General features: G+C 52.2%; 827 protein-coding genes, 37 tRNA genes, 9 rRNA genes, 1 other RNA gene, 19 pseudogenes, 6 riboswitches and 2 other annotated features (2 of these 901 cut by a window edge). Of the genes and pseudogenes, 636 read left to right on the forward strand and 257 right to left on the reverse strand.

Going from position 1 to position 922,746, the window contains the following annotated elements:
* The 3 genes from ACZ439_RS13025 to ACZ439_RS13035 form a co-directional block, all read right to left on the reverse strand.
* Window positions 1-264, reverse strand: partial view of a YceI family protein gene (locus ACZ439_RS13025; RefSeq protein ID WP_054797227.1) — the 5' portion only. Its footprint begins 270 nt before the window's first position; only the first 264 of its 534 coding nucleotides appear in the window; it begins with the start codon at window positions 262-264; its stop codon lies off the left edge, out of view.
* Window positions 265-461: 197 nt separating this feature from the next.
* Complete coding sequence (locus tag ACZ439_RS13030) at window positions 462-1,235, reverse strand: DODA-type extradiol aromatic ring-opening family dioxygenase (protein WP_054797228.1); 774 nt, start codon at window positions 1,233-1,235, stop codon at window positions 462-464.
* An 11-nt stretch (window positions 1,236-1,246) separates the two neighbouring features.
* Window positions 1,247-1,897 (reverse strand): alpha/beta hydrolase, encoded by a 651-nt coding sequence (locus tag ACZ439_RS13035; RefSeq protein ID WP_464621075.1) that lies wholly within the window; start codon window positions 1,895-1,897, stop codon window positions 1,247-1,249.
* Between the two features lie 148 nt (window positions 1,898-2,045).
* On the opposite strand from ACZ439_RS13035, the gene ACZ439_RS13040 reads away from it, so the two are divergent.
* From ACZ439_RS13040 to ACZ439_RS13055, 4 genes are all read left to right on the forward strand, one after another.
* The gene (locus ACZ439_RS13040; RefSeq protein ID WP_464621130.1) at window positions 2,046-2,588 is read left to right on the forward strand and encodes a helix-turn-helix domain-containing protein; all 543 of its coding nucleotides are present in this window, start codon (window positions 2,046-2,048) and stop codon (window positions 2,586-2,588) included.
* Window positions 2,589-2,660: 72 nt separating this feature from the next.
* Window positions 2,661-2,963, forward strand: a complete 303-nt coding sequence (locus ACZ439_RS13045; RefSeq protein ID WP_054797234.1) for an ArsR/SmtB family transcription factor — start codon at window positions 2,661-2,663, stop codon at window positions 2,961-2,963.
* Between the two features lie 139 nt (window positions 2,964-3,102).
* Window positions 3,103-4,080, forward strand: coding sequence for an LLM class oxidoreductase (locus ACZ439_RS13050; protein WP_054799746.1), 978 nt, complete (start codon window positions 3,103-3,105; stop codon window positions 4,078-4,080).
* A 13-nt stretch (window positions 4,081-4,093) separates the two neighbouring features.
* Window positions 4,094-5,083 carry an LLM class flavin-dependent oxidoreductase gene (locus ACZ439_RS13055; RefSeq protein ID WP_054797229.1) on the forward strand — a complete coding sequence of 330 codons (990 nt, stop codon included), beginning with the start codon at window positions 4,094-4,096 and terminating at the stop codon, window positions 5,081-5,083.
* 108 nt (window positions 5,084-5,191) lie between these two features.
* Here ACZ439_RS13055 and ACZ439_RS13060 read toward each other — a convergent pair whose 3' ends face one another.
* The gene (locus ACZ439_RS13060) at window positions 5,192-6,523 is read right to left on the reverse strand and encodes a purine/pyrimidine permease (RefSeq protein ID WP_464621076.1); all 1,332 of its coding nucleotides are present in this window, start codon (window positions 6,521-6,523) and stop codon (window positions 5,192-5,194) included.
* 242 nt (window positions 6,524-6,765) lie between these two features.
* On the opposite strand from ACZ439_RS13060, the gene ACZ439_RS13065 reads away from it, so the two are divergent.
* Window positions 6,766-7,092, forward strand: coding sequence for a hypothetical protein (locus tag ACZ439_RS13065; RefSeq protein WP_464621077.1), 327 nt, complete (start codon window positions 6,766-6,768; stop codon window positions 7,090-7,092).
* Between the two features lie 73 nt (window positions 7,093-7,165).
* Here the strand turns inward: ACZ439_RS13065 and ACZ439_RS13070 are convergent, their stop codons facing one another.
* From ACZ439_RS13070 to ACZ439_RS13100, 7 genes are all read right to left on the reverse strand, one after another.
* Window positions 7,166-8,749 carry a SagB family peptide dehydrogenase gene (locus ACZ439_RS13070; protein WP_464621078.1) on the reverse strand — a complete coding sequence of 528 codons (1,584 nt, stop codon included), beginning with the start codon at window positions 8,747-8,749 and terminating at the stop codon, window positions 7,166-7,168.
* Window positions 8,750-8,768: 19 nt separating this feature from the next.
* A complete protein-coding gene (locus ACZ439_RS13075; protein ID WP_464621079.1) occupies window positions 8,769-10,712 on the reverse strand; it encodes a TOMM precursor leader peptide-binding protein in 1,944 nt (647 codons plus the stop codon).
* A complete protein-coding gene (locus ACZ439_RS13080) occupies window positions 10,709-12,631 on the reverse strand; it encodes a putative thiazole-containing bacteriocin maturation protein (protein ID WP_464621080.1) in 1,923 nt (640 codons plus the stop codon). Before ACZ439_RS13080 ends, ACZ439_RS13075 begins: the two co-directional genes overlap by 4 nt.
* Before the next feature lie 54 nt (window positions 12,632-12,685).
* Window positions 12,686-13,069 carry a hypothetical protein gene (locus ACZ439_RS13085; RefSeq protein WP_464621081.1) on the reverse strand — a complete coding sequence of 128 codons (384 nt, stop codon included), beginning with the start codon at window positions 13,067-13,069 and terminating at the stop codon, window positions 12,686-12,688.
* A 420-nt stretch (window positions 13,070-13,489) separates the two neighbouring features.
* Window positions 13,490-14,086 (reverse strand): MSMEG_1061 family FMN-dependent PPOX-type flavoprotein, encoded by a 597-nt coding sequence (locus tag ACZ439_RS13090; RefSeq protein WP_127605228.1) that lies wholly within the window; start codon window positions 14,084-14,086, stop codon window positions 13,490-13,492.
* Between the two features lie 48 nt (window positions 14,087-14,134).
* A complete protein-coding gene (locus ACZ439_RS13095) occupies window positions 14,135-15,145 on the reverse strand; it encodes a FecCD family ABC transporter permease (RefSeq protein WP_464621082.1) in 1,011 nt (336 codons plus the stop codon).
* A complete protein-coding gene (locus ACZ439_RS13100) occupies window positions 15,142-16,179 on the reverse strand; it encodes a FecCD family ABC transporter permease (protein WP_464621083.1) in 1,038 nt (345 codons plus the stop codon). Before ACZ439_RS13100 ends, ACZ439_RS13095 begins: the two co-directional genes overlap by 4 nt.
* 184 nt (window positions 16,180-16,363) lie before the next feature.
* Here ACZ439_RS13100 and ACZ439_RS13105 point away from each other — a divergent pair, with 184 nt between their 5' ends.
* Window positions 16,364-17,323, forward strand: a complete 960-nt coding sequence (locus ACZ439_RS13105; protein WP_464621084.1) for an ABC transporter substrate-binding protein — start codon at window positions 16,364-16,366, stop codon at window positions 17,321-17,323.
* Window positions 17,324-17,427: 104 nt separating this feature from the next.
* Here ACZ439_RS13105 and ACZ439_RS13110 read toward each other — a convergent pair whose 3' ends face one another.
* Window positions 17,428-18,213 carry a formate/nitrite transporter family protein gene (locus tag ACZ439_RS13110; RefSeq protein WP_127605234.1) on the reverse strand — a complete coding sequence of 262 codons (786 nt, stop codon included), beginning with the start codon at window positions 18,211-18,213 and terminating at the stop codon, window positions 17,428-17,430.
* Between the two features lie 247 nt (window positions 18,214-18,460).
* Between ACZ439_RS13110 and gdhA the strand changes: the two genes are divergently transcribed.
* Complete coding sequence (gene gdhA, locus ACZ439_RS13115; RefSeq protein WP_054799229.1) at window positions 18,461-19,822, forward strand: NADP-specific glutamate dehydrogenase; 1,362 nt, start codon at window positions 18,461-18,463, stop codon at window positions 19,820-19,822.
* Window positions 19,823-19,971: 149 nt separating this feature from the next.
* Entirely contained in the window at window positions 19,972-20,760 is a 789-nt protein-coding gene (locus ACZ439_RS13120) for an MBL fold metallo-hydrolase (protein WP_141334904.1), read from the forward strand.
* A 5-nt stretch (window positions 20,761-20,765) separates the two neighbouring features.
* Here ACZ439_RS13120 and ACZ439_RS13125 read toward each other — a convergent pair whose 3' ends face one another.
* Complete coding sequence (locus tag ACZ439_RS13125) at window positions 20,766-22,055, reverse strand: nucleobase:cation symporter-2 family protein (RefSeq protein ID WP_054799227.1); 1,290 nt, start codon at window positions 22,053-22,055, stop codon at window positions 20,766-20,768.
* The gene (locus tag ACZ439_RS13130; RefSeq protein ID WP_054796137.1) at window positions 22,049-22,669 is read right to left on the reverse strand and encodes a xanthine phosphoribosyltransferase; all 621 of its coding nucleotides are present in this window, start codon (window positions 22,667-22,669) and stop codon (window positions 22,049-22,051) included. The genes ACZ439_RS13125 and ACZ439_RS13130 overlap by 7 nt, the downstream gene beginning before the upstream one ends.
* A gap of 167 nt (window positions 22,670-22,836) precedes the next feature.
* Window positions 22,837-22,940: riboswitch (purine riboswitch) on the reverse strand.
* Between the two features lie 182 nt (window positions 22,941-23,122).
* Between ACZ439_RS13130 and ACZ439_RS13135 the strand changes: the two genes are divergently transcribed.
* Window positions 23,123-23,881: a DeoR/GlpR family DNA-binding transcription regulator gene (locus ACZ439_RS13135; RefSeq protein ID WP_054796143.1), complete on the forward strand. Its 759-nt coding sequence runs from the start codon at window positions 23,123-23,125 to the stop codon at window positions 23,879-23,881.
* A 39-nt stretch (window positions 23,882-23,920) separates the two neighbouring features.
* On the opposite strand, the gene ACZ439_RS13140 is transcribed toward ACZ439_RS13135, so the two are convergent.
* From ACZ439_RS13140 to ACZ439_RS13170, 7 genes are all read right to left on the reverse strand, one after another.
* Complete coding sequence (locus ACZ439_RS13140) at window positions 23,921-25,210, reverse strand: MFS transporter (RefSeq protein WP_127605238.1); 1,290 nt, start codon at window positions 25,208-25,210, stop codon at window positions 23,921-23,923.
* Window positions 25,211-25,256: 46 nt separating this feature from the next.
* Window positions 25,257-26,096, reverse strand: coding sequence for a carbohydrate ABC transporter permease (locus tag ACZ439_RS13145; protein WP_141334906.1), 840 nt, complete (start codon window positions 26,094-26,096; stop codon window positions 25,257-25,259).
* 14 nt (window positions 26,097-26,110) lie between these two features.
* The gene (locus ACZ439_RS13150; protein WP_127605242.1) at window positions 26,111-27,007 is read right to left on the reverse strand and encodes a carbohydrate ABC transporter permease; all 897 of its coding nucleotides are present in this window, start codon (window positions 27,005-27,007) and stop codon (window positions 26,111-26,113) included.
* A gap of 84 nt (window positions 27,008-27,091) precedes the next feature.
* Window positions 27,092-28,411: an ABC transporter substrate-binding protein gene (locus ACZ439_RS13155; RefSeq protein WP_164751726.1), complete on the reverse strand. Its 1,320-nt coding sequence runs from the start codon at window positions 28,409-28,411 to the stop codon at window positions 27,092-27,094.
* Window positions 28,412-28,542: 131 nt separating this feature from the next.
* On the reverse strand, window positions 28,543-29,001 hold the full coding sequence (gene rpiB / locus ACZ439_RS13160; protein ID WP_054796132.1) for a ribose 5-phosphate isomerase B: 459 nt from the start codon (window positions 28,999-29,001) through the stop codon (window positions 28,543-28,545).
* Between the two features lie 163 nt (window positions 29,002-29,164).
* A complete protein-coding gene (locus ACZ439_RS13165; protein ID WP_054796131.1) occupies window positions 29,165-30,226 on the reverse strand; it encodes a LacI family DNA-binding transcriptional regulator in 1,062 nt (353 codons plus the stop codon).
* 141 nt (window positions 30,227-30,367) lie between these two features.
* Complete coding sequence (locus tag ACZ439_RS13170) at window positions 30,368-31,411, reverse strand: oxidoreductase (protein ID WP_464621085.1); 1,044 nt, start codon at window positions 31,409-31,411, stop codon at window positions 30,368-30,370.
* 159 nt (window positions 31,412-31,570) lie between these two features.
* Between ACZ439_RS13170 and ACZ439_RS13175 the strand changes: the two genes are divergently transcribed.
* Complete coding sequence (locus tag ACZ439_RS13175) at window positions 31,571-32,335, forward strand: DeoR/GlpR family DNA-binding transcription regulator (RefSeq protein WP_464621086.1); 765 nt, start codon at window positions 31,571-31,573, stop codon at window positions 32,333-32,335.
* A gap of 84 nt (window positions 32,336-32,419) precedes the next feature.
* Here ACZ439_RS13175 and ACZ439_RS13180 read toward each other — a convergent pair whose 3' ends face one another.
* The gene (locus tag ACZ439_RS13180; protein WP_201317805.1) at window positions 32,420-32,833 is read right to left on the reverse strand and encodes a winged helix-turn-helix transcriptional regulator; all 414 of its coding nucleotides are present in this window, start codon (window positions 32,831-32,833) and stop codon (window positions 32,420-32,422) included.
* A 157-nt stretch (window positions 32,834-32,990) separates the two neighbouring features.
* Between ACZ439_RS13180 and ACZ439_RS13185 the strand changes: the two genes are divergently transcribed.
* Window positions 32,991-34,196: an MFS transporter gene (locus tag ACZ439_RS13185; protein WP_127605254.1), complete on the forward strand. Its 1,206-nt coding sequence runs from the start codon at window positions 32,991-32,993 to the stop codon at window positions 34,194-34,196.
* A 112-nt stretch (window positions 34,197-34,308) separates the two neighbouring features.
* Entirely contained in the window at window positions 34,309-35,148 is an 840-nt protein-coding gene (locus tag ACZ439_RS13190) for an aldo/keto reductase (protein WP_054796129.1), read from the forward strand.
* A 96-nt stretch (window positions 35,149-35,244) separates the two neighbouring features.
* On the opposite strand, the gene ACZ439_RS13195 is transcribed toward ACZ439_RS13190, so the two are convergent.
* From ACZ439_RS13195 to ACZ439_RS13220, 6 genes and pseudogenes are all read right to left on the reverse strand, one after another.
* On the reverse strand, window positions 35,245-36,513 hold the full coding sequence (locus ACZ439_RS13195; RefSeq protein ID WP_054796142.1) for a nickel pincer cofactor-dependent isomerase, group 22: 1,269 nt from the start codon (window positions 36,511-36,513) through the stop codon (window positions 35,245-35,247).
* Between the two features lie 17 nt (window positions 36,514-36,530).
* Window positions 36,531-37,526, reverse strand: coding sequence for a 4-hydroxythreonine-4-phosphate dehydrogenase PdxA (gene pdxA, locus ACZ439_RS13200; protein WP_464621087.1), 996 nt, complete (start codon window positions 37,524-37,526; stop codon window positions 36,531-36,533).
* Entirely contained in the window at window positions 37,516-38,952 is a 1,437-nt protein-coding gene (locus tag ACZ439_RS13205) for a four-carbon acid sugar kinase family protein (protein WP_464621088.1), read from the reverse strand. The genes pdxA and ACZ439_RS13205 overlap by 11 nt, the downstream gene beginning before the upstream one ends.
* Before the next feature lie 188 nt (window positions 38,953-39,140).
* The gene (locus tag ACZ439_RS13210) at window positions 39,141-41,003 is read right to left on the reverse strand and encodes a PrpR N-terminal domain-containing protein (RefSeq protein ID WP_054796126.1); all 1,863 of its coding nucleotides are present in this window, start codon (window positions 41,001-41,003) and stop codon (window positions 39,141-39,143) included.
* Window positions 41,004-41,218: 215 nt separating this feature from the next.
* Complete coding sequence (locus ACZ439_RS13215) at window positions 41,219-42,118, reverse strand: SDR family oxidoreductase (protein ID WP_155614889.1); 900 nt, start codon at window positions 42,116-42,118, stop codon at window positions 41,219-41,221.
* Between the two features lie 183 nt (window positions 42,119-42,301).
* Window positions 42,302-42,418 (reverse strand): annotated as a pseudogene (locus ACZ439_RS13220) (amino acid ABC transporter ATP-binding protein); the annotation flags it as partial.
* Window position 42,419: 1 nt separating this feature from the next.
* Here ACZ439_RS13220 and ACZ439_RS13225 point away from each other — a divergent pair.
* The 4 genes and pseudogenes from ACZ439_RS13225 to ACZ439_RS13240 all read left to right on the forward strand — a co-directional run.
* Window positions 42,420-42,824 (forward strand): annotated as a pseudogene (locus ACZ439_RS13225) (acyl-CoA dehydrogenase family protein); the annotation flags it as partial.
* Between the two features lie 221 nt (window positions 42,825-43,045).
* Window positions 43,046-44,125, forward strand: coding sequence for an acyltransferase family protein (locus tag ACZ439_RS13230; RefSeq protein WP_464621089.1), 1,080 nt, complete (start codon window positions 43,046-43,048; stop codon window positions 44,123-44,125).
* 689 nt (window positions 44,126-44,814) lie between these two features.
* Complete coding sequence (locus tag ACZ439_RS13235; protein ID WP_127605396.1) at window positions 44,815-45,939, forward strand: L-dopachrome tautomerase-related protein; 1,125 nt, start codon at window positions 44,815-44,817, stop codon at window positions 45,937-45,939.
* 1,206 nt (window positions 45,940-47,145) lie between these two features.
* Complete coding sequence (locus ACZ439_RS13240; RefSeq protein WP_174817555.1) at window positions 47,146-48,219, forward strand: LLM class flavin-dependent oxidoreductase; 1,074 nt, start codon at window positions 47,146-47,148, stop codon at window positions 48,217-48,219.
* Window positions 48,220-48,390: 171 nt separating this feature from the next.
* Here the strand turns inward: ACZ439_RS13240 and ACZ439_RS13245 are convergent, their stop codons facing one another.
* The 6 genes from ACZ439_RS13245 to ACZ439_RS13270 form a co-directional block, all read right to left on the reverse strand.
* On the reverse strand, window positions 48,391-49,686 hold the full coding sequence (locus ACZ439_RS13245) for a polysaccharide deacetylase family protein (RefSeq protein WP_464621090.1): 1,296 nt from the start codon (window positions 49,684-49,686) through the stop codon (window positions 48,391-48,393).
* 33 nt (window positions 49,687-49,719) lie between these two features.
* Window positions 49,720-50,367, reverse strand: a complete 648-nt coding sequence (locus ACZ439_RS13250) for a hypothetical protein (protein WP_464621091.1) — start codon at window positions 50,365-50,367, stop codon at window positions 49,720-49,722.
* 564 nt (window positions 50,368-50,931) lie between these two features.
* Window positions 50,932-51,705: a TerC family protein gene (locus ACZ439_RS13255; protein WP_430103331.1), complete on the reverse strand. Its 774-nt coding sequence runs from the start codon at window positions 51,703-51,705 to the stop codon at window positions 50,932-50,934.
* Window positions 51,706-52,027: 322 nt separating this feature from the next.
* The gene (gene rlmH / locus ACZ439_RS13260) at window positions 52,028-52,507 is read right to left on the reverse strand and encodes a 23S rRNA (pseudouridine(1915)-N(3))-methyltransferase RlmH (RefSeq protein ID WP_054796120.1); all 480 of its coding nucleotides are present in this window, start codon (window positions 52,505-52,507) and stop codon (window positions 52,028-52,030) included.
* Window positions 52,508-52,971: 464 nt separating this feature from the next.
* Window positions 52,972-53,139, reverse strand: coding sequence for a CxxH/CxxC protein (locus tag ACZ439_RS13265; protein ID WP_127605308.1), 168 nt, complete (start codon window positions 53,137-53,139; stop codon window positions 52,972-52,974).
* Window positions 53,140-53,376: 237 nt separating this feature from the next.
* Window positions 53,377-54,609 (reverse strand): S1C family serine protease, encoded by a 1,233-nt coding sequence (locus tag ACZ439_RS13270; RefSeq protein ID WP_464621092.1) that lies wholly within the window; start codon window positions 54,607-54,609, stop codon window positions 53,377-53,379.
* A 173-nt stretch (window positions 54,610-54,782) separates the two neighbouring features.
* Here ACZ439_RS13270 and ACZ439_RS13275 point away from each other — a divergent pair, with 173 nt between their 5' ends.
* A complete protein-coding gene (locus ACZ439_RS13275) occupies window positions 54,783-54,995 on the forward strand; it encodes a hypothetical protein (protein ID WP_054796118.1) in 213 nt (70 codons plus the stop codon).
* A gap of 60 nt (window positions 54,996-55,055) precedes the next feature.
* Here the strand turns inward: ACZ439_RS13275 and ACZ439_RS13280 are convergent, their stop codons facing one another.
* The 6 genes from ACZ439_RS13280 to ACZ439_RS13305 all read right to left on the reverse strand — a co-directional run bounded on the left by ACZ439_RS13280 (window position 55,056) and on the right by ACZ439_RS13305 (window position 62,171).
* Window positions 55,056-55,859 (reverse strand): MBL fold metallo-hydrolase, encoded by an 804-nt coding sequence (locus ACZ439_RS13280; protein ID WP_054796140.1) that lies wholly within the window; start codon window positions 55,857-55,859, stop codon window positions 55,056-55,058.
* A 38-nt stretch (window positions 55,860-55,897) separates the two neighbouring features.
* Window positions 55,898-56,641: a two-component system regulatory protein YycI gene (gene yycI / locus ACZ439_RS13285; RefSeq protein ID WP_127605314.1), complete on the reverse strand. Its 744-nt coding sequence runs from the start codon at window positions 56,639-56,641 to the stop codon at window positions 55,898-55,900.
* Window positions 56,642-56,675: 34 nt separating this feature from the next.
* Complete coding sequence (locus tag ACZ439_RS13290) at window positions 56,676-57,965, reverse strand: YycH family regulatory protein (protein WP_054799221.1); 1,290 nt, start codon at window positions 57,963-57,965, stop codon at window positions 56,676-56,678.
* Window positions 57,962-59,809 carry a cell wall metabolism sensor histidine kinase WalK gene (gene walK / locus ACZ439_RS13295; protein WP_464621093.1) on the reverse strand — a complete coding sequence of 616 codons (1,848 nt, stop codon included), beginning with the start codon at window positions 59,807-59,809 and terminating at the stop codon, window positions 57,962-57,964. The genes ACZ439_RS13290 and walK overlap by 4 nt, the downstream gene beginning before the upstream one ends.
* A 25-nt stretch (window positions 59,810-59,834) precedes the next feature.
* Window positions 59,835-60,563 (reverse strand): response regulator YycF, encoded by a 729-nt coding sequence (yycF, locus tag ACZ439_RS13300; RefSeq protein WP_054796117.1) that lies wholly within the window; start codon window positions 60,561-60,563, stop codon window positions 59,835-59,837.
* 153 nt (window positions 60,564-60,716) lie between these two features.
* Window positions 60,717-62,171 (reverse strand): peptidoglycan DD-metalloendopeptidase family protein, encoded by a 1,455-nt coding sequence (locus ACZ439_RS13305; protein ID WP_230876273.1) that lies wholly within the window; start codon window positions 62,169-62,171, stop codon window positions 60,717-60,719.
* 465 nt (window positions 62,172-62,636) lie between these two features.
* On the opposite strand from ACZ439_RS13305, the gene ACZ439_RS13310 reads away from it, so the two are divergent.
* Window positions 62,637-62,897 (forward strand): hypothetical protein, encoded by a 261-nt coding sequence (locus tag ACZ439_RS13310; protein WP_054796116.1) that lies wholly within the window; start codon window positions 62,637-62,639, stop codon window positions 62,895-62,897.
* 46 nt (window positions 62,898-62,943) lie between these two features.
* Here ACZ439_RS13310 and ACZ439_RS13315 read toward each other — a convergent pair whose 3' ends face one another.
* The 8 genes from ACZ439_RS13315 to ACZ439_RS13350 all read right to left on the reverse strand — a co-directional run bounded on the left by ACZ439_RS13315 (window position 62,944) and on the right by ACZ439_RS13350 (window position 71,276).
* Window positions 62,944-63,627: a hypothetical protein gene (locus tag ACZ439_RS13315; protein ID WP_054796115.1), complete on the reverse strand. Its 684-nt coding sequence runs from the start codon at window positions 63,625-63,627 to the stop codon at window positions 62,944-62,946.
* A gap of 226 nt (window positions 63,628-63,853) precedes the next feature.
* Window positions 63,854-65,137, reverse strand: a complete 1,284-nt coding sequence (locus tag ACZ439_RS13320) for an adenylosuccinate synthase (RefSeq protein WP_127605324.1) — start codon at window positions 65,135-65,137, stop codon at window positions 63,854-63,856.
* Between the two features lie 340 nt (window positions 65,138-65,477).
* Window positions 65,478-66,836, reverse strand: coding sequence for a replicative DNA helicase (gene dnaB, locus ACZ439_RS13325; RefSeq protein WP_054796114.1), 1,359 nt, complete (start codon window positions 66,834-66,836; stop codon window positions 65,478-65,480).
* A 228-nt stretch (window positions 66,837-67,064) separates the two neighbouring features.
* Window positions 67,065-67,508 (reverse strand): 50S ribosomal protein L9, encoded by a 444-nt coding sequence (rplI, locus tag ACZ439_RS13330; RefSeq protein ID WP_127605326.1) that lies wholly within the window; start codon window positions 67,506-67,508, stop codon window positions 67,065-67,067.
* Window positions 67,505-69,466, reverse strand: coding sequence for a DHH family phosphoesterase (locus ACZ439_RS13335; protein ID WP_155615367.1), 1,962 nt, complete (start codon window positions 69,464-69,466; stop codon window positions 67,505-67,507). The genes rplI and ACZ439_RS13335 overlap by 4 nt, the downstream gene beginning before the upstream one ends.
* Window positions 69,467-69,560: 94 nt before the next feature.
* Complete coding sequence (locus tag ACZ439_RS13340; protein WP_155615368.1) at window positions 69,561-70,493, reverse strand: DUF2232 domain-containing protein; 933 nt, start codon at window positions 70,491-70,493, stop codon at window positions 69,561-69,563.
* Window positions 70,494-70,498: 5 nt separating this feature from the next.
* Window positions 70,499-70,801, reverse strand: a complete 303-nt coding sequence (locus ACZ439_RS13345; RefSeq protein ID WP_127605404.1) for a MazG-like family protein — start codon at window positions 70,799-70,801, stop codon at window positions 70,499-70,501.
* Window positions 70,802-70,859: 58 nt separating this feature from the next.
* A complete protein-coding gene (locus ACZ439_RS13350) occupies window positions 70,860-71,276 on the reverse strand; it encodes a CBS domain-containing protein (RefSeq protein ID WP_127605406.1) in 417 nt (138 codons plus the stop codon).
* Window positions 71,277-71,498: 222 nt separating this feature from the next.
* On the opposite strand from ACZ439_RS13350, the gene ACZ439_RS13355 reads away from it, so the two are divergent.
* On the forward strand, window positions 71,499-72,104 hold the full coding sequence (locus tag ACZ439_RS13355; RefSeq protein WP_054799219.1) for a pentapeptide repeat-containing protein: 606 nt from the start codon (window positions 71,499-71,501) through the stop codon (window positions 72,102-72,104).
* Window positions 72,105-72,161: 57 nt separating this feature from the next.
* On the opposite strand, the gene rpsR is transcribed toward ACZ439_RS13355, so the two are convergent.
* The 3 genes from rpsR to rpsF are packed head-to-tail and all read right to left on the reverse strand — an operon-like array spanning window position 72,162 to window position 73,318.
* Window positions 72,162-72,452 (reverse strand): 30S ribosomal protein S18, encoded by a 291-nt coding sequence (rpsR, locus tag ACZ439_RS13360; protein WP_127605332.1) that lies wholly within the window; start codon window positions 72,450-72,452, stop codon window positions 72,162-72,164.
* 48 nt (window positions 72,453-72,500) lie between these two features.
* Window positions 72,501-72,995 (reverse strand): single-stranded DNA-binding protein, encoded by a 495-nt coding sequence (ssb, locus tag ACZ439_RS13365; RefSeq protein WP_054796111.1) that lies wholly within the window; start codon window positions 72,993-72,995, stop codon window positions 72,501-72,503.
* Window positions 72,996-73,033: 38 nt separating this feature from the next.
* The gene (rpsF, locus tag ACZ439_RS13370; protein WP_054796110.1) at window positions 73,034-73,318 is read right to left on the reverse strand and encodes a 30S ribosomal protein S6; all 285 of its coding nucleotides are present in this window, start codon (window positions 73,316-73,318) and stop codon (window positions 73,034-73,036) included.
* A 250-nt stretch (window positions 73,319-73,568) separates the two neighbouring features.
* Between rpsF and ACZ439_RS13375 the strand changes: the two genes are divergently transcribed.
* The 3 genes from ACZ439_RS13375 to ACZ439_RS13385 all read left to right on the forward strand — a co-directional run bounded on the left by ACZ439_RS13375 (window position 73,569) and on the right by ACZ439_RS13385 (window position 75,861).
* Window positions 73,569-73,754, forward strand: a complete 186-nt coding sequence (locus ACZ439_RS13375) for a YjzC family protein (RefSeq protein ID WP_127605334.1) — start codon at window positions 73,569-73,571, stop codon at window positions 73,752-73,754.
* Between the two features lie 73 nt (window positions 73,755-73,827).
* Window positions 73,828-74,079 carry a hypothetical protein gene (locus tag ACZ439_RS13380; protein ID WP_054796138.1) on the forward strand — a complete coding sequence of 84 codons (252 nt, stop codon included), beginning with the start codon at window positions 73,828-73,830 and terminating at the stop codon, window positions 74,077-74,079.
* Window positions 74,080-74,406: 327 nt separating this feature from the next.
* Complete coding sequence (locus ACZ439_RS13385) at window positions 74,407-75,861, forward strand: SulP family inorganic anion transporter (RefSeq protein WP_054796109.1); 1,455 nt, start codon at window positions 74,407-74,409, stop codon at window positions 75,859-75,861.
* A 642-nt stretch (window positions 75,862-76,503) separates the two neighbouring features.
* Here ACZ439_RS13385 and ACZ439_RS13390 read toward each other — a convergent pair.
* From ACZ439_RS13390 to ACZ439_RS13405, 4 genes are all read right to left on the reverse strand, one after another.
* Window positions 76,504-76,594 (reverse strand) — tRNA-Ser (locus ACZ439_RS13390).
* Window positions 76,595-76,667: 73 nt separating this feature from the next.
* Complete coding sequence (locus ACZ439_RS13395; RefSeq protein ID WP_054796107.1) at window positions 76,668-76,901, reverse strand: DUF951 domain-containing protein; 234 nt, start codon at window positions 76,899-76,901, stop codon at window positions 76,668-76,670.
* Complete coding sequence (locus ACZ439_RS13400) at window positions 76,902-77,828, reverse strand: mechanosensitive ion channel family protein (protein WP_127605338.1); 927 nt, start codon at window positions 77,826-77,828, stop codon at window positions 76,902-76,904.
* 18 nt (window positions 77,829-77,846) lie between these two features.
* Window positions 77,847-78,086, reverse strand: coding sequence for a putative Se/S carrier protein (locus ACZ439_RS13405; protein WP_054796106.1), 240 nt, complete (start codon window positions 78,084-78,086; stop codon window positions 77,847-77,849).
* Window positions 78,087-78,265: 179 nt separating this feature from the next.
* On the opposite strand from ACZ439_RS13405, the gene yyaC (ACZ439_RS13410) reads away from it, so the two are divergent.
* A complete protein-coding gene (gene yyaC, locus ACZ439_RS13410; protein ID WP_464621094.1) occupies window positions 78,266-78,895 on the forward strand; it encodes a spore protease YyaC in 630 nt (209 codons plus the stop codon).
* On the opposite strand, the gene ACZ439_RS13415 is transcribed toward yyaC (ACZ439_RS13410), so the two are convergent.
* The 12 genes from ACZ439_RS13415 to rpmH all read right to left on the reverse strand — a co-directional run bounded on the left by ACZ439_RS13415 (window position 78,870) and on the right by rpmH (window position 89,618).
* Window positions 78,870-79,349 carry a DUF4446 family protein gene (locus ACZ439_RS13415; protein ID WP_054796105.1) on the reverse strand — a complete coding sequence of 160 codons (480 nt, stop codon included), beginning with the start codon at window positions 79,347-79,349 and terminating at the stop codon, window positions 78,870-78,872. The two genes, yyaC (ACZ439_RS13410) and ACZ439_RS13415, sit on opposite strands and share 26 nt — an antisense overlap.
* A 22-nt stretch (window positions 79,350-79,371) precedes the next feature.
* Window positions 79,372-80,529 (reverse strand): aminotransferase class V-fold PLP-dependent enzyme, encoded by a 1,158-nt coding sequence (locus tag ACZ439_RS13420; RefSeq protein WP_054799217.1) that lies wholly within the window; start codon window positions 80,527-80,529, stop codon window positions 79,372-79,374.
* A 107-nt stretch (window positions 80,530-80,636) separates the two neighbouring features.
* A complete protein-coding gene (locus ACZ439_RS13425) occupies window positions 80,637-81,497 on the reverse strand; it encodes a ParB/RepB/Spo0J family partition protein (RefSeq protein WP_141336315.1) in 861 nt (286 codons plus the stop codon).
* Window positions 81,494-82,252, reverse strand: coding sequence for a ParA family protein (locus ACZ439_RS13430; RefSeq protein ID WP_127605348.1), 759 nt, complete (start codon window positions 82,250-82,252; stop codon window positions 81,494-81,496). Before ACZ439_RS13430 ends, ACZ439_RS13425 begins: the two co-directional genes overlap by 4 nt.
* A gap of 122 nt (window positions 82,253-82,374) precedes the next feature.
* The gene (gene noc / locus ACZ439_RS13435; protein WP_054799228.1) at window positions 82,375-83,193 is read right to left on the reverse strand and encodes a nucleoid occlusion protein; all 819 of its coding nucleotides are present in this window, start codon (window positions 83,191-83,193) and stop codon (window positions 82,375-82,377) included.
* Window positions 83,194-83,388: 195 nt separating this feature from the next.
* On the reverse strand, window positions 83,389-84,120 hold the full coding sequence (rsmG, locus tag ACZ439_RS13440) for a 16S rRNA (guanine(527)-N(7))-methyltransferase RsmG (RefSeq protein WP_054796104.1): 732 nt from the start codon (window positions 84,118-84,120) through the stop codon (window positions 83,389-83,391).
* Window positions 84,121-84,122: 2 nt separating this feature from the next.
* Window positions 84,123-86,012, reverse strand: coding sequence for a tRNA uridine-5-carboxymethylaminomethyl(34) synthesis enzyme MnmG (gene mnmG, locus ACZ439_RS13445; protein WP_054796103.1), 1,890 nt, complete (start codon window positions 86,010-86,012; stop codon window positions 84,123-84,125).
* A 27-nt stretch (window positions 86,013-86,039) separates the two neighbouring features.
* Entirely contained in the window at window positions 86,040-87,416 is a 1,377-nt protein-coding gene (mnmE, locus tag ACZ439_RS13450; RefSeq protein ID WP_127605355.1) for a tRNA uridine-5-carboxymethylaminomethyl(34) synthesis GTPase MnmE, read from the reverse strand.
* 129 nt (window positions 87,417-87,545) lie between these two features.
* Entirely contained in the window at window positions 87,546-88,163 is a 618-nt protein-coding gene (gene jag, locus ACZ439_RS13455) for an RNA-binding cell elongation regulator Jag/EloR (RefSeq protein ID WP_127605357.1), read from the reverse strand.
* Window positions 88,164-88,178: 15 nt separating this feature from the next.
* Window positions 88,179-88,937 carry a membrane protein insertase YidC gene (gene yidC / locus ACZ439_RS13460; protein ID WP_127605359.1) on the reverse strand — a complete coding sequence of 253 codons (759 nt, stop codon included), beginning with the start codon at window positions 88,935-88,937 and terminating at the stop codon, window positions 88,179-88,181.
* A gap of 66 nt (window positions 88,938-89,003) precedes the next feature.
* Window positions 89,004-89,369 (reverse strand): ribonuclease P protein component, encoded by a 366-nt coding sequence (gene rnpA / locus ACZ439_RS13465; RefSeq protein WP_054799215.1) that lies wholly within the window; start codon window positions 89,367-89,369, stop codon window positions 89,004-89,006.
* 114 nt (window positions 89,370-89,483) lie between these two features.
* Window positions 89,484-89,618 (reverse strand): 50S ribosomal protein L34, encoded by a 135-nt coding sequence (gene rpmH, locus ACZ439_RS13470; protein ID WP_054975180.1) that lies wholly within the window; start codon window positions 89,616-89,618, stop codon window positions 89,484-89,486.
* A 507-nt stretch (window positions 89,619-90,125) separates the two neighbouring features.
* On the opposite strand from rpmH, the gene dnaA reads away from it, so the two are divergent.
* The 25 genes from dnaA to ACZ439_RS13595 all read left to right on the forward strand — a co-directional run bounded on the left by dnaA (window position 90,126) and on the right by ACZ439_RS13595 (window position 115,499).
* Window positions 90,126-91,490 (forward strand): chromosomal replication initiator protein DnaA, encoded by a 1,365-nt coding sequence (gene dnaA, locus ACZ439_RS13475; RefSeq protein WP_127605361.1) that lies wholly within the window; start codon window positions 90,126-90,128, stop codon window positions 91,488-91,490.
* A 212-nt stretch (window positions 91,491-91,702) separates the two neighbouring features.
* Window positions 91,703-92,845, forward strand: coding sequence for a DNA polymerase III subunit beta (gene dnaN, locus ACZ439_RS13480; RefSeq protein WP_127605363.1), 1,143 nt, complete (start codon window positions 91,703-91,705; stop codon window positions 92,843-92,845).
* Window positions 92,846-92,865: 20 nt separating this feature from the next.
* The gene (gene yaaA, locus ACZ439_RS13485) at window positions 92,866-93,084 is read left to right on the forward strand and encodes a S4 domain-containing protein YaaA (protein ID WP_054796099.1); all 219 of its coding nucleotides are present in this window, start codon (window positions 92,866-92,868) and stop codon (window positions 93,082-93,084) included.
* Between the two features lie 12 nt (window positions 93,085-93,096).
* Window positions 93,097-94,203 (forward strand): DNA replication/repair protein RecF, encoded by a 1,107-nt coding sequence (recF, locus tag ACZ439_RS13490; protein ID WP_464621095.1) that lies wholly within the window; start codon window positions 93,097-93,099, stop codon window positions 94,201-94,203.
* A 30-nt stretch (window positions 94,204-94,233) separates the two neighbouring features.
* The gene (gene remB, locus ACZ439_RS13495; protein WP_054796098.1) at window positions 94,234-94,482 is read left to right on the forward strand and encodes an extracellular matrix regulator RemB; all 249 of its coding nucleotides are present in this window, start codon (window positions 94,234-94,236) and stop codon (window positions 94,480-94,482) included.
* Between the two features lie 61 nt (window positions 94,483-94,543).
* Window positions 94,544-96,457, forward strand: coding sequence for a DNA topoisomerase (ATP-hydrolyzing) subunit B (gene gyrB / locus ACZ439_RS13500; RefSeq protein WP_054796097.1), 1,914 nt, complete (start codon window positions 94,544-94,546; stop codon window positions 96,455-96,457).
* An 18-nt stretch (window positions 96,458-96,475) separates the two neighbouring features.
* Window positions 96,476-97,336 (forward strand): polysaccharide deacetylase family protein, encoded by an 861-nt coding sequence (locus ACZ439_RS13505; RefSeq protein WP_464621096.1) that lies wholly within the window; start codon window positions 96,476-96,478, stop codon window positions 97,334-97,336.
* 53 nt (window positions 97,337-97,389) lie between these two features.
* On the forward strand, window positions 97,390-99,906 hold the full coding sequence (gyrA, locus tag ACZ439_RS13510; protein WP_464621097.1) for a DNA gyrase subunit A: 2,517 nt from the start codon (window positions 97,390-97,392) through the stop codon (window positions 99,904-99,906).
* 154 nt (window positions 99,907-100,060) lie between these two features.
* The gene (locus tag ACZ439_RS13515; RefSeq protein WP_464621098.1) at window positions 100,061-101,128 is read left to right on the forward strand and encodes an HD-GYP domain-containing protein; all 1,068 of its coding nucleotides are present in this window, start codon (window positions 100,061-100,063) and stop codon (window positions 101,126-101,128) included.
* Between the two features lie 311 nt (window positions 101,129-101,439).
* Window positions 101,440-102,990: ribosomal RNA gene (locus ACZ439_RS13520) — 16S ribosomal RNA — on the forward strand.
* A 134-nt stretch (window positions 102,991-103,124) separates the two neighbouring features.
* A 5S ribosomal RNA gene (gene rrf / locus ACZ439_RS13525) occupies window positions 103,125-103,241 on the forward strand.
* A 61-nt stretch (window positions 103,242-103,302) separates the two neighbouring features.
* Window positions 103,303-103,379 (forward strand) — tRNA-Ile (locus tag ACZ439_RS13530).
* Window positions 103,380-103,395: 16 nt separating this feature from the next.
* Window positions 103,396-103,471, forward strand: a tRNA-Ala gene (locus ACZ439_RS13535).
* Window positions 103,472-103,639: 168 nt separating this feature from the next.
* A 23S ribosomal RNA gene (locus ACZ439_RS13540) occupies window positions 103,640-106,560 on the forward strand.
* Window positions 106,561-106,682: 122 nt separating this feature from the next.
* Window positions 106,683-106,799: ribosomal RNA gene (gene rrf / locus ACZ439_RS13545) — 5S ribosomal RNA — on the forward strand.
* The 16S, 23S and 5S rRNA genes sit together here with 2 tRNA genes alongside, the layout of an rRNA operon.
* 171 nt (window positions 106,800-106,970) lie before the next feature.
* A complete protein-coding gene (gene guaB / locus ACZ439_RS13550) occupies window positions 106,971-108,428 on the forward strand; it encodes an IMP dehydrogenase (RefSeq protein ID WP_054800301.1) in 1,458 nt (485 codons plus the stop codon).
* 147 nt (window positions 108,429-108,575) lie between these two features.
* Window positions 108,576-109,871: a D-alanyl-D-alanine carboxypeptidase family protein gene (locus ACZ439_RS13555; protein ID WP_127609139.1), complete on the forward strand. Its 1,296-nt coding sequence runs from the start codon at window positions 108,576-108,578 to the stop codon at window positions 109,869-109,871.
* 117 nt (window positions 109,872-109,988) lie between these two features.
* The gene (gene pdxS, locus ACZ439_RS13560) at window positions 109,989-110,870 is read left to right on the forward strand and encodes a pyridoxal 5'-phosphate synthase lyase subunit PdxS (protein WP_141336655.1); all 882 of its coding nucleotides are present in this window, start codon (window positions 109,989-109,991) and stop codon (window positions 110,868-110,870) included.
* 39 nt (window positions 110,871-110,909) lie between these two features.
* Entirely contained in the window at window positions 110,910-111,482 is a 573-nt protein-coding gene (pdxT, locus tag ACZ439_RS13565; RefSeq protein WP_054798164.1) for a pyridoxal 5'-phosphate synthase glutaminase subunit PdxT, read from the forward strand.
* 11 nt (window positions 111,483-111,493) lie between these two features.
* Complete coding sequence (serS, locus tag ACZ439_RS13570; RefSeq protein ID WP_127609133.1) at window positions 111,494-112,774, forward strand: serine--tRNA ligase; 1,281 nt, start codon at window positions 111,494-111,496, stop codon at window positions 112,772-112,774.
* A 46-nt stretch (window positions 112,775-112,820) separates the two neighbouring features.
* A tRNA-Ser gene (locus ACZ439_RS13575) sits at window positions 112,821-112,910 on the forward strand.
* A 152-nt stretch (window positions 112,911-113,062) separates the two neighbouring features.
* The gene (locus ACZ439_RS13580) at window positions 113,063-114,325 is read left to right on the forward strand and encodes an IS91 family transposase (protein WP_464621099.1); all 1,263 of its coding nucleotides are present in this window, start codon (window positions 113,063-113,065) and stop codon (window positions 114,323-114,325) included.
* Window positions 114,326-114,782: 457 nt separating this feature from the next.
* Window positions 114,783-115,130, forward strand: coding sequence for a hypothetical protein (locus ACZ439_RS13585; protein WP_054798165.1), 348 nt, complete (start codon window positions 114,783-114,785; stop codon window positions 115,128-115,130).
* Window positions 115,131-115,147: 17 nt separating this feature from the next.
* Entirely contained in the window at window positions 115,148-115,333 is a 186-nt protein-coding gene (locus ACZ439_RS13590) for a hypothetical protein (RefSeq protein WP_127609126.1), read from the forward strand.
* 22 nt (window positions 115,334-115,355) lie between these two features.
* Window positions 115,356-115,499: a hypothetical protein gene (locus tag ACZ439_RS13595; RefSeq protein ID WP_054798173.1), complete on the forward strand. Its 144-nt coding sequence runs from the start codon at window positions 115,356-115,358 to the stop codon at window positions 115,497-115,499.
* 120 nt (window positions 115,500-115,619) lie between these two features.
* On the opposite strand, the gene ACZ439_RS13600 is transcribed toward ACZ439_RS13595, so the two are convergent.
* On the reverse strand, window positions 115,620-115,799 hold the full coding sequence (locus ACZ439_RS13600; protein WP_127609125.1) for a hypothetical protein: 180 nt from the start codon (window positions 115,797-115,799) through the stop codon (window positions 115,620-115,622).
* 198 nt (window positions 115,800-115,997) lie between these two features.
* Here ACZ439_RS13600 and map point away from each other — a divergent pair, with 198 nt between their 5' ends.
* On the forward strand, window positions 115,998-116,741 hold the full coding sequence (gene map / locus ACZ439_RS13605) for a type I methionyl aminopeptidase (protein ID WP_054798166.1): 744 nt from the start codon (window positions 115,998-116,000) through the stop codon (window positions 116,739-116,741).
* A 76-nt stretch (window positions 116,742-116,817) separates the two neighbouring features.
* On the opposite strand, the gene ACZ439_RS13610 is transcribed toward map, so the two are convergent.
* A complete protein-coding gene (locus tag ACZ439_RS13610; RefSeq protein WP_164751917.1) occupies window positions 116,818-116,988 on the reverse strand; it encodes a hypothetical protein in 171 nt (56 codons plus the stop codon).
* 67 nt (window positions 116,989-117,055) lie between these two features.
* A tRNA-Arg gene (locus ACZ439_RS13615) sits at window positions 117,056-117,128 on the reverse strand.
* Between the two features lie 174 nt (window positions 117,129-117,302).
* On the opposite strand from ACZ439_RS13615, the gene ACZ439_RS13620 reads away from it, so the two are divergent.
* The 4 genes from ACZ439_RS13620 to ACZ439_RS13635 are packed head-to-tail and all read left to right on the forward strand — an operon-like array spanning window position 117,303 to window position 120,207.
* Window positions 117,303-117,827, forward strand: a complete 525-nt coding sequence (locus tag ACZ439_RS13620; RefSeq protein WP_054798167.1) for an RNA polymerase sigma factor — start codon at window positions 117,303-117,305, stop codon at window positions 117,825-117,827.
* The gene (locus ACZ439_RS13625) at window positions 117,824-118,336 is read left to right on the forward strand and encodes an anti-sigma factor (protein ID WP_054798168.1); all 513 of its coding nucleotides are present in this window, start codon (window positions 117,824-117,826) and stop codon (window positions 118,334-118,336) included. Before ACZ439_RS13620 ends, ACZ439_RS13625 begins: the two co-directional genes overlap by 4 nt.
* On the forward strand, window positions 118,329-119,543 hold the full coding sequence (locus ACZ439_RS13630; RefSeq protein WP_464621100.1) for a hypothetical protein: 1,215 nt from the start codon (window positions 118,329-118,331) through the stop codon (window positions 119,541-119,543). The genes ACZ439_RS13625 and ACZ439_RS13630 overlap by 8 nt, the downstream gene beginning before the upstream one ends.
* A 1-nt stretch (window position 119,544) precedes the next feature.
* The gene (locus ACZ439_RS13635; RefSeq protein ID WP_054800303.1) at window positions 119,545-120,207 is read left to right on the forward strand and encodes a LiaI-LiaF-like domain-containing protein; all 663 of its coding nucleotides are present in this window, start codon (window positions 119,545-119,547) and stop codon (window positions 120,205-120,207) included.
* An 85-nt stretch (window positions 120,208-120,292) separates the two neighbouring features.
* Here the strand turns inward: ACZ439_RS13635 and ACZ439_RS13640 are convergent.
* From ACZ439_RS13640 to tadA, 3 genes and pseudogenes are all read right to left on the reverse strand, one after another.
* Window positions 120,293-120,466 (reverse strand): annotated as a pseudogene (locus ACZ439_RS13640) (amidase family protein); the annotation flags it as partial.
* Between the two features lie 110 nt (window positions 120,467-120,576).
* Window positions 120,577-120,653, reverse strand: a tRNA-Pro gene (locus ACZ439_RS13645).
* A gap of 58 nt (window positions 120,654-120,711) precedes the next feature.
* Window positions 120,712-121,149 carry a tRNA adenosine(34) deaminase TadA gene (gene tadA, locus ACZ439_RS13650; protein ID WP_054798169.1) on the reverse strand — a complete coding sequence of 146 codons (438 nt, stop codon included), beginning with the start codon at window positions 121,147-121,149 and terminating at the stop codon, window positions 120,712-120,714.
* A 376-nt stretch (window positions 121,150-121,525) separates the two neighbouring features.
* Window positions 121,526-121,618: riboswitch (cyclic di-GMP riboswitch) on the forward strand.
* A 92-nt stretch (window positions 121,619-121,710) separates the two neighbouring features.
* On the opposite strand from tadA, the gene ACZ439_RS13655 reads away from it, so the two are divergent.
* The 12 genes from ACZ439_RS13655 to glyA all read left to right on the forward strand — a co-directional run bounded on the left by ACZ439_RS13655 (window position 121,711) and on the right by glyA (window position 132,728).
* The gene (locus ACZ439_RS13655) at window positions 121,711-122,418 is read left to right on the forward strand and encodes a PilZ domain-containing protein (RefSeq protein WP_127609143.1); all 708 of its coding nucleotides are present in this window, start codon (window positions 121,711-121,713) and stop codon (window positions 122,416-122,418) included.
* A gap of 142 nt (window positions 122,419-122,560) precedes the next feature.
* A complete protein-coding gene (locus ACZ439_RS13660; protein WP_230876230.1) occupies window positions 122,561-123,277 on the forward strand; it encodes a peptidoglycan recognition protein family protein in 717 nt (238 codons plus the stop codon).
* A 136-nt stretch (window positions 123,278-123,413) separates the two neighbouring features.
* A complete protein-coding gene (ychF, locus tag ACZ439_RS13665) occupies window positions 123,414-124,514 on the forward strand; it encodes a redox-regulated ATPase YchF (protein ID WP_127609120.1) in 1,101 nt (366 codons plus the stop codon).
* Between the two features lie 166 nt (window positions 124,515-124,680).
* Window positions 124,681-125,760: a peptide chain release factor 1 gene (gene prfA, locus ACZ439_RS13670; RefSeq protein WP_054798171.1), complete on the forward strand. Its 1,080-nt coding sequence runs from the start codon at window positions 124,681-124,683 to the stop codon at window positions 125,758-125,760.
* Window positions 125,753-126,715 (forward strand): peptide chain release factor N(5)-glutamine methyltransferase, encoded by a 963-nt coding sequence (gene prmC, locus ACZ439_RS13675; protein ID WP_464621101.1) that lies wholly within the window; start codon window positions 125,753-125,755, stop codon window positions 126,713-126,715. Before prfA ends, prmC begins: the two co-directional genes overlap by 8 nt.
* 111 nt (window positions 126,716-126,826) lie before the next feature.
* The gene (spoIIR, locus tag ACZ439_RS13680; RefSeq protein WP_054798176.1) at window positions 126,827-127,633 is read left to right on the forward strand and encodes a stage II sporulation protein R; all 807 of its coding nucleotides are present in this window, start codon (window positions 126,827-126,829) and stop codon (window positions 127,631-127,633) included.
* A 39-nt stretch (window positions 127,634-127,672) separates the two neighbouring features.
* Complete coding sequence (locus tag ACZ439_RS13685; protein ID WP_464621131.1) at window positions 127,673-128,731, forward strand: L-threonylcarbamoyladenylate synthase; 1,059 nt, start codon at window positions 127,673-127,675, stop codon at window positions 128,729-128,731.
* Window positions 128,732-128,815: 84 nt separating this feature from the next.
* Entirely contained in the window at window positions 128,816-129,379 is a 564-nt protein-coding gene (locus ACZ439_RS13690; protein WP_127609117.1) for a manganese efflux pump MntP, read from the forward strand.
* A 93-nt stretch (window positions 129,380-129,472) separates the two neighbouring features.
* Window positions 129,473-130,057: a low molecular weight protein arginine phosphatase gene (locus tag ACZ439_RS13695; RefSeq protein WP_054796267.1), complete on the forward strand. Its 585-nt coding sequence runs from the start codon at window positions 129,473-129,475 to the stop codon at window positions 130,055-130,057.
* A gap of 85 nt (window positions 130,058-130,142) precedes the next feature.
* Window positions 130,143-130,223, forward strand: a riboswitch (ZMP/ZTP riboswitch).
* Window positions 130,224-130,328: 105 nt separating this feature from the next.
* On the forward strand, window positions 130,329-130,787 hold the full coding sequence (gene rpiB, locus ACZ439_RS13700; RefSeq protein WP_054796268.1) for a ribose 5-phosphate isomerase B: 459 nt from the start codon (window positions 130,329-130,331) through the stop codon (window positions 130,785-130,787).
* A gap of 19 nt (window positions 130,788-130,806) precedes the next feature.
* Window positions 130,807-131,427 carry a TIGR01440 family protein gene (locus tag ACZ439_RS13705; RefSeq protein WP_054796269.1) on the forward strand — a complete coding sequence of 207 codons (621 nt, stop codon included), beginning with the start codon at window positions 130,807-130,809 and terminating at the stop codon, window positions 131,425-131,427.
* A 53-nt stretch (window positions 131,428-131,480) separates the two neighbouring features.
* Window positions 131,481-132,728, forward strand: coding sequence for a serine hydroxymethyltransferase (glyA, locus tag ACZ439_RS13710; protein WP_054796270.1), 1,248 nt, complete (start codon window positions 131,481-131,483; stop codon window positions 132,726-132,728).
* 182 nt (window positions 132,729-132,910) lie between these two features.
* Here the strand turns inward: glyA and ACZ439_RS13715 are convergent, their stop codons facing one another.
* Entirely contained in the window at window positions 132,911-133,675 is a 765-nt protein-coding gene (locus ACZ439_RS13715; RefSeq protein ID WP_054796271.1) for a TrmB family transcriptional regulator, read from the reverse strand.
* Window positions 133,676-133,921: 246 nt separating this feature from the next.
* Here ACZ439_RS13715 and upp point away from each other — a divergent pair, with 246 nt between their 5' ends.
* The 23 genes from upp to ACZ439_RS13830 all read left to right on the forward strand — a co-directional run bounded on the left by upp (window position 133,922) and on the right by ACZ439_RS13830 (window position 154,089).
* Window positions 133,922-134,551: a uracil phosphoribosyltransferase gene (upp, locus tag ACZ439_RS13720; protein WP_054796272.1), complete on the forward strand. Its 630-nt coding sequence runs from the start codon at window positions 133,922-133,924 to the stop codon at window positions 134,549-134,551.
* A 30-nt stretch (window positions 134,552-134,581) separates the two neighbouring features.
* Window positions 134,582-135,724: a non-hydrolyzing UDP-N-acetylglucosamine 2-epimerase gene (gene wecB / locus ACZ439_RS13725; protein ID WP_054799355.1), complete on the forward strand. Its 1,143-nt coding sequence runs from the start codon at window positions 134,582-134,584 to the stop codon at window positions 135,722-135,724.
* A gap of 280 nt (window positions 135,725-136,004) precedes the next feature.
* Window positions 136,005-136,235, forward strand: a complete 231-nt coding sequence (locus ACZ439_RS13730; RefSeq protein WP_127609115.1) for an AtpZ/AtpI family protein — start codon at window positions 136,005-136,007, stop codon at window positions 136,233-136,235.
* Between the two features lie 4 nt (window positions 136,236-136,239).
* On the forward strand, window positions 136,240-136,599 hold the full coding sequence (locus ACZ439_RS13735) for an ATP synthase subunit I (protein ID WP_141335934.1): 360 nt from the start codon (window positions 136,240-136,242) through the stop codon (window positions 136,597-136,599).
* Window positions 136,600-136,632: 33 nt separating this feature from the next.
* A complete protein-coding gene (gene atpB / locus ACZ439_RS13740) occupies window positions 136,633-137,415 on the forward strand; it encodes a F0F1 ATP synthase subunit A (protein ID WP_054796274.1) in 783 nt (260 codons plus the stop codon).
* Between the two features lie 41 nt (window positions 137,416-137,456).
* Complete coding sequence (atpE, locus tag ACZ439_RS13745) at window positions 137,457-137,672, forward strand: F0F1 ATP synthase subunit C (RefSeq protein WP_054796275.1); 216 nt, start codon at window positions 137,457-137,459, stop codon at window positions 137,670-137,672.
* A gap of 84 nt (window positions 137,673-137,756) precedes the next feature.
* On the forward strand, window positions 137,757-138,242 hold the full coding sequence (gene atpF, locus ACZ439_RS13750) for a F0F1 ATP synthase subunit B (protein WP_127609113.1): 486 nt from the start codon (window positions 137,757-137,759) through the stop codon (window positions 138,240-138,242).
* Window positions 138,239-138,790 carry a F0F1 ATP synthase subunit delta gene (locus ACZ439_RS13755; protein ID WP_054796276.1) on the forward strand — a complete coding sequence of 184 codons (552 nt, stop codon included), beginning with the start codon at window positions 138,239-138,241 and terminating at the stop codon, window positions 138,788-138,790. The genes atpF and ACZ439_RS13755 overlap by 4 nt, the downstream gene beginning before the upstream one ends.
* Window positions 138,791-138,806: 16 nt before the next feature.
* Complete coding sequence (atpA, locus tag ACZ439_RS13760) at window positions 138,807-140,321, forward strand: F0F1 ATP synthase subunit alpha (protein ID WP_127609112.1); 1,515 nt, start codon at window positions 138,807-138,809, stop codon at window positions 140,319-140,321.
* A 132-nt stretch (window positions 140,322-140,453) separates the two neighbouring features.
* Window positions 140,454-141,311, forward strand: coding sequence for an ATP synthase F1 subunit gamma (gene atpG / locus ACZ439_RS13765; RefSeq protein ID WP_127609111.1), 858 nt, complete (start codon window positions 140,454-140,456; stop codon window positions 141,309-141,311).
* A 145-nt stretch (window positions 141,312-141,456) separates the two neighbouring features.
* Window positions 141,457-142,863, forward strand: coding sequence for a F0F1 ATP synthase subunit beta (gene atpD / locus ACZ439_RS13770; RefSeq protein ID WP_127609110.1), 1,407 nt, complete (start codon window positions 141,457-141,459; stop codon window positions 142,861-142,863).
* A 143-nt stretch (window positions 142,864-143,006) separates the two neighbouring features.
* Window positions 143,007-143,414, forward strand: coding sequence for a F0F1 ATP synthase subunit epsilon (locus ACZ439_RS13775; RefSeq protein WP_127609109.1), 408 nt, complete (start codon window positions 143,007-143,009; stop codon window positions 143,412-143,414).
* 390 nt (window positions 143,415-143,804) lie between these two features.
* The gene (locus ACZ439_RS13780; protein ID WP_127609108.1) at window positions 143,805-144,170 is read left to right on the forward strand and encodes an NADH-quinone oxidoreductase subunit A; all 366 of its coding nucleotides are present in this window, start codon (window positions 143,805-143,807) and stop codon (window positions 144,168-144,170) included.
* The gene (locus ACZ439_RS13785; RefSeq protein WP_464619783.1) at window positions 144,155-144,673 is read left to right on the forward strand and encodes a NuoB/complex I 20 kDa subunit family protein; all 519 of its coding nucleotides are present in this window, start codon (window positions 144,155-144,157) and stop codon (window positions 144,671-144,673) included. Before ACZ439_RS13780 ends, ACZ439_RS13785 begins: the two co-directional genes overlap by 16 nt.
* The gene (locus tag ACZ439_RS13790; protein WP_464619784.1) at window positions 144,670-145,563 is read left to right on the forward strand and encodes an NADH-quinone oxidoreductase subunit C; all 894 of its coding nucleotides are present in this window, start codon (window positions 144,670-144,672) and stop codon (window positions 145,561-145,563) included. The genes ACZ439_RS13785 and ACZ439_RS13790 overlap by 4 nt, the downstream gene beginning before the upstream one ends.
* A gap of 6 nt (window positions 145,564-145,569) precedes the next feature.
* Window positions 145,570-146,673, forward strand: a complete 1,104-nt coding sequence (locus tag ACZ439_RS13795) for an NADH-quinone oxidoreductase subunit D (RefSeq protein ID WP_054799359.1) — start codon at window positions 145,570-145,572, stop codon at window positions 146,671-146,673.
* Window positions 146,673-147,680, forward strand: coding sequence for an NADH-quinone oxidoreductase subunit NuoH (gene nuoH, locus ACZ439_RS13800; RefSeq protein ID WP_054799360.1), 1,008 nt, complete (start codon window positions 146,673-146,675; stop codon window positions 147,678-147,680). The genes ACZ439_RS13795 and nuoH overlap by 1 nt, the downstream gene beginning before the upstream one ends.
* 43 nt (window positions 147,681-147,723) lie before the next feature.
* Window positions 147,724-148,167 carry an NADH-quinone oxidoreductase subunit NuoI gene (nuoI, locus tag ACZ439_RS13805; protein ID WP_127609104.1) on the forward strand — a complete coding sequence of 148 codons (444 nt, stop codon included), beginning with the start codon at window positions 147,724-147,726 and terminating at the stop codon, window positions 148,165-148,167.
* Complete coding sequence (locus ACZ439_RS13810; RefSeq protein WP_127609103.1) at window positions 148,168-148,692, forward strand: NADH-quinone oxidoreductase subunit J; 525 nt, start codon at window positions 148,168-148,170, stop codon at window positions 148,690-148,692.
* Between the two features lie 2 nt (window positions 148,693-148,694).
* A complete protein-coding gene (gene nuoK, locus ACZ439_RS13815) occupies window positions 148,695-149,012 on the forward strand; it encodes an NADH-quinone oxidoreductase subunit NuoK (RefSeq protein ID WP_054796279.1) in 318 nt (105 codons plus the stop codon).
* 44 nt (window positions 149,013-149,056) lie between these two features.
* A complete protein-coding gene (gene nuoL, locus ACZ439_RS13820) occupies window positions 149,057-150,949 on the forward strand; it encodes an NADH-quinone oxidoreductase subunit L (RefSeq protein WP_054796280.1) in 1,893 nt (630 codons plus the stop codon).
* Window positions 150,942-152,567 (forward strand): complex I subunit 4 family protein, encoded by a 1,626-nt coding sequence (locus ACZ439_RS13825; RefSeq protein ID WP_464619785.1) that lies wholly within the window; start codon window positions 150,942-150,944, stop codon window positions 152,565-152,567. The genes nuoL and ACZ439_RS13825 overlap by 8 nt, the downstream gene beginning before the upstream one ends.
* A gap of 4 nt (window positions 152,568-152,571) precedes the next feature.
* Window positions 152,572-154,089 carry an NADH-quinone oxidoreductase subunit N gene (locus ACZ439_RS13830; RefSeq protein WP_464619786.1) on the forward strand — a complete coding sequence of 506 codons (1,518 nt, stop codon included), beginning with the start codon at window positions 152,572-152,574 and terminating at the stop codon, window positions 154,087-154,089.
* Between the two features lie 126 nt (window positions 154,090-154,215).
* Here the strand turns inward: ACZ439_RS13830 and ACZ439_RS13835 are convergent, their stop codons facing one another.
* Window positions 154,216-154,437, reverse strand: coding sequence for a zinc-ribbon domain-containing protein (locus ACZ439_RS13835; protein ID WP_372813644.1), 222 nt, complete (start codon window positions 154,435-154,437; stop codon window positions 154,216-154,218).
* A 199-nt stretch (window positions 154,438-154,636) separates the two neighbouring features.
* Between ACZ439_RS13835 and ACZ439_RS13840 the strand changes: the two genes are divergently transcribed.
* From ACZ439_RS13840 to argH, 80 genes are all read left to right on the forward strand, one after another.
* Window positions 154,637-157,153 (forward strand): S8 family peptidase, encoded by a 2,517-nt coding sequence (locus ACZ439_RS13840; protein ID WP_464619787.1) that lies wholly within the window; start codon window positions 154,637-154,639, stop codon window positions 157,151-157,153.
* A gap of 146 nt (window positions 157,154-157,299) precedes the next feature.
* On the forward strand, window positions 157,300-157,551 hold the full coding sequence (locus tag ACZ439_RS13845; protein WP_054796281.1) for a DUF1146 family protein: 252 nt from the start codon (window positions 157,300-157,302) through the stop codon (window positions 157,549-157,551).
* Window positions 157,552-157,687: 136 nt separating this feature from the next.
* Complete coding sequence (gene murA, locus ACZ439_RS13850) at window positions 157,688-159,022, forward strand: UDP-N-acetylglucosamine 1-carboxyvinyltransferase (protein WP_464619788.1); 1,335 nt, start codon at window positions 157,688-157,690, stop codon at window positions 159,020-159,022.
* Between the two features lie 222 nt (window positions 159,023-159,244).
* Window positions 159,245-160,306 carry a stage II sporulation protein D gene (gene spoIID / locus ACZ439_RS13855; RefSeq protein ID WP_464619789.1) on the forward strand — a complete coding sequence of 354 codons (1,062 nt, stop codon included), beginning with the start codon at window positions 159,245-159,247 and terminating at the stop codon, window positions 160,304-160,306.
* 66 nt (window positions 160,307-160,372) lie between these two features.
* The gene (locus tag ACZ439_RS13860; protein WP_127609031.1) at window positions 160,373-161,104 is read left to right on the forward strand and encodes a M23 family metallopeptidase; all 732 of its coding nucleotides are present in this window, start codon (window positions 160,373-160,375) and stop codon (window positions 161,102-161,104) included.
* Between the two features lie 181 nt (window positions 161,105-161,285).
* Window positions 161,286-161,573: a sporulation transcriptional regulator SpoIIID gene (gene spoIIID, locus ACZ439_RS13865; RefSeq protein ID WP_054796282.1), complete on the forward strand. Its 288-nt coding sequence runs from the start codon at window positions 161,286-161,288 to the stop codon at window positions 161,571-161,573.
* A gap of 228 nt (window positions 161,574-161,801) precedes the next feature.
* The gene (gene mreB / locus ACZ439_RS13870; protein ID WP_127609032.1) at window positions 161,802-162,800 is read left to right on the forward strand and encodes a rod shape-determining protein; all 999 of its coding nucleotides are present in this window, start codon (window positions 161,802-161,804) and stop codon (window positions 162,798-162,800) included.
* 16 nt (window positions 162,801-162,816) lie between these two features.
* Window positions 162,817-163,716, forward strand: coding sequence for a flagellar hook-basal body protein (locus tag ACZ439_RS13875; RefSeq protein WP_464619790.1), 900 nt, complete (start codon window positions 162,817-162,819; stop codon window positions 163,714-163,716).
* A 68-nt stretch (window positions 163,717-163,784) separates the two neighbouring features.
* Window positions 163,785-164,657 (forward strand): flagellar hook-basal body protein, encoded by an 873-nt coding sequence (locus ACZ439_RS13880; RefSeq protein WP_054796283.1) that lies wholly within the window; start codon window positions 163,785-163,787, stop codon window positions 164,655-164,657.
* A 160-nt stretch (window positions 164,658-164,817) separates the two neighbouring features.
* A complete protein-coding gene (locus ACZ439_RS13885; RefSeq protein ID WP_236595742.1) occupies window positions 164,818-164,904 on the forward strand; it encodes a DNA-directed RNA polymerase subunit beta in 87 nt (28 codons plus the stop codon).
* Between the two features lie 117 nt (window positions 164,905-165,021).
* The gene (locus ACZ439_RS13890) at window positions 165,022-165,543 is read left to right on the forward strand and encodes a CDP-alcohol phosphatidyltransferase family protein (protein ID WP_141335939.1); all 522 of its coding nucleotides are present in this window, start codon (window positions 165,022-165,024) and stop codon (window positions 165,541-165,543) included.
* A 184-nt stretch (window positions 165,544-165,727) separates the two neighbouring features.
* Window positions 165,728-166,159, forward strand: coding sequence for a 3-hydroxyacyl-ACP dehydratase FabZ (gene fabZ / locus ACZ439_RS13895; RefSeq protein ID WP_054796284.1), 432 nt, complete (start codon window positions 165,728-165,730; stop codon window positions 166,157-166,159).
* Between the two features lie 54 nt (window positions 166,160-166,213).
* Complete coding sequence (locus ACZ439_RS13900) at window positions 166,214-167,923, forward strand: phospho-sugar mutase (protein ID WP_141335940.1); 1,710 nt, start codon at window positions 166,214-166,216, stop codon at window positions 167,921-167,923.
* Between the two features lie 21 nt (window positions 167,924-167,944).
* Window positions 167,945-170,005, forward strand: coding sequence for a DUF5693 family protein (locus ACZ439_RS13905; RefSeq protein WP_054796285.1), 2,061 nt, complete (start codon window positions 167,945-167,947; stop codon window positions 170,003-170,005).
* On the forward strand, window positions 169,978-171,108 hold the full coding sequence (gene csaB / locus ACZ439_RS13910) for a polysaccharide pyruvyl transferase CsaB (RefSeq protein WP_127609038.1): 1,131 nt from the start codon (window positions 169,978-169,980) through the stop codon (window positions 171,106-171,108). The genes ACZ439_RS13905 and csaB overlap by 28 nt, the downstream gene beginning before the upstream one ends.
* Window positions 171,105-171,848: a WecB/TagA/CpsF family glycosyltransferase gene (locus ACZ439_RS13915; protein WP_141335943.1), complete on the forward strand. Its 744-nt coding sequence runs from the start codon at window positions 171,105-171,107 to the stop codon at window positions 171,846-171,848. Before csaB ends, ACZ439_RS13915 begins: the two co-directional genes overlap by 4 nt.
* 126 nt (window positions 171,849-171,974) lie before the next feature.
* Entirely contained in the window at window positions 171,975-173,087 is a 1,113-nt protein-coding gene (locus tag ACZ439_RS13920) for an MraY family glycosyltransferase (protein WP_054796286.1), read from the forward strand.
* Window positions 173,088-173,342: 255 nt separating this feature from the next.
* Entirely contained in the window at window positions 173,343-177,263 is a 3,921-nt protein-coding gene (locus tag ACZ439_RS13925; protein WP_464619791.1) for an S-layer homology domain-containing protein, read from the forward strand.
* Between the two features lie 497 nt (window positions 177,264-177,760).
* A complete protein-coding gene (locus tag ACZ439_RS13930) occupies window positions 177,761-180,862 on the forward strand; it encodes an S-layer homology domain-containing protein (protein ID WP_464619792.1) in 3,102 nt (1,033 codons plus the stop codon).
* A gap of 81 nt (window positions 180,863-180,943) precedes the next feature.
* The gene (locus ACZ439_RS13935) at window positions 180,944-181,486 is read left to right on the forward strand and encodes a hypothetical protein (RefSeq protein ID WP_464619793.1); all 543 of its coding nucleotides are present in this window, start codon (window positions 180,944-180,946) and stop codon (window positions 181,484-181,486) included.
* A gap of 89 nt (window positions 181,487-181,575) precedes the next feature.
* The gene (locus ACZ439_RS13940; protein ID WP_054799369.1) at window positions 181,576-181,845 is read left to right on the forward strand and encodes an alpha/beta-type small acid-soluble spore protein; all 270 of its coding nucleotides are present in this window, start codon (window positions 181,576-181,578) and stop codon (window positions 181,843-181,845) included.
* Between the two features lie 190 nt (window positions 181,846-182,035).
* Window positions 182,036-183,238 (forward strand): methionine adenosyltransferase, encoded by a 1,203-nt coding sequence (gene metK / locus ACZ439_RS13945; RefSeq protein WP_054796299.1) that lies wholly within the window; start codon window positions 182,036-182,038, stop codon window positions 183,236-183,238.
* Window positions 183,239-183,398: 160 nt separating this feature from the next.
* Window positions 183,399-186,017 (forward strand): stalk domain-containing protein, encoded by a 2,619-nt coding sequence (locus ACZ439_RS13950; protein ID WP_330164559.1) that lies wholly within the window; start codon window positions 183,399-183,401, stop codon window positions 186,015-186,017.
* Window positions 186,018-186,105: 88 nt separating this feature from the next.
* Window positions 186,106-187,260, forward strand: coding sequence for a sensor histidine kinase (locus ACZ439_RS13955; RefSeq protein ID WP_054796300.1), 1,155 nt, complete (start codon window positions 186,106-186,108; stop codon window positions 187,258-187,260).
* Between the two features lie 5 nt (window positions 187,261-187,265).
* The gene (locus tag ACZ439_RS13960; RefSeq protein ID WP_464619794.1) at window positions 187,266-187,991 is read left to right on the forward strand and encodes a response regulator; all 726 of its coding nucleotides are present in this window, start codon (window positions 187,266-187,268) and stop codon (window positions 187,989-187,991) included.
* An 89-nt stretch (window positions 187,992-188,080) separates the two neighbouring features.
* On the forward strand, window positions 188,081-188,479 hold the full coding sequence (locus ACZ439_RS13965) for a glycosyltransferase family A protein (protein ID WP_054796301.1): 399 nt from the start codon (window positions 188,081-188,083) through the stop codon (window positions 188,477-188,479).
* Window positions 188,480-188,499: 20 nt separating this feature from the next.
* On the forward strand, window positions 188,500-190,362 hold the full coding sequence (locus tag ACZ439_RS13970; RefSeq protein ID WP_464619795.1) for an ATP-dependent helicase ComFA: 1,863 nt from the start codon (window positions 188,500-188,502) through the stop codon (window positions 190,360-190,362).
* Between the two features lie 80 nt (window positions 190,363-190,442).
* Complete coding sequence (locus ACZ439_RS13975; protein WP_054796304.1) at window positions 190,443-191,174, forward strand: hypothetical protein; 732 nt, start codon at window positions 190,443-190,445, stop codon at window positions 191,172-191,174.
* Between the two features lie 106 nt (window positions 191,175-191,280).
* Complete coding sequence (locus tag ACZ439_RS13980) at window positions 191,281-191,700, forward strand: hypothetical protein (RefSeq protein ID WP_054796305.1); 420 nt, start codon at window positions 191,281-191,283, stop codon at window positions 191,698-191,700.
* Between the two features lie 109 nt (window positions 191,701-191,809).
* The gene (flgM, locus tag ACZ439_RS13985; protein ID WP_054796328.1) at window positions 191,810-192,076 is read left to right on the forward strand and encodes a flagellar biosynthesis anti-sigma factor FlgM; all 267 of its coding nucleotides are present in this window, start codon (window positions 191,810-191,812) and stop codon (window positions 192,074-192,076) included.
* A gap of 21 nt (window positions 192,077-192,097) precedes the next feature.
* Window positions 192,098-192,598 (forward strand): flagellar protein FlgN, encoded by a 501-nt coding sequence (locus ACZ439_RS13990; protein ID WP_054796306.1) that lies wholly within the window; start codon window positions 192,098-192,100, stop codon window positions 192,596-192,598.
* 28 nt (window positions 192,599-192,626) lie between these two features.
* Window positions 192,627-194,231 (forward strand): flagellar hook-associated protein FlgK, encoded by a 1,605-nt coding sequence (flgK, locus tag ACZ439_RS13995; RefSeq protein WP_155615205.1) that lies wholly within the window; start codon window positions 192,627-192,629, stop codon window positions 194,229-194,231.
* 25 nt (window positions 194,232-194,256) lie between these two features.
* The gene (gene flgL, locus ACZ439_RS14000; RefSeq protein ID WP_054799370.1) at window positions 194,257-195,177 is read left to right on the forward strand and encodes a flagellar hook-associated protein FlgL; all 921 of its coding nucleotides are present in this window, start codon (window positions 194,257-194,259) and stop codon (window positions 195,175-195,177) included.
* 11 nt (window positions 195,178-195,188) lie between these two features.
* Window positions 195,189-195,755, forward strand: a complete 567-nt coding sequence (locus ACZ439_RS14005; RefSeq protein WP_236595739.1) for a DUF6470 family protein — start codon at window positions 195,189-195,191, stop codon at window positions 195,753-195,755.
* A gap of 110 nt (window positions 195,756-195,865) precedes the next feature.
* A complete protein-coding gene (gene fliW / locus ACZ439_RS14010) occupies window positions 195,866-196,297 on the forward strand; it encodes a flagellar assembly protein FliW (RefSeq protein ID WP_236595743.1) in 432 nt (143 codons plus the stop codon).
* Window positions 196,298-196,355: 58 nt separating this feature from the next.
* Window positions 196,356-196,553, forward strand: a complete 198-nt coding sequence (locus ACZ439_RS14015) for a carbon storage regulator (protein ID WP_155615206.1) — start codon at window positions 196,356-196,358, stop codon at window positions 196,551-196,553.
* A gap of 171 nt (window positions 196,554-196,724) precedes the next feature.
* Entirely contained in the window at window positions 196,725-197,957 is a 1,233-nt protein-coding gene (locus tag ACZ439_RS14020) for a flagellin N-terminal helical domain-containing protein (protein WP_054796312.1), read from the forward strand.
* Window positions 197,958-198,115: 158 nt separating this feature from the next.
* The gene (locus tag ACZ439_RS14025) at window positions 198,116-198,727 is read left to right on the forward strand and encodes a DUF8042 domain-containing protein (RefSeq protein WP_155615208.1); all 612 of its coding nucleotides are present in this window, start codon (window positions 198,116-198,118) and stop codon (window positions 198,725-198,727) included.
* The gene (locus tag ACZ439_RS14030; RefSeq protein ID WP_127609056.1) at window positions 198,714-200,585 is read left to right on the forward strand and encodes a motility associated factor glycosyltransferase family protein; all 1,872 of its coding nucleotides are present in this window, start codon (window positions 198,714-198,716) and stop codon (window positions 200,583-200,585) included. The genes ACZ439_RS14025 and ACZ439_RS14030 overlap by 14 nt, the downstream gene beginning before the upstream one ends.
* A complete protein-coding gene (locus ACZ439_RS14035) occupies window positions 200,582-201,580 on the forward strand; it encodes a UDP-N-acetylglucosamine 4,6-dehydratase family protein (RefSeq protein ID WP_464619796.1) in 999 nt (332 codons plus the stop codon). Before ACZ439_RS14030 ends, ACZ439_RS14035 begins: the two co-directional genes overlap by 4 nt.
* Window positions 201,581-201,603: 23 nt before the next feature.
* Complete coding sequence (gene rfbF / locus ACZ439_RS14040) at window positions 201,604-202,371, forward strand: glucose-1-phosphate cytidylyltransferase (RefSeq protein ID WP_127609058.1); 768 nt, start codon at window positions 201,604-201,606, stop codon at window positions 202,369-202,371.
* An 18-nt stretch (window positions 202,372-202,389) separates the two neighbouring features.
* Window positions 202,390-203,457 (forward strand): CDP-glucose 4,6-dehydratase, encoded by a 1,068-nt coding sequence (gene rfbG / locus ACZ439_RS14045; protein ID WP_054799372.1) that lies wholly within the window; start codon window positions 202,390-202,392, stop codon window positions 203,455-203,457.
* Window positions 203,458-203,476: 19 nt separating this feature from the next.
* Entirely contained in the window at window positions 203,477-204,694 is a 1,218-nt protein-coding gene (locus tag ACZ439_RS14050; protein ID WP_464619797.1) for a class I SAM-dependent methyltransferase, read from the forward strand.
* On the forward strand, window positions 204,691-205,632 hold the full coding sequence (locus ACZ439_RS14055; protein WP_464619798.1) for an NAD-dependent epimerase/dehydratase family protein: 942 nt from the start codon (window positions 204,691-204,693) through the stop codon (window positions 205,630-205,632). The genes ACZ439_RS14050 and ACZ439_RS14055 overlap by 4 nt, the downstream gene beginning before the upstream one ends.
* 41 nt (window positions 205,633-205,673) lie before the next feature.
* A complete protein-coding gene (locus ACZ439_RS14060; protein WP_201317849.1) occupies window positions 205,674-206,750 on the forward strand; it encodes a class I SAM-dependent methyltransferase in 1,077 nt (358 codons plus the stop codon).
* On the forward strand, window positions 206,711-207,502 hold the full coding sequence (locus ACZ439_RS14065) for a transketolase (RefSeq protein ID WP_464619799.1): 792 nt from the start codon (window positions 206,711-206,713) through the stop codon (window positions 207,500-207,502). The genes ACZ439_RS14060 and ACZ439_RS14065 overlap by 40 nt, the downstream gene beginning before the upstream one ends.
* The gene (locus tag ACZ439_RS14070; protein WP_155615211.1) at window positions 207,499-208,389 is read left to right on the forward strand and encodes a transketolase family protein; all 891 of its coding nucleotides are present in this window, start codon (window positions 207,499-207,501) and stop codon (window positions 208,387-208,389) included. Before ACZ439_RS14065 ends, ACZ439_RS14070 begins: the two co-directional genes overlap by 4 nt.
* 15 nt (window positions 208,390-208,404) lie before the next feature.
* On the forward strand, window positions 208,405-209,760 hold the full coding sequence (locus ACZ439_RS14075; protein WP_464619800.1) for a glycosyltransferase: 1,356 nt from the start codon (window positions 208,405-208,407) through the stop codon (window positions 209,758-209,760).
* A 78-nt stretch (window positions 209,761-209,838) separates the two neighbouring features.
* Entirely contained in the window at window positions 209,839-211,485 is a 1,647-nt protein-coding gene (locus tag ACZ439_RS14080; protein ID WP_464619801.1) for a glycosyltransferase, read from the forward strand.
* The gene (locus ACZ439_RS14085; protein ID WP_464619802.1) at window positions 211,482-213,110 is read left to right on the forward strand and encodes a glycosyltransferase; all 1,629 of its coding nucleotides are present in this window, start codon (window positions 211,482-211,484) and stop codon (window positions 213,108-213,110) included. Before ACZ439_RS14080 ends, ACZ439_RS14085 begins: the two co-directional genes overlap by 4 nt.
* A 172-nt stretch (window positions 213,111-213,282) precedes the next feature.
* Window positions 213,283-214,647 (forward strand): ISNCY family transposase, encoded by a 1,365-nt coding sequence (locus ACZ439_RS14090; protein WP_074730150.1) that lies wholly within the window; start codon window positions 213,283-213,285, stop codon window positions 214,645-214,647.
* 114 nt (window positions 214,648-214,761) lie between these two features.
* Entirely contained in the window at window positions 214,762-217,194 is a 2,433-nt protein-coding gene (locus ACZ439_RS14095) for an HAD family hydrolase (RefSeq protein ID WP_464619803.1), read from the forward strand.
* Entirely contained in the window at window positions 217,191-218,090 is a 900-nt protein-coding gene (locus ACZ439_RS14100; protein WP_464619804.1) for a glycosyltransferase family 2 protein, read from the forward strand. Before ACZ439_RS14095 ends, ACZ439_RS14100 begins: the two co-directional genes overlap by 4 nt.
* Window positions 218,091-218,101: 11 nt before the next feature.
* Window positions 218,102-218,596, forward strand: a complete 495-nt coding sequence (locus ACZ439_RS14105; protein WP_236595740.1) for a hypothetical protein — start codon at window positions 218,102-218,104, stop codon at window positions 218,594-218,596.
* Window positions 218,597-218,616: 20 nt separating this feature from the next.
* Complete coding sequence (glf, locus tag ACZ439_RS14110) at window positions 218,617-219,789, forward strand: UDP-galactopyranose mutase (protein ID WP_127610370.1); 1,173 nt, start codon at window positions 218,617-218,619, stop codon at window positions 219,787-219,789.
* Window positions 219,786-220,508: a cytidylyltransferase domain-containing protein gene (locus ACZ439_RS14115; RefSeq protein WP_054800139.1), complete on the forward strand. Its 723-nt coding sequence runs from the start codon at window positions 219,786-219,788 to the stop codon at window positions 220,506-220,508. The genes glf and ACZ439_RS14115 overlap by 4 nt, the downstream gene beginning before the upstream one ends.
* A 21-nt stretch (window positions 220,509-220,529) precedes the next feature.
* On the forward strand, window positions 220,530-221,105 hold the full coding sequence (locus ACZ439_RS14120) for a GNAT family N-acetyltransferase (RefSeq protein WP_054797834.1): 576 nt from the start codon (window positions 220,530-220,532) through the stop codon (window positions 221,103-221,105).
* Complete coding sequence (locus tag ACZ439_RS14125) at window positions 221,092-222,990, forward strand: NAD-dependent epimerase/dehydratase family protein (RefSeq protein WP_464619805.1); 1,899 nt, start codon at window positions 221,092-221,094, stop codon at window positions 222,988-222,990. Before ACZ439_RS14120 ends, ACZ439_RS14125 begins: the two co-directional genes overlap by 14 nt.
* Window positions 222,987-223,682: an HAD family hydrolase gene (locus tag ACZ439_RS14130; RefSeq protein ID WP_054797835.1), complete on the forward strand. Its 696-nt coding sequence runs from the start codon at window positions 222,987-222,989 to the stop codon at window positions 223,680-223,682. The genes ACZ439_RS14125 and ACZ439_RS14130 overlap by 4 nt, the downstream gene beginning before the upstream one ends.
* A 19-nt stretch (window positions 223,683-223,701) precedes the next feature.
* Window positions 223,702-224,754 (forward strand): pseudaminic acid synthase, encoded by a 1,053-nt coding sequence (gene pseI / locus ACZ439_RS14135; RefSeq protein WP_127610374.1) that lies wholly within the window; start codon window positions 223,702-223,704, stop codon window positions 224,752-224,754.
* A gap of 19 nt (window positions 224,755-224,773) precedes the next feature.
* On the forward strand, window positions 224,774-226,129 hold the full coding sequence (locus ACZ439_RS14140) for a DUF4910 domain-containing protein (RefSeq protein WP_464619806.1): 1,356 nt from the start codon (window positions 224,774-224,776) through the stop codon (window positions 226,127-226,129).
* Window positions 226,130-226,197: 68 nt separating this feature from the next.
* Entirely contained in the window at window positions 226,198-226,926 is a 729-nt protein-coding gene (locus ACZ439_RS14145; RefSeq protein ID WP_464619807.1) for a formyltransferase family protein, read from the forward strand.
* 38 nt (window positions 226,927-226,964) lie between these two features.
* A complete protein-coding gene (locus ACZ439_RS14150; RefSeq protein WP_054797836.1) occupies window positions 226,965-227,912 on the forward strand; it encodes a dTDP-glucose 4,6-dehydratase in 948 nt (315 codons plus the stop codon).
* 35 nt (window positions 227,913-227,947) lie between these two features.
* Window positions 227,948-229,141 (forward strand): UDP-4-amino-4,6-dideoxy-N-acetyl-beta-L-altrosamine transaminase, encoded by a 1,194-nt coding sequence (gene pseC / locus ACZ439_RS14155; RefSeq protein WP_464619808.1) that lies wholly within the window; start codon window positions 227,948-227,950, stop codon window positions 229,139-229,141.
* A gap of 86 nt (window positions 229,142-229,227) precedes the next feature.
* Window positions 229,228-229,638, forward strand: a complete 411-nt coding sequence (locus ACZ439_RS14160) for a flagellar protein FlaG (RefSeq protein WP_127610380.1) — start codon at window positions 229,228-229,230, stop codon at window positions 229,636-229,638.
* An 85-nt stretch (window positions 229,639-229,723) separates the two neighbouring features.
* A complete protein-coding gene (gene fliD / locus ACZ439_RS14165) occupies window positions 229,724-231,217 on the forward strand; it encodes a flagellar filament capping protein FliD (protein ID WP_464621132.1) in 1,494 nt (497 codons plus the stop codon).
* 42 nt (window positions 231,218-231,259) lie between these two features.
* The gene (gene fliS / locus ACZ439_RS14170) at window positions 231,260-231,652 is read left to right on the forward strand and encodes a flagellar export chaperone FliS (protein ID WP_464619809.1); all 393 of its coding nucleotides are present in this window, start codon (window positions 231,260-231,262) and stop codon (window positions 231,650-231,652) included.
* A complete protein-coding gene (locus ACZ439_RS14175; protein WP_054797840.1) occupies window positions 231,645-231,980 on the forward strand; it encodes a hypothetical protein in 336 nt (111 codons plus the stop codon). The genes fliS and ACZ439_RS14175 overlap by 8 nt, the downstream gene beginning before the upstream one ends.
* A gap of 383 nt (window positions 231,981-232,363) precedes the next feature.
* Window positions 232,364-232,561, forward strand: coding sequence for a cold shock domain-containing protein (locus ACZ439_RS14180; protein WP_010496818.1), 198 nt, complete (start codon window positions 232,364-232,366; stop codon window positions 232,559-232,561).
* A 255-nt stretch (window positions 232,562-232,816) separates the two neighbouring features.
* Window positions 232,817-233,371, forward strand: a complete 555-nt coding sequence (gene hpf / locus ACZ439_RS14185) for a ribosome hibernation-promoting factor, HPF/YfiA family (RefSeq protein WP_054800137.1) — start codon at window positions 232,817-232,819, stop codon at window positions 233,369-233,371.
* A 352-nt stretch (window positions 233,372-233,723) separates the two neighbouring features.
* Window positions 233,724-236,228 (forward strand): preprotein translocase subunit SecA, encoded by a 2,505-nt coding sequence (secA, locus tag ACZ439_RS14190; protein WP_127608674.1) that lies wholly within the window; start codon window positions 233,724-233,726, stop codon window positions 236,226-236,228.
* A 103-nt stretch (window positions 236,229-236,331) separates the two neighbouring features.
* Window positions 236,332-237,451, forward strand: a protein-coding gene (prfB, locus tag ACZ439_RS14195; RefSeq protein WP_141336200.1) for a peptide chain release factor 2 whose coding sequence is annotated in 2 segments (ribosomal slippage) — window positions 236,332-236,403 and window positions 236,405-237,451 — 1,119 coding nt in all. Because the reading frame shifts where the segments join, the coding sequence is not laid out codon by codon here.
* Between the two features lie 297 nt (window positions 237,452-237,748).
* Window positions 237,749-238,630: a YitT family protein gene (locus tag ACZ439_RS14200; RefSeq protein WP_230876240.1), complete on the forward strand. Its 882-nt coding sequence runs from the start codon at window positions 237,749-237,751 to the stop codon at window positions 238,628-238,630.
* Between the two features lie 145 nt (window positions 238,631-238,775).
* Window positions 238,776-239,825: an N-acetyl-gamma-glutamyl-phosphate reductase gene (argC, locus tag ACZ439_RS14205; RefSeq protein ID WP_054797842.1), complete on the forward strand. Its 1,050-nt coding sequence runs from the start codon at window positions 238,776-238,778 to the stop codon at window positions 239,823-239,825.
* 22 nt (window positions 239,826-239,847) lie between these two features.
* Window positions 239,848-241,077 carry a bifunctional glutamate N-acetyltransferase/amino-acid acetyltransferase ArgJ gene (gene argJ, locus ACZ439_RS14210; protein ID WP_054797843.1) on the forward strand — a complete coding sequence of 410 codons (1,230 nt, stop codon included), beginning with the start codon at window positions 239,848-239,850 and terminating at the stop codon, window positions 241,075-241,077.
* A gap of 378 nt (window positions 241,078-241,455) precedes the next feature.
* Entirely contained in the window at window positions 241,456-242,238 is a 783-nt protein-coding gene (gene argB / locus ACZ439_RS14215; protein WP_464619810.1) for an acetylglutamate kinase, read from the forward strand.
* A gap of 34 nt (window positions 242,239-242,272) precedes the next feature.
* Window positions 242,273-243,463, forward strand: coding sequence for an acetylornithine transaminase (locus tag ACZ439_RS14220; RefSeq protein ID WP_054797844.1), 1,191 nt, complete (start codon window positions 242,273-242,275; stop codon window positions 243,461-243,463).
* A 68-nt stretch (window positions 243,464-243,531) separates the two neighbouring features.
* Window positions 243,532-244,491 (forward strand): ornithine carbamoyltransferase, encoded by a 960-nt coding sequence (argF, locus tag ACZ439_RS14225; RefSeq protein ID WP_127608680.1) that lies wholly within the window; start codon window positions 243,532-243,534, stop codon window positions 244,489-244,491.
* A gap of 73 nt (window positions 244,492-244,564) precedes the next feature.
* Window positions 244,565-245,803, forward strand: a complete 1,239-nt coding sequence (locus ACZ439_RS14230) for an argininosuccinate synthase (RefSeq protein WP_127608681.1) — start codon at window positions 244,565-244,567, stop codon at window positions 245,801-245,803.
* Window positions 245,804-245,816: 13 nt separating this feature from the next.
* Window positions 245,817-247,232 carry an argininosuccinate lyase gene (gene argH / locus ACZ439_RS14235; protein ID WP_127608682.1) on the forward strand — a complete coding sequence of 472 codons (1,416 nt, stop codon included), beginning with the start codon at window positions 245,817-245,819 and terminating at the stop codon, window positions 247,230-247,232.
* A 125-nt stretch (window positions 247,233-247,357) separates the two neighbouring features.
* On the opposite strand, the gene ACZ439_RS14240 is transcribed toward argH, so the two are convergent.
* Window positions 247,358-248,851 carry a VanW family protein gene (locus tag ACZ439_RS14240; RefSeq protein ID WP_464619811.1) on the reverse strand — a complete coding sequence of 498 codons (1,494 nt, stop codon included), beginning with the start codon at window positions 248,849-248,851 and terminating at the stop codon, window positions 247,358-247,360.
* Window positions 248,852-249,231: 380 nt separating this feature from the next.
* Here ACZ439_RS14240 and ftsE point away from each other — a divergent pair, with 380 nt between their 5' ends.
* The 5 genes from ftsE (at window position 249,232) to ACZ439_RS14265 (ending at window position 255,117) form a co-directional block, all read left to right on the forward strand.
* On the forward strand, window positions 249,232-249,918 hold the full coding sequence (gene ftsE, locus ACZ439_RS14245; protein WP_054798385.1) for a cell division ATP-binding protein FtsE: 687 nt from the start codon (window positions 249,232-249,234) through the stop codon (window positions 249,916-249,918).
* On the forward strand, window positions 249,908-250,825 hold the full coding sequence (ftsX, locus tag ACZ439_RS14250; protein ID WP_127608684.1) for a permease-like cell division protein FtsX: 918 nt from the start codon (window positions 249,908-249,910) through the stop codon (window positions 250,823-250,825). The genes ftsE and ftsX overlap by 11 nt, the downstream gene beginning before the upstream one ends.
* Window positions 250,826-250,856: 31 nt before the next feature.
* Window positions 250,857-252,083, forward strand: a complete 1,227-nt coding sequence (locus ACZ439_RS14255) for a murein hydrolase activator EnvC family protein (RefSeq protein ID WP_464619812.1) — start codon at window positions 250,857-250,859, stop codon at window positions 252,081-252,083.
* A 138-nt stretch (window positions 252,084-252,221) separates the two neighbouring features.
* Window positions 252,222-253,676, forward strand: a complete 1,455-nt coding sequence (locus ACZ439_RS14260) for a S41 family peptidase (RefSeq protein WP_141336211.1) — start codon at window positions 252,222-252,224, stop codon at window positions 253,674-253,676.
* 148 nt (window positions 253,677-253,824) lie between these two features.
* Window positions 253,825-255,117 (forward strand): PDZ domain-containing protein, encoded by a 1,293-nt coding sequence (locus tag ACZ439_RS14265; RefSeq protein WP_464619813.1) that lies wholly within the window; start codon window positions 253,825-253,827, stop codon window positions 255,115-255,117.
* A gap of 144 nt (window positions 255,118-255,261) precedes the next feature.
* On the opposite strand, the gene ACZ439_RS14270 is transcribed toward ACZ439_RS14265, so the two are convergent.
* Both ACZ439_RS14270 and ACZ439_RS14275 read right to left on the reverse strand, forming a co-directional pair.
* Window positions 255,262-256,026, reverse strand: a complete 765-nt coding sequence (locus ACZ439_RS14270) for a flagellar motor protein MotB (protein ID WP_054798387.1) — start codon at window positions 256,024-256,026, stop codon at window positions 255,262-255,264.
* Window positions 256,013-256,801 (reverse strand): flagellar motor protein, encoded by a 789-nt coding sequence (locus tag ACZ439_RS14275; protein ID WP_201317867.1) that lies wholly within the window; start codon window positions 256,799-256,801, stop codon window positions 256,013-256,015. Before ACZ439_RS14275 ends, ACZ439_RS14270 begins: the two co-directional genes overlap by 14 nt.
* A 269-nt stretch (window positions 256,802-257,070) precedes the next feature.
* On the opposite strand from ACZ439_RS14275, the gene uvrB reads away from it, so the two are divergent.
* The gene (uvrB, locus tag ACZ439_RS14280) at window positions 257,071-259,068 is read left to right on the forward strand and encodes an excinuclease ABC subunit UvrB (protein ID WP_054800367.1); all 1,998 of its coding nucleotides are present in this window, start codon (window positions 257,071-257,073) and stop codon (window positions 259,066-259,068) included.
* Window positions 259,069-259,091: 23 nt separating this feature from the next.
* Window positions 259,092-261,974, forward strand: coding sequence for an excinuclease ABC subunit UvrA (uvrA, locus tag ACZ439_RS14285; RefSeq protein ID WP_141336210.1), 2,883 nt, complete (start codon window positions 259,092-259,094; stop codon window positions 261,972-261,974).
* Window positions 261,975-262,168: 194 nt separating this feature from the next.
* Here uvrA and ACZ439_RS14290 read toward each other — a convergent pair whose 3' ends face one another.
* A complete protein-coding gene (locus ACZ439_RS14290) occupies window positions 262,169-263,791 on the reverse strand; it encodes a nitrite/sulfite reductase (protein ID WP_127608690.1) in 1,623 nt (540 codons plus the stop codon).
* A 319-nt stretch (window positions 263,792-264,110) separates the two neighbouring features.
* Between ACZ439_RS14290 and ACZ439_RS14295 the strand changes: the two genes are divergently transcribed.
* Complete coding sequence (locus ACZ439_RS14295; protein WP_127608691.1) at window positions 264,111-264,323, forward strand: DUF2759 family protein; 213 nt, start codon at window positions 264,111-264,113, stop codon at window positions 264,321-264,323.
* Window positions 264,324-264,588: 265 nt separating this feature from the next.
* A protein-coding gene (locus ACZ439_RS14300) for an IS3 family transposase (RefSeq protein ID WP_464619814.1) occupies window positions 264,589-266,138 on the forward strand; the annotation gives its coding sequence in 2 pieces (ribosomal slippage) (window positions 264,589-265,234 and window positions 265,234-266,138; 1,551 coding nt in all).
* A gap of 75 nt (window positions 266,139-266,213) precedes the next feature.
* Here ACZ439_RS14300 and ACZ439_RS14305 read toward each other — a convergent pair.
* Window positions 266,214-267,182, reverse strand: coding sequence for a sugar phosphate isomerase/epimerase family protein (locus ACZ439_RS14305; protein WP_127608692.1), 969 nt, complete (start codon window positions 267,180-267,182; stop codon window positions 266,214-266,216).
* 610 nt (window positions 267,183-267,792) lie between these two features.
* Here ACZ439_RS14305 and ACZ439_RS14310 point away from each other — a divergent pair.
* Entirely contained in the window at window positions 267,793-268,101 is a 309-nt protein-coding gene (locus tag ACZ439_RS14310; RefSeq protein WP_054798619.1) for a hypothetical protein, read from the forward strand.
* A 109-nt stretch (window positions 268,102-268,210) separates the two neighbouring features.
* On the opposite strand, the gene ACZ439_RS14315 is transcribed toward ACZ439_RS14310, so the two are convergent.
* The 6 genes from ACZ439_RS14315 to ACZ439_RS14340 form a co-directional block, all read right to left on the reverse strand.
* The gene (locus ACZ439_RS14315; protein WP_141336193.1) at window positions 268,211-269,362 is read right to left on the reverse strand and encodes an MBOAT family O-acyltransferase; all 1,152 of its coding nucleotides are present in this window, start codon (window positions 269,360-269,362) and stop codon (window positions 268,211-268,213) included.
* Window positions 269,363-269,529: 167 nt separating this feature from the next.
* Window positions 269,530-270,459, reverse strand: coding sequence for a hypothetical protein (locus ACZ439_RS14320; RefSeq protein WP_464619815.1), 930 nt, complete (start codon window positions 270,457-270,459; stop codon window positions 269,530-269,532).
* A gap of 6 nt (window positions 270,460-270,465) precedes the next feature.
* Window positions 270,466-271,662, reverse strand: a complete 1,197-nt coding sequence (locus tag ACZ439_RS14325; protein ID WP_127608694.1) for a class-II aminoacyl-tRNA synthetase family protein — start codon at window positions 271,660-271,662, stop codon at window positions 270,466-270,468.
* A gap of 6 nt (window positions 271,663-271,668) precedes the next feature.
* Window positions 271,669-271,920, reverse strand: a complete 252-nt coding sequence (locus tag ACZ439_RS14330) for an acyl carrier protein (protein WP_054798620.1) — start codon at window positions 271,918-271,920, stop codon at window positions 271,669-271,671.
* Between the two features lie 151 nt (window positions 271,921-272,071).
* On the reverse strand, window positions 272,072-275,323 hold the full coding sequence (locus ACZ439_RS14335) for an FG-GAP repeat domain-containing protein (protein ID WP_464619816.1): 3,252 nt from the start codon (window positions 275,321-275,323) through the stop codon (window positions 272,072-272,074).
* Window positions 275,324-275,433: 110 nt separating this feature from the next.
* Window positions 275,434-276,948, reverse strand: a complete 1,515-nt coding sequence (locus ACZ439_RS14340) for a diguanylate cyclase domain-containing protein (protein WP_464619817.1) — start codon at window positions 276,946-276,948, stop codon at window positions 275,434-275,436.
* A 351-nt stretch (window positions 276,949-277,299) separates the two neighbouring features.
* Between ACZ439_RS14340 and ACZ439_RS14345 the strand changes: the two genes are divergently transcribed.
* Window positions 277,300-279,819: a U32 family peptidase gene (locus ACZ439_RS14345; protein WP_464619818.1), complete on the forward strand. Its 2,520-nt coding sequence runs from the start codon at window positions 277,300-277,302 to the stop codon at window positions 279,817-279,819.
* Window positions 279,820-280,009: 190 nt separating this feature from the next.
* Here ACZ439_RS14345 and ACZ439_RS14350 read toward each other — a convergent pair whose 3' ends face one another.
* The gene (locus ACZ439_RS14350; RefSeq protein WP_054798282.1) at window positions 280,010-281,071 is read right to left on the reverse strand and encodes a hypothetical protein; all 1,062 of its coding nucleotides are present in this window, start codon (window positions 281,069-281,071) and stop codon (window positions 280,010-280,012) included.
* A 243-nt stretch (window positions 281,072-281,314) separates the two neighbouring features.
* Here ACZ439_RS14350 and ACZ439_RS14355 point away from each other — a divergent pair, with 243 nt between their 5' ends.
* Genes ACZ439_RS14355 through ACZ439_RS14370 form a run of 4 tightly spaced genes read left to right on the forward strand, consistent with a single transcriptional unit; the run spans window position 281,315 to window position 285,501 of the window.
* Entirely contained in the window at window positions 281,315-282,454 is a 1,140-nt protein-coding gene (locus ACZ439_RS14355; RefSeq protein WP_201317871.1) for an ABC transporter ATP-binding protein, read from the forward strand.
* A complete protein-coding gene (locus ACZ439_RS14360; protein WP_174817596.1) occupies window positions 282,447-283,160 on the forward strand; it encodes an ABC transporter permease subunit in 714 nt (237 codons plus the stop codon). The genes ACZ439_RS14355 and ACZ439_RS14360 overlap by 8 nt, the downstream gene beginning before the upstream one ends.
* Before the next feature lie 23 nt (window positions 283,161-283,183).
* Window positions 283,184-284,578: a GldG family protein gene (locus ACZ439_RS14365; RefSeq protein ID WP_054800331.1), complete on the forward strand. Its 1,395-nt coding sequence runs from the start codon at window positions 283,184-283,186 to the stop codon at window positions 284,576-284,578.
* On the forward strand, window positions 284,575-285,501 hold the full coding sequence (locus ACZ439_RS14370) for a DUF4340 domain-containing protein (protein WP_464619819.1): 927 nt from the start codon (window positions 284,575-284,577) through the stop codon (window positions 285,499-285,501). Before ACZ439_RS14365 ends, ACZ439_RS14370 begins: the two co-directional genes overlap by 4 nt.
* Before the next feature lie 395 nt (window positions 285,502-285,896).
* On the opposite strand, the gene ACZ439_RS14375 is transcribed toward ACZ439_RS14370, so the two are convergent.
* The 5 genes from ACZ439_RS14375 to ACZ439_RS14395 all read right to left on the reverse strand — a co-directional run bounded on the left by ACZ439_RS14375 (window position 285,897) and on the right by ACZ439_RS14395 (window position 290,665).
* Window positions 285,897-286,703 carry an ABC transporter ATP-binding protein gene (locus tag ACZ439_RS14375; RefSeq protein WP_464619820.1) on the reverse strand — a complete coding sequence of 269 codons (807 nt, stop codon included), beginning with the start codon at window positions 286,701-286,703 and terminating at the stop codon, window positions 285,897-285,899.
* A gap of 56 nt (window positions 286,704-286,759) precedes the next feature.
* On the reverse strand, window positions 286,760-287,530 hold the full coding sequence (locus ACZ439_RS14380) for an ABC transporter permease (RefSeq protein ID WP_127608702.1): 771 nt from the start codon (window positions 287,528-287,530) through the stop codon (window positions 286,760-286,762).
* Between the two features lies 1 nt (window position 287,531).
* Entirely contained in the window at window positions 287,532-288,662 is a 1,131-nt protein-coding gene (locus ACZ439_RS14385) for an ABC transporter substrate-binding protein (protein WP_464619821.1), read from the reverse strand.
* A 64-nt stretch (window positions 288,663-288,726) separates the two neighbouring features.
* A complete protein-coding gene (locus ACZ439_RS14390) occupies window positions 288,727-288,963 on the reverse strand; it encodes a 4Fe-4S dicluster domain-containing protein (protein ID WP_054798284.1) in 237 nt (78 codons plus the stop codon).
* A complete protein-coding gene (locus tag ACZ439_RS14395; protein ID WP_464619822.1) occupies window positions 288,944-290,665 on the reverse strand; it encodes a fumarate reductase/succinate dehydrogenase flavoprotein subunit in 1,722 nt (573 codons plus the stop codon). Before ACZ439_RS14395 ends, ACZ439_RS14390 begins: the two co-directional genes overlap by 20 nt.
* Window positions 290,666-290,974: 309 nt before the next feature.
* Here ACZ439_RS14395 and ACZ439_RS14400 point away from each other — a divergent pair, with 309 nt between their 5' ends.
* From ACZ439_RS14400 to ACZ439_RS14485, 18 genes are all read left to right on the forward strand, one after another.
* Window positions 290,975-292,180 carry a helix-turn-helix domain-containing protein gene (locus ACZ439_RS14400; protein ID WP_244932986.1) on the forward strand — a complete coding sequence of 402 codons (1,206 nt, stop codon included), beginning with the start codon at window positions 290,975-290,977 and terminating at the stop codon, window positions 292,178-292,180.
* Between the two features lie 300 nt (window positions 292,181-292,480).
* Entirely contained in the window at window positions 292,481-292,708 is a 228-nt protein-coding gene (locus ACZ439_RS14405; protein ID WP_054800330.1) for a hypothetical protein, read from the forward strand.
* 26 nt (window positions 292,709-292,734) lie between these two features.
* Window positions 292,735-293,682 (forward strand): spore coat protein, encoded by a 948-nt coding sequence (locus tag ACZ439_RS14410; protein ID WP_054798285.1) that lies wholly within the window; start codon window positions 292,735-292,737, stop codon window positions 293,680-293,682.
* A 351-nt stretch (window positions 293,683-294,033) separates the two neighbouring features.
* Window positions 294,034-294,621, forward strand: a complete 588-nt coding sequence (locus tag ACZ439_RS14415) for a hypothetical protein (RefSeq protein WP_054798286.1) — start codon at window positions 294,034-294,036, stop codon at window positions 294,619-294,621.
* Between the two features lie 170 nt (window positions 294,622-294,791).
* Window positions 294,792-295,487, forward strand: coding sequence for a heptaprenylglyceryl phosphate synthase (gene pcrB, locus ACZ439_RS14420; protein WP_464619823.1), 696 nt, complete (start codon window positions 294,792-294,794; stop codon window positions 295,485-295,487).
* A 16-nt stretch (window positions 295,488-295,503) separates the two neighbouring features.
* Window positions 295,504-297,819 carry a DNA helicase PcrA gene (gene pcrA, locus ACZ439_RS14425; RefSeq protein WP_155615768.1) on the forward strand — a complete coding sequence of 772 codons (2,316 nt, stop codon included), beginning with the start codon at window positions 295,504-295,506 and terminating at the stop codon, window positions 297,817-297,819.
* A gap of 39 nt (window positions 297,820-297,858) precedes the next feature.
* Complete coding sequence (gene ligA / locus ACZ439_RS14430) at window positions 297,859-299,874, forward strand: NAD-dependent DNA ligase LigA (protein ID WP_141336807.1); 2,016 nt, start codon at window positions 297,859-297,861, stop codon at window positions 299,872-299,874.
* A 473-nt stretch (window positions 299,875-300,347) separates the two neighbouring features.
* A 16S ribosomal RNA gene (locus tag ACZ439_RS14435) occupies window positions 300,348-301,899 on the forward strand.
* 89 nt (window positions 301,900-301,988) lie between these two features.
* A tRNA-Ala gene (locus tag ACZ439_RS14440) sits at window positions 301,989-302,064 on the forward strand.
* Window positions 302,065-302,166: 102 nt separating this feature from the next.
* Window positions 302,167-305,087, forward strand: a 23S ribosomal RNA gene (locus ACZ439_RS14445).
* A gap of 115 nt (window positions 305,088-305,202) precedes the next feature.
* Window positions 305,203-305,290, forward strand: a tRNA-Ser gene (locus tag ACZ439_RS14450).
* A gap of 93 nt (window positions 305,291-305,383) precedes the next feature.
* Window positions 305,384-305,460 (forward strand) — tRNA-Met (locus ACZ439_RS14455).
* A gap of 65 nt (window positions 305,461-305,525) precedes the next feature.
* Window positions 305,526-305,601 (forward strand) — tRNA-Val (locus ACZ439_RS14460).
* A 7-nt stretch (window positions 305,602-305,608) separates the two neighbouring features.
* Window positions 305,609-305,684 (forward strand) — tRNA-Thr (locus ACZ439_RS14465).
* Window positions 305,685-305,699: 15 nt separating this feature from the next.
* A tRNA-Asp gene (locus ACZ439_RS14470) sits at window positions 305,700-305,776 on the forward strand.
* A 25-nt stretch (window positions 305,777-305,801) separates the two neighbouring features.
* Window positions 305,802-305,877: transfer RNA gene (locus ACZ439_RS14475), tRNA-Phe, on the forward strand.
* A gap of 21 nt (window positions 305,878-305,898) precedes the next feature.
* Window positions 305,899-305,984 (forward strand) — tRNA-Tyr (locus ACZ439_RS14480).
* Between the two features lie 9 nt (window positions 305,985-305,993).
* Window positions 305,994-306,066 (forward strand) — tRNA-Lys (locus tag ACZ439_RS14485).
* 114 nt (window positions 306,067-306,180) lie between these two features.
* Here ACZ439_RS14485 and ACZ439_RS14490 read toward each other — a convergent pair.
* From ACZ439_RS14490 to ACZ439_RS14505, 4 genes are read right to left on the reverse strand one after another with little or no spacing between them, the layout of a single operon-like run.
* Window positions 306,181-307,761: a GMC family oxidoreductase gene (locus ACZ439_RS14490; protein ID WP_127609205.1), complete on the reverse strand. Its 1,581-nt coding sequence runs from the start codon at window positions 307,759-307,761 to the stop codon at window positions 306,181-306,183.
* Window positions 307,758-308,366, reverse strand: a complete 609-nt coding sequence (locus ACZ439_RS14495; RefSeq protein ID WP_244933003.1) for a gluconate 2-dehydrogenase subunit 3 family protein — start codon at window positions 308,364-308,366, stop codon at window positions 307,758-307,760. Before ACZ439_RS14495 ends, ACZ439_RS14490 begins: the two co-directional genes overlap by 4 nt.
* Before the next feature lie 7 nt (window positions 308,367-308,373).
* On the reverse strand, window positions 308,374-308,766 hold the full coding sequence (locus ACZ439_RS14500; protein ID WP_054800216.1) for a hypothetical protein: 393 nt from the start codon (window positions 308,764-308,766) through the stop codon (window positions 308,374-308,376).
* 24 nt (window positions 308,767-308,790) lie between these two features.
* A complete protein-coding gene (locus ACZ439_RS14505; protein WP_054797493.1) occupies window positions 308,791-310,056 on the reverse strand; it encodes a nickel-dependent lactate racemase family protein in 1,266 nt (421 codons plus the stop codon).
* A gap of 278 nt (window positions 310,057-310,334) precedes the next feature.
* On the opposite strand from ACZ439_RS14505, the gene ACZ439_RS14510 reads away from it, so the two are divergent.
* The 25 genes from ACZ439_RS14510 (at window position 310,335) to ACZ439_RS14630 (ending at window position 335,770) form a co-directional block, all read left to right on the forward strand.
* Window positions 310,335-311,438: a PucR family transcriptional regulator gene (locus ACZ439_RS14510; RefSeq protein WP_127609199.1), complete on the forward strand. Its 1,104-nt coding sequence runs from the start codon at window positions 310,335-310,337 to the stop codon at window positions 311,436-311,438.
* Window positions 311,439-311,531: 93 nt separating this feature from the next.
* Window positions 311,532-312,656, forward strand: coding sequence for an ABC transporter ATP-binding protein (locus ACZ439_RS14515; RefSeq protein WP_127609197.1), 1,125 nt, complete (start codon window positions 311,532-311,534; stop codon window positions 312,654-312,656).
* A gap of 143 nt (window positions 312,657-312,799) precedes the next feature.
* Window positions 312,800-313,741 (forward strand): HPr(Ser) kinase/phosphatase, encoded by a 942-nt coding sequence (hprK, locus tag ACZ439_RS14520; protein ID WP_464619824.1) that lies wholly within the window; start codon window positions 312,800-312,802, stop codon window positions 313,739-313,741.
* Between the two features lie 60 nt (window positions 313,742-313,801).
* On the forward strand, window positions 313,802-314,800 hold the full coding sequence (lgt, locus tag ACZ439_RS14525) for a prolipoprotein diacylglyceryl transferase (RefSeq protein WP_464619825.1): 999 nt from the start codon (window positions 313,802-313,804) through the stop codon (window positions 314,798-314,800).
* Window positions 314,801-314,831: 31 nt separating this feature from the next.
* Complete coding sequence (ppaX, locus tag ACZ439_RS14530) at window positions 314,832-315,488, forward strand: pyrophosphatase PpaX (protein ID WP_464619826.1); 657 nt, start codon at window positions 314,832-314,834, stop codon at window positions 315,486-315,488.
* The gene (locus ACZ439_RS14535) at window positions 315,485-315,985 is read left to right on the forward strand and encodes an acyltransferase (protein WP_054797494.1); all 501 of its coding nucleotides are present in this window, start codon (window positions 315,485-315,487) and stop codon (window positions 315,983-315,985) included. The genes ppaX and ACZ439_RS14535 overlap by 4 nt, the downstream gene beginning before the upstream one ends.
* 286 nt (window positions 315,986-316,271) lie before the next feature.
* Window positions 316,272-317,471, forward strand: a complete 1,200-nt coding sequence (locus ACZ439_RS14540; protein WP_464619827.1) for an ATP phosphoribosyltransferase regulatory subunit — start codon at window positions 316,272-316,274, stop codon at window positions 317,469-317,471.
* Window positions 317,472-317,486: 15 nt separating this feature from the next.
* Complete coding sequence (gene hisG / locus ACZ439_RS14545; RefSeq protein ID WP_054797495.1) at window positions 317,487-318,131, forward strand: ATP phosphoribosyltransferase; 645 nt, start codon at window positions 317,487-317,489, stop codon at window positions 318,129-318,131.
* Window positions 318,132-318,148: 17 nt separating this feature from the next.
* Entirely contained in the window at window positions 318,149-319,438 is a 1,290-nt protein-coding gene (hisD, locus tag ACZ439_RS14550) for a histidinol dehydrogenase (protein WP_054800217.1), read from the forward strand.
* The gene (hisB, locus tag ACZ439_RS14555; protein ID WP_054797496.1) at window positions 319,431-320,048 is read left to right on the forward strand and encodes an imidazoleglycerol-phosphate dehydratase HisB; all 618 of its coding nucleotides are present in this window, start codon (window positions 319,431-319,433) and stop codon (window positions 320,046-320,048) included. The genes hisD and hisB overlap by 8 nt, the downstream gene beginning before the upstream one ends.
* Before the next feature lie 3 nt (window positions 320,049-320,051).
* Window positions 320,052-320,672 carry an imidazole glycerol phosphate synthase subunit HisH gene (gene hisH / locus ACZ439_RS14560; protein WP_127609183.1) on the forward strand — a complete coding sequence of 207 codons (621 nt, stop codon included), beginning with the start codon at window positions 320,052-320,054 and terminating at the stop codon, window positions 320,670-320,672.
* Window positions 320,673-320,712: 40 nt separating this feature from the next.
* Entirely contained in the window at window positions 320,713-321,441 is a 729-nt protein-coding gene (gene hisA, locus ACZ439_RS14565) for a 1-(5-phosphoribosyl)-5-[(5-phosphoribosylamino)methylideneamino]imidazole-4-carboxamide isomerase (RefSeq protein ID WP_054800219.1), read from the forward strand.
* 45 nt (window positions 321,442-321,486) lie between these two features.
* The gene (hisF, locus tag ACZ439_RS14570) at window positions 321,487-322,245 is read left to right on the forward strand and encodes an imidazole glycerol phosphate synthase subunit HisF (RefSeq protein ID WP_127609179.1); all 759 of its coding nucleotides are present in this window, start codon (window positions 321,487-321,489) and stop codon (window positions 322,243-322,245) included.
* On the forward strand, window positions 322,242-322,934 hold the full coding sequence (hisIE, locus tag ACZ439_RS14575; RefSeq protein WP_464619828.1) for a bifunctional phosphoribosyl-AMP cyclohydrolase/phosphoribosyl-ATP diphosphatase HisIE: 693 nt from the start codon (window positions 322,242-322,244) through the stop codon (window positions 322,932-322,934). The genes hisF and hisIE overlap by 4 nt, the downstream gene beginning before the upstream one ends.
* Before the next feature lie 31 nt (window positions 322,935-322,965).
* Window positions 322,966-323,793: a histidinol-phosphatase HisJ gene (hisJ, locus tag ACZ439_RS14580; protein WP_054797497.1), complete on the forward strand. Its 828-nt coding sequence runs from the start codon at window positions 322,966-322,968 to the stop codon at window positions 323,791-323,793.
* A 100-nt stretch (window positions 323,794-323,893) separates the two neighbouring features.
* Window positions 323,894-324,844 (forward strand): ribose-phosphate diphosphokinase, encoded by a 951-nt coding sequence (locus ACZ439_RS14585; protein WP_054797498.1) that lies wholly within the window; start codon window positions 323,894-323,896, stop codon window positions 324,842-324,844.
* A gap of 180 nt (window positions 324,845-325,024) precedes the next feature.
* Complete coding sequence (locus ACZ439_RS14590; RefSeq protein WP_464619829.1) at window positions 325,025-326,773, forward strand: tetratricopeptide repeat protein; 1,749 nt, start codon at window positions 325,025-325,027, stop codon at window positions 326,771-326,773.
* Between the two features lie 34 nt (window positions 326,774-326,807).
* Window positions 326,808-327,755 (forward strand): thioredoxin-disulfide reductase, encoded by a 948-nt coding sequence (trxB, locus tag ACZ439_RS14595; protein ID WP_054797499.1) that lies wholly within the window; start codon window positions 326,808-326,810, stop codon window positions 327,753-327,755.
* A gap of 190 nt (window positions 327,756-327,945) precedes the next feature.
* Window positions 327,946-328,896, forward strand: a complete 951-nt coding sequence (locus ACZ439_RS14600) for an ROK family glucokinase (RefSeq protein WP_127609173.1) — start codon at window positions 327,946-327,948, stop codon at window positions 328,894-328,896.
* A 295-nt stretch (window positions 328,897-329,191) separates the two neighbouring features.
* Window positions 329,192-330,091, forward strand: a complete 900-nt coding sequence (gene rapZ, locus ACZ439_RS14605; protein ID WP_127609171.1) for an RNase adapter RapZ — start codon at window positions 329,192-329,194, stop codon at window positions 330,089-330,091.
* Window positions 330,088-331,077, forward strand: a complete 990-nt coding sequence (locus ACZ439_RS14610) for a gluconeogenesis factor YvcK family protein (protein WP_054797500.1) — start codon at window positions 330,088-330,090, stop codon at window positions 331,075-331,077. The genes rapZ and ACZ439_RS14610 overlap by 4 nt, the downstream gene beginning before the upstream one ends.
* A 5-nt stretch (window positions 331,078-331,082) precedes the next feature.
* Window positions 331,083-332,009, forward strand: coding sequence for a DNA-binding protein WhiA (gene whiA / locus ACZ439_RS14615; protein WP_127609167.1), 927 nt, complete (start codon window positions 331,083-331,085; stop codon window positions 332,007-332,009).
* A 225-nt stretch (window positions 332,010-332,234) separates the two neighbouring features.
* Window positions 332,235-332,504: an HPr family phosphocarrier protein gene (locus ACZ439_RS14620; protein WP_010500412.1), complete on the forward strand. Its 270-nt coding sequence runs from the start codon at window positions 332,235-332,237 to the stop codon at window positions 332,502-332,504.
* Between the two features lie 451 nt (window positions 332,505-332,955).
* Entirely contained in the window at window positions 332,956-334,734 is a 1,779-nt protein-coding gene (locus tag ACZ439_RS14625; RefSeq protein WP_127609165.1) for a copper amine oxidase N-terminal domain-containing protein, read from the forward strand.
* Between the two features lie 223 nt (window positions 334,735-334,957).
* The gene (locus ACZ439_RS14630; protein WP_464619830.1) at window positions 334,958-335,770 is read left to right on the forward strand and encodes a hypothetical protein; all 813 of its coding nucleotides are present in this window, start codon (window positions 334,958-334,960) and stop codon (window positions 335,768-335,770) included.
* Window positions 335,771-335,849: 79 nt separating this feature from the next.
* Here ACZ439_RS14630 and clpP read toward each other — a convergent pair whose 3' ends face one another.
* The gene (gene clpP / locus ACZ439_RS14635; RefSeq protein WP_127609161.1) at window positions 335,850-336,431 is read right to left on the reverse strand and encodes an ATP-dependent Clp endopeptidase proteolytic subunit ClpP; all 582 of its coding nucleotides are present in this window, start codon (window positions 336,429-336,431) and stop codon (window positions 335,850-335,852) included.
* A 133-nt stretch (window positions 336,432-336,564) separates the two neighbouring features.
* Window positions 336,565-336,639 (reverse strand) — tRNA-Arg (locus ACZ439_RS14640).
* 244 nt (window positions 336,640-336,883) lie between these two features.
* Between ACZ439_RS14640 and ACZ439_RS14645 the strand changes: the two genes are divergently transcribed.
* The 11 genes from ACZ439_RS14645 to ssrA all read left to right on the forward strand — a co-directional run bounded on the left by ACZ439_RS14645 (window position 336,884) and on the right by ssrA (window position 349,494).
* Window positions 336,884-337,912 (forward strand): sugar-binding transcriptional regulator, encoded by a 1,029-nt coding sequence (locus tag ACZ439_RS14645; RefSeq protein ID WP_127609159.1) that lies wholly within the window; start codon window positions 336,884-336,886, stop codon window positions 337,910-337,912.
* Between the two features lie 60 nt (window positions 337,913-337,972).
* Entirely contained in the window at window positions 337,973-338,980 is a 1,008-nt protein-coding gene (gene gap / locus ACZ439_RS14650) for a type I glyceraldehyde-3-phosphate dehydrogenase (protein WP_127609157.1), read from the forward strand.
* 288 nt (window positions 338,981-339,268) lie between these two features.
* Entirely contained in the window at window positions 339,269-340,453 is a 1,185-nt protein-coding gene (locus ACZ439_RS14655; protein ID WP_155614711.1) for a phosphoglycerate kinase, read from the forward strand.
* A 57-nt stretch (window positions 340,454-340,510) separates the two neighbouring features.
* Window positions 340,511-341,263 carry a triose-phosphate isomerase gene (tpiA, locus tag ACZ439_RS14660; protein ID WP_127609153.1) on the forward strand — a complete coding sequence of 251 codons (753 nt, stop codon included), beginning with the start codon at window positions 340,511-340,513 and terminating at the stop codon, window positions 341,261-341,263.
* A gap of 1 nt (window position 341,264) precedes the next feature.
* Entirely contained in the window at window positions 341,265-342,809 is a 1,545-nt protein-coding gene (gene gpmI / locus ACZ439_RS14665) for a 2,3-bisphosphoglycerate-independent phosphoglycerate mutase (RefSeq protein WP_127609151.1), read from the forward strand.
* A gap of 44 nt (window positions 342,810-342,853) precedes the next feature.
* Complete coding sequence (eno, locus tag ACZ439_RS14670) at window positions 342,854-344,146, forward strand: phosphopyruvate hydratase (RefSeq protein ID WP_054797503.1); 1,293 nt, start codon at window positions 342,854-342,856, stop codon at window positions 344,144-344,146.
* 245 nt (window positions 344,147-344,391) lie between these two features.
* Window positions 344,392-345,102, forward strand: coding sequence for a M50 family metallopeptidase (locus ACZ439_RS14675; protein WP_155614709.1), 711 nt, complete (start codon window positions 344,392-344,394; stop codon window positions 345,100-345,102).
* Between the two features lie 130 nt (window positions 345,103-345,232).
* Window positions 345,233-345,472: a preprotein translocase subunit SecG gene (gene secG, locus ACZ439_RS14680; RefSeq protein ID WP_054797504.1), complete on the forward strand. Its 240-nt coding sequence runs from the start codon at window positions 345,233-345,235 to the stop codon at window positions 345,470-345,472.
* A gap of 320 nt (window positions 345,473-345,792) precedes the next feature.
* Window positions 345,793-348,324, forward strand: a complete 2,532-nt coding sequence (gene rnr, locus ACZ439_RS14685) for a ribonuclease R (protein WP_464619831.1) — start codon at window positions 345,793-345,795, stop codon at window positions 348,322-348,324.
* A gap of 94 nt (window positions 348,325-348,418) precedes the next feature.
* Entirely contained in the window at window positions 348,419-348,898 is a 480-nt protein-coding gene (gene smpB, locus ACZ439_RS14690) for an SsrA-binding protein SmpB (protein ID WP_127610814.1), read from the forward strand.
* A 232-nt stretch (window positions 348,899-349,130) separates the two neighbouring features.
* Window positions 349,131-349,494, forward strand: a transfer-messenger RNA (tmRNA) gene (ssrA, locus tag ACZ439_RS14695).
* A 163-nt stretch (window positions 349,495-349,657) separates the two neighbouring features.
* Here the strand turns inward: ssrA and ACZ439_RS14700 are convergent.
* Window positions 349,658-350,269, reverse strand: a complete 612-nt coding sequence (locus tag ACZ439_RS14700; RefSeq protein ID WP_464619832.1) for a DUF1796 family putative cysteine peptidase — start codon at window positions 350,267-350,269, stop codon at window positions 349,658-349,660.
* A gap of 200 nt (window positions 350,270-350,469) precedes the next feature.
* Window positions 350,470-350,766 carry a hypothetical protein gene (locus tag ACZ439_RS14705; RefSeq protein ID WP_054798594.1) on the reverse strand — a complete coding sequence of 99 codons (297 nt, stop codon included), beginning with the start codon at window positions 350,764-350,766 and terminating at the stop codon, window positions 350,470-350,472.
* Between the two features lie 585 nt (window positions 350,767-351,351).
* Here ACZ439_RS14705 and ACZ439_RS14710 point away from each other — a divergent pair.
* The 4 genes and pseudogenes from ACZ439_RS14710 to tnpC (ACZ439_RS14725) form a co-directional block, all read left to right on the forward strand.
* Entirely contained in the window at window positions 351,352-352,326 is a 975-nt protein-coding gene (locus ACZ439_RS14710; protein WP_464619833.1) for a hypothetical protein, read from the forward strand.
* A 356-nt stretch (window positions 352,327-352,682) separates the two neighbouring features.
* Window positions 352,683-353,063 carry an IS66 family insertion sequence element accessory protein TnpA gene (gene tnpA, locus ACZ439_RS14715; RefSeq protein WP_464619834.1) on the forward strand — a complete coding sequence of 127 codons (381 nt, stop codon included), beginning with the start codon at window positions 352,683-352,685 and terminating at the stop codon, window positions 353,061-353,063.
* Window positions 353,053-353,409, forward strand: coding sequence for an IS66 family insertion sequence element accessory protein TnpB (gene tnpB, locus ACZ439_RS14720; protein WP_464619835.1), 357 nt, complete (start codon window positions 353,053-353,055; stop codon window positions 353,407-353,409). Before tnpA (ACZ439_RS14715) ends, tnpB (ACZ439_RS14720) begins: the two co-directional genes overlap by 11 nt.
* Before the next feature lie 96 nt (window positions 353,410-353,505).
* Window positions 353,506-354,874, forward strand: a pseudogene (gene tnpC, locus ACZ439_RS14725) (IS66 family transposase); the annotation flags it as partial.
* A gap of 69 nt (window positions 354,875-354,943) precedes the next feature.
* Here tnpC (ACZ439_RS14725) and istB read toward each other — a convergent pair.
* Together istB and istA are read right to left on the reverse strand one after the other, a co-directional pair.
* Window positions 354,944-355,723, reverse strand: a complete 780-nt coding sequence (gene istB, locus ACZ439_RS14730) for an IS21-like element helper ATPase IstB (RefSeq protein WP_137671315.1) — start codon at window positions 355,721-355,723, stop codon at window positions 354,944-354,946.
* A complete protein-coding gene (istA, locus tag ACZ439_RS14735; protein ID WP_464619836.1) occupies window positions 355,720-357,312 on the reverse strand; it encodes an IS21 family transposase in 1,593 nt (530 codons plus the stop codon). The genes istB and istA overlap by 4 nt, the downstream gene beginning before the upstream one ends.
* Before the next feature lie 102 nt (window positions 357,313-357,414).
* On the opposite strand from istA, the pseudogene ACZ439_RS14740 reads away from it, so the two are divergent.
* The 5 genes and pseudogenes from ACZ439_RS14740 to ACZ439_RS14760 form a co-directional block, all read left to right on the forward strand.
* A pseudogene (locus ACZ439_RS14740) lies at window positions 357,415-357,600 on the forward strand (transposase domain-containing protein); the annotation flags it as partial.
* A gap of 102 nt (window positions 357,601-357,702) precedes the next feature.
* Window positions 357,703-359,050, forward strand: a pseudogene (locus ACZ439_RS14745) (IS3 family transposase).
* A 526-nt stretch (window positions 359,051-359,576) separates the two neighbouring features.
* Window positions 359,577-360,863 carry a TIR domain-containing protein gene (locus ACZ439_RS14750; RefSeq protein WP_464619837.1) on the forward strand — a complete coding sequence of 429 codons (1,287 nt, stop codon included), beginning with the start codon at window positions 359,577-359,579 and terminating at the stop codon, window positions 360,861-360,863.
* A gap of 247 nt (window positions 360,864-361,110) precedes the next feature.
* Window positions 361,111-361,368 carry a hypothetical protein gene (locus tag ACZ439_RS14755; protein ID WP_464619838.1) on the forward strand — a complete coding sequence of 86 codons (258 nt, stop codon included), beginning with the start codon at window positions 361,111-361,113 and terminating at the stop codon, window positions 361,366-361,368.
* On the forward strand, window positions 361,365-361,748 hold the full coding sequence (locus tag ACZ439_RS14760) for a retropepsin-like aspartic protease (RefSeq protein WP_464619839.1): 384 nt from the start codon (window positions 361,365-361,367) through the stop codon (window positions 361,746-361,748). Before ACZ439_RS14755 ends, ACZ439_RS14760 begins: the two co-directional genes overlap by 4 nt.
* Before the next feature lie 230 nt (window positions 361,749-361,978).
* Here ACZ439_RS14760 and ACZ439_RS14765 read toward each other — a convergent pair whose 3' ends face one another.
* Window positions 361,979-363,286 (reverse strand): MFS transporter, encoded by a 1,308-nt coding sequence (locus tag ACZ439_RS14765; protein ID WP_054800252.1) that lies wholly within the window; start codon window positions 363,284-363,286, stop codon window positions 361,979-361,981.
* A 266-nt stretch (window positions 363,287-363,552) separates the two neighbouring features.
* Here ACZ439_RS14765 and ACZ439_RS14770 point away from each other — a divergent pair, with 266 nt between their 5' ends.
* The 4 genes from ACZ439_RS14770 to ACZ439_RS14785 all read left to right on the forward strand — a co-directional run bounded on the left by ACZ439_RS14770 (window position 363,553) and on the right by ACZ439_RS14785 (window position 368,245).
* Window positions 363,553-365,244 (forward strand): LytS/YhcK type 5TM receptor domain-containing protein, encoded by a 1,692-nt coding sequence (locus ACZ439_RS14770; RefSeq protein ID WP_464619840.1) that lies wholly within the window; start codon window positions 363,553-363,555, stop codon window positions 365,242-365,244.
* A gap of 1 nt (window position 365,245) precedes the next feature.
* On the forward strand, window positions 365,246-365,986 hold the full coding sequence (locus tag ACZ439_RS14775; RefSeq protein WP_464619841.1) for a LytR/AlgR family response regulator transcription factor: 741 nt from the start codon (window positions 365,246-365,248) through the stop codon (window positions 365,984-365,986).
* A 393-nt stretch (window positions 365,987-366,379) separates the two neighbouring features.
* Window positions 366,380-367,609 (forward strand): sensor histidine kinase, encoded by a 1,230-nt coding sequence (locus tag ACZ439_RS14780; protein WP_164751899.1) that lies wholly within the window; start codon window positions 366,380-366,382, stop codon window positions 367,607-367,609.
* Between the two features lie 3 nt (window positions 367,610-367,612).
* Complete coding sequence (locus ACZ439_RS14785) at window positions 367,613-368,245, forward strand: response regulator (protein ID WP_464619842.1); 633 nt, start codon at window positions 367,613-367,615, stop codon at window positions 368,243-368,245.
* A gap of 139 nt (window positions 368,246-368,384) precedes the next feature.
* Here the strand turns inward: ACZ439_RS14785 and ACZ439_RS14790 are convergent, their stop codons facing one another.
* Entirely contained in the window at window positions 368,385-369,896 is a 1,512-nt protein-coding gene (locus tag ACZ439_RS14790) for a response regulator transcription factor (protein ID WP_464619843.1), read from the reverse strand.
* Entirely contained in the window at window positions 369,893-371,560 is a 1,668-nt protein-coding gene (locus tag ACZ439_RS14795) for a sensor histidine kinase (protein ID WP_464619844.1), read from the reverse strand. The genes ACZ439_RS14790 and ACZ439_RS14795 overlap by 4 nt, the downstream gene beginning before the upstream one ends.
* 258 nt (window positions 371,561-371,818) lie before the next feature.
* Here ACZ439_RS14795 and ACZ439_RS14800 point away from each other — a divergent pair, with 258 nt between their 5' ends.
* The 5 genes from ACZ439_RS14800 (at window position 371,819) to melA (ending at window position 377,317) form a co-directional block, all read left to right on the forward strand.
* Window positions 371,819-373,126, forward strand: coding sequence for an ABC transporter substrate-binding protein (locus ACZ439_RS14800; protein WP_464619845.1), 1,308 nt, complete (start codon window positions 371,819-371,821; stop codon window positions 373,124-373,126).
* A gap of 158 nt (window positions 373,127-373,284) precedes the next feature.
* Window positions 373,285-374,133, forward strand: coding sequence for a carbohydrate ABC transporter permease (locus ACZ439_RS14805; protein WP_230876118.1), 849 nt, complete (start codon window positions 373,285-373,287; stop codon window positions 374,131-374,133).
* Entirely contained in the window at window positions 374,130-374,945 is an 816-nt protein-coding gene (locus tag ACZ439_RS14810) for a carbohydrate ABC transporter permease (protein ID WP_127608909.1), read from the forward strand. Before ACZ439_RS14805 ends, ACZ439_RS14810 begins: the two co-directional genes overlap by 4 nt.
* Window positions 374,946-374,994: 49 nt before the next feature.
* A complete protein-coding gene (locus tag ACZ439_RS14815; protein ID WP_464619846.1) occupies window positions 374,995-375,987 on the forward strand; it encodes a 4-hydroxythreonine-4-phosphate dehydrogenase PdxA in 993 nt (330 codons plus the stop codon).
* Between the two features lie 31 nt (window positions 375,988-376,018).
* On the forward strand, window positions 376,019-377,317 hold the full coding sequence (gene melA / locus ACZ439_RS14820) for an alpha-galactosidase (protein ID WP_464619847.1): 1,299 nt from the start codon (window positions 376,019-376,021) through the stop codon (window positions 377,315-377,317).
* 344 nt (window positions 377,318-377,661) lie between these two features.
* Here the strand turns inward: melA and ACZ439_RS14825 are convergent, their stop codons facing one another.
* Window positions 377,662-378,333 carry a transposase gene (locus tag ACZ439_RS14825; protein ID WP_464619848.1) on the reverse strand — a complete coding sequence of 224 codons (672 nt, stop codon included), beginning with the start codon at window positions 378,331-378,333 and terminating at the stop codon, window positions 377,662-377,664.
* A gap of 121 nt (window positions 378,334-378,454) precedes the next feature.
* Between ACZ439_RS14825 and ACZ439_RS14830 the strand changes: the two genes are divergently transcribed.
* Window positions 378,455-379,327 (forward strand): IS110 family RNA-guided transposase, encoded by an 873-nt coding sequence (locus ACZ439_RS14830; protein WP_464619849.1) that lies wholly within the window; start codon window positions 378,455-378,457, stop codon window positions 379,325-379,327.
* A gap of 572 nt (window positions 379,328-379,899) precedes the next feature.
* Here the strand turns inward: ACZ439_RS14830 and ACZ439_RS14835 are convergent.
* The gene (locus ACZ439_RS14835) at window positions 379,900-380,994 is read right to left on the reverse strand and encodes a Fic family protein (RefSeq protein WP_464619850.1); all 1,095 of its coding nucleotides are present in this window, start codon (window positions 380,992-380,994) and stop codon (window positions 379,900-379,902) included.
* A gap of 345 nt (window positions 380,995-381,339) precedes the next feature.
* Between ACZ439_RS14835 and ACZ439_RS14840 the strand changes: the two genes are divergently transcribed.
* Entirely contained in the window at window positions 381,340-381,978 is a 639-nt protein-coding gene (locus tag ACZ439_RS14840) for a helix-turn-helix domain-containing protein (RefSeq protein ID WP_464619851.1), read from the forward strand.
* A 193-nt stretch (window positions 381,979-382,171) separates the two neighbouring features.
* On the opposite strand, the gene ACZ439_RS14845 is transcribed toward ACZ439_RS14840, so the two are convergent.
* Window positions 382,172-383,053, reverse strand: coding sequence for an IS3 family transposase (locus tag ACZ439_RS14845; protein WP_464619852.1), 882 nt, complete (start codon window positions 383,051-383,053; stop codon window positions 382,172-382,174).
* Between the two features lie 41 nt (window positions 383,054-383,094).
* On the reverse strand, window positions 383,095-383,421 hold the full coding sequence (locus ACZ439_RS14850) for a transposase (RefSeq protein WP_141334052.1): 327 nt from the start codon (window positions 383,419-383,421) through the stop codon (window positions 383,095-383,097).
* Window positions 383,422-383,590: 169 nt separating this feature from the next.
* On the opposite strand from ACZ439_RS14850, the gene ACZ439_RS14855 reads away from it, so the two are divergent.
* On the forward strand, window positions 383,591-384,427 hold the full coding sequence (locus ACZ439_RS14855; RefSeq protein WP_464621133.1) for an IS3 family transposase: 837 nt from the start codon (window positions 383,591-383,593) through the stop codon (window positions 384,425-384,427).
* A 244-nt stretch (window positions 384,428-384,671) separates the two neighbouring features.
* Here the strand turns inward: ACZ439_RS14855 and ACZ439_RS14860 are convergent, their stop codons facing one another.
* Window positions 384,672-385,913, reverse strand: a complete 1,242-nt coding sequence (locus tag ACZ439_RS14860) for an ISL3 family transposase (protein WP_201317670.1) — start codon at window positions 385,911-385,913, stop codon at window positions 384,672-384,674.
* A 259-nt stretch (window positions 385,914-386,172) separates the two neighbouring features.
* On the opposite strand from ACZ439_RS14860, the gene ACZ439_RS14865 reads away from it, so the two are divergent.
* Together ACZ439_RS14865 and ACZ439_RS14870 are read left to right on the forward strand one after the other, a co-directional pair.
* Entirely contained in the window at window positions 386,173-386,850 is a 678-nt protein-coding gene (locus ACZ439_RS14865) for a hypothetical protein (protein ID WP_464619853.1), read from the forward strand.
* Between the two features lie 53 nt (window positions 386,851-386,903).
* On the forward strand, window positions 386,904-388,193 hold the full coding sequence (locus ACZ439_RS14870; protein ID WP_464619854.1) for a hypothetical protein: 1,290 nt from the start codon (window positions 386,904-386,906) through the stop codon (window positions 388,191-388,193).
* A 208-nt stretch (window positions 388,194-388,401) separates the two neighbouring features.
* Here ACZ439_RS14870 and ACZ439_RS14875 read toward each other — a convergent pair whose 3' ends face one another.
* Complete coding sequence (locus ACZ439_RS14875; protein ID WP_464619855.1) at window positions 388,402-388,974, reverse strand: P-loop nucleotide/nucleoside kinase family protein; 573 nt, start codon at window positions 388,972-388,974, stop codon at window positions 388,402-388,404.
* Between the two features lie 324 nt (window positions 388,975-389,298).
* Between ACZ439_RS14875 and ACZ439_RS14880 the strand changes: the two genes are divergently transcribed.
* Genes ACZ439_RS14880 through ACZ439_RS14900 form a run of 5 tightly spaced genes read left to right on the forward strand, consistent with a single transcriptional unit; the run spans window position 389,299 to window position 393,868 of the window.
* A complete protein-coding gene (locus tag ACZ439_RS14880) occupies window positions 389,299-390,093 on the forward strand; it encodes an IclR family transcriptional regulator (RefSeq protein ID WP_054796479.1) in 795 nt (264 codons plus the stop codon).
* A 60-nt stretch (window positions 390,094-390,153) separates the two neighbouring features.
* Window positions 390,154-390,792 (forward strand): bifunctional 2-keto-4-hydroxyglutarate aldolase/2-keto-3-deoxy-6-phosphogluconate aldolase, encoded by a 639-nt coding sequence (locus ACZ439_RS14885; protein WP_054796480.1) that lies wholly within the window; start codon window positions 390,154-390,156, stop codon window positions 390,790-390,792.
* Window positions 390,793-390,838: 46 nt separating this feature from the next.
* Entirely contained in the window at window positions 390,839-391,315 is a 477-nt protein-coding gene (locus ACZ439_RS14890) for a tripartite tricarboxylate transporter TctB family protein (protein WP_164751896.1), read from the forward strand.
* A 13-nt stretch (window positions 391,316-391,328) separates the two neighbouring features.
* Window positions 391,329-392,834, forward strand: coding sequence for a tripartite tricarboxylate transporter permease (locus tag ACZ439_RS14895; RefSeq protein WP_127608904.1), 1,506 nt, complete (start codon window positions 391,329-391,331; stop codon window positions 392,832-392,834).
* A 41-nt stretch (window positions 392,835-392,875) separates the two neighbouring features.
* Window positions 392,876-393,868, forward strand: a complete 993-nt coding sequence (locus ACZ439_RS14900; RefSeq protein WP_127608903.1) for a tripartite tricarboxylate transporter substrate binding protein — start codon at window positions 392,876-392,878, stop codon at window positions 393,866-393,868.
* Between the two features lie 106 nt (window positions 393,869-393,974).
* Here the strand turns inward: ACZ439_RS14900 and ACZ439_RS14905 are convergent, their stop codons facing one another.
* Complete coding sequence (locus tag ACZ439_RS14905) at window positions 393,975-394,910, reverse strand: aldo/keto reductase (protein WP_054796483.1); 936 nt, start codon at window positions 394,908-394,910, stop codon at window positions 393,975-393,977.
* Window positions 394,911-395,128: 218 nt separating this feature from the next.
* Between ACZ439_RS14905 and rpoN the strand changes: the two genes are divergently transcribed.
* Window positions 395,129-396,436, forward strand: coding sequence for an RNA polymerase factor sigma-54 (gene rpoN, locus ACZ439_RS14910; RefSeq protein ID WP_464619856.1), 1,308 nt, complete (start codon window positions 395,129-395,131; stop codon window positions 396,434-396,436).
* A 34-nt stretch (window positions 396,437-396,470) separates the two neighbouring features.
* Here the strand turns inward: rpoN and ACZ439_RS14915 are convergent, their stop codons facing one another.
* Window positions 396,471-399,368 (reverse strand): transporter substrate-binding protein, encoded by a 2,898-nt coding sequence (locus tag ACZ439_RS14915; RefSeq protein ID WP_464619857.1) that lies wholly within the window; start codon window positions 399,366-399,368, stop codon window positions 396,471-396,473.
* 451 nt (window positions 399,369-399,819) lie between these two features.
* On the opposite strand from ACZ439_RS14915, the gene ACZ439_RS14920 reads away from it, so the two are divergent.
* The 14 genes from ACZ439_RS14920 (at window position 399,820) to ureG (ending at window position 412,328) form a co-directional block, all read left to right on the forward strand.
* Window positions 399,820-401,061: a transporter substrate-binding domain-containing protein gene (locus tag ACZ439_RS14920; protein WP_230876116.1), complete on the forward strand. Its 1,242-nt coding sequence runs from the start codon at window positions 399,820-399,822 to the stop codon at window positions 401,059-401,061.
* Window positions 401,062-401,133: 72 nt separating this feature from the next.
* On the forward strand, window positions 401,134-401,991 hold the full coding sequence (urtB, locus tag ACZ439_RS14925; RefSeq protein ID WP_054799448.1) for an urea ABC transporter permease subunit UrtB: 858 nt from the start codon (window positions 401,134-401,136) through the stop codon (window positions 401,989-401,991).
* A 6-nt stretch (window positions 401,992-401,997) separates the two neighbouring features.
* On the forward strand, window positions 401,998-403,071 hold the full coding sequence (urtC, locus tag ACZ439_RS14930; protein WP_464619858.1) for an urea ABC transporter permease subunit UrtC: 1,074 nt from the start codon (window positions 401,998-402,000) through the stop codon (window positions 403,069-403,071).
* A gap of 19 nt (window positions 403,072-403,090) precedes the next feature.
* Window positions 403,091-403,840 (forward strand): urea ABC transporter ATP-binding protein UrtD, encoded by a 750-nt coding sequence (gene urtD / locus ACZ439_RS14935; protein ID WP_054796496.1) that lies wholly within the window; start codon window positions 403,091-403,093, stop codon window positions 403,838-403,840.
* A complete protein-coding gene (gene urtE / locus ACZ439_RS14940; protein ID WP_464619859.1) occupies window positions 403,833-404,531 on the forward strand; it encodes an urea ABC transporter ATP-binding subunit UrtE in 699 nt (232 codons plus the stop codon). Before urtD ends, urtE begins: the two co-directional genes overlap by 8 nt.
* A 48-nt stretch (window positions 404,532-404,579) precedes the next feature.
* Window positions 404,580-405,626, forward strand: coding sequence for an aliphatic amidase (locus ACZ439_RS14945; RefSeq protein ID WP_464619860.1), 1,047 nt, complete (start codon window positions 404,580-404,582; stop codon window positions 405,624-405,626).
* A 133-nt stretch (window positions 405,627-405,759) separates the two neighbouring features.
* Window positions 405,760-406,854, forward strand: coding sequence for an AAA family ATPase (locus ACZ439_RS14950; RefSeq protein WP_054796497.1), 1,095 nt, complete (start codon window positions 405,760-405,762; stop codon window positions 406,852-406,854).
* 18 nt (window positions 406,855-406,872) lie between these two features.
* Entirely contained in the window at window positions 406,873-407,691 is an 819-nt protein-coding gene (locus tag ACZ439_RS14955; protein ID WP_127608895.1) for an urease accessory protein UreD, read from the forward strand.
* Window positions 407,692-407,704: 13 nt separating this feature from the next.
* Window positions 407,705-408,373, forward strand: coding sequence for an urease accessory protein UreF (locus ACZ439_RS14960; RefSeq protein ID WP_141334378.1), 669 nt, complete (start codon window positions 407,705-407,707; stop codon window positions 408,371-408,373).
* A 30-nt stretch (window positions 408,374-408,403) separates the two neighbouring features.
* Entirely contained in the window at window positions 408,404-408,754 is a 351-nt protein-coding gene (locus tag ACZ439_RS14965; protein WP_054796501.1) for an urease subunit gamma, read from the forward strand.
* Window positions 408,755-408,769: 15 nt separating this feature from the next.
* Window positions 408,770-409,189: an urease subunit beta gene (locus tag ACZ439_RS14970; RefSeq protein ID WP_412760911.1), complete on the forward strand. Its 420-nt coding sequence runs from the start codon at window positions 408,770-408,772 to the stop codon at window positions 409,187-409,189.
* Complete coding sequence (gene ureC / locus ACZ439_RS14975) at window positions 409,179-410,891, forward strand: urease subunit alpha (protein ID WP_372814464.1); 1,713 nt, start codon at window positions 409,179-409,181, stop codon at window positions 410,889-410,891. Before ACZ439_RS14970 ends, ureC begins: the two co-directional genes overlap by 11 nt.
* A gap of 36 nt (window positions 410,892-410,927) precedes the next feature.
* On the forward strand, window positions 410,928-411,548 hold the full coding sequence (locus ACZ439_RS14980; protein WP_054799451.1) for an urease accessory protein UreE: 621 nt from the start codon (window positions 410,928-410,930) through the stop codon (window positions 411,546-411,548).
* Between the two features lie 165 nt (window positions 411,549-411,713).
* Window positions 411,714-412,328, forward strand: a complete 615-nt coding sequence (gene ureG, locus ACZ439_RS14985) for an urease accessory protein UreG (protein WP_464619861.1) — start codon at window positions 411,714-411,716, stop codon at window positions 412,326-412,328.
* Between the two features lie 42 nt (window positions 412,329-412,370).
* On the opposite strand, the gene ACZ439_RS14990 is transcribed toward ureG, so the two are convergent.
* A complete protein-coding gene (locus tag ACZ439_RS14990; RefSeq protein WP_464619862.1) occupies window positions 412,371-413,315 on the reverse strand; it encodes a DNA-3-methyladenine glycosylase family protein in 945 nt (314 codons plus the stop codon).
* 149 nt (window positions 413,316-413,464) lie between these two features.
* Between ACZ439_RS14990 and ACZ439_RS14995 the strand changes: the two genes are divergently transcribed.
* From ACZ439_RS14995 to ACZ439_RS15010, 4 genes and pseudogenes are all read left to right on the forward strand, one after another.
* Entirely contained in the window at window positions 413,465-414,061 is a 597-nt protein-coding gene (locus tag ACZ439_RS14995; protein WP_372814869.1) for a bifunctional transcriptional activator/DNA repair enzyme AdaA, read from the forward strand.
* Window positions 414,045-414,596 carry a methylated-DNA--[protein]-cysteine S-methyltransferase gene (locus ACZ439_RS15000; protein ID WP_054796503.1) on the forward strand — a complete coding sequence of 184 codons (552 nt, stop codon included), beginning with the start codon at window positions 414,045-414,047 and terminating at the stop codon, window positions 414,594-414,596. Before ACZ439_RS14995 ends, ACZ439_RS15000 begins: the two co-directional genes overlap by 17 nt.
* A 93-nt stretch (window positions 414,597-414,689) precedes the next feature.
* On the forward strand, window positions 414,690-414,944 hold the full coding sequence (locus ACZ439_RS15005) for a hypothetical protein (RefSeq protein WP_141334386.1): 255 nt from the start codon (window positions 414,690-414,692) through the stop codon (window positions 414,942-414,944).
* A 293-nt stretch (window positions 414,945-415,237) separates the two neighbouring features.
* Window positions 415,238-415,612: pseudogene (locus tag ACZ439_RS15010) on the forward strand (ABC transporter substrate-binding protein); the annotation flags it as partial.
* Window positions 415,613-415,671: 59 nt separating this feature from the next.
* Here ACZ439_RS15010 and ACZ439_RS15015 read toward each other — a convergent pair.
* Complete coding sequence (locus ACZ439_RS15015) at window positions 415,672-416,484, reverse strand: AraC family transcriptional regulator (RefSeq protein WP_141334387.1); 813 nt, start codon at window positions 416,482-416,484, stop codon at window positions 415,672-415,674.
* Window positions 416,485-416,701: 217 nt separating this feature from the next.
* On the opposite strand from ACZ439_RS15015, the gene ACZ439_RS15020 reads away from it, so the two are divergent.
* From ACZ439_RS15020 to hmpA, 8 genes are all read left to right on the forward strand, one after another.
* On the forward strand, window positions 416,702-417,151 hold the full coding sequence (locus ACZ439_RS15020; protein WP_127608889.1) for an SRPBCC family protein: 450 nt from the start codon (window positions 416,702-416,704) through the stop codon (window positions 417,149-417,151).
* A 313-nt stretch (window positions 417,152-417,464) separates the two neighbouring features.
* Window positions 417,465-418,688: an ROK family transcriptional regulator gene (locus tag ACZ439_RS15025; RefSeq protein WP_464619863.1), complete on the forward strand. Its 1,224-nt coding sequence runs from the start codon at window positions 417,465-417,467 to the stop codon at window positions 418,686-418,688.
* A 274-nt stretch (window positions 418,689-418,962) separates the two neighbouring features.
* Window positions 418,963-420,585 (forward strand): AraC family transcriptional regulator, encoded by a 1,623-nt coding sequence (locus ACZ439_RS15030; RefSeq protein ID WP_464619864.1) that lies wholly within the window; start codon window positions 418,963-418,965, stop codon window positions 420,583-420,585.
* 111 nt (window positions 420,586-420,696) lie between these two features.
* Window positions 420,697-421,692 (forward strand): ABC transporter substrate-binding protein, encoded by a 996-nt coding sequence (locus ACZ439_RS15035; protein ID WP_464619865.1) that lies wholly within the window; start codon window positions 420,697-420,699, stop codon window positions 421,690-421,692.
* An 85-nt stretch (window positions 421,693-421,777) separates the two neighbouring features.
* Complete coding sequence (locus ACZ439_RS15040; protein WP_464621134.1) at window positions 421,778-422,791, forward strand: FecCD family ABC transporter permease; 1,014 nt, start codon at window positions 421,778-421,780, stop codon at window positions 422,789-422,791.
* On the forward strand, window positions 422,788-423,831 hold the full coding sequence (locus ACZ439_RS15045; protein WP_464619866.1) for a FecCD family ABC transporter permease: 1,044 nt from the start codon (window positions 422,788-422,790) through the stop codon (window positions 423,829-423,831). The genes ACZ439_RS15040 and ACZ439_RS15045 overlap by 4 nt, the downstream gene beginning before the upstream one ends.
* A 78-nt stretch (window positions 423,832-423,909) precedes the next feature.
* Window positions 423,910-424,683, forward strand: a complete 774-nt coding sequence (locus ACZ439_RS15050; protein ID WP_430103646.1) for an IucA/IucC family C-terminal-domain containing protein — start codon at window positions 423,910-423,912, stop codon at window positions 424,681-424,683.
* Window positions 424,684-424,823: 140 nt separating this feature from the next.
* The gene (gene hmpA, locus ACZ439_RS15055) at window positions 424,824-426,083 is read left to right on the forward strand and encodes an NO-inducible flavohemoprotein (RefSeq protein ID WP_054796507.1); all 1,260 of its coding nucleotides are present in this window, start codon (window positions 424,824-424,826) and stop codon (window positions 426,081-426,083) included.
* Between the two features lie 7 nt (window positions 426,084-426,090).
* Here hmpA and ACZ439_RS15060 read toward each other — a convergent pair whose 3' ends face one another.
* Window positions 426,091-426,600, reverse strand: coding sequence for a Crp/Fnr family transcriptional regulator (locus tag ACZ439_RS15060; RefSeq protein ID WP_054796544.1), 510 nt, complete (start codon window positions 426,598-426,600; stop codon window positions 426,091-426,093).
* Window positions 426,601-426,950: 350 nt separating this feature from the next.
* Here ACZ439_RS15060 and ACZ439_RS15065 point away from each other — a divergent pair, with 350 nt between their 5' ends.
* The 6 genes from ACZ439_RS15065 (at window position 426,951) to ACZ439_RS15090 (ending at window position 431,142) form a co-directional block, all read left to right on the forward strand.
* Window positions 426,951-427,229, forward strand: a complete 279-nt coding sequence (locus tag ACZ439_RS15065) for a hypothetical protein (RefSeq protein ID WP_054796508.1) — start codon at window positions 426,951-426,953, stop codon at window positions 427,227-427,229.
* A 23-nt stretch (window positions 427,230-427,252) separates the two neighbouring features.
* Entirely contained in the window at window positions 427,253-428,089 is an 837-nt protein-coding gene (locus ACZ439_RS15070) for an electron transfer flavoprotein subunit beta/FixA family protein (RefSeq protein WP_430103649.1), read from the forward strand.
* Window positions 428,090-428,106: 17 nt separating this feature from the next.
* A complete protein-coding gene (locus ACZ439_RS15075; protein WP_127608882.1) occupies window positions 428,107-429,228 on the forward strand; it encodes an electron transfer flavoprotein subunit alpha/FixB family protein in 1,122 nt (373 codons plus the stop codon).
* On the forward strand, window positions 429,225-430,535 hold the full coding sequence (locus ACZ439_RS15080) for an FAD-dependent oxidoreductase (protein WP_127608881.1): 1,311 nt from the start codon (window positions 429,225-429,227) through the stop codon (window positions 430,533-430,535). Before ACZ439_RS15075 ends, ACZ439_RS15080 begins: the two co-directional genes overlap by 4 nt.
* Window positions 430,532-430,816, forward strand: coding sequence for a ferredoxin family protein (locus ACZ439_RS15085; protein WP_054796509.1), 285 nt, complete (start codon window positions 430,532-430,534; stop codon window positions 430,814-430,816). Before ACZ439_RS15080 ends, ACZ439_RS15085 begins: the two co-directional genes overlap by 4 nt.
* A gap of 122 nt (window positions 430,817-430,938) precedes the next feature.
* Window positions 430,939-431,142: a hypothetical protein gene (locus ACZ439_RS15090; RefSeq protein ID WP_464619867.1), complete on the forward strand. Its 204-nt coding sequence runs from the start codon at window positions 430,939-430,941 to the stop codon at window positions 431,140-431,142.
* On the opposite strand, the gene ACZ439_RS15095 is transcribed toward ACZ439_RS15090, so the two are convergent.
* The 5 genes from ACZ439_RS15095 to ACZ439_RS15115 form a co-directional block, all read right to left on the reverse strand.
* Window positions 431,143-431,868 carry an ABC transporter permease gene (locus tag ACZ439_RS15095; RefSeq protein WP_464619868.1) on the reverse strand — a complete coding sequence of 242 codons (726 nt, stop codon included), beginning with the start codon at window positions 431,866-431,868 and terminating at the stop codon, window positions 431,143-431,145.
* A 28-nt stretch (window positions 431,869-431,896) separates the two neighbouring features.
* Window positions 431,897-432,625 carry an ABC transporter permease gene (locus ACZ439_RS15100; protein ID WP_155614680.1) on the reverse strand — a complete coding sequence of 243 codons (729 nt, stop codon included), beginning with the start codon at window positions 432,623-432,625 and terminating at the stop codon, window positions 431,897-431,899.
* Complete coding sequence (locus ACZ439_RS15105) at window positions 432,622-433,530, reverse strand: ABC transporter ATP-binding protein (protein ID WP_054796515.1); 909 nt, start codon at window positions 433,528-433,530, stop codon at window positions 432,622-432,624. Before ACZ439_RS15105 ends, ACZ439_RS15100 begins: the two co-directional genes overlap by 4 nt.
* Before the next feature lie 75 nt (window positions 433,531-433,605).
* On the reverse strand, window positions 433,606-435,015 hold the full coding sequence (locus ACZ439_RS15110) for a HAMP domain-containing sensor histidine kinase (RefSeq protein WP_464619869.1): 1,410 nt from the start codon (window positions 435,013-435,015) through the stop codon (window positions 433,606-433,608).
* Window positions 435,015-435,731, reverse strand: coding sequence for a response regulator (locus tag ACZ439_RS15115; RefSeq protein ID WP_054796545.1), 717 nt, complete (start codon window positions 435,729-435,731; stop codon window positions 435,015-435,017). The genes ACZ439_RS15110 and ACZ439_RS15115 overlap by 1 nt, the downstream gene beginning before the upstream one ends.
* Before the next feature lie 438 nt (window positions 435,732-436,169).
* Here ACZ439_RS15115 and ACZ439_RS15120 point away from each other — a divergent pair, with 438 nt between their 5' ends.
* The 17 genes from ACZ439_RS15120 to ACZ439_RS15200 all read left to right on the forward strand — a co-directional run bounded on the left by ACZ439_RS15120 (window position 436,170) and on the right by ACZ439_RS15200 (window position 456,017).
* A complete protein-coding gene (locus tag ACZ439_RS15120; protein WP_372814881.1) occupies window positions 436,170-436,883 on the forward strand; it encodes a FadR/GntR family transcriptional regulator in 714 nt (237 codons plus the stop codon).
* Window positions 436,884-437,358: 475 nt separating this feature from the next.
* Window positions 437,359-438,060: a cyclase family protein gene (locus ACZ439_RS15125; protein ID WP_127608637.1), complete on the forward strand. Its 702-nt coding sequence runs from the start codon at window positions 437,359-437,361 to the stop codon at window positions 438,058-438,060.
* Between the two features lie 52 nt (window positions 438,061-438,112).
* Entirely contained in the window at window positions 438,113-439,525 is a 1,413-nt protein-coding gene (locus ACZ439_RS15130) for an amidase (RefSeq protein ID WP_155614677.1), read from the forward strand.
* A 23-nt stretch (window positions 439,526-439,548) separates the two neighbouring features.
* Window positions 439,549-440,778 (forward strand): ABC transporter substrate-binding protein, encoded by a 1,230-nt coding sequence (locus ACZ439_RS15135; protein WP_164751873.1) that lies wholly within the window; start codon window positions 439,549-439,551, stop codon window positions 440,776-440,778.
* An 83-nt stretch (window positions 440,779-440,861) separates the two neighbouring features.
* On the forward strand, window positions 440,862-441,755 hold the full coding sequence (locus ACZ439_RS15140; protein ID WP_127608634.1) for a branched-chain amino acid ABC transporter permease: 894 nt from the start codon (window positions 440,862-440,864) through the stop codon (window positions 441,753-441,755).
* Window positions 441,756-441,772: 17 nt separating this feature from the next.
* Entirely contained in the window at window positions 441,773-443,596 is a 1,824-nt protein-coding gene (locus tag ACZ439_RS15145) for a branched-chain amino acid ABC transporter ATP-binding protein/permease (protein WP_464619870.1), read from the forward strand.
* A complete protein-coding gene (locus ACZ439_RS15150; protein WP_464619871.1) occupies window positions 443,580-444,296 on the forward strand; it encodes an ABC transporter ATP-binding protein in 717 nt (238 codons plus the stop codon). The genes ACZ439_RS15145 and ACZ439_RS15150 overlap by 17 nt, the downstream gene beginning before the upstream one ends.
* A gap of 146 nt (window positions 444,297-444,442) precedes the next feature.
* A complete protein-coding gene (locus ACZ439_RS15155; protein ID WP_141334394.1) occupies window positions 444,443-445,468 on the forward strand; it encodes an AI-2E family transporter in 1,026 nt (341 codons plus the stop codon).
* Window positions 445,469-445,651: 183 nt separating this feature from the next.
* Complete coding sequence (locus ACZ439_RS15160; RefSeq protein WP_054799475.1) at window positions 445,652-446,296, forward strand: LytTR family DNA-binding domain-containing protein; 645 nt, start codon at window positions 445,652-445,654, stop codon at window positions 446,294-446,296.
* 133 nt (window positions 446,297-446,429) lie between these two features.
* Entirely contained in the window at window positions 446,430-447,941 is a 1,512-nt protein-coding gene (locus tag ACZ439_RS15165; RefSeq protein ID WP_054796527.1) for an acetyl-CoA hydrolase/transferase family protein, read from the forward strand.
* 159 nt (window positions 447,942-448,100) lie between these two features.
* Window positions 448,101-449,111: a LacI family DNA-binding transcriptional regulator gene (locus ACZ439_RS15170; protein ID WP_430103659.1), complete on the forward strand. Its 1,011-nt coding sequence runs from the start codon at window positions 448,101-448,103 to the stop codon at window positions 449,109-449,111.
* Between the two features lie 5 nt (window positions 449,112-449,116).
* Window positions 449,117-449,911: an HAD family hydrolase gene (locus ACZ439_RS15175; RefSeq protein ID WP_244932981.1), complete on the forward strand. Its 795-nt coding sequence runs from the start codon at window positions 449,117-449,119 to the stop codon at window positions 449,909-449,911.
* Window positions 449,912-449,951: 40 nt separating this feature from the next.
* Complete coding sequence (locus tag ACZ439_RS15180; RefSeq protein ID WP_464619872.1) at window positions 449,952-451,055, forward strand: ABC transporter substrate-binding protein; 1,104 nt, start codon at window positions 449,952-449,954, stop codon at window positions 451,053-451,055.
* Window positions 451,056-451,100: 45 nt separating this feature from the next.
* Window positions 451,101-452,810, forward strand: coding sequence for an ABC transporter permease (locus ACZ439_RS15185; RefSeq protein ID WP_218029643.1), 1,710 nt, complete (start codon window positions 451,101-451,103; stop codon window positions 452,808-452,810).
* A gap of 1 nt (window position 452,811) precedes the next feature.
* A complete protein-coding gene (locus ACZ439_RS15190; protein WP_054796533.1) occupies window positions 452,812-453,924 on the forward strand; it encodes an ABC transporter ATP-binding protein in 1,113 nt (370 codons plus the stop codon).
* Between the two features lie 40 nt (window positions 453,925-453,964).
* On the forward strand, window positions 453,965-454,777 hold the full coding sequence (locus ACZ439_RS15195; RefSeq protein WP_054796534.1) for an inositol monophosphatase family protein: 813 nt from the start codon (window positions 453,965-453,967) through the stop codon (window positions 454,775-454,777).
* Window positions 454,778-455,117: 340 nt separating this feature from the next.
* Window positions 455,118-456,017 (forward strand): aldo/keto reductase, encoded by a 900-nt coding sequence (locus tag ACZ439_RS15200; RefSeq protein ID WP_054796535.1) that lies wholly within the window; start codon window positions 455,118-455,120, stop codon window positions 456,015-456,017.
* A gap of 100 nt (window positions 456,018-456,117) precedes the next feature.
* Here the strand turns inward: ACZ439_RS15200 and ACZ439_RS15205 are convergent, their stop codons facing one another.
* On the reverse strand, window positions 456,118-456,828 hold the full coding sequence (locus ACZ439_RS15205) for a DUF2306 domain-containing protein (protein ID WP_464619873.1): 711 nt from the start codon (window positions 456,826-456,828) through the stop codon (window positions 456,118-456,120).
* Window positions 456,829-456,971: 143 nt separating this feature from the next.
* Here ACZ439_RS15205 and ACZ439_RS15210 point away from each other — a divergent pair.
* The 3 genes and pseudogenes from ACZ439_RS15210 to ACZ439_RS15220 all read left to right on the forward strand — a co-directional run bounded on the left by ACZ439_RS15210 (window position 456,972) and on the right by ACZ439_RS15220 (window position 459,616).
* Window positions 456,972-457,234 (forward strand): annotated as a pseudogene (locus tag ACZ439_RS15210) (aldehyde dehydrogenase family protein).
* Between the two features lie 384 nt (window positions 457,235-457,618).
* A complete protein-coding gene (locus ACZ439_RS15215) occupies window positions 457,619-458,236 on the forward strand; it encodes a TVP38/TMEM64 family protein (protein WP_054796536.1) in 618 nt (205 codons plus the stop codon).
* Between the two features lie 72 nt (window positions 458,237-458,308).
* Complete coding sequence (locus tag ACZ439_RS15220; RefSeq protein WP_155614671.1) at window positions 458,309-459,616, forward strand: MEDS domain-containing protein; 1,308 nt, start codon at window positions 458,309-458,311, stop codon at window positions 459,614-459,616.
* Window positions 459,617-459,866: 250 nt separating this feature from the next.
* On the opposite strand, the gene ACZ439_RS15225 is transcribed toward ACZ439_RS15220, so the two are convergent.
* The gene (locus ACZ439_RS15225) at window positions 459,867-462,011 is read right to left on the reverse strand and encodes a methyl-accepting chemotaxis protein (RefSeq protein ID WP_196426902.1); all 2,145 of its coding nucleotides are present in this window, start codon (window positions 462,009-462,011) and stop codon (window positions 459,867-459,869) included.
* Between the two features lie 353 nt (window positions 462,012-462,364).
* Here ACZ439_RS15225 and hprK (ACZ439_RS15230) point away from each other — a divergent pair, with 353 nt between their 5' ends.
* Both hprK (ACZ439_RS15230) and ltrA (ACZ439_RS15235) read left to right on the forward strand, forming a co-directional pair.
* Window positions 462,365-463,276 (forward strand): HPr(Ser) kinase/phosphatase, encoded by a 912-nt coding sequence (gene hprK / locus ACZ439_RS15230; protein WP_054796542.1) that lies wholly within the window; start codon window positions 462,365-462,367, stop codon window positions 463,274-463,276.
* 434 nt (window positions 463,277-463,710) lie between these two features.
* Complete coding sequence (ltrA, locus tag ACZ439_RS15235; RefSeq protein WP_054798695.1) at window positions 463,711-465,123, forward strand: group II intron reverse transcriptase/maturase; 1,413 nt, start codon at window positions 463,711-463,713, stop codon at window positions 465,121-465,123.
* 194 nt (window positions 465,124-465,317) lie between these two features.
* Here ltrA (ACZ439_RS15235) and ACZ439_RS15240 read toward each other — a convergent pair whose 3' ends face one another.
* A complete protein-coding gene (locus tag ACZ439_RS15240; protein WP_141334402.1) occupies window positions 465,318-466,616 on the reverse strand; it encodes a glycoside hydrolase family 18 protein in 1,299 nt (432 codons plus the stop codon).
* A gap of 243 nt (window positions 466,617-466,859) precedes the next feature.
* Here ACZ439_RS15240 and ACZ439_RS15245 point away from each other — a divergent pair, with 243 nt between their 5' ends.
* A complete protein-coding gene (locus ACZ439_RS15245) occupies window positions 466,860-469,460 on the forward strand; it encodes an Ig-like domain-containing protein (RefSeq protein WP_054797653.1) in 2,601 nt (866 codons plus the stop codon).
* 22 nt (window positions 469,461-469,482) lie between these two features.
* Here the strand turns inward: ACZ439_RS15245 and ACZ439_RS15250 are convergent, their stop codons facing one another.
* Window positions 469,483-469,953, reverse strand: coding sequence for a hypothetical protein (locus ACZ439_RS15250; RefSeq protein ID WP_054797654.1), 471 nt, complete (start codon window positions 469,951-469,953; stop codon window positions 469,483-469,485).
* A gap of 17 nt (window positions 469,954-469,970) precedes the next feature.
* Window positions 469,971-470,147: a DUF3231 family protein gene (locus tag ACZ439_RS15255; protein WP_181410072.1), complete on the reverse strand. Its 177-nt coding sequence runs from the start codon at window positions 470,145-470,147 to the stop codon at window positions 469,971-469,973.
* A gap of 302 nt (window positions 470,148-470,449) precedes the next feature.
* Here ACZ439_RS15255 and ACZ439_RS15260 point away from each other — a divergent pair, with 302 nt between their 5' ends.
* The 4 genes from ACZ439_RS15260 (at window position 470,450) to ACZ439_RS15275 (ending at window position 475,530) form a co-directional block, all read left to right on the forward strand.
* Window positions 470,450-470,965, forward strand: coding sequence for a ferritin (locus ACZ439_RS15260; protein WP_127608616.1), 516 nt, complete (start codon window positions 470,450-470,452; stop codon window positions 470,963-470,965).
* Window positions 470,966-471,173: 208 nt separating this feature from the next.
* The gene (locus ACZ439_RS15265) at window positions 471,174-473,654 is read left to right on the forward strand and encodes a S1C family serine protease (RefSeq protein WP_141334403.1); all 2,481 of its coding nucleotides are present in this window, start codon (window positions 471,174-471,176) and stop codon (window positions 473,652-473,654) included.
* A 339-nt stretch (window positions 473,655-473,993) separates the two neighbouring features.
* Window positions 473,994-474,878 (forward strand): CPBP family intramembrane glutamic endopeptidase, encoded by an 885-nt coding sequence (locus tag ACZ439_RS15270; RefSeq protein ID WP_054800042.1) that lies wholly within the window; start codon window positions 473,994-473,996, stop codon window positions 474,876-474,878.
* 61 nt (window positions 474,879-474,939) lie between these two features.
* On the forward strand, window positions 474,940-475,530 hold the full coding sequence (locus tag ACZ439_RS15275) for a TetR/AcrR family transcriptional regulator (protein ID WP_054797656.1): 591 nt from the start codon (window positions 474,940-474,942) through the stop codon (window positions 475,528-475,530).
* A 73-nt stretch (window positions 475,531-475,603) separates the two neighbouring features.
* Here the strand turns inward: ACZ439_RS15275 and ACZ439_RS15280 are convergent, their stop codons facing one another.
* Window positions 475,604-476,155 (reverse strand): ATP-binding protein, encoded by a 552-nt coding sequence (locus ACZ439_RS15280; protein ID WP_464621135.1) that lies wholly within the window; start codon window positions 476,153-476,155, stop codon window positions 475,604-475,606.
* Window positions 476,156-476,564: 409 nt separating this feature from the next.
* Between ACZ439_RS15280 and ACZ439_RS15285 the strand changes: the two genes are divergently transcribed.
* Entirely contained in the window at window positions 476,565-477,875 is a 1,311-nt protein-coding gene (locus tag ACZ439_RS15285) for an MEDS domain-containing protein (protein ID WP_054797658.1), read from the forward strand.
* A 105-nt stretch (window positions 477,876-477,980) separates the two neighbouring features.
* On the opposite strand, the gene ACZ439_RS15290 is transcribed toward ACZ439_RS15285, so the two are convergent.
* Entirely contained in the window at window positions 477,981-478,868 is an 888-nt protein-coding gene (locus ACZ439_RS15290; protein ID WP_054797659.1) for a phosphatase PAP2 family protein, read from the reverse strand.
* 180 nt (window positions 478,869-479,048) lie between these two features.
* Between ACZ439_RS15290 and ACZ439_RS15295 the strand changes: the two genes are divergently transcribed.
* The 12 genes from ACZ439_RS15295 (at window position 479,049) to ACZ439_RS15350 (ending at window position 492,257) form a co-directional block, all read left to right on the forward strand.
* The gene (locus tag ACZ439_RS15295) at window positions 479,049-479,222 is read left to right on the forward strand and encodes a hypothetical protein (protein WP_164751869.1); all 174 of its coding nucleotides are present in this window, start codon (window positions 479,049-479,051) and stop codon (window positions 479,220-479,222) included.
* Window positions 479,223-479,317: 95 nt separating this feature from the next.
* Window positions 479,318-480,298 (forward strand): TRM11 family SAM-dependent methyltransferase, encoded by a 981-nt coding sequence (locus ACZ439_RS15300; protein WP_464619874.1) that lies wholly within the window; start codon window positions 479,318-479,320, stop codon window positions 480,296-480,298.
* Between the two features lie 114 nt (window positions 480,299-480,412).
* Entirely contained in the window at window positions 480,413-480,598 is a 186-nt protein-coding gene (locus tag ACZ439_RS15305; RefSeq protein ID WP_054797660.1) for a hypothetical protein, read from the forward strand.
* A 449-nt stretch (window positions 480,599-481,047) separates the two neighbouring features.
* Window positions 481,048-482,376 (forward strand): ABC transporter substrate-binding protein, encoded by a 1,329-nt coding sequence (locus ACZ439_RS15310; protein ID WP_127608608.1) that lies wholly within the window; start codon window positions 481,048-481,050, stop codon window positions 482,374-482,376.
* 94 nt (window positions 482,377-482,470) lie between these two features.
* Complete coding sequence (locus ACZ439_RS15315) at window positions 482,471-483,352, forward strand: carbohydrate ABC transporter permease (protein ID WP_054797680.1); 882 nt, start codon at window positions 482,471-482,473, stop codon at window positions 483,350-483,352.
* On the forward strand, window positions 483,349-484,170 hold the full coding sequence (locus ACZ439_RS15320) for a carbohydrate ABC transporter permease (protein ID WP_127608607.1): 822 nt from the start codon (window positions 483,349-483,351) through the stop codon (window positions 484,168-484,170). Before ACZ439_RS15315 ends, ACZ439_RS15320 begins: the two co-directional genes overlap by 4 nt.
* Before the next feature lie 31 nt (window positions 484,171-484,201).
* The gene (locus tag ACZ439_RS15325) at window positions 484,202-485,731 is read left to right on the forward strand and encodes a gluconokinase (protein WP_054800040.1); all 1,530 of its coding nucleotides are present in this window, start codon (window positions 484,202-484,204) and stop codon (window positions 485,729-485,731) included.
* A gap of 17 nt (window positions 485,732-485,748) precedes the next feature.
* Window positions 485,749-486,645 carry a phosphogluconate dehydrogenase (NAD(+)-dependent, decarboxylating) gene (gnd, locus tag ACZ439_RS15330; RefSeq protein WP_127608605.1) on the forward strand — a complete coding sequence of 299 codons (897 nt, stop codon included), beginning with the start codon at window positions 485,749-485,751 and terminating at the stop codon, window positions 486,643-486,645.
* Between the two features lie 39 nt (window positions 486,646-486,684).
* Window positions 486,685-488,442 carry a sensor histidine kinase gene (locus ACZ439_RS15335; protein ID WP_054800039.1) on the forward strand — a complete coding sequence of 586 codons (1,758 nt, stop codon included), beginning with the start codon at window positions 486,685-486,687 and terminating at the stop codon, window positions 488,440-488,442.
* Between the two features lie 3 nt (window positions 488,443-488,445).
* Window positions 488,446-490,062 carry a response regulator gene (locus ACZ439_RS15340; RefSeq protein WP_054800038.1) on the forward strand — a complete coding sequence of 539 codons (1,617 nt, stop codon included), beginning with the start codon at window positions 488,446-488,448 and terminating at the stop codon, window positions 490,060-490,062.
* 57 nt (window positions 490,063-490,119) lie between these two features.
* Complete coding sequence (dgoD, locus tag ACZ439_RS15345) at window positions 490,120-491,268, forward strand: galactonate dehydratase (protein WP_054797663.1); 1,149 nt, start codon at window positions 490,120-490,122, stop codon at window positions 491,266-491,268.
* A gap of 185 nt (window positions 491,269-491,453) precedes the next feature.
* Window positions 491,454-492,257, forward strand: a complete 804-nt coding sequence (locus ACZ439_RS15350) for a serine/threonine protein kinase (RefSeq protein WP_201317920.1) — start codon at window positions 491,454-491,456, stop codon at window positions 492,255-492,257.
* Between the two features lie 11 nt (window positions 492,258-492,268).
* On the opposite strand, the gene ACZ439_RS15355 is transcribed toward ACZ439_RS15350, so the two are convergent.
* Both ACZ439_RS15355 and ACZ439_RS15360 read right to left on the reverse strand, forming a co-directional pair.
* A complete protein-coding gene (locus tag ACZ439_RS15355) occupies window positions 492,269-492,457 on the reverse strand; it encodes a hypothetical protein (protein ID WP_054797665.1) in 189 nt (62 codons plus the stop codon).
* A gap of 82 nt (window positions 492,458-492,539) precedes the next feature.
* The gene (locus ACZ439_RS15360) at window positions 492,540-492,758 is read right to left on the reverse strand and encodes a hypothetical protein (protein ID WP_127608600.1); all 219 of its coding nucleotides are present in this window, start codon (window positions 492,756-492,758) and stop codon (window positions 492,540-492,542) included.
* A gap of 253 nt (window positions 492,759-493,011) precedes the next feature.
* On the opposite strand from ACZ439_RS15360, the gene ACZ439_RS15365 reads away from it, so the two are divergent.
* From ACZ439_RS15365 to ACZ439_RS15375, 3 genes are all read left to right on the forward strand, one after another.
* Window positions 493,012-494,928, forward strand: coding sequence for an LTA synthase family protein (locus tag ACZ439_RS15365; RefSeq protein ID WP_236595755.1), 1,917 nt, complete (start codon window positions 493,012-493,014; stop codon window positions 494,926-494,928).
* A gap of 156 nt (window positions 494,929-495,084) precedes the next feature.
* A complete protein-coding gene (locus ACZ439_RS15370) occupies window positions 495,085-496,404 on the forward strand; it encodes a deoxyguanosinetriphosphate triphosphohydrolase family protein (RefSeq protein WP_054797669.1) in 1,320 nt (439 codons plus the stop codon).
* An 85-nt stretch (window positions 496,405-496,489) separates the two neighbouring features.
* Complete coding sequence (locus tag ACZ439_RS15375) at window positions 496,490-497,461, forward strand: protein-glutamine gamma-glutamyltransferase (RefSeq protein WP_181410074.1); 972 nt, start codon at window positions 496,490-496,492, stop codon at window positions 497,459-497,461.
* Between the two features lie 89 nt (window positions 497,462-497,550).
* Here ACZ439_RS15375 and ACZ439_RS15380 read toward each other — a convergent pair whose 3' ends face one another.
* Window positions 497,551-498,252 (reverse strand): DUF1361 domain-containing protein, encoded by a 702-nt coding sequence (locus tag ACZ439_RS15380; protein ID WP_464619875.1) that lies wholly within the window; start codon window positions 498,250-498,252, stop codon window positions 497,551-497,553.
* 179 nt (window positions 498,253-498,431) lie between these two features.
* Between ACZ439_RS15380 and ACZ439_RS15385 the strand changes: the two genes are divergently transcribed.
* The 3 genes from ACZ439_RS15385 to ACZ439_RS15395 all read left to right on the forward strand — a co-directional run bounded on the left by ACZ439_RS15385 (window position 498,432) and on the right by ACZ439_RS15395 (window position 501,174).
* Window positions 498,432-499,649 (forward strand): MGDG synthase family glycosyltransferase, encoded by a 1,218-nt coding sequence (locus ACZ439_RS15385; RefSeq protein ID WP_054800032.1) that lies wholly within the window; start codon window positions 498,432-498,434, stop codon window positions 499,647-499,649.
* Window positions 499,650-500,125: 476 nt separating this feature from the next.
* On the forward strand, window positions 500,126-500,380 hold the full coding sequence (locus tag ACZ439_RS15390) for an ATP-binding protein (RefSeq protein ID WP_054797675.1): 255 nt from the start codon (window positions 500,126-500,128) through the stop codon (window positions 500,378-500,380).
* Window positions 500,381-500,559: 179 nt separating this feature from the next.
* The gene (locus tag ACZ439_RS15395; RefSeq protein WP_054797681.1) at window positions 500,560-501,174 is read left to right on the forward strand and encodes a nitroreductase family protein; all 615 of its coding nucleotides are present in this window, start codon (window positions 500,560-500,562) and stop codon (window positions 501,172-501,174) included.
* Window positions 501,175-501,253: 79 nt separating this feature from the next.
* Here the strand turns inward: ACZ439_RS15395 and ACZ439_RS15400 are convergent, their stop codons facing one another.
* A complete protein-coding gene (locus tag ACZ439_RS15400) occupies window positions 501,254-501,703 on the reverse strand; it encodes a DnaJ family domain-containing protein (RefSeq protein WP_054800031.1) in 450 nt (149 codons plus the stop codon).
* A 218-nt stretch (window positions 501,704-501,921) separates the two neighbouring features.
* Between ACZ439_RS15400 and ACZ439_RS15405 the strand changes: the two genes are divergently transcribed.
* The 4 genes from ACZ439_RS15405 to ACZ439_RS15420 all read left to right on the forward strand — a co-directional run bounded on the left by ACZ439_RS15405 (window position 501,922) and on the right by ACZ439_RS15420 (window position 504,395).
* A complete protein-coding gene (locus ACZ439_RS15405; RefSeq protein WP_127608594.1) occupies window positions 501,922-502,392 on the forward strand; it encodes a cytochrome c biogenesis protein CcdC in 471 nt (156 codons plus the stop codon).
* 99 nt (window positions 502,393-502,491) lie between these two features.
* Window positions 502,492-502,749, forward strand: a complete 258-nt coding sequence (locus ACZ439_RS15410; RefSeq protein WP_054797677.1) for a hypothetical protein — start codon at window positions 502,492-502,494, stop codon at window positions 502,747-502,749.
* An 86-nt stretch (window positions 502,750-502,835) separates the two neighbouring features.
* Window positions 502,836-503,522 (forward strand): YidC/Oxa1 family membrane protein insertase, encoded by a 687-nt coding sequence (locus ACZ439_RS15415; RefSeq protein ID WP_054797678.1) that lies wholly within the window; start codon window positions 502,836-502,838, stop codon window positions 503,520-503,522.
* A gap of 198 nt (window positions 503,523-503,720) precedes the next feature.
* Window positions 503,721-504,395 (forward strand): hypothetical protein, encoded by a 675-nt coding sequence (locus ACZ439_RS15420; RefSeq protein ID WP_054797679.1) that lies wholly within the window; start codon window positions 503,721-503,723, stop codon window positions 504,393-504,395.
* A gap of 172 nt (window positions 504,396-504,567) precedes the next feature.
* On the opposite strand, the gene ACZ439_RS15425 is transcribed toward ACZ439_RS15420, so the two are convergent.
* The 3 genes from ACZ439_RS15425 to ACZ439_RS15435 form a co-directional block, all read right to left on the reverse strand.
* Entirely contained in the window at window positions 504,568-504,945 is a 378-nt protein-coding gene (locus ACZ439_RS15425; protein ID WP_464619876.1) for a hypothetical protein, read from the reverse strand.
* A gap of 531 nt (window positions 504,946-505,476) precedes the next feature.
* Window positions 505,477-505,680, reverse strand: a complete 204-nt coding sequence (locus tag ACZ439_RS15430; RefSeq protein ID WP_054798370.1) for a hypothetical protein — start codon at window positions 505,678-505,680, stop codon at window positions 505,477-505,479.
* Between the two features lie 83 nt (window positions 505,681-505,763).
* Window positions 505,764-506,318 (reverse strand): small multi-drug export protein, encoded by a 555-nt coding sequence (locus tag ACZ439_RS15435; RefSeq protein ID WP_054798371.1) that lies wholly within the window; start codon window positions 506,316-506,318, stop codon window positions 505,764-505,766.
* Between the two features lie 215 nt (window positions 506,319-506,533).
* Between ACZ439_RS15435 and ACZ439_RS15440 the strand changes: the two genes are divergently transcribed.
* From ACZ439_RS15440 to rnhA, 3 genes are all read left to right on the forward strand, one after another.
* The gene (locus ACZ439_RS15440; protein WP_054798372.1) at window positions 506,534-507,385 is read left to right on the forward strand and encodes a glycosyltransferase family 2 protein; all 852 of its coding nucleotides are present in this window, start codon (window positions 506,534-506,536) and stop codon (window positions 507,383-507,385) included.
* Window positions 507,386-507,450: 65 nt separating this feature from the next.
* A complete protein-coding gene (gene recQ / locus ACZ439_RS15445; RefSeq protein WP_127610436.1) occupies window positions 507,451-509,229 on the forward strand; it encodes a DNA helicase RecQ in 1,779 nt (592 codons plus the stop codon).
* Between the two features lie 43 nt (window positions 509,230-509,272).
* Window positions 509,273-509,938: a ribonuclease H gene (rnhA, locus tag ACZ439_RS15450; RefSeq protein ID WP_054798373.1), complete on the forward strand. Its 666-nt coding sequence runs from the start codon at window positions 509,273-509,275 to the stop codon at window positions 509,936-509,938.
* Window positions 509,939-510,266: 328 nt separating this feature from the next.
* Here rnhA and ACZ439_RS15455 read toward each other — a convergent pair whose 3' ends face one another.
* Window positions 510,267-511,058 (reverse strand): AraC family transcriptional regulator, encoded by a 792-nt coding sequence (locus ACZ439_RS15455; RefSeq protein ID WP_054798374.1) that lies wholly within the window; start codon window positions 511,056-511,058, stop codon window positions 510,267-510,269.
* Between the two features lie 181 nt (window positions 511,059-511,239).
* Here ACZ439_RS15455 and pyk point away from each other — a divergent pair, with 181 nt between their 5' ends.
* Complete coding sequence (gene pyk / locus ACZ439_RS15460) at window positions 511,240-512,658, forward strand: pyruvate kinase (RefSeq protein ID WP_054800360.1); 1,419 nt, start codon at window positions 511,240-511,242, stop codon at window positions 512,656-512,658.
* Between the two features lie 179 nt (window positions 512,659-512,837).
* On the opposite strand, the gene ACZ439_RS15465 is transcribed toward pyk, so the two are convergent.
* On the reverse strand, window positions 512,838-513,110 hold the full coding sequence (locus ACZ439_RS15465; protein ID WP_054798376.1) for a hypothetical protein: 273 nt from the start codon (window positions 513,108-513,110) through the stop codon (window positions 512,838-512,840).
* A gap of 165 nt (window positions 513,111-513,275) precedes the next feature.
* Between ACZ439_RS15465 and ACZ439_RS15470 the strand changes: the two genes are divergently transcribed.
* Together ACZ439_RS15470 and ACZ439_RS15475 are read left to right on the forward strand one after the other, a co-directional pair.
* The gene (locus ACZ439_RS15470) at window positions 513,276-514,019 is read left to right on the forward strand and encodes a DUF554 domain-containing protein (RefSeq protein ID WP_054798377.1); all 744 of its coding nucleotides are present in this window, start codon (window positions 513,276-513,278) and stop codon (window positions 514,017-514,019) included.
* 257 nt (window positions 514,020-514,276) lie between these two features.
* Window positions 514,277-514,558 (forward strand): ATP-binding cassette domain-containing protein, encoded by a 282-nt coding sequence (locus ACZ439_RS15475; protein ID WP_054800361.1) that lies wholly within the window; start codon window positions 514,277-514,279, stop codon window positions 514,556-514,558.
* Window positions 514,559-514,629: 71 nt separating this feature from the next.
* On the opposite strand, the gene ACZ439_RS15480 is transcribed toward ACZ439_RS15475, so the two are convergent.
* From ACZ439_RS15480 to ACZ439_RS15510, 7 genes are all read right to left on the reverse strand, one after another.
* Window positions 514,630-515,277 (reverse strand): thiamine diphosphokinase, encoded by a 648-nt coding sequence (locus tag ACZ439_RS15480; RefSeq protein WP_127610426.1) that lies wholly within the window; start codon window positions 515,275-515,277, stop codon window positions 514,630-514,632.
* 216 nt (window positions 515,278-515,493) lie between these two features.
* Window positions 515,494-517,452, reverse strand: a complete 1,959-nt coding sequence (locus ACZ439_RS15485) for an S-layer homology domain-containing protein (protein ID WP_464619877.1) — start codon at window positions 517,450-517,452, stop codon at window positions 515,494-515,496.
* A gap of 15 nt (window positions 517,453-517,467) precedes the next feature.
* On the reverse strand, window positions 517,468-519,621 hold the full coding sequence (locus tag ACZ439_RS15490; protein ID WP_464619878.1) for a stalk domain-containing protein: 2,154 nt from the start codon (window positions 519,619-519,621) through the stop codon (window positions 517,468-517,470).
* A 211-nt stretch (window positions 519,622-519,832) separates the two neighbouring features.
* Window positions 519,833-520,996, reverse strand: a complete 1,164-nt coding sequence (locus ACZ439_RS15495) for a conserved virulence factor C family protein (RefSeq protein ID WP_141336686.1) — start codon at window positions 520,994-520,996, stop codon at window positions 519,833-519,835.
* A 151-nt stretch (window positions 520,997-521,147) separates the two neighbouring features.
* Complete coding sequence (locus ACZ439_RS15500) at window positions 521,148-521,738, reverse strand: guanylate kinase (protein WP_054800366.1); 591 nt, start codon at window positions 521,736-521,738, stop codon at window positions 521,148-521,150.
* A gap of 106 nt (window positions 521,739-521,844) precedes the next feature.
* Complete coding sequence (locus tag ACZ439_RS15505) at window positions 521,845-523,644, reverse strand: DEAD/DEAH box helicase (RefSeq protein ID WP_464619879.1); 1,800 nt, start codon at window positions 523,642-523,644, stop codon at window positions 521,845-521,847.
* 175 nt (window positions 523,645-523,819) lie between these two features.
* Window positions 523,820-524,527, reverse strand: a complete 708-nt coding sequence (locus tag ACZ439_RS15510; RefSeq protein WP_230876097.1) for a YhcN/YlaJ family sporulation lipoprotein — start codon at window positions 524,525-524,527, stop codon at window positions 523,820-523,822.
* 417 nt (window positions 524,528-524,944) lie between these two features.
* On the opposite strand from ACZ439_RS15510, the gene coxB reads away from it, so the two are divergent.
* The 6 genes from coxB to ACZ439_RS15540 all read left to right on the forward strand — a co-directional run bounded on the left by coxB (window position 524,945) and on the right by ACZ439_RS15540 (window position 530,312).
* On the forward strand, window positions 524,945-525,982 hold the full coding sequence (gene coxB, locus ACZ439_RS15515) for a cytochrome c oxidase subunit II (protein ID WP_127608985.1): 1,038 nt from the start codon (window positions 524,945-524,947) through the stop codon (window positions 525,980-525,982).
* 70 nt (window positions 525,983-526,052) lie between these two features.
* Entirely contained in the window at window positions 526,053-527,864 is a 1,812-nt protein-coding gene (gene ctaD, locus ACZ439_RS15520) for a cytochrome c oxidase subunit I (RefSeq protein WP_155614721.1), read from the forward strand.
* Window positions 527,861-528,484: a cytochrome (ubi)quinol oxidase subunit III gene (locus ACZ439_RS15525; RefSeq protein WP_127608987.1), complete on the forward strand. Its 624-nt coding sequence runs from the start codon at window positions 527,861-527,863 to the stop codon at window positions 528,482-528,484. The genes ctaD and ACZ439_RS15525 overlap by 4 nt, the downstream gene beginning before the upstream one ends.
* A gap of 1 nt (window position 528,485) precedes the next feature.
* A complete protein-coding gene (locus ACZ439_RS15530) occupies window positions 528,486-528,803 on the forward strand; it encodes a cytochrome C oxidase subunit IV family protein (protein ID WP_127608988.1) in 318 nt (105 codons plus the stop codon).
* Window positions 528,804-528,924: 121 nt separating this feature from the next.
* Entirely contained in the window at window positions 528,925-529,803 is an 879-nt protein-coding gene (locus ACZ439_RS15535) for a cytochrome c oxidase assembly protein (protein ID WP_127608989.1), read from the forward strand.
* A 44-nt stretch (window positions 529,804-529,847) separates the two neighbouring features.
* Complete coding sequence (locus ACZ439_RS15540; protein WP_127608990.1) at window positions 529,848-530,312, forward strand: DUF420 domain-containing protein; 465 nt, start codon at window positions 529,848-529,850, stop codon at window positions 530,310-530,312.
* Between the two features lie 67 nt (window positions 530,313-530,379).
* Here ACZ439_RS15540 and ACZ439_RS15545 read toward each other — a convergent pair whose 3' ends face one another.
* Complete coding sequence (locus ACZ439_RS15545; RefSeq protein ID WP_054798486.1) at window positions 530,380-531,168, reverse strand: C40 family peptidase; 789 nt, start codon at window positions 531,166-531,168, stop codon at window positions 530,380-530,382.
* 174 nt (window positions 531,169-531,342) lie between these two features.
* Here ACZ439_RS15545 and ACZ439_RS15550 point away from each other — a divergent pair, with 174 nt between their 5' ends.
* The gene (locus ACZ439_RS15550; RefSeq protein WP_464619880.1) at window positions 531,343-532,401 is read left to right on the forward strand and encodes a redoxin domain-containing protein; all 1,059 of its coding nucleotides are present in this window, start codon (window positions 531,343-531,345) and stop codon (window positions 532,399-532,401) included.
* A gap of 126 nt (window positions 532,402-532,527) precedes the next feature.
* Entirely contained in the window at window positions 532,528-533,931 is a 1,404-nt protein-coding gene (locus ACZ439_RS15555; RefSeq protein WP_054798489.1) for an NAD-dependent malic enzyme, read from the forward strand.
* A gap of 218 nt (window positions 533,932-534,149) precedes the next feature.
* Here the strand turns inward: ACZ439_RS15555 and ACZ439_RS15560 are convergent, their stop codons facing one another.
* Together ACZ439_RS15560 and ACZ439_RS15565 are read right to left on the reverse strand one after the other, a co-directional pair.
* Window positions 534,150-534,986 (reverse strand): SPL family radical SAM protein, encoded by an 837-nt coding sequence (locus tag ACZ439_RS15560; protein ID WP_201317946.1) that lies wholly within the window; start codon window positions 534,984-534,986, stop codon window positions 534,150-534,152.
* 128 nt (window positions 534,987-535,114) lie between these two features.
* Window positions 535,115-536,080 (reverse strand): aldolase catalytic domain-containing protein, encoded by a 966-nt coding sequence (locus tag ACZ439_RS15565; protein WP_127608995.1) that lies wholly within the window; start codon window positions 536,078-536,080, stop codon window positions 535,115-535,117.
* 396 nt (window positions 536,081-536,476) lie between these two features.
* On the opposite strand from ACZ439_RS15565, the gene ACZ439_RS15570 reads away from it, so the two are divergent.
* Entirely contained in the window at window positions 536,477-536,641 is a 165-nt protein-coding gene (locus ACZ439_RS15570; RefSeq protein ID WP_164751911.1) for a hypothetical protein, read from the forward strand.
* A 153-nt stretch (window positions 536,642-536,794) separates the two neighbouring features.
* On the opposite strand, the gene ACZ439_RS15575 is transcribed toward ACZ439_RS15570, so the two are convergent.
* Window positions 536,795-537,148, reverse strand: a complete 354-nt coding sequence (locus tag ACZ439_RS15575; protein ID WP_127608996.1) for a magnetosome magnetite crystal formation protein family — start codon at window positions 537,146-537,148, stop codon at window positions 536,795-536,797.
* Window positions 537,149-537,315: 167 nt separating this feature from the next.
* Between ACZ439_RS15575 and ACZ439_RS15580 the strand changes: the two genes are divergently transcribed.
* Together ACZ439_RS15580 and ACZ439_RS15585 are read left to right on the forward strand one after the other, a co-directional pair.
* A complete protein-coding gene (locus ACZ439_RS15580) occupies window positions 537,316-537,744 on the forward strand; it encodes a hypothetical protein (RefSeq protein ID WP_127608997.1) in 429 nt (142 codons plus the stop codon).
* Window positions 537,745-537,929: 185 nt separating this feature from the next.
* Window positions 537,930-538,829 carry a cation diffusion facilitator family transporter gene (locus ACZ439_RS15585; RefSeq protein ID WP_127608998.1) on the forward strand — a complete coding sequence of 300 codons (900 nt, stop codon included), beginning with the start codon at window positions 537,930-537,932 and terminating at the stop codon, window positions 538,827-538,829.
* Window positions 538,830-538,997: 168 nt separating this feature from the next.
* Here ACZ439_RS15585 and ACZ439_RS15590 read toward each other — a convergent pair whose 3' ends face one another.
* Window positions 538,998-540,263: a BaiN/RdsA family NAD(P)/FAD-dependent oxidoreductase gene (locus tag ACZ439_RS15590; protein ID WP_464619881.1), complete on the reverse strand. Its 1,266-nt coding sequence runs from the start codon at window positions 540,261-540,263 to the stop codon at window positions 538,998-539,000.
* Between the two features lie 158 nt (window positions 540,264-540,421).
* Between ACZ439_RS15590 and ACZ439_RS15595 the strand changes: the two genes are divergently transcribed.
* Window positions 540,422-540,676, forward strand: coding sequence for a hypothetical protein (locus ACZ439_RS15595; protein WP_236595758.1), 255 nt, complete (start codon window positions 540,422-540,424; stop codon window positions 540,674-540,676).
* Between the two features lie 67 nt (window positions 540,677-540,743).
* Here the strand turns inward: ACZ439_RS15595 and ACZ439_RS15600 are convergent, their stop codons facing one another.
* Window positions 540,744-542,069 (reverse strand): hemolysin family protein, encoded by a 1,326-nt coding sequence (locus ACZ439_RS15600; protein ID WP_054800187.1) that lies wholly within the window; start codon window positions 542,067-542,069, stop codon window positions 540,744-540,746.
* 885 nt (window positions 542,070-542,954) lie between these two features.
* Here ACZ439_RS15600 and ACZ439_RS15605 point away from each other — a divergent pair.
* The 4 genes from ACZ439_RS15605 (at window position 542,955) to nadE (ending at window position 545,063) form a co-directional block, all read left to right on the forward strand.
* A complete protein-coding gene (locus ACZ439_RS15605; protein WP_258313516.1) occupies window positions 542,955-543,086 on the forward strand; it encodes a hypothetical protein in 132 nt (43 codons plus the stop codon).
* Between the two features lie 27 nt (window positions 543,087-543,113).
* Window positions 543,114-543,542: a DUF3905 domain-containing protein gene (locus ACZ439_RS15610; protein ID WP_054798502.1), complete on the forward strand. Its 429-nt coding sequence runs from the start codon at window positions 543,114-543,116 to the stop codon at window positions 543,540-543,542.
* A 145-nt stretch (window positions 543,543-543,687) separates the two neighbouring features.
* Entirely contained in the window at window positions 543,688-544,122 is a 435-nt protein-coding gene (locus ACZ439_RS15615; protein ID WP_054798501.1) for a BrxA/BrxB family bacilliredoxin, read from the forward strand.
* A gap of 131 nt (window positions 544,123-544,253) precedes the next feature.
* Window positions 544,254-545,063 (forward strand): ammonia-dependent NAD(+) synthetase, encoded by an 810-nt coding sequence (gene nadE / locus ACZ439_RS15620; RefSeq protein WP_054798500.1) that lies wholly within the window; start codon window positions 544,254-544,256, stop codon window positions 545,061-545,063.
* Between the two features lie 78 nt (window positions 545,064-545,141).
* Here the strand turns inward: nadE and bioA are convergent, their stop codons facing one another.
* Entirely contained in the window at window positions 545,142-546,506 is a 1,365-nt protein-coding gene (gene bioA / locus ACZ439_RS15625) for an adenosylmethionine--8-amino-7-oxononanoate transaminase (protein WP_054800188.1), read from the reverse strand.
* Between the two features lie 102 nt (window positions 546,507-546,608).
* Between bioA and acpS the strand changes: the two genes are divergently transcribed.
* Complete coding sequence (gene acpS / locus ACZ439_RS15630; RefSeq protein ID WP_054798680.1) at window positions 546,609-547,016, forward strand: holo-ACP synthase; 408 nt, start codon at window positions 546,609-546,611, stop codon at window positions 547,014-547,016.
* A gap of 67 nt (window positions 547,017-547,083) precedes the next feature.
* Here acpS and ACZ439_RS15635 read toward each other — a convergent pair whose 3' ends face one another.
* A complete protein-coding gene (locus ACZ439_RS15635) occupies window positions 547,084-547,470 on the reverse strand; it encodes a c-type cytochrome (protein WP_054798681.1) in 387 nt (128 codons plus the stop codon).
* Window positions 547,467-548,066 (reverse strand): hypothetical protein, encoded by a 600-nt coding sequence (locus ACZ439_RS15640; RefSeq protein ID WP_054798682.1) that lies wholly within the window; start codon window positions 548,064-548,066, stop codon window positions 547,467-547,469. The genes ACZ439_RS15635 and ACZ439_RS15640 overlap by 4 nt, the downstream gene beginning before the upstream one ends.
* A 187-nt stretch (window positions 548,067-548,253) precedes the next feature.
* On the opposite strand from ACZ439_RS15640, the gene mutY reads away from it, so the two are divergent.
* A complete protein-coding gene (gene mutY / locus ACZ439_RS15645; protein ID WP_464619882.1) occupies window positions 548,254-549,390 on the forward strand; it encodes an A/G-specific adenine glycosylase in 1,137 nt (378 codons plus the stop codon).
* Between the two features lie 39 nt (window positions 549,391-549,429).
* Here mutY and ACZ439_RS15650 read toward each other — a convergent pair whose 3' ends face one another.
* The 4 genes from ACZ439_RS15650 to ACZ439_RS15665 all read right to left on the reverse strand — a co-directional run bounded on the left by ACZ439_RS15650 (window position 549,430) and on the right by ACZ439_RS15665 (window position 552,035).
* Window positions 549,430-550,113 (reverse strand): Crp/Fnr family transcriptional regulator, encoded by a 684-nt coding sequence (locus ACZ439_RS15650; RefSeq protein ID WP_155615718.1) that lies wholly within the window; start codon window positions 550,111-550,113, stop codon window positions 549,430-549,432.
* 190 nt (window positions 550,114-550,303) lie between these two features.
* A complete protein-coding gene (locus ACZ439_RS15655; RefSeq protein ID WP_054800190.1) occupies window positions 550,304-550,918 on the reverse strand; it encodes a superoxide dismutase in 615 nt (204 codons plus the stop codon).
* A gap of 101 nt (window positions 550,919-551,019) precedes the next feature.
* Entirely contained in the window at window positions 551,020-551,235 is a 216-nt protein-coding gene (locus ACZ439_RS15660; RefSeq protein WP_054798411.1) for a hypothetical protein, read from the reverse strand.
* A gap of 119 nt (window positions 551,236-551,354) precedes the next feature.
* Entirely contained in the window at window positions 551,355-552,035 is a 681-nt protein-coding gene (locus ACZ439_RS15665) for a hypothetical protein (protein ID WP_464619883.1), read from the reverse strand.
* A 259-nt stretch (window positions 552,036-552,294) separates the two neighbouring features.
* On the opposite strand from ACZ439_RS15665, the gene ACZ439_RS15670 reads away from it, so the two are divergent.
* From ACZ439_RS15670 to ltrA (ACZ439_RS15725), 12 genes are all read left to right on the forward strand, one after another.
* Window positions 552,295-555,492, forward strand: a complete 3,198-nt coding sequence (locus tag ACZ439_RS15670; protein WP_464619884.1) for a S8 family serine peptidase — start codon at window positions 552,295-552,297, stop codon at window positions 555,490-555,492.
* A gap of 139 nt (window positions 555,493-555,631) precedes the next feature.
* Window positions 555,632-557,770 (forward strand): sensor histidine kinase, encoded by a 2,139-nt coding sequence (locus ACZ439_RS15675; protein WP_464619885.1) that lies wholly within the window; start codon window positions 555,632-555,634, stop codon window positions 557,768-557,770.
* A 1-nt stretch (window position 557,771) separates the two neighbouring features.
* Complete coding sequence (locus ACZ439_RS15680) at window positions 557,772-558,500, forward strand: response regulator transcription factor (protein WP_372814443.1); 729 nt, start codon at window positions 557,772-557,774, stop codon at window positions 558,498-558,500.
* 286 nt (window positions 558,501-558,786) lie between these two features.
* Window positions 558,787-559,224, forward strand: coding sequence for a GNAT family N-acetyltransferase (locus ACZ439_RS15685; protein WP_054798404.1), 438 nt, complete (start codon window positions 558,787-558,789; stop codon window positions 559,222-559,224).
* 201 nt (window positions 559,225-559,425) lie between these two features.
* Window positions 559,426-559,977, forward strand: coding sequence for a DUF402 domain-containing protein (locus ACZ439_RS15690; protein ID WP_127609012.1), 552 nt, complete (start codon window positions 559,426-559,428; stop codon window positions 559,975-559,977).
* A gap of 1 nt (window position 559,978) precedes the next feature.
* A complete protein-coding gene (gene lepB / locus ACZ439_RS15695; RefSeq protein WP_054798403.1) occupies window positions 559,979-560,575 on the forward strand; it encodes a signal peptidase I in 597 nt (198 codons plus the stop codon).
* A complete protein-coding gene (queG, locus tag ACZ439_RS15700; protein WP_464619886.1) occupies window positions 560,575-561,783 on the forward strand; it encodes a tRNA epoxyqueuosine(34) reductase QueG in 1,209 nt (402 codons plus the stop codon). Before lepB ends, queG begins: the two co-directional genes overlap by 1 nt.
* Window positions 561,761-562,288 (forward strand): methylated-DNA--[protein]-cysteine S-methyltransferase, encoded by a 528-nt coding sequence (locus tag ACZ439_RS15705; protein ID WP_464619887.1) that lies wholly within the window; start codon window positions 561,761-561,763, stop codon window positions 562,286-562,288. Before queG ends, ACZ439_RS15705 begins: the two co-directional genes overlap by 23 nt.
* On the forward strand, window positions 562,285-563,313 hold the full coding sequence (locus ACZ439_RS15710; RefSeq protein ID WP_054798402.1) for an HD-GYP domain-containing protein: 1,029 nt from the start codon (window positions 562,285-562,287) through the stop codon (window positions 563,311-563,313). Before ACZ439_RS15705 ends, ACZ439_RS15710 begins: the two co-directional genes overlap by 4 nt.
* An 84-nt stretch (window positions 563,314-563,397) precedes the next feature.
* Window positions 563,398-563,610, forward strand: coding sequence for a YneF family protein (locus ACZ439_RS15715; RefSeq protein ID WP_464619888.1), 213 nt, complete (start codon window positions 563,398-563,400; stop codon window positions 563,608-563,610).
* A 77-nt stretch (window positions 563,611-563,687) separates the two neighbouring features.
* A complete protein-coding gene (folE, locus tag ACZ439_RS15720) occupies window positions 563,688-564,278 on the forward strand; it encodes a GTP cyclohydrolase I FolE (RefSeq protein WP_464619889.1) in 591 nt (196 codons plus the stop codon).
* A 479-nt stretch (window positions 564,279-564,757) separates the two neighbouring features.
* Window positions 564,758-566,158, forward strand: coding sequence for a group II intron reverse transcriptase/maturase (gene ltrA / locus ACZ439_RS15725; protein WP_054798696.1), 1,401 nt, complete (start codon window positions 564,758-564,760; stop codon window positions 566,156-566,158).
* Window positions 566,159-566,240: 82 nt separating this feature from the next.
* Here ltrA (ACZ439_RS15725) and ACZ439_RS15730 read toward each other — a convergent pair whose 3' ends face one another.
* Both ACZ439_RS15730 and ACZ439_RS15735 read right to left on the reverse strand, forming a co-directional pair.
* On the reverse strand, window positions 566,241-567,494 hold the full coding sequence (locus tag ACZ439_RS15730; RefSeq protein ID WP_054798463.1) for a Fe-Mn family superoxide dismutase: 1,254 nt from the start codon (window positions 567,492-567,494) through the stop codon (window positions 566,241-566,243).
* Window positions 567,495-567,602: 108 nt separating this feature from the next.
* On the reverse strand, window positions 567,603-568,634 hold the full coding sequence (locus ACZ439_RS15735) for an alpha/beta hydrolase (RefSeq protein ID WP_230876357.1): 1,032 nt from the start codon (window positions 568,632-568,634) through the stop codon (window positions 567,603-567,605).
* A 243-nt stretch (window positions 568,635-568,877) separates the two neighbouring features.
* On the opposite strand from ACZ439_RS15735, the gene ACZ439_RS15740 reads away from it, so the two are divergent.
* Complete coding sequence (locus ACZ439_RS15740; RefSeq protein WP_054798460.1) at window positions 568,878-569,621, forward strand: IclR family transcriptional regulator; 744 nt, start codon at window positions 568,878-568,880, stop codon at window positions 569,619-569,621.
* A 101-nt stretch (window positions 569,622-569,722) separates the two neighbouring features.
* Here the strand turns inward: ACZ439_RS15740 and acnA are convergent, their stop codons facing one another.
* Window positions 569,723-572,428 (reverse strand): aconitate hydratase AcnA, encoded by a 2,706-nt coding sequence (gene acnA, locus ACZ439_RS15745; protein ID WP_127609017.1) that lies wholly within the window; start codon window positions 572,426-572,428, stop codon window positions 569,723-569,725.
* Between the two features lie 246 nt (window positions 572,429-572,674).
* Between acnA and ACZ439_RS15750 the strand changes: the two genes are divergently transcribed.
* The 33 genes from ACZ439_RS15750 (at window position 572,675) to ACZ439_RS15910 (ending at window position 592,932) form a co-directional block, all read left to right on the forward strand.
* The gene (locus ACZ439_RS15750) at window positions 572,675-573,697 is read left to right on the forward strand and encodes an amidase domain-containing protein (protein ID WP_201317953.1); all 1,023 of its coding nucleotides are present in this window, start codon (window positions 572,675-572,677) and stop codon (window positions 573,695-573,697) included.
* 128 nt (window positions 573,698-573,825) lie between these two features.
* The gene (locus ACZ439_RS15755) at window positions 573,826-574,962 is read left to right on the forward strand and encodes a D-alanine--D-alanine ligase (protein ID WP_054800436.1); all 1,137 of its coding nucleotides are present in this window, start codon (window positions 573,826-573,828) and stop codon (window positions 574,960-574,962) included.
* Between the two features lie 80 nt (window positions 574,963-575,042).
* On the forward strand, window positions 575,043-575,366 hold the full coding sequence (locus tag ACZ439_RS15760) for a hypothetical protein (RefSeq protein ID WP_054798461.1): 324 nt from the start codon (window positions 575,043-575,045) through the stop codon (window positions 575,364-575,366).
* 102 nt (window positions 575,367-575,468) lie between these two features.
* Window positions 575,469-576,467 (forward strand): UV DNA damage repair endonuclease UvsE, encoded by a 999-nt coding sequence (uvsE, locus tag ACZ439_RS15765; protein ID WP_127609020.1) that lies wholly within the window; start codon window positions 575,469-575,471, stop codon window positions 576,465-576,467.
* Window positions 576,468-576,580: 113 nt separating this feature from the next.
* On the forward strand, window positions 576,581-577,348 hold the full coding sequence (gene fabI, locus ACZ439_RS15770; RefSeq protein WP_054798462.1) for an enoyl-ACP reductase FabI: 768 nt from the start codon (window positions 576,581-576,583) through the stop codon (window positions 577,346-577,348).
* Between the two features lie 174 nt (window positions 577,349-577,522).
* Window positions 577,523-578,380 (forward strand): inositol monophosphatase family protein, encoded by an 858-nt coding sequence (locus tag ACZ439_RS15775; RefSeq protein WP_054800437.1) that lies wholly within the window; start codon window positions 577,523-577,525, stop codon window positions 578,378-578,380.
* Window positions 578,381-578,810: 430 nt separating this feature from the next.
* A 16S ribosomal RNA gene (locus ACZ439_RS15780) occupies window positions 578,811-580,352 on the forward strand.
* 203 nt (window positions 580,353-580,555) lie between these two features.
* Window positions 580,556-583,476: ribosomal RNA gene (locus ACZ439_RS15785) — 23S ribosomal RNA — on the forward strand.
* Between the two features lie 122 nt (window positions 583,477-583,598).
* Window positions 583,599-583,715 (forward strand): 5S ribosomal RNA (gene rrf / locus ACZ439_RS15790).
* A gap of 34 nt (window positions 583,716-583,749) precedes the next feature.
* Window positions 583,750-583,825, forward strand: a tRNA-Asn gene (locus tag ACZ439_RS15795).
* A 10-nt stretch (window positions 583,826-583,835) separates the two neighbouring features.
* Window positions 583,836-583,924, forward strand: a tRNA-Ser gene (locus tag ACZ439_RS15800).
* 26 nt (window positions 583,925-583,950) lie between these two features.
* A tRNA-Glu gene (locus ACZ439_RS15805) sits at window positions 583,951-584,025 on the forward strand.
* A gap of 4 nt (window positions 584,026-584,029) precedes the next feature.
* Window positions 584,030-584,105: transfer RNA gene (locus tag ACZ439_RS15810), tRNA-Val, on the forward strand.
* Between the two features lie 21 nt (window positions 584,106-584,126).
* Window positions 584,127-584,203 (forward strand) — tRNA-Met (locus tag ACZ439_RS15815).
* 44 nt (window positions 584,204-584,247) lie between these two features.
* A tRNA-Asp gene (locus ACZ439_RS15820) sits at window positions 584,248-584,324 on the forward strand.
* 78 nt (window positions 584,325-584,402) lie between these two features.
* A tRNA-Thr gene (locus ACZ439_RS15825) sits at window positions 584,403-584,477 on the forward strand.
* A gap of 17 nt (window positions 584,478-584,494) precedes the next feature.
* Window positions 584,495-584,570: transfer RNA gene (locus ACZ439_RS15830), tRNA-His, on the forward strand.
* A gap of 8 nt (window positions 584,571-584,578) precedes the next feature.
* A tRNA-Gln gene (locus tag ACZ439_RS15835) sits at window positions 584,579-584,650 on the forward strand.
* A gap of 27 nt (window positions 584,651-584,677) precedes the next feature.
* Window positions 584,678-584,753 (forward strand) — tRNA-Lys (locus ACZ439_RS15840).
* Window positions 584,754-584,775: 22 nt separating this feature from the next.
* A tRNA-Gly gene (locus ACZ439_RS15845) sits at window positions 584,776-584,850 on the forward strand.
* Between the two features lie 77 nt (window positions 584,851-584,927).
* Window positions 584,928-585,002: transfer RNA gene (locus tag ACZ439_RS15850), tRNA-Gly, on the forward strand.
* A 9-nt stretch (window positions 585,003-585,011) separates the two neighbouring features.
* A tRNA-Leu gene (locus ACZ439_RS15855) sits at window positions 585,012-585,091 on the forward strand.
* 10 nt (window positions 585,092-585,101) lie between these two features.
* Window positions 585,102-585,178, forward strand: a tRNA-Pro gene (locus ACZ439_RS15860).
* A gap of 9 nt (window positions 585,179-585,187) precedes the next feature.
* Window positions 585,188-585,261: transfer RNA gene (locus tag ACZ439_RS15865), tRNA-Gly, on the forward strand.
* Window positions 585,262-585,265: 4 nt separating this feature from the next.
* A tRNA-Arg gene (locus ACZ439_RS15870) sits at window positions 585,266-585,342 on the forward strand.
* A 311-nt stretch (window positions 585,343-585,653) separates the two neighbouring features.
* Window positions 585,654-586,409, forward strand: coding sequence for a dethiobiotin synthase (gene bioD / locus ACZ439_RS15875; RefSeq protein WP_127610036.1), 756 nt, complete (start codon window positions 585,654-585,656; stop codon window positions 586,407-586,409).
* A 36-nt stretch (window positions 586,410-586,445) separates the two neighbouring features.
* A complete protein-coding gene (gene bioB, locus ACZ439_RS15880) occupies window positions 586,446-587,438 on the forward strand; it encodes a biotin synthase BioB (protein ID WP_430103750.1) in 993 nt (330 codons plus the stop codon).
* Window positions 587,439-587,449: 11 nt separating this feature from the next.
* The gene (gene bioF / locus ACZ439_RS15885; RefSeq protein ID WP_054798020.1) at window positions 587,450-588,658 is read left to right on the forward strand and encodes an 8-amino-7-oxononanoate synthase; all 1,209 of its coding nucleotides are present in this window, start codon (window positions 587,450-587,452) and stop codon (window positions 588,656-588,658) included.
* Window positions 588,659-588,660: 2 nt separating this feature from the next.
* On the forward strand, window positions 588,661-589,464 hold the full coding sequence (locus ACZ439_RS15890) for an alpha/beta fold hydrolase (protein WP_054798021.1): 804 nt from the start codon (window positions 588,661-588,663) through the stop codon (window positions 589,462-589,464).
* Entirely contained in the window at window positions 589,442-590,308 is an 867-nt protein-coding gene (gene bioC / locus ACZ439_RS15895) for a malonyl-ACP O-methyltransferase BioC (RefSeq protein ID WP_464619890.1), read from the forward strand. Before ACZ439_RS15890 ends, bioC begins: the two co-directional genes overlap by 23 nt.
* Before the next feature lie 121 nt (window positions 590,309-590,429).
* Window positions 590,430-591,188 (forward strand): 2-dehydro-3-deoxy-D-gluconate 5-dehydrogenase KduD, encoded by a 759-nt coding sequence (gene kduD, locus ACZ439_RS15900; RefSeq protein ID WP_054798023.1) that lies wholly within the window; start codon window positions 590,430-590,432, stop codon window positions 591,186-591,188.
* Between the two features lie 5 nt (window positions 591,189-591,193).
* Window positions 591,194-592,171: a sugar kinase gene (locus ACZ439_RS15905; RefSeq protein ID WP_127610040.1), complete on the forward strand. Its 978-nt coding sequence runs from the start codon at window positions 591,194-591,196 to the stop codon at window positions 592,169-592,171.
* A gap of 98 nt (window positions 592,172-592,269) precedes the next feature.
* Window positions 592,270-592,932, forward strand: a complete 663-nt coding sequence (locus tag ACZ439_RS15910; RefSeq protein ID WP_127610024.1) for a bifunctional 2-keto-4-hydroxyglutarate aldolase/2-keto-3-deoxy-6-phosphogluconate aldolase — start codon at window positions 592,270-592,272, stop codon at window positions 592,930-592,932.
* A gap of 167 nt (window positions 592,933-593,099) precedes the next feature.
* Here ACZ439_RS15910 and ACZ439_RS15915 read toward each other — a convergent pair whose 3' ends face one another.
* The 4 genes from ACZ439_RS15915 to ACZ439_RS15930 all read right to left on the reverse strand — a co-directional run bounded on the left by ACZ439_RS15915 (window position 593,100) and on the right by ACZ439_RS15930 (window position 600,992).
* Entirely contained in the window at window positions 593,100-597,650 is a 4,551-nt protein-coding gene (locus ACZ439_RS15915) for a glutamate synthase-related protein (protein ID WP_464619891.1), read from the reverse strand.
* A gap of 506 nt (window positions 597,651-598,156) precedes the next feature.
* A complete protein-coding gene (locus ACZ439_RS15920) occupies window positions 598,157-599,539 on the reverse strand; it encodes a glutamate-1-semialdehyde 2,1-aminomutase (protein WP_141336592.1) in 1,383 nt (460 codons plus the stop codon).
* 66 nt (window positions 599,540-599,605) lie between these two features.
* Window positions 599,606-599,743, reverse strand: coding sequence for a hypothetical protein (locus ACZ439_RS15925; RefSeq protein WP_464619892.1), 138 nt, complete (start codon window positions 599,741-599,743; stop codon window positions 599,606-599,608).
* A gap of 214 nt (window positions 599,744-599,957) precedes the next feature.
* The gene (locus ACZ439_RS15930; protein ID WP_464619893.1) at window positions 599,958-600,992 is read right to left on the reverse strand and encodes an LCP family protein; all 1,035 of its coding nucleotides are present in this window, start codon (window positions 600,990-600,992) and stop codon (window positions 599,958-599,960) included.
* A gap of 159 nt (window positions 600,993-601,151) precedes the next feature.
* On the opposite strand from ACZ439_RS15930, the gene ACZ439_RS15935 reads away from it, so the two are divergent.
* The 12 genes from ACZ439_RS15935 (at window position 601,152) to ACZ439_RS15990 (ending at window position 615,759) form a co-directional block, all read left to right on the forward strand.
* On the forward strand, window positions 601,152-602,204 hold the full coding sequence (locus ACZ439_RS15935) for an ABC transporter ATP-binding protein (protein WP_127610016.1): 1,053 nt from the start codon (window positions 601,152-601,154) through the stop codon (window positions 602,202-602,204).
* On the forward strand, window positions 602,197-602,991 hold the full coding sequence (locus tag ACZ439_RS15940) for an ABC transporter permease (RefSeq protein ID WP_127610014.1): 795 nt from the start codon (window positions 602,197-602,199) through the stop codon (window positions 602,989-602,991). Before ACZ439_RS15935 ends, ACZ439_RS15940 begins: the two co-directional genes overlap by 8 nt.
* A gap of 7 nt (window positions 602,992-602,998) precedes the next feature.
* Window positions 602,999-603,784 carry an ABC transporter permease gene (locus ACZ439_RS15945; RefSeq protein WP_127610012.1) on the forward strand — a complete coding sequence of 262 codons (786 nt, stop codon included), beginning with the start codon at window positions 602,999-603,001 and terminating at the stop codon, window positions 603,782-603,784.
* A gap of 175 nt (window positions 603,785-603,959) precedes the next feature.
* Window positions 603,960-604,430: a thioredoxin-dependent thiol peroxidase gene (bcp, locus tag ACZ439_RS15950; protein ID WP_054798026.1), complete on the forward strand. Its 471-nt coding sequence runs from the start codon at window positions 603,960-603,962 to the stop codon at window positions 604,428-604,430.
* Between the two features lie 171 nt (window positions 604,431-604,601).
* Complete coding sequence (locus ACZ439_RS15955; RefSeq protein WP_155615695.1) at window positions 604,602-604,766, forward strand: hypothetical protein; 165 nt, start codon at window positions 604,602-604,604, stop codon at window positions 604,764-604,766.
* A gap of 334 nt (window positions 604,767-605,100) precedes the next feature.
* On the forward strand, window positions 605,101-605,388 hold the full coding sequence (locus ACZ439_RS15960; protein ID WP_127610010.1) for a DUF7667 family protein: 288 nt from the start codon (window positions 605,101-605,103) through the stop codon (window positions 605,386-605,388).
* Window positions 605,389-605,884: 496 nt separating this feature from the next.
* Entirely contained in the window at window positions 605,885-607,354 is a 1,470-nt protein-coding gene (locus ACZ439_RS15965) for a polysaccharide deacetylase (RefSeq protein ID WP_127610008.1), read from the forward strand.
* 82 nt (window positions 607,355-607,436) lie between these two features.
* Window positions 607,437-608,411 (forward strand): AAA family ATPase, encoded by a 975-nt coding sequence (locus ACZ439_RS15970; protein WP_127610006.1) that lies wholly within the window; start codon window positions 607,437-607,439, stop codon window positions 608,409-608,411.
* A 115-nt stretch (window positions 608,412-608,526) separates the two neighbouring features.
* Window positions 608,527-609,714, forward strand: a complete 1,188-nt coding sequence (locus ACZ439_RS15975) for a DUF58 domain-containing protein (RefSeq protein ID WP_464619894.1) — start codon at window positions 608,527-608,529, stop codon at window positions 609,712-609,714.
* Window positions 609,695-612,301, forward strand: coding sequence for a DUF4129 domain-containing transglutaminase family protein (locus ACZ439_RS15980; RefSeq protein ID WP_464619895.1), 2,607 nt, complete (start codon window positions 609,695-609,697; stop codon window positions 612,299-612,301). The genes ACZ439_RS15975 and ACZ439_RS15980 overlap by 20 nt, the downstream gene beginning before the upstream one ends.
* A gap of 159 nt (window positions 612,302-612,460) precedes the next feature.
* The gene (guaA, locus tag ACZ439_RS15985; RefSeq protein ID WP_141336787.1) at window positions 612,461-613,999 is read left to right on the forward strand and encodes a glutamine-hydrolyzing GMP synthase; all 1,539 of its coding nucleotides are present in this window, start codon (window positions 612,461-612,463) and stop codon (window positions 613,997-613,999) included.
* A 141-nt stretch (window positions 614,000-614,140) separates the two neighbouring features.
* Window positions 614,141-614,241, forward strand: a riboswitch (purine riboswitch).
* Window positions 614,242-614,349: 108 nt separating this feature from the next.
* A complete protein-coding gene (locus tag ACZ439_RS15990; protein ID WP_054800505.1) occupies window positions 614,350-615,759 on the forward strand; it encodes an NCS2 family permease in 1,410 nt (469 codons plus the stop codon).
* Window positions 615,760-615,900: 141 nt separating this feature from the next.
* On the opposite strand, the gene ACZ439_RS15995 is transcribed toward ACZ439_RS15990, so the two are convergent.
* Window positions 615,901-616,320 carry an HXXEE domain-containing protein gene (locus ACZ439_RS15995; protein ID WP_054798635.1) on the reverse strand — a complete coding sequence of 140 codons (420 nt, stop codon included), beginning with the start codon at window positions 616,318-616,320 and terminating at the stop codon, window positions 615,901-615,903.
* 146 nt (window positions 616,321-616,466) lie between these two features.
* Between ACZ439_RS15995 and ACZ439_RS16000 the strand changes: the two genes are divergently transcribed.
* The 3 genes from ACZ439_RS16000 (at window position 616,467) to ACZ439_RS16010 (ending at window position 621,408) form a co-directional block, all read left to right on the forward strand.
* On the forward strand, window positions 616,467-617,150 hold the full coding sequence (locus ACZ439_RS16000) for a YHYH domain-containing protein (RefSeq protein ID WP_464619896.1): 684 nt from the start codon (window positions 616,467-616,469) through the stop codon (window positions 617,148-617,150).
* Between the two features lie 69 nt (window positions 617,151-617,219).
* Window positions 617,220-617,478 (forward strand) — a binding site (T-box leader).
* Between the two features lie 56 nt (window positions 617,479-617,534).
* Window positions 617,535-617,817, forward strand: a binding site (T-box leader).
* A 446-nt stretch (window positions 617,818-618,263) separates the two neighbouring features.
* On the forward strand, window positions 618,264-619,664 hold the full coding sequence (gene ltrA, locus ACZ439_RS16005; protein WP_054798696.1) for a group II intron reverse transcriptase/maturase: 1,401 nt from the start codon (window positions 618,264-618,266) through the stop codon (window positions 619,662-619,664).
* Window positions 619,665-619,776: 112 nt separating this feature from the next.
* Complete coding sequence (locus ACZ439_RS16010) at window positions 619,777-621,408, forward strand: 2-isopropylmalate synthase (RefSeq protein WP_201317962.1); 1,632 nt, start codon at window positions 619,777-619,779, stop codon at window positions 621,406-621,408.
* Window positions 621,409-622,052: 644 nt separating this feature from the next.
* Here ACZ439_RS16010 and ACZ439_RS16015 read toward each other — a convergent pair.
* Both ACZ439_RS16015 and ACZ439_RS16020 read right to left on the reverse strand, forming a co-directional pair.
* Window positions 622,053-623,423, reverse strand: a complete 1,371-nt coding sequence (locus ACZ439_RS16015; RefSeq protein ID WP_464619897.1) for an FAD-dependent monooxygenase — start codon at window positions 623,421-623,423, stop codon at window positions 622,053-622,055.
* On the reverse strand, window positions 623,399-625,369 hold the full coding sequence (locus ACZ439_RS16020; RefSeq protein WP_141336536.1) for an ABC-F family ATP-binding cassette domain-containing protein: 1,971 nt from the start codon (window positions 625,367-625,369) through the stop codon (window positions 623,399-623,401). The genes ACZ439_RS16015 and ACZ439_RS16020 overlap by 25 nt, the downstream gene beginning before the upstream one ends.
* 291 nt (window positions 625,370-625,660) lie before the next feature.
* Here ACZ439_RS16020 and ACZ439_RS16025 point away from each other — a divergent pair, with 291 nt between their 5' ends.
* The 10 genes from ACZ439_RS16025 (at window position 625,661) to ACZ439_RS16070 (ending at window position 636,655) form a co-directional block, all read left to right on the forward strand.
* A complete protein-coding gene (locus ACZ439_RS16025) occupies window positions 625,661-626,296 on the forward strand; it encodes a 5-formyltetrahydrofolate cyclo-ligase (RefSeq protein ID WP_054798369.1) in 636 nt (211 codons plus the stop codon).
* A gap of 79 nt (window positions 626,297-626,375) precedes the next feature.
* Window positions 626,376-626,813: a cyclic pyranopterin monophosphate synthase MoaC gene (gene moaC / locus ACZ439_RS16030; RefSeq protein ID WP_230876354.1), complete on the forward strand. Its 438-nt coding sequence runs from the start codon at window positions 626,376-626,378 to the stop codon at window positions 626,811-626,813.
* Window positions 626,814-626,858: 45 nt separating this feature from the next.
* Entirely contained in the window at window positions 626,859-627,359 is a 501-nt protein-coding gene (locus ACZ439_RS16035) for a MogA/MoaB family molybdenum cofactor biosynthesis protein (protein ID WP_054800357.1), read from the forward strand.
* Window positions 627,349-628,353, forward strand: a complete 1,005-nt coding sequence (locus tag ACZ439_RS16040; RefSeq protein WP_054800358.1) for a molybdopterin-binding protein — start codon at window positions 627,349-627,351, stop codon at window positions 628,351-628,353. Before ACZ439_RS16035 ends, ACZ439_RS16040 begins: the two co-directional genes overlap by 11 nt.
* Before the next feature lie 56 nt (window positions 628,354-628,409).
* The gene (locus tag ACZ439_RS16045; RefSeq protein WP_054798368.1) at window positions 628,410-628,739 is read left to right on the forward strand and encodes a twin-arginine translocase TatA/TatE family subunit; all 330 of its coding nucleotides are present in this window, start codon (window positions 628,410-628,412) and stop codon (window positions 628,737-628,739) included.
* 32 nt (window positions 628,740-628,771) lie between these two features.
* Window positions 628,772-629,539, forward strand: coding sequence for a twin-arginine translocase subunit TatC (tatC, locus tag ACZ439_RS16050; RefSeq protein WP_127610446.1), 768 nt, complete (start codon window positions 628,772-628,774; stop codon window positions 629,537-629,539).
* Window positions 629,540-629,731: 192 nt separating this feature from the next.
* Complete coding sequence (groES, locus tag ACZ439_RS16055; RefSeq protein ID WP_127610444.1) at window positions 629,732-630,010, forward strand: co-chaperone GroES; 279 nt, start codon at window positions 629,732-629,734, stop codon at window positions 630,008-630,010.
* A 105-nt stretch (window positions 630,011-630,115) separates the two neighbouring features.
* Entirely contained in the window at window positions 630,116-631,750 is a 1,635-nt protein-coding gene (gene groL, locus ACZ439_RS16060) for a chaperonin GroEL (RefSeq protein WP_127610442.1), read from the forward strand.
* A 169-nt stretch (window positions 631,751-631,919) separates the two neighbouring features.
* On the forward strand, window positions 631,920-633,581 hold the full coding sequence (locus ACZ439_RS16065; RefSeq protein WP_054798367.1) for a hypothetical protein: 1,662 nt from the start codon (window positions 631,920-631,922) through the stop codon (window positions 633,579-633,581).
* Window positions 633,581-636,655, forward strand: a complete 3,075-nt coding sequence (locus ACZ439_RS16070; RefSeq protein ID WP_464619898.1) for a DEAD/DEAH box helicase — start codon at window positions 633,581-633,583, stop codon at window positions 636,653-636,655. The genes ACZ439_RS16065 and ACZ439_RS16070 overlap by 1 nt, the downstream gene beginning before the upstream one ends.
* A gap of 669 nt (window positions 636,656-637,324) precedes the next feature.
* On the opposite strand, the gene ACZ439_RS16075 is transcribed toward ACZ439_RS16070, so the two are convergent.
* Window positions 637,325-639,805: an O-antigen ligase family protein gene (locus tag ACZ439_RS16075; RefSeq protein ID WP_464619899.1), complete on the reverse strand. Its 2,481-nt coding sequence runs from the start codon at window positions 639,803-639,805 to the stop codon at window positions 637,325-637,327.
* A gap of 200 nt (window positions 639,806-640,005) precedes the next feature.
* Here ACZ439_RS16075 and galU point away from each other — a divergent pair, with 200 nt between their 5' ends.
* From galU to ACZ439_RS16110, 7 genes are read left to right on the forward strand one after another with little or no spacing between them, the layout of a single operon-like run.
* Window positions 640,006-640,887, forward strand: a complete 882-nt coding sequence (galU, locus tag ACZ439_RS16080) for a UTP--glucose-1-phosphate uridylyltransferase GalU (protein WP_464619900.1) — start codon at window positions 640,006-640,008, stop codon at window positions 640,885-640,887.
* Window positions 640,888-640,911: 24 nt separating this feature from the next.
* A complete protein-coding gene (locus ACZ439_RS16085) occupies window positions 640,912-642,231 on the forward strand; it encodes a class I SAM-dependent methyltransferase (protein WP_464621136.1) in 1,320 nt (439 codons plus the stop codon).
* Between the two features lie 3 nt (window positions 642,232-642,234).
* A complete protein-coding gene (locus ACZ439_RS16090) occupies window positions 642,235-644,442 on the forward strand; it encodes a glycosyltransferase (RefSeq protein ID WP_464619901.1) in 2,208 nt (735 codons plus the stop codon).
* A gap of 42 nt (window positions 644,443-644,484) precedes the next feature.
* Complete coding sequence (locus tag ACZ439_RS16095; RefSeq protein ID WP_464619902.1) at window positions 644,485-645,261, forward strand: ABC transporter permease; 777 nt, start codon at window positions 644,485-644,487, stop codon at window positions 645,259-645,261.
* 1 nt (window position 645,262) lies between these two features.
* Entirely contained in the window at window positions 645,263-646,000 is a 738-nt protein-coding gene (locus ACZ439_RS16100) for an ABC transporter ATP-binding protein (protein ID WP_464619903.1), read from the forward strand.
* 10 nt (window positions 646,001-646,010) lie between these two features.
* A complete protein-coding gene (locus ACZ439_RS16105; RefSeq protein ID WP_464619904.1) occupies window positions 646,011-647,138 on the forward strand; it encodes a glycosyltransferase family protein in 1,128 nt (375 codons plus the stop codon).
* The gene (locus ACZ439_RS16110; RefSeq protein WP_464619905.1) at window positions 647,125-648,246 is read left to right on the forward strand and encodes a glycosyltransferase; all 1,122 of its coding nucleotides are present in this window, start codon (window positions 647,125-647,127) and stop codon (window positions 648,244-648,246) included. Before ACZ439_RS16105 ends, ACZ439_RS16110 begins: the two co-directional genes overlap by 14 nt.
* Before the next feature lie 292 nt (window positions 648,247-648,538).
* On the opposite strand, the gene tnpC (ACZ439_RS16115) is transcribed toward ACZ439_RS16110, so the two are convergent.
* From tnpC (ACZ439_RS16115) to ACZ439_RS16130, 4 genes are all read right to left on the reverse strand, one after another.
* The gene (gene tnpC, locus ACZ439_RS16115) at window positions 648,539-650,107 is read right to left on the reverse strand and encodes an IS66 family transposase (RefSeq protein WP_054796895.1); all 1,569 of its coding nucleotides are present in this window, start codon (window positions 650,105-650,107) and stop codon (window positions 648,539-648,541) included.
* A gap of 37 nt (window positions 650,108-650,144) precedes the next feature.
* Window positions 650,145-650,498, reverse strand: coding sequence for an IS66 family insertion sequence element accessory protein TnpB (gene tnpB / locus ACZ439_RS16120; protein ID WP_464619906.1), 354 nt, complete (start codon window positions 650,496-650,498; stop codon window positions 650,145-650,147).
* Window positions 650,492-650,797: an IS66 family insertion sequence element accessory protein TnpA gene (gene tnpA / locus ACZ439_RS16125; protein ID WP_054796855.1), complete on the reverse strand. Its 306-nt coding sequence runs from the start codon at window positions 650,795-650,797 to the stop codon at window positions 650,492-650,494. The genes tnpB (ACZ439_RS16120) and tnpA (ACZ439_RS16125) overlap by 7 nt, the downstream gene beginning before the upstream one ends.
* A 242-nt stretch (window positions 650,798-651,039) precedes the next feature.
* Window positions 651,040-653,169 (reverse strand): hypothetical protein, encoded by a 2,130-nt coding sequence (locus tag ACZ439_RS16130; protein ID WP_464619907.1) that lies wholly within the window; start codon window positions 653,167-653,169, stop codon window positions 651,040-651,042.
* A gap of 295 nt (window positions 653,170-653,464) precedes the next feature.
* On the opposite strand from ACZ439_RS16130, the gene ACZ439_RS16135 reads away from it, so the two are divergent.
* From ACZ439_RS16135 to ACZ439_RS16145, 3 genes and pseudogenes are all read left to right on the forward strand, one after another.
* A complete protein-coding gene (locus tag ACZ439_RS16135; RefSeq protein WP_464619908.1) occupies window positions 653,465-654,871 on the forward strand; it encodes an undecaprenyl-phosphate glucose phosphotransferase in 1,407 nt (468 codons plus the stop codon).
* A 272-nt stretch (window positions 654,872-655,143) separates the two neighbouring features.
* Window positions 655,144-655,516 (forward strand): annotated as a pseudogene (locus ACZ439_RS16140) (group II intron maturase-specific domain-containing protein); the annotation flags it as partial.
* A 128-nt stretch (window positions 655,517-655,644) separates the two neighbouring features.
* Window positions 655,645-656,847 (forward strand): outer membrane lipoprotein-sorting protein, encoded by a 1,203-nt coding sequence (locus ACZ439_RS16145; protein WP_464619909.1) that lies wholly within the window; start codon window positions 655,645-655,647, stop codon window positions 656,845-656,847.
* A gap of 58 nt (window positions 656,848-656,905) precedes the next feature.
* On the opposite strand, the pseudogene ACZ439_RS16150 reads toward ACZ439_RS16145, so the two are convergent.
* Together ACZ439_RS16150 and ACZ439_RS16155 are read right to left on the reverse strand one after the other, a co-directional pair.
* A pseudogene (locus tag ACZ439_RS16150) lies at window positions 656,906-657,766 on the reverse strand (IS3 family transposase); the annotation flags it as partial.
* A 17-nt stretch (window positions 657,767-657,783) separates the two neighbouring features.
* On the reverse strand, window positions 657,784-658,401 hold the full coding sequence (locus ACZ439_RS16155; RefSeq protein WP_464619910.1) for a transposase: 618 nt from the start codon (window positions 658,399-658,401) through the stop codon (window positions 657,784-657,786).
* A gap of 629 nt (window positions 658,402-659,030) precedes the next feature.
* On the opposite strand from ACZ439_RS16155, the gene ACZ439_RS16160 reads away from it, so the two are divergent.
* Genes ACZ439_RS16160 through ACZ439_RS16180 form a run of 5 tightly spaced genes read left to right on the forward strand, consistent with a single transcriptional unit; the run spans window position 659,031 to window position 663,584 of the window.
* On the forward strand, window positions 659,031-660,152 hold the full coding sequence (locus ACZ439_RS16160; RefSeq protein ID WP_464619911.1) for an FAD-dependent oxidoreductase: 1,122 nt from the start codon (window positions 659,031-659,033) through the stop codon (window positions 660,150-660,152).
* The gene (locus ACZ439_RS16165; RefSeq protein WP_464619912.1) at window positions 660,149-661,123 is read left to right on the forward strand and encodes a glycosyltransferase; all 975 of its coding nucleotides are present in this window, start codon (window positions 660,149-660,151) and stop codon (window positions 661,121-661,123) included. The genes ACZ439_RS16160 and ACZ439_RS16165 overlap by 4 nt, the downstream gene beginning before the upstream one ends.
* Window positions 661,124-661,137: 14 nt before the next feature.
* Window positions 661,138-661,929 (forward strand): NAD-dependent epimerase/dehydratase family protein, encoded by a 792-nt coding sequence (locus ACZ439_RS16170; protein WP_464619913.1) that lies wholly within the window; start codon window positions 661,138-661,140, stop codon window positions 661,927-661,929.
* Entirely contained in the window at window positions 661,926-662,741 is an 816-nt protein-coding gene (locus ACZ439_RS16175; protein WP_464619914.1) for a sugar phosphate isomerase/epimerase family protein, read from the forward strand. Before ACZ439_RS16170 ends, ACZ439_RS16175 begins: the two co-directional genes overlap by 4 nt.
* Before the next feature lie 12 nt (window positions 662,742-662,753).
* On the forward strand, window positions 662,754-663,584 hold the full coding sequence (locus tag ACZ439_RS16180; RefSeq protein WP_464619915.1) for a glycosyltransferase family 2 protein: 831 nt from the start codon (window positions 662,754-662,756) through the stop codon (window positions 663,582-663,584).
* A 94-nt stretch (window positions 663,585-663,678) separates the two neighbouring features.
* Here the strand turns inward: ACZ439_RS16180 and ACZ439_RS16185 are convergent, their stop codons facing one another.
* Window positions 663,679-663,957, reverse strand: a complete 279-nt coding sequence (locus tag ACZ439_RS16185; protein WP_464619916.1) for a hypothetical protein — start codon at window positions 663,955-663,957, stop codon at window positions 663,679-663,681.
* A 192-nt stretch (window positions 663,958-664,149) separates the two neighbouring features.
* On the opposite strand from ACZ439_RS16185, the gene alr reads away from it, so the two are divergent.
* From alr to ACZ439_RS16205, 4 genes are all read left to right on the forward strand, one after another.
* Complete coding sequence (alr, locus tag ACZ439_RS16190; RefSeq protein WP_054799557.1) at window positions 664,150-665,346, forward strand: alanine racemase; 1,197 nt, start codon at window positions 664,150-664,152, stop codon at window positions 665,344-665,346.
* A gap of 320 nt (window positions 665,347-665,666) precedes the next feature.
* On the forward strand, window positions 665,667-665,948 hold the full coding sequence (locus ACZ439_RS16195) for a CopG family ribbon-helix-helix protein (protein WP_054796896.1): 282 nt from the start codon (window positions 665,667-665,669) through the stop codon (window positions 665,946-665,948).
* A gap of 3 nt (window positions 665,949-665,951) precedes the next feature.
* A complete protein-coding gene (locus ACZ439_RS16200; RefSeq protein ID WP_010494553.1) occupies window positions 665,952-666,302 on the forward strand; it encodes a type II toxin-antitoxin system PemK/MazF family toxin in 351 nt (116 codons plus the stop codon).
* 66 nt (window positions 666,303-666,368) lie between these two features.
* The gene (locus ACZ439_RS16205) at window positions 666,369-668,597 is read left to right on the forward strand and encodes a Tex family protein (RefSeq protein ID WP_127609705.1); all 2,229 of its coding nucleotides are present in this window, start codon (window positions 666,369-666,371) and stop codon (window positions 668,595-668,597) included.
* A 100-nt stretch (window positions 668,598-668,697) separates the two neighbouring features.
* On the opposite strand, the gene cmpA is transcribed toward ACZ439_RS16205, so the two are convergent.
* Together cmpA and ACZ439_RS16215 are read right to left on the reverse strand one after the other, a co-directional pair.
* Window positions 668,698-668,841, reverse strand: a complete 144-nt coding sequence (gene cmpA / locus ACZ439_RS16210) for a cortex morphogenetic protein CmpA (protein WP_127609707.1) — start codon at window positions 668,839-668,841, stop codon at window positions 668,698-668,700.
* Window positions 668,842-668,918: 77 nt separating this feature from the next.
* Window positions 668,919-669,281: a hypothetical protein gene (locus ACZ439_RS16215; RefSeq protein ID WP_054799558.1), complete on the reverse strand. Its 363-nt coding sequence runs from the start codon at window positions 669,279-669,281 to the stop codon at window positions 668,919-668,921.
* 145 nt (window positions 669,282-669,426) lie between these two features.
* Between ACZ439_RS16215 and ACZ439_RS16220 the strand changes: the two genes are divergently transcribed.
* The 11 genes from ACZ439_RS16220 (at window position 669,427) to ACZ439_RS16270 (ending at window position 675,452) form a co-directional block, all read left to right on the forward strand.
* Window positions 669,427-669,903 (forward strand): SprT family protein, encoded by a 477-nt coding sequence (locus ACZ439_RS16220; RefSeq protein WP_054796867.1) that lies wholly within the window; start codon window positions 669,427-669,429, stop codon window positions 669,901-669,903.
* Window positions 669,904-669,921: 18 nt separating this feature from the next.
* Window positions 669,922-669,997: transfer RNA gene (locus tag ACZ439_RS16225), tRNA-Asn, on the forward strand.
* A gap of 8 nt (window positions 669,998-670,005) precedes the next feature.
* Window positions 670,006-670,093, forward strand: a tRNA-Ser gene (locus ACZ439_RS16230).
* A gap of 266 nt (window positions 670,094-670,359) precedes the next feature.
* Window positions 670,360-671,373 carry a UDP-glucose 4-epimerase GalE gene (gene galE, locus ACZ439_RS16235; protein WP_464619917.1) on the forward strand — a complete coding sequence of 338 codons (1,014 nt, stop codon included), beginning with the start codon at window positions 670,360-670,362 and terminating at the stop codon, window positions 671,371-671,373.
* 156 nt (window positions 671,374-671,529) lie between these two features.
* A tRNA-Glu gene (locus tag ACZ439_RS16240) sits at window positions 671,530-671,601 on the forward strand.
* An 8-nt stretch (window positions 671,602-671,609) separates the two neighbouring features.
* Window positions 671,610-671,692, forward strand: a tRNA-Leu gene (locus ACZ439_RS16245).
* A gap of 135 nt (window positions 671,693-671,827) precedes the next feature.
* Complete coding sequence (locus ACZ439_RS16250) at window positions 671,828-672,247, forward strand: pyridoxamine 5'-phosphate oxidase family protein (protein ID WP_054796868.1); 420 nt, start codon at window positions 671,828-671,830, stop codon at window positions 672,245-672,247.
* A gap of 112 nt (window positions 672,248-672,359) precedes the next feature.
* Window positions 672,360-672,441: transfer RNA gene (locus ACZ439_RS16255), tRNA-Leu, on the forward strand.
* 384 nt (window positions 672,442-672,825) lie between these two features.
* A complete protein-coding gene (locus ACZ439_RS16260) occupies window positions 672,826-673,005 on the forward strand; it encodes a putative motility protein (protein WP_054799559.1) in 180 nt (59 codons plus the stop codon).
* Window positions 673,006-673,217: 212 nt separating this feature from the next.
* A complete protein-coding gene (locus ACZ439_RS16265) occupies window positions 673,218-673,964 on the forward strand; it encodes a glycerophosphodiester phosphodiesterase (RefSeq protein ID WP_054796870.1) in 747 nt (248 codons plus the stop codon).
* Between the two features lie 99 nt (window positions 673,965-674,063).
* Window positions 674,064-675,452 carry an S-layer homology domain-containing protein gene (locus tag ACZ439_RS16270; RefSeq protein ID WP_464619918.1) on the forward strand — a complete coding sequence of 463 codons (1,389 nt, stop codon included), beginning with the start codon at window positions 674,064-674,066 and terminating at the stop codon, window positions 675,450-675,452.
* 60 nt (window positions 675,453-675,512) lie between these two features.
* On the opposite strand, the gene ACZ439_RS16275 is transcribed toward ACZ439_RS16270, so the two are convergent.
* Entirely contained in the window at window positions 675,513-675,962 is a 450-nt protein-coding gene (locus tag ACZ439_RS16275) for a DUF2621 domain-containing protein (RefSeq protein WP_127610122.1), read from the reverse strand.
* A gap of 143 nt (window positions 675,963-676,105) precedes the next feature.
* Between ACZ439_RS16275 and ACZ439_RS16280 the strand changes: the two genes are divergently transcribed.
* Window positions 676,106-677,233 (forward strand): deoxyribonuclease IV, encoded by a 1,128-nt coding sequence (locus ACZ439_RS16280; protein ID WP_054796874.1) that lies wholly within the window; start codon window positions 676,106-676,108, stop codon window positions 677,231-677,233.
* A 60-nt stretch (window positions 677,234-677,293) separates the two neighbouring features.
* Entirely contained in the window at window positions 677,294-678,187 is an 894-nt protein-coding gene (purU, locus tag ACZ439_RS16285; protein ID WP_054796875.1) for a formyltetrahydrofolate deformylase, read from the forward strand.
* A gap of 206 nt (window positions 678,188-678,393) precedes the next feature.
* On the opposite strand, the gene ACZ439_RS16290 is transcribed toward purU, so the two are convergent.
* The gene (locus ACZ439_RS16290) at window positions 678,394-679,539 is read right to left on the reverse strand and encodes a GGDEF domain-containing protein (RefSeq protein WP_054799562.1); all 1,146 of its coding nucleotides are present in this window, start codon (window positions 679,537-679,539) and stop codon (window positions 678,394-678,396) included.
* Between the two features lie 330 nt (window positions 679,540-679,869).
* On the opposite strand from ACZ439_RS16290, the gene tkt reads away from it, so the two are divergent.
* Window positions 679,870-681,873, forward strand: a complete 2,004-nt coding sequence (tkt, locus tag ACZ439_RS16295) for a transketolase (protein WP_054799563.1) — start codon at window positions 679,870-679,872, stop codon at window positions 681,871-681,873.
* 16 nt (window positions 681,874-681,889) lie between these two features.
* Window positions 681,890-682,207: a pyrimidine/purine nucleoside phosphorylase gene (ppnP, locus tag ACZ439_RS16300; RefSeq protein ID WP_054796878.1), complete on the forward strand. Its 318-nt coding sequence runs from the start codon at window positions 681,890-681,892 to the stop codon at window positions 682,205-682,207.
* Between the two features lie 103 nt (window positions 682,208-682,310).
* Here ppnP and ACZ439_RS16305 read toward each other — a convergent pair whose 3' ends face one another.
* Window positions 682,311-683,564 carry an NAD(P)-binding domain-containing protein gene (locus tag ACZ439_RS16305; RefSeq protein WP_464619919.1) on the reverse strand — a complete coding sequence of 418 codons (1,254 nt, stop codon included), beginning with the start codon at window positions 683,562-683,564 and terminating at the stop codon, window positions 682,311-682,313.
* A gap of 153 nt (window positions 683,565-683,717) precedes the next feature.
* On the opposite strand from ACZ439_RS16305, the gene ACZ439_RS16310 reads away from it, so the two are divergent.
* From ACZ439_RS16310 to ACZ439_RS16320, 3 genes are all read left to right on the forward strand, one after another.
* Complete coding sequence (locus ACZ439_RS16310) at window positions 683,718-685,073, forward strand: glucose-6-phosphate isomerase (RefSeq protein WP_127610110.1); 1,356 nt, start codon at window positions 683,718-683,720, stop codon at window positions 685,071-685,073.
* Between the two features lie 118 nt (window positions 685,074-685,191).
* Entirely contained in the window at window positions 685,192-685,833 is a 642-nt protein-coding gene (locus tag ACZ439_RS16315) for a YigZ family protein (RefSeq protein ID WP_054796880.1), read from the forward strand.
* A gap of 69 nt (window positions 685,834-685,902) precedes the next feature.
* On the forward strand, window positions 685,903-686,487 hold the full coding sequence (locus ACZ439_RS16320; RefSeq protein WP_054799564.1) for a TetR/AcrR family transcriptional regulator: 585 nt from the start codon (window positions 685,903-685,905) through the stop codon (window positions 686,485-686,487).
* Window positions 686,488-686,590: 103 nt separating this feature from the next.
* On the opposite strand, the gene ACZ439_RS16325 is transcribed toward ACZ439_RS16320, so the two are convergent.
* A complete protein-coding gene (locus tag ACZ439_RS16325) occupies window positions 686,591-686,992 on the reverse strand; it encodes a secondary thiamine-phosphate synthase enzyme YjbQ (RefSeq protein WP_054796881.1) in 402 nt (133 codons plus the stop codon).
* A gap of 119 nt (window positions 686,993-687,111) precedes the next feature.
* On the opposite strand from ACZ439_RS16325, the gene ACZ439_RS16330 reads away from it, so the two are divergent.
* Both ACZ439_RS16330 and ACZ439_RS16335 read left to right on the forward strand, forming a co-directional pair.
* The gene (locus ACZ439_RS16330) at window positions 687,112-687,333 is read left to right on the forward strand and encodes a DUF1128 domain-containing protein (protein ID WP_127610106.1); all 222 of its coding nucleotides are present in this window, start codon (window positions 687,112-687,114) and stop codon (window positions 687,331-687,333) included.
* A 175-nt stretch (window positions 687,334-687,508) separates the two neighbouring features.
* The gene (locus ACZ439_RS16335; protein ID WP_054796882.1) at window positions 687,509-687,832 is read left to right on the forward strand and encodes a hypothetical protein; all 324 of its coding nucleotides are present in this window, start codon (window positions 687,509-687,511) and stop codon (window positions 687,830-687,832) included.
* A gap of 75 nt (window positions 687,833-687,907) precedes the next feature.
* Here the strand turns inward: ACZ439_RS16335 and ACZ439_RS16340 are convergent, their stop codons facing one another.
* The 5 genes from ACZ439_RS16340 to cls all read right to left on the reverse strand — a co-directional run bounded on the left by ACZ439_RS16340 (window position 687,908) and on the right by cls (window position 692,319).
* Window positions 687,908-688,855, reverse strand: a complete 948-nt coding sequence (locus ACZ439_RS16340) for an alpha/beta hydrolase (protein ID WP_464619920.1) — start codon at window positions 688,853-688,855, stop codon at window positions 687,908-687,910.
* 21 nt (window positions 688,856-688,876) lie between these two features.
* Window positions 688,877-689,839, reverse strand: coding sequence for a peptide-methionine (S)-S-oxide reductase MsrA (msrA, locus tag ACZ439_RS16345; protein ID WP_464619921.1), 963 nt, complete (start codon window positions 689,837-689,839; stop codon window positions 688,877-688,879).
* A gap of 93 nt (window positions 689,840-689,932) precedes the next feature.
* Window positions 689,933-690,262, reverse strand: coding sequence for a DUF1904 family protein (locus tag ACZ439_RS16350; RefSeq protein WP_054796883.1), 330 nt, complete (start codon window positions 690,260-690,262; stop codon window positions 689,933-689,935).
* Between the two features lie 160 nt (window positions 690,263-690,422).
* On the reverse strand, window positions 690,423-690,689 hold the full coding sequence (locus ACZ439_RS16355) for a metal-sensitive transcriptional regulator (protein ID WP_127610124.1): 267 nt from the start codon (window positions 690,687-690,689) through the stop codon (window positions 690,423-690,425).
* A 184-nt stretch (window positions 690,690-690,873) separates the two neighbouring features.
* Window positions 690,874-692,319 carry a cardiolipin synthase gene (gene cls / locus ACZ439_RS16360; RefSeq protein ID WP_054796885.1) on the reverse strand — a complete coding sequence of 482 codons (1,446 nt, stop codon included), beginning with the start codon at window positions 692,317-692,319 and terminating at the stop codon, window positions 690,874-690,876.
* A 354-nt stretch (window positions 692,320-692,673) separates the two neighbouring features.
* Between cls and ACZ439_RS16365 the strand changes: the two genes are divergently transcribed.
* Window positions 692,674-693,036 carry a VOC family protein gene (locus ACZ439_RS16365; protein WP_054796886.1) on the forward strand — a complete coding sequence of 121 codons (363 nt, stop codon included), beginning with the start codon at window positions 692,674-692,676 and terminating at the stop codon, window positions 693,034-693,036.
* Window positions 693,037-693,093: 57 nt separating this feature from the next.
* Here the strand turns inward: ACZ439_RS16365 and ACZ439_RS16370 are convergent, their stop codons facing one another.
* The 5 genes from ACZ439_RS16370 to ACZ439_RS16390 all read right to left on the reverse strand — a co-directional run bounded on the left by ACZ439_RS16370 (window position 693,094) and on the right by ACZ439_RS16390 (window position 697,314).
* Window positions 693,094-693,489 carry a hypothetical protein gene (locus tag ACZ439_RS16370; protein WP_141336323.1) on the reverse strand — a complete coding sequence of 132 codons (396 nt, stop codon included), beginning with the start codon at window positions 693,487-693,489 and terminating at the stop codon, window positions 693,094-693,096.
* A gap of 37 nt (window positions 693,490-693,526) precedes the next feature.
* A complete protein-coding gene (locus tag ACZ439_RS16375) occupies window positions 693,527-694,513 on the reverse strand; it encodes a Gfo/Idh/MocA family protein (RefSeq protein ID WP_054799565.1) in 987 nt (328 codons plus the stop codon).
* A gap of 301 nt (window positions 694,514-694,814) precedes the next feature.
* Window positions 694,815-694,991 carry a helix-turn-helix transcriptional regulator gene (locus ACZ439_RS16380; RefSeq protein ID WP_127610508.1) on the reverse strand — a complete coding sequence of 59 codons (177 nt, stop codon included), beginning with the start codon at window positions 694,989-694,991 and terminating at the stop codon, window positions 694,815-694,817.
* Between the two features lie 635 nt (window positions 694,992-695,626).
* Window positions 695,627-696,544 carry an RluA family pseudouridine synthase gene (locus ACZ439_RS16385; RefSeq protein ID WP_464619922.1) on the reverse strand — a complete coding sequence of 306 codons (918 nt, stop codon included), beginning with the start codon at window positions 696,542-696,544 and terminating at the stop codon, window positions 695,627-695,629.
* A gap of 194 nt (window positions 696,545-696,738) precedes the next feature.
* Window positions 696,739-697,314 carry a YitT family protein gene (locus ACZ439_RS16390; protein ID WP_464619923.1) on the reverse strand — a complete coding sequence of 192 codons (576 nt, stop codon included), beginning with the start codon at window positions 697,312-697,314 and terminating at the stop codon, window positions 696,739-696,741.
* A gap of 128 nt (window positions 697,315-697,442) precedes the next feature.
* Here ACZ439_RS16390 and ACZ439_RS16395 point away from each other — a divergent pair, with 128 nt between their 5' ends.
* Complete coding sequence (locus ACZ439_RS16395) at window positions 697,443-697,793, forward strand: YuzC family spore coat inner layer protein (RefSeq protein WP_054796890.1); 351 nt, start codon at window positions 697,443-697,445, stop codon at window positions 697,791-697,793.
* A 65-nt stretch (window positions 697,794-697,858) separates the two neighbouring features.
* Here ACZ439_RS16395 and ACZ439_RS16400 read toward each other — a convergent pair whose 3' ends face one another.
* The gene (locus ACZ439_RS16400; RefSeq protein ID WP_236595766.1) at window positions 697,859-698,434 is read right to left on the reverse strand and encodes a GbsR/MarR family transcriptional regulator; all 576 of its coding nucleotides are present in this window, start codon (window positions 698,432-698,434) and stop codon (window positions 697,859-697,861) included.
* Between the two features lie 259 nt (window positions 698,435-698,693).
* On the opposite strand from ACZ439_RS16400, the gene ACZ439_RS16405 reads away from it, so the two are divergent.
* From ACZ439_RS16405 to ACZ439_RS16425, 5 genes are all read left to right on the forward strand, one after another.
* The gene (locus ACZ439_RS16405; protein WP_127610531.1) at window positions 698,694-699,902 is read left to right on the forward strand and encodes a quaternary amine ABC transporter ATP-binding protein; all 1,209 of its coding nucleotides are present in this window, start codon (window positions 698,694-698,696) and stop codon (window positions 699,900-699,902) included.
* A complete protein-coding gene (locus ACZ439_RS16410; protein ID WP_054796891.1) occupies window positions 699,889-700,731 on the forward strand; it encodes an ABC transporter permease in 843 nt (280 codons plus the stop codon). Before ACZ439_RS16405 ends, ACZ439_RS16410 begins: the two co-directional genes overlap by 14 nt.
* Window position 700,732: 1 nt before the next feature.
* Window positions 700,733-701,635 (forward strand): glycine betaine ABC transporter substrate-binding protein, encoded by a 903-nt coding sequence (locus tag ACZ439_RS16415; RefSeq protein WP_155615855.1) that lies wholly within the window; start codon window positions 700,733-700,735, stop codon window positions 701,633-701,635.
* A gap of 286 nt (window positions 701,636-701,921) precedes the next feature.
* Entirely contained in the window at window positions 701,922-702,152 is a 231-nt protein-coding gene (locus ACZ439_RS16420; protein ID WP_054796892.1) for a DUF2789 family protein, read from the forward strand.
* A 114-nt stretch (window positions 702,153-702,266) separates the two neighbouring features.
* Entirely contained in the window at window positions 702,267-704,033 is a 1,767-nt protein-coding gene (locus tag ACZ439_RS16425; protein ID WP_464619924.1) for a B12-binding domain-containing radical SAM protein, read from the forward strand.
* 148 nt (window positions 704,034-704,181) lie between these two features.
* Here ACZ439_RS16425 and ACZ439_RS16430 read toward each other — a convergent pair whose 3' ends face one another.
* The 4 genes from ACZ439_RS16430 to mnmL form a co-directional block, all read right to left on the reverse strand.
* The gene (locus ACZ439_RS16430) at window positions 704,182-705,147 is read right to left on the reverse strand and encodes a type I phosphomannose isomerase catalytic subunit (RefSeq protein WP_464619925.1); all 966 of its coding nucleotides are present in this window, start codon (window positions 705,145-705,147) and stop codon (window positions 704,182-704,184) included.
* 156 nt (window positions 705,148-705,303) lie between these two features.
* Entirely contained in the window at window positions 705,304-705,876 is a 573-nt protein-coding gene (mnmM, locus tag ACZ439_RS16435) for a tRNA 5-(aminomethyl)-2-thiouridylate-methyltransferase MnmM (protein WP_464619926.1), read from the reverse strand.
* A 73-nt stretch (window positions 705,877-705,949) separates the two neighbouring features.
* The gene (locus tag ACZ439_RS16440) at window positions 705,950-706,387 is read right to left on the reverse strand and encodes a c-type cytochrome (RefSeq protein ID WP_464619927.1); all 438 of its coding nucleotides are present in this window, start codon (window positions 706,385-706,387) and stop codon (window positions 705,950-705,952) included.
* A gap of 335 nt (window positions 706,388-706,722) precedes the next feature.
* Window positions 706,723-707,676 (reverse strand): tRNA modification radical SAM protein MnmL/YtqA, encoded by a 954-nt coding sequence (gene mnmL / locus ACZ439_RS16445; protein WP_054797926.1) that lies wholly within the window; start codon window positions 707,674-707,676, stop codon window positions 706,723-706,725.
* Between the two features lie 201 nt (window positions 707,677-707,877).
* On the opposite strand from mnmL, the gene ACZ439_RS16450 reads away from it, so the two are divergent.
* Together ACZ439_RS16450 and trmB are read left to right on the forward strand one after the other, a co-directional pair.
* A complete protein-coding gene (locus tag ACZ439_RS16450; RefSeq protein ID WP_054797927.1) occupies window positions 707,878-708,378 on the forward strand; it encodes a WGxxGxxG-CTERM domain-containing protein in 501 nt (166 codons plus the stop codon).
* A gap of 181 nt (window positions 708,379-708,559) precedes the next feature.
* The gene (trmB, locus tag ACZ439_RS16455) at window positions 708,560-709,297 is read left to right on the forward strand and encodes a tRNA (guanosine(46)-N7)-methyltransferase TrmB (RefSeq protein WP_054800200.1); all 738 of its coding nucleotides are present in this window, start codon (window positions 708,560-708,562) and stop codon (window positions 709,295-709,297) included.
* 200 nt (window positions 709,298-709,497) lie between these two features.
* On the opposite strand, the gene ACZ439_RS16460 is transcribed toward trmB, so the two are convergent.
* Complete coding sequence (locus tag ACZ439_RS16460; protein WP_464619928.1) at window positions 709,498-710,640, reverse strand: MGDG synthase family glycosyltransferase; 1,143 nt, start codon at window positions 710,638-710,640, stop codon at window positions 709,498-709,500.
* A gap of 61 nt (window positions 710,641-710,701) precedes the next feature.
* The gene (locus ACZ439_RS16465; RefSeq protein WP_054797928.1) at window positions 710,702-711,226 is read right to left on the reverse strand and encodes a phosphatase PAP2 family protein; all 525 of its coding nucleotides are present in this window, start codon (window positions 711,224-711,226) and stop codon (window positions 710,702-710,704) included.
* Between the two features lie 499 nt (window positions 711,227-711,725).
* Here ACZ439_RS16465 and ACZ439_RS16470 point away from each other — a divergent pair.
* The 5 genes and pseudogenes from ACZ439_RS16470 to rplT all read left to right on the forward strand — a co-directional run bounded on the left by ACZ439_RS16470 (window position 711,726) and on the right by rplT (window position 715,840).
* A pseudogene (locus tag ACZ439_RS16470) lies at window positions 711,726-712,898 on the forward strand (glycosyltransferase family 4 protein).
* A 313-nt stretch (window positions 712,899-713,211) separates the two neighbouring features.
* Window positions 713,212-714,447: a glycosyltransferase family 2 protein gene (locus ACZ439_RS16475; protein ID WP_054800199.1), complete on the forward strand. Its 1,236-nt coding sequence runs from the start codon at window positions 713,212-713,214 to the stop codon at window positions 714,445-714,447.
* Window positions 714,448-714,690: 243 nt separating this feature from the next.
* Window positions 714,691-715,191, forward strand: coding sequence for a translation initiation factor IF-3 (gene infC, locus ACZ439_RS16480; protein WP_127610462.1), 501 nt, complete (start codon window positions 714,691-714,693; stop codon window positions 715,189-715,191).
* Between the two features lie 27 nt (window positions 715,192-715,218).
* On the forward strand, window positions 715,219-715,422 hold the full coding sequence (rpmI, locus tag ACZ439_RS16485; protein ID WP_054797929.1) for a 50S ribosomal protein L35: 204 nt from the start codon (window positions 715,219-715,221) through the stop codon (window positions 715,420-715,422).
* Between the two features lie 58 nt (window positions 715,423-715,480).
* Window positions 715,481-715,840, forward strand: coding sequence for a 50S ribosomal protein L20 (rplT, locus tag ACZ439_RS16490; protein WP_127610464.1), 360 nt, complete (start codon window positions 715,481-715,483; stop codon window positions 715,838-715,840).
* A 180-nt stretch (window positions 715,841-716,020) separates the two neighbouring features.
* Here rplT and ACZ439_RS16495 read toward each other — a convergent pair whose 3' ends face one another.
* On the reverse strand, window positions 716,021-717,106 hold the full coding sequence (locus tag ACZ439_RS16495) for a metallophosphoesterase family protein (RefSeq protein WP_054797930.1): 1,086 nt from the start codon (window positions 717,104-717,106) through the stop codon (window positions 716,021-716,023).
* 588 nt (window positions 717,107-717,694) lie between these two features.
* On the opposite strand from ACZ439_RS16495, the gene ilvB reads away from it, so the two are divergent.
* The 4 genes from ilvB (at window position 717,695) to ACZ439_RS16515 (ending at window position 722,764) form a co-directional block, all read left to right on the forward strand.
* The gene (gene ilvB, locus ACZ439_RS16500; protein WP_054800197.1) at window positions 717,695-719,437 is read left to right on the forward strand and encodes a biosynthetic-type acetolactate synthase large subunit; all 1,743 of its coding nucleotides are present in this window, start codon (window positions 717,695-717,697) and stop codon (window positions 719,435-719,437) included.
* Window positions 719,434-719,922 (forward strand): acetolactate synthase small subunit, encoded by a 489-nt coding sequence (ilvN, locus tag ACZ439_RS16505; protein WP_127610470.1) that lies wholly within the window; start codon window positions 719,434-719,436, stop codon window positions 719,920-719,922. Before ilvB ends, ilvN begins: the two co-directional genes overlap by 4 nt.
* 136 nt (window positions 719,923-720,058) lie before the next feature.
* The gene (ilvC, locus tag ACZ439_RS16510; RefSeq protein ID WP_054797931.1) at window positions 720,059-721,051 is read left to right on the forward strand and encodes a ketol-acid reductoisomerase; all 993 of its coding nucleotides are present in this window, start codon (window positions 720,059-720,061) and stop codon (window positions 721,049-721,051) included.
* A gap of 165 nt (window positions 721,052-721,216) precedes the next feature.
* Window positions 721,217-722,764 carry a 2-isopropylmalate synthase gene (locus ACZ439_RS16515; RefSeq protein ID WP_127610472.1) on the forward strand — a complete coding sequence of 516 codons (1,548 nt, stop codon included), beginning with the start codon at window positions 721,217-721,219 and terminating at the stop codon, window positions 722,762-722,764.
* A 72-nt stretch (window positions 722,765-722,836) separates the two neighbouring features.
* Here the strand turns inward: ACZ439_RS16515 and ACZ439_RS16520 are convergent, their stop codons facing one another.
* Entirely contained in the window at window positions 722,837-724,042 is a 1,206-nt protein-coding gene (locus ACZ439_RS16520; RefSeq protein ID WP_430103810.1) for an aminotransferase-like domain-containing protein, read from the reverse strand.
* A gap of 237 nt (window positions 724,043-724,279) precedes the next feature.
* Here ACZ439_RS16520 and leuB point away from each other — a divergent pair, with 237 nt between their 5' ends.
* The 3 genes from leuB (at window position 724,280) to gcvH (ending at window position 726,644) form a co-directional block, all read left to right on the forward strand.
* Window positions 724,280-725,359, forward strand: coding sequence for a 3-isopropylmalate dehydrogenase (gene leuB, locus ACZ439_RS16525; protein WP_127610486.1), 1,080 nt, complete (start codon window positions 724,280-724,282; stop codon window positions 725,357-725,359).
* Window positions 725,360-725,607: 248 nt separating this feature from the next.
* Complete coding sequence (locus tag ACZ439_RS16530) at window positions 725,608-726,156, forward strand: peroxiredoxin (RefSeq protein WP_054800195.1); 549 nt, start codon at window positions 725,608-725,610, stop codon at window positions 726,154-726,156.
* A 104-nt stretch (window positions 726,157-726,260) separates the two neighbouring features.
* On the forward strand, window positions 726,261-726,644 hold the full coding sequence (gene gcvH / locus ACZ439_RS16535; RefSeq protein WP_464619929.1) for a glycine cleavage system protein GcvH: 384 nt from the start codon (window positions 726,261-726,263) through the stop codon (window positions 726,642-726,644).
* A gap of 193 nt (window positions 726,645-726,837) precedes the next feature.
* Here the strand turns inward: gcvH and ACZ439_RS16540 are convergent, their stop codons facing one another.
* From ACZ439_RS16540 to ACZ439_RS16550, 3 genes are all read right to left on the reverse strand, one after another.
* A complete protein-coding gene (locus ACZ439_RS16540) occupies window positions 726,838-728,175 on the reverse strand; it encodes a 5'-deoxyadenosine deaminase (protein WP_127610482.1) in 1,338 nt (445 codons plus the stop codon).
* A gap of 508 nt (window positions 728,176-728,683) precedes the next feature.
* Window positions 728,684-730,654 (reverse strand): glycoside hydrolase family 15 protein, encoded by a 1,971-nt coding sequence (locus ACZ439_RS16545; protein WP_464619930.1) that lies wholly within the window; start codon window positions 730,652-730,654, stop codon window positions 728,684-728,686.
* A 235-nt stretch (window positions 730,655-730,889) separates the two neighbouring features.
* A complete protein-coding gene (locus ACZ439_RS16550) occupies window positions 730,890-731,102 on the reverse strand; it encodes a KTSC domain-containing protein (protein ID WP_054797932.1) in 213 nt (70 codons plus the stop codon).
* Window positions 731,103-731,661: 559 nt separating this feature from the next.
* Here ACZ439_RS16550 and ACZ439_RS16555 point away from each other — a divergent pair.
* From ACZ439_RS16555 to ACZ439_RS16575, 5 genes are all read left to right on the forward strand, one after another.
* Window positions 731,662-732,090: a hypothetical protein gene (locus ACZ439_RS16555; RefSeq protein ID WP_127610478.1), complete on the forward strand. Its 429-nt coding sequence runs from the start codon at window positions 731,662-731,664 to the stop codon at window positions 732,088-732,090.
* 251 nt (window positions 732,091-732,341) lie between these two features.
* Window positions 732,342-733,127: an RNA polymerase sigma factor SigI gene (gene sigI / locus ACZ439_RS16560; RefSeq protein WP_054800201.1), complete on the forward strand. Its 786-nt coding sequence runs from the start codon at window positions 732,342-732,344 to the stop codon at window positions 733,125-733,127.
* Window positions 733,128-733,145: 18 nt separating this feature from the next.
* Window positions 733,146-734,675, forward strand: a complete 1,530-nt coding sequence (locus ACZ439_RS16565; protein ID WP_464619931.1) for an anti-sigma-I factor RsgI family protein — start codon at window positions 733,146-733,148, stop codon at window positions 734,673-734,675.
* Between the two features lie 89 nt (window positions 734,676-734,764).
* Window positions 734,765-735,991 carry an aldo/keto reductase gene (locus tag ACZ439_RS16570; protein ID WP_464619932.1) on the forward strand — a complete coding sequence of 409 codons (1,227 nt, stop codon included), beginning with the start codon at window positions 734,765-734,767 and terminating at the stop codon, window positions 735,989-735,991.
* Between the two features lie 105 nt (window positions 735,992-736,096).
* Entirely contained in the window at window positions 736,097-737,740 is a 1,644-nt protein-coding gene (locus ACZ439_RS16575) for a leucyl aminopeptidase (protein ID WP_464619933.1), read from the forward strand.
* Between the two features lie 85 nt (window positions 737,741-737,825).
* Here the strand turns inward: ACZ439_RS16575 and ACZ439_RS16580 are convergent, their stop codons facing one another.
* The gene (locus tag ACZ439_RS16580; protein ID WP_054796942.1) at window positions 737,826-738,401 is read right to left on the reverse strand and encodes a hypothetical protein; all 576 of its coding nucleotides are present in this window, start codon (window positions 738,399-738,401) and stop codon (window positions 737,826-737,828) included.
* A 139-nt stretch (window positions 738,402-738,540) separates the two neighbouring features.
* Here ACZ439_RS16580 and ACZ439_RS16585 point away from each other — a divergent pair, with 139 nt between their 5' ends.
* The 10 genes and pseudogenes from ACZ439_RS16585 to ACZ439_RS16630 all read left to right on the forward strand — a co-directional run bounded on the left by ACZ439_RS16585 (window position 738,541) and on the right by ACZ439_RS16630 (window position 746,945).
* On the forward strand, window positions 738,541-739,503 hold the full coding sequence (locus ACZ439_RS16585) for a Gfo/Idh/MocA family protein (RefSeq protein WP_054796943.1): 963 nt from the start codon (window positions 738,541-738,543) through the stop codon (window positions 739,501-739,503).
* 86 nt (window positions 739,504-739,589) lie between these two features.
* Window positions 739,590-740,189 (forward strand): sulfite oxidase-like oxidoreductase, encoded by a 600-nt coding sequence (locus tag ACZ439_RS16590; protein ID WP_054796944.1) that lies wholly within the window; start codon window positions 739,590-739,592, stop codon window positions 740,187-740,189.
* 373 nt (window positions 740,190-740,562) lie between these two features.
* The gene (locus tag ACZ439_RS16595; RefSeq protein WP_054796945.1) at window positions 740,563-740,943 is read left to right on the forward strand and encodes a hypothetical protein; all 381 of its coding nucleotides are present in this window, start codon (window positions 740,563-740,565) and stop codon (window positions 740,941-740,943) included.
* 744 nt (window positions 740,944-741,687) lie between these two features.
* A pseudogene (locus ACZ439_RS16600) lies at window positions 741,688-742,200 on the forward strand (IS3 family transposase); the annotation flags it as partial.
* Window positions 742,201-742,559: 359 nt separating this feature from the next.
* Window positions 742,560-743,645 (forward strand): flavin-containing monooxygenase, encoded by a 1,086-nt coding sequence (locus ACZ439_RS16605; RefSeq protein ID WP_141336740.1) that lies wholly within the window; start codon window positions 742,560-742,562, stop codon window positions 743,643-743,645.
* A gap of 45 nt (window positions 743,646-743,690) precedes the next feature.
* Window positions 743,691-744,476: an alpha/beta hydrolase gene (locus ACZ439_RS16610; RefSeq protein ID WP_464619934.1), complete on the forward strand. Its 786-nt coding sequence runs from the start codon at window positions 743,691-743,693 to the stop codon at window positions 744,474-744,476.
* The gene (locus tag ACZ439_RS16615; protein ID WP_464619935.1) at window positions 744,452-744,934 is read left to right on the forward strand and encodes a rhodanese-like domain-containing protein; all 483 of its coding nucleotides are present in this window, start codon (window positions 744,452-744,454) and stop codon (window positions 744,932-744,934) included. The genes ACZ439_RS16610 and ACZ439_RS16615 overlap by 25 nt, the downstream gene beginning before the upstream one ends.
* 492 nt (window positions 744,935-745,426) lie before the next feature.
* Window positions 745,427-745,663 (forward strand): glutaredoxin family protein, encoded by a 237-nt coding sequence (locus ACZ439_RS16620; RefSeq protein WP_127608133.1) that lies wholly within the window; start codon window positions 745,427-745,429, stop codon window positions 745,661-745,663.
* On the forward strand, window positions 745,653-746,357 hold the full coding sequence (locus tag ACZ439_RS16625; RefSeq protein ID WP_141336738.1) for a Crp/Fnr family transcriptional regulator: 705 nt from the start codon (window positions 745,653-745,655) through the stop codon (window positions 746,355-746,357). The genes ACZ439_RS16620 and ACZ439_RS16625 overlap by 11 nt, the downstream gene beginning before the upstream one ends.
* A gap of 234 nt (window positions 746,358-746,591) precedes the next feature.
* Window positions 746,592-746,945 (forward strand): DsrE family protein, encoded by a 354-nt coding sequence (locus ACZ439_RS16630; RefSeq protein WP_372814012.1) that lies wholly within the window; start codon window positions 746,592-746,594, stop codon window positions 746,943-746,945.
* A gap of 227 nt (window positions 746,946-747,172) precedes the next feature.
* On the opposite strand, the gene ACZ439_RS16635 is transcribed toward ACZ439_RS16630, so the two are convergent.
* From ACZ439_RS16635 to ACZ439_RS16665, 7 genes are all read right to left on the reverse strand, one after another.
* Window positions 747,173-747,376 carry a hypothetical protein gene (locus tag ACZ439_RS16635; RefSeq protein ID WP_464619936.1) on the reverse strand — a complete coding sequence of 68 codons (204 nt, stop codon included), beginning with the start codon at window positions 747,374-747,376 and terminating at the stop codon, window positions 747,173-747,175.
* 28 nt (window positions 747,377-747,404) lie between these two features.
* Window positions 747,405-748,751 carry a class-II fumarase/aspartase family protein gene (locus ACZ439_RS16640; RefSeq protein ID WP_464619937.1) on the reverse strand — a complete coding sequence of 449 codons (1,347 nt, stop codon included), beginning with the start codon at window positions 748,749-748,751 and terminating at the stop codon, window positions 747,405-747,407.
* 91 nt (window positions 748,752-748,842) lie between these two features.
* Window positions 748,843-750,390, reverse strand: coding sequence for an extracellular solute-binding protein (locus ACZ439_RS16645; RefSeq protein ID WP_464619938.1), 1,548 nt, complete (start codon window positions 750,388-750,390; stop codon window positions 748,843-748,845).
* A gap of 37 nt (window positions 750,391-750,427) precedes the next feature.
* Window positions 750,428-751,285: a carbohydrate ABC transporter permease gene (locus ACZ439_RS16650; RefSeq protein WP_054796953.1), complete on the reverse strand. Its 858-nt coding sequence runs from the start codon at window positions 751,283-751,285 to the stop codon at window positions 750,428-750,430.
* 14 nt (window positions 751,286-751,299) lie between these two features.
* Window positions 751,300-752,205 (reverse strand): ABC transporter permease, encoded by a 906-nt coding sequence (locus ACZ439_RS16655; protein WP_464619939.1) that lies wholly within the window; start codon window positions 752,203-752,205, stop codon window positions 751,300-751,302.
* A 98-nt stretch (window positions 752,206-752,303) separates the two neighbouring features.
* Entirely contained in the window at window positions 752,304-753,371 is a 1,068-nt protein-coding gene (locus ACZ439_RS16660) for a response regulator (protein ID WP_464619940.1), read from the reverse strand.
* Window positions 753,364-755,196, reverse strand: a complete 1,833-nt coding sequence (locus ACZ439_RS16665) for a cache domain-containing sensor histidine kinase (RefSeq protein ID WP_464619941.1) — start codon at window positions 755,194-755,196, stop codon at window positions 753,364-753,366. The genes ACZ439_RS16660 and ACZ439_RS16665 overlap by 8 nt, the downstream gene beginning before the upstream one ends.
* Window positions 755,197-755,768: 572 nt before the next feature.
* Here ACZ439_RS16665 and ACZ439_RS16670 point away from each other — a divergent pair.
* The 3 genes from ACZ439_RS16670 to ACZ439_RS16680 are packed head-to-tail and all read left to right on the forward strand — an operon-like array spanning window position 755,769 to window position 757,645.
* Window positions 755,769-755,963: a hypothetical protein gene (locus ACZ439_RS16670; RefSeq protein WP_464619942.1), complete on the forward strand. Its 195-nt coding sequence runs from the start codon at window positions 755,769-755,771 to the stop codon at window positions 755,961-755,963.
* 1 nt (window position 755,964) lies between these two features.
* Complete coding sequence (locus tag ACZ439_RS16675) at window positions 755,965-756,381, forward strand: DsrE family protein (RefSeq protein ID WP_464619943.1); 417 nt, start codon at window positions 755,965-755,967, stop codon at window positions 756,379-756,381.
* Between the two features lie 52 nt (window positions 756,382-756,433).
* The gene (locus ACZ439_RS16680) at window positions 756,434-757,645 is read left to right on the forward strand and encodes an MFS transporter (protein WP_464619944.1); all 1,212 of its coding nucleotides are present in this window, start codon (window positions 756,434-756,436) and stop codon (window positions 757,643-757,645) included.
* Window positions 757,646-757,748: 103 nt separating this feature from the next.
* On the opposite strand, the gene ACZ439_RS16685 is transcribed toward ACZ439_RS16680, so the two are convergent.
* Together ACZ439_RS16685 and ACZ439_RS16690 are read right to left on the reverse strand one after the other, a co-directional pair.
* Complete coding sequence (locus ACZ439_RS16685) at window positions 757,749-759,044, reverse strand: dicarboxylate/amino acid:cation symporter (protein WP_054796961.1); 1,296 nt, start codon at window positions 759,042-759,044, stop codon at window positions 757,749-757,751.
* A gap of 114 nt (window positions 759,045-759,158) precedes the next feature.
* Window positions 759,159-760,187, reverse strand: coding sequence for a DctP family TRAP transporter solute-binding subunit (locus ACZ439_RS16690; protein WP_464621137.1), 1,029 nt, complete (start codon window positions 760,185-760,187; stop codon window positions 759,159-759,161).
* 85 nt (window positions 760,188-760,272) lie between these two features.
* Between ACZ439_RS16690 and ACZ439_RS16695 the strand changes: the two genes are divergently transcribed.
* Together ACZ439_RS16695 and ACZ439_RS16700 are read left to right on the forward strand one after the other, a co-directional pair.
* Window positions 760,273-761,874: an ATP-binding protein gene (locus tag ACZ439_RS16695; RefSeq protein ID WP_464619945.1), complete on the forward strand. Its 1,602-nt coding sequence runs from the start codon at window positions 760,273-760,275 to the stop codon at window positions 761,872-761,874.
* A complete protein-coding gene (locus ACZ439_RS16700; protein ID WP_464621138.1) occupies window positions 761,867-762,622 on the forward strand; it encodes a response regulator in 756 nt (251 codons plus the stop codon). The genes ACZ439_RS16695 and ACZ439_RS16700 overlap by 8 nt, the downstream gene beginning before the upstream one ends.
* Window positions 762,623-762,834: 212 nt before the next feature.
* Here the strand turns inward: ACZ439_RS16700 and ACZ439_RS16705 are convergent, their stop codons facing one another.
* Window positions 762,835-763,149 (reverse strand): LytS/YhcK type 5TM receptor domain-containing protein, encoded by a 315-nt coding sequence (locus tag ACZ439_RS16705; RefSeq protein WP_464619946.1) that lies wholly within the window; start codon window positions 763,147-763,149, stop codon window positions 762,835-762,837.
* A gap of 174 nt (window positions 763,150-763,323) precedes the next feature.
* Here ACZ439_RS16705 and ACZ439_RS16710 point away from each other — a divergent pair, with 174 nt between their 5' ends.
* From ACZ439_RS16710 to ACZ439_RS16775, 14 genes are all read left to right on the forward strand, one after another.
* A complete protein-coding gene (locus ACZ439_RS16710) occupies window positions 763,324-763,494 on the forward strand; it encodes a cytochrome c oxidase subunit 2A (protein WP_464619947.1) in 171 nt (56 codons plus the stop codon).
* 25 nt (window positions 763,495-763,519) lie between these two features.
* Entirely contained in the window at window positions 763,520-763,990 is a 471-nt protein-coding gene (locus ACZ439_RS16715; protein ID WP_054796962.1) for a cytochrome c oxidase subunit II, read from the forward strand.
* A gap of 26 nt (window positions 763,991-764,016) precedes the next feature.
* Window positions 764,017-765,669, forward strand: a complete 1,653-nt coding sequence (locus tag ACZ439_RS16720) for a b(o/a)3-type cytochrome-c oxidase subunit 1 (protein WP_155615646.1) — start codon at window positions 764,017-764,019, stop codon at window positions 765,667-765,669.
* A gap of 154 nt (window positions 765,670-765,823) precedes the next feature.
* A complete protein-coding gene (locus tag ACZ439_RS16725; protein ID WP_464619948.1) occupies window positions 765,824-766,825 on the forward strand; it encodes a protoglobin domain-containing protein in 1,002 nt (333 codons plus the stop codon).
* Window positions 766,826-766,936: 111 nt separating this feature from the next.
* Window positions 766,937-767,449 (forward strand): acyl-CoA thioesterase, encoded by a 513-nt coding sequence (locus ACZ439_RS16730; protein ID WP_054799966.1) that lies wholly within the window; start codon window positions 766,937-766,939, stop codon window positions 767,447-767,449.
* A 171-nt stretch (window positions 767,450-767,620) separates the two neighbouring features.
* Window positions 767,621-767,827 carry a spore coat protein gene (locus ACZ439_RS16735; protein ID WP_127608121.1) on the forward strand — a complete coding sequence of 69 codons (207 nt, stop codon included), beginning with the start codon at window positions 767,621-767,623 and terminating at the stop codon, window positions 767,825-767,827.
* A gap of 17 nt (window positions 767,828-767,844) precedes the next feature.
* Complete coding sequence (locus tag ACZ439_RS16740; protein WP_054796963.1) at window positions 767,845-768,204, forward strand: spore coat protein; 360 nt, start codon at window positions 767,845-767,847, stop codon at window positions 768,202-768,204.
* A 20-nt stretch (window positions 768,205-768,224) separates the two neighbouring features.
* On the forward strand, window positions 768,225-769,361 hold the full coding sequence (locus ACZ439_RS16745; protein WP_127608120.1) for a zinc-dependent alcohol dehydrogenase: 1,137 nt from the start codon (window positions 768,225-768,227) through the stop codon (window positions 769,359-769,361).
* Window positions 769,362-769,418: 57 nt separating this feature from the next.
* Window positions 769,419-769,619: a hypothetical protein gene (locus ACZ439_RS16750; protein WP_054796964.1), complete on the forward strand. Its 201-nt coding sequence runs from the start codon at window positions 769,419-769,421 to the stop codon at window positions 769,617-769,619.
* Window positions 769,620-769,630: 11 nt separating this feature from the next.
* Window positions 769,631-769,930, forward strand: a complete 300-nt coding sequence (locus ACZ439_RS16755; protein ID WP_054796965.1) for a spore coat protein — start codon at window positions 769,631-769,633, stop codon at window positions 769,928-769,930.
* Window positions 769,931-770,137: 207 nt separating this feature from the next.
* Window positions 770,138-770,914, forward strand: coding sequence for an IclR family transcriptional regulator (locus tag ACZ439_RS16760; protein ID WP_054799954.1), 777 nt, complete (start codon window positions 770,138-770,140; stop codon window positions 770,912-770,914).
* Window positions 770,915-771,226: 312 nt separating this feature from the next.
* Window positions 771,227-772,579: an aromatic ring-hydroxylating oxygenase subunit alpha gene (locus tag ACZ439_RS16765; RefSeq protein ID WP_372814020.1), complete on the forward strand. Its 1,353-nt coding sequence runs from the start codon at window positions 771,227-771,229 to the stop codon at window positions 772,577-772,579.
* A complete protein-coding gene (locus ACZ439_RS16770) occupies window positions 772,579-773,079 on the forward strand; it encodes a 3-phenylpropionate/cinnamic acid dioxygenase subunit beta (RefSeq protein ID WP_054799956.1) in 501 nt (166 codons plus the stop codon). Before ACZ439_RS16765 ends, ACZ439_RS16770 begins: the two co-directional genes overlap by 1 nt.
* Window positions 773,080-773,141: 62 nt before the next feature.
* Window positions 773,142-774,602, forward strand: a complete 1,461-nt coding sequence (locus ACZ439_RS16775) for an aldehyde dehydrogenase family protein (protein ID WP_127608118.1) — start codon at window positions 773,142-773,144, stop codon at window positions 774,600-774,602.
* Window positions 774,603-774,818: 216 nt separating this feature from the next.
* Here the strand turns inward: ACZ439_RS16775 and ACZ439_RS16780 are convergent, their stop codons facing one another.
* Window positions 774,819-775,445, reverse strand: a complete 627-nt coding sequence (locus ACZ439_RS16780; protein ID WP_054796967.1) for a CAP domain-containing protein — start codon at window positions 775,443-775,445, stop codon at window positions 774,819-774,821.
* 4 nt (window positions 775,446-775,449) lie between these two features.
* Window positions 775,450-775,587, reverse strand: a riboswitch (cyclic di-AMP (ydaO/yuaA leader).
* A gap of 419 nt (window positions 775,588-776,006) precedes the next feature.
* Here ACZ439_RS16780 and ACZ439_RS16785 point away from each other — a divergent pair.
* On the forward strand, window positions 776,007-777,302 hold the full coding sequence (locus ACZ439_RS16785) for an ammonium transporter (protein ID WP_464619949.1): 1,296 nt from the start codon (window positions 776,007-776,009) through the stop codon (window positions 777,300-777,302).
* 73 nt (window positions 777,303-777,375) lie between these two features.
* Here ACZ439_RS16785 and ACZ439_RS16790 read toward each other — a convergent pair whose 3' ends face one another.
* Together ACZ439_RS16790 and ACZ439_RS16795 are read right to left on the reverse strand one after the other, a co-directional pair.
* Complete coding sequence (locus ACZ439_RS16790) at window positions 777,376-778,275, reverse strand: IS3 family transposase (RefSeq protein WP_464621139.1); 900 nt, start codon at window positions 778,273-778,275, stop codon at window positions 777,376-777,378.
* Complete coding sequence (locus tag ACZ439_RS16795; protein ID WP_155615870.1) at window positions 778,254-778,931, reverse strand: helix-turn-helix domain-containing protein; 678 nt, start codon at window positions 778,929-778,931, stop codon at window positions 778,254-778,256. Before ACZ439_RS16795 ends, ACZ439_RS16790 begins: the two co-directional genes overlap by 22 nt.
* A 211-nt stretch (window positions 778,932-779,142) precedes the next feature.
* Between ACZ439_RS16795 and fdhF the strand changes: the two genes are divergently transcribed.
* The 3 genes from fdhF to ACZ439_RS16810 are packed head-to-tail and all read left to right on the forward strand — an operon-like array spanning window position 779,143 to window position 782,776.
* Window positions 779,143-782,121, forward strand: coding sequence for a formate dehydrogenase subunit alpha (gene fdhF / locus ACZ439_RS16800; protein ID WP_127608116.1), 2,979 nt, complete (start codon window positions 779,143-779,145; stop codon window positions 782,119-782,121).
* Complete coding sequence (locus ACZ439_RS16805; RefSeq protein WP_464619950.1) at window positions 782,096-782,581, forward strand: helical membrane plugin domain-containing protein; 486 nt, start codon at window positions 782,096-782,098, stop codon at window positions 782,579-782,581. The genes fdhF and ACZ439_RS16805 overlap by 26 nt, the downstream gene beginning before the upstream one ends.
* A 54-nt stretch (window positions 782,582-782,635) precedes the next feature.
* On the forward strand, window positions 782,636-782,776 hold the full coding sequence (locus ACZ439_RS16810; protein ID WP_155615095.1) for a hypothetical protein: 141 nt from the start codon (window positions 782,636-782,638) through the stop codon (window positions 782,774-782,776).
* Between the two features lie 125 nt (window positions 782,777-782,901).
* On the opposite strand, the gene ACZ439_RS16815 is transcribed toward ACZ439_RS16810, so the two are convergent.
* Both ACZ439_RS16815 and ACZ439_RS16820 read right to left on the reverse strand, forming a co-directional pair.
* The gene (locus ACZ439_RS16815) at window positions 782,902-784,647 is read right to left on the reverse strand and encodes a methyl-accepting chemotaxis protein (RefSeq protein WP_464619951.1); all 1,746 of its coding nucleotides are present in this window, start codon (window positions 784,645-784,647) and stop codon (window positions 782,902-782,904) included.
* 318 nt (window positions 784,648-784,965) lie between these two features.
* Window positions 784,966-785,724 carry an IclR family transcriptional regulator gene (locus tag ACZ439_RS16820; RefSeq protein WP_127608113.1) on the reverse strand — a complete coding sequence of 253 codons (759 nt, stop codon included), beginning with the start codon at window positions 785,722-785,724 and terminating at the stop codon, window positions 784,966-784,968.
* A 239-nt stretch (window positions 785,725-785,963) separates the two neighbouring features.
* On the opposite strand from ACZ439_RS16820, the gene ACZ439_RS16825 reads away from it, so the two are divergent.
* Genes ACZ439_RS16825 through ACZ439_RS16845 form a run of 5 tightly spaced genes read left to right on the forward strand, consistent with a single transcriptional unit; the run spans window position 785,964 to window position 791,001 of the window.
* Complete coding sequence (locus ACZ439_RS16825; RefSeq protein ID WP_464619952.1) at window positions 785,964-787,073, forward strand: ABC transporter substrate-binding protein; 1,110 nt, start codon at window positions 785,964-785,966, stop codon at window positions 787,071-787,073.
* Window positions 787,074-787,082: 9 nt separating this feature from the next.
* Window positions 787,083-788,186 carry an ABC transporter ATP-binding protein gene (locus ACZ439_RS16830; protein ID WP_464619953.1) on the forward strand — a complete coding sequence of 368 codons (1,104 nt, stop codon included), beginning with the start codon at window positions 787,083-787,085 and terminating at the stop codon, window positions 788,184-788,186.
* On the forward strand, window positions 788,183-789,040 hold the full coding sequence (locus ACZ439_RS16835) for an ABC transporter permease (protein ID WP_127608110.1): 858 nt from the start codon (window positions 788,183-788,185) through the stop codon (window positions 789,038-789,040). The genes ACZ439_RS16830 and ACZ439_RS16835 overlap by 4 nt, the downstream gene beginning before the upstream one ends.
* On the forward strand, window positions 789,037-789,840 hold the full coding sequence (locus tag ACZ439_RS16840; protein ID WP_464619954.1) for an ABC transporter permease: 804 nt from the start codon (window positions 789,037-789,039) through the stop codon (window positions 789,838-789,840). Before ACZ439_RS16835 ends, ACZ439_RS16840 begins: the two co-directional genes overlap by 4 nt.
* Before the next feature lie 18 nt (window positions 789,841-789,858).
* The gene (locus tag ACZ439_RS16845) at window positions 789,859-791,001 is read left to right on the forward strand and encodes a M20 family metallopeptidase (protein WP_054796973.1); all 1,143 of its coding nucleotides are present in this window, start codon (window positions 789,859-789,861) and stop codon (window positions 790,999-791,001) included.
* A gap of 76 nt (window positions 791,002-791,077) precedes the next feature.
* Here ACZ439_RS16845 and lhgO read toward each other — a convergent pair whose 3' ends face one another.
* On the reverse strand, window positions 791,078-792,271 hold the full coding sequence (gene lhgO, locus ACZ439_RS16850) for an L-2-hydroxyglutarate oxidase (RefSeq protein ID WP_127608108.1): 1,194 nt from the start codon (window positions 792,269-792,271) through the stop codon (window positions 791,078-791,080).
* 345 nt (window positions 792,272-792,616) lie between these two features.
* Between lhgO and ACZ439_RS16855 the strand changes: the two genes are divergently transcribed.
* The 6 genes from ACZ439_RS16855 (at window position 792,617) to ACZ439_RS16880 (ending at window position 799,227) form a co-directional block, all read left to right on the forward strand.
* Complete coding sequence (locus ACZ439_RS16855; protein ID WP_164751833.1) at window positions 792,617-793,264, forward strand: MBL fold metallo-hydrolase; 648 nt, start codon at window positions 792,617-792,619, stop codon at window positions 793,262-793,264.
* A gap of 20 nt (window positions 793,265-793,284) precedes the next feature.
* Window positions 793,285-794,154, forward strand: a complete 870-nt coding sequence (locus ACZ439_RS16860; RefSeq protein WP_054796976.1) for a DUF6282 family protein — start codon at window positions 793,285-793,287, stop codon at window positions 794,152-794,154.
* 26 nt (window positions 794,155-794,180) lie between these two features.
* Entirely contained in the window at window positions 794,181-795,437 is a 1,257-nt protein-coding gene (locus ACZ439_RS16865; protein ID WP_464619955.1) for an MFS transporter, read from the forward strand.
* 360 nt (window positions 795,438-795,797) lie between these two features.
* Window positions 795,798-796,487, forward strand: a complete 690-nt coding sequence (locus ACZ439_RS16870; protein ID WP_127608104.1) for a FadR/GntR family transcriptional regulator — start codon at window positions 795,798-795,800, stop codon at window positions 796,485-796,487.
* A gap of 32 nt (window positions 796,488-796,519) precedes the next feature.
* Window positions 796,520-797,923, forward strand: a complete 1,404-nt coding sequence (locus tag ACZ439_RS16875; RefSeq protein WP_127608144.1) for an FAD-binding oxidoreductase — start codon at window positions 796,520-796,522, stop codon at window positions 797,921-797,923.
* Window positions 797,920-799,227, forward strand: a complete 1,308-nt coding sequence (locus ACZ439_RS16880; RefSeq protein ID WP_127608103.1) for a (Fe-S)-binding protein — start codon at window positions 797,920-797,922, stop codon at window positions 799,225-799,227. The genes ACZ439_RS16875 and ACZ439_RS16880 overlap by 4 nt, the downstream gene beginning before the upstream one ends.
* Window positions 799,228-799,358: 131 nt before the next feature.
* Here ACZ439_RS16880 and ACZ439_RS16885 read toward each other — a convergent pair.
* Window positions 799,359-799,466, reverse strand: a pseudogene (locus ACZ439_RS16885) (LysR family transcriptional regulator); the annotation flags it as partial.
* A gap of 256 nt (window positions 799,467-799,722) precedes the next feature.
* Between ACZ439_RS16885 and ACZ439_RS16890 the strand changes: the two are divergent.
* From ACZ439_RS16890 to ACZ439_RS16920, 7 genes and pseudogenes are all read left to right on the forward strand, one after another.
* Window positions 799,723-799,791 (forward strand): annotated as a pseudogene (locus tag ACZ439_RS16890) (hypothetical protein); the annotation flags it as partial.
* Between the two features lie 331 nt (window positions 799,792-800,122).
* Window positions 800,123-800,440, forward strand: coding sequence for an ABC transporter permease (locus ACZ439_RS16895; protein WP_464619956.1), 318 nt, complete (start codon window positions 800,123-800,125; stop codon window positions 800,438-800,440).
* Between the two features lie 92 nt (window positions 800,441-800,532).
* Window positions 800,533-801,477, forward strand: a complete 945-nt coding sequence (locus tag ACZ439_RS16900) for a DMT family transporter (RefSeq protein ID WP_464619957.1) — start codon at window positions 800,533-800,535, stop codon at window positions 801,475-801,477.
* A 663-nt stretch (window positions 801,478-802,140) separates the two neighbouring features.
* A complete protein-coding gene (gene ltrA / locus ACZ439_RS16905) occupies window positions 802,141-803,577 on the forward strand; it encodes a group II intron reverse transcriptase/maturase (protein ID WP_464619958.1) in 1,437 nt (478 codons plus the stop codon).
* Window positions 803,578-803,850: 273 nt separating this feature from the next.
* The gene (locus tag ACZ439_RS16910) at window positions 803,851-804,342 is read left to right on the forward strand and encodes a hypothetical protein (protein WP_328133388.1); all 492 of its coding nucleotides are present in this window, start codon (window positions 803,851-803,853) and stop codon (window positions 804,340-804,342) included.
* Between the two features lie 310 nt (window positions 804,343-804,652).
* Window positions 804,653-806,185: an FAD-dependent oxidoreductase gene (locus ACZ439_RS16915; protein WP_054800122.1), complete on the forward strand. Its 1,533-nt coding sequence runs from the start codon at window positions 804,653-804,655 to the stop codon at window positions 806,183-806,185.
* 17 nt (window positions 806,186-806,202) lie between these two features.
* Window positions 806,203-806,775 (forward strand): TetR/AcrR family transcriptional regulator, encoded by a 573-nt coding sequence (locus tag ACZ439_RS16920; protein WP_201318018.1) that lies wholly within the window; start codon window positions 806,203-806,205, stop codon window positions 806,773-806,775.
* Window positions 806,776-806,925: 150 nt separating this feature from the next.
* On the opposite strand, the gene ACZ439_RS16925 is transcribed toward ACZ439_RS16920, so the two are convergent.
* The 4 genes from ACZ439_RS16925 to ACZ439_RS16940 all read right to left on the reverse strand — a co-directional run bounded on the left by ACZ439_RS16925 (window position 806,926) and on the right by ACZ439_RS16940 (window position 812,348).
* Entirely contained in the window at window positions 806,926-808,326 is a 1,401-nt protein-coding gene (locus ACZ439_RS16925; protein ID WP_464619959.1) for a sugar porter family MFS transporter, read from the reverse strand.
* Window positions 808,327-808,586: 260 nt separating this feature from the next.
* Window positions 808,587-809,930, reverse strand: a complete 1,344-nt coding sequence (locus ACZ439_RS16930) for an AraC family transcriptional regulator (RefSeq protein WP_155615088.1) — start codon at window positions 809,928-809,930, stop codon at window positions 808,587-808,589.
* On the reverse strand, window positions 809,905-811,362 hold the full coding sequence (locus ACZ439_RS16935) for a sensor histidine kinase (protein WP_054797468.1): 1,458 nt from the start codon (window positions 811,360-811,362) through the stop codon (window positions 809,905-809,907). Before ACZ439_RS16935 ends, ACZ439_RS16930 begins: the two co-directional genes overlap by 26 nt.
* The gene (locus ACZ439_RS16940; RefSeq protein ID WP_127608097.1) at window positions 811,359-812,348 is read right to left on the reverse strand and encodes a sugar-binding protein; all 990 of its coding nucleotides are present in this window, start codon (window positions 812,346-812,348) and stop codon (window positions 811,359-811,361) included. Before ACZ439_RS16940 ends, ACZ439_RS16935 begins: the two co-directional genes overlap by 4 nt.
* Before the next feature lie 184 nt (window positions 812,349-812,532).
* On the opposite strand from ACZ439_RS16940, the gene ACZ439_RS16945 reads away from it, so the two are divergent.
* The 10 genes from ACZ439_RS16945 (at window position 812,533) to ACZ439_RS16990 (ending at window position 823,206) form a co-directional block, all read left to right on the forward strand.
* Window positions 812,533-814,305, forward strand: a complete 1,773-nt coding sequence (locus tag ACZ439_RS16945) for a LytS/YhcK type 5TM receptor domain-containing protein (RefSeq protein WP_201318021.1) — start codon at window positions 812,533-812,535, stop codon at window positions 814,303-814,305.
* A complete protein-coding gene (locus ACZ439_RS16950) occupies window positions 814,286-815,068 on the forward strand; it encodes a LytR/AlgR family response regulator transcription factor (protein WP_127608143.1) in 783 nt (260 codons plus the stop codon). Before ACZ439_RS16945 ends, ACZ439_RS16950 begins: the two co-directional genes overlap by 20 nt.
* Before the next feature lie 160 nt (window positions 815,069-815,228).
* The gene (gene acsA / locus ACZ439_RS16955; protein ID WP_244932957.1) at window positions 815,229-816,956 is read left to right on the forward strand and encodes an acetate--CoA ligase; all 1,728 of its coding nucleotides are present in this window, start codon (window positions 815,229-815,231) and stop codon (window positions 816,954-816,956) included.
* A 22-nt stretch (window positions 816,957-816,978) separates the two neighbouring features.
* The gene (locus tag ACZ439_RS16960; protein WP_127608096.1) at window positions 816,979-817,305 is read left to right on the forward strand and encodes a DUF485 domain-containing protein; all 327 of its coding nucleotides are present in this window, start codon (window positions 816,979-816,981) and stop codon (window positions 817,303-817,305) included.
* A 3-nt stretch (window positions 817,306-817,308) separates the two neighbouring features.
* A complete protein-coding gene (locus ACZ439_RS16965) occupies window positions 817,309-818,841 on the forward strand; it encodes a solute symporter family protein (protein ID WP_127608095.1) in 1,533 nt (510 codons plus the stop codon).
* Between the two features lie 158 nt (window positions 818,842-818,999).
* Window positions 819,000-819,986: an ABC transporter ATP-binding protein gene (locus tag ACZ439_RS16970; protein ID WP_464619960.1), complete on the forward strand. Its 987-nt coding sequence runs from the start codon at window positions 819,000-819,002 to the stop codon at window positions 819,984-819,986.
* Entirely contained in the window at window positions 819,961-820,893 is a 933-nt protein-coding gene (locus ACZ439_RS16975; RefSeq protein ID WP_230876215.1) for an ABC transporter permease, read from the forward strand. Before ACZ439_RS16970 ends, ACZ439_RS16975 begins: the two co-directional genes overlap by 26 nt.
* 78 nt (window positions 820,894-820,971) lie before the next feature.
* On the forward strand, window positions 820,972-821,649 hold the full coding sequence (locus ACZ439_RS16980; protein ID WP_054800126.1) for a response regulator transcription factor: 678 nt from the start codon (window positions 820,972-820,974) through the stop codon (window positions 821,647-821,649).
* Complete coding sequence (locus tag ACZ439_RS16985; RefSeq protein ID WP_155615084.1) at window positions 821,642-823,018, forward strand: sensor histidine kinase; 1,377 nt, start codon at window positions 821,642-821,644, stop codon at window positions 823,016-823,018. The genes ACZ439_RS16980 and ACZ439_RS16985 overlap by 8 nt, the downstream gene beginning before the upstream one ends.
* A gap of 17 nt (window positions 823,019-823,035) precedes the next feature.
* Window positions 823,036-823,206 carry a hypothetical protein gene (locus tag ACZ439_RS16990; protein WP_372814032.1) on the forward strand — a complete coding sequence of 57 codons (171 nt, stop codon included), beginning with the start codon at window positions 823,036-823,038 and terminating at the stop codon, window positions 823,204-823,206.
* A gap of 70 nt (window positions 823,207-823,276) precedes the next feature.
* On the opposite strand, the gene ACZ439_RS16995 is transcribed toward ACZ439_RS16990, so the two are convergent.
* On the reverse strand, window positions 823,277-824,713 hold the full coding sequence (locus ACZ439_RS16995; RefSeq protein ID WP_464619961.1) for an ABC transporter substrate-binding protein: 1,437 nt from the start codon (window positions 824,711-824,713) through the stop codon (window positions 823,277-823,279).
* A gap of 213 nt (window positions 824,714-824,926) precedes the next feature.
* Between ACZ439_RS16995 and ACZ439_RS17000 the strand changes: the two genes are divergently transcribed.
* From ACZ439_RS17000 to ACZ439_RS17030, 7 genes are all read left to right on the forward strand, one after another.
* Window positions 824,927-825,568, forward strand: a complete 642-nt coding sequence (locus tag ACZ439_RS17000) for a TetR/AcrR family transcriptional regulator (protein WP_054797477.1) — start codon at window positions 824,927-824,929, stop codon at window positions 825,566-825,568.
* Window positions 825,569-826,678, forward strand: a complete 1,110-nt coding sequence (locus tag ACZ439_RS17005; RefSeq protein ID WP_054800133.1) for an alpha/beta fold hydrolase — start codon at window positions 825,569-825,571, stop codon at window positions 826,676-826,678.
* A gap of 41 nt (window positions 826,679-826,719) precedes the next feature.
* Window positions 826,720-828,768 (forward strand): molybdopterin oxidoreductase family protein, encoded by a 2,049-nt coding sequence (locus ACZ439_RS17010; protein WP_054800134.1) that lies wholly within the window; start codon window positions 826,720-826,722, stop codon window positions 828,766-828,768.
* A 338-nt stretch (window positions 828,769-829,106) separates the two neighbouring features.
* Window positions 829,107-830,282, forward strand: coding sequence for a nitric oxide synthase oxygenase (locus ACZ439_RS17015; RefSeq protein WP_155615081.1), 1,176 nt, complete (start codon window positions 829,107-829,109; stop codon window positions 830,280-830,282).
* Window positions 830,215-830,886: a sulfite oxidase-like oxidoreductase gene (locus ACZ439_RS17020; protein ID WP_054797492.1), complete on the forward strand. Its 672-nt coding sequence runs from the start codon at window positions 830,215-830,217 to the stop codon at window positions 830,884-830,886. Before ACZ439_RS17015 ends, ACZ439_RS17020 begins: the two co-directional genes overlap by 68 nt.
* A gap of 202 nt (window positions 830,887-831,088) precedes the next feature.
* Complete coding sequence (locus ACZ439_RS17025) at window positions 831,089-831,625, forward strand: hypothetical protein (protein WP_464619962.1); 537 nt, start codon at window positions 831,089-831,091, stop codon at window positions 831,623-831,625.
* Between the two features lie 35 nt (window positions 831,626-831,660).
* Window positions 831,661-831,903 carry a hypothetical protein gene (locus ACZ439_RS17030; RefSeq protein ID WP_054797481.1) on the forward strand — a complete coding sequence of 81 codons (243 nt, stop codon included), beginning with the start codon at window positions 831,661-831,663 and terminating at the stop codon, window positions 831,901-831,903.
* Window positions 831,904-832,033: 130 nt separating this feature from the next.
* Here ACZ439_RS17030 and ACZ439_RS17035 read toward each other — a convergent pair whose 3' ends face one another.
* The 3 genes from ACZ439_RS17035 to ACZ439_RS17045 form a co-directional block, all read right to left on the reverse strand.
* Window positions 832,034-832,189, reverse strand: a complete 156-nt coding sequence (locus ACZ439_RS17035) for a DUF1540 domain-containing protein (protein ID WP_127608086.1) — start codon at window positions 832,187-832,189, stop codon at window positions 832,034-832,036.
* 155 nt (window positions 832,190-832,344) lie between these two features.
* Window positions 832,345-832,992 carry a hypothetical protein gene (locus ACZ439_RS17040; RefSeq protein ID WP_464619963.1) on the reverse strand — a complete coding sequence of 216 codons (648 nt, stop codon included), beginning with the start codon at window positions 832,990-832,992 and terminating at the stop codon, window positions 832,345-832,347.
* 255 nt (window positions 832,993-833,247) lie between these two features.
* Entirely contained in the window at window positions 833,248-833,997 is a 750-nt protein-coding gene (locus ACZ439_RS17045) for an alpha/beta fold hydrolase (protein WP_464619964.1), read from the reverse strand.
* Window positions 833,998-834,259: 262 nt separating this feature from the next.
* On the opposite strand from ACZ439_RS17045, the gene ACZ439_RS17050 reads away from it, so the two are divergent.
* From ACZ439_RS17050 to ACZ439_RS17060, 3 genes are all read left to right on the forward strand, one after another.
* A complete protein-coding gene (locus ACZ439_RS17050) occupies window positions 834,260-834,811 on the forward strand; it encodes a hypothetical protein (protein WP_054797485.1) in 552 nt (183 codons plus the stop codon).
* Window positions 834,812-835,054: 243 nt separating this feature from the next.
* Complete coding sequence (locus ACZ439_RS17055) at window positions 835,055-836,203, forward strand: metallophosphoesterase (protein ID WP_054797486.1); 1,149 nt, start codon at window positions 835,055-835,057, stop codon at window positions 836,201-836,203.
* A 247-nt stretch (window positions 836,204-836,450) separates the two neighbouring features.
* A riboswitch (cyclic di-GMP riboswitch) is annotated at window positions 836,451-836,537 on the forward strand.
* A 79-nt stretch (window positions 836,538-836,616) separates the two neighbouring features.
* The gene (locus ACZ439_RS17060) at window positions 836,617-839,022 is read left to right on the forward strand and encodes an EAL domain-containing protein (protein ID WP_464619965.1); all 2,406 of its coding nucleotides are present in this window, start codon (window positions 836,617-836,619) and stop codon (window positions 839,020-839,022) included.
* A 93-nt stretch (window positions 839,023-839,115) separates the two neighbouring features.
* Here ACZ439_RS17060 and ACZ439_RS17065 read toward each other — a convergent pair whose 3' ends face one another.
* Both ACZ439_RS17065 and ACZ439_RS17070 read right to left on the reverse strand, forming a co-directional pair.
* The gene (locus ACZ439_RS17065; protein WP_230876205.1) at window positions 839,116-840,384 is read right to left on the reverse strand and encodes an MFS transporter; all 1,269 of its coding nucleotides are present in this window, start codon (window positions 840,382-840,384) and stop codon (window positions 839,116-839,118) included.
* Complete coding sequence (locus tag ACZ439_RS17070; protein WP_127608080.1) at window positions 840,381-840,872, reverse strand: MarR family winged helix-turn-helix transcriptional regulator; 492 nt, start codon at window positions 840,870-840,872, stop codon at window positions 840,381-840,383. Before ACZ439_RS17070 ends, ACZ439_RS17065 begins: the two co-directional genes overlap by 4 nt.
* Window positions 840,873-841,276: 404 nt before the next feature.
* Here ACZ439_RS17070 and ACZ439_RS17075 point away from each other — a divergent pair, with 404 nt between their 5' ends.
* Window positions 841,277-841,504, forward strand: a complete 228-nt coding sequence (locus ACZ439_RS17075) for a 3-dehydroquinate dehydratase (RefSeq protein ID WP_127608079.1) — start codon at window positions 841,277-841,279, stop codon at window positions 841,502-841,504.
* A gap of 97 nt (window positions 841,505-841,601) precedes the next feature.
* Window positions 841,602-842,366 carry a sugar phosphate isomerase/epimerase family protein gene (locus ACZ439_RS17080; protein WP_054797489.1) on the forward strand — a complete coding sequence of 255 codons (765 nt, stop codon included), beginning with the start codon at window positions 841,602-841,604 and terminating at the stop codon, window positions 842,364-842,366.
* Window positions 842,367-842,538: 172 nt separating this feature from the next.
* Here the strand turns inward: ACZ439_RS17080 and ACZ439_RS17085 are convergent, their stop codons facing one another.
* The 3 genes from ACZ439_RS17085 to ACZ439_RS17095 all read right to left on the reverse strand — a co-directional run bounded on the left by ACZ439_RS17085 (window position 842,539) and on the right by ACZ439_RS17095 (window position 844,574).
* Window positions 842,539-843,042, reverse strand: a complete 504-nt coding sequence (locus ACZ439_RS17085; RefSeq protein ID WP_054800467.1) for a CcdC family protein — start codon at window positions 843,040-843,042, stop codon at window positions 842,539-842,541.
* Window positions 843,043-843,121: 79 nt separating this feature from the next.
* Complete coding sequence (locus ACZ439_RS17090) at window positions 843,122-843,838, reverse strand: nucleotidyltransferase domain-containing protein (protein WP_236595778.1); 717 nt, start codon at window positions 843,836-843,838, stop codon at window positions 843,122-843,124.
* Window positions 843,839-843,851: 13 nt separating this feature from the next.
* The gene (locus ACZ439_RS17095) at window positions 843,852-844,574 is read right to left on the reverse strand and encodes a class I SAM-dependent methyltransferase (RefSeq protein ID WP_054797491.1); all 723 of its coding nucleotides are present in this window, start codon (window positions 844,572-844,574) and stop codon (window positions 843,852-843,854) included.
* Window positions 844,575-844,817: 243 nt separating this feature from the next.
* Here ACZ439_RS17095 and ACZ439_RS17100 point away from each other — a divergent pair, with 243 nt between their 5' ends.
* A complete protein-coding gene (locus ACZ439_RS17100; protein WP_127608078.1) occupies window positions 844,818-846,218 on the forward strand; it encodes an MFS transporter in 1,401 nt (466 codons plus the stop codon).
* A 97-nt stretch (window positions 846,219-846,315) separates the two neighbouring features.
* Here ACZ439_RS17100 and ACZ439_RS17105 read toward each other — a convergent pair whose 3' ends face one another.
* Together ACZ439_RS17105 and ACZ439_RS17110 are read right to left on the reverse strand one after the other, a co-directional pair.
* Window positions 846,316-846,945 carry a hypothetical protein gene (locus tag ACZ439_RS17105; RefSeq protein WP_464619966.1) on the reverse strand — a complete coding sequence of 210 codons (630 nt, stop codon included), beginning with the start codon at window positions 846,943-846,945 and terminating at the stop codon, window positions 846,316-846,318.
* Between the two features lie 160 nt (window positions 846,946-847,105).
* On the reverse strand, window positions 847,106-847,909 hold the full coding sequence (locus tag ACZ439_RS17110; protein WP_054799926.1) for a Cof-type HAD-IIB family hydrolase: 804 nt from the start codon (window positions 847,907-847,909) through the stop codon (window positions 847,106-847,108).
* Window positions 847,910-848,200: 291 nt separating this feature from the next.
* On the opposite strand from ACZ439_RS17110, the gene ACZ439_RS17115 reads away from it, so the two are divergent.
* The 17 genes and pseudogenes from ACZ439_RS17115 to ACZ439_RS17195 all read left to right on the forward strand — a co-directional run bounded on the left by ACZ439_RS17115 (window position 848,201) and on the right by ACZ439_RS17195 (window position 867,093).
* Window positions 848,201-849,748 carry an extracellular solute-binding protein gene (locus ACZ439_RS17115; RefSeq protein ID WP_141336530.1) on the forward strand — a complete coding sequence of 516 codons (1,548 nt, stop codon included), beginning with the start codon at window positions 848,201-848,203 and terminating at the stop codon, window positions 849,746-849,748.
* A 41-nt stretch (window positions 849,749-849,789) separates the two neighbouring features.
* Window positions 849,790-851,097 (forward strand): FAD-dependent oxidoreductase, encoded by a 1,308-nt coding sequence (locus ACZ439_RS17120; protein WP_372814040.1) that lies wholly within the window; start codon window positions 849,790-849,792, stop codon window positions 851,095-851,097.
* Between the two features lie 32 nt (window positions 851,098-851,129).
* Entirely contained in the window at window positions 851,130-852,167 is a 1,038-nt protein-coding gene (locus ACZ439_RS17125; RefSeq protein WP_127608790.1) for a Bug family tripartite tricarboxylate transporter substrate binding protein, read from the forward strand.
* A gap of 121 nt (window positions 852,168-852,288) precedes the next feature.
* Window positions 852,289-852,732: a tripartite tricarboxylate transporter TctB family protein gene (locus tag ACZ439_RS17130; protein ID WP_054798185.1), complete on the forward strand. Its 444-nt coding sequence runs from the start codon at window positions 852,289-852,291 to the stop codon at window positions 852,730-852,732.
* Between the two features lie 21 nt (window positions 852,733-852,753).
* A complete protein-coding gene (locus tag ACZ439_RS17135) occupies window positions 852,754-854,274 on the forward strand; it encodes a tripartite tricarboxylate transporter permease (protein ID WP_155615071.1) in 1,521 nt (506 codons plus the stop codon).
* A 187-nt stretch (window positions 854,275-854,461) separates the two neighbouring features.
* The gene (locus ACZ439_RS17140) at window positions 854,462-856,741 is read left to right on the forward strand and encodes a helix-turn-helix domain-containing protein (protein WP_464619967.1); all 2,280 of its coding nucleotides are present in this window, start codon (window positions 854,462-854,464) and stop codon (window positions 856,739-856,741) included.
* 19 nt (window positions 856,742-856,760) lie between these two features.
* Window positions 856,761-857,624, forward strand: a complete 864-nt coding sequence (locus ACZ439_RS17145; RefSeq protein WP_127608786.1) for a shikimate dehydrogenase — start codon at window positions 856,761-856,763, stop codon at window positions 857,622-857,624.
* Between the two features lie 50 nt (window positions 857,625-857,674).
* Entirely contained in the window at window positions 857,675-858,493 is an 819-nt protein-coding gene (locus tag ACZ439_RS17150; RefSeq protein ID WP_127608785.1) for a sugar phosphate isomerase/epimerase family protein, read from the forward strand.
* A gap of 255 nt (window positions 858,494-858,748) precedes the next feature.
* Entirely contained in the window at window positions 858,749-860,356 is a 1,608-nt protein-coding gene (gene nikA / locus ACZ439_RS17155; RefSeq protein WP_464619968.1) for a nickel ABC transporter substrate-binding protein, read from the forward strand.
* Window position 860,357: 1 nt separating this feature from the next.
* Window positions 860,358-861,302 carry a nickel ABC transporter permease gene (nikB, locus tag ACZ439_RS17160; RefSeq protein ID WP_054799916.1) on the forward strand — a complete coding sequence of 315 codons (945 nt, stop codon included), beginning with the start codon at window positions 860,358-860,360 and terminating at the stop codon, window positions 861,300-861,302.
* Window positions 861,299-862,171: a nickel transporter permease gene (gene nikC / locus ACZ439_RS17165; RefSeq protein WP_464619969.1), complete on the forward strand. Its 873-nt coding sequence runs from the start codon at window positions 861,299-861,301 to the stop codon at window positions 862,169-862,171. Before nikB ends, nikC begins: the two co-directional genes overlap by 4 nt.
* 33 nt (window positions 862,172-862,204) lie before the next feature.
* A complete protein-coding gene (locus ACZ439_RS17170) occupies window positions 862,205-863,149 on the forward strand; it encodes an ATP-binding cassette domain-containing protein (RefSeq protein ID WP_054799915.1) in 945 nt (314 codons plus the stop codon).
* Window positions 863,146-863,925 (forward strand): ABC transporter ATP-binding protein, encoded by a 780-nt coding sequence (locus tag ACZ439_RS17175; protein WP_054798178.1) that lies wholly within the window; start codon window positions 863,146-863,148, stop codon window positions 863,923-863,925. Before ACZ439_RS17170 ends, ACZ439_RS17175 begins: the two co-directional genes overlap by 4 nt.
* A 30-nt stretch (window positions 863,926-863,955) precedes the next feature.
* Window positions 863,956-864,453, forward strand: a complete 498-nt coding sequence (locus tag ACZ439_RS17180; RefSeq protein WP_054798177.1) for a DMT family transporter — start codon at window positions 863,956-863,958, stop codon at window positions 864,451-864,453.
* 13 nt (window positions 864,454-864,466) lie between these two features.
* A complete protein-coding gene (locus tag ACZ439_RS17185; RefSeq protein WP_280531822.1) occupies window positions 864,467-864,613 on the forward strand; it encodes a hypothetical protein in 147 nt (48 codons plus the stop codon).
* A 321-nt stretch (window positions 864,614-864,934) separates the two neighbouring features.
* Window positions 864,935-865,447, forward strand: a pseudogene (gene thyA / locus ACZ439_RS17190) (thymidylate synthase); the annotation flags it as partial.
* 461 nt (window positions 865,448-865,908) lie between these two features.
* A complete protein-coding gene (locus tag ACZ439_RS17195; protein ID WP_464619970.1) occupies window positions 865,909-867,093 on the forward strand; it encodes a ComEA family DNA-binding protein in 1,185 nt (394 codons plus the stop codon).
* A 109-nt stretch (window positions 867,094-867,202) separates the two neighbouring features.
* Here the strand turns inward: ACZ439_RS17195 and ACZ439_RS17200 are convergent, their stop codons facing one another.
* Together ACZ439_RS17200 and ACZ439_RS17205 are read right to left on the reverse strand one after the other, a co-directional pair.
* Complete coding sequence (locus tag ACZ439_RS17200; RefSeq protein ID WP_464621111.1) at window positions 867,203-868,066, reverse strand: IS3 family transposase; 864 nt, start codon at window positions 868,064-868,066, stop codon at window positions 867,203-867,205.
* A 23-nt stretch (window positions 868,067-868,089) separates the two neighbouring features.
* A complete protein-coding gene (locus tag ACZ439_RS17205) occupies window positions 868,090-868,380 on the reverse strand; it encodes a transposase (protein WP_464619971.1) in 291 nt (96 codons plus the stop codon).
* A gap of 232 nt (window positions 868,381-868,612) precedes the next feature.
* Between ACZ439_RS17205 and ACZ439_RS17210 the strand changes: the two are divergent.
* Window positions 868,613-869,439, forward strand: a pseudogene (locus ACZ439_RS17210) (SEFIR domain-containing protein).
* On the opposite strand, the pseudogene ACZ439_RS17215 reads toward ACZ439_RS17210, so the two are convergent.
* Window positions 869,368-869,853, reverse strand: a pseudogene (locus tag ACZ439_RS17215) (alcohol dehydrogenase catalytic domain-containing protein); the annotation flags it as partial. The pseudogenes ACZ439_RS17210 and ACZ439_RS17215 overlap by 72 nt on opposite strands.
* Before the next feature lie 549 nt (window positions 869,854-870,402).
* Window positions 870,403-870,649, reverse strand: a pseudogene (locus tag ACZ439_RS17220) (IS110 family RNA-guided transposase); the annotation flags it as partial.
* Window positions 870,650-871,056: 407 nt separating this feature from the next.
* Here ACZ439_RS17220 and thyA (ACZ439_RS17225) point away from each other — a divergent pair.
* On the forward strand, window positions 871,057-871,851 hold the full coding sequence (thyA, locus tag ACZ439_RS17225) for a thymidylate synthase (RefSeq protein WP_464619972.1): 795 nt from the start codon (window positions 871,057-871,059) through the stop codon (window positions 871,849-871,851).
* A 196-nt stretch (window positions 871,852-872,047) separates the two neighbouring features.
* Here the strand turns inward: thyA (ACZ439_RS17225) and ACZ439_RS17230 are convergent, their stop codons facing one another.
* Complete coding sequence (locus ACZ439_RS17230) at window positions 872,048-872,821, reverse strand: IclR family transcriptional regulator (RefSeq protein WP_464619973.1); 774 nt, start codon at window positions 872,819-872,821, stop codon at window positions 872,048-872,050.
* A gap of 195 nt (window positions 872,822-873,016) precedes the next feature.
* On the opposite strand from ACZ439_RS17230, the gene ACZ439_RS17235 reads away from it, so the two are divergent.
* From ACZ439_RS17235 to ACZ439_RS17260, 6 genes are read left to right on the forward strand one after another with little or no spacing between them, the layout of a single operon-like run.
* A complete protein-coding gene (locus ACZ439_RS17235) occupies window positions 873,017-874,831 on the forward strand; it encodes a thiamine pyrophosphate-requiring protein (RefSeq protein ID WP_127608778.1) in 1,815 nt (604 codons plus the stop codon).
* 41 nt (window positions 874,832-874,872) lie between these two features.
* Window positions 874,873-875,436 (forward strand): TRAP transporter small permease, encoded by a 564-nt coding sequence (locus ACZ439_RS17240; RefSeq protein ID WP_127608777.1) that lies wholly within the window; start codon window positions 874,873-874,875, stop codon window positions 875,434-875,436.
* On the forward strand, window positions 875,433-876,713 hold the full coding sequence (locus ACZ439_RS17245) for a TRAP transporter large permease (RefSeq protein ID WP_155615056.1): 1,281 nt from the start codon (window positions 875,433-875,435) through the stop codon (window positions 876,711-876,713). Before ACZ439_RS17240 ends, ACZ439_RS17245 begins: the two co-directional genes overlap by 4 nt.
* Window positions 876,714-876,739: 26 nt before the next feature.
* Window positions 876,740-877,813, forward strand: coding sequence for a TRAP transporter substrate-binding protein (locus ACZ439_RS17250; RefSeq protein WP_464619974.1), 1,074 nt, complete (start codon window positions 876,740-876,742; stop codon window positions 877,811-877,813).
* Between the two features lie 57 nt (window positions 877,814-877,870).
* Window positions 877,871-878,815, forward strand: coding sequence for a ketopantoate reductase family protein (locus ACZ439_RS17255; RefSeq protein ID WP_464619975.1), 945 nt, complete (start codon window positions 877,871-877,873; stop codon window positions 878,813-878,815).
* 15 nt (window positions 878,816-878,830) lie between these two features.
* Window positions 878,831-880,291 (forward strand): aldehyde dehydrogenase family protein, encoded by a 1,461-nt coding sequence (locus ACZ439_RS17260; protein WP_054797994.1) that lies wholly within the window; start codon window positions 878,831-878,833, stop codon window positions 880,289-880,291.
* An 82-nt stretch (window positions 880,292-880,373) separates the two neighbouring features.
* Here ACZ439_RS17260 and ACZ439_RS17265 read toward each other — a convergent pair whose 3' ends face one another.
* The gene (locus ACZ439_RS17265; protein ID WP_127608773.1) at window positions 880,374-881,144 is read right to left on the reverse strand and encodes an IclR family transcriptional regulator; all 771 of its coding nucleotides are present in this window, start codon (window positions 881,142-881,144) and stop codon (window positions 880,374-880,376) included.
* A 200-nt stretch (window positions 881,145-881,344) separates the two neighbouring features.
* Here ACZ439_RS17265 and ACZ439_RS17270 point away from each other — a divergent pair, with 200 nt between their 5' ends.
* Together ACZ439_RS17270 and ACZ439_RS17275 are read left to right on the forward strand one after the other, a co-directional pair.
* Window positions 881,345-881,854: a dihydrofolate reductase gene (locus ACZ439_RS17270; RefSeq protein ID WP_054799908.1), complete on the forward strand. Its 510-nt coding sequence runs from the start codon at window positions 881,345-881,347 to the stop codon at window positions 881,852-881,854.
* Between the two features lie 99 nt (window positions 881,855-881,953).
* Window positions 881,954-882,271 carry a hypothetical protein gene (locus ACZ439_RS17275; protein ID WP_054797996.1) on the forward strand — a complete coding sequence of 106 codons (318 nt, stop codon included), beginning with the start codon at window positions 881,954-881,956 and terminating at the stop codon, window positions 882,269-882,271.
* Window positions 882,272-882,351: 80 nt separating this feature from the next.
* On the opposite strand, the gene ACZ439_RS17280 is transcribed toward ACZ439_RS17275, so the two are convergent.
* On the reverse strand, window positions 882,352-882,651 hold the full coding sequence (locus tag ACZ439_RS17280) for a hypothetical protein (RefSeq protein WP_155615054.1): 300 nt from the start codon (window positions 882,649-882,651) through the stop codon (window positions 882,352-882,354).
* A 176-nt stretch (window positions 882,652-882,827) separates the two neighbouring features.
* Window positions 882,828-884,057: a glycosyltransferase family 2 protein gene (locus ACZ439_RS17285; protein WP_054797997.1), complete on the reverse strand. Its 1,230-nt coding sequence runs from the start codon at window positions 884,055-884,057 to the stop codon at window positions 882,828-882,830.
* 154 nt (window positions 884,058-884,211) lie between these two features.
* Here ACZ439_RS17285 and yyaC (ACZ439_RS17290) point away from each other — a divergent pair, with 154 nt between their 5' ends.
* Window positions 884,212-884,775, forward strand: coding sequence for a spore protease YyaC (gene yyaC / locus ACZ439_RS17290; protein ID WP_054797998.1), 564 nt, complete (start codon window positions 884,212-884,214; stop codon window positions 884,773-884,775).
* Entirely contained in the window at window positions 884,772-886,616 is a 1,845-nt protein-coding gene (locus ACZ439_RS17295; RefSeq protein ID WP_054797999.1) for an ABC transporter ATP-binding protein, read from the forward strand. The genes yyaC (ACZ439_RS17290) and ACZ439_RS17295 overlap by 4 nt, the downstream gene beginning before the upstream one ends.
* Window positions 886,617-886,697: 81 nt before the next feature.
* Here the strand turns inward: ACZ439_RS17295 and sugE are convergent, their stop codons facing one another.
* Window positions 886,698-887,012 carry a quaternary ammonium compound efflux SMR transporter SugE gene (gene sugE / locus ACZ439_RS17300; RefSeq protein WP_127608771.1) on the reverse strand — a complete coding sequence of 105 codons (315 nt, stop codon included), beginning with the start codon at window positions 887,010-887,012 and terminating at the stop codon, window positions 886,698-886,700.
* A gap of 16 nt (window positions 887,013-887,028) precedes the next feature.
* A complete protein-coding gene (locus ACZ439_RS17305) occupies window positions 887,029-887,619 on the reverse strand; it encodes a TetR/AcrR family transcriptional regulator (protein WP_054798001.1) in 591 nt (196 codons plus the stop codon).
* Window positions 887,620-887,799: 180 nt separating this feature from the next.
* On the opposite strand from ACZ439_RS17305, the gene ACZ439_RS17310 reads away from it, so the two are divergent.
* Window positions 887,800-888,090, forward strand: coding sequence for a hypothetical protein (locus tag ACZ439_RS17310; RefSeq protein WP_054798002.1), 291 nt, complete (start codon window positions 887,800-887,802; stop codon window positions 888,088-888,090).
* Between the two features lie 97 nt (window positions 888,091-888,187).
* On the opposite strand, the gene ACZ439_RS17315 is transcribed toward ACZ439_RS17310, so the two are convergent.
* Complete coding sequence (locus ACZ439_RS17315) at window positions 888,188-888,952, reverse strand: sulfite exporter TauE/SafE family protein (RefSeq protein ID WP_155615052.1); 765 nt, start codon at window positions 888,950-888,952, stop codon at window positions 888,188-888,190.
* A gap of 102 nt (window positions 888,953-889,054) precedes the next feature.
* Between ACZ439_RS17315 and ACZ439_RS17320 the strand changes: the two genes are divergently transcribed.
* On the forward strand, window positions 889,055-890,662 hold the full coding sequence (locus tag ACZ439_RS17320) for a sensor domain-containing diguanylate cyclase (protein WP_054798003.1): 1,608 nt from the start codon (window positions 889,055-889,057) through the stop codon (window positions 890,660-890,662).
* 287 nt (window positions 890,663-890,949) lie between these two features.
* Window positions 890,950-891,618, forward strand: coding sequence for an NAD(P)H-binding protein (locus ACZ439_RS17325; RefSeq protein ID WP_054798004.1), 669 nt, complete (start codon window positions 890,950-890,952; stop codon window positions 891,616-891,618).
* A gap of 74 nt (window positions 891,619-891,692) precedes the next feature.
* Here the strand turns inward: ACZ439_RS17325 and ACZ439_RS17330 are convergent, their stop codons facing one another.
* The 5 genes from ACZ439_RS17330 to ACZ439_RS17350 all read right to left on the reverse strand — a co-directional run bounded on the left by ACZ439_RS17330 (window position 891,693) and on the right by ACZ439_RS17350 (window position 894,986).
* Window positions 891,693-892,007 carry a dehydrogenase gene (locus tag ACZ439_RS17330; protein WP_127608767.1) on the reverse strand — a complete coding sequence of 105 codons (315 nt, stop codon included), beginning with the start codon at window positions 892,005-892,007 and terminating at the stop codon, window positions 891,693-891,695.
* Between the two features lie 109 nt (window positions 892,008-892,116).
* Window positions 892,117-892,581, reverse strand: coding sequence for a cupredoxin domain-containing protein (locus tag ACZ439_RS17335; protein WP_464619976.1), 465 nt, complete (start codon window positions 892,579-892,581; stop codon window positions 892,117-892,119).
* Window positions 892,582-892,672: 91 nt separating this feature from the next.
* A complete protein-coding gene (locus ACZ439_RS17340; protein WP_141336411.1) occupies window positions 892,673-893,908 on the reverse strand; it encodes an MFS transporter in 1,236 nt (411 codons plus the stop codon).
* 5 nt (window positions 893,909-893,913) lie between these two features.
* Window positions 893,914-894,366 (reverse strand): MarR family winged helix-turn-helix transcriptional regulator, encoded by a 453-nt coding sequence (locus ACZ439_RS17345; protein WP_464619977.1) that lies wholly within the window; start codon window positions 894,364-894,366, stop codon window positions 893,914-893,916.
* 116 nt (window positions 894,367-894,482) lie between these two features.
* Window positions 894,483-894,986, reverse strand: a complete 504-nt coding sequence (locus tag ACZ439_RS17350; protein ID WP_127608764.1) for an HPP family protein — start codon at window positions 894,984-894,986, stop codon at window positions 894,483-894,485.
* A gap of 140 nt (window positions 894,987-895,126) precedes the next feature.
* On the opposite strand from ACZ439_RS17350, the gene ACZ439_RS17355 reads away from it, so the two are divergent.
* The 10 genes and pseudogenes from ACZ439_RS17355 (at window position 895,127) to ACZ439_RS17400 (ending at window position 908,287) form a co-directional block, all read left to right on the forward strand.
* Entirely contained in the window at window positions 895,127-896,041 is a 915-nt protein-coding gene (locus ACZ439_RS17355; RefSeq protein ID WP_464619978.1) for a LysR family transcriptional regulator, read from the forward strand.
* A 79-nt stretch (window positions 896,042-896,120) separates the two neighbouring features.
* Window positions 896,121-896,741, forward strand: a pseudogene (uptA, locus tag ACZ439_RS17360) (undecaprenyl phosphate transporter UptA); the annotation flags it as partial.
* A gap of 63 nt (window positions 896,742-896,804) precedes the next feature.
* Window positions 896,805-897,275: a nuclease-related domain-containing protein gene (locus ACZ439_RS17365; RefSeq protein WP_230876211.1), complete on the forward strand. Its 471-nt coding sequence runs from the start codon at window positions 896,805-896,807 to the stop codon at window positions 897,273-897,275.
* A 117-nt stretch (window positions 897,276-897,392) separates the two neighbouring features.
* Window positions 897,393-897,959 (forward strand): thioredoxin family protein, encoded by a 567-nt coding sequence (locus tag ACZ439_RS17370; RefSeq protein WP_054800338.1) that lies wholly within the window; start codon window positions 897,393-897,395, stop codon window positions 897,957-897,959.
* 10 nt (window positions 897,960-897,969) lie between these two features.
* Window positions 897,970-898,611 (forward strand): MBL fold metallo-hydrolase, encoded by a 642-nt coding sequence (locus tag ACZ439_RS17375; RefSeq protein WP_054798301.1) that lies wholly within the window; start codon window positions 897,970-897,972, stop codon window positions 898,609-898,611.
* Window positions 898,612-899,046: 435 nt separating this feature from the next.
* A complete protein-coding gene (locus ACZ439_RS17380; protein ID WP_054798302.1) occupies window positions 899,047-899,310 on the forward strand; it encodes a hypothetical protein in 264 nt (87 codons plus the stop codon).
* A 293-nt stretch (window positions 899,311-899,603) separates the two neighbouring features.
* Entirely contained in the window at window positions 899,604-900,776 is a 1,173-nt protein-coding gene (locus tag ACZ439_RS17385) for a YhgE/Pip domain-containing protein (RefSeq protein WP_464619979.1), read from the forward strand.
* Between the two features lie 82 nt (window positions 900,777-900,858).
* Window positions 900,859-901,458, forward strand: a complete 600-nt coding sequence (locus tag ACZ439_RS17390) for a TetR family transcriptional regulator (RefSeq protein WP_127608760.1) — start codon at window positions 900,859-900,861, stop codon at window positions 901,456-901,458.
* 67 nt (window positions 901,459-901,525) lie between these two features.
* Entirely contained in the window at window positions 901,526-901,774 is a 249-nt protein-coding gene (locus ACZ439_RS17395) for a hypothetical protein (RefSeq protein ID WP_054798303.1), read from the forward strand.
* Between the two features lie 471 nt (window positions 901,775-902,245).
* The gene (locus tag ACZ439_RS17400) at window positions 902,246-908,287 is read left to right on the forward strand and encodes an alpha-amylase family glycosyl hydrolase (RefSeq protein WP_464619980.1); all 6,042 of its coding nucleotides are present in this window, start codon (window positions 902,246-902,248) and stop codon (window positions 908,285-908,287) included.
* Between the two features lie 131 nt (window positions 908,288-908,418).
* Here ACZ439_RS17400 and ACZ439_RS17405 read toward each other — a convergent pair whose 3' ends face one another.
* From ACZ439_RS17405 to ACZ439_RS17415, 3 genes are all read right to left on the reverse strand, one after another.
* Entirely contained in the window at window positions 908,419-909,816 is a 1,398-nt protein-coding gene (locus tag ACZ439_RS17405; RefSeq protein WP_464619981.1) for an ABC transporter substrate-binding protein, read from the reverse strand.
* A gap of 93 nt (window positions 909,817-909,909) precedes the next feature.
* Window positions 909,910-910,734: a carbohydrate ABC transporter permease gene (locus ACZ439_RS17410; protein WP_054798304.1), complete on the reverse strand. Its 825-nt coding sequence runs from the start codon at window positions 910,732-910,734 to the stop codon at window positions 909,910-909,912.
* A complete protein-coding gene (locus tag ACZ439_RS17415) occupies window positions 910,731-911,693 on the reverse strand; it encodes a carbohydrate ABC transporter permease (protein WP_464619982.1) in 963 nt (320 codons plus the stop codon). Before ACZ439_RS17415 ends, ACZ439_RS17410 begins: the two co-directional genes overlap by 4 nt.
* Before the next feature lie 272 nt (window positions 911,694-911,965).
* Between ACZ439_RS17415 and ACZ439_RS17420 the strand changes: the two genes are divergently transcribed.
* The 12 genes from ACZ439_RS17420 to ACZ439_RS17475 all read left to right on the forward strand — a co-directional run bounded on the left by ACZ439_RS17420 (window position 911,966) and on the right by ACZ439_RS17475 (window position 922,387).
* Window positions 911,966-913,651 (forward strand): serine/threonine-protein kinase, encoded by a 1,686-nt coding sequence (locus tag ACZ439_RS17420; protein ID WP_464619983.1) that lies wholly within the window; start codon window positions 911,966-911,968, stop codon window positions 913,649-913,651.
* Window positions 913,652-913,817: 166 nt separating this feature from the next.
* Complete coding sequence (locus ACZ439_RS17425) at window positions 913,818-914,720, forward strand: SAF domain-containing protein (protein WP_054798206.1); 903 nt, start codon at window positions 913,818-913,820, stop codon at window positions 914,718-914,720.
* Window positions 914,721-914,722: 2 nt separating this feature from the next.
* Window positions 914,723-915,970: an AAA family ATPase gene (locus ACZ439_RS17430; protein WP_054798207.1), complete on the forward strand. Its 1,248-nt coding sequence runs from the start codon at window positions 914,723-914,725 to the stop codon at window positions 915,968-915,970.
* 25 nt (window positions 915,971-915,995) lie between these two features.
* Complete coding sequence (locus tag ACZ439_RS17435; protein WP_230876199.1) at window positions 915,996-917,498, forward strand: ATPase, T2SS/T4P/T4SS family; 1,503 nt, start codon at window positions 915,996-915,998, stop codon at window positions 917,496-917,498.
* Window positions 917,495-918,478, forward strand: coding sequence for a type II secretion system F family protein (locus tag ACZ439_RS17440; RefSeq protein ID WP_201318061.1), 984 nt, complete (start codon window positions 917,495-917,497; stop codon window positions 918,476-918,478). The genes ACZ439_RS17435 and ACZ439_RS17440 overlap by 4 nt, the downstream gene beginning before the upstream one ends.
* A gap of 27 nt (window positions 918,479-918,505) precedes the next feature.
* Complete coding sequence (locus ACZ439_RS17445) at window positions 918,506-919,408, forward strand: hypothetical protein (RefSeq protein WP_054800235.1); 903 nt, start codon at window positions 918,506-918,508, stop codon at window positions 919,406-919,408.
* A gap of 5 nt (window positions 919,409-919,413) precedes the next feature.
* Entirely contained in the window at window positions 919,414-919,581 is a 168-nt protein-coding gene (locus tag ACZ439_RS17450; protein ID WP_155615044.1) for a hypothetical protein, read from the forward strand.
* Between the two features lie 28 nt (window positions 919,582-919,609).
* Complete coding sequence (locus ACZ439_RS17455) at window positions 919,610-919,786, forward strand: hypothetical protein (protein WP_164751947.1); 177 nt, start codon at window positions 919,610-919,612, stop codon at window positions 919,784-919,786.
* A 1-nt stretch (window position 919,787) separates the two neighbouring features.
* A complete protein-coding gene (locus ACZ439_RS17460; protein ID WP_164751948.1) occupies window positions 919,788-919,946 on the forward strand; it encodes a hypothetical protein in 159 nt (52 codons plus the stop codon).
* Between the two features lie 84 nt (window positions 919,947-920,030).
* Window positions 920,031-920,534 (forward strand): hypothetical protein, encoded by a 504-nt coding sequence (locus tag ACZ439_RS17465; RefSeq protein ID WP_230876198.1) that lies wholly within the window; start codon window positions 920,031-920,033, stop codon window positions 920,532-920,534.
* Entirely contained in the window at window positions 920,482-921,111 is a 630-nt protein-coding gene (locus ACZ439_RS17470; RefSeq protein ID WP_230876197.1) for a hypothetical protein, read from the forward strand. Before ACZ439_RS17465 ends, ACZ439_RS17470 begins: the two co-directional genes overlap by 53 nt.
* 85 nt (window positions 921,112-921,196) lie before the next feature.
* Window positions 921,197-922,387 carry a M24 family metallopeptidase gene (locus tag ACZ439_RS17475; protein ID WP_054800236.1) on the forward strand — a complete coding sequence of 397 codons (1,191 nt, stop codon included), beginning with the start codon at window positions 921,197-921,199 and terminating at the stop codon, window positions 922,385-922,387.
* A 71-nt stretch (window positions 922,388-922,458) separates the two neighbouring features.
* Here the strand turns inward: ACZ439_RS17475 and ACZ439_RS17480 are convergent, their stop codons facing one another.
* Both ACZ439_RS17480 and ACZ439_RS17485 read right to left on the reverse strand, forming a co-directional pair.
* Window positions 922,459-922,677, reverse strand: a complete 219-nt coding sequence (locus tag ACZ439_RS17480; protein ID WP_054800237.1) for a hypothetical protein — start codon at window positions 922,675-922,677, stop codon at window positions 922,459-922,461.
* 3 nt (window positions 922,678-922,680) lie between these two features.
* Window positions 922,681-922,746 carry the 3' end of a HupE/UreJ family protein gene (locus ACZ439_RS17485; RefSeq protein WP_464619984.1) on the reverse strand. It continues 1,023 nt past the right edge of the window, so the window shows 66 of its 1,089 coding nt (coding positions 1,024-1,089); its start codon lies beyond the right edge, outside the window; its stop codon occupies window positions 922,681-922,683.

Genomic DNA, 922,746 nt, shown 5'->3' on the forward strand with positions numbered 1-922,746 from the left:
AGATTGGAACGTCAATTTCGGGTGTTGCTCAATATCGAAGAAATCGGCCGAGCGCAAATGATTATCGCGGTCGTTATTGCGTGTATCAATGCTGCTTAAGTCGACCTGCAATTGAATATCGGCCGATGTGAGGTCTTCCGGATCGGCTTCAATCTGGGCCTCGAAGGAATGAAAGGCTCCTTTAACTTTAGCAATCATCATGTGTTTAATCGTGAAATCGATACTGCTGTGCGTGGGATCGACGTTCCATTTCGATTTAGCCATAGATATGATGCCTCCTAATGAAATTTACTTACTTTTAATTATCGGCTTATAATTTATTATCTTATAATCATTCTATTTGTTTATCCTGATTTTGTCAATCCTGTCTTGGAAAATTTTGTTTTGATCTCCTTCGGTTTCCTGACACTTGGCTTCTTGGCCGTGATCAGCGTCGCTTACAGCTCCATGCTGCGCTCGCCTTACTCGAACTTCCAGCAGCTTAAACTCAAGCTGCCGTATTGATAGCTTCGGTGCGATAAGCTCGCCCTTCGGTTCGGGTCGCCGGTTCCCATAGCCAGCAGTAAGGGGATAAAATGCTCCGGGGTCGGCACGGCTTCCCGGGCAAACGGCGCCAAGCGATCGTATTGAAATAGCGCCTCCAGATCCCATGCTTTCAGCTTGTCCTCCAGCCAGCCATCAAATTGCAAGGCCCAATCGTTGACACGGGACGATCCTCCCCACTCCAAGCGCCGCAAATTATGCACCGTTCCCCCGCTTCCGATCATCAATATATGTTTCTCCCGAAGGGAGGATAACGCTTTGCCGATCCGGTATTGCTCGGCATTCGACAAATGACGGTTGACGGAGAGCGCGATGACCGGGATATCGGCCGCCGGATAGAGCAGACGCAGGACGACCCAAGCGCCGTGATCCAATCCCCGGACGGTATCGATTCCGGCGGCAATGTTCTCTTGCCGGAGTAAATCTTGAATCTCGCTTGCAATCGCCGAATCGCCGGAAGCAGGATATTGAACTTCGTACAGCTCCTTTTGAAACCCGGAAAAGTCATAGATCGTATCATACGATTCGGCGCCGGAGATTTGTTGTTCTCTGCTCTCCCAGTGGGCGGAAAACAGGACGATGGCTCTTGGCTTCGGCAGCTCTGAAGCCAATTGCTTCAGAAAGGCCGTGTATTCATTCTGTTCCAACGCCAGCGACGGGGCGCCATGCGCAATAAAATAGGAAGGGATCACAGGTAAGCTCCTTATCGGTTATTGTTGGCATCTTGCAGCAGCCATAGCGTGAAATCTCTTCGATTATCGGAGGTCACCTCATGGGCGGCCGCATACGTTTTGTACGTGACATGGTTGGACAATCCGCGGAAATAGGCATGGTTCGCGTCGCCCAGCTGCTGCGGAAATACGGGATCATACTCGCCGTGGGAGATGAAGACGGACATATTCTTCACCGATTGATGCGGGTATTCGTGCTGCACGAAAGCCGGAATATATCCGTTTAAGGCAACGATCCCTTTCAACTGCTCTCCCATGACCAGCGCCAGCGACATGGAAAGAATCGCACCCTGGCTGAAACCGAGAAGGTAGCGGCGGCCAGGGTCAATGGCGTATTTATCGGTAGCGCAGCGGATAAAACGTTCCAGCTCCCGGATCGATCGATCAAAGTGTTCGCGAATCGGATTGCCGATGCTTTTAATATGGAAATAAGCATACCCGCTCCCTTGGGACAGATTTCCGCGGACGCCGATCACAATAAAATCATCCTTCAACCCGTCCAATAACCCCATCATGTTCTTCTCGTTAGAACCAAGTCCATGCAGGGCGAAAATGGCCGGATACTTCTTCTCGGGGTCATAGGAAGAAGGCAGCTGCACGTCATACCTATAGTCGATAGTCACGGAATCAATCTCCCTTCATTTGTATTCTTATAGAATACTTAGGTTCATATTTGTTAACTTTAAACTATCATGCGACGCTTGGAGTGTCAACCGTTTGTTTGATAATATGAATATTATATATTTACGACTAAACCAAGGGGCATTCATGATGAATATCGGAGCTACCATTCGCGCTATACGCAAACGTAAAAAACTAACCATTCCCCAGCTGTGCGCGGGAACCGGTCTATCCAAAGGGTTTATCAGCAATGTCGAAAATAATAAAACCTCTCCTTCCATCGCTACATTAGAGAGCATAGCCGCCTTTCTCAAAGTGCCTCTCCCTTATTTGCTGCTGCACGAAGAACAACGGATGCAGGTGACTCGAAAGGAAGAAAGGAAGCTTACCACAACCGGCAAACAAAAATTGAAGGTCGAGCATCTCTCGGCACAGGGAGGACTGCGCATGATGATCGTCGAATTCCCCCCGGGGGCAACGACCGGCGATAACATCCATGAGGGAGAAGAATGCCATTTCGTCTTGAAAGGAACCCTGCTGGCAGAGCAGGGCGAAGATTCAGCCGTACTGGAAGAAGGGGATTCGTTCAGCTGGAACGCCAGTGTCCCCCATAAAGTAACGAACACCGGCGAGGGTCCTGCGCTGGTGCTTATCTCCGTTTACAAGGAAGTGCATTCATATGAGGAGATGTAGCAGGTCGAATCGACAAAATTTACACTTTTCTGGAATATTGACATATCGGTATTCGACGATATAATGAAGCACATGGATCCTATTTTAATTTTTAAAGCTCTATCGAACGAAACGCGCCTGCAAATTCTTCATTGGTTGAAAGAACCGGAGAAATACTTTCCCTCCCAAGAAGGCGGTGACAGTAAGAAAATCGGGGTTTGTGTCAGCCACATTCAAGAGAAAGCGGGCTTATCCCAATCGACCGTTTCTCAGTATCTGTTAATGCTGCAGAGGGCCGGTTTGTTAGAAGTGAATCGCTACGGCCAGTGGACCTACTACAAGAGAAACGAAGCCGCCCTGCAACAGTTGTCTGCTTATATCCGGAATCAACTTTAATAAAGCATACCCAAGATACATGGCTGAATTTCTTCCGACTGGAAATTCAGCCATGTATATATTGCGTTTAATATATCTAAAAATTTAGATATGTAGATATGTGAGTTTGTAAATTCGTGGATGGGAGCGGGCGAATACAATGAATTCAATTGAACAAAATAGAGCTTATAAGCAAATGTATGCCAAAGATAAGCTCACCCTCGGTTTCTTTATCCCGATTGAAGCTCATAAAGGCCGTGACATTCCGACCATGGAAAACCAGGCTCAACTGGCTCGCCGCGCAGACGAGTTAGGCTTCTCCGCGCTCTGGTTTCGCGATGTTCTTCTGCATGATCCCTCTTTCGGCGATGCGGGCCATCTGTATGATATGTGGATTTATTTGACCTATATCGCTGCGGGCACCAACCAGATAGCGCTTGCCACCGGCAGCGTTGTATTGCCGCTTCATCCTCCGGCACGGGTTGCAAAAATGGCGGCTTCTTTAGATCAATTGTTTCAGCAGCGTTTGATCCTTGGCGTTTCGTCCGGAGACCGCATGTACGATTTTCCGGCTCTAGGCGTTTCTCATGCCGATCGATCCGAGCTCTTCCGGGAATCCTTTGCTTATTTGCAAAGGGTTATTTCGGAATCGTTCCCGATCATTTCCTCACCTCTCGGCGTCATGCAAGGAAATGTAAACCTGATTCCCAAACCGTCCGGAAGGGTGCCTACCTTCATTACGGGCTACAGCCAACAAACCATAGAATGGATTGCCGAGCATGGAGACGGATGGGTGTACTATCCCCGGAACGTGGCCAATCAGGCCCGGTCCATTGCGGAATGGCGCAGATGCATCGAAGAGAAAACACCCGGCGTGTTTAAACCGTTCTCCCAGTCGTTATTCATCGATCTGAGCGAGGATCCGGACGAAATGCCTACCCCGATTCATCTGGGGTACCGGCTAGGCAGGAACTTGCTGATTGAACTCTTGGAAAGCTTCCGGGAAATCGGGGTCAATCACGTCGCGCTCATTCTTTCCCTGGGGATCCGGCCGGCTGACGATGTGCTTGAAGAGCTTGGACAATTCGTCCTTCCCCACTTTCCCACCCATACGCATGAACACATGCATAGACCTTAGGAGGTAACGAAAGATGCTTATATCCATTTTGGATCTTGCCCCCATCGTTGTGAACGGTACAGCGGCAGATTCGTTCCGCAATACGCTTGATCTCGCGCAGCATGCCGAAAAGTGGGGCTATAACCGTTACTGGCTTGCCGAGCATCACAATATGCCGGGGATTGCCAGCTCGGCCACATCGCTGGTTATCGGCCATGTCGCAGCGGGCACCAAGAAGATCCGCGTAGGCTCCGGCGGCATCATGCTGCCCAATCATGCTCCTCTGGTCATTGCCGAGCAGTTCGGGACGCTGGAATCGCTCTACCCGGGCCGCATTGACCTGGGGCTCGGAAGAGCCCCGGGGTCCGATCAGCTTACAGCCCGGGCTCTGCGGCGCGGTCTGGGAAGCGACGGTCATGATTTCCCCGAGCTGCTAAGCGAGCTCCGGGCCTACTTGAACCCGGCAGCCGCCGACGCCCGTCCGATGGGCGTGCGCGCCATTCCCGGCGAAGGTCTGAATATCCCGATCTGGCTGCTCGGCTCCAGCGGCTTCAGCGCCCAGCTGGCCGGCCAGCTGGGCCTTCCCTTCGCCTTCGCCAGCCACTTCGCTCCGGATTATATCAAGCAGGCTTTAGAGCTGTACCGCAGCAATTTCCGTCCATCGGAAGCGCTGGATAAGCCTTACGTCATGATTGGCATTAACATCATTGCCGCGGACACGGACGAAGAGGCCCGTAAGCTGGCTACGTCACAGGAGCAGCAATTCCTGAACCTCATCCGCGGCGGCACCGGCCCCTTGAAGCCTCCGGTAGAAAGCATGGATGCTCTGTGGTCTGTCCATGAAGAAGCTATGGTTCGCAGACAATTGAGTTATACCATTGCCGGGAATAAAGAGACGATTCGGAAGGAATTGCCTGCTTACCTTCAAGCAACGCAGGCCGACGAATTGATCGTCGCCGGGCAAATTTATGATCATCAAGCCCGTTTGCGATCCTATGAAATTTTAGCCGAGGTCGTGCAATAACATAAACGTGACCTATATGAAGGACCTGGCCGAGTGGCCAGGTCCTTTGTTGTGCACATCCATGAATCAGACTTTCCCCGTGCCGGTTCTGCTCTCCGGAAGCGCCCGTTAAGGACGAATGCCCTCGCTGACCGGCGCCTGCTTGGGAAGCCACGTCTGCTCGAGCAGCAAGGCGGTCAAAATCCCCACCAGCACGCCGTTACTCATGATATACTGCAAGACCGTCGGCAATCCGGAGAAAACGGCTTGCGGCAAAAACATAACTCCTGTTCCAAGCGTAAGCGAAAGGCCAAGGATGGTCAGACGCCGTTGATCCAACGTTTCTTTCAGGACCGAGCTGATCCCAATCCCGACCATCTGTGAAAACAACGCCAGCATGGCTGCATTCGCAACGGGCTCGGGCAGCGTGGAGAGGAACGCGTATACGAACGGAAAAAAAGAAGCCGCGGCAAACGCCAGACAGGCGATAAAGAACGGAAGCATCCGGGTCTGACCGGTCGTGCGCACAAAGCCTGAAGAGACGGAAAAGGGAACGGTTGCTATCGTTGAAAATACGGACGCCAGGATTGTCGATACACCGCTGATCAATCCGCCCTTCTCTAAACGACCTTCACGGCCGACAGGTTGGCCTGTCATCTGCTCTCTTTCACTAAGAACCTGCCGCATAGAGGATACCGAAACGATGACACTGGAAACGAGTACAAGCGAGACCATGACCGAGGAAATGAACGTGCCTGCGTCCAGCCGCGGCAATCCCCATGCGAATAGATCCGGTAAGGATACAAGTGCCGTCGCCCGGGGCATACTTTCTCCCCCGTTCACCAGCACAAAGACCACCCACCCGGCAATCATCCCTGTGAGGACCGCATAGCTTTTCATCCAGCTTTTCCCCCAGATGGAGAGAGCCAGCACCAGGAGGAAGACGGAGAATGAAACGGCGACATCGCCCGGTTCAATCGGGGTCGACGTCCCGCTGAACCCTATCATTCCCTTTAACATGGCGCCGCTTAATTGAAAAGTGAGGATGATCAAGTAAACCCCGTTGACCAGAGGTGTAAATAACTTGAGCATCTTTTCCATCCAGCCCGCCGCCCCAAGGACCGCCAAAATCGTGCCCGCCAGCAGCATGGAGCCTTCCAGCAGCCGCAAGTTCTCCATGGGATCCTGTTGATTTAAGAAAGCCATCTGCCCCATTAAAACAAAAACCCCAACCCAGATGCCGGCCGGACCGTCAACGATAGGCAAGCGGTGACCTAACCATCCCCCCAATAAAGTCGATACCCCCACGACAAGGAACGTGCGCTGCATGAACCCGGAAATTTCATCGGCGGGCAGTTGATAGGCATGGCCGATGATGATCGGAAACGCTATAGATCCGGCAAGCAAAAACATAAACCATTGAATGGAGGCCATAGCCGTTCCCCATGATCCGTTTTTCATTCTTGATCTCCTCTTCTTCCTCTTCGTAATGGTAACCGAATCTTGACATTTATTCTCTAAGATTACTCTTACTCCCCCTGCAGCTCAAGATTTTTTTGGCATCCGCGTATAGGGATAAGTGCCCTTTTCCCGCATGCCGGCATATGATGCAGTATGTTAAGCGAAGGATCCATGGCTGTACGAAGCAGGGAGAGGCATAGATCCGGCGCGACAAAGCTCAACTTCACCGCGGGAGGAAAAACATGAATCAACAACAACTATCCGGACAGACCCCCCTGGCAGTACCCCCGTCTTACCAGCCGATGCAGCCGGGTCCGGCTCAACCGTCAATTTATCCTTGGCCTCGTCAAGACTACATCCTGTACGAGGACTACTTTCAAGACGTACGCGATCATGACTACTACTTTCATGATGATTATGTTCATGACTATTGGGATCAGCCGGAGCCTGCCTGGCACCATCCGTGGGATCATCACGAACACCGCTACTCTTGGTGGCATGACGGGCTGTGGCACGACAACCCCTACCCTCCATCCCTCTTGCCGGCTTATCCTGACTTTATCGATTAAAGAAAGCCGACACCCCTACTACGGGTGTCGGCTTGAGTCCTATCCAATATAGCGGCTAGTTTCCCTTGGATAACTAGCCGTGCAAACCTCCTTGCAGCCTTGGGCGATGCCGATACGGGCCGACTGCGATTTGGATCAGACTCGTTTTGCCTTGCGGCGTTAACCGGTAGATCTCATCGCACACAGCCGCATCAAAGGCGAGCAGCGGATGTCCTCCCATCCCGAGAGCGGATGCCGCAAGCAGTAACCGCTGCACGAGCATTCCCGCTTCCATCTGTTGGATGCGGTATCCTCTGTAGCCCAGTTCAGACTTGTAGTGCTCCTTGTCCCCCGATACGTGCAGGCAGAGCGGCACCTGGAACAGATTGACAATGTCTGGAGGCGTCCCCTGCAGCAGCCGGAACCGGTGGTCACCGGGACGTATGGGCCGCAGCGCATGAGCTGAGCGGTCATAGCGGTAAGCGCCATCCGGGACGCCTTCTACATGATGTAAACAGCCATGCAGCGATACCCGGGACTCCGGCGGCCGTCCATGCGCTCCATCCAAGTCGTTCCAATACGGGAAGGATGCCGTCGCCTCGTGAAGCAGCGCGGCTACTTGCAGCCGGCTTACCTTGGCCAACGCGAAATCCATCGCCGGCGAATACCGCTTTCGGCAAGCCGAAGCCAGATCATAGGACAATCGCTTCACAAGAGGCAAGGCCACCGCCCGATCCCCGCCCTCAGCGGTTCGTCCTTCCCCGACCTGCCGGAACGATTCCCTCGAATCCAGCCGGGACGCTTCATTCATGCGGATCAGCATCGGGTACTCCACCATTCTCCGCGACCGCACATAGTGGTCGTGCCGAACCGCAGGCAGCTCCTGGCCTAGTTGTGCGGCCGACCCCATCGTGCCTCCGTCGCTCCCGACCCCGAACCATGTGACCGCAGGCTCCACGGACAAAGGAATGACGGCGTACACGCTCTCCTCATTCTCGTTGAGCCCTATAAGATGGTTGACAGCCCGGTCGAGAAACTGGAAGTAAACCCCCGAAGCAAACTTGTAGCGTTTGGCCACCTCCAGCAGCTGCCCGATCAGCACGCCGGCATCCAGCCCTTGAAGGCGGTATGAGAAATTGTGGTATTTAAAAAAGTTTTTCCAATACATCGCCGACACAAAAACGGCGGCGAAACAAGCCGACACCTCGCAGCGGCCGCCAAGAGCCCGGGCCAGATACGAATCGAAATGTCCTTCGCGCAGCAAGACCAGGCGATGGTGCGCGGCATCGTAGTGGTATACCCCGGCAGGCAAATCGTCCAGTTTCAGATACACGTACAATTCATTGGCATACAGCCCCCCGCCGGACGGGGCAAACCGCCGGCAGGTTGAGCTCAGATCCGCGGATTGTTCCGCAGGATCCGACCAAAAGACGGATTGACTGAACTGCGTGAGTCCATAGGTGTACCAGAGGAAATGACCGATTTCGCGAAGAGCGGGCATCGAGGGCGATACCCGTCCCTCAAGCGTCAGCGGGATTTCAGCAGACAACGGGACCGTAGGCAGCCCCCGGTAGAGCTTATAGGCAAGCGGTGCGTCTTCCCAATCCACCTCCCAGTCCGCGGGTTTGTTCTGGTCGATGTCAACATGCAGATGGCGCAGAAAGGCATCCAGACTCATCTTTCCCTCCTACTCGCGTTTATGGAAACGGATGCGGATGCGGATTAAGCTGTTCAGGTGTGAGCGGCTGCTTCACATAGCCGAGTTCGGCCGGAACCCGCAGCACCCTTTCCAATCCTGTCAAGCGCGTCAAGTGATGTCCGAATGTCATCGGCAGCATGCCCGGTATCAGTACTTTCACACAGTGCAGTCCGTTTCGCCTCATCTCCGCCGTCGTCTGATTCACGACGATGACTTCGAGGTTCAAGCGGTTGAACACTTGAATCAAACTCATCAGATCATCAGTCAGATCGGCCCGTCTCTCCCTTGGCTTGAATTCCTCGTTAAAGGTTCGCAGCGGGCGCTTCTCATCGAGCAAAAAGTGCAGGCGTTCTTCCGCCTGCGGCAAACCGTACAGCATGGAGTGGTGTTCCATCTGCTGCACCAGGGACGAATCATGGAGCATTCGCGCATATTCCTCCCGGTTTGCCTCAAATTTCTCGTCCATCGTCCGCATCATACCGGCCAACTCGTAAATCGCGCCCTTCACCGCCCGGATCGGGTCCAGATGGGAGCCTGCTGCACAGATGAGGTTCAGCCCGGTTGGCTTCCTGTTTTTCGCCACGGCCCAGACGCTGGGGATCCCGTTCTCCATCGTCGCGTTAAATACATGCAGATCGAATCCCGCCACGGCCTGCACACGCTCGACCATCAACTGCAGCTCCTCGTCGTCCGCTGAACGAAGCTCGAGGCGCGGGAGCGGCAATTGCGCGTACCAGGTCAGCAAGAAGGAATCGCGCTCCACGATCTCCAAAATACCGTAAAATATAGCTTCCTCCAGGCTTCCGCCCAAGGCGCAGCCGTTGGAGGTTTCATAAACGAAGCCGTGTCCGCAGCCCAAGCTGTAATAGGAGAGCAGCTCCGGAACGAGAATCGGCCGTTCCTGCAGGAACGAATAGCCCCATACCCAGTCGATTTTACGATCGGGATGAAACGGCTTGAACGGAAACCTGGGACGCTCATACTGCGCCTTGTCGTGCACGCCAACCTGGAAAGGGTTGAGCGCTTGGTCCCGCAGACGGCTGAAGCTGTCGCGGATGACGGTCCGCTTGCCCCGGGGAGTAACGCCGCCGTAGCGCTCCAAAGCCTCCAGAACGGCGGTCAGCTCGCTTTCCGCATAGGAGTGCGTCCGGCCCGCCGAAACTTCATCGCCCGTGAACAGCGGCTGGTTCACCGTTACATCGGCAAACGGCGACACGAGATCTACCATTTTTCCGTTCAACAGGCCGGTCCGGTAATCCAAGTAGTCTTTGAGCAAAACTTGCTTCATTTCGTCCAGCGGACGGCAGCGGAAGCTGTCCGGGCTGCTCTTCGGATTAGGCTGCAGCGAAATGTGTGCAGCTTCCGGCGAATCGTCGGGCACTTGCCCGCAAACGGAACAAAGCGGGTTGGGCAGGAAGAAGTGAAGCGAGCTGCGCAGCGTTTTCAGGTTGATGGCATATACCTTGTCTCCCAGTAAGGCCGGTTCTCCCTGAAGCGCTCGCCGGGCTTCCGCCGCGAGCAGGTGAGCCGCCTGCAGCAGTCCTGTGCGAGACGCCCACGCATCGCGGCGGAAGCCCTCGTGCGCAGCCAAGCTTTGCCGCAGCTCCCACATTTCCTTGCGGTCGCGCCCCGCCATCAGATGCCGCATGTCGGCGCACTGCGAGCACCCGGGGATACCCGGGCGAACCAGCGGTCCGATGAGGCCCTCGCCGAAGTGGACGAAGCCCCGTAACCAGGCAATGCCGGCCGACCGGAACACCTCTTCGGCCTCATGATGCGCGGAGGGATGCCACGCATCATGCAGCAGCAACGCCAACTCGGCTGCTAGCGGGATGCCATCTCTCAAGCCTGTTTGACGAACGACCTGATATTGGGCGGACAACTCGCTGCATACATAGTCGGCCAACAGTCCATCTCCGACAACCGCGACGACAGCGCTCATTGATGCTCCTCCTCTCGCCATACCACGCCGAACGCACCCGCCAGCTCCTCTTCCCATAACGGTTCCGCCGTCAGCTCGAAGACTTCGAGCCGCTTCTGATTCCGCTTCAAGACCTGCAGGGCCGATTGCAATACCTTCGACTGCTCCCCGTCTTCACACGGGGAAATCACGAGGCTTTGCCGTGCGTTTCTTTCAGGCTGCAGGGATAACACCTCGACGGCTTGCGTCAGACGCGCCGCCGGATGTTGTACCTTCAGCAGCGCCTGCTGCAAGGCTTGCCGCAAGGCCAGCGTCGCATTCAACCCTGTACTGCCGTACCAGCGACCGCCCGTTCCGATCCACGCCACGGGGAATCCGCACAGTTCCTCCCCCAGCCCGATCATCGGTTCTCCTTGCAAGGTAGTCAACGCCTGTAAATAATACCGGCAGCGGTCATCCTCTACAGCACGAAGCCGCAGCGGAATGACCGTTGTCTGCCGCTCCTCTTGCCGCTTGCGCAGTTCCTCGTCCAAACGATGACGCAGCCCGCGGCTAACGCCTTCCGCGACAGTTGCCCCTGCTCCCACACCGACGAATTCATGCGGTTGCACAAGCTTACCCTCTGCCAGCGGCCGGACCATACGCGACAGATACGCTTCGATCCCGGCCAGCCCCGCTTCCCTTCGCGCTTCCTCATGCGTCAGTCCCGCAGCAATGATGTCCGGCAGCGGCATAACCGGCCCCTCCGAGAGCGGATCGGCCGGCCGGACGCGGCATAGCGCCAACGGCAGCTGCTTCAAGTCGCCCTCCTCCCAACTGTGGAAAATGCCCGATTGCGGCGATGTCAGCTGGTTAAAGAAAGGAAGCAAACCCCCGGATTCATCCCCGTCCTTGCTGTGTTCGAGCCGCACATCGAGATCTTGAACCCATTGGACGGCGGCACGTCCGGTCACCAGCGGATGGGGGACGAACGTATGCCAGCCGCCTTCCAGCGTCTCCAGATCAAGGAGGAAGAATTGATTGTACAATTCCGCTTCGGTCATGCCCGTAACCGTTTTAAACAGCTCAAACACAATGACATTCGCGAGCATCGCTCCCGCTACGGAAGAAAACGGGTGCAGCTGCGGGTCTTTGTCGATGGCGGACCGGTGTATCCGGCGCCAAGCCGACTCCCAGCACCCCTCGGAGTCCGGGTGCACCACAGGGCCGGCGAAACCGACCTGCTGCATACACATGGCGGGGAGAAACACCTTCTTCTCAGCTCGGCAAACCGCATGAAGAGCCCTCAGTTCCTCGGTATTGCCCTCCTCCGACACATACAGAATCGAATGAAACGGCTGCACGGCTTCGCGCCAGCCCTCTTGCAGGCCAACCTCTACAAGCGCCGCCTCGGGATCGGCTCTGCGGGCATGCGCCTCCAGTTCCGCCAACCGCCACCGGTGGGCCGGCTCCGACTTCGTGATCAGCACGTGGACCTTAGGCATGCCGGATTCGAACAACGCCGCAACGAGCGAGGCCAGGAAGGAACCTGAGCCGACCGCCAATACCGGGGCTTCCCGATAGGATTGGAAACGGTACGCGCCCGAATCGCCGAAATTGTCCAATAATTCAATTTGCGGGGCAAAGTTTTGGAGAACTTCGTCCGGCAATTGATGCGGGCGGTCTTGACTCACATCCCGGACAAAACCGTTTTCGTACATTTTTCCTGCGATTTCATACACCCGATCCCGATACGGTTCCGGTAATCCGTTCGTCAAATCGTCCAACGTGTACTTGCCGTTGAACACCGGGATCAGCTTCTCGATCCATTGATCGATCGTACTGCCTTCCAACTTGAACGAGCCTGAGTTATTTCGAAAATAGACATGGCCATCTGGATCAGGAAGAAAAAACGTATCCCCTTTCACTTTCAGACGCATAGAAGGATTCAAACCCGTCATTCCGCTCCTCCTTACCGCGAGCAGCTTTATAAGCTGTGCCCTCACGTTTTATCTTTATCTTATGTACGGCTTGTTGTCCCACTTGCCTAATCTTTTTCTTGTTGAGAAAAAACCCCTGCGAAACAAATGCATGGTCTGCGCAGGGGTTACCTTTTCTTCAATACCAGCCGCGGTTTCCTTCAGAAAACTAGCCTGCGAAACAACGGTGGGCACAACCGCCGCAGCCGCCGCAGCCGCCGCAGCCACCGCAGCCGCATCGGAAGCCGCCGCAGCCGCACCGGAAGCCGCCGCAGCCGCACCGGAAGCCGCCACAGCCACAACGGAAACCGCCGCAGCCGCATCGGAAGCCGCCTCCGCCGCACTGGAAGCCGCATAGTCGAGCCGGATCGTACTGGCCTTGGTACTCCATAGGTACCATCTCGCCTGCTTGGAATTCACTAATTTTCAATTGTTGAAGCTCTTTTTTGAAATCATCCATGATTTAACCTCCGAAAATTTAGTTTAGTTGGAGTTTTCCGCGTAACAGGAATGTGCAGGAAGCACGAGCTTTAGGCAAACGCACCATCCAACATATACTGCAACTTATGAACGAGGCTCCGCTCTTGTTACTGATTTTCTCCTTTTTCTTTGCAGCCCTTGGCCACATGCAGGCCCCATCCCGCTTCCATCGGCGAAGATTCCAAAGCTGCCTATACCTTCTTGCCCCGGAAGCTTCCCCGCATCATGGAAAAAACAAATAAGGCACCCTCAACAGGTGCCCCTACCGCTTACCGCACAATGAGAAATATATTTCCGCAGATTGCGCATCGGACCTGATATCCGAACGCCTTCATCCTTGTTCCCTTTCAAGGACGAAGGCTATTCCTTCAGTGTGTAGCCATTGATCTTCAAGTGAGCTTGAAACATCTCCGCTGCTGAAGGCAAGTTCTCTTTCGAAGGCCACGTGTCAACATCCCAAATTTGAGATTTGTTTAAAGCTCTGGAGCAATGGATAAAACATTCCTCCACCTCAACCACAACGCTAAGTAAAGGAGGCTCTTGGTTCGCGGGCCACTTTGGCATAACGTCAGCGGTTTTGACTACACAGGCACGTCCATTAATCCGCAGCACTTCATGGAGTCCGGGGATGAGAAAGAGAAGTCCGGCATGAGGGTTGGATAAAATGTTAAACATTGAATCCCCCCGTCTGTTGCCCGGTTTTTCGGGGATCATCAATCGACGCTCATCCAGAATGTGCACAAATCCCGGCTGATCCCCCCGGGGGGAAACGTCGCATTTCCCTTCTGCGCTGCTGGTCGAAATGAATACAAGTGGCGACATGGAGATGAAATCCTGGGTACGTTCATCTAACTGAGCAACACTTTTCTTTACAACCGCTTGGTGAGGCGTCCCTACCAGCTCTCTTAACTCGTTCTGCGAACGAATGGAAAGTTCAAAAATATCGCTACCGTCCATGGTTGAATTCCTCCGTCTTCTGGTCAAAAATGGTCATCGTCATCCGCCTTACTTCACTCTCATCAGCAAATACACAAAATACGGTGCGCTAACCATGGAAATGACCAGTCCGGCGGGAATCTCGGTGGGCGGCAAGGCGTTTTTTCCAATCGTATCCGCCAGCAGCAGGATGAGCGAGCCCAACAGCGCCGCTGTCGGCAGCAGCATCTGATGTCTGGGCCCGACAAGGCGGCGGGCGATATGGGGAGCGACGAGGCCCAGGAAGGAGATTCCTCCCCCGGCAGCCACACCGAGACCCGCCAGCGCCACCGCCAGCACGAGAAGGATGAGGCGCTCCCGGTCTGCACGAACACCGAGTCCCATCGCCACCGGACTGCCCAAATTTAATACATTAAGCGTATGAGCTTTATACAGCGTGTACGGAAGCAGCACCGTATACCAAGGCAGCAGCGCCCATACAAACGACCACTGCGTCGTCCACAAATCTCCCGACAGCCAGACCGCCGCTTTCATGAAGTCAAGCGGATTCAGCCTCAGCTGCAGGGCAATCAGGATAGCGCTCAGACCGGCGTTGATGCCTATCCCGACCAGAATGAGACGAGTGGCTTGAAGTCCGCGCTTCCAGGCAAATACGAAAATGAAAACTGCGGTCAATAAGGCCCCGGCAAAAGCAAAGAGCGGCAGCATGAACGTGCTTAGCGTGCTCAGCCCTCCGGTTGCAGTTTGAAACAAGGTGATATAAACGACGACCGCTAACCCCGCTCCCGCATTAATCCCCAGGATGCCGGGATCCGCCAGTTCGTTGCGCGCCGCGCTTTGCAAAATAGCCCCGGAAACCGCCATGCCGGCGCCAACGAGGAGCGCCAGCACGATGGAAGGCAGCCGAATGTGCAGCAGGATCAGCTGCTGTTTCTCGCTTCCGCTGCCGATGAGCGTCCGGAATACTTCGCCGGGTGACAGCGAAACGGCGCCGAGGTTCAGGCTGACTAAAGCGACAAGAAAGAGGAGCACCGCCAGCGCCAGCATCGTCCAACCAAATTTACCCGGCATGCTGTTCATGAGAACCGTCCCCCTTCTCTTCGGACTAAATACAGGAAGAACGGCACGCCCATGGCGGCTGTCACTACGCCAACCGGCGTTTCGTACGGCGGACTGATCATCCTTGCCCCTACATCGGCCAGCACCAGCAGAAAGCTGCCCAGCACGGCGGAAACCGGAAGCAGGAAGCGGTAGTCCGGCCCGACCAGCATTCGGCTGATATGAGGGACAACCAGTCCTACAAAGCCGACCGCCCCCGCTACGGCAACCGAGCTGCCCGTTAACAGCAGCACCGCGAAGACCCCGAGTATTTTAACCAGCATCACATGGATGCCCAGTCCCTTCGTCACTTCCACTCCCAGATTGAACAGCGTTAACGAGCGGGCGAGCAGGAGGGCCAGCGGAATGCCGATCGCACCGGCTGCCGCAAGCATCCGAACCGCCTTCCAATCGGTATTGGCCAATCCGCCGGCATACCAGAAGCTCATCTCTTTCGACACGTCAAAATGCAGCGCCATCACGGAAGTGAGCGAGCTCAGAAACATGCCGATCGCCACACCGGCAAGAGCCAGCTTGACCGGCGTAATCCCCCCTTTGGAGACGGAGGTAATCGTAAAAACAAAGAAGGCCGCGAGCCCCGCGCCGATCATCGAAGCGGCTGTCGCCCCAAGCGCCGAAACGCTCGGAAACAGCGTCATCGTGATCACGAGAGCGAACGCCGCCCCGTAAGAAACCCCTAGGAGCGAGGGCTCCGCGAGCGGGTTTCTTGTCATCGCCTGCATAATAGCGCCCGATATCGCGAAATAAGCGCCAATCAATATGGCCGTCAGGGCCCGCGGCAAACGGATTTCCCCGACGATTTGGTGAGTCGTATTACCGGCTTCATAATGAAACAAAGCCTCCCATACGGTTGCCAGCGTCAAGTTTTTCGTCCCGTAAACAAGAGAAAGGGCCAGCGCCAACAAGACACAAATGATGCCGACGGAAAACATCAAGCCGGTTCGCGCCCCCCGTCCCGCAGGTGCCTTGATTTGTCCGAACTGGTTCGTTGCCAATTACATTCAACCTTCCTAAACCGTTAATAGGGTACTGATGAGAATTATTATCATTATAAAAGTATGTAACGCTTGTTTCAATCACTTTCGCATAAAAGAGCCCGATTATGAAATTAATGGATGTTGACGATTATTTTGAGAATGGTTATCATTATCGTCGGAAACACATTCGAAGGAGGCCACTATGCTATTTCGCAAACAAACGATAGGATCGACCATTCTTATGATCTGCGCTTTATTCCTGCTGGCCGCATGCGGCAGCAATGACGGCAAGAGTACAAGCGTAAACGAGAGTAATAAACAGGCTGGAGCGGAATTGAAAGTAACGGACGCGATGGGCGAGGTGACCGTTCCCGCAGACGCCAAACGCATCCTCGCGCCGCACCTGGAAGATTCGCTGATAGCACTGGGGGTAAAGCCTGCGGCCCAATGGGCGATCGGCGCTACGGTGCTCGATTACCTGCAGACCGATTTGAAAGGCGTGCCTACAATCGGTTGGGATTTGCCGATCGAACAAACGATCGGAGCTGACCCGGACCTGATTATTTTCAGCTCGGCATCGGCTGTCCAAAACGGGCAGTACGAAAGCTATAAAAAAATTGCCCCGACTTATATTTATAAAGATGCGGATAGCGCTGACTGGCGGAAGCAGCTGCAGATCATGGGCCAGCTGCTCGGCAAAGATAAGGAAGCCGCCGATAAGTTGGCCAGTTACGATGCGAAAGCCAAGCAGGCCAAGGAGAAGATCAAGGCGGCAATCGGCGACCAGACAGCCGCGATTCTTTGGGTGATCGGCGACCAGTACTATCTGTTTGAGAATAACCGGTTTGCGGCGAACGTCCTGTTCGGTGACCTCGCGGTCGCTCAGCCGAAAATGATCCAACAACTGCCTGCGGCGGAGAACACCTGGAAACCGATTGCTCTTGAAGCATTGGCCGATCTCGATGCCGACCATCTGTTCCTTGCCAGCAAGCCGGAAGAAGCCGGTCTGGACAAACTGAAGCAGAGCGCGATTTACAAAGGACTCAAGGCGGTCAAAGGCGGTCACGTGTATGAGATGGCCGATCCGAGTCCCTGGACGATCAGCGGCCTCATAGCTAACGAAATCACGATGGATCATATCGTTAAAGCCTTAGTGAAATAACGAGGATCGTTACAAAGAAACTCCCGGCTGAGCATACCGTCGCTTGGCCGGGAGTTTTTCGATTATTTTTTGCAAAACCTCCCGCACGTTCTACCGGCAGGCTGCTACCTGCTTCTCTCCTGCGTACCTCTGATATAAGAGATCCAATACACGAGCGCAACGAATAGCGAACCTCCAACCGCATTGCCCAGAAAGACAGGAATGAAATTACTGCCCCAATCGGCCCAGCTGGCATGACCTGCAAAAATTGCAGCCGGAATGATAAACATATTCGCGACCACATGCTGAAAGCCTATAGCTACAAAACCCATGATTGGAAACCATATGGCCACAATCTTCCCTGTGACATCGTCGGCCGAATAGGAAAGCCAGACGGCCAGTCCGACCAGCCAATTGCACCCGATGCCGGATACAAACGCCTGAAGAAAAGTTTCACCCAGCTTCGCATCGACAATCGACAGCGTTTTCGCCAAGAATGGACCTTCGGCCGTTAACCCGACCACATGACCGAAAAGGAACGCTACACAAACAGCGCCCAGAAAGTTACTCACGGTGATCCAAAACCAATTCCGCAGAAGTTGACGAAATGAAGCTTGCCCGGCAAGCATCGCCATCGTTACCAGCATCATATTCCCGGTCAGGAGCTCCCCGCCGCCGACGATGGTAAGAACGAGACCTAACGGGAACACAGCCGCCCCTAGAAACCCGGACAAGCTCCCCCACTCCTTGGGCATGCTCCCGCTGACACGAATATCCAATAAAAAGCCTAAAGCGATAAATGCGCCGGCCAAAAAACCGAGGGACAACAGCGTTGGAAGGGGCAAACTTATTTTGCGCTTGCCTGCCTCGATGCTTAATTCCGCGACCCGTTGAGGAGTATTGTAAGCCATTGATTACCTCCGACCCTTATTCCCTGTTAGGTTTTCCCTATTTGGACTTGTTATTCCTGATTTTTTTTCACAAATTTGGAGTTGTTTTTTTGTAACAAAACTGTATACTTAACAAGCGGTGTAAATAATTGTTGCCGCATTCTTCATCCTGTGTAAAAATAATAAATAGTAGTTTCTTACTTGCCATAGGCTTGATATGAATTAATTTTATGAAGGTGGTTGAACAACAGTGAGTATTCTTCAAACGATGAGTCAAGAAGAAGTGAACGCAAGAGATTACGTTCAGGACGTATACGAAACCGTCGTCAAACGCAATCCTCATGAAAGCGAGTTTCATCAGGCAATCAAAGAAATCCTCGAATCCCTAATCCCCGTTATCGCCAAGCATCCGAAGTATAAGGAACATGGCATTCTGGAGAGAATCGTTGAACCGGAGCGATTGATCAGCTTCCGGGTACCTTGGGTAGACGACCAAGGGATTGTAAGAGTGAACCGCGGATTCCGCGTACAATTTAATAGCGCGATCGGGCCTTTCAAAGGCGGATTGAGATTCCACCCTTCCGTCAACGCCAGCATTATTAAATTCCTCGGATTCGAACAAATCTTTAAAAATTCCCTTACCGGCCAACCGATCGGCGGGGGCAAAGGCGGATCGGATTTCGATCCGAAGGGGAAATCCGATGGAGAAATTATGCGGTTTACCCAAAGCTTCATGACCGAATTGTTTAAATATATCGGCCCCGATACGGACGTGCCTGCCGGCGACATCGGCGTAGGCGCCAGAGAAATCGGGTACATGTTCGGCCAGTATAAACGAATCCGCGGTGGCAATGAAGCGGGCGTGCTGACAGGTAAAGGCATTGTATACGGCGGCAGCTTGGCACGTACGGAAGCTACCGGATACGGTACCGTTTATTTTGTTAATGAGATGTTGAAATCGAAGGGATTAAGCTTTGAGGGAAGCACGGTTGTCGTTTCCGGATCAGGCAACGTAGCGATTTACGCGATCCAAAAGGCCACCCAGTTAGGCGCAAAAGTCGTTGCATGCAGCGATTCTAACGGGTACGTCTATGACAAAAACGGAATCAATCTCGAGACGGTACAGAGATTGAAGGAAGTCGAAAGAAAACGCCTCAGCGAGTATGTGAAGGAGCATCCGGACGCGATCTACTCGGAAGGCTGCCAAAACATCTGGACGATTCCATGCGATATCGCGCTGCCTTGCGCTACGCAAAACGAAATCGATGAGACCTCCGCCAAAATATTGGTCTCGAACGGTGTTCAAGCCATCGGCGAAGGCGCCAACATGCCTTCCACGCTCGATGCCATCGACGTATTCTTAAAAGCCGGTGTGTTATTCGGACCCGCCAAAGCCGCCAATGCGGGTGGCGTAGCGGTTTCTGCGCTCGAAATGTCGCAAAACAGCATGAGATATTCGTGGTCCTTCCATGAAGTCGATGACAAGCTCCATCAAATTATGAAAAATATTTATAGAAACTCCGTCAACGCCGCTGAGGAATACGGTCATCCCGGTAATCTCGTGGTAGGCGCCAACATTGCCGGATTCCTTAAAGTCGCGGACTCTATGATCGCGCAAGGTGTCATCTAATCATGAACCAAGCACCTCTTCTGACGAAACGTTGGAAGAGGTGCTTTTTTTTTCCTATCCATGGGCAGTCGGGGCTTCCTGAACGAAAGAGGGGAATAATTCGGATGAAGCCGCGCATCCTAACCACATGAATGGAGGGAATGTAAAAAATGGATGCAGGGCCTGAAGATATGCTGTACATGAGAACATTAATAGCGAATGTCGTTTTTGTCGGAGAACCGGGGAGCGATGACTGGGTGTTGGTGGATGCGGGTGTCTATACGTTTGCCGATAATATTGCAGATACCGCGAAAAAACGGTTTCGTTCCGTTCAGCCGCGAGCCATTGTACTGACCCACGGACACTTTGATCATGTCGGGTCACTTGCAGATTTATTGGAGCTCTGGGACGTTCCGGTATATGCTCACGAAAAAGAACTCCCCTATCTTACGGGGAAGGCGGATTACCCCGAGCCTGATCCAACCGTCGGAGGCGGCTTGATGTCGCAAATATCGCCTCTTTATCCTCGTAAAGGCATCGATATCGGTCAGCGGGCTCAAGCGCTGCCGGATGATGGCAGCATCCCCGTGATGCCCGGCTGGCGATGGATTCACACGCCCGGACATACGGAGGGGCATGTTTCCTTATTCCGCGAATCGGACCGGACGCTCATAGCCGGGGATGCTTTTATTACAGTCAAGCAAGAATCAGCGCTCGCCGTCATCACGCAACGTGCAGAAATTCATGGACCTCCCGCTTATTTTACCGCGGAGTGGGACAAGGCCTGGGCATCCGTCAAACGCTTGGAAGCTCTCAAACCGCTCTTCGCCGTTACAGGACACGGCATCCCTATGTTCGGGGAAGAGCTTGAGCAGGGACTGGCCAGGCTGGCCCGCGATTTCGATAAGCTGGCGATTCCGGAGCATGGCCGATACGTCCATCATCCTGCTGAAGTATAACCTGGTTAGGCGTCCTTCAGAACAGCAGACGAGGCGTCCTTCTGCTTGGATAAGAACAGATTCAACAAAATAGCGGTCAAGGAACCGGATACGATGCCGTTTTGCATGAGCATTTTCGCAAAAGCCGGCAGTTGGTCGAACATTTGCGGCAGCGTCGCCGAGCCTAGGCCGACAGCGATGCTGCATGCGGCAATCAGCAGGTTGCCATCCTTGCGCAGATCAACTTCTGACAAAATCGAGATGCCCGAGGCCGCAACCGATCCGAACATGACGATCATCGCGCCGCCAAGCACGGCGCTGGGGATGACTGTCGTTAAAGCCGCCAGCTTAGGCAGCAGGCCCAAAATAACCATGATGCCTCCCGCAGCAAAAATAACATCCCGGGATTTAACGCGGGTCAGCGAGATCAGCCCGACATTTTGGGAGAAAGCCGTGTATGGAAATGCATTGAAAATTCCGCCGAGCATAATAGCAAGACCTTCGGAACGCAGGCCGTTCACAATCTGCTTCTTCTCGACCTTCTGTTCAGTCGCTTTCCCTACTGCAAAATAAACGCCGGTGGACTCCACCATACTGACAATATTGACGATAATCATCGTGAAAATAGCCGTGATGCTGATTTGGGGAACGCCGAAGTAGAACGGCTGCGCAATGCTAACCCACGACGCTTCCGCAACGGATGAGAAGTGAACGATACCCATGGCATACCCGGCAGCCGTTCCGGCCACCAAGCCTACGAGCACGGAAATGGAACGCAAAAATCCGGTAGCCAGACGGTTAACGATTAAAATAACGAGAAGCGTGCCTAGCGCAAGCAGCAAATGATGCAGCTGGCCGAAATCGGCGCTTCCCTGGCCGCCTGCCGCATTGTTCATCGCCACCGGAATTAAGGAAAGCCCGATAATCGTTACCACGGAGCCGGTCACAATCGTAGGGAAAAACCTTAGCATTTTGCCATATAGCGGTGCGGCCAAAACAACGAACAAGCCGGACAAAATAATGGCTCCGTACGCGGTAGCCAGATTCGAAGCGGAGGCAATCGCAATGATCGGGCCAACCGCAGTGAAGGTGCATCCCAAAATAACAGGCAGTCTGCTGCCAAAATACTTCGTTCCCATGACTTGTAATATCGTCGCGATCCCGCATGTAAATAAATCGGCTGCGATCAGATAAGCCATCTGGGTGCCGTTCAGCTTAAGCGCTCCACCCACAATCAGCGGCACGATGACAGCGCCCGCATACATCGCCAGCACGTGCTGAAAGCCCAGGGTAACCACTTTCTGTTTGCTTAACATCCTGCATTCTCCTTCATCTGATGGATTGACGTATCGTCTTCGTCTTCTACAAAGCGAACCTCACCTGGCGACATCGAGGCGATCCGGGCCAGGGCGTGAACGCGCACACCCTTTTGCTCCAGCAGGGCGCGACCTTCTTGAAAGCTTTTCTCAATCACACAGCCGACACCCAGCAGCTCCGCTCCCGCTTCTCTCACGATATCGACGAGCCCCACAAGAGCTGCGCCCGTAGCGAGAAAATCGTCCACAATCAGCACTTTATCGTTCGGGCCCAAGTATTTCTGAGAGACGCTGACCTGGTACGTCTCCTGCCGGGTGAATGAATGCACGGATGCCGCATACACATTCTCGGAGAGCGTGACGGCTTTCTTTTTCTTGGCATAAATAAAAGGAACGCCAAGCGCGATCCCCGCCGCCATCGCAAATTGAATACCGCTGGCTTCAATGGTCAGCACTTTGGTAATCGGCTCATTGGCAAATATCCGCCCGAATTCCCGCCCGATCTCCAGCGCCAGCTGCGTATCGACCTGATGATTCAAAAATGAATCGACTTTCAGCACCGTATCGGACAATATGAGTCCCTCTTGACGTATGCGCTCTTCAAGTAATTTCATGCTACATGTCCCGCTCCTTCTCCAAAATAACAAAAAGGACAGACTCCCTGAGCTATTTCTCTCAAGTGAAGCCTATCCTTCCGGGCTTTTATCCCTTATGGTGTAACACGTAAAGTGTCTGCATCACTCGGACCAGTCCTTCTTCCGCAAAGCAAAAGAAACGGAACCCTAGATGCGCTCTCACTCATAGTCGGACGATTACAATGGTCATCCGGTAGAAACTTATGGGCCATATCCCCAAAATTATACGAGTCGTTTGAAGTTATACCATGTTATAGTACACACTCTTCCCTGCGTTTTCAAGAGGGAATTTGACACAACACGACAATTTTCGCAATTCTCCTGGCTCAGCTAGCTCGCTTCTACAAAGAACTGTGCTTTATGCTGAGATTGAAGAAACAAGCAGCTGATTATACAATGAAGGGAGACATTCGGTTAAAGGGTGGGCCGCGCATGAATCAAGAGGAACGAATAAAAGCGATCGTGGATTATTTGAAACTGAATGCGAAGATCAGCATGGAAAAGCTTTGCTCCATGTATGGGGTTTCTTACGATACGGCTAGACGCGATTTGGTGAAAATGGAGCAGGATGGCTTAATCGTTCGTATCCGCGGAGGAGCTATGCTGCCTTCTCTAACTAAACATATTAGCAGCTACAAGGAGCGGTTGGGCGACACGGAAAACAAACGCTCCATCGCTTTTGCGGCAGCTTCGCTTATCCAGGACGGCGATTATCTGCTTATGGATACAGGCACCACAACGCAATATACGGCTGAATTTTTGACGACCCAAAATAACGTAATTGTGACCAATTCCATCGATATCGCAGCCATCCTGTGTGAGAAGCCTCAAACCACCACCCATCTGTTGGGCGGGCAATTGAATACTTGGCACCGCTACGCTTTCGGCCCTCGCGCCATCGAAATGCTAGCCGACATCAGAGTGGATAAACTTTTCCTCGGCACGTGCGGCATTTCGACCGAAGGCTTGTTCGCCCCTACGGTGGAGGAAGCCTACATGAAAAGAGAGATGATCAAAAGAGCAAACCAAATCATTGTGCTGGCCGATTCAGCCAAATTTGATAAGCATCTTTTCCACCGCGTATGCTCGTTCGACCCTATCGATATCCTGATCACGGACGCCGAACCGAAGCCGCCTTTCGATAAAATATTAACCGATTTCAACATTAAGCTTATGATCTCGCCGAGTTAGATCGGCAATGCGGCCTCACGCTCACAAACTGTGCGCGGTCTACGGAATTCTTGCAGGCGGCGGAGCTGAGAAAGCAAGCAGCGCCCCGATGGCCCAGAAGATGACCATCATCCATAGAATGGGGTTGTAATTCCCGATATGGTCGTAGGCCCACCCCAGCTGAATGGGGCCTAGTGCAGAACCGAAAACCATTGCGGTCGTTGTCACGCTGTTAATCTTCGCCAAATGCTTGCGGCCAAAGTAATTCGGCCATATGACGCTAAGAGGCGCATTCACCAACCCTTGACCGGCTCCCCATATCATGGCAAAGAGGTATATCATCGTTTCCGACTGCGCGGTAATCAGCAGAGCCGGGGTCAGCATGTTTAATCCAAAGGTTAAGCCGAGCATCGTGTGAACCCGGACGCGTTCCACAATAAAGCCCGCAAACAACGAGCATATGAAGCTGATCAAAGGAACGAAGCTTAAGATAAAGGCGGTTGTCATCCGATCGATCTGGTGTTCGTTCAAGATCGAGAAAATTTGGATGGTAATTCCGCCGTAGACCATAGCCGGTATCGCGGTGCAAACCAGTATAAACCAGAAGGCTCTTGTTCTCATGGCCTCCGATAACGTCCAAGAATCTTCGCCGGCAGAGCTGTGCGAAGATTCTTGATCCGAATCCGACGATGCATGATCCGGCAGCAACCCGACATCCTCCGGTTTATTTCGCACCCAATAAAAGGCTGCAGGAGCGAAACAGCATAATATGGCGGCTCCCAGCACCCTCCATGCCGTCTGCCAGCTATAGGCTTCAATCAACCAGTTATTCACTGGCGGAAAGACAGCCGCGCCCAGCAATCCTCCCAGACCGGCAAAACTTAAAGCCCGGCCTCTGCGCTTTACAAACCATTGGGAAACCAACGTATTTGGAATTAAAAACATCGATCCCTGTCCAAATAATCGTATCATCAAAAATCCGATAAAGAGAGTAACCGTACCTGCCGCAAAGCTGTTCCACAAACAAGCCAGTCCCAGCAAAACAGCAGTCCATGTCATCATCACTCTATGGCCGTAGCGATCGGTCAATTTGCCCACACCAAACAAAAGAATCCCGGCGATCATCGTTGCTAGCGAGTAAATGCTCGAAACCGTTGTTCGGTCCATATGGAATTGTGCCATATAAGACTCGATAAAGACAGCATTGGAATAGGCTTGGCCTGGTCCGGAGAAGAAGATGGCCCACCCGCTGATCAGCACGATGTACCACCCATAATAAATCGTTGTTTGTATAGGAACCAAGGGCATGCAGGTTCGTTTCGATACCATGTCATCGTTAGTAAGCGGCACAAAACTCCTCCTGCCTGTGACAAGCGTCAAACCGGATATACCGGATTTATTTAATACCGGACGTTGCAATTCCCTCGACGATATATCGCTGGAAAAATAAGAAGATGAAGAATACCGGTATAATGGACAGCACCGACATGGCAAACAACGAACCGAGCGCAGCCTCTCCGCCCGCATCAGTGAACATCCGAAGCGCAAGCGTCACCGTATATTTCTTCACGCTGCTAAGATAAAGAAGCTGGCTGAAAAAGTCGTTCCAAGTCCAAATAAATGTAAAAATCGTCGTGGTCACGATGGCCGGAGTGGTTAACGGCAAAATAATCCGCGTATAAATACTAATCGGTCCGCATCCGTCTACGGTTGCCGCTTTATCCAGCTCTCGCGGCAGGGAGCGAATAAATTGCACGGTAAGATACACGAAAAATCCTTCAACGGCAAAAAATTTCGGTACGACGATAGGAAGTATCGTATTGACCCATTCCAATTTATTGAAAATAATATATTGCGGAACAACCAGCACATGCATGGGAATCATCATCGTCATCAACATCAGGGCAAACATCGCTTTCTTCCCTTTGAACTCCAGCCGTGCAAAGGCATACGCCGCAAGCGAGCAGGATATGATATTGCCAACGACGGCCAGCCCGACCATAAGCAGAGAATTCATATAAAAGGTCGTGAACGTAGTGCCCGATGTACCTTTCCACCCTTTGATATAATTCGAAAGTGTCAGGTTTCTCGGCCAAAGGCTGTTATCTGTCAGAATGGTTTCCGTCGGTTTAAATGAACTGATGATCATCCATAGGATCGGGTACAGCATGATGATGAACCCTGCGATGATGAGTGCGTGAAGCAGCAGCTTTTGAACCTGAACCCTCATTGCCATTATATCTGTCACTCCTAATCGCCGTAATGAACCCATTTTTTCGAGGTAATAAAGATCAACCCTGTAAAGAAAGCAATGATGACGAGAAGCGCCCAGGCCATCGCGGAGGCGTAGCCCATCTGAAAGTTACCGAAGCCGTTCTGGTATAAATACAGCGTATAGAACAGTGTCGAATTCACAGGCCCACCCGTACCGTTACTGATAATATACGCCGGCGTGAAGGCTTGAAACGAACTGATGATCTGCATGATGGCATTAAACAATACGATAGGGGACAAGATCGGCAGTGTGACATGATAGAATTGACTCCACTTGCCTGCACCATCCAGGGAAGAAGCTTCATAATAGTCTGGCGGAATTTGCTTGAGCCCAGCCAGAAAGATAACCATCGGGGAACCAAACTGCCACACCTTGAGAAAAATAATCGACCAGATGGCATAATCGGGCGTGCCTACCCAGCTTGGCATATCGATTCCGATCAAACTCAACACTTGGTTGACGATACCGCGCTCCCCGAACACCTGCTGCCACAGAATGGCAATCGCTACACTTCCCCCGATCAACGAAGGCACATAATAAACCGCCCGGTAAAAACCGAGTGCCCGTATTCCCTTATTCAGCACCAGCGCCAAGAAAAGGGCGAAGGCCAGCTCTAGCGGCACGGCAACGAGCACATAAGTTACCGTAACCTTCAATGCTTGCAAATACTGCGGATCCTTGCCAAACATGGTCACATAGTTTTTCAATCCGATCCAATTCGGCGAGGACACGAAATTGTAGTTCGTAAATGAGAGATATAAGGAACTGAGAATCGGGATGGCGTTGAACACCAGCAGTCCGATCAACCAAGGTGCAAGAAAGAGGTATGGTAGGATCCATAACCATCGTTTGCTTTTCGAAATTATCGGCATGGCATGAAATCTCCTCTGTATGCGGCTGGAGCTCAGGGCGTTAGCTCCCCGAGCTCCAGCCCTATTAATGACTTATCAATGGACTTATCGGCCCAGAACCTGATTCGCCTGTGCGAAGAATTCGTCAACCGCTTGCGGAATGGTCTTCTTGCCGAACGCTATCGCTTCATTGTTAGATAGCAGCAGCTTCTGAACCGATGTGCTTCCGCCCGGCATGGTTGGATATGGCTTCGTGGTCGGCATCATTTCATTAACGAACGCGTATTCCTTCTCCTCCGGCTTGCCAAGCAGCGGCTTGATCACTTCCTGCATTTTCTTGGAGGCCTGCGGACCATGCTCTCCCTTAAAGATATTAGCCGCATCCGGATCGTTAACGACAAAGTTGATCAGTTTAGCCGCTTCCTTCGGATGCTTCGTTTTTGCGGAAATGCCCAGCGAAGCCACGATCAGTGGAATTTTCTTTTGCCCGTTCGGATCCATCGGATAACTGACGATGCCGAGCTCGTCTTTGGCGCTGCCTTGATAAATTTTCAGCTGATTGGAGCTTTTGGTGATCATCGCTACTTTGCCGCGCGCAAGCATCGACTGTTCCTGCGTTTTATCCCCTTGTTCCGATTGAATCGCCGGAGGCGGGGTTAAGCCGTCTTTTCGCATTTGATCCCAGAACGTAAACCAGTCCGTCAAATCCTGTTTATCTATACCAAGCCCGTTCTCGGTAAACACTGACTTGCCTCTTTGCTGAACGAAGAGCTCCAGAACCCTGTACACGCCGCCCTCATCCTCACTCGCCCAAGCATCCTTGCCCAGCGATTTTTGAAGCGCTTTCGCCGTAGCGACATAATCATCCCAGGTCCAGTTGTTTTTAGGCATGTCCAGACCGGCTTTTTTGAACATCTCCGTGTTATAGATGATCCCATTAATATTGTGCCCGAGGCTGATCGCATACAGCTTGCCATTTACTTTACCGCCGTCTACATCGACAGGGTCAAAATCGGAAACGTTGATATCCCCGGATGCGACTAGCGGATCCAATTCGAGCATCATATTGCGCTTTACAAAGTCGAATTGGAAGAAGCTGCTTGTCTGCAGCACATCCGGCGCATTACCTCCGGCCGCCTGTGTCGTGAATTTCTCCGCGTATTGGTTCTCCGTCGTGAATTCACGGGAAACTTTGATATTTGGATTTTTTTGTTCAAACAAGTCGAAAAGTTTATTCATTTTATCATGGCGCGCTTGACCTCCCCACCAGGCTACGCGCAGCTCCACTTTCTCGCCGCTATCGGATTTGTCCGTGCTCTTGTTGCTCGCTGCAGGATCGTCCTTCGCGTCTTGCGCTCCGCAGGCGGTTAACCCCAAAACCAACATAGCAGAAATGATGGGCATTACGACTTTTTTAGACTTCATTGACTTCCCCTCCATTTATATAATTGATGAGATGCCAGCCCCGCATTCAAACAATCGCCGGACCCTATCGGATTCACAAGCTTAGCTGTATGCGCTTTCAACATCTGGATAACGCCGCGTCACGATGCCTTCTACTTTGGCGCTGTAAACTGCCGCTCCATTTCATGCAGCTTTTCAACTCTCCGCCGGAACTCCTCTGCGGTGCTGAATTCAGCCTTCAAGAAACTTTCGAGCAGTTCCACGACGATGACAGGACCGATAATTTGTGCGCCTACGCACATCACATTGACATCATCGTGTTCCACACACTGATGCGCAGAATAAATATCGTGGCATACGGAAGCACGGATGCCCGGGATTTTGTTAGCCGCGATGCATGCCCCTACACCTGTACCGCATACCATAATGGCCCGTTCCGCCTCTCCCGAGAGGACTGCTGCACATACGGTGCGGGTAATATCCGGGAAATCGACGGGATTGCTGTCATACGATCCGAAATCCGTAACCTCATGACCCATTCTTTTTAAAGCTGTTACAACCGTTTCCTTTAATGGGAAACCAGCATGATCTCCTCCAACTGCAATTCTCATGTTCTCTTCCTCCAGTTATCTGCATCTGTCTTCATTCTCTAGTAAATTTTTTTACTGAACCAACGGTTTTATGTACAAAATGTGGTTAATCGTTTAAATGTGAGTGTGCAGAAAACCAACGAGAGTCCTTCGCGCCCGGCTTGCTTTGTGCCAGTCTTCAATATCATAAGCTCGATAGGACGTCTCTCAATTGGTCCGATGCATCGGGGAATTGTTGATCGACCTTGCATCCGCAGGAACGCCGGATGATCAACGTCGTATCCATATACATGATTTCCCGCTTCACTTGCCTGTCTTTAATTCTTGCCAGCATCAAGCTTGCCGCCTGTACGCCAAGCTGATAAGCGGGCTGCCTTACCGTTGTAATCGGCGGGTCTACGATATCCGCCCAGTCGGGATCGTCATATCCGAGAACCGCGATTTGATCGGGAATGCTGATACCGGATTCCTTCAAATATTTGTATGCCCCGAGTGTCATGGAGTTGTTGCATATAAATACGGCATCCGGCTTCGTTTCCTGTTCCATCAGTTCTTTCATCTTGTCGTAGCCGCTCTGGATGGTGAACATTCCTTCCTTCACCAGCTCATCGGATAGTGTGACGCTGTAATCCTCAAGCGCTCTCTTATAGCCAATTAAGCGATCTTTGCCCGTGCTAATGGAAGAAGGGCCTGTAATAACGGCGATTCTACCGTAACCATGCCGAATCAGATGCTCCGTGGCGGAATAAGCTCCCTGTATATTGTTCGTCATGATAACATCGGAATTCATAAATTCCGGACATCGGTTCAGAAATACAATCGGCACGCCCGACTTGTCCAGCGAACGGAAGTAATCGCCTGTGTTCCCGGCGGATGAAACGATCAGACCGTCCACCCTTTTGCCAATCAGCACTTCAAGATACTTACGCTCCTTCTCAACGGAAGAATCCGAGTTGCACAGCAGGATGTTATAGTTGCTCTTGGCAAGCTCTTCTTCGATCCCCCGCACGACAAGAGTCAGGAACGGGTTGGCGATATCTGAGATCAACAGCCCGATGATTCGGGATTCCTGCACGCGCAGACTCTTGGCTACAATGTTAGGCTGATAATTCAGTTCCTGTATCGCCGCCTGAATTTTGTCCATGACTTCTTCGCTTACATATTTTGTTCCGTTCAGCGCATTGGATACAGTAGCCGTGGAAACTCCAGCTAACTTTGCTACCTCTTTGAGCGTCGCCCTCTTCAATTCAGAGGTTTCACCTCCTTTTTAATCGTTTAACCGGATTATAAACCCGACTGGTTACATATGTCAATAGTGTTGTCCCAGCTAAGCACCATTCATTCACTTTTTATTTTTTTGTCGGCCGTGTTTTAACGGGCGCCTCGGTTATTGAAAGAAAACTACTCGTTTTTCCTGACTGCTTTTTTTAACCAGCTCAATCACCTTGATGGTATGCATGGCGTCGGTTGCGCTTACGGGCACCGGTTTGTTATCAACAATCGCGTCAACGATCCCTTCATAATAGGCTTCGTAGGCACCTGTCGCTGTTTCCACCTTTCCTTTCAACACTAGATCGCCTACGCCTACCGTTAATTCACCGTAGTATTCGGCTTGATCCTTGCCCCAGAGAGCATCTCCCGGCGCTTTTCCTTGCCTTAATAAACCTTCTTGCGAATCCAGACCATATTTAATAAAGCTGCCCTTACTGCCATGGATTTGAAATTTGGGGCCGCCGTTCTTCACGATCGAACTGGAATGCAGGATCACTCTCAATCTTTCATACCCTAGAACAATGTGAAAATAGTCGTCTACGACCGAATTTTCCCTTTGCGCGAATACATCCCCATAAATGGTTTCAGGCAGCCCAAAGAGGTGGAGCGCTTGATCGATCAAGTGCGAACCGAGATCATAGAGCATACCCGAGCCTTCGATATTTTGCTCTCTCCATCGATGGGTGACTTCAGGACGAAACCGGTCGTAATGTGCTTCGTAGGAATAAATTTCGCCTATAACCCCCGACTCCACACATTCCTTGATGGTAAGGAAATCATTGTCCCATCTTCTGTTTTGGAATACGCTTACTATTTTATTTTGCTCGGCCGCAATGCGAATTAGATCCTCTGCTTCCTGCGAATGGTTCACAAATGGTTTTTCTAACACTACATGTTTGCCCGATAATAAGGCTTGTTTGGCATAGGGATAATGCGTTGTGTTGGGCGTTGTGATGACAACAAGGTCAATGTCGGGGTCTGAAAATAGTTGTTCCACTTCTGCGACAACCTCAACATGAGGACAAATTTCATGTACCTTCTGGGCATTCGACGAAACAATTTTGGAAATTTCCAAACCTTTAATCGTTTTTATAATAGGCGCATGAAACGTGTGTCCGGATAGCCCGAACCCAATAATACCCACTTTTATTTTTTTCACGAAGCCCACCCTCTCCTCATAATTAAAATATGCAATAATCATACGTTAAATACTTAAATATCGCAAGATAATTTCAAGTTTTTGAATTAAAAATTTGAATCATTTAAGTATTAAACTTATAATCAAACTACATCATTATTTTTTGGAAGAGGTCTCAGCATGAATCAGGATGAAAGAACCCGCTCCATTCTTCAATATCTACAGGAACATCATAAAATTCAACTTGAAGATATTTGCGGGCTGTATGGGGTTTCGCGCGATACGGCAAGACGTGACTTGGTAAAATTGGAAGAAGAAGGCGAGGTCATTCGTATTCGGGGCGGAGCTATGCTGCCCACCCTTACGAAAAATATAAAGAGTTACCGGGAACGGTTACATGATGCCGACAACAAACGCGCGATTGGCCGCGTTGCGGCTACCCTTATTCAAGATGGGGACTATGTCCTCATGGATACGGCTACAACCATACAATATACCGCCGAATACATGTCTACGAAAAACAACGTGGTGGTAACCAACTCCATAGATATTGCCGGAATTTTATGCGACAAGCCTGACATAACCACGCATTTGCTAGGCGGCGAATTAAATGCCTGGCATCGGAATGTCTTCGGACCCCGCACGTTAGACATGTTATCTGATATTAAAGTAAATAAACTGATTGTCGGTGCGTGCGGCATTTCTTCCGACGGATTATCGGCGCCTTCTGTTGACGAGGCCTATGTAAAATTGGAAATGATAAAAAGAGCTGATCAAGTTATCGTATTAGCGGATGCATCCAAATTCGGTAAAAGCCTTTTTCATCGAATTTGCGACCTTGGGCAAATTCATGTTCTGATCACGGATCAGGAACCTGATCGTAAGATGAAAGATATTTTAATAACCCATCAAGTTGAAATTATGGTTATCCCTCCGGGAAGCTGACCGCACAAAGGGTCGGGGATTCCTGGTCCCCGACCCTTATCCAGTCCTTTGCTCCCGGTATGGCCACCTTGTCATGCTTGAACCTTAAAGCACATCTTGATCGCGTTGATCGCGGTTATCTGTCCCTTCTTTTACATGGTTATTTAATATGTTATCTTCCAGTACAGCAAATTTATCACCGTATTCTTTAATAATATGGTTTTCTCCCCAAGCGCATAGAGAGTCCAATATCGTTTTCAAACTCCAGCCGTACTCACTAAGCTCGTACTCCACTTTGGGCGGAATCTGATTGTAGATAATCCGATTTACAATCCCGTCCTGTTCCAACTCTCTCAATTGTTGAGTCAGCATTTTTTGCGTGATGCCCGGCATCAAACGCTTGAGATCGCTTGTTCGTTTTTTGCCGCGTGTTAAATGACAAAGGATTACACACTTCCATTTTCCCCCGATGACCTCCAGGGTCGCTTCCACTGATATGTTATATTTCTTCTTGACCACAAGGTATCCCCCCGGACCTATTTATAGGAACTTTTTAGTACCTATAGTACTGTTGAGTACCTATAATACTAAAAAGTACGTACTATTCATTTATGTGTACTTAACTCATAATAGCATTTACCGGCCGGTCGTTACCATACTATTAGGAGTGGAACAAATGACATTAGATAAAAAACGGAGTATATTGGCGCTCCTTGCGTTAGCGGCGAGTGCCTTTGCGATTGGAACAACCGAGTTTATCAGTGTGGGACTGCTCCCTCTCATCGCTGAAGACTTTCAAATATCCGCCTCGACTTCGGGATTAACCGTTACCTTATATGCTTTAGGGGTAACTTTGGGAGCCCCCATTCTAACGTCTCTGACGTCTAGTGTCTCGCGGAAATCATTACTGCTATGGATCATGATTGTATTTATTGCAGGCAACAGCCTGGCGGCCGCTGCGGATGGCATCGTCGTGCTGCTGATCGCGCGCGTGATCTCCGCGTTATCCCATGGTATATTTATGTCGATTGGTTCCACGATCGCAGCCGATCTCGTCCCTGAGAACCGCCGGGCCAGCGCAATATCGATCATGTTCTCCGGTCTTACCGTAGCCACTGTTACAGGGGTGCCCCTGGGAACCTTCATCGGACAACAATTCGGTTGGCGAGCTGCCTTTATCGCCATCGTTGCCGTCGGCATCCTGGCTCTCATCGCCAATCTGTTGTTGATTCCTTCCGATTTGCGCGCAGGAACCAAAGCGCTGCTTCGCGATCAGCTTAAACTGGTTACGAACGGACGATTGCTGCTCGCATTTGCCATTACTGCCTTGGGGTACGGCGGCACGTTTGTCGTCTTTACTTATTTATCCCCGCTGCTTCACGATATAACCGGATTCAAGGAAAAGACGGTAGTCGCCATTCTTCTCGGATACGGAATCGCCATCGCCATCGGCAACATGATCGGCGGGAAAGCCGCTAACCGCAAACCTGTCGCTGCCTTGTTCTATATGTTTGCTTTTCAATCCCTGGTGCTCTTCCTGTTAACGTTCACCGCTCCCTTTAAAACCGCCGGTCTGGTCACGATTTTCTTCATGGGGCTGTTAGCTTTTATGAACGTTCCCGGCTTGCAGGTGTATGTGGTTATGTTAGCTGAACGTTTTGCACCGAATGCGAAAGATGTAGCTTCTGCTGTCAATATTGCCGCGTTTAACGCAGGCATTGCGATCGGGGCGTATTTGGGCGGTATAGTTACGGATACGATCGGCCTTATTCATACAGCGTGGGTGGGAGCCGTGATGGTTCTGGGCGCTGTTATTTTGACGGGCTGGAGTCGTGCCTTGGAGAAAAAGGATGAAGCCGCAACCGGGCACAGCCCCGCTTAGGCGCTGCACTCGTGTTCACCGAAGCATGAGGTTCCCTGCGCTTGCTCAGGAGCTGCTGGAACCTTGAATCGCGAATATAACTGTAATCTAAAATTTAGGAGGCTATTTGGTTATGAAAAACCTGCAAGATACAACAACTCTGCACAACGGTATCCGCATGCCTTGGCTCGGGATCGGGGTATTTAAAGTCGAAGAGGGGGCTGAACTGGTACATGCTGTGAAATCAGCCATTCAACATGGTTATCGCAGCATCGATACAGCGGCTATTTATGAGAATGAACGAAGTGTCGGACAGGGAATTCATGAAGGCTTTCAGGAAGCTCATTTGTCCAGAGAAGACCTCTTCGTGACTTCTAAAGTTTGGAATGCCGATCTTGGATACGAATCAACACTTGCCGCCTACGAAGCAAGTCTAAATAAACTTGGATTGGCGTACCTCGATTTATACCTCATCCATTGGCCGGTGCAAGGTAAATATAAAGAGGCATGGAGAGCTTTGGAGACCCTATATAAAGAAGGGCGAGTCAAGGCAATCGGGGTAAGTAATTTCCAAATCCATCATCTTGAAGACTTAATGAAGGAAGCTGAAATTAAACCCATGGTGAACCAGGTGGAATTCCATCCGCTGTTAACTCAAAAGGAACTGCTGGAATTCTGCAAGAAGCAGAACATTCAGTTGGAAGCGTGGTCTCCGTTAAGGCAAGGTCAACTGTTAGATCATCCTGTGTTAAAAGAAATTGCGGAAAAACACGGCAAATCGGTTGCCCAAGTCATTCTGCGCTGGGATTTACAGCATGGCGTTGTCACGATTCCAAAGTCAACGAAAGAACATCGGATTATCGAGAACGCGGCCGTATTTGATTTTGAGCTAACCCTTGAAGATATAGCCCGGATTGATGGATTGAACCAGGACGATCGAGTGGGTCCGGATCCGGACAACTTTGATTTCTAAGTGAACAGGGTCCCACATGAAGAAGCCAACTCCCTTAACAGGAATTGGCTTCTTTAACGTGGCATGGTTCTATCATACAGTGGCGATACCCCGCATTTAGTGGTCAAAATCGCTCTTGGCAAAATAACCTGCCGCGTCAAACGCCATCTCTTCAGGCTCGCCAACAATTTCGATATGCGGAAGCTTGGCGACCTCCGGCAGCAGCACTTCCGATACGTAGGCATATTTCAAGTGGAGCGTATTAGGAATTCGGACAATGCGGGCCTGCTTTGGTTCAACGCCCCAAGTTGAGCGTAGAGCTACACGCAATGCCTCCCTGTCATTGTCCATGACGATGGGAATCATGGCACGATGCAGGAACGAGCTTGTTATCACATTTTCATTCATAGCCTGTAAATCGATTTTATGGAACAGCCGCCGTGTGGTCAGATCGGCAAGTCCGATGCCAAGCGCATTTCCGTGCGATGCCTCGCCGAGGTCGCTGGCGATAATATACTTGATCCGCGGACTGCTCGGTTCCTGCTCGCCCAATATCCGTATGCGGCCAATAATGTTCGTGTCCATACCCGTCCCGCTGTAACTTTTGCCTATCTCGTCAACTACCAATACGTCAATATCCTCAACCGGCAGACTGGGCATGAAACTCTTGGATATTCGCAACAGTTCCCTCTCACGAGCCGGAATGTTCTCCTTAGGAACCGCTTCGATGATCGCCGTTTGATCGAATGCATTCTCGACAATACCAACCCCGAACAGAACATTCAGCTGATCCAGCACGACCTGACCAACCTCAGGCATAATGTCCCGAATACCGTGAATCCCGTAGCTGTGCAGCAGCAGTGCCTGCTTGTGCTTACCGACGCCTATAGCGGCCATCTTGAGCAAACCGCTCTCGATCCATTGCGCCGATTTGAAATCGGTATGCATTTTGATCCTTCCGAGCAAAATAAGTCCGTCGCTTGCCAAAATATGATTATCGGCATGTACCGGCATCCCGCTTGGCGTCGTCCCAATTTGGGTCACATCCATGCAGGATAAAATAGGAGCCTCGCAGAACTCCTCCGTCACGCCGAGACTATGAAGAATTTCAATCTGGCCCTCGGCCGTAGCCCCGCCGTGGCTCCCCATGGTGGGAATAATGCGCGGTTCTGCACCCAAATCCCGCAGCGCTCTCGCAATGGAGCGGATCATCAAGGCAATATTGGCAATCCCGCGGCTGCCTGCGGTAATCGCGATTTTCATACCAGGCTTGACTTTATCGGCCAATCCTATCCGTTCCATCTGACGAAATACTTCTGCTTCAATGTCTTCTATTACCGGACCGGTAAAGGTTTGTTTAATCTTCACGAGCTTCGGCAATTCCATAGCGTATTCCTCCAAACCTATCTTTTTGGCGCCAGCTCCACAGCTTGTCGGACCGCTTCCTTTAAGCTTAATTCGTCAGCTATGCCTTTGCCTGCAATATCAAAGGCCGTACCATGGTCTACGCTGGTGCGGATAATCGGCAGACCGACCGTAATATTCACGCCGGCTTCAAGCCCGAGCACCTTAATCGGCCCATGTCCTTGATCGTGATACATCGCCACGACGATATCGAAATCCCCGCGCACGGCCCGGAAAAATAACGTATCCGCGGGCAGCGGTCCCTGCACGTTGATGTTCTCCGCTTTGGCCCGTTCCACCGCAGGCACAATCTTCTCTTCCTCTTCTCCATATCCGAACAAACCGTTCTCTCCGGCATGCGGATTAATTCCGCAAACGCAAATCCGGGGATCGGAATAGCCCGCTTTTCTCAGCGTGTCAGCAGCCATTCGAATAACCGAATATACCCGCTCCGGTGTAATCGATTTAACCGCGTCAATGATCCCGATGTGCGTCGTAACGTGAATGACCTTGAGCTTTGGGGAGCTCAGCATCATCGCATAGTCTTGGGTTCCGGTCAAATCGGCCAATATTTCCGTATGTCCGGGATACCGATGCCCGCCTTTATGTAAAGCCTCTTTGTTTAAAGGAGCCGTGCAAATCGCATCGATTAGCCCAAGACGCGCCAGTTCGATCGACTTCTCCAGAAAGCGGAACGCCGCATCCCCCGCTAACGGAGAAACTTGTCCATAAGGCAAATCGCCGGGAAGCAAGTCCATGTCCAGGCAGTAGACGACACCGGCTTCTCCGCTCGCTTCCTCTACCGAGGAGATCGAACGGACGCGAAGGCCGGTCTGCAAAAAACGTTCCGCCCGGGTTAAAAATTTAGCGTCCCCAATCACGATGGGGCGGCACTGTTCATGGATGTGCGGATCCTGCAGCGCCTTCATAATAATTTCGGGGCCTGCGCCTGCCGCATCCCCCATCGTAATCCCAATCGTCGGTCTATCCATCATATATTCCTCCCGCTGCTAAGTCCTTGTGCGCCGGTCTGACGGCAACCCCGCCGCCGCTCATCGGAGAATGCCCCAGGCTCCTGATGGCACGGGCCGCAATAAGCATCGAATGACGATGGCCAAAGGCGCCGGCTTTCGTCACTATAGGCATCGTCCATGCGCCCTCTGTCAAACAGAGCGGAAGCCCCTCTTCCACTTCATCGATGATCCGTAAGCTGCGGACACCCAGGTGCTTGCATGTGCGATAGGCGATGTCTCCACCGGTTAATACAGCTCCCGCTAGCGATCCTTGCGACATAATGGCCGCTGCCAGCTTGCCCATGCCGTCGGCAATCCGATCTCCCCCATCCATGCCGCCGATGCCAGACTCCTGCAAGAACGCTTGAACCTGATTGCGCTTGGCGGCGGATACATCCGTGGAGATCACTACGCTTTTACCGGAAGCGATGCACTGCTTCGCCTTGCTGCTTATCGTTTCGATTTCCAGCAGTCTGTCATTTCCTTTATCCCCGTTCGCTTCGTCCAGAAATATCAGGGGGTCGATCAACAATGACTCAAATCCATCCTGCTTCAGAGATTCAACCTGCCCGAGCGTCACGGCGCTGACGCTGCCGGCCATCACTAACACAGGAGGCCCCCCGCTGCCCTCCGTCGGCTGTACCGTCTGCAGCATCTGCCGAGGGTATTGCCCGGCCAGCGCCTCGGCAAGCCCTGCCGCTCCAACCCAGAGCACCCGCTGACCGGACAGTTCGGCGACAATCTGCTTGATATCGTCTTCCGTTGCGCTGTCAAAGACAAAAACGTTTTCTCCCGCACGCTGCAGCGCCTCGAGCTGGGACAACCACGCCCCGCTGCGAATCGTACTGATTCCGATCTCGCCGATCGAACAGTTCCACTGGCGTCTGATGATTTCGGAGACCTTCGAATGCGTAACCGGGAATTTGGGATCACGCGAGATCTCGCTATCTTCCAGCAGCTGCTGATGCACCAGTTGATAGCCGCCGACGGTTTTTCTTCCCTTCTGCGGATAAGCGGGAACCACGATCGCCGCCTTGAACAAGCCCGTTTCCATACATGCTTGAATTTCTTTACCGACATTGCCGCGCAAAGTGGAATCGATTTTTTTAAATACAATCTGATAGCTGCTCAAATCGATCGATTCGAGCAGCCGTCCCCATTTCCGGTAAGCCTCCTCCGGCGATAATGAGCGACTTTCCACATTAATTACACATGCCGTGCCTTCTGATGCAGGATCAGGTAGCTGGCAATCATCGATGCATACCACCGTAGGGATTCCGTGTTTAGCAAACTGAACGCCGGAATCGTTCGCCCCGGTCAGGTCGTCTGAAACAATTATGATGTTGTCCACTAGCCTCACCTCTGATTTTATTTCGATTGTATCAGCCGTAGTTACAATTATCAACATATATTTTCCTGTTTATTGTTTTATTTTTAAACAATTTCGCTATGCGAAAAGGCCAGCCGAATGCCGGCTGGCCTGATCCCGCGAAAATCCCCTCCAACTACACTGGATTCGTCTCCACCAGCGCTGTTTTCTTAAAGGGGATGCTCTCCTGCTTATGAACTGTTGTTTTTTGCAGCGGTAACCTTCCGCTACTCCTGGTTCAGTTTCCTCCATAGCGTTGTCCGGTTTATGCCTAACCGTTTGGCCGTCGTCGACTGATTGAAACCTTCCTGCTCCAGAACGATCCGAATAATATCCCGTTCGATCTCCTCCAGCGTCCGGTCTTTGCCGACCAACTGCCGCAATGCCCCCTCCGGAGCCGGGCGTTCGAAGATCGAGGCAAGAATCGGCTCGGCTTGCTGCATGGTCACAAACGAGCCGTCGCTGGATTCGATCAATACCTTAAGCACACGCTTTAATTCCAGCATATTTCCCGGCCAATGATAAGACTTCAGCAGCTTCATCACATCCGGCTTAATGCCCAAAACCTGCTTGCCCAACGATCGGTTCATTTCGGCCAAGTACCAGAACACCAGGTGATCCAGATCTTCGATGAAAGAACGAAGCGGAGGCATATGAATCATGTGCGGCTGCAGCAGAGTGAACAGCTGCCGGTCAAATTCATTCGCCCTGACCTTCTCCTCCAGATCGTCCGATGTGGAAACGATCAATCGGAACGGGGGAGTGAAACTATAAGCCCCCTCTCCCCGTCGGTTTGAAGCTTGCAGCATGGCAGCCAGCCTGCGCTGCGAAGGCAGCGGAACATACTCGATATTATGAATATACAGTGTCCCCGCTTCCGCTCTGAGTACAAGCGCATTCTCGTCGCTCTCGCCGCTATCCGAACCAAAGAGCAAGCGGCCTAGCTGATCGGAAGGAGTTAGATCGGCATACAGGACGACAAAGGGCCCTTTATGATAACCGCTGCGATTGTGCATCGCTTCGGCCAGCGACCGTTTCCCTGTGCCCGACTCTCCCACGATGACAATCGGATCGGCAAGCTCGCTCCACTGCTCCGCCCTATCCATGTAGGAAGCTTTAATAAAGTCCGTTTTCACAAAATGCTGGAATTGGCTCGCGGGCGGGGAGAAGAGGTCCTCCTCGGCACGCCGGAATTGCTGCTGCAGCAGCCGAATGTCTTCCTTCCGGTAAATGGTGTAGTTCATCCCCCCGTCCGCCATGGGCTTGCCGTAAATTAACAAGCCCTTATTGTAATGGGCCTTGCCGACAACCACTTGAACAAATTCTTCCCCCCTGTCAGCCTCCAGCGAGATTTGGGCCTGCGTTAGGAAGTCCCCCCATTTCATTCGCACAGCTTGCTCGGCGCTCACCCCGAAGATTTCGGCGGCCGTTTGGTTGTAAAACTGGATAGACCCATCCGCATGCACCCCGATCACGCCTTGTCCCATCGTATTTAGCAGTTGTTTGATAAAGGCCATTTCCTGATGTTTTTCAAGACGCGATAACACCGTTTCCTTGGCCCGTTCAAGTACTTCGAGGATAGCCTCACGGCCAGATGTGATCAGAATCGCCTTCAGTCCGTAGTTCTCCGAGGTAGCCACCGTAATCACGTCGCCAATCACAAGACTCACACCCTGCTCCTTGGCCTGCTGAACGGCACTGGCCGCCTGATCCTCGTGATGAATCACGAATTTCATCACCTGCATGTCCAACAGCTCCGCAATCGTGTCAACGCCATTCACAATGTTCGGAAAGCCGATAATGCCGACCTTACCGGGATATTCCTTAAGAAAAGTCAACGAGCGCAAAATATCATAACCGTTGACGGCAATTTCAATGACAGGGATGCGTACATGCTGACGAATCAGCTTAGCCGTTCCCCCGCGGCTTATAATAACGTCATATTTTTGCTGCTCCGCCGCCTTGGCGATCGTTAACCCCTGCTGCAGGTCGCCAACCTCGGCATGTATTTCATACGGAAGCTCTTCCGCCATATCTTCCAATAAATCCTTCAACCCTCTATAAGGTGCGATAATCAAAAATTTAAACATCAACGGCCCCCCATGCTCTCAAAAAGCAATGCCGCTTCGCCTATAACGAAGCAATTTTACACTCAATATGATGCAATATTCATCAGTTACATTATACACAAATCTTTATTTCTTGTCTTTCGTTAATTTAATGTATCATTTCGAAACACAATTTATGGCATACAATTATATAAGGCTTTCGTAACGGAAAGCCTTTCAAACTTGCCTTTATCAGCTCAAGTTTCCGTCATCACGCCGCCGTTCACGTGAAGCACCTGTCCCGTTACATAGGAGGAATCGTCCGATGCCAAATAAATGTAGGTCGGCGCAAGCTCGAACGGCTGTCCGGCGCGCTTCATGGGCGTTTCCAAACCGAACGTTTTTACATATTCGGCCGAATAGCTGGATACGATGAGCGGGGTCCAAATCGGGCCGGGTGCCACGGCATTGACCCGGATGCCCTTGCTGACCAATTGAAGCGACAGCGAACGGGTGAACGATACGACCGCGCCTTTGGTTGAAGAATAATCGATAAGTAAAGGGGCGCCTGCATAAGCGGTAACGGATGCCGTCGATATAATGGTGCTTCCAGGCTTCAAATAAGGAAGCGCGGCCTTCGTTAAGTAGAAATGGGGAAAAATGTTGGTACGGTACGTATCCTCAAGCTGCTCGTCGGAAATATCCAATATGCTTTCCTGGGGGAACTGGACCGCTTGGTTCAAAATAAGCACATCCAGCTTCCCGAAGCATTCCAATGTTCTTCCTACCGCTTCCGCGGAAAAAGCGGGCCGGCGCAAATCGCCTTCGATCAGCAGGCAGCGGCGCCCGTAACTCTCCACCATGCGCTTGGTCGCTTCGGCGTCTACGCGTTCATACAAGTAAACGATCGCCATATCCGCCCCTTCTTTGGCGAAGCCGATCGCGACGGCGCGGCCGATACCGCTGTCGCCTCCGGTAATCATGGCGATTTTCCCAGCCAACTTGCCGCTTCCCTTGTATTCGGGATTGTCGGATATGGGTGCCGGGTTCATCAAGTACTCCAAGCCTGGCTGTACGTCCTGATGCTGCGGCGGAAAAGTGATCGGCACCTGGCGGCAGCGTGATTCATAGCCGTAATAGGGATACATCGGAATCATGGCGAATCCTCCATTGCTTTTATAGTCAAAAGCAGAATATTCGCCCAGTCTCCGGTTGGTGCCCATCATGGTGTATTTTATTTTTGTGCCAATGAAGAACGCTTTTATGCCGATTCTATTCTGATGCGTTAATGATGATCGGCACGAAGCAATCGGCTAAGCGAGACGGGGAACACGCAAACTTTAAATATAATAAGTAAAATCGCCCGGCAGCACCCTTTTTAAGAACTGTTGTGTTCTTTCTTCTTTCGGATTTGTGAAAATTTCCTTAGGGGTCCCTTCTTCTACTATGACTCCGCCAGCCTTACAATTTGCCAATCAATATTCACCTAATAGTATAAGTGGACCGATTAGTCAACTATCTAATGTCCAACATTTAATAGGTGAAATGGATCTTGAATTAATGAAAGCAAGACATTTTTTATATAGCGTTGCAGAGGCCTACGATGATGTAACACAGAGGGATTATCTTTCAACCGAGCTTGGCGCCGCAAAACATGCCGTTACAAACTCCGCTTTCACTATTGTCGATAAAGCAATGAGACTCGTTGGAATCAAAAGTCTTCACCGTAATAATCCTCTGCAAAGATACTATCGAGATGTAAGAGCTGGTTTACATAATCCACCCATGGATAATGTAACTCTACAAAAAATAGCTTTAGCCGCAATCGAACAAGAGAAAGCAAAAGTTGCAGCCAAAGGCTGACCCGCTCGATCGAAGATTCTGCCCCACATTATTAATGCTTGCTTGCTTCCTTCCTGCATATATCACAGATCAGGTGTTAACGAACTTGCGGCTATCTCCGATAATACAAATTAGAGTTGCGTAATTCTCCTTTATCTCTGTACAATTGAAAAAACAGGTTTTTACGGTATCATTCAGCAAGCCCTAACATTCGTTTTCATTACATCTAGGAGGAAAAAGGGATGCGGCATACAAATGAGACTTTGGTGGGATTAAGGGGATTTCTTGCCCTTTCTGTAGTTATATACCACATTTATGTTTCTGCTGTTTTAGAAAAGTATATAATTGAAATTCCAAAGGAACATTTACTTTACTTAATAAATTATGCAGGTCCGATATCAGTAAATTTATTTTTTGTAATTAGCGGTTATTTGATTACAAAAAGTTTAATAAATAAAAGAACGATAGGAGAGTTTTTTCTTGATAGAATACTACGAATCTATCCCGTTTTTTTAACTATACATCTCATTATTTTTGCCGCAGGACCGATTATTGAATATAAATGGATGAGTGGCATTACTTTATCACAGTATATTCTCCACTTTTTTTCAAATTTATTTTTATTACCGGGTATGTTTCCTCTTCCTATTGCACAAATTGTGGCATGGTCACTGAGTTATGAATTTGTTTTTTATTTAATATCGGGGATTATTTTTTATGTCTACAGTAAATCGTTTATAAACAATTATTTGAAGTACACTTTCTATTTTTTTATGACACTTGTTTGCACAGCGATAATATATATGCATCCCAATACATTATTTTTTATTGTTGGTGTAGTGGCATTTTTTTGCGAAACAACAATCAGGAACTTGTATAAACCCGGAACAATATTTTATTTTAACGGCGCTATTTTTCTTGCTTTAATCTATTTATCATATACTTGGGAAAATATTAATATTTTCGTTCCCCTATCGTTAAGTTTTCTTTTTTTCCCATCCATAATAACGGAACATGGCTTCATGTCCAAACTTCTACGTAGCAGCTCATTTCTCTACTTAGGGAAAATTAGTTACAGTCTGTATATGTGGCACACTATGATTATGTTTCCGCTAAAAAAAATCATCCCGAAAATCGGCTTATATTTACAAAATTCTTCATCTGCATTTATTATTTATTTTGTTTTATGCATTGTGTTATCTATCATTGTTTCTCATTTATCCTATCAATACATAGAAATCAAACTGGCAAACTATTGTAAAGAGTTATGGAACAGGCAAAAGGAACGTACAAAAGATATTCTGATATCCCAGCAAAGATAGTGTACCTTGGCCCTTGCATCCGACTCCGGCTTCCTTCAAATTGCATCGATGGCATCCTTAGCCTTGGTTCGGTAGACTCTCGCGTCCCCCGTACAGGACTTCCATCCTAAAGATGACAAAAGCCGTGCTTTCGCTCTTTTTATGATCTCCCCGTTGGGGCTGTTTATCTGAGGAAAAGCCCTCGAACACAGCGAAATCATTCGGGACTGAGCCAGCTTCGAGCAAGAGCCTTTTAATAATCGGCGGTTATTCAAAGGCTTGCAAATTCCCTTTCAGGTAAACGTTGATCTATCGTCCGCAAAAGCAGTGTTCATTTGCATAGCGAGCAATGCGGTTGCCGCGAGGGGAGCCAAAATGCACTTTTGAGTTTCAAGGTTGGATTCCTCCGATTCATGATGAAAAGTCATGGGACTTGGGTACTGCAAGTTGATTATATGAATTCATACGTATTTATTCACCCTTTTCTGGTTTTGCAAGGGACCCGTTCACACGGCAACCCGCACCATCTTCCGCTATAGGCATATATCTATAAGATCAGGTGATGATCATGATTAACCAACAGTGGGAGGCTATATATGATGCAGTACCCTAATGGGCAGAATCCCCGTCAGCAGTCCCCTTATCGACAAGCGTTTTACCAGCTGCAAAATCCCGTTTCAAAAGAAATCCAGCCAATAGGCCAATATCAAATGATCTTCCATTGGAATCGATTGGATTGGAACTTTCCTGACTTAAAGATGAAACAGGATTTTGAAACCAATCAATATTGGAAAAAGGCGATGCCTGCCGGAGTAAAGGTCGACCAGCAAGGCCATTATTACGTTTCGGTGCCCCGCTGGGCTGATGGCATTCCTTCCACCATGAATCGAATCATAATCAAAGACGGGAAACCACTCTTGGAGGCTTTCCCGAGTTGGGAATGGAATCAAGCGGGCAATGTCCATGTTCTCCAATCCGTTCTAGGTTATGAAATTGATGAATATAACCGGATGTGGCTGCTGGATCAAGGAAAGATTGCCTACGCCCCTTCTCCGGAAGGGTCGCAGAAGCTGATCGTCTGGGATTTGAATACCAACCGGATGATCGACTCCATTATCATCCCGAATGAGATTGCGCCGTACCGGACTTCTTTTTTAAATGATGTGATCGTGGACAATAAGAATGGTTTTGTCTATATAACCGATTCTGGTTGCGGTTGGCCGGATCACCCGCTTGACGGCGGAATTATTGTGTATAACATGAGAACGAGAACGCTCAGACGGGTGCTCGATCGGCATTACAGTACACAGGATTTTCCCGATTTTCATTTTCAAATTGACTATAAGCCGGTATTCAAGGATAAACCTCTTCGAATCGGAGCTGACGGCATCGCCTTATCCGCGGATCGTTCCACGTTGTATTACTGCCAGGTCACAGGGCGCAATCTATATGCACTTGATACTTCGCTGTTAAGAAACTTTACTACGCCGTTAGAAGAAATCCGCAAGGCCGTGCGGGCCATTGGCAGCAAGCGCACGACCACCGATGGGATGCACGCGGATAATAAGGGAAATGTGTTCTACACCATGCTGGAAGGAAAGGGAGTAGGCATCTATACACCTTCCAGCCATACATTCCATGATTTTGTGTCTGACGACCGAATGCTATGGGTGGACGGGGTCGCTTTTGATCAAAAGGGCTCCATTATCTTCAACAGCAACCGCCTGCACGAGATGTTTGGGGGCTATGAGATGGATTGGACCTATCCCTATAACCTTATCATTTGGAAAGCATTTGTCGGCCATGGCGTCAAGTCGTACTTGTATGCCGATTGATAACCGATGAGCCTGGCTTCTACCGTGCAATGACATCCGTGCGAGGAACACGATAGACCGCGGCATTGCGGATACTATAGAGTTCCGTGGGATTCGCTATTCCTGTTTATGAGGAAAGGCTAACGCATAAAACATAAAAATCGCCCTCCACCTTGGTCGAGAAGCCAAGTTAGAGGGCGATTATCTGTTTGAAACCCGTTTTTGAAGGTGTAGTCTGTTCTACACCTCAGCTTTCAGAGCTGAAAATAATGGGTTTCTCCACAGTCCGACCATTACCATTCCACGGAGAATGGCTTCGATTTTTATATATTATTTGATTTTAAATTTCGAAGCAATTGTCATTACGATAAAAGATACTTGTCATCGATTTAAACCGTTAATCGGGGTCATTCCAGTAAAATCTATTCTTTTAAATCCATTATTACTCAGAAATTCAAATCCTTCGTTAATTGAGGTCTTCCATTATAGAAGAATATTCTATATAGTGCTTATTCCTTTCGAATCCCATCATGTCTAATTGATGAGAAATTTCATCTACATAAGAACTCGATATTATGATCAAGATTTCGTTTTTATCTTCATAGAGTAACTTTTCTGGAGGATAAATAGATGATTGTAAAAATGTTTGGTATTGTTTTAATTGATCATTATCGATATAGAACGCAACACTACCAACAGAGTTAATATATTTTGTAATTTCAACTCCGGCACTACCAGTCCAAATAATATTATTTTTTTATTAGTAATAATTGATAAGGGCTTCTTTAAGTCTAGCACTCTATCACTCCTTCATTATCTATAAGGCACTATTTCTATTGAAAAATATCCAATTCTACACCAAATGTTATCACATAATCGGCAAACATAAAATGAGTTAAATCTTGCGGTTACTAATTGGTGCGGTTCCCCCTTTGACCTTAAACATCTGAAACACCCAGTTCCACCAACAATATTTTTTACCAATACGGAAGCGGATCCCGTTATCTAAAATGACGACGATTGGAAGTTGATCTACGTCCACATGAGGATTAAATGGAATAGACGTGATATCTTGCTGCTGTACACCTTGCTTCCTCCTACTTCATTTTATGGACAAGAATACTATTATAGCCGTAAGTCGGAACAACAATCCCGATAGCAACTTATTAAATTTGAGAAGCCATAAATAAATGAGTAAACTATAGGTAATAAAGGAGGCGAATCAACATGGCCGATTCGGCGATCAACATGGAAATAGGAATAAGTACATTTTTGGAGACTACACCTGACCCGGTGACAGGAGAGGTCATCAGCCATGCCGAGCGGCTACGCAATGCGGTTGAGGAGATCGTACTGGCCGATCAGGTCGGACTGGATGTCTATGGAATTGGGGAGCATCATCGACCCGATTACGCAGGCGCCGCGCCCGCTGTTGTATTGGCGGCAGCGGCTGCCATGACCAAGCGGATAAAGCTTACGAGCGCTGTTACCGTGCTGTCCTCGGACGACCCGGTACGCGTGTATCAAGCTTTCTCCACCCTTGACGGCATTTCCAACGGCCGGGCCGAAATTATGGCGGGCCGGGGTTCGTTCATTGAATCCTTTCCGCTGTTCGGATACAGCCTAGATGATTATGACGAATTGTTCGAAGAAAAGCTGGAGCTGCTGCTAGCGATCCGCTCCTCGGAGAAGGTGTCTTGGCGCGGCGGTCATCGTCCCGCTATCCATAACCTTGGTGTCTATCCCCGGTCCGTGCAGAACCCGCTGCCCGTTTGGATCGCAAGCGGCGGGAATCCACAGTCTGCTGTTCGGGCAGGAATGCTGGGTCTTCCGATCGCATTCGCCATCATCGGGGGAATGCCCGAGAGTTTCGCGCCGTTAGTCGACCTCTATAAGAAGGCTGCCGCGAAGTCCGGGCACGATCCTGCCAAACTGCCGATTGCGACTCATTCCCACGGATTTGTCGGGGAAACAACCGAGCAGGCTGCCGATTTATTCTTCCCTCCCACACAAGCCCAAATGAACGTTATCGGGCGTGAGCGGGGTTGGGGCCAGCATTACAGCCGGGCAACTTATGATGCCGCACGCAGCCTTCGGGGCGCCCTCTACGTGGGTGATCCCGAATATGTGGCGGAAAAGATTATTCTACTGCGCAAAAACCTGGGGGTTACCCGTTTCTTTCTACATGTGAATGTCGGTACGATGCCGCACCGTGAAGTCCTGCGTGCCATCGAACTGCTCGGCACCAGGGTCGCACCAATCGTACGTAAGGAGCTTGCCCGAAGCGAGGCAAAGGAATAAGCAAATGGCGGGAATCCCCTCGCCTCCTAAACGAAAGGACGCTGACCGCGTGAGGTCAGCGTCTTTTTGCGTTTGCAGGCGGTATCAGGAGCATATGCAAATGGGGAGCTACCCCTTCTAGAGAACACACCTACTGCTGAGAATCTGTACTATCTATCACTTTGGTATATTTTATTTGAAGGCGACGAACGTTAAGTTTTTTCCTTTTAAGTATTTTATAATATCTGGAAGCGCCTCCACCGTGTTCTTGTCTTCATGCAGCACGTATACGCCCCCAGCAGCTTCGACCTGATGGAAGTATCGAATGATGTCCTCTGGCTTCTTCGCATTCCAGTCCTCCGGATCTCGATTCCACAGGAGGATCTTCATATTCTGCTTCCTGGCCGCGGAGACAAGTTCATCGTTAACCGCACCGTATGGGGGGCGGAACAAAGTAACGGCAGTATGCGTTAGGGATTCGACAACGCTGCTTGTCTTCGACAAATTTTCACTCTGATCCTGAGGGGCGGCTTTCGTCAGTACACTGTGATCCCAGGAATGATTCCCGATCGACATTCCATGCTCGCTCGTATAGGTAACGGCATCCGGATTGCGTTCCGCATTCTTCCCTACGAATAGAAATGTCGCCGCCACCTTGTGCTCCGTCAGAATGTCCACGATATTCTTCGTGAACGGGGAGGGCCCATCATCGAAGGTTAAGGCGACATATTTCTCCGGCAACCCGAAGAACTTCTTCTCTTCATCGATGTCGATGACTTCAAAGTCTATCTGCGCCTGATTGACGTTGGGCTGAATCGAGGCTTGTGTTAGGGCTGTTTGGTCTGCCACGACAGCCGCATGTGAGATATCGCCCTTGTGCATATCACTAATGGATGCGGGAACAATCGGTTCATTCGAATCATCCGTTGTTACCACTGCCTTCGCTACGCCGATTTGCTCGCTAAGTATACGTACGGAATCGTCCTTGCCCCCGGAAGCGATAGATAGAAAAGCCAGCAAGCCGACCATAACCGGGAGTAGATTCGCTATCCTCGGCACGCGTGCAGAGAATCGGCGTAGGAATTGGGATCGGCGCTGAGCGAATTTCTCTACCCCGCCATCCTGCCCTCCCTCGTCCATCGGAACGGGCGGAAGGTCTGTTTGCCTGATCCGCTTTATCTGACTTATGTATTCTTCGCTGCATGGAAAATACAGCGTATCCCGGGAGACGCCTGTGGTTCTGATTATGGCACTATAAAAGGTATTTCGGTAAGGATCCCACTTGGAGTAGGGAGAGAGTCGAATCCTGTTTCCATTCAATGGCCTCAACGCTTCAAGCCCAAGAAACGTAAACTCGTCTATATCGATCACATATGTAGCTTGCCTGTCCTCTTGGGTAACGACGACCTTGATTTGGTTTACACCATCGGAGGTCTTCCCAAGCGACAGCAGCTCCATCACCTGTGTACTGTATGTCTCCATACCCATCTTCGTCCTTCTCTTCTCAATCCCGACATGACCTTAATCGGTTGAAGCTCCATCAATCGGGCCTGCATTCGGTGCAAATGGAGACGTTAGCCGGTTAGTAAAATCATTTACAATATTAAGGAGATGCGTCTTCTCCTGACGAAGGGCATCGAATTTCTGTTTCATTTGGGAGAGCTCGGCTTCAAGCCTCCCGTTCTTCTCTTCAAGCTCGCTGATTCTCTTGTTCTTATCGGCAGTCGTCTCGTTGTGCTTCTGAAGCAAGCCCGCATAGTTCTGGCGTTCGAGCTCAATCACGCTTTTAAGCTCCTCGATCTCACCAGACAAGGTGGAATGGAGCTCTCGGTAGTCTTCCATCATCTGGTCGACCTTCAGATTCTTATCGGCCAGTCTCTGCTCCAGCTCCTGGATGCTCTTCTCGCGCTCCTCGATGACCTTGCCCAGGTTCTTCAAGTCCCTGTTCAATCGATCAATTTGTCCGTTCGAATGGCTTAGCCGATCCTGCAAATCGTTGTGGCTCATTTCGACATGCTGCTTGGCCTTAATCATCTGCTCTACGGCGAATACCAGATCGAGCGACCTTTTGTCCATATGGGCCTTATTTATCATAATAGAGCCTGAAGGCTCTTCACTCGCCTCGGATTTAGCTGAATTTACCGACACTTCCTCCTGTGGTTCTTCCAAGTCCCTCCTTATGCCGCGATCCCCTCGCGATTGTTGCTCCTCAAGGCCATTCTTCTTCTTTTGGAAAGGAGAAAACATAGACAACTCACCTTTTCTGAGAAAATATCGATTAATATCGAAAAAAGTTTCCTTAATTATAGATGAGTTTTCCAAATTTATATGCGGGTCTAAAGTACCGATTTATGCCTATTTCTAGGCTAAAAGGAGCGGTAGTATAGGAGGATATCAACGCTATCTCGCTAGATCCATAAAAATTAGGGAGTTGGAAATAAGAATGGAGACGGAAGGCTTACTCCGCCCGGTCTCCATTTTGCTTTAGAGTATCTAAAGTGGGCTAATCGCACTAGCCAAAGAAATCCAAAGTTTCGCCTCATTTATGGTACGGTTCTCCGCACTGTCTTTAACGGCAAGTTTTAGGGCCATCCTACAATGGATGGTTCACCTGAACGCCTTAAACGTCGTTAATTACTCCTTAGTAGCAGCAGCTAAAATCAAAATGCAAAATGGGGCTGTCCTTAGGGGATGGCCACTTGTCAGCTATGAAGGACTGTCTGGATGTTGAACCTAGAGCTGATCAGCCTGTGAATGTTTTTTCGCAGGCGCAAACCAACCGAGAAGGGCGATCGCAACCAACACACCATAGAAGATAAGGGTCCAGCCTGTGCTATGCGGGAAATGATGACCTAACACACCAATATCTTCATGGGCCAGGGTAATCACAGCGAGCTTCACACCGACCCATGCCACGATCGCGTAAGCCGTGGTCTCCAGTGCTGGACGCTGAGCAAGCAGCTTTACAAACCAAGTAGCCGCGTATTTGATTAGGACGAGCCCAGCGATTCCACCAAGCACAACAACGATGAATTGTCCTCCGTCCATACCGCCGAAGTCACGAAGCGGTGAGTCCGGGAGACCAAGTGCTAGAGCTACTGCAGCAAGAATGGAATCAATCGCAAAGGCGAGATCCGCAAGAGCAATTTTTCCTACGGTTGGCCAGAAGCCTTTTCCTGTAGCATCTTTTTTTATGTCCTCACGGATGTTCTCGTTTTCCTTGCCGAAACGCGCTTTGATTATGTGCTTTAACCCAAGGTATAGAAGATAAGCTGCTCCGATCGCCTGTATTTGCCAGACGTTCGCAATAAACGATATCGCAAACAGAGCGGCGAAGCGAAAAACAAAAGCCATAATGATCCCATAATTGATGGCTTTCTTCTTCTGGTCCTCCGGTAAATGCTTCGCGATAACCGCCAGAACAAGGGCATTATCCGCCGATAGCAAACCTTCCAATCCAATAAGAATCAGTAATGCCCATGCATACTCCAACCAAAGTGAATCCAACAGCACTTCTCCTCTCTATGTAAGAATGGTGATGACAAAGTTGTCGCTTACAACCTAAGTTCAATAGAGCCTAGGATTTCCCCGTGTTCACGGCTTTGATTGTACCGTTACTCCTTTTCACTCTCCTCAAGACCTTGAAGTAAATGCCTTTTCTTATTAGCTTGTCCGACTATAATATACCACTTTGAAGCTGTCAAGTAATGTCTCATTTCATTTTATTAATCGTATAAAGAACATTCTAATCAGATCGATGATTCCTACCGTCACTCAATTGAGAGATATCCTGACCTGAAGCTAAAGAAAAGCAGGAAAAAACTTGCCGTTACTTATGATACGGTTCACCGCGCGCGATCTTAAACGCGCGATACACTTGCTCCACCAGCACGAGCCGCATCAGCTGGTGGGGCAAGGTCATGCGCCCGAACGACAGCTTCAGGTCGGCGCGCGCCAACACCTCGGGGGCTAAGCCCAGCGAGCCCCCGATCACGAACGCCACGTGGCTGCGCCCGTACGTGGCCAGATCCTGCAGCTGCCGCGAGAGCTCCTCGCTCGACAGCGCACGTCCGTCGATGGCTAGCGCCACGACGAACGCATCGCTGCGCAATTGCGCGAGCAATCGCTCGCCTTCGCGATGCTTGACCTGCGCCTCTTCGGCGGCGCTCATCGATTCCGGTGCCTTCTCGTCGGGCACCTCCACCAGGTGCATCTTCGCGTAAGGCCCGAGCCGCTTCACATATTCCGCAATGCCCTGCACCAAGTACGCTTCCTTTAACTTGCCTACGGCCACAATCTGGATGTTCATCCGCCTAATCCACCGCTTTCACGTTTACTATACTTCTAGCTTCCTCGGGTTTTCTAATCTTGTTATCACTGATTTCCTAGGTTGCCCAGTTTACCTGGTATACCTGGTTAGCCTGGTTTTTCCTGGCCCCCTAGTCTCCTGGTGTCCTAGTCTCCTGGTCCCCTGGTCCCCCGGTCTCCTACTTTCCCTCGTTTTCCCGCTTTTTTCCCTTTCCCGCTCCCACCTCACCAACTGCTCCAGTTCCCTCACTATAACTGCTGCCCCAGCTTCCCTACTCATCCTAATCTCCTCTGCTCTTCCCGGACCCTCCTGCTCTTCCCACGCTCTTCTTCCTACCCATCACCGCATGCACCTTCATTCCCGCTTCCCGTCTTCCCATGCACCCTGCATCCCGACAGCCCCCAAAAAGTTCCACGTGCAACAAAAAAGAAGGTCGACCTTCCGACCCTCTCCCCGTAACTTCCCTATACGACTAAGAACCGCCCCGGACCGGAGCATCGTTCGCAGTGCTCCGGCGCCTGCCATTCGCTGAACTTCACTTGTTCCAAGTCCACGATATCCGGCGCATCCTCATACTCATCCACGAACATATCGATCGCAAGCTCTAAGTGTTCCTTACAAACCACATGCATCCACGAAACCCCTTTTTCTCTTCCCTAATCATACGAGCGCCGCCACAATCATCCCCGCACCCGTATTGAAACTGTATTACTAGTTTACCCCAATCGGGCCCAACTCACAACAGACGAACGCCGGACTCCGGCGAAAATGTCACCCGGCTCCGCACGCTTCCGCTCCCTGCTTCCCTCTACGTCCCGCACGAAGGAGGAACCCTCCCAAGGCAGAGGGTCCAGCTGCCCAAGTCGTCCTTAGCGCTCCTTCAGCTCCTCCAACGTCACCGATACCGTGTGCTTCTTGCCGCTGCGGTAATACGTGATCGACAGCTTCTCGCCGACCTTCTTCGCGCTATACATGTATTTGCGCAGCGACAGCGTGCTGTCAACCGGCTTGCCGTCGAGCTCGACGATAACATCGCTGCTCTTCAGCCCCGCACTCTTCGCCGGTCCGGTCACATCGATGACGAGTACGCCCTGTTTCACGTCCTTGGGCAGCTTCAGCTCTTCCGTCCCCTTGAATGCCTGCAAATCCTGCGTCACGACGCCAATATATGGCCGCTTGATCCGATGCTCCTTAATGAGCGTTTCGATAATCGACTTGGCTTCATTAATCGGGATGGCGAAGCCGAGCCCTTCCACGCCCATGTCCGCTACCTTCAACGTGTTGATGCCGACCACCTTGCCGTCGAGATTGACGAGCGCGCCCCCGCTGTTTCCGTGGTTAATGGCCGCATCCGTTTGAATCACGTCCATCTCCCAGTCGAACTCGCCTTCCCGTCCTAGCGAAACCGGGATCGTACGCTTCGGCCAGCTGATAATGCCCTTTGTCACGGTCGGCGCGTAGCCAAGCCCAAGCGGGTTACCGACGGCAATCGCCGTCTCCCCCGGCTGCAGGGCGTCCGAATCGCCGAACTCCGCGATTTCCTTAATCCCGTTGCCTTCCATTTCGAGCACAGCGAGATCGGTAATTTGATCGCGGCCGACCAAGGTCGCCTTGCGCTTCTCACCCGTCAACGTAATGACATCGAGCTGCGTAAACCCATCGACAACGTGATTGTTCGTAACAACCCGCACCTTATCGCCCGCCCGAGCGAAAATGACGCCCGAACCGAGCCCCATCGGCCCCCGGCCCGGAACCGCAGCGTCCGCTCCCTGCTCGCCTTCCGCAGTGGAGCCCAGAATGCTTACGACGGCCGGCCACACTTTCGCCGCAGCGCCGACCACCATATCGCTCGCCTGACGCTCGCCGGCCATATCCGGCCTCACCGCCCCGCCGGGTGGCGTCACGGCCATAGCGGCGACTGCTTCAGCCTGCGGCTGCGCTTCTCCGGCGTAGAACGCCAGGACGATAGCCAGCGTCACAAAGGCGCCGCCGGCAGCCGGGAGCATCCACACCGGAAGTCCGAACGGACCGCTTTTTGGCAAACGCCACGCTTCCCTGCGGGACATTTTCGTGGAATAAAAATCGTCATCAAATAAACTCACCGTCGCTGCCCCCTTGGTCCGCCAGTGACCTGCTGTGCGGCCCTTCCTGATGGTTACTTCTAAAGTGTACCCGATAATCTAGCACTCTGAAAAATGGAAATACTAGGAATAGTTTCGCCCGAACGAGACTAGAATAGAATCATAACCATTCCTGCTCAGGAAGGATGATTCCAATGACAACGAACCGTATTCATTCCCATCTCGACGAAATCGCGTGGATCGGCAAGCTGGCCGACCTTCAAGACCATCAATACCGCAGCACACTGCTGCTAAGCGCCCTAATGGAGCTGCTTCAAGAGAAGGGACTCTTAACCTTGCAGGAACTGACCGACAAGGCCCATGCCCTCGAGAAGCAGGATGCGGCCGGCCTTCCCGGCTCCGAATAGCTAATAGCTCCCCCTCACCTGACCGCAAGGTCCGCCATAACCGCTGGCGTCCAGAAGCATCTACTCCTCGCGCAGCCGATCCCACGCCGTCGCACGGTCGTGGTACGTATCCATCAGCTTGGGACGGTGGTCATCCGGCGCCAGTCGGTCCTCTACTATGTTATTCACGGTCAGCCTGGCCAAATCCATCAGATTGTGATCACGGCTTAAATGGGCCAAGTAGACCCGTTTCGTCCGCTCTGTCATCACATCCAGCAGCGCATGGCCAGCCGCTTCGTTCGACAAGTGCCCGACGTCGCTGAGGATGCGCCGCTTAATATTCCACGGATATCGGCCCATCCGCAGCATCTCGATGTCGTGATTCGATTCCAGCACGAGCACGTCGCTGTCTTGAATTTTCTCCTTCACCTTCGAGCTCATGTAGCCAAGGTCGGTGGCCACGCTCAATTTCTCTTCCTCGTGATAAAAGCAATACCCGACCGGCTCGGCCGCATCATGCGAGATGCCGTACGATTCCACCTGCAGCGAGCCGAATTCGCGCACCTCGCCGGTTTGCATCACGCACCGGTTCGCCTCCGCGATTTCGCCGATATGGCGGTCAAGCTCAGACCACGTCTTCTCATTTGCATATACAGGCAAATTATATTTCCGCGCCACAGCGCCCAAACCCTTAATATGATCCGCATGCTCATGCGTGACCAGAATAGCGTCGATCTCCGACAGCGACATGTCCCGCTCCTTCATGAGCTGATCGATCTTCTTGGCGCTCAAGCCGGCATCGATCAGCACCTTGCCTTCTTCCGTCGCGACAACCGTCGCATTGCCCGTCGAACCGCTCCCCAGAACCGTAAACCGTATTCCCATTTCCCTGCTCCTAACCCATGTTTGCCAACGTTTCAAGCTTATGATTTTTTATTCTGCGGCGGCTCCACCGCACCGTTAATCGCATGAATGAAATACAAATCGCCATTGCTCAGCGACACCCGCCACGTCGGCACCATATACAAGGTCTGCGAGTTATACACTTGGCCGTGGTACCCGAGCCGTACGCCCGTAATGACCGCCCCCGGCTGCAGATGATTCTCAATGAGGCTCCGCAGCGCAATATACGGCGAGATGACATTCTGCTCCTTCTGACTTCCCTCCGCCTGCACTTCCACGAACCCTTGGCGGTACGCGTTGACAATGCCGTTCTTCTCATACAGCTCGAGCTGCACCTCGAACATCGGCAGCGTACCGTACAGCTGATGGAAGACGTATGTACCGCCTCGGCTCATAGCCGGGTCGAACTGGTACGACTCCGTGTACGCGATGCCGGTTTTGGCCAGCATATCCTTGAACGTGCCCTTGTTGATCAGCGGGTCGAACTTGAACGGCGACGCCAGCGGAATCGGCTGATCCGGCGTATAATGCTCGTCGAACCGCGCCACAATCTCCCGCAGCTTCGGCACTTCCTTCGGAATGTCTGCGGGCACTTGAATATTGTTCAGCTTCAACAGCCGCTGCAGCTCCTCTGCCGCCTGCGCTTCCGGATTTCCCCCAAGTTCCAGCAGATCGGATCGGCTCGTGCCAAGCTGAACCGCCAGAATCACATTCAGCAGCAAAAAGGATAAAATCAGTATCGTCTTGGCCCGGCCCCAATCCATCCGCCTTCCCTCCTCTCCTTAGCGTCATCGTCCGCTACTCCAGAAACTCATACGTGCCGTCGTACAGCTCCATCGCCCACACCGGCATCAATTCGAGCGACTTGTCCGTAATTACAGGCCGATAAGCCGGGAACAAGGCGACGATCTGCGACTTCTTCGTATATTGCTCCAGCTTGGCATCGAGCGCCTCGCCGCCAACCAGCTCCAGCTCCCGCCGGGTCACGCTGCGCGTCTCCGGCGTAAGGGTCGAACGCTCGTAGCCGGAGACAATATCCTTTTGCAGCGTAATCTTGATAAACCCGAAATTCTCGTTCCGCGGATTAATCAACGGGTACGCCCCGTAATATTGACGGAACAGGTACGATTGACTGCCCGGCAGCAAACGCTCCGGCACCTTCTGTACGCCATACGTACCATTCCATCCGCCGTGCTGGTTAATGAACTGGACGGCGGCCAGCAGGTTGCCGAGGAAGTCGATTTTGTTGTCCGTAGACGGCGCCACCGGGTCGGAGTAGGTCATCCAGTGCTGCTCGCTCTTTAACTGCAGCCCCCGCTTGGAATCGGTATAAATTTCCGAGCCGTCCCGCTCCATCAAGTTTCGCGTTACCGCCGGGTCGACGAAGAACGTCCGTTTTAACTGATCGACCGTAAGCTGCGTGTAGGGCATCGTATAAGCCGTCATCGGGATCGGCTTTTGCGGCAAATAAAGGCTGCCGTTGAACGGCTTGTACGGAATGGCGGTACCGACCGCACCCAGGAAACGCTCCTCAATATCTTTCGTCGTAAAATCGGCCTTGGTCGCCTCGTATATCAAATTCGTCGTATCCGTAAACAGTATCGTACGTACTTCGTTCTCATTCTGGGCGAAAATCCAAATCCGCGTGATCACATCGTTATCCGGCGGCAAATCGCCCTTGATTTGCATGATGCGCTGCAGCACATTCAGCGGCAGTCCGTCGCGAAACCGGATCTCCACACCGGGCCGCTTGGCCGCAACATCGTCCCAATTCATGCCGAGCGCGCTGAGGTTGTTTTTGCGGAAGCCCTCTAAATTGCGCTGCTTGACCGTATCGAAAATTTCGGTATACGGCTCGGTTTGCGGATAAAATACCGTATGCTGCTGGTTGCCGAGATGAACGACGATATGATCGGGGAACAGCATCTCATCGAGCGACACCTGCGTGCCAAGCATCTCTGTCTTCACATATTCTTCCTGAATGACCGGCTGTTCCGGCTGCGGGTAACTGTAGGCGAGCAGATAGCTTTGCAGCAAGCTTAGCATGACGAGCAGCGTCAGAGCCGCTGTCTTCAATTTCTCCATCATCCGGCTGCCTCCTCTTGCAGGTAAGGGAGTGTGAAGGTCACTTTGGTCCCTTGACCGAGCTCAGAATCAAGCTGAATCGCGCCGCCGTGCGCTTTTACTATTTCCCGGGCAATCGATAGACCGAGTCCCGTCCCGCCCATCGCACGCGAACGGGCTTTGTCCACCCGATAAAACCGTTCGAAAATCCGGTTCAAATCCTTACGCGGAATGCCGATGCCGTCGTCCGACACCGACACCTCGAGACGCTCCCGCTCCGGACAGCCGGCATGAATATGAATGTGTCCGCCCTCCGGGGTATACTTGATCGAATTGGAGATGAGATTGTCGAGCACTTGTTCGATTCTGTCCCGATCGAGCATAATGCTGCGAACGTCCGGCTCCACCTGAATCGTAATCGCAATATTGCGCTGCTCCAGCTGAAACGAGAAGCGATCGGCCACTTCTTCCAGCATGTCCGTCACGTCGGTCAGCTCCTTCGTAATCATGACCTGCCTGGAATCAAGTCTGGACAGCTGCAGCAGATCGTTAACAAGCCGGATCATGCGCTCGGTCTCGTTGTGCGCCACATTGACGAACTTGCCCGCCAGCTGCGGCTCATCAAGCGCCCCGTCCTCGAGCGCTTCCAGGTAGCTTTTAATCGTCGTCAGCGGCGTCCGCAGCTCATGCGAGACGTTGGCTACGAATTCGCGGCGGATTTGCTCCAGCTTCTCCTGCCCCGTCACGTCCTGCAGCACGGCGATCGTACCGGCTGCACCGCGTCCCTTGCTGTGGAGCGTTGTGTAGGTCACGCGTACGAAGAGCGGATCCTCCTCCTCGTGAACGAACTGCAGCGTCGTTGAATGATCCTCGCTCGCCTCCAACTGGCGCACGATGTCCGGCGTAATGCCGAGCAGCTCGGCCAGGGGCATCCCTAGCGTCGTGTCTTCATTGACCTTCAAGATCTGCTTCGCGCGCCGATTAATGACGATCACACGGCCTTGGTCGTCGGAAGCGACCAAACCGTCGTTCATGTTGGATAAGATCGACGCTAGCTTCTCCTTCTCTTCCTCGTTCATCGTAAGAGCTTCCTGCAGCCGCTCCATCATGAAGTTAAACGTCTGTCCGAGCTGTCCGAGCTCGTCCTGCCCCATAATGCGCACCTTCTCGTCGAATCGCCCGTCCGCCACCGCGGTTGCTTGCTTCGTCAGCGCCTTGATCGGATTCGTGATCGTGGCCGACAGGATGACGCCGAGCACCGCCGTCAACCCGAGCGCGATTAACGTCCCGGAGATGAAAAACCGGGTAATCCGGTTCATCGTGTTATAAACCTCTTCCATCGAGGCGATAATGTAAACCGCGCCATAGATTTTGGCGCCCGAACCGATCGGCTTTGCAATGACCAGCTTACGCGCGCCGTCAAGATCCGTAAACATGCGCTGGTTGTCCTTAATGCCCTGCAGCGCCCGCGTCACTTCCGTTTGCGTGTTTTTACTCCCCACGACGGATTGGTTGTCTTCGTGCGACGTCGTCAGCACCACGCCATTCGCATCGATCACTTGAATCTCCGCTTGTCCGCTCGCGAACAAGCTGTTCACCACCTGATTCAAGTCCGTATACGTTCGCTTCGGTTCCCTGTCGCTTGCCTTGCCGGCCTCCTGATTCTGACTCTCCAACAAATACCCTTCGGCATATTGAGCCAGCAGCAGCGCCTGCGCGTTACGGTTATCGATAAAATCCTTCTTCAGCGACCCTTCCAGCGTCTGGATAAAATAAACCCCGATCAGCTGCATCGCAATCAGGATCAACAGCACGTAGATAATAATCAGCTTCGCCTGAATGGATTGAAAAAAACGGATGCTCTTCATCGGCCGCAGCACCGTCCGTCCACGTTTAATACCCGCCTGCGCCGGACTTCGAGTTCCGCATCATATAACCGAGCCCCCGGCGGGTGATGATATATTCCGGCCGGCTCGGGTCATCCTCCAGCTTCTCCCGCAGCCGACGAATCGTAACATCGACCGTTCGTACGTCGCCGAAGTATTCGAACCCCCAGACCGCTTGCAGCAAATGCTCGCGCGTCATCACTTTGCCGCTGTTGCGGGCCAAGTACTGCACGAGCTCGAATTCCCGGTGGGTCAGGTCGAGCGGCACTTCATCTTTATAAACGACATACATGTCGGTATCGATAAACAAGCTTTGGATACGCAGCCCTTGACGGACCGCCTCCTCAGGCGCATTGGCGCTAACCATCGCCGCCTTCTGCTGTCTACGTAGATGCGCCTTCACCCGGGCCAACAGCTCGCGCGTGCCGAACGGCTTCGTCACATAGTCGTCGGCTCCGAGCTCCAGACCGAGCACTTTATCGATTTCGTTGTCTTTGGCTGTCAGCATAATGATCGGCGTGTTCAGCTTCGCCCGCACATCGCGGCACACGTCCATGCCATCCTTCACCGGCAGCATCAAGTCAAGCAAAATCAAGTCCGGTTCCTCCGAATAGGCCAATTCCACCGCGGTGCCTCCGTCATAAGCGAGAATTACCTCATGACCTTCCTTTTCCAGGTTAAACTTCAAAATATCAGCAATCGGCTGCTCGTCGTCAACCACCAGTATTTTCGCCATCGAATCCTTCACCGCCTGTCTCATGCGATCTTGTTGAGCTAGGTATCTATTCTACCTATTTTAGCATAACTCTAAGCAAAAAGAGACATGGAGGCGCAGTATTTCCTGCACCTTCCATGCCCCCGATTTCTGTCTGGTCGCAACTTTCCCCCACTAACGGTTCAAAAACTTCAGCGGATTTTGCGGCGATTCATTCTTCTGAATTTCAAAATGCAAATGGACCCCGGTCGAATCTCCCGTACTGCCCATAATGCCGATTTTTTCGCCCTTCTCGACAATCGCGCCCTTGGTGACTAACAATTTGCTCATATGGCCATACAAGGTACGGTATCCGTTCAAATGATCGATAATAATATAATTGCCGTAATCGCTCTTCGTGCCGGCCGCCACGACTTTGCCGTTATCCGCCGCCAGAATGTTCTTATTTCCCGTAATATCGATTCCTTTGTGGAAAGCGCCCCACCGGGTACCGAACGTGCTCGTGATTGAAGCGGAAACGACCGGCCAGGCAAACTTGCCCGTACCCTCGCCTTTAATGACTTTCGTTCCCCGTTTAACGACCGCTTTGACCGGATTTTGTACAATATCCTCGCTAAGAACCTCTTCCTCTTCCAGCATGCCGTTCACCTTGGTGAGCTGCACGGTTACTTTCTTCATCCCGTTCCTGCCGGCAGCTATCGTCTCGGTTATACCGAGCTTCATACTATCGTCCTGCACATATTCCGTTTCGTACTGAATCTCTTGATTTTCAACGACTTTCTCCACCGTACGCACGGCCAGCGTCGGCTGCAGCACCGTCAGGTCGAGCTGCTGGCCTACCTTGATCATATCGTTCGAAATCGTAGGGTTATTCTGATAAATAACCTGCTTCGGAATATTCAGCTTCTTCGCAATGCAGGAGACGCAGTCGCCTTCCTCCACCGTATATTTCGTCGGCTGCACGTCGCCGGTTTCCAGCTTCTTCCGAAGCTCGTCGGGAGGGGTTAGCTCATCCGGATCGATCTTGATCTCCTTCAGGTCCACCTGCTGCACGAAATCGGCCTTCAGCAGCTCCGTTTGCACCGGAGCCTGTTTCGCATCAGCCGATAGTATGCCGACTTTGCCGGACTCTTTCTTCTGGCTAAGCGCGCTGACGGCGTTCGCTTTCAACTGTTCCAGCAGCTGCTTGGCCGCCGCTTCGTCCTTCAACACCCCCATCGGCTTGCCGTCCACCAACAGCTGTACGCCGACTGGATACGCCGTGAAATAGGGATTCAATCGATCCAGCGCCGCCTGATCGTCGGGCTGTTTGTTGAAAGCCTTTTCACGCTTTAATTCAATCCTAGGCTCGTTGACGACAACTCTGACATCCGATGTCATCTTCGTCAACTGATCTCGCTTCGCTTGCTTGAATTGTTCGACCTTGGCCGGATCGGAGACAGCCCCGACCGAATCCCCGTTCGCATATACTTCATAGTAATCAACCACACTGGCTTGTACGTACTGATGTCCGCTCCAGACCACCGCGATCATGAATCCGAAAGCAGCGGCCGACTTGACGACCAACCATTTATGTAGACGGATGCGTTCTTTTATCGTAACGTGCGTTTGCTTGGCGTCGTGATCCATTGGTTTCGTCCTAGAGTCCTCAGTCAAGCTGCTTGACCGACTCCCGGAGCCCTTTGTCCGAAGCTTGTCCAAAAGGTTCTTGAACCGATCCTTTCCCTTGAAAACTGTCATCTTTTTCTCCTTTTAAGCCGTTTTTTGCCGCATTCGAACCATCGTCGCTTTCTTTGCCCTGAAGAGCCGGAAAGCGCCGTACTCCCTTTAAGAGAACCTATACCCATGGTATCTCTGAACAAATACTGTTCTCGGGACTCTCTAGTTGACAATCGGCGCGTGAACTTCAAACCGCACCGCTTCAACTTAGGTTTGCTTACGACCTGCACATAAAAACACCTAAAATTGGAACAATAACCATATCCATATTAACAACACTAATAAATTTACCACAAGGACTCTACCTTTTTCAACAAAACTGCATACTATGTCAATTTTCAAGAGGGAATCATGGCAGGAGTGTGAAGGTAAGCGATGGAAACTTTAACAGCGGCGTTCCGCAGCCGGAGCGAGATGGAGCAAGCGGCGGACGCGCTTCGCAAGCAAGGCGTCATCCATCTTATGATGTGCCCGAACGGTGCCGGGAGCGATCATGCGTACCCGGAATGGGCCGGAGACTCCTTTCAATCCGGCCTCTCCGGCGGGCAAGACGAGGGGCTCTTGCAGCTCCTTGTCGAATCGTCACGACGAAGACAGGCCGAAGATACCATCAGCCGCTTCGGTGGAATCCTGTAAGAACGGCATAACGAAGAAAAACGCCCTGACGCTTTTCAAGAAGCGGTCAGGGCGTCTGTATGAGGGCCAGCAAATCGCGGTATTCCTCGGGTTTCAAATGCTTTTGCAGCAGCTGTTCCAGCTCCTTGATTTCGGCTGCGGTCAAGCCGTCCTCCATGAGCTGCGAAATCGTCTGCATGTCCTGCTGAGGAATGCGCGAAACAAGCAGCGAGAATACTTTGGCCTTATCCGCCTCCGACAGCTGCTCCTTCTTCTTCGTGAACTCCTCGCTCGACACGACGACTTTCCGGTCTTCCGCAGCGCCCGATTCGTCTCCGGACACGCCCTCCAGCTCCTTGACCGATTGCTGTCCCCAAACCGCAACCGCATCCTCCGGTACCCGGTACGGATCGGTCCGTTCCGCTTTGCCGGCGCTAGGTAAACCGGATTGGTTCTCCTTCGAGCCCGTTTCCGTCGAATCCGGGTTCACGTTCGCCGATACGGCCGCATCCTTTGGCTCATCCACAGCCATCACGTTCGTTCCGCCGCCCGCGCCGAACCCCACGGTTGTCGCGAACCGGTTGAAGAACGACCCCCACCCTATCTTCGCCGTCGCCGGACGCTGGATGTGCAGCTGCTCCAGCACCAGATCGACATACGTGTTTACGGCCATAAACGTTAATGCCACACAGCATATGGAGGTCACCGCAGCCGTAACCGCCAATTTCATCAACCACTTTAACCCTTTCAATTCAGCTCACTCCCATTCGCGCCCATAGCAGGTCTCTAAGCTCTAGTATTGACCTTTTTCTGGGAAACCAACCGGATTGCGTACAGAAACTGAGCTGTTGAACCTCTCCTGTTTTTCTAAGAAAGATAACATCCTCTGGTCGTGGGGCGGAAATCGAGGCGACAACCGAATAGATCGAGATAAAAAACAAAGGAACGGGCCGCTATTCGCCCGTTCCTTCTTCGACTTAATAAATCGGGGTAACCAGGTTCGTTTGCTCCCGGTTGCGGCCTACAGAGAAGATCGCGATCGGGATGCCGGTCAGCTCGGAAACACGCTCGATGTAACGGCGCGCATTCGTCGGCAGTTCATCCAAGCTGCGTACGGCGGACAAGTCTTCGTTCCAGCCCGGCAGCTCTTCGTATACCGCTTCGCATTCCGCCAGCATCTTCAGACTGGCCGGGTAATGCTCGATCACCTCGCCGCGGTATTTGTACGCCGTACAAATTTTCACCGTTTCAAGTCCAGCCAGCACATCCAGCGAGTTCAAGGACAAGCCGGTGATGCCGCTCACCCGGCGCGCATGACGCACGACGACGCTGTCGAACCAGCCGACGCGACGCGGACGGCCGGTTACCGTGCCGTATTCATGGCCCTTCTCGCGAATCCAGTCGCCGATCTCGTTGTTCAGCTCTGTCGGGAAAGGACCGTCGCCGACGCGAGTCGTGTACGATTTCGCCACGCCGATAACTTGATGAATCTTGGTCGGACCGACACCGGAACCGATACATACGCCGCCTGCCGACGGATTGGACGAAGTCACGAACGGATATGTGCCTTGGTCGATGTCGAGCATAACGCCTTGGGCGCCCTCGAACAGCACCTTCTTGTCGGCGTCGATCAAATCGTTCAGCACGACGGAGGTGTCCGTGACGTACGGACGCAGCTTCTCGGCGTAGCCGAGATACTCCTGGACGATCGAATCGGCATCGAGGCCTTTGGAGCCGTAAACTTGTTCGATCAATACATTTTTCTCCGCAACGAGAAGGCGAACCTTGCGTTCGAATTCCTCCGCATCGAGCAGATCCGCGATCCGGATGCCGTTCCGCGCTGCTTTATCCATATAACATGGGCCGATCCCTTTACGGGTCGTTCCAATTTTATTATCGCCCTTGCGCTCTTCTTCCAGACCGTCAAGCAGCAGGTGGTAGGGCATAATCACATGCGCACGATCGCTGAGGCGCAAGTTTTTCGTTGAGAACCCATTATCATGAATATATTGAATTTCCTCGAGCAGCGCGCCCGGGTTAATCACCATGCCATTGCCGATTACGCAAACTTTATCTTGATAAAAAATACCCGACGGAATCATCGTCAACTTATATTTCTTATCGTTAATAATAATCGTATGCCCCGCGTTGTTACCGCCTTGGTAACGAGCTACGACCTCTGCAGATTCTGCCAGAAAATCGGTAATTTTTCCTTTTCCTTCGTCTCCCCATTGGGTTCCGACAACCACTACCGTTGACATTCGCACTACCCCCGTGAGGTGGAAACCACCTATGATTTGCCCTGAAGGCGCATGACACCATGACTAGTTTAGCAGTACACTAAACCAAAGTCAATAAAAACGAACGATTTCGTATACTCAGAATACAACGTTCGGAAAATGTTCACCAAGCAGCCAACAGTTCATACTCCTGCCTGCTCCTATTCGGCTTCAGACCGCATCATGCCGGTTTACGGCCTGGGCCTTTGAACCCCAGTGGACGCCGAATAGCGCCGCGGACGGCAAAAAAGCCCCGGCTGTCGCCGAGGCCAATACGCATCGTTCGCCTTTACTCCCGCAAGCATACGACGAAAGGCGCGCATTAATACGCCACCGCCGGTTCTTGATGCGAACGGTCCAGGTTGACGAACTTGTTGAAGTTTTTCAGGAACGCCAGCTCGACCGTCCCGACCGGGCCGTTCCGCTGCTTGGCGATAATGATCTCGATGATGTTCTTCTTCTCCGACTCTTTGTCGTAGTAATCGTCCCGGTACAAGAACGCGACGATATCGGCATCCTGCTCGATCGAACCGGATTCCCGCAAGTCCGACATCATCGGACGCTTGTCCTGCCGCTGTTCCACGCCCCGGCTAAGCTGCGAGAGCGCGATAACCGGCACGTTCAGCTCACGCGCAATTTGCTTCAGCGTACGCGAAATTTCCGAAACTTCCTGCTGCCGGTTGTCGCCCTTGCCTCGGCCATGGATCAGCTGCAAGTAGTCGATCAGGATCATGCCGAGCCCTTTCTCCTTCTTGAGCCGTCTGCATTTGGCCCGAATGTCGGCCACCGTCACCGACGGCGAATCGTCGATGTAGATATTCGCCTCGGATAGTGAGCCGATCGCCATCGTCAGCTTCTCCCAATCTTCCGGCTCCAGGAAGCCTGTCCGCAGCCGCCCGGCGTCCACGTTCGCCTCGGCGCAAATCATCCGCTGTACGAGCTGGGCCGCCCCCATCTCGAGACTGAAGATGGCGACGGTCTCTTTCTCGCGGACGCCGATATTTTGCGCAATATTGAGCGCGAACGCCGTCTTACCTACAGAAGGACGGGCCGCTACGATAATCAAGTCGGAGCGTTGGAAGCCGGACGTCATCTTATCCAGGTCGACGAACCCCGATTTGACCCCGGTCGTACTGCCCTTCTGATTGAACAACGTTTCAACCTTATCGAACACTTCCATCAGCACGTCTTTGATAGCAATGAAACCCGAACCCGAACGGGCCTGGGAAATTTCCATGATACGCGCTTCGGCGTCGCTGAGCAGCATGCCGACTTCATCTTGTCCCGCGTAACCGTTCGAGACAATCTGCGTCGCAGCGCGAATCAAACGGCGAAGCATCGACTTCTCTTCGACGATCTGCGCGTAATAATCTACGTTAGCCGCCGTCGGCACCGCATTGGCGAGCTCCGACAAATAAGTGATTCCGCCCACTTCTTCCAGCTGCTGCTTATCCTGCAGCCGGGCCGTCAGCGTGACCAGGTCAACCGGCTCGTTCGCCTCGGCAATCTCGATCATCGCTTCATAGATGAGCTGGTGCGCGCCGCGATAGAAGTCTTCGTCCCTCACCCGCTCCATGGCCGTTACAAGCGCGTCCCCGTCAAGCAAAATCGCGCCGAGCACCGCCTGCTCGGCTTCCAGATTTTGCGGAGGTATGCGATCCATAAACAGATTCTCGTTCATCCGATGGTGTCCTCCCGTTTCCCATGCTTACCCAGGGGCAAGGAGCGGTGCCCTAGCCAGAGCCAGGGCTGGCGTTCCTCTCCCCTTAACGACAAAGAGCCGGCCCTATTGCACCGGCTCGCATTACGCGCAAATGCCGCCGGGGGCGGCCGTCCGTCGCTTCTCTAACGATCGACCACACTCCCGAACCAGCTAACACCCCATACCGTTTCCCCTACGATACGACGCTTACTCTTCGGTCACGTGCACCTTCAGCTTCCCGGTTACTTCCGGGTGCAGCTTCACGACTACTTCCGTGACGCCGAGCGTACGGATGGGGTCGTCCATCACGATCTTGCGCTTGTCTACTTTGATGCCGAGCTTCTCAAGACCTTCCGCCACCTGCTTGTTGGACACGGCGCCGAACAAGCGGCCGTCCGTGCCCGATTTCGCTTTCAATTGCACGGTAAGCTCGCCGAGTTTCCGGCCGAGCTCTTGAGCGTCGGCCTTCTCCTGCGCCTTTTTACGTTCTTCCGCTTTCTTCTGCTGATCCAGCACCTTCACAGCTGAATCGCTGGCCGGCGCCGCCAAATTTTGTTTAAATAAAAAATTAGTCGCATAGCCCTCGGAAACTTCTTTGATATCGCCTTTTTTGCCTTGGCCCTTAACATCTTTCAGTAAAATGACCTTCATTCGAAAAGCCCCTCCTCCGCGTGCATCTGATTTAAAATTTGCTTCAACCGCTGTGTGGCTTCCGCCACCGTGCCTTCCAATTGCGTGGCCGCGTTGGTCAAATGACCGCCGCCGCCCATCCGTTCCATCACGAGCTGTACATTCATCTGTCCGAGCGAACGGGCGCTGATGCCGATCAAGCCGTCCGGACGCTCGCTGATAACAAATGAAGCCATAATTCCCGTCATAGTTAACAATGTATCAGCAACTTGGGCAATGATCAACTGAGAATATTTACGTCCGGGCTCCGTGACGGCAAGCGCAACATGGTCGAAGATGACCACCGCATTCTTAATAATTTCGGACTTCTTAATATAGTGATCCAAATCTTCCTTCAACAGCCGTTGGATCAACGAGGAATCGGCCCCGTTCCGCCGCAAGTAAGAAGCCGCCTCGAACGTACGTGCGCCCGTCCGCAAGCTGAAGCTCTTCGTATCCACCACGATACCGGCGAGCAGCGCCGTCGCCTCCAACACGCCCATCGTAAGACGCTCATCAAAATAAGGCAGCAGCTCGGTCACAAGCTCGCACGTTGAGGATGCGTAAGGCTCCATATAGACGAGCGTCGCATCCTGAATGAACTCCTCGCTCCGGCGATGGTGATCGATGACCACTTTGCGCTGCGTCAACTGCAGCACCCTCGGCTCCGACGTCATCGTCGCCCGATGCGTATCGACGATAACCGCGAGCGACCGCGAAGTCGTGATCTGAATCGCCTGCTCCGGCGTAATAAACCAGCGGTTCAGCTTCTCGTCCTCATAGATCGCCTCCATCAGCTTCAGGATAGATGGATTGACGCCCTCAATCACGATATACCCTTCCTTATTGCTGACGTGCGCCATCTTCAGCACCCCGATCGCCGCCCCGATCGAGTCCATATCGGGCATCTTATGGCCCATGATGATCACGTTGTCGCTTTCCTTGATCAGATCGCGAAGCGCATGGGAGATCACCCTTGCCCGTACCCGCGTCCGCTTCTCGATCGCATTCGTACGTCCGCCGTAGAACGACAGCCGTTCCCCGACCTTCACCGCCGCCTGATCGCCGCCGCGGCCAAGCGCCATGTCAAGGCTCGTTTGCGTCCATAAACCGAGCTCGATGAGCGACCCCGCTCCCGACGCGATGCCGATGCTAAGCGTCATCGGCAGCTTGTTCTCGATGGTGATGTCCCGTACCTCGTCCAATATTTCAAATCGCGACTGTTCGAGCTTTTTTAACCCTTTATGATCCGCCACCAGGAAGTATCGATCGGAAGCCGTACGGCGGATGTAGATCTGATGCTTTTGCGCCCATTCGGTAATTTCCCCCGTCACTTTGGCCATCATAATGCTGCGCGTCTGGTCGTCCAGGCCCTGTGTCGCTTCGTCGAGATTATCCATCATGACGATGCCCATGGCGATCTGATCCTCTTCGTTGCGCAGCTGAAGCGTACGAAGAATCGTGATGTCCGTGAAATAAAGCAACCGCTCCTCCGGCTTGATCTGAACCTCATAAATATGCTTGTCGAGAGTCAGCTCCAGCTTCAGTTCCTTTTCCTTGCGGTTCTTCAGCCCGGGAAATTGCTCCAGCAGCGGCTCCCCGATCAGTGTATCCTTGCCGAGCATTCTGGCAACGAACGGATTATGCCATTCGATCGTCTTCTCTTCGTTGTACAGCAAGATGCCGACCGGCAGCTCGTGAATGACGTCGCTCCCCGCCTTCTTCACCCGATGGGACAGCGTGCTCACGTAATGCGTTAAATCCTGGCGAAACGCTCGTTCCGCCCGAAACGTGTAGTAGGCCAGAACGCCGCATACAACCAGGGCAACCACCCCAAGCTGCCAAACAAAGCAAGATATAGTGAGAATCAGAACAAGCAGCAGGGCAAATAGCCAATATACATGCATACCGTGCCATCGTTTCAACAGGAACTTCGGCATTTCATTCGCTCCAATCATGAATAATCGCACACGGCTGAGTTCTCCGCAGCCGAAGGCGACGCCGATGCACGCATATCGCGGCTCATAGGCGTTTCTACTCTTTGCGGGTTATACGATCACGGATAGGAAACGCTACATCGAACACGCCAATTAGGCTGAACAAAAAGAACAACGGAGGAAACAACAGCAACAGCGCGATTCCGACAATCGGCAGCGTCTTGTTCCAACGATTCATATGCGCAACGAAAAACAGAAAAGAAATCGCTTGAATCGCGAATGCCGTGCTAAGCAAGGGCAGCAAATTCAAGACTACCGTAAACAGCGTCGATTCCATATCTTTCGTGAACAGTTCAAGCACAAGGGCCACGACGTAGATCCAGATGAATGATTTAGGCAGCTTCCAGTCTTTGATCGGACGGAACGCCGGAACCGACTCTCCTAACCGCACCAGGACGCGCCGCGTCACCGCATGCGAGATAACGGCATACAAGAGAGAGAACGTGATCATATACATCGGCAGCATTTGCACCGATAAATGAACGATGGTATCGATATCGACCCCCATAAGGCTTTTCATCTGCGGGGAGTACAGGTTGAATGAATCGATCATGAACCGTTTCATCGCGCCTACCGGATTCAAACCGAACAGGTGCGCGACGACCAAGCTGATCAACAGTTCGATCAGCAGCGTTACGGCTCCTGCGTTCAATACGGAACGAGCGGGAGCACGCTTTTTATACAAATTGCCCATCTGAATAACCGGAGGCAGCAAGAAGAGAGAAACCGATACGAGCATCGCTCCGATCCATCCGATTAGCAGAAATGAGACCAAGACGTAAACGATCGCCAAACTGGCCAAATAGTGAATCAAGAACGACTTCGTCCCTAATCGCACATACAGCACGAGGACCGGCACCAGCAGGAAAAAGAACGTCACCAAGTTGAGCAACGGCGCCATAAGCGATAAAAGCAATACGATATAAACGATGCTCCAACCGAGCATTCGCGGCTTTTGTGTTTCTTCCAACCCTTTCACCTCTTACGCAAATGATCTTCCAAAGCGGAGATATCGCCATACCATTCTTCCAACTGATGTCCTTCCTCACGGTGCTTCTTCATCTTATCGGTCACCGCTTCGTCGAGACTGCGCATCGAGATGCCGAGCCGGCGCCCCAAAATGTAACTACAGGCCACGAGGCTGGCCAATCCGTCGATAATTTTATGATGGCTGCCTTCCCAAATCCCCTTTAACAAATGAGCCATTTGATCGACCAATTCGGTCTTTAGCCATTCGATAATTTTGGCCCGCTTGGCCAAATCGACATCCTTATCCATAAACGACATGCCGCTTCTCCCCTTACACCGGGCGCTTTTGTTAATTATACCACATATTCTATGCCTTTTGTTCCGACTGCCACAGCTTGAAACAATAATCAATGATTTCCCTGCGTCGGATAATTCCGATGAACACCTCATTATCGTCGATGACCGGCACATAGTTCTGATTGGTCGCCAGCGTAATCAAATCCTGCATCTGCTGGTCGATGCGTACCGGTTTGATCGCCATATGCTGCGGCACCTCGGTGAGCTGAACTTTATGCGCGTTGTCAAATCCGATTTCAGGTGAGCGCTTTAGCTTCCAGAGCAGATCGCCTTCCGTGATCGTCCCGGCGTATTTGCCATGCTCATCGACTAGCGGAACGGCCGAGTAGCGATGGTATTCCATCCGTTCCAACGCTTGCCGCATCGTAGAATGAGGGGATAAATAAATGACCTGATCCTTGGGTACTAAGAAAAAAGCGATATTCAATCGATCTCCCCAGCCTTTCTCTATCAATCGCGGACGCCGAAACCTCCGCCTGTTCATCATATCACGTTAGGCCCCTCGTTGAAAAATAACGGGAGCCATTCCGGCCCTTCATTTATGCCAATAATTTTCGCTCCCAGAAGCTGCCCGCTCCCTTTCTCTTGCCCTTCTGAAATTGCTTTCTGTGCGCTTCGCTTTGTACAATAAGGATCAGGAGATGATGTCATGTATCTATACACGGATCAAACGTACAGCGAGGTGGACTTTAGCCATAAAGATTTGCGGGAAGGCGAACTGCGCGGCTGTACGTTTACGAAGTGCCGGTTTCGCGGAACGCGGATGGAGGAGGTGCTCACGAGCGGCAGCCAATTTATCGATTGCGATTTTTCCGGCGCGGCCTTGAACGCCTCGACGCATGAACGGAGCGCATTTACCAACTGCCGGTTTCAAAGCGCCAACCTGTTCGTCGCCAAATTTCAGGAATGCAAAATGGTCGGCTCCGACTTTACCGAAGCGAATTTGGACGGCATTACCATCCTGCGGGGGGACTGGTCTTATACGAGCTTACGACTCGTTCAATTATCCAAACAGCAGCTTCGCGGCGTTCGATTCGTCGAAGCCGATCTGTACGACGCCAAGCTTGATAAAGCGGACCTGCGTGACGCGGACCTCACCCGGGCCCACTTGGCGAAAGCAAGGCTGCAGGGCGCCGACCTGCGGGGGGCCGTGCTCGACGGCGTTGATTTCAAGAGCTTCGATATCAAGGGCGCTCGGCTGGATACGGCGCAAGCCATTGCTTTCGCCCGCTCCTATGGGGCGAAAGTCGACTAATATGCAGCGACGACAAAAAGACAGTCGGTTTTCCGACTGTCTTTCGTTATACCAACGTTATTCCGTTGTGTATGGAAGCAAAGCCACTTGACGGGAGCGTTTGATCGCGATCGTCAAAGCGCGTTGATATTTCGCGGAAGTACCCGTTACACGACGAGGCAAAATTTTGCCGCGCTCGCTAATGAATTTCTTCAGCGTTTCGATATCTTTATAATCAATGTGCTTGATTTTGTTTACGGTGAAGTAACAAACTTTACGGCGCTTGCCGCCTTTTTTGCCACGACCGCTGAACTTTCTTTCGCCGCGCTCGCCGCGATCTTCAGAGCGTTCTCTTTTTTCGAATGCCATGTTGTTATCCTTCCTTTCTACGTTAGATTCATTCCAATCCGTTCCGTATTAGAACGGCAAATCATCATCGGAGATGTCAATCGGTCGACCGTCATCCTGGAACGGATCTTGGTTGTCGCGTGCTCCGCCGAAATTGCCACGGTTCCCGCCGTTGCCACTACCGCCGCCGCCATAATTTCCTCCGCCGCCCGTTGCCGGTCCGCCTTCTTCACGGTTAGCGCTGTTCGCCGATTCCAGGAAACGCACATTGTCAGCAATGATTTCCGTCACGTATACGCGCCGTCCTTCATTGTTGTCGTAGTTGCGCACTTGAATGCGGCCTTCCACAGCGGCCAAACGACCTTTGCGAAGATAATTCGCGCAAGTCTCCGCCAGTTGACGCCAAGTGACGACCGGGATAAAATCAGCTTCCCGCTGGCCCCCTTGGTTAGAGAAAGGTCGATCTACCGCAAGCGTAAACTGGGTTACAGCCACACCTGCCGGGGTATAGCGCAGTTCAGGGTCACGTGTCAGTCTTCCGATCAGAATTACACGATTCAACATCCGCATTCCCTCCCGGATTAGCCGTTACACGGCATAAATTAAGCTACGTCTTTAACGATCATGTAACGAATGATTTCGTCGGAAATCTTCATTACGCGGTCAAGCTCGCTCACAACGTCATTGTTTGCGTTGAAATGCACCAACACATAATGACCGTCACGGAACTTGTTGATCTCATACGCAAGACGGCGCTTACCCATCAGGTCATGCTTCGTAATTTCGCCACCGTTGTTGATGATGTTTTGGAACTTCTCCACCGTAGCCTGAACAGCTTCCTGCTCAAGATCAGGACGGATGATGTACATTACTTCATATTTGCGCATGTTGTCACCTCCTTTTGGACTATGGCCCCTGAATCGGCTTGTACCGTCAGAAGCAAGGAGCGAGGAATGAGAAAAGCTTAAGTCAAAACTCGCACCTAAATACTATAGCAAAAATGGTTCGGCAAAGCAAGCGGCATTCTTCGCCTAGAACCGACGTCTCTCTCCGACTTGGCAATAATTAAGCCTCATGGTTAGGGATTCGAACGGAAATTCTAATCTTACATCAACCAACAGGAGGTGACCACCTGTCATGGGTGAATGGAGTCAATTCCGTCCCGGCGATAAAGCCCCGAATGACGGCGAATATATGGAAGTCGGAGAAGATGCTTTCCACATGGGCATCAACGATCCGAAAATCATCAAGCTCAAGAAAGGCGAATCCTTTCCCGACACCAAAAATCATAACCGGAAATGGAAAAAAGTGTTCCGTGGTTAATTGCCAGGCCTCACCCCCGTTTGCGCTGCAGGCGGGGTTACCTTCAAGCTATTTCGGCAAAGGAGTTTTTCCTATGAAATATAAAATCACGGCGATCTGTACAATCATCGGGGCCGCCTTATGTTTAGTTCATTACATCGGTCATGAATACGACCCGGTTTACCTGCTGTTCTATGCCCTAAGCGTTCCGGCATGGTTCTATCCGATTTTTACATATACGGATGTGAATCCGCTGCTGCTCTACGTCTTAACTACCCTTTCCTGGGCCGCTATCGGGTATGTCATTGATCGTTTTTCCATCTACCGCCAAGTTCGGCACCGTTAATGAGCCATTGCGCTGCGTTGCCGTTTCTCTGTCTAAAGCAAAAAAGGCTGTGCGTCGACGCCAGTCTTTTTCTTGCTGTTTGCTGTTTTCTCCGGCAGCATCCTTTTTGCTTGCGAGCATGTTCCCCACAAGTGATTAGAAATGGATCGAATTTTGCTCAATTTCAAAGAAATCGGGAGCATGATGATACTTTTTCCGCTTACATAGAGATTGGCTAAATCGAGAACTTCTTCTTCTTTATGTATAATTTCATCTTATACACATCGGCCCCGACTTTTCTGAGAGTGGAAAGTCATTATTCTACATGTATAAGGAGGAGTACTAATTTTGAAAGGACAACTGAATACTACCTGGTTTTCCAACACGCGGAGCGACATTTTATCCGGTATCACGGTCGCGTTGGCTTTAATTCCGGAGGCGATTGCGTTCTCCATTATCGCAGGTGTGGACCCGATGGTTGGACTCTACGCTTCGTTCTGTATCGCGGTCATTATTGCTTTCGTTGGCGGAAGACCCGGGATGATATCCGCGGCTACAGGCGCTATGGCCTTGCTGATGGTGAATCTCGTCAAGGATCATGGGATCGAATACTTGTTTGCGGCTACCGTGCTCGCCGGCATCTTGCAAATCCTTATGGGATTGTTTCGGTTAGGGCAGCTCGTCACGTTCGTTCCCCATTCGGTTATGACCGGATTCGTCAATGCGCTCGCCATCCTGATCTTTATGGCACAGCTGACCCATTTCGTCGGACAAAGCTGGATCATGTATGCCTTGGTGGCGCTTACGCTCGTCATCATTTACGTGCTGCCGCGATTCACCAAAGCAGTTCCGTCCGCCTTGGCAGCCATTATTGTCGTATCAGTCCTTACAATCGGACTCGGCCTGGATGTGAATACGGTTGGCGACATGGGGCGCATTTCAAGCTCTTTGCCGGTCTTCCACATTCCGCAAGTTATGTTTTCATTGGATACGCTCCGGATTATTTTACCCTACTCCTTTTCGTTAGCTATCGTCGGTATTTTGGAATCGCTGCTTACCGCAACGATCATTGATGAGATGACCGATACAACCAGCGACAAGAATAGAGAAGTGAAAGGACAAGGCATCGCGAATATCGCCACCGGCTTTTTCGGCGGGATGGCCGGCTGTGCCATGATCGGGCAATCTGTAATAAACGTTAAATCCGGGGGCCGCACGAGATTGTCCACGTTAGTGGCCGGACTGTTTCTGCTCTTCCTCATTATCGTGCTGGGTGACGTCGTCAAGCAAATTCCGATGGCCGCGCTTGTCGGCGTTATGTTTATGGTATCGATCGGGACTTTTGACTGGGGCTACTTGCGCGAGATGAAGAAAATCCCGCGCACCGACACGTTCGTCATGATCGTCACGGTGGCGATTGTTGTTGCAACCCACGACTTATCCAAAGGCGTGTTTGCCGGCGTCGTGCTCAGTGCAGTCATATTTGCCTGGAAAATGGCCAAAATTCGCTCCGCCACTACTCTGCTGCCGGATGGCAGCATACTTTACAAGTTATCCGGCCAATTGTTCTTCGGGACGATGAATTCCTTCGTCGGTTTATTTCAATACCAGCAGGACCCGCATACGGTCCGGATCGATTTCTCCCAATCGCATGTATGGGATCACTCCGCCGTCACCGCCATCGGCAAAGTCGTTGCTAAATATGAACAACTGGATAAGAAAGTCGTCATTGTCGGATTAAATGAAGAAAGCCAGCGGCTCATTGACAAAGTCGGTCTAACCGCTTCATCCGGCGGACATTAAATCGAATAGGCGGAGTGTCAACCACCACCCCGCCCTCTCGCCTCATACTGGTCATACACGAAACCCGCACGCTCTGCCAACAAGAGTGTGCGGGTTTATGTTTGTGCTCGAGTTCATCCACAGTATCGCCTTAATGGAATATCTCTGTTGTATATCCACATGTGAATAACTTAACTTCCTAGACGAGCCCCTTTCCTATTCGATATTTATCCACATGTGGATATCTTTTTGATTTGGTTACAGCACAGCCCCCTTCCCCTCGGACGACACAGCTTATATTCCGCTTCCATGAAGTTTGACTCTTCCTTATTCCTCATTGGCTGCAGCATGATCTGTCTGCTCTTAGCTGCCATCACCTTTGTGCTTCTCGGGGTATTGTACCGCTTTATTTCGTCATCTTTCAACCTGGAGTTTCCCTATCCACCTTCAGACGCATCAGAGACGCGTTAGCGGCCCGCTTACGGGTTTATTCGCCCTTCTCAAGCAAATTATCAAACCGTACAAATATATTCCTTAGAACGCGCTTTATAGGCGTTTACAACCGTCCTCGATTGCCCCGCTCATGTCGTAAAAGGCCATCATCAACATACGAAAAAGCCCTTCTACGTTAATCCGTAGAAGGGCCGTAATTGTTAATGTAAGTGGCGGAAAGAGTGGGATTCGAACCCACGCACGGCGCGAGCCGCCTAGCTGATTTCGAGTCAGCCCCCTTGGGCCTCTTGGGTACCTTTCCGCATTTCCAAAAGGGACAAGTAATATAATAGCACAGCACTTAAGAAAAATGCAAGCCATTTTAATAACTTTTTTTAATCCAATGTTTCTTTAGCTGCATCCCCGTGATCTTCAACGGCCGTTGAACGAAGCACCTTCTTCAGCTTGCTTTCAAATTTCGCGCGAGGTACAAGCACGCTATGTTTGCAGCCCACGCATTTGATTCGAATATCCATCCCCATCCGGATAATCTCCATCTCGTTGGTGCCGCACGGATGCGGCTTCTTCATTTGTACGACATCGCCCAGCTGATATTGTTTTCTCTCCATTTAGGTTCCGGCCGCCTCCTTTCGTTGATACGTTACGACCTTGGGATATGGGATCTCAATTCCAGCGGCTTGAAATGCTTTCCTGATCGCCGCATTCAGCTCGCGGGATACGGCCACCTGCATGTTGGGCTTACATTCCCCCGTTACCCGCAAGGTCACCTCGGAAGCACCGAGCATATGTACCCCTAGTACCTCCGGCTCTTTCACCATATTTACGTTTGTTTCGTATACTTTATTTACCACTTCTTCCAATATACGCATCGCTTGATCGATGTCGGCTTCATAAGCGACAGATACATCAACAACGGCCAATGAGTTATACAGAGAGAAGTTCGTTACTTGATTGATCGTTCCGTTCGGTATAATATGTACCTCGCCTGTCCAACTCTTAAGACGCGTTACACGCAGTCCGATTTCCTCGACCGTACCTTTAAAAGCCCCGACTTGGATTACGTCCCCTACTGCAAACTGATCCTCGAAAATAATGAAAAAACCGGTAATCACATCTTTCACTAAACTCTGCGCACCGAATCCGATTGCAAGCCCGACAACGCCGGCGCCTGCCAGGACCGGGCCAAGATTGACGTTAAATTGGCTTAATATCATCAAGATCATGATGAAATTGACGACATACGTAACAATATTGCCGACCAGCTTGCCGATCGTCTTCGTACGCCGCGAGTCGAATTTCAACGGACTTTTTTCCCTGGCTGTCAATAAATGCTGAAGTCCTGAATTAGCCAATTTCACAACTAAACGTGCACCTATATAAATAAGAATGATTTTGAGAATGACCATGAATAAACCGATCCAAACTTCGGGATTGGATACATACTCCAGCAATTGGGTTTGCATGTGCATCCAGGTCTGCTTCCAATCCTTCAGAGCAGCTGCATCTGCTTGCAGCGATTGATGGATTTGAAACATAAGTAGCTCCCTCCTTGCTTAACTTATCGTAACATACATTCCATTCTTTTTGAAATAAATGCCTCGGATCTCAACCGACTCCGTTCGGATAATCTCCTGCACTTCGGCCAGCGCTTCAGCGGGAAATTCTAATGATAGCGCGCAGCCCGCCGTGATTTCTTTGGGAGTCGGACACATATCGTTCTCGATATTTGCGTATTCGAGCAGCATCTCCGCTCGCAATGCTTGCTGAGTCGAATCGAACGCCATCAGCATCATAGCAGCCGGCCTCCTTCTTGTTTAACCTTTTACTAGACTCGGTTGCTTCCCCCGTTACGGTCGATTCTTTTCCCAATACTACGTATAAAACGTTCCTACGATCCGTATACTAGTAACACTCTACTTATTCCAGATGTTGCTAGCCTTTCCAATCTTACTCCCCTAAGGAGGAACCTGTGATGAAACTGCCTTTTTCCAAAGAGCCATCCCCAGACAAATCGAAAGAGCAAGTCCCAGCTGCTGCCATAAAAGTCATGCATTCCGAATCCAACTGCATAGAGCTCTTATCTGAAGCCTTATTTAAATTCATACAATCGGTTCCCGCCCACCAACCGATCGTCATTGTTTGTGTGGGTACCGATCGTTCGACTGGAGATTCACTGGGCCCTCTCGTCGGCACTCATTTAAAGAAGCTTCAATCGGAAGGTATTCATCTTTACGGTACCCTGGATCATCCCGTACATGCCATGAATCTCAGCGAAACATTAACGACGATCTACCAGCATTTTAATAATCCGTTTATTATTGCAATCGATGCTTGTCTGGGACAATTGACAAGTGTCGGCTGTATTCAGCTCGGCGATGGTCCTGTCAAACCGGGCGCGGGCGTTAATAAAGAGCTGCCTCCGGTAGGCAATATGCATGTAACAGGCATCGTGAACGTAGGCGGCTTCATGGAATACTTCGTCTTGCAGAACACGCGCTTGAGCCTCGTCATGGCGATGTCAGAAACGATTTCCAAAGCGATACACGCGGCACTTCTTATGAGACAGCGCTGGGCCCCTATTCCTTTAGTAAAGATCGATTGATCGCTTCTTTTTCTTCGGGTGATAGCGTATATTTCGATTGTCCTTGCTCAATCGGTTTCGCATAAACATACGTTTGCTCCCGGTTATGTATTCCGCTTAATACGACTCCGTTCTTTTGTTCATCAACAAATGCAACTGAGAAGCTAAGATCGCTGCCGTTCTCTGCAAAAGCATTGTATCGATAAATACCGACATGCGATTTCATACGGTTAAGATGCTCGCGAATTCGCTGAACCGTTTGATCGGCAGCCTCACTGCTTCGTTTCAAATCATTGTATTTCTGCTGCAGATCAATAATAATCTCTTCCATGTTCATACTGCCGGTACCATTAAGCATGGCCGTATATTTTGTTCTCAGTTTATTCAGTTTGACCCATAGCGTGATGACGATGATCATAAATACAACCATGATTGCTGCAGCTGCTACGAATACAACCTCTACCGGAATAATCATCTTCGCTCCCCCATGTGTATGTTTACGACTGCATATGTGCAGCTATTTCTTTCACGGCATCGATCAATTGGTCGATCTCACCCTCTGTCGTAAAACAACCGACGCTTGCTCTCACAGCCCCTCGCTCCAATGTACCGGCTATTTGATGAGCCAGCGGAGTGCAGTGATAACCGGATCGAACCGCGATTCCGAAGGATTGATCGAGTATGAAAGCAATTTCCGATGAATCGGATTGCGCGACGGTGAACGATACAATTCCTGTCTTATTTTGTCCCAGTTCCGGACCTAAAATTTGAACCCCATCAATTCCCATGAGCCCACTCATTAAACGCTGTGTCAATTGCCACTCGTGCTGATGAATCTTCTCCACCGTTTCCTTCTGAATCCACTTGATACCTTCGACCAATCCGGCGATTCCCACTGTATTCTGCGTGCCAGCTTCATAACGATCGGGCCGGACGGTAGGCTGCTCGATTGCTTCTGACTGACTCCCTGTACCCCCATGAAGGAGCGGATCCAAATTAATGTCCGGATGAATATATAAGCCGCCAGTTCCTTGTGGTCCCAGCAGTCCCTTATGGCCGGGAAATGCCAGCATATCAATTCCCATCCGATTTACGTCAATATCGATAGTACCCGCGGTTTGTGCGGCATCTACCAGCAATTTCACTTGATGCTTACGGCAAATTTCAGCCATATCGGCAATTGGCAGGATGCTGCCAAGCAAATTCGAACTATGACTGCATACTACGAGCTTCGTTCTCGACGTTATTAGCGATACAAGATCGTCCGGGTTTAAGTTTCCTTGAGCATCCGTTTTCACATAGCTAACTTGTACACCTTTAGCTGCTTTCAAATATTCCAACGGACGACGAACAGAATTATGCTCGACCGCCGTGCAGATCACATGATCGCCCTCACGAACAAACCCTTTTATCGCCAGATTTAAAGCCATTGTCGTGTTCAATGCATAAGCGATATCGTTGGGATTTTTAATGTGGAACAGACGGGCCAACTGTTTTCTTCCTTCAAACAAAGTACGACTCGCCTTAACCGCTTTCTCGTGACTTCCTCTTCCCGGATTGGCCCCATACTCTTCCATGCACTCGACCATTGCCCGTACTACTTCCGGCGGTTTCGGCCATGACGATGCTGCATGATCCAAATAAATCGTCGACAAGTCCTCTCCTCCTCGATCTCCTGGTTTACCCTAATAACACAAATATAGCATACCTAGATGACCCTGACTTTATCAGGTTTGACCTGGTATGCTATATCATCGATTTGCTAAGACGTTTTCCCTTGTAACAGTTCGAGCAAACGATTCAGATCATCATTCGAGTAATATAACAATTCAATTTTACCTTTGTTATTGCTATGCCTGATTTTAACAGTGGTTCGATACATTTCTCTCAAATTTTCTTCAACTTGATCGATATAAGGATCTTTGCGTTTCGGTTTTTGTTTAGCCTTTTTCGTATCCGCTTTTTCTTCCAGTTTCTTCACTTCTTCTTCAAGCTCCCGAACGCTCCACTGTTCCTTGATCGCCGTATCGGCAAGCGCCTTAATTAGTTTCTTATCCTTTAAGGCCACAATAGCTTTCGCATGTCCCATGGATAATGTTCCACGTGAAACATATTGTTTAACCTCTTCGGGTAGCTGCAGCAAACGCAAAAAATTCGCAATATGAGACCGGCTCTTACCGACTTTTACTGAAAGCAGTTCTTGTGTTAAAGAAAATTGATCAATAAGAGCTTGATAAGCAATTGCAATTTCCATTGCGTTTAAATCTTCTCGCTGAACGTTCTCAATTAACGCAATTTCCATAACCTGCTGATCCGTGAATTTTTTAATTACAGCAGGAATCGTAGGCAAGCCTGAAACCTGAGAAGCACGATAACGCCGCTCCCCTGCTATAATCTCATAACCTTTCAAGACGCTTCGAACAATGATAGGTTGAATAACACCATGCTCTTTGATCGATGAAGCTAATTCCTGTATCGTTTCATCGTTAAAATTCCGTCTTGGCTGATATGGATTCGGTCTCAGCTGTGAAAGTGGAATTTCTACTACTTTATCGTCATCATTGATGCTTAGTGCCGGCAAAAGCGCATCCAGCCCTTTCCCTAATCCAGCTTTCTTATTCAAATTGCAATCACTTCCTTCGCCAGCTCCATGTACACTTCGGCGCCCTTCGATCGCGGATCGTAAGTAATGATCGACTGCCCGTGGCTCGGAGCTTCGCTTAATCTTACATTTCTAGGAATGATCGTTTGATAAACTTTTTGTTGGAAATATTTTTTCACTTCTTCAATCACTTGCATACCTAAATTAGTTCGGGCATCAAACATCGTCAGCAATACGCCTTCAATTTGCAAGGTCGTGTTCAAATGTTTCTGCACCAACCGTACCGTATTCAACAACTGGCTTAAACCTTCTAGCGCATAGTATTCACATTGAATAGGAATGATGACCGAATCGGCAGCCGTAAGGGAGTTCACCGTTAATATTCCGAGGGATGGAGGACAATCAATAAGAATATAATCGAATTGCTGTTTAACCAATTGCAACGATCTCTTCAAACGTACTTCCCTGGAAATGGTAGGTACCAGTTCGATTTCTGCTCCCGCTAATTGAATCGTCGCGGGAATGATCTTCAAATTTTCTATCGCCGTGTCAACCATTGCATCTTTCGGATGTACATCATTAATAAGCACATCGTAGATGCAATATTGAACATCCGCTTTGTTGACACCGATCCCACTAGTCGTGTTGCCTTGCGGATCAATATCCACAAGTAATACTTTTTTACCGAGAGACGCAAGTGATGCACCCAAATTAACGGACGTCGTCGTTTTGCCAACCCCACCCTTTTGGTTCGTGATGGCGATAATTTTAGACAAACCAATTCACCTCAAATAAATACTAGGATAGCCAAACATGTCACAACCGATTACGGTGAAAAAAAGATCATTGAAGAGTTGTGGGTACACTCCCCAATGATTCTACTTCGAACTATTCTATTTTATCGTTTCGGTATACGAATTACAATCTCATAGTGATCGTCGCGGTCATTCTCTTCCGTATTAATCGGCAATCCCGAAGACGTGACCATTTCGACCGATTGTCGGATTGTATTAAGCGCCAGACGAACGTCCTTCGAATACGAAATGCGTTTCGCTTTATTTTTGATTTTGTCCGCCTCTTTTAAGAAGGCAATTCTTGTTTCCGTTTGCTTAACATTCAATTCCTTGGCGATTATTTCTTCTAACACTTTGACTTGAAGCTCATCGCTATCGAGAGACAATAAAGCTCTTGCATGACGCTCCGTAATTTTACGCTCCATTAGCGCGACTTTCACTGATTCGCATAAATGCAGCAGCCTGATTTTGTTCGCAATCGTCGACTGACTTTTGCCAAGCCGCTGCGCTAAGCTCTCTTGTGTCAAGCTATGTAAGTCAATCAATTGTTGATAAGCGATAGCTTCCTCGATAGCGGTTAAGCCTTCCCGCTGCAGATTCTCGATCAAGGCGATAGATGCTGCTTGCGAATCGTTGAATTCGCGAATAATCGCCGGTATCGTTTCTAGACCGAGTTTCTTTACCGCACGCCAACGACGTTCCCCCGCGATCAATTCATACCGGTTGTTGCGGATCCTTAACACAATCGGCTGAATGACGCCATGAGTTCTGATCGTTTGACATAGCTCTTCTATACGCTCATCGTCAAAAACAGTCCGAGGTTGATATGGACTAGGATCGATGTCTTGGACAGGAACATTTTTCACTTCATCTGACGAAGCTTTTTCGCTAAAACCAAACAATTTCGAGATATGTTCCTTCATACCGATAACCACCCGATCTTTTTAACAAAAAATGAAAGGTCTCTGTCTAATAAATATTCTCCAGCCACTAGTCAAATTCCTGCTAATAAAAGAAAGAACTTTCTTGTATGATTCTACAAAAAAAATGAGAAGGCAATGGGTCGAAGCCATCCCTTATCATTGTTTCATCGTACAAAATGTTCCACGTGGAACACCTCATATAAGAGGAGACTTCAATGGCATTCCTGCTTTTCTCGGATAATTGCGTGGAGTAGGTCCCGTTTTCTCGATTAGTACCATGTGTCGGGACGACTCTTCCACCGGAAGCTCGAAATGATGCGTCTGAACCACCTGTCCGTGGAGTTCCCGAAGACTGCGTTTGGCTTCCTGCAATTCAGCCTGCACATCCTGCCCTTTCATAGCCGCGAACATACCGTTGGTCCGGGCAAAGGGCAAACAAAACTCATTTAATACAGCCAATTTGGCAACCGCTCTTGCTGTGACCAAATCGTAACGATCTCGATGCTCGGGAAGTCTGGAAATATCCTCGGCACGCCCATGAACGCAATGAACATCGGTCAATCCTAGTGAACCTGTAAGATGCTTCAGAAACTGAATGCGTTTATTCAATGAATCGACAATCGTCACCTTCAAATGAGGGAAAGCAATTTTTAAAGGAACGCTGGGGAAACCGGCCCCTGAGCCGATATCCGCCAGCGTAGCAATGTCGTTCATCGAAACAAAAAATGATAAAGAGAGAGAATCATAAAAATGTTTGATATAAACTTGTTCTCTCTCCGTAATGCCGGTCAAATTCATTCGCTCGTTCCAATCGATCAATTCCCGATAATACACCTCAAATTGATGCAGTTGATCATCGGACAGCGTAATGCCTTTAGCCATTAACAAATCAACAAAATGCAATTGAACTTGATCTTGTACGGTCATCGTTACCCTCTAGATGCAATGACTTTATTATAATGTTCCAAATGCACCAGCAAAATGGAAATATCGGCCGGTGTCACCCCGGATATACGGGATGCTTGACCGATTGATATCGGACGGATTTTAGCAAGCTTTTGCTTCGCTTCCGTTGCAATTCCATGAATATCTTCGTAGATGATATCGTCAGGAATACGCTTCTTCTCCATTTTACGAAGCCGTTCGACTTGTGCAAGCTGCTTCTCAATATAGCCGCTGTATTTGACCTGAATCTCTACCTGCTCCTTCATATCTTCCGTGAGCTCGACCGGAGACGGTGAAATCGAATGAATATGATCGTAAGTAATCTCAGGACGGCGAAGCAACGACAGCAAGTCGACCGAATTGTTTAATTCCGCGCTTCCCAGAGATTGCAACAATTGTTGAACCTCAGGGGTCGGCTTCGTTTTCGTCATTTTCAAACGTTCGATTTCTTCATTGACCCGCGCTACTTTGTCCAAATAACGTTGGTAGCGACCTTCCGGAATCAGCCCGATATCGTAACCGATTTGGGTTAACCGCAGGTCCGCATTATCATGGCGAAGCAGCAAGCGGTACTCCGCACGCGACGTTAAAAGCCGATACGGCTCGCTCGTCCCCTTCGTCACGAGATCATCGATCAGAACGCCAATATAAGCTTCCGAGCGGTCCAAGATGACGGGTTCTTTGCCAAGCACCTTGCGCGCAGCATTAATTCCCGCCATAATCCCTTGTCCAGCCGCTTCTTCATAACCCGATGTTCCGTTAATTTGACCCGCTGTAAAGAGGTTTTCCACCACCTTGGTTTCCAAGGAAGGCATCAACTGCGTCGGTATTACGGCGTCATACTCTATCGCATAGCCGGTACGCATCATCTCCACCTTCTCAAGTCCCGGAATCGAGCGCAAAATGCTGAGCTGCACGTCCTCCGGCATACTTGTGGAGAGGCCTTGCACATAATATTCCTTCGTATTGCGCCCTTCCGGCTCCAAGAAAATCTGATGCTTCGGCTTATCGCTGAACCGAACGATTTTATCTTCGATCGACGGGCAATAACGCGGGCCCGTTCCCTCGATTGCCCCCGAGAACATAGGAGCCCGGTGCAAATTATCATTTATAATTTGATGCGTTTGTTCCGACGTGTAAGTAAGCCAGCATGGCAGCTGGTTCGGAACTTCCTCCGTCGTATCGTAGGAGAAAAACTTCGGTTTCTCATCCCCGGGTTGAATCGTCGTCTTCGAGAAGTCGATCGTATCTTCATGCACCCGCGGCGGTGTTCCGGTTTTGAAACGAACAAGCTCCAGGCCGTGCTTTCGCAAATCCTCCGACAGCTTCACAGCCGGCTGCTGATTGTTCGGACCGGATTCGTACATCAGTTCGCCCATAATGATCTTGCCGCGCAAATAAGTACCGGTCGTCAGCACAACCGCTTTGCCGTAATACGCCGCTCCCGTTTTCGTAACAACGCCTTTACATACGCCATCCTCAACAATCAGTGTTTCGACCATGCCTTGACGAAGCGTCAAATGATCGGTTTTCTCGATCGTTTCCTTCATCGTATGCTGGTACAGAAACTTATCGGCCTGTGCGCGCAGCGCATGAACCGCAGGTCCCTTGCCTGTATTCAACATCCGCAGTTGAATATACGTCTTGTCGATGTTGCGCCCCATCTCTCCGCCCAGCGCATCGATTTCACGTACGACATGTCCTTTCGCCGGTCCTCCGATCGACGGATTGCACGGCATAAACGCAACCATATCCAAATTAATCGTCAAAAGCAAAGTTTCGCAGCCCATTCGTGCGGCGGCTAGCGCCGCTTCGCATCCGGCATGACCGGCACCGATAACAATAACATCATACTGACCTGCTGTGTAACTCATGCTGACTACCCCCTAACATTACTTATATTATTTCCCTAAGCAGAACTGTGAAAAAATTTGGTCGATCAGTGATTCGCTAACCGAATCCCCGATAATTTCACCGAGATGTTCCCATGCATTGCGGATGTCGATTTGGATCATATCGATCGGCACGAACGACTCGGCCGCTCCATAGGCTTCGGTTAAAGCCGCCTTGGCCAGCTTTAATAAATGAATATGCCGTGCGTTGCTGACGTACGTCAAATCGCTCGATTCGATCTGCCCGCTGAAAAACAAACCTCCGATCGCCTTCTCCAAATCGCTCACACCCTGATGCTCTAGCAGCGACATCCTGACTACACGCTCTTCCCCGAAAGCGTCGATGAGCACCTGCTCATCCAGACGCTGATCCAGGTCCAATTTATTAATAATGGCGATCACCTGCCGACCGGACAATTCCTCGATCATCGCCCGCTCTTCCGGCACCAGCTCTTCCGCACCGTTAAACACCAACAGGATCAAATCTGCATCGCCCAGCGCCTGGCGTGATTTCTCTACCCCAATCTTCTCGACAATATCGCTTGTCTCCCGGATGCCTGCGGTGTCAAGCAGCTTCAACGGAATGCCGTTCACGTGCACATATTCTTCCACCACATCGCGCGTCGTACCGGCGATATCGGTTACGATGGCGCGTTCTTCTTGTGCCAGCGTATTTAAAAGCGATGACTTCCCGACATTAGGACGCCCAATAATGGCGGTCGTCAGCCCTTCGCGCAATATTTTTCCCTGCTGCGCCGAAGCGAGAAGCCGCTCAATATCGTCTAACGCTTCCGTACATTTCGTTTTGATGAAGGCGTTGGTCAGCTCTTCCACATCGTGTTCAGGGTAATCGATATTCACTTCGATATGCGCCATCAACTCGACGAGACGGTGGCGGAGCTCCTTGATCCGTTTGGACAAGCTCCCCTCCGACTGCTTCAATGCGATCTTGAACGCCCGATCCGACTTCGCTCGAATGAGATCGATAACCGCTTCCGCCTGAGACAAGTCGATGCGCCCGTTCAGGAACGCCCGTTTCGTAAACTCGCCCGGCTCGGCCAATCTAGCGCCGTTCTCCAGCAGCAAATCGAGCACCTTGCGCACCGAGACGAAGCCGCCGTGGCAGCTGATCTCCACAACATCTTCCTTGGTAAAGGAACGCGGTGCCCGCATCACGGTAACGAGCACTTCTTCTATACGGGCCCCGCTCTCCGGTTCCCGAATGTGCCCGTAATGCACCGTATGCGTCGCAACGTCCGCCAGCTTTGACTTTCCGCTATAAACACGGTCGCTGATAGCAACGGCTTCGTCTCCGCTCACCCGGATAACCGCAATGCCTCCCTCACCCGAGGGCGTAGCGATCGCCGCTATGGTGTCCTGCATCATGTAAACCACACCTCATTCTCCAAACTTGCATATAACCTGATGCCAAGTATAAGTATGAACATTCATACTTCTTATCAGCTAAAGAAAAAGCAATGAGGTCATTCGAACATGACGTCATTGCAGCATAATTCAACGTAATACGATAACGACGCGACGATTCGGTTCGTCGCCGCGGCTAAATGTCCGCACTTTCGGATGTTGTTGCAGTTGGGCGTGGATGACCTTGCGCTCCTGAGGAGGCATCGGCTCCAACACCACTTCCTTCTTCGTTCGAATGACCCGTTCGGCCAAACGATTAGCCAGCTCCCGCAGCGTCTTCTTCCTGCGTTCGCGGAACTGTTCGGCGTCCAGAACGACGCGCAGATGATGATCGGAATAGCGATTGGCGACGATATTTACCAAATACTGAAGCGCATCCAGCGTCTGTCCCCGTCGACCGATCAGCATGCCAAGCTCTGCGCCGTGCATATGCAGCTCGAACCCATCCTTATCCTCTTTTTGCTCGATGCGTACATCAAGCTGCATCGTGCGAAGCACATCCTGCAAGAACAAGACAGCCTCTTCCATGGCATCGGGCAGCAGCTCCAGCTCTACCTTGGCATCACGCGCGCCAATCAGTCCGAACAACCCTTTGGCGGGCTGCTCCAGAACGTGAACCTTAACCCGATTTTCGGTTGTGCGGAGCTGCTCCAATCCGCTTGTAACAGCGATATCGATCGTTTTACCCGTTACCACGATTTTTTTCATCTCATCCGGCCACCCTTATTTTTTAGATCCGCCTGAACTCGGTTTCAACTCTGCAGAGTTTGCGCCTTTGCTGGGTTTTCCATAAATAAAATAAGTTTGTACAACGGTGAACAGGTTGCTGTATACCCAATACAGCGGAAGCGCCGATGCGAAATTCATCGCCATGACGAAGATCAACACCGGGAAGATAAACATCAAGCTCTGCATCTGCGGAGTCATTTGGGAGGACATCATCTTTTGCTGCAGGTAAGTCGTCAACGCAGCAAGAATCGGCAAAATGTAATATGGGTCCTTCTGTCCAAGCTGCATCCACAGGAACGAATGCGAGCCGATTTCAGGATTCCGCATAATCGCGTTGTACAGAGCGATCAGAATCGGCATTTGCACCAGAATCGGGAAGCAGCCCGCAAGCGGGTTGACGCCTTCCTTCTGGAACAGCTTCATCGTCTCTTCCTGAACTTTCTTCGGGTCGTCCTTATATTTAGCCTGAAGCTTCTTCAGCTCCGGTTGAACTTCCTGCATCCGTTTGGAGCTCTTATACTGCTTGAGCGTCAACGGCAATATGATCAATCGAATAATGATCGTCACGACGAGAATCGATAGACCGTATGATCCTCCCATCAGATCAGCGAACCAATCGAGCGTATCCGACAGCGGACCTACGAAATACTTGTCCCAAAATTTAGTGCGATCGAGCTGTGCATTCGCCGGGCTACACCCCGCCAGCAGCAGCAATGCCGTTAGAGGCATATATTTCAAAAGTCGACGCGTCAAAAGAACATCCTCCCAGCTTCATCTTTTCCAATAATAAACTATATCATATCTTCGGACACAAAGAAACTAATCCGCTTGTTTCGGTTCCCCATTGCGGCGAAGCAGAGAGGCTCTCTTCAGCACGTGAAATACGCTCTTTTCGATCTCGCGATACGACATCTCCACAACCGGCTTGCGCGCGATCAGGATCAGATCGTACCCTCCGGGAATTTTGGGCGCGTTCAGGCGGATAATTTCCTTCAATACGCGCCGGATCCGATTCCGGACGACCGCATTGCCCAGCTTCTTGCTCACGGATACGCCGAGACGGAACGACGCTTGCTGAGGCTGCGCTTTATAATATAGAACGAATTGATGATTCGCCGACGATTTCCCGTGTTTGTACACTTTATCGAAATATTCTCTTTTGGTCAGACGATTTTTCTTTTCCATCGAACATCTCTCCATTTAACGGTTACGGCCGCCTAAGCTTGTCATCATCGTTCCCTAGCCGGGTCTTCTCCATCATAAACAACAAAAAAGACCACCGGACAGTGGTCTTTCGTCTTATGCGCTTAACACTTTTCTTCCTTTTTGGCGGCGAGCTGCGAGAACTTTGCGTCCATTCTTCGTGCTCATTCTTTTACGGAAGCCATGAACTTTCTTGCGCTTTCTGACGTTCGGCTTAAATGTCGGTCTCATTCGGTCGTGCACCTCCTCAGACAAGGATTATTACCAATCCTCGAAAAATACCTTTCAACATTAAACCACTTTACGCTTCAAAAGTCAACTTAGGGTCGGAAAAAAAGTTATACACAGCTTCAGTAAAAAATTGCCGCGCCCCCCCTGTGAATAAAAAAAATCGGATTTTCTCCGAATTTGTCGAATTGCAAACAGGTTATAAACAATATCTTGTGCTGTTGATAACTTTTGTACACAAGGTATAGGGTATGTGGATAAATCGCAACATTCCATTGCGGAGCAGGGTCTTTTTTGTTATCATGAATATGTTTTCTCTTGTGGATACTCTTTATCGACAATAAAGTTATTAACAGCCTGTGGATATCTTTGTGAACAATTTACACGGATTATGTATAATTATAATGTCATAAATCTGTATATTGTGGACAATTCCGACAGCTTTCAATTTTTTTCTACAGCTTCGCCTGTTTCGCAGCAACGGTATTATTCTGAAGGAGTGAATAATTTGTGGAAAGCCATCCTAACGAACAATGGCAGCAAGTCCTTTCCATTTTGCAAAAAAGGGTGAGCAAACCCAGCTACGAAACGTGGCTGATCTCCACAAGGGCCGTCGTCTTTACCGATTCGACCGTCGTCATCTGTACCCCCAACAATTTTGCGCGTGACTGGTTGGAAAACCGGTACACGAAACATATTAAAGAAGCGGTTTACGATTACTCCGGCAAACAAATCGAGCTAAAATTCATTATTGAATCCGATGACGAGCCTGAAGAGTCAGGCGCCCCTTCCACACCTGTCACTCCCGCAGCGAAAGCCAAACCCATCGCCGAAGAGCCGTTTGCTCATATGATGAACCCGAAATATACGTTTGATACGTTCGTCATCGGCGCCGGCAACCGGTTCGCACATGCCGCTTCCCTCGCAGTGGCCGAAGCGCCGGCAAAAGCTTACAATCCGTTGTTCTTGTATGGCGGCGTGGGACTAGGAAAAACGCACTTGATGCACGCCATCGGCCATTACGTACTGGAGCATAATCCGAGCGCACGCGTCATGTACATCTCGTCCGAGAAGTTTACCAACGAGTTCATTAACGCGATCCGCGATAACCGCGGCGAGAGCTTCCGCAACAAGTACCGGAGCATTGACGTGCTCCTTATCGATGATATTCAGTTCCTGGCGGGAAAAGAACAGACGCAGGAAGAATTTTTCCACACGTTTAACGCGCTGCACGAGGAGCGGAAGCAGATCATCATCTCCAGCGATAGGCCGCCTAAAGAAATTCCGACGCTGGAAGAGCGGCTCAGATCCCGGTTCGAATGGGGCTTGATTACGGACATTCAGCCGCCGGATCTGGAGACCCGGATCGCCATTCTTCGTAAGAAGGCTAGAGCGGAGAATCTCGATATTCCGAACGAAGCGATGGTCTACATCGCCAACCAGATCGACACGAATATCCGTGAGCTGGAAGGCGCGTTGATCCGCGTCGTTGCCTATTCTTCGCTGATTAACGAGGACATTACGTCCCATCTGGCCGCTGAGGCGCTGAAGGATATTATCCCCAGCAGCCGGCCTCGAGTCATTACCATACAAGATATCCAGCAGAAGGTCGGCGAGTTTTACGGCTTGAAAATCGAGGATTTCAAAGCGAGGAAACGAACGAAGAGCGTCGCTTTTCCACGGCAAATCGCCATGTATTTAGCCCGCGAAATGACGGATTTCTCTCTGCCTAAGATCGGCGAGGCGTTCGGTGGACGCGACCATACGACCGTCATACACGCCCATGAGAAAATTTCCGAGGCGATCAAAGCCGACCAGGAATTATATAAAATTATTCAGAACCTTACCGAAAAAGTGAAAAACGTGACGTTGTAGACCTTTGATCGTTCCTATTTGTCGATAACTCACACCTGAATAACTTGAAGCCTATGCACAAACTATTCACATGTGGATAGGCTTTCTTTTTGCGTTGTTCACCCACATATCCACATATTCAGGCCCCCTACTACTACAACTAAATAAAAAAAACATGTAAAATAGATAAATACGCCCATTCAGACCATTCTAGAACCTGTAGGAGTGAAACTATGAAATTGACGGTACTGAAAGAATTTTTGAACGAATCCATCCAACATGTAAATAAAGCAATTTCGAATAAGACGACCATTCCCATTCTTACGGGGATCAAAATAGATGTGGATTCATCCGGCATGACGTTAACCGCGAGCGACACCGATATATCGATTCAAAGCTTTATTCCGATGGAAAAGAACGACTTGCAGGTCATCGATCTGAAACAATCGGGAAGCGTCGTGCTGCCTTCCAAATTTTTTGTCGAAATCATTCGAAAGCTGCCGGCGCAGCATGTGGAAATTGAAGTGAAGGAGCAATTTCAGACCATCATTCGTTCCGGTTCGTCTGAAATTCAACTGATGGGCTTGGATCCGGAAGAATATCCGATTATGCCGGGCATCGAAGAAAGCAAACGAATCCAGATTCCGAGCGACGTGCTGAAGACCATGATCAAGCAGACGTCGTTTGCCGTTTCGACAAGCGAGGCGACGCCCATTCTGACGGGAATCCTCTGGACGATCGCCAACGGTAAGCTGAAATTTATCGCTTGTGACCGGCATCGGCTGGCCAGCCGGGAGACGAGTATCGATACCGAGGAAGGATTTGTGTTAAACAACGTAGCCATATCCGGAAAAACCTTAAACGAGCTGTCCAAAATTTTGCCGGACCAAAATGTTCTTATTGACGTGGTGTTCGCGGATAATCAAGTATTGTTCAAAATGAGCTCGATCCTGTTCTATACCCGCATCCTGGACGGGACATATCCGGATACGTCGAAGCTCATTCCGCAATCGTACCAAACGCAGCTCGTCGTGCAGACGGATGATCTTGTCGATGCAATCGACCGCGCCTACCTGCTTTCGCGTGAAGATAAGAGCAACATTGTGAAGCTCGTGATGCGCGACGATCAGACGATCGAAATTTCTTCCAGTTCCTCCGAGCTCGGTAAAGTGACGGAAGACTTGACGACGATCCGTTTGACCGGCGAGCTGCTGCGGATTTCCTTTAACTCCAAATACATGCTCGATGCGCTTAAAGTGATGGACAGCGAACAAATTCATATCGGCTTTACGGGAGCCATGCAGCCGATCATCATCCGGCCGGACGAGAACGCATCGCTGCTGCAGCTCATTTTGCCGTATCGGACAACCGGCTAAAACGAAGGGACGACGGATCCATGAAACCAATTTCAATCCACACCGACTATATAACACTCGGACAATTTCTGAAGCTCTCGGATTGCATATCCACAGGTGGACAAGCCAAAAGCTTTCTGCAGGAAACCCCCATTACGATCAACGACGAGCCGGACAACCGCCGCGGGCGCAAGCTCGTCGCAGGCGATATCGTCAAAGTCCAGGGCTGCGGCGAATTTCAAGTCGTGAAGGGGTCCTAGGGAGGAGCCATTTTGCAATTAAAAACGTTGTCTGTCCAGCACTACCGCAACTACGAGCATATCGAATTCGCTACGGATCACATGGTGAACATCATTGTCGGCCCGAATGCGCAGGGCAAAACAAATTTGCTGGAATCGATCTTCGTTCTCGCTTTAACCAAATCCCACCGGACCAACCAAGACAAGGAATTGATCCGGTGGGACGAGAAAGCTGCTCTGCTGCATGCCGAGGTCGAGAAAAAGTACGGTACGTTCCAGCTTGATCTGACCATATCCCAGCAGGGCAAGCGTGCGAAGGTGAATGGGCTCGAGCAGCGCAAGCTGAGCAATTTCATCGGCTCCTTGAACGTGGTCATGTTCGCCCCCGAAGATCTTGAAATTGTAAAAGGTTCGCCGGGCGTGCGCCGCCGCTTTCTCGACATGGAAATCGGCCAAGTGCATCCGGCCTATTTGTACGACTTGTCCCAATACAACAAAATTTTAGTGCAGCGGAACAATTATCTGAAACAAACGTTCGGTTTTTCGGGTAAATTACCGTTATTGGACGTCTGGAACGAACAATTGGCGCAATTTGGTACTAAAATTATTAAAAAACGTCAAAGCTTTATAAAAAAGCTGCAAATCTGGGCCGAGAAGATTCATGCCGGCATCACGAACGGACAAGAACGGCTAAAAATCGCTTACGACAGCTCGCTGTCTTTAGCCGAAGACCAAGAAGAAGCTGTTTTATTTGACCATTTTATGATAAAGTTATCACAGACCAAAGATCAGGAATTGCGTCGCGGCGTCACCTTGGTCGGCCCGCATCGCGACGATTTGCGCTTTTATATCAACGATAAGGAAGTGCAAACGTTCGGTTCGCAAGGACAACAGCGAACGACGGCATTATCTTTGAAGCTGGCGGAGATAGAGCTCATTTGCGAAGAAGTGGGTGAATATCCGTTGTTGCTGCTGGATGATGTCCTGTCGGAGCTCGACCGGTACCGGCAGACGCAGTTGATCGAGACGTTTCAGCGCAAGGTGCAAACGTTTATTACAACGACCGGAATTGAAAGTATAGATTTGTCAAAACTGGAAAGTGCTTCCGTGATTCATGTTCGGGACGGGAGCTTCATATAGATCGATTTGCCGATAAGGAGTGGGATTCCTATGTTCATCCATCTGGGCGGAGAAAAGATTATCCGCGCATCGGAATTAATCGCCATTTTTGACTTATCCATTGAGAAATCATCCAAAGTATCGAAACAATTCGTGACCTACGCCAGCAAGGAGAAGCGCGTCGAAGTGATCGGCGAGGAAGAGAGCAAATCGCTCGTTGTGACGCAATCGAAGGTATATTATTCGCCGATTTCGTCGATGACGTTGAAGAAGCGGGCGCACCAATTGTTGACGACGTAGGTTCGCAGTTCAAGAAAAACGCAGTTTCAAGATTTTTTATCATGGAAAAGTGGGTGTCTGCATGTCTGTAAATCCGGGTACAGCCTATGATGAGAGTCAGATTCAGGTGCTTGAAGGTCTTGAAGCGGTACGCAAAAGACCAGGGATGTATATCGGGTCAACAAGCGCTCGAGGTCTTCACCATCTGGTATGGGAAGTCGTCGATAATAGTATAGACGAAGCGTTGGCCGGCTATTGCACGAAAATCGAAGTTATCGTACATCAAGACAACAGCGTCACCGTCATCGATAACGGGCGCGGCATTCCGGTCGGCGAACATCCGAAGATGAAGCGGTCGACCTTGGAGGTCGTGCTTACCGTGCTTCATGCGGGCGGAAAGTTCGGCGGCGAAGGCTATAAGGTGTCGGGCGGTTTGCACGGCGTCGGCGTATCGGTCGTTAACGCTTTATCCAAGAAGCTCGTCGTGCAAGTTAAACGCGAAGGCAAAATTTACGAGCAGGAATATCACCGCGGCGTTCCGCAGCAAGATCTGCAAGTGACCGGGGAAACGAGCGAGAGCGGGACACAGGTTACGTTCTGGCCGGACGAAGAAATATTCACCGAAACAAGAGAGTTCGATTTCGATACGCTGCAATCGCGTATTCGCGAACTCGCATTTTTGAACCGCGGCATTGAGATTATTCTTCGCGATGAGCGTACGGACGTCTCCCATACTTTCAAGTACGAAGGCGGGATTATTTCTTTCGTCGAATATTTGAACCGTACACGGGAAGCGCTCCATCAGCCTCCGATTTTTGTCGAGGGTGACAAAGACAATATCCATGTGGAAGTCGCTTTGCAGTATAACGACAGCTACTCGGAAAATATATATTCGTTTGCCAACAACATTAATACACATGAAGGCGGTACGCATGAATCCGGCTTCAAGAGCGCCTTAACCCGTATTCTCAACGACTATGCGCGCAAGAATAACGCCATTAAAGAAAGTGATGCGAATTTGTCAGGCGATGATGTGCGTGAAGGACTGACGGCTATTATTTCGGTCAAAATTCCGGAGCCGCAGTTCGAAGGCCAGACAAAGACAAAACTCGGCAACAGTGAAGTTCGGGGGATCGTGGAATCCCTTTTCGCTGAGAAATTCCAAGAGTTTATGGATGAGAACCCGGCCATCGCGAAGAAAATCGTGGAGAAAGGCCTGCAAGCCCAACGCGCCCGCGAAGCGGCTCGTAAAGCCCGTGAACTTACGCGGCGGAAGAGTGCGCTCGAAGTCAGCTCGCTGCCGGGCAAGCTTGCCGATTGTTCGTCCAAGGACGCCTCCATCAGCGAAGTGTATATCGTCGAAGGGGACTCTGCCGGCGGATCCGCCAAGCAGGGCCGCGACCGTCATTTCCAAGCGATTTTGCCGCTTCGCGGTAAAATTTTGAACGTAGAGAAGTCTCGTCTCGATAAAATTTTGTCCAATGCCGAAATTCGCGCGATCATAACAGCGCTCGGCACGGGTATCGGTGACGATTTTGACATTGCCAAAGCGCGTTACCATAAGATCATCATCATGACGGACGCCGACGTCGACGGCGCGCACATTCGTACGCTGCTGCTGACCTTCTTCTACCGCTACATGAGGAAAATTATCGAGGCCGGTTACGTTTATATCGCTCAACCGCCGCTCTACAAGCTGGAGCGCAATAAGACCATTCGTTATGCCTATAACGATCGTCAACGGGAAATGATTATGGCGGAATTCGGCGAGGGAGCCAAAGTCAACGTTCAGCGTTATAAAGGTCTCGGGGAGATGAATCCGGGCCAGCTGTGGGAAACGACGATGGACCCGGAAAGCCGCACACTGCTGCAGGTTAGCATCCAGGATGCTATCGAAGCGGACGTCGTGTTCGATACGCTGATGGGCGACAACGTCGAGCCTCGCCGTGATTTTATCCAGCAGCATGCGAAGTATGTCAAAAATCTGGACATCTAATTCGTATAAGTGGTGGCTATGCTTAGGAGATATGGCCTGCTGTGGCTGATTTCAATCTTGTCCGTTCTATTCTTGGCGCCCGGGTTCGTTCACTCGGGCGGTCCCTCAGTTTATTACACCGATAAGGTGGCTGTTTTAGCCTATCATCATATCGATGACGATCAACGTGGCGATGTGACCATTACGTCCAAACGGTTCCGCGAGCAGCTTCGCGATTTGAGGAATCGAGGATATCATTTCATAACGCTAAGAGAGTTTCGCTCCTTCATGAAGGGGGGCTCCATACCACCGAATTCGGTCTTGGTTACCTTTGACGACGGTTATGAGAGCTTTTATACGAAAGCCTTTCCCATTCTTAAAGAAATGCGCGTTCCGGCCGTTAATTTTGTCATTACGGAAGATTTGGATCATCCGGACCGGACATTAATTCCAACGCTCTCTCGCGAGCAAATACGGCGAATGATCAGCGAAATGAAAGAGATCGAAGTTGAATGCCACTCGGACAGCCTCCACGGCCGTACGCCGGACGGCGGGCCTTTGTTGACGACGAAGCTGCCGCTCGCCGAGGGCGGCTTTGAGTCGGACGAACAGTTCGAGCGCAGAATTGTCAGCGATACGCGGCGCAGCCTGGACAAGCTGAGCACGTTGAATGACGGCCCGATCGATGCCTATGCCTACCCGTTCGGGGCCTATAACCTTCGTTCGATCGAGCTATTGCGACAAGCCGGCATTCAATATGCATTTACGACGCAAAGCGGCATGGCCGAACGGGGGAACGACCCGTTCCAAATTCCGAGAATCAATGCAGGAAGTCCTTACGTTCGGATGAACTCATTAAATAATATGATTATACACAAGCTTTATCGGGCCTCGCCCTGACACCAAATCATTATCACCAAGCGGTTGCCCCGTAAAATTTGTAGGAGGTACACATGTCGGAAGAACCTCGTTCGCAGATTAAAGAAATCGATATCGGCTCTGAGATGCGCACGTCCTTTATGGATTATGCGATGAGCATTATCGTCAGCCGGGCGTTACCTGACGTTCGGGACGGACTAAAGCCGGTTCATCGCCGTATTTTGTATGCGATGTCGGAGCTTGGAATGTCACCTGACAAGCCGTATAAAAAATCGGCGCGGATTGTCGGCGAAGTCATCGGTAAATATCACCCGCACGGCGATTCGGCCGTATATGAGACGATGGTCCGGATGGCTCAGGACTTCTCCCTCCGTTATATGCTCGTCGACGGTCACGGGAACTTTGGTTCCATTGACGGCGACGCAGCGGCGGCTATGCGTTACACCGAAGCCCGTTTGTCCAAAATCGCGATGGAGCTTCTGCGCGATATCAATAAAGAGACGATTGATTTTGTTCCCAACTACGACGGCGAAGAGAGTGAACCGGCCGTATTGCCGGCCCGTTTCCCGAACCTGCTCGTCAACGGGCTGTCCGGAATTGCCGTCGGCATGGCCACTAATATTCCGCCGCACAATTTGACTGAAGTCATTAACGGCGTACAGCAGCTGATCGAGAATCCGGATATCAGTCCGCTTGATTTGATGCAGTCCATCAAAGGACCGGACTTCCCTACCGGCGGTTTCATCCTGGGCCGAGAAGGAATACGTCAAGCGTATGCGACAGGTCGCGGATCCGTGACGATGCGTGCGAAAGCGACGATTGAAGAATCGGGCAATAAAGCGCGCATTATCGTGTACGAACTGCCGTATCAAGTGAACAAAGCGCGCTTGATCGAGAAAATCGCAGAGCTCGTCCGCGAGAAGAAAATCGATGGCATCACCGACCTTCGCGACGAATCTGACCGCAATGGTATGCGTATTGTGATCGAGCTGCGTCGCGACGTCAATCCGAATGTCGTGTTGAACAACCTGTACAAACAAACCGCGATGCAGTCCAACTTCGGGATTATTATGCTGGCCCTGGTTAACGGCGAACCAAAAGTGCTTAATCTGCGGGACATGTTGTTCCACTATCTCGAGCACCAGAAAGTGGTTATTCGCCGCAGGACGGAATACGATTTGCGCAAAGCGGAAGCTCGCGCGCATATTCTGGAAGGACTGCGAATCGCGCTTGACCATCTGGACGAAGTCATTGCTTTGATTCGTGCTTCCCGTACGACCGATCAAGCGCGCGAAGGCTTGATGAACCGATTCGGATTGAGCCACGATCAAGCGCAAGCGATTTTGGATATGCGTTTACAGCGCTTGACTGGTTTGGAGCGCGAGAAAATCGAAGAAGAATACGCCGAGCTCCTGAAGAAAATTGCCGAGTATAAAGCAATTTTGGCCGATGAGAAGCTTGTGCTCGAAATCATCAGCAACGAGTTGAACGAAATCAAAGATAAATATGGCGATGACCGCCGCTCGGAAATTACGATCGGCGAAGAAAGCATCGAGGATGAGGATTTGATTCCGCAAACCGATGTCGTCATTACCATTACCCATACGGGTTATATTAAGCGACTCCCGGTTTCCACCTATCGCAGTCAGCGTCGAGGAGGTAAAGGAGTCATCGGGATGGATACGAAAGACAATGATTTTGTGGAGCATTTGTTCGTAACCAACTCCCACCACTACCTCATGTTCTTTACGGACAAAGGCAAGGTGTACCGGTTGAAGGCGTACGAAATTCCGGATCTTAGCCGTATGGCCCGCGGAACACCGATTATTAACCTGATTCAAATCGAACAGGGCGAGACGGTCAATGCCGTAATTCCGGTTGAAAGCTTTGACTCGGACAAATACCTGTTCTTCGCTACGAAGAACGGTCTTGTGAAGAAGACCCCGCTCGACGATTACGGCAATATTCGTAAAGTCGGCTTAATAGCAATAACGCTTCGCGAGGATGACGATTTGATCGGCGTTCGTCTGACGGATGGCAATCAATCGATCATCTTGGGTACGAAGCAAGGCATGTCCATTCACTTTCCGGAACAAGAAGTGCGTGCAATGGGACGATCTGCAACCGGGGTGAAAGGCATCCAGCTCGACGAAGACGACGTTGTGATCGATATGGACGTCGTTCAAGAAGACAACAGCGTTTTGATCGTAACTTCAAAAGGTTACGGCAAGAGGACGCCGGTTTCCGAGTACCGACTGCAATCTCGCGGCGGTAAAGGGATTAAGACGCTCAATGTAACGCCGAAGAACGGCCCTATCGTCGGTTTGAAGGTCGTTCAGGATGAGGAGGACCTCATGATCATTACCGCGCTGGGAACCGTTATACGTACCAGCATGGCGGGCATATCCTTAATGGGTCGCAATACACAAGGGGTTAGATTGATTAATATTCGCGATGAAGACGAAGTATCGACCGTCGCTCGGGTAGATAAGAGTGATGAAGTCTCTGAAGACGAGGATCAAGACGACGCCTTTAGCGAAGAAACGCCAAATGGTCCGGCTTCAGGTTCGGAAGGTACGGCCGAGGAATAAACGCTGCCACTATATTTTTACTCTTGCAAAGAATGGGGGCTTACATCCCCATTCTTTTTCGCTTATAATTACAGACATGGGTCTAAAGTATGATTTTTCCATACAAGGGTTAACCCAATGAAGCCAACTTGAAATTAAGGTGAGGGGATCCAATATGGCGACAGTTCCCGTGTCTCAGCTTAAAACCGGTGAGAAAATCAGCGAGAATGTGCTGACCAAGTTTAATAATGTTTTGTTTGCCAAGGGCAAAGTCGTGACGGAACGCGATATTGAAATATTAAAAGCGTTCTTAATTCCTTCCGTACAAATCGAACCTAAACATGCGGAAATCGAAAGCATGGGCGAAGATCCGTTCGCGGAAGAATCGAATAACAGCATTTTGCCGTTCTATGAGAACTACGATAAGATGCTGCAGCTGCTTCGCCGTGTTTTTAAAGTGGCCAACGCTGGCGGGCAAAATCTGCCGATTCTGGAGATCCGGACGACGTTGGAGGGTCTTATTAAACATATCGATTCCTACAACATTTTGACCTTTAGTCCCAAATCGTTTCAATTGCGTGATTTCATTCTTCACAACAGCATTATGGTCAGCTTGACGTCTTACTCTTTAGCCAAGTGGGCCGGAATGCAGGCCAAAGATCTGATGCCCGTCGCTTTGGGCGGATTGCTGCATGATATCGGAACGGCCAAGGTCGATGACGGAATTTTGTTTAAGCCAATGAAATTGAACAATGATGAATCCGAAGAAATAAAAAAACATACGATCATCGGATACAATCTTCTCAAGACCGTTCCTGCGATTAATGAAGGGGTGAAGCTTTGCGCTTTACAGCATCACGAGCGCGAGGACGGTTCCGGCTATCCGCTTGCCATACGCGGTGACAAGATTCACAGTTACTCGAAGCTTGTTGCCGTTGCGGATATGTTCCATGCCATGACGACCGACCGGTTTCACAAAAAAGGCATATCCCCTTACCTGGTTCTGGAACAGCTGCAGAATGAAGCTTTTGGCAAGCTGGATCCCGCCATGGTTCAGACGTTCATTACCAAGGTAACCTCGTTCCATAACGGAACGCTCGTGAAGCTGAGCGATAACCGTATCGGTGAAATTGTCTTTTCTGACCGGTCTCATCCGACAAGACCTTGGGTGAATGTGAACGGCAAAATTGTTAATTTGACAATCGAGCGCAGCTTGTACATTGAAGACGTTATTCAGAAGTAAGTAAAGTATAGCTTTCCTAAAGGACATGAAAAAAAGTCCGGTTAAGATGCTTGACTTAAGGAAATGGTTCATGATATATTAGTCTTCGCTGCTTCGGCGGCGAGGACTTTTTAGTTGAAACGCACTGTTGTTTCTCAGGTTTCGAAAAAAAAGTACTTGCAATCGAATAGGCAAATGTGATATATTGAAGAAGTCGCCGCTAAACAAGGCGGACGAATTGCCCTTTGAAAACTGAACATCGAGTGAGTGCTTTAAATAAGAGATAGCAATATCTCAGCTAGCTTCAACAATGAGCAAGTCAGCTTTCTACATTAATGGAGAGTTTGATCCTGGCTCAGGACGAACGCTGGCGGCGTGCCTAATACATGCAAGTCGAGCGCTTGGGGTGTTCCCTTACGGGAAACCCCCTGGAGCGGCGGACGGGTGAGTAACACGTAGGCAACCTGCCTGTAAGATCGGGATAACTACCGGAAACGGTAGCTAAGACCGGATAGCTGGTTTCTCCGCATGGGGGAATCATGAAACACGGGGCAACCTGTGGCTTATGGATGGGCCTGCGGCGCATTAGCTAGTTGGTGGGGTAACGGCCCACCAAGGCGACGATGCGTAGCCGACCTGAGAGGGTGATCGGCCACACTGGGACTGAGACACGGCCCAGACTCCTACGGGAGGCAGCAGTAGGGAATCTTCCGCAATGGGCGCAAGCCTGACGGAGCAACGCCGCGTGAGTGATGAAGGTTTTCGGATCGTAAAGCTCTGTTGCCAAGGAAGAACGCCTCGGAGAGTAACTGCTCTGAGGGTGACGGTACTTGAGAAGAAAGCCCCGGCTAACTACGTGCCAGCAGCCGCGGTAATACGTAGGGGGCAAGCGTTGTCCGGAATTATTGGGCGTAAAGCGCGCGCAGGCGGTCTTTTAAGTTTGGTGTTTAAGCCCGGGGCTCAACCCCGGTTCGCACTGAAAACTGGGAGACTTGAGTGCAGGAGAGGAAAGCGGAATTCCACGTGTAGCGGTGAAATGCGTAGAGATGTGGAGGAACACCAGTGGCGAAGGCGGCTTTCTGGACTGTAACTGACGCTGAGGCGCGAAAGCGTGGGGAGCAAACAGGATTAGATACCCTGGTAGTCCACGCCGTAAACGATGAGTGCTAGGTGTTAGGGGTTTCGATACCCTTGGTGCCGAAGTAAACACAATAAGCACTCCGCCTGGGGAGTACGCTCGCAAGAGTGAAACTCAAAGGAATTGACGGGGACCCGCACAAGCAGTGGAGTATGTGGTTTAATTCGAAGCAACGCGAAGAACCTTACCAGGTCTTGACATCCCTCTGACCGGTACAGAGATGTACCTTCCCTTCGGGGCAGAGGAGACAGGTGGTGCATGGTTGTCGTCAGCTCGTGTCGTGAGATGTTGGGTTAAGTCCCGCAACGAGCGCAACCCTTGAACTTAGTTGCCAGCATTCAGTTGGGCACTCTAAGTTGACTGCCGGTGACAAACCGGAGGAAGGTGGGGATGACGTCAAATCATCATGCCCCTTATGACCTGGGCTACACACGTACTACAATGGCCGGTACAACGGGAAGCGAAGTCGCGAGATGGAGCGAATCCTTAGAAGCCGGTCTCAGTTCGGATTGCAGGCTGCAACTCGCCTGCATGAAGTCGGAATTGCTAGTAATCGCGGATCAGCATGCCGCGGTGAATACGTTCCCGGGTCTTGTACACACCGCCCGTCACACCACGAGAGTTTACAACACCCGAAGTCGGTGGGGTAACCGCAAGGAGCCAGCCGCCGAAGGTGGGGTAGATGATTGGGGTGAAGTCGTAACAAGGTAGCCGTATCGGAAGGTGCGGCTGGATCACCTCCTTTCTATGGAGTCCGTGCCACCTGCAGGGTGGCGGACAAATCTACAGCAGCACCACTGCTGTAACAGAAGCACTCACTTCGATGTTCAGTTTTGAAAGGCGCAATAGCCTTTCCTGGTTAGCCCGCTAACCGATTCGTTTGGTGATGATGGCGGAAGGGAACCACGCGTACCCATCCCGAACACGAACGTTAAGCCTTCCAGCGTCGATGGTACTTGGACCGCAGGGTCCTGGGAGAGTAGAACGTCGCCAAGCAAGCCCACCACGGGTGGGCTTTTCTTATGAAACAAAATAGTTACTGAAAGCAAGACCTCGAGGGCCCTTAGCTCAGCTGGTTAGAGCGCACCCCTGATAAGGGTGAGGTCGGTGGTTCGAGTCCACTAGGGCCCACCAATAACTTCATACGTATGGGGCCATAGCTCAGCTGGGAGAGCGCCTGCCTTGCAAGCAGGAGGTCAGCGGTTCGATCCCGCTTGGCTCCACCAAATCTTACCTCTTGAAATAAGTAAGAGAGTATGATATGATTTTTTTCGTCGCTGATTTGATAGTGCGACAAAATTAGTCGATTTGTTCCTTGAAAACTGGATAAACGAAACAAAGCAACAAATGCTGAATCAAAATCCGGTATGACTTCGGTCGTACAAGTGATAGCTGGATAAGCTATAAAGAGCACACGGAGGATGCCTAGGCACCAGGAGCCGAAGAAGGACGTGGCGAACAACGATAACGCCTCGGGGAGCCGTAAGCAGGCATTGATCCGGGGATGTCCGAATGGGGGAACCCGCGTGAGGTAATACTCACGTACCATGCAGTGAATACATAGCTGCATAGGAGGCATACGAGGGGAACTGAAACATCTAAGTACCCTCAGGAAAAGAAAACAAAAGTGATTCCGTCAGTAGCGGCGAGCGAAAGCGGATTAGCCCAAACCAAGGAGCTTGCTCCTTGGGGTTGTAGGACGCCGTCATGGGTGCAGCAGGTTAGGCGAACAGGTCTGGAAAGGCCGGCCATAGAGGGTAAAAGCCCCGTAACCAAAAGTCTGCGAACACCCTAGGCGTATCCTGAGTAGGGCGGGACACGTGAAACCCCGTCTGAATCCGGCAGGACCATCTGCCAAGGCTAAATACTCCCTGGTGACCGATAGTGAAGCAGTACCGTGAGGGAAAGGTGAAAAGAACCGCGGGAGCGGAGTGAAAAAGAACCTGAAACCGTGTGCTTACAAGAAGTCAGAGCCCGTTAACGGGTGATGGCGTGCCTTTTGTAGAATGAACCGGCGAGTTACGTTTGCAAGCAAGGTTAAGGTGAGAAGCCGTAGCCGCAGCGAAAGCGAGTCTGAATAGGGCGAAATAGTTTGTAGGCGTAGACCCGAAACCGTGTGATCTACCCCTGTCCAGGGTGAAGGTGCGGTAACACGCACTGGAGGCCCGAACCCACGAATGTTGAAAAATTCGGGGATGAGGTGGGGGTAGCGGAGAAATTCCAATCGAACTCGGAGATAGCTGGTTCTCCCCGAAATAGCTTTAGGGCTAGCCTCGGGAGATGCGTCGTGGAGGTAAAGCACTGATTGGGTGCGGGGCCCGCCAAGGGTTACCAAGTCCAGTCAAACTCTGAATGCCACAGACGTTATCCCGGGAGTCAGACAGTGAGTGCTAAGATCCATTGTCAAGAGGGAAACAGCCCAGATCATCAGCTAAGGTCCCCAAGTGTGTGTTAAGTGGGAAAGGATGTGGAGTTGCACAGACAACCAGGATGTTGGCTTAGAAGCAGCCACCATTGAAAGAGTGCGTAATAGCTCACTGGTCGAGTGACTCTGCGCCGAAAATGTAACGGGGCTAAACACACCACCGAAGCTATGACGAGCGCAAGTGATTGCGCTGGGGTAGGGGAGCGTTGTATGCGGGTAGAAGCTGGATCGTGAGGACTGGTGGACTGCATACAAGTGAGAATGCCGGTATGAGTAACGAAAAGATCAGTGAGAATCTGATCCGCCGTAAGCCTAAGGGTTCCTGAGGAAGGTTCGTCCGCTCAGGGTAAGTCGGGACCTAAGGCGAGGCCGAAAGGCGTAGTCGAAGGACAACAGGTTGAAATTCCTGTACCACCGTGAACCGTTATGAGCGATGGGGTGACGCAGAAGGATAGTGACGCGAGCTGATGGATGCTCGTCCAAGCAGTGAGGCTGGTGTGTAGGCAAATCCGCACACCGTAAGGCTGGGCTGTGATGGGGAGGGAAATTTAAGTACCGAAGGTCATGAGTTCAGGCTGCCAAGAAAAGCCTCTAGCCAGGGAGAAGGTGCCCGTACCGCAAACCGACACAGGTAGGCGAGCAGAGCATGCTAAGGCGCTCGGAAGAACTCTCGTTAAGGAACTCGGCAAAATGACCCCGTAACTTCGGGAGAAGGGGTGCCTCGGTAGGGTGAATAGCCCGAGGGGGCCGCAGTGAAAAGGCCCAAGCGACTGTTTAGCAAAAACACAGGTCTGTGCGAAGCCGCAAGGCGAAGTATACGGGCTGACGCCTGCCCGGTGCTGGAAGGTTAAGGGGAGCGGTTAGGGGCAACCCGAAGCTGTGAACCGAAGCCCCAGTAAACGGCGGCCGTAACTATAACGGTCCTAAGGTAGCGAAATTCCTTGTCAGGTAAATTCTGACCCGCACGAATGGCGTAACGACTTGGGCGCTGTCTCGACGAGAGATCCGGTGAAATTTTAATACCTGTGAAGATGCAGGTTACCCGCGACAAGACGGAAAGACCCCATGGAGCTTTACTGCAGCTTGATATTGGACTTTGGTACGATCTGTACAGGATAGGTGGGAGCCTGGGAAGCCTGCGCGCCAGCGTGGGTGGAGGCGCCGTTGGGATACCACCCTGATCGTATCGGAGTTCTAACCTGGTACCGTGAACCGGTACGGGGACAGTGTCAGGTGGGCAGTTTGACTGGGGCGGTCGCCTCCTAAAGAGTAACGGAGGCGCCCCAAGGTTCCCTCAGAATGGTTGGAAATCATTCGAAGAGTGCAAAGGCATAAGGGAGCTTGACTGCGAGACAAACAGGTCGAGCAGGGACGAAAGTCGGGCTTAGTGATCCGGTGGTACCGCATGGAAGGGCCATCGCTCAACGGATAAAAGCTACCCTGGGGATAACAGGCTTATCTCCCCCAAGAGTCCACATCGACGGGGAGGTTTGGCACCTCGATGTCGGCTCATCGCATCCTGGGGCTGAAGTAGGTCCCAAGGGTTGGGCTGTTCGCCCATTAAAGCGGTACGCGAGCTGGGTTCAGAACGTCGTGAGACAGTTCGGTCCCTATCTGTCGTGGGCGCAGGAAATTTGAGAGGAGCTGTCCTTAGTACGAGAGGACCGGGATGGACGTACCGCTGGTGTACCAGTTGTTCCGCCAGGAGCACGGCTGGATAGCCAAGTACGGACGGGATAAGCGCTGAAAGCATCTAAGCGTGAAGCCCCCCTCAAGATGAGATTTCCCAGTATGTAAGACCCCTTGTAGACGACGAGGTTGATAGGTTCGGGGTGGAAGCGCGGCAACGTGTGGAGCTGACGAATACTAATCGGTCGAGGGCTTATCCAAAAAGACTTTTACTTTAGTGAAGTCAAAGCATTCAGCATGCTGAGTTTCGTATCCAGTTTTCAAGGTGCAAGCCGCCTTGAATGGCAAGATCTGATGTTTCGCGGCAGAAGCATCGACATCCGTTTGGTGATGATGGCGGAAGGGAACCACGCGTACCCATCCCGAACACGAACGTTAAGCCTTCCAGCGTCGATGGTACTTGGACCGCAGGGTCCTGGGAGAGTAGAACGTCGCCAAGCGGATTAAGAGTCTTTTTGGGTAGAATACTATCCAGGAGGGCTCTTTTATTTTATTTCAAATTGAAAATGGTTTGAAAATGGACACAGCTTTTTGCTTGACACCAAAAATGAGCTTTTGGTAAGATTGCAATAATATATTTCGGCAAGTATTCAATAAGGAGGATTTATTACGTGTGGGAGTCTAAGTTTGAAAAAGAAGGATTAACGTTTGATGACGTGTTGCTCGTACCGCGAAAGTCGAATGTTTTCGGTAAAGAGATTGATATCAGCACAGAACTGACAAGCAAGATTAAGCTCAATATCCCCTTCATCAGCTCTGCGATGGATACCGTTACGGAATCGAAGCTCGCAATAGCAATAGCTAGAGAAGGCGGAGTCGGAATCATTCACAAAAATATGCCGATCGCGCAGCAAGCGGAAGAAGTCGATCGTGTTAAGCGTTCGGAGAGCGGCGTAATTACAAATCCTTTTTATTTGACTCCAGAACATCATGTGTATGACGCGGAAGAGTTGATGGCCAAGTACCGCATCTCAGGCGTACCTGTTTGTGATGACAATAAAAGATTGGTCGGTATCCTGACCAACCGCGATCTTCGTTTTGTTCATGATTATTCCATCAAAATCAAAGATGTCATGACAAAGGACAACCTGGTCACGGCTCCGGTAGGCACTACGCTTCAGCAAGCGGAAGGCATCCTCCAAAGACATAAGATCGAGAAACTTCCTTTAGTCGATGATCAAATGATCCTTAAAGGTCTGATTACGATCAAAGACATCGAGAAAGCGATCCAGTTTCCGAATTCGGCTAAAGACGAGCATGGACGGTTACTCGTAGGTGCTGCAGTCGGCGTATCCAAAGACGTGTTAGAACGTACGGCGGCCTTGGTTGAAGCCGGTGCCGACTTAATCGTCGTGGACTCTGCACACGGCCATCACATTAATATCCTCAACACGGTGAGAGCCATTCGGGAGCAATACCCGGAGTTGACGATTATGGCAGGTAACGTAGCAACGGGTGATGGCACCCGGGATTTGATTGAAGCCGGGGCTAGTATCGTGAAGGTAGGTATCGGACCGGGCTCGATCTGTACGACGCGTGTCATTGCCGGTATCGGCGTACCGCAAATTACGGCCATCTACGATTGCGCCAGTGTAGCGCGCAGTTACAACGTACCAATTATCGCTGACGGCGGCATCAAGTACTCCGGCGACGTAACAAAAGCGATTGCCGCGGGCGCAAGTGCTGTGATGATCGGAAGTCTTTTTGCAGGAACGGAAGAAAGTCCGGGTGAATCGGAGATTTATCAGGGTCGCCGGTTTAAAGTATACCGCGGAATGGGCTCGCTCGGTGCGATGAAGGAAGGAAGTAAGGACCGGTATTTTCAAGAGAACGAAAGCAAGCTGGTTCCGGAAGGTATCGAAGGTCGGGTCGCTTATAAAGGACCGCTCGCAGACACATTGTATCAGCTAGTCGGCGGACTTCGTTCCGGAATGGGTTATTGCGGTTCCCCGAACATCCTTTCGTTGATCAATGATACGTCTTTCATTCGAATTACAGGCGCAGGGCTGCGCGAAAGCCACCCGCATGATGTGCATATTACGAAAGAAGCGCCTAACTATTCGTTATAAGAATTATATAGCCTATCAAAGGGACGGAAGCTGCGGCTTCCGTTTCTGTTTTTATTGGAAGGAACAAGCTTTTTTTACCTTATAAGTGGCTTGTGGTACAATTAAACTTGTTTTCTTATTTATTATTAAATCATAGGAGTGAGATGATTGTTTGTAAACGTAAAACGAATTTGTTCGGTTGTTGCTGTAGCCCTTTTCTTGAACACATCCCTTGCTCTCGTGCAGCCTCCTCAAGCGAGCGCCGCCGATACGAATACGGCCGACTTGCAGCTGAATGCGTCCTCGGCCATATTGATGGAGGCTAGTACGGGGCAAATCTTATATGAATATAATGCCGATAAGGCGCTGCCTCCTGCAAGTATGGCCAAGATGATGACCGAATACTTGGTAATGGATGCGATAGAAAGCGGTAAAATCAAAACGACGGATATGGTGAATACGACGCCTGCCGCGGCTGACGCGATCGGCTCGGGTCAGTTGCTCGCGTTGAACGAACAAGCGACCGTCGACAATATGTTTGCAGCCATGTCGATCTACTCCTCCAACGATGCCACGGTTGCTCTGGCTGAAGCGATTGCCGGTTCGGAAGAAAGCTTCGCGAAAATGATGAACGAGAAGGCGAAGGAGTTCGGATTGTCACCGGATGCGCATTTTATTAATTCGACGGGGTTGTCGCGCGCCGATATGGGCAAGTATGCTCCCAAAGAACTGCAGGGTGAGACGCTTCTAAGCGCCAAAGATGCCGCCCTGATTGCTTACCATCTTATCAACGACCACAAGAACCTGCTGGAATACACGAAGACGCCGGCTCGCAAATTCCGTGAGACGGACAAATCGCCTATGATCAACTGGAACTGGATGCTGGCGGATAATAAAAGCAATAAAAACTTTGCTAAATATGCGTATGAAGGTTTGGACGGGTTGAAAACGGGTCATACCGATGAGGCCGGCTACTGCTTCACCGGCACGGCCGAACGTAACGGCATGCGGTTGATCAGTGTGGTGATGGGCACAGGCCCGAAAGAAGAGGCGCGGTTTATCGAAACCCGTAAAGTGCTGGACTACGGTTTTAATAATTTTGCCCCGAAACAAGTACTAACGGCAAAAGCTGAAATAGATTCGTTGAAAACGGTCAATATTAAAAAAGGCGTGCAATTGGAAGTTCCTGTGGTGACGCAAACCGGACTCACGCTCATCGCGAAAAAAGGGACGCCGGACGATCAATTCAAAGTCACCGCCCAGGCCCTGGACGAATCGAAATTAACAGCGCCGATTGAGAAAGGCCAAGTGGTAGGTACGGCTAAAGTGACTTATGAAGGCAAAGAATACAACGTAAATTTAATCACCACGGAAGAGGTGGAGAAAGCCGGCTGGTTCCGGTTATTTTTCCGGGCGATTAAACAATTTTTCATCGATACGCTCTCCGGTGCCAAGAACGGTTAAAATCCGAGCGTATGGGTTGTACATTTAGAACAGTTCATGTAAAATATTTCTTTAGTTAGTTTGTCCTAAGTAAAGGAACGTGCCAACATAAAAGCAGAGTCTCGGGAGGAGTCGGACATGGAAACTGGAACATCTCGCGTTAAAAAAGGTATGGCCGAAATGCAAAAAGGCGGCGTCATCATGGACGTCATGAATGCAGAGCAAGCACGTATTGCAGAGGCGGCAGGCGCTTCAGCCGTTATGGCTTTGGAACGGGTGCCTTCGGATATTCGTGCAGCAGGCGGCGTTGCTCGTATGGCGGACCCGACGATCGTAGAAGAAGTTATGAAAGTTGTATCTATTCCCGTAATGGCCAAAGCGCGTATTGGGCATTTTGTCGAGGCGAAAGTGTTGGAATCGATGGGCGTCGACTATATCGACGAGAGCGAAGTGCTGACACCTGCTGACGAAGTGTTCCACATTAATAAAAAAGAATTTACCGTACCGTTCGTATGCGGCGCAAGAGATCTTGGCGAGGCGCTCCGTCGGATCGGCGAAGGAGCTTCCATGCTTCGTACGAAGGGCGAGCCGGGGACAGGAAACATTGTGGAAGCCGTTCGTCATATGCGCATGATTACGGGTCAAATTCGCAAAGTGCAGAGCTTGTCCAAAGACGAGCTGATGGCGGAAGCAAAAAACTTGGGCGCTCCTTACGAGCTGCTGCTGCAAGTACATGAAACCGGTCGTTTGCCGGTTGTAAACTTTGCCGCAGGCGGCGTGGCGACACCGGCCGATGCCGCATTGATGATGCACCTCGGTTCGGACGGCGTATTTGTCGGCTCCGGTATCTTCAAATCGGATAACCCGGAGAAGTTCGCGAAAGCGATTGTCGAAGCGACGACGCATTATACCGACTATGAGCTAATTGCCAACATTTCGAAAAACTTGGGTACGCCGATGAAAGGCATCGAAATTTCGAAGCTGCACGTGTCGGAACGTATGCAGGATCGCGGCTGGTAAACCGAGTATAACAGCCGCGGAAGGAAGAGGTTGAGCGACATGAAGATAGGTGTTTTGGCGTTGCAGGGCGCCGTCACCGAGCATATTCGGTTAATCGAGAAAGCCGGCGGTGAAGGCGTTATTGTGAAACGGACGGAGCAGCTTGACGACATCCAGGGGATCGTGATCCCCGGAGGCGAAAGCACTACGATCGGCAAGCTGATGCGCACATATCAATTTATCGAGGCCCTACGCGAATTTTCGCGGCAGGGCAAACCGATTTTCGGCACTTGTGCCGGTTTGATCGTGCTTGCGAATGATATTGTCGGGCAGGACGAGACTCATCTCGGGCTGATGGATATCCGGGTGGCTCGGAACGCTTTCGGTCGTCAGCGTGAGAGCTTCGAAACCGATTTGGATGTAAAAGGCATTGCTAAAGACGTACGCGCCGTATTCATCCGCGCCCCGTTAATTGAGCAAGTCGGGGATGGAGTGGAAGTTCTGGCTACCTATCAAGGTTCCATCGTAGCCGCAAGACAAGGACATCTGCTGGCCGCTTCGTTTCATCCGGAATTGACCGATGATGAACGCATGCATGGCTATTTTCTAGATATGGTACGTGAGACGAGGTAGGAGGGATCTCCTTGTTGGATGTTAAATTGCTGCGAAGCGATCTGGATCAAGTGAAGCAAGCGATGGCGAACCGGGGGAAAAACTTCGAGGAGCTTGATCGTTTCACAGCGCTCGATACGAAGCGCAGAGAGCTTTTGCAAGAAACGGAGCAATTGAAAAATCGCCGGAATGTTGTGTCTCAAGAAGTGGCGCAACTGAAGAAGGCGAAGGAAAACGCGGACCATCTGATCGAGGAGATGAAGGTCGTCGGAGACCGGATCAAATCACTGGATGAAGAAATTCGTGAGCTTGAAACGCAACTGGACGCGATCTTACTATCTATTCCGAATATTCCACAGAGCGACGTGCCGATCGGCTTCAGCGAAGAGGAGAACGTGGAGATTCGCCGTATAGGCGAGGTGCCTGCATTCTCTTATGAACCGAAGCCGCATTGGGAAGTAGCGCAGCAGCTGGGCATTCTAGATTTTGAAGCTGCGGCGAAAGTGACCGGCTCGCGCTTCGTGTTCTACAAGGGCTTAGGCGCCCGTCTAGAGCGCGCATTGTTTAACTTCATGATGGATCTGCATGCGGACAAGCATGGCTATCAGGAAGTGCTGCCGCCGCAAATCGTGAATCGCGATAGTTTGACGGGAACCGGACAGCTTCCGAAGTTTGCGGAGGACGTGTTCAAGCTCGAGGGGATGGATTATTACCTGATCCCAACCGCGGAAGTGCCGGTGACGAACTATCACCGTGACGATATTTTGTCGGTGGAAGAGCTGCCGAAATATTATGTGGCTTTGAGCGCTTGCTTCCGATCTGAGGCAGGTTCGGCCGGACGGGATACCCGCGGCTTGATTCGTCAGCATCAGTTCAACAAAGTGGAGCTGGTTAAGCTGACGACGCCGGAGAGTTCGAATGAGGAGCTCGAGAAGATGACGGCGGATGCCGAGAAGGTGCTGCAGCTGCTGCAGCTGCCATACCGCGTTCTCGTGCTTTGTACGGGCGATATCGGCTTTTCATCGACGAAGACGTACGATCTCGAAGTTTGGCTGCCTAGCAGCAATACGTACCGCGAGATTTCATCGTGCAGCAACATTCAGGATTTCCAGGCGCGTCGCGCTAATATTCGGTTCCGCCGCGAAGCAAAAGCAAAGCCGGAGTTCGTGCATACGCTGAACGGCTCGGGGCTTGCGGTAGGACGAACGGTAGCGGCTATTCTGGAGAACTACCAGCAGGAAGACGGCAGCGTGCTCATCCCTGAGGTGTTAAGGCCTTATATGGGCGGCATCGAACGCATCAGTAAAATTTAGCGCTTGAATCCGGTTTGGCAGTTGTGATACAATGCATCTGTCACCCGGAGAGGTGGTCGAGTGGTTTAAGGCAGCGGTCTTGAAAACCGCCGTGTTCGTGAGGGCACCGTGGGTTCGAATCCCACCCTCTCCGCCATTATTTTAAATAACAGGTATCTACGTGCCTACATAGATAGCAACAAGGTCATCGACTTCGTCGGTGGCCTTTTTAGACATTATAGAATTTATAAAATTTCGAGGTGGAAGCATGGTCTTCCGCCTTATTTCTGTTTTTGGTAAGGTTAGGGTATGGAGACGAACATCTTGAAACGAATCTTCTTTGATGAGCGAGGGCACTGGGATCGGTTTGTGGCAAAACATGGTGGCAAGCTGCGTGCCAATGTACGGAAGGAAGTAGAGAAGTTCCGTCGATGCGGGGATCCCAGAAACGGTTTTAAGCTGATGGTATGTGAAGGATGTCATGACCTACGGCTCGTTCCGTATCGTTGTAAAGGAAGATTCTGTACGACCTGTTCATGCGGAGAAACAGAGGAATGGGCACGTCTCCTGGAACAAGATGTATTCCAAGTCAACCATCGCCATGTCGTCTTCACGATCGACGAAGGATTATGGGAAATCTTTCTGCTCCATCGGGCAAAATTACTCAAAGAATTTATGGATGAAGCGGTACGCTTAGTCAAAGAACATTTTGAGAAGAAACATAAGGTAACTCCCGGAATCGTAGCCGGGTTGCATACGTTTGGGGCACGGCTTAACTTCAATCCTCATGTACATATGCTCGTAACGATGGGAGGAATGAAGAAGACCGGCGAGTGGAAAACATACGATTTTATTCCGTTCGAGATGCTGCGTAAGCAATGGCAGACGGTTGTTTTGAAGCTGATTCGTCGAAAGTTAAGTGAACAAGAGAAAAAGCAAGTGCAGTCCCGTTTGCAAAAAGCTTACTCGGAGAACGGAGAAGGCTTCTATGTGCATGCTCCGAAACAGAAAGGGAACGTCAAGCAGCAACTCGGATATATCGGGCGATACATGAGAAGACCAGCGATAGCGGTTAGCCGGATCGAAGCGTATGACGGAGAAAAGGTGACATTTCGTTACCGGGATAAGAATGACGGGGAAGAGAAGACCGAGACGATTTCGGTAGAAGAATTTATTGGTAGACTTGTACGGCATATTCCGGATGAAAACTTCAAAACGATCCGTTACTACGGGGTTTATTCGCGGCGGATCAAGAGCCTGTGCAAGAAGTTAGTCAGTGAGTGGCAAAAAGCCGCGAGAAGATGGATGGTCAAGGCAAAGCGGATATTAAAACGCAGAACGTGGAGTGAACGGATCAAGGAGCAGACGGGGAAGCCGCCATGTTGCCCAAAATGCGAAAGTTATTACGAATACAAGGGAGAAGCCTGCCTTGAGGATGGGAAGTTGAAGGTGAAGTACGCGGTGTGCTCCACCTCAAAGGCATGTCTGGAGAGGATGATTCGGGATGTCGCCGGTGTCAAAGAAACGAAAGGTAGCGAAGAAAAAGAAAAAGCCGCAAAGCGGGCTGCATAGCAAAGCGAAAGTAACCTACATCTGTCTTCAATGTCATACAACAGAAGAGATTCCGCTGAATGTCGTTCTAAATTTCGATGCGATGGATGATGGAGATCCAACAGTACCTCCGCAATTCCGCTGCGAAGAATGTGGAGGAGGCATGTACCCGGAATATTACAAAGGAATTCATGGTTACGAGTACAGGATTAGCGACGTAAGAAAATAAGCCGGATGTAGATTGTTCCCCGCACCCGGCTATTTTGCACGTATGAACTAAATCGTACGAACTAAAGGACGCCGTCAGGCGTTTTTCTTATATGTCTAGCGCTGCCGGGCACAGCGACTAGGAGTAGCTGTCGTCGAGTCGAGCGCCGAGCCCGATTAATCGTGGCGGTTCCTAATTTTTCAACGCCGGGTGAAGTATAGAGAGGTTGGAGAATCCGCATTTTATAGGTATGGAGGTGTTAATGACATCATGGCGAAATCGGATCAATTGCGGATCGATCAACAGGAGCTGGTTCAGGCATGGTCGCGGACGCTGCCAACCGTATTGAATGCTTCCGACCGGGCAGAAGTGTTCGCCGATGAAGCTGATTCCAATGTGCTTCGCGTTCATATCACAACGGCAGGGCGAAACGACTACAGCTTCGACTTTAAGTGTACGTATGTCGATTCGCGGGAAGTAAAGGTCGATCTGGTCGATGTGGAACGCGATGGCAACAATGTGGACGAGCGCACGGACGTGATCCAGACGTTAGTGGACGACTACGTAAGGCACATCCATGAATGCGCGCAGCAGCTTCATGCGCTGACGACGCGTTAAGAGGGAGGCATTGAACGATGACGAAAAATAAAAGCAACGTAGATAAAAATTTGCAGAACGTGGTTAAAGACCTCGAGCATATTGCCGTTACGAGTCATCAAGCGCAGCAGGTACAGCAGCAAACGAATGACCATCGCCATCAGGATGCGCTTAACCACGACAAGAAGCACGCCCATGCATCCGGTATCTCGGATATTCAATAAATCTAGAGGGGGCTGAATGATTATGCCTAAAGACATTCCGCAACCGGTAAACCCGCCGAGCGGCCAGGAGAATCAGAACGAACAGCGTCAACGGACCGGACCAAAGCCGGGCTCGAAGCGAATCAAAAACGAAAACCACAGCCGTCAAAATAACGGCGAAGGCTAAAAAAATCAGCCTCTTACCAACTAAAGCGCGGCCGCATCAAAGATATTCGATGCAAGCTGACGCTTTAGAGAGTAGGAGGCTGTTTTATTTGTGTGTGAGGGGCTTAGTTGTGAGAGAGCGTTAATTGTTTTTTTCGACGATTTGAAAGCATTCGTTGAGTAAAATTTGCGCCATGGCCTCATTATCCGTATACCCGTATAACAAAGCGCCGCCGGCGATGGCTTCGCAAACATCATCCATTAACGTGCAAATGGAAATCGAAAACTCATCATAAACGATGTAGAAAGTGTTTGCCGGCATCTCCATATCCACCTCGGGTTTATTTTTTCGAGATTTACCCCTTATTTTACCACGAGGTAATTAAAAAGAGAACAAGCAACCTTGAATTCTAATGTTTTTTTTAGCATATTTACGTAAAATATAATGATTTTTGCGAGAGGAGCATTTTATTCTAAAAAAGCGTAAAATAAATCATGTAAATTTGAAGGAGGATAGCGGATGATTATCTTGAAAACGAAGGAAGAGATGCTGAAAATGCGTAAAGCGGGTGCCATTCTATCAGCATGTCATAAAGAGATCGCAAAAATGATTCGTCCGGGAATAACAACACTCGCGATTAACGATTTTGCCGAGAAGTTCATTACGGATCATGGAGCGGAACAAGTGACGAAGGGGTTCAAAGGGTATCCCTTCGCTACCTGCGCTTCGGTTAATGACGTTATTGCGCACGGATTTCCGAATACAGAACCTCTTCAGGAAGGCGATATTGTCAAAATGGACATCGTCTGCCGTTACGACGGGTGGTGTGCCGATACGTGCCAAACGTACGCCGTCGGGAACCTTTCGCCGCAAGCGGCACGGCTGGTGCAGGTCACGCGGGAATGTCTGGAGCTCGCCATTCCTCAAGCCGTCGTCGGCAACAGGATCGGGGATGTAGTTCATGTCATTCAACAGCATGCGGAACGAGCAGGCTACTCGATTGTCCGCGATCTGGTCGCCCATGGGATCGGACGGTCGATGCACGAGGAGCCTTCCTTTCCGCATGCGGGGAAGCCGGGACGCGGCTTTCGGCTGCAAGAAGGCATGGTGTTCACCATCGAACCGATGGTGAACGCCGGTAAGCTGGAAATGTTCATTGATTTCGACGGGTGGACGGCACGTACGGTGGACGGCAGTTTATCGGCGCAATTCGAGCATACGGTTGCCATTACGAAAGACGGACCATGGGTGTTAACGGAGTAAGGAGAATGTAGAAAATTCGGAACTAAAAGAGCCCGCCGGCACGATCCAATCGCAGCTGCGGGCCCTTCTTCGTTTGTTAGGACGATGGGGAACAGTTATCCTTACGACGTTCGTTTGTCACTTCGTCGTTGTCATTTGCGGCTACACCGGTTGTCGTTACGGTTGCCGTCGCATCGGTCTTCACATCATTAATGCCTTCGTTGTTGTAAAGGTAAATTTCTTCCGTTTGATCCTGCTCATTGGCCATCCGTATCACCTCCGCCCTAGTGTTCCGCGGGGGGACGAGCCTTATGCGCCGGATGTAATGGACTTTACGTCCCCGAGAGGACTCGAACCTCTATCGGTCCTTTAGGAGAGGACTGCTCTATCCTGTTGAGCTACGGGGACTTGAAACAAAGTTATTATAACATACCGAAGGGCATGGAGGGAATCCAGACTAAGACAGCCGCATGAAAAAAATATAAACCATGCGCTTGCAGGGTTTTGTAAAGCTCGATTCGTCTAAGTAAACAGGAGAGGAGGGGGAGAACAATTACGGAAGAAGCTTGGATTGCGCGCTTGATGGCGGGCGACCGGGAAGCGTTCCGCGAGCTTGTCGACCGTTACGGCCGTTATTTGTTTCAAGCGGTGTACGGCGTGCTCCATTCGGTGAAAGACGCCGAAGACGTGATGCAGGAAGCGCTGATCAACATCTTTGCGGCTCTCCCCCAATACCGGCATCAAGGATTTAAATCATGGATTACACGCATAGCGGTCAATAAGGCGATCGATTATAAGCGATCGAAGGAACGCAAGAAGGAGCAGCTAACCTCCGATTGGGAGGAGCTTGAGCCGGTTGCGGCCAGAGTGGGCCCGAATACCGTCGAAGATACGTTGCTCGAACGGGAGAAGCGGGAGAGGGTGCGCAATTATGTGGACCAGCTGCCGGAGCATTACCGGGACGTCGTGTACGCCTTTTATATTGAGGAAAAATCGTATCAACAAATTGCACAGGAACAGCAGATTGCGTTAAAAACCGTAGAATCGAAGCTGTACCGGGCCAAACAATATTTGCGCAAAGCATGGAAGGAGGAGGATCGGGGATGATCCACATTTCGGAGGAAGCATGGCTGCTCTATATCAACGATGAGCTGTCAGCCGATGAGCGGGACCGCTGCGAGGATCATATGAAGGCATGCGACCACTGTTTGGAGCTTTATATGACCTGCCTGGACAAGGCCGCCGAGCGTCTGCCGCAGCCGGATATGCACACCTTGACGGAAATAACGATGCTGCGGTGGGACGAGCATCTTGAGCAGCAGGCGGATCGTTCACATGGACACGACGCTCATTTGCATCATAGCGCATACCGGCGAGCATGGACGCGGCACCCGATCTTCCATTATGCGGTGGCCGCGGCGGTTACGCTCTTATTGATGGGCTCGGGGGTGTTTCAAATTTTCACCCAGCAGGTGAATGCGCTGGATCCGAAATCGCATGCGGAGGCGGATTCCGTACCGTACCGTTCATTCAGCGACCAGCTGATGGACAAAACGATCGGGATGCTCGATGCCATTCAACCGAAACAAGAAGAGAGAGGGAAACGTGATGAATAGACATAAAAACCCTACTGTAGCATTCATGTTGTCTCTGATTCCGGGTCTAGGTCACTTGTACATGGGCCGCGCATTGAAAGGCGTTCTATTCGGTGGGGCCTTCTTGGGATCGTTGGTCATGACTTTATTCCTGCTATCGGAAAATATAGAAGAAGTGGCAGTCGCCACGCTGATCATTGCCTTTCTGATTTGGTTCGGCAGCCTCTTCGATATTGTGCGTACGATTGCTGCAGGACCGCCCTACCCGGCTCATGCCGAATGGGGATCCCCTAATCATGCCGGCAGCCGTTCCTATGGCCCTGAGCAAGCTTCTGAGCGGCCCTATGGGCCTGAAGCTATGCCGCGACACATGGAGCGGGAGCGGCCTTCGGAAGGGGAACCACCGCGATATGGCAGCGTGCCGCCGCAATATCCGTCCGGCAGCGTAAGCGATCGTCACTTTACGATACTTCTATCCTTCCTTCCGGGACTCGGACACTTCCAGCTCGGGCTGATGCAGCGCGGTCTCGCGTTCCTGGCGTTGTTCTTCGGTCTGGGGGTTGTAACGGTTTTTTTAACCGCGATGACGAATCAGGATGATTTCCTGGTCCTGCTGGGCGGGCTGCCGATTATTTGGCTCTATGGGTTATTCGACTGCGTCCAGCAGTTACACCGGAAGCAGCGGGGCGAGACGCTGGTTGATCGGACGATATTCGAAGATTTTCAGGACGGCCGCGAATCGGGCAAGAAAAACAAAACGATTGCGATGCTGCTGTCCATGTTTCCGGGAGCGGGACATATGTACCTGGGCCTGCAAAAACGGGGATTGCAGCTGATGGCGGCTTTTCTGTTCAGCGTTTATTTTATGGATGCGCTCCGGTTGTCGTTATTTTTGTTCTTGATTCCGATTCTATGGTTTTACAGCTTCTTCGACGCGCTGCAGCAGATCTCGAAATCCGGCAGGGAGCCGTTGACGGATGCACCCATCGTGGATTGGCTCGTCCACCGGCAGCGTTGGATCGGAATCGGATTGCTTGGTCTGGGTTTGTATTATTTGCTGGATCAGGTGCTGTTGAATATGCTTGATCTTTGGCTGCCGAGAGAAGTACGGTCGCGGGTGTTGAACTGGTACCATACCTATTTTCAAACCTTTATCGTTTCGGTACTGCTGATTGGCGGGGGGATACGCCTATTATGGGGCGGCAAGAAAGGGAAGCGGGGGGAGTAGATTGAGAAAATGGCGCGTAGGCACGTTGTCGATGGGGCTCACGCTGATCGGCTTCGGAGTCCTCCTGTTCTTATCGCAATGGCAGGGACTTGGCGCATTCACCAGCTTCATCCGCTGGTGGCCGATTGTCCTTGTGCTGCTTGGCCTGGAGATCCTCGCGTATGTGTTCATCGCCAAGAAAGAGAGCGAGGTCATCCGGTATGATTGGATGAGCGTCCTGTTCGTCGGGGTGTTGTTCGCCGGCTGTTTCATGTTTACGATGCTGACCGGTCTCGGGGTGACGGATGAAGTATGCAAACTCGTAGGCGAAGTCGAGGTCACGGCGGATTTGCCCGAACTGCAGGAACCGGTAAATCCGGCCATCCAAAAGCTGGTCGTGCAAACATCCGGCGAACCGGTTCGCATCGACAAAACGGCGGAGCGTTCCATGCACCTGTTCGGCACCTACCGAACCCGCGTACAGGAAGGAGACCGTCCGACGGTCGACAAGGAGCAATTCTACACGGTGCGAACGGTTGGCGACACGATGTATGTGCAGGTGAAGCGTCCTCCGGTCTACCGCGGCCTGAATTCGGTCTACCCGGAGATGTCTGTTACGTTAGTGCTACCGCAGGACGTGCAGGTTGAAGTGCAGGGCCCAAATAACGAATCGAACCCTGGCTAAGAGTCGAAAATATGGAATAATCCCCTTCGGGCTGCTATGTATGAAATAGAGCGGCACGAAGGGGATTTTATTTAGGACCCTGGCCTTAAGGAACCAGAACGGGAGGCTTCCGGTGATGGGTGCCCTGTTCATAAGCGTAGGCCAGTTTAATCAAGGTTGCTTCATCGAAGGCGCGGCCCAAAAATTCGATGCCGACCCCCAAGCCATCCGTCGTATAACCGGCCGGTACAGTGATAGCCGGGAAGCCGGAGAACGGGCTAACAAAATAGACTGAAGGGAGAGAGGGAAAACAACGGGAGAAGAGAGGGATATCGGAATTTGGGCATAAAAAAATTGCGGTTTACGCCGCAATTCGTAGTTCATATAGGATGGTCGAGACGACAGGATTTGAACCTGCGACCTCTTGGTCCCGAACCAAGCGCTCTACCAAGCTGAGCCACGTCTCGAACTTCTGAAACGATTATATTTTAGCATGGGTAAATAGGCGTTGTAAAGGGAATTAGGTTACGTCTTCCCCCTTAATCTACGGAAAAATTGGGTGAGCATGGAACTGCATTCTTCCTGCAGAACGCCTTGAATCACGTCGACGCGATGGTTAAATCTATCTTCCTGCAGCAGGTTCATCAGCGTCCCCGCGCAGCCGGCCTTTGGGTCCGGGGATGCGTAAATCACTTGCGGAATTCGCGCCTGGACGATCGCTCCGGCGCACATCGGACACGGCTCAAGGGTCACATAAAGCCGGCATTCCAGCAACCGCCAGGCGTCCAGCTGTTCGCTCGCTTGTTTAATCGCGATCAGTTCGGCGTGGGCAAGCGGATCTTTGGCCGTTTCCCGAACGTTATGACCGCGGCCGATAATGTCGCTGCCGCGAACAATGACCGCTCCGATCGGCACTTCGCGGATCGCTTCGGCTTTCCGCGCTTCTTCGATTGCCGCCCGCATAAAATACTCGTGTTCTTCTATGGCTATCAATCGTTACACCTCATTCATCATTAGTCATTCGTCGATTGCGGGTAAGAAAAACGAACAAGCATTCTTACTCACATGCTGTGGATAAGTATGTGGATAAAGAGGATTAATTTCTTATCCCCATTGTAGGTAAATCGCGCTTTTAGGGCAAGTCCGGGTGTGGATATATAAGTTATCCACAGAACGGTTAACATGTGAATAATTTTTTTACGGAAAAGCGCTGTTAATTTTTTGTGAAAAGTGTGAATATTCTTGAAGGGGATTTAGGAAACACCTATAATGAGATCAAGATGTGGGCATATGTACCCAAGTTCGGTGATGTGAAGTTTAGTTAAATAGTCGTTATCATTCATTTTTTTGACAAACTTGTCGAAAGGCAAGGACGCAAAGCTTAGGGTCTAAGATCTTCTTTATTGAGGATGACGACAGCCTGGCCGCCGATTGGGCGCACCGGTGAACAGACTGTAGTCTCGCATGTTGAGATGCAGCTTATTTTTTACGACGACATGAGAGCGAAAGGTGGTAACGAAGGTGATGAAGTCCGTTACGAGTGAAAAAATATCCTACGAGTTTACCCACGAAACGTATAGAAGCCCAAGCGGAATACTGCTGAACAGCCGGGTGGCGGTGGAGAAGCGGGATTTCGTTTCGACCGGCATTTTGACTTATGCCGAGGGTGATATTCTTGAAGTTGAGATTTCGGAATACAAGGCGTTCGAGCTTGGGGATACGGTTAAATTAACGGTCTATTCACCCGGCGGAATCTATACGTTCCAATCGACGGTCGTAGCTAAAGATCAAGGAGCGCTGATGGTTATCAACCCCCCTCAGAATCGGAGCCGGTTCGCCGAGAAGCGGGAGAACCCGCGGGTCGACGTCAAACATGACGGACACCTGCTCTCGATCCGCGAACCGAATGCGGAGCTCCAACTGTTGAAGGAGCATGTCGCGCTGGAGGTTCGAAATATTAGCATCAGCGGGCTCGGGTTTATTTTGCCGAGCGATATTGAGTTAAGCAAGCATGCTATGGCCGACGTTCGGCTGGACCTGGGCTTCGAGATGCCGTGCCAAGTCGAGATCATACGGTTGGATCCGGGAGAAACCGTAATCTATTACGGAGCGCGTTACATCGACATGCCAACGGACAAAGCCAATGCGCTGCGGGCGTTTGTGTTGAAAAAGCAAGTGGAAAACCATTTCAGTTCGAAACGGGACGATTTTAACAAACGTATATTCAAATAGAGGCCGGCAATGCCACGGACTTCTTGCAGGGCGCTCGCATATGCTGATCGTAAGGCAAGGATTCTCGTCGGATCGGCTGGGGACCCCAGCGCCCGAGACCTTCCGAAATGTCCGCAGGGTGGTGAGCACGGTGGCTTTTGTTATGAAATATGAGATCATTCCACGCTATTTGACGGGGCCGAGCCAGCGGCGTCCGAAGACGGCGTTAGCCCGCTGCCGGTTTATGGTGGCCCACGATACGGGAAATCCGGGGTCAACGGCCGCAGCGAATGTGTCTTATTTTGAAAATACCCGCAATGAAATGTCATCTTCCGCGCATCTGTTTGTGGACGATAAACAGATCATCGAGTGCATACCGTTCCTGACCGGACCGGCTGAGATTGCCTATCACGTCGTGTACAACGTAACGACCGATAACGCGCGTTACGGCGACGACGCTAACGACGCGGCGGGCGCGGTGGAGCTTTGTTACGGAGGCAGGATCAGCTTGACGGAATCTTACAAGCGGTACGTATGGGTCCTTGCGTATGCTTGTTACCGGTACGGACTAAACCCGGCTACCGATATCGTCGGGCACTATATGCTGGATCCGGCAAGGAGAAGCGATCCGCAGGAGCCGCTGCGGCTGCTCGGCAAGACGTTCCAGAGCTTCGTTCAGGACGTTGTGAACGAGTACCGGGCCAGCCTTGTGACGGAGCCCGCGCCGGAACCGCAGACACGAATTAGCGCGGAGGATGCGAACAAGATCATCGGCTTTCTATCAGCCTCCTATTTCACGGCAGAAGATCAGGCGGCCAAGGCGGAGTTCCACAGGCTGGCCAATGAGCTTCGCCGTATTTCGGGGCAGCCGCCGCAGTAACGCGCCCGTCACCATGCCCTCTTTCCGAATGGAAGGAGGGTTTTTCCCATAGGGAGATGACACGGGGCCTACTTTTGGGATATAATATAATGTCAGGATTTGAAATTCCGTTCAGAGCATAAGGAGCTGTTTATATATGAGTCTTTCTTGTGGAATCGTCGGTTTGCCGAATGTCGGTAAATCTACGTTGTTTAACGCCATTACACAGGCCGGTGCGGAGTCGGCTAACTATCCGTTCTGCACGATCGATCCGAATGTCGGCGTAGTGGAGGTGCCGGATGAGCGCTTGACCCGCTTGGCGGAAATCGTCGTGCCGAATCGCATCGTGCCTACGGCGTTCGAATTCGTCGATATTGCCGGATTGGTCAAGGGCGCAAGCCAAGGCGAGGGACTCGGCAATAAGTTCCTTGCCCACATCCGCGAGGTGGACGCCATCGTGCATGTCGTACGCTGTTTCCAAGACGAGAACATTACGCACGTTTCCGGAACGGTCGACCCGATCAGCGATATCGAGACGATCAACCTGGAACTGATTTTGGCGGACGTGGATTCGGTGGACAAAAGAATCGATCGCTCCCGGAAGAACATGAAGGGCGGCGACAAAAAATATGCGCAGGAAGTCGAGTGTCTGGAACGCATTAAGGAGGCGCTCTACAACGATAAGCCGGCGCGCAGCGTCGAGCTGAGTGATGAGGAGCGCTTGCTGATCCGCGACCTGCACCTGCTGACGATGAAGCCGGTGTTGTATGCGGCGAATGTCAGTGAGGCGGAGGTTGCGGACACGGACGGCAATCCGTATGTGCAGAAAGTGCGCGAATACGCGGCGCTCGAAGGCGCGGAAGTGGTTCCGATCAGCGCGAAGGTGGAATCGGAGATCGCTGAGCTGGAAGGCGAGGACAAGCAGATGTTTCTGGAGGAGCTGGGCCTTGCCGAATCCGGGTTGAACCGATTGATCCGTGCCGCTTACAGGCTGCTCGGGCTGTACACGTATTTTACGGCAGGGGTACAGGAAGTTCGCGCATGGACGATCCGCAAAGGAATGAAAGCGCCGCAGGCGGCAGGCGTAATCCATACCGATTTCGAACGCGGCTTTATCCGCGCTGAGGTTGTCGGCTACGATGATCTGATCGGTTCGGGCTCGATGAATGCTGCAAAGGAAAAAGGTTTGCTGCGCCTCGAGGGCAAAGAATATGTCGTTCAAGACGGCGACGTCATGCACTTCCGTTTCAACGTTTAGCTAGGCTAAGAGACGGTCCAAGTGCCTGCAGCCTTGGCGCGAGGAAGCGGGAAGATCAGCGGTGGTCGGCATGAAGAAGACGCCTGCTCGGAGCAATGGGTGTTGAAGGACAGGATGGTCGCTTAGTAAGGAAAAACGGGTTACGGAAAGAAAGGATGGATGACGAATGCTGGATCGGTTACAAGCTTTGGCTGACCGTTACGATAAGTTAAGCGAGTTGTTGTGCGACCCGGATGTCGCGTCGGATTCCAAGAAGCTTCGCGAGTATTCCAAGGAGCAGTCGGATCTGCAAGAGACGTATGAAGCTTATACAGAGTATAAGAGCGTTATGGAACAATATGAGGCGGCGCGGGCGATGCAGAACGAGAAGCTCGACGACGAGATGAAAGAGCTCGTCAAGATGGAGCTGGAAGAGCTGTCCGCGCGCAAGGACGAGCTGGAAGAGCGGATCAAGGTGTTGATGATGCCGAAGGATCCGAACGACGATAAGAATGTAATTGTAGAAATCCGCGGCGCGGCCGGCGGCGATGAAGCGGCTTTGTTCGCAGCCGATTTGTATCGGATGTATACCAAATTCGCGGACGCGCAAGGCTGGCGGACGGAAGTGCTGGATGTGAACATGAACGATCTCGGCGGGTTCAAAGAGATTATTTTCCTCGTGAACGGGAAGGGCGCTTACAGCAAACTGAAGTTCGAGAGCGGCGCACACCGGGTACAGCGCATACCGGCAACAGAGTCCGGTGGACGCATTCATACGTCGACGTCGACGGTTGCAGTGATGCCGGAGATGGAAGATTTCGACATCGAGATTCACGATAACGACATTCGCGTCGATACGTTCTGTTCGAGCGGAGCGGGCGGACAATCCGTCAATACGACGAAGTCGGCCGTTCGCGTCACGCATATCCCTACGGGCATCGTAGCGACCTGCCAGGACGGCAAGTCGCAAAACTCGAACAAAGAGAAGGCGCTGCAAGTGCTGCGCGCCCGTATCTATGACAAGATGCAGCAGGAAGAGATGGAGAAGTACGGCGCGGAGCGGAAAAGCAAGGTCGGCACCGGCGACCGTTCGGAGCGGATTCGCACGTACAACTTCCCGCAAAGCCGCGTGACCGATCATCGGATCGGCTTGACGCTGCACCGGCTGGACGCCGTATTGAACGGCGATATGGAAGAGATCGTTTCGGCGCTTACGATTGCGGCGCAAACGGATCAGATGGAAAAAGGAGAGTACGCCGGTGCTTGAGGAACGGCGTTTGACGATACGTGAAGCCTACTCGGAGGCTTCTTCTTTTTTGCGGCGGCACGGGGTGCGGGATCCGGAAGCGAACGCTGAACGTCTGCTTGAGCATGTGCTCGGGGAAAGCCGCAGCGGTATGCTGCTCCGATGGGGAGAAAAGTTCCCCGTGGAACAATTAGGAAATTGGAAGGCGCTTCTGGAGCGGAAAGCGGCCGGCGAACCGGTGCAATATATAATCGGGGAGCAGGAGTTTTATGGGCATGCTTTCGAAGTAACGCCTGCGGTGCTCATTCCGCGACCGGAGACGGAACTGCTCGTCGAGGAGGTGCTGCGTCTCGGACGGTTGCTTTGGAGTGCGGAGGCCGTGGATAGCGGGACAGGCTTGTTGAGGCATGCAGACGGGGCAGAGGAGCGAGAGGCCGTCCGCCACCGACCGACTGTATGCGATATCGGGACGGGAAGCGGAGCCATTGCCTTGACTTTAGCCGCAGCTTGCGCCGAATGGCGTGTGCTGGCATCCGATCTGTCGCCGGAGGCGCTTGCCGTTGCCCGGAGCAATGCGCTTCGTCTCGGCGTCGGCGAAAGAGTTACGTTCGCCGAAGGAGATCTATTGCGTCCGTGGATCGAGCGCCGTGAACGGATCGACATTCTCGTGTCCAATCCGCCGTACATTCCGGAAGGAGACGAACCGGGTCTGCAGCCGGAAGTCAGGCTGTACGAACCTCGAACCGCGCTGTACGGCGGGGAGGACGGTCTCGTGCTGTACAGGCGGATGACGGCCCAGCTGGCCGAGCTCGTTGCCTTGCCGCGGCTGGTCGGCTTTGAAGTCGGCTTCGGGCAAGCGCAAGCGGTCCGGGGGCTGCTCGAACAGGCCGGCGATTGGGACGACTTGTATGTCGTTCCCGACTTGGCCGGCATTGAACGGCACGTCATCGCGTATCGGAGTAACAATAAAATATAACGGATCGCCACGTTTAGACTCTCTTAAAGCCGGAAACACTAGAAACTAGATTCGATAGATTCGAAGTTGCTAGCGGTTCAGGCTTGGAGTATGAGAGAGGCGGCGATCGAAATGGTCAAACGGTTTGCGTGGAAACGGTATGCGTATGTGGGGTTCGCTTTGTTGATGCTTCTGATGTGCTGGGAGTCGAGCCGCGCGAATGCGATGCTCTTCACGGCGTCTAAAGCTGATGAAGCGGGCGCAAGCGTCATCCCGGCGGAGTCGATCCGCCTGCGCATCCTGGCCAATTCCGATGCGCCTGCCGACCAATGGATCAAACGCGAGGTCCGTGACGCCGTTATTGCGGAGATGTCCGGCTGGGTTCAACAACCCGACGGCCTGGAGGCGGCGCGCGAAACCATTCGCAAGCACTTGCCGGAGCTGGAAGCGGTAGTCGGTGAGACGCTGCAGCAGAACGGCTTTGACTATACGTATCAGGTGGAGCTTGGGCTCGTCCCGTTCCCGACGAAAATGTACGGCAATCAAGTATATCCGGCCGGCGATTACGAGGCGCTGCGCATATCGATCGGCGCCGCCGCCGGGCAAAATTGGTGGTGCGTGCTGTTCCCGCCGCTTTGCTTCGTCGATTCGGAGATGGTCGTCAAGAAACAAAATAAAGCCCATGCGGCAGCGTTTGACGACGAACCGGAACAGAAAGACAAGATGAGCGCGAGCAAGTCCGAAGCCGCCGGTGCGGAAAAAGGGAAAAGCGCAGGGAAAGAAGCGGCGAAAGCTTCCAAAACGGATGCTGCTGCAAAGCAGAACGCGGACGCGACTCAGCAAGCGGCGGAAACCGCGGAAACCGCAGAAAGCGCTAAGCCGGAAGTCCGATTTTTCCTCTGGGATATGATGAAGAAAGTCGCGTCGCTGTTTGCTTAATACGGGGTGCAGGTTACATCGGGAGGATGGAATTCGATGATGGAGACGAAGATATGGAAGACGGATGCGGCGCAGCCGGCCGCGCAGGCGCTGCAGGAAGCGGCGTCCTGGCTGCGGACCGGGCGAACGGTGGCGTTCCCGACGGAAACGGTCTACGGGCTCGGTGCGGATGCGCGCAATACGGAGGCCGTGTCCGCTATCTTTGCCGCCAAGGGCCGACCGTCTGACAATCCGCTGATTGTGCATATCGCCGACAGGTCTCAACTGGCCGAGCTGACCGCTCCGCCGGAGGAGGCCGTTTTGCGGTTGATGGACGCGTTCTGGCCGGGGCCGCTCACGATCGTGCTGCCGGCACGCCCGGGCGTGCTGTCGCCGCTCGTCACCGCCGGGCTGTCCAGCGTGGGCGTGCGCATGCCCGACCATCCGGTCGCGCTTGCGCTCATCGCCGCCGCCGGCTGCCCGGTCGCCGCGCCGAGCGCGAACCGCTCCGGGCGCCCGAGTCCGACGCAAGCGGCGCACGTGCTGCGCGACTTGGCCGGGCGCATCGACGGCGTCGTGGACGGCGGCACTGCAGGCGTCGGCCTTGAGTCCACCGTCGTCGAGCTGGCGGGCGACGCGCTGCACGTGCTGCGTCCGGGCGGCGTCACCGCAGGCGAGCTTCGCCGCGCGCTGCCTGCGGGCGTGCGCCTCGTGGAGGCGGTGGAGGCGCCCACCGCCCAAGAGACGCCGCGGGCGCCGGGCATGAAATATGCCCACTACGCGCCGCGTGGACAGCTCACGATCGTGCAGGGCGCCGATCGGCAGCAGGTGCTCGCGCGCATGCGGCGCGAGCTGGAGGCGGCGCACGCTCGCGGCGAACGCACGGGCGCGCTCGTCTTCGCTGAGCACGCGGATGCCGTGCAGGCCGACCATGCGGCCGTGTGCGGCCGCCTCTCCGACCTGGCGTCGATCGGGCGGGAGCTGTACGCGGCGCTCCGTTCGTTCGACGAGGCGGACGCCACGTTCATCGTGGCGGAGGCTTGTCCCGAGGAAGGGATTGGCGCCGCAGTCATGAACCGCCTGCGTAAAGCCGCAAGCGGCCGCATTTTACAAGTGTAAGGATCATGATGCTTCCTGCAGGAAGACATGTTTCCCCCTTGTCCCGCATAGGTTGGTTAGGAGTGGGACAGGGAGGTAGAAGGCATGGATTTGGCAGCACCGCTGTATTGGGGACAACTCGTGTCCACCGGCTTACTGGCGCTGGCCCTCGGATTGGATGCGCTATCGCTTGGCCTCGGCATTGGGATGAGAGGCATCCGCAAGCTGGATGTGTTGAAAATCAGTGTCGTGACCGCGCTCTTTCATATGGTCATGCCGCTGGCCGGCATGTGGACAGGCGGTTACTTGAGCGTGCTGCTCGGGAAAGTGGCGACGGTAGGCGGCGGTCTCCTGCTGGTGCTCCTTGGCGCACATATGGTGTACAGCGCGCTGCAGTCGAATGAAACGCGGGGCCACAACCACCGGAACTTTTGGGGATTGATGCTGTTCGCCTTCAGCGTTAGCATCGATTCGTTCTCCGTGGGCGTGTCGCTGGGGATGTTTGCCGGAGACGTGATGATGACGGTGCTGATGTTCGGCGCCGCCGGCGGTCTCATGTCGATCGCCGGATTGCTGCTCGGCCGGCGCGTGGGCGAGTGGACAGGCGAATACGGCGAGGCGCTGGGCGGCGTCATCTTGCTCGCCTTTGGCATTCATTTTTTGTTCTAAGCGCCTAGTTATCCATAATTGGGCGATTTTGAGGTAAACTAAGAAAGGCAGGACCATTCTTATCATAATGGATGAAGAAAGCGGGGAGAGAAGATGAACCGGATTTTGTTCGTATGTACAGGCAATACGTGCCGCAGTCCGATGGCGGAGGGGATCATGCGCAGCATATTGGCGGAAGCGGGGTTGTCCGACATCGAGGTTCGCTCGGCCGGCGTGTCGGCGTACCCGGGAACGCCGATCTCCGATCATGCCGCATCCGTGCTTTCCATGAAGGGCAGCAGCGGGCCGTCGGAATCGACGCTTCTGTCACAATCGCTGGTCGATTGGGCCGATTTGGTATTAACGATGACCTCCAGCCATAAAAGACATACGATCCAGCTGTACCCGGAAGCGGTCGATAAGGTGTATACGCTGAAAGAATATGTGCAGGATGACGCGGGAGCAGCGGTCAAAATCGCGGAAATCGAAACGCTGCTGACAGAGGTTCAGCTGAAGCAGGCGTTGTCCGAGCCGGTGACCGACGAGGAGCGCCGCCGTATCGAGGAACTGCAGCAAGAGGTGCCTTCGCACGATATCGCTGACCCGTATGGCGGCTCGCTTCGGATGTATCAGAGCGCAGCCCAAGAGATAGAGGAATGCTTAATCAAGCTGGCGGCGAAGCTGCGGGCGAACCGCTAACCGCCGGTCCGCTCTACGATTCGAAGCCGTAACAAGTTAGGCTTTACAGCCATCGCGGAATGGGATATGATAATTGTAACAACATCAGACCTGGTGTAACTGGCGACAAGTGGATTCAACCACGGTGGAGCATCGGGATATACGGCCGGTCGCCTGGGCAAAGAGCAGCATCACGCGGGATATCTCGCGTTGTGTCATGCTCTTTTTTCGTTTTTTTGCCGTCGCGTTTTGAGTTATAATGAAATGGACAATAGCGAGGAGGGCGAGAGAGATGAAAATTGCAATGGGTGCGGATCACGGCGGGTATCGGTTGAAGGATGTGATCAAGCCGTTCATTGAACAATTGGGTCACGAGGTCATCGACTACGGCTGCGATTGTTCCGATTCTGTCGATTATCCCGATTATGCGATTCCGGTCTGCGACGACGTGGTGTCGGGGAAAGCGGACAGAGGGATTCTGATCTGCGGCACCGGCATCGGGATGACCATTGCGGCGAATAAGGTGCCCGGCATCCGCTGTGCGCTTGTACATGATTTGTTCTCGGCGAAAGCGACGCGGGAGCATAACGATTCCAACGTGTTAGCAATGGGCGAACGCGTGATCGGTCCGGGGGTTGCCCTAGAGATTGTGAAAATTTGGCTGGAAACCGAATTTTCCAATGGAGAACGTCATAAGAACCGCGTCGGCAAAGTGAAGGCGCTTGAAGATAAATACGCGCTGCATCCGTAACCGGAGAGAGGGGCGCGACATGAACATTCCCAATATCGGACAAGATGCTTCCGCGGTTGCTCCGGATCTGACGATGGTCCGCTCGCAAGCGGAGACGATCCTGCGCGAGCTTGCCGCGGCAGGACACCTCGAGCCCGGACGGCTCTTGGTTATCGGGACAAGCACGAGCGAGGTGCTCGGACGGCATATCGGAACGTCGGGGAGCGAAGCGGTGGCCCGACAGTTGTACGAGGCGGTGGAAGCCGTGCGGGCGGACGCCGGGTTTTACCCGGTGTATCAGTGCTGCGAGCATTTGAACCGGGCGCTCGTCTTGGAGCGCGAGGCGATGGAGCGGTACGGCTTCGAGCAGGTAAGCGTCGTGCCGGTGCCGAAAGCCGGCGGGTCGATGGCTGCTTATGCTTATCGGCATTTACGGTCTGCCGTGGTCGTCGAGACGGTGCAGGCGCACGCGGGCGTCGATATCGGCGGGACGTTGATCGGGATGCACCTGAAGCGGGTGGCGGTTCCGTTCAAGCCGTCGGTGCGGCGGATCGGCGAAGCGTTCGTGCAGGCGGCGTTCACCCGTCCGAAGCTGATCGGGGGCGCCAGAGCGGTGTATGCGGCGGATATGCAGCAGCCTGCGAATGAAACCTGCGAATAAAGTAGAGAAACGACTCTGAATTTATATCTGACATCAACGGGAGGAACCTTATCATGGACTTTTTACGTAAACAAGATCCGAAAATCGTCGAAGCAATGAATCTGGAGCTCGGCCGTCAGCGCGATAAAATCGAGCTGATCGCTTCCGAGAACTTCGTGAGCCAAGCGGTGCTGGAAGCGATGGGTACCGTATTGACGAACAAATATGCGGAAGGCTACCCGAACAAGCGGTACTACGGCGGCTGCGAGTACGTCGATATCGTTGAAGATATCGCCCGCGACCGCGCGAAAGAGCTGTTCGGCGCCGAGCACGCTAACGTCCAGCCGCACTCCGGCGCGCAAGCCAACATGGCCGTATACCTGGCGGCTCTTCAACCCGGCGACACGGTTCTCGGCATGAACCTTGCGCATGGCGGTCACTTGACGCACGGCAGCCCGGTGAATGCCTCCGGCATTTTGTATAACTTCGTGGCGTATGGCGTTTCGGAGAAAGATTCCCGCATTGACTACGACGACGTCCGCAAAGCGGCGTTCAAACATAAGCCTCGTCTGATCGTAGCGGGCGCCAGCGCGTATCCGCGTACGATCGACTTTGAAGTGCTTGCGCAAATCGCGAACGATGTAGGCGCGCTGTTCATGGTTGACATGGCGCACATTGCCGGTCTCGTGGCGGCAGGCCTGCACCCGAATCCGGTGCCGCATGCGCACTTCGTGACGACGACGACGCACAAGACGCTCCGCGGTCCTCGGGGCGGCTTGATTCTGTGCCGCAAGCCGTGGGCGGCGGCGATCGATAAGGCTGTGTTCCCGGGCACGCAAGGCGGTCCTTTGATGCACGTCATCGCGTCGAAAGCGGTAGCGCTCGGCGAAGCGCTGCAGCCGGAATTCACGACTTACGCGCAGAACGTCGTGAACAACGCCAAAGTGTTGTCTGAAGGCTTGCTTGCCGAAGGCATCAACCTCGTGTCCGGCGGTACGGACAATCACTTGATGCTGATCGACCTGCGCAGCTTGAACATCTCGGGTAAAGACGCCGAGCACCTGCTCGACGAAGTCGGCGTGACATGCAACAAGAACGCGATTCCGTTCGACCCGACCAGCCCGTTCGTCACCAGCGGTATCCGCATCGGTACGCCGGCGGCGACTTCCCGCGGCATGGATCAAGAAGCGATGAAGACGATCGCGAAGATTATCGCATTGACTTTGAAAAACCCAACCGACGCCGCCGTACACGACCGAGTTCGCGGCATGGTGAAGGATTTGACAGCCCAATTCCCGCTGTATCCGGGCTTGAGCTACTAAGCGAATACGCACGGGGCCGTTATCCGGCCTGCCCAATAAAGACCGATTCTCGTCTGTCCGCGAGCGTCGGTCTTTATTTTTTGCCATTTATGCCGCAGCGGGAATCGGATGCCTGCTCTGGCGTAGTTCTCGGCTTCTCCCGGCAACCAGTGGAACTATACGCACACTTGCAGCGCCTCTCTTTACGAACCGGCCTCCAGCTTCTTATAATTGTCGCCGTATTTGGCTGCAAGCTGAGGACCGAAGTCGGCCTCGATTCTCAGCATCAGCACGTTGTGGTGATAGGCGTTCGTCAGCGTTTCAACGACGGCGGGGTGATCGGTCTCAAGCGCACTCGGCTTCATCGGTCCTCCGAAGCTTCCGAGCAGCGCGTACCGATGGTCGAACAACATGGTAAATTTACGCGGCTGCTCGGATGCAGGCTCATCGAACCGCCTATGGACGAGCACATGCTTCAGGCGGGTATTCACCTCGCCGAACGACATCAAGATGACGCGAACGCCTTTGTTCTCGGCGTAGACGAGCGCATCTTCCAGGCGCGGCAAGTCTTCGGACCCGATTTCGACGATGACGGAGGCCCGGGCGTTGGCCGTCATTCTTCGCGCCGCTTGCTCCAGCGCGTCTCCGCCTTCCCAATTGTAGAAGGACGGGGCCGTTCTCGGCGGAGTCCGCAGCTGATGAACCAAGCTGTCTGCCGCTTGCTCGAACTCCAGCCGCAGATGACCGACCAGCTGCTGGATCGGTACGGCGTCGTACCGGACCGGATCCCCTTCGATCATGCGGCATGCCCCTTTGTCAATTAAAGAACGCAAAGCCGCATACACGTTCGTACGGGAGACCGACACGCGTTTCGCCACTTCATAGCCGGATAGCTTCGATTGTTCATGAAGCGTCAAATAGCAGCGGGATTCCAAATCGGACAAGCCGATCTTTTTCAATAATTCCATAGGGACACCTGCTTCCTAATACTTGGGTGGTATGTCATAATACTGCCTATTCGGGAAGCTGTCGTCAAGCGGGCAAACCAACACGTACAACTGTTCCACGTGGATCAAATTCGGGGCAAATGTATATTTTTTACGACAGTTGGGATAAGTTCATGCACTTGTGGTATAATAGACGAGATTTGGCGAAAAAAGCTTATAAAAAGCGGTTTGTCGCGCATTTTTAGCGTTTTAGGGGGAAGCTTAGGCATGGGAAAAGTATTCGTTTGCGATCATCCGCTCATTCAGCACAAATTAACGTATATTCGGGATGAGAACACAACGACGAAAGATTTTCGAGAGCTTGTAGACGAAGTGGCGACTTTGATGGCTTATGAGATAACGAGAGATATTCCGCTTGAAAAGGTTGAGGTGCGTACGCCAGTGACTACGGCAGAGGGCCGTGTCATCTCCGGGCGGATGCTGGGATTGATTCCTATCCTGCGTGCCGGACTCGGCATGGTGGATGGCATCCTGAAGCTTGTGCCGGCTGCGAAAGTCGGGCATATCGGTTTGTATCGCGACCCGGATACACTCGAGCCGGTCGAATATTACGCGAAGCTGCCGACCGACGTTCAGGAGCGGGAGCTTATCGTGATCGACCCGATGCTTGCTACGGGGGGATCGGCCAATGCGGCGCTGACGGCGCTCAAGAACCGGGGCTGCACCCAGATAAAGCTGATGTGCCTGATTGCCGCGCCGGAGGGCGTTCAAGCCGTGCAGCAAGCGCATCCCGATGTCGACCTCTATGTGGCGGCCATTGACGATTATTTGAATGATCACGGGTATATCGTGCCCGGTTTAGGGGATGCCGGGGACCGTTTATTCGGCACGAAATAATTTTCGGTGGGGAAAGGGGAAGCCGTATCCATGAAAAAGACGAAAATCATTACGATTTTCGGGACTAGACCCGAAGCGATTAAGATGGCTCCGCTGGTGAAGGAGCTGGAGAAGCATTCGGAGCAGATCGAGTCGCTTGTTTGCGTAACAGCGCAGCATCGGCAAATGCTTGACCAGGTGCTCGACATTTTCAATATTAAACCGAACTACGATCTGGATGTCATGAAGGATCGTCAGACATTGAACGAGATTACAATCCGGGTGCTGCAAGGGCTTGATCCGGTGTTCAAGCAAGAGAAGCCCGATATGATTCTCGTTCACGGCGATACGCTGACCACCTTCCTTGCGAGTTATGCGGCGTTCCTGCATCAAATTCAAGTCGGCCACGTGGAAGCAGGTCTGCGTACCTGGAACAAGCTGTCTCCTTATCCGGAGGAAATGAACCGGCAGTTGACCGGCGTGCTGGCCGATCTGCACTTTGCGCCGACCGGCTGGTCTGCGGGCAACTTGCGGAAGGAGAACAAGCCGGAGGATCGGATTCATATTACCGGAAACACGGTGACGGACGTGTTCCAATACACGGTGCGGGAACAATTTGCGCATCCTGTGCTCGATTGGGCGGCCGGCAAGCGTCTTGTGCTGATGACGGCGCATCGCCGGGAATCGCAGGGAGAGCCGCACCGTCAGGTGTTCCGCGCAATAAGGCGCATCGCCGACGAGTTCGACGACATCGCGATCGTATATCCGGTGCATCCGAGCCCGGCCGTGAAGGAACCGGCCTACGAGCTGCTCAGCGGTCATGACCGGATTAAACTGATTGAACCGCTCGACGTGTTCGAGTTCCACAATTTTTATCCGCACGCGCATCTGATCTTGACGGACTCCGGCGGCTTACAGGAAGAAGCGCCTTCTTTCGGCGTGCCTGTCCTTGTGCTGCGGGAGACGACCGAGCGTCCGGAGGGCATCGAGGCGGGAACGCTCGAGCTGGTCGGTACGGATGAGACGAACGTGTACGAACGGACTAAAGCACTGCTGAGCAATGCGGACCTGTACGATCGCATGAGCCGTTCGGCGAATCCATATGGCGACGGCAAAGCGTCCGGACGCATCGTCGAAGCAATTTTATATCACTTCGGACAGCGCTCTGAAAGGCCGCAAACTTTCCAACCGTGACAATCTGATGACAAACGATACAGCATACAGTTGCACTGTTTGGTTTGAAATGCCGAAAACCCTTGTTCTATCGGGCTTTTTGTGATTTATGTCATAGATGATAAGCAAACTTGTCCAATTGACAAAGATCACTTTACTTAGATAAAATAAACTAGGATTTGGGTTAGAGTTACGAGTCGATCGACCAACCGGCTCAGTGTGTAGCTGTGTGAACGGTTGCAATCCTATGGGACGGCCGCAGGCAGGAGTCTTTTCCGGCGCACGTCCAAAAGGAAGGGTTATGAAACGGCAAAATTCCAATGACAATCCATGGCGTGCCGCTGCGCTCGTCAGCGCTCTGGGAGTTGATGTTGTTTTTTGTACGGCAGCCGGTTATTGGGTTGGGAGCTGGACCGGAACACATCTAGGCAGTCTGAAAGCTTGGGTTATCGGCGGGGTGCTGGTCGGGTTCGCGGTTGGAATCCTGACGTCCATACTGGTTGTGAAAAAGTTTCTGGAGGATAAGCCGTAGAGACATGAAGGACCAGTTGAAAGTAATCGCCCGCATCGCCTTATTCATGATTTCCGCCCTGCTGCTTGTCTGGGCCTTTTTGCCTGCGTACCGGACGTACGCTTCCGGATTCATCCTCGGAACATTGGCCAGCCTGACTAACGCCTGGCTGCTGATCCTGAAGATCGAAACGTTGTCCAAGCTCACCGAGCAGGAAGGAAGAAAGCGCGTGAATCTCGGGACGCTTTCCCGGATGTGCGTAGCTCTTCTGGCCGTCATGATCGCCGTGAAATACCCGCAGTTCAATCTCGTATTCACCATCGCTGGATTATTTTCGGTCCAATTGGCAACACTCCTGATGGGTTATCTTTTTATTAAAAAATAATCATGAAATTCTTGGAAAGGAGGAAAATATCAGATGCATCATTTTCCGGTGTGGCAAATTGGCGGGTTAAATATCGACCTCTCCACGTTTCTGGGGATTATCGTCTCCTGCTTGATTGTGTTCATCTTGGCGCGTTTGTCTGTGAGAAATTTATCCGTAACAAATCCGTCCAAAATGCAAAATTTCATGGAATGGGTCATTGAATTCGTGCATGGCATTATAGCGAGCACGATGCCTTTAAACCGAGTGAAGCCTTACGTTGCGCTTGGGATGACGATCATTATGTTCATATTTGTATCCAACCTGCTTGGACTGCCGTTCGGTCTTGTTTTCTCTTATACGGAGCCATTATCTTTTCTAGGCTATCCGATCATTACAGAGGAAATGATTCATAATGCGCATGGCGGGCACGGATACGAACTGGCTTGGTGGAAGTCACCTACAGCGGATGTCTCCGTTACCTTCGGCTTGGCGATCATCGTGTTCTTCCTGATTCATTATTTGGGATTGAAACAGAACACCAAGCATTACCTGAAACACTATTTCGAGCCGTTCTGGTTCTTCTTCCCGCTTAACGTTATCAAAGAGATTTCCAAGCCCCTTACGCTCGGTTTGCGTTTGTACGCGAACATTTTTGCGGGCGAGGTGTTGATTGCCACGATTTTGATGGCAGGTATTGCCGGAACGCCGCTCTTGATGGCATGGCAAGGCTTCAGTATTTTCGTCGGAGCCATTCAAGCGTTCCTGTTCACTATTCTCACCATGGTTTACATTTCGCAGGCTACCGTTCACGACGAGAGTCACGATAGCCACTAGCATGAAACTATAAAAACAAAATTATTGAGGAGGATTTTAAAATGGAATTTTTGGCAGCAGCATTAGCAATCGGTTTGGGTGCACTTGGCGCAGGTATCGGTAACGGTATGATCGTAAGCAAAACAGTTGAAGGGATCTCCCGTCAGCCTGAATTGCGCGGTACGTTGCAAACAACGATGTTTATCGGGGTCGGTATCGTAGAGGTTGTTCCGATCATCGGCGTCGTACTCGGATTCCTGATCTTCTTCGGTGCTTAATTCCATGACGATTAGGTTTGGCGCGGAAGGCCTGAGCCATCCACGCCTTCGTTTTGCCTAAAATGACTGAAAGGAGTGGCATAGATGAGTTGGCATTGGGAATCGTTCGTGTTTGCGATCATAGCATTTGTGGTGCTCTACTGGCTCCTCAATAAGTACGCCTTCGGACCTTTGTTCGGGATTATGGAAGAGCGCAGACGCATCGTCGCTGAGCAAATTTCGAAAACGGAGCAAGACCGCAAAGCGGCCGAAAGCTTGCTTGCGGAGCAAAAAGAAGCTATGCAGAACGTGCGTAAGGAAGCCCAGACTATTCTGGAGCAAGCCCGCGCGATGAGCAATAAACAAAGTCAGGACATTATCGATCAAGCGAAAGAGGAAGCGGTTCGTTTGAAAGAAGAGGCTGTCCGTGATATCGAGACGGAGAAAAATAAAGCTGTTGCTTCTTTGAGAAATGAAGTCAGCGCGATGTCCGTTCTCATCGCTTCCAAAATTATTGAGAAGCAAATCGATGAGAAATCGCAAGAAGAGCTGGTTGAACACTATCTGAAAGAAGTAGGGGGCAAGCAATGAGCAAGGATACTGTTGTAGCCAAAAGGTATGCAAAGGCCTTGTTCGAAATCGCCCGCGACCAAAATCGCATCAGTCCAATTGAAGAAGAGCTGCAGGCTGTTGTTTCGGCTCTGCGCAGCAATGAAGACTTCTACAAGCTGATCGTTCATCCGGGGCTTGCCGCTTCGGCCAAGAACGAGATCCTTCAACAAGTATTCGGCGCTCAATTGTCGGAGACGGTTTTGAACACGCTTATGCTTCTTGTCGACAAAGGCCGTGAGGAGCTGCTCGAAGCCTTGGTCGATTATTATTCGGCCATAGCGAATGAATCGCTGGGACAAGCGCGCGCGATCGTTTATACGCCGGTTGCTTTATCCGAGCAGGAACTTCAGCAAGTAGCCAGCACATTTTCCACATTGACAAGCAAACAAATCCGCGTGGAATCGGTTATTGATAAAAGCTTGCTAGGCGGCCTTCAAATCCGCGTCGGCGACCGTCTGTACGACGGCAGCTTGTCCGGCAAGCTCAAGCGTTTGGAAAGAACCTTGAATCAATCTCAAGCACTGTAGATAGGGGTGAGGATCGTTGAGTATCAAACCTGAAGAAATCAGCACATTGATTAAACAACAGATTGAGAACTATAAATCGGAAATTCAAGTCGTTGACGTTGGTACAGTCATTCAGGTCGGTGACGGTATCGCCCGCGCACACGGCTTGGAGAACGTCATGGCAGGTGAGCTGCTCGAGTTTTCCAACGGGGTTCTGGGCTATGCCTTTAACCTTGAGGAAAGCAACGTCGGTATCGTTATTCTCGGACCTTACACGGATATCCGTGAAGGCGATCCGGTGAAACGTACCGGCAGGATCATGGAGGTTCCGGTAGGCGAGGCGCTTCTCGGCCGCGTCGTGAACGCACTTGGTCAACCGGTTGACGGCAGAGGTCCAATCGAAACGACGACTTTCCGTCCGGTTGAATCTCCGGCACCAGGCGTTATGGCCCGTAAATCGGTTCATGAGCCTATGCAAACCGGTATTAAAGCTATCGACGCGATGATTCCTGTCGGCCGCGGTCAGCGCGAGTTGATCATCGGGGACCGTCAAACCGGTAAAACGTCGATCGCGATCGATACGATCATCAACCAAAAAGGCAACGGCGTGAAATGTATCTACGTTGCTATCGGTCAAAAACAATCGACGGTTGTCGGCGTTGTCGAGCAATTGCGTAAAGCAGGCGCTCTCGATTACACGATCGTCGTTACGGCTTCGGCTTCCGAGCCATCCCCGATGCTGTGGCTTGCTCCTTATGCGGGCTGCGCGATGGGTGAATACTTCATGTACAAAGGCGAGCACGTCCTGATCGTATACGACGACTTGACTAAACAAGCGGCTGCCTACCGTGAGCTGTCCTTGCTGCTTCGCCGTCCTCCGGGCCGGGAAGCATATCCGGGCGACGTGTTCTACTTGCACTCCCGTTTGCTGGAGCGCGCTGCGAAATTGAGCGACGAGCTGGGCGGAGGTTCCTTGACCGCGCTGCCGTTCATCGAAACGCAAGCGGGCGACGTCTCCGCTTACATTCCGACGAACGTGATCTCGATCACGGACGGACAGATCTTCCTTGAATCCGACTTGTTCTACTCCGGCCAACGTCCGGCGGTTAACGTCGGTATCTCGGTTTCCCGGGTAGGGGGTTCCGCTCAAACGAAAGCGATGAAAAAAGTTGCCGGTACACTCCGTGTCGACTTGGCTCAATACCGTGAGCTCGCGGCGTTCGCTCAGTTCGGATCGGACCTCGATAAAGCGACGCAAACTCGCTTGAACCGTGGTGTTCGTACGCTGGAAATTTTGAAACAAGGCGTAAACCAACCGTTGACGCTCGAAAGACAAGTAGCGTCCTTATACACGGTTGTTAAAGGCCACCTGGACGATATTCCGGTTCAAGACGTACGTCGTTTCGAAGAAGAATTCCTTTCTTTCCTCGATTCCAGCCGTGCGGAAATTTTGAACAGCATCCGCGACACGAAAGACTTGACTGCGGATAATGAAAAAGCATTGTCGGAAGCGATCCAACAATTCAAAAAAGGATTTGCTCCTTCGGCATAAACGATAGTACGGCAAGCTTGGAATCAATCTTTTCTACAGCAGGCTTCTCCTCCCGGTGAATGACCATCCAAGGCGACAACGCCAGGTGCCTCTTCCTCGCCGGGAAGGGCCTCGAAAGAGAGGTGAGCAAGTATGGCAAAAGGAATGCGCGAGATTAAGCGTCAAATCAAATCCACACAAAATACGAAGCAAATCACCCGGGCGATGGAAATGGTGGCGGCTGCGAACTTGAGAAGAGCGCAGCAATCGGCCGAATCCGCACGACCTTACGCGGATAAGCTGAAGGAAGTGGTCGGAAGCATCGCTGCAGGCACCAAGGGTGTGAAGCACCCGATGCTGCAAACCCGTGAAGTGAAAAAGACCGGCTATCTGGTCATCACATCGGACCGCGGGCTTGCCGGTGGTTATAATGCGAACGTATTGCGTAAAGTGGCCTCCGAAATTCGCGAGAACCACAAGTCGACGGACGAATACACCATTTTCGTCATCGGCCGTAAAGGTCGCGACTTCTTCAAGAAACGGAATATGCCGATCACGGATGAAGTCACCGGAGTTCCGGATTTGCCGAGCTTCGCGGACATTAAGTCGATCGCATACGCAGCCGTTGCGAAATTCGAGCAGGGTGAATACGACCAGTTGTTCCTGGTGTATAACCAGTTCAAGAACGCAATGACCCAAATTCCGACGATTAAGCGTCTCCTGCCTTTGGATGACGTGTCCGGAACGACGACGGCCAGTTACGAGTATGAACCGTCGCCGGAAGGCGTACTGGAAGTTCTGCTTCCTAAGTATGCTGAAACGCTTATTTACAGTGCGGTTCTGGAAGGAAAAGCAAGTGAGTTCGGTGCGCGGATGTCGGCTATGAACAGCGCGACCAAAAACGCAACGAAGATGATCAGCACGTACACGCTTGCTTACAACCGGGCGCGTCAAGCTTCGATCACGCAGGAGATTTCCGAGATCGTCGCAGGCGCGAACGCAAGCAGTTAAGCGGTGTAAATAAGACGAAGGCTTTGCTGGGCAAAGCTTGAAATAGGTTCAAGAAATGCTTACGAAGTCGTTTTGCTGAGGCAAAACAGAGTTAATGCTTACGATGCGGTTTTTGCTTACAGCAAAAACCTGGAGGAGGGAAAACATGAGCAAGGGGCGCGTTGTGAATATCACAGGGCCGGTCGTCGACATCGAGTTCGAGCGTGGGCACCTCCCTGAGATTCTTAATGCAATTCGAATTGAAACAAAAGCGCAAGACAACGGCGGGCAAGACATTAGCCTGACGGTTGAAGCGGCTGTTCACCTTGGCGACAACATGGTTCGCTGCGTTGCGATGTCTTCCACGGACGGATTGGTTCGCGGTGCGGAAGCTGTCGATACCGGCGCTGCGATTTCCGTACCTGTAGGGCCGGCTACGCTCGGCCGCGTGTTTAATGTACTGGGTGAGCCGATCGACGGAAATGCTACCGTAGACCGTACACTGACGAGCCCGATCCACAAATCGGCTCCTGCATTCGACAATTTGTCGACGAAAGCCGAAATCCTGGAAACGGGGATTAAAGTTATCGACCTGATGGCTCCTTATGCCAAGGGTGGTAAAATCGGTCTCTTCGGTGGTGCCGGTGTAGGTAAAACCGTAACAATGCAAGAGTTGATTCATAACATCGCGCAAGAGCACGGCGGTATCTCCGTATTCGCCGGCGTAGGCGAGAGAACTCGTGAAGGTAATGACCTTTACCACGAGATGAAGGAATCCGGCGTTATTTCGAAAACGGCGATGGTATTCGGCCAAATGAACGAGCCGCCGGGTGCGCGTCTTCGCGTAGCCTTGTCCGGCTTGACCATGGCGGAGTACTTCCGTGACGAGGAAGGCCGTGACGTTCTTCTGTTTATCGACAACATCTTCCGCTTTACTCAAGCGGGTTCCGAGGTTTCGGCCTTGCTGGGCCGTATGCCATCCGCGGTAGGTTACCAGCCGACGCTGGCAACCGAGATGGGTCAATTGCAAGAGCGGATCACCTCGACCAAAAAAGGTTCTGTTACTTCCATCCAAGCGATCTACGTTCCGGCGGACGACTATACCGACCCGGCTCCGGCAACGGCATTTGCCCACTTGGATGCAACGACGAACTTGGAGCGCAGCATCGCGGCAGCGGGTATTTTCCCAGCCGTTGACCCGCTGGCTTCTTCTTCCCGTATCTTGACGCCGGAAATTCTTGGCGAAGAGCACTACGCGGTATCGCAAGGCGTAAAACAAATTTTGCAGCGCTATAAAGAGCTTCTCGATATCATCGCGATCTTGGGTATGGACGAGTTGTCCGATGAGGACAAATTGGTCGTACACCGCGCTCGTCGCTTGCGCCTGTTCTTGTCTCAGCCGCTTCACGTGGCCGAGGCGTTTAACGGGATCCCGGGCTTATACGTTCCGGTTAAAGACACGATCCGCAGCTTCCGTGCAATCTTGGACGGCCAATACGACCATCTTCCGGAGCCGGCGTTCCATAACGTCGGTACGATCGAAGACGCGGTCGAAAAAGCAAAAACACTGTAATTGAAACATCGTGCCTATGCCCACTCCCGTCTGGGGGCGGGCATAGGTATACATGAGGCTTACGAGGTGACATTCTGCCGAATGTCCTTAGTTATTGCTTACGAAGCGGTTTTCTGACGAAAACCCTTAGGAGGGGAATCCAAGTGAGCACATTCCTGCTGGAAATCGTAACTCCTGAGCGTAAAGTGTACGCCGAAGAGGTGAACATGATTATCGTAAAGGGAGTCGAAGGAGAGCTTGGTATTCTGCCGAATCACATTCCGCTGGTCACTCCGCTCAAAATCGCACCGATTACCGTAAAGAAGCAAGGGTCGAAAGACGAAATCCTCGCGGTGAACGGCGGTTTTATGGAAGTGCGCAAGGATAAGGTGGTTATACTGGCGGAAAGCGCCGAGCTGCCGGGACAAATCGACGTCGACCGGGCGAAAGCCGCTAAGGAACGCGCCGAGAAGCGTTTGAAAGACGCCAAGCAAGAAAATCTCGATTTCAAACGCGCCGAGCTGGCTTTACAGCGAGCTGTTAACCGGCTGGACGTTTCCGGAAAAAAATAAAAATGTGAGCTAAGCGGGGGAACGACAGTTCCCTCGCTTTTTCACTTTAATCCGAAAATAGGGATGATGGAATACTACCCGGTGTGTAAGAAACGAAGGCTTCGCATTTTTTTATAACGAATCTTAGATTGCGGGAATAACATATGTTGTGTGTCTAAACGGTTTGAGAACCGTTGGAATTGCTCAAAAATGTTAGACACCCCAAAAGCCATTTGATATAATTGGAAAGGCACATATTAACAATTTTTGTGGAAATAATAAGAAAGCTTTTGATCGAAGCCCTTGCGATGAGAAGACAGTCGTCATCGGCTGTAGCGCGGAAGTTCGACGCCGGGTTTCCGCAGAGCCGGATAAGGGCATAATGATACATAGGGAGGCGGTTCGTTCACGATGTACATGAACAATTACGTGGTCGTAGCGATTTTTCTCTTCTTAGGCGTGTTGCTTCCGATTGCAGCGCTTACAATTGGTCGATTATTAAGGCCGCACAAGCCGGTTGAAGAAAAATACACAACGTATGAAAGCGGTAACGAACCGGTTGGAGAAGGGCAAGTTCGCTTTAACATCCGCTACTATTTGTTTGCTCTGATGTTCGTCATTTTTGATGTGGAAACTGCATTTCTTTATCCTTGGGCCGTTGCATATAAGCAATTAGGCTTGTTTGCGCTTGTGGAGATGTGTATATTCGTTGCGCTGCTCATCATAGGTTTACTTTACGCCTGGAAGAAGAAGGTGCTGCAATGGACTTCAATTTAGAAAAAATTACTCCGGAAGAGCGTCAAGAAATGGAACGCACGGTGTTCATGACCACTTTGGAACAGGTCAAGGGCTGGGCGAGAAGCAACTCGCTGTGGCCGCTTACCTTTGGGCTCGCCTGTTGTGCGATAGAGATGATGGGCACAGGCGGCTCGCATTATGATTTGGACCGATTCGGCGTTATTTTCCGGACGTCTCCGCGGCAATCGGATGTGATGATCGTTGCCGGTACGGTAACGAAGAAGATGGCGCCGGTGCTGCGCCGGTTATACGAGCAAATGCCTGAGCCGAAATGGGTGATCGCGATGGGTTCCTGTGCGACGGCGGGCGGTCCGTACGTCAAATCGTATGCTGTGGTAAAGGGCGTCGACCAGATCGTTCCGGTAGACGTCTATATCCCTGGCTGTCCGCCGAATCCGGCCGCGCTGATCTACGGGATCAACAAGCTGCAGGAGAAAATACGCTATGAGGCGAAAACCGGTAAGCAGGTGACCAATCGATGAGTGAGGACCAAAAGCGCAATCGACCCGAAGCAGCCGGCACCGGTATGAGCGGTGAACCGCAAAAGGTAGAGGGCGCCGAAATCACCAAAACGGGCGGAGCGGGCGAGCCGCCGGGCGGGTACGCGGGTGCGAATCCACCTGCAGCGGAACAAGCCGAGGCGGAGAAGGCGGCCTCGACCGATGCGGATAAAGAGGCGAAGATCAGAGCGGCTGCAGAAGCCAGAGCCGCTAGAGCGGCTGAACGGGCGGCCAAAGCTGCCGAAGCAGGGGACGCCCCGGAGGCGGAGAAGGCAGCCCCGACGGATGAGGAGAAGGAAGCCAAGGCTAAGGCGGCTGCGGAGGCTAGAGCGGCTAGAGCCCGCGAACGGGCGGCTAAGACGGAAGCAGCGGCTCCGGATGCTCCCAAAGAACCGTCGCCGAATCAGCCGCTGCTCGATCGTTTCGTAACGATCCTGAAAGAGAATTTCGGTGAAGTGGTCGAGGAAGCTTTCATTAATGAAAAGGGCGGCCATCTCCCTTATGTGGTGCTCAAAGGCGAGGTTTGGCCGGAAGCCGCGCATCTGTTGAAAAATCATATGGAATTAAAATTAAATTATTTGCGCAACCTGTCCGGCGTTGATATGGAAACTCATATGGAAGTAGCGTATCATCTGATCTCGCTGGAAACGAAGCGGGAGTACTGCGTGAAGATCAAGACGAATCGGGAGACGCCATCGATTCCGTCCGTGACACCCGTTTGGCCGACGGCGAATTGGAATGAGCGCGAAGCCTACGATTTATTCGGAATCGATTTCCCGGGTCATCCCGACCTGCGACGTATCATGATGGCCGACGACTGGGTTGGCTATCCGCTGCGCAAAGATTATGAGCCGCTCGACCCGGAGGTGTAATGAAGCTTGGCCATTAGAACCGAAGAAATTTTATTGAATGTTGGGCCTCAGCATCCGAGTACGCACGGCGTTTTCCGAATTATCGTCAAGCTGGACGGCGAGATGATTACGGAAGCGATTCCGGTCATGGGCTATTTGCACCGTGGTACGGAGAAGCTGGCCGAGAACCTGACGTATACGCAAATCATTCCTTACACCGACCGAATGGATTACGTTTCCGCCATGACGAACAATTATGTACTCGTCAATGCGGTGGAGCGATTGATGGGGCTTGAAATCCCGGAGCGCGCCGAGTTTCTAAGGCTGATTGTGATGGAGCTTCAGCGTATCGCCAGCCATATGGTCTGGTGGGGAACGTACTTGCTCGATATCGGGGCCATGAGCCCTTTCCTGTACGCGTTCCGCGATCGGGAAATTATCATCAACCTATTTAACGAGCTTTGCGGCGCCCGCTTAACCTATAACTATATGCGCGTAGGCGGAGTGAAATGGGATGCACCGGAAGGCTGGATTCAGAAGGTGCGGGAATTCATTCCCTATATGCGTGATAAACTGAATGAGTATCATAATCTCGTGACCGGGAACGAGATTTTCTTGGCCCGGATTAAAGGAGTCGGCAAGTATGATGCCGAGACGGCGATCGCTTACGGGCTAAGCGGCGCGAATTTGCGCTGCACCGGGGTGAAGTGGGACTTACGGAAGGATCAGCCTTACAGCATCTATGATCGCTTCGAGTTCGACATACCGGTATCGACCAACGGCGATTGCTTCGATCGTTATAACCTGCGAATGGAGGAAGTCGTCCAGTCGCTCCGCATTTTGGAACAGGCGGTCGAGCAATTTCCGGAGGACGGTGAGATCATGGGCAAAGTGCCTCGTGTCCTGCGTCCGGCCGAAGGGGAAATTTACTCGGCGATCGAATCGCCCCGCGGCGAGATCGGCTGTTACATTATTTCCAAGGGCAAAGATAAGCCATACCGCTTAAAATTCCGCAGACCGTCGTTTGTCAATCTGCAAATTTTGCCTAAGCTGCTTGTCGGGGAAACGATGACGAATTTGATTACGATCCTCGGAGGCATTGATATCGTCGTCGGGGAGGTCGATTGTTAATGCCGGATTTATTGCAGCAGCCTTTAACATGGACGAACGCGGCCATTTTCTTTGCATGGGTCGTCGTGCTGCTTCTCGTCATTCTCGGCTTCGTGACCTACGCCATCTACTTTGAACGCAAAATCCTCGGATGGATGCAGCTGCGGATCGGACCGAACCGTACGGGCCCGCTCGGTCTGTTGCAAACGGTGGCGGACGTGTTCAAGCTGTTGATTAAAGAGGACACGATTCCGAGGAAGGCCGACCGCGAGTTGTTCATCCTTGCGCCGATCATTACGTTTATTCCGGCCTTTGTCGTCACGGCAGTCATCCCTTATTCGAGCACCCTGATCAGCAGCGATCTCAACGTCGGCGTCCTGTATTACGTGGCGCTGTCGGGAATCTCCACGATCGGCATCGTGCTTGGGGGCTGGGCGTCGAACAACAAATATGCGCTGCTTGGCGGCATGCGTTCCGCCGCGCAGATGATCAGCTACGAAATTCCGCTCGTCATCTCCGTCGTCGGCGTGATCATGATGACCGGCAGCATGAACTTGAATCGAATCGTAGAAGGCCAAGCCGGCGGCTTCTGGCATTGGAACTTCCTGCCGCAAATTGTCGGGTTCGCCGTATTCGTTGTGGCAGCCGTCTCCGAGTTAAACCGGACGCCTTTTGACTTGCCTGAGGCCGAATCTGAGCTTGTTGCGGGTTACCATGTTGAGTACAGCGGGTTCCGGTTCGCCTTTTTCATGCTGGCGGAGTATGTATATGTGTTTGCGATTTCCGGACTGACGACGACGCTCTTTCTGGGCGGATGGCATGCGCCGTTCACGTTCCTCGATTTTATTCCGGGAATCGTCTGGTTCTTGCTGAAGTTTTCACTCATCGTATTCGTACTCATCTGGATCCGGGGCACGCTGCCGCGGGTTCGGGTGGATCAACTGATGGGTCTCGGATGGCGGGTGCTGCTGCCGCTGGCGCTGCTGAACATTTTTGTGACGGCAATTTACATGGCGATTGCGATGTGACGAAACCGGCTGCCGTATTGATTGACGAAAGGGTGAATGTGAAATGAAAGGCATTGTAAAAGGCCTGGGCGTAACGTTGAAGAGCTTGACGCAGAAGAAAATCACGTACGCCTATCCGGACGTCCCGCTCGAAATGCCGGACCGGTTTCGAGGCATCCAGCACTTCGATCCGGAGAAATGTATCGTCTGCAATCAATGTGCGCGCATTTGTCCGACCGAGTGCATCAATCTGGTAGGTAAACCGAATCCCGACCCCGAGAAAAAAGGCAAGGTCATCGACACCTACGATATTAATTTTGAAATTTGCATCCTGTGCGATCTGTGTACCGAGGTTTGTCCGACGGAAGCGATCGTCATGACGAACAACTTCGAGCTGAGCACATACAGCCGCGACGATTTGTTCAAAAACCTGGAGTGGTTGAACGATAACAATTCGAACATACGTAAAGAAAATAACTCCGCGATGCCGAAGGGCGGTGCGAAGTAAATGCTATCCAACGTCGTGACTTTTTTATCCAGCGGTGAAAACCTGGTGTTCTTCGTGTGTGCGCTGCTGGCCATCGGCGGAGCGATCTTCATGCTCAGCTACACGAAAGTGGTGCACATGGTATTGGCGCTCGCGTTAACCTTCGTTAGCTTGGCCGGCTTGTACGTCGTGCTGCAGGCGGAATTTGTGGCCGTGGTCCAAATTCTTATCTACGCCGGGGCCATCTCGATTTTGATGATCTTCGGAATTATGATGACCAAGCACCACAACGAAGAAGAGGAGCCGAAGCGCCCTTGGCATAACGGGCTGTTGTTCATCGGGGCTGCGGGGTTGTTCGGGATCATCTTCTACGTCATCCAACGGACGGAGCTGCCGACCGGCGAGTTCCCGAAGGTGGAAGACAATACGATGGAAATCGGGAAGCTGCTCTTTAACCTTCACGTTCTGCCGTTTGAATTGATGTCGCTGCTGCTGACGGTAGCCTTCATCGGTGCGATCATCGTGGCGAAGAGGGAGGAGGATTAAGCATGGGAGCCAGCGGCTTAGCCACCCCTTATTTAACGCTTGCGGCCATCTTGTTTTGCATCGGGCTTTACGGAGCGTTGTCCAAGAAAAATGCCGTCATCGTCTTGCTGTCCATCGAGCTGATGCTTAATGCGGTCAACTTGAATTTGGTCGCATTCTCCAAGTTCGGGGCTCAGCCAAGTTTGACCGGTCAAATTTTCTCACTGTTCAACATTACCGTTGCCGCAGCCGAAGCGGCCGTCGGCATCGCAATTTTGATTGCGCTCTACCGCAATAAGGGAACAACGGATGTTGGGGATATGGATTCGCTGAAGCGATAGCGCAGGTTTGCCGTCGGCAAACGCGTAGAGGAGGATTTAAGCTCATGATATCGGCTTACTCGCAATACGCCTGGCTCATCCCGTTGTTTCCGCTGCTGTCGTTTTTGATCTTAACGGCGGCAGGACGCTCGCTGCGGGAAGTAGGCGCCTATATTAGCATTGTAGCCGTGTTCGCTTCGTTCGTGTTGTCCGTGCTGGTCTTCATGGAACGGATCGGGGGACACCTTGAAGGTTACACGTGGAACAAGCTGCAATGGATTAAGCTCGGCGACGTCGTCTTGACGATGGGCTTCGAGGTGACGAATCTCAATTCGCTCATGCTCGTGATCGTGACGCTTGTCAGCTTACTCGTCAATATTTATTCCAAAGGCTACATGCACGACGACGAACGGATCAACGTGTTCTTCGCCTATATCGCGTTATTTACGTTTTCGATGCTGGGACTCGTCATTTCCGAGAATCTCGTACAGCTCTACATATTTTGGGAACTCGTCGGCGTTTGTTCCTTCCTGCTTGTCGGCTTCTGGTATTTCAAGCCGGAAGCGCGCGCAGCGGCGAAGAAGGCGTTCATCGTTACCCGCGTCGGCGATGTCGGATTATTCATTGGCATTCTGCTGCTGTTCTGGGCGATGCCGGATCATGCGCTCGATTTCACTTCGATCAGCAACGCCTTCTCAAGCGGAAAAATTTCCGAGGAAATAGCGACGTGGATTGCCATTCTGATTTTTATCGGTGCGATGGGGAAATCGGGGCAGTTCCCGCTGCATACGTGGCTGCCGGACGCGATGGAAGGTCCTACGCCGATCAGTGCGCTCATTCACGCCGCGACGATGGTAGCGGCCGGCGTTTACTTGGTGGCGCGTACTTTCGATATTTTCACGGCAGCGCCTGCGGCTCTTACCGTCGTAGCGGTGGTCGGGGCGTTTACGGCGATTTTCGCGGCGACGATCGGCACCGCGCAGAACGATATAAAACGTATTCTCGCTTACTCGACGGTCAGTCAGCTCGGGTACATGATGATGGCGCTTGGGATCGGAACGGCGGCGGCTTACACGGCGGGGATTTTCCACTTGTTCACGCATGCTTTCTTCAAAGCGCTGCTGTTCCTCGGAGCGGGCAGCGTCATCCATGCCGTGCATACGCAGGACATTCACGAGATGGGCGGCGTAGGCCGCAAAATGAAAATCACGGCTTGGACATTCGCCATCGGCGCTTTGGCGCTTAGCGGCATCGTGCCGTTGTCCGGCTTCTGGTCGAAGGACGCGATCTTGACGGAGGCGTATAACACCGGACATTACGGATTGCTGATTGTCGGGCTGGCGGCTGCCTTCTTCACGGCATTCTATATGTCGAGATTGTTCTTCCTGGTGTTTTTCGGCAAATCGAGAAACCCGCACCGTCATGACGTTCACGAATCGCCGGGGACGATGACATTCCCGCTGATCGTACTCGCCGTATTAGCCGTCGCAGCGGGCTTCGTGTTCACACCGTTTAACCCGTGGTTAGGCGGGTGGCTGACCGGTCATGAAGCAGAAGAGCATGCATCCGCGCTCGTTATGATTTTATCTAACGTCGTCGGCTTGTTGGGCATCGGCTTCGGTTACCTGGTGTTCGTGAAACGATCGATTTCTTCAGCGTCGTTCGTGTCCTCGGCGCCTTGGCTGTATAGGCTGCTGAACCGCAAATATTACATTGACGAACTGTATCAAGCCGTATGGGTACGTCCGCTGGGGGCGATCGGACAGGTGCTGAATCTGTTCGACGTATACGTGGTGGATGGGGTCGTGCGCTTATCGACTTATGCCGTAACGGGTCTTGGCCGCCTCGGTTCCCGCTTGCAGAACGGGCAAGTGCAAACGTACGGTCTTGCGACGTTGCTCGGTTTGCTCGTCCTGATGCTTGTGATCGCGGGAAGGAGGTTCATCAACTTTGGATAATTTCCCGATTTTGTCGTTGATTACGTTCTCGCCGCTCATCGGTGTGCTGATCCTGCTGTTCATGCCTAAGCCGCAGGGCCAATGGATCAAAATTACGGCTATTGCCGTCACGCTTATTCCATTGATTTTGTCCGCATGGCTCTATGTGAAATTCAATTCGAATGTGGGCGGCATGCAGTTTAAAGAAGATCTGCCGTGGATTTCAATCCCGCTTGATAGAGAGACGCAGGGCTTAAGCCAAATGTCGGCCTACTTCCTGGAGTTCAAGTTCACGCTCGCGGTCGACGGGCTGTCGCTGCCGCTCGTGTTCCTGACGGCGCTTGTCTCCACGATGGCCGCTCTGGCTTCCGTGTACATCAAGAAGCGGTGGAAGTCGTACTTCATCTGGTTTCTGCTGCTCGAGATGGGGATGTTCGGCGTATTCATGGCGCAAGACCTGTTCTTGTTTTTCGCTTTCTTCGAATTGACGCTGGTGCCGATGTTCTTCCTGATCGGAATTTGGGGATACATGGACCGCGAACGGGCGGCCAACAAGTTCCTCATCTATAACGGCCTCGGCTCGGCGATTATGATCATCGCCTTTCTCATCTTGGTTAGTACGGCTGGCTTCACGCAAACGGCGGTGGAGAACGGCGTTACGATTCACTACTCCGGCGATCTCAACGTAATCACGGAAAACTTGTTTCAAAATGCCGACTCTTATGTCAATCAGAGCGATCTGGAAGGCAACGTATTTTTCTTAAGCGATACGATGAAATGGGCGCTGTTCCTCATGCTGCTCGTGGCGTTCGGCATCAAGCTGCCGCTCTTCCCGTTCCATACCTGGATGCTCAAGGTACATACGGAGGCGCCTCCGTCGATCGTCATGATTCACTCCGGCCTCTTGCTGAAAATGGGGGCGTACGGTTTAATCCGCTTCGGCATCCTGCTGTTCCCGGATCAAGCGGTGGCCTGGGGAACCGTGCTCGCCGTGCTGGGAATCGTCAATATTTTGTACGGCGCGGTGCTCGCCTTCGTGCAGAAGGAATTCAAGCTTGTGTTGGCCTACTCGAGTATTAGCCATATGGGCATCGTGCTTCTCGGGATTTCCGCATTCAACACGATCGGATTGGAAGGCGCGATCTTCCAGCTCGTTTCGCACGGCTTGATCTCGGCGTTGATGTTCCTGATCGTCGGCAGCATCTATGAGCGCACCCGTACAACGAAGCTGGATGAGCTCGGCGGACTGGCGAAGTCGGTGCCGTTCATCTCCGGCATCCTGCTTGTATCGGGTATGGCGTCGCTCGGGCTGCCGGGGCTGTCCGGCTTTATCAGCGAGTTTCTTGCTTTTGTAGGGCTGTTTGAATCGCACCCCATCTTGACGGCTGTCGGAGCGCTCGGCATCATTCTGGCCGCCGTGTACGTGCTGCGCGGGGTGCTCGGCATCACCTACGGTCCGTCCCGGACCGAGCTGCCTGCGATGCGAGACGCACGTTTCATCGAGGCGATTCCAATGATTACGCTCGTGGCGTTTATTGTAGTGCTCGGGATTTACCCGAGCGTACTGAGCGAGCCGCTGCATCAAACCGTCGTCGGTTTCGATCAATTCATTCGCAGCGTAACGAAGATGGGGGGTTAGACCGGTGGAACCAATACGTCTTCAACTCCAAGATCTCGGTCTGCTGGCACCGGAGCTGACGCTTGTCGTCGCTGCCGTCATTCTGTCGCTGCTCGATTTGCTGCTGCCTCGTCAAGCCGGCCGAACGTGGCTCGGTTGGTTGTCGCTGATCAGCATTGCGATATCGGCCGTATTCGTCGTCCTGTATCAGTTGAATCCGGCGGAACCGAAGCAGCTGCTTCTCTACAGCTACCGGATCGATGATTTTGCCAGCATCATCAAGCTGGTGCTGCTTGTGGGCGCCGGACTTGTAACGTTCATGAGCATCGGCTCGGTTCGGGAAGAGGAAGTGCCGCATGTCGGCGAATACTATTACTTGCTGCTGCCGGCCACGATCGGCGGTATGATCATGGCTTCGTCCGGCGAATTGATTACGCTGTTCGTCGGCCTTGAGCTGCTTAGCATCACATCCTACATCCTGGTCGCGATGCGGAAGAAAAATTGGCTGACTAACGAAGCCGCCTTTAAATATATCGTGCTGGGCGGCATTTCGTCCGCGGTCATCTTGTACGGCATGTCGTTCCTCTATGGAATGACCGGTTCGACGGTGATCCCGCAGATTAGCAGCGTGCTGGAGCGGAGCGGAGAGACGCTGCAGCCGATGATTTACTTGAGCTTCTTCCTGCTGCTGGCGGGCATCGGCTTTAAAGTAGCGGCAGCGCCGTTCCATATGTGGGCGCCGGACGTGTATCAGGGGTCTTTCACCCCGGTAACCGCATTCCTGGCCGTCGTCTCGAAAGCGGCCGCATTCGCGATCTTGTTCCGCGTCATGTATACTGTCTTCGCCTCGCCGGGCATCATGGGGACGCCGATTCACAGCGACTTTCTGCTGGGGATGATGGTGGTGGCGGCTGCGGCGATGATCGTCGGCAACTTCGTCGCGCTTCGCCAAACGAACTTGAAGCGCCTGCTCGCCTATTCAGGCATCGCTAACTCGGGCTACCTGCTTGTGCCGATCGCGGTTCAATTCTCGATCGTGCATTTCTCTAACTTTGCCGAATTTGTTTACTACCTGATCGCGTATCTGTTCATGAACATCGGGATGTTCGCCGTGTTGATGATCATCGAGCGCTCGACCGGAGAAGAAGATCTTAAAGGGTTCGCCGGCCTGTACTATCGCGCTCCGGGTATGGCGGTCGCCACCGTGCTGCTCGTCTTGTCCCTCGCGGGACTGCCGGTCTCGGCCGGCTTCTTCGGGAAGCTGTTCATCCTGCTGGGCGCGATGCAGACGCAGCATTACTGGCTGGGCGCGATCCTGATTGCGACGAGCGTCATTTCGTTCTACTACTATTTCGGCCTCATCCGCCAAATGTTCATGCGCAGCGACGACGCATCCGCACCGATTCGGCCGGCGCTTCCGCTGAGCATCACCATGTGGCTCTGCGCGGCTGCGAGCGTACTGCTCGGTCTGTTCCCGCAAGGCGTGCTGGCCTACATCGAGCAGATTTTCACGCTCACGCAAGATTTGTTTATGTTTAGTTAATAGCCGAGGGCTAAGCCCGCACTTCCGGAACGATCGTATCGATCCCGGGAATGCGGGCTTTTTTACGTACGTTTGAAGGGAGGAATGCGGGATGAAAAAGGAGCAGCGGAGGCTGCCCCAAATCGGTTAGCTGTATAGGAAGAAGAGTAGGACGAGGATGACGATCGCGATGAGGAGAATGTACACGTACCTGCCTTTGCGGGACGTTGTCGTATCATCGCTGTGGGGCCGAGAAGCTTCTGCCGCTTCGTTTGCCAGAGCTCCGCAGTACTTGCAGACCAGAGAACCTTCTTGCAGCTTTTCATTACAATGCGAACAAAAGGACACCGCCATCTGCATCACTCGCATTCATATGATTTATGGATTGCATAGCTAGCGTATGAAGGAACGGCCCCGGTAAATTCATATGTAAACTCGAACGGACAACCGGCCACGCATCTGAGGAACACGCGAAAAAAAATATCCAGTTGCACCCTCTAGCCATAACGCTTAGAATGGGATAATGAAGTGTGGCAGGTGAAAATCAGTACAAAGGATTTTGATGACGATGAACCCCAAAACGTTCAAACAAACCATGATCGCATCGTTCACAGGCCTTGCGATTTTCCTGACGTGCAGCGGGACGGTTTTTGCCGCTCAAGCGGACGACCCGTTCTTGACGAAGCAATCGAACCTGCAGCAAATTCATATGAGCGAAGCCTGGGACGTAACGCAAGAAAATACAGGCATGACGATTGCCATCGTCGATACAGGCGTCCAGTTGTCGCACCCGGATCTGAAGCCGAACCTGGTAAAAGGCGTCAATCTGATTCAGCCGTCGCTGCCGCCGGAAGACGACAACGGGCATGGGACGAACGTCGCCGGTATTATCGGCGCAGTCGGCAATAACGACCGCGGAGTCGCAGGCATGCTGTGGAAAACCCGCATGATGCCGATTAAGGCGCTCGAGGCGGATGGCTCGGGAGACGAGCAGAAGCTGGGTGAAGGAATCCGCTATGCCGTTGATCACGGGGCCAAAATCGTCGTGCTTTCCTTAGGGCTGAATAAATATTCGGCTTATTTAAGCGATATCGTCAAGTATGCGGAGGAGCGGGATGTGCTGCTGGTAGCCGCAACCGGAAACGAAGGTAACCGGGTTAAATATCCGGCTGCTTATCCGACAGTGCTCGCCGTAGGGGGAGTGACCGAGAACGGACAGATCGACCCCCGATCGAATACCGGTCTCGAAATCGACGTTGTGGCGCCGTGGAACGTATTTACGACGGGGCTCGGCGGCTCTTATGAGAACAAAGACGGCACCTCCATGGCTGCGCCGCAGGTGGCGGCAGCGGCAGCGCTTATCTGGGGGCGGAATCCGGAGATGAAGGCTTACCAAATTCGGCAGTGGATTCGTCAAACCGCCGATGATTTGGACGCCAGCGGGTGGGATTCCTCGACCGGGTACGGCAGTTTGCGCGTCGATCGGTTGTTGACCGAACCATTTTCCCTCGACATGTACGAACCGAATCAACGCAAGGATCAGGCGAAATCGATCTCTATCAGCAAAAAGACGGCTGCCGCCTTCGCCGGAGGATCGGATACCGATTGGTATTATATGGACGCGCCCTATGACGGGACGGTTAATGTTACCTTTGATATCGATCCGGGGCAGACGGTTAACATCCAGCACACGGACGCTTCCGGCGTCCTTACGAGCAAGTCGGCGCAGAACGGACAGACCGTTCCTTTTAAGGTGACGAAAGGACGCAGTTACATACAGCTTCAATTGAAAGATCGCAGTTTCAGTTCCATGGTTCCGTACCAATGGACCACTTCCTTCGAAACGTACCGCGATCCTTTTGAAGATAACGATAAACAGTATAAAGCCTATGTGCTCCCGGCCCGAAGTCAAACGATCAAAGGCACGTTCCATCAGTACCACGATGCCGATTGGTTTGAAATTCCGGTCGAGCAGTCCGGCTCTATTCGAGTGACGTTGTCGACCGATACGGCGCGGATCGACCCGGTCTTATTGGTGCAGAGACAAGGCGAGAGGTCGGTGACGGTAGATTCGGGCGACGACGGCGTGACGGAAAGCTACGAATTGTCGGAGGTGTTCCCGGGCAGCTACTATATCCGCGTAACGAACGTGAAGGAATACGAAAATCCGATCGTAGGCGAGTATACGCTGAAAATCGAGTACAATGCGAAGCTGATCGATCCGAATGAGCCGAATAACCGTTCCTATCAGGCGACGGCTGTTTCGCTCGGTATGCCATACAACGGCTTGCTCGATAAATCGAACGATATCGATTGGTATCAGTTCCGCATCGAAGAGGACAGCTATGTGCAGATCGTCGTCAGCGAAATTCCGTCGCAGGTCCAAATCTACATGACTTTATTCGACGGTACGTTGAAATCAATGGCCGGCTCGATGAACGACTTTGCGGATAACCAGAAATTATCCGGGCGCTTTGATCCCGGCACTTACTACGTGAAGCTCACTTCGAATCAACCGTTCGACAATCGGATGTATCAGCTGCTGGTCGATAGCAAGCCGCTCACTGGCGGGTATAGCGATATTCGCGGACATTGGGGGCAAGAGGCGATTGTCCGATTAACAAACCGCCAAATCATTAACGGTTATGATAATTACACGTTTCAACCGGATCGCCCGATTACACGAGCGGAAGCGACGGCCGTGCTGTCACGCGCGTTTCAACTGAACAAACTGCGGAGCATTGCGTATTCGGACTTAAGCAGCACGCATTGGGCTTACACTTATATCGCCCAAGCGGCGCAGGCCGGCGTGATCGAAGGCTACCCCGACCGTACGTTCGGGCCGGATCAACCCGTTACCCGGATGGAGATGACGGCGATGCTTGCGCGCAGCCTGAACAAGAGCGGCAAGCTCCGGGGACAGGCGCCTTTTTCCGATATCGAAGAAAATTATTGGGGCGCAGGTCTGTTGAAGCAGATGAAGGCGGAAGGTCTGGTCGGCGGCTACGACGATGGTACATTCCGGCCCGATCAACAAGCGACGCGAGCCGAATTCGTTCAGTTGCTTGCAGGGGCATTGCCGTAAGAGCGGGACGGCCCGGTTAACATGTGGTTCCAAAGACCGATTAATCCTGCAAGCTCCGGGGTAAACATGCAAGTAGAGACTCACTGTCAACCGATGAAGCAAATACGGGATGGTGAAGAGAACGAGAAAGCGAGCGTGGATTTCCAATGGACTATGTAGATCAAATGAACGCCTCCATCGGTATGAAGGGCATGCTGAATATTGTGCTTGTGCTTGTGTTAATCGGCGTTTCCTGGTGGTCACTGCAGGAATTGAAGCTTGATAGCTTGTTTAAGCGGCCTCGAAGCATGCAGGCCAAATTGCTGCAAATTTTGCTCTCCGTCGCGCTCGGTTATCAGGTTGCGCAGTTCGTGATCGATTACTTGGCCTGGTCGACGTGGTTCTCCGGAATCTTTTGAAATCCCGGGTATTCGAATAACCAAGGAGAATCTTGTCAACAATGGATAGTACAACCGTATTAAAATCAACCTTCGTCACGAATGCTATCGTGATCGATAAACGAAAACGTACAATGATACGCGGAGGGGGATCCAGATGAGCAAAATTATCGTCCGCGGCGGCAAGAAATTATCAGGCAGAGTGCGAATTCACGGCGCCAAGAATGCCGTGCTGCCGATTATCGCAGCCTCTTTACTGGGAATGGAAGGGGAGAGCGTCATCCATGATGCGCCTCCTTTGGATGACGTCTTGGTGATCAATAAGGTGCTTGAGAGTTTGGGCGTTGAAGTTGAATATAAACAGGAATCCATTCGCATCAATGCCGTCCGTCTTCAAACGTGTGAAGCTTCATATGAACTGGTGCGTAAAATGCGCGCTTCCTTCCTCGTCATGGGGCCGCTGCTGGCGCGGATGGGCCAAGCAAGAATTTCGCTGCCCGGCGGCTGCGCGATCGGAACCAGGCCGATCGATCAGCATCTGAAAGGATTCGAGGCCATGGGTGCGGAGATCGAGCTCGGCCAAGGGTACATTGAAGCGCGGATTAACGGCAGACTGAAGGGCGCCAAAATTTACTTGGACGTTGCGAGCGTTGGGGCGACCGAGAACATCATGATGGCGGCCACGCTTGCCGAAGGCACGACGCTGATCGAGAATGCGGCCAAGGAGCCTGAAATTGTAGACCTCGCCAATTACTTGAACGCCATGGGGGCCACGATTCGGGGAGCCGGAACGGGAACCATTCGCATCGACGGCGTTGAACGGCTGAGAGGTGCTGTTCATACGGTCATTCCGGATCGGATCGAAGCAGGTACATATATGATTGCTGCCGCAATCACGAACAGCGACTTATACATTGAAGGCGCGATTGGCGATCATCTGCGCCCGGTTATCTCCAAGATGCAGGAAATGGGCGTTCAAATCGATGAAGACGAGAACGGGCTGCGCGTGTACACCACCGATCGGCCGCTTCGTGCAGTGGACGTGAAGACGCTGCCGTACCCGGGATTCCCGACCGACATGCAGTCGCAAATGATGGCGCTATTGTTAACCGCAGACGGTACCAGCCTCGTAACGGAAACGGTGTTCGAAAACCGCTTCATGCACGTGGAGCAGATGACGAACATGAACGCGCAGATTAAGGTAGAGGGCCGGACTGCCGTCGTTAGCGGCGGTGTGAAACTGCAGGGCGCGAAAGTATGCGCCACCGACCTGCGCGCCGGAGCGGCATTGATACTGGCGGCGCTGGCCGCCGAAGGCGATACCGAGATTACAGGCGTTCACCATATCGACCGCGGGTATGTCGAGATTGCGGAGAAGCTCTCCCGGCTCGGGGCGGATATTAAACGGATGCCTATCGAATTGCCGGAAACGGAAAAGCAAAGGGAGCCTGATACCCTGCCGTTGTTTGTGGTGCAGCCGACTTTGGCTTGACCTATATTCATGACTGACGTGTGAACCGATTCTTTCAAGAAGAATCGGTTTTTTGCTGTGTCTGGGGGCGCTGTGCCGGCAGCTTTCCGGCCTTGAATCTTTCAATTCGCATGTGCGGAGGCGTCTCTTTCTTTAGGGTTCTATTCTATCTTTTGGCCTCATAAAATGAAAATACCTGCAGCACGGTTTAAGATGCAACAGAGGACGGAGGAGCGCGAGCCGATGATGAAGTACAAGCTTTCACGCACGCAGTCGAAATGGGCCCGCTGGTTCGCTTTGTGGTTGGCAGGGTTTTTATCTGTCATCGTGATCGTTCCTTGGCTGTTTGTACATACGCCTGGGGGAAAGCATGAATCGTCCCAAGCGGTCCGCCATGAAGGGAGCCCGCCCTCAGCTGAAGAAGCGGCCTCGATGCGGATTCCCGTCTACGTCAGCAGCAAACAAATGACCGATCGCATCGCGCTGGAAACTTACGTGCTTGGAGTTGTTGCCGCCGAGATGCCTGTCGAGTTCGAGCTGGAAGCGCTGAAGGCGCAGGCGATGGCTGCGCGCACGTATATCGTCCGCAGGGTGTTGAGCGGAGACAGGATCGAGGTCCCCGGCTCGGAGGCGGTGGTTACCGATACGACGGCGCATCAGGCCTATGTAAACGACGAGGAGCTAAGGCGCCGATGGGAGCCGGAGCTATATGCGACGAATATGGCCAAGCTGAGGCGGTCGGTCGAGGAGACGAAGGATATCGTGCTTACGTATGAGGGCCAGCCGATCGATGCGAGCTTCTTCTCTACCAGCAACGGGTACACGGAAAACTCGGAGGATTATTGGAACTTGAAATTGCCTTACCTGCGCAGCGTGGCGAGTCCTTGGGATGCGCAGCTATCGCCGCGCTACAAGGAAACCGTGACGTTCACGGACCGCGAGCTGCAGCGCAAGCTGGGACTCCCGGCAGCCGTACCGGTAACCGCCGGCGCGAAGACAGGGCTGAAAGTGATGGAGCGTAGCGCTGGTCATCGGATCAAGCGCCTGACTGTGGGCGGCAAATCTTTCACTGGCCGCGAGTTTCGCGAGAAACTAGGCTTGAACTCCAGCCAGTTCCAATGGAGCTATGCGAACGGGACATGGACATTTGTTACGTTCGGTTACGGTCACGGGGTCGGCATGAGCCAGTGGGGCGCCCACGGCATGGCGCGAGAAGGGCGGAAAGCGGAGGAGATCGTGAAGTATTTCTATACCGGCATCGACTTCGGCAAGGCCTCTACCTTATTGAAAGGAAAAAGTTTGTAAAAAGCTAGGTTTAGCCGCGTATAAATCTCGCAAATCCGGCAAGACTGGTTAGCGAGGTGATAATAGATGAATGATCAAAAGAAAGATGTACAAAAACAAGAAGCTCCTAAAACTATCGAAGGAGCGCAAGGCGGCAATACCTCATCCTGGAAAAGATTGCTCGGCAAAAAGTGGGTGTTTCCAGCAACGTACATGGCAGCAGCGGCAATCATCTTAACGTTAATGTGGGTGTACCAGGGTGCGGGCACGTTTAACTCCGACACCACGGTAGGGACTGACCCCGCAAAGACCGGGACCGTTACGGATAACGTATCCGGTTCTGACGCTGTCGCTACATCCGCAAAGCAAGAAACGTTGCAATGGCCGTTTAAAGACCGCAATGAGCTGGAAGTGATTCTCCCGTTCTTCGACAACAAAGCTTCGAACGAAGTGAGACAAGCGGCGATGGTGGAATACGGCGATACGTTCACTCCGCACATGGGAATGGATTTTGCCAAACATGACAACACAGCGTTTGACGTCATGGCCGTGATGAGCGGCAAGGTAACCGCGGTGCAGAAAGATCCGATCGTCGGCAACCTCATTGAGATTACGCACAGCAACGGTCTCGTATCGGTGTACCAAAGCCTGGCGGACGTGAAGGTCGCGAAAGACACGGAAGTGAAGAAAGGCGATGTCATCGCGATGGCGGGACGCAACGAACTTGAGAAAGAGCAAGGCGTACATCTTCACTTTGAGCTTCGCCAAGGTCAAGGCGGTCCGGCCTTGAATCCGGAGCAGCATATCGTTCAACCATAAGGAATGCAGGGGGACTTGAACCCCCTGCTTTTTTTTTTCGGAACGCTTGTCCGGGGGCTTCGCCGGCTCGTCCTTGAAAATAATTGTACATTCTAAGCTTGTCACAACCGTGAAACAAAGAATATAAGCGAACACCCCTCATATAATGTACCAAACTAACTCGAGTAGGGAGGCGAGGGGAGTGCACGATTACATCAAGGAGCGAACCATTAAGATCGGCCGTTGCCTGGTGGAAACCAAGCATACGGTTCGCACAATAGCCAAGGAGTTCGGTGTTTCCAAGAGCACGGTGCACAAGGATCTCACGGAGCGTCTGCCGGAAATCAATCCGGAGCTTGCCAATCAGGTCAAGCACATTCTGGAGTACCACAAGTCGATCCGTCACCTGCGCGGGGGAGAAGCGACGAAAATCAAGTATCGCAAAACGCGCAGCCCGAAATCGCAAGATAAGCTTGTGACGGTAAAGTAAACGCTCCCGGCGCGACGCGCCGAGGTGGGAAACCGCTGTACGGGCGAAGCCGAGTCACTGTCCTCTCTCCCGAACCAGCCCGCCCGTGAAGCGAGATTTGTCGAAAAACCATTTGCAAAAAAGAGGAATTTCCGATTTAACGTCGAAATTAATAGGAAACGTATATCATTCGTAGTGCCGCTTCTATTAATGAAGGATGGACGGTTGGTTAGGGAGGATAAGATTGGAATGTTAAGTAAGGATATCGGCATAGATCTGGGGACCGCTAACGTCCTGATTCATGTGAAAGGTCGGGGCGTGGTCCTGGATGAACCGTCCGTTGTCGCGATTGAAAGCGAGACAAAACGGGTGCTCGCCGTCGGCGAAGAGGCCCGCCGCATGGTGGGGCGGACGCCGGGTAACATCGTCGCCATTCGTCCGTTGAGAGACGGTGTTATCGCCGATTTCGAAATTACGGAAATGATGTTGAAGTACTTCATTCAAAAAGTTGGCGGAAGAAAGTGGTACAGCCATCCCCGCATTCTGATCTGCGCCCCGACGAACATTACGTCCGTCGAGCAGAAGGCCATACGGGAAGCTGCCGAGCGGAGCGGGGCGCGGGAGGTTTTTCTGGAGGAAGAACCCAAGGCTGCGGCGATCGGCGCCGGCATGGATATTTTTCAGCCGAGCGGCAACATGGTCGTCGATATCGGGGGAGGGACTACGGACGTCGCCGTGTTGTCTATGGGCGACATCGTCACCTCCTCCTCCATCAAGATCGCGGGGGACAAGTTCGACTCTTCCATCATGAAATATATTAAAAGCAAGTACAAGCTCCTGATCGGTGAACGGACAAGCGAGGATATCAAGATTAAGGTTGGAACGGTACATCCGGACGGCAAACGGGAAGAGATGGATATTCGCGGGCGGGATATGGTAAGCGGGCTGCCGTTGACCATTACCATCGACTCGAAGGAAATCCAGGAGGCGTTGTGGGAACCGGTATCCTCTATCGTAACGGCTGCGAAGACCGTATTGGAACGGACGCCGCCGGAGCTGTCGGCGGACATCATCGACCGTGGCGTCATCTTAACCGGCGGCGGGGCCATGCTGCATGGTATCGATCAATTGCTGGCGGACGAGCTCAAGGTCCCGGTTCTGATTGCCGAAGACCCGATGCACTGCGTCGTCAAAGGGACAGGCATCATGCTCGACAACCTGGATAAAGTAACCAAGCGTAAATTCTAGGGAGGTACGGACCCCGATGTTAAGAGGCTTGTATACCGCTGCTTCCGGCATGATCGCCCAGCAGCGCAAGCATGATATCGTGACGAACAACATCGCCAATATCAATACGCCAGGCTTTAAGGGTGGGACAGGTATCAACCGCTCTTTCCCCGAGCTGCTTATTGCTCGGGTGCGCAGCGGTAAGGACGAGCCCGGTTCAGCTACGGTCGGCCGGATCAACACCGGCGTCATGGCTGAAGAGAACGTCTCTCTTCATGCGCAAGGGGATGCGCAGGAGACGAATAATCCGTTCGATTTTGCGCTTGTTTCGAACATTGTAGTGCCCGGGGCCACGTTCGACAGCTCGGGTAAATATGTCGATGAGAACGGACAACGCATCATTCAACCGCAGGCGTTCTTCACGATTCTGAATGCCGAGGGAGAGGAACGGTACTCGCTGAACGGGAAGTTCTCGCTGGATGCGAACGGGCAAATGATCGATTCCGAGGGTCATCGGGTGCTTGGCCGCGACGGTCAGCCTATCGTGCTGGTAGAGCCGGGGACCCGGACCCCGATCACGAACTTTCGCGTCACGCAAACGGGCATATTTACGAACGTCGACGGACAACCCATTGCCGGGGAGAACGGAGACCCGATGGCGATGATGATTATGCGTATCGAGAATCCGAATGAACTGGTTCGCGAAGGGAACGGTCTGTATCGGTTAAGCAATCCCGATGAAGGCGGGTTCCGCCCGATAGATGCCGCCGACCAGGTCGAAGTGCGGCAAGGGTACGTGGAGCGTTCTAACGTCGACGCCGGTCAGTCCATGATCGACATGATGTCGGCATTGCGGGCGTATGAAGCGAACCAGAAGATGGTCCAATTTTATGATAAAAGCATGGAAAAAGCGGTTAACGAGATCGGGCGAATCTAGGATCCGCTGGACCTCCGCTTCCGGTTGGAGCCGGGCCTGACGCTTGATACGATTCAGGAGGATCACACATGAACAACTCGATGATTAATTCATCTGTTAGTATGCGTTCGATTCAGCAAAAGCTCGACTTGATCGCCAACAACATCGCCAACGTAAATACGACAGGCTATAAGCGCAAAGAAGCGTCCTTTCAGGACGTGCTTACTAGCGTGAAGCAGCAGCCCGGCAGCTTCCAGAAGGAAGGCCGTTTGACGCCGCTCGGCTATAATCAAGGCTGGGGGAGCAAGCTGGTTGAAGCGCATGTGAACATGGAGCAGGGCTCGCTGCAGGCGACGGACAACCCGCTGGATTTCGCGATCGAAGGCAATGGCTTGTTTGAGATCGCCGAGGTGACGCTCGATACGAATAACGTCCCGGTGACCACGACGCATTGGACGCGCAATGGGGCATTCGAAATTTCGCCTTCGATCGATCCTGAAGATCCGGACGGTTACTTGACGACCAAAGACGGGCATTACATCGTCGGCGCGGATAATAACCCGATTCGGGTGCCGAACAGCCACCGTATAGACGTTCAGCCGAATGGCGTAGTCTTGGCTTATAACGAAGTGGACAAGACCGCTATGCCGATCGAGATAGGACAGATCAAGACGGTTCGCGTCGTTCGCCCGCAGCTGCTTCAACAAGTCGGCGATAACCTGTATGGCTTAGCGGCCGACATCACGCCTCAGCAGCGGGAAGAAATTTTACAGACGGTCACCGCAGATAACAACAACATCGACCCGATCACGGTACGGCAAGGATTTATTGAGCAATCCAATGTCCGGTTAGCGGACGAAATGACCGAGCTGCTGACGATTCAGCGCACCTTCACCTTGAATTCTCGCGCGGTGACCTCAGCGGATCAAATGACGAATCTGGCCAACAATTTGCGCGTATAAGGGCCATACGTAAAGTGAGGTAGGGCGCTTGAGCGATAACCGACAAAAGGCGGCGCCCCCCACGAAACGATGGAAAAAAATAGTCATCGGCCTCATCCGATGGACTTGGATACCGATCGTATGCGTGGTGGCGCTTTTCATAGGACTTTCGATAGGGTATGTGTATATAGGCAAGCAGCCAATGAGCGAAGTGTTTGATTTGGCCACCTGGCGTCATTTGTTCGACCTGATTTTTGCTAGTACATAATACGGCGTGATGATTACGAAGACTCCCGATATGGGAGTTTTATTTTTTAGGTGATAAAGGTATAATGAATGGAATGGGAACACCAAGGCCTGATTGCTCATAGGGGGAACGAGTGTTGTGTGGAATTTGCCCAATGTTTTGACGCTATCCCGCTTTCTGCTGATTCCCGTTTATTGGTTTGTATTTGAGGCTGGATTCGTCAAAAGCGCTTTTTTTGTGCTGCTCGCCGCCGGTTTGACCGATGTATTGGACGGGTATATCGCCCGGAAGAACAACCTCGTAACACCTATCGGGAGCATGCTCGATCCGCTGGCCGACAAGGCGATGCTGATTGCGGTGATTTTATCGCTCGTTCTGTCCCATATGATTTCATGGGAGGCGGCGTTGGCGATGTTTTTACGGGATGCGGGTATGATCATTGGATCGGCCGTCTCTCACTTCCGCGGGAAGAAGACGGTGCCGGCGAACGCAATGGGTAAGCTGACGACGGTATTGTACTACTTGGCCATCCTGATGATTGTCTTTGAGCTGCCGTATGCGCAAGCCTATTTGTGGTTTGTGATCGTCGTTTCCCTTGTAACCTCGATCATCTACATCCTGCAGTTCAACTTGTTAAATAAACGAAGCGTCAGCTCATGACATCGCTGCTTTTCAATATAAAGAGCTTATGTGCGGGTTTGCTGCTTGCGCCGTAACCCTTAACATAAGCTCCCTTATATCAACCTTCATTACTGCAGATCATGAAGGGGACATCCGTTAGGGTATGTCGAACCTCGAATTATTATCCGAATGAACCGAAAATCGCTATGGAAGGAGCATCATCATGTTGAACGCCGAACAAGTGCAAGCTATTATTCCCCATCGGTACCCGTTCCTATTGGTAGATCGAATTTTGGAGGTCGAAGCCGGAGTTCGAGCTGTCGGTCTTAAGAACGTCACGATCAACGAACCGTTCTTTCAAGGTCATTTCCCGGGATATCCGGTCATGCCGGGCGTCCTTATTACGGAAGCGCTCGCTCAAGTCGGGGCTGTCGCCTTATTGCAAGCCGAAGCGAACCGAGGTAAAATCGGACTGCTTGCCGGCGTGGACGGCTTTCGTTTTCGGGATCAGGTGAAACCGGGGGACACGCTGCTGCTGGAGGTTGTCATTACCCGAATGAAGGGTGCGGTCGGCAAAGGGCAGGCAACCGCAAAGGTAGGGGATCGCGTGGTCGCGGAAGGTGAAATCATGTTCGCGCTAGCCGATAAAAATTGAGACCGATCATACTTTACATACATCGAATACATGGGTAGAGGGAGATGGGAGAACATGAGTACACAGACACGCGTACAGGAACAGTATGAATTGTGGTTGAACGATCAAGCGATTGACCAAGCAACGAAAGAGGAGCTTCGCTCCATTTCGGAAGACGCCAAAGAAATCGAAGATCGATTCTATCGCGATCTGGAGTTCGGAACTGGGGGACTTCGCGGTGTCATCGGTGCGGGAACGAACCGGATGAACGCGTACACGGTCGCCAGGGCTACGCAGGGGTTGGCGCAATTTTTGTTGAAGTCGGACGCGGCTGCGCCTTCGGTTGTGATTGCTTATGACTCCCGGAATCAATCACCGGAGTTTGCGCTTGAAGCGGCGAAAGTGCTTGCCGGCAACGGGATCAAAGCGTACGTGTTCGAATCGCTCCGTACGACGCCGGAGCTTTCGTTCGCGGTCCGGTACCTGAAGGCCGACGCCGGGATCGTTATTACGGCCAGCCACAACCCGCCGGAATATAACGGCTATAAAGTATACGGCAACGACGGAGGACAGCTCGTCCCGGATCAGGCGGAACAAGTGATTGCCGAGATTCGCGGCGTTCAATCTTTCGCCGACGTGCAGCGCTTGTCCAGAGCGGAAGCGGAAAGACAAGGTCTCCTTCGATGGATCGGCGACGACGTCGACGCGGCGTATATTCGCGCCGTTACGTCGGTTAGCCTGAATCCGGAGCTTGTGCAGCGGATCAGCGATGATTTCCGCATTGTCTTTACGCCACTGCATGGGGCGGGCAACCTGTCAGTGCGTGCGGCGCTGGCCACCATCGGATTCAGCCAAGTGCATGTGGTGTCTGAGCAGGAGCTGCCGGATGCGAACTTCTCCACCGTGAAATCGCCGAATCCGGAAGAGCGCGAAGCGTTCACGCTGGCCATCCGGGAAGCGAAGAAAATTAACGCCGATATTATTATCGGCACGGACCCGGACTGCGACCGGATGGGGGCCGTTGTGAAGGACGCGCAAGGCGAATATTTCGTCTTATCGGGCAACCAATCGGGTGCGATTATGGTCGATTACCTGCTGCGGAGCCTGCAAGAGCGAGGCGAGCTGCCGGCGAACGGCGTTGTCGTCAAAACCATCGTGACGAGCGAGATGGGTGCGGTTGTCGCGCAAAACTATGGTGCCCAAGTCGTAAACACGCTAACGGGATTCAAGTACATCGGCGAAAAAATGACGCAATACGAACGGACAGGCGAGGCGCAGTTCTTGTTCGGTTACGAGGAGAGCTACGGTTACCTCGCGGGTACGTATGCGCGCGATAAGGATGCGGTCATCGCGTCCATGCTGATTTGTGAAGCGGCCGCTTATTACAAGAGTCAAGGAAAGACGCTATACGACGTGCTGCAGGAGCTTTACGGCAAGTACGGTTATTTCTTGGAGAAATTGGAGTCCCGTACCTTGAAGGGTAAAGACGGCGTAGAGAAAATCCAGTCGATTATGCAGGATTGGCGCGCGAATGCACCGGTTGAGCTCAACGGACTGCAGGTCGTGAAGGTCGAGGACTTCTCTCAAGGGCTGTACGGGCTGCCGGTAGAGAACGTCCTGAAGTATACGCTCGAGGACGATTCCTGGTTTTGCCTGCGTCCGTCGGGGACCGAGCCGAAAATTAAAGTGTATTTCGCCGTTCGCGGAACTTCCGGCGAGGGCGCTGCGAGTGCCATTCAAGGTCTCGTTCAAACCGTAATGTCCCGCGTCGATCAATTTCATTGATATAATTTGGGAGCTGACAGCGTGAAGGAAAGGTATTTGCGATTCAATCAACTGGCGATGAAAGGTTTGTGGTGGCTGGTCATCCTCGGGATGCTGGCCTCCCTTCCCGTGGCGTATGAACGACATCAGACGGAGCAGGGATCAGGACGAAATGTAGAAGTCGTCTTCGACTATCGGGATTTGCTTGAAATATCCGATACGCAGCCCGATCCCCGCAGGTTTATCGAAGAACAATTAAAGCTTCTTGGGCAGCATGGCGTTCGCTCGCTTGCGGTGTATGAATCGACATTGAACGAGCTGAAGCTGGGCCGCCGTATCGAAGTATTCTCTTCCCACGAAGCGACTGCGCTGACCCAAACGCCGATTTCTCCGAATGAGAATTTTACGTACATTTTATTCACGGAGAAGGAATCGGTCGGGCAGCTGCAGCAAACCATCACGGAAGCGTTCAGTGCGCAGAATGTGAAGCTTCGTCCGTGGAGCTACAAGAATCAACCGGGCATGATCATTGAGATGGGCATGGAAGAAGCGCTCATGCAAACGATGGACCCGGACTTGACCACGATGAAGAAGTTGAAAGATCAAGGGTTCTCGTTAGTCGTTCGGATGTCGAATCGCCGGCCTTTCCAAACGAACCCGATGGACAAGCTGCTGGGCGAGCTTCAGAAGCTCGGCGTCAAGTGGTTTATCGTAGACGGGGATGCGGTTCCTGGCTTTGTCAGTGCGGAAGATACGGTGAATTTGGATAAAATGGGCGAGATGATGCGCAAACATCGCATCGGTTTAGCCGCCATTGAAATGCAGAAGACGCCGCAAAAGGGCTTTAATGGACTGGCGAAGCGTATTCATCACAATGTCGTCCGTCTGCACTCCTTTACAGAAACGGACTCGACCAAGCTGACCGAGAACATTACGCCGGAAGAGATGGACGGACGGATTCAAGGCGTAGCTGACCGGTTGGTCCTGGCTGTGAAGGATCGCAACATTCGCATGATCTTTCTAAATGCGCGAGCCGTGAAGAGTGCTGAGAAAGGCAAGATCGTCAATCCTCTGGATGCCATGTATCAGGCGCTCGACAGGCAAGAAGACGGCGCGCTTCCGCGCATAGAGGCCGCCGGGTATAAATTCGGAACGGCGCAGAGCTTCCAGCTCGTCCACTCGAGTTGGCAGACGGTGGCCAAGCTTCTCTTGTGGCTTGGAGCGGTCGCGCTTATTGCGCTTACGATATCGTATTTTATTCCGGAGATTGCCTTAGCGGTATTTGTGCTTGGCATGATCGGATCGGCCGGACTGTTCGTGCTGAGCTCAAGCTTGTTTGCACAAGCCTTGGCGCTGGGGGCCGGAACGTGTGCGTCTTCGCTGGCCATCATGTTCGCACTCCAAGCGGCCCGGCGCCGGCGGGAGAAGCCGGTAGGGTCGCGTCTGGGTTTTGCGATAGGACTGCTGCTGCGCTCGTCGCTTATCTCGGTTATCGGGCTGTTGTTTATCGTCGGCTTGCTTAACCAAATTACGTATATGCTTGTACTGGAACAATTCCGCGGAGTCAGCCTGCTTCATCTGGCGCCAATCGCTATCGTGGGCATTTACTGGCTGCTCTTCCTGGAACCGATGAATTACAGGGAACGAATCAAGCGGACTCGGGCACTGTTATCCAAACATATCAGCGTGCTGTGGATCATCGCCGCCGCGCTGGTGGCTGCGGCCGGATTTTATTACTTATCCCGGACCGGGAATGAAGGCCAGGCGTCGGCCTTCGAGCGATACTTCCGCTCGTTCCTGGAGAACACGCTGGGCGTGCGTCCGCGTACCAAGGAATTCCTGATCGCGCATCCGCTCTTCTTATTAGGCGCTTATTTAAGCTATAAATACAGGAACGCGTTGATTCTGATCATGATTGGAGTCATCGGACAAGCGTCGATCGTCGATACGTTCGCGCATCTGCATACACCGCTTGTCATTTCCTCCATCCGTGTCGTATACGGGCTTGCGTTCGGCACCTTGATCGGGCTCGTTCTGATCGCGGTTTGGGAGATTGTTGTAAGGAGTTGGCGTCGTTGGGTACCCCGGTTAAACGAATCGTAATATCCGGCTACTACGGATTTAACAACAGTGGCGACGAAGCGGTGCTTCAATCGATTTTGCTTGCTTTGCAGGAACAAGGAGAACGACAGGGTGTGCGCCTGACCCCTGTCGTTTTGTCCGTCAATCCGGAATGGACCTCGAACACATACGGCGTGGAAGCCGTCCACCGTATGAGGATTCGTGACGTCTGGGGGGCTTTGCGCAGCGCCGATGGACTCATTAGCGGCGGCGGAAGCTTGCTGCAGGATGAAACGAGTCCGAAGACGATCCCTTACTATATCGCCGTTATCCGACTGGCCCAGTGGCTGGGCAAACCTGTGTTTATTTACGCGCAAGGCATCGGACCGGTTCACCGCAAGCTGTTCTATGGCTGGATTCGTTCCGCTTTCCGGCGTTCCGAGGCGATCACCGTGAGGGATGAGGAGTCCAAAGCACTGCTTGGCCGGATGGGAATTAGCGCGTCCAGCGTCGATGTCGTACCGGATCCGGTTATGGGGCTGTCGCTTCGCGGCGGCGGGCAACCGACTGAAACCAGGTCGCTCGCTGCGAATCCTGTAATTGGCGTTTCCGTCCGATTCTGGAACGAAGACCGATCCGAGCTGCACGCGGCAGCGGATGCGCTTAGAACGGTGTTGGAGCGAAGCGGGGCCAGCATTCGTTTTCTGCCGTTCCATCTGCCGGCGGACGAACAAGCCTCCTTGTATGTGCAAGACCTTCTAGGGGAAATCTATAAACACCGGATTTCGGTTGTCCGGAATGTCACGCATCCGCAGGATATGCTGGCGGAAGTGGCCTCCTGCGACATACTTCTCGGTATGAGGCTGCACGCCTTGATTTATGCGGCAGGCCGGTCCGTCCCGATGGTCGGGCTGTCCTACGATCCGAAGATCGATCAGTTCCTGAATCGACTCGGTATGAAATCGGCCGCGAATACGAAACAACCGAACGCGGACGCTTTAGCCGCGGAGATGCTTCGCCTTTTATCGGAGCGCGAGGCCTGGCGGCGGGAGAAGCAGCCAGCGATCGAGCGCTTGAAACAAGAAGCCCAACGTCCGGCTGAACGAATCGCTGCATTTTATGCGAAAGGACGTGGGAACGTATGAGTTTTCCCAAAGTGACCATATTCGGCGTGCCGATCTCTAAGATGAATATGAAGGAAACGGTCGCCTACTTAACGAAGATCATTGAGACGGGCAAGCCGCATCAAATTATTACCGCGAATCCGATCATGGTCATGACCGCACTGGAAGACCCGCGTTATATGACGATGATGAAGCAAGCCGAGCTTGTCGTTCCGGACGGAGCGGGCGTTGTATGGGCCGCAGGGTATGTGGGCAATCCGGTGGCTGAGCGCGTGGCGGGTTACGACCTGATGCATGAGCTCATGAAATTAGGCGAAACCCGCGGCTGGAAAGTATATATGGTCGGGGCTTCTCCGGATATTATAGAGGCGGCGGCCAATCGTTTGAAGCAGCTGTATCCGGCTCTGCAGTTGGTAGGCTTCAGGGACGGGTATTTTGGTGAAAAAGAGGACAGCCGCGTTATCGAGGCGATTCGGGCGCTCTCTCCCGACATCCTGCTCGTCGGACGTTCGGCGGATAAACAGGAGCCATGGATCGCGCAGCACAAAGAAGAGTTGGGCGTTCCGGTCATTATGGGCGTCGGCGGAAGCTTTGACGTCTTGTCCGGGAAGTTGAAGCGGGCGCCGGTCTTCTTCCAAAAGCTGCGCCTCGAATGGTTTTATCGCTTACTGCAGGAGCCGTGGCGGTACAAAAGGATGCTTGTTCTGCCGAAATTCGCTCTGAAAGTGATTCGCGAGAAGGAAACGGTGCAGAAACCTTGAATAAGCTATGAAAACATCCTGAAAACGCCCAAATTCACAAAAAATGCGTATGGAGTTTCTCCGGCCGCACGAGTATAATTTGAAGTGTTTGGGGTTTTCATAGAAAAAGGGGTTGTGACCATACAAATGACTTGGTTATACGTAATCGGTTTTGCCGTAGCTATGCTGATCGCGCTGCTGATGACACCGCTGGTGAAACGATTTGCCTTTTGGGTAGGAGCCGTCGATGCGCCGAATCACCGCAAGGTACATAGCCGTATCATGCCGCGTTTGGGCGGACTGGCGATTTTCATCGCATTCGTTGCCGCTTACTTCGTTGTATCGCCTGCGATGGACGCGCTGAAATCGGACGTCGTTTTTGGCCTGTTGGTGGGTGGAGCGATCGTCGTCGTGATCGGAGCGTTGGACGACCGCTTTGATTTATCGCCAAAGCTTAAGCTGCTCGGACAAATTTTGGCCGCAAGCGTTGTCGTTTATTCCGGCGTTGTAATCGATCTTGTCAACGTGCCGTTCGGCGACGGTGTTATTTCGCTCGAATGGTTGGCGGTGCCGTTAACGATCTTCTGGATCGTTGGCGTGACCAATGCGATCAATCTCATTGACGGTCTGGACGGTTTGTCCGCCGGCGTATCGGGAATCGCAACCTGCACGATACTTGTACTCGCCTTGATGATGGGGAATGTGACCGTGGTCTTGCTGTGTGCGGTCTTGCTAGGAAGCATCGGGGGATTCTTGTTCTACAACTTCCATCCGGCAAAAATTTTCATGGGCGATTCCGGCGCGTTGTTCCTCGGGTTTACGCTAGCTACGTTGTCCGTTCTGGGCTTTAAGCAAGCGACGGTCGTTTCACTGCTTGTACCGATCATGATTCTTGGCGTGCCATTGTCCGATACGTTCTTTGCCATTATGCGTCGCTGGGTGAATAACCTGCCCATTTCTGTCGCGGACAAAAGTCATTTGCATCACTGCCTGCTGCAGTTAGGATTCAGTCATCGCACAACGGTGCTGATCATTTACGGGATCTCCCTAGTGTTCGGAACGTCGGCGGTACTGCTTTCTTATATGTCCCAGCAGCAAACGCTGTGGGGAACGGTATTGCTCGTCACTGTGCTTCTGTGTATCTTGGTGTTAGGCGCGGAAGCGATAGGGATTATTAGTAAGACAAAGAAGCCGGTACTTCAGTTCTTGAACAAAGCCATGAAGACAATGCAATTGAATACGAAATCTCGAAATAATTAATTTTAATTCCTTAGCGAATCCCAGGCCTTCCGCGGCCTGGGATTTTTTTGTAGTTGGAATTTCAGTGCAAACCTAAATTTTTCTACTTCTTTAACCGATAAGTAAGGTACATGAGACTTTATACAGGGTTAGTGTGTCTAACCATGTAGAAATGCGTTGGAAGGAGGCACTTTCGGAACTGCTCAGACGTTCGTTATTACGTACCCATGCTTTGAATAACCAACATAACCATAAGCAAGCAAGGAGGAGATCAACTTGAAATGCCAGAACAACCGTGCGTTATCCGCATTACTTATTTTCGCCATGCTGCTAACGCTCTGGACGCCTCTTTCGGTAAGTGCGGCTGCGGTTTCCATCACCATCTCAAATTTGAATAACGTGTCGGCTCCGGTATCGGCGACTGACGATACCCCAAGCTCGGCGGCTACGGTGGATACGTTTACGACGAATCCCGTCACGGTGAGCGCCACTATTGCCGGAATACCGGATAACCAAGTCGCAGGCATTTACCTTCGGATTACGAATACGACAACGAAGAAGGTAACGGAAGACAAAGCCATTAAACCCGTTCAAAACGGCAGCGAAATTACATTTAATAATATTATGCTGTCGCAAGGCTTGAATAAAATCGAGATGAAACACGATTCCTTCGGATATACATCCGTACCAGGGTGGGCGAACTTCTCGGCGGCCTTGTCGATCAGTGACCTGAAATTGAACGATCAACAGCTTAACGACAACTCAACGGTGAAGAGAGCCGGTACGCTTGAGGCCATCACAGGTACAGCGACGAATGCCGATGAAATCGTCGTTTATTTGAATGGTACGGCGTATTATCCGGCCAGCTTTTCGCGCAACAAATTTACTTTTTATTTTAATACCGGGCGGATCAGCGACATGAATCTGGAAGCCGGTAATAACGAGCTTACTTTTGTTTCGAAGCAAGGCAACAATACGTACTCGTTAACTCGCAAGTTCTTATATGATGACGGCAAGGCCTATCCATATGACGCAGTCATTAAAGGATTGGGCGCAGCCACCTCCCCGTTAGAGCTGCTCTATCGTCCGACGATTGAAACCAACAACGTCAGTGACGTCGAACTTCGTTTGAAGCTGAAGTCCAATGTAACAACGTCTGTATACCAATACGAGTATGCCGATTTGTACATATCCGGTACGGCAGGGAAATATACTGTCCGTTATGATTTTGCGTCGAACGGGTTTACCAGTACGGGGACCGATCCCGATTTGAACAATGATACGGCGGGTGTGAACACGTTTCATTCGGAGACGCCGGATGGCCCCGATTTTTCCATTCATGATATAACCGTACAGTTGCCTGTCGCGACAGGAAGCTCCAACCAGATTTTTGAGGTTAATTATGTCGATGCCGATAACCGTCTTCCTTCTTTTAAAAGACAGTTCTTTTTCGATTTTGTTGATAAAGACCAACCGTATATTAATCAAGACGTGCAATTGTTTGTAGATGCGACGAAGACGGTTGCGCTGAACAAGCCGAACGGATTCACGCAAATCACCCGATTTCCAGCAAAATTGAAGGTCCTGACCAACAACTCGGCGGGTGTCCTGGTGAAAATCAACGGCCAGCCGTATGACGATATGGACGCGGCCACAGCCAATACAGGCGGCATCTATCCGGTTACTGCTGTAACTCCGGCTGCACCGGCGACTCATACCGGGGAGATGACGGTGACATTACAAGGAATTCCGGACGGATCCGCTCTTCTGGAAGTTGTTCCGTGCGCGGACGTCACATGCTCGGCACCAAGACTGGCTTCGACGAAAACCTATAATCTGCAAATCTCCTCTTCGCCGTTGCTGCTCTTGGACAACGTTTATAACGGTATGGTGATTACAGGTAAGGATCAACTGAAATGTACGGCCGCGGCTATGCTGGGGCAGGTGTGTATTTCCGGACGTATTATTAATAAAGCCTCGGCAACGATGGAGGCGACCCTTAATGGAGAGCCGTTAACGATAGACTATCCGAACAGCCCGGCTGACATTGAAACGTTCCGAATTTCCGGGGCGGGATTGAACGTCAACAACGTGCTCAACACCGACGGTAAAAAGACATTGACGTTCAAAGTGAAGGTCAATGGTCAAGAGGTTACATTCAAATACGAATTTTTCATTATTTCCGATAACGGTCCTACCATTACCTTGTTCGATCTGGACTACAATGTGAGCGATCCGCGCTTCGTCAAGAACGCTCAGAGCTACATTACGACAGCTACGCAGATTGATTTGATCGGTCGTGTCACGAACGGGTTGTCCCACAATGCTGTCATTGATGTAACCGTACAGCTGCCGGGCAAGTCGACGGAAATAGCGATAGCCAAAACCATTACGACCGTAACTCCGGCGAATGGAGATCCTGCGTATGACGATGTGCGCGTGAACGATTACACCTTTCCTGCAGATACCTACGGGGAGTTTATATTCAATTTGAGAGTCAAGGCTGCAAGCGGGTCCGAAGTGAAGCAGCAAATTCGTATTACGAAGGAACCGCAGCCTTACCGCATCATTGATCCGTTATCGCTGGGCAATTCTACGGGCTTCCAAGACCTTGTATTGATTAAAAACTCGGACGGCAAGGCGCAGCTGAATATCAACAAAAACTATCAGACGCTTCTGATTTATGCGGAGAAAGCAACACAAGTTCTCGTCGGCAAAGAAGAGGCGCTGGAGCAAAAGGCATATCCGGGCGTGTTCCGTTATGAAGTGACAAATTTAAAAGCAGGCAAAAACGAAATTAAATTCACTGTCGTACGCGGTACGAATCAACAGGCGGGTTCTATCGTGTTGAACAATACGAATACAGCTATTGAAGGTCTGCAATACAAAGCGAAAATGGGCACTTCGTTTAAAGTATTCGAGGGGGATGTCAGCTTAACGTTCCCTAAAGACACGAAACTGATTCGTAACGATCGTAATGATAAGTTCATTACATCCGAGCGGAGCCTTCTGTTTGCGATTGCCAGCACGGTTGACGGACGTGTCGAGAAAACAGAAACACCGGCGTTCAAAGATTTCTTGAATGAAACGACAGGACGGTTCAGACCGGCAAGTAAACGTTTCTGGATCGATGCCGGTACGATTGAGAATATTGCCGACGGCGATCCAAACAAAGAAGCGCTTATGACGCAAGCTTTGACCAAGGGCGGCGGCCGTTTGCCGACGGAACCGTCCGACATTAATTCAAGTGTAGGTCAATTCCAGAATCGCGATATCAATTATTTAGTCGTTCCAAGCAAACCGGGTACGCTTACTCTGAAATACGATGCCGTAATCCGTGACGATGCATGGCGTTATCTCACCGTGTATCAATATAATGTATTTGAGAATTTGAATGGGAGTCTCACGCCTTCAAGACCAAACGGAGAATGGCGCAATATCGGCGGCGTCGTGAATCCGAAGAACAACACGATTACCGTTCCGATCGATTCATTCGGCTACTTCCAGGTCATGTACATGGACAATGGTTTTGGCGATCTGGATACGGCTACGAACAAACACTGGGCGAAGCTTTATATTGAAGCTTTGTATTCCAAAGGCATTATGCGCAGCAAGGATACGGAACCGAACCGTTTCTTGCCGGATGAGTTTATTTCCCGGGGCGAATTCGTGCAGATGCTCGTTAATATCTTCGATCTGCCGTTAGAAAACCCGGATACACGTGTCGATACCGGGGATCGCACTTATAACGGCATGTTTATCGATGTTCCGCGCGGCAGCGACTTGAGAAGCGGCTTTGGCCTGTATGACTTTAAGCATATTGAAGCGGCTGCCCGTGCAGGTATTATTCGTGGCCAAGCCGGCAATATCTTCGGGCATGACCAATCGCTAACGCGGGCGCAAGCGGCTCTGATGATCGCAAGAGCGGCGGATTTGAAAATGAACTCCGATCTCACGAAAGCGTCCCAAGCGCTTCAGAAAGCTTATACCGACGGGGTTAACATTACGGATCCTGAGTTTGTTCCGGCTATTGAAGCTATCACGAAAGCAAAATTGATGGACGGAATTCCGAATGATTTGCTTGAGGGACAAAGCAAACAAACAGTCCGCTTTGACGCTGGCTCCAACATCACCAGAGCGCAAGCTGCAACTATCGCTTATCGTGTCCTGCAGCAGCAAAAGAAATTCCCGAAATAAGAAATCACGACAAGAAACTATCTTCGCTGCAAGCAGCTGCTGCAGACGAAGATAGTTTCGTTACATACAAGGGATGTCCAATGAGTATGGTGTATGGAAAATACTAAGTAATGACGAAAGTGATATATCGCGATATACTAAGTTTCGTAAGTGAGCGGCACACGAAATGATAGATAAAAGTGAAGCGAAGCTTGCGGGTTAAAAAAACGACAGAAAAACAAAAAAAGTTTTTCGAGAGGCGCAACTTTTTAAAAAACCTTGCGTTTAATACAGTGAATCACGCAAGGAACAAGGAAAGAGCATTAAACATTGGATAATATTCACAAAATTTGCTCTTTACCTTTGGTAGCATGTCAGTGTATAATGTTAAATGGCATGCGAGTCTCTAAGTAGGGACATTATTAGTGTTTACTAGTTTCTGCAAACTTATACGTTGCAGACTTAACTAAGTTAAAATCATTTTTGCTCTAAACTCTGGGAAGGGGGTGAATCGGCTAATGAGGGAAATGAGCTATAATTTATCTAAAGAAAACTCTCAACAACCGAAAGATATTCGAGGAGGAGAAAAAAAGGTTATGAAAAAAAGTTTATCTGCAATTTTGTCCTTGGCTATGGCATTCTCGATGTTTTCTTCCGTTGCGTTCGGCGCTGAAGCTGAAGCTAAGAAAACATCTGCTGACTTTGACGATCTGAAAGATCTGACAGCTGAACAAAAAGTAATTTTCGATGCAATGATCTCTGGCGGCATCTTCGACGGCGTGGGCGAAAAAACATTTGGTCTGAAAGACAAAATGAACCGCGCTCAATTCGCTAAAGTAGCAGCTTTGATCTTTGATCTGGAAGTTGACACTTCCTTGAAAACTTCCAGCTTCAGCGATGTTAAAGCAGAAGACCCAGCTAACGGCTACGCTCTTCCTTACATCGAAGCTTTGAAAGCTGCTGGCTTGACTGACGGTTATGCACCTGGTGAATACAATCCTGCTGGCGAAGTTACTAAACAAGAACTCGCAACTTTCCTGGTCCGCGGTCTTGGTTGGGAAGCTGAAGCAAAAGCAAGCGCTGGCGTAAGCGACAAAACAGTTTCCGACTGGGCTAAAGGTTACGTTGCAGTAGCAATCGAGAAAAAAATCTTGACTAGCGGCGAAGACGGTACTTTCGGTGGTACTTCCGCAGCTACTCGTGACTTGCTCGTGTTGTCTTCCTACGCTGCTGACAAACAATACGTTCCAGCTGGTAAAGTTAGCGTAACTGAAGCTAAAGCAACTGGCGTTAGACAAGTTACTGTAAACTTCAACAAACCAGTTGATACTGACAAAGCTCAAGTATCGCTGAAAAAAGGTAATGTTGCACTTGCTACAACAACTAAGTTCTCCGAAGATAAAAAATCCGCAGTCCTGACTTTGACTGATGTTAAAATCTCGGCTGGTTCTTACTCCGTAGCTCTTTCCGGTCTGGATGCAGCAGCTGTTGACAAAACAACTGCAGAGTTCACTGCAGAAGACGAGAAACTCGTGAAATTGAGCTTCGTTAACCCAAGTGAAAAAATCGCTAAGTCAAAGAGCGTAACCGTTAAAATCAAAGCAGAAAACCAATACGGTGAAAATGCTGAGATCAGCGGCGGTAGCTACACTGCATATGCTGCAGGTCAAGCTGTTACTGTAAAAAGAAATGAAGACACTGGGTTCCTTGAAATCGAATTGGATACCTACAACAAACCAAATGCTGGCGCTGACGCTACGTACACAAGTGAGTTGGACGTAATTCCGGTTAACATTTTCTTGACTCAATCTTCGATTTCTGCTCAAAAAACATTCAAAATTGGTACAGAGCCTTTGGTACAAAAAATCGAGTTGGGTACTGTTAAATATTCCGGTACGAAAACTTCTTTGACTGAACAAGGCGATGTTGCTGAAATTCCGGTAACTAGATACGACCAATACGGCGATATCATCAAGCTTGACAATACCAAGCTGGATAGTGCAGTAGTTGATCGCATGAAAGCTGACGTCATCATTACTCCATGGAGCGATGACGCACTGAAGTTTGAAAAAGCAGACACTGAGAAGAAAGACGTTTTGAAAATCAGCATGTCCAAAAACATTGACAAAGCTGGCGATTACACAGCAACTGTTTATGTTGGCGCAGCTTCTGCTACAACAACAATTGCCGTTAAATCTTCCAAAATTGCTACCAATGTTGATTTTGACACCTTCACTGGTTCGTTGGCAGTTGGCGATAAAGATAAATACATCCCAATTATTGCTTACGATGCAGACGGTAACAAATTGTCGACTGAGGACATCGTAGAAAACGCTAAAAACAAACGTTTCTCGATTTCCGTATCGGGTGCTACAATTCCAACAGGCGCTTTGGGCAACGGTAACGACGCTATCGTTCAATCCGGTGAGCACAAAGGTAAAATCAGACTTACTGAAGTTACATCTGCTAAAGGCGGTTCCGTCTATATCAACCTCGGAATCTACACAGCGAATGTTCAAGTGAGCAAACAACAACAATACACAGTACAAGATATTCGTAAAGCTGAAACAATTAAACTTGTAAGCAGCGAGCCGAAACATAAAGCTGTTGCAGGCGGCGAGTCCACTGTTAAGTGGGAAGTACGTGACCAATACGGCGAAAAACTTGACGCTTTGGATAGCAACAAAGGTGATTTCAAATTGAAAGTCAGCTTCGCTAACGTTACAGATTCGACTTATGTAGATATTAGCGGAGTGGCACTTGGAGATATCGCTTCTGATAACTTCGAAAGCTTCAACGGTAAAGAAATTAAGTTGACAGCTAAAGATCCAGGCGCATCTGCTCGAAAAACAAAATTGGTCGTTCAATTGTTTGGTAAAGCAGCCGATGGCACGCTTACTAACGAACTGAAAAAAGTAGAAAATGAAGTTGAAGTTCTTCCGAGCACAACTGATTTGAACTACACAGTTGCTGCTATCCCAGATCTTTTTGCATTAATTGACAGCAAGCTGGTTGATGCAAAATACTATGGCGAAGGCACAGATGTTCTCAAGAACGCTCTTGCACGCGAAATCAAAGTTACGGCTAAAGACAAATCCGGTAACGATGTTGCAATCCCATCCGGCCGCATTTTAGACGTAAGCTCTTCGAATAACTCCGTTGTTCAAGCAGTTTACAGAGACGGCAAAGCTATGGCTATCGGTAATAAAGCGGGCAGCGCTCAAATCACTGTTGCATACAAAACAGTTAAAGGCGAAACCAAAGATGTGGTTCTTAATGTGAACACTAAAACTGATGCAGTATCTGTTGCAACTCTTACAGCTGGTAACTCCAAAGTTAAAGTTGCAAGTAGTGATCTAACGGCAACGAAAGCTTATGACTTGATGGATCTGAAAGTTGTAGACAACTATGGCAATGAGTACACAAAAGATGAGATCTTTAACTTCAAGCAATTCACTGGCGTTATCTACACAATTAACTCCAGTGATGTAGAAGGTACTGGTACGGTATCTGTTGATGCTCAAGGAACTATTACTTACACAGGTAATGTTGATAAGTTCATCTTGAAAGCAACAACTGGTACGAAGTCTGTAACGACTACGGTTACTGTTACTCACTAATTGATGTACTGCTAAGTAAGCAATAAGAGAGACCCGAAAGGGTCTCTTTTATTTTAAGAACCTATCCAGAGGTGATTATATATGTTGAACACGTTCAAGAAAAAGTTAATGCTTTGTATGGTCCTGATCTGCACGAGCACCATATACATAGCCAATGCCAGCAGTTCTGACACGGCAGTAACACCAGGCTCAGTCAACGATCCTGTCATTACCAAAAGCTACTTCGATCAACAAATCGAGAAGAAAATTACAGAGGTCCTTGCGAATCATACAAGCAGCGGCGGTAAAGCGCCGGATCCTTCTGCTCAACCTGCTCCATCTACGACTAACCTCACTATCGTTGAACTCCAGCAATCGCAAGCTCTCTATGGCGGCTCAGGCACCGAAATCATTGTTCGAAGCGGCAAAGTACTCGTCACCAGCTCCGATGAAAGCGGTATCGCTGACGTTACCATAGGTAAAGATATTACGAATGGTGCACCGGTCGAGCTGAATCATTTGCTTATTGTTCCACGCGAAGGACGGGGAATTAAGCCGGACCCTAAAAACAAACAAGACATATTCGTCATGGTACGCGGAAGCTATTCCATCTTAAACGCCGACGGTACAAAAGCTACTCCATAATTTTACCCTTGCGACCAATCATTTATACGTTTGACTTCCTTCGGATCGGTCATACTAAACCCACATCCCGATGAAGGAGGCTTTCGATTATGTCGAAAACAAACAAGAAGGTCGTACCGGAGAGCGGAAAAGCGTTGGATATTCTGAAGTATGAAATTGCGGCCGAACTGGGGCTACCGGTAGGTAAACAGATGGCGAGCATGAATGTGGAGTTTGCGACAGAGCTTGGTTCAATTCCGTCCCAACAAGTGAAAGAGGATTATTGGGGGCATATCGCATCTCGTGATGCAGGCGCTGTCGGGGGAACGATTACTTCCCGCCTAATTAAAAAGGCCGAGGAAACGTTGTTCGGACTCTAGCTGGAAACAATTTAAAGCACTAATTGTTAATTTTTTTGAACAAGTCCCGAATTCATTGACAGTGTTGGACAAATCCAGTAACATACAGAATGAAGGTAAACATTAAAGAAACCTTTTCCACTCGGAAAAGGTTAATTTTTTGCATGTAGACTTATTCATTAATTAATACTAGCAGTAGGAGGTTGTTCTAATGTCCAATTCAACCGGTCGTCGCTTGTTTACATCCGAGTCCGTTACCGAAGGTCATCCGGATAAAATTTGCGACCAAATATCCGACTCCGTTCTGGATGCTTTTCTTGCTAATGACCCTAACGCGCGTGTTGCGTGCGAAGTTTCCGTTGCTACAGGTTTAGTGCTTGTGATCGGTGAAATTTCAAGCCGTTCGGAGTTTGTCGATATCCAATCGATCGCACGTCAAACGATTAAAGATATTGGCTATACGCGAGCTAAGTATGGTTTTGACTCGTCCACTTGCGCCGTGCTTGTTTCCTTAAATGAGCAGTCGCCTGACATCGCACAAGGGGTAGACCAAGCCCTCGAAGCACGCGAAGGTCAAATGTCGGACGATCAGATCGAAGCGATCGGAGCGGGCGACCAAGGGATGATGTTCGGTTTTGCAGTCAATGAAACTCCTGAATTGATGCCATTGCCGATTTCTCTTTCTCACCAATTGTCCCGCCGCTTGTCCGAAGTTCGCAAGAACGGTACGCTTGGCTACCTCCGTCCGGATGGTAAAACGCAAGTTACTGTCGAATACGATGGAGCAAAGCCGGTTCGTGTCGACACGATTGTCGTTTCTACCCAGCATGCGGAAGAAATTACGCTGGAGCGAATTCAAGCTGACATTAAAGAGCATGTCATCAAGCCGGTTGTACCGGAGCACTTGATCGATGCCGATACCAAATACTTCATCAACCCGACGGGGCGTTTCGTTATCGGTGGACCACAAGGGGATGCAGGTCTCACAGGCCGTAAAATTATCGTCGATACGTACGGCGGTTACGCTCGTCACGGCGGCGGCGCTTTCTCCGGTAAAGATCCGACGAAAGTTGACCGCTCCGGCGCATATGCAGCACGCTATGTTGCGAAGAACATTGTTGCCGCAGGTCTTGCCGACAAGTGCGAAGTACAGCTTGCCTACGCAATTGGTGTGGCTAAGCCGGTATCGATCTCCGTCGATACATTCGGTACAGGTACAGTGAGCGAAGAGAAGCTGGTCGAAATCGTTCGCAAAAACTTCGACCTGCGCCCTGCAGGCATTATCAAAATGCTCGACCTGCGTCGCCCGATTTACAAGCAAACGGCAGCCTACGGACATTTTGGCCGTACGGATATCGATTTGCCTTGGGAGCGTACCGACAAAGCGGAGCAGTTGAAAGCAGACGCACTGTAATATATCAGCGTTGATGATCTGTCTAAGCAAGACGATCCGATTTGATTCGGATCGTCTTTTTTGACTTTGTCGAATATTATACTATGCAATGAACGTAACTTTTCTCATAGAATAAGAGTCTAATAGAAAGGAGAGTGGAAATAGAGAGGAGATTAATAGCGTGATTTTGCACAAGAAGTGGCGAAAGTTGTCGTATGTCGTACTAGCAGCTAGCGTTATCCTATCATCTTGGTCAGCGACAACCGCTGCCTTTGCACAAAGCCAGCCTGTTCTAACGATGGTGAACCAAGAAATTTTAACATCAGGCGCTATATTGAAAAAATACACTTGGCAGACGACCCGTAACAATAAGGACGTAAAAGTGAACGCGAATGTAGTGGAAGTGGACTTGACGAATTCGAACGTTAAATTGGATGTGATGACGGGTACCAACAATCAGTTTACGAAAAAGCAGACCGTGCTCGGAATGGCTATAGAGACGAAAGCCGTAGCCGGGGTGAACGGAGATTTCTATAACACGCAGGCTGAAGGGGTACCGATGGGCCCGCAAATAAGTAACGGACAGCTTATGGCGACTCCGCCGTATTTACCGGGCTTTTACACATTCGCCCTCGATCAGAACAATAAACCGATTGTGGACTTATTTACTTTTAAAGGAAACATCATAGCGAAAGATGGAGCGAGCTATCCGCTTGGCGGGATTAATAAGACGTATTACTGGTTCGAGCCGGGCGGCGAGCATAGTCATATCGACGGCCTCTTCATGTACACGAATGCCTGGGGGCAGGTGGACCGCTCCAACGACGGTGTGACTTATCCGACCGAAGTGCTGGTGCAGAACGGCATCATCACGCAGATCCCGGAGAACGGCGTTGTGAATATGATTGCTCCCCAAGACGGGTATATTTTGCGCGCATCGGGCAAAGCGGCCGAGTTTGTGCGTGCCCACCTGAAGGTAGGAGATCCGATAAAGGCGGACTATGAAGTGCTTGCTCAGGACCCGAATACGAAGTACGACGTGACCAAGTTCAAAATGATGATCGGTGGCCACACGATTCTGGTGGACGGGGGCCAGCCCGCAAAGTTCTCGCGTGAAGTGGCGAGCTTGTGCTGCACCCGTTCCCGAACGGCGATCGGGTACTCGAAGGACGAGAAAACGGCTTATCTCATTACAGCCGATTACAGCGGCGAAAGCAAGGGCTTGAGTATGACCGAGCTGCAGCAGTTTATGATTCAGGTCGGCGTATGGAAGGGACTGAACCTCGACGGCGGCGGCTCTACGCAAATGGTCGCCAGACCGCTCGGCGAATTCGAGCCGGTGCTCGTCAACAAGACGGAAACCGGCATTCAACGGAAAGTTGTGAATGGTGTAGGCGTCTACTCCATTGCCCCTAAGGGGCAGGTAAAAGGTTTATTCGTTCAAGCCCCTAACGTATTGTTCCTCGGGGAACATTCGCCGCTTAGCACCAAAGCTTACGATGAATACTACAACCCGATGGAAGCGGGTACGATGACCGCCCAGTGGAGCGTCGCCGATCAGAGGGGTACATTTAAGGAAAACGTATTTACACCGACCAAGGCGGGTATGGCTAAAGTAACCGCCGTATCCGGCCAAGCAAGCTTTACGGCTGACGTGGAAGTTGCCGGAAGGAACCAAATCGCCAGTATGAAGATCATGACCGATAGCTTGGCTTTGTCCGAAGGCGAGACTTATAAAATTCCCGTAGTCGCGACAACCGTTTCGGGCAAAACGAGGGAGATTCCGGCGGAGCTCATCGAGTGGGAGGTTCTCGGCATTAAAGGTCAGGCGGCTAACGGGAAACTGACGGTTGAAAGCCTCAACGGCAGCACTGGCGCTCAACTGATCGCCCGTTATGACGGTTATAGCACGATGGCGACAATTCCGGTCGGGATCGACAAAACCTGGTATGACCTCGACAATTTTGCTGTCATGACGATGTCCGATCAGAAGCCCGCGGAAGTTAAAGCGTCCGTACAGATCAAGCCAAGCGAGACGAATAATAAGTACCTCGAGCTGCAGTATGATTTTACGCAGGGGACAGGCAACAAATGGGCTTATGCAACGCTGGATACCGGAGTGCTTATTGAAGGTCAGCCGCAAATGCTGAAGGTAAAAGTGAACGGTGACGAGAGCTTAAACTGGCTGCGGGCCGAAATTCTCGATAACAGCGGAAAAATCCATTACGTCGATTTGGCGCGCAATATTAACTGGAAGGGCTGGAAGCAGTTGACAGCCGACTTATCCGAATATAAAATGAATTATCCGATTCGTGTGAAAAGCTTGTATTTGGTTAATGAAGAAATCGGACAGGATGAACGGGCGGCGAAAGGCAGTATCGGAATCGACGATATCACCTTTACTTATCGCGGCAGCGTCCAGCAGCCGGCACAAAATTCGGTAGGGTTGACGATTAACAAGAAGGCGGTTACGGTGAACGGGAAAAGCCTGACTTTGGAGCAGGCGCCCTATATTACGGAAGGAAATACATTGATTCCGATTCGTTTCGTAACGGATGCGCTGGGCGGTACGGTTCGTTGGGACGAGAAGGAACGCAAAGTTACGGTCATCCGGGGAACCAAGATGATCGACCTATGGATCGATCAGAAAGACTTGCTAGTCAACGGTCAGCGCATCACAGCCGAGGTAGCGCCTGTCATTAAAAGTGATATAACTATGGTTCCACTCCGGATTTTATCCGAGAATTTGGGCTGGAAGGTGACTTGGGACGCTAAGACTCAGCAAATCACGATGCAATAATTAGTGCTTCAAGCTCTCACATTCTTTCGTGATTATGGTACTATATTGCTAGAACGAACGAGAAAAATGGCGAAGGAGCACTGTCCGGATGCAAGTCGACGTCTTTGACCGCGTCATCAAGAATGCCATTAATGTGATGGAGAACAGCAAGTACCAGGTATTTGAGATTTGTGAGAGTGTCCGGGCTGAGCGCGAAGCGCTTAACAATGAGCTGCAGCTTGTCATTGAAGAAACGAAGAAGATGATCGACACGGTGGATCGTTTTGAGGTCGATTACCGGCGGTCCCGCGTCCGATTGACGGAAGTCAGCCGCGATTTCAAACGATTCAATGAAGAAGATATTCGCGCCGCGTACGAAGCGGCTACTCAACTCCAGGCCCAATTGGCTATTCATAGGGAAAAGGAACTGCATTTAAAACATCGCCGCGATGATTTGCAGAAGCGAATCAAGAATGTAGATAAACAATTGGAGCGGGCGGAAACGTTAGTGTCTCAATTCGGCGTCGTTCTGGAGTATTTGTCAGGAGACCTGAACCAGGTGACGCGCATATTGGAATCCGCCAAGAACCGCCAACTATTGGGCTTGAAAATTATATTGGCACAGGAAGAAGAACGTAAGCGCATTGCCCGGGAAATTCATGACGGCCTGGCGCAAAATATGGCTAACATGGTGCTTCGTACGGAAATTACCGAGCGGATGTTGGCCAAGGAAGCCTATAACGCGGTAAGAAATGAATTAAGCGATCTGAAGCTAAGCGTGCGGAGCGGAATTGAAGAGGTTCGGAAAATCATCTTCAACCTCCGCCCCATGGCGCTTGACGATTTAGGCCTCGTGCCGACGCTTCGTAAATTCGTCCAGGATTACGAAGAGAAAGCGAAAATACGTACCAAGTTCGAAATGGTGGGTAAAGAAATTCGTCTGCCTTCGGGCATGGAGGTTGCGATCTATCGACTCGTGCAGGAGACGTTCTCTAATGTCCACAAGCACGCACAGGCTACTCATGTGACGCTCGAGCTGACCTTCCAACAGCAAATGGTCAAATTGACGGTGAGTGACAACGGCATGGGCTTTTCGACCGAAAACATAGATAAGAAGATTGCCAATGGCACACACTACGGATTGATGGGCATGCGGGAACGCGTAGAGCTTCTCGAAGGCAGAATGGATATTGAATCGACGGTGGGCGTAGGAACGAAAGTTTCCATGGTCATACCAATTAAATCGGATTCCAGAGAGGAGTAAGAATTATGGATATCATGGGCCATGTCAAGCGCCCGATAAAGCTGGTTCTTGCGGATGACCATCAGTTGTTTCGCGAGGGAGTTAAGCGGATTTTAAATATGGAGAGCGATTTGGAAGTCGTCGGCGAGTGCGGAGACGGTATTCAGGTTCTGGAATTATGCAATACGCTTCACCCGGACATCGTCCTGATGGACATCAACATGCCGGTCGAGAATGGCGTCGTCGCAACGGAGAAGCTGAAAGATATTTTTCCCGATATTAAGGTGATCATTCTCTCCATTCATGATGACGAAAGCTATGTGTTCGAGACGCTTCGTAAGGGAGCTTCCGGTTATTTGCTGAAGGACATGGAAGCAGAGTCGCTCATTAACGCGATTCGCTCGGTTGTCGCGGGACATGCCTACATTCACCCCAAAGTGACAGGCAAGCTGATCAATCAACTGCGCCGAATGACTTACTTGGACGAGCAAGGCGTCTCCGGTACCAGTACCGCGGCCAAGGAAGCCGGTGTGAAATATGTGCATATGGACAATAGCCCGCTGACGCGCCGTGAAGCGGAAGTGCTTCGTCTTATGGCGGAAGGCAAGAGCAATAAGATGATCGGCGAGTTTCTTTACATAAGCGAAAAGACGGTAAAAAACCATGTAAGCAGTATTCTGCAAAAGATGGAAGTCGATGATCGGACGCAAGCGGTCATTATCGCTATTAAGAACGGCTGGGTAACCCTGTAAGCTGCCGGACGACAGCAGTCTTTATTTAGATTCCCAAGGCACCAACCTCATGGAAGCGGCATATACTGCTCTTAAGGGAGGGAGCCGCTATGATGATAGGCTTGGTTTGGATCATGGGCTTTTACGCTGCGGGAATCGCAATCATCCATACGCTTCACTGGCGTTGGAAGCGGCACGGAAGCCATCGCATCACGCATTATGTGCTCCGAACGAGGAATAACGGACGCGATATTGAGTGGTATTTGAGGTCACTGCATTTGTTCTCCTGGATAAAGGGTAAATCGATCGAGGTGACACTTGCCGACGAAGGATCTACGGACGAGACGATCGCTATTGCCGAGCGGTTAAGCAAGGAACATCATCTGAACATTCATACGCGTGTGGAAGACAATTGGGACGAGTGGATGTTGAAGCACGAGCATGAGCAGATTGTGATTGTCCAGCTTAATCAAGCAGATGGTTTAGAAACCGCCTTCAAATATATGTGATCATCGGATAAAGGAGTAGCATGAAAGCATTCGTCTATTTGCTGGATAGTGCGAAAGAGAAGTCCTGGCACGTTTCTTTGGAACTGCGGGCGGATCGGGATCATTCGGTTCGGGTACACGGTCGAGATTTTCGTCTGCGTGTGCTGGAACCGTCTTTGTCATTCGGACAAGCCTACGCTCTTGTGAAGAGCTTGAACGGACGGAGGGGGGACGACTTGGCCGCGTTGCGGCGGGCAGCCGCCGGGTTAGGTTGGAAGGCTTCCGCTACGGACCACTGGAGACTTTGGTCTTGGCGTCCGCAAGCAAGCGATGAGGTGACCAAAACAGCTTGGATCGAAACGGATCGTCTAGTGTCGGCTTTAGCCCAGGGGGTCGAAGGAAGAAGCTTGTTGCTGGAGGAGCTGGAGGCGCTTCTGAAAGAGAAGTCCTGGGGGCAAGCAGAGTCTCATGCAGGCTTACCCTATTTGCTCCAACTGGCATGGCTGCAAAAGCGGTTGGCGCTCCACCCGGGTATACAGGCAGGGAACGTTCGTCACGCCCTGGGACTAGCCGGTTGGCGTAGGGCGCAGGCTCGCTGCCTGCGGTGCGGGAGCACAGGCATACAGGGGAAGCCTGAGGAAGCGGGGCTTGTTGTATGGTCGGGCTGTCCGTCGTGCGGGACCGATTGTCCGTATTGCGAGGGCTGTTTGACGATGGGCAGGGTTCGCTCTTGCAGCCCGCTGGTTCAGGGCATTCGAGCGACCGGAATGAAACGCGAGGTTAGTAAGGGTCCGCTACAGTTGAAGTCTAATACCGCTTACCTTGAATCATGGGGGCTAAGCCCGATACAAGCTGCCGCATCGGAGGAAGCATTGAGTTTTTTGAAAGCAAATAAATCCCTTACCAGTGAAAAAACGGGTATGAGCCGGTTTTTAATTTGGGCGGTCACCGGGGCGGGAAAAACCGAAATGATATTTCCGATGATCCAGTACACGGTCGAATCGCACGGCAAGGTGGCGGTCGTGACGCCGCGGAGGGATGTCGTTCTGGAGCTGAAGCCGCGGTTGGAGAAGGCATTCCCGCACATTCGTGTCGTCACGTTGTACGGCGGCAGTGAGCAGCGCTGGGAGCGAGGCGAGCTTACCTTGGCGACGACGCATCAGATGATGCGGTTTAAGGAAGCTTTCGATCTGGTTATCGTGGATGAGATCGATGCTTTTCCATATCACAACAATCCTATGCTGCTCTATGCGGTGGAACAAGTATGCTCGCCGGGCGGATCCTTTATCTTGCTATCCGCCACACCTCCCGAGGGGCTGCAGCAGCAGGTGCGCGCAGGCCTCCTGCCGCATGCCCGGGTACCTGCAAGATACCATAGGCGCCCGCTGCCCGAACCGGTATTGCTCCGATGTTCTCCGATAAAGCGATTGCTGCAGGAACAGCGGCTGCCGGCAGGTTTACAATCGGCGATTCAGAGGTCTCTGATTCGAGGCGCGCAAGTGTTTGTGTTTGTGCCGAATATCAAAACGGTTGATTCCTTTGTTACCTTGCTTCGTAGTGCGTTCCCGGGTTATGGAATAGAGGGGACGTCCTCGAGGGATGCTGAGCGCGCGGAGAAGGTGGTCTCCTTCCGTTCCGGGGCCACCCGGCTGCTGGTGACGACGACCATTCTGGAGCGAGGCGTGACGATTCCGAAATCCGATGTGTTTATTCTGGAGGCCGGGTCTTCCATGTTCGATGCCGCTTCGCTGGTCCAGATGGCCGGTAGAGCGGGACGCTCTGCGCAGGACCCGAACGGATTCGTTTATTTTGCCGCTGAGGAGAAAACAAAATCTCAGGTTCAGGCCGTCAAGCAGATTAAGGAGATGAATGCGTTAGCTCACAAAAGAGGATATATCGACTAGGGCGTTAGGAGGAGGATCTGGACATCATTCAACCGTGGAAAGAACGATGGTTTTCTTTATGGAAACGATGGGTGCGAGGTATGGAAGGGCAGCTCGGTCCGCGCGCGCGAACTTGCTTGGTATGCGGCAATGCGAGTAAAGGGAGCGTCTCGGCGCAGCTGCAGGTGTGCCGGTCCTGCGAGGCGGCAATCCCATGGATACGAAACGTACAGTGTGCGCGCTGCGGCCGGCACGAGCGCTGCCCGGACTGCACAAGGCGGGAGGAGACCTACTTCGTGCAAAACCGCAGCTGCGTTCGTTATGACGAACAGATGAAATCATGGCTGGCGCTGTACAAGTACCGTGGCAAAGAATCGCTCAAACGCGTGCTCGGAAATATGCTGGTCCACGCGTATCATCTGCATCGGCTCGCGCTCGAGCAAGAGGCTTGGCCAAAGCCCGATCAAGCCTATATGACCTTCGTTCCACTAAGCGAGGAGCGTTACGGGGAGCGGGGATTCAATCAGGCTGAGCAAATGGCTGTCGAAGTAAGCCGCTTGACCGGCATTCCGGTGCTTCCTCTACTCCGTCGTACCCGCCATACCGCGAAGCAAAGCTTTAAGGGCAGAGCGGACCGGTTGGACGATATGCAGGGAGTGTTTGAGTTGATTCCGGAGGCGGTCAGTCAACTGCTCTCGTACACTTGCACGCAGCGTACGCACCTCTACATTGTAGACGATGTATATACGACCGGAAGCACCTTGAACGAGTGTGCCCGGGTCATTCGCAAGTCCTTGCCCGTGCAGGTATTTGGTCTTACTTTTGCCAGATAAGACATGTGTGAATCTTACCACTTTTTCGAAAAAAGGAAGTGCATTGTCCTATTGTTTGAGCTAAACTAGGGGTATAGAGGTTGGCTTATAGACAAGGAGGTATGTCATGAGTCTGAATGTGGCAAACTGTTACCGGTGCGGTAAAATATATGTGAAAAACATGCACGGCCTATGTCCGAACTGCATCAAGGACATTGAAAGCCAGTATGAGAAATGTTTGAAATATCTCCGTGAATATCGGACATGCACGATCCATGAATTGAGCGAAGCAACGGAGGTACCGGTAAAGCAAATCACGAAGTTCATCCGTGAGGGCCGTATCTCCATTAAGAATAACCCGAATATGTCGTACAGCTGTGAGGTTTGCGGGACAGCTATAAAGGATCATACCATTTGCGATTCCTGCCGTACGCGGCTGGCGAAGGATGCGAGCAATATGATGGAAGACGATCAGCGAAAGAAAGAAAAGCAGGAGGGCAAAGTAACCTTCAATATTAAGGATCGATTACACGAGCGGCATCAATAAGGAATTGTCAATCACATATAAACTTTTCATCTCCCCCCACCGATAAAAGTAATAAAGCTTTTACTGGTGGGTTTTATTATTTGTATGGAATGTGAATGAGGTGATATTGATGAAAATCAATGGTAGCAACCCGGTCGGCGCAGTTAATCAATATAAGAAGAACCAAGAATCGCAGCAGGCCTCGACAGGCCAGAGGATAGGCAAGAAGAAAGATCAGGTGGAAATTTCGAGCGAAGCGAAGGAGCTTCTGGAGACGCGGGGGGCGAGCCCGGCTTCGAGAGAGAAGATTGAAGCTTTGACAAATTCGGTGTCGTCAGGGACGTATCATGTCGATGCGCGGACGCTTGCGGAGAAAATATTTCCTTTCCTTAAGTGATAAACAACGAGGGTGATGAGCATGGCATTTGAGGCATTGATACGAATTATGGCGGCACTGAACGATGTCCATCTCTCCTTGCTGGAATTAGCGGAATTGAAGAAAGCTGCGCTAATCCAAAATGACGTTGAGGCTTTAACGCAAATCGTCACGAAAGAAAATAAATGGATCAAGCAGATCGGAGAGCTTGACGCGGAACGGGTAGAGGCGATAGGCCAGTTCATGATCGAGAAGAATTTTAAGCCTAACAAGCGTGTAACCGTAAGCGATCTTACCAAGATCATCTTTGATGCCGAGGATAAGAAAAAGCTGATCGAGGCCCAGAGGCAATTGTTGAATACGATTCGAAAATTAAGAGAGCAAAATCAGTTGAATCAGCAATTGATTGAGCACTCGCTGGCGTTCGTCAACTATTCTTTGGACCTTATCGTAGGCCCGCCGGATGATGATGTCCTGTATCACAGGCCACAGCATCAGCCTTCCGGCTATAAACGTCCTGGACTTTTTGATACAAGAGCATAAGACGCGGTAGCGAAAGGGGTTTCATTTCATGCGTTCTACCTTTGGCGGGATTGAAATTGCAAAGCGCAGCTTGTTTACACAGCAGGCGGCTTTGACGACCACGGGTCATAATATTGCGAATGCGAATACGAAGGGATATTCCCGGCAAGTGGTCAATATGGTAGCTTCGCGTCCGATCGAATACCCGGGTCTCATGCGCAGTAATGTGCCTGGGCAAATGGGACAAGGTGTGGAATTCGACCACATCAAGAGGGTTAGGGAACGATTTTTGGACGATCAGTTTCATAATGAGAATAAAAATTTAGGCGATTGGTCCATCCGGAAGGATACGCTTGAGAAGCTGGAGGCGATTATTAACGAGCCTTCGGACACCGGGATACGCCAAACGATTGAAGGTTTCTGGAATGCATGGCAGGAATTGAGCAAGACGCCGGAAAATACGACCGCTCGCGTGCTTGTGAAAGAACGGGCGCTTGCCATGACGGATGCTTTCAATCATATGTCTCGTCAATTGAAGGATTTATCCGGTGACCTGACGCAGAACATCGAAGTGAAAGCAAGCGAGGCGAACCAGATTCTAACGCAGGTTTCACGTCTGAACGATGAAATTTACCGGATTGAGGGCCTGGGTAACGACGCTAACGACCTTCGCGATCAACGTGATCTGCTGATGGACAATCTCTCAAAAATTATGAATGTCTCTTATACCGAAGAAGACAGAGGCTATAACGTCAGGCTTGGAAATTTGCAACTGGTAAGCGGCAACCAAGTGTCGACCACATTTACAAGAGAGTCCTTGGAGGCTGCGGCCGTGTCGGGAGATTTGAACTCGGGCGAAGTGAACGGGATGATTCAATCCCGTGATTACTATGTTTCCAATTATCAATTTCAACTGGACAGTATGCTTAAGGTACTTGTTGAAGGCGAAGTCAAAGTGACCTTGCCCAAAGATATGGTCGTTCCGGAAGGAACCACGCTGAACATCGTAAACCCGGATGGCACAACGACGCCTAAAATATATACGGGGTTGATTGCAGACCGTACGCTTGGGGATAACGTGGATGTGATTGTCAACGGATTTAACGGTCTTCATCAACTCGGTTACGGGGGAAATTCACCTTTGAGATCCGGTACGGCTTTCTTTGCGCTTAAGCCTGGATATACCGAATTTAATGCGGAGAGCGTTACGATTAATTCCGTCATTTTGAATGACGTTGCCAATATTTCGTCCTCGGCACGGACCTACCTTGATGCAGGTCAAGAAACAGTGGTCAAAGGCAACAACGATATGGCCCTTCTTTTGGCTAATATGCGCACCAAGCGTATCAACTTTGACCCGAGCGCTACCGGAAGGCCGGTGCTGACCGACGGGACATTTGATGAATTTTACCGATCGATTGTCGGCGAGCTGGGCGTTCAGAGTCAGGAGGCTACGCGTCAGGCAGCAAATCAGCAGATTCTCGTAGATCAGGTTGAATCGCGCAGGCAAGCGGTCAGCGGTGTTTCGTTGGACGAAGAAATGGCGAATATGATCAAATATCAACATGCATACAGCGCCGCGGCGCGTTCCCTTACGACATTTGATGAAATGCTCGATAAAGTGATTAATGGCATGGGTGTGGTCGGCCGTTAATAAGTAACAAGGGGGAGGATCACTCATGACTACTCGGGTAACCCAAGGGATGTTAAATAATCAACTGCTTCGCAACATTAATACCAACTTGACCCGTATCAATAATCATCAGAATCAGCTATCAACCGGACGTCAAATCAATAAGGCCTCGGATGATCCGGTCGGTATTACTTTCTCTCTTCGTTATCGAAGCGAGCTTTCGGCGAACGATCAGTATGAGACTAATGTCGATGCAGCGGTGTCCTGGCTTGAATATACGGACACGATGCTGGCTCAGTCCGGAGAGGTGCTGCAGAGGGCTCGGGAGTTGACGGTCAAAGCGGCTACCGGGACGAACCCTCAACAAGCTCTGAACGCGATCAAGAGCGAAATCGACCAATTGAGAGCCCAGCTAGTTAACATCGGAAACAGCGAGTTTAATGGCAAGTACGTATTTAACGGCCAGTTGACCGATAAGGCGCCTTATGAAGAAGCGACTGCGGCGGGAGCTGCCGTGGACCACGGTGAAATCAAGTTCGAGATTGGCGTAGGCGTTCGAATTGCGGCGAATATGCCGGGTAACAAAGTGTTTGGCGAACCGTATGATCCGAACGATCCGGTTAAGCAAAATAACGATAACCTTTTCCGCGTGTTGGACGATCTTTCGAAGTCGCTGGAGGATGGCAGCATTCCCGGTATTGAGAATGCCTTAGGCCGCTTGGATACCCGTATGGATGTATTCCTCGAGGCTAGAGCGGATGTGGGAGCGAAGCTGAACCGGATTGAGCTTGCCCAGGCTCGAATTCAAGATATCAATACGAATCTTCAGACGCTCCAGTCGAAAACCGAAGATGCGGACATAGCCGAGGTGATCACGAACTTAAAAACAGATGAAAATGTGTATCAAGCCTCATTATCGGTAGGGTCGAAAATCATTAGTACCAGCTTGGTGGATTTCCTTCGCTAGGGGGGCTATTGGTGGATATTCCCAGAATTCAAATTAGGCAGGAATACGGAAAGCTGGGTATCGATGCCGATTTGGGACGGCAGCATATGAGGCAGCCGCGTGCCTCCTTGGAGATTACCACTTCTCGTCCGAAGCAAGATATTCGTGCGGGTGAGGGGAAGCTCTCGATTGATCAAAGCAGGGCTTTTGACGCCGTCGGACATGGGCCCTTTCTTACGGTCATGAATCGGATATATAGTCAATCCAAGGGCATTGCTTTACAAGGAATTGCGAAGATTGTAGCGGATGGCAACCGAATGGCGCAGATTACTAATCCTGCAAACGCATTTGCAGAAATCGCCCGTAATCAAGCGTTTGATTTTTTTGAATTTAAAATCATGGGCGAAGCTTCTTTCGACAACGTCGATGTAAAATACGATGCAGGACCGTTAGAGATTGAGACCAGCGAAGGGTCTGTAAACATAGAGACGCATCCTAATCGTCCGGAGTACAATTATTATAGAGGGAAACTGGATATTTATCTTGCACAGTATCCAAGCGTTGAGATTATACCTCCTCGGCTGGATGAGAGAATGTAATCCTATCCTTTCTAGCGCATAATAAAGCTGTAGACATTGGTTCTATGGCTTTTTCGTTTATACGGAAGATGAAATTCAGAAAGAACAGGAGATGCGTAGCATTGGTCAAGGTGGAAACAGTCTTATTTGGAGAGATCGAAATTCGTGACGATCAGATCATTCGCTTTCCGGGCGGCATTCCGGGATTTGAAGATCATGAGAAGTTTACGATTATTGAACCCGATCCGAGTGTACCTTTTTCTTATCTGCAATCGATCGAAGATCAAGAGCTTCATTTTATATTGGCAGACCCGTTTGTATTTTTTAAAAGCTATGAATTTGAGGTTCCTCGAGGTGTTCAAGAGGAGATTGAGATTGACAGCCCGGAGGTTTTGGCCATTAAATCCATTGTTTCGGTTCAAGATAAATTGGAGGAGGCGACGGCCAATCTGCTTGCTCCCATCGTGATTAATACGAAGAAAATGCTTGCTAAACAGGTGGTTCTTCACGATACGGTGTATACAACCAAGCATAAGCTATTTGAATTAGCTGTTTCGGAATAACTGCCAAAAGAGGTGATGAACCGTGCTAGTGCTTTCGCGTAAAAAGGGAGAGTCCATCATGATCGGGGACCAAATCGAGCTTGTTATCCTTGGTACCGAGGGGGAATCCGTTCGAGTCGGGATAAGAGCGCCAAAACACATTCAGGTATACCGTAAAGAGGTGCACTTAGCAATTAAGCAATCCAACGAAGAAGCATCCAAAAGTGCTGTGAACTTAGACGCTTTGAGCGCGCTCTTCAAGAAGCGGGACCAGTAACAAGGTTTTACATTCATCAACAAATTTTTTCTAAATTGCTATTAACATTTTAAAATCGACCTCCGATATAATACGTAGGGCCTAATTTTGAGAGGGCGGCCGACCTTATCAATAGGCACATAGATTCCACATGGATGTGGATGAAACTTACCTTCAGGGAGGAAGAATGAAATGAGAATTAACCACAACATTGCAGCATTGAACACACATCGTCAATTGGGTACGAACACGGTTGGCGCTAACAAATCTTTGGAGAAGCTGTCTTCCGGTCTTCGTATTAACCGTGCCGGCGACGACGCAGCAGGTCTTGCCATCTCCGAGAAAATGCGCGGCCAAATCCGCGGTTTGGACCAAGCTAGCCGCAACGCTCAAGACGGTATCTCCTTGATCCAAACGGCTGAGGGCGCATTGAACGAGACTCACAGCATTCTGCAACGTATGCGTGAACTTGCTGTTCAATCCTCCTCCGATACGAACACGGACCAAGACCGTAAAAACCTTCAAAACGAAATGGATCAGTTGACTAAAGAGATCGACCGTATCCGTGACACCACACAGTTCAACACGAAGAGTCTGCTGGACGGTAAATTGGCTTCTAAGCATGCGGCTTCCGGCGGTAATGTATCTGCAAACACAGCTATTAGCGGTGGTGCTTCTCCAATAGCGGCCACCACTGCATTCAGTGCGTTGACAGATGTCAACGGTAAGTCCCTGGGAATCAGCGGCGGCAGCACCATTCAAGTATCCTGGGTTTCCAGCGGCACCTTCCATACTGCGACCCTCAATGGTTCTGATACCTTTAGTACACTCGGGACAACACTGAGCGGCGCTACGGTTGGTGTTGATAGCAATAGTAATATCTCCCTTACTTCCAACACAGGTCTTGCCAATGCCATCCACGGGTTGACTCTTACTGTCAAGGACAGCAGCGGCAACATCAATTCGGCAGCTACTAAAGCATTGTCTTCCTTCACGGAAACTTCCGGTGCGTTCGACAAGCAAGTAAAAGACGGCAGCTTGCTGTTCCACATCGGTTCGAACACGGATGAGAATGTCTCCTTGGCCGTTAACGATATGGGCTCGACTGCACTTGGTGTGAAAGACCTGAAAATTGATAAGCAAGATAGAGCTAACGTAGCCATCAAAGCGATTGACGAAGCTACGCAGAAGGTATCTGCAGAGCGTTCCAAATTGGGAGCTATGCAAAACCGTCTGGAGCACACGATCAATAACTTGGGAACGGCATCCGAGAACTTGACGGCATCCGAATCCCGTATTCGCGATGTAGATATGGCGAAAGAGATGATGGACTTCACGAAGAACAACATCCTTACGCAAGCGGCTCAAGCTATGTTGGCACAAGCGAACCAACAACCACAAGGCGTTCTGCAGTTGTTGGGCTAATGAAAATTATTACCAAAGAGATCCTAGTATGGCTAGGATCTCTTTTTATATTCCGGATAATACCTCTAACATTTTGTTTTCAAAAATCCGATAATAGTAGCATCGAGCATTGCAAAATTTGATATAAAACGACGATAAAAGACATTTATGGGGGAGTCATGTTGGAACTGATATTTCAGGAGTTGAGTATTAATTATGACTCAAAGGCGGGATCCCTTAAAGCATTATTCCAAGATATGGAGCGCCTCCTAGCAGAAAGAAACTTGGTCTTGTATGGGATAAAAATTGACGATAAAGAAATATTTGACGATTACATACAACACTTAGAAGAAGAAGTTGGCCGGTATAGTACGATTAAACCTATGGTTGCTACCAGAAAAGAAATCAGGGATAATTTATTGCTCTCTACAGAGCAATATTTAATGCGGGCAAATCCGGCTCTAAAGCAAATGTCGTCGCAGTTCTACCGAGAGCCTTCGGAAGATACCTGGACACTGTTTCAGCAATGGTCTGAAGGGTTTGAATGGATACAGCGCATGCTAGAGAACATAACGATTTCTTGTCACCTGCCGATTGGTTGGGATCAATGCAAACAAACTTTTTTTGAAACTCACCCTTTTTTAGTTGATTTGGAACAAGCGATGGAACATGGGGATTGGACACTGGTTGGCGATATTTTAACCCATGAGATTTTGCCCCGATACGAATCTTTACATTTTCAAATAAGCATGATTATTGATCAAGAGGTTGTGCGTGATGATCTTAACTAAGAACATGAAGTGGCTGGAAGAAAATTTCTACGGGGCAATTGCTAAACTTCAAGAGCCTTCCGAGAATGAAGGTTCGTTTCATCTGGAATCCGCAAAAAATGGAATAAATACAGTTGTATATGGTGCTAATGGGCGGTCCATTTATTTACACAGCAAATACAATCCGCTAAATGAATCAGAACAGTTTATCAAACAATTTGAGCAACTGGACGAATTTGAGCATGTTTTTTTCTATGGAGTAGGGTTGGGGTACCATGTTGATTTGCTGTTAAAGAAATTTCCTCACTTAACGTTTACTTTATATGAGCCTGAATTTGAAGTTTTTCGTCTATATCTGTCTCAAAAGTCTCTTGCAGACTTACCGATTAAACGCCTGCGCAAAGTTTATATTGCTAGAGACGAGCAGGACCAAAGCATATTTATACGAGATTTCGTTTCTAGTGTAAGCGGTAAGACGTTGCTTGTAACTTTGCCAAGCTATGAGCAACTAAATCCAGTCCGTTATATGAGCTTTGTTAATCAGTTTAGAGAAGCTCTAAATCTTCAAATGTTTTCTTTTTCAGCCGATTTCAGGTTTGAAAAGCGATGGACCGTGAATTGCCTAAAAAATCTGCCTTACACTATAAAAACCCCCAACATTATTCAAGATTTTAAAGATAAGTTTAAGGATAAGCCGGCTATTGTTGTAGCGGCGGGTCCATCCTTAGAAGAGGATATTCCTACAATACGTTATATTAGGGAGAACGGTCTCGCTTATATATTTAGCGTAGGATCAGCCATAAAAGCGTTAATCGGACATGGTATATACCCGGATGCAGCGTGTACATATGATCCGATGCCGTGGAACCTCAATGTTTTTGAGGATGTAAGGAAACATCAAATTACCTCGATACCGTTGTTTTACGGAAGCAGTGTAGGATATGAAACTCTCGAACATTATCCTGGCCCGCTAGCTCATATGATTACGAGTCAGGATACTTTGGCCACGGTTTTTCTTAATCGAAACGATGGCAGGCCATTAGAGCAAGTGTCGGATGCACCAACGATTGCAGTAGTAGCTTTAGAACTGCTTCACAAATTAGGATGTAACCCGATTATTCTAGCTGGACAAAATTTGGCGTACAAAGGAGATCAGTTTTATTCCAAGGGTATCGGTTACGAATACAGACCGTCAAGTTTGACAGAAGAAGAGTTAGCGAATGCTAAATTGATTAAAGACGTACACGGTAATGATATTTATACTAGTCCTGGCTTTGATCGAATGAGAACTCATATGGAATCGGTAATCAGATTGCATGGCATGACTAATATTTATAATACGACAAAAGGCGGGGCCCATATTGAGGGAACCACCTTTATCACGATCGATGAGCTGGTAAAGGAACGATTGCAGCATAAGCAGGTTGTGACGGATTGGTATCAAAATAAACAAAGTTATTCGCTTCAACTCGTAGTAGAGAGAGTGCAATATATGGTTCAACAGCATGAGCGGGTTGGCGAAATTTTAGAATCTCTTGTGGCTGTTACGAAGACTCTAAAAAGTACGTACATTTTGTCTTCTCCCAATAAATTAGATAGAAAACTGGAAAATTTCGAATTGCTAATAAAGGATCTGGAGAATAACGCTTTTTACAATACTATCGTAAAGCCTATGAACCGACTTCAGAACGACTTATTAATAAGGGCGCTCGAGGCTAAGGCGGTACGGTTAGAGAAAAGTAAAGTGATTAAAGCCAAAGCCATCGCTGAACTATTTAAGCCTTATCTAGACGGATGTTTAGAAGATGTTCGAGAAGTAACACCGATGTTTAACGAAGTCACGGAAAATCTATTGAATCAATATGGAGCGGCAGTATGATCTATCATAATAAAAAAATACTTATCATCGGCGGTACAGGAACGATAGGCTATCATCTGACTAGGCGGTTATTACAAGACAATCCGAAGGTAATTCGTATTATTAGCCGTGATGAATTCAAGCAGTATCAAATGAATATTGATTTTCAGGATCAACAAGAAAAGCTGCGGTTTCTAATTGGAGATGTTAGGGATTATCAAAGAGTTTTACGGGCGATGGAAGATGTTGATTACGTGTTTCATCTTGCCGCGATGAAGCATGTGCCGGCCTGTGAATATAATCCGTTTGAGGCTGTTCAAACCAATGTGATTGGAACGCAGAATGTCATACAGGCGGCCATGCAGTCTGGCGTAAAGAAAGTACTGTTTACCAGCTCGGATAAGGCTATATCTCCAACTAATACTTATGGTGCGACCAAATTAACTGCAGAGCGATTAATATCCGCTGCAGAGTATCAAAAAGGCCCTAAATCAACGGTCTTCTCATCGGTGAGATTTGGGAATGTGATGGGATCTAGAGGATCGGTTATCCCTTTATTTAAAAAACAAATTCTTGAGAACAGATGTGTTACTGTAACGGACTTAAATATGGTTCGATATATGATGACTCCCTCTCAAGCCATCTCGTTACTGCTTAAAGCTAATGCATTAGCGAGTGGCGGAGAGGTGTTTGTTTTAAAAATGCCTGTAGTAAAGTTGTCTGATTTAGTAACTGTAATGATAGAAGAACTATGTGCGAAAAACAATCTTCCCGTACATGATATTAAAATCAATGAAATCGGCCTGCGGCCAGGGGAAAAGATGTATGAGGAATTAATGACGGAAGATGAGTCAAGAATTGCCCTTGAAAAAGCAGAGATGTATATCATTCCTTCGCTTTTTGCCGGAAAGCAATGGGGCAGTGGCAACATCGTTTCTAAACCAATGCCACAAGAGAATAGCTCTATTCCGCAAAATTTATTAAGAGACTGGCTCCTTACGGAAGTATTAATATAATCGGTTAATTTTGGGGGATGATTATGAAGGCAGTCATTTTAGCTGGAGGACTGGGAACCAGAATAAGTGAGGAGACATCCGTTCGTCCCAAGCCCATGGTGGAAGTAGGCGGAAAGCCTATACTATGGCATATCTTAAAGATTTATTCTTATTACGGGATAAATGATTTTATTATTTGTCTTGGTTACAAGGGATATCTAATTAAAGAATATTTCGCAAATTATTTTTTGCATATGTCTGACGTGACATTTGATATGAAAAATAATCGTATGGAAGTCCTTCAGAATAATTCAGAACCATGGAAAGTCACTTTGGTTGATACCGGAGAACAGTCTATGACAGGTGGGCGTCTCAAGAAAGTTAAGAAGTTTATCGGAGACGAAACTTTCTGTTTTACTTATGGAGATGGATTATCAAATGTTAATATAAGTGATTTAATACATTTCCATAAAAAACAAGCTACATTGGCAACCTTAACAGCCGTGCAACCCCCAGGCCGATTTGGGGCACTTGATTTCAGTGAAAACAAAATTACAAGTTTTCAGGAAAAGCCGAAAGGTGACGGTGCATGGATTAATGGAGGTTACTTTGTTCTTGAACCAGAGGTACTGGATCTTATTCCTAATGACATGACCGTATGGGAACAAGACCCGTTGGAAAAGTTATCCTCCAGCGGTCAATTATCTGCTTACAGACACAATGGGTTTTGGCAGCCCATGGATACTTTAAGAGACAAGATAAAACTTGAAGAGTTATGGAGTTCAAACCAAGCCCCTTGGAAATTATGGTAGGGATGGTGAGAGGGACAAATGCTAGACAAACAATTTTGGAATGGAAGACGGGTATTAGTTACAGGCCATACTGGCTTTAAGGGCTCATGGCTCTCGATTTTGCTCCTTTCATTAGGGGCTGACGTCATGGGTTATTCGAAACAACCTGCGGCAGAACCGAATATGTTTAACGTCTGTAGATTAAATGCTCTGATACCAACTGTAATTGGGGATATAGCAGACAATGATTTGTTGAGAAATACAATACAGTCATTTGAACCTGAGGTTGTGATTCATATGGCGGCACAACCCCTTGTTCGTGAATCGTATATTAATACCCTGGAAACCTATAGTGTAAATATTATGGGAACCGTGAATTTATTGGAGATCCTAAAGACTAGTAATCATTTAAAAGTTATTCTTAATGTAACCACTGACAAGTGTTATGAGAATAAAGAGTGGGTTTGGGGTTATAGGGAAGTAGACGCTCTAGGTGGACATGATCCATACTCGGCAAGTAAAGCTTGTTCGGATCTTATTACAACTTCGTACAGAAAATCTTTCTTTGCAGAGAGAGGTATAGGGGTAGCGACCGTTCGTGCCGGAAATGTGATAGGTGGGGGAGACTGGTCAACCGACAGATTGATTCCCGATTCTATAAAGGCATTAATAAAGGGAACCAAAATTATTATTAGAAATCCACATGCAGTTAGGCCGTGGCAGCACGTATTGGAACCATTATTCGGATACTTATTGTTAGCGGAGAAATTATATAAAGATGATCATAAATACTCAGGAGCCTGGAATTTCGGTCCAAGAGATTCTGATGTTATTTCTGTTGAGAACGTAGTTAGAAAGCTTTCTGAAAAATGGGGATCCGGCAGCTTTGAAATTCAAAATGATATAGAATTACATGAAGCAACTAATTTAAAGTTAGACTGTTCTAAGGCATCTATTATTCTTGACTGGACACCTGTTTGGGAGATAGACAAAGCCTTAGATAAAGTGGTTAATTGGACAACAGCTTGGATTGAAGGTAAAGACATGCATACCTATACACTGAGCCAAATAAATGAATATTTGATGGGAAGAAATAAGACGAACTAAATTCGGGAGTGAATTAGAGATGTCTGATGTTTTTGTAAGTTATAGAGATAGTTGTAGGGTATGTAAGAGTACGAATTTAAAGAAGTGGGTACATTTACCTCAAATGCCTATGACAGATGATCTTAGAAAGCAGGTCAACAAAGAGGTTTTTTTACATGATATCAACATTTATGTGTGTTTGGATTGCCAAGTTAGTCAGACACTTCATGATATTGATTACGGATCATACTATAAAGAATATTCATATACAGTTACAAAATCCGGTTTTGCGAATCAATTTATGCAGCAGCTTGCCACAAATACGATAGATAAGTTTAACCTCAAGCCAGGGTTGAAAGTAGTTGAAGTAGGTTCTGGTGATGGCAGTCAGCTTTTAGAATATAAAAAATTGGGCGCAAATGTATTTGGTTTTGAACCGTCAGAGCTGTTAACGGAGATTAGTAGGCAACGTGGAGTTCCGGTATATACGGGCCTTTTTGATAACGATGCAAGTAAGTATATCCCCAAAGAATTTTCAAGTGCTGACGTCATTCTTTTAACTTATACTTTTGACCATATTCCAAATCCGGTTGATTTTTTATTATCCGTAAAAGACATATTAAACCCTGATAACGGATTGCTCATTATCGAAGTTCACGACTTAGATCAAATCATAGCTAAGCGAGAATATTGCTTATTTGAGCATGAACATTCCGTTTATTTATCGTTGAAAACAATGGAACAACTACTAAAACGCTGTGGCTATAAGCTAATTACAGATAATTTAGTTCCTCTTCAAAGCAGAAGAGGAAATTCACTGCTGATCGTTGCGGCTAACGAAAACTCAAAAATTACTTATGAATCTGAAACTCAAGGTGTACATCAAACATTGGACGATCTCCATAGCTTCTCCAATCGATTAGAAACCGGGATAAAAGAGCTGGATCTTTTTATTGAACAAGAAATTAAAGCAAATAAAAAAATTGCTGGCTATGGGGCAGGTGGCCGCGGAGTTATGACGTTAGCTGCTTTAAATAATGCGAAATACTTGAAATATTTGTGCGATCAAAATCATAATTTTCATGGGAAGTTTACACCTAAAACGAACATTCCCGTTGTTCCGACAACCTTTCTGTCAGAACAGCCGGTTGATACTCTAATCGTATTTAGCTATGGATACATGGATGAAATATCAAAACATGTGAATTCACTTCCTAACCCTCCTAAGAGCATAGTATCTCTATTGGAGGTACTATGACAAGTAAAGCTGTTATAGTTACAGGGGCTACGGGCTTCATTGGTTCCTGGCTGGTAAAAAGTTTATTGAAAAAGGAATATAAGGTTGCTGTTATTACCCGAAAAGAAAGTAGTTTAGAGCGTTTGTCTAATCATAAGAATATTATATTAGTCCCAGGGAATTTAAATGATGTTAGTGGATGGTATAAACAGCTTTCCAATTTAGATTTAAATTTCAGGTGTTTTTTTCACCTAGCTTGGGATGGAGTTAGCAATCTAGAAAGAAACTCTATTCAACAGATGAATAATGTCCTTTACAGCCTCGAAACGTTACGATTGGCAAAGTCCTTAAACTGCACGAAGTGGATTGGTACAGGTTCTCAAGCTGAATACGGTCCTCTTAATAAGAAGATCAAAGAAACGGATGTTGCTCATCCGACAACAATGTACGGGGTTGCTAAATTGGCAACCTGCAATTCTTCGCAAATATTGGCAAGGGAAATAGGCATTGAGGCAGTATGGGTTAGAGTTTTCAGTACTTATGGACCATATGATAACAGTGGATGGTTATTAACAGATACCATAAAAACGATGCTTGATAATAAAACACCTGCGCTAACCCTGGGGGAACAGCTGTGGGATTATCTTTATGTTGAGGATGCTGCTGAAGCATTAGTAAATTTATCGGAATCTAATACAGCTTCAGGCGTTTATAATTTGGGTTCCGGCCAGAGCTTGCCTATAAGAAGCATTATGGAACAAGCAAGAAATTTAATAAACCCAAACCTATCACTTGGGTTTGGCCAAATTCCATATAGACAAGATCAAGTCATGCATTTAGAAGCGGACATTGAACGTATCACGAAGGACACAAGTTGGAGACCTAGGACTGAATTAAGAGTCGGTTTAGGCAACTTAATTAATAGCCTGAAAAAAATAATTGGAGTTGAGTATCAGTGAATTGTAGAATATGTGATTGGCATATGGAGCTATTCCTAAAGGTGCCTGATAGTGCGAGAGAAGTCTCGAAACTATATGATACACCAACGGCATCAAAGGGTGTAGATTTAGATTTATATAAATGCAACAGGTGTGGGCACTATCAAATCCCGGATGTTAATATTGACAGTTATTATGAAGAGTATCTCATGACAGCCAGTTACTCAGAGAAAATGCAAGATCATCAAAAAAAACAAGTGAATGAACTTTTCAAGTTATGTAAAGTGCCGGTCAATTTCTTGGAGATTGGCTGTGGGGATGGTAACTTCATGGATCACTCAAAAAATAAATTTTCTAACGTTGTCGGTGTTGAGCCGTCAAAAACATTTTTCTTTGAGTGCGAAAAAAAAGGACTTCAAGTAATAAATGAATATTTAACAAGAGATATAAAATTTAATTATTTATTTAATGCTTTTGTATCCCGACAGGTATTCGAACATTTACCTAACCCATTTGAAATTTTATCGGTTGCGTATGATTTAATGGATGATGATGCGGTGGGTTTAATTGAAGTTCCAAATGCTCAAAAAATGTTGTCGGAGGGCAGATATTTTGATTTGTTTTCGGATCACTTAAATTATTTTACATCTATGAGTTTATGCTACTTGGCTGAAAGAGCAAATTTTAATGTGATTAAAGTTCAAGAGAGTTTCCAAGACGATTATTTAGAGATTTACTTAAGGAAAAAAGAAAAGAAACCGAATTTAACCGAGAAAAGAGTGAATGACTTTAAGTATATTATTGATCATTCCAAGACATATAACCACATTTCTGCTTGGGGAGCCGGTGCAAAAGCACAAGCTATTCTAACCGTTATTGGTCAGGATTTAAATTTGAAACATATTTTTGATTCAGATCCTCATAAGCACAATAAATATATCTGTAATAGTTCGGCCCTAATCGTTACGCCAAGCTTCGAGGCCATTAATGACAATGAGCTAATTATTATTTTTGCTGTCTCGTATCAGGATGAAATCATCTCGCTATTAAGGAACAAATATATGTTTCAAGGAGATATTATGTGTTTGGGAGGTGAACCATGCATCTTAAAAATATCAGAGAATCCATTATTTATATGACCCACTATTCAAAATCGTCGCATGTCGGCACATGCTTATCGATAGTAGAAATTTTATACGTTCTTTACTTCAAAATAATGAAAGTAGATCCGGAGAATCCGCTAAAGCCGGATAGAGACAAATTCATATTAAGTAAGGGGCATGGAAGTGCTGCCCTATACTCCACTTTGGCGGAGAGGGGGTTTTTTTCGAAGGAAATTTTAAATCGGTATTATATCGATGATGGAATTTTACCGGGTCACCTCGATATGAAAGCTGTGCCTGGCATCGAGCTGTCAACGGGGTCTTTAGGTCATGGTTTATCTGTTGGTGTGGGAATGTCAATCGCCAACATGCTGGATAATAATCCCGGGAACATTTATGTTTTATTAGGCGACGGCGAATGTAATGAGGGAAGTGTTTGGGAAGCGGCTATGTTAGCGTCGCACAATAAATTGAATAATATTACAGCAATTATTGACTGCAATAAGCTGCAAGGCTTTGGAAACACCAAAGATATAATTATCCAGGAAAATCTAGCCGAAAGATGGAAGTCCTTTGGGTGGGATGTTCTTGAGGTCGATGGTCATTCCATATTTGACCTCGAAAGCTGCTTTAATCAACCGGCAACCATGAATCCAAAAGTCATTATTGCTCATACTGTAAAAGGCAAAGGTGTTAGTTTTATGGAAGATAAACTTGAATGGCATTATAAATCGCCCAATACTCAAGAATTAGAAAAAGCCCTGAAAGAGTTGAGCCGTGCATTATGAGAACTACCTTTCTAGATACATTAATGCAACAAGCCAGAATAGATGACAGAATCTATCTAATCACTCCAGATTTGGGGTTTTCTGTCCTAGAGAAATTCAGGGATGAGTTTCCTAAGCGGTTTTTAAATGCAGGGATTGCTGAACAAAACGCTGTAGGTGTTGCATCAGGCCTGGCCCTTTCAGGAAAAATTGTCTATGTTTACAGTATAGTGCCTTTCGTAACAATGAGATGCTTTGAGCAAATTCGTATTGATGTCGCTTATATGAATACTAATGTAAGACTGGTTGGAGTCGGGGCTGGGTTATCATATGGTCCGCAAGGCGCAACCCATCACGCTATAGAGGATATTGCAATTATGCGGGCGCTTCCTAATATGACGGTTTGCGCTCCGGGTGACCCATTGGAAGTTAGAGAACTGACTAATGCAAGCTTTTATCATCAAGGCCCTATGTATATTAGACTTGGTAAAAATAATGAGCCTCAAATACACAGTCCTGGCACTAAAATCTCTTTAGGAAAAGCGATTGAAGTAACAAAAGGTGATGATTTAGTTTTAATAACGACAAGCAATACGTTGGAATTGGGTTTGAAATGGGTCAAAGAATGGGACGAACAAAACGTAAAGGTCAGACTTATAAGTATGCCAACCGTAAAGCCAATTGATGTGGAAATGATTAATAAGATCATTGAAGAGGGACTTCCCATCCTAACTTTGGAAGAACATAACATTGTAGGAGGCCTAGGGAGCGCAGTTGCAGAGATTGTGGCAGAAAGTGAGAAGAAAATTAAGTTCAAGAGGATAGGGCTACCTGATGTGTATTCGCATTATGTCGGCAGTCAAGATTTCTTAAGAGAAAAACTTGGGTTAGTTAGACCTTCTATTTAAGAGTTGGAGGCACAAATGAAAAAACCGCTACTCACTATCATTATTCCTACTTATAATAGGGCGTCATTACTTGAAAAAGCGCTCAAATCTCTGTTGCCTCAGATTAAAGATCTGGAAGATGTGGAGCTTGTCGTTTCAGATAACGCGTCAACAGATCAAACGGAAGAAGTAGTTAGGCAAGCCCTTCAAACAGGAAGCTTTAAATATAATAGAAACAATGAAAATATGGGTGCCGTAGGAAATATATTTACAGCAATCGAAGAAATCGCAACAGGGGAATATTGTTGGGTTATAGGCGACGATGATATGGTGCGGCAAGGTAAGGTCAATAAGATAGTAGAGATCATTAAAGAAAATAAATTGATTGATTATTTTTTTATTAACTATTTTACAAAACAAATCAAAGAGAGAGACGACATTATTGATAATTTTAATTCAGCTTATACTCCTAGTTTGAAAGAGTGTTTGTCAAAAGATTTGACAGAAAAACAGCTAAATAATTGGGAGCATTTGCTGGGGATTGATACGGATTGGCCTTCTTATTTATTTACTGCCATCGTATCTAGTATCTTTAGAAGAACGACTTGGCTACAATATTCAAATTGTATTCAATTTGATAAAATAGCGGATAATCAATTTTCCAGATTGGATATGACCTATCCGCATTTAAAAATTGTTGCTATTTCCATGATTAACAAACCTGTTTATTATATTGGAGATCCCATCGTCTTATTAGGACAAGGGAGTCAAGAATGGTCAGGGCATTTGCCTAAAATATTATTACTAAGACTGAAAGATGTCATTGAACTTTATGAGGAAATAGGTGTTTCGGAAGAGTATCTTCATATTGTCCGTAATCATTATCTAAAGCAATGTGGAACTGTTTGTTTCAAACTCCTTGAAGAGTCTAACGATCCTTCTCACTTTAAAATGGTTATGGAAGCTATGCAATGGGCAAATGATAATAAAATATTTTTTAATTCATTTATTGAAGAGACAAGACATTTCGTTCAAAGATTAAAGACATACCAAGAATATCTGGTTGAGATGCTTGTATCAACGATAATAGCATATTCAGATAAAGATGATATCTCGATTGCTGTATGGGGAAGTGGAGAAATTTGCAGGTTGTTATACACGAGCTCAGACAACCTCGCACGTAAGGTCAAGGTAGTTATTGATAATAATAAGACCTTGCAAGGGACTGTATTTCAAAATAAGTTTATTATACGCTCTCCTGACTATTTAAAGGAAAACCATGTCGATATAATTGTTATTGCATCAATAAAATATGTTGATGAAATTATAGATCAAATCAGAAACCAATTAAATATAAATACAAGAATATTAAGTTTAAAAGGGTTCAGTTGAAAAACGATTATCGGGTGCAAAATATCCAGCAAAATTAGGAATCCCACTTAGGGGCTGAAAGTACACATGAGGGTCTTAATGTTTCGTACAGCACCAAAACCGATATGCCAGGCGGCGCTTGATTATTTGAAAAAGCATTATGTGGATGTGGAGATAGATTATATAGGGAACGTAGATTGGGATCGTGAAGAAAAGCCGTTCCGGAATTATTACTTATTGGAGTATACAGGCTTTTTGGATAAGAAGAAAATCCCCGGCCAATTGTTAGAAGAGCTTAGAGATAACAAATATGATCTGATCTTGCTCCCCTATAGCTTATATGGTTCAACCACATATAAAAACTTGCTGCGGATTGCCGATCAAATTAAGCCGCTTCATATTTTACAATACCATGACCATGGTCCGGAAAAGCTAAAAACAATAACGGAGCTAAGGATTCGTTTATGGATCCAATCCGTGATTTTTATACTAGCAGTAATTCCGGTATTTCTAATCACCCTTATTAACTATATCCGAGCACTTCTTGTAAAATATTATAATGCAAATCGGACAAGTCGCCCATTGAATTCTGTTCAGGTTATCGGAGGGACTACACGACTTCAAAAGGTTAGAGAAATCGTGCAACCGAACGATAACGGCGTTGTTAAGATTGGATGTATTGCAAGGTTGGATCCCATTAAAGGTCATCGTTATTTATTAGAGGCTGCTCAATTATTGATACAAGATCAACGTCAGTTTGAAATTTTACTAATAGGTGGAGGACCTGAGACTGAGTCTTTAAAATCTTTTTGTGAACAAAAATCCTTGACATCGTTTGTGCGATTTCTGGGGTTTCAAGCTGATATCAAACCTTTCCTAGAGCAATGTGATATTTTTGTATTGCCGTCTTTAAATGAAGCCATGCCCATTTCCTTAATTGAAGTTATGGCCGCGCAAAAACCATTGGTTGCAACAAAGACGGGAAGTATTCCCTACGTAATACAACATGGTCATAATGGCTTGTTAGTAAGTCCAGCTTCTTCTGTTGAACTGGCAGCGGCTCTCAAACGTTTAATGGATAATCCGGATGAAAGAGCTCAACTAGGAATGAATGCATACCGATATTATAGAGAGAATTTGTCACCGGATGTCTTTTGTAAAAAGCACATGGAGATTTACGAGACAGTTGTCGATGCACCTAATCGGCCTATCCGAACAATAGTGACCACAATCTTCGATATGACGATAGGAGGCTTGCAATCTTATATCGAATTACTGCAGACTTGCTCCAGTCATACGGGTTTTCAGGTACAGGTAATGTCTCTCGGGATGGTAAATTTAAACTTAAGAGTAATGCTATTAATTCATTTTCGCAAAATCTTTGCGGCCATATTTCCTAAAAGCGGGGAAATCGCTGCATTCACTTGTCGCCAAATGTTACTCCGTTATTTAATGTTGAAGATCTTGAGATCAGACCAAAAGCCGGATGTGGTCCACGTCCATGATGTCATGGGATACCATGCGTTGGCCCCACTATGCAGATGGTTTTCGGTACCTCTCATATTAACGAAACATGGGGACTTGGCTAAAGAAGTGGCGGCATATGAGAAAGTAGACAAAAATAGCTTTGTCTTTCAATACTTTGATTATTTGGAACATAAGGCTTATCGAGAAGCAAAGCACCTCGTAGTTGTTGACCAGGAGTCTAAAATCAGAATTGAGCGGAGTGAGAACTTCAAATCATGAAGGTTGTCCAAGCCTTTCCTTACCATGGGGTAACAGGTGTAGATCGTTACGTTTCTGTCTTAAATGGCGGGCTGCTTCAATTGGATTCCGACATAGAAATCATTAATTTAATATTTTGTTCTAGTCAAGAAGCAGTAAAACATAAAGAGATAGATCATCCAAGGGTTCATTATCGATTTATAGAATGTGATATGGGCATGAAGCTCAACTATGATCCTCTGAAAGATTGTTTTGCCGATTCAGTCATAACCTCTAAATTTGAGCATTTTTTAGATGCGGAAAAGCCGGATGTTATTAATTTTCAGCATCTATCCGACCTAGGCGTTTCATTACTGGGAGCAGCCAAAGAAAAAGGAGTTTCGACGGTGGTCACTTTACATGACTACTGGTCCATCTGTCCCAGAAGTTTTCTTATAAACTCGGATTTAAAATTGTGTGACGGTCCCAACCTTGGCGCAAGATGTATCCAGTGTTTCGATTCAGCCCATCAACATGTTGGAACTGAAGTAATGCCATTTGTAGCTAGATACCAATTTATCACAGACGCATTGGACAAGAAAGCAGATCTAATTGTGACTGTATCCGATGCTATAAGAAATAGATTATTACAAGAAGGGCTAAATGACAAGAAGGTTGTTTCCATCCATACATCTTTAGATTCTTTGGATAGAACAAGTTTGAAAATCAACCATGACAAGAACGGGGTTACCTTTGGATTTATTGGCAATTTGCTTGTACATAAAGGTCCCCATATTCTTCTAGAGGCATTTCGTCAATTGAATGATCCTCATTCAAGATTGGTCATTTATGGATCCATTGATCCGTTATATCGGCCAACTATTGAAAAAGTAATGGGCAGTATACCTAATGTTTTTTGGAAGGGCTCATATCAGTCCAACGAGCTAGAGGCCATTTTTGATGAAATAGATGTTCTGGTTGTTCCAACGATTTGTCCGGAACAGCCGCTAGTCATCCTAGAAGCACTCCAGTATCATACTCCGGTTATAGGGTCAAATTTGGGAGGCATTCCCGAAATGATTGGTCCGGAGTTCGGGGCTTTGTTTGAAGCGGGAAATATAGAACAGTTACTTTTGCTAATGAAAAAAATCACCGCTTCTCCTGAAATATTAACATCTTGGTCGAAACAAATTCCGGTATTGCCGTCGGTTGAGTCTTTTTGCAAGAAAGTATACGATTATTACAAAGCAACTGCACGGCGTCGTATTTCGCCAGGTGTTGTAAAATCGGATCACCTATCACTTCTAGGACCCCAAGATAAAGGCTTCCTAAGAAAACCAATGATACCAAGGCAAATCAAGCGTATAGAGGCGCATTTATATACTGTTGGTGCAAGAAAGGTAGCCATATTCGGTACTGGACAACTTGGACTAATGATCTATCGACATTTAGTTAACCGAGATGTGAAGATTATCAGTTTTATTGATAATGACCCTAAAAAATGGGACCAAGTCATTGATGGCATACCAGTAACGTCTCCGACCCAGATCACAGATATTGTCGGATTAGAAATGATAATTATCGTGTCAGATTGGGAGATAGAAATCATGGAGCAACTGGAGAGTATGGAATTGAATGTTCCAGTTATAGGGTTTTATAGCTACTAACTAGTTACCCCTGAAAAAGTCGGGCTATTTTGACAAAATAAAAAGGAATTCGGCACCTCAAAATGGAAATTGTTATTGTCCAGATAACAATCCATCCATCCCCGAGGGAAGAATTCCTTTGTTTAAGGAGTTCAACGCAGAGCCTCGGGAATCCTTCCTTGAGGTGATGAAAATGTTGAAACTTCGTGACGAGCAAATAACGATGTGGGATGCGATTCTTCCGGAAGCTGTTAGAACGCTGCCGGCCGAACTTGCCATCATCGATCGCTTGCTGGACGACGAAAAATTTCTTCAACCATTCGCGAAGCTGCATCCGAAAGGCAAGAAGAGCGGTCGCCCTACGCTGGCGATCGAGAAGTACATCCGTCTTATGGTCTTGAAACACAAATATAATTTGGGCTACGAGTCGCTCGTGAAGGAAGTTGGCGACAGCATCACCTGGCGAATGTTCTGCCGTATTGCCATCGATGAGAAGATGCCGGATCCGTCCACGCTCATCTATGCCCGCAAACGCTACGGCGATAAAATCGCCCAGGACATCAACGCTGCGCTTATCAAACAGTGTGAAGAAAAAGCGATTCTGAAAACCCGTAAATTCCGTACAGACACGACTGTCGTGGAATCCGACATTCATCACCCGACAGATGCTACGCTATTGCAGGATGGTGTGAAGGTCATCACGCGAATGATTCAGAAAATCCGCAAGGTCGCTTCCCACGCCGTTCAAGGCTTTGAAGATCGTACGGCTGAAGTTAAAGAAAAGATTCTGTCCATCGCCAAAGTACTGCGGCGTCGCACACGGGAATCGTGGGAAGAAGTTGACAAGATTACGCAAAGCGTAATCGAAGTAACCGACAGCGTCGTAAAGGGTGCACAAAGCGTCGTAGAAAAACTGCAAGACAAGGGCAAAACGGCCGTTCAGCAAAGCAAAGCAAAACTGTCGGCGGCGGTCGAGCTTACCGGGAAACTGCTGGAACAAGCCAGACAGGTCGTCTCCGGCAATCGTATCATCGCCGATCGTATCGTCAGCTTCTTTGACCCCGAAGCCAGGCCGATCAAGAAGGGCAAGCTAGCCAAAGGCACGGAGTTCGGATACAAGGTGCGAATCGACGAGACGGAAAGCGGCTTCGTCACCGGTTACGCCGTCTATGAGGGAAATCCCTCTGATGACGAATTGCTTGTTCCCGCCATAGAAGCACATATCAAGCAGTTCGGCAAAGCACCGCAGGCCGTAGCCACCGACCGCGGCTTCTCAAGCAAGAAGAATGAAGCAGCCATTACTGAACTTGGTGTAAAGCGAGCCAGCTTGCCGCGAAAGGGCAAGAAAGGCATTGCCCGCACGGAGTACGAAAACGAAAAATGGTTTAAGGACTTGCAGCGTTACCGTGCAGCCGGAGAAGCGAAGATTAGTCTTCTCAAGCGCAAGTACGGTTTGAACCGCAGCAGGTACCGGGGCTTTGCTGGCTCAAAATGCTGGGTCGGCTTCGGAATCCTGACCCACAATCTGCAAAGAGCAGCAAAAATGCTTCAAAACTAAGGTAGAAATAGAAATCCGGGGGAACCGACATCCACAAAACCACTCGGCTCCCCGAGACCATTTTTAAAATTGGACTTTTTCAGGAGCAACTAACTAGGAAACGAGTGGGGAAATATGACATCTGTTCAATGGTGGGACAAGCCGTTCGATGATTCGCTTTGGAAAAGAGATCGATACCTAAATACAATCATCGGCTATGTCAATAATATTAAAGTCTTGAGCTTAGATGTGTTTGATACACTCTTATTAAGAACTTGTGAGAAGCCTGTTGATGTCTTCTACCTGTTGGGACAGCAAGCCATTCAAATGCAACTTGTAAGAAATGGATTAACGGCAAAAGAGTTTCAAGAGATCCGTATATTAGCTGAGAGAAAGGCAAGATTCAGACTCAAAAAAGAAGCAGGGCATGACGAGGTAACTTTCGAGCAAATATATGAAATGTTACCGCAAAACATAGGCGATCGAGCTAAGATTATGAACCTCGAATTAGAAGTAGAAAGGCAAGTCTGCTATCTAAATCCTAATATCGAGTCACTAATTAAGAGTGTTAAAAAAAATGGAACCAAGATTGTTCTTCTATCGGATATGTATCTTTCCTCAGAGCAAATCAAGAGACTTATCAGTTCGTCAGGACTAGAAGAATCGTTGATTGACTTCATGTTCGTTTCCAATGAAGAGGGGGGGGGCAAGGCTAATGGGAACCTCTTTCATAAAATGGTGACGCGTTTTCCTAATGAAAATATCGATGCGTATCTACATATAGGGGATAGCGCAGATGCGGATGTATACGGGGCAATCCAGTTTGGTATCAAGGCTATTCACTATAAAGTAATACCATCTGATTTTGAAGGTGTTTTTGAATGGGAGAAAGTTCGACATCATGATATTTTGCCCCAATTACAATCGATTCGAAAGCTAGCTGGAGCAACATCGGCTGAATACCCAGAGGATGATCAATTTTGGTTTCGATTCGGGGCTGAAGTATATGGGCCTTTTTTAGCAGCCTATTGTGACTGGATACTGGATATTTGTGTTCAAGAGCGAAGAAAGGCCATTTATCCATTTCTCAGGGAGGGAATATTGCTTACCGGCATGCTCAAGAAGGCGGCGCAAATGCGGCGGCTTGATATAAAAATCGAACCTTTGTACGTTTCCAGACAAGCTACTTTTTTAGCGGGGCTGGATGCGTTCGATGAGGAGCATTTCGGTAATTTATTCGAGAGAAATCATTTTACTGTGGCGGATCTCATACGAATGCTTGAATTAGAAAAGGAACTGCAAGCTTACCTAGATTTTGCTCATATACCATTAAGTGAATCGGCAAAAATTGTTTTGTCGCAGGGCGGCAATTTGAAGCAGAGCTTGAAGAATGTACTGACAAGCTCGGTTGTGCAAGAGAAAATACGGGAAGTTATTGATAGAAGAAGAAATGATTTAGTTCAATACTTACAACAAACCTGTAATTCTTTTGACGGCATCGTGACCGTTGATTTAGGCTTTAAAGGAACAATCCAAAGATCTATAAATGCTGCATTGAAAATATCAGGCATTCCTTTCGATATAAGTCATCTTCTTGCCGTTGGCGGCGAAGAAACGAAGCATCATCTTCTAGCGGGGCTCGATATTCGTGGGTTTACGGGAAATAGTGGGGAAAACCACGATTTAATCAAGACTATTATGAGAAGTCCTGAATTTTTGGAAGAGTTGTTAATGGGTGAAATAGGCTCCACATTAGGTTATGAACAACACCAAGGTGCCTCAAAGCCAATATTAGGGAAATTAAAATATGGAGAAGAAGAAATTAGAAAAAAACAAATCTGTCAAGAAGGTGTAATGGCCTTTCAAGCTTATTGGTACTACTTAAAAGAGAAAAAATCACAACTGATGAAAATTCCAGACGCGTCAAACCGTGATTTTGCTAAACTTATTCATAGAGTTATTGACATGCCAACAGCCGAAGAGGCTCATCAATTTGGTGGTTTGACACATGATGATAACTTTGGAAGTGAGCATGCAAGCAGCATTTGCACAAAAGAAGATTTAGATTTATGTAATCGATTAGGGTCGGAGCATTTTTTAGAGCTAGGCCGCTTTGGATTTAAAGCTACTGAGGTTTACTGGCCTCAAGGTGTAGTCACACTATCTGACCCTGCTGTAATTTTTCGGCATTATTTGAAGCATAGCACTGCCCATGGATATCTTTACATGATGAGTCATCTTGTATCCAATCTTCGACAAGCCCATATTCATGAAATTACGATCTACGGGGCAGGTGATGTAGGACAATCATTACTGAAAATTGCCCGTTTAAATCAAATTAAAGTAGCTTACTTTGTAGATAGAAAACCTTCCCTTTGGGGACAGAAGATAGATGGAGTAGAAGTGATCTCGTTAACATCGGCTTTGTCAAAAAACATTAATGTTTTTGCAGTTGGCTCCCTTTCTTTTATTAGCGATATTATCATGGATATCAGAACAAAATTTCAAGATGTCGGTAGATCGCCGCAAATATTTAGCCTTCAAATAGGCAAGGAGGCCCAGGGATGAAGGAGCCATGCGTGAGCATCGTTATGCTTTGTTGGAACCGCAAAGAAGATGTGTACGAAAGCCTGCGGCGTATTCGTGAGATCGAATACGGAGCTTTAGAGGTCATTGTAGTAGACAACGGCTCAACGGATGGAACACAGACGATGGTAGAACAGGAATTTCCCGAAGCGCGATTAATTCGCATGTATAAGAACCTAGGGATCGAGGCTTATAACATTGGGTTTGAGAATGCAAGCGGTGAATATATCGTTATTCTAGATGATGATTCTTTTCCTGCTAAACAAGCTATCCGTCGAATGGTTGATAAATTTCAGAAAGATCCACAATTAGGCGTGGTAGCTTTCGACGTTCGAAATTACTTCAACTATGACGAAGTAAAAACGATGGAAGCGGAAAGTGGAGATGTTAACACGGCTGCAATCACAAAAGATTATCTGATGTCTTTTAACGGAGCTGGAGCTGGTGTTCGAAAAGATATATTTAAAGAAGTTGGGTTCTACCCTGAAGATTTTTTTCTTTATAATAATGAACTGGACGTCGCTTTCCGTATTTTAGACTTGAACTATAAGATCGAGTTTTTTTCAGATGTGGTTGCTTATCATAAATTCTCGCCACAAAATCGAGCGTCGTGGAGGGCGCCTTATTATTACACTAGAAACGCCTTTTGGATTGTGTGGAAGAACTATCCGATTAGAGCGGCTGTAAAACAGACTCTCAAGTTAATCTACGATTGTTTATATGCATCCATGGAGCAAAGAACAAATGTATATCTCAAAGCTTTAATTGCCGCCTTCAGTCAGTCGGACGCAATCCGAAATAAGCGAAAAGCTGTTCGGGCTGATATTGTTCAGCGCCTTCGGGTCCCCTTTGATGTCTTTTTTACGTTTTATCGGTAATCGAAAGGTGGTTGGTCAATCTGAAAAATGCTCTAATTATACGTTCGGCAAGCTTTCAACAACTGGATAAAAATTTTCCGGCGATAGAGGAGGCACTGCCCGATCATCGGTTTCAAATGTTAACTCATGAGCATGGTGTTAAGCTAGCCGAGAAATATAAATTGTTAAGTAAAATATATGTGTATCCTTATAAACAAAGCTTTTCTTTTTGGCGTCCAGTGCAAGAATTCAAAGATCAGAAATTTGATTGTGTCATCGTTCCGGTATCCAATTTGACAGGAGCAGGTTTTTTAAATGTACTTCTGTTTTCATTAACGATAAATGCTAAGAAACGCTATATTTGTAATCTCATCTCTGATTTGCGCCCAGTTAGCATGGTCTCCATTATCGGTATGGGAGCTCGCAGCTTATTGATTTCGGCTATTTCAGTGCTAGTTACGGTTCTGCTTGCGGTTCCGTTAACTATTGGGTTGCCGATGATGCTTAGAAGATTGAAGAAGAAATAAGGTTTAATGGAGGTCTCCCTATGTTCGACTATATCATCGTGGGTGCGGGTTTTTCCGGCTCAGTCATGGCAGAACGGATTGCCAATGAATTGAACAAGAAAGTACTTATCATTGAGAAACGTCGCCATATCGCCGGAAATGTCTACGATCGGTATGATGAATCGGGATTGCTCGTCCATCAATACGGGCCGCATATTTTTCATACAAGAGTTAAATATGTATGGGATTATCTGTCTCAATATACGGATTGGTATTTGTATCATCACCATGTTCTGGGAAGCGTTGACGGGAACAAGGCTCCTATTCCTTTTAACCTAAATACACTATATACGCTTCTGCCGACTCACACAGCGGCCAAGCTGGAAGACAAGCTTCTTCGAGCTTTCGGTTATAATGTGAAGGTGCCGATCCTGAAGCTGCGGAACACGGATGATGTGGACTTAAAATGGTTGGCGGAGTTCGTCTATGAGAAGGTGTTTTTGAACTACACCACCAAGCAGTGGGGAATGAGGCCTGAGGAGCTCGATCCCTTAGTTACTGGAAGAGTTCCCATTTATATCTCTAGGGATGACCGTTATTTCCAAGATGCTTACCAAGGCATGCCCCAAAAGGGCTATACGGCGATGTTCGAAAGGATGTTGGGCCATCCGAACATCAAGATCATGCTGAATACCGATTATAGGGAAGTGATCAAGGCTGATTGGGAACGGAAGGCTGTGACACTTTTTGGGGTGCCTTTTAGGGGCAAGGTTATTTTTACCGGAAAGATTGATGAGCTTTTTGATTACGAGTATGGGGAACTCCCGTATCGCTCGCTGCGTTTTCAGTTTGAAACGCTCCATCAAGAACGTTTTCAGAATGTCGGCACGGTTAACTACCCGAATGAGTATGATTTTACGCGAATTACCGAGTTTAAGCACTTAACCGGACAGCAGCATGGATATACAACCATCGTGAAAGAGTATCCGCAAGCCTATATCAAAGATGTGGAAGGGCAAAATATACCTTACTACCCGATCCCGCGCCCTGAAAATCAAGAAAGATATGAAAAGTATAGGGATAAAGCGAAGGAATTTGATCAATTCGTCTTGCTCGGACGACTTGCCGAGTACAAATATTATGATATGGATGCGTGCGTGGCTAGGGCATTGCGGTTGTTTGAAGAAAAAGTTAAAGGTGGAACCCAAGAATGAAGATTATTCTGATTATCCAGGCACGTATGGGGTCGACCCGACTGCCAGGAAAAATCTTAAAGCCTCTCGGGATGACCACGGTACTGGATTATGATGTAACACGCTGCAGACAAATCAACCAAGTGCAGGATGTCATCGTGGCTACCTCAACCTTAGAGCAGGATGAACCTATCGTAGAGTGGTGTGAAGAAAACGGAGTGACTTGCTTCCGTGGTTCTGAGGACGATGTGCTTTCCCGGTATTACGAATGCGCTAAAGCGTACGCACCCGATTATGTGATTCGAGTCACCAGCGATTGTCCATTTATCGATTATCACTTGGGAAATCAAGTGGTGCAGGTGATGGAAGAGAATCCCAGTGACATCGTACTGCTTCAAGGCGCCCTGCCGCGAGGCTTGGCCATTGAAATGGTTTCATTCCAAGCCTTAGAATACATGTATCATTACGGCAAAGAGCACCGGCATCGTGAACATGTGACGTACTACGCCTACGAATATCCGGAGCGGTTTAAAGCGGCTTACTGTAAGATACCCGAGTCCTTACAGCATCCAGAGCTTCGTATTACGCTAGATACTCCGGAAGATTATGAACTGCTTAAAGCTATTGCCAATCATTCTCAGGACAAGCTGATTTCTTCGCAAACGGTAGTACAATATTTACTCGCTAATCCGGATGTAGCGGCAATTAATGCCCATATCCAGCAGAAACCGGTCGTTTAGACAAGACAGGAGTATCTAGTTATGAAATATCGTTGTTTAAAAGAATCATTCTACCGTACTGGAGGATATGAAGCTGTTACGTTGCGGCAACAAGACATGCTGTCCATCAAGCAATGGAGAAATGAGCAAATGTCGGTATTGCGGCAAAGCAAGGTATTGACGGACGAAGATCAACAGTCTTATTATCAGCATGTCGTCCGACCCTCGTTTGATCAAGAACATCCTACTATCATTTTGTTCAGCTTCTTATTGGATGGAGAATGTATCGGATACGGCGGTTTAACGAATAACGATTGGATGTGCAAAAGAGCGGAGATTTCCTTCCTTTTAAATACGAACCGAATTATGGATAAAGCTGGGTACAGGAATGATTTTACCGCTTTTCTTGCGTTAATGAAGAAAGTAGCGTTTGAAGATCTCCATTTTAACAGGCTATTTACCGAAACATATGATATAAGACCACATCATGTGATGATTTTAGAAGAGAGCGGTTTTCAATATGAAGGACGGATGCGACAACATGCAGTAGTAGACGGTAAATTTGTCGATTCCTTACTACACGGCTGCTTAAAGGAGTTTAATCATGCTAACCGGTAAAAAGGTTTTTATCAGCGGCGGGGCCGGTGTAATAGGCCAAGAACTTGTGAAAAAACTGCTTCAGCGTGGAGTTGAAGTCATGGTAGGGGATATAAAGCCTCGTCCACATGGTTGGGATTCGAGTATTATATACAGGCAAGGTGATTTAAATTATATCAGCTGTCAAGAGCTGCAACGGTTTCAGCCGGAATATGTATTTCACTTGGCTGCCACTTTCGAGCGTTCTGTAGAAACCTATGAATTTTGGAATGAAAATTATGAGCATAATGTCCGGCTTAGTCATCATTTGATGCACTGCTTAAAAGATATTCCGACGCTCCGAAAGGTTGTTTTTGCATCCAGTTATTTAATTTATAATCCTGCCACATATACGTTTCAGGAGCCTGCTTTCGAGGCTGTGAATCTGAAGGAGGAAGGAGAAATCTATCCGCGTAATCTTTGTGGTGTCGCCAAGCTTTTGCATGAGATGGAGCTGCAGTTTCTACACCATTTCCGCGGTACGTCCCTGCAAACCGTAAGCGCAAGGATTTATCGAAGCTACGGGAAAAATTCCCGCGACATCATATCTCGTTGGATTCGCGCTCTGCTGCAGGATGAGACGATTACCGTCTTCCGTAAAGAGGGGTTATTCGATTACATTTACGCAGAAGATGGCGCGGAGGGATTAATCCGCTTAGCCGAGAGCGATGCTGTAGGGATTGTTAACTTGGGCAGCGGGAGAGCGCGGCGGGTACAGGAAGTGCTGGATGTCCTTGCGCTGCATTTTCCTCACATGAAAGTAACCGAGGGTGATAGCGATATACCATATGAAGCCTCTCAGGCGGATATGAGTCTTTTCAAGAAATGGACCGGCTGGGCTCCCGAAAGACATCTAGAGGATACGATCCCGGAGATGATTGCTTATGAGCGTGATTGTAGCTCGTCTGAGGTACGCTCGGAGCAGTTCCGTATTCTGATTAGCAGTGTATCGAAAAAGATACCTCTGCTAAAGTCGGTCAACAAGGCGGTCCAAAAGCTGGGGTTGGAGACGCAGATCATTGGTGCCGATAACAATCCGAACTGTATCGGGAAACATTTCACCGATATGTTCTGGGAAATGCCACGGCTGGGTCAGCTTCCGGTGACTGAGTTAATTCGTTATTGTAACGAGCACGATGTCAAATGTATTATCCCGACTCGTGACGGCGAGTTATCATATTATGCGGAACATCAAAGCGAGCTTAAGCAGCATGGCATCCATGTTATGATATCGAAACCTGATACCGTACAAAAATGCTTGGATAAACAGCTTTTCTACGAAACGTTAAAAAATGCAGGGTTCCCGGCGATCCCTACTTCAACTTCAATAAAGGACATGGAAGCTGAAAAATATGTTGTAAAAGAGAGATTCGGCGCGGGCTCGGAAAGTTTGGGGCTTGACCTCAATAAAGAGATGGCGGTTTTGCATGCATTGAATCTAAAGCAGCCGATTTTTCAGCCTTTCATTATAGGGAAAGAGTATTCCATAGACCTGTACCGTGACAGAATGGGCCGTGTTAAGGGAACGATTGTCCGTTCGCGTGATTTAGTCGTTAATGGCGAATCGCAGATTACGAAGACCGAGAATAACCCTGAGTTGGAGAAGCTGGCCTATGATATAGCGGACCATCTTGGATTATATGGACATGCCGTACTCCAAGTGCTCGTAGATGAAAAGGGTATGCCGCATATCATTGAATGCAACACTAGATTCGGTGGAGCATCTACGCTTAGCGTAGAAGCGGGACTGGACAGTTTTTATTGGTTCTTACTGGAATCTGCAGGTGCTGATATTAGCGAATACCCGTTCTTACGTTCAAAAAAAGAGAAGCGGCTAATACGCTTCGCTGAGGATTTGATCGTATGACCGTAGTCGTGTTCGACTTGGATGACACGTTATATAAAGAGCTTACGTTTGTAGAGAGTGGGTTTAAAGCCGTTTCATTCGATTTGCATAATCGATTCGGTTTGAAGCCGGAAGAAACGTTTCAAACCATGTGGTTGGAATTGCAGAGGCACGGCAGGGGAAAAGTATTTAATTGTGTTCTTGCACGGTATGGTCTGGAGACGAAAGGGAACATCCTTCATTGCTTAAATATTTACCGTATGCATCGTCCTGATATTTCGCTATATGACGATGCCCGTCGTTGTCTTGAAGAACTGAAAGCCTATCCGATGTATATTGTGACGGACGGCAATAAGCTGGTTCAGCAAAGTAAATTACAAGCTTTGGGGCTTTATGATCATGAGTTTATTCGCCATTGTTATATCACGCGAAGGTACGGAATAAAGAATGAGAAGCCTTCTCCGCATTGTTTTATGAAAATATGTGAGAGAGAACAGGTTGATCCCAAGGATGTTGTATATATCGGAGATAACCCTAATAAAGATTTCGTGGGCATTAAACCTCTTGGTTTTCGTACTGTTCGCATTATAAGGGGTGCTTTTAGCGAGCTCATCAAGCCAAATGATTATGAAGCTGAACATCAAATCGAGAGCCTGGACGAATTGGCAAATTTATTAGGATTGAATGCATACAAAGATCCATTTGCTTGTTAAGGGAAGCGGAGGAATAAACATGTCGGAAATTACAATAGGCCATCGCAAAATCGGTTCCGGTTATCGGCCTTTCATTATAGCTGAAATGTCGGGAAATCATAATCAGTCGCTGGAGAGGGCATTGCAGATTGTAGAGGCCGCTGCGAAAGCAGGGGCCGATGCGTTGAAGCTGCAAACTTATACTGCCGAAACGATGACACTTGATATCAACGAGGGCGAATTTTTCATCGATGATCCCAACAGCTTGTGGAAAGGCAATTCTCTTTATACGTTATACCAACAGGCTTATACGCCTTGGGAGTGGCACGAGCCAATTTTTAAACGGTGCAAGGAACTCGGGATCATTTGCTTTAGTACCCCTTTTGATGAAACAGCTGTTGACTTTTTGGAAGAGCTTGATGTCCCATGTTACAAGATAGCTTCTTTTGAGAATGTAGATCTTCCTTTGATCCGTAAAGCGGCATCAACAGGAAAACCGTTAATTATTTCAACCGGAATGGCATCGATTGCAGAGCTTGACGAGATGGTACGTGCTGCCCGGGAAGCCGGTGGCGAACAGCTGGTTCTTCTCAAATGCACAAGCTCTTACCCGGCTACGCCGGAGGATTCGAATTTGTTGACCATACCTCATATGAAGCAGCTGTTCCAGTGCGAGGTAGGGGTGTCCGATCACACGTTTGGCATCGGGGCCCCTCTAGCAGGTATTGCACTGGGCGCAACCGTGATTGAGAAGCATTTCACACTTCGTCGCGCCGATGGCGGAGTAGATTCCGTTTTCTCCATGGAGCCGGAGGAGATGAATGCTTTAGTCGTAGAAAGTGAAAGGGCATGGCAATCTCTAGGCAAAGTACAGTATGGTCTTCAATCCAAAGAAGAGGGATCGCTCAAACATCGCCGCTCTCTTTATTTTGCCGAGGATCTCAAGCCTGGGGATGTCCTGACCAAAGATAATTTGCGAGTCATCCGTCCTGGTCTAGGTTTAGCGCCAAAGTATTATGACATCCTTCTGGGCCGTAAAGTTAATCGGGAGATTAAAAAGGGCGCTCCAGTTACATGGGACAGCATTTTATAGAGAAGGAGCTTTACACCTCTTGAAAACAATCGAAGAGCATCGCAGCATGGATGAGTTGTTTGATCGATTATTTCCAATCTGCCGAAGCATTACGGGTCCGGGATTGCGGGAGAGCTTGGAGATTTTAGGCGAATATTTACCCTTGGAACATTTTGGGCAACCAACAGGCAGTCCGGTATTTGATTGGCAAATTCCAAAGGAATGGCGTATTCGCGATGCATGGGTAAAAGGGCCGGATGGTTCCAAAATTATTGATTTCAAAGACAGTAATTTACATGTGTTGAATTATAGCGTTCCAATTGACCGGAGAATGAGCTTGGACGAATTGAAAAAGCATTTGTTTACAATCCCTCATATGCCTGAGGCCATTCCTTACGTTACTTCTTATTATAAAGAGAGATGGGGCTTTTGCCTTCCCCACCGGCTCATGGAGCAGTTGGAAGAGGGGATCTACCATGCATATATCGATAGTGATCATGTGGATGGCGAGTTGAACTTTGCTCATTCGATTTTGCCTGGAGAAAGCGATAGGGAAATTTTAATCAGCACGTATATATGCCATCCATCAATGGCTAATAATGAGCTCAGCGGTCCGGTGACAGCAGCCTTTCTTTACCGGAGACTGGCGTCTTGGCCGAGAAGAAGATTTACGTACAGGTTTGTGTTTGTCCCGGAAACGATCGGAAGCATCACGTACCTCCATCGTTTTGGGGCAAAACTCAAGGAGAGCCTATATTCTGGGTTAGTGCTAACGTGTTTGGGCGGTCTTGAGCACCCGTTAAGCTACAAAACATCCCGCCGCGGCAGTTCACCTGTGGATCAAGTGGTCGAGCATTTGTTCAGATTTGAATCGCTACAAGGGAATATTCGGTCTTTTACACCGATTAACGGCTCTGACGAACGTCAGTACTGCTCCCCAGGATTCAATCTTCCGGTAGGACAAATGTCCCGAATGGTGTACAATTGCTATCCGGGGTACCATAATTCCTGCGATACTAAAGAAGTCATGACAATTGAAGCCCTGCAGCAAAGTGTCGACGAGTTGGAAAGCGTATTGAAAGCTCTTGAGTTGAACGGATTTTATGTGAATCAGCGTCCGTTTGGAGAGGTGAAGCTGGACAAACACGACTTATACCCGGATTTGAATTTCCCTCTTAACGGAATTTACTCCAGCAATAACGTTGCCGATAATCGTATGCAGCTTGACCGGATACTGATGCTGCTAAACTATTGCGACGGTTGCTATTCTTTACTGGAGATTGCTGAGAAATGCAACTGCTCTCTAACAGATCTTGAACCCATTATAAACATGTTAATAGATAAACAATTATTGAAGGGTCCTTTCTTGGAGCCAAGAAATGAGATGATGACATGAAAGTCGTTTTTTTAACCGGCTCGCATCCAAGACATCTATATATAGCCCAAAAGCTGAAGGAAGCGGGTATGCTGCAGGGTCTTTTGATCGAAAACCGGGAGGACTTCGTTCCTGCCCCGCCGGAGGGATTGTCGGATCAAGACCGGGTCAACTTTATACGCCACTTCTCCGACCGTGAAGCAGCAGAGAGACGTTGGTTTGGACAGGCAGAGGGATTGGATTGGACCGATATTTCTCAGATGAATGTGACATCGGGTGAACTTAATTCCGAGAAGGTAGCCGATTGGGTACAATCTAATGGACCGGATATTGTAATCAGCTTTGGTGTTCACAAGATTGATGACGCTCTGCTGGCCAAATTTCCGGCGTATGCTTGGAATATTCATGGAGGGTTATCCCCATGGTATAGAGGCAGCATTACTTTATTCTGGCCTTTTTACTTTCTTCAGCCCAATTGGGCAGGCATGACGGTTCATTATCTCACTTCCAGCTTGGATGGAGGGGACATTGTCCATCACTCTGTCCCTGAATTATCGCAAGGCGATGGAATTCACGATGTGGCCTGTAAAGCTGTGAGGCAAGTGGCTGACGATATCGTGAAGCTGGTCGGGCTGCTGAGAAGCGGAGCAGACTTGCCTAAAGAACCGCAAAGATCAAACGGCAAGCTATTTTTATCAAAGGACTGGAAACCGCAGCATTTACGCTTGATCTACAATACCTTTAACAATGATATCGTAGACAAATATTTGGACGGAGAACTGGGGCATCAGGAGCCTCCATTAATTCGGGCCTTTTAAATATCGCGTGACACGGTAAAAGAAGAGAGGGAAAGCTGATGAACGTATTGGTCACAGGAGGCGCCGGATTTATCGGCCGGTGGGTCGTTAAACGATTATTGAACGACGGACATCAGGTTTCGGTATTGGACGATTTGTCCAACGGACGCGAAGATAACCTGGATGAGTTTCAAGGACATCCGGGGCTAGTCCAGTTTGTTATAGGCGATATCAAAAATCGGGGCTTGCTCGAAAAGCTTTTTGCCGAAGGACGCTTTGATGTTTGCTATCACCTGGGTGCATCGATCAATGTGCAAGATTCCATCGATGATCCGGAGACTACGTTCAATAACGATACAGTCGGAACCTTCTATGTGCTGGAAGAATGCCGGAAGCACACCGTAAAAGTTGTCTTTATGAGCACCTGCATGGTATACGATCGCTGCATGGATGATAAGGGGATTACCGAGCAGCATCCAATCAAGCCTGCTTCGCCTTATGCAGGGTCAAAAATCGCGGCGGAGAACATGGTTCTTTCCTATTACCATGCTTATGATTTGCCAACCGTGGTTATCCGCCCTTTCAATACGTACGGTCCGTTCCAGAAAACCGGCGGCGAAGGCGGCGTAGTAGCCATCTTCATCAAAAATACATTGGCCGGTAAAGACCTGCACATTTATGGAGATGGAACGCAAACCCGCGACCTGCTTTATGTGGAGGATTGTGCGCGTTTTGTCGTGGCGGCCGGATATTCAGGCCGGGTGAACGGGCAGATTGTGAATGCAGGCTTAGGCAGAGATATCACTATTAACCAACTGGCCAAGCTGATTGCAGAAGACGATGGAAAAATCAAGCATGTTACGCATATTCATCCGCAAAGCGAGATTCCCAAGCTGTTGTGCAACTATGACAAAGCGAAAGAGCTGTTAGGCTGGGAGCCGGAGGTTTCCTTAGAAGAAGGCATCCGCAGAACAGCGGAATGGATTCAAACAAGTCACCTGATGTAACGGGTGACTTTATTTTATCGAGGGAGGATGTATTCATGGAGAAGCTTGCGATACAGGGGGGTGTACCGGTTCGCTCCACCATGCTGGCTTACGGACAGCAGTGGATCGATGAGCGGGATATCGATGCTGTGGTCAGCGTGCTGCGCGGCCCTTTTATTACGCAAGGCCCTTACATCACGGAATTTGAAAAAGAAGTGGCATCGTATGCAGGAGCCCGATACGCCGTTGCCTTTTCCAGCGGTACAGCGGCACTGCATGGCGCGTGCTTCGCGGCGGGCATAGGGACCGGCGACGAAGTGATCACCACACCGATTACGTTTGTGGCCAGCAGCAACTGCGTCTTATATTGCGGCGGGACTCCGGTGTTCGCAGACATCGATCCGGCGACCTATAACATCGATCCTGAGGATATCAAGAGAAAAATTACTCCTCGCACCAAAGCGATTATTCCGGTGGACTTTACAGGGCAGCCTGTAGAGATTGAGGCCATTATGAATATAGCCCGGGAGCATGGGCTTTTGGTCATCCAGGATGCGGCACATTCGCTGGGTGCTGAGTATCAAAACAGAAAAATCGGCTCTTTCGCGGATATGACGATGTTCAGCTTTCACCCTGTCAAACACGTTACAACCGGTGAGGGAGGAGTCATTGTGACGGACCGGGAGGATTTGTACCGAAAGCTTCAGCTCTTCCGGAGTCATGGAATCACGAAAGATCCTTCCTTATTAACGCAGGATGAAGGGCCTTGGTATTATGAAATGCACGAACTGGGATATCACTATCGCTTAACAGATCTTCAGGCAGCCTTAGGCAGCTCACAAATGAAGAAGCTGGATGAATTTGTACGCAAGCGCAGGGAGATTGCCGCTTATTATCATGAAGCTTTTGCCAATTTGCCGGGTATTCGAATTCCTTATCAGGCTGCTTTCGCGAACTCAAGCTGGCATCTCTATATGCTTAGATTTGAGCGCGAGGCTTTTAAAGTAGACAGACAAGAACTCTTCCTGGCGCTCCGGGCGGAAAATATAGGCGTGCATGTGCACTACATTCCCGTGTATAAGCAGCCTTATTATCAAAGAATGGGCTACAGCTCCACGCATTGTCCTGAAGCCGAGGCCTTCTACCAAGAAGCGATTACGTTACCCATCTTCCCCAAGATGACACGTCAAGATGTGGAAGATGTGGTGCGGGCGGTCAAAAAAATATATCAACAATACGTTCAAATCTAAAATATTATGCGAAATCGCTCTAAAACAAATCCGTATTGTTTCCGATATAAATACTAACCGTATAACGGAAATGGGAGGGGATGTTGATGAGCGCTAATTTTTCAATAAACGGAACGCCCTCCAACGGAGGAGAACGGACATCGGTGGAAGGGCAGGCCCGAGTGAAATCAACGGATTTGCCAGCCGCTGCCGAAGCGTCATTATTGCCTGTAAACCTGCAATCCGCAAAAGATCTGAAATCAGCTGAGTTACGGGGAGAATATGTTTCAGTTAGCGACGAACAGTTGATTAAAGCAATCGACCGGGCGGTAAAAGCCATGCAAGGCCATTCCACATCGCTTGATTTTTCCGTACACGAGCAAACGAAGCGAATTATGGTAAAGGTGATTGACAAAGAGAACGGAAAGATATTGAGGGAGATCCCCCCTGAAAAAAACCTGGATTTTATCGCCAAGGTTTGGGAGATGGCCGGTATATTGATAGATGAACGGAGATAATCAAGGAAGGAAGGTGTGACTCATGATCAATCGCGTATCCGGTCTGGCCAGCGGCATAGATACGGAAGGCCTTATCAGTCAATTGATGCAGGCGAAGCGGGCTTCCGTAGATAAGCTTTATCAAAACAAACAAACGATACAGTGGCAGCGGGAAGCATACCGCGACATGAACACGAAGATTTACGATTTTAGGAATAATAAATTAAGCAGCTATCGTCTGGAGGGAACCTTTGCAGCCAAGACGGTAGACGTTGCCGGTAACGCTGCGGCTATTTCAGCGAAAGCTACCGGTAATGCCGTGAACGGAACGTTTAAAATTGAAGTCAAGGAAATGGCGACGGCTGCAAGCAATTACAGCGCCGGCGACATTCGGAAGACGGGGCAAAAGATAGATCCCACCTTGACACTCTCTACCCAAGTGGGGAAATTTGACGTTTTCGATCCGGGAGGCAACGAGTTTACGATCAACGGGACGAAAGTGAAGTTCGATCCGACGAAAGACTCCCTGAATGATGTCATCGACCGAATCAACAAAACAACGGATGTCAATGCGTTTTATGATAGCACTACAGGATTCGTATCGTTTGTGTCCAAAAACACGGGGCTTGTTAACAACCCGTCGGATCCTGCTTCAGATAGCGCAGCGCCAGGAACTAACCTTGGCGAGAGAATAACCTTCTCGGGCAATTTTTTAACCCAAAGTCTGAAAGTGGCCATGGGCGGTCCGAATGAGAAAGTTGCAGTCAATGCCAAAGTATCGATTAACGGGATGCCCGAGGGCTCCTATGCAAGCAATAAGATAACCGTAAATGGGGTAGAGGTTACATTACTTAAGAAGGATCCCGGCAATCCTGCCACATTAACTGTAGATACCGACACGAATAAAATCATGGATACAGTGAAAGCTTTCGTTAAAGACTACAACGATATCTTACAAACGCTTAACGATAAGCTTAATGAAGCCAGGTATAAAAGCTTTCAACCCCTCACAGATACCCAAAAGAAAGACATGAAAGAATCGGATATCACGCAATGGGAAGAAAAGGCCAAGAGTGGTATGCTCAAGAACGATGATATCCTCAGTAGAGCCGTTAGCACCATGCGGCTTGATGTGTTTTCTCAAGTCGAAACCGGAAGCAAGAAATATAAGACACTGGCTTCTATTGGTATTGAGACCGGAGAATACATAGAACGAGGAAAGCTGTATATCAAAGACGAAAGTAAATTAAAAGAAGCGATTGAAAAAGAGCCGGAGGCTATCATGGCCTTGTTTACTGCAACAGGAAACGGCGATTCGGATCAATCCGATGTCGGGATCGCCAAGAGGCTGTACGATCATGCGCAGCTTACGTTGAATGAAATGATCCAGAAAGCCGGGAGTCCCGGCAGCTTTGATACTGGTGCCAAAGATCAAAGCTACATCGGGAAAAAGCTGTATTTATTGGACAAGGACATTGATGTAGCCAATGAACGTATTAAAAATCAGGAAGACATGTATTATCGAAAGTTTACAGCCATGGAGGCCGTTATTAATAAATATAATTCCCAGTCCAGTTACTTATCCCAATTAAGCCAATAGATGAAATACAAGGGTCCAACCAGTTGTTAGGGAGGAACATCGATGATACCAGCACAGAATAAATATTTGGCGACAGCTGTACAAACGGCAACCCCAGCACAATTACTCATCATGTTATACGACGGCGCAATCCGGTTTTGTCGTCTGGGCATCCAGGGCATTAAGCAGAGGAAGTTCGACGATGTGAACTATAATTTATGCAAAGCTCAAGAGATTTTGAGAGAATTGGCCATGACAGCCAACCCGAATATGGAGATCTCTGAAAATTTGGTTAAACTTTATGATTACTTCGTATTTCGGCTGATCGAAGCCAATACTAAAAAAGTTGCAGAGCCGGCGGAAGAAGTGCTTGGATACTTAGTAGAATTAAAGGAAACGTGGGTTCAAGCCGCCAAGCTTGCCAGCGTCCAGGCAGCCGGTATTACTCATGGATAGGCTGTTAACGGAACTCGAGCAGCTGACCGAAGGCTTTATAGTCAAGCTCGATTCGGTAACGGAAGAAGAGTTTGATACGTTCGTAACGGAGCGGGGAAGAATTATTTATGAAATACAAGGCATTACAAATAGTGTAGAGCTGCGTCCTGATCATAAAGAGCAAATTCAACGTATACTTCGGTACGATGAATTGCTCTTAACCGCGATGCACAAGCTGAAATCAGAAGCCGGCGATGGCTTGAAGAAAATGGATGCCGCCCGACTGCAACGCAATGCGTATGAAACGAATTATTCGATGGAAAGTGCGTTTGTGGACAAGCGGAAGTAAGAACGGCTAATGGGGTATGGAGACCAAGTCCTTGTAAAGGGGCTTGGTTTTTTTAATTGAACAAACGGTTTCAGCATTGCGTCGCACCGCGAATTGCGTGTCATCGTTCGTATGGATGTAAGAAAAAACAAATCACCGACCCCTGTGGACAATGTGCATAACTCTGTTGATAACTTTGCGGAAAATGTCGGAAAACCGCGACAGGACAAGGTTTTTCGTTGTGAATAAATTGTAGAAATTTGTTAACCTCATGTTAATACACGAATTTTCTAAATATTTTGCTAACATGGTGGAACTTGGATTGACATGGATGTTGAGGGAGTGATATATTCGAAATGTAGGCTAAAGCTTGCAGTTATTTGATGATGAAGGGAATGTTTGGCATGCAAGGTAAAGTTAAATGGTTCAACGCAGAAAAAGGTTACGGTTTCATCGAGCGTGAAGACGGTGGCGACGTATTCGTACACTTCTCCGCTATCCAAACTGATGGATTCAAAACATTGGAAGAAGGCCAATCCGTTGAGTTTGATATCGTAGAGGGCGCACGTGGTCCTCAAGCAGCTAACGTCGTCAAGTTGTAATCATCCGCGGTCCGCAAGGCCGCTAGCATAGATGGTTATGGTTTTGGGGGAATGTAGCAGCGATAAGAAGAACACTCTGAAGAAATTCGGGGTGTTCTTTTTTTTGAAAGGGCTTTAATGAAGGGGTTTACTTATACTTTTAGTATGCACATAAAATTATTTAAATATTTTGTAAACTTTAATCGAGATTTTGCAGGATTTTTAATAGGCGAAGGGGAATATAGTATAGCGTAGGAATGAAAGGAGGAGTAGTACATGAAATTCAACATTCGTGGTGAAAACATCGAGGTAACGGAAGCATTAAGAGACCATGTTGAGAAAAAGCTGAGCAGGCTGGAAAGGTACATTGAAGCTCCCCCTACATCTGAAGTTCATGTAACGTTAAGCGTCGTTAAAGGCATGCAAACCGTGGAGGTCACGGTGCCGCTCACCGGGTTTATGCTGCGGGCGGAGGAGAAGCACGCCGATCTGTATGCGGCAGTCGATCTGGTCGTTGACAAGCTGGAACGTCAAATCCGCAAAGCGAAAACGAAGGCGAACCGCAAGGTGCGTCAAGCTGGAGGACTGAAGGATCTGTTCCGCTCCGGCTCCGAGCAGAGTGCGGCGGCGGTCCTTGATGAAGAGGAAGAATTCGAACTTGTCCGAACGAAGAGGTTTACGTTAAAGCCCATGGATATTGACGAAGCGATTCTCCAAATGAACATGGTTGGCCATAATTTCTTTGTTTTTGCAAATTCCGACACATCTCAAGTCAATGTTGTGTACAAGCGCAACGATGGCAAATACGGGCTCATCGAACCGGCGCTTTAATGCCGCTCTAACCCCATGCAAACAACCGAGCTTGCCTGATCGCTGAAGCGTGCATCTCTGGATGCCGCTCCCGTTCAGGCGGGCTCTTTTTTATCTTGGAAAGTTCGGGAAGCTCCAGCATCGAGGCGTACTGAAACTTTTTCGGGCCGCATGCGTTTAAAGGGTGTACTTCCATGCCAGAACTTTCAGAGCCGTTCTATGCTTGGGAGATAAAGACGTCGTAAGTAAATTGGGCGGGATGTGGGATACTAATCCAATGGTGTTAATTCCAGTGTTTTGTTGCGATGGCTGGCGCAAACTGCTACAATTTAGTCTATGGATTACGGTTCGATAAAGGAAGGGGATTAGCAGCATGCTAGGACTCGTGAAGAAGATTTTTGGGGATTCGAATGAACGTGAATTGAAACGGATGTGGAAAGCCGTTGAGTATATCAACTCGCTGGAGCCTAGCATTGAGGTGTTATCGGACCAGGAGCTACGGCACAAAACGGTAGAGTTTCGCGCACGGCTGGAAAAGGGCGAGGAACTCGACGACTTGCTGCCGGAGGCATTCGCCGTTGTTAGGGAGGCGTCCAAACGCGTACTCGGCAAGCGTCATTACGATGTGCAGCTGATCGGGGGCATGACGCTGCACGAAGGGCGCATTGCGGAGATGCGGACAGGGGAAGGTAAAACGCTGGTAGGCACCCTGCCGGTTTATTTGAATGCCCTGCTGGGCAAAGGCGTGCATGTAGTCACCGTCAATGACTACTTGGCGACGCGCGATAGCGCCGAGATGGGCAAAATATACGAATTTCTCGGGATGACCGTCGGGGTTAACCTGCCGCAGCTTTCGCATGCGGAAAAGCAGCAGGCTTATGCATGCGACGTTACGTACGGAACGAACAATGAATTCGGCTTCGACTACTTGCGCGACAACATGGTCGTGTATAAAGAGCAGATGGTGCAGCGGCCGCTTTATTATGCGGTCATTGACGAGGTGGACTCGATCCTCGTCGACGAAGCCCGGACACCTCTCATTATTTCCGGACAAGCCGCCAAGTCGACGGACTTGTACTACATGGCCGATCACTTCGTCAGCAAGCTGAAGGAAGAAGAGGATTATATCATCGACGTGAAGCTGCGCAGTGTGTCGCTGACCGAAGAAGGCGTGGCGAAAGCGGAGAAAGCGTTCGGCATCGAAAACTTGTTCGATCATGAGCATGTAACCTTGAACCACCATATTCAACAAGCGTTGAAAGCCCACGCAATTATGCGGCTGGACGTCGATTACGTCGTGCAGGAAGGCGAGATCGTCATCGTTGACGAATTTACAGGCCGCCTCATGGTCGGCCGTCGCTATAGCGAAGGTTTGCATCAGGCGATCGAAGCGAAGGAGAAGCTGCAGGTACAGAACGAGTCGATGACGCTGGCAACGATCACACTGCAGAATTACTTCCGGATGTACCGCAAGCTGTCGGGGATGACCGGTACGGCGAAGACGGAAGAAGAAGAGCTGAAGAAAATTTACGGCCTCGATGTCATTGTCGTGCCGACGAACCGGCCGATGATCCGTCAGGATTTGCCGGACGTTGTATACAAGTCGGTAGCCAGCAAATTTCGTGCGGTTGTGAACGAGATCGTGGAACGTCACAAAAAAAAGCAGCCGGTGCTGGTCGGTACGATTTCGATCGAGAACTCCGAACGCTTGTCCGAGATGCTGAAGAAAAAAGGCGTGCCGCATAAAGTTTTGAACGCCAAGTATCACGCTGAAGAAGCGGAGATCGTCTCCCGCGCCGGTCAACCGGGCGCCGTAACGATCGCCACCAACATGGCCGGCCGCGGTACGGACATCACGCTCGGCGAAGGAGTGGCGGAGCTCGGCGGTCTGCATATTATAGGTACGGAACGTCATGAAAGCCGACGGATCGACAACCAGCTGCGCGGTCGTGCCGGACGGCAAGGCGACCCGGGTTCTTCCCAGTTTTACTTGTCGCTGGAGGATGAGCTGATGCGCCGCTTCGGAGCCGAGAACATCATGGGCATGATGGATCGCCTTGGCTTCGAGGAAGATCAGCCGATCGAGAGCAAGCTGATCTCCAGGGCGATCGAATCCGCGCAGAAGCGGGTGGAAGGCAACAACTTCGATGTGCGGAAAGTGGTCCTGCAGTATGACGACGTGATGAATCAGCAGCGGGAAATTATTTACAAGCAGCGCCGCGAGGTCATTGAATCGGAAAATATCCGCGACATCGTGCTCGGCATGATGCTGCCGGTCATCGACCGGATCGTGGAAGCGCATTGCCCGGACGATCTGGTGCCGGAAGAGTGGGATTTGCAAGCGATTGTCGACTTCGGCAACGGTACGTTCCTTCATGAAGGCCAACTGACGGCTGATGAGCTGTGGGGCAAAGAGAAGGAAGATATTATTCAATACATCAAGGATTTGGTTACGCGTCTGTATGAAGAGCGGGAGAAGCAGATCGGCGAGGAGTTTTTCCGTGAATTCGAGAAGGTCGTGGTGCTTCGCGCCGTAGACAGCAAGTGGATGGACCATATTGATGCGATGGATCAACTGCGTCAAGGCATCCATCTCCGTGCATACGGCGGTACGGACCCGCTGCGTGAATACCAGTTCGAAGGCTACGAGATGTTCCAGGAGATGGTTCAGAGCATCCAGGAAGAAGTTGCGACGTACGTTATGAAGGCGCACGTGGAGACGAACCTGGTACGCGAAGCGGTCATCGATGAGCATGAGATTGCGACGAATGCCGAGCCTGCGGTCAAGAAGCCGATCGTCAACAAGGACGTTATTGGCCGCAACGATTTGTGTCCGTGCGGCAGCGGGAAGAAATATAAGCAGTGTCACGGCGTATAAGCCGCGATTGATGCAGCGAATAGAAAGGGGAGGTCGGGCCGTGGCTCCGGTCTCCTTTTTCCACGAGGACAAACAAAATTAAGCATAAGAGGTGCGATGAGATATGTTAGAAGCAGACGTGAAGCGGGATTTACAAGAAACGGCCAAACGATTGGCTGAGCTTAGGGGGTCTCTTTGACTTAGATCTGAAGCTGGAGCAAATTGCCGATTACGAAGAGAAGATGTCGGCGCCTGATTTCTGGGATGACAACGAAAAGGCGCAGAAGCTGATTGCCGAGATGAACGCCGTCAAGGGCGGTGTCGATCAGTTCCAGGCGCTTGCCAGCGAATATGAGGATCTCGAAGTGCTGGTCGAGCTGCTGCAGGAAGAGCAGGATGAGAGCATGGTTGGCGACATCACGTCGGGAATCGCCGCGCTGGTGAAGAAGCTTGAAGCGTTCGAGCTGCAGCTGCTGCTGAGCCAGCCTTACGACAAGCTCGATGCGATTCTGGAGCTGCATCCGGGCGCGGGTGGCACCGAGTCGCAGGACTGGGCGGAGATGCTGCTGCGGATGTACCGTCGCTGGGCGGAGAAGCGGGACTTCAAGGTGGAAGTGCTTGATTATTTGCCCGGTGATGAAGCGGGGGTCAAGAGCGTGACGCTGCTGATTAAAGGTTACAACGCCTACGGTTACTTGAAGGCGGAGAAGGGCGTGCACAGGCTCGTAAGGATTTCGCCGTTCGACGCTTCAGGCAGGCGTCATACGTCGTTCGTGTCCTGCGATGTCATGCCGGAGATTGACGACGATGTCGAGGTCGAGATCCGAACCGAGGACCTTAAGGTGGATACGTACCGTTCCTCCGGTGCGGGCGGACAGCACATCAACACGACCGATTCGGCGGTGCGGATTACGCACATACCGACGGGGGTCGTCGTCAGCTGCCAAACGGAGCGTTCGCAGATCAAGAACCGCGAACGCGCGATGAAGATGCTGCGCTCGAAGCTGTACGAGAAGAAGATCGAGGAGCAGCAAAAGCATCTTGCGGAGATTCGCGGCGAAGTGTCCGATATCGCGTGGGGCAGCCAAATTCGTTCGTATGTCTTCCACCCGTACAGCATGGTGAAAGACCATCGGACGCAAGCGGAGACGGGCAACGTGGGCGCTGTTATGGACGGAGAGCTGGATATGTTCATCGACGCCTACTTGCGCCAGCAGATCGCGAAACCTTCGAAAGATAGCTAAGCGCAACATAATTTCGGGATACCCAGCTGATCCTACATGAAAGCAACCGCTTGGAATGGGCGATGTCGTCCGGCCTCCGAGGAAGGATAAAGCCGACGGGGCGGATGCTGACGTGTAGGATTTTTCGCGTGGAACGGGGTGACGACCTTGGAAAAACGAAGCGAACGGAAGAAAAGCAAGAAAGCGAAGAAGGACGAGTCGAACAACCGGCCGTGGGAAGAGCTCTCGGCCAATCCGGAGCTGGAAGCGGATGCACAGGCGGCTCCAGCCCAACCGCTCGGACCCAGAGCGGATCGTTTGCGGCGAAATCGCCGTAAAGGACGCCAAGCGCTTCGGGGCGGGTGGCGGAGGGCTTGGGAATTTATGCTGCTGGCGATCGGTTCTTCCATGATCGCTCTAAGCTTCAATCTGTTTTTTTATCCCAATCAGTTGGCTTCGGGCGGCGTAACGGGCATAAGCATTATCGTCCAAAAGCTGTTTGGCGTCGAGCCGGCATTTACGCAGTGGGGACTGAATATTCCCTTGTTTCTTATAGGGGTGCTGCTGCTGGGGCGAAACTTCGGGATCAAAACGGCAATCGGCTCCGTCCTTCTGCCGCTGCTGGTCCTTGTCACGCGGAACGTGCCTTCCCTCACAAGCAATGTGCTGCTGGCCAGTATATATGGGGGGATTCTGCTCGGGGTAGGCATTGGGCTTGTTTATCGGGGACGCGGCTCGACGGGCGGTTTTTCGGTGGCGGCGCAAGTTTTACATAAGTATACGGGAATCGGATTCGGGCTGTGCGTGGCGCTGCTCGACGGGGCGGTCATCGTCGCGGCAGGCATCTTCATTTCGCCGGAGAATGCGATGTATGCGTTAATTGGCTTGTTCGTCACCAGCAAAACGATCAATGTCGTGCAGTTGGGGCTAAGTTATTCGAAAGTGGCGTTTATTATTTCGGAGGCGGCCGAGGACATTCGCGAGGTGATTTTATACGAGCTGGACCGCGGTTTGACGAAATTGCATGCAACCGGCGGATACACCGGGGAGGCGCGTACGGTACTTATGGTCGTTGTCGGCCAAACGGAAGTGACCCGGTTGAAGGAGCTTGTACGGGCGGTCGATCCCGGCGCCTTCGTCATCTTGAGCGATACAAACGAAGTGCTCGGTGAAGGGTTCAAAATCGCGGGGCAGGCTTAACGAATGAATGAGGCGGCCATGGGTAAGAGTGGCTTGCGCCCTGCCGGACATTGGGTTACGATGAAAAAAGTTGGAAAAAAAGAAATTGAATTTTTATACCTTCGAATGTATAATAATACATAGTTTTTTAAGTGGAGGGACGGCTATGTCTACGAAATTAAGAGCGGCTATCGTCGGTTCGACCGGTTACGGCGGTGTGGAACTCATTCGCTTTTTACTTGCGCATCCTTATGTGGAAATCACTTCCGTGATCTCGTCGTCTGCCTCCGGGGCGCCGATTGCGGACGGATATCCGCATTTGAATCAGATCGTGACCGAGCGCCTGGACGGTATCGACATTGAGCTCATCCGCGGTAAAGCAGACGTTGTGTTTCTCGCAACGCCGCACGGCGTCAGCATCGACTTGTCGCCGAAGCTGCTGGATGCAGGGCTGAAGGTCATCGACTTGTCGGGCGATTTCCGTTTGAAGGACGGTCAGGTGTACGAGCAATGGTATAAGCATAAACCGGCGGAAGCGTCGTATTTAGATAGAGCGGTATACGGCTTGTGCGAGCTGTTCGGTGCAGACGTGCCCGGGGCGCAGTTCATCTCCAACCCGGGTTGCTACCCGACGGCGACCATTCTTGGGCTTGCTCCGCTTGCAGCCAAGCGTTGGATTGACTTGAAGTCGATCATTGTCGACGCGAAGTCGGGGGTGTCGGGCGCGGGGCGCGGACTCAGCCAAGTTGTGCATTACGCGGAAATTAATGAAAATTTTCTGGCTTATAAGGTGAACCGTCATCAGCATACGCCGGAAATCGAGCAAGCGATCGGACGTTTGGCCGGCGAAGAAGCGACGATTACGTTCACGACGCATTTGGTGCCGATGACGCGCGGCATTATGTCGACGATCTACGTGAACTTGAAGCAAGCGCGCAGCGAGGACGAAATTTTCGACTTGTTCCGGAGTTATTACGAGGGACGCTCGTTCGTGCGAATTCGCGACAAGGGCAAGTACCCGGGGACGAAAGAAGTGTTTGGCTCCAACTATTGTGATATCGGGCTTTCGCTCGATTCGCGTACAGGTCGCTTGACGATCATTTCCGTCATAGACAACATGGTTAAAGGGGCAGCCGGACAGGCGATTCAAAACTTGAACTTGATGATGGGCTGGGATGAAACGACGGGTCTGACGTTCACCCCGGTATATCCATAAACGCGGAGGACGGGGGAAGGACATGTCGACAGCGCAACATAATTTTGTGGTGGTGCCTGAAGGTTCGGTGACGACACCGAAAGGGTTTCAAGCAGGCGGACTGCACTGCGGTTTGAAAAAGACGGAGCGCCATGATCTGGGCGCGATTTATTGCGAGGTGCCGGCGAGCGCGGCGGGCGTGTACACGCTCAACCAGTTCCAAGCGGCTCCGCTGCGCGTGACGCAGGAGAGCATCGCGCAGGGAGGCAAGCTGCAAGCGATGCTGGTCAATAGCGGGAACGCGAACGCGTGCACCGGCCAGCAGGGCGAAGACGACGCCCGGGCGATGCGGGCTGCGGGCGCGAAGGCGTTCGGCGTTGCCGAGCATCTGGTCGGCGTAACGTCGACCGGCGTCATCGGCGAGCTGCTGCCGATGGACAAAGTGCTGGGCGGCATCGAGAAGCTGCGGGCGCAGGTGAAGGCTGACGGCGGAGACGATTTCTGTCAAGCGATCTTGACGACGGATCTGGTGAAGAAAGAATTGTGCGTGCAGCTCACCGTCGGCGGGCAAACGGTACATATCGCCGGAGCGGCCAAGGGCTCGGGCATGATTCATCCGAACATGGCGACGATGCTGGGGTTCATGACGACCGATGCGAACATCGAAAGCGCGCATCTCCAGAAGCTGCTGAATGATATTACGGATTCTACCTTCAATATGATTACGGTCGACGGGGACACGAGCACGAACGATATGGTCGTAGCGATGGCCAGCGGCTTGGCGGGCAACGATAGCTTGACGCCGGACCATCCGGACTGGGCGGCATTCGCCGCCGGCTTCAACTACGTCGGTGAATACCTCGCCAAAGCGATCGCACGCGACGGTGAAGGCGCAACGAAGCTGATCGAAGTGACGGTGGCGCATGCCGAATCCCGTGAAGCGGCCCGTGCCATCGCGAAGACCGTCATCGGCTCAAGCCTCGTGAAATCGGCATGCTTTGGCGCGGATGCCAACTGGGGCCGCATCATCGCAGCCGTCGGGCGCGCGGGCTATCCCGTCCAAACCGAGACGGTCGATATCCGCCTCGGCGATATTCCGGTGCTGGAGCAATCCCGCCCGGTGAAATTCGATGAGGAGCGCGCGGCCGAGTATCTCAAAGGCGAGCTCGTCCAAATTTACGTCGACCTGAACATGGGCGACGCCTCGGCGACAGCCTGGGGCTGCGACCTCACGTACGACTATGTGCGGATTAACGCCGCTTATCGGACTTAGGTTGTTGGATGTACTCGTTTGAGCATGTGGGGGCTGCGGCTTATCGCGGCCGTGGAAGGACTGTGCTTATCGAGGACGCGGCGAATCCGTCCAATGATAAGCAACCCCGTGCTCGAACTAAAGCTTCATAACGAAGGCATAACGCGGCTCCTTGCAGGCCGCCCGAACGATACACAAGAAGTAGCGCATAGCTCCCAGGCCCCCGTACCGGAAGAACGCCGACTGGTAAGCGTGCACCGGCACGGTGCGAGAAGCGATCCCACACACCGACGTCTCATCAACGGCGGCCACGTGGTAGTCACGTACTCTTTCGGGGGCTTGGGGCGAAGCGCGCAGGGTCCTCCGCCTTCGGGAAGGGGGAAAGAGGGGGATGCGAACATGTTTGTAATGAAATGCGGCGGCAGCACATTAGCGGCGCTGCCGGACGTCTTTTTCGAAGACTTGACCCGGCTGCAGGCCGAAGGCGAAATTCCCGTCATCGTGCATGGCGGCGGTCCGGCGATCTCGGACACGCTGGGCAAGCTGGGCATCGAGACGGAGTTCGTGAACGGGCTGCGCAAAACGAACGAGGCAGTGCTCGACGTCGTCGAGATGGTGCTGGCCGGGCAAATTAATAAACAGATCGTGCGCAACATTCAGCGCTTCGGCGCGAACGCGGTCGGCCTGTCCGGCGTGGACGGCCATCTCATTCAGGCGCAGCCTGTGGCGAACGCGCACGAAGTCGGACTCGTCGGCGACGTGACGCGTGTGAACGCCGAGCTCATTCAAGGCATTGTCGGCATGGGCTACATGCCGGTTATTGCGCCGGTTGGCATCGGAGCCGACGGCGGACAGCGGTACAACATCAACGCCGACACGGCGGCCGGAGCGGTCGCATCGCATCTCGGCGTGGAGCGGATGATCGTCGTCACCGACGTGCCGGGCATCCTGAAGACGGTGGATGGCGAGAAGCGGGTGCTGCCTTCCGCCACCGTGCGGGAAATCGACGAGATGATCGCAAGCGGCGATATTTACGGCGGGATGATCCCGAAAGTGCGTGCAGCCGTGCAGTGCATTCAAGGCGAGGTGCGCGAGGTTGTGATCGTGAACGGATCGGAGCCGCAAGTGTTAAGCAAAGTGCTGAAGGGCGAAGGCATCGGCACCCGCATCGTCAAAGCGTAGAGAAATTATTTTCACATATAAAGGAGTGAACGACATGGGAGAGGCTCAAAGCGCATTGTTTCCGAATTACGCCAGATATCCTTTTACGTTTGTGAAGGGGGAAGGCAGCCGGTTGTGGGATGAGAACGGCAAGGAGTACCTGGACCTGATGTGCGGCTTAGCCGTCACGAACCTCGGGCATGCGCCGAAGCAGGTGACCGAGCGCTTGAAGGAGCAGGTGGATACGCTCTGGCACACGAGCAACCTGTTCCACATCCCGGGGCAGGAGAGGCTGGCCCAGCTGCTTGTGGAGAACAGCTGCACAGACGCCGTCTTCTTCTGCAACAGCGGAGCGGAGGCGAACGAAGCGGCGATCAAGATCGCCCGCAGATACTATCAGAAGGTCATTAACCAGCGGGAGCGCTACGAGATCATCACCTTCAACATGTCGTTCCACGGACGGACTTTGGCTACGTTGACGGCAACCGGGCAGGATAAGGTGAAGGAAGGCTTCTCCCCGCTGCCGGAGGGTTTCGTATATGCGCCGTACAACGACGCGGATGCGGTGGAGAAGCTCATCACGGGGAAAACGTGCGCCATCATGCTGGAACTCGTCCAAGGCGAGGGCGGCGTTATCCCAGCCGATCCGGACTTCGTGAAGGCTGTAGCGAACCTGTGCGAGCGGCACGGCCTGCTCCTCATTCTGGATGAAATCCAAACCGGCATCGGCCGGACGGGCAAGCTGTTCGCTTACGAGCACTTCGGCATCGAGCCGGACCTCGTGACCTTGGCGAAAGGGCTGGGCAGCGGCATGCCGATCGGGGCGCTACTCGGGAAAGAGAAGCTGCGTACCGCTTTCGCGGCCGGCTCCCACGGGACGACGTTCGGCGGCAACTACTTGTCCACGGCGGCCGGATTGGCGACGCTGGAGACGATGCTGCAGGAGAACGTGTCGGAGCGTGCGGCTGAGATGGGCAGTTATATCATGAGCGAGTTGAAAAGCAGGCTCGCCGGCAATCCGCTCGTCGAGACGATCCGCGGACTGGGCATGCTGATCGGCATCCAATTGACGGGATCGGGCGCGGAGCTGATCAAGTCGATTCACGAGCAAGGCGTGCTTGTCGTGCCGGCCGGACCGAACGTCATTCGTTTGGCCCCGAGCCTGCTGATCTCCAAGGAAGACATCGACCGCGGACTGGACACGATCTGCCAGACGTTGGCGAAAGCGGCGGCGGCAGCGGTATAGAGGAGCCTGAACGTTTCAAGCAAAGCAGAATTGGCGATTACTTTGTGAAAGTGAAGGGAGCTGCATCCATGACGGAAACGGCAGAGCAGGAAGATATGGCGGTACAATTGAAGGGCCGCGATTTTATCGGGTTGGTGGACTATACGTCGGAGGAAATCCGGTATTTGATCGATTTGGCGATTGAGCTGAAGCGGAAGCAGAAAGCGGGAGAGACGTACCAGCCGTTGAAGGGCAAGACGCTGGGGATGATTTTCGAGAAGTCTTCGACGCGGACGCGGGTGTCTTTTGAAGTGGGCATGTACCAGCTGGGCGGCCATGCGCTGTTTCTGAGCAGGAACGACCTGCAGATCGGCCGCGGCGAAACGATTCACGATACGGCGCAGACAATGTCCCGGTACCTCGACGGCATCATGATCCGGACCTATGCGCACCGGACGGTCATCGAGCTGGCGCGCAACGCCACGGTCCCGGTCATCAACGGGCTGACGGATCTGTCCCACCCTTGTCAGGCGCTGGCGGACTACCAAACCGTGCTCGAAAAAAAGGGCCGCCTCGAAGGCCTCAAAGTGGCTTATATCGGAGACGGTAACAACATGGTGCACTCGCTCTTGATGGGCGCAGCCAAGCTGGGTATCAACTTTGCCGTAGCGACGCCGAAAGGCTACGAGCCGGACAACGAAGTGCTGGAGCTTTCGCGCGAAATGGCGGCTAAGACGGGCGCCGGCATTTATGTAGGCACCGATGCGAAAGAAGCGGTGGCGAACGCGGACGTCGTGTATACGGACGTGTGGGCGAGCATGGGCTTTGAAGCCGAGCAGAAGGAGCGGGAAATCGCGTTCAAGGATTACCAGGTGAACGAGGCGCTCGTGAAATACGCGAAACCGGATTACTTGTTCATGCACTGCCTGCCGGCGCACCGTGGGGAAGAAGTGTCGGAAGGTGTCATTGACGGCAAAAACTCGGTCATTTTCGATCAAGCGGAGAACCGGCTGCATGCCCAGAAAGCGGTTATGGCCGCTATTATGTAATCATCGCCGGAAGCCAGGCGCGTAAGGCATAAGCGAAAGCGTGAGGATAAATCAGAAGGAGAGCGGGAACGACATGGCAAAGCAAAAAATCGTATTGGCGTATTCGGGCGGGTTGGATACGTCCATCATCTTGAAATGGTTGAAGGAAACGTACGACGCAGAAATTATCGCCTTCACCGCCGATATCGGACAGAAGGATGAGCTCGACGGTCTTGAGGAAAAAGCGCTGAACACCGGCGCGTCTAAAGTATACATCGACGACCTGCGCGAAGAGTTCGCGCGCGACTTCATTTTCCCGATGTTCCAGGCGGGCGCCCTGTATGAAGGGCAGTACTTGCTTGGCACGAGCATTGCGCGTCCATTGATCGCGAAGCGGATGGTCGAGATCGCACGCGCGGAAGGCGCTACCGCCATCGCGCACGGGGCGACGGGCAAAGGCAACGACCAAGTGCGCTTCGAATTGACAGCCGCGGCTTTGACGCCGGATGTCGAAGTCATCGCGCCATGGCGGCTGGAAAATTTCCGCGAGGAGTTCCCGGGCCGCGCCGAAATGATCGCCTTCGCCGAGAAGCACGGCATTAACGTGACGGCTTCCGCCGCGAAGCCGTATTCGATGGACCGCAACCTGCTGCACATTAGCTACGAGAGCGGCGTGCTGGAGGATCCTTGGTTCGATCCGAGCGCGCCGGAGAACAAGGACATGTTCCTGCTCAGCGTCGATCCTGCGGATGCGCCGGACGAAGCGGAATACATCGAGCTTGAGTTCGAGCAAGGCAACTGCGTTGCGATCAACGGCGAGCGGATGATTCCGCTGCACATCATGGAGAAGCTGAACGAACTCGGCGGCAAGCACGGCGTGGGCCGCGTCGACATGGTCGAAAACCGCTTCGTCGGCATGAAGAGCCGCGGCGTGTACGAGACGCCGGGCGGGACGATCCTGTTCACCGCTCACCGTAAGATCGAGTCGATCACGATGGACCGCGAAGTGATGCACTTGCGCGACTCCTTGATTCCGAAATATGCTTCGCTCGTGTACAACGGCTTCTGGTACGCACCGGAGCGTCTGGCCATTCAAGCGCTGGTGACCGAGAGCCAGAAGAATGTAACGGGTACGGTTCGCTTGAAGCTGTTCAAGGGCAACGTCATCGGCGCCGGCGTGAAAAGCCCGGTCAGCTTGTACAACCCGCACATCGCGACGATGGAAGCCGATCCGACGAAAGCGTACGACCAAGGCGATGCCACAGGCTTTATTCGCCTCAATGCGCTCCGTTTGCGCGTAGCGGCTGGCGTCCATCAGAACGACGGGAAATAGGGGGCAATAATACGTGTCGAAGCTTTGGGGCGGACGATTTACGAAGAAAACCGACCAATTGGTCGAAGAATATACGGCTTCTATTTTGTTTGACAAGGAGTTGGCCGAGGAGGACGTGCAGGGCAGCATGGCGCACGTCACCATGCTCGGCAAATGCGGAATTCTGCCGGCGGACGATGTCGAGAAAATCAAAGACGGGCTTCTCAAGGTGCAAGGGATGATTCGCCGCGGCGAGCTCGAATTCTCGGTCAGCGATGAAGACATTCATATGAATATCGAGAAAGCGCTGATCGACGAAGTCGGTTCGGTCGGCGGCAAGCTGCATACGGGCCGGAGCCGGAACGACCAAGTGGCTACCGATATGCACCTGTGGCTGCGCAAGCGGGTCGTGGAATTCGTCGGACTGCTGAACAAAGTGCAGGAAGCGCTAATCGAGCAGGCGAAGAATAACCTGGATACGATCGTACCGGGGTATACCCACCTGCAGCGGGCGCAGCCGATTTTGTTCGCGCACCATCTACTCGCCTACGTGTCGATGTTCCAGCGCGACGCCGAGCGTTTGCAGGACAGCTACAAGCGCGTCAACGTCCTGCCGCTCGGAGCCGGGGCGCTGGCCGGGACGACGTTCCCGATCGACCGCCATTTTGTCGCTGAGCAGCTTGGGTTCGATCGCGTGTACGAGAACTCGCTCGATGCGGTGAGCGACCGGGATTTTATACTGGAGTTCCTGTCGAACGCTTCGATGATTATGATGCACTTGTCGCGGCTGAGCGAGGAATTTGTCATGTGGTCCAGCACGGAGTTCCGGTTTGTCGAATTGGACGACGCCTTCTGTACGGGCAGCAGCATCATGCCGCAGAAGAAAAATCCGGACGTTGCCGAGCTCGTGCGGGGCAAAACCGGTCGTGTGTACGGCAACCTGTTCGGACTGCTGACCGTGCTGAAGTCGCTGCCGCTCGCGTATAACAAGGACATGCAGGAAGACAAAGAAGGCATGTTCGACACCGTTCGCACGCTCCAGGGCGCGCTGCAGCTGTATGCGCCGATGATTGCGACGATGAAGGTGAATAAGGACCGGATGAGACAAGCCGTGAACCAGGATTTCTCCAATGCGACCGACATTGCGGACTATTTGGTTAACAAAGGCATGCCATTCCGTCAAGCGCATGAAGTGATCGGGAAAACGGTGCTCTACTGCATCCAAAACCACAAGTATTTGCTCGACCTGAAGCTGGAGGAGTATCACCAGTTCTCCAAGCTGTTCGATCAAGACATCTACCAGGTGCTCCAACCGGAGAGTGTCGTGAATGCGCGCAACGTGTACGGCGGAACGGCTACGGCGCAGGTGAGCGCGGCTGTCGAACGGGCGGAAGCGGCGCTTGCGGTCTCGACCGCTTGGTTTGATGAGTTTTACGCGAAAAGCAGATAAGTCGCGCCTGAAGTTATAAAGCGCAGAAAACCTGCGGAAGCGGTTCGGGTCTCTCGAAAGAGAGCGGAACCGCTTCCGCAGGTTTTTTTATTGATCGGTTTACAGGCTAGCGGCTGCCGTATGCATTAACGGAAGCTGGGCCCCTTTACGCCGTCCTCGACATAAGGGACGGGCGAATCTCCGGTAGGATGCGGGGACGAGCGATCCGCTCCGGAGCCGGAACCCGTATTGATCGCAATGACGGTCGGCTGTGCGGCATAGGTGTCTCTCGATATTTTCTCCCGGCCGATAATGTTCCCGTTCTTCTTCTGAATACGGTAAGTTTCGACAATGTAGCCGGGCTTTCCTTTGACGACGATTTCGCTTTTGCCTTTGCGCAGCGACGGGTTGTGCACATATTTTGTCGAAGGCTGCAAGGTGTCGACCGTTACGGATTCGACATCAAAGGTCGTATCGGGAGGTGTCTGCCCGAACAGCTTGACCTTCAGCTCGCTTCCGTCCGCATAGGTGCGGATCAACATATAGAAGTTCGTGCTGTTACGGAACTTGAAGTTGATATGGCCGCTGGCGAACGTCGCGTCTTGACCTAGCGGCACGTAGCTGACGGGCAGCGAATGGTTCCGCCGCTCAACAATCGTGAGTCCGGCGCGGAGCACGGCGTTGTACAGCGTCGACGAGACCTGGCAGATGCCTCCGCCGATGCCGGGGACGAGCTTGCCGTTGACGATGACCGGCGCCTCGCGGTAGCCGGCTGTTTTCTCCGTTTGTTCGATAAAGGGAGCGTAATCGAAGACGGCGCCGGGCGCGAGCAGGACGTCTTGCAGCGAGGCGGCTGTCGCTTGCACGTTATGCAGCCTACCTGCCGAGCCTGCGGCGGAACCGGCAGCCGGCGGGTAGCGGGTGGCGAATTCGCCGATTTTGCGCACAATGCCCTGCTGCTGCAGCGACTGGACCGTCACCGCCGGGTTCACCGTGCGCATCGGCACGTCCAGCGCGAGGGGCGGCGCGGAGGCCGCGTCGGCCACCTGCACCTCCCACGCGGGCAGCGCGGCAGCGAGCCGTTCCCCAAGCTGCGGCTCATCGATGCGCCGGGCCGGTTTTTCCGGCGCATAGTCGATCGTATCGTCCGGGCGGATGATCCGGACGGCGTCTTTCGGCTGTTCGCGGTACACGGGCGCGAACGCTTCCTGCAGCGCAGCTCCAAGCTTCTCTGGCGCAAGGGCCGGGCGAATCGCCCAGTCGCCCCCCCTTGCTTGCCAGCGCGCCCAGGCGCGGTGAAACAGCGAGCCTTCCCGCAGGCTTGCGATCCGCTGCCGCAGCGGTTGTTCGTCCAGCTCGATCCCCAGCTGCCCGAGCGTGAGCTGCGCGCTGCCGCCTCCGGTCCCGTCTGCCGGTGGTACTGACAGTTTCACGGACTGGCCGAGGAAAGCGGCTTTGCGCTGGCTCACTTGCGCATCGAACTCGGCGTACGTGATTCCGCCGACAGGCCAGTTTCCGAGATGAACGCCAGCAGGGATGCGGGAAGAGGAGCCGTAAGCGGCGAAAGCCGCGCAGCCGACCAAGGCCGTGGCTAAGACACCAATGGCAACAGGACCGAGTATTCGGTTCCAGGTATGCATAAGCGGGTCTCCTTTGTCCAAATAAGCTCGTACTTAAATAGTTTCAAATATATGCGAGTGTCGGACGAAACTTGCCACTGCCTGGATCGGGAGCCGACAGTTCCCCGCTGAATCGATGCGCTTTGACCGATCGTAAAGGCAAGCGTTGCTCCGAATGCGAAATGAATTGTGGCAATATGTAGAAATTCACAACAGACTAAAGGATTTTAGGCGTTTGTGTCGAACTATTAAAGGCTAGAAGTAAATTGTCGATAAGTGATGCCAAGATAAACGGCTGCGTCGTCCTTGTCTTGCAAGGAATTGCCCGTTTGTCAAAGCTGATGCGCGTTTAAGACTAAAACTTACATGGCGATCAGCTAAAAAAATCAGGATGTGATACCGTGATCGAAATGCAGGACGTTTGGAAGACGTATCCTGACGGCACCCATGCCCTTCGAGGCATTAACGTCAAGGTGGATCAAAGCGAATTCGTCTATGTCGTCGGTCCGTCAGGTGCGGGAAAATCGACTTTCATGAAATTAATTTATAGAGAAGAGCGTCCGAGCAAGGGCGCGATCTTCGTTAACGGTTTTAATCTGGAGAAGCTGAAGCAGCGTAAAATTCCGTTTGTTCGCCGCAATATCGGCGTTATTTTTCAGGACTTTCGCCTGCTGCCCAAGCTTACGGTGTACGAGAATATCGCCTTCGCGATGGAAGTGATCGAAGCGCCGAAGAAAATTATTAAGAAACGGACGCTCGAAGTGCTGGAGCTTGTCCGACTCAAGGACAAAGTAAACTCCTTGCCGACACAGCTGTCCGGCGGCGAACAGCAGCGCGTCGCTATTGCCCGGGCAATAGTCAATAATCCGTCCGTCATTATTGCGGACGAGCCAACCGGGAACCTGGATCCGGAAACGTCATGGGGCATTATGAAGCTGATGGAAGAAATTAACTTTCGCGGCACGACGATCGTCATGGCTACGCATAACAAAGAAATCGTAAACACGATGCGCAAGCGCGTCATTGCCATCGAATCGGGGAAAATCGCGCGCGATGAAGTGAGAGGTGAGTACGGCTATGAAGATTAGCACGGCCGGACGCCACCTTCGCGAAGGGACCAAGAATGTGCTGCGTAACGGCTGGATGTCGTTCGCGTCGATCAGCTCGATTACGATCTCCTTGTTTATATTAGGCGTATTTCTGCTGCTGTCGCTCAACGTGAATTTTTTGGCGCAACAAATCGAGCAGCAGGTCGAAATTCGCGTGTATTTGGAAGTAAATACGCCGCAGGATCAAATTGCACTTCTGCAGAATGAAATTGCTGCCATGCCGAAGGTCAATAAAGTGAAATTCGTGTCGAAGGAAGAAGGACTCGAGTATTTGCGCGAGAAGCTTGGGGAGAGCGGCAAACAGCTGCTTGAAGGCTTCAATGGCGACAACAATCCGTTGAACGATTCGTTTACCGTCGAGGTGTCGGAACCGCGAGAAGTAGCTGCGGTTGCCGGCGAAATTAACAAATTGAACGAAGGCAAGCCGGCCAAGCCGATCTACCGCGTCAGCTACGGCCAAGGCACCGTCGAAACGATGTTCAAGGTAACCACGATCGTTCGTAATGTCGGTCTTGTGCTTGTCGCGGCTTTGGCGTTGACGGCGATGTTCTTAATTTCCAATACAATTAAAATAACAATTGTCGCACGGCGCCGCGAAATATCCATCATGAAGCTGGTCGGGGCGACGAACTCGTTCATTCGCTGGCCGTTCTTTATCGAAGGAGCGCTGCTCGGCATTATCGGTTCGGTCATTCCGGTTGGCATCCTGTTGTACGGCTACTGGCAGATGATGCGGTCCATCCAGTTGGACTTGAATCTGCTTCTGATCAAGCTGCTGCCCTTCGATGATATCGCATGGAAGACGTCCGTGCTGCTGATCGGCATTGGCGTTATGATCGGCATTTGGGGAAGCGTGTTGTCGGTGCGTAAGTTTTTGAGAGTGTAAGCTTGAAAGACCAACTGTTGGGGAGGAACGGGTGTTGAAAAAGTCTTTTCTGCCGCTTGTCTTGTCCTTAAGCCTTATCGGAGCTACGATTGTGCCCCAGGCCGGGTTTGCATTGACCGCTTCGCAGCGCATTGAGCAGGAGCTTAACCAGCTGAAGAAAACGAAATCCGCCGTTCAGCAGAAGGTGAACGAGACGGAGAAGCAAATAACGCAAGTTACGAGGGAAAAGCAGCAAACGTCAAACGACATCAACGCGCTTCTCGACCAAATCGACAAAACGAATAAAAGCTTGAACGTATTGAACGATAAAGTGGCCGAAGTTTCGGCAACGCTGAAAGAAAACGCGAAACAGCTCGAAGAAGCCGAGACGCGGGTGACCTCCCGCGATCAGATGCTCCGGTCGCGGCTTCGTCTGATGTATATGAACGGGGTCGTTTCGTACGCGGATGTGCTGCTGAGCTCGACCAATTTCAGCGATTTTTTGGACAGGCTTGAAGCTTTGCGTTCTATCGTAAATCAGGACAAAAAGATTCTGGAAGCGAACAAGCGCGACCGCGCCACGATTGACGAGAAACGGATCGCGATTGAGAAACAGCTCGCCGAGGTTAAAAATTTGTATGCGGAGACTTCGGCGGTCAAGGCCGATCTTCTGGTCAAGGAGAAGGAGAAAGAAGTGAAGATCGCGAGCCTGACTCAGAAGGAGAAGGAGCTCGAGGATATCAGCGAGGAAGTAGAGGCACAGCTTGTTAAGGTGGCCAGCCAGGAGGCGGCCAAGCAGCGGGCGCTCCAAGAGGCCAAAGCGGCGGAGGCGGCTAAGTCGAAGGGCGCGAAGGCGGCGGGGCCGGTGTATACGTACAGCGGAGGGAAGTTTGGCTATCCGCTTCCTAAAGTCGTCAATATGTCATCAGATTTCGGAACCCGCAAGGATCCCTTTACAGGCAGATCGTCTTCGCATAACGGTATCGATTTTCCTTCTCCGGCAGGAACGAGCATTCTGGCAGCCGAGGACGGCGTCGTCATCGTCGCTTCCTGGTGGAGCGGATACGGGAATACGGTGATCATTGACCACGGCAAAGGAGTATGGACGCTGTATGGTCATATCCGTAACGACGGCATCGTCGTGGAGAAGGGCGACACGGTCAAGCGGGGCCAGAAGATCGCCGAGGTCGGTTCGACCGGACGTTCGACGGGGAATCACCTTCACTTTGAAGTGCGGATTAATGAATCTCCCGTCGATCCTAAACCTTATTTAAGATAACGGACGCTGTTCATAATTCGGCAGGGCTTGTCATAAACTAGAAAGACAAGTTATGTAAGAAGTGTGAATGGACAACCGGCTTTGACTGGCAAAGCAACGGTTGCACTAGGGATCAGCAAAGGCGGTGTGGGGAGAGGCATGGTTTTTAAGGGACGTACGGTATTGGCTTTTGTACTATTGTCGATGTTCGCAAGCAGCATCATGACGCTGACAATTGTGAACCCGTCGATCTTCGCCGCGGTGAAGAACGGGAACGGAGCGGCTGCTGCGGATGCGAAGTCCGGCTTAACCAGCAAGGATATCAACAAACTGGCGACGACGTATCAGCTGATCAACGGCAAGTACTTGAACGAGGTCGATCACGAGAAAATCGTGAATGGCGCCATCAACGGCATGCTGGCAACGCTGGAAGACCCGTTCACGGTGTACATGGATCAGAACGAAGCGAAGCAATTCGACGAGAATATCACCTCTTCCTTCCAGGGGATTGGAGCGGAGGTGACCTCGGAAGACGGCAAAGTGACGATCGTGACTCCGATCAAAGGTTCGCCGGCCGAGAAGGCGGGCTTACACGCCAATGACGTGATCGTTTCGGTCAACGGCGAGAAGTTGGACGGCTTGACGTTGAATCAGGCGATCATGAAAATCCGCGGTCCGAAAGGTACGCAGGCAAAGCTGGAAGTCGCTCGTGCGGGCGTGAGCGACCCGATCCAGGTGATCGTGGTGCGTGATGATATCGATGTGGAGACGGTATTCGGCGAGATGCTGCCGGGCAATATCGGGAAGATCGAGATCCGGCAGTTCTCGAGCAATACGTCGGCGCGCTTTAAGGAAGAGCTGGCCGCCCTGGAGAGCAAGGGAATGAAGGGCCTGATCATCGACGTGCGCAACGATCCGGGCGGTCTGCTATCGGCCGTCGTCGAAATCGTGGAGCCGTTCATACCGAAAGGCAAGACGATTGTACAAATCGAGAACCGTAAGGGTGTTCGGGAAGAAACGAAATCGGAGAACGGCACAGGCAAAAATTATCCGGTTTCCGTGCTGATTAATAAAGGCAGTGCGAGCGCCTCGGAAATATTGGCCGGCGCTTTGCACGATTCCGTCGGCAGCAAGCTGATCGGCGAAACGACGTTCGGCAAAGGCACGGTGCAGGTTACGTTCGAGCAGGAGATGGGCGACGGCAGTAACATTAAGATGACCGTGTACAAATGGTTGACGCCGAACGGCACATGGATTCACAAGAAGGGTATTGCTCCCGATCTGGCCGTCGAGCAGCCGGCTTACTTCAAAGCGGCCCCTCTGACGAAAAAAGAAACGTTGAAGCCCGATTCGAACAACGAAGACGTGAAAAACTTGCAGGTCATGCTGCAGGGGCTCGGCTTGAATCCGGAACGAACGGACGGGTACTACAGCGACAAGACGGCGCAAGCGGTCAAAACGTTCCAGCGGTCAAACGGCTTGCCGGTAACCGGCGAGGTTGATAAGGAGACGGCGAACAAGCTGGAGAAAGCGATTCTTGCAGCTATCCGCGATCCGAAGAACGATCTGCAGCTGAAGGCGGCGGTCGAGGCGATGCAGCAAGCGGTGAAATAACCGGATTGTCTGCCAATTTCAGGAGGGCGGCAGGAAATAGCCGGCCCTGCGTCGAAATGATTAAGAAGGCGGTTCCGAGTCGCTCGGAATTCGACCTTCTTTCTTTTTTGACCAGGGACTATTCTGATTCAGATCAAAGGAGCGCGCCATGGATTGGGTTCAGGCTTTAGGGTGGCAGGGGCTGCAAGCGATCGTACAGCTATTCCTGCATCCTTTTTATTATGTGGGCATCCTCTTTATTATTTTGCAATACCGCAGACAAATCGCGATGGAACGCAGGCTGTTCTCTACGAAGCTGCACGCTCTCCTGCCGGAGACGTGGCGAATCGTGTTATGGGGATGGGTCGGGGGGTTATGCGTCTCGGTATTGATGGCAGGTATCGGAGTAACGGTTCAACAGGAGGCGGTCTTGCTGTTATGGATCGTCTCGCTGCTGCTCGTTATCGTGCGCGTCAGATACTTATGCTGGGCGTATGCGGTCGGTGTCATCGGAATGCTTCAGGTGGTGCTGTCGGCGATCCCGGGTGTGAGGCAGTCGGATGACTGGGCTTGGCTGACGAAACCGCTCTTCGCGCTGGACATACCGGCCATGCTGGCGCTCGTTGCTATCTTGCATTTGGCCGAGGCGATCTACGTAAGGAAGCAAGGAACGCGGCTCGGCATGCCGATGTTTGTCGAGGGGAAGCGCGGAAGAATCGTCGGCGGTTACCAGCTGCAGGGCTTTTGGCCGATGGCGCTGTTTCTCGTCGTCCCGCTGCAGCAAGCGGCGGGCGGGCCTTTGCTTCCGTGGACGCCGCTGCTTGGGGGCGAGCTGTGGCAGAACGGCTGGACGATTGTGGGGTTTCCCGTCATGATCGGATTTACGGAGATGACAATCTCGCGATTGCCGAAGGACAAGGCGAGGATCGGTTCCAATTTACTGATCTTGTATGCGCTAATTTTACTGGGGCTGGCCGCTTTAAGCGCATGGCTGCCGGTGCTAACGTTCACGGCAAGCTTATTTGCGATTTTGCTCCATGAGGCGATGATTGTGTATAGCCGTTGGGATGAAGGCCGCCGCCGCCCGATTTATGTACACACGGACAAAGGGCTGAAAATATTAGCCGTGCTGCCGGGCAGTCCGGCCGAGGAGCTCGGCCTTAAAGCCGGTGAGATCGTCAGCAAGGTGAACGGGGTTCCGGTTCGCAGCAAGCAGGCGCTGCATCAGGCGATGCAGTTGAATCCGGCGTTCTGCCGATTGGAAGTGCTCGATGGGGCGCTGGAGAACCGCTTCTTGAAACGGGCGCTTTACTCGGGGGAGCATCATCAGCTCGGCATTATACTCGCTCCCGACCAAGATGTGCTGTACTATGTGGAGGAGAAGCAGGTATCGATTTGGGCATACTTGAGCCGCCGTTTGATCGGATTACTCCGCAATGAAAAAAATTCGAAGAGCATGTAAGGGGCAGGCGTCACGACAATCCGGACATTTCGGCACGGAATAGGGATTTCGTGATCGGCCCATGCGGATACCAGCCCAACGCCCGAACGTCGGGTTGCACAACGAGCCTGAGGCGAAAGCCCCAGGCTCGTTGCATAGATGGCGTTACCTTAGAACAACGATCTCAACGCGGCGGTTTTTCGCGCGATTCTCATCGCTGTTGTTTTCGGCCACCGGCCGGGTATCGGCATAAGACGTCGAGACGAACTTCTTCGGATCTAGCTGCGCGGTATAGACGAAGTAGCGCAGGACAGACAACGAACGCGCTTGCGATAATCCCCAGTTGTCTTTATACACGGAGCCGGTCGACAGCGGCAAATCATCCGTATGTCCTTCAATACTGATGACCGCGTGCAGAGTAGGAAACAAGCTTGCCAATTGGTTCAAGATCGGCAAGGCTCCCGGCTTCAGGTCGGCTTTCCCGAGATCGAATAGGAACAAGTCGTTCAAGGTGACCGCTACGCCGCGAGGCGTATTTGCCGCGGATATTTGCGCTTGCAGGTTGTTTTCCTGAATATAGGCCTGCACTTTCTGAAGCAGGTCTTCCAGCTGTTTTTCCCGCTGCTGCTGTTCTTCCTTCCCGGTCTCCGCGTTATCATTCTGTTCCTGCTCTGTCTTGTTGTCCTCGCCACCCGCGGACGGGTTTGCGGCACCCATGATGCCTTGGCCCTGCGGCATAATCGTATCGGCTTTCATGAATTCCATTTTCAACGCTTTCGCCAGCACTTCGTATTTCTGAACATCGATCTTGCTCATGGCATACATGATGATGAAGAAAATCAGGACGAGTGTAATAAAGTCCGCGTAGCTGAGCAGCCAGCGCTCGTGATTGGGAGGCGCGGCCTGCTTCTTTCTCCTATTCCTCGCCACCGGGTTCACCTGCGCTCTCGCCTTTAATGTGATCTTGAAGGAGGAAAGAACTCAACTTTTTCTTAATCAATTGCGGATTTTCACCCGCTTGCAGAGCTAGTATCCCTTCCAGCATCAATTCCATTTCGGCGACCTGCTCCGCGCTGCGAACTTTGATTTTGCTTGCAATTGGCAGCAAAATGAGGTTGGCGGAACCTACGCCGTACAAGGTGGCCGTAAAGGCGACTGCGATTGCCGGTCCCAAGCTTCCCGGGTCATCCAAATTGCCGAGCACATGAATCAAGCCCATTACCGTACCGATGATCCCCATGGTAGGGGAGTAACCGCCGGCGGCTTCGAACATTTTGGCCCAGCCTTCGTGGTGATTTTCAAGAGCGTCGATCTCCAGCTCCAAAATTTGGCGGGTCAGTTCGGGATCGGTCCCGTCGACCACCATCATCAAGCCGTCCCGCAGGAACGGATTCTCATTCTCTTGAGCACGCTGCTCCAGAGCGAGGACGCCTTCGCGTCTGGCTACGGTCGCCATATCGACGAGCTCCTCGATAACTTGCCCCGGGTCTTGTTTCTTCTCGCGAAAGGCCATGTTCAGCGCCTTGCCAATATCTTTAATTTGTTTTAACGGAAAGCTGACAAGCACGGCGCCGATCGTGCCGCCCGCTATAATCAGCATGGAGCTTGGGACGAAGAGCGCGGAAATATGTCCGCCATCCATCATATAACCGCCAATTAATCCTCCAATACCGATGATGATCCCGATGATTGTCATCAAATCCACTTTCGTTCCACCCCTAGAGATTCAAATATGAATAACGGCAGTCACCTGTCGCTTGTCATTGGAATATCCGTTCGGAATGAACGGAAGACGAATGGGTTCGTTTGCAACAGAAACGGAAAAAAGGTATAATGTATGGGAACAAATATTCCTATTACAGGAACGCAGTCGAACGGAGTCGAAGCTACGCACATAGATGGCCTACCTTTTTATCGGAATCCGGTAACCGAAACTTTAGAAGATTTCCACTCTTTTCATGAATGGGTGATGAGATGAGCGAAGTAACCATAAGCGATAAGAAGTTCCAGCTCGTATCGGACTATACGCCTCAAGGGGATCAGCCGAACGCGATCGAGATGCTGGTATCGAGCATCCGCTCGGGACAGAAGCACCAGACGCTGCTAGGTGCGACGGGAACGGGGAAGACGTTTACAGCCGCGCATGTCATTGCTCAACTGAACCGTCCGACGCTGCTGATCGCGCATAACAAAACCTTGGCCGCGCAGTTGTGCAGTGAGCTGAAGGAGTTTTTTCCACATAATGCAGTGGAATATTTCGTAAGCTATTACGATTATTACCAGCCGGAAGCGTACATTCCTTCCTCGGATACGTTCATCGAGAAGGATTCGAGCATCAACGACGAGATCGATAAGCTCCGCCACTCGGCGACCAGCTCGCTGTTCGAACGCCGCGACGTCATCGTAGTGGCTAGCGTGTCGTGCATCTACGGCCTCGGATCGCCGATGGAGTACCGCAATTTGCTGCTGTCGCTGCGGGTCGGAATGGAGCGTTCGCGCAACGACATTTTGCACCGGCTGATCGACATCCAGTACCAGCGCAACGATATGAACTTTATCCGCGGCACGTTCCGCGTCCGCGGCGACGTGATCGAAATCTTCCCGGCTTCGCGGGGGGAACAGGCGGTGCGCGTCGAGCTGTTCGGCGACGAGATCGAACGGATTACGGAAATCGATGTGCTGACCGGCGAAATCATTGGCGAACGCGACCATATTGCGATTTTCCCGGCCTCCCACTTCGTGACCCACGAGGATACGATGAAGGTGGCGCTCGTGAACATTGAGCGGGAGCTGGAGGAGCGGCTGGCCGAGCTGCGCGGACAGGGCAAGCTCTTGGAGGCGCAGCGGTTGGAACAACGCACCCGTTATGATATCGAGATGATGCAGGAGATGGGCTTTTGTTCGGGGATCGAGAACTACTCCGGACCGCTGACGTTCCGCGAACGCGGAGCGACTCCTTACACGCTGTTCGACTATTTCCCGGACGACATGCTGATCATGATCGACGAGTCGCATGTGACGCTGCCGCAAATCCGGGCGATGTACAACGGCGACCGCGCCAGGAAAGAAGTGCTGGTCGAGCACGGTTTCCGTCTGCCGTCGGCGCTGGATAACCGTCCGCTGCGCTTTGAGGAATTCGAGAAGAAAATCAACCAGATCGTGTATATCTCCGCGACGCCAGGCCCGTATGAGATCGAGAAGTGTCCGCAGATGGTGGAACAAATCATTCGCCCGACAGGATTGCTCGATCCGATCATCGAGGTGCGGCCGACGAAGGGACAAATCGACGATCTGCTCGGAGAAATCCAGGATCGCATCAAGAAGGACGAGCGGGTGCTGGTGACGACGCTGACGAAGAAGATGTCCGAGGATTTGACGGACTATTTTAAAGAGATCGGCGTCAAAGTGCGGTATTTGCACTCGGAAATCAAGACGTTCGAACGAATGCAAATTTTGCGTGACCTGCGTTTAGGCGTCTTCCATGTGCTGGTCGGGATCAACCTGCTGCGGGAAGGTCTCGACTTGCCCGAAGTCTCGTTGGTGGCGATTCTCGACGCCGACAAGGAAGGTTTCCTGCGCGCGGAGCGCTCGCTCATCCAGACGATCGGGCGCGCGGCGCGTAATGCGAACGGCCGGGTCATCATGTACGGCGACAAAATAACCGATTCGATGAACAAAGCGATTACCGAGACGAACCGGCGCCGCGCCATTCAATTGGCTTACAACGAAAAACACGGCATTACGCCGCAGACGATACAGAAGAAAGTGCGCGACGTCATCGAAGCGACAAAGGTTGCGGAGCAGAAGGCCGACTACTTGGCGGACGTCAAGGGAGCAAAGATGTCGAAGAAAGACCGTATGTCGTTGATCGAAAGATTGGAGCAAGAGATGAAGGAAGCCGCCAAAAACCTGCAGTTTGAACGTGCCGCAGAGCTGCGCGACGCCATTCTGGAGATGAAGGCCGAGCTGTAACGAAAGAGAGGATGGGAGAACGAGTGGCCAGAGACAATATCGTCATCAAGGGCGCCAGAGCCCACAATTTGAAAAATATCGATGTCACCATCCCGCGCGACAAATTCGTCGTGCTGACGGGCTTGAGCGGTTCCGGCAAATCGTCCTTGGCCTTCGATACGATCTACGCCGAAGGGCAGCGGCGGTATGTCGAATCGCTCTCGGCCTATGCGCGGCAGTTTCTTGGTCAAATGGATAAACCGGATGTCGATTCGATCGAAGGCTTGTCGCCGGCAATATCGATCGATCAGAAGACGACGAGCCGCAACCCTCGTTCAACCGTCGGTACGGTGACGGAAATTTATGATTACCTGCGCTTGCTGTTCGCACGTGTAGGGCGTCCGCATTGTCCGCAGCACGGTATCGAGATTACGTCGCAAACCGTTGAGCAGATGGTTGACCGGATTATGGAGTACCCGGAGCGGACGAGACTGCAAATTTTGGCGCCGCTCGTGTCGGGCCGGAAGGGCGAGCATTCGAAGCTGCTCGCCGACATTCAGAAGCAGGGCTTTGTCCGGGTCCGCGTGAATGGCGAAATTCGCGACTTGTCCGAAACGATCGAGCTTGAGAAGAACAAAAAGCATAACATTGAAGTGGTTGTCGACCGGATCGTCGTGAAGGACGACGTTCAGACGCGCTTGGCGGACTCGCTGGAGACCGCGTTGAAGCTGGCGGACGGTCGAGTGATCGTAGACGTCATGGAGAAGGAAGAACTGTTGTTCAGCCAAAACCTGGCTTGCCCCGAATGCGGATTCAGCATCGAGGAGCTGGCGCCGCGGATGTTTTCCTTCAACAGCCCGTTCGGGGCTTGTCCGGAGTGCGACGGTCTCGGACAGAAGATGATCGTTGACCCGGACCTGCTCGTTCCGAACCCGAAGCTCACGATTGAAGACGGTGCATTCGAAGCTTGGGCGGGCAGCACGTCGAACTACTACCCTCAGTTTCTGGCCGCGGTATGCGAGCACTATAACATCCCGCAGAACGTGCCGGTATCGGAGCTGACGAAAGAGCAGATGCAGAAGCTGCTGAACGGTACGGGCGGCGAGAAAGTGAAGTTCAAATACGAGAACGACTTCGGGCATAAGAAGGAAGCGATGGTCGCCTTCGAAGGCATCGTGAATAACTTGGAGCGCCGTTATCGCGAGACGTTCTCCGAAGGCATTCGCGAGCACATCGAGCAGTATATGAGCGCCAAGCCTTGCGCCAAGTGTAAAGGGCACCGTTTAAAGCCGGAGACGCTCGCCGTAACGATCAACGGCAAGAACATCGCGCACGTCACTTCGTTGTCGATCGGGGAGGCGCATGAATGGTTCGATTCGCTGACCTTGAACGAACGGGAGATGACGATCGCGCATTTGATTCTCAAAGAAATTAAATCGCGTCTCGGGTTTTTAGTTAACGTAGGGTTGGATTATTTAGCCATGAACCGGGCGGCTGGCACGTTGTCAGGAGGCGAGGCGCAGCGGATCAGGCTGGCGACGCAAATCGGTTCCAGTCTGATGGGTGTACTATACATTCTGGATGAGCCGAGCATCGGGCTTCACCAGCGCGACAATGACCGTCTGATTCAGACGCTCGAGCATATGCGCGACCTCGGCAATACGTTGATCGTCGTCGAGCATGACGAGGATACGATGCTGGCGGCTGATTATATCATCGATATCGGTCCTGGCGCGGGTATACACGGCGGGATGGTGATCGCCCAAGGCACGCCGCAGGAAGTTATGGAAGATGCGAATTCGCTCACCGGTCAATACTTGAGCGGTCGTAAGTTCATCCCGATCGCGGCAGAGCGCCGTAAGCCGGGCGACAAGTGGCTCGAAATCCGCGGAGCCAAAGAGAACAACCTGCGCGGCGTGAACGTGAAATTTCCGCTCGGCGTGTTCAGCTGTGTGACGGGAGTTTCCGGCTCGGGCAAGAGTACACTAATTAACGAGCTCCTGTATAAGACGCTTGCCAAAGAACTGAACGGGGCAAAGGTAAAGCCCGGCGAATATAAGGAATTTAGAGGCCTGGAGCATGTCGACAAAGTCATCGACATCGATCAATCGCCGATCGGGCGTACTCCACGTTCTAACCCGGCCACGTATACGGGCGTATTCGACGATATTCGCGATGTGTACTCGAATACAACCGAAGCGAAGGTGCGGGGTTATAAGAAGGGCCGTTTCAGCTTTAACGTGAAGGGCGGGCGCTGCGAAGCTTGTCGAGGCGACGGCATCATCAAAATCGAGATGCACTTCCTGCCGGATGTATACGTGCCTTGCGAGATTTGTAAGGGCAAACGTTACAACCGCGAGACGCTCGAAGTGAAATATAAAGGGAAGAGCATTGCGGAAGTGCTCGAGATGACCATTGAAGACGCCTGCGAGTTTTTCAAAAACATCCCGCGCATTCATCGCAAGCTGCAGACGCTGCTTGATGTGGGTCTCGGCTATATGAACTTGGGACAACCGGCGACGACACTCTCCGGCGGTGAAGCACAGCGCGTCAAGCTGGCGGCGGAACTGTATCGCCGCAGCACAGGGAAGACGATCTACATCTTGGATGAACCGACGACCGGCCTGCATATCGACGATATCGACCGTTTGTTGAAAGTGCTGCACCGGTTGGTAGAGAACGGAGACTCCGTATTGGTCATCGAACATAACCTGGATGTGATCAAGACCGCCGACTACATCATTGACTTGGGACCGGAAGGTGGAAGCCGCGGCGGCATGATTGTCGCTACGGGAACGCCGGAGGATATCGTGAAAGTAGAGGGCTCTTATACCGGCAAGTACTTAAAGCCGATCCTTGAGCGGGATAAGGCCCGATCCGAGGATTACTTCAAACGTCTGAAGGCGTTGGAGGATGCAGCGGTTTAGCAAAGCCACCTGTCTGTGGAAGGGACGGATTGAACGGCAACAGCCGGGCGATCCGTCCTTTATTCGCTTCTCTCGAAGGCTGGAACATGGTTGTTCCGCGCGGACGGAGATCGTCTGGACAAGGTATCCACATCTTAAGAAAAAGCACGGGCTCGCTTCCTAAGAAGCAAACCCGTGCTTTTTAACTAACGGTATTATACGTATGCGATTTCGGCAAGAATCGAAGTCAATTTTTCTTGGAAGGCTTGAACGCCGACACGACCGACGAATTGATGGAACGATTCTTCCGGACCGCGGTTTTCTTTGAAGAACAGGATTAATTGTTCCAGAACCGGACCTACTTGATCGCCTTTCACGCGGCCTTTCAACGTCTCGTTGAATTTTGCGCCAGGTCCAAGAATACCGCCAACCGATAGATCGAATGCATCGACCATGCCTTCCGGCGTCTTCACCAAAGCGCCCTGCAAACCGATATCGGCGATGTGCTTCTGACCGCATGCGTTCGGGCAGCCGATGAAGTGAATGCGCACTTCTTCATCGAGTTCAACATTTTTGTCCAAATATTCGGCAACGGCACGAGCCCGCTCTTTCGTCTCAACGACGGCCAAATTACAGAACTCGTTGCCCGTACAGGATACCGTGCGGCTCATGAAGTGTTTCGGGTTCGGCGTCAAGCGCTCCAGAACTTTGGCAGCCAACGCTTTATCGACGTTCTCGTCCTTAACTCCTGAAATAATGATGTTTTGCGATACGGTTGTCCGGATATGTCCGTCGCCGTAAGTATCGGCGATTTCGGCCAATTCGGATAACTCATCGCCGCTCAAGCGGCCAACCGGAACGCTAAGGCCGATATAGTTCAAGCCTTCTTGTTTTTGCTTGTGCACGCCATCGAAATAGGCTGCTGTCCAGCCAACGACTCGATCTTCGCCAAGCGAAGGCATTTCGCCGATGACTTCAACCAGCTTTTCTTTGAATTTCTCTGGACCCCAATCGGCTACGAGGAATTTCAGACGGGCATGATGGCGCTTCTCGCGGTAACCGTAATCACGGAAGATCGTTGTGACGCCGATCGCGACTTTCAATACTTCCTCTGGACGAACGAACAAGTCAAGTTTTTTCGCAAGGTGAGGCTTCGCGGACAAACCGCCGCCAACCCATGCATGGAAGCCAAGCACTTCTTGACCGTCAATCACTTTGGATGCCGGTGTAAATGCCAAGCATTGAATTTCGGCATGGCCGGAGTTATAAATATTAGAAGAAATGGACATTTTATATTTGCGCGGCAGATTTGAGAAATCACGGTTCAACAAGAAGAAATCGTTGACTTCGTTAACCAGCGCCGTTGTGTCGAAAAGCTCGTCTTTGTCGATACCGGCCAGCGGGTTGCCGACAATGGTACGCGGGCAGTCACCGCATGCTTCATAAGAATAGAGGCCGACTTTTTCCAGACGGTTGAAAATGTCCGGCAGCTGCTCGACAGTCAGCCAGTGGAATTGAATGGCTTGACGAGTCGTAACGTCCACCAGGTTGCGGCCGTAATCTCTGGCGATGTCCGCCATAGCGCGTGCTTGAGCGGTTGTCATGATACCGGAAGGCACGCGGACACGCATCATGAAGTGACCGTCTTTCGGCTTTTGCTCATAGACGCCAGCCCATTTAAACAGATTCATATCATCCGGGGTAATCGAGCTGTAACCCTCGTGAGCGTATTTTTCGATGATAGTGCGGATGACGTCAAGACCGTCTTTCTCCAACTTTACGAGTTCCATTTTGTTTAATTTGGACGTATCGGCCGCCCAAATAGCTTCATAGGCCATGGTGTATGCTCCTCCTTGACGTGTGGAAATAATTCCGATCAAACTGGTGTGAAAAATAAACTACACTTATAGTAACACTTTTAAGAGGTCGAGTAAATCGTTTGCGATGAACAACGCTATAACGATTTATTATAATTAATGCGGGTTTGTATTATACTTTGATCGACCCGGCGGGCCTTCAGAAAATGTTGACAATCTTGTTACATATCTATGGAATTCGCAGCTTTGGAAATATCGTTCCGGATAATTCGCTTGCAACTCGCAGCGAGTCAAGCTAAGATTAGTATAAGCATTTCTGTATATAGAAGGAGGTCTCTCCATGTTTTTGGCTGAAGAGGCAGCAAAAACCGCAAGCACATTTACTTGGTTCGATCCGTTCGTACTTCTGATTACGATCATTATCGCCATCGGTGTGCTCCGGCAGCTGGCAGCCCCTAAGAAAAATCTATTTGCCATCGGTTTCGGAGTAGTGGCGCTGCTAGTCTTTGGATTCATGGATTTTATCATGATCAAAGGCTGGATGGGGATGTAAGGCCCCCGATTCCATTCAAATAAGCGCGAAACCAACAAGAGGCTGTCCCAAAAGCAGAAATCTGCTTAAGGGCAGCCTCTTTCTTGTAGGCATCCTCGAAAATTTCAAACACAGCCAAGGCTGACTCGGCTTCTCTTGGAGCTTGGCTATTTGTTTAAAAAGTAAAACAAGGGGTATCCCTCAGCCATGTTCATGGCTTGATATGCTCCCCATACGGTAGACAGGTGAAATAATAAAACCTGTTACTGTAAGGGGAGCATTTTTCATGTCTATAAAAGAACGGACAGCCTCAGAGAAATTCGCCATCATTCAGGAAATCGAAACGGGTCGTATTAGCATTAAAAATGCAGTCAAAGATTTCGGCATTACCAAAACAACCATCGCCAAATGGCGTCGTCGGTATCGCTTGTATGGCAATGAAGGATTGGAGGTTCGCACCCGTAATCGCAGTTATTCTGCCGAGCTTAAACTCCAAGCCGTCAAAGACTATCTTGAAGGTGGATTATCGCAGTATCAGGTGATCGATAAGTACAAGATGGCCAGCCGAAATCAACTCTCGCGCTGGATAAAGAAGTATAATGGTCATAGTAGCTTAAGGGCTTATACAGGGGGAACAGCTATGACCAAGGGACGCTCGACAACATGGCAGGAGAGGATTGACATTGTCCTGTACTGCCTTGCAAATGGACAAGAGTATAAGAAAGCAGCGAATCATTTCCAGGTTTCCTATCAGCAAGTGTACGGATGGGTCAAGAAATATGAAGCAGGCCAAGAGGCTCTACGGGACGGAAGAGGGCGTACGAAGGCACCAGAGGAGCTAACCGATGCGGATCATCATAAGCTCGCCATGAAGAAGCTGGAGTACGAGAATGAACGACTCCGGGCGGAGAATGCTTTTCTAAAAAAGTTGCAGGAGTTCGAAAGGAGGCGTCCCTAAGCGCACTGCGACAAGAGAACGTCTACCTAGCTATCCAAGCCATTCAGCAAGCGGAGTCGCTCAGCATACAGCTTCTGTGCGAGGTTGCGGGGATTCCAAGGTCGAGCTATTACAAATGGCTTCATCGCGTTCCGAGTGTTCGCGAAGCAGAGAACCAGGAACTGACGGAAGTGATGATGTTCTTGTACGAGAAGGTTGAGGGCACCTTCGGCTACCGTCAGTTAACGCTGCATATGCGTCGCCAAACCAAGAGACCCATTAATCATAAGCGCGTGCAACGCCTGATGAAGATAAAGGGGATTCAGTCAGTGATCCGCAGAAAGAAAAAGAAGTATGAACGCTCTACACCGCAACAGGTGGCTGAAAATCTGCTTAATCGCAACTTCCAAGCGGACGTACCAAATCAGAAATGGGTAACCGACGTAACGGAATTCAAATACGGAAACGGTCAGAAGGCATATTTAAGCGCCATTCTCGACCTCCATGATAAATCCATTGTTTCCTATGTATTGGGGCACTCCAACAACAATCCTCTCGTCTTTAAGACGTTGAAATTGGCCCTGCGTGCCGCGCCTAAAAGCCGGCCAATGCTCCACAGCGACCGTGGTTTCCAGTACACGTCATTGCGCTTTAAGGAGATGTTGGATGAAGCTAAAATGAAACAGAGCATGTCCCGGGTAGGTTGCTGTATCGACAACGGCCCCATGGAATCATTCTGGGGAACGTTGAAATGCGAGAAATATTATTTGCATACCTACCGCAGCTTTGAGGCACTGAAAAAGGACATAGATGACTATATCCATTTTTACAATAACGAACGATTACAAGCAAAACTAAACGGCCTCAGTCCCATGGAATTCAGGACAAAGGCCGCTTAACTGATTTTTATTTTTTGTACTGTCTACTTGACGGGGTGCAGTTCAGCTTTGGGACAGCCCCTTGTTTTCTGCTGCTTACACCCACCACATTTGGCCGAGCGGTTCTTTGATCAGCACTTGCTGCAAGTTTTGGACCGCTTTGGTGAAGCCTTCTTCAACGGACATCAGGCCGTCTTCATGCTCGATGCTGACGACATAGTCGTAACCGACGAGGCGCAAAGCGCTGATGATGTCAGCCCAGGTTTTGATATCATGGCCATACCCGACGGTGCGGAACTGCCAAGCGCGGTCGAGCATATTCGTGTAAGGCTGCATATCAGTTAAGCCGTAGCGATTAACGTTGATCGGATCAATCGTCGTATCTTTCGCATGGAAGTGGTGAATCGCTCCGGCGCGGCCGAGAATTTGCACCGCCTGTACCGGATCTATACCCTGCCACCACATATGGCTCGGATCAAGGTTGGCGCCGATGACGTCGCCTGCCGCTTCACGCAGACGAAGCAAGGTAGCCGGTGTATGTACGGAAAAGCCTCCGTGCAGCTCCAAGCCGAATTTGATGCCGCGGTCGGAAGCGTATTTCCCCGTTTCCGTCCAGTACGGAATCACCTTGTTGGTCCATTGCCAATCCAAAATCTCTTGAAATTCAGGCGGCCAAGGGGCGACCGGCCAGTTCGGATATTTCGCGTCCTCGGAGTCGCCGGGACAACCGGAGAATGTGTTGACGACCGGCACTTCGAGCCGCTGCGCGAGGTCGACCGTTTTGATAATCGTATCATGGTAATCTTTGGCGACGGCTTTCTGCGGGTGCAGCGGGTTTCCGTGACAGCTCAGCGCGCTAATCGTTAGTCCGCGGGACTCAACTGCATGCTTGAATGCTTTCAGCTTGCTATCGTCCGAGAGCAGAACGTCCGGATCGCAGTGCGAATTGCCCGGCCAAGCGCCGGTGCCGATTTCGACCGCTTCAAGTCCTTGCGCGGCGATCAGATCGAGCGCTTCCTCCAGCGGTTTTTGTTGAAACAAGACCGTAAAAACCCCTAACTTCATAAGACACCTCCGAATGATGGAAATCTAAATGTACGCGTGTACAAACAACAATTCAACCAGAATTATACCATTAGTCGGCCTGGTCTTAAAGTGTCAGTTTTCGTGAACAAGGCAAGCCATCCGGTTCTATCAGACAGGATGGCGATTATCCCTAACAGTGTACCCAAAAGTAAGAACGGCTATCGGTCTTTGTCCGCCGATCAGCGCCATGACGATACCTGCAACGGAAACGGATTGCCAGAACAGCACGTAGTTTTGGAAGCTGTTAAGGTGCTGCAAAAGTGACTAAACACAAACAGACCGCCTGCATGTCGATGAATGGTGAAAATTTTGTCTAAAAGAGAATGAAAATCATTCTTAAATGGATCTTACGGAAGTGAATCCCTCCTGCCAGCATCAAATGATGATCTTCAACAAATGAAGAAAGTGAAGGAAGACAGGCTTCAAAACCGCTATCGAAAACTTTTTCGAAAGATTTTCGGTTTCGACAAAACGCTCGACAGTGTTCCCGTTACTTTGTAACACCTTTGACTTATAATGGAAAATGTCTTCGCAAAGGGCAGCTTAGATCATCACACTTTTTAAAGAGAGGGTGGTTCGTATAATAAGAATGAAGGACACACAAATCGTAGAAGCTGTTACAGGCACGTGGCTACGTTTCCCAAACAGCTTTAAAAAGTTTCATTGTTTAGTGGAGCTGCCCGACCAGCTGTCGTTGAACATTAATCTCAAGTCCGGCAGCGTACATATTCATAAGATGGATGGCAATAGCGTATACCAGCCGGTTGGCGAACTGATGCTTCAATTGAATGGAAATCAAGTTCAATGTGCGGTGCAATCTGCCGGGTTAGACTTAATTGAAAGACCGGAGCGGCAGGAGCGCCAAGAGCGCCAAGTGCGGCAGTCCGACGCCAGTTAAACGGGGAATAAATAAGAGTACGGAAAAACGAATAAAAAGCAGCGCTTCCGGATCGGTTGACGGTTCCGGAAGACGCTGCTTTTTATTGGCGTATCGTGCCTGGACGGGGTTACCACGGCCAGTTTGCCAAGCCGCGGTAAATCTTGTAGACGGCTTCGCTATTGCCGCTGTAGACGATGACGGCGGCCGTCACGAACAGCTGCGTCAACGCACAGCGACCGTAGAAGTAGGCGCGCGATACTTTGCGTTTGTTGACGGTCGTGTAGCCGAGCAAGTTTTCCAGCCCAAGCAGCAGCCCGTGGTAGACGCCCCACAGTACGTACAGCCAGCTGAACCCGTGCCACAGGCCGATCAGCACCATGACGAGCAGGGAGAGACCGGCTGCGGTCCATTTGGTCGGCGTTTGGCGCGAGACGAACATGAAGATGTGATCACGGAACCAGTCGCCCAGCGTGGCGTGCCAGTTGCGCCAATACTGCGTGAGCGTAGGCGATTGGAACGGCTTCTTGAAGTTCTCCGGGATGTTGTAGCCCATCAGTCGCCCGAAGCCGACGGCGATATCCGAGTACCCCGAGAAGTCGAAGAAGATGAGCGCGTAGAACCACACCATCAAGAACAGCGATTGGTGTGTGTGCAGCTCCTGCGCCGACACGTGATTGAACACGTCAGTCATCCAGGTGACCAGCACGATCTTTTTGAACATCCCCAAGATGATGCGCTTGACGTTCTCCTCGGTTTGCGCTGCGTCCACCTGATAGGGCTGTTTTGTATCGGCCATGAAATCGCGGAATTTCAAGATCGGGCCGGACGTGAAGGTCGGAATGAACAAAATATAGTTAAAATAGTCCAGCGCCTTAGTACGGGCTTCTTTCCCGATGAAGTACGCAAAGTAAAGGGCGTCGACCACCTTCAGAACGTTGTAAATCAGTCCGAGGGCTATGACGGCGTCGAACAGCGGATGCGTGAACAGCTCCATGCCGAACAGCCGGAGCGAGCAGACGGCTGCTACGTTGGCTGCGATGAGCAGCACGAACATGGTACGACGCCATCTCGTGGTCCGGCACAGCCAAAGAAACGCCAAGTAGTTCAAGGCGGTGTAAACGAGATAGAAGACGAACAGCTTCTGGCTAAAAACGAACAGAAAGCATAGATTGAACGCCAGCAGCAAGTATCGCTTGTTGCCCGGCCAGCGGCGGGTGAGCGCAAGCACCAGCACCATGCCGATGATGGCGATCACGGCGTTCATATTCAAGTACCACATGTATAATCCTCCAAGCGCGCGGGGCGCGGCTGCGTGCATTTCGGGAAGGCGCTGGTTGCAGACCGGAAGCTTGGACTGCCGCCCCCTCGGTTAGAAACCTTCGTAGATGAACAGCCCTTTGCCGGTAAAATAAACGAGCACCAAGACGAGCATGGCCAAGTACACAATCACTTCGATGATTTGGCGAGCGAATCGAGCCACGCGTCCACCTCCTTCGTAAACACGGGCGCGCCTTCTTGACGGCTCAAGTGAACCAAGTCGTGCATATATTTCGGATCGTACGCGGTCAGCAGATCGAGCGTCGGAACGCCGGCCGCCTGCAAGCGGGCGTTAACGTCCTGCTGCAGTCCCGGCATGTAACGGGGCAGCGCGTAATCGCGATTCCAAGGCATCCAGACGACCCGCAGCGGCAAGCTTTGGGATTGGGCATACCGGATGATCCAATCGAGCGCCGCCAGATTGTCCTTGTACTCGTGCTGCGAGACCCAGCCGAACCGGCGGTCGTAATCGGCCTCCTTGGCCTTCAGCTTGTCCGCTTCGATGCGGCCGAAGTACAGCTCTTTGTCAATCCAGCGGGGCTCGTAGCGGATCAGTTCGGCGGCGTCGAGCCGGGTGATGCCCTTGTAGAGCTGCCGGACGGCCTCCGTGCCCGAGTCGCGGAAGTAATCGCGGTATGCGTAGACGTACGGCTGGTACCACGGTTTGAACCACGGGTAGGTCGGGTCCGTCTCCAAAATATCGAGCATCGTATGAACGTCAATCCCGATGACGAGCTGGTCTTCGACGTGAAAGCGTCCTTGCTCGAGAATCGCCTTCAGATCGGTCAGCTTGCCATAGGACAAGCCCATCTCGATCAGCTTGGATCTGGAATCTTGCTCGATGTAAGCGCCGGTGACCGCCGAATTGCCGTAGAAGACCGGTCCGTGATTCTGCCACCCGTGATGATATAAAGTCTTGGTAAAGTCGTTTTTGTAAAAACGCCGCGACGTCACCATCGGATCCCAATACGAGATCAGGAGATCCGACAGCACGAAAGCGGCGAGCAGCAGAAGCACGAAGCTGTTTTTGCGTAACAGGGCAAATGTCTTTGACATCATAACGCGTTAGACCGATTTTAGCTGCCAAGCGTGATATTGCTCGCGGAACGCAGCCGGCCACTCAGACTCGTCCAGTCCGTATTGGGCCAGGAAAGCGAACGTCCACCGCTCGATACCGAAGCCGACGCAGCCGGTGACGGCGGGACGCTTGCCCGTTTTGATATTAAAGGCGTTGCCGAACGTATTGCTGTGGAAATTGACCGAGCTGCAGGCGATCGATTTCTTAATATGCGGAATGGTCAGTCTGAGCTCGTATTTCATCTCTTGATTGCGTTGGAACGAAGCCTTTACCTGGAAATCGTTCGTGAAGAACGGGTCGTTGGCGATTTCCATCACGCTGTCCACGTTCCATTCGACGGCCAGCTCTTTCAAATATTCGATAGCGCGAAGTCGGTTCTCCTTCACGAACTCCGGTTTGCCGACGAAGATGATCTCGCGCATGCTGAAGTCGAGCAAACGCCCGAAATCGGTATGGTTGCGCGATTCGAAGCGATGGCATTTGGAGATTGCCGTGACCACGACGCCATCGCCATCGAGCGTCTCGTTCTGCAGCCCTTCGTAGCAGTGGTAGCATGTCGAAGGGTTCATTGTAAACTTCGGCTTCGGCATGTTGGCGTTCAGATCCAGCGGCGCGTCGTGCTGCCAACCGCCGTTGTCGCGGACCGCTTGGGAGAACGCTTCGATGATGTCCAAATCCTCCCGCAGGTGAGTCAGAAAATGAATGTGCTCCGGGAACGAAGTGAAATGGTTCGTTTTGTTCAGCGAGTCGGCGTGAATGACGGCCGGATATTCTTCCGTGGTGACGCCTTCGAAGCGGCTGGCGATCTTGGACACGAAGCTGTAGTCGAAGAAGCGCATCAAGCTCGAGAACGGCTCGCGGAAGATGAACAGGCCCGGCTCCAGCACCTTGATGATCTTCTTGGCGGCGAGCTCGGCGATAATATCCTGCTCGTACGGGGTAACGGTTTTGTGTTCGAAAAGAATATTTTCCTTAAAGCCGAAGTCCCCTTGAGAGAAACGGTCGATCAGCTTGCGGACGCGATCTTCGATCGCGCCGTTGCCTTTCGGAGATTCGTGTACGATGCGAAGGGTCGTGCCTTCGAGCCGAATGTCCGAGATCGTCTCGTCAATGAACGAAGCAGCGTATTTCACTTGTCCGTGTTGGCTGGGGGCAAGGCCCTCCAGGGATACGATACATTCCACCTTGCGTTACCTCGCCTTCTTGAGATGAATGAACGATGCGATTTCCCGAACAGTGTTCATAGGATGCAGCATGAGATCTTGCGGCGTCACTTGGATGCCGTACGTCTTCTCAATATGCGCGATCAACGCGGTCGCGCCGATGGAATCGATAAAGCCGTAGTCGAACAGATGAACGTCAACCGTGAAGTCGTCGTCGTCATCGGCGATGTCGTAGCGGCTTTTGATATGCGATTCCAGCTCTTCAAGCAGTTCTTGCATGGGGAAGCCTCCTCAAGAATTGTAGCTTTAACGAAACAGGGACGTTGGAACGTTGGAACGTCAACAGTCGATTGTTGAATGATCGAACCATGATGCGCTATGGATGCGCCGATTTACCGGTCCTTGGAGCGGCGACCGATCAAGCGCCGGACTACGGCTCGCTCCAAGTAATCGTCAGCTCTACAGGGTCGCCGTAATGCGTGACCGTGTATGTGCCGTCTGCTGCGTCATGCCGAACGTCCGCATCCGGCCCTTCGATGACAAGCGGCTTCGCGCTTTGCAGCTTCACCTGCTGCATGCCTGCCGCGTCGAGCCGCAGCGTCCAGCGGCCCGGGGCCGCTTTCAGCACGTACGGCACGTTCACGCGCTGCATGTGCAGAGGCGCGGTGTCCGCCGCGGCCGTGTCCGGCTTGACGAAGCGCACTTCCGTCGGCCCCGGCGCGCCGAAGTAGAGTTTGCCGCCGCGCAGATCGCGCACGTCGGCGTGCGTCGTCGGCTGCCGGCCGGTGTACGCGCTGCCCGGCTCGACGACGAGGCCGAGCGTGCCGAGGTATTCCGCCGCCTGTTCAGGTACGGAAGCTGTGTCCGGCGTAGCCGTGAACCGCGGGTCGGCCGGCAGGCCGAGCATCCTGTTCAACCGCAGGGTCACGGCGTCCATCCAGGAGCGGTGCAGTTTCACATCGGTCGTCATCGCGTTCATGAACGTACGGGCCATTTGCGGTTCCGTCATAAAATTATAGTTATGCGCTGTGCGCAGCTCGTCCAAATATTGAACGAATTCCAGCAGCTCGTTCACGCGCAGCGGAAAATGGTACTCGATATGCTCGAAATAATCGATCGGCATGTCGTTCGCGACATAGGCTTCGAACAAGTCTTTCGTCGACGTGTTCGGGTCTGTCCGCAGCACGGGTGCCGGCGTGTAGAGCATCATCGGCTGCTTCAGATCCGGCGCGCCGCCGGAGTCGGTCATCAGGAAGGGCAGCCCCCAGTTGTATTCGACGCCGAGCCGCGGATCGGCTTTGATGAACGAAGGCTTGAAGCCGAAGTTAAACCAAATGTCCGCTTCCCGTTCGTTCGTAAACGTCTGCGTTCGCGCCGGGTTGTTGATGCGCCACGTATGCTGGTTCGTGCCGGTCTGTTTCCACGGGATGCCGAGCTTGTCGAACGCCTGCCGGTGCAGGGCGATTTCCTGCTTCTCCTGCGCGTCGCTTGTATATTGGTGAAAGAAAAGATGCGGGTACAACTCCAGTCGATGTTCCGCACTATAGTGAATAAACTCGGCGAGCTGTTCCTTGTAAGGAAAGCCGGGCTCGTCGATGGGATAAGGGGCGCTGAATTCGAGCTGCCCGACGACCAGGTCGTCCAAGCCGTCGCCGTTCAGATCCGCCCACAGCGGAACGGCGTTATGGCCGCCGACAAGCGCATGGTTGCCCAGCTGATTCACGGTCGCGCCTTCCACGACGCCGGCAGCGCGCCACGTCATGGCGCCTGCGGCGTCCGTCTGCTGCACGTAGACGCGCAGGTCGCCTTCCAGGCCGCCGACGACGAGGTCGGCGCGTCCGTCACCGTCCATGTCGCGGACGGACGGCGCAGCGAACGCCGCGGGCAGCCGGAACAGCGCCTGCCCGCGCCCGAACCCGGGCGCGCCGCCGGTCCCCCGCGCGCCGGCAAACAGCGTCACCGCACCATCGCCATCCCCGACCACAAGGTCGGGGATGCCGTCTCCGGTGACGTCACCGACGGCCGCCGCCAGCGGTGCAGCGGCGCGAATCGGCTGCCCGCCGCCAAGCAGCGGAGCGGGCGCGGTGAACCGGCCGTCGGCTGCGCCGTAAGCGACGGCGAGCGTGCCGTCGGCCCGGCCGATCAGCAGATCCGGCCGGCCGTCGGCGTTAAGATCGTACGCTGCGACACCGGCGCACGGACCGCCTGCGGTCAGCGGAGCGCCGCCGGTGTCGCGGAGCGGCTCGCGCGGACCGAAGCTGAGCGGCGGCGCCTGCCCTGCAGGGAGCGCCTGCGCCGGATGGGCCTCGCCGCCGGCCGTGAGGCCGGGGTACAGATACAATCCGCCGTCGCTGGAGCCGACGGCCAAATCGATCCGCCCGTCGCGGGTCAGATCGGCGAGCGCGGGTACCGCCCGCACCGGCTGCGTAATCGGATCGCCGAGCGACCGGTACTCCGGGTACGCGGCCAGCCGGATCGGAGCGCCGTCCGCCAGCAGCCGCGTGCCGCTGGAGTAGAACGAGTTCGGCGTTTCGCCGGCGAAGGCGGGCTTCGCGTTCGTTCCCGTGTTCAGATGAACGACGACGGATTCCTGCCAACGCCCCCACGTGAACGCGGAACGGACGAGCGAGAACGACGGGATCTGCTGATGTTTCTTCAGCAATTCCGCCCATTGGATGCCTTCCCCGTCGCGAATGGCCTCCATCGCCTCAAAATGATTCTGATGCGCCATCGCAGGCCGCCCATACGGGCCGAGCGTCTTCTTCACGCTGTAACCAAGCTTCAGCTTGGATATGTAAGCGGCGTATTCGGTGCGCATCAGCGCATTGCCCGCCGAGAACGTAAAATGAAAGTACGGTTCCACGGGAAGCTGGCTGCGGTCGAAATAAAGCGCGCCGGTCTTCGGCCGGATCGCGGCATTCTCTTCGGCGGCCAGCTTATCGAAGCCAAGCGCCGGATCCATGCCGCTGCTCAAGTCGTAGCCGGTTAAATAATAGCGGTTGGGCAGCAGCGTGCCGCTCAGGAAGACGGTGCCTTCTCCGTAGCGGTTCACCGTATACAGCGAGATGCCGTTCATCGCCACAAGCGTCTTGGCCGTTGAAGGCACCATGCCCTTGCCCCAAGAAAAACGGCTCAAGCTGCCGTCCGTATCATGACGGAAGAACGTATCGGCGAACGTGCGCAGCACCTGCTGAATGCCGAGCAAATCGGCATCGACGCCGGGATACGTCCACAGGGTGGCGCCTGCTGCTGTCGGGAGCGCCTCGCGATCGGGCGCAGGCACGTCCACCAGACGAGCCGCGCCGAGAAAGGCGGGCTCGAAATCGGCGGCGAACGCATTTTCAAGGAACAAATGCCCGCCCCCCCGAACGTAAGCCTCAAGCGACTGGCGCTGAGCATCCGTTAACGACCGGTGCAGGGACGGGTCCAGGTAAATCGTGTCGTAATCGTGCAGCTTTCGCGCCGATAAACGGGCGAGATCCTGCTTCTCGAGAACGAGCCCGGCCAGCAGCGATTGGCGCAGCTGGCCATATGCGGCCGGGTCGAACGCATCGCCCTGCGTCGCATACAGCATGCGCACCTCGAGCGTTTTGTCGCCGCCAAACAGAACAACAAGAAGAACCGCAAGCGGCAGCAGCCCGAGCGCGGTTACAACCAACTTGCGGAAAGGAGTACGTTTCAAAACAAATCCCTCATTAAGGCAGCTTGCAGGCGATCCGGCCCAGACGGCCGTGTCCGTAAGCAACAAATTGGGTGTTACCCCAGACATTATAGCACGGATGGCCGCCTTTGTTAACTTTCGCGGTCGTAGTCCGGGAAGCTGACGGCTACGCGGTTGCGGCCTTCGGCCTTCGCCCGGTACAGCGCTTTATCCGCATATTCGACAAGCTGCTCGGGGGTGCCGGCCGTATCGGGAACGATTGCAGTCAAACCGACGCTGACGGTCACGTGTTCCGCGATTTTCGTTTGCGCATGCGGGAGCGCCAGACGTTCGATGCGGGAACGAAACTCTTCGGCTAAGTGGAAGGCCTCCTGGAGCGATACGTTTTTCAGGACAGCGGCAAATTCCTCTCCGCCATAACGGGCGACAAAATGCCCGTGCTCGTGCAGCAGCCCGCTGGCGACGGCGGCAATGACGCGAAGCACCTCGTCTCCTCCCAGATGCCCGTAGTGATCGTTATAGTACTTGAAATAATCGACGTCGAATAAAAAGAAAGCCAGCGTCGATTCGCCGGCCGCTCCTTCGTTCCAAGCTTGCAGCAAATACTCGTCCAGCTTGCGGCGGTTCGGAATGCCGGTCAAGCCGTCGAGGTCGGACAGCTTTTGCAGCTTCCCCAGCGCGTCCTGCAGCTTTTTCTCGGTATTTTTACGGGCGGTGATGTCCCGAATGGTAATCAAATAGGCGCCTTCTTCTTGATAAACAATCGGAGAGACGGACAGCTCGACTTCGACCGTCGTTCCGTCCAAACGCAAAAACCGCTGCTCGATCAAGTCCGATTTCAGCGTTCCTGCCTTTATGGATTGCCAGTCCCGGTAGGCTTTCTCCAAGAGCGACGGATGGATGAAGTCGACAATCGGACGGTTTAAAATATCTTTCGGAGACGCGGCATGAAGCAGCTTCAAGCCTTTATCGTTGATGAACACGATGTTGCGGCCGGATATCGCCAGCGTAGCGTCCGGTGACGAAGCGATGAGGTGCCGGTATCGCTCCTCGCTTTCCTGCAGCTTCCGAATGGAGGCATGAGAACGGATGATATTTAGAAAAATGTATACCGACAGCAGTCCGACGCCCGTGGAAACGAGCCATTGATTCGTCAGAACCAGAGGCGCTTTACTCAGATTGCCGGCCTGATTCAAGTTAATCAGAATGATGATGGAGATGCCGGTCATCGCGAAGACGTTCAACCCGAAGAAACGCAGCAGGGTAAGTCCTTTGCGTCCTGCCAGGAAGCCGCATACGACGGAGATCAGAAGCATCATGCCACCCGACGTGAAGGCGGCGAAAGAGGCGCCGAACAAGCCGATGCGTCCGCAAAGGATGAATACGCCTGCGATGATGGCCGGAATCGGCCCGCCCTGCAGGGCGGCGATGACCATAGGGATATGCCGCAGATCGGCGATGACGTCCGATTCCACGTGAATGCTGAAAATCATCAGCAGAACGCCCAGCAGCCCGAAGCAGATCCCCGCGAACACTTTTGTCGGCCAGGGAGAGTCCACGTGGAGCGGTCGTTCTTTGAACCATTGTCCTATAATAAAAAAGGAAGCGACGAGTATCGACGCGTTCGCAATAAAGTCTTTGAACATGATTGGCGGTCCTCCACCATTTTAAACTTGCTTTTACTATACAGGAATCTTTTGCCCATCATAACTGGTAATAAATGGGTGCCCTCCCGGTTAGAAGGGGCGCGGGATTTCCGCCGCTGCGATAGGTGAAGCGGGGGATGGGCAGTGCTGCTCCTGTATGTAATTCGTCATGTTTTGACATCTTTCCTTTAAGTTCGAGCATGAATTGATTAAAATTTGATCCTTTCGGATCAAAGAGCCGCAGGGGCGCCGAATGGTTTGCCGGGCCGCTTTCTGGTACACTAGAAAAAAAAGCGATGACCGGTAGCTGAATATAAACTGGCTGTACGGCTTGGAGGTAGGGATTTTATCATGCGGGACATACGTAAAACGGATATCGAGCTGCTCGCTCCGGCGGGGGATTGGGATTGCATGCGGGCGGCGGTGGCGAACGGAGCGGACGCCGTCTTTTTCGGGGTGGAGAAGTTTAACGCGCGGGCTCGGGCGAACAATTTTTATACGGACGAGCTTCCGGACATTATGTCGTTCTTGCACCGATACGGGGTCAAGGGGTATTTGACGTTTAACATTCTGGTGTTCGAAGAGGAATTGGATGATGCGCGGCTGCTGATCGAAGCTTGTATCGATGCAGGCGTCGATGCGGTTATCGTGCAGGATTTGGGGCTGGTGCGGTTGATTCGGGAGATCTCTCCGGACTTCCCGATTCACGGCTCGACCCAAATGACGATTACGTCGCCCGAAGCGGTGGAGTTTACGAAGCCGTACAATATGGAGATTGTGGTGCTCGGGCGTGAAAATAATTTGAAGCAAATCCGGCAGATCGGGGAGCAGGCGAAGCTGCCGATGGAAGTGTTCGTGCACGGAGCGTTATGCGTCTCGTATTCGGGACAGTGCTTGACTTCCGAAATGTGGGGCGGGCGCTCTGCGAACCGCGGCGAATGTGCCCAGGCCTGTCGACTGCCGTACGATTTAATGGTAGACGGGCAGCCGAAACCGATGGGCGATGTGGCGTACCTGCTGTCGCCCAAGGACTTGGCAGCCATTGAGCTGATCCCGGAATTGATCGAGGCGGGCGTGAAATCGTTCAAGATCGAAGGCCGGCTGAAAAGCCCGGAGTACGTGGCGAACGTCGTCGGCAAGTATCGCCGCGCGATCGACCGTTATTTCGACGGCGAGAACCCGCAGCCGACGAAGGAAGAGCTTCGCGAGCTGGAGCAAAGCTTCTCCCGCGGCTTTACGTACGGCTTCCTCAAAGGCACGAACAATAAACAGCTTGTCGAAGGCACGTATCCGAAAAGCCGGGGCGTTTACTTGGGCCGCGTCAAGCAGATCCTCCGCGACGGCGTGGTGTGCGAGCTTGAGGCGCCGTTGAAGCGGGGCGACGGCATCGTGTTCGACGCGGGCGACCCGACCAAGAAGGAAGAGGGCGGCCGGGTCTACGACCTGCGGCGCAAGGGCGCGAAGTTCGAGGGCGAGGCGCCGGGCGGCGTGATCGAGATTATTCCGGGGCGCAATGATGTTGACTTGAGCCGGGTGCATGTGGGCGACCGGATCTGGAAAACGAACGATCCGCATCTGGACAAGCGGCTGCGCCAGACGTACGAAACGGACAAGCCGTACCGCGTCTTTCCGGTGCGCGTGAAGGTGACCGGCGCGGCCGGACAGCCGCTGCGCAGCGTATGGACGGACACGGCCGCCGGGCACACGGTAACCGTCGAGTCCGAGCTTCCGCTCGTCCCGGCCGAGAAGCGGCCGATGGACGCCGCGCTGTTCGAAGAGCAGTTCGGGCGTCTTGGCGGTACGGTGTTCGCTTTGGAGTCGGTCGACGTCCACTTGAACGGCGACTTAATCTTGCCGATGCGCGAGCTGAATCAGATGCGCCGCCAAGCGGCGGAGCTGCTGCTCGCCGAGCGGGAGCGCCCGCGCGCTTATGTGAAGCGGTCGGTGGACGTTTATAGCGATACGCCTGCGGCGCCGGCGAAGCCGGCAACGCCGCAGGGCGGGAAGGCGCAGGCGCGGCTGACGGCGCTGTGCCGCAGCCTGCCGCAGGTGGAGGCGGCCGTTGAGACGAACGTCGATCTGATCTACGCCGACTTTGAATTCATCAAGCAGTTCCCGGCGGCTGTGGAAGCTTGCCGCCGGGCGGGCAAGCGGATTGCGCTTGCGACGCCGCGCATTCATATGCCCGGAGAGACGGGCTATTTCAAAAATTTTTTGAACCTCGGACCGGATGCGGTGCTGGTGCGCAACACGGGGGCGGTTTACTGGTTTATGCGGTATTTGGCGGAGCATCCGAACGAGCCGCAGCCGGAACTGATCGGCGACTTTTCTTTGAACGTGGCCAACCATAAGGCGGTGTCGCTGTTCTTGGATGCCGGGCTTTCGCGCGTGACGCCGTCTTACGACCTGAACATCCAACAGATGGTCGATCTGCTGCGCCGCAGCGAGACGTCGCGGCTCGAGATTGTCATTCATCAGCACATGCCGATGTTCCACACGGAGCATTGCGTGTACTGTACGTTCATGAGTCCCGGTACGGACTACACGAACTGCGGCCGCCCTTGCGAGGAGCATCGCGCTTCGCTGAAGGACCGCGTCGGCTTCTCGCATCCGGTGCGTGTGGACGAAGGATGCCGCAACACCGTGTACAACGCGATCGACCAATCGGGCGCGGAATACCTGGCGAATTTCATGGAGCTCGGCGTAGGCCGGTACCGCACAGAGTTTCTTGAAGAAACGCCGGAGAAGGTGCGCGAAGTGATCGGTTTGTACGAACGGGCGCTGCGGGGCGAGATTACGGGAACGACCGTTTGGAAGACGCTCAAATCGACGAACCAGCTCGGCGTGACGCGCGGACAGCTGGTGAAGTAAGCCGGCGGGGGCGGGCGCCAATAGCTTCTGCCCAGCTGCAATAACGGAATGATAGTGCCACATTCGGCCCGTTTCCGGGTTCTTCCATAAAATAGCGAAAATAGCGGAACAATGATGCTGGATTTGCCTCGAGATCAACCCTCACGGGTCGGGAGAAGGGCAATGGCGCACCAGAGTTCCGCTATTTTTATTAGTCGCCGCCTCCGCCGCATCCGGATGAACAGCTGGATGAGGAGCAGCCGGAAGACGAACCGCCGGACGAGGAGCCCCCGTCATCGCTCCCGCCGCCGCGGTCGTCATTCCATGAGCCGGAGCAGCCGCTGCTGCCGCATCCGGAGGAGCTCGAGGCTGCATGCTCCTGTTCCCGGCGGCGCGCCTCCTCCTCAGCGTAGTGCTGCGCCATCAAATCGTCGAAATCGCCGAGATCCGCCGCCGAGTATACGATGAGCGCCCCGGCCAAATACGGCATGTAGCTTGCGGAATCGTGCGCGGGTTTCTCGGCGGAGTAGACGGCGCCGGTCTCGGCGTCCGCCGCTTGCTCCTTGGCTTTGCGGATCAAGCGGGCGATCGTCTCCCCGATCTCGGGATAACGTTCAGCAGCCTTGCGGTTGAACAGGAGGTCAGCGAGCTCGGCCTCGTCCGCTTCCCGCAGTTCCTCCAGGCGCCCGCGGTCGAGCGGATACCGGAAGAACGGCGTCCAAATCCGTGAGGAGTACGGAGTCGGGATGAACAGATTCGCGTATACCCAGTCGAACCATGCCCGTCCCCCGGGATCCGGTTCTCCGCCGCTGTGCGGTGCGTGATGGATGACGGAGCCGACGAAAGCTTCGCTGAATCGATGGTATTCGCGGGTAAACATCAGCATTTCGTGCCAAATGTCGTCGACGGCCTCGCTGAACATCGGTACGTCCTTTAATATCGCCGTCATCAGAAAATATCGTTTTAATTCAAGGAACTTCCAGTTGAATTCGGACGTCGTCATTTGCGGGTGCTTTCGCTGCACACGTTCTCGGAGCATCGCCGGGAAATCCCCGGCAAGCGCCTGTTCGAGCCTTTCCACGGCCGGTCTCAGCGGAAGATCCGGCTGGATACCGAGCGCTTCGGGCAAAGGACCGTCTTCGTACAACGGCTGACGGCCGGGTCCTGACGTACCGCCGCGATGGCGTCGGCGCTGCGTTTGCCCGCGATTCAACAGGGCGATACTGACAAAGACGAGAATGCCGAACAGCAGGATGAGGATAGCGATGACCATGCAGTTCCTCCTTGCAAGGGATTGGATGTAGCTTCCATTATACCAAATGGCTTCGAGCTCTGCGACGAGTGCCGAAAGTTCACAAGTTAGACACATTTTTTTAAGCAAATTTTCAGCTTTGGTTAAGCTGGCATTATTGTTCCGCCCTTATCCTGTTGCTTGTGGTTAGACCGGCCTTAAGTTGGAAATGGCTGTAGGTAAAGGGCATATGAAGGATAGGTTTTAACGATGGGAGGTTTTGACGTGCTTGAGGTCAAACAGGTCAGCAAGTTGTATGAGAATCAAAGGGGCGTCCGTGACATCGATTTCTCGATGAGCCGGGGCGAGATCGTGGGGTTTCTGGGACCCAACGGTGCGGGCAAAACGACAACGATGCGCATGATCACCGGCTACTTGAACCCTTCGCGCGGATCGATTGCGATTGACGGATTGTCCATGGCGGATCATCCGAAAAAGGCGCGGCAAAAAATCGGTTATTTGCCGGAGACGCCGCCGCTTTACCCGGAAATGTCCGTGCTGTCGTATTTGAAATTCATCGCCGACCTACGGGATATTCCCGTACGGGAGCAGAAGCAGCGTATCAGCGAGGTGATCGGGCGCCTCGGCCTGCAGGGCCGGGAGCGGCAAATCATTCGCAGCCTGTCCAAGGGCTACAAGCAGCGGATCGGGCTTGCGCAGGCCATTCTGCACGGACCGGATCTGCTTGTGCTGGACGAACCGACCTCGGGCCTCGACCCGAAGCAGATTATTGAAATCCGCCAGCTTATCCGCGAGCTCGGGGAAAATCATACCGTGCTGCTGAGCACGCACATTTTGCCGGAAATCAACGCGCTCTGCAACCGGGTGCTCATTCTGCATCAGGGACGCATCGTGCTCGACGGACAGCCGGATCAATTGGCGAACTCGCTGAACGATACGTTCGAGGTGTCGCTGGAAGTGAAAGGTCCGCGCGAGACGGTGCTGGCCGAGCTTCGCGCAACGCCGGGCGTATCCTCGGTGCGTGAGCTGACATCCGAGGCCGAATCGCAGCCGGCCATAGCGGCGCCGCTTGAGGAGCGGGCAGGCGAAGCGGCTGCCGGGGAAGAAGCGACGGCTGAAGGTTCGACGTCTTTAGCGGACGGGTCCGGGTCTGAGTCGGGAACGGTGAAGGCCGTTGTCGCGGCGAGCGACCGGGAGGACATTCGCGAAGCGATCTTCTACCGGATGGCTGAGCGGAGACTGCCGATCCTGGCGATGAAGAAGGAGAGCCTCAGCCTGGAGGACATCTTCCTGAAGCTGACGACCGATGAGAAGCTGGACGATGCTGATGCCGGCTCCGATTCCAATTCCTTCGAAGTCGCCGAAGCCGAATCCGAAGAGAAGGAGGTGAACGCCCGTGCGTAGAACGATGGCCATGACCCGCAAAGAGCTGCAAATGTACTTTTATTCGCCGATCGCGTATGCGGCGTTCGCTTTCTTTTTCGTGATCGCGGGGTATTTCTTCAGCGCCAATTTCTTGTACCCGCCCTATGTGGTCGACGTGCGGCCGGTGTTCGGCAATGTGACGTTCGTGTTTCTGTTCATCATCCCGCTGCTGACGATGCGGCTCGTCTCCGATGAGCTGCGGCAGGGCACCGACGAGCTGCTGCTCACCTCGCCGGTCAGCATAACCGAGATCGTCGTCGGCAAGTATGCGTCGGCGCTGACCGTGCTGCTGATGCTGGTGGCGGGCAGCTTGCTGTATCCGCTTATCTTAAGCGCCTACGGCCCGCTCGATCAGCCGGTGCTGTGGCTGTCGTATTTGGCCATGTTCCTGGTCGGAGCGGCGATGATGGCGGTCGGCTTGTTCGCCTCTTCACTCTCGGCGCACCAGATGGTGTCGGGTATCGCGGCATTCGCCATCCTGCTCGTGTTCTGGACGATCGAGTGGCTCGGGGATACGGTAGGCGGGAAAGTCAAAGATTTTCTCGGCATGTTCTCCATCGTCAGCCGGGCCGCCGACCTGCAGAAGGGTGTGCTCGATTTCGCCGACGTGCTGTTCTACGTGACGTTCATTCTGGTGTTTCTGGTGCTTAGCATCCAAGTGCTGGAACGCAAGCGCTGGAGATAAACCGGGAAGGGGGAAGATGCGAAGTGAATAAATGGATCCGCGGAACGAATGCGACTGTATTGTCGCTGGCGGTTATCGGCATTTTTATCGTGCTGACGATCTTCTTGAATTCCGCCAAAAACATGCAGGTCGATTTGACGCAAAACAATAAATTTACGTTATCCGATCAAACGAAGCAAACGCTCAGCGCCCTGGATAAGGATATCCGGATCTTGTCGTTTACGACGACGGAGACGAATCCATATATGAAGCGCGAAGTGGTGGAGCTTGTGGAGGAGTACAAGAAGCGCAGCGGCAGGATTACGTTCGAAGAATACGATGCCGTCGCGAACCCTGCGGTCGCGAAGCAGTACGAAGTCGACCCGGCCGGGACGCTCGTGGTGCAGAGCGGGGAGCAGAAGAAGACGCTGCCTTTCTACGACATGTTCCTGCCGAGCCAACAAAATCCGAACGGCTACAGCTTCAGCGGCGAGGAGAAGCTGACGCAGGCGCTGGTGAATTTTAACGTTAAGGAGAAGCGGAAGCTGTATTTCCTGAGCGGGCATAATGAAATTCCGCTGACGCAGATGACGCTCTGGCGTTCGGGTCTGGAAAGCGCGAACTACGAGGTGAAAGAGCTCAACCTGCTGCGCGAAGGCAAAATTCCGGACGACGCCGAGATGCTCGTCATTGTCGGTCCGGAAACCGACCTGAGCGACAAGGAAGCGGAGCTCGTCAAGGCCTATATGGACGGCAAGGGCAAGCTGTACCTTGCGCTTGGCTTTAACCCGGACATGTCTTCGAAATGGAAAAATATCGACGCGCTTATGTCCGCCTACGGCATCAAGGACCAGCATGCGGTTGCGATCGAGCCGAAGCAAAGCGCCATGTACGATCCGCTTAGCATCGTGCCGGAGTACAGCGGCCATGAAATTACGCGGAAGCTGCAGGAATATAACCTGCTGACAGTCATGACGCTGGCGGTGACGTTGAAGGTCGACCAGCCGAATGCGGATTATCCGGCGACGGCCATTTTGTCTACGACGGATAAGGCCTACGGCGAGACCGACTTGAAGGCGCTCGCGGGACAAGGCACCAGCAAGAAGGACGCAGCCGACGTGGCGGGACCGCTCGAGCTCGGCTTTGTCGTGGAGAATAAGGAGAAGAAGCCGAAGGCGGTCGTGCTCGGCGGTTCGACATTCCTTGTCGATCGATACATCCAGCAGCAGGGCAACCGGGACTTCGCGCTGAACAGCGTCGGTTGGCTGCAGGAGCAGAAGGATCAAGTGACGATCCGGCCGCGGGAAGGCGACAACTTGTCGACGGCGCTCGTGACGGGCGAGCAGGCGAACATGATTTTCCTGGGTACCGTCGTAGTCTTCCCGCTGTTGTTCCTCCTGATCGGCGGCTTCATTTGGTGGAGGAGGAGAAAAGGATGAGACGGTTGATCCCGACGATCGTGTTGGTGGTACTGTGCATCGGGGGATTCTGGTATGCGTCGAGTCAAGATTTTTTTAAAGAGAAAACGCAAGAGGCGCCTGCCCTTGTAACGGTGAAGAAGGAAGAAGTGGCAAGCTATACAGTTAAGAACGGCGATACGGAAACGGTACTGGAGCGTAAGGACGGCGGATGGACGATGACGAAGCCGACCGCGCTTCCTCTGGACAGCAGCTCGGCGGACGCATGGGTGGATACGTTCGTTTCGGTGAAAAAGGATAAGGTCGTGACCGCTGCGGCAGCCGAACTGGAGCAGTTCGGCTTGGCCGCGCCGAAGCAGATGTTCACCGTGAAGCTGGTGGACGGAGGGGAACGGACGCTGGCCGTCGGCGACCTCGTCCCGGTCGGCGGCTCGTATTATGCGAAGCTCGGCGATGCGCCGGAGGTGTTCCAGCTCGCCGAGTCGACCGTGAAGTCGCTGGCGAAGCAGCCGGTCGATTTTATGGAGAAGCGGGCTGTGAAGGTCGAGTACGAGAAGGTACGCGAGTTGACCGTGGACTGGAAGGGCGCGGCTTGGACGTTAACGAAGACGGAGCCTGACAAGTCGTCGTTCGAATCCAAGTGGAAGCTCGGCGAACGCGAGTTGACCGGTACGGATGCGACCGGGTTCTTGGACCGGGCGGCGTCTTTGGTCACGGAGCAGCAGGCGAAGCGCGCATCCGAGGTGCAGGGGCTTGATCAGCCGGACCTGCGGATCGAGCTGAAGGTCGCCGGCGAAGCCGCAGGCGCGGAGACGACCGTCGCGTACGCGGGCAAGGCCGCGGGGGACGTCGTGTGGATCTCGCAGCAAGGCGGTGAATGGGCGTTTGCCGTACCGACGGCAGCCGTGCAGGAGCTGGCCGACAAGGCGAAGGCAGCGCCGTAAGGAGGCGGCGGGCGGGCTGCAAGTGCAGCTCCGGCGCATTCGCGGCGAAGTCCCCGCACGAAGGAAAGCGATCCGCCATTGCTTGTTCAGCAATAGGCCAAGGGTACAAGGCCGGCAAGGATACCTCAGGGTATGCTTGCCGGCCTTTGCTGTATCGACGGCGAACTCAAATGGGCTCATGCTGTGGGGGACGCCCCCGGTTCATGCACCGCGGTTAACGCCGGTAACTCTCGTCTCGGTACTACGGCTATACCCGCATTTGAACCGGCGCTGCACCGTCTTGGGGCCAGAGCTGGATGAGCCGGGAAAAACCTGAAGCCGGGACGGCAAAAAATCCCCGACCTTAGCCAAGTCAGGGATCTGGCTTAAGTAGCTCGGCTCCCGGCCCGGAACGCTTACTCCGTCGCCGTTTGCTGCAAGAGCGTTTGAGAAACCGCATGCGGGTACGATCTGATCTTCTCGTCTTCCAATAAGTCCAGCAGCCGGGCGCGCAGTTCCACGAACCTCGCGTCGGTCCGTCTGCGCGGACGCGGCAAATTGACGGTGACCGTTTCTTTGATCCGTCCGGGTCTGGGAGACATGACGACGATACGGTCCGCCATGTAGATCGCTTCCTCCACATCGTGCGTGACCAGCACGAAGGTGATGTTTTCTCGCTCCCAGATCCGGACGACTTCTTCCTGCATTTTTTGCCTCAGGATCGCGTCCAGTGCAGCGAAAGGCTCATCCATGAGCAGGATTCGCGGGTTCAGGCATAACGCGCGGGCGATGGCTACCCGTTGGCGCATGCCGCCGGAGAGCTGCTTCGGGTATAAATGAGCGGAATCGGCAAGTCCGAACTTCATTAAATATTGATCAAGGAGCTCCCGCTGACGACGGCGCGGAATACGTTTCATCGCCATGCCGAACCGGATGTTGCCGCGAACGGTGAGCCACGGAAAGAGCGCGTAATCCTGAAAAATAAAGCCGCGCTCGGTCGAAGGCCCTTTCACCGGCGAGCCGTCGATTTGGATCTCGCCTCCGGTCGGTTCCTCAATACCGGAGAGTAGTTTCAGCAGCGTACTTTTGCCGCATCCCGACGGACCGAGCAAACAAACAAACTCCGATTTGGCTATCGATAACTGAATATCCTGCAGCGCATGCACCGACTGGCTCGTCCCTGCCCCGTATTCTTTAAACACCTGCTTTAATTCGACAAACAAGGGCCATCACCCCGATCTTTTAGTTTGATAACTGAAGTCTTGCATCCTTCCATACCTTACTGCCAGCGAATAAGAAACCGTTCAACCGTCCGCACGAACGCCGACGATAAATAACCGAGCGCCCCGATCGTAAACATGCCGATAATCGACTCCTTGTAATCGAGCAGGTGATACGCCTGCCAGGTGGAATAGCCAATGCCCGTCTGACCGGACATCATTTCCCCTGTAATGACCCCCATCCATGACGCCCCGATGCCGACAGACAAGCCCGTGAATATTTCAGGTGCCATCGCAGGCAAATATACGCTCCAGACGGCCCGGACCGGACCGCAGCCCAGGCAGCGGGCGGCTTGCACCAGCGCCGGGGAAACACGCCTCGCTGCATCCCGCGAGCTGATCAGGATGGGAAAGAAAGCACCGATGAAGGTAATAAAAATAATGCTGCTTTCGATCGTGCGGAATAATAGCATCGCGACCGGCAAATAAGCAATGAGCGGAATCGGCCGGAACAGCTCCAGATTGGTGTACAGCGTATGGTTCGCAGTCCGTTTGAGGCCGATCCATAAGCCAAGAGGCACCGCCGTCGTGAAGCCGAGAGCGATGCCCGTCAGCACGCGGGATGTGCTGATCGCTATGTCCTGCCGATATTGGGGGGTAAACAAATTACGATACCATTCCGCCAGGATATCGATAGGGTCCGGCAGGTTGCCGAACTGGAGCGGCCAGTGGATGTTGACATCCACGGCCCATTTCCAGAGCAAAACGAAGGCGGCTACCGAAACGGCTCGAAGCAGCAGCCCAGGGACTTGCAGCCTGGTTTGTCTCATTTTAGTAAACCTTCCCTTGAATCCAGTCTCCCTGCAGCTCAGCGTCGGTCAAATACGTTCCACCGGTCGATTGGATCGCTTCCCTTAAATACGAATCGTCGACGAAAGCGTTTAGATCCAGCTTCTTCTGCAGCTTTCCGATGCTTGACAGAAACTCGATGCTTCCATTCAGCGTGTTCAAGTCTTTCTTGTAGACGGCCGCATCGAAACGGATGTTTTGCACCATTTTGACGCACACCTCATGCGGGAACTTGCTTTCTTCCTCAAAAATTTTAGCCGTCTCCTCCGGGTTATTCCGCGCAAACTCATGAGCCTCGTTCAGCGCCCTTAGAAAGGCGATGACATAAGCTTGGTTCGCCTTTGCCCAGTCCAGGTTGGCGACGACACCGGCCAAGTAATCGATTTGCGTCGCTTCGCCGAACTGCAGCACGGTGCCGATCCCTTTTTGCTGCATGAGGGTAGGGTAGGGTTCCCATGTGGAGTGAGCCGCAATTTTGTTCTGTTCGATGCTTTGCATCCCGACGGTTACCGATTGATCGACGACCGTCACTTGATCGACCAAGCCTTCCTTGCGGAGCGAATCGAGCAGCATACGGTGCGCACTGCTTCCGATCGGGGTCGATATGGTCTTGCCCTTCAAATCAGCGATTACCTTGATGTCGCTGCCCTTGGGCACGAGAATGGCCTGGTTGCGGCCTTGAACGCCTTTACCGTCGAATGCGAGGAAGACGGAATGGTAGTTCGGCTGCGTAATACCGAGAACCCCGTTCAGCAGAGAAGGCATGTCGCCGAGGAAAGAAATCTGGATTTTCCCGCCGTTCATGTTGTTGTTCAAGACCGAACCGGCAGGCGCGTCGAACCATTCCACCTTCACACGGCTGTCCGGCGCGACCTCCTTCAAGTGTTTTTCAAACAGTTTTTTGTTCTTTATAATGAGTGCTCCCCACGTCTGTGCCGTAGGAGATTGATACCCGATCGTCACAGTTGCCTCTTCCGCCTGTGCAGCGGAAGATCCCGCAGGGGCGGAAGAGGCGGTCTCGGACGTGCTGCCGGATGCTCCGCAAGCTTGCAGCAGAACGGACGCTAGGACCAGGACCAAGAGTAAGCTTACATTTCGGATACGATTCGACATGGGGATTCCCCGCCTTCCTAGTAGAAATCATAATTAATGAGATGATGTCGTTTGACCGATGGGTTTATCGGACCAAATAGGGGATATTCACGCGCACCGCATCAACCGGGCAGTCGGTTTGGCATGGGGTGCAGTACCAGCATTCGTCGTATTTCATATACGCTTTTCCGTCTTTGTCCAGTGCGAGAATGCCCATCGGGCATACCTGAACGCAGATATCACAGCCGATGCACTTATCCCGGTCGATGATGACGCTTGCTTCCACCCGTTGCGAAACGAAATTAGCTGACCGATTGCTCATGTTTACTCACTCCTTCTTCGGATGATGGTCGTTGGGGCTCGAATATATACGGCGGCAGATCACGCGTGGTCAGCTGCGTTTCGCCGTCAGCGCCTTTCTTCACAATGACTCGCTTCAGCCAGTTGGCATCGTCGCGCTCCGGATAATCGAGATAATAGTGGTAAAAGCCCCAGCGGCTTTCCTTGCGGAACAACGACGCTTTCGCCATAAGCTCGGCGCAGTCGACGATGCTGTGAATTTCAAGCGCTCTTCCGAGCTCGTGCGGATCGTTCGCGCCGAGCAGCTCCAGGTCGACGCGGCGGAAGTGCTCGATTTTCTCCAGGGCGATTTCCATCTTCGTCGTGGTCTTGGGCGGCATCAAATATTGGGTGACGATACGGCGGATCTTGTACTCCACCTGTTGATGCGGAACACCGTTCGGGTTCGCGCGCAGCCTTTCGATCCGCGCTCTTTCCGCCTCGATTTGCGACGGATCCGCGCCAAGCCGTTCCGTCTGTGCAGCATAGTTCGAAGCGTTCGTACCGGCGACTTTGCCGAAGGTCAGCGCACCGAGCAAATATTGATGGGGAACCGACGCCATATCTCCCGCCGCATACAGTCCTTCCATCGACGTTTCCGCTTCGTGATTGACGAGAACGCCGGAAGCGCTGTGACCGCTGCAGAGCCCTACTTCGGAGAAATGCAGCTCAACCATATCCGTCCTGTAGTCTTTGCCCCGTCCGGCATGGAAGCTGTCGCGGCTCGGCCGCTCGTTGTGGTGCAGGATCGATTCAATCTTGGAGATCGTCTCGTCGTCCAGGTGCGTCAGCTTGAGGAACAACGGCCATTCGCCTTTATTGGCCAGCTTCCACATATTCATGATCAGCTCGCCGCTCCAATAATCGCAGCCCGTTACCCGCTCGCCATTCACATTGGCGGTATAGCCGCCAAACGGACCGGCCACATAGGCACAGGCGGGGCCGTTATAATCTTTCATCGTCGGATTGATCTGATAGCACTCGATTCCGGTCAGCTCAGCTCCGGCATGATAAGCCATCGCGAATCCTTCGCCGGAGTTCGTCGGGTTCTCGTAGGTGCTGTACAGGTAGCCCGAATCGGTAAGACCCATACGTCCCGCCGCACCGGCCGTCAGGACGACGGCCTTCGCGTGTACGACCACGAGCTCGCCGGTCGTTACGTCTACGCCAAGTGCGCCGACTACGCGGTTACCCTGCGTCAGCAGTCTTGTCGCCATGACGCGGTTGACGACTTTGCAGCGCATCTGCTTTACCTTTTTGGCGAGAATCAGCTTTAAGTCGCTCGCTTTCGGCATCGGCAGAACATAACGCCCTTTCCGGTGCACACGGTAAACCTCATAATTGCCCTCGGCATCCTTCTCGAAATCGACCCCCCACGAATCGAGCTCCTTTACGATGTCGTAACATTCGGACGCTTGTCGGTAAACGGCCCGTTGATCGATAATGCCGTCGTTCGAGTCGGTAATTTCCCGCGTATATTCCTCGGGCGTGGCTTTCCCCGGAATGACGGCGTTGTTCAACCCGTCCATACCCATACTGATTGCTCCGCTCCGCCGGATATCGGCTTTGTCGAGAACAAGCACCTGTACGTCAGGATTCGCCTGCTTCGCCTTAATGGCGGCCATCGTTCCCGCCGTGCCGCCGCCGACAATCAACACATCGGTCGTATATTCCCTTGTCTGCATAACCTATTCTCCTCCCTCAATGCAAATAAGACACAGCGATCCTTTGGAGAAAGGCGCAGTGTCTCTGGTTAACCAGTTGACATCGGATTAATTCCTAGTGGTTTACTTTGTATTACACAACCCGAATGATAGCATCCCCCGATTGAGGGAGTCAATAAGGGGATGAACATTGAGCAGCAATAGACGATCAATGAGCAACAAAACCATTAAATGGAAATTTTACTCATCTTGATGCGAGGGGGGTCATTCGTTAAAATAAAATTATTCCAATTTGTATAATCGGATTTCACGGAAAAGGGGGCGTTCTTGTTGTTTCCCAAGGATAAAGGCTTCAGGCTGATTACTTTACAAGAGGCGATGAGCGTATTCGGTATTAGCCGCGCTACGATAGACCGCTGGCGCCGAAGCAAGCAGCTGCCGACCATCAAGATTGGCAAAGAAGTGTTCTTTGATCCCGACGAACTGCAGATGTGGATTAAATCCCACTCCGTATGCGGGGCTGCGGCGGACCGGCCGGAAAGCGCGCCTGCCGAGAGCCTGACCGTCTCCATCGGGTATCAGAGCGGAACGGCGCATATGTGGAGCCCGCTAATTATGAAGGAGCTTGGGTTCTTCGAAGAGGAGCTGCGCAAACAATTTCCGCATCGTCCTATTAAGGTCTTGTGGCATAATGCGGAGAACGGCCTGGAACTGGTGGAAGGCCTTATTTCGGGCTTGATCCAAATTGCCTCGCTCGGCGATTACCCGATACGCATCTGCAGCTCACTGGGGAAACTGCTGCCGAATTTTCAACCCGTACTGCTCGCCTTTGACGGAAAAACCCGGAATGGCAAAGGCATATCGGTCGTCGTTCCGTCAAACAGCATCATAAGAAAGCCGGATGATCTTGCGAACGTGACCATCTCGACCGTTGCCAATTCCAGCGCGGGCATGCGCCTGAATCGGCTTCTTACCTCGATCGGCGCAGCGGAACAAGAGCATCCTAACGTCATCCACCGGTCAATGAGCGAAAGCCTGACAGACATCGTCGATAGACGCGTCGGCGCCAGCGCAATGTGGGAGCCGTACTTGAGCCTGCTGCGGCACTGGGGCGCGGGCACGGTACTTTTTGAGGAAGGCATGTATGAGGACTATTTGACCGGCCTGGTGGCGGGCGAGCGATGGGCGGCCAACAACGAGGCTATCGTTATCGCTTATTTGAAGGCTCACGTTCGGGTGCACCAGCTGATGCGCAGCGAGCCTGCACGCGCCGCCAAGCGGGTGCAGGCATCGACCGGAATCCCTCAAACCGTTGCTTGGCGGGTGCTCTCGAACGTCCGCTGGGATGCAGCGGTTTACCCGCGAGATCTGAACACGCTGCAGAGGTTGGAGGAACGCTTTCCGGGAATGGCGCCGGAGCTTTACCCTATTCGTGCCAAGACCGATTACTTGAACATTGCTCTGGAGGAAATGGGTTTGCCCTCGATCGAAGCGTCTCCTCAAGGAACGGAATGGCCAAGGGAGCAAATGTATTGAGCGGGTGGCCATTCGTTCGGCTTCTTCTCTCCTCCTTGTAATCAAGAAGACGGCCTAACGATTAAGGTGGTTGAACCCTCATCCTTTTCTCCAAGCGGACGCGATGGTTCCGTTCCCGGAGGAAGGGGTGATTTTTTTATTCCCCCGATACATAATTTCCCACTGGCCGGACATCCTAATCTTGGTTGATTTAGAAGGTATAGTTTGTTTGCATCAACCGTAACAAAACGCGCCAGTCCTTGCAGCACAAGGGTGGCAAAGCCGTTTATCCTGGTCAACTGAGGAAAGGAGGACCCATCCATGTATAACCAACAACAATCCGTCAACTCGGTAAGCTCCAAGGAGCTGTCCTACATCTCCGATTGCCTGAAAAACGAAGAGCTGCTCGCCAAAATCGCCGTACAAGGCGTAGCGGAGAGCCAAAACCAACAGCTCAAGCAAAAGCTGGCGCAAATCGCGCAGGATCGTCTGCAAAACACCGACCAATTGTTAAGAACGCTGCAGCAGCATACACAAATGTCCCATTAAGGCATACATAGGAGGTCCGGCAAAGCATGTACCAGCAAAATCAAATGATCAACACGCAAGCGGGGCAAGCCCAAGCGCTTCACCTGCACTTGAATGAACAGGATGTCGCCAATCTCGTATTATCCGAATTGAAACGTACGGCGCGCGAGTATACGACGGCGGCGCTTGAAGCGACGCATCCGGCGATTCGCCAAATGTTCGCAAGCCTATCGCAAAAGACGCTGCAAGACCAGGCGGAGCTCTTTGACGTGCTGTCGCAGTTGGGCGGTTACGGCTCGATCAAGATGGCCACGCAGCTGGAAGTGCAGCAGGAGCTTTCGCAGCAAATTCAGAAAGCCGAGCAGCTGCAGGCGATTGTGCAGCAGGCGGTGCACGGTTCTTTCGCCGGCGGCGCTTATCAGCAGCCATTCGGACAACAACAGCCATCGTTCCAACCCTCGCAGCCATCGTACGCCCAGATGCCGGGCTATGCGGCAGGCTCGTCGCATTACAGCGGCATGCTCTCGTCGTCGGTCTCCGGGCAACAGAACCAAAGCCAGACGTCATCGGCCGGCTACAGTCAATCGCCGGCAGCTTCGAGCTTCGGCTCGTCCGTTCAAACGGGTTACGGCTACGGCGCATCTTCGGTAGAAGACTCGGAACACAACAATGTGAAATCTTCCGTTTCCGGCACGGACGTCTCTGATTATTACGCGACCAAGGCGTCGCAGGACTACACGAACGCGAGCGCCGGCGCCAAATACGGTTCGAACCAACAGGCATACGGCAGCCAAAACCAGCAGGAGCAAAGCTACGCTTCGACCGGCTACAACGCTTCGGCGACAGGACGCCAAGGCCAAAGCGCCACCGGTTACGGCTTCAACGGCTCCTCCGACGCGGCGACGAGCTCAAACGTGTCATCAAGCTCGAACGGTGTCCAGAACAAAGCGCAATCCGCGCAGCAGCAAGCGAACGCCAGTAAATACGTATTTTAAGGTGAGCAGCTTCTGGCTGAAAAATCCCCCGGCACAAGCCGGGGGACCCAGGCTATAATAGATAATTCATCGTATCCATCCGTTCCTGATGGTCCGATTCCAGCAGGAGCAGATCCTCTTCGGAACAATTTCGGTTTCTGCATATGGATTCCCCTTTTTTAAATCCGGAGCTACGGAATGCCTGAATGAGATAGCAAAAAATTCGCGGGGACCTCCTTTTTTGGGGGTGGCAGCTCCGCACCAGCATCGCCCCGCGTCAGGAAAAAGGCTCCACATGGCGCAGGAAAGTATACTTTTTCGTTTTTGACCCATAATACGAAAAAAACGCCATGACGGAAGGGGCCTCATTCCATGAGAACGATCCTGACCTTAGCGCTCGCCGCGGCGCTGCTTGCCGGTTGCCAGTCGCAAAGCGCCGGCGATGCCGCCGATATGAAAACGATGCAGAAGACGGTAGGGCGCGAGCGTCTCCTGCAAACGATCGGCCAAATTACGCCGCCCTCAATGGATAAAAGCGTGATGACCCAGTCCGACGAGCAAATCATCGGCTGGATCAAGCAAATCGACGATTGGACGCATCAAGTGCTGTCCTCCCCGGTTACCGGCGAAATGGACAAATACGCGATGGAAGAGATGCGGACCACACTCATGCAGGTGTATAACCGGGAGATGGCCGACCGGATGCTCGCCTACTTCTACCGGCGCGACGATCGTCTGGGAACGTATCAGGCGAACAGCACGAAGGCCATGCTCGGGCTGCGCAGCGAGTGGGGGAAATACGAGCTGAAGAAATCACAGCCCGACGCGAGCAAATACCGGGTCTCGCTCAGCGGGGCGAATGTGCAGCAGGATTTGGCCAAGTCGGTCATGCAGCACGAGTCGGAATACCTCATCGAGGGAGATCGATTGAGAATTACCGAGTTCAAAACCGTCTCATAACGGGACGGATTCACACGAAGCAGAACGGTCCGCGGAAGCGCGCCGGTCTGCTTTCTTTTTTGGGAGCAATTTGGTAAAATATACGAACGTATATTCTCTATTCGGTTCATTGACACGTCCTGCAGGGTAGCATAGACTACTTGTAGATGGAAGGACAGGAGGCTTTTGCTTTGCATTTGCAATTGGAGCAGTGGAGACACGTGTTTAAGCTGGACCCGGACCGTGAATTGTCCGATGAAGCGCTCGAGCGGATATGTCTGTCCGGCACCGATGCGGTTATGGTCGGGGGCTCGTCGGGCGTCACGTTCGACAACACCGTCGATTTGCTTGCCCGCATTCGCCGCTACGAGGTGCCGTGTGTGCTCGAAGTATCCGAGCAGGAGGCGATTGTGCCCGGGTTCGACTTGTTTCTGATTCCGATCGTGCTGAATGCGCGCAATCCGGAATGGATCGTCGGCCGTCAGCGGCAGGCGCTGCGAGAATATGGCGCCATTATGGATTGGTCGCAGATCGTGACCGAAGGCTACATTATTTTGAATGGCGATTCAACAGCGGCGCGGGTGACCGATGCCGAGGCGGAGCTCGATTTGAAGGACGTGGAGGCTTACGCACGCATGGCGGATCGTTTATTCCGCTGCCCGATCGTTTATATGGAATACAGCGGAATGTTCGGCAATATGGACGATGTGAAGCGGGTTCGCGGGCTGCTCGGCACGGCAAGGCTGTTTTACGGCGGCGGGGTGGATAGTCCGGAGAAAGCGGTCGAGGCGGCCCGGTCCGCACATACCGTCGTAGTCGGCAACGCCGTTTACCACGATTTGGAGCAGGCGCTGGCGACTGTGAAGGCGGTCAAGGAATCCGTGTAGAAAGGGCAGGTAAACGATGAACGAACCTATAGATATTTTCAAAGCGATAGAGAAGCTCAATCCGCAGCAGGCGCGGGCGGTCCAAGCGGTGGACGGGCCGTTGCTGATCATGGCGGGAGCCGGTTCCGGCAAGACGCGCGTGCTGACGCATCGGATCGCTTATCTGATAGCGACGCGCAAAGCGGCGCCCTGGAGCATTCTTGCCATTACGTTTACGAACAAGGCGGCTCGCGAGATGCAGGAGCGGGTCAGTGCGCTCGTTGGCCCGCAGGGGCAGGACATTTGGGTATCGACGTTCCACTCGATGTGCGTTCGTATATTGCGCAGAGACATTACGCGGCTCGATTTTTCATCGAATTTTACGATTCTCGACTCTGGCGATCAGCTGTCGGTCATCAAGAATTGTATGAAAGAGTTGAACATCGATTCGAAGAAATTCGAACCGAAGTCGATCCAGGCGGCGATCAGCAACGCCAAGAACGAACTGCTCACGCCGGAGCTGTTCGAACGGAAGATCGGCGACTACTTCGACGGCCTTGTGGCGAAAGTGTATACGCTGTATCAGAAGAAGCTGAAATTCAACAACTCGCTGGACTTCGACGACTTGATCATGATGACGATCGAACTGTTCAAGCAGGTGCCGGAAGTGCTCGATTTCTATCAAAACAAGTTCCAATATATCCACGTGGACGAGTATCAGGATACGAACCGCGCGCAATATATGCTGACCCGGATGCTGGCGGACAAGCACAAGCGCATTTGCGTCGTCGGCGACAGCGACCAGTCGATCTACCGCTGGCGGGGCGCGGACATCAGCAACATTCTCGATTTCGAGAAGGATTACCCGAACGCGACGACGATTCTGCTCGAGCAGAACTACCGTTCGACATCGACGATTTTGAATGCGGCGAACAAGATCATTGCCAACAACGCCGGACGCAAGCCGAAGAATTTGTGGACGGACAAGGGCGAAGGCGAGAAGATTCGCCTGTACCAAGCCGATTCGGAGCACGAAGAAGGATACTACATCACCGGTCAAATTCGTAAAAACGTGGAGAAGGGCCGACGCTTCAAGGACCACGCGATTTTATACCGGACGAACGCCCAGTCCCGGGTCATCGAGGAAATTCTCATCAAATCGGACATTCCCTATCAGATCGTCGGCGGCGTAAAGTTCTACGACCGTAAAGAAATCAAGGATATTTTGGCTTATTTGCGTCTGGTCTCCAATCCGGACGACGACATCAGCTTCGCGCGGATCGTCAACGTGCCTAAGCGCGGCATCGGCGATACGACCCTCGATAAGCTGGCGGCGGCTGCCGCCCAATACGGCGTATCCATGTTCGCGATGCTGGAGAACGTGGGCAGCTTGGACATCAGCGCCAGGACGCGGAGCGCGCTGACGGAATTCCGCGAGATGATCGAGAACTTGTATCGCATGGTCGATTATTTGTCGGTTACCGAATTAACGGAGAAAATGCTTGAAATGTCGGCGTATCGGGAAGAATTGAAGCGAGAAAACACGATCGAGTCGCAAGCCCGCCTCGAGAACATCGACGAGTTTCTGTCGGTGACCATGGACTTCGAGAAGCGCAATGAAGACAAGTCGCTTGTCTCTTTCTTGACCGATCTTGCGTTGATTGCCGATATCGATTCGATGAATGAGGATCCCGAAGCGGGCAAGCAGGGCGTCGTGCTGATGACCATGCACAGCGCCAAAGGCCTCGAGTTCCCCGTCGTCTTCATCGTCGGCCTCGAGGAAAGCGTCTTTCCGCATTCCCGGGCGCTGATGGACAACGAGGAGCTCGAGGAAGAGCGGCGGCTCGCTTACGTCGGCATCACCCGCGCCGAGGAAGAGCTCTACCTGACGTGCGCGCGGATGCGCACGCTGTTCGGCCGGACGGCGGCGAATGCGCCGTCCCGGTTCCTGCACGAGCTGCCGCAGGAACTCGTGGAGAACGCTCGCGCGGGCGGCGGCGCGTTCGCCCCGCGCAGCGGCAGCGGCGCCGCGTGGGAGCGCGGCGAGCGCCGTTTCGGCAGCGCCGGGGGCTTCGGCGGCACCGCAGGGACGTCTGGCGCGCGCCCCGCAGGCGCGCCCGTCAGCTTCCGCGCGGGCGGCGCGTCCGCGGCAGCTTCTTCGCCGGCCGCCGCGGCGCCGGCCAAGGTGCTTGACTTCGCCATGGGCGACAAAGTCAAGCACGGCAAGTGGGGCACGGGAACGATCGTGGCCATGAAGGGCTCGGGCGACGATACCGAGCTGCAGATCGCATTCCCGGCCCCGGTCGGCGTGAAGCGGCTGCTTGCCAAGTTCGCGCCGATCGAGAAAGCGTAATTTAACCCATGAGAGGACGGAACCCCAATGGCTTTGCCGATGCCGGATGCTTTGGAGACCATGCAGGCCCTTATCGAAGAGATCTCCAAACATAACTACCACTACTATACCCTTGACGAGCCGACTATCAGCGATGCGGAATGGGACGCGCTTTATGCGAAGCTGATGGAGCTTGAGGCGGAGACGGGCGTCGTGCTGCCGCATTCTCCGACGCAACGCATCGGGGGCGAGCTTCTGAAAGGCTTTGAGCCGCACAAGCATTTGGCGCGGTTGTGGAGCCTGGACAAGGCGCAGAACCATGAGGACCTGATGGCGTGGCATACGCGCGCTCAGAAGCTGGTCAATGACTATAACGCGAAGCATCCGGATGAACCCCTTCCTCCGCTTTCGTTCGTGGTGGAGTTGAAGTTCGACGGACTAACGTTGAATTTAACCTACGACGGAGGAGAACTCGTGCAGGCGGCGACCCGCGGCAACGGACAAGTGGGGGAAGGCATTCTGGCTCAAGTGAAGACAATTAAGTCGGTGCCTCTGCGCATTCCTTATACCGAGGGGATTCTTGAGGTGCAGGGCGAAGGCATAATGAACCTGTCGGTGCTTGAGAAATATAACGAGACGGCCGCGGAACCGCTCAAGAACGCCCGGAACGCGGCGGCCGGAGCGCTGCGCAACCTGAATCCGAAAGTAACGGCGGAGCGCCGTTTAAACGCCTATTTTTATAACGTCGGGTATTCGGACAACGTTCAATTCCGGGATCATCGGGAGATGGTCGAGTTTTTGCGCGCGAATCAGTTCAGGGTCAGCCCGCTCGTCGAGTTTTTGGATAGTATTGAAGCGGTTGAGGAAGAACTGCAGCGGATCGCTTCCATGCGGAACACGTTTGATTTTCTAATTGACGGCTTGGTGGTCAAAATCAATGACATGCGTACGCGCGAAGTGCTCGGCTATACCGATAAGTTCCCGCGCTGGGCGGTCGCTTATAAATTCGAGGCCGAAGAAGCGGTGACAACGCTGCTAGGGGTGCAATGGAACGTGGGCCGTACCGGCAAAGTGACGCCGCTTGCGCGCGTTGAGCCGGTCGATATTGCCGGGGTCACGGTGCAGAACTGCACGTTGAACAACATGGATGATATCGCCCGCAAAAACTTGACCCACGCACTCGGCAGTCTCATCTACATCCGTCGCTCGAACGACGTCATTCCCGAGATTCTCGGCAAGGTGACGGAGGACGCCGACGGTCAGGAGATTACGGCTCCTTCAGTCTGTCCGTCGTGCGGACATACGCTTGAGCTGCGGGGCGCACACTTGTTCTGTCCGAACCGGCTGGATTGCCGTCCGCAGCTGGTGGGCCGGATTACGCATTTCGCTTCGCGCGATGCGATGGATATCGAAACGTTCAGCGAGAAGACGGCGGAGCAGTTGTATGACGAGTTAAGCGTGCGCGACCCGTCCGACTTGTATGACTTGAAGTTCGATGACTTGGTCAAGCTCGACCGCTTCGGGACGAAGAAGGCGGAGAATCTGCTAGCCGCGCTTGAGAAAAGCAAGACACCGGACCTCGCGTCCTTCCTGTTCGCCCTGGGCATTCCGAACACCGGCAAAACGACTACCAAAGAGCTGGCCGACCATTACCGCAGCCTGGACAAGCTGATGGAGGCGACGGCGGAGGAATTGATGACGCTGCCGGATATCGGCGGAATCGTGGCGGACAGCATCGTTCGCTTCTTCCAGGACCCGGCTATGCGGCGCAGCATAGAGCGGATGCTGGCGGCAGGTGTCACTCCGATTGCGGAAGAAGCGCCGGCAGCCGTGGACGAGAGCAATCCGTTTTTCGGCAAAACGGTCGTCCTCACGGGCACGCTTACGACGATGAGCCGTGACGATGCGGCGAAGAGGCTGGAGAAGCTGGGGGCGAAGGTGACCGGCAGCGTCTCGAAGAAGACGGACATCGTCATTGCGGGCGAAAGCGCCGGCAGCAAGCTGACGAAAGCGCAAGAGCTCGGCATTCGGATCATTGACGATGAGCAGGAGCTCATTCGTCTGCTTGGCGAATGAGGAAGACATGGAGACGAGGAGACTTCTTTGTATCGGTGCAAGCGGACAAAGAGGTTCCTCGGTTTTTTTGTTTGTTGATTGGCCTGGGGCAGGCGGGGCCCCGAAACTTTTCTCATCGGGCGGTGAGATTTGGATATCTGACGACGGAACAACTCCTGTCTGGCGATGGAGCGAAGCGTTCGGGCAATTAGTAAACACGTAATAAAAATAAGGAGTTGCAATTTATCTATGACTTGTGATACATTATTGCTTGTCGCCGCAAACGGGTTAGATCGAAATCGAAGCCGAATGCGATGGCGGTAAAAAAATAACAGTTGCAAAGTTCGTCGAAAAATGATAATATATATTCTTGTCACGACAAAAAGTGCAGCCGTGATGAAAGCTCTTTGAAAACTGAACAAATGAGACAAATGTTATACATGAGATAGCAATATCTCAGCTAGCTTCAACAATGAGCAAGTCAGCTTTCTACATTAATGGAGAGTTTGATCCTGGCTCAGGACGAACGCTGGCGGCGTGCCTAATACATGCAAGTCGAGCGCTTGGGGTGTTCCCTTACGGGAAACCCCCTGGAGCGGCGGACGGGTGAGTAACACGTAGGCAACCTGCCTGTAAGATCGGGATAACTACCGGAAACGGTAGCTAAGACCGGATAGCTGGTTTCTCCGCATGGGGGAATCATGAAACATGGGGCAACCTGTGGCTTACGGATGGGCCTGCGGCGCATTAGCTAGTTGGTGGGGTAATGGCCCACCAAGGCGACGATGCGTAGCCGACCTGAGAGGGTGATCGGCCACACTGGGACTGAGACACGGCCCAGACTCCTACGGGAGGCAGCAGTAGGGAATCTTCCGCAATGGGCGCAAGCCTGACGGAGCAACGCCGCGTGAGTGATGAAGGTTTTCGGATCGTAAAGCTCTGTTGCCAAGGAAGAACGCCTCGGAGAGTAACTGCTCTGAGGGTGACGGTACTTGAGAAGAAAGCCCCGGCTAACTACGTGCCAGCAGCCGCGGTAATACGTAGGGGGCAAGCGTTGTCCGGAATTATTGGGCGTAAAGCGCGCGCAGGCGGTCTTTTAAGTTTGGTGTTTAAGCCCGGGGCTCAACCCCGGTTCGCACTGAAAACTGGGAGACTTGAGTGCAGGAGAGGAAAGCGGAATTCCACGTGTAGCGGTGAAATGCGTAGAGATGTGGAGGAATACCAGTGGCGAAGGCGGCTTTCTGGACTGTAACTGACGCTGAGGCGCGAAAGCGTGGGGAGCAAACAGGATTAGATACCCTGGTAGTCCACGCCGTAAACGATGAGTGCTAGGTGTTAGGGGTTTCGATACCCTTGGTGCCGAAGTAAACACAATAAGCACTCCGCCTGGGGAGTACGCTCGCAAGAGTGAAACTCAAAGGAATTGACGGGGACCCGCACAAGCAGTGGAGTATGTGGTTTAATTCGAAGCAACGCGAAGAACCTTACCAGGTCTTGACATCCCTCTGACCGGTACAGAGATGTACCTTCCCTTCGGGGCAGAGGAGACAGGTGGTGCATGGTTGTCGTCAGCTCGTGTCGTGAGATGTTGGGTTAAGTCCCGCAACGAGCGCAACCCTTGAACTTAGTTGCCAGCACTTAAGTTGGGCACTCTAAGTTGACTGCCGGTGACAAACCGGAGGAAGGTGGGGATGACGTCAAATCATCATGCCCCTTATGACCTGGGCTACACACGTACTACAATGGCCGGTACAACGGGAGGCGAAGTCGCGAGATGGAGCGAATCCTTAGAAGCCGGTCTCAGTTCGGATTGCAGGCTGCAACTCGCCTGCATGAAGTCGGAATTGCTAGTAATCGCGGATCAGCATGCCGCGGTGAATACGTTCCCGGGTCTTGTACACACCGCCCGTCACACCACGAGAGTTTACAACACCCGAAGTCGGTGGGGTAACCGCAAGGAGCCAGCCGCCGAAGGTGGGGTAGATGATTGGGGTGAAGTCGTAACAAGGTAGCCGTATCGGAAGGTGCGGCTGGATCACCTCCTTTCTATGGAGTCCATGTCACCTGCAGGGTGGCGGACAAATTTAAACATTTGATCTCATTTGTTCAGTTTTGATGGAGTTTTCCATCAAATTGGGGCCATAGCTCAGCTGGGAGAGCGCCTGCCTTGCAAGCAGGAGGTCAGCGGTTCGATCCCGCTTGGCTCCACCAAGAAAATTTTGTTGAACTTGTTCCTTGAAAACTGGATAAACGAAACAAAGCAACAATGCTGAATCAAAATCCGGTACGACTTCGGTCGTACAAGTGATAGCTGGATAAGCTATAAAGAGCACACGGAGGATGCCTAGGCACCAGGAGCCGAAGAAGGACGTGGCGAACAACGATAACGCCTCGGGGAGCCGTAAGCAGGCATTGATCCGGGGATGTCCGAATGGGGGAACCCGCGTGAGGTAATACTCACGTACCATGCAGTGAATACATAGCTGCATAGGAGGCATACGAGGGGAACTGAAACATCTAAGTACCCTCAGGAAAAGAAAACAAAAGTGATTCCGTCAGTAGCGGCGAGCGAAAGCGGATTAGCCCAAACCAAGGAGCTTGCTCCTTGGGGTTGTAGGACGCCGTCGTGGGTGCAGCAGGTTAGGCGAACAGGTCTGGAAAGGCCGGCCATAGAGGGTAAAAGCCACGTAACCAAAAGTCTGCGAACACCCTAGGCGTATCCTGAGTAGGGCGGGACACGTGAAACCCCGTCTGAATCCGGCAGGACCATCTGCCAAGGCTAAATACTCCCTGGTGACCGATAGTGAAGCAGTACCGTGAGGGAAAGGTGAAAAGAACCGCGGGAGCGGAGTGAAAAAGAACCTGAAACCGTGTGCTTACAAGAAGTCAGAGCCCGTTAACGGGTGATGGCGTGCCTTTTGTAGAATGAACCGGCGAGTTACGTTTGCAAGCAAGGTTAAGGTGAGAAGCCGTAGCCGCAGCGAAAGCGAGTCTGAATAGGGCGAAATAGTTTGTAGGCGTAGACCCGAAACCGTGTGATCTACCCCTGTCCAGGGTGAAGGTGCGGTAACACGCACTGGAGGCCCGAACCCACGAATGTTGAAAAATTCGGGGATGAGGTGGGGGTAGCGGAGAAATTCCAATCGAACTCGGAGATAGCTGGTTCTCCCCGAAATAGCTTTAGGGCTAGCCTCGGGAGATGCGTCGTGGAGGTAAAGCACTGATTGGGTGCGGGGCCCGCCAAGGGTTACCAAGTCCAGTCAAACTCTGAATGCCACAGACGTTATCCCGGGAGTCAGACAGTGAGTGCTAAGATCCATTGTCAAGAGGGAAACAGCCCAGATCATCAGCTAAGGTCCCCAAGTGTGTGTTAAGTGGGAAAGGATGTGGAGTTGCACAGACAACCAGGATGTTGGCTTAGAAGCAGCCACCATTGAAAGAGTGCGTAATAGCTCACTGGTCGAGTGACTCTGCGCCGAAAATGTAACGGGGCTAAACACACCACCGAAGCTATGACGAGCGCAAGCAATTGCGCTGGGGTAGGGGAGCGTTGTATGCGGGTAGAAGCTGGATCGTGAGGACTGGTGGACTGCATACAAGTGAGAATGCCGGTATGAGTAACGAAAAGATCAGTGAGAATCTGATCCGCCGTAAGCCTAAGGGTTCCTGAGGAAGGTTCGTCCGCTCAGGGTAAGTCGGGACCTAAGGCGAGGCCGAAAGGCGTAGTCGAAGGACAACAGGTTGAAATTCCTGTACCACCGTGAACCGTTATGAGCAATGGGGTGACGCAGAAGGATAGTGACGCGAGCTGATGGATGCTCGTCCAAGCAGTGAGGCTGGTGTGTAGGCAAATCCGCACACCGTAAGGCTGGGCTGTGATGGGGAGGGAAATTTTAGTACCGAAGGTCATGAGTTCAGGCTGCCAAGAAAAGCCTCTAGCCAGGGAGAAGGTGCCCGTACCGCAAACCGACACAGGTAGGCGAGCAGAGCATGCTAAGGCGCTCGGAAGAACTCTCGTTAAGGAACTCGGCAAAATGACCCCGTAACTTCGGGAGAAGGGGTGCCTCGGTAGGGTGAATAGCCCGAGGGGGCCGCAGTGAAAAGGCCCAAGCGACTGTTTAGCAAAAACACAGGTCTGTGCGAAGCCGCAAGGCGAAGTATACGGGCTGACGCCTGCCCGGTGCTGGAAGGTTAAGGGGAGCGGTTAGGGGCAACCCGAAGCTGTGAACCGAAGCCCCAGTAAACGGCGGCCGTAACTATAACGGTCCTAAGGTAGCGAAATTCCTTGTCAGGTAAATTCTGACCCGCACGAATGGCGTAACGACTTGGGCGCTGTCTCGACGAGAGATCCGGTGAAATTTTAATACCTGTGAAGATGCAGGTTACCCGCGACAAGACGGAAAGACCCCATGGAGCTTTACTGCAGCTTGATATTGGACTTTGGTACGATCTGTACAGGATAGGTGGGAGCCTGGGAAGCTTGCGCGCCAGCGTGGGTGGAGGCGCCGTTGGGATACCACCCTGATCGTATCGGAGTTCTAACCTGGTACCGTGAACCGGTACGGGGACAGTGTCAGGTGGGCAGTTTGACTGGGGCGGTCGCCTCCTAAAGAGTAACGGAGGCGCCCCAAGGTTCCCTCAGAATGGTTGGAAATCATTCGAAGAGTGCAAAGGCATAAGGGAGCTTGACTGCGAGACAAACAGGTCGAGCAGGGACGAAAGTCGGGCTTAGTGATCCGGTGGTACCGCATGGAAGGGCCATCGCTCAACGGATAAAAGCTACCCTGGGGATAACAGGCTTATCTCCCCCAAGAGTCCACATCGACGGGGAGGTTTGGCACCTCGATGTCGGCTCATCGCATCCTGGGGCTGAAGTAGGTCCCAAGGGTTGGGCTGTTCGCCCATTAAAGCGGTACGCGAGCTGGGTTCAGAACGTCGTGAGACAGTTCGGTCCCTATCTGTCGTGGGCGCAGGAAATTTGAGAGGAGCTGTCCTTAGTACGAGAGGACCGGGATGGACGTACCGCTGGTGTACCAGTTGTTCCGCCAGGAGCACGGCTGGATAGCCAAGTACGGACGGGATAAGCGCTGAAAGCATCTAAGCGTGAAGCCCCCCTCAAGATGAGATTTCCCAATTAGTAAGACCCCTTGTAGACGACGAGGTTGATAGGTTCGGGGTGGAAGCGCGGCAACGTGTGGAGCTGACGAATACTAATCGGTCGAGGGCTTATCCAAAAAGACTTTCACTTTAGTGAAGTCAAAGCATTCAGCATGCTAAGTTTCGTATCCAGTTTTCAGGGCGCAAGCTCTGTGCTTATGACGGTGTACAAGCTGTCGTATAGCTCATCTTGGAGAGATACCCAAGTGGCTCAAGGGGACCCTCTGCTAAGGGGTTAGACTGCGCAAGTGGTGCGAGGGTTCGAATCCCTCTCTCTCCGTTGCTTCACCCTCATGGATTGAGGGATGGGAACTGAAGGTTCATCGGAGCATAAGCTTCGTAAGCGAAACTTCGCAGACTCATTGATTGATATGGCGGCGTAGCTCAGCTGGCTAGAGCGTACGGTTCATACCCGTAAGGTCGGGGGTTCGATCCCCTCCGCCGCTACCAAAACAAGTTGAATGATTTAGACATTTTATGGTATGATTCGACTTGTGTGTACTTGTACATACTATGGAGGCTTAGCTCAGCTGGGAGAGCATCTGCCTTACAAGCAGAGGGTCGGCGGTTCGATCCCGTCAGCCTCCACCATACATACGCCGCTGTAGCTCAATTGGTAGAGCAACTGACTTGTAATCAGTAGGTTGGGGGTTCAAGTCCTCTCGGCGGCACCAGTTCTCTTTCATTGTGGAGCCGTGGTGTAGAGGCCTAACATGCCTGCCTGTCACGCAGGAGACCGCGGGTTCGAATCCCGTCGGCTCCGCCATGAATAACTTCATAACCCTACATATGGCTCGGTAGCTCAGTCGGTAGAGCAGAGGACTGAAAATCCTCGTGTCGGCGGTTCGATTCCGTCCCGAGCCACCATAGGCTTTTTTTAGCCGTCTTGGAGGCTTAGCGAAGTGGCCAAACGCAGCAGACTGTAAATCTGTTCTCTGACGAGTTCGGTGGTTCGAATCCATCAGCCTCCACCATTCATGTAAGAGCCATTAGCTCAGTTGGTAGAGCACCTGACTTTTAATCAGGGTGTCGTAGGTTCGAGTCCTACATGGCTCATCTTGTTACAAAGAAGAGATCTTCCATGAGAAGATCTCTTCTTTGTTTTGGCAACATTCCTTTTCTCTACTCACACGGATCGCCCCCCGTTCACAAGGACGAACCGTGTGGTTCTCATTGCAGTTCGAGCCTCGTACCGCTCTGCTTGATATAATCCGCCGTCCGAAGCGCGAGCGCCATGACGGTGTTCGTCGGATTACCGCCGCCTGAAGTGACGAAGGAGTTGGCACCGCAAAGAAACAGATTGGGGATGTCGTGACATTGTCCGTAACTGTTCACGACCGACGTCTCCGGGTTGTCTCCCATTCTGCAACCGCCCATCAGATGGGCGGTATCGGGAACAATGAATTCGACACGTCCGCCGGAGGCTTCAAGGATAGCGCTCATTGTACCGATAGCGTGTCGAATTAATCGCCGGTCATTCTCTCCATAACCGAATGTCACTTTAGCTCGCGGCTGGCCGTGAACATCCTTCTCTTCGCATAAGGTGATGCGGTTGGCTTCGTCTGGAAGCACTTCCCCGACCAACGTAACGCGTCCGTAGTAATTATAATCAAGCATCGCCTCGCGCAGCCGATTGCCCCAGACCGGTCCTCCGGCACCCCCGGATTTGGCGATGCCTTGAGCGAAGCCGAGCGGTCTGGCGCCGTGCGCATGCAAGGTATAGCCTCGAGCGAAGTCGCGGTCCGGCGACGTGCTATAAAAGTCCTGCGTCGATGCGAGCACGGGCGTGCCTTTATAGAGCCGCACTTCGTCGTCGAAACGGGCGTATACATCATGACTGCTGTGCGTCATGAACGCTTTGCCCACCCAACCGCTGCGGTTGGCGAGGCCTTCGGGATACTGGCCGTTGGCGGAATTGAGCAACAGCCGCGGGGTTTCGACGACATAGGTAGCTAATACGACGATGCGGGCCTTTTGCTCATAGGTATCGCCATGATGTACGAACGTAACACCGGTCACCCTACCGGTCGCATTCATATTCACCTGGGTCACGGTACAATCCGCAAGCACTTCTGCTCCCGCTTTCTCCGCTTTGGGGATGTGGACAATCAGCGTGCTGAATTTGGCGTTCGGCATACAGCCTTGATTGCAAAACCCGCGGTTGATGCAGGGCGGCCTGTCTTCAAACGGTGCGGATAAAATCGCGAGCGGCGTGACCGTCCAGCCGATGCCCAGCTTCTCGCAGCCGCGGGCAAACACTTGCGCATTCGGGCTGATCGGATCACGTTCCGGATACGGATACGGTCCACGGAACGGCCCCCAAGGGAAATATTTCGGGCCGGATACGGCAATGTCCCGCTCGATCTTCTCATAGTAGGGCTCCAGATCGGCATACCGGATCGGCCAATCCTCCCCGACGCCATCGAGCGTACGCGTCTGAAAGTCCGACTCGTGAAACCGCAGAAACACCCCGGTAAAATGCGTCGTACCGCCGCCAACCCCCCAGCCGGAGTTATTGTGACCCATTTCCAGCGGATCGGATCCGTCAACAACGCGCGTATCCTGCCAGCCCAACCGCTGCATCGCCAGCTCGTCACTCGCGAAATCATGCTGAGGGTCACGATAGGGCCCCGACTCCAGCACGACTACTTTCATACCGGCTTCGCTCAGCTCTTTGGCCAAGACGCCTCCGGCGGCGCCAGCGCCTACAATCAAGACGTCGACGGTTTCATCTCCATATCGCCTGTTCATGAGGGCTTACCTTCCTTTATCGGCTCCCAAGGGTCGGGCACATCCGGATTCATGCGTACATAACCGCGGGGATAGGCGGGCCCTCCGTATCCGATTTCCGACCAAACCTCCGGATGCGAGTAATAGCCGTCAATCGCAAGCGTCAACAGCTTTTGAAACCAAGCTTGCTGCGGGATAGACCTCCAAATATCGGGGGGAGAGCCGTCTCCTTGACTGATTGCATGCATAATCTGCTTCTTTTGCTCCTGATCCATATGAAAAAATCGTTTCGTATGTAGTCTCTGACAAGCCGAGTCGAGCGCTTGCAAGCCATTGCGCACGAGCGCCGGAGCCGGCGGTTCGCCAGGTTTACGCTGGCTTTCCTGACCGGAATTCATCTTGGTGTCAATATGATCGAGTACGAACTGTATGATCTCCGGCCGCTCGTCATCCAATAACAGGCAGCACCAAGCCCGCAAGTTTTCAGCTTCAACAGCCGTCAGGAAGGTATAGCCGCCGCCTGTCTGCAGGCGGTCAAGGACGATGCGCCGTGTGTGCTCATCCCATTCGTGCCGCTGACTCATAACGTCATAAGAGGGATAGCGGGTCAAACGTTTAATAGACATTCCTCTCTCACCTCCAGTAATAAGCAAGCAAGCCCAGTACGCTTAACGCGCTAAAGAGAAGCGGCAAAACGACCGGAGGCCCAGCCAGAAAGTTGCGCATCGAATAGCCGCCGACACGGACGCCGACGCCGTGAAAATGATAATAGAAACCGGCGGCTCCGATCATGACGCCCAGCCACATCAGTCCCGCAAAGCCCAGAAGCAGCAGGTGGCTGCGGTCGAAGACGAGCCACACGGCCGTCAGACTGAAGATAGGCGCCGCTAAGACGGGGGTCCACATCGATTTGTGATGGAAATTTTGCCGGTAATGCGACAGCGCCACTTGAATCCAAAGGACGAAGAAGGCAACGCCGACAAACAAATAAATGACACGGTCGAGCGACCAGCTTATCCAATCCATGATCATCGCCTCCATGGCTTCGTTTTATAGGCTCGGTGAAGCCGGTTTAGGAAAGGTCAACGCGCCATAAGGCAGACAGGCCGCTGCCGTAGGTCGTTGCGGGGACAGAAGCTCTTCGAGCAGCGAGTCCAGTGATTCGACGGGAGTAAATCCGAGCAGCTGCGTGACAGGTCGCGGCATAGCGGACAACAGATATACGCGATGGTGAGCAAGAATTTCGTCTATATGTAAAATTTTGTGCGCCCCCAATACGAAATGCGCCCTAAGCTGGGCTACCGTGTGTGAACGGTTATGCATCGTATCGAGCCAGGCTTGAAATTGCCCGTTACCGAGCATTTCGGAACATTCCGCCACGAGAATGATGGTCCCGCCCGGTTTCGTGAAGGCTGCGGCGTTACGCAGCGTTTTGACCGCTTGATACATATGCAGGTCCTTCGGATACCCGCCCGGCGAGGCGATCACAATATCATAAACGGGCGAAGCCGGCACTAGAAACCGCTCGGCAGCAAGCCTCATGCCCACTTGATGGGCTTTCACGATATCGCCGGCAACGGCGTCCAAGACATGACGGTCGTGGTCGACGATCACATTCAGCATGAAGTGGACCGGCACCAACCGCTGCGCTTCCTCTAAATCGCGATGGACGGGGTTGTCCGAGCTCCCGACGATGGCTTTGTGCGTAAGCGAGAGCGCGTGGTTGTGCTCAATGCAGCGCTTGGAGGCAACGCCGGGAACTAACGATTTGACGCCTCCGGATATGCCGACGAGCGAGTGCGGCTCGATATTCCCGATGACGATGCGCAGCGGTGAAGCCGCGACAAGGCGGTTAATTTCAACGGGCGTTCCCAGCGTCGTCGTCCCGATATAAACGCAATCTTCGGACAAGCAGGAATGATTATGTACCCGAACCCGCGTATAAACGGGATGGGAAACAAGCTCGCGCAGCTCCTCTTGCGTATGCCGCCGATGATAGCCTAGAGCGACGACCACATCGATGCGATCATCGGGGATCCCCGCCTCGTTCAATTCCTCTAACAGCGGCTCAAGCAGCAAGGGACTAGGGCATAGGCGCGTTCCGTCGGGAATTAAAATAACCGCCTCCGTCTTGCAGCGGGCAAGCCTGCGCAGCGGAGAGCTGCCGATCGGTGCATCGAGCGCGCGGCGAATTCGGGCTCTGGATTCCAGTTGAGATCCCGGATTTCTGGGAAGCCTATAGGTGACGGTGCGAAGCGTATGGCCCGAAGGGATCTGGAAGCTTACGGTCGTCTGGCCATAACGCAGCATGGGCATCTTCTGATTTCACCCCCTGCATGAAGTTAAAAGTGATGAAAGCAGTTCAATTTTTCCCCAATATCATAAAAAGTATCCTGTTTCCGGGAAATAAGGGATGTTTATACGGCCGCCCATCCGATCATAAGGAAATGAAATCGGGAATGGAGCCTTTGCTTCTTTTTTGTTTATGCTACAATAAGAGGATGTCGCCGGGAGTGGCGCCGAAATAGAGAAAACGTTTGCAACGTGACGCGGTTCGTCGGTACCGGTTGCAAATAAGGAGAGGGAGCCAAGGAATGGATTGGGAACTCGTACGTCAGCAAGTCGAAAGTGCGCTCGGTATACCTGTCAGCAGCGTCAAATGTTCAGTGGAAGAATGGTCCAAGCAGGTCGAGGAAAACGGCGGCGCCGTCTCCGGGGTGGACAAGAACGGCCAAGTTTATTTTTTGGTGCACAAAGAAGGGCAAGACGCGCTGCTTCTGCAAGTACCCGCCGGGTCGGTAACGCCCAAGGAACGGATGCTCCTTGGATTGCTGCTCGAAAACCGGAAACAGCAGGATAAAAAATCGGCTTCGCCAAGCGGTGAAGAGGAACGGAAAGCGGCATTGATCCGTGAATGGTTCAAAGGCCAGCAGGAACTCGGCTATACGCAAGCGGAGCTGCCGGATACGCTGGTGTCGCAATTATCGCTGTACGCAACGAAAATTCCGCTGCTGCTGTATGTCGATCAGATTACGTCGCGGCGCGCGCATTATACAGAGCTGAAGAAGCTGTTAGAGTCTTTCTTCGATGCGCCGCTTACACTGATTCCCCTCACGGATAAAGAATGGCTTATTCTCGGTCCGGAAAAAATATTGACGATGGACGGCGGGGACGATAAAGCCGATGCGTCCGACGAAACGCTGGAAGATCAGCTCGCCGCACTTGGTTACGGTCTTCACGAAATGCTGGAGAATGAATGGGTGGGTGAATGCCATCTTGCCGTTCATTACCCGATCCTTCCGGCCAAATCGTTATATGCCACCGTGCTTCAGCTGCGCGAGACGATCATGCTCGGTCGGACCTATCATATCGGCAGTAATATGCATATGCCTTGGGAGCTGCAGTTGGAGAAGCTCGTCCATATGCTTCCCGAAACGGAGAAGGCCAATTTTCTGGAGCGGGTGCTCAAGCGGCTTGATGTCGCTTTCGATCCGGAGACGATGACGACGCTTGAGCATTTTTTTCAGCTCGATTGCAATGTCAGCGAGACGGCCAAGAAGCTCTATATTCATCGGAATACGCTGCTTTATCGGCTGGATAAATTCAAACAGGAAACGGGATTGGACGTGCGGACGTTCAATCATGCGGTGCTTGTGAAGATCGCCTTGTTATTGTACAAAGTAACGAAAAGAAAGTGATTTTTTTGTGAAGATTGTGCATAGTCATCAACGGATCAGTAAGGTATGATGTAAGCATATTAAGAAGATATCAACTCGTAGGGGGAATTAATCATGGCAGGCGTACGTTTAAACCACATCGTAAAAAAATATCCGGGTGCAGCGGAAGCAACGGTTAAAGACTTCCATTTGGACATCAAAGATAAAGAGTTTCTCGTACTCGTAGGCGCTTCCGGCTGTGGTAAATCGACGACGCTTCGTATGATCGCAGGTTTGGAAGAAATCTCCGAGGGCGAATTGTACATCGGCGACCGTTTGGTGAACGACGTGGCTCCGAAAGACCGCGATATTGCAATGGTATTCCAATCCTACGCTTTGTATCCGCACATGAACGTGTATCAAAACATGGCTTTCGGTTTGAAGCTTCGCAAGTTCAAGAAAGCCGACATCGACGCTCGCGTTCGCGAAGCGGCGAAAATTCTCGACATCGAGCACCTGCTCGACCGTAAACCGAAAGCATTGTCCGGCGGTCAGCGCCAACGTGTTGCCTTGGGCCGCGCGATCGTTCGCGAACCGCAAGTGTTCCTGATGGACGAACCGCTTTCCAACCTGGATGCTAAACTTCGCGTACAGATGCGCGCTGAAATTACGAAACTGGTTAAACGGCTTGAAACGACAACCGTTTACGTCACGCATGACCAAACAGAAGCCATGACGATGGGCGATCGGATCGTCGTTATGGATAAAGGGGTTATCCAACAAGCAGCTACGCCGGAAGAGATTTACAACTTCCCTGTTAATATGTTCGTAGCGGGCTTCATTGGTTCCCCATCGATGAACTTCGTTAACGGCAGCTTTACTGAGCAAGGCGGACAGCTGCACTTCCGTACAACGGGTGTCGACGTTCAGCTGCCTGAAGGCAAAGCCAAAATTATCCGTGAAAAAGGTTACGCCAATAAAGAAGTCGTACTCGGCGTTCGTCCGGAAGATTTCCATGAAGAAGCGATCTTCATCGAGGCGTCCCCGAACTCGATCGTTAACGCTCACATCGAAGTGTCCGAGAACCTCGGTCATGAGATGATCCTTCACTTGAACGGTATCGGCAACTCCAACGTTGTTGCCCGCGTAGACAGCCGTTCCGGCTTCCACGAAGGGATGAACGTCAAATTGGCAATCGACATGAACAAAGTTCACTTCTTCGACAAAGAAACGACAGCTTCCATCCTGCTGAATGGCTAATGGAATCGTATAAATAAAAAACCAGCCGAAAGGCTGGTTTTTTATTTGAATGATAGCGATAAGCAAAGCGGGCGGCAGCGGTTGATTTATGCGGCCGATTCCTTTACGATGAGGATACTGGTATAAAAAGGAGACGAACGACCTTGCCTAAAAAAGTAAAAGTTTCGGATTTGGTAAGAGAGTTTCAACTTGAGATTATATGCGGCGATGAGGGCTTGAAGCGTCCGATCATGACTGCCGACCTATATCGACCCGGGCTGGAACTGGCCGGTTATTACGAGTTTCATCCGCATGACCGGGTACAGATTTTAGGAAAAACGGAGCTGACCTTCTTCGAAGGTCTGTCGCCGGAGGAACGCACGGAGCGGATGCACCGGCTTTGCGCTCCGGATGAAATCCCGTGCATCATCATCAGCCGCGGCCTGGAAGCGCCGATCGAGCTGCTGGCGGCTGCGAACGACTACCGGATTGCGGTGCTGCGGACGCCGATGGCGACGACGATTTTGGCAAGCCGCTTGACCGGGTTTTTGGAAAATCGTCTCGCACCGACAACGACGATTCACGGCGTTCTTGTGGACGTTTACGGTATCGGCATGCTGATCTCCGGTTCGAGCGGGATCGGGAAGAGCGAAACAGCGCTTGAGCTTGTGAAGCGCGGGCACCGCTTGATTGCGGACGATGCGGTGGAAATTCGCCAAACGGCCGACCACACGCTGATCGGGAACGCGCCGGAGCTGATTCGGTACTTATTGGAAATCCGCGGGATTGGTATTATTAATGTCATGACATTGTTCGGAGCCGGAGCGGTACGCACCGCGAAGAAAATTTCGGTTGTCTGTAAGCTGGAGAATTGGCAGCAGGACAAGCAATACGACCGATTGGGACTGGACGAAGAGAAGACCCGGATTATCGACACGGATCTTCCGCTCGTCACGATTCCTGTGCGTCCCGGGCGGAACTTGGCGGTCATTATCGAGGTGGCGGCGATGAATTACCGCTTGAAACGGATGGGCTATAATGCCGCGCTGCAATTTACGAACAAATTGACGGAATCGTTAAACGAGGATATGGACGACTTGGAATAATCCCATTGAACGGGGAGCGGTTCTCAGACCGTTGCTTCGTATAAGGAGAGAAGATAGCGCATGTTTTTAGCTCTGAATCCGATCGCATTTTCACTTGGACCGCTGACGGTCCATTGGTATGGCATTATCCTGGGTGCGGCGGCGATGATGGGATTGTTGCTAGCGGTGCAAGAAGGCAAGCGGTTTGGCATTTCACCGGACTTTTTCATGGATTTGGTATTGATCGGCGTGCCTTCGGCCATCATCGGCGCGCGAATTTATTATGTCGCCTTTAAGTGGGAAGATTACAAGGATAATTTGATCGAAGTAGTCAAGATCTGGCATGGAGGCATCGCGATCTACGGCGCTTTGATCGGCGCAATCATCGCTGCTGTCATTTATGTACGGCGCAAAGGCTATTCGTTCTGGCGGATTGCGGACATTTGCGCGCCGGGGTTGATCATCGGACAGGCCATCGGGCGCTGGGGCAACTTCATGAACCAGGAAGCGCACGGTGGACCGGTAAATGAAGCGTTCTTACGGAACAATCTGCATCTGCCTGATTTTATCGTCAATCAGATGTTGATTGAGGGACAGTATTATCACCCGGCCTTCTTATACGAGTCATTGTGGAATTTAGCCGGACTTGTGATCCTGTTCGTACTGCGCCGTCAACGGTTCTTGCGGGCAGGCGAGTTGTTCTTCAGCTATTTCATTTGGTATTCGATCGGCCGCTTCTTCATTGAAGGGGTCCGGACGGACAGCCTGGATTTCACCGGACCGGAATGGTTGGTCTCCCTGATGCACAGCTTATGGTCGCCGATGCGCGCGATCGGGTTTGAGCCTGGGGTGATGACGTACGGCGGCAATGTGCGGATTTCGCAGCTGCTGGCCGTACTGATCGTTATTGCCGCGATCGTCGTGATCATCGTGCGGCGGAAGACAGGAGCGTCTGCAGAGCATTATTCCGATCCTATTCTACAGGTCGGTGCGGCAGCGGCGAGCGATACGACGACGGCGGTAAACGCCGAAGGAGCTCCGAATGAGGCGAAGCCGGGAGAGGCAGAGGAAACAAGATGAACATGAGACCAGCAAACGAAGGAGCAGAAGCATGATTCAAGCCGTACTGTTTGATTTGGATGGGACGATTCTCGATACGAATGAGCTGATCATTCAATCTTTTTTACATACGTTTGACTGGGACACGCCGGAGCCTGTAACGCGTGAGCGCATCATTCCCAACATGGGGCGGCCTTTGCACGAGCAGATGGCGGATTTCTCGGGGCGGGAGCAGGTGGAAGATTTGATCATGAAATACCGGGCTTTCAACATCAACCGGCATGATGAATTGGTCACGGCGTTTCCTCATGTGCCGGAAACGCTCGCCCAATTGCGTGAAGCGGGGGTGAAGCTCGGCGTCGTCACCAGTAAAATCCGGAAGACGACAGAGATGGGCCTGAAGCTGACCGGCATTATCGGTTATTTTGATTCGATTGTCACGGTCGAGGATGTAGAACAGCCGAAGCCGCACGGGGAAGGCATCTTAAGAGCGCTGCGCGAATTGGGTGTGGACGCCTCGAGCGCTTTGATGGTCGGCGACAGCCATTACGACATCGAGGCGGCCCGAAATGCGGGTGTCTCCCCGGTTGGGGTCGCCTGGTCGTTGAAAGGCGTCGAATATTTGCGCCGGTATGAGCCGGCCCACGTTATTGACGATATTCGCGAACTATTGCCGATTGCCGGCATAGGAGGAGAATCCAACGCTTGAGACAGACGGACCGATATCCGGTGGACGGGCCTAACTCGTTATGGCAAGTATACAGTACGATAAGCCGATGGAAGGCCATTCGTAACTTTATTTTTATCCAGATCGCCAGGTATGCGCCCTCCTTGCCTTTGAAACGGTGGATTTATCGCCGTATCTTAGGGATGAAAGTGGGGGAGCGTGCCTCTTTCGCTTTAATGGTCATGGTGGATGTATTCTTCCCGGAGAAGATCGAGGTGGGGGACAATACGATCATCGGATACAATTCGACGATCCTGACGCATGAGTATTTGATCAAGGAATACCGGCTCGGGCAGGTGAAGATCGGTTCCCATGTGATGATCGGAGCGAACAGCACCATACTGCCGGGCGTAACGATCGGGGATCATGCGATCATTGGGGCAGGCTCGGTCGTGCATAAGGACGTTGCGCCGTACAGCTTCGTCGCGGGCAATCCCCTGCGCGTAATACGAGAGGACGTCCGGGAGAGCGGGGAGTAAAACGATATCCGATTAGCTTAACAGGGGGCCTTCACACCGGTTTGAACGGGAATAACGAACGTAGTTCCGCTCTTGTCGGAAACGACGGTTTACAAGCAGAAATACCGTACCCGGGTTCCGCTCGGGCGTTCGGATGAAGCTCTGCAGACATACGGAGAACGTTCGTGTTATTCCATTGACGGAGTCTCGTTTCCATGGTAGACTAACGATTACATTCTTTATTTTGGTAGTATGGTAGCACATTAGCGAACTAAAGCAAAAATTACGAATAGTAGGGTGAAGACCGGTGTCCAAACCGAAAGTGTTCGAAAAGCCGACAGGCGTCAAAGATTATTTGCCCGAGGCGGCGGCCAAGCTGCGCAGCATTGAGTTCAAACTGATGCAGTGTTTGGAGCGCTGGGGTTACAGAGAGATCATTACTCCAACGTTGGAGTATTACGATACCGTAGGGGTAGCGAGCTCGACGGAAGATAAGAAGCTGTTCAAGCTGCTCGACCGTAACGGCACGACGCTCGTCATGCGCTCGGATATGACGGCGCCGATCGCGCGTGTCGTTTCGTCCTTGCTTCGTGAACATGCGTTTCCTCTTCGTTTGTCGTACCACGCGAACGTCTTTCGCGCGATTGAAGCGGAAGCGGGGCGGGATGCGGAATTTTTCCAGACTGGCGTTGAGCTCGTCGGCGATGCGTCAAGCGAGTCCGATGCGGAAGTGATCGCACTCGCGGTCGCTTGCTTGCAGGCGGCCGGGGTGAAGCCGTTCAAAATCGCGCTGGGTCATGTCGGTTTCCTGAACGGCTTGTTCCAGGAAACGCTGCGCGACCGTGCGGATGCGCAGACGCAGTTGAAGGACTGCTTGCTGAACCGCGATTACGTCGGTTATCGGGAAGCGCTCAAGACGATGGGCTTGCCGGCGGAGGTGCGGGAAGAGCTGGAGGGCATCCTTCGCTTGCGAGGGGGCCAAGAGATTTGCCGCCAAGCGCGTCAGTTAACCGACGATCCGGTAGCGCAGCAAGCGATCGCACATTTGTGCGAAGTGTGGGACGTGCTGGAGGCGTATGGCGTCAGCGAGCATGTGCTGATCGATTTGACCATGATCGGCGACTTTTCTTATTACACGGGCATGACCTTTGAAGGCTATGCGGCGGATCTCGGATTTCCGGTGTGCAGCGGCGGTCGTTATGACAACCTGCTGGCGCAGTTCGGCCGTCCGGCCCCGGCGACCGGCTTTGCGCTCAAGACGAACCGGATTCTTGAAGTGATCAGCAAGGAGGCTGCCGCAGAGACGTCGAACCGCGTGCTGATCGTTTATACGGCGGACAACCGGGAGCAGGCGCTAAGCCGGGCGGGAGAGCTGCGGATGGAGCGGCAAGCGCCGGTGGAGACGCTGCTCGCCCCGGACGGTCAGTATGAGAAAGAACAGCTGGTCGGCGGTTCGGTTCGCGTTCGGGGGATCGAATATCAGAGCGTCATTGAGTTTGTGAATTAAAGGAGCGGCGAGCCCATGCAGGAGTTATTGAAAGTAGCGATGCCCAAAGGGCGTATTTATAAGCAAGCTTCGAAGCTGTTCCGCGAGGCGGGCCTCGCGATTCCGGACGAAACGGACGAATCGCGGAAGCTGATTATCGCGGTGCCCGAAGCCAATATGGAGTTTATTATGGCGAAGCCCGTCGACGTTCCGACGTATGTGGAATACGGCGTAGCCGATATCGGCGTCGTCGGCAAGGACGTGCTGATGGAGGAAAACCGCGACGTTTACGAGCTGCTTGATCTCGGTATTGCCCGCTGCCGCATGTCGGTCATCGGCTTGCCGGATTGGAAGCCGGTGCTGAATCCGCGGGTGGCGACCAAGTATCCGAACGTCGCCTCGCAGTATTTTCGGGAGCGGGGACAGCAGGTGGAAGTGATCAAGCTGAACGGCTCCATCGAGCTGGCGCCGCTGATCGGGTTGGCCGACCGGATTGTCGATATGGTCGAAACGGGCAGCACGATTCGGGAAAACGGGCTCGCGGAGCACGAAGAGATTTTCTCGATTACGAGCCGGTTGATTGCGAACCGGGTAAGCTACCGGATGAAAAATAACGCTATACAAGCACTGTGCGACCGACTGCAGCCGGTCATCGCAGCGGCCTTGGCGGCGAAAGCATAGAAGGAGGTTGCCCTCAGATGAAACGGATGCCGGCATCGGAGTTTGCTTTGAAACGGGAAGTCGAGTACGGCTCGCCGGAGCAGAACGAGCGCGTACGGCTTATTATCGAAGAGGTCCGTCAAGACGGGGACGCGGCGCTGCGCAAGTTCGCCAAGCAGTTCGATCGCGCCGACGTGAGCGACCTCCGTGTCGCCGAAGCGGAGATCGAAGCGGCGTATCGTCAAGTGGATGACGAGTTCCTGACGGCGATTCGCGAAGCGGCCGTCAACATTCGCCGCTTTCACGAGAAGCAGCTGCGTACGTCGTGGATGGATTTGCAGCCGGACGGCAGCATCCTCGGGCAAGTGATGCGGCCTTTGCGGCGGGTCGGGCTGTATGTGCCAGGCGGTAAAGCGGCCTACCCGTCCTCGGTGCTGATGAACGCGATTCCGGCCCAGGTGGCGGGCGTACCGGAAATCGTCATGGTGACACCCCCGGCAACGGCGGGTATCGAAGGGATTAATCCGCACATCCTGGTGGCGGCAGCGGAAGCTGGCGTACGCGAAATTTATCGCGTCGGCGGCGCGCAGGCGGTGGCGGCGCTTGCTTACGGCACGGATTCGATCGCCCCGGTCGACAAAATCGTCGGTCCGGGCAACATTTACGTGGCGCTGGCGAAGCGATACGTGTTCGGCGCCGTCGATATCGACAGCATTGCCGGACCGAGCGAGATCGTTGTCCTCGCCGACGAGTCGGCGGATGCTGCCTATGTGGCGGCCGACCTGCTGTCGCAGGCGGAGCACGACGAGATGGCGTCGGCGATTCTGATTACGCCGTCGGAGGCGCTGGCGGAAGCGGTGCAGGCGGAAGTGCAGCGCCAGCTTGCCGAGCTGCCGCGGCGTGAAATCGCCGGGCAATCGGTGCGCGATTACGGCGCGATTCTGACCGTCGGCAGCCTCGAAGAAGGCGTAGACGCGGTAAATCGGCTCGCCCCGGAGCATCTGGAAATTCTCACGCGCGAGCCGTTCCAATATTTAAGCAAGATTGAGAATGCGGGCGCCATTTTCTTGGGTCCGTACAGCTCGGAGCCGGTCGGCGATTATTTTGCCGGTCCGAACCACGTGCTGCCGACGAACGGCACGGCGCGGTTTTCGTCGCCGCTGAACGTGGATCATTTTATGAAGAAGTCGAGCGTGATTTACTACAGTAAGGAAGCGCTGCTGCGCGACGGGGATAAGATTATCGCCTTGGCACGCCATGAAGGGCTGGAGGCGCATGCGCGCGCCATCGAAATTCGTTTGCAGAAAGAAGGGGACTCTCGTGGCTGAACAAAGACAAGGTCAACAACCGGGTGGACGCCGCTCGGAAGTGGCGCGCCGTACGAATGAAACCGACATCAGGCTTGCGTTTAACGTGGATGGAACCGGTGTGTCGGAGATCGAGACGGACGTGCCGTTCTTGAATCATATGCTCGACCTGTTTACGAAGCACGGCCAATTTGATTTGAAGGTGGATGCGAAGGGCGACGTCGAGATCGACGACCACCATACGGTGGAGGACATCGGCATTTGTCTCGGCCAAACGCTGCGAGAGGCGCTCGGCGACAAACGCGGCATCAAGCGCTACGCGAGCGTGTTTATTCCGATGGACGAGGCGCTGGCGCAGGTTGTCATCGACATTAGCAACCGCCCGCATTTCGAGTACCGCGCCGAGTATCCGTCGGCAACGGTAGGCAGCTTCACGACGGAGCTTGTGCACGAGTTTCTGTGGAAGTTCGCGCTTGAAGCGCGCATTACGCTGCACGTCATCGTGCACTACGGCCACAACACGCATCACATGATCGAGGCGGTGTTCAAAGCGTTGGGGCGTGCGCTCGACGAAGCGACGAGCATTGATCCGCGCGTACAAGGAGTGCCCTCCACGAAAGGGGTTCTGTAAGCCATGATCGCGATTATCGATTACGGAATGGGCAACCTGCACAGCGTTCGTTCGGCAGTCGAGCGGTTAGGTTATCAGGCGCTGATCACCTCGGACGAGCGCGAGCTGCTTGAAGCCGAGGGCGCGATTCTGCCCGGAGTCGGCGCGTTCGGCGATGCGATGGAGCATCTGCGCGCCTCGAGATTGGATGAGGCGACGGCGGCCTACGCGGCAAGCGGCAAGCCGCTGCTCGGCATCTGCCTCGGCATGCAGCTGCTGTTCAGCCGCAGCGAGGAGCACGGCGACCACGAAGGGCTGAATCTGCTGCCGGGTGATGTCGTGCGCTTCCGCGGCGATTACAAGGTGCCGCATATGGGCTGGAACAAGCTGTTGTTCCGCGCCGGCGACAGCCCGCTTTTTCGCGGTGTGGAGGAAGGTCACGTGTATTTCGTCCACTCCTTCCATGTGAAGCCGGAGCGGGAGAGCGATCTGCTGGCGACAACGGACTACCATCAGCAGGTGACGGCTATTGTCGGTCGCGGCAATGTGTACGGGATGCAGTTTCATCCGGAGAAAAGCGGCAGCGTCGGCATGCAGCTGCTTGATAACTTTCTGGGGTTGTGCGAGAAGAAACAAACGGTCTAAGCGGCCCCTTGAACTCTATATGTAGTGGAGGAAACGAATCATGTCTGCTTTTATCATTTATCCCGCCATCGACATCCGCGGAGGCAAGTGCGTTCGTCTGATTCAAGGCGACTATAATCAAGAGACGGTGTACAACGAGAATCCGCTTGAAGTGGCGAAGGCTTGGGAAGCCCAGGGAGCGAAATGGATCCACTTGGTCGATCTGGACGGCGCGAAAGCGGGTAAACCGGTGAACGACCAGCTGATCGGTGAAATCGCGCGTTCCGTCAGCGTTCCGGTTCAGGTCGGCGGAGGCATTCGCTCGGAAAGCGACGTCGACTATGTGCTGTCGCTCGGCGTGTCCCGCATCATCCTTGGCACGGCGGCGATTGAAGACCGCGACTTCGTCCGCCGCGTGCTGCAGAAGCACGGCGAGAAGATTGCGATCGGACTTGACGCCCGCGACGGTTACGTGGCGACACGCGGCTGGCTGGAGACGTCGACGGTCAAAGCCGACGAGCTGGCGGTCGAGTTGGCAAGGGAAGGCGCGCGCACGTTTATTTTCACCGATATTTCCCGCGACGGGATGATGGGCGGACCGAACGTAGAGGCGATTGTCAACCTGGCCAAAGTATCGGGTCAAACGGTCATCGCATCGGGCGGCGTCAGCCAATATGAAGATTTGCAAAAGCTGGCGGAGCATACGGACGAGGGCGTCGGCGGCGCGATCGTCGGCAAGGCGCTGTACACCGGCAGCATCAAGCTGGAGGAAGCGCACAGTCTGGTCTAACGGACCTATGCTCTCGTGCGCATTCCATACGAAAGGGGTACGGCTATGCTAGCCAAACGAATCATTCCCTGTCTTGACGTCAAGGACGGCCGGGTCGTCAAGGGTGTTAACTTTGTCAATTTGCGCGACGCCGGAGACCCGGTGGAGCTTGCTTCGATTTACGACCGCGAAGGCGCGGACGAGCTGGTTTTTCTCGATATCTCGGCTTCGCACGAAGGACGGGCGACGATGGTCGAGGTCGTGCAGAAGACGGCGGGGCAAATTACGATCCCGTTCACGGTCGGGGGCGGGATCGCAAGCGTGGACGATATGAAACGGCTGCTGCGCGCAGGCGCGGATAAGATCGGGATTAACACGGCGGCGGTGCGCAACCCGCAGCTCGTGTCCGACGGCGCGCGCCGGTTCGGTTCGCAGTGCATCGTCGTCGCTGTGGATGCCCGCTTCAACAAGGAGTGGGGCGAGTGGGAAGTGTTCACCCACGGCGGACGGAACGCCACGGGCATGAAGGCACTGGAATGGGTGAAAGAGGTGGAACGCCTCGGCGCCGGCGAAATTCTGCTGACTAGCATGGATGCCGACGGCACGAAGGACGGCTTTGATGTGCCGCTCACGAAGGCGGTGTCGGAGCTGCTGACGATTCCGGTTATCGCTTCCGGCGGAGCGGGGAAGAAGGAGCATTTTTACGAAGTATTCGCGGAAGGCAAGGCGGATGCGGGTCTGGCTGCAACGATTTTCCATTATAAAGAGATAACGATCGAAGAGGTTAAGGACGACCTCAAGGCTAAAGGAGTGGAAGTGCGATGAGCGAACGAAAAACGGCAACCAACCTGGAGGAGCTCCTAGCTGCGGTGCGCTTCGACGCGCACGGTCTCGTGCCGGCCATCGTGCAGGATGCAGTCAGCAAAGAAGTGCTGATGATGGCGTACATGAACCGGGAGTCGCTCGGCCAAACGTTGGAATCGGGCGAAACCTGGTTCTGGAGCCGTTCGCGCAGCGAGCTGTGGCATAAAGGAGCGACGAGCGGTAACATTCAGAAGGTGCGCTCGCTCCGGTACGACTGCGACGGCGACACCTTGCTCGTGCAGGTCGATCAAGCGGGCCCGGCTTGCCATACAGGCAGCTACAGCTGCTTCTATCATGACGCGAAGATCGGCGCGCTGGCGGCGGATGCGGCAACGGCGAACGAGTCCGACAAGCAGGACCGCTTCGCCATCTTGAACGCGCTCGAAGCGACCATTGCGCAGCGCGATGCCGAACGGCCCGAAGGCGCGTACACGACGTATTTGTTCGAGAAGGGCGTCGACAAAATTCTTAAGAAAGTCGGCGAAGAAGCGGCCGAAGTCATCATCGCAGCCAAAAATCGCGACAAAGACGAGCTGCGCTACGAAGCAAGCGATCTCATCTTCCACTTGATGGTGCTGCTGCGCGAGCAGAGGCTGCCGCTGGACGACGTGATGCGGGAACTGGATCGTCGTCATAATAAACAGAAATAAACGCCAGATTTTCAGGATAAGGAGCGTTTCTATGCGCATTGATTACCATACGCACCATGTGCGCTGCGGACATGCGTCGGGAGAGCTTGAGGAGTACGTGTTGAAGGGCATTGAGATCGGGCTCGTCCAGTTGGGGCTGTCCGATCACATGCCCTTGCTCCATGTCGACCCGGCCGCCTATCTTCCCGGCATGGCTATGCCGATGGAGGAATTACCGAATTATGTCGAAGAGGCGTTCCGACTGCAGGAGAAATACAAAGACCGTATCGACATCCGGGTCGGGATGGAGGGCGACTATATCGAAGGCTGGGAAGCCGAGATCGAGCGTCTTGTGAAGGCGTATCCATGGGATTACGTCATCGGCTCGGTTCATTTTCTGGGCGAATGGGACATTACGGACTACCGGCAAACCGATGGCTGGAAAGAACGCGACGCCTACGAAGTATACAAGCAATACTACGACGCCGTCGGCAAGGCTTGCCGAACCGGATTCTACGATTACATCGGCCATATCGACGTCATTAAGCGATTCGGCTTCAAGCCCGAGCAAAGCGTCGAACACCTCGAACGACAAGCGCTGGAGGCGGTCCGGGCGGCGGGCATGGCGATCGAATTGAATGCGTCGGGGCTGCGGATGCCGGTGAACGAGATGTTCCCGAGCCGGCGCATGCTGGAATACGCCCTGGAGCTTGGAATTCCGCTCACCATCGGCTCCGATGCGCATCAGCCGGAGCGGCTCGCCCAATATTTGGATCAAGCCGTCGATTTGTTGAAAAATGTCGGATTTAACGAATTAGCCACATTTAAGGGCCGGAAACGGACGATGGTGCCTATTGGTTTCGATTCTTTTCATGTATAATGAGGGAGTGGAAGCATTCTAAATTTTATGTAAACGCTCAAGACTTCCGAGTCTGGGCATCGTCAAACGAACCACGTAACAACAGAAAGCGGAGGTAACCATGTATACCGACAAATTGAAGATTTTCTCGGGTTCGTCCAACCCGAAACTGGCGGAGCGTATTTGTCAAGAGCTCGAAGTGCCGCTAGGTCAGATCAAACTTTCCCGATTTAAGAGCGGGGAAATTTACTGTCTTTACGAAGAGAGCATTCGTAACTGCGACGTGTTTCTCGTACAAACGTTCTCGCATCCGATTAACGAGCACTTCATGGAACTTCTCGTGATGATGGATGCGGCGAAACGGGCATCCGCGAGAACGATCAACCTTGTCGTTCCTTACTATGGTTATTCCCGCCAAGAGCGTAAAGCCGCGCCGCGCGAGCCGATTTCGGCCAAGCTGGTTGCGGATCTCCTGACGGCGGCGGGCGCCGACCGTGTGATCACGATCGACCTGCACGCTCCGGCGATTCAAGGCTTTTTCAACATCCCGGTGGATCATTTGACGGCGCTGGATTTGGTTAGTGATTATATTAAAGGTCTGAATATCGAAAATCCGATCATCGTATCGCCGGACGCTGGACGCGCTACGACGGCTGAGAATTTGGCCAACATTCTCGATGCGCCGTTCGCGATGATGATCAAGAAAAGACCCGCTCATAACGAAGCGGTTATTACGCACGTCATCGGGGACGTCGAGGGACGCACGCCGATCATTATCGAGGACCTGATCGATACGGGCACAACGATCGTGAATGTTGTCGAAGGTCTGAAAGAGCGCGGAGCCAAGGACGCTTATATCTGTGCTACGCATCCGGTGTTCTCCGGCCCGGCGCTGCAGCGTCTGGACCATCCGAACATTGCGGAGGTGGTAATTACGGACTCGATCGCGATTCCGGATGATCATTCCGCCCGGTTCAAGGTATTGTCCGTGTCCCACCTGCTCGCCGATGCGATCAACATTATCGTGTCGGGCGGCTCGCTCAGCTCCTTGTTCAAGTACGGCGGAGTATAAAACTTATCCTAAATGTTTTTTCCACACGTCTCCGGCTTTCAAAACCTACGGTTTTGGGCCGGATTGTGTTATAATTAGGAATCATTAGAATTCCGGGAAGCAACAGACGATAGCTAACGTCATTCGTTATTCGTATTCGGCGGTAAGCTCTACCGGACGGGTCACGGAGGTGCCTTAACCATGGAGAAGAAAAAACGTGTGCTGCCCCAGACCAGCACCAATGTCGTTCCGATGCAAATGGATGCCACGTTCTTTTTCGAAAAAGCCGTTCAATCCCTGGACCGTTATCATTACGATAAGGCATTGAAGTATTTTCGCCGGGCGGCCGAGTATGAGCCTGAAAATCCGGTCAACCATTGCAATTTGGCTGGGCTTTTGTCGGAAATGGGCAACTACGAGGAATCGAACCGCATTTTGCAGCATGTCCTGGATCAGATCGATCCGGCGATGACGGAATGTTATTTTTATATGGCCAACAATTTTGCCAATATGGAGAATTACGAGTCGGCCGAGAAGGCGATCGTTCATTATCTGGAGAACGATCCGACAGGGCAATTTCTCGAAGAGTCCGAAGAAATGATGGAGCTGCTGCGCCTGGAGCTCGATCGTCCTGCGAAGCTGACGACGATCAAGAGCCGGGAAGGCTTGTTCGAGCACGATCGCGCGCGCAGCATGCTGGAGGAAGGCAAGTTCTCCGAAGCGGTGCGGCTGCTGGAGACCATTATTCGCAACCATCCGGACTTCATTGCGGCGCGCAACAATTTGGCGCTCGCTTATTATTATATGGGTCATTTCGACCGATCGGTGCAGATGATTCGCGAGGTGCTCGAGCTGGAGCCCGGCAATCTGCATGCGCTTTGCAACCTGGCGATTTTCTACCAGCATTTCGGCGACCGCGAGAAGCTGGCGGGGCTGCTGGACATGCTGCGCAAGACGTATCCCTTCCATCAGGACCATGTGTTTAAACTGGCCACGACGATGGGTATATTAAGTGAACATGACAAAGCGTACCGGCTGTTCAAAAGGCTGTTAAAGACAGGCGAGGCCGGACCGGACCCTTGCTTGTTCCACTATGCGGCCGTAGCCGCATACAATACCGGCCGCTGGGACGAAGCGGAGCGGTTGTGGCGGCAAGCGGAGAAGAACGATCCGGGCTCGGATATTCCGAGATTTTATTTGAATATCTTGAACAAGCGTCGCGACGGCGATACGAAGGCTCAGGTGAGCTATCATTATCACCTGCCGTTCGAGGAACAGCTGCGCGGCATGGAGCGTAAGGAAGGCGGCCTGCCGGATCACTTGAAAAAAGATCCGCTCGTCCGTTCCTCGTTCTTCTGGGCGCTGCGGCACGGCGATACCGATACGAAGCTGCAGGTCATTCAGGCGTTTGGTCTTATTGCGGACGATGAAGTAAAGGATGCGCTGACGGAGTTTATTCTGGAGCCGGAGGAAGACGACTATTTGAAAAAGATGGCCGTGTTCGTCCTGCGCAGCATCGGGGTTAAAGATCCGCTGCCGGCGGTGCTGGAAGGCCGTTCGACGACCGTCGCACCGTCGCCGCATTCTCCGAGCCTGCCCGTATGGGACCGGAAATGGCAGCTGGTCATGGAATTGGCGCAGCGTGAAATGGCGCGGCGGTACGATATCGTACAGCAGTACGATTTACAGACCCTTTGGGTAGAATATTTAACGCGGGTATTTCCCGCCGTTCCGAAAATCGCAAAGGTGGAGGGCTGGGCCGCGGCGCTCGAATATTGGATCGCCCGGATGCACCGTCGTCCTGTCAGCTTTCAAGAGACAGCCGACCGTTATGGCGTTTCCGTGGCTACGGTCAGCAAGAACGCCAAGCTCATCGACGAGGCTTGCGGTTTACGCGAGAAAATGGACTCCATTTTCCGAAAGTTTTCCGGACTGGAAGCTCCATCCTAAAAAATAAGCGGGATCTGTAGGGAGGACACCTTCTATGTACAAATCAATCGTAATCGGAACCGGCCCGGCCGGTTTAACGGCAGCTATCTACTTGGCGCGCGCGAATCTGAACCCGCTCGTCATCGAAGGTCCTGAACCCGGCGGTCAATTGACCACGACGACGGAGGTCGAGAACTTCCCGGGTTTCCCCGAAGGCATTATGGGGCCGGAATTAATGGATAATATGCGCAAGCAGGCCGAACGTTTCGGCGCAGAATTCAAGACCGGCTGGGTCAACAAGGTCGATCTGTCGAAACGTCCGTTTAAGCTTAACGTCGAGGGCTTGGGCGATATTGAAGCGGAATCGCTGATTATCTCGACGGGCGCTTCGGCGAAGCTGCTCGGCATTAAGAACGAGAAGGAAAGCATGGGCCGCGGCGTCAGCACATGTGCCACATGCGACGGATTCTTCTTCCGCGGGAAGAAAATCGTCGTGGTCGGCGGCGGCGATTCGGCGATGGAAGAAGCGAATTTCCTGACGCGCTTCGCTACGCAAGTGACGCTGGTGCATCGCAGAGCAGAGCTGCGCGCTTCGAAGATCATGCAGGACCGCGCGCGCGAGAATTCGAAGATCTCGTGGAGCTTGAACCGGACTCCGCTTGAAGTCGTGTCGGGCGACAAGGGCGTTACCGGGTTGAAAGTGAAAAACAACGAGACCGGCCAGGAAGAAATCATTGAGACGGACGGCATTTTCGTCGCGATCGGCCATAAGCCGAACACGGATTTCCTTGAAGGTCAAATCGTTACGGATGAGGTCGGCTACATCTTGGTCAAGCCCGGCACTTCGATGACGAACGTTGAAGGCGTGTTCGCGTGCGGCGACGTGCAGGACAGCAAATACCGTCAAGCGATTACCGCGGCGGGAAGCGGATGTATGGCCGCGCTCGATTGTGAGAAGTTTCTGGAAGGACACATGGTGCACGACTGGAGCCAAACGCTCTAAAAGGCCGTCTGCATAAAGCGTGGAACAAACTTGTTCCACGTTTTTTCCCGTGGACTCTTCTTGACCTCCCGGGTGGGTTGCCTTATAGTTGGAACATGGAGCGCTCATCCTGAGCGGCTGGACAAGACCATAAAGCTCGAACACATACAAAGTTAGACGATGCGATTATTTATGAGGTGAGAAGACGGGTATGGGCGATCAAGTGTATTTGGGAGTCGATTTGGGAGGCACCGCGATTAAGGTAGGTTTGTGCGACGAACAGGGCAATCTGCTGCAAACGGACGAAGGGCCGACCGGAACCGAGCACGGTCCCGATGTAGTGCTGGAAAATATTGCGCAGTATGCGCGTAAACTTGTAACGGAATCCGCATATACATGGGATCAAGTGGCCGGAATCGGTGCCGGGATCGCGGGGTTTCTGGATATCCCGGAAGGCTTTGTCAAGCTATCTCCCAACCTGGGTTGGCGGAATGTGCCGGTCAAAAAAATTCTTGAAGAGAAGCTCGGCAAACCGGTCAAAATCGATAACGACGCGAACGTGGCCGCTCTTGGCGAAGCTTGGGCCGGCGCGGGCAGAGGCATCGCGAATATCGTATGCTACACGCTCGGAACGGGCGTAGGCGGCGGAATCATTATCAACGGCCGCATCTATCAAGGCTCGAACGGTATGGCCGGTGAGCTCGGTCATATGATCATCGTGCCGGATCTCGAAGCGATCGATTGCGGCTGCGGCAAGAAGGGCTGTCTCGAAACCGTATCTTCGGCGACGGGCATCATCCGTATGGGGAAAGAGGCCGTAGAGCGCGGGGAGCATACCTCGCTTGCGCTCGTGGAGAACATTATGGCCAAGGACGTGTTCGATGCTGCGAAAACCGGCGATGAGACGGCGCTTCGCATTATCAACCGCGCCGCTATGTACCTCGGCAAATCGATGGCCACCGTGTCTGTCGTGATCAACCCGCAGCGTTTCGTCGTAGGCGGGGGCGTGTCCAAAGCCGGCGACATTCTGTTCGATGCGATCCGCAAATATTACCGCGAGTGCACGCAGGAAACAGCGCAAGAGGGCGTGGACATCGTGCCGGCCATCCTCGGCAACGACGCCGGTATCGTTGGCGCCGCAGGTTTGAACCTGCGCGGCTAATCTTTGAAAGCAAGGTTCGCAGGTCAAAGCGCGAACCTTTCATATACTATAGCGAGGATTGCTGCGAGCGGCGACTGTTAACTAGCTGCGATTCGTGATCGGGAGGAGAAACACCCGGAAAGTTTACGTGGCTACTTTAAAATTCGGTCTTTACCCTGCTGCTTTTGTTCTTTAGAAACCGAATTTTAACTGAGCTTGGAGGGAGTTTCTCCGGACGCGGAAACCTGTCGCAAAGGTAGCTTGTCTCGCCTCCACGCAGCAAGTCCGAGCCTAACAAAGGAGTGCTACAGTCCCCATGGAAGAAATGCAAAGCCTAGGCAAGCTGGTCATCATTACCGGCATGTCGGGCGCGGGCAAAACGATCGCCGTGCAGAGCTTGGAGGATTTGGGCTTCTTTTGCGTAGATAACCTGCCTCCGGTGCTCATCCCGAAATTTGCCGAACTGATCGAGCAATCGAAGGGCCGCATCGGCAAAGTGGCGCTCGTGATCGACTTGCGCGGCCGCGAATTTTTTGATTCGTTGTCCGAGTCGCTGCGCTACTTGAACGAGAATTACACGTTAACGTACGAAATCTTATTTCTGGATGCGACCGATTCCGCACTTGTTCAGCGTTACAAGGAAAGCCGGCGGAAGCATCCGCTTGCGCCGAACGGAGCTCCGCTTGAAGGGATTCACCAAGAGCGGAAGCTGCTGGAGGAGCTGAAGGGACTTGCCACGCAAGTCATCGATACGAGCAGCTTGAAACCGGTGCAGCTTAAAGAACGTATTGTATCCAGGTTTACGAACCTCGAGACGGGCATCATCTCCATCAATGTGATCTCGTTCGGCTTTAAGTACGGCATTCCGATCGACGCCGATTTGATCTTTGATGTGCGCTTTTTGCCGAATCCGCATTATATCGATCACCTTCGCCCTAATACCGGCCAAGACCCGGACGTATATGAATACGTGATGAAATGGAACGAGACTCAGGATTTTTTGACGAAGCTGCTCGATATGCTTCATTTTTTGGTGCCGCAGTACAAAAAAGAAGGAAAGAGCCAAGTCGTTATCGGTATCGGCTGCACCGGAGGCAAGCACCGTTCGGTAGCGATCGCCGAATATCTCGGCAAGGTGATGGCTAACGGCGAGACGGAGATTGTCCGTGTGAGCCACCGGGATTCCGAGCGAGATCGGGTTGAGGTGAAACAATGAGCTCTGATCGGGAGAGCGCAGCCTATTTACCGCGAATCGTTGTGCTTGGCGGGGGCACCGGACTGTCGGTGATGCTGCGCGGGTTGAAGCAGAAGCCGATCGACATTACGGCGGTCGTTACCGTGGCGGACGACGGCGGCAGCTCCGGCATTTTGCGTTCGGAGCTGGAGATCATTCCTCCCGGCGATATCCGCAACGTGCTGACGGCGCTTGCGGACGTAGAGCCGCTGCTGGGCCAGCTGCTGGAATATCGATTTGATAAAGGCAATGGATTGGCAGGCCACAGCTTGGGCAACCTAATGCTGGCAGCGATGCGCGATATTACGGGCGACTTCGTGACCGGCGTGCGGGAGCTGAGCCGCGTGCTGGCCGTGCGCGGCCGCGTGCTTCCATCCTCGGACCAGGCGCTGGTGCTGCGGGCGGAGATGGAAGACGGCAGCATCATCGAAGGCGAATCGAAGATTCCGAAAGCCGGGGGCGTAATTCGCCGCGTTTCCATCGAACCGAAGGACGCGCGAGCTTTGCCGGAGGCGTTGGAAGCGCTTCGGGAGGCGGATGCCATCCTTGTCGGCCCCGGCAGCTTGTATACGAGCATTTTGCCGAATTTACTCGTACCGGAAATTACGAAGACGATTGTGGAATCGAAGGCGCTGAAGATGTTCATCTGCAATGTGATGACGCAGCCCGGCGAGACGGACGATTACAAAGTGAGCGATCATCTAAAGGCGGTTCGCGACCATGTCGGCGAAGATTTGTTCGATTACGTCATTGTCAACAACGGCGAAATTCCCGAGCAGGTGCAGGCGAGATATGCGGAGCAGGGCGCCAGGGTCGTTCGTCTCGATCTGGACGAGGTAACCAAGCAAGGGTACAAGATCATCGCCGACAAGCTTGTTTTGTTCCGCACGTATTTGCGTCATGATGCCGAGAGGTTAAGTCAGCACATTTATCAACTGGTGGAAAGCTGGATGTTCAAGAAGAGGTGATTTCTGTGTCCTTCGCCGCACAAACGAAAAAAGAGCTAACGCTCATGGAGTCCGACCGCTGCTGCGAACGGGCTGAGTTATCCGCACTGATTCGCATGAACGGTACCGTACAGCTGACAAGCCAAAAAATCGTGCTGGACATCTCGACGGAAAACGCCGCGATTGCCAGAAGAATTTATTCGCTGCTCAAAAAAACGTTTCATGTGCACACTGAGCTGCTTGTACGGAAAAAGATGCGGTTGAAAAAAAACAACGTATATATCGTGCGCGTACCGGTACAAGTACAGGATATCCTCAAGGAGCTGTACATCGTCTCCGAAGGATTCCACTTTACGGACGGCATCGAACCGGGCATCATTAAACGGAGCTGCTGTAAGCGCGCATACTTGCGCGGAGCGTTCCTGGCCGGAGGCTCGGTAAACAACCCGGAAGGCTCGTCGTACCATCTGGAGATTTACTCGATGTACGAGGAGCATTGCAAAGCGATCTGCAAGCTGGCCAACGAATTCGACCTGAACGCCCGCTGTATCGAACGGAAGAAAGGTTTCGTCTTGTACATCAAGGAAGGCGAGAAGATTATTGAGTTCTTAAGTCTGATCGGCGCGCATCAAGCGCTGCTGCGCTTCGAGGACGTCCGCATCATGAAAGACATGCGCAATTCGGTTAATCGGCTGGTTAACTGCGAAACGGCGAATTTAAACAAGACCATCGGCGCTGCAGTCAGGCAGATCGATAACATCCGGCTGCTGCAGAAGGAAGTCGGGCTTGAGAACTTGCCGGAGAAGCTGCGCGAAGTGGCCGAGATCCGCTTGAAGCATCCTGACATGAATTTGAAGGAAGTCGGCGATATGCTGAAAGGCCATGTAAGCAAATCGGGTGTCAACCATCGGTTGCGGAAGATCGACGAGATGGCGGAGAAGTTGCGAAAATAAGAACTTTAGCCGGTTCAAATATAGATTTTTTGTGGAAATCATCAAAAATTCTAGTGCAGAACGCCGAAAAATGCTATACTAGTTGAAAAATCGCATTTTTGCGATTACAGCTGTTTACCGCTGTAAGCAAGTCAGTCTACCGTTGCAATTTGTAAAAATAAAATTTATCTATAGGGTGATTTGCCCTTCATGGATGAGCTAATAAAAGTAGGGGGTATTGGTTGCATGTCGAGACGCCCAGTAGTCGTTAAGTTGAAAACAGGCCTTCATGCCAGACCGGCGGCACTTTTCGTACAGGAAGCAAACAAGTTCTCTTCCGAGATTTTCGTGGAGAAGGACGAGAAGAAAGTGAATGCCAAAAGCATCATGGGGATTATGAGCTTGGCCATCAGCACAGGGACCGAAGTTCACATAAGTGCCGAAGGTTCGGACGCAGAGCAGGCTGTAAACGCTTTAGTCACCTTGGTCAGCAAAGAGGAATTGGAGAACCAATAAGCAGAGTCGCAAGCTTCCGGGAGGAAGCTTCTTCCCTTCCGGGGATTGCGGTAATGGTATCGGTATTCGCGAATCACGGCAGTCTGTTTCAGATAGAACAGATTGCTGGAAGCGAACGACAGAGATGAATGCGCTTGCAATTTTCGTGCCTGCGGCAGACCGGTAAAGCGAGGCAGGATCGTTAGCGGAAATTTCGCTCGCGGCGTAATTGGTGGCATTTGTGCTCGTGGTCGCGTAGTGGGTAAACATGAACGGGAGGCCTCGATTTCCTGGAGGGGAGTCGAGGCTTTTGTATGTTTAAAATTGTACATTTCATGAACATCTGGCTAAACGGCGACTAATACTCGAAACACGCGGCAAATGGGGCGCAACCTTTTATAGGCAACTATCGTCTAAATTGTCGTCGTATATTGGTATCCTGAAACAGACAGAAGAGGAGAAGAAACAACACATGAGACGTATGAAACAGGAACTGGCCTTATTGCTGGTTTTCACACTATTGCTCGGGACGTTTGGCTTCAGCGCATCGGCTGCTGACAAGAAGGAATCTTCGGTATCGTCAGGGACGACGTACGTGCTGCTGTACTTAAATAAAGCGGAAGCGTTCTTGAATGGGGAGCAGGTCACGCTCGACGCCCCGGCAACGATTATCAAGGATAAAATGTTCGTTCCGGCGAAATTTCTGGGCGATGCGTTCGGCATGAAAGTCGAATGGAACGAGCAGACGCGGATGATCGAGATGGAGACGCCGAACGCGCAAATTTTGCTCGACAGCGATAACAAATCCGTCTGGATCAACGGTTATTGGATGCGCTTTGACGACGCGGCGGCGATCGTGAACGGCCGCTTGATGGTCAAACTCACTTGGCTGGCGGATTACATGGGCGCCCGTTATACATACAACGACGAGCTTAAACGCGTCGAAGTGTTATATGTGAAGACGCCGCAAGGCATCTATATCCCGGATACCGGCAACTCCAAGCCGGTAGCCAAGTTCAGCTTCGGCAAGTCGGTCTACAAGATCGGAGAGCCGATCAAATACGTCGATTTGAGCTACGATCCCGATGCCGAGGGCATTGCGAAGTTCGACTGGAAGGGCCGCCAGGAAGCGATCTTCACGCCGGGCACCTATCCGGTGACCTTGACGGTAGAGGACATTCACGGGAACCGGAGCGAGCCCTACACGCGCTATCTGGTTATCGGCAAGGAGACCTATCTGAATGAGGTGGAGTATCCGATTTACCGCAGCCCGGTAGGCTCGTTCATCAAGACGAACTGGTCCGTACTGTGGAGCAATTTCCACGAGCTGCCGGAGCTGCCGAAGCAAGTGACGGAAGACAAATCGCGCAAGCTGCTTGTCAGCGACAGTCCCGAGACGTTCGAGCAGCAAGGGATTTTGTATCAGGATACGATCGAAGGCAAGGGTCGCCTGTACGCAGACCATATTAACGGTACGAACGAAAAAGTGACGATGGCGATACTCGCCAAAAATATGACGGATAAGCCGGTCACCGTCAGAACGACGAACAAAGGCGAAGTATGGCCTTCCGTATATGCGAACCTGATCGGAAACGAAGCGACAGTTGACTTCCTGCTCGGCGACCCGCTGAACGAGAAGCTGACGATTCCGCCGAATCAAACGTTCGTCTATAAACAAATGCCGGACTTCTATCCGGGTCAAGGCGTGAACCTGTTCTATGACGTCGAAACGGACGGACTGGTGCAGTTTTCGTTCATCGCCTCCAGCCAGATCTCGCAAAACTCGCTGACGTTACCGCTGCTTCCGTTCAACGGACACGTGCGCGGCTCGTTCCCGGTGTCCGAGGTGCAGTGGAACATCGACGCGACCACCTTCACGAGCCCGTCGAGGCTGATCGTCGGGGACGGGAAGATCGATCCGTTCCAGCCGGGCTACGATACGATTCGGATGCAGCAGGTGAACAACGACGGCAATTATGGGGTTGTGTACAAAATTCACGCCGATAAGCCGCGCAAAATGGCGGTTATGATTTTGCCAAAGGGCGGTGTCTTTAAAGGTCCGTTCAAAATCAACGGCGAAATTCGCCTTGTGCCGGAATCCGGCGTCATCACGGCGTTTGACGGCATGCAGATTCTGGCTAAAACGACGGGGACGGAAGAAGCGCTCGATATCGAGTTCAGCCCGCCGGCCGGTTCGGCGTTCCCCATCGATTTAATCTTCTACCCGCTCGACGAGCGTGAAACCAAGTAACGAACGAAGCCTCCCGGTTCTTTAGCGGAATCGGGAGGTTTTTTGGTGCGAATGGCGGGATGCCCGAAGCCTTAAGCACGATGGAGTGAGCGCGTCTTGATGTCCGCCGTCAGTCAACCGTCATCGAAACGTTATTCGATCCCGCGTAACCTTCGCGTCTCCTGAACCGTTATAGAAAACGAGCAGGTCAATTTTTGGAAACCAAGTAGGAGGCGCAGGTAACATGGGAATCGGACGGCATGCTCCGGAAAATTGGATGAGAGTGACAGGTTGGAGCTTATTTGCAATAGGCACGCTGTTTATACCTTATGTTCCCTGGTATATCTTGGGCGGGGTCCGCGAGGAAGAAATCGGAAGGTGGGGGTCCTTCGCCGTCATCGGCGGGCTTGTCGTCGGAGTCTGTACGCGGATGTACCGACTGGGCTCGCTTCCGGTGAAACGAGGCCTGCTGCTGCTTGGTATCGTCGGCATGGCTTTCGTCGTCTTGGGGCAGGTGCCCGCCTTGTTCAGCTGGCTGATGTACGGGGGCAGCTTCGTACGCCATTGGATGCCGTGGGAACGGATCGGGTTCGGGCTTGGCATGCTGCTGCACATCTGGCTGGCGGTCACGGCGTTAATGACGGCGGTCGTATCAGGCTATGCATTAACCGGCCGGATGGAGCCGGAGCTGCGGCTGAGGGCGAGGGAGGGTGCGATTTATTTCGCTCTACTCGCGGCAGTTATCGGGGGGTGGTGGGGCTGGGACCGCTATCAAAGCTCGCATTGGATCGCGCAAACGGTTCCGGCGGACGGAAGCTTGGAGGTTCCCCGCGATAGCGAGGTTCGGGTTGTGTGGAAGGGCCGGCACGACAGCATGGGCATGCGCGTTCGTTACGCAGATTCGCCGGATACACCGGTCCCGGGAGAGACCGCGGGTTCCGGCGGCGGTATGAGCTACAGGCCGGAGGGCGGCTTTGCTCCCGGAGCGCGTGTGCAGATCACCGTAGAGGCAGGGCGGCGTACGCATACGTTCACGTTCACTACGGCGTCGGAATAACCCTGCCGTCTTGCGATATGACAACAGCCCTGACCCCGCGGCAGGAGAGCCGTAGAGTCAGGGCTGTTACAGGTTTGGTTTAGATCCGCTCGATGACGTTGTCGATCAAGCCGTAGTTTTTCGCTTCTTCCGCGGACATGAAGTTGTCGCGGTCGGTGTCCTTCTCGATCCGCTCGAACGATTGTCCCGTGCGCTCCGCAAGGATCGTGTTCAACTTGTCGCGCATCTTCAGAATGCGCTTCGCGCGAATTTCGATGTCGCTCGCTTGGCCTTCCGCACCGCCGAGCGGCTGGTGGATCATGACTTCGCTGTTCGGCAGCGCATAGCGCTTGCCTTTGGCGCCTGCCGCCAGCAGGAAAGCACCCATCGAAGCGGCCATACCGACGCAGATCGTCGAAACGTCCGGCTTAATGAACTGCATCGTGTCATAAATCGCCATCCCCGAAGTGATCGAGCCGCCGGGACTGTTGATATACAGGCTAATGTCTTTGTCCGGGTCTTGTGCGGCCAGGAAAAGCAGTTGCGCGATGATCGAATTGGCTACAACGTCGTTGATTCCGCTACCGAGAAAAATAATCCGGTCCTTAAGCAGGCGCGAATAAATGTCATATGCGCGTTCCCCTCTTGCATCCGGTTCGACAACCATAGGAATAAAACTCATGTGCTGCAGCCTCCTTTTATAATTAAACTATATCCATCATAGCGGAAATTCAAACAAAGGTCAAGAAAGGTCAAACAAAGAGTAAAAAAAACAGCCATCACGTGAAGTTAGGGCTGATTGTCGTTAGTATAGATGGCGCGCCCGTAAGGAATCGAACCTTAATCTCAGGCTCCGGAGGCCTACGTCATATCCATTGGACCACGGGCGCGTATGATGTTGTGCAAGTCACAAAGAGTGACAGCAAAAGTTATTATAAGACATTCTCCAATGAATTGCAAGTCAAAGTTGATGTCTTTTTTTAGGCGGATATCTACTTGAATGTGGAATCAAATTGAATTATAATGGGAACATCTAAGTGAGAAGCTTAGTTCTTTTTTTGGGTCATGTGGGACTGAAAATGTATCACCGGGACAAAAAGAGTCCCAACAGAGAGCGATGTGAGATTCGAGGCCATGCGAGATATTCTGGATATTCAGAAGCAGCTTCTGCCCGACCTGCTCGAAACGATGAAAAAACGGTACACGATTCTACAGCACATTCTTATTTCGGGAGTCGTCGGACGCCGTACGCTGGCGGTTTCGATCGGATCGACCGAGCGGGTGCTGCGCGGTGAAGTCGATTTTCTCAAAGAACAGGGCTTGCTTCAGATCGATGCTTCGGGGATGCGAATCACCGATGCGGGCCGCGTTCTGCTCGAGAAGATCGAGCCGCTGGTCAAAGACGTATTCGGATTGACGGAGTGGGAAGAGCTCATTCGCGACCGATTCGGCTTGAAGCAGGTGGTGATCGTGCCGGGCGATTCGGAAGTTTCGCCGCATGCGAAGAAGGAACTGGGCCGCGCCGGCGCTTTGGTGGTGCGAAAGCTGGTTAAAGAAGATGAAGTCATCGCCGTTACGGGGGGCTCAACGATGGCGCAGGTGGCCGATCAGTTGAATGCTACGGCGTCGATGAAGAGCTGCTGGTTCGTCCCCGCACGAGGCGGACTTGGCGAAAGCGTGGAACTGCAGGCCAACACGGTGGCGGCTACGATGGCCAAGAAGGCCGGCGCCCGATACCGGCTGCTGCACGTGCCGGACCACTTGAATGAAGAGGCCTACCAATCGTTGATACAGGACGATCATATCGCCGAGATCATTCAGTTCATCCGCCGGGCAAGGATGGTCGTACACGGCATGGGAGATGCTATGGTCATGGCAAGACGCCGGAAGGTCGATCCGGAAACGACGAGCAGTTTGCAGCGCGAAGGAGCGCTCGCGGAGGCATTCGGCTACTACTTCGACCGCAGCGGCCGCATTTTGCACAAGATGCCTACGGTAGGTCTTCGCATCGAAGACATTCACGAGATGGATACGGTCATCGGCATCGCGGGCGGGAAGAGCAAGGGCGAGGCGATCGTCGCCGTTCTCCGCCACGGTCACGAGGATGTGCTCGTTACGGATGAGGCTGCCGCCGCTGAAATCGTAAGAAGCTTGACATCTTGACGGGTTTATACCTGTCTTGACATATATAAAAAGAAACCATATTTTAGGAGGAACTTTCTCATGGCAACGAAAATTGGTATTAACGGATTTGGACGTATCGGACGTAACGTGTTCCGCGCAGCGCTGAATAACCCTGAAGTTGAAGTCGTAGCCATCAACGACTTGACGGATGTTAAAACATTGGCTCACTTGCTGAAATATGACACGACGCACGGCAAATTGGACGCTACGGTGGAGTCGACGGAAGGCGCATTGATCGTGAACGGCAGAACGGTTAAAGTCTTTGCCGAGCGCAACCCGGAAAACCTGCCATGGGGAGCTAACGGCGTTGAAATCGTCGTTGAATCCACCGGTATTTTCACAGCTAAAGAGAAAGCCGAGCTTCACTTGAAAGGCGGCGCGAAGAAAGTTATCATCTCCGCACCTGCTACGAACGAAGACATCACGATCGTGCTTGGCGTTAACGAAGATAAATACGATCCTGCTGCACATACGATTATCTCCAACGCATCCTGCACAACGAACTGCTTGGCGCCATTTGCGAAAGTATTGAACGACACGTTCGGTATCGTAAAAGGGATGATGACGACGGTTCACTCCTACACGAACGATCAATCCGTGCTCGACCTGCCGCACAAAGACTTGCGCCGTGCACGTGCAGCTGCCGAGAACATCATTCCGTCCACGACCGGTGCAGCGAAAGCCGTTTCCCTCGTATTGCCTGAGCTGAAAGGCAAATTGAACGGTATGGCTATGCGCGTGCCAACACCTAACGTTTCCGTAACGGACCTCGTAGTTGAAGTCAGCAAAAACGTAACGGTTGATGAAGTTAACGCAGCTTTGAGAGAAGCGGCTAACGGCCCGCTGAAAGGTATCTTGAACTACACCGAAGAGCCGCTCGTATCCAGCGACTTCAACGGCGACCCTGCTTCCTCGACAATCGATGCGTTGTCCACGATGGTTGTCGGCGACAACATGGTGAAAGTTGTTTCCTGGTACGATAACGAGTGGGGCTACTCCAACCGCGTCGTGGATCTCGTTAGCTTCATCGCGAAAAAAGGTCTGTAAGATCGCTTGAAACCCATTGTGGTGATGAACTGAAACTCAAGTTCGACCAATAGCGCAGGGACGGCATTTGTCCGCTTCCGGCAAGCCGGTATCGGTTTGCACGGGAGCGGGCCAACGCGGAGTTCCCTAGCGGGAGGTGCGGGCGAGACGCAGATCATGACCACAATTTTTGTGTGCGGGTAAATGTGCCTAATTTGTGAACAGATAGGGAAAATTCGGATAGAGAGCGAAAATTAAAGAGAGAATGCGGGAAAGAATATCGAGTAATCAATCGGGAGGCGACGAGAAATGAACAAGAAAAGCGTGCGTGACGTCGAAGTTAGCGGAAAACGGGTATTTGTGCGGGTGGATTTCAACGTACCGCTGGAGAACGGCCACATTACCGACGATACGCGGATTCGTGAAACTTTGCCGACCATCAAGTATTTGACCGAGCGCGGCGCGAAAGTGATTCTGGCGAGCCACTTGGGCCGTCCGAAGGGACAAGTTGTAGAGGAGCTGCGCTTAACGCCGGCGGCCGCCCGTTTGTCCGAACTGCTCGGCAAGCCGGTTTTGAAAGCGGATGAAGCGATCGGCGACGCGGTCAAAGCGCAAGTCGCGGCGTTGAACGACGGCGACGTGCTGCTGCTTGAGAATGTTCGTTTCTACGCCGGTGAAGAGAAGAACGATCCGGAGCTGGCCAAGTCGTTTGCGGAGCTGGCCGACCTGTATGTGAACGACGCGTTCGGTGCTGCTCACCGCGCTCATGCTTCGACCGAAGGCATCGCGCATCACTTGCCGGCCGTTTCCGGCCTTCTGATGGAGAAGGAGCTCGATGTGCTCGGGAAAGCGTTGAACAATCCGGAGCGTCCTTTCACTGCGATCGTCGGAGGCGCGAAAGTCAAAGACAAGATCGACGTCATCAACAATCTGCTGAACATTGCCGACAACATCATTATCGGCGGCGGCTTGTCCTACACGTTCCTGAAGGCGCTTGGCAACGAGATCGGCAAATCGCTCGTCGATAACGAGAAGATTGATCTGGCGCTCAGCTTCATCAACAAAGCGAAGGAAAAAGGCGTGAACTTCCTGCTGCCGGACGACATCGTGGTCACCGACGAATTCAGCCCTACAGCGAACACGCGAATCGTATCGATCAGCGAAATTCCGGCGGACTGGGAAGGCATCGACATCGGGCCGAAAACGCGCGAGAAATATGCCAAGGTGATTGCCGAGTCCAAGCTGGTCGTGTGGAACGGACCGATGGGCGTATTCGAAATCGAACCGTTCTCGCACGGAACGCGTGCCGTGGCGGAAGCTTGCGCGACGACGAGCGCTTACACCGTTATCGGCGGCGGCGATTCGGCGGCGGCGGCCGAGAAGTTCCAATTGGCTGACAAGATGGATCATATCTCGACCGGCGGCGGCGCATCCCTCGAGTTTATGGAAGGCAAGGCGCTTCCGGGCGTCGTGGCTTTGAACGATAAGGAATAGCTTACGATAAGCAGATGAAGCTGTTTAAGGCAAATTTGGAAAGGGGCTCGGACATCGATGCGGAAACCGATTATTGCAGGCAACTGGAAAATGTTCAAAACGGTAAGCGAAGCCGTAGCATTCGTTAACGAGGTTAAAGGCAAAGCGGAGGTAGACGGCGTGGAGAGCGTCATTTGCGCTCCCTTCACGAACCTTCCGGCGTTGGTCGAAGCCGTGAAGGGCACGACGCTGAAAGTCGGCGCACAAAACCTGCATTTTGAAGACAACGGCGCTTACACGGGCGAAATCAGCGGCGTTATGCTGAAAGACCTCGGCGTAGATTACGTTATCATCGGGCACTCCGAGCGCCGCGCTTACTTCGCGGAAACTGACGAGACGGTGAACAAGAAGGTCCATGCCGCGTTCAAGCACGGCTTGACGCCGATCGTGTGCGTAGGCGAGAAGCTCGAAGAGCGCGAAGCCGGTCAAACGAAAGACGTGTGCAAAGTGCAAACGGAAGCGGCTTTTGCCGGTCTGAGCGCGGAGCAAGCAGCTCAAGTCGTGATCGCATACGAGCCGATCTGGGCGATCGGAACGGGCAAATCTTCTACGGCGGCCGATGCGCAGGACGTGATCGGTTACATCCGCGGCCTGGTCGAAGGTCTGTACGGCGCGGAAACGGCGGCAGCGGTCCGGATTCAATACGGCGGCAGCGTGAAGCCGAACAACATCGCCGAGTACATGAACGAAGCCGATATCGACGGTGCGCTCGTGGGCGGCGCCAGCTTGGAGCCGGCCTCTTACATCGCGCTGGTTGAGGGGGCCAAGTAAAATGGCCAGACCGAAACCGGTAGCGCTCATTATTTTGGATGGCTTCGGCCTGCGCGGCGACGTGCAGGGCAACGCTGTTGCCCAAGCGAAGAAGCCGAACTACGATCGGTATTGGAACCAATTCCCGCACACGACCTTGACGGCGTGCGGGGAAGCGGTCGGCCTGCCCGAGGGTCAGATGGGCAACTCGGAAGTCGGCCATTTGAACATTGGCGCGGGACGGATTGTGTACCAGGATTTGACCCGGATCTCCAAATCGATTCGCGACGGCGAGTTTTACGATAATGAAACGATTCTCGGCGCGATTCGTCACGCCAAGCAGAACGGCAAGAAGCTGCATCTTTACGGCTTGCTCTCCGACGGCGGCGTGCATAGCCATATCGCACACTTGTTCGCTTTGCTCGAAGCCTGCAAGAAAGAGCAGCTGGACGATGTGTACATTCATGCGTTTCTGGACGGCCGCGACGTAGCCCCGGACAGCGCCGCAAAGTACATGGAGCAGCTGCTTGCCAAAATCGCCGAGCTCGGCGTCGGCCGCATCGCGACCGTACAAGGCCGCTATTATGCGATGGACCGTGACAAGCGCTGGGAGCGGACAGAGAAGTCGTACCGTGCGATGGTATACGGCGACGGTCCGAAGTATGAAGATCCGATGAGAGCGATCACGGAATCGTACGAGCGTTCGGTGTTCGACGAATTCGTCATGCCGACGGTCATCGTGAAGCCGGACGGTACGCCGGTCGGACTCGTCGAATCCGGCGATGCGGTCGTGTTCTTCAATTTCCGCCCGGACCGGGCGATTCAATTGTCGCAAGTATTCACCAACAGCGATTTCCGCGGCTTCGACCGCGGCGATAAAGCGCCGACGGATCTGCACTACGTCTGCTTGACGCTGTTCAGCGAGACGGTCGGCGGTTACGTGGCGTATAAGCCGAAAAATCTCGACAATACGCTCGGCGAAGTGCTCGTACAGAACAACCTGAAGCAGCTTCGCATCGCCGAGACGGAGAAGTATCCGCACGTGACGTTCTTCTTCAGCGGCGGCCGGGATGTCGAGCTTCCGGGGGAAACCCGCATTCTGATCAAGTCGCCGGCGGTCGCCACCTACGACCTGAAGCCGGAGATGAGCGCTTACGAAGTCGCGGCGGCAGCGGTCGCCGAGATTGAAGCGGAGCGGCAGGACGTCATCATCTTGAACTTTGCCAATCCGGACATGGTCGGGCACTCGGGCCTGCTGGAGCCGACGGTGAAAGCGATCGAAGCGACAGACGATTGCCTCGGTCAAGTGGTCGAAGCGATTCTCGCCAAAGGCGGCGTTGCGCTGATTACGGCCGACCACGGCAACGCCGATGTCGTCACGAATCCGGACGGCTCGCGCAATACGGCGCACACGACGAATCCGGTGCCTTTCATTGTGACGGATAGTCATGTTACACTAAGGAACGATGGCATTTTGGCAGATATTGCCCCAACGGTCTTGGCGATTCTCGGCGTAGCGAAGCCGGAGGAAATGACCGGAACTTCGCTGATTGCTCAGCGTGTTTAATGACGCCGAAGCTTGATTAAAAATGATAAGGAGTGTTTAGAATCATGACAGTAATTTCTAATGTGTACGCTCGTGAAGTGCTTGACTCCCGCGGTAACCCGACGGTTGAAGTGGACGTGTATCTGGAGTCCGGCGCGCGCGGCCGCGCAATCGTTCCATCCGGCGCTTCTACCGGCGCTTACGAAGCTGTAGAGCTTCGCGACGGTGACAAATCCCGTTACCTTGGTAAAGGCGTGCTGAAAGCCGTTGAGAACGTGAACGACATCATCGCTCCGGAAATCATCGGCATGAACGCTTTGGACCAAGTTGGCATCGACCAGCGCATGATCCAGCTTGACGGCACTCCGAACAAAGGCAAGCTGGGCGCGAACGCGATCCTCGCGGTATCGATGGCGGTTGCCCGCGCAGCTGCCGAAGCTTTGGATATTCCTTTGTACGTTTACCTCGGCGGATTCAACGCGAAGACGCTCCCGGTTCCGATGATGAACATCATCAACGGCGGCGCGCATGCCGACAACAACGTAGACGTGCAAGAGTTCATGGTCTTGCCGGTAGGCGCTCCTACGTTTAAAGAAGCGCTTCGCACAGGCGCTGAAATCTTCCACAGCCTGAAATCGGTTCTGAAAGAAAAAGGCCTGAACACTGCTGTCGGCGACGAAGGCGGCTTCGCTCCGAACCTGGGTTCGAACGAAGAAGCGATTCAAACGATCATCACGGCGATCGAACGCGCAGGCTACAAGCCGGGTGTTGACGTATTCCTCGGCATGGACGTCGCTTCCACCGAGTTCTTTAAAGACGGCAAATACCACCTCGAAGGCGAAGGCAAATCCTTCACGTCCGCCGAGTGGGTCGATTTCTTGGCTGCTTGGGTCGACAAATACCCGATCATCACCATCGAAGACGGCTGCTCCGAAGACGACTGGGATGGCTGGAAGCTTCTGACCGAGAAGCTGGGCTCCAAAGTTCAGCTCGTCGGCGACGATCTGTTCGTGACAAACACCGAGCGTCTGTCCCAAGGTATTGAGAAAGGCATCGGTAACTCCATCCTGATCAAAGTGAACCAAATCGGTTCCTTGACCGAAACGTTCGACGCGATCGAAATGGCGAAGCGCGCCGGCTACACGGCGGTTATTTCCCACCGTTCCGGCGAAAGCGAAGACAGCACGATTGCCGACATCGCGGCAGCGACGAACGCAGGCCAAATCAAAACCGGTGCGCCTTCCCGTACGGACCGCGTAGCGAAATACAACCAATTGCTCCGCATCGAGGATCAATTGGCCGATGTCGCTCAATACGCAGGCAAATCCGCGTTCTACAACTTGAAAAACTTCAAATAATATATATAAATAAACTGTCAGGTAGAAGAGGTTTTGGACTTGGAGCTTTGCCGTCAGGCGAAGAGTAGTGTATGCACCGGAGAGTTTACGTGCCGCCTTTAAAAACGGATGATACCCGCAGCTTATTTCAAATCCAATCATCCGTTTTTAACAAAGGCCGGAGGGCATACAGCTGCTCGCAGCCGACAGGAGGCAGGCGCCTAGCCTCAACCTTGTTCACCTGACCAACCCCCGGAGGGAATCTTATGAGTAATCTGATAAAGACTGTACTGTTTCTTGTGGTATCGGCCTTTCTTACGCATTTGATTCCCTTCAGCGATTTTTTCCGCAATCTGGATACCATGATCCACGAATTCGGTCACGCTGTCGTCACGCTGGCGCTGTCCGGCAAGGTGATGTACATCGAGCTGTACGCCAACCACAGCGGCGTTACGTATTCGCAGGTATCGAGCAGATGGAGCTTAATTCCGATCTCGCTCGCGGGGTATGCGACAGCTTCGCTGTTTGCGCTATTGTTGTTCCGGCTCCGGTCGCGGGATAAAGAGCGCCTCGGGCTGCAGGTAATGACACTGCTTGCGGTGCTGTCTCTGGTGCTGTTCGTTCGGAATCCGGCCGGTATTTCGTGGCTGATCGGGTTCATCATTCTGAACGTGATCGTGCTGGCTATCGCTCCGCGATGGTTGCGGGATCTGTACTACTTGCTGCTGGCGTTCCTGACGCTGGAGGAATCGGTTTTCGGGCCGCTTTCGCTCATTATGTACGCGTGGAACGATCCGATGCGAGCAGGGGACGCCTCCAACTTGAGCGCGGTGACGCCGTTCCCGGCGATCGGCTGGGCCGTGCTGTTTACCGTCTTCTCGTTATGGTGCGCGGTCAAAGCGCTGAAGCTGTTCCTCCGCGGACGATCGTCTCATCGCGAAGGGAAGCCTCGCATCCAGCAACAGTTCGAACGTTGAACCTGACAAAAATACCGTTACGCTGCACATCCGTATGGACTGGATTTGTCAGCGTATTTTTTTTGTGGTATAATAAGCTTGCTGTCTATTTTCGGACAAGTTGTGATTGCTGCTCGTAGGAGGTGTGAAGATGGAAATTGCACTGAAAATTATTTTGGTGATTGCGTCGATTGGATTAATCGCGGCCGTATTGCTGCAGCCGGGCAAAAGCGCGGGATTATCCGGTGCCATCTCCGGGGGTGCGGAGCATTTGTTCGGGAAACAGAAGGCGCGCGGTCTGGAGCTGTTCTTGCAGCGTTTGACTATGGCGTTGGCCGTTGTTTTCTTTGTTTTGTCTCTGATCGTGGCGTACTTTGTAAAAACCGCTTAATCATAAAACAACGACAGCAGGGGAATATTACTCCTGCTGTTTTTTTTTCTCTCCGGACGGGTAATGAAGCGGAGGAGGCTTGAAAGATACGCTGGTCGTTCCGAGGAGCGCCGATTACATAGATAAGCATATGTCCTCGCCTTTCCGGCAGATCGCCTATTCCCCGGAATCCTCGCATGGACTGCTGCTGGACGACGAGCGGGAACGGGTTGGTGATGCATTCGGGATTTTTACTTACACTCGGTCAATACGGGCATGGGAACAAGCGGGCGGCAGGTTCCTCCACATAAATTAGAAAGAGAAGATAGGAGTGAGCGCCAATGATCACAAGAGAAGCATTGCTCGATTTTATGAAAGAAACGGCTTATAAGCCTATGACGTACCACGAGTTGGAGCAGCATTTTGAACTGGAGGATGCTCAGGCATTTAAAGAGTTCTTGAAGCTGCTGAACGATTTGGAAAATGAGGGCTTGATATTACGTACCCGGAACGATCGATACGGTATTCCGGAACGGATGAATTTACTGCGAGGCAAGCTGCAAGCGCATGCGAAAGGGTTCGGATTTCTGATCCCGGACGACCGGGAGCTTCCGGATGTGTACATTCACGCCAATGATATGGGAACTGCCATGAACGGCGACATTATTCTGGTCCGCGTCAACTCGAAGAGCGCGTCCGGCGGTCGTATGGAAGGCGAAGTCGTACGCGTAGTTAGCCGTGCCAATACGCAAATTGTCGGCTTGTTTAAGTCGTTGGAAGAGTATGCTTTCGTCATACCGGACGACAAGCGGGTCGTGCGGGATATTTTTATTCCGAAGGATGCGTTTAACGGAGCGATGGACGGGCACAAGGTCGTGGTGCGGATCGTGTCGTACCCGGAAGGCCGCGCTGCGGCACAGGGCGAAGTCATTGAAATTTTGGGGCATAAGAATGATCCGGGCATTGATATTTTGTCAATCATCCGGAAGCACGGCTTGCCGGAATCGTTCGCCGACGATGTGATGGACGAAGCGGCCGCCGCACCGGAGTCGATTACGGAGGAGGAGATCCGCAGTCAGGGACGGCGCGATCTGCGCGGCAAGCGGATTGTTACGATCGACGGCGAAGACGCCAAGGACTTGGACGATGCGGTGAACGTCGAGCGTTTGCCGAACGGCAACTACGTCCTGGGCGTTCATATCGCCGATGTGAGCTATTATGTGCGCGAGGGCTCGGCGCTTGATCAGGAGGCGTACAACCGCGGCTGCAGCGTGTATTTGGTGGACCGGGTCATTCCGATGCTGCCGCACCGGTTGTCGAACGGGATTTGCTCGTTGAATCCGCAGGTCGACCGGCTGACGATGTCCTGTGAGATGGAGTTCGATCAGGATGCGAATGTCGTCCGGCATGATATTTTCACGAGTGTGATCAAGACCAGCGAGCGAATGACGTATAAGAACGTACGTACGCTGCTTACGGAAGAAGCTCCGGAACCGGAGCTGCTCGAGAAGTACGGCTACCTGATGGACGACTTCCGGCTGATGGAAGAGCTCGCGATGAAGCTTCGGTCCAAGCGGATGCGGCGCGGCGCGATTGATTTTGATTTTCAAGAGTCGAAAATCCTGGTAGACGAGAACGGGAAGCCGACCGACATTATTAAGCGCGACCGTACGATCGCCGAGATGATCATCGAGGAGTTCATGCTGGCGGCGAATGAAACGGTGGCGGAGCATTTCTACTGGATGAAGGTGCCGTTCTTGTACCGGATTCACGAAGACCCGGACGGCGAGAAGCTGGCGCATTTCATGGAGTTTATTACGAACTTCGGGTATGTGGTGCGCGGCAAGGGCAATACGGTGCATCCGCGGGCGCTGCAGACGCTGCTGGAGGAAATCAAGGGTACGAAGGAAGAGACGGTTATCAGCACCGTGATGCTTCGTTCGATGAAGCAGGCGAAGTATGATGCCAATAGTCTGGGCCATTATGGCCTCGCGGCGGAGTTTTATTCACACTTCACTTCCCCGATCCGGCGGTACCCGGACCTGATCATCCATCGCGTCATTCGCGAGGTGCTGGAGAGCGGCGGCGTACTCAGCGACCAGCGTCACGAATACTTGGCATCGCGGATGGAAGATATCGCGCGGCAGTCGTCGGAGCGTGAGCGCGTCGCCGTAGATGCGGAACGCGAGACGGAGTCGCTGAAGAAGGCCGAGTTCATGCTCGACAAGGTCGGCGAGGAATTCGGCGGCATCATCAGCAGCGTGACCAGCTTCGGCATGTTCATCGAGCTGGACAATACCGTGGAAGGGCTTATCCGTCTGTCCGACTTAACGGACGACTACTACCACTACCACGATGCCCAGCACGCGCTGATCGGCGAGCGCACCTCGAAGATTTTCCGCCTTGGCGATGAGGTGAAGGTGCGTGTGTCGCGTGTGAACATGGATGAACGCACCATCGACTTCGAGATGGTGGACATGAAGCCGCGGCAGCAGAAGGTGAGCCTCGTTGACGCGCTGAAAGCGGTGCGCCAAGGCAAGCGGGGCGGCCGCGGCGCACGGGAAGGCTTGGCCGGGCGGGGAGGCGGCGAACGCACGGGCACCGGCGCAAGCGGCAAGCGCGGTCGCGGCGGCCGCGCGGGCGGTGCAGGAGCCGGCGGCGATAGCGGCTCGGCGCCCGGCGCGGGAGGCTCGCGCAGCGGCGGAAGCAGCCGCGGCAAAGGGCCGGGCGCCGCGAAGACGCGCGCGCTCGAGGCGACGGGCCGCTCGGCGGAGGGCGGCAGCGGGAAGCGCGGCGCGAGTGCCTTCGGCGCCGGTGGCGGCGCGGGCGGCGGCTTCGCCAAGAAGAAGCGCAAAAAGACCGTGAAGCACTAGGCGCCTCTTGATTTCCGGGGATGGAGTTTGGTACAATGGACTCCATCCCTTGGTTTGGTTTGGAGTCTTGATGGGAAGGAGCGGTGCTGCGACAATGGGCAAGAAAGCGGACGGGAAAGTGCTGGCGCAGAACAAGAAAGCGTCGCATGATTATTTTATAGAGGATACGTACGAATGCGGTTTGGTGTTGACCGGAACCGAGATCAAGTCGATCCGCCTCGGTAAAGCCAATATCGGCGATGCGTTCGCGTTGATCCGGAATGGCGAAGCGTTCATTCATAACATGCACATCAGCCCTTTCGAGCAAGGCAACCGCCACAACCCGAGCGATCCGACCAGGGCGCGCAAGCTGCTGCTGAAGAAACCGGAGATTCGCAAGCTGCTCGGTCTAGCCAAGCAGGAAGGCTACGCGCTGGTGCCGCTTAAGATCTACGTGCGCAACGGCTACGCCAAGCTGCTCATCGGCCTTGGCCGAGGGAAGAAGCAGTTCGACAAGCGGGAAACCGCCGCGAAGAAAGACGCCCAACGCGACATCCAACGTGCGCTTCGCGAGAAGCAGAAGGTTGCACGGTAGGCGGGCGCACAGTTACCAGCTTTACTGAGTGCTGGATTTGCTCCCAATAGGTTGGCCTTCCTTTTCAGAGCATGTGTGTTATAATAAGAGTACGCCAGAGGACATCAGCATCAATCAGATCTTATGAAGTCAGCACATCAACAGCTTTGTTGATAAACCTTTTTTCATAACTTCCTTGAATTCATGTTACATTGTTTCACTTTTAGGCTCCTTAACCGGAGCCTTCCTATGCGGGGACGTTCTTGGATTCGACGGGGATAGTTCGAGCATGGGTTGCGGGTAGTGGGGACGCGTCCACTTCATCAACGCTAAAGCCAATTAAATGGCAAACAACAACAAAACTACGCTTTCGCAGCTTAATAACCTGTGAGCGTGCTCCTACTCTGCATCGCCCATGTGCCGGGCTAGGGGCTCAACTTTAGTGGGATACGCTGTCTCATCTCCGCCTGCGGTGAGCTGAAGAAGACAATCAGGCTGACCCAACGCGTAGCCGGTTACGGGGCGACGCTCGGGTGACATCAAAACTGTGACTACACCCGTAGAAGCCTGTGTGGCGTTATCTTCGGACAGGGGTTCGACTCCCCTCGTCTCCATAAGTATTGTGAGAGAGCACCTGTTGAGGTGCTCTTTTTCATTTAAAGATTTTACGCTGAGGTTTGAAACGCAGCTACAAGGGGCTTTTGGGCGACCAAGTCCATTGGTCGATAAAGAAGCCCAGGGGGCGGCTTAAAACATCTTTTGAGGCTGCCCCTATTGATTTTAGAGTGAAAAGCCAGTCATAATCGTATCCCAAGCCCTATCTGAGCCTCTCCAATCCATTCCTGCGGGCACCTTGACCGAGCAGACATGCTTTAGTCCCCAGTCCTCATGGATCACATCATTGGTTGGCTGATAATGGTGATTTACTATCAATAATCTAAACGGCTTGTTTGCCGCTGAGCGTAAGGCAGCTTCTAGATGTCGCGCTTCAGCCTCTGAGGTTCGAATACGAACAAAGCAAATGGGGCCGTAGTTGATTATCTTCAAAAAACGGTTCACCCTGCGGGATAACTTTTCCTTAAACTGGGGATAAGGCACTCCCCACGGTGCCGTAAACGGAAAATCATGATACGATTCTATTTGATAAACCGTATCTTTAACGACATAATGATTATCGATAACACCGATAAGCTGGAGATTAGACCATTCCATAAAGGACTTGAAACGGGATTGCAAAATTTTGGCCAAGTCAGGAACGGACGGAGAGATAAACCAGTCGAGCGGGCCAGCGAATTGGCGAAGCCCCAGTCTTTGTAGCTGATGAGCGGTTTGGCAGGTGGACCCCAGACTAATGAAGGCCTTATATTTCCCTTTAGCCTCGTCCCATTTCAATAGCATCACCTCTGTTATGAGTCATTCCTCAAAACAGTATATGAATCACTATGTGTAAGGGATACGCAATCGAAGTATCTAATGATGGCCGGATTGTATTCTTGGTTTTGCTCTCAAAGGAGTTATTTTATGCATCATGCGGCTATGTATGTTATGAAGCACAGGTAACAAGTAAAAAGAAAGTGACATCAAAACTGTGACTACACCCGTAGAATCCTGTGTGGCGTTATCTTCGGAAGGGTTCGACTCCCCTCACCTCCATACTGCAAATCCACAACAGGGAGCTTAATGATAACTTCTACATGCTTTTCGTAGACGATTACCTTCTCCACATAGCTGCCGATGAACTTCTTGATCTTGGGAAGATCGCGGTTTGCGACGTGGGCTCCGAATTGAGAAAGCAGTTGTCGCAGAGTGTCCTCTGTGATGGCTGCTTTTTCGTTTTGCGACCGCACCTCAAGCAGCTTCTGCGCAAGGCCCAGCTTCTGCTTCTCCAACTCCTCCAGCTTGCTGATCAGCGTGGCGTTGGAAACACCGCTGGCTATCGCGTTGACGATGTTCGTGGACCTGCCAAGCTATAGTTCCCTTTTATACACCTTTGTCCGGATAAAACCATAATAATCCTTTGGACAAGGGGTTAACAACTTAGTAGGTTATTAAAGGTGCAGATACGTCCACAAGGAGCTTTTGATGGTACATCCACGTTTAGGATACGAAGGACAATCACTTTACAATACCCCGTTCTTGCAATTGGCGCTTAACCTCATTTCCGTTATTTGTTATGATTAGAGTAATACATTGAAATGTAGGGGCTGATCACAATAGATATCATTACAATTCTTACAAAATTGTTTGCAATCAAGAACGCCGTTAAAGGTTTGATTGTAGATCCTCTGAGAAAAGTAAATGCATTTCTTGATGAACATGACTACAAAGATGTCAAAGAGTTGTCTTACTTCTGGAAGCAGGGGAAGGTTCCATATGGGACTATTGTTAATTTATAAGGTTTGTTTTCAGAATATTTCCACACGTTTATACCATATACGTATACATCGTACATACCTGTAAGTGTATCTCATAGTATGGATAATGCCATTGTAGGAAGGGTAGGATGGAAATCAGCGCTGTTTCAACCGCCGGTTGAAACAACGCCTGAGGTCACATTCGATGGGAGAAGATTCAAATTGGGTTTTATATATCCCAATGATTTTAGTGGATTTAAATACGAATCTAAATTCAAACATATTCAAGAAGCAATCAATCAGAAGGAATCGTTTCTCCATATACCTGAGTCTGCAAAACCAATACCGATAATTTATCGAAGCGAGAAAACTATGAATACTGGCGATATATACAGTATGAAGGCTCAAGTAATCGAAATGCCTATGGATAAGTTAGCTTTAATAACTAACTTTGGAGGTTACATCGAGCCTATATACGAACGCAGTATTAACTTACTTTCACCTACTCAAAGGACAATTTGTTTATTAGTTGATAAAGAGCCTACAAATCTAAAGAGAAAAGACCAATACTCGCCAGAGTCTTTTCCGTTTTCCTTTTATGTTGAAGGTCATGTAAGTTACGCAAAAGAGCTAGCTAACAGGCTTGAAATAATCAATAATGCTGTCCCAAATCTCGCTGATAGAAGAGCCCCATTTAATAGTTTAAGTTTTACAGATACTCACATATACATCAAGCATGCTTCAGACAGACTTGGGGACCCAACAGAAAGAACCGCTTTTCTTACTAAAGGCGACACTAGAATTTTATTTCGTGAACCGAACATCATTGGCTTTTATGTTCCCGTTGATATGGATAAAGATATATATGGGGCTAGGATTTCAGAATTATCATCGACTATCAAAGAGTTTGACAGAAACATACAACGTAGTTCTGATTATAAAGCTAAGTTTCATGTTAATTTCATTTCCGACAAGCGGTTGATCAGCATGATGCACTTGCCTCGAGTATTAGAGTCAAGTGAAATTAAGTTAGTAATCAATGAGAATCCTCAATTTCAAGGAACAAGAGATTGGCTAGTAAGTAACGATTTATAAAGTGTCGATAAAAGTACTAAACACATGTACAAACCTACAATAATGAAGGTAGTTAAGCATTTAACACCGATATATCGAGTCGGGTACAAATGTCAATTCTATACTGGAGTCATGTTACCAATCATGCCACCTCCCCAAACAATCTCAGCATCACGCGGCGACGAATTGTGGAATTACTGATCCACGGTTCGTCTCCATATGTTAGATCCACAACCAATTGAACTGCACCCCATTTGTTGTAAGCGTCTAATAAGTTAGTGTATAGAAACCTCCCTCAGTCTTTGAGACAATTCCCTTAGTTGGAGTTTGTAGAGTTTTTCGACTTCGATCGAAAAACTCCAAAGGGAGGTTTGGAGTTGAATACCAGGGAAATTACTAACCAGTATCGATTAAACAAATGGACTGAGATTGTCCGAGAATGTCGCAGTAGTGGACAAACGATCTCTGCGTGGTGTGCTGATCATGACATTAATCCTAAAACCTATTATTATTGGTTGAGGCGCGTGCGCGCTGCCGCATGCGAAGCCCTCCCGTCACTTTATTCTCAAAACAACCCAATTGCCAATCCATTCGTACCCGTAAACATTCCAGTTTCTACAACTGGTACTGATTTTGGTGATCAAGAAGTATTGTCAGATATCGTAATACGTTTTGGCGCTGTAACACTGGAGATTCGGGGCAATGCATCAGCAACCTTGATCGAAAACACCTTGAGGGCATTGCAACATGTTCGGTGATATCTCAAAAGCGGAGAAAATCTACGGTGCCTGTGGGTATACCGACATGCGGAAGTCAATTGATGGACTTGCCGCAATCGTCCAGCAGAATTTTCAGTTAAACCCTTTCCAAAACAGTCTGTTTCTCTTTTGTGGCCGGCAACGTAATCGAATGAAAGCCCTCTGTTGGGAAGGAGATGGATTTGTCCTCCTTTACAAGCGACTGGAAAACGGAAGTTTTCAATGGCCAATGAATGCCGAAGCCGTTCGCTCCATCACCTACCAGGAATTTCGTTGGCTTCTGGAAGGCTTGTCCATAGATCAACCTAAGGCCGTAAAAAAACTCCATATTATGGCCTGTCTTTAACGGTGAAAAACCCCGAAAATGCGCATAATTACTGGGTTTTTCGGCATTTTTTATGCTATAATGGATACAGTAGAAAACGGTAAAGGAACTGTATTCATGAGCGCTGCGGAGCAGGTAAAAGTACTCGAAAAACGCATAGGCGAACTGGAACTGGAGAACAAACGGCTCCACGATACGGTTGAATATCTAACACGCAAACTCTTCGGCAGAAGTAACGAGAAGACATCGTCCCTTTCTTTGGGGCAGATGTCTCTTTTTGATGAAGCAGAAATCGAAGCGGATCCGACGGCGCCGGAGCCTAACCTTAAGGAGATACAAGGGTACCGGCGAAAGAAATTTCAAGGTCAGCGGATGGAACTCTTGAAGGATATTCCTCACGACAAACGCCTTTGCACCCTTGATAAACAAGACTGCTTTTGCGAAGCATGCAGCACCGCACTTGTATCGGTTGGCGAAGAGTTCGTCCGAACTGAAATCGAGTTCATTCCTGCCAAAGTCAGAGCCATCGATTATTACCGCGAAACCTTTGAGTGCCGTACCTGTCGTAAGAACGGGAAACCCTACATGGAAAAGTCACCCATGCCTTATCCGGTGATCCAGCACTCCATGGCTTCTCCTTCCACAGTGGCATGGGTCATGCATCAGAAATTCGTCAACGCCCTTCCCCTGTACCGTCAGGAAAAGGAGTGGCGGACACTGGGCGTAAACCTTAGCCGTGCGACCATGGCCAACTGGATTCAAGCTGCGTCCCGCGACTGGCTAGCTCCATTGGTGGGGCTCATGCATCAAAAACTCCTGCAGGAAAAGCATTTACATGCGGATGAAACCGTCGTTCAAGTCATGAATGAAGAGGGGCGGAAGAATACCACCGATTCCTATATGTGGGTATACAGCAGCGGCCAGCATGGCAAACACCCCATTCGAATCTTCGAGTACCAACCTGGCCGAAGTGGCAAATACCCTCAGAAATTCCTAAAGGGATTCAATGGGTACCTTCACTCGGATGCATACTCCGGATACACAAAGATTCCGGGTGTCACAAGATGCCTCTGTTGGACACATCTTCGAAGGAAATTCGTAGATTCCCTTCCGAAAGATATACAGAGCCCGGAAGCCACCCTTCCAAGCCAAGGCATTACATTCTGTAACAAACTTTTCGAGATTGAAAAAAAGCTTGAAGACCTTTCGAGCGAACAACGTAAATCTGAGCGTCTGGAACGAGAAAGACCCGTTTTGGAGGCTTTTTGGGTATGGATCGATTCCACCAAAGGTAAGGTGCTGCCCAAATCCAAACTAGGTGAAGCCTTGACCTATGCCCTAAATCATAAGGGAGAGTTTATGAATTATCTTCAGGATGGCAACTGCTCCATATCCAACAACCTTGCCGAAAACAGTATTCGACCCTTTACAATTGGAAGAAAAAACTGGCTCTTTATGCGGAAGTCCGAAAGGAGTGTATTTGTCAACTGAAAATCCGGCCACATAATCATTTAATTTCCGGCCATGCGGTACAAAAAATATGGCTACATGTAGCTCAGGCCAATTGCTGCTTCTGCAGCCATTCCTTAGTTTCTTTCATGCGATAGGAGTTCCCATTCATGTTGACGAGGTAGGACTGATGGGTCAATCGGTCGATCATCGCTGCGGTCATGATCGGATCCTGAAAGATCTCTCCCCAGCGTTCAAATGACAAATTCGTCGTGATGATCGTTGACTTCCGTCCTGCTCGAAGCGAAAGATGGGTAAACAGTAGCTCGGAACCCTCCTTATCGAATGAGATGTATCCCATCTCATCGGCAATGACCAGGTCATATTTCTCAAACCGGTTCTGAAACACTCGGAGTGTTTGCTCTGCCCGACACTCTTTGATGCGGTTCACAAGCAAAGGCACGGTAGTGAACCATACTTTGTAACCCTCCAAACAAGCTTTTAGACCGAGCCCAATAGCCACATGGGTTTTTCCGGTTCCTGGATTGCCGGCCAAGATGACGTTACGTCCTTCCGGAATAAACCCTAGCGTTTTGAGCAGTTTCAGTTTCTTTTGTGCGTCCTGAGGAAGCTCATCTACAGATAAATCCTCAAGATATTTCTTATGTGTGAATTCTGCCAGTCGGATTCGGTTGTACCGGGATGCCTCCCGTCGGGCATCGCATTCCTTCTCCAGCAACTGAGCCAGGAACTCTTCGTAGCAAACGTCCCGTTGGCTGGCCTCCCGCACGTACTCCTCCAGATGCTTCCGAATCATCGGAAGCCGTAGTTCCTTACTGTATTCCATAATCGCTTCTTTCCACGCCTTGCGCGGTGAATGACTCATGCAACGTCCTCCTTCGTTTCTAACGTATCGGTATGAAACAGATCATCGTACGCGCGCAATTGTTCGACCGATCGATCCGTGATCTCTTGACCGGTTTTGGAAAGCGTGGCATGAGCAACTACCATTTCCCGGTTCTTAGCACACAGCACTTTAATTTTATCCGTCGTGACATGGCTCGGATGGATACGCTGCAACGCCTCTATGGCCTGCTCTACCTCTGTGAAACCGACATCGTCGCGAATATATTGCAGTAGTTGTACAAAATCTCTCTCTCGTCTGGTATAATACATCTCGTAAATTGTTTTTATCTTTTGGGGAGCCTGATGCCACGCCGCGCTACCGGCGAATGCACCAGGTTTTTTCTTTAACGTTTCTAAATAATGATTCAGATCAAATCGCCACTCATGGCTGCCGGTCAGTCGCATATGCTCCGCCACCTGAATTTCCTGATGAAAGCAAACCACTCTCGTGGAGTAGACCTTGGTCATGATCGACTCGCCAACCAAATGATCCGGTACTGAATAACGATTCTGGTCCACCATGATCGTCGCATATTTGTCTACCCGTCCGTAGAGTACACGAGCGGCATCAAACGGGGGCATGGCAGGGAGAAGGAAAGAGCGTTCCTGTTCCAGTCGTTCGATCGCCGTCTGGCCGCTCAACTCGGTTTGCGGTTTTTGGTTGCGCCGTGTACATACCTGCTGCAGATATTGGTTCGCTTCCTCTAACGAGTCGAACTCGTCCCGAAAGGCGAATGCTTTTCGGCGTACGACCTCCACGCTGCGCTCCACATGACCTTTTTCATTGCCGCTGTGGATATTGCAAAAACGGTGCTGAAACCCATAATAAAGCGACAACTGCAGAAGACCTTGCGTCGGCTCCTTTCCCGTTCCAACGAACCGTTTGACCGCCACTTTCATGTTATCATATACCATCGTTCGATGTACGCCGCCAATATGCTGAAAAAACAAAGCATGTGCTTCCTGAAAGCATTCTGTCGTTTGTTTGGTAAACAAATACGCAAAACGGTAGTTCCCATAAGCGGATGTGAAAACCGCCATTTGAAAAGTTTGTAGTCTACCATTGATTTTAAGTTTCACTTCACCCCAATCGAATTCACAGATTTCCCCAGGTTCATACAGTGCCTTGATGAATGCTTCCTTGGGTTTGCGTTCCAAACCACGGATTGTTCGGAGAACCGTACTGTAGCTAATATCTACGCCTTCGGCTTCCAGTGCTTCGAAGATGTCCATTGCCTTCTTTTGTTGTTTGCGTTGCCCTTGGTTTCGCTTGATTTCATTCTCATTCAAATGCGCTTGGATTTTTTTTGCTATTTCATCGGTCAGTTTCCGATTCGGTCGGATTCCTACATTGTACTTGGGAGCGGTGGTCAGGGCATCAATTAATGCTTGAATATCTACTGAGTCGTTCCCCTCCGCCAACAACTGCCGTCTCCTTTCCTCATATTGGTGGATGTATTTTCCAACCGTTTCTCGATGAATCCCGGTCAATCTAGCAATTTCCCGGCGTGACCTTCCTTCATGGATGTGCATCATCAAAATCTTCTGCATAATATTCATCGTAATCATTCTCTCCCGGCACCCACTTGTCGATTTATTCTCCAAGTAGGTTTATCGGTTGTGGCCGGTTTTTCAATGATTACGGTGGCCTGTTTTTAAGTTATCATAGACAAAGGAGCTTGTGCGAGTGCCGCCGTTTACAGTATCATCGAAAGTGCTAAGGCAAATGGTCTTAATCCGTTTAAATATCTTCAATTCATCTTCAGCCAATTGCCGGGGGTTCAGTTTGGACAGCATCCGGAGTTTCTTGAAGATTACCTTCCCTGGAGCCCAGAAGTCCAGGAAGCCTGCCAATAGTGCAAAGCTCTGTTTACACGAGTTTTGCTCTTTTTTCTATCCACCGAGTTATTTGACGCTTACCATTTGTTAGACACAATCTAACAAGTGGGGTGTATTTCTATGGGGAAGTTTACAGAAGAGGAGAAGTATCAAGCCGTACAAGCCTATTTAGACGGCAAAGAATCCTTCAGGGAGTTAGGTGTACGCATCGGTGTGAACCATAAAGCTGTTGAAAAGTGGGTAGCCCTTTACCGAATGAATGGCATGGAAGGTTTGGCCAAGAGATATACAACCTACTCAAAAGCGTTTAAACTAGACGTACTGAATTTTATGAATGAGTCAGGGACGTCAGTTTTAGAAACAGCTGCTAGGTTTAACATTCCGGCACCTTCAACCATTCTGCAGTGGAAGAAGGTTCTTGAGCAGCGAGGTGAAGACGCCCTATTACCGAAGAAAAAGGGGCGTCCATCCATGAAGGAAGAAACGAAGAAAGCAACTCCAGCTGAAGGCTCTGTCGAAGCGCTACAAGCTGAATTAGAACGTCTACGAATGGAAAACGCCTACTTAAAAAAGTTGAATGCCTTAGTTCTAAGCAAGGAAAAATTACAAAGCAAGACAAAGTGTAAGTAATCTTTGAACTAAGGTTAGAATATCCCGTTACATCATTGCTTGAGTTGGCTCAAATTCCGCGTAGCACGTACTATTACTGGGTCAGCACCTTCGACCGCCCAGACAAAGACGCGGCCTTAAAAGCTCGTATTACAGCGATTTATCACGAACACAAGGGCCGCTATGGGTATCGTCGTATTACAGATGTGCTTCACAATGAAGATGAGTGTGTAAACCATAAGAAGGTGCAACGAATCATGCAGGAGCTTGGCTTAAAATCCGTCGTCCGTATGAAGAAATATCGTTCATATAAAGGGAATGTAGGTAAAATTGCGCCGAACATACTGGAGAGGAACTTCATCGCATCAAAACCGAACGAGAAGTGGGTAACAGATATTACGGAGTTCAAGCTATTTGGAGAGAAGCTGTATCTATCGCCAATGCTCGATTTGTTTAACGGCGAAGTCATCGCCTACTCAGTGAATTCCCGCCCCATCTACTCACTTGTTTCAAAGATGCTAGATAACGCGTTTAAACGATTGGATGATAAAGATGCCCTTCTTATTCATTCCGATCAGGGCTGCGTTATCAAATGCGTCAGTATCAGCAAGCATTTAAGGATCATGGGATCACACAGAGTATGTCACGCAAGGGAAACTGTTACGATAATGCAGTTATCGAAAGCTTCTTTGGCACATTAAAGTCCGAGTTCTTATACACGCAGGAATTTGAGAGTGTTGAGCAGTTTAAGGCAGAATTAGATCAATATATCACATACTACAATCACAAGCGGATTAAAGCAAAACTAAAGGGCATGAGCCCGGTACAGTACCGGACTCACGCCCTAGAAGTCGCCTAATAATATAGTGTCTAACTTTTGGGGGTCACATCAAATGAGGTTGTGGATTTTGCTTTTATATTGAGCAAGTTAGCATGAATAGATTAAGGATCTAACAAAACGCAAGAAATTTTATTTGAAGAAGAAAACTTAGCCATGCTCATTGTAGGCTGACTTTATACCCTGCTACCTGGTTTCTAGTGATTACTAAGTACTAAACTCGTGAATTAAATACCTAGCGATGACGATTTTAGTTCCCCAAACTGTTTTCGGAATGCGGGGCTTTTTTAATCCTTTTCTAGGAAAAACATTCCAAATAGTATAATATAGTTTTATTGAGACCTATATATCTATATCAGGGGGACGCGTCCGTGGGACCATTTGTCGAAGAAGTTTTTAAAGATTCAGGAGTACCTAAATATACGTTTGTCGAACCAAACGAATTACTAAATTAGTTGTATACCTTAGGACAAAAGGCAAAGGGCTAGTTGTCGAAGGTCCATCGGGTATTGGAAAAACATCCGGGATAAAGAAGGCAATCGAGAAATTGCAGCTTGAAGATACTGTGTTAGAACTTACTGCAAGAGACCCGGCACACTTAAACAGGATTGAGAACTTACCTAACGAAGGCTTTCGAGGAATTGTCATTGTCGATGACTTTCATAGATTAGATAACAATGTAAAAGAAGCAATAGCAGATTATATGAAGATTCTTGCAGATCGAGATGATGAAAACACTAAAATGGTTATCGTAGGTATTAATAAGGCCGGAGATTCTTTGGTAAAGTTCGCTAGTGACTTAAACAATAGAATTGATACTATAAGATTTAAGCCTGCGTTGCCTGAGCAAATTTTTAAATTAATTTCAACGGGAGAGTCAGTTCTAAATTTAGAGATCGATACTAAAGAAGAAATTTCTGTGGCAGCTCAAGGTAGTTTTCATATTGCCCAAATATTATGTAAGGAGCTATGTCTGCAAGCGGGAGTAATCGAAAAATGTGTTGATAAACAACGACTCTCAGTAAGTTTGGAACTTATAAAGCAGAATGTTTATGAGAACTTAGAACGGACATTTGCGGAGACAGCTCGCATATTTGCTACAGGACCTAAGATTCGTCGTGGAGGGCGCGCACCATATTTACATATTCTTAACTGGGTGGCCAAGAATTCGGAATGGACACTAGAACTTGATCTTGCAATTAGAGCAAACCCAAAACATCGCTCTAGCGTTGGTCAGGTTGTTGATAAAGGCAATTTAGCTAAGTTTTACAATAAGAAGAAACAAATGCTCGAAAAGGTTATTCATTTTGATCCTAATTCAAATATTATTGGAATTGAAGATCCCAAATTTTTGTTCTATTTAAGAAATATGGACTGGAACAACTTTTCGCGAAAAATTGGGTATCCTAATATTTCCTTTTCAACAATGTATGACATAGCATTATCATTTGCTGGTGAAGAAAGAGATGTGGCTAGCCTTCTTTTTGAGAAACTAAGTAAAGAAGAAATCTCAGTATTTTATGACAAAAATGAACAACATCGGATTCTTGCTGAAGATGTCGAAGAATATTTAGGTCCGATATATAGAAGTGAGGCTAGATTTATATTGGTCTTACTTTCAAAGAATTACCCTAGAAAAATTTGGACTAAATACGAATCGGATCAGTTTAAAGATAGATTTAATGGGGAAATTATACCAGTATGGTTTTCTGACGTATTACCGGGAATGTTTGATAAAACATCTTCTGTCGGAGGAGTTATAATTGACGTTTCAAAGAAAGTAGAGATGCAAGTAAGTGGAATTGTTGAAGATATTGTAAAGAAACTTTCCTAAGTAAGGATTCAAGATAGAATAGAGGGAGTTTCGTGATTAAGCGTTTGCCTCTGCTATAAAAATCATGAATAGTAAACTGCGGCAAACGACGGTTCGGAAAATCGAATCCTTGTCAAAATAAAAACACAACTGTTAAATGCCGGATAGGGGTTCAACATGGCTCTAGCCTGACCAATTGTTTTTATGGTTGGGCTTTTTATATGCTATACTTAATATAAAGAAGTACTACCTTTCGGAGGTGACGAGGATGCGTTGGGAAGAGGTTAGAGAGCAGTTTCCAGAAGAGTGGGTGGTCTGTGAAGCTTTGAAGTCTCGTTCAGAAGACGGCTACTGGTTCATTGAGGAAGTGGCACTTATTGATCGTTTTGACGATTCCGCAGTGGCAATGAAGCGCTATTATGAATTGCATCGGGAACAGCCTTATCGGGAGTATGGCTTTTTTCACACATCTCGTGAAACGCTGAAGCTCCGCGAGAAATGGGCGGGGGTAAGAGGGCCCAGATGAATATCGAAGTGAAATACGGGCTACCATTTGTGGAAGTTACGATTTGTTACCGGGGAGAAGAACTTCACTTGAAGCGTGTTTTGCTTGATACTGGTTCGGCGGGAACGATATTCAGCGCTGATGTAGTGGATGCCATCGGGGTTAAGGTTGAGCCTGGGGATGTTCTGAACAAGATCAGGGGTGTAGGAGGAGTAGAGGTCGTGTACTCCAAGTTTTTTGACTTGGTGAGGACAGGCGGAACTTCTCTGGAAGGCTTTGAAGTGGAGATTGGAGAAATGAATTACGGTATGGAGATAGACGGCATCCTGGGCTTTGATTTCATCCAAGCTGCTGGATTGGTGATCGATTCCAAAGAATTGAAGGTGGCAGCGCGGGTGTGAGCTATGTTACCTCCCCAAACAACTTCAGCATCACGCGGCGAAGTATTGTGGAATTGCCAAGCCACGCTTCGTCTCCATAAAATGCGAGAGCATCGACCAAAAGCGGTCGATGCTCTTTCGCGTTTATAGAGCGGATAAGGGAAGGCGAGAGCCCTGGGAGTTCAGACCGCATGCAACGGAGCAGAGCGGAGTGAGTACGGCATGGACATGTACCGCCAAGGTTGTCCCCTTTATTTGCGGTCAAGCTCGGCTTCGATGTGGGACGATTTGGAAGACTCGCCCATACGCCAGTAGACGAAGAAACTCACCGCAATACAGGCAGCCACATAGAAGTAGAAGAGCGACTCCATTCCAATGCTCTTGAACCACAATGCGATGAACTCCGCGGTCCCGCCGAACACCGCAACGGTGAGTCCGTACGGGAAGCCAACGCCAAGAGCGCGAACTTCTGTCGGGAAAAGCTCGGCTTTCACAATGGCATTGATGGAAGTATAACCGGTAACAATGATGAGACCAGCCAGCATGAGCAAGAAAGCACCCATAGGATTCTTCATGTTCTCCATGATAAAGAACAGTGGCGCTGTCAGCAAAGTACCGAGGATACCGAAACAGAGCAATAGCGGACGCCGTCCGATCCGGTCGGACAGCATGCCGGCGAGCGGCTGAAGTACGATAAATACCAGCAGGGCAATAAAGTTGATCCAGCTGACGACGTCCTTGGGGAGGCCTACAGAATTCACCATGAACTTTTGTAAATACGTTGTATAAGTATAGAAGGCGACGGTTCCGCCGAGCGTTAATCCGACCACGGTCAGCACCGCTTTAGGATGCTTCATCAGAGCTCGCATGGTCCCGGCGTTTGCCCTGCTTTCGGAGCCCATTTTGGAAAACTGTTCTGATTCGTCCATCGAGCGGCGCAGCCACAAGACAGCTAGTGCCCCCAGTGCTCCAATGATGAAAGGAATACGCCAGCCCCAGGCCTGCATTTCGGCTTCGCTGAGTAGTTGTTGGAGGATGATCTGGACGCCCAGCGCCACCAACTGGCCTCCAATAAGTGTGACGTATTGGAAGCTTGAGTAGAAGCCGCGGCGGCCTCTGCTGGCCATCTCGGACAAGTACGTTGCCGAGGTTCCATATTCTCCGCCTAGCGACAACCCTTGGAGTAATCGAGCGAGAACCAAAATAATGGGAGCCATTATGCCAATGGAGCTATAACTAGGGGTACAGGCAATGATCAGGGAACCACTGGCCATGACAGAGATGGAAAGCGTCAGCGCAGCACGGCGGCCATGACGGTCGGCGTATCGGCCCAGCAACAGGCTCCCTATCGGGCGCATTAAGAAGCCTACGGCAAAGATCGCCGCCGTGTTGAGGAGTTGGCTTGTCGGGTCTCCCTTAGGAAAGAACTGTGATGAGAAATAGACTGCGAATGCAGCATAAACGTACCAGTCGTACCATTCGATCAGATTTCCAACCGAACCTTTAAAGATGTTACCTGCAATACTTCCCTTCTTTGTCGACTCAACGGATTGAGACATTATTTAATTCCTCCTTCAGAAAGTAACCGCTTTCTTCGATGGGTGCATGTTGATTATTTTTTAAGCCTTTGCTTGCATCAATGATCGACCTTTCGAAGATTTGTGTAACGCTTACACCCGTCTAGTTGAAGTCATTAGAACTGTTCTTTATACTACAAAATAGTATCTTTCCCTTTTAATTATATCCATTAATTGTTTCCAAGTATTCAAAAATAGCAGCTGATTTGCCGTCTATTTATGCTGAAATGCAAAAAGGAGGAGGACGAGTGGATTTAACCATCCTGCTAAGGCTCTTTGAGAATGTAGTCGTAGTTGCTCTAATCTCTTTATTTATTGGTCAATTGAATTATTTTAGACTCTTGATTTATGGGAGAAATGGTTGGAAGCGAACCGTTATTCTTTCAGTAATATTTGGATTTTTATCCATTCTTGGAACAGAAAATGGCATTCAAATCGATGATGCATTGGCCAACACGAGGATTGTCGGTGCTGTGGTAGGAGGGCTTGTAGGAGGCCCTCTGGTTGGGATATTTTCCGGAATCATAGGAGGCATTCATAGGTATTCTATCGGTGGATTTACCGCCGCTGCCTGCGCCATCTCTACCGTACTTTGCGGCTTATTGGGAGGGCTAGCAGGGATCAAATACGATATGTTAAGAATGAAATGGCAGCACATCGTTCTGTTAGGGCTCACAGCGGAATTGATTCAAAAGATATTAGTGCTGCTCCTAGCCAAACCATTTGCAGCAGCGCTGGCATTGGAATTGAAAATAGCTATACCTACTACAAGTGTGACGATCTTGGGAGTGATGATTTTCATCAGGATTTTTATGAACATTAAACTTTTACAGGACCAATCCGGGGCTATTGCGGCTAATCTTGCCCTTAGTATTGCTAGCCGTACCCTCCCCCATCTTAGAACCGGTCTAAATGAAACGTCGGTGAAACAAACAGCAGAGATTATTCATGAAATTGCAAATGTCGATGCGGTCGTAATAACGGATTGTGATCAAACTTTAAGTATAGTAGGTGTTGGAAGTGACCGCGGTCTTCATGAAAAGGCGATTTATGCACAGGTAACAGAAGCCATCCTCAAACAAAATAAGATGAGGATCCTTTCTCTAGATAAAGAGTTTGCACATTTCCATCGTAATTTTCCCTTAAAATCAGCAGTAGGTGCAAAATTGGTTCATAACAGCAAACCGGTTGGAACATTGCAGATTTACTATAAAAATTCATTTAAAGAAACCCAAACCGACCTCAATCTTGTTGACGGACTAGCCAAGCTACTTTCGGTACAAATTGAACTTGCGGAGATAGAAAAGCAAACCAAAATGAGGCAGCAAGCGGAATTGAATGCATTGCAGGCACAAATTAAACCGCATTTTCTTTTTAACACGCTAAGCACCATCATGTCTTACTGCAGAACCAATCCTGAGCTTGCAAGAAACCTGCTGGGCAATTTGAGCGACATTTTCAGGCGAAATCTGAATAATAAAAACAACTTTAACAGTTTGAAAGAAGAGTTGGATGGTATAAAATCTTATTTGGAGATTGAGAAGGTCAGATTCGCAAACCGATTAAAGGTGACTATGGAAATTGACGAATCCTTATTGAATATGAAATTGCCAGTTCTAACCTTGCAGCCTATTATTGAGAACTCGATTCATCACGGTTTATTTCCAAAAATAAATAACTGCTTGTTATTTATTCGTGTTTGTAAAAACAGAAATCATGTACAAATCCGTGTTGAAGATAATGGAATCGGAATTAACGAGAAACGGTTAGCGGAAATTTTAAATCACCAAACAAAGGGAATAGGTTTTTCTAATATTCACCGTAGATTACAGTCTATATACGGGAAAGATTATGGTCTGCATATTAAAAGTGAACCGGGATCCGGTACGATCGTAACATTTGAAATTCCGATGACCGGTCTAAAAGAGGATGTGGTCTAACTTGTTTATAAAAACAATCATTGTGGATGATGAACCGGCTATTTGTTCCGAGTTGGCATTCCTGCTTCAAAAATATATAGATATTCAAATTGTCTCGATCCATCACAATCCCGTTGAAGCTCTTTCAAAAGTTATTCATGATGAGCCTGATCTGCTTTTTCTAGATATCCAAATGCCTGAGATGAATGGGTTAGATTTCGCGAAGCGTTTAAATCAAATGACCCATCCTCCGTTCATTATTTTTTCAACAGCTTTTTATGAACATGCGTTAGAAGCTTTTAATACGCCCGCTATAGCTTATCTTACAAAACCTATATCGGAATCCAGATTGGACGATGCCATCAAAAAAGTGAAATCTCTTCAAGCCAAGACAAAAATTAAATGGGAAAAAGCGCCGCCAATGCTCGAAGGTCGTATCTGTATACGGAAAAACAACATCATAAAACCGATTCAAGTAAGTGAAATCAGTTTTGCGTTTGTCAAAGACAAAGAATTATACATTTCCACTAAAGATTCTATAGAAAAAAGCGAATTGTCTCTAAATGAATTGGAATTGGTTTTAGATGAAACGGGTTATTTTTTTCGATCTCACCGAAATTATATTGTCAACCTAAACTTCATAACTGAAATCATCCCTTGGTTTAACAGTACGTATTTAGTAAAGATGAATGACGCCAATAGCACAAAGGTTCCAGTAAGCAGAGGAAAATTAAAAGAATTTAAAAGTATTATGAATCTATAACCGTCATCGATTATCATGCTCCCATAGGTGCCCCTATCTGCTTCGCGGCTTAACGATTGACCTCCGAATCAGGTCTGGGGATCAACATCACATATGGGAATTTTCTTGATTTGGTTAAGGAAAAATTTAAAAGCCGCACTTACGGACATCATGCAACCTCGCCAAACAGCATAACGCGGCGGCGGATCGTGGATTTACTGTGGCACGGCGCGTCTCCATATGCTAAATCCACAAAACAAAGAGGAGCTTTGTCACTAAAACAGGCAGGCTCCTTTTTGCGTTTCACGGTAACAGGACTTCAATAAGGGCGTTATAGACAGGAGTTTAGCTAAAATCGTCGAAATTCATAATGTAGGAAGAATAACCTCTTACATGATAAAGGAGATAGTCAGGTTGAGCATAAATATTGTAAAAGATTTTTTGCTGCAACTGGTGTTAATAGCTGTACTGATTTTTACCTATCAAATATTTTTTTCAGAGCGGTCTGGGAGGAACAAGTACGAAAAGTTTATTCTATCCGTTCTGTTTGGACTCTCCATCCTACTATGTATGTCCCTTCCTGTTGTCTTTTCCTCCGACTACCGTGTAGATCTAAGAATTATACCATTACTTTTAGGGACGTTATATGGTGGTTGGGGAACGGGAATATTCCTAAGTGTCCTTATCATCCTATACCGATTATGCGTTGGGGTCGATTTGGGATTGTATACGACAACTCTGACCCTCTTAATTAGCATGCCGGTGATTCTGCTATTCCAAAAGTTTTTCACAAAAGCAGAGAAGAAACAGCGGATACAAATTGCACTAATTTTATTGGTCTTCTATAGTCTTGTTGGAATAACATCAGTGTGGGTAATTAGAGGCTTATCATTCATGGCAGTCTTTCAGGTACATTTCATTCACATGATTATTAGCGTAGTGTCTGTGTTGTTCTTTACTTCTTTAAACGAAACGATAAAGGAAATGATCAGAAAGAATCAAAAGCTGCAATCAGAGGCCAAGGACGCGGAAATTGCTTTTTTGCGTTCCCAGATCAAGCCGCATTTCCTTTACAACGCCCTGAATTCGATAGCCGCACTGTGCAACGACGAACCTCATAAGGCAGAGGAATTGACGTTGGATCTTTCGAAGTATTTGAGAAGTGCCTTTGATTTCAATCAACTGGAGTCACTAACAACCATAGAGAATGAATTGGAGCTCGTCAAAGCGTATATCAATATCGAAAAGGCACGTTTTGGCGCCAGATTGTGTGTGGAGTATGACGTGGATGCGAATCCGGATATCCTGATTCCGCCGCTGATTCTTCAGCCTCTGGTGGAAAATGCTATAAGACACGGTCTGATGTCCAACTTACGAGGGGGAACAGTAACAATCTCCGTCAAACAGGCAGCAGATGCGGTGGTCAGCTTTGTCATAGAAGACAATGGATGCGGCATGAGCGAAATGAGAAGAGACGAAATAATGAAACCGGATGTGAAGAAAAGGGGCATAGGGCTAAGGAACATAAGTCAGCGCTTACAGCTTCTTTACGGAAAAAGCATTAGTGTTGAAAGTGCAGAAGGGGTAGGTACGAAGATTTTTTTCGACATTCCGGCCCGTCCAATCAAGCAGAGTGGAGGTTGAAGCATGCTGCGAGCCATGATCGTGGATGATGAAGAACTATCGGTGAAATGGTTGAAGAAGATCCTCTCCGATAGCGGCGATGTCGAAATATGTCAGGCATTTTTTAGCCCGTTGGAAGCTTACGAATATGTGAAAACCAATAAGATAGATATCGCATTTCTCGATATTTCCATGCCGGAAATTAACGGTATCTCGCTATCCAGCCTGTTGCTTGATCTCGATGCCACGATAGATGTGGTTTTTGTAACCGCTCATGACAATTATGCGATTCAAGCCTTCGAAGTGAGCGCGTTGGATTATCTTATGAAGCCCGTTACCGCCCAGCGGTTGGCAAAAACATTGGACAAGGTCAGAAGAAATAATCGGAGCGGGACAGCAGGGTCTTCGATGGAGGCTCTGCGGCGGGATCAGGATCAAGCTCCGGATACAGAACTGTCGCTGAAAGAAATATTAACCGAGCAGGAAACACGGATTTTACGGTTGATCGCGAAAGGTTTGTCGAACAAGGAAATCGCCGATCGCCTGCACATCACGGGAGAAACCGTAAAGTCGCATATAAAAAATGTGTACAGAAAGCTTGGAATCAACAATCGAGTACAAGCGCTGCAGCGTGCGGAACAATTGAAGATACGGTAGTGAGCTATGAGGATCGGCATATCTGTCAAATAGAGGTTGCGTTCCTTCATCAATTGGAAAAATGATCAATCTCAAAATGGAAAAGGCAACGGAGTACGCGAGCATTACTCCGTTGCCTTTTCTTGTATTTTCGAATCCATTATGTAGTCCCCTCTGCTTCTTTTTTCATTTGTAGATTCTTCTTATATTCGGACGGATAACATCCGACAATCTCTTTAAATAATTTAGTAAAATGTCTTGAACTAAAATAACCAACCTGCTCAGCAGCTTGCTGTACTTGTACCGACGGATCAGCTAACAATTCTTTCGCTTTCAACATCCTGAGCTTGGTTATATATTGCATAAATGTCGTTCCTGTACGTTTGTGAAAAAGACTGCTTAAATGATTGGGTGTAACATTAAACTCTTCTGCTACCTGACCTAACGTTAAATCCCCCGTATAGTGATTTTCTATATAAATAATCGTCTTGGTCACCAAATCAGGTGTGGTTCCTGCTTGTTTTATTTTTTTATCTAGAAGTTGTTCACCCAGGTTTCGAAGTGACTTAAACCAATCCTCTTCTTTAGTAGGAGTCAGCATCGGGGCATTGATGGAGCAGTTTAAAAATCGTGCAATGGCTAGTGAAGTTGTGATTGAAATCCGATCACGCTGTAAATCAAATATTTTAATGAATTGTTCAATGGTGTTCATATAACTCACATAATGTCTTTTGTGGTACTCATCTATCGCCTTGATTAAAGTGCGGCATAGCTCAGCAATCGCAGGCTGCGATTCAACTTCAAATAAATCGACTTTGTTCCAGCTACGGGAGATGCCCAGCGAACAGCGGAGATAGGCAATCTTATGAAGAGTTGTCACCTCATCCAGGAGCGATGTATAAGAATCACATTCATCAGATACTACCAGAGTAAATGCCAGGCCCGGCTCCTCAGCTTGTTTCACAAGCTCTGAATAAAAACAGAATAATTTCTCCAGCATCTCTGCACCCTGCAAAGTTGTGTATTTCCCCACCACAGCCCATTCTCCGCTTGGCAGAAGGATCGTAGCCAATTCTAAATCCTTATGATAATACTGGGGCATCGTAGAGCTAATGGCAGTAAAGAACGGCTTAATGGATACCGATTTTTCTGCTTCAGGATAGCAACTGTCCATGTAAATAATCTGACATCGCATCCGACTGAACGGTTTATTATCGGATTCTCTTTCATCCCAGCTACGGATAAGTCCATGAAATAAGGAAAGCATGTCAGATTCGAAAAGCTTGTTATTTTCAATGATTTGGAGAAGTGTGGTTTGTCGTATTTTAGTTATCAGGGCTTGCACAGCCTGAATATCAACGGGCTTAAGCAGATAGTCGATAGCCTTTAATCGGAGCGCCTCTTTCGCATATTCAAAGTCGGCAAATCCCGTTAAAATGATCCATTGGGTATTGGGTGATAAAGGGGCTGCTTCTTGGATGGCTTCCAAGCCTGATTTGACAGGCATCCGGATGTCGACAAAAGCAGCCTCAGGCTTGACTCGATTAACAACATCTATGAGCTCCTGACCATTACGCGCTTCAAAGAGCTGTAGATCAGGGCATATTTCCAACAGGATAGATGACATGGCTTCTCTTGCTAATTCCTCATCATCGGAAATAACAATATTCATTGTGGTAGCTCCTCTTTATTAAGCGTTATCGTTATGTTAATGTAAGTACCATGCCCAATACGGCTATCCAATTGAAAATCGTATTTACCCGGAAATGCGAGCGCCAATCGTTCCTTTACATTGCTTAAACCAATGCTCTGATTATTAGATCGTTCAAGTGGTTTGAAACCGATACCATTATCAGCAATCCGTATGACAAACCTATCTTCGTCCGTAATTTTTGGGAGCATTTCGGCGCTTACCTCCACCAAACAAGGATGCTCACAAGGCTCCACACCGTGAATGATGGCGTTTTCCACCAATGGTTGGACTAGCAGCTTAGGGACACGGATATGCGCAATTTCGGGATCTAAGGTGATTTTAATCTCTAAACGATCACGGAAGCGCATGCTCATAAGCTCTCCGTATTTTTGAATAATGGAGAATTCCTCCTCTAAACTGCAGGTATCATGGGAGGTTAAGATGTAACGGAGCATCCCGCTTAACGATATGATGGCTCGTTCTAAATGGGCATGCTCACCTTTGCGGTTTAAACTTAATAATGCATTTAATGTGTTATAGAGAAAATGTGGATGAATTTGTGATTGAAAAGCGCGAAACTCGGCATTCTTAAGATTCAGCTTGGTACGATATTCTTTAATGATTAATTCATCCAATTGATAGATCATTCGGTTTAAAGCTGTTCCCAACTGAGCAATCTCATCTTGGCCTTGTATAGAAACCCTCTTCTTCATATTTCCGCGCTGAACGTGGCTCATGACACTGATCATTTCCTTGAACGGTGTTAAAAGGGTTCTGGAATAGGCAAAAAACAAAAAGAAGGTAAGCACAACACCACCAACTGCAAAAGAAGCCCCCATGATATGCATCCAACTGACCTTGGAGGCAAGCTCAGCTTTAGATAACCAAACGGTAATTTCCCATGAACTGATAGGTATTGTCCTTGAAACAGGTACATAGGAATGCTGTTTGTAAAGGATATTGGACGGGTTTTTCACAAATTGATGCAGCTCTTCCGGAGATAAGTAAGTATTAGAATAAACCAATCTATGATCCTTGTCAGTTATTGTAACAATGGAATTCACATTAAACGAAACTTGCCTTACGATTTTATCCAAAATGACTGTATCCGCATCAGCCATAATGACGGCGAGAGGCTGTTTGGAGTCAGGATCTTTTATTAATCGGGCTACAGAGAACACTTCAGGGACAGAATCAAGCTTTAAATAATCTTGCGGGTGGACATTAATGAAGGCAACTCTCCCGTTTGCTGTAACGGCTTCCCGATACCAATTTTGCTCAGTATATCGATAATCGGTGCGAGTTTCAGTTAGATAGGAGTCACTATCATTATAGTAGACAGAACCATCGATGGTTACGAGTAGTGTACCTAATATATCCTTACGTAAATTAACAAGCAATCTTGGAAGCGTATGGTACAAAGTATAGTCGGCTTTATACCTTGAATAATTATCAACGTCACTCTGTAATCCTCTGGCTTTTAGCATGAGAGAGCTCATTACCTCGTTGTTCGTGTAAGGAGAGACGGTCACTCGTTCCAAATCATCTAAATACGTTTGGATATTTTCGGTCAGGCCAACCAAGGTTGCTTCTGTGAGCTTCTCGGTTTCTTTCGTGATTATTTTGACATAATAAGAAGGCATAACAAAAGCGATAATGATAACAGGGAACAGGATAGTTAACGAATAGAGCAGAATTAGTTTCCCACGAATCGAGATATTTGGCTTATTCAGGCAGGACTACCCCTCCATGATTAATTGTGTGGTCGATTATACTGTAAATTGTAAAGGGTTGCAACAATAAATATGAGCGCCTGAAATCGTAGATTAGACACATATGTAAACCCTTACAATCGTGATAAGATTTACGCGTATAATAAATATATGATATGAGGTGGGTACATGTTAAAAAAATGGAAAGTATCTTTGGCGTTAACCCTAGTATCAGCTATAGCGATAAGCGGTTGTTCCCAGCGTCCCGAAACTCCTTCTGCTGCACCTTCGAGTGGAAAGGAAAGCAGTAACAGTAACAGTAACAGCAGTACCCCCAAGAAAACTTTATCCATGATGATGAATGTTGCAGACCAGCCTGTCCAAGATATGTATCGTCAAATAATCAATGATTTCACAAAAGAGAACCCGGATATCGCTGTGAATATTCAGTTCCCTGGTTCAGCATATGAAAATAACATGAAAGTTAAAATGGCGGCTAATGATCTTCCCGACATATTCGATACGCATGGTTGGGCACAGGTTCGTTATGGCGAATATTTGGCTGATCTCAGAGAAGAACCATGGGTAACACAATTGACCGATACGATTAAAAATGTTGTAACAGACAAGGCCGGCAAAGTGTACGCCTTGCCCATCAGTGAAGCCAAGGACGGCATTATGTACAATGTCGATATGCTCAAAAAATATAATGTGGAACCGCCTCAAACCTTCGATGAGCTAATAGCTGCAGCCGAAAAAATTAAAAAAGAAAGCGGTGGAAAAACAACACCTTTTTTCTTTTCAGGAATTGATGAAAGCACGATTGGCACCTATTTTGGATATTTCGCAAACGCTTTATTGATCAATCCTGCAACTAATTATGCAGATGACCTGTTAAATAATACGTTTGATTGGAATAAATGGACCGTGCTTCCGGAAAAGCTGTTAGATATCAAAAAGCGCGGACTGATAAATGAAGATTTCCTGACAGCAAAGCGAAGCGATCTACCTGGTGTATTTGCTGAAGAGAAAGTAGCATTTGTCATGCTGGCCCCATCATTCGTAGATGCTGTTCATAAATTGAAGCCGGATATGAAAGTTGGATTAATGCCAATTCCATCAATGTCGGCCAGTGAGAAACCGGCTTTTTCCGGTGGAGAACGGAACACCATGGGAGTATGGAAGGATTCCAAGAATATACCTGAGGCCAAGAAGCTGATGGCGTTCTTTGCCAAACCTGAGAATTTATCTAAAATTTCCAATATAACTAAGCTGCAGCCCGGGTTGAAGGGCGTTGCTTCGAAGCACGTATTAACGGAGTATTACGAGAAATATGCAAGCAATCGAGTATTACCTTATTTCGACAGGGTGTATTTGCCAAACGGAATGTGGAGCGTCATGTCTAAATCGGGTACAGAGCTGCTGTCGGGTCGGATCACTTCGAAGGAATATTCAGAGACCATGAAGCGGGAAGTGCAACGGCTGAAAAAAAATTAACGGAACACTAAAGGGGTGAGATAATGAACAAGGTTTCACCCCCCTCATTTCTTGCCTTGGTTAAGGAGCGATTAAATCTGGAAACTTTAGATCGTAAGATAGATGAAAGTAGAACGGCTACCCTTCGATTGCGTCGTTGGCGAAATTCTCCTTCTGCAATGAATTTGATGTACATTCCTGCGTTCCTGTTGTTTGTGCTGTTTATCTATTATCCATTTATTAAAGGGGTGATGATTTCTTTTACTAATTGGGATGGGTACTCACAGATGTATCGGTATATAGGGTTGGACAATTATAAAAGGATGCTTTCGGACCATAGGATAGGTACGGTAATTATGAATACTCTGATTTATGGAGTTGGAAGCACGATCCTACAGAATATCATAGGGTTAGCTTACGCCGTTTTATTAAACAGCTATATACGGGGAAAGACGCTTATTCGTACTATCGTCTATCTTCCGGTGATCGTCAGTCCCCTAATTATGGGTTATATCTGGTATTTCTTCTTTCAGTTTAATGGAGGAGCTCTTAACGATATTATTTTGTTGTTTCGTGATAAGCCGATCAATTTACTTGCTGACACTGAGCTTAATGTATGGATCATTACACTAGTGAACACCTATCAATTTCTGGGAGTTGCTATGATAATCTTCTTGGCCGGACTTCAATCTATTTCCAAGGAATATTATGAGGCGGCGGAGATAGACGGGGCTTCGGGATTCTCAAGATTTCGTAACATTACCCTTCCTCTGCTTGCGCCGGCCATTACCATTAACGTTGTGCTTAATTTAATCGGCGGATTGAAGTTGTTTGATGTTATAACAGCTTTAACCAACGGGGGTCCGGGCTATGCGTCTGCTTCATTATCTACAATGATTTATCAATTGTATTTCGCTCACCAGGATGCCGGCTACGCTGCAGCATTAGGTAACTTTATGTTTCTGCTTATTTCAATTATCGGTTTGACATCGTTGTATTATTTGCGCAGAAAGGAAATTTCCTTATGAAGCGTGCAAAGGCGCTATATACACTATTGGGTGCTCTCATAGGTCTCATTCATATTGTTCCTTTTTATGTGCTGATCACTACTTCATTTAAAGAAGAATTGGATACTAGCTCTAAATGGGTTATGCCGGGCTATCTTTTTTGGGATAACTTTACGAATGCATGGCAGCTCGCAGGTTTGGATCGAGCGTTTGTGAATACGGTAATTGTCACTGTGCTATCTATTGTTCTGATCTTGATTCTGGGTTCGTCAGCGGCTTTCCCGCTTGCCCGCCATCGAAGTGCACTAAACAAGTGGATGTACGGCTTTTTTGTAAGTGCTCTTATCGTCCCGCCGCTTACAATCCTGGTTCCTTTGTATAAGATGTTTGTCGATATTGGGGCCATGAATACGTATACAGGAATCGTGATTCTTCATGTTACCTTTCACCTCTCTATGGCCATCTTTTTGTTTACGGGTTTTATTAGTACGATTCCAAGAGAGTTGGACGAAGCCGCAATGATAGACGGGGCATCAAGGTTAGGCTTGTTTTTTCGGATTATCTTACCGGTACTCATGCCGATTACAGCAACGGTCATCATTATGAATGGTGTTTCGATCTGGAACGATTATCAGTTCTCGGTATTTTTTCTGCAAAAACTGGAATATAGAACGATCACCGTTGCCTTATCCGCATTTTTCGGAGAGAACAATTCAGATATCGGGTGGGTAGCCGCAGGTTCCTTATTAGCCGCTCTTCCCAGCATCTTACTATACTTGTTTTTGCAAAAATATTTCGTGGAAGGAATGACTTCCGGGGCTGTAAAAGGATAATAGATGATCAATTAGGTGATCAAAGCTATGAAGAAGGGGAAGCGGGAGCATGAAGAGAAAACCGTTAATGGGCTTAACATTAGGAGATGCAACAGGCATCGGATCGGAATTGGTTGCAAAATCTCTCCAATCCGGAGAAATCCGGCAACTGGCGACATGGGTTTTGGTCGGCGATGAACGTGTTTTTCAGCAAGGGCAAGCTATAGCAGGCGTATCCGTTTCTTATCAAAAAATAGATACGATCGATCAAATCGACAGCGAAGACCAAATTTATTTCATCGATTTGCAAAATTTGTCGACAGACTCGTACACGTTAGGCCAATTGTCAATAGATTCCGGTAAAGCAACGGGTGAAACATTGACGTTCGTACTGAAGCTGGCGCAGCAAAAAAAGTTGGACGGTTTCGTTTATGCTCCTATTAATAAGGAAGCGTTACATAGCGGTGGATTTCATTTTCAAGATGAGCTGCATTTTTTCGCTTCGCTTCTTGATTGCAAAGAAGGATTTAGTGAAATTAACGTCATGGGAGATCTTTGGTTTACGCGAATAACATCCCACGTACCGTTAAAAGAAGTCAGCAGCCTGATTAAGAAAGATCGTGTCGCCCGCATCATTCGTTTTGCACATGATACATTAATCAGCGTTGGATTCGATAATCCGCGAATCGCTGTAGCGGCTCTGAATCCGCATGCCGGCGATGGAGGACTGCTCGGCACGGAGGAAATTGACGAAATCAGCCCGGCCATTCATGAAGCCCGGGAGCAAGGGATTAACGTAGTAGGCCCTTATCCCGCAGACACCATTTTCTTGCGTTTACAAACAAAACCTTTTGATTGTTTGGTTAGTATGTATCACGATCAGGCTCAGACGGGGATGAAGTTATTGGGCTTTAACAAAGGCGTTACTGTCAGCGGAGGACTTCCTATCGCCATCGCTACACCTGCACACGGAACAGCTTTTGATATTGCAGGTAAAGGTATCTCTGACCCGGGTGCAACAGTTCAAGCCATGAAACTGGCCGTCAGATTAGCTGGATTCTAAAATTTTTACATAAAAGTAGGAGGCAAGAAACATGTCAAAGATTACTTTCCTAGGTGCAGGCAGTTCTGTATTTGCTAAAAATGTGTTGGGTGACTGCATGATGACTCCAGCGCTGCAAGGCTTTGAACTAGCCTTGTTCGATATCAATGAAGAACGCCTTAAAGATTCTGAGAACATGCTAAATAATTTAAAGCTTACCCTTGGAAGCACATGCGTTGTAAAAGCATATACAAACCGAAAAGATGCGCTCCGTGGGGCGAAGTACGTTGTCAATGCAATACAAGTTGGCGGCTACGATCCATGCACCATTACAGATTTTGAAATACCGAAGAAATACGGTTTGCAGCAAACGATAGGCGATACCTTAGGTATAGGGGGTATTTTTCGAAATCTCCGAACCATTCCGGTATTGCTCGATTTTGCCAAAGATATGAATGAGGTTTGCCCGGATGCATGGTTTCTCAATTATACGAATCCCATGGCGGTGCTGACCAATGCAATGACGACAACCAGTGGTGTAAAAACCGTTGGTTTGTGCCACAGTGTACAAAGATGCATACCAGACTTATTTGAGGCATTAGAGATGGAGAGTGAAGGGGTACAAACTAAAATCGCTGGCATTAACCACATGGCATGGTTGCTTGAAGTAACAAAAGACGGAGTGGATTTATATCCGGAAATCAAGCGCCGTGCCCGTGAGAAGCAAAAAGAAAAGCACGACGACATGGTTCGTTTTGAAATGATGTTCCGATTTGGATATTACGTTACGGAATCTTCCGAGCATAATGCGGAATATCACCCGTACTTTATCAAAAAAAACTATCCCGAGTTGATTGAGCGCTTCAATATTCCGATCGATGAGTACCTGCGCCGTTGCGAACGACAGATTGCAAGATGGGCAACCATGCGTGATGAGCTGGTGAATAACAAAGCTTTGAGCCACGTCCGGTCTCATGAATACGCATCTTATATGTTTGAGGCCATGGAAACAAACAAGCCGTTCAAAATCGGCGGAAATGTAAGGAATACGGGTTTGATTACGAATCTTCCGAAGGAAGCCATAGTCGAAGTTCCCTGCTTGGTAGATTCAAGCGGGATTACACCAACGTATATTGGGGATCTGCCTCAGCAGCTTGCTGCATTGAACCGCACCAATATCAATACGCAGCTGTTAACCTTGGAAGCTGCGAAAACAGGGAAAAAAGAGCATATTTATCATGCCGCGATGCTTGACCCGCATACGGCAGCGGAACTATCAATCGATGATATCGTAGCGATGTGTGATGATTTGATTGAAGCTCATGGGGATTGGTTACCTAAGTTTATATAAGTTTGGAAATGAAAAGAAGCCTTGCCACTGAAGTACGGTGGAACTGCACCCAAAAAGTTAGACGAAAATTTTATGTGGGCATGAGTTCGATATCGAATCGGACTCATGCCCTTTAATGTACGCCCAGCATGGGCGTCATCTCTACGGTGAAAGATTTCCTAACTGTTTGCAAGTAGTGTAGTGCGATTTTTTATGCATAATTATGTGGTGAAATATTTCACATGAATTGGCATGTTACAACAATGGTCGCTGGACGTATTTTTAAAAAATGCGAGTCGTGTTAAAATAACTTTGAATCCCCGATTGAGTGAGGAGCATTGCTGCCTCTTGAGTCAATCAGGGGTTCATTTTTTCTTTCTTAGACGTTTTCTTACGTTATCCGGTACTGTCCAGTTTTCTACAATTATTTGTCGTGCTTGCTGACGTGTAATGACCGTCCCGTCTACATCGCGTATTTCATAGGGGGTGTTCTCTTTTAGTACGTGTAAGACTCGTGAAGCCATTTTAGTCGCACATGTTGCTTTGACATGCTGGTTGCCTTTAAGTACCATCTGTTCGTAATAGTGTTTGGCGATTTGCGGATCCCATTGACGAGCGACATCAGCAGCGAGGTATAAAGCACGACGTATGCTTGGTGGACCGGCTTTCGTCATCTTGCCTCCCTTCCCCTCCATCATTCCGGATTCGGCTTGACCAGGAATCATACCTGTAAAGCTTCGGAAAGCTTCTGTAGAGGGAAACCGTCTCGGGTTGCAGATAATGGCAAACAGGACTGGTGCCAAGATTTTTCCGACCCCTGGGATTGTATCTAAGTTCCGTGAGGGATGGAGATGTTCGTACAGAGCATAGATCTTTTCGTTTAGCGTTTGGAGAAGCTGTTCTTCACGTTCAAGCATCTCAACTTCGTAAGCCATTTCAACACTCAGTGCATCAAAGTCCAAGAATTCTTGTTCCCCGTAAAGCTTATACGCGTCCATTAGAGCCGCGTAAACTTGCTCCGCAAGTCCAGCGTGCATAGGCTTATCGCTCCCCTTTAAGAGCGCGCCCGTTAGGCGACGAATTCCTAACCGTTTAACGCGAGCAGGATGAATGTAAAAGCAACTCCGCCTGCATTTCATTTCTAAAGAGGGGATGGACATGCGTTTTATTGGTTTGGATGTACATCAAAAATATGCGGAAGGATGTGAAATTGGACCGGACAAGAAAAAAAGACGTTTTCGGATAGCCAACACACGTGAATCTTGGGAGGAGTTCGCCAAAACCCTAGATTCCGAATCTCGTGTCGTGATGGAAGCTACCAGTAACGCCTTTTGGATTCATGATATCTTATCCGATTACCCCGTACAAGTTGTTATTGCAAACCCCCTGAAGACTCGTGCCATTGCTGAAGCGCGCGTAAAAACAGATGCCCTTGACGCGCAAATCTTAGCCCAACTTTTAGCCGCGGATTTTATTCCCGAAAGCTGGGTGCCTAGCAAGAGCGACTACCAACTCAGAATTCTCCTCAATCATCGTATACGACTGGCAAAGATCCGCACAATGCTAAAAAACAAGGTCCATGCAGCATTAATCCGTAACGGAGTTCACTCACCATGGAGCGACTTATTTGGGAAGAATGGACGGAAATATTTAGACAGTGTAGCTCTTCCTGCAACGGAGCAAATCGTTGTGAGCTCTTCGTTAAAGTTGCTGGATTTCGTACAACAAGAAATGACTGCGCTAGAGGCAGATTTGTTCTCAAGAGCCAAGGAGAACAACAATGTTCCGCTACTTATGGGTATACCGGGGATTTCAGTACTAAGTGCTTTGACCATCCTAGCGGAAGTCGGGGATATTTCTCCTAAGAAACTTGCTTGCTACGCAGGACTAGTCCCTTCTGTACATCAATCCGGCAAGACTCGCTACACCGGCAACATAACAAAAGAAGGGCGAACCACACTGCGCTGGATACTGGTACAATGTGCACAGCGTGCAATTCAGAGTAAAGGAAACTTCGCTCCTTTTATCTAGGATTAAAGGAGAAAAAAGGGCATAAGATTGCAATTGTTGCAACGGCTCGTAAGTTGCTCCATGTTATTTGGGCGGTATTGGTACGCCAAGAAGAGTACAGGGATCTTCGAAAGGACTTACTGGAAAGAAAGCTAAAAAAGATGCAAAAGCAAGCTAAGGGATATGAATTTGCTACAGATGAGCTTTTGCAAATATTAGATGACAGTGAGGATTTTGAAAGTGACGACACGTATTACTGGTTACAGGGGACTGGATAAGTCTCACCTGGCTTGCAGGGGAAATGATATAACCTAAGCCCGGCTTCGTCAAGGGAGATCGCCTTGACGAAGCCGAACTTAGGTTATGGTTGGTTAAAAGGCAAGCCAAAATAGGCTGGGTCAAAAAAACGGAAAAGGCCCGGTTAGCTTTGCTATTGTCATTTATCGTATTTCGGTATGCCTTTAAATAAATTCTCAAGAAGGTACTTGCATTTTTTCATAGGTGAGAGGACGGGGGCTAGCCGCCCCTCCTACTCGATTATGTTTTTGAGATGCTCTTTTTGTATGACTAAGCGTTATCCTAAGGTGGTAATATCAGCGTAACTTGTCAAGGAGATTATAATAGTAATATGTTTTTGATCTCTGCTTACCATCAGAAAATATGATCCTGCGCGATTCCAAAATGGATAAATATCTTCTGCAAGTGGCTTCTGAGATATCTGCTGTTGAGGAAATAGTATGAACCGTGAAGATGGGTTTCTGGTAAATGGCATCGATTAATTTTTTGACACCACTGCTGTTGATTAAAGATTGAGCCAAGTCTAAATCATGCTCATACAATCGGTTAACATCGTTGATTAGGCGGATATTTTTGTCCGCTTGGAGTATTATGGCTTCTAGGAAAAAGAGGATCCACTGATTCCAGTCGCCTTTATATCTTGTGTCATTAAGGAATCGATAATATTTATGCTTATCCCTTTCCAGAGCCTCACTTAAAAAGAAATTAGGATAATCAATAACTTTCTTACTGAACAAGTACAGAGGGATTAAAATACGGCCGATTCTCCCATTTCCATCAAGAAACGGGTGTATCGTTTCAAACTGTGCATGTATAACGGCAACTCGAATCAGTTCATCAAGTTGATCTTGAGGGTTATTAATATAGATTTCCAAATTATTCATATAGATGTCGACTAACTGTGGTTGCGGGGGAATGTAGGTTGCGGTTTCCATAGTGCATCCTTCGGGACCTATATAATTTTGGATTTTTCTATACTCACCAGGAGAACGGTTGCCCCCACGAACATCATTGGACATTAGTGTTACGTGCATTGCTTTAAAAAGTCTTGTCGAGATCGGCAAAACAGCCAATTTGTCCATTCCATCACGGAGTGCATGATAGTAGTTGAGTACTTCCTGAATATCCTTATTATTTTTTCTGCTTTGTGCTTCTACTTCAAGGACCTCATCAAGAGTGACTTGGGTACCTTCAATTTTAGTCGACTGCACGGCTTCATTGAGCATAACAGGATTTAGCAATAAATGGGAAGGTAGTTTAGTGTTTTGAAGTAATACTTGATACTGGGCGATCTTTTTGTTAGCTTGAATTAATTCCGAAATGAAACTTAATTGGTTGATTCGTTCGATTTTTAACGGTAAATTCTCAGGTGTGAATGGTGTTTTTGGCATCCCAAAACCTCACTTTCATAAGTGGTACAATATATTATTTACATCTTACCCTAATTGTGATTATAAATACAGGTAAAATAAAAAATAACAAACAAAAATATTGAAATTTGATTTTAATTTAGCCGATTTTGAATTTAGTAGGGGTAGATAAGAAGCGGGCGTAGGATTGCTAGGGTGACATCAAAACTGTGACTACACCCGTAGAAGCTTATGTGGCGTTATCTTCGGACAGGGGGTCGACTCCCCTCACCTCCGTATGTTAAAGGGGCTGTCCCACTTTGATATGCTCCCCATACGGTAGACAGGTGAAATATTAAAACCTGTTACTGTAAGGGGAGCATTTTCATGTCTATAAAAGAACGGACAGCCTCAGAGAAATTCGCCATCATTCAGGAAATCGAAACGGGTCGTATTAGCATTAAAACTGCAGTCAAAGATTTCGGCATTACCAAAACAACCATTGCCAAATGGCGTCGTCGGTATCGCTTGTATGGCTATGAAGGATTGGAGGTTCGCACCCGTAATCGCAGTTATTCTGCCGAGCTTAAACTCCAAGCCGTCAAAGACTATCTTGAAGGTGGATTATCGCAGTATCAGGTGATCGATAAGTACAAGATGGCCAGCCGAAATCAACTCTCGCGCTGGATAAAGAAGTATAATGGTCATAGTAGCTTAAGGGCTTATACAGGGGGAACAGCTATGACCAAGGGACGCTCGACAACATGGCAGGAGAGGATTGACATTGTCCTGTACTGCCTTGCAAATGGACAAGAGTATAAGAAAGCAGCGAATCATTTCCAGGTTTCCTATCAGCAAGTGTACGGATGGGTCAAGAAATATGAAGCAGGCGGCCAAGAGGCTCTACGGGACGGAAGAGGGCGTACGAAGGCACCAGAGGAGCTAACCGATGCGGATCATCATAAGCTCGCCATGAAGAAGCTGGAGTACGAGAATGAACGACTCCGGGCGGAGAATGCGGTTTAAACCCGTAACTTTAGAGTCTTACACCCTTATTCTCACGATTTCGTAATTTCTTATTGATTTACGTCGTTACCGCCCTTGACATGGAGCCTCCAGGGGGCATGATTTTTCGCGATAGGGCGATGCGGATCACACATGCATCGCGAGGCTAACAAGCCTATCATGCCCCACCCCTCCATGTAAAGGGCTTTATCCATCATACCTTAATCACAAGCGGTTTTATGGCTTGCTTATGCATAGCTTGATGAAACTCGTGCGGGGACAGATCATACAAACTGCCATGGATACGCCGCTGATTATAAAACAAGAGGTAGTCAGATACGATGCGGTATGCATCCTGATAACTTTCAAATTCATGTCTGGAAAGACATTCTTGTTCTAAAATGGCATGGAATGCTTCGATATGCGCATTTTTATTCGGCGTTTTCGGAGGAATCCGTTCATGTTCTACACAATACTCCAAGCATGCTTCTTCAAAAGCATGGCTGATAAATTGCGGGCCGTTATCGGTACGAACCACTGGCAGTTGATCTTTCTCAAAGAGCTGCCGTTTCCATAACGCTCTCTGCAGGATCTGCGCGGCATGCTTCCCTTCGCAAGAGAGGCCCATATGGTAGTCGATAATCGATCGGTCGTAGACGTCAATCAGGCTGAGCAAGAAAAAGAAACGCTGCTCTGCTGCAATATAGCCGTATTTCACGTCCATCTCCCAAAGCTGATTCGAAGCGCGGATCTCACGGTTGTTCGCCAGCTTTCGGGGATATTGGATTCGCTTCCGACGTTGTGGCTGCAGGATGCCCAGTTCCTGACACAGCCGGTATACTTTTTTCTTGTTAATGATCAGCCCATACTGTCGTTTCAGGCATATGGTTAATTTACGGTAACCGTAAGTCGCTTCTTCCCCGGCAATAAGCTCCAGCAGCCATTCCTTGATCTGCTCGTCGCTGACGGGACGCCGCTTATGATCCAAGGAAAAGCCGGGAAGCGGCCGTCCGCCGTTATACACTCGCTCTTGCTTGAAATGTTTCTTACGGTAATAGTATGTCGCTTCACTGACGCCGACGATTCGCAGCACCACTGCAGCTTTATATCCCCGCGCAATCCATTTGTCGGCAATCTCTATTTTGTCCGATAGGCGGGGTTCACCTTTTTTACGAGATCACGAAGAATCGCAATCTCCAGATCCTTCTCGCCCAACAGCTTTTTCAATTTGTCGTTTTCCTGCTCTAATGCTTGAAACTCTTTAGATGATGGAGTGTAGGCTGCAACTTTTTTGGATTCTGGTGATGTGTTTTTCCAGTTTGCATGCTTCGATTGACGAATCCAACGAGCGAGCATTTTCCCGTCTATTCCATGTCGTCTTGCAACTTGACTTGCATTGCCTGCTTCTAAGGCCTCTTGGATGAGCTGCTGTTTAAATTCGATACTGTAACTCTTGCGCTGCATCTTTGATCCCTCCACTTTCGTTCATTCATATTGTACTGGATAAGGATAAAAGACTCAAAGGTAATTATGGGGCTTTAGAGAATGCTTTTCTAAAAAAGTTGCAGGAGTTCGAAAGGAGGCGTCCCTAAGCGCACTGCGACAAGAGAACGTCTACCTAGCTATCCAAGCCATTCAGCAAGCGGAGTCGCTCAGCATACAGCTTCTGTGCGAGGTTGCGGGGATTCCAAGGTCGAGCTATTACAAATGGCTTCATCGCGTTCTGAGTGTTCGCGAAGCAGAGAACCAGGAACTGACGGAAGTGATGAAGTTCTTGTACGAGAAGGTTGAGGGCACCTTCGGCTACCGTCAGTTAACGCTGCATATGCGTCGCCAAACCAAGAGACCCATTAATCATAAGCGCGTGCAACGCCTGATGAAGATAAAGGGGATTCAGTCAGTGATCCGCAGAAAGAAAAAGAAGTATGAACGCTCTACACCGCAACAGGTGGCTGAAAATCTGCTTAATCGCAACTTCCAAGCGGACGTACCAAATCAGAAATGGGTAACCGACGTAACGGAATTCAAATACGGAAACGGTCAGAAGGCATATTTAAGCGCCATTCTCGACCTCCATGATAAATCCATTGTTTCCTATGTATTGGGGCACTCCAACAACAATCCTCTCGTCTTTAAGACGTTGAAATTGGCCCTGCGTGCCGCGCCTAAAAGCTGGCCAATGCTCCACAGCGACCGTGGTTTCCAGTACACGTCATTGCGCTTTAAGGAGATGTTGGATGAAGCTAAAATGAAACAGAGCATGTCCCGGGTAGGTTGCTGTATCGACAACGGCCCCATGGAATCATTCTGGGGAACGTTGAAATGCGAGAAATATTATTTGCATACCTACCGCAGCTTTGAGGCACTGAAAAAGGACATAGATGACTATATCCATTTTTACAATAACGAACGATTACAAGCAAAACTAAACGGCCTCAGTCCCATGGAATTCAGGACAAAGGCCGCTTAACTGATTTTTATTTTTTGTACTGTCTACTTGACGGGGTGCAGTTCATTTTGGGACAGCCCCTTTTGAATTTTTATAGCTTTTGGCGTGTCGCAGAAAATAGTAGATCTTCCTGGAACCCGATCTCACTAATGTATATGCAAATATTGCTTCTTATTTTACATAATTCGACAAAATATAGTAGAATATTTTGATAGAATAAGGGCTCAATTCCAAAGTTAGTGCTTGAGATTTCGGAACGTTTGTGTTATCGGCAATAACGTGCACGATTGCATTCAACGAGAAGACCCTGCACGTACCTAACTCGGTTGCGAGTGAAGTAATGTCTGCGCTGGAAAGCTTTCATTCGGTTATTTTTGCCTTCAACGGCAGCGTTGGTCCAGCGGCAACGATGGTAGTTGACGATCTCTTGACGCCAGTTCCGAATGGTTTTCAAACAAGCGGAGACAGCCGGATGTTCGAGCCGTTCCCCTTGTTTGAGCCAGTCATCTAATCGGATGTTCGCTACTTTCGCATCCGGCGAGCAGTCGTACCATTCGCTGAACGCTTCTTTCCAAGCATGCGCCTGCTGCAACAGAGGCGAATAACTCAGAATTTCCTTTAACTGTTGTTGCTGTTGGGCAGGCAGCGATGCCTGTGGCGGGTTGAGCAACCGATGCTTGGCTTTCAGATTGGCTTTCGCTCTGGGAGACAGTGTGCTTTGCACCGTTTTTCGGACGGCCTGAACAGCTTCCGTGACATACCGATGGACATGAAATCGGTCCGCAATCCGAATCGCTTCCGGAAAACATTCCTGAATCCAGGTATGGTAATAGGGTGCTAAATCCATTACCACGGCTCTCGGACGCAGCGCCAAAAACTCCGGATGCTGCCTCGCATACGCTCGAAGTTCTTCCAATGTACGGCCGGGTAAAATGTCAAGCAGCGTTTCGCCTCTTAAATTATGGATGCCTGTATTGTAGGTATGACCTTTTCGGATCGCGAAATCGTCTATCCCCAGTACCAGGTTCGAGGTATGAGCGGCATCTTGCCACACACGTTCCTGAAGACGCGCGCTTTCCGCCGCCAACCATTGTTGATGCTTGGTTTGGAGTGTGCTCGCGGGCATTTCATGAATTTCAGCGCTTTGTTTGACGGTAGCCGCCGTTGCCGTGCGAATGGCTTGCTTTTCAAAAGCGTGAGAGTACCGTTTGCCAGCGCCGACAAAGGCATACTGCCAGACGAAACCACATTGGCAATCATTACAGAACATCCGGATGGCAGGGGTTAGCACATAAATGGTTTTGTCAAATGCATCGCGATGACGAATTTTACGCATCCGGTTTTTACCTCTACGGATCACGGACTCTTTCGATCGACAGATCGGGCATGCCTGGGTATTCGAACAAGGAGAGACTTCGATATGAATCGTTCGTTCATCGATTTCCAAAACTTGTATCGCTTTAACCTCTGGTAAATCAAGCAAAAGATCGGTATACTGGTTGTGCATCTGTCATTCCTCGAAGTGGATTGGTAGCACAACCATTTTACGGAATGTACAGATGTTTTTCTATTCTGGGCCACTCAGCATAAGAAATCAGTTACTTTCAAGCACTATGTTTTGTGTAGAGCCAGAATAAGACTAGTACTTTTGTTTGTTATAGCAGTAATCGTGCAAGTTATAACCCTAAAATCAATTAGATTAGATTCACATAGAAAGAAAGTTCTAAAAAATACCTAATGATTGAATAGTGAACGGAGGATATAGTGTGGAGGAACTGAGCATTAGAACAATAATAAAAAATATGATCGAGGATTTTTCGAATGTTTCTAATGGGTTACTAGATATTACTAACAATGAGATGTATGCGGTAAATGCTGAAAAAGCGGTTTATGGAAAGGTATATGGAAAACCTAGTGCCCGATTAGCAACACTACTTAGTATTGATAGGGAAGCTCTGATCCTCTTTTCTGGTTACTCTAAACAGCAAATGAGAACAATTAATACCGTCTGCACTATTATTAAGAACTCCAGCGGGAGACTTGAGCCGACTGTTGCAATTGTTGTCCACTGTGACAATCAAGGAAATGCTAAGCTTAAAAAATGGGGGAGAGAAAATGGTGTATCAGTTCTCCCTGTTTATTATCACAAGGATAAATTCCCAAAAACAATTGAAGAGTTTGAAAACATGCTTTGTAGGGAACTCTTTTCATATGATTCATTTGACATTGTTGGGCCTGTTTCAGATGATCAACATTTTTATGGCCGGCGGGCTGAAGCGCAGGATTTGGCAAGGCAACTTCAAATGGGACAAATAAAATGTTGTTTGGGGATAAGAAAAGTTGGAAAAACTTCAATAGTCAATAGAGTTGTAGATGTATGTAGAGAACAACATGATTGCTATTTAGTAGTTGTGGATTGTTCCAATGACAGTGTCTGGTCCTGAGATCGCATCAATTGATGGTAGCGCTCGCAAAAACATTAAAGGAGATTAAAGGAATGCCAGAAGGCTATTCTCCTTTGATTGCATCTGATGAAGAAACAGACATGTTGACTGCTACCCAAATTCTATCTACAGAGATTGCTGGTTCGGATAAACCGATTATTTTTGTATTCGACGAGATTGATTATATTACACCAAGTAGCCCAACTACTCAATCGTGGATAAATGATTTTAATGAATTTTGGAGGAATTTTCGGGTTCTTTACCAAGAATCTGCAAGAATAAATAAGCGCTTCTCGATACTTATAAGTGGGGTTTCAAGTAAGTGGTTCCGAGTGGAGTCGATTGAAGGTGTTGAAAATGCGGCCTTGGCTTTTGTGCCAGAGGAGTATCTCCTTCCACTTCCTAGAGGGGCAAGTATTGCAATGATTCGTGAATTAGCTAGAGTGTCTGGATTGTATTTTGACGAAGTTAACGGGGACCCAATTGCTTCGGTTTGTTGCGATATACCATACTGGATTCGTAAAGCATGTTCATTTATACATCGCAGAATTGATATTCAAATGAGGCCAATAAAACCGGACGTACAAACCGTAAAAATTCACCTAGAGGAGTTTATTGAAGCAGAAGGTTCTATAATAGCTCAGGCTGCGTTAACACATCTTTTCCGGGTATACCCAGATTTGAAAGACCATGCTATGGAATGTTTCAAAGGGAATGTTGAATCAGTTCCGAAGTCTTATATTAATATTTTAACAAAGTATGGATTATTAAAAAAGCAGGGAGAGTCTTATAAACTTTCAGGTGAAATGTTTAATGAGGGCTTAGCCCTAGTTCTCGAAGAGGCAAAAATGGCTGAAGAGAAAATGAAAACAGGTCAAATCTATGATAAAGAACCAACTATAGACGAATGGTTACCCCAAAAAAACCTATTAGAAGAATGGTCCGACGAACTTGCTCTTATCGGCAAGCGGAGAAATCTTTTAGAGAAAAAACTAAGAGGAATTGTATTGAATTTTTTAAGGTTTGATTCGTTAATGGATAAGCAAAAACCATCAGTAAATGAAAGAATATTAAAAAGAATAGAGGAGAAAAAGAGAAAAGTTTTTATGTCTATTCCTCCAGATGAATTTATGGAAAAACTACTCTGGACTGAGTTAGTGACAATAATTGATAAAGAATGGTCCGTATTTGAAAGACTTTTTTCAGATAAAGCTCAATTTTCCCTAAATTCTTCAATAATAAATGATCGTTTTGATGCACATGCAAAGGACGCTGATTCAGCAGACTTGGCATTGTATCGTCGCTCATTAACTTGGTATGAAGAGAAAATTAGAGGTGCTTGAACTTCACGCGTCGGCGAATTGTGAATTTGCCAAGCCACGGTTCGTTTCCATAAAAAAGCGAGAGCATCGACCGATTGAACGGTCGATGCTCTTTCGCTTTTATTGGAGCGCGACCGCCCGGGGTAGTTCCAAAATCTGTATGACTACGCCCGCATTCATGCGATAAAGCCCGGCGCAATGGCCGGGCTTTTTTTACTGGCTAAATCTATCAATCCGGCTGCAATATGTGATATAGCTTGTCCAAGTCGACCGTTGCAGAACTATTATCAAATTGTAAGATTTCAATGCCTTCCCATAAACACTGCTTTTCTTGAATGCTTTGTATAAAGGTGTCCCAATTGCTGAATTTCCAAGCGTCTCTTTCCAGCGCGCGGGCTTGCATTCTTTCTTTCAATACTGAAAAATCAACGGTGACTTGCAGGACTAACGGTTTGACGTTCTGCCAGTCATACTTCTCTTTTAGCTCATGAATATAATTTCTGTTAGAAAAGTAGCCAAGGAAAGGGGCATCCAATACTACGGACCTGCCAAGTTGCAGGTTGTCATTGGCTATATCAAGCAAGCTTTGGTATTCAAGATCCATAACGACATCGCTGTAAAACGTGCAGCCGTCCCGCTCATGAGGCGAATACCCGTTCGATTCCAGGATGAGGCCGGTTAATTTGTTGCAAACCACATCTTTATCAAGATAACAACAATTGTACTTAGATGAGATCAGTTTACCGATAGTCGATTTTCCAGATCCCGCAGGACCAATCAAAAAAATGACGGTAGGTTCCAAGTTACGTTCCTCCAAGAAGTCATGTTAAAAGGCATCGGCGCTAATAAAGCGCTTCTTATTTATTGTTCGCATATGTGAACTTAATTCGTGATTGTGAATCGTTATATATAGAGTATATCAATTCCACTAAGTATTTCAATCCCGTTTTACACTTTTCATATAGAGAACATGCATAATGTTCCAGCAGAACTCCGTAGAAATATTTTTGAAGGAGGATATTGAATTCATCAGTGTTTCTATTTATAATTACGTTGAAAGTTCTAAATGGCGAAATTGATTCACATATGCGAACCGAATGTATATCATGATTCAAAAGGAGAGTCTATGGAAAAGTTTCGTATGAATAAATCGGCTGAGAGGGTGGTAGATCTTTTATACTTACTTGCTAATAGTGGTTCTTCCTTAACCCTGAATGAAATCTGTACGGGGTTAGGCCTCCCTAAAAGCAGTGGTTTTGAATTGGTGCAAACCTTGCTCTATAAAGGTTTTATAGAGATGGATGACGTACGGTTAAAAAGTTATCGTCTAGGGTTGGGTGCATTTGAAGTGGGCAGTAAGTATCTGTCCAACTTGGGACTTCCGCAGCGAGCAAGGCCTTTTCTGGAAGAATTAAACAAACAGACCGGCAGCACCGTTTTTCTGGGGATTGAAGACAAAGGTAAGATTGTTTACTTGGATAAAGCGGAAAATTACTCGGTCATGCGACCGACAGCCAAACTGGGTTCTCGACGATTCATGCACACTACAGGTCTTGGGAAAGCCTTGTTGGCAGCGTTTCCTACGGATAAGATTCAATACATCCTGGGTGATGGTGAAATTGAGGGGAAGACACCGTATTCGAAAGTGACTTTGCCGGATATTTTACAGGATATGAAGGAAATACGCGAACGAGGTTACTCGATTGATGACCGTGAAGATAATTTGGAGATGTATTGTATCGGTTCGGCCATATATGACCAATCGAATAATCCGGTTGCTGCGATTAGTGTGGCCAGCATCCGTTCTAACATGACGCCAGAGCGTGAAGAGATGATCGTGAAATTGGTCAAAGAAACGGCGTTGAAACTTTCTCGTCAGCTCGGTTACAGCGGCGAGAGGCTGTATATGGATCCTATGTAAGGTAAGCGGAAACGGATGGCATTATTCAAATGAAATATTAAACAACGTGGAGGACATACTATGTGGAGAAAGCTAGAGAACCTAAACAAGATTTATGAAAGCGGAATCGTCCTCATTATCCGTTCCGATAACGAACAGGAAGCGCTGGCTGTTGCGGAAGCTGCGATAGAAGGCGGAATTAAAGTACTGGAAATCACGATGAGTGTGCCGAATGCACTCCAAGTGATTCGCACGTTAGCTGACAAATATAGCGACGTTTTAATTGGCGCGGGTACGATTCTGGATGGCGAAACCGCCAGAGCGGCTATATTGGCGGGGGCTGAGCTTTTAGTAAGTCCGCAGCTGAATCCGGAAATGATCAAGATGGCCAATCGCTACCAGGCCATTACGATAAGCGGCGCTTTCACTCCGAAAGAGGTATTGGAAAGTATAGAAGCGGGTGCAGACATTGTGAAGCTATTCCCGGCCGAAGTAGTCGGACCGCAGTATATAAAAGCCGTCAAAGCTCCAGTACCGCAAGCTCCGATTGCACCGACAGGCGGAGTTACCCCACAGAATGTTCACGAATGGCTGCAAGCCGGCTGTGTAGGGGTCGGGGTAGGCAGCTATATTAGTAAAGCGGCGCAAAAGGATGGTGACTATCGCAAGGTTACGGCTGCTGCCAAAGAGTTTCTTCAGGCGGTTGCCGCAGCACGCTAGTCTTCCGATTCGACCTGAACCACATCAATAAAAGGAGGTGACCGGCTTGGATCATGCGAAAGAAAGCGGTTTAGTAAAAAATGCGGGATTTTGGACAGGTATTGTGTTGCTTATTTTCGCTTCCATTGTTTTTTGGCAATCCTTCTCTCTGAAATATTACACGGCTTTCGGACCTGGTCCCGGTATGTTTCCCAGATGGCTGAGCGGCATTCTGATCATTATTTCTATCGTTTATATCTGGCAATCGGTAAAAAAAGAAGTGTTCCAATTTAAAGATATTTTTCCCAAGGGTCGAGAGTTAGGAAATATTTTGTCCGTTCTGGCGTCGGTGGTTGTGTTTATGCTCATTGTGAATTTTACCGGCTTTATTATTGCAAGCACCGTATTGCTTTTTATTCTGCTTGTTCGCGAATATAAGTGGTATTCGGGGCTCGCCATCTCGGCAGTAACATCCATCATATTGTTTATAGTGTTCAAATCATTCTTTGATATTCCGCTTCCAGTCAACATGTTTGGATGGTAATAGGAGGAAGTAAATGGAATCTCTTATGCAATTGCTTGCAGGTTTCGAGACAGCGCTTACCTGGTGGAATTTGCTGTATTGCTTGATTGGCGTTACTGTAGGGATGTTTGTAGGCGTATTGCCCGGGCTTGGCCCCACAACGGCTACAGCCTTGCTGATTCCGGTAACCTTTGGGATGGAACCGGTTTCCGCCATTATTATGTTGGCCGGGATTTATTACGGCGGTATGTATGGAGGGACCGTCACTTCCGTTCTAATTAACACGCCCGGAGAGGCAGCATCCGTTATTACCTGCTTGGACGGCCATCCTTTGGCTAAGCAGGGAAGGGCAGGGGTTGCCCTTGGTGTGGCGGGGATCGGCTCCTTCATCGGAGGGACCGTATCGATCATCGGCCTGGCATTGATCGGCCCGGTCTTGGCGGACTTTGCCTTGCGGTTCGGTCCGCCGGAATTTTTCGCTCTGATGGTATTCGGTCTCATCATGGTCATTGGTTTAATGGGCAAGTCGCTCGTTCGGGGTTTGATTGCGGCGTTCATCGGGTTAACATTGTCTCTGGTCGGGATGGACCCTGTTTCCGGAGCGGTCCGGTTCACTTTCGGCGAGCCGTATTTAATGAACGGGTTTGATTTAGTCACTATCGCGATGGGCTTGTTCGGGCTCTCGGAGATCCTGCTTGGTATGGAGAACCTCACAAATTCGGAGAAACCGGCCAAAGTGAAAGGGCTTCTGCCCAGACGCGAAGAATGGAAACCGACGGTGAACTCTATAGGCCGGGGAACCGTGCTTGGATTTATAACGGGCTTGATCCCGGGCACGAACTCTGTCATCCCGGCTCTGCTTTCCTACTCATTGGAAAAGAAGATTGCCAAAGATCCTTCACGTTTCGGGAAAGGTGCAATCGAAGGTGTTGCCGGTCCTGAAACCGCCAACAATTCGTATTGCGGAGCAGCGCTTATTCCATTGTTCACGCTGGGAATTCCAAGCTCACCGACCATTGCGATCCTTTTGGGAGCTTTCATCATGCATGGGCTGACTCCAGGGCCAGTGCTGTTCCAGAATAACCCGGGCTTCGTCTGGGCGATTATCGCAAGTATGTTTATCGGCAATTTCTTTTTGCTGATCATGAATTTGCCTTTGGCGGGGATGTGGGCAAAAATTACGATGGTTCCTGCCAAGCTCCTGTATCCGATTATCCTGATCATTTCTGTACTAGGGGCATATACCGTCAATAACAGCCTCTGGGATGTTGGCGTCATGTTTGTTTTCGGCATCATCGGCTACGTCATGAAAAAACTCGACATTCCCATGGCACCCATTGTATTGACGTTTGTATTAAGCAAGCTCATGGAAAGCTCTTTATTGCAGTCGTATAAAATGTTTCATGGCAACTTGCTGGAGTTGTTTCAACGGCCGTTATCCGGCTCCTTGTTAGTCATTTCTCTTATTGTGCTAGTTCTTAGCGTCATCGCCGAAATCAGGAAAAAGAAATCCGGTTTTGCCGCGGATATCGAGATGTAACATGCATTAAACCATAAAAAACCTTCATGGGGGAACGAACAATGAAAAAAATCGCATTAATTGCAAGCTTGTCTTTAGGTTTGTTGGCTGGTTGTGGCACACAAGGTACACAGGGAACAGAGGGAACGCAAGGGGGACAAGCCTCACAAGCAGCATTCCCGGAAAAAGAAATTACGTTAGTTGTTCCATTCGCTGCAGGCGGCGCTTCAGACGCCACAGGCCGTATGGTTGCCAAGGGCATGGAGGAAAAACTTAAGAAGCCCGTAGTAATCGTAAATAAACCAGGCGGCACAGGCGGCGTAGGGATGTCCTTCGTTCAAGCCAGTCCCAAAGACGGATACACCATAGGATATGTTCCTGCGGAGTTCGCTATGCATAAACCATTAGGACTCTCTGATTTGGAGCCAAGCAAGTTCGATCTCATTGGGCAAGCAACGATGGTTCCTGCAGCCGTTACCGTTGCAGCAAACGCTCCTTATAACACGATTGAAGAGTTTATCGAATTCGCCAAGAAAAATCCGGAGCAAGTCAAAGTGGGCAATTCGGGATCAGGCTCCATATGGCACGTTGCCGCCAGCGCATTTGCCAATAAAACAGGCGTTAAATTCACCGATATTCCTTTTGATGGTGCTGCTCCCGCTGTAACCGCATTAATGGGAGGCCATGTCGATGCAGTCATGGTCGGCACCGGGGAAGTGAAAAGCGGGCTGGAAGCCAAGAAGCTGAAGGTTCTTGCCGTTATGACTGCTGAACGGGATAAAAATTTACCGGATGTCCCGACACTGAAGGAAAAAGGGATTGATGTTCAGTTTGCAGGATGGGGTGGATTTGTAGTGCCAAAAGGTACTCCGAATGAAGTGAAAACCGTGCTGGCTGACGCTTTGAAATATGCCGTTGAATCGGATGCGTTCAAAAAGTTTGCGGACGAACGGAGTATGCTCGCGATCTATAAAGGACCTGAAGATTTTGGCAAGTTTGCAGATGAACAATTCAAATATTTCTCTGAACTGATTCCTACTATGAAACTTAAGTAAATTAAGTTGAACCCCTTTCCAAATTGGAAGGGGGTTCTTTGCTGTACGCCCCGCTTGCAGCGTTCTTGTCGAAATCGCAAGCGGAGTCAGAGCCGCAGTTCGCGGGTTACGCCTGAAAAATTTGGTCGATATTCCTGATATCCTCGGGGGTCAGCGATACCTCTAGGGTTTTCAGGTTGTTAAGCACCTGCTCGGGTCTTTTCGCGCCGGGGATCAGCGCGTCGATCGAGTCGCGGGTAAGATACCAGGCGAGCACGACGTGTGCCACGTCCGCATGTTTGGCTTCCGCGATTTGACGGACCTGCTCCACCTTGTCCAGATTGCGGACAAATTCCTCGCCTTGGAACAGCGGGTTTTTGGCGCGGCTGTCCTCGAATTTCGAGTCCTTGTTGTATTTGCCGCCCAGCAGTCCGGCAGCCAGCGGGAAATAAGGGACGAACGAGATGCCGTTGGCTGCCGTATAGGGCAGGATTTCCTGCTCGACGCCGCGTTTGAACAGGTTGTATTCGCTTTGCAGCACGTCCACGTAGCCGTCCTTATTGGCTTCCTTCAGCTGTTCGATCGAGAAGTTGGATACGCCGATGGCGCGGATTTTCCCTTCATCCTTCAGCCGCTTCAATGCGCCCACGGCTTCGTCCTTAGGCGTATGCTCGTCGGGAAAGTGGATATAAAACAAATCGATATAGTCCGTTTGCAGCTGCTTCAGGCTGTTTTCGACCGCTTGCTTCAGGAAGGCGGGGGAGTTGTCCACCGTCATCTTGCCGTCGACCGGTTTGTGCGCGCCTTTGGTGGCGATAACGACATCTTCGCGGCGGCCCCGTTCTTTGAGCACTTCGCCGATCAATTGCTCCGAGCGTTCGGGACCGTATATGTAGGCCGTATCGATAAAGTTGATCCCGTTGCCGAGCGCGGTGCGCACCACTTCTTTTCCGGTTTCGACGCTAAGATTCGGAAACAGGTTATGGCCGCCAACCGCATTGGCGCCGAGCCCGATCGGATTGACGTACAGCCCGGTTTTCCCCAAACGTGTCTTTGTTCCCATGTTACCACTCATCTCCTTTTTTTGGAATATATTCATTATACCAAAAAGAAGAAAGAAAACCGAAACCGGAAGGCTGCCATCTATTAATGTTATATATAATAACATAATAAGTTATTTTCTTCTTGAGATTGCGCCGAAAATGATTATAATTGATGTTAATTAATGAAGAAAAAGAGGGTTTATGTTACTTTCTTGTAAGAAAGGGGCCTGGGATCACTGTGAACAACAGACTCGTACTGACACAAACCCAGAAGCTGGCGGTCACCGCCAACATGCAGCAAAGCCTGTATATTCTCCAAAGCTCCAATATGGAGCTGATCGAATTTATCAATCAGCAGGCCGATGAAAACCCTGTTTTGGAAGCCGATTTCGGGACGATGCTCCATAATCGGGGGGTAGCGGGGAGCTCCGCAGCTGCTCCGGAATACGATCCCATTGCGATGGTGGCGAACGCTGCCCCCACGCTGGAGCAGCATCTGCTTCGCCAGCTGAACTGTCTGACAGGCCTCCCTGCGGGAGTGTACGAGGCGGCGAAGTATATGATCGGCAATTTGGACGATAACGGCTATTTGGCGCTGCCGCTCGAGCAGGTCGCCGGGGATCTCGGAATCAGTCCGGCGATCGTCGACCTTGCCCTTAACCGGGTGCAGGAGCTGGACCCCGCCGGCGTAGGGGCGCGGAATTTGAGAGAATGCCTGCTTATTCAACTGCGGCTTACGCACGGAGTGGACAGTCTCGTTTACCGGCTCGTCGAGGGACATTTGGAGGATCTGGCGGCCAATCGTATCAAGCGGATCGCCAAGGAGCTGAGGGCCGATGCCGACGAGATCCGCGAGGCGGCCTGCCGGCTTACGGCGCTGGTTCCCCGCCCTGGGGCGATATTCCAAGCCGACAAGCCCCACTATGTGATACCGGACATCATCATCGAACAAAGGGAGGAAGGTTTCGATATTCGTGTCCGCTCGATATCCAAGTCCGTAAGGATCAACGGCTTTTACAAGGGAATGTCGGAGCTGGCGGCGGCGGGAGACCCGGAGCGGCAGTTTTTGAAGGAGAAGCTTTCTTCCGCCGAATGGCTTCTGAAATGCCTGTCCCAGCGCGAGAAGACGCTGCGGCTCGTGGCGGAAGCCGTCGTGGAAGCGCAGGCGGAGTTTTTCCGGACGGGAAAGGGCAGCCTGGCGCCCCTTTCGCTGAAGGAAGTCGCGGAGCGGATTGGCATGCACGAATCCACCGTCAGCCGTTCGGTTGCCGGGAAGTTCGCGCAGACGCCGAGGGGCATATTCGAGTTGAAATATTTTTTCGCATCGGGCGTTTATGCCTCGGAAGGGCCGGCCGTGTCGGCGGATCATATCAAGCGGAAAATCAAAGAGTTGATCCGGTTGGAAAACGCAGCCAAGCCCTTGTCCGACCAGCAGCTGGCGGAAGCTCTTCTGGCGGCCGGGCTCAGCATCTCCCGGAGAACCGTCGCCAAGTACAGGGAGGAGATGGGCATCGCCCCGTCGAGCCGGCGCGCGGCCCGCTCGTAATGTCTGCTCGGCGGCAGCGGCAAGGGGGGGCAGTTCATTCCTTGCCGATCTTGATTTGGTACTCCTCCAGCTTCCGGTACAGTGTAGTTCGCGAGATCCCAAGGCTCTTGGCCGTCCTGCTGATATTCCCCTTGTTTCTTATCAACGCCTGGATATACACATTCCGCTCGCTTTCCTCTCCCTTTTGCTTGATTTCCTTGATGTGGTCGAAGTTTTGGAACATTTCCGCGAGATTCGGCTGATTTCCGGGCTGTTCGTTCTGCAGGCTGTGCACAATGTACTGCGGCAGATGGATGACCTTGATATGGGGCGAACGGTCGGATAAATAAAACGCCCGTTCCATCACATTGTGCAGCTCCCGGATATTCCCCTGCCAGCTATAGTCCATCAGCACCTTGATGGCTTCCGGGGAAATCTCTTTTGCCGGGCGGCCGGTTTCGATCGACAGTTCCTCGATGAAATGGGCGGACAGCTCGGCGACATCGCCGATCCGTTCGCGCAGGGGCACGAGCTCGATGGTAAACACGTTCAGCCTGTAAAATAAATCGCTGCGGAACGACCCGTTATACGCGATTTCCTGGTTCAGGTTTTTGTTGGTTGCCGCAATGATGCGGACATCCACGGGAATCGGCTTGTGCCCTCCTACGCGGATCACTTCCTTCTCCTGAAGGACACGCAGCAGAGTGGCCTGAAGCTCGAACGGCATATCCCCGATTTCGTCGAGAAATAACGTTCCCCCGTTGGCGGCTTCGAACTTGCCGGCATTTCCCCCTTTTTTGGCCCCTGTAAAAGCTCCCTCCATATAACCGAACAATTCCGCATTGATCAGCTCTTTGGGAATAGCGGCGCAATTGATGGCGATAAAAGGCTTATCTCTTCTCGCGCTTTCATTATGAATGGCGCGGGCGAACAATTCCTTGCCTGTACCGCTTTCCCCGAGCAGCAGCACGTTGGCGTTCGTCTTCGCTGCGGATTTGGCCAGGGATACGGTCCGCAGGAAATTGCCGTCAGAGCCGATCAGCTCTTTGGTCGTAAGCTTGTTTTTGTCCCTCCGGCCGGGTGTGGCGCGATGGCCCAACTGTTTGAAGTAGACATAGTGAAACTCCGTTTTTTTGACGATCTGAATTTCGTATAAGCTGTCGGAGTCCTGCTTTCTCATCATGTAGTTCGCTTCCTCGCGGTTGTCCGAAGCAATATCCGACAGAGCCGAATGCACCAGATCGCGTTTTCTCGATAACAAATTCCGGCCCGCCTCGTTATGGAACGCGATTTTTCCTTTGCGCAGCACGAACAGGCTTTTGGAAAGCTGGTCGGACACATCCTGCATCATTTTCGATAAGGAAAAGTAGTCGTCGTGTTTGCGGGTAAGCTCGGCGCAGGCTGCGGCTAACCGGGACAAGCTTTCGAGCGGGTAACCGGCATCGTCTTCGCCGCCCTTTTTGATAAAGACGCCGAGCACCCCCATAGGGACGGTGTCCGCTTCGCTTTTGACAGGCAGCCCCGCGGAGGTCCAGGACGGCAGCCCCGGTATTTCCCGCAAATCGGCGCTTGTGTAAGACGGCGTATGCCCGGTCAAGGCCAGGCCGATGCCGGATTTGTCCAACGGATGGCGAATCCACTGGCTGCCGCCCAGGCGCAGCAGTCGGAGCAGTTCCGGGTCCGGCGGTGTCTCGTCCGGAAAAACGTCCAGCAGTACGCCCTCGGGATCGAAAAAGGCGAAGGTGAAGGGCAGAAATCCGGTGGCCTTTTTTAATTCCTTCAGCAGAAACTCGTTGCGCGTCAACCGCTTCTCCAGTACGTCCCGGAACAGCTCCTCCTGTCCGGCGTCCGTCTGCTTCTGTTCCGCTTCAAAGAACGGAACGGGAGGCAGGGGCGTCTCCGATTCCCACACGATTTGAAACCGGCCGCTGTTATCGACCCGGGCGATGCGGGAGTTTAGCCACAAATGCTGGTTTTTGTGGTCGACGACGATTTGCCCCTGGGGCGCATCGAGCTTGAGTCCGGCCAGGGTGCGGCGGATGGCGTCCGTGGACGCTTCCTTGGACCGGCGCAGCGCCTCAGCCAGCAAAAACACCGAGTTATAGGCGTTTTCCATCACCGAGCTTATCGTATCCGTGCCGTAGGTGCGCCTGTATTCCGAAACGAACTGCCGGTTGGCGGGATTGTCGATTGTATTAAAGTAAGGAAAGCTGGAGTAATGTCCTGCGGCATAGGAAGGCTGGATCGCGGAGATTTCGGTTTCCGCCGTAATCGAACTGGCGATCGGCTGCTTGAAGCCGTATTGGTAATGCTGCTGGTAAAAGGCCCCTGCGCTGTCGCCGACCAGCGTGGAGAAGATAACGTCGGGACTGGCTCGGCGGATGTCCTGCAGGTGCTGGCTGAACTTCGTGTCCCCCAGGGCGACATAGGTTTCGCCGATTATCGATCCCCCGCAGCTGTCAACCAGGTGCCGGATATACCGGTTCGTTTCCCGCGGATAAATGTAATCCGATCCGATCAGATAAAAGCTTTTGCCCAGATGTCCGATAATCCAGGGGATAAAATGCAGCAGCTGCTGGTTGGGGAGTGAACCGCAGTAGAAAATATTCCGGTGCTGCTCGGCTCCTTCATATAAGGTCGGATAGAAAAGCAGGGTGTCGTGTTTCTCCAATACAGGGATAGCCATTTTGCGGCAGGCCGACGTATATAAGCCGACAATGGCGGCGACCCGGTCGGATACGATCAGCTTTTCCGCCTTTTGGGCCGCGAGGCAAGGGTCAGACGCAATATCCTCCACAATCGGAATGAGCCGTTTGCCGTTGGCGCCGCCCTGTTCGTTGATTTGCCGGATCGCCAGCAGGCTGGCCTGATACTGCCCCCGTTCCGTAATCCCCGTAGGTCCTGTGAGGGAAAACAAAATACCCACCTTCAGTTCCCCGCCCTGCATGTTCATGTCACATAACGCCCCTTTTAGTTCGTAATAGGATATAACGCACTCTTGGTGTCCATGAAATGTAATAAAAGTGAAACACGGTAAAAAGCAACAATATTACAACGTGTCAGTTATTATAACACAACTTTTGTTCATTTTGTGTTCAATCCCTATTTTTTTTTAATTTCGGCGTGGAGAGGGGTTAAAATTAAATAAATATATAACCTTTAATGTAATGTATATTCCCGCATAAAAACTGTGTTTGGGAAGGTCGGCATCATTTTTTTTAATTTTTTTCAATTATTTCGATCGGTTGGCACAAGATTTGCTTATTAAATAGATCGAAAGCACAAATCGCCGTTTGTATCTAATCTGAGTGCGTAAGATTAGTTAACAAATCAGGGAAGGGGTTTGCAGTACGTTGTTAGAAAGGCTGGGCATAAAAAAGAAAATGGGAGTGGTACTTGTGAAAATGTTCAAAAAACAAACCGTATCGGCGCTTTTATCCATGATCCTGACATGTTCCGTCCTTGCGGGGTGCGCGGGAGGACAGAGCGGCACAGCCGCCACGAATACCGCAGCCGGCGGCGATGCGATCAAGGTGGGCGTCCTGTTCTCGTTGAGCGGCTCCCTGGCCGTAACGGAAAAAGGAATGGCGAACGCGGCCCTGCTTGCCATCGAGGAGATCAACAAAAACGGCGGCGTCAACGGAAAAACCATCGCCCCCGTACAGGAAGACTATGCCTCCGAGCCTTCCGGCGCCGCGACGAAGGCCAAGAAGCTGCTCCAGCAGGACAAGGTTACGGCGATCGTGGGCGGATACAGCTCCGCAAGCCGCCAGGCGATGCTGCCGATCGTCGAGCAGTACAAGGGCGTGCTCGTTTATCCGACCTACTATGAAGGCGAAGAATACTCCAAAAACATTATTTACACCGGCACCACACCCAATCAGCAGCTTCAGGATTTCGTTCCATGGCTGACCAAGAATGTAGGCAAAAAAGTTTATTTCATCGGTTCCGACTATGTATACCCGGTTGAAACCAACAAACAGGTAAAGGAGCTGCTGAAGCAAAACGGCGGCGAAGTGGTCGGCGAGCAGTACGTGCCGCTCGGCCAATCGGAATTCGCGTCCGTGATCAACAAAATCAAGGAAGCCAAGCCGGATGTGATTTTCTCCGATCTCGTCGGCGACAGCGTGGCCGCCTTCTATAAGCAGTACAAGAGCTACGGTTTGGACCCGGCCGTTATGCCGATCGCGAGTCCCGTTACCGCCGAATCGGAGATCGTATCGATGGGCGCCGACGTAGCGAAGGGGCACATCTCTTCGGCCGCTTATTTCCAAACGGTGGATACGCCGGAAAACAAAAAATTCGTCGATGCCTATCAGGCGAAATACGGCAAGACGGAGCCGATCACGCAGGTGATGGAAGCCTCCTACTTCTCGACGCTGCTGCTCGCCGAAGCTTTGAAAAAGGCGACGGATCTAACGAACTCCGAGACGATTATCAGCGCGTTTGCCGGACTTGAAATCAAAGCGCCGCAGGGAACGGTCAAAATCGATGCGGAAAACAACCACGCCTGGTTGAACTCGCGGATCGGTAAAATCAATGCGAGCGGCCAATTCGAAATCGTTCAAAGCACTACAGAGCCGATCTATCCCGAGCCTTGGGCCAAAGCTTTGTTCCCTAATCACGAAGAACCCTGGAAAAAGTAAAAGGGTGACGGACGGGGCGGAAAAGGAACATGCCTTTTCCGTACTCCCTTCCGAGCCGAAAGGAGGACAAGGATGGGCATCATGCAGCAGTTTGCCGACGGAATCAGCGTGGCGGGTATTTTATTGATCGTCGCCATCGGTTTGGGAATCACCTTCGGGGTGATGAAAATTATTAATATGGCTCATGGAGAGCTCATCATGATCGGAGCTTACACGACCTATATGATCTGCACGGTGGGGCATATGCCGTTTGTCGTCGGCATGATCGTCAGCTTTATTGTGACGGCGCTGGTCGGATTGCTGCTGGAAAAGTTTGTGCTGCGCCGTTTGTACGGGCGACCGATGGAAACCTTGCTCGCCACCTTCGGTATCTCCATTTTTCTTCAGCAGCTGATCCGGATGATCTTCGGTCCCGATGGTAAATCCGTGACCAGCCCGTTCCAGGGCGTGATGAACGTGGGGGACGTAGCCTTGCCGTATTACCGGCTGTTTATTGCAGGGATCGCCTTATTGATGGTGCTGGCCACAGCCTTCGCCATGTTCAGAACGAAGTTCGGCATCCAGCTCCGTTCCGTGTCGCAAAACCGGGATATGTGCGAATGCCTGGGCATCAACACCTCCCGTATCGACGCTTATACCTTCGCTTTCGGAGCGGGGCTGGCCGGACTGGCCGGGGCGATTCTGTCGCCGATCAAGAGTGTGTCGCCCACGATGGGCCTCGACTATATGATCGATTCTTTCATGGTCGTCGTGCTGGGCGGCGTAGGGTCTCTCATGGGCGCGGTGTTCGGCTCCGCCGCAATGGGCGAAAGCAACCAGCTGCTGACCACGTTTATGGGCGAAACCGGTGCGAAAATTGTCGTGTTCCTGCTCATTATTCTAGTCATTCGGTTTAAGCCGGAAGGTTTGTTCCGGATGGAAAGGAGGTAGAAGGCTGTGCCAACGAACAAATTCGGTCTCAACCATACTTTTGCGGCGCTGACTCTCGTATTCCTGGTCGTCTTTCCATTGTTCGCTTCGGAATTTCGCGTCGAGTTAATGGGAAAATTCATCGTGTTCATCCTGTTCGCCTTTTCATTGAACCTGATCTGGGGCTATACCGGGCTTTTGAGCCTGGGGCACGCCGTATTTTTCGGGCTCGGGGGTTATATGCTGGCCCTCGCTTACAGCTTGCAAAAAGGGATTCCGTCCTTTATGTCCCGCTTCAACATTACGGAAATTCCGCTGGTGATGAAGCCGCTGCAAAGCATTCCGATGGCGCTGATTCTCGGATTGGCGCTGCCGGCGGTGCTGGCGGCCCTCATAGGATTTTTCGTATTCAAGAGCAGGGTGAGCGGGGTGTACTTCTCCATCATTACGCTGGCGCTGGCCAAATTGTTTGAAATGCTGGTCATCAACCTGCAGGCCTATACGGGCGGCTTCAACGGATTGATGGGACTGCCGCGCTTTCCGATCAACGGCGAGCCGTTAAGTCTTACATCCTATTATTATGTCGTGCTGGCCGTCACGGTCCTGGCCTTTTTCTTCACCAGTTGGCTGGCCCAATCGCATTTCGGCAAAGTCATCAAGTCGATCCGCGAGGACGAGAGCCGCATCCGCTTCCTGAGCTACAATCCGGCGAACTATAAAATTTTCATCTTTACGGTTTCCGGACTGCTGGCGGGGCTGGCGGGCATGCTGTACGTGCCGATGAACGGCTTTATTTCGCCGCAGGATACGGGTATCGCGATGTCGACGGGCCTTGTGATCTGGCTGGCGATCGGCGGCAGAGGCACGCTGATGGGGCCGATCGTCGGGGTGTTCGTGGTCAACTGGCTGTCGAACCTGCTGTCCGAGCAGTATCCGACGCTATGGCAGCTGATTCTGGGCGCCGTGATGGTGCTGATCGTGCTGTTCCTGCCGAACGGCATCTACGGAACGCTGGAAAATTGGTGGAACGACCGGAGTTTACGCAAGAAGAGCGCGACAGTGGAAGAGCCCCTTCTTTACGGCAAGGGCGAAGTTCTATAAAGAAAGCCAGGTGGCAAACATGGGCGACAAAATACTCGAAACAATCGGGCTGACCGTGCAGTTCGGCGGGTTCAAGGCGATCTCCGATTTGAACTTTTCGGTGAACCAAGGCGAGCTGCGGGTCATTCTCGGGCCCAACGGGGCCGGCAAAACGACGCTGATGGATCTGATAACGGGCAAAACGAAGCCGACGTCGGGGCGGATCCTATACGACAACCACGAAATTTCCGGTATGGAGCCCTATCAGACGGCCAAGCTCGGCATCGGGCGGAAATTTCAGAACCCGCACGTGTTCGACAACATGACGGTGATGGAGAACATCGAGGTGGCGTTCCGGGGGTTCGACCGCGTATTTCAAGCCCTTTTCTATCAAAAGAAGGCGGACATCAAGGACCGCATCGAGCATATTTTGTCCACGATCGGTCTGAAGAGCAAAGCCGACCGGATGGCGGCCAATTTGTCACACGGCGAACGGCAGTGGCTGGAGATCGGCATGCTGCTCGCCCAGGACCCCAAGCTGATCATCCTGGATGAGCCGACCGCAGGCATGACGGCGGAGGAAACCTACAAAACCGGCGAGCTGATTCTGACGGTGTTCAAGGATCGTTCCGTTATCGTAGTCGAGCACGATATGGCGTTTGTCCGCCAAATTTCCAATATCGTCACCGTACTGCACCAGGGGAAGTTTCTGGCCGAGGGGCCGCTTGCCGAAATCGAGCAAAACGCGAAGGTGCAGGAGGTTTATTTGAAGGAGGATGCCCATGCTTAACGCTAACGCACTCCAAGTCTCATACGGAAAAAGCCGGGTGATCAACGGGGTAAGCCTCGAGGTAGGCAAGAGCGACAAGGTTTGCCTGATGGGGCGCAATGGAGTCGGCAAGACCACGTTGCTGAGAAGCCTGATCGGCCTGCTGGCCCCCAAGGAAGGCGCCATTACCTGGGAGGGCAAGGAAATAACCCGTACCCGGGCCAACGAGAGATCGCGGATGGGCATCGCCTATGTGCCGCAGGGCAGGGAAATTATCCCGATGCTGACGGTCAAGGAAAACCTGGAGCTTGGGGCCATGGCCCATCATCCCAAGGAAACCGCCCGGCTGATGGAAGAAATGCTGGAATATTTCCCGGCATTGAAGGAGCATTTGCCACGGAAAGGGGGTGTATTGTCAGGGGGACAGCAGCAGCAGCTTGCCATTGGCCGCGCTTTGATGTCCAAGCCGAAGGTTCTGTTTCTGGATGAACCGTCGGAGGGCATCCAACCGAATGTGGTCGCCGAAATCGCCAGAACGCTGAACCGGGTCCATGAGGAAAAGTCGCTTTCGGTTTTTATCGTCGAGCAGAATCTGGACTTCGCGTTCAAGATCGCCGAGAGGTTTTACGTCATGGAAAAAGGGCAGATCGTCAACTCGGGAAATACCCGGGAGGTTTCCACGGATACGATAAAAAAGTATTTAACCATCTGATTTTCAATTTTCATCAAATAAACCATACATGTGAGAGGAGATTTTACAATGAGACATGGGGACATTTCGAGCAGCGCAGATACGGTAGGGGTAGCGGTAGTCAACTATAAAATTCCACGTCTGCACACCAAGGAGGAGGTTCTGGAGAACGCGCGTAAAATTGCGGATATGGTCGTCGGCATGAAAAAGGGTCTGCCGGGCATGGATCTGGTTGTATTTCCGGAATACAGCACGATGGGCATCATGTATGACAACGACGAAATGTACGCTACAGCGGCGTCGATTCCCGGCGAAGAGACCGCTATTTTCTCGGAGGCTTGCCGAACAGCGGGCGTTTGGGGCGTGTTCTCCCTGACCGGCGAGAAGCACGAGAACCATCCGGAAAAAGCGCCTTACAACACGCTGATCCTGATGAACGACAAGGGCGAAATCGTGCAGAAGTACCGCAAATGCATTCCGTGGTGCCCGATCGAAGGCTGGTATCCGGGAGACACCACTTATGTGACCGAAGGGCCGAAGGGCATGAAAATCAGCCTGATCATTTGCGACGACGGCAACTATCCGGAAATTTGGCGCGATTGCGCGATGAAGGGCGCCGAGCTGATCGTCAGATGCCAGGGCTATATGTATCCGGCCAAGGACCAGCAAATCATGATGTCCAAATCGATGGCGTGGGCGAACAATGTGTATGTGGCTGTCGCCAACTGCACCGGCTTCGACGGCGTATATTCCTACTTCGGGCACTCCGCGCTGATCGGCTTTGACGGACGGACGCTCGGCGAGTGCGGGACGGAAGAATACGGCGTGCAGTTCGCCGAGTTGTCGGTATCGCAAATCCGCGATTTCCGCAAAAACTCGCAGTCCCAGAACCACCTGTTCAAGCTGCTTCACCGCGGATATACCGGCATGCTGAACTCCGGCGACGGCGAGCGCGGAATTGCCGACTGCCCGTTCGACTTCTACCGCACATGGGTGATGGACGCAGAGAAGGCGAGAGAAGACGTGGAGAAAATTACGCGCTCCACGCTGGGCACGGCCGAATGTCCGATCGAGGGCATTCCGAACGAAGGCAGGCTGCAGGAAGCGGGCAAGTAAGCCTCACGGTCATGAGGATAACGGAAGGGGCGGCTGCGCCAAGCGGCCGGTCCTTCCTGATCATGGCCGTCCTGTTTTATCTGAAAAGCCGGTTGGACCGGGCGAATGATAGGGTAAAAGGGGGAAACACCTTATGCCGTATATTAACGACAAGCTTCAGGACCTGGAACAAAAGCGTTCCGCTTCCCCCGGCACAGGCAACAAGACGCAAACCCGCTTCAGGTTCGATGTGGAGGACGTCATGGGCAAAATGCGCAGCCGGATTTACGGGCAGGAGCAGGCGATGGAATCGATCGAGAACATGCTCAAAATTGTCCGGTCCGATATCGCGGACCCTGACAAGCCGCTGTATGTCGGCCTGTTTCTCGGGCCTACCGGCGTGGGGAAAACGGAGATCGTGCGCACGCTCGCGGAAATTATTCACGGCTCCAAGGACGGGTTCTGCCGGGTGGACATGAACACGCTGGCCCAGGATCATTACGCCGCGGCCTTGACGGGCGCGCCCCCGGGCTATGTCGGGAGCAAGGAAGGCTCCACCATTCTGAATAAAGAGAAAATCGAGGGCAGCTTCAGCAAGCCGGGCATCGTGCTGTTCGATGAAATTGAAAAAGCGGGCCCCCAGGTGCTGCTGACGCTGCTCAATATTTTCGATAACGGCATCATGACGATTTCCAGCGGCGATAAAGTCATCGATTTCCGGAATACGATAATTTTCATGACGAGCAATATTGCCGCTTCGGATATTTACCGGTTTACCGACCGGCAGCTGTCGTCGGCCCCGGCGTTATTCTCGTATTACGCCAATCCGGCCAACTGGGTCCGCCGCGAGCAAAACCTGCTCGAGAGGATCGTGATGAGAAAGCTGGAAAGGTTCCTCAAGCCGGAGTTTATTAACCGGATTGACGATATCGTCATCTTCAACTGGCTGGCGCAGCCGACGCTGGAGAAGGTGACGGGCGTGTTGACGGAGCAGCTGAACCTCAGGCTTCGCAAGCACCGCTGCACCCTGCGGATAGACAATGCCGCCAGGGACTTTCTGGCCGAGCAAGGCTATAACAAGAAATTCGGGGCCCGGGCTTTGAAGCGGGCATTCCGGACGTACATCGAGGTGCCGCTGGCGGAGCTGTTGATGGAGCGGCCGCCGGGCGAAGCGCCGGGCGTGTATACCGCAAGCTACTCACCGGGCGGGGCGCATGTCGTTTTTCAGCATTCATCGGCTTCGGAGTGACACGCGGGGAGGAACGGCATGCGCGGCACATTGGATTTGGGCATTACCGCAAACCGGCGGAATCAAAGCTTTATTTCCCGGATGAACTACACCTTTCCTTTAAAAGTATTGCGGCCCTTCTATCTGGACGGGATCGGCACCGCCTACATCTATTTGCTGGATACGGCGGGAGGGATGCTGGCCGGAGACAGCCTGGATTACCGGATTCGCGTGGAGGACGGTGCCCGGCTTTACTTAACGAACGCCTCCGCCTCCAAGTCGTACGTGATGAACGGGGGCGGGGCGCAAGTGCATCAGTTTTTTTCCGTCGGACGGCAGGCCAGCATGGAGTTTTTTCCGGAGGAGGTCATGCTGTTCAAGGATACGACCCTGGAGACGGCTACCCGCATCGAGGCCGAGCGCGATTCGGTGTTCGCTTTCTGCGACATGTACGCGTGCGGGCGGAAGCATAAGGGCGAACGGTTCGAGTTCCGGAGTATGGGAAATCTGCTCGAAATCGTGATCGACGGCAAGCTGGCCGTCTGGGAAAAGTACCGTGTGGACGGGCATCGGCTGCAGTCGGGCCAGCCCGGTTACCTGGAGGAATATACCCATTGGGGCACTTTATACATGTACAGCAGCGAGACGGACGGCGCTATGCTGCAGACCGCCCGGGAATGCCTGGCCGGCATCGGCGAAGGCGGGGTGTGGGCGGGCTGCTCGCTTCATCCGAGCGGAGTGCTGACCGTGAAAGCTTTAAGCGCGGAATACGAGGCGGTCAAGGACTGCTTTCAACAAGTATGGGCGCAGCTGCGGCCCCGGATGCTGAAGGAGGCGCTGCCTTATATCCGCAAATAACAGACCGAACGCTTTGCTGACCTGGCTGCAGCTTGCCGGGGGCACCTTCCCGACAGGCAGCTTTAACCATTCCTACGGTCTGGAAACTTATATACAATCGGGGAGGGTGCGCAGTGCGGCGGATGTGGAAGCGATCCTGCTCGCCTATATGGATGTGTACATCCAAACCGATCTGATTTTCGTGAAGCAGGCGTATGAGGCGATCCGCAGGAACGATACGGAGGCTATCGAAACGCTGCAGTCTTATTACTCCGCAACCAAGCCGGCCAGCGAGCTGCACGCCGCCAGTCTGAAAACGGGACGATCCCTGCTGCTCGGCGTGAGAAATCTGTATGCGGGCCAAGCGCCCGAGTCTTTCGGCCGCTTGAAAGATCCCGCGATGATGTACCATTACGCTTTGGCTTACGGTCTTTCGGCCGCCATTATGGAGCTGCCCTTTCATGAAACGGCGCAAACCTATATGTACGCGGGACTGGCCTCGCTCGTGTCCGTAGCGACGCGAATTATCCCGCTCGGGCAAAACGAATCCCAGCTGGTTTTGTTCCGGCTCGGCCGGCGGCTCTCGGAGCTGGAGATCGATGATCAAGAGCTGACGCTGGAGAAGATGAACACCTTTTCACCGGGGCTGGAAATCGCCTCCATGGCCCATGAAACCTTATATACCCGGTTGTGCATGTCTTGATAAACAAATCTGACGAGGCGGTGATGCAAGGTGCATCTTACTCCGAGGGAGAACGAGAGACTGCTTATTTATACGGCTGCCGAACTGGCAAGAAGAAGACTGAAGAACGGCATCAAGCTGAACCATCCCGAAGCGGTTGCGGTCATTTGCGACGAGCTCCTGGAGCAGGCCCGGGAAGGGAAAAAGCGTCTGGCCGACGTCATTGCGTTCGGCTCCCGGATTTTGGCTCAGGAGGAAGTGCTGGAGGGCGTGGAGCAGCTGATCCCGATGATCCAGGTGGAAGGGATGTTCCCGGACGGTTCCAAGCTGATCACGGTTCACGATCCCATCCGTTTCTCCACCCGCAAGGAAATGAACGAGACGGCATATCTGACATTGTAACGGAGGTTGCGGACGATGCATGCAGAGCGATTCGAGATCGGCGCTATGATCTACAGGGAAGAACAAATCGAGCTTCGTCCCGGACGCAGAAGAATGGATATCCGGGTCCGGCATTGCGGGGATCGTCCTATCCAGGTCGGTTCCCACTTTCACTTTTTTGAAGTGAACAAGGTGCTGGAATTCGACCGGCGGCAGGCCTTCGGCATGCATCTTGACGTGCTGTCGGGGACGGCGGTCCGCTTCGAGCCGGGCGAGGAGAAGGATGTCAGGCTGGTAGCTTACGGCGGTGCGCAAAAGCTGATCGGCTTTAACGGATTGACGATGGGCGACCTGAACGACGAAGCGGTCAAGGAGGCCGCATACGGGCGTGCCGAAGGCCGGGGTTACATCAAGGAATGCCGGGACGACGGACAAGGGGGACGCCATGCGGATTAGCAGAAAGCATTACGGGGAGCTTTTCGGGCCGACGGCCGGGGACAAGCTGCGGCTGGCGGATACGGACCTGTGGATCGAAATCGAAAAGGATTACAACGCTCCCCATTATGGGGACGAAGCCGTATTCGGGGGCGGCAAGACGCTGCGCGACGGCATGGGGCAGTCGAGCATACCGAATGCCGAAGGAGCGCTCGACTTTGTCATTACCAATGTCATCGTGATGGACCCGATACTCGGCATCGTCAAGGGCGATATCGGGATCAAGGAAGGGAAAATCGTCGGCATCGGCAAAGCCGGCAATCCGAACACGATGGACATTACGCCGGGACTGATCGTCGGACCCGGTACCGATATCATTTCGGCCGATCCGGGCATGATCGCCACGCCGGGCGGCATCGATACGCATGTGCATTTCGATTCCGCGCAGCTCGTCGCGGAAGCTTTAAGCAGCGGCATTACGACGATGATCGGCGGCGGCACAGGGCCGAAGACGGTGGGCATCGAGGCGCCGGGGGCGTTCAATATCCAGCGGATGATCGCCGCTTTCGAAGCGTTTCCGATGAATATGGGCATGCTCGGCAAAGGCAACGCCAGCGAGAAAGCGGCGCTGATCGAGCAGATCGAAGGCGGCGCGATCGGTCTGAAAATTCACGAGGACTGGGGCAGCACGCTGGCCGTTATCGATACCTGCCTGCAGGTGGCCGACGAACTGGACTTTCAGGTGCAGATCCATACGGATACGTTAAACGAATCCGGGTTTGTCGACGATACGCTGGAGGCCATCGGCGGCCGAACGATTCACGCCTACCATGTGGAAGGGGCGGGAGGAGGCCACGCGCCCGACATCCTGAAAGTAGTCGGCTATCCGCACGTGATTCCGTCCTCCACCAATCCGACCAACCCGTTCACCGTCAACACAGTCGATGAGCATCAGGACATGATCATGGTCTGCCATCATTTGAATCCGGCAGTGCCGGAGGATGTGGCCTTCGCCGATTCGCGGGTTCGCGAGGAGACGATAGCGGCCGAAGACGTGCTCCACGATATGGGCGCGATCAGCATTATGGGCTCCGACTCCCAGGGAATGGGGCGGATCGGGGAAACCGTCCTGCGCGTCTGGCAGCTGGCCTCGAAGATGAAGCGTCAGCGCGGGCCGCTGCCGGAGGAGCAGGGGGAGAACGATAACTTTCGGGTTCTCCGCTATTTGGCCAAGTATACGATCAACCCGGCCACGGTGTTCGGCGTGCAGGATTACGTCGGCTCGCTGGAGCCGGGGAAGCTGGCCGATATCGTACTGTGGCGGCATACGTTTTTCGGCGCCAAGCCGGAGACGATTATCAAGGGAGGCTTTATCGCCTGGTCGACGATGGGTGAGGCGAACGGTTCGCTGATGACCTGCCAGCCGATTATGTATCGTCCGCAGTACGGCGCTTTCGGCGGCAATCCGAACACCCTCTCGTATATTTTCGTGAACCGGGCCGCTTTGGATAAAGGCATCGCGCAGAAGCTCCCGGCTTCGGCGGGCAAGTTCGTGCCGGTTAAGAACACCCGGAATCTCGGCAAAAAGGATATGGTGCGCAACGATTATTGCCCGAATATCACCGTCGACCCCGAGCTGTACCGCGTGGAGATCGACGGGGAGCCGGTAACCTGCGAGCCGCTGGAGGAGGTTCCGCTGAGCAAGCTGTATTTTATTCGATGACATTGATTTCGACGAGCAGAAAAGAGGCGGACATCCATGATATGTACCGAAATATTGGGCAATTCCTTTGAGCTGGAGCTGGCGCAGGATAACGAAGAATTGTACGGATTCGAGATCGTGGCGTTGACGTGGGATGAATGCGCCAAGCGTATCCTGCGCAAGAATACCGATCTCGGCAAAGTGATCGGCATCTCCCTTCCGCTGCAAACGACGCTGCGGCACGGTGATATTTTATTCCGCGATGAGGAGCATACGGTGCTTGTTTTCGTTCAGCCCTGCGAGGTTCTGGTTATTTTCGCCGAATCGGTGCGGGAGCTGGGGACGCTTGCCTACGAGCTCGGAAACCGCCATCTGCCGCTGCAGGTTACCGAGAAGGGCGAGATCGTCGTCCTTCCGGACGATCCGACGGAGGCGCTGCTGACCAAGCTGGGCGCCCGCTATGAAAGGCAGAGCCGACGGTTCCAGCCGATTCCCAAGGGCGGCGGACACCATCACCACGATGATCGCACGGGCCACGGCAGCAGTCATGGACACAGTCACACGCATGCAGCCAGCCATGGTCACAGCCACCATCACGATCACAGTCATGCAGCCGGCCACGATCATGATCACGATCATCATCGAAACCGTGAAAACGGGCTTCGCGTCGGTTTCTGACGTGCAGGCGGCGCGGGTTTGGCCGAAAAAACAGCGGCCGAGAGGTGACAATCGGTGCAGGGCTGCGGCAGCCGCAGGCTTTCCGCGGGAAAGCCGCTTCGTAAGCTTGCGCTGCCCGTACCCGAGGTTTGTTCACCTCAATTTCCACACAGGAGGAGTTAGCATATGGGTTATATACGAGTCGGAATCGCCGGACCGGTCGGTTCGGGAAAAACAGCGCTTGCCGAGAAGCTGGCCCGTCATATGTCCGGGCAGTACAGCATGGCGGTCGTAACCAACGATATTTATACGAAAGAGGACGCGGAATTTCTGGTGCGCAGCGGTGTTTTGCCGGCCGAGCGTATTGTCGGCGTAGAGACGGGCGGCTGTCCGCATACGGCTATCCGCGAGGATGCATCGATGAATCTGGAAGCCATCGACGGTCTTGTCCGACGTTTCCCGGATGTGGAGATCATCCTGGTGGAAAGCGGCGGGGACAACCTGTCGGCGATCTTCAGCCCGGAGCTGGTGGACGCCTTCATCTATGTGATCGATGTGGCTGAAGGCGACAAAATCCCCCGCAAAGGCGGCCCGGGCATCACCCGGTCGGATCTGCTGGTCATCAACAAAATCGATTTGGCCCCTTATGTAGGCGCCGATCTGTCGGTCATGGACCGCGATTCGCGGAAAATGAGGGGAGAGCGTCCCTATATTTTTACGAACCTGAAAAGCGAGGAAGGATTAGAGCAGGTCATCGCGTGGATTCAAAAAGAGGTGCTGCTGGAGGGTTTGGCGGGCTAGGCCGAAGCACGGCGGCGCCCGGCGTTTCAAGATGGGCTTATCCTAATAAAGAAACCTCCACAAGTAAAACGTGGCATAGGACTCCCAATTCGTCCATCCGGAGGACAGCTTCAAAATTTCATCCTTCGTCGGTTTCTTCTCCGTCCCCAGTAGAAATTTGATGGCATTATGCAAGCCGACATCGTCAATCGGAAAGGCGGAAGGCATCCGAAGGCAGCGCATGAGTACATAATTGGCCGTCCATGGACCGATGCCTCGAATGGCGACAAGCTTTTTTTCGACCTTTTTGATGTCGCCTGCGTCGATCAGCATGTCACGGGTCAGCTGCCCTTCCGCCATCAGCTTGGCCACGCCGATCAAGTATTCGCATTTCTTGACCGTCATGCGCAGTACATCCAGATCTTCCACCGTTAGAGCTGCAATAACCTGCGGGGTGGGGAATATCCAGTAGGTTTCCCCTTCGCACTCCACGCGTCGGCCAAAATTCTCGACAACCCTCCTTTTCAGCGTGTACGCATAGGTCAGGTTGATTTGCTGTCCGATGATTCCCCAGCTGATCGCCTCGAACAAATCGGGAATGCCGACATTGCGCAGGCCGTAGAAGCGCTCCACCGCTTGTTTCAAGAGCCTATCGCGGCGCGCCATGCCGTAGAACGGAAGCAGATCCGTATCCAGATCAAACCAGTCCCTGACATAACGTGCGACCGCGGCCCGGACCCTCTGCTCCTTCGGGATCGTATCCCCCAAAAAACGGATGAGGATCGCACCGTCCTGATCCGCGCTTATTTCAACTACGGGCGTTTCCTGTTCCACCGGAATCGCTTTATACAGTCGCCGATCTTTCGTGTGAAACAAGCACTCGTTGGAGGCAGCCGCCAAATAGTTCAGATTTTCATCGAAGCTGAACTCGTTCGGCACGTGCAGCTTTAACTCACAGCCGTTATCTTCCCAGCAGCCTTGAGGCAAGCCGGCATCATGATGTTCCAATGTAATCCCCCATTCAACTCGGTATGCTCCCCCTTCTAGTTGTAACATAAAAAAGCAATTTCATAATTTCGTTATCTTGCTGTTCCATTCGGGCATACACCCACACGTTCACGATTGGGGGTATAATAAGGGGAACGGAGGTGAACGAAATGACGAACCCGGATTCACTCACGGACGAGATGTGGCAGGCTATTCTCAACAATGACGCATCTTACGACGGACAGTTTTTTTATGCGGTCAAGACAACAGGCATCTTTTGCCGGCCTTCCTGCCAATCCAAGCCGCCAAAGAAAGAAAATGTTCGTGTTTTCCAGCATGCTGACCACGCGGTCACCGGAAAATTCCGTCCCTGCAAGCGCTGCAAACCAACCGGCCGGCGTTTGCCGGATGAGGAGTGGGTAGCGATCGTCACCGCATTTATTGACAAGCATTATACAGAAGCATTGACGCTGGAGACATTGGCGGATATAAGCCATGGCAGTCCGTATCATTTGCACCGAACGTTCAAACGCATCAAAGGCATGACACCGGTTGCGTATATTCAGAACCAAAGAATAGAGAAAGCCAAGGAGCTATTACGCTCTACAGATAAAGCCGTCGCGGATATCGGAATAAGCGTGGGGCTGCACAATACTCCCTATTTCGTAACCTTATTTAAAAAGAAAACCGGGCATACGCCCACGAGTTATCGTCAATTCAAAAACCAAACTCCTGTGGAGGTGTTACCGCGTGGAAAGCAGCCTTAATTCGGCGATCTACTGGACGTTATTGACCTATGAAGACTGGAGGCTGCACGTTGCGGCCACACCGGAAGGGCTTTGTTACGTCGGATCGCCCAATCAACCTTTTGAAGCAATGGCCGACTGGATCTGCCTTCGCTTTCCCGGCCGCACGCTGGTTCAGCATGATGAAGAGTTGAAGCCTTATGGGAATGAACTCATCGAATATTTGCAGGGGAAACGCAGGAGCTTTTCCGTTCTATCCGATTTACGGGGAACCCCGTTTCAGGTGGCGGTGTGGAACGCGCTTGGCGAAATTCCGTACGGACAAACGGTGTCTTACTCGGATATTGCAACCCGCATCCGGAAGCCTGCTTCCGTACGTGCCGTTGGAGGAGCGATTGGCGCGAATCCCGTCCTGATCACCGTACCGTGTCATCGCGTAATCGGCAAGAATGGCGCCCTTACCGGTTATCGGGGCGGCATGGATATGAAGACAAAGCTTCTTCAACTCGAGCGTGAAGGTTCGCTTGTCGCAGGTGGTTTGCCGCCGCGTGCCTGATGGTCTCACCCAACGAATCGCAGATCTTAAAAGCAACATTTTTTCGGATGAATGCGTCTTTACCATAAAATGTATTCATTTGGAGGATTAAACGTGGCCCTAAAGTTGCTATCGGTTGTTTTCATTGTAATTGGAATCTCAATTCTATTCATGAGCCCTACATGGGGCGCGGATGCGGCGCTTTCCTATTTACAAAATGTTGGCGGTATGGAGCCGGCAAGATTGATTGCTTTACAAGATTCTTATTGTGCTTCCTTTCGAACAGCAGGGGCCATCTTGTTAAGCGCAGGAATAATCCGTCTATTATTTTGGAATTTGCCTGGACATCCCAAGCAAGATATGACGTAGTTTCGTGATACGGTTCTACTATCGCTCCGATCACCGAGGATAGGCTTTCCCGCATATTGATCTAGAGCTTTCTCACTTTGAGTAAGATGAAAGACGTCGTTGCTGTCAAGGTGGCGAACATTTCGATCGCCGCCCTCCAGATATTTTCATTGACAATATAATGACAGGGGTTATAAAATCCTTGTTAGTAATGATAATCATTATCATAAGAACAAAGCTTCCGGTATGTCAAACTAGCAGGGGGGAAATAAGAGAGAGTCAGGGAAGCCCATAATAAGATCGGCGACGGTACTGTCATGGCGGTACGCGTCACAGCGAAAGAGCTCTGAGTCTTCAGTAGGAGACGTCCCATGGGACCGATCTTGTTTGAAGACCTGGGCTTAAAGCCTGCCAAAGGATTCGATCAGCTCAGTAAGGACAAGGCCTATGAGCTGATTTCACAGGAAGTGCTTCCTGACTATGACGCCGATGCGATCTTCGTCGTTGTTAACAGAGATGATGGAGCCCAAAAGTTATACCAGCAAATCCAAAGCAGTCCCATTTGGCAAGGATTAAAGGCCGTCAAAGCAAACCACGTATATGCCATCCCCGATCAGCCATGGCTCGATTACTCAGCATTAGGCAGCAAAATGGCACTGGATGATGCGGAAAAAATGTTTGCGAAGTAACCCGCTCTTTGAGCGGGTTTTTCCGTGTTGCGCGCACTGCGCTGTACGCTATAAAAGCATCAGGTCGATGCTGTACGCCGTCTGACATACTCCTCCGGAGTCATACCGATGGTGGCTTTGAAATCTTTGATAAAATGCGATTGGTCGTGATAGCCGAGATCCATCGACAGCTTCGCCCAGTCGTGGTTTGGATGAAGATCCATCGTTTCTGCCGCATTTTGGAGCCGGTAAAGTTGAATGACCCATTTCGGGCTGACTCCGACATATTGATCGAAGAGGCGCTGCAGCGTTCTTTTGTTAAGACTGAACGCGGTACAAATGTGATCTACTTTAGTCATATCCCGTTCTTCGATGATCCGGTCGATGATTTGATTAATCAGCGTGATATGGGGATCCTTATCCGGAAGTTTCGGCCGAATAAAACGCTCGGCATGTTCGACCATCTTGGCTTCATCTTCCTGAGAAAGAATGGCGCTCTCTAACGTTTGGGCATCTACGTCTAACACGCTGCCGACGTCCATGGGATGTTGGGATAACCTCGACACCGGTTGTTTAATAAACGGATAGAATCCGCCCGGCTTGAATTTCACGCCTAACACGCACCCTTTTCCCTGGATGAGATAGGAGTACTTACTTTTTGCGGCGCCGTAGAAGGCTGTCCGATTCGGTTCGATCACCAAATTCACACAAGGATTCGGGACGACATCTTGCAAATACGGCTCCTGCCCTGTTAAATCCCAGCTGACGATCCAGAAGTGCTTGACGAAAAAACCAAGATCGCCGGAGGGCGCATAACGGGAAAGCTGGAATTTTTTTTCGCCTCCATTTAAATGCAATACGCCCATACTGGGCTTTGGGACATTTGAAATCACTTTCAGTCACTCCAGTCCATTGTTTTCGGGAAGAGGGTTCCGCCAGGATGAAGGATTTATCCGGTTGAGTTATGCCGGTCGGTTCTCTTGTCGCGTTTTTACAATACTTGCAGCCAAGTACGCAACTATAATCATCTTAGCACATATGAGCTGCCTATAGGCGGAACCGCGGACAAGACCAGGTAGGATCAGTTCAAATCACGAAGGAGTGGACAATGTGGAACTCAAATACGAATTTTATATCGATGCACAGCCCGAGGACGTATGGAACACGTTGGTGTCCCCGGAAGGAACGCGCAAAACCTTTTTCGGCAGCGTGATCAGGTCAACGTTCAAGGCAGGCGATGCCTTGGAGTATGTAGGTCCGGGCAACGATGGCGACGAAACCGTTCATGTATATGGCACGTTATTGGCTTACGAACCTCATCAAACGCTAAGTTTTATCGAACATCCCGGTCCGTCCTACTTTCCGAACCATGCAGAGCTTGAGTCTAGGGTAACGTTTACGCTGGAAACGGTGGGCCAATGTACCAAACTGACGTTGGTCAATGACCAGTGGTCAGCGAATCATCCTTCTTATCCTAATGCTCAATCGCATTGGTGGATGATCCTCAGCAACATCAAGACTTTTACCGAGACCGGAAGGACGCTGGACTTTGGTTGGTAAAGGAATATAACAGAACGCCGGTTTCCAAACAGGGAAACCGGCGTTCTGTTGTTAGGGGTCCGCAAGCGGGTTGCCAGGATCTTCGCTGCTGTTTAGAAGGAGCCGAATGGCACCGTTTGCGGTCCTATAAGAACATCTTGACGTTCTGACCATAAACTGGTAATATCCACTTGGTATTGTGTGAGCAAAGCTTGATCGTTTGTAATCATATTTTCCATTTATTAGAATACATATAGGCAGGCTTCGTTAATCCGATTGAATAAATCGGATTAATTGTCTATTTTCCGTATTATGAATGAAAGTGGTGATTGAATTGCATTCCGTAACAGCTCGCGTTCTTCAAATCATTAGAAGATCTAAAGATCCGCTATCCAAAACAGACATTGCTGCGGAATCAGGTCTATCCTTGTCGGCCGTTAACGATCATATTGAACGCTTGATCAGCGACAAATTAATCATCATTTCAGAGATCGGAAATTCGAGCGGAGGACGCAAACCACGGCTGTACGCTCTGAATAAAGACGCCGGGCATGTCATTTCTATTGAACTCGGGGCTTCCAGCGTACAGTTTGCCATCTGCGATTTCGACTGTAATCTGAAGTTCTCCGACCATGCTTCCATCGAGCTTGGTCAAGGTCCGGATGAAGTCCTGGAACAAATCTACAGGCGGATCAGCTCATTAATGGAAATGAACCGGATCTCTAAGACTTCGATTAAAGGGATTGGTATCGGTATTCCAAGTCCTGTAGAATTTATTTCCGGTCTGCCTATTTCTCCGCCGATTATGCCTGGATGGGACAGGTATCCCATCCGCGTCTTTTGGGCTAAATATTTTGACTGCCCGTGTTATGTCGATAACGACGTTAATATTATGGCCTTGGGCGAGCATGCTAAAGGGTTGAACTTTGAAGTCGATAATCTGATTTATATCAAGATTGGATCGGGAATCGGCGCCGGTATCATCAGTCACGGGCAGTTATACCGCGGCTCCAACGGAAGCGCAGGGGATATCGGCCATATTGACGTTGGCAGCGATGTGTTATGCTGGTGCGGAAACCGCGGCTGTCTGGAAGCTATCGCGGGAGGGAAAGCACTGACCGCAAAGGCGAAAGAGCTGGCTTCTTCCGGACACAGTTCGTTCCTTATGGAAGCGCTTAAAGAAAAGAACGACATTACGCTTAAAGATATAAGAGCCGCCATTCAACAGCCCGATCCCTTGTCCGTGGAATTAATTCGTGACAGCGGCGCGACGATTGGACGCGTTATCGCATCGTTAGTGAACTTCTTTAATCCATCCTTAATTTCGATCGGCGGCAGCGTGTCCGAGTTTGGGGATATTTTCCTCGCCTCGTTAAGACAGGGGGTATACCAGCGGTCGCTTCCGCTCGCCACGCGCGATCTTCGTATCAATAAGTCGACACTCGGGAGGCCGGCCGGGCTCATCGGCGGAGCGTTTATGACCATCAGCCAATTGATCGTCAACAGCAGGGACAGTGATACGGACACCGTCCTGGAACGGAAACAAAGTCACCTGTGAACCCGTCTGTGATCTTAAGCCTGATAAGCATGGTCAACGGACTTAGCTTCATCGTGCTGCGAGCCGAGTGCATACGTCCTACGAGCTGAGAATCCTTGTATGCAGGGTTCTCGGCTTTTTCATTTGGCCGCAGGTCGCTCAAGCGGGCTGGCCTTGCGATTGCACGTCGGTGATGGATAGGATGCTGCAGCCGGGAGAGCCCCGGGCTATGAATTGTATGTCTTTCTGTATATAATGAGAATAATTCTCAATATATACAGAAGGGCTGATCCCAATGAATAACGTCAAACACCTCTCTGAGCGACTTGCTTCTTATTTGTATAAATTGGAAGATATTAAACACGTCTATTCGGGTCATTCTTTATGTCAACAAGAGACATCCTTGTATACGATGATGTTAATTAAGGAAGCTGCCGGCAACCTTGTTATAGATGGACGAAGCTACCCCTTACATAGGCGAAAGGTATTCATCTTATCGCCGAATGCCGTCGTCCATCTTCATATTCTTTCGGATTCCCCGGTAGAGTTCTATCGGATCAGGTTTCACGCGCAGCAGGCGGCAGATGAGCGCCATTTCATGCCTGCGGAGCTGAACTGCCCGGATGAGTTCATCGTCACGCATTTTCATTTTCTAAGCGATATGGTTGTGGAGATGGATAAGAAAATGCGAAGCGGAAATATATGGGATGCGATGAAGGCGAATATCATTTTTCAAGAAATGCTGTGTTCCCTGTTCAAGGATGCCATTCATGCTCCCAAACCAAATGTGGATCAGGCGATTACCCTCACGCTCGATTATATGGAGCAAAATTACCCGACGGACATTACGCGCGAGAAGCTTGCCGAAATGGCCGGCATGAGCGCTGACTATTATTCGAAGGTGTTCAAGAAAAAAACCGGCAAAAGCCCGATCGAATATTTGACCGATATCCGAATCAATCAGGCCAAGCAATCGCTTGTGCTGACTCGCGACTCCTTTCGTTCGATCGCCCAAAGCGTCGGCTTCAGCGATGAATACTATTTCAGCCGCAAGTTCAAAGCGACGACAGGCCGCTCGCCAACCTCTTATGTGAATTCGATCAAATACTCGGGCAAGATCGCTTCGCTTAAACATCTGCTGACCGGGCATTTGGTTGCTCTCGGCATCGAGCCTTACGCCGCCGTGATTAATAGCGCTTACCCGGTTACTACCCGATTCCGCAGCACGATCGCTGTCGGCGACACCCAGCCGGACCTGGAGAAGCTGATGACCGCGCGGCCGGATTTAATCGTGACTTGCGAGTTTCGCGATTTTGAAAAATCCCAAAAAGAGAAAATGTATGAGCAAATCGCCCCGACGGTGACGCTTCCTTTTTTTCAAAACTGGCGAACCCATCTTCAGTCGATTGCCAAAATCGTCGGCAAAGAAAAGGAAGCTGAAGATTGGCTGGAGCGATACGAGAGAAAAGCGGACAGAATTCGAAAGCAAGTTCAGAGTAAAGTCGGAGATAAAACCATCTTAATCGTCGGAATCGGCGAAGGGAAAATGTGTGTGTACGGTCAGCGTAACATCGGGACGGTCCTTTACGGCGATTTGAAGCTGCCCGCTCCCAATGGAGTAGCGGATATCTCCCATTACAAGGAGATCACGCTGGACCAGCTAGCCCAGTTCGAAGCGGACCGAATCCTATTAACCAGCTATAAGCACCATGGCGAGACGTATGTGGATCAGGCGATCCGGAACGAAGTTAAGGCGCTGTTCGCCGATAAACAGTGGCTTGCTTTAAAGGCGGTTCGGAACGGGGCGGTGTCTTGTATGTATGATAGCCAGCATCTCTATACGTGCTATACCTCTCTGACGCATGATCTATTGCTGGATAAGGTGCACGAGCTGTTGATGTCGGATTCGTCCAAATAGCCGACTTAATTGTCCATTTCCATTGGGGCAAGCGCTCGTATAATTAGGAATGAGAATCAATATCAACACATTCGTGACCAATCCAGCACAAGAAAAGGGAGAGAGAAAGCCATGTTCAGGTCAAAAATAGGGTTATTTGCGCTAGCCACCTTGTTATTTATGCTGACGATCGTGGGCTGCGGCAAAGCGGAGAAGACGTCAGGGCCGACCGCGGCGACAGGAGCGCCCGCAGCGAAGGAAGCCGAAACGGGGGCTAATGAGGTTCGAACCATTAAGCACGTGATGGGAAGTACGGAAATAAAGGGTACGCCGACCAAAATCGTTACGCTATTTCAAGGAGGTACCGACGCTGTCGTTGCTTTCGGCCTTAAGCCGACAGGCGTAGTGGAAGCGAATGGGCAGCCTGTTTACGATTATTTGAAGAAAGATCTTGAAGGAGTTCCCCTGCTCGGGTTGGAAACTCAGCCGAACCTGGAGGCCATTTATAAGCTGAAGCCGGATGTCATTATTACGTCCAAGTTTCGGCATGAAGCGATCTACGATCAATTATCGAAAATTGCTCCTACGGTTATGGTAGACCAATTGTATGACTGGAAGGCAACCATACAGCTGGTCGGCCAAGTTGTGAACAACCCGCAGAAAGCTACGGAATTGTTGATGGCTTGGGATAAACGAGCGGCCGATTTTAAAGCGCAGATGGGCAGCCGACTGCCGATCAAGGCGGCGATCGGCAATTTCAGAGCGGATCATGCGCGGTTATATTACATGGGATTTGCCGGATTAATTTTGCGGGATCTTGGTTTTACGCGACCGAACGGCCACGAACAAGATATATGGGGCATTAAACTGAGCTCCAAAGAGAGCATACCGGACCTGAATGCGGATGTATTATTCATCTTCAACACCGGCACTGATGCGGCAGCCATTCAGAAAACATATGAGGAATGGACTGGCCATCCGCTATGGAAAAACCTTGACGCTTACAAAAAAAATCAAGTTTTTATCGTGAATGAGGTGAATTGGAACCTGGCTGGCGGGTATTTGTCTGCACATTTAATGCTGGATGAGCTTTATGACATATTCAAATTGCAGAAAGCAGCCAAATAACTGGAGGAATGTAAGGAGGAGCAGGATGTTATATCCTTTATCCTCCTTCTCTGCTTTACATTTCTTACATGAAAGAGTGAAGGGTATGTTTTGTTTTTTTAAGAACACGACCTCGAAAATAGGGGGCACGATAGGCATCCTCATCCTGTTGGCGGCTGCGTTTGTGTCCAGTATTGTTTGTGGCAGAACGTTCTTTCCATTAGACCTCGCGTTTGCCTCCGTGTTTCATTATGATCCAACCGTTACGGACCACCTCATCATTCATACCGAGCGTTTGCCGCGGGCTGTGATTGGAACTGTTGTCGGGGCAAGCTTGGCAGTTGCGGGTGCGCTGATGCAGGCTTTGACCCGAAATCCGCTGGCTTCTCCCAGTGTGTTCGGCATTAATGCGGGTGCCGTGTTTTTTGTCGTATTAGCGGTTATCTTCTTCTCGATCTCTTCCTTGGTTTCTTTAATGTGGTTAGCCTTTCTGGGTGCTTTTATTGCAGCCGTTATTGTTTATTTTCTTGGTTCTATTGGCAGGGACGGTTTAACCCCGATCAAAATCGTCCTCGCCGGTTCTGCAATAAGCGCTCTGTTCATGTCTTTAACGCAAGCTATTTTGGTATTGAATGAAGTCGGCATGCAAAATGTTTTGTTCTGGCTGGCCGGTTCGGTCAGCGGGCGCACGCTGGAAATGCTGCAGCCTGTATGGCCGCTCGTTGTTTTGGCAGGGCTTGTTTCCATGTCCATGGGAAAAGCCATCAATCTCTTGACTACGGGGGAAGACATTGCCAAAGGACTAGGGCAAAAAACGGTGTTAGTAAAATCGATGATGGGAATTCTTATTGTGGTTCTGGCAGGCTCTTCGGTCGCTATTGTCGGAGCCATAGGATTCATAGGGTTAGTCATTCCTCATATTGCCCGTGCTCTAGTGGGTAACGATTACAGATGGGTCATCCCCTTCTCCGCTCTATTGGGGGCCATATTGCTGTTGTCCGCCGATGTCGTGGCACGGCTCGTCATTTTGCCGCAAGAGGTGCCGATCGGCGTCATTACAGCGTTTATTGGAGTGCCTTTCTTTGTTTATATTGCCCGTAAGGGGGTTGCATGGAAATGAATCGGTATTTTACTTATCGCAGCAAACATGACCGGGTTCATTTCCAGATCCAGCAGAAATCGGCGTGGGTGATTAGCGGGCTTATGCTTCTGACGCTGGTGGCGGGCGTGGTGGGAATCGGTTTAGGAGATACGATGATCCATCCTCTGGATGTGTTAAGGACGATTCTGGGTTCCGGCTCCGGAGAGTATGACTTTATTGTGCATGTTCTGCGATTGCCGCGAGCTATGGTTGCGCTGCTTGTCGGAGCTGCTCTAGGCATCTCAGGCGCCATCCTGCAAGGCATCATTCGGAATCCGCTCGCTTCTCCGGATATTATCGGCATTACCGGAGGCGCATCTGTTGCTGCCGTTGCCTTTATCACTTATTTCGGCGGGCAAGTGAGCATCAAGTGGCTCCCGGCGGCTGCCATCATAGGGGCGATCCTCGTATCCCTGCTGATCTACCTGCCCGCTTGGAAGGGCGGAGTAACGGCGATTCGGCTTGTGCTCATCGGCATTGGGATAGCTGCCGCGATGAATGCCGCCACCACCTTGATGCTTGTCATGAGCTCGAGCTTTACGGCAGGCAAGGCGTATGTGTGGCTCACAGGCAGCGTGTATGGCGCTTCGTGGCAAGGGGTGTATACCGTTTTACCGGCGGTCGTTATATTGATTCCTCTCGTCTGGTATTTTGCAAGAAGCATGAATTCGCAAGAATTGGGAGATGATGTCGCTGCCGGACTGGGGGTTCCTGTCCAGAGGCACCGTTTTATGCTGCTAGTGTTAAGCGTAGTATTGGCCGGATTTGCTGTTTCTGTAGCGGGAGCGATCGGGTTCGTAGGCTTAATCGCGCCGCATATCGCCAGAAAATTAGTGGGCCGTCCGTTTGTCAGCCTGATGCTCGTATCCGCTTTAACCGGAAGCTTGCTCGTATTTACCGCTGATCTGATTGCACGGACGGCCTTTTATCCGCATGACGTTCCAGCGGGAATATTCACGGCTGGCGTTGGCGCGCCGTTCTTCATTTATCTGCTGTTCAAAAATCGGAACCAGTTTTGATGTGGAGAGGGAGCGATGGCCAATCTCGAGGCAAAATTTCGCAACGAATGTGGATGCTGCCGCAAGGGGGAAAAGGAAATGAACGATAGAATGCCGTCCTCGATGAAGCAAGAGGAATGGGATTATTTAGCCAACCATTTGCGCGTGACTACGGCAGAATCCGCTGACCGGACCTACTCCATATCCGCGCGTGATTTGGTAGACGAGCACAAGTGCGGCTTGTATTTAGACGGGTTAGCCAACCTTTACCGATCCCCGTCCAGAGCGATGACGGCTTCCCCGTTCGCCAAGAGGTATGCGTTTCTTATCGTTTCTCCCGGCTTGTATGCGATGACGATGTATAACCGGGGATTGGATTTGTCTATTGGAAACTGTCATGTCGAATCCTATTACCAAAAAACGACCTGGATGCCGAATATGCGTTTGGCCCATGTGAATGTGACACAGCCGGCAAGCGCCGGGCGCAATGCGTGGCGCGATCAAATACTATCCAGTATGTTTGCCGGGCATCTGGCACAAGTATGGCGTACTATTGCCAAGGCGAGTAACATTCCGAGGTCCATTTTGTGGGAGAACACGGCGATCTATGTGTATACGCTATACGAGAAGCGAATCCTGGAAGCGGCGGGTCGTCAGGAGCAGTTCCGTATGCAAGAGGATTTCGAATATTTAATTCGCGATGCGCCTGCGGGCTTGTTCGGGGAGAAGTATAATCCGTTTGCAAGATTTGACAGCCCGAAATGCATAGTCCCGGCTTCAGATCAACCGATCCGCATTCGGAAAACCTGCTGCTATTATTATATGATTTCCGACCATGAGAGCTATTGTCCCTCCTGTCCGAAAGTAAATTAAGGCCCTGCGGCAGGGCGGCAGGCGTCTTGCCGGTCCGTCACAGAACCTTGCGTATTCCTGTGACTCTAATCACACGGGCGGTACATCCTTTTGTTTATACTTGGTTCATATCAAGCAAACGCGAAAGCGAGGAGATCATCATGCTGCGTGTGGAAACGATTGAAACCATTAAATCGACGGTACCCGTGTTGGAGGTTCATGGGAAGGAGATTACCAAGCGCTTCTATCAAATGATGTTTACCCATCATCCTGAGCTGCTGAACGTATTTAATCACGCCAATCAGAATCAGGGCAGACAGCAAACTGCACTTGCCAACGCGGTGTATGCCGCGGCCGCCAATATAGACAAACTGGAGGCCATCCTTCCGGTCGTCAAGCAGATTGCACATAAGCATCGCAGTCTGGGTGTGAAAGCCGAGCATTATCCGATCGTCGGGCAGTATTTGCTCGCTGCGATCAAGGACGTACTGGGCGATGCGGCAACCGACGACATCTTACAGGCCTGGGCGGAGGCTTACGGCGTAATAGCCGACGTCTTCATGGGCATAGAGGCGGAGATGTACGAGAATGCCGAACGTCAGGAGGGCGGCTGGCCATCCTTCCGGGCGTTTCGGGTGGAGCGTAAAGTGAGGGAAAGTGAAGTGATCACTTCTTTTTACTTGGTGCCGGACGATGGTAAGGCGATCGCGGCCTTTGAACCGGGGCAATATGTGAGTGTAAAGATAGAAATTCCCGGGGAGTCCCATACCCATATCCGTCAGTACAGCCTCTCGGGAGCGCCGGGGCGCCCTTATTACCGGATTTCCGTGAAACGGGAGGATGCGATAGAGGGGCGGCCTGCAGGGAAGGTGTCCGTTTACTTGCATGAGCAGATCGAGGAAGGCGAGCTTCTTTGGCTTTCTGCGCCGGCCGGTGAGTTTACGCTGGATCGTACCGATACGCGGCCTGTTGTTCTGATTAGCGGCGGGGTCGGGTTGACGCCGATGATCAGCATGCTTGACACGCTGGTGGAAACGGATCCGAAGCGCCAGGTGACGTTCATCCATGCCGCCCGGAACGGGAATGTACACGCGATGAAGGCGCATGTGGAGGAAATCGCCGCCCAACACCCGCAGGTGTCGGTGTCTTGGTGCTATGAACAACCGACCGAACTCGATAAAGCGGAGGGCGCTTTCCAGAAGGAAGGATTTATCGATTTGCCCTGGCTGCAAACCGTCATACCGACCCGCGATGCCGGCTTCTATTTCTGCGGTCCCGTTCCGTTCATGAAAGCGTTGAACCGCGCGCTGAAGGACTGGGGGATTATGGCGTCGGATATTCATTATGAGTTTTTCGGTCCGGCCGGCGATCTGGAACAGCCCTCCGAAACGGCTGAGGCCGAAGTCAGCCGTCAGCGATAACGACCGATTAATTATCGGAGCTGGATTGAGCGCGCAGCAGCCGGTTCACCGTTTCACGGCGAAGGCCGATGAACTGGCCGATCTCGTCCTGCGTCAGCAGCTGGGTTAAGAAGGCGGGCGCAGCATAGGAGCGGAGCCATATTTGAAGCTTCCTGAGCCTCTCGGCGGGAGCGACTTCGGTTAATTGGTCGATCCGCTGCTGCATCATTCGAAGCTTCTCCTGCAGCTGCAAGGCGATGCTGCGGCATCGATCCGGGCTGCGCTCCAATTCCCGATACCATTCCGCCGCAGACAACACTTCGATCTCGCTTGTCATCAGTGCAATCGCCGTTCCATAGTACGGATTCGGGCTAATGAGAGAATGGTGCGGAATGACTTCATTCGGCACGATAATATTCACTAAGATCGTTGTACCGTCTTCGTGAACGCGAACAATTTTCAGCAGTCCGTTCTTCAGGTGATAAAGCGGTCCCGTTTCACCCTGACGAAATAAGGTTTCGCCCTTATGCAGAATCATAATATCCTCCCTAAATGACGAAGCGAAAGCCATTCCCACCAGGCGTTCGCTTTGTTTCATTATAGCATAGTTCGAAAGTCAGCTCCCTCCTACGATACCCCTGCATGTTTTGAAATCCGCGAAAATACGAGAGGCGGACAGGGAAATATTTGTGAAAGTCGGCATATGATATAACAGAACATGCAATATTTGTTGCGCCAAGGCTTGAAAACGCTTAAACATCAACTTGTTTGAACTCCACCATGAGACTCATGAGGGGGCGGCCTGATGTTCCATTATTTTAATCTTGTGGACCTGTTCCCAAGACCCGCGCTTCCTATAGACAGCAGGATAAGCATGAGCTGGAAGATATGTACACCTCCAAAGAGGGAAAGTCCATCAGGTTCACACACTGGCTGGTCGTATTGTTGTGGTATGCGGAGCAAGAGACTAACGGCTGGAAGGTCATGGTATTCCCGGTATCGGAGGAGAGGGTGTTCTGGACGGTGCCCCCGCTGTTTCATACGCTGGCGCCCTCCTCCTTCGAGAAAGCTTGGAAACTGTCCGAGGCTATACAAGCAAGCTGTCAGAGCGATCAGCTCACTTTGAAGTTCGTCCATCCGTATTGGGACAATTGGGCTGCAATCTAAGTTACCGTCAAGGAGGCAAGGGCATGCTCCACCTTATCGTTTGCATCAAGCAGGTCCCCGATAGCCGCGAAATCCGCATAGATCCTGTGAACAACACGTTAATCCGGCAGGGCGTTCCGAGTATCGTCAATTTTTACGATTTGCACGGGCTTGAAGAGGCGCTGCGCATCAAGGATGAGCATGGCGCCAGGGTTACAGTCGTCACCATGGGGCCGCCTCCGGCTGAGAAATCGCTCAAGGAATGCATTTCCCTGGGGGCCGATGAAGCGGTGCTTGTGACCGACCGTAAATTTGCCGGCGCGGATACGCTGGCGACCTCCTACGTGTTGGCCAAAACGATTGAAAAGGTAGAGCAGGAATGGGGGAAGGCGGATATTATTTTTTGCGGAAAGCAGACGTTGGACGGCGATACCGGACAGGTTGGCCCCGGCATTGCTTGCCGCCTGGATGTGGAGCAGCTTACGTATGTCGGCAAAGTGTCCGAAGTAGACCCTTCGGCGCGCAAAGTAACCGTGCACCGGTATTTGGAGGACGGCACCGAGGTGGTTCAGTCTGCCATGCCCGTGCTTGTCACCGCGTTGAAGGAGCTGAACACCATCCGCAGAGCTTCGCTGCCGGGGATGATCCGGGCTGCCCGATATAAGCCGACCGTATGGACAACGGCCGATTTTCCGGATTTGGAAGTGGCCAAGATTGGGCTGAAGGGGTCGCCAACGATCGTAAGTAAAACCTGGGTGCCCGAACTTCGCAAGATTAACGGGCAAGTCATAGGCGGCGATAAGCCGGAACAAATCTCAGAAGAGCTCATAGAGAAATTGTGGGGAAGCGATCTGCCGGAAAGATTAGGCTGGACTTCATAAAAAAGGAGGAGAAGCCGGTGTGCGCACGAAAAGAGACGGAACCAGCACCCGATTGGTCCGATTACCGGGGCGTGTTTGTTTATGTGGAACAGCGTGGAGGGGAAGCGAAGAAAGTTTCCTGGCAGCTGCTGGGCGAGGGGAAACGGCTCGCCAATAAGCTTGACGTCGATCTGATAGCGCTTGTTATCGGGGATGAAGTGGAGCATTTGGCCAGAGAAGCGATTTATTACGGAGCGGACAAAGTGTTCTTGTGCGAGGCGCCGGAGCTCAAAGCTTATCGAACCAGGCCGTACAGCCGGATTGCGATGAAGGTCATCGGCGAGGCCAAGCCTGAGATATGCTTGTTCGGGGCTACGGGCACCGGCCGGGATTTGGCTGGAGCCATCGCGACGCACCTGCCTACCGGCTTGACGGCCGATACGACCGAATTGGATGTCGAACCGCCGCCTTCCCGGCTCCTGCTGGCAAGCCGGCCGGCTTTCTCGGAGAAGATGATGGCGACTATTCTGTGCAAGCAATATCGCCCCCAGATGGCTACAGCCCGTGCCGGCGTGTTTCTGGCCTTGCCGCGCGACGTGTCCCGGCAAGGGGAAATCGTTCGGGTGGCAAATGGGATGAGCGAAGAACAAATGGCCACACAAGTGCTCGATTTCATTCAAGGGCAAGCAACGCTGAATTTGGAAGAAGCGGAGATCATTGTCGCCGGCGGCCGGGGATTAGGGGGGCCGGAGCCTTTCGCCATGCTGAAGGAACTGGCCGATGCTCTGGGAGGCGTAGTGGGCGCGTCGCGGGCGGCTGTTGACGCCGGCTGGATCAAGCATGCGCATCAGGTCGGACAAACCGGCTGTACGGTGAGGCCTAAGCTGTACTTTGCCATAGGCATTTCCGGGGCGGTTCAGCATACGGTGGGGATGTCGGGTTCGGAGGTGATCGTGGCGATTAATAAAGACCCGGAGGCGCCGATTTTTCAAACCGCTCATTACCGGATCGTCGGCGATTTGTTCAAAATCGTACCTGCCCTTACGGAGCAAGTGAAGAAGAAGCGGGCGGCGGGCATGCCTGGTAAAGCGGATCAGACCGGTTCTGCCAGCGTGAAACCGGAAGAAGCCTTGTTGTCGGAAAGGGGCGAGGGACGATGAATGAAAAGTTTGACGCGGTGGTCGTCGGCGCAGGTCCGGCCGGCGCGGCGGCGGCCTTGACGATGGCCAGGGCCGGTCTTTCGGTTGTTCTGCTGGAGCGGGGCGAGTTTCCCGGGGCGAAAAATATTTTTGGCGGCGTCTTGTACAGAAAAATGTTAGAGGATCTGATCCCCGAGTTTTGGACGGAAAAAGGGTTTCCGATGGAGCGGCAAATCGTGGAACAGCGGATTTGGATGATGAGTAAACAATCTGTCGTCACGTTCGGGCACCGGAATGAAGCTTACAAAGAGCCGTTCAACTGTTTTACCGGACTGCGGGTCAAGTTCGATCAATGGTTTGCCGACAAGGCGGTGCAGGCCGGGGCTATCCCGGTTTACCAGACGGTCGCAACCGAGTTCCTGAAGGAAGGAGACCGGGTTGTCGGAGTCAAGACGGACCGGGCCGACGGGAATCTTTACGCCGATGTCGTGGTCATCGCCGATGGGGTCAACTCGCTGCTCGGCAAATCGCTCGGCATCCATAAGGAATGGCGGCCCGATGAGGTGTCTCTGGCGGTGAAGGAAGTGATCGCCCTTCCCAGGGAGAAGATCGAAGACCGGTTTCAGGTGGAAGGGGACGAAGGGGTTACGATCGAGTTTATGGGCGAAACGTCACTGGGGATGGCCGGGCTGGGATTTTTGTATACCAACAAGGAGACGCTCTCCCTGGGCGTCGGGGTCATGGTCGATCAGCTGCGGGAGAAACGGATCAAGCCCTATGCCCTGCTGGAAGCGGCCAAACAGCACCCGATGATCCGCAAATTAATCCAGGGGGGAGAAGTCCTGGAATATTCGGGACATCTGATCCCCGAAGGCGGATACCATTCCATTCCGCCTCTGTCCGGAGACGGCTGGTGTATCGTCGGCGATGCCGCGCAGCTGATTAATTTCGTACATCGGGAAGGTACGAACCTCGCGATGACCTCGGGGCGGTTAGCGGGCGAAGCCATTGTCCAGGCCAGGGAGAAAGGCGACTATTCACGAGATACGCTAAAGGCATACGATGACAAGATCAGGAGCTCTTTCCTCGAGAAGGATCTGAAAAAATACAAAGGCATGCATCAGTTCCTGAAAGAGCAAGACCCGGAGCTGCTGTTCGACAAGCTGCCGCAGGCTCTAAATGAAGCCGCCTATCACATGTTTCTGGTGGATGGCGTATCCAAGGCGGATAAGCAAAAGCTAGCCGTTAAATTAATCAAAGATGCTGCCGGCGGAACGATGAATTTGATGAAATTAGGCTATAAAAGCTGGAGGGCGATGAATGGATGAGCGATTCCATATCCGACAAATTGTTTACGATCCGCTTCAAATGCGATGATGTGTCCCATTTGATCATCAAGGAGCATGCGAACTGTCTGCAATGCGTGAAGAAAGATTGCAATTATTTTTGTCCGGCCGATGTGTATGAATGGGAGAAGAAGCAAAAGATGACGACGGTCGCTTATGAAAACTGCATCGAATGCGGCACCTGTCGTATCGCCTGTCCTTACGACAACATTGAATGGGTTTATCCCAAGGGGGGACACGGCATCACCTACAAATTTGGCTGACCGCAGCGAGAGATCGTCATGGACTTGCACAATCAAATACGTGGACAAATAGGGACGGAACAAAAGCCGAAGGAGCAGTTTCCCGCTGCTTCTTTGGTTTTTGTTCCGTTGTTTTTTGACGCATGGCTTATCCTGTAACGGACGGCCGGGAGCTGATCGTTACCCGTCAAATATTTTTATCCATCGGCCGCATAGTTTCCATCGTCTTTTTTATGCTGTTTGCTGATGGAATGGATTATCATCTGGTTGCCTGGATATTGATGATTACGGCTGTTACCCAGTTGGTGCTTTATTACGGAATCGTGCAAAAAAATGTCAAATTGTGATTACATAACATCTTTCTTCCTAAAGTGAATCAAGCCCGCGCCCAGACTGAGCAAGAAGAGCAGCAGGGAGCTGGAGAACATGGCCGGGCTCCCCTGAAATTGGTTTAGCGTACCGTTAAGGGAAGCGACCATCGGGTACGTCCAGGGGTCGAATATCCAATATTTAGAGTTGGCCACAAGCAGGTTGGGCAGCGATAATCCCGCGGCGATTGCCAAAGGAATGCCCACTTGGGCGAACGTGACGCTCAACCAATATTGAATGGACATGATGGGCATAGCGGCCGCAAAAGCGAGAAGCATAGGAAGAAAAATCCGGTCATAAGGAATAGGTCCTTCCGCCTGAACGATGAATCCGCCCAATAGGATGCAGACGCACAGCATGCCTATGCTTAGGAACGTTAAAAAAACACCGATGGCAAATTTCATCAAATAGAAGGGCGCTCTGCCGATGGGCAAAGCTAAACACTGCTTCCAGCCATTATGGCTGTGTTCGATGCGCGCCATCATGACCATAAGCACAGCAATGAACAGGGGCAGCATAAGCGACGAATAAAAAATAAAGCTTTGTTCAATAAGGACGGTCCAGGCATCCCGCGTCCAAATATGCTTATACCTCATGAAGTTGGCCGTGCCTTGCGCTGAAATCAATACGGGCGTAAGCAGAACGAGCCACATCAATTTGGAGTGTCTTAATTTGCTCCATTCCGCCCTCAATAAGTGGGTCATTGAACCCCATCTCCTCTCATTCTCTCATTCACATCATGTCTTTGGATTGAAACTCCAGCATTCCCAGCGCAATGCCTCCGATGCCAAATCCTAACCCGCTAATCAGTGCAATGTTCTGATTGGTGTCCAGGAGCGGCAGCGCAGCAAGAGCGGAGGCATATGGCATGTACTGCGTCATTTCGGATTGCGCCAAAAAGAGTGCGCAAACACTTCCTGTAATGCCGATAGCGACTGGAATCATCGTATTTTTACATTTGGAACTAAGCCAGTGCTGTATGCTGGAGATACCCAGACCGGATACGAATAAGTACAGCCCGTACTCGCCGTAAAGAAGGATAGGAAACGGCTCCGGAAATCCGAAGATCAGCCCCGTAACCCATATCCCCGCCAGGAAGACAAGGATGGACATGCCGGTCAGCAGGATCAGAAGGAACCATTTGGTCAAATAAATGTGGGAACGTGCAACCGGCATACTGAGCAGCTGCTTCCATACATCGTCTTGAAACTCGCAGAAGTGGATCATAGCCGCGAGCAGGGTCACGCCGATGGGGAAGAAAAAAGACCATAAGAAAAAGATTTCGCGCATGGCAATTTCCCAGGACGTCATGGGAGCGAACTTCATCATAAGATAGTCGTAACGCAGAAACAAATTAACAAACAGCAATAGAACGACAAGCAGAGGGCCTGCTGTTGAAAGAATCCATACCATTTTCTTTTGTTTCTGACATTCGGACAAAAAAATAGCGCCCCATTTCACCAGCTTTCGCCCCCTCTTGTCATGTTCAAGAAAATATCTTCCAGCGATTCCTTGCTTTCGCTGAGATGAGATACCCGAAAGCCGGCCAGCACCAAATCCTGATTAATCGTGGAAATCCGTTCGCTCGGGGCGTCGATAAGCAAATGATCCCCATCCCGTTTCAAGGTGTAGCCAAGCCTGGACAACAAGGCGGCCGATTCTTCAACCGGCGCTGCGGCGACCCGGATGCCTGAATACCCTTTGCTCCTTAATTCGCTTAAGGAACCTTGAAATAGCAATTCACCCTTGTAAATAATGCCGACTTCGCTTGCCATAAGCTCGATTTCTTTTAAAATATGGCTGGAAACAAGCACTGTAATTCCTTGTTCAACAGGCAAGCGGGTTATCAATTCCCGGATTTCCTGGATACCGGCCGGATCCAAGCCGTTCGTAGGTTCATCTAATATCAGGAGCTCCGGATTGCCTAGCAAGGCCTGAGCGATGCCCAATCTTTGCTTCATCCCCAGCGAATAGGTCTTTACCTTCTTGTGCTGCCATTCCTGCAAGCGAACAATACCCAACACATGCCCGATATCACGTTTGGCTGCTCCGCGCAGCTTACGCACGATCTCCAAATTTTCATATCCGCTAAGATGACCGTAGTAGGATGGAGATTCTACCATGGAACCGACCTTGTTCAAAATTTCCAGGCGGTGCTTCCGAACATCCTTGCCGAATATAGAGATCGTTCCTTGTGTTGGCTGAATCAAGCCTAATAGCATGCGAATGGTAGTCGTTTTGCCTGCGCCGTTCGGGCCCAGGAAACCGTACACGCCACCGCGCTTCACCTTCAAATCAATGCCTTTCACTGGATAAAAGGACTTGAACGACTTGGATAAATGCTTCGTTTCCACTAAGAAACTCAAAAAAATCACGCTCCCTGTAGATATCGTACAGAGAGCATGATACGAGTTGGCGTTTAAGGCTGCTTTTAGCTTACCTTAAATCTGGCTTAATTGTTTGGGCAAACGTACGTTCAGGAGGGTGCCGCTGCCTGTATGGCTTTGTACGCCGATGGTACCGTGATGGGCCTCAATAATTTGCTTGGCAATGGCTAACCCGAGGCCGCTTCCTTCGTGATCCATCGTATTCGTACCTCTGTAATACCGCTCGAACAATCGGCTAATTTCTTGCTCCTGGATACCGTTGCCGGTATCCCTGATCTGAACAAACACTTCTCTGTCGGTAGATTGAATCTGAATGCGTACCTGGGCCGGGTACGGATTATGAATCAGCGCATTGCTAATCAGATTTTGAAAGGCGCGTCGCAGCAGCTTGGAGTCGCAGGCCAGGAATACGGGCGGGCCGTCCTTTTCAATCAGGATAGTCCTTGATTGAAATCGGGGATGGTTTAGCAAGAGTGTTTGCAGTCCTTCCAGCAATTGAACGATATTTTCTTCCTGCTTGTGGATCGGAAGGGTCTGATTTTTTAATTGAAACGTAAGCTTGAAATCTTGAAGCAGCTCCTCCATATACGCCGCTTGCCGGACGATGACCTTGGCGAATCCGATTTGTTCCCGTCGTTCCAAATCGTACTCCTCATCGGCAAGCAATTCCGAATAGCCTTTAATGGAAGACAAGGGCGTCTTCATGTCATGCGAAAGATTGGATACCCACTCTTCTCGAAGCTGGTCCGTTACTTTCCTGTGTTCGGCGAGGAAATAGAGCGTTTGCGACAAATGGTTGAGGCTGAGATACACGTTTTTATATAAACCCTTCGGCTTCAGGTTTACCTGATAGCGGCCTTCCGCCAGCTGCTTGATGCTTCCGATGATTAACCATACCGGGTTCGACAACCACCTGGAAAATAAATAACCTACGAGCACAATGGCGGCGATGGCTGTTCCCATAAATAAGAGCAGGCCCTTGTGCCACATCGTGAAAAACTGTTCGGGGCCGAAGTAAAACGTGAATTTCGAGATGGCCATTTCGGGAAACCCGATCAGATAGCTCCAATGGTAACCTTCTCGTTCGGTTCGCCCGGTAAACACCGTATATCCTCCTACGGAAAATTTATTCATGAAAACAATTTCACTAGGCGAATAGTGGCTCTGAGCGTGACCCGGCAAGTTGTAATGATAAGCTTCCGACCCATTCGTATCGAGGATTTGAATCCACGCTTGTTTTGAATCGAGCAGTTGCATGCCTTCGTCTGTCACATAGGGCAGGTGATCCCGAAACGCGATCTGACTTTCAAAATCAAGGACCAGCCGTTCGACACCCTGCAAGGTACGGTTGCCGCTGAAAAAAGGATTGAAGACAAAGTGCACGGCGGCTATGATGAGGATGACAAGAAGGATGGCCAGGGTGGAGATAGCCGTTAAAAATTGAAATATAATTTTCCACTTCATCAGCTTTCATCCTGCGGAAGCAATTTATAGCCAAGCCCTCTTACGGTTAGGATCAGCCTTGGATTCGCCGGGTCGTGTTCAAGCTTTTCGCGCAAATGATGAATGTGTACCATGACCGTATTGTCGTAACCGCTTAGCAGACTTTCTCCCCATACCGCTTCATACAATTCCGATTTGTTAAAAATGCGGGAGGGGTGCTTCGCCAAATAAACGAGAAGCTGGAATTCCTTCGCCGTCAATGGAACGAGGGCGCCATCTTTCCGCACCTCGCCCCTTTGCTCGTCGATCTGGACATTCCCGAAGACGCAAGGCTCCCGCTCAGACTGCCTGGAGTAGACGAGGCTTCTGCGGAGATGCGCTTTAATCCGATACGCAACTTCCTTTGGGCTGAAAGGCTTGGTGATATAATCGTCTCCGCCTAAAGCAAGGCCCACAATTTTATCGGTGTCGTCGTCTCTGGCGGACAAAAAGAAGATGGGGCATAAAGAAAATTGGCGTATTTGTTTACAGAGCGTAAACCCGTCCATGTCAGGGAGCATCACATCCAAAATAATCGCATCCGGCTTAACCTCCCGGCAGCGCTCAATTGCCGATATTCCCGAATATGCGTGATAGATATGCAGGAACCCTTCTTTCAACAGAACCGTTTCCAATAAATTAACGATATCGGGCTCATCGTCAACAATCAAGATTTTTAACGGTTTGAGATTAACCATTTCCACTGAAATTGTAAGCCTCCTCAATCTGCAGCTTGCCTTTCGGGTGACAGGAATATATGACCATTATAAGAACTAGTACATGCATGTACAATTTTATTTGATTTCATCATAGACGAAGCCCGATGATCCAGTCCTCATAATTGTGAGAAAAAGGAAATAAAATGGAGCGAGGGCTCCTGTTGTTGCGCTGAAAGTCAGATGATATGATACTCTTACATGCAGGCCGGTTTAAGGAGTTTCGCACTATGGATAATTTATTTTGTAAGCGGATTCTCGATAGCTTGCGATGGCGGGAGTTACAATTCATCAGAGTTATGGTATATAATATCACATGTGGATTGGATAGGACGCCATATATAGTTATATATGTAAAATAAGTGAAAACTTAGAAAAGAGATGCGGATACGGAAGGTTAACCGGCAGGAGGTGAACGAAGTGACAGCGGTCAATAAAAACCATCGCATGTTTGAACAAGTATTGCACCAATTCCGCGAGTATATTTCTTCGCGCAATTTGGCGGCAGGAGATAAGTTGATGACGGAACGTGAGATGGCGGCCTATTTGCAGGTGAGCAGATCTTCGGTGCGGGAAGCTTTACGGATCCTTGAAATGTTCGACGTCATTTATTCCAAACCGGGAGAGGGGACCATTCTTAAAACCCCCCATATCCCTAAAATATTGACGACGATGCTCCAATTTTTCACGATTCCTACGGAAACATCCATTGAATTGCTGGAATCGAGGAAGGTTCTTGAGGGTGGCGTTGCAAAGCTGGCGGCCAAACGCAGAAAAGAAGCTGATATCCGGCTGCTGCAAAATGCGGTGGAGCGTATGCGTTCGGCCAGTGATTTGCAGGCTCAAATCCAAGCGGACTTGGATTTCCATCTATTCCTTGCGAAAGCTGCCTACAATAATACGTTATCGGATATTTTGGTGCTCGTCTCCGATTTGGTAACGCCGAATCTGTACACCACACGTTTACAGACACAAGAGATCGCTGGAGTTAATGACGATTTTGCCCGTCAGCATCAGACGATCCTGCAGGCTGTTATTGACAAGAACGGGCATCGCGCGGCAGAGGAAATGGAAAGGCATATCGAGCATACGATTGATTTAATGAAGGCGTTGAATCGATTCCCTGCCGAATAAAAGAAGTATAACGATTTGTTGAACAGGAAAAGGCCGGAAGGCCTTTTTTGTTTTGGCTTCGATGTACATCGGGTGTATTTTAATTTAACATTAAGTGTTACTTATTTGCACGAAAAAAGGCGAAAAGGCGAGTTTTTTGTCCGGAATCTGTTATTTATGTTACAAAACATTACACAAAATGCTTTTCAAATCAAAAATATGGTGCTATAATAGCCTCAAGAAGTTGGTCGGACCAAATAAACGCTTTGCAGGATGATCTAATATCAACCGACAGAGCATTATCCACGCCATATTGGTCAGACCAATCAAAGATACAAAACGATATTTATAAGTTATATTGCGGTTTTATAGCTATATTGGTCAGACCAGAAAACGTTTTGTCGGGTTATGTAATATAATCTGACAATCGGCCTCGTGCACAGGGTTGGTCGGATCAAAGGCTCTTTATTATAAAAACGACTTTGGAGGTTATACCATGGCAGAACGAATCGTAGATCTCACGCTTGAAATTGAGGACAATATTCCGTCGCACAAGCTGTTCCAAAGCCCGATCATAACTTCGCATATGACTCATGAACAAACCATTCATCTGGGCTTGGGCGTTCCGGAAGATCCGATGACCTTCGCTACAAGCTATATCGGTACGCTGGATCACATCGGCACGCATGTTGACGCCTATGTACATGTCAAGCCGGGCGGGGATTCCATCGAACAGATGCCGCTGGATATGTTTTTTGGCAAGGCCGTATGCCTTGACCTGACGCATATTCCGGATCTTGGCGAAATAGATGTGGCCGATCTTGAAGAAGCGGAGAAAAAAGCCGGGGTTCGAATAGATGGTCATATCGTTCTGATCAATACGGGACTGCATAAGCGCCATTACCCGGACCGTAAAGTATGTTGGTCCAATCCGGGCTTAACGGCAGCCGCAACGCATTGGCTGGCCGATCGCGGCTCCAAGCTGCACGGTGTGGAAGGGCCTTCCACGGATCGTCCAAGCGACAACCTCTTTCCAAGCCATCGCGTTTGCCGCGACCGGGGCATCTCTCATTATGAATGGCTGGTGAATTTAGAAGAGCTGGTTGGAAAAGGCGAGTTTATGTTCTACGGACTGCCGCTGAAAGTGAAAGGCGGTACCGGATCTCCGGTTCGGGCCTATGCCGTAATTAACGAGTAACGGATCGGAATCTCCTTGACGCAAGAGTCGAACTGAAGGAGCCGTGTTGTGAATGAACATCGCGAAGATGACCGCTTTGGAAATACGGGCTGCCATTGGCAATAAACAACTATCGGCAGTCGAAGTTATGTCGGACACGCTGGAAAGAATGACGGCGCTGGAGCCTGCGCTGAACGCCTTTGTAACGGCGACGCCGGAGCTTGCCATGGAGGCGGCTAAGGCAGCGGATAAGGCAGTCATGGCCGGCGAACCGCTAGGGCGGCTGCAGGGCATTCCTCTTTCTGTCAAAGATTTAATTCATGTCGGCGGAGTTCGGACCACGTTCGGTTCCCGCACCCGGGCTACCCATATCGCGGAGGCTGATGCCCCCTCGGTTGAACGGGTCCGCGCTGCCGGCGCGGGTATAATAGGCAAAACGACGACAACCGAATTTGGCAGTAAGGCAGGAAGCGGTGACAGTCCGCTCACCGGCATTACATATAATCCATGGAACCTCGCCAAGTCGCCGGGCGGATCAAGCGCCGGCGCTGCGGCTTCCGTCGCCGCGGGGGTAACCCCGTTCGCGCTGGGGACGGATGGAGGCGGCTCCGTTCGTATTCCTTCCTCCCTTTGCGGACTTTTCGGCATCAAGGCGCAGTTTGGCCGGGTTCCGGTTTTCCCTACCAGCGCAACCCCGACTTTAGCTCATGTCGGCGTTCTGTCAAGGACGGTCCGGGATGCCGCTTTACTGCTGCAGACCGTCTCGGGTTACGACGGACGCGATCCGGCTAGCGTATCCGAGAGAACACCCGATTTCATAGCAGCCTGCGACATGCCTGTCCAAGGATTGCGCATCGCTTGGAGCCCGACGTTAGGTTACGCCAAGCCTACTGCCGAGGTGCGCATGATAACCGAGACGGCCGTACGGCGATTTGAAGACCTGGGCTGCTCCATCGAGCTGGTGGAGAACGTCATCGACGATCCGATTGATTTATGGATGGCCGATTTTTACGCAGGCATCGGCGTGACGCTTAAGGACGATTTGCAGCATCGCCGCGATCTCCTCGACCCCGCTTTGGCCGAAGTGCTGCAAGGCCGTCTTCACGAATCGGTTGACGCTTACTACACGAAGGTTTTCAGCAGGTACAGGCTGCGCGAGAAAGTACGGCAATTGTTCCAGCGCTATGATCTGCTCCTTACCCCGACGCTGCCGGTATCTTCGGTGGATGTCGGAATGAACGTGCCTCGGGAGCTGCCCGATCGCAACATGGTGTCCTGGTCCTACTATACCTATCCGTTTAACTTGACGGGGAATCCGGCTGCCTCGATTCCTTGCGGCTTTGATGCAAACGGGATGCCGGTAGGTCTTCAAATCGTGGCGGGCTTCAATCGCGAGGCGGATATACTGAGGGCTGCCGCAAGCTTCGAGGTCTCGAGCCCATGGGTCGATACTTACCCGATTGGTCGCAGCTTAATAAAAAAATAAGTTCGGTTGAAAGGGTGGTTTATGTGAAAAAAAGCAAAAGAAAAGGCGCGGGCTTGTTGGTTTCCTGCTTGGCAATGGCTTTGATCGTTTCCGCTTGCGGTTCCAGTTCTTCGTCAACCACAGCTTCCTCGGGCGGCTCCGCCCAAAGCGGTTCTGCGAAACCGATTAAAATCGGGGTTTCTACGGAAGCTACCGGAGGGTCAGCGGAAGCTTCGGTCAACATTTATCAAGGCGTGCAAATCGCAACGGACATGATCAATGAAAAGGGCGGAGTCAAGGGCCGCCCGATTGAATTGGTGGTTCGCGATACGGAGGAAAACCCTACGCGCGGAGTAAGTATTATCCGCGATTTCAGCCAAAAAGAAAACGTGCTGGCCGGGATCGGCGGATACTTCAGTACGGTGATGCTGGCGCAAACCCCGGTAATCAAAGAGGAGAAATTGCCCTTCGTCGTCGCGACATCGAACGTTCCCGAATCCGTCACGAACGGGATGCCGTGGACATTCGGCGTACGGATGAACGCGGAGGTTACGGCGAGATATGCTTTGAAATTTATGGAGAAAAACTTAAATGCCTCGAAAGTCGCCATTCTTCACGAGAGCGGCGGATACGGCAAAGGGGCAGTATCGGCCATGACCAAGGCGCTTGAAGAAGTGGGGAAAAAGCCGGTGGCCGTAGAGTCCTTTAACTTGAAGGATCAGGATATGACTGCGCAAGTCACGCGCGCTCGCGATGCGGGGGCCGATGTGATCTACTTGTTCGGCATCGGGGCGCCTAACGGATATGTGTTGAAATCGATGGATAAGATCGGTTGGAAGGTACCCGTGATCGGGGAGACCGGCATGGCCGCTCTCGGGGTCAATGAAGTCGGAGGGGCTCTGGCAACCGGAACCTTCGCGATCCAAACGGCGAATTTCACCAGCGAGCAAACCCGTGAGATGTCGAAACAATTTTTGGAAAGATTCAAAAGTAAATTCGGACATATTCCTACCACCTTCTCCGCGGCGGCCCAAGGCTTCGATGGAGCGATGCTGATTTTCAAAGCGCTTGAATCCGTTGACTTGACCGATGATGTCAAAAAAGACCGGGAAGCGTTAAAGGATGCGCTGGAAAATAACGCGGGGCCTTACAGCGGCGTCATTCGCGATTGGGACAAGGCGTTCAGCAAAGACAATCACGATGCGATCGATATCAACTCCTACGTGATGAATATGTGGAAAGACGGAGTTATCGTGAAATCCGATAAACAATAACGCTTGACATGATAAGGGGGCGGGCCTGTCCCGCCTCCTTAGCCAAGTGGATAAGTGAATGTCCGAAAAGGGGGAACACAGCCATGATGGAAGGGGCAGCGGCGACGCTGGTGCAGGTGCTGTTAAGCGGATTGGCGATAGGCAGCTTGTATGCGCTCATTGCTTTGGGATACAGCTTGACGTTCGTTGTGAATGGAACCGTAAATATGTCACAAGGTCAATTGGTCATGTTAGGCGGCATGTTAACGTATGCCTTCGTTGAAATAATGCACGTTCCTTTCTATCTATCTTTCTTGTTGGCCGGAATCGTTGTCGGCTTGCTCGGCATTATTATCGAGCGTTTTGCCATTCGAAAGTTTGCCAAAGATACCGCATCTGTGAACTGGGTGCTCAGCACCTTGGCCATCGGCATTATCATTCAGGATGTCGCCCATTTCATATGGGGGCCGAACGAGCATGTTGTCGCTTCCCCTGTCGGCGAAGACATCGTGCGCGTGCTCGGGGCCGGCGTGTATTGGAAGGAATTGATTTTAATTCCGGTGGTCGGCGTTTTTCTTATTTTCCTTACCTTCTTCTATCTCAAATCCCATTGGGGATTATGGCTGAGAGCTACGGCCGATAATCATACAGCCATCAATTTGATGGGGATCAACAGCAACTACATCGTGGCCATCGCCTACATTCTCAGCGGGATTCTGGCCGGACTCGGCGGGGGCATGATGTCTACGATTTATGCCGTTTCCGTCGCGGTGGGACTGCCGCTCGGGTTAAAGGCGATTGCCGTAGCGATGGTTTCCGGACTAAACAGCGCCAAGGGAATCGTCCTTACGGGACTGGGACTGGGCATCTCGGAATTGCTGGTTGCCACCTATGTCTCCCCCAATTTCCGGGAGATGATTATTTACCTGTTGGTGATTTTGATTCTGTTTGTTAAACCTACGGGATTGTTCGGCACCCGGACTGTGGTCAAAGTTTAGGAAGAGAGGGATGTAATGTGGAAGCAAACCTGCAAATTGAACTGGATAACAGGCGGGCCTTGTCAGGAAAGAACGTTGCCATCGGCTTGTTGTTCGCTCTGTTGGCCGTAGCCCCTCTTTTTCTGAGCAGTTATTATGTGAACCTTCTTTATATGGTGGGCGTTTTCGCCATTATCAGCATAGGGATGAATATCATAGTCGGATATTCGGGCATTGTTTCGATCGGCCATGCCGGATTGATGGCTGCCGGAGCTTATTCGGCCGCCTTTTTCAACACACACTTCGGAACCCCGTTCTGGATTACGGCGATGATCGGCATTGTGGTCAGTCTGATACTGGGCAGTATTCTTGCGATACCGACCATTCGCGCGGGCGGAGTTTATCTGTCCATGATCACCATCGCTTTTGGCGTCATCATCGATGAAATATTGATCCGGTGGGAATCCTTTTCCGGCGGTCCGTTAGGCATATCGGGCATAGCAAAACCGGCCATCGGCGCTTATCAATTCGGGTTAACGCAGGTGTATTATTTAGTATTGATCGTTGCCGCCGTCGCGATGGTGCTGGTCTATAACTTTAGACGTTCCGTATGGGGAAGAAGCCTGCTGGCTATTAAACAAAACGTGATTGCGGCGGAATCGCTTGGCATCAAGCCGTTCTACTATCAATATGTAGGGTTCGCCATCAGCGCGGTATTTGCCGGTTTGGCCGGGGCCATCTACGCGCATGCGAACAGCTTCATCAGTCCTGATATTTTTGGCTTTCATACTTCGATTCAATTGGTGTTGATCATTATTTTGGGAGGCGCCGGCACCGTATGGGGGCCTGTTCTCGGTTCGTTCATTATCGTGCTGCTTCCGGAGGTTCTGAACTTCGACCATTTGCGGCTTGCGGTTTACGGGTTATTAATGTTTGTGGTCCTTTACTTTTTGCCTAAGGGCATATCGGGTACGATCATTGATTATTTGGAAAAGAAAAAAACGCCCAAGGAAAATCGGGCTGCTTATGACGCCATACCGCTCGAGCAACTGCTGAACGTCAATGCCAATACCGCTTCCGGAACGCTGCTCAGCATTAACAATCTCAACAAACAATTTGGCGGGCTTCATGTCATTAAAGATCTTTCATTGGAGGTTCAGTCTTCGACGGTGTTGTCGCTTATTGGGCCCAATGGAGCCGGCAAGAGCACCGTTATTAATATGATATCCGGTTTCTATACGCCGACCTCCGGCGATATTTATTTAAACGGGAAAAAAATTGACGGATCTACTCCCCAAGAGATGCTGCACCAAGGCATTGCCCGGACGTTCCAGCACACTCGGTTGTTTGGCGAGTTGACGGTTCTTGAAAATATCATGATCGGCGTGGCCCAATCCCACAAACAACATTTGTTTTCGGCCTTGTTCCGCTCCGGCGGCATGCGCAAACAGGAGCAGCGGATTGCTGATCTGGCGCACGCCTACCTGGATCTGGCGGGATATAAGGGACTGCGCCACATCAAAGCGGCCAATCTGGCGTACGGGCACCAGCGCGTCGTCGAAATTGCCAGAGCGTTGGCGGCCAAACCGTCGCTGCTGCTGCTGGATGAACCGGCCGCCGGCTTGACGTCGGGAGAAATTGTTGAGCTTGAGCATGTCATTCGCAAGCTGAAAGAAGCCGGCCTGACGATCATCCTCATTGAACATCATATGGATTTCGTGTCGCGCATCTCGGATAAAGTGACCGTGATCGATTACGGAAGAAAGATCGCGGAAGGTAAAGCGGACGAAGTTCAGGATGATCCCAATGTCATTAAGGCTTATCTCGGAGAGGAGGAGACGGAACATGCTGACAGTCTCTGATCTTCATATGTATTATGGGAGCGTTCATGCGCTGAAGGGAGTAAGTCTCGAAGTAAATGAAGGGGAAGTCGTCGCCGTCATTGGTTCCAACGGAGCGGGCAAGACGACGCTGTTGAGCGCTATCCTCGGGATGGTGAAGCCCCGATCGGGACAAATTTCGTATTCGAACCAGGATATCACGTATATAACGGCTCATAAAACGGTAAACATGGGCATTTCCCTGGTACCCGAAGGAAGAGAAGTATTCAGCAGTATGACCGTTTATGAAAATCTTCGCTTAGGTTTGAAAAAACGGGTGGGACGGGTGAACCAGAAAGAATTCGACCGCGAGCTCGAACATATATTTTTCCGGTTTCCTCGTCTGAAAGAACGCATCGACCAATTGGCGGGAACGTTAAGCGGCGGCGAGCAGCAGATGATGGTGATCTCGCGCGCTTTAATCGGCAAGCCCAAGCTGCTGCTGCTGGATGAACCTTCGCTCGGATTGGCGCCCATTATCGTCAATGAAATTTTCGATATCATCAAGGGCTTGAAGCAAGACGGAATGACGATTATTTTGGTTGAGCAGATGGCCAATAAGGCGCTGTCGGTTGCCGACCGCGGTTATGTACTGGAGAACGGCCATATTGCCATGAGCGGAACAGCCAAAGAATTACGGGGCAACCGGGAAGTGGCCAAAGCCTACCTGGGTGTTTCCTAGGACGATTTGTTCATTCGTACATGAAGAGAGTGCCTTAACGGGCGCTCTTTTCGCTATATTCGGTTTATTTCATTGCTATAATCATTTTCATTGCTGTAGACTAAGAAAAGAGCGCATTAGCGGCCTACTTGAATGGAGATGAACCGATGGAAAGTATTAAGCGTTTTTTTGAAACATTAACGGTACGAAGATTTTTCATTCTGACCCTGATCGTTGTACTGTTATTTAGTATAAGGGATATGCTCAACCTGGTTTTGTTAACGTTCTTAATAGCTTACATCATGAACAGTCTGCAACATATGCTAACGAGAAAACTAAGCAAATACATCGCCATCAACAGCAAGTTCATTATTATTTTGCTTTATCTGGCTTTGGTCACCATCGTAGTGTTTGCGATCATTAACTATTTGCCGAAGGTCTTTGTTCAAATCAAACAGGTCAAAGATATGTTGATCGGCTTAACGAATATGCCCGTCCCCCAAGATGAAGTTTCCCAATATGTGTACAAAACATTGAAAGACTTGAATTTGCAGGCTTATGTCAAACAAGGCTTCGAATACATTCTAAGAATCAGCAATTGGGGAACGACCTTCGTGCTGGCGATCATTTTAAGCCTTGTCTTCATTCTTGAGAAAAACAGGGTCATCGCCTTTACTTCCAGGCTGAAAGAAAGCAAAATTTCTTGGCTGTATGAAGAGCTTGAGTATTTCGGCAAGAAATTCATTTTGTCCTTCGGGAAAGTCATCGAGGCGCAATTTCTTATTGCGATATTCAATACGATATTTACGGTGATCGGATTATGGATTCTAGGCTTTCCTTATTTGTTTGCGCTGTCGATCATGATCTTCCTGCTTAGTTTAATTCCCGTGGCGGGCTTTCTCATTTCATTACTTCCTTTATGTATTATCGGGTATAATATCGGCGGGCATCTGATGCTGATCTATGTGCTCTCGATGATCGCGGTGCTCCATTTCCTGGAGGGTTACTTCTTAAACCCGAAGCTGATGTCTTCGAAAATGAACCTCCCTATGTTCTATACGTTTATCGTTCTGATTTTCTCCGAGCATTACCTGGGAATCTGGGGCTTGATCGTCGGTATTCCGATCTTCGTCTTTTTATTGGACATCCTTGACATCGATACGACGAAGGGAGAGAACAAGACCAGTGCATGAGCAATGAGACCTTCCGGCCTTGCTTGTGTGCCTGTCGATTCTTTTATCTATCGTTACTTGGGTCAGACAAAAGTAATTCAAGCTTGCCCGGCGTCCGATTCGGGCGTGCTAGAAGGATATTCCTGGTTTGCATCGAAATAAGCTTTGCGTAAAGGAATGATTATTTCGAAGAAGGTGCGGGATATGGAGCATTTTACAATGGAGTCCATCTTTAATGCGATTGGGGAATTGTTCTCGGACGAAACCTCGATTGTTGTTGCCAATACTAAGGAGTACATCTATTACAGGCCCAGCAAAAGGATCGATCTGAAAATTAAGCCCGGCGATCCCATTAAGGAAGGGACGATTACGCATAAAGCATTGACAGGCAAACAAAAAGTATCCGAGTTCATTGACCGTGACATATTCGGAGTCCCTTATTACGGCATGGCGGTCCCCTTGATCCATGAAGGCAAGCTCGAGGGGTGCGTGTCTGCGATTTTCCCTACCCTGACGACGGGACAATCCGTTGTCACCGTGAAGTATCAGGACGGGTGGGTTCCGGTTCCTTTCCCGGAAGTGCTGTATCTGGAAGCAAGCGACCGCAAAACGTACGTCGTCACCGAGAAGCTTTCCGGCACCCATAAATACACGCTAAATGAATTTGACTTTCTGCTGCCGAGAGACTATTTTGTGCGCTGCCACCGTTCCTTTATCGTGAATGTAAACCACATTAAGGAAATCTACCCGGATACGCACTCCACGCTTGTGTTAATCATGAGGAACGGGACCAAGATCACGGTCAGTCAATCGTATATCCGCTATTTCCGGAAGCTGCTCGGTTTCTAATGGACTTTTACGGTTTCATTCGTCCATATACGTGTTCTGTCCGATTTTTTCCCTATTTCATCCGAAAATTCCTCTCCGCGGCCGATCATCGGTTAAAATGTGGCTAAACGACATATGAATGGGGGAAAACCCTTTGGAAAACGTTTTCAATCGCATTCGAAATCAACGTCTCCACGAGAAGGTCGTTTCTGCAGAAGAAGCCGCTTCCTGGATTAAAAACGGAATGACCTTGGGATTAAGCGGATTTACGCGGGCCGGAGATGCAAAAGCGGTTCCCATGGCGTTAGCGGAGCGTGCAAAAAGTGAAAAGCTTAAAGTTAATGTATATACGGGAGCTTCTCTTGGATCGGATATCGACAAGTTATTTGCCGAAGTCGGCTTGCTCCATAAACGTCTTCCTTTTCAAGCGGATCCGACGATGAGGCGGAAAATCAATCAAGGCGAGTTTTATTTCATAGATCAGCATTTATCCAAAACGTCGGAAATGGTGCGCGCTCAGGTGCTGGAGCCTATTGATTTCGCCATCGTGGAAGCGATTGCGATAACGGAAGACGGCATGATTATCCCGACGACATCCGTAGGCAACTCGATGGTGTTCGCGCAGCACGCGCGTTCCATTATTGTCGAAATCAACCTGGCGCAACCGCAGTCGCTGGAAGGACTTCATGATTTGTACGAACCGGGTAAACAAGGGGAGCGTTCCCCCATTCCCATCTCCAGGCCGGATGACCGGATCGGGACCTTGGGCATACCCGTCGACATGAGTAAAGTCCGGGGGATTGTGTTTACGAACCAGACCGATTCCCCTTCAACCATCACAGCGCCGGACAAGGACACGGAAACAATCGCCCGGCATTTAATCGCGTTTCTGCGTCAGGAAGTCCGCGCGGGACGATTAACGAACCGGCTGGCTCCTCTCCAGTCAGGGATCGGATCGGTTTCCAATGCGGTTTTTCATGGTTTGCTGCAATCGGAATTCACGGATCTGGAGGTATATTCCGAAGTATTGCAGGACGCCGTGTTCGATTTAATGGATGCGGGCAAGGTCCGGTTTGCCTCCTGTTGTTCGATTACGCTCTCGGCTCCGAAGATGGAGCAAGTGTTCCCGAATCTCGAGAAATACCGGGACCGGCTCATCCTGAGGCCGCAGGAGCTGTCCAATCATCCGGAGGTCATTCGCCGCATGGGTCTGATCGCCATCAATACGGCGTTGGAATTCGATATATACGGCAACGTGAATTCCACCCATGTGCTGGGGACGCAAATGATGAACGGCATCGGGGGCTCGGGAGACTTTGCGCGAAACGCCCGTATCTCGGTGTTCGTCACGAAATCGATCGCCAAAGACGGGAACATCTCGAGTATCGTGCCCTTTGTGTCCCATGTGGACCATACGGAGCACGATGTGGATGTGGTCGTCACCGAGCAAGGCTACGCCGATTTGCGCGGACTGGCGCCGAGAGAGCGTGCGGAGCTTATTATCGATCGCTGCGCCCATCCGCTGTACCGCGAAGCCTTACTGGACTATTATAAGGAAGCCCTTACGCGGGGAGGACAAACTCCGCATGTGCTGGAAAAGGCGCTGTCGTGGCATTCCAATTACAAGCAGTCGGGAACGATGCTTCAGAAAGTCTTGTCTTTATAAAGTGCGAAAACACAGACTTCGGGTCTGTGTTTTTTGCTGTGGGAAAATTTCCTAATCCATATTGTAAACGCTTTAATAATGGTGTATGATAATAACAAACGTTACCGGAAACGTTTCCGGTAACGTTTGCAGGCTGGATTCATAGATGGAGGTACGATTTTGGCTAACATCAAGGATATAGCAAAACATTTGGGTGTTTCAGTTTCTACAGTTTCCAGAGCGATGAACAATCATCCCGATGTACGCCAAGAAACCAAGCTGCAGGTTATGGAGGCGGTCCGTTATTTTAATTACCGGCCCAATGCGCTCGCCAAAGGCCTGATTCAGAAAAAAACGTTCACGATAGGGTTAATGGTCCCCGATCTGTCCGATCCGTTCCCTACGAGCCTGTCCAATGCCGTGGAAGAGACGTTGTTTGAACAGGGGTATCAGGTTGTATTCGGGAATGGGAACCGGAACTCGGAGAAGGAGAAACAATTTCTTCAAAGCGCCATCGAAAGACAATTCGACGGACTCATTCTGACCCCTGACTTCCTGGATGATGAATTTATTGAACTGTTGTCGAGTCTGGAAATACCGATTGTGTTCTTGAGAAGGAGACCTCCGGAAGGCCTGTCTATTCCGTATGTAGACGTAGACCATTACCAGGCGGCGACGGTTTCGATGAATTATTTGATTGAACTCGGACATCGGCAAATCGGCTTTATCGGAATGCCCCAAAGCTCTTTCATCGGTAATGAAAGACTGCGCGGATATACGGATGTCATGCGCAAGAACGGGCTGACGCCGGAAGCGGGCCATATGATCTTCGGAGGCCGCACGATTGAAAGCGGACGGGAAGCGATGGGCAAGCTGTTCGGGCACAATCCGGACTTGACCGCTGTCTTCGCAGCGAACGATTTGCTCGGGATTGGCGCTCTGGAATGGTTGGCGATGCATGATATTCCGGTTCCCGAGAAGGTGTCCGTCATCGGATTCGACAACCTGGAGTATGCCGGACTGTACTGGATTCAATTGACGACGATGGAACAGCCGCGCAGAGAGATGGGAAGAAGGGCGGCGCAGCTGCTGCTCCAAATGATAGCGGATAAAGAGTACACGCCCGAATCGGAATTGATGGAAGCCAGACTTGTTATTCGACGAACTTGCAAAGCGAGGCTGACCCCTTGAACAAAGTGTTGATCGTAACCGATATGGATGGCACATTGCTGGACCGTTCGCAGAACGTAAGCGAAGAAAATGCAAGGGCGATTAAGGAGTTCAAAGCCAGGGGAGGCTTGTTTACATTGGCCACCGGCCGAATGGAGTCGGCGGTCCTCCCCTATATTCGCCGGCTCGAGATTGACCTTCCCGTCATTCTCTACAATGGCGCCAAGATTTATTCGCCTGTCACCGGGAAGGTTCTTTATGAGAAGCGGCTCGTTATTCCCAAGGAAATTTGGAAGCGCTTTATTTCCGGTTTGTGCGACGAGTCGGCCATTCTTGTGTACCGCGAGAGCGACGTGTTTGCACCGGTGCGCAATGAGGTTCTGGAGATGCATGAACGCAAAGACGGCGTAAGATGCAAAGACATGAGGGAGGATTGGATCGATGATCCGATCACGAAGATCTTATTTATCGCACCGAGGGATAAACTGGAGCAATTCGAATCGCTGATCACGACAAGCGGAATCCGCTGCGAAATGGTTTATTCGGAAGCCAACTATTTAGAGCTGCTGCCGGAAGGCGCGACCAAAGGTGCCGCGCTTAGGGAACTGGTGCACATGCTGAGGATTGAAGGCTTGCATACGATTGCGGTTGGTGACAATGGCAACGACATCACGATGCTGCAACAAGCGGACCGCGGCATAGCGGTGGAGAATGCCAGCCAGCCTTTGAAAGAAGCGGCCGATGAACTGACGGTGCATCATGAGAATCACGCCATCCATGCGGTCATACACAAATTGATGCTTATGGAGAAAGAAGCTTAATAGCTTACAACATAAACCTAAATCAGGGGAGGCTTCACCTATGAAAAAAAGATTCAAGGCTGTCCAGCTTACCGCATTGACGCTTGCTGTACTCGGGATGACAGCATGCGGTTCATCTACGGCGGATCAACCGGCCGCCGGCGGCAGCGGGCAGAAGGCGTCTGAGGAAGCGAAGCAGCCGGCAGCGAAATCGTCGAAGCAATTGAAGATGTATACGGCTTATCCCGAAGAGGAAGCCATTAATTATGCTAACGAATTTGAGAAAGCGAGCGGAATTAAAGTCAAATTCGTCCGTTTGTCGGCAGGAGAGACGCTAGCCCGTTTGCAGGCGGAGAAAAATAACCCGCAGGCCAGCGTTTGGTATGGCGGCCCATCCGACACCTTCGTCGCGGCCTCCAAGGAAGGACTGCTCGATAAATACACACCGCAAGGCATCGATAAGCTGCCGAAGGAATACTTGGACAAAGACGGATTATGGACGCCGCTCTATGTCGGTCCTCTCGGGTTTGCCGTCAATACGGAATGGCTCAAGAAGAACAACGTGAAAGCGCCTGAATCGTGGGAGGATCTGCTGAAGCCGGAATTCAAGAAGAACATTTCCATTTCGCATCCCGGTTCCTCCGGCACGGCCTATACCGTAGTGGCCTCGCTGGTTCAGTTGATGGGCGAGGAGAAAGCCTTCGATTACTTGAAGAAGCTGGATGCGAATGTCCTGCAGTATACGAAGTCGGGATCGGCGCCGGCGAAGCAGGCGGGATTAGGCGAAGCGGCCGTGGGCATTTCCTTCTCGCATGACATTTTGAAACCCAAGTCGGAAGGTTACCCGATCACGCTTGTGTTCCCCAAAGAAGGAACCGGTTATGAAGTCGGGGCTGCGGCGTTGATCAAAGGCGGGCCGGCTGACGAGTTGGACAACGCGAAGAAGTTCATCGACTGGGCGATCAGCAAAGAAGCGCAAGGTTTGTACGAGACATACAAAACGTTCCGCCTGCCTGTAAATCCCGAAGCCAAAACTTCCGACGGCCTGACGACAATAAGCGAGCTGAAAGTGGTCAATTATGACGCTGTCTGGGCGGGACAACAACGGAAGGACCTTGTAACGAAGTTTAATGAAAAAATCAAAGGTGCGGATGCGGCAAAATAGAGGGAGGCTTGCAGCAGCCTCTCTTAAGGAAAGGGGGAAGGCCATTTGGCTAAGTTGGAACCAGCCGCAAACTTGAACAGGGCATCAACCACTTCGAAACTTACGTCAATCCTGCAGCAAATGTGGAAAGAGCCCTGGTTGCTGGGCCTCATCATTCTTATTTTCGTTTCCCTGTTTCTTTTTGCCGTGTATCCCATTTATCAGGTGTTCAAAATAACCTTGGTCAGCGATAAAGGGCTGGACTTTACGACCGTAGCGAAAACGCTGGGAAGCCGTTCATTCCTGCGGTCCTTTTGGAACAGCATGCAATTGGGCGTCATCGCGGCGCTGACCAGCTCTGTCATCGGATTCGTATTCGCCTATGCCAACACCCGAACCAGCATGAAAGGCAAGTCTTTCTTTCATCTGGTCGCGCTGCTGCCGATCATTTCGCCGCCATTTGTCATTGCGCTGTCGGTGATCCTTTTGTTCGGGCGTAACGGCCTCATCACGAGCGGCTTGTTCGGGTGGCAGGGCTCGAACGTGTATGGCTTGACCAGCTTGATTGTCATCCAGACGTTGTCCTTCTTCCCGATTGCTTACTTGAATTTAAAGGGCATTCTGGAGTCCATCGATACGGCGGTGGAGAATGCTGCATTGAATCTGGGCGCTTCCCGCCTGAAAGTATTTACAACGATAACGCTGCCCTTGGCCATTCCCGGAATTTTCAGCTCGCTGCTGCTCGTATTCATCAAGTCCATCGAGGATTTCGGCAATCCGATGGTGATCGCGGGCGATTATTCCACCCTCGCGGTGGAAGCTTATCTGCAAATTACCGGGATGTACGATTTGCGCGGGGGGGCCATTATGGCGGTCGCCATTCTGTTTCCGGCCATGACGACGTATTTCCTCCAAAAATATTGGATCAGCAAAAAATCGTATGTAACCGTAACCGGCAAACCGTCCCATACGGAAATGCCGATTCGGGAGAACTATATTGTCTGGCCGCTGTTCGCTTTTTGCGGGCTGATCACCGGCGCAATCCTCGTCTTTTACGGGACCGTCGTCTGGGGCGCCTTTGTCAAGATATGGGGAATCAACCATTCGATGACGCTGGACAACTTCAAATACGTGCTCTCCCGCGGTTTTGATTCGATTACGAACTCGCTGCTGCTTTCGGTCATTTCCACGCCGATTACGGCCCTGCTTGGCATGATCATCGCTTTTCTAATCATCCGCAAAAAGTTTATCGGCAAAAAGTGGATGGAAATCAGCTCCATGCTCACCTTTGCCGTACCCGGCACCGTCGTTGGGATCGGGTATATCCTGGCATTCAATGAAAAGCCGCTGCTGCTGACCGGTACGGCCGCGATCATCATCATCTGCTTGACGTTCCGCAATATGCCGGTCGGCATAGAGGGAGGCACGAACAGTCTCCGCCAAGTGGACCCGTCGATCGAAGAGGCATCGGCCATCCTGGGCGCGAACAGTTACACGACGTTCCGGAGAATAGCGCTGCCGCTGATGCGTCCGGCCTTGTTTTCCGCCCTCGTTTATTCGTTCGTGAAATCGATGACTTCGATCAGCGCCATCATTTTTCTCGTCTCTGTCAATTGGAACCTGATGACGGTCACAATCCTCTCTCAAGTCGAAGGGAGCCGCTTGGGGGTGGCCGCCGCTTATTGCGTCATCCTGATCGTTATCGTCATGGCGGCTCTCGGTATCTTGCAACTGCTGGTCAATCAACTCGGGTCGAAGAAGAGGAGGGCCTTCTGATATGCGCGCAATCGTGGAAACCGTTCCATCATCCAAAGTAACATTTGCCGGGATCGTCAAGCAGTTTCCCGGCCATTCGGGCGAAGAACCGGTCTATGCCGTCAACAAGGTGTCGCTGGATATCGAACCGGGACAGCTCGTTACGCTGCTTGGCCCGTCAGGCTGCGGCAAGACGACGACGCTGCGGATGCTGGCCGGATTTGAGACGCCTACAGCGGGAGAGATTTCGATCAATGGGCAGACCATTACCCATTTGCCGCCGAATAAGCGCGATGTGGGCATGGTCTTCCAGAGCTACGCGTTGTTTCCCCACATGACCGTATATGACAATGTCGCATACGGTTTGAGCATTAAGCCGATTCCGAAGTCACAGGTCAAAGAACGGGTAGACAAGGTGCTGGCCTTGATGCACTTGGACAAAATGAAAGACCGCCTGCCTTCGCTGCTGTCCGGCGGACAGCAGCAGCGCGTGGCGCTGGCGCGGGCAGTCGTTACCGAACCGAAGGTGCTGTTATTCGACGAGCCGCTGTCCAATCTGGACGCCAAGCTCCGCGAATATATGCGCGATGAACTGCGCAAAATCCAGCAGCGCCTCGGCATCACGAGCCTCTACGTCACGCACGATCAGGCGGAAGCGATGGCCATCTCGGATAAAGTCGTGATCATGAACAAAGGCGAGATCCAGCAGATCGGATCGCCCCGGAAAATTTATATGAGACCCTGCAATCAATTCGTGGCCAACTTTATGGGCAAGGCGAATTTCCTCAAGGCGATCGTCGAGCAATCGGACTCCCGCCATATCGGGTTGAACTTGCTGGGTCAAAGACTGGTCATTCCGAAGGACCCGATCTTTGAGGTCAAAGCGGGGGAACGGGTCGATTGCGTCATCCGGCCTGAATTTTGGAGCATCGATCCCGAAGGCAAGTTCCAGGGCACGGTGGAACGGGCGATTTACCTTGGGCCTTACGTCGAATATGAAGTCGCGTTAGGCGGGCAAACCGTGGTTGTAGTCGATTACATGCATCATTTACATGAGCCGAAAAGCGCGGGAGATCTGATCCGGCTTGGGCTGTCGGGCCAATCCATTACTCTGCTGCCGCCGGGTCAGGAGTAGGGAGGAGATCAATTTTGATCCAGAAAAGAGGAGGTTCTATTTGAACCATTTGGAGATCGCCAAGCGGATTGCCAGGGATGCCGGAGCCATGATCAAATCCCGTTTAGGGACTTCCTATGTGACGGATGAGAAAAGCTCAAGCTTTGACCTTGTCACGGAAATTGATCGGGCTTCCGAGCTGATGATCCGGCAGCGCATTGAGGAACAATATCCCGGGCATACCTTCTTGGGGGAGGAAGAGTCGTTCGGCAGCGGCGAGCGATTCGTTGGCAGGCTGGAGCAAGCGTCGGCTGAGCCGTTCCTATGGATTGTCGACCCGATCGACGGCACCAGCAACTTTGTCCATAACATGCCGGGGTTTACGGTGTCCATCGCTTTAGCTTGCCGGGGGGAGCTGACGGCAGGCGTCATCTATGACCCCTGCTCGGACGAAATGTATTGGGCCGCGAAGGGGCAGGGCGCATTCGTGAACGGGAAACGCATATCGGTGTCGAACGTGGACCGGTTGGAACAAACTTTACTTGGCACCGGCTTTCCGACGGATGAGCGGGCAAGAGCCGTGGGCGTGGAATGTCTGGGTGAATTGAGCGGGAAATGCAGGTCTATCCGGTCGTTAGGGTCAGCGGCCCTGCAATTGGCTTATGTCGCATCGGGCAAGCTCGGAGCCTACTGGGAATACGGGCTGAACGTGTGGGATACGGCAGCAGGGGTTATTCTCATTCAGGAGGCGGGAGGGACCGTGACGGATACGGCAGGTCGCCCCTTCGATTTATTCACGAAAAACATCGTCGCGAGCAATGGTTTCGTTCATCAGCCGATGCTGGCATGTATGCAGCCCGTCATCCATGCTTAACCGGCTAGTGGAGCGTTGGCAAATCGATCAGACAAGGGGTTCGGCCGAAGGTACTCGGTTCGGGCTCCTTTTTTGCATGAATTCCGGTATTTCTGGATACCGGCCCGGCGTACATGGATCCACCAGGATTTACCGGCATCCGGGCCTTGGTTATTGTAAAATACGTTTAGGGCGATGGGTTCTGTTTACGAATCCGATGCTTACAACCAGGGGGAGTGAAGTCCGGGTGTCGATGGCTCGATTTGGTGAAATATGATCGTGATTGGCTGGAGAGGGAAGGTTTAGGATGCCGCCTTAGGGGAAAAATACCGCAAATGAACGGATGAAGGAGATGGAGCCTGTGGCTAAAATCAGCCGGGAACAAATCGAAAATATAAAAAGTGCGAACGCCGGGCGTACCGTTACGCTTCCGGACGGAACCGTATTGCCCAGACTCGGTCAAGGCACTTGGTTTATCGGAGACGAGCCTTCCAAAAGGCAGGAAGAAATGAAAACCTTAAGACTCGGTGTGGAGCTTGGCATGAGCTTGATCGATACCGCGGAAATGTATGGTGACGGAAGATCCGAGTCGCTGGTCGGGGAAGCGATCGAAGGCATAAGGGATCGCGTATTTCTGGTTTCCAAGGTGTATCCGCATAATGCCGGACGGGGCCGAATAGCCAAAAGCTGTGAAGATAGCCTGAAACGATTAAAGACGGACCGCCTCGACCTGTACCTGCTTCACTGGAGAGGCAGCGTTCCTTTAAGCGAAACGATAGAAGGCATGGAAAGACTGGTTGAAGCGGGAAAAATACGGAGATGGGGCGTCTCGAACCTCGATACGGCCGATATGAAAGAGCTGTCCGCGTTGGCTAAAGGTTCGCATTGTGTAACGAATCAAGTACTCTATCACCTTGGTTCCCGCGGCATTGAATATGATTTGCTGCCTTGGCAAAGAGAACACCGTATGCCGATCATGGCCTACTGTCCTATGGCGCAGGCTGGATCTTTAAGAAAAGGGCTGGTGGAGAACGAAGTGGTCAAGGACATCGCCGATCGGCATCATATCAAGCCGTTGCAGCTTCTCTTGGCATGGTGTATCCGAAACGGAGATGCGATAGCCATACCTAAGGCATCGACGGAAGAGCATGTGCTTGAGAATGCGGCGGCAGGCCTCGTTCAGTTAACGGAAGAAGACTTGCAAAGACTGGATGCCGTCTTTCCCAAGCCCTCCAGAAAAGTTCCTCTCGATATTGTGTAAGGACAGCCATACAGCTTTAGGAGCGAGCGCGCTGACCGTTTGAGGTCAGCGCGCTTTCGTGTGGAACGGCCCGGAATGGTTATCCGTGACGGGGGCGTTGCTACCGTTCAAGGGTGGCCCGGTTCTTCGGCGGATTGTACTTCTTCTTATAGTAATTGGAGAACCCGATCAGTAAAGGAACGATAACGATCGTCGGTATAAACCACAGGATGGTGCTGACGGATTGGATATGCAGCAGCTTGGGAGCGCCGAATACGGTGAAGGCCGTAATGGTCGCGATACAACAGGTGAGCATGCCGGCAATATGCTCCATGACCCAATGCATTTTTAATCGGGGTGCCTTTAACCAATACAGAAGATGGGTTACGCCGAGGAAAATCCCGAGGAGCGGGAAGTATTGCAGCAAGGGGAAAGCAATTGTAAACCCGTAAATACTGATGCCGGCTCCGGAGAGCAATAACAGGATAGGGAACATCAAATCCCATACGTTGCGGTGCTTCTCCTGCCGCCGTTTAAAGCGAAGCACCCGAATGCCGTACCAGGCGCTGGCTCCGCTCAGGATCGAGATAAAGATTAAGAACCATGAGAACGAGATGCGGTCCTGATCGCTGGTCGGATCCAGGAAAATGCGAAAAATCCCCATATACAAAGCGCTAATGGAGACGATGGTCATCGCGTATACATAAATCCAGCCGATCCGATTATGCGTCTTTCCGCCCTTCTTCGTGACAATCGGGATCCAAAATATGAGTAACGCCAAAAAACCCGCAACAATATGTAGCCATCTGCTAAAGTGAAACGCTAGTTCCATCGAACCATCTCCTGTGAACGTATTGTGAGCACTTAAGAAATTATAACCAAAGTTATGGATATAATGGAAGAGAAAATTACCATGCTTACAATTGCAGGCAGCCCGGTCTGGAGGGGCTGAAATCCCCGATTGTCATCATTTCGGTGGAAAGCGAGCAGCAAGCTCTTGAGATCGCCAATTCGGTCGAATATGGATTGGCGGCAGCCATTTTTACTGAAAATCTATCCTCGGCTTACCGTATTGCCGATCAGGTGGAAAGCGGCATGGTGCATATCAACATGGCACGGCAAGCGCGGCCCATATGCCGTTTGGGGGCGTGAAGCAATCCGGCTTCGGCGCGTACTCGATCGGAAGCTCGAACAAAGAATTTTATACCGAGATGAAAGTGGTTTATTTCCAGTATTAAGCCGTTCATTTAACCTCGCTTATTGGCGTTGTTGATGATCGGGATTCCTGATTCGATGAGCTTATCCGGGCCGGCGGACTCGGGGGGGATACCGTGCTGACAACGATGTTTATCCACAGGGTTATACACAAAGCCCACAAGCGGCAATCGCTTGCTGTGCATAAGTTTTCATGTCGATATCAACATATCCACAGACATACAGATTTTCGTGAAAATTGGGCGATGATCGCTTCCGGCTCCGTTCATAAAAGCTTTGACCGTTAACTGGGTCAGGCTTTTTTTTACTCGCCATCGTATTTTTTTTCCCGCTATTCAATTCGATCCGGTTCAACGTATAATAAAATAACGCATTTTTTAACGAGTTCTTGAAAAGGAGCCTGGGATATGATCTCTTATTTGACCGAGGATAACCTCAAAGATTTGCTGGAACGTTACCGTAGCCTGGGGCCTCTCCCCGGTATACTTTTGACCTTCCTGAAATCTTTCATCCCGCCCTTGCCTACGATCGTCATTGTTGGCGTGAACGCTGCGGTGTACGGATTATGGCTCGGCTTCTTCTATTCCTGGCTCGGCATGGTGAGCGGCTGCCTGGTGACTTTCCAGCTCGTGCGCCGAATCTCCGGACATCCATACCTGGAGAAGTGGGCCCGCCGCCCGAAGGTGGAGCGAAGCATGAGATGGGTTCGCCGGAACGCGTTCGGTTATGTGTTTCTGTTAAGTTTGTTTCCCGTAGGCCCCTTCGTGGTCGTTAATATGGCGGCCGGCCTTGCAGGAATGCGGCTGCGTTCGTTCTTGATCGCGATCCTGTTCGGCAAAGCCATTATGGTGTTCTACGTTTCCTATATCGGTTACGACCTGGAGCGGTATATCCGCAATCCGGCGCAAATCGTCTACGTGCTGCTGTTTATCGGCGCTTCGTTATGGGCCAGCAAGAAGATCGAGGCTTACTATACGCGGGAACGGGGACAAGCCCGGAATCAGTCCCATCCAGATAAAGGATAATTATTTGTAACGTCGAATGTAAGAAATCAACACCATTAACTTGTGGACTAGCGGCAGGCGGGAGTGTGTAAGATGGCGATGGCATCGATTTCATTAACGGACCAAATTGACGTTTCGAATGGGGCGCACATCCTATATTTTTACGAATCTTATGAGGGCTACCTGAGCAATGCCGTGGCGTTTGTTCGTACCGGACTTCGGCAAGGGCAGGAAATCGTGCTTATCGATAGTCTCGACAACCAGCGGCTCATCTACGAGCGTTTAACCGATGTGATCGAAGAGAAGGAGTTCGAGCATATCCATTTTTTCGATCACCGGGAGTTTTACGGCAAGTACGGGGCGTTTCATGTAAAGCTGATCTTGGAAAGCCTGGAAGAGTTGTTCCAGCCCTTTGTCAATCGCCTGCTTACGGTGCGGTCTTGGGGTCATGTCTATTGGCAGGACCAGGCGGACATCCTGGAGCAGCTGCGGAAGTATGAGTGTCATTGCGATACGTCCTTGAGCGAGTGGGGGATTCTCGGAGTGTGCGTGTATGATGGGCGCCATGTGCCGGCCAACGTGCAGAACGAGATGCTGAAGAGCCATGAGTACGTCATGACCGATACCAGCTTGGCGAAATCGACCTTTTATAACCAAAAAGGAAAAACGGTGCTGTTCCCTTCGCTTGCCGTACATACCCAAATGCAATCGGAAGTCGATTTATACAAGCAGAAGCTGGAGTTTGCGCACGTCGTCTCGCACGAGGTTCGCAATCCCTTGACGGTGATTAAAGCTTACGCGACCTTGCTGCAGAACAGGGAAGAAGATCGGTCCGCCCAAGCGAAGCTGCAGGCGATCATCGATTATGTGGACGTTATCGATAATGAAATTACGCATATTATCAACACGGAACAGATGCTGTCGTCGGAATCGCTGTGGGTGAAATCGAAAATCGCGGTAGCGCCTATCGTTTGCGAGGTGCTGCCTATGATGGTAACGAAAGCCCGTACGCAAGCTATCGCGCTGCACAGCGAATGCAGTCTCGGCGGTGAGACGATACTCGGGAATGCGATCGGGTTGAAGCTTATCATCTCCAATCTGCTGAGCAATGCGATTAAATACAGTCATGAGGGCGGCACGGTTTGGTTCAAGGCCGGTGTTCAGGGGAAGCGAGTCGTGCTGGTCATACGCGACCAAGGCATCGGGATGAGCGAAGAACAGACCCGTAAGCTGTTCCGCAAGTATGAGAAAATGAACCATGAAAAAAGCGGCCAAGGGATCGGTTTGTTCATGGCGAAGCAATTGATCGACCATTTCGCCGGCGAAATCGAGATCGCGAGCGTTCTGTACCAAGGCACCGAGGTGACGGTTAGATTGCCGTTAAGCGAGGCTGCCTCGTAGCCGGTTCAATCCGGATAAGGCGCCTCGCCAGTCTAGGAACAGACACCTTCAGCTTACAGAAGCCCCCGGCGATGTTACATGGCACCGATGATGATGCCGGCCACCGCGTAATGAATCTCCGTCATATCCGGCATGCGTGCGAATCCCCTTTGGACTAATGATAAGTTTAGCTTGTATCTCCATTTACTGCGGCAGCAAAGAACCTTAACCCCGCGAAACATCAGCAGGGTTAAGGTTCTTCGTATGCAGCCTATATTCTAAACCGATCCAGCAAGCGCTGCAGTTCTTGAGAAGACGTTTGGAGCGTTTCGGCCGAGCGGAAAATGCGATGCATCGAAGCCAACTGCTCTTCATTGGCCGAGGCTACTTGCTGGAGGTGCCGGGTGGAATGACGGGAGATGCGGACCGTTTCCTCCATGGATGCGGATACTTGCTCGGTTCCGGCCGACATTTGCTCGGCGACGGCGGACACTTCCTGGATTTGCTCGGATACTTGACTGACAGCGCCTACGAGCATGGCGAAGATCGTCCCCACATTGCCCATCGCGACGGCGCCTTTGTCAACTTCCGAGGCATCCTGCTCGGTTCGGTCGACGGCGTTACGGCAGCTGCGCGTAATTTCCGCGACTAATCCGGCAATTTGCTTGGCTGCCTCGGTGGAGCCGTCGGCCAGCTTCTTCACCTCCAGGGCGACGACCTGAAAGCCACGGCCGTGCTCTCCGGCACGCGCCGCCTCAATGGAGGCGTTCAACGACAACAACCGGGTCTGTTCGGAGATGTCACGTATGACTTTGAGAATGCGGTCAATCTGAAGGGTTAATTCCGCCAGCTGCCGGATCGTCACCGACGTGCCGGCCACATTATCTTTAATCCGATTCATCTGCCGGATGGCGTCTTCGACAACAAGGCGGCCTTTATCCGATTGTTCGGCGGCGTGAGCGGCCGTCTCCGCAACGACGAACGAGGATTCGGCGATTTTTTGCACGCCGGCGGACATTTCATTCATCGCAGTGGAAGTTTCTTGCGCGGCTTGTACTTGAACTTCGGCCCCCGCCACGACTTCCTTGAAGGCCTGGGAGATCTTGTTCGTTAACTCCGTGCTTGACGTGCTGATCGCGTGTAACTGTTCGGAAGCGGACAAGGTCGTTCTGGAAACGTGCCTGCCCTCTTGTACAACCTGCAGGAACGAATCGGCGAGCGCATTGAAGGCGTTCATGACATATCTGAATTCGTCCTTCGTCTCCACGGGGACTCTGACCGTTAGGCGGCCTTCGCCCAATTGTTGCGAGACCTCGCCTAATTGCCGGATGCTTCGCTGCAAGGAAAGGGTAAAGGAGAAGAATAAATAAGCGATGAACAGGAGGACGATAACTACGGTCCAGAGCGAGAACGTCTTGGTCGCGTGATACTTCGCTATCCGCTGGTCCAGCTGCTGGACCAGCAGGCCCATCTCCTTCGCGTACAGGTTCTCGCTGGCGGTGACGGCCGCCTCATAGAGCGTTCGGACCTTCTCCGGCTCCACAATGATAAACGCATTGTTAATCAGCTGCACATGCAGCAGATCGTTAAACTGAACGACTGCATTCTCGCTTTCGCTCAATTCCTTCACGAGGGATTCGAGCAAAGCGGGCTCGGTTTTGGCTGCGGTTATGATGGATTTGGCAAGCGTCTTTTGATGCTTGTCGACTTCCCCGATCGCCAGGAGCAGCTCGTCTTTTTGCGCAGAGTTTGAGAAACGCGTCTTGCTGCTGACTTCCATGCCGATGGCCGCAGCTTGATTCAATTTGGCGAGCAGCGAAGGATAAGTGGAGGTTATGGAATCCATTAAGTAGTAGGAGCTGAGCTGTGGATCGAGAATCAGATTGGAGTTCACTTTGACCGTATCGATCAGCTGTACGAAGCGTTCATCCAGCTTCTTATGGGTTTCATCGGTTTTGGTCGGGCTGGAGCCGTCCGATACCGCTTTGAGCTCCCGCCAGCTTGCGGAGATGTCGGCGACGACTTCGGTCGCTTGCAGCTCGTCCTTGTATTGAAGCGCAAGCCGGTCCAGAGCTTCGAGGGAGCGCTCGATGCGGGCCTCCAGCTCTTGAAGTCTCTCCTTTGTCGGGGGTGTTCCGATGGTGTTCCCCAATGCCGCAAGGCGGTATTGTCCCAGATCGGTAAATAGACTCTCCAGCGGCTTGAGAAAAAGAGCCCCTTGTTTCTCCTGCTCCGCAAACCGGATATTCCGGTTCGCTTCGCCAGTCAACTGCAGCATCAAAATCACAATCGGAATGAAGAAGACGCTCCCGATCAAGATGAATTTATACAAATAACGCAGTCGGTTCATCACGAACATGCCGGGCACGAACAAACTTTGAAGGCTGGACGCCTTAAACGATGACTTCGATTTCATAGTCAAGCTCCCCCTGTCTTTTATGTCATAAAATATAACATACATATACCGGTCGAGGGAGTGTGGAACTAGAAAATTCGGACGAGTTTGTTTTTTTTAACAATAAAAGGTGCTGGATTTGTAATTTTATACAAAGGGCGGAGTAATCCCAGGTTATTAAGGTTAGGTAATATGACATATAAATGCAAAAACGGCTCTTTCCTTCGCAGGGAACCGCCAGCTGCACCAGACGAATGGCGTGTAAGCGCGAAGCGGAGCCCAATTGTCATGGAAATGCTTTCTTTGCAGGGAGGAATCGGCTTGAAGCTGTAGAACTAGTACGTTGAATGACCTGGTTAAAGGAGAGAAGCTGTATGAAATCGGTAACGGTTCAGGATTTGGTCGAGCGCTTCTCCTTGGAAGTGCTGGCGGGAAGCCATAAATTAAACGCCGTCATCCCCAAAGGGAGGGTGCACCGGCCGGGCCTTGAGTTTGTCGGGTATTTCGATTTTTTCCCGCATGCGCATGTGCAGGTGCTCGGAAGCAAAGAAATTACTTACTTGCATACGCTTAGCGAAGAAGAACGCAACCTGCACATCGGCAATATCGTGAAATATCACCCGCCTTGCTTTGTGGTTACCCGCAATCAGGAAGGGTTGAAATATTTGAAGAAGTATTGCGAGGAAGAAGGTATTCCGCTGCTCCGCACGCCGCTTCCGTCGTCCAGATTCATCGAGCTTGTCGACGCTTATCTGACCAAAGCTTTGGCGCAGGAGATTGCCGTGCACGGCGTATGCGTCAACGTGTCGGGCATCGGTATACTGCTGCGCGGCAAGTCCGGCGTCGGCAAGAGTGAAACTGCGCATACGCTCATTCGGAGGGGACACCGGCTGGTGGCCGATGACATCGTCGTTCTGAAGAAAATCGGACCCGAGACGATTCTCGGCACGCATAACGGCAAGACGAAGGAGTTCCTTGCCCTGCGCAGCATCGGGCTTATTAACGTTTCGCGACTGTACGGACGCAAGGCGTTCCAGGACGAGACGCGGATCGTGCTCGATATCGAGCTGACGAAATGGCAGGATCACGCGCTCAACAACGAGCTGGAGCTGGAGCCGAAGTTTACCGAGTACATGGATATCCGCATTCCGCATATCGAAATCCAACTGCAGCCCGGACGCGACGTGGCCGGATTGGTGGAGGCGGCAGCCAACAACTGGTACTTGCGTCAGCAGGGCTACAGCGCAGCCGAAGATTTCATGAAGCGGCTGCAAAGCGACGACTAGGCACGAACCGAGGAGGTTCGTGCCTTTTTTGTGCGCCACGCATGGCGACTAACTAGGCGGTGAAAGTCCGCTGTGGGGGTTTGTAGTTACCAACCACTAGCCAAGAGCAAGGGTGTCCATCGCGAGGTGGAATCTGAAGGAAGCTGGAGGCAAAATTCCGACCCGAGGAACACGAACATCATCAGGCATAAGGTATGGGATGAGCTTGCAAAACAAAGCGAAGTCCAATCAACTACACGGACGTACCATTGTAAATGATGCGGGTGCATGGAAGGAAAGTGAGTCGTCTTACCGTGGGAGGTCTCATGGACGTGAGGAGATGGACTTCGAATCACGGTTGAAACAAGATTTATCATGAGAAGTCAGCAGACGCCATAGTACCTTCTGCCGTCGACAGCAGAAGGGAAGGGCTGAACCTTAGGAGGTGATCATCAATGAATGTTACCAGAACAGGAGCAAAGGGCAGCCAACTTCGAAAAGAAGGCTCCACGCAGAAAGATAGTGCGGAACACGAAGGATATGCGGGAGTGCACATTCCTGAGAGGATAGCTGAAAAGGACGATGCCAACACAAGCAAGTCGGGGGATAAGTTGCTTGAGAAGATCGTGAGCCGAGACAACCTGAACGAAGCGTTCAAGCGAGTCAAAGCGAATAAGGGAACGCACGGAGTCGACGGGATGGGAGTAGATGAACTTCTACAATATCTCAGAGAAAACGGTGAAACCATCAAACAACAAATCCTGGACGGCAAATACCGTCCAAATCCCGTTCGACGGGTCGAAATCCCGAAAGAGAACGGAAAGAAAAGAAATCTGGGAATCCCAACGGTGGTGGACCGATTCATCCAGCAGGCTATTGCCCAAGTGTTGACACCGATCTGCGAAAAGCAATTTTCGGAGAACAGTTACGGCTTCCGCCCGAAACGGAAAGCACACGATGCGATCCGGAAAAGTCAGGTGAATATTGATGATGGCTATGAACATGTCGTCGACATGGATCTGGAGAAATACTTCGATACGGTCAACCAAAGTAAGCTGATCGAAGTGCTGTCTAGAACCATAAAGGACGGACGAGTCATATCGCTCATTCACAAATATCTGAAGGCTGGCGTGGTTGTTAAACACAAATTCGAAGAAACGGAACTCGGCGTGCCACAGGGAGGGAACCTAAGTCCAATCCTGAGCAACATCATGTTAAATGAATTGGATATGGAACTAGAGAAGAGAGGACATCGTTTCGTTCGTTATGCAGACGACATGCTCATCTTCTGCAAGAGCAGAAGGAGCGCGGAACGAACATTGACAAATATCCTCCCCTTCATCGAACAGAAATTGCTCCTCAGGGTGAATCGAGAAAAGACGGTTGTGGATGAAGCGAAAAGAATAAAGTTTCTTGGCTTCTCATTCTATAGCCGAAAGGGACAAACAAAGGTCAGGATACATCCTAAATCGATCTCCAAGATGAAAGCCAAAGTAAAAGAGCTGACGTCGAGAAGAAACGGTATGGGGAACGATGACCGGGCAATGAAACTCAAACGGTACATCACGGGGTGGGTGAACTACTTCAAGATTGCCGATATGAAGAAGTTGCTCCAAACGACGGACGAATGGATGCGAAGGCGAATTCGAATGATTTTCTGGAAACAATGGAAACGGGTGAGAACAAGATTCGATAGATTGAAGTCACTTGGAATCCATGATCAGAAGGCGTGGGAATACGCAAACACAAGAAAGGGCTATTGGCGAACGTCCAACAGCCCGATCCTCGCAACATCCCTCAACAACACCACAATTAAGAATCTGGGATTCCTATTCTTTTCAGATTATTACCGGCAAGTCACTGTGTAAACTTAGGAACCGCCGTATACCGAACGGTACGTACGGTGGTGTGGGAGGTCGGCTACTCAAATAATGAGTAGCCTCCTACCCGATTTGCAGCTTGGCGGTGTACGTCTCCGCCACCGCCAAGCGTCAGCGCATGGCGGTGGCCCGCACCATCGCCACGCCGCAGGCGGGCGCATTGTAGTCGCCGGCAAGGCCGCTTATGTGGACGACTGTTTTTTGACCACCGTAAAGTTATCCTCAAGCAGCAGCCAGTTTTGAGGAAAGCTCAAGCCCAGCTTCCAGTAGCTGACTCCCCGCAGCTCCAGCTCTTTCACTAAGTTGAATTTCGCCTGGATGGAACGCGCGTCCTCGAACCAGACGACGTGCTGTTTCCGGTTCGCATCCCAGTACGAAAAATGAGGCGCTTGTTCCTTCGCATCGTACTCGATCCGGGCCTTGTTAGCCCGGGCTAGACGGATGGCCTCCTGCGGGCTGACCGCTTTCGCATAGGCCCCGCCTGGAACGTAGGGCAGCGTCCAGTCGTAGCCGTATAGGTTTTGCCCCATCATAATTTTGGAGCCGGGCATTTCCGTGAGGGCGTATTCCAGGACCCGGCGCACCGGACCGATCGGGGAGACGGGCATCGGCGGGCCGCCGCTGTAGCCCCATTCGTACGTCATGATGATAACGAAATCGGCGATCTCGCCGTGGGCCTTGTAGTCATGGGCGGTGTACCACTCGCCGGTTTGGGCTGCGCTTGTTTTCGGGGCGAGGGCGGTCGAGATCAGGAACCCTTCGCGGTGAATCGCCTCGGCCGCCTTCCTCAGGAAGCGATTGTACGCCTCTTTGTCCTGCGGGCGCAGATGTTCGATGTCGAAATGAATGTCGCGGAAGTTCAGCCGTTTGGCGGTGGCGATGATGTTGGCGAGAAGCTTGCTCTGCAAGTCTTCGTTGTTCAGTACGGCTTCGCCGAGCTCGGCGCTGAACTGGTCTTTCTCGAGGTTCGTAACGACCATCATGAGCGTGACCTTCTGCTCGGCCGCGATTTGCGGCAGCTCGCCCAGCGGCGGCGCAAGGAGGGTGCCGTCCCGCTGAATGCGGAAGCTGAACGGGGCGAGGTACGTCAGATGCGGGGCGGTCTCGCGCGCCGCCTGGGTCAGGGCGGGGGAGACGCTGTCGCCCCGAGGCTCGATGTAGGCGTTGATTTCCGCCTGACGGCGAGGCGCCGGAGGAATATAGAGCCGCTGGCCGACGGTAAGCGGCTGGTTGACGCTGATCCCGTTGACGGCTGCGAGTCTTTCCGGCGTTATGCCGTACGTTCGGGCGATCTTAAACAGGCTGTCCCCTTGATGAACCCAATAATATTGGCCCACCATCGGGATGACGAGCGCCTGACCGACGACCAGCGTGCTGGCGGTGTCGATTTCGTTCGCTTCGGCGATCGTTTGCACGGGGACGCCATACGTTTGGGACAACTGATAGAGCGATTGTCCGGGTTGAATCACGTGAATTTGCATGCAACCTTCTCCTTTGAAGGAAAATCATCCTGCGGCGGCGCCGCAAAATGCGCTTGGTACAGCATATTCCACGCAGCAACCTTCCATGTCAACGTTAAACGTCCATAAGCATACGGGGTGTCGAAAACTGAAAGTTTGCTGAAATTTCGGAAGAAGTGAGGAAAAAGCTAAAGGTTCCTTCGGCGGCTGACGATAATAGATGAGGCGGGTTTACCAAATCGTGGAGAGGAGAAAACGCGAAAGATGAAGCAATTGCGTGTTCGCATGACCAGATTGTTAATGCTTCTGCTTGGATTTGTAGTGGCGACCAGCGCTTTTGGAAGCGTGAGCGTACGGGCGCAGGAACAAATATCGAGCCTGGTGCTGAATAAGAACGAGCTGTCCCTGGAAGTGGGGGCCACCGCGGCCTTAACGGCTACCGCCGTTTACGTTAGCGGCACGACGGAGAACGTTACTGTGAAGACGGAGTGGAATTCAGGAGATCCGGACGTGGCTTCGGTATACGCCGGTTCCGTGACCGCAAAGAAAGAAGGAAAGGCGGTTATCACCTCCACTTATATGGGCAAGACCGTCATTGTCAACGTGGACGTGACGAAGCGGGTCCGTTCTTTAATTAAAGATAAGCAGCTCATCGAGCTTCGGCAGGGACAATCGGAGCAGATCAAATTGACGGCTTATTACGACGACGGAACCTCCGAAGACGTAACGGCCAAATCCGATTGGAACATCGATAACGGTTCGATTGCGACGGTCGTCAATGGCAACGTGACGGGGCAAAGCTCCGGAAGCACGAGTATTACGGCCAAATATAACAATCAGCAGGTAACCGTGCCGGTCTATGTTGAGATCGTGAAACGGGTGGATCCGGAGAAAACGCAAGTCTCCTTGCTGTTGAACGAAACGGAATCCGTCAAGCTGTTCGCTACCTACCCGGACGGTTCGGTAGAGGATGTTTCGGATAAAGCGGACTGGGAGTCGGATGATGAGACGGTGGCCGACGTCATTAAAGGTAAAATCACCGGATACGGCCCGGGCCAAGCGACGATTAAAGCGGCTTACGGGACCAAGTCGACGACGATCAAGGTCGATGTCGATCAAGCCATGAAGATCGCCCTCGATCAGCAGAGCCTGTTCATGAAGAAGAATGCGACGGAGCAGCTGAAGCTGGTGGCGACTTATCCCGACGGGAGCTCGGAAGACATTACGGGCCGGGCGGAGTGGTCTTCGACCGACGAAGACGTCGTCTATGTCATCAAAGGGAAGCTTAGCGCCAATGAATCCGGGGAAGCGACCGTATCCGCGAAGTACGGGAACAAGACGGTGACGACGCGAGTTGATGTCGACGTACCGCGCAGACTGGAGCTGAGCAAGGAAGATCTTGCCTTGAAAACTGGAGAATCCGAGCAAGTCACCTTGCAAGCTACTTACGCGGACGGGACGGAAGAAGACGTCACCGGACAAGCCGAGTGGAAATCCGACAGCACCGGGACCGCGGATGTTTCGGGAGGGAAAATAACCGCCTATAAAGCCGGTCGGGCGACCATTACGGCGAAGTATGGCGGCAAGAGCGTGTCCCTGGACCTCTCGGTCGATGTGCCGACCAAGCTGGTTCCAAGCGTGAAGGCGGTCAACTTTCAAGCGGGTTCGTCCGAACAGGTGACGCTGAAAGCCGTCTATGCCGACGGACGCGAGGAAGACGTCACGTCCAGGGCGGAATGGTCAACTGCAGCGGCCGACATCGCCGAGGTTAAACGCGGTCTCATTACCGGCGTCGGCACCGGCGCTACGACGATTAAGGCGCAATTCGGGACAAGATCGATTGCGATTCCCGTATCGGTCGGCGTCTTGAAGACGTTAACGGCCGATAAGACGCTGTTGATCTTGAAGAAGCATGAGGCTTACACGATCAAGCTGACGGCAACGTATACGGATGGGACGAGCCTCGACGTTGTGCAGGACGCGCAATGGAGCACCTCGAACGCGAATGCGGCGACGGTCGAACAAGGCGTCATTACGGCTGAGGGCGCAGGCGAAGCCAAGGTTACCGGCAGCTTTGGCGGTAAATCCGTTACGGTGACGGTTCAAGTGGATACGGCTAACAAGCTGACGGCTGCGCCTTCCATGCTCGCTTTCGATTTGGGCGAAACGAAGGTCATTGCGCTGACCGCGACGGACGGAAGCGGAGTGAGCAAGAATGTCACCGCCGAGGCGGAATGGAAGTCCGGCGATGAGAAGGTCGTTCAAGTCGTGAACGGCGTTGTCACGCCGGTATCCCGCGGCAAGACGACCATTACGGCGGCCTTCGGGGGCAAGACGGTGTCGATTCCGGTGGAAATCGGGGTCGTTCAGTCGCTGGAAGTCGACAGGAAGTTCATTTCGACCAAGAAGGGGCAGTCGGTTCAAATTACGTTAACCGCTCTGCTGTCTGACGGCACGAAGAAGGATGTAACCGATCAGGGCGTATGGAGATCCAGCAGTTATAAAATAGTCGATGTAGCGGGCGGATGGGTTACGGCGGTCGATTCGGGAACGGCGACGGTACTTGTTTCGTTCGGGGGCAAAACCGTGAGCATTCCTGTAGAAGTCGACAAGCTTAAATATTTGAAGACGAATGAAGTTGCCGTGGAGATGAAGAAGGGCGAAACGCTGCAAATGAAAGCCGTCGCTACCTTCTTTGACGGAACCGAAGAGGATGTCACGGTCGAAGGGCTCTGGTCTTCCACGAACATTCGAATAGCGGACGTGAAAGACGGTACCATCAAGGCGACGGGCAAAGGAAAAGCGACCGTTACGGTCACCTACGCGAAGAAGAAAACGACAATTGTGGTGAATGTCGTCAACTAAGCAGGAAGAGGATCCGTTTTGTCTAAGCGGATCCTTTTGCCTTGCCATCCAGCAGGCGCTTGATTCCCAGGCCGAAGAAGACGCCGATGAAGGCGAACAGCATAGGCAGCCATACCGGTCCGAGCAGCACGCCCGCAATTCGGAAGTTCGGGGAGTACACCACGCCTACCGTAGCGAAGAAGGCGCAAAAGACGAACGGAAATGTGGCATTCGGCGATTTTCCTCCTCCGGCATGTTTGTACGCGTCCCAAATGCCGAACATGTATACGCAAGGATAAAACATCAGCCACTGATAGTCCGTATGCTCGATTGATAGCTGAATTCGGCCCTGAAAGCTCTCGATGATCGTTGTGTTCAGATTCGCCCCCATATTGATGGCGAACTCAAGCGCGATGAGGATGATACCTTTGAAGTACTGTCCATTTAGAAATTGGCCGAAACCGGGGAAGGCAATACACCAAAATAAAGATTCGAGAGGGATTTTTTTTGGCATAGAGACGCGTCTCGTACTTACAAACGTGCTAAAGCTTTACGGTCAACAGCGCTGGGCGGCTTCTCCAGCCATCGGTTATTCATCATAATCTCGGCTCCATTTTCGGCAAATTTACTAACTTCAAGCATCAGGCGGTAATAATTGGTGTTGATGTCGCGACGCATGCCGACACCTAACGCCAGTCCGTCCATCATCAAAAACATCCGAGTATAAGCGCTTGCGCTTGGCTTCGGTGCGGACGTCCTGTTCCTGAACCCCGCAGGCAGCGGATACCTAGACTCCTTTCTAAATTACCCCAAATAAACTTTCTTATCCCCCGGCGCAGTGTCAGAGCACCTGATTAGGCGGTTGCCCGGTTGAGGAAGATCATGGAACATGATAAAATAGGACGCAATCCTGCGCGGTTCGAAGAGCCTGAATCGGCGTGTGCGGATAAACATTCGTTTGCCGTCGCACAATAACCCGCGCATAACTTTCGGATAAAGGGCGTGAACACATGCTAAAAGAACCGTTACTCGCGCAATTAAACGATCAAATGAACTTCGAGTTTTATTCATCTCAAGTTTACTTGGCCATGGCTGCCTACTGCTCGTCGGAAAGCTTCGATGGGTTTGCGAATTTTTTCATCGTTCAAGCGGAGGAAGAGAAGTTCCACGCAATGAAAATTTTCCATTTTATCAATACGCTCGGCAAACGCGCGTTGGTAACCGGCATGCCTGACGTGCCAAACGAGTACACGTCGATGCTTGATACATTCGAACATGCCTTCGCCCACGAGCAGGAGGTCACGAAGCGCATCTACGCTTTATCGGATTCGGCCTGGAACGACCGCGAGCATGCGACGATCAACTTCCTGAAATGGTTTATCGACGAGCAGGTGGAGGAAGAAGCAACGTTCGATAGCATCATTCAGAAGCTGCGCCGCATCGATAAGGACAGCAACGCGTTCTACATGCTGGACGCCGAACTCGCCCAGCGCACGTTCACACCGCCCGCGGCCGGCGAAGCTTAAACGGTTCAATCAAGAGGCTGTTCCTCCAGCTTTCACTGAGGGGGCAGCCTCTTCGTTTGGCGGCTTGCGTTAGACAAGCCATGACGGCAAGCATCGGCCTCCGTTCTTTCTTTATATTTATCTTGCAAACGATTTCGCGATTGTGATAGATTTTAGTATACATGGAAATAATTGGTCAATTTATATGGGCGTGGGGAGAAACCAACGAATGAAAAAGCTCAGAACCATCCGCAACAAAGTGGTAAAAGCGACCGCAACCGCGGTTATCCTGGCGACGTTGTCGGCGCCTGCCGCTTACGCCGGAGCTGCCGAGGATCGCGGCGTCATCCCGGCCGTCATCGACAAAACGACATCCTCGGTGGTTGCCATCATCGGCAAGCCGACGGACAGCAAGAAGGTATGGCAATCGAGCCGTTACAATCTGGCGCACGGCACCGGGGTAGTCGTTCGAAGCAACGGATATATTTTAACGAATGCGCACGTGGTCAAAGATATGCATAACATAACGGTCGTCACTTCCGACGGCAAGTCCTATACGGGCAAGACGACCCATTACGACGAGGAGAGCGACTTGGCGCTCGTCAAGATCGAAGCGACCGGATTGTCCGCCGCCACGTTTGCCAGCCCGACCGACATTAAGGTCGGCGAGCCGGTCATGGCGATCGGCACGCCGCTGTCCTTCACGCTGCGCAATTCGGTTACGTATGGAATTGTCAGCGGCATGGAGCGTTCCGTGCAATCGAAATATCAGCTCATTCAAACCGATGCGGCGATCAACCCGGGCAACAGCGGCGGGGCGCTCGTCAACCTGAAGGGCGAAGTGATCGGCATTAATACGCTGAAGTACGTAGAGTACGGCGTCGACAGTCTGGGCTTCGCCATCCCGATCGATACGGTGCAGCACGTGCTCGACCACTTCTTTAAATACGGCAAGGTGAAACGTCCGTATCTTGGCGTCGAGCTTGGCGAGAGCTGGGAGGCGGTCGTCGGCATTCCGTCCGGCAACGGGCTGGAAGTGACGTATGTGGAGCCGGATTCACCGGCGGCGAAAGCGGGCGTGAAGCAGGGCGACGTCTTGATGGCGATCGAAGAAGCCAAGACAAGAACGCTTGTGGAATATAATGAGGCATTAAAGAAATTTTTGCCGGAGCAGAAGGTGAAGCTGAAGCTGCAGAACGCCGCCGGGCAGAAGGTCGCCGAATTGACGCTTGGCGAGGACGAGTCCAGCGCGACTTCGCCGGAGCAAGAGGCGGACGGCTCTTATATCGATGCGGACCAAGGCAAGACGCATATCGGCGACAGCCACTACGGCTGGTCAATGAAGTATCCGGCGGGACTGATCAAGGTTGATCAATCCTCCGACGGCGAAAGCGTATCGTTCGCCGATTCCAAGGGAGAGTTCGCGATCAACATCAACATCCAGGAGAAGCAAAGCGTCGATCTGTCGCCTCTTGGCCTGCTGCGCAAGCTGAGTGACAACCAATACGGCAACACCGTACTGGAGAAGCAATATGTCGAGCAGGAGCCGGACAACTATGCGAAATTAATCGGCAAACGCGAGTTCGGCGACCAGTTTTATCAGGTTCGGGCTTATCAGAAGGCTGATAAAATTTTCTACATCACACTGGCTGTCAAGAGCGGGGAACTGTACAACAACAGCTTCAAGCGCAACAGCTATAACGATTTGCTCGATTCGTTCGTGCTTTCGTATGACGCTGACAATGGCGGGCTCAAAGACATCTCCGTCTATCAGACCCAAGACACGGTTACGACGCCGTATGGTCTCATGTTCGACGTACCGGCGGAGTGGAGCGGCAGCGAATGGGGCGGGGGACTGACCTACCGAAGCGAGGACGAGGAGAAATCGTTATCGGTTCAAGTGACGTCAGCCGCTTCCGGCGATACGTTGAAGGCATGGGCTAACCGCGAGGAAAGCCGGTTTACGGATCGATATGTGGCCGACTACCGGAAGGTGAAGGGCGCTGAAGAGACCGAAATCGCCGACGTCGCCGCCATCGAGAACCGCTACTCCTATACGATGGGCGATAAATGGGAGCATATGCACGTCATTTACTTGATCAAAGACAAATACAAGTACGAATTGATAACGACCTACCCGGAGGACGCGAATCAAGAGGAAATGAATGAAGTGATAGCCGATTTGAAGAAATCGATCCATTTCCCGAAAGAAGCGACCAACCCTTCGCTCGGTTTTATCCAAGACGAAGACGATCTGCTCGACCTGAACAGAACATCGACATACACCAACGAAAAATACCGGTACTCCGTGAAAGCGCCGGAAGATTGGACCGGCGGTTACGACGACGAGAGCGGCTCGGATAGGAAGACGTTCCATTTCGAGGGCGGCAGCTTCACGATTACCGCCGACGATTCCAGCGACCTCCAGGACGAGGTGAACAGCTTGGAGCAGGACTACAAGAAAAGCGCCGAAACGGACGCCAACTACAAATACACGGTAACGGATGAGAAGCTGTTTGATACCGATGTGAAGAAATACGCGACGCAATACAAGAGCCGCAACGTGCCTTACACGCAGAACGAGTACGTGTTCGAGAAGCACGGCATTGTGTACACGGTCCGCTTGCGTCTGAATGATGCGGTCAAGACCGACGAACAGTGGAAGCGTCTGAACAATGCTTTTTTCACGATGCACTTCAAGGATAAATAAGCTTGGCATCTCTTTAATCGCACCTCGCTTGCCGGATGTCATCCGTTAAGCGAGGTGCGATTGTTTGATTTGAGGAGTGAAGCGGGCTGTACGGCTTGTACCCGATCGTTGCCCAGCGGCAACGCCGTGCGGCAAAATGACGGCGCTTGACGGAGGGCGGTTATTGTGCCCCTTGACAGACCGTCGGTCGGTATGTATACTGAACTTATTAACAAACCGACCGACGGTCTGTATCTGGGGCGGAAAAGACAAGTTTGTACGGTCAATCGGCGGCGCCCTGCGCGAACTTCACTTTAAAGGAGAGTATAAACCTATGTCCCCACGCTTCAACCCGTCAGTATGGCCATTGTCGCCTACTTCGTCTCGATGTTTGCGTTTCTCGGCGTATTGGCCGTTATGGACCAGCTTGAAAGGGTGCGAACGGAATACGCTTTTCTCGCTTCTATGAACGTTCTCGTCGGTCTCTGGCTCACTGCGGCTGTATTCGCCGCATACAAGCTGCTCGACCGCGGCCGGCCGTTCCGGCTCGGCTTCGCCGTACGCCGCAAGGATCTGGCCTTCGCCGCTGCGGCGGTAACGGCGTCGATGACGACCGCCATCGTCTTCGCCTTCGCGGCGGCAAGCCGGGAGCCCGGGCTAGGCACCGTGTTCCGGCTCGAGAAGCTGGGCGACACGGCCTTCCTGGGTGCCGCGGCGTACGGCTTCCTGGGCTGGCTCATCGCCTCCATGCAGGAAGAGGTGCTGAATCGCGGCTACATGTTCGCCAATCTGCACCGGCTGCGCCCGCTCGGGATGCTGCTCGCCGCCTCGTTCCTGTTCGCGCTGACGCATATCCCGACGAAAGGGCTGCACATGTACCCGCTGCTCATCCATTTCATCGGAGGCCTGTGTTACGGCTACGTCTACTTGAAGAGCGGCTCGCTCTGGATATCCTCCGCCGTGCATGCGGCGCATAACTGGGCGCTCGATCTATGGTTCAACGACGATTACGGCGTATCGCTCGTCTCGTTCGCCGTACCGCTGACGGATGGGACTAAGCTGTTGCAGCAAGCGCTGCTCGTGCTTCTCATCCTCGTGCTGACCTACGGGTTTTACGGCCGGAACGGCATCTGGACGCCGGCGGACAACTTGAACGCGCTATGGACGGCGGATCGTCATCGCCCCCACCCTCATCGGGGCGGGATTCGACAAGGTTCAGCGGCATCGGCCGACACGGCATTGTGAAAAACCGACCGTCGGTATATACTGGCTTTATATGTACTTCAGGCAGGAGGTCATTAACGTTATGGTTCAACCCTCGCCCGTAAGCGCGAGCTTTCAGCTCATTTTAGACACCGCTGAACAACTGATCCGGGAGAAAGGCTGCCGGCAAACGACGCTGCAGGACATCATCGACCGCTCCGGACTATCGAAGGGCGCCATCTACCATTACGTCTCCGGCAAAGACGAACTGTTCGGGTTAATTTTGAAATCGCGAATGGAAGAAGTGAACGTGAAGTTTTTCGAAACGGTAGCCGATCAACAGACGGCGAGCGTCAACCGGCCGCTGCAGACGATTGCCGAAGGAATGGCTCGCAGTGCCGAGCATCTGGACGTGTCCAACAAAATTTTCATCTATTTGCTCGGGCAAATGGACAACCCGAAGGTAGCCGGGCTCGTACGCGGCATTTACGAGCATACGTTAGCCACCTCCAGCAGGTGGATCGGCGTCGGTCAGGAGAACGGCGTCATTCCGCCGTCAGTAGATGCGCAGAAAATGGCTATGATGTTCGTCACTTTCTTATATGGCATGCGGGTGCAGAGCGTGATCGATCCGGAGCGCGATGCGCTGGCGCTTGGCGATATTTATCAGATGATGTTCCGTTCGCTTCAATAAAGGGATGGAACGATGAACCCAAAACCCCCTCCATCGTAACGTGAACGATAGAGGGGGTTTTTTTGGCGTTGCGCTATCCCGTCAACAGCGGCTCCGCCGCCAATGTCTTCGGCTCAAAGGGCAGACGAATCGTGAACGTCGTACCTTGACCTACGATGCTGTTCACTTGGATGCGGCCGCCGTGATTTTCGATGATATTGTAGCTGACCGTCAAGCCGAGGCCGGTCCCGTTTTCCTTCGTCGTAAAAAACGGCTCTCCCGGCTTCCGCAGCTTATCCTCCGGAATCCCCGGACCTTCGTCCCGTATCGCAATGGCGACGCCATCCGCGTCAGAATCGATGTCGATAGCGACGCGGCCGTCGACAGGCGTGACTTCGAGCGCATTTTGGATCAGGTTGATGAAGACCTGCTTGATTTGGTTCTCGTCGCAGTATATTTCCGTTTCGGCCGCCCGGCGCTGGAACTCGATCTCGATATTGTTCATGATCGCCCGAGTTTGCAAGAGGGCGACGATCTGCTCAATCGTATCGACCAGATTATATTTGCGGAATTGAACGTTGGGCGGCTTGGCCAACAGGAGCAGCTCGCCTACGATTTGCTCGATCCGGCGCAGCTCCTCTTCCATAATCGACAAGTAGTAATTTTTCTTCCTTACTTTGATCCATGCGCCCTGAACGTCAACGATCGATTTTCCTACGAAATCATAGAAGAAAAGCATTTTTGTATAAGTGCAGTTCTTTTTCTGCGGTGGTTGACCTGCAGGATCTCCCGACAGTTTTTACTTATATTATCCATCATAGGGATAAAAAAGGAAAAGTGGAATCTGTGGAGGAAGTGCGTCGCAATTTGGCAAGGATCAACAGAAGATGGAAAAACTTGACGATTTTTCATTGTCTTTTCGATCGGGACGGCTATAATGAAAGTAGATCCTAAAGCAGCGAAACAACTCTGAAATCGCAGTCGGCAAGAGCTTGATTCGCGACGAATCGGCGCATGCGCGATGACAGGAAACGACTTTTTGGAGGAACAAACGGATGACCCGACAAAGCAGCATACCTCTTACGAGCAAGTTCCATGTGCAGAACGGTTCGCATATTTTGTACTTTTACAACGATACGGAGAAATATATCAGCAATGCCGTTTCGTTTATTATTATGGGGATCAATCTGGATCAACGGGTTATTATCATCGATACGTCCGACCATTTTGAGAGGATGACAGAGGCGCTGCGGAAAGAAGTGACGGATGAACGTATCCGCCAGTACGTCCATTACATCAATCAAACCGAATTTTATGACATGCACGAGGATTTTCATTTCTCCCGGATCTTGTTGAATTTGAACCAAATTATCGCCCCCTACTTAGAAGATCAGGTCGATATGCGGCTGTGGGGGCAGGTGGGCTGGAAAGAGCAGCCGGACATGCCGGAGAAGATTCATGCTTATGAACATGGCTGTGACATTTCACTGAGCGGGCTGGGGTTTGTGACCGTTTGTGGGTATGATGCTTCGAACGTAAACGCGGCTGTTCTTTTGGAAGCTATGAAAACGCATCCATACTTGATGACCGATGACAAGCTGGTGTTGTCGAGTCTTTATAACCATAAATCGAATCATGCCGTGACTTATCCGGCGCTGGCCGTACAGAAGGAAATGGAATCGGAGATGGATTTGTACAGGCAGAAGCTTGATTTTGTCCATGTTGTCTCCCATGAGGTTCGTAATCCGCTGACGGTTATCAAGGCCTATTCCTCGCTGCTGATGAGCAAGGTTCAGGATCAGGAGGACCGCGACAAGCTGAAGGCGATTCGCGACTACGTTGCGTTGATCGATAATGAAATTTCCCATATCATCAGCACGGAGCAAATGCTGACCACCGACGCGCTTTGGCGGCGCAGGCTGACCGTCCCGAAGGAGCTGCTGCTGGACGTGATGGAGATTATGGAGGTCAAGGCGAGGACGCAAAATATCGCGCTGCACCACGAGATCCGGTTGAATGGGAGGGAGACGCTGCTGAGCAATGCGACGGGCTTTAAACTGATCGTGTCGAACATTATCAGCAATGCGATCAAATACAGCGACGAGGGCAAGCCGGTTGATTTCAAGGCGTATAGGGAGACCGGGCAGCTGGTGCTCGTCACGCAGGATTATGGCGTCGGCATGACGGATAACCAGCTCAGCCGATTGTTTCAAAAGTATGAGAAAACGAACGAGCAGCGAGGCGGACAGGGCATCGGACTGTTCATGGTCAAGCAGCTGGTGGAGCACCACCACGGCGATATTACCGTAGAGAGCCGTCTAGATGAGGGCACGAAGGTGACGGTCCGGCTGCCGATGCAAGGGTAGGCCAAGGTGCTCCGGGGGGCGTCGTTGTCGCGATCCGCTTACGCAAGCTATTCCCGCCTATAGCTGAACGATGATGCGTAATATCTTTCGTAGCGAGCCTGGACATTACTTAGGCAGTCCGCTTCGCTGCGTAAAGGGCCGGAGACGAACAGACGCCGTATCCGCTTCCAAGGTTCGGTGCAGCACCCAGTATAGCGAGATCGTGATGCAGGCGCCGAACAAGATGTCCGTTGCATAATGCGCGCCCATGACGATGCGGCTCAACGAGGTGCACGACGCCCACACAATGGCGCAGCCCCATGCCGCATAACGCCAATAGGCGCGGACGCCTGCGGCGGCGACATAGCCGGGCAGCAGCAGCATCGTCCAACTGTTGGCGGCATGGGCGGACGGGAAGGAGCGGTTGCCGTTCGGTCCTTGCGGCAAGTACCAGGCGGTGAAATTGGAATAATCGGGCAGCAGATCCCGGAAGCGGATGCGGCCCCACCCCCACTTCAACGCATGCACGGCGGCAAGCTCGGCCGCTACGAGCAGCAGCGAGAGCAGGGCGGCCCGTTCGAAGCGGGCAAGATACTCCGCCGACAAGCGGGCGAGCAGTCGCTGCACGAGCAGGGCAGCAGCCGCCACGGCCAGCAGCGAGAGCAGGGCGTGTAGGCCGGTCGGCTTCACATGAAAGGCCCGTTCTGCGGTCATGTGCAAGAGTGCGTAGCCGGCCGTCACATTCGCCGCGAGCAGGGGCAGCCGAAGCGTAAACGACAAGCCGTCTTTACGCAGGCGCGAACTAGCGAGCAGGAGGTGAGAACCGGCCCAAGCGAACAGAACGGCCGGATGCTCGCCGTAAACTTCAAAGAACCTGGCCCATTGCGAGCTTGTGTCCGCCAGCATCCGTGATAGATACAGGTCGTTCGGCCCCAGCAGTAAGGCCAGTCCTCCCCATAATGCCAGGAAAGCAAGCGGAGGCGGGGCGCTCCAAGATCGATTTCGATTGAACATGAGGTTATGGTCTCCTCGGGCGGATTTGGCTGGGCAACGATCGGGTATTTGTTATTTAGTATAAACGATGACCTTCGGGTAAAGTAAGTCCTTCTTGTATACGATTACCGGAAACGGTGCATAGTAAAAGTCAGCTGTACACCCGGCAAGCCGGCATCTACATGTACGGAGGTGATACGAATGACTTCGAGCCGAAACCATCAAGGCGCCCACGGCATCGGGCAGACGGAAGAGCAGTTGAACCGGCAAGCGCAGGCGGCAGAAGCGATCCAAGGCAAGAATGAAACGGATCAGAGCATTATCGCGGAAGCGAACCGCAGCGATTCGGAATTGGATGAAATCATCGAAAGCTAACCGGTCTCTCGGTAAGGGCACGGAAGGAAGGACCTTGAACGCAAGGTCCTTTTTGGCTTGGCAGGAACGGGCTTTTTCGGCTGCTTTCGTATACAATGGAAGCATTCCCGGCCGGTACGGCCGGCCAGAAGGAGCCGATGATGTTGGAGCCGCAAGCTCGTTATGTATATACATTCGCTTATCACGAGGACGAGGCCTCGTTATGCGCGCTGGAGCAGCGCGTTTGGTTCGGTGTGCAGGACGCCTCGCCCTGGATTGAAAGCGAACTCGGTTTGGACCCCAGCCGGAGTCCGTTCATGAAGCAGCGCCTCGACGTCATGTTCGAAGGAGCTGCGGTCGAAGAGGTCGCGGAGCGGGCGAGCGGGATCGATCTGAACGGCGATACGTTCAAGGTGATCTATGTGCCCGCAGATGAGCCGGCGGCTTACGAGGAGCGCCGCGCTCTGGAGCGACAGGTCGGGGCCCGGCTGCGCGGGAAGGCGGAGATGCGAACGCCGAAGCGGACGTTCGGCTTAGCCAAGCTGAAGCATCGCTGGGTCTTCGGCGAGCTGTCGGAGAACGCGGCGGTATGGCTGCGCCACAAGGATAGGCCGCGTCCGTACTCGACGGCGCTGAGCACTCGCGTGGCCCGGGCGATCGTGAATATCGCCGTTCCGCAGCCGGCGGGAGTCCGCGCCGTGGATCCGTGCTGCGGCATCGGTACGGTGCTGATCGAGGCGCTGTCGATGGGAATGGACATCGAAGGCTTCGATGTCAATCCGCTGGCGGTGCGGGGCGCACGCGAGAACCTTCGCCATTTCGGCTATCCGGACGTCGTCAAGCTGCGGGATATGCGCGAAGTGGAGGGCGGCTACGATACGGCGATTCTCGACCTGCCGTACAATTTGTGCTCGAAGCTGTCCGAGGACGAGCAGCTTGACCTGCTCCGCAGCGCCCGGCGAATGGCGCAGCGCGTAGTCGTAATCGCTATCGATCCGATCGAGCCGTCGATCCGGCTGGCCGGCTTAACGATTACGGACGGCTGCATCGTCAAGAAAGGCTCGTTCGCCCGCTATGTCACGGTATGCGAGCGATAACTAGTCGTCAGAAAACAGATAAGCCCGGGGATGAGCGCCCGCCCGTCCAAACGAATCCCGACCAAGTCACATATCCTGCACTATCGTGACCAGAGCTGAACGGGAGGGAAGTCTATGTGGATAGAGGTAGTAGCGGGCTGGCTCGCTGCGGGGCTTGCCGCTCTTGCCGTCTTGCTCCGGCTGTTGGAAGCAGGGTCAGACCAAGCGAAGCCATCGCCTGGCGAGATCGAGCTGCGCGGGGGAGACGGCGGCGATTCCGGGCAGGAGCGGCCGATGGCCAGCGGGCAGGAGGCCGACTAAAAGCTGAGCCGGTTCAGCCGGCCTGGCGCTCTAGTGGTGATAGCCGGACAGACCGATGCAGGTCTGTCCGGCTTTGGCATGCGCCTGAAGGAGAGGATGCCATAGCCGCTAGTAAAGGCCGTATAGAGATGCAGGATTTGGAAGGAAGGTCATGTAGAAGGACGGGGGGCCTAATGAGCCCGACGACAGACGAATGAGAACCAAGCAGAGAGAAATGATAAGAAGATCCTCTCATTAACGAGAGGCTCAATGAACAAATCGGAGATGGTTCCTGGACGTTTCAGGAATGTCTCCTCTTTTTTCTTGGGTTCGAAAGGTCTCCCTTGCAAAGATGTTTAAGCGTAGTTATTGATGTTTAGTTTTCGTTATTTCGGATCGGAAGGCGATCAGGTATGCTGAATCTTGTAAGAAAGCCTTTTCAAAACAGAGATGAAATAGGAGGTCTATTCATGAGAAAATCTTGGAGTCGTTGGATGGGCGTTAGCGCGTCCGTACTTGTAGCGGCAAGCTTGGCAGCAGGCTGCGGACAGCAGCAAGCAAGCGAAGCGCCGGAAGCTGCCAAGCCGGCCGCCAAACCTTTTGAAGGTAAAAATATTACACTGGTTACCGCGAACCATCCTTGGAACGATGCGATTAAGCCGCTCATTCCGGAGTTTGAAGCCGCAACCGGGATGAAAGTTAATGTACAGAGCTTCTTCGAAGACCAATTGACGCAAAAGCTGACCGTTCAGTTTACTTCCGGATCGGCTACCCCGGATGTGTTCATGTACCGTCCGCTTCAGGAAGGCAAGCTGTTCTATAAGAACGGCTGGGTTTCTCCGCTGGATGAATACCCGCAGAAGGATGCCAGTTATGATTTTGCCGATTTCTCCAAATCGGCCGTCGGCAGTGTGACGGTGGACGGGAAGCTGGCGGGTATTCCGATCATTACGGAGCAAGAGATTTTGTATTACCGCAAGGATCTGCTGCAAAAAGCGGGAATCGCCGTGCCGAAAACGATTGATGAGCTGGTGGCGGCCGTGAAGCAGCTGCACGATCCGAAGAACGAAATGTACGGCTTCGTTGCCCGCGGACAGCGCTCGCCGCTCGTCACGCAAGTGTCTTCCTTCCTGTACTCGGAAGGTGCGGACTTCTCGCAAGGGGACAAAGCGACGATCAATACGCCGGAAGCCATTAAGGCATTCACGACTTACGGAACGCTGCTTAAGGATTACGGTCCTCCGGGCGTACTGAATATGTCTTGGCCGCAAGCCTTCGGTATATTCGCACAAGGTAAAGTGGCGTTCCTCACGGATGCGAACTCGCTTTACAAGAACCTCACGGACGCGGAGAAATCGAAAGTGGCCGATCAAGTAGGCTTCGCGGTATTCCCGGGCGGCAAAGCCGGTTCCAAGCCGTATAACATCACTTCCTGGGGACTGGCAATGAATTCGAAGTCGGCTAACAAGGATGCCGCATGGGAGTTCATGAAATGGGCGACCAGCAAGGAAATCGTGTTGAAAACGCAGCAAAAAGGCAACCCTGGCGCACGCGCATCCGTTTGGGATAACCCTGAAGGCACGACCGGATTCCCGGCGGAACTGGTTACGGTCATCAAGGAAAGCGTGAAGGGCGGCGTAGACCATGACCGTCCGACGGTCATCAGCGTAGGAGAAGCCCGCGACGCTGTAGGTGAAATCGTACAGCGGGTTATGGCTGGCGAGACCAACCTTCAGGATACTGCGGATAAAGCAAACGCGGCGCTGCAAGCGATTATGGATAAAGACAAAAGCAAGTAATTTCCGCTCGGCTGTACATGAAGGGGGCCTCTATTGGCCCTCTTGATGTTACCGGCCATTGTGCAACAAAACGAAGGAAGGGTGGATTTTCATTATGCAGTACAGCTGGTTTGATCGACACTTGAAATGGATTTACACGCTTCCGGCCGTGTTGTTCGTCCTGCTTATGATGTTGTTCCCCATTATCTATACGGTGCGGATCAGCTTCTTCGAATGGAGCATGTCCGCTACGACGCCTCCGAAATGGGTCGGACTGGCCAATTATTACGCCTTGCTTCAGGATGAACGCTTCTGGCATGCCGTTGGCTCGACATTTTATTTTACCTTGGTGGCACTTGCTGCCGAAGTTATTCTCGGCGTTGCTATTGCTATGCTGCTTTCCCGCAATTTCATTGGTAAAAATCTGGTAAAAACCGTATTCCTGCTGCCTATGGTTGCGACGCCGGTCGCGATGGGTTTGGTTTGGATGCTGATCTACGAGCCGACGATCGGCGTCGCCAATATGATGCTGAAATCGCTTGGCTTCGAGCCTCTGCTGTGGCTAGCTTCACCGAGCCAGGTCATCCCTTCCCTCATTATCATCGACGTATGGGAGTGGACGCCGATGATCGCGCTGATCGTGATGGCGGGGATCGCGACACTGCCGAGCGATCCGTATGAAGCGGCAGATGTGGACGGAGCCAGCGCCTGGAGGAAATTCGTCTCCATTACGCTGCCGCTGCTGCGGCCGACGATCTTGGTTGCCACGATGCTGCGCTTGATCGATGTGCTGAAAACGTTCGATATTATCTACGCAACGACGCAGGGGGGACCTAACTTTGCCTCCGAAACGCTGAACCTGTACGGCTACGTACTGGGATTCCAGTACTTTAAGCTGGGTATGGCTTCCGCGCTGCTTGTCCTGTTCTTCCTGCTGGTGATGGGCTTGACGTTATTGATGATCTGGATGCGTAAACGATTGGAGGGAGCGAAATGAGGAAAAAACGGCGGTTGGGAGTGAACCTGCTTCTCTCGGCATTAACGTTTCTTGTATTGGTCGTGTTTGCCTTCCCGTTTCTGTGGATGCTGCTCGCCTCCTTCAAGACGCAGGCCCAGATAATGTCCAGCGATCATTTTTTTGCATTCACGGCGAGCGCTAAGAACTATGCCAGCGTGTTTAAGGAATATGACTTCTTGAAGTTTATCGTCAACAGCTTAATCGTGGCGCTCGGGTCCACGCTGCTCTCGCTGCTTCTCGGCTTGCCCGCGGCTTATGCGATTGCCAGACATCATCTGCATAAATTGGGGATGGTGATCCTGGTGGCGAGAATTATTCCGGGTATCACGTTCCTCATTCCGTGGTTTATTTTGTTCTCCAGCATCGGCATGGTCGATAGCTACACAGCGCTTATTTTGAGCCATATGCTGGTCGGCTTGCCTTTCATTATCTGGATTATGATTTCGTTCTTTGAAGCGCTCCCTACGGAAATTGAGGAAGCGGGCTTGATCGACGGATGTACGCACCACCAAGTATTTATGCGCATTATTTTACCGATCTCCGGCGCCGGCGTCATTACTTCGTCGCTGCTGTCGTTCATTTTCTCGTGGAATAACTTTATGTTCTCGATCATTCTGGCGGGCGACAAAACGAAGACGCTGCCGATTGCGGTATTTAACTTTATGTCCTATTCGGAAATCAACTGGGGCGCTCTCATGGCGGCCGCCTGCATCATCACGCTGCCCGTGCTGATTATCGCACTGCTCGCGCAGCGCTACATCGTAAGCGGTATGGCTGCCGGCGCAGTTAAGGGATAAAAGCCCTGGAAAGGCTTAAGGAGACGGGTCCATGAGAGTGTTTGTCGGTTTAGATATAGGCACAACAAGTACGAAGGCGGTTGCTTTCGGAGTGGACGGCGCCGTGGCGAGCGTCCACTCCGTTCCCTACCCGCTTATATGCGAAAGTCCGGGCTATGCGGAACAGGATCCCGGGCTCATCGTGGAGGCGGCAGCCGAAGCCGTCAGCCGTGTGACGGCGGACGTGCGCCTGTCTCATGGGGAGGTGGCGGCCGTATCTCTAAGCTCCGCGATGCACTCGCTGCTGGTCGTGGACGATTCGGGGCGTCCGCTTACCCGGCTCATGACCTGGGCCGACAATCGGAGCGCAGAGCAAGCGAAACGGATCGCCGCTTCAGGCGGGCTGGATATTTACAAGCGCACCGGTACTCCGATTCACGCGATGTCGCCGCTCTCCAAGCTGTTCTGGTTGAGGGAAAACCGGCCCGACCTTTACGAAAAAGCTGGCAAATTCGTTTCCATCAAGGAATATTTGCTGTACCGCCTGTTTGGACAGTTTGTCATCGATCATTCCTTGGCCTCTGCCACAGGACTTTACCGTCTCGGGGAAAGGGATTGGGACAAGGAACTGCTTCGCGATGCAGGCATCCGCCGGGATCAGCTTTCGGAGCTGCATCCGGTTACCTGCGTGATGACCGGACTGAATCCGGGCTACGCCAAGCGTATGGGTCTGTCCACGGATGTGCCGTTCGTGCTGGGAGCCAGTGACGGTGTGCTCGCGAATCTTGGAGTAGGGGCTATCGATCCGGGGGATTTGGCCGTGACGGTCGGAACAAGCGGTGCCGTACGAACCGTGGTCGACCGGCCTTTAACGAGCGATCGGCAGCAAACGTTCTGTTATGTGTTTGACGACCGCCATTGGGTGATTGGCGGAGGCACGAACAACGGCGGAATCGTTCTGGATTGGGTACAAACGGTGCTTCATTCGATACAGGGTCCGGACTCGGGGAAGTCTTCGCTCGAAGGGATGCTGCGCCAAGCGGAGAGGATTCCTCCTGGAGCCGAAGGGCTGCTCTTTCTTCCGTATTTATCCGGAGAACGCGCGCCGATCTGGAACCCGAATGCGCGCGGCGTATTCCTTGGCTTAAACTTGACCCATTCGGGCCCGCATCTGGCGCGGTCGGCGATGGAAGGGATGATGATGAGCCTCCTGTCGGTCGCTCTAGCGATGCATGATTTAACGGGCTTGAAGAACAAGGTGCTCGCCTCGGGCGGCTTCGCCCGCTCGCCGTTCCTGCTCCAGCTGCTTTCCGACGTATTCGGCTGTGATGTGGAGGTTCCGGCTTGTGCGGAAGCTTCAGCCTACGGAGCCGCTTTTCTTGGAATGATAGCTTTAGGGGAATACGGCGATATCCGCGACATCAAGTCCACGATTAATATGCGCGAAACGTATGTCCCTTGCTTGAAGCATCATCAAGTGTATACGGAACTGTATCGAATCTATGAACAAGCCTACGCCGGTCTGGGCGAAACGTTCGAGGCGATCACCGCCTTGCAGCATTCGCTTCAGGGCGCAGGATAAGGAGTGGGAAGGCAGACATGAAAGTCGGGCTGATTGGGCTTGGCAAGATGGGAAGCAACCTGGCGATGCAGCTGCTGGATAAAGGGCATCAGGTAGTCGGCTATGATCGCGACGCTTCGAACGCCGGCAAGCTGTTCGGGCATGCCGGGCTTGCGGTGGATTCGTTAGAGCAGCTGGTTTCTGCTTTAACGCCGCCGCGGCTCGTTTGGGTGATGGTGCCGCCGGGCGATCCGGTCAACGCCACGGTAACCCGGTTAACGGAGCTGCTTAGCGAGGGAGATACAATCGTCGATGGCGGCAATTCGCATTACAAAGACTCGATGCGGCTTGCTGAATTTTGTTGCGGGAAGGGCGTCCGTTTCCTGGATGCAGGGACCTCCGGGGGTATGGAAGGAGCTCGTCATGGCGCCTGCGTGATGGTTGGAGGCGACCGGCAGGCCTTTGAGGCGATAGAGCCATTGCTGGCCGATGTGTGCGTCCCGCATGGTTACCTGTATGCGGGGGCAAGCGGCAGCGGACATTTTCTAAAGATGGTGCATAACGGCATTGAGTATGGGATGATGCAGGCGATAGCCGAAGGGTTCGAGGTCTTGCACAAAAGCAGCTTTGATTTGAACCTGGCGGAAGTGGCGGGGCTCTGGTCGCATGGCTCGGTCATTCGGGGCTGGCTCATGGAATTGACGGCAAGAGCTTTGGACAAGGACGCCAAATTGGATCAAATCCAAGGGATTATGCATTCCTCGGGCGAGGGGAAATGGACCGTGGAGACGGCGCTGGAGCTTCAAGCCAGCACCCCGGTCATTGCTTTATCTTTGTTGATGCGATATCGTTCCTTGGAGACGGATGCTTTTCACGGCAAGGTCGTGGCTGCACTCCGCAATGAATTCGGCGGTCACGAGGTCGTTAAGCAGTAGAGTCGGAAGTGGCTAAGTTACTCCGCAGGAGGGGATCAGATGCCTTACAAATTGAATATTTTCAGCAAGATCCTGCTCCTGATCGCGCTGTTGCTTATTCCGATCCTGGTGCTTTACGGCATTTCCAACCGAACCGCAAACCGTGTCGTACAGGAACAAATCGAGTCTACGAATGTGAATCAGCTTTCATTTTTCCTGCATCAGCTTGATTCGCAAATTTCCAACCTGTCCATGTTCCCCGTCATTATGGGCAACGATCCCTACATTCGTGAATTTATCGATATGCAGGGAGCCCCGATCATGGACGTTCTGAAGGCGCAATCCCGCATTACGGCGAAGCTTGGCCTGCAAAGCGTGTCAAGCGGCTGGTATAACGATTTAACGATACTCCTTCCGGCTAATCAACAAACGGTTTCTTCGAGTATCTTTCTCGGAGGGGGCGACCGTTTGCAATGGAACCGGCCGATTCTTAAGCAATGGACTTATGTCGAGGACCGCCCGGGAGATCAGGCAACCGCCATGTTCGTCCGGGAGGTTAGCGAGCCGGCCAGAGCGGGACGGATTGAAGAAGCGGGGGCCGTGTATCAAGTCCGCTTCACCATTCGGAACATCACCGATATGCTCGATGTGTACAAGCTGGATAAGCATAGCGATCCGTTTCTCTTTCATCCGGCCTATCAAACGATATGGAACAGCGGCTCGAACAGGTCTCTTTCGGAGACGATCCGTACACGGTTAGGCGAGGCTCCCATGAACGCCGTCGGTCAAGTCAGACAAGAGATCGATGGGCAGGAGTACCTGATCAGTTATGTGCAATCCGAGCAGATCGGCTGGTATCTGGTCGACTACGTGCCGGTTCAGCAGATGCTGGCACCGATCACGCAAACGAGCCGGTTGTTTTATGTATCCGTCGGGCTTCTTCTGGTGATGAGTGTGCTGGCCGTCTTCCTGCTATACCGGAATGTGCAGATTCCGATCGTCCAGATGATTCGCAGCATGCAGCGCATGAAGCGGGGCGATTTAGCGGCAAGGATCGAGTACCGGTCCAAGAATGAATTCGATTATTTAATCCAGCGGTTCAATGAAATGGCGGAGCGGATCCAGCTGCTGGTGGAGGATGTGTACGTCGAGAAGATCCGGTCCAGGGAGGCGTCGCTGAAGCAGCTGCAATCGCAGATTAATCCGCATTTTCTCTATAATTCTTTATTTTTTATTATCAATTCGGCCGTCATGGAAGACCGCGATTCGGTTGTGAGGATGGCCCAAAATTTGGCAGACTATTGCCGCTACGCCACACGCGTGGAGAACCAGTCGGTCAAGCTCAGGGATGAGCTCGAATTGGTTAAGCATTATTTGAACATCCAAAATTTACGCATGCAGCGCCTCGACTATCATATCGAGGTTCCTGAGGAGATGTGGGATGAAGCCGTCCCGAGGCTGATTCTGCAGCCGCTCGTTGAGAATGCGATTGTCCACGGCATCGAGCATCGCATGGGCGGCGGGCGAATCACGATCACCGGCGAACAGGATGAGCTGCGCAATTATGTCGTGATTGAAGATAACGGAGCGGGCTTGACCGACCGGCAGCTGCAGCATCTTCACGCGCAGCTGCAGAAGCCGATGAGCGAGGACATCGGCTGCGGGACCTGGAATGTGCACCACCGGCTGTTTTATAAGTTCGGAGCGGGCTCCGGTTTGACGTTCCAGCACGGGACGGGCGGCGGGCTGCGAGTTACGGTTACTTGGAACAGGCAAGGCGCTTTGCCTGAAACGGCTCCGGTCTCTGAAGGAGGGTAAACGGTGGTTCAGCTCTTGCTTGTTGATGATGAAATTCACGTGGTGGAACGGTTTTCAAGCACGATCGACTGGATGTCCCTGGGGATCGAGCACGTATACAAAGCCTATTCCGGTCTTGAGGCGCTTGCGCTGCTTGAGCAATTCTCCATCGATATCGTGATTACCGATATCCGGATGCCGGGAATGTCGGGGCTGGAGCTGGTTGGGGAAATTCGCAATCGTTGGCCGAAAACCAAGTGCATCCTGCTGTCCGGGTACTCGGATTTTAATTACGCCAAAGAAGCGATCGTGCATCAAACGGAAGATTATTTGTTGAAGCCGGTCACCGAAGCCAATCTTGTCGAAACGGTTCAACGGGTGATGGGGAAGCTGCAAAGGGAGTGGGAAGAGATTACTTCCAAGCAGCGCTTGGCTTATGCCCTTAAAGAAAACCTGCCGCTGCTTCGGGGCAATCTGCTCCATGACCTGCTGCAAGGGCGCAAGCTGTCCCATGCGGCGCTGCTGGAAAAGATGCAAATGCTGGAGCTGTCCCATTATCTCGATCAATGCTTCACGCTTATGCTCGTTCGGCTCGAGGAATATTTCCTGCAATACGATGCTCACAGCTTGTCGCTGCTGGAATACGCGATCGGCAATATGGTCGAGGAGCTGTTCGGGGATAAATTCGACATTTGGTACACCAAGGATGCTCACGATTATTTGGCGTTCCTGCTGAAGCCCAAGCAGACATCCGATGAGGCGGACGACTCGACGTGGGTGGAGCGAACCGCGGCGCTGCTTCAGTCTGCCGTCAGCACCTATTTGAAGGGCAAAGTGTCCATTCTGGTGAGCGGGCAGGGGCGCTTCCCTGAAGATTTGGCCGGCTTGTATACCCGGTCGGTGGGGGCTTTCCGCAGGCGAATCGGCAGCGAGCATGAGCTGTTCATGCGCCTCGGGGACGCTCAGGCGCTGCCGGAAACGCAATCGCCGCAAAGCTTGTACGAGCCGCCTACGCTCATTCATTTGCTGGAAGCGGCCCGCTGGGACCGGATCGAAGAGAAGCTTCATCTGATTTTCGATGAATTGGAAACCGGCTACGGCGGCTCCCAGGAGCATGTGCTGGAGGCTTATTTCTCCATCGCATCCGCTTATGCCTACATCGCGCACAAGAACGGCAAGCAGCTGTTCGATTTAATCGGGAGCGATTATGACAAGATGACCGAAGGCCTTCCTTTTCGTTCCGTGAATCAATTGAAGGATTGGTCGCTTCGGACGCTGAAGCAGATCCGGCAGGATATGGATCAGGAGACGAAGGATTCCCGGTCGGTGCTGATCAAGCAAATTCAATGGTTTATCGATCAGCATATAGGCCAGGACGTTTCTCTCCAGACGATTGCCGATCATGTGTACTTGCATCCTGTCTATGTTTCAAAAATATATAAGCTGGAAACCGGCGACAACCTTAGCGATTATGTTCACCGGGTCCGGATGGATAAAGCGGAATTTCTGCTCAAGAACAGTCAGGAGAAAATTTACGAAATTGCCGCTCGGCTGGGCTATCAGCGGCCGCACTCGTTTAATCATGCGTTTAAGAAGCAGTTCGGCATTACGCCGCAGGAGTACCGGGATCAATTTAGCTAAAGGCTCCGGGCATGCCGCGCAGCCGATATTCCCCATATAGAGAAGAGGAGAGTCACAATGAAAATTACAAAATTAGAGCTGTTCAAGGTTCCGCCGAGATGGCTGTTTCTTAAGGTTGAGACCGATGAAGGCATTACCGGCTGGGGCGAGCCCGTCGTGGAAGGCAAGGCGGACACCGTCGCTGCGGCTGTAACGGAAATGAGCGAGTATTTGATCGGTCAAGATCCGATGCGGATCGAGGATTTGTTTCAGGTGCTTTATCGCGGAGGATTTTACCGGGGAGGACCGATTCTTTCCAGCGCGATCTCGGGGATCGAGCAAGCGTTGTGGGATATCAAAGGGAAATTCTACAATGCCCCCATCTACGATCTGCTGGGAGGGGCTTGCCGCGACCGGACGCGCGTTTATTCCTGGATCGGCGGAGACCGCCCGAGCGACGTGGGTGCAGCGGCTAAACAGCAGGTTGAAGCGGGCTTTACGGCTGTGAAGATGAATGCCACCGAAGAGATGCACTACATCGATTCGATTGGTAAAGTGGAAGCGGCGATCGCCCGTATCGCCGCCGTGCGCGAAGCGGTCGGGAAGGAAGTCGGCATCGGAATCGATTTCCACGGGCGCGTTCATAAGTCGATGGCCAAAATTATCGCCAAGGAGCTGGAGCCGTATCGTCCGATGTTCATTGAGGAGCCGGTACTGCCGGAAAATAACGAGGCGCTGAAGGAAATCGCCCGCTACACCTCCTGCCCGATCGCTACGGGCGAGAGAATGTATACGCGGTGGGGCTTTAAGGAACTGCTGGCACAAGGAATCGTCGACATTATTCAGCCGGACCTGTCGCATGCCGGAGGCATTCTGGAAACGCGGAAAATCGCTGCGATGGCAGAAGCTTACGACGTTGCCGTAGCTCCTCACTGTCCGCTCGGTCCGATCGCGCTTGCCGCTTGCCTGCAGCTCGATACGTGCTCGCCTAACGCCTTTATTCAAGAGCAAAGCCTGGGCATTCATTATAATCAAGGCAGCGATTTGTTGGATTATTTGAAGGATCCTTCCGTCTTCGCCTACCAGGACGGCTTTGTCCGAAATTTAACCGGACCGGGCTTAGGCATTGAGGTCAATGAAGAGAAAGTAAGAGAAATGGCGGCCATCGGCCACCAATGGCGGAATCCGGTCTGGAGGCAGGAGGACGGAACGGTCGCTGAATGGTAATAGAAGCAAGGCCAATACGATAAAAGAGAACCGCTTGGCGATGATGAAGCCAAGCGGTTTTTTGGCGAACCGGGGGAGGTGTGGCTACAGGTAGGTATACGCTGCAGCGGTTTTGAGGGATTCGCCGTTTTGGTGTACGCTAGGAATAGGAATTATTTCGATATCGGGCGACCGGAGGAAGACCCATGATCCGTTATTTACGCCAGGTGTACCAGGCTTGGATTGATTATCCGCTGCGTGCGGGACATCGACTGCAAGGACGCTATGAAATTGTCCGGTTTCTCGGCGAGGGAAGCTACGGGCTCGCTTATTTATCCACGGATCGGCAGACGGGGGAGCGGGTCGTCGTCAAGCAGTCGAAGCCGAGCAAGCGGGGTCTCGGCCGGAAGCTGCTGCGCCGGGAGCAGGAGGCGCTTCTCGCGCTGACGCACCCGAGCATTCCGAAGTGCCGCGGTCTGTTTGAGGACGGTAAGCGGTTATTTCTCGTCACCGATTGGATCGACGGCGCGACAGTGGAGGATCTCATTTTCGAACAGCAGCGGGGCTTCTCGGAATTAGAGAGCTTGGCGTTCATTGCGCGGCTGCTGCCGGTCGTCAGGTTCGTGCACGAGCGTGGCTGGGTTCATCTCGACCTTCGCATTCCGAACGTGATGGTGCGGGACGGGACTTACGTGCTGATCGACTTTGGACTGGCGCGGCGGATCGGAGATACGGAGGGGCTGGAACCATTCTCAAGCGAGGAGGAGGAGCGTCGGCGCCTGCCGGACGTGAAGAGCGATTGGTATGCGATCGGTCATTTTCTGTTATTCCTCTTGTACTCCGGTTATGAAGCGCAAGAAGGACAGCCTCCGGGCGAATGGCACGAAGAGCTGTCCTTATCGATGGCAACCGGGCGATTGCTCCGGCGGTTGCTGCGGCTGGATGAGGCTTATGAGAGCGACGCGGCGCTCATGCAGGATGTCGAAGCGGCGATAGCCGCCTTAACGTAACGGTCGAAACGTCAGGAACTGGAATGAAATTTCTTCTTGTAGTATTGGTGTCCGTAAGAATTGCCGCGACCGGAAGAGTACGACGACGAATGTTTGAGAGGGCCTGGACGATGGTAACGATTCGAGCTGCCGCCGCGGTAATGAGGACGTTTCGAATGCAGCACACTGTTTGCGATTTTGCGTAAAATATGCTTAAACATTACGTTTCCTCCTTTAGCTAATGATACCTGTAACTACGGAGCGGACGGTTGAAAGTTTCAGGAACGGTTCGATCTCCACCGTTTATTTGAGTCCGGGAAATCGCTTCTCCATCACTTGAAGCAGCTCCAGATAGCTGTCGCGGAGCTCCGTTATGGTAATCAGTTCAGGGGTGTTTCGAACTTCGTGTTCGGAATGCCCCTTTATGATGCCGTCAAGGCCGTTGTAATTAAATTGTAAATCTTTATAGGTCTGATCGAGCTTCTCCAGGATGACGCCGATTAACGGTTGGTATTGCTCCATAGCCTTGTCACTCCGTTCTTCTTAGACATTCGCTTGCATACTTGAACGTAACATATCCACACGCAGTGGCGCAAATAGGCTGTGGACCGGACGAAATATTTGTCGATTATACGCGAAAGCCTATGCGTCCCGAGAACCATTTTTTAACTTTCAGCATATTTTCAGCTGGTTTTAAGATTTCATGTTTACAATGTCTTAACATGAACTGCAAATATGTCCGCCGCGTGAGCGGGCCGATAGGAGAGTGATCTGGGTGCGTCCAACCGTGATACAAGGACGAACGAAGTCACCCCGTCCCGCCAAACGGCGAATGGTGAACCCCGTTATTGTAGCCGCGGCGCTGCTGATCGTGCCGGTGCTGCTGGTTGTCGGGATGGAAGTGCTTCACAGGGGGTCTCTGCATGAAACAGGGACCTGGATGGCGTCTCATCCGAAACTGGCGCTATTGAACGGGCTGCTGGCCATGCTTGTTTTCTTATTCCTGTACGGCTTGGTCGGGCGGCTGTTTATGGCCGCGGGCTTAAGCGTGCTGCTGCTTTCTATGGTCGCCTTAATCAGTTATTTCAAGAAAAAGCTGATCGGCGAGCCGTTTTTTCCATGGGATATTTTTTTGAATAAAGAAAGCATGAATATACTGCCGCTTGTGACGAGCAGGGAAGCCGTTCTGCGGCTTGCCCTCGTGTTCGGTACCGCTATCGCCTTGTTCGCGATCGGCAAGGCCATGCCGCGAATGTCGCCGCGATGGCTGACGCGTCTGACGTTAGTGGCGGTTTGCGGCTTCGGGCTTTACGCTTTCGGTACGCGGGCGGCATGGCTTAATGCGCTGGTGGATCGTGCCGGCATGAACGAGATCGTCTGGAATCAGCAGGAAAATTACGGGGAGAACGGGCTGGCGCTCGCGTTTACAATGAATGTCAAAAACACGATCGTGCCGCGGCCGCCTGGCTACAGTGAATCGGCCATGGCCGGCTTGGCCGACAGCTTGAATGAGCTGGTCGGCGCGCCTAAGGCAAAGGCCGCATCGCAAACGCAGAAGCCGAATGTGATCTTCATCATGAACGAAGCGTTCTGGGATCCGACGCTGCTCAAGAACGTAAAGTTCAGCGAAGACCCGCTGCCGACCGTTCATCGTCTGCAGAAGGAGATGACAAGCGGCTTCCTGCTGTCGCCGCAATTCGGAGGCGGCACCAGCAACGTGGAGTTCGAGATCCTGAGCGGCCAGTCGATGAGCTTCATGCCCGCGGGATCGGTTCCGTATCAGCAATATATCAGCAGGCCGCTGCCGAGCCTCGCGAGCTACTTCAAATCGCAAGGCTACGCCAGCACGGCCATCCATTCGTACGAGCGCTGGTTCTGGAACCGGGAGAACGTGTACCGGTACATGGGCTTCGATGAATTTATCAGCAAGGAGGGATTCGACAATCCTGTCAACAAAGGCGCTTTTATAGCCGATGACGAGGTGTCCCGCCGGATCATACAAGAAGTTGAAGAGAACGAAGAGCCGACGTTTATTTACGCGGTAACCATGCAAAATCACGGTCCTTACGACGATAACCGATACGGCGACAATCCGATCAAGACGGAAGGCTTGCAGACCGCCGAGGCCAAAAATACGTTGGAAACTTACGTGCAGGGCGCAAGCGATGCCGACCGCAGCCTGCAACTGCTGATCGATCACTTCGAGCAGTCGGATGAGCCGACGGTCATCGTGTTTTACGGTGACCATCTGCCGATGCTGGGGTACGATTACGACGTGTACGCGCAAGCGGGGTTCGTCTCGACCGGACGTTCCGAGCAGTGGTCGCTTGAAGAGTTGAAAAGCATGCATAGCGTTCCGTTCGTCATGTGGACGAACGAAGGGCTGCCGAAGGAGCACGTGCCGACGCTTAGCACCTCGTTCCTCGGCGCCTATGTGCTGAATCGCATCGGGCTGGAGCTGCCGGCCGCGTGGGCATACAACGCCGAACTGGCGCAAAAAACGCCGGGGCTGCTGCGCAATCTGGTCGTCGATTCGAGCGGTCAGCTGTATGCCGAGGTGCCGCCTTCCGTGCAGGAGGACGTCGAGATTTACCGCGAGCTTCAGTATGACGAGATGTTCGGCCACCAGTATGTGGCCAAATATTTGAGCGAACTGATGGCGGCGCGAGCCGCTCCTTCCTCGGGGGGCTGACCGGTAACTTTCAAGCAGCGGACAGCCGCCTTCCCGCCGGGGCGGGTCCGTCCTTTCTCTCCATGGTGCAAATGTGATACAATTTGCAAAAATCGGTCCGGTTCCAGACGAAGAGAATATCGGGAGCGAATCGGCAGGCAACTTGGGGGGAAGACCATGGATTTGCGTAAGTTCCGACTGGATGAACCGGCTCAGGGCACGTTTAGCGAAGAACGGGATGAATATGAGCGAGATTATGCGCGGCTGATCCAATCGCCGGCTTTTCGCCGGCTGCAGGGAAAGTCTCAAGTGTTCGGCGCCGGAACGGGAGACTATTACCGGACGCGGCTGACGCATTCGATCGAAGTTTCGCAAATTGCGCGGGAGACCGCGCGGCGCATGAACAAGCAGTATCCGTTCCTGGAGCGGAAGGAGCATCCGGGTTTGATTTTGGACCCGGCGGTCGTAGAATGCGCTTCGCTGGCCCATGATTTGGGTCATCCGCCGTTCGGGCATAAGGGTGAAGAGGTGCTCAACCATCTGCTCAAGGAGTCTTATGGGCTCGCTTACGAGGGGAACGCGCAAAACTACCGCATCCTGATGTTTCTGGAGAAGCGGGCGGGCAGCGGCAGCGGTCTGGATTTGACGGCGGCCGTGCTGCTCGGCATCAACAAATATCCGTACAGCCTCGAAGAACCCGGCCGTCTGAAGGGCGTGTACGGGATGGAATGGACGGACGGTATTCGCTATATTCGCGACCGCTGGAACATGCCTGTCGGCTGCTCGACGCTGGAGGCGCAGCTGATGGATTTGTGCGACGATATCGCCTACTCGACGCATGACATCGAAGATGGGATTCGCGCCGGTAAAATCCAGATGAACCGCACGTTCTTCGAGGACGACCGGTTGGTCGAGCATTTGGTCCAGGAGATTGTGAACGACCGGGGCAACTATGAGGTCGGCTGGGATCAGGTGGACATTCCGGACATGGTGAAACGGGTCTTGACCGACTATTTGGCCCAGTGGGAGACGATCTACGCGGCCTGCGACCGCGAAGCGTCGCGCACCCGGCGGGAGATGAAGGCGCGGTGGGTCAGCACGTTCGTCGGCAAGGTGGGGATCATCGACGATCCGGTCAAAGGCTGGAAGAAAGTGACGTTCGTGCATGAAGGCAGGCAGGATCTGGAACTCCACCGCACGATGGAGATTCTGAAGAAGCTGGCTTGGGTTACCCTGATTAAGGACTTCCGGGTACAGCGGCTGCAGAAGCGCAGCGAAATCATGATTCGCAGGCTGTGGGACAGCTTCATCGTTCCGGAGAACGGCCGGTTGATTTTGCCTCCGGACTGGTTGGAAAACTATGAGCGACACCAATCGAATTGGTCGTGGCCCCGGCTCGTCGCCGATTATATATCCGGCATGACGGATGCATACGCCGAGAAGGTGTACGCAGAGCTGTTCGCCAGCAAGTCGGGGTCCATCTACGAGATGGATTAATTCGGGGGCGTGAGGCCTTTTCGCCGCCTCTTCCGCATAGAATGTACAAGATGCATTCGCCGTAAGGGCGGAGGGGGGGATGGTGTTGATTTACATTCAGGGAGAACCGATATCGCCGTTTCATATCGTGTCGAGTGAGTTGGAGCAGAGTATTCTTCAGCAGAAGCAGCTGAGCCGGACGCCGTATTATTATGCGTCGTTCGAAGAGCTCCGCTTTGAGCTGCACGTGCGCGCAGCGATCGTGCATGCAGCGCTTATGCTGGGGGAAAGCGGAGCCGCGTTCGATACGTTTGAGAATTCGCGCTGCAACGAACGTTTCTGGACCCTTGATATGAAAGGCGGTTTTAGGTTGAAGCCTACGGTTCATCCGTCGGATGCGATCGAAGATATTTATATTCACGGTCACTTCTACGCATTCGAGTGTGCGATGGGGATCGTAGTCGTGCTGTACAAGGCGGTGCTCGATATTATCGGTCGGGAGCAGTTCGATCGATTTTTCGACCGCCTTTATCTATATTCATGGCATCACGATGCGGACTTGAAGCTGATCACGGTGCACGCCGAGGGGGAAGGGATTCCCGGGGACGTTCAGTATTTCAAGAATCCCGAGGTAGATCCCGAGTCGATGCAGTGGCAAGGCGTGAACGTCATCGTGATGCCGGGCGGCAGATACTTCGGGCATGGAACCGGCGTATCCAGTGCGTGGTTTATCATCCGCCTGCTCAACCGTTACCGGATTCCGGGAGCGCAGATCAGTGCTTATCTGATGGACGAAACGACGTTCCCCAATTTTAAATATTTGCACCAGCTGGCGAACGGTAACGCAGCCGGCTTAAGGGAACCGTTGTCAGCTGGACCGGGCACCATCATGGGGCCCGGGGGCTTGGCGCCGCCGGACGGTGGCGCAGGCGCTGGCTTCGGCGCTGCCAGAATCGGTCAGGGCTTTGGCGGCGAGGCCGCAATGGGCATGGGGCCAGCCTCGGACGGGGCCGGCACATTCACGCATACGTATCGGCTGGAAGCCCGGATTGGTTCGCGGACGCATTTATACGGATAAGCGGCGGGGCGGGCGAAGCTTGCTCCCGGATTCGAAGCGGGAAGCGTCCGCCTTTTTCCTCCGCGAGTACGAAGAGGCCGCGCGGGCCTTCACAACCGTGAACTTGCGTGCTTCGCGCTGCTCATCAGAAGGTAAACCATGGCGTACACCGCGAAGATGAACAAGCCGAACATACCGCAAAACAACAGCGCCTCCGGATGGAGGCTGTCGACCACGGACCGCCCGATCGAAGCGGGGTTCGTGAGCAAGTCCCAACAGTTCAACCGGTATTCGCGTCCCAGCAAGATGCCGTAAGCGCTCAAGAACGAGACGAGCGCGGCGCAAACCCAGGAGACCTGCGATGATGTCCGAACCCGAAGGATCGCGTGCCATTGGTGCATCGAAACGGCGCCCAGCAGCAGGCCGTTCCAAGCGAACAGCATGATGACCATAAAGTCGTTCCAATAGGAAAAACCGAGGCCGAGATGGCCTTCCGCTGTGTAATTGCTTTTCAAAATGGTTAAATGAATCATATCGGTTACGATATAAGGAGCATTTGGCAAAAACAGTATCCACACGATGCCGATAACGGTCAAGGCGAGCCGAGGGACGGATGTGGACCGCTCGTGCAGGATGGCGGCGACCGACGACAATACATAAGGAATCCAGGCCAAAAATAAGTTCCAGATCAAGAAATCGTAATACGTGTTCTGATTGAATAGGCGGAGCAGCGCGTACACGACGACGCAGACGACAGACAGCAGCGCCAAGCCCGCAAATCGTTTGCCGGATGCGAGTAGTTTCATTCTCATCGAATTCCTTTCCGTGTAGAAGTGACCTAAGCATACCATACCCGGAAACAGAGATACCAGAATTTACCTTCAAGATGCCAGGACGTGAAATATCTGGTATTGTAGGGGTAAGAACTTTTAACCTGTAGTCAGTGAAAGTCAGTGAATCCAAACAATGGGAACATGCAGGAGGCGTAACCATGTATACGAAAAATCAGCTTCCAGCTCCGGTACGCGCGTTAATTTTGGCAGGCGACCTGGGCGACGGACACCGGCAAGCCGCCCGTGCGCTGGCGCAAGGCTGCGGCAGGCCCGATTCTCCCGTGCAGGCCGAGGTTATCGATTATATGCAAGAGATCTACGCCCTCCTGCACCCAGTCATTCGATACTGCTTCTTGAAAGGTGTAGAGAAGGCTCCTTCGCTCTATGGCTACTTTTATCGCAAGTCCCGCATGAACGAAGAGATGTCGCTGTTCTCCAAATCGTTCTTGAAGCTGGGAATGTCTAAGCTTCTTGGGCTGCTGCGCGACCGTAAGCCGGATGTGGTGATCTGCACGTTCCCGCTGGCGTCGGCCGCCGTGTCGCTGCTAAAGGCGCAAGGACTTTCGTCCGTACCGCTCGTGACGGTAATTACGGACTATGCCGACCACGCGTTATGGGTGCAGCCGCATACCGACCTGTATTTGGTCGGCTCGGAGCATGTGGCCCAGGCGCTGTATCGCCGCGGCATTTCCAGCTCTTGCGTCAGCGTGACGGGCATTCCGATTCGGAAGAGCTTCTTCGAGCCCGGAGATAGGGAGACGTTCCGGCGGCAGCTCGGTCTGGACCCGCTCAAGCCGGTCGTCTTGGTCATGGGCGGCGGCTGCGGGCTGATGGGCAAGGATATGCGCGCCTTGCTGCGTTCGGAGGCGCTGCGGCTGCGGGCTCAGCTTGTGTTCGTCTGCGGCAGCAACGCGGCTGCCAAGCAGTCGCTCGAGGAGGAACTGGCGCTCAAGCCGACGCCCTCCGTTCGGATCGTGGGTTTCGTAGAGGATATTCACCGCTGGATGGGAGCGGCGGATATGCTGCTGACGAAGCCGGGCGGTTTGACGACGTCCGAGGCGGTGGCGATGAAGCTGCCGATGCTGCTGTATAAGCCCATTCCCGGCCAAGAGGAAGAAAATGCGGCGGTGCTTGAGGGGGCTGGCGTTGCGATTCGCGCGTCCAAGGAGCGTAAGCTGCTCGATCAGGTGCTCGAGCTTATCGATTCGCCCGGGCTGCTTGCGACCATGCGCCAGCAGGCGGAACGGTTTCGCTGCGAGCAGCCGACGCAGCGGGCGTGGGATGCGATGTTCCGGCTGCAGGCGGGACCGTATGAGGGCTCGCCCGCTTGGCCGGCGGTGGCATCCGTGCGGGAGTCTGTCAAGGAAGCTTGGTAGCCGTGCGGGCGTGAAGCGGTTAGGTCCCGCGCGGCGGACCCTGGAAGAAGGAGCCGATGGAAGTTCAGAAGGCCTGAATGTTGTTTCATCAACATCGGCGTGCTGATTACATTGGCGTTTCTGTTGAAACTGGACTATACATACATATTCCGCCGGTTCCGCGGGTTTGAACGTATTTCAGCAAGAGGGAGGTCTGCCGCTTTGGCAGGCTTGTTTGTATTTGGCGGCTGGTTTCACCGTCATCAAGTCCTTCCGCAAAAAATTGCCGATAACCCTGCTGGTAGTCAATTTGATTAACGCGATTCATCTTTCGATCTTCGGGTCGCTTTTCGATTTGGACATACACGACTAAGACATTCCCGTTCACCTTGCCGCTTGGCATCGTGTTGAGAAGACGCCCCTAACAGCATCATTCTGCTGTCGCAGCTGATCAGGGAACAGCACGAAGGACGTCTGAACGCAGAGGAGCTGCAATATTGGGCCGAAGAGGATCGGCCGGAACCGGATCGGAGGTGGATCGCTTTCCAGGTCCGGGAGTTGGCATTGCCGAGGGCAAGCAGCGGTTAATCTTCGAGGCGTTCCGCCAAGCGGACGGCTCCATCAGCCGGAAATACAGCGGCACCGGGCTCGGGCAGTCCATCAGCTTGGAGCTGGCGAAGCTGCTCGGCGGATACTTGTCCGTATTCAGCCGGGAGGGGCAAGGCAGTACGTTCATGCTATACTTGCCCTGATCAGCCTAGTGGAGCAACCCATGACTTCGTTTGAAGGCATGGGTTTTTTATGTCTTTTTACCAAGATATAAGGGGAGATGTAATATATATTAACTTTACTAAAGTAAGATGATGATGATAATATAGTTAAATAGATAAATATCAAAGGAGTGGATTCAGATATGAGTCAGCAAGTGGAAGTGAATACGGAAAACCGATTCTCCGCCGAGCAGTTTTTGACCTCGCGACGTTCGGTGCGTCAATACCGGAAAGGGTTGGTGCTGTCCGACGCCGAGCTGAACGAAATTCTGGAGCTCGCTTCGCGCGCTCCGTCATCGTGGAACTTACAGCACTGGCGTTACCTCGTAGTGCGCGAGCAAGCCAATAAAGAGAAGCTGCTGAAAATCGCGTTCGGTCAACAACAAGTGGCTGATGCCGCGGCTGTTATTATCGTGTTAGGCGATCTGGAAGCGAATAAGGTGACCTCGAAGGTGTACGAGAAAGCGGCGCCGGAAATTCGCGATTTGATGGTGAAGCAAGTCGACGGCGCTTATGCGAACAATCCGGGATTGGCCAGAGACGAGGCGATTCGCAACGCTTCGTTGGCCGCCATGCAGCTGATGCTGGCTGCCAAAGCGAAAGGGTATGATACGGTGCCAATGGGCGGATACAATAAGGATGCCCTAATCTCCGAATTCCAAATTCCCGACCGTTATGTGCCGGTTGTCATGATTCCGATCGGGAAAGCCGAGAAGGAAGGCCGGGCAACGGATCGATTGCCGCTCGAGCATCAAGTTATTCACGAGCGTTTCTAACTCTCCCCGTATCCCGACGAAAAAGCGAAGCCCCGCCGGCTCGCGTGGTTCGATATCCGAATCACGCGGCCGGTGGGGCTTATTTGACGTACCATCGCTGATACTGCTCCCTAACGTTATGCCGGCTAATCAGATGGCGGTGCAGCGAGCGGCTGGGAGCAAGCGCGTTCAACTCGATAATCTGCTTGTTCAGCTCGGACAAAAGCGCATCGATTTCCGGAGTCGCCGGGGTTTTATCCAAGAGCTGGATCACTTTAGCCATATTCGAACCGATTTCCTTCCTCAGCATGATCCACGGTGGATCTACATTCGCATTGCGCAGAATCGTATCCAGAACGTCGTCGGTAGGAACGACAAGAGGCTTCCCTATTCCCGCGAGGCGCTCCAAGCCCCCGTTCTGAACGAATTGCTCGTATGCGTCGTTGGCCCAGCCTTCCTTCTGCCGCTCGATCGAATCCATGGCGTCGCGGTTCTCGAGCACGTCTCTCGGCTGCCGTGCGGAGCGCGCTGCGTGTTCCTCTTTGTCCATGTCCATACCTCCCGTCCCTTGGTATCTCTAGCGTAATGATACCTGGGCTCCGGGTCAAGTGACAGGTTTTCAAACAACCTGCGGAACGGCGGAACTGGAATCGGGCAAGGGAGGGAGATCTTGGGAGAGTCGTCGCCTATTCATTTTTGTGCTAAAATATTAGATGGTAAAGCAATGATCCGTGACGGTATATTTACTTGGCGAAGAGGAGGCTCACGATGGAGCTGAATACGGTGTTTATTATGGTGATTGCAGCCGGGCTCATTCTATGGCGAAGAATGCGCGCAACCTCCCGTCCGGTTAAGGGCAAAGGCTATCGCTTGCTGCTGCCGCTTCTCTTCTTGGCGCTAGGCCTTACAGGGCTTCTGAATCCGGAGCTGCACCTTACCGTGAAGGAAGTCGTGCTATCGCTGCTGTGCGGGGCCGTTTTGTCCATTCCCATGATTCTAACCACGAACTACGAAAGGCGGGAGGACGGACTCATCTATCCGAAAAAAAGCGCCGCTTTCGTTGTTGCCCTCATCGGCTTGATCGCGCTCCGCTTGGGTTTGCGAAGCTATTTGTCCGGACTTGACCCGACGGAGCTGGCGATGCTGTTCTATTTAATCGCGGTTGCTTATGTCGTGCCTTGGCGGGTCGCCAGTTTTGTGAAGTTCCGCAAGCTGTATGCCCTGCGGCAAGCGGAATAGCGCCTTACGTGGGGCTGGAGGCAGGGACGGTCACCGTGTGAAACCTGAATCCGGCTTGCACGTAAATTCATGTTGCATATAAGAAAGGGGGGATGAACGATGGAATGGTCTATAGATCTTTCGGTGCTCATGCTGGTTCTCGGCTTGTCCGCGCTGCTCGTGCTGCCGCGTCCGGAATTGGCCCAAGTCCGGTTGCCTTACGGCTTGGTACAGCCGGTCGATTGTGCGCTTGTGCTGAAGTCGCATAACCGCTCGTTGAAAAGTTTGCGTACCGTATTCGTTCGTCGCAAAAGACCGCCCCGTTCCTCCGAATGCTCGGACTCTCCGTGCTCCCGGTCTGAATCGGTTAACGATTGACACGTTGAGCCTGTACGTCTCAGGACGGCCGGACAACGTTATTCCGTGCACCCTGAGGGTGCCGATTCATAGGGAGCGATGGGCTTATGTATACTTGGTTTCAACCGATCATCGCCGTGCTTGCACAGGCGTTATCTTATTTGCACACGTTTACTCACGATTGGGGAGTATCCATCATATTGCTGACGCTGGTTGTCAAAATGGCGCTGTTCCGTTTCAATCTCACCGCGGCACGTCAGCATATCCGCACGGCGGCCATGGGTCCGCATTTGAAAAAGCTGCAGCAAACGCATGCCGCCAACCCGAACCGGCTCATGCAGGAGTCCGGCAAGCTTTACCGCGAGCATGGCGTCAACCCGTTTGCGCAGATGGGCGGTGTCCTGCTGCAGCTCCCGGTTTTAAGCGCGATGTACGGATTGTTCCTGACGCACGGAAGCGCGATGAGTTCGCTGCTTGTTCCATGGGTGTCCCATTTGGCACTGGCGGACCCGCTGCACGTCCTGCCCGTCCTTACCGGTCTGATGACGTTCGTGGTCAGCCTGATTCCTTTGACGGAGACGGCCGGTCCTGCGCCGGGCAGCGGGAAACGCGCGATGCTCGGAATCGTGCTCATGCTGATTCCGCTGCTGGTAACGTGGAGAGCGCCGATCGCCCTCGGCCTGTACTGGATGGCCGGCTCTGCCTTCGGCTTGCTGGAGCGGCTGCTGTACCGCACGGCCTTCGGCAAGCGGCTACTGCATAAAGGGACGCCCGAGCCGGCTCAGGCGTCGTAACCCCCGCCCTGAACCGATGAGCGGCCGGGCTTGTACGGCATCGCTCATCGGTTCTAACGGGCAACCCGCCTTGGCGGCTTTTAACGGCTTGTTTGTGATTCCCTTCGCCGAGGGCATGCTAGGATGGGGACGCAGCCCCGACGGCGTTGACGAAGGGGACGCAAACAGGTAAGCTGTAGCTAAAAAGGAGGGATCGCCTTGGATTACCATCGCATTACAAATATCGCCGACCCGTATTTTCGGCAAATGCACGAACTGATGCAAACCGTGTTTCCACCGGAGGAAGTGCTGGCCTACGATCTGTGGGCGGAGCCGCTGCAGGATCCCGGAATCCGCGTGTTTGTAGCCATCTTGGACGGTCAGGTCGTCGGAGCGACCGAGTACCGCTACTATGCCGACATGCAGGTGGCGATGACGGACTTTACGATTATCGGTCGCGACGGTCTTGGCATCGGGCCGTTCTTGGCGCGCCGCCGGATGGCCGATCTTCGTCAGGTGGCAGCCGAGGCCGGAGGGAAGCTGAAGGGGATGTTCGCCGAAATTTATAACCCGGCGTTGTCCGAAGGGCTGGAGTTCGGCGGCGTGAAATCGATGAATGCTTACGTGCGCCGTGAAGTGCTGGCACATCTCGGCTACCTGAAGCTGGATCTCGATTATGTGCACCCTTCTTGGCAAATTGACGGCGAAGCCGTACACGGCCTGGACTTGTGCTTTATGCCGATCGACGACGCGGACGCGGATGCAGTTCCGGCTTCGCTGGTGGCCACGTTCCTGGAAACGTACTACGCAGTCTTGACCGAGAAGCCGGACGCTTGGTACCGTATGGTAAAAGGCCTGCACGAGCGCGACTCCGTTCGCTTGCTGCCGATCTAGAAGGGCGCTGCCCAAAGAAATGGAAATAGCGGAACAGGGGTATCTTATTTACGTCGAATCCGTGCTTGTAGCACGGCATTTCGAGGAATAAGGCATCCCTGTTCCGCTATTTTTGTACGGTTGCGGCGAAATGCCGAAATAGCGAATCGCTGTTCCGCTATTTCGGCGTCGGTCAAAGCTGCTCGCCTTGGCGCAGCGCGGCATCGGCTTGCTCAAGCTCGTCGAGCGCTTTCTCCAAGCCGTAGTTCAGAAGCAGCGTGCGGAACCCTTTGCCGTGGTTCGCCGCGAGCTTGGCGAGCCGCTCTTTGAGATCCTTGCGGATATATACGCTATCCTTCTCGTGCGTTTCGTTGCGTTTCTTTTTCTTCAAGCGTCTGCCTAGCAGGCGCTGCAGCCCGTCGTCCTTGCCCAAGGCCTGCGTACCCGCACCGGATTCATCAGCCGGCGAAGACGACGCGCTTACATTAGCGGGTGCCGCGTCGTTTGCCGGCTCCGCCGCCGGCAGGACCGCTTCCGCTTCGGTCTGCGCTTCGCTTGCGACCGGCGGCATAACCGCCGCTTCCTTGGTCAGCGCAGCGGTCTCCGGCGCACCGGCATCGGCCGACGGCGTCTCCGGTGCCTGAGCAGCCGCGTTCGCGGCCGGCTTGCGCGGTGAGGCCGCGCGGGTTCCGCGCCCCGGCGCACCGGCATCGGCCGACGGTGACTCCGGTGCCTGAGCAGCCGTGTCCGCGGCCGGCTTGCGTGGTGAGGCCGCGCGGGTTCTGCGCCTCGGCGCCCCGGCAACGGCCGACGGCGACTCCGGCGCCTGAGCAGCCGTGTCCGCGGCCGGCTTGCGCGGTGAGGCCGCGCGGGTTCTGCGCCTCGGCTCGCCGACATCGACAGACGGCGACTCCGGCGCCTGAGCAGCCGTGTCCGCAGCCGTGGCTTCGGTCTCCTGAGGCGCGTCGGAACTAACGGGCAGTTCTTTTCTTCTTCGCGGCATGGGCAAGAGCCTCCTTGGTTCATCGATAGTAAGCCTATTTTATCATAGTGCCCTTGCCGGAATATAGTGTCAGTCTGCGTCCTCCGGGACATGGAAGCTCTATTCGCCGGAATTGCCGCCGGCCAGTTCCCGTTTCGCCTTATGCAGCGCTTCGATCACCGTATCGAGCTCTTTCGGCGTCCAGTGCAGCGTCACGTAACGGGGACGGTATCCGCCGCTGCTCGTTTCCAGCATGACCGAGCTCTTCTCATGGTCCACGACAAGCGTCAATTGCTCCGATTCAAAAATCGTCTTCCAAGCCATAACTACCATCCTCCCGGCTGTATGCTACATATGACAGATTCCGTACGGTCGCAAAATTATCCTGCATCTCATTTAAATTTAACCTAGGATTTCGGTTGAAACCAACCGATGAACTCCAGCCCGTAGACCGAGCCGACGGCGAGCAGAACCGTCCATAACGCAAGGCTGACGGTCATCCACAGCAGGACCCAGCGCGGAGAAGAGCCGAAGGTAAGCGCGAGCAAGGCGGCGATATCCGTACCGACGATGGCGGGAGCGGTCAAAGCGAGCCCCGGAATCCCGTACCGTTCCCAGATGCGTTTGGCGCGGCGGTGTTTCTTCGATTCGGCGGTTGTACCGGCTGAAGTTGGAGTTGCGGTCTCCGCTGCCGTGCCGCCTGATTGCGCGGCGGCCAAAGCGGCTTTGCGCGCTCGGCGTTTCGTTCGCCAAGCCGTGAATTGACGGAAAAACAAGGCGATCAGCAGCACGGGGATCCAATTGCCGACGAAGCCGGTGACCGCTACAGCTGTCGGATTCAACCCCCAGGCAATGCCTAGCGGCACGACCAGGAATACTTCCAGCCAGGGCGCGGCTGCAAGCAGGAACAGGGCGGCGTACTGCCAGGCCGTTCCCCATTCCGGCGCATTCATTTCTAACATGTTTTATTCCTCCTCAAACTTGCCTGTGTTTCTTTTTCTACGCGGCTAACGGACGAAGGTTCCAGGAGGAGGACGCGGAACGGGAGTAGGTTCGTCGCAGGGAAAACGGTGCCCGCAAGGGAAAGCAGCGTACGGGAAGATGTTCGGTTTTCCTTTTGCCTATTTTTCGGTATAGTGAACGTAGGATGTTTTTCTGGAAAGGCAGGGGAGCCGCTATGGAGCAACAGCCGCTCGTATCGGTCGTTACGCCGACCTACAATCGGCCGGGGACGCTCAGCGAACTGCTGGAATCGTTGAGCAGGCAAACGTATAAACGGCTGCAAATCATTGTGGTGAACGACGCCGGGGATCCGATTGAGGAAGCGGTCGGTCTCTACCCCGAGCTCGATGTCACAATTGTGAATATGGAGAGCAACGGGAAGCATGTCGCAGCCCGGAACCGGGGGTTGTCTGAAGTCCGGGGGGCGTACATTTTGTTGTGCGACGATGACGATTTGCTGCTGCCGACGCACGTGGAGCGGATGGTGCGGGAGATCGAAGATTGCGATCTGGTTTATTCGGACGTGGAAATTTTCGACTATGTGGAGGAAGAGGGCGTCCGCCGGGCGACGAGCCGCTTTGTGTTTGCGTATGAGCATGATTTGGAGGCAATGCGCCGATGCTCGACATTCGTTTCTTCCGGCTGTCTGTATCGGCGCGAGCTGCACGACAGGCTCGGTCCGTTCGACGAGGGGGTCTATAATTACTGGGATTGGGATTTCATCTTGCGGGCATCGGCTCATTATCGGGTGAAAAGGGTGCCGGTCGCAAGCGTGCTGTATGCCTTCGGGCAAAGCGGCGGCAATATGTCGCGGGACGCCGGGTCCGATTCACGGCGCGATTATTTGAACAAGCTGTCGGTCAAGCACGGCCTGGGCGAGCTGCCGACGGAAAATTTCTTTACGCTGCTGGATAAGCCGGAGATGAAGGCGCGGCGTGCGGCCACGGACGTCTTGTGGGACGGGGAGCCGTTCGTTTCGCGTTGGGCGAGCCTGCGGCGTAAGGGCGAGGGGGAAGTTGAGGCGTGAGTTCATGGAATCCGGGTCCGGATATGCGGGTGGAGGAAATCTCCAGCATCCCGGTGTCCCGCCGTATGGCGGAGGCACGCGAGCTGCTGCGTAAATATTACGGATATCCCGATTTTCGGGAAGGGCAAAAGGCGGTTATCGCGAGCCTGCTCGAAGGGCGCGATACGCTCGGCATTATGCCGACCGGCGGCGGAAAGTCGATCTGTTACCAAATTCCCGCCCTGATGATGAGCGGAACGACGATCGTGATATCGCCGCTCATCTCGTTGATGAAGGATCAGGTGGACGGGCTCGACAGCATTGGCGTACCGGCCGCTTATATTAACAGCTCGCTGACCTATGCGCAGGTGGAAACGCGTATCCGCAAGGCGGCGCGCGGCGAATATAAGCTGCTCTATGTCGCTCCCGAGCGGCTCGAGTCGGAGCGTTTCCTCGATTTACTCGGCGAGCTGACCATTCCGATGGTCGCGGTCGACGAGGCGCATTGCGTGTCGCAGTGGGGACATGATTTTCGCCCGAGCTATATGCGGATCAGCGAGCTGGTGGCGCATCTGCCGGGGCGTCCGCAGCTGGCGGCGTTCACGGCGACGGCAACCGATCAGGTGCGTGAGGACATCGTCCGGCACCTGAAGCTGGAAGCGCCGGGGGTGTTCGTCACCGGCTTCGCCCGCGAGAACTTGTCGTTCACCGTGGTGAAGGGCGAGAACAAGCGCGACGTGCTGACCGGGTACATTCGCGCTCATGCGGGAGAAGCGGGGATCGTGTACGCGGCGACGCGCAAGGAAGTCGACCAGCTGTGCGAGTTTTTGAAAAAGCAGGGCGTGGCGGCCGGGAAATATCATGCGGGGATGACCGATAAAGAGCGCGCGGAGGCGCAGGAGCAATTTCTCTACGACGAAGTGCGCGTCATGTGCGCAAGCAATGCGTTCGGAATGGGTATCGACAAGTCGAATGTGCGGTATGTCATTCATTTCAATATGCCGAAAAACATGGAGGCTTATTACCAGGAGGCGGGCCGCGCCGGACGGGACGGGGAGCCGAGCGATTGCTTGCTGCTGTTCAGCCCGCAGGACATTCTGATCCAGAAGTTTCTGATCGAGCAGTCGGTTGCGAGTCCCGAGAGGCAGGCCCAGGAGTACCGCAGGCTGCAGCAGATGGCGGACTATTGCCATACGCCGCAATGTCTGCAGCGGTACATCGTCCGCTATTTCGGCGGGGAGCTGGAGCAGGATTGCGGACAGTGCAGCAACTGCTCAAGTCCAGATATGGAGATGACGGACATTACGCTGGAAGCGCAGCAGATTTTCTCCTGCGTACGGCGGATGCGGGAACGGTTCGGGGTGACGCTGGTCGCTTCGGTGCTCAAAGGGTCGAGGAACAAAAAGGTGCTCGATTTCGGCTTCGACGAGCTGAGCACTTATGGGTTGATGAAGCAGCGGACGGAGAAGGAAATCGTCGACCTGATCCAGCTGCTTGTCGCCGAAGGGTATTTGCAGCTGGCCGAAGGAAAGTTCCCGACCGTCAAGCTGTCGTCCAAGGCGGGCGCCGTACTGGCCGGGACGGAACGCGTCGTGCAGCGCATTCGGGTGAAACCTGCGGCGGCTGTCGTCCAGGACGCGGAGACGGAGCTGTTCGACGAGCTGCGCAAGCTGCGCTCGGAGATCGCGAAACGCGAGGGGATTCCGCCCTACATCGTTTTCCCGGACAGCACGCTGCGCGAGATGTGCGGCGTGAAGCCGACGAATCCGGCGGCCATGCTGAAGATCAAGGGCGTCGGCGAGGCGAAATTTTTCAAGTATGGGGCGTATTTTATCGAATTTTTCAAGCGGCATCTGGGGCAGTAGCGGGTAGGCCAAGGAGCGATCAGAATAGGAGGACGGTTGCAGGGTGGCGAAATCGAAATTTTATGTCGTCTGGGAAGGCAAGCAGCCCGGCGTTTACAAGACGTGGGCGGAATGCCAGGCGCAGACGAACGGATATCCGCAAGCGAAGTTCAAGTCTTACGAGAGCGAGGAAGAAGCGCGCAAGATGTTCGTAGCCGGCTGGAAGAAGGCGTTCAGCACGGCGGCGAAAGCGGCTTCGTCTGCAGGAGGCAAGGGCGGCGGCCGGGCATCCGGAGACGCAGTGGGAGCTGACGACGTCGGCGTGCCCGACCTCGACAGCCTGTCGGTCGACGTCGGCTGCAGCGGCAACCCCGGCATTGTGGAGTACAAAGGCGTATACACGCGCACAGGGGAGATCGTGTTTCAACACCCGCCGATCTCGAAAGGCACCAATAATATGGGCGAGTTTCTCGCGATTGTGCACGGGCTCGCCCATTTGAAGAAAATCGGCAGCGCGATGACGATCTACAGCGACTCGATGACGGCGATCAGTTGGGTGCGCAAGAAGGCGGCTGCCTCCACGCTGCCGCGCGACGCGTCGACCCGGGAAATTTGGGAGCTGGTTGACCGTGCGGAAGCTTGGCTGCGCAACAATACGTATTCGAATCCGATTGTGAAGTGGAATACGAAGGCGTGGGGCGAGATTAAGGCGGACTACGGGCGGAAGTAATGAGTTTAGGCTGACTCCAGCGCTCGCAAATCAAGCCCAATAGCGGAACGAGGGTGCTTTATTTTGCGCTTGCGAGCCTAGTTAGAAAAATAGCGGAACCACGAGGTCTTATTTGTCTCTTTCCAGGGCGATCGCCGGGAAAGGGGGAATAGCGCATCGGTGTTCCGCTATTTGTTTTGTCTGCGCGAGAAGCTGGTAACGAAAGTGAATCGTTGTACCAGCGCGCGCTATTGCGCTCGCACTGTCTCAGTCAGCCATCCATCCGAGTCGCTTGCCCAGACTGCTGCAGCCAGCCAACCGAGTCGCGAGCCTCGGCTGCCGCCTGCGATTATTGCAGCGGTTCCACGCGCTCTTTCATATACACCGACGGCGAGGCGCCGGTCAACCGACGGAACGTGCGGTGGAAATACGACGTGTCGCAGTAACCTAAGTAGTCGGCGATATCGCCGACGGTCAGCTGTGAATGGCGCAGCATGTAGATCGCCGTCTTGATGCGCATCGCGTGCACGTAATCGCTGATGGTTTGCCCCGTTGTCAGGCGGAATAGGGTGGCTGCATAGTTGGGACTCTTGCCGATGGCGGCGGCGAGCTCGTCTTTGGTCACCTTTTCGCGGTAATGGTTCTTGATGTAAGCTTTCATCGCTTCGGCCTGGCGATGCTTGACGGAGGAACGCGGTCCGTGATCCCATTCGCGGTTGAGACGGGTCAGCATTTCGAGCAGCAGCGCGTGGCCCATCGCTTCGCGGTAAGGGAACTGCTCTGTCCACTCCTCCCACATCGTCTGGATACGGCCGAGCAGCAGGTCGGCTTGTGTCGAACGCAGGTGCAAGGGATGGGTGACCGCGGTGATCGGCAGCGCCAAACCGGTTTCAGTCGAGACGGCGAACGTTATGACGTACTTCTCGTGAGATAACGACGGGATGCTTTTACCGTAAAAGCTTGTTCCCGCCGGGATCAGGAGCACATCGCCTTTCTCCAGCAGCACCTTCTCGCCTTCAAGCCAATACACACACTTGCCGTAACCGACCAGAATAAAGGACCATAAGGCGTTTTCTTGTCCGCTTTCTTCAAACCAGGGCATCGTGCCGGCGTGGCGGGAGACCGATTTTACGCTTAACATGGGACGAACCTCCGTCTAATTGTGAATCGTGAGCCGCTTTTTTCCCCATGTGGAAGGTGCACGACTACACGCAAAAAGATGATACTATAATACACTTAGCGTACTATAATTCATAGTCACTTTCGAATGAGAGGGGTACAATGGCATCGACAATGTGAGCTTGATGCGGAGGGTATGAACGATGCCGAAGACAAAAATTGTATGTACGATGGGACCTGCCTGTGATCATGTCCCGATGTTGAAGCAAATGATTGAGGCGGGGATGAACGTAGCCCGCTTGAATATGGCGCACGGCGATTTGGACGAGCAGCGGGGGCGCATCGCGAAGGTGCGCCAGGCCGAACGGGAAACCGGGAAGCCGGTGGCGATTTTGTTGGATATTAAAGGTCCGGAAATTCGCATAGGCAAATTAAAGGACAGCTCTTATATGCTGGAAACGGGCGGGCGCTTGACGCTGACGACCGAGCCCATCGAAGGCGACGCACGGCGGATCGCGGTGAATTATGCCGAGCTGACGAAGGATGTAGGTCCGGGCTCGCGCATTTTGCTTGATGACGGGCTGATCGAGTTGAACGTGGAGTCGGTCGAAGGGACCGAGATTCATACCCGGATTATGAACGGGGGCGTCATCAAACCGCGCAAGGGCGTAAATTTGCCGGGGACGCATACGTCGCTGCCGGGGGTAACGGATCGGGACATCGAGCATATTCGCTTCGGTGTGGAGGAGGGCGTGGACATTATCGCCGCCTCCTTCGTGCGGAAGGCCGAGGATGTGTTGGAAATTCGCCGTTTGCTGGAGGAGCAGGGAGCGGGGCATATTCAGATCATCTCGAAGATCGAGAACGAAGAAGGCGTCGATGAATTGGATGCCATTCTCGCGGTCTCGGACGGGTTGATGGTGGCGCGCGGGGATCTCGGTGTCGAGGTGCCGGTGGAGGACGTGCCTCATATCCAGAAGATGATGATTCAAAAATGCAATATCGCCGGCAAGCCCGTCATCACCGCGACTCATATGCTGGACTCGATGCAGTCCAATCCCCGTCCGACGCGGGCGGAAGCGAGCGACGTCGCCAACGCCGTGCTTGACGGCACCGATGCGATCATGCTGTCCGGGGAGACGGCGGCCGGGAAATATCCGCTGGAATCGGTGCGGACGATGGCGTCGATCGCGCAGCGGATGGAAGCGTCGATCGATTATCGCGAGCAGTTCATCAAGCGGACGGCGCTCCATAGGACGGACGTGACAGAAGTGATCAGCCAAGCGGTCGTCAGCTCGTCGCTGGAGCTGGACGCAAAGGCGATCATCACGCCGACGGAAAGCGGCTTTACCGCGCGGATGGTATCGAAGTACCGCCCGAAGGCGCCGATCGTCGCCGTAGCGCCCAACGAGCAAATCCTGCGCCGGCTCAGCTTGGTATGGGGCGTGACGCCGGTGCAAGGTTATGAAGTAGCGTCGACGGACGAGATGTTCGAGTCAGCCATTCGCCACGGCAAGCAGTCGGGCGTCGTGCAGCCGGACGAGCTTGTGATCGTGTCCGCCGGCGTGCCGATCGGCAAGTCCGGATCGACGAACTTGATCAAAATCATGCACGCCGAGTAAAGCGGAATAAGGATAGCGCCGCTCCTGTGAAGGAGGGCGCTATTTTCGTGGTCGTGAAAGCACGGAGAACATCAAGTGGACGAATCGGGTTTCCCTGCAGGCGCAGCCGGCCGACAATGCCAAAACCGCCTACGGCACCATGTGCCGGGCGGTTCCTTGGCTGAGCCAGTCTATGTTGCTCACTCCGGTCTCGGCCGTTCCTTCGCTTCCTTCGTGCCGAAGTCCAGATGCATGCGCTTTTCCGTGTTGGCCTTGTTGTCCTTGTACATTTCGTTCTCCTGGCTTTCCAGCGCAAGGCTGGTCAGTTTCCATTCCGTCTGGCCGTTCACTGGATCATATGGAAACTCGTCGCCGCGCTTTAACGTTTCCTCGCGTCCCCATTCGTTCTCATAGATGCCGTCGGTCTCCACTTCTTCGCCCGAAACGGGCTCCATTCTTTTGTCTTCCGCCATAATTGCCAAAACCCTCCTTATACCTGATTCGGTCGTTAGTATACCCCCGCCCGCAAGGAAGTATGTCCATAGGAGACGGTCTTAACCCGAGGCTATTGTGCCCGGGCCCGAGCCGAGGTATGATGGTTCCATTCTTAAACTTAGAAGGGATTGTGCGGACGGGATATGGCTTTATGGGGGACGATAGTGAACGCGGCGGCGATAGTCGCAGGCAGCTTGCTGGGCATCGGAATAGGCCGGATGAGCGAAAGCGTGAAGCAGACGCTGATGCACGGCATCGGACTGGCGCTGGTGGTGCTTGGCTTGTCGATGGCACTGAAATCGGACAATTTTCTGCTGATCGTGATCAGTCTGACGATCGGCGGGTTAATCGGCGAAGGGCTGCGTCTGGAGCATAGGCTGCAGCAACTTGGCCAGGCGCTGGAGCGGGCGGTATACGCGGCGGAGAGCCGGCTGCCATCCCGGCGGCGGGGCGGGGAACGGCCGAAGGGGCGCCTTGCGGCCGGATTTGTGAACGCGACGCTGGTGTATGGCATCGGGGCTATGGCGATTCTCGGCTCGCTGGACAGCGGGCTGCGCGGCGACCACGTCATTTTGTACACGAAGGGGCTGATGGACGGCCTGCTGTCGGTTGTTTTCGCCTCGACGATGGGCATCGGAGTGTTGTTCTCCTCGCTGCCGATTTTCGTCTACCAAGGATCGATCGCGCTCGGCGCATCATGGATAGCATCGCTGCTGGATAAGGTTCTGCTGAATGAGATCATCGTGCAGTTGACCGCGGTCGGCGGCGTGCTGATTATCGGGGTCGGTATAAATTTGCTCGAGCTGCGCCGTATCCAAGTGGCCAATTTGCTGCCTGCCTTCATGGTTGCGGCGGCGGCGGTCGTAGTGCTGGGCGCGTTCCAATGAGCCGATCCTGAGCCGAGCCTGAGGCGGGAGGCGGCAACTTTTTCAAATAAAACGGTGGAGTATCAACCAAAATATGGGGTGTTTTACGCGTTTATCGATTACCTGGGGCGCTTTTTCCAGCCGGTTATCGGAATCTTAGACCCATTGATGAACGCTCAGCGCGCCGTCGTATCGGCGGAGAAGGTGTTCCATCTGCTCGATCTCGAAGGCGGCGAACCGGTGCGCGTCGAAGAGACGGACCGGCCTGCAGACACGTCGTGTTCGACAATGTCTCCTTCGCCTACAAATCGGGGGAGCCGGTGCTGAAGGGCATTTCATTCGAAGTGAGAAAGGGAGAAACCGTCGCGCTGGTCGGGCACACCGGATCGGGCAAAAGCTCGATCATGAATCTGCTGCTCGGCTTCTACGAGCCGTCGGGCGGTGAAATCCGGATCGACGGCCGCGAAATCGGCACGTTGTCCAAGCAGGCGCTGCGCAAGCATATGGGCACGGGTGCGGCGCGGCCCCGGGCGGCAGGAGCTGAACCGACGACGTCGTAGGGCAGAAGCGTACGTAACAGAAGAAGCCCCCCTTTTTGAATGTAAAGGGAGGCTTTTTTTCGTAACTACGGCTAGTCCATACTTTGAATCGCAAGCAGCAGCCCGTCGCGAAGGCGGATTGTTCCTGTTTGTTCCAGCAAGACATTGCTGATGCCTAGCGATTGCCCAATGGTGAGCGTCGCGTCAAGCAGCGGATATTGAAAGCCGTTCAGCGTAATGCCCGTCACCTCGAGACTGAGCGGCAGCAGCGAGACGTAGGTATGGCGCGTGCGGGCGAGCGTCAGCGGCATGGAGCCGTCGACGAGGTGCAGCTCGTTCGTTTCGTCGACGATGCGGCCGCGCACACCGGCTTCAAGCAGTACGCGCAGCAGGTGGATATTGGCCAGCGAATGGTCCCACCGCGATCCCAGCACGCCAAGCAGCACGACTTCGTCGGGCTTAGGGTCTTGTTGGGCGAGAACCCAGCGCAAGGCCATCTCCGTGTCCGTCCAGTCCTTCGCAATCGGGTCGCAAGCTTCAAACCGCCTGCTGCCTGTCCGGATGCGCATCAACTCCCCGGCGCTAACCGAGTCAAAGTCGCCTAGGGCCATATCCGGGCTAAACCCGCGATCTACCAGAAACAGGGCGCCCCGGTCCGCGCCGACCAGCACATCGCCTTCGCGTAATTCCGCGAGGGCCCAATCGCCGAGCTGCCCTCCGGAGCAAATGACATAACGCATTCATTTACCTCCTATATGATTTCCCCTAAAATTACGCCAAGCGTAGCGTTCTCTTCCGAATTCGTCAAGCCAAGCGTAAATCGGAGCTGTGATGAAGAGCAAGGACATTAATATCAATAATCATTAATCAGCTATAGTATAATCATTAATCTGCTAAAGTAAGGACACGCATGCCGATGAGAAAACCGCCTATGTCAGATAGGCGGTGATAGGCTGTCAGGAGGCAGCTTTGTTGATCAGGCGCAGCAGCACGACGATCGCTTCCGCACGGGTGGCGGATGCCTTCGGATGAAAAGCGCCGTCGGGAGAGCCGTTCATAAGACCGACGGCGTCTGCCAATCGAATGCTGCGGGCGGCCCATGGCGAGGCACTCGCTTCATCGCTGAACTTCGATGCTGACGGCAAAAGAATGTCGTTCAGCCTGATTTTCGTTCGGAAGCTGTACGCGCGCATCAGCATCGCCGCCATCTGCTCGCGTGTGATCGTTGCTTGCGGCGCGAAGGTGGCTTCGTCGATGCCTTCGATGAACCCGGCGGCCGCCGCTTTGCCAAGCTCGTAGCGATACCAGGCATCCCCGGGCACATCGGCGAACGAAAGGGTCCGGAGCTCCTGCAGCTCCATGGAGCGCGCCAGCAGCGCCGCGAACTCCGCACGCGTCACGGGCGCATCGGGCTCGAACTTGCCGTCGCCGACCCCGCTTGCGATGCGCTTGGTCGTCATGATCTCGATGCTGCTTTCCGCCCAATGGCCGGTCGTATCGCTGAATGACCGATCCTCGCCCATGACAGCGAAGAGGCCGAACGTATCGGAGCGGAACTCGTACCTGTTGCCGGGCTTCAGCTCGCCCCCGAGAAACTGCCAACGCTTCGAAGCTTCGTCATACCGGTAGGCCGCCAGCGAAGAAGCGTTGCGAACTTTCGCCGGATTCAGCTCCAGCGCGATATCAAGCGGATGGGATAACTGCGCCGTATAAGTACCGAACGACTCGAAGGTCAAGAGGAACGCGGCCGCCGCGTAACTGGCCGTAGGAGGCTTCTGCTCCCACTCCGTGCGACCGGATAATTCCAGCTTCCTCGAGGAGAGCCGGGCTCCGGTATCCTTCGATGCAGGGGGAACCGGACCCGGCTTAAGCACGACGTCCAGATCGTTCATGATCACATCCAGCGCTTTCCCGTTATAGCCGGCGGCTTTCCATAGATCGGGGGCCAGCTTGACCTCCAGCACGTGATGGTATTGGCCGCTAGCCGCATCGATAAAAACAAGCGGTTCATTCTTGGCCTCCAGAGCTGCTGCGTAAGGGTCCTTGACAATTTCGACTACGGCTTTGACTTGACCGTTCTGTTCCTTCAGCGTCTCCGTATTCGGCTTCGCAACCGGACTCGTGTTGTAGAAGCCGCTGTGTCCGGTTGGGGTTGATTTGACAAGGTTTTCGGCGCGTTTGATCGTGATGGTGTAAGTTTTCGAGCCGCCTGCTTGGGCGGAAACGATGACATTTAGCGTATTGGCAGTCCCGACTTCCAGAGGTGCATCGTTCGTATAAAGACCTCCGCTGGGCGTTGCCGTACCGTTAAACGATAATCGCGAGGAGGCGTCTTCCGTCCTGGCGATAGCGGTATAAAACTTAACAGGATGATCGACATACAGGGTATATTGGGTCACGCTGGGGTCGAAGGACGGATACAAGCGTCCCGTACTGAAAGATAGCGACTTTAAATTTCTTTCGCTGGAAGGAACACCTCGTATGATGTTCAGCCGATAGATCGAAATATCCCCGTCAAGAGCCGTTACGACGATCTCAAAGTAATTATTGCCGACGCTCAACGCGTTTTGGTTGCGAAATACGTTCGTGTTTTTTAACCAAAACGTATTGACCGATAAAGACGAGTTCGGGTCTCGCGGAATCACTTCCACTTCCACAAAGTCGGTTTCATAAGGCGCATGCAATAGGTAGTCATATTGCTCGGGACTAAAGGAAGGCTGCAGCGCCCCCGCACTGAACCTCAGACCGGCAAGCTTGCTGCTGTAGGTGCTTCCGCTCACGGTTGTTAATGCAGCTTCCTGCTGACTGGAAGCTGATGGAGCTCCCGAACCTGGATGTTCTTCGGCGCGGGCCCCTTCGCCATAAGCGCCTAGAAACAAAATCAACGCGAATAATACCCAGAAATGCTTTGGCAAGCCGGAAGTCCTCCTTTACTCCGTATCCTTTAATTCGTTTAAATATTGGCTTAAGGTCTTGTCTTCGCGAAATTCGCCTTGATAATAGACCGTTCCCTCGCTGTAAAGCTTGCCGAAGCCGTGTTTCAAGTCGTTTTTATAGCTTCCTTCATAGGAGAGATCTCCAAACTCGGTGTAAGCTCTACCGAAGCCGTCTTTCTTCCCGTCTTTAAAATTTCCCTGATAACGCAGCGTGCCGTGCATGTCGTAGATGCTGCCTTGTCCGTTCTTGAGATCGGCTGCGTATTTCCCGACATGCTTCATACCGTTCTCGTAGCCGGTGCCGTCGCCGCTGCGCAAGCCTTGAGCGAAGCCTCCCTCGTACACGAGGGTATTGTTCTCATACAGCTTGCCCATCCCCTCGCGCACACCCGCCATGAAATCTCCTTCATACACAAGCCAAGCCGTTCCTTGCTCCTTGTCGAGCGATTTCGGACCGCTATCGTTCTTATAATCGTGAAGCATCAGGACGGAGCCCACGCCGTCGGGGACCCCTTGTTTGAAATTCCCGTAATATTTGTAAACAGCCGTCTGCTCCGCAAGCTTGCCCGCGATATAGCGTCCTTCATACATGAGGAGCGAGGCTTGGCCTTCGAAGGAAGCTCCTGTAAACGCTTTGTCGTACGTATACGAACGTCCGATACCGCTCTTCTCGTTATGGTTCCATTCGCCGTCATAGACGAGCACGCCGTTCTCGTAACCGCGGCCCTGTCCCTGACGCAAGCCGTTTACGACTTGCCCTTCGTAGACGGGAGCTTCCTGCTCGTCGTAATATTTCCCCATCCCTGTCATCTCCCCAAGCACGAACTGACCCTCATAATACGTACGGTAGGCGTAAAGCGTCCCCCGTCCTGAAGCTGGCTGCAGCCCTCCTTGTTTGCTTAACTTACCGGTTCCGTTCGGGATTCCTTCGGTTGTGACGTCTCCGGAGTAGATCAGCTTTTGCCCCTCCATGGTTTTAACATCGTTTCGGTAGCGAACCTCCGTCATTTCCGTCGCTGGTTTTGAGGTTTTGGTCAGCTCACCCTTATCATTAGGCTCATACCAATCCAGATTTCCGATTCGGTAAGCATAGCCGCTTCCGTGTTTGCGGTCCTCGCTCCATTGGCCGACGTAAGCCAGCTTACCGTCCGGGGTATAGGATCTGCCCGTACCGGAGCGGAGGTTGTTATTCCATTGGCCGTCGTACGATTTCTTGTTGGCCTCGTCGTAGCTGACGCCATAGCCGTGTCTACGGTTTTGGCGGACTTCACCGGAATAGGTCATGGTGCCTTTGGCGTTGAAAATCTCCCCGTGTCCTTCCATCAAACCGTTTACCCATTCTCCCCGGTAGCGGATGACGGTGCGGGCATCGTAGAAGCTGCCTTGCCCTGTCTGATGCCCGTTCCGGAATTCTCCGATGTAGGAAGAGCCGTCCGGGTAATAGAAGGTGGCTTGACCGTGAGGTTTGTTCTTGACGAACCCGCCTTCGTACTGGAGGCGGCTATCGGTGTACAGCTTGCCGTAACCGTTCATTTGGTTCGTGTCGAATTCGCCCTCATACCACAGGACGCCGTCCACGAAAAGCTGGCCGAAGCCGTGCCGCAGGCCGTCTTTCGTTTCGCCTTCATAGCTAAGCCGCGTATAGCCATAGCTGAGCGTTTCTGAAATGGAGGCGGCGAGCGTCGATTTCACATATAAAGTAGCGGTGAGCGGACTCCACACGAGGTGTTGTCCGAGCGCTTCGGCAACCGGCTGTACGGGCAACCAAGTCGAGCCGTCCCGGATCAAGGAGGCATCGTCGAAGTTGAATACGTACCCGTCGATCAGCCAGGTTGTGCTGCCCGGTTTGTGGAGGACGGTTTGGCCCTCGATCGCAGCTTGAAGCGACTGTTCCTCGCTGTTCCAGGTAAGGTCATAGCCGAGTCGGGACAGAACAAGACGGGCGGGGGCGTATAAAGTGTTCCCGTGTAATCCCCCCCATAGAAAGGGCGTGTCGGCGGTCACGACGCTGCCGTTAATGACCAATTGGGGGGATGGAGCGACGGGGGCGGCGTAGGCGTTCCCGAAGTTGAAGGTAAGGCCGAAGACGTCAAGGGGTGAAATGACAACGGCGGCGGTTAACGATAGGACGGCAATCGTTTTGCGCAAGAAACTCTCTCCTTATTCTAGCAAGTCAATAGTCAGGTCGAAGGGATGTAGCACTGATTCTGCAGACATGGTTCTAAAGTCCGGCATGGGACTATTATATCAGCTATCAGCATTATAGAGTACGAAAGATTCCGGCATCGACTCTTTCCCGCGCAGCTGCAAAAATCCCCGTAAATCGTTACGATTCACGGGGATTATCGGGTAAGAAATGTCAGGTCTCGTTGCGACGCGTCATCTGCTGCCAGACGGAGCCCTCGGCGGCATGACCGCCTTCGATGCGTTCAAGCGCCATTCGGGCTTGCATGCGCACCTCGAATTCAGGATCGTCGGCTGCCGCCGCAAGAGCGGGCAATGCGCGTTCGTCGCCGACCTCATACAAGAAACGCGCCGCCCGCCAACGCACCAATTTGTTCGAGTCGCGCAAGGCGCCGATCATCGCATCCTGCGCAGCCGGATCGCCGAGATCGGATAAAGTATCGCCCGCGGTTCGTCTTACGGAAGGGGAAGCATCCTTAAGCGCCTGGTACAAATAGGGAAGCACGGATTCGTCCTTCAGGTCGCCTAAATAAACGGTCGCGAGACGACGGATAGCCGTTTGTTCATCCCGCAGCGCGAGAACCAGCAACGGCAGTGTGTCTGCGCCCGGTTTGATTTGTTGCAGGGCCGCATAGCGCTGCTTCCAATCCTCCGATTTCAACTGCCGCTCCGTTTCTGCAAAAGAAAGCGTTCTTCTCGCGGCCGCGGCTACTTCTTGCGCGCCTTCGGCGACGGGGCCTAGCGCGGCTTTGGCGACAAGCTCTTCCAGACGTGCGTCGTCGTAAGAAGCGTCGATTTCCTGCACGATGTCTTCCAGCACGTCGGCCAGTTCACCGTAACGCGTATCCCAGTCTTCAAGGGAGCGTTCTTTAATGAGATTCGGAGAAGCCGAAGCGGCCCGAACCGCCGCTTGAGAGAATCGTTCGGGCAAGGCCGCGCGTTTCTCTTCTCCGCCTGCCGATACGCGGATTTGCAGCGGAATGCCGCGAAAGTGCTGCAGCTTCACCGCAACTTCTCCATAAGACGTATCCGGAGAAGACGAAGCATCGACAGAAGCGAGCTCCGACCCGGCGCCGGGCGTAACTTCGCCCAGAAGCGCCCGGACATTCTCCAGGATTTGCTGCCAATCCCCTTTAGGGGTCCGGTCCAGAGCGATAAAGTCGCTGGCGCGGTATAGACCTCGGACGCCGTCGATCGCCAACAGCCGGTTATAAGGCTCCGGCGCAGTTGCAGCTTGATCTTTCGTATACGTCTGGCGTACGGACTCGGGCAATTTCTCCGAAACCGTTATTTTCATCGTGTTGGGACTTGGCGTCGGTTCGATAAATAAGATAGTCATGATGGGGAGGCCTCCTCATGCGTAATGCTTAAAAAAGACCGCTGACCCCGTATCCGGGTCATCGGTCTTTCTTAATATAGCAAGCTGGAACGCGAAAGTATCTTCTTTAAGGGCTCCGACCAGGAGCTTTTCTTAATTACGGTACTACCGGTTAATCCAGATCGAGCAAGTTGCGTTTTAAATAAGTCTCATCCAGCGTTTTGGTTAAGTCGAACACGGTATGCGCCAGGTCCAGATTCTCGAAAACGTGTTCACAGGAGTCTTTATAAGCCATTTCTTCATCATAGTGGGACATGTAGCGCTTGATGAGTTCAGGAGAATCTCCACGCTCTTGCTCACGGCGTTCGACCGTCTCGCGGTCGGCGTAAATGAAGATACGGACGATCTTGTCACCGTAAATCTTCTTCAACGCTTCCGCGCCAAACCGGTTAAGCACGAGGTAAACGGCACCGAATTTTTGCAGCTGTTCCGCGACGTCGGCCTCTTTAATCCCGTACCGGTTGCCGTCGATCTCGACGACCTCGATGAATTCGTTGTTGGCTTCAGCCGCTGCGAAAGTTTCACTCGAAACGAAGTGATAGTCCTGGCCGTCCATTTCGGACGGTCGGGGAGGGCGGGTCGTGTAGGAAATGACCTGCTTGATCCCTAGCGTATTGCCTGACATTTGAGCTACCGTTCTTCGACCGGCGCCGTTAGGGCCCGTAAAAACAAAAATGAGTTCTTTGTCTTTCAGTTCGTACATGGAAAGCCTCCTTCGTTAGTGAAGTGCAGTTTCTTTCCGATTACCTCATATTTCATATTACATGACTTCCGATCTGAGGTAAAGGTTGGCACCGGCGGCGCGTCCATTAACGCCCGCGCCGTCCCGGCTTCGCCCCGCTGCGCCCGCCGCTTTGCTGCGCCCCGGCTCTGGCGCCGGTCTCGCCGGCGTTCCTGCGCCCGCCGCTTTGCTGCGCCCCGGCTCTGGCGCCGGTCTCGCCGGCGTTCCTGCGCCCGCCGCTTCGCTGCGCCCCGGCTCTGGCGCCGGCCTCGCCGGCGTTCCTGCGCCCGCTGCTTTGCTGCGCTCCGGCTCTGGCGCCGGCCTCACCGGCGTTCCTGCGCCCGCTGCCCCGCTGCGCTCCGGCGCTGGCATCGGCCGCTCCGCCGCGGCCCTGCCTGCTAGCTCGCTGCCCTTGGGCTTCCTCGCGTTCCATCGCGTCGCCGCCAAAGGCAGACGCTCCGCCGCGTCGACCTTGTGCGCCCCGCGCGCTGCGTCCCGGGGCATCAGCCCGCCCGCGCCCGCCGCGTTCCGGAGCGCCTGCGGCTTCGCTTTGCCAGCCCGGCCCGCTGCGCACGGTCTCGCTGCCGCGTCCGCTCGCGCCGCGCTGCGTGCCCTGCGCCGCCCCGCGCCCGCGGCCTTGCCCGGCTCTGCCGCCGCCGCGGCCTTGCCCGGCTCTGCCGCCGCCGCGGCTCTGCCCGCGCGTCCCGTGCCCTTGGCGCTCTGCGCCGCCGCGTCCCGGCCGCTCCGCCGCTCCGCCAGCATCCGCCTGCTGCCCGCGGCCTGAGCGCTTGGACAGCGTCGCCTTAATTCCGCGCTCGATCAGCTCCAGATAAGCCCCGTCTCGCGGAGCGGCGAACGTCATCGCCTTGCCGGTCTGACCCGCTCGCCCGGTGCGGCCGATGCGGTGAATATAACTTTCCGCGTCATGCGGGATATCGTAGTTGATGACATGGGTAATGCCTTCCACATCCAGCCCGCGCGCAGCCACATCGGTGGCGACAAGCAGCTGAATTTTGGCGTCGCGGAACCGCTTCATCACCTGTTCGCGTTTGGCCTGCGTCAAATCCCCGTGCAGCTCATCGCAGGAATACCCTCGCTCGGCAAGCTCGGTACGCAGCTTGCTGGCCCGCAGCTTCGTCCGGCAAAAAACCATCGCGAGATACGGATTTTCTTCGTCAATAATTTTACATAACGCCTCGAACTTCCCGCGGTCTGTCGTTTGAATAACGACTTGTTCGATCTCATCCAGCGTCACGCGTTTCGCTTTCACTTCGATTTCAACAGGCGGCCGCATATATTCCTTGGCTAATTGCCGGATACGCGGAGGCATAGTGGCCGAGAATAATAGCGTTTGTCTCCTGGATGGGGTAACGGAGATAATTTCCTCCACTTCCGACAAGAAGCCCATATGCAGCATTTGGTCGGCTTCATCCAGCACCAGCATCGACAGCTTATGCAGTTTAACGGTGCCGCGGCGGATATGATCGAGCAAGCGGCCGGGCGTTGCAATTATAATATGTACGCTGCCCTCGAGCTTATGTATTTGTCTTTCCACGTCTTGTCCGCCGTAAGCCGATAGCACGCTCAGCTCTTTAAAGGCCGCCCAGCGCTTGACTTCATCCGTTATTTGAATCGCCAGCTCTCGGGTCGGCGTTACGATCAGCGCCTGCACGTTCGGGCTTTCGGGACGTACCGTTTCCAGCATCGGCAGGACGAAAGCGAGCGTTTTACCTGTTCCGGTTTGCGCCTGCGCAATCAGGTCGGCGCCTGAGAGAACGGCGGGGATGGCTTCCTTCTGGATAGGGGTGGGCTCAGCATACCCGAATTTGTGCAAAGCTTCGGCGAGGTTGTCCTCGATACCAAGAGCGGCGAATTCATTATTCTTCATTATAATATCTCCTATAGAACCGATTTGAATGCGCCCGATAGCGGCCGGTACGGCTGCTGCGGACCATTTCTGAAATAATTACTTCTTATTAATAAAGCATTCTACAGCAATCCTGTACAAAAAGAAACTGCACACGCCGCGCATCGGCCATGCATGTGCAGTCCGCTCGACGCGGCTAATATTCCCGTCCGTTGCCTTCCGCTTGATTCGGTATGGTCGGGGCCGTTCCGAAGGTAAGCTCCATCAGCTGGATGAATTGCGGTCGGTAGGGCTCCAGCGAACGCCCTTGCCAGCTCTCTTGAGCGATGCGGTTAAATTCATTGACAACCGTACGATTGGCGGAGATATACACGTCCGTCACACTAGGCTGCAGCGAACGAATCTTTTCAGCGATTTTTTGCTTGAACAGATGGGAGAGATGCTCGTGATGCATTTCCGTTTCGGCGCCGCTTCCCGTAATCAGCTGGTTCGGATCCGCATAGTCGTTCTCTGGGGTATAAGGATTATATAACCCTTTCACGATACCGTAATTATTGGTTTCGGTTCCTCTCACATCGCCGCCTCGCGTTCCGGTAGCTGTCATATCAATCGTTATGGCCGTATAAGCGGTGTTATCGCCCATCATGACGATCGCGCTGCTGACGCCGTCCATGGCGGCTACCTGATCGGACAGGTGCTGGTTCATCTCCAGCTTGGACACTTGATGCGTGACGGGAGCGTATTGCTGCTGGGTCTGATAAGCGCGGGACGTGTCCTGTCTCGGCATATCCCTTTTACTTCCATAGTTATTGGCGCTGTTGTAGTCGTACCAACTGAAGCAGCCGGTAACAATAAGGCAAAGCATCATTATGGCGGCCACGGATATCGATCGAAGAGTACGCAAACGAAAGCCCTCCTTCATGAATAGGAATCAGCGCATTGCAAACGATAGAATGCAGATTGTGTTCTGCTGGACGCGACTGCTGCTCCTTGACATTAGAATGGGTCTCCGAATGTGTTTTGATTCGCCTGTACGGGAGTCCAAAACATGCATAAACCGGCCGCTTTATGGAAATAACCTAATAGAACCGTATGTGAGGGTCTGCGCCATTCGAGAGGTCGGCCAAAACGCATTTTACAAAGAAGCCGAAAGCCTCGAAAAGCTTGATAAACCTAGACTTCCGAACGTTTTGTGAACTTTCCCAGATTCATTGACAAAAAACAGGGACGAATTTATAGTTATAATGGTAATTAGGTTCATTGACAAGATATGACCTATTTTGTTCGAAAAATACTTGCTTCATAAGGTGGGATTGATAAGATGATTCGATGGCAAAATCTGTGGCGTTTCATCCCTCTCTTCGGGTTGATGATGCTGCTGCTAACGGGGTGTGGGGACGATACGATTTCCGCCTTGAAGCCAAGGGGTCCGGTGGCCAGAGATCAGATGTTCCTGATGGAACTCAGCTTCGGGATCATGATTGCGGTCGTCGTTGTCGTGTTTGCGATTTATTTGTATGTCTTGGTTCGTTTTAGAAAGAAAAAAGGCGAGAAAGACATCATTCCGAAACAAGTGGAAGGCAGCCATACGCTGGAGATCATTTGGACGGTTATTCCGATTATCCTGCTCCTGGTTCTGGCGGTGCCGACGGTTCAATACACCTTCAAGGTGTTGGAGGACCACCGTGAAAACAAGGATGCGCTTACGGTCAAAGTAACGGCTCATGCTTTCTGGTGGCAGTTTGAATATCCGTCGCTGGGCATTTCCACGGCACAGGATCTGGTTATTCCAACGGGTAAGAAAATCGCTTTCGAACTAACTGCTTCCGATGTGAAACACTCCTTCTGGGTTCCTTCGCTCGGCGGTAAGATGGACACGAACCCGGGCTTGACGAACGTTTATTACTTGGAAGCCGACGATGCGGATACATTCTTGGGCAAATGTGCGGAGCTTTGCGGTGCGTCCCACTCCTTGATGGATTTCAAAGTCAAGTCGATGGAACCGGCTCAGTTCGATCAATGGGTTGCGAAGATGAAAGCGCCGGCGGCAATTCCTGCAGACGCCAAAGCCGGAGAGCAGATCTTTAAAGACAACTGCTTGTCCTGTCACGCGGTCAACGCGCAAGGGCTCGGCGCAGGACCGAACTTGAACGGTTTCGCTTCACGCGAGAAAATAGCCGGCATTATGCCGCATAACGAAGAGAGCTTGAAGCAATGGATCGCAGATCCCCAATCGGTGAAGCCGGGTGCGAAGATGCCTGCGTTTTCCGAAGGCGCGCCGAATGTAGCTAAAGCGCTTAAGGATCAAGAGATCAACGACTTGGTTAAATATTTGAATTCGCTGAAGTTGCCTCAGTAAACGAGCATCAGGGAAAAAGGAGGTTAAATACGTGGCTCACGCACACACGGTAAAACGGCACACCGGTCTGATGGACTGGCTGACGACGGTTGACCATAAAAAGATCGGTGTTCTGTATATGATCGCCGGCGGAATTTTCTTCTTACTGGGCGGAATCGAAGCGATTTTGATTCGTATTCAGTTGCTTTATCCGGATCAAAAGATTTTTATCGGCGATACGTTCAACCAATTAACAACCATGCATGGTACGACCATGATTTTCTTGGCGGCGATGCCGGTCATCTTCGCCTTTATGAATGCCATCGTTCCTTTGCAGATTGGGGCCCGGGACGTTGCGTTCCCGTTCGTAAACGCACTTGGTTTGTGGCTTTTCGTCTTCGGGGGCTTATTGCTCAATACGTCTTGGTTTTTGGGCGGCGCACCTGCCGCCGGCTGGACGGCTTACCCGCCGCTCTCCGGTATTGTAGATGCTACGGGGGCATTCAAGGGCGTTGACTTCTACGTGCTCGGTCTTCAGATTGCCGGTATCGGTACGCTGATCGGGGGGATCAACTTCCTGGTTACGATCATTAATATGCGTGCCCCGGGCATGACCTATATGAGAATGCCGATGTTCACTTGGGCATCGTTCATTACATCGTTGCTGATTTTGTTCGCTTTCCCTGCCATTACGGTCGGTCTTGTAGAATTGATGTTCGACCGGATTTTTGGCGGTGCTTTCTTTGATGTTGCGAAGGGCGGTAATCCGATTCTCTGGGAGCACATCTTCTGGATCTTCGGTCACCCTGAGGTTTATATCTTGATTTTGCCGGCTTTCGGTATTATTTCCGAGATCGTAGCTACATTCTCGCGTAAGCGTTTGTTCGGATACAGCTCCATGGTATTCGCAACGGCTTTGATCGGATTCCTGGGCTTCATGGTTTGGGCGCATCACATGTTTACAACGGGTATTGGCCCTGTCGGGGATGCCATATTCGGGGTTGCGACGATGGCGATCGCGATTCCGACCGGCGTCAAAATCTTTAACTGGCTGTTTACGCTGTGGGGTGGTCAAATTCGCTTTACAACAGCTAACATGTTCGCCACTTCGTTTATTCCGACGTTCACCATGGGTGGCGTAACGGGCGTTATGCTCGCCGTACCGGCGGCTGACTTCCAGTACCACGACACGTATTTCGTCGTTGCGCATTTCCACTACGTTATCGTAGGGGGCTTGGTTTTGGGCTTGTTCGCGGCTTCGTACTACTGGTGGCCGAAGATGTTTGGCCGCTTGTTGAACGAAACGCTGGGCAAAATCCACTTCTGGACATTTTTCATCGGCTTCCATATGACGTTCTTCCCGCAGCATTTCCTCGGCTTGATGGGGATGCCGCGCCGGGTGTTTACATTCCAGCCGGGCGTTGGCTTGGAACAAGGTAACTTTATCAGTACGATTGGCGCTTTCTTGATGGGTATCGGTATGATCGTGTTCCTGATCAATATCGCGGCTACTGCCAGAAAACCGATGAATGCAGGGTCAGACCCTTGGGATGCTCGTACGCTCGAGTGGACGATTCCGTCCCCGGCACCGGAATACAACTTCAAACAAACGCCTCTCGTACGCGGTTACGATGCGTTCTGGAAAGAGAAAATGGCGGGCAACAAAGAGATGACGCCGGCCGAGCCGCTGGGCTCGATTCATATGCCGTCGCCTTCGATTCTGCCTTTCCTGATGTCGCTCGGCTTGTTTATCGCCGGTTATGGCTTTATGTACCACATTTATATTGTAAGTATTCTCGGTATCGGGTTTACGCTCATATGTATGTTCTTCCGTTCCGTCTATGACGATCACGGCTTCCATATCGAGCCCGAAGAGTTAAACGATAAGGGGGTTAAGGCATGAGTGCAGCACATCATGAAGTAGGCGGTGCCCTGCCACCTCACGCGGAAACAGCAACCTTGGAAGGTAAGAATAAAGTTTTGGGCTTTTGGTTGTTCCTTGGCGGCGAATGCGTACTGTTCGGTACGTTGTTCGCTTCCTTCATCGCCCTCCGGAATCAAGTGCCGGACGGTCCGACGGCTCAGCATTTGTTCACGATGGATCTTGTTGCGATTTCAACGTTCATCCTGCTGACAAGCTCGTTGACCAGCGTATTTGCCACGATGGCGCTTCACCGCAATCAGTTCAAGAAGCTGCAAGCGTGGATGGCAGTAACCGTATTGCTCGGTCTGGCGTTCTTGGGTCTTGAAATTTACGAGTTTGTTCACTACGTGCACGAAGGCCACACGTTCTCGAAGAGCGCCTTCGCTACTTCGTTCTATACGTTGGTAGGGTTCCATGGAGCGCACGTTGCCTTCGGTGTGCTTTGGATTACCTTGTTGATTATTTCCGGGTTCAAAAAAGGTTTAACCGTGGTTACGGCGCCTAAGTATTACGTAGCCGGTTTGTACTGGCACTTTATCGACGTCGTTTGGGTATTCATCTTCACGGTCGTATACCTCCTCGGAAAGGTGGGTCCATAAGATGAGTAATCAGCACCAATCATCTTCGGCTGGAGATCATCGTCACCGTTTGGAAGGACCTCGAAACCATTACATTTCGTACATTGTTTCGATCGTGTTGACCATGCTGGCTTTCGCCGTGGTTCTGTACGGCGGTTTGGATCGCACGTTTATTATCTTCTTCCTTGTTGGTTTGGCCGTTGTCCAGGTCATTTTCCAGCTTGCTTATTGGATGCACATGAAGGATCGGGGCCACTTTTTCCCGATCATCGGGTTAGCATTCGGAACGTTTGTTGCACTTACAGCTGTTGCGGCCGGTGTTTACTGGCTCTGGTGGTAAGATAGAAGAGAGGCGGCTTGTCATTATTGAAAGCCCCTCTTTTTTAAAATACTTTGGGAAAAAATTCACGAATCAGACACAGACTCGAATTTGGGGCTACGCCCGAAAGGAGTTAACCGATATGGATTCCACTGTTTCCCATTCAGGACATGGAGCAGCGGGAACGTTTGCCGAGTTGTGGAGCCCAGGCCTGCTCCTGCTGCTGCTTGTTGTCGGTGTGTTGTATACGTTATGCGTTAACGCTTGGCGGCATCGGTTTGCGGACAGCGAACCCGTACCCCTCAAGCTGCAGCTGTACGGTTGGCTTGGTTTAATCCTATGGTATGCCGCGGAAGGAAGCCCGCTGGCCTATTACGGGCATCACTATTTTTTCAGTGTGCACATGTTTCAGCAGTCCATCTTGTATTTAATTATGCCGCCGCTCCTGCTGCTCGGCTTGCCGGGATGGCTTATGCGCTCCGCGATCCAAGGGGAAACGGCTAAGCGTGTCGTGTATATAATGACCAATCCCGTGCTTGCGTTGTTTTTGTTCAACTTTATTTTTTCGGTTTATCATATCCCGGTCGTGATGGATTGGTTGATGACTCATCCTACGATTCTCACGCTCTATAAGGCGGTCTTCTTGCTGTCGGCGTTTATGCTCTGGTTTCCTGTGTTTTGCCCGATGCCCGAGTACAGCCGGATGTCCGAGCTGAAGAGAATGGCGTACATTTTCATCAATGGGGTGCTGCTAACGCCCGCTTGTGCGCTCATTATTTTCGCCAAAGACCCGATGTACGCGATGTATTCGGCTGTGCCCGAGTATCATCTGCTGCTCCCGATGCTCGACGATCAGCAGTTGGGCGGAGTCATCATGAAAATCGTCCAGGAAATCGTTTACGGCATGGCACTCGGCTACACGTTCTACCGTTGGTACCGAAGGGAACGTAAACGCGAGGATGAGGAAGAGTTTGCGGACGATGATTATTATCCGGCGTCAGGGAATGTGAACCGAGCCTAAGCTATATCGAATAGATTGAGTTGCGAATGGTGGTGGACTAGTTTATGAAGCTTTCCGTTTTGCTGCCTACGATCAGTACGAGCTTTATCGTCATAAGCGCGATATTCGTTGCATTCGGATGGTATCATATTGTTAAGGGCAACCGGGATACGCATAAGAAGCTGATGTTGTGGGGCGCGGGCTTCGCGCTTGCCTTCTTTCTGATTTATGCGAGCCGCACGATTTTTGTCGGCAACACAAGCTTCGGCGGTCCGGAAGAGCTGAAGCTGGCGTATCATTTATTTTTGTTCTTCCATATAGCGCTGGCTACCGCTGCGGGCGTTTTCGGTATCGTAACGCTGCTGCATGCGTTTAATGAGCGTTTTGCCAAACATAAGAAAATCGGGCGCTGGACAGCCGTTATGTGGCTGTTGACTGCACCGACGGGCGTCGCGGTGTACACGCTGCTGTATGTGTTGTATCCGGGCGGCGAAACGAAACCGATGATCGATGCAATCTTCGGGCTATAAGCAGAAAGAAAGAAGACCTTCCTCAAGGGCAATTCGGGGAAGGTCTTCTTTCTTTGGTATAACAACATTATTTTAAAGCGCTGCCGCCGAACATAAAGCGGTATTCCCAGTGCTTGTTCTCGATACTATCGATCCGAACCCCGCCGGATTCCTTGGAGTATGTATGCAAAACTTTGCCTTCCCCTAGGTAAATGCCGACATGAGTGATGCGCTGATTGGCCTTGTTGGACGGGTATGACGATTTGCTGCTTCCGCGATACTCCATGAAGAACATCAGGTCGCCGGGCTTTAGGCTTTTCCAGTTCGTTGTCGTATTCCCAAGTGACTTGACATAGCTGCCTTGGGCGCGGGAATCGCTCGGGAGCGTCACGCCGGCACCTTCCTTGAAGGCTTGACGGACGAAGTCAGAGCAGTCGAAAGTACGGGTATTGGAACGGTCTGACCCATACTCGTAAGGGGTGCCCAAGTACTTCTTGCCAGCCGCGATTATTTTATCAATGGCTGCTGGCGTATTGCCCGTCGAGGGAGCTGTTGTCGACCCGCCGGAAGGCGTCTCGGAACTGATCGGAGAGGAGTCCGATACCCGGACGTATTTGCTGCTCGTTGAGATATAGCCGGTGCGGCCCTGGTCGTCTTGCACTTGATACCACCAGGCGTTGACTTTGGACAGGATGGTAACCTTTTCTCCGGCTTTGAGGTAACCGTATGCAGCTGAACTTGTATCAGGTTGTTTACGGAAGTTCACGCTGCTTGTAATCGTACCGGTGGCGGCGGCGTGGGCTTGATCGGCGTATGCGGCCAAGGACCCGACCGTAAACGTGGCGGCAAGGACAACGGCAACGATTTGCTTTTTCATAGAAATTCCCTCCTGCAGTTCTAGGTGTTGTGGTATGCATGTAAGTGCCGACGCTTCCGCGATTGCCGGGAATCGGCTTCGTTCGTGGGACGCGACAACAAGTTGACAACGGACGGCAGACCGTTCCACAATGGAATTATAGCCAGATGAAAGGGAGACAGGTGAACGTCAACGATGAATACATGGACATGGGGACCGCTTGTCCTCCATTACAACATGCTGCTGATCATGGGTGCGATTGCGGCGGGCTACGGCGCGCTGCACCTGCGGTTGCTTCGGAGATCCGATAGAGGCATTGTTACGTCGATTGCCGTCAATGCGCTGCTTGTGTGGGTGCTTGTCTGGAAATTAAGTTTGCTGCTGCTGGATTTTCGCGCTGTATTGGAAAATCCGATGTCGCTGCTTTATTTTAACGGCGGTCGGCGCGGAGTTTGGCTTGCTTGGCTGCTCTCGGCCGGATATGCAGCAATCGCTGCTGAGAAAAGAAAAATAGGCAGACCTGTTTATATCGATTCGTTAGCCGTCTCGGTTTTGGGGGGGTATGCGATATTTCATGCGCTGCATTTTATAATGAGCGGCTTTCAGCCGGTCACATCGGGCATCATTGGGGCGTTGGGCGCGGCAGCCGCCATCGTTTGGCTGCGTTCCCCTTTGCCGGAGACCCATCGCGCGTCGGTGCAGAGGCTGCTAGTCATTGCGATTGGCTGGGTGCTGATCATTACAGTGGCGAACGGCCTGTTTGACAAGCCGGGGGGGCCGCCTGCGGCGGGAACAGCGGAAGGAGTGCCCGGACTGGGCGTCGGACAGCAGGCCCCTGATTTCGAGCTAAAACTGCTGAATGGGGAAACCATCCGATTGTCGGATTACAGGGGCCAAACCGTGTTTGTTAATTTTTGGGCGACCTGGTGTCCGCCTTGTCAGGCGGAGATGCCGTATATGCAGCAATTTTACTCGGATTATGCAAGAGACGGCGTGGTGATTCTGGGCGTTAACGCGACGCATACCGAGGCTAGCGTACCGGTCGTTGCGGCGTGGGTTAAGGAATGGAAGATTACCTTCCCGATTGCGCTTGACACGACGGGGGGCGTGACGGATACTTACCGCGTGAATGCCTACCCGGCTACGTATGTCGTCGACCCCGGCGGCGTCATTCGGGAGAAGCATCCCGGGCCGATGAACGGTGATATGCTGATGTCGGCATGGGAGAAAATAACAAATAAAAGTGAAAAATGATTCTAATAGGGGTGCAAGCTCTTTTTCATTTGCATAAAAAACCTTACGCATGATACCATGAATCTATTGGCAGGTCATATATACGTTTTCGTGACATCACTTTTCAGTTGAAGGAAGGGAATCAGCGTGGCACAGACAAGTATTATTTTGCGTGTGGAGCTCAATCATGAGCAAGTAACGTTCGGAGATGTAGCTGCAACAATCAGTAAAGCAGGGGGAGACATCACCTCGATCGACGTTATTCGTCCCGGCAAGGAATCGTCGGTACGCGATATTACCGTCGATGTGGCGGAATCCGCCGAGTCGCAGGTGGTTGAAGCGTTGAAATCGCATGACGGGATCAAGCTGATTAACGTATCCGACCGTACGTTTCTCGTGCATCTAGGCGGGAAAATCAACATGCAGCCGAATCTGCCGATCAAAAACCGCGACGACTTGTCCCGTGTTTACACCCCTGGGGTGGCTAGAGTTTGTACCGCAATTCATGAAAATCCGAGAAAAGCTTACTCGCTTACGATAAAACGCAATACGGTAGCCGTCGTCACCGACGGAACGGCAGTGCTCGGACTGGGCGACATCGGTCCGCATGCAGCCGCGCCTGTCATGGAAGGGAAAGCGATGCTGTTCAAGCAGCTCGCCGGCGTCGATGCGTTCCCGATTTGTCTGGATACGAAGGATACGGAAGAAATTATTCGTACTATTAAAGCGATCAGCCCGATTTTCGGAGGCATTAACCTGGAGGATATCAGCTCTCCGCGATGCTTCGAGATCGAGACACGCCTGAACGAGGAGCTCGATATACCGGTGTTTCATGACGATCAGCACGGAACGGCTGTCGTCGTTATCGCGGGTTTGCTGAATGCCTTGAAAGTGGTCGGTAAACGAATCGAGAACGTCCGCGTTGTGGTCAACGGAATCGGAGCGGCAGGCGTATCGATCTGCAAAATGCTGCTCGCCGCAGGGGTGACGCGCTTGGTGCCTGTCGACCGCGAGGGTGCCATCGTTCACGGAGGCAGCTATCCTTACCCGATGTGGCAGTGGTTGGCCGACCAGCCGCAAGTCGAAGATAAGGCCGGAACGCTGAAGGACGTTATTCAAGACGCCGACGTGTTTATCGGTGTATCGCGGGGCGGTTTGCTGAACGAGGACGACATCAAGAAAATGAAGCCGGACAGCATCGTCTTCGCGATGGCGAATCCGGAACCGGAAATTGCGCCGGAGGAAGCGCTCCCGCATGTTCGTGTGTTTGCAACAGGCCGAAGCGACTATCCGAACCAAATCAATAACGTGCTCGTGTTCCCCGGTATTTTCCGTGGGGCGCTCGACTGCCGGGCACGGCGGATCAACGAGCCGATGAAGCTGGCGGCCGCCCGCGCAATCGCTTCGGTTGTTACCGAAGCGGAGCTGAACGAGCACTACATCATCCCGAGTATATTTAACGACAAGGTCGTGACGAAGGTTCGCCACGCAATTATCGAAGCCGCTATCCTAACCGGGGTGGCAAGACGGATTCCGCCGGATTTCCGGTAGGATCGTGCAGGAAGAGAGAAGGCGTGGCCCAAAGGGTAACCCCTTGATGAAGACAGTTTTTCAAGAATAAACGAATAACCCTCCAAAACCACTGTTAAAGTGGAGTTGGGGGGTTATTTTTTTAACTCGCGATACTACATCAATAGCGGATAGCCCGCAAGGCCAACTTGCGAAGAAACGCGTCGAACGCCCGTCCGCCCGGTCGGCTCCCGCCCGCTTCAGGGCATAAAGCCCTCTTGGCTCACGCGTATCCGCTGCGCCTCGAATCGCCGCGCGAGCTGCTCCCGCACGCGCAAGTACGCGCCGCGGTCGTACCACGCGTCGTACCCGTTCGCGCGATACAGCTCGCGCATACCAAGCCTCTCCGTCCGGCGCCCCTGGCTGCCGTCGCCCATAAAATAATCGTCGATCACCACGCGATCGACACCGGTTTCCGCCAGCCGGTCGGCCAGCCCGTCGCTGCACGGCAGCACGGGCGACACGGCGGCCTGCGTCGGCACCCCCGCCTCGGCGAGCCGCCGCAAGGCCGCGAATCGGGCGGCAATCGGCGGCGCCGCCGGCGTGAACAGCTTCCGGACCGACTCCATGTCGGTCTCAATGGTCAGGCTGACGCGGACGCGGGGCCCGAGCCGCCGCAGCACGTCGATATCTCGCGTGACCAACGGGCTGCGCGTCTGCACCATCACGAAGGCGAGCTCCTCGGGCGGGGATGCCGCCATGACCTCCAGCCAAGACCGCGTCAGACAGGCGCGGAACTCCTCAGGCTGGTAGGGGTCCGTCGCGGACGACATGAATACCGTAACCGGTTTTTTGCGTCCGGCACGCTTCAGCTCCCGGCTCAACAAGCTGGCTGTATTTGCTTTTACGTCCACCCAATCGCCCCAAGGCGAGCCGCGAAATTTCGCGACCGGCATCTCCCGCACATAGCAGTATGAGCAAGCGAAGGCACAGCCTACATACGGATTTAACGTGTGCGTGTACCCGCTTAAGAAGCCCGATGCGGGAAGGAGCAGCCGCTTGGGCGCTGTGACTTTGATGGATTTTTGACGGGACATAAGCTTCAGCACGAATCCTTTCCGAATGACTGTTGGAGCCGGTGGCCGCTTCAGAGGCTGCGCGCCAATAGAGAAACCCGATTCTCCGCCGCTGCAGCAGCATGGAAAACCGGGTCAGATGTGTGCTATTAGTCAGTGGAGCCGGTCGGCATCACTTCCGGGGAAGTCAGCTTGTCGTAGAACTCCGTAAATTTGTCCTTGTCGTCGCTGGAGCGAATGGCCATCGCGGCACGCGGGTGATCGTTCAGGACGCCGGCGATCATGTAAGGGATGATGTAACCCCACTCCCATTTCTCGCGCATCGAAATCATGTGTTTCTCGATAATGCCGAGCACCGGACGAAGATCGTATTTCGGGTTTTTCAAGTAGCTGACGAGCAGTTCAGTCGGACAGTTGCCCGCTGCGCGACCCATTCCGTAGACGGACGTGTCGAGGAACTCGACGCCTTTGCTCGCACCCGTGATCGTGTTGGAGAACGCCAGCTGCATGTTGTTGTGCATGTGCAGGCCGAGCTTCTTGTTCGGAAGCAGTCGTTGGAATTTGGACACCAGGTAGTCGATGTCTTTGTGATCCATGCTGCCGTAGGAGTCGACGACGTACACGACATCGACCGGGCTTTTGGCGATTTCTTCGAACGCTTCGTTCAGATCATTCTCCATCACATGCGAAAGCGCCATGATGTTGATCGTCGTTTCATAGCCGTAGTCGTGGAATTTTTGCACCAGATCGAGCGCTTTGTCCACATCTTTAATGTAACAAGCGACGCGGATCAGATCCAACATGCTTTGATCGCGCGGGAGAATATCCTTCTCATCTACACGGCCGATATCGACCAACGCGGAAAGCTTCGTACTGGTTTTTTGGGGGATGACTTCCTTCAGGAAATCCTCGTTAAGGAAGCGCCAAGGGCCGGCATCGGCACCTTTCAGCAATTTGGCCGAGTTTTTGTAACCAATTTCCATATATTCGACGCCGGCTTCGCTTAGACCCTGGTACATGTCCTTCACGAATTGGACGCTAAAGTCCCAGTTATTCACTAAACCGCCGTCGCGGATCGTACAATCCAAAATTTTGTGGTGTGTGTCGCGTGTCATCAAAATTACCCCTCTCCAAATTAACAAGTGCTCGCTGACATCTTTCGGGCTTTTAAGCTTTTTAGCTTTTAAGCGGTAAAGTGTTTTATTAATTACTAATTTTACACAGTTTTTTGTATTTGTCAATCATAACAAATTCCAGAACGAGTGGCAATTTCCTTATATATTGAAAAATCAGTCGCCCAACCGTTGTGCAAGGCGACCTGCTATGAAATATTTTGAATCAACAGATACGTAAAGTATCAAATTCTAATATAATATACAAATGGTATCTATAATGAGAGGGAGGAGGAACGCTTTTTCAGGAAGTTCACTAAGAATAAGATCATTGATTCGGGAGGATCCAAGTACATTCGTAAAATCGCATCGTTTACCTTATTCGTCATGTTGTTCGTCATGATCGTCCCGTTCGCTGCTTGGGGCGCCGGACCGGTCGCTTCAACCGAGGCCGCGTCCTTGCTCGTGCAGGATCAGGACGAGCCGGTATGGCCGAAACCGCTCACGTATTTGGATTTAGGCGACTCGCTCGCAGCCGGGGATGACGCCGCCGCAAAAAAATGAATTTGCGCCGCAGCAGAACGCTTCAAGGGCTCAAGCGGCCGTGCTGCTGAAGCGGCTTTTGACCGGACTGGAATTCGTCAACTAGGCAGCAGGCGGCAGCCGTCATACCCAAAAAGGCGTTTCATCCTAGGGATAAAGCGCCTTTTTTTGATCCTAGGGATGCTTAATGATCTCAATACGGCCGATCAGCGGCAGCGGCTTCATATCCCCGTTGATCGCATTCATCATCCCGATCACGCAGAATACGAGGCACACGAGGTGGGCTAAAGGCACGAGCAGCAAATTGAGCAGAGGAATAAGTCCCAGTAAGATGTTGCAAGCGATCAAGGCGAGCAGCAGCATAAGGCCTTGATTGGCGTGATACATCGCAAAGCGTGAATGGTTCGCGGCGAGCAGCGGCACAAAAAACAACAGATAAGCGATAGCGGCAACGGCCTTGTTGGCCCGCACATCTTCCGGCGTCGGAGAGGGGGAGCCTTGCGGCGGCGTCTGTCCGGGGTCAGACATCGGTGGAACACCTCCTTTCTCAGGTCTGGATGCGGAAGAGCTTCCCAGATTAGCCGCTACCATCTTATGCCGATAGCCGTTCGAGTATGTTCGCCTTTCCGAGGAATAACCGTAAAGCGATGGGGCAACCTAAATCCAGCCATATCCAAGAAAGGAACGAGGCACACATGACCCACACCCCGATCTTTTTTCAATTCGAGACGAACCAGGAAGCTTATATGGCGCTTGATACGCTGGAGGAGCTTGGCTACAAGGTCAGCCTGCATACGGAGACGAAGAGCCCCGTTCTGCACGTCATCGTCGATCGCAATGATCTGACGTCGGCTCTCGAAGTCGCGCAAGCTCACGGCGGTCGGCTGCTGGAGGGGCAAGCATCTCCGTCCGAGATTTCGACGTATGCCATGGCATACGATCCGGACGGGCTCATTCCGATTCCCGCCCACTTCGTGAACGAGGTTGAACCGGATGAAGCCGAGGTTCATTTATCCGCCTCGGCTTACTCGAACCGCTCGAGCGGCGCCTACAAGGATGAGCACGCGAAATTCGACCCGTCCGGGGAAGATTACGACGGCTTCGACGCGGGTATTCATTTATAGTGGATTAGGCCAAAACCGTTGGACAAGTCCCACAACATTTGACCGGGAAAACAAAGTTGCCCTGCGCCTATTTTTATTAGCTCGGAAAACACTGTTTCTCTAGACCCACACCTCATTCGTTTGCTATGATGGGTTGGGACTTCGGGAATGATAGGGTTTTTCAATAGAGGATGGAGGGAAACGCTGTGGATTCCTATGATTCTTTGAAAGAGGGCGAAAAGGGCGCGTGGCTTAGTATCGTCGCCTATGTTTTTTTGTCCGCTTTTAAAATAACCATAGGTTATATGACCGGTTCGGAAGCGCTCGCGGCGGACGGAATTAACAATACGACGGATATCGTCGTTTCACTGGCGGTGCTGATCGGGCTTCGCATTTCCCGGAAGCCGCCGGATCGCGATCATCCGTATGGGCATAAACGGGCGGAGACGATCGCTTCGCTCATCGCTTCGTTTATTATGGCAGCAGCAGGCCTGCAGGTTGTCTTGCAAGCGGGCCGCAGCTTCTTCGCCGATGAGCGCACGGCGCCGGACATGCTGGCCGCCTGGGTAGCTCTGGCTTGCGCCGCCGTCATGTGGGGCGTGTACGTTTACAATTACCGGTTGGCCAAACGGATCGAGAACCAATCGCTGATGGCCGCTGCGCAGGACAATCGTTCCGACGCGCTCGTCAGTATAGGCGCCGCCGTCGGCATCATCGGATCGCGGCTTGGCTTTCCGGTACTCGATGCAGTAGCGGCGCTGATCGTCGGTCTTATTATTTTGAAAACGGCTTGGGAAGTGTTCTCCCATGCATCGCATACGTTGACGGACGGCTTCGACGACCAGCGGCTGAAGGTGTTCAAGCAGACCGTCAAGACAACGCCGGGCGTCAAGCGCATTAAGGATATCCGCGCCCGCATTCACGGCAACAGCGTGCTGCTTGACGTGGTCGTCGAGGTAAGCGCCGAATTGTCCGTCGGCGAAAGCCACGATATCAGCGATGAAATCGAACGGCGGATGCTCAGAGAGCATCGGGTGAACAATGTGCATGTGCATATCGAGCCTTTCGAAGAGCAAGAAAAAAACGGCAACCAACCTTATCGATAAGGGGTCGCCGTTTTTTTATGAGCAGCGCTTAAACAGAACGCGGTGCGGCAGGACAAGCGGATGCGCTTCTGGCGAAGGCGGCGGCCGGAAAACGAGTGCGCAGTTCCGCGCCCGCGATGCCGACGATCAACGACCTCGCAGCCGCCGTGAAGCTGTGAAACTGTGAAACTAACTCCTTGCAAATTCCGCTGCGCTTTTCCCTGCCGTATACCCGGTTGTGAATGCCGCCGTGATGTTGTAGCCGCCGGTATAGCCGTGAATGTCCAGCACTTCGCCGCAAAAGTACAGCCCAAGCTTCAGCTTTGACTGCATCGTCCGCGGATCGACCTCCTTCAGGTTGACGCCGCCGCCGGTGACGAAAGCTTCTTCAAGCGATAGCGTGCCGTTCACTTCCACGGGAAACGCCTTCAGCAGCTTCGCCATATCCATCCATGGCTGCTTCGGAATGTTATCGAACGTGACGTCTTCCTTAATACCCGCCCGTTCGAGCACGAAAGGAACGAGCCGTTCCGGGAGGAGCGGTTTCAAGACGTTCTTGGCCGCTTTCTTCGGCTCGTGCCGGGCCAGCCGATACGTATCGGCGTACACCTCATCCACGCTCTTATCGGGAAACAAATCGATCGTCAGCCGCACGCTCGGGATGTTAAACTGCTTCTTCGCCTTCACGACGAACTGGCTGCAGCGCAGCGCGGCCGGGCCGGACAAGCCGAAGTGGGTGAACAGCAGGTCGCCTTCGTGTTCGACGATTTTCTTCCCCTTCGGAGTCCAGACCGATAACGTAATGCCGCGCAGCGATAGCCCTTGCAGCTCCTTGCTGCGAATCCACGGTTCATTCGACGTTAGCGGCACTTCCGTCGGATACAGCTCGGTGATCGTATGACCGGCGGCCTCTGCCCAAGGGTATCCGTCGCCGGTCGAGCCGGTTTGCGGCACCGACTTGCCCCCGGTGGCGATAATGACGGCGCGTCCGTTAATCCGTTCGCCGGTGGTCAATTCGACGCCCCATGCGCGCTCCTCATCGTACAACACCCGGCGAACCGGGCTGTTGACACGAATGGAGACGCCTTGATGGCGCACGCGATTCACAAGCGCATCCACCACGGTCTTGGCCTTGTCGCTCACCGGGAACATGCGCCCGCGGTCTTCCTCCTTCAAGCGGATGCCCATCCCTTCGAAGAAGGCGATGATGTCGCGATTGCTGAATGTCGCAAGAGCGCTATGCAGGAAGCGTCCGTTGCCCGGAATATGCTTGATCAGTTCATCCGGCTCTTTGGCATTCGTCACATTGCAGCGGCCTCCGCCGGAAATTCCGAGCTTGCGCCCCAGTTTATCCCCTTTGTCCACCAACAAAACCTTTGCACCGTGCTCGCTTGCAGCCACGCTGGCCATCAATCCGGCTGAGCCTCCGCCGATTACAATTACGTCATAAGCCATTCGTTATGCTCCTATATGGTTTCATTTGTTTTCATTGTACCGTATTTTTTTCCGACAAAAATAGTGATATTCCTGCAACGTGCTTTGACATTTTCTATAGCAGACTTCCATTATAATCGTTGTGCCAACCCTTGTAAAAAAGGAGGTTTGATCGTACCATGAATGCATCGAACGCGTTTCAAGCAGGCTCACGTGAGGTAAACCGCCACTCGGGCAGAACGCAGTTGGACGACATGGAGAAGCGCATCCTGCAGCTGGGCGTCAAAAACCGGAGATTGATGAGGGACATCATGCAGAACGCCGAGGCGCTTCGAGCGACAAAAGAGGCGGTTATGATCAGTAAAACGCACATGCATCAACTGTGGCAGCAATTGAACGAGCTGCGCATTCTTCATCAATGCCCCTATCCATAGCCGAGTCCGGTCGTGAGAAAAAACGAGGTCCGAAGAATCGGCCTCGTTTTTTTAAATGTATTTATGATTATGCCGTTTGCGGCTGGGCTTGCAAGCTGCGGACGGTCAGGCGGGCGATACGCAAGTCGTCCGTTTCCTCGATGGTGAACTCGTAAAGATCCTCGTACAGTACCGATTGCCCGCGCTTCGGCGGAATTTCAACTTGCGCGTAGATCCAACCGCCGATCGTATCGTAGTCCTCGGATTGGATTTCGAGTCCGAGATGGTCGTTGACCTCGTCGATCAACGTACGACCGTCGATGGAGAACGTTGAATCGTCTTTCTTCTCGATGCTCGGCCGTTCGTCCGGGTCGAATTCGTCTTGAATTTCGCCGACGATTTCTTCCAAAATATCTTCAATCGTCACCATACCGGCCGTGCCGCCGTATTCGTCGATCAGCAGCGCGATTTGCACCTTCTTGCGCTGCATTAGCTTCAGCAGGTTGCTGATCGGCATCGAGTCGGGCACCTTGGTCATCGGCCTGAGGATGGTCCGAATATCGTCTAATCCATTCTGCGCCTTGAGCAGATCTTTAATGTGCACGAAACCGATAATATTGTCCTTATCGGGATCGCAGACCGGATACCGTGTACGCATTTCCTTGAGCGCGATCTCCATATTATCTTCGAACGGAAGATTGGCGTAAAGACAGCCCATGTCGGTACGCGGAATCATGATTTCGCGTGCGTTCGTCTCGGTAAATTCGAATATATTATCAAACAGCGTAAGCTCTGTGTTGTCGATAAATCCGCTTTTGTGACTTTCTTTCATGAGGACGCGTATTTCATCCTCGGTGTGAGCCGATTCGTGGTCGTTCGTCGGTTCGATCCCGACGAGCCGCAGCATCCAGTTGGATACGCCGTTCAGCAGCCAAATAAAAGGGAACATCAGCTTGTAGAAAAGAATAAGCGGGATGGCGGTCCACAAGGTAACCTTCTCCGATTGCCGAATCGCATACGTTTTCGGAAATTGTTCGCCAAGTGTAATGTGGAAGGCGGTAATCACCGAGAAGGCGATAATGAACGAAACCGCATGCATGGCGACGGGGCTCAAGCCCAGCCAATCCTTGAGGATAGGCTCCAACACTTTGGATATGGTCGGTTCGCCGACCCACCCCAGCACGAGGGACGTCAGCGTAATACCGAGCTGGCAGGCGGATAAATACGCGTTCAGGTTGCCCGTGATCGTCTTGGCGATGCGGGCGCTTAAATGGCCGCTTTGGGCAAGCGTATCGATACGGGTGTTACGAACTTTGATGATAGCGAACTCAGCGGCCACGAAGAAGCCGTTGAGCGCAATTAAAACAACAATTAAAACCGCGTTAATCAATAAAGGTAACGGGTCACTACTCAATCATTCCCTATCCCCTGAGTCAGGCGGATAGGTACACCTCCCTTAAACGATCAATTAAAAATAATAAATAAAGCTTATAGTTCATTATATCGGAATGGAAGAACCCGCTCAAACCGAAGGTCTGGCCTTGAGGGTGCACGTCAACGTGCTGCGCCCCTACTCTGCATTCGTAATGCCTGATTTCAACCCTATTGACGCGAATTTGCGTGATTTTGTGCGAAAACCGGTTTCGGCCCGTCTACTTTACCGGGGACTGCCTTGAAATTGGCACGACAGGTGACTGATGGAACAAAGCTTCAGAGGAAATACCACTTGCAATATTTTTTAAATTATAGTATGATAATGATTAGCTTTATTAACCTCAATTACCCCCATCAGAATCGAATTCCTCATTTACTCGATTGTTTCCGCTCAAGAAGATTCGGAATGTGTCCCTGATAAGGAACGTAGGAAGTACGTGACAGGTAATCTGATTCACACTGGCGCGGTCTTCGGAGCCGCAAGGATGGAAGAGAGGCAGGGCTTTCATTGTTTTAGTTACAAGCGTTGAGATTCACAATAGGGGTAACCTGTTTTGCATATACAGCCTAGTTTTGCAAAGTTTATACAGGATAAAGTGTTTACAAAGAAAAGGGCTTCGTTCAGATTGAAAGTCGGCGAGGTCCTTTTTGTCGTTCGTTTCTTTGATCTGCTTTAGCGGAAGCGGGCGGTTTGGAATCATAGCTGCAAACGCGATTGTTAAATTGTTCCTCGGGGATTGAAGCATAGGGTCACTTTACATTGTGCCATACTTTAGGTAATACCGGTTTTCTTCAACCGTGGATTTGATTGTTTTTGTTAGAGCTCATGCATACTAAGAATTCGAAGCAAAGGAGATAACATGCGATGGCGCAGCCGGATAAAACGCATAGCCGCGATTCCAAGGAGCAAGTTAAACAAGCCAGCCAAATAAACGAAGCGGATCAAGCCGGAGGCACGGACAAGAAACTGAACGGACCGAATCGTCCTTCTATCTAATTCCGTTCTCCAGAAGGAGGGTGTTCGATGAGCGACAAGTCGGAAGAGTCTTACGATAACGTCGAAACGGATATCAACTATAACCGCAAGAACGATCCGAAGCTGGATCCGTTCGAGATAAACTTCAAGCCCGAGTTCAAGTCGGAGCGCGGGCCTCGCGAAGCGTTCGTGAACGAACACGGCGTCTTGATCGGAGATCACGAATACGAATCGGTCGAATCGCCGCTCGAGCAATGGAATGAAGACGTCGATCCGGCGGTCATGTCCGGTGACGAATGGGTGCACCCTTATAAAGACATAGGCTTCCAAACGAAGGAAAACCGCGACTTGTTCGAAGAAGGCATCGTTCCGCAAGGCTACCCCTTCATGCATTCGGATAAAGACGTCGCCTATAAATCGTTTCAAAGCGGCGAGGCGGATTCGAAAGAGAAGGGAAGCAAACGAAGCAAGTCATGAAGTGCGGCGGGTTTTACACGGCACCATGATCGATTTCGGGGGAATGGCATGAGGAATAGGCTTTGCTTTCAACCCGCGAGCCGAGTATAATGGGGACATCCGATAGTTCATATACCTTTATGTTAGGAAAAGGAGTGAAACACCTATGTCCATGTCATTCGAAAGCTTTATGCGCGACTCGGTTCAGCCGATGCGCGATGATTTAACCCGAATCGGCGTACAAGAGCTTCGTACCCCCGAGGAAGTAACCGAAGCGTTGGAAAATAAAACAGGCACGACCCTTATCGTCGTCAACTCCGTCTGCGGCTGTGCGGCAGGCCAGTGCCGTCCGGGCGTAGCGAAGGCGCTTCAGCACGAAGTGAAGCCGGACCGGTTGTTTACCGTATTTGCCGGACAAGATAAAGAAGCAACGGCGAAAGCGCGCGAGTACTTCGCACCGTATCCGCCGTCGTCGCCGTCTATCGCCTTGATGAAGGACGGACAGCTTGTTCATTTCATCCAGCGTCATCAGATCGAAGATCGTTCCGCCGATATGATTGCGGGCGACTTGATCAACGCATTCGAAACCTATTGCAAATAATAGCGCGCTCCCAAACTCCCTTCGACTCGCTTCGGCGTCGTCGACGGGAGTTTTTGTATATGGTATAATCCGGTACAACGAAAGCGTAACATTCGGACTCCGAAGAGTCGAAGAGGAGAGGTGCTGTTGGGATGAGTTTGCAGCAGGATATAATTGCCAAACTCGGCGTGAAGCCGGTGATCGACACGGATGAAGAGATTCGCCGCCGGGTCGAATTTCTGAAGGAATACGTTGTGAAATCCGGGGTAGACGGACTTCTGATTGCGATCAGCGGAGGCATCGACAGCGCGGTAGCGGCAGGCTTGTGTAAGATCGCGACGGACGAGCTGACGGCGGAGAAGGGAAGGGAGTTCAAGACGGTCGGCGTGTTCCAGCCTTATGGGGAGCAGGTCGACATCTCGGACAGCTATGCGGTGGCCGATGCGTTCCAGCTGAAGTACCGGGTGGAGACGAACATTGAAGAAGCCGTGAATGAAATTGCCTTGGAAGCCGAGTACGGCTTGAAGTCAATCGGCGTGCACCGCCACTTGAGCCGCGGAGGCAAAGGGAACGTGAAGGCGAGAACGCGCATGGTCGTGCAGTATGCGCTGGCGTTCGAGCTGAACCTGCTCGTGGTCGGGACCGACCACGCGTCCGAGGCGATTACCGGCTTCTTCACGAAGTACGGGGACGGCGCCGTGGACATTACGCCGCTCAGCACGCTGAACAAGCGGCAGGTGCGCCAGCTCGCGCAGAAGCTCGGCGTTCCGCAGAGCGTACTGGACAAAGCGCCGACCGCCGGATTATGGGAAGGGCAGACGGACGAAGCGGAGCTCGGCATCAGTTACGACGATAACAGCGATTATCTCGAAGGCAAAACGATTTCGCCGGAAGCGCAGGATAAATTGGAGCGGCAATATATAAAGACGGAGCATAAACGCGCTCCGATTCCGGGTATTTAATGAAGCAAACACCGTACATTCGGGCCAGTGTTCCCGAGCGTACGGTGTTTTGCTTTTCGAGCGGCTGATTTGCCGGGCTCATTCGCCGGCGCTGGGCAGCACGCGGCGCAGCACGCGGAACGTTCGCTCGACGATGTCGTCGATTTGCGCTTTCGTCGTGCAGAGCGGCAGCCAGTAGTAAATCGTATCCCCAAGCGGGCGGAGAAAGAGACCTTCATTCAAGCCTTCCAAATAAATATGAAAGCCCATGCGGTCTTCAAGGGCATAACGGGCGCCGAGCGCCGCGTCCTTGTACAGGTCGAAAGCGGCAACCATGCCGAGCGTACGCAGATGGGCGACACCTTGGAACGCTTGGAACCTGAGGACGCGCTCGCTCAGATGCGCGGACACCTCCTCCACATGCTCCAGCACGAGTTCGTCTTCCAGGATTTGCAGCGATTCGAGCGCAGCGGCGGCCGACAGCGGATTGCCCGTGAAGCTGTGTCCATGCGTGAACGTCTTCAGCTTCGCATAATCATCGTAGAACGCATCAAATACGGCTGCGGTCGTCATCGTCACAGAGAGCGGGAGCACGCCCGCTGTCAGCCCCTTGGACAAGCACATGAAATCCGGCGATATTCCGGCATGGTTGCAGCCGAACATGCGTCCGGTGCGTCCGAAGCCGACGGCCACTTCATCGGCGATCAGATGGACGTCGTACTCGCTGCAGAGCTGTCTTAATCCTTGCAGGTACGAGGCTGCGTACATGATCATGCCGCCGGCGGCTTGCAGCATCGGCTCAACGATGATGGCCGCAATCTGATCGGCCGATGCGGCGAACAGCGCGCGAACGGCCTTGAGCGCCGCGGCTGCGCTGGCTTCCGCGTCGCCGTTCGGGTCGTTGCGCGGGTCGGGCGAGGGCACGCCGAACGCGGCAAACAAGAGCGGGCGAAAGACTGAGAAATATTGATCGACGCTGCCGACGCTGACGGCGCCGATCGTATCGCCGTGATAGCTGTTCTCCACGAACGCAAACTTCGTTTTACCGGCGCAGCCCGATTGCTGCCAATATTGGAACGACATCTTGAGCGCGACCTCGACCGAAGTGGAGCCGTTGTCGGAATAGAACACCTTGTCCAGACCTTTCGGGGTAACCTGCACGAGTCGTTCGGCGAGCTCGATGCCGGGGCGGTGCGTCAAGCCGGCGAACATGACATGATCGGCCTGGCGCAGCTGCTTCTCAATCGCTTCCCGGATGCGGGGATGGGCATGGCCGTGAACGTTTACCCACCACGACGAATTGGTGTCGTAATAACGGTTGCCGTCCGCATCGAACAAATAGACGCCTTCCGCTTTCTCGATGAGTATCGGATCGCGCTCGGCGTAATCTTTCATTTGGGTGAACGGGTGCCAGACGTAGCGGCGGTCCGCTTGCAGCAGCCGTTCTTTTTCCTTCGGATCCATCACACGGCTCCTCCTTGAACTTCGCTTTCGGATCGGATACGATAAAGCCAATCCACATTGTACCATTGGAAGTCCGGAAATGAGAAGAGGAGGAGACGTTCGATGATTATCGGAATCGGCACCGATCTGCTGGAAATCGCACGGGTGCGGACGATCCTGGAGCAGAGCTCGGGCGCTCGCTTTCTGGAGCGGGTACTGACCTCGCGGGAGCGGGAGCTGGCGCACGCCCGCAAGGGCCGGCTGGCGGAATTTACGGCCGGCCGTTTCGCCGCCAAGGAAGCGGTGGTGAAAGCGCTCGGCTGCGGCATCGGCAAGCAGGTGTCGCTGCAGGACATCGAGGTGCTGCCGGACGACAAGGGCAAGCCGCTTTGCCGGATCTCGGACGCCGCGTGGGACCGGCTGTATCCGGCGGGTTCGGGGCCGTCCGCAGCGGACCTCGTGATCCATCTCAGCATCACGCACTCGGAGTCGGCGGCGATGGCGTATGCCGTGGTGGAGCGGATAACCTAAAATCCCGGATGGCGGACGGGCCGGCATTCGGGATTTTGAAGGGTGAAGCTTATTGAAGCCAGGCTTCTTATTTCTTCTCCGCCAACCACTCGGCCAGCGCGCTGATTTCTTCCGGCTTCAGCTTGCCGTGAAAGCCCGGCATGCCGTTGCCGCCGTTCTCGATTTGCTTCACGATTTGCTCCTTGCTTAAGCGGGCCCCAACCTGCTTCAGGTTCGTTTTCGGCCCGACCCGGCCTTCCAGGTTGCTGGCATGACAGGACAAGCATGACTGCTTGTATACCGCTTGCACGGCTTCCGAGGCGCCGGCCATCGCTTCTTCCGCCGTGGCGGCATTCCCCGACTTGCCGCCGCCGAACGGCTCGGGACTGTTTTTCGACGCGCAGCCCGACAAGAGGCTGACAGCCAGCACTGCCGCTAGCGCGGCTGCTTGCATTCTTGATGGTTTGAGCTTCATTGGTTGACCCATCCCCTTTTCCATATGTGAATCATGACGCCTAGCGCCACCATACCCGCCCCGCCGAATGCGTCGATCAGGACGGGCGCATACCCAGGGTAACTCCAGCCGATCGTCAGCGCGACGGCGAACTGCCATAGGCTTAAATAAACAACCGGCCGTCCGAGCGAGCGGCTTAACCCCGCGTATACAATCGCAAGCAGCAGCCCTTTGCCGATATACCCGTCCAACGGATCGATCCAGCCGAATCGGGCAAGAGCGAATAGAACGCCCATGACGACCGGAACTGCCGCGATGACGATTACCCCGGGCGTTGAAGGGACAGGCCGGTTCTTCCGGCGCCGATAATAGAGGACCCATCCCGTTAGCGTAACGGCGATGGCCGTGATGACGATTTGGGCTGCTCCGGGCTGGAGGAACTGCTGCAGGAACGTGAGAGCGGCCGATGCAATCCATGCCAAGCCCCATATGTACAAGTAAACGGCATAAGGAACCGCATCGCTTCTCGCATCCGACAGAGCCTTGGGATCGGCGTGTCTGCCTTCGGCGTTACCGCCCTTGGATAGTTTGTCTGCGGCTGCGCCTGCTTGGCCCATAGTTCCGTTCACCTCTCTTCATGAATGGATGTATCATTATGATTTGAGCGTACACGTTCGGAGACGCCAAGTCAAACGTACGGAAGAAGGGGAATGTAACGCCTTTGCTAAGCCAATATTATCGTTTTTACTCGTTTGGCGAATATCGTATAATAGATAGATAGTGAAGCCGAGCAAAGGAGACAACATGGATCGATCAACGCAAAAACATTACTTTTCCACCGAGCTGTTATCGTGGTACCGGCGTCATAAGCGGGATTTGCCTTGGCGCCGCAGCCGGAATCCTTATTATATCTGGGTATCGGAAATTATGCTGCAGCAAACCCGGGTCGACACGGTTATCCCGTATTTCAACCGGTTTATCGATAAATTTCCTACGGTGCAGGCGCTTGCGGAAGCGCCGGAGGATGAGGTGCTGAAGGCGTGGGAAGGCCTTGGCTACTATTCCCGTGCGCGCAACCTGCAAAGCGCCGTGCGCGAAGTGAATGAACGGTACGGCGGCGTCGTGCCGGATACGAAGGACGATATCGCCTCGCTGAAGGGCGTCGGTCCTTACACGACCGGAGCGATTCTCAGCATCGCGTACAATAAGCCGGAGCCGGCGGTTGACGGCAACGTCATGCGCGTGCTCTCGCGCTACTTCCTGATCGAGGACGACATCATGAAGCCGAAAACCCGCGTCCGCATGGAAGCTTTGGCGCAGGAGCTTATCCCGGAAGGCGCCGCCGGTGATTTCAACCAAGCGCTGATGGAGCTCGGCGCGCTTGTCTGTACGCCGAAGTCGCCTCACTGCCTGACCTGTCCGGTCTTGGCGCATTGCGACGGGCGGGCGGCCGGCATGGAGGAGACGCTGCCGGTCAAGACGAAGGCGAAGCCTCCGCGCCCGGAATCGCGCGCCGCCGTGCTGATCGAAGGCGCCGGCCGGCAGGCCGGCAAGGTATTGATCCGGCAGCGCCCGCAGGACGGACTGCTCGCCCGCATGTGGGAGCTTCCGCATACGGCGCTGCTGCCGGGCGCTCGGACGGGCGAAGCGGGACTGCCGACTGCGCATGCGGCGCTGAACGCGCACCTGGCCGGAGACGGGATCGGGCTGGAGGCGCTTGCCTGGGTCATGGAGGCCGAGCACACATTCAGCCATATTCATTGGAATATGGACGTGTATGCCGCCCGGCTGGACGCGTCGCCGGTATTCGGCGAGGCCGGGCCGCTGCTGCCGTCGCATTATCGCTGGATCGGCCGGGAGGACATGGCCGAGCACGCGTTTCCGAACGTATTCATCCGGATTCTGAACGCATATTTTTCCGGAGAGTGCGCCTCTTCCTGAGGACGCGCCAAAGACCGCCCGGCCTCGGACGGTCTTTATTTAATGAATCATCTTTTTCAGACCTTCCACATCGCGGACGAAGATGAACTTTTTGTCGATCGTAATAATATGATCCTCCTGCAGCTCCTGCAGCACTTTCGTAACGGACTCGCGTACGGTGCCGACCATATTGGCCAGCTGCTGATGCGTCAGTTTCATGTTGATGAAGGTACCGTTCGTTTTGGGCTGGCCGTATTGCTCCGACAATCGGAAGATCGTTTTGATGATGCGGGACCGTACGTCGAGGAAGGTTAGATCGTAGATTTGTTCGTTGGTCTTGCGCAACCGCTCCATCGTGACTTCCAACAGGCGCAAACAAAGCTTGGGGGTTCTTTCCATGAAGTGGTAAAATTCAGAACGGACAAGCGTGTAAATCGAGCAGTTGTCCATCGTTTCCGCCGTAGCGGAGCGCTGAAGACCTTTTTGAATCAGCGACATCTCGCCGAAGAAATCGCCCCCGCGAAACAAGGATAGAATAATTTCCTTGGCGTTATCGATCCGATACACTTTCACAACACCGCTCTGGATTAAGAAGAATTCCTCGCCTGCGTCCCCTTCAAAAAACAAGATTGTTCCCTTCTTGTACTTTCGTTCGACAAATAAAGGCGCGATCGTCTCAAGTTCGGCTGCCGATAAATCTTGAAACAAGGGCACATGACGCAGGAGAGAGATCAGTTTACTCATGAACCTCACTCTTTTCCTAAAACTGGATGATTGATTAATATGACTAGATTATAGCGCGGAAATCCTTATTATACCAGCGCATCTTCGCCATACCGGTAAGGCGGGTGTTGAAAATCTCATTATTTGACATAAAAAAGACATGGACTCGGATAAACCGAAATCCATGTCTTTCTTCATATCGCGGCAGGTGTTACTTCACAGCAGCTTCGTAACGTTTGCCGACTTCTTCCCAGTTTACAACGTTCCAGAAAGCGGCGATGTAATCAGGGCGTTTGTTTTGATATTTCAAGTAGTACGCGTGCTCCCATACGTCCAGACCGAGGATCGGCGTTTCGCCTTCCATAATCGGGCTGTCTTGGTTCGGCAAGCTGTACACTTTCAATTTGCCTTCTTTAGTTACAGCGAGGAATGCCCAGCCGGAACCGAAACGTGTCGCGCCCGCTTTGGCGAAATCCTCTTTGAATTTTTCGAAGCCGCCGAGTTCGTTGTTGATCGCGTCAGCCAGCTTGCCGCTTGGAGCGCCGCCGCCGTTCGGGCCGATCGTCTCCCAGAAGAGGGAGTGGTTCGCGTGGCCGCCGCCGTTGTTGCGGACTGCCGTACGGATAGCTTCCGGTACGCTGTTCAGATCGGCGATCAAGGCTTCAATGCTTTTGGATTGCAGATCGGGATGGCCTTCCAGCGCAGCGTTCAGGTTCGTAACGTATGCATTGTGGTGACGATCGTGGTGAATCATCATGGTCATTTCATCGATGTGCGGTTCAAGTGCGTTGTTCGCGTAAGGCAGTGCTGGTAATTGATGTGCCATTGTCTAATCTACCTCCTAAGAATATAAGACTTCCAATATTTATTATCGCTTATTTACTATATAAAATCAACATTTATGTATATTAAGTGTTTGTACAAACATTACGGGCGCCGGTCATGCTCGTGGCCGCGACGTTCGATTTCGTGAATGATTTGACTGAGCATCGCGCTGCCCTGCGCGTTCAGCCAAGGGGACAAATCGCTCATCACCCGTTGATGATAGTGAAGCTCTTGCGAACTCCAGGCATTCATATTCATATCGTTCAACTCATGAATTCGCCGAACGTCGGTGTCCGTGTGGTTTGATAGCGGGGTCATGTTAGTACCTCCTTCCGTATCCAAAGTTTACCGAAATTATCGTTTCCGCAGGAGTTCCTTTTTATGCATAAGGGAACCGAAAGAAGGGCGGGGGCGGATGAAGTGCCGCCGTCCGGGCGTTAGCCCCCGCTGGACGAAGACGAGCTGCCGATGCCGCCGTGGGAACCGGAGCTGCCGGATGAGATGCCGCTGCTTGAACCGGTCGCAGGGCCGGCAATAGAGGAAGAGGACGAGCTAACGCCGGATGCCGAGGGAGCCGGACCGGTTGAGCTTGAACCGGAGCTCGTATATGAACTTGAACTCGTATTCGAGCTTGAACTCGAGTTTGAAGCGGAGCCCGTGCTTGAAGCTGAACTTGAAGGAGAACTGTCTTTGACGGAAAAGCTTCCGGTCCGGCTGCTTGTCGCCGGCTGCTGAGTTGTTCCTGAGGAGGAACTGCCGGACGGCGCCGGCTTCGAAGCCGATGCTGCCGCCGAAGCGTTCGCCGATTGGGGCGCAGCTCCCGGCGTCATCATCGACGGCTTGGTTGTCGCCTGAGCGGAGCGGTGGTAATAAGGCGTCGACCCGACGTAATAGATCGAGCTATCGTTGTCATAGTCGACCCAGCCGTTCCCGTCGTCACACCGGCCGTCATCGTCATCGTCCGCGCAATAGTTGTCCGGGAGAGCGGCCCCCGCTCCGCCCGCCGGATTGCTTACGGATGCAACGGCCCCGCTGCCGGCCGGGACGGCCGGGTGATTGACATCCGTGCAGCCGACGCTTGCGGTAAGTGCGGCGGTCGCTACGAAGAGACGTAACATTTTTTTGCCACGGGCGGGTGGTACTGCTGGTACTGCTTGATTGTTGTTGCTCACTAGGTATCGCTCCATTCCCGTCAGTCTCTGTACCCTTACATACGTTGGGAGCGTGCCGATTGTTTCAGGGGCGGTATTTTCTAAAATTTTCTATAAAACTTGTAAAATACCATTTTCTTTCATTGCGAATCCACTAGACCGATTCTATACTCGAATTATGGAAACTTTTGCGTAAAGGTCAAGCTTTTGGAGGAGGAAGTGGAAGATGGGAACACGCAGAACGGCGTGGTTTAGCGCTGGCATGGCTGCGGTCTTGGCGGTGTCCTCGCTAGGGTGGTTGGGGCCCGGGGGCGCCTACGGGCAAGCGATGGCGGCGGCGCCATCTGTCCAGCAGACTGCCGGAACGGCGATGGAGCATTCATTACATCATATACAGCCGGGAAAGGTGCTCGTTAAATACAAGGAGCGGCTACCCGCCGCAACAAGATTGTCGATGACGGCTTTACGCGCAAATCCTTACGTGGAAGTCGAAGTGGGCGAAGATCAGAGCGTCCCTGAAGCGGTCGCGGAATTATCCCGCAACCCCGAAGTGGAATATGTGGAACCGGTTTATTTATTCCGTTTGATGGATCGGGCGGCGACGCAGGATGCTGAACAAGAGGAAGGCGCAGCTACGCCCGAGCAGCCGCCGGTACCGGCGCCGGGAGCGGGAATAGATCAAGGAGTCTCTGACGGCGCGGTGCAGCCCATAACGAGCTTGATGCCTAACGACCCGCTGCTGGTGAAAGGGGATCAATGGGGCTACACGGTGACGGACATGACTTATGGCTGGCGCAGGGTAGAGGAGTCGTTACGGGACGATATCAAGATTGCCGTTATCGATTCAGGCGTCGACGCGAATCATCCCGATTTGGCGGGCAGCGTACTGCCCGGATATAACGCGGTCAATAACAATGCCGATACGCGTGATAACTACGGTCACGGTACGATGGTGGCCGGGATCGCCGCCGCCTTGGTCGACAACGGCCTGGGAATCGCAGGTTCCGCCGGCGGTGCGAAAATATTGCCCGTTCAAGTCGGGCAATGGCAGGGCAAGGATTATGTGATTCCGAGCGACGCCCTGACCGAAGGCATATACTGGGCGGTAAACGCCGGTGCGGATATCATCAACTTAAGTCTCGGCATGGACGGGTATAGCCGCGCGGTTAGCGATGCGATCCATTTCGCGCTTAGCCGGAATGTCGTTGTCGTCGCTGCCGCCGGTAACGAGAGCAATCATTGGCTCCCTAAGGAGCAAGGGAATTTGGATAATAAGACGCCCAGAGCTTTCAGCCGCACGACGTTTCCGGCGAATATGGACGGCGTCATCGCTGTCGGATCCGTAACGAGGTTGAATGACGGAAGCTTTGTGCTCTCGGACTTTTCGAACGTGGTCGATAACCTCGCTACGGTTGCTCCCGGAACGGGCATTTACTCCACGAAGATGAACGGCGATTACGCCGTAGGAGACGGCACCTCGTTCTCGGCTCCGTTCGTCTCCGGTTTAGCTGCGCTGCTCGTCGCACAAGACCGGCAGCTTACGCCAAGGGACGTGCTCCGTATTATTAAGGACAGCAGCGCCAAGGTGCCGATCGCACATCCTGTCTATGAAGGACTTCCCTTGGATGCGTTCTATATCGGCGGCGGCCTTCTGCATGCCGGCCGTGCTTTCACGCTTCCGAGGCTAAAGGTCGAAGCGGTCAAGGGCTCAACGGTTAACGGGTTCACCGATTACGGGGTGACGGTCCTGGCGTTAGACGATAGAGGGCAGCCGCTTACCGATGTTACCGGGAAGGTCACGCTTCAAGTCCAACACGTCACTCGCCTTGGCGGCGGGGGGAATACGGTGCTGGACATGGTCTACGGCAAGGCGCGGACGAATGTCAGCGGCCAGGCTTCGGACGATTACTATGATCTCAGTTTGTCCGCGACGGGGTCCGATTTCATCGGCTCGGCGCCCGTGACCTTCCTGCGCCGGCCTGCAGCGCCTAAGGCTTCGCTGGCGGCAGGCGCCTATGTCGGCGGGCAGAAGGTCGAGCTGAGTACGGATGTGCAGGGCGCGACGATTTATTACGCGACGAGCGAGGCGAATAGTTGGCCGCCCGCAACGGAATACACCGGCCCGATTACCGTCGGGGCCAGCACGACGATAACGGCCGTGACCGTCAAAAGCGGGGTGATGAGCGAAGCGGCGTCGTTCGCGTATACGATCACGCCGTCCGGCGGAGGCGGCCTGGTTGGCGGCGGAGGCTTCATTCCGCCGACCCAGCCTGGGGTAGCTCCAGTCAAGGAAAGCGTGCTTACCGTGAAGCCCGATAAAGACAAGCTGCTCGAACAGCTGAAATCCGGTAAAGAGAAACGGGTGACGATCGATGCAACAAGCGATCAAGCCGTTAGCCGGGTTGAGGTCGAGGTACCCGGCGAAGTGTGGAGCAAAGCATCCGCTTCCGAGACGTCGATCGTCATCGAAACCGATCAGGCCACGCTTACCGTACCGGCCCGCGCCATAGCGCTCACGTCGGCGACGGCAGCGGTCCGAGTATCCGCGGGTTTCTCCGGGGTGGCATCGGACAAGCCGGCGTACGCATTGCTCGCTTCGGCGGTGTTCGATTTGCAGGTGTACGCGGGAGAGCGGACGATAACGACGTTCGCGGAACCGGTCACGGCGGAGTTTAAATACGATGCCGCCAAAATCGCCGATCCGAGTAAAGCGGCCGTATTCTACTACAACCCGGCGGACCGACGCTGGGAATATGTCGGCGGCGAGACCGCGCACGGCTCGGCGAAAGTGCAACTGCAGCACTTCTCCCGGTACGCCGTGATGGAGTGGAACCGGACTTTTGCGGATATTCAAGGACACTGGGCGCAGACAGCCATCGAACGGATGGCGGCCAGACAGATCGCCGACGGGATGACCGAGGCGGACTTCGCGCCGGAGGCGACCCTCACGCGTGCGCAATTTGCCGCGCTGCTGACCCGGAGCCTCCGGATACATACCGGTACAGGCGACTTTCCGTTCCATGACGTGCCGCAAGACGCATGGTATCGCGAAGCCGTATCCAAGGCGCTTGCTGCGGGCCTCGTCAGCGGCGTGAGCGATACGGAATTTGCGCCGGAGCAGTCGATCACGCGGGAGCAGATGGCGGTCATGCTGATGAACGCCTACGCCTACGCCCGCGCTCACGATTACGCGAACGGTACAGCTACCGGTCCGGAATCAACGGCATGGGATACGCCGTCACGCTTCAATGACGGGGCGGATATCAGCCGTTGGGCGCTGGAAGCCGTAAAGCGTGCAGTAGGGAACGGGCTGCTTGAGGGGAACCCGGACGGGACGTTCGGGCCGCGCAGCCAAGCCACGCGCGCCCAGGCGATTACGGTGTTGAGCCGTTTGCTCGACCGGCTGGATCAAGGATTTTTATAAAAAACGCCGAAACGCGAGTTGTCTTGCGTTTCGGCGTTTTTTTGAATTTTAAGTGTTCAACTTCAACCTATGCGAAAAATTAAGGTTATAATAAGGGGAAAAACTTGCCAAGATTATGCGGCGAAGGACGTTATAACGTATGCGAGCTATCGCTTTCCTCTTTTCGTTTATCCTCACATCGCTTCTATTCGCGGTCCCGGCGTTTGCAGCGGAACAGGCTTCCAGAGATGCTGCCGTCACGGATGCCGCGAGCTGGTCCTTTCACGATCAGGACGTGTACACGCTGGACGGGCCGTGGACGTTCTATTGGAGGCAGCTGCTGGAGCCCCGCGATTTTGCGGATCAGGCGGCGAACCGGGCCTCAGCTGCTGCGCCCTCATCCGCAACCGTGAAGCTCCCTCATATATGGGGCACCAGCACGGGAGAAGGCTCCGGCCGAGGGGGGAGACAAGCCGCTCCCGATAGACAAGGTTATGCGACTTACCGGCTTCTTCTCCAATTAAATGATGCGGAGCGCGATACCGTCAAGGCGCTCTATGTACCGGCGGCGGCCTCGGCGTACAAGCTTTGGATCAACGGGGAGCTGAAGGCGCAGAGCGGCGAGGTGGGCACGCAGCGCGAGACGATGAAACCCAAAAATTACGCCCGGGTCATCTACTTCCAGGCTCTGGGCGGCAGCAACGAGATTATCATTCAAGTGTCGAATTTCGTGCAGCGTAAAGGGGGGCTTTGGACCAGCCTTTATGTCGGCAGTCCGGAAGCCATCACTTATAAACGTGAGTTTAATCTTGTTTCCCAGCTTGTTATTTCGATCGTGCTGCTGACCTTGGGCGGGTATCATTTGGCGCTTTTCCTTCTGCGGAAGCTCGATCACCTCAGCTTGCTTATTAGTCTGGTCTGCGTGCTGCTCGCTATACGTTCGATGCTGCTCGGGGACACCCTGCTCGTTCGACTTTTCCCGGACATCCCGTGGGAGCTGGCGGTGAAGGCCGAGTATTTGGCGCCCTATATCGGCATACCGATCTTCGCCCTGTTCGTTAACTTGCTGTACCCGCAGGATATGCTGCGCCGGTTGACACAATGGATCGTGGCAGTAGGATTTGCGTTTGCGCTGGTCGTGCTCTTGTTTCCGGCGCGGGTGTTTACGTATACGATGGTGTCGTTTCAAGTATACAGCGTGCTTGTGTTCACTTATTTGCTGGTTGTTTTCTTCAGAGCGGCGTATCGGCGGCGGGAGGGCGCAATGCTGAACGGTTTGGCTTCCATCGTCATGTTTTTGGCCGTTTTGAACGACATCCTGTACTATAACGCCGTGCTCCATTCTATCGACTTCGCGCCGTACGGCGTCGTCGTGTTCATTTTCGTGCAGACGTTGATCGTTGCGTTAAAATTTTCAAACGCTTATTATAAAGTGGAAAAGGTGTCCGGCGAATTATTGTCGCTAAATGCGACGCTGGAAGACCGAATCAAGGTACGGACACAGGAGCTCGAAAGAAGCTATGAAAAACTGAAGGAAGCAAACGGCCATTTGAAGCAGGCCGAATCGTCGAGGCAGCGGCTGCTCGCGAACATCTCCCATGAGCTGGGAACGCCGATGACTGCGGTGCAGGGGTATTTGAAAGCGATGCTGGACGGGATTATCCGAACGGATGAGCGTCATTATTTACAGATGATTTACGATAAAGTGGTGCTTGTCAGCCGGCTGGTGCAGGATTTGTTCGATTTGTCGAAACTGGAAGCGGGCAAGGCCAAGTTTCATTTTACTTATGTGACGGTGGAGGACCTGTTCCTTGAATATTTCGGCAGATACAGGCTGGATGTGGAGAACAGGGGTCTGCGATTTGAACTGGTCCCGCCTGAGAGCGGAGAGTCGCCATCCGTGCCCATCGTGTCGATCGATCCGTTTCGAATCCAACAGGTAACCGGCAACATGATTTATAACGCATTGAAATTTACACCGGAGGGCGGTTCGGTCAGCATTCGAGGGGAGCTTGCGGCAACCCCCGGCGACCCGGCCAAGGGCGAATTGATCGTCTCCATCGTGGACAGCGGCGTCGGCATTGAGCCGTCTGTGTTGCTCCACGTGTTCGACCGGTTTGTGAAAGGCTCGGGGGAACAGACCGGGAGGGCGGGCGAAGGATCAGGACTGGGCCTTGCCATTGCCAAAGAAATCATAAACATTCATGGCGGTAAGGTCGAAGCGGACAGCAAGCTGAATGAGGGATCGACATTCCGCTTTACGCTGCCGGTTGAATTTTTGCATATGGAGGTGGGCTGACGTGTCGGGTCATCGTATTTTGCTTGTGGAGGACGATAAGGAAATTAGCGGACTGATTCAATTGTACTTGAGTTCGCACGGGTACGAGGTGCAGTCGGCAAGAGACGGCATCGAAGGACTGAAGCAATTCGAGATGACGGCGCCGGACTTGGTCATGCTGGATATCGGGCTGCCGGGGATGAACGGCTTGGAAATATGCGAGAATATCCGGAAGGTATCCAATGTGCCGATTTTGTTTATTAGCTGCAACACGGAGAATGAGGACATTATTCATGGCTTAGGACTAGGGGCGGACGATTATATTACGAAGCCGTTCGATCCGAAAGTGATGGTGGCCCGCGTGGAAGCGAACTTGCGGCGGGCGCCGATTTTTCATCGGGTGGCCGTACCGGCTCGCGGCGATTTCCGTAAGCTTTCGTTCGGCGGGCTGGAGATCGACTTGTCCGATTATACGGTGCGCTTGAACGGGAATCCGGTGAGCATATCAACCAAGGAAATGCAAATTTTGTTGTTCCTGGCCCAGCACCCCGACCGTGTGTTTAAGGCTGAAGACCTGTATCGTCACGTGTGGGGGGCCGAGAGCTATTCCGATACGCGTACCGTGGTTGTACACATCAGCAGCCTGCGCAAAAAAATCGAAGCGAACCCGTCCGACCCGGTATTCATACAAAATATCCGCGGGTACGGCTATAAATTCAATTCGCAGCCGAACCCCGGCGAGAGCCTGTAACGCGGGATGCGGTGTATAAGATCAGTCTCCCGTCTGCAGAGGAGACTATTTTTTGCGTGATCATCCCCGGCGGTATTGCACACGGAAGAAGAAAATAAGCTGCAGTATATGACAATAATTGGACACAATTGATCATAATTCCTTAAAAACGCTTTCTATTAAGCGCTTTCAAGAGTATTTGTAAAAAAACTTAAGAAAATGAAGGTTTTTTTTAATTTTCAGAAGGATTTTTGCATTATTTGTCGTAATTTATAAGGTACCATTTGAATGGTAGGGAGAGTGCAGCATGCTTGTTACTTCGTATCAGGTTCGTTCGTTTCAACTTTCGGATTCTGTTGCTGTCACGGAATTATTCAGGAATGTGATGTCGGATGATTGTTACGATGAGACGATGGCGGCTTTCGCCAGGCAATTGTCCTGGGATAGCGAGCTCATCCTCGTTGCCGAAGAAGAACAGAAGATCGTCGGCGTTATTGTCGGAACGATTGATAAACAGCAAGCCTACTATTACCGAATCGCCGTCGGGCAAGAGTATCAGCGCCGCGGCATCGGGCAAGCGTTGATCGAGGCGCTCCGCCAGCGTTTTGTCGGGCGCAAGGTGCACCGCATTATGGTTACGGTCGACGTACATAATGAAGTGGTGCTGCCGGTGTACGAGAAAGCCGGTTACGGTTCGGACGACTTCTCCAGAAACCCGCATCGGTTAAGTATCGTGAACGGTTAAGAAAGAATTCTCTTTTTATATGGTAAACAAGCATGACACGAGGCGCCAGCCTTCGCGGTTGTGCTTTTTTTGTGCCTCGCGGGGCTGTACTCTTGAAAGCCGTCCTGCATACGTTTATGCTAGTAGCAAGAGACGGAGCATGGCCTTGGACCGCCCCCAAGCGCCTGCCGGCCGATACCGAAGGCAGAAGGGTTGGACCTCATGGAAACTTTTCCTACTTATATCATCAAAAGTTTTAAACATGACGGGCATCTGCATCGGATGTGGCTTGAAAACTGGCGGGTGCCCGAACGGCTGCTGCATCATGGCCACCGGGAGCAAGGGATGTACGTGCTGATCAACAGCCAGACGAAAATAGTCGAAGCCGACGGTAAAGAATGGGTCAGCCGCATTCCGGGCGTTTCGTTCTTCGTCCCGGGCGAATGGTTTAACATTGTGGCTTTAATGGAAGAGCAGGGGATACGCTATTATTGCAATATCGCCTCGCCTCCTTACGTGAACGGACGCGTAATTACGTACATCGATTACGACTTGGACGTAATTCGTTTGCCCGCGGGCGACATCCATGTGGTCGATCAAGAGGAATACGAGCGTCATAAACAAATGTATCATTATTCGGCTATCGTCGATACGAAGGTGAAGCAGGGGCTTCACGATTTACTCGCACGCGTGCGGGGAGGCGAGCCGCCTTTTCAAGACGATCTGGTCAACATGTATTACCAGAAATGGCTGGAACGGAGATCGGAGGGGTAGGATGCGGCTGTTTCCAACCAAGAAGGTCGACGTTTTGATGTCGGACGAGTCAGCGGAGACTCATTCGGGTCAAGGATGGCCGCGCGAAATGTGGGAATGGTTCAAAATGATGGCCGTCGCCCTCATTCTCGTTGTGCTCGTTCACCAGTATTTGTTTCATGTCTCCGCTGTCAGAGGCAATTCGATGCAGCCTACGCTCGAAGAAGGGGAATGGCTGTTCATTAATAAAACGCTTCGCTATGCGGGTTCGCTCCAGCGAGGGGACATCGTCGTGCTGCGGGAACCGGCCGATGCGGAGGAAGGGCCAACGTATCTCGTCAAGCGGGTGGTGGCCGTTGCGGGAGATGAAGTGCATATTCGGCGCGGTAAACTGTATGTGAACGGCAAGGAGGCGGATGAGCCTTATACCGAGACCTCCATCCAGGACGGCCGGTTTGAACCGCTGACTGTTGCGGATGGTTACGTGTTCGTGATGGGCGACAACCGCCGCCGTTATGCCAGCAACGATAGCCGCAGCTTCGGCGCCGTTCCGTTATCGCTTGTCGAAGGGCGGGCGGAATGGATCGTTTGGCCGATTCGGCAATGGAGGAATTTGTAATGGGAACGGAAACGACCCGGACGGACGTTATCAATTGGGCGCTTCTGAAAGAAGAGCTGCGGAACGAGGCTTCGCGGCTCGGCGTGGATCGGATCGGGTTCGCGAGCGCAGAACCGTTCGAGGAATTAAAGACGATATTGGTGCAGCATCGGCAGAAGGGGTACGAGTCCGGCTTCGAGGAACCCGACTTGGACAAGCGCGTCAATCCGGCGTTATCGCTCGAAGCGCCGCGCTCGATCGTTTCGATTGCGGTTGCCTACCCTTCGAAGCTGAAGTCGCCTCCGCGCTCAGAGCCGGGCGCCTATCGGGGCATGTTATCCCGCTCGGCATGGGGGCTTGATTATCACCATGTGCTGCGCAGCCGCCTTGAGCGCATCGAGGCGTGGCTGAAGGAACGTGTGCCGGGTGCCCGGACGGTCAGTATGGTCGATACCGGGGCGTTGGTCGACCGGGCGGTCGCTGAACGGGCGGGCATCGGTTGGGTCGGTAAAAATTGCTCGGTCATCACGCCGGACTGGGGCTCCTGGGTGTATTTGGGCGAGCTCGTCACCAATATCCCGTTCCCGCCGGACGTACCGGTGACTGAATCCTGCGGCGACTGCACGATCTGCATCGACGCATGTCCCACGGGAGCGCTCGTCGGACCGGGACAGCTGAACGCGCAGCGCTGCATCTCCTTCGTCACACAGACGAAAGGTCTGATTGAAGACGATGAGATGAAACGAAAAATCGGCAATCGCTTATACGGCTGCGATACGTGCCAGATCGTATGCCCGAAAAATAAAGGTATCCATGCCGACCATCATCCGGAGATGACCCCGGATCCGGAGCAGGTCAAACCGCTGCTGAAATCGCTGTTGTTTTTGTCCAACCGCGAGTTCAAGGAACGCTTCGGCAGCAGTGCGGCTTCTTGGCGGGGAAAGAAGCCGATTCAACGCAACGCCGTGCTGGCGCTTGGCAATTTCCGCGATGCAAGCAGCGTACCGGAGCTGGCTCAGCTGCTGCAGCGGGACGAGCGGCCGGAGATTCGCGGCTCGGCCGCATGGTCGCTAGGGCGCATCGGCGGTCCTGCGGCACAGGAGGCGCTGGAGGAAGCGTCGCGGCATGAGCAGGATGAGGCCGTTCTCCGGGAGATCGGCAAGGCGCTGGCCCGTGAGAGGGCGGAAGGAGCAGGTGAAGCAGCGTATGATGACAACCATCGGATATGAAGAAATCGAATCTCCGATCGGCCGGCTCACCTTGGGCTGGAGCGGCGCTTTATGCCAGATCGAGTTCGGGGCGTTCGAGCCGAACCGGTCGAAGCTGGAGGCGTGGTCGTCCCGCTGGTTCGGAACGACGCGTTGGGAACGAAATCCGTCATTGTTAAAGGAAGTGGCAGCTCAGCTGGACGCCTATTTTTCAGGAAAGCTGCAGCGCTTCACGATTCCGCTGGATTTGCGCGGGACTCCGTTCCAGCGCCAGGTGTGGCAGGCGCTGCAATCGATCCCGTATGCGCAGGTTTGCGCGTATAAGGACATCGCCGAACGGATCGGAGCGCCCAAAGCCGTCCGGGCGGTTGGCGGCGCGAACAACCGCAATCCGGTGCCGATTATTGTGCCGTGTCATCGCGTTATCGGCGCATCCGGTTCCATGGTCGGTTATGGCGGAGGACTGGACATCAAGACGTACCTGCTGCGGCACGAGGGCTATCGCTTGGAAGGAGCGGCATTATGAGATATGTGCATATAGATAATGTGGAGTCAGGTCAATATTTGGGGAAGACGATCTTCTCGGCGAACGGGGCTGTGCTGCTTTCCGAAAGCGTACAGTTGACCGTATACATGATCACCACGCTGAAGAGAATCGGCGTCACGATGGTCTATGTGAAAGACAAGCAGTTTGAAGACATCGAAATTCCGGAGATCATTTCGGAGGAAACGAAACGGGCCGTCATGCAGCGGATGGGCGAAACGTTCGATTCGATTCGTTCCGGCAAAGATTTCAACACCAAATATTTGTACCAAAGCGTCGATCCTTTGCTCGAAGAAATCATGGCGAATAAAGAGGTGCTTGTGCAGCTCTCGGATATTCGGACGAAAGACAATGACATGTATATACATGCCGTTAATGTATGTATGATGTCCGTGCTCATCGGCATCAATATGGGGTTGTCCACCGTTCAACTGCGAGAGATGGCCATCGGGGCGCTGCTGCACGACGTCGGTAAGCTGGAGCTTATCACCGAGGATGAAGCGGCCGATCCGCGCAAGCACCACTCGTGGCGGGGCTTCGAAGTGTTGAAGCATAAGCGGGAGCTGAGCTTGTTGATCGCGCATGTGGCCTTTCAGCATCATGAGACGATCGACGGCGAAGGGATGCCGCGCCGGCTGAGCGGAGATGAAATTCATCTGTACGCCAAGATTGTGGCGGTGGCCAATACCTACGACAACCTGCTGTTCGATTTAACGGAAGGGCGTCGTATGCTGCCGCATGACGCCTGCGAGCGGATGATGGCGTTCGCCGGGAAGAAGCTGGACCATGAAGCGGTCGTCCACTTCCTGCGCACAGTGTCCGTCTACCCGACCGGTACGTCGGTACGGCTGTCGACGAAAGAGACGGGTGTCGTGGTCGGCCAGCATCGCGGGTTGCCGGGGCGTCCCATCGTACGGGTGGTCAAGAACGTGTCGGATGAGCTTGAGGTGAAGGAAGTGGACCTGGCGAAGCATACGACGGTATTCATCGAAGGCGTACAAATGTGAGGTCCAGATGTCATTTGTCACCCGAAGCGGGACATGTTATGATGAAGTGATGACATTCAACAACGCCTGAGGTGAGAAGAAATCATGTGGTACGCGATTACGGCCGTTATCGCCTTGATTGCAGGCGGAGCGGCGGGCTTTTTCATCGGTGTATCCTATTTGCGCAAGCAGCTGGAGAAAATGCAGAGCGATCCTGCCATGCTGCAGCAGATGGCCAAACAAATGGGGTACAACCTCGATAAGAAGCAAATGCAAAAAATGCAGCAAATGATGAAAAATCAAAAGTTTCGTCCCTAGTTTGAGCCCCAAGGACGATCGTGCGGGCATTCTCCCTTGAACCCCGCAGCTGGCGGACGAAGAAGGAGGAGTATGCGATGCCGGCTAAAGAATACAAGAACGGTCGGGTTGCCGACAACCGGGAGCAAATCGAACATCATATTCGAGAAATTTTACGTTTGATCGGCGAGGACGTAGACCGCGAAGGGCTGCTGGATACCCCGGCAAGGGTAACCCGGATGTATGAAGAAATTTTTGCAGGTTACGATGCCGACACGAGAGAAATATTGGGCGTTGCGTTCGACGAGAAGCACGAAGAGCTGGTCATTGTAAAAGATATCGTGTATTACAGTCAATGCGAACACCATATGGCGCCTTTTTTCGGCAAAGTACACATCGGTTATATCCCGAGCGGTAAAATTGCGGGTCTAAGCAAATTCGCCCGGCTCGTCGAGGCCGTGACGCGGCGTTTGCAAGTACAGGAACGCATTACGTCCGAGATTGCGGACATCATCGTAGACGTGCTGGAGCCGCACGGCTGCATGGTCGTTGTCGAAGGCGAGCATCTGTGCATGTGCGCCCGTGGCGTCAAGAAGCCGGGCAGCAAGACGGTTACGTCGGCCGTACGCGGTTTGTTCCGGACCGATGCGCCGGCGCGCGCGGAGTTTTTAGCGCTCATTAAGGGCTAGTAAGCATACCCGAACGATGCAAAGGCTTTACAAGCGCTATCCCGCTTGTAAGGCCTTTTTGCTGTGCGCCCGGCATGGGCGATAACTTGGCGGTGAAAGTCCGCTACAGGCTTGGCAGTAGGAACTGTTAGCCAAAGGCAAGGGTGTCCGCCGCGAGGCGGAATCTGAAGGAAGCCGGAGGCAAACCCTCGGTCTGACGAACAGAAATCACATAGAAGGCATGATGAGGCGGACGAGCTTGCAGTACAAAGCGAAGTCCAATACTGCCCGAATCTCATCATGTAGATGTGGCAGATGGATGAGGGGAAAGTTATCGCTCTTACCCGGGGAGATCTCACAGACGTCAAGTAGACCATTCGAAAGGCGGAGTAAAGCTTGCTGTGAGAAGTCAGCAGAGGCCATACTACCGGAAATTTTTTTTTCGGGAAGGGCCGAACAATCGTAAGCCTCAAGTACATGCAGGAAGGAGAACCGATACGATGAAAGCAGAATACCGAAAGGGCTGCCCGCAAAGGGATAGTGTGGAACACGAAGAGTATGCAGGAGCGCGGAGTATCGGAGCTCGGGAAAGCAGAGAAAGAGACAGTGCAACAGACCTGCTGGAGAGGATACTGGGCAGGGACAACCTAAACAGAGCCTACAAGCGGGTCAAAAGCAATCACGGAGCGCCAGGAATCGACGGAATGACCGTCGAGGCGGCACTACCGTGGTTGCGGGAACATAGAGACGAACTCTTGCAAAGCATTCGGGAAGGAAGATACAGGCCAAGCCCTGTGCGGCGCAAGGAAATCCCCAAACCGGATGGAAGCGGAGTGCGAAAACTTGGCATTCCCACCGTAGTGGACCGTGTGATCCAGCAAGCCATTGCCCAACAGTTGCAACCGCTGTTCGAACCGCTTTTCTCGGAGGGTAGCTATGGCTACCGCCCCGGACGGAGTGCGCAGCAAGCGATCCAGAACGTGAAAGCTTATACGGAGCAGGGGCACGGCTATGCCGTAGAAATCGACCTCTCGAAGTATTTCGACACCTTGAACCACGAACTGCTGATGAACTTGCTGCGCAAGCAAATCCGTGACAAGCGAGTAACCGATCTGATTAAGAAGTATCTCAAAAGCGGAGTCATGGAAAACGGAGTGCGACGTGAGACCGAAGAAGGTTCACCGCAAGGCGGCCCGCTATCGCCGCTACTCGCCAATATCTACCTGAACGAGTTTGATCAGGAGATGAAACGCCGAGGCGTAGTGGTCATACGCTATGCGGATGACATCGTCGTGCTGGCGAAGAGCAAACGGGCAGCAACGCGGCTTCTGGAATCCTGTAGGGCGTACTTGGAGAACAAGCTAAAACTCAAACTGAATGCGCAGAAAAGCAAGGTCGTCAGCGTAGTGGCTCGGAAACATTTCAAATTCCTTGGCTTTGCTCTGGGGAAGAACGGAAGCGGGATATATATCCGTGTTCATTCACAATCTCTCGCAAAAGCGAAGAAGAAGCTGAAAGAACTAACGAGTCGGAGTCAAGGCAGGAATGTTCGACAGGTCATGGAGGACGTAAAGGTCTATATTCGCGGCTGGATCGGTCACTTCTACGTGGCTGACATGAAACGGATTCTGCAAAGCTGGAACGAGTGGCTGAGAAGACGATTCCGCATGTACATCTGGAAACAATGGAAGAAGCCGAAAACAAAGGTACAAAACCTGCGCAAGTTGGGGATACCGGAGTGGCAGGCTTACCAGTGGGGAAATACTCGTCTGGGATACTGGCGCGTGGCCGGAAGCCCAGTGCTGTCTCGTTCCATAACAAACGAAAAGCTCGTACAGGCAGGGTATTATGACTTCCCTGCCCAATACGAGCGTCTTCGTAACTTGCACTCAAGCGGTTGAACCGCCGTATACCGAACGGTACGTACGGTGGTGTGAGAGGTCGGCTACTCAACTAATGGGTAGCCTCCTACTCGATTGAGCGTCAAGTCGGCGGCCATTGCAGCGTGCTTGCGGCGGCGAAGCGTTCGTTCACATGCTGCCAATTCACGGTGTTCCACCACGCCTCGATGTATTTGGCGCGCTCGTTCTGGTATTTGAGGTAATACGCATGCTCCCATACGTCGAGCGGCAGGAGCGGAATCACATCCCATTGCGACAGGTTCTGATGCTTCTCCGCTTGCAAAATCTCCAACCGGTGGCTGCGCGGGCTCCAGACAAGGATCGCCCAACCGCCGCCTTCCACTTTATCTGCCGCGGCACTAAACTGCTTCTGGAAGGCTTCGAAGCTGCCGAACGACTTTTTGATTTCGGCAGCGATCGGGCCGGTCGCTTTGCCGCCCCCGCCGGGCTTCATGACATTCCAGAAAATAGTGTGCAAGTAATGGCCGGCGCCGTTAAAGGCGAGCTCTCGTTCCCAATGCTTCACTAATGCGAAGTCTCCGGACTCACGGGCGCGGGCCAGCATCTTCTCCGCAGTGTTCAATCCATCCACGTAACTCTTATGATGCTTGTCGTGATGCAGCCTCATGGTTTCGGCGTCGATATAAGGCTCCAAGGCATTGTAAGCGTAAGGCAAGGGAGGCAGCTTATGTCCGCCGATCGGCACCGGCTTCTGGGAACCGGTTGGCCGGAGGCCCATCGACCATGCTCCTTCTTGCGTTGCCGGCGCCCCGGCGCCAGGCTCGTCGAAGAGCTCTCTGTGCCCGGTCGGAAGAAGGTCGGCCTGCTCCTCGGCCGCTGGCCGCTGTAGCGGCTGAATCGGAGTCCCGTAGTCCCCGTAATCGTCATGCGGCGGCAAGCTCCAGCCGGGGTGCGGCAAGTACTGAACGGCGTGCAGGACGCCGAGGAAATATTCGGATTCCCGAATAATATGCATGACAACCGTGCGAACGACCGGATCCGCTTTGACCGGCGCGCTCTTGTCGAGCAGCAGGAACAACTGCTGGACGAATGCCTGGGATTGCGCTGCAGACGTCTGCAGCAGCTCGTTTACTTTCGCATCCGTGTAGGGCGGGATGTGCGCCGGGCTGCGGATGATCGCTTCGATCCACTGACCTGCGGCGGCTTCCGTCCGGGCGAATACGCTTTCCCATTGTTCAAGCAGCTGGATATAGGGCGGCTCCAGCGTCGGCACAAGTTCGCGAATGACAACGGTGTGCTCCTTCTCTTGCATTTTCCAGAAACGGATCTCCTCCAGCACCCGCAAAGGCATAAGAGCCCCGTACACATACAGCATAAACAAAAAACCTCCTCGGATATGCCTCGTCGCCCCATCGTTCATAGACGAACGGAGGGCTTCAAGACTATTGTATTCGAGGAGGCTTGTGCGTTATGTTAAACAGCATTACCGGGAAGTGCCGAATTTGATCGGGTCGGCAGGCGCCGTCGACAACGACTTCAGGAAGCCGGTCGTCATTTGCAAATATGTTTTCTTATGAGCCCGATAGATCAATTCGTGTCCGTCGTCCTCAAGCAGCCACAAGGACGAACCGGAATCTGCGCGCTGCTTGGTGAAGATGCCCTGGATCATTTCGTAGGGCGCCCTGACGTCTTTCTTGCTGTGGATGAAGAAGATCGGAATCGAATAGGCGGTTTCTTTGACCTTCTGGTACGGAATTTGATTCAAGCTGACGCCGTTGATGATAGGAAAAAACATATGCACGAGCGATTGAGAAATTTTCGGCACATTAGCGGCTTGTTTCATATTGTGGTACAACGTTTCCGGCTCCAGCACGAACGTGCTGTCAAGGATCATGCCGTCGATATCTTTGGATTGCAGAGAAGCTTGCAGAGCCGTTCCGGCACCCATGGAGAATCCCCATATGTACACACGTTCGGCTCCCCGGTCTTTCGCATACTTTACGGCGCCAAGCAGTTCCTGCGATTCGCGCAGTCCGCCGGTGACGTTCCATTGAGGCTGCACGTACCCGTAATCGAACATCAGGACGCTATAGCCGAGCCGATGCGCTGCCTTGGCCAGGTCATAGAGGGGGACCCATATTTCTTCGCGGTTCCCGCCGTAGCCATGAGAGAAGACGATGGTTTGCCGCTGGATATCGGTGCCGGCCAGACGGCTGACCGCAGGTATATACCAGCCGGAAAGCTCTGACGATTCGTTCAGGCTGGGGAACGTGACGTCTTCGTACGACGCGCCGAACGCCGCAGAAGGATTGGAGCTGAGCGGGTCGATATGCGGTCGCGCCAGCGTCCAAGCGATATAAGCATGAAACGCCATGCCCAGGCTGAACAACAGCAGTAGAACGGATAAGAGCGCAAGAAGCCAGCCTTTGCGGCGGCGGATATATGGCAATGATTTGGAAGCGATTTCAACACTGCCGGAATTTAGAGGTACCGGTGTGAAAGAGTCGGGTTTCAAGAGGTTCCCCCCCATTTCTCGGAGATGACTGTTAGCAAAGCTGACAGGGATGGGCTGCGTAACCGGAGCTCCATACTTATATTTTTATATTAAGCTGGAGGCGTACATGTCGTCAATATTGCGCGAAAAATGTTAACATTCTGTAATCTTGCTGTAATAGAAAGAACCCAGTAGGAAAATATAAAAAGATGGAGTATAATAGATTTCAACTAGTGAAACCGGTTTTCGGGGAGTGGGAAATGGATGGAAGATGGTAAATTAACGGTTCGCGCTGTAGAACGTGCGTTAGATATATTGCTTTGTTTTACCCAAGCGGAGGATTTAAGCCTAACGGAGATCGCCGGTCGGGTCGGGCTGCATAAAAGCACCGTGCATCGGCTGCTTGCCTCCCTGGAGGGGAAAGGCTTCGTTATCCGCGACCCCGCCTCCGAGCGGTATCGGCTCGGCTTCAGCATTTGGGAGCTGTCGGCGAATTTGACGCATAGCGACGACCCTGCGCTCATCCTGCTGCCGGAGATGGAGCGGCTTCGCGACCAGATCGGCGAGACGGTCAGCTTGTATGTCCGCGACGGCATGGAGCGTGTGCGTGTGCAGGCCGTGCAGAGCAATCAGGCGATCCGCCGTGTCGCGCCGATCGGAGCCCGCCTGCCGCTGTACGTCGGCGCGTCGAGCAAAATTCTCGTCGCCTTCGCCGAAAGCGACGAGCAGCAGGCGCTGCTGCGCCATCCGACATGGCCGCCTGCCGCGGCCTCCGAATCGTATTTGCAGCAGCTGAGCGAAGTGCGCACACTCGGCTACGCCACGAGTGTGGAGGAGCGCGAGCCCGGCGCCGCCGCCGTATCCGCGCCAATCTTCGACCGCGCCCAGCGGCTGGTCGCCGCACTGGCCGTATCCGGCCCCTCCAACCGGTTGACGGTGGAGAAGATGAAGGAGCAGGCGCCGCTTCTGATGGAAACCGCCCGGCGGATGGGGAAGATGCTGAAGTAACTTGCGATAGCTTTCTGGCAGGGATCGGAGCTCACGGCTCTATCCGTATAAATAATAAAGAGGCAGCCCATCGGGCTGCCTCTTTATTTGCTAATGTCGTTTTACGCCATGATCTGACGCAAGACGGTTTGCAGGATACCGCCGTTGCGGTAGTATTCCACGTCCACGTAGCTGTCCAGACGAGCAAGCGTCTCGAAGCTGAACGTTGTACCGTCTTCACGCGTAGCGTTGACAGTTACTTTCTGACCCGGCTGCACATCGTTGGAGAGGCCCACGATGTCGAACGTTTCACGGCCGGTGATGCCAAGCGATTTCCAGCTTTGGCCTTCGACGAATTGCAGCGGCAGCACGCCCATACCGACGAGGTTGGAGCGGTGAATCCGCTCAAAGCTTTCGGCGATAACGGCTTTGATGCCCAAGAGGAACGTACCTTTAGCCGCCCAGTCGCGGGAGGAGCCGGTGCCGTACTCTTTGCCTGCAATAACGACAAGGTTCGTGCCTTGCTCTTGATATTTCATGGAAGCATCGTAGATCGACATGACTTCGCCTGTCGGCAAGTAAGTCGTTACGCCGCCCTCGGTGCCCGGAGCCACTTGGTTCCGAATCCGGATGTTCGCGAACGTACCGCGCATCATCACTTCATGGTTACCGCGGCGGGAGCCGTACGAGTTGAAGTCTTCTTTCTTCACGCCGTGCTCGAGCAGGTATTTACCTGCCGGGCTGTCGACCTTGATGTTACCGGCCGGCGAGATGTGGTCCGTCGTAACGGAGTCGCCCATCAGCGCCAACGTTTTCGCGCCGCGGATATCGGCAATGTCGCTCAGCTCGGAGCTGAGATTCGTGAAGAACGGCGGGTTGGCGATGTACGTGGACTCATCCCAGGAGTACAGGTCGCCTTCCGGCACTTCGATCGCGTTGAAGCGCGGGTTGGAACGGAATACATCCGCATATTTTGCACGATACATCTCAGGGCTCATCGCGGATTTGATCGCTTCCTGAATTTCTTGCGAAGACGGCCAGATGTCTTTCAGGTAAACCGGCTCGTTCTTCTGATCGTAACCGATCGGCTCGTTCGCCAAGTCGATATTGACCGTACCGGCGATTGCGTAGGCAACGACGAGCGGCGGCGAAGCCAGGTAGTTGGCTTTCACTTGCGCGTGAACGCGGCCTTCAAAGTTCCGGTTACCGGACAATACGGCGGCTACCGTCATATCGTTGTCGGCGATCGCTTTGCTGACTTCGTCCGGAAGCGGACCGGAGTTCCCGATGCAAGTCGCGCAGCCGTAACCGGCAACGTGGAAGCCGAGCGCTTCGAGCGGCTCGATCAAGCCCGCTTTGGTCAGGTACTCGGTGACAACCAAGGAGCCAGGCGTCAAGCTGCTTTTGACGTAGCCCGGTTTACGCAAACCAAGGGCTACCGCTTTCTTCGCAACGAGGCCGGCGCCGATCATTACGCTTGGGTTCGATGTATTGGTACAGGACGTGATAGCCGCAATGACGACGGCGCCTGTGCCCATTTTGCTGACTTCGCCGTTCGGATGAGGTACCTCGACGACTTCGCTGATTTTCTCGTCCGACAGGCCGTATCCGCCTTTGTCGATCGGTGTGCGGATGATGCTGTTGAACGATTCTTTCATGTTCGTCAATTCGACGCGGTCTTGCGGACGTTTCGGACCGGCAAGGCTCGGTACGACGGAAGCGAGGTCAAGCTCGATCACGTCGCTGAATACCGGATCCGGCGTTGCGTCCGTGCGGAACATGCCTTGCGCTTTATAGTAAGCTTCGACCAATGCAATTTGGTTCTCGTCGCGGCCTGTGCTTCTCAAGTAGTTCAAGGATTCAGCGTCAACCGGGAAGAAACCGATGGTTGCGCCGTATTCCGGTGCCATGTTCGCAACGGTTGCGCGGTCGGCCAGGCTGATGTTGGACAAACCAGGGCCGTAGAACTCGACGAACTTGCCGACAACGCCTTTCTTGCGGAGCATTTGCGTGACGGTCAACGCAAGGTCGGTCGCCGTAGCGCCTTCTGCGAGCGTACCCGTTAATTTGAATCCGATAACTTCAGGCGTTATGAAGTACAGAGGTTGTCCGAGCATGCCGGCTTCGGCTTCGATACCGCCGACGCCCCAACCTACGACACCAATGCCGTTGATCATCGTCGTATGTGAGTCTGTACCGACCAGGGAATCCGGATAAACGAACGTTTCGCCGTCAACCGTTTTGGTAGCGGCTACGGATGCCAAGTACTCCAAGTTGACTTGGTGAACGATCCCCGTATCCGGCGGAACCGCACGGAAGTTGTCGAACGCCGTTTGCGCCCAACGCAGGAAACGGTAGCGTTCTTCATTGCGCTCGAACTCGATTTTTTCGTTGAATTCCAAAGCGTCTTTCGAACCGAAAGCATCAACCATAACGGAGTGGTCGATAACGAGATCTACCGGTACAAGCGGATTGATTCGTTTCGGGTCTCCGCCTGCGCGCTTCATTGTATCTCTCATAGCCGCAAGGTCAACGACAACCGGTACGCCTGTAAAGTCCTGAAGCACGATACGTGCGGGAATGAACGGGATTTCTTTGTTGGCGTCGCGCTCCACGGCCCAGTTTGCGATTTGTTTAACGTGCTCGGACGTAATCGCTTTTCCGTCTAATTGACGAATAGCCGCTTCGAGAAGCACTTTAATGGAGAAAGGCAGGTTATTGATCTTGCCGTGGCCCTGCTCTTCAAACGCCGGCAAGCTGTAGTAGTTGTACGTTTGGCTGCCTACGTTCAGCTGCTTGCGGACCGAGTATTGGTCTTTGTTAGACATGATGGCATTTCCTCCTTAAATCATCTTTAATAAAGCTGCGTGCGCTAAGTTTCACGTTATGAAACTTAATTTCACAAATTAGCCTTGCTTACAGTATACATGCTGCGGCCCCTCTTCGTAAAGGTTGTTTTGAATCATTTTTGCTTGTTTCGAGGCATACGATGGGAATGAATGCTTACTTTCGGGTTCAACGATCATACGCTCGCCTTATCAAGTCTCTTCTATTAGGAAAGGGGTTTGGAAACCATGTCTTGGAGAACGACCCTTTATGAATATGTACATCACCGGAATCAAATGGAACTTGATTATTCCGTCGACCCGCTGCTTCCCTTCGTGCAGGACACCGCCTTCCTGCAACGGCAGCATATACAGCTGACCCGGCGCGCGGAAAGCGACCGCGACCGCAAGCTCGTTCCGGTTAAATGCGAGACGCGGCTCGTGATCGACCGGGTTTCGGAGCAGCCCGAGCACACGGTTGCGGAAGTGACGCTGAAGCGAACACAGTTCGGGCGAATCCGGGAAACCGTTCATGAAGAGCGTCGTATCGAGAAGGAGCGCCTCATCCTGCTCGCCGATTCGGACGGCTGGTCGATCTCCAGGATCGAAGCTTTGCGGACGGAGCAGGCTCTCCGTCTTCGTCCTGCGGCTCCTGGCGCGTGGCTTGAGGCCGAAGACGACGGCTCGTCCTTCGACTACATGCGCGCGCCTTCCGTTCCGTTTCTGAATCGCGATATGATCCCCGAATGGCCTAACGCCGTAGCGCGGGCCGTATATAATCGATATGCTGCGGCCTTTTATGCCGATTTATGGTGGGACAAAGAGAATCCCGCTTTTTTGACGTTTGAAGTCGACTGCACCAATTATGTGTCTCAATGCCTCTTTGCAGGCGGAGCGCCTATGAACTATACTGGTAAAAGGGATTCGGGCTGGTGGTACAAAGGCCGTGCCGGCGGACAAGAGCTGTGGAGTTTCAGCTGGTCCGTCGCCAACAGCTTGCCTTTTTATTTGCTGACGAGCCGACGCGGTCTGCGCGGGCAAGAGGTTTTTGCTCCGCAGGACCTCGACATCGGCGATTGCATCAGCTATGACTGGGACGGCAACGGCCGATTCCAGCACAGCACCGTCGTCACGGCTAAGGACGCGAACGGCATGCCGCTCGTCAACGCCCATACGATAAGCAGCAAGCACCGGTATTGGAGCTACACCGATTCCCATGCATGGACGGAACGAACGCGATATCGCTTCATCCATATTGCCGATTCGTTGTAGCCTTTGGAGACAAGACGTCCTACCTAGGTTTCGCTTTTATGCCGATGACCATGCAAATTATTTATATTGAAACCCGTCATGATGGTTCCACTTACATCATTATTTAAAGATGCGATCCGGAGGTTCTTATGAGCGACAAAATTCGAGTAGGCTTAATTTATGGGGGGAAATCGGGAGAGCATGAGGTATCCTTGCAAACCGCCCTTGCCGTCATCAAGGCGTTCGACCTGAATAAATATGAGGTCACCCCCTTTTACATAACGAAAACCGGCGAATGGCGCGCCGGGACGCAACTAACGGGGCCGGTGGAAACGGTGCAGGCGCTTACGTTCGACGGTCCCTCCGCATCGACCGGCGCTTTTGCGCTCCAGCCGATTTTCGGTTCGATTCAGCAGGCGCAACCCCGAACAACAGCGGCGACGGATACGGCCGGCCAAGCGGGTAAACCGTTCGATGTCATTTTCCCGCTGCTTCATGGCACATTCGGCGAGGACGGCACGATTCAAGGATTGCTCGAAATGGCCAATATCGCCTATGTAGGAACCGGGGTGCTTGCTTCTTCCGTCGGTATGGACAAAGTGATGATGAAGCGTGTATTCGCGCAAGAGGGCTTGCCGCAGTGCGTGTTCCGTCATTTCACTAAGACGCAATGGGAGAAAGATAACGCCTTCTTCCTCATGGAGATCGAAGTGTCCATCGGGTACCCTTGCTTCGTGAAGCCGGCCAACCTGGGATCGAGCGTCGGGATCAGCAAGGCGCGTACGCGCGAAGAGCTGATTGAAGCGGTCAACCTGGCGTTCCTTTACGACCGTAAAGTCATCGTAGAGGAGTTCATCAACGCCCGTGAAGTTGAGGTGGCGGTGCTCGGCAATGACGAACCGCAGGCTTCCGTCGTAGGAGAGATCGTATCCTCGAACGAATTTTATGATTATAAAGCCAAGTATATCGACGGCAAATCGTCGATGATTATTCCTGCCGAAATTCCGCGGGAGACGTCGGACCAAATTCGCGAGCTGGCCATTCGCGCGTTCCTTTCCGTTGACGGTTCCGGTTTGTCGCGGGTCGACTTTTTCCTGCGCAAAGAAGATGGCGCGGTGTTCATTAATGAAATTAATACGATGCCAGGCTTTACCCCTTACAGTATGTACCCGCTCTTGTGGCGGGAAAGCGGCAAGCCGTACGGCGAACTGCTGGACGATTTGATTCAGCTGGCGCTTCAGCGCCATGCCGACAAGCAGCGTCTTCAGTATTCGTTTGACGTCTAATTCCTCCGCACTTGCTTTCTGCCGAAAGCATCCATTATGCTTAGGCTACATGCAGGTATTAGGGCGAAAGGAGCGGACTAATGGGTTTTCAAACCGAGTTCAATTCCGTATGCAAGTTCAAATCGGAGCAGGAACTGTACGAACTTCTGGAATACGGCCGAGGTAAAATGGTCAAAAGCGGCTTCCGCGTCTTTCCGACCGGCCAGAAGGTCATCGCGTATACGCCGGATAACCGGGCGATTGCCATTGTGAAGATCTTGGCCTCGATTGCGGAAATCAACTTTCAAGGCGAAGAAGTGACGCAAGTGGAGATGGAGCTTGTGCGCAAGCTGAACGATGAGGAAGCTCGCGTGCAGACGGCGCTCGCGCACGAAATGTTTTTCGGCTCCAGAGAGCAAGGATAACTTTGGGAAACACCTCTTACCGGATCGGTAAAGGGGTGTTTCGTTTTTTTAACGCGGGCAACGTTGGGTAAGCTATATTTCAAACAGGAGCGTGATACTGGCATGTTAGTGCGTCTCGGCTATGTCGCCATGTCGGTGGCCGTCAAGAATGCCTCCCCGTCCAAAACGATGACCTACGCCAACTTCTCCAAACTGGATGATCGCGCAGCCGCCTTGCGCAAGCTGGAACGCATTGCCGGAGAGAACATTCAAAATACGCTGCGGTTGCTAAAGCATAACAGGGCTCACGATATCGAGATGTACCGGTGCTCCTCCAAGCTCATTCCCCTGATTGGTCATGAGGAGCTCGGCGATTGGGACCCGATCGGTCGTCTTGCCGATAATTTCGCGGAAGTCGGCCGTTATGCGATTCGGCATGGAATGCGGATCAGTTTTCATCCGGATCACTTTACCGTGCTCAGTACGCCGCGCAAAGACGTGCTGCAAAAATCTTACGCCGATCTGGAGCGCCACGTACAAGTCTTGGAAGCGATGGGACTGGACGCCTCTGCTAAATGCAACATTCATATCGGCGGCACCTACGGCAGCAAAGAAACAGCCGGGGGCCGTTTTATTCAAAATTTCGCCGCCATGTCCGAACGGATTCGCGAAAGAATTACGCTTGAGAACGACGACAAGACCTTCAACGCGCTTGAAACCTTGGAGATTGCCGAAGCCGTTGGGGTGCCGATGGTGCTGGACATCCACCACGATCAAGTGAATCCTTGCGGCCAAGAGGCGAAGTCGCTGTGGCCGCGGATCAGGCAGACCTGGAGCGGCTGCAAAGCCCAGCGCGATCCCGAGTCGGCAGCTGAGCCTGAGGAGCTGCCCCCGAAGGTTCACATCTCCAGTCCGAGAAGCGAGACAGATCCGCGCGGCCATGCCGACTATATCGAAACTCCGGTACTGCTCGCTTTCCTCCGCGCCGTGGCCCCGGTCACGCCGCGCCTCGATGTTATGCTGGAAGCGAAAATGAAAGACGACGCCCTGATGCAGCTCATGATTGCGGTGCGGGACGAGCCTGACGTAACCATTCGTACGCAAGCCTCGTTTGAGCTTTAGCGGCAGCATTTTCCGACAAAAAGCGCTCTTGAAATATTAGCTGAAATGAAGTACTTTGAGTAGGAAGAATGAGTACGAGCTTTATTTTTGGTGTAGAGAGGGGAACGGAATTTATGAGTTTGGTTGCAGGGAAAAACATCGTCGTCATGGGAGTCGCCAACGACCGCAGCATCGCATGGGCCATTGCCCAGTCCTTAGCCGCCCAAGGGGCAAATTTAGTGTTTACATATGAAAATGAACGGGTGGAGGAACGGGTACGCAAGCTGGCGGATACGATTCCGAACGCCGTCATCATGCCTTGCAACGTCACCGTCGACGAAGATATCGACCGGCTGGCCGAGTCGCTGCGCGGCCAATTCGGCGTGCTGCACGGTATTGTACATAGCATCGCTTTTGCCAAAACGGAAGAACTGGAAGGCCTGTTCGTAGGCACGTCGCGTGAAGGCTTCGCACTGGCTCACGATATCAGTGCCTATTCGCTCGTAGCCGTCGCTCAAAGGCTTCATCCTCTGATGACCGAAGGTGGCAGCATTATGACCATGACGTACCTCGGCGCGGAGCGCGCGATGAAAAATTACAACGTCATGGGCGTAGCCAAAGCGGCTCTTGAAGCCAGCGTACGTTATTTGGCCAACGACCTCGGCCAGTTCAACATTCGCGTCAATGCGATTTCCGCCGGACCGATTCGGACGCTGGCAGCGAAGGGCATTAAGGATTTCAATTCCATCCTGCGTACCGTCGAGGAGAAAGCTCCGCTGCGCCGTACGACCGATGTGGCGGAAGTCGGAGATACCGCGTTGTTCTTGATGAGTCATCTGTCCCGCGGCATTACGGGCGAAGTGATTTATGTGGACAGCGGTTATCATATTGTTGGCGTATAACCACCGATCAAGAACATGACAACCATCCGTAGCGAGTGACGTCCCGGGTGGTTTTTCCATTTGGACACAATTCCTTAACGTTTAGGCGAAACGACGTAGCCTTTTGAACGTATTTTCTCTATACTGTACATATTAGCTTGGGCTACCCAACGAATTGCAAAGGAATGATGGTTCATGCTGAATCAGGATACGACGTTCACCGTCGGAAGTAAAAGCTTTACCGCGGTAGCGATTAATACCGCCTCCAAGACCGGAGAATGGATTCAAAGCAAACTCGGCGATTTCAACACCTTACATACAAAGTACTCTCCGCATGATCTTGTGACGGAAGTGGATAAGGGCGCGGAGTTGATGATTCGGAAGTTGATTCATACGCATTTTCCAAGCCACGCTATATTGGGCGAGGAGGGCGTCGAACCCGGGCCGGAGGCGTCCAAAGCGGCGCTGGCCCAAGTAAGCGACGAGGAGTATTTGTGGATCATCGATCCGCTGGATGGTACGACGAATTTCGTACACGGCTTCCCGTTCTTCTCCGTATCTATCGCGCTTGCTTATCGTGGCGAGGTTATTGTGGGCGTGGTGTATAACCCGGTGCACAACGAGCTCTTTGTTGCGGAGAAGGGGAAGGGCGCTTATCTTCGCGGTAAAAGAATGCATGTTTCGTCAGAGACCGCGCTTCGCGATAGCTTGATTGCAACAGGCTTCCCGGCCGATCGCAAAGTCGCACTGGCCCACAACTTGAAGGGCGTTCAAGCCGTCAGCCCTTATGTACGCAATCTTCGTGTTGCGGGCTCGGCTGCGCTGCATATGGCTTATGTGGCGGCGGGTAGACTCAGCGGCTTCTGGGAAATCGGCCTGAATGCATGGGATATGGCTGCCGGAGCGCTGCTGATTCAGGAGTCCGGGGGGCGTGTGACGGATACGCTCGGCAACCCGTATCACTTGGGAGTCAGACATGTTCTAGCTACGAACGGACATATTCATGAGGAATTGGCTCATCATCTAGGAACCGCAGAGGCGACGGGATTATAGTTGAAAAAGGTAGGGAGGCCTTCGGGCCTCCCATTTTCTTGAACCGTTTTCTTCCCGGAAGGGGACCCGTCGGAGCCTTGTGTATCTCGATTCATTGATTTAAAAATCCGAGGGAGTAAGTGTTGCAATTGTTAATGGAGTGTGATATATTGTTCTTCCGGCCGATTGACCGGCAGGCGAAAACAGTCGATATGATGTCGATTGAGAAAAGTTTTTTTAAAAAAAAGACTTGCAATCGCCTGAATGGATATGATATATTATAAAGGTCGCTTTTGACGAGTTTGTAAAAACAAGTCGAAAAAACGACGGAAGGTTGACTATTGTCGAACTTCAAAATTGCCCTTTGAAAACTGAACATCGAGTGAGTGCTTTAAATAAGAGATAGCGATATCTCAGCTAGCTTCAACAATGAGCAAGTCAGCTTTCTACATTAATGGAGAGTTTGATCCTGGCTCAGGACGAACGCTGGCGGCGTGCCTAATACATGCAAGTCGAGCGGACTTATCCTTCGGGATAGGTTAGCGGCGGACGGGTGAGTAACACGTAGGCAACCTGCCTGTAAGATCGGGATAACTACCGGAAACGGTAGCTAAGACCGGATAGCTGGTTTCACCGCATGGGGGAATCATGAAACACGGGGCAACCTGTGGCTTACGGATGGGCCTGCGGCGCATTAGCTAGTTGGTGGGGTAATGGCCCACCAAGGCGACGATGCGTAGCCGACCTGAGAGGGTGATCGGCCACACTGGGACTGAGACACGGCCCAGACTCCTACGGGAGGCAGCAGTAGGGAATCTTCCGCAATGGGCGCAAGCCTGACGGAGCAACGCCGCGTGAGTGATGAAGGTTTTCGGATCGTAAAGCTCTGTTGCCAAGGAAGAACGCCTCGGAGAGTAACTGCTCTGAGGGTGACGGTACTTGAGAAGAAAGCCCCGGCTAACTACGTGCCAGCAGCCGCGGTAATACGTAGGGGGCAAGCGTTGTCCGGAATTATTGGGCGTAAAGCGCGCGCAGGCGGTCTTTTAAGTTTGGTGTTTAAGCCCGGGGCTCAACCCCGGTTCGCACTGAAAACTGGGAGACTTGAGTGCAGGAGAGGAAAGCGGAATTCCACGTGTAGCGGTGAAATGCGTAGAGATGTGGAGGAACACCAGTGGCGAAGGCGGCTTTCTGGACTGTAACTGACGCTGAGGCGCGAAAGCGTGGGGAGCAAACAGGATTAGATACCCTGGTAGTCCACGCCGTAAACGATGAGTGCTAGGTGTTAGGGGTTTCGATACCCTTGGTGCCGAAGTAAACACAATAAGCACTCCGCCTGGGGAGTACGCTCGCAAGAGTGAAACTCAAAGGAATTGACGGGGACCCGCACAAGCAGTGGAGTATGTGGTTTAATTCGAAGCAACGCGAAGAACCTTACCAGGTCTTGACATCCCTCTGACCGGTACAGAGATGTACCTTCCCTTCGGGGCAGAGGAGACAGGTGGTGCATGGTTGTCGTCAGCTCGTGTCGTGAGATGTTGGGTTAAGTCCCGCAACGAGCGCAACCCTTGAACTTAGTTGCCAGCACTTAAGTTGGGCACTCTAAGTTGACTGCCGGTGACAAACCGGAGGAAGGTGGGGATGACGTCAAATCATCATGCCCCTTATGACCTGGGCTACACACGTACTACAATGGCCGGTACAACGGGAAGCGAAGTCGCGAGATGGAGCGAATCCTTAGAAGCCGGTCTCAGTTCGGATTGCAGGCTGCAACTCGCCTGCATGAAGTCGGAATTGCTAGTAATCGCGGATCAGCATGCCGCGGTGAATACGTTCCCGGGTCTTGTACACACCGCCCGTCACACCACGAGAGTTTACAACACCCGAAGTCGGTGGGGTAACCGCAAGGAGCCAGCCGCCGAAGGTGGGGTAGATGATTGGGGTGAAGTCGTAACAAGGTAGCCGTATCGGAAGGTGCGGCTGGATCACCTCCTTTCTATGGAGTCCATGATGACTGTAGGTCATCGGACAAATCTACAGCAGCACCACTGCTGTAACAGAAGCACTCACTTCGATGTTTAGTTTTGAAAGGCGCAATAGCCTTTCAGTAAAGTTTGTTCCTTGAAAACTGGATAAACGAAACAAAGCAACAATGCTGAAACAAAATCCGGTGCGACTTCGGTCGTACAAGTGATAGCTGGATAAGCTATAAAGAGCACACGGAGGATGCCTAGGCACCAGGAGCCGAAGAAGGACGTGGCGAACAACGATAACGCCTCGGGGAGCCGTAAGCAGGCATTGATCCGGGGATGTCCGAATGGGGGAACCCGCGTGAGGTAATACTCACGTACCATGCAGTGAATACATAGCTGCATAGGAGGCATACGAGGGGAACTGAAACATCTAAGTACCCTCAGGAAAAGAAAACAAAAGTGATTCCGTCAGTAGCGGCGAGCGAAAGCGGATTAGCCCAAACCAAGGAGCTTGCTCCTTGGGGTTGTAGGACGCCGTCATGGGTGCAGCAGATTAGGCGAACAGGTCTGGAAAGGCCGGCCATAGAGGGTAAAAGCCCCGTAACCAAAAGTCTGCGAACACCCTAGGCGTATCCTGAGTAGGGCGGGACACGTGAAACCCCGTCTGAATCCGGCAGGACCATCTGCCAAGGCTAAATACTCCCTGGTGACCGATAGTGAAGCAGTACCGTGAGGGAAAGGTGAAAAGAACCGCGGGAGCGGAGTGAAAAAGAACCTGAAACCGTGTGCTTACAAGAAGTCAGAGCCCGTTCATGGGTGATGGCGTGCCTTTTGTAGAATGAACCGGCGAGTTACGTTTGCAAGCAAGGTTAAGGTGAGAAGCCGTAGCCGCAGCGAAAGCGAGTCTGAATAGGGCGAAATAGTTTGTAGGCGTAGACCCGAAACCGTGTGATCTACCCCTGTCCAGGGTGAAGGTGCGGTAACACGCACTGGAGGCCCGAACCCACGAATGTTGAAAAATTCGGGGATGAGGTGGGGGTAGCGGAGAAATTCCAATCGAACTCGGAGATAGCTGGTTCTCCCCGAAATAGCTTTAGGGCTAGCCTCGGGAGATGCGTCGTGGAGGTAAAGCACTGATTGGGTGCGGGGCCCGCCAAGGGTTACCAAGTCCAGTCAAACTCTGAATGCCACAGACGTTATCCCGGGAGTCAGACAGTGAGTGCTAAGATCCATTGTCAAGAGGGAAACAGCCCAGATCATCAGCTAAGGTCCCCAAGTGTGTGTTAAGTGGGAAAGGATGTGGAGTTGCACAGACAACCAGGATGTTGGCTTAGAAGCAGCCATCATTGAAAGAGTGCGTAATAGCTCACTGGTCGAGTGACTCTGCGCCGAAAATGTAACGGGGCTAAACACACCACCGAAGCTATGACGAGCGCAATTACTTGCGCTGGGGTAGGGGAGCGTTGTATGCGGGTAGAAGCTGGATCGTGAGGACTGGTGGACTGCATACAAGTGAGAATGCCGGTATGAGTAACGAAAAGATCAGTGAGAATCTGATCCGCCGTAAGCCTAAGGGTTCCTGAGGAAGGTTCGTCCGCTCAGGGTAAGTCGGGACCTAAGGCGAGGCCGAAAGGCGTAGTCGAAGGACAACAGGTTGAAATTCCTGTACCACCGTGAACCGTTATGAGCAATGGGGTGACGCAGAAGGATAGTGACGCGAGCTGATGGATGCTCGTCCAAGCAGTGAGGCTGGTGTGCAGGCAAATCCGCACACCGTAAGGCTGGGCTGTGATGGGGAGGGAAATTTAAGTACCGAAGGTCATGAGTTCAGGCTGCCAAGAAAAGCCTCTAGCCAGGGAGAAGGTGCCCGTACCGCAAACCGACACAGGTAGGCGAGCAGAGCATGCTAAGGCGCTCGGAAGAACTCTCGTTAAGGAACTCGGCAAAATGACCCCGTAACTTCGGGAGAAGGGGTGCCTCGGTAGGGTGAATAGCCCGAGGGGGCCGCAGTGAAAAGGCCCAAGCGACTGTTTAGCAAAAACACAGGTCTGTGCGAAGCCGCAAGGCGAAGTATACGGGCTGACGCCTGCCCGGTGCTGGAAGGTTAAGGGGAGCGGTTAGGGGCAACCCGAAGCTGTGAACCGAAGCCCCAGTAAACGGCGGCCGTAACTATAACGGTCCTAAGGTAGCGAAATTCCTTGTCAGGTAAATTCTGACCCGCACGAATGGCGTAACGACTTGGGCGCTGTCTCGACGAGAGATCCGGTGAAATTTTAATACCTGTGAAGATGCAGGTTACCCGCGACAAGACGGAAAGACCCCATGGAGCTTTACTGCAGCTTGATATTGGACTTTGGTACGATCTGTACAGGATAGGTGGGAGCCTGGGAAGCCTGCGCGCCAGCGTGGGTGGAGGCGCCGTTGGGATACCACCCTGATCGTATCGGAGTTCTAACCTGGTACCGTGAACCGGTACGGGGACAGTGTCAGGTGGGCAGTTTGACTGGGGCGGTCGCCTCCTAAAGAGTAACGGAGGCGCCCCAAGGTTCCCTCAGAATGGTTGGAAATCATTCGAAGAGTGCAAAGGCATAAGGGAGCTTGACTGCGAGACAAACAGGTCGAGCAGGGACGAAAGTCGGGCTTAGTGATCCGGTGGTACCGCATGGAAGGGCCATCGCTCAACGGATAAAAGCTACCCTGGGGATAACAGGCTTATCTCCCCCAAGAGTCCACATCGACGGGGAGGTTTGGCACCTCGATGTCGGCTCATCGCATCCTGGGGCTGAAGTAGGTCCCAAGGGTTGGGCTGTTCGCCCATTAAAGCGGTACGCGAGCTGGGTTCAGAACGTCGTGAGACAGTTCGGTCCCTATCTGTCGTGGGCGCAGGAAATTTGAGAGGAGCTGTCCTTAGTACGAGAGGACCGGGATGGACGTACCGCTGGTGTACCAGTTGTTCCGCCAGGAGCACGGCTGGATAGCCAAGTACGGACGGGATAAGCGCTGAAAGCATCTAAGCGTGAAGCCCCCCTCAAGATGAGATTTCCCAATTCGTAAGACCCCTTGTAGACGACGAGGTTGATAGGTTCGGGGTGGAAGCGCGGCAACGTGTGGAGCTGACGAATACTAATCGGTCGAGGGCTTATCCAAAAAGATTTTCACTATTGTGAAGTCAAAGCATTCAGCATGCTAAGTTTCGTATCCAGTTTTCAAGGTGCAAGCCGCCTTGAATGGCAAGATCTGATGTTTCGCGGCAGAAGCATCAACATCCGTTTGGTGATGATGGCGGAAGGGAACCACGCGTACCCATCCCGAACACGAACGTTAAGCCTTCCAGCGTCGATGGTACTTGGACCGCAGGGTCCTGGGAGAGTAGAACGTCGCCAAGCGGATGCATGACACCATGACTCCATTCGATAACATTCCCTGATAGCTCAGTTGGTAGAGCACTCGACTGTTAATCGAGTTGTCACAGGTTCGAGTCCTGTTCGGGGAGCCACTCTTATTTTGGAGAGGTGTCCGAGTTGGCCGAAGGAGCACGATTGGAAATCGTGTAGGCGTCACAAGCGTCTCGAGGGTTCGAATCCCTCTCTCTCCGTAGAACTGCAGAATAAGTATTCGCAAGGCCCGTTGGTCAAGGGGTTAAGACACCTCCCTTTCACGGAGGTAACAGGGGTTCGAATCCCCTACGGGTCACCAGCATGGAGGCTTAGCTCAGCTGGGAGAGCATCTGCCTTACAAGCAGAGGGTCGGCGGTTCGATCCCGTCAGCCTCCACCATGATTGCTTTTTGTTTAATGACGCGGGGTGGAGCAGCCCGGTAGCTCGTCGGGCTCATAACCCGAAGGCCGCAGGTTCAAATCCTGCCCCCGCAACCAATTTTCTTTCGAGGTATGAACCTCGAGAGCGAATAACTTAGTGTGGAGCCGTGGTGTAGAGGCCTAACATGCCTGCCTGTCACGCAGGAGACCGCGGGTTCGAATCCCGTCGGCTCCGCCATTATTTGTTAAGCATAGTCTGAACTATAATATAATCGGTACATCGGATAGCTCGATGATAACCGAAATTTTGTTTTGCGCCGTCGTAGCTCAGCGGTAGAGCAACGCACTCGTAATGCGTAGGTCGGAGGTTCGATTCCTCTCGACGGCACCAGTAGTTTTTAGCCTGTGGCGGTCGTGGCGAAGTGGCTAACGCATCGGATTGTGGCTCCGACATTCGAGGGTTCAATTCCCTTCGATCGCCCCACTACATATTGGGGATTAGCCAAGCGGTAAGGCAACGGACTTTGACTCCGTCATGCCTAGGTTCGAATCCTAGATCCCCAGTTTATTGATTTCTTTGGGTAGCTGTAAGAGCCATTAGCTCAGTTGGTAGAGCACCTGACTTTTAATCAGGGTGTCGTAGGTTCGAGTCCTACATGGCTCACCATTTTGTTTCACTTATTAGGTATGCGGAAGTGGCTCAGGGGTAGAGCATCGCCTTGCCAAGGCGAGGGTCGCGGGTTCGAATCCCGTCTTCCGCTCCATAAACGAATCAGTCACAACCTCGTACTTGATTCGAAAGATGTTTCATGTTTTAATTGATCTCAGTTGTGATTATTATGCGGAAGTGGCTCAGGGGTAGAGCATCGCCTTGCCAAGGCGAGGGTCGCGGGTTCGAATCCCGTCTTCCGCTCCATCTAGACTTGCCGGTATGGCGGAATTGGCAGACGCGCGCGACTCAAAATCGTGAGGGAAACCGTGGGGGTTCAAGTCCCTCTACCGGCACTTAAACTATCGGGACGTAGCTCAGCTTGGTAGAGCACCTGGTTTGGGACCAGGGGGTCGCATGTTCGAATCGTGTCGTCCCGACCATTCATTTAAGCGGGTGTAGTTCAATGGTAGAACTCCAGCCTTCCAAGCTGGTAGCGTGGGTTCGATTCCCATCACCCGCTCCATCAAGTTCCAGTAGCTCAGCTGGATAGAGCAACGGCCTTCTAAGCCGTCGGTCGGGGGTTCGAATCCCTCCTGGGACGCCATTTCATCAACATCGCTTATTATAAGCGTTACGAATCATAAACGTTGTAAATGATCGGATAACCAACTCCACCAAATTAGTTAACGCTAATTTGGTGGAGTTTTTTATTGTTTTCATGGTTACTTGCTTTATTGTACCTTAAGTTCCGCGTTTGGCATCAAGACCGATTCAAGTTGGACCCATGTAAGGGGATGCCGAACACTGTGGAACGATTTTCCTTGATTCCGGGGAAAGGGCAGTGTACAATACGTTTAGTATTAACGTTAACCTTAAATTAAAATTAAAGGTTAACGTAAGTGAATGGAGTACAGGATGAGAAAAGGTCTTTTTGTAACAGGTACGGACACGAATGTAGGAAAGACATGGGTGACGGCGGCCCTGGCAGCCTATACGTTCCGAAAGCTCGGGGGACTTCCGAGCCCAGTAGAAATTTGGAAGCCGGTGCAATCCGGGGTACAACTGGGCGATCCGGATGCCGATAGCTTTCGGCTCGCGTACGGGAGCGGATTGCCGCAAACGGAGCCGGAGACAGTCACGATTACCTTGCGGGAGCCTTTGGCGCCTTGGGTAGCCGCAGAACGGGAAGGAAAGACGATTGGATGGGCCGCGCTTGAGTCGGAAGGACGGAGGCGAATGACGGAAGGCGGACCGCTGCTGGTGGAAGGGGCTGGCGGCTTGTTAGTTCCACTAACCGGGGACCGTACGGTTGCGGATTTGGCGCTGGCGCTGGGGCTCCCGCTGCTCATTGTGGCCCGCGCCACGCTCGGGACGGTCAATCACACGCTGATGACGATCGAGTGTGCCCGAAGCCGCGGCTTGGATGTAGCCGGGGTGATACTCAACGGATATGAGGAAGAGAACGATACATCGCTGGTGGACAACGTTCGCATGATTGAAAGGTTCGGCGGCACCTCCGTGTGGGCGACGCTGCCGTGGATGCCGATGGAGCGAATGCTTTCGAACCCGATCGAATGGGGTAAATGGCGGCACGTGTGGACCGAGCTATTAGAGGAGCGTTTGCGCTGGAACGAAATCGGGCGCTTTTTTGAAGGGGAACCGATGGTTTAAGGTTGTTAAGAATTCGAATGTTGAGGGGATATCGAAATGATACAGGTACAAACGGATTGGAACGAACTGGCCGATAAGGCGATTCGGGGCGAGCTGCTGACGATGGAGGAAGGCTTATCCGTACTGGAGGCGGATGATGACGAGCTGCTAGCGATGATGCAGGCTGCTTTTAGGGTAAGGCGGCATTTCTACGGAAAAAAGGTGAAGCTGAATTTGATCATTAACGCCAAGAGCGGATTATGTCCCGAAGACTGCGGTTATTGCTCGCAATCCATCGTGTCGAAGGCCGGGATAACGAAATATCCGCTGCTGGATAAGAAGACCCTTGTAGACGGCGCACGCAAAGCGATGGAGCTGAAGGTCGGGACCTATTGTATTGTCGCTAGCGGACGAGGGCCGACGGGTAAGGAACTGGATCAGGTGGTCGAAGCGGTTCGAGAAATTAAGTCCGAGATGCCGATGAAGATATGCGCCTGTTTAGGGATTTTGAGCGAGGAGCAGGCATTGCGGCTGAAAGAGGCCGGGGTGGACCGCTACAACCACAATTTAAACACGAGCAAGCAAAATTTCGCCAATATTACGACAACTCATACATATGACGATCGTGTAGATACGGTGGAGAAGGCGAAAGGGGCTGGCATGTCGCCGTGTTCCGGCTGTATTATCGGGATGGGGGAATCGAACGAGGAGATCGTGGAGATGGCTTACGCGCTGCGTGAGCTCGATGCGGATTCGATCCCGATCAACTTTTTGAATCCGATCCCGGGTACGCCGCTTGCGGACACCCGGGAACTGAATCCGCGTAAATGCTTGAAGGTATTGGCATTGATGCGTTTTATAAATCCTGCGAAAGAGATTCGGGTAGCCGGTGGACGGGAAGTGAATTTGCGTTCGCTGCAAGCATTAGGGCTGTATGCAGCCAATTCGGTGTTTGTGGGCGATTACTTAACGACGGAAGGCCAAGAAGCGACGGCCGACCATCAGATGATTGAAGATCTCGGGTTCGAGATCGAGCTGTGTGCCCTGTAGGGATCGCCCGAATGAGCAGAGCGGCGTTGGAATGGATGCAAAAGGAACTGGCTTCTTACGAGGAACAAGGGCGCTTGCGCACTTTAGCGGAATGTGAGCCGCTGGAGACAGGTTGGCTGCGGAGGAACGGAGTCCGGATGCTGAATCTCGCCTCCAACGACTACTTGAGTCTGGGAAGCGAAGGCGACGATCTACATGAACCGGAGCAGAGCGCTGCGTCGGATGGCCGGGAGACGGAGAGAGCCCGCAGAAGTACGGGATCGACCGCCTCGCGGTTAATTGTCGGCAATCATCCGGAGTATACGGCGTTCGAAGAAGAATTTGCGGCTTACAAAGGAACGGAGAGCTGTTTGTTGTTCGGCAGCGGATACTTGGCTAATGTCGGCGTGATCCCGGCGCTTGTCGGACGTCATGACGTCGTGTTCGGCGATCGGCTGAACCACGCGAGCCTTGTCGATGGGATCGTGCTTAGCCGCGCCGAGCATAAGCGATACCGGCATCGCGATCTGGATCAGCTGGAGACGATGCTGCGGAGCACCCCGGCAGGCCGGAAAAAGCTGATCGTCACCGATTCGATCTTCAGTATGGACGGAACGGTGGCGCCGCTGTGCGAGCTCGTTTGGCTGAAGGACCGTTACGGCGCTATGCTGATGGTTGATGAGGCGCACAGCGGCGGTTTGTACGGCGAGGAAGGCCAGGGTCTGGTACACGCGCTTGGGCTCTCCGGGCAGGTGGAGGTGCAAATGGGCACGTTCAGCAAAGCGTACGGCGTTTACGGCGCCTATGTAGCCGGCGAACACCTGTTGAAGTCCTATCTGGTGAATGCGGCGCGCAGCTTCATTTATACGACAGCCCTCCCGCCGGACCTTGTAGCCACGATTCGTAGACAGTGGCGGCGTGTGCGGCAGGAAAGCTGGCGCCGACGGGTGCTGCAGGAGAAGGCGGCGATGTTTCGATCGATACTGCGGCAGCACGGGCTGGATACGGGGCAAAGCGAATGCCACATTGTTCCTGTTATCATCGGCGGGAACGAGGAGACATTGCGTATGGCGGAGCGTCTGCAGCTGGCCGGCATTGCCGCTGTGGCGATTCGTCCGCCTAGCGTCCCGGAGGGGACAGCCCGGATACGTTTTACGATCATGGCGGGACACCGGGACGAGGATTTGAGATGGGCGGCCAATCAAATCGTAAAATGCCGTGAACAGGCGGGAGGGGCATGAGGATGGATTCGGCGGAAAGACGTGATCGGCGCGTCTTGTGGATTCATGGTTGGGGTATGTCCCCTCATGTATGGAAGCCGATATCGGGACGGCTAGCGAAAGATACCGAATGGTCTCATCACGAATTCTCATACGCCGGATGCCGGGACGTATCCTCCTTATTCGAAGCACTCGAGCATCGGATAGCGGAGCTGCGGCCCGAGGCAGTGGTTGCCTGGTCGATGGGCGGCTTGCTGCTGCTGGATTGGCTAACCCGTCGCTATCGTGATTCGGATGGCGGAAGCGATTGTAAGCCGGGGGCGCATTCGGAATTAAGGAAACTTGTCTTGATCGGGGCGACCCTGCAGTTCACGGATGCTGATCGCTCCCGAGGGTGGCCTCTGCGAGTGCTGGAGCGGATGCAGGCGAGACTCCGTACACAACCGGAAGACGTGCTTCGACAGTTTGCCGCTTCGATGTTTACGGAAGCGGAACGGGAGGAAGGGAGCGCCCCGGAGCGGCTGCTGCAGCCGGATACGGATATGTCGGCGGAAGGGCTGCAGGCGGGCCTTTCCTATCTGGCCGCGGCGACGGTACGGGAAGCATGGTCCGACGAGCTGCTCCCGCGGCTGGCAGCCGGCTCCCTGCGCGTGCTCTGGATACACGGGGAGTACGATCCTGTGTGTCCGATCGGGGCCATGCCGGAGGACGCGGATGGCTTGGAACGGGTAGTTATGAGAGCGGGGCATGCTCCATTCTTGACGCAACAGGCAGCATTTTATGAGCGGTTGAGGGGATTTCTGAATGACAACGATAAGGGTGGATAAAAACCGGGTGAAACGTCACTTCGATCGCTATGCGGACGACTACGACCGGAATGCGCTTGTACAAATCGGCATGGGAGAGCGGTTATTGGAGCTGATCGAACAGCGAATTTCCCCGGATCGGGTAGGACATATCCTGGAAATAGGCTGCGGCACCGGCAGATTGACTGCTTCGCTGTTGACACGGTTTCCTAAGGCCCGCGTGTATGCGGTCGATCTTGCGCCGCAAATGGTAAGGCTGACGCTGGAGCGCTGTTCGGCGGAAGCGGAGGCGGGTAGACTGGTCGTGGTATCGGCGGATGCGGAAGGGCTGACAGCGGAGCATTTCAGAGAACTCCGGCTCCCGGAACAGGCAGATTTGATCGTTTCGAGCGCGACGGTCCAATGGTTCAACGAGCCTGCTGATACGATGCGGGCTTGGCTTCGTATGCTGAAGCCGGAGGGAGTCCTTGCGTTCGCGACGTTCGGACCGCGAACGTTTCACGAGCTGCACGATTCGTTTACGGCAGCGGCGGAATCGCTTCAGGCGGCGGGGCGGCGGCGAGGGCAGCATTTTCTCAGCTTGAGCGATTGGGAGTCGCTGCTGGATGGCGCTTCGGAGGAGGTCACACGTGCGTTTAATGGCGAAGAGACGATGTACGAGCTGCATTTCCGCGACGTTCGCAGCTTCTTGTACAGCGTGAAGAAAACAGGCGCAGGCAATGCCAATCAAGAGCCGGCGGGTGGCGGCGGAATTAGCCGTAAGCTGCTCGCGGCCATGGAGAAAGCATACGTGGAACGTTACAGGGAGCCTGAAGGCATTCGGGCGACGTATCATTTGCTGTACGGCCTGTTCGGGAAAGGCTGATTTTTTATGGCGCGAGTCTGGCAAAATACCCTGATTTCACGTATAATAAGGTCAAGCAAGGGCTCCGGAAGGAGCTTTATAAAGATAAAAATTTAAACGTTTAAACAGGGAGTGGCGAGTGGTGAGCAGTTTGTTTGATTTGACGGGAAAAGTAGCCTTGGTGACCGGAGGCGCCGTAGGCTTGGGCGGAGGTATCTCGCTCGGCTTGGCGAAGGCGGGAGCAGATGTTGCGATTGTGACCAGCAACGATCGTTCACGCGAAGTGCAGCAGCAGATCGAGGCCATGGGCCGCAAGGTACACACGATCGTCGCTAATCTGATGGATGAAAGCGCGCTCGAAGGCATCGTTCAAGAAACGCTATCCGTGTTCGGCAAAATCGATATATTGGTGAACAATTCGGGAATTGTCCGTCGTACGCCGGCAGCCGACCACGCTGCGAGCGATTGGCACGACGTGTTGAATTTGAACCTGAATGCGGCATTCTTCCTTTCCCAGCTCGTCGGCCGCGAGATGATCAAGCAGGGTTCGGGCAAAATTATTAATATCGCGTCGATGCTAAGCTTCCAGGGCGGTATCAACGTACCGGGATATACCGCATCCAAGCATGCGATTGCCGGTGTAACCAAAGCGCTGGCGAACGAATGGGCCAGCAAAGGCGTTCAAGTGAACGCGATTGCCCCCGGTTACATGTCGACTGACAATACCGTGGCGCTGCGTGCGGATGAAGAGCGGAGCGCGCAAATTCTGGTTCGAATTCCGGCTGGGCGTTGGGGAACGGCAGAAGATATGGAAGGGCCTGTCGTCTTCCTTGCCTCGAAAGCGTCTAATTATATGAGCGGTCACATATTGTGCGTGGACGGAGGATGGATGACAAGATAATGAATATGAACAGGTCTACCCAACAAGAACAAATGTTTGTGCCGGAAATTGTCACATTCGGAGAAACGATGGCCTTAATGCTGCCGGAAGACGTTAAAGGCATCGAATATTCCTCTCACTTCCAATCGTTGTTCGGCGGTGCGGAAAGCAATGTCGCGATCGGCGTAGCCAGGCTCGGACATCGCGTTGGCTGGTTCGGCCGGCTCGGCAAAGACCCGCTCGGCCGGATGATTGTGAAGAAAATCCGCGGCGAGGGCGTCGACGTGTCGCGTGCCGAGCTGACGACAGAAGCGCCGACAGGGCTGATGCTGCGCGAAATCATTTCCGGCAAAACGTCGGTATACTACTACCGCAAAGGCTCGGCGGCCAGCCTGATGAAGCCGGAGCAGTTGGACGAATCGTATATCAGCCAAGCCCAGTATTTACACGTCACGGGAATTACGATGGCTTTGAGCGAAAGTGCCCGCGAGACCCTGAAAGAATCGGTTCGCCTCGCCAAGAAGAATGGCGTGAAGGTATGCTTCGACCCGAATTTGCGCTTGAAGCTGTGGTCGCTGGAAGAAGCCCGTGGCGCATTGCTGGAGATGGCGCAGGAAGCGGATTACTTTTTGCCGGGGCTTGATGAGTTAAAGCTGCTGTATGCGACGGAAAGCTTTGACGAAATTATCGGCAAGCTGCGCGAGCTGCCGGGCGTGTCGATCGTCAAAGGCGGCGAAGACGTCACGTATATCGTCGATAAGACGAGCGTGACGGAAGTGCCATATTTCAAAGCCGAGCGTATCGTCGACACTGTGGGCGCGGGCGACGGCTTTTGCGCCGGATTTATCGCCGGGCTGCTGAAAAATTACAGCTTGGCCGAAGCAGTGCGGCTCGGAAACCTGATCGGTTGTATGGTCGTTCAGAACGAGGGCGACTGGGAAGGGATTCCGACCTGGGAGCAGGTCGAAGCGTTCTTGAACAATGAGAAGCATGTGGAACGGTAGGTAGAACGGCAAGTCGGGAGAACGAAGCTTAACCGTAAGCAGGAAGCCTATAAAGAACGAAACTATAGGGAACGAAATTTGAAGGACGGAGACTCCAGATGAAAAAAATTAAACTGCTGCAGCAAATCGTAGAAGGAGGCGTCGTCGCGGTGCTTCGCGGCGATACGCCGGATGAAGTGGTGGAAATGGCCGAGCAGGCGATCGCCGGAGGCATTAAGGTGATCGAGGTAACGATGACCGTTCCGTTCGCGCTGCAAGCGATTGAGAAGCTGGCCAAAACGTATTCGAGCACGACAAGCGACCCGTCCAAATACGCGATTATCGGCGTCGGTACGGTGCTTGATCCGGAAACCGCGCGCGTCGCCATCTTGAGCGGTTCGGAGTTTGTTGTCGGTCCGTCGTTCAACCCGGATACGGTGACACTGTGCAATCGGTACCGCGTACCGGTGATGCCTGGCGTTATGACGATCCAAGAGATCCAGCAGGCGCTTGAGCTGGGTGTTGATGTCGTGAAACTATTCCCGGGCAACTTATACTCCCCGGGGATGATCAAGGCCATCAAGGGACCGCTGCCGCAGGCGAATATTATGCCGACAGGAGGCGTTTCATTGAGCAACCTCGGTGAATGGATTAAAGCCGGCGCTGTTGCTGTCGGCATCGGCTCGGATTTGACGAGCGATGCGGTGAAGGCGGGCGACTACAGCCTCGTGGCGAAGAAGGCCGCGCAGTACATCGACGCTTTCCGTGCGGCTAAGGCGTAGACACAAGCGACGGCAAAGGGATTTGCCGAAGCAAGCGGGTGCAGTAAAAGTAAACAAGCAGGAAGTTTGAACCGTGGTGACGGTTTCGAGCTCCCTGCTTTTTTGTGTTATAAAAAAAATCCCTCAGCTTTCATAGCCTGAGGGATGGATAGGGTTATGGCAACGTCCTATTCTGTTGCGACCGATTGATCGGCTTGTAAACCGACTGGTGCGATACGAACGAAGCTTGTTTCCAGGTTGTTCAGCAAATGATCCACCTTCGCCGCGGCTTCCGTTTGACCGGAGTTCGCCAGCTCAGTGCGGTAAGCGCCGAGCAGCTCGTTCAAATCTTTGATGCTTTGTGGGCCGATTGGTTCGATTTTTACTTTCGCGCCTTTGGCAATACGACGTTCGATCGCAGCTTCATCGAGACCCATCTCCGGCACGAGGCGCTGGTAAATCACGCCGCCGGTCATCCCTGCGCAAATCCAAGGACCCGGATCGCCCATGACGACGGCGCGGCCGTTGGTCATGTACTCGAACGCAAAGCCTTTCAGGTTGGCGCGGGCGGCAAGACCGCCGAGCTCGTCTTTCAACGGCGTCGTAATTTCTCCGCCGAAGACAACGTCGGCGCCGGAGAACCGGATGCAGGCACGGGTGTCCGCATTGCCTTGAATCAGGAACAAGCCGCTTTGCGCGCCGTATCCGAACGATTTACCGACGGAACCGTTGATGAATTGGTTGTGCTTGCCCGGTGCTTTCAGGATGGCGACTTTACCGCCGAGCGCCATTTTGCCTACGCCGTCTTCCGCACCGCCGTGTACCGTAATGTCGACTCCGCGAGCGTTGAAGGCGCCCAAACCGTTACCCGGTACGGAGCCTTCCGTAATCGCGATGTTGACCGGAGGCAGTTCGTCGTAGCTTCCGTCGAAACGGTCGCGTACGCGATGGCTCGCATAACGGCTGCCGAGAATCCGGGATTCGGCATCGATGTTGCTCCAAGTGCGGTTCACCGGAGCGTCGAAGGAGACGGATTCCGGGAACAAGTCGAGTCCTTCTGCGCCTGCCGCGATACGGATATCGGACGATACCGCAGCCGCCACTTGCGCTCGCGCTTCTTGCGCAGCAGCGAAGGAGAGCGGAGCCGGACGAAGCAGATCGGACAGATCGATGCGATCCAGATGGCTTACTTGTTTCAGCAGGTCGGAACGGCCGACCAGCTCTTGAGCGTCTTTGAAGCCGAGCTGTGCGACGATTTCGCGAATTTCTTCGCCGATGCCGCCGAACAGACGAATGAGCGATTCAACCGCCGTTTCGTATACGCGAGGAACGAAGCGGCGCAGGCCTTTCTCTTCGGCTTCCTCAAGCGAATCGATTTGTGTGGCGATACCGACATGACAGGTGTCGAGATGACAGCCGCGGCAAGTCGTACAACCGATCGATTGCATCGCGATGGAACCGAAGCCGACGCGGTTGGCGCCGAGCATGAACATTTTGACCACGTCCACACCGGATTTCATACCGCCGTCCGACCACAATTCCACCTGGTGGCGAAGACCGGCGTCGATCAAGGCGAGGTGCGCCAGCTTCGTACCGATTTCGGTCGGCAAGCCGACGTGTGTGATCGAGTGAATCCGGGCCGCGCCCGTACCGCCGTCGAAGCCGGACAACGTAATGACGTCTGCGCCTGCTTTCGCAACGCCGACAGCGATCGTGCCGACACCCGGAACGACAGGAATTTTGACGATAATTTTCGCTTTGCGGCCGCTTGCTTCCTTCAGCTCGGAGATGATTTGCGCCAAATCCTCGATCGAGTAAATATCGTGGTTGTTGGACGGCGAAATCAGGTCGGAACCGATGGTTGCATTACGGGCAAGAGCGATTTTGGCCGTTACTTTGGAGCCCGGCAGGTGACCGCCTTCGCCCGGCTTCGCGCCCTGGCCGATTTTAATCTCAAGGAACGCTACGGCGTTCGCGAGCTCAACGTTCACACCGAAGCGTCCGGATGCGACTTGCGCGCCGCGCGTCCGTTTGTAACGTCCGAGCATATCCTTGATCTCGCCGCCCTCGCCGTTCATGGTAACCATGTTCAGTCGCTCGCCCGCTTCCGCGTAAGCGCGGAAGGCTGTTTCGTTCTGTGAGCCGAACGACATGGACGAGATCAGGATCGGCAGATCGTGGCCGCCGATGCCGATGTTGACTTGCGAAGGATCCAGCGGCTTGCGCCCTTCGGCGTATGCTTTCTCCATATCGAAATCCGCAACGTGACGGATGGAAATCGGATTTTTCTTCTCTTCTTCGCGAAGCTTGTCACGGTAGTCGCTGTAAGGCGCCGCGCCGGAGGCTGCGTCGCCGAGCGCTTTCCACATGCGCTGGAAGAAACGGAAGTTCTTCGCCGCTTTCGCTTTCGGGTTGGCGAAATCGTTGTAACGGGCTTCGGCGTCCGCTTCAAGCTCGGCAAAGCCGGTGCCTGCTTTGTCGCTGCCCAAGTAGTTGACGATGTCGAGCACTTCCGCCAGTTCCGGCTTCAAGCCGATCGACGAGAAGAAACGGGTGTAACCGCGCAGCTCATGCGTACCGATCGTGGAGATGACTTTCTCCAGACCTTTCATCAAAGCGGTGAATACTTTGCGAGCGGCCGGCGCACCGTTCTTGGCGGATGCCGTCGCGAACATCAAATAAGGAGACAATACATCCGCACCGAGTCCACAGGCTACGGCGATGTCATGCAGGCTGCGAATCGCGGCGCTGCGCAGCACAAGCGTCGTCTGGCGGCGAAGGTTGTCGCCATAGCCGAGCTTCTCGCCGCGAAGCGCGATATCGACCCTGGATACCGCAAGGTGCGGATCCATCCACAGGCGGTTGTTCTGATGCGCCTGGCTGTCGTCCAGGATAAGCAAGGCTGCGCCGTTCTTAACGGCGGTTACGGCATCAGCGGCAAGCTGATCCAATGCGGCTTGCAGCGAGGTGCCGCGGGCGAATGTCGTCGACAGCGTCGCTACGGCATTGCCGCCTTGCGCTGCGAACATTGCCTTTAATTGCTCGAAGCTAGGCTGCTTCAGCTCGGTAAGAGAATCTACGCCGTTGCTGCCTTCCAGCACGACCGGATACAGCAACTCCATGCGCAGGCGGCTATCCGGCTGTCCGTATACTTTCGGACGGGGACCAACGACGATGCGCGTGGAGAAATGCTCCATCTCGCGGTCACGGTCAATCGCCGGGTTGGTGACAACCGCGACGCTCTCTTTAATATAATCGGGAATGTTCACGCGCTCCCAAGCCAGCGCCGCATGAGGGCTGTCATGACCCAGGGAACGGATCGGCTCCGCGCCGGTTTCGGCGGTCGATTCGATCATCTGGATCCCGTCGCGATCCCAGCCGAAGGCGCTGTACAGCGAATCGGTAGGCGTAACGTCGGCGGATTGCTCAGCTTCGACAGCCGGAATTTCGTTATTCAAATGTTTGCGAAGGCCTTCAAAGCCGATGCGTTGTTTAGCGCGTTCCAAGACAATGCTCTGCACTTCATGGTAAGGAATCACCTGCACATGCTCGCCCGGCGTCAGGACGACGCCGATTTTCTCGCCCGGGGCGATCGGCTTCGGCTCGGCCACCATTTCGCCGACCGTAATTACGCCTTGCTCGGAAGAGAAATAGAGGGACGTGTCGCTTTCGACCATCCATACCGGACGAAGACCGAGCGCGTCTACGCTGAAAATGCACTCGTTGCCGTAACGCGATACGATGCCGGCCGGCCCTTGAGCATAGTGGCCCCATGCTTGGCGATAATAAACATACAGATCCTGCATTTCCGGACGGAACTGCTTCATCTCGTTCAAGATCGGAGGGAATACGATTTCCATCGCCTCGAACAAGCTGATGCCGGAACGGTGAATGAACGTTTCAATCGTCCGGTTCATGTCCTGGGAGTCGGAGCCGCCGTCTACGAGCGGAACACCGACCATGTCGGCTTCCAGACGCATCTTCTTCACCGTGTTGATCTCGCCGTTGTGCCCGAGAAGCGAGAACGGCTGCACGCGGAAGAAGCTGGATTGCGTATTAGTCGAATACCGGTTGTGTCCGATCGTTACTTGCGCCGCGAACAGCGGGTCGCGAGTGTCGTTATAATATTTGGGAAGAATGCTGGCCGCGCCCATCACTTTATAGGCGGCCGTCACGTTGCTGAGCGTGGCGACGTGCACGTTATACTTGGCTTCGATCGCTACGTGAAGTTCGAACAATTGATCGGCGACCTTCACTTCCTGCTTGTCGCAAAGTCCGGCGATTTGCCAGAAGGTTGGCTCGTCGTTACGGCCGTTCGGACCGAGCACGCTGCTGTCCACTTGATTTTCTTGCTCGAGCAAGATGTTTACTTGGAATTGCGCGAACAATTCGCGGATGCCCTTCTGCATATCGGCAACAGAAATGTCCAACTTACGCGGAACGAAGATATGACCGACGGAGAAACGTTCATCGTAAGCGAGCTTGCCGTCCAAACCGGCATCCGTCAGCTTCTTTTCCCACAGTGCGCGGGGAATATCGGTCAAAATCCCGCAACCGTCGCCTTCACCGTTAATAAACCCGGAGCGGTGCTCCATTTTAACGAGAGCGTCGATCGTCTTTTGAATGTTATCGCGGGATGGATACCCGTCTTTCTCTACAATACAAATGATACCGCAGCTGTCATGTTCCGTAGCGAGCAAATTCTGAAAGCGGCCCTCATCGCGCATTACTTGGTTCATTCTCGTGGTCAGCAGGCTGACCTTCACCTCCCATTAATTTTGTTGCCAGCATTCGTTCTGAATAAGAAGGCTTGTCATGCATTGAAAAAGAAAGCGGACAACCGAGCGGCAGAAACAAATGAATAAATATACATTTATACTGCATAAATGAGGTGTTCGGCGCTTTCTCAATCCACTGGAAGATAGACTCAACAGGGCAATAATAAAAAAATAAATGTGCCCACGTCCACACAATGAGCGCATATCTTCTGGGCTATCACGGCAAAAACCTCACATCTGGTGTTACATTTAGCCGATTTTTTTGAATTGCAAAGTAGTAATAGAATACCACGAAATCGAATGTGAGACAATAGAACATTGCACCTTTCGACAAGATGTAAGCGTTATCTATTTTGCATAATTGGTGAATAAAGGGAAATTTCAGATAAAATTAAAAAATCGATTAAAAACGAACGAACTATTATCGTAGACTGATAATAGTTCGTGATTTGGGTGATAAATGGAATTTATTGTGAAGCCTGCCGGCGCTGCGTTTGCGCCATCGCTTCAAAAGCGCGATCCGCTGCTTCCAGGGTTGCACGGACATGATCTTCCGTATGGGCCGTCGTCAAAAACCATGCTTCGTACTTCGATGGCGCCAGACATATGCCTTGCTCAAGCATGAGTCTGAAAAATAGGGCGAACTGTTCGCCGTCCGTATCCTGAGCCTCATCGTAGTTCGTCACGGGGTGGGCGCAAAAGTGCGTCGACAACGCACCGCGAATGCGGTTCACGGTTAACGCGATGCCATGTGCGTCGGCAGCTTGAGCGAGTCCGTCTCCGAGCATTGCGCCCAAGCGGTCGAGCCGCTCGTAAGTGCCCGGCTCTTGCAGCGCTTCGAGGCAGGCGATGCCCGCCGAGATCGAAGCCGGGTTACCGGCCATCGTGCCCGCTTGATAAGCGGGTCCGAGCGGTGCGACCTGCGACATGATCTCGGCGCGGCCGCCGTAAGCGCCGATCGGAAGGCCGCCGCCGATAATTTTGCCCAGCGCGGTCAGGTCGGGCTCCACGGCGGCGAGATCGGTCCCCTCCGGTAAGCCCGCAAACGTCTGCGCCGCTCCGTAATGGAAGCGGAACGCTGTGATGACCTCGTCATAGATGACGAGGGAGCCGTTGCGGCGTGCTGCGGCGCATAATCCTTCGAGGAAGCCGGGCTTTGGCATAACCATCCCGAAATTGCCGACGATGGGCTCGACCATGACGGCAGCGACGTCGCTGCCCCAGCGGGAAAGAGCTTCTTCCAGCGCCGGCACGTCGTTGAACGGTACGGTAATCACCTCGTGCGCGATGCTGTTCGGAATGCCCGCACTATCCGGAATGCCGAGCGTGGAAGGTCCGGAGCCGGCGGCCACGAGCACCAAATCGGAATGTCCATGGTAACATCCGGCGAACTTGATGATTTTATTCCGTCCGGTGTAGGCGCGCGCGACGCGAATGGTTGTCATGACGGCTTCGGTGCCGGAGTTGACGAATCGAACCTTGTCCATGGAAGGGATAGCTTGTTTCAACATCCGGGCGAAGGTAATTTCCAGTTCCGTCGGCGTCCCGTATAACGTGCCGTTCTCGGCGGCGCGGCAGATGGCGGCGGTCACGTGCGGATGCGCGTGACCCAGAATGATCGGCCCGTAAGCGGCCAAGTAGTCGATGTATCGGTTATCGTCCGCGTCCCAGAAATAAGCGCCTTGCCCGCGCTTCATAAAGACGGGGGCGCCGCCGCCTACCGCCTTGAACGAACGGGACGGGCTGTTGACGCCGCCGACGATGTGCTCGAGCGCCTCACGGTATAATTCTTCCGAATGCGGACGTCCGGCTGTTTGCTTGAACAAGTTCGGTTCATTACTAGTTGACATGATGAATTCGGGAGCCTCCTTAATGGGAACAGGTTATTGTTCATGTAAATCGACCTGCAGGATTGATTACAGTGTAGTGACGGCATGACCTGCAATCCGGATGCGATCGCTGCCGGGTGACAGGCACGCCCGGCAGCGCCGCGTGGATAGCTGGCCGTGAAACGGCTTGCCCATAGAAGCATCGATAACATGGATGCTTGGCATGCGCCAAACCTCCGATCGGTAAAGTTTGAATTATTATATCGAAATAAGCCGCACAATCCAAGGTAAACTGTTCCGAGGACGCAAAACCATACCGCTATAGGCGCGCGCAGCCGGGCCGAGTGAAGAATAGCGGAACTATCATGCGCTTCGGCTGTAGGAGCGAGCCATACAAAAAACCAGGGCTCTAAGGCCCCGGTCAGGTATTCCGATCCTGCTATTTCTTCGACGCGCTGCTGCTGCCGGCAGCTTTCGCTGCTTCCTGCGTCGTATTTTTCTCCGCTGGCGCGAACGGGTCGCGGTCTTCAAACACGGCTTTGACGAACTGCTGCAGCTTCTGGGTGTTCGCCGTGATCACTTCCGCGCCGCCTACGCGCTTCTCGACTAGCAGCTCTGTCGGAGGAATTTGCTCGCTGGACATGCCCTCGGTTTTCGCCTCGATGGCGAGCGTCCCCAGCTTCAGCATGTCGGTCGTGGTCAAATTCGTCTCGATGTACGGATCGATGCTGTTAAGAATCTTCGGCATGCGGATAAGCGAGCCGGTCGTTTGCATTTTTTGGGCGACCGCCGTCATAAACTTACGTTGGCGCTCCGTCCGCGAGAAGTCGCTGAGCGCGTCATGGCGGAACCGGACATATTGCAGGGCGGTTTTGCCGTTTAACTGCTGCACGCCTTTTTTCAAATTAATATCGAACTCGGGCTCCTCGGAGTCCCGGTACTTCATGTCCTTCTCGACTTCGAGCTCGATGCCGCCGATCGCGTCGACCAACGCGATAAAACCTTGGAAATCGGTGTATACATAATATTGAATCGGAATACCGAGCAGATCGCTGACGGTTTTCATCGCCAGGTTCGGACCGCCCGTAGCGACCGCGGTATTAATCCGGTCGTTGCCGTGACCGGGCACTTTCACATAAGTGTCCCGAAGAATCGAGAACAGGTACGCCTTCTTCGTCACCGGATCGATCGAGGCGACCATCATCGAATCGGAACGCGGAATTTCGTTCTTCTTCAAGCCTCGCGAATCTCCGCCTAAGATCAGAACGTTCACCCGCTGTTTGCCTTCCCATTTGGGAGGCGCATAGGCTTCGGCTCCTCCCGTCTTCTTTGCCGTGAAGCCCGAAAATTTTGTCGTTTCCGGCGTACTTTGGATGTTCTTAGCAAAGGTAAGGAAGCCGTATGTATAATAACCGATAGCGATGAGTAAAAGAACAAGAATGCCTGTAAAAAACCATTTGATCTTGCGTGCCATGGAAAAATCGATCCTTTCCTGTAGTTTCGGTCGCTTTTCCTCTTCTTGCGGTTCGTGTATCATATACGGGTATAGCTTGTGAAAATTTCTCTTCATTATACCGGGTTTCGCTGTAAAGCTGCAAGCTTCGGCAATTTCTGACAGGAGGCTAACATTCCAATGTCGCTCGCTATAGACGTGCATGAGCTGCGCAAAGAATTTAAGGTGCAGAAGAATCGCGAAGGGCTGCAAGGTGCTCTTCGTGATTTGTTTAAACGAGAGTACACCCAGGTTCGTGCGGTTAAAGACATCAGCTTTCAAATTCCTCAAGGGGAGATTTGCGGCTACATCGGGGAGAACGGTGCAGGGAAATCGACGACGATTAAAATGCTGACCGGCATCCTCGTTCCGACGTCCGGCGATATTCGCGTCAACGGCTACGTCCCTTATCAAGAAAGAGAGGCGTTCGTCCGCGGCATCGGCGTCGTGTTCGGCCAGCGCAGCCAGCTCTGGTGGGACCTGGGCGTGGTCGAATCGTTCCAGCTGCTTAAAAAAGTGTACCGCGTTCCGGACAACGATTACCGGATTCGGATGGATGAGCTCATCGACAGGCTCCAGCTCGGCGATCTGCTGAACCGTCCTGTGCGAAAGCTCAGCCTCGGGCAGCGGATGCGCTGTGAGCTGGCGGCTTCGCTTATTCACAATCCGTCCATCCTGTTTCTGGATGAACCGACGATCGGCCTTGATATTGTCGTGAAAACCGAAATCCGCGAATTCCTCAAATCGCTAAACAGCCGGTTCGGTACGACCATTCTGCTGACAACGCATGATTTGCAGGATATCGAAGCGCTATGCTCCAGAGTTATCATGCTCGACGACGGCAACATCATTTATGACGGCGGTCTCGAGGAATTAAAGGAACGCTGGGGGAAAGGCAAAGAAGCTGCGTTCCGCTTCGCCCAACCCGTCACGCTTGATCAGTTAGAGCTGCTGACCGCCGGACTGGACGTCCAATGGAAGCTTGAGAACGAGCTGACCGCCAAAGTGTGGATTCCGCATCAGTTGGCGAACGTATCGGAGCTTCTCGGCCGCGTGGTCGGAGTGGTCAACATCGAGGATATCAAAATATTCGAAACGAATACCGACGACATTGTCCGCGAGATCTACAAATCCGGTTCTTCGGAAGTAAAGCGTGAATGGACCCGGGAACGGGAAGGGGCCGTTCATGCTTAACGCGTATTTGTATATTATCCGGATACGCTTCCTGATGATGCTCGCCTACCGGGTCAACTACTTTAGCGGGATCATTATCTATGCGTTGAATATCGGAGCATACTACTTCCTGTGGAAAGCGATATACGGGAGCAAAGAGGTGCTGGGGGGCATGACGCTTACCCAGATGACGACGTATGTCGCGATCGGCTGGATGGCACGGGCGTTCTATTTCAACAATCTCGACCGGGATATTGCGAACGAAATCAAAGACGGCAGTTTGGCCATTCAGTTCATTCGTCCTTATAATTATATGGTTGTCAAAATGATGCAGGGTCTCGGCGAAGGCTTGTTCCGTTTATTGATGCTGTCCACGCCGGGCATGATTCTGGCGTCGCTGTTGTTTCCCGTGCAGCTGCCGACCGATCCGAAGCTGTGGGCGGTTTATTTGTTCATGCTGCTGCTCAGCTTCCTGATTAATTCACAGATCAATATTATGACCGGGTTAGGCGCGTTTTTTCTTGAAAACAACGAGGGCTTGATGCGGATGAAGCGAGTGGCGGTCGACTTGTTCTCCGGACTCGTCGTGCCGATGACTTTTTTCCCCGGTTGGGCAGAGAGCGTCTTGCGGTTTTTGCCGTTCCAGGCGATTACGTATTTGCCCGGCCGGGTGATTACGGGAGCGGTAACGGGCGATGCCGTGTATCACGGCTTGCTGATCCAGGCGGGATGGTTTGTGCTGCTGTTAGTGCCGCTTTACTTCCTTTGGCGAAGCGCAAGGTCGCGTCTGTTCGTACAGGGAGGGTGAGGGACGAATGTTCTATGCAGGGCTGATTCTGGGTTATTTGAAAAACTATTTCAAAACGCGTCTTACGTATCGTTCCGACTTCTGGATCGAGCTGTTGTCGGATTTGATGTTTAACGGACTGAATTTAATTTTCATTCTGATCATGTTTACGCATACCGAACTGATCGGGGAATGGAATGAGCAGCAGGTGCTGTTCATTTACGGTTATTTTATGATGGCATCAGGCTTGTTTAACACTTTCTTTAATTTGTGGAATTTTAGCGAGCGCTACATCGTCAAGGGGGAAATGGACAGGGTGCTGACGCGCCCGGCGTATAATCTGGTCCAGCTGGTGCTGGAAAATATGGACCCGCCGTCCTTATTCAGCTCCCTGGTCGGGTTCCTCATCATGGCATATACCTGGACGCAGCTGGGCCTTGGCTTCACGTGGTCGGATCCGTTCGTGCTGGTGCTGCTGGTCGTCGGCTCGGTTATGATTTATGCCGGCATTTACATTTTCTTCTCGGCGCTGTCCTTTTTCTCGGACGCTCCAACCGGGATTACCGCGCTGCTCTACAATCTGCAAAACTATGGGCGGTATCCGATGACGATCTACAACGCCGTCATGAAGTTTACGCTGACGTGGGTGCTTCCGTTCGGCTTCGTCGGGTTTTATCCGTCCGCCTATTTCCTGGACCGGGCGAATTGGGGCGGCTTCGCGCTGCTCACCCCGGTTGTCGGGGCCGTCTTCTTCGTTACCGGCGTTTGTGTCTGGAATTACGGCGTGAAGCGGTACCGCGGGGCGGGATCGTAAACGCCATCTGTTCAAGGCCGGGCGTGTAATCCTGGGGCGATTCCGCCAAGCTAATGATGAAAGAGGCCAAGAAGTACGTGGCGTTCGATAGGAGTCAGGCCGTTACGCTTGTCAAAGCGGATGGCCAAAATGTATAATGCGGCGCAAAACCTAGTACCGTCAGGAGAGGAATTCAATGGCAGAATTGCAGATCGGACAAGTGGTTCCCGACTTTACCTTAACGGCAGGCAGCGGGGAAACCGTTACGCTCAGCCAGTTCCGCGGCCGCAAGGTCGTGCTTTATTTTTACCCGAAAGATATGACGCCGACGTGCACGGAGCAATCGTGCCAATTCCGCGATTATAACGAACAGTTCGCCAAGACCGGTACGGTCGTGCTGGGCATCAGTCCGGACGACCTGAAGGCGCATCAGAAGTTTGCGGCGAAATACGAGCTGCCGTTTCCGCTGCTGTCCGATCCGGATCATCAAGTGGCCGAGAAGTACGGGGTCTGGGCGCTGAAGAAGCTGTACGGCCGCGAGTATATGGGCATTGTCCGCTCGACGTTCCTCATCGACGAAGAGGGGCGGCTTGTGCGGGAATGGCGCAAGGTGAGGGTCAAAGGCCATGTGGAGCAGGTGCTGCAAGCGGTGAAGGAAACGGTGTAACGGAAGAGAGAGCCGGTATTACTCTGTAAGATTAGCTTTAGAGGTTTTTACTTGTAAATTAATGTGTTGTATAGAATGTTACACGTTTAACATTATAGAAGCGAAAACTGATGGTATTGATACCAAAGTTTTCACTTACGAGGAGTCGCTGTAGGGGAGTTTCACCCAAGAATGTCCATTGAAGCAATAGCGAGGACCATCATTTCATTAATTGACGGCATTACCTGCGATGCGATGCAAATGGATATCCAACAATTACAGATCGATAGCCAGATAGAAGTGATCATCTTTTATTTGCAAAATGTGCTTGGAGTGAAAGAAGAGGAACTTGCTTAAGAGACACAACAGCATCGCTGTGTTCGGCATCGGCTAGTCGAGCGGAGGCTGGGCCTGCTGCAGCATGTTTCCACGCAGGGTGATACGCCGCGAAACTTCGCGCTGACGCCGGACGGCCGGTTCTTGGCGGCGCCAATCCGAACACCGGCTCCATCTGACCTACAAAGTGCGCGCTTGACGGGACGCTGGAGCCGACAGGTCATTCAATTGGAGCGCCAAGCCGGTTTGTATCTGATTCCGGTAAACGGCAGCCTGTCGAGCCGGAGCCTGTCTAAAGAAGCGCGAATCCGTCAACACTGGGAAGGCAAGCAAATTTTTCGGGAGAGTGAGAAACATGCTGCCTTTTCAAGTTCGGATGGCCGAGTTGTGGACGCTTCACCAAAGCCGGGAATTAACGACCGATGAGTCGAATGAGTTGACGATGTGCCTGCAGGCGAATGCGAACTATGCCCGCAAGCTGAGCGAGCTGCACAATTACATCTACGCAGCGTCGCTGGTCGGCGACAAGACATGGATGGATGAGCTGAATACGAGAGCGGCCCTCATCGATCAGGAGTTCCAGCTTCATCTTGCCGCGTGGAAGAATAGCAGGTTTGGCAAAGGTCAGCCGGGGCAGCCGTAAGGGGTACGGCGGTCGCAGGCGCATCTACGCAAAGAACAAGTATGCATGAAACCGCAGGGAGGCCGAGGCCTTTCTGCGGTTTTTTGGCGCGGGAGCGGGGCGACGGGGGCCTTAGTGCAGGTTCGGCATTCCTTGGAACAATGGGCGGTAGTGAAAAGGCCGCGAACCCGGCAACACGGGTAGAGCTGGTACGAAATAGCAGAACGCTGGATAGCTTATTCCGCCGTTTTCGACGTGTAGACGGTCCTCGGTGGCGCTCGAATAATAAGGCTCTGAAGGTTCGTTATTTTTCGATGATGCGGGGAAGGAGGGACAATAGCGGATCATAGTTCCTCTATGCGCTCCTCGAAGCAAACCGGTAGGACGAACTGGCCGGAGGCGCCCATAATCACAAGAGGCAATCTAGCGAAGTTTCGCGGCGCACAGGTCTAAGTGCTAGGCTCCCTCCATATATTCTAGTAAAACGAAAGCCCATAGAATATACGGAGGGATTCAAATGAAGCGGGTAACATCGGCTGAACGCACCAGCAGTAGAAACAGTATCTTGCATTCTTTCTTGACCGGAATACTGGTCCTCGCCATATGGCTATCGGCCGCCCCGCAAACGTTCGCCGCCGCCCCGCTGACCGCCAAGGAGGCGGACGAGGTGTTCGCCTCGCTCTCCTCCGGTAAACGTGTAGAAGCGGAAGAGATGTCGTACCGAAAGCCGGAAGAGCCGACCGTCTACTTGACGTTCGACGACGGACCGAGCGCCTTTACGCCGCAGGTGCTGGATGTCTTGAAGGAGGAAGAGGTGCGGGCCACCTTCTTCGTCTTGGGCGAGCAGGCCGAAGCCAGACCCCATGTCGTGAAACGAATCGTGGAGGAAGGGCATGCGATCGGGAACCATTCGTATAACCATGTATATAAAGAGCTGTACTCGAATTTCGGAGCGTACTGGGAGCAGCTGCAGCGAACGGAACAAATTTTGTTCGATGCGACGGGCGTTAGAACGCCGCTCGTACGTGCTCCGGGGGGAACGGCTGGCAACTTTGATGCGTTTTACTTTTATTTGTTGAACCGCGGCGGATATTCCGTCTTCGATTGGACGATCGACAGCGAGGATGCGCGCAAGGCGGGTGCGACCGCGGAGGACATCGCGCATACGGTGGCCCAAGGTCCGTTCCGGCACGAGGTGACCGTCTTGATGCATGACGGACCGGGTCATGAGCAAACTTTGAAAGCGCTGCCGAAAATTATCAAATTGTTTAAAGATCAAGGCTACCGGTTCGCTCCGCTTTCGACGGAAGTGAAGCCGGCGCAGTTTGGCGTGAGCAAAGCCAAATGGCAGCGTGGAACGTCGTGGAGCGCCTTTCAACAGCAGCTGCAGGCGGTGGAGGAGCACCGCCCGGTTTGGGCGGCAGCCGGGAGCGTGGCGGAAGAAGCGGGCGCAGGCTCGGAAGTGAAACCGGCCCCTGAGACGGCGCTGGCCTCCGGGGGGATTGCAGCGGGAGGCCCTGACCAGTTGCGTCTTCGGACGGACTATACGACCGTGGATTTCCGGCGGGACGGCTTCCTCTTTCGGGAAGAGCGGTTCATTGTTCCACTGCGGGAGCTCGTCCAGCCGCTGGGAGCGGAGGTAGTATGGGAGCCGGGCGCGCGGACGGCGGTCGTTCGATACGGGAGCTCCCGGACGGAGTACGATTTAGCGAACTGCGAGCTGCGGGTTTATCGGGAGCAGCCGCAATGGGACCCTTCCGGGCATGAAGCTGTGACCGTCATCCCTCTGCCTGAAATGGAGCTGCGAGAGGGCTCGTTATATGTGCCGCTGCGCAGCGCGCTGGAGCTGCTCGGCGCGCAGATCGTCGCTTACGAGCCGGAGACGGACGGGCATCCCGCCACGGTCCGGGCCACCTTCCGGCAAGGCTTGCCGCTCGAACTGGGGCGGCTGTGGGCGGCTGCGGCGAAGCGTTCGGTTCCCGTCTAAAATCTCTGAAATTCGGCAATACTGGATTCATAGGATTCCAAGTCTATGAAGACTATGAGCCGCATTTTAGGAGGTTATAAACATGATGTCGTCCTCATCCGTAACGGATTCTCCCGAAGCTTTGCTTGGGCGTATCGTATATCAAGTGGAAAAAGTGATTGTCGGCAAACGGGACGTGATCGAGAAGCTGCTCGTCGCCCTGCTGGCCGGCGGTCATGTTCTGCTCGAAGACGTGCCCGGCGTCGGTAAAACGATGCTCGTCCGTGCCTTGGCGCGTACGATCGATTGCGGGTTTACACGCATTCAATGTACGCCCGACCTGCTGCCCTCGGATTTGACGGGGGTATCGATTTATAATCAACGGACAGCCGAATTTGAATTTCGGCCGGGTCCACTGCTCGCGCCGATCGTATTGGCCGACGAGCTGAACCGGACGTCGCCGCGAACCCAGGCGGCTTTGCTGGAAGCGATGGAGGAGAAGCGGGTGACGGTCGACGGGACGACGTATCCGCTGCCGGAGCCGTTCTTTCTGCTCGCGACGCAAAATCCGATCGATTTCGAAGGGACGTTCCCGCTGCCGGAGGCGCAGCTGGACCGGTTTCTCCTCAAGCTGCGATTGGGGTATCCCGAGCCGCGCGACGAGGTGGAGATGCTGAACCGGATGGAGGATGCGTTTCCGCTCACGCACATTCGGACGGTCGTGCTGCAGGAGGAGTTCGCCCAGCTGCAAAAACAAGTGCGTGCCGTGCACGTCGACGAGACGATCAAGCAATATATCGTGCAGCTGACGACGGCGACCCGTCAACATCCGGATATCGCCCTCGGGGCCAGTCCGCGGGCGTCGATCGCGCTGATGCGCGCCGCCCAGGCGGAAGCGTTCCGCTGCGGACGCGGTTTCGTGATTCCCGACGATATTAAATCGCTCTGCGTCCCGGTGCTTGCGCATCGGATCATGCTCGGAGCGAATGCCTCCATGGCCGGGAAGAGCGCCGACACGGTGATGGGCGACCTGCTGGCGGCGACGCCGGTGCCGGTTCGCCGCCATGCGGCCGGTTGAGAGGCGATCCGCGATGCGAAGCTTAATCGGACTTGTCGTGATTGGAGCGGCCGCCGGCGTCTGGGCGGCGACTTGGGGCGGCCGCACGGCCTGGTTCGCGCTGGGGGTGGCCGTCTTGCTGTGGATCTACGGGCTGCTAGTCTACCTGTCCGTTCGTCGGGGAGTCCGGGTGGAGCGGTTGTTTCTGGGTCCGGAACATACGTTCTCTAATCTAGGGGCCAGAGAAACGAAGCCGGTTGAAGCCGGGTTGCTCTATGTATTTACGGGGGAATCGCTCAGCTTCGCGTATCGGGTATCGCTGCCTGCGCGCGGTCTGCCCGGCGTCTGGCTGCGTTTCGAGGAGCGCTGGGTGCATACCGGCACCGGCGAAGCTGTGACGCTGTGCGCTTACGCGCCGGCGGGCTTCCGCGGCGAGGCGCGCTTGACCAGCCGGCTGGCGGGGCTAGGCCGGGGCGTCTATGCCGCCGCCGAGCGGACGGTCACCGCCGGCGACGCCTTCGGGCTGCTGCGCGTGCAGCGGCGCAGCCCGGCCGAGGGGCAGCTGCTCGTGCTGCCCCGGCTGCTGCCGGCGGCGGCCGATCCCGGCGCCGCCTTCGAAGAAGCGCGGCGAGGCAAACGCCCGCCGAACGGCGCAAGCGTGCCGCAGGTGATCGGCACGCGGCCTTACGCGCCAGTGGATCCGCTCCGCCGGATCCACTGGCGCAGCAGCGCGCGCACCGGCGAGCTGCGCGCGAAGGAGCTCGAGCTGCCTGCCATCGGGCGGCAGCTCATCGGCTTGGACGCGGCCGGAGCCGGGAGCAGCACGGGAGACGCCCTGTGGGCGGATCCCGCGCTGACGGCGGCGGCGGAGGCCGCGGCAGGTCTCGCCCTGCGCGCGCTCGAGCAGGGCTTGCGCGTGCGCCTGGCCGTGAGCGACGGCCGGGGCGGCAGCGTCGAAGCGCAAGGCCGCGGGCGCTTGCGCGATGTGCTGGCGCTGCTCGCAGCGGTGCCTCAGGGCGATCCTCGCCCGCAGGCGTTCGCCGAGCTGGCGCTGCGCGAAGCGCTTGCTGCCGGCGGCGGAGCCGTCACGCTGGTGACGGCCCGCGCAGACGCGCAGCTGATCCCTGTGCTGCGCCGGCTGCCGGGACGGGCGGTGCAGCTCGTGTACGTGCAAGGCCCGTGGTCGCGCGGTAGCGCTGCCGCGGTGGAGTCGTGGCTGCAGCAGCTGGAGGCGCTCGGCTGCCGCGTGACCGTTGTGAGCGCGCTAGCTGTGTCCTCCGCACCGCAGATAGGAGGTGACGGTTATGCCGCATCGGGACATTGACCGTCTGGCGGCGGGAGGGGGAGCGGGACAATTGCCGCATGTGGAGAACGCCTCCCCGACCACTGCGCTCGCTTCCGCGATGCCTGCCGCTCCGTCTGCATCGGTGGGGTTTTCCGGCTATTCGCCGGGCCTAACGCCGCAGGCAGCGTACGTCTCCCCTGCAAGAGCGCTCGCCTCCACGATACCTGCCGGTCCCGCCGCTGCGGACCGGGACCCGGGCTTCGCGGGCCAAACGCAGTCTGAGCCGCGCACTTCGTGGGGCGAGGATGCCCTGCTGAGCTTGCTGCTGCTGCTGCTGCTGCTCGAATGGCTGTACCCGCTCGGCCGATTAGCCGAGGTCACCGAGCTTTATTCCATTGCTCCCTTCGTTTGGACGTTCTCGCTGTTCGTTCTGATCGATTCGTTTCGTCCGTCCGCCTGGGCGGTTTGGCCGCTGAAAGCCGCGGGGATCGTGCTGTTCACCGCTTGGCTGCACCACGGTCAAGCCTTTCCGAACGCGGAGGAATGGGCGATCTGGGGCCGGGAGCTGGCAATCGATTGGAGCGAGGGACTGCAGGGCCGCTTAGGGGCGTGGGAGCCTGCGACGCGAACGCTGCTGTTCACGACCGGCTGGGCGTTCTTCATCTCGGTCGTGCAATCGCTTGTGCTCGATCGCCGTTCCATGTTTTGGCTGGTGCTGATGACGCTGGCGGTTCCGATCTTGATGCAAACGGCGTTCGGGTTGGATGCATTAGGGTCCGTTTGCCGCTGCCTGGCTATCGGTCTGCTGCTTCAATTGCTTCTGCAGCCCGGACGTTTGCGGCGCTGGCTTGCGGAGACGGGGACGCCGCCCGCGGCAGGGGGGGCGCCTGCGGACAGCCGCACGGTGCCGATCGCCGCTCAGGGCGTCTGGATGCCCGGTCTGCTGCTGCTTGCCGCCAGCCTCGCAGCCGGCGGTCTGGGCGTGCTGCTTCATCCGCAGCAGGCCCAGCCGCCCGATTGGTTGGCGTACATGCGGACGTGGGAAGAACATCTGGCAAACGGGTACCGTGCCGGCGCCTCCGATGCGGTGGCCCGCACAGGCTACGGAGCGGACGACAGCCTGCTCGGGCTGCCCTTGCGCGCCGATCCCGGCGTGGCTTTCACGGCGGTTACCGAGCGTCTGACCTATTGGCGCGGCGAAGCCAAGAGCCGTTATACGGGGCAAGGCTGGACGGAGCCTGAACCGACGATGCTCCAATCCCGCTTGGGCGAACCGACGCCGGAACTGGCGGCTTCGTCCGCCTATACAGCCGTTATCCAGGAGGTGGCGTTAGCCGATTCGACGTTGAACCGCTTCCTGCTTGCGGGAGGGACGATCACCCGCGTCGACGCCTTGCAAACCGCACGGGGACAAGCCATCCCGGTCGATTGGGTGTGGAAGCAGGCGGAGACGGACCGATATGTGATGCCGGCGTTAACGGACCCGCTGTCGTTCTATCGTCTCGAAGCCCGCGTGCTGACCGACCGTTCGATGCTGCAGCGCGATGCGGGAACCGATTATCCCGCCGCCGTCCGCGAACGGTTCCTGCAGCTGCCTGAAGCGCTGCCGGAACGCGTCCGCGGGCTGGCGCGTCAAATTACGCAGCAGGCCGAGACGCCTTATGCGAAAGCCGACGCCATTGAGCGGTACTTGCGCGAGCATTACGCGTACCGCACGGACAATACGCGGCCCGCCGCGACCGGGGAGGACCTGGTTGACCGCTTCTTGTTCGAGCAGCGCGCCGGATACTGCGATCACTTCTCAACGGCGATGGTCGTGCTGCTGCGCGCTTCCGGCGTTCCCGCTCGCTGGGTGAAGGGGTTTACGCCCGGCGAAGTCGTCGCGTCGGAGAAGTTGGACGATAGGACACGATACAACGTGCAGGTGCGGCAGCAAGACGCCCATGCTTGGGTGGAGGTGTATTTCCCGACGGCCGGCTGGGCGCCCTTCGAGCCGACCCCCGGCTTTAACGGAGAAAGCGTGCCGCCGACCCCGCACACCGGGACAGCTGGGGCCGGGACGGAGGGACAGCCGTCTTCGAACCGCTGGACGGCCGGTGCCGCAGAGCGTATGCAAGCGGCGTACCGTGACCTGGCCGCCTCGCTGGACATACTCGGCGGACGCGCGAAGGCTGCTTGGGGCGGTGTCTCGGCCCGGCTTACCCGGCCGACGCTCGCCGCTGCCGCGGTCATAGCCGGCACCGGCGCACTCTTGGCGCTCGGCCTTACAGCCGGCAGCCGGCAGCTTCGCACCGCTGCCGCCGAGCAGGCGCGGCCCGCTGCGGCACCGTCCGGCAGCGCGGGCTTGCTGCATGGCTTGCGCCGGTTGTCCGCCCATCGCCTGGGTGAACGGTTCTGGCGCCGGCTGCAGCGGACCTACGGCCCGGCGGCGCCTGCGCAAACGCTGCGCGAATACGCCGCTTCGCGCGCCTGCCTCAGCGAGGCTCACCGGCAGGCGCTGGTCCGTTTCACGCGGCTGCTCGAAGCGCAGCGCTACGCCGATCCTTATGCGTCGTCGCCGGCCCCCGTCTCCAGACAGGCGCTGCGGGACGCTTGGCTGCAGCTGCGGCGCAGCCGCAAAGCGTAGTCGCCGCAAGAGTCCGTCCGCTGCATCGGGACGGGCTTTTTTCATTTTTCGCCATCATGCGACAAAACGGTCAGACAAAGCATTGCCCTTTATCCGGTGTAAGCTTATAATAGGTGTCATTGAAAAATGAACGCTTATTGCAGGAGGAACGTACAAACCATGGACAAGCCGAATGAAATTATTGTGGTGCTCGATTTTGGCGGGCAGTACAACCAGTTGATCGCACGCCGTATCCGCGACTTGGGCGTATACAGCGAGCTGCTGCCGTTCAATACACCGGCCGACAAAATCAAAGCGCTGCAGCCTCGGGGCATCATCTTCTCAGGCGGTCCCGCCAGCGTGTACGGGGAAGCTTCTCCGCTGGTCGACCCGGCCGTATATGACCTCGGGGTGCCGATTCTCGGCATTTGTTACGGGATGCAGATGATGGCCCATCAGTTGGAGGGTAAGGTGGAGCCGGCTTCGAAGCGCGAGTACGGCAAAGCCGAAGTCGATTTCACGGATGCTTGCGGACTCGTGCACGGGCTCGATAAGAAGCAAACCGTATGGATGAGTCACAGCGACCTTGTCGTGCAGACGCCGGAAGGCTTCGTCGTCGACGCGAGCACCGAGCATGCGCCTATCGCGGCCATGAGTCATCCGGAGAAGAAGATGTTCGCCGTTCAATTCCATCCGGAAGTGCGCCATTCCGTCTACGGCAACGAAATGATTCGTAATTTCCTGTACCATGTATGCGGGTGCGAGGGAACGTGGAGCATGACGACCTTCATTGAGGACACGATTCAAGAAATCCGCGAACAAGTCGGGGACCAAAAGGTGCTGTGCGCCCTGAGCGGCGGGGTCGATTCGTCCGTGGTGGCGATGCTGATTCACAAAGCGATCGGCGATCAGCTGACGTGTATGTTTATCGACCACGGCTTGCTGCGCAAAGGCGAGGCGGAGAGCGTGATGGATACGTTCGTCGGCAAATTCGATATGAAAGTCGTCAAAATCGATGCCCGCGAGCGATTCCTGGGCAAATTGGCCGGCGTCGACGATCCGGAACAGAAGCGTAAAATCATCGGCACGGAATTCATTCGCGTCTTCGAAGAGGAGTCGGGGAAATTCGACGACTTCGCGTTCTTGGCGCAAGGCACGCTGTATACGGATATCGTGGAAAGCGGTACGGCTACGGCACAAACGATCAAATCGCATCACAACGTCGGCGGATTGCCGGAAGATATGAAGTTCAAGCTGGTGGAGCCGCTCAAAGCGCTGTTCAAGGACGAGGTGCGTAAGGTCGGCGAAGAGTGCGGACTGCCGGCGGCCATCGTGTGGCGTCAGCCGTTCCCGGGTCCGGGACTGGCCATCCGCGTGCTTGGCGAAGTGACGGAGGAGAAGCTGACGATCGTTCGCGAATCGGATGCGATTCTGCGCGACGAAATCGCCAAAGCCGGTCTCGACCGCGAGATTTGGCAATATTTCACGGCGCTGCCGAACATGAAGAGCGTCGGCGTTATGGGTGACGCCCGTACGTATTCGTATACGGTCGGCATCCGTGCAGTAACCTCCATTGACGGCATGACGGCCGACTGGGCTCGTATTCCATGGGATGTGCTGGAGAAAATTTCGGTCCGTATCGTCAACGAAGTTGACAACGTCAACCGGATCGTGTATGACATCACCTCCAAACCTCCAGCGACGATTGAGTGGGAATAAACGAAAGAAGGCTCGTTCTCGCGACATACGAGAGCGGGCTTTTTGTTAGGTCGAATGCCGAACGATAGCGTTGAGAAAAATGTCGAATGTTCGGTAATTTTGGTTGACAGCAGTGACATCACTTTTTATAATGAATACAGGAATTGAAGAGAATAACCGTTTCGTATAATCCCGGGAATCGGCCCGGGAGTTTCTACGAGGTCACCGTAAATGATCTGGCTACGAACAAGAAAGCACGTGTTTCGCGGAATCCCGCGGAGCCTTTTTTCTTGTGAGCCCGGACCGTCAGGTACCCGGGCTTTTCGTCGTTGTTTTCGAAAACACTCTTTCCGAGGGGGATTTTGGAAAAAATGGATCGTTTGTTTAAGCTAAAAGAGAACGGCACTACAGTTCGTACCGAAGTGATGGCCGGGCTAACCACGTTCATGACGATGGCGTATATTTTGGCCGTCAATCCGAACATTCTTAGCGCATTCGGCTCCGGCGCGACGGGAATGGACTGGACGGCCGTGTTTTTGGCAACCGCGATTGCCGCAGGCGTCATTACGATCTGTATGGGGCTCTTCGTGAATTTTCCTGTCGCCTTGGCGCCGGGGATGGGGTTGAATGCCTATTTTGCGACGGTGATCCTGGCTTCGGGCGGCACGTTTACGTACCAGATGGGCTTGACGGCCGTTTTTATTTCGGGCTTGATTTTCATCGTATTGACGGTGACGAAGGTGCGGCAGATGCTGATCGTCGCAGTGCCGGACAGCTTGAAGCACGCGATTACGGTCGGAATCGGGCTGTTTATCGCGATCATCGGATTGAAGAACAGCGGGCTGCTGACCGTTGCGGTCGAAACGCTGAACGATGTGCCGAAAGGCAAATATACCGATCTGCTCTCCTTTGAGACGGTCTTCCATATCGGCAGCATGCATAACGTCAACGTGCTGCTCTGCATCATCGGACTTGCATTGATCTCGATTTTGATAGTGCTGCAGGTGCGCGGCGCGATTTTGTTCGGCATCCTGCTGACGACGGTAGTGGGCATGTTCATGCATAATCCGGACGGTACGCCGGTTGTCAATTTGGCCACGCTCGGCAGCGAGAAGACGACCTGGGTGCCGGACCTTAGCAAGCTGGCCTTTGCTGAATTCGATTTTGCAGGGATTATGAATGCAGGGATTATTTCCGTCATCTTGACGTTTACATTTGTGGAGCTGTTCGATACATTCGGAACGCTCGTCGGTACGGCGAACCGTGCCGGATTCATGAAAGACAAAGTCGAAGGCCAGAAACGCGTCGGCAAAGCGATGATGGTGGATGCGATCGGCGTCAGCGGCGGGGCCTTGGTCGGTACGAGCACCGTGACGGCTTTCGTCGAAAGTGCTGCGGGGGTCGCCGAAGGCGGACGCACCGGCTTGACGGCGGTGACGACGGGCGTCTGCTTCTTGCTCGCCTTGTTCCTTGCCCCGATTGCCGCGCTTATTCCGGGTTCCGCGACAGCGGCGGCGCTTATTATTGTCGGCGTGCTGATGATGCAATCGGTTCGCGAGATCGACTTTCAAGATTTGGTTTACGGCATTCCGGCGTTCTTCACTGTCGCGTTCATGCCCTTCACGTACAACATCGCCAACGGGATTTCGTTCGGGATCGTCAGTTATGTCTTGCTGGCCACCGTCGCGAAACTGAGCGGCAAAGGCCAATATAAAGTCCATTGGCTGATGTGGGTGCTGGCGGTGCTGATCGTGCTGCGTTATATGTTTATCACGGAGTAGCAGACTCCAGCCTGCCATTTGCGTAAAGGCTTCGGTGTCCGGCATGAACCGGGCATCGGGGCTTTTTTAATAATTAGCTCTGTTAAAGGTTCATGTTGTAACACACCTGTTCGTTGAACAAGGAGCATGATCAAATTTCTGCTAAGTTAAGCGGTCTAACAAATAAATGGTATAAGGAGTTACTAAAAAGACAGCTGTATAGAGACCTGGGGTATATGTTTTTAGTAACCATGTTTGCAAGACGTGGGCTACATTGTGTATGAGTACAAATATCAAGAAGGAAAGATATAAAATCGAACTCCATAAACTTTCTAAGTTTTGGATTTTAATGAAAGTAATTATAGACATCGTTAAGAATATAAAAACATCTCTCTTCGCAAAGGAATAAGAATTAACGTTCCAAAATTGCCAAATCTTTTTGCTTATCCGGTTGCTGTTACCCGTTATTCTGCTTTCCGTTCTTTTCGCCCATTTTTCAACAGCTATAATTTCCTCAAAATCATGAAGCATAAATATTACTACGAATAACCATATAGCATTATATAGCTCAAGCTGAAACATGATATTTTTCTCCTCTGCTTATAGTTGGGATATAAATTTGCGGGGATTTCCATTAAACTTCGATAGTGCATCCGCTTTATCCTTTGTTAAACCTATTAATGATTCTTGGCACTAAAGATTTCTACCGACCAGGAGCTGATCACATCATGACAACGAAAAAAGTGCTTGCCCTGACCATGCTAGCGTTACTGCTGTTTTCATCTGCTTCCTATGCCCACCCGGGCCGAACCGACTCGAACGGGGGGCATACATGCCGGACAAATTGTGAGAAGTGGGGCCTTGAATACGGCGAGTACCATTATCATAACGGAGGGGGGAGCAGCAGCTCGTCAGACACGGATTCGACGCTTACGCCTGCACCGAATTCGGCGCCTCCGGCTCCGAAAGAAAAGATTCCGGACGAATCGGTAACCGTACAATTGCCTCTGTTCGACCTTTACGTAAACGGACAGCAAATAGTCAACGACGCCACGGAATACCCTGTTATCTTATACAACGATATCACCTATTTTCCAATGACCTGGAACTACACGCAAGCTTTGGCTCTGGAAACAAAGTGGGATGCGGAAGTCGGGTTTGTCGTTCGGAAAACGGATAACGAAGCCGGGGCTTTGGATTTGGATTGGGGTACGCCTTCCTCCAAGCTGTACGCGAAACTGCCCGCCTTTAACGTTTACGTAAACGATGCGTGGATCGATAACGCTAAGGAACCGTATCCGATTCTTGTTCTGAACGACATTACGTATTTTCCGATGACATGGAAGTTTGCCGTGGAGGAGTTAGGGTTGACGATGAAGTTCGAGAACGACGCTTTCTATATCTCGAAATAATCGGGCGCTGTTTTTTCCCGAATGACGCATTGACATTCCATCCGGCGCATACTATAATGACTAACAAATCAAAACGCAATGATCGGGAACAGTAACCGCCATACCTATTCAGAGAGCTGCGGGTCGGTGCAACGCAGTTGGGGAGCACGGTGAAACTCGCCCGGGAGCGGCAAAGCCAAGAGCCAGCATGCAAGCGCGCATGACTAAGAAGGCGGTAAGCTTTGACGGTTCGCCACCGTGATCCGGCTTTGAGCGGACTTCGCCTGCGCCTAGGGCAGAGGAGTCAACAAGAGTGGTACCGCGACGGGAACAGCCTGTCGTCTCTTTGATAGAGACGGCGGGCTTTTTTATTTTCCCAGCCGGGAGTCTCTACATGAAATAGTCAGAAACGCGAAGAACGGGAACAGTAAAGCGAACCGATCGGACAGAGAGCTGCGGGGTGGTGCGACGCAGTCGGCGGAAGCTTGAAGCTCGCCCGGGAGCGGCGGAATTGATGGGAATGGAACCGTACCCGGATGGGGCGGCCGGAGCCCGTAGATTTCGACGGAGACGTCTCCGTGATCAACATTCGAGGTGGAAGCAGCCTCATGCCGGTAGTGCACGACCGCATGGACGCAGCTTCAAGAAGAGTGGTACCGCGGCAAGCTTACAGCCTGTCGTCTCTTGATAGACAAGAGACGATGGGCTTTTTTATTGTGCGCCCGGCATGGGCGATAACTTGGCGGTGAAAGTCCGCTACAGGCTTGGCAGTAGGAACTGTTAGCCAAAGGCAAGGGTGTCCGCCGCGAGGCGGAATCTGAAGGAAGCCGGAGGCAAACCCTCGGTCTGACGAACAGAAATCACATAGAAGGCATGATGAGGCGGACGAGCTTGCAGTACAAAGCGAAGTCCAATACTGCCCGAATCTCATCATGTAGATGTGGCAGATGGATGAGGGGAAAGTTATCGCTCTTACCCGGGGAGATCTCACAGACGTCAAGTAGACCATTCGAAAGGCGGAGTAAAGCTTGCTGTGAGAAGTCAGCAGAGGCCATACTACCGGAAATTTTTTTTTTTCGGGAAGGGCCGAACAATCGTAAGCCTCAAGTACATGCAGGAAGGAGAACCGATACGATGAAAGCAGAATACCGAAAGGGCTGCCCGCAAAGGGATAGTGTGGAACACGAAGAGTATGCAGGAGCGCGGAGTATCGGAGCTCGGGAAAGCAGAGAAAGAGACAGTGCAACAGACCTGCTGGAGAGGATACTGGGCAGGGACAACCTAAACAGAGCCTACAAGCGGGTCAAAAGCAATCACGGAGCGCCAGGAATCGACGGAATGACCGTCGAGGCGGCACTACCGTGGTTGCGGGAACATAGAGACGAACTCTTGCAAAGCATTCGGGAAGGAAGATACAGGCCAAGCCCTGTGCGGCGCAAGGAAATCCCCAAACCGGATGGAAGCGGAGTGCGAAAACTTGGCATTCCCACCGTAGTGGACCGTGTGATCCAGCAAGCCATTGCCCAACAGTTGCAACCGCTGTTCGAACCGCTTTTCTCGGAGGGTAGCTATGGCTACCGCCCCGGACGGAGTGCGCAGCAAGCGATCCAGAACGTGAAAGCTTATACGGAGCAGGGGCACGGCTATGCCGTAGAAATCGACCTCTCGAAGTATTTCGACACCTTGAACCACGAACTGCTGATGAACTTGCTGCGCAAGCAAATCCGTGACAAGCGAGTAACCGATCTGATTAAGAAGTATCTCAAAAGCGGAGTCATGGAAAACGGAGTGCGACGTGAGACCGAAGAAGGTTCACCGCAAGGCGGCCCGCTATCGCCGCTACTCGCCAATATCTACCTGAACGAGTTTGATCAGGAGATGAAACGCCGAGGCGTAGTGGTCATACGCTATGCGGATGACATCGTCGTGCTGGCGAAGAGCAAACGGGCAGCAACGCGGCTTCTGGAATCCTGTAGGGCGTACTTGGAGAACAAGCTAAAACTCAAACTGAATGCGCAGAAAAGCAAGGTCGTCAGCGTAGTGGCTCGGAAACATTTCAAATTCCTTGGCTTTGCTCTGGGGAAGAACGGAAGCGGGATATATATCCGTGTTCATTCACAATCTCTCGCAAAAGCGAAGAAGAAGCTGAAAGAACTAACGAGTCGGAGTCAAGGCAGGAATGTTCGACAGGTCATGGAGGACGTAAAGGTCTATATTCGCGGCTGGATCGGTCACTTCTACGTGGCTGACATGAAACGGATTCTGCAAAGCTGGAACGAGTGGCTGAGAAGACGATTCCGCATGTACATCTGGAAACAATGGAAGAAGCCGAAAACAAAGGTACAAAACCTGCGCAAGTTGGGGATACCGGAGTGGCAGGCTTACCAGTGGGGAAATACTCGTCTGGGATACTGGCGCGTGGCCGGAAGCCCAGTGCTGTCTCGTTCCATAACAAACGAAAAGCTCGTACAGGCAGGGTATTATGACTTCCCTGCCCAATACGAGCGTCTTCGTAACTTGCACTCAAGCGGTTGAACCGCCGTATACCGAACGGTACGTACGGTGGTGTGAGAGGTCGGCTACTCAACTAATGGGTAGCCTCCTACTCGATTGGAGGAACACACATTCTTAAGGAGGATGAACGATCATGGAACACAACTATACAGCTCACGGTCAAGATATTCAAGGTACGGAGAAAGAAGGCATCAGGCGCATCACGATTTTCGATACGACGCTGCGGGACGGGGAGCAGGCGCCGGGCGCGACGCTCGCGCCGGAGCAAAAAATCGTCATTGCCCGACAGCTGGCCAAACTGGGCGTAGACGTCATTGAGCCGGGCTTTCCGATCTCGAGCCCGGGCGACTTCGCCGCGGTGCAGCAAATTTCCCGCGAGCTGCAGGGTGTGGAAATATGCGGCTTCGCCAGGGCGGTGAAGGCGGATATCGACGCCGCCGTCCAGGCGACGCAGGATGCGCAGCGCCGGAGGCTGCATATGTTCTTGTCTTCGTCGAACATCCACCTGGACTTCCAGCTGCGTAAAACGCGGGAGCAAGTCGTCGCCCTTGCCCGGGAGATGGTGGCGTACGGCAGGCAATTTGTCGGAGAACTGGAATTTTCGCCGATGGATGCGACGCGGACGGGCGACGAGTTTCTGTTCGAGGTGATCGAGGCGGTGATCGAGGAAGGCGCCACGATTATCAACATTCCGGACACGGTCGGTTATGCGCTGCCGGAGGAGTACGGCGCGATGTTCACACGCGTGATGAAGAGCGTGCGCGGCGCCGACCGCGTCAGGTTCAGCGCGCATTGTCACAACGATTTGGGGTTGGCGGTCGCGAACAGCCTGGCGGCGATCAAGGCCGGCGTCAGCCAAGTCGAGGTCACGGTGAACGGCGTTGGCGAGCGGGCGGGCAATTGTTCGCTCGAGGAGCTGGTGATGGCGCTGGATACGAGGAAAAGCGCGATGGGCGCCGAAACCGGCGTGCGGCCGGAGCATATTTTCGCTACGTCGCAAATGGTCAGCCGTGCGATGAGCTTCCCGATCGCCTTCAATAAACCGATCGTCGGCCGCAACGCCTTCCAGCACGAAGCGGGCATTCATCAGGACGGCTTGCTGAAGAACCGCAGCACTTACGAGATCATGGATCCCGAGTCGCTGGGCATTCCGCGCAGCATGATTATTTTGGGCAAGCATTCAGGCCGCCACGCGATCAAGCACCGGGTCAGCGAATTGGGCGTCGAGCTGGATGCGGAGCAAATGGAAAGCTTCTACAACGCCTTCAAGGAGTTGGCCGACCGGCAGAAGGTGGTCCACGATCATCAGCTCCTGGAGCTGGTCGGAGCTGCGGTTAACCGTATGCTGGAGCCGTTCACGCTCGTCTCGACCCAACTGGTAACCGGCGACGCCGGACACCGGGTCGCTTCCTGCACGATCCGCAATGAGGAGACGGGACGCGAGAAGGTGTACACCGGTACGGGCGAAGGACCGGTAGAGGCTGTCGTCGCCGGGATCAAGCAGGCGCTGCCGTTTGAAGCCGAATTCGCCGATTTGGAGCTGTACTCGCTGTCGTCCGGCGAAGAGGCCAGCGGCGAAGCGATCGTGACGGTGCGGGCGAACGGTCAAACGTATCGCGGGGTTTCGGCACAGCGCGATATTTTGATGGCTGCGGCACATGCGTTTATGGCGGCCTGCAACCAAGCGGCGCGCGACGAACGGCAGCGGAAAATTCCGGCGCAAGGGAACGGAGCTGCGGAAGAGGTCGAAATTACGATTCCGTAAATTTGCACCAAAAGTAAATATTTCCGCTGCTGCTGGATCGTGGATACAAAAACGGGTGATAGAGACTGTGGACAAAAGTTATCCACAGTCTCTGTGCATATTGTGGGTAAGTTTAGGAAATCGCGTCATGACGGGAAATGTACATTTTCGGTTTTCCACGGGTGCCGTGCATAACTTTCGCACATCATTTCTGTGGATAATGTGCATAAGTCTGTGGATGAAATAAAAAAGGCCGATTTTTCTAGAGAAAGTGACATTTTTTTCTGGGGATATCCTTGTGGATATTTCCGTCATTTTTCTTCGTTATGCACACGCTGGATCAGGTGAATTATTTGGAGAAAAGTGCCAGAGGCCGCGGTTGATTCCGGGTTCGCTTTGAGTCCGTTTTTTCGCAATATGGAGCCGACCCTGCACTGTGGTTATGTACCTTTGCTCCCTATCCGGAAAAGTCGAAACGTATCGGTTGTGTCGTTCTTCCGTTCTTTATGGCGTTCGGCATGTTGTTATCGACAGGGAACGCGGAAAAACCGACATCGAATCGCAGCGATCAAGGCGTTCCGACATCCAGGAATGCCTCATCGCTGCTCTTCTGTATGCGCTGTCTCTTATCGAGGGGCAGTTTCTGGCGAAGAGGGCGAAACGCCTTAATGGAAGACATCGTGCCCGATCAGCCAGTCCAGCCGCTGCAACTGCAAGCCGGGCGGCATGGCGCGGAGTATCCGGTTGCGTATGGCGATCGCCGCCGGATGCTCCAGCTGGACGAGCCGTCCCATCCGCCGCGAATCACGTACAACACGGGTCGTGCGCGGGAGTCTGCTGCGTTCGTAAGCGGTTAGCGCTTGAGGCACATCGGGGTCCGCCTCCGCCAAGGCGCGTGCCAGCACCAGCGCATCCTCCATCGCCTGAGCGCCGCCCTGCCCGAGATTGGGCAGCATCGGATGAGCGGCGTCGCCAAGCAGCGTGACGCGTCCTTCGCTCCAGCGCGGGAGCGGAGTCCGGTCGAAGACGTCGTGCGAGAGGACGGCTGTTTCGTCCGTCGCTTCGACCAGCGCTTCGACCGGAGACGCCCAGCCGCGCAAATGCGCGAGCACCGCCGGCTTTCGCCGGCCGGGCGGGACGGTGAAGCCTTCGGGTGCGTTCACGGCGGCGAACCAGAAGATGTCCCCGCGGCCGATCGGCGTGGCGCCGAACCGCATGCCGGGACCCCATGCTTCGAAGCCTTCGCCGACGTCGCCCGCGATGCGCGCTTCCGGAAACCGGCAAATGCCGCGGAAGGCGGTGAACCCGGCGTAGCGCAGCGGGGTATGGCCGAACAATGCCCGGCGCACGGTGGAATGCAAGCCGTCGGCCCCGATCAGCAGGGCACCGGTCGCGGTTTCCCCATTCTCAAAATGCGCCGTCACGTTCCGCTCCGTTTGCTCGAATCGCACCAATCGCCGTCCATAAATGATCGTATCGACGGGCAGCAGCGCGATCAGCACGGCATGGAGGTCGGCCCGATGGATCATCCAGCTCTCCGAGCCGAACCGTCTGGCTTGCTCCTCGACCGGGAGACGGGTGATCCGCTTGCCGTCCCAAGTGCGGATCAAGCCCTGCCGAACTGGCGAGCCTTGAGCGCGGACGGCATCCCCGGCCCCAAGCCGGTCCAGCGCCTTCATGGCGTTGGCGGCCAGAACGATGCCGGCGCCTGCGCCGGTGCGGGAGTCTGCTTTTTCGCATACGCAGCATTCCCAGCCTTGCATGTGCAGCGCCCGGGCAGCGGCCAATCCGCCGATACCGCCGCCGATGATCAACGCCTTCTTATTACGGTGTTTATCCGCTTCATCGAACAAGTTGCGTCCCTCCTCTAACGATTGGCAAATGAGATGAATGGCAAAGGTTCCAGCCTGTAGGGTTGTCCCGCCGGTTCGACCCGATTCCGCCCCGATGTGAAGAAAGGCGCCCTCCCAGGCGCCCTTCCTTACATGATTACACGCAATGACACTTATGATTACGACTCCGCCAGCTGCTCCCACTGTTCATAACAGGTTGCCAGCTCGCTGCGCTTGGATTCCATGGCTGTATTCTTTTGCTGCACGAGCACGTAATCGTTGTACACCTCGGGCAGGGCCAGCTCGCTTTCCAGCTCGGAAATTTCATTCTCCAGCCGGGCGATTTGCTCCTCGAGCTGCTCGAGCTTGCGCTGACGGCTGCGTTCCTCGCGTTTGGCCTGCTTATTCGCCTCATAGCCGTTCGCCGGGGCCGCCTGTGCGCTGGCGGACGAACCCGCGGCGCTTTCCGCGCCTTTGCTTGTTCCGCCGCGCTTTGCCGCCTCCTGCGCCAGCCGCTCCTGCTCGATTTCGGCGAGCTCCTGCTTTTTCTCGACATAATCGTCATAGTTGCCCAGGTAGACGGTGACCCCGTCAGGGGCGAGCTCGAGCATGCTTTCGGCCATTTTGTTGAGGAAATACCGGTCATGCGAAATGAAAAGCAGCGTCCCTTCGTAATCGATCAACGCCGATTCCAATACTTCCTTCGAATACAAGTCCAGATGGTTGGTCGGCTCGTCGAGAATGAGCACGTTCGCTTTCAGAAGCATCAGCTTGGCTAGCGCAACCCGGGCCTTCTCGCCGCCGCTGAGCGATCCGACTTTCTTGAAGACGTCCTCGCCGCTAAACAGAAAATTGCCGAGCACCGTGCGAATCCGCGCTTCCTCTAAATGAGGGAACGCGTTCCATACCTCCTCGAGCACGGTATGGTTCGGATTGAGGCCGGTTTGTTCCTGATCATAATACCCGATCTTAACGTTAGTTCCCCACTGATAGGTGCCCCGGTCGGGTTGATGCTGGCCGATGAGCGTTTTGAGCAGCGTCGTTTTGCCGATCCCGTTCGGACCGATCAATGCCGCCGTGTCGCCTCGCCGCAGCTGAAACGTGACATTGCGCACCAGCGGATTTCGCCCGTCATAAGACACGCTTAGACCGCGGACGTCGAGCACTTCGCGGCCTGTCTGCGCTTCGATCTCAAAGGCGAAGCTGGCTCTCTTGAGATCTCCGAGCGGCTTGTCCAGCCGTTCGATTTTCTCAAGCGCCTTGCGGCGGCTTTGGGCCCGTTTCGTTGTGGACGCGCGCACAATATTCCGCTGTACGAATTCTTCCATCTTGGCGATTTCATCCTGCTGCTTTTCATATTGTTTCAATTGAATCTCGTAGTCCGCTTCTTTCAGCTCGATGTACCGCGAGTAATTGCCGGTGTACCGTTTGGACGAGTTGCGCTCGATTTCATAGATGGCATCGACCAGCGCGTCCAGGAAGTAACGGTCGTGAGACACGACCAGAATTGCCCCGGGGTAGGAGCGGAGGTATTGCTCCAGCCACGTCAGCGTCGGAATGTCCAGATGGTTGGTCGGCTCGTCGAGCAGCAGCAGATCCGGCGCTTCGAGCAGCATCTTGGCCAGCGCCAGCCGCGTCTTCTGACCGCCGCTTAACGCCTGAACGGGGGTGTCGGCATTCATGCTGCCGAAGCCCATACCGTTCAGCACGCCCCGCACCTTCGCTTCGATCTCATAGCCGCCCTTGGCGCGGAACGCGTCGGACAGCTCGGCGTAACGCCGCATCGTGTCCTCCGTTTTTTTCTCGTCGGCGAGCACGTCGGGTTCGGACATGCGCGCTTCCAGGCGGCGAATCTCTTCCTCCATCTCCAGCATGCCCGCAAACACGCTCATCAGCTCGTTCCAGATGGAACGATCCGAGGCGAGACCGGTGTTTTGCCGCAAGTAGCCGATTTTCGTTTCCTTCGCTTTAAAAATGTTGCCCTCATCATACGACAGCTCGCCGGCAATGATCTGCAGCAGCGTCGATTTCCCCGCCCCGTTCACCCCGACAAGGCCGATGCGTTCGCGGGCTTCGATCTGCAGCGTTATATTGGAAAGCACGGTCGTAACGCCGTAGCTTTTGGTAATCCCCGATACTTGCAAAAGCATAATTCTGAAGCCTCCCAGCTTGTATATGCGTTCATTTACGTTTCTTTTTCGCGGTTTTACGACTATAAGTGTAGCATATTCGCTCCGTTTTTTCGATTTCCTTCCGTTTACCCGGCGGCTTGTCCGATTCCTGGGGAGTCCCTTCTACGGCTGCAGTCGAAGAACAGGGAGCGGCCTGCTTTTTTTTATTGCTTATTTATTGTAAACTGGTGAAAATGGATGTTTCTTAACAAAACGGAACTTGTTCCTTCTGGAGCAAGTGTTGAATTGCCTGTTGAAAAGAGGCCGGTCATGAACATTAAAGAGAGAAAAATCAAGCTTCGGCGGGAGGCCGAGGCGGTGCGGGCCGCCATCGGGGAGGACGAGCGTCAGGCCAAATCCGAGGCGATCAGCCGCAAGCTGATGGCCCGTCTGGAAGAGCTTCTGCAGCCGGATCCGTCTGTCCGCCGCAAGCCGACCCTGCTGACGTATATGCCGGTCAAGACAGAGGTCGACGTAACGCCCGTGCTGGAAGCGTGCTGGAAACGGCCTTGGCGGGTAGTTGTCCCGAAGATCGTGACTGCGCATAAGCAGCTTAAACTATATGAAATTAAATCCTACGCCGATTTGGAGCGGGGCACTTGGGGAATTCGCGAGCCGGTGGCTAAGGCGCCGCAGCTGTTCGATATTCGGCAAATCGACGTCGTGATTGTGCCTGGACTCGCCTTTGACTTAAACATGGGGCGGCTCGGGTATGGCGGCGGCTTCTATGACCGTTTCATACAGCAGTATGTGCGCACCGGTCTGCCGAAGCCGTACATTGTGGCGCCGGCCTTCGAAGAGCAAATCATCGACGAGGTGCCGATGGGACTGTTCGATTTTCGCATTAACGAGCTGGTGACCGAGTCGCGGCGTTATGTGGAGGGAGGGGCGATTGTCCTTGACTAAACGGGAAGAAGATCAAGAGACGGCGAAAGACGCTGCGCTATCGCCGCTGACGCATTTCAACGAGCAAGGACGTGCGCGCATGGTCGATGTATCGGACAAGTCCGAAACGACCCGCACAGCGACCGCGCGGACGACGGTGACGATGCGTCCCGAGACGCTGCAGCTGATCCTGCAAGGACGGATCGGCAAAGGCGATGTAATGGGCGTCGCCCAGGTGGCGGCGATCATGGCGGCTAAGAAAACGTCGGACTGGATTCCGATGTGTCATCCGCTATTTTTAACCGGGGTCAATGTCGAGTTCGACAACAACGGGGAAACCGAGCTTTATATTGAAGCGACCGTTCGTACGAAGGGGCAGACCGGGGTGGAAATGGAGGCGCTCACCGCCGTGTCCGCCGCCGCGCTTACGGTGTACGACATGTGCAAAGCCGCCGAGAAATCGATGCAGATCGGTCCGACCCTGCTGGTCAGCAAAACGGGCGGAAAAAGCGGCGATTACCTACATACATCATCTTAATGTCAAAGTCGGGATTTGAAACGAATCAGGGGGAGGAGCAGGCTTATGCGCTGGAAAGTGGCGATCTTGACGGCAAGCGACCGCGGTTCACGCGGAGAACGGGAAGACACTAGTGCGCAGGTCATTCGGGAATTAATCGAAGAGGAGATGAACGGCGAAATCATCGAGTATCGGATCGTGCCGGATGAGAAGGATGAAATTATGGCCGCCTTGATCGAGATGACCGATTACTTTAAAGCCGATCTGATTCTAACGACGGGCGGAACCGGTTTGGCACTCCGGGATGTGACGCCGGAAGCGACGCTGGAAGTGATTGACCGGCAGGTGCCGGGACTCGCGGAAGCGATGCGGCTGTATTCCATGCAGAAGACGCGTCGGGCCATGCTGTCCCGAGCCGTCTGCGGCATCCGCGGGAAGTCGCTCATCGTGAATTTACCGGGCGCCCCGAAGGGCGTGTCCGAGAACTTATCCGCCGTGATGGACCAGCTGCCTCATGCGCTTTCGATTTTAACAGGACGCGAGGGGGATCATGGCTATGAAGCCTGATTCGATGATGGAAGAAGTCGAGGTTGAGAAAGCGGTCGGGCTGGTGCTTGCCCATGATCTTACGCAGATCATTCCTGGTCAATTCAAGGGGCGGTTGTTCAAGAAGGGCCATGTTATCCGCGAAGAGGACATTCCGGCGCTGCTCAGCATTGGCAAAGAGCATATTTATACGTTGAAGCTGCAAGCCGGGTATTTGCACGAGGACGAAGCGGCCCTTCGGCTGGCGCAAGCGGCCCAAGGGCCTAACGTGGAATTGACGGAGCCGCACGAAGGGAAAATTACGTTAAAGTCGACGATCCACGGGCTGGTCAAAATCGATCAGGCGCGCATCGACGCGGTGAATGACATCGATCAGGTGATCATGTCGACGATTCGCACGAACGCCGTCGTCAAGCCGGGGCAAGCGCTGATGGGCACGCGGGTCATTCCGCTCGTGATCGAAGAAGCGAAGGTGGAGCAGGCGGAGCGGGCGGCCGCTTCGGCCGCGTTCCCGCTTGTCGAGGTGAAGCCTTTCCGGCCGCTGCGCGTGGGCCTGATTACGACGGGGAGCGAAGTGTTCAAAGGCCGTATTCAAGATAAATTCGGACCGGTCGTACGGGAGAAGCTAGCGGCGCTCGGTTCGGAGGTTATCGAGCAGCGCTTGGCGCCGGATGAGAGTGAGACGATCGCGCGTGAGATTCTGCGGTTTCTGCGTGAGGATCGCGCCGACTTGATCCTGCTGACCGGCGGCATGTCCGTCGATCCCGACGACCGCACGCCGGGTGCGATCAAGCAGGCGGGAACCGATATTGTCAGCTACGGGACGCCGATGCTGCCCGGCTCCATGCTGCTCGTCGGTTATTTGGAGGGGGTGCCGGTGATGGGGCTCCCCGGCTGCGTCATGCACGATCCGCATACGTCGTTCGATGTGCTGCTGCCGCGGATTTGCGCCGGTGAAACGATTACGCGCCGGGACATTACCGAGCTCGGTTACGGCGGTTTGCACCATTGCTGACACAGGCGTGTCTGGCGCCATAGGGCTTTGAAATTTGGAGGAAAGGTCGAGAGGCCATGTTTGGGAATATCGGATTTTCTGAGTTTTTGCTGATCGCCGTCATCGCACTTATTGTATTCGGACCGGCGAAACTGCCGGAGATCGGCCGCTCGCTCGGCCGTGCGATTCGCGAATTTAAGCAAGGGGCGCAAAATCTGTTGAACGACGAGCCGGAGCAGGCGCAGCGTAAAGACGTGACGCCGTCGCAGCATGAGGCTGCCACTGAACCGCCGCAGCCCGTCGAAAAGCCCGCGGCATCGGCATCCGAATCTGCGCCGAGCGGCGACGCCACCCCGCCGCGCATTGCCGCCGATTCCCGCAGCAATCCGCGCCGGTTGCCGGATTGAGCGGTGCGTAAACGTTAAAGGCAGGTGTAACGATGAGTCAAGAAGAGGGCATGAGTCTTGTCGAGCATTTAACCGAGCTTCGCAAGCGGATTATATGGGTCGTCGTCGTGCTGATCGTCGGGATGGCGATCGGGCTGTTCACGGCGAAGCCGTTAATTACATATTTAAAAACGATCCCCCCTGCGAACACGATTAATTGGAACGTGTTTTCCCCGTGGGATTCCATTAAGATGTATATGAATTTTGCATTGGCCACAGGGCTTTTGATTACCCTTCCGTTTACGCTGCTGCAAATTTGGGGATTTCTGAAGCCCGGTTTGCGGGAAGTGGAGCGCAAAGCGTCGCTCATTTTCGTGCCGTTTGCCTTTCTCATGTTTCTGATCGGATTGGCTTTCGGGTATTTCGTCGTATTTCGCATGGCCTTCCTGTTCACGACCTCGATCGCGCAAAGCTTGCAGCTAAGCGAAACTTATGGGATCGCGCAATATTTCTCCTTCATGTTTAATATCCTGATTCCGATCGCGCTCGTGTTCGAGCTGCCGATTGTCGTGATGTTTTTGACCAAGATTCGTCTGCTGAACCCGAAGCTGCTGAAAAAAGTGCGCCGCTTCGCCTACTTGATCCTCGTTGTCGTCGCTACGATGATTACGCCGCCGGATGCTTTGTCCGCCATTGTCGTCGCCTTGCCGATGATTATACTGTACGAGTTCAGCGTGTATTTATCGTCGCTGATTTATCGCAAGCAGCAGCTCCAAGATCAAGCGTGGGAAGCGGAGAGCGCGCTTAAGCCTGTCGAATGACAGGCTTTTTTGTTGTTTGCTGTCGGTATATTTTAAAAGACCCCAGGAGACAATGATGAAGGTGCAAAAATGTTGTAAAACTACTTGCAAAATGAGTGCGAAGTGAGTATCATAAGAATTGTTGTTAGCACTAATGAGGTTCGAGTGCTAATAAAAAACTCAGTACCATATTTCAAAGGAGGCTATTTTCTCATGATCAAACCGTTGGGTGATCGCGTAGTTATCGAAGCCATCGCTAAGGAGGAAACGACAGCAAGCGGTATCGTACTGCCGGACACGGCGAAAGAAAAGCCGCAAGAGGGTAAAGTCGTAGCAGTCGGCAGCGGTGCACTCAAAGACGGCGTTCGCGTTCCGCTTGAGCTGCAAGAAGGCGATCGCGTGATTTTCTCCAAATACGCAGGTACAGAAATTAAATTTGAAGGCCGCGAGCTGCTCATCATGCGTGAGAGCGACGTCCTTGCCATCTTGTAGGACAAGTTCGAAAGCGCCTCGTCATATACTTAAGTTTGGCTCCACTACTTAGGAAAATATCCGAATCGTTAACCATAAACATTTTCCAATCGGGAGGGTATACTCATGGCTAAAGAAATTAAATTTAGTGAAGAAGCACGTCGTTCGATGCTTCGCGGGGTTGACGCTTTGGCGAACGCCGTAAAAGTTACATTGGGACCGAAAGGACGCAACGTCGTTCTTGAGAAAAAATTCGGCAGCCCGCTGATCACCAATGACGGCGTGACGATCGCCAAAGAAATCGAACTCGAAGACGCGTTCGAGAACATGGGCGCACAGCTCGTTAAAGAAGTTGCTACGAAAACGAACGACGTTGCCGGCGACGGTACGACAACCGCTACGGTTCTTGCACAAGCGATGATCCGCGAAGGGTTGAAAAACGTAACGGCAGGCGCTAACCCGATGGTTATCCGCAAAGGGATCGAAAAAGCGGTTAAAGCGGCTGTCAGCGAGCTTGCCAGCATCGCAAAACCGATCGAAGGCAAACAATCCATCGCTCAAGTTGCTGCGATCTCCGCTGCTGACGATGAAGTCGGCCAATTGATCGCCGAAGCTATGGAAAAAGTGGGCAAAGACGGCGTTATCACCGTAGAAGAGTCCAAAGGCTTCGCAACCGAGCTGGAAGTCGTTGAAGGTATGCAATTCGACCGCGGCTACATCTCTCCTTACATGATTACGGATACGGATAAAATGGAAGCCGTTCTGGAAAATCCATATATCTTGATCACCGATAAAAAAATCACGAACATTCAAGAGATCCTGCCTGTGCTTGAGAAAGTCGTTCAATCCGGCAAGCAGCTCTTGATCATCGCAGAAGACGTAGAAGGCGAAGCTTTGGCAACGCTGGTTGTGAACCGTCTTCGCGGTACGTTCACTTGCGTAGCGGTTAAAGCTCCTGGCTTCGGCGATCGCCGCAAAGCGATGCTGGGTGATATCGCAGCTTTGACTGGCGGTCAAGTGATTACCGAAGAGCTCGGCCTGGAATTGAAATCGACGACTCCGGACCAACTCGGTTCCGCTCGCCAAATCCGCGTGACGAAAGAAAACACGATCATCGTGGACGGCGCTGGCGACAAGAAGGATATCGGCACTCGCGTATCGCAAATTCGCGCACAACTGGAAGAAACAACTTCCGAGTTCGATAAAGAAAAACTGCAAGAGCGTTTGGCTAAATTGGCCGGCGGCGTAGCGGTTGTTAAAGTCGGCGCAGCTACCGAAACTGAGCTGAAAGAGCGCAAGCTTCGCATCGAAGACGCTCTGAACGCAACTCGCGCTGCCGTTGAAGAAGGTATCGTTGCAGGCGGCGGTACAGCGCTTGTGAACGTCTACGCAGCTGTATCGGCTGTGAAGGCTGACGGCGACGAGCAAACGGGCGTGAACATCGTTCTGCGCGCTCTGGAAGAGCCTGTTCGCACAATCGCAGCTAACGCGGGTCAAGAAGGCTCCGTTATCGTTGAGCGCCTGAAGAAAGAATCCGTAGGCATCGGCTACAACGCCGCTACCGGCGAATGGGTCAACATGATCGAAGCCGGTATCGTCGACCCTGCGAAAGTAACGCGCTCCGCGTTGCAAAACGCTGCGTCCGTCGCTTCGATGTTCTTGACAACCGAAGCTGTGATCGCAGACAAACCGGAAAAAGACAAACCTGCTATGCCTGATATGGGCGGCATGGGTGGTATGGGCGGCATGGGCGGATTCTAATCCGACCTGCCTGCTCTCGAGAAGCAGCATCCTTTATGGGGTGCTGCTTCTTTGCGTTGTGGGACTGGGGGCGGCGGCGGAAAACTGCGGCGCCTGCATCTAAATCGACGTAAATATTGTGATATAATTAGACTTATTTTGCAGCGATGGTTGGAACGGGAGGACAAGGATGCATGAGCGAACGTGGAACGAGTGGGTGAAGCTTGCCTATCGTTATTTCAGTTACCCTATACTGCAGCAGGGCTGGAAGCTTTATAGCAAGGGCTTGATCTTTGATTGTTATGACGAGGGCGGTATGGTTGGCGGTACTGTAGGGAGCCGAGCTTACGGTAATGGCGGCAGCGGCGATGCGAAGCTGGTGAAGGACGGTTTTCAGACAAGCACCTGCACGTGCCAGAGGGGAGCCTCTTGTGAGCATCTGGCGGCCCTCGCCTTCTTGTTTTTGGAAGAGGATCTGGCATTCGATGCCTATAAGCTTTTGATGCCGGGAGGCAGCGGATGGGGGGCCAAGTCTGTGGTTACGCCGGCCTTCGACGAGCGGCGGCAAGTCGCTGCGTCGGAAGCGGCTCTTGCCGTCGCCCAGAGTGCGGCTGGGAAGGCGCCCTTGAAGGCTGCCGCGCCCAGCCCCAATTCTAACACGGAGTATTGGTATCGTTATTTCGAGAGTACCTTTCCTGTCGAACATTATTCGAATCTTCGAGCCATTCAAGGGATGTACGATCATGTGACGGGTAAGCTGATGAGACTTGCCGGGGCGGACTGGAAGCCGACACTTCGCTTGCTATACGAGCTTCAGGTGCTTTTGTTCGTGATGCAGCTTGCGGATCAGGTTGTCGCTAATCGCAATCGGTACCTCGGTTATTACGATAGCTATGCGGCAGCGGAAAGCGGACAGGAGATCGCCGAAAGGTGCTGCGACAGATTAGTCGAACTATTGGGCGAGATCGATACGGACGAGGCTAACCGACTGTACGAGGATCGGCTTCAGAGCATGGCCGATTATTTGGCTGCGCACGCTTTTCCGGCGTTTTCCGGCCCGATCCCCTGGTCCTATGTGTACACGTCCACCTGGTGGGGTCTGCTCTGGAGGCAGGATCGGGTTGACCGGGAGAAAACGCGTCTGAACCGGGCGCTGCGAAGCGATTCGCTAGCACCGAAACAAGCGGATCAATACATTCTGGCGTCGCTCGGATTTGATGTGCATGACAGGCAGGATGAGGCGGCGATGCGGAAAGCGGAGCAATTGAACCATAAATCTCCTATGCTGTTTTATCCTTACCTGCATGGCTTCGCAGCGGAACGGCAATGGGAACGGATGATGATCTGGTTGGAGTGGATGGTTCCATTCGTCCCCATGATTCGATATGGAGCGGAGGAATCGTATTTCTCTCTCTGGGCTACGGTTCTTCCGCACGTGGACGCGGAAGATCGATGGAAACGCGCCGTCATGGCCTTAATCCCGCGCAGTATGCCGTATTATTCGGCCTACTTGCTGCAGCGCGAACGGTTTCAAGAGTGGGTCGACATCCATATGGCCCTCGGGATTACGCCGCTCGATCTGCGCGTCAGCGATTATAAGCCGGTGGAGACAAACCGCAAGGATTTGCTGCTCCCCTGGTTTCATCACGGCATAGAACGCTTCATTGCCGAGAAAAACCGGGATTCTTACAAGAAGGCGGTGCGTTTGATGAAAAGGCTGGAATCGCTGTACCGCCGCTTGAAGAAGCAGGATCAATGGGAACGTTACTTGTCTCATGTCAGCGTCAAGTATTCGCGACTCCGGGCCTTTCAGCAGGAGCTGGGCAAGCTGAAGAAAGAGGGGGATGCGTAATGTTGGATCTTGATGCCGTCATGGTGGAGGGGGAACAGCTGGAGAGCGGCGAATGGCTGTTGTGGGAAGAGTCGGAGCTGTCTTTGTCCGGTTCGCAGCTACGGATGAGGCTGTTTTCGTGGCACCCCCGCAGCCTCTATGGAACGCTGCTCCGGGAAGGAACCGGCTTCCGCGGGGAGTCGTTGGTCCTGTCGCCTTATGATGCGCTGGATTACTTCGCGGCTCCCGGAAATTCGCTCCATCTGCCTGTTGAGTGGTCGGATAAGCTCAAGCTGGCGCAGCAGGCGGCAAGCTTGCTGCGTGAGGCGTTGGTCCATGGCTGGTACGCGCCGGAAGCGAGCGCGTGGCAGGAGGGTAAGCGGGAGTGGAAGCCGCTGCTGCCTGATAAACAGCAGGAGCTGTATGCAAAGCTGCACGAGGAGCTGCTGGCGGAGGGAATTGACGCATCGCGCTGGTTCACGCAGGCCGTGGAGGAGCTGCTCGTCAGCGAGCCCGCTGTTCGCGAGGCCTGGGACAAGCTTTGTGAGGAACAGCCGTTATTGACGGCTGCGCCGTTCGCCGAGGAGAAGGTTCCTTCCGCTCTTGCGCTCGATGAAGAGGAATGGTTGACCGCCGTTAGCTGGAAGAAGGACGAGATTCCTTTTCGCATCTGCCTTCAATTGGTCGAGCCGAACATGGATTCGGAAGGGGACGATGCCGGAAACTCGGAGGACTCCTTCTGGACGCTGCGTATGCTGCTTCAGGACAAGCTTGACCCGAATATGATGGTGGAAGGGGAGTTGGACGGGAAAACTGTCCGTGCGCTTGCTGAAGGTTTTGCAGGCCGCATTCCCTTCGCTTGGGAGAAGCTTGTTGAACGTAAGCTGGGGACTTTGTTCGAACGGGCGGAAAGACTCGTACCCGAGCTGTTTGAGCAGCGTTCGCCCGGCGAGGACAGGCTGCCAGGACGGCTGACGGATGAGGCGGCGTGGCGTTTTCTGAATGAGGATAGCTTGAAGCTGCTGCAGGCAGGCTTTTCCGTCTTTCTGCCTGTTTGGTGGGAGGAGCTGCGGCGCTCACAGCCTCGGTTGAAGGCTCAGTTGAAGTCGTCGGTCGGTTCCAGAAGCGAATCGTTCTTCGGCGCCGACCAGCTGATGAAATTCGATTGGAAGGTCGCCGTCGGGGAGCTAGATTTCTCCGAGGAGGAATTCGCCCGCCTGACGGCGGAGAAGAAGCGTCTTCTCTATATCCGCGGCCGCTGGATTCAATTAGACCCGGCCTTCGTTGCGGCGGTGCGTCAGGCGATGAAGCGAGTCGGCAAGCAAGGCCTGTCGTTCCGGGAGGTGCTGGAGCTGCATTTGCTCGGAGCGGGTCGCGGGGACAATGGTACGGTCGATGCGGAGCAGCAGGAGGCTGAAACGACGGAGCTTCGCATCGAGGTGGAGCTTAACAGCCATATGGCAAAGCTGATCGGACGCTTGCAGCATATGAGCCGCATCCCGATCGTAGAGCCGCCGGTTACGCTCCAGGCGGGCCTGCGCAATTACCAGAAGGCAGGCGTGTCGTGGCTGCTGTTCCTGCGCCAGTTCGGCTTGGGCGCATGTCTTGCCGACGATATGGGTCTCGGCAAAACGATCCAGTTTATTGCGTACCTGCTCCACGCCCGGAACGGGACGGTGAGCTTGGCCGGGGCGAGGTCGCATGACCGTGCCGCTGCGAAGCAGGCCCCTGCGCTTCTCATCTGCCCGACCTCGGTGCTCGGCAACTGGCAGAAGGAGCTGGAACGGTTTGCCCCTACGCTGCGCGTCTATTTGCATTACGGTCCGCAGCGGGCTAAGGGCGAAGCTTTCATCGAGGCTGTGAGCGGCTTTGATCTCGTTCTCACCTCGTACAATTTGGCTCAGCTGGACGAAGCTGAATGCTCTTCCGTCGTCTGGGACGTCATCGGCCTGGACGAGGCGCAGAACATCAAGAACGTGCATACGAAGCAGTCGGCCGCCATCCGCCGCTTCGACGCGCTCCACCGGATTGCCCTGACGGGAACGCCGATCGAGAACCGGTTGACTGAGCTGTGGTCGATTTTTGATTTTATGAATCCGGGGTATTTGGGCAGCTTGAGCGCGTTTACTCACAAGTACGTGAATCCGATTGAAAAAGGCGGCGATCCCGAACTGGTGGAGCAGGTGCAAAAGCTGATTCGACCGTTCCTGCTGCGCCGCGTGAAGAAGGACCCGGCGATCCAGCTCGACCTGCCGGATAAAACCGAGACGAAGGCGTACGTTTCCTTGACGCTGGAGCAGGCCAGCCTTTACGAGAACGTCGTCCAAGACTTGATGAATCGTATTGATTCCTTAACCGGTATGGAGAAAAAAGGGCTCATTCTGGCCACACTCACGAAGCTGAAGCAAATTTGCAACCATCCCGCACTGTTCCTGAAGGAGCCTGAGCCGGGACCCGCAACCTGGGAGGACCGGTCCGGTAAGGTGGAGCGCCTTCTGGAGCTCGTTCATGAGCTTCGGGATGAAGGCGACAGCTGCCTGATTTTCACCCAGTTCGTGGGGATGGGCCATATGCTGAAGGCGATCCTGGAGCGGGAGCTGGGCGGGACCGTTTACTTCCTGCACGGAGGCGTTCCGAAGAAGCAGCGCGATGCGATGATTGCGCGGTTTCAGGGAGAGGCGGCCGCATCGGCCGGGAAGCCGATAGGCGCTGGAGTGGAAGCTGCAGAGGCAGGGAAGCGACCGGGAGCTGGTGCCGAAACAGGGGGAGGCATCTTTATCCTCTCGCTGAAGGCGGGAGGAACGGGACTCAATCTGACGGCGGCCAACCACGTCTTCCACTTCGACCGTTGGTGGAATCCTGCTGTAGAGAACCAGGCCACCGACCGCGCCTTCCGTATTGGACAAACCCAAAACGTGCAGGTGCACAAGTTCATCACCCTCGGCACGTTAGAGGAACGCATCGATGAGATGATCGAGCGCAAGCTCGGCCTTAGTCAGCAAATCGTCGGAGCCGGCGAAAATTGGGTCACAGAGATGACCACAGATGAGCTGCGGGACATGTTCGCCCTGCGCCGCGAATGGATTGGCAAGTAGCGGGGGAAAAAGACAGCGAATGATGAATAGCATGAGAGAAATAGCTTGCGGAAACGGCTTATCGCCCGTGGAATGACAGATTAGCGGCAATGGGCTGCGTACACGATAGGAGGCTCAATACCAACAATGTCCAAACGTAAACGCGAACGGATGAAGGAAAAGGAACGCCGGCATCAACGCAAGGGTGCACCCCAGCTAACCGTCATCGAAGGAGCACAAGCTGGCACTGCCGCCGCTGTGACAGCGGGAAGCGGCGGAGTCCCCGCTCCTGAGGCGAGTAGCCCGCAGGAGCGGCCAACCGCACCCGCCAGCCCCGCTTCGGCGCAGCAGGCGGACGCAAGCGCGGTCCCAAGGCGCCGCGGACGTCAGCCGAAGACGCAGGTCGACACGGCGTCAGCCGGTGCGACCGCAAGCAGCAGCGGTGACGCAGCAGCGTCGCCGGCCGCGGCCGGCGTTCCGGCGCCAGCCAAGGGCCGCGGCACCAGCGCGCGCGGCAAGGTCCGCTCCAAGGCTGCGCCGGAAGCGAACGCGGCCGAAGGCGCGGGGGCGAGCCCACACATCGGCGGTATGTCTCCCGCCTGGCAGCAGCTGTACGCAGCCGTAAGCCGGGTGGCCCGGCGGGAGGACTAAAAGAAAGGAGCTATTCCGTCGGAATAGCTCCTTTCTTATTTATTTGAGATTCACTAAAAATTGAACTTCATTCTTCTCATTCGGATCCGCTGCGACCAGCTTGTCGTAAACCGCTTGGTCGTTCTTGCCCTGCTTTTGCAGCGCGGCCAGGTACCATCTGGTGTTCTGGCGAGTAAAGGCATCTGCAAGGTTATCGCTGACTCCTATGCGGAGCATGTTCTCGGATTCCGGATATTTCTTTTGTAAGTAATAAATTTGTCCAAGTGAGAAGCCCATTTGAGGGGTCAAACTAAATTCATTCCCTTGCAACTGCTCTTTAGGCAGGCTGGCTAGCGCTTGTTTTTGCGATTCGAATCGATGATAAAGCTCAATTGCCTTGGACCAGTATTGCTCTTGACTTTGCTGATCCCGCTTCTCGAAGGCTTGTGCCCCGAGCCGGGTGGCCAGATCGATGGCCCTCTCATATAAGGCTACTTTCCACGGGAAGTTGTCAATTTGTTCATTTGCCAGGTTTAATGCCTCTTGTTGGTTATCCTTCAACAAATAGCTTTGAATCTTTCGTTCAATCAAAAAATAATCGAAAGGTTCTTTTTCCCTTGCTTGATCGATCAAGGATACGGCTTCCTTATAATAGTTCTCATCCTTGGACTGCGCGTATACTTGAAATAAAATCGCTACTTTCTGAAGCACGTATTCCGGATGGTTCGGATGTTTATCTAGCGCTTGGTTCAAAGGTGTAACGATTTGATTAAAATCGGTACTTCCCGATTTGAGCAAACTTGTAGCTTCTAAATAATTTCGGCTGGCGTTAACGAGCTGTATTGCGTTAAAGAAAAGAACCAGCGATATAACGGCAAACAATGAGGGGGCTACCCATTTCATTTTAGCTGCTCGTTCTGCAAAGTTAGACTTAACTTCGCTCCACTCAACGGAGGCCATGGCACCTAAGCTCAAGAACAATACGATGCCTAGATAAACGAAACTTAGATCAAAATCAAGAATGCTGTGTATCAGTAACGACACCGTGAAGATGAAGAATACCAAGCGTAGCGGTTCCATATCTTCGTTTCTAATGAAATATCGAACAAAACAATATAAGATAAAACCTAAAAAAGCAATAAATATAACTAATCCTAACCAGCCGACCTCGACCAAATACTGCAAGAAGAAATTATGTGCCTGTCTACTGACATAAGGGTTATTTTGATACTTCTCATACAAGGCTGACCACGCACCGCCACCTGCACCGATGATGGGATAATCGGATGACAGCTTAATGGAGTCTTTGTAGAACGTTCCGCGTTCAAGAACACTATTCTGTGCGAAGTTAATATTTTCAATCCGTTGTTTAATATTTTCTGGGAAAATGTTAAGCAACCCGGAATTTCCGAATAATAAGAAAATGCTGATGACGCCTAACAATGCAACCCCGAGCGGGAAATAGGCTCTTGCAAAGCGCTGTTGATCTAAACGTGTGACGTTGTCCTCAAGGATTGGTTTAACAAATCTTTGAACAAATACTATTAGTAGTGTAAGGGCAACAGATGCCGATATAAGGTACAACCATCCTCGATTTGCGAGTTCATGACTAAAAGAGGACCATTGCGTCACGCCGATATCGGTGATTGGAGTAAGGACAATCAGGCTGACAGCCGTGACGAGCGCCGAGTAGATGAGCATTAGGATTTGTTTGCCTGGCTTCATCAAGAGGATCACAATCAGATATACAACCGGAAATACGACAAGTGCTCCGCGAGAGAGTGTGAGAATGAACGAAACAAAAATGGGTACCAGCATTATTCCATGGTAGATAGTGGTGACATATTTTTTGGAAACCGTGGTTAAGTAAAGCCCCATTAACAATACAGCGATCAAGAAGGCGCCGTATGCATTGCCGTATTGAAAAACAGAGGTAAGTCGGGTACCATTTCCATCAGACATAATGACGTCTTGATAGAAGGGCATTGCCGGCATTTCGGATGCAAACCATTTGACCAGGGAATATGCAGTTTCTTTGTGACCGAACCAGTTCATAATACCGAATAACACAATAAGGTAGCTGGTCGATGCCAAAATATGTACGAGTACTTTCAAGCCATGCCGATATTTAAGCAAAAAATAGCCCGCTAAAAAGAACGACGCATAGATGCATTGTATCAGAATCATATTGCCGGAAGAGTAACTCGAAGCTGCGTTAATCTTCGATAACACATAGCTTAAAGGAATAAGCCAAACAGCCAATAAAGAGATACTCGACCAGTACCTAAAGCTGAATTTATAGAAAAAGGCGATTGCTGTAAGTAACAGCAACAGGGAGGACCAGATTAACGTCGTATAGATCGGACCTTCAAAGGTAGAGGAGTTTCCGTTGAATAACGCTTTTTGGAATGGAGCCCAAATTAATAAAACAAGTATAAGTCCGCCCATTCCCCAGAATAGTAGGGAGTTTCTATCGGTTGAATCCAAGGTATCCTTCTTTTTTCCTGTATAGGGGATATAGCTCCCTTTTTTGCCACTCATATTTACTCTCCTTTTATTCTAAATTACGACATCTTTCATCTTATCATAAAGTATGTTTATTGGGTACATGAAGGCTTATTTAGGGTTCTAAAAAACTATTTTATATAAAAAAAGGAAATACTGTTCTTGAAGCTGGCTTTTATATTATCGCTTTGATAGAATATTTTTTAGCTCACAATATTTGCTGGAGGCAAAAAATCTTGGATAAGAAAGTAAAAAAAGCTATTATTCCTGCTGCTGGCTTAGGAACAAGATTCCTCCCAGCAACCAAAGCAATGCCTAAAGAAATGCTTCCCATTGTAGATAAACCGACAATTCAGTATATTGTTGAGGAAGCAGTGGAATCCGGTATCGAAGATATCATAATTGTTACAGGTAAGGGAAAACGTGCAATAGAGGACCATTTCGATAATTATTTTGAACTTGAGCAGAATTTATTGTCTAAAGGTAAATTAGATCTACTTATCGAAGTACAAAAACCGTCTAAAATGGTCGATATTCACTATATTCGGCAAAAAGAACCTAGAGGCTTAGGACATGCTGTATGGTGTGCACGGAAATTCATTGGGAATGAACCATTCGCAGTTCTCTTAGGTGATGATATCGTTCAGGCGGAGAAGCCTTGCTTGCAACAAATGGTTGAGTTATATAACGAGTATCAGGCCTCAATAATAGGTATACAACCTGTTTCTTATGATGATGTATCCAGATACGGTATAATTGAAGGAACACCAAAAAATGATAAATTATATACGATTAGTAATTTGATAGAGAAGCCAGCGAAAGAAAATGCACCGACTAATTTAGCGATAATGGGACGTTACATTCTAGCCCCAGAGATTTTTGATATTTTAGAAACACAAGAAGAGGGCAAATCGGGAGAAATTCAACTAACAGATGCAATCAATAAACTAGCAAATATTCAAAATGTGTTTGGGTATCATTTTGATGGAAAAAGATTCGATGTTGGAGAAAAAATAGGTTTCATCAAAACCACATTAGATTTTGCTTTGAAAAGAGAAGATTTACGGGCAGAGATTCTACACTATTTAGAATTAGTATTAGTACGAGAAAATGCTTGACATTTTGTTGGGAAAAACGGGGTGATGAAAATGGCATCAGAAAGAATGACAGACAGTTCAACGGATTATGTTGAGTTAATGTTTCACTGGCACAGGTACCTTGCTGCTTCTACTCTAGCTTCTAACAAAGTAGTGCTAGATATAGCATGTGGAGAGGGTTACGGCTCTAGTTGTTTAGCCGAAAGTGCAAAAGAGGTAATTGCTGTCGATATAGATGAAAACACGGTGATTCGTGCAAAAAGCAACTATGGTAAAGAGAATATTCGTTTTCTAGTGGGGAGTGCTACTAGGATACCTTGTGCTGATAGATCTATTGATTTAGTTGTTTCGTTCGAAACGATCGAACACCTCTCTAAGCAAGATCAATTGATTTTTTTAAAGGAAATAAGCAGAGTTCTGAAAGATGATGGTCAGTTAATTATCTCAACCCCTGATAGGAATAGAACCGCCTTAATGGATGGAAATAACCCTTATCATATTAATGAACTGAATTTTACAGAATTCAGAGATTTATTGAGTAGTACATTCAAGCACACAAACTTCTATAAACAAGAAGTTAACCTTGCTAGTTTTATTTGGGGGACAGAGAACGAGAATAATAAGACTTACAAAATTGAAATAAATAATTACGGAAGTATGCCTACTACTAAGGAACTTAACCTTCATCTTTATGTACTGGCCGTTTGTGGGAAGATGAAACAGGAAGTCGAATTAGATAGTTTTTGCTATGATATAAATCGTAGTCCAATAGAAACATTGTGGAGTAAGTTAGAAAAAAACAGCACTGTAAACGAAAGTAAGAATGAAAATAAATTTTTGAAAGAAAAAGTTGAGTTATTAACTACTAAGAATGAAGTGTTAATTAAAGAAAATGAGATATTTGGCATGAAAATGGAATTATTAGTCAAGGAAAAAAATGACCTTTTGCATCAAGGTAATCAATTGCTAGATCAGTATAGGAAAATAAAAGAAGAGCTTGGACAAAACGAACAGCATCTAAAGAAAATGGAAGAGAAGATAAACCATCTAACAGAAGATAAAGAACAGTATAGAAAAAAAATAACCCTCCTACTAGATGATAAAGAGGTACTGAAAAAAATTAATATTGATCTTGTTAAAGACAAGGAATTCTATAGAAAGCAAATCGAATTAGTTCAGAGTGCTAGTTATCAAGACAAACAGAGTATATTGAACCTATCAAATCAATTAAATGAAATTTATGGTATGAGAACTTGGAAAATGATTAACTTATATAGGTCTGTAATGGACAAAACATTGTTAGGTGCTGTTCTTAGAAAACTTCGTAACGCGGGATTATATTTAGTTGGGAAGAGAGGAAATTAAATCTTGAAGATCTGGATGTTAACAACCGAGTTTCCTCCATTTTATGGTGGTGGTATCAGTACCTACTGTGTCAATACAGTAAAGATGTTATCCGAGAATAATCATGAAATAACAGTTATCTTACCCGACAGTAATCTTGACGCACCATGTTTATTAGAAACGGTTGAGAATTATAAATTATTTAGATTTAAACCTGGCATAAAGGAAATCTACAAAAGTCTTGGTTATATGGCCGCACTTAGTTATGATTTCGCCGATTGCGTTGAAGATTTAATTGAACAAGTCGGAGAACCGGATATTATTGAATCACAGGAATATTCAGCCATAGCGTATTTTCTACTTCAAAGAAAAAAACAATTGAACCCTAAACTGTTGCATGTTCCTATTGTGCTAAATCTCCACAGTCCAAAATTTATCATTGATGAAGTAGGACAAGCTTCAATATATAAGTTTCCGGATTATTGGATTGGAGAAATGGAAAGGTTTTCTTTAAAAGCAGCGGATATGTTAATATCACCCAGTCAATTTTTGATCGATGAATTATCAAAACGTTTGGATGGAGAACTAGCTAATTATAAGATTGTTCCTAATCCATATCAAAGCAAAGAGTTTCACAATGATACTATTTATTTAAGTGAAGAAATGGTTTATTTTGGGAGAGTTCAATATTTAAAAGGTTTAGATCAATTGCTCAAAAGACTATCTTTATTCTGGGATAAAGGACTAAAGATACCGCTGAGAGTTATAGGCGGAGACTCTTTCTTTCCTCCTAAAAACAGTTATTATATAGAATTCTTAAGTAAAAAATATAAAAAATATGTCGATCAAAATTTAATAAGATTTGAAGGCATTTTTTCACCGGAAGAAGCACATAAAATAATTCAAACCGCAAAAGTAGTTTTTGTTCCTTCCCTTTTCGAAAATTTCCCATACGCAGTTGTAGAGGCGATGAGTCTAAAAAAAGTTGTATTTACCACCATTTATGGGGGTCAAAGGGAAATAATTACAGATGGATACGATGGGTTTCTGTTTTCATACGAAGATGACTCGTTTAGGGAGAAATTTGAAGGATTTCTAAAATTAACCGATAATGAGATTAATATTTTAGGAGAACGAGCGAAGAAACGCATTGAAGAAATTTGCAATTATAACACTATCCACTCACAGAAAATCAATGCTTGGAGTATCGCTATTAAGAATAGAACCCATATCTCAAAGGAATATCCCTTTATTCGTTCTATAGAGCGTAAAGATCAACCTACTTATGATGGTGAATCAGGTTTATTAAGTATTGTTATACCTTATTACAACATGGGTAATTGGATAAAAGAAACTTTGGATAGCTTAATCAATATTAATTATGTTCATTCAGAGATTATTTTAGTAAATGACGGTAGTAACGATCCGTTTAGCATTGAGCTTCTCAACGATCTTGAGGTAACTTATCCTATTAAGATTGTTCACAAACTCAATGGAGGCCTATCTAGCGCAAGAAACGAAGGAGTAAAGTATGCCAAAGGTGAGTATTTAGCATTCTTAGATGCGGATGATTTAGTTCATCCGAATTATTATTCTAAAGCAATAGAGATTCTGAGAAATTATAATAATGTTAGTTTTGTCGGAGCTTGGGCTCAATATTTTGAGGGATCAGATAGTATATGGCCAACTTGGAATCCAGAACCCCCCTTTTTCTTTATGAGAAATACAATAAATACTAGTGGCTTGGTTTATAAAAGGGACGATTTTCGGAAATATGGGCTTAATGATCCAGATATGATTTATGGGATGGAAGATTATGAAAGCGCCATTCGCATGGTCAAAAATGGTTGTAGAGGGGTTGTGATATCGGAACCATATTTTATATACAGAATTAGACCAGATTCTATGTCTAGACAATTTAATTTTGATAATCAAATGTATCTATATCGTTTAATAACGGAAAAACATAAAGATGTATTGGAAAAATATGGGCCTGATATTTTTAATATTGTGAATTCTAATGGTCCAAGCCATTTATATGATAATCCTACTTGGAACCTACCTCCAGTTGGGTTTGTTAATTCCAATAATGAAATAAGTCAGGTTAATTTTGATAATTCTATGGATATTCCTGCAGAGCTAAAACAAAAATTGTTTCAGTTATGGCGCAGCAAAAAATTTAAGAAGATGCTCAAACTTGGATTTAAGCTAAAGTTGGATAGGTTTTTTTAATAATCATCTTTATTAATATAAGCAGTTTTGTGAGGTAATAGTATGTTAAAGAAAACCCAATTATTTTATCAGTTGGTTAATCTTCTCGCAGTTCGGGATGTTAAAGTCAGATATCAACTTTCTATTTTAGGTTTGTATTGGGCGGTATTGAATCCTTTTTTGATGGCTCTAGTTTGGGGATTTGTTTTCAATCAAATTTTCAGATCTCAAGGTATAGCAGGTGTTCCTTACTTAGTATTTCTATTTTGTGGAATAACTTTTTGGAATTTTTTTTCCAACTCTTTGACAAGTGCAGTCAACAGTTTAGTTGGTAATGCTTCTATGCTTTCTAAGGTATCATTTCCCCGTTTGATCTTACCAACAGCGTCTGTCGTTGCTCGATTAGTAGATTTCCTTTTTTCTTTTTTAGTACTTGCAGTATTAATGATTTATTACAAAGTGCCAGTAGGAATTTCGATCCTATGGCTACCCGTACTTTTATTTTTTCATGTATTATTTACATTGGGTTTAGCTTATATTATATCTGCTGTCAATGTATTTTATCGAGATGTTAGTCAAATTATTAGCATTATTTTAATGTTATGGATGTATGTATCTCCTGTACTGTATACGTTAGAACAAATTCCTGAAGATATACGATCATATTTTATTTTTAATCCGATTGGGCAACTAGTATATATGGAAGTTAATTCTTTATTAGGTGGAGTAGGGCCTAATCTACATTCATTATTAATTGCAAGCAGTTTCTCCATAATAGTTTTTTTTGTAGGAATATTGGTGTTTAAACATTATGAGGACTCGTTTGCGGAGGTTATGTAAGATGATGATTGAAGTTAATCAACTCTGGAAAAAATTTAGTGTAAATTCGGGAAGTGCGAGCTCATTATCTCAGGTTTTCTCTATCTGGAGTAAGGACAACAAGCATATAAAAAAAAACAATATAAAAGAATTTTGGGCACTAAAGGATATTAGTTTTAATGTTAATAAGGGTGAAAGCTTAGGTATTATCGGTTCAAATGGATCAGGTAAGAGCACATTGCTAAAATTACTAACAGGAATTATGAAACCTACTAAAGGAAGTTTAAAAATTAATGGGAAAATCTCGGCGTTAATTGAATTAGGAGCAGGATTCCATCCTGATTTCTCTGGTAGAGATAATGTTATTATGAATGGTATGATGCTAGGAATGACAAAAAACGAGATTTTAAATAAGATGGATGAAGTAGTTGATTTCGCCGAGCTTGAATCCTTCATTGATACTCCTGTCAAATATTATTCATCTGGTATGCAAGCAAGATTGGGTTTTTCAGTAGCCACTTCAGTTAATCCAGAAATATTGATAATTGATGAAGTGCTTGCAGTAGGAGATGCTGAATTCCAGAAAAAGTGCAGAAAAAGAATTCAAGCTATGCTCGATAAAGGGATTACTTTATTATTAGTGTCTCATGGAACTGGTGATGTTGAGAGTATTTGTCAGAAAGCTCTGTGGATTAATAAAGGCAATATGGTCATGCTTGGAGATTCAAAGGAAGTTTTAAAACAATACTTAGGAGAATAATCTTAAAGGTGTGAAAATTTTGGATAATAAGAAGAATTTATTATGCATTTCAACCATTGATTGGGATTTTCTTTGGCAAAGGCATCATATTATGATGAGTGTTTTTTCGCAGCATTATAATATTTTTTTCGTTGAAAATATGGGATTTAGAAATCCGAAATTAAATGACTTAGGTAGAATCTTTAAAAAAATCAGTAGAAAAAAAACAAATTCGTATAAAAATCCTACGCCTAATAATTTAAAAATTATTAAACCATTGGTCCTTCCACCTAATGGTTTTTTTTTCAGACTGTTAAATGATTTAATTTTTATTCCCGCTCTGAATAGACATTTACAAAAACGAGGGCTTACAAAAGCAGACCTTGCCATTATTTATTTACCATCTCATACAACAGTAAAACTCTTGGACTTAGTTGGTCCTGAAAAAGTTTTGTTTGACTATGTTGCCAATTTTGAAGGGCATCCGGGCAAACCAAAAGATTATAATATAGTAGAGGAAAAGCTTTTTAATAAAAGTGATATTGTTATTGCTGATTCTCATTATTTATATGAAAAAATCAGAAATAAGCATGATAAAGTCTATGAAATTCATCAAGGCGTAAATGCTAAGTTATTTAACCGAGCGTTTAGAGAGAACAAAAAATATAAATCGGTTTGTTTTTTTGGGGCAATTGATGACCGATTTGATTGGGGAATTATTGATGCTTTAAAGAATGCTGGAGCCGAAATAAAATTAATAGGAAGTGCAAAATCAGACATTCCAGATGGTTATGATGTCATGGGTCCATTTAATCCAGAAGAATTAGTACTTGAGTTAGAAAAAGTAGATGTTCTGATAATACCTTACATCATAAATGAGTTTACCAAAGGAATTATGCCTGCGAAAATATTTGAATGTATGGCTACAGGTAAACCAACGATTGTTACAGCATTGCCTTCTTATAATAAATATAGCGATGTATTATATATATGTAGTAATAAAGAAGAAGTTGTAGAGACGTTCCATCATTTAAATCTTACTGAGACTCCTGATATTGTATATAGAAGAATGGATTATGCTAGAGAATACTCTCTAGAAAATAATATTAATAACATAATTGAATTAGTTGAAGGTGTTAATAGAAATGAACAGAGTTAATTTAGTTCATATTATTGAGAGTTGTAGTGGAGGATCTTTAGAATACTTAATTCAAATTTGTAACTTTCTCAATGAGTCCCAAAAATGGGATATACATATCATTTATTCACGTAGAATAGATACACCTCTTAATTTTAAAAGCAGGTTTCAGGAAAATATAACTTTTCATGAAGTATTCCTTAAAAGGGAAATATCAATAACATCGGATATACGGGGTATTGTTCAAATTAATAAAATATTGAAGCAAATAAACCCTGAAATTATTCATCTGCATTCTTCAAAAGCAGGGTTCCTTGGAAGAATATGTGCGTTAAAATATCAAAAGAAAATAATATATACCCCGCATGGTTTCTCTTTCATGAGGAAAGATATTAGTACACTAAAAAAAATATTTTTTTGGATGTTAGAATTTATTGCTGCCCGAATAGGTAATCATCAATTTTTGGTTGGTTCAGTACAAGAATATAAGTATGCATTAAAATTAGCCCCAAATTCAAGAGTGACATTAATTAAGAATTCAGTACAAATTCCTCAGTTTGAAAAAATAATTAAGGACAATTTTGAGAAAATTAAATTAATAACTGTAGGGAGATTGACTGAAGCAAAAAATCCAGAATTAATTCTCGATATTATTCAATTATTGAAAGAAAAATACAATAATTTTGAATTTATTTGGGTGGGAGATGGAGAATTACGGGGATATATTGAACAACAAGCGGTATCGAGACAAATTAATATTTTAGTTACTGGTTGGAAGGATAAAAATCAACTTAATGAAATTCTTAAAAATTCAGATATCTATCTACAGGGCTCTAAATGGGAAGCGTTACCTTTATCATTATTAGAAGCAATGTCTTTTTCGCTACCTGTAGTTGTATCAGATATTCCTGCTCATAGCGATATAATTGAAAAGGGAATTACGGGTTTTCTTGCGTCTGACCCAGAAGAATTTGTCAACCATATAATATGGCTTATTCAAGATCCACAATTAAGAGTAGAAATTGGTGAGAATGCAAGAAATGAGGTAATAAATCATTATTCATCAGATCAATTTAACAAAAAGTTGTATGAATATTATGTAGGGGTTGTTAAGTTAACTCTTGCATGATGAAACAGCCCCTTAAACCGGATAGGATAAAGGGGCTTGTTTGCCGCCAAATTCTATGACGGTAATTATGCGGACTTTCGCCGCTCCCGATGTCGGCTCCTTTTTACAAATTCAACCGACAATAGCCTAAACCCTTCTGTACAATGACGGGGGATTAGGCTATTCTTGTCTTTAAAAAAGAAAATGCTCCCGGCCTTAGGCGAGGCACCCGGGAGCATCAACTTAGCCTGGGTGAACGTCAAATAGGCCCCACCTAGTAGTCAGATGGAAGCCCGTGTATGATGGATGAAGATTAGGGTGTACGGCAGGAGTCGGGCAGGGACTGCGACCACGGCATCAAGCGCTCCAACGCATTCGACGCTTCAAGATCCGCAAGCTGCGGCAGTTGCTCGAACAGGTATATGAGGTATCGGAACGGATCCAACCCGTTTTCCTTCGCCGTCTCGATCACGCTGTAGATCGCCGAGCTAGCCTTAGCTCCTCGAGGTGTATTTGCAAACAGCCAGTTTTTGCGTCCGATGACAAACGGTTTGATCGACCGCTCGCTGCGGTTGTTGTCGATCTCCAGGCGTCCGTCCTTGAGGAATGCCGTCAGCTTATCCCATTGGTTGAGACTGTAGGCAATCGCTTGGCCGATCAAACTTTTGGGCATCGTTCGGGACTTCTGTTGACGTAGCCACGTCTGGTACGCTTCCAGCACCGGACGGCTTTGTGCTTCCCGGACCTTGTGCCGTTCTTCCGGCGTAGATTCCTTCAGTTCCCGTTCAATCGCAAAAAGCTGATTACAATACGCGAGCCCCTGAGCTGCGACGGTTGCCGGATTGCCTTTGGCCTCCGGCGCAGCTTTCAGCGCTTCATCATACTTGCGCCGCGCATGTGCCCAGCAGCCCACCAGTGTCACATTCTTGACTTTGTGGTAGCCGGCGTAACCGTCTACATGCAGATAGCCGGTAAATCCTGCAAGGAAGTCTCGGGGATGTTCGCCGCTGCGTGTCCGCTGGTAGTCGTAGATCAGAGCTGGCGGTACGCCTCGACCGGTCCGATACAACCACAGATACGACATCGACTCCGCTGACTTCCCCGGCTCCCGAAGCACCTGCAATGTCGTCTCATCTGCATGCAACATGTCCTGTTTCTGCAGATGGCGCTTCATCTCCGCCACAACCGGTAGCAGCCATTGCTCCGCGCCGTAAATCGTCCAGTTCGCCATCGTTTGTCGGGATAGCGCATAGCCAAGTCGTGAAAATTGCTGCTCCTGCCGGTACAAGGGCAGGCCGTCCACATATTTTTGGCACATCACATACGCCATCGCAGACGGCGAGGCCAAGCTGCCCGGATACACCGGCTTAGGCATCGGTGCCGTGACGATGGGCGTTTGCAGTTCATGGCGTTCGCAGTGGCGGCAGGCATAAACCTGCCGTACATGCCGAACCACCTTTACCTGTGGCGGCACCACGGCGATTTCGCTGCGCGTCTCCGTCGTCATCTCATGCAATGCTCCGCCGCAGCAGGTGCAAACCTGCTCGTCTTCTGCAAGCTCGTAGGTCACCGTTTCCACGGGCAGATCCGACAGATCCGCCTCGCGTTTTCCGACCGATTTGCGGCGCTCGTAGGTGACTTTCTCCATCTCGGGCTTTTGCCCTTTAGGCGTTGCCAATACTTCGGCTTCGTTGAAGAGGTTCAGTTCTAGTTGATCCGGATTGGTCTTCTCGCTGGATGCGCCGAAGCGCTTGTGCTGGGCCAGGCGAAACTGTTCCTCGTACCATTTGAGTTTGGCCGACAATTCCTCATTTTGTTGTTCCAACTTGGCATTTTGCTGTTGGAATTCTTCCAGGGTCATGGATTCCACATTCGTTTTCATAGGATATGATTTCGACAGATCCAAGGGGATTTCCTGCTTAGATCGCCACTTCAGGGGATACGGGCTTATGAGCATGCCGTTGCGAGAGGGCAAGGCCATCCAAGAGCCAGCGCAATTCCCGTTGGGTCAAGCAGAGGGGAGATGGGCCTGCTGCGGGCCACTGAAACGTTCCCCGTTCCAGTCGGCGATAGTAGAGCCAGAAACCCGCATGATCCCACTGGAGGATTTTGAGTTTGTCCCGTTTGCGATTGCAGAACACAAACAGGGCCGAGGAGAACGGGTTCAGTGCAAACTGCTCCTGGACGAGGGCGGCCAGACCGTCAATGGATTTTCGCATGTCTGTCGAGCCGCAGGCCAAGTAAACCTGTGAAGTCCCGGTCAAATTTAACATTCGGACCCTAGTGCCGCTACCACGTCACGAAGAAGTTGCGGTTCGAAGCCGGGTCGAATGCCAATCCGAGCGGATCCGACCTGTACCCACACCGATTCATGAACGGGCTCTGGTGTGATAGCTACGGCGCGAAATGTTGTAGATCGCGCTTGATTTTGACGATTTTGGGCTTTATATAGCCAATATTTCAACTGATGCACCGTCAGGTTTTGTTCCGCGCACCAGACCTTCATCGTTTGCCCGCTTGCCTGATAGGTTGCAATATGTTTGGCCCACACTTCCTGCAGTGTTTGTTCCATTCAAATCCATCCCTTCTCTCGTGTGATGGATTCATTGTGACAGGGTTTGCTTTTTATGAACAGGTGTGCTCCGTTTGACGCTTACTAGCCTGGAATTGGATACAGAATGGTACATCCAATTGGGGGAGACAAGATTCTGGTTACATCGTAAATCCGAATACAAAGTGAGATCGTTATTCTAAACCTGCTTACGAAACGACTGTCAATGAACGTGGTTAATGACAAGGGGCTGAAGATGGGTACTAGTTTTTCTGGCTATTGCGTTTAAGCTTAGTTAGTGCGTAAAGAAGTAATATAGGAGTTATGATGTTTGTTGCGAAAGTGTATCGCAAATGTTGCGCTGGTATAATCGGAAATAAGCTTACTAAGTTAAATATGACAGGTAGTAACAATATTATATAATGATATTTTTTATGCGAAAATGATAGAACAGCCACTGAAATTATTGATATCAAAGCATAGAATCCAGCTCTCCAAAAGAACCAGCTGTATTCTCTTTTTTCTGTGATTTCCAATAAATTTAATACTTTTTCCTTAACATCTGTTAATAAAGTACCTTGTTTTATATCATAATTATTAGGATCAATCGTCTTATGATAATAGTTATATCCAGTTTTGGGTTGCTCTATTTGCCAAGTTAATGAAGCAGCTGCTGTAACATGTTTTATAACTGTGTATGGGTGTTTTTTTAAGAGTCCTAACCAAACATGAATAAACTGTGTTGAAAATGTCTTATCTAGAAAAATATTCTTATTCTTTTCAAACTCTTCGTTAAATACCATTTGTTCGACGCTATATACATAGTATTTATTAACCCAATAATCGAAAGGCATAATTTTTTCAAGAACTTGTTTTTGTTCCTCATTCGCGGAGCTGGGGTCTTCTTTCACAACCGCACCAATCTGATGTACCATTGGATAATATTTTGCAGATACTTCCCCAGGTTTTGCATCTAAAAGACTACTTAATAATGGGTTAAGGATGATTAGCAGGGCAATGAATCCTACTAGTAATTTTAATGGAATCATTATTTTTTCTTTTTTATAATAAATAAATAAGGCGAAGACTGTAACAACTGCAGGCAGAATTCCATTATGTCTAAAAGTTGCAACAGCCGCTAAAGTCACAACAAGTAAAATCAAGTAGTACTTATTGTTTAATAGAGCCTTATTTTCAATTATATTAATTAATATAATTGTCAGAAGCATTAAAAAAAGGCTGTAAGGTATATCCTTGTTTAATAATATTAGTTGCATTCCAGTGACAGGAACGATGAGAAAAAATGAAACAAGTAATATTAATGAGCTATTACTTGTCCCTATTTTTTTAAAAGTATAAATTCCATAGAATAGTATTGAAGTGAAAAAGAAAATTTGAAATAAACTTATAACTGCTGGACTTTCCCAAATTTTTAATAATATAGCCATATAAGCAGTATGAACAATAGGATGATGGTTATCATAATTACCTTTATAAATCTGATCCCATTGAGCAAAAGTATCTGCATTCATGATGCCTGGGTAAAATAGAATCCATAAAAAAATCCATGAAAAGAAACTGGCAGTTATTACGAAAATTAATTGTGACTTACTTGTAATTAACTTACGAAAAAACCTAATAATAAAATAGAGGAGCAATGAAAATATAAAACATAGAACGTATACTGAGATTAGAAGACTCACAAGAAATGTAACTATATTTTTTGGGGATATTTTATTTTCATAGAGATTAATAATTAATTGTTTATTAAAATAAATTTGAGTAGTGCCCTTAATATTTATTGATTTTATGGTGGCTTTCTCTACATTAGCATATAAATCAATGTTTTCATTAACATTATTATGTATGAGTTTAACAACACCACTCCACTTGCTTTCTAAGAAAGTAATGTTTACTTTCTCAGCATGTCCAGTCCACTCAATTGTAGCCGGAAAAATACTTTGAGCCACAGGTAAATTATTTATTAAGTGCCAATTGGCATCGACTATGACATTATCAGATAATTCCCCGTCTTTCTTAATTAAAGGATCAATACCCGCAATCCAAACTTGATTTGCCTGTGATTCTGGATTTTTCTCTCCAGTAGCAATAATTTTTATTGAAGTAACGGGACTGTTTTGTAAACTAACATTTACTCCTAGGCTTATAACCAGAGATAATAATATAATTGTTACAAGCAAAGTTTTTTTATAATTAATTATATGAAAAGCTTCTTTTTGCTTAGAGAAAAAAAATGTAGATAATAAAAACAACCCAGTAATAACAAGCAATGTAAAAAACAAGGATGGTTCTCTGAAGTAATACAGAAAAGATAATATTAAAATCGTATTGATAGTGTAGAATGTGAATTTTGTATTGAGTTTTCTTATCATATTGCCCTCCGAAGGTTATTGCTCCTTTTAATAAATGATTTTTTAGACATTCTGATTTTCAATTTGAAGTATAACATCCTTTTGAATTTTAATGAACAATAAAATAGATTAATAATATAGTATATACATGTATTTAATGGGGATTTATTTATTATAGAGATGTGATAAATTTTTTCTGGAAATCATGCCCATTACAATACAATATGGCAAGATATCGCTTAGTATTATATGATATAGTGAAGAGTGGTTGTGTGTTAACTAAATTAAGGAGTTCGAATCGGTGAGGTGAGTGAAGTTGATCCGACGAAGCCAAGGCTTTTTATCTCAAATATATGCTTTAACTGACTTTGTGTGTATACAGATAGTGTTCATATTCTCATGGTGGCTCAAGTTTAAGAGTGGTTTGATTCCATATGAAACCCCCTTACCTGTAGAAAATTACGCACTATGGAGTATCGTATACGCCTGTCTTGTGGTGGGGATTGGGTACATATCTAACTTTTATACACCCAAGCGGAAGAAGCGATTTTCCTATGAGCTTTTTACCATTGTTCAAGTTTATACGATTAGTTTATTGATTTTGCTTAGTTTACTCTTTATCATTAAAGAACTGGATGTTTCTCGTTCTTATCTTTTCTTATTTCTCGTAAATAACATATTGCTCGTAAGCTTTTACAGATATGTTCTCAAATCGTCATTGAAGCGTCTCAGGGAAAAGGGCTTTAACAAGCAGTTTCTACTCATCTTAGGTGCAGGGACCTTAGGCAAAAGCTTTTACCAAAATCTTCTTCAACACCCAGAGCTCGGGTACGAGGTAGTCGGTTTTCTCGATGATTTTCAACAAAGGCATGAAGTCGACTTTAAAAGCTATAAACCGATCTTAGGCCGAATTAATGATCTGGAACGAATCTTAAGTTCATCCCTGATCGATGAAGTTATCATAGCGCTACCGCTTAATGCCCATCAGAAATATGGCTGGATCATTAACATTTGTGAAAAAGTCGGTGTAAAAACACTGATTATTCCGGACTATTACGATTATCTGCCATCGCGTCCGTATTTCGATAACTTTGCGGGTATGCCTCTGATCAATGTGCGCGATATCCCGCTTGATGATTTCCGGAATCGATTTTTCAAACGTGCTTTTGATATAGTTTTTGCATCAGCAGCTATTCTTATGACATCGCCTTTGCTTATTTTGATTGCCATAGGGATAAAGCTAACATCGCCCGGACCGGTTATTTTTAAACAAGAGCGTGTCGGATTAAATCGACGAAACTTTATGATGTATAAATTCAGATCCATGAAAGTACAGAGTGAAGCCTCATCGGATACGAAATGGACGACAGAAGATGATCCACGAAAGACAAAGTTCGGCTCTTTCTTACGTAAAACTAGTCTTGATGAGCTGCCGCAGTTTTTCAATGTGTTGATTGGCCATATGAGTGTGGTTGGCCCGCGGCCGGAGAGACCTTATTTCGTCGAACAATTCAAAGAAGAAATTCCGAAGTATATGGTTAAGCATCATATTAGGCCTGGAATTACGGGATGGGCGCAATCCAATGGACTGCGCGGGGATACGTCGATTGAAGATCGGATTAAGTACGATATCTTTTATATAGAAAACTGGACTTTTTTGTTTGATATCAAGATCATCTGGAAAACCATTATCAATGGATTCATCAATAAAAATGCGTATTAACTCCTATAACCGGCCGGTTATAGGAGTTTTTATGTACGCCCAGCATGGGTGTCATCTCTAGGGTGAGAGTCCCGAACGGGGGCTGGCGAACGCCTACCGTTAGCCAAGAGCAAGGGTGTCAGCCGCGAGGCTGAATCTGAAGGAAGCTGGAGGCAAAAGCACGAGCCAAGGTACACGAACTCAATTTGAGGCAGGGTTAGTCGGATGAGTCACCATAGCATGACGAATCCTAAGTCGCCAAAGGCTAATTCTGTAAACTTGAGTGGCTGCGGGTCTCGATGGTGAACCGAATTAAGGAACTCAATCGCTGCCTTATGGGCTGGATCGGATACTTTCGCCTAGCATCCGCAAAGACTCACTGCGTGAGGCTAGATGAATGGATTCGCCGTAGACTCCGTATGTGTACATGGAAGCAGTGGAAACTGCCACGCACTAGATTGAGAAGCCCTTGGCGTTCCTGATTGAGCAGCAAGAATGATGGCAAATTCACGCCTTGGTTACTGGGAAATGTCCCGAAACATAAATAATGCCTTCAACCTTTCCTACTGGAAAGATCAAGGGCTACTTAGTCTAACGATTCGGTATCTGGAAATCCGTTGGCCTTTAGGAACCGCCGTATGCGGACCCGCATGTACGGTGGTGTGAGAGGTCAGGGGCTAGTCGCCCCTATCTACTCGATTTCCTCCCCCAACTTTGTCCGCATAATCGTCCAAGTCCCCACATAGACATGTTATCAAGTTGGACAATGACAATGTGGTGGAGGGATGAGAGCAATGCGGCGATTTAAATGGACGGTAGCTCTGACGTTGTGCTTGAGCTTGGTGCTTTCGGGATGCGGATTACTTGGGAAGAAGGATGCAGGCTCGGTTGTAAGGGAATTGGACAGTATCGTCAACAAGCTGGATAGCTATCATGCCGAAGGCACGATGACGCTGAATACGGGGACGGAGCCGCAGGAGTATTCGGTTGAAGTTTGCTATATGGCGGAGTCGTACTACCGGATCGCGCTGACGAATGCGAAGAAGGACATCACCCAGATTGTGCTGCGCAACGATGACGGGGTGTTCGTGCTGACGCCGCATTTGAACAAAAGCTTCCGTTTCCAGAGCGATTGGCCGGAGAATCAAGGACAGGTGTACTTGTACCAGTCGCTCGTGCAAAGCATTCTGATGGATAACGAGCGTCAATTTACGACGGACGATAAATCGTATGTGTTCGACGTAGCCGCGAACTACCAGAACGGATCGCTAGCCCGCCAGAAGGTGTGGCTGGATAAGAAAAACTATGCACCACAGCATGTGGAAGTGTCCGACACGAATAATAATGTCATGGTTGTTGTTAAATTCGAGAAGTTTGAATTCGGCACGAAGTTCGAAAAGGACCAATTTGATATGCAACGCAACATGACGGGCTGGGATATGAAGACGCTGCCGACGCTGGGTCATGACCATGAAGGAGATAAAGCTGGAGCAGCCGATACGAAAGGTACGGATAAGGCTGTTAACGGGCAAGCAACCGGCGATAAAGCAGCAAGCGGAGCTCAAGGATCCGACAGTAAGGCAAGCAGCGGTCAAGCGGGCAGCGCGAATGGTAAAACGACGGATAAATCGGCTGCTGCAGGCAATACCAATAAGCAGCAATCGTTCGGGATCATCGAACCGAATTACATCCCGAGCGGTGTAAAGAAGCAGGATACAACCGAACTGAAGCTTGGCGAAGAGAAGGCGGTCATGCTGCGCTACTCCGGTAAGTACAACTACTCGTTGATCGAGTCGCGTCCTCAGGAGAAAACGGTGTCTATTTTGCCGGGGGATATTCTGGATCTGGGCTTTACGCTGGGCGTAGTGACGGGCGACGATAAGAAGACGTTGACTTGGACGTATGACGGTGTGGAGTTCCGTTTGTCCACGGGCGACTTGCCTGTGACGGAGATGATTAAGGTGGCTCAAGCGGTACAAGGAGAAATGGGTAAGTAAGAGCTCAAAAACTGAACTGCACCCCGTCAAGTAGACAGTACAAAAAAATAAAAATCAGTTACGCGGCCTTAGTCCTAAATTCCATTGGACTAAGGCCGTCTAGTTTAGCCTGCAACCGTTCGTAATTGTAAAAGCGGATGTAGGCGTCAATGTCCCTTTCTAGCTTCTCAAAGGTAGGGTACATATGCAGATAATACTTTTCACATTTTAAAGTTCCCCAGAAAGATTCCATTGGACCATTATCGATGCATCGTCCAACACGGGACATGCTCTGGGTCATATTGTTCTTGTCTAAGATCCCTTTGAAGTCCAGTGAGGTATATTGGAAGCCACGGTCGCTATGAAGCATGGGCTTGCTTCCTGGAGCCGCTTGCAAGGCCAGTTTTAACGTCTGGAATACAAGTGGATTGTTGTTGGAACGCCCGAATACGTAAGAAACGATTGTTTTGTCATGTAGATCAAGAATGGCGCTTAAATACGCTTTCTGGCCATTACCGTATTTGAATTCCGTCACATCGGTTACCCACTTCTCATTGGGGGCATCTGCATGGAATTTGCGGTTTAGCACGTTCTCAGTGACCTGCTGCGGAGTGGAATGTGCATATCTCTTTTTCTTCCTGCGGATGACGGACTGGATTCCCTTTACTTTCATTAGGCGGTGCACGCGCTTATGATTTATCGTTTTTCCAGTTTGGCGACGCATGTGCAGAGTCAATTGACGGTACCCAAAGATACGCTCTACTTTCTCATAAATAGACATCATAACATGCGTCAGTTGCTCATTCTCCTGCTCTCGAGAACCAGGCTTGCGATTTAGCCACTTGTAATAGCTGGAGCGCGGGATTCCTGCCACTTCACACAGAAGCTGAATGCTGATTGATGCTTCTTCCCGAAGCGCTTGAATGGCAAGGTAGAGGTTCTCTTGACGATACTGGCTTAGCTTCGCCTCCTTTGAAAATCCTGTAACTTTTTTAAGAACGCATTTTCCGCCCGAAGTCGCTCCATTTCATATTCTAGCTTCTTTATCTCCAGCTTCTGACGATCCGCTTCTGTTAGCTCCTCCGGCGCCTTCTTTCGTCCCCGGCCATCCTTTAACGCATCCTGACCACCATACTCGAACTTTTTCACCCATTGGTACAATTGCTGGTAGGAGACCTTAAACTGATCTGCCGTCTTCTGGTAGTCGTGCTGATGTGCAAGACAATATTGAACCATGTCGATTCGTTCCTGCCAAGTCGTAGAACGCCCCTTCGTCATCGCTTTCGCTCCCCCTGAATAAGCTTTTAAGCTGCTATGACGATTATACTGCTTAATCCAGTTGGAAAGTTGTGTTCGACTTGCAATCTTGTATTTATCGATGACCTGATATTGGGACAATCCCCCATAGAGGTAATCCTTCACCGCTTGAAGCTTAAGCTCAGCACTGTAGCTTCGATTATGAGTTCGACGCTCTAGCCCTTCATAACCATACACCTTATAACGACGCCGCCATTTCGCCAAGGTCGTTTTGGTAGTGCCGTATTTCTTCGCCGCATCCTTAATGCCGATCCACACTTGCTATTTCACTAAGGATAGCGAGCTTTTCCGCTGTACAATATTTTTCTTTAAGCATGAAAATGCTCCCCTTACAGTAGCAGGTTTTATTATTTCACCTGTCTACCGTATGGGGAGCATATCACCTTTTGGGACAGCCCCTGTTTTTGCTTTACACGCGGGCATATTGTTTGGGCAATCTTTATATTGAAAAAATAGTCGAAAGAAGTGATAATTAGAATGCTTATTCAAAGGTGTATTAGACACAAGATGGGTTGGTGGCAGCGGAATGACAATTTTTTTACTTGTGCTGGCTATGGTTTTTAATATTTCCGCCCAGTTTTTTCTTAAACAGTCCGTAACAGGCATAAGGTTCGAGCATGTGAATATAAGCTTTTTCGTTAAGCTCCTAAGTAACTCATACGTTTGGTTGGGTGCGATTATGTATGGAGCCAGTTTTATTCTCTATATTATGGCCTTATCAAGAGGGGAGTTAAGCCGAATCTCTCCAGTTTCTCAGGGACTAACGACCATAGGTATCGTCGCTTTATCTTTTCTGTTTTTTCATGAGCCGCTAACTTCCTTTAAGATTATTGGTTTGTTACTAATAATAATCGGATCTATCATTATCTTCTTGTAAGAGGTATAAAATGTTAAAAAAATATGATTACGTGATTTTTGGTGCCGGAATATTTGGGTTATATGCATCCTTAACTTTAGCTCAACGAGGAAAGAGTGTTGCATTAGTTGAGTTTGATGCGGAGCCCATGCAGAGAGCTAGTTTTATAAATCAAGCCAGGGTTCATAATGGTTATCATTATCCCAGAAGCGTTTCCACTGCGGTAAAATCTGCGAATTATTACCGCAGATTCAGTCAAGATTTTTCGTTTGCAGTTAACAAGCAATTCCGCAAGGTATATGCGATTTCCTCACATGATTCTCTAACTAACGCCGAGCAGTTTGTAAAGTTTTGTGAATATGTTGACATTCCAATTGAGGAGATCAACTCCAAACATATCTTTAACACAGGCATGGTTGAAGCGGCCTTTGATACTCTTGAGTTTTCGTATGACGCTAATAAAATTAGATCGTATTTTGTAGAAAAGTTAAAGGAATTTAGTAAAGTGGATGTGCTCTATGGCCAGCAGCTCACCCAAACAGAAGTGGTCGCAGACGAGTACAAACTGATTTTCAAAGATGGTCGGATCATGCTTTCACCGTTTGTAGTCAATGCCACATACGCTAGCTTAAACCAAATCTTGAATTTATTTAACTATGAAATGTTTAAAATCAAATATGAGATTTGTGAGGTCATTTTAACTCAAGCTAATAGCTTTTTGAAGGATACAGGCGTGACCATCATGGACGGCCCGTTTTTCTCGGCGATGCCGTTTGGTTTAAGCGGAACACATTCCTTAACATCGGTAGGGCACACGCCTCATTTGACCTCGACTGACAAGCTGCCCAGTTTCGATTGCCAGCAAAGAAATGCACACTGCTTCCCCAGCTCTTTACAGAACTGCAATACATGCATGGAGAAACCGACATCTGCTTGGGTGAAGATGTACCAATTATTTAAAAAATACATGAATCCCAAGATGGATGTTCAGTATAAAGAATCGTTGTTTGCCGTAAAGACAATCATGGCCGAGGCCGAAATCGATGATTCCAGACCAACGATTATAAAATCGTTTTCCAATCAACCTACTTTTATTTCTGTGATGTCAGGAAAGTTTAATACGATATATGATTTGGAGGAGGCCTTGCATTGAAAGAGAAAGTATTTGTCTCCGTTGTATTATATGCTTGTAACGACGAAGAGACAGTGGGAAACGCTCTGTTCGAAATAGATCAGGTTATGCATCAACATTATGAAAATTATGAGATTATTCTTGTAAATGATGGGAGTCATGATCGGACGCTTGACCGTGCACGCAGTGCGACAGAGGGATTGAGAGGAACCATATCGATTATAAATTTGTCAAGAAAACATGGTACTGAACGAGCAATGACCGCAGGTTTAAACAAAAGTATGGGGGATTTCGTATTTGAAATCGATTCGACATCGTTTGATTTCCCTATCGAGATTATTCCTGCTCTTCAAAAAAAAGCAAAAGAAGGGTTCGATATTGTTACAGCAAGCTCGCATAAGACGTCTGTAAATTCATTGCTATTCTACAAATTTGTTAATAAAATGTCTTACCTTAACTTGGATCTTTCGACAGAAAGCATTAGACTAGTCAGCAGAAGAGCTTTAAATGCAATGCTTAATCTACGGGAGAAGGTCAGATATCGCAAAGCCCTATACGCTTTTACCGGATTTGCAAAAGCAAAAATTCAGTATGATAGCATCATAAAAAGAGGCCAGAGAAAGCTAAACCGGGAGAACATCACGTTAGCTCTAGACGTTATTGTTTCTTTTTCTAATTTTGGATTGAAACTGGCTCATTATTTATCGTTGTTATTTTTTTTATTCTCTATTTTTATGGGAGCCTACGCTTTATACAACTACTTGTATAATAAAGATATTGTAGAGGGGTGGACAACGCTCATGATCCTCATCTCTACAGGTTTCGCCGGTTTGTTTTTCATTATAGGTATGTTAGGAGAGTATATCTCAAGAATCTTAATTGAAACCCAAAACCGGCCGTTATACAGCACGAAATCGACGGAACTTTATAGGGAGAAATTGAGAGTAGCGGTAACAGAACAGGCCGGGCAAGAGGTGGCCTCGACTAAATAAGGATGGTGAAAAACATGAAAGCCCTTATTGGATATACAGGATATGTAGGATCTACTTTGTTAGCTCAAGCACAGTTTGATGATCTTTATAATTCTAAAAATATTTCTGAAATAAGAGGTAAGTCATATAGTCTCGTCATATGTGCCGGGGCCCCGGCTGTAAAGTGGAAGGCGAATCAAAATCCAGAAGAAGATCTAGCCAATATTAATATGCTGATCAGCCATTTGAAAGAAGTTAAAGCAGACAAGTTTATTTTGATCTCAACTGTCGATGTTTATCAGAAGCCTGATCTAGTCAATGAAAGTACCGTAATTAACCCCCAAGAAACGGATCCCTATGGAAAGCATAGGTTTTTTCTGGAACAATTTGTAGAGAGTAATTTCAAAGATTCTCTTATCATCAGGCTTCCCGGTTTGTTTGGTAAAGGATTGAAGAAGAACTTTATATACGATCTAATTCATGATAATTGCCTACATCTTACTCATCGAGACAGTGTGTTTCAATTTTACGATATGAGTGATTTGTGGGACCATATCAATGTCTGCATCAAAATGGACCTAAAGTTAGTGAACTTTTCTCCTGAACCCGTCACAGCTTCAGAGTTAGCTCATCAAAGTGCGGACTGCGAATTTACTAACGTGACGGATAAACCCCCTGTTTATTACGATATGAGAAGTCTGTATAATCATGTATTTCACGCGGACCCTTCCGGCGAATATATGTATCCCAAACAAGTTGTTTTTAATAAAATTAGACAATTTATTAAACAAGAACTCATACAGAAGGAAAACGGAGCAGCCAAATGAAGCTTTCTATATCTAATATCGCCTGGGATTTAAGTGAAGAAAATAAGGTCATGGACATTATGCGTTCATATAATTTGAACGGAATTGAAATTGCTCCTACGAAACTTTGGGAAATTCCGATTGATTTATCCGACCAGACCATTACTGATTATTTGAAGAAGACTGAATCATTCGGACTTCGTATCGTCGCTATGCAATCCCTTCTGTTTAACCGAAATGATCTTTGTATATTTGCGGATCAAGACTCCCGAGAAAAGACGTATGAGTACCTGTGCGGCATGATACAACTTGCGGCACGTATCGGCGCTAAGAATTTAGTGTTCGGATCACCAAAAAATCGAAAAACAGAAGGTTTAAATCTAAATAGTTGCTTCCAGATAGCAACCGATTTTTTTTATAGACTTGGTCAATTTGCCGAACAAAATAATGTCGTATTCTGTATTGAACCCAATCCTTCTCACTATGGATGTGACTTTGTGACGAATACCAAAGAGGGTATCGAATTAGTGAAAGAAGTTAATCATAAGGGATTCAGACTACATCTGGACACAGCGGCTATGACTTTAAATGAAGAGTCGTATGCACATTCAATCGAGGCAAGTATTCCGTACTTGTCCCATTTTCATATTAGCGAACCCTTTCTAGAATTAATTGGTTCGGCAAATACCAATCACGCTTCGGTGTCAGATGCTCTAAAGGGTAGTGGGTATGATAAGTGGATATCTATAGAAATGAAAAATAACTTATTAGCTGATAATGTCATTGCCGTTGAACGGGCGTTGGATTTTGTAACAAGAAGCTATATGAAATAGTAGGGGGATCCCATGAATTTTAATGAGTGGCAAGTTCCTAAATATGAGATCACGGAGCTCAATTCTAAAGCATCCAAGTACTGTGTTTGTATTCCTGTTATCAACGAAGGAGAGAAAATTCGCAAGCAACTTGATAAAATATCAAAACTTGCGAATATTGTTGATGTTATCATATTGGATGGCGGAAGCACGGATGGTTCGTTGGAGATTGATTTCTTGAAGAAAAGCAAGGTGAGAGTGCTGCTTACCAAAAAGGATAGCGGCAAGCTAAGCGCCCAGTTAAGAATGGGCTTCTCTTATGCCTTATCTCAAGGCTATGAGGGGATTATTACAGTTGATGGTAACAATAAGGATAGTGTGGAATCCATTCCTTCCTTCGTTCAGAAACTGGAAGAGGGGTATGATTTTGTACAGGGATCAAGGTATGTTCCGGGCGGGTTAGAAATTAACACACCACTTTCGCGGAAGCTGGCAATTAAGCTCATTCATGCTCCGGTTATATCGTTCATTTCACGTTTTAAATATACGGATACTACAAACGGCTTTAGGGCTCATTCTAGAGCGTTTTTGATGGATCCCCGACTGCAGCCTTTCAGAAATATCTTTCAAACGTACGAGCTGCTGGCCTACTTATCCGTAAAGGCACCAAGGTTAGGATACAAAGTGAAAGAAATCCCTGTAACAAGACAATATCCTAGCGGAGGGAAAATACCGACTAAAATAAGTCCTATTCGTGGGAATACGCTGCTGATGAAAATACTTGTAGATCTGTTCTTGAATAAATATGATCCACCATCAACAAATAATCAAAATCCTGACAACTCCAAAGGTATAGCGAATTAAGTGGGCGAATCCCACTTTTTTTGTCTTTTGCAAAATTCTAGTCTAGGCTGTTTTGGGGAAGGAGGATAAGTAGGTCATGAAGATTTTGTCACGATCATAAAGTAGTAGTAAGTTGGATAGGAGTATGGGTCATGAAGAAAGAGTCTCCCCAATAAGGCTTAGATACACGCATTGTTCCAGCGAAGCAAACCTTGTTTCGTTTGAGAGTGTGTGGCAAAAGCTCTTCTGCAAGCTCGGAACGAATCCCTGTAACCTCAGCACGAACCTCTGTAACTTCCGAACGGACATCTGCAAGCTCGGACCGCACCTGCTTCACATCCGACTTAATCTCCCGCATTTCATCAAGGATCAAGTGCAGCACTTGTTCGCTCAATGTGTTCTGTTTGCTAATGTAATCATTATACCGTATTTGTGATACAGCAGTAAACACGAAGGTCCGATTTGTTAGCTCATTAAGCAAGGAGTCGGTTCCATCTCAGTCAGTTGTCAGGGTTCTGTTTGTTGACAGCCGGGAGTAGTCGGATTAACATAGGTAGGGTCAAAGAGGCAGAAGAAGGTGGAATATGTGGATTCTTTTTATAGACCTACACGCGTAGAAATAAGTTTAGATGCGCTGCGTCACAACCTGGAGGCGTTCCGGGCGGTGCTGCCTGCACATGTGCGGATGATGGCGGTCGTGAAAGCGGACGCTTATGGGCACGGGGCGGTTGAGGTGTGCCGCGAGGCGCTGCAGGATGGCGTGGAGTACATCGCCGTCGCTTTTCTCGATGAAGGGTTGGAGCTGCGAAGAGCGGGCATTACGGCACCGATGCTGGTGCTGGGCTATACGCCTCCGGAAGGGCTTGTGACGGCCTGGGAGCACGATATTACGCTAAATGTATATACGGATGAAATATTGGACGCCTGGGAGCGGCTGCAGCCCGCTGAATCCGCCGCCAGGCCGCTGAAGATACATGTTAAACTGGATTCCGGTATGAATCGTCTCGGGATTGGTCCGGAGGACGAGGCGATCCGTTTTATTGAACGGGCGAGACGGACGGCGGGGATCGAGGTCGAAGGTTTGTTCACGCATTACGCTTGCGCTGACGAAACGGACAAAAGCCATACGTTTGGACAGTACGCGAAGTTTGCGCGGGTCGTGGAACATTTCCGCGGTCAAGGGTTCGAATTTCCGCTTGTACATGCGGGCAACAGCGCCGCGGCGATTGATTTGCCGGAATATACGTTCAATATGGTGCGCTTAGGCATCGGCATGTACGGCTTGTATCCGTCCGAGGAAGTGAATAAACAGCAGGTCGCTCTCCAGCCGGTGCTGAGCATCAAGACAGGCGTAGCGATGGTGAAGCAGGTGCCTGCCGGCGAGGGCGTCAGCTACGGGGCGATCTACCGGACGAGCGGCGAGGAGACGATCGCGACGCTGCCGATCGGGTATGCGGACGGGTACTCGCGGATGCTGACCGGGAAGGCCGAGGTGCTCATACGGGGACGCCGGGTGCCGGTCGTGGGCCGGATTTGTATGGATCAGTGCATGGTAAACGCGACGGGTATTGCCGATATTTCGATGGAAGAAGAGGTTGTAATCCTAGGAGCTCAAGGCAGCGAGAGGATCACGGCAGAGGAGCACGCAAGCTGGCTCGGTACAATTAACTACGAAATCGTCTGTATGATCTCCCACCGCGTCCCGCGGGTGTATGTGAAGGACGGGCGGGTCGTAAGGTCGGTGAATCCGCTGCTCAGGCATATGTGGGAACGGGAAGCCTAAGCGGGCGGATGGGCTGCAAATGCCGCATCATCCCTATCGGCACTAGCGCTCGTTCATGGGCTTGGCCGACAGCGAGCGGCAAAATTCGCAGCATGAACGCTAGAAATAGGTACTGGTGACAATTTCCACTCTATTTTTTGCATGCCATTGAGAGGATTTTCTTGTTTTTCCGCGAATATGTATAGCACATACTCATGTGATTATCGGGGGTATAGCATAATTGATATACTTGGCGCATATATTGGTCTTGTATATTTTTTCTGGAAGATTGCCATAATGGAAATAAGCTTTTGGTATGTCTCTTGGGGGTGCATGAACAGGTGGCCAATGCTCATAACACGAAGCGCATCATGATCAGTCTGCCGGATTATTTACTGGAGGAAGTCGACCATCTGGTCGAGAAGGAGAACTCCAACCGCAGCGAATTTATCCGTCAGGCCATGAAACTTTACCTTGTCGAACGCAAGAAAAGACACTTGCGCGAGTCGATGCAGCGTGGGTACATGGAAATGGCGAAAATTAACCTTAACATGGCCTCGGAAGCATTTCAGGCGGAGGAAGAAGCGGATCATACGCTTGACCGTCTGGTTAGCGGGGTGTAGCGAGTGATTGTCAAACGTGGCGATGTTTTTTTCGCGGATCTTTCCCCGGTTGTTGGTTCGGAGCAGGGGGGCATTCGGCCTGTTCTGATTATTCAGAATGATATCGGCAATCGCTTCAGTCCCACGGTGATCGTGGCGGCGATTACGGCGCAGATTCAGAAGGCCAAGCTGCCGACGCACGTGGAGATTGACGCGGAAGCGCACGGTTTTGACAGGGACTCGGTCATTCTGCTGGAACAAATCAGGACGATTGATAAACAGCGTCTAACGGACAAAATTACGCACTTGGATGAAGAAACCATGCGCAAGGTCGATGAAGCTTTGCAGATTAGCGTCGGACTAATCGAGTTTTAAAACAGCGTATGAAGCGGGGGCGTACAGGGGCCCTCGTTTTTTCGTATGTCGGGAGGAGTCGTACGGATGGCCAAAGAGCAAACGATTCAAACGGAACAGCAGGAGGAGCGTCAAGCCTTCGAATTGACAGCGGAGATGAAGGCTGCGATTCAGGAACGCATCCTGAAGCAGATTGCGGCGGAGCTCCAGATCGGAAGCGGACGCGTCAAAACGACGGTCGGTCTGCTTGACGAGGGGAACACGATTCCTTTTATCGCGCGGTACCGGAAGGAAATGACGGGGGAGCTCGATGAGAATCAGCTGCGGGACATTGAAGAGAGGCTGACGTATCTCCGCAACTTGGAGAATCGGAAGCTGGAGGTTATCCGGCTTATTGACGAGCAAGGGAAGCTGACGGGCGAGCTGCGTTCGGCAATCGAACAAGCTGTGAAGCTTCAGGAGGTCGAGGATCTGTACCGCCCTTACCGGCAAAAGCGTAAAACCCGCGCCAGCGTCGCCAAGGAAAAAGGGCTGGAGCCGCTCGCCCAGTGGATCGTGTCGCAGCCTAGGCAGGGCGATATGCTGACGGAAGCCTCGAAGTACATAAATTCGGACAAAGGCGTTCAAACGGCCGAGGAAGCCGTTCAGGGCGCGATGGACATTATAGCGGAGCAAGTGGCCGACGACGCCAAAATTCGCGCATGGGTGCGCAAGTATACGTTTGATCAGGGCATCCTGCGCTCGGAGGCGAAGAATGCCGAGCTGGAGTCGGTGTACGAGATGTATTACAGCTACCAGGAGCCGGTCCGCAAGCTGCCACCGCATCGCATTCTGGCGATTAATCGCGGGGAGCGGGAGGACGTGCTGAAAGTAACGCTGGAGGTGCCGGTAGAACGTATTCACGACTACATTGGCAAACAGCTGTTGAAGGGACCCTCCATTGTACGCGATACGCTTGCGGCGGTGGTCGAGGATGCTTATAAGCGGCTGCTGGCTCCCTCCATTGAGCGCGAGGTGCGGGGTGAGATGACCGAGAAGGCTGAGGAGAAAGCGATCGAGGTGTTCGCGGAAAACTTGCGGAACCTTCTGCTGCAGCCTCCGGTGAAGGGGAAGGTCGTGCTTGGCGTGGACCCGGCGTTCCGGACGGGCTGTAAGCTGGCTGTCGTCGACGATACCGGCAAAATGCTTGAGATCGCGGTCACGTACCCGACGCCTCCGAATAATAAAGTCGCCGAAGCGAAGGCGGTCTTCAAACGATTGATCGACGCGTACGGCGTAGAACTGATCGTCATCGGCAACGGGACGGCTTCGCGGGAAACGGAGCAGTTCGTCGCCGGGTTGATCGGAGAGATCAAGCAGCGCAAGCTGGCCTACTTGATCGTGAACGAGGCGGGGGCAAGCGTGTACTCGGCTTCCAAGCTGGCCCAGTCGGAGTTTCCCGATCTGGACGTGGCTGAACGGAGCGCCATATCGATCGCCCGCCGGGTACAGGATCCGCTCGCGGAGCTTGTGAAGATCGAGCCGAAAGCGATCGGCGTCGGGCAGTACCAGCATGACGTGTCGCAGAAGCGTCTGGAGGAAAGCTTGACGTTCGTCGTCGAGTCGGCGGTGAACCATGTCGGCGTCGACGTCAACACGGCGTCGCCTTCGCTGCTGTCGTACGTCTCGGGGATTAACAGTACGCTGGCGAAGAACATCGTGAAGTACCGCGATGAGAACGGGAAATTCGAGAACCGGCAGCAGTTGCAAAAAGTCCCTCGCCTCGGCGCCAAGGCGTTCGAGCAGTGCGTCGGCTTCCTGCGTATTCCGGACGGGGCTAACCCGCTCGATAATACGCCGATTCATCCGGAGTCGTACGCGGTGGTGGACCGGCTTTTCAAGGAGCTGAAGCTGGAGCTGGCGAAGCTGGGCAGCGAGGAGCTGAAGTCGATGCTGCAGCGGCTGGAGCCGGAGGAGCTGGCAACGAAGCTGGGTGTCGGGGTTCCGACGCTGCGGGATATTTTGGACTCGCTGCTGCGTCCGGGTCGCGATCCCCGGGAGGAGCTGGAGGCGCCGATTTTCCGCACCGACGTGCTGCAGCTCGAGGATTTGACGCCGGGCATGGAGCTGAAGGGTACCGTGCGCAATGTCATTGACTTCGGCGCATTCGTGGATATCGGGATCAAGAACGACGGGCTGGTACACATCTCCCAGATGAGCAACTCGTACGTGAAGCATCCGATGGATGTCGTCTCGGTTGGCGACGTCGTCACCGTCTGGGTGCTGAATATCGATACGAAAAAAGGCCGCGTCGGGCTTACGATGAAAAAGCCTTAAGTGGCATAAAATAGAGCATAGGCCGGAACAAGGGAAAATGGAGGCAAGTTCCCTTAAGTCTGGCATATGCTCTATTTGACGGTTGGCGTGTTTGTTGATGTTAAGGTTGAAAGTTGGATGCGGACGAATCGGATTCGGATTTACGGGTGCGGTAAAAATACCAGCAGTCGTTAAGCAATCGAATTTGCCGCCGGTTTTTGTTGTAAAACGCACGCATCAGTTGGTTGCAAAGCCATTGTGGCAAGCCCATCAGCCCCTTCCCTCTAACTGCTATACGACTAACATATGGGCGAGAGGGCTATGGGGTGCAGGTCCTCATGATTAGGCGAGTTCTTCTTCCTCTTCGTACCATTGCTCCAGCTGAGCCTGGAGGGCGCGAATTTCCGTGAGGAGGGATACGAGCGGGTATTGTTTCTCTTGCTGCTGCAGAGCGGCGAACGTTTGCTCAAGCCGATTGATGTAATCCAGGCCGTGCTGCAGCTCGTAGCCGGGACGTACAATTTCTAGCCCTTCAAACTCTGCGATAAAGTACGGAAGCGCGGGAATGCCGGATACCGTTAATTTGTCTAGCTCTTTATGTAAGCGTTGGTTCAGCGCTGCGAGCTGGTACATATGAGTGGAAGGCATTTCCACGAATTCCAGCTGTTCATTTCTTTGCAGCAGGGCGTATTTTTTATTGGACATGAAGTTTAATCTCTCCTATCGTATAGCGAATCGCGTGTCGGGCAAATTTATGAAGATTCCTACTTGACAGTTTAGCCTAACCTGCGGTTACAATTCAAGTGAATGCATATGTATAGAGAAGAACGTAGGGGTGGGAACATGGGAAATGGATGACCGGCAGCTGCAGCAGTGGGTCGAACAAATTTCGCTGTCGTCGTTTGGACGTCCTTTTGAGCATAAGGCGAGGTTTAACCGCAGGTTGAGGGCGACCGGCGGGAGGTACTTCACACGCAGCCACGATATCGAGATCAGTTGGCACCAGTATGAGCAATTCGGCATGCAGGATGTGGAGAAAATCATTAAGCACGAGCTGTGCCATTATCACTTGCATTTGCTCGGGTCCGGGTATCAGCACCGCGACGACGAATTTAAACAGCTGCTCACGCTTGTAGGCGGGACGCGGTATTGCCAATCGCTGCCGTCTGCCTTACAGCGGAAGGAGCCTTATCGATATAAGCTTGTTTGCGTCGATTGCAGGGCCGAATATTTGCGCAAGCGGAAGACCGATCCGCGGCGGTTTGTGTGCGGTCACTGTAAGGGAAAATTGAAGCTGCTGGCGCTTGACTTGAGCAAACATTCATGATAAATTAACAATTGTCGTTCCCTGATAGCTCAGTTGGTAGAGCACTCGACTGTTAATCGAGTTGTCACAGGTTCGAGTCCTGTTCGGGGAGCCATTATTCTTGGAGAGATACCCAAGTGGCTCAAGGGGACCCTCTGCTAAGGGGTTAGACTGCGTAAGTGGTGCGAGGGTTCGAATCCCTCTCTCTCCGTAAGATTGCAAAAACAACCGCCTAATAAGGCGGTTGTTTTTGCGTTTGGAGAGGCCGGAGGAATTCGAACCCCGAGAGAAGGGCGCCGATGCACGGAACCTCGCCCGCTGCACAGCGGCAAGTTCATCGCTTGTCCGCCTGACCATTGGCGGCGATGAGGATGAGCTCGCCCGTTCACGATATCGAAGCCCAAGTCTTGCAAGAACGCAGGCATGTCGTGTACGCTAGAGTCGTAAACCATACGTTAGATGTCGGAGGGTGAGCAAGTGGCGGTACTGGTAACGGGCGGTGCGGGATATATCGGGACTCATACGTGTGTGGAACTATTGAACAACGGATATGACATTATCGTCGTCGATAACTTCGATAACAGTAAGCCGGAGTCGCTGAAGCGCGTGAGAGAAATTACGGGGAAAGACTTCAAACAGGTGCAGGCCGACCTATTGGACCGAGACCGGCTTGAGGCGATTTTTCAGGACAATCGGATCGAGGCGGTCATTCATTTTGCCGGGCTGAAGGCCGTAGGGGAGTCGGTGCGTCTTCCTCTGAAATATTATCACAACAACATTACCGGCACGCTGCTGTTGGCCGAAGTGATGCAGAAGCACGGCGTGAAGAAAATAGTCTTCAGCTCATCGGCGACGGTATACGGCATGCCGGAGCGGGTACCGATCGACGAGGAGATGCCTTTGGGAGCTACGAATCCGTACGGTCGGACGAAGCTGATGATCGAGGACATCCTTCGCGACATATACATCTCCGACCCTGAGTGGAGCATTGCGCTGCTTCGTTATTTTAATCCGATCGGGGCTCACGCCAGCGGACGCATCGGAGAGGACCCGAACGGGATCCCCAATAATCTGATGCCTTACGTGACGCAAGTGGCAGTAGGCAAGCTGAAAGAACTGCAAGTATTCGGCAACGATTACCCGACTCCGGACGGAACCGGCGTGCGCGACTACATCCACGTGGTCGATTTGGCGCTTGGTCATGTGAAGGCGGTGGAGAGCGTTCTCTCCAGTACGGGTGTTGAAGCATACAACCTCGGTACCGGCAATGGGTACAGCGTGCTTGAGATGGTGCGGGCCATGGAACTGGCTGCGGGGAGAACAATTCCTTACCGTATCGTAGACCGCAGGCCCGGCGATGTGGCGGTATGTTACGCCAATCCTGTCAAAGCCCGGGAGAAGCTGGGCTGGTCGGCGGAACGGGGATTGGCGCAAATGTGCGAGGATGCCTGGCGCTGGCAGCAGCAAAACCCCGACGGATACGGAAAATAAGCGCATGATGGAAAAGACCTGCCGGCATACCACGCTTGTGCCTGGCAGGTTTTGCAGTTCGCCAAACAGATGAACCGAGGCAGCGATTTTTTTGAAAAAAAGGTATTGCCAACCCTAAACCTATTCGCTATAATAACACTTGTCGCTTTTAAGCATGGCCCGTTGGTCAAGGGGTTAAGACACCTCCCTTTCACGGAGGTAACAGGGGTTCGAATCCCCTACGGGTCATACTATGCGCGGTTGTGGTGGAATGGCAGACACGCTATCTTGAGGGGGTAGTGGGCGTACGCTCGTGGAGGTTCGAGTCCTCTCAACCGCATTGAAGCATCAAATCGATGAAAGCAAGTCCGATTTCCAGAGCTGGAAGTCAGACTTGCTTTTTTGTTATAGACGCTGCCATTTGGGGGAAGATAACCGCAAGCTTAATTTGGGAAGCCGAGAGGAGAGGTTAACGATGCAGCAAACCGAGCTGCTGGAAGATCAAATAGCGGGCGTGCTGGCGGCGAATCGAATCTGCTCGTTCGGAACGGTAGACGGAAACAAGCCGATGGTACGCTATATGGCGTTATTCCATGAGGGGCTTACGCTTTACTTGGCGACGAACAGCAAAACCGATAAAGTGGACGAGCTTCAAAACAACCCGAATGTTCACGTTCTGGTCGGGTATGACGGCAAACGTTCTTCGGACATCCTCCAAATTCAGGCAAGGGCCGAGATTTGCAAGGATAACGCATTGCGGGAGCGGCTCTGGAATGAGTCGTTTAAAGCATGGTTTCAAGGCCCTCATGATCCGGACTATGTCATACTGGAAATCAAGCCGGAACGTATCGAATACAACAGCGCGAATGCCGAGCCTCGAGTATGGCAAAAATAACCGCAACCAAGCGGCAGCGGCAACGATTTTACAGGAGCTCCGCTGCTTGCCCGAAGCCAACCGCTCCCACTTTACTCTTCTGTGCGAAAGAAGTATAATGGGATCTATATTCGCGGTTGTGGTGGAATGGCAGACACGCTATCTTGAGGGGGTAGTGGGCTTCGCCCGTGGAGGTTCGAGTCCTCTCAACCGCATACCAGCTTTACAAGAGCCTTCGCTGTTACGAGCGAGGGCTCTTTTTTTATTATAGATACTTTACTTGTACATCGTAAGTAAAGTATCTATAATAATAAGCGTATGACAAGTAACCAAGAGGAGGTGACAAGCAATGGCTCAATGTGCCTGTGGAAACACGCAAAACGCCCAAGGTCAATGCGATGGTTCGCATGCTAAGAAAGACAAATAAGGACCTGTAAGCGACGTTTTGTGTCGAAGCGATCGACCAAACAGCAACAACCGGGAACTTCCGCAGCGGCCGCTGCCGGAAGTTTATTGGCTTTACGCGGCGTTCCGACGTACGGTATACTTTCGGTATCATACACTTGTTCCAACAAATGCTGAAGAAGGACCGTGATCCGATGCAAGTCAACGCAGCACTGAACGCAGCGGCCGGCCGCGACGCTTTGAAGCAAGCGGTAGGCATCGCCCTGCTCGGCAAATTGAAAGACATGCAGACGGCACAAACCGCAACGCTGCTGCAAGATTTTGCCGCGGCGCAGCATCCGTATTTGGGCAAAAGCCTAGATATTCGAGCTTGATCAACGTACATATCGAAATACGCTCATGAGGGAAACCTGTGCGGGCGGCTTGGCTCCATAGAGCGAAGCCGCCCGGCAGGTTTTTTCGTTCGGCGGACGGGCCTTTACAACATCTTAACCTGCAAACCGCGGCAGACCGATTGCAATCGGTCCATTGTCGTCGGATAATGACATCTGAAGGATAACGAGAAGATCCTAGGGAGGCCTGAGCCATGGTTGAAAACTGCAACGAACAAACATTGCGTCCGCTCATCATCGGACACCGCGGGGCCGCGGGGGAAGCGCCGGAGAATACGCTCGCCTCGTTCGAGCTTGCCGTAAGGCAAGGGGCGGACGCGGTCGAACTCGACGTGCATCTTACGGCGGACGGCGAGCTGGTCGTCTGTCATGATCACACCGTGAACCGCACGACCGACGGGCAAGGGCGAATCGATCAAATGACCGTCGAACAAATAAAGCGGCTGGACGCCGGGCGCTGGTATGACGAGAGATTCCGCGGAGAGCGGATTCCGCTGCTGTCCGAAGTGTTTGCGGCCCTGCCCGCGAATGTGATGATCAACGTTGAGGTGAAATGCGGGTACAGCGATAAGCTGTCCGGGCGGCTGGCGGAGCTTCTAGCCGGGTTCGGCCGGCTGGAGACGACGGTGGTCTCGTCCTTTTCCCATAAGGTGCTGTACCGGCTGAAGCAGCGTGAGCCGGCGATTCGCGTCGGGCTGCTGTATGTAGCGGATCTGGTGCGTCACTCTGTGCTTGCTGAAACGGCCGGAATGGACGTCTATTCCCTTCACCCGCAATATCAAGCCATCGGGCCGGAGGATGTGGCGGAGGCGCAGCGTCACGGGCTTCGGGTATATCCGTTCACGATTAACGAGCCCGAGCATTTGCGGCAAGCGGTGCAAGCCGGCTGTTCGGGGATCATTACGGATTTTCCGGCGCGGCTGAAGGCGATGCTGGGTTAAACTCGGGACATGCCCCCGTTCTAATGACGATATTCCTTGAAGAGGTAACAATTCTTGCCCGTCTGACCGATATACGTTAAGAGACGGGAGGTAACGTTGATGATGAACAAAACACGCAACATCCGGACCCGCGGACTGGCTTGTCTGCTGTCCTTCGCTCTGTTGTTCATGCTGTTTCCGATGCGCTCGCTCCACGCCGAGAGCCGTTACTCTGATGTCGGCGCGAGTTACGGATGGGCGACGAGCTCGATCACGTTGATGTCGAACAAACAAATATTGACCGGATACCCCGACGGCCGATTCCGCCCGGAGAAAGCGGTAAGCAAAGCGGAATGGACGGCCATGGTATACCGTCTCTTCGATAAATACCGGCCGAATGCGACGGCGACAGGGCTGAAGAAGGTCGGCTTCTTCGCGGACGTGACTTCCCTGCATTGGGCGTCCAAGCCCATCTCCGACGTGTACGACGCTTCGTTCCAGATCGGCGGTTACGGAGTAAACCGTGACGGTCAGCTGGCCTTCATGCCGGACATGCCGATGTCGCGGCTGCAGCTGGCGCAGATGTTATACGCGTTCTTCGGCGGGAAGCTGATGAACGACCGGATGAGCGACAATGACGTGTGTGCCGTTGTGCTGGACTTTAAAGATATTCCGGCAACCTTATATACGGACCCGGAGGCGTATGCATTCGCCAAAAACGACGGCAGGTATGATGCCAACGGCTGGATGTATGCGGAAGAGAACAGCGTGTACAAGACGCTGTTCATGGGCAAAGGCTCCAGCGACTGCACGCTCGGCGATGATCCGTTATCCAATGTGCAGGCGAAGGCGCTGGCCGGGTTAAAGTCTAACGGCATCATGACGCCGAACGATGACGGATATTTCCGGCCGAAGGAAGCGGTGAGCCGTGCGGAAGCGGTCGTTATTCTGGACCGGATTTATCATTATTTAAAAAATAACCAATGGCTATCCCTTTACTCGACGGTCGATCTTAGTGTAACTGGGCCCGATAACAGCGGAGGAGCGGCAGCTCCCGGCTCCCCGTCTGCGAATACGCCGGGAGGCTCATTCAACTACAACCCGAATCCGGGTGCGGCCTTCCCGTCGACGGATCGACCGCCGGGCTCGCAGGAATGGATGGACCGGTCGAACGTGCGAGTGACCGATTATTTTGACGATAAGGGCGTTATCGTGAAAAATATTGCAGTGAACGGGGAAATCGAGACAGCGGTTCAGCCCGGAGGCACCAAATATTTGACCGTCGATTTGAAGTCCAAAGAAGCCGTCGATTTGTACGTGATCGTGGACGGACGGATCGGTTTCGTGAGGAAGGAAGAGCTGCCTCTCACGATGACGGTCGGCAGCGCGCAGCTCGTCGGCATCCGTTCGCAGCTCCGCGACACGAGCTTGAAGAAGTACGGCGATTACACTGCGACGTTATCGGTTCAGCTGTCGGACAAAGAACCGGAGAGCAAGAAGAAAAAATAAACGGCCGCCTAGTAAAAAGGCTTCCTGTCCCGCCAATGGGAAAGGAAGCCTTGAATCTTTTTATTGCAGCAGATGTTTATGGGCGGTGTAATCGATTTGCTTCTTCTCCAAGAAGGAGATCAAGCTCTTGTAATCGCGCCGCGGCGTCGCCAGAATGTATCCCTTGATGCAGTGCTCGCGCGTGACGGCTGTCGCCTTCTCGTTCAGTGCGACTTCGCCGATCTTCGCGGCGATGGAATGCTTGGCGATATCGCGGAACGGTGCCGGGACGGGCTCGACGAGCACATCGAGGAATGCTTTGGATTCGTCGGTCCACAGGTGGCGGGACGCTTCCACGTAATGGTTCTGCCAATCGAGCTTGGACTTGCCGTCGGCCATCGGCAGCACCTTGAAAAATTTGCGGAACATGAAATATCCGCCTACCGACATCGAGAAAATCAACACGAACACCCAAAAAAATATAAACCACATAAACCCCTGATTCGGGGAGCTGCTCATCGCGTATAACATGAATATCGTCACCTCACTCCACATTATACCGCAACTTGCCTGTCAGGAAAATGAAAATCCCGGAAGAAGCCTCCCTTTCCTAGATTTCTTGCGGCAATCCTAGTAAAATAGATAAAAGCTAAGAAAGGGAGTGGATCGCGAACATGGTTAAAATCGGATCGCACGTATCGTTTTCAGATAAAGGGCTGCGGGGCGCGGCCAAAGAAGCCGCGAGCTACGGCTCGGGCACGTTCATGATCTATACCGGGGCGCCGCAGAACACGCGGCGCAAGCCCATCGAGGATCAATATATCGAAGAAGGCAAAGCGCTTATGGAAGAGCACGGTATCGGTGAAATTATCGTGCACGCTCCGTACATCATCAACCTTGGCTCTTATAAAGAAGACACGTTCGAGCTGGCCGTCCGCTTCCTGCAGGAGGAAATCCGCCGCACGGATTATCTTGGGGTGAAGCAGATTGTGCTGCATCCGGGAGCCTACACGGACAAGGATGCCGAGTACGGTATCGCGCGGATCGCGGAGGGCTTGAACGAGGTGCTGGCGGGCATCAAGGATACGGGCGTGAACATCGCGCTGGAAACGATGGCCGGCAAAGGCACCGAGATCGGACGCAGCTTCGAGGAGCTGGCCACCATTATGGAGAAGGTGGAACGCAACGACCGGCTGACCGTTTGCCTGGACACGTGTCACGTGAACGACGCGGGATACGACATTGTGAGCGATCTGGATGGGGTGCTGGAGGAGTTTGACCGCGTGGTCGGACTGGACAAACTGGCCGTCATCCATTTGAACGACAGCAAAAACCCGCGCGGCGCGGGCAAGGACCGTCATGCCCCGGTTGGCGCGGGCTGGATCGGCTTCAAGGCGATGTACAACATCGTCCATCACGAGAAGCTGAACCACCTGCCGTTCATTCTGGAGACGCCGTGGATCGGCAAGGAGGACAGCTCGCAGCGTCCGATGTATGAGGCGGAGATCGCCTTGCTCAGCGGCACCGTGCAGCAGCGCTTTGGGGATGGCTTCTTGTCGGATGTGGAGAAGCTGGACCATTTCTTCAAGAAGCAGGACCTCGACTCCCGCCAATTCGTGCTGCAGACGTGGGAGTTGCTGAAAACGGACGCGAAAGCGAAAAAGGCGGACGGCCGCGAGCCGATGGAGCGTCTGTACGATTTAATCGCCGCGGACAACTTGTTCCCGGACTTGTCGGAGGAGCAAGTAAACCACCGTCTGACGGCGTGGTTTGCCGGCGAACACTTATTGGCTTCCGTCTAAGACGGATCGCTTATATAGATCATTTTTGAAGGCTCAACAGTAAAAGGAGAAGAGAGTTTCATGGTTCCCAAATTGAATCCCAAAACCAAGAGCGCCGAAGTAAACCGCGCCCGCATGCTGGTGTCCTGCCCGGACCGTCCCGGCATCGTGGCGGCGGTATCGCGATTCTTATTTGAATACGGCGCCAACATTATTCAGTCCGATCAATACACGATGGATCCGGCTGAGGGCGGGTTGTTCTTTATCCGCATCGAATTCGATCTCGACAATTTGGACCAGCGCCGCGCCCAATTGAAGGCGGACTTCGCCAAAGTGGCGGAGGAATTTCAAATGTCTTGGAGCATTACCGGGGCGAAACGGAAGAAGCGGCTCGCCATTTTCGTCTCCAAGGAAGACCACTGCTTGCTGGAGCTGCTGTGGCATTGGCAGTCCGGCGATTTGGATGCGGACATTGCGATGGTAATCAGCAATCATAACGATATGCGCGAGCTGGTCGAGCCGCTGGGTATTCCGTATTACCATATCCCGGTGACGGCCGATACGAAGGCGGAAGCGGAGCGTCGCCAGCTGGAGCTGGTGACGGGGCAGGTCGATGCGATCATTCTCGCGCGGTACATGCAGATCATTTCGCCAAAATTCATCGAGTACTTTCCGAATAAGATCATTAACATTCACCATTCCTTCCTGCCGGCGTTCGTCGGCGGCAAGCCTTACGCGCAGGCGCACAACCGCGGCGTGAAGATCATCGGGGCGACCGCGCATTACGTCACGGAAGAGCTGGACGGCGGACCGATCATTGAGCAGGACGTTCAACGCGTCAGCCATCGCGATAACGTGGACGACTTGAAGCGGATCGGGCGTCACATCGAGCGTGCCGTGCTCGCGAAAGCTGTAAATTGGCACGTGGAAGACCGCATTATCGTACATCATAATAAAACGGTCGTATTTAATTAAAATGACGGCATGCAAAAGGTTCTGTTTTCCTGCGGGGGAACGGAACCTTTTTGCATGCCGTCATGTTCGCGTTTTGAGGCATCCCGAAAGCCGGGGCCGTATAGTATGCAAAAAAAGAAGCTGCAGGACACGGGCTTACGGGTGCGAGCGGCCGAATAAAGCCGTAGGAACCTGTGCTGATCGGACTGCGGTTGCTACGGCTTCTCTTAGTTCGAGCTGCGGATTTTCTCCGCCGACAGGTCGGTCGTGTTTAAGGCGGGGTACGGGGTGGAGTGTACGAAGGTTTTGTTTTTACCTGTCCGTTTGGCCGCGTATAAGGAGGCGTCGGCGCCCTTGAACAGCGCTTCTTTCCCTTTGCCCTTCATGTATTCCTGCAGCCCGATGCTGATGGTCGCAGCTTTGGAATCGAGCTCGGGGTGCAGCGTAACGTATAGCTTATGCCGGATTTGCTCGACGAGGCGGTAAGCTTCATCGAGCGTTTTCTCGGTGAAGATCACGGCGAATTCCTCCCCCCCGTAACGGGCGACGAAGTCGTTCGGCGTAACCGTTTCTTTAATAATGCTTGCAACGCGTATCAGAATGATGTCTCCGACCCAATGGCCGTAGGTGTCGTTAATTCTCTTGAAATTATCGATGTCCAAAATCGCGAGCTGCAGCGAAAGATCGTTAAGCTCGTTCTGCTCGATCAATTTTTCCAGATATTCATGAAACGTCTTGTGGTTGTACAGCTCCGTAAGCGCATCGATTTTGGAAAGCGTGTCCATAATAATGTTCTTGACCAGCAGTTCCTGCTTCGCTTCCGTGGCGTGCTTGAGGTTGTCCAGCAGTTCGATGCCGCTGCTCGTGATGGATAGCGCGATAACGGTCGTTCCCGTGTATAAGAACAGGATTCCAATCATATGCACCGGCTGCATCGTGAGGCGCAGCGGAGTGCTGACCCCGTACAAGACGCCGAATGAGAGCAGCACGAGAGCGAACGCGATTAAGATGGTTTGTTTATTAAAGGATAGAACGGATGTTAAAATCGGAAAGATAAAGATGGCGGGTACGATTCCGATTGACGGATTCATGAGAATGATGGACGAGGCGTACAAAATTCCGGTTGAAACCAGCAGCCAATCGCTCTGAGCGTGCCGGTAGCGGTACAGCCATTCAACGATCCCCGTGGCGATTGTGAGTAAAAGGGCATGCAGGGCGAGCGGTGCAATGATTTCCCGGGGGCTCATGTCGTGCTGGATGCGCTGAATGGAAAATTCCAGGATCACGGTCAGAAGGATGGTGATCCAATACAGATTGAGCATCTTTCGATACGTATGACGCGTATTGGCCAGTTCCAACAATATATGATTCATAGATCGACTCCCATGCAAACGTAGTACAGCGGACCCATTTCCAAGGTTGAAAAAAGCGGCTAGTCCTAATTTTCTATTTCGACAATAATACAGTAAATCCTTTGCGTAATTTTATTAATTTTTATCCGTTAAGATTTCGGGATGAAGGTTGATTGGATATGGCAAACTGAAAGAGACAATGGTACAATAAGGGATATTTGAAATGCGCCGGACATGTACGTACAAGTTGGCACTGCGTACTGTAAAGACGTGATCGGCCAGATCTTGCTGCAACCATGCCAAGCCGCTTCACCACATTGCAGCAAGAAAATAATGGAGTGGAGGATACTCATGACCGTTTCAAACAAGACAATCGATCAACTATCGGTGGATACGATCCGTACACTTTCCATCGACGCCATTGAAAAAGCGAAATCCGGCCATCCCGGCATGCCGATGGGCGCCGCTCCGATGGGTTACGAGCTGTTCGCGAAGCTGATGAAACATAATCCGGACGCACCGACGTGGGTGAACCGCGACCGTTTCGTCCTCTCTGCGGGCCACGGCTCGATGCTGCTATACAGCTTGCTGCATCTCTCGGGTTACGATTTATCGATGGATGAGTTGAAAAACTTCCGCCAATGGGGCAGCCGCACGCCGGGTCACCCGGAAGTGGGACATACCCCCGGTGTCGACGCAACGACGGGTCCGCTCGGACAAGGCTTCGGGATGGCGGTCGGGATGGCGATGGCTGAGGCGCATCTGGCTGCTGTTTATAACCGTGATCAATTCCAGGTGATCGACCATTATACATACGCGATTTGCGGAGACGGCGATCTGATGGAGGGCCTCTCCTCGGAAGCCGCTTCGCTCGCGGGCCATTTGAAGCTCGGGAAACTGATCGTGCTGTACGATTCGAACGATATTTCGCTCGACGGCGAATTGAACCTTTCGTTCTCCGAGAACGTCGCCCGGCGGTTCGATGGTTACGGCTGGCAAGTGCTGCGCGTCGAGGACGGCAACGACCTCGGAGCGATTCATCAGGCGGTGCTGGACGCGCAAGCGGACTACCGTCCGACGTTGATCGAAGTGAAGACGGTAATCGGCTACGGCAGCCCGAACAAAGCGGGGAAAGGCGGCCATGTCGGTCCGCACGGCTCGCCGCTCGGCGTAGACGAAGTGGCGCTGACGAAGAAAGCGTACGGCTGGGACGAAACGCATCACTTCCATGTGCCGGATGAAGTAAGGGCGCATTTTGCGGATGTGAAGAGGCGCAACGTCTCGCAGTACGAAGCGTGGAACGAACAGTTTGCCGCCTATGCGAAGGCTTATCCGGAGCTGGCGAAGCAGTTCCAGGACGCCGTGAACGGCGATTTGCCGGAAGGCTGGGACGAAGGCATCCCGGCGGATATCCCGGCGGATAAAGGCACGCGTACGGCTTCCGGCATCGTGCTGAATGCGATCGCGCAGCGCGTACCGTCACTCATCGGCGGTTCGGCGGACCTCGAGTCGTCGACCATGACGCACATGAAAGGCCTCGGCATGCTGACGCCGAAAGATTACAGCGGGCGCAACGTGTACTTCGGCGTGCGCGAGTTTGGTATGGGCGCAGCGGTAAACGGGATGCTGCTGCACGGCGGCTTGAAAGTGTTCGGCGGCACGTTCTTCGTGTTCTCCGACTACTTGCGTCCGGCGATTCGTCTGGCATCGATCATGGACGTGCCGGCGATCTACGTCTTCACGCACGACAGCATCGGTGTCGGCGAAGACGGTCCGACGCACGAGCCGATCGAGCAGCTGGCGGCGCTTCGCGTCATTCCGGGCATCACCGTCATCCGTCCGGCAGACGGCAGCGAAACGGCGGCGGCATGGAAATACGCGGTAGCGAACAAACGCGGCCCGGTCGCCCTCATCTTCTCCCGCCAAGCGGCGGCGAAGCTGGAAGGCTCCGAGAACGGCGCGCTTGAGCGCGGCGCTTATGTATTGGCCGAAGCGCCCGGCGGCAAGCCGCAGGCGCAAATCATCGCTACCGGCACGGAGGTGCAGCTGGCCGTTGCGGCGCAGAAGCAGCTGGCCGAAGAGGGCATACCGGTGCGCGTCATCAGCATGCCGAGCTGGGAATTGTTCGATAAGCAATCGCAAGAGTATCAAGATTCGGTCATCCTGCCTGACGTCAAAGCGCGCTTGGCGGTTGAGATGGGTCATCCGTTCGGCTGGGACCGTTACGTCGGCGATCAAGGCAGCGTGCTCGGCATCGATAAATTCGGCGCTTCCGCTCCGGGACCGATCGTCATCCGCGAATACGGCTTTACGGTCGAGAACGTGGTGGCACGCGTCAAACAATTGTTGAAATAGAAGGAGATTCGTTCCCATGTCGCAATTTGAACAAGTGACCGTCGTCACGAAAGCCAACGTATATTTCGACGGCAAGGTAACCAGCCGCACGGTGATTTTCGCCGACGGCACGAAGAAAACGCTCGGCATCATGCTGCCGGGCGAATATGAATTCGGCACCGATGTGAAGGAGATCATGGAGATTCAAGCCGGCGAACTGAGGGTACTGCTGCCGGGCGCTTCCGAGTGGCTCGAAATCAACGGTACGGCTGAATTTACCGTACCGAAAGGCGAGAAGTTCAAGCTGGACGTACGCACGGTTACGGACTACATCTGCTCTTACGTTCACGAATAAGCCTGCTTCCAGAAGAAAACCCCGGCGGCCGCTTTCTCCAAGAGAGAAGGGCGATAGCCGGGGTTTTTGCCGCAGCGCGAGGCTGCGCTTCAAGCCGCTTGCGCTATTCAGACTTGCTGCGTATGTATTCTTCGATCTTCAGGCGTACGTAAGGAGGCAGACCGGACAACATGCAGCCGTAAAGGAACTGATCCTGGTCCTGGTCGATACGGATGATGCGCGCCGTTACAGGCGGCAGATCGGCTTCCTGCGGGAAGTGGATCACGATGAACATGTCGCGGGCCAGCGGGAAGGAGCTCAGGATGCGTATGCCGCTCTCGGATAGGTCGACCAGCGTACCTTCGATCAGCTGCCCCGAGAACGAGCCTTCCTGCTCCCATTGATACACGGACAGGTGCAGCTTGATATTCAGCCGCACACGGGCATTGCGGCGCCGTTCCGCAGCTTCCAGCTCCGGGGTTCCCTTGTTCGTCGCTTGCACCTGCAGGTGCATCCATTCCTCATAACATTGAATAATGGAGCTAAGGTCGTGCTCGCCGAGGCCCCGGGCCAGACCCATCTGGAAAATATCCGTGGCGCTGTGCAGCATAGGCGCGGGCATTTGGAAGCTGTCGGCTACCTTGCCGGCCAAGAGCAGATCCTTCAGCATCCATTGCAGCGAGAATTGGCTGCTGAAGTCGCGCTGCAGAATTTTGGGCCCTTTCATTTCGGCTTGTCTGCTGTTAGCGGCGCCTGCCTGTACGACGTCGAGAAATTGCTCGGGCGCGAGTCCGGCCTTGGCCGCGATGGACAAGCCTTCCATCAAAGCCAGCGCGTTAATGCCGACCATCGTATTGTGCGCCAGCTTCGTGTACGAGCCGGAGCCCGAAGGACCCATATACATGATCTTGGCGCCCATCGCCTCAAACACGGGGCGCCGCTGCTCAAGCACCTCTTGCTGGCCGCCGACCATGAAGACGAGCGTGCCGCTCTCTGCGGCGGGTTGGCTGCCCGTGACGGGCGCGTCGAGAAAGTCAACGAGATGCGTAGCGAGCTCGTCGTATAATTTCCGGCTCGTTTCCGGGGAAACCGTGCTGCAGTCGATGACGGTTTGTCCCGGCCGCAGGCCGTGCACGATGCCGTTCTCGCCGAACACGGCGTCAAGGACGACTTGGTCGGTGCTCAGCATCGTGATGACGACGTCGGCCCCTCTGGCCGCTCCGGCGGGGCTTGCGGCGATTTCGGCGCCCAACGCCGCAAGGTCTTGCGCTTTGTCAACACTGCGGTTGTAGACGACGACTTCAAATCCTTTTTTCAACAGGTTCGCGGCCATAGGCTTACCCATGGTGCCGAGACCGATAAATCCGATCGTTGTCATTGGCAATCCCTCCTGTATACATTTTAGCATCTGGAGGGAAACCTGTGAATGTTCTCTTGCGTTACCGAAGGCAGATCAAGTATTCTATTTCTATAGGGATTTACGAAAATTACAGTTACATAACGAAGGTTCGGATCGGAGGAAACGAAATTAATGACGGCTAAACTGCAATTTGATTTCAGCAAAGCATTAGATTTCATCGGACGCCATGAGGTGGACTACCTGGCGGGGGCGGTGGCAACAGCCCACGAGCAGCTGCACAACGGAACGGGAGCAGGAAACGATTTCCTGGGTTGGATCGATCTGCCGGTGAACTACGATAAGGAAGAATTCGCCCGCATTCAGCAAGCGGCAAAGCGCATTCAGTCGAATTCCGACGCGCTGGTCGTCGTTGGAATCGGCGGCTCTTACTTGGGCGCGCGTGCGGCCATCGAGAGCTTGTCCCACAGCTTCTACAACCTGCTGCCGAAGGATAAACGGAAGACGCCGGAAATTTATTTCGTCGGCCAGAACATCAGCTCGACCTATGTTACGCACCTGCTGCAGCTGTTGGAAGGTAAAGACATTTCCGTGAACGTCATTTCCAAATCCGGCACGACGACGGAGCCGGCGATCGCTTTCCGGATTTTCCGCGAGCTGCTGGAGAAGAAATATGGCAAGGAAGGCGCGCGCGAGCGGATTTATGCGACGACCGACCAAGCGAAGGGCGCGCTGAAGAAGCTGGCGACCGAAGAAGGGTACGAAACGTTCGTCATTCCGGACGATGTCGGCGGACGGTACTCCGTGCTGACGGCGGTAGGTCTCCTGCCGATTGCAACGGCCGGCATCGACATCGAATCGATGATGCGCGGCGCAGCTGACGCCCGTGAGGCGTATGCGAACCCGAATTTGGCCGAGAACGAAGCTTACCAATATGCAGCGGTGCGCAATGCGCTGTACCGTAAGGGCAAGACGACGGAGATTCTTGTGAACTACGAGCCGTCGCTGCACTTCGTTTCCGAGTGGTGGAAGCAGCTTTACGGCGAGAGCGAAGGCAAGGATAACAAAGGCATTTTCCCGGCTGCGGTCGACTTCTCCACAGACCTGCATTCAATGGGACAATTCGTTCAAGAAGGAACACGGAATCTGTTCGAAACCGTCATTCAAGTAAAGGAAGTGTCGGAACAAATCGTCATCGGAACCGATGCGCAGGATTTGGACGGACTGAACTTCCTTAGCGGCCAGACGATGGATTTCGTCAATAAAAAAGCGTTCGAAGGCACAATGCTGGCGCATACCGACGGCGGGGTGCCGAACCTGATCGTTACGCTGCCGGATTTGACGCCATATACGTTCGGCTATATGGTCTACTTCTTTGAAAAAGCTTGCGGTATCAGCGGTTACTTGCTCGGCGTTAACCCGTTCGACCAACCCGGTGTGGAAGCATATAAGAGAAACATGTTCGCCCTTCTGGGCAAACCTGGTTATGAGAAGGAAAAGGCGGAGCTGGAAGCCAGACTCGGCAAGTAAGCCGGACGCTGGACGAAGCGGCAAAACAAAGCGGTTCACCCTGCCGGGTGATCGCTTTTTTTGCAAGCAATGTGCCGCAAGGCCCGCTTACGTGTGGAAGGAGGCGGCCTGAACCCGCATGTTGATGCAATATCGAACGGTGAAACGACTGGGCACTGCCGAGATCGTCATCAAGAAGTCCCGCTTTATCGGATTTGCCAAACCGGTGCACGATGAAGCGGAAGCCGTTGCTTTTATCGAGAGCATTAAGAAGGAGCATTGGAACGCTACCCATAACTGCTCGGCCTATTTGATCGGGGAACGCGATGAGATTCAGAAGGCGTCTGACGATGGGGAGCCGAGCGGGACGGCGGGTAAGCCGATTCTGGAGGTTATCAAGAACCAGGGTCTGAAAAATGTGGCCGTTGTCGTCACCCGTTATTTCGGCGGGATTTTGCTCGGCGCAGGCGGTTTAGTCCGGGCCTACACCGACGGAGCGGTCGCCGGACTGGCCGCGGCGGAGCAGGTATATAAGGTGCTTCACCGGGAAGTGCGGGTGACAATCGATTACACGTGGCTCGGCAAGGTGGAGAACGAGCTGCGCGGCCGCGGGATGATGATGGAAGAGACCGAGTTTACGGATAAAGTGACCTTGCGCTGTTTGCCGCTTGCGAAGGATGCCGATCACTTCATGGCATGGATGATCGACCTGACGCAAGGGCAAGGTGAAATTCAAGAAGGTGAAAGTCGATACGTCGAGCACGCCGAGCTTCCTGCATAGGAGGCCGGCGGCTTGTAGTATATATCATTCATTTCATATGGGCCTAACTATAATGGGAGTTGAAACCACGTGGCACGAAAAGCAGTTGAGCAGGAGCTAAGCCGCCAACGTATTTTGGATGAGGCACGCCATTTGTTTGTCAAACACGGCTATCATGCTTTAACGATGCGAAGCATCGCAAAGTCGATGGGCTACAGTCACGGCGCATTGTATTATCATTTTAGCGAGAAAGCGGAATTGTTCTACGCCCTGGTTACGGAGGACTTCCGGATGCTGCTGGAACGGCAGAAGGACATGCTTCGCCGCACCCGGCTGGGCGATATGGCGCAGCTTGAGAAGCTGATGCTGGAATTCATCAAGTTCGGTTTGGACAATCCGAATCATTACGAGATTATGTTTATGATCAAGGATCAGGAGCTGCAGCGCTATTCACGAACCGAACAAGCGCAGTGCCTGGACTTGTTTGCTACCGTGGTACGGTCGGTCGTTGCCCGCCAAAAAGACGATAAGAAAATGTACAGTTTGCCTTGGAGCTTGTTCATGTCGATGCACGGATTCATTTCGTATAATATTCATTACAATCAAACGTTCGAAGACGTCCGCAAGTTGGCAGAGCAGCATGTCAAATATTTGTGCGTGGGGCTGCGAGGGTGAACATCCTATAGAAGCGGCAACCGAAGAACTTTTGCAGCCCCACGCTTCAGTGCAGTAAAGTATATTTGCCTGTTCGCTTTGGAACTCATCTTTCTCGAGACGCTTACCCGCGTATAAACTTTAACAGACAAGTGCGTTCGCGCGGCCCGTCGAACTCGCAGAAGTAAATGCCCTGCCAGCGTCCCAAGACTAGCCTTGAGCCTGCAACCAATACGGTTTGCGAAGAGCCGACGGTCATGGCCTTCAGGTGGGAAGCGGTGTTGCCTTCCGCATGGCGGTATTTCGGATGCTCCCACGGGTAAACTTCGTCCAGGCGCATCAGTACGTCGTGCCGGACGTCCGGGTCTGCATTCTCTTGTATCGCAATGCCCGCCGTCGTATGCGGCGAATAAATGACGGCGATGCCGTCTTCCATTTGTTCCTGCTTCAGCAGGTCATGGACTTGGCGCGTGATGTCGATCATTTCGCTGTGCGCGTTCGTCCGCAGGTGCAGCTTATGGATCATAGCGGTTCCCCCTCTGTAAGGTAACGTCGTTAAACATTATATTACACAAGGCGCGGACGCTCCAAACATGGTACAATAAGTGGCGATACGGAAAAGTAGGCGGGAGGGAGACGCGAAAGATGGATCTTACGAAAAACACATTGGAAAATACCGATTTCATGATCGAGGAAATCAAAAAGAAGCTGCGTATGGCTTCCGGAGCGGCCTTGAAGGCCGTGTCGTTGAACGATACGCAATATGAAGATTTGCGTGACATTTACGACATGGTGGCCGGTAAAAACCAATTCAGCATCAGTGAAATAGAAGCGATTACAACCGAGCTCGGCCGGCTCCGCCGCTAACGGAAGGAGCCAGGCGCCAACCCGGTCCGGAAGATCGACAACGGGGGTAAGTACACATCTTGCCGGCTAAGCGGGACGACCGTACAATCAGATGAGACGAAGGCCTCGTACAATATATCGTTAACGCCAAACCGCCTGCGGCTTGGCCTGACGATCTTATTGGAGGTGGGTGAAGATGCACAAGGCAGTTGGCAAGCAAGAAGTCGCCAAGCTGGTGGGGAAATCCATTTATGCGGTTAAGAAGGACGGTTCAGTCGTTAGCGGCAAGCTGGTTCAAGTAAGCGGCGGCGAGCTGCGCGTTGCAGTTGGCGGCGGTAAAGACAAGAAGGTACGGACTTCTGCGGTGATTCCACTCGTTTTGTTCGATCTGCTCGCAATCGGTACAGCTCCATTCGCTGGCGGCTTCGGAGGCTTCGGAGGTGGCTTCGGAGGTGGTTTCGGAGGCGGCTTCGGAGGCGGGTTCTCGGAATTCGGATTTGGCGGACCGTTTATTTGGTAACATGCATCATTCCAAGACAAAGACCCATTCGCGTTTGTACAGGCGCGAACGGGTCTTTGTCTGTTAGCGGATGAATCAGAGCACTGCGGCCTCGGTCCGCATATATTTGCCGATAAATGCAGTCATTGTGCGCTGATAAGTCGTCTGATCGACCTGGTAAGATTTGCCGTGACCGGCGTTCTCGACGATGAGCAGTTCCTTCTCGCTGCGGCAGTTCTCGTATAAAGTGTGAACCATCTTGCAGGGAACGAACCTATCCGCGGCTCCATGGATGAACAGAATCGGCACCCTCGCTTTGCGCACCTGAACGAGCGCGGAAGCTTCGTCGAAGGCATAACCCGCCCGTATTTTCGTCAGAAGACTGGTACTCTGGAGCAACGGGAAACGGGGCAGACGATACATGCGCTGCAGTTGGTAGCCAAGCTCGTCTTTGGCGGACGTATACGAGCTGTCGGCGATCACCGCCTTCACTTGATCGGGCAGCGGCTCTCCACTGGCCATCAACACCGTAGCTGCGCCCATCGATACGCCGTGCAGTATAATAGCCGATCGATCCCCGGCATGCCCTACGATGTAATCGATCCATTTCAAGTAATCCCGGCGTTCCAGCCACCCGAATCCGATGACGTTACCTTCGCTGCGCCCATGGCCTCGATGATCGGGCATCAGCACGTTAAACCCGAGCTGCTCATGATAGTATTTCGCGAAAGCACCCATCTGCTTCGCATGGCCCGAATAGCCGTGGGCCAAAATCACGGTATGGGCTGCAGACGCGCCGGCTTCCAAATAATAGCCGCGGAGCTTTAGCCCGTCGTCCGATACAATCTCCACCTCCCGAAAAGACTGCGCCTCGATCCAGGCTTGAGTTTCGGGAGCGAGAAAAGGTTGATCGGATCTCAGATCCGGGGTCTTGGCGAGAAAAGCTTTCGCGTTGCGGACTACGGCCTTGTTGTAAAAGTAAAAGCTGGCGGCGATGTCGGCTAATACCATAAATGCGATAATAACGATCAAGGCGCTTAGCAACGTACGTTATCCCTTTCCTTCTTACTCAAACAACGACTTGTACCGGCCGTACCCTTCGCGCTCCAGATCCTCCTTCGGAATGAAGCGCAGTGCAGCGGAATTAATGCAGTACCGCAGGCCGCCAAACTCCCTAGGTCCGTCGTTGAACACGTGGCCGAGATGCGAATCCGCTTTGCGGCTGCGAACCTCGGTGCGGATCATGAAATGGCTGTAATCTTGCTTTTCCTCGATTATCCCGCCCGAGAGCGGCTTCGAGAAGCTGGGCCAGCCGCAAGCGGAATCGAACTTGTCGCGCGAGCTGAACAACGGTTCGCCGGAAACGATATCGACGTACAAGCCTTCGCGGTGGTTATCCCAGTATTCGTTGCGGAAGGCCGGTTCGGTGCCGTTCTCCTGCGTTACCTTCCACTGCATCGGGGTGAGCCGTTCCAGCAGGTCGGCTTTATCCTGGTCGGTGCTCCAGTGCGTCTTCAGGAAATCGTCGCGCCCGGAGCCGCGCCGGTACATCTTGTACCGCAGCGGATTTTTCTTGTGGTAGTCCTGATGGTATTCTTCCGCCGGATAGAACGTGCCGGCCGGCTCGATCGGCGTCACGATCGGGCGGTCGAATCGGCCGCTCTCCTGCAGCTGCCGTTTGGACGCTTCGGCCGCTTGACGCTGAGCTTCGGTATGGTAGAAGATGGCTGTTCGATACGAGGAGCCCCGGTCGCAAAACTGGCCGCCCGCATCTGTCGGGTCAATCTGCTGCCAGAACAGCTCCAGCAGCTCTTCATAAGGAAAAACGTCGGGCTCGAACGTGATTTGCACGGCTTCCGCATGGCCCGTCGTATCGGTGCACACTTCCTGGTAAGTCGGGTTTGTCGTGTGGCCCCCGGTATAGCCTGAAACGATGCTGACGATGCCCGGCCGTTCCTCGAACGGAGATACCATGCACCAGAAGCATCCGCCGGCGAAAGTGGCCAGTTCGGTTTTGGTTGACAACATGTTCGTTCACCTCGCAGTTGATATTGATTATTCAATCCTTCCATTATAGCTCAATCTGTCAGAAGGTTCACCCGTTAGCTCTGCACGGGGCGATTACCCGAACCGCTTTCCGTTGACGTAGTAGCTGTCTTCTTGATAGGCGACAAAAGCGATTTCCGCCTCCGAGATACCGACGGTCTTCAAATGGGCGTCCACCGCTTGGGCGAAACGGTCGCGAACTTCTTGACCGCGCTCGAACCATGCGACTTCGATGAATGGAAACGAAGGCACCAATTCGCCGTCGAAGACGCCGGTCGTCTGGAGACACTCGATCGTAAAGTTGTCCGTCCCGCAGTCGCATACGCGGGCCAGCTCGTCGACGAGCGGACGGCTAATGGCGCGTACGAATTCCGCAGGGATGCCGCGTGTGATAAGATGGGGCATGAGTCCACGCTCCTTGTTAGGTGGTAGTATTCCTTCTATTGTAACAGAGAGGCGAGGAGCGTCTCAATGGGCGGCGATGCAGCGGCAGTTCGGGTAGGAGTATGGCATGTAGGCGAAGAGGCTCTCCGAAGGTCCGTTGACCGAAGGACAGCCTCTTGGCTTATCTGCTTTTGATTAAAAGTTGAACGGCTTCCGCCACTACTTTGCTTGTATCTCCGCCGGTTTCCTTCTCGTCGAGGATGCATTGTTCCAGGTTTTTGGCAACGATGCAGGCAATAGCTTTATCGGCGGCGTTTCGGATTGCAGAGATTTGAGCGACAACTTCCTTACAATGCTTCTCTTCTTCCATCATATTTAATACGCCGCGAACTTGTCCTTCCAGCCGCCGCATACGCTTCTTCAGATCGTCGTCATAATTCATAGCGATCCCAATCCTCCTATGACCCAAACCCGTGCCAGTATAAGTATTATTATGCCGGATTTGTCTGGTTTGCACAATAGAGCGGCTGGAATTTCATCACGTTAAATAAACAGGTTTACTTTCGCATCTGCGGCTTGTTTTGAATAGCGCCTTATCGTTCCGCTCTGGCCGGAGGCCATACGATGACGCCCTACAATATCGGCGAAAGCAGTCTCGCACAAGGCTCGCGAAACTTATGAAGCAGCGATCGCCTCTCGTAGGCCGTAAGAGTCAGCCATCTGCTGTGCAGCATGTCGTTCTCGAACGTCTCCTTCAGTTTGACCGCCGTTTCGGTATCGTAGATGAACGCGTTCACTTCGAAGTTCAGCTTGAAGCTGCGGATGTCGATGTTGGCCGTACCGACCGTCGCGATTTTGCCGTCGGTCACGATCGTTTTGGCGTGGAGGAAGCCTTTTTCATACAGATAACATTGCACGCCGCATTGCAGCAGCTCGCCGATATAAGAGAACGACGCCCAATAAACCAGCTTGTGGTCCGGCTTGCTCGGAATCATGATCTTGACGTCGACCCCCGAGAGGGCTGCCATTTTCAAAGCGGTGATGAGGCTTTCGTCCGGAATGAAGTAAGGGGTCTGGATGTAGATGTGCTCCTTGGCGTTGACGATCATCTTGAGGTAGGCGTTCTTGATCTGCTGCCATTCCGAGTCCGGCCCGCTGGAGACGATCTGCATCCCGACACGGCCCGGATGCTGCCCTAGCGGGAAGTAGCGCGGTTCGATCAGCACCTGATCGCCCGTCGCAATTCCCCAATCGAGGAAGAACAGCGCCTGCATGTGGAGCACCGAACCGCCTGCCAGCTTCAGGTGTGTGTCCCGCCAATAGCCGAACCGTCGGCTCAGCCCGAGGTATTCATTCCCGACGTTAAAACCGCCGACGTACCCGATCTGTCCGTCGATGATGACGAGCTTGCGGTGGTTGCGGTAGTTGACCCGCAGGTTCACATAAGGAATGCGGGAAGGGAAGAAGGCAGCAACGCTGCCTCCGGCCTCTCGCAGGTTGTGAAAGAAGCGGCGCGGCAGCGAGGAGCAGCCGATATCGTCATAGAGCAGGCGGACTTGAACGCCTTGCCGCGCTTTTTCCGTCAGCGCATCCACGAGTCTTTGCCCCAGGCTGTCATTGCGAATGATGAAGTACATGATATGCACGTGATCCTTCGCTTCCCGGATATCCCGCAGCAGCGCGTCGAATTTCTCATTGCCGTCGGTAAAAATTTCCACTTCGTTATCCTGAGTGTACAACGCATAAGCGCTCGATAAATTCATATAAATCATATCCTGGTAGTCGGCGGTGTCCGGATCGTGATAGGGAATCCGGTTCATCCGCAAATCTTCCTTCTGCTGCTCGACGAGCGTATCTACGATCCGCCGTTTGTCGTCCTTCAGTCGGTAAATCTTCCGGCGGCTCAAGTTTTGGCCGAGAATCAAGTACAGAATGAAGCCGACGCCCGGCAGGAAGAGCAATACCATCATCCAGGCCCACGTGACGCCTACGTTGCGCCGCTCGAGAAAGATGACGGCTATCGCCAGCATGACGTTCAGTATGGAAATGACGGAATACCCGTTCTTGATAATATCCATGAGCGGTCAGCCCCTCGACTATGAATGATATACGCCTGTGAAACATGTCCACTCCTCATAATAATACAATTTATTCGAAAGTGAAACGACGCCGGATGCGTTATGAAGATTTCCAGCCGCTCATCAAATGTTTCTGATACTTGGAACGGGATTATCGTGAGACGGACGGCGGCAAAGTTATTTGGCCGGACGGGTGTCAGGAAATGATTGTCCATTATGGGGCAAGCTATGTGTCGGAAGGAGGCTGAAGGCTGGATCGATCCGGCAGACGCAGGATGTCGCATTTATACAAGACGAGCAGGTAGTCCCGTGATAGAGTGGGGATATGCAGACACCATAAAGGGAGGAATCGCGATGATTCGTAAAATTGCAACAGCAGCCGTTTATGTAGAGGATCAGCAAAAAGCGAAGACGTTCTGGACGGAAAAGGTCGGCTTCGAGCTCGTTCGCGAAATGTCGATGGGTCCGGGCGGCAGCTGGCTTGAAGTAGCGCCGAAAGGAGCGGAAACGGCGCTGGTTATATACCCGCGGACGATGATGAAAAACTGGCAGGAGCTGAAGCCTTCGCTCGTATTCGAATGCGCCGACATCGATGCTACGTATCAGGCGATGAAAGCGAACGGCGTTCATTTTGAAGCGGAGCCGAACAAGATGCAGTGGGGCACATTCGCTATTTTCCATGACGAGGACGGCCATTCGTTCGTGTTGAGGGGGTAATGCGGCCGCCGTCCGCCACGGATAAGAACAACACAACAGCTGCTTATTTCCCGATGTTTAGCCCGATGATTTCACGTACTTCTCCTGACGCAAGCGGAACGCCGACCACGTATCGTCAATGGAGATCAAGGAGACGCCAATGTAACCGGCTTGCTGTAAAATTTCCCAGCCGCTGTCACGCGTGATGTCGGATTTCAGCTTCGAGCTTTTTTTCGGGTAGGCGACCCAGAAGATAGCGGCGTCTTTCAGCTTCGGCAGTACGTCCGGCGCGAGACGCTGCAGCTCGGCCTGATTGCGGGCGAACATCAACAGCAAGTCGGCTTCACCGGCAAGCTCGTCCATGACCTCCGCGTCATCCGGCAATTCCTCCGCGGGTAAAGCAAACCCGTCCGGCGCGTTCACGACGGCGATCCGGTGGCCGGGTTTAATCAACAGCTTTTTGACAAGACCCACACGATTCATCCTCTCATCGATATTTCTTGCTATTTGTTTACTCGATATCGGCCGGGTACACGAGCCCGATTTGCGCCCTTGCCTCGTCCATGATTCGCATCGCGGCCAAGGAAACGGCATGGGAGTTGATTGCAGACTCGCGCTCACCGCTGCGAATGAGCCGGATAAATTCCTCGATCTCGTAGAACATCGTATGCTGCGCTGAGGGGCGCGTCACGTCTTCGATCACGCCGTTCCGGTAGCGGAGCTCCACCTTCTCGGGTTGGTTGATCTTGTCGATCACCAGACTGCCGTCTTCGCCGTGTATTTCGGAGGGCAGTGCAGAGCTGGTGATCTTGGAGTACATGACCACCGCGTCCATGTCCGGGTACGAGAGCAGAATGCTGCCCGCGCCGTCGACGCCGGAGTCCAGCATCACGCCGGTTGCTTGAATGCTCTTCGGAGCGCCGAAGAGGGCGACCAACGGATACAGGCAATAAATTCCCAAATCCATTAAAGCTCCGTTGGAGAAGGTCGGATTGAACGCGTTCAGGACGGTTCCGTTCCGGTAAGCGTCATAACGGGATGAATATTGGCAGTAGCTTGCAAAATAACGGCGGACTTGTCCGATTCTGGATACGTTGGTGCGAATCGCGGAGAAATTCGGAAGCAGCGTAGTTTTCAACGCTTCCATCAGAACGATGCCGCTCCGCTGTGCCGCTGCGATCATCGCTTCGAGCTCCTTCGCATTGGAGGCGATCGGCTTCTCGCACAGGACATGCTTGCCGCCGTCCATAAGGACGATCGCTTGCTTAGCGTGGAACGAATTCGGGCTCGCGATATAGACGGCATCGATCGAATCGCTTGCAGCCATTGCCTCGATATCGGTAAACACGGTGGCGGCTCCCCACTTGGCGGCGAATTCGCGGGCCCGCTCCTCCGTTCGCGAATACACCGCCGTTAACGTAAAATGCTCGGCGGCTTGCGCCGCTTTCAGGAACTCTTCGGTAATCCAGTTGGTTCCGATAATGCCAAATCTAATCATCAGTTATTCCTCTTTCTTCTTATGATTTCGATCGTCAGTCTGACTGCCACGAGCTTTTGCGCGAACTGATTTTTGCGCTCTTTTCCGTTATTCGCTGGCCAAGCTCTTCCTCCTGCAAGATGCCGTCCTGCCCGTGCTTCGTCCCCCAGGTCAAAGCGGAAAAAAATATTATGAACAAACTGCCGATGGTGATAACTTCAACAAAGCCGACTTCTTGACCGGCTTTAATTTTATAGATGGCAAATCACAACCAAGGCAGCGATCCCCGTGATCATGGCGACGATTTTTCGAGTATGCATGATTAGTTCTTTCCCTCCGCGAAAAATAATTCATCTACCGTAACTCCTAAATGTTTGGCAAGATCAAAAGCAAGCTGTAGGCTCGGGTCGTATTTGTTGTTTTCAATAGCGTTGATCGTCTGACGGCTAACCGCGCACAGTTCAGCTAATCGTCCTTGTGAAATTGGTGTGTCAAACATGTTTTACAGCAAGGGCGGAAAGGTTCGTTATGGAGAACCGTTATCCTCGCCATGAACGATTCACTTTTACTTCCAATATAGACAATATGTATAAAAAATAACGATTTGAGCGTCACAAAGGTCTAAGCCAACCGAAGTGGATGGTCATATATTGATACCATCTTACAAAAGAGGTGATCCAATTTAATGGCCAATAGGTTTGTTAGACTTTCTCTTTTCTCGGGCTTTAACTTTACTGGGCGACGCATCGACTTTAGGCGCGGAGGCGTGGCGGTTCGAGATTTGGGAGCATTCCGTTTTAACAATGTCCTGTCCAGCTTCCGACTCCGAAATATCGCGATTCCGAGACAAGTCACGCTTATTTTGTTCTCGCGCACAAACTTCCGAGGGGCGTTCCGCGTATTTCGGGGATCCCGGAACGTAGCGGACTTAAGAAATTTTAATTTTAACAATGTAACATCCTCGTTCATTCTGGTTGGCCGCAGACTTACGAATAACGAGATTCAATTCCTTCGGAGGACGGGAAATCTGCCTGCTGACATCTTGGTGATCAACCAGTAATACAAAGGCCGGAAGGACGCATAAGCGTCCTTCTTTTAGCTGCTGCGGGCCTGAATCCTCCAGCTGCGTTGCAGTTACTGGGGAGAAGCGTTTCGGAAAGGACTTAGAAATGCCTTGGGGATGTCTGTTTCAAATCGCATCGGTTCACCCTTGGTGGGATGGAGGAAAGCTAATACCCGTGCGTGAAGTCCGAGTCGCCCGATCGCTTTTGATTTTGAGCCATATTTTTTATCGCCTACGATGGGATGCCCGATATCCTGCATGTGGACACGAATTTGGTTTTTTCGTCCCGTTTCGAGATGGACCTCCAGTAAGGAAAAGTTTCGGTTGGATTGCAGCACTTTGTAGTGGGTCACAGCGTATTGTCCGTCATTAGGAACAGGACTGGAGTACATTTTTAATGTGCTGCTTTCTTTCAACCACGACGAAACGGTGCCTTCCGTTTTCTTTACCGCTCCTTCTACAAGGGCAATGTAGGTGCGCTCCTGGACCATATCCTGCCACGAGTTTTGAAGAAGTTGCTGAACATGCTCGCTTTTGGCGAACATCATGACGCCGGAAGTATCCCGGTCTAACCGATGCACGATAAATATTCGATTTTGGGGATTGTCCGTACGAACGTGGGTCATGAGCTGCCGATAGGCGGTCATTTCGATCTCTTGGGGAGAAGCAATCGACAGCAAACCGGCCTCCTTCTGAATCACGATGATATCCTCATCCTCGTGCATAATGGTAAGCCCGATGATGGCTGGTTTTTCCGGCAGCCTATCCTTTCGAATCGTTACGGTTTGTCCGGGGCGAAGCGGGAAATTGTAGGCCGTCACGACCTGACCGTCAACCGATATTTGGCCGCGCGCGAGCAAAGATTTAACGGAATTGCGGCCGAGATGGGATATCTTCAATAAAAAAGGCAGCAGCTCTGCCGGTTCTTTGACGGTGTATACTTTGGTTTTAGCCTGGCTTCCGTCTGAATGCTTCTGTCTCTTGCTCATGCGGGATACCTCCTTGTCCACCGCTTGCGGGGACGCTGCGACTTTCGGAGGCGTTGTCTTTCTATTCATGCCATTCGCTCCGTTTCGTGTCATGGTTGCTACTACTATATCATGACCCCGTTCGTTTGCGAAATGAAATGCGCGCCGGCGACCGGATTTTGGAATGTGCATCTGAAGCAGGCCCGAGGAACTCTTCATTTCAGCGTACAAAAACTGGTCGCTACCCCGCCCGCGGTAATGGTCAGAATAGACAGCAGGAACGTTTCGGCCGACAGCAGCAGTCCTCCAAGGCAAATAATCAGGCCATCGACAATAAAAATAAGGACGCCTACATTTAATGAAACCAGCTTCGAAAAATACTGTGCGAGCAAATCCGTTCCCCCGGTGCTGATCCCGTTCCTCAACATGATTCCGATTCCGGTTCCTACGATAAACCCGCCGATCACAGAGCTGCTGAAAGATGTCAACTCAATATAGTACAGGAAATGATAATGAAGCGGAGCCAGCAAATCGATAAAAATAGACGATACCAATAGGCCGTAGAGGCTGGTATAAAATATTTCGCGGTAATAAAACCAGGCTAATACAAAAATGGGGATGCTGCACATGAACATAACAACCCCCACTTTGGCGCCGGACAAGTAGTTAATAATGAGGGCAATTCCAATGAGTCCGCCATTCAACACCATAAAAGGCATCAGAAAAAAGTTAATGCCGATTGAAATCAGTACACTTCCGAAAAGTAAAGCGGAAATTTTTTGTGCGGACAAACAAACCAACTCCCAGATCAGGCATGTCTGATTTATATGCAATTTCCAGGAAAACAATCCCAGTTCCCGGTAACACTTCCCGCAGCTCACACGTATATTGAGCTATACTCGGTAAAGGGGAATTCAAAATGGATGGGTTCAATCCACATGTCTATGGCCCAGGCTATGCTGTTCACAGACCTCCGTTTGCTTTTAGGCCGCCCAACGTACAACACTTTCAGCAATCGGCACAAAGCTTTATAACTCCGACCCAGGAGCTTCATGCCTTGCTGCATGCCATTGTATATCAAGAGGGATTCGCCAAGAAAGTAATGGATGCAAGTCAAGCAAGCCAAACGGACAAGGTCCGTGCGTTAATTCAGTCTGTTGGGGTACATGCTCCCTTTAAAGTACGTTATAACCCGACTGGCATCCATGTGACCTTACTCCCCCGGAATGCTCAAGTCTGCTTCAGTATTGAACTGGGCTTATGCTGGTGAGTGCTTGCAAGTCAAATACAAAAAAGCGCTGCTCCTTTGGATAGGGAGCAACGCTTTTTTCTTTATTACATGTGTTTATCCGGAACGTGTTCCTTAGGAACCAATTGGTAAATATCCCCCGATTCCATCGTGTCGATCAGACGGTCGAGCCACAGATAATAAGCGATGGCTTGATTGATTTTCTCGATATCCGATCGGAGATAGTCCTGCAAAACCTCTTCCTCCGGATGTTTGGCCGACAGCTCGTTTAATTCCGAAAGCGACTTTCGGAGAGCAAGAAGATTCAGTTCCACAGCTTTGCGCCATTTAATAACGAAAAAGTCGGCAAAGGTTTGATGCCAGTCTCTTTCCACTTCATACTGGTCTTTCCGCGAGCCTTTTTCCCAAACTTTATTGACCATATTGAGATCGACCAGCGTGCGAATTCCTGTACTCATGCTGGTTTTACTCATTTCCATGGCCTCTCCCATTTCGTCGAGGGTCATCGGTTTATTCTGAAAAAACATTAACCCGTAGAGTAATCCGGTAGAAAGAGTAATTCCGTATAAATCCATATTTTTGCCGATTGATTCAATAATGCGTTTGCGCGCTTTTTGAATCGACTGTTCATGCGCTGCAGAGATGCCAGTCAATTCGTTAATCACTTCACCCACTCCTCTGTCGGTGTCCATCCAAGCTGAATGCTGATTCTGATTGTAGCCTTATTGTAAGAAACAATGATTACAAAGTAAAGGATGGGATTGAAAAGGATACGGGAGGAAAAGGGAGGAACCTGGAGCAAACTATTTGTACAGTTTTTACAGAACAAACTATATAAACGAATATAACGGTTGACACTGGCTTTATTTTTGCATTAGACTTGGTACAGAACTGGAAATGAATTGGAATGGGGGTGTCACCTTGGCTATCATTGAAGTTACAGACCTGACTAAAGTGTTTGGAAACGATCCGCAAAGCGTATTGACGTATCTCGATCAGGGTTGGAGCAAAGAAAAAATATACAAAGAAACGCGGCATACGGTAGGCGTAAATCGGGTTCATTTCTCCGTCCAACCGGGCGAAATCTTCGTCATTATGGGATTGTCGGGAAGCGGTAAATCAACGTTAGTCCGGTTGTTGAATCGGCTTATCGAACCGACACAAGGCCGTATCCTTATTCAAGGCAAAGATATCATGAAGATGAATCAAGAACAGCTTAGACAGGTTAGGCGAAATCAAATAAGCATGGTTTTTCAGAAGTTCGCGCTGTTTCCGCACCGGACTGTACTTGAAAATGTAGAGTTTGGATTAGAGGTCCAGGGGATAGAGAAAACGGAACGACAAAAAAAGGCCTCGGAAGCTTTGCAGCTGGTTGGACTCCAGTCATGGGCCAATAGCTATCCGGATCAGTTGAGCGGCGGTATGCAGCAGCGTGTCGGTCTTGCCAGAGCTTTGGCTAATGATCCGGATATTTTGCTAATGGATGAAGCATTCAGTGCGCTTGATCCGCTCATTCGTAAAGACATGCAGGATGAGCTGCTCGATTTACAGGAAAAAATGAAAAAAACGATTATTTTCATTACACATGATCTGGATGAAGCGCTTCGTATCGGTGATCGTATAGCGTTAATGAAGGACGGGGCGGTTGTACAAATCGGCTCACCTGAAGAAATCATGATCAATCCCGCGAATGAATACGTGGAACGGTTTGTCGAGGATGTGGATTTGTCCAAAGTTCTTACGGCATCCCATGTGATGCGAAGACCGGAGACAATCGGCCTGGACCGGGGGCCGAGGGTTGCTTTGCAATTAATGCGAGAGAGCGGCATATCGAATCTTTTTGTCGTGGACCGAAGCAAGAGGCTGCTGGGCGTCATTACCGCTGAGCATGCATCGGAAGCGGTGCGCGAAGGCAAAAGCCTGGAGGATATCGTCATCAGGGACACGCCTACAGTTGCGCCCGATGTCTTGCTTAACGATTTGTTCGATATATGCGGGACGTCCAAATACCCCGTAGGCGTGGTGAATGAAGCGGGCCGGATTATGGGGGTCATTGTTCGCGGCGCTGTTCTTGGGGCGTTGGCAGGCCACGCTTTGCCGAAGGAGGTAAGCGCGAATGACCATACCTAAGCTGCCGCTGGATGAATGGATTGAAAGCATCGTCAACGGTTTGGAGGACAGATTATCTGTTCTGTTTGATATCTTCTCCACGGTTATTGAAGGCATCGTTGATTTCTTTTCCTTCCTTTTCCTGCTTCCGCCCTCATTATTGATGGTGGTCATTCTAGCCGCTGTCGCCTACTGGTTTGCCAGCACTTCTCTTGCTGTATTTACTTTGCTGGGTCTCTTCTTAATCGATAATTTGGGTTATTGGGAACATACCATGGATACGTTGGCACTGGTTATGACTTCCGCCACGATTTCCATTATCCTCGGTGTGCCCTTGGGCATTCTGTGTGCCCGGGATAACAAGATTCAGAATCTGCTGACGCCTGTATTGGATTTCATGCAGACCATGCCGGCATTCGTTTATTTGATTCCGGCCGTAACCTTTTTCGGTCTTGGTGTAGTGCCGGGGGTTATCGCTTCGGTTATTTTCGCTGTCCCGCCTACGATTCGGCTGACGAATTTGGGCATACGCCAAGTGCCGCACGATTTAATAGAAGCCGGGGAAGCATTCGGATCAACGCCTAATCAAAAGCTGTTTAAGATTCAGCTGCCGCTCGCGGTTCCCTCCATCATGGCCGGTATCAACCAAACGATTATGCTGGCTCTATCGATGGTTGTTATTTCCTCGATGATTGGAGCGCAGGGGATTGGTGCGGATGTGTATCGCGCAGTTACCCAAATTAAAACCGGACAAGGTTTTGAAGCGGGTTTATGTATTGTTATTCTTGCTATTTTGCTGGATCGATTATCGCAGCATTTGGTCAAAAGAAAGCAGAAAAGGAGAGGGTAATATGTCGAATCCATCCAAATTAATGAAGGTGCTTGCGGTTATTGGCATTTCGAGTGTCGTTGCCCTGACGGGATGCGGGAAGGAATCGTCGACCGCTTCCTCCGAGTTTATAGGGGATCAGGTGGACTACAAAATCATCGGCATTGATCCCGGCGCAGGTCTCATGAAGTCTACGGAAAAAGCTTTGAAGGAATACGATTTGAAGGATTGGAAGCTTGTGGAGGGCTCCGGTGCAGCGATGGCCGCAGCGTTGGATAAAGCTTACAAAGATAAAAAACCGATCATCGTGACAGGATGGACCCCGCATTGGAAATTCGCCAAATACGAGCTGAAATATTTAGCAGATCCTAAAGGCGTGTACGGGGGCGATGAGCAAATTCATACGATTGCAAGAAACGGGTTAAAAGATGATCATCCGTCCGCTCACGCTTTGCTGGACAGGTTCGAGTGGTCGCCCGACGATATGGCGAAAGTCATGGTAGCCATACAAGAGGGGAAAAAACCGGAGCAAGCGGCTGCTGATTGGATTAAAGACAACGGTGCGAAGGTAGACGAGTGGGTAAAAGATATTCCAAAGGCAGAAGGGAAGACGCTTAAGCTTGCGTATGTAGCGTGGGATTCCGAGATTGCAAGCACGAATGTTGTGAAACAAGTGCTCGAAAGCAAGTTAGGTTATAAGGTCGAAATGCTGCAGGTGGAGGCCGGACCGATGTGGGCCGGAATTGCGGGCGGCGATGCCGACGCCATTGTAGCTGCCTGGCTGCCGACCACCCATAAAGATTACTATGACAAGTATCAAGGCAAATTCGAAGATTTGGGCCCGAATTTGAACGGTACGAAAATCGGCCTTGTCGTTCCTTCTTATATGAATATTGATTCCATAGAGGATTTGAAAAAGAAATAAAAGGCTTTTGCGCGCCTCGCGCCTATTGAACAAGATGATGGAGCAAGCGCTGCTGCCCTATGTATTTGGGTGCAGCGCTTTTTTGCGGGTTGCGGTGTGAAAGGTATGTTCCTTAGGGAGGAATTTTTGCATGTTTTTTGGTGAACCTGCAAAAGATAAGATGCCATACCGCATACCCTGAAAAAAGAGATTTTAACGAAACGTTGATATTCGTCTAATCTTGTCTTAATGTTCGCGCTGTATGATAAAGGTAAGTATTCACAAAGGGAAGGACGTTGGAACAACTATGATTTTATATCAAATGGCCAAACGGCTTGAGGAACGAAACCGGCTCCAGCACACGATCGAGCAAAGCGGCGGAGACGTGGATGCGCTCGTTACGCAGAAGGAGCTGGTGGAAGAGCAGCTGATGTCGCAAGCAAATATTTGGACCGAAACCGGGCAGGATGCATTTATGCTCGATGCGGTAACTCCGAATACGGATTGGATGCAGCCGGGAGGCGGCTTGTATGAATAAGGAAAATGGACGAAGGGTTCCATTTTCTTTTTTTTGTGTTCATACGTGTTTCCGTGTAGAATAAGGATACTTTACACCACTCGTCCGCGAGAATAAAGAGGTTCTGTATATATCATGAAAAGCATTGTATTATCCACATTAAACGCCAAATATATCCATACGTCACTAGCCCTGAGGTACTTGAAATCGTTCAGCCAGCAGGACTTCCCGGACATCCAAATCGCCGAGTACACGATTAAAGATCCCGCGATGAACATTGTCTCGGACCTGTATCGGCGCGAACCGGCGGTCATCGGCTTTTCCTGTTACATCTGGAACATCGAGGAGACGATTGTCGTCATCGGCATGCTGAAGAAAATTATGCCGGAGGTCGTCATCGTGCTCGGGGGTCCGGAGGTTTCTTACGATACGGAGTATTGGATGAAACGGCTGCCGGAAGTGGATTATATCGTCATGGGCGAAGGCGAGGAAACCTTCCACCATCTATTGACGGAGCTTCAAGGGGACCGCGCGTTCTACAGCGTATTTGGCCTCGCTTATCGCAAAGAAGACCGCGTCATCCTGAATGCGCCGCGGCCGAAGCTGGTGCTCGACCAGATCCCGACGCCGCATCGGTTTGCCGAGGATGTGCCGAGCTTGGCGAACCGTGTCGTATATTTCGAGACGAGCCGGGGCTGTCCGTTCAGCTGCCAGTTCTGTTTGTCGTCGATCGAAGTCGGCGTGCGTTATTTTGACGTGGAACGGACGAAGAGCGATTTGCTTTACTTGATTGAATCCGGAGCGAAGCTGATCAAATTCGTCGATCGTACGTTTAATATTAAACGCGACTATGCGATGGACATGTTCGAGTTTCTTATTCACAATCATCAGGGCTGCGTCTTCCAGTTCGAGATTACGGCTGACATCATGCGTCCCGAGGTGCTTGATTATTTGGCGGAGCATGCGCCGCCGGGCGTCTTCCGCTTCGAGATCGGCGTGCAGTCCACCAATGACCTGACGAACAGCCTCGTCAAGCGCCGGCAAAATTTCAGCAAGCTGACCCGCACGGTCACGAAGGTGAAGGAGAGCGGCAAAATCGATCAGCATCTCGATTTGATCGCGGGGCTGCCTGAGGAAGATTACGATTCGTTCCGCAAAACATTCAACGACGTATTTGCCCTCGGGCCGGAAGAGCTGCAGCTCGGCTTCTTGAAAATGCTGCGCGGCACCGGGATGCGGCATGATGCCGACAAATACGGCTACAAATACATGGATCACGCACCGTATGAAATTCTCGGCAACAACATCCTGCCGTTCTCCGACCTGGTGCGGATCAAGCGGGTGGAGGACGTGCTGGAGAAGTACTGGAACGCTCACCGGATGGATCACACGGTGAACTATTTGATTAAGCGGGAATTTACGTCCGCCTTCGATTTTTTCCAGGAGTTCGGGGATTATTGGGAGGAGCGGGGCTGGCAAAAAATCGGCCACCAGCTCGAGGATTTATTCACCCGGCTGCATGCATTTCTGAAGCATCGGGGGACGGAGGGACTCGAGGTGATCGAGGGTCTGATGAAGCTCGATTATTTCCTGAACCACAAGTACAAGCCGCGAAAAATCTGGTGGGATTTCTCGCTCGATAAAGCCGCGCAGGCGGAATATCTGCGGGCGCTCGCCGAGCGTCCCGAAGCCGTATCGTCACGATTCGCCGCGCTTGGAATCGGGGAGAAGGAGCTGCACAAGCACGTCATGATTGAAGTGCTGCCGTTCCGCCTCGACCGATATTTGCAAGAGGGCGTGCTGGACCGGTCGAGCGATCAGCTGCTGATCGTCTATTTTCCCCCGGACGCGTCGCTCAAGCCGCAGCCGTTCACGCTGTCGCTGGAGCCGGCCGGGGCTTAACCGGCAAGTTCGCAAGAGGCCAAGAGGCGCCCTGTCAGGGGCGCTTTTTTGGGTTTTCATGCGCTCAAACGGATAACAGCGAAACGACGGCGGTAAAGGCGCAAGGGTACAAAAAAACCGTCCGGCCCACACAGCCGAACGGTTGAATTTAAGGCAAATAGCTGCGCAGCACGGTCATGCTGCCCGCGAGTGCGTAGTCGCCCAAGTTCGCCGGGAGCAAGAAGCATTCGCCGGCTTTCACGGCGAGTTCGCCGTCTGCCCAGCGGATTGCGCCCGTTCCTTCGCAGACGATATGGATGACGAAGCTGTCCGGCACGGTTTGCAGGCTCCATTCGCCTTCGACTCGGCCTTTTTCGGTGATGAAGAAAGGGGATTGGACGAGGGTTAGCCATTGCTGCGGTCCGCTCAGCTCCGTCTTCATATAAGTCGCGCCGGATCCTTCATAGGCGATAACGTTCAACGAATCTTCAATATGCAGCTCTCGCGGCTTGCCGTCCAATCCGAGCCGGTCGTAATCGTACAGCCGGTAGGTGCTGTCGGAGTTTTGCTGAATTTCCGCGACCAGTACGCCGGCGCCGAGAGCGTGCACCGTACCGGCCGGAATGTAGAAGCTGTCCCCGGCTTCGACGGAAATTTCATGGAGGCAGTCCATGATCCGGTTGTCTGCAATCGCTGCCGCCAACTGTTCGCGGGTGACGCCTTCTTGTAAGCCGTATATGATTTTGGCGCCCGGTTTGGCGTCCAGGATGTACCACATTTCGGTTTTGCCGAGTTCGCCTTGCGGCAGACGCTCGTAATGATCGTTCGGATGAACCTGCACCGACAAGTCGTCCTGACAATCCAGCAGCTTGATCAGCAGCGGGAAGCGGCCGTTTTTCTCGGAGAAGCCTTTGCTCCCGAACAGCGTTTTCCCGTATAACTCGCGAATTCGATCCAGTCCGAGCCCGGCCAGCTCGCCGTTCGCGACCGTTGTCGTGCCGTTCGGGTGATCGCCGATCATCCAGCCTTCGCCGATAGGACCTTCGGGCAGCGCTAAGCCGAATTGCTCCAAGGCTCGCCCGCCCCACACTCTGTTTTTAAACTCCGGATTGCATTTCAACGGGTATGGTTTCATGGTTTTGCGCGCTCCCTACTTTCGTGTCTCTTGAATCCTCTCACTTCTTGAAAATTATATCAATTCAAGCGGGAATGCGCTATAGCGCGAGAGACCGTCTATACAAAGAAAGCATCCCGCTTTTGGATCAAAAGGGGATGTTTCGGGTATACAAGACTATCTTTTTTCAATAGCGATGACATAAGGCGGGCGGTTGCGTTGGTTCAGGAATCGGTAGGTGAGCACCTGGTAGTCCGCTTGCGGCAGGGCGGCCGCCCAAGCTTCCACGGCTTCGGCTTCTTCTGGTCCGCCCGGGTGCCCCGTGTACAGCACGATCGTGATGATGCCGCCGCGGCGCAGCAGTCCGGCCGCAGCCTGCAGCGCGGCAAGCGTGGAGTCGGGCAGCGTGACGGTGCCGTGATCGTGTCCCGGCAAATAGCCGAGGTTGAACGCCACGGCGGCGATCCGTCCGTGGTGCTCTACGGGAATGGCATCGGCCAGCTCCGCATGGCTGCGGAGAACGAGCTCCACCCGGTGCCCCGGCACTTCTTGCGCGCAGCGTGCCGCGGTGCATGCGATCGCTGTTTCTTGAATATCGAAGGCGTACACGATGCCCTCCATGCCGACTTGCTTGGCCAGAAACACCGTGTCCACGCCGTTGCCGGCGGTGGCATCGATGACCGTTTCGCCGGCCTGTACGCGTTCTTCCATTAATTTATGCGCGAAACTAAGAATAGAGATGAATCCCAAGGACGAACGACTTCCTTTCCTGCATCAGTGTTCAGTCGTACAAGTTCTTAAGTATAGTCGCTTATTTCTTCACTTATTTCTTCACGGTCAGCCAAGCGGCCAACGTTTCCACTTCTTCTTCGCTTAAGGTTTCCTTGAAGCCGGGCATATCGCTGCTGCCTTCTCGAATCTGTTCCACGAGCTGCGCTTTCGATTTCCGTCCGCCGACCTTCGACAGGCTGGGGCCGACGTTTCCTTGCAATTGATCGCCGTGGCAGGCGAGGCAATTATCTTTGTAGAGCGGCTGGGCCTGCGCCGACACATCGGCAGCCGCGGGCTCCGCCATCGCGGGCTCGCGCGGCTTCGCCGGGGCGGCGAAGCCGCTGCTGCCGGAGCCGGAACCCGGCTCCGAGGTTGCTACCGCCGGCGCCGTCACCTTGCCTGGTGCAACCGGCGCTCGCTGCGGCTCGGCCTCCGCCTGCGCAGCGAACACCTGCGCGCCGCCCGGCTTCGCCGCGGGCGCTCCGGGCATAGCCGCCGCCGGGCTGCTGCCGGCGGCTCCAGCGCTTGCGCCGCCGCCGGTGCCCGCGGGCGCGCCTGTTGCCCCCTGCGGGGCAACAGGCGCAGCCTTCGGCGGCGGCAACAGGGGCGCACCCGTCCCGCTGCTATCGGCGGCGGGTGCGGCAGCTTGCGGAGCCGCCGGCCGGACCGGCTCCGAGCTGCAGCCGGTCGCGGCCAGCAGCGCGACCCCGAGCAGCAGAGCGGCGTTAGAGCGCTGCGGAATGGTTCTCATCGTCAAGCCCCCTCACATTCTGGAATCGTCGTCTTCCTACGAGGATCGAGGCTCGCTCGCGGGGAACGGTCGGTTCATGCCGAAGTCCACTTTTTCCCTTGCCAAGTGTCCCGGCGAACCAGTTCTTGGTCGAATGCGTTCAGCACTTCCCACTTCTTCAGGCTCCACATCGGACCGATCAACAAGTCGCGCGGCGCATCCCCGGTAAGCCGGTGAACGATCATGTCGGGCGGAAGCAGCTCCAGCGTGTCGACGACCAGGCTCACGTACTCATCTTTCTCGAGGAATTGCAGCAGCCCGGCTTCGTACTGCTTAACCATCGGCGTTTTGCGCATCAGATGGAGCAGATGAATTTTAATCCCTTGCACGTCCATATGCGCCACTTGCCGGCCGGTTTCCAGCATCATCTCGTGTGTCTCCTGCGGCAGCCCGTATATAATGTGGGCGCAAACGCGGATGCCGCGCGCCCGCAGCTTGGCGACGGCGTCCAGGTAGCAGGCGGTGTCGTGCGCGCGGTTGATGAGTTCGGACGTGCGTTCGTGCACGGTTTGCAGCCCCATCTCGACCCAGAGGTACGTCCGCTCGTTCAGCTCGGCCAAATAGTCGATCACATCGTCCGGCAAGCAGTCCGGCCGAGTGGCGATCGACAGCCCGACAACCCCGGGCTGCTGCAAGATCGCTTCATAATACTCACGGAGCTCTTCGACGGGAGCGTACGTATTCGTATAGGCTTGAAAATAACCGATATATTGCGCTTCCGGCCATTTCTGATGCTGCAGGTCGCGAATTTTGTTAAATTGCGTCACGAGGTCGTCGCGGCGGCTGCCGGCGAAATCGCCCGAGCCGCGGGCGCTGCAGAACGTGCACCCGCCGGTCGCAATGGTTCCGTCCCGATTGGGGCACGTAAAACCGGCGTCGAGCATCACTTTGAACACTTTGGTGCCGAATTGCCGGCGCATTTCGTAATTCCATGTATGAAACCGTTTATCTCCCCATAAACGGGGTCCGGTTGATTCCGTTGCTTGCATGGCGTATGGACTCCTTCAAATTCAGGTTGCTGCGAGCACGATGGCTCTCAATCATTTTACAAAAAACAGGGCGGAAAAGCGAACTTTCCCTTGACAATAGCCCCCTTGTCCCGAATCGGATAACAAGAAGCGCCGAGGTTCATCCTATGGTTGCAGGGCGGCTAACCAACTTTCGATTGGAGAAGGGAGATTTCTCACATCATGAACAAGTTCGGTAAAACAGTGCTTGCGTTAGCGTTGACGACTGCATTAGGTTTCGGAGGTCAGGCGTTCGCCGAGACAGCTGCTACCGGTACAACCGGAACTACCGGTACGTCGGGCACGTATGGAACTTACAACACCAACGGGACATACGGCACCGGAGCGACTAGCGCCACGGGCAGGGTTAACCCGACTACGACGGGCACGGCCGGCTACGGCCCTTCGACACCGGGCACAAGCACGACCGGAACGACAACCACGACGGGAACCGGCTACAACGACAACATGCTCGACCGCATGAACACTTACCCGAATACCGCCGATCGCACCGGCTACGGGTATGGAGGCAATTACAGTACGCTCTCGTACCGGACGAACACGGCGAACAACGCAACCACGGCGAACGGCAGCAATTGGGGATGGTTGGGCCTCCTGGGTCTTCTCGGATTAGCGGGCATGCGCGGACGCAGCAGGGACGAGGATGTAGACCGTGCGAAGTAAAGTATAAAGACGGAAAGCCAGCCTTCACGCACCGACTGCGGCCGAACCTTAAGCGAACGAACGATCGCCCGGGTTCGGTCTTTTCATTGCCGGTATTATTGAGTATAATCGACAAAGGAAAACGGCTGTCCCGGGTTTCAGAACAGGACGCGCGTAAATTGCGGTTGGAGGAAAATCGAGTATGCGGCTAAGAGGACGTAAAGGAATAAAAGAAGCGCTGGAGGCTCAGCCCGAGCTGGTTGTTTTGGAACCGCAGGCTCATAAGGGCCGTTGGCGGGAAGTGTTCGGCAATGACCGTCCGATTCATGTGGAGCTCGGCATGGGCAAAGGAAAGTTTATCAGCGAGCTAAGCGCGCTCAACCCGCAAACGAATTACATAGGCATCGACATGTACGACGAATTGATTCGCAGAGGCAGCGAGAAAGCACGCGATTCCCGTGAGGTTCATGGCGGCGACTTGTCGAATTTGCGGCTCGTTCGTTTCAATATCGAATATTTGGAGGACATCTTCGAGAGTGGTGAGCTGGACCGCATCTATTTGAACTTCAGCGACCCGTGGCCGAAAAAGAAGCACGCGCGCCGTCGGCTGACGCATGCCGCTTTTGTCCGTAAATACGAGAAAGTCCTGAACGATAACGGCGAAATTCATTTCAAGACGGATTCCCGCAGCTTGTTCGAATTTTCTTTGAACTCGTTCGCCGATCTCGGACTGAGGATGCGCAATATTTCGCTCGATCTGCATGCCGAAGGGCCGCGCACCGATCTGGTGATGACGGAATACGAGACGAAATTTTTCGAGCGGGGGATGCCGATTCACCGGGTGGAAGTCGTGATCGGCGAGAAGGCGCTGGCCGCTCATGTGAAGCGATTGGCGGAGGAAGACGAGGCGGGGGCTGAACCGGAAGGAAACGCGAACTAACTCCTGCGGCAATAATAACGGAACGATCTCGCGTCTATTTGGTTGAATGACGGTTCGCCCGTTTTCGTTCCGATGGTACCTTACCGGTCCGCTATATTTCACCGGGCTTCGTTATAAGCCCTCCATCTTACTTTCGTTATGACATTGGCGGAGCTTGGCTCCGCGCGAGAAAGCCCTGACCCCCGGTCAGGGCTTTTCGGCTATGAAGACTTGGTCCAGCAGCCGGCAGCCGCCAGCTGATCGATGATCACGCGCGAACAATCCATCGGACGGTAAGCGGCTGCGCTGGTTCCGCGCGCTTCACGTCTATGCCGCATGACCGGATATTGCTCCGCCAGCATGTCAAACCAACGATTGACGGTTTCCGGCGAGCGTATCGGTTCCCCGAGCCCCTGCTGAATGAAATATTGAAGGTTTTCCTCTTCCTGGCCCGGGATCGGCTCGTAGAACAGCATCGGGATTCCCTTCGCCATAGCTTCCGTGCATGTCATGCCTCCCGGTTTGGTGATCAGCAAGTCAGACACGTCCATCCATTTGTCGATTTCATGGGTAAAACCGAGCAGGCGCACATGGGGATGTCGAAACCGCTCATCTGCGAGCAGCGCAGCTTTGGCTTTCTCGTTGCTGCCGAGGCAAATAACGAGCTGTATGTCCTCCCGCCGCTGCACGAGATGATCGAGGAACGCTTTTCCCTTCATTAATCCCCAACCGCCGCCCATCACGAGCACCGTCGGCATGGCCTTTAGCCCGAAGCGAGCGCGCAGCTCGTCGCGGTTGTGCGCCTTCCAGAAATTCGGGTGCACCGGAATGCCGGTCACCTGAACCGAATCGGCCGGTACGCCGCGGCTAAGCAAGGTTTGCTTGGCGTCCTCAGTGGGCACCAGGTAGGTGTTCACTTCACGGCTTACCCATGCCCCGTGAACGTCGTAATCGGTAATGACCGTACATAAAGGAACGTCGAGACCGATTCGTTTCAGACGGGAAACGACCGCGCTGGGGAACGGGTGCGTACACACGATCGTATCGGGACGCAGCTGACGGATGACGGCTGCCGCCTGTGCGTAAAAAATGCGGTGCAAGGCGAGCTGTGTCATGCGGTTCAGCGATTTTTTGTAACGCGACCTGTACACCATCCCATACAGTCTGGGCTGGGTGGATACCGTCTTCCGGTACGCCGTAAATACCCAAGGAGCCAGCATCGGGTGTAAAAACTTCCCGAGCTCCAGCACGCGGGTTTGAATATCCGGCGCAAGCAGGCGCAAACTTCGGGCCAGCGCGTGCGCCGCTTGCGTATGTCCCGCCCCGAAGCCTTCGGATAACAATAGAACCCTCTTTTTACGCATTGGCGAATTCCCTCCACCGGGTACCTTGTGATTTAGGCTTGCCTTCCATGGGGTTTGCTTCCTACAGCACGGCTACAGCCGAGACGGCGGTTACGGTTCCGATCAAGCTGCCGGCCAGACAATCGGAAGGATAGTGCAGGCCCAAATAAATACGTGAAACGCCGACCAAAGCGGCGACCGGCAGGAACAGTGCGAACGTCCACGGGCCGATAAACATCAGCGGTACCAGAACGGAGAATACCGCCGTCGTATGGCCGGAAGGAAAAGAGTGGTCGGTCAGCGGATTTTTGCAGGCGCGGGTATCGGGAAGGACGAGATAAGGGCGCAATCTGGGGTATTTCTTCTTAATAATAGCCACGGGCAAATGACTCACGGCCAGCGCCGCGCAGCTCTGAATGCCGGCCGTTCTCCAATCGCCGCCGGTGAATAGGGCAATGGACAACGCGGTGACGATCATGACCGTCGCGCCTCCGATATGGGTAAAGGCATTAAAGAATAAGTCAAGCACGTCGTGCTGAATACGCTGATTCACAAAACAAAACATCCGTTTTTCATGATGCTGCAGCCAAGTTACGACACGGCTCAAGAGTTATCGCCTCCTGCTGTGGAATTAGCTTTCGTCATGCGCTTACTTTTATTGTAGCTGTCAATTGTTAATGGAGTATCAACGGAAAGAATAGAAAAAATTAATGTTGCATTGACGCCCCGTTAACAATGTTTGGATAAGATAGCTTGTGAAACTTGCCGCTTGTAACGTATCCCTTAATACGGCCGGCCAACCCGAAAGTTTCCTTATGCAGCTGCTTCCCGCCTCGTGAACGTCTTCAGCCGGGTAGACTGTACGGCGTGCCATACGGTCCATTGTATTCTTCAGCCGCCGGTTTCGTCTCACCGTAAACCGCCGATGCCGATTGCAGTTTCGACAAAACCCCGGTTTATGCTTCCAATGTCAGTTTTGTCTCAGGTAATCCGCCAACGTGTATGACGGTTTCGACAAAACCCGGCTTATGCTTCCGATGTAGTTTTGTCTCACGTCATCTGCTAACGCGGATTACTGTTTCAACAAAACTTGGAGGAGGTTAATTATGAGAGTAGCCCTGTTTACGGATACGTATGTGCCGGATGTGAACGGTGTTGCGCAAACGCTCGGTCGATGGGTGAATTACTTGGAAACGCGCGGGGTGGAGTGCATGGTGTTTGCGCCGTTAAGTCACTCGGCTGCCGAAACGAATCAACGGATGGTGGAACGATTTTACAGTATCCCTTTTTTATTGTATCCGGAGTGCCGAATGGCTATCCCGGACCCGATGAATCTGAAGAAAACGCTCAGAGCTTTTGCCCCCGATCTGATTCATTTGGCGACACCCTTCAACCTGGGGCTGGTCGGGCTGCATTACGCGAAGCGGCATCACATACCCGTGGTAGCGTCCTACCACACTCACTTCGACCAGTATCTCGCTTACTATAAACTGCAATGGATGGAGCCGATCCTGTGGAAATACATGCTTTGGTTCCATCAGGACTGTCAACGCATTTACGTTCCTTCCCGTTCCGCAAAGAAACATTTGGAGGAAAAAGGGCTCAATTTCGTAGAGATTTGGTCCCGCGGCGTCGATGTGCAGCGCTTTCATCCGTTCGCGGATCGAAAGGAAGTGCTTGCCGCCCGCAACCTTTCTCCGGGTAAGTTCGTCATGTTATATGTTGGAAGACTGGCTCCCGAGAAGAGCGTCGACGTGTTGATGCGCACTTTCGAATCGTTGCCGGCACACATGCGGGCCTGTTCGCACTTGATCATAGCTGGCGACGGGCCGCTGCTAAAGCCGCTTACGGAGCAGTATGGAGGTGATCCCGACATAACGTTTACCGGCTTTCAGCAAGGCTAGGCGCTGAGCGATCTCTATGCCGCGGCCGATGTGTTCGTGTTTCCTTCTGCAACCGAAACGTTCGGTAACGTCATCCTCGAAGCGATGGCTTCCGGGACGCCGGTTGTCGGAGCGAACGCCGGAGGCGTGGCCGACAATATCGAGCACGGCCGAACCGGCTTGTTGTGCGCTCCCGGCCAAGTTTCGGAATTTGTCGAAGCGGCGCACAAAATTTTCACGGACCGCTCTTTTGCGCAAAAACTTGCCGCGGCCGGACGAACCTATAGCATGAAGCAATCGTGGGACGCGATTTTCGCCGGATTGTACGACAGCTGCCGGAAGGTGGCGGAAGCGTCGTTACGATCGCGTGAGGAGAAAGACGTCGTATTGAAATAGTTTGTACCCCGGCATCTTCAGCGTGAAGAAAAATATTTCCAAATGCAGCTTATAAAAAGTTTGAAAAACGATGAAAATAAGACGTAAAAAGATGGATGGCGAAGAACCTGAGCGGAATTGCGGAGCTTTTTCCCCGAAATGACAGAGATCTGACTTAATCAAGCGGCATTGCGCTTTTGACAAATCGGACCAAAGAGAGGAAAATCATATTCGGCGACCCACGCATTCCTGATCACGCCATCGAATCCGTATTAAAAGCGAAAACTAGAAAAGAAAGACAAAAGGGGTACATACAAAAAAAGGGGGATGTTTCATGTTGGACAGTATCCTGCTAGGCCTCCAAATTTTATTGGCTGTAATCGGAGGCTATCAGCTGCTTCTGTCGTTTTTCGGTTGGTATCGTCGTAAGAACAAGGCCAACCACGCGCCGCAAAAATCGTTTGCCGTACTCGTCGCTGCGCACAATGAGGAGCAGGTTGTCGGGGCGCTCATTGAGAATCTGAAGACGCTCGACTACCCTAAGGAACTGTACGATATTTTCGTTATTTGCGATAATTGCTCCGACAATACGGCGCAGATCGCCCGCGATATGGGCGTACACGCTTGCGAACGGAAAAATCCGAAGCTGCGAGGCAAAGGGTATGCCATTGAGTGGATGCTGAAGGAGCTTTGGAAAATGCCGCGTCAATACGACGCGATTGTCATGTTCGACGCCGACAATCTGGTGAACCCGGATTACTTGACACATATGAACAACGACCTGTGCAACGGCTCCAAAGTGATCCAGGCGTATCTCGATACGAAAAATCCGCATGACTCCTGGATCACCGCGGCTTATGCGATCACGTATTGGTATTGCAACCGCTTGTGGCAGCTGCCGCGGACAAATCTGGGGCTTGCCAACTACTTGGGCGGTACAGGCATGTGCTTTGAAACGAACTTGCTTAAAGAGATGGGCTGGGGCGCAACAAGCCTCGTAGAAGACTTGGAATTTACGATGCGCTGCGTCATGCGCGGCGTGAATCCGACATTCAACTACGATGCCAAAGTGTACGACGAGAAGCCACTGACCTTCAAGGCCTCCGCGCGTCAGCGCCTGCGCTGGATGCAAGGCCACTTCGACGTCGCGCGCCGTTACTTCCTCCCGCTGTTCTGGTCGGGGGTTAAGGAGAGAAGCTGGGCCAAGATTGATACGGCGGTTTACGCGCTGAACGTTTACAACGTCTTTATCGGCTCGATATTGACGATCGTGCTGTGGATTAACTTGATTGTTCCGAATTTCGAGAAGTTTACGTCGCTTTACGAAATGGCGCCGTTGATGTTCGCTATTTACTCCGTTCTGTCCTACGGTCAGTTCGTTACGGCGATCGTGCTTGAGAAAGCGCCGCTTAAGACTTACAAGTATTTGATCACGTTCCCGGTTTATTTGCTTTCCTGGTGGCCGATCACGGTTTACGCCTTCTTCACGCAGAACAATAAGCAGTGGAGCCATACGGAGCACACCCGTGTCATCCGGCTGGAAGAAGTGCAGAGCAAGCAGGCGGGATAGCTGTAAATGGGACATTGACTTTACCCAAGAACTTGTGATATATTGTTTTGGTGCGAAGAAGAAGCGCCCGCTTCTCACCTGCCCGACTAAGGTTGGCTGGTTATGAATGAGAGTGAATGGCATGAATGACTGATTATGCAATCGGTTCGTTCGATCACTTGAACCTAAACCGACGTGGGCGCTAAGCGCCTACGTCTTTTTTATATAATCCTTTGGAGGTGGCAGGTTATTAGTACAGAGCACATGATTAATGATGACATTCGGGCGAGAGAAGTTCGACTGATTGGGGCAGACGGGGAACAACTGGGCATTAAGCCGATTCGTGAAGCGCTGCAAATTGCGCAGGATCTGAATCTGGATTTGGTGAACGTTGCTCCTACGGCGAAACCGCCGGTATGCCGCATTATGGACTACGGGAAATTCCGCTATGAAACGCAGAAGAAAGAGAAGGAAGCCCGTAAGAACCAAAAAATCGTGGAACTCAAAGAAATTCGCTTGAGCGCTACGATTGACGAACACGATTTCCAGACGAAGCTGCGCAACGTCACGAAGTTCTTGAGTGATGGCGATAAAGTGAAGCTTTCCGTTCGATTCCGCGGACGTGAGATCGCTCACGCCGAGATCGGCCAGCGCCAGCTGGAACGGATGGCAGCCGAAGTGGAAGAGCTGTGCGTGATCGAGCGCAGGCCGAAGCTGGAAGGCCGAAGCATGATCATGATCTTGTCGCCGAAGCAGCAGCAATAAACTTCATTCTTTAAGGAGGAACACCCCATGCCAAAAATGAAAACACACAGCAGCCTGAAAGGCCGTTTCAAGATTACAGGTACCGGTAAAGTGAAACGTTACAAAGCTTACAAAAACCACCTGCTGTCGGGCAAATCCGGCCGCCAAAAGCGCGTGCTCGGAACGAACCCGGTCATGGCTCCTGGCGATGTAAGACGCCTGAAGCAGCAGCTTGCTAACATCAAAGGTTAATTGTCAAATTACGATTCGTTTCGTTATCCATAAACAACATTCTTGGAGGTAGATTGTCATGGCAAGAGTAAAAGGCGGCTTTATCCGCACTCGTCGTCGCAAGAAGATTTTGAAGCTTGCTAAAGGTTATTTCGGTTCGAAACATAGATTATTTAAAACAGCTAAAGAGCAGGTTATGAAATCCCTGCTGTACGCATACCGTGACCGTCGTCAGAAAAAACGCGACTTCCGCAAATTGTGGATCGTCCGGATCAACGCGGCTGCTCGACAAAACGGCCTGTCCTACAGCAAATTGATGCATGGCCTGAAACTTGCTGGCGTAGAAGTAAACCGCAAAATGCTTGCTGACCTCGCGGTTAACGATATCAGTGCGTTCAACTCGCTCGCCGAAACCGCTAAACAAAAGGTTAACGCTTAAAGATCAAACATTAAAACCCATGGAGCGCGCTCTGCTGTTCAGCAGAGTGCACTCCATGGGTTTTTTGTGTTATTACCTGGGGCAAGCCAGACTGATGCCGGCGAGCGAAGGATGGAGCATCCGACGCACGCCGGCACCTTGCGCATGGCTTCATGCCTTCGTTGTAAGGTTCCTTTCCGTTCACCTGCCGGGAACGGGCACGCTGAACTGAGCTTCAGGCACCCAGCGATTGCGGGCAAAGTCACGGCCCCGCACCTCCACCCGGTCTGCGAAGACGCGAACGAATAACCCTTCGCTATCTTCGGGCGCCGTCTCCGTTTCGCCTCCCTTCCCGTCATCCGTTAAAGGATGACCTACGGAGGAGGTGTTGATCATGGTAAATTGATCCCATCTCATCGTATACGGCGTTTTCAATTCCCAGTGCGTGTGGCTTGAGAAGAAAATAACCTGCGGGTATTTCGACAAAATCGATTTGAGCTCGGTATAGGCCACGACCCCGCGATTCAGCCCGCTGCCGGCTACCGTGTAAGGAAGCGGCTGATGCAAGAACACGAAGATCGGATTGCCGGAACCGTCCTCCTCGTGGAGCTTCTCGTCCAACCAATGCAGCTGCTTCGCAGAAAGAACAGCATCCTCTCCATTACCCGGAGCGGATTGCCGGTATTGTTCCGAACCGAGCACGATAAACCGGTATCCTGCAATGATCCGCTCGAAATAGAGGTTCTCGGCGTTGGAGAATTGCAGGAAGCGCGTCTGGGACGTCTGCTCCGTTTCGCCATTGGGGAAGCTTGCCGGCTTCCATCGGCCCTGATCGTCATGCCAGGCTTTATAGTATTCGTGATTTCCAATCGCATACAAGAGCTTGTCCGGAAGCGGAGCAGTTTCCAGAATGTTCCGGAAAGCTTCATAATCCTCGGGTAAGCCGTCGGTCATGTCGCCGTTTAAGATGATGGCTTCCGCATTCGGATCTAGGTTATGCAGATCGCTTAAAGCGGCGCTTAACTTCTGATGGGACGACTCGTCTTCAGCGCGGACGTGCGCATCGCTGAGCACAGAGAATGTGAGCAGCGGCTGGTCTGACGGCGGCGACTTCGGTACGGGCTTCAATACCCGTCCGGCAGCCGGTGCAGGTGCGGCTTGCTGAACGGAAGCCGATGCTTGGGGCGAAGCGGCTTGAAGGTCGGACGGAAGGTTCGCTACAAGCAGAACGCTCAAGGCGGAAATGAGGATCAGAGCAGCGAGAATCGACAAGAGGGGCTTGCGCAACTTCAATCACTCCCTTCAAGTTTAACGGTACAGGTACGTCTTTTTACCCGGCCTGTCCATGATTGACAACCTCTAACGACAACTTTCGCAGAATACCTTTCGTTCGCAACCGGCGGTTTTTGCCCGTAGGCGCGAAGCAAGGCCGAAATCGATTCTTCTTGACGAAGTCCTCGATTCGTCATATAATACATTAAAGTACAAAACAGCAGTTAACAGCTGTGAAGAGGACGAAGTGCTAAGGGCCCTTATGTTCAGAGAGCATTTGGATTTGCTGAAACCAATGCCATAATCCCTTATCTACGAGCTCACCTCGGAGCTGTTTTCCTGAAAAGTGCGGCTATGCCAAGCTGCAGCTAGTAGGGAAAATCGGATTGGCACTCGTTATTGTGCCGAGGGTAAGCGTAACGTTTGCTAGCAACGTTCATTACCTGCTAAGGTTATTTGCCGTGAGGCATTTAACAAATTTGGGTGGTACCACGGAAGATCAACCCCTTTCGTCCCGTCAGGCGCATTTGCGTTTGGGGGCGAGAGGGGTTTTTTGCTTATTTTACAAGCGTCGTCCTAAATCTAGAGAAGGAGGCCCAACCCATGATCTTACAAACCACACAAAAGTCTAAAGAGCAGCTTCGCGAAGAGCTGTTGAAGCCAGATGTCATCACCGGATCGGAAATGCTGTTGCGCAGCTTGCTGCTGGAAGGTGTCGATTGCGTCTTCGGTTATCCGGGTGGAGCGGTTTTATATATTTATGATGCGATGCACGGCAATCCCGATTTCAATCATTTGCTGACGCGTCACGAGCAGGGAGCCATTCATGCGGCGGACGGTTACGCCCGTTCGACCGGTAAGGTCGGCGTCTGTATCGCCACGAGCGGGCCGGGAGCGACGAACCTCGTTACGGGGATCGCCACCGCGTATATGGATTCGGTGCCGCTCGTCGTCATTACCGGCAATGTCGCGACGACGGTGATTGGAACGGATGCGTTCCAGGAAGCGGATATTACCGGCATCACGATGCCGATTACGAAGCACAGCTACTTGGTGCGCGATGTGAAGGATCTGCCCCGCATTATTAAAGAAGCGTTCCATATCGCATCGACAGGGCGCAAAGGTCCGGTGCTGATCGATATTCCGAAGGATGTCTCCAACGCGGCGGCCCCGTTCTCGTATCCGGACAAGGTGGATATTCGCGGCTATCATCCGACGGTGCAGCCGAACAAGCTGCAGGTCGACCGGATGCTGGAAGCCATCGCAGCGAGCGAACGCCCGATGATTATTGCCGGCGGCGGTGTTGTATATGCGAATGCGGCGGAAGAGCTGATGGAATTCGTGCGCAAAACGCGCATCCCGGTTACCACAACGCTGCTCGGCTTGGGCGGATTCCCGAGCGCCGACGATTTGTGGCTCGGCATGCCGGGCATGCACGGCACGTATGCGGCTAATATGGCGCTGCAAAACTGCGACCTGCTGATCGGCATCGGCGCCCGCTTTGACGACCGCGTGACGATGAAGGTGGACGGCTTCGCGCCGAAAGCGAAGAAGATCGTGCACATTGACGTCGATCCGGCGGAGATCGGCAAAATCGTCGAGACAGCCATTCCGGTAGTCGGCGACATCAAAGCCGTTCTGCAGCTGGCCAACCAGAAGGCGAAAGCGGCAAAGTCGGAGAGCTGGATCGCGGAAGTGATAGAGCTGAAGCGGAACAATCCGCTCAAGTACAACGACTCTGAGACTGAGCTGAAGCCGCAGTATGTGATCGAGATGATTCATGAGACGACGAAAGGCGATGCGATCGTCACAACGGACGTCGGCCAGCATCAGATGTGGGCCGCGCAGTTCTACAAATTCAACAAGCCGCGTTCGTGGATCACTTCGGGCGGCCTGGGCACGATGGGCTTCGGATTCCCGTCGGCGATCGGCGCGCAAGTAGCGAATCCTGACCGGTTGGTCGTCTCGATCAACGGCGACGGCGGGATGCAAATGTGCTCGCAGGAGCTGGCGATTTGCGCCATTAACAAAATTCCGGTGAAAATCGTCGTCATCAATAACCAAGTGCTCGGTATGGTTCGCCAGTGGCAGGAAATCATCTACGATAATCGCTACAGCCATATCGACTTGGCCGGCAGCCCGGATTTCGTGAAGCTGGCGGAAGCTTACGGCGTGAAGGGCCTTCGCGCTACGAACAAGGAAGAAGCGCGCCGCGCTTGGCAGGAAGCGCTCGATACCCCGGGTCCGGTTCTCGTCGAATTCGTCGTTCGGAAGCACGAGAACGTGTTCCCGATGGTAACGCAAGGCTCGACGATAGATCAAATGATACTGGGGGATTCGGAATGACACGCAAACACACCATTTCCGTTCTAGTGAATAACCAGCCCGGTGTGCTGCAGCGCGTATCCGGCCTGTTCGGCCGCCGGGGTTTCAATATCGAGAGCATTACAGTCGGGGAATCGGAGGAGAACGGTCTCTCGCGCATGGTCATCGTCACGACTGGAGACGATCATACGTTGGAGCAGGTTTCCAAGCAGCTGTATAAGCTGATCGACGTCATCAAGGTCGTCGATCTGAGCTCCAATCCGATGGTCGCCCGCGAGCTCGCGCTCATCAAAGTGAATGCCGAGCCGAATATGCGGCCCGAAATTCTCGGCGTCGTCGAGACGTTCCGCGCAGCGGTCGTCGACATCGGCCCGAACTCGCTGATCGTGCAGGTCGTCGGCGATTCCGAGAAAATCGACGCGATGACCGAGCTGCTTAAGCCTTACGGCATTAAGGAATTATCCCGCACGGGCGTAACCGCGATGATTCGCGGTATGGTGAAGTAACCCAAAACATAGTACAATGTTCCTGTGAGTGGGATCTCAAGCGGATGACCTTTCCTACGGACAGAAGCCCGCAGGCCGGTGGTGCGTTTGAGCACCCACTCACAGGGTTTTAAATTAAAGGAGGAGCTATTATACCATGGCAGTAACTACGTATTATGAAAAAGATGCAGACCTGAACGTTCTGAAAGGCAAAACGATTGCGATTATCGGCTACGGAAGCCAAGGCCACGCTCAGGCGCAAAACTTGCGCGACAGCGGCTTGAAAGTTATTATCGGTCTTCGCCAAGGTAAATCCTTCGAACAAGCGAAAAACGACGGTTTTGACGTGTACTCGGTAGCAGAAGCTACGAAATTGGCCGACATCGTACAAATCTTGATGCCGGACGAGACGCAAGCTCGCGTATATAAAAGCGAAATCGAACCGAACCTGAAGCATGGCGCAGCGATCATGTTCTCCCATGGTTTCAACGTTCATTTCGGGCAAATCAATCCGTCCGCGGATAAAGACGTATTCCTCGTCGCTCCGAAATCTCCAGGTCACATGGTTCGCCGTGTATACGTGGAAGGCTTTGGCGTACCTGGTCTGATCGCCGTTCACCAAGATGCAACCGGCCAAGCGAAAGAAATCGGCCTTGCTTATGCAAAAGGAATCGGCTGCACACGCGCAGGCGTTATCGAAACGTCCTTCCGCGAAGAAACCGAAACCGACTTGTTCGGCGAGCAAGCCGTACTTTGCGGCGGCGCGTCCGCACTCGTGAAAGCGGGCTTCGAAACGTTGGTAGAGGCAGGCTACGCTCCAGAGATGGCTTACTTCGAGTGTTTGCACGAGCTGAAGCTGATCGTTGACCTGATGTACGAGGGCGGCCTCGCAACGATGAGACATTCGATCTCCAATACGGCTGAGTACGGTGACTATGTAACCGGTCCTCGCATCATCACGGAAGAAACGAAGAAAGAAATGAAGCGCGTACTGTCCGATATCCAACAAGGTAAATTCGCTCGCGACTTCATCCTGGAGAACCAATCCGGCAACGCATTCATGACGGCTACCCGTCGCCTGGAGTCCGAGCATCCATTGGAGCAAGTCGGTTCCCAGCTGCGTGAAATGATGCACTGGATCAAGAAGTAGTTTTTACGCTAGTCAGCGGTTTACATGTCAGCACTGTATAAGGTCGGCTTGATGACGTCAGGCGGGACGAACCGGAAGCGCCGGGCGTTCCGCACGTTTCGAGCCGTACCTTTTTCTGCTTTAAGTAAGTATTCCATATTTCGGTAAAGCGTAGGTGAAACCGGCATGAGAAAAATTTATATTTTCGATACATCGCTGCGTGACGGCGAGCAATCTCCAGGCGTCAACCTGAACATTCAGGAGAAGGTGGAAATTGCTTTGCAGCTCGAGAAGCTTGGCGTAGACCGCATCGAAGCCGGCTTCCCGGCAGCATCCCCCGGCGATCTGGCTGCCGTTAACGCGGTGGCCAGAGCCGTCAAGAATGCATCTGTCATCGGGTTGTCCCGCTCGCGCGAGCAGGACATCGAAGCCGTGCGTGAGGCGCTTCAAGGCGCGGAGGATCCATGTATTCACCTGTTCCTGGCGACCAGCCCCATTCACCGCAAGCATAAGCTGAGAATGGAGAAGCATCAGGTGTTGGAAGCGGCTGAAGCGGCGATCAAGTATGCCAGGAAATATTTCAGCAAAATCGAGTTTTCGGCCGAGGATGCAGGGCGTACCGAGCTTGATTTCCTCTGCGAGGTAACCGATCTGGCGATCCGCTCCGGCGCGACGGTCGTGAACATCCCCGATACGGTCGGGTACATGACCCCGTATGAGTACGGCAACATTTTCAAGACGTTGAAGGAAACCGTACCGGGCATCGAGAAGATCCAGCTTAGCGCTCATTGTCACGATGACCTCGGGATGGCTACGGTGAACGCCTTGGCGGCGATTTTGAACGGTGCGGATCAGATCGAGGGCACCATCAACGGCATCGGCGAGCGCGCCGGCAACACGGCGATCGAAGAGGTGGCGTTGGCGCTCGAGACGCGTCAGGAGTACTTCCAGGCGAAGACAACGCTGACGTTATCCGAGATTGCGCGTACGAGCCGCTTGGTCAGCAAGCTGACCGGCATGGTCGTGCCGGGGAACAAGGCGATTGTCGGCGCCAACGCCTTCGCGCACGAATCGGGCATTCATCAGGACGGCGTGCTGAAGGAGAAGACGACCTACGAGATCATGTCTCCGGAGAAGATCGGGCTGAAGGGCGGCAAGCTGCCGCTGGGTAAGCTGTCCGGCCGTCACGCGTTCCGCGAGAAGCTGGTGGAGCTTGGTTACAGCTTGAACGACGAACAGCTCAATACGGCGTTCGGGAAGTTTAAGGCATTGGCCGATAAGAAGAAGCAGGTCACTGACGAAGACATCCTGGCGCTGGTCGAGGAGAAGTTGATCGAGACGCCGGAAGTGTTCGCGCTCGAGATGATCCAAGTGTCGTACGGGAACCAATCCACGCCGACCGCAACGGTGCGGATTCGTACGCTGGAAGGCCAGACGCTGGATGAAGCGGCAGTTGGCAACGGCTCTGTCGACGCGATCTACAATGCGATCGATAAAGCGACGAAGGAAGACGTTGAGCTTGACGACTACTCGATCCAATCCGTGACGCAAGGCAAGGACGCCCTCGGCGAGGTGCATGTCGTGCTGAAGCAGGGCGATTATTCCGTACAGGGCCGCGGCGTGAGCACAGACATCCTCGAAGCGAGCGCGCGCGCCTATGTGGATGCGATCAACCGTTTGATTGACAAACGCAAAACGCCTGCACGCGGACGCAACAACGTATCGACGGTTTAACGCAAAAACGACTGACATTTAAATGTCAGTCGTTTTTTTTATGCTCAGAAGGCGAATAATCGGAAGTGTGTCTTACGGTTGAACGGCAACCGATTGTAACTTTTCGATGGCGCGGTTCAGCCGCTCGAACGCCGTTTTCATTTCTTCGTAGTCTGTATGCGTAAAATTGAGTCGCATCGAATTCGTTTGCGGCTCGTCGGCATAGAAGCTGACGCCCGGTACGAAAGCGACGCCTTCCTCGACGGCGAACTTCATCAGTTCGGCGGTATCGATGTGCTGTGGCATCTCCACCCAGATGAACATGCCGCCTTTCGGCTCAACCCACTTTACACCATCCCAATTTTGCGCTTTCAACAGATCGATCATCTGGTGCATCCGGATCTCGTACTGCGTACGAATCAGATCAATGTGACCGTAAATGTCGAAGCTTTCGAAAATTTGGTGGATCGCCTGCTGGTCCATGGTGCTCGAATGCAGGTCGGCCGCTTGTTTAGCGCGCGCCATATGGCGGATGACTTCTTTATCGCCGACGACCCAGCCGGTACGCAGCGCAGGGGCGACGATTTTGGAGAAGGTGCTCGTGTAAATGACCGGATTGCCGTCCGCCTCGCCGCCCAGCGAGAAGATGGAAGGCAAGGGCTCGCCTTTGCCGAAACGCAGCTCTCCGTATGGATCGTCCTCCAGAATGAGCACGTTGTTGCGCTTACAGATGTCCAGCGTATGCTGCCGGCGTTCGATGCTCCAGGCTTTTCCTGTCGGGTTGGCGAACGTCGGGATGACGTACACGAACTTCGGCTGATGCAGCTTGATTTTGCGTTCCAAATCTTCCGGGTTCATGCCGTCCGTGTCGCAGTCCACCGATACAAGCCGCGCTTTATGCGATTGAAACACTTGAATGGCGGCCAAATACGTCGGCTTCTCTACCAGAATGACGTCGCCCGGGTCGACATAAATTTTCGTCAGCAGGTCGATTGCTTGCTGAGAGCCGGTTGTAAGCAGCATGTTGTCGATGCCGGCATGAATGCCTTTGCGCGCCAAATGCTTGGAAATGCTTTCCCGTAAAGGGGTGAAGCCTTCCGTTAATCCGTATTGCAGTACGCTGTTGCCTTGCTCGAACACGCGCGCGAACGCGTCTCGTACGGCATCCAGCGGAAAGTATTGCTCATTCGGCAAACCGCCGGCGAGCGAAATGATCGAGCGTCCTTGCGTGAGCTTCAGAATCTCACGAACGGCGGACGATTTGAAGCTGTCGATCGTCTCCGAGAAGCGATAATTCATGGGAATGGACTCCTTTAACAGCGGGCAGTTATGTCGCGCTTTATAGTTGTATTGAATCTATTAAATTTATTTTAATCCTTTGCAACTAGGATGACAACCTTCAAATCGGTCCCGAGGATCAACCTATAGGTATATAGTCAATGCCTATGAAGATGATAGATTTTATATCTTTGTAAACAGCGGATAAATATGCTACAACTGAACTAATGAACCCCAATGAAATGAGGAGTGGAACGAATGGCAGATGTAAAGAAAATCGCCGTCATCGCAGGCGACGGGATCGGTCCCGAAGTTGTGGCGGAAGCGATTAAAGTGATGAAGAAGACAGAGGAGCTGTTCGGCTACCGTTTTGAATTCGAGCACGGTCTGTTCGGCGGAATCGCGATCGATGAGAAAGGCACTCCGCTGCCGCAAGAGACGCTGGACATCTGTAAAAATTCCGACGCTGTGCTGCTCGGCGCAGTCGGAGGTCCGAAATGGGACAATAACCCGAAAGAACTTCGCCCCGAAACGGGCTTGCTCGGCATTCGTAAAGCACTCGGTTTATTCTCGAACATTCGCCCGGCGAACGTGTTCGATTGCTTGAAAGACGCTTCGACCTTGAAACCGGAAGTACTCGAGGGCACCGACCTGATTGTGGTGCGCGAGCTGACCGGCGGCATCTACTTCGGAGAGAAGTTCCGCCGCGAAGGCGCGCAAGGCCAGGAAGCCGTCGATACGTGCGTGTATAACGTGACAGAAGTGGAGCGTATCGTGCGCCAAGCGTTCGAAATTGCCCAAACCCGCCGCAAGAAGCTTGCTTCGGTCGACAAAGCGAACGTGCTTGAGACTTCCCGCCTGTGGCGTGAAGTGGTTAACCGGATTGCGCCGGAATATCCGGATGTCGAGCTTGAGCATGTGCTCGTGGACAACTGCGCGATGCAGCTGCTGCGCCGTCCGTCCAGCTTCGACGTCATCGTGACGGAGAACATGTTCGGAGATATTCTTAGTGACGAAGCGGCTATGCTGACCGGTTCGATCGGGATGTTGTCTTCCGCTTCCCTTGGCGAAGGCGCCTTCGGCTTGTACGAGCCGGTACACGGCTCTGCGCCGGATATTGCGGGACAAGGCATCTCGAACCCGATCGCGACCATCTTGTCCGTCGCCTTGATGTACCGCCTTACGTTCGGATACCATGACGCGGCGGAAGCGATCGAGCGCGCCGTGAAAGAAGTGCTTGATGCAGGTCACCGTACAGGCGACATCGCTGTCGATAAGAGCAAAGCCATCGGTACCGTAGCGATGGGCGATTTGATCGTGAACGCAATCCGTAAATAAGCTTGCTAGTTAATAAACTATAACCGGGTATACAGTTAAACTCTTGGGAAATACTCTTTCTTAAGAGTTTTTCTTTGTCAGTCCAGTCAAAAAGGGATAAGAGACCGACAATTTTGTACAAAATGTGACAGTTTATAATGATTATCATGAAGTAATTGCTTTAATCTTGACTTTGCTATTGTCGAATGATAGGATTTAAAGTGTGATAATCATTATCAATAAATTACAACAAGGAGGATATTATACACATGTCTGAACGTTTAGTAGGTAAACCGGCTCCTGATTTCACGATGGAAACAGTTCTGGGCGATGGCTCCGATTTCGGTAAAGTCTCTCTTTCCGATTACAAGGGCAAATGGCTCGTCTTGTTCTTCTATCCGCTCGACTTCACTTTCGTTTGCCCGACAGAAATTACGGCGATCAGCGATGCGGCGCCTCAGTTCAAAGCTGTGAACGCTGAAATCCTTGGCGTATCGGTTGACAGCAAACATTCCCATCGCGCATGGATCAACACACCAGTGGACCAAAACGGTCTTGGTAAGCTGAACTTCCCGCTTGCATCCGATCTGACGAAATCCGTAGCCCGTGACTACGGTGTATTGATCGAAGAAGAAGGTATCGCGCTTCGCGGCTTGTTCATCATCAATCCGGAAGGCGAATTGCAATACCAAGTCGTTCACCATAACAATGTAGGCCGCAGCGTTGAAGAAACGCTCCGCGTACTCGAAGCTTTGCAATCCGGCGGTTTGTGCCCTGTTGGTTGGAAAAAAGGGGACAAGCACTTGGTGGCGAAATAATCGGATTTTTCCGACCCTTATACCCCTCAGTCTGCCTACCCGGGCAGGCTCTGGGGTTTTTCCACGCTATATGAGCTTAAGAAGGTTAAGAAGGAGAGCGATCGATGGAAATCATCCAAGGACTGAAATACAGCGAAAATCACGAATGGGTACGCCTTGAAGGAAACCGCGCGGTTGTCGGGTTAACTGATTTTGCGCAGGAGGAGTTCGGCGTCATCGTGTTTATTGAGCTCCCGGAAGTGGGGGAGACGCTGCGCGCGGGAGAACCGTTCGGCAGTATGGAATCGGTGAAAACGGTTACTGAACTGTACGCGCCGGTATCCGGTAAGGTGATCGACATCAATCGGAAGTTGAACGAGAACCCGGGCCTTATCAACATGTCACCCTACGGGCAGGGTTGGGTGTTAGTCGTCGAGGTGAGCGATCCGGCCGAATTGGACAAGCTCTGGGACGCAGCGAAGTACGAACAAACTTATGCCCACGAATAAACGGACAACCTTGCTTCGTCGGGGTTGTTTTTCTCTTGAGATATAGCGATTTTCCTCGAAAGGGCTCCGATCAGGAGCTTTTCTTATGAGAATGGCCGCAAGTCTGCCGAATCAATCCCCCATCCACGTGCCTGAAGGAGCGGCGTCGGCGCCCCGACAGAGCGCCGACGCCTGTGTATCCCCGGCTGTTTCGCTAGCGGCTGATTGCGGTTCGTTTCAACAGACGCTGGATCGAACGATTCGCTTCGTGCAAGATGACGTCTTTGTTGATCGTTCGCATCTTTCCGTTCTCCATGATGATCTTGCCGTTAATAATGGTCGTTTCGACGTCGGCTCTGGTGGCGGAGTAGACGATCCGGGAGATCGGATCGACATCGAAGGACGGGTACATGTGGAAGTTGTTCAGGTTCAAGATCGCCATGTCGGCTTTCTTGCCGAGTTCCAAGCTTCCGATCTGCTTCTCCAAGCCGACGGCCCGGGCTCCGCCAATGGTAGCCATACGAAAGACGCTACGGGCGTTCATGGCCGTCGGGCCGTGAACGGGCTTCTGAATAAGCGCGGCCAGCCGCATCTCGTTAAACATATCCAGATTGTTGTTGCACGGAGCCCCGTCGGCGCCCAGGCTTAAGGAAATATCAAGTTCCAGCATCCCCGGCGTATCGGCAATACCGGACGCCAACTTCAGATTGGAGCCGGGACAATGGCTGACGTGCACGCCTCTCTCACGGATAATCCGCTTCTCTTCCGCATCCAGCCAGATGCAGTGCGCCAGTATCAACCGTTCGTTCGCCAGACCTAAGTGATCGAGGTAGACGACATTACGCATGCCGGTTTCTGCCTGTACGATTTGAATCTCATGCTGATTCTCCGAAGCATGGGTGTGCACCTTCGCCTCATACTGCGCCGAGAGCTTCTGAACCTCCCGTAACAAGGCTTCGGTGCATGAGATGACGAATCTCGGGGAGAACGCGTACTGGATGCGGCCGTTATCGAAGCCGTTCCACTTCTCCAGCAAATCGACGCTTTGTTGGAGGGAGTTCCAGGTATTCTCTTGCAAAGGTAAAGGGACCTCATCTCCCTTATCCATCATGACCTTCCCGGATAAGGCGCGAATTCCGCTTTCGGCAATCGCTTGAAACGCATAGTCCGTATGATGGACCGTCTCCATATCGACAATGGTTGTCGTGCCGCTTTGGATCAACTCGCCAATGCCGAGCATGGCCGAATAATAGATGGATTCCTGATCGTGAGCGGCTTCCAGCGGCCAAATCCGCTTTTTTAACCAATCGAGCAGCTCCAGATCGTCGGCTTTGCCTCGGAAGAGCGTTTGGCACAGGTGGATATGCGTTTGGACGAAGCCGGGAATGACGGTTCTACCTGTTGCGTCAATGATCGTCTCATCCGGTATCGGTTGTAAGTCGGGCCCGATGGCGTGAATGAGGTCGTCCTGAATCCGGACGTCTCCGGTTACAATGTCCTCGCGTGCATTCATCGTCACGATTTGCGCATTCTTGATCAGCAAGCTTCCCATGACTGACTCCTCCGTTTGATATGAAAATGAAGAGCTCAACTTCCTTTGAATGCAAAAAAGCTACGAAAAAAATACGCACAACGTGCCTATTTATTTCGCAGCTAGAAATGTACGGTTTCCAGTAAACGAAAAGGGGATACTTATTCGCTTACCTCGAATTGTAATTCATAGGCATATACATGTCAATATGTGTTATGTAAAATAACATTTATATTATTGAACTTAAGAACTAACATGCTTCTTAAACAATCAAGAGATAGAAACATCGGAAATGATGAAAAAAAGAGATGTTCATGTTATTTTAAATGACATTTAAATTGCAAGCGGCTAAGGGGCTAGAGCTGGCTCGAATTGAGGAATAGCGGAACAGCGTTGCTTTATTCCATGAAGTTCAAGGCTGCGATCGTCTCACATGCAAGCGAACTTTTGTTCTGTTATGTGTGGTTTGAGCAGCTCCGGAGCAGGAGACCCGAGCTCTGCCTGCCCGGAACTGCCCGTTATTCTGTACTTATTTCGAAGCTGCGAGCAGCTTCTTGTACTTCTCGGTATACTTCACGACGGCGAGCACGTAGGTCGCATGCGACCAAGTGAGCGGGGCGACCGAGACCGGATCGCCATTGAACGGATCGAGCTGTTCCGGCAAAATACCGCTTTCCATCGCGTGCTGGACGACCCATTCGAGTGTCTTGCGCGGCGATTCGAGATCGGCGAGCGTCTTGGCGTATTCGATTTCCCACTCTGCGATCCACAGCGTACAAATGATCCACGGGTTGCCCGGGATATTCTCGATATCGGAAGAACGCTGGAAGTAATAGTCGTGGTAGTAGCGGGCGACGCCGCCGACATCGGTTTTGATGGTTAAGCGATCGCGGTTCGCCCGCATCGTGCTGACGACGCGGGGGTCGTCGGCCGGCAGGACGCCAAACTCGAAGATGCCGTAAACGCTGCTCTCGTAAGTACGATCCTTGACCCATTGTCCGTTCTCGAGGTACAAGCCGCGGACGAACCGGCCTTCCTCTTCGTCCCATAGATGCTTCAGGATGCCGTTCTTGATCTTCTCGGCGGTATGGCGGTACCGGTTGGAGCGTTCTTCGTCGCCGAACAGGCTGCAGAAGTTGGCCGCGGCGATCAACCCGCCGTACACCGCCGACGCGGTGAACGTATAAATGCCGTACCGTTCCTCCCACAGGTCGTAGCTCGGCTTGGGCAGGGACAAGTCATGCTCCAGATAGCTGGACATGAACCGCGCCGCGCGCCGGATAAGCGTCCGGTACAGGGACTGCGGCAGCTCGATCACCTCGTGGCGGACGTAATCCTGCCACAGTGCGAACAAGACGAGCGCGGTTTCGTCCTCCTGGATCGGCAGCTGCATTTTGCCTCCGTTCAGATAAGGGTGCCAGCTGGACCCCACAGTACCGTCCGGGTTATATTTATGATGCAGGTAGCCTTCCGGAGACAGCGCATTCGCGCAGAAATGGAAGAACGGCGTAATCATCCCCTGGTACCCGGCCATCGTCATGGCGTACGCGATCAGCGCGCCGTCCCGCGGCCACATGTAGCTGTAATGATCGCGGTTCGATTGCATGATTTCCGAGTCGTTAGCCGCGATAATCGCGCCATTGACGTCGGTTTGGGTCCGGACGATCAGCAGGCTTTGTTTGTACATGCGGATACAAGCTTCGGTCAGGTTGCCGTAATCGCGTTCCGACTTGTTGACCCAGCGCTGCCAGTAGATGATGGCCCGCTCCAGCAGTTTGTCGGGGTGGCTCTCTTTCACATAAGCGTCGAGCTTCTTCACTTCTTCAAGGTCTTTCCCTGCGCTCATCCAATAGTAGAGCGATTCGTCCGCGTTCGGCGCCACGTGCGCACGCAGGGAGATCGTGCTGTCGACGGAGCCTTGCGCGATAGCGTTCCCGGACAAGTGGCCGTCCTCGGCGTCGCGCCATGTGCCTTCGGCGTTATAAAATCGTTTGACGCCGGTCGTATATTGATACAATCCTTCGCTGCCGGTCAGGCCGTTGAACATGAAGTAGCGGTCTTTTTTATAATGAAACACGGTGTTGTTCAGAGGATAGTATGCGGCGGTATCGCCGACTTCGGTTTCGTTAATGACCAAGTCTTGATTGAAGAACAGCCGGATTTCGCGGACCTTATCCCAATGGTTATGGACTCGGATGCGTTTCAAGTAAACGTCTTCGCGTTGGTGTACCCCGTCGTTGATCAGCAGCGTGACACCCAGATGATAATGCGATGCCCGGACTTCCGTGACAAGCGAGTCCTCGACATAGGAAGGCTCGATATTCCATTCGGGATCGGAAAGCCAGGTGAAACTGCCGTCCACCCATAAGCCGACGCGGCATTGATAACCGCCGATGTGGTTCAATTGCCCTACATAAGGGTAGTACAGATCGCGCATGAAGGTGTTGCGATCCAAGTTGATTAAAAACTTGCCGTTCCCGATGACAAGATGTCTGGGCAATGCATCCACATCCTTCTCTATCCAGAATGCTATCTTCATACTTTAGAGTACCGTTTTCTGGCAAGTGGGTCAATCCATGAAAATGAATGAAAACGGATACTGGCGCACTTTTTTTGCGATAATAAAAGATGATCTTACTAGAATCACATCCTAATTATTACCAAAATTAAATAGTGATAGTCTAAAAAAAATAATCTCCCGCTGGGCAAGGGAGATTATGTACTTGATCCGCCGTCTACGCTTGAGGGGGAAATACCGTCTTCGTGGCCGCCATTCGCATGATCATGTCGTACCGGTTGGGAGATTGCAGCAGCATCTGATACTGGTCGGGGGCGACGTCAAGGCAGGTGTACGTCTGACCCGTGTAATACTGAATATGCATTTGCGAGGCTTGGTCATCATACTGCACGAACGGAATTTGCTTGGAGCCGATCGAAATTAATTGCACAAGCGATTCTCTCCTTTCGGGGACGCGGGGGTTAAGTGGGAAAAATCCGACTGCGCCAGTAGGAACGGCAGCGGATTTTCCGAAGACGAAGCCTTTATTTAGATATGTATGCCGCTTGCATGAAGTTTAGAATACGTTTGCGGCACCGCTCTACAAGTGCGAATACAGCGGCGTCCTAATCGCCGAGCACTAGCAGGATAGAGGCGGCTAAGCGGTGCATAACGAGTGCCGGGGTACCGATGATCCGGAGTTTTCCTTTACGCGATTGATCATAAACCCGAAACCTCACTTCATACAGTTGGAATAAGCGTTAATTTTCCCAAAATCGTGCGGTATGATACGCAACCAATATTTAGCATATGGCGTTTTTCGGGGAAAAGAGGATTTTTGACACATTTGGTCGAATAACTTTAAGGATGGTCGGACTCCCGAAGGGGAACACGGCCTGTGTTACAGCTGCTGCATCGCAGCGGATGCCCGGTTGTCAACACCGTACAACGCAGTATCGCAATTTACGATGTCGGTTGTCACTTAGATGCAAAACTGGAGGCGAATGTGAATGAGCTTTTGCTGCGGCGCCAGCATGTTGGGGACTAAGGGGACGTTAAAACATATAAGAACGCAGATTCACAATGTGCCTCTGTTGTTTTGTCCGGTTTGCCACCGGGTAGAAGTGCATCATCTGGTGGAGAACGAATACGAAATATTGGCCGAATATGCGCATGGGGACGGAGCTCCGGAAGTTGATTTCGGCGAGTATGTGGAGAACCGCGATCAAGCCGAATTGTTCGAGAACTGCGTGAACCACGAGGATGAAGAACCGCTCGATGTGGTGCGCAGCCAAATCGACATGGCGCTCGACCTGCTCACGGTCGCCAAGGAAATCGGCGATGACGAATGGGAGCGGCAACTGAAGAAGCGGTTGAACGTCTTGAGCCAGCGTCGAAACAAGCTGAAAAGTAAAAAAACGATGCGCGGCATGTCCTGATCTTTACGACCCGACGAAACGTCCCTCCACCACGCGCTTTCTCCTCTTCATCCCAACCGGTTCTCGGGGAGAAGCAGCGTGATCGGCAACATGACGATGTGCCCGGAATCCGTTCCGGTCCAGCGTTCGTCACGCTGCCGGGAGGGACGTTTTTTTCATAAATATTCCTGTAAGAATCCAGGGGGAGCTCGTCTGCTGTACCCCCGTAATCGTATAGAGGGTAGCGAAAAATTTAGTGTGAGGTGGAACGGTTGCTGCTTGTTTTATTTAAAAGATTTTTAGGAAAACGTCAATCACACCACACGGAGCCGGAGAAACTGCAAACTCCGGAAGAGATTGTCATTCGAATTCAAGAAGGTGATCTGCGCCTACGCAACCAATTTATAACCGATTATCAGCCATATGTTGCGAAGGTCACAAGCCGATTTTGCAAACGTTACGTCGATCCTGCGAGGGACGACGAATTCAGCATCGCGCTAGGTGCTTTCAACGAGGCCATCAATCAGTTTTCGCCGCAGGCGGGCCGTTCGTTTCTAGGGTTCTCGGAGCAAGTCATCCGCCGGAGGCTGATCGATTATGTGCGTAAAGAGCAGCGTTTTGCCGGGCAAATTCCTTATAGCACGTTCGAGGTGGAGGACGAGGAGGAACATACGGTCAACCCGGTCGAAATTCACCAAGCGATCGAGCAGTTTGAGAAACAGAAAGGCATGGAAGAACGGCGAAGCGAGATCGTCGATCTGAGCCGCTCCTTGTCGGACTTTGGTATCAAATTTGACGAGCTGGTGGAGGCTTCACCCAAGCATGACGATTCGCGGCAAGCTTTATTCGGGATCGCCAAGAAACTGTCCGACGACGCAGACTTGATGCGGCTCATGCTGCAAAAGCGCATGCTGCCGATTAAAGAACTGTTGGATCAGGTAAACGTCTCCCGCAAAACATTGGAACGTAATCGGAAATTCATTATCGCCGTCGCTCTGATATTTAACGGACCGTACCCGTATTTGAAAGACTATTTACATATCAGAGATGAGGCTTAAAGGAAGGGGGGGACGTATATGCATAAAGGAATCGTCATGGAAATGACGGACAGGCACATTGTGGTGATGCGGTCCGACGGCAAGTTCGACCGTATTTCCCGTAAAACGAGAGCCTGTGAAATCGGGGAAGAGATCGTCTATGCGAGTTCCGGCATCAACTGGCGAAGTCCCTCGGTAGCGGGAAGATCCGCCATTGCGGCGGCCGTCATTTTTTGCCTGGTGCTGTTCGCAAGCTTTAACGGCAAGCTCGGCAGTCCTGAGGTTGTCGCCTACATATCGATGGACATCAATCCGAGCGTCGAGATGGGCATCGACATCGACGAGAACGTGCTGGAGCTTCGGGGCTTGAATGAAGATGGGATAGCCTTGGTCGAATCGCTCGAGTATAAGGGGAAAAAGCTTGAGCAAGTGACCGAAGGCTTGCTGGATAAGGCCGAGCAGAAGGCGCTCGCCGGGGGCGAGGCGGAAATCGTCATTACCAGCACCGTCGTGCAGGAGGGCAGCAAGGTGAACGACGAATCGCTCGCGGCCAAGCTGAAGCAGCAGGTGACCAAGCACATTGAAACGACACACCCGCAGCAGGCGAAGTCTTATCAAATAGCCGCTTTTGCGGCACCGGCGGAAGTTCGCGAGGCGGCCAATCAGAACGGTGTCTCGACGGGGAAATATTCCGTTTATTTGAATGCAAAGAACAGCGGGGCGGACGTGACGCTGGAGGAGCTGAAGAAGGAATCGGTGCTGAAAATTTCCAAATCGAAGCCGGATATAGCCCAATCGATTCGACTGAATCAACTGCCGACGAAGGCCGATTTGAAGCAGCTCGTGAAGCAGGAAAAAGCGGGCGAGCTGGATAAAAAGGTGGCGGAGAAGAAAACGGAAACCGGCTCCGGCAAAGGAACAACGTCGAACGGCAGGAACGGTTGGACGACGAACGGCTCTTCCGATAAATCGGGACCGGTGATGTCCGGCGGCAAAAACGGTTCTTCCGGCAGCGGCAATAAAGACGATGCCAAGAGAAACGGTACGACCGGCAAATCGTCCAACGATCGCGACGACGACCGTGACGACGATCGCGACGATGATCGCAAGGGCACGAACGTGAAGCCGTCGACCGGTGTAACGAAGCCGGTATCGTCCGGGTCGGGCTCAAATAAGGGCGACGACAGGAAAGACAACAACCCAAACAATAAAGAGCAAGCAAAGAAGGATGATGAGCGTCGGCGCGAAGAAGCCCGGCGCCTCGAAGATTTAAAGAAGCAGACGGAAGAGAGGAAGAAGAAGCAGGAAGAAGAACGGAATCAGCAGGAAGAAGCGCGGAAGAAGCAAGAGGAAGAACGCAAGAAACAGCAAGAGGAAGCGCGCGAGAAGCAGGAAGAAGCCCGGAAAAAGTTGGAGGATGAACGCAAGAAGCTGGAAGAGGAAGCACGCAGGAAGCAGGAAGATGCCAGGAAGAGGCAAGAAGAAGCGAAGAAGAATCAGGAGCAGAATAGCAATTCCTCCACGTCGGACGATTCCAGGAACAGGGACCGTGATAACAATGACGATTAAACGTCATCTCCTTGCGCTGCCGATGGGTGCCTATCAGCCATCCTTGCCGTGACACGGCAGGGAGCGATGCGTGTACGGCAGGGGGGCGCTTGAAGAAAGAGAACCGTATTCGGCTGTTGATTCAGGCCGGGTGCGGTTTTTTTGAAGCTATCGGCAAAACCGCCTTGGCAAGAGGCAAGTTGGATGATACGGACACCCGGGGACGGGTGTTTTTTCGCGCAGGTTTGAACTATAATGATCAAAGAGCTTATGGACCAAGGGACCAGGGGAGGGAAACGGACGTCATGCGTTATTCCATATTCGGCAAGACGGGCTATCGGGTATCTTCGCTCGGTTTTGGAGCGATGAATTTGCCGGGAGTTCCGCTGGAGCAAGCGCGGGAAGCGTTAAACTATGCGCTCGATCAAGGGATTAATTATATCGATACAGCGGCGGGCTACCGCAACAGCGAGGAAATTATCGGGGAATGCATTTCACACCGACGGTCGGAGTACTTTTTGGCTACCAAGACATCGAAGCGGGATTACAAGACGGCGAAGGAAGAGATCGAGCGAAGCCTGGTGCGAATGAAGACCGATTGTATCGATCTTTTGCAAATCCATTATGTGAATAAGGTGGAGGAATATCAGGCGGCCATGGCCGAAGAAGGCGCTTACCGGGCGGCGCTGGAGATGAAAGAGAAGGGGTACATCCGGCATATCGGCATTACCGGGCACCGGCCCGATTTGTTGGCCAGGTGGATTAAGAAGGAGCAGTTCGATCAAGTGTTGTTCCATCTGAATTTGGCGCAGCCGTTCGCGTTGGATGAGCTGATTCCGGAGTTAACCCGTCTGAATATGGGGAAAACGGCCATGAAGCCGCTGTCGGGCGGTTTTATTCAACCCGTGGCGAAGGCGATACGCTACCCGTTCAGCCAAGATGTTCACGTGATCCTGTCCGGGATGGTCAGCAAGGCCGAGGTCGAAGAGAATATCGCGGCGATGCGCGAAGAAGTGGGGCACGCGGAGCGTGCCGAGCTGGAGCGGCTGGCGGCTGACCTGGGCGGGCATAACTGCCGGCGCTGCAATTATTGCTCTTGTCCGGTGGAGATCGCGATTCCGGACATTATGATTTCCAGTCAAATCCGCAAGACGTTCGGCCTGCTGCCGAAGGGCGACGGATTTTATCAGAACAATAAGGAAAAGATTTTATCGTGCGCCGACCACGAGCCCTGTAAGGAGAAGCCCTTGTGCGAGCCGATGTGTCCTTACCATCTGCCGATGCGCGAGGTCGTCATGGGGGCTGCCGATTATTACAAGGTGAGCGGAATGGCTTAAGTATGGGCGTAACGATTAGAAGATGCAAGCGCACGAGCTGCGGCAGGAAAAGAAACCGGGAAGTCGTGCGACCTACATAACGGTCGGAGGAAGGTGTGAGCGGATATGGATGCGTTCGAGCGCTATGTGACGCAGGAGTTACGACTGCGTATCGTATTAGCCGATGCAGGTGTAGAAGCAAGTGCGGGAGCGGATGGAAGTGTGGCGGCAGACGGGACAAGCGAAAGCGAGGGAATCCCGGCAGGAGCAGCGGCAAGCGCCGGCACGGATGCGCTCGTGCTGTTCGTCACCCGCGAGGCTTTGGCCGCGGGGACGTGGGCGGCGGAGGCCGGCATGGCCGTGCCGGCCGCGCTGGTGCAAGCGGTCCGCGCCTCGCAGGAGCGCGGACGATTCTCGGCCGGCCTCGGGGAGACCGAGGCCTTGCCGACGCTAGGCCTGATGCGCGGCTATCAGGCCCTGCTGCTCTGCGGGCTTGGCGAAGCCGCCCGCGTGAGCACCGACGCCTGGCGCGACGCTGGCGTCTATGCGGCCCGCGCCGCGCTCGGCCAAAGGCTCGAGCGCCTCGCGGCGCCGCTGCCGCGCGCCGATACGCGCGCGGGGCTGTGCGAGCGCGTGCAGGCGCTCGCGGAAGGGCTCTGGCTCGGCGGCTACCGCATGCCGAGCTATAGCGCGGCGGCGGCCGCGGAAGCGCCGCCGCTGCAAAGCGTGGCGCTGCTGCCCGCAGGCAGCGCCGAGCCTTCCGCGCGCGCCGAGCTTGCGCGCGCCATCGAAGCCGCGCGTGCGACCGCGCTGGCGGTGTACACGGCGCGCGACCTGACGAACCTGCCCGGGAACTACCTCGGGCCGGAGGAGCTCGCGCGCGCAGCTCAAAGCTTGGCCGCCCGCTACGGCCTCGAATGTACCGTGCTCGACGAGCGGGGCATTCGCGAGCACGGGATGGGCGGGCTCGCAGCGGTCGGCCAAGGCAGCGTCAACCCGCCGCGCATGATCGCGGTCCGCTACCGCGGAGCCTCATCGCCGGAGGCGGGCGTGCTGGGCCTCGTCGGGAAAGGCATCACCTTCGATACCGGCGGAATCTCGCTCAAGAAGCCCGACGGGATGGAAGAAATGATCAGCGACATGGGCGGGGCCGCCGTCCTGCTGGGGCTGATCCATGTGCTGGGGCGGTTGAAACCGCCGATGGATGTCGTCATGGTCATTCCGACCGCCGAGAACATGCCGTCCGGAGCGGCTTTCAAGCCGGGCGACATCGTGAAGCTGATGGACGGACAAACGGTGGAAGTATTGAATACGGACGCGGAAGGGCGGATCGTGCTGGCGGACGGCGTGTTGTATGCGAAAAAGCTGGGCGCTACGCGCCTGATCGACGTGGCTACCTTGACCGGGGCCGTGTTGGTCAGCTTCGCGGATGTCGCGACGGGCGCGGTGACGAATGATGACGCCCTGCTTCAAGAGGTGCTCGCGAACGCGCAGGAAGCGGGCGAGAAAATATGGCCGCTGCCGAACTATCCGGAGTACCGGGACATGCTCAAGAGCCGCGTAGCCGACATCAAGAACGCCACCGGCCGCGACCTCTGGGCGGGCTGTATTACGGCGGGTTTGTTCATCGGGCATTTCGCCGGGGAAACCCCCTGGGTTCACCTCGATACGGGAGGCACGGCCTGGCTGTGGAGCGAGCGGGGCACCGAGCCGGCAGGAGGCACCGGGGCGACGGTACGCACACTGGCCAGGCTGCTGGGCAAGTCGTAACGAAAGTTCATCCGGTTCCGCCTAGCGAAAAAAGCAGATGATTCGCCCGGTTGGTTACCCGAAGGCGGTCATCTGCTTTCATGTATTAAGCCTGCATCTGCTTGCTGCCAGATGTCACGGGAACGGCATTTGCCATTTGCCGGACGGCCATCTCCTCGAGATCGCCCAAACGAATCGTCAGTCGCGTCACTTCGTCGGTCGTGACGGATAGTCCTGCGGTCCGTTCGGCAAGCTGCTTGAGGTCGATGCCGATCCATCCCGGCTTGCTCGGGTGCGCCGACAAGTCATAAGACAGTACCGGAAGTCCGGCGTCTGCAGCTTTACCGGGTTTCATGTTCGTTTCAGGAGCTTCCTCCCGCTTGAGGCTGTCCAAGTGAAAATAAAGCTTGCCGGCCTTCCGCCACCGGACGAAACCGGGGTCGAACGAGATCGTTACCTTGCCGTTCACGCCTCCCGAATGGACGCGAAGGCTGACCCGCTTGCGATGCTTGGGACGAATATATTGATGCCGTTCGATATCGGGCAGCCAGATGACGATCAGGATCGGCAAGGCGCTGGCGGCATACAAGTAAACCGTTGATTCGTAATAGACGGCCAAACCGAGCAGTACCGCGAACGCGACGAGCGAGGCGGCGAAAAGCCGGGTTTTCATTCTATGCATAGTGAAATCCCCCAGAAGTAAGGTACGGATCAGGCGAAAGCGGTGGGATCGCCAACCTTTATATTACCATAACGCTTGGTCCCTTGAAAGTCGCTTGGTGCTGGAGGTTTTATCAAATTTTGGTGAAGGAGGGGTTCGGATGAAACCAAGGATCGGCATCGTCGGTCTGGGCGATATCGCCCAAAAGGTATACATGCCGCTGCTTTCGGCAAACGATAATGTCGATATCGTCGGCTTGTCAAGCCGCAATCCGGCCACAGTCGAACGGATCGGCGCGCAGTATCGGATACCGGGGCGTTTTGCCTCGGTCGAGCATTTGCTGAAGGAAGCCAAGCCGGATATCGTGTTCGTGCACAGTCCGACGGAAACGCATGAGGATATCGTCATGTCTTGTCTGCAAGCGGGCGCGCACGTCTACGTGGATAAGCCGTTATCCTATGATTTGCAGGCCTCGCAGCGGATGGCAGACTACGCCCTCGATCATAACTTGCTGCTGGCCGTCGGCTTTAATCGCCGGTTTGCTCCACTCTATACGGAGGCCAGGCGTTGGCTGGCGCAAACTGGCGGCTTTGACGCAGTTACCGTCTCGAAACACCGCACCAAGCTGCAAAATCAATGCGCCCGGCATACGCTTTACGACGATCTGATCCATATGCTCGATCTGCTGTTGTGGCTAGGCGGGGACGCTTTCAAGGTCGGATCGTACTTGGAGCGTACGGATGCCGAAGGCAGGCTGGTGCTTGGCTCGGGCACGCTGCTGTTCGGACAGGGGAATGCGGACTCGGCAGGCAGCGCCGATGGGGCGATCGCCCATTTCGGGATGGCGCGGCTGGCGGGAGCCGACCTGGAGAAGCTGGAACTGCATGGCGGCGGACGTTCCGCCGAGGTCCTGAACATGGAGAGAGCGGTTTGGATGGAGCGAGGCGAAGCCCCCCGCGAGCAAACGTTCGGCAGCTGGGACACCATTTTATACCGAAGAGGGTTTGCCGGCGTCGTCCAGCATGTGCTTGATTCGCTTGCCGATCCCGGCAGCTGCACGGTTCGGGCCGACCGGGTTCTTCCGGCGCACCGGCTCGTTGAGGCGCTTCATCCTGGCGCTTAATGGACCGCATGGTCAAACTTGCCTGATACGGTTATACTATATGTAATATGTAATACTCCCCAATGTTAAGGAGGTTGATCATTAACATGGCAAACGAAACCAAATTCACAAATGACAATATCGCCGACCGCGTTCCCCCGGGCCAAACGCTAACCGACGGCTTTCCCGTTCTGCACTACGGCAGCGTTCCGTATTACAATGATATGAGCAAATGGGATTTGCGCCTATTCGGACTGGTGGAAGAGGAAGTTACTTTAAGCTATAAACAATTTCTGGCGCTGCCGATGCGCGAGTTCCATAATGACATTCACTGCGTAACGACGTGGTCGAAGCTCGACAACGTCTGGGAAGGCGTCTCGGTCGCGACAATCATGGAACTGGTTAAGCTGAAGCCGGAAGCGAAATACGTGATGCTGCACGCCGAGCACGGCTGGACGACGAATTTGCCGCTGGACGATTTCTTGCGCGACACGACGTTCCTTGGCATCCGCCACAACGGCCAGCTGCTGACGCCCGAGCATGGGGCTCCCGTGCGCGCGGTCGTTCCGCATCTTTACTTCTGGAAGAGCGCGAAGTGGCTGCGCGGCATCGAATTTATGGAGAAAGACAAGCCGGGCTTTTGGGAACGGAACGGGTATCACATGTATGGCGATCCCTTCAAGGAGCAGCGCTACGATTTCGATTAAAGGTATACTTAGAAGAAACTCACTCGGTTACACAGAACTGAGCGTGAGTTTTTTGATTAAGGGATTTAAGTAAAGGAATAGTTGGGGACGTAAAGGGGACGTGAATAAATCACGTCCCCATATGTATGTATCGTGGATAGAAAATCAGCAGCAATAGCAAAACTTATAGTGGCACTAAACCGAATGGGATTATTTTAGATTTAGATATCCCACAAGAATCTGATTTCTAAAGCTTTCCTTCGATATCGGCATCGCATATAACCCCGATCTCGTAATCCGTGACATCGAAGGGATTGTCGTCGCTCCGCTGGAGCGCGTCGATACGAAGAAACTACTGGAACAAGCTTATCAAGTAAAGATCGCATCCAACAATTTGGACGAGACGTTGTGGCTGCAAGAGCACACGGTAACCTCTAACGTCTACGGTGACCGATATTTATCAACTAATGCAGCCATCGCAGCTACACAAAACCGGAAGACACAGCTTGAGCTAACCAAGAAAATTGAAGTGACGTACTCGGAAGCGAATCAAGCATTACAGGCCTACACCGAGGAGGCGCGAAACGTAGAGGATTTGCGGGTCGATCTTCGTAGAATGGAAATTCGTTACAAGGTAGGCGCGGTTTCCAAGCATGAGGTGAACGCTTTCGGTTTGAAGCTGAAGCAATCCGAGGCGGAGAGAGACATCGCTGCATTGAAATTTTATGCGATGCAGGAAAAGGCTGAGGCGATGAAGAAAGGCTTTATTTCTTAATTCCGCATCATGACCATTCTTATAGGTTGTTTAACTTTCGATAGTGGGGCCATACGAGGCTGCCGCGGGATTAATCGGTGGCCTTGTAAATCGATTGGGGTACTCTGATGATTTTATTATTCATGCATATATAGATCTTTCATGCGAAACGACACTAGGCTGCCTACACTTTCGGAAGCCTGTTCAGGTCTACCAATAAAAGCATGCTAACATAACCAGTAAAACGGGGTATCCTCTGTAATAGATTTAAAGCAAACCTACCAAATAACCCTCTAAAGCTGCCATCGCGAAGGGTTGTTTTCAACGGGAATAAGCTATGTGAAAATCTTTTTACTAGCTAATATCGTGTATAGTCCAGTGGACAAGCTTATTCGCACATGTGACCAGGGCCACTTTATGAGGCTTTCTTACATTCCAACGGGTACTTTAACTAATGCTCGGAGATCCGTTTAAAGAACAAAGGTATGATTTTGACTAAAAAGAAGACCGGCCAGGATATTGAATCCCAATCGGTCACCTATTAAAATCCAGTTCGGATAAAACCGAAGTGGGCGCACTCGACCTGTAAAGGTTCAGAATTGCTGCGAGCTGAATAGTACTTTGGGACAAAAAAAAGGAACGCACCTTAGGCAAGTGGTATTATCCCCTTACGGTAGACAGTGAAAAAAGAGTTCATGTTATGATGGACTCAACACTGTTGACCGGGGGGATTTTTTATGGCAAAAAAGGGACAAGCACCCTCCTGTTCTGTTCCCCAATACATTAAATCGGGAGTTCTCAGCAGCGGCGGTAAAACGCAAGTTAGTGACCGGTATTACCTATGTTCGTGTAGGACACGATTTCCTCTACCTGTCAGCCATTCTGGATCTATACAACAACGAGATCATTGCCTGGAGATTGGGACAACGTAACGACCTAGAGCTCGTGTTAGACACGGTGAGAGCGGTTGAAGCACCAGGAGCACTCCTGCACTCGGATCAAGGCTTTCAATACACCACGAAGGCTTACACGAAACTACTTGCAGACCAAAAGCTTGAAGGCAGCCACTCCAGACGTGGAAATTGCTTTGATAACGCATGCATCGAATCTTTCTTCTCGCATCTAAAGACAGAAAAGCTCCATCTCTCTAAACCCAATAATGAAGCTGAGGCTGAGCGTTTAATTGCCGAATATGTGACGTACTACAACCATGAACGGTTCCAGAAAAAATTAGGCGACCGCTACCCAGTTGAATTCAGGGAGGCAATCGCCGCTTAATTACCTCTTTTTTTAATTGTCTACTTGACGGGGATAAGACCAAAGTGCGAACCCTTTTTTTGTTGCTCTATTAGCCCTCCACGTGAAGCATTGCCACCGAGCTCCAAGAAAAGGGCCCATTCAACCGGCATAAGGCCAGAAATTTTTTGTAACATACATATGACATGATGTTGGATGCGGCAAGCCGGATGGTAGAATGGCTCACCGCGCTGGAGCTATGGGGACTTGAGGGCTTAGAAAGATGCGCGCAGTCCGCAAATATTTGCGGGGATGCATGCATCGTTTGCGCGTTCACCTGTCTCTTCCTTGTTTATGATGGTAACAAAGGGATTGGTGATATCCATGGGAGGTATCTTAGAATGATAGAAAAAGATGTAATTATTATCGGTGGCGGTCAGGCAGGGTTATCCATGGGATATTATTTACAAAAAAATCAGTGTGATTTTGTCATTCTCGATGCAAAAGCACGTTCCGGCGACAGTTGGAGAAATCGCTATGATTCTTTGTTTTTATTCACACCGCGAATGTATAACAGCTTACCTGGTTTAGCCTTTCCGGGCCGACCGGATGGTCTTCCTACTAAAGATGAGGCTGCGGACTATTTGGAACTTTACGCCCAGCATTATTCTCTTCCCATTGTGTTCAATACTACCGTTACCTTATTGAAGAAAATACAAAATGGCTTTTACCTCCGGAGCAGTCAAGGAGACGAATTTGCAGCTAATCAAGTGGTTATTGCTACAGGTCCTTTTCAAAAGCCTTTTATACCTACGTTTTCTCAAGGCTTTAATAAACATATATACCAGGTGCATTCTTCTATTTACCGTAACCCTACCGAATTACGTTCGGGTTCTGTGTTGGTCATAGGGGCTGGAAATTCCGGAGCACAAATTGCTGTTGAGCTAGCTAAGCAGCATGAAGTAACCATATCTATAGGCCATAAAATGAGTTTCAAGCCACTTTACCTCTTACGTAAAAGTATTTTTTGGTATTTTAACAAAATTGGTTTGCTGGGAGCGGATATTCATACGAAAAGGGCATCCTGGCTTAAGAAAAAGCCGGAACAAATTTATGGTTTGGAGTTAAAGAATCTCCTGAGTGCTAAAACCGTTGCGATGAAGCCTCGAGCCGTTAGTGCAGAAGGGGAAACAATACGATTCGAAGACGGTTCTTCCATTCAAGCTAATAACGTGATCTGGGCGACAGGTTTTCGGCCCGATTATAGTTGGGTTGACGTTGATGGCCTTTTAGATTCGAACGGATTTCCACAGCATGAAAGAGGTGTCAGTCCTATAGATGGATTATACTTTTTGGGGCTGCCATGGCAATCTCGTCGGGGGTCGGCACTGATGGGCTGGGTTGGCCAAGATGCTGAGTATCTTATGGGTGATATGATAAAAAACCAAAGATCTGCAATAAAGTTTGTTGGAATCCTGAACACATAACGTACGTTGTCTGTGAAAAATACAAAGACAGCTGGAGGTACATGTATGGCAAAAATCGATACCGTGACATTACACCCATCAAATCATAGTCGCCCCAATCCTATACTATTTGTCCATGGCGCTTTCCATGGCGCTTGGGCGTGGGAAGAATACTTTCTGCCCTATTTCGCTGACAAAGGGTACGAGGTTCACGCACTCAACTGGAGAGGGCATGGAAAAAGCGCCGGGCGAGAACGACTGCGGTGGAATCGGATTACCGATTATGTTGAAGATGTTACTGAGGTAGCGTCTTCCCTGAAACAGCCGCCGATCATTGTGGGTCATTCGATGGGCGGGTACGTCGTTCAAAAGTATTTAGAGCATCATCATGCTCCATGTGGTATTCTGCTAGCTTCAGCACCACCTGGAGGCACGAAGAAAACTACGGTAAAGACCGCTCTCCAGAATCCAGGCAAGCTGCTGAAAACATTAATTACCGGACGAGTAAATCTTTACAACAATGAAGCTGGAGCGGTCCAAGCATTTTTCTCGGCCAGTATGCCGCCGGAACAGCTCAAGCGATACGTCAGCAATTTGCAGGACGAGTCGCTCCGGGCCTTTTTGGAGATGGCTCGAATGCCGGTGCAGACACAGAAAATCAAGACTCCCATGCTGGTTCTCGGTGCAGCGAACGACTTCTTCATAGATGCTGATGAGATGCAGGAAACGGCGCACGCTTATGGCACAAAGCCGGAAATTTTCGCTAATATGGCGCACGATATGATGTTGGAGGCTGGTTGGAAACTTGTGGCAAATCGGATGGTAGAATGGCTGACAGTGCAAAAGCTCTAACGACTTCAAAGCTTAAAACATGTAGACACGGCATACAGTTAATCGTGAAAGGGATGAACAAATTGTTTAGTTTAGTTTGGGTGCTATGTATCACAGCAGTAGCTATAATAGGTTTTTTTATGTATACGCGTTTAGTGCCGCTGAAAGGTTTGAGAAACTATAATGCAATTGATTTTGAGAAAGAGATTGAACGCAGTTCTAATCATGTGCTTATAGACGTTAGAGAAAAAACAGAATATAGTAAAGGCTTTATTCCTGGGGCTGTAAATATCCCTTTGTCGGAATTAAAACGACGCCTAGACGAAGTTCCAAAGAACAGAGAGATTTTGTTGTATTGCCGCGGGGGGATGCGGAGCAAGCAGGCGGCATTCTTTTTAAAGAAAAACGGTTATTCGAAGATATCACAATTACAAGGCGGTATACTTTCGTGGAAAGGAAGCATACAGCAATTGTCTTAACCATACTCTCTCCGAGGGTACGAAGTGCCTGACAACACAGGAAACATGGGAACGAGCGACGTCACGCTGTACGCGAAGTGGATGGCGAGGATCAAAAGGGTCGGCTGTCCAAGCGCGTTGCAAAGCATTAAATTAGGATAGAAGTTACGCCGCTCCCAGAACTTCTTCAGCATCACATATACGGTCAGTCACTAACCCTGTTTACCTCTGCATAAAATACCAGCCTTTGTGCACATGTTAATAAAAAATAGCACAAGAAGCACACAATGGCCCTACAACCCTTCTTCTTTTTCCGATTGAACTTCACTTCGTCGGGAATAGGAATGAGGACATTAGGGCCTTTTCGTTCTTGTAATCCATATTACAGAGCAGCCTTCAGTGATGTTCTATAGTAAAAATAGACACTTAATTTTAGAAAATAGGTGTGTGGAAAGCTGGATCAAGAGAGGGGCGCCTGAACTCAACAATACGTAAGTATAGGCGGTGAGTCCGATGAAAATAACGATTTATACAAGCGATCACTGCTCTGCATGCCGGAAAGCGATTCAATTTTTTCAAGAAACGGGTATGCCTTATCATCAACTGGATGTGGGCTATAACAAGGGGAATTTTGATGAAATGCTTAGGCTTGGCGGAATTGCTACGCCGTTGATTATTGTGGGTACCCAAACCTTCCATACGTTCGATCCGCAGAAAATAAAGGAGGCACTGCTAAGACATGATGGATAAGCTATGGTATTTATCTAGAATCAGCATTTTTGAGGCGCTTCCCGAGGAAGATTTGAAGGAGCTTGACCAAATGGCACCCATGACTCATTTTAACGCTCTACCCAAAGGAACATTAATTCAGACCCCGGACACTTATCGTGACGGTCTGTTTTTTATCAAAGAGGGAAAGCTTCGTTTATATAAAATCAATGCTGAAGGAAAGCAGTTCACCGTTGGAATCCTGGGTAAGGGAAACATGTTTGGAGAGATCGACACGTTCTCGTTCGGCACAAAGGGAATCTATATTGAAACCATGGAAGAAACGTTGATTTGTTCCGTTCTAAAGGAGCATTTTGAGAATTTCTTAGCGAAGAGGCCCCAGTTAGCCATGAGATTCTTAACGGAATTAAGCAGCATGCTTAGGGATAGAGATGAGATGTTGGAAAAGCTGGCTCTTGGAGATGTGAGAGAACGAATTCTCCATTTGCTGCTCAAGCTTTCGGAGAAGTTTGGAGTTGAGGATGAAGGACTGGTAAAAATAGACTTGGCCTTAACTCATCAAGAAGTTGCCAATATGATCGGTGCGACGCGAGAGGCAGTCACTGTTATATTAAATGAACTTATGAAAGAAGGAATGATTCGAACCGGAAGGAAAACTATTTCAATCCACCAAAGGAAGGTTAAAGCGTGTCTTGAATTCGGCTGTAAGGAATAAGAAAATGGATGATCCGAAGTTCTGAGAATTCGGGGAGTCCATTACTTATCTTTTGTAAGATACATTACAGAAGGAAGCGGATGATTGGGGTAAGATGGTCTCATCTTACAGAAAGGAGTCGAGTATCATGGGAGCTGGTTCAACTGCCCATCGTTGAATATAGATAAAGAACCGGAACTTGCTATGGATGAAAAAATTGGAGCAATCAAACATATAATAAGGGAGGAACTACCGATGAAAAAAATCGCGATTATTGTACATGCTTCAGAAGCTGAATTGGGACGGGCGCTGCACTCGCTTTTATACGCAAAGGAATTGCATGAAGCGGGGCATGAGGTGAAGGTATTTTTTGATGGTGCCGGTACGGTATGGGTTAAAAAGTTTGAGGATCCTGCCAGTGACTTCAACCCGCTGTATAAAGCTGTTAAAAACCTTGGCCTCATCGCAGGGGTGTGCGAATATTGTGCTCATGCATTCGGTGTCAAAGATGAAGTGCGAGCGTCGGGTTTGACCACAATGGGGGAACGGGACGGACACCTAAGTGTTGCGCAGTTCATTGCTGATGATTATCAAATCATGACTCTGTAAAAAATTACAAAAAGATCGCCAAGCCTGAAGCCCGAAGTTTTCAGTGCTTGCGATCTTTTGTTTTTTTGTTCGTTTTTGTTCGGTCACCAAATATGGCATTTTAATATAGGTATCTCTATCAAACCTATCCGGCTGCACAGAAAGGCTGCAAGATTCATGGAATATATACAACCGGGAAGCAGGCAATATGCAAGCGCCATAATCGCGCTCTTTTTAGGCTGTTTTTGTCACATTTGCGGAGCTCTACAGCACACAACCCCTGATTCCGGTGCTGACGAAGGAATTTGGGGTATCGCCGGCCACCGCGAGCAGCGGATCACATCGATCGAAGTAATATCTCCACCCAGCCTGCTGATGACGGCAGCTGTATCTCCGAAGCTTATTTTCTCGTGATCGAGCTCGATCCGCATAATGACACTAGTTTTTGCCACACGTATTCAAAGCCTTCCTTTCCGGTGATCAATGGGTTCGCTGAAGGTTAACAACGGCATAAGCACGAGCGGCGGTCTCCTTAGCAAGCTGCGCACTTAGACCTGTATGTGTCGCAGGATTGAGAATCTTCTTGATTACATCGGGCGGAACGTGTCCAGTAACCCGAGAATCTTTGGACAGCACGTCATAGAATGTGATGGCCGCACCGCTTGTCGCCACATGATGAGCCGCCTCATGAACGACTTCATGGGCGACTTGACGTCCGATCGTATCGGCCAGAGTCATCATCACCGCTTCAGCATTAATGAGACCGCCGGACAGCTCCAAGTTCCGTTTCATATGCTCAGGGTAAATCTCAAGTCCAACAAGCACGCTATATATAGCCTTGAGAATATCGCCAGCCAGCACCGCGCTTAGTTCCACCGCATTTTGCATAATGGCAAACCGGGCACCGTCCACTTCATGCGAATGGATCATAGCTTCCAAGGCGACGGGTACCATGGATCGAATCTGAGCCGATTTAGTGACGACCTCCATACATTTCTTTGCATTTTTTTTTTGCGGCATCGTCGAACTGCCGACGTCTCCTTCCGGAAGCCGTTCGCTAACCTCTCCAAACTCCGTCGCCATCAAGCGAGACACTTCTTCGGCAATCGCGGTCAAGGTAGCGGCGATCATACCAAGAAGCAGTACAAACTCAGCAAAGGGATCCGCAATGTTGCGGGCAGGCACCGGCATCGGATTAAGGCTCAACCGCCGCGCTACACCTGCCTGTACGGCCGGTCCCATATCCCCCAAGCTGGCAAATGTGCCGGCAGCGCCACCGGTCATGGATATAAATAGGCGCGGCCCCAGCTGTTCCATCCGTTCCAAATGCCGCAGCATCACATCGGTCCAAGAAGCCGTTTTGAATCCGAACGTAATCGGTACCGCCTGCTGCCAATGAGTACGTCCCGCCATGAGCGTATCAGCGGTCTTCTCGCCTAACACAGCCAAAGCTTCAATGACATCGCACATTTGATTCTTTAATACGGCCACAGCGGAACGGTATCCGAGAACATCGCCGGTCTGCTCAATGTTTTGGGAGGTAGCGCCCCAATGCACAAACCCTCCTTCAGGCTCCCCGACAACGCGGGACAGCTCGGAGACAATCGGCATCATAAAGTGACCCGTTTTGGCTTGATCGGCTTCTAGTCGTTCTATATCCATTAATTCTACTTTGGCAGCTTCCGCTATTTTGTCAGCGGCCGATTGGGGAATGATTCCAAGCTCAGCTTGCGCCAATGCCAATGCAGCTTCCACGTCCAAATATCGTTGAAGACGCGATCGAAGGGAGAATATGTTTTGCATTAAGTTGCCGCGGTTAGGTTCCATCGTACAATTCCTCCAATTTGGTTGAATCAACAGTCTCTTTAGCTTAGTAATAAGACAAGAGGGATAATGGATATCCCCCTTGTCGGAAAAGTTATTTAGATTCGGCTCCCTTGTTCTTCAAGTACCACTCGGTAGCCTCTTGAATGACCTTGTCTCCGCCGCGCTTTTTCCAATCCTCAACGAACTTGTCGAAGCTATCGAGCGGATCGCGACCGGTTACGATTTTGGCCGCGGTCTCCATCCATAGACCAGTAAACTGAAGTTCAGGATTGGATGCGAGTGTCGGCGGAATCGGCATATCCAGGCCGTCATTTACCCGGCCTTCGGCTGCAGCGATTTTCATGGCGGCTGGAACGTATTGCCCGTTCTCGCGGTTCTTCATGAACTCCTGGTCGTGGATATTGCTCGGCCCAATCCATCGCAGCCATTGAAGATGCATCTGTTCCCTGTCCGATTCGGCTTTCGTGCTGATCGGCTTAGGCATTTTCTTGCCATTCTCTACCGTATAATCTTCGCCCTCAAGCCCGTAATTCAAGAATGCTTGGGCTTCATCGGATAAGAACCATTCCAGGAACTTCAACACTTGCTCCGGATGTTTATTCGTCTTCGGGATCACCCAGGTGGACAGAGGATCCACTACCGATCCGATCAAGTTGCCGCCTTTTCCATCCGGTCCGGTAGGAGCAGGAATGTTGATGAACTCAACAGGAGGAGTCAGCCTCTTGTAACCCGTAGCTGTCTTGTCCGGATACTCGGTAGCGTGAATCCACATGCCGACCCGCTGAGTATTCTCGATCTTAGCTACCCAATCCGTAGATGTATTGACAAAGACCTCATTATCGATCAGTTTTTCTTGATACATTTGCTGATGCAGCTTCAATGCGTCCTTCATCTCCGGACGAATAAAGTTAGGAACGAGCTGATTATTAACAAACTTCCATCCTTCCGGGCTAACGTCGTAAGCACCAAAGAATACATATCCGAAATCAAAATTTTTCCGCCCAATAAAAGGAATTTCATCTGCTTTTCCATTCCCGTTCGGATCCTTGTCTCTAAATGCACGGAGCACATTCAAGTACTCGTCTACGGTTTTCGGAACCTGCAGTCCGAGCTTATCCATCCAATCTTTACGGATATAGACAATTCGGTTGTTTGGTACCGGTGCCTCGCGTGGAATTGCATATATTTTTCCGTCTTTACTCACGAGCGACGAATTCCACAGGTCTTTATTAATTTTCGTCTTCAATCCAGGCGCGTGCTTATCGATCAAATCATTAAGCTCATAGAAAACGCCGTTATTGATAGCCGCCGAGATCTCGGGGGAGGTAATCCCGTTCACGGCCTGAATGGCATCCGGCAAATCGCCTGACGCAAACATCAGATTAAGCTTTTTGGAATAGTCGGCTTGGTTTATTGCTTCGATCCGAACATCAGTTTTCGACAGCTCGCGCAGTTTCTTCACATATTTGTCTTCGTTAAGGTTCGGGGAAGACGTCACATACGGCATATTCCGATCCCCGATGGCAAGTTTGATAGTCGGTAGTGCAGCGGGACTTGTATCTGTCTTGTCGGCACATGCGGCGAGCAAGCTTCCGGTTAAAGAAAGACAAGTCAAAGCTGTAATCGATTTCCTATTCATCGAATAAAATCCCCCTATAGTTTTTGAGATTAGGTAACTATCCTTTCACCGATCCGATCATGGCGCCCTTTACAAAATGCTTTTGTATAAATGGGTAGATCAGCATGATAGGTATGGTTGCTACGATAATCGTAGCCATCTTAATGCCTTCCGCCGATGATAAAGAAGTAAGGATATCGCTGGCATTATCCTGAGTAACCAATTGTCTTACTTTCACTTGAAGCGGGAACAAGCCAGGATCGCGCAAGTACATCATCGCCGCATAATAACCGTTCCAGTTGGAGACGGCATAGAACAATCCGATCGTTGTCATAACAGGCATGGACAGGGGCAATACGATGCTCCAGAACGTACGGTATTCATTGCAGCCGTCGATCTTTGCCGCCTCCGTCAACCCGTCCGGAATATTTTGAAAGAACGAAATCATAATTAATAGATTAAAACCGCTGATTAGCGATGGAATCATGACGGCCCACAGCGTGTTCAGCATTCCTAAAGACTTAACGAGCAAATACGAAGGAATAATCGGAGCCGTAAAAATCATCGTGAACAAGACAATAAGGAGAATCGTCGATCTTCCCTTTAGCTCGCGTCGGGCTAACCCATACGCCATTAAGGATGTAAATATCAGGTTAAGCGCAGTGCCCAAGACCGTAATATAGACCGTAATGCCGAATGATTTCCAGAAGCCTAAGTTCTTGATAACAGCCCGGTAGTTCTCGAGCGTAAAGTCAACAGGGAGGAGCGTGACTTCCCCTTGCAAAATCGCATTCCCGCCGCTGAACGACCCTGCTGCAATATTAAGGAAAGGCAGCAGCACCATCAGGGAAACAAGTGAAAGAAATATATAATTGCACGCTTCAAACCATTTCAGAGATGGATTGACTTTTCTCACACACACCCATCCTCCTAGTAAATTGAATCTCCAGTTGTTTTCTTGCTTATTGTGTTTGCTCCTAATATGAGAACAAGACCCACGATGGATTTGAACAATCCGATTGCGGTCGTATAGCTGTATTGTCCGTTGAGCAAACCCACATCATAAATGTAAGTATCCAGAATATCGCCTGTTTCGCGTACAAGAGGGTTCAGCAATACATAAATTTGCTCGAAGCCAAGATCGAGGATATGACCTATCTTGAGCAGCAGCAGCACCATGATTGTCGGTAACAATGACGGTATGGTGACACTGAACACTTGCCTCAGCTTCCCTGCGCCATCGACCTCTGCTGCTTCGTATAATTCAGGGTTGATCCCTGTCAACGCAGCCAAGTAAATGATCGTACCCCAGCCGACTTCTTTCCAAATTCCCGAGACCACTACAATACTGCGAAAATACTCCGGCTTTTGCATAAAAAACACGCTTTCCAGCCCGAACATATTGAGAATATGATTGACTAGACCTGTTTCCGGCGACAGCAAGGTCATCATCATACCGCCTAAAATAACCCAGGACAAAAAATGAGGTACGTATAATACGGTCTGCATGACCCGTTTGAATGCGACCTTACGAATCTCATTCAATAAAAGCGCAAGAATGAGCGGCGCCGGGAATCCAAATACGATCTGATACAAGCTGATAAGCAGCGTATTGCGCAGCACCCGGTAAAACTCGGGGTAGCTAAACAGGCGTACAAAATGCTCTAATCCGACAAAATCACTACCACTAATTCCTTTGAAAGGCGTGTAATTCTGGAATGCGATAATACTGCCGGCTAAAGGGATGTACTTGAAGATGACAAAAAACAATAAGCCGGGTATGATCATGGAGTAAATTTGCCAATTTTTCATAAAATAATTAGACCCTTTAACCATCTTTTCGGCCTCCTTCCTCTGATGTGCTCTCATTGTAAACGCCATAAGGAGAAAGGTACATGTGCTTAGCGAGGTCCAAGTTGTCATTTTTTCGCCTATTATTCCAGATTAGGCTCGTTTAGCCGCGCACGATAGTCCTTAGGGGAATAACCGTAAACCTTTTTGAACGTTTTTGTAAAATGAGCGTAATCCGCATATCCGCACTGGAACGCCACTTCGTACATTTTGCAGGAAGGGTCTGACAGAAGTGATTTTGCCTGCTCCATCCGGAGTCTAGTCACATAATGGGTGAAGTTCATTCCTATTGCTTGCTTGATGCATTCGCTTGTATAAGAGACGGACAAATGAAGCTCATCGGCAACGGATTGCAGCGTCAAATTCTCATTATAGATATGTTGTTGAATATAGGCCAAAGCCTTCTTCATCGTCAGAGCGATGCCGTGACTTCTGAAATCCGCCATCCGCAGCATCCAATTGCTAATCTGCTTACGGACTTGTCCCCGAAGCATCTCCATGGACTCTTCCTCAGAGAAGGAACAGGACGCCGGCGCGACATCCTTAAGATCAGGAGCGATTAAGATCAGCTCTTTATTGGCAAATGCAAGCAAATCGGCATAAAAGGATTTGTACATATGCAAATCCTCGCCATAACAGTCGTTTAAATAGCTGCTAACCTCGTCTAGAAGGGTAAGGATCGCCACTCCATCCATGTCTCTCAGCAGCAGAGACAAACGCTCCCCCTGCTGTCTGCAATACCAAAGAAATTCCTGGCGCTGCTCCTGTATGTGCTTTTGGCGGCTTAGCTTAAGCGCGATTTGTTCCAGCTTGAGCTTCAGCTGCTCCGGTACAATCGGCTTGAGCAAATAATCCTTGACTCCATAACGTATAGCTCTCTGGGCATACTCGAATTCTCCATACCCGGTTAAAATGATGACATCGGTCTGATGACCCGCATCGCGCAGCGCCGCTATTAAATTCAGTCCGTCCATAACCGGCATGCGGATATCGGTAATGAGCAAATCCACGGAGTTCTCCTTCATATATTCCAGCGCATCGCGGCCATTGGAGGAAGCCTCCATCACTTCAAATAAGCCGGTCCTCTCCACAATCATCTTCAAGCTCTTCTTTATCAAGGTCTCATCATCTGCAACAATCGCTTTAAGCATCCCAATTCCCTCCATCTATGATCGGCAAATGAATTTCCAGCGATGTTCCCTTATCCGTCGAGTTCAAGATCGTAAGTCCGTAAGGCGCCCCAAAGCTCAATCGCAGCCTTTGGTGAACGTTCCATAACCCGATGTGTCCCCATCGTTTCTCTTCGTTCCAGTCATTTCCCGGCAATTGGGATTCGGCATCTTCTTCCGACCGGAAAGCTTGGTTAAGCTTGTCCATAACTGCGGAATCCATGCCTCCCCCTTTGTCCATGATGACAAGACGGTAGCCTATCAACGTTCTTTCGCCCGCTAGAGCAATAAACTCGGGATAAAGCTCATGCTTTTCGTACGCGTGGCGAAACACATTTTCAACTAAAGGCTGAAGAATAAGGCGCAGCGCCTGGACCTGAGGCAGATCGCTCCATGAGAATTGCATGTCGACGATCAAATGCTCGAACCGCTCTTTTTGGATGTCCAAATAGGTTTGCACATTCTGCATCTCATCGTGTAGCGATATTTTCGCATCTCCGCTTGTAATGCTATAACGGAATAAAGAAGCAAGCGAAATGGCCATGCGGCTGATCGGCATGACGTTCTCCAAGATCGCGTAAGAATTGATGACCTCCAGTGTGTTGTATAGAAAATGAGGATTAATTTGCGCCTGCATCGATTTCAGCATCGTCTCCCGTTGTTTGATCGTGAGCTCTTTCTCCCGCAGCTCGGAAGCATGGATCTCATCGATCGATCTTTGCAGCTTTTCAACCATCTGATTAAAGCTTTCATACAGCTCGCCCAGCTCATCGTGATTTCCCGGCGGCACATGCGCGCGAACGGACATATCTCCGCTTCCGGTCCGTTTCATCAGTCTTTTCAGGTTGGAAACCGAATTTGTCAGATTAAGTGCGAAGCCTCCTATAAAAAACAACGAAACGAGGGTAACCGCGATCAAGATGATGACTGTCAGATTACGCAGGGCAAACAAGTCGCCGGTCAGCTCTTGAAGAGGAACCTCGGATACTAGAGTCCAATCCGTCAACGGGGAATGCTCAAAGACGATCAGCTTTTGCCCCCCCGAATCGTTTACAATGAGCGATCCTTGTTCCTTCTTCCGTACATTCTCGTCATACCATTCCGGCACCGCCTTGCCGATCTGGTTATGAGCCGGGTGAAGCACGACTTCTCCCTCTTTGTTTGCAATCCACGTAATACCGGTTTCACTTAAGCCGAGCTTATTAATAAACGCTGATATTTCGTTAAGACGAAGGTCGATCAGCATCAAGCCTTTTATTTCGTATGTATGGGCATCCGTAAATCTTCTGCTGATCGACATAATAGGCATCCCATTCTCCCAATGGATGCGGTTAAACTTAATGTTCTGCTGCCCTGTCGGCTCAAGCTGGCTCATATCGCGGTTTCCGAACCCTTCCAGGGTATCGGCTATATTAGAAACGATCATCCCTTTATCAGATATTATCGATAGACCGTACACTTCTTTCTTCCCGTATAAGACTTGATTGATGATTTGGTTCTGGATTTGCTGTGTTAGGGAAAGCCGCTCGTAAACATCGTTTGTCGTAATTTTCATGAAATCTTGAATAAGCGGATGGGCGATTAACGGGAAGGTCGTTCGTTCCAACTCGCCGAAATAATAATTTAAGTAGCCGTTCGCTTGCTGGATCGATTTCCTCGCGGAAGCAATCGCATTCTCTTCGATCAACTGAGTTGAACGGTGATACCAAATGTAACCAAATAGCATAAAGGGAAGAAGAAAGAAAATGAAAAATAATAAGACAAGCTTGACTCTTATCGTTCTGATTCTGAATTTGAATAAATGCATGGTAGACCTCCCGAACCTTTAAATAGACTCTCGGCATTCGCCGAGCCTTGCGGTGCAAGGTTTTTCCTCACCCCGCAAGACCTCGTTCCTCCCACTTTTCGTGGGGGGATTATTTATATTCACCTCATCTGAATTGGAAAAAAGATAAGGAATTTAAGAGCATCGGCGTAAGCGGGGGACGCTGTGGAGCAAGAGGTGTGCCCTCGGTCGCTCTTGAAATCGGGAATCCTCTATTCGACCTTTGCGGTCGATTCCCGATTTCAAAGGCGAACGCTTCGCTCCTGCAACACACCTATTCCCCTCCGCTATCCAGTCGGCCAATATCGCACATTAAATTCGAGCTTTTTGCGATGTCCGGGAAACCGGACAAGACAAGGTCTAAGAAATAAGCGAAAATAATCTTTACCCCAAAAATCAGCGAAAAACGTAGGACTTCAGGCGTAAAAGTAGGCCGGGTCCGAAAATCCACCCCAGCCCCTCGATGCGGTAATAAATAGTAAACAGGCGAGCCTGTCCATGGTAAAATTGTAATTGTCGAGAAAACAATTTTCCAATGAGAGGGATCGCCTGCAATGGCAATTATACCACAACTGAAACTATTTGAGTGGACGGAGATTCAAACGCCCGGAGACTTGGAACGTCTGAGTCTTGTACTTGAATATATGCCGGACGAGGAACTCATGAAGGCGCTGGGAAGAGAGGAGCGCCTAAGGGATGAACTGCCGATGAAAAAAAAACGCGATTATTGTACATGCTTCAGACGCTGAATTGGGACGGGCGCTGCACTCGCTTTTATACGCAAAGGGATTGCATGAAGCGGGGCATGAGGTGAAGGTATTTTTTGATGGTGCCGGTACGGTATGGGTTAAAAAGTTTGAGGATCCTGCCAGTGACTTCAACCCGCTGTACAAAGCTGTTAAAAACCTTGGCCTCATCGCAGGGGTGTGCGAATATTGTGCTCATGCATTCGGTGTCAAAGATGAAGTGCGAGCGTCGGGTTTGACCACAATGGGGGAACGGGACGGACATCTAAGTGTTGCGCAGTTCATTGCTGATGATTATCAAAATCATGACTCTGTAAAAAATTACAAAAAGATCGCCAAGCCTGAAGCCCGAAGTTTTCAGTGCTTGCGATCTTTTGTTTTCTTGTTCGTTTTTGTTCGGCCACCAAATATGGTATTTTAATATAGGTATCTCTATCAAACCTATCCGGCTGCACAGAAAGGCTGCAAGATTCATGGAATATATACAACCGGGAAGCAGGCAATATGCAAGCGCCATAATCGCGCTCTTTTTAGGAAGTTTTGTCACATTTGCGGAGCTCTACAGCACACAACCCCTGATTCCGGTGCTGACGAAGGAATTTGGGGTATCGCCGGCCACCGCAAGCTTGACGCTGTCGGTTAGCACCGGATTTCTCGCATTTTTTCTGTTTATCGTCTCCCTTTTCTCCGACCGGCTGAAGCGGAAAAGAACGATGACCTTCGCTTTGCTGCTGTCAGGACTGCTTTCGGTCGGGGCGGCTTTGTGCCATCGGCTCGAGCCGCTGCTGGTGATTCGTGCTCTGCAAGGTATCGTATTGGCCGGCTTTCCATCCATAGCAATGGCCTATATCAGTGAGGAATTTCATTCAAGCCGCTTGGGGACCGTCATCGGTATTTATATAAGCGGGACGAGTGTAGGCGGCATGGCGGGCCGTTTGGTTGTCGGGGCTTTGTCCGATTATTTCACTTGGCATGTTGCGATCGGGATGCTTGGGGTCATCAGCTTGACGTTCGGAGGTTTATTCTGGATTCTGTTGCCCGAGTCCAAATACCAAACCTCGAACGTGAAGTCACGGCGGAGCATCCATGTATTCCGGCTGCTGAAGGATCGAAGGCTGCTCGCTCTGTACACGATCAGTTTCCTGCTGATGGGTGCTTTTGTTTCCCTGTTTAACTTTATCAGCTTTCCCTTGCTGGCTCCTCCTTATGAATTAAGCCAGACGTTAGTAAGCTCCATATTCGTTGTCTATTTGATGGGTACGTTAAGCTCGGCCTGGATGGGCAAGCTTACCGACCGCATGCCTCATTCCAAGGTGATCGCGATAGCCATTGCCCTCATGCTGACCGGGGCGTGTGTGACGATATGCATGCCGCTGTTGCTTAAAATCATAGGGGTTTCCCTATTCACCTTTGGATTTTTCGGCGCCCATTCCGTAGCGAGCGGCTGGGTCGGAAAGCTGGCCGCGCCAGATCAGAAGGCTCAAGCCTCGTCGATATACCTGTTGTTTTATTATGCAGGCTCCAGTATGATGAGTCCGATAGGCGGATTGGTATGGAGTCGATTCGGGTGGTCGGGGCTGGTCGGTTATACCGGATTATTACTGCTTATTGCCGGTACTTTGAGCGTAGTCGTGTCTCGCAGCCATAGGGCGGCCGCAAGGCAGCATAAAGCCGAATTGGGGTAGCTCCGATTCCGGCAGCCGCGGATAAGCTGCTTTATTCACTGATTACGCAAAAGGAGCTAATCCTATGGATTAGCTCCTTTTGCGTAAAAATTTTGTATAAGGCTTAGACCGGTTTGGCTACACTGTTCTTGATGGAATTTGTTCCTTCCGCCGCTTGTTCGGCCGATTCGGGATGTCCGCCCGGGTGGAATTCGTTTTCCGATTTGGCGACGATGACGGTTGCTACGCCGTTGCCGATCAGATTCGTAATGGCGCGCGCTTCCGACATGAACCGGTCGACGCCGAGGAGCAATGCCATACCCGCCAGAGGGATGGAAGGAAAGGCGGCCAAGGTGGCAGCCAGCGTGATGAATCCCGAACCCGTAACGCCTGCAGCGCCTTTAGAGGTCACCATCAGGATGCCAAGCAGCGTAAGCTGCTGCCAGATGGTCATCTCCACACCGGAAGCCTGGGCGACAAACATGGCTGCCATAGACAGGTAGATGGCGGTGCCATCCAGATTGAACGAGTAGCCGGTTGGAACGACAAGTCCGACTACCGATTTGGAACAGCCGTATTTCTCGAGCTTATCCATCATGCGCGGCAGCGCCGACTCGGAAGAAGAGGTGCCGAGCACCAGCATGATTTCTTCTTTAATGAAGGCGATAAATTTGAAAATGCTGAAGCCGTATGCTCTGGCGATCAAGCCGAGAACGACGATAATGAACAAGGCCATCGTGATATAAACCGAACCCATCAGCTTTCCAAGAGACGTAAGAGATCCAATCCCGAACTTGCCGATCGTGTACGACATGGCGCCGAAGGCGGCAATCGGGGACACCTTCATGACCATGTTCACGACACCGAAGAAGGCTTGCGAAAGCTTATCGAATAATTGAATGATCGGCTGGGCTTTCTCGCCCATAGCCGTCATAGACAGACCGAACAGGATCGCAAAGAACAGAATCGGCAGCAGATCCCCGCCGGCCATGGCGGCGACGACATTATCAGGTACGACGCCAACAAGAAAGTCGACAATGCCGTGATTGGCTTCGGCCGCTTTGGCATACTTGGAGATGTCGCCGGTTGCCTTGGATGCATCGATCCCGGCCCCCGGTTTGATCAGGTTGACGACGACAAGACCGATCCCAAGCGCGATCGTCGTTACGATTTCGAAATATAAAAGCGCTTTCCCGCCGATGCGACCGACTTTCTTCATATCCCCCATGTTTGCGATCCCGTGCACAACGGTGAAAAATACAATGGGAGCAATAACCATTTTAATCATTTTGATAAAGATATCGCCGAGGACTTTCAATTTTTCGCCCGTAGCGGGGAAGAAATGTCCAAGGAGAATACCGAGTATGATGGCAATGACGACTTGAACGGTCAAGTTCTTCAAATTGATTCGAAACTTCATGGGACACAGCCTCACTTTCATTTTCTGAAAACGTTTTATTTCGTGTCCCAAGTGTATAAAAGAAGACGGATCAAAACAAGAATACGGTCATATTGTTTGTTTAGTTCGTTTTGGTCATGGAATTTCTTTCATCAAATCGCTCCCGATGATGTCGGCGAACTCTTGGTACAAGGACTCGAATCGCTGTCTCCAAAGCGCTTTATCCGCATCTGAAAGGGTCGTCACCTCGATCGACTGATTTTGAGCTGGCGTTTGCAGCCGGTTCTCGTGTGACAAGGCTTCACGGTTATTCCAATCCGAGGTTTCCGCTAACGCTTCCTTAAGAAGCTGCTGTACATCGGGAGGAAGATCCTCCCAGAACCGTTTGTTGAAGGTGACGATATAGCCAAGATAACTGTGGTTGCTGATGGTAATAAAGCGTTGAACCTGGTACAGCCGCTTGCTGAGAATATTGGAAATGGTGTTCTCCTGTCCATCGACCTTGCCGTTCTTCAGACTGCGGTAGATTTCATTAAAAGGGGTGCTGATCGTCGATGCCCCCAGCGCTTCAAACTGCCGCTTTAACACCGGGCTGGGCTGAATTCGGAATTTCAAGCCTTGAAAGTCTTCAGGCGTCCGCAGCTGGCGGACGTTGTTGGTGACTTGCCGGAAGCCGTTATGCCAGAAGGCCGCTCCTTTCATGCCGTGTGGCTCCAGCGTCGCGAGCAGCCTTTCGCCCAGTACCCCTTGCAGGGCGCGCTCCACTTCCTGTTGATTCCGAAAAGCGAACGGCAGATCCATCACCAGCCATGCGGGATCAATCACGTTCATATTGGAGAACGACGGAGCGATCATTTGAACGTCGTCATGCTGAAGGGCGGTGATTTCGTTGTCTTCCGCATACAGCATCCCGTTCGGGAATACCTGAACTTCGACCCGGTCTTGCGACTTCTCTTCGACAAGCTCGGCAAAATGCGCCGCGGCGAGCCCTTTGGGCGTATTCTCGGCGACGACATGGCTGAATTTGATCACGATTCGGTCTTTAAGACCGGTGTGCTCGTCATCGTACGGCAGCTCGCCTCCGATATCGGGTTGAAACCCGATCAGATAGGCGGCAAGCAAGCCAAGCACAAGAAAAATGCCGATTCCCGCAACAGTTTTTATGGGGGCTCACCTCCTGGTTGCTATTTCAGCCCTATTATTTCACAATGAAATAGAAAAATAAACCGTGCGAAAGGACGGGGAACTCTTGCATCGGCTTCGCATCTATTGGAAAATCATGCTGCTCTCGTTCGGGCTGGTCCTATTCTCCCTTCTGATCGGCGGAATCGTTCTGATCGGAAGCCTCACCCGGCTCAAGGAGGATGAACTGAAACACCGGCTGACGATTACGGCTCAAACGGTCGCTAACCTGCCGAACGTCGTGGACAGCATTGGCCGTCCCGATGCTGCGATCCATATTGCGCCAGTAGCGGACAAGATCCGGATATTGAATAATGTGGCCTATATAAGCGTCGTTGACATGAACCGGAAGCGGCTGTCCCATCCGTTATCGAGTCGCATCGGCGGAATATTCGCCGCAGAAGAGGACGATCCCGCATTCGCCGAGCACACCTATGTCTCCAAAGTACGAAGCGAAGCGGGCGTCGGTCTTCGAGCGTTCGTGCCGGTCATGAATGCCGCGCACGAGCAGGTAGGGGTTGCTGTAGCGGGAGGCTTGCTGCCGGGCGTGGATGAGCTGATCGGCCAAGAGAAGCGTTCGGTCGTCGTTACCTCACTGCTGTCGCTGCTGTTCGGTATTTTTGGCTCTGTACTGCTGGCCCGCCATATCAAGCGGCAGATGTTCAATCTGGAGCCGCAGGAAATCGCCGGTATGTTTCGGGAACGTACGGCGGCGTTCCAGGCGATGCACGAGGGGGTTATTGCCATCGACCGCGGCGGAGCCATCACGATTTTCAATGAGCGCGCCAAACAAATTTTCGGTATAAGCGACGATGTGACCGGAAGGCCGATCGGCGATGTCATTCCGGAAACGCGGCTGATGGAGGTGCTCGATTCGGGTCAGCCGGAACTGGGCAGAGAGCTGAAATTCGGAGCGGCTATCCTGTGGAGCAACCAGATTCCGATCCGCGAGCAGGGTCATACGGTCGGGGCCATCGGAATCTTTCAGGATCGGACCGAAGTGACGAGGATGGCCGAAGAACTGACAGGCGTCCGTGAGTTTGTTCATGCTCTGCGCGCGCAAAATCATGAGTATATGAACAAAATACACACGGCGGCGGGACTGATTCAGCTCGGCAAGCAGGAGGAGGCGCTCAACTACTTGTTCGAAATCGCCGAGCAGCAGGAGGAGATCACCCGGTTTCTGCAGCAGCACTTCGACGATGACGGCGTGGCTGGACTGCTGCTGGGCAAAATCAGCCGCGGCAAGGAGCTGGGCATCGAGATCAGGATCGATCCGAACAGCAGGCTGGAGCGCTTTCCAAAATTGCTGGACCGTCATGATTTCGTACTGCTGCTCGGCAACCTGATCGAAAATGCCTTCGATGCGCTTGTCGCTTTGGACGCTGAACATAAAGAAGTGTACATCAGCATCGAGCAAAATGATGAACTGCTGTCCATAGCTGTCGAGGACAACGGATGCGGCATGTCGAAAGAAACGATGGACCGCATGCTGGAACGCGGTTTTTCCACCAAGGAGGGGGAGAACCGCGGTATGGGCCTGTATTTGTTGAACGATATTGTAACGAAAGGGAACGGCAAGTTAACATGTGAATCGGCGGTCGGTTTGGGCACATCGATGGAAATTATTTTTCCGATGAAAGGTGGGGCAAGTGTCTGTGATGAGTAACACAGAGAAACCGCATTTTCGGGTGCTGCTGATTGAAGACGATCCTATGGTGCAGGAAGTGAACCGCCAGTTTGTAGAGCAGGTGGACGGGTTCCAAGTTGTAGGTACGGCAGCCAACGGTCTGGAAGGTCTTAAGCTGATCGAGCAGCTTAAGCCGGATCTAGTCTTTCTTGACATCTTCATGCCGTCGCTTGACGGGATCGCCACCCTGCAGCGCCTCCGTTCCAGCATGCTGCCTGTCGATGTGATCGTCGTGACGGCTGCGAAGGATACGGAGACGGTGCGTACGATGATGCGCAATGGCGCGTTCGATTATATCATTAAACCTTTCAAGATGGAGCGGGTTCGGCAAACGCTGGAACGATACCGTGCACAGCAAATGGCGCTTAGACCGGGGGAATCGGTAACGCAGGATCAGTTGGATGACCTTCTGATCAGCGGTGAAACCGCGAATGAAGCGGGGGCGAAGGAAGCTCCGGTTGATGATGTGCAAGTCCCGTCCGACGATCTGCCTAAAGGGCTTAATGCTGCGACGCTTAAGCAGGTGCTCAGCGTGATGAAGCTTCAGGGCGGCCGACTGTCTGCGGAGGAAACCGCGGCAGGAGTAGGCATCTCCCGGGTAACCGCCAGACGGTATTTGGAATTTCTGGAGAAACGCGGGATCGTGCGTCTTGAGGTGCATTATGGCGGCTTAGGCCGTCCCGTCAATCGATACGAATTGCAGCGCGATCCCAACAACCCCAAGTAATTGTCTTGGTAGGACTCTTGACGCGTATAAAGCCAATACGGAGCATCATGCCTGCTCGGCCTTTATTCGGAGCGTAGGAAGACTTGATGGCATTGTGGTTGATATTGAAATCTAGCGGCTTCACGATGGATCCCCCGGGCGAGACTTTGAGTCTGGCCTTTTGTTGTTCCCGCTCCATGCCCCTGTCGGTCGGGAGCTTTTTTTATTTGGGGCTAGATTCCTATTGAGTTTTGGACGGGAATAACAACGATGTGGAAGGCAAGATGTTCGGTAATCAGCGATTTCCGCAATGTCGTTCTGTAGATGTTGTGAAAAAACAGGGAGAAAGTAAAGGTGAAGGCTATGATGAGGACAGCCACCCATGTTCCTTCGCCGCCAAGATATAAACGGTAGATGATGAACTCAAGGAGAAGAAGAAGACCTGTTTGGATACCCCCAAACACCAGCCCAAAAAACATAATGACATAACGGATGTCAAAGAAAACGCCGTTTACCACACTGGAAGCAAAGGTCATGTAGAGCAGCAAACAGATAGAGCTTGTCAGGAGAATGAAGGCGAAACTCGGCAATGTTCTTCGCGAACAAACCAGGAAACAGCGGCAGCCCGCTTGTGCAAAAAATCACAGATGGATCGCTATGCGATCGATACAATAGAAACATGAGAAACGTCAAACCGCGCTTCAAATGAGGGAGGGGTTAAAGTGAGCGCCGACTTGCAGCAAATCAAGGAGCAAACGGATTCTAGGTCCATACCGGAACAGCCTAACCAAGAAACGGAATTTAAGGGCACGTTTGTCAGCGTCATGGCGCTGGGTGCATTTGTGGTGTTGATGTGGCTGGCGGTTTTCATCCTGTTCATCGTTCGACAATAACGAAATAAAGAAAGAAGGAAAGCCGATGCACATTCATCGTTTGGAGAAAATCTGGCTCACATTCGGGTTAGCCATGCTGTTTGTATTTCTCGGTATTTTGGGCATATCCGCTTTTGCCATGGGCGCTCAGCCACCCAGCCCGCACCGTCATATGATTGATCCGACCCGGGTACAGGAAACCGCCCCGTTCGATGCGCCGGGCATCAAGCAGGTTGCGGATGGCGAATACGAGGCTGTGATGATTGCTTACGCATTCGGATATTCCCCGAACAAAATGGAAGTGCCAGCCGGGTCTACGGTTCATTTTACGATTACCAGCCCGGACGTGATCCACGGCTTTGAAATCCCGGGGACCAACGTGAACATGATGGTGATTCCGGGGGAGGTCAGTCAAATTTCCCACAAATTTACGAAGCCGGGCGAGTATCTCATCCTGTGCAATGAATATTGCGGCACCGGTCATGAATATATGAATACCGTCATTGTCGTGAAATAAGCGATTTCAAAAGGGAAGGGAATGCCATGAATTCAAATCAATCGCAATCATTCAACCGTAGAGACGGGGCGCTTGTCGTCGCCCATATTGTGTTTGCTTTCGTGGCGCTGCTGCTTGGAGGCATTGCCGGTTTGCTGCAAAGCGTCGTGCGCGGAGGGATGTATACGCTGCCTGGAGGCATCGGCTATTATCAGCTTCTCACCGCCCACGGCGTGCTGATGGCGCTTGTCTTTACCACTTATTTTATTATCGGCTTCCTGTATTCGGGAGTTTCCAAGACGATGGGCGGCGAGCTGCTCCCCCTAACGCACCGGCTTGGCTGGGCGGGGTTTGTCCTCATGTCGCTCGGCACACTGATCGACGTAGTCATGATTTTGTTGAATAAAGCAAGCGTGTTATATACGTTTTACGCGCCGCTTAAAGCTTCTCCGTACTTTTACATCGGTTTAGCTTTGGTGGTGGTAGGCAGCTGGCTCAGCGGCTTCGGCATTTTCTATCATTACATGTATTGGAAAAAAACGCATCGCGGCAAGCTATCGCCGCTGTTCGGATTTATGGCGGTCTGCACCATGCTGCTCTGGCAAATTGCGACGATCGGCGTGGCGGTCGAGGTTCTCGTTCAGCTGATCCCCTGGTCGTTCGGCTGGACGGAAAAAATCAATGTCATGCTCAGCCGCACCTTGTTCTGGTATTTCGGTCATCCGCTCGTTTATTTTTGGCTGCTGCCCGCCTATATTTGCTGGTATGTGATCATTCCCAAAATCATCGGCGGCAAAATATTCAGCGACGCCTTGGCGAGAATGTCGTTCATCCTGCTTCTGCTGTTCTCCATTCCGGTCGGTTTTCACCATCAATTGACGGAGCCGGGCATCAGCCCGCTGTGGAAATTCATCCAGGTCGTCCTCACGTTCATGGTCGTCGTACCGTCGCTCATGACCGCTTTCTCCCTGTTCGCTTCCTTTGAGTCGGCCGGCAGGGCTAAGGGTGCCCGCGGTTTGTTCGGCTGGGTGAAGCTGCTTCCCTGGAAAGATGTTCGCTTCTTCGCGCCCTTCATGGGCATGCTGGTCTTTATTCCGGCAGGGGCGGGCGGCATTGTGAATGCAAGCAATCAGATGAATGTGGTCGTGCACAATACGCTGTGGGTGACGGGACACTTTCATTTGACGGTGGCGACCAGCGTAGCGCTGACGTTCTTCGGCATTACGTACTGGCTTATCCCGGCCGTCACCAACCGGCTGCTGACACCGCGGATCAACAGGCTGGGAATAATTCAGACGGTAATCTGGTGCGTCGGCATGTTATTCATGTCGGGCGCGATGCACACCGTAGGTCTGTTGGGTTCGCCAAGGCGAACGGCCTATACGACGTATGGGGACCATCCGGATGCGGTGCTGTGGATGCCCTACTATGCGGCGATGGCGATCGGAGGCATCATCCTGTTCATCGCGCTGGCGTTGATGATATATAATGTTGTGGCTCTGCTGCGCGCTCCCAAAGGATACACAGAGTATCCGATCGGCGAGGCGGCGGAACCGGAAGAAGCGACTCCGCGGTATTTAGAGCGCTGGAAAGTGTGGATTGCTCTAACGGTTGTGCTCATTTTATTCGCTTATACGATTCCCGTGATGGATATGTTCGGTCATGCGAGCACGCAATCACCGGGTTATGTGACGTGGTAATAGATTCTCATTAAAATATGCAGGGATGAAGCCGCTCAGGGAAGCGGCTTTTTTCATGGCCGCAGGCGTGTGATATACGTCACACTTTTTAAGCAATTAATATTTTATGCTAATGAATATGAATTAGATGAATGCTGACTTGGGGGATGAGCGCATGGAAGGTTTATCGGGTCGACGCAAAGAGCAGCTGGACTACATCGGCATAACGGCCGATGATTTATTGCTTCTGCAAAATAAAAAAGCGGAATTTTCAAAAGTCGTAAACGTACTGGTGGACGAGCTCTATGAACGCATTATGCGTCAGCCCGAACTTAGGCGAATTATTGAAGCCCATAGCACAATCGATCGGCTTAAAGAGACGCAGAGATGGTACTTTCTCTCTCTGACGGAGGGGAAGATCGACGAGTCTTTTATCAACAGGAGACTTTTTATCGGCGGGGTGCACTCCAGCATCGGGTTAACGACACAGTGGTATCTGGGAACCTACATGCTTTATTTGGATCTCGCCACAGCCCATTTCCAGCATGTGCTTCCGGACGAATGGCTGCCGGTTATTCAAGCCGTTACCAAGATGTTTAATTTTGATTCGCAGCTGGTGCTTGAAGCTTATGAGGCCGGAGAGAAGCAAAAAGTGGAAAAGCTTGCCGAAGAACGCGGACATCTCCTGGTAGGAATAAACGCTGCCGTGCAAGATCTGGCCTCGATGATGGTTGAACTAAGCGGGAGTACTCAATCGGTGGCGGAAACGGCAATCCGTACCGCGGAATCGCAGGAAAAGTCACTGGACACCGTGTATGAGCTGACTCAGGAAATTGAATATATTCATCATATGGGCTCGCTTATGGAAGAGATATCCTCCCAGACGCAGCTGCTTGGGCTTAACGCGGCCATTGAAGCCGCCCGCGCCGGCGAGCAGGGTCGCGGCTTTGAAGTCGTCGCCAATGAAATCCGTAAGCTCGCCGCGAAATCCAAAGAAGCCCTTGTACAAATCCATGCCAAGCTTGACATCATACTGCGCTTGCTGCAAGAAGTCAAATTGGAGTCGGAGCAGACGACCCATCAGGCACAAACGCAGGCCGCCAGCTCCGAAGAGCTGTCATCGTTCGTTCAAATGATTGAAAAAGTAACGGCGGAGCTGGATCAACTGAATCCTTAAGCAAGCTTGGCACATCGGGGCGTAACCTATATACTGGAAATTGTAAACAAGCATAACGGACCTGAAGTTGGGGAGACTGTTCATCATCTTGAAGAAAGTGACGTGTTGGGATTGGAACAAAAATATGTAAGGGAAACAAGATGCTTCAAAATTTCCAGAGTATTTCCGCCCGATGTAAACAATCATAATACGATGTTCGGCGGCAAATTAATGTCTCAAATCGATGATATTGCTTCCATATCGGCCTCCAAGCTGTGCCGGGTTACTGCAGTTACGGCCTCGATGGATTCGGTGGATTTCTTGTTTCCGATCCGGCCAACGGACAGCGTGGCGTTAGAGTCTTTTGTTACATGGACAGGCCGGACCTCGATGGAAATATTCGTTAAAGTCATTACGGAGGATTTGCGCACCGGAGAACGAAATATAGCCGCCACGTCCTTCATAACTTTTGTCGGGCTGGACGAAAACAATAAGCCCGTTCAAGTTCCCCAGATCGTCCCTGAGACTGAGGAAGAAAAGAAATTGTTCGAGACGGCGGCCCACCGGGCGGAAATGCGCAAAATTCGAAGGGAAGAGAGCAAGAAGTTCGCCGATTATTTGATCACGAACTATCCTTGGGAATAAAGGACGGCTTCAGGACTGCCGAATACCGAATCTAGACCGCGTGTCGTATGGACGACAAGCGGTTTTTGTTTTTTTTATACCTAAAAAATGGCCGGGACAATATATGTTACGTCACTGTATAAGCCTTATTTCTGAGGATAAAATAGCTCTGTTGAACAGGAGGTGATGAACATGTCTCAACACGGCTTGGCGCCGCATGAATCGATGGAAATTCATGAGATGCTCAATTTTAAAACGATTTGCATGACGAAATCGAAAATGATGCAGGGATTGGTGTTCAATAAAGACCTCAAAGCATTGATGCAAAAAGATGTAGATCAATCGATTAAAGCTATTCAACAGCTTCAAGGCCTGTATGCCAAATTCCCGATTCAATAATTGGAGGTGCCTCGATTATGGAAGATTATTTAGATCCCCGAAACGCCGAGGGGATGCCCGATCAAGCCGATTCGCTGTTTGCGCTTGACTTCTTGCTCTCCGCCAAAAACGGGGTAAGAAACTGCGCCATTGCATTAACGGAAGCCATAACCCCCGAAGTCAGAACCGTATTGAAGAATCAATTGAACGAAGCTCTTGCGCTGCATGACGAAATCAGCCGGCTGATGATACATAATGGCTGGCTGCATCCGTACGATGTCAACGAACAATTCCCGATCGATCTGAAAGCCGCCCAGACCACGGTTCAAATCGCCCAAATGAAGCTCTTTCCCGAAGATACCTCTCGACTCGGCTTATTCGCGACACCAGACAAATAATAGGGAGGAACAACAATCACATGAAAGCCGTCACCTTTCAAGGCATTAAAAATGTCGAAGTCAAAGAGGTTCAAGACCCCAAAATCGAAAAAGCAGACGATATGATCGTCAGGCTGACAACGACAGCCATATGCGGATCGGATTTGCACCTGATTCACGGCATGATCCCCAATTTGCCTACGGATTATGTGATCGGTCATGAGCCGATGGGGATTGTTGAGGAAACGGGTCCGGGAGTAACCAAACTCAAAAAAGGCGACCGGGTTATCATCCCGTTCAATATCGCCTGCGGCGAATGCTTTTACTGCAAGCACCAGCTGGAAAGTCAGTGCGATAACTCCAATAAAAACGGAGATATGGGAGCCTACTTCGGGTATTCCGGAACGACGGGCGGGTATCCCGGAGGGCAAGCGCAGTATTTGAGGGTCCCTTACGCCAACTTCACGTCCTTCAAGGTTCCGGAAGGCTCGGAGGTGGAGGATGAGAAATTGGTGTTGTTGGCCGACGCCATGTCGACGGCTTATTGGAGCATAGACAATGCCGGGGTGAAAGACGGGGATACCGTGATCGTCCTTGGCTGCGGCCCGGTCGGATTGCTTGCACAAAAGTTCGCTTGGCTGAAAGGGGCGAAGAGGGTAATTGCCGTCGATTACGTCGATTACCGGCTGGAGCACGCCAAGCGGACGAATAAAGTGGAAACGGTCAATTTCGAACAGGAAGAAAACATCGGAAATCATCTGAAGGAAATAACCCAGGGCGGGGCGGACGTTGTCATCGACTGTGTCGGCATGAGCGGAAAGATGAGCCCCATGGAGTTTCTTGCATCGGGTTTAAAGCTTCATGGCGGTGCAATGGGTGCAATTGTAATCGCTTCTCAAGCTGTACGAAAAGGCGGAACGATTCAAATCACAGGGGTGTACGGGGCGAGGTACAATGGCTTCCCGCTGGGCGATATTTTCCAGCGCAACGTGAACATCCGAACAGGGCAAGCGCCGGTTATCCACTATATGCCTTATCTGTATAACTTGATCGCTGAAGGTAAGGTCGATCCCGCCGATGTCATTACCCATGTGCTGCCGTTGGAGCAAGCGAAGCACGGATATGAAGTTTTCGACACCAGAACGGATGGCTGCATTAAAGTCGTTCTGAAACCTTAAGCGGTTTGAAACCTGGGGAAGTCCGCTGCACGACCAAGCATAGGAGGCTGTGAAAAGATGAATAATAGGTTCGGGTTACATGAAACGCTGGAGCTTCATGAAATTGCCTCATTCAAAACCGTCTGCTTGACGAAGTCCGTAACGATGCAGAGGTTGGTATCAGATCCGGCGTTGAACGATATCTTGCAGCAAGACGTCCAGTCATCAACCAGACAGATTCAGGAGTTAAACGATCTGTTATCCCAAGCGATCAGGTAGGAGGCGAGTTAATGAACACGATTCTTGAGCATTTAACGGGAATGAATACGATGACCGATCAAGTCATTGCGACGGATTTTCTTATAGCGGCCAAAAACAGCGTCATCACGTATGCCTTGGCTCTTACAGAAACCGCGACTCCTGAAATTAAGGATGTCTTACGCAGACAGCTGGAGGAAGCGATTCTTACTCACGAACAAATTTCCAATTATATGGTGCAGAATGGCTTGTATCATCCATATGAAGTGAAGGAGCAGCTTCAGCTCGATATGACGAATATTCAGACGGCTTTAAATCTTGTATCCCAATAGGACGAACAAACACCCACCGATAAGCTTAACGGTGGGTAATTGACGTCACTTGCAAATCTATCAATCTCTTATGCAAAAACATAGATGATTAGCACATCGCTGCTAAAAGTGTGGTATAATGCGAATGGAATGCCGAAACCTTCACAATAACTTACATAATCGGCACATACAGGATGCAATCTAATTTGATGAACCGGAGTTTTGACGATGCGGGAATTGAATGTGGAACCAGTTAGAGCGGTGGAGCGTGCCATCCAAATTTTAAATTGCTTCAGCTTTGAGCGGCCGGATCAATCCATCGAAGAAATTATTAGAAAAACAAAATTGGCCAAAGCGACGGTCTATCGGCTGCTGTGGACGCTGGAACGAAATGGACTTATTCATTATGATCCGAAAGAGAACACGTATCGTCTCGGCTATAAATCGCTGGAATACGGGGGGATTGTTCTAGAGCATCTGGATATCCACCGGGAAGCTGCACATTACCTGCAGGATTTACAGGAACTAACCGGTCATTCTGCGGTGCTGGCGGTTCCCCAGGGTGAAACGCTCCAGTATCTCATGAGGTTTGACAGCGACGAGGGCTTCCAGCCCCGAAACTTTATAGGCCGAAGGCGTATCCTCCATAACGGAGCCCTCGGAATCGTCCTGCTGGCTTATATGGAGCCGGAATTTGTACGCGATCTTCTCCGCCGTTACCCGCTCGAAGCTTTTACGCCGGATACCATGACGGATCATGCACGTTTTATCCAGCGTCTGGAGGACATTCGGAAAGAAGGCTTCTTTGTGGATGCGGGGGAAACTTTCAGCGGTTTTACGGCCATCGCTGTTCCTGTATTTGATAGCAAAGAAAAAGCGATAGCGGCCATCGGCGTTTCCGGATCCAGCTTCAAGATGGAAGGGGAAGCAAGAGAACGATTAATCCATCTGACGAAAGAGACCGCCCTGAAAATATCGCTGCGGATGGGCTACATCATTAAATAAAATCGATCACTCCGGGAGGGGTGATTTTTTGTTTTTCGGAATGAATATTGAACAAACGAAAAGAGATTTTTAAATTGACATGTGCAATGAAATTGGATATATTTGAAATATCAGATCACTTGATGATTCGCCAATTCACTAGATGAATCAGAGTAGAGGATATTGTATTCTCGTCCATGATCAGCTATACGGAATTCATAATGGAGATGTCCTTCATTCCTCGTCTAGTGTCATGTTTCACAATAGTGGAACCGCTTACTATTAGGTTTGAAAGCGCTTTTTTTAAATTCGGGCAAGGAGGTAGAGGTTCAGATGACAAGAAATACGTTAGACAAAAAAACGCTCGAGGTTTTAAAGCAAAAAATGTCGGAAGGTTTGCTGCCGCAGTGGGTCTTAACGGATCCGGAAATTTACCAGTTGGAACTTCAAAAGGTGTTCGGGCGTACGTGGCAGTTTTTGGCACATGAATCGGAATTCAAAGAGCCGGGCAGTTATGTAACGCGGTGGATGGTTAACGATCCTGTATTGCTCGTTAAAAACAGCGCAGGGGAGATCAAGGCTTTTCTCAACTCCTGTACACATCGGGGAACACATTTATGTACAGCCGATTTCGGGAAAAAGAAAACGTTTACATGTGCTTATCATGGATGGAGCTATAACACGGATGGCGAATTGATCGGAATTGTAGCCGGAGACAAGGTGTACGGAGAAGAGATGGACAAAAGCGAGTGGGGCCTTCGTCCGATTCCTAAGGTAGCCATGTATCAAGGCATGATTTTCGGAAACCTGGATCCTGACGCCATCTCACTGGAAGAATATTTAGGCGATATGAAATGGTACTTCGACATGCTGCTCGGCAGAAGCGACGGCGGCATGGAAGTCCGGGGAGTTCCGCAACGCTGGGTAGCCCAAGCCAACTGGAAGAGCACAAGCGAAAATTTCTCTGCCGATCCGTATCACGTGCAGACGGCGCACCGCTCAACGGTGGAGATGGGAATCAGTCCCAAAGATCCTTTATATGCAGGATATGGCCATCAAGTCGTTATGGAGCACGGGCACGGCATTAACGTGATCACGTCCGCTACAGGCCGATCCATCCATCGCTATCAGTCAACGCCTGAATCGATGTGGCCGATGTTCGAGCGAAACTTGACTCCCGAGCAAGCGGACATCTTATCCAGAACGACCGTCTTTGTAGGGGGCGTCTACCCGAATCTTTCCTTCGTCAGCCCTATTCACGGAACGGAAGGACATTTGCACAACTACTTGAATTTCCGGGTTTGGAGGCCGCTGGGACCCGATAAAGTGGAAGTTTGGTGCTGGTTTATGATCGATAAGGCCGCGCCGGAAGATTACAAGCAGGAAGCGTATAAAGGCTATATCGGTTCCTTCGGCACTTCCGGTACTTTGGAGCAGGACGATACCGAGATATGGGCCCGCGTCGTTCAAGCCAGTAAGGGATTGATGGTCAGAGATAAAGAACTGAGCTACAACAATGTCAGCAATTATCTCATGGGATTCGGTCATGTGGACCCTGATCCGTCCTTCCCGGGACCCGGCGTCGCTTATCCGACCTGCTACATTGACGCCATATCCAGAAGTATGCACGAGTATTGGCTGGAACTCATTACGAAAGATATAAATGATTCTGAGGAGGGTTGCTAATGAACCCGCAATTGCACTACGAAATTAGCAGATTTCTCCAAGACGAAGCCTATTTGCTGGATCATCGGAAATATAAAGAATGGTTAGAATTGCTGGCCGATGACCTCATTTACCGGATGCCCGTCCGTGTGACGACCGAAGAACGGGGCGGCTCCAATATCGTCGATGAGATGACGCATTTGGAAGAAACGAAGAAGTCGCTGACCACCAGGGTGAACAGGTTGTATACGACTTCGGCTTGGGTTGAAAATCCGGCGCCGCGGCAGCGGCATTTTATTAGTAACATCACGGTCGATCCCGGTCTTCAGCCCGACGAATACAAGGTTCGAAGCTACTTTTTATTCCACCGGAGCCGGGGCTCGGATATTGAAACCGAGAAGATGTTCGGAGAGCGGGAAGATGTGATACGCAAAGAGAATGGAGAATGGAAGCTTGCGTCGCGAACCATTTATCCGGATCAGGCTGTTTTAGGAGTTATGAATCTTAGTATGTTTTTGTAAAACAATTATAAAAACGCTTACAGCTGTTTGGAATAATAACCATATAAGGGAGCGACGAAAATATGACACGTTACGAGGATTTGAACCAAAGCTATATCAATGGCCAGTGGACGGAAGGCTCTAGTGAACGGACCTACGATATTTTGAATCCTTACGATAATTCCGTTGTGACATCTGTACGTTTAGCGTCGGTCAAACAGCTGCAAGAAGCATTTGAAGGTGCGAAGCAAGCCCAGAAGGAATGGGCGAAATCTTCCGCGGAACAAAGAAAAGAAGTCATTCATAAGGCCATCGAATATTTACAAGCGAATCGGGAGTCGATTACTGCCGTGATTAGCCGGGAAACGGGCGGCACCGTTCTAAAAGCCAACGTGGAACTGCATCTGGCTATAGAAGTGATGGAAGAAGCGATTCGTCTTGCCGATGAAATTTATAAGGTTAGGGAAGTTCCGTCCGGTATCGAAGGCAAGGTCAATCATATTCACCGTCTTCCTTTGGGCGTGATTTCCTCCATATCTCCGTTTAACTTCCCTATGAACTTATCTATGCGCACCATTGCGCCGGCTATTGCCTTGGGGAACAGCGTCGTGCATAAGCCTGATATTCAGGTTGGCTTGACGGGCGGTTCCATTATCGCGAAAGCGTTCGAGCATGCAGGTCTTCCTGACGGCGTGCTGCAAGTGATTTTGACCGACCTGACCGAAATCGGAGACGAAATGCTTACGAATCCGCATGCCCAAATGATCAGTTTCACCGGTTCGACGGCGGTTGGAAGACACATTGGCGAGATTGCGGGCCGGAACCTAAAGCGTGTTGCCCTTGAGCTTGGAGGGAACAGCCCGTTCGTCGTTTTATCGGATGCGGATGTAGACCGGGCTGTGGACGCCGCGGTCTTCGGGAAATTCATTCATCAGGGCCAAATTTGTATGATTATTAATCGAATGATTATCCATAAGGATAAGTACGATGAGTTCGTCCAGAAGTTTGTGGAACGCGCCAAAGCTCTTCCTTACGGCGATCCGAGCGATCCGAAGACCGTTATCGGTCCTCTAGTCAATGAGCGTCAGCTTCAGAAAGCGCTTCAAGTGATTGAGGAAGCCAAACGTGACGGCGTGAAGATCGCATTGGAAGGAAAACGTGAGGGCAATGTTCTGACTCCCTATGTATTTACGGAAGTCGATAATTCCAGTAATCTTGCGCAATCCGAGCTGTTCGCACCGATCGCTACCATGATTAAAGCGGAAACGGACGAAGAAGCGATTAGACTGGCAAGCGATACGGCCTATGGTTTAAGCTCGGCGATCTTTACGTCCGATCTGGCCAAAGGAGAAGAGCTTGCCCTGCAAATCGATAGCGGTATGACGCATATTAACGACCAGACGGTGAACGACAGCCCTAATATTCCGTTCGGAGGAAATAAGGCAAGCGGGCTCGGCAGATTCGGGAATCCGTGGATTGTCGAGGAGTTTACCATCACCAAATGGGTTTCCATCCAAAATACCTATCGTCATTTCCCGTTCTAATTTCATTCCTTTCCATCGCTAACATAAATAAAGGTATCCGGGGTTTGTTCCAGATGAACTTACTCCGGATGCCTTTTTTTATTATTTTGAGCGTCATTTTTATGAACGAATGAGTCCCGAGGCATGAGGGAATGCTTCATAGTAGGAGAACAGCGGCCGATCCCGAAGGTGATCGGGAAACGGCCGCTGCCTGTAACGTGTTTGTCTGATTGCTTATTAGTTAGCAATAAATTCTTGCACCCAATAATTATTATAATAGCCAACGCCAATTTTCGTGAAGTTTGGACTCAAAATATTTTTACGATGACCGGAGCTGTTCATCCAGGCCTTCATGACTTCTTGCGGACTTTTCTGTCCCATAGCTATATTCTCGCCGGCATACGTGTACCGGATGCCGTACGATTTCATCATATCAAATGGGGAACCATAAGTTGGTGAAGTATGGCTAAAGTACTTGTTATTGTTCATGTCTTTTGCTTTATCCAGCGCCATGGCCGACAAGGCTTTGTCATAAACTAATGGCTTCAGACCGGCTTTCGCACGTTCCTGATTGACCAAGGCAACGACTTGATCGGCATAAGAGGATTGAGCCGAGGTCGGCGTTGTTGTTCCTTTCGCAGCGCCAGGAACGTTCAATACCATGCCCGGCCAGATAATATTCGGGTTAGCCACCTGAGGATTTTGCCTGATCAGGGTGCTGAGCGGTATTCCATACTGCTTGGAAATCGTCCACATCGTATCCTGGCCTTTAACCGTGTACGTAGCGGCTGAAGCAGCCCCTGCCCCAACGATCATGCTTAAAGCAATCACGCCAGTCATAGCGGTTTTCTTGAAGTGCTTCACAACTATCTCTCCTTTTTATGGCCTACGAGGTTAGCTGACGGATTCGGGTCAAAGAGTAATCACCCTGCCATGAATATGGCTTCACCCCAAGTAAAGAGGTTCCCCCGCGCTTCCTTAAGGAAAGCTTCGGCCTTGATTCGATTGCTCAGTAAGATCGGCTGCTGCCAGCGTCTCTTCCGAGGCCGTTCCATTCTATCATAGCTTCTCTATCAGGTTCACCCCACAATTGTTTCCATCTCCAAGAAAGCTGAAGAGAAAAGCGGACAACACGCAGAACTTCCCGTTTCTACAAAGCTTGAAAGCATAGCAAAATACTATAGAAGGTTTGAAGATTGTATATTAATGTCATATATGTGTCATGTATTCGCAATAATATACCACTAAATAGATAAAATCCGAACAATCCGAGGCAATATTGGCATGAATGTTAATATTTTATGTTAATAATATTGACATAACATACTTTCATGTCATAAAATACATACATGGCTTACCGTTAATTATGAAAGTTAATCAAGGATTTCGGATTCATTTATTTTAGTTAAAGTGAGGTTGACGCGTATGGAATTGGGAATGAATGCGATTTGGGTCATGCTGGGTGCTATTTTAGTTATTTTCATGCAAAGCGGGTTTGTCATGCTGGAAGCCGGGTCGACCCGGATGAAGAACGCCGGCCACATCGCCGGAAAAACGATCTTTACGCTCGGCATCGTCTCGTTGGTTTTTTGGGCGGCAGGTTACGCATTGATATTCGGATCGCAAGGTAATGCGTGGATCGGTTGGGGCGATTACTTCGGCTTCGATGTTAAGGAGGTTCCGGAAGGCAGCACGGTAGCCCCGACGGTCATGTTTATTTTCCAGTTGGCGTTTGCTGCGATATCGATGTCCGTAGCATGGGGAGGGTTTGCAGAAAGAGCGAAGCTTTCCGTGTATCTGGTATTCGCCGTCTTGTTCTCCATTGTCGTCTATCCCGTTATTGCCCACTGGATTTGGGGCGGCGGTTGGCTGGCTGAGCACGGCAAGCAAGATTTCGCCGGATCGACGGTTGTCCATCTGACCGGCGCGATGGCTGCTTTGGCAGCCACCCTCTTGTTGAAACCGCGGCTCGGCAAATATAACAAGAACGGTACTCCGAACGATATGCCGGGGCACAATCAGGTATTTACCACACTCGGCGTGATGCTGCTGTGGGTGGGCTGGTTCGGTTTTAATGCAAGCAGTACGATTGCGGTCGGCGACGGAAGCTTCTTCGGTTTTGTCGCGATCAATACGCAGCTCGCCGCGGCTGCCGGCGCTATTGCCGCACTATTGATTGCTTGGGCTGTTAATGGCAAGGCGGATATCTCCGTGATGTTGAATGGCGCCTTGGCCGGTTTAGTCGCGATTACGGCTTCCTGCGCATTCGTTGAGTCTTGGGCGGCTATCGTCATCGGTCTGGTTGCCGGTATCGTCGTCTTTGCAAGTATGCGGATGTTTGAAAAGCTTCGTATCGACGATCCGATTTACGCGCTTTCCGCTCACGGGACGGCCGGTGTTTGGGGAACGCTCTCCAACGGTTTATTCGCCACGCCGGAATTGGCGGAGAAAGTCGGAGTTGGTAAAGCCGGCCTGTTCTACGGCGGCGGGTTCGAGCAATTGGGGGTTCAGGCTCTTGGGGTGCTGGTTTGCGGAGCCTTTGCTTTTGTTGCATCGTACGTCATTCTTTCCGTGATGAAGGCTGTTATCGGATTGCGTGTCACGGAAGAAGAAGAGACGATCGGCCTTGACTTGAGTGAGCATGGCACTTACGGCTATCCGGAACAATTGAAAGCTCAATCCGACAAGCGTGTCATTCCGCAAATGAACCAATCGGTATAATGATGTAAAACAAGGGCTGTTCCTCAAGTGAACTGCACCCCGTCAAGTAGACAATACAAAAAATAAAAATCAGTTAAGCGGTCTTGGTTCTGAATTCCATCGGACTGAGGCCGTTTAATTTTGCTTGCAATCGCTCGTAATTGTAAAAATGAATATAGTCATCAATGTCCTTTTTGAGTTCTTCAAAGGTACGGTAGGTATGTAAATAATACTTCTCACATTTCAGGGTACCCCAGAAGGATTCCATCGGACCATTATCTATGCACCGCCCAACTCGGGACATGCTTTGGGTAAGATTGTTGTCGTCCAAGATCTTCTTAAAACTCAATGAGGTGTATTGATACCCTCGGTCGCTATGAAGCATGGGTGTGCTTCCTGGCGCGCCTTGCAAGGCCAATTTTAACGTCTGGAATACGATTGGATTGTTGTTGGAATGCCCTAATACATACGAGACAATCGTTTTATCATGAAGATCAAGTATGGCGCTTAAATAAGCTTTTTGCCCGTTACCGTATTTGAATTCCGTTACATCCGTGACCCACTTCTCATTAGGCACTTCTGCCCGGAACTTGCGATTCAACAAATTCTCAGCTACCTGTTGAGGAGTCGATCGGACATATTTCTTTTTCTTCCTGCGGATGACCGACTGGATTCCCTTAAGCCTCATCAGGCGCAGTACACGCTTATGGTTAATCCTTTGCTTGGTCTTTTGACGCATATGGAGAGTTAATTGACGGTACCCGAAGATCTTCTCAACCTTCTCATACAAAACCATCATGACATCCGTGAGATGTTGGTTCTCCAGTTCACGTGGGCTGGGTTTGCGACTCAGCCATTTGTAATAGCTTGACCGCGGGATCTGTGCAATGTCACACAGAAGCTTCACGCTGAATGACCCTTCTTGCTGGACGGCTTCAATGGCAAGGTAGACATTCTCCTGGCGGTGTTGGCTTAGCGACGCCTCCTCTCGAATTCCTGTAACTTTTTTAAGAAGGCATTCTCCGCCCGGAGCCGCTCGTTCTCATACTCCAGCTTCTTCATCGCGAGTTTGTGGTGGTCCGCCTCGGTTAATTCCTCAGGCGTCTTCGTTCTCCCACGACCATCCTGTAAAGCATCCTGACCACCAGCTTCGTACTTCTTTACCCATCCATATACTTGCTGGTAAGAAACTTGAAACTGATTCGCCGTCTTGTTAAAGTCGCGGTTATGATTAAGACAATACAAGACGATATCGATTCGTTCCTGCACAGTGGTTGTTCGACCCTTCGTCATAGCTCTCGATCCTCCGTTATATGCTTTGAGGTTGCTATGACCATTATACTTCTGAATCCAGCGGGAGAGTTGGTTTCGACTAGCGATCTTGTACTTGTCGATAATCTGGTACTGTGATAATCCTCCATAGAGATAATCCTTGACCGCTTGAAGTTTAAGCTCCGCGGAATAACTTCGATTACGGATTCGAATCTCTAACCCTTTATACCCATAAACCTCATAACGACGCCGCCATTTTGCCAAGGTCGTTTTTGAAATACTGTATTTTTTTGTTGCAGCTTTAACGCTAATATGACCGCATTCAATTTCTTGCAAGATGGCAAATTTCTGCGACGCACTATGTTCTGATTTAGACATGAAAAATGCTCCCCTTACAGTAACAGGTTTTATTATTTCACCTGTCTACCGTATGGGGAGCATATCATAGTCATCCTGGATGACGGAGGGGCAGCCCTTTTTTTTCAGCTCACTGGCCTTTGGTTAACGGTATAAGTTTCCTGTCATAGGAAATCCTATCGCTAGAGCTTTATGGGATTGGAAATCCATCATGACAAGGCGGCGATAAAGGATGAAGGAGCAAACGTTCTCCATACAGATTAACGACAAGAACTATAGCTGCTCCCCGAATCAAAGTATTTTGGAAGTAGCCAAAGCCCACGAATACTACATTCCTCATGTCTGTTATCATACAAATTTGGGGGCCATACAATCGTGCGATACCTGTATGGTGGAAGTGGACGGTGTCTTGCAGCGGGCTTGTGCGACGGCAGCCAAGCCGGGAATGAAGGTTAACAGCGTGTCCGACCGGGCTAAAGAAGCCCAGTTGGAGGCTATGCAGCGGATTCTGCATAATCATGAGCTGTATTGCACGGTTTGCGATAATAACAACGGCAATTGTACGGTTCATAATACGGCGGAATATCTTCAAGTCGAGCATCAGAAGTATGAATTTACTCCTAAGCCGTATCCTCCGGACAACTCTCATCCGTTTTACCGCTATGAGCCGGATCAATGCATTCTGTGCGGACGGTGTGTCGAGGCTTGTCAGGATCTTCAAGTGAATGAAACGTTGACGATCGACTGGAGTCTCGAAAGACCAAGAGTTTTATGGGATAACGGAGTCCCCATCGATAAGTCCTCCTGCGTTTCCTGCGGACACTGTGTTACCGTATGTCCGTGCAACGCGCTTATGGAGAAAACGATGCTGGGAGAGGCTGGATATTTGACGGGAATTCCGGATGACATTCTAATGCCGATGATTGACCTTACCAAAGAGGTTGAGCCCGGATATCAGGAAATCTTCGCGATATCGGAAGTGGAAGCGGCGATGAGAAAATCCCGCATCAAGCGGACGAAAACGGTGTGCACCTATTGCGGCGTCGGGTGCAGCTTTGAGGTGTGGACCAAAGACCGTAAAATTCTCAAAATCGAGCCGCAGGAGGAAGCGCCGGTGAACGGTATTTCAACCTGTATCAAGGGTAAATTCGGATGGGATTTTGTGAATAGCGAAGAACGGCTGACCAAGCCCTTAATCCGGCAGGGGGACCGGTTCGTCGAAGCCACGTGGGATGAGGCGCTCACGTTGATCGCACAGAAATTAACGGCCATAAAGGATACGCACGGTGCCGACTCGATCGGTTATATTGCGTCATCCAAATGCAGCAACGAAGAGAACTATATTTTCCAGAAATTTGCCCGGGCTGTCATGGGAAGCAACAATGTCGACAACTGTTCGCGATATTGTCAGTCTCCGGCAACGGCGGGACTGATGCGCACGGTTGGAATCGGAGGCGATTCGGGCACGATCCGTGATATTGCGAGTGCCTCGTTAGTGATGGTGATCGGTGCCAATCCGGCGGAATCTCATCCCGTATTGGCAACGCGCGTTAAGCGTGCCCACAAGCTGCATGGCCAAAAGCTGGCGGTGATCGATCTTAGGAAACACGAATTGGCGGAAAGGGCGGATGTCTTCCTAAGGCCTAAGCCGGGGTCGGATTTGGTTTGGCTGTCCGCGGTTACCAAATATATCATCGATCAAGGCTGGGCGGACCGGGCATTCTTGGAGAAACGGGTGAACGGTCTTGAAGAATACGTTCGATCGCTTGAGCCGTATACGCTGGAATATGCGGAGGAACGAACGGGCCTAACCCGGGAAGAGCTGGTGCAGCTGGCCGTGATGATCCATGAAGCCGAATCGGTTTGCGCATTATGGGCTATGGGGGTCACCCAGCATATGGGGGCGACGGATACAAGCACGGCGATCAGCAATTTACTGTTGATTACCGGAAATTACGGCCGACCCGGTACAGGGGCTTATCCGCTGCGGGGACATAACAATGTGCAGGGGGCTTGCGATTTCGGCACGATGCCTGCCTGGTTTCCGGGTTATGAAGCGGTGCAGGACGAGAATGTCCGAGCCCGGTATGAAAAGGCTTGGGGCGTGAAGCTTCCCGAACATCCCGGATTGAACAACCACCAGATGATTGAAAGCATCCATGACGGTAAGCTAAAAGCGATGTATTTATTCGGGGAAGATATGGCCCTTGTCGATTCCAACTCGAATCATGTACATGCCGCTTTCGAGAAGCTTGATTTCTTCGTCGTGCAGGACATCTTCTTCTCGAAGACGGCCCAGTTCGCCGATGTCATCCTGCCGGCTGCGCCGAGTCTGGAGAAGGACGGAACGTTCACGAACACGGAACGGCGGATTCAGCGCTTTTACAAGGTGTTCGAGCCGCTTGGGGAATCGAAGCCCGATTGGGAAATTATCCAGGAGGTTGCGGCCCGGCTTGGTGCGCAATGGAGCTACACGCATCCGGGTGAAATCATGGCGGAGGCGGCTGCGCTGGCGCCTGTATTTGCCGGAGTCAGCTATGAGCGGCTGGAAGGCTGGAGCAGCTTGCTGTGGCCGGTTGCGGCAAGCGGGGTCGATACGCCGTTGCTCTTTACCGAACGGTTTAATATGCCGGAAGGAAAGGCGAGGCTGTTTCCGGTGGCGTGGACGCCGCCGTTTGAACCTGGGGAAGAATTCGATTTGCATTTGAACAACGGACGCATACTCGAGCATTTTCATGAAGGCAATATGACCTACAAATCGAAAGGAATTTCGCATAAGGTGCCGAGCGAGTGGCTGGAGGTATCCCCGGAACTTGCTGAGGAGCGCGGAATTGAGAGCGGAGCGTTAGTGCGTCTCACCTCCCCGTATGGCGAAGTTAAGGTCAAGGTAGAAGTAACGGACCGGGTGAAAGGCAACGAATTATATTTGACGATGAATTCATTCGCCGATGATTCGGCTGTAAACCGTCTGACAAGCAGTTACCATGATCGGGTCACCCATACGCCGAGCTTTAAAGAAATGAGCGTGAAGATGGAGGTCTTGAAGCCTAAGGGGGAGCGGCCGCTGCCGCGCGTGAACCATCGCTTTGGAAACCGCGTACCGCAAATCGGGGTGAAGGTTGAGGAGAAATGGAAGCGGGCTGACTATATTCCGATTCCCGAACTTATCGATGGGGGGGAGACGCATGGCCAGAGCGATTACGGACATTGATAAGCCGGTACCGGATCGGGAGGAAGAAACGGCGCAAGCGATCCGGCACATGATGAAGGAAGCGGCGAACCGTACCGAACCGCTTGTGAAAGTAATGAGTATCCTGGATGAGTTAAACCGGCTGGGCATTCTGGACGCGGTCGAGGGTTTGTTAAAAAACAGCAAGCAAATTGCCGCTATCGGCATGGAGCAGATGAATAAACCCGGCGCTCATCGGATGATCAAGAATGGAATGGGAGCCGTGCAATTGTTAACCCAATTGGATCCGGCCAAGCTCGGGGCGATCCTGCAAGGCTTAAGCGAAGGGGTAAATCAAGCGGTACGACCGGAACCGGACCCCAAACAAGGGTTATGGGGGATCGTTCAATCCTTGCGCAAACCCGAAGTGCGGGTCTCCTTGTCCATGATGATGGGCTTTTTGCAGGGAATGGGGAAGGGATTGAGCAAGAAGTCGCCTTGACATCAACGCCCGACATGAAGGACGCGTTAAGAAGAGAGAAGGGAGGAAGTCCGTATGCCGATGGTTTGTGAGGTTTGCGGAGTTGAAGAAGAGGCGGAAGGCGCCACGCTGCAGGCTCATCTTCACCTATGTGCCGATTGCCGGAAGGACCGGCAGCAGCCCGAATGGTTCGTTCCGACGCATGAAGACAACTAAAGGAGCCGGCTGCTAAATATACCGCTAAGGTATATGCAGAAACGAATATTTTCGGGTGAAATAGCCGCAGGCGTGAAACAAACGAGCCTGACCCGCAGGGACATGCGGGTCAGGCTCGGCAGAAGCTAAAATTTAAACTTAGCGGATACTTGGTGCAATTGATCCGCGATCCGGGACAGGGAGGAGGTCGTCGTTGCGATTTCCTCCATAGCCGTCAGCTGCTCTTGGGCGATGAGCGCGACATGATGCGTGCTTTCATACGATTGCTTGGCAATGTGGGCCATCTCCGTTACGGAAGCGGCTACTTCTTCGCCGCTGGCCTGCATCTGCTGCGAAGACGCGGCCAGTTCTTGAATTTGCTTGGATAAATGTTCGGCCGCCGACACGATCTGCTTGAAGTTGGCGCCGGCTTCCTGGATCGATCGGGTGCCTTCATGGATTTCGCTAAGCCCTGCATTCATGGCAGTAACGGCTTGCCCGGAATCCGATTGGATGGCTTGAACCAGCTCGGCGATTCGGGCGGCGGATTGATTGGACTGCTCGGCTAATTTCTTAACCTCGTTGGCCACTACGGCAAAGCCTCTCCCTTGTTCGCCGGCGCGGGCCGCTTCGATGGAAGCGTTGAGCGACAACAAGCCGGTTTGCGAGGCGATGTCTCGTATGATGGTGACGATTTCTCCGATTTCGGCGGAACGTTCATTCAACCGGTATAATTGAGCTGCGCTTTGTTCGACCGTGCGGTTTAGGGAGCTCATCTTCCGGATCGCTCCCTGTATGTTCTCATTTCCTTGCGCGGCCTGATCCGACGTTTCCATCGCCAGCTCGGATACGAAGCCCGACGTTTCCGCGACGCGCTGAATGCCGCCCGACATCTCTTCCATGGCTCTGCTGGCCTCTTCGGAACCTCTCATCTGATGCTCGGCGCGGGCGGAGGTTTCCTGCATGGCAACAGACACCTGATTGGCGGAGTGCGAGGTTTCCTCCGCTCCCGCAGACAGCTGCTGGGCGGATGCGGCGACTAGCCCGGATGCATCCTGGATTTGACGAACCATCTCTCTGAAGTTATGTATCATGCCGTGAAGGGAGCGGACTAAATCTCCGATTTCATCGCGATTTTTAATATGAAACGCCTGGATATTCAAGTCGCCTGAGGCCAGCTGCTCCATCGCTTTGGACACTCGCCGAACCGGTTTGGATATGTGCAGGGACATGAGGTGAGCGAGCAGCATAGCGATCAATCCGGCTGCCGCAACAAGAATGACGGAGGTGACAATGCTTTTGGCATAAAGCTCGTCGGCCGACTTGCTGGCATGTAACGCCCCGTCATGATTCAATTGGACCAACTTGTCCATATCCAGCTTCATGCTTTTATAAACCTGCTGCGATTCCTGAATTAACCGGATAATTGAATCTCCATCTTTCTGGGCCCCGCTGACCAGGTTCACTTTCGCGGAATACTGTACGAACTGCGTATGGAGGGAAATGTAATCGCTCCAGGACGTTTTCATTTTGACCAATAAATCAAGTTCCTCGGCGGTCGTATTTTTCTTTTCGTAAGTCTGAAATTGCTGGTCGATCTCTTTAATCGTTTGACTGACTTGATCGTTGATCGATTGTTTGGCGGATGGGTCGGGTTCGATCAGGCTTTGCGTTTCCAAGGCCAACACGTGCTCCATTAAATAATTGATATGATTGATGATTTCAACGCCAACCATCCAGTGCTTGGTAATCTCCGTTGTTTTCTGGCTGACGTTTCTTATTCCCGCAGTGGTAAACCAGGCAAGCACACACATCAAAATGAGAATGGCGATAAAGCTGGCGTACAATTTCTTTCCGACGGTCAATTGGATGGAGTTAAACCAGGTTTTCATAAATGCAGGGCTCCTTTGTATGGGTTAATAAACATGAGCGGCGAACAATCGTTCAAACGGCATAATGTCGATTAGAGGACATGGCTTACATTTATGGCGGATAGCGTTAATTATTGCGTAATATCGTTCTCTATATGTAAATGACGTTTCCTATATGTGAACATATAGGATTTTAGCATGGTACCGTAAGGCAACGCAACGTAAATTATAGGACCATAGTTTCGGTTGTGGAGACGGTTTGGGTTGATTCTGTCCGAAACGAAAACGGCTGCCCTGCGCGCGGTTTGAACAAAACCGCGAACAGGACAGCCATTTTTCTCATTTGTTCCGATATCCGAGTTGAAACGAAATATCACGCGTGGTCTCCACGACGAGCTGAATGAAGGTGTCCAGGGACGGGTTTACGCGATCCGTAGGTCCGATCAGGCTGATGGAAGCATTCACGGTGCCGTCCGCATCGTAGATGGGGGCCGCGATACCCGTTACGCCTACGTTTCGCATATTGGAGCTTATTTCATAGCCTTGCTCGCGTATCCGTTTAAGCCGCTCCATGACCTCCTCCGGTTCCTTCAGGGAATAGGGAGTGAAGGTGCGGATTTTCTCTTGCAGGACGTTCCCGATAAACGCCTCATCCTGGAAAGCGAGTATAGCCCGTGCGGCGGAGGTTGCGTAGAGGGGGAAACGCCGGTAGGCCTCTACATTGAAACGGATCGGATGGAGGGAATCGATTTTTTCAACGTAGATGGCGTCCAGCTGGTCCCTTATACAAAGACAAACCAGCTCCTGGGTCGTTTCGGCAAGCCGCTGCAGGAACGGTTTGGTGAAGTCGGCCAAATTATGATTTTTAATCACTTTATTCCCGAGCTCTAACAAGGTATAGCCGAGGGCATACTGTTTATTGGCCGGATTTTGCTTAATGAAGCCTTCGCTTTCCAGCGTCATGAGCAGTTTATGTACGGCCCCTTTAGAAAGCTGGAGCTGCCGGCTCAGTTCGCTGACGCCCATTTCTTTCTCGGAATCGAGAAATAGCTTCAATAGCCTGCAACTGTTTTTAACAGAAGAAAGGTGGTTGTCCATGCTTGATCTAAACTCCTTATTTGGGGAAAGCGAAGCCTCTTGCGGGTTTTAAAAGTTAGTGTATCACAAAAGGTAACGCTTTCCTAGATAAATGACGACGTGGCAGAAAAGATGACATCGACTAAATTTTTTATTGCATTCTTTTGTATTGGCGTGATAATATTTTAATATACTTTTCACATATAGTAAACATCGTTCATGTATAGTGAACGAAAAACCGACTCTCAAGGAGGATTCTTATGAAAAAGTGGGGAAGAATTTTGTCGATTGCAGCATTGTGCGGCACTATGCTTGCGGGATGCGGTTCTACGGCGGAACAACCGAAAGGTGATGCCGGAGCGTCGACAACGAATGAACCGGCAGCGCTTCAACCTGAGAAGCAGCTTGTTGTCGCAGGTAACGGTGCTACCGTAGAGCAATTAATGAAGGACGAGATCTTTAAAAAATTTAACCAGAAATATCCGGATGTCAAGCTGACTTACGTTTCCGGCGTCTCCACCGAAATTGTAGCGAAGGTCAAAGCGCAGAAGGCTTCTCCGCAAATTGACGTGACGATCGTCGAAGGCGGGGAGCAGGAGGCCGGTCGTGTTGAAGGTTTATGGGAAGCGCTCTCGGATAAAGATATCCCGAATATGAAGAAGGTCGGCGAAGATCTCAAGGTGAAGGATAACAGCGGGGTAGCCGTTAACTTCACGCCGATGGGCATCTCGTACAACGCGGAGCTTGTCAAAGCGAAGGGCTTGCCGGTGCCGGAATCGTGGAATGACCTCGCGAAGCCGGAGATGAAGGGCAATGTGACGTTAGCTGAGGTTTCCAGTAACTTTGGCCGCTCGGCGCTGATTATGCTTGCCTACGCTAACGGCGGTTCGGAGAAAAATATGGACGCGGGCTTCGAGAAGCTGCAAACGATCGCGGGTTACATGCCGACGTTCGCTAAGAGCGCCGCGCAATTGCAGCAAAATCTGCAGAACAAGACGGCGGCTTACACCGCCTGGACGATGGCCAGAAGCTTGGTGCAGAAAGACGCCGGTCTGGATCTCCAGTTTGTCATTCCTAAAGAAGGTTCCAACCTCGTTCCTAACGTGGCGACCATTGTCAAAGGGGCTAAAAACCCGAATGCGTCGAAGCTGTTCATTGATTTCTTGTTGACGGATGAAGTGCAAACCATGTACGGCGAGAAGCTGTACTATAACCCGGCGACTGCCGTGAAGCTGCCTGACGATATCGCGAAGAAGCTGAGCTTTGACCGCAGCAAGGTCGTGAAGTTCGATTTGGAGGTCGTAGGCAGCAAGACGCCGGAATGGCTTGACCGCTTTAACAAAGAAGTAGCTCCTAAAGTCGGAAAATAGGTGATCCCCGTGGCCAAAAGCATCGATGTAGAATTGCTCAATGTACAGAAAAAATTTGGTTCCAACGTGGTTGTAGACAACTTTAATCTGCAGGTCGAGAAGGGCGAATGCGTCTCCTTTCTCGGCCCGTCCGGGTGCGGAAAGACGACGACGCTGAACATGATCGCCGGCTTCCTGGAGCCCGATCAAGGCGACCTGCTGATTAAAGGCAAACGGATGAACGGCGTACCGTCCAACAAGCGTGACCTGGGGATGGTCTTCCAGACGTATTCTCTTTTCCCTCACATGACGGTAGCCGAGAATGTCGGCTATGGTTTGAAGCTCCGCAAGGTAGCTAAGGCGGAAATTGCCGAGCGCGTCGGCAAGGTGCTGGAGCTGGTTAAGCTGCCTCATGTAGCGGACCGTTATCCGAAGCAGCTGTCCGGCGGTCAGCGTCAGCGGATCGCCATTGCGAGGGCGCTTGTTACCGAGCCGTCGCTGCTGCTGCTCGATGAGCCGCTTAGCAACCTGGACGCCAAGCTCCGGGAGGAGCTGCGCGATGAGCTGAAGAGGCTGCAGCAAGAAATCGGCGTCACGACGATTTTCGTTACCCATGATCAGGAAGAAGCCTTGTATTTGTCGAGCCGGATTGTCGTGCTTGACCACGGCAAGGTGGAGCAGATCGGTACGCCTTGGGAAATTTACAACCGGCCGGCGTCTGAATTTGTGCATACCTTTATCGGCAAGTCCAATCGGATGCAAGGCGTCGTCGAGCAGGTTCAAGGCGATACGCTCGTGTTGAAGACGGCATCGGGCTTTACGCTGCAAGCGCCATCGCGCGAGCGCCGTTTTTCCATCGGAGAGCCGGTCTCGATTTACGTCAGACCCGAGAAAATTCACTTGCAAACCGCAGATGCCCGGGCGGAGAGCAATAATGAAGTGCAGGGCCGCGTGAAGCTGACCTCGTTCCTCGGGGCCTATACCGAATGCGAGGTTGAGGTGGGCCATGACGTCCTTACCTTCCGCATCGAAACCGCGGAGCAGGAAGCATCCTTGGCGGCCGGCCAAACCGTCAACCTGAACTGGAAGTCGGAAGATGTATTTGTATTCTCCGGGCAGGTGAAGGAACAATGAGCGAGGGACGCAACCGTTCGACGCGAGCCGCGGCTTTGCTGCTTGCCCCCGGGATGGCGGTAGTGCTGGGCGTTTTCCTGCTTCCGATGCTCTATATCCTGATTCTCAGTTTCCAGGATAAGCATGAGGCCTTTTCATTGGAAAATTACCTGCTGTTTGTGCAGGATCCGTATTATGTTCAAATTTTATGGCGGACGATTAAAATGAGTCTGTTAACGGTGCTGGCCTGTTTCCTGCTGGGCTACCCGGTAGCCATGTTTATGGCGCAGACGACGGGGAAGATGAGGGGGATCATCACCTTCCTGATTATTTCCCCGCATCTGGTCAGCGTCGTCATCCGAAATTTCGGATGGGTCGTCATTCTTGGGGAGAAGGGCTGGATCAATACGACGCTCCTGCAGCTTGGACTGATCCAGGAGCCCTTGAAGCTGCTGTATAACGAGCTGGGCGTCGTTATCGGCTTGACCGACTCGTTCATTGTGTACATGATCTTGGCGATTTCGACGAGCCTTTATCAAATTGACGGTTCCTTGTATAAGGCAGCAAGCATTCTGGGCGCCAGCAGGCTGCGCACGTTCTTTACCGTTACTTTACCGCTCTCGCTGCCGGGCATGGTCGCCGGCACGACGCTTGTCTTCAGTCTGTCCATGAGCGCATTCGTAACGCCGGCCCTGATGGGCGGTACGTCCGTGAAGGTGCTTCCGGTCATTACGTATGAGAAGGTCATGGCCCAGCTCAATTGGCCGCTCGGAGCGGCGCTGGCCTTTCTGCTGCTTGGCTCCACGATCGCATTAGTGACGCTGTTTACCCGGCTGGTGGAGACGAAGCGTTATAAAGAGGTGTTCTCTTCATGAGCAGAAAAATAACGCCGTTAGGCGTGATCACGTTTTTCGTCGTATTTTTTATCATTTCGCCGCTGCTGGTCATTATTCCGACCTCTCTCACGTCCGTTAAATATTTATCGTTTCCGCCTGTCGGGTTCTCCTTCATGTGGTACGAAAAAATATTCGATCGGCCGGAGTTTATCGATTCGTTCCTGTTCAGCCTGCAGCTTGCGGCTTTAACGGCTGTCATTTCCACCATCATCGGAACGCTGGCAGGGCTTGCTTTGCACAAGTACAAATTCCGCGGCAGCAGCGTCATCAACGGTCTGCTGCTTTCGCCGCTGACCGTTCCCGCGCTTATCATCGGGATCGCGGTACTGTTGTTTTTTACGCGGATGGGACTGGCCGGTACATTCTTGGGCTTGCTGCTGGCGCACGTGCTGATTTCGATTCCGTATGTCGTGCGTCTTGTCTTAACGGGGCTCAGCTCGTTCGACTATACGCTGGAGCGTGCGGCTTATATTTTGGGGGCCAAACCGTTTCACGTGTTCAGGGACATCACCCTGCCATTGCTGAAGCCGGCCATCATGTCGGGAATGATATTTGCCTTCCTGACTTCGTTCGATAACGTGACCGTGTCGCTGTTCCTGATCTCGCCGTCCAATACGACGCTGCCGCTTGCCATCTTCAGCTACATGCAGGAGACGCTTGATCCGCTTGTCGCGTCGATATCGTCGGTCGTCATTTTGTTGAGTCTTGTGTTTATTATTCTCTTGGAGCGCGTATATGGTCTGGACCGGTTGTTCGGTTCCAATTCGCAATCCCATTAACGGAGCTGCATTACTATCATGTTAACTTCACTTACAGAGCAGATCGAATCCTATTTGCCTGAGCTGCTGCAACTATTGGAGGAGAGCGTCAATATCGATTCTCCCTCCCGAAGCAAAGTGCAAAACGATCGTATGGCCGATTGGTATGCGGCACAGTTTACACGCTTGACCGGGGGGCGCGTCCAGCGCGTTCCTCATCCGATTGCCGGAGATCGCCTGCTGTGCGAGGTAGGACATGGACCTAAGCAAATTCTTCTGGTAGGTCATTATGATACGGTATGGCCGCTCGGCGAGGCGGAACGCCGGCCGTTTCGCATCGAGAACGGGAATGCCTACGGTCCCGGTGTGTACGATATGAAAACGGGTCTGCTGCAGGCCATATTCGCCTTGAAGGCGCTGCAGGATACAGGAAGCTTCCCTGAAGACAAACGGGTCGTGCTGCTGCTGAACAGCGACGAGGAAATCGGCAGCCCGAATTCCCGTGAGTTTATCGAGAACGCGGCGCGCCAATCGGCGGCCGCTTTCGTATTGGAGCCGCCTATGGAGCCTGCCGGCGCATTGAAAACCGCCCGGAAGGGCAGCGGCCGGTATAAGCTGCAGGTGAAAGGCAGATCCGCCCATGCCGGCGTTAATCCGCAAGCAGGGGTGTCGGCTATTGAAGAGCTGGCCCGCCACATTCAGCGGCTGCACGGCATGACCGATTATTCCCTCGGAACCACCTTGAATGTCGGTGTCATTCAAGGTGGGATCGGCGCCAACGTGGTGGCCGATTATGCCGAGGCCGAAATCGATGTGCGGGTGGCTACGCTGGACGAGGCGAGACGGATCGAAGCGGTATTCGCCTCGTTGGCTCCCAGTCTGCCGGGCGCGGAGCTGTCCGTCTCGGGCGGCATGACGCGTCCTCCGATGGAGCGGTCGGAGGCGGCGGGGGCGTTGTATGCGCTGGCCCGCGAAATTGCGCAGAGCGAGCTGGCCGTCTCCCTGGAGGAGACATCGACCGGCGGCGTCAGCGACGGCAACTTCATAGCGGCCGTCGGCACACCGACTCTCGATGGTCTGGGCGCCCGCGGTGATCACGCGCATTCACCCTTGGAATATGTGCGGATCGGCGAGATTCCGCAGCGAACCGCCTTGCTTGCGCGATTGATCGCGCGCTGCTGAGCCGCGGTTAAATAGGATCGATAAAAAGCCCCGAAGAGGATTCTTCGGGGCTTTGCTCTTGAGGAAGGAGCGGAGCTTAATGTACCGGTTCCGGTATGCGCTCGCAAATGGTTCGGCCGATCGCCAAAGAAGCGGTCGCCGCCGGCGAGGGAGCGTTCAGGATATGAATGGAACGCGGATTGCTCACGATCATGAAGTCATCCACCAGTTTTCCATCCTTCGTAAGCGCCTGCGCCCTGACCCCGTTCTCCGATTTAACCAAATCGTCTTCCCGGATTTCGGGTATTAACCGTTGAAGACTGCGGACGAACACTTTTTTGCTCCAAGAACGGGCCATTTCTTTCCAGCCTTCGCCGATGTTCTGCCGGGCAATTTTCCAAAAGGCAGGATACATCATGACTTCAGTAAAATCTTTAAAGTTAAAATCGGATTTGCGATAACCTTCCCGTTTAAAGCTTAACACGGCGTTTGGACCCGCATGGACATGGCCGTCGATCATACGGGTAAAGTGAACGCCCAGGAAAGGGAAATTCGGATTGGGCACCGGGTAGATCAAATGCTTAACCAAATGATGTTTTTCAGGCGTTAACTCATAATATTCGCCGCGAAAAGGCACGATTTTCATACCGGGCTTGAGTCCTTGGTTGGCGGCGATGCGATCGCAGTGCAGTCCCGCGCAATTGATCAGATAGCGGGTATGGAACGTTTGGGCTGAGCATTCGACTTGAATGCGGTCCGGACCCTCTACGATGTTTTCCACTTTGGTGCTTAAATGAATGTCTCCTCCTTGCTCCCGAATGACTTTGGCAAGCGCTTCCGCAACAGACTTGTATTTGACGATGCCGGCTGCTTTCACGTGAATCGCTCTTATTCCGTAGGCGTGGGGTTCAATTTCTTTGAGCTGACCGGAATCGATCATGGACACATCCAGTTTATTCTCAAGAGCGCGCGTATATAGACGGTTCAGCAGCGGCAGCTCCTCTTGCTCGGTCGCCACAATGACTTTGCCGCACATCTCGTAAGGAATATGATGCCGGTCGCAGAAAGCGCGCAGCAGCTCGCCTCCTTCTTTGGACAGATTGGCTTTCAAACTTCCGGGTTTGTAATAAATGCCGGAATGAATGACTCCGCTATTATGGCCTGTTTGATGAAAGGCAAGGGTGCTTTCCTTTTCAATGACGGCGATTTTGGCTTGCGGATATTTTTGAATGAGGGAATAGCAGGTGGAGAGACCGACGATACCGCCACCGATAATGAGATAATCGTACATTTTTTTATCACCTTTCTCTTGAGCAATAAGTATAAACTTGTAATACAATTATAGCGTTCATGTCATACAAATTAAATAAAAATTATTCATGGATTGCATATGGACATTTTGTGAATCTTATTGTATTCTTTTATTGCTTGGAAAAATAGGGGTAAAAAAAGAATATGGTCTTCAAGATCACGAAAATTTGTAATAACAATTTGTAGTACAAATATGATACAAGTTAGCCGAATTTACAATTCTCAAACAGAAAAGCGGTGGTTTTAAAGTATGCGGGTTGATCTCTTGTTTCAGGGCTTTCCAGGCCGTTCGAGTCGCGGGTTTCTTGGATGGAGCAGCTCCGTATTGATTCGACAGGAGGGGAAGTCGCCCATTCTGTTTGATACGGTGGGATTCAACGAGCGCGGCGCGCTTTTAACCAGATTACAAGAGCTAGGCGTGAACAGAGAGGATATAGGGACGGTTTTATTAAGTCACTTTCATTTTGATCACGCTGTCAATTACCCTCTTTTTCCTAATGCGACCTTTTATTTGCATGAAGAAGAAGTAACGCATATCGAGAACAATGGAGAAGCCGATCTTGCCGTTCCTGCCGAGATGTATCCGGCGCTGAGAGATTCCGGGAGATTATCGCTATTGTCCGGCAAATCGGGTGTCGTCGAAGGACTGAACTGGATCCATACCCCGGGCCATACGCCGGGACTGTACTCGATCCTTCTGGACTATCAAGGGAAAAAATGGGCGCTCGTATCCGACACCGTCAAGAACATATCCGAATTGATCACCGGTGAAGTTGCCATGACATGGGACGATGCAAGAAGCAGGGAGAGCATTAACGCCGTCAAACAATGGGCGGACATTGTCGTTCCGGGCCATGACCGGTTGCTGGAGATCCGAAGAACCGGACAGCAGGTCGAAGTCGTGCCCTTAAATGAAAGCGTTATAGATATTATCGTTCCGTGGAAGGACGAGAAATTCTCTATAAAGATTTAAGACAAGAGAAGGTGAGATTCATGAACCATTTGAAGGGTGCTATCGACATTCACGTTCATTCCAGTCCGAGCATCTTTCCCAGATCGGTCAATGATTTGGAGCTGGCGGAACAAGCGAAAAAGGCGGGGATGCGCGCGATTGTATTAAAGGCGCACGAAGAATCGACGGTTTCCAGAGCGAAACTGGTCAGTAAAGTGATCGACGGAATCGAGGTTTACGGTTCCCTTGTTCTGAATGAGTATGTGGGAGGTCTTAACCCTTATGCCGTTGATATGGCGATTCAACAAGGCGCCAAATTGATCTGGATGCCCACAGGATCGGCCAAACATCATCTTGAGCATTACGGGGGAAAGAGCGACTACAAGGAAATGAAATCGACGATTCGTTTATTGCCCCAGAAAGGGATTACGGTTCTTGCGGAAGACGGCCGCTTGCTTCCCGTCGTCTATGACATTATCGATTTAATTAAGGGCAGCGGGGCCGTATTGGCTACGGGTCATTTATCCCCTCTGGAAACCCGGATTGTCGTGGAAGCAGCCGTTTCACGAGGGGTTGAGAAGGTGCTTGTCGCCCATCCCGATTTGAAAATTAATAAGATGGACCTGTCTCTCCAAATTGAATTAGTGAAAATGGGCGCTTATGTAGAGAAGTCCATGTTAACGTTGATGCCGCTGTGGAAATCGATCGAGCCGGATGAGCTTGTTCAAGGCATTCGTCAGATCGGGCTTGATAAATGCATCCTGCAAACCGATTTTGGCCAAGCGAATCATCCGACGCCTGCGGAAGGGTATAACCATTTCATACAAATCTTGCTGGAGCACGGTTTGACGGAAAAAGAGGTTGAACAAATGGCCTGTTCCAACCCGGCCGAATTAATCGGGCTAACTTAAATACAAGTAAAGGGAGGATCAAACAAATGGCTCAAGTACAAGTATCGAATAAGCCATGGTATAAAGAGGTCACGAAAAACCAATGGAGAGCCTTGATTGCGGCAAGCTCCGGCTGGGCTCTGGATGCGATGGACGTCATGCTGTACTCCATGGTTCTTGTTCATGTGATGGCGGATTTACAGATGGACAAAACGACCGGCGGTTTTTTGGCAACGCTTACTTTGTTGAGTTCTGCCGTAGGCGGCATATTATTCGGCATGGTAGCAGACCGATACGGGCGTACCAAATCATTAATGCTAAGTATTTTCGTTTATTCGATCTTTACTTTCCTGTGCGGATTTTCTGAAACGGTTACGCAACTGGCTGTATTCCGTTTGCTGCTTGGCATTGGTATGGGTGGAGAATGGGTTGCCGGAGCGGCGTTAATTACAGAAACCTGGGATGCGAAGCATCGCGGTAAAGCTATGGGGTTTGTGCAAAGCGCTTGGGCCATCGGCTATGCGTTTGCCGCAATCGTAGCGGGCCTTATCTCTCCCTTGTGGGGCTGGAGAGGTGTTTTTTTCTTCGGTATTATCCCGGCTTTAGTCGCCATCTGGATTCGAAAAGGAACGAAAGAACCGGAAATATGGGAAAAAATGAAACAAGAATCTTCCAAAGTAAAACAAGCCAAGCCTAAATTGCTGGAGCTATTTTCGAGTAAAATTATTCGTTGGACCATGTTGGGCGCTGCTTTAAGCGTTTGCGCGCAATTCGGTTACTGGGGCTTATTTACCTGGATTCCGTCCTACTTGGGGACGCCGATCGATAAAGGCGGAGCCGGACTTGATATTCTCAAATCAACGACCTGGATTGTGATCATGCAAACGGGAGCCTGGTTCGGTTACGTAACATTCGGCTTTTTGGCCGATAAGATCGGACGGAGGAAGACATTTATCCTGTTTTTCGTCATGGCGGCCCTTCTGGTGCCCGTCTACGGGATGACGCATGATGCCACCTCTCTCTTATTGTTGGGACCTTTCGTCGCTTTCTTTGGGTCCGGGTATTTCAGCGGTTTCGGATCGGTTCTGGCCGAATTGTTCCCGACAGAAATTCGCGCAACCGGACAAGGCTTCTGTTATAATTTCGGACGCGGCATTGCTGCGACGGCTCCTACGGTAGTAGGTTTTATGGCGACAAGCATAGGGTTAGGCGCCGCGTTCGGCTTCCTTGCCATCGCCTTTGCGCTGGCTGCGCTGCTCGTCATAGCCTTCTTGCCTGAAACCAAGGGCAAGGTGTTGAACTAAGGCGCAAAACCTTCGCGCCCCCATATCCGAATAGGTCATGAATCCTAAAGTTCATTATGGGGGATCAACCCATAATGAACTTTTATTTTCAGGAGAACCTTTCATTGGGAGTGCGGCGACGCTTGTTGAGCTGCACGTAACCCGTACAAAGGATTCCGGCCTGAGATGTCGAAGTTATGGTCGTTCCGTTTGAGGGGCGCATAAGTTAATTTGTATTACAATATTCAGAGTTTTTCGGGACGAACTGAACGATTTGAAGCGAATCAATGGCATAATCTCGCAATTTATTTGACTTTATGCAACAAAAACCTTAATATTTGTAATACAAGTTAATACAATAAAAAGGAATTGGAGAACCAGATGTCTAAAGAAAAACTTTCGCAAATCATCTCTCGTGACTTGTTAAATATGATTGAGTCGGGAAAGTTCCCGCCGGGTTCGAAATTACCGACGGAGATGGAACTGGCGGCACATTTTGGCGTAAGCCGAATTCCTATACGGGAAGCGTTGAGTGTGCTTCGCGCAGCCGGTGTGATTAACTCGCGACAGGGCGGAGGAAGCTTTGTAGAAGAAAGAATCGGTTCGCCTATATTAAATAATCTCCGGATTGAGAACGATGATGCGGAGTGGATCAAATATTTATTTGAAATGAGAAAAATTTTAGAGCCTGAGGCTGCTTATTATGCTGCGTTGAGACGAACCCCCGAACAATTGGAACGAATGAGGCAGGCGCTTCAATGGCTGGAGGTTGAGCTTGCCGATGACAGCAAAATTGGAATGGAGCCCGATATGGAGTTCCACCGGTCGATCTTCTTAGCCACGCACAATCCGGTCATGATCCAGGCGATGGAGAACTTATCCTCCCTTTACGAGAGATCGTTAAAAATAACGCTCCAGTCCAATTTGGGTTTAAAAAAGAAACGGAAAGCCGTCTATAAAGAACATCAGGACATTTTATTAGCCATCGAAATGGAAGAACCGGAATTGGCCAAAATTCAGTGCGCCATTCATCTCAAGAATGCAGAGAAAAAGTTAAGCCTGTTCTTCTAAACAATCGGCAAAAGGAGGAAATCATGAAATCCATGACCGCTATTCATATCCAAGAGATTGCAAGCATCGTTCAAACCGGCAGAGTGCTGACGGATGAGAGCGATCGTTTCAGTTATTCTTTTGACGGCTCGTTTGGGACCTATCTTCCGGATATCGTCATACAAACGAAAAGTGTGGAAGAATTAGCGGAGCTGGTGAAATACGCCAATCGCGAGAAAATTCCCGTCTACCCGCGCGGTCAAGCGACCAGCTTAAGCGGCGGGCCTCTTCCGGTGAAGGGCGGTATGGTCATCGATTTATCCGTCATGGACGATCTGCTCGAGATTGATGAGGAAGATTTAGTCGCTGTCGTATCTCCGGGCGTGTTGACAGCCCATATTCATAAAGCGGCTGAAGCCAAAGGCCTGATGTACCCGCCTGACCCGAGCAGCTCCCATGTATCTACAATAGGAGGCAACTTGGCTGAGAATTCCGGAGGGCCGCGCGGATTGAAGTACGGCGTGACCAAGGACTACGTGATCGGGCTTGAAATGATTACGCCGCAAGGCGAAATCATTCGCACGGGAGGAAGAACGGTTAAAAATGTAACGGGGTATGATTTAACCAAGCTTATCGTTGGCTCGGAAGGCACCCTTGGTATTATTACAAAGGCGATTTTGCGCCTCATTCCGAAAACTCCCGCATCCGAAACCGTTATGGCTGTCTTTGACAGCCTGGTTGACGCAGGTAAAGCGATCTCGCAGATTTTATCCTCCGGCATACTGCCTTCCAAAATGGAGCTGATGGATCAGGCTTCTATGGTGGCCGTAGAGAACTACCAGCCGTCCGGCTTACCCCTGGATGCGGATGCGATGATCCTCATTGAACTTGACGGTCATCCTATGGCGGTGCGCGATGAGGCTGAACAAGTCTCAAAGGTATGCAAGGCGGCAGGAGCGAGGGAAGTGCGCGTTCCGCAAACGAAGGAAGAACAGGAAGACGTATGGAAGGCGAGAAAGCTCGTTTCTCCGGCTATTGCGAGGATCAAGCCGACCAAAATTTCAGAGGATGCGACCGTCCCCCGCAGCAAAATACCGGAAATGTGCCGCAGGCTGCAGCAGATTAAGGAAAAGTACCGGCTGCACCTTGTTGTTTTCGGTCATGCCGGGGACGGAAACCTGCATCCCAATATCATTGCCGACAAATCGGATAAAGAAGAAATGCTGCGCGTAGAGCAGGCGGTTGCCGAAATATTCGAAGCGGCCGTTGAGCTGGGCGGAACGTTATCGGGAGAACATGGCATCGGCACCATGAAAGCGCCTTTTATGGAGATGGAGCTGGGTGCGGCCGGCCTGGACATGATGAAGCGAATTAAGGAAGCGTGGGATCCGAACAACATTATGAATCCCGGCAAAATATTTCCCGAGCCCGGGCAAAAGTTGGTGTTGAGCGAATGAGTGACAACCTTGCGGCATTACGTAAAGAATTAAACTATGAGAAAACGAACCAATGCGTTCAATGCGGATATTGTTTGCCTGTCTGCCCGACTTATCTGACCATGGGTAAGGAAACGCATTCCCCGCGCGGACGGATTAATTTGGTGAAAATGGCCGGGGAGGGCAGGATAACGGACCTCTCTGTTTTAGAGGAGCCGCTCGATTTATGTCTGGGCTGCCGGGCTTGTGAAACCGTATGTCCCACAGGCGTAGAATACGGCGCCATTCTCGAATCCGCGCGCGCGGCCGTTACCCGTCGAAAAAAGCATTCTTTACCCGTCAAAATTTTGCGCAACACGTTGTTGAAGAAAGTTTTTCCCAGCCGTAAGGCGATGAATCTGATTGGCAATGCGATGTGGATCTATGAGAAGAGCGGCGCCCAAAAGCTGGCCAGAAAAAGCGGATTGACGAAAATGGCGCCCGCTCACTTAGGCGAATTCGAGGCGATCACATCGCCGGCGGTATCCCCTTGGGAACGGTCCAGTCTCCCTGCCTATACACCCGCTAAAGGAAGCAAAAAATATACCGTAGCGTTCTTTGTCGGCTGCGTTATGGACGCCATGTTCAGAAAAATTAATCAGCTGTCCATCCAGCTCCTTGCCGAGGTTGGCTGCGATGTCATCGTGGTTGAGAACCAAACCTGCTGCGGCGCGCTGCATGCCCATACGGGAGAAATGGAAGAAAGTAAAAGGCTGGCGAAAAGAAATATCGATGCGTTTGAACAAGCGGAGGCCGCCGATTTTATAGTCAACAACGCGGGCGGCTGCGGCGGGATGATGGTGGAATACGATCATTTGCTGGCCGATCAACCGCAATGGGCGGAACGGGCGCAAAGGTTTGCTCGGAAAACGAGAGATATATCCCAGATTCTTGCCTTATGTGGAGGAATTAAAGGAAAAGAACGGCCCGCTGAAAGGGTTACGTATCAGCGGTCTTGCCACATGACCAACGTTCAGCGTGTAACCCGGGAGCCGGTTCAATTGATTCGACAATTACCCAACGTCGAATTAGTCGAGATGAAAGAGGCGGATATGTGCTGCGGATCAGCCGGAATTTATAATATGGTTCATTACGAGGCCTCGATGGACATATTGGATCTCAAAATGGAACATGTCAAAGATACAAAGGCTACGACGATTGTCACTACCAATCCAGGCTGCCTGCTTCAGATGAAAGTAGGCATCGAGCGTGAAAATTTGGGAGGCAGCATGCGTGCGGTCCACCTGGTAGAGTACTTGGCGGAAGCCTATGGATTGAACGTGTAACCCAAGACAAGGATTATATACCTTTACCGCCGTTTATCGGGGTAGAGGTATTTTTTTATGACCGGCAAAGGCCTGTTACCCCTTAGCTGGCTGCCTTCATCCCATAACGGCAATTATAGACGCTCGGTTGAGCAAAAATCATCCGTAAGATCCCGAAAACCGAATCCCGCATTCATGCTGATAAAAGATTCGTCCTTGACTTCAATGAGATCGATGCTCTCCCGCTTGGCCAAGCGATTGCACAACTATATGCAGCTTCATCCGGAGCTTGCGAAAGATAAGGAGCTGCAGACGATCGTACAAAACGCGGATGTCGCGTCTACGGAAGCGAAAGCAGCGGACGACGGGCAAAAACAACAAGTCCAACGTATGAAAGCTTGGTTGGATAGCCAGTCCCGGTTTGCTGACGGCCTGCATCAATACGGTGACAAGCTGTCGCAAGCCGCTGAAAGCAGCCGGCAGCTTGCGGCTGGATTAGGACTGGCTTCGGCAGGAATGGACAAGTGGCAAGAAGGCTTTCAGAAGCTGAACGGCGGGATCGCGTCCTTGGCGGACGGGAGCAGGCAGCTGCAAACCGGCACCGTGCCGCTGGCCCAAGGCATGCTGCAGCTAGTAGACGGCAGCGGGGAATTATCGAAGAGCCTTGCGGCCGCAGCGCAGGAGACATCCGGCGTACATGCAAGCGACTCTTTGCTGAGCATGTTTTCCCGACCGGTGCAATTGAAGGAGAATCCAATCAATGCAGTGCCGAATTACGGTACGGCGATGGCTCCGTACTTTTTGGTGCTCGGATTATTTGTAGGCGGATTGATCGCGTCGAATATTATTCCGTTTAACCGAAAGGCGCATCAAGGAGTAGCGGGCGGCATCCTTCACCTGCATGACCTGTATTTTCATGCTGGTCGCGCTTTTTGGATCGCTTGGCCGCCTGGCGGCGATCTTTCTCTTAATTACGCAGCTTGCATCCTCGGGAGGAACCTTTCCGCTGCAACTGGCGCCTTCTTTTATTCAGTATGTAAGCAAGCTATTGCCGATGACTTATGCCGTGCAAGGCTTCCGCAGCGTAATTTCGACTGGAGATTGGAGTCAATATTGGCATAATACCGGAGCTTTGCTGGGATATATTCTGGTATTTGTAATCGTGGCCTGGTGCCTGATCGCAGCGAGCAATGAGAATAGGGTAACGGCTCAACCTGCCGGAGAGAGCGGCTAATTGATTAAAATAATCGTTTCTTTACAGCCCGGAGTGGCATATACTAACCTTAATGCTAAGGAAGAGTTTGCCTAAAAGGAGTCCGGTATCTCATGATTCGAAATTCGCCTTATGTGCTGCTTGTTATGGCCGCTTGTATTTGGGGAGGCAACTTTGTTGCCGGCAAAGCGCTTGTCACGCACATTCCGCCGCTGACGCTTGCCACTGTACGCTGGTGCATCGCCTTCCTGTGTCTGCTCCCTTTCCTGGGCAAGGAGGCATGGTCGCTGCGAGCCGAATTTCGTCGTCACTGGAAAATGATTGTTTTTCTTTCCGCGACCGGCGTAGCGGGTTTTAATACGTTAACGTATGTGGCCGTACAATTTACCAGTTCGATTAACGCCTCCTTAATGAATTCGGCAACTCCGATTATGGTCGTGATGTTGACTTGGTTGATGATCAAAGAGAAAATCGCCTGGTCTGCTTTTCCAGGGGTCCTTATTTCGATGGCGGGCGTATGTTGGATTATCGGTCGGGGCAGCTTGGAAGCCCTGACGGCGCTATCCTTTAATAAAGGCGATCTGTATATGCTGCTGGCCATTTTCATGTGGTCCTTGTACTCGGTCGGTATGAAAAGAGCGGCCGGGCTTTTTCCGGCGACTCCCTTCTTGCTGGTGCAGGTCGCGGCAGCTTTGCTGCTCTTGATCCCGCTCTCCGCCGTTGAACTGGTCATGCTCTCGCCTGAAATCGACTGGAGTCCGTCTTCGATTGTCGGGCTGCTGTATATCGGCTTGTTCGCTTCCATCGTCGCCTTTCTATCGTGGAATCGCGCCATTGAATTAGCCGGTCCGCAGCGCTGCGCCGGGTTTCTTAATCTGATTCCTTTGTTCAGCGCCATATTTGCGACGGCTTTTACAGGAGAATCCATTCATTTATATCATCTGCTGGGCACCGTGTTGATCGTTACAGGCGTGTATCTTACGAATCGCGCAATCAAGCATCAGCAAATTCGAGGCAGGCCGAAGGTAGGCGAATACGCAATGACGAAGAACCCTTGATGGATCAAGGGTTCTTTTATGTGCGACGGGCAGTCGTGTCACTAGCGCAATGGCGCTATGAGCTATCTATTAAAGGCGGCGGCAACGATACCGTAGGTAAAAACGAGCCAAGAGCCGAGAACGATACTTTTCTCGAAGGTGAAAGTCCTTCCTCAAGAGTTCTGGTACAGCTTGAGAAACCTAATCTAGGGCAAGGATTGCGAGGTGCTTGTCTGAAGGAGATGCGGGATGTCGAGAGACCCGTAGGTGGATGAGCAGACCCAAATGCGAAAGCGTGAAGCACGAAGCGGCGGGGTAAGTCGGCGACTGTGCGTAAATAACGGGAAGCCTGCGGAACGGCAAACCGTTGCTCAAGGAGCCAGACGAGCAGCGGTGGCTTATCATGTGAAGGTGCTGGGTATGTTCAGAAGGAAGACACGATGACCCCGTGAGATTCTCTGTCCTCCCTGTAAAGGATGGCTATCTATAAGGCTTCGCCGAAGTGGTACCCATGTCAGAGAATTCAGACGTTCTCATAGTACGGAAGTAGGCAGACGACCAAACGTCTGCTGAACGGAAGGGGAACGACCTCGTGGACGAACACTTGAATGTAGCGTCGAACAACCGTAACGATACCGCGGTAAGAACGAACGGAATGGACGCAATGAAAGGTGAGAGATAGACTTGAATCAGGAATTAAAGCTAAAATGGCACAGCATCTACGGACAGATTCTGTTTGAAAGACGACTTCATGAAGCATGGAAACAAGTAAAAGAAAACAAGGGAGCAGGAGGTATCGACGGGGTAACGTTGGAGGCGTACGAGAAGAAACTGGAACACAATCTCACCATGCTCCTGAACAAACTCAGAGCCAGAGAATACGTACCTTCTCCGGTCCGAAGACGTTACATACCGAAGAAAAACGGAAAACTACGACCGCTTGGAATTCCAAACATCGAAGATCGAATCGTACAACAAGCTATAGTCAATGTACTACAGCCGAAGTGCGAAGAATCCATCTTTCATCGATGGTCATGCGGATACCGCCCAAACTATGGAGCAAAACGGGTAGCCCAAATCATCCTATGGAACATTGAAACGGATCATCATTACATCTATGACTGTGACATACGGAGCTTTTTCGATAAAATCCCGCACAAGAATCTCATACGTGTGCTGACGAAATATATAGCCGATGGAACTGTCTTAGATATGATCTGGAAATGGCTGAAGGCAGGATATATGGAGGAAGGGAAATACCACGAGGTAGATTCCGGCACTCCACAGGGTGGCGTGGTGTCGCCGTTGCTTGCGAATCTGTATCTAAACGAGCTGGATTGGAAACTAGAGGAACATGGCATACGGTTCGTACGTTATGCCGATGACTTCTTGCTCTTCGCCAAAACAGAAGAGGAAATTAAGAAAGCCGCGGAGATCACCCAAGCAATGCTACAAGAGCTAGGACTCGAAGTGGCTATGGAGAAAACGAAGACGGTTAACTTCAAGGACGACGACTTCGACTTTCTTGGCTTCACCTTCGAGCATTGGCGAGAACGCAAGAAGGACGGCAAGCGATACTTCATAGCGAAGCCAAAGGATAGCACGTGGAAGGACTTCAAACAAAAGATCAAAGTGAAAACGAAGAAGACCTTGACACTGAACAAAAAGGCATGGTTGGAACGAGTAAACCCCATCGTTCGGGGGAAAGTAAACTACTTCCTAAACTTGTACCATGCGATGGAGGAAAACAAGAAATACGGACAAGAAAGCCGTTGCTTCGTAAATGCCTGTCGAAACAACCTACTCGACATCGACGGCTATATCCGCCAGAGATTGAGAGTTGCCATGATCCACAAGCATCCGAGTCAGAGAAAAGGACATGCGATGAAAACCAAATGGAACAACGAGTTCTTTGCCCGAATAGGGCTAGTCCCTGCCCATTGGCTGTACATTCATGAGCAGTACGGTTACTCCCTTGAAGAATATCTAGACTACATGAAGCGGCGTCAAACAGTTAAACAAGAACGTAAAGTACAGAAAGCAAAAGAATGCGGTGAAGAGTATTACACTCCCGACCGCGTCCGCAAGATGCAGTATTCCCAGAGATTAGCGACATTCTGAATTCAAGTTGAATCACGTTGGTGAGCCGTATGCCTTAGTAGGGCACGTACGGTTCGATAAGGGGGAAACCATGAGAGTGGTTTCCCTACTTTATTTCGACTGCGTGCGACCAAGAAACAGGGGTATTATTTTTATGGCGAATTTGTTAAAATATTGAAGCGGGTTACGCATCTTTACGGGGGGGTGAACGACAGCGGGGAACATGTTGATCGCAAAAATGAAAGCGCTAACAGTAAGGCAGTTTAAAATTCTTCATCATACGAGGTGATGACAATGGGGACCCGTTTATTATCGGAGCATTTAATTAAAAATCGTTTTCCTCACATCAGATATGTAAGGATCCATTCGCAGGGTAAAAATACGGCTACGATCTATGCGTGGAACAACGACCTGGATTTGCCTGATAAGGAGATAGGCAGCTTGAAGCAGTTTGCTTCCGGTCACTTGCTTCCGCACGTTTGCTTTAAAGTAAAATCCTACAACATGGTCCAAAACGATAAAGTTCCGCAAGTACATGAACTGCCGGCACCCATTGTTCAAGCTGCTATGAACAGAAGCCTGGATCAACATGGAATCACCGCGGTCATGAACCGCATGTTTCCTTATGGCAGTCTGACCTTTGACAGGTACGATTCCATTAGCGGCACCATTCATTTTGCTTTCCACGCCAACACCCCCGTTAACGATATAGAGAAGGAACGGATTCGGCAGTATCTTTATGAAGTGATTCCCTTGGGCTCAGCCTGTGAAGTGGCCTATTGCTGAGGGCGACGGCAAGGAGAGAACGGAAACTTCTCAGGAGAAGCGGAGCTTTACTGTGCAGCAACAAGCCGTGAACGTAAAGTTTGCCGCATTCATGGATAACGATACGAAACGATAAGTGTTCAGCGGAGCTGAACACTTTCTTTATATGCTCGCAAGGGCTCCCGGTCATGAGCATTGATAAATGTTGTCCGGTTTGATCTTTCACAATCGAGCAGCGGTTGACGACGGATTTGTTTGGTGATATGATGTTAATCAAACGATTCAATCAATTGATTGAATCTAGCGATTTGAGAAAAAGGGGCATACGCGAATGACGGATACATTGCTTAAGGAGCAAGATCAACGAATTGCCATTGTAGGGGGAGGCCCTGTCGGACTTGCGCTTTCCCTTATTCTGGCGCGGTACCAGGTGCCTACGATTATACTGGAATCCCGCAGCGGGCCGACACCGCGGCATGAGTCGCGCGCTATTGTATGGATGCCCCGAGGATTGGAGCTGCTTGAATGGCTGGGGTTGAAGGAAGCTTTCGACCAAGCGGCTGTTTTCAGAACGGCGCATGACTTCCGGGGTCCGCGGGGCAAGCTGCTGAGCCTTTCGTTTCAAGATTTGGCCAGCCCCTACGGCTATACGGCACAGCTTCCGCAGCACGATACGGAGGCTCTGCTGGAGAGAGCCGCCAAACACACGGGCATGGTGGAAATTCGCCGTAATCATCGGGTCGTTGAAGTGGGGGAAACGGAAGGGCGGGCAGCTATTACAGTTGAGGGTCCGGACGGTCCATACGTTCTCCATGCGCCGTGGGCAGTGGGCGCGGACGGTGCGAGAAGCATGGTCCGGAAATCGCTTGGCATCGGAACGAAGTGGCGGGATTATGGAACAGACTCCGCTGTGGCGGATTTTGAGATGGAAACGGATCTGCCCAAGGAGATATCGAGCATTGTGCTTGATCCGGCTAGACCCTATGGTTTCTTCTATTTCGGAGAAGGCACCTGGCGGTTCATTTACCGGCTTAATCCTGGGGAAGACCGCAAGGAGATGACCGAGGAAGCAGCCGTTACATCTTTGCTTCGACGGGTGAAGCCGGACGTTTCGATCAAACGCTTCCTATGGGCCAGCGCCTTCAGGTTGGGGCAAGGTCAAAGCGATGCGTACCGGAAGGGGAGATGGCTGCTTGTCGGGGACGCTGCGCACGCTATGGGTCCCTCCGCGGGAGCGGGCATGATGATCGGCTTGCTCGGAGCGTGGAGACTGGGCTGGAGACTGGCGCAGGTGTATAATGGAAGTCTGATGACGGATGCGCTGCTGCGCGATTATGAAGTGGAACAGCGCGCCGGTTCGGACGAGGTTCAGGGGGCGAACGCCATAATTTTCAAGAATATGGCGCTGTCGAATCCGGTCTTGGCCAATTTGCGTTCTATAGGGCTGCGAGCCGCATCGCTGGTTCCTTCCGCCGCCAAAGGGATGACGGAAAAGGAAGCGCTGCTGAAGCAAATTCTTCCGGTCAACCGCTCGGCGGATCACAAGGTTGAAGGTCCGTGGAAGCCGCTCGATTCGTTCGGGTGCTGGGTAGCCGGTAAACGGATTCCTTTTCGGGGGAAAGCAGCTAAGCTTCTTCTCCCCGACAGGCTGGAACATACGCTGATGTCCATCGGTTTGAAGGATGAGGCGATGGAGCGCCGCAAGGCCGGCTTGTTCGTCCATAAAGCTCCGGTGCCGATCGTGGAAGAGGTGAGCCTGATCGGCCAAACCTCGGAATACCGGGTCCAGGACGCTCAAAGAATCGTGTTTGCGCTGGTTCGCCCCGATCAGCACATAGCCGGCCTCTACGAAATGAAAGAGTGACAAGGAGGAATTGTACCGTGGGACCGAAAGAGCTGATTATTCAAACCGCTCTCGAAATCATCGGGCAGGAAGGGATTCAGAAGATCACCACCCGGGAAGTGGCGAGACGGACAAATATGAATAATGCCGCGCTCAATTATCATTTCGGTACGAAGGAGAATCTGATCCGGCAGGCCATGGAATTTTTCATCCGGACGCTTGGCGGCGCCTACGTCCTGCTGGAGCAGGCAAACCGGAGTCCTTCCGAAAGACTGCTTGCTTTTTTGAAAAAATTTGCGGAAATTTCCGTTCTGTATCCCGGGGTTACGAAAAGCCTGGTCAGCCAGATGATGTTTGCCGAGGAAGCGAATCCCGCATTAGCGGAATCGCAGAAGAGAGGGATTACGGCTTTTACCGATAGTTTGAAGCAGGTTACGGGCATCCAAGGGGAGCCCGAGCTTCAGCAGCTCGGGCTCCAGCTCATGGCTGCCGTCATTTATCCCGTACTGCTGCACAAGCAGCTTCCGGATTTATACGGTATCGATTATGCGCGGCAGGAGGAGCGGGAGGCGTATATCGAGCGGCTGTTCCGCCAATATGTTCCATCATAGGGATAGCCGGACCGAGTGGGCGGCTCAGGATGGCCTACTCGCGTCACGGTCCTTGGGGAATATCCCGGAATACAAAGAACGCCCTCCCGATTTCCTTGTGGGAAGCGGGAGGGCGGGAAGGGCGGGGGTTTGTCACTCCCGCCTATTCGATTATGAGTTTCGGGCCTCTTGGGCGGACGTCCATAAAGCTTCGATTTCCTCCAGCGATTTCCCCTTCGTCTCGGGTACGACGCGCCAGGTGAACAAGAACGTGAACAAGGACATGAAGCCGAAAATCCAGAAAGTAATCGCCGGGCCTGCGGAATTCAGCATGGGCGGGAACGATTGAGAAACGACGTAATCCGCCGCCCAGAGCGCCATAGCCGCGATAGCCGTAGCTTTCCCGCGGATGCGGTTCGGGAAGATTTCGGACAAAACGACCCAGACGACCGGTCCGAGCGATATGGCGAAGGAGGCCACGTACAGCAAAATAAAGATAAGCACCAGCGGGCCGGAAGTATGACCCGTTTGGAAAGCGAAGCCTATGACAACGAGGCATAGCGTCATCAAGGACGAGCCGACGAGCAGCAGCGCTTTGCGGCCTACCTTATCGATGAGCCACAGGGCCAAGATGGTGAACAGGAAATTGATCAACCCGACCAGAATGGTCTGGATCAACGAGGCGTTCGTGCCGGCGCCCGTTTCCTTGAATATTTCCGGAGCGTAATACATGACCGCGTTAATTCCTGTAACTTGCTGAAGGATCGCCAGCCCCACGCCTACGATCAACGCGATCCGCAGCCCGGGATTGAGCAATTGCCGGATCGAGCCGTTTTCCTGCTTGAACGATTCCTTGATATCCAATACTTCTTGTCTGGCCAGTTCATCGCCGTGAATCTTCAATAGAATCGGCAGCGCTTCTGCCGGCCTTCCTTGCTTGATCAGCCATCTGGGGCTTTCCGGCACGAAGAAGAGCAGCGCCAGGAACAGGAGGCCGGGAACGGCGCCTACGGCGAACATCCAGCGCCAGCCGGTGGCAATGTCCCAGGCGTCGTCTCCGGAACCGGCAATCCACAAATTTACGAAATAAGTAAGGAAGATACCGGTGACGATGGCCAGCTGGTTTAGAGCGACCAGACGCCCCCGGTATTTGGCGGGAGCGATTTCCGCGTTATAGAGCGGGCATAGGGTGGAGGTAATGCCTATGCCGATTCCGCCGAGGATACGGGCCATAATATAGGCGGAGAACGTATCCGGAATGGCCGAGCCGACGGAGCCTATGATAAACAGGATCGCCGCAGTGATCAATACTTTTTTCCGGCCGAATCTGTCGCTTAACATACCGGACATGGCGGCGCCTACAATACAGCCGATAATGAGACTGGAGACGGCCCAGCCGACTTCCACCTGATTTAATTGAAAGCGGTGTTCCATAAAGCCGATGGCTCCCGACACCACAGCTGTGTCAAATCCGAATAATAAACCGCCCAAAGCGGCTACAATCGAAACAAGCGTAACAAACTTCATGCTCACTTGTTCTTGGTGCCTGTTGATCGTTAGTTCCAACTTCATTTCTCCCTTCCGTTCTCGCGCCAGCTTACCGGTTGTTCCGTGCATCGTCCGGTAAGAAGGCTTCTTTCGATCAGAACGAGGTTCATTATATCATGTGAATCTGGGGACCCAGACGGCAATCTTCTTCACTTATCAGTGTTCTTCCCGCATTTAATTCGCACTATCCGCAATTTGCTTCCCGATGATCAAATAACTAGCACATTCTTGTCTGCCCATCACAAAAAAGTCCATGCCGTGAAGGCATGGACTCGCGCGCCGCCCTATTTGATTTGGCTGCGATACTCGGTAGGGGTAACGCCGGTGACTTTTTTGAACACCCGGCTAAAATAGTTCGGATCCTTGTAACCGACCTCGTAGCATACTTCCTTGAGGCTCAGCTGCTCGGAGGCGATCAGCGCTTTGGCCTTATCGATCCGCAAGCCGGTGACAAAGTCGATGAACGTCTCTCCCACCTGCTGCTTGAAAATTTTGCTGAAGTAGTGCGGATTCAGGTGGACGAAGTCCGCCACCTCCTCGAGCGATACCTCCTCGGTGAATCTTTCCCGAATATAGCTCTTGGCCCGGTCAAGGACGGTTAAGGTTTGCTCCTCGCGTTCTTCGCGAATGCGCTGCAGGGCGGAGATGACGTAGGATCGTTGATCGCCTCCCCCGGTTAAGGACGGCTTCTCCGGTTCCGGGACGATTCCGTCCGCTCCTTGCTTCAGCTCGTCGAAGTGGCACACCTTGCCGCCGATCTCGAAATAGGTGGACGCAAACACCGCTTCAAAGTAAGACTTGCGCAAGCCGTCCGCACCGTTCCGGGTCGACCCGATGCCGACCGAGACTGCAAAGCCTGCTTGCCGTTCCGCCAAAGCGCACAGCTTCTCCCCGTACCGTTTAACGTCTTCTTTCCAATCGTCTTCCCGGGCTCCGGGCGGTTTCCGCAAGAAAATCGCCATGTGCCGGTCGATCACCGAGCTGACGATGCAGGCCGATCCGTGCGTCTTGGCAAAGCTGCGGATGTTATCGTACATTTTTTTCTTGTCCGGGGTGTAGAAGTGTTCCGGGAAGGCGACCACGATCGCGCAGCCTTGATCGAGAGGGAAGCCGAGCCATTCGGACAGCTGCTCGGGACCGGCGTCCACCATGTGATCGACCATGAACATCAAGGCAAGCTCATTTTCCACCAGGGGCAGCAGTTGGGAGACTTGATGCCTGAGCTCCAGTTCATCGGCGCGCTTGCGTTTCTCCTGGTCCAGTTCCCGGACCAGCTGCTCCAGCGTGCCGACCAGCTGCTCCCGCTTAGCCGGTTTGACGATGTACTCTTTCACGCCGAGCGAAAGCGCCTCCTTGGCATAAGCAAAATAATCATAGGCCGTCACCAGCACGAATTTCGTATCCGGAAGACGTTCTTTGATTTCCCGTATAGCCGCCAAGCCTTGGATGCCCGGCATATTGACATCCATCATGACGATATGCGGACGATGCTCCTCCGCGCGTTCAATCGCCGTCCGCCCGTTCTCCGCATGGATCACCTGGAACGTTCCCGGCATCATGCGCTGAACGATCCATTCCAGTCCTTCGCGCTCCAGCGCCTCGTCATCCGCGATCATCAGCCGGTACATGCAGGGGTTCGACCTCCTTTCCAGAGGGAATTACAATCGTAATCGTTGTTCCTTTTCCGGGCTCGCTGTCAATGTCCACAAGGTCGCTGCGTCCGTAGAACAGCTGCAGCCGCTTGAACACATTTCTTGTGCCGAGCCCCGTGGAATGCTTGTTGTCCGTTCCGGCCTCCAGCCGCAGCAAGGCTTGGCGAACTTCCTCGCGCATTCCGCCGCCGTTGTCGGACAGCGCGATGCGCACGCCCTCCGGAACATGCCCAATCTCCAAACGGATGACAGCTCCTTGCTCCATGCCCTCAATGCCATGCACGAACGCATTTTCCACCAGCGGCTGAAGCGTTAGCGCCGGTACAGGCACTTGCAAGGCGTCCGGTTCGATATCCAACTCGAACCGGACGCGGTCGCGGAAGCGGGCCTGTTGAATCGTAAAGTATTCCTGAACGTGCGCAAGCTCATCCCGCAGCGTAACCGGCTGGTCCAGCTTGCGCAAATTGTACCGCAGCAGGTTCGACATCGATACGATCAGATCGCTGGTCCTCTCCGCGCCTTCCAGCAGCGCCAGCTTGGAGAGGACATTCAACGTATTAAATAGAAAGTGGGGATTGATCTGGCTTTGCAGCGCTTGAAGCTCCAATTCCTTGACGAGCCGGTCCTTCTCCAGACTTTCCTTATCCTTCTCGATCAAGGCCTTCAGATTGGTGGACATTTGCCCGAAGGCCGCGGACAATAGGCCAAGCTCATCATCCGACCGCCGCGGAGGGGGGAGCGGCTCCAGGTCGAGGTTCCCCCGGGACATGCGTCCGGCCATATCGACCAGCCGGCTGACAGGGCCGGTAATGCTGCGGGAAATCCAGACGGCCAGCACGACGCTCATCAGCGTATTGATGACGAGTACGGCTGCGCCCAGGCGGTTCATGCGTTCCGTTTCAAGTTGAATTTGCTTGTAGACCGGCCGGTAGGAGCCAAGCTCCAAATCGACAAGACGCTGCCCTTCCTCGCGGATATAAGCGGTTGTTTTCTCCGCTTCCTCGTAATGGGCCAGCGCGGCGCGTGCGCCTTGAGCTTCCGCCGCGGCGCGCGCGGCCTGTTCCTGCTCCATGAGGGTGTCCAGCATATGGACGTAGCTCGTCAGCGAGGACGCTTGCAGCGAGGAGCTCGTGCTCCGGGCAAGCCCCGCGCGCAGCTCCTGCAGCTTGGCTTGCGCTTGCTCCAGCTCGGCGCCGCCGCTTCCGCCCGGATTGAGCAAATAGGCGTGAAGCAGCCGGAGATTATCTTCCGCCGTTTGGGCGGATTGATTGTACAGCAGGATGCGGTCCATCATGACGCCGTAGCTCATCTGCACGATTTTCCCGCTCTCAAACAAGAAGAAGGTCACCGAGTTGACGAGCAGAACCAGCAACGGAATAAATACCAGCAGCTTCGTTCGAATCGTCATCGGCAGCCTTCCCCGGCGCCGACCGTACTGCGGTCAAGCACAGCGGTAGCGGTAAAATGCTGCGGCTGCGGCGTCTTTCCGTGAAAATAATCGTGCAGCAGCGATATGGCCTCATACCCCATCTCGCGGGGCTGCTGCACAAGGGTCGACGCAATCTTGCATTGCTTGATGCCTTCGACCGTTTCCGCCAAGTCGTCAAATGCGAAGATGCGCAGCCCTGTTGGGCCAACGCGCCCGGCGGCTTCCAGTATCCCGACACCATCCAGGGCGCTGAACCCGACCATATACCCGACCTGCGGGTGATGGGTCAGGATGTCTTCCGCTTGCCCGGCGGCCTGGAGACGAGAAATGTTCGACGAACGGACAGCGACGACGGTAAGCTCCGGATAACGGCTGATTACCGAATCGAAGCCCGCGAGTCGAAGCTTTTGATTATCGGCCTGCTCATTGCCGACCAGCACCCCGATTCGGCCTTCGCTTCCCGCAGCTTGGACGACCAGCTGGCCCATTTTTTTCCCCGCTTCCAGATTGTCCGAGCCGACGTAGGACAGCCGGCGGCTCCCGGGCTCGTCCGTGTCTACCGTAATGACGGGAATTCCTTGCCCGGCGGCTTTATCGATCAATTGCCGATACAGCGGGTCATTGATGCCTTGCACCAACACCGCATCGGCTTTTGCGGCTATCGTTTTCTCCAGCAGCTTGATCTGCTCGGCCGGATTGATCCGGAACGGTCCGGTATATTCCAGAAGCATTCCGTACTCGGCGGACGCCTCCCGCGCTCCTTGCTCGACGGACCGCCAGAACGGATTATCCAGCTCCTGGGAGATCAGCACGACATGGCGCTTCGCATCGCCGCCCGCTCTGCCTTCTTTCAAGGGCTGGACCAGCTCGCGAATGCGCAGCGCGGAGAACAAGAACTGCAGCAGCAAGCAGGCAAATACGATAAAAAGGATAGCGATTCCGAGGTTCCATTTCCGATTTGACACGCTTCAGCTCAGCTCCTTTGGCGACGTTCCGACGTAGGCTTATTATACAAGAACGGCGAAAGAAACCCAAAGAAGGACAGGCTTAGGGGCTGCCCGTGTACGGAAGCATGATCATGGGTCGCAATCTTCCATTTTCTGTTATAATATAGACAGACAATCAGTGAAAGCCAGGGGAGGCATACAGGTGGAGCAGTTAACGCTGCTGCTCTTTGAGCGGATGGGCCTTTTATTGTTGATTACGTTTATCCTTACCCGTATTCCGCAATTTCGTTACTTGCTCGATCGGAGAATGGACTGGAAGACAGGGGTGACGTTTTCTCTGTTTTTTGGGTTGGTCAGCATAGGGGGGACGTATGCCGGAGTCACGATCGGGGAGGAGGGAATCGGCTCCTATTTTTTCGCGGCATCTCTCGGTCCCGATGAAGCTATGGCGGATTCGGCCTTGATCGGCATTGTGATGGCCGGCCTTCTTGGCGGCGTCGCCGTAGGTACGGGAGCCGGGATTCTATCCGGCGTTCACGCCTATTGGATGGGGGGGCTGACAGGCGCCGCCGAGGCGTGGTCAACGCCGGTTATAGGTCTCCTTGCCGGTTTAGTGGCCCGTTTTTTTGCCGAAGAACGAGTGATAGCTCCGGTGAAGGCTTTGTTTATCAGCGTGTTCGCGCCGGTTCTGCAAATGGGCGTCATTCTCATCGCCACGGAATCTTCGGCATCCGCGATCCGCATGGTGAACCTGATCGGGGTTCCGATGGTCGTCGCCAATAGTATCGGGGTCGGCATCTTCGTCGCCATGATATTGGCTGTCTTGAGGGAGGAAGAGCGGGCGTCGGCCTCGGAAACCCAACGCGCGCTTCATATCGCCGAGATGGCGCTTCCTTATCTCAAGCAGGGGTTAACTTTCGAAACGGCGGAAGCGACGGCGAACATACTCCGCCGCGAGCTTCGCGCCAACGCGGTAGCGGTCACGGATACGGAAGAAATACTCGCTCATGTCGGTATTGGGACGACAAGTCTCTTTCAAGGGGAGCGTATCAAGACCGAATTGTCCCGCAAGGCGATCCAGACCGGAGAAATTCAAATCGCCAAAGCCAAGGAGCACATTCAGCCGCAGCACCCTGCTCTGGGCGCGGCCATTATCGTTCCGTTCCGGAACGGGGGACAGGTTGCCGGGTTGATCAAGCTGTATTACCATAGCGTGAGGCAGATCCGTCCGGTGGAGGAGGCCTTTGCCAAGGGCCTCAGCAAGCTGATCTCGATTCAGCTCGACATCGCGATGGCGGAGGAGCTCCGGGGGTTGATGAAGGATGCGGAGCTTAAAGCGCTGCAAGCGCAAATCAATCCTCACTTTTTGTTCAATACCTTGAATGCCATCGTTACGTTGATCCGGGTAAACCCCGACGCGGCCAGACGGGTTACGGTTCAGCTCGGCAGCTACATGCGAATGAATTTAACCATGACCCAATCCCCGCTCGTTCCGCTCTACAAGGAGCTTGAGCATCTGCAGACGTATCTCGGGATCGTTCATATCCGGTTTGAGGACCGCCTTTCCGTGAAGTGCGTCTGCGAGCCGGGGCTGGAGGCCGTCGCCATTCCGCCGTCTACGCTTCAGCCTCTGGTGGAGAACAGCATTCACCACGGCTTGAAGGGCAGGACCGGTCAGGGTGAGATTCTCGCTGCGCTGCGCCGCGGCGGGGACGGGGTTCAGGTAACCGTAGAGGATAACGGAAGCGGGTTTCCTGCCGGGCTGTTGGACAAATTAGGCCAGGTCCCGGCGCACGGCACGGAGAGCACGGGCCTCGGCTTATATAACGTGAACAGGCGGCTGATCAACCTGTTCGGGCCGGGATCCAGACTGAGATTCAGCAACCGGCCGGAGGGCGGAGCCCGCATTGAGTTTACGATTCCCTATCAAGCTGATGAAAGGCGTGAATCGACGAATGAAAGTCATGATAGCTGAAGATGAACGGTTGGCGCGGGAAGAACTGACCTACTTATTGTCCCGGGAACACGATGTCGAGCTTCTTCCGTTCGCAACGAATGGCGCCGAGCTGCTGGAGCTGGCGGGCATGCACAAGCCGGATGTCGTATTTCTGGATATCCACATGCCGGGGCTGGATGGGGTACAAACGGCGCAAAGCCTCATGCAGGTCGAGCCGCGGCCTTTCATCGTCTTTGCGACGGCTTATGAGCAATATGCCTTAGAAGCGTTCCGGCTGGAGGCCGTCGATTATTTGCTGAAGCCTTATGATGAGGAGCGCCTTCGGCAAGCCTTGCAGCGCATACGCAGCAGGCTGGCGGCCTCCGGAGAGGTCGCGGGCCCTTCCGCTGCCGGCGCAGCGCCTGCCGCCGCGGAAGGCGTCAAGACGCTCGCGTCATCGATCAAACCGAAATTGTTGATCGATGACGGGAGTCGTATGATCGTGGTCGAGCCTATGAAGGTAGGCTTTGCCGTCAAAGAAGAGAAGCTGACGCAGATTCACATGGCCGACGGGCAGGTGCATGCGACGCGACAAACGCTTCAGGAATTGGAAGAAAAGCTGACGGGGTACTCTTTTTTTCGGCCGCATCGCAGTTATTTGGTCAATGTAGAATTTATCGATGAGATCGAACCGTGGTTTAACGGCGCTTATAACGTCATTCTGAAGGACGCGAAGCGCAGCCGAATTCCTTTATCGCGGGTGGCGGCCAAAGAGTTGATCAAACGGCTGCAGGGGGAGTAGCAGGCCTGCGGCCATCGTTCGTTTAGGGCCGTTTTTTATGAATTTGAGGATGGCATTCTGACATTTCGCGCCGAAAAGCTCTCCGGGGCGTGCTTTCCATGCTAAACTAATAAAGCGCTTACAAATAGCGTAAATAGGGCAGCGGAGGCGATCCTAACCGATGGGGACATTGGAAATGAAAGAAATTATACCTCCCGATGGGGGGCAGCATCATCTGAAAAATTATGAATCCGTATACGGAACATTCCGGTTTGAGGATGTACATGCGGATTTCAGCTGGCACACAACCGGTAAAGTCAACATGGCCTATGAATTGATCGACCGCCATACGACGGGACCCCGGAAAAATAAAACGGCGCTCTTGTATGCAGACGATCACCGCCGCGAATCGTATACGTTCGAAGACCTTCGGAAGCTATCCAATCGATTCGGGCATTTGCTTCAAAGACTGGGCGTAAGCAAAGGAGACCGCGTCTTCTTCTTCATGCCGCGATCGCCTGAAGTCTACATCGGGATGCTCGGCGCGTTCAAAATCGGCGCGGTCGTCGGCCCGCTGTTCGAGGCCTTCATGGAAGGCGCCGTGACCGACCGGCTTGCGGATGCCGAGGCTGCGGTGCTGGTGACGACCGCAGCTTTGAAGGAGCGTGTGCCGCGCGGGAAGCTGCCGAATCTGCGCCATTTGATCATCGTGGACGAGCAGCCGGAATATGCCGCGGGCGAAGTGAATTTCAAGCAGGCGATGGCCGAATCGGAGGAGGAGCTGGAGCTGGCCTGGGGCTCGCTCGAAGACCCGATGATCCTTCACTATACGTCCGGCTCTACCGGGAAGCCGAAAGGCGTGCTGCACGTTCAAGGCGCCATGATCCAGCATTATATTACAGGCAAATGGGTGCTTGATTTGCAGGAAGACGACATTTATTGGTGTACGGCGGACCCGGGATGGGTGACGGGAACCTCCTATGGAATTTTTGCGCCCTGGCTGAACGGGGCGACGAATTTGGTTCGCGGAGGAAGATTCTCCGCTGACGGCTGGTACCGGACGCTCCAAGACTATGGGGTCACGGTTTGGTACAGCGCTCCGACGGCGTTTCGCATGCTGATGTCCGCCGGGGACGAACTGACGGCCAAGTACAGCTTCGGCAGACTGCGGCACGTGCTCTCGGTCGGAGAGCCGCTGAATCCGGAGGTCATCCGATGGGGGCTTAAAGTTTACGGCAAGCGCATTCATGATACTTGGTGGATGACGGAAACCGGAGCTCACATGATCGTCAATCTGCCATGTATGGACATCAGGCCGGGCTCGATGGGCAAGCCGTTCCCGGGGATCGAGGCCGCGATTGTAGACAATCAGGGGAATGTGCTTCCTCCTAATTCGCTGGGGAATTTGGCCGTCAAAACCGGCTGGCCGTCCATGATGCGGCAAATTTGGAACAACCCCGCCAAGTATGACGAATATTTCTCCGTCCCCGGCTGGTATATATCGGGGGATTCCGCTTACATGGATGAGGACGGTTACTTCTGGTTTCAAGGGCGGGTGGACGATGTGATCAATACATCGGGCGAGCGTGTCGGTCCTTTCGAGGTGGAGAGCAAGCTCGTCGAGCATCCGGCGGTGGCGGAAGCGGGAGTGATCGGCAAGCCGGACCCGCTGCGGGGGGAAATCATCAAGGCGTTCATTGCGCTGCGCGAGGGCTATGCGCCATCTGACGAGCTGCTGGATCACATTCGGTTGTTTGTGAAAACCGGGCTTTCCGCTCATGCGGCTCCGCGGGAGTTCGAAGTGCTGGAGAAGCTGCCCAAAACCCGTTCCGGAAAAATTATGCGCCGGGTTCTGAAAGCGAAAGAGCTTGGGCTTCCTACGGGCGATTTGTCGACAATCGAGGACTAATCTATAGGAGGGGAATACAACCATGAAAGAACAATCCCACAATCCTTACAGTGAAATTGTAAGATCCGATTCTTTTCAAAGGCTGATGGCCAAGAAAAAACGATTTATTTTACCGATGTCGGTCTTCTTCCTGGTGTTCTATTTCGTCCTTCCGATCATGACCTCGTATTCGAAAGTGCTGAATGAGAAGGCGTTCGGTTCGATCACTTGGGCTTGGGTATTTGCTTCCGCGCAATTTATTATGACTTGGGTCTTGTGCTCTCTGTATACCCGCAAAGCCGTCGAGTTTGATGAATTGGCGGAGAAAATCAAAGAAGATTCGAAAACAAGCCTACGAAAGGCGGGATGATCCATGAATACGGCATTTCTCCTCTTTTTGGTCATCGTAGCGGGAACGTTGGTCATTACGTATTACGCGGCCAAAAAGACGAAGACCGCCAGCGAGTTTTATACCGCGGGGGGCGGATTAACGGGTTGGCAGAACGGTCTTGCCATAGCGGGCGATTACATGTCCGCCGCTTCATTCCTGGGCATTGCCGGGATGGTCGCGCTTTTCGGGTTCGACGGTTTTTTCTACAGCATCGGCTTTCTGGTCGCCTATCTCGTCGTGCTTTATTTGATCGCCGAGCCGCTGCGCAATTTAGGCAAGTATACGATGGCGGATATGATCGCGGCCCGATTCGACGATAAGAAAGTTCGGGGCGTCGCGGCGCTCAATTCGATTACGATTTCCATCTTTTATATGATCGCCCAATTGGTTGGAGCCGGCGCCTTGATCAAGCTCCTCCTTGGGTTGGACTATACGACCTCCGTCTTGATCGTCGGTGCGCTGATGACGGTATATGTCGTATTCGGCGGCATGACGGCCACCAGCTGGGTGCAGATCATTAAGTGTGTGCTCCTCATGGCAGGCACGCTCATTATTTCGCTGATCGTGTTCGCCAAATTCAATTTCAATGTCCTGTATATGTTCGAGCAGATGGCTACGGTCACGCCGCTGAAGGAGGCGTTCTTAAATCCGGGCAACAAGTTTACGAACGGACTGGACACGATCTCGCTCAATCTGGCGCTCGTTCTCGGCACGGCGGGACTGCCGCATATTCTCATCCGCTTCTTTACCGTGAAAGACGCCCCGACCGCAAGGAAGTCCGTGGTCGTCGCCACCTGGATTATCGGCGTGTTTTATGTGATGACGATTTTCCTCGGGTTCGGCGCAGCTGCTTTTGTAGGAAACGATGTGATTGTGCAGGCGAACGCCGCCGGCAACATGGCGGCTCCGCTGCTGGCCAAGGCGCTTGGTGGAGACTTCCTGTTCGCCTTCGTATCGGCTGTGGCCTTCGCGACCATACTGGCCGTAGTCGCCGGCCTCGTCCTCTCGGCGGCATCCGCGTTCGCTCATGACTTCTACGGGCATATCGTACGTAAGGGGAAGGCGACGGAGAAGGAGCAGGTGAAGGCCGCGAAGCTGGCTTCCATCGGCGTGGCGCTGATTTCCATCGTGCTGGCGTTATTCGCCCAAAAGCTCAACGTAGCGTTCCTGGTGGCACTCGCTTTCGCCGTCGCCGCAAGCGCCAATCTGCCCGTGCTCGTGTTTACCGTGTTCTGGCGGAGATTCAATACGGCCGGCGCTGTGACGGGGATGCTCGTAGGCTTGATCAGCGCGCTGGCGTTGGTGGCGATCAGCCCCAACGTATGGGACCCGGTGGCCGGCAAGGCGGTTCTCGTCGGCAATCCGCTCATTTCGCTCACGAATCCCGGCATTATCTCGATACCGCTCGGTTTCCTTGGAGCCTATGCAGGCACCATGCTCTCGTCCAAGCGCAACGATGCGAAGTACGATGAGATCTTGGTGAAGGCCAATACAGGCATGCAGGAAGCAGGTTAATACAAACTTCACAGACAACGGCGTCCCTCTTTACCGAGGGACGCCGTTGTTTGGCGTTGCTGCAAGGTGAAGGCTTCATCTAACCGCCATCATTCGTTCATTAATTGTTCATACACGGTCTATATACTGGCAGAAGAATCCAAAACGAGAGGTTGAAGATGGAGATGAGCGGAGGGCCATATGCTGCGGCAACAACAAAATCGGATAAACCGATTTTGGAGCTTGTGAATGTAACCAAAACCTATGGAAGCCGGGAAGTCGTACGCGGACTTTCACTGGACGTCTACCCGGGTGAGGTATTCGGTTTCTTGGGTCCGAACGGCGCCGGGAAGACGACGACCATTCGAATGCTGGTCGGATTAATTGCCTTATCGGCCGGAGAGATCAAAATAAACGGGTTCAGTATCCGGCATCAGAAAAAGCAAGCGTTGAAATTCGTCGGTTCGATCGTGGAGAACCCGGAAATGTACAAATATATGTCCGGGTACAAAAACCTGCTGCATTTCGCGCGCATGATTCCGGGCATTACGAAGCACAGGATCCAAGAAATGGTCGAATTGGTCGGATTGGAAGACCGGATCCATGACAAAGTAAAAACGTATTCGCTCGGGATGCGCCAACGGCTTGGCGTAGCGCAAGCGCTGCTTCACAAGCCGTCCCTTCTCGTTCTGGACGAACCGACGAACGGGCTGGACCCTGCCGGAATCCGCGAGCTTCGCGATTATTTGAAAGTGCTGGCTCATGTGGAAGGGACGGCTATTATCGTTTCGAGTCATCTGTTGTCCGAGATGGAGCTCATGTGTGACCGCGCAGCCATCATTCAAAACGGAGCGTTGGTGGAAATTCAATCGCTTGCGGAGGTCAAGGAAGCGGACGAAGTGCTGAACGTCTTCTTCGAGGTTGATAAGCCGAAGTATGGAGCCGAGCAAGTGATGGGAATGTCGTCCGAATTCGTCAGGGAGGTTCATCCGAACGGCTTCTCGGTGAAAGCCTTGAAGGAGAGCATCCCTCTCATTACCGACCGGTTAGTTGGCACGGGTGTGAAGGTATATGCCATTTCGAAGCGTGGAAAATCGCTCGAAGACAAATTTTTGGAAATCACAAGGAGGGGAGCCCGTGATGCATCTGCTGTCGCTCGTTCGTAATGAACATATGAAAATCTTTAGCCGTTTTCGCACGTGGAGCTTCATGGTGCTGCTCGTGCTGTTGACGCTGCTGCCACTGTTTCTTCAGAACAAGGCGCCGCAGGAGGGCAACTGGCAGACGCAGCTGGAACAGGAGAATATCCAGCTTCAGAAGACGGTCGGCGACCCGGAAATGCCTCAGTCGGAGGTGCAATCGCTTCGAAACAAGATCATGGTGAACGAATACCGGATAGCCCATAGCATCAAGCCTTACAACTCGGTATGGGGAACGGTCAACGAATTGTCGGTATACATCGCGGTCGTCACGTTTTTTACCGTTATCGTCACGTCGGATGCCGTGGCCGGCGAGTTCTCCGCGGGAACGATCAAGATGCTGTTAACGAGACCGGTCAGCCGCTCCAAGGTGCTGCTTTCCAAATATTTGGCCTCCTTTTGTTTCGGCCTGATCCTGCTATGCCTGTTGTTTGCGGCCTCTTTCATCATCGGCTCGGTCGCGCACGGATTCGAAGGCGTTTCGGACCCGTACTTGTATGTGAAAGACGGCGCCGTCCATGAAGGCTCCATGGTTCTTCATTCGATGAGCACCTATGGGCTGAAATCGGTCAATTTGTTGATGCTCGTGACGCTCGCCTTTATGATTTCCGCCGTATTCCGCAGCGTGAACATGGCGGTCGCGATCTCGATTCTGCTGCTCTTTACGGGAAATCTAATCGTGTTCGTACTCAGCAAATTCGAATGGGTGAAATATGTGCTGTTCGCCAACACCGACTTAACGAAGTATTTGGACGGCGGGGTTCCGATGGAAGGGATGAGCATGAACTTCTCCTTAGCCGTGCTTGCCGCATACTTTGTGCTCTTTAACGCGGTGTCCTGGACGGTATTTGCAAAGAGAGACGTGGCCGCGTAGCTTTCCCAAATAGGCGAACACGAACAAGGCGCGATATGCTACGATATAAGCCGATGGAATAATTAGGAGGCTTATCCGATGATTAAAATCATGGTAGTCGATGACGATCCTTATATCCGGGAGCTCATCCGGCTTTACTTGAAGAATGAAGATTACGGCATTATGGAAGCGGAGGACGGGGAGGAGGCGCTGCGCCTGCTCTCCGAAGCTTCCGTAGGCCTTGTCATTCTCGATATTATGATGCCGAAGATGGACGGCTGGGAGCTATGCCGGACCATTCGCAGCCATTACGATTTGCCCGTTCTGATGATTTCGGCCAAATCGGAAACGGTAGACAAAATCAAAGGCTTTCAGGTCGGCACAGACGATTATTTGGCCAAGCCGTTCGACCCGGTGGAGATGATCATGCGCGTGAAAGCCTTGTTGAAGAGATACAAGGTTTCTACGGCCAGCGTGATCCGTTTCGGCGAATTGGAAATCGACGGGCCGCTGCACGAGGTCCGGGTTAATAAAGAAAAGATGCACCTGCCGCCCAAGGAGTTCGATATTTTATTCAAATTGGCTAACTATCCGAACAAAATTTTTACGAGAGGCGACCTGATCGAACAAATCTGGGGCAGCGATTTCGACGGGGATGAACGAACGGTTGATGTTCATATCAAACGGTTGAGGGACAAATTCGACGATCTTGCGCCATCCGTGAAAATCGTGACCGTACGCGGACTCGGCTACCGGATCGAGGTCGCTCATGTTTAAGTCGCTTTACGCCAAGGTCATTTTACTTTTCCTTGCCATCGTCGTATCCATATTAGGGCTTGGATATTACGTGATCAGCACCTACTTGGGCAACTATTTGCGCGATCGCGTACAGGAGGAAATGCACCGGGTGGCGGTTTCCTCCATCCATTTGTATAACGAAATGACGGATGAGTCGTTCACGCTGGTGCTGAAGGGCTTTTTTCTGCCGAAAAGCTATTTTTTGAATATATACCGCTTCGACGGCGGGCAGCCTGTTCTCGTCCCGATGGGCAGTAACGCGACAATCGATGTAGACCCTTCGATCGTCAGGGCGATGTTTCTGAACAAGCAGGAATACCACGGACCCGCGTATCCGCATTACGATCCGAAGGATATGTCCCTTACGGTGCTAGGCGTTCCCTTTGATCATAACGGACAGCCTTATGCGATTTTGCTCCAGCAGGACTTCACCAATTCCGTGAAATTCCAAATTAACTTGACGATCGTTCTGCTTATTTTCTTGCTTATCGGCAGCGTTCTGCTCTTTTTTGTATCGACCAAACATCTGATGAAACCGCTTAGGGAAATGGTGAGGGCGACCCGGAAAGTGTCCAAGGGAGACTTTGAGGTTAAAGTAGCCGCTACACGCAAGGATGAAGTGGGGATGCTGGCTTTTCATTTTAACCGCATGGCGGGGGAACTGAAGCAGATCGAGCAGATGCGCAGGGATTTTGTATCGAACGTATCTCATGAAATCCAATCGCCGCTTACTTCGATTCGCGGCTTCTCCAATGCGCTGAAGAACGGTCTCGTGCAGGAGGAGGACCGGGTGCGCTACTATACCATTATCCATGACGAAAGCGAGCGGCTATCCCGGCTGTGCGATAATTTGTTAAAGCTGGCTTCGCTGGAATCGGACCATCATCCCTTCGTGCTCCTCACCTACCCCCTGGACGAGCAGCTTCGCAAAGTGATTATAGCCAGTGAGCCGCTATGGGCGCGTAAAGAGATCGACATCCGGATACAATTGGAGCCTGCGGTCATCACAGCCGACCAGGACCAACTGTTTCAGGTATGGAAAAACCTGCTCGATAACAGCATCAAGTTTACTCCGCAAGGAGGAACGGTCGTCGTGTCCTTGACCAGGGCCGGGAAACAAGTCCGTGTCAGCTTCATGGATAGCGGGCCGGGTATTCCGGCGGATGAAATCGATAAAATATTCGACCGGTTTTATAAAGCGGACAAGTCGCGGAACCGCAAACGGGAGGGGAACGGGCTGGGCCTGGCCATCTCCAAGCGTATCGTCGACCTTCACAAGGGCGAGATTCATGCCCAAAATAACGAAACCGGCGCGGTGTTTATCGTAACCGTACCGGTGAAGCCCTAGTGTGAGGAGGAAAAAAGATGATGAAACCGGCCGTGCTTTGTTTACTTGGCATCGTTTGTTTATTGTCAGGTATGGCCGCCAGGAACCTGTGGACATGGTCTCCCCTCGTTGGCTGGGCTCTTGCCCTGATCTTTATTTTCGGGGCGATCTTCACAGCGGTTAAGAACAACAAGTCAACGCGGAAGTAGATGCGGATGGATAGCGGTAGTGAAAATCCCCTGACAAACACTTATCTGTTTGTCAGGGGATTTGTTTCGATTACGGCGATGTGGACGGCTGCTGAGCCGAATTGTCCTCCGGCTGCGCCGCCCTTGCCTTGATCAGCTCCTGCTGGGCCAGCTGCTCGATGTTTTGCAGCGCTCGATCCACCGAAATTTTATTTTGCATAAGCGCTTCGATCTCCTGATTGGCCGCTTTGTCGAAGGCTGCATAAAAACTTATCGGCACACCCGTAAAGTCGCCGGTATTTTTGTCGCTGGGCTTGAGTTTATAGAAGGATTCCAGACTGCGGCCGTTCTTTTCTTTCATATATGCAGGTCGCGATAACAGCTCGAATGCGGATTTGGATAGCGTTTTGGCCAGTTCGTCGCTGTTGATGTATTCCACCAGCTCCCAGGCGGCGGATTGGGCGTCGGAGTCTTCGCTAATGCTCACGATCTGGTTGATGTAGAAGCTCGAGGACTGATCGGGATTGGCCGGATCGACGGGTTCGGTAACGGCCTCCCATTGGACCGGCTTCAAGCTTTTGACATTTTGCGCGGCCTGTTCCATGGAGGTGATCATGTAATAACCCCCAAGGGTCATCGCCGCTTTTCCGGCAATGAACGGATTTTGCGTATAGATGGTTTCGGGTTTATTCTCGTCGAAAGTCGGTTTGGCCGGCGGACGAACGGAACCGGATTTATAAGCGTCCACCGCGCTCTGGAGCGTTTTTTTCCAGCCCTCCGATTTCATGTTTACGATGGTTTTGTCGTCCGGATGAATCATTTGCAGCCCTTGCGTCAAGCCGATATCGTAGACAAGCTCGAAGTAGCCGCTTGCCGGTCCCATCCCGTAACCGCTGGAGGCGTAGCCGTAAATCCGCTGATCGCCCTGCTGGTCTGTCGGGAACCGTTTCGCTAACTGAAGCACTTCGTCCCACGTCATTTGATCGGTTGGATACGCAACGCCGTAACGGTCGAACAGGTCTTTGTTGTAAAAGAGCGCGCGTCCGCCAAAGCTGGGCGCCAGACCGTAGAGGCTGCCGTTTCCTTTGGATTTCAGCAGCTCTACGACCGTCGGATGCAGGTTTTCAATATCGAATCCAGTCTGCTTCACAATCGGGTCGAGCTGCAGCAGCCGCCCGTCTCCGGAAAGGCGCTGATATTGCTCCGCATTCAGGAAGAGCACATCCGGCTTTTGCTCTTTAATCAACTGATCGAACGCTTCTTTCGACGGATTGCCGGACATCATCAAGGGCATCATGGAGACCACTTCCACCTCGATGTTCGGATGCTTAACGCTGAAGGCGGAGCCGTACAGCATGTTGAAGGCCTGATCATTGTAAAACAGCACCTTGATTTTGGCTGTTTCCTCCTTGCCCAGCGGGGTAAACCCGGAGCCGGTTTGCTTCGCCGCCATATCCGGGCTGCAGCCGGCCGCGCCGAACGCCAACAGAAGCGACAGTGCAGGTAATGCTAACGTCTTTGTGTTCAATGGATGTTCCTCTCCCTTTCTCAAGTAAACTCGCTTTGAACCAGCGTAAGCGATTGTTGTGAATATCCCATGTCGAAAGCATGAATAACCGATGAACATCACAAAAAATGACTTTACAAACTCAGTATAACAGTGTTATATGTAATTATAACAATGTTATAGCGTGTCGTGATTCCCAGAAGTCAGACACAGCCGGGAAGGAAGAAGGACCGGATGCCTACGTCCAATCAGCGCGATAAGACCGGCCAAGACACCAGAGCCAGGATTTTGGAAACGGCGAAACGATTATTTTTACATGCGGGCTATCACAACGTGTCCATGCGGACGCTGGCGAAGGAAGCCGGCCTCTCAACGGGGCCGCTTTACTTCCATTTTCAGAATAAATCGGAAGTCTTTTACGCCATCTGCTCGGAAGGCCTCGATTTATTGCAGGCGGAGGTTGCCCGGGCGGCGGCGGCTCCACTGCCTAACGCTTTGAGGCTTCGGGAAATTTTCCTTGCTTTTCAACATTTTTATACGCGTGAACCGCTGTATAGCCAGATCATCCGCATGTCGTTCAATCCGATGTCGGGCATCGATTTCACCGATCGGCAGCGGGAGGCCTTGTTTGCCAAAAAGCTGGCGTACATGCGCTCCATGGAAGAGGTCATTCGCGACGGCATCGGGAAAGGAGAGCTGCAAAATATCGACCCGATCCGGTTCATGCTCGTTCTCTACGCGCTGGGCGACGGTATTTTTAATGCCAATGAAATGGGTGATCTACAGTATTTCGGCATCACGGTGGAGGAACTGATAAATGAAGCGTCCCGTCTTACTTATACGGGTATCGTTAGAAACCATGGGGGAGATGAGTGAATGGTATTCGTATGGATCGCGCTAGGTCTGGTCATCATCGCGGTGGCGGGGCTGCTGCTTTATCGGGCTTACCTGCAGCGGCGGATCAGGAATCAAAGCAAGCGGTTGATAGCGGCTGGAGGAATAAGCTCGGTCGAGGAGGTCCGGTTGGGCGGCTTAAAGCAGTACGTCCTGATCCAGGCCGAAGATGCAAGCAAGCCTGTCTTGCTGGTGCTGCACGGGGGACCGGGTATGCCGGTTCCCGGCGTAGGCTGCCGCGGTGTCGACTGGGTGTTCAATCTATCGACGGCGGAATTGATCAAGCACTTTACGGTCGTGTTCTGGGATCAGCGGGGTACGGGCAAAACGTACGCTGCCGAAACGCCGGCATCCTCCATGAACATGGAGCAGTTTCTGACTGACGCGAGTGAACTGACGGATTGGCTGCGGGCGCGCTTCCAGACGGACAAAATTTTTCTTTCCGGGGTGTCCTGGGGTTCGATTATCGGGATTCAATTGGCACACCGTTACCCGGATAAATTCCATGCCTATATCGGCATTGCGCAGATTGTGAATTGGGCGGAGAGCGACCAAATCGCCTATGAGTGGCTGCTGGGGCGGGCCCAGGAAACGAATAACGCCAAGGCGCTAGCCGAATTGAAGGCGATGGGCTTACCGCCTTACACCGAAGACATCGCGAAGTGGAACCAGCTTCGCAAATGGTTGTTCATGCTGGGCGGTTTAATCTACGAGGACGGACAAATTCGCCATCCCGGCATGCCTTATCTATTTAAAACGCTGCTCGCATCTCCGGATTACAAGATCGGGGATGTGATCCGAACGTTCACTAAAGGGATGAAGCTTTCTTATTCCCCGCAAATGCTGGCCGACTTCGGCAGTTATGATGCCTTGTCCGGCATCCGCAGGCTTGACATGCCGGTTTGCTTTTTCCATAGCCTGCATGACAGAACGATATCGGGCAAGCTGCTCCAGCAGTTTTACGAACGATTGGAAGCTCCTCAAGGCAAGCATCTGACGTGGCTTGAACAGTCCGCCCACATCTACAGTCCGGCTGACTCCCGGTTGGTGGAAAAAGGCGTTATCGAGTTTAAAACCAATTTGCATGTATAATTGGAATCAGGTGTATCCGTAACCTGGAAAGGAAGCTTGCTATGAATAGCTACGTTGATCAGGAAACGGGAGTGTTCCCGTCCGTATGTTCGTTGGATTGTCCGGACCAGTGCGGTCTGCTGATTCATAAAGAAGCGGGTAAAATCGTGAAAATCGAGGGCGATCCGGCACATCCTGTCACGCAAGGGGCGATCTGCAACAAAGTGCGCCATATGGCCGAGCGTATTTACGATCCGAACCGTCTGCGCTATCCGTTGAAACGTACGGGGAAGAAGGGGGAGCGCCGTTTCGAGCGCATCTCGTGGGAAGAGGCCATCGATACGATTACTACCCGGTGGAAACGCCTCATAGCCGCGGAAGGGGCGGAAGCGATTCTTCCGTACAGCTTTTACGGCAACATGGGAATGCTCGGGACGGAAGGCATGGACCGCCGGTTTTTCCACCGGTTAGGCGCCAGCCGATTGCTGTATACGATCTGCCAAGCCGCGGGTACGGAAGGGTACGGCTACACGATGGGAGGCAGCTTCGGCATCGATCCGGAGGATACCGTCCACTCGAAGCTGATCATCATGTGGGGAATCAATGCGGTCAGCACGAACATGCATCAGGTGATGCTGGCGGAGAAGGCCCGCAAGAACGGGGCGACCGTTGTAGTCATCGATGTGCACAAGAACCAAACCGGCCGGTGGGCCGACTGGTTTATCCCGGTATTGCCGGGGACGGATGCGGCGCTGGCCCTGGGCATCATGCACATTCTGTTCGCCGAGCAGCTGGTGGACGAAGCCTTTCTCCGTGAGTACACCGTGGGGCACGAGGAGCTTCGGCAGCATGTGCGGCAGTATGAACCGGCCGTCGTCTCCTCGATTACGGGAGTTCCGAAGGAAGATCTTTACCGGCTTGCCCGGTTGTACGGGCAAACCTCGCCGTCCTTCATCCGGATCGGCAACGGGCCGCAGCATCACGATAACGGCGGGATGTGCATCCGGACGATCTCGTGTCTGCCGGCGCTGACCGGACAATGGCTCAAGAAGGGCGGAGGCGCGATCAAAGGAAACAGCGGCTATCTGGCGCATCATGCGTCGGCGCTGCAGCGTCCGGATTTGTTAAGGAAGCCGACGCGGCGGATTAACATGAATGAGCTCGGCAGCGCCTTGCTGGAGCTGGAGCCTCCGATTCGCTCGCTGTATGTATATAATTCCAATCCGGCCGTGGTCGCTCCGCATGCGAACAAGGTGAGACAAGGGCTGCAGCGGGAAGATCTGTTTACGGTGGTCCATGATCTGTTCCTGACGGAAACGGCGGCGTATGCGGATATCGTGCTGCCGGCCACGTCGTCGCTGGAGAATACGGACTTCTACCGTTCTTACTGGCATCACTATGTGCAGCTGCAGCGGCCGGTGATCAAACCCTATGCCGAAAGCAAATCGAATGTGGATGTGTTCCGTCTGTTGGCGCAGGCGATGGGCTTCGAGGAACCGGCGTTTCAGGATACGGAAGAAGAGATGATCCGGCAGGCGTTGGACCATCCCGGCAATCCGCATCTGGCCGACGTTACCTACGAGACGTTGGCGGAGAAGCAGTTCGTGAAGGGAAGGGTGAAGCCGCTATTGCCGGGCAAGCTGCCGACGCCAAGCGGGAAGATCGAGCTGTATTCCAGGACGATGGAGCGCCGGGGGTTTCCGCCTCTGCCTACGTACACACCGCTTGCCGGAGACGGCGACCTGCCGTTCTTGTTCATTCCGGCGCCGAACCATAACTTTCTCAATTCCACGTTCGCGCATAACGAGAAGCATGTCCGCCTGGAGAAAGCTCCAAAATTGCATATGAATGAGGCGGATGCTGCGGCTCTCGGTATTACGACCGGAGATTGCGTCCGTCTCTGGAATGACCGGGGGGAATGCGAGCTCATGGCGATCGCGGGCGAGGACGTCCTGCCGGGCGTCGTCGTCACTCAAGGGCTATGGGCGGACTCGCCGGGAAGCAAGACGCTCGTCAACGCGCTGACCCCTGACCGTCTGGCGGATATGGGGGGAGGGGCCGTCTTTTTCTCGGGGCGGGTGAACGTGGAGAAGGTACAGTACGGGAAGTGAACGGGCCTGACGCTGTTCGACACGGCCTCCTCCGGCAGCCGCAGCCGGGGAGGCTTTTTTCTTTCCATCCCAAGGACCCGACGGAAGTGAAGTCCGCCGAGTCCTTTTTGGTATGCTCCGCCGAAGCCATTCATGAATTTATCGAACAGCTCTTGTTTTTTACGCTACTTGTTCTTCACGCTCGGGTTCGCCGTCCCACGCCATGGCCGATTGGCTTGGAGCTAAGCGTCTATAAGGGGATCAATGTTCCCAATACGTTCACAAGCACATTTTTCGCGTCGTTTCGACATTTGCTATACTATTGTAGATGAATGAAATGAACGGAGGGACGACGACAGATGGCCGAGTCGCGGAAACTGATGGAAGAAGCCGAACAATTCGTGCGAACGTGTTACGCGGAGCTGAACAAGACGCCGGGAGAGACGGCTGAGCGCATCGAGGAGATCAGACAAGCGGTCGACGCAACGGGGGGTTACGAGCATACGCCCGAGGAGCTGCGGCATGGCGCCAAGATGGCTTGGCGCAACAGCAACCGGTGCATCGGGCGGCTGTTCTGGGAGTCGCTCGAAGTTTTCGACGCCAGACATATCGATACGGAGGCGGACATGGCGGAGACGTTATTCCGTTATATGGCGTTCGCTGCCAACAGCGGGAAAATTCGTCCCGCGATCACGATCTTCAAGCCGGAAACCGAGCCGGGGCGGGGGGCGCGAATATGGAATCATCAGCTTATCCGGTATGCGGGGTACGAGACGGAGCGCGGCATGGTCGGAGACCCGGCTTCGGCGTCGCTGACCCGATGCTGCCTGGAGCTGGGCTGGAAGGGGGAAGGCACCCCTTACGACGTGCTGCCGCTGGTGCTGAGCATGGACGGGCGTCCTCCGCGCTTATTCCCGATTCCGAAGGAGCTTGTGCTGGAGGTCCCGATTACGCATCCGGAGTATCCGGCGATGGCCGGGCTGGGGCTGAAGTGGTACGGAGTGCCGATGGTATCGGATATGCGGCTCGACATCGGCGGCCTATCGTACACGGCAGCGCCGTTCAACGGCTGGTATATGGGCACGGAAATCGGGGCGCGCAATTTGGCCGATCCGCAGCGCTACGACATGCTGCCTCGGGTCGCGGCCGTCATGGGGCTCGACACGACCCGAGAATCGTCGCTGTGGCGGGATAAGGCGCTCGTCGAGCTCAACGTGGCGGTGCTGGATTCGTACAAGCGGCAGGGCGTCACGATTGTCGACCATCACACGGCGGCTTCGCAGTTCCGGCGCTTTGAAGAGCTGGAGGCGAAGCGTGGACGGCAGACGACCGGGGACTGGACCTGGCTGATCCCGCCGATGTCCCCGGCGACGACGCATGTGTTTCACAGCCATTACGAGAATCGGGTGGAAATGCCGAATTTTTTTTACCAGGAGCGAGTTTATGAAACGAGCGGAGGAACCGGCCATGCACGAGAAAGCGGAACGCATCAAACGAATGAAACTACCCGGCGAGGTGTCCAAGCCGGGCTTTGAGCATCGGCTGCCGCCGGGCCAAGTGTGGACGGACCGGTTTCCGATTTTACATGAGGGCGCGGTGCCGGCGTACGACTTGGCGACATGGAGCTTGCGCATGTTCGGCGAGTTGAAGGAAGAGAAGACGCTTACGCACCGGGACCTCATGGCGCTGCCGCAAACGCGGATCACCTGCGACATCCACTGTGTCACCCGCTGGTCCAAAGCGGATACGGTATGGGAAGGCGTCTTGGTCCGGGACGTGCTGGGCCTGCTGGACGTGAACCCCGAAGCGGGTTACGTGATGGTGCACGCCGACCACGACTACGAAACGAATGTGCCGCTGAAGGATCTGCTCGGCGATCAGGCGATGCTGGCGCACAGCTATGACGGCAAGCCGCTGACGCCGAAGCACGGCTGGCCGTTTCGCCTGCTCGTGCCGCATCTGTATTTCTGGAAGAGCGCCAAGTGGGTGCGCGGCTTCGAGTTTATGAAGGAAGACCGGACCGGCTTCTGGGAAAACAACGGGTTTCATAACGAAGCCGATCCGTTCAAGGAAGAACGGTTCTCCGGGGAGCCGCTGCCGCTGCCGGAGGACGAGTGGGTACATAAGGATTTCGATTGAAAGCCGTCCTCCGGGACGGTTTTTCTTTTGTTGCAGGACCTGCTCTACTACGTTGCGTCATTCGATCCGATGACATGGAGCCGCGTCCCCTTGCTGCGAGCCGAGGACCAACCGGCCCCGAATCGTATGCTTCTCAAAATTGTTCCCCGTTCATAAATATACATCAGCAATATACTTCATGATAGCTGATGGGGGGGCGTAAATGAGGGGAAAGCTTGAATTGTTGTCGCTCTTGCAGTTGCTTGAAGATGAAATAATGGCTTTAACGCATGGTTCCCAAGCGTGCGGCGGCGGTTACAACCTTCTCCGAACTAAATTGGATGAGCTGTGCGAGTTTATGGTTAGGGACGAAACCATACGACAATGGAAGGTTTGGGGACGTGATAAAGAAATTCAAAATCAAGCGGAGCGATTAAGGAAAGCCTCCGTAGAAGCCCTTTGCAATGTAGAAAAATATGTATCCCAATCCATCTCGCTTGAGGAATGGGGAGCAAGCCCGTATTTAAACCACCTATTCCACTCGGTGAAGGGAGAATGGCAAAGCTTTGGTATGGACGGCCGCTCGAAATTGCTTTTTATCGGAGCGGGGGCGCTGCCCATTTCGGTTCTTACCTTTGCCAAGGAGTTCGGTTCGACAGCATTGGGAATTGATATTGACCCCGCAACCGTAGGGTTAGCCAATCGTCGGCTAAAGCTTACGGACTGGAGACGCTCGTTCGTTTCTCAGACGAGAAATTAAGCGGCCTCGCCTTTCGGCGGGAGGCGACTCATATCATGATCGCTTCGCTGGTCAAGAACAAGCACGAGGTGCTGAAGCAATTAAAAGAAACAACCAGGGACGATGTCGAAATTATGGTAAGATTCGGGAACGGAGTGAAGTCCATCTTTAATTATCCGTTTGAATACGGGTTAACCAGAGACTGGTTAACGGTTCAAATCATCGAGTCAAACCCGATCTACGACACGGTTATACTTCATAAATCGGCGTCACAAGTCGGGAAGGCGGTCCTGGCCTGAATCGAACGATTCAAACGGTCACGGAAACCGAATATTTCAACATAACAATGATTATCATTATCAATGTTGGGTATACTATCGGATGTAGACGAAAAAGAGGCAACCTTATACAAGGTCGCCCCAAAAGAAGTTACAGCTTAGATTCAAACGTTTTGCAGTCGGTTTCTTCGGAGTTGTTGGCTTGCTTTCCGCGATGACTGACGACATAGATCGAGGAAGCGTTACACTTGTTGCCTGCAGCCCAGTACTTACAGGAGTTCACTTCGCATAATACATCTTGTGCCATGGTTTCACCTCCTTTGTTACATAGTGTGGGTTCAGTAGCTAGCAAAATATACATAGGACATGAAAAAAAGGATAGAAGTACCGGAACGGATCCGGTGCCTCTATCCTTTTTCGTTGTTTCAACGGCAACGATCTGCCGCAACTTGATCGCTAGATTTAGGAGTCATCTGACATATTAATTTTAAAGAGTATAACCCACTTTGCGTTTTTCAGAGATTCAGGCGTAAAATCGATCGTTCTCATGCTGTTTTCATTCGTTGCCTGCATCCCCCAAACGGCAGCCTCCTCGTTGTCGGGAACATCTATAGGCTTGCCCAAAGTGACCGGCATCTTTGATGTGTGCTTCACAGGGGAATCAATCCGAAACTGAGTGCTGGAGGACCCATCCTCATGAATGATGGCTACTGTGGCCATGTAATGGGTTCCTTCTTTGTCAGTATCCAGCTCTTTCATCGAAACTATGAATTCACCGTCAAACGTTCTTTGTTCTTCACTTCGCAACAATGTGCTGAATTCCCCAATGGTCTGTTTTTTCACCCCGTTCTCCCATATTTCAGCGGTTGCCCTAATCGATTTCTGATCTCCTTTATAGTTTAGTTTCACCGCTCCTGACATGGGTCCCATAAAGGGCTGGAACTTTTTGGCGTCACCTTCAAATACATTTACAGGCTTCACATGGAGTAAGTCGCGTTTTACCTCTTGTGATTTCGTGCAGGAGGACAAAACAGAGATGGAAATAAGGAAAGAACAAACCATTAGAAATGCCCGCATAGTTACCCCCCCAGGATGAAAGGAATTTTTCATCGATCTAATCTCCGATCCTAATCTTTACAACGCTATCTTATCTCAAACGCATTACCCATCAGCAATGTTGCTGGACGGATTCACAAAAGCGGGAAACCGAACGCACGATCGAACCCATGGGATTGTTCCTGAAAGCATGGCAATTTCCCCAAAGAAAAACTGCATAGAAATAAATTCTACGCAGTTCTTTTTAAACTCTTAGGTAATACTTTGTCAACAGCCTCTTGGTGTAAGGAACTTTTCAAGAACGATCATTTATGAAACCAGATCATCCGCTACCTGATTAATTTGTTCGATCTCAAGTAAAATCGTCGCCAGTTCTTGAGGGGTTGAGTAAAACGGCGAATGGTCCGTATTTAGAGTGTAGACGCTTTCACAGGGAGTTGCAGCGTACATATTTTTTTGACACCAGTTCGTTATCGCTTGATCACGCAGGCACTCAATGTAATAACGCGGAACTTGACCAAACCGCTCGTCCGTCAGACTTAACTTTGTTGCTAAAACTTCCAAAGCTTGAGCATCCAATAAAGATTTCGCACGCTCTGCATCAGCATGTTCAGAACAGCCGTAAAAAATCTCTTTTATTTTTGCCTCGTTAACGGTTGCGTAACTGCCGTCACTGGATACGATCATATTAGATGCTACCAGAGCCCCGGCATCCGTTTGAATCACATCTACCATGGATTCTCCATTTCTAATCAAGAATGCGGTTACATAAACGAGTGCTTTTATTTGCTTCGGACGATATTCGGCGCTTTGCGTGATGGCCATACCACCCATGCTGTGTCCAACAAGGATAACAGGTTCGTCTGCTTCATCAATAACGGAACAAATTTTATCCGTATAGCTCTTAAGTGAAATTTGTGAAACGGGTGTTTGATCAGAACCATGTCCCGGTAAATCAATAGCGTGAACGGTATGACCCTTTTGCTCGAGTAAAGGAACAATCTTCTCCCAGCACCATGCTCCATGCCAGGCTCCATGTACGAGTACGTATGTAGACAATGTGATCACCTCTATTTATTATTAATCATTATCATATTATGACGAAATGAAAAATAACGAAATAGACTTGTTGCAGTATAAACAACAACAGGGATATATTTTAGATTGCGCGAAATGAGTTGACCCACAAATTTTGTTCAACTCCCGCGGATAACGCCGGCTTCTTCAGACGTCTCTTGCCTAAGGAGCCATTATATAAAATAGGTTTCGTGTAGTATGATAGGAGAACAACAGATTCTGATCAAAGGGGCAGGAATAACAGATGAACAGCGGAAGCGAACAGGGAAACCAACGAAACGGGAGTGCCGAGGAAGCAAGACGTCTGCTGGCGGCGAATCCGGATCTCGTGTTTGACGAGCGGATCCGGATCGATATCGGGACGAAGGATGCGGATTTCTGGTTGAAATTCGCTTCGGAATGGGGCGGAGCGTTGTACTTGCTCGATGAAACGAACAAGAAGCGGCACGAGAACGGCCTGATAGATCCGACGTCTTACGAATATGCGCGGCGCACCTACAGACTCGGACTGATTACGTTAAGCGAGCTTTATGACAAGCTGAAAGCGTGGAATGGCGGCGACGAGCGGGCCGAGCCGTACGTCTACGCGATGAATTCCCTCGATTGCTTCTTCGTTCCGGCGTACCTGGAGGATTTCAGCCGGGTGCAGCCGTCGCTGAAACCGGCATGCGACGAGGCCGTCGGGCGTATTCTTACGCAGCTGGCCGGGAAAGCGGACCTTGAAGACGTGAGCGAAGCGCTGAATGCGATGGTCGGCCAGTATATCCGTCACATGCACGAATACGCGGCCGGCTGATAAAAGGCGTTCTTCGGCGGACCGTTATCCGACCGGTTCGGACGGAAAAACGTGCTGTTCCTTTCGATTCTTCGGTACGGTGCCTCTAGCGCAGCTGCTGCCATCGGACTGTAAGCTGAACGAAGGGGAGGCGCAGCAGGAGCGGCTGCCGCTTTCCCCGAGCCGGCTGCATTTTACCTGGGGGCATGAAATATGAGACAATACTGGCAAATGAACATTTTCACAGCAAGGGAGCCAGATGAAATGAGAAGTCGAATCCCCGTTTTTGTTCTGATCTTGCTCGCTTATTTGGGACTGAGCGCTTTCATCGGATGGAGCGGCCTGCAGTATTGGAACGTTGTCATGCCCGCAGCCCCCGACGCGTTGTTTATATTCGTGTACGCGCTGCTGGCTTTCTCGTATTTGATCGCGATGCTGGCCCGCCGCGCGATGCCGTACGCGTTGTACAAAGCGCTCAAGGTTATCGGTTCCTATGGAATTGGGTTGTTGTTCTACGCGGTTCTGCTCGTGCCGCTCGCCGATCTGACGGCCTGGCTGCTCATCTTAACGGGAACCGATGCCTCGGTTGCCGTCACCGTCGTCGGCTCCGCCGTACTGGCCGTCATGGCGGTGCTGCTGCTGGTCGGCTCCTGGAACGCGTGGAATCCTATCGTCCGCCGTTACGACATCGAGATCGCGAAGCCGGGCGGAGGGCGCAAGGAGCTGCGCATTGCCGCCGCCTCGGATCTGCACCTCGGCACGATGGTCGGCAAACGGCATCTCTCCCGGCTGACGGAGCGGGTGGCATCGCTTGCGCCGGATCTCATTCTGCTGCCGGGGGATGTGCTCGACGACAGCATAGAGCCTTTCGTACGCGAAAATATGGCTGAGGTGATGAGCGGGCTGCGCGCTCCCCTCGGCGTGTACGCCGTGCTCGGCAACCACGAATATATCGGCGGCCATATCGCCGAGTATGTGGAGCGGATGCGGGCGATCGGCATCGACGTACTGCTCGATCGCGTCGTGGAGCTCGAGGACGGTCTGTATGTCGCCGGGCGCAAAGACCACGCCGTAGAGAGCTTCACGAACGAAGGACGGCTTACCGTCGATGCGCTGCTGGAAAGCTCGAACGTGGATCGGTCCAAGCCGATTATACTGATGGATCATCAGCCGCATCAACTCGGCGCAGCCGCCGAAGCGGGCATCGACTTGATGCTGTCCGGGCACACGCACCGCGGCCAAATGATGCCGAACCATTTGATTACACGGCGCCTTTTCGAACTAGATTGGGGTTATTTGCGCAAAGGCGTCATGCATGCGATCGTCTCCTCGGGCTTCGGTTCATGGGGACCGCCGCTGCGTATCGGAAGCCGATCCGAGCTGCTGGACATTCGAGTTACCTTCCAAGGGTAATTCATCTGAATGCAGGTATACGTCTCAAAAATGGTGACCGGATCACGACCGGCCCTGCGACTGTCTGGCTGGACACTCGCAGGGCTCCTCGTGCTGTTCGCCAGAAGATGGACACGATCGCCGCAATCGCAAACAGGGGCGGCTTTACGATTCGTCAAAATTCGGGAGGAAACGCCGGGCATCATACATCCTGCAAAAAACGCTTTCAATTTTCGACAAAGCATGCTATAAAAGAACTAGACATCACCTAAAATTTAGGCAAACCATATGAAAATATGGGACGCAAAACTACAGGGGCTACGCGCCATTCGCCGCATGCCAGCCAGTTGCCGTTTTCCGTTTATGGGGAATGAACCGATCAGCCCTCCGTAACTGAATGAGGCATCACAGCACTCGATTCGGAGGTAAGAGACATGTTTTATTTTCTTCTTTCCCTCAGTTTGTTTTTAACTCCTGTTTTCATCCTATTCTATATGGCTGTTGAAACGCTGCAGCGTAACAAGCGTGACCGGTTGAACCAATGCGCCTCACTGTTTTTCTTCTCCGCCATGCTTATGTTGTTCGGCAATTTTATGACCAGCTTATTCACGGTTCCTTTTTCGGGCAAGATAAGCTACTTGTTTATTTATCTCCCCGCGTTTGCGGCGATGTGTTTGCTCATCCGGTTTTGTGCGCTGCTGAGCGAGCGGGACCGGGCGATGAGCCGCCCCTTGTTGCTCATTCTTTGCTATGCGCCGCTCCTCTCGGGCCTATCGACCTTGCTCTTTCCGCAGTGGTCCTACATCGAGATCGCTGAGATCGGGGGATGGCGTTATCATGAGGTCAGTCCGCTGTTAATGGGGGTGACGGTCGTGACGGCCGTGTACACGATGGGGCTGTCGCTCTATTTGGTCGGCGCCGGTCTGCGCGAAGCGGCTGCTCTTCAATTGAAGCTCAAGCGCAAGCAACTGCAGATGGTGATGTGGGGGGTTGGTCTCGGAGGAGCATGGGCGGTGCTGCTTGCCTCTCATAAGCGATTTTCTATCGTGCCGGACGATCTGTGGATGCCCGATCTTAGCATGTTCGGCGTTTTGATTTATGCGTTTTTCATGCGGTATGCGATGATGAAGTATGATTTCCTGCTTTCTATCGAACGTAAGATATTGTGCGAAATGTCGCCGGTGTCGATTCTGATCGTGGACCGGAACGGTATCATCCGGGAAACCAATGCCCAGACGGAGGCGATGCTGGGACCCTTGCACCAGGAGCCGGCAATGCGCCGGCTGGATGAATGGTTGACCCCGTGCGAGGAGGACGCTGCGAAGCCGGCAGAGGATTCGCAGCGCGAAGCACTGTATAGAGGAGAATATGCGGTTCACAACAGGCAAGGCGACATCAGGTTCGTTCGCGCCGACAGCGAATTCATCTATACCGCCGGGGAGCGGTTTCAATGCGTCGCTTTATTGGATATTACGGAAACGAAGCTGGCAGAAGCGAAAAATCGGCATTTGGCGTACCACGATTCATTGACGGACCTGCCGAACCGGTTTATGTTCCAGCAGCGGCTCCAAGAGTCATTATCCGCCGTCAAGCATCATCAAGGATCAATTGCCGTCATTCTTATCGGTTTGGACGGATTCAAGAAAGTGAATGATTCGCAAGGCCATCATGTCGGAGATTTGTTGCTGCAGCATGTGGCCGATATTTTGCTGAAGAGAGCGGCGCTCGACGCGACCGTCTTCCGTTTAGGCGGAGACGAGTTTGCGATGATCGTGCCGCATTCGGAGAGCCAGGCTTCTATTTCCGAGCTTTGCCACGACATTTTCGAGGGATTTCAGGCGCCGTTCTTGTATAAGGATAAGTCCTATTATATTTCCGCCAGCGTGGGCGTCTCTCTCTTCCCCGAGCACGGGCAACAGGCGGAACAATTGCTGCAGTTTGCGGATTTAGCGATGTACCATGCGAAGCAATCGGGAAGGAACCGGTACGTGTTGTATGATCCTTTCATTCATCGGGAAGAGCAGGAGCGGTTCCGCATGGACGGCTGGATTCGCAAAGGGCTGAAACAAGGGGAGTTTGCGCTTCATTACCAGCCGCAGGTCGATATGGAGAGCGGGCGTGTGACCGGAGCGGAAGCCTTGATTCGCTGGCACCACCCGGAGGAGGGATTGATCCCGCCCAACGAATTTATTCCGCTGGCGGAAGAATCGGGCACGATTGTCGATATCGGCTACTGGGTGCTGGACACCGCCTGCGAGCAGCTGCGGAAGTGGATGGAAGCCGGGTATGCGCCGCTCTGCATATCGATTAATTTGTCGGCCAAGCAGTTCCTTGATCCGAAGTTTCCGGATGTGCTGGCCGATACGCTGAATCGGACCGGCATCGAGCCTTCGCTGCTCTGTCTGGAGATTACGGAGCGCACGGCGATGCTCGACAAGGGGGGCTGCGCCGACATTTGCCGGGAAATCATGTCGTTCGGCGTCAAGCTGTCGATCGATGATTTCGGTACAGGGTATTCGTCGTTGGTTTTGCTGAAGCAGCTGCCAGTTCACTCGATCAAGATTGACCGCTCGTTCGTCATAGAGCTGGAGACCAACGACAGTGACCGGGCGATTATTATTGCGATGATCGCGATGTCCCACAACTTAGGCAAGAAGGTGGTTGCCGAAGGGGTGGAGGAGCTCGGCCAGTGGAACATGCTGGCACGGCTGGGCTGCGACGAAGTGCAGGGGTATTTCGTCAGCCGTCCGCTGCCGGCCGACGAGTTTGTTCGCTTTCTGGCGAGGGAACGACAGCAAGGGATCAGCGTGATGTCCCCTGCCTATCACATGCATAAGTAGAAGCAGCGGCGATGTCCGGTTTGGCGTTCTTTCCGAATCCAATCCCGGAAGGGGCGAAAGCCAAATAACCGTTCAGCCCAGAGGGCCGAACGGTTATTTCTGCTGCAAGGCTTCGCCGGGCGTAACGGATGAGGCCTTCCGGCGAAACATCCAAATGATCCCCAGGCACAGCGTCAGACAGATGCCTCCGCACAGCATAAAGGCGCCGCTTGCACCGTAACGGTCGGCCGCATACCCGGCGAAGAAGTTGCCGATCGGCGTCGAACCGGCGAAGACGAGCGAGTAGATGCTCATCACGCGCGCGCGGTACTCGTCTTTCGCGTGTATCTGGAGCGTTGAGTTGCTGTTTGTCGCGAACAGAATGTTGAATACGCCGGTGACGGCCAGACACAAGCCGGCGATCAGAGGCGAATGGGTGAGTCCGATCAGCAGCAGGAAGACGGACAGCAGCACGGAGCTGATCAGGATGAGCTTGCGGCGCGGGCCCTTCTTACTCATGAACGACATCGCAAGCGCCCCGCCGAACGAGCCGACGCCGAGGCACGACATGAGCAGCCCGTACATCTGCTCCTTCATCATCAGGACGTCCTTCGTGAATACGGGAATGAGCACGGCGAAATTGTAGGCGAGCGTTCCGACGACGGTTACCATCATCAGCGTCTGCAGCAGCACTTGATCTCCCCGGATATAAACCAGACCGTCTTTAATCTCATTCCACACCCCGATGTTCTGTTTTTTCTCCCGCACATACGGGACCGCCTCAATCTGCAGCAAACCGTATATGACGGCGATAAAACTTAGCCCGTTCAACAGAAAGCACCAGGCCGGCCCGAGCAGCGCCATCATCGTCGCACCGATTGCCGGTCCGAGAATTCGCGCCAGGTTGAACGTCATCGAATTCAAGGCGATCGCATTCATCAGATCGTCCTTCCCGACGATCTCGATATTGAACGCCTGCCGCGTCGGCATATCGAACGTGTTCGTCAGGCCAAGCAGCAGGGCGAGCACCATGACGTAGCCGTACCGGACCGTATCGGTAAAGACGAGTGCGGACAGCGTCAGCGCGAGCAGCATCGACATGCTCTGCGTCACCAGCAAAATCCGCTTTTTCGGAAACTTGTCGATCACGACGCCTGCGAACAGGGACAGGCATGTGAAGGGCAGGAATTGGATCGTGCCGATCAGACCGAGCAGGAAAGGCGATCCCGTCAATGTCAGCACGAGCCATGCTTGCCCGATGTTCTGCATCCACGTTCCGACGAGCGAGACGCATTGCCCCATCCAAAAATATCGATAATTCCGATGCGTCAGCGCGTGAAAATGATTATTGACGAGCCGAGCGCCAGCTAGCTTTACATTCAAGACCTGTCACCTGCCTCCTGATGTTCGGATGATTCCGGTTGTAAGCGGCTGCTATCTTTCGTAAACCGGGCGGCGTTATGGCCCATCTTGTCGAGCAGCGCGATTGCCGCTTCCTTCTCCTCCTCCGTGAAGCCGGAGGTGAGCAGGCTTCGCCAATCGGCCAATACGCTGCGCACCTCGTCTTTAATTTCAAGCGCCTTCGGGGTTAGAAATACCCGGTAAAAGCGTTTATCGTCATCCCTCACCTCGCGGCTTACATAGCCTTGTTCTTCCAGCTTCTTCAACGCTTTGGCCGTCGTGCCTTTATCTATCATCAAATAATCGGAGAGCTCTTCCTGACTCAAGCCGTCTTGTTTATACAGCGCGCTGAGGAACATATACTGGCCTTTCCCGATATCGTGCTCCTTCAACCGGCTGCCGATGTACATTTGGCCTGTACGGTACAGCAGCGAAATCAAGCGGGAAATCGTATATTTATGATCCGGCATCGGAATCCTCCTCGTGTTTAAATAATCAGTTGCAAATGCCACTATAAATAAGTATAAATCCTAACGGTTGCTCTTGCAACGGTTCTTTTGCCATGATGAGCCATCGCCCGAATGGATGAAAACGGGGAGAAATCCGGTCCGAACGACAGGCGTTTGCTGGAGGAGGTCCGGCGAGCTCCGCTTCGCCGCGAGCGTGTACAAGCGTCGGCCGGATGCTTTTCATACGGTTCGCCCCAGGTCGTTTGTTGTTGAGAGCGTGAATATGACGCGGAAATTTGCCAAAGTTGTTGCCATTTTGTAATATTATTTTAAGCTTATTTTAATCATCGTAATTTATCCTATTAAGTAAGTAAGCGCATGGCGCAGTACCGCTAGATTTTTTGATAGATGGGACGGTGTTAGGGATGAAGGTTTTTGTTAACTTTCAAAACAAACAAATCCCGGTCTTCGCCGACAACTTGAATAAGAAAACGCTCAAGCTGCTAAGAGCGGCCCTCGACAAAAAGGTGGAAACCGGAAGAAACGCATTGCAAAAATGCTTGCAAACCTTAATCAGCATCGAAGTTGTCGGATGCGAAGCTATCCTGCATTCCTTCAACGAAAGAGATTCGCTTGCTCTGTCCCTCTATTAGAGGGACTTTTTTCTTTAATTCGGTTACGGCTGAAGCGTATGTAAGTTATATAGGAGGTTGCGTCCTGCATACCACCCTGATCGGGAGCGTGATACGCATGGGTAAAATGGGAATAGCGTTGCAGCTTTATACGCTTCGGGGAGAAGCGGAGGCCGATTTTCGCGGCATGCTGCGTAAAGTGGCGGAGCTCGGTTTCGAAGGCGTAGAATTTGCGGGTTACGGCGGTGTGCCTGCCGAGGAGATGAATGCGCTGTTACAGGAGCTCGGCCTGCGGGCGGTCGGCGGCCATGTCGGCTTACAGCGTCTGCAGTCCGGCCTGCAGGGCGAGATCGATTATTTGAAAGCGATCGGCGGCAAATACATCATATGCCCGTATGTGTCCCCGGATACGAACGAAGAAGGCTGGAAATCGGTGATTGCCGAGCTGCAAGCGTACGGGGAGGAAGTGCGGAGGCAAGGGTTGGCGTTCGGTTATCACAACCACGAGTTCGAGTTCGAAGCGAAGCTCGGACCCTCGCTCATTTTCGATGCGATCTTTGAATCGACGTCGCCGGAGACGCTGCTGGTGGAGATGGATGTGTGCTGGGTGATGCGTGGCGGCCAAGATCCGCTTGCCTATATCCGCAAATATGCAGGGCGGCTGCCGCTGATTCATTTGAAGGATTTTAAATACGAGGGCGACGGGGTTCAGACGCTGGAGCTCGGCCAAGGCATCGTTCCGTTGAATGACGTCATCGAGGCGGCCTCGGAAACCGGCGTGGAATGGCTGATTGTCGAGCAGGATCATTGTCAGAATCCGCCGCTGGTGAGCGTGGCCAACAGCCTGAACTGGCTGAAGCAGCACGATGTGCAGCAGGCGTAATTAGATGTGGATTTCCGGCGAAGAAGACTTGCGTTCCGTGAACGTCATTCTGGCCGCGTTGGAATCCCAGACGGCGGGTATCGTCGTTTCGCTATAGGTATGGCAAAGGCAGCCATCGTTCTTCGAGGAGAACGATGGCTGCCTTTGTTGGCCGGAGAAACGGGCTGTTCCGCTAGTTTCGCGTATCCTTAGGCTCGGACCGGGCTTGCAGCCGGATGTACTGCCGCAGCATGGCTGCCCGCCAAGGGACGATCATGCCAAACGCAAGAATGAAGAAGAGAGCGCCTGTTTGCGGAATCGAAACGAAACGTTCGATGTACTCGTGAAGTCCCAGCCGAAGCGCGAGCAGGATCAGCAGCACCAGAGCGAACGATTTGGAGCGTTTGACGTAGATGCCGCCGCTGCGCCGTTCCAGCCTGGAGCTGCGGATGAGCGGATAGGAGAACAGCAGCAGACCGGCGAGGAACGCGCTTCCGGCCCATGCCAGCGGAATGCGGAAGAAAGGCAGGGCGAACATCAGAAAGCCGGTGCTCATCCCGATGGGCGGCATGACGATGCTTGACACGGTGATCGGCTTGCTTCCGGCGCGCGAGCGGACGAAGACGGCGAGCAGCGCCATCACCACCATGCCGGCGCTGGCGAAGGTGTGCAGTTGGATGGTGCCGAAGTGAATCAACGTATACAGCCTCCCGGTTGAATCGTCTGATTGACATGATTATACCACCGGCAGGAAGCCGATTCTACTTCATGCCCTTCTACGTCCAGCCCTCTGCATAACCTTCCGCAAGCAAGCCGCCGTAAGGCTCCAGCCAGCGACCAGTGAGCGCAAACAGCGGCTCCGGGTTGCGATTCGTATAATAGGCGTCCAGCGCCGCGAGCAGCTCGCGGCTCTGTTCGAGGCTGTGCCGCTCCAGCTCGCGGTACAGCCATTTGCCGTCGCCGAGCCAGCAGCCGGCGCTGCGCAGCGCGAAGGAAGCGAGCTGCAGCGTAAGCTTGGCGACAATGAACAAGCACTCCGCGTCGCTGCGGTCGCCCGACAAGTCGGCGAGCGATTCGCCGATCTCGTATCGGGCCCGGTCAAGCTCTTGCACGGACCAGGGGAAAGGCCCGGCTGCCAAGGCGTCTCTCGCTTCGCTCACAATGTCGCGTATAGCGTCTTCTCCCTTCAATGCCTGACCGCAGGCGCACATGCGCAGCATGGAAGGGATGGCGCTGTCAATCGCTTGGTCGAAGAAGTAGCGGTACGAATCGCGGGTCATGACGAACGCTTCGATGATCCAGCCGAATGCGCGGTACGTTCGCCGGAATGGTCCTTCCTGCGACTCGTCGAATACGATCAAGTCCAAGTCGGAGGCGGAGGTTTCGCCGCCTTGCACGACGCTGCCGGCCAGCAGCGCCGCTTCGCAGTTCGGGAAATACGTATCGATACAACGTCCGGCCGCTTCCATGCCGTTCATTCTCACAGGAATCACGCTCGATTCACGTTTATTTTTCGGCGCGTATAAGCGCGTAGCCCAGACGGTCCCGATGTGCGTCGATGAGCTCGTCGTGCCGAAGCGAAAGCTGCCATAGCGCCGGATCCATGATCGCTTCGTGGTCCATCATTTGATGAAGATCCGGATGCTGCATTTGATCTCTGCTCAAGTGCTCCTCAAAAAGCGACCGATCCACCAGCTCGAAGCGTTCGTATCCGGCCGCGCTTAAGGCCGACAACCATTCCTCTTCGTTAAATAAGCCGCCGAACTCGAAGAAATCGCGCAACATTTGGCTGTCGCTTTCCTTTAGTCCTGCCAAGGCCAGCACCTCGCGGTCGTATAGCGTTCCGCCCGGACGCAGCACCCTGTAGTATTCCGCCAACGCCTCGGGGATGTGTGTGAAATTGGTCACCGATTCGGCAAGCACAACGTCGAAGGTCTCGTCCGGAAACGGAAGCGCCGTAACGCTGCCTTCCACCCAATCGACATGCAGCTGCTCGGAGGCGGAGCGAGCCGCTGCTTTGACAAGCATCTCGGGCCGCAGATCGAGTCCGGTAACCGCAAACCCTTGCCGCGCCAAATAACAAGCGGTCCGTCCCGTCCCGCAGCCGACCTCGAGGATCCGGCTTCCCGGAGGAAGGGGATAACGTTGCATTTGATCGAGCGTCGCGGAGAATCCGCCGGGATGTGCGCTCCCTACGCCAAGGCGCGTCAGCATATCCAAGTATCGCATAGCTTCACCCCTTCTCAGTAAACTTAACTCCATGTATTTTATGTAGGATTGGAAGAATGGTTATAGGTGGATGCTCCGTTCCGCTACTTTCTTTCTTTAATGACTATGACAGTTCCTGTCAGGGATAGCGGTTAAAGTGTATGAAGAAGTGCAAGTAATGTTTGGCTATAACCAAACTTACCGCTCTTTTCACCGGGATGATGTGATATTATGGGTTTTCGGATAGGGAGGGAGAGAAATCAGATGTTGGATTCAAGCGCGCAAAGCGCAGGGGATAAGGCCGTGTACCCCGCACTCGACGTGCGGAGAACGGCGCCATGGATCATGTTCATTATTTTTTTCGCGGTGTTGAACGAGACGGTATTCAACGTTTCGATGCCGAGCATCGCGGAGCAGTACGGATTAACGCCTTCGGGGGTCAGCTGGGTATCCACGACGTTCATCATTTTTTTCGCCATCGGCTCGGTTATTTACGGGAAGCTGTCGGATATTTTTAGTCTGAAGAAGCTGATCGTCATCGGCATCGTCATTTATAATGTCGGGTCGTTGCTCGGCTATGTGTGCCAATTCTCCTACCCGCTGGTCGTTTTGTTCCGGGCGGTGCAGGGAGCCGGCGCCTCGGCGATACCGGCGTTGATCATGGTTCTGATCGCGCGGTATTTCTCGATGGAAGACAGGGGGAAAGTATTCGGTATTTTGAATTCGACGGTCGCCTTTGCGGTCGGGATCGGCCCGGTCATCGGCGGTTTCGTGTCATCCTCCCTGCACTGGTCTTACTTGTTCCTCATTCCTGTCTTTACATTAATTTCGCTGCCGTTCTTCAACCGGACGCTGCCGAGCCAAGGGGCGAAGCCGGGGAAGGTGGATGTGGCAGGAGCGGTCTTGATTGCTTTGGGAGTCGCCGCGCTTATCTTATTTTCCACGGAGTCGCACTGGTATTGGCTGCTCGCTTGCGTCGGCCTGCTCGGTTGGTTCACGCTGCATATTCGTCGCACGAAAGAACCGTTCATCGAGCCTTCTTTATTCAAAAACGTGTTGTTCCGAAACGGTTTGATCGTAGCGTTTATTATCTTTTGCACGGTCATGGGCATTATGTACGCCGTTCCGTTCATGCTGGATAGCGTGAAAGGACTCAGCGCCAATCAAGTCGGTTGGGTGCTGTTCCCGGGTGCGATCAGCGCGGTGCTGTTCGGGCCGATCGGCGGAAGCCTGGCGGACAAGCGCGGCAATCCGTTCGTCGTGTCGATCGGCATCCTGCTGCTGATCGCCAGCCTTGTGCTGATCTCAAGCTTCGTCGGATTCAACGCGTGGCTGATTTCCGGCGCCATGGTGCTGACCTACATCGGGCTATCCTTTATCCAAACGGCTATCGCCAACAGCGTGTCGCGGACGCTAACGATGGAGGAAACCGGGGTCGGCATGGGATTGTTCAATCTCGTAGGCTTTATTTCGGGCGCCGTCGGGATGGCGCTGGTCGGGCGGGTGCTTGCAGAGAATATGTTCCAATTCAAGCTGAATCCGTTCGTCTGGGAGTCCAAGGCGTGGATGTACAGCAATCTGATGCTTCTATCCGCGCTGGTCATTGTTTTAGGCGCCTTGTTGTACTACCGCAGCTACGGCCGCGCCGCCAAAGTCGGATCATAACGGCCCCTGGGAACCGGAGCAAGCGAAAGAACCGTCTGCGATCACTTCATCGCAGACGGTTCTTTCGGTATATGCCGGTTTTGGCTCACATCCAGCATCAATAGCAGAAGAATTGCTCCACACGCCGCAAATCGAGGCCGAAATAAATCCAGCGCCCGAACGGACCGAATCCGTACCAGCGGAAACCGGCCAAGGAATTTCGTCCGACGAAGGTCAAATAGGCCCAATACTGCTCGCCGTTTTGCTGCCAAATGTATACGAACCGGAACAAGCAGCGGCGTATCCCTCCGGGATCGACCGCGAACAGCTGCTGGCCGCTTTGCTGCGGGATGAACGATGGCGGCGGGCTCTGCGGGGCTCCCGTCGGAGGGCCGCCCGGCCCCTGCCCCGGGAAGCCGCCGGGCCCCTGCCCGGGGAAACCGCCGGGCCCCTGCCCGGGGAAACCGCCGGGCCCCTGCCCCGGGAAACCGCCGGGCCCCTGCCCGGGGAAGCCGCCCGGCCCCTGCCCTGGGAAGCCGCCGGGCCCCTGCCCTGGGAAGCCGCCGGGCCCCTGCCCTGGGAAGCCGCCGGGCCCCTGCCCCGGGAAGCCGCCAGGCCCCTGCCCTGGGAAGCCGCCGGGCCCCTGCCCCGGGAAGCCGCCAGGTCCCTGCCCTGGGAAGCCGCCGGGTCCGCCCGGCGTCCCGGGAAAAAGACCGCGGTCCGGATCTCCGTTCGTAGGTTTAACCATTGTAAATCTCCCCTCTGCTAGTAAGTTGCTATCGGATAGGCTGATGCCTAATAGAAACCTTACCCAACTATATGTAGCAATACTGCAAAGGTGAACAAGAAAAAAGAAGAGGCTTGTCGCTTTTCGCCTCTTCTTGTCCGTCCGAACCGCGCGCCTTTCGCTAAACGGTTTGGAGTATGAATTTATCCACGACGTGTTTGACGCCGTCCTCATTGTTGCTGAGCGTCACGTAATCGGCGATCTCCTTCAACGGGTCGACGGCGTTGGCCATGGCCACGCCAAGACCGGCCGCCTCCAGCATTTCACGGTCGTTCCAGCTGTCGCCTATGGCGATGACTTTCTCCAAATCGAAGCCGAAATGGCCGGCCAGATGAGCCAACGCATGTCCTTTCGTTCCTTCCGCGTGAACGATCTCCAGAAAATGTGGCTTCGATTTCGTAATGTGCACCTGCTGCCCCAACAACCCGCGCAGCTCGGCGGCGACGCTGTCCAGCTTGTCGGGCTCGTCGATCACCAGAAGCTTGTTCGACGGCTTGCCGGCCAAGGATCGGAAATCCGGTTCGACGATGAAAGGGACCTTGGATAACGAGGCATACGCTTCCGCCTTTTCGTTACGCTCTTTCACGTATAATTGGTCGTCCACATACAACTGCAGATGCAGTCCGTTGCGCTCGCAATAATCGAAAATGAGCTGCGCGGCGGAAGCCGGCACACAGCGCTCGTACAAGACGTTGCCGTCTATCGCGTTTTTCACAAGCGAGCCTTGATAAGTGATCAACGGTACGTTCAGACCGAGCTGTTCGGCGATCGATCGGGCGGACGCATACATGCGGCCGGTAGCGAGCGTTACGACAACGCCGCTGGCTATGGCTGCGGCAAGCGCTTTCTTCGTGCCTTCGGTTACTTGTTTGTCATCGTTGATCAAGGTGTCGTCAATGTCGATCGCGATCATTTTATAGTTCATGATTCGTCCACTCCCGTGCTTCAAATTGTTCTTATTATAACGGAAGGGCACGGGTTTGAAAACCTTGACTCCCGGCCATCGCCGCAGAGTTCCGTGAGCGTGGAGCAACCGCGCAGGAATTTGAATGTGCTTATAGTATTTTTTTTCTCAAGGGATTGAAGCTGCGAAAAAAAGTGCTATCATGCTTGGAAGGTAGCGAATTAGCGAAGCTTGGGCTGGAAAAAAAGTATGGTTGCCGCTAATCGCCAAATCAATTACCTTATGAATGTGACATTGCCAAGGAGGTATAAGATGCCTGGAAAAGAAAGAGGTCGAAAAGGAGTCAAGGCGCTGCTTGTCTTGGTTTGTTTTACGGCTTCCGTACTGAGCGCATGCACAAGCAACGAAAACGGGATGAACAAAGGAGGAAAAGAACAAAATCCGGACAAGCCGCTTGAGGTAAGCATCATGACTACGTTCCGCGGTGCAGAACCCCCTTTGAAGGACAATCCGATATGGATAGAGCTGGAAAACAAGCTGAACGTCAAGCTGAACATAACGTGGTATTCTCCAAATAATTACTTGGATAAAATGAACGTGACCCTGGCTTCCGGAGATTTGCCGGATTTGCTGTTGATCGAAAACCCGTTCGCGCCGAACGTTGTTAGCGCGGTGAAACAAGGGGTTTTCTGGGATTTAACGGACATCGTTACCCATTACCCTAATTTGATGGCAGCTCCGAAAGATTCCTGGGAAAATATTAAAATCGAAAATAAAATTTACGGCATTACCCGCGCGCGTCCCACGGTGGGCCAGTATGGAATTCCAATCGTTCGTAAGGATTGGCTCGATAAGCTGAATCTTGAAGTTCCGGAAACGATGGACGATTTGTATCAAGTCATGAAAGCGTTCACCGAACAAGATCCTGACGGCAACGGGTTAAGAGATACTCCCGGGTTTGTCGGGATGGTGGAAGCCGATAACATGGGTTATTTTACTTGGGCTCGCGACGTATTTAATCATGCCAACGGTTGGAAAGTAGACGGCGACCAAATCATTCATCCCGATCTGCTGCCCGGGACCCGGGAAGCGCTGCTATGGTGGAATAAAGCCTACACCGAAGGTCTGGTGAACCCCGATTTTGCCGTCATGAAGCTTTCCCGGATGAAAGATCAGCTGAAGGCGGGAAAAGGAGGCGTCTTTTCCTCCGCCGTCATCCAGGACTGGATTCTGCTAAGAGATTTGCGGAAAGTTGAACCGAAAGCCGATTATTATCCATTAAACTATGTACAGGGTCCCGGGGGCAGATTTGTCGGACGGGATACGGGCCATTTCGGTATGTATGCGATTTCAAAAAGGGTGCCGGAATCCAAAATGAAGCAAATATTGAGCATGATGGATAAAGGAGCTACGGATGAAATCGCCAACATCGCGAACTTCGGCATGGAGGGCATTCATTACAACGTCGTGAACGGGATGAAGGTTTCCACGGAGCAAGCGGTTAAGGATAACGTATCCTTGGAAGTCTTCGGACAAGTGTTCACAACGAACGACAAGTATGCGTTAAGAGCTTTCGCTACGGGCATTCCGAAGGATTTGTACGAAAGAAACAAACTTACGCTCGATGAACGGGAGAAGTACAGCGTGGCCAACCCGGCGGCAAATCTTATTTCCGAAACCGGAGATAAGTACATGCCGGAAGTTAACAAAAAATCCCAGGATCTGAAGACGAAGATTATTATGGGAACCGAGCCGATTGAAGCTTGGGATCAATTCGTTCAAAAGCTGAAAGCCGATGCTAACTTTCAGAAATATATCCAGGAAATGAATGAAGCATACAAAAAGTCCCGAGGGAAGTAAGCGCAGCAAAAATTAGGATAACTCATAAGGTGGGCGTTCGAATGTTTGAAGCAGCAGCACAAGAATTAGGTTTGAAATTTGCCGGGGATATCCATACGGATGTTTTTGTTATGGGAGGGGGGTTCGCGGGCATAGGGGCAGCCGTTGGGGCGGCGAAGAGCGGAGCAGAGGTTTTGCTTATTGAAAAATACGGATTTCTAGGCGGCATGGCTACCGCCGCGGCCGTGAGCACCATTTGCGGAGCTTACTCGGCCGACAAGCAAAAAAAGATTATAGGCGGTATTCGAGATGAACTCTTCGATGAGTTGAGAGCGCTTGGCGGGGTACAAGAAGGCGTCGATTTCGGGCAGCATCGCGCCGATACATGCGACCATCACTTGTTGAAATATGCCATCGATCGGGTGTTGTTGAATTACAGCAATATCCATCTATTATTACACACTCAAGTGATTGGGGTTAAGCAAGAACACGCGAAGATCCAGTATGCGATTATTACGAATAAAGAAGGGATCTTTCGGGTATTTTCAAAAAATTATATCGATTGTACCGGCGATGCGGATATTGTCGCTCTGGCCGGCGCCCCTTATGTAATCGGGAATGAAAAGGGACAGATTCAGGCGGCGACCACCGTGTTCAAAATGGGGGACGTAAAGGTTCAGGAAGCCAAAACGATTACGCGGCAAGCATTTAAGGACAAGGTTCAACAAAGCATCGATGACGGCGAATACGATTTATTTCGGACTGCCGGCGTATTTATGGAGTCGGCTGTGGGCGACTCCGTCATTTGCAACATGAACTGGATATCCGATTTTTCTTCATTGAACGCCAAGGAAATGACGTATGCGGAAATCGAAGGAAGGAGGTCGAGTATTGAATACAGTAAATTTTTGAAAGATAAGATTCCAGGGTTCGGCAGTGCCCATTTGAGTGAAATCGCTACGCAAATCGGCATCAGGGAGTCAAGGAGGATCATTGCCGATTTTGTTCTGACCGAAGAGCATGTCATGCAGGGTGCGTCCTTCGAAGACGCGATTTGTTGGGGAGCATGGCCTGTCGAATACCACGATGCCCGAGAGAACAAAACGATAAAAAAATATTTGGAACATGATTACCAAATTCCTTATCGAACCTTAATTCCCCGAAACGTAAACAATCTGCTTGTCGCCGGAAGATCCATCTCGACGACGCATTATGCCAATGCCTCCACCAGGGTCATGGCGCAATGCATGGCGATAGGTCATGCCGCAGGCGTAGCGTGCGCATTAAGCGGTAAGCAGAATGTGCCCCCGAAAGATATAGATATAGCGGGCTTGCAAAAGCAATTACGCGATCAAGGCGCCATCATTTAATCATCCCATAGCGATTATAGGAGGAATATTCAATGAAATTGCATAGCCAAGGAAAGTTTTTGAAAAAGGGAATCGTTTTTACGGCAATCGCAAGCATGCTTATGATTACCGCTTGTTCTGCGAACGGCTCTGAGCCGAAGTATCCTACCAAGTCTATCGAGGGCATCGTGCCGTTCGGAGCGGGCGGAGGAACCGATCTCGTTTCGCGCGCCATAGCCACGGTTGCCGAGAAGAAGCTGGGCCAGGGGATTGCGATCACGAACAAGCCCGGCGCAACCGCCACGGTAGGTACGCAGTACGTTTATGATAAAAAGGCGGACGGCTACACCTTGCTGTTCTCAGCGGAAAATCCCGGCATCTACGGCGTGCTGCAGCTTTCGGAGCGGGGGTTTCATGAATTTTATCCGGTCAACATCATGGGGCGCGGTATAGCCACGATCACCGTACCGAAAGATTCCAAATATAAAACGCTGAATGATCTGATACAGGATGCGAAAACGAATCCGGGCAAAGTTAAAATGGGTTCGAGCGGCCCCGGGGGACTTTCATTCATGGTCACCACGATGATCAATTCCATCTCCGATACCAAATTCAACATGGTTCCGTTTGACGGCGACGGCCCGATTCTCACGGCGCTGCTCGGCAATCATATTGACGTGTCGGTCGTAGCTTTGTCGGCGGCGATCGAAAATGCGAAAGCCGGAAAGGTACGCGTGCTTGCCGTTGTTAACGATGAGAAGGTGAAGGAACTGCCGGACGTGCCGGCGATTACGGAAACGTTGCCGGATATGAAGAAGTTTCTTCCGTGGGGACCGTTTTATGGCGCTTGGGTGAAAAAGGATACCCCTGACTCTGTTAAACAAAGTTTGGTGAAAGCGTTCTCGGAAGCGCAGAAGGATCCCGAATTCCTGAAACTGCTGGAGAAAATGGCCGTGGTACCTATGGGAATCTCCGGCGATGAAGCAGAGAAGTTCTGGCGCGACTGGCAGTCAACCTCCGCTTGGCTATTGCAGGATGCCGGCGCGGCTAAAGTAAGCCCTGAAACATTGAAAATTCCCAGGAAACAATAATCGTTCCTATCGATTATAGGAAGCATGCGATCGCATGTTCGATGGGCAGCCGTGGGCAAGCAGGAGACCGTTCTCCCTATTGCCCGGCTGGAGGAAACATGGAATGAAAGGAGGATACCCTATGTTGTCAGACCGTATCGGCGGGCTGATCAGTATCGTCTTCGGCGGCATATCGGTGTCGGAAGCCATACGTTTATATCCCGAGCGTGTAAGTACGTTTGTCGGGGATTACCTATTGCCCGGAGTTGTAGGCGCAGGTTTGATCTTACTCGGCCTGCTCATGCTCTTCGCGAAAGGGGAGCGCTTCAAGGTAGAGTTCCCCGAATCTAAAATCATGCGCGGGATGCTCCTCGTCGTAGGCATCATGTTTGTTTATTGGATTTTACTTCAATTTTTAGGGTATACCCTTAGCACGTTCGTCGTTTCCATAGCTTTATTTAGGGTCATCGGCTCCTACAATTTGCTTAGATCGGCGATTTATTCGACCATTCAAGTAGCGGTCATTTACCTGATTTTTGTTTATTGGCTCAGAATGCCGTTCCCTGAGGGAATTTTAAATTTTTAGGCTAAGGGAGTAAAGGTTAAGATGGAAGCAATAAACTTGCTGTTAGACGGCTTTTCAGAAGCCCTTTCGCCTATGAACCTCATGATGGCCATGTGGGGGGCTATAATCGGTACATTAGTCGGCATGCTGCCGGGGCTTGGACCTACATCCACCATTGCTATTTTGCTTCCGTTCACAACGATACTCGGACCTACAGAAGGCATCATTATGTTGGCCGGCGTTTATTACGGCGCTATGTATGGCGGCTCTACCACCGCAATCCTGCTTAATATTCCGGGGGAAGTTTCCGCAGTCCCGACCTGCCTGGACGGTTATCCGCTTGCCAAACAGGGCCGTGGCGGACCTGCGCTCGGTATTTCCGCCATAGCTTCTTTTGTTGCCGGAACGATGGGGGTCATCGGCCTCGTATTTTTTGCACCGATGCTTGCCGATCAAGCGTTAAAATTCGGCCCTCCCGAATATTTTGCGCTCATGGTATTAGCGCTTACCGTTATTGTTAACTTGTCCGGCAACTCTTTGAAAAAAGGGTTGATCATGGGACTTTTCGGTTATTTGCTCTCCATGGGAGGGATGGGGCTGACCGGAGGAAAGATGCGCTTCAGCTTCGGTTTCGAACCGTTAACGGCAGGTATTGACATGATCAGCGTTGTCATTGGCCTGTTTGCTATCACCGAAGTGATCAAAGGAATGGAAGAAAACACAAAAACGATCGCGATTCAAAAAATCGGCAATATTTATCCGAAATGGTCGGAATTGCGCCAAACGTCTAATTCGATGCTCAGGGGAGGCTTGGTTGGTTTCTTCCTCGGTCTGCTCCCGGGGTGTTCCGCAGCCGTTACAACCTTCCTGGCTTATGACTTGGAAAAGAAAGTGTCCAAAACTCCCGAAAGATTCGGTCACGGGGCCATGGAAGGGGTCGCCTCTCCCGAAGCGGCCAACAATGCAACGAGTTCATCGGGCTTTATCCCGCTTTTTGCGCTGGGGATCCCCAGTTCCACGCCGCTCGCCGTATTGCTGGCGGGTCTGATGATTAACGGACTTACGCCTGGGCCCACCCTGTTTGAAGAGCACGGACCCTTTGTTTGGACGATCATTGCAAGTATGTTTGTCGGGAATGTGATGCTGCTTGTATTAAACTTGCCTTTAGTCGGGCTGTGGGCCAAATTAACGCGGATTCCTTATGGAATCATGGCTCCCATTATTTTGATTCTTAGCGTGATCGGGGCATATTCCATCAATAACAGCATGTTCGATGTATTTGTATCGCTCCTGTTTGGCGTGATCGGATATATCTTTCATAAATATCGTTGGCCTGTCGTTCCGCTGCTTTTATGCTTTGTGTTAGGACCGATGTTCGAGAAGTCCTTTATTCAGTCCATGGCTATGTCATCCGGCAGCTTCAGCATTTTCTTCGAGCGGCCGATCTCGTTGACCATTATGCTGCTTTCCCTGGTGCTTTTCGCATTCTCCATCGTGATGATCAAGCGAACCAAAGCACGGGTCAAGGCTGCTGTTGGCGCTGACGTTGACATTGCTGAATAAAGCCGGAATACGGCTTCATTGGAATGCTGCGGCTTGGCAGCTTATGATTGATCATGCCGGCTCCGTAAGTTAGTATGATATTGGAGCTTCCAAGCGGCAGCAGACTTCAGCTTTTCTAACAAACCAATGGAGACGAAGCATAGTGCATAGACTCATTAACAGGATGACGTCATACAAAAGTGTTGCGATGCGTAAAGGCAATTTGTACAAAAAAATATTGATCATTATCCTTATCATCACTTGTTTCCCGGCCGCCTTGATCGGTCTAAGCTTTTACTTTATCGGCACCGAGCAAATCGAGAACGAATTGATGCAAACCCATCGGAGTCAGCTGGAGAAGGATCGGGAACGAATTGAAGAACAGCTTGCGCATATCGAGCTGACCGCTTCCCAATGGGCGCTCAATCCGCAGTTTGACGAAAAACTCAAAGATATCGATTTCTACAAGCAATTCCTGGTCACGCAAGAGCTCTATAAGTCATTATCGATTATTAAAGGTTCAAGCACGTTGATCGATCAGGTTTATCTGTATGTGGACGGGCAGCGTTTGCTCGTTTCCGAGGACGAAGGAATCATACAGCTGACCGAGGAAAACAACCACATCTATCATACGTTGCTGCAGGATAACCGGTCAATTCTATGGACGAAAGCAGCCATCCGCAAAGCGGGCACATCCTTGTCTTTAGTCCATGCATTGCCCAGATTCGGTGCGCTCATCATTACTTTAAACGAGTCCAAATTCAATGATATGGTCAGTGAACTGACCGTTGATAAGAAAGGGTCCTCCTTTATTATCAAGGAAAACGGAGAATGGGTAACGACGGGAATGGACGGTGTGCAAGCGCCAAGCGATCAGGCCGTTTTTTTAGGCAACGAAGTGCTCAAGCGAAGTACGGAGGCCGATTCGTTTATCCTGAAGTGGAACAAGGAAGATTATTCGGTTTCCTACGGGAAGTTTTCCAGAGCGAATTCCACCTGGATTTATATTACGGCTACACCGGTTTCCCAATTAATCGCTCCCGTGCTTTTAATGTCGAGAATGATCCTGGTTGTAAGCGGGGTCGGCATTGCGACCGCCATTTTTCTGTCCTGGTTCGGCTCGGTGCGCCTATACAGCCCGATTCATCATCTGGTCAACATGTTCCGGGAAACCGGTTCCGGGAAGCACGGCGGAGAAGCGGACGAGTTTTCTTTCATCAAGAACCAGTGGCAGCAGCTGATACACGAAAGCCATTACTTGCAATTCCGTATCGAAGAGCAGTCGTCCATGCTAAGAGAAGGCTTCTTATTGCAGCTCGTTCAAGGGCATTTGTATTCGTTTACAGAAAAAGAACTGCGGGATCGCATGATTGACTTCGGCTGGAACGTCGATGAGAAATGCTTTTCCATCATGGTTGTACAACTGGTTGGCTTCTTTAACTCTCCGGGCAATTTTCTGGAAAAGGATAGACAACTGATTACGTTTGCCGCAGCCAACATTATCGAAGAATTAGCCTGCAGTAAATTGGATGCTCCTGCCGTCATTAACTTTCAGGATTTAACGATCGGACTGATGGTTGCTTTTCCGGCGGAGAAGCATTGGCGCCAATTCAAGAGCGAGCTGTTTAAATTAGCCGATGAAATCACCGCGACGCTGAATGCGCTTTTGAAATTGAATGTGATCATCAGCATCGGGAAATCGACCGATTTGATCGGTGAAATTCCGAACGTGCTGCAGGAAGTCAGACAAACGCTGCCATTTCGTACTTTGGAGGAAAACAATCAGGTACTGGACATGGATGAATTCCTGCCTCCCATGACCAATGCCTCCTATTATCCGTTTCAACTTGAAAAGGAGATTCATTCTGCGGTTCGCCGCGGAGACGGGGAGGAAGCGGGCAGACTCATCGGTCAATTTTTCGAAGATATGAGGGACCATCGGACGACCGAGTTTGCTCTTTTACAGTCGGCGTTATATTTGTTGGGCAGTATACTTCAGACGATCATTCAAATCGGGTTTAATCCTCATCATCTTTACAAGGGAGAAAATTTATTCGAGCAACTGGTCAAAAAGCGGGAGCAGGATGAAATCCACGTATGGTTCAACGATAAAGTGCTCGCGCCCTTCGCCAAGGAATATTCGGAAACGCAGGATTCACAATTAAAGTCTTTCGTAAAAAGTGCGATTGATACGATTGATACATGTTATATGAACGATATCTCGTTGGAAGTATGCGCGGATCAGCTGGGCATTCACCCCGTCCGCTTAAGCAAGGGCTTTAAGCAAATTGTCGGGACGACGTTTATCGATTTTTTGACCAAGGTTAGAATCGACAAATCGAAAGAACTGCTCAGATCCACGGATTGGAAGATTCATGATATCGCCAAGCAGGTGGGCTATAATCCTTCTTATTTCAATAAAATTTTTCGCAAGCATGAAGGCATGACGGCAAGCGAATACCGCAGCTTATGCAAGGGTGAGCATTAGAAAAAGGAACAGTGATGTCATGACGAGCAATCAAACCAAATGGACAGGGCTATTAGGGTATCCCGTCGAGCACTCCATGTCTGCGGTTATGCAAAATGCGGCGTATCAAGCTTTGGGCTTACCTTATCAGTACGTGTCTTTCCCGGTTCCGCCGAATGAGTTAAAAGACGCGATTTCCGGAATTAAAGCGCTTGGATTCCGGGGAGTTAACGTCACGATTCCGCATAAAGTTGCGGTTATGGAGCTGCTCGATGAGGTTGACGACTTGGCGCGCGATATCGGCGCTGTAAACACCATCTCCTTAGACCGGGGCCGCCTGATCGGATTTAATACGGATGGAACCGGATATATTCAGTCGTTACAGGAAGATTGCGGCATCGATGTATCCGGGTTGAATGTGCTTGTGCTCGGGGCAGGAGGAGCTGCGCGCTCCGTTACGGCCGCGCTGGCGCGTGCGGGAGTCGGACGGCTGCATATTTTCGACCCGCGGCCCGACTGCTCGCACAGCTTGGCGAAGCAGTTGGCCTTGCGGGTGGAGGCCGAAGCGGTAACGGATACGGTTATGGAGAAGAGAGGGCTGGCCGACATCGATTTATTGATCAATGCAACTCCGGTAGGGATGTACCCTCATGTGAACCATATGCCTCTGGCTCCGTCACTGCTGCATCCGGGATTGACCGTAAGCGATATCATATACAATCCCTACGAGACGGCCTTGATTAAGGAGGCGCAAAAAATCGGCGCTAATGTGCATCGGGGCGTAGGCATGCTTGTTCATCAAGGGGCTTTGTCTTTCCGATTATGGACGGGTCAGCAGGCGCCGAGCGATGTGATGAGAAACGCCGTGCTTAACCAATTGAGCATCGAGGTTAGGGAAGCATGAATCGGACGATTCCGTTTATGAAGACATGAATATCAGGAGGAGGAATCCGCTTGAAGATAAGCGTATGCACTTCGGGATTTAAAGATTGGCCCATCGAAAAAGTGTTGGAGTGGGCGCATCCGCTTGGGTTTGATGGGATCGAGCTGTGGATGGGGCACATTGAAAGGTACCAGGAGGAACATGGCCCGTTGGATAAGTTATACGCCCGATTGCAGGAGTACGGACTCGAGGTTCCCGCTATTAGCGGATACACCACGTTCTCGGGCGGGTTTTCAGGCGAGAAGGATTTGAAGCAGGAGTTCAAAGCCATGAACCGCTTGCTTGATGTGGCCAGGCAGCTGAAGTGCCCCTTGATTCGTACGTTTGTAGGGCACATCTCATCGCGACGCGCGTCGCCGGAGCAATGGGGGCAAATCGTGCGCGACGTGAAGAAAGTCATGTCCATGGCCGATCAATATGAAATCGATATCGCCGTGGAAGTTCATTATGATACGTTCGCCGACAACACGGAATCCGTGCAAACGCTGATTCGGGAAGTGGATCACCCCCGGCTGCAGCTCGTTTTTGACGGAGCCAACCTGAATGTGGAACGGATTGATCAAATGGATGCATTGCCCATTTTATATCCTTTGGTAAAGCATGTGCATTTGAAAAACTACAAATGGGATCATTCGAACTGGTACAAGAGCACCCCGGTACCTATTTTTGAAGGCGACATTGATAATCGGACGCTGATTAAGGAGCTTGAACGGCGGGGGTACCCACACTATATTTCCTTCGAATATTTTGGGGAGAAGAAGGAAGCGAACATCAAGGGTTCGCTGCAAAACTGGAATGAGCGGCAGCCTGCTGCAACGGAATGTGAATAACTTCAATCCCGATATTAGCGAGACACCTGGCCAGCGCTTAGCCGGGTGTTTTTTTCTTGGTATGGACAAATAACGAGAAGCAGCTCGGGCGCGTACGTCTTCTGAACCGGTACAATAAAAAATAATCGGTCCTGTACTCATTGTTAATAATCGTAATAATTACATTTACAAATAGTAATAATTACGTTTATAATGAGGTTTGTGTCGACATAAAACCAGAATGAGAACGATAGCATAGAAAGGAAGAAACCGTTCTTGAGTACATGGATGTTCAATTCCAAACGCACACTTGTTCTTCTGTATGCATGCTTGCTAGTTGTTGTTATCGCGCTGGCCGGCTGCAGCCAGAAGGAGCAGCTTCCCGGGAATGCCCAACCGGCTTCAGATAGCGGCGGTAAGGCTGGGAACGCATCTGACAAAGTTAAACAAGCAACGCTGATTTATCATTTTAAAAGCAGCAGTCTTGATCCTGCCAATGACTATATTGTGTTGAAGGCAGGGGTTGTTGAAACGCTGGTCCGTCTGGACGAGAAGCTGGAGGTTCAGCCATGGCTGGCGACAAAGTGGGAGACCAAGGACAATAAGACCTGGAAGTTCACCATTCGCGACGGCGTATCGTTCCAAGACGGACTGAAATTGGATGCGACAGCCGTCAAGGCATCGCTGGAACGTTCAATCGCTGCGAGCAAGTCGCTGAAAGGCGCGCTGAAGATCGCTTCCATGGCAGCGGCCGGGCAGGAATTGACCCTTGTGACAAGTGAGCCGCATCCTGCCCTACTCTCGGAATTGATCAATCCTTACTCGGCCATTATTAGTGTGGAAGCCGAGAAGAAAATGGGAACGCAAGCCTTCAACGCGGCCCCGGTCGGTACGGGACCCTTTAAGGTGAAGAAATTTACGCCGAACGTGGAGATTTTATTAGAACGTTACGACGGTTACTGGGATGGGGCTGCCAAGTTGAACGAAGTCGCATTTAAGTTCAATGAGGACGGTAATGTCAGAGCGCTGGCGCTGCAGTCGAAGGAAGCCGATATTGCCACCCAGATTCCGGCCGAAAGCGTTGCTTCCGTACAAAAGGACAGTGCCTTAACCGTCGAAACGATAGCAGGACTTCGCGTCCATTTCCTGCTCTTCAACCCGAGTCGGGAAGCCGTGAAGGATGTAAAGGTCCGCAAGGCGCTGGACATGCTGCTGAACCGTGAAAGCATCGCCAAAAACATCATGCTCGGGAATGCTACACCGGCCAACGGACCTTTCAACACACGTCTTCCTTTTGGCAGCCAAGATCCGGTCCAGAAGCTGGATATAGAGGGAGCGAAGAAGCTGTTGGAAGAAGCGGGGTACACCGCGGGAGCTAACGGGAAGCTGGCGAAGGACGGCAAGCCGCTGACGCTGGAAATCGTGACTTACAAAGCTCGTCCCGAATTGCCGCTTATCGCGCAGCTGCTGCAGTCGGATGCGGCGAAAGCCGGGGTTACGATCAACATTCAAACCGTAGAGAACATCGACACCTTTTTACGCGAGAACAAGAATTGGGATATGGTTACCTTCAGCAACTTGTCCGCGCCCCGCGGCGACGGGGGCTATTTCCTGAACTCGGCATTGATGCCGGGGGGATCGCTGAATGCGGGGAATATCAGCATTGAGAAGTTGACTGCGGTTATTACACGTCTTAACGCGACTAGCGATGTGCAACAGCGCAACGAAATCACGCAGGAAGCATTAGCCATTATCAAGGAAGAAGTTCCGCATGCTTATGCGGTTTATCCCAATGTCATCGTGGGCCTCAACAAGCGAATTACCGACTGGAAGCCGGGTGCGGAAGAGTACTATATCGTGACCCATAAGATGGATGTGAAGTAATGTGCTGAGACTGGTCAAAGCGCGGATGCTGCAATTGGTTGTCGTCCTGTTTATATTATCGCTGGTGACGTTTTCCTTGATGAAGCTCGCGCCCGGGGATCCTGTCCTTCGGTTATTACGGGCGGACGAAGTTCATGTAACGCAAGCCGATGAAGCCGCGCTCCGGGAGGAGCTCGGCCTCAACCGGCCAATATACGTGCAATATTTGGAATGGATGTCTAATTTGCTCAGGCTTGATTTTGGAGATTCGTTAATTAAGGGGAAGCCGGTTTTGGACGAAATGGCGGATCGTCTCCCCGCAACCGTGCAGCTAACGATGGGCGGTTTAGCGGTCATGCTCCTCCTTGCCGTGCCTCTCGGCATGCTGGCTTCGAAATTTCCGGGCGGTCTTCCCGATCAATTGGGACGAATATTTGCGCTTATTGGCGCTTCCATGCCGCTATTCTGGGTTGGTCTCATCATGATTTATATCTTTGCCTTCAAACTGCAATGGTTCCCCACAATGGGACACGGCGGCTGGCGTGAATTCGTTCTTCCTTCCGTCTCGCTTGGTTTCGGATTGGCGGCGGTACATGCGCGCTTGCTGCGCTCCGGCATGCTCGACAGCTTGTCCCAGGAATATATACGCGCGGGGCGGGCAAGAGGCATTTCGGAGTGGCGTATATTTTTCCGGCATGCGCTGCGTGCAGCCCTCATCCCGGTATTGACGGTATTTGGCATGACTTTCGGCAGTTTGGTTGCAGGCTCGGTTGTCATCGAGACCTTGTTCTCTTGGCCAGGCTTGGGAAGTATGGCGGTTGAAGCCATATTCCAGCGGGATTATCCGTTGGTTCAGGGATATCTGATGCTGTGCGGAGCCTTTATTATTATCATAAATCTGGTCGTCGACCTGATCTATGGCATCCTTGATCCCCGGATTCGCCTGCACAAGGGGGGAACGGCATGAACGGTTCTGGTTCTGCAGCGGTCCCATTCACTCGGCATGCCCGTCCCACGGTATTCGGAAGCATGCTGCGCGATCCGATGGTTATGACCGGCATGAGCATTTTGCTTGCCGTGCTGATCTTAACGCTGGCGGGTCCTTTTCTTATTGCGAACGATCCGGTCACCGTAAACATGTCGGAGCGGCTCCTTCCGCCCAGCTGGGAATACCCTCTCGGCACGGACCATTTGGGCAGATGCCTCTTCACCAGACTCGTGACGGGAGCGGAAACGACGCTTGGCATCTCGGCGCTTATCATCGTGATGGTGATGCTGATCGGCATTCCGTCAGGATTGTTATCCGGTTATATCGGCGGCCGCGTCGATGCCCTCCTGATGCGGATCGTCGACGGGATGAGCGTTCTGCCAGACTTTATGCTGGTCATCGCCATATCCGGGTTTCTGGGCCCCAATCTCCAAAACATGATTATAGCCATCGTGCTGATCAACTGGATCGGGTATGCAAGAGTGGTTAGAAGTATCGTACTATCCGAGCGGGAGAAGGAATATGTATGGGCGGCTCGCGTCGCCGGTTGCAGCATGTGGACGATCCTGAGACGGCATTTGCTGCCGCAAATCATTCCGCCGGTTCTGGTTTTTGGGGCATTGGATATCGGCAAAACCATTTTGGTCATTTCCGGGTTGTCCTACCTGGGCCTGGGCGCCCAGCCTCCGTCACCGGAATGGGGGGCTATGTTGAACGATGGACGCACATATTTTCAGACGGCTCCTCAACTGATGATCTATCCGGGCGTCGCGATTATGCTGGTCGTCATTTCCCTGAATTTGATCGGAGAAGGGCTGAGGGACATCCTTGATGTTCGCGGCCAATAGTTTTTGGCTTAACAAACGGAAAGGAGGCGGCATATGCAACTGCTTGAACGTCAAGCAAGCGGGGTCAGGGAAGAGGACGGAAGCTTGCAATCTTTCGAAGCGCCGGTTTCCCCGACAAATCCCGTCCTGCAATTGAACGGGTTGACCGTCCAGATTAGACATAAAACCGGTGTCGATTCCATTATTCAGGATATATCGTTTGACATCCATCCGGGGGAAACGGTCGCTCTGGTTGGGGAAAGCGGCAGCGGGAAAAGTGTGACGGCCGGAGCCATCCTGGGGTTACTGCCGAAATCCATGCATGTGGCGGCCGGACAGATTTTGTTTCAGGGCGAAGACATTGTGCAGTGGCCGACCCCAAAGCGGAGAAAACTGTGCGGCAGTCATATCGGGTACGTATTTCAAGACTATCAGGGAAGCTTCACGCCCTTTATGAAAATGGGGAGCCAGTTGGTGGAGACGCTTCGCACGCATCGCAAACAATCGTATAAGCAGGCGAAAGCGGCGGCCCTGGCATGTCTCGAGCAGGTTGGCCTGCCGGCGGAACGCGCGTTTGACAGCTATCCGTTCCAATTGAGCGGCGGGCAGCTTCAGCGGGCCGCATTGGCAGCGGGCATGATGCTTCAGCCTGCGCTTCTGATCGCGGATGAACCGACTACTGCGCTTGATGTGCTGACGGGTGAACGAGTTCTCGATCTGCTTGACCGGATGCAGCGTCAGATCGGCTGCGCCGTTCTGTTCATCTCGCACGATTTGCATCACGTCATGAAGCGGGCGGATAACGTTGCGGTCATGCGCAGCGGCATGATCGTCGAAAGGGGGGCGTCGTCGGCGATTCATGGACGCGCCAAGCATCCGTACACGCGAATGTTATTGAATGCGAAGCCGCTTCTTTCGGAAATCCCGCCGGACTTCGACCTGGAAGACGATGAACACCTATTTGAGTCCATGCACCGGGCAGGAGGGGGACCGGTATGAATGAACTGATGAGCGTCGAGGGGATCAGCAAAACATACACGGGTAACGGCCGTAAGATTGCCGCTTTGCAAGGCGTTTCGCTGCATATCGGAGAAGGAGAATGTCTTGGCATCGTTGGCGAAAGCGGCAGCGGGAAGAGCACGCTAGGGCGGCTTTTGCTTGCTCTGGAACGGCCGGACGAGGGGGATATCAGGTTTCAGGGTGTGTCCCTCACAGGATTGAAAGGCAAAGCGTTACGCACAATGAGACAGCATATTCAGGTTGTCTTCCAGGATCCCACCGCATCGCTGAACGGGCGGCTTCCCATCTGGCGTTCCGTCATGGAGCCGCTCGATAATTTCCCCAGCGTGATTCCTCCGTTCCTCGCCGATACGAGGAAATCCCGAAGAGAGACAGCCGCCAAGCTGCTGGAGATGGTCGGTCTGCATCGGGATTATGTGGAGCGATATCCGCATGAGCTGAGCGGCGGGCAGAGACAGCGCGTCGCGATCGCACGCGGAATCAGTTTGAACCCGAAGCTGCTCATTTGCGATGAACCGACCTCCAGTCTGGACGTATCGGTGCAAGCCCAAATCCTGAAGCTGCTGAAGAGCCTGCAGGTTAAGCTCGGGATGTCCTATTTGTTCATTTCTCACGATATAACGGCTGTTCGAATGATCAGCAACCGGATCATCGTGATGAAAGAGGGACAAATTGTGGACCGGTTCCAAAGCGATCAGATCACTAGCGAAGACCGGCACGCCTACACGCGTTTGTTGATTTCCGCTGCCGGGTAACCGGTAAAATAAAATCTTAGTCGAGGGTAAATGAAAAACGGCGTCATTTTTGCAATGCTATCTTCCCTTATTTTTAGCGTGATGAATGCACTGGTTAAAGAAGTCAGTTCTACGATTCCTTCATCGAAGGTTGCCTTCTTCCGAGGGTTGATCGGCACGGTCATAATCTGGTTCATGATGCGCCATAGCGAGGTTGCTTTCTCAAGGCGCGGGATTTCTATGCTCGTCTTGCGGGGCGTGCTTGGCGCGCTTTATTTAATTGCCTATTTTTATACCATTTCCAAAATCCCGCTTACGGACGCCAGCATATTGGCGCATTTGTCGCCGATCTTTGTCATCATCATGTCGGCCATTTTCCTGAAGGAGAACATATCCGGGAAGATCGCGCTGATTTTACCGATCATATTCATCGGCGCGCTGTTGTTGGTCAAGCCGTTCGACTACTCCAGCTACTCGGTTTACGCTTTTGTCGGTGTTTTGAGCGCGATGCTGGCTGCAGCTGTATTTAACCAAAGCGTTCACCCATGAGAAAGCCGTTGTCGTGGAGGTCACCCGCTATATCGGGATTGTCTATAATGCGATGCGGGGCTTTCTGTTTTGGGGCGAAGTTCCGGGCATTGTCACAATAGCAGGAGGCGTCCTGATTGTGGCCGGTTGTATGGCGTTGTCCAGGGTGGAGCCTGCTTAAGAGTTGAACCATCGAAAAGTCGTCCGTTATTGCGGACACAAACGCCAAGGAATCGCTCCCATATCAAAAAGAACGCATAGGTATCATGATAGATTCCGTAACAGAAGTCGAAGCTTACAATAGGGTGTCAGCTCTTCACAGTTGATTCGAACATTCCGAGCAGAATTAATCGGAGTTGGCTTTCAAGTTTCAGAGATTATGAATATAATAAGAGATGGTAGTGAGGTGGACAGAACGACTTTTGAAAAAATAGAGGGACTTGATCAAGGGAAAATTAAATGCCTTCGTCACGGCGCAAAGTTCTATCTTATGAGGTGAATAATGAAAGCTTATTTAGATCTTCTTAGGGATGTTTTAGATCATGGAATAAAGAAGGATGATCGCACGGGTACAGGGACGATTTCCGTTTTTGGTAGACAGATGCGAATGAATCTTAAAGAAGGCTTCCCGCTCCTGACTACAAAGAAGCTTCATATCAAATCCATCGTTCATGAACTGTTGTGGTTTTTAAGCGGAAGTACGAATGTAAAGTATTTACGTGACCATGGTGTGACGATATGGGACGAATGGGCTGACGAAGAAGGAAATCTCGGTCGAGTCTATGGCGCTCAGTGGAGAACGTGGCAAGCGCCAAACGGTCAAGTTATGGATCAGATCTCAAAGTTGATTCATCAAATAAAGACTAATCCCGATTCTCGCAGACACTTGGTTAGTGCATGGAACGTTGCAGAAGTGGAGAACATGGCATTACCGCCTTGTCACTATGCGTTTCAATTCTATGTTGCAAATGGCCGACTATCCTGCATGTTCCAAATGCGATCGGTTGATACTTTTTTTTTCGGTAGTAAAAAATATTGATGAAGACAGGAGGGAATTGATATAAAAGTTGTGGGTGTAGCCCAAGCGGGAGCGTCCAGAAGTAGGAAACGGTAATTTGTAAATCTTCAAAATAAACCAGTGATCAATCGGAATTATTTTAATATCATCTAATAGTAGCGTACTAAAATATTATGTTACAGCATACGACACATGTGGAGTGTTGCTCACTGTTGGTAAGGAAGGACTAATAGTTGAGATGTATTGGCGGATAAGATTAAAGGGTGGGGAGAAATCCCTACTCTTTTTTACTTATATACGGAAATGTAAGCAGAAATTTCGTGCTCCTACTTTGGAAAATATGGTAGGATTATGTCGAATGAATAAATTTGGATATTGTTATTAGAAGCTCAATTATAGTGAGAGTTTTTAGAAATCAGCTATTTTGAGTTATTATTCTAGGGGAGAGGGATAGCTGAATGCAATCAAAAACTACTCAAGAAGCTATTATCGTGCTAAAAGAATCTATAAAAGAATTAGAAAGTTCCAAGGCTAGTGTACTTGTTGGTATTCAAAAGTTATTGAGAGTATCAAAAATGATCAACGATGAGAGTTGTATTATTTGGTGCGAAATTCAAATGGGAAATACTAAGTATATTAAACCTCTGGAGAACTATATTGAAATATTAGTTGCAACGAATAAGAGCAAAACTAAGATTAATATAAAGAAGTTAACAGAAGTTAGAGAAGAACTAAAAAAATTGGAAGTAGATATAGATGAACATTGCTCACTTGAAGAGCTAAATGTAAAAGCAAATAAATCAGGTGGGGGATACATAAATATCGGATTTATAGAGGAGAGATATAACGATCTTGTAAGAACAAAGAAAGGTAATGATGGTACTTTCTATAAAAACAATTTAAATAATCATTTGAATTATGTCAGAAAGACAGCACATGAAAAAGCATCCTTATTGTACAATACGCTCGCTTTTTCTGACGCTCCACAATCAGCTTTTGATATTTTGAAAATTGCTATTGATGATAAATTACTTGATATTAACCCTGAACTCGCAGAGAAATTAATGCAGGCATTTAAATCAGTGTCTACTGATAATCCAGAGGAGTGGTCACATGCCCTAACTTCTTGTAGAAGACTCATAGAAAATTTAGCTGATGAATTATCTCCTGCAACAGATGAACTATACAATGGGCGCTCTTTAGGAAGAAATCAATATATAAATAGAGTATGGGCTTTTATGGATAAATCCATTTCAAGTGAAAGTAATAGAGATCTAGCTAAGACTCATGTCGATTTTGTTGGTAGTTATCTACAAAGATTGCATAAGTTGACCAATAAAGGTGTCCACGCTCAGCTATCTAGAGCGGAAGCTATTAAGGCTGTTTTTCACATTTATTTAATTTGCGCTAGTATTCTTGAATATCATGATGAACCCCAAAAAGGAGTATCGGAGAAAATGAATATTCACACAGCATCACTTGATGAACTTGAGGCTGTTCTAGATATTAATAGAAATATGGCAAAAGAAATTGTGAAAATGCGTGTAGCTAAAGGACGTTTAAGTTTGGATGATATAAGTACTATTAAAGGTGTTGGTGCAAAAACAATAAGCAAATTTCAAGATACTGTTAGCTTTGACTGATAAGCCAATCTAAACATCCCATATAATTGATATAATGATATTCCTTGGTCAAGTCTATGGAGTTGTCAATAAAAGTGCAGTTTGAAAACACACTCATGTAGAAATCCAGTTACGCAGCTGCTTGTGACAGCATTCTTTCGCGATAAATAACTGGCGGCCAGCCCCCTGGATTAGAGGTGTAGATCCGCCGTCTGTTGTAGTAGACCATGATGTATCTGAAGATGATCGATTTAATATAGGCCATCGGATAGCGCTCCGTGTTGATCTTGTATAGCTTCTCTTTCTTAAGCGTAGCAAAAAAGCTTTCCATCCTTGCGTTATCATAGCAACGCCCTGTGCCACTCATGCTTTGAATGGCGTCACGTTTAGCCAGGCTCTCCCGGAAAGCATGGCTCGTGAACTGGCTGCCTCTATCGCTATGGTAAATCATTCCGCGAGCGTTTCTCGCTTTACAGGCGTTCTCAAAGGCTTGGATGCAAAGCTCCTTGCGCATGTTGTCGTCCATGGCGAGGCCCACGATCTCTCCGTTGTAACAATCCAGTACAGCGGACAGATATAGCTTGCCGTCTGAACAAGGAACTTCGGTGATATCCGATAGCCACTTTTGGTTGGGTGCTGAGGATCTGAAGTCTCTCTGGATCAGGTTCTCGCTCTTTTGAGCTTCGGCATCCTCGCGTGTAACGCCGTTTGGATGACGCTTGGCTTTCTTCAGCAGGCCGTGCCTTTTCATAATTCGATAGACGGTGCTGTAGCTGGTCGTGATCTCTATTTGTGACAGCGCCAGTAGAATACGCTGGACACCGTAATTACTATTGTCTTCATGTTCACCGATGATTTCTTTGATTTTGACCAGAAGGCGTTGCTGCCGCTCCTGTTTCGGTGTGGGCTTCAAGCTACGGTAATAGCCCGATTCGCTGACAGCAAGTACTTCGCACATCTCCTTGACGGTCCATCGATCCCGTCGTTTACGGATGTAAACATAGAGCTGGCATGCCTTTACCGCTTCCGGTCTTTTGCGAAAAAACCGAGTGCGTCCTTGAGAATTTCATTCGCGCGGCGCAACTCGCCAATTTCTCTTTCTAATTCGATTTCACGCGCAGTCTTATCGGCAGATGCATAAGCGCGTCCGCTCCCGATATGCGCTCCGTCGCCGTGCAGGGTTCTTCGCTTTCTCCATTCCTGCAAGGTATAGTAGGATACGCCTAACTGCTCGGCAGCCTTCTTTGGTCCAATCTCATCGCTCAATCGTACTGCTTCTTCTTTGAATGCTTTGTCGTACCGATTCATTGTATCTCGTCCCCTCGTCAGCTTTCATTTTATTTCATACGAGGGTGTTTTTCGACTGCATTTTTATAGTAGCACTCCACTATGCATGTGGATTGTTACTCACTGTTAGTCAGGAAAGACTAATAGTTGAGGTGTATTGGCGTAGCAGAGAGTAACATCATCTCTGCTTTTTTTCTTACTGTATATAATATGGTAAAATATTCACTATAAAATTGCAGGGGGTTATTAAGACATGGTAAGTGAGGAAGATATTCCTAAGGTATTTATTTCGTATTGTTGGACATCGGATCAACATAAAAATTGGGTTCGTGTTCTAGCAGAAAAGCTAATCTCTGAAACTGGTGTATTTGTTATTTTGACCAATGGGATCTTGAGATAGGACATGATAGATTTCATTTCATGGAAGATAGTATCAGGAAAGCTGATAAGGTATTAGTTATTTGTGATAAAAAATATTGCGAGAGAGCTAATGATAGAGCCGGGGGAGTTGGGACTGAGACTAGAATAATTACTCCTGAAGTCTATGGAAGTACTAAGCAAGATAAGTTCATTCCGATTGCTTTGGAACTTAAAGAGAATGGTGATTATTTACTCCCAGACTTCATGAACAGTCGGTTGGCTCTAGCAATGATTAAAGAAGAAGATTTCGAGAGTAACTATAAGCAATTAGAAAGGTTGATATGGCAAGAGCCATTATTGAAGCCACCAGTAAGAGGGAATAAGCCTGTTTTTGATTCGAGGAATGCTGACGAAGTGAATTTATCTAAGATCAGACCATTGTTAAATCAGCTTAATGAAGAACGAGTGATTTGGTTACTTCCGCGAGGTTTTTTACATTATACAGATATTACATATCAAAGCCATGACTCTTGGGCTGTAGTAGTTTACTACTATAACTATGATGGCGAGAGTATACACGGCACTCATTACCACGAATCATATTCGAGAAGATGGGACGATAAGATAGAATCCCAATATAGTAAACTTTGCCCCGATGATCAGCAGGGATTTTTCTTCGTTGGAGCCCGAATCTTGAGAAATCGACATTCGGGTAAATAATGCTTCCCAAGCTGTGATAGAGGTTAAAGGAAGAGCTGCCGCTTCCGCGAAATTCAAGGAAGTTGGTTTGCGCCCTACAATCCGTTCATCAACCAGATGGTATTCACTGTTTCCGCCTTGTCGTGTAATGCTGCCCGCATAAAAAACTTCATCCCCCGGACGGAACAACGAGCAGTCCGGTCCCGCCTCTTCAACAATTCCTGCAACATCCCAACCTAAAATTTTAGGAACTTCTTCAACTCTGTCTTTAGGCGCACGTACCTTAGTGTCAACCGGATTGACCGATATGGCGATAACTTTGACCAAAATGTCACGACCGGTCGCTCTTGGTTTCTCCACAACTACATCTACTAAGCTTTCTGGATTTTCAATTGGAAGGTATCGGGTTAGTCCTACCGCCTTCATTGTAGCCATAATAAACCACAATCCTTTCCTTACTAGTATACCCTTTGTAAGGTAATGTTTAAAATACTGTTAGCCGTTACAAACAGCGCGGGGAACCATACGGAGAAGAGGGAATATCACATGCTTATTTCTAACCATTTAATATGGTAGTAATTAATTGCGCTCCCTCAGTATGATTTAATTTCACACGAATGCTCGCTTATTCGCAGGATTTCACCCTTGTTGAAAATAGTTAACGGATTTTATGTAGACTGAGACCGTTGGACCAGCGTTGTGAAGGCATGCAGGAATAGAGGCGAGCAAAGATTCACCTATTTTATTCCATATGTTGCACGCATTCTCCACACAGCCTTTGTAGGTTTTCGCTCCCATGTCTCAACGGGTCTAAGCCCTTTCATTCCTCGTCATACCTATCCAAAGGGTGGAGGCCGGTCTTTCTAACGGAACGGGTCGGTGCCCTATTGCGCAACGCATCCGGTACTCCGTGCTTTCTTTGAAATCCTGCGAATAAGCCAATAATCGATTAACCGGACAACATAATTCCAAGAGAGCTTACAATCAGGCTGCGGTCAAAGCTGCGGTCTGTACTTTATCTGGACGGTAGGCATCGCCTGCGCGTGCCATTGCCACCAAGATGCGAGCCAGTTTTCATAATCGACCTCATTTTCTTTAGTTTCTTAACATGAACATTGTGCTTGTGCATGGCTTTGAATTCCGAATTATTCATCACAAGGCTTATGGTCATCATAAATAGAAAGCGTTTAAGGCGGGGACGTCCGCGCTTGCTCAAAACCAACCAATTCTTAAGGCTACGAAGACAGGATGTTCTACATCATATGAACTTGTTTGTCTTAAGGGTTGTATCTCCAAAAGGCATCGTACGTAAGATCCTCTCTTCATATAAATATACTTAGGGTAGTAAATGAATACCTAAACGAAAGAGATGATTCGAGCGAATACTTATTTCTTAAGGATCAAGTAAAAGCGTTAGGCCTTCGTCAACTCCAAAAAATTTTAGCGATGTATCAAGTGAATTCCCGTCAATTACGACAGACATTTGTTTCAGAATTGATAAGGTTGAATTACACAATGTCTGAAATTTCTAGTTTAATGTATGGCAACGATGTTATAGTTAAAAACCTTGATTCGTTATATAATGATATTTAATAATGTCTTACGCCGCGGCGAAGAAAGTATCTGCAGAGGTGAACAATGAAAGCATATCTAGATTTACTTAGTGATGTACTAGAACATGGCGTTCGTAAAGAGGATCGAACCGGAACAGGCACCATTTCCGTTTTTGGAAGACAAATGAGAATCAATTTAGCTGAAGGCTTTCCACTGCTGACAACAAAAAAATTGCATATTAAATCAATCGTACATGAACTCCTGTGGTTCTTAAGCGGTAGTACGAATGTTAAATATCTGCGTGAGAATGGTGTTACCATTTGGGACGAATGGGCCGATGAGGAGGGCAATCTTGGTCGAGTCTACGGTGCTCAGTGGAGGACCTGGCACGCCCCTAATGGTAAAATCATTGATCAAATAACGAATGTCATAAATCAAATAAAGACCAATCCCGATTCCCGTAGGCATTTGGTCAGTGCTTGGAATGTCGCAGAGGTAGACCAGATGGCTTTACCTCCTTGTCATTATGCTTTTCAATTTTATGTAGCTGACGGCCGGCTGTCCTGTATGTTCCAAATGCGGTCTGTTGATTCCTTCTTGGGACTTCCATTTAACTTGGCATCATATGCACTCCTAACTCATATGGTGGCGGAGCAGTGTGGTCTTGAAGTGGGTGACCTGATTTGGACTGGCGGTGATGTGCATATCTACTTAAATCATATTGAGCAGGTTCAATTGCAGTTAACAAGAGAGCCGTATCCTTTACCCAAACTTGTTATTAAACGTAAGCCAGACTCCATTTTTGATTATAAATTCGATGATTTTGAGTTTGAAGGATATCAGTCCCATCCTGGTATTAAGGCACCAATCGCAATATGAATAGTGCAACAGAAATGGAACTTTATGAATCGTCATAAAAAGTTTTTCCAGTAGATTTTGCCAGTTCAAAGAGGCGTATGGCTGCGCTTCTTTTTTTGTTTAGAAATAATACATGAACAAACAGGACTCCTATATGCATGTAGTTGATGTAAGGAATCGAATCATCATTCAACGAGTTACACGAAGTCGCCGGCGTTTATTTAAGCTGCTGGTAGCGCAGGGATATTTCTTTGGCTGCCTGCAGCACGTGTTTGGTCAGTAACGGTATGTTGTCCGGGGTGATGCGCTGGGCTGGTCCGGGCATGCTCACGGTTGCGACGACTTGCCCCTTGGCATTCCGGATCGGAGCGGCAATCGAGGTTATTCCCTCGTGCAACTCCCCTATGCTTACGGCATATCCTTGTTCCCTGACCTTGCGCAGTAACGCATGCATCAGATGGGCCTCCGTTATGGTTGTTTTTGTGTAGCGCTTTAATCCCTTGTTTATAATACGGTCTACGACTTCTTTCGGCTGATAGGCCAGAAAAACTTGGCCCGAGCTGGTGCAGTGGGCGGGGACCCTGCTGCCGATCTCGGAAAGCGCGGGAATGAAGTCCAGGCCGCCCACGATACGATTGAGAAAGATCACTTCATCCCCCCGAAAAATACCGAAAAGGACAGACTCCTTCGTCTTCTTTCCCAATTCGTGCAAGACAGGTAAGGCCGCTTGATGGACGGGCATCGTCGATGTGAGGACATTGCTTAATGCCAGAATCGAGATGCCGAGACGATACTGATTCGTATTCTTGTCCTTGGCGATAAAGCCTTCGCTTGCCAATGTCGTGACCAAACGGTGAACGGTGCTCTTGGCGATTCCGAGTTTGTCCGATAGCTCGCTAATCCCGAGCTCCGCTTCCTCCACCGAAAATACATTCAGCAGCCGTATTGCGTTTTGAACAGAGCTGAGCCGTTCGTCTTCTGGAGACTTCATCGTCATTTCCTCCTTCATCATGCACATCTGGTAAAGTCGAAGCTGAATTATTTCGCATTTGTTTAATATAGAAGAAAACTATAGTTTTAAAACAAGGAGTCAAATGCTATCATACATGTCAGGGGCAACAAAAGAAATGGCTTTCTGTAACCGCTTTATTAATGAAAGAATAAGCCAATTGAGAGGAGCTTCAACATGTCACAATCGATTACAGGCAACCCATCTCCGGCAGCGAATGTACTGGCGGATCGTGTAGAAACCGGCTTAAATAAAAAATATACCACGGCTACCGCATTTATGGAAGCGCTTCACGAGGCCGGCGTATCTTGCATTTTTGCGAATTTAGGGAGCGATCACCCTGCAATTATCGAAGAATGGGCGCAGGCTCAATTGCAAAACAAGGACTATCCCCGCATCATTATCTGCCCGCACGAGTTCGTCGCATTGAGTGCCGCACATACTTATGCGCAAATTAGCGGAAAACCGCAGGCGGTGTTTGTCCACGTGGAATGCGGTACACAAAATCTTGGCGGAGCCGTGCATAATGCGGCGAAAGGAAGAGTACCCGTCCTTATTTTTGCCGGGGCATCCCCCTATACCCAGGAAGGCGAGCTTGTCGGAAGCCGGAATGAACATATTCATTGGATTCAAGACGTGTTTGATCAACGCGGCATTGTAAGGCAGTACATGAAATACGATAATGAAATTCGCACGGGGAAAAATGTGAAGCAGCTTGTCCACAGGGCGATACAAATAGCGGAAAGCGATCCGAAAGGACCGGTTTATTTAGTGGCCCCGCGTGAAGTGCTGGAGGAAGAGACCCAACCGATTTCCAGCCGTCGAAGTGAATGGGAACCGTTGTCCCCGAGCGCGATTCACCCCGCTATGGTACCCGAAATCGCGAACGATCTGCTGAAAGCGAAAAAACCGCTTATCATAACTACCTATTTAGGAAGAAATCCGGAAGCGGTTGATGAACTTGTGAAATTTAGCGAGCGATTGGCCATCCCGGTACTGGAGTCGGCGCCCTATTATTTGAACTTTCCTGGAGATCATCCGTTGCAGGTCGGCTATCAATGGAACAAGCCGGGCCAAAACCCGATTCTTGCCGAGGCTGATCTGATCCTTGTTCTGGACAGTGATGTGCCTTGGATGCCGCTTCATAATAAACCGTCCAAGGATTGCACGATTTACTACATCGATATCGATCCGTTGAAAGAGAAAACGCCTTTGTGGTATATCCCGTCCAAAAGATCTTATAAAGCCGATTCTTTTGTGGCCCTGCAGCAATTGAACGCCTATTTGGATACGGTACGCGACCAGATCGATGACAAAGCCGTACAGGAGCGTTATCAACAATTTACGGAGATTCATAACCGGCAGCGGGAAGAATGGAACCGTCTGGAGCAGCTGAGCGACAGCTCCGTCATTACTCCGGAGTATTTGACAGCGTGCATTCGGGAAGCCATTGACGAGGATACGATTGTACTGTTTGAAACCATTACGAATTATGAGACCGTCAGCAAGCATTTGCCCCGCACGAAACCCGGTACGATTTTTGGAAGCGGTGCAAGCTCTTTAGGATGGCATGGCGGAGGAGCGATCGGCGCCAAGCTGGCGGCTCCTGATCAAACTATCGTCAGTCTTACGGGAGACGGCTCTTATATTTTCAGCAATCCGACACCCGTTCACTGGGTTTCCAAGAAATACAATACGCCGTTTCTGACCGTCATTTATAACAATCATGGATGGGGAGCGCCCCGAATGTCTACGCTCGGCGTCCATCCACAAGGAATTGCCAGTCAGACGGATCAATTTTGGGTCAATTTCGATCCAACGGCCGAATTGGCTAAAGTAGCTGAAGCGGCAGGCGGGGCTTATGCGAGAGTCGTTGAAAAACCTGGCGAATTGATGGAAGCGATCGTGAGCGCTTTGCAAATCGTAAGAGAAGGTCGATCCGCTGTACTTGATGTACGTTTGCCTCAGGTTTCCAAGCAGAGCACGAATTAGGATCCATGGCACTTGTGTAACGACCCTATGGAGGGAACTCGATGAAAAATATATCCAAGTTGTTAAATAACTCCTTGAATATTATGATTGCGCTTTCGCTGGCGTTCATGTGCTTCCTGGTTTTTGGCAATGTGGTATTGCGCTATGCGTTTAACTCAGGAATTACATGGTCTGAGGAAATGTCGCGCTTCTTGTTTGTGTGGATGATATTTCTGGGTTCAATCGGGGCGCTGAAGGATAAGCAGCACCTCGGGGTAGAGATGCTGGTCAAGAAGCTGCCGCCCACGGGAAAGAAGATCGTGTACACCATAAGCAATGTGTTGATTCTCTTTGCATTGTGGCTGATTTTTGAAGGCAGCTGGAAAATGGCCCTGCTCAACCAGGACAGTAAAGCTCCTGCTACCGGATTGCCTATGATCTATTTATACGGTGTCGGTATGATCATGAGCGTGGCGATGGCCATTGTTGTTCTTGTTCATTTGTACCAGGCGTTTTTTCAAAAAGATGCGATTCATGAGCTTACTCGCCTGAAGGAATCGGAAGAAGAAATGCTCGGGGGAATTTATGATCAGGGACAGAGTCTACCGGGAGGAAACCGATCATGACCATTACCATCTTCCTTGGTTCGCTGATGGGGGCTATGGCTTTAGGCATGCCCATCGCGTTTGCCTTATTGATCAGCGGTGTCGCTTTAATGCTCCTTCTGGGCATGTTTGACAGCCAAATCATTGCCCAGAATTTGTTTGACGGGGCGAACAGCTTCCCGCTCATGGCCGTCCCCTTCTTTATCCTCGCGGGTGAATTGATGAATGCGGGGGGAATTTCGAATCGTATTATCAATTCCGCCTTGTCTTTTGTCGGACATATTCGAGGGGGGTTAGGCTATGTAGCCATCATCGGCAGTGTCATATTTGCCGGTTTATCCGGATCGGCTTTGGCGGATACAGCCGCACTTGGCGCGATATTGATCCCGATGATGGTAAAGGCCGGTTACGACAGAAACCGTTCAACCGGTTTGATTGCAGCGGGCGGGATTATCGCGCCGATTATCCCGCCGAGCATTCCGCTGATCATCTTCGGGGTTACGAGCGGCGTATCGATTACCAAGCTCTTTCTGGCAGGCATAGTCCCGGGGATTCTGATTGCCGTAGGGCTGGTCATTACCTGGACCATTATCGTTCGCAAAGATAAGGTCGACGTGCTGCCCCGCAGCTCCTTCAAGGAAAAATGGCAGGCGACGAAACAAGCCTTTTGGGCGCTCCTGCTGCCGCTTATCATTATCGGAGGGCTGCGCGGCGGAGTGTTCACCCCAACCGAGGCAGCGGTCGTCGCCGCATTTTACGCCTTATTTGTCGGCCTGGTCATCTACCGTGAATTGAAAATCGAAAATTTGTACCATATCCTCGTGACTTCCGCCAAAACGACGAGTGTGGTCATGTTCCTGGTTGCCGCATCCATGGTGTCGGCATGGCTGATTACGGTAGCCGATATCCCGGCTCTTATCACGGATTTACTGGGTCCGTTTGTTGAAAACAAGCTGGTGCTGCTCCTGTTGATTAACTTATTGGTTTTACTGGTTGGAACAGCTATGGATTTAACGCCTACCATTCTCATTTTGACGCCGGTTCTGATGCCGATTATTGAAATGGCCGGAATTGACCCGGTTTATTTCGGGATTCTCTTCGTGCTCAACAATTGCATTGGTTTGCTGACTCCGCCGGTAGGGGCCGTATTGAACGTTGCATGCGGTGTAGGGAAAATCGAAATGGAAGATATCATGAAGGGGATTTGGCCTTTCTTGCTCGTTGAAGTGCTGATTCTGCTTTTATTGATCCTGTTCCCGTCTTTGGTTACCGTTCCGCTGCAATGGATGACTTCCTAAAAAAACTGATGAAATGAGGGGTTGCTGTGAAAAAGTGGGGGAGAAATGTAGTTGTCGGTTCGATTGTGTCCTGCTTGTTTGTTCTTACAGCTTGCGGCAGCAGTGGAAATAGCGGGGCGAACGGGTCATCAACGCCCGCTTCAAGCCAAACCGCCGGAACCAAGAACATCCAATCGCGTGTCATGAAGGCCGGGATTGTTAGCCCTAAAGGCCATCCGCAAGCCCTGGGTTTGGATAAATTCGCCGAAATCGTCGAAAAAAACAGCGGCGGAAAAATGAAAATTCAGAAATTCAATGACGGAACGCTTGGCGACGATAAAAAAATGATGGAGGCGTTGCAGGGCGGTCTGCAAGAAATAGCCGTAATCACCACGCCGCCGGTATTCGGAACGATCAAAGAATTTGGCATATTCGATTTCCCGTTAGTCTTCAAGAATGAGAAAGAAGCCGATGCCATCATGGACGGGCCTATCGGCAAAAAATTGCTGGATAAATTACCGGCGCATAATCTGGTCGGGCTTGCGTACTGGGAAAACGGGTTCCGCAGCATCACCAACAGCAAGCATCCGATTCAAAAGGCCGACGATTTAAAGGGCTTAAAGATTCGCACATTGCCGAACCAAATTCATTTGGAAGCCTTTAAAACCTGGGGCTCCAATCCGACGCCTATGGTATTCGCTGAAGTATTCGCAGCCTTGGAGAGCAAAGCGATTGACGGACAGGAAAATTCATTAGCCGTTATTGAATCGCACAAGCTGTATGAAGTGCAAAAGTATTTAAGCATCACGAATCATCTGTATGCTCCGTTCGTATTTCTTGTCAGCAAGAAGTACTGGGATCAATTATCGGATGAGGAGAAGAAGATTATACAGGATGCCGTTGCCGAATCGACGAAATTCCAGCGGGAAACCAATCGGTCCATGGCTAAGAAAACGTTGGAAAATTTAAAGAGCAAAGGCATGCAGGTCAATGAAATGCCGGCTGAAGAAGTAGCCAAAATGCAGGAAGTGACGAAGCCTCTCATTGATAAATTTTCGAAGGATGTCGGCGAAGATCTGGTGAAAGAGCTGTTCAGCGAGCTGGAGAAATTGAGAAAATAAGCGTCATGGGTGAATAATTGTACGTGATTGAGTTATAGGGGCAAGAGAGGTGCTGGAATGAAAATTGCAATTGCAGGCGCAGGCGCAATGGGATGCCGCTTTGGCTCGATGCTGTATGAGTCCGGGCAATCCGTGACCTTGGTGGACAACTGGCGCGAGCATGTGGAAGAAATCCGGAACAACGGCCTGCGCGTGATCCATGAGGGCGGAACGTCTGCATTTCCGCTGCAGGCCACAACAGATCCTGCCACAGTCGGAGTCGCCGATCTCGTGATTATATTCACCAAAGCGATGCATACGAAAACCGTTATCGTCAATATGCTGCCTATCATCGGACCGCACACCCAGGTGCTGACTTTGCAAAATGGGTTGGGCAATGTGGAAGCCATTACCGCTCATGTCCCTCGAGAACGTGTGATTGCCGGCGTTACCAATTTCGGTACCGAGCTGGTCGCGCCCGGAGTAATTCGTGCGCTTGGTTCAGGGGAAACCAGCATGATGCGCGTAGACGGACAAATCACCGAAGAGTTTCTATTGATTTGCGATAGGCTGAACAAGAGCGGTCTGCATGTAAAAATCGAACCGGACGTTATGAAAATTATTTGGAAAAAAGTCGCTTTTAACGCAGTATATAACCCTCTTGCCGCACTAACCCGATTGAAGACATTGGATATCGGCCGTTATGAGAAGTTTGACCGGCTCGCCTATGGCATCATAGATGAGGTCGTTGCTGTGGCGAAAGCGGAAAACGTCGATATCGATAGGGAGGACATTTATACATCGGTGCAAAGTGTGCTTACGCCGGAAATGTCGGGCGAGCATCTTACATCGATGCTGCAGGATGTGCTGGCCAAACGAGAAACGGAAATCGCTTTTCTCAACGGGGCGATTGCGGATAAAGCGGCACAATACGGCATTGCAGTTCCCTACAACACGCTGCTCAGTCATCTCATCCGCATGCTGGAAACCACCTATTCCAAACAAGTCGAAGTTCTTAGATGAGGGGAGTAATCGCAAATGACACGTTATGAAGAGTTAAATCGGAGTTTTATTAACGGCCAATGGACAGAAGGCAGGAGTGACCGAACTTACGATATATTAAATCCATACGATGGTTCAACTGTTGCTTCCGTTCGTTTAGCGACAGCAGCGCAGCTTCAAGAAGCGTTTGAAACGGCGAAGAAAGCGCAGAGGGAATGGGCCCAAACTTCTGCGGATGAAAGGAAAGAGATCCTGCATAAGGCAGCCGAATATTTAAAAGCGGACCGTGAAGCGATCGTGGATGTCATTGTTCGCGAAACGGGTGGAAGCGTCTTAAAAGCGAACGTGGAGCACCATCTTGCTTTGGAAGTGCTAGAGGAAGCCATTCATTTTGCGGACGAAATTTATAAGGTGAGAGAAGTTCCTGCTGCGATCGAAGGAAAGGTCAATCATATTCATCGGCTGCCTCTAGGCGTTATCGCATCGATTTCACCTTTCAACTTCCCGTTGAACTTATCGATGAGAACCATTGCACCGGCTATTGCCTTGGGGAACAGCGTCGTACACAAACCCGATATTCAAGTGGGCTTAACCGGAGGCTCTATCATCGCCAAGGCATTCGAGCATGCCGGGCTGCCTGCAGGCGTATTGAATGTTATTTTAACGGATATAACGGAAATTGGAGACGGCATGTTAACGAATCCGCACGCCCAATTGATCAGTTTCACAGGCTCGACGGCGGTGGGAAGACACATTGGTGAAATCGCCGGCAGAAACTTAAAGCGTGTCGCACTTGAGCTTGGAGGAAACAGTCCGTTTGTGGTGTTGTCCGATGCCGACGTCGATCGCGCGGTGGATGCGGCTGTCTTCGGGAAGTTCATTCATCAAGGACAAATTTGCATGATTATTAACCGGTTTATTATCCACAAGGATAAATATGAGGAATTTGTGCAGAAGTTTGTCGAACGGGCCAAGGCAATTCCTTATGGCGACCCAAGAGATCCCAAGACCGTTATCGGTCCTCTCATTAATGAGCGGCAGCTTGAAAAAGCGATCAACGTTATTGAAGAAGCCAAACGTGAAGGGGCGAAGGTTGCCCTGGAAGGGGAACGTATCGGCAACGTACTGACGCCCTATGTATTTACGGAAGTGAGCAACTCCAGCAAACTTGCCCAAACCGAGCTGTTCGCGCCTATCGCAACGATGATTAGAGCCGATACGGACGAAGAAGCCATCCGGATGGCGAACGATACGGAATACGGCTTAAGCTCGGCCATCTTTACGAGTGATTTGGCAAAGGGAGAAGAGCTGGCCCTGCAAATCGACAGCGGCATGACGCATGTTAACGACCAAACCGTGAATGACAGCCCGACGATTCCATTCGGAGGCAACAAAGCAAGCGGTTTAGGCCGGTTTGGGAATCCGTGGATTGTAGAGGAGTTTACCGTTACCAAATGGGTCTCGGTCCAACAAACTTACCGCAAGTATCCGTTCTAAATCCAAACAAGGCGACCGTTTCACGTCATGAACGTGAAGCGGTCGCCTTGTTTGTGCGGGCGGCTGCCGTTCTGAAGCCTGTCTAAGCGTAATGGCCCAATTTGCTGGAAATCTCATTCGCAGCGCTCTTGAGAATGCCAACCGCATGCGGAATATCGAAGTTCCGGATGTGCTCGGTCGGCCCCACAATACTAAGGGCGGCAATCACTCCTCCGGTGTAATCCCGCACAGGCACCCCGATGCTTGCAACCCCCTCGTGTATTTCATCCAGGCATATGGCGTACCCTCGACTGCGAACCTCCGCTAGATGCTGTTTAAACTGTTCAGAGTCGGTAATGGAGTTAGGGCCATAGGGCTGCAGGCGTTCGGCTATTTCCGCAATCATGTCCTCCTTCTGATAGGCGAGAAGAACTTTTCCTGTTCCGGTGCAGGATGCGGGGTTTCGGTTGCCGACCAAGGAGAGCAGGAGATCCGGATGCTTGATTTCCACTTTCTGAAGGTAGGCGACATCGGTGCCTTCCAATATGCCGATAAAGGCGCTCTCGCCCAATTGCTTCGCCAGATTCTCCAGGACAGGAAGCGCAATTCGATGAATTTCCATCTGGGTTGTAATAATACCGGTGTAACGCAGCAGGGCAAGACCAAGACGGTACTTGGACTTGGGGCCTTTTTCCAATAGGCCGTCGGCGGTAAGGAACGTCATAAGATGATAGACGGTGCTTTTATTCAATCCGAGCAGCCTGGCTATTTCGGTTACTCCCAGTTCGGGACGTTCCAAGGAGAACAAACGCAAGATGCGCATCGCATTTTTGACGGAATGGAGCGTGTAATCTTTTTTGTTAAGCGCTTTCATATAACCTCCAACACAATGAGCGGTAGTGGGCTTGCCCCTTACTTTTAGTATAACACGGCACCGGGAGGACTTGAAGGCGAAGATTTCCGTACACTTTCAAATGTGATATGATGGATAACAATTAAAATGCCCAAAATCATTGTGGTTAAACATTAAATGGGTTAGGGGAAATATAGGCAGGACGGAAGGAGTGTTGGCGGATGACGATTTCTTATATTTTGGCGATGGACGAGGCCCGGGGGATTGGGGTTGACAACCGGTTGCCCTGGCATTTACCGGCTGACCTGGCCTATTTTCGCAAGAAGACAACGGGGTCTACCATCTTAATGGGACGTAAAACGTATGATTCGATCGGTAAACCGCTGCCGAAGCGCACGAACGTTATTTTGACGCGGGACGCATCGTTTCAGGCCGAAGGCTGTACGGTCATCCGCTCGGTGGAGGAAGCTGCTCAAGTGTACGGACGCGGCGGCCGCAACGAGGAAGAAGAGCTGTTCGTCATCGGCGGAGCCGAAGTGTTTCAGCTGCTGATGCCGTACGCGGATCGGCTGTATATCACGGAAATTGCGCACCGTTTTGAGGCGGATACGTTCTTCCCGGAGCTCGAGCCGCTGGAGTGGCGTGAAGTTTCGCGCGAGCGGGGCGTCAAGGATGAGAAAAATCCCTACGATTATGATTTTGTCGTATACGAGCGCGTAAGGAAGCCGTAGGTTGCGCGGGCAGGGTGCCCCATGGAGGAATGAAAATGTCGGTTTTCGCGCATCTTAAAGGCTGAACGTACACATTGGAGCCGAGAGGAAGATGCCGACATGACCGAAGTGAACCAGCATCAAATGCCGCTGCGCCACGTCATCGACAACACCGAGAAGGCCATTCAAGTTGCCAAAGATGCGGAAATGGCCGTCAGACACGCCCAATTGGAGTCGAACCCGCACAAGGTGCAGGCTGCTTTGGCCGAGATGGAAGCCGCACAGCATGCGCTGCATAAAGCGCAGGGGCAGATGGTCGCCAAAGATAACGACCATCATCACCAAGAGCTTGCGCAGGTGCAGGATCAATTGACGCAAGCGATACAAAGTCTGGATGTTACCGCTTCGAACACACATCAGCCGAAGCAAGTCCGTTAAAAGCGGTACCGGTTCAAACCAAAAAACAGCTGGAGGTTGGCTTCATGCCATACTGTCCAAGCTGTTTTTTTGCCGTACATTTACTTGCGGCCGCGTCCCTGACCTTGCCAGCCGCCTTGCCCTTGACCATGTACTTGCCCATACTCCTGCCCATGCCCGCCGTATCCGCCATGTCCGTAATAATGTTCGTGTCCGCCATAGTGGTGGTGCGGATGGTAGTGGTACGGATGGTAGTGGTGCGGATGGTAGTGGTACGGATGGTAGTGGTGCGGATGGTAATGGTGTTGTGGATGATGGTACGGATATTGTGAACCGGACCAGCTTCTCTCCTGATCTTGAATTTGCGGATAACCGCTGGAAGAACGCGTATTTGCTGGCATAAGTCATTCTCTCCCTCGCTGTGTGAGTGTGCTGATTACGTAATAAGTATATGACGAACACACAGAAGGGTGTGCAGGTGCCTTAGCAATTGGGCTGATTTTTTACAAGGACTCGATGTGCTGGCGCAGCACAAGCAGAGCGAGCGTCATCAGCATGCTGATTTTTTCGGGATCTATTATGAATCCGAATCCTTCATGGACCGCAGCGCCTTCAGCGGATAGAACGTTCCCCGCCAATAAATGCCGCCTTGGCGCAAAGTCAATCCGACCGAGCGGACGACGACATAGGTTAACAGCAGGACGGCGGCAGGCAGAGCGATCGTTTCGATGCCGCTTCCGCCGGTCATGGCGCGAATCAACAGCAAGTAAACGACGACCATCAGCGCCGCAGACAAGGCGAACGTCCAGGCGCTCCAGCCGGGAAGCAGCAGCCACGCGATCCACGGGAAGAAGAACAAGCCGAGCTGGCCGCAAACCCCCAGCGCCGCTTTCCACAAACGGTAGCCGAAGCCGGAAAATAAATTTTTCTCCAGCCCGCGGACGGCGTCGTGCAGGGTGGCATACCATTCGACCTCAATATGGTCCGCTCCCGAGGCGAGCCGCTGCCGCAATCGGGCGCGTTTCACCAGTCGTCCGAGCTGCAAGTCGTCGTCTGGCCGCATGGCCAACGCCTTGTGTGTGCCGATTCGCTCGTAAGCGTGCCGAGTAATCAAGTTGAAGGCCCCGATGCCCATGCCGTGCTTGTGCTGAAAATCGTCGTTAGAGCGCCAAGGACGCACATACAAGCCGAGCGTAAAGAAGAAATATTGCACGAACGCCTTCAGCCAAAAGCCCCGCATCCGCATTCGGGGAGCCAGCGTCAGATGATCGGCTTGCTCCTCCTGCAAATAATGAACCGCGTCGGAAACCGTGTTCGGGGCAAACTTGACATCGGCGTCGGTAAACAGCAAGTATTTGCCGCGAGCCTGGGCGTAGCCTTGATACAGCGCGTGGTTTTTCCCGATCCAGCCGGACGGGAGCGATGTAATATGAATGATGCGTACCGGTATGTGAAGATCGCCGCGGTTCTCGGACCAGCGCCTGAGCTCGTCCAGCTTGCGGCCGGTGCTGTCGCGGGAGCGGTCGTTCACGGCGATAATCTCGATTCGCGGATAGGTTTGATCGAGCAGATGCTTCACCGTATCGGCAATCGTTGACTCTTCCTCCTTCGCGGCGATGATGATCGATACGAGCGGTGGAAGGGAGGGCGCCTGCTTGTCCGCCGACCGCTTAGGCTGCGCCGGTATAGTCGGATGACCCGCGTAACGGGGCAGCTTGAACATCCATCGCCGGGCACGAAGCACGTCCAGCAGCATGAAGAGCCAGTAGCCAAGCGCTGCTAAGGCCAAGCCTTCCGTGAAATTCATGGTTCACCTTCATTCTGTACTCGGTTTTCAGAAAATTATAGCATGCCTGGATCAGGCGCAACAAATGCTGCGGGGCGTTGTCCAGTCGCCTGATGCTGCCATATAATAAAAGAATGAAGATTCGGCAGCTAGAATCGGGTGAGGGGGAATGGCGATGGGGGGAGATACGGCGCAGCCGTTATTTCGGAAAAAGGTAAGGGCGGACGAACTGCCTGAGTTTCTGCGGTTGATCCGGCAGCAGGGGGTGACGACGCTTGACCTGTTGTTTCTTTGTATTGGAACGGATCGCTCGACTGGGGATGCGCTCGGGCCTCTCATCGGCTCGATGCTGGAGGAGTCCGGCTACCGGCATGTGATCGGAACGCTTGCGCATCCTCTGGATGCGAGCAATCTGTTCGAGCGTCTCCATGAAATACCGCCGGGCAAAGTGGCGATCGCTATCGATGCCTGTCTTGGGCAGGCGTCCTCGTTAGGATGGTACCAGGTATCGAACCGACCGATCGCACCGGGCAAATCTGTCGGCAAGCAGCTGCCCCTGCTGGGCACGTATTCGATAGCCGGGATCGTGAACATGGATGCCGGGCAGAAGTACGCCATCTTGCAGAGCACGTCCCTGAACCGGGTGATGAATATGGCCCGAGAAGTGACGGCGGCGATTCGCGCCGTATTTCCTCTTCCTTCAGAATCGGAAGGCAAGCATAAGGAGGAGCGTTCATGAGAGGAATGGGCGCAGGCGGATCGAGACACGATCTGCAGGAGCGCGGCCAGGCGGAGCTCAAGGACGTGCCGTTGTCCCGCATATACGGACTGTTCCGCAAGTACAGGGGGCAGTTGACAGCGATCGTGCTGCTGGCGCTGGTCGGCGGCGTGATCGGTCTCATCCCCCCGCTCGTGATGCGGGAGATCATCGATCATGCGCTGCCGGAAGGCAATAAAACGGGACTGCTCGTCATGGTCGGTCTGCTCGTGCTGCTGCCGCTCGCGAGCGGGCTGCTCGGCGTTTGGCAAAACCATCAGAACACGAAGGTCGCTCAAGGCGTTATGCGCGATTTACGGCAGTCGCTGTTCGCCAATCTGCAGCGGCAATCGCTGGGGTTCTTTACCGACGCGAAAGCGGGCGAGATCATCCAGCGGCTGACCGGGGACGTACAGGCGGTGCAGAACGTCGTCTCCACGCTCGTCGTCTCGGCGGTAACGCAATCCGCGATCGTGCTGACGAGTGTCGGCATTTTGTTCGCGCTGGATTGGCAGCTGGCGATCTTGGCGACGGTCATCCTGCCGTTGTTCCTGCTGCCGGTTCGGCAAGTGTCGGCGATCCGCAAGCGGCTCCGCATCGAGACGCAGCGCGTGCGGGGCGATATGTCCGCCCGTCTGGGCGAAATCTTCGGCGTGTCGGGCGCGCTGCTGACCCGCATCTTTCAGCAGGAGCCGCAGCAGCAGCGGCAGTTCTCCGAGCTGAACGAACGGGTTATGCAGCTGGAGCTTCGGCTCAATTTGGTCGGGCGCTGGTTCGGGATGGTCATCGGGGTGCTGGGGCCGCTCGGAACCGCCCTGATTTATTTGTACGGCGGCTGGAAGGTGATCGAGGGAACGATGACGATCGGCAGCATCGTCGCCTTCGCTGCTTACCTCGGCATGCTATACGGACCGGTCGCCACGCTGCTCAATTTGCGGGTGGAGCTGGGAACGGTGCTCGGCGTGTTCCAACGGCTGTTCGAGTACGAGGATGTGGTTCCCGAAATTAGCGATCGTGAAGGCGCCGAGCCGCTTCGGGAGGTGGAAGGCCGCATCGAATATTGCGGCGTCTCCTATGCTTATCAGCCGGGACAATATGCGCTGCAGGACGTGACTTTCAGCGCGAATCCGGGCGAAGTGACGGCAATCGTCGGGCCGAGCGGCGCGGGCAAGTCGACGCTGATCGGACTGATTGCGCGGTTATACGATCCGACCGAAGGGGCTGTTACCATCGACGGTCGCGATATCCGGGACGTCACGCTCCACAGCTTGCGGAAACAAATGGCTTTCGTGACTCAAGAGTCGTTCCTGTTTCACGATACGGTACGTCAAAATCTGCTCTTTGCGAAGCCCGAAGCCTCGCAGGAAGAAATCGAGGAGGCCTGTAGACAGGCCTATATCCATGAGGTCATCTCCGCCTTGCCGCAAGGCTACGATACGATGGTTGGCGAGCGGGGGCACCGGCTCTCCGGCGGCGAACGCCAGCGGCTGTCGATTGCCCGCGCGATCTTGAAGGACCCGCGCATCCTTATCCTCGACGAAGCGACTTCGCATCTCGATTCGGCTTCGGAAGCATTCGTGCAGGCGGCGCTTGACGAGCTGATGCGCGGGCGGACGACGCTCGTCATCGCACACCGGCTGTCGACAATTTTGACCGCCGACCGCATCGTAGTCATGGAGGCGGGGCGTATCGCGGAGACCGGAAGACATGCCGGGCTGCTTGCGGCGGATGGGCTGTACGCGAAGCTGTACCGCACGCAATTCGCCAAAGCCGGGGCTGATGCTGAAGCGGAGATGCGCGCTTCTACCGCCAAGTCACGGTAGAAGCTGATTGCGGCATGGCACCGCGGAACGAACACATAACGAAAAGCGGAACCGGATGCAGGATCACAGTTCCGCTTTTCGTTATGCCGTCATTTTCAGGCCGATAAGGCCGACCAGAATGGCGATCAAAAAACCGATCCGCAGCAAATCGCGCGGTTCCCCGAGAAACAGCATGCCGATCACAACCGTACCGACGGCGCCGATACCGGTCCAGACGGCGTAAGCGGTGCCCATCGGCAGCGTTTTGATCGCGAGCGACAGGAAATAGAAGCTGACGATCATGCCGGCTGCCGTCAGGATGCTTGGCGTCAGCCGCGTCCACCCGTTCGTATATTTTAACCCGATGGCCCAAAAAACCTCCATCAATCCGGCAATCACCAAATAAACCCAAGCCATGGTGCTTATCTCCCCTCTAGATGATGTTCGCTTGCATAATGCCTTTCCAAAATATGGACCACACGGCATCGATCCGCTGTTGCCAGTCATCGCGCCGGTAATAATATTGCTGCAAGAACATGCCGTCCAGCAGGCAGTAGAACGAAGCGATCAGATCGTCGACAGGCTCCCGGCGAAGCAGGCCGGAACGCATGCCTTCCTCGAAAATATTGCCCAGCGCTTCGTCCAGCAGCCGTTCCGATAAGGCGAATTGCTCGCGCAGCTTGTCCTGCAGCGGCGCGGGCGGGAACAGCAGAGCCACCTTCAAGAAGGTCACTTGCTCCTGACCAAGCAAATAGCTGCGGCTTGCATCCTGAAACAGCGTACGCAGCTTCTCCTCTACGCCCCGGTCTTGCAAATCCCCGATCAACTGCTTCATCCGGCGCGTATGCTCCTGAAGACAGTCTTCGAAGACGGCTATGAACAAGTCGTCTTTGCTTTTATAGTGAGCGTAGATGGAAGGCGTTCTGATACCGACGGCGGCTGCGATTTCTGACAGCGGAACACCGTCGTACCCGCTTCGCGCAAATAGCTGCAGCGCGGCCTCTCTTATTTTACCGGCAGTCATCCTGCCCCCTCCTTCCTAACTAACGATAATTAGGCAATGCCGATTATACAAGGTTTCCACTCTAAAGTAAAGGGATACAAGCCGTCCCATTCTTTTCACATAACGAGGTTCGTCCGCATATATAATGGATATTACCCTCTTGGTGTCATCATCCGATCGCCTGGTAAAGGAGCAATGCGTATGCGTCAAATTCATCATATCAACCTTAAGGACGAAAGCGGGCGCATTTACTGCTGCTTGCGAAATAAAGTGGTGAAGTTCGACGAGAAGCAGCGGCATGATTTTTGCGGGGGCTGCAGTATGTTTGCCGGCGAAGCGGGCGGGTTGGGCGTCGAGTGCGTCTGGGAGGATTTACGCCCGGTAAGCGATCCGCACACGGCCCAAGACCCTGCAGCTGAATGGCGCAGCAATCAAATCAAGCACATTTGGCCTGCCGACCATTTGGCTACCTGTATCGTTAACACGACGTGATACCCTGCGTAAAAAAAAGGGTTTCGACAATACGTGTCGAAAAAATAAGGAGAGGTTGAGCGCCGAATTAATCGGACCGCACACCTCTCCATTTGTTTTATAAGAGCAGATCCCATAGCTGCTTGCCGATCAACAACGACGTGACCCCGATAAAGAGGGGCTTTACATAAGTCGAGCCTTTGCGGATAGCAAGCTGCGAACCGACGTAAGCCCCGACGATCATAGACAAGCCCATAGGCAGTCCGTAGCCGATATGCACCGACTTTAACAGAAAGAAGGAGGCGAGGCTTGCGATGTTGCTTGCAAAGTTCAATACTTTGGCGTTCGCCGATGCGCCGACAAAATCGTAACCGATCATGAGAAACAGGAACAGCAGAAACGAGCCGGTTCCGGGTCCGAAGAAGCCGTCGTAAAACCCGAGCGCGAACGCGCAGGCGGCAAGTCCTGTGCGGCGGAGCGGCGTCATCGGCTTCAAGCTGCCCGAGCCGTTCCAGTTCTTCTTGACTAACGTATAGATTAATATGACGATTAGCAAGCCCACGACAAGCGGCCGGAGAAAGTCGGAAGGCAGCAGATGCACCGTGTAGGTGCCAAGCGCCGCGCCGACGAACGATAGCGGAAACAGAAGCAGCGAAATCTTTTTATGTATTTTCCCTGAACGAAAAAAAGAGACGGTGCTCGTCAGCGACGACAGCGTCCCGCCGAGCTTGTTGGTGCCGAGCACGAGACCGGGCGGCAATCCGGTGAGCATCAGCGCAGGCACGGAGATGAGCCCGCCGCCGCCAACGACCGAATCGATGAATGCAGCTACAAATCCAGCCGCGATCAGAAACAGGAGCATGTCTAAAGCCGGCCATTCCATCTAGCGACTCTCCTTTTTTTCACACAATAGATTCAGTATAGTCAACCAGCCGTTATTTCTCAATGAAAACTTATCATGCGATAGTAGGAAAGGAGTTGACCGATGGTTCGTGCTGCACGGCAACAAACGTTGAAACAAAAATTGCGTATGTGGTATGCCGTCCTTATTCTCGTTCTCGGCTTATCGGTCGTGCTGGCCTACTTCTTCACTACGCAGCGGCAGGCCAGAGAGGTCGCGCACCGCGAATTGGGAAATCAGCTGACGCTGCAGGCGATGATGATCGAGAACTGGTTGCGGGAGCGGATGAGCGATATTCGGCAAATGTCAGAGACGCAAGCCGTCCAGAAGCTGCAGAAGGACGGGATACGCCGCAATTTCGAAAGCTTCATCCGGCAGCAGCACGAGTTTGAGAGGCTCGTGTTCGTTAATAAGAACGGTGAAATGGAACTAGACACGTCATCGACGTCAGGCGCGTTGGTTGCGGATCGGGAATATTTTAAAGCCGCTCAGCAGGGGAATTCGTATATGTCTGACGTGATGATCGGCAGATTGTCCGGTAAACCGATTCTGGCCTTCTCGTACCCGACTTATGACGAGCATGGCAGCTGGTCCGGATTGATCTTCGGCTCGGTAAGGCTGCCGACGCTGCAGCATGTTATACATACACTCGACAACGATAATGCGGAGTTTTATGTGCTCGACTGGCAGGGGACGCTGATTACGGCACCGGAGGACTTGCAGCTGGATCCTCAGCAGAACGTCAAGATCGATACGGAAATCGTCGAACGCGCGCGCGGCGGAATAAGCAGCGGGGCTTCGTATCTCAATTATCGGAACGAACGCGTATACGGCGAATATCGCTTGGTGGGAGGGGGACGCTGGATCATTATCGGCGAGATCGGCCGCCATGATTTGTTCGCCAATATATACAACACGATGTTCGTGGTGAGCGCGATCATCGTGATTTTCCTGATCGTCAGCTACAGCGGCATCAAAATTTTGACAAGGCGCATCGAACGGCCGCTTGCGCTCCTGCTGGAAGGCACGAAACATCTCAAGGAAGGCGGCTTCGATTACCGCATCGAGGCGTCGTCGTTCCGTCAAGCGCCCGTCGAGCTGCGCGAGCTGTGCGATACGTTCAACCTGATGTCCGGTAAGCTGGAGTCGAATGTGAGGCTTCTGGAGGAATACGCGCTGCTGGATCCGCTGACCGGATTGCACAACCGCCGCTACATGATGCAAACCGGCGGGCAGCTGCTGCTTGGCGCGCTGGCTTCGGGGAAAACCTGTACCGTACTGATGGTGGATATCGATTACTTCAAGCAGGTGAACGACACGTACGGCCATCTGATGGGCGACCTTGTGCTTCGGTATGTCGCGACCCGCATACGCGAAGCTTGCGGGAGCGGCGATATAGCGGTGCGATACGGCGGGGAAGAGTTTATGATCCTCTCCCTGCAGTCGGACGAGGAACACGGCCGCACGTTGGCGGAGAAGCTGCGTACATCTGTCGCTTCCATTCCGTTCGAGGAGCAGGGACTGCGCATTCCATTGACCCTAAGCATAGGCGGGGTGACGAAGCGCGAAGCGGTCGAGGACGGAGACGGCACCGAGATCCTCTGGAAACTGATCCGGGTTGGCGATCAAGCGCTGTACGACGCCAAACGAAGCGGCCGGAACCGTGTGGCGTGGAGGGCTGCACACGAGTAGGCGTGTGCCCATGGAGAAAGTCGCGGTCCACAGCGGAAGGAATCGAGCGGTTGAATAAGCCAGGGAATAGGCGAACAGGTGAGTGAGCGGGAGAACCGGGCGACCGGACGAAGGAGCGGCCGGATGGCCGGCTAACCGGGGGACACGCTCCGGCTTCATGGCAGACGGCTTCATGGCAGACGTTGCGGGGGCCGGTATGGTTGTTGACGGAGTTTGTTGTGTTTACCGGCCCGGCATGAAATAATACGGATAACTAAACGATGAAACGCCAAAGGGGGAGAAGCGGGATGTCGAAAATTGCGGTTGTGGCCGGCGCTACAGGACTGGTCGGGGGTGAGCTTGTCCGCTTGCTGCTGGAGCATGCGGGGTACGATCATGTAGTGACGCTCGGGCGGCGGCAGACGGGACTGCAGCACCCTAGGCTGACGGAACGAACCGTTTTGTTCGATCGGCTGGAGGAGGGGACGGACCAGCTGCTGCAGGGCGCGGACGTGTTCTGCGCACTGGGGACGACGATCAGGAAGGCGGGGAGCGAGGCGGCTTTCCGCCAAGTCGAATACGAGTACCCCTTGGCGCTGGGAAGAGCGGCATTGCGGGACGGGGCCGCCCGGTTTCTGATGGTGTCCTCCATCGGTGCGAACCGGGAGTCGAGCTTCTTCTACCTGCGGGTTAAAGGGGATATCGAGCAGGCTTTAGCGGAGCTGAAGCTGCCGGAGCTTGCGATTTTCCGCCCTTCGCAGCTGCTGGGCGAACGCAAGGAAGCCCGGCCCGCGGAGCGGTTGGCCGGGGTGCTGGTTAAGCCGCTCGGCAAGCTGCTGATCGGCCGGTTGGCCAAGTATCGCGCGATCGAAGCGCGGACGGTGGCCTTGGCCATGGTCCGCGCTGCGCAGCGGGGAACGCCCGGCGTCCGCATCTACGAGTCGAACGAGATCGCGGCGCTGGCTGCCGGGACATAGCGCATCATCTTCCGTTATACCCCGGCGGCAGCCGAAAAAAAGACCTGGCGCGCCAGGTCTTTTTTGAATCAGCCTCAACCTCCGAACGAATCCCGAAACGCGCGAGCCAGCACTTCCCGCTCCACGCCGTAGATTTCAGCCACCTCGCCGCATACGTGTTCGTTGAACCAATCGGCAAGCAGCTTCCGATTGCTACCGTTCTCGGCGATATAGGGCAAGTTTGCCAGCACCTTCTTGAAATAGACGTCGTCGGCTCGGTCGATTTGCTCCGCTGTGATGTGACGGCCGACTTTTTTGCGCGCGCGATACAATTCCCGGCTGCAAGTGCGGCGAATTTGCCGAACCGAAGGCAGCGGCTGCTGATGCTTCATTTTATTCCCCGGCTGCATAGGCCCCTGTCACTCTCCTTCCTGCTTACATCGTATGCGGAAGGGCGGGCGGGCGTACCGCCGGGTAAACGGAGCCGGAGCGGCTTACCGCTGCGGCCTGCTGAGCTTGCTACTTATCCACGACCAAATAGCCGATCATCGGGCCGTTGTGCGCGATATCCGGATGCGTCAAACAGACAATGCGGTAAATGCCGGCCTCGTCGGCGCGGAAGCTGACGACGGTCTCCTCGCCTTTCTTGACCTCCCCTTTAACGTTCAGCCCCTCGATCACGAACGGATGGCTGGCGCCGTTGACGCCGAAGATGCTGAGCCGGACGTTGTCGCCTTTTTTGACATAAATCGTTCCGGGATCCCAGCGGTAAGCTTCGATCGTCCTGCCGTTCGGGCCGATTGACTTGAACTCTCCGGTAACGAGCTGAACGGTCCGTACGGCGGAGGTGGAGGCCGGAGCCATCGCCTCGCGCAGCTCGTCACGCTGCAAGAACAAATACGCCGCTCCGCCCAGCAGCAGGGCGGCGGCTCCAAGCTTGAACGCGCGTATTTGTTTGGAGCTAAGCACAATAAATTTGGTCATAGGAATCACCTGCATCTCAAGGTTTGTACCTTGAGTGTATGCAGCGGCTTGTCTGAACATGTCCGGGCTTGGCCTGAAAGCTTGCTGCGTTCTAGCCCGCCGCTTTCGGAAGTGCTTTGGACTCCGCCAACAGCGCGAGTCCGTACACGAGCAGGAAGACGAGCATGATGACGGCCGAAGCGCGGTACATGATTGCGTAACCGACGCCGGCTGCGATGCTGCCGAGCAGGAGGGAACCGAAAGCGATGCCGAGATCGATGGAGTTGTAAAAAGCCGCGTTCGCCGCGCCCCGCATCTCCGGACGCACCGATTTGACCATCCAGGCTTGCAGCGAAGGCTGCAGCATGCCGTAACCAAGGCCGTATGCGGCTGCGGAAAGGAGCAAGCCTGCGATGCCTGCGGTGTACGATAGGCAGATGAGGCCGGCGATAACCAGCAGCGCGGCAGGCGGCAGCACGGCGCGATGTCCTTTAAGGTCGAACAGCTTCCCCGCTATCGGACGGATCAGCACGATGGCCGCGGCGTTGGTGAGAAAAAACCAGCCGACGTTGGCCAGATGCGCTTCCTTGCCGAACAGCGCCAAGAAGCTGATCAAGCCGCCGTAGGTAAAGGAAAGCATCATGCTGAGCAGGAAAGGGACGGCCAGCGTTTTGCTGATTTTGCGCCGCGGCTTTGGTGCGATGCGAACGGCCGCGCTGGTAGCGCTTGTTGTGGTCGAAGGGCCGGTCGAGCCGCTCGGCACGCGTCTAGTGCGGATGCCGAAGGTTAGCGGCAGGATGAGGGCGCCGAGCACGGTCGAGACGAACACCAACGTGCCGAATCCGTAGGCGTCGAGCAGCCACAGGCCGATCACCGGAGCGAGCGCCATGGATAAGCCGGTCGAGAGGCCGAAATAGCCCATGCCTTCGCCGATGCGCTTCAAAGGGATGACATCCGATGCCATCGTCCCGTAAACGGTGCTGGTCATCCCGAAGCCGACGCCGTAAAGAACCCGAATCGCCAGAAACAAAGCAAAAGCTCCCGCAGCGTAAAAGCTTGCCGTCGATAAAATATAAAGCCCCAGCCCGATCAGAACGATCCAGGTGCGCTGGGACCCCTTGGTAAGTGCGCGTCCGGCAAATAAGCGGGCGACGATCGCCGAGAGCGCAAACAGGCTGATCACGAGGCTGACCGCCCATTGATCGGCTCCGAACGCGTCGGACACATAAGCGGGCAGGGCGGGAGTAATCATTTGCAAATTCAAATAAAGCAGCAAATTGCTGACCGTCAGCAGGATGAAATCCCGGGTCCACAGCTTGGCGGCAGGTGGTTCTTGTTGTACATTCATGGTGGTTAGGCCTCCTGTTGTTGATGCAGCGCGTCAAGCTGTCGATGCAGCTGCAGGTGCGTTTCGCGGAACCGGGCAAGATCTTCGGCATCAAGGCCGGCAAAAATTTCCGCCAGCGTCGCTTTCTCGAGCGGCAGCAGCACGTCAAGTCGTTCCCGGCCGAGCGGGGTCAAATAGACGAGGAACGACCGGCGGTCCGCTGCGCTCATTTCTTTATGGACAAGCCCCTTGCGAATGAGGCAGTCGAGAATGCGGGCCGTCGTCGGCTGATCTTTCACCGTGCGCGCGGCGATTTCCTTCTGGCTGATCCCGTCCTGCTCAGCCAACCGGCAAAGCACCGAAAACTGTTCCGTCGTAATGTCGTATTCTTTAAACCGCGCGGCGAGGATGCCGACCATCTTGCGGTACGTTTGCCCGATCAAAAAGCCCATCGACAGAGTCGGATTCTCAGATGACAAAGCTGTACACCTCCTCCCATATAAATAATTGCTATGACAATTATATGTGTAACAATCGAAAATGTAAATAGCCCTGCTTCCCGAAGGCGAAGCAGGGCTATTCGCGCGGTGCGCCGTTACCGCCACCGCTGCGGATACGGCCGCCGCAGGAGGCGGTGAAACGCCCAGGCAACGGCGACGATCAGCGCGGACCCGAGCAAAGCGGGGGTCCAGAGGAAGCTCCATGCGGCGCCTCCCAGCATGACGACGAGCGGATCGGCGCCGGCGGGCGGGTGCAGCGTCCGGGTCAGCTGCATCAGCGTGATGGCAAGTCCGACGCCGAGTGCGGCCGACCAGGCGTGGAAACCGACCGTATGCTGCAGCGCCAGCCCGATCGCGGTGCTGAGCAGGTGACCGCCGACGATGCTGCGCGGCTGCGCCAAGGGGCTGCCCGGCAGTGCGAAAGCGAGCACGCACGAAGCGCCAAGCGGCGCCATCAGCAGCAGAGCGCCGCTCCATGCGCCGAGCTGTACGATGGCGAAGATGGCGGCGAAAGCGCCGAGGCCTGGCGCGAGGAAGGCGAGCGCTCGACGCAAGGGCGAGCTTTTGGAAGTGGAAGCGTCAGAGGCAGAGGTAGTCATGCAGCAGGCTCCTTTACGAATCGAGTCGGATAGGTTTGAAACGATGATACGTTTATGCTAGCATGAGACAGATGGATTTGAATAACGAATGATTATGATATCTGGTATTTGTAAATTCGATGGGTAAACGAGGTGGGCGGATGTTGCTGGACCGGTTGGAGGGGCGTTTTTTTCGCACGTTTATCGCGGTGTTGGAGGAGCGCAGTATAAGTAAAGCGGCGGCAAGGCTGGGCTATGTGCAGTCTACCGTAACGACGCAAGTCCGGCTGCTCGAGGAAAGCGTCGGACAGCGGTTGTTCGATCGGCTTCCCCGCGGGGTCGAACCGACTGAGGCGGGGCGTAAGCTGGAGGCGTATGCGTACCGGTTTTTGCAGCTCGGCGCGGAGCTGGAAGAAGGCTTGGCGGAGCACGGCGAGCCGCGCGGCGTCGTACGCTTGCAGGTGTTGGAGTCGTTCGGGGCGTCTTATTTATGGGACGCGCTGCAATCCTTTTTCATCAAGTATCCGCACATCGACGTCCAGATCGCTGCCGGATTTCAGGCGGACACGCTCGAGGCGCTGCGCGACCGTCGCATCGATCTGGGACTCATTCCGGGACTGGGGGAGGGAGGATGGACTGATATGGAGTTTGAACCGGTCGCCCGCGACGAGCTCATCTGGGTGGCCTCGCCGGAACGAGCCGAGCGGATTCGGGCCAAGGGGTGGGGAGGGGCGGCGGACGCCCGGCTGGTCGGGTTCGGCAGCCGCTGCATGTACACGTCCGAGGCGGAGTCGCTATTGAGCGGGGAAGCCGCCCGTGCGATGGGGCGCGCCGAGTTTGCTTCGCTGGATATGATCAAGCAAGCGGTGCGCAGCGGCTGGGGGATCGCTTTCGTTCCCCGTTCCGGGGTGAGTCGGGAGCTGGCCGCCGGGACGCTATCGGCGTGCGCTCCGCTCGGGAAGAAGGAGATCACACACGGGCTCGTGCATCTGAAACAGCGAACGCCGCGTCGTCCCGTGAATTTGCTGCGCGCCCATATCGCGGGCTGCGGTCTGAACAGGCTTATGATAGAATAAGATAGGCTTGAGAGAGACAAGAGCGGCAAGCTAACCTATATTTCGGAAAATCATAGGGAGAGGAAGAGGCTGTGAGGTCATGAGTGAGCTATTGCATAACTTGATTACTACGGCGCTTCATTTTATTGAAGGGCTGGGCGTATGGGGCATTCTGCTCGGACTCGCCCTGGAGGTCATCCCGAGTGAGATTGTGCTCGCCTACGGCGGTTTCCTGGTGTCCCGCGGCCAAGTGTCGCTGGTCGGCGCCATTGTATTCGGCACGATCGGCTGCATGCTGCAGCAATTGATCTTGTATGGGCTCGGACGTTACGGCGGTCGTCCGGTGCTTGACAAATTCGGCAAGTATTTGCATCTGAAGAAAAAACATCTCGATATTGCGGAAAATTGGTTTAACCGATACGGGCCCGGTATGGTCTTCCTGGCGCGCTTCGTGCCGGTGCTGCGTCAAGCGATTTCGATTCCCGCCGGAATGGCGCGGATGCCGGTTTGGAAGTTTCTGTTTTTCACGCTGCTGGGGACCATTCCATGGGCGATTTTGTTTGTCTATTTAGGACAGGCGCTTGGCGACAATTGGGAACAGATCGATGAAGTGGCCGCTCCTTATGTGAAGCCTTCGTTATATGGGGCGATCGCGCTTGCCTTGCTTTATTTTGTTTGGAAATGGCTCATTCGCCGGGCGGCGCGTCGTCGTGAGGGGAGCGGGACGGCTCCGGCTGCACCGGCTAAAGAACTCAGCGATGGAGAGCATGCCACAGCTCATCAATTGAAGTACATCGGAGGCGAATACCGCATCCTTCACGGCCTCCGGGTCAAGGGCGGCGGCTCGCAGCAGCAGATCGGCCATATTGTCATCGGGCCCAACGGCGTCTTTCATATCGAATCGAATCATGCATCGGGCGAGATTCGATTCGACGAGAGCAGTCTCGGCCGGGCGCAAACGAATGCACTTCGCGACGGCACCGGCGAGGCCGGCAGACAAGATCCGACGGTGCATTTGTACCGGCACGAGCGCGTCTTGAAAGAACTGCTGAAGGAGCATAAGCTGCGTGCGGACGTCGTGGGCATCGTCTGCTTCACCCATCCGGACAGTCAGTTGATCGGCTCAAGTCCCGCCTTTGCGACGTTGAAAGCGGACAGGCTCGTGCAGCATATTAAGACCTATCGCCCGACCCGGACGCTCAGTCCGGCAGACGTCGCTTCCATCGAACGCCTGATTACCGAAAACAGCCAGTAAGAGGCGTTCTCCGGGTTCCCTCGCTCCCAGCGATTTTACGCAGATCATTTGGAGCAAGGGAACTTTTTTTGGTACAATAATCCATAGCAACACCTAATCAAGGAGGATGAAGCCGAGATGAGCAAAAATTTGAGCAGCAAGCTGCGCAAAGGATTGTCGCCCGAGCAGTTTATAAGCGGGATGACGAAAAACCAGGAGAAGTTCAAAGAGTGGTACGACGCGTTCACGTGGGAGAACGAGGCGGACAAAGAGTTTTTCGAATCGCTCAACAACCGTGACGATTTGCACTGCCTGATTTTGGCGGCCGATTGGTGCGGCGACGTTGTACGCAACGTGCCTGCAGTATTCCGCGCGCTTGAAATTTCCGGCATTCCGACCGAGGTGCTGATTAAAGAAGAGCATCCGGACGTGATGGCCGACTTCCTGACGATGGGCGGCGAAGCGATTCCGATCGTCATTTTTACCGATTTCAGCGGGTTCGTGCTCGGCCATTGGGGACCGCGTCCGGCGCACGTGCAAGCGGTTATGAACAAGTTCAAGCAGGAAAACCCGGACCGTGAAGCCCCGGATTATCAAGATAAAATCAAAGTCGCGCGCGAAGAGATGGTCCGCCAGTACGGTGAAGGCACCGGTTACCAGACGGTCATCGTGAAAGAGCTTCGCGAGCTGCTGTCCACGTTCTAAGGCGCCGGCTATGGAACAAAAACCGGTTTTGAAGGTGGAAGCATTCTCGCTTGGACCGCTGCAGACGAATGCCTATCTGCTCACCGTTCCCGGCGTGAACAAGGGCGTCGTCATCGACCCCGGAATGAACCCCGGACCGCTGTTGAAACGGATCGGCGATCTGGAGATCGAGGCGATTCTGCTGACGCACGCCCACTTCGATCATATCGGAGGCGTGGACGAACTGCGGCACAGCAAAGGCTGTCCGGTCTATCTGCACGATGCGGAGAGCGACTGGCTCACCGATCCGAAGCGGAACGGCTCGGCGCGGTGGCCCGAGCTTGGCGCGCCGATTACGACCGATCCGGCCGAGCACGGGCTTGACGACGGCCAGCGGCTGACGCTGCTGGAAGGAGTTACCTTCCAGGTGTTCCATACGCCGGGCCATTCGCCGGGCAGCGTCAGCTTCCTGTACGGCAACCAGCTGTTCGGTGGCGACGTGCTGTTCAAGCTGTCCGTCGGCCGCACCGATTTGCCGGGCGGCAGTCAGCGCGACCTGATGGATTCGATCCATGGCAAGCTGTTCGATCTGCCGGACGATACGATCGTCTACCCGGGACACGGCCCGAAGACGACGATCGGTTACGAGCGGGAGCATAACCCGTACGTATAGATAAGGCAACAAGAACCCCTTCCTTCGAGGGGTTCTTTTCGGTTTGTAAACCGGGGGAGACGAGAGGAGGGTCCGCCTGCCTTCTGCCGTTCTGCCGTTCTGCCGCTCTGCCGCTCGCAGCGGTCCGAACAACTGTTGCTGACGAGTTCCGGGGCGCCCGAACCCTCCTGTTTGGCGATGCCGAGGCAAGCGGGCGGTATGCGCCCTTCACGCCGCCCGCCGGTTCCTGCGGTTTGCCCGATTTGGCAGTTTCGGCGCAGGGCGGGAGTCCAATTTTCCAGACATGGGTGAATACCGTGATCCGCAAACGTGGAAGGCCATAGACTGATGATGTGTTCGAGAGGAACACCTGACTATGACGGTCCGCCCGGACCTGGACCACCGCCTGCATGCATTCACGGCGGCTCCGCCAAATATTACGGAGGTGTTTATCCTATGGAAAAGTATCAACCGTTCGCTATGCCGGCCCCAATGCCAGCTCCAATGCCAGCTCCGATGCCTATGGCCGTTTCTCCGGTCGAAATGCCGGAGCCGATGTACGGCGCTCCGATCAACGTTCATTATGAAGAAGTTAACATTTACGCGCCGAAGAAACACCACCACCATCATCATCACGGAGGCCTGTGGCCGTCTACCGCGATCATCCTGGTGCTGTACATCCTGCTCGTCATCGTTCTCCGCAGCTCGTTCCGCGGTTGACCCCGCCGGCTGACGGCGGTTTGGCCTTAAGAGCGGCCTGCTGCTGAAGCCAAGGTCACAAGGCTCCCTGCGTTAGATCTTCGGGGAGCCTTGCGGAAGGCCTTGGCCGATAGGTCCGGGTTCTATCTATGCCCTTCCATGAACGCCTTCCCCTTATGCCTGTTTTGCCCCCAGGAAAAAGCTTGAAAACATCGTTGACAAAGAAATTTCTCCCGCCTATAATTTAAACAAACGTTTAATTTAAACAAATGTTTAAGTTAAACATCCTATACATAGATAAGGGAGAGATTGTCATGCTGCAAGCGTTACAAGCTTATTTTAAAAAGCCCGCAACCGTCATCGGTATTGCTACTGCCATGATGTTCCAAATCATTTTCAGCCTGATTTGGATGACTGGATACAACGGAGTAACCGATAACGTCAACCAGTTGAAAATTGCTGTCGTCAACGAAGACCCCGCAATGGGGGCCAACATTGTCGAACAGCTTGCCGGCAGCCTGCCTTTCCAGCTCGTGAAAGAGAGTTCGCTCGACCAAGCCCAAGACAAGCTGAACGAGCGTGAAGTGCAGATGGTGCTTCACCTGCCCGCCGACCTCTCCAAGCAGCTGCAGGCGCAAGGACAGCAGGCCGAAATCCGGTACGTCATTAACGAATCGAATCCTGCGTTGATCAAAAGCATGATGCAAAGCGTAGCATCCGGCGTAACCGCCGCCGTTAATAAAGAAGCGACGGTCGCAGGCGCGGAAGCGGTGTTGAAGCAGGCGAAAGTTCCGGCACCGCAAGCGCAGGCAATCGCTCAAGGCATTTCCGATAAAGTGAAGTCGAACATTGCCTATACGAACACGGTTCAAGGCATGAACAACCAAATGGTGCCGATGATGATGGTGCTCGCGTCTTTCGTTGGCGCCATGATTATGGGGATGAACGTGCAGCAGGCCACGATGCAGCTCGGGCCGGACTTTTCCCGATGGAGCAAATTCGGCGCGCGCGTCGTGATTAACCTCGCATCCTCCGTCGTTATTGCCTTGATCGGCACGTCCCTGGTTGTCGCGATGGGCGGGCAGCACGCCGGCGGATTTGTTTCCGTATGGCTGTTTCAGGCGCTGTTTCTCATGACGTTCATGTTCTTCTCGCAGATGTTCCTGATCATTTTCGGGATGGCCGGCATGTTGTTTAATATCGCGATGTTATCCGTGCAGCTCGTATCGTCCGGCGCCATGGTGCCGCGAGAATTGCTCGGAAGCTTCTATCACAGCTTCAGCCAGTACTTGCCGGCGACCTATGCGGTGGAGGGCGGCATGAACTTGCTGTTCGGCGGTCCGAGCGCGGCCGGGGATGCGGGAGCGCTTGCCTGCATTCTCCTCGTGTGCGCCGCGGCCGGCTTGCTTGCCACCGGCTTGCGTAAAGAAAGCAACAAGCCGAACGAGGCGGCTGTAAAGACCGGCGAACCGGTTCCCGCTCGCTAAGGATACCGCTTCAGGCCTTGCGATTCGTGTCCATTCGTTCCATAATGAAGAAACAACTGTCCCCAGAGAAGGAGAATGCGGCATGGCTGCAGCCGAATCCGAAATGAAAATGCGTATCCTGCTCGCCGCCAAAAAGCTGTTTGCCAAACAGGGCTTTGACGGCACGAGCGTTAGACAAATATGCGAGGAAGCCGGTGCGAACGTCGCGCTCGTCTCGTATTATTTCGGCGGGAAGGAGAACGTGTTTCGGGCGCTGTTCGAGAACTTTTTTCCCGGCCAACGGATGTCGGAATACGAGACGCTGTTGAAAGATCCCGTGGAAGGGCTTCGGCTGCTCGTCACCGAGGTGATCATGTTCGGCATGGAGGATATCGAGTTCAGCACGATTTTACAGCAGGAGCTGGAGATGCGCTCGGCGCGCACCGAGATCGTGACTTCCTTCACGGCGCCGATTTGGCGTAAAGCGCGCGAGCTGCTGGAGCAAGGCCGTGCGCAGGGCGTCTTTCAGTTCGATTCGTTGGACCATGCCTGGATGTTCGTCATGGGAGCGGCGTTAGCTCATAAAAAAATTATCAACTACGCCTCCATGCTGTCGGAAAGCGAACTCGATCCGGAACAGACGGCCAGTCAGACGGTCAAATACATTTTCGCGGCGTTTCGCCCCAGCGGGACATCCGCCTAAGCCAAACCGGGCTTTTACCGCATAAGATACAGCATCCGACAATCCGAATAAGCGAAGGGTGATGGATATGGTGAGCAGGTTGCCGGGCTTAATCCGGAACGTGAACGAAGGATTGGATGAACTGCTGGTTGCGATGGATAAAGTCCATACGATCTGGCAATCGGCCGAGCAGATGTCCCCGGTCTTCAAGCAGCTGGCTAACGTGGTGGCCGACGTTCAAGCGGCCGTCGCCAGACCGAAGAAGAAGGCGGTACGACTAAGCCGTACGAATGGACGTAAGCGTCGAAGCGGCCGTTCCCGCGTGCCGCGGTATTAACACGTAGTAAGGCATTGGCGCGATAGCGGCAGATGGATAAGGAGATGGGCGTTTGCCCATCTCCTTATTTTTGTGCCCGTAGAACGGCAGCGCGCCAAAGAGGTGAGTACATCAACATTTTCACCCCAAACGATCAATTTTTTCCGCTTACGGCGCATGAAGCGAAGTGTTAAGATGAAAATAAAACCCAATATTTGGGATATTGGGCAAACGTTTACATCATGTTGTATGCGCATACCAAATCTCGCGTTTGCACGGGTTCTGAACCCTTTAATGCTTGTCGGTTATGCGCCAAAGGGGCCATTAACGCCCTTCTTTCCCGCCACGCTTCGATCCTGCTGCGAAAGGACCGGAAGCGGGTTGCGTGTACGGCCCGCCCGATCGGACAAGAAGACCCGCACCAACCGGTATCTACGCGGTTAGCCATGCCGCGCCTGGATATAAACGTACATAAAGGAGGTTCATGAAGTCATGTCATTCCTGCAAAGCAATCGCAGCCTGAGAGGGGTTGCCGTCCTGACGATCGCGCTTATGCTGTTTCAGGCGCTGTTCGGACTGACGGTCGGTCCAGCGAGGGCGGCAGCAGCCATTACCGCCGACGAGCTGACGGATCAGCCGGGAGGGACGACGAAGTGGGTGGTCGTCGGAAGCTTCCAGGGCTGGTCGAACGATTCGGCAGAGACTCGGATGAAACATTTGGTAGGGGACTTCTACCAGTATTCCCGCGTGTTCGAAGCAGGCAGCTACGAATTCAAGCTGGTGCGAAGCGGCACCTGGGACGGATTCAGCCACAACGGCAACAATTTTTCCTTCTCGCTTGCCGAGACGACGAAGGTTAACTTTTACATCAACGAAGCCATCGGCGAGGCTCGCATTTCGCTGCCGGACGTGCAGGGGCTGACGCAGTATGTGCCTGCGCTCTCACAAGCCCAGTGGCCGAGGCTGGTGGGCAATCTGCAAACGCTGTGGGGCGAGAGCGAGTGGTCTCCAAGCGAGGCGAAGCAATTTTTCGTCGATTATAACTTTAACGGCACCGTGTACAAGCTCCAACGCACGTTCCCGGCCGGTTCGTACGAAGCCAAAGTTAATTTCAGCGACAGCTGGAACGGCAACGATTACGGCGCTAACGGCCAAAATGTTAAACTCGTCACGATCGACCCGGCGGAGGTCACCTTCACGATCGACTATGCTGCGGCGAACAAAACGCTGACGCACGATTACGTGCCCAAGGAAGGCACTTTCGACGGCGACATCCAGAAGGATCAGCTCGCCTTCGACAGCCGCTCGGTTACTTACAAAAAGCCGTTCGGCGCCATTGCCGCCGGCGAGCAGGACGTGACGCTGCGGATGGCCGCCAAGCGCGATGACGTGCAGACGGCGAAAGCCGAGCTGACCGCGCCCGACGGGCTCTCGACCTCGTATGCGATGCGGCGGGTGACAAGCGTTGAAGACAAGGACTATTTTGAAATCACCGTTCCGAAAAGCGCTTTCGCCGGTAAAATCGGAATCTGGGGTTATAAGTTCATTCTTATCGACGGTTCGACCAAAACGGAGTATGGCGACGACGGCAGCCGCGGCGGAGCCGGTGCGGTCAGCGACGAAGGCGCAATCCCTTACGACTTGACCGTTTACGATCCGCATTACCGCACGCCGGATTGGATCAAGCATGCGGTCGTCTATCAAATTTTCCCGGACCGTTTCTTTGACGGGAGCGAGGCGAACAACCGGGCGAAGCTGCTGGACGGCGCGCGCGGAGCGAACCGTCCGGAGTATGCGACGAGCAAGAACGGCCAGAAGCTGCAGTACTTCGACGGCGGCGTGGGCAGCGATCCGGCGGCCGATCAAGTATGGGGCGAGTGGTCCGACATGCCGGAAAATCCGGACCGCCTCAAGCCGGAGAACGCGCCTTACTATCCGGACGCGAGGTCCGACGGCGCGTGGACGAATGAATTTTACGGCGGCGACATTCAAGGCATCCTGCAGAAGCTTCAATACTTAAAGTCGCTCGGCATTACGGCGGTGTACTTGAACCCGGTCGCTTGGGCCGCATCCAACCATAAATACGATGCCACCGATTATAAGCACCTCGATCCGATGTTCGGGGAGCCGGTATACGTTATACCGGGTGATCCGAAGTCCGGGCTCGATTATGTGAAGACGCGCGAAGCGTCCGATCAGGTGTTTCAAAACTTTACGAAAGCGGCCCGCGAGGCCGGCATTAAAGTCATCAACGACGGCGTGTTTAACCATGTCGGCGACGATTCGATTTATTTCGACAGGTATGAGAAATACCCGGAGATCGGGGCCTACGAATATTGGGCGAAGGTGTACGACAAGATGAACGGCGAAGGGAAAGCGCGGGCCGACGCGGAAGCGGAGGTGCGGGCTTCCTTCACAAGCCGCATCAATCCGATGACAGGCGCGAACTACAGCTGGCCGGACGATTTCCGGTACGTCAGCTGGTTTACCGTCTTGAACGAGAAAGTGAAAAACCGGGATGACGACGGGCTTCACTATAAATATGACGCTTGGTGGGGCTACGACTCGCTGCCGGTTATGGATGCGAAAGAGCCGCAAACGACGCCTACGGAGTATTTGCCGGCGGATACGTTGTCCATTCCGGGACAGCATGAGTGGAATAACATCGATTACCGCGATCATGTGATCGGGTACGATCTTACCGGGCGTTCCGATGCGTCCGCACAGCAGCAGATGCAGGCCGTCGGCTCGCAGCGCTGGCTGTGGATGGGGACGACAGGCTGGCGGCTGGACGTAGCCCCGGACGTATCCGGAGGCACGTGGGCGAAGTTCCGCCAGGCGGTTAAATCCACCGCCGGACGCACGGACGCGAATGGCAGCAAGATCGAAGATCCCGTGCTGATCGGCGAAGAGTGGGGCGTGGCGACGCGTTATTTGCTGGGCGACCAGTTCGACTCGGTGATGAATTACCGGTTCCGCGGAGCGATCCAAAACTTCATCGCTTCCGGTAACGCGGACAATTTGAATCAGGCTTTGGAGTCGATTCGAGAGGATTACCCGCGGGAAGCGTGGCAGGCGATGATGAACCTTGTGGGCTCGCATGACACGACGCGCTCGATTACGAAGTACGACCATCCGGAGTGGGAGGAGGAGCACCTGGCGATGGCGCCGGAAGCGAGCGCTAACGCGTTGAAGCAGCAGGGGCTGACCGCTATTTTCCAGATGGGCTATCCAGGGGCTCCGACGATCTATTACGGCGACGAGGTTGGCGTAACGGGGACGAAGGACCCGGATTCCCGCCGGGCGTTCCCTTGGGAACGCGTGACGGCCGAGGGAGACGGCGGTTTTAAGGGCAATGGAGCGTACCAAGAGCTGTTCGGGATCTATCAAAAGGCGGCGCAGATCCGAAACAGCGAATCCGTCTTCCGCACCGGCGAAATCATGACGGCTTACGCCAAGGACGATGTGATCGCTTATGCCCGCAAAAATGAAGCGAAAGGCGCGATGCTGGTCATCAACCGCAGCCATGCGGAACGCACGATCGAGGCCGACGTGGCCGGGTTTCTGCCGAACGGATTGGTCCTGAGCGACCGCCTGCACGGTCAAGTGGAGAGCACGGTGACCGGCGGGAAGCTGACGCTCACGATTCCGGCCCAAACCGGCCTGATGATGGTGTCGACGGTTAATCTGCAAATGGTGCCGCAGGTAACCGGCGTGACGGCGCAAGGGCAAGACGGACGCGTCGAAATCGGGTGGTCGGCGGTGCCGGGCGCTGAAAGCTACCAAGTGTATCGCGCCGCCATCGAGGGCGGATCGCTCACCATGGTCGGCACGGCGAACGGACTCGCGTATACCGACGTGAACGTTACCAATGGGACCAAATATTACTACGCGGTGACCGCGAAGATCGGCGCCGGCGAAAGCTTCCTAAGCGAAATGTCGGCCGCCACGCCGGCTTACACGATTACGGGCGTCGATACGCCGTCTGCGGTGACGAATGCGGTGTATCTTGGCGTCGGGAAGACGACCGGTAAAATTACGGTTGATCTGAGCGTCAGCGGTCTCACCGATAATCCGGTATACGCCGGCAAAGAGGCGCCGAACTTGATTGCGCGGCTCGGCTATTACAAGGACGGCGCCGATCCGGCGGACGCTCTGGAGACAAAGCTCCGTTACGAAGCCGATAACGGCGGCGCGAAGACGTATTGGGCGTCGTTCGAACCGACGGAATCCGGGGAATACCGTTATTTTGCGAAAGCTTCGACCGATAACGGGGAACGCTTTACCGTTTCGCCTACGGTGACGCTGCAGGTTTATGCCGATCCATACGACGTCGTGCCGCCGTCGGCGCCGGTATTGGCTGACTTCACGGTGGAGTCGAACCGGGCGCATGTGAAATGGACGGCTTCGGATGCGACGGCGGCGGGTTACGAGGTGTACCGGAAGTCCGTGACGGATGCGGTTTACCGGAAGATCGCGACGCTGGATGCGGCAGCGACGAGCTACATCGATTATACGGTCAGCAACGATACGGCGTATACGTATCAAGTGGCTGCTTACGATTTGGCTTACAATCGGGCGTTCTCCGACGAAAAATCGGTCACCCCGCGCCTGGTCATGGTGGATGTGACGCTGCGTTTGCAAATACCGGGCTACACGCCGACGAGCGACGATATTTATTTGGCGGGCAGCTTGAACGGATGGAATGCCAGCGGCACGAAGCTGCAGGTGCCGAGCGGAGCGACGGACCGCAATGTCGTTGAATATTCGTTCAAAATGATGGCCGGCAAAACGATCGAGTACAAATATACGCGCGGCTCCTGGGATACCGAGGCGTTTACGAGCCACAGCCGTGTGGCGAACGATACGTCCGATTACGGCAACTGGGCGTACAGCTCCACCGATACGAACATGAAGCTGACCATTGCGAATCAGGGCGATAATCGAATGACCGTCAACGACTACGTCCTGCGCTGGGTCGATATGCCGATGATGATTTCGATGCCGCGCATATCGTACGGGGACGATATCGTATTCTCGACGGCGGAAGAGAACGTGAAGCTGAAGGCGGTCGTACCTTATGGGGTGGCTTTCACGATTAACGATCAACCGATTGAGCAGGGGGCGATGGATGCCTACGGGAACGTGGAAATTCCGGCGCTTGCGCTGAAGCAGGGCTTGAATGAGTTCGTGCTGCACATCGAACCGACAGAAGCGACGCTCAATCTGCCTTGGTATACGGACAAAGGGCGTAAAAGCCAGGCGACGAAAACGATCAACATGAAGGTGACGCGTACGTCGGGAACGACACCGGGGCCGGGTAACGGCGGACAAAACCCCGATACAGGCGATGACGATGGAGGAACCGGCGGGGCCGTTAGCGGTAGTGTCGGCAGCCCTAACCAACAAGGCGGCGAGCGGAAGATGGTTGGCGAAGAAGCGCTCCGCGGCGGAACCGATCGGGTAACCGTAGAGCTTGGAGCGAAGCAGAACGAAGTGCTGCTTCCGGCGACAGCGGCCGACGTGGTCGGTACGAAGCTGCTGGAGATCAAGAGCGGGAACGTATCGCTGCTGCTGCCTCCGGCTTTGCTGAAGGAGCTGCAGCGGCTGATTCCGACGACGGACTTAGCGGCGGGCGCGAATATATGGATCCAAGTGAAGGAAGTGGATGCGGCGTCCGCGAATGCGCAGGTCGCACAAGGCGCGTCGGGGTCGGGCGCCGACGTGAAGCTGGCGGGCAAGGTGTACGCTTTCGGGCTGTCAGTGGTGACGAAGGACGGCAAGGCTCTGACCCTCGAACGGTTCGAGCAGCCGGTGACACTGGTGTTCGATGTGGATCCTGCCGCGGATAAGAAGCTTGCCGGGATCTATTACATCGACGATCGGGGCCGTCTCGAGTATATCGGCGGTGCTTGGGAGAACGGACGGCTGAAGGCCGACGCGTACCATTTCAGCAGCTACGCGGTGCTTGAATATGACAAGTCGTTTGACGATTTGAGCGCGGAGCATTGGGCGGCCGGTACGATTCGGGAGCTGGCGGCGAAACATGTGATTGACGGGGTGAGCGATCGTCTGTTTGCTCCGGAACAGCCTGTTACCCGCGCCCAATTTGCAGCCATGCTCGTACGGGCATTAGGAGTAAGCCCCGCCAAAGATGCATCCGCTGTACCGTTTAAGGATGTTGACCGTGCAGCCTGGTACGCTTCGAGCGTAGCTGCCGCCTATAGCCGCGGTCTCGTGAGCGGGCGGGACGAAGCGGTGTTTGCGCCGGACGAACAAATTACGCGGGAAGAGATGGCGGTCATGATCGTCCGCGCTTATGAAGCGACAACGGACGCGAAAGCGCCGGAAGCGGACGCTGGTGAAGCATCGTTCCTGGATGCGAAGCTTATCAGCCCGTGGGCGGCCGCTTCTGTGCAAGCCGGTGCGGCGCTCTCGCTGCTCGAGGGCCGGGCTGACGGCGTGTACGATCCGCAGGGCACGACAACCCGCGCCGAGAGCGCGCAGGCGCTGTGGAATTTACGGAATCGATAGCTGCGATTGCGGCGAGTCGTCTATAGCGAACGAAGCCGTGAGCGGATCAGCAACGGTAGCCCGAATTCAAAAATCCCCCGTCCGAGCCTTAGGGCCCGACGGGGGATTTTTGTGCGGTTTCCTATCTAAACTTACTTGCTCACCGTCTTGTTGTACGTGCCGATCTTGCCGCTGATTTCCTTGGCGGCGCCCTCGAGCGCTTCCTTCGGCTGCTTTTTGCCGTTGAGCGCTTCTTCGATGGCGCCTTCGGTCAATTGGCGGGCTTCCGGGAATACGCCCATGACCGCGCCTTGCGTCGCTAAATTCGCTTTCGTCGCGTGCAGCTGGTCGACGGCCGTTTGGAATTGCGGGTACTTCGTCAGGTTGTCTTTGACGATTTGCTCGTCATACGCTTTTTTCGTAATCGGGAAGTAGCCGGTGTTCACGTGCCAATACGCCTGCTGCTTCGCATCAGCCAAAAATTTGATAAACTCCCAAGCGCCCTGCTGTTCGGCTTCGGAACGGTTGTTCAAAATGTACAGGCTGGCGCCGCCGACGATCACCCCGCCGTCCTTCGCGCCGGACGGCTTCGGCAGGAAGCCGGTGCCGACTTGGAACTTCCCTTCGGCGGAATTGACGATGCCGCGCAAGGAAGCGGTAGAGTCCAGTGTCATCGCAATTTGACCGGCGGCGAACGCTTTTTTCGTATCGTCGGTTTTGCGGCCGAGATTCAGCATCGTTTTGTCGTCGACCATCTGCTTCCACCAGGCAAGCGTCTTGACCCCGGCGTCTCCGGCAAGCAGCGATTCCGTAGCCAGGCTCGTACGTCCGTTGCCGTTGTTCAGCAGCTCTGCGCCTTGGTTCGCGAAGAACTGCTCCATGAACCAGCCGTAGATCGCGAACGATCCGCCCGCTTTGCCGTCCTTCGTCAGCTTCTTCGCCGCATCGGCGAGCTCTTCATACGTGGCCGGCGGTTTCTCCGGATCGAGCCCTGCAGCCTTGAACATATCCTTGTTGTAGTAGAGGATCGGGTTGGACGTGTTGAACGGCATCGAATACAGCTTGCCGTCGACCCGGTAGTAATTCAAGATATTTTCTTCCAGTGAAGAAACGTCATATTTATCTTTATCGATAAAAGTTTGCACAGGAGTAATCGCTTTGGAGTCGATCATGAAACGGCTGCCGATTTCGTACACTTGGATGAGCGCCGGACCGCTTTTGGAATCCATGGACGCTTTCATTTTGTTCAAGCTTTCATCGTAAGTGCCTTGGAATACCGCTTCGACGACGACGTTTTTCTGCGAAGCGTTAAAGTCGGAGACCAGCTTGTCCGCCGCTTTGCCCAGCTCGCCGCCCATCGAATGCCACCAGACGACTTTAACCGGCTGGTTTGTTGGAGCCGCATCCTTCTTTGTGCTATCGGCTGCGGGTTTTTCGGAATTCGTTGCCGTTCCCCCGGAAGGTGCCGTCGTGCCGCCACAAGCCGCCGTCAGCGCCATCATGCCGGAGAGCACAAGGGGCAGCGTCGTTTTCGCGTTCAGAAGCTTCATAATGATTGTTTCTCTCCTTTTATAAGCTTTTATATAGAGGACGGGGGTTCGGATGGGAACCCGTCGCGCTATTTCACCGAGATCGTGCGCCTGTCAGCCTTTCAACGCGCCGGCGGTCATCCCGCCGACAAGCTGCTTCAATCCGAGCGCCAGCAGCAGCAGCGAAGGCAGCAGCACCATGACGACACCGGCGAGCACCAGGTTCCACGAGGTCATCTCTTCGAATTGCAGCATGCTGATGCCGATTTGCACCGTGCGTCTTTCCACGCCGTTCGTGACGAGCAGCGGCCATAAGTACATGTTCCAATGCGTTAAAAAGGAGTACACGCCAAGCGTCGCCAGCGCCGGTTTGGACAAGGGAAGCACGAGCATCGCAAAGCTGCGCAGATGGCCGCAGCCGTCGATTTTGGCCGCCTCGAACAATTCCTTGGGCAGTTGAAGGAACCATTGGCGCAGCAGGAACGTGCCGAACGCCGTTGCGAGGAAGGGGACGATCAGCGCTTGATACGTATCGAGCCAGCCCCAGCTTTTGACCGTGAGGTAGTTCGGAATGATCGTCACTTCCCACGGAATCATCATCGTCGATAAGAACAAGGTGAACAGCAGCGCTTTTCCGTAAAAGCGCAAGTACGCGAACGCGTAAGCGGCCAGACTTGCGGTGAGCAGCTGTCCGATCATGATCGCGCTGGAAACGAGAAAGCTGTTGAGAATGAAGCTTCCGACGGGAATAAGCGCCAGGGCTTCTGTGAAATTCGCCAGGTTGAGGCCGCTCGGCAGCAGCCGGGGCGGGTACGCGACCGATTCGGAATCCGTCATCATGGAGGCGGAGAACGTGTACGCGATCGGGAAAATCACAACCGCTGCGGCAGCGGACAACAGCCCGTAGGACAATAGCCGATGAAAGACGCGCTGTATCATTGATAATGCACCTTCTTTTCAAAAAACCTGAATTGGACGACGGTTAAAATTAAAATGATCACAAACAGCACCAGCGCCTGCGCGCTGCCGATCCCGAACCGGAAGTTGACGAACGCATCGCGGTAAATGTTGAATACGATGACGTCCGTGCTGTTCATCGGACCGCCTTTGGTCAGGAGGTGAATTTGACCGAACGATTGAAAAGCACCGATTACAGAGACGATGGCCGTAAAAAATAACGTAGGCGATACAAGCGGCAGGGTAATGCGGACGAAGGTACGAAGCGGACCGGAACCGTCGATTTTCGCGCTGTCGTATATTTCTTCAGGCACGCTCTGCAAACCGCTCAGCAGCACGATGTAGGTGAAGCCGAGGTTCATCCAAACGGTCATGATCGAGACGGAAACCAACGCCCAAGCCGGATCGGACAGCCACCGGACAGGCTCGAGGTCAAGCAGGGTCAGGAAGTAATTCAGCATGCCGAGCGTCGGGTGGTACAGCATCATCCAGATGACGGAGCCCGTGCCGACCGATATCGCGACCGGAAGGGAGAAGACGAAGCGGAACGCCTTTATGCCGCACAGCTTCTGATGGGAGAGAGCGGCCAGCAGCAGAGCGACCGCGATGCCTGTAGGAACCGTCAGCAAAGTGAAGGAGAGGGTCACCTTCAAGCTTGAGTAAAACAGCTCGGACGAAAACAGTTCTTTGAAGTTGTCCAAGCCGGCAAATGCGGCCACGCGTCCGCGCGGATCGGTTAACTGGAAACTGAGATAGACCGACTTCAGCAAAGGGTAAAACAGAAAAACTGCGAACAGCGCAAGCGAAGGAGCCAGAAAAACGTAGGCGAGCGCATTCTCCTTGAAGGCAAGGGCGCGAGCACTGTGCCGCTTGCTGGCGGCCGATATCGATTGCCGGCGGATCGACCTGCGCATCATCGCATCATTTTCCGATAAAGACATGACGGTACCTCCTAGCGAACTGGTTGGAACGTTCTAAGTATAACGAGCGTGTGTTAACGATAAATCAGAGGGATGTAAATGTTTTATGGAGCGGCGCCAAAGATTTACATGTTCTTAACCAAATTTCGACGGAATTTCAGCTTGCTTTTCTGGGAAATTTATGATAATTTATTAACAAAATCCATATGATGTGTGCGGAAGAACCGCCTGATCCATGCTTTAGCTGCGTGGATGGGGCGGTTTTTTGTCATGGCCCGATAGGAGGTGAAGCCGTGGAGGGACAGCCGCAAGGTTTGACAAAAGGGGACATTTTGGCCGGGAGATATCGAATCGCGTCGGCGATCGGCAGCGGCGGGATGAGCCGTGTGCTGCTGGCCGAGGATTTGAAGCTGACCGGCAAACGTTGGGCGGTCAAGGAGATGTACGCCGGTCTTGAAGGGCCTCGGCGATCTGCGCTTCGTCAGGCGATGCTGCTTGAAGCGGAAACGATGAGCCGGCTTGCGCATCCGAGTCTTCCGGATATCGTCGATGTCGTACCGGTCAATGCAGGCGGATTTCTGTACCTCGTGATGGATTTTATCGAAGGGGAGACGCTGGAGGAGCGGTTCTCCCGGCAAGGCAGCCGGATGGAAGCGGGACAGGTCGTTCAGCTTGCCATGCAGCTGTGCGGTCTGCTCGATTATTTGCACTCGATCCGGCCGGAGCCGGTCATCCACCGCGATCTGAAGCCGTCCAATCTGATGATCGATCCGAGCGGGCGGGTGCGGTTGATCGATTTTGGCACGGCCCGCCGCTACAAGCCCGAGAGGACGGCGGATACGGTGAACCTCGGCACGATAGGGTTCGCCGCGCCGGAGCAGTTCGACGGCCGCCAAAGCGATCCGCGTACCGATTTGTATGGCTTGGGCGCGCTGATGTATTACCTGCTGAGCGGCGGCATTCACTACACGGCGCAGCGGATGCCGGAGCGGAGCTTGCCGGCGGATTTGGCGCCGGTCGTGCTCAAGCTGCTGCGCGCCAGCCCCGCCGAGCGGTACGCGGACGCCCGCGAGACGGAGGCGGCGCTGCGCGATTGGCTGGCGGCGCAGCGCAGGCAGGCACCGCCGGCGCCGGGGCCTGCGCCATCCGCCGGCGGTGCGGGCTGGGCGCCGCCGCACGTCGTCGCGGTCGGCGGCTTGTACGCCGGCGCCGGCGCGACGTTCATTGCGCTGGCGCTGGCCCAGGCGCTGCACGAGCGCGGCGTGGCGCACGCCGTGATCGAGCCGCCTTCGCCGCGCGCGGAGCTGGCCGCGCTGTTGTTCGCGGATCAGCACGCGCCGCCGCATTACCGCTACTATGACGAAGACGGCGGCGGGCTGCGGCCCGAGGGGCCGGCCTGGGAGCGGGGGCAGACGTTGTGGCTGCCCTCATCGGCAGCGTCCGGGGCAGCCGCTGCCGATGAGGGGGCTTCCGCCTTCGCTGACGCGGGCGCTTGGTTGAAGCTGTTTCATGCGGTGCGGCGGCCGATCCTGATCGTCGATATCGGCGATCGCTGGGAACAACCGGAGACGCGTTCGTTATTGGAAACGGCGACCGACGTCATTTATGTCGTCGACCCGCTCGTCCACAAGCTTCAATTATCCGCGAGCAGACGGCGTTTGCAATTTTTGCTGGACGAAGTCCGGCCGGGACGCCGGTTGTACGGCTTTGCCAACAAATGCTTGCCGCGCGCGGAGCAGGCGGCCTGGCTGCGGCTGCTCCCGGAACGTCCGGGCTGTCTCGTGCCTGCGGTCGATTTTGCGGGCGTTGCGGAGAGCGGGTGGAGAGGGCGCTTGCCGGTTGAGCATCCGATCGTGACGCAAGCCGTGCTGGCTTGGGTGGAGCGCTGGCTCCCGTCAGAGCTTAAACCGGTGCGCCGGTCGGCTTCCCCGTCGCTTGTGCCGAGATTCCTTCGCCGCCTGCTGGCGCTGGACCCATGATAAATCGTAAAGGGAGGAGGAGCTTGCGATGTTTCGTTCCCGTTGGAAAAAAGTAAGGCGGAGCTTGCTGCAGGAATTGAAATGGCCGCAGCGCTTTCGCTACGCCTAATGCCGTGAGTTAGTGGATGCGTGTAGCAGACGTCTTGAGGCAGGAAGGGGGAGTCATTTGCAAAAACCATGGATCGGCGGCTTGCTCGGCTTGTTGCTGATGGCTTGTTCGGTCGGCGGGTACTGGTATTTCATGAAACATACGGAGGTCGAGATGCAGTCGATGGAAACGATAAAGCCCGTTCGTCTGCTGCAGAGCGGACAGGTGATCGAGGCAAGCATGCTGAGAACCGTCCGCATCGCTCAAGCGGCGCATCATCCGCAAGCCGTCACGAATCCGCAATTCGTGCTAGGCCAAACCGTAACGGTTCCGATCGACAGCGACGAGGAGCTGCTGCCGTGGAAATTGACGGATACGCGCATGACGCCGTTGAACGACGAACGTTATTTTAGCTTTAAAACGGACGCGACTGTCAATGTCAACAATATGGTACGGCGCGGCGATCGAGTCGATGTATGGGTCGAATTCGAATCGCCCAGAGCGATTGCGGACCCGTCAGGTGTAATCACCGGCGTGGGGGCGGTCAAAATTATTGAACAGTTGCCGGTAGCGGCGGTCAAAACGGCGGAAGGCCAGGAGGTCGTCGATGGCGGGACGCTCGATCCGATCATTCCCTCGGCGAAAGCCGCGCTGCAGGAGACGCGCTCCAAGCCGAACGGGAAGCCGGAGCTCAACACGTATATCATGAGCGATGAGGTGTATGAGGCTTATGTGATCGGCGGCACCGGAGGCCGCATCAAGCTGGCGCTGCCGGATTTGACGACCCGGATGACGGGCGGAGGCAAAGTGACCGAGCTTTATACGCGCCTGAAGGAGGCGGACGCGTTCTCGCCGGAACCGCAAGCGGCGGCAGTACGCCCGAAGGTCGCGCTGTCCGAAGCGCCGAAGCAGGAGCCTTCTGCGCAACCGGCTCAACGCGCGCAACCGTCGCAAGCGCGAACACAGGAGGTGAAACCCTAACGATGAGAACCTTGATCGCATATCCGGACAGCGAGACGCCGGAGCAAGGGCTGGAACGGGAGCAGGCTTGGTCAGTCGCGCCGGATAAAGTGACGGGGCGGGAAGCGATGTTCTCCCGGCTCGCCGAACCCTATGATGCCATCGCTGTCCATAGCGGTATCGGATATGACGCCTATCCCTGGGATTGGATGCCGGCCCTGCGCCGACTGCAGCCTCAGGCGCGAATTATGGTGGCGCTCGATGAGACGGTTTCCGACTCGTTTATGATGGAAGCGATTTGCCGGCTTGCCGATGCGTTGTCCTTTGCTGTCCTGCCGGCCGGTATAGAGGGCCGGAGTAGGATCGAGGCCTTCGTCTCGTTTCTGCAGGGCGAAGCTGTCCGCGAATCGTACCGGCAGGAGCCGGGCGCTGTGAACGGAGCGGTCGTGACCGTGTGGGGGGCAGCAAGCAAGGACGGCGCGACGACTGTTGCGTTGAATACGGCGCTGGCGCTCGCTTCGCGCGGCGGGATTCGCGTCGGTTTGATCGACGCTAATCTGCGCAATCCGGAAGTGAAGGCGCGCCTGAATGTGAACGACCCCGGCATGGCCTCGTTTGTCATTCGCTCCAAGCTGCAGACGCAGCGGCTGCGGCCGGAAGAGCTGGTCGGCGCTTGCATTCGTTACCGGCAGCGGCTGCCGCTTTACATTTTGCCCGGATCTCCGAGGCGGGACACGGCGCAGGACGTGACGCCGGAGATGATGACCCATCTGATCGCGGCGGCGCGTCAAGCTTTCGATGTAACATTCATCGACGTCAACAGTTATCCGGATAATGCGGCTACGATTTGTGCCGTGCGGGAAGCGGATCACCGCTGGCTCGTCACGCAAAACCGGTATGCGTCTTATCGGACAAGCTGGGGCGAATGGTACGCTTGCTTTTGGTCGTACTGCGGGCTTGCGCCCAAAGACGTATCGCTCATCGTGAATCGGTCGTATGACGGGGACAGGCCGGAGCGGATCGCCGATTATTTGGGTATGCGTCTGGCGGCCGCCGTACCGAACGTGCCCGGAGGATTGGGACTCGCCAGCGCCGACGAAGGCGTTCCGCTGTACGATCGGCCGGGCGCCGAACCATTCACCGCCAGTATTGATGGACTCGCAGCGCAGCTGGACGGGCAGGACGAAGCTATGTCGGCGGGTGCCGCACCCGTAACGGCTGTACGTCCGAAAATAAGCTGGCTCCATCGGTTCGCGGCGAAGTTCGGCTAGAGACTGGAGAGGAGGAGCGAAGAACATGTCGAGCGGGTGGATGAATAACGATGCCGAAGGTGCTGTCGGGCCGCCAGAACCGCAAGGATCGGGAACCGAAATGCGGTACTCGGTGCGCCCGCGCGTCAGGTTCGACGCAGCGCGGTACGTGAAGGAGCTGACGCAAGCGGGGCAGCACTTCGTAAGGAACGGCCTTGTGGCAAACCCGGCAAACGCAGCAGCGGCGGAAACCCGCCGAGAACGGAGGCTCCCGCTAAAGGCTGCCGCCGCATTGATCTATGAGCATTTGACGGAACGCTCCAAAACGGATCAGCCGCTGTATGAAGACATTATCCAAGCCGGCCTCGGCGAGCCGATGGCGCAGTGGCGCATGAAGGCGGTTATTGAGACGCTGCTGGTCGAATACCGCTTGCATGTCGAACCGTCGACGCTAATCGCGCCCTTAACGCCGACCGAATGCATCTTTGCCGAAACGTGCGGCGCCGGCTTGATCGAGGATTTGTACCGGCTGCCCGATGTGGAGGAAGTGCAGGTGATCGGCGCCGATATATTTTTATTGAAAGGAGGTCGGATGGAGCGGCATTCCCGGACGTTCTCCTCGCTTGAAGACGTCCTGCGGCTGCAGGACCGGCTGGCGCTCTGCGGGAAAAAGCCGATTAACGAACGGAAGCCGTTCGTTCAATCGTACATGTGGAACCGGTCGCGACTCGTCATGACTCGTCCGCCGTATTCCGACGTGCCGAGCATTCATATTCGCAATTTCATCGTCAAGGACGTTACGCTCTCGCAATTGGTCGGTCTGCAAACGTTGAATGAGCCGATGGCCGAACTGCTGCGGCTGCTCGTTCGGCATCATGCCAGCCTGCTGATCGGAGGCGGCACCGCAACCGGAAAAACGACGTTTTTATTCGCACTGGCCGGTGAAATTCCCGAATCGGAACGGATCCGGACCTTGGAGAAGGAGTTCGAGGTGGCGCTGCGCGAGCGGCTGCGGGGGAAGCGAAACATTTTGGCGGTACGGGAAGTGGAGGACATCCAGCTTTCCATGGAAGAGTCGTTCAAGCCGCTGCTGGTCATGAGTCCGCATTGGGTCATCGTCGGCGAGGCTAAAGGGGCCGAAGTGGCGCAAATGGTGCAGGGCGCGCTGCGCGGACACGATATGATGGGGACGATGCATACGAAGTACCGCGATTCATTCGTCAGCGACGTGGTCGATATGATCAAGCAAGACGGCCGTCATCACGATGCGGGGGATGCGATGCGGCGGGTGGCGAGAGCGTTTAACGTGCTCATCTTCTTGCGCCTTGTGAATGTAGCAGGCCGGCCCGTTCGGGTCGTCACCGAGATCACCGAGCTTTCGGTGAATGAGAATCAAGAGGTATGCGTCCGCCCGCTCGTCGAGTGGGATTATGCGGCGCAGACGTGGCGGTTTACCGGACAACGGTTCAGTAAATCGCTGACCGATCACTTGCTTGCGGGCGGAGCGCAGCCCGGCGATTTTCAAGCCTTGGGGGTGTGGGACGAATGAACGATTCGCTGGTCTGGTATGCGGCGGCGAAAAACATGCTGCTCGGTAGCTGGGCCGCCGGTTCGCTGGCGGTTACGATATGGCTGCAGCGGCGGCTAACCGCCGTCTGGGATTACCGCCGTCGGCATCCGGCGTTGTATCGCTCTGCCTCGCAGTCGTCGCGGCTGCAGCGGCTGCTTCTTGCCAAGCCGGTTCGCCATCTGAGGGAGGAGCTGGATTTGGCCGGACTTAGCCTGGGGGCGGAGACTGTCATCACCGGCATGCTGCTGCTTGGGCTGGTCGGCTTGTTCGGCTCGGATGCGCTGTTGCAAACGACTTCCCGGCATATCGCATTAGGCGATGCGGGGTTGAGCGAAGTTCATGTATGGCCCTTGAGCGCCGTCGTGTCGCTAATAGCCGGTTCGATCCCGTACATCCTGATCCGGTTTCGCGTGCAGCGCAAGCGTCAAAGAATTGCGCTGCGGATGATCATGGTCGTGCAAAATATAATCGGACACTATCGGCCGCGGTTGACGCTCGCCGAGGTGATAGCGGGCTGCTCGCTGACGATGCCGGACGAGGTCCGCGGAGAGTGGCGCCGCCTGGAGCTCGCCCTGCATATGAAGTCGATCGACGAAGCGTTGTATGAGTTTGCCGAGCGGGTGGACAACGAATGGGCGCATGACCTGACGGATCTGCTGCTGATCGGGGTTCATTACGGAACCGATATGACGGAATCGCTTCACCACTTGGTCGGCAAGATGCAGACGTCCAAACGGCACGAAGAAAATCGGCTGGCCATGATTACGGTATATCGGATCGGCACTACGTTTATGGTCTTTTTCGCTTTTTTTATTATCGGATTTAATGTGTACGCCGATCCGCACAACTACCGTCATTATTTTGTTGACCCTGTGGGGAAAACGCTGCTGCTTCTTTCGTTCGCTGTCATGTTCGTCTCGATGCTGCTGGTCATTCGTTCGGGCCGCCGGGCTTTCTGAAATTCGCGTGCGGGAAGGAGGTGAACAATGAACGGGCTTGGAGGATATGGTTGGCTGGGCATGTTTGCAGTGGGCAGCGCCATGCTTTCCTTTACGCTGGCGGGTACGATACGGATCGGACGGACAAGCCGGCTCGCGTTTATGCTGGAACGGCTCCGGGAACGGGAACGCTTGAGCCGGTTAACGCCGCGCGAGGCGGAGAAGCGATCCGCCAAAGAGCGGGCTTTTCTCGAGAAAGCCCGTTTGGCCGGGGTTTCCGCGCAATGGAGCTTTGCCCGCTATAGACAGCTCCAAGGTCTGCTTGGCGCCACGTTGGCAGGCTTGCTGGGGATGGCGTATATGGCTGCCGAACGAATTTCGGGTACGGCGTTTTCATTTCCCCCGGATGCTGGTCTGGTGGTTAAGCTTATTCTAGGTTTCGGGGCCGGGTGGTCGCTGCCTCATGTTGGGCTGCTGGCGGCGGGGCATTCCCGTAAGGCGAGGCTGCTGATGGAGATTGCCAAGCTCTCTCATCGCTTGTCCGTTTGCGTGAGCGAACGAGCCGATATTCGGGAGCTGCTGCTTCGCGCAGGCCGGCCGCTCGTGCTGCTCAAGCCTTACTTGCAGGAGCTCGCCGTCCTTTGGGGAAAGGACCGCGGGACTGCGATAAGGCGGTTTCGCGATGGGGTCGGGATTTCCGAGGCGTATCCGCTTGTGAATGCTTTAGAGGCGATTCGCCGGGCGGATTCGCATGAGGTGGCTAAAGTATTGAAGGAGCAAACCGCAGGCATTGAGGCGACGCTATCGGCTGAAATTAATCGTAAGCTGGAGAATGCGCCGATTTGGATCAGCTTCTACATCATGGTGCCGTTTGCCGTCATCGTGCTGCTGTTTTTGTACCCGTGGCTGGTATCGATTTCAGAGCAGTTAAGGACGAGCTTTCAAGGATAAGGAGCTTGTCTGAAGAAGGGGGGAAATCCGGTTTGTCCAAGCTCGTGATTGCCGTGCTTGTCACCGTGCTGCTCGGCGGCACCGCGTTATATGTCGTCGGGAGCCAGCTGGCGCCTGCTGCGGGAACGGCTGGAACGCAAACCCGGGCACGCATTGAAGCAGCGTTTCAATAAGATTTCATGAAGAAAGGGTGCAGAAAGTATGGGGAAATTGGTCATTGCGTGTTTGCTTACCGTATTGCTGGGAGGGGCGGCGATGTTTGTCGCCGGCACTCGAATCGGGCCCGCCGTCGGCTCCAAAGGCGGCAGCATCAATACGAGCATCACGACGGCTACGGTCAATCAGACGAACGGCAACGTGACCGCAACGGCGCCTTAAGATGAGTAAAATCGTAATCTTATGCCTGATGGTCGTCTTCATTTTCGGCATTTGTACGTATGTGTTCCGACCGGGCGCCGGCGGGCTTCAGGACGAGGTGCGGAACGGCCACGACACGATGACCATGAAAATCCGCAGCTTCGATTACGTAACGAATTGACGGAGGTGAAGTGTAATATTCGGCGGAGTCCTCCCTTATTGGAGAAAAGAGAAACGGTCGGAAAGCCGGGGGGCGAACGAACATATGAACCGCATGCGTCACGCACAGAGTTCGAATAGCGCGGTTGAGTTCGCGTTCGGGGTATGGCGGGACGAGCGGGGCATGGCCAACGTGCTCGTAACGTTGTTTGTGATGCCGCTGCTGTTATTTCTGTCCTTCGCTATCGTTCCTTTCTTCGTGTACGCGATGAAAGCGAACCATCTTCATACGTTAGCCAACCATGCATTGAAGGAGGCGGAGGCCGTCGGATACGTCAGCCCGGACATTCGAAACCGCTTAACCGCTCGCCTTGCCGAGCTCGGCATGGAGGGCGTGAACTTGAACGGAACGATATATCCTTCCTACGCCGGCAGCACCGGTTCGCTCGTGCTGCGCAGCGCGGCCGATCCGGTCGTGAAGCTCGTCGTCACCTATCCGGCGCCGAATGTCACCCGCATGCTGCGCGCGGTCGGCGGGGGAGCGAGTCCGTCCGAGCATGAAGGCTTTTATCGCCTGGAATTGTATGGCCAAAGCGAAGCATATGAGTAGCCGGTCTGCGGTAGGCGCGAATGCACCGGGGGTGCTGCGCTTTTGGAACGACGAGCAGGGCGGCTTGCATCTGGTGCTGTTCGCTTTGCTCGGGGTGGCCGCCGCCTCGTTCCTGTGGGTCGTCGCCTGGAATTGGCTGCTTCACGGGCACAGCCTGAGCCGAGCGAAGCCGCTGCTCGATCATGCCGTACGCGCCGCCTCGCTTCAGCTCGATCCCGGCGAAGCGGCTCTAGGCAGGCTCGTTTGGGACGAAGCCGCGGGCAGAGATCATTTTCTCCGTTATTTACGGTTGAATTTCAAGCTGAACGGCGATCTGACGCCTCAGCCGGGCAGTCCGCTCGAATCCGCTCCTGTCGTACACCGGCTGGAATTCGTCACGCATTCGACTTATCCCTACGAGCTGGTCCGGTCGGTTACGGTGCGCGAAGGCGGCAATCTTCAAACGACGCGAAACGTCCGCGTCACGATCTACGGTCCGTCCGTTGTAGCCGTTGTCGAGCTGGAGCGCTCGCTGCTCGGGCTCGGCCGAAAGGAGCCGATCGTCCTTAGCAGCGTCGCAAGCGTCCGGTTCCGATAGGCGTCCGTCTCCTTTGACATGACCGTGATACAGCGTGTAAGGTTAGAGCATGCATGATGAAACGGTACATACGGGAGGCAGGAGTATGAGCGAATACAAACAGAGGGTGGGACGGCTGCAGCACAAGCTGCAGACCGGCGGTTTCGACGGCATGGTCGTCACGCAAAATGTCGATTTGTATTATTTGGCGGGCTCGATGCAAACGGGGTATTTGATCGTCCCTGCTTCGGGAGATCCGAAGTTTTTCGTTCGCCGCAGCGTCGCGCGCGCAGAGGAAGAATCGGCTTGGCCGGTTGAGCCGCTCGGCTCGCTGCGCGAGTTTGCCGGACAGCTGGGAGCTGCGTTTCCGGATCTTGCCGCCACCACCGGCCGGAGTCCGGTCAAGCTGGCCGCCGAATTCGACGTGCTGCCCGTGCAGCTCTTCCAGAGGCTGCAGCAATCCTTGGCGCACGTGGAGTGGAAGGACGGATCGGCGCTGATTCGCGAAACCCGGATGATCAAATCGCCGTTTGAAATCGAAGCGATTCGCAGCGCCGCCCGCGTGATTAACGACGCATTCGAGGATGCGTTTGGCTGGTTGAAGCCGGGAATGACCGAGCTCGAAGCGATGAGCCGCATGGAGTACTTTGTTCGCGAACGCGGCCATATCGGGATCATGCGCCTGCGCGGGTACAACCAGGAAGTCATTACGGGGATGCTCGGGGCCGGCGACGCTGCGGCGACGCCCACCTATTTCGACGGTCCGGCGGGCGGGCTCGGCCTGTCTGCTGCGAGTCCGCAAAGCTCCAGCCGCCGCCCGTTCGAGACGAACGAACCGATCTTGATGGATGTCGGCTGCTGCATCGGCGGTTACGTCATCGACCAAACGCGTACCGTCGTATTCGGTTCGCTGCCGGACGACCTGGCCTACGCTTATGACGCGTCCGAGCGCATCCTTCGCAGCGCCGAAGGGCTGCTGCGCCCCGGCACCGTCTGCGAGCAGCTGTACGCCGAGTCGCTGCGGCTCGCAGACGATGCCGGCCTGGCCGACCATTATATGGGCTATGGCAGAGATCAAGTGAAGTTCCTCGGCCACGGCATCGGGCTCGAGGTCGACGAACTTCCGGTACTCGCGCGCGGGTTCAACTATCCGCTCGAGGCGGGGATGGTAATTGCCGTCGAGCCGAAATTTACGTTTCCCGGCAGGGGCGTCGTCGGCATTGAGAACAGCTATGCGATTACGACGGACGGCTTCGAGAAGCTGACGATTTCCCGCGAAGGCCTTATCCGGCTATAAGCTGGATAAGGGCGGTAGGGCGGCGTAGTCACGTATCGCGAATGCCGCCCCGCGGATTCCCGCAGTACGGTCTAATGCCGGGGATGTCCTCCGCCGGGCCGCTTGAATCCGATACATCGATTTATACGATTGTCGGCTTCCTGATGCACAACAGGCCGTACCGTCCCTTCACCGGGCGGTACGGCTTTTCCATGCGTGCTTCGCCAGTGCGGCAAGCCGCTTCCCGCCGCTTCACGAAGCAGTCGGCCGGTCTCCCGGATCCAATCAAGCGAACCTCCGTTAGCTCTCACCCGTTATCTTCCGGCGATCAAGCCGCCGCGCTCCAAAGCCCAGTAAGCGGCCAAGCCGAGCACGAGCAG

It is taken from the genome of Paenibacillus sp. JCM 9796 (assembly GCF_055379675.1).

Excerpts from the sequence above, each read along its gene's own strand:
- ACZ439_RS13040 (WP_464621130.1), top strand. The coding sequence starts at position 2,046 with ATGAATATCGGAGCTACCATTCGCGCTATACGCAAACGTAAAAAACTA.
- ACZ439_RS13045 (WP_054797234.1), top strand. The coding sequence starts at position 2,661 with ATGGATCCTATTTTAATTTTTAAAGCTCTATCGAACGAAACGCGCCTG.
- ACZ439_RS13050 (WP_054799746.1), top strand. The coding sequence starts at position 3,103 with ATGAATTCAATTGAACAAAATAGAGCTTATAAGCAAATGTATGCCAAA.
- ACZ439_RS13055 (WP_054797229.1), top strand. The coding sequence starts at position 4,094 with ATGCTTATATCCATTTTGGATCTTGCCCCCATCGTTGTGAACGGTACA.
- ACZ439_RS13060 (WP_464621076.1), bottom strand. The coding sequence starts at position 6,523 with ATGAAAAACGGATCATGGGGAACGGCTATGGCCTCCATTCAATGGTTT.
- ACZ439_RS13065 (WP_464621077.1), top strand. The coding sequence starts at position 6,766 with ATGAATCAACAACAACTATCCGGACAGACCCCCCTGGCAGTACCCCCG.
- ACZ439_RS13070 (WP_464621078.1), bottom strand. The coding sequence starts at position 8,749 with ATGAGTCTGGATGCCTTTCTGCGCCATCTGCATGTTGACATCGACCAG.
- ACZ439_RS13075 (WP_464621079.1), bottom strand. The coding sequence starts at position 10,712 with ATGAGCGCTGTCGTCGCGGTTGTCGGAGATGGACTGTTGGCCGACTAT.
- ACZ439_RS13080 (WP_464621080.1), bottom strand. The coding sequence starts at position 12,631 with ATGACGGGTTTGAATCCTTCTATGCGTCTGAAAGTGAAAGGGGATACG.
- ACZ439_RS13090 (WP_127605228.1), bottom strand. The coding sequence starts at position 14,086 with ATGGACGGTAGCGATATTTTTGAACTTTCCATTCGTTCGCAGAACGAG.
- ACZ439_RS13095 (WP_464621082.1), bottom strand. The coding sequence starts at position 15,145 with ATGAACAGCATGCCGGGTAAATTTGGTTGGACGATGCTGGCGCTGGCG.
- ACZ439_RS13105 (WP_464621084.1), top strand. The coding sequence starts at position 16,364 with ATGCTATTTCGCAAACAAACGATAGGATCGACCATTCTTATGATCTGC.
- ACZ439_RS13110 (WP_127605234.1), bottom strand. The coding sequence starts at position 18,213 with ATGGCTTACAATACTCCTCAACGGGTCGCGGAATTAAGCATCGAGGCA.
- gdhA (WP_054799229.1), top strand. The coding sequence starts at position 18,461 with ATGAGTCAAGAAGAAGTGAACGCAAGAGATTACGTTCAGGACGTATAC.
- ACZ439_RS13120 (WP_141334904.1), top strand. The coding sequence starts at position 19,972 with ATGGATGCAGGGCCTGAAGATATGCTGTACATGAGAACATTAATAGCG.
- ACZ439_RS13125 (WP_054799227.1), bottom strand. The coding sequence starts at position 22,055 with ATGTTAAGCAAACAGAAAGTGGTTACCCTGGGCTTTCAGCACGTGCTG.
- ACZ439_RS13130 (WP_054796137.1), bottom strand. The coding sequence starts at position 22,669 with ATGAAATTACTTGAAGAGCGCATACGTCAAGAGGGACTCATATTGTCC.
- ACZ439_RS13135 (WP_054796143.1), top strand. The coding sequence starts at position 23,123 with ATGAATCAAGAGGAACGAATAAAAGCGATCGTGGATTATTTGAAACTG.
- ACZ439_RS13145 (WP_141334906.1), bottom strand. The coding sequence starts at position 26,096 with ATGGCAATGAGGGTTCAGGTTCAAAAGCTGCTGCTTCACGCACTCATC.
- ACZ439_RS13150 (WP_127605242.1), bottom strand. The coding sequence starts at position 27,007 with ATGCCGATAATTTCGAAAAGCAAACGATGGTTATGGATCCTACCATAC.
- ACZ439_RS13155 (WP_164751726.1), bottom strand. The coding sequence starts at position 28,411 with ATGAAGTCTAAAAAAGTCGTAATGCCCATCATTTCTGCTATGTTGGTT.
- rpiB (WP_054796132.1), bottom strand. The coding sequence starts at position 29,001 with ATGAGAATTGCAGTTGGAGGAGATCATGCTGGTTTCCCATTAAAGGAA.
- ACZ439_RS13175 (WP_464621086.1), top strand. The coding sequence starts at position 31,571 with ATGAATCAGGATGAAAGAACCCGCTCCATTCTTCAATATCTACAGGAA.
- ACZ439_RS13185 (WP_127605254.1), top strand. The coding sequence starts at position 32,991 with ATGACATTAGATAAAAAACGGAGTATATTGGCGCTCCTTGCGTTAGCG.
- ACZ439_RS13190 (WP_054796129.1), top strand. The coding sequence starts at position 34,309 with ATGAAAAACCTGCAAGATACAACAACTCTGCACAACGGTATCCGCATG.
- ACZ439_RS13195 (WP_054796142.1), bottom strand. The coding sequence starts at position 36,513 with ATGGAATTGCCGAAGCTCGTGAAGATTAAACAAACCTTTACCGGTCCG.
- pdxA (WP_464621087.1), bottom strand. The coding sequence starts at position 37,526 with ATGATGGATAGACCGACGATTGGGATTACGATGGGGGATGCGGCAGGC.
- ACZ439_RS13205 (WP_464621088.1), bottom strand. The coding sequence starts at position 38,952 with ATGTTGATAATTGTAACTACGGCTGATACAATCGAAATAAAATCAGAG.
- ACZ439_RS13210 (WP_054796126.1), bottom strand. The coding sequence starts at position 41,003 with ATGTTTAAATTTTTGATTATCGCACCTTATAGAGGGTTGAAGGATTTA.
- ACZ439_RS13215 (WP_155614889.1), bottom strand. The coding sequence starts at position 42,118 with ATGATTCCGATGTATCCCTATTACGGCTATGAATCACGCTGCCGCCAG.
- ACZ439_RS13230 (WP_464621089.1), top strand. The coding sequence starts at position 43,046 with ATGCGGCATACAAATGAGACTTTGGTGGGATTAAGGGGATTTCTTGCC.
- ACZ439_RS13235 (WP_127605396.1), top strand. The coding sequence starts at position 44,815 with ATGATCTTCCATTGGAATCGATTGGATTGGAACTTTCCTGACTTAAAG.
- ACZ439_RS13240 (WP_174817555.1), top strand. The coding sequence starts at position 47,146 with ATGGCCGATTCGGCGATCAACATGGAAATAGGAATAAGTACATTTTTG.
- ACZ439_RS13245 (WP_464621090.1), bottom strand. The coding sequence starts at position 49,686 with ATGGGTATGGAGACATACAGTACACAGGTGATGGAGCTGCTGTCGCTT.
- rlmH (WP_054796120.1), bottom strand. The coding sequence starts at position 52,507 with ATGAACATCCAGATTGTGGCCGTAGGCAAGTTAAAGGAAGCGTACTTG.
- ACZ439_RS13265 (WP_127605308.1), bottom strand. The coding sequence starts at position 53,139 with ATGCATGTGGTTTGTAAGGAACACTTAGAGCTTGCGATCGATATGTTC.
- ACZ439_RS13275 (WP_054796118.1), top strand. The coding sequence starts at position 54,783 with ATGACAACGAACCGTATTCATTCCCATCTCGACGAAATCGCGTGGATC.
- ACZ439_RS13280 (WP_054796140.1), bottom strand. The coding sequence starts at position 55,859 with ATGGGAATACGGTTTACGGTTCTGGGGAGCGGTTCGACGGGCAATGCG.
- yycI (WP_127605314.1), bottom strand. The coding sequence starts at position 56,641 with ATGGATTGGGGCCGGGCCAAGACGATACTGATTTTATCCTTTTTGCTG.
- ACZ439_RS13290 (WP_054799221.1), bottom strand. The coding sequence starts at position 57,965 with ATGATGGAGAAATTGAAGACAGCGGCTCTGACGCTGCTCGTCATGCTA.
- walK (WP_464621093.1), bottom strand. The coding sequence starts at position 59,809 with ATGAAGAGCATCCGTTTTTTTCAATCCATTCAGGCGAAGCTGATTATT.
- yycF (WP_054796117.1), bottom strand. The coding sequence starts at position 60,563 with ATGGCGAAAATACTGGTGGTTGACGACGAGCAGCCGATTGCTGATATT.
- ACZ439_RS13305 (WP_230876273.1), bottom strand. The coding sequence starts at position 62,171 with ATGGATCACGACGCCAAGCAAACGCACGTTACGATAAAAGAACGCATC.
- ACZ439_RS13310 (WP_054796116.1), top strand. The coding sequence starts at position 62,637 with ATGGAAACTTTAACAGCGGCGTTCCGCAGCCGGAGCGAGATGGAGCAA.
- ACZ439_RS13320 (WP_127605324.1), bottom strand. The coding sequence starts at position 65,137 with ATGTCAACGGTAGTGGTTGTCGGAACCCAATGGGGAGACGAAGGAAAA.
- dnaB (WP_054796114.1), bottom strand. The coding sequence starts at position 66,836 with ATGAACGAGAATCTGTTTATGGATCGCATACCTCCGCAAAATCTGGAA.
- rplI (WP_127605326.1), bottom strand. The coding sequence starts at position 67,508 with ATGAAGGTCATTTTACTGAAAGATGTTAAGGGCCAAGGCAAAAAAGGC.
- ACZ439_RS13335 (WP_155615367.1), bottom strand. The coding sequence starts at position 69,466 with ATGCCGAAGTTCCTGTTGAAACGATGGCACGGTATGCATGTATATTGG.
- ACZ439_RS13345 (WP_127605404.1), bottom strand. The coding sequence starts at position 70,801 with ATGGATAAGGATGTCGATTTGGCCAAGCGGGCCAAAATTATCGAATGG.
- ACZ439_RS13355 (WP_054799219.1), top strand. The coding sequence starts at position 71,499 with ATGTATCTATACACGGATCAAACGTACAGCGAGGTGGACTTTAGCCAT.
- rpsR (WP_127605332.1), bottom strand. The coding sequence starts at position 72,452 with ATGGCATTCGAAAAAAGAGAACGCTCTGAAGATCGCGGCGAGCGCGGC.
- ssb (WP_054796111.1), bottom strand. The coding sequence starts at position 72,995 with ATGTTGAATCGTGTAATTCTGATCGGAAGACTGACACGTGACCCTGAA.
- rpsF (WP_054796110.1), bottom strand. The coding sequence starts at position 73,318 with ATGCGCAAATATGAAGTAATGTACATCATCCGTCCTGATCTTGAGCAG.
- ACZ439_RS13375 (WP_127605334.1), top strand. The coding sequence starts at position 73,569 with ATGGGTGAATGGAGTCAATTCCGTCCCGGCGATAAAGCCCCGAATGAC.
- ACZ439_RS13380 (WP_054796138.1), top strand. The coding sequence starts at position 73,828 with ATGAAATATAAAATCACGGCGATCTGTACAATCATCGGGGCCGCCTTA.
- ACZ439_RS13395 (WP_054796107.1), bottom strand. The coding sequence starts at position 76,901 with ATGGAGAGAAAACAATATCAGCTGGGCGATGTCGTACAAATGAAGAAG.
- ACZ439_RS13400 (WP_127605338.1), bottom strand. The coding sequence starts at position 77,828 with ATGTTTCAAATCCATCAATCGCTGCAAGCAGATGCAGCTGCTCTGAAG.
- ACZ439_RS13405 (WP_054796106.1), bottom strand. The coding sequence starts at position 78,086 with ATGATGCTGATGGCGTTCGATTCGACTCAGCAAGCATTGCGAGCGGAG.
- yyaC (WP_464621094.1), top strand. The coding sequence starts at position 78,266 with ATGAAACTGCCTTTTTCCAAAGAGCCATCCCCAGACAAATCGAAAGAG.
- ACZ439_RS13415 (WP_054796105.1), bottom strand. The coding sequence starts at position 79,349 with ATGATTATTCCGGTAGAGGTTGTATTCGTAGCAGCTGCAGCAATCATG.
- noc (WP_054799228.1), bottom strand. The coding sequence starts at position 83,193 with ATGAAGGAACATATCTCGAAATTGTTTGGTTTTAGCGAAAAAGCTTCG.
- rsmG (WP_054796104.1), bottom strand. The coding sequence starts at position 84,120 with ATGACCGTACAAGATCAAGTTCAATTGCATTTTGTTGATTTGTTAATG.
- mnmG (WP_054796103.1), bottom strand. The coding sequence starts at position 86,012 with ATGAGTTACACAGCAGGTCAGTATGATGTTATTGTTATCGGTGCCGGT.
- mnmE (WP_127605355.1), bottom strand. The coding sequence starts at position 87,416 with ATGATGCAGGACACCATAGCGGCGATCGCTACGCCCTCGGGTGAGGGA.
- jag (WP_127605357.1), bottom strand. The coding sequence starts at position 88,163 with ATGAAAAAAATCGTGGTAACGGGTAAAACGATCGATATCGCTGTTACA.
- rnpA (WP_054799215.1), bottom strand. The coding sequence starts at position 89,369 with ATGGAAAAGAAAAATCGTCTGACCAAAAGAGAATATTTCGATAAAGTG.
- rpmH (WP_054975180.1), bottom strand. The coding sequence starts at position 89,618 with ATGAGACCGACATTTAAGCCGAACGTCAGAAAGCGCAAGAAAGTTCAT.
- dnaN (WP_127605363.1), top strand. The coding sequence starts at position 91,703 with ATGAAATTGACGGTACTGAAAGAATTTTTGAACGAATCCATCCAACAT.
- yaaA (WP_054796099.1), top strand. The coding sequence starts at position 92,866 with ATGAAACCAATTTCAATCCACACCGACTATATAACACTCGGACAATTT.
- remB (WP_054796098.1), top strand. The coding sequence starts at position 94,234 with ATGTTCATCCATCTGGGCGGAGAAAAGATTATCCGCGCATCGGAATTA.
- gyrB (WP_054796097.1), top strand. The coding sequence starts at position 94,544 with ATGTCTGTAAATCCGGGTACAGCCTATGATGAGAGTCAGATTCAGGTG.
- ACZ439_RS13505 (WP_464621096.1), top strand. The coding sequence starts at position 96,476 with ATGCTTAGGAGATATGGCCTGCTGTGGCTGATTTCAATCTTGTCCGTT.
- gyrA (WP_464621097.1), top strand. The coding sequence starts at position 97,390 with ATGTCGGAAGAACCTCGTTCGCAGATTAAAGAAATCGATATCGGCTCT.
- ACZ439_RS13515 (WP_464621098.1), top strand. The coding sequence starts at position 100,061 with ATGGCGACAGTTCCCGTGTCTCAGCTTAAAACCGGTGAGAAAATCAGC.
- pdxS (WP_141336655.1), top strand. The coding sequence starts at position 109,989 with ATGGAAACTGGAACATCTCGCGTTAAAAAAGGTATGGCCGAAATGCAA.
- pdxT (WP_054798164.1), top strand. The coding sequence starts at position 110,910 with ATGAAGATAGGTGTTTTGGCGTTGCAGGGCGCCGTCACCGAGCATATT.
- ACZ439_RS13580 (WP_464621099.1), top strand. The coding sequence starts at position 113,063 with ATGGAGACGAACATCTTGAAACGAATCTTCTTTGATGAGCGAGGGCAC.
- ACZ439_RS13585 (WP_054798165.1), top strand. The coding sequence starts at position 114,783 with ATGGCGAAATCGGATCAATTGCGGATCGATCAACAGGAGCTGGTTCAG.
- ACZ439_RS13590 (WP_127609126.1), top strand. The coding sequence starts at position 115,148 with ATGACGAAAAATAAAAGCAACGTAGATAAAAATTTGCAGAACGTGGTT.
- ACZ439_RS13595 (WP_054798173.1), top strand. The coding sequence starts at position 115,356 with ATGCCTAAAGACATTCCGCAACCGGTAAACCCGCCGAGCGGCCAGGAG.
- ACZ439_RS13600 (WP_127609125.1), bottom strand. The coding sequence starts at position 115,799 with ATGCCGGCAAACACTTTCTACATCGTTTATGATGAGTTTTCGATTTCC.
- map (WP_054798166.1), top strand. The coding sequence starts at position 115,998 with ATGATTATCTTGAAAACGAAGGAAGAGATGCTGAAAATGCGTAAAGCG.
- ACZ439_RS13610 (WP_164751917.1), bottom strand. The coding sequence starts at position 116,988 with ATGGCCAATGAGCAGGATCAAACGGAAGAAATTTACCTTTACAACAAC.
- ACZ439_RS13620 (WP_054798167.1), top strand. The coding sequence starts at position 117,303 with ATGGCGGGCGACCGGGAAGCGTTCCGCGAGCTTGTCGACCGTTACGGC.
- ACZ439_RS13625 (WP_054798168.1), top strand. The coding sequence starts at position 117,824 with ATGATCCACATTTCGGAGGAAGCATGGCTGCTCTATATCAACGATGAG.
- ACZ439_RS13630 (WP_464621100.1), top strand. The coding sequence starts at position 118,329 with ATGAATAGACATAAAAACCCTACTGTAGCATTCATGTTGTCTCTGATT.
- tadA (WP_054798169.1), bottom strand. The coding sequence starts at position 121,149 with ATGCGGGCGGCAATCGAAGAAGCGCGGAAAGCCGAAGCGATCCGCGAA.
- ACZ439_RS13655 (WP_127609143.1), top strand. The coding sequence starts at position 121,711 with ATGAAGTCCGTTACGAGTGAAAAAATATCCTACGAGTTTACCCACGAA.
- ACZ439_RS13660 (WP_230876230.1), top strand. The coding sequence starts at position 122,561 with ATGAAATATGAGATCATTCCACGCTATTTGACGGGGCCGAGCCAGCGG.
- ychF (WP_127609120.1), top strand. The coding sequence starts at position 123,414 with ATGAGTCTTTCTTGTGGAATCGTCGGTTTGCCGAATGTCGGTAAATCT.
- prfA (WP_054798171.1), top strand. The coding sequence starts at position 124,681 with ATGCTGGATCGGTTACAAGCTTTGGCTGACCGTTACGATAAGTTAAGC.
- spoIIR (WP_054798176.1), top strand. The coding sequence starts at position 126,827 with ATGGTCAAACGGTTTGCGTGGAAACGGTATGCGTATGTGGGGTTCGCT.
- ACZ439_RS13685 (WP_464621131.1), top strand. The coding sequence starts at position 127,673 with ATGGAGACGAAGATATGGAAGACGGATGCGGCGCAGCCGGCCGCGCAG.
- ACZ439_RS13690 (WP_127609117.1), top strand. The coding sequence starts at position 128,816 with ATGGATTTGGCAGCACCGCTGTATTGGGGACAACTCGTGTCCACCGGC.
- ACZ439_RS13695 (WP_054796267.1), top strand. The coding sequence starts at position 129,473 with ATGAACCGGATTTTGTTCGTATGTACAGGCAATACGTGCCGCAGTCCG.
- rpiB (WP_054796268.1), top strand. The coding sequence starts at position 130,329 with ATGAAAATTGCAATGGGTGCGGATCACGGCGGGTATCGGTTGAAGGAT.
- ACZ439_RS13705 (WP_054796269.1), top strand. The coding sequence starts at position 130,807 with ATGAACATTCCCAATATCGGACAAGATGCTTCCGCGGTTGCTCCGGAT.
- glyA (WP_054796270.1), top strand. The coding sequence starts at position 131,481 with ATGGACTTTTTACGTAAACAAGATCCGAAAATCGTCGAAGCAATGAAT.
- ACZ439_RS13715 (WP_054796271.1), bottom strand. The coding sequence starts at position 133,675 with ATGGAATTATTGAAAAAGATCGGCTTGTCCGATTTGGAATCCCGCTGC.
- upp (WP_054796272.1), top strand. The coding sequence starts at position 133,922 with ATGGGAAAAGTATTCGTTTGCGATCATCCGCTCATTCAGCACAAATTA.
- wecB (WP_054799355.1), top strand. The coding sequence starts at position 134,582 with ATGAAAAAGACGAAAATCATTACGATTTTCGGGACTAGACCCGAAGCG.
- ACZ439_RS13730 (WP_127609115.1), top strand. The coding sequence starts at position 136,005 with ATGAAACGGCAAAATTCCAATGACAATCCATGGCGTGCCGCTGCGCTC.
- ACZ439_RS13735 (WP_141335934.1), top strand. The coding sequence starts at position 136,240 with ATGAAGGACCAGTTGAAAGTAATCGCCCGCATCGCCTTATTCATGATT.
- atpB (WP_054796274.1), top strand. The coding sequence starts at position 136,633 with ATGCATCATTTTCCGGTGTGGCAAATTGGCGGGTTAAATATCGACCTC.
- atpE (WP_054796275.1), top strand. The coding sequence starts at position 137,457 with ATGGAATTTTTGGCAGCAGCATTAGCAATCGGTTTGGGTGCACTTGGC.
- atpF (WP_127609113.1), top strand. The coding sequence starts at position 137,757 with ATGAGTTGGCATTGGGAATCGTTCGTGTTTGCGATCATAGCATTTGTG.
- ACZ439_RS13755 (WP_054796276.1), top strand. The coding sequence starts at position 138,239 with ATGAGCAAGGATACTGTTGTAGCCAAAAGGTATGCAAAGGCCTTGTTC.
- atpG (WP_127609111.1), top strand. The coding sequence starts at position 140,454 with ATGGCAAAAGGAATGCGCGAGATTAAGCGTCAAATCAAATCCACACAA.
- atpD (WP_127609110.1), top strand. The coding sequence starts at position 141,457 with ATGAGCAAGGGGCGCGTTGTGAATATCACAGGGCCGGTCGTCGACATC.
- ACZ439_RS13780 (WP_127609108.1), top strand. The coding sequence starts at position 143,805 with ATGTACATGAACAATTACGTGGTCGTAGCGATTTTTCTCTTCTTAGGC.
- ACZ439_RS13785 (WP_464619783.1), top strand. The coding sequence starts at position 144,155 with ATGGACTTCAATTTAGAAAAAATTACTCCGGAAGAGCGTCAAGAAATG.
- ACZ439_RS13790 (WP_464619784.1), top strand. The coding sequence starts at position 144,670 with ATGAGTGAGGACCAAAAGCGCAATCGACCCGAAGCAGCCGGCACCGGT.
- nuoH (WP_054799360.1), top strand. The coding sequence starts at position 146,673 with ATGCCGGATTTATTGCAGCAGCCTTTAACATGGACGAACGCGGCCATT.
- nuoI (WP_127609104.1), top strand. The coding sequence starts at position 147,724 with ATGAAAGGCATTGTAAAAGGCCTGGGCGTAACGTTGAAGAGCTTGACG.
- ACZ439_RS13810 (WP_127609103.1), top strand. The coding sequence starts at position 148,168 with ATGCTATCCAACGTCGTGACTTTTTTATCCAGCGGTGAAAACCTGGTG.
- nuoK (WP_054796279.1), top strand. The coding sequence starts at position 148,695 with ATGGGAGCCAGCGGCTTAGCCACCCCTTATTTAACGCTTGCGGCCATC.
- nuoL (WP_054796280.1), top strand. The coding sequence starts at position 149,057 with ATGATATCGGCTTACTCGCAATACGCCTGGCTCATCCCGTTGTTTCCG.
- ACZ439_RS13835 (WP_372813644.1), bottom strand. The coding sequence starts at position 154,437 with ATGCGAGTGATGCAGATGGCGGTGTCCTTTTGTTCGCATTGTAATGAA.
- ACZ439_RS13840 (WP_464619787.1), top strand. The coding sequence starts at position 154,637 with ATGAACCCCAAAACGTTCAAACAAACCATGATCGCATCGTTCACAGGC.
- ACZ439_RS13845 (WP_054796281.1), top strand. The coding sequence starts at position 157,300 with ATGGACTATGTAGATCAAATGAACGCCTCCATCGGTATGAAGGGCATG.
- murA (WP_464619788.1), top strand. The coding sequence starts at position 157,688 with ATGAGCAAAATTATCGTCCGCGGCGGCAAGAAATTATCAGGCAGAGTG.
- spoIID (WP_464619789.1), top strand. The coding sequence starts at position 159,245 with ATGATGAAGTACAAGCTTTCACGCACGCAGTCGAAATGGGCCCGCTGG.
- ACZ439_RS13860 (WP_127609031.1), top strand. The coding sequence starts at position 160,373 with ATGAATGATCAAAAGAAAGATGTACAAAAACAAGAAGCTCCTAAAACT.
- mreB (WP_127609032.1), top strand. The coding sequence starts at position 161,802 with ATGTTAAGTAAGGATATCGGCATAGATCTGGGGACCGCTAACGTCCTG.
- ACZ439_RS13875 (WP_464619790.1), top strand. The coding sequence starts at position 162,817 with ATGTTAAGAGGCTTGTATACCGCTGCTTCCGGCATGATCGCCCAGCAG.
- ACZ439_RS13880 (WP_054796283.1), top strand. The coding sequence starts at position 163,785 with ATGAACAACTCGATGATTAATTCATCTGTTAGTATGCGTTCGATTCAG.
- fabZ (WP_054796284.1), top strand. The coding sequence starts at position 165,728 with ATGTTGAACGCCGAACAAGTGCAAGCTATTATTCCCCATCGGTACCCG.
- ACZ439_RS13900 (WP_141335940.1), top strand. The coding sequence starts at position 166,214 with ATGAGTACACAGACACGCGTACAGGAACAGTATGAATTGTGGTTGAAC.
- ACZ439_RS13915 (WP_141335943.1), top strand. The coding sequence starts at position 171,105 with ATGAGTTTTCCCAAAGTGACCATATTCGGCGTGCCGATCTCTAAGATG.
- ACZ439_RS13920 (WP_054796286.1), top strand. The coding sequence starts at position 171,975 with ATGACTTGGTTATACGTAATCGGTTTTGCCGTAGCTATGCTGATCGCG.
- ACZ439_RS13930 (WP_464619792.1), top strand. The coding sequence starts at position 177,761 with ATGAGGGAAATGAGCTATAATTTATCTAAAGAAAACTCTCAACAACCG.
- ACZ439_RS13935 (WP_464619793.1), top strand. The coding sequence starts at position 180,944 with ATGTTGAACACGTTCAAGAAAAAGTTAATGCTTTGTATGGTCCTGATC.
- ACZ439_RS13940 (WP_054799369.1), top strand. The coding sequence starts at position 181,576 with ATGTCGAAAACAAACAAGAAGGTCGTACCGGAGAGCGGAAAAGCGTTG.
- metK (WP_054796299.1), top strand. The coding sequence starts at position 182,036 with ATGTCCAATTCAACCGGTCGTCGCTTGTTTACATCCGAGTCCGTTACC.
- ACZ439_RS13955 (WP_054796300.1), top strand. The coding sequence starts at position 186,106 with ATGCAAGTCGACGTCTTTGACCGCGTCATCAAGAATGCCATTAATGTG.
- ACZ439_RS13960 (WP_464619794.1), top strand. The coding sequence starts at position 187,266 with ATGGATATCATGGGCCATGTCAAGCGCCCGATAAAGCTGGTTCTTGCG.
- ACZ439_RS13965 (WP_054796301.1), top strand. The coding sequence starts at position 188,081 with ATGATGATAGGCTTGGTTTGGATCATGGGCTTTTACGCTGCGGGAATC.
- ACZ439_RS13970 (WP_464619795.1), top strand. The coding sequence starts at position 188,500 with ATGAAAGCATTCGTCTATTTGCTGGATAGTGCGAAAGAGAAGTCCTGG.
- ACZ439_RS13975 (WP_054796304.1), top strand. The coding sequence starts at position 190,443 with ATGGAAGGGCAGCTCGGTCCGCGCGCGCGAACTTGCTTGGTATGCGGC.
- ACZ439_RS13980 (WP_054796305.1), top strand. The coding sequence starts at position 191,281 with ATGAGTCTGAATGTGGCAAACTGTTACCGGTGCGGTAAAATATATGTG.
- flgM (WP_054796328.1), top strand. The coding sequence starts at position 191,810 with ATGAAAATCAATGGTAGCAACCCGGTCGGCGCAGTTAATCAATATAAG.
- ACZ439_RS13990 (WP_054796306.1), top strand. The coding sequence starts at position 192,098 with ATGGCATTTGAGGCATTGATACGAATTATGGCGGCACTGAACGATGTC.
- flgK (WP_155615205.1), top strand. The coding sequence starts at position 192,627 with ATGCGTTCTACCTTTGGCGGGATTGAAATTGCAAAGCGCAGCTTGTTT.
- flgL (WP_054799370.1), top strand. The coding sequence starts at position 194,257 with ATGACTACTCGGGTAACCCAAGGGATGTTAAATAATCAACTGCTTCGC.
- ACZ439_RS14015 (WP_155615206.1), top strand. The coding sequence starts at position 196,356 with ATGATCGGGGACCAAATCGAGCTTGTTATCCTTGGTACCGAGGGGGAA.
- ACZ439_RS14020 (WP_054796312.1), top strand. The coding sequence starts at position 196,725 with ATGAGAATTAACCACAACATTGCAGCATTGAACACACATCGTCAATTG.
- ACZ439_RS14025 (WP_155615208.1), top strand. The coding sequence starts at position 198,116 with ATGTTGGAACTGATATTTCAGGAGTTGAGTATTAATTATGACTCAAAG.
- ACZ439_RS14030 (WP_127609056.1), top strand. The coding sequence starts at position 198,714 with ATGATCTTAACTAAGAACATGAAGTGGCTGGAAGAAAATTTCTACGGG.
- ACZ439_RS14035 (WP_464619796.1), top strand. The coding sequence starts at position 200,582 with ATGATCTATCATAATAAAAAAATACTTATCATCGGCGGTACAGGAACG.
- rfbF (WP_127609058.1), top strand. The coding sequence starts at position 201,604 with ATGAAGGCAGTCATTTTAGCTGGAGGACTGGGAACCAGAATAAGTGAG.
- rfbG (WP_054799372.1), top strand. The coding sequence starts at position 202,390 with ATGCTAGACAAACAATTTTGGAATGGAAGACGGGTATTAGTTACAGGC.
- ACZ439_RS14050 (WP_464619797.1), top strand. The coding sequence starts at position 203,477 with ATGTCTGATGTTTTTGTAAGTTATAGAGATAGTTGTAGGGTATGTAAG.
- ACZ439_RS14055 (WP_464619798.1), top strand. The coding sequence starts at position 204,691 with ATGACAAGTAAAGCTGTTATAGTTACAGGGGCTACGGGCTTCATTGGT.
- ACZ439_RS14065 (WP_464619799.1), top strand. The coding sequence starts at position 206,711 with ATGCATCTTAAAAATATCAGAGAATCCATTATTTATATGACCCACTAT.
- ACZ439_RS14070 (WP_155615211.1), top strand. The coding sequence starts at position 207,499 with ATGAGAACTACCTTTCTAGATACATTAATGCAACAAGCCAGAATAGAT.
- ACZ439_RS14075 (WP_464619800.1), top strand. The coding sequence starts at position 208,405 with ATGAAAAAACCGCTACTCACTATCATTATTCCTACTTATAATAGGGCG.
- ACZ439_RS14080 (WP_464619801.1), top strand. The coding sequence starts at position 209,839 with ATGTTTCGTACAGCACCAAAACCGATATGCCAGGCGGCGCTTGATTAT.
- ACZ439_RS14085 (WP_464619802.1), top strand. The coding sequence starts at position 211,482 with ATGAAGGTTGTCCAAGCCTTTCCTTACCATGGGGTAACAGGTGTAGAT.
- ACZ439_RS14090 (WP_074730150.1), top strand. The coding sequence starts at position 213,283 with ATGTTGAAACTTCGTGACGAGCAAATAACGATGTGGGATGCGATTCTT.
- ACZ439_RS14095 (WP_464619803.1), top strand. The coding sequence starts at position 214,762 with ATGACATCTGTTCAATGGTGGGACAAGCCGTTCGATGATTCGCTTTGG.
- ACZ439_RS14100 (WP_464619804.1), top strand. The coding sequence starts at position 217,191 with ATGAAGGAGCCATGCGTGAGCATCGTTATGCTTTGTTGGAACCGCAAA.
- glf (WP_127610370.1), top strand. The coding sequence starts at position 218,617 with ATGTTCGACTATATCATCGTGGGTGCGGGTTTTTCCGGCTCAGTCATG.
- ACZ439_RS14115 (WP_054800139.1), top strand. The coding sequence starts at position 219,786 with ATGAAGATTATTCTGATTATCCAGGCACGTATGGGGTCGACCCGACTG.
- ACZ439_RS14120 (WP_054797834.1), top strand. The coding sequence starts at position 220,530 with ATGAAATATCGTTGTTTAAAAGAATCATTCTACCGTACTGGAGGATAT.
- ACZ439_RS14125 (WP_464619805.1), top strand. The coding sequence starts at position 221,092 with ATGCTAACCGGTAAAAAGGTTTTTATCAGCGGCGGGGCCGGTGTAATA.
- ACZ439_RS14130 (WP_054797835.1), top strand. The coding sequence starts at position 222,987 with ATGACCGTAGTCGTGTTCGACTTGGATGACACGTTATATAAAGAGCTT.
- pseI (WP_127610374.1), top strand. The coding sequence starts at position 223,702 with ATGTCGGAAATTACAATAGGCCATCGCAAAATCGGTTCCGGTTATCGG.
- ACZ439_RS14145 (WP_464619807.1), top strand. The coding sequence starts at position 226,198 with ATGCTGCAGGGTCTTTTGATCGAAAACCGGGAGGACTTCGTTCCTGCC.
- ACZ439_RS14150 (WP_054797836.1), top strand. The coding sequence starts at position 226,965 with ATGAACGTATTGGTCACAGGAGGCGCCGGATTTATCGGCCGGTGGGTC.
- pseC (WP_464619808.1), top strand. The coding sequence starts at position 227,948 with ATGGAGAAGCTTGCGATACAGGGGGGTGTACCGGTTCGCTCCACCATG.
- ACZ439_RS14160 (WP_127610380.1), top strand. The coding sequence starts at position 229,228 with ATGAGCGCTAATTTTTCAATAAACGGAACGCCCTCCAACGGAGGAGAA.
- fliD (WP_464621132.1), top strand. The coding sequence starts at position 229,724 with ATGCAGGCGAAGCGGGCTTCCGTAGATAAGCTTTATCAAAACAAACAA.
- fliS (WP_464619809.1), top strand. The coding sequence starts at position 231,260 with ATGATACCAGCACAGAATAAATATTTGGCGACAGCTGTACAAACGGCA.
- ACZ439_RS14175 (WP_054797840.1), top strand. The coding sequence starts at position 231,645 with ATGGATAGGCTGTTAACGGAACTCGAGCAGCTGACCGAAGGCTTTATA.
- ACZ439_RS14180 (WP_010496818.1), top strand. The coding sequence starts at position 232,364 with ATGCAAGGTAAAGTTAAATGGTTCAACGCAGAAAAAGGTTACGGTTTC.
- hpf (WP_054800137.1), top strand. The coding sequence starts at position 232,817 with ATGAAATTCAACATTCGTGGTGAAAACATCGAGGTAACGGAAGCATTA.
- secA (WP_127608674.1), top strand. The coding sequence starts at position 233,724 with ATGCTAGGACTCGTGAAGAAGATTTTTGGGGATTCGAATGAACGTGAA.
- argC (WP_054797842.1), top strand. The coding sequence starts at position 238,776 with ATGTCTACGAAATTAAGAGCGGCTATCGTCGGTTCGACCGGTTACGGC.
- argJ (WP_054797843.1), top strand. The coding sequence starts at position 239,848 with ATGTCGACAGCGCAACATAATTTTGTGGTGGTGCCTGAAGGTTCGGTG.
- argB (WP_464619810.1), top strand. The coding sequence starts at position 241,456 with ATGTTTGTAATGAAATGCGGCGGCAGCACATTAGCGGCGCTGCCGGAC.
- ACZ439_RS14220 (WP_054797844.1), top strand. The coding sequence starts at position 242,273 with ATGGGAGAGGCTCAAAGCGCATTGTTTCCGAATTACGCCAGATATCCT.
- argF (WP_127608680.1), top strand. The coding sequence starts at position 243,532 with ATGACGGAAACGGCAGAGCAGGAAGATATGGCGGTACAATTGAAGGGC.
- ACZ439_RS14230 (WP_127608681.1), top strand. The coding sequence starts at position 244,565 with ATGGCAAAGCAAAAAATCGTATTGGCGTATTCGGGCGGGTTGGATACG.
- ACZ439_RS14240 (WP_464619811.1), bottom strand. The coding sequence starts at position 248,851 with ATGCATACCTGGAACCGAATACTCGGTCCTGTTGCCATTGGTGTCTTA.
- ftsX (WP_127608684.1), top strand. The coding sequence starts at position 249,908 with ATGAAGATTAGCACGGCCGGACGCCACCTTCGCGAAGGGACCAAGAAT.
- ACZ439_RS14260 (WP_141336211.1), top strand. The coding sequence starts at position 252,222 with ATGGTTTTTAAGGGACGTACGGTATTGGCTTTTGTACTATTGTCGATG.
- ACZ439_RS14265 (WP_464619813.1), top strand. The coding sequence starts at position 253,825 with ATGGATTGGGTTCAGGCTTTAGGGTGGCAGGGGCTGCAAGCGATCGTA.
- uvrB (WP_054800367.1), top strand. The coding sequence starts at position 257,071 with ATGAGCGAAGTAACCATAAGCGATAAGAAGTTCCAGCTCGTATCGGAC.
- ACZ439_RS14290 (WP_127608690.1), bottom strand. The coding sequence starts at position 263,791 with ATGGCCTATGAAGCTATTTGGGCGGCCGATACGTCCAAATTAAACAAA.
- ACZ439_RS14295 (WP_127608691.1), top strand. The coding sequence starts at position 264,111 with ATGTTTTTGGCTGAAGAGGCAGCAAAAACCGCAAGCACATTTACTTGG.
- ACZ439_RS14305 (WP_127608692.1), bottom strand. The coding sequence starts at position 267,182 with ATGAAGTTAGGGGTTTTTACGGTCTTGTTTCAACAAAAACCGCTGGAG.
- ACZ439_RS14310 (WP_054798619.1), top strand. The coding sequence starts at position 267,793 with ATGAAGGACACACAAATCGTAGAAGCTGTTACAGGCACGTGGCTACGT.
- ACZ439_RS14315 (WP_141336193.1), bottom strand. The coding sequence starts at position 269,362 with ATGTGGTACTTGAATATGAACGCCGTGATCGCCATCATCGGCATGGTG.
- ACZ439_RS14320 (WP_464619815.1), bottom strand. The coding sequence starts at position 270,459 with ATGATGTCAAAGACATTTGCCCTGTTACGCAAAAACAGCTTCGTGCTT.
- ACZ439_RS14330 (WP_054798620.1), bottom strand. The coding sequence starts at position 271,920 with ATGCAAGAACTGCTTGAAGAGCTGGAATCGCATATCAAAAGCCGCTAC.
- ACZ439_RS14340 (WP_464619817.1), bottom strand. The coding sequence starts at position 276,948 with ATGTTCAAAGACTTTATTGCGAACGCGTCGATACTCGTCGCTTCCTTT.
- ACZ439_RS14345 (WP_464619818.1), top strand. The coding sequence starts at position 277,300 with ATGCGGGACATACGTAAAACGGATATCGAGCTGCTCGCTCCGGCGGGG.
- ACZ439_RS14350 (WP_054798282.1), bottom strand. The coding sequence starts at position 281,071 with ATGGTCATCGCTATCCTCATCCTGCTGTTCGGCATTCTCGTCTTTGTC.
- ACZ439_RS14370 (WP_464619819.1), top strand. The coding sequence starts at position 284,575 with ATGAGACGGTTGATCCCGACGATCGTGTTGGTGGTACTGTGCATCGGG.
- ACZ439_RS14380 (WP_127608702.1), bottom strand. The coding sequence starts at position 287,530 with ATGAGACAAACCAGGCTGCAAGTCCCTGGGCTGCTGCTTCGAGCCGTT.
- ACZ439_RS14385 (WP_464619821.1), bottom strand. The coding sequence starts at position 288,662 with ATGTCGAATCGTATCCGAAATGTAAGCTTACTCTTGGTCCTGGTCCTA.
- ACZ439_RS14390 (WP_054798284.1), bottom strand. The coding sequence starts at position 288,963 with ATGAGCAATCGGTCAGCTAATTTCGTTTCGCAACGGGTGGAAGCAAGC.
- ACZ439_RS14395 (WP_464619822.1), bottom strand. The coding sequence starts at position 290,665 with ATGCAGACAAGGGAATATACGACCGATGTGTTGATTGTCGGCGGCGGC.
- ACZ439_RS14405 (WP_054800330.1), top strand. The coding sequence starts at position 292,481 with ATGTATAACCAACAACAATCCGTCAACTCGGTAAGCTCCAAGGAGCTG.
- ACZ439_RS14410 (WP_054798285.1), top strand. The coding sequence starts at position 292,735 with ATGTACCAGCAAAATCAAATGATCAACACGCAAGCGGGGCAAGCCCAA.
- ACZ439_RS14415 (WP_054798286.1), top strand. The coding sequence starts at position 294,034 with ATGAGAACGATCCTGACCTTAGCGCTCGCCGCGGCGCTGCTTGCCGGT.
- pcrA (WP_155615768.1), top strand. The coding sequence starts at position 295,504 with ATGAACGAACCTATAGATATTTTCAAAGCGATAGAGAAGCTCAATCCG.
- ligA (WP_141336807.1), top strand. The coding sequence starts at position 297,859 with ATGCCGGATGCTTTGGAGACCATGCAGGCCCTTATCGAAGAGATCTCC.
- ACZ439_RS14490 (WP_127609205.1), bottom strand. The coding sequence starts at position 307,761 with ATGAACAGGCGATATGGAGATGAAACCGTCGACGTCTTGATTGTAGGC.
- ACZ439_RS14495 (WP_244933003.1), bottom strand. The coding sequence starts at position 308,366 with ATGTCTATTAAACGTTTGACCCGCTATCCCTCTTATGACGTTATGAGT.
- ACZ439_RS14500 (WP_054800216.1), bottom strand. The coding sequence starts at position 308,766 with ATGGATTGGATAAGCTGGTCGCTCGACCGTGTCATTTATTTGTTTGTC.
- ACZ439_RS14505 (WP_054797493.1), bottom strand. The coding sequence starts at position 310,056 with ATGCCCATGCTGCGTTATGGCCAGACGACCGTAAGCTTCCAGATCCCT.
- ACZ439_RS14510 (WP_127609199.1), top strand. The coding sequence starts at position 310,335 with ATGGATTGGGAACTCGTACGTCAGCAAGTCGAAAGTGCGCTCGGTATA.
- ACZ439_RS14515 (WP_127609197.1), top strand. The coding sequence starts at position 311,532 with ATGGCAGGCGTACGTTTAAACCACATCGTAAAAAAATATCCGGGTGCA.
- lgt (WP_464619825.1), top strand. The coding sequence starts at position 313,802 with ATGTTTTTAGCTCTGAATCCGATCGCATTTTCACTTGGACCGCTGACG.
- ppaX (WP_464619826.1), top strand. The coding sequence starts at position 314,832 with ATGATTCAAGCCGTACTGTTTGATTTGGATGGGACGATTCTCGATACG.
- hisG (WP_054797495.1), top strand. The coding sequence starts at position 317,487 with ATGCAGGAGTTATTGAAAGTAGCGATGCCCAAAGGGCGTATTTATAAG.
- hisD (WP_054800217.1), top strand. The coding sequence starts at position 318,149 with ATGAAACGGATGCCGGCATCGGAGTTTGCTTTGAAACGGGAAGTCGAG.
- hisH (WP_127609183.1), top strand. The coding sequence starts at position 320,052 with ATGATCGCGATTATCGATTACGGAATGGGCAACCTGCACAGCGTTCGT.
- hisA (WP_054800219.1), top strand. The coding sequence starts at position 320,713 with ATGTCTGCTTTTATCATTTATCCCGCCATCGACATCCGCGGAGGCAAG.
- hisF (WP_127609179.1), top strand. The coding sequence starts at position 321,487 with ATGCTAGCCAAACGAATCATTCCCTGTCTTGACGTCAAGGACGGCCGG.
- hisIE (WP_464619828.1), top strand. The coding sequence starts at position 322,242 with ATGAGCGAACGAAAAACGGCAACCAACCTGGAGGAGCTCCTAGCTGCG.
- hisJ (WP_054797497.1), top strand. The coding sequence starts at position 322,966 with ATGCGCATTGATTACCATACGCACCATGTGCGCTGCGGACATGCGTCG.
- ACZ439_RS14585 (WP_054797498.1), top strand. The coding sequence starts at position 323,894 with ATGTATACCGACAAATTGAAGATTTTCTCGGGTTCGTCCAACCCGAAA.
- ACZ439_RS14590 (WP_464619829.1), top strand. The coding sequence starts at position 325,025 with ATGGAGAAGAAAAAACGTGTGCTGCCCCAGACCAGCACCAATGTCGTT.
- trxB (WP_054797499.1), top strand. The coding sequence starts at position 326,808 with ATGTACAAATCAATCGTAATCGGAACCGGCCCGGCCGGTTTAACGGCA.
- ACZ439_RS14600 (WP_127609173.1), top strand. The coding sequence starts at position 327,946 with ATGGGCGATCAAGTGTATTTGGGAGTCGATTTGGGAGGCACCGCGATT.
- rapZ (WP_127609171.1), top strand. The coding sequence starts at position 329,192 with ATGGAAGAAATGCAAAGCCTAGGCAAGCTGGTCATCATTACCGGCATG.
- ACZ439_RS14610 (WP_054797500.1), top strand. The coding sequence starts at position 330,088 with ATGAGCTCTGATCGGGAGAGCGCAGCCTATTTACCGCGAATCGTTGTG.
- ACZ439_RS14620 (WP_010500412.1), top strand. The coding sequence starts at position 332,235 with ATGTCGAGACGCCCAGTAGTCGTTAAGTTGAAAACAGGCCTTCATGCC.
- ACZ439_RS14625 (WP_127609165.1), top strand. The coding sequence starts at position 332,956 with ATGAGACGTATGAAACAGGAACTGGCCTTATTGCTGGTTTTCACACTA.
- ACZ439_RS14630 (WP_464619830.1), top strand. The coding sequence starts at position 334,958 with ATGGGAATCGGACGGCATGCTCCGGAAAATTGGATGAGAGTGACAGGT.
- clpP (WP_127609161.1), bottom strand. The coding sequence starts at position 336,431 with ATGAGTTTTATTCCTATGGTTGTCGAACCGGATGCAAGAGGGGAACGC.
- ACZ439_RS14645 (WP_127609159.1), top strand. The coding sequence starts at position 336,884 with ATGCGAGATATTCTGGATATTCAGAAGCAGCTTCTGCCCGACCTGCTC.
- gap (WP_127609157.1), top strand. The coding sequence starts at position 337,973 with ATGGCAACGAAAATTGGTATTAACGGATTTGGACGTATCGGACGTAAC.
- ACZ439_RS14655 (WP_155614711.1), top strand. The coding sequence starts at position 339,269 with ATGAACAAGAAAAGCGTGCGTGACGTCGAAGTTAGCGGAAAACGGGTA.
- tpiA (WP_127609153.1), top strand. The coding sequence starts at position 340,511 with ATGCGGAAACCGATTATTGCAGGCAACTGGAAAATGTTCAAAACGGTA.
- gpmI (WP_127609151.1), top strand. The coding sequence starts at position 341,265 with ATGGCCAGACCGAAACCGGTAGCGCTCATTATTTTGGATGGCTTCGGC.
- eno (WP_054797503.1), top strand. The coding sequence starts at position 342,854 with ATGACAGTAATTTCTAATGTGTACGCTCGTGAAGTGCTTGACTCCCGC.
- ACZ439_RS14675 (WP_155614709.1), top strand. The coding sequence starts at position 344,392 with ATGAGTAATCTGATAAAGACTGTACTGTTTCTTGTGGTATCGGCCTTT.
- secG (WP_054797504.1), top strand. The coding sequence starts at position 345,233 with ATGGAAATTGCACTGAAAATTATTTTGGTGATTGCGTCGATTGGATTA.
- rnr (WP_464619831.1), top strand. The coding sequence starts at position 345,793 with ATGATCACAAGAGAAGCATTGCTCGATTTTATGAAAGAAACGGCTTAT.
- smpB (WP_127610814.1), top strand. The coding sequence starts at position 348,419 with ATGGGCAAGAAAGCGGACGGGAAAGTGCTGGCGCAGAACAAGAAAGCG.
- ACZ439_RS14710 (WP_464619833.1), top strand. The coding sequence starts at position 351,352 with ATGGATAATGCCATTGTAGGAAGGGTAGGATGGAAATCAGCGCTGTTT.
- tnpB (WP_464619835.1), top strand. The coding sequence starts at position 353,053 with ATGTTCGGTGATATCTCAAAAGCGGAGAAAATCTACGGTGCCTGTGGG.
- istB (WP_137671315.1), bottom strand. The coding sequence starts at position 355,723 with ATGAGTCATTCACCGCGCAAGGCGTGGAAAGAAGCGATTATGGAATAC.
- istA (WP_464619836.1), bottom strand. The coding sequence starts at position 357,312 with ATGATTACGATGAATATTATGCAGAAGATTTTGATGATGCACATCCAT.
- ACZ439_RS14755 (WP_464619838.1), top strand. The coding sequence starts at position 361,111 with ATGCGTTGGGAAGAGGTTAGAGAGCAGTTTCCAGAAGAGTGGGTGGTC.
- ACZ439_RS14760 (WP_464619839.1), top strand. The coding sequence starts at position 361,365 with ATGAATATCGAAGTGAAATACGGGCTACCATTTGTGGAAGTTACGATT.
- ACZ439_RS14765 (WP_054800252.1), bottom strand. The coding sequence starts at position 363,286 with ATGTCTCAATCCGTTGAGTCGACAAAGAAGGGAAGTATTGCAGGTAAC.
- ACZ439_RS14785 (WP_464619842.1), top strand. The coding sequence starts at position 367,613 with ATGCTGCGAGCCATGATCGTGGATGATGAAGAACTATCGGTGAAATGG.
- ACZ439_RS14790 (WP_464619843.1), bottom strand. The coding sequence starts at position 369,896 with ATGAATATTGTTATTTCCGATGATGAGGAATTAGCAAGAGAAGCCATG.
- ACZ439_RS14795 (WP_464619844.1), bottom strand. The coding sequence starts at position 371,560 with ATGCCTTCTTATTATGTCAAAATAATCACGAAAGAAACCGAGAAGCTC.
- ACZ439_RS14800 (WP_464619845.1), top strand. The coding sequence starts at position 371,819 with ATGTTAAAAAAATGGAAAGTATCTTTGGCGTTAACCCTAGTATCAGCT.
- ACZ439_RS14805 (WP_230876118.1), top strand. The coding sequence starts at position 373,285 with ATGAATTTGATGTACATTCCTGCGTTCCTGTTGTTTGTGCTGTTTATC.
- ACZ439_RS14810 (WP_127608909.1), top strand. The coding sequence starts at position 374,130 with ATGAAGCGTGCAAAGGCGCTATATACACTATTGGGTGCTCTCATAGGT.
- ACZ439_RS14815 (WP_464619846.1), top strand. The coding sequence starts at position 374,995 with ATGAAGAGAAAACCGTTAATGGGCTTAACATTAGGAGATGCAACAGGC.
- melA (WP_464619847.1), top strand. The coding sequence starts at position 376,019 with ATGTCAAAGATTACTTTCCTAGGTGCAGGCAGTTCTGTATTTGCTAAA.
- ACZ439_RS14825 (WP_464619848.1), bottom strand. The coding sequence starts at position 378,333 with ATGCACGCTGGACTTGCGGAGCAAGTTTACGCGGCTCTAATGGACGCG.
- ACZ439_RS14830 (WP_464619849.1), top strand. The coding sequence starts at position 378,455 with ATGCGTTTTATTGGTTTGGATGTACATCAAAAATATGCGGAAGGATGT.
- ACZ439_RS14835 (WP_464619850.1), bottom strand. The coding sequence starts at position 380,994 with ATGCCAAAAACACCATTCACACCTGAGAATTTACCGTTAAAAATCGAA.
- ACZ439_RS14840 (WP_464619851.1), top strand. The coding sequence starts at position 381,340 with ATGTCTATAAAAGAACGGACAGCCTCAGAGAAATTCGCCATCATTCAG.
- ACZ439_RS14850 (WP_141334052.1), bottom strand. The coding sequence starts at position 383,421 with ATGCAGCGCAAGAGTTACAGTATCGAATTTAAACAGCAGCTCATCCAA.
- ACZ439_RS14860 (WP_201317670.1), bottom strand. The coding sequence starts at position 385,913 with ATGCACAACCAGTATACCGATCTTTTGCTTGATTTACCAGAGGTTAAA.
- ACZ439_RS14870 (WP_464619854.1), top strand. The coding sequence starts at position 386,904 with ATGCCAGAAGGCTATTCTCCTTTGATTGCATCTGATGAAGAAACAGAC.
- ACZ439_RS14880 (WP_054796479.1), top strand. The coding sequence starts at position 389,299 with ATGGAAAAGTTTCGTATGAATAAATCGGCTGAGAGGGTGGTAGATCTT.
- ACZ439_RS14885 (WP_054796480.1), top strand. The coding sequence starts at position 390,154 with ATGTGGAGAAAGCTAGAGAACCTAAACAAGATTTATGAAAGCGGAATC.
- ACZ439_RS14895 (WP_127608904.1), top strand. The coding sequence starts at position 391,329 with ATGGAATCTCTTATGCAATTGCTTGCAGGTTTCGAGACAGCGCTTACC.
- ACZ439_RS14900 (WP_127608903.1), top strand. The coding sequence starts at position 392,876 with ATGAAAAAAATCGCATTAATTGCAAGCTTGTCTTTAGGTTTGTTGGCT.
- ACZ439_RS14905 (WP_054796483.1), bottom strand. The coding sequence starts at position 394,910 with ATGGGAACAAAGACACGTTTGGGGAAAACCGGGCTGTACGTCAATCCG.
- ACZ439_RS14915 (WP_464619857.1), bottom strand. The coding sequence starts at position 399,368 with ATGAACATGCAGGGCGGGGAACTGAAGGTGGGTATTTTGTTTTCCCTC.
- ACZ439_RS14920 (WP_230876116.1), top strand. The coding sequence starts at position 399,820 with ATGTTCAAAAAACAAACCGTATCGGCGCTTTTATCCATGATCCTGACA.
- urtB (WP_054799448.1), top strand. The coding sequence starts at position 401,134 with ATGGGCATCATGCAGCAGTTTGCCGACGGAATCAGCGTGGCGGGTATT.
- urtD (WP_054796496.1), top strand. The coding sequence starts at position 403,091 with ATGGGCGACAAAATACTCGAAACAATCGGGCTGACCGTGCAGTTCGGC.
- urtE (WP_464619859.1), top strand. The coding sequence starts at position 403,833 with ATGCTTAACGCTAACGCACTCCAAGTCTCATACGGAAAAAGCCGGGTG.
- ACZ439_RS14945 (WP_464619860.1), top strand. The coding sequence starts at position 404,580 with ATGAGACATGGGGACATTTCGAGCAGCGCAGATACGGTAGGGGTAGCG.
- ACZ439_RS14950 (WP_054796497.1), top strand. The coding sequence starts at position 405,760 with ATGCCGTATATTAACGACAAGCTTCAGGACCTGGAACAAAAGCGTTCC.
- ACZ439_RS14955 (WP_127608895.1), top strand. The coding sequence starts at position 406,873 with ATGCGCGGCACATTGGATTTGGGCATTACCGCAAACCGGCGGAATCAA.
- ACZ439_RS14970 (WP_412760911.1), top strand. The coding sequence starts at position 408,770 with ATGCATGCAGAGCGATTCGAGATCGGCGCTATGATCTACAGGGAAGAA.
- ureC (WP_372814464.1), top strand. The coding sequence starts at position 409,179 with ATGCGGATTAGCAGAAAGCATTACGGGGAGCTTTTCGGGCCGACGGCC.
- ACZ439_RS14980 (WP_054799451.1), top strand. The coding sequence starts at position 410,928 with ATGATATGTACCGAAATATTGGGCAATTCCTTTGAGCTGGAGCTGGCG.
- ureG (WP_464619861.1), top strand. The coding sequence starts at position 411,714 with ATGGGTTATATACGAGTCGGAATCGCCGGACCGGTCGGTTCGGGAAAA.
- ACZ439_RS14995 (WP_372814869.1), top strand. The coding sequence starts at position 413,465 with ATGACGAACCCGGATTCACTCACGGACGAGATGTGGCAGGCTATTCTC.
- ACZ439_RS15030 (WP_464619864.1), top strand. The coding sequence starts at position 418,963 with ATGAATAACGTCAAACACCTCTCTGAGCGACTTGCTTCTTATTTGTAT.
- ACZ439_RS15035 (WP_464619865.1), top strand. The coding sequence starts at position 420,697 with ATGTTCAGGTCAAAAATAGGGTTATTTGCGCTAGCCACCTTGTTATTT.
- ACZ439_RS15040 (WP_464621134.1), top strand. The coding sequence starts at position 421,778 with ATGTTTTGTTTTTTTAAGAACACGACCTCGAAAATAGGGGGCACGATA.
- ACZ439_RS15045 (WP_464619866.1), top strand. The coding sequence starts at position 422,788 with ATGAATCGGTATTTTACTTATCGCAGCAAACATGACCGGGTTCATTTC.
- ACZ439_RS15050 (WP_430103646.1), top strand. The coding sequence starts at position 423,910 with ATGAACGATAGAATGCCGTCCTCGATGAAGCAAGAGGAATGGGATTAT.
- hmpA (WP_054796507.1), top strand. The coding sequence starts at position 424,824 with ATGCTGCGTGTGGAAACGATTGAAACCATTAAATCGACGGTACCCGTG.
- ACZ439_RS15060 (WP_054796544.1), bottom strand. The coding sequence starts at position 426,600 with ATGATTCTGCATAAGGGCGAAACCTTATTTCGTCAGGGTGAAACGGGA.
- ACZ439_RS15065 (WP_054796508.1), top strand. The coding sequence starts at position 426,951 with ATGTACACCTCCAAAGAGGGAAAGTCCATCAGGTTCACACACTGGCTG.
- ACZ439_RS15070 (WP_430103649.1), top strand. The coding sequence starts at position 427,253 with ATGCTCCACCTTATCGTTTGCATCAAGCAGGTCCCCGATAGCCGCGAA.
- ACZ439_RS15080 (WP_127608881.1), top strand. The coding sequence starts at position 429,225 with ATGAATGAAAAGTTTGACGCGGTGGTCGTCGGCGCAGGTCCGGCCGGC.
- ACZ439_RS15085 (WP_054796509.1), top strand. The coding sequence starts at position 430,532 with ATGAGCGATTCCATATCCGACAAATTGTTTACGATCCGCTTCAAATGC.
- ACZ439_RS15090 (WP_464619867.1), top strand. The coding sequence starts at position 430,939 with ATGGCTTATCCTGTAACGGACGGCCGGGAGCTGATCGTTACCCGTCAA.
- ACZ439_RS15095 (WP_464619868.1), bottom strand. The coding sequence starts at position 431,868 with ATGACCCACTTATTGAGGGCGGAATGGAGCAAATTAAGACACTCCAAA.
- ACZ439_RS15110 (WP_464619869.1), bottom strand. The coding sequence starts at position 435,015 with ATGAAGTGGAAAATTATATTTCAATTTTTAACGGCTATCTCCACCCTG.
- ACZ439_RS15115 (WP_054796545.1), bottom strand. The coding sequence starts at position 435,731 with ATGGTTAATCTCAAACCGTTAAAAATCTTGATTGTTGACGATGAGCCC.
- ACZ439_RS15125 (WP_127608637.1), top strand. The coding sequence starts at position 437,359 with ATGGCAGAACGAATCGTAGATCTCACGCTTGAAATTGAGGACAATATT.
- ACZ439_RS15130 (WP_155614677.1), top strand. The coding sequence starts at position 438,113 with ATGAACATCGCGAAGATGACCGCTTTGGAAATACGGGCTGCCATTGGC.
- ACZ439_RS15140 (WP_127608634.1), top strand. The coding sequence starts at position 440,862 with ATGATGGAAGGGGCAGCGGCGACGCTGGTGCAGGTGCTGTTAAGCGGA.
- ACZ439_RS15150 (WP_464619871.1), top strand. The coding sequence starts at position 443,580 with ATGCTGACAGTCTCTGATCTTCATATGTATTATGGGAGCGTTCATGCG.
- ACZ439_RS15155 (WP_141334394.1), top strand. The coding sequence starts at position 444,443 with ATGGAAAGTATTAAGCGTTTTTTTGAAACATTAACGGTACGAAGATTT.
- ACZ439_RS15160 (WP_054799475.1), top strand. The coding sequence starts at position 445,652 with ATGGAGCATTTTACAATGGAGTCCATCTTTAATGCGATTGGGGAATTG.
- ACZ439_RS15180 (WP_464619872.1), top strand. The coding sequence starts at position 449,952 with ATGAAAAAAAGATTCAAGGCTGTCCAGCTTACCGCATTGACGCTTGCT.
- ACZ439_RS15190 (WP_054796533.1), top strand. The coding sequence starts at position 452,812 with ATGCGCGCAATCGTGGAAACCGTTCCATCATCCAAAGTAACATTTGCC.
- ACZ439_RS15205 (WP_464619873.1), bottom strand. The coding sequence starts at position 456,828 with ATGGAACTAGCGTTTCACTTTAGCAGATGGCTACATATTGTTGCGGGT.
- ACZ439_RS15215 (WP_054796536.1), top strand. The coding sequence starts at position 457,619 with ATGATCTCTTATTTGACCGAGGATAACCTCAAAGATTTGCTGGAACGT.
- ACZ439_RS15220 (WP_155614671.1), top strand. The coding sequence starts at position 458,309 with ATGGCGATGGCATCGATTTCATTAACGGACCAAATTGACGTTTCGAAT.
- ACZ439_RS15225 (WP_196426902.1), bottom strand. The coding sequence starts at position 462,011 with ATGAAATCGAAGTCATCGTTTAAGGCGTCCAGCCTTCAAAGTTTGTTC.
- hprK (WP_054796542.1), top strand. The coding sequence starts at position 462,365 with ATGAAATCGGTAACGGTTCAGGATTTGGTCGAGCGCTTCTCCTTGGAA.
- ltrA (WP_054798695.1), top strand. The coding sequence starts at position 463,711 with ATGAATGTTACCAGAACAGGAGCAAAGGGCAGCCAACTTCGAAAAGAA.
- ACZ439_RS15240 (WP_141334402.1), bottom strand. The coding sequence starts at position 466,616 with ATGCAAATTCACGTGATTCAACCCGGACAATCGCTCTATCAGTTGTCC.
- ACZ439_RS15245 (WP_054797653.1), top strand. The coding sequence starts at position 466,860 with ATGAAGCAATTGCGTGTTCGCATGACCAGATTGTTAATGCTTCTGCTT.
- ACZ439_RS15250 (WP_054797654.1), bottom strand. The coding sequence starts at position 469,953 with ATGCCAAAAAAAATCCCTCTCGAATCTTTATTTTGGTGTATTGCCTTC.
- ACZ439_RS15255 (WP_181410072.1), bottom strand. The coding sequence starts at position 470,147 with ATGATGGACGGACTGGCGTTAGGTGTCGGCATGCGTCGCGACATCAAC.
- ACZ439_RS15260 (WP_127608616.1), top strand. The coding sequence starts at position 470,450 with ATGCTAAAAGAACCGTTACTCGCGCAATTAAACGATCAAATGAACTTC.
- ACZ439_RS15265 (WP_141334403.1), top strand. The coding sequence starts at position 471,174 with ATGAAAAAGCTCAGAACCATCCGCAACAAAGTGGTAAAAGCGACCGCA.
- ACZ439_RS15270 (WP_054800042.1), top strand. The coding sequence starts at position 473,994 with ATGGCCATTGTCGCCTACTTCGTCTCGATGTTTGCGTTTCTCGGCGTA.
- ACZ439_RS15275 (WP_054797656.1), top strand. The coding sequence starts at position 474,940 with ATGGTTCAACCCTCGCCCGTAAGCGCGAGCTTTCAGCTCATTTTAGAC.
- ACZ439_RS15280 (WP_464621135.1), bottom strand. The coding sequence starts at position 476,155 with ATGGAAGAGGAGCTGCGCCGGATCGAGCAAATCGTAGGCGAGCTGCTC.
- ACZ439_RS15285 (WP_054797658.1), top strand. The coding sequence starts at position 476,565 with ATGACCCGACAAAGCAGCATACCTCTTACGAGCAAGTTCCATGTGCAG.
- ACZ439_RS15290 (WP_054797659.1), bottom strand. The coding sequence starts at position 478,868 with ATGTTCAATCGAAATCGATCTTGGAGCGCCCCGCCTCCGCTTGCTTTC.
- ACZ439_RS15295 (WP_164751869.1), top strand. The coding sequence starts at position 479,049 with ATGACTTCGAGCCGAAACCATCAAGGCGCCCACGGCATCGGGCAGACG.
- ACZ439_RS15300 (WP_464619874.1), top strand. The coding sequence starts at position 479,318 with ATGGAAGCATTCCCGGCCGGTACGGCCGGCCAGAAGGAGCCGATGATG.
- ACZ439_RS15305 (WP_054797660.1), top strand. The coding sequence starts at position 480,413 with ATGTGGATAGAGGTAGTAGCGGGCTGGCTCGCTGCGGGGCTTGCCGCT.
- ACZ439_RS15310 (WP_127608608.1), top strand. The coding sequence starts at position 481,048 with ATGAGAAAATCTTGGAGTCGTTGGATGGGCGTTAGCGCGTCCGTACTT.
- ACZ439_RS15315 (WP_054797680.1), top strand. The coding sequence starts at position 482,471 with ATGCAGTACAGCTGGTTTGATCGACACTTGAAATGGATTTACACGCTT.
- ACZ439_RS15320 (WP_127608607.1), top strand. The coding sequence starts at position 483,349 with ATGAGGAAAAAACGGCGGTTGGGAGTGAACCTGCTTCTCTCGGCATTA.
- ACZ439_RS15325 (WP_054800040.1), top strand. The coding sequence starts at position 484,202 with ATGAGAGTGTTTGTCGGTTTAGATATAGGCACAACAAGTACGAAGGCG.
- gnd (WP_127608605.1), top strand. The coding sequence starts at position 485,749 with ATGAAAGTCGGGCTGATTGGGCTTGGCAAGATGGGAAGCAACCTGGCG.
- ACZ439_RS15335 (WP_054800039.1), top strand. The coding sequence starts at position 486,685 with ATGCCTTACAAATTGAATATTTTCAGCAAGATCCTGCTCCTGATCGCG.
- dgoD (WP_054797663.1), top strand. The coding sequence starts at position 490,120 with ATGAAAATTACAAAATTAGAGCTGTTCAAGGTTCCGCCGAGATGGCTG.
- ACZ439_RS15350 (WP_201317920.1), top strand. The coding sequence starts at position 491,454 with ATGATCCGTTATTTACGCCAGGTGTACCAGGCTTGGATTGATTATCCG.
- ACZ439_RS15355 (WP_054797665.1), bottom strand. The coding sequence starts at position 492,457 with ATGTTTAAGCATATTTTACGCAAAATCGCAAACAGTGTGCTGCATTCG.
- ACZ439_RS15360 (WP_127608600.1), bottom strand. The coding sequence starts at position 492,758 with ATGGAGCAATACCAACCGTTAATCGGCGTCATCCTGGAGAAGCTCGAT.
- ACZ439_RS15370 (WP_054797669.1), top strand. The coding sequence starts at position 495,085 with ATGGATTTGCGTAAGTTCCGACTGGATGAACCGGCTCAGGGCACGTTT.
- ACZ439_RS15380 (WP_464619875.1), bottom strand. The coding sequence starts at position 498,252 with ATGAGAATGAAACTACTCGCATCCGGCAAACGATTTGCGGGCTTGGCG.
- ACZ439_RS15385 (WP_054800032.1), top strand. The coding sequence starts at position 498,432 with ATGTATACGAAAAATCAGCTTCCAGCTCCGGTACGCGCGTTAATTTTG.
- ACZ439_RS15400 (WP_054800031.1), bottom strand. The coding sequence starts at position 501,703 with ATGGACAAAGAGGAACACGCAGCGCGCTCCGCACGGCAGCCGAGAGAC.
- ACZ439_RS15405 (WP_127608594.1), top strand. The coding sequence starts at position 501,922 with ATGGAGCTGAATACGGTGTTTATTATGGTGATTGCAGCCGGGCTCATT.
- ACZ439_RS15410 (WP_054797677.1), top strand. The coding sequence starts at position 502,492 with ATGGAATGGTCTATAGATCTTTCGGTGCTCATGCTGGTTCTCGGCTTG.
- ACZ439_RS15415 (WP_054797678.1), top strand. The coding sequence starts at position 502,836 with ATGTATACTTGGTTTCAACCGATCATCGCCGTGCTTGCACAGGCGTTA.
- ACZ439_RS15425 (WP_464619876.1), bottom strand. The coding sequence starts at position 504,945 with ATGCCGCCGGTCGCAAGCGAAGCGCAGACCGAAGCGGAAGCGGTCCTG.
- ACZ439_RS15430 (WP_054798370.1), bottom strand. The coding sequence starts at position 505,680 with ATGGCTTGGAAGACGATTTTTGAATCGGAGCAATTGACGCTTGTCGTG.
- ACZ439_RS15435 (WP_054798371.1), bottom strand. The coding sequence starts at position 506,318 with ATGTTAGAAATGAATGCGCCGGAATGGGGAACGGCCTGGCAGTACGCC.
- ACZ439_RS15440 (WP_054798372.1), top strand. The coding sequence starts at position 506,534 with ATGGAGCAACAGCCGCTCGTATCGGTCGTTACGCCGACCTACAATCGG.
- recQ (WP_127610436.1), top strand. The coding sequence starts at position 507,451 with ATGGCGGAGGCACGCGAGCTGCTGCGTAAATATTACGGATATCCCGAT.
- ACZ439_RS15455 (WP_054798374.1), bottom strand. The coding sequence starts at position 511,058 with ATGTTAAGCGTAAAATCGGTCTCCCGCCACGCCGGCACGATGCCCTGG.
- pyk (WP_054800360.1), top strand. The coding sequence starts at position 511,240 with ATGCCGAAGACAAAAATTGTATGTACGATGGGACCTGCCTGTGATCAT.
- ACZ439_RS15465 (WP_054798376.1), bottom strand. The coding sequence starts at position 513,110 with ATGGCGGAAGACAAAAGAATGGAGCCCGTTTCGGGCGAAGAAGTGGAG.
- ACZ439_RS15470 (WP_054798377.1), top strand. The coding sequence starts at position 513,276 with ATGGCTTTATGGGGGACGATAGTGAACGCGGCGGCGATAGTCGCAGGC.
- ACZ439_RS15480 (WP_127610426.1), bottom strand. The coding sequence starts at position 515,277 with ATGCGTTATGTCATTTGCTCCGGAGGGCAGCTCGGCGATTGGGCCCTC.
- ACZ439_RS15495 (WP_141336686.1), bottom strand. The coding sequence starts at position 520,996 with ATGACTATCTTATTTATCGAACCGACGCCAAGTCCCAACACGATGAAA.
- ACZ439_RS15500 (WP_054800366.1), bottom strand. The coding sequence starts at position 521,738 with ATGTACGAACTGAAAGACAAAGAACTCATTTTTGTTTTTACGGGCCCT.
- ACZ439_RS15505 (WP_464619879.1), bottom strand. The coding sequence starts at position 523,644 with ATGAAGAATAATGAATTCGCCGCTCTTGGTATCGAGGACAACCTCGCC.
- coxB (WP_127608985.1), top strand. The coding sequence starts at position 524,945 with ATGATTCGATGGCAAAATCTGTGGCGTTTCATCCCTCTCTTCGGGTTG.
- ctaD (WP_155614721.1), top strand. The coding sequence starts at position 526,053 with ATGGACTGGCTGACGACGGTTGACCATAAAAAGATCGGTGTTCTGTAT.
- ACZ439_RS15525 (WP_127608987.1), top strand. The coding sequence starts at position 527,861 with ATGAGTGCAGCACATCATGAAGTAGGCGGTGCCCTGCCACCTCACGCG.
- ACZ439_RS15530 (WP_127608988.1), top strand. The coding sequence starts at position 528,486 with ATGAGTAATCAGCACCAATCATCTTCGGCTGGAGATCATCGTCACCGT.
- ACZ439_RS15535 (WP_127608989.1), top strand. The coding sequence starts at position 528,925 with ATGGATTCCACTGTTTCCCATTCAGGACATGGAGCAGCGGGAACGTTT.
- ACZ439_RS15540 (WP_127608990.1), top strand. The coding sequence starts at position 529,848 with ATGAAGCTTTCCGTTTTGCTGCCTACGATCAGTACGAGCTTTATCGTC.
- ACZ439_RS15545 (WP_054798486.1), bottom strand. The coding sequence starts at position 531,168 with ATGAAAAAGCAAATCGTTGCCGTTGTCCTTGCCGCCACGTTTACGGTC.
- ACZ439_RS15550 (WP_464619880.1), top strand. The coding sequence starts at position 531,343 with ATGAATACATGGACATGGGGACCGCTTGTCCTCCATTACAACATGCTG.
- ACZ439_RS15560 (WP_201317946.1), bottom strand. The coding sequence starts at position 534,986 with ATGTCCCGTCAAAAATCCATCAAAGTCACAGCGCCCAAGCGGCTGCTC.
- ACZ439_RS15565 (WP_127608995.1), bottom strand. The coding sequence starts at position 536,080 with ATGACACGCGACACACACCACAAAATTTTGGATTGTACGATCCGCGAC.
- ACZ439_RS15570 (WP_164751911.1), top strand. The coding sequence starts at position 536,477 with ATGATCGTCCCGTTCGCTGCTTGGGGCGCCGGACCGGTCGCTTCAACC.
- ACZ439_RS15575 (WP_127608996.1), bottom strand. The coding sequence starts at position 537,148 with ATGTCTGACCCCGGACAGACGCCGCCGCAAGGCTCCCCCTCTCCGACG.
- ACZ439_RS15580 (WP_127608997.1), top strand. The coding sequence starts at position 537,316 with ATGACCCACACCCCGATCTTTTTTCAATTCGAGACGAACCAGGAAGCT.
- ACZ439_RS15590 (WP_464619881.1), bottom strand. The coding sequence starts at position 540,263 with ATGGCTTATGACGTAATTGTAATCGGCGGAGGCTCAGCCGGATTGATG.
- ACZ439_RS15595 (WP_236595758.1), top strand. The coding sequence starts at position 540,422 with ATGAATGCATCGAACGCGTTTCAAGCAGGCTCACGTGAGGTAAACCGC.
- ACZ439_RS15605 (WP_258313516.1), top strand. The coding sequence starts at position 542,955 with ATGGCGCAGCCGGATAAAACGCATAGCCGCGATTCCAAGGAGCAAGTT.
- ACZ439_RS15610 (WP_054798502.1), top strand. The coding sequence starts at position 543,114 with ATGAGCGACAAGTCGGAAGAGTCTTACGATAACGTCGAAACGGATATC.
- ACZ439_RS15615 (WP_054798501.1), top strand. The coding sequence starts at position 543,688 with ATGTCCATGTCATTCGAAAGCTTTATGCGCGACTCGGTTCAGCCGATG.
- nadE (WP_054798500.1), top strand. The coding sequence starts at position 544,254 with ATGAGTTTGCAGCAGGATATAATTGCCAAACTCGGCGTGAAGCCGGTG.
- bioA (WP_054800188.1), bottom strand. The coding sequence starts at position 546,506 with ATGGATCCGAAGGAAAAAGAACGGCTGCTGCAAGCGGACCGCCGCTAC.
- acpS (WP_054798680.1), top strand. The coding sequence starts at position 546,609 with ATGATTATCGGAATCGGCACCGATCTGCTGGAAATCGCACGGGTGCGG.
- ACZ439_RS15635 (WP_054798681.1), bottom strand. The coding sequence starts at position 547,470 with ATGAAGCTCAAACCATCAAGAATGCAAGCAGCCGCGCTAGCGGCAGTG.
- ACZ439_RS15640 (WP_054798682.1), bottom strand. The coding sequence starts at position 548,066 with ATGGGCCAAGCAGGCGCAGCCGCAGACAAACTATCCAAGGGCGGTAAC.
- mutY (WP_464619882.1), top strand. The coding sequence starts at position 548,254 with ATGGATCGATCAACGCAAAAACATTACTTTTCCACCGAGCTGTTATCG.
- ACZ439_RS15650 (WP_155615718.1), bottom strand. The coding sequence starts at position 550,113 with ATGAGTAAACTGATCTCTCTCCTGCGTCATGTGCCCTTGTTTCAAGAT.
- ACZ439_RS15655 (WP_054800190.1), bottom strand. The coding sequence starts at position 550,918 with ATGGCACATCAATTACCAGCACTGCCTTACGCGAACAACGCACTTGAA.
- ACZ439_RS15660 (WP_054798411.1), bottom strand. The coding sequence starts at position 551,235 with ATGACCCCGCTATCAAACCACACGGACACCGACGTTCGGCGAATTCAT.
- ACZ439_RS15665 (WP_464619883.1), bottom strand. The coding sequence starts at position 552,035 with ATGTTACGTCTCTTCGTAGCGACCGCCGCACTTACCGCAAGCGTCGGC.
- ACZ439_RS15670 (WP_464619884.1), top strand. The coding sequence starts at position 552,295 with ATGGGAACACGCAGAACGGCGTGGTTTAGCGCTGGCATGGCTGCGGTC.
- ACZ439_RS15675 (WP_464619885.1), top strand. The coding sequence starts at position 555,632 with ATGCGAGCTATCGCTTTCCTCTTTTCGTTTATCCTCACATCGCTTCTA.
- ACZ439_RS15685 (WP_054798404.1), top strand. The coding sequence starts at position 558,787 with ATGCTTGTTACTTCGTATCAGGTTCGTTCGTTTCAACTTTCGGATTCT.
- ACZ439_RS15690 (WP_127609012.1), top strand. The coding sequence starts at position 559,426 with ATGGAAACTTTTCCTACTTATATCATCAAAAGTTTTAAACATGACGGG.
- lepB (WP_054798403.1), top strand. The coding sequence starts at position 559,979 with ATGCGGCTGTTTCCAACCAAGAAGGTCGACGTTTTGATGTCGGACGAG.
- queG (WP_464619886.1), top strand. The coding sequence starts at position 560,575 with ATGGGAACGGAAACGACCCGGACGGACGTTATCAATTGGGCGCTTCTG.
- ACZ439_RS15705 (WP_464619887.1), top strand. The coding sequence starts at position 561,761 with ATGATGACAACCATCGGATATGAAGAAATCGAATCTCCGATCGGCCGG.
- ACZ439_RS15710 (WP_054798402.1), top strand. The coding sequence starts at position 562,285 with ATGAGATATGTGCATATAGATAATGTGGAGTCAGGTCAATATTTGGGG.
- ACZ439_RS15715 (WP_464619888.1), top strand. The coding sequence starts at position 563,398 with ATGTGGTACGCGATTACGGCCGTTATCGCCTTGATTGCAGGCGGAGCG.
- folE (WP_464619889.1), top strand. The coding sequence starts at position 563,688 with ATGCCGGCTAAAGAATACAAGAACGGTCGGGTTGCCGACAACCGGGAG.
- ltrA (WP_054798696.1), top strand. The coding sequence starts at position 564,758 with ATGAAAGCAGAATACCGAAAGGGCTGCCCGCAAAGGGATAGTGTGGAA.
- ACZ439_RS15730 (WP_054798463.1), bottom strand. The coding sequence starts at position 567,494 with ATGCTGTATGTGTACGGGGCTCTTATGCCTTTGCGGGTGCTGGAGGAG.
- ACZ439_RS15740 (WP_054798460.1), top strand. The coding sequence starts at position 568,878 with ATGGAAGATGGTAAATTAACGGTTCGCGCTGTAGAACGTGCGTTAGAT.
- acnA (WP_127609017.1), bottom strand. The coding sequence starts at position 572,428 with ATGTCTAACAAAGACCAATACTCGGTCCGCAAGCAGCTGAACGTAGGC.
- ACZ439_RS15750 (WP_201317953.1), top strand. The coding sequence starts at position 572,675 with ATGTCTTGGAGAACGACCCTTTATGAATATGTACATCACCGGAATCAA.
- ACZ439_RS15755 (WP_054800436.1), top strand. The coding sequence starts at position 573,826 with ATGAGCGACAAAATTCGAGTAGGCTTAATTTATGGGGGGAAATCGGGA.
- ACZ439_RS15760 (WP_054798461.1), top strand. The coding sequence starts at position 575,043 with ATGGGTTTTCAAACCGAGTTCAATTCCGTATGCAAGTTCAAATCGGAG.
- uvsE (WP_127609020.1), top strand. The coding sequence starts at position 575,469 with ATGTTAGTGCGTCTCGGCTATGTCGCCATGTCGGTGGCCGTCAAGAAT.
- fabI (WP_054798462.1), top strand. The coding sequence starts at position 576,581 with ATGAGTTTGGTTGCAGGGAAAAACATCGTCGTCATGGGAGTCGCCAAC.
- ACZ439_RS15775 (WP_054800437.1), top strand. The coding sequence starts at position 577,523 with ATGCTGAATCAGGATACGACGTTCACCGTCGGAAGTAAAAGCTTTACC.
- bioD (WP_127610036.1), top strand. The coding sequence starts at position 585,654 with ATGAGAAAAGGTCTTTTTGTAACAGGTACGGACACGAATGTAGGAAAG.
- bioB (WP_430103750.1), top strand. The coding sequence starts at position 586,446 with ATGATACAGGTACAAACGGATTGGAACGAACTGGCCGATAAGGCGATT.
- bioF (WP_054798020.1), top strand. The coding sequence starts at position 587,450 with ATGAGCAGAGCGGCGTTGGAATGGATGCAAAAGGAACTGGCTTCTTAC.
- ACZ439_RS15890 (WP_054798021.1), top strand. The coding sequence starts at position 588,661 with ATGGATTCGGCGGAAAGACGTGATCGGCGCGTCTTGTGGATTCATGGT.
- bioC (WP_464619890.1), top strand. The coding sequence starts at position 589,442 with ATGACAACGATAAGGGTGGATAAAAACCGGGTGAAACGTCACTTCGAT.
- ACZ439_RS15905 (WP_127610040.1), top strand. The coding sequence starts at position 591,194 with ATGAACAGGTCTACCCAACAAGAACAAATGTTTGTGCCGGAAATTGTC.
- ACZ439_RS15910 (WP_127610024.1), top strand. The coding sequence starts at position 592,270 with ATGAAAAAAATTAAACTGCTGCAGCAAATCGTAGAAGGAGGCGTCGTC.
- ACZ439_RS15915 (WP_464619891.1), bottom strand. The coding sequence starts at position 597,650 with ATGAACCAAGTAATGCGCGATGAGGGCCGCTTTCAGAATTTGCTCGCT.
- ACZ439_RS15920 (WP_141336592.1), bottom strand. The coding sequence starts at position 599,539 with ATGTCAACTAGTAATGAACCGAACTTGTTCAAGCAAACAGCCGGACGT.
- ACZ439_RS15925 (WP_464619892.1), bottom strand. The coding sequence starts at position 599,743 with ATGCCAAGCATCCATGTTATCGATGCTTCTATGGGCAAGCCGTTTCAC.
- ACZ439_RS15930 (WP_464619893.1), bottom strand. The coding sequence starts at position 600,992 with ATGGCACGCAAGATCAAATGGTTTTTTACAGGCATTCTTGTTCTTTTA.
- ACZ439_RS15935 (WP_127610016.1), top strand. The coding sequence starts at position 601,152 with ATGTCGCTCGCTATAGACGTGCATGAGCTGCGCAAAGAATTTAAGGTG.
- ACZ439_RS15940 (WP_127610014.1), top strand. The coding sequence starts at position 602,197 with ATGCTTAACGCGTATTTGTATATTATCCGGATACGCTTCCTGATGATG.
- ACZ439_RS15945 (WP_127610012.1), top strand. The coding sequence starts at position 602,999 with ATGTTCTATGCAGGGCTGATTCTGGGTTATTTGAAAAACTATTTCAAA.
- bcp (WP_054798026.1), top strand. The coding sequence starts at position 603,960 with ATGGCAGAATTGCAGATCGGACAAGTGGTTCCCGACTTTACCTTAACG.
- ACZ439_RS15955 (WP_155615695.1), top strand. The coding sequence starts at position 604,602 with ATGTCCATTGAAGCAATAGCGAGGACCATCATTTCATTAATTGACGGC.
- ACZ439_RS15960 (WP_127610010.1), top strand. The coding sequence starts at position 605,101 with ATGCTGCCTTTTCAAGTTCGGATGGCCGAGTTGTGGACGCTTCACCAA.
- ACZ439_RS15965 (WP_127610008.1), top strand. The coding sequence starts at position 605,885 with ATGAAGCGGGTAACATCGGCTGAACGCACCAGCAGTAGAAACAGTATC.
- ACZ439_RS15970 (WP_127610006.1), top strand. The coding sequence starts at position 607,437 with ATGATGTCGTCCTCATCCGTAACGGATTCTCCCGAAGCTTTGCTTGGG.
- ACZ439_RS15980 (WP_464619895.1), top strand. The coding sequence starts at position 609,695 with ATGCCGCATCGGGACATTGACCGTCTGGCGGCGGGAGGGGGAGCGGGA.
- guaA (WP_141336787.1), top strand. The coding sequence starts at position 612,461 with ATGGACAAGCCGAATGAAATTATTGTGGTGCTCGATTTTGGCGGGCAG.
- ACZ439_RS15990 (WP_054800505.1), top strand. The coding sequence starts at position 614,350 with ATGGATCGTTTGTTTAAGCTAAAAGAGAACGGCACTACAGTTCGTACC.
- ACZ439_RS15995 (WP_054798635.1), bottom strand. The coding sequence starts at position 616,320 with ATGTTTCAGCTTGAGCTATATAATGCTATATGGTTATTCGTAGTAATA.
- ACZ439_RS16000 (WP_464619896.1), top strand. The coding sequence starts at position 616,467 with ATGACAACGAAAAAAGTGCTTGCCCTGACCATGCTAGCGTTACTGCTG.
- ltrA (WP_054798696.1), top strand. The coding sequence starts at position 618,264 with ATGAAAGCAGAATACCGAAAGGGCTGCCCGCAAAGGGATAGTGTGGAA.
- ACZ439_RS16010 (WP_201317962.1), top strand. The coding sequence starts at position 619,777 with ATGGAACACAACTATACAGCTCACGGTCAAGATATTCAAGGTACGGAG.
- ACZ439_RS16020 (WP_141336536.1), bottom strand. The coding sequence starts at position 625,369 with ATGCTTTTGCAAGTATCGGGGATTACCAAAAGCTACGGCGTTACGACC.
- ACZ439_RS16025 (WP_054798369.1), top strand. The coding sequence starts at position 625,661 with ATGAACATTAAAGAGAGAAAAATCAAGCTTCGGCGGGAGGCCGAGGCG.
- moaC (WP_230876354.1), top strand. The coding sequence starts at position 626,376 with ATGGTCGATGTATCGGACAAGTCCGAAACGACCCGCACAGCGACCGCG.
- ACZ439_RS16035 (WP_054800357.1), top strand. The coding sequence starts at position 626,859 with ATGCGCTGGAAAGTGGCGATCTTGACGGCAAGCGACCGCGGTTCACGC.
- ACZ439_RS16040 (WP_054800358.1), top strand. The coding sequence starts at position 627,349 with ATGAAGCCTGATTCGATGATGGAAGAAGTCGAGGTTGAGAAAGCGGTC.
- ACZ439_RS16045 (WP_054798368.1), top strand. The coding sequence starts at position 628,410 with ATGTTTGGGAATATCGGATTTTCTGAGTTTTTGCTGATCGCCGTCATC.
- tatC (WP_127610446.1), top strand. The coding sequence starts at position 628,772 with ATGAGTCAAGAAGAGGGCATGAGTCTTGTCGAGCATTTAACCGAGCTT.
- groES (WP_127610444.1), top strand. The coding sequence starts at position 629,732 with ATGATCAAACCGTTGGGTGATCGCGTAGTTATCGAAGCCATCGCTAAG.
- groL (WP_127610442.1), top strand. The coding sequence starts at position 630,116 with ATGGCTAAAGAAATTAAATTTAGTGAAGAAGCACGTCGTTCGATGCTT.
- ACZ439_RS16065 (WP_054798367.1), top strand. The coding sequence starts at position 631,920 with ATGCATGAGCGAACGTGGAACGAGTGGGTGAAGCTTGCCTATCGTTAT.
- ACZ439_RS16070 (WP_464619898.1), top strand. The coding sequence starts at position 633,581 with ATGTTGGATCTTGATGCCGTCATGGTGGAGGGGGAACAGCTGGAGAGC.
- ACZ439_RS16075 (WP_464619899.1), bottom strand. The coding sequence starts at position 639,805 with ATGAGTGGCAAAAAAGGGAGCTATATCCCCTATACAGGAAAAAAGAAG.
- ACZ439_RS16085 (WP_464621136.1), top strand. The coding sequence starts at position 640,912 with ATGAAAATGGCATCAGAAAGAATGACAGACAGTTCAACGGATTATGTT.
- ACZ439_RS16095 (WP_464619902.1), top strand. The coding sequence starts at position 644,485 with ATGTTAAAGAAAACCCAATTATTTTATCAGTTGGTTAATCTTCTCGCA.
- ACZ439_RS16100 (WP_464619903.1), top strand. The coding sequence starts at position 645,263 with ATGATGATTGAAGTTAATCAACTCTGGAAAAAATTTAGTGTAAATTCG.
- ACZ439_RS16110 (WP_464619905.1), top strand. The coding sequence starts at position 647,125 with ATGAACAGAGTTAATTTAGTTCATATTATTGAGAGTTGTAGTGGAGGA.
- tnpC (WP_054796895.1), bottom strand. The coding sequence starts at position 650,107 with ATGAAAACGAATGTGGAATCCATGACCCTGGAAGAATTCCAACAGCAA.
- tnpB (WP_464619906.1), bottom strand. The coding sequence starts at position 650,498 with ATGTTAAATTTGACCGGGACTTCACAGGTTTACTTGGCCTGCGGCTCG.
- tnpA (WP_054796855.1), bottom strand. The coding sequence starts at position 650,797 with ATGGAACAAACACTGCAGGAAGTGTGGGCCAAACATATTGCAACCTAT.
- ACZ439_RS16130 (WP_464619907.1), bottom strand. The coding sequence starts at position 653,169 with ATGATAAGAAAACTCAATACAAAATTCACATTCTACACTATCAATACG.
- ACZ439_RS16145 (WP_464619909.1), top strand. The coding sequence starts at position 655,645 with ATGCGGCGATTTAAATGGACGGTAGCTCTGACGTTGTGCTTGAGCTTG.
- ACZ439_RS16160 (WP_464619911.1), top strand. The coding sequence starts at position 659,031 with ATGTTAAAAAAATATGATTACGTGATTTTTGGTGCCGGAATATTTGGG.
- ACZ439_RS16170 (WP_464619913.1), top strand. The coding sequence starts at position 661,138 with ATGAAAGCCCTTATTGGATATACAGGATATGTAGGATCTACTTTGTTA.
- ACZ439_RS16175 (WP_464619914.1), top strand. The coding sequence starts at position 661,926 with ATGAAGCTTTCTATATCTAATATCGCCTGGGATTTAAGTGAAGAAAAT.
- ACZ439_RS16180 (WP_464619915.1), top strand. The coding sequence starts at position 662,754 with ATGAATTTTAATGAGTGGCAAGTTCCTAAATATGAGATCACGGAGCTC.
- ACZ439_RS16205 (WP_127609705.1), top strand. The coding sequence starts at position 666,369 with ATGGCCAAAGAGCAAACGATTCAAACGGAACAGCAGGAGGAGCGTCAA.
- ACZ439_RS16215 (WP_054799558.1), bottom strand. The coding sequence starts at position 669,281 with ATGTCCAATAAAAAATACGCCCTGCTGCAAAGAAATGAACAGCTGGAA.
- ACZ439_RS16220 (WP_054796867.1), top strand. The coding sequence starts at position 669,427 with ATGGATGACCGGCAGCTGCAGCAGTGGGTCGAACAAATTTCGCTGTCG.
- ACZ439_RS16250 (WP_054796868.1), top strand. The coding sequence starts at position 671,828 with ATGCAGCAAACCGAGCTGCTGGAAGATCAAATAGCGGGCGTGCTGGCG.
- ACZ439_RS16260 (WP_054799559.1), top strand. The coding sequence starts at position 672,826 with ATGCAAGTCAACGCAGCACTGAACGCAGCGGCCGGCCGCGACGCTTTG.
- ACZ439_RS16265 (WP_054796870.1), top strand. The coding sequence starts at position 673,218 with ATGGTTGAAAACTGCAACGAACAAACATTGCGTCCGCTCATCATCGGA.
- ACZ439_RS16270 (WP_464619918.1), top strand. The coding sequence starts at position 674,064 with ATGATGAACAAAACACGCAACATCCGGACCCGCGGACTGGCTTGTCTG.
- ACZ439_RS16275 (WP_127610122.1), bottom strand. The coding sequence starts at position 675,962 with ATGTTATACGCGATGAGCAGCTCCCCGAATCAGGGGTTTATGTGGTTT.
- ACZ439_RS16280 (WP_054796874.1), top strand. The coding sequence starts at position 676,106 with ATGGTTAAAATCGGATCGCACGTATCGTTTTCAGATAAAGGGCTGCGG.
- purU (WP_054796875.1), top strand. The coding sequence starts at position 677,294 with ATGGTTCCCAAATTGAATCCCAAAACCAAGAGCGCCGAAGTAAACCGC.
- ACZ439_RS16290 (WP_054799562.1), bottom strand. The coding sequence starts at position 679,539 with ATGAATCATATATTGTTGGAACTGGCCAATACGCGTCATACGTATCGA.
- tkt (WP_054799563.1), top strand. The coding sequence starts at position 679,870 with ATGACCGTTTCAAACAAGACAATCGATCAACTATCGGTGGATACGATC.
- ppnP (WP_054796878.1), top strand. The coding sequence starts at position 681,890 with ATGTCGCAATTTGAACAAGTGACCGTCGTCACGAAAGCCAACGTATAT.
- ACZ439_RS16305 (WP_464619919.1), bottom strand. The coding sequence starts at position 683,564 with ATGACAACGATCGGATTTATCGGTCTCGGCACCATGGGTAAGCCTATG.
- ACZ439_RS16310 (WP_127610110.1), top strand. The coding sequence starts at position 683,718 with ATGACGGCTAAACTGCAATTTGATTTCAGCAAAGCATTAGATTTCATC.
- ACZ439_RS16315 (WP_054796880.1), top strand. The coding sequence starts at position 685,192 with ATGTTGATGCAATATCGAACGGTGAAACGACTGGGCACTGCCGAGATC.
- ACZ439_RS16325 (WP_054796881.1), bottom strand. The coding sequence starts at position 686,992 with ATGATCCATAAGCTGCACCTGCGGACGAACGCGCACAGCGAAATGATC.
- ACZ439_RS16330 (WP_127610106.1), top strand. The coding sequence starts at position 687,112 with ATGGATCTTACGAAAAACACATTGGAAAATACCGATTTCATGATCGAG.
- ACZ439_RS16335 (WP_054796882.1), top strand. The coding sequence starts at position 687,509 with ATGCACAAGGCAGTTGGCAAGCAAGAAGTCGCCAAGCTGGTGGGGAAA.
- msrA (WP_464619921.1), bottom strand. The coding sequence starts at position 689,839 with ATGTTGTCAACCAAAACCGAACTGGCCACTTTCGCCGGCGGATGCTTC.
- ACZ439_RS16350 (WP_054796883.1), bottom strand. The coding sequence starts at position 690,262 with ATGCCCCATCTTATCACACGCGGCATCCCTGCGGAATTCGTACGCGCC.
- cls (WP_054796885.1), bottom strand. The coding sequence starts at position 692,319 with ATGGATATTATCAAGAACGGGTATTCCGTCATTTCCATACTGAACGTC.
- ACZ439_RS16365 (WP_054796886.1), top strand. The coding sequence starts at position 692,674 with ATGATTCGTAAAATTGCAACAGCAGCCGTTTATGTAGAGGATCAGCAA.
- ACZ439_RS16375 (WP_054799565.1), bottom strand. The coding sequence starts at position 694,513 with ATGATTAGATTTGGCATTATCGGAACCAACTGGATTACCGAAGAGTTC.
- ACZ439_RS16380 (WP_127610508.1), bottom strand. The coding sequence starts at position 694,991 with ATGTTTGACACACCAATTTCACAAGGACGATTAGCTGAACTGTGCGCG.
- ACZ439_RS16385 (WP_464619922.1), bottom strand. The coding sequence starts at position 696,544 with ATGAGCAAGAGACAGAAGCATTCAGACGGAAGCCAGGCTAAAACCAAA.
- ACZ439_RS16395 (WP_054796890.1), top strand. The coding sequence starts at position 697,443 with ATGGATGGGTTCAATCCACATGTCTATGGCCCAGGCTATGCTGTTCAC.
- ACZ439_RS16410 (WP_054796891.1), top strand. The coding sequence starts at position 699,889 with ATGACCATACCTAAGCTGCCGCTGGATGAATGGATTGAAAGCATCGTC.
- ACZ439_RS16415 (WP_155615855.1), top strand. The coding sequence starts at position 700,733 with ATGTCGAATCCATCCAAATTAATGAAGGTGCTTGCGGTTATTGGCATT.
- ACZ439_RS16420 (WP_054796892.1), top strand. The coding sequence starts at position 701,922 with ATGATTTTATATCAAATGGCCAAACGGCTTGAGGAACGAAACCGGCTC.
- ACZ439_RS16425 (WP_464619924.1), top strand. The coding sequence starts at position 702,267 with ATGAAAAGCATTGTATTATCCACATTAAACGCCAAATATATCCATACG.
- ACZ439_RS16430 (WP_464619925.1), bottom strand. The coding sequence starts at position 705,147 with ATGAAACCATACCCGTTGAAATGCAATCCGGAGTTTAAAAACAGAGTG.
- ACZ439_RS16440 (WP_464619927.1), bottom strand. The coding sequence starts at position 706,387 with ATGCCCGGAGCGCCCGCGGCGAAGCCGGGCGGCGCGCAGGTGTTCGCT.
- mnmL (WP_054797926.1), bottom strand. The coding sequence starts at position 707,676 with ATGCAAGCAACGGAATCAACCGGACCCCGTTTATGGGGAGATAAACGG.
- ACZ439_RS16450 (WP_054797927.1), top strand. The coding sequence starts at position 707,878 with ATGAACAAGTTCGGTAAAACAGTGCTTGCGTTAGCGTTGACGACTGCA.
- trmB (WP_054800200.1), top strand. The coding sequence starts at position 708,560 with ATGCGGCTAAGAGGACGTAAAGGAATAAAAGAAGCGCTGGAGGCTCAG.
- ACZ439_RS16460 (WP_464619928.1), bottom strand. The coding sequence starts at position 710,640 with ATGCGTAAAAAGAGGGTTCTATTGTTATCCGAAGGCTTCGGGGCGGGA.
- ACZ439_RS16475 (WP_054800199.1), top strand. The coding sequence starts at position 713,212 with ATGTTGGACAGTATCCTGCTAGGCCTCCAAATTTTATTGGCTGTAATC.
- infC (WP_127610462.1), top strand. The coding sequence starts at position 714,691 with ATGATTAATGATGACATTCGGGCGAGAGAAGTTCGACTGATTGGGGCA.
- rpmI (WP_054797929.1), top strand. The coding sequence starts at position 715,219 with ATGCCAAAAATGAAAACACACAGCAGCCTGAAAGGCCGTTTCAAGATT.
- rplT (WP_127610464.1), top strand. The coding sequence starts at position 715,481 with ATGGCAAGAGTAAAAGGCGGCTTTATCCGCACTCGTCGTCGCAAGAAG.
- ilvB (WP_054800197.1), top strand. The coding sequence starts at position 717,695 with ATGATCTTACAAACCACACAAAAGTCTAAAGAGCAGCTTCGCGAAGAG.
- ilvN (WP_127610470.1), top strand. The coding sequence starts at position 719,434 with ATGACACGCAAACACACCATTTCCGTTCTAGTGAATAACCAGCCCGGT.
- ilvC (WP_054797931.1), top strand. The coding sequence starts at position 720,059 with ATGGCAGTAACTACGTATTATGAAAAAGATGCAGACCTGAACGTTCTG.
- ACZ439_RS16515 (WP_127610472.1), top strand. The coding sequence starts at position 721,217 with ATGAGAAAAATTTATATTTTCGATACATCGCTGCGTGACGGCGAGCAA.
- ACZ439_RS16520 (WP_430103810.1), bottom strand. The coding sequence starts at position 724,042 with ATGAATTATCGCTTCTCGGAGACGATCGACAGCTTCAAATCGTCCGCC.
- leuB (WP_127610486.1), top strand. The coding sequence starts at position 724,280 with ATGGCAGATGTAAAGAAAATCGCCGTCATCGCAGGCGACGGGATCGGT.
- ACZ439_RS16530 (WP_054800195.1), top strand. The coding sequence starts at position 725,608 with ATGTCTGAACGTTTAGTAGGTAAACCGGCTCCTGATTTCACGATGGAA.
- gcvH (WP_464619929.1), top strand. The coding sequence starts at position 726,261 with ATGGAAATCATCCAAGGACTGAAATACAGCGAAAATCACGAATGGGTA.
- ACZ439_RS16540 (WP_127610482.1), bottom strand. The coding sequence starts at position 728,175 with ATGGGAAGCTTGCTGATCAAGAATGCGCAAATCGTGACGATGAATGCA.
- ACZ439_RS16555 (WP_127610478.1), top strand. The coding sequence starts at position 731,662 with ATGAGCTTTTGCTGCGGCGCCAGCATGTTGGGGACTAAGGGGACGTTA.
- ACZ439_RS16565 (WP_464619931.1), top strand. The coding sequence starts at position 733,146 with ATGCATAAAGGAATCGTCATGGAAATGACGGACAGGCACATTGTGGTG.
- ACZ439_RS16575 (WP_464619933.1), top strand. The coding sequence starts at position 736,097 with ATGGATGCGTTCGAGCGCTATGTGACGCAGGAGTTACGACTGCGTATC.
- ACZ439_RS16580 (WP_054796942.1), bottom strand. The coding sequence starts at position 738,401 with ATGCATAGAATGAAAACCCGGCTTTTCGCCGCCTCGCTCGTCGCGTTC.
- ACZ439_RS16585 (WP_054796943.1), top strand. The coding sequence starts at position 738,541 with ATGAAACCAAGGATCGGCATCGTCGGTCTGGGCGATATCGCCCAAAAG.
- ACZ439_RS16590 (WP_054796944.1), top strand. The coding sequence starts at position 739,590 with ATGGCAAACGAAACCAAATTCACAAATGACAATATCGCCGACCGCGTT.
- ACZ439_RS16605 (WP_141336740.1), top strand. The coding sequence starts at position 742,560 with ATGATAGAAAAAGATGTAATTATTATCGGTGGCGGTCAGGCAGGGTTA.
- ACZ439_RS16610 (WP_464619934.1), top strand. The coding sequence starts at position 743,691 with ATGGCAAAAATCGATACCGTGACATTACACCCATCAAATCATAGTCGC.
- ACZ439_RS16615 (WP_464619935.1), top strand. The coding sequence starts at position 744,452 with ATGGCTGACAGTGCAAAAGCTCTAACGACTTCAAAGCTTAAAACATGT.
- ACZ439_RS16620 (WP_127608133.1), top strand. The coding sequence starts at position 745,427 with ATGAAAATAACGATTTATACAAGCGATCACTGCTCTGCATGCCGGAAA.
- ACZ439_RS16625 (WP_141336738.1), top strand. The coding sequence starts at position 745,653 with ATGATGGATAAGCTATGGTATTTATCTAGAATCAGCATTTTTGAGGCG.
- ACZ439_RS16630 (WP_372814012.1), top strand. The coding sequence starts at position 746,592 with ATGAAAAAAATCGCGATTATTGTACATGCTTCAGAAGCTGAATTGGGA.
- ACZ439_RS16640 (WP_464619937.1), bottom strand. The coding sequence starts at position 748,751 with ATGGAACCTAACCGCGGCAACTTAATGCAAAACATATTCTCCCTTCGA.
- ACZ439_RS16645 (WP_464619938.1), bottom strand. The coding sequence starts at position 750,390 with ATGAATAGGAAATCGATTACAGCTTTGACTTGTCTTTCTTTAACCGGA.
- ACZ439_RS16655 (WP_464619939.1), bottom strand. The coding sequence starts at position 752,205 with ATGGTTAAAGGGTCTAATTATTTTATGAAAAATTGGCAAATTTACTCC.
- ACZ439_RS16660 (WP_464619940.1), bottom strand. The coding sequence starts at position 753,371 with ATGCTTAAAGCGATTGTTGCAGATGATGAGACCTTGATAAAGAAGAGC.
- ACZ439_RS16665 (WP_464619941.1), bottom strand. The coding sequence starts at position 755,196 with ATGCATTTATTCAAATTCAGAATCAGAACGATAAGAGTCAAGCTTGTC.
- ACZ439_RS16670 (WP_464619942.1), top strand. The coding sequence starts at position 755,769 with ATGGCAATTATACCACAACTGAAACTATTTGAGTGGACGGAGATTCAA.
- ACZ439_RS16680 (WP_464619944.1), top strand. The coding sequence starts at position 756,434 with ATGGAATATATACAACCGGGAAGCAGGCAATATGCAAGCGCCATAATC.
- ACZ439_RS16685 (WP_054796961.1), bottom strand. The coding sequence starts at position 759,044 with ATGAAGTTTCGAATCAATTTGAAGAACTTGACCGTTCAAGTCGTCATT.
- ACZ439_RS16700 (WP_464621138.1), top strand. The coding sequence starts at position 761,867 with ATGAGTAACACAGAGAAACCGCATTTTCGGGTGCTGCTGATTGAAGAC.
- ACZ439_RS16715 (WP_054796962.1), top strand. The coding sequence starts at position 763,520 with ATGCACATTCATCGTTTGGAGAAAATCTGGCTCACATTCGGGTTAGCC.
- ACZ439_RS16720 (WP_155615646.1), top strand. The coding sequence starts at position 764,017 with ATGAATTCAAATCAATCGCAATCATTCAACCGTAGAGACGGGGCGCTT.
- ACZ439_RS16725 (WP_464619948.1), top strand. The coding sequence starts at position 765,824 with ATGGAAGGTTTATCGGGTCGACGCAAAGAGCAGCTGGACTACATCGGC.
- ACZ439_RS16735 (WP_127608121.1), top strand. The coding sequence starts at position 767,621 with ATGTCTCAACACGGCTTGGCGCCGCATGAATCGATGGAAATTCATGAG.
- ACZ439_RS16740 (WP_054796963.1), top strand. The coding sequence starts at position 767,845 with ATGGAAGATTATTTAGATCCCCGAAACGCCGAGGGGATGCCCGATCAA.
- ACZ439_RS16745 (WP_127608120.1), top strand. The coding sequence starts at position 768,225 with ATGAAAGCCGTCACCTTTCAAGGCATTAAAAATGTCGAAGTCAAAGAG.
- ACZ439_RS16750 (WP_054796964.1), top strand. The coding sequence starts at position 769,419 with ATGAATAATAGGTTCGGGTTACATGAAACGCTGGAGCTTCATGAAATT.
- ACZ439_RS16755 (WP_054796965.1), top strand. The coding sequence starts at position 769,631 with ATGAACACGATTCTTGAGCATTTAACGGGAATGAATACGATGACCGAT.
- ACZ439_RS16760 (WP_054799954.1), top strand. The coding sequence starts at position 770,138 with ATGCGGGAATTGAATGTGGAACCAGTTAGAGCGGTGGAGCGTGCCATC.
- ACZ439_RS16765 (WP_372814020.1), top strand. The coding sequence starts at position 771,227 with ATGACAAGAAATACGTTAGACAAAAAAACGCTCGAGGTTTTAAAGCAA.
- ACZ439_RS16770 (WP_054799956.1), top strand. The coding sequence starts at position 772,579 with ATGAACCCGCAATTGCACTACGAAATTAGCAGATTTCTCCAAGACGAA.
- ACZ439_RS16775 (WP_127608118.1), top strand. The coding sequence starts at position 773,142 with ATGACACGTTACGAGGATTTGAACCAAAGCTATATCAATGGCCAGTGG.
- ACZ439_RS16785 (WP_464619949.1), top strand. The coding sequence starts at position 776,007 with ATGGAATTGGGAATGAATGCGATTTGGGTCATGCTGGGTGCTATTTTA.
- ACZ439_RS16795 (WP_155615870.1), bottom strand. The coding sequence starts at position 778,931 with ATGTCTAAATCAGAACATAGTGCGTCGCAGAAATTTGCCATCTTGCAA.
- fdhF (WP_127608116.1), top strand. The coding sequence starts at position 779,143 with ATGAAGGAGCAAACGTTCTCCATACAGATTAACGACAAGAACTATAGC.
- ACZ439_RS16805 (WP_464619950.1), top strand. The coding sequence starts at position 782,096 with ATGGCCAGAGCGATTACGGACATTGATAAGCCGGTACCGGATCGGGAG.
- ACZ439_RS16810 (WP_155615095.1), top strand. The coding sequence starts at position 782,636 with ATGCCGATGGTTTGTGAGGTTTGCGGAGTTGAAGAAGAGGCGGAAGGC.
- ACZ439_RS16815 (WP_464619951.1), bottom strand. The coding sequence starts at position 784,647 with ATGAAAACCTGGTTTAACTCCATCCAATTGACCGTCGGAAAGAAATTG.
- ACZ439_RS16820 (WP_127608113.1), bottom strand. The coding sequence starts at position 785,724 with ATGGACAACCACCTTTCTTCTGTTAAAAACAGTTGCAGGCTATTGAAG.
- ACZ439_RS16825 (WP_464619952.1), top strand. The coding sequence starts at position 785,964 with ATGAAAAAGTGGGGAAGAATTTTGTCGATTGCAGCATTGTGCGGCACT.
- ACZ439_RS16835 (WP_127608110.1), top strand. The coding sequence starts at position 788,183 with ATGAGCGAGGGACGCAACCGTTCGACGCGAGCCGCGGCTTTGCTGCTT.
- ACZ439_RS16840 (WP_464619954.1), top strand. The coding sequence starts at position 789,037 with ATGAGCAGAAAAATAACGCCGTTAGGCGTGATCACGTTTTTCGTCGTA.
- ACZ439_RS16845 (WP_054796973.1), top strand. The coding sequence starts at position 789,859 with ATGTTAACTTCACTTACAGAGCAGATCGAATCCTATTTGCCTGAGCTG.
- lhgO (WP_127608108.1), bottom strand. The coding sequence starts at position 792,271 with ATGTACGATTATCTCATTATCGGTGGCGGTATCGTCGGTCTCTCCACC.
- ACZ439_RS16860 (WP_054796976.1), top strand. The coding sequence starts at position 793,285 with ATGAACCATTTGAAGGGTGCTATCGACATTCACGTTCATTCCAGTCCG.
- ACZ439_RS16865 (WP_464619955.1), top strand. The coding sequence starts at position 794,181 with ATGGCTCAAGTACAAGTATCGAATAAGCCATGGTATAAAGAGGTCACG.
- ACZ439_RS16870 (WP_127608104.1), top strand. The coding sequence starts at position 795,798 with ATGTCTAAAGAAAAACTTTCGCAAATCATCTCTCGTGACTTGTTAAAT.
- ACZ439_RS16875 (WP_127608144.1), top strand. The coding sequence starts at position 796,520 with ATGACCGCTATTCATATCCAAGAGATTGCAAGCATCGTTCAAACCGGC.
- ACZ439_RS16880 (WP_127608103.1), top strand. The coding sequence starts at position 797,920 with ATGAGTGACAACCTTGCGGCATTACGTAAAGAATTAAACTATGAGAAA.
- ACZ439_RS16895 (WP_464619956.1), top strand. The coding sequence starts at position 800,123 with ATGCTGGTCGCGCTTTTTGGATCGCTTGGCCGCCTGGCGGCGATCTTT.
- ACZ439_RS16900 (WP_464619957.1), top strand. The coding sequence starts at position 800,533 with ATGATTCGAAATTCGCCTTATGTGCTGCTTGTTATGGCCGCTTGTATT.
- ACZ439_RS16910 (WP_328133388.1), top strand. The coding sequence starts at position 803,851 with ATGGGGACCCGTTTATTATCGGAGCATTTAATTAAAAATCGTTTTCCT.
- ACZ439_RS16915 (WP_054800122.1), top strand. The coding sequence starts at position 804,653 with ATGACGGATACATTGCTTAAGGAGCAAGATCAACGAATTGCCATTGTA.
- ACZ439_RS16925 (WP_464619959.1), bottom strand. The coding sequence starts at position 808,326 with ATGAAGTTGGAACTAACGATCAACAGGCACCAAGAACAAGTGAGCATG.
- ACZ439_RS16930 (WP_155615088.1), bottom strand. The coding sequence starts at position 809,930 with ATGTACCGGCTGATGATCGCGGATGACGAGGCGCTGGAGCGCGAAGGA.
- ACZ439_RS16935 (WP_054797468.1), bottom strand. The coding sequence starts at position 811,362 with ATGACGATTCGAACGAAGCTGCTGGTATTTATTCCGTTGCTGGTTCTG.
- ACZ439_RS16950 (WP_127608143.1), top strand. The coding sequence starts at position 814,286 with ATGAAAGTCATGATAGCTGAAGATGAACGGTTGGCGCGGGAAGAACTG.
- acsA (WP_244932957.1), top strand. The coding sequence starts at position 815,229 with ATGGGGACATTGGAAATGAAAGAAATTATACCTCCCGATGGGGGGCAG.
- ACZ439_RS16960 (WP_127608096.1), top strand. The coding sequence starts at position 816,979 with ATGAAAGAACAATCCCACAATCCTTACAGTGAAATTGTAAGATCCGAT.
- ACZ439_RS16965 (WP_127608095.1), top strand. The coding sequence starts at position 817,309 with ATGAATACGGCATTTCTCCTCTTTTTGGTCATCGTAGCGGGAACGTTG.
- ACZ439_RS16970 (WP_464619960.1), top strand. The coding sequence starts at position 819,000 with ATGGAGATGAGCGGAGGGCCATATGCTGCGGCAACAACAAAATCGGAT.
- ACZ439_RS16975 (WP_230876215.1), top strand. The coding sequence starts at position 819,961 with ATGCATCTGCTGTCGCTCGTTCGTAATGAACATATGAAAATCTTTAGC.
- ACZ439_RS16980 (WP_054800126.1), top strand. The coding sequence starts at position 820,972 with ATGATTAAAATCATGGTAGTCGATGACGATCCTTATATCCGGGAGCTC.
- ACZ439_RS16985 (WP_155615084.1), top strand. The coding sequence starts at position 821,642 with ATGTTTAAGTCGCTTTACGCCAAGGTCATTTTACTTTTCCTTGCCATC.
- ACZ439_RS16990 (WP_372814032.1), top strand. The coding sequence starts at position 823,036 with ATGATGAAACCGGCCGTGCTTTGTTTACTTGGCATCGTTTGTTTATTG.
- ACZ439_RS17000 (WP_054797477.1), top strand. The coding sequence starts at position 824,927 with ATGCCTACGTCCAATCAGCGCGATAAGACCGGCCAAGACACCAGAGCC.
- ACZ439_RS17005 (WP_054800133.1), top strand. The coding sequence starts at position 825,569 with ATGGTATTCGTATGGATCGCGCTAGGTCTGGTCATCATCGCGGTGGCG.
- ACZ439_RS17010 (WP_054800134.1), top strand. The coding sequence starts at position 826,720 with ATGAATAGCTACGTTGATCAGGAAACGGGAGTGTTCCCGTCCGTATGT.
- ACZ439_RS17015 (WP_155615081.1), top strand. The coding sequence starts at position 829,107 with ATGGCCGAGTCGCGGAAACTGATGGAAGAAGCCGAACAATTCGTGCGA.
- ACZ439_RS17020 (WP_054797492.1), top strand. The coding sequence starts at position 830,215 with ATGCACGAGAAAGCGGAACGCATCAAACGAATGAAACTACCCGGCGAG.
- ACZ439_RS17025 (WP_464619962.1), top strand. The coding sequence starts at position 831,089 with ATGAGGGGAAAGCTTGAATTGTTGTCGCTCTTGCAGTTGCTTGAAGAT.
- ACZ439_RS17030 (WP_054797481.1), top strand. The coding sequence starts at position 831,661 with ATGATCGCTTCGCTGGTCAAGAACAAGCACGAGGTGCTGAAGCAATTA.
- ACZ439_RS17035 (WP_127608086.1), bottom strand. The coding sequence starts at position 832,189 with ATGGCACAAGATGTATTATGCGAAGTGAACTCCTGTAAGTACTGGGCT.
- ACZ439_RS17040 (WP_464619963.1), bottom strand. The coding sequence starts at position 832,992 with ATGAAAAATTCCTTTCATCCTGGGGGGGTAACTATGCGGGCATTTCTA.
- ACZ439_RS17050 (WP_054797485.1), top strand. The coding sequence starts at position 834,260 with ATGAACAGCGGAAGCGAACAGGGAAACCAACGAAACGGGAGTGCCGAG.
- ACZ439_RS17055 (WP_054797486.1), top strand. The coding sequence starts at position 835,055 with ATGAGAAGTCGAATCCCCGTTTTTGTTCTGATCTTGCTCGCTTATTTG.
- ACZ439_RS17060 (WP_464619965.1), top strand. The coding sequence starts at position 836,617 with ATGTTTTATTTTCTTCTTTCCCTCAGTTTGTTTTTAACTCCTGTTTTC.
- ACZ439_RS17070 (WP_127608080.1), bottom strand. The coding sequence starts at position 840,872 with ATGCCGGATCATAAATATACGATTTCCCGCTTGATTTCGCTGCTGTAC.
- ACZ439_RS17075 (WP_127608079.1), top strand. The coding sequence starts at position 841,277 with ATGAAGGTTTTTGTTAACTTTCAAAACAAACAAATCCCGGTCTTCGCC.
- ACZ439_RS17080 (WP_054797489.1), top strand. The coding sequence starts at position 841,602 with ATGGGTAAAATGGGAATAGCGTTGCAGCTTTATACGCTTCGGGGAGAA.
- ACZ439_RS17095 (WP_054797491.1), bottom strand. The coding sequence starts at position 844,574 with ATGCGATACTTGGATATGCTGACGCGCCTTGGCGTAGGGAGCGCACAT.
- ACZ439_RS17100 (WP_127608078.1), top strand. The coding sequence starts at position 844,818 with ATGTTGGATTCAAGCGCGCAAAGCGCAGGGGATAAGGCCGTGTACCCC.
- ACZ439_RS17105 (WP_464619966.1), bottom strand. The coding sequence starts at position 846,945 with ATGGTTAAACCTACGAACGGAGATCCGGACCGCGGTCTTTTTCCCGGG.
- ACZ439_RS17110 (WP_054799926.1), bottom strand. The coding sequence starts at position 847,909 with ATGAACTATAAAATGATCGCGATCGACATTGACGACACCTTGATCAAC.
- ACZ439_RS17115 (WP_141336530.1), top strand. The coding sequence starts at position 848,201 with ATGCCTGGAAAAGAAAGAGGTCGAAAAGGAGTCAAGGCGCTGCTTGTC.
- ACZ439_RS17120 (WP_372814040.1), top strand. The coding sequence starts at position 849,790 with ATGTTTGAAGCAGCAGCACAAGAATTAGGTTTGAAATTTGCCGGGGAT.
- ACZ439_RS17125 (WP_127608790.1), top strand. The coding sequence starts at position 851,130 with ATGAAATTGCATAGCCAAGGAAAGTTTTTGAAAAAGGGAATCGTTTTT.
- ACZ439_RS17130 (WP_054798185.1), top strand. The coding sequence starts at position 852,289 with ATGTTGTCAGACCGTATCGGCGGGCTGATCAGTATCGTCTTCGGCGGC.
- ACZ439_RS17135 (WP_155615071.1), top strand. The coding sequence starts at position 852,754 with ATGGAAGCAATAAACTTGCTGTTAGACGGCTTTTCAGAAGCCCTTTCG.
- ACZ439_RS17140 (WP_464619967.1), top strand. The coding sequence starts at position 854,462 with ATGCGTAAAGGCAATTTGTACAAAAAAATATTGATCATTATCCTTATC.
- ACZ439_RS17145 (WP_127608786.1), top strand. The coding sequence starts at position 856,761 with ATGACGAGCAATCAAACCAAATGGACAGGGCTATTAGGGTATCCCGTC.
- nikC (WP_464619969.1), top strand. The coding sequence starts at position 861,299 with ATGAACGGTTCTGGTTCTGCAGCGGTCCCATTCACTCGGCATGCCCGT.
- ACZ439_RS17170 (WP_054799915.1), top strand. The coding sequence starts at position 862,205 with ATGCAACTGCTTGAACGTCAAGCAAGCGGGGTCAGGGAAGAGGACGGA.
- ACZ439_RS17175 (WP_054798178.1), top strand. The coding sequence starts at position 863,146 with ATGAATGAACTGATGAGCGTCGAGGGGATCAGCAAAACATACACGGGT.
- ACZ439_RS17180 (WP_054798177.1), top strand. The coding sequence starts at position 863,956 with ATGAAAAACGGCGTCATTTTTGCAATGCTATCTTCCCTTATTTTTAGC.
- ACZ439_RS17195 (WP_464619970.1), top strand. The coding sequence starts at position 865,909 with ATGCAATCAAAAACTACTCAAGAAGCTATTATCGTGCTAAAAGAATCT.
- ACZ439_RS17205 (WP_464619971.1), bottom strand. The coding sequence starts at position 868,380 with ATGAATCGGTACGACAAAGCATTCAAAGAAGAAGCAGTACGATTGAGC.
- thyA (WP_464619972.1), top strand. The coding sequence starts at position 871,057 with ATGAAAGCATATCTAGATTTACTTAGTGATGTACTAGAACATGGCGTT.
- ACZ439_RS17230 (WP_464619973.1), bottom strand. The coding sequence starts at position 872,821 with ATGAAGTCTCCAGAAGACGAACGGCTCAGCTCTGTTCAAAACGCAATA.
- ACZ439_RS17235 (WP_127608778.1), top strand. The coding sequence starts at position 873,017 with ATGTCACAATCGATTACAGGCAACCCATCTCCGGCAGCGAATGTACTG.
- ACZ439_RS17240 (WP_127608777.1), top strand. The coding sequence starts at position 874,873 with ATGAAAAATATATCCAAGTTGTTAAATAACTCCTTGAATATTATGATT.
- ACZ439_RS17245 (WP_155615056.1), top strand. The coding sequence starts at position 875,433 with ATGACCATTACCATCTTCCTTGGTTCGCTGATGGGGGCTATGGCTTTA.
- ACZ439_RS17255 (WP_464619975.1), top strand. The coding sequence starts at position 877,871 with ATGAAAATTGCAATTGCAGGCGCAGGCGCAATGGGATGCCGCTTTGGC.
- ACZ439_RS17260 (WP_054797994.1), top strand. The coding sequence starts at position 878,831 with ATGACACGTTATGAAGAGTTAAATCGGAGTTTTATTAACGGCCAATGG.
- ACZ439_RS17265 (WP_127608773.1), bottom strand. The coding sequence starts at position 881,144 with ATGAAAGCGCTTAACAAAAAAGATTACACGCTCCATTCCGTCAAAAAT.
- ACZ439_RS17270 (WP_054799908.1), top strand. The coding sequence starts at position 881,345 with ATGACGATTTCTTATATTTTGGCGATGGACGAGGCCCGGGGGATTGGG.
- ACZ439_RS17275 (WP_054797996.1), top strand. The coding sequence starts at position 881,954 with ATGACCGAAGTGAACCAGCATCAAATGCCGCTGCGCCACGTCATCGAC.
- ACZ439_RS17280 (WP_155615054.1), bottom strand. The coding sequence starts at position 882,651 with ATGCCAGCAAATACGCGTTCTTCCAGCGGTTATCCGCAAATTCAAGAT.
- ACZ439_RS17285 (WP_054797997.1), bottom strand. The coding sequence starts at position 884,057 with ATGAATTTCACGGAAGGCTTGGCCTTAGCAGCGCTTGGCTACTGGCTC.
- yyaC (WP_054797998.1), top strand. The coding sequence starts at position 884,212 with ATGGGGGGAGATACGGCGCAGCCGTTATTTCGGAAAAAGGTAAGGGCG.
- ACZ439_RS17295 (WP_054797999.1), top strand. The coding sequence starts at position 884,772 with ATGAGAGGAATGGGCGCAGGCGGATCGAGACACGATCTGCAGGAGCGC.
- sugE (WP_127608771.1), bottom strand. The coding sequence starts at position 887,012 with ATGGCTTGGGTTTATTTGGTGATTGCCGGATTGATGGAGGTTTTTTGG.
- ACZ439_RS17305 (WP_054798001.1), bottom strand. The coding sequence starts at position 887,619 with ATGACTGCCGGTAAAATAAGAGAGGCCGCGCTGCAGCTATTTGCGCGA.
- ACZ439_RS17310 (WP_054798002.1), top strand. The coding sequence starts at position 887,800 with ATGCGTCAAATTCATCATATCAACCTTAAGGACGAAAGCGGGCGCATT.
- ACZ439_RS17315 (WP_155615052.1), bottom strand. The coding sequence starts at position 888,952 with ATGGAATGGCCGGCTTTAGACATGCTCCTGTTTCTGATCGCGGCTGGA.
- ACZ439_RS17320 (WP_054798003.1), top strand. The coding sequence starts at position 889,055 with ATGGTTCGTGCTGCACGGCAACAAACGTTGAAACAAAAATTGCGTATG.
- ACZ439_RS17325 (WP_054798004.1), top strand. The coding sequence starts at position 890,950 with ATGTCGAAAATTGCGGTTGTGGCCGGCGCTACAGGACTGGTCGGGGGT.
- ACZ439_RS17330 (WP_127608767.1), bottom strand. The coding sequence starts at position 892,007 with ATGCAGCCGGGGAATAAAATGAAGCATCAGCAGCCGCTGCCTTCGGTT.
- ACZ439_RS17335 (WP_464619976.1), bottom strand. The coding sequence starts at position 892,581 with ATGACCAAATTTATTGTGCTTAGCTCCAAACAAATACGCGCGTTCAAG.
- ACZ439_RS17340 (WP_141336411.1), bottom strand. The coding sequence starts at position 893,908 with ATGAATGTACAACAAGAACCACCTGCCGCCAAGCTGTGGACCCGGGAT.
- ACZ439_RS17350 (WP_127608764.1), bottom strand. The coding sequence starts at position 894,986 with ATGACTACCTCTGCCTCTGACGCTTCCACTTCCAAAAGCTCGCCCTTG.
- ACZ439_RS17355 (WP_464619978.1), top strand. The coding sequence starts at position 895,127 with ATGTTGCTGGACCGGTTGGAGGGGCGTTTTTTTCGCACGTTTATCGCG.
- ACZ439_RS17370 (WP_054800338.1), top strand. The coding sequence starts at position 897,393 with ATGAGCAAAAATTTGAGCAGCAAGCTGCGCAAAGGATTGTCGCCCGAG.
- ACZ439_RS17375 (WP_054798301.1), top strand. The coding sequence starts at position 897,970 with ATGGAACAAAAACCGGTTTTGAAGGTGGAAGCATTCTCGCTTGGACCG.
- ACZ439_RS17380 (WP_054798302.1), top strand. The coding sequence starts at position 899,047 with ATGGAAAAGTATCAACCGTTCGCTATGCCGGCCCCAATGCCAGCTCCA.
- ACZ439_RS17385 (WP_464619979.1), top strand. The coding sequence starts at position 899,604 with ATGCTGCAAGCGTTACAAGCTTATTTTAAAAAGCCCGCAACCGTCATC.
- ACZ439_RS17390 (WP_127608760.1), top strand. The coding sequence starts at position 900,859 with ATGGCTGCAGCCGAATCCGAAATGAAAATGCGTATCCTGCTCGCCGCC.
- ACZ439_RS17395 (WP_054798303.1), top strand. The coding sequence starts at position 901,526 with ATGGTGAGCAGGTTGCCGGGCTTAATCCGGAACGTGAACGAAGGATTG.
- ACZ439_RS17400 (WP_464619980.1), top strand. The coding sequence starts at position 902,246 with ATGTCATTCCTGCAAAGCAATCGCAGCCTGAGAGGGGTTGCCGTCCTG.
- ACZ439_RS17405 (WP_464619981.1), bottom strand. The coding sequence starts at position 909,816 with ATGAAGCTTCTGAACGCGAAAACGACGCTGCCCCTTGTGCTCTCCGGC.
- ACZ439_RS17410 (WP_054798304.1), bottom strand. The coding sequence starts at position 910,734 with ATGATACAGCGCGTCTTTCATCGGCTATTGTCCTACGGGCTGTTGTCC.
- ACZ439_RS17415 (WP_464619982.1), bottom strand. The coding sequence starts at position 911,693 with ATGTCTTTATCGGAAAATGATGCGATGATGCGCAGGTCGATCCGCCGG.
- ACZ439_RS17430 (WP_054798207.1), top strand. The coding sequence starts at position 914,723 with ATGAGAACCTTGATCGCATATCCGGACAGCGAGACGCCGGAGCAAGGG.
- ACZ439_RS17435 (WP_230876199.1), top strand. The coding sequence starts at position 915,996 with ATGTCGAGCGGGTGGATGAATAACGATGCCGAAGGTGCTGTCGGGCCG.
- ACZ439_RS17440 (WP_201318061.1), top strand. The coding sequence starts at position 917,495 with ATGAACGATTCGCTGGTCTGGTATGCGGCGGCGAAAAACATGCTGCTC.
- ACZ439_RS17445 (WP_054800235.1), top strand. The coding sequence starts at position 918,506 with ATGAACGGGCTTGGAGGATATGGTTGGCTGGGCATGTTTGCAGTGGGC.
- ACZ439_RS17455 (WP_164751947.1), top strand. The coding sequence starts at position 919,610 with ATGGGGAAATTGGTCATTGCGTGTTTGCTTACCGTATTGCTGGGAGGG.
- ACZ439_RS17460 (WP_164751948.1), top strand. The coding sequence starts at position 919,788 with ATGAGTAAAATCGTAATCTTATGCCTGATGGTCGTCTTCATTTTCGGC.
- ACZ439_RS17465 (WP_230876198.1), top strand. The coding sequence starts at position 920,031 with ATGAACCGCATGCGTCACGCACAGAGTTCGAATAGCGCGGTTGAGTTC.
- ACZ439_RS17470 (WP_230876197.1), top strand. The coding sequence starts at position 920,482 with ATGAAGGCTTTTATCGCCTGGAATTGTATGGCCAAAGCGAAGCATATG.
- ACZ439_RS17475 (WP_054800236.1), top strand. The coding sequence starts at position 921,197 with ATGAGCGAATACAAACAGAGGGTGGGACGGCTGCAGCACAAGCTGCAG.